This is a genomic window from Aureimonas fodinaquatilis (genome assembly GCF_008369445.1).
Taxonomy (GTDB): Bacteria; Pseudomonadota; Alphaproteobacteria; order Rhizobiales; family Rhizobiaceae; genus Aureimonas; species Aureimonas fodinaquatilis.
Genome location: NZ_VTWH01000001.1, coordinates 170,097 through 1,092,842, shown reverse-complemented (window position 1 = coordinate 1,092,842; position 922,746 = coordinate 170,097). Strand labels below are relative to the sequence as shown.

The following is a 922,746-nucleotide window of genomic DNA, read 5'->3' as shown; positions in this document are numbered from 1 at the left end:
TGTTTACCCAAAAATCACGAGTTGCCTGAAATAACGTGCATTACATTGCTTGAAGGAGCGCGCCCATGGCGGAAGCAAACGGCCTAATGGCTGGTAAACGCGGTTTGATACTGGGCGTCGCCAACAATCGTTCAATCGCCTATGGCATTGCCCGCGCATTGGCCGAACAGGGTGCGGAAATTGCTCTGACCTGGCAGGGAGACGCTCTGAAAAAACGTGTCGAACCGCTGGCCTCCGAGTTGGGTGCTGTGCTGGCCGGACATTGTGATGTTTCCGATGCCAGCACGATTGATGCGGTTTTCGAGACGCTGGAAAAGCAGTGGGACTCGCTGGATTTTGTCGTCCATGCCATCGGCTTTTCCGACAAGGATGAGCTGACGGGACGTTATGTGGACACGAGCGAGGGCAATTTCACCAAGACCATGCTGATTTCGGTCTATTCGCTGACGGCCATTGCCCAGCGTGCTGAAAAAATGATGGTGAATGGCGGCTCCATTCTGACGCTGACTTACTACGGCGCCGAAAAAGTGATGCCGCATTACAATGTCATGGGCGTTGCCAAGGCAGCGCTGGAAGCATCGGTACGTTATCTCGCAGTTGACCTTGGCAGCAAGGCCATTCGCGTTAATGCCATATCCGCCGGCCCCATCAAAACACTGGCCGCATCAGGCATTGGCGACTTCCGCTATATTCTGAAGTGGAACGAGTACAACTCGCCGCTCAAGCGCACAGTCACCATTGACGAGGTTGGCCAATCGGCACTCTATCTTCTGTCCGATATGTCCACCGCGGTGACCGGCGAAGTGCATCATGTTGACTCGGGCTACCACACTGTTGGCATGAAGGCGGTTGATGCGCCGGACATTTCTGTCATCAAGGACTGACCATATCCTGATGACAGCGATCCTTCCCCTGATTTACCTGTGCCGTCACGGCCAGACGGACTGGAATGCGGTGGGCCGTATTCAGGGGCAGATCGACACGCCATTGAACAATCTTGGCCGCGCTCAGGCCAAACGCAACGGGCGGTATCTGCGCAACGTGCTGGGAGAGGGAATTGCCGGTTTCGACTTTCTGGCCAGCCCCCTCGCCCGCACCCGCGAAACAATGCGCATCATTCGGCGGGAATGCAGCCTGCCGGAAGAGGATTTTGCCACCGATCCGCGTTTGATGGAGCTGAATTTCGGCGATTGGCAGGGCTACACACTGGCCCAGATTGCCGAGCACGACATGCCCGCCATTCGTGAGCGCAAAGCGCATAAGTGGGATTTTGTGCCACCGGGCACAGAGGGTGAATCGTATCAGATGCTGGCAGAAAGGGCGCAACCCGTGTTCGAAGCGCTGCAGCGGCCCACCATTGTTGTCGCTCATGGCGGCATCAGCCGAATTTTCCTTAAACTATATGCGGCCACCCCCGGTGCAAAGGCCGCGCACAGCGCTGTCTTTCAGGACAGGATCCTGAAATTCGAAAACGGTCAGGTCAGCTGGGTTTAGCGCAGTTCCGCAAATTCAGACTGATGCCCGGTTTAACGGGTCTTGCCGTTGAAGCGAACTCGCTTCAACGAGAAATACAAAGCCCTTACTTTGTCGCATTGTCTTGCCGTTGAGGCGAACTCGCTTCAACGAGAAATGCAAAGACTCTTTACTTTGTCGCATTGTCTTGCCGTTGAGGCGAACTCGCTTCAACGAGAAATGCAAAGACTCTTTACTTTGTCGCATTGTCTTGCCGTTGAAGCGAACTCGCTTCAACGAGAAATGCTTGGGTACGCTTAATGATTTGACGCATGGCCGCAGCCTGCCTAAAACCGGCGCAGCAAAAGCGCGCCTGTATAGAGGTTTCATGTCGCACAACAGTTTCGGCCATCTTTTCCGCGTTACCACGTTTGGTGAAAGCCACGGCGTGGCCATTGGCTGCATTGTTGATGGCACTCCTCCTGGCCTGCGGTTCACTCGCGCCGAAGTTCAGTCATTTCTGGACAAGCGGCGCCCCGGCCAGTCGCGCTACACCACGCAGCGGCAGGAACCGGACACGGTTGAAATTCTGTCCGGGGTGATGGAAGAAGCCGATGGCACGCTGGTTGCCACCGGCACGCCGATCGCCATGGAAATTCGCAATGTCGATCAGCGGTCGAAGGATTATTCCGATATCGCTCGCCGCTACCGCCCAGGACATGCCGATATCAGCTACGACATGAAATATGGCGTGCGCGATTATCGCGGTGGTGGACGGTCCTCTGCGCGGGAAACCGCAACACGGGTTGCAGCAGGCGCAATTGCCCGAAAAATTGTGCCGGGACTTCAGGTGCGCGCAGCATTGGTGCAGATTGGCAGCCGCGCCATTGCACGTGAAAGATTTGATTGGGCAGAGGTTGATAACAACCCGTTCTTCTGCCCCGACGCGGAAACTGCCGTACTCTGGGCGGAAGACCTGGACAAAGTGCGCAAGTCCGGCTCTTCAATCGGCGCCGTGGTTGAAGTCGTGGCCGAGGGCGTTCCGCCCGGCCTCGGTGCCCCGCTCTATGGCAAGCTGGACCAGGACATTTCCGGCAATCTGATGTCGATCAACGCTGTAAAAGGCGTTGAAATTGGTGACGGCTTTCTGGCAGCTACGCTGTCCGGCGAAGAAAATGCCGATGAAATCCGTATCGGCCCGGACGGCAAGCCGGTTTTCCTGTCCAATCACGCAGGTGGCATTCTGGGCGGCATTTCCACCGGCCAACCGGTTATTGCCCGCTTTGCCGTCAAGCCTACATCATCCATTCTAACCCCACGCCGCTCAATTGATGCGGATGGACAGGAGGTGGATGTGATGACCAAGGGCAGGCATGATCCCTGCGTGGGCATTCGAGCGGTGCCGATTGGCGAGGCAATGGTGGCATGTGCAATCGCCGACCACTATTTGCGCCACCGTGGCCAGACAGGGCGTGGATGAAAACGCGCCTCTACCACAACGCTATTTTTGCCGAGCATCTGACCGGACCGGGGCACCCGGAGCGGCCGGAGCGCATGCGCGCTGTGGAATCGGCGCTGGAGGACGAGACGTTTCACCTGTTGGAGCGCGAGGAAGCGCCCGAAGGTCGCTTGCAGGATGTCTATCTTTGCCATCCTGAAACCTACGTGCGCCGCGTAGCCAAGGCCACTCCGTCCGAGGGGCTGGCGCGCATTGATGATGACACGATTGTCAGCCCGCGCAGCTTCGCGGCAGCACTGTACGGCGTTGGCGCGGCATGCGCAGCGGTTGATGATGTGTTTTCCGGCGAAATCGATAATGGTTTTGTGGCGGCAAGGCCGCCCGGCCACCACGCCGAGCGTGAAACAGCCATGGGGTTCTGCCTGTTCAATCAGGCCGCCATTGCGGCCCGCTATGCGCAAACCCGCCATGGTGCCTCCCGCGTGGCTATCGTGGATTGGGATGTGCACCACGGCAACGGCACCCAGGACATTTTCTGGGAAGACCCAAGCGTGCTTTATGCCTCGCTGCATCAGATGCCGCTTTACCCGGGCACCGGTGCAGTTTCGGAAACTGGCGCTGGCAATATTTTTAATGCGCCGCTGCGCGCAGGCGATGGTGGTGAGGCGTTCAGTGAAGCCTTCACCAGCCGAGTTCTGCCTGCGCTGAATGATTTTCAGCCGGATTTTCTGATCATTTCAGCTGGGTTCGATATGCATCACCGCGACCCGCTGGCAGAAATCAATCTGACGGAAAACGACTTCAGCTGGGCCACCGCGCAGCTTATGGGCGTGGCGGATCGTTTTTGCGGTGGCAAGCTGGTTTCCGTATTGGAAGGTGGCTACGATCTGACCGGCCTTGGAAAATCGGTCGCAGCCCATGTCCAGCGATTGATGACCGGATAGGAAAAGACATGTCTGACAACACAATTGCCATTCCAGCAGATGACAGCGACATCGCACAGCTCAGTTTTGAAGCCGCGCTGGCCGCGCTGGAAAAAATCGTCTCGGATCTGGAGCGCGGCAATGTTCCCCTGGAAACCGCCATTCGCATTTACGAGCGGGGCGAGAAGCTGAAGGCGCATTCTGAAAAACTGCTGACAGCCGCCGAAGACAAGGTGGAGAAAATCAAGCTGGCGCGCGGCAAGCCTGTGGGCACCGAGCCATTGGACCCCGCCTGAACACACTATGTTAAAAACATCGTCAATAAGTGAGCGGAAAGCCCTGCCTTTCCCGGTTTAAAGAACCATCTTCTACAATCAGCTTTAAAATGCCTCAAAACAACGGCATGTTGAAACAATGTCAGCGCCTGACGTGGCGGCTGAGTTTGAAAGGTTAAGCTCCTCCGTGTCGGATATGCCAGATACACCTTTGCTGGACGCGATCGCCTCTCCGGCTGATTTGCGTGCCTTACCGGAATCCCGCCTGAAGCAGGTGGCGGAAGAGGTGCGGCAAGACCTTGTCGAGGCCGTGTCGAAAACCGGCGGGCATCTGGGTGCCGGGCTGGGTGTCGTGGAGTTGACGGTCGCGTTGCACTATGTGTTCAACACGCCGGAAGACAGGCTGATCTGGGATGTCGGACATCAGGCCTACCCGCACAAAATCCTGACCGGTCGCCGCAAGGGCATGCGCAGTATCCGGCAGGAAAACGGGTTGTCCGGCTTCGCCAAACGCGCAGAAAGCGACTATGATCCGTTTGGCGCGGGCCACTCTTCAACCTCCATTTCCGCCGGGCTTGGCATGGCAGTCGGGCGTGATCTGTCGGGCAGGCGCAACAATGTTGTGGCGGTAATCGGCGATGGCGCCATGTCTGCCGGTATGGCCTATGAGGCGATGAACAACGCCGGGGCGCTGGATGCACGGTTGATTGTTGTTTTGAACGACAATGACATGTCGATTGCACCGCCGACCGGAGCAATGAGCGCTTATCTTGCCCGGCTGGTTTCCGGCAAGACCTACCGTTCGCTGCGTCACCGCGCCAAGCAGATCACCGACCATCTGCCCGAATTCATGCGGGAGGGTGCGCGCAGAACCGAAGAGTTCACGCGCGGGTTCCTGACAGGTGGCACACTGTTTGAAGAACTCGGCTTTTACTATGTCGGGCCAATTGACGGCCATGACCTGGACCATTTGCTGCCGGTGCTGAAAAACGTGCGCGACGCGACCGAGGGCCCCATCCTCGTTCACGTTGTCACGCAGAAGGGCAAAGGTTATGGCCCGGCCGAATCTTCTGCCGACAAATATCACGGTGTCAGCAAATTTGACGTGGTTACGGGGGAACAGGCAAAGGCCAAGGCCAACGCGCCCAGCTATACGCGGGTTTTTGCCCAGAGTTTGATTGATGAAGCACGGGATGACGACAAGATCGTTGCCATCAATGCTGCCATGCCCAATGGCACCGGGCTGGATCTGTTTGGTGAGGCATTCCCCACACGCAGCTTTGACGTCGGCATTGCCGAACAGCATGCGGTAACATTTGCTGCGGGTCTGGCAAGTGAGGGTTACAAACCCTTCTGCGCCATTTACTCAACGTTCCTGCAACGCGCTTACGACCAGATCGTGCACGACGTTGCCATACAAAGCCTGCCAGTGCGCTTTGCCATTGACCGTGCGGGATTTGTCGGTGCGGACGGGCCAACGCATGCAGGCTCGTTCGACACCGGGTTTCTGGCCCCCCTGCCGGGCATGGTGGTTATGGCAGCGGCCGATGAGGCAGAGTTGCGGCACATGGTGCGCACAGCGGTTGTGTACGACGATGGCCCGATTTCATTTCGCTATCCGCGTGGCAATGGTACAGGGGTGGACCTGCCGGCGCGTGGCCAGGCGCTGGAAATCGGCAAGGGCAGAATTGTGCGTGAGGGGTCGAAAGTGGCCATTCTTTCCTTTGGCGCGCGGCTGTCTGATGCTTTGGCAGCAGCGGATGAGCTGGACAGTTTCGGCCTTTCCACCACGGTTGCCGATGCGCGTTTTGCCAAACCGCTGGATGGAAATCTGATACGGCAACTGGCGCAGCACCATGAAGTGCTGGTTTTGCTGGAAGAAGGTGCAAGCGGCGGGTTTGCTGCACAGGTGCTGGAATATATGGCGCGCAACGGTTTGTTGGACCACGGGCTGAAAGTGCGGCCCATGACCATGCCTGACAGTTTTGTTGAGCATGCAGCGCCGGAAGCAATGCTGCAAAAGGCTGGTCTGGACAAGGCGGGCATTGTTGACTGCGTGTTCCGCGCGTTGGGCGAAAGCGGCAAGCGCGTTCTGCAAGCGTGAGCGAAGGTTTACGGCAACGTCTGGATGTTCTGTTGGCAGAGCGCGGCTTGTGTGAAAGCCGTGCCAGAGCACGAGACGCCATCATGCGCGGCCATGTTGCGGTCAATGGTCAGCCTGTTGCCAAGCCGGGCCAGCTTGTAGCTCACGATGCGGATATTGCGGTAAGCGACCCGGCCGGCGACTATGTTTCGCGCGCAGCGCTGAAACTGGAAGCGGCGCTCAGTGGCTTTCAGCTTTCGGTCACCGGGCGTCACGCTCTGGATGTTGGCGCGTCGACCGGCGGCTTTACACAGGTTCTGCTGAACCACGGAGCGGCACATTGCGTGGCCATTGATGTGGGCCATGGGCAGATGCATCCTCGCATTGCAAACGACCCGCGCGTGACACGTATTGATGGGCTGAATGCGCGCGAGCTGACACGGGACCATCTGGCGCTGGCACCGGCTGAGCATCGCGATATCAATCTTCTGGTTTCTGATGTCAGCTTCATCTCGCTCAAGCTGGCACTTCCGCCGGCGCTGGACCTGGCCGCACCGGGCTCAGTCGGAATATTTCTGATCAAGCCGCAGTTTGAGGCTGGCCGAAGTGCAATTGGCAAAGGCGGCATCGTGCGTGACAGATCGCTGGGACATGAAATCGCACAATCATTGGCAGACTGGCTGAGTGATCAGCCTGGCTGGACATCCATAGGCATTCTGCCTTCACCCATCGAAGGCGGTGATGGTAATCTTGAATTTTTGTTGGCAGGGCGCAAGGCGTGACAGAAACAATCAGCATTGAGACATTGGGCGCCAAGGGCGACGGCATTGGCCGTGGAGCGGGCGGACTTGCCTATGTGCCCTACTCCCTGCCGGGTGAGCGCGTGCTGGCCCGCCGCAGCGGTCAGCGGGCGACCATTGAGGAAATTGAACTGGCTTCGCCCGAGCGCCGGGATGCGCCCTGTCCGCATTTCACCCTGTGCGGCGGCTGTGAATTGCAGCATGCGAGCCCGGCAGTCTATTCCGCTTTCAAACGCGATCTGGTGATCGAGGCCTATCGGCGCGTGTCAATCGAAACGGAGGTGCAGCCGCTGGTTCCCTGCGCACCGGCCAGTCGCCGCCGCGCCGTGTTTTCCGCCGTCAGGGCTGGCCCACGGTTGATGTTCGGCTTTCACGAGGCGATGAGCAACCGCATTGTGCCGATTGAAACCTGCCTTGTTGTGGTGCCGGAAATCGTTGCGGCCTTTGAGCCTTTGCGCCGCCTGTCCAGCCTGATGCTGGACCGCAAGGGCGAAACACGCCTGACGGTGGCGGCAACCGGCCAGGGGCTGGATGTTGCCATTGAAACCGGCGCAAAGCTGAATGACAAGACGCGGGCGGCGGCCATCAGCGCCACAGCCGCCGCGGGCATTGCACGCTTGTCGGTCAATGGCGAAATTCTGATTGAATATGCCAGGCCGATGATCATGGCCGGCACCATACCGGTATCGTTTCCGCCCGGTGGTTTTCTGCAGGCGGTAGCCAGCGCTGAAACCGCCATGGCAGAATTGGTTACCGGTCATATGACGGGCCTGAAAACCGTTGCCGATCTGTTTTCCGGTATCGGGACTTTTGCCCTGCGGCTTGCCCGAAATCACGCAACCCACGCTGTGGAAAGTGACGCACCGGCCCTGGCAGTGATGGATCAGGCGCGGCGCGTGGCCAATGGCCTCAAGCCACTGACAGCCGAACGTCGCGATCTGTTCCGGCGACCTTTGACACGCAAGGAGCTTTCCAGATTTGAAGGGGTGGTGTTCGATCCGCCGCGTGCCGGAGCTGAAGCGCAGGCTATCGAGCTTGCAGCTTCCAGCGTACAACGCGTTGCAGCCGTGTCGTGCAATCCGCTGACTTTGGCAAGAGATGTCAAACTTTTGCTGGATGGCGGCTTTCGGCTTGTCTCAACCACGCCAATCGATCAGTTTCTGTGGTCACACCACGTGGAAGCGGTTGCGCTGCTGGTGCGCGACAAGTAAAGCCGCATGATGATCGGGGGGAAGTCTGAATGCATGAAGTGATCGGCTTTCTCCATGCCTATGGCGCAATTGTTATTTTCGTCATCATCTTCTTTGAATCCACCGGCGTTCCCTTGCCTGGTGAAAGCCTGTTGATTGCAGCGGGCCTGCTGGCAGCGCAAGGCCAGTTGGATATTGTGACGGTGTTTCTGGCCGCCTGGGCCGGCGGCGTGCTGGGCGATAATCTGGGTTATGTTGTTGGCCGGGTGGTGGGAAGGCCGATCATCTCCCGTTATGGCCAGAAAATTGGCCTGACCGAACCACGCTTTGCCGCGGTGGAGAAGCAGTTTCTCCGCTATGGCGCGTGGGTTGTTGTTTTTGCAAGATTTTTCGTAGTTTTGCGTCAGCTTAATGGCATTGTCGCGGGCATCACCGGCATGCATTGGCTGCGGTTTTTTCTGGCCAATGCAAGCGGCGCTTTGCTATGGGCGGGTTTCTGGACCCTCGCTTCCTATTATTTCGGGGCGAAGTTTGAACATTACCTGCATTTTGGCCGCCACACCGTGTTTGTGGCAGGCGCAGCGGCAGCAGCAATTGCCCTGTTCCTGCTTATCCGCCACGTGCGGCAGAAGAAGACCGCGCCATAAAGGCAGCGAATGCGGCTTGCGCTTCCTGCGACTTCAAACGCTTTTCAAAGTGCTTGGCCTCCTGCGCAATGCGTTCCACAATATCCTGCCGGTCACCGCGCAGAAGATTGCGTGTAATTTCAAGAGCTTGTGGTGGTTTTTTGGCAAGTTTCATTGCCGCATTCAGCGCGGTCTCGTGCAAATTTTCGCTGGGCACTATTGCGGTTACAAAACCGGCCGCTTCTGCCTGCGTGGCACTGAAAGCATCGCCCATGACCAATAGGGAAAAGGCCTTTTGCCGACCCATAATGCGCGGTGCCAAAAGGCTGGACCCGGCTTCCGGCACCACGCCCAGGTCCAGAAACGGGGTGCGAAACATTGCATTCGGCGCTGCATAAACAAGGTCGCAGTGAAACAACATTGTTGTGCCAATGCCAATGGCCAGGCCGTCCACTGCGGCAACCAGCGGCTTGTTCACCTGCCCCAGCGCCTGAATGAAGGTGAATGTGTGCTCTATTCCTTCGCCAGTTTGCGCATAGCTGGCAAAATCGGCAATGTCGTTACCGGCGCAGAAGGCACCGGGTGCACCTTCCATAAGAATTGCCCGCACTTGAGCATCCGCATCAGCCTTGGCAAAGGCTTCAGTCAGCGCGGCATACATTGGCTGGTTCAAGGCATTTTTCTTATCTGGCCGGTTCAGACGAATTGCCAGAACGCCGTCAGCCAGTGCCGTTTCTACCAGATTTGCCATCAGTCACGCCCCATTCATGCCAAAATAGCGACAGAGGTCTCTGCCAGCACTGCACCGGCCATTGTACGGCGTTTCAGGCCGGACACATCGGCCAGCACATCCTCTGCCATAAACCGTGCCAGCGCCACACGCTCGGCAGCATCAGACGCCAGAGCCGATCTTGCAAGGTAGCCAGCGCCAGCCACAAGTGAAAACAACCGTTGAAACGGTGTTGCGCCATAAAGCGCAATGTCCCCACCATTCCGGCCAAGAAACTCCGCCGCCTCACGCAGATCCGCCAGCGCTGCGGCCAACGCATTGGCAGTTTCGCCAAATTCCGGCCGGTTGGAGGCACGAACGTCTTCCACCACTGCATCAAATTCTGACAGCAGCGATTTGACCGCTTCGCCCCCCGAAAGTGAAAGCTTGCGGCCAACCAGATCCATGGCCTGAACGCCGTTTGTGCCTTCGTAAATACAGGCAATGCGTGCATCACGGTACAGCCGCGCTGCGCCGGTTTCTTCAATATAGCCCATGCCGCCATGCACCTGGATGCCCAGCGACGCCACCTCGACACCAATATCCGACGAAAAGCTTTTGGCCATTGGCGTCAACAGACTGGCGCGATCATTCCAGAAACGGGCAGTTTGCGGATCATTGCTGTGGGCAAGGTCCAACGCCACACCGCAGGCATAGCAAATTGCCCTTGCGGCGCCGGTCAGCGCCTTCATGGTCATCAGCATGCGGCGAACATCCGGGTGCTCGGCAATGGGCACCATATCGGCCGGGTTGCCCGGGCGGCGTCCCTGCAGGCGATCATTGGCATAGGACTGCGCCAACTGGGTGGCCGCCTCGGCAACACCCAGCCCCTGGATGCCAACATATAGCCGTGCCGAATTCATCATGGTGAACATGCAGGCCAGGCCGTTATTCTCTTCGCCAACCAGCCATGACACCGCGCCGGGTTCACCGGTTTCCCCGGCTCCGCCGCCGTAGATCATCGTGCATGTGGGGGATGCGTGAATGCCCATTTTGTGTTCGATGCCAACGCAGTTCACATCGTTCAACAGACCGGGCGCGCCATTTTCATCGGGAATGAATTTTGGCACCAGAAAAAGCGAAAGCCCTTTGTTGCCAGCGGGCGCATCGGGCAGCCGAGCCAGCACAAAATGCACAATGTTTTCCGTCAGGTCATGCTCGCCAAAGGTGATGAAAATTTTCTGCCCGAACAGGTGATAGGTGCCATCATCGCGCCGCTCCGCCCGGCTGCGAAGCGCAGCAAGGTCGGTTCCGGCCTGCGGCTCGGTCAGGTTCATGGTGCCCATCCACTCACCTGATGTCAGCTTTTCCAGATAGACCGCCTGCAGCTTTTCAGAACCGTGCCGGTGCAGCGCTTCCACTGTGCCGATTGTCAGCGTCGGGCCAATACCAAAGGCCATGGAAGCGCTGTTCCACATTTCGGTAACAGCCACTGAAAGCGCGATCGGCAAGCCTTGACCACCTGCTTCAACCGGCCCGCTCAGACCATTCCAACCTGCCTCAAGCCATGCGGTGTAAAGCTCTTTCCAGCCACGGGGCATTGTCACGCGGCCATCGCTGTAGCTAGCCCCCTCACGGTCGCCGATTTCATACAAGGGGGCGGCTGCCTCGCCAGCAAATTTGCCCGCCTCTTCCAGAATTGCACTCAGCAGATCGGGGGTCAGTTCACCTGCTTCGCCTTTTTCCATTGCCTGATCAAGGCCAGCAACCTTGCTCAGCATGTGGGCGATTTCTTCCACCGGCGCTTTATACATCCAGTTTTTCCTAAAAAAGCGATGTCAGATGATCAGCTAGAGCATTTCTTGTTGGAACGGAATCGTTTCAACCTTAAGACAATGCGACAAAACAGAGAGTTAGACCGTTTTTCTGCGATGAGGTGATCGCGTGAAACGGTCTAAAGCGGTCTGGCAATCGCGTCAATTTACCACAGGTTGTGACCAGCCTATTGCATGCTCTCCCAACCAGCATCCGGCGCAAATCGCCGCCCGTGTTTTTCCTCCAGTCGGCGCATTGTTGTTACAATTTCACCCACTCCGCGCTGGCGGGCATAGTGCAGTGGCCCGCCACGAAATGGTGCAAAACCCGTGCCGAAAACCATAGCGCCATCCGCAATATCTTCTTGCGAAACAACACCTTCCCGCAAGCTGGCAACAAGGGCGTTTAACATTGGCAAAATCAACCGGTCTTCCAGATCCGGGTCATCGGGCGCTTTATCGGCTATGCTGTCCAGTGAGGCTTTTTTGGGTTTGCCATCGTCATATTCATACAGCCCGCCTTTGGTTTTGACGCCCAGGCGACCCTCCCGCACCATGTTCTCCAACCACTCCGGTATGGGCGGAAAACCGGTGTCCAGGCGCTCTGTAAGACTGCGGGAAACCTCCACAGCGACATCCAGGCCCACCCGGTCGGCCAGTTCCACGGGCCCCATCGGCATGCCGAAGGCTTCTGCCCGCGCGTCGATCCGCTCTTTGGGAATGCCTTCTCCCACCATCAACAGCGCTTCGGCCATGTACGGTGTCAACGCGCGATTGACCAGAAAGCCAGGGGCAGACTGCACCGGCGCCGGCAGGCGTTGCAGTTCCACTGCAAAATCCAGCGCGCGCCGCGCGGTTTCAGGTGCAACAGCCTTGTGGGAAACAATTTCCACCAGTTGCATGCGAGAGACCGGGTTAAAAAAGTGCAGGCCGACAAAGCGCGAAGGGTCGGTCAGCTTTTCCGCCAGTTGCTCCAGCGGCAGGGCAGACGTGTTGGTTGCAAGGATTGCTCCTTCCTTCAGCTTCGGCTCGATATCGGCATAGATGCGGGCTTTCAGGTCCAGCTTTTCAGGGACCGCCTCAATAACGATATCCGCATCGCGCAGCCCAAGACCTTTCATGTCCGGCACAAGCCGGTCCAATGCGTCCCGCACCTTGAGCGGGTCTTTCAATGTCGCCTGAAGCATTTTGGCGGCACTGGCCATAGCCCGCCCGATCGGTTCCGGCTGCACATCCTGCAGCGTTACGACAAAGCCCTGCCGCGCCGCCCATGCGGCAATATCGCCACCCATGGTGCCCGCGCCAACCACATGGACATGCGAAACGCCGGATTTGCCTGTTTTCAAGCCACGCATCGTTTCCCGCAGGAAAAAGCAGCGGATCAGGTTTTGCGCAGTCGGCGTTTCCACCAGCTCGGCGAAGCTTTCCAGCTCGGCCTTCCGCATGGCATCTTCATCGCCGCCATATTTTTCCCAGTTGTCTATCAATCTGTATGGTGCCGGGTAGTGCGCCTCCGGTGCGGTTTCAGCAGCCTTCTTGCGCATTTGCGACGCCGCGAAGCGCCGGGCCGGGCCAAGCGAAAACGCTCTGGTGCGCATGCCCTTGCGCGGCGCGCGAAGCACACCGGAAACCACAGCCTGCACGGCGTTCTGCAAGTGGCGCTCTTCCACCACGTCATCCACCAGCCCCATGGAGCGGGCCCGCTTGGCATCCACCGATTTGCCGGTCAGCATTATGGTCATGGCTTCCACCGGATCGGCAACCGCCGTTGCGCGAAAAGTGCCACCCAGACCTGGATGCAGCCCCAGCATGACTTCCGGGAAGCCCAATGATGCACCTGGAACCGCCAATCGGAATTTGCAGGCCAGCGCCAGCTCAAGCCCGCCGCCCAGGCAATGGCCGTGAACAATGGCAATGGTGGGCGGCAGCAGGGCGGCCAGCCTGTCCAGCACAATGTGGCCCTGCCCCAGCATGCCGCGTATCTCATCCACCGATGCGCCAACAAACTGGTTGATATCGGCTCCTGCAGCAAAACCCGCGGACTTGGCCCCGCGAATGACCACGGCTACGGGCCGTTCGGCCTCAATGCGGTCAATCAACTGGTTCAACTCTTCCAGTACCGGGCGGTCAATGACGTTGACCGCCTTGCCGGGCCGGTCCAGTGCCAGCCACATCACCCGGTTGTCATCCACGGCAACGCGCCAGTTGCCCTCTGCTGCCACATTGCGCAGCGGTCCAAGTTCCATGACCCGGCCGGAAAGCGTCTTCAACATCGTGTCCATCGCCATTTCCTTCCGTGGTTACGCTGTTTCCAGCAGCATTGCGCCGCCTTGCCCGCCGCCAATACATTCTGTGGCAATGCCTCGCCGCAGACCGCGCTGGCGCAAGGCATTGGCCAGGTGCAGCGTTATGCGGGTGCCGCTGGTGCCCACCGGGTGGCCCAGCGAAATCGCCCCGCCATCCACATTCAGCCTGTCGCGGGGAATGGTTCCCGCCGCGCCGTCAAGGCCCAACACATCGCGGCAGACCTCTTCATCCTCAAATGCGGCAAGACATGCCAGAACCTGCGCAGCAAAAGCCTCGTTCAGTTCCCACAAATCCACATCTGCAAGGCGCATGTCCTGCCGCTTCAACACCGGCGCGGTGGCCACAACCGGCCCAAGGCCCATAATGGATGGGTCGAGCGCGCCCCAATGTGAATCAACAATCTTTGCCAGCACCGTCAGCGAGTGCTTCGCAACTGCCTCCTCACCTGCCAGCAGCACCCATGACGCGCCATCGGTGATCTGCGACGAATTTCCAGCCGTAACCTTGCCATAGGGCTTTTCAAACACCGGCTTCAATGCACCCAGGCTTTGCACCGTGGAATCAGCCCGCACACCGTCATCCTGCGTATAAACCTGCCCATCGCGTGAAAAAGCCGGAAACACTTCATCAGCCAGCCGCCCTTCGGCCTGTGCCGCGGCCAGCCTTTTGTGGCTTTCAACCGCATAGGCATCGGCGGCCTCTCGCGTAATGCCGAACAAATGGCCAATCTTTTCCGCCGTCTGCCCCATGCCCAGATTGGTAATCGGGTCAGTCAACCCGCGCTCCAGCCCGATTTCCGGTTTCAGGAATCCGGGGCGCAGGCCGCTGATGGCTTTCAACTTGGCGCTGGTGCTGCGCGCCGTGTTCAGTGCCGCAAACCAGTCCACCGCCTCTTTGCGCAGAACCAGAGGCGAATGACTCAGCGCCTCGGTTCCACCCGCAAGCACAATATCGGCGTGGCCGGCTTCAATTGTGCGAAATGCCGAGTCGATGGATTGCATGCCGGACCCGCAATTGATCTGAACCGTATAGGCGGGAGTTGCCTCTGGCAGACCAAGTCGCAGGCCGGCAACCCGCGCCGGGTTCATTTCATCAGCAATGACATTAACGCAGCCAAGGATCACCAGATCAATCAATGCAGGATCAAAGCCCTGGCGAAGCAGAAGCGGCCTGCCGCATTGCACTGCCAGATCAACCGGTGTGAACGGGCCGGGTTTGCCGCGCGCTTTCAGGAATGGCGTGCGTGCGCCGTCTACAATGTAGACTGCTCGCGTCATTGTGCCGCCTCCATTCTATCCATTCCGTGGCCATTTCTGCCCGATGCCGGCGCAACTTCCTCGCTGGCAAAGGCATCCACTGCCACCACACGGGAAATGGCGGCTTCGGCCTCTCGCAGACCCGTGTGCTCGGATATGTTCAGGATACCCTTGGCAAGACCTTCATCCGGATCCCGCAATTTTGCATCGCGCAGTTTGCGGGCCGCAGGCTCGGCCTTTGTTACAAGATCAAAGGCTGTTTCCAGTTCGGCAATGGCGTAATTCTCGCGGCCGGCACCCAGATACAGATCGGCTGTCAGCCTGTCGCGTTGCGAGGTTGGCCGCATCAGAATCTCCGCCACTTCGGTGATCAGTTCATCGCGAAGCGGTGTGTATGGCGTTCCCAGCGGAAATGCGATGATACGGACCGTCAGCGCAGCCAGACGCGATGGCAGATTTGCCATTATGGCGTCAAACGCATGCGAGATGCGGTTAACACCCCGGCGCATGACATATTCGATCAGCGGCTTGTCGGCTTCTGGCCTGCCTTCGGTTTCAAAGCGCTTGAGGCAGGCAGCCAGCAGATAAAGCTCGGACAGAACATCCCCCAGCCTGCCAGACAGCATTTCCTTGCGCTTCAACCCGCCGCCCATGGTCAGAAGAGCCAGATCCGCGGTCAGGGCAAAGGCCGCTGACAATCGGGAAAGTTGCCGCCAATGGCTGGTCAGTTCGGCTTTTTCCGGCGCAGGTGCAGCTATTCCAGCCGTCCAGCCGCGCAGAAAGGTGCGGAAGGCATTTTTCACCGAGTGTCCGGCATGCGCCCAGAAATGCTTGTCAAACTCGTCCAGACCTTTTTCTGCATCCGGTTCGGACAAGGCCTGCATTTCTTTCAGCATGTATGGATGCGCACGAATTGCTCCCTGCCCGAAAATCATCAGGCTGCGGGTCAGAATATTGGCGCCCTCCACGGTAATGCCAATCGGCACAGACCGGTATTGCGGGGCCATGTAATTACGCGGCCCTTCCACAATGCCCTTACCGCCATGAATATCCATGGCGTGGGTAACGGACTGGCGCATACGCTCCGTGGCGTTGGATTTCATGATAGCACCAAGCACGGACGGGCGGTGGCCCTGATCCAGCGCGGCAACTGTCAGCCGGCGCGCCGCGTCCACCTGATAGGCATTTGCAGCAATTTCGGCCAGTGGCTCCTGAATGCCCTCAAACCGGCCTATTGGCACATTGAACTGCGAGCGGACACGCGCATAGGCACCGCTGACCCGCGCTGCCATGGCGCAGGCAGCCGCAGATTGTGATGGCAGTGAAATGCTGCGCCCCGCTGCAAGGGCGGTCATCAGCATGGTCCAGCCCTCGCCGATCTGCGCCGGGCCGCCCAGTATCCATTCCATCGGAATGAACACATCCCGCCCATGCAATGGACCGTTCTGAAAATAGGTGGAAAGCGGCACATGCCTGTCGCCGACTGAAACACCCGGGGTGGATGTGGGAATCAGCGCCACGGTAATGCCCAGTTCCGGCCCACGGCCAAGGTGGTTTTCCGGATCCCGCATTTTAAAGGCAAGGCCCATCACAGTGGAAACCGGACCCAGGGTGATGTAGCGCTTGTCGAAATTCAGCCGGATGCCCAGCACGCGCTGGCCTTCATGCTCACCAAATTCCACAATGCCCGTGTCGCGCATGGAAGCGGCATCAGACCCGGCCTCTGCCGAAGTCAGGCCAAAGCACGGGATTTCACGGCCATCCGCCAGCCGCGGCAGCCAGTGATTTTTTTGCTCCGGCGTGCCGAAATGCAGCATCAGTTCACCCGGGCCAAGCGAATTCGGCACCATGACGGTTACGCCCGCAACCACGCTGACTGAAGAGACTTTGCGCACCACTTCCGAATGTGCGGTGTTGGAAAAGCCCAGGCCGCCATACTCTTCCGGAATGATCATGCCGAAGAATTTTTCCCGGCGCATGAAATCCCAGACTTCCGGCGGCAGGTCGTGATCGACTGTGCTGATTTTCCAGTCATCGATCATGGAGCAGAGCCGCTCCACCGGTCCATTGAGAAATGCCCGCTCTTTTTCCGACAGGACAGCGGGTGGCATGGCCACCAGCTTGTCCCAGTCCGGGGTGCCGGAAAACAGCTCACCATCCCACCAGACAGTGCCCGCACCAATGGCCTTTGCCTCGGTGTCGGAGATGGATGGCATGGCCTTTTTTGCCCAGCGAAAAATTGGCCTTGTCAGTTTATCCCGACGAAACGATGCCTGTGCCATAGTCCGCGCCTCCTGTACAAACTCTTCCCCTAACGTAAGAGTTTGTACAGAATTGGCCAGTGCCTGCGGCAATTTCAGTTTAAAAAGCCGTCATCACTTTCCAGACATTGCACGATGGGCAATGTCGCTGCGGCAGAAACCATCCGGCCAGTCCACCTTGCTGACAAGCTTGTATGCCTTGGAAACAGCCTCAACCACCGTGGCACCGCGAGCGGTGACGTTCAGCACGCGGCCCCCATCTGCCAGCAGCCTGTCGCCCTCCAGCCGTGTGCCGGCATGAAAGATTTTTTCCCCATCCGCCACAGGCGGCAGATGGCGAATGTGAGTCCCGCGCGCGTAAGACCCGGGATAACCGTTGCTGGCCATGACAACCGTGACGGCGGGCTCTTCGCTCCATTGCGGTTCAACGCCGGAAAGATCGCCTTTGGCGGCCCCCAGCAACATAGGCAGAAGGTCGCTCTTCAGCCGCATCAGCAGAACCTGACATTCCGGGTCGCCGAAACGCACATTATACTCGATCAGCTTCGGCCCATCCGCGGTCAGCATCAGACCGGCATAGAGAATGCCCTTGAACGGCATTGCGGCTTCGGCCATTTCCCGCAGTGTCGGGTAGATGATGTCATCCATGGCGCGCGACAGGAGCTCCGGCGTCACCAGGCCGGAAGGTGAATAGGCACCCATGCCGCCGGTGTTTGGGCCTTTATCTCCGTCATAAGCGCGCTTGTGGTCTTCCGCCGTGCCGAACGGCACTGCAATTTTGCCATCACACAGGCAGAATACGCTGATTTCCGGCCCTGTCAGGCACTCTTCCACGACAACTTCTGCGCCAGGCTCCGTCAACCAGTCTTCCACCGCCGCCAGCGCTTCATCAACTGTTTCCGCAACGGTTACGCCTTTGCCGGCAGCAAGTCCGTCTGCCTTGACGACAATGGGTGCACCTTCACTGCGAATATAGGCTTTGGCCTTTTCCACATTGTTGAAGCGGCGGTATCGCGCTGTTGGAATATTGGCCCGTGAGCACAATTCCTTGGTAAAGCCTTTCGACCCTTCCAGTTGCGCCGCGGCGCGGCTCGGGCCAAAAACCAGAATACCGGCCTTTTCCAGCGCATCGGCAATTCCGGCAACCAGAGGCACTTCCGGCCCGACAACCACAAGATCAATCTCGTTGCGGGTGCAAAATTCCACCACGGCCACGTGGTCGGCGAAATCCAGAGACACAAGCTCGGCATGTTCGCCGATGCCGGGGTTGCCGGGTGCGGCGTAAAACCGGCCGAGCATGGGTGAACTGGCCAGTTTGCAGGCCAGTGCATGTTCGCGACCACCTGAACCGATGAGAAGAAGATTGGTTTTCATAATTTCCGTCAATCTGCTGGGACACTTCGGATTAGGTTCAACCAAGCCACCGGGTCAAGCATGAAACCGTTGAAATTAACGCAAAACTGCTTGACGCAGCCGCAATTCACGTCATTCCTCGCGCCTGATGCCGAACCATAAGGACAAGGCGGTGATGGAAAATGGCCGGGTAGCCGACGCCCCTTCAGAAAACTTTGTGTACCGGATCCTGCCTCCGGCACTGCGCCCCTATGCGCAGTTGGCGCGGTGGGACAGGCCGATTGGCTGGCAGCTTCTGATGTGGCCCTGCTGGTGGAGCGCGGCTCTTGCCCCTCAGGCGGCGGCCCAGTCAGCCGTCCACACCGGCCTGCCAAGTTTCTGGCATCTTGCGCTTTTCGTCATAGGTGCCATCGCCATGCGCGGCGCTGGTTGCACCTATAATGACCTGGTGGATCAGAACATTGACAATCAGGTGGCCCGCACACGCTCTCGGCCGCTGCCTTCCGGCCGGGTCAGCCGCAGGCGGGCAAAACTGTTTCTGGTGTTGCAGGCGCTTGTGGGTTTTGCGGTGCTGATTCAGTTTCCGCCCTATGCAATGGTGCTCGGCATCGCCTCACTGGCCGTGGTTGCAATCTATCCGTTTCTCAAGCGGTTTACAGATTGGCCGCAACTTGGCCTTGGGCTTGCCTTTTCGTGGGGCGCGCTGATGGGCTGGGCATCTTACTGGGGCGCGCTCGATCTTGCGCCGGTGCTGCTTTATATCGGCGCGGTTGTGTGGACTGTTGGCTACGACACGATTTACGCTCATCAGGACAGGGAAGATGATGCGCTGGTGGGTGTGCGTTCCACTGCCCGTCTGTTTGGCAGCCGCACGCGCGCGGCGCTGATCTGGCTTTATGGCAGCGCGCTTGTTTGCTTTTTTCTGGCCTATCTGGCCACTGGCATTGGCACCACCGGCCCCGCCTGGCCGGCCTATGCCGGACTGGCCATTGGTGCGGGGCAGATGATCTGGCAGATCAGCAGCCTGGATATCGACAATCCGGATGAGTGCCTGAAACTGTTCCGATCCAACAATCTGTTTGGCTGGATCCTGTTTCTGGGACTGATAGCCTCAGCTTTGTGGATGCTGTCTTTTCCCTATTCCAGTTAAAGCATTTGCCATTGAAACTACATTTCAGGCGATCGAAAGACCACCTGAAATGCTTCAGGGATTTACGGTGTGATGGCTATTTTCAAAACGCCGTCGCGCTGATTGGCAAACAGGTCATAGGCGGCCTCAATGTCATCCAGCTTGTATCGATGGGTCACAAGCGGTTTCAGGTCAATTCGGCCAGAGCCGCACACTTCCATCAACCGGCGCATTCTTTCCTTACCGCCGGGGCACAGCGTCGACACAATGGTGTAATCTCCCAGCCCGGCACCAAAAGCCGCCAGCGGAATGGCAAGATCGGATGAGTACACGCCCAGGCTGGAAAGAGTACCGCCGGGCCGCAGAACCTTTAGGCTGGATTCGAAGGTGGATTGGGTGCCCAGCGCCTCAATGGCCACATCAACGCCTCGCCCGTCTGTCAGTGCCAGAATCTGTTCAACCGGGTCACCCGCCCTGAAATCCACCACATGGTCTGCACCCAGTTTTCTGGCCGCTTCCATGCGAGCTGGCACTGTGTCCACGCCGATAATTCTGGTTGCACCCATCAGTTTGGCACCTGCCACTGCACACAGGCCAATCGGACCAAGAGCGAACACCACCACCGTGTCGCCAATGCGAACATTGCCGCGTTCGGCACCTGAAAAGCCGGTGGACATGATGTCCGGGCACATCAACACTTCTTCATCGGTCAAATGATCGGGAATGGGGCTCAGATTGGCCATCGCGTCTTTAACCAGAACATACTCGGCCTGACACCCATCTATCGTGTTGCCGAATTTCCAGCCGCCAGCCACTTTGAAACCATGGCGTGTGCCTGGCCCATCCTGCGAGCCGCAACCGCACAGACAGGCATAGGAATGGCCTGATGGTGTGATGGCACCGGCAATAACCCGCTGGCCTTCATGATAGCCAGTCACAGAGCTGCCGAGTTTTTCGATGATGCCAACCGGTTCGTGGCCAATGGTCAGGCGCTTTTCAACCGGATACTCGCCTTTGAGAATATGCACGTCGGTGCCACAAATCGTGGTTGTGGTGATGCGCACCAGCGCATCCTGCGGCCCGACATCGGGGATCGGCTTTTCGTCCAGAACGATGCGACCTTTCTCAACAAAGATCGCGGCTTTCATTTTTGCTGCCATAATCCATCTCCTGACTGCCAGACAAACAGAGCGCCTGAAACACTTCCACTTCCAATAGAAGCGCAAAAATGTCTCGACCTCTTTGATTTGACGCAAATGCAGGGAGTGAAAGCAAGAAAGTCAGAGCCTGGACTGCTCCAGTTCGCTGTTTTGTTGCCGTGTCTTGTCGCTGAAGCGCAACCGTTTCAACAGCAAGCGCAGTTATGTGAATTGTTTGTGTTCACTTGCGTGCAATGATCTCGTGGCCTTCAATTTTCATCCGCATAGCCAGACCGCCGGGTTTGCGGCGCACAAGAAAGCGTGGGCGGCGGCCCTTGTGGTAGTTGCGGCGCCGGTCTGCCGGGCTGGCTGCACGCAGTTGCCCCAATGTGTCGTCCAGCGCAGTCACAGTTCCGTCAGCCTCAACCATCAACATTGGCAGCGCGAACAAATCTGCCCAGCTGCGCCAGTCTGCAGCCACATCAAACAGGTCCGTGGCCACAAGCAGCGGCACGCTCAGGCTGGCATCTTCATGCAAAAGCTCCAGCGTCACCGTAACATGCCCGGCCGCCTCTTCCATTGCCCGCGCCGCAACGCCGCGAAAGGCGGAAGGCGCAAGCGGAACCGAAACCGGCACGTTGCTGCCACCATACATTCTGCGCACCACAGCTCCGCGGCGATCAACGCGATAAGACACCAGTTCCTCGCCGTCCATGATGTCAAAGCTGATCTTGCGATCTGCCACAGCCGGGTCCAGACGGATCGGCGTACGTGTCCAGGCTGGATTGATTGTGCTTTTTCCGGAAACGATGCTCATTGCCTGTCGCCTTCATGATCTGAACGTGCCGGTCATCCGGCTCTGTTGTGATCAATCTAGCTGGCGTGTGTTTCGAGCCTCTGAAGAAATGCGGTTAAGTATTCGTAGCTGAATTCAAGGTTATCAAATGGTACGCTTGAACAAGTTATTAAAGCAGTTTTCCGGGGTTTAGAATTGAGTAAGGATCAAACGCTTTCTTAATCCTGTGCATTAACTCCAGCTCAATACCTGCCTTGTTTTTTGCCAGTTCTGCCCGCTTCAACTGGCCAATTCCGTGTTCTGCCGAAAAGCTGCCGCCCAGGCCAGCCACGATTCCATGAACGATGTCGTTCATCTCTCCCCAGCGGGCGAGAAACATTTCCTTGTCCGCGCCCACCGGCTGCGAAATGTTGTAGTGAATATTGCCATCACCCATATGGCCGAATGACACAATGCGCGCGCCGGGAATGGCTTTCAGCACCGCCAGCCCGGCTTCAGCCAGAAACTGCGGCACCAATGCCACCGGCACAGACACATCGTGCTTGATGGATCCGCCTTCCGGCTTTTGCGCCCAGCTCAACTCTTCCCGCATGCGCCAGAATGCCTTTGCGTCGGCGAGAGACTGCGCAATGGCCGCATCATCCACATCGCCCGCTTCAAAAGCCGCTTCCAGAACCGCCTCCATTGTGGCGCGGGCATCCTCTGCCGAGCGGGAGGAAGATATTTCCATCAGCACATACCATTGATGGGGCGCTTCCAGTGGATCACGCGCTCCTTGCGTATGGCGAATCGTAAACTCCATGCCAATGCGCGGCATCAATTCGAAAGCTGTGAGTTGTGTCCCGGCACGAGCCTCGGCCAGCTTCAGCAGATTCAAGGCCGCTTCCGGCGAAGCCAGCCCCACATAGGCAACCTCCCGTCCTGCCGGCTTGGGAGAAAGCTTCAAGACCGCCGCGGTTAAAACGGCCAGTGTTCCCTCAGAGCCGATCAGAAGATCCCGCAGGTCATAGCCGCGATTGTCTTTCTTCAACCGACGCAGACCGTGGTAAATTTCGCCGCTCGGCAACACGGCTTCAACACCAAGGCACAATTCGCGCGAATTGCCATAGGCCAGAACGCCCGTCCCCCCGGCATTGGATGACAGGTTGCCTCCAATCTGACATGAGCCTTCCGAACCGAGCGACAGCGGAAACATCAGGCCCGCCTCATCGGCCGCCTCCTGAACGTGCTGCAGAATAACTCCGGCTTCGGCAATCAGCGTGCGCCCGGCCACATCCACATCACGAATAGCGTTCATCCGGGAAAGTGAAAGCAGCACTTCGGCTTCCGAGCGTGGAGACTGCCCACCAACCAACCCGGTATTGCCACCCTGTGGCACGATGGGCGTGCGTGTCTCGTTCGCCAGCTTCATGATCTGCGAAACTTCGTCCACGGTTTTAGGGCGCAACACCAGCCGCGTCCTGCCGCTGAACAAATCACGCTCTTCGTGCACATAGGGCGCAATGTCGCCTTCGTCCGTCAGTGCGTGGGCAGTTCCGACAATCTGGCTGAAGCGTTGAACCAGCTCATCGGAAACCGGCTGTGTGACTGAATTGTCGTTCATTTCAGGCTCTCCAAACAAGCTACAGCTTTTCCGGTTGAAACGGCCGGGGAGCAGCCGCGCGGCGCAGGCGATCGTTTATGGCCAGTCCCAACCCATGCTCCGGCACAGGTGCAACGGCAATGGTGTGGATGCCCGGCGCATCAAACGCTGCCAGCACGGCAAACAGATTTGCCGCGGCTTCAACCAGATCACCAGTGGGGCTAAGATTGGCAAAACCGGCAGCATGTTCCTGCCCCGGCAGTGCCTGCGATCCAAAGCCGATCAGATATTCGCCCGGTTTCACGGCAACAGCGTTCAGCCGCACATGACCGGAGGGTGCATAGTGCGAGGTCATCTGCCCCGGCGCTTCGATGCCGCCTTCGCCGCCGCCGAGCAGCTCCATGCCCAGAAAGTCTTCAATCGCCTCACGTGGCAAACCGCCGGGGCGCAGAAGGTAAATGCCTGTTTCTCCGGACTTGACGATGGTGGATTCCAGTCCAACCCGCGCCGAACCGCCATCGACAATCATGCCGACCTTTTCGCCAAGGCTGTGCGCAACATGCGCCGCTGTGGTTGGGGAAACTCCGCCGGAACGGTTGGCGCTGGGCGCTGCGAGGGGACGGCCAACTCTTCTGACAATGTCGCGCATGGGGCCAGCGGGCATGCGCACAGCCAGTGTCGGCAAACCTGCGGTGGCCAGCGGATGCACCGGACAGCCCTCCGCCACAGGCAGAACCAGCGTCAGAGGCCCCGGCCAGAACTGCGCAGCAAGCTTTTCTGCCACCGGGTTCATGTCCACCAATTGCCGTGCCATTTCAAAACTGGAAACATGTGCAATCAGCGGATTAAATGCCGGGCGGCCTTTGGCCTCGTATATTCGGGCAACGGCCTGGCCGTTTGTGGCATCACCGGCAAGGCCATAGACGGTTTCGGTTGGCAGGGCCACCAACTCACCGGCCATCAAACGTGCGGCTGCGGCATCGCGTGTAGCCTCCAGCGCACTGTCCAGTATCTGCATGTCTGATCCGCCAAACGCCATCTTTCGACAGGGTTTAGCTGATTCCATATGCACAAACCAATATGGACTTGATTGGCGACGTAATTTTACTGTGTGACCTCAAAAGCCGAAGCCACACGCCCACCGCTCAGCATCAGGCTTTCCAGTGCTGAAGCTGCACCGGTCAACCGGCCGCCACGTTCTGTGGCAAGATCGGTCAGCGCAGTCACCGGTACGGCTGCGTCCTTAGCCGTTGCCTTGGCTTGAGCCTGTGCGGCCTGTGCGGCCTGTGCCTTTTTCATCTGCTCAATAATGAAAGAGCGAGCCTCTTCCGGTATGCGCGGTGCGCTTGCCAGTTGCAGCGGCGGAGAGGCCTGCAACAGGGAAGACAATCGGCTTGGTGCTTCCTGAGCGGGAACATCATCGGTCAAGGCGTTCCAGACGCGGCGCATCCGCATTTCAAACCTGTCCATTGAGTCCAGCAGTGAAGCAAACATGCCCACTGGAGCGTGGTCGCCCGGCATATCCGGATCGACCTTTGGTCCGCGTGTCAGCGATGACAGTATAGGCTGGTTCGGCTTGCCGGCATGCTCACGCCGCGCAGCTTCGGAAAGCAAGGCCAGCGGATCAACGCGCCCGGCGTCTACTGCATTGTAGGCGCTGACCATCAGTGTCGGCTCAGTTTCATTCTTCCGCTGGGTCAACTCACCGAATGGCCAGGCCTTTTTCAGCTCCGCGACGCTCAGCGGCGAAACATTCACGTCAATATCGGTCTTTGCGCCATTAACCCGGTAAGGGCACGAGCGGTCATTGCAATTGTGCATCGAGGAAAACTGCCACAGGGCATAGCTTGGCCAGCTATCCTGAGGGAAAAGCCCGGTAATGTCGTCCCGGTAGCGGGCATACCAGAGTGGCAGGCGGGACAGGAGCGGGTAAGTCTCGCGGTTCTTGTCCACATAGGCAGCAGTTGAGCCGTTGGTGTAAAGCACCGGATACCGGCCCGTGCGGATCTTGATCTGGTCGGCGAAGATTTCAGCATCTGCCAGCGACATCCACTCAGAGGTGTTGTCCTCAATATCAATGGCGATCAGTTCATCATCGCTTGGCTCGGCAAATTCCAGAAAATGGTCTGCCTGCTCGCGCGGGTTGCCAGGGCGGCCCAGATGATACGCGCCCCATTTCAGGCCAAGCTGCTTGGCCATGGTGCGGCGTGTCTGATAAAGTTCCTTGGTAACGGAGTATTTCCACCACCGATTTTTGCAAAGGTTTTCGTCGTCGCCTGTTAGTCCCCGGCAAGACCATGCCGGTGGCATGCCGTCCGAGGCCTTGTTGATAAATCCGGCAATGCGCTTGTCGCTTGTCAGTTCAAGCCAATCAATCGGGTTGAACTCATAGGCATCGATCACCAAAGCGCGGTCGGCATTTTTCCAGGGCTCGTTCCACAGCGCCATTGCTGGCGATGACAAACCAATAACTGCCCCGGCAGCAAGTGCCGTGATCCAACGCGTTGCGGCCTTTAACGCCGCAGCCGGACTTTGCATAAATTAGGCCCCCTCGTCTCCATCGCACTGCGGTAAACGCTTTCCGAATCGGTCCGCGAACAGAGAAGTAAGATATTTTTTGCTGCCATTTCAGCAGCTTATGCCATCTCATTCTGGCGAGTTAAGGGCAGAATAGGTGCAAAGAAGTGTCTTTTTCCTTAACGGAACCTTGATGCGAAACCTATGATTGTAAATGTACGAGCGTCTGCAGAAGCGAAAAACACCTGTAAACGCTCTAATACTGCACTTTGCAGCTTGCGTGGCTCCGGCTCTTCAACTTTTACTGATCGAAATTATCCGGCAATCCGCGAGAAATCAGCTACCTGTTCGGTTGCTGTGCGAATGCGTGCCAGCAATGCCAGCCGGTTGGCACGAACATCCGGGTTTTCCGCATTGACCAGCACTTTTTCAAAAAAGGCATCAGCCGGTGCGCGCAATGTGGCAAGGGCTGCTGCCGCTGCCGGGTAGTTTTCGCTGCTCACCGCCTGCTCAACCGCAGTTTCTGTCGCCACAATCGCTTCCAGCAGCGCGGTTTCCTCTGCCTCTTCAAACAAGCCGGCATCAACTGCTGCGGCAACTGCTGTGCCCTTCTTTTCTTCCGCTGCCAGAATATTGGCTGCCCGCCGATAGGCGGCCAGAAGGTTGCGGCCATCTTCCGTGTCCAGCATCAACCCCAAGGCAGCAACCCGGCGCGAAAGGTCAACCAGATCATCCTTGCTGTCATCGGCAGAACCGTACAGCACCGCATCCACCAGATCGTGACGGGCCCCGCTGTCGCGAAGCTGCACCTTCAGCCGATCATGAAAGAATGCCAGCAAATCCCCTGCGGGAATGAACTGCCCAAGCCGCAGGCGGATGTTGTTATCAAGCAGAATGCGGATGACACCCAGTGCAGCGCGGCGCAATGCGTAAGGGTCTTTGGAGCCGGTGGGCTTTTCGTCAATCGACCAGAAACCGGCAAGGGTATCCAGCTTGTCGGCCAGCGCCACAGTCGCAGCAACGCTATCGGTTGGCACCCTGTCCCCAGGCCCCAGTGGCTTATAGTGGTCTTCAATTGCGCTCTGCACGCTGTCCGCTTCACCTTGCAGCGCCGCGTATTTGCGGCCCATCAGCCCCTGCAACTCCGGAAATTCGCCCACGGCTTCGGTGGTCAGATCGGCTTTGGCCAACACCGCCGCCCTGCGTGTCAGCTCCACATCAGCGCCGGTCAGCGGCGCCAGCGCCACGGCCAGATCGGCCATGCGGCGCACCCGCTGGCCCTGCGTTCCCAGTTTGGCATGAAAGGTTACATTCAGCGCATCCAGCTTGGCCATACGCTGGTCCAGTGGCTTGGCAAGCTCAAGACCAAATTTTCCGGCAGCATCCTGCAACACAGTCTGGTCAGGAAGCGCGCCCTGGTCGGTCTGCCAGAAATACAGCGCGTCGGAAAGCCGCGCTCTGACAACCTTGCCATTGCCACGGGCAATTTCCGCTCCGCCATCGCTGGCATCTATATTGGCCACCAGCAGAAATTTGTCAGCCAGCCCCTCACCGTCCCGGTGGCGGGTGACAAAGCATTTCTGATTGGTGCGAATTGTCAGCTGGATCATTTCGGCCGGAATGGACAGAAAGGCCGGATCGAAAGACCCCATCAGCACCACCGGCCATTCCACCAGACCACTGACCTCTTCCAGCAACCCCTCATCGGCCAGAACTTCCAGCCCTTGTGCAAAGGCCAGTGTTTCAGCGTCGGTTTGGATAATCTGCTTGCGGCGCTCCGCATCCAGCACCACGCGGGCTTTTTCCAGCTTTGCCACATAGTCGTCAAACCGGCGGACAGCGAATTCCTCCGGCGCGTGGAAGCGGTGGCCCACCGTGGTGTTGCCGGACTGTATGCCCGCAACCTCGAACGGCACGACAACGGTTTCGCCATTTTCCGGGCCGAACAGACAGATGATCGATTGCAGCGGGCGCACCCAGCGCAGACTTCCCGGCTCGCGAGAGGCAGCGCCCCAGCGCATGGATTTCGGCCACGGAAAATCGCGGATAATGCCAGGCATGATGTCGGCAATGATCTCTTCCGCCAAACGACCCGGACGTTCGATTACCGCAACGTAGAACTCACCTTTTTTGCCGTCCGACCGCTTTTCAGCCTGCTCAATCGAGATCAAGCCAGCCCCGCGCAGGAAGCCTTCAATGGCCTTTTCCGGTGCATCGGTGCGCGGGCCCTTGCGCTCTTCCCGCACATCGCGTGAGCGCGCTTCCAACCCGCGAAGATCCAGCACCAGGCGGCGCGGCGTCCAGTATTCGCGCGCGCCATCATAGGTCAGACCGGCTTCCACCAGCGCATCAGTTACCAGTTTCTTCAGATCGCCAGCAGCCTTGCGCTGCATGCGAGCAGGAATTTCCTCGGAACAAAGCTCAAGAAGCAGATCGGGCATGACTCATACTTTCCACCCGTCCTGCGGCAGACAGGTTGGCACTGGGCCGGTGTTAACGTGAACTGGTCAATCCGACACCATAGCCGCGCTGTCAAGGCAAAGCGGTGGCAGAGGCGGTTATAACCGCCCCTGAAATGTGTCGCACTGATCGGTGTCGCCAGTTTCATAGCCCCGGCTGAACCATTCTTTGCGCTGCGCGGAAGTGCCATGCGTAAAGCTGTCCGGCACCACTTCGCCCTGCGTGCGGCGTTGCAGCGTGTCATCGCCAATCTGTGTGGCGGCATTCAAAGCCGATTCAATGTCGCCCGGCTCCAGATAACCGGCTTCAAACGTGTCATGCGCCCACACCCCGGCAAAGCAGTCTGCCTGCAATTCCGTCAACACCGATATTGCATTGGCATCAGACGGCGAAAGCTGCTGACGCAGCTGCATTGTGCGCGGCAATACGCCAATCAGGTTTTGCACATGATGCCCGACTTCATGCGCAATCACATAAGCCTGTGCAAACTCGCCCGGCGCCTGAAGCTGTGTTGCCAACTGCCGGAAAAATGAAAGGTCAATGTAAACCTGGCGGTCGGCGGGGCAGTAAAACGGACCGCTGGCAGAGCCGGCCATACCGCAGGCAGACTGCACCGAACCGGTGAACAGCACCAGCTTTGGCTCAGTATAGCTTGATCCCGATTCGGAAAAACGCCGGTTCCACGTGTCTTCGGTATCGGCCAGAACCGTCGCGACAAAATCGCGGGCCTCGTCATCGCCACGCGGGCCTGCCGGGTTCTGCGTGGCGGTTTGCGTGGTCGGGGCGCCGCCGCCGCCGTCCAACCCCAGCAAAGTCAGCGGGTTAATGCCAAATCCCAGCCACAAAATGCCGATGATGATCAGAAAGCCGATGCCGCCGCCACCGCCCGCTCGCACGGGAATGCGCATCGGCCCACCAAAGCCGCCGCCGCCACCGGCACCGCGTCGGTCTGAAACATTGGTGCTTTGCCTGCGGCCTTTCCAAAGCATGCCATTCTCCTGCTAGAGCATTTGTCGTTGAAACTGTTCCGTTTGAACGGCAAGGCAATGGGACAAAACAAAATTGGATTGTCTGAGGTGATTGGAAGATCATTGCAGACAATCTGACTACCCGAATAAAGGCACAACCACAGGCATAAAATCAACTGCCTCAAATGGCGGTGGCACCGCCTGCTTCGGTCAGCAGAAATGCCTCGCCGCACGCCTTCGCAAGGGAGCGTACGCGCAGAATGTAGCTCTGGCGTTCTGTTACGGAAATAACGCCGCGCGCATCAAGCAGGTTGAAGACGTGGCTGGCCTTGATCGTCTGGTCATAGGCGGGCAAAACACAGCGATGCAAAGCGCTTGCGCTGTCTGGCGCGCCTGCTGCCAGCAATGCCAGGCATTCGCGTTCGGCATCTTCAAAATGCTTCAGCAGAACTGCGGTGTTGGCATATTCAAAATTGTACCGCGAATATTCCTGCTCAGCCTGCAGAAACACGTCGCCATAGGTTACCTTTTCGTCGCCTTCCCGCCCGTTGAAGTTCAGCTCATAAACATTGTCGACATTCTGAACATACATTGCGAGCCGCTCCAGCCCGTATGTCAGTTCTCCTGCAACGGGAGAGCACTCTATGCCGCACACCTGCTGAAAATAGGTGAACTGCGAAACTTCCATTCCGTCGCACCAGCATTCCCAGCCCAGGCCCCACGCGCCGAGTGTCGGGCTTTCCCAGTCATCTTCCACGAAGCGTATGTCGTGCGTCAGCTGGTCCACGCCAATGGCGCTGAGTGAACCGAGATACAGTTCCTGCAAATTGGCAGGATTGGGCTTGAGGATAACCTGATACTGATAATAGTGCTGCAGCCGGTTCGGGTTTTCGCCATAGCGCCCATCTTTCGGCCGGCGGGATGGCTGCACATAGGCGGCATTCCAGCGTTTTGGCCCCAGTGCGCGCAATGTGGTTGCGGGGTGAAAGGTGCCGGCCCCCACTTCCATGTCATAGGGTTGCAGAATGACGCAGCCAAAATCTGCCCAATAGCGGTGCAAAGCCAAAATCAAGCCCTGGAACGAGCGTTCCGGGCGCATATGAAGAGGCAGGTCGGACATGGCAAGCGGCTTTCAGAGCTGGACTATCGCCCGGAGTTGCCATGCGTGCGGCGGACCGGTCAAGTGCCCTAAAGCATTTCTCGTTGAAACGGTCACGTTTCAACGGCAAGACAATGCGACAAAACAAAAGGTTTTCACATTTCTCGTTGAAACGGTTACGTTTCACGGCAAGACAATGAGGTGAGGAGCAGCTTCCGACAGTTGCAAGGCTCAATCGATGTTGGGCCGATACACTCCATCCTCGCCGCGCACCAATGTGCCATGAGCCTGATTTTTCAGCTCTGCTTCGGTTTGCCGGTTGCGCGCAGACAGACGTGCAGCCTCTTTCTGCATGCGCCGCACACCATAATAGGCAGCGGCTCCCACAAGGCCCAGCAAAATCAGAGGTGGCATCAGACTAACCATGGCTTTCCACTGGAGCATTTCTGGTTGAAACGGTACTGTTTCAACGACCAGACAATGCGACGAAACAAGGCGTCAGGGCATTTCATTTGACTTAAGGATCAAATGAAATGCCCTGGATTGAAAAACAGCTTCACCCGCCATTGGTACGAAAGCAAGGCAAAGCGCTTCACAAAACTGAAAAATGCCAGCCCTTACAGGCCGTATCGCCCCCAGAGCGATTTTTCCTCGGCCACGTCTGCAAGGTTGCGCACCAGCGCAGCACTCCTGGCTTCAGCACCAAACCCAACCAGCCCGCTGAAAAAGCCCTTCTTCGCCTGAATAACCTCCAGCTCGACGTCTTCGCCGAAACGCTCGGTCAACACTCCGTGCAGATCGCCCAACCTGTCTACCAGGCCAAGCTCCAGCCCCTTGCCGCCGGACCAGAAGAGGCCCGAGAACAATTCAGGGTCATTGGCCAGTTTGTCGCCCCGGCTTTTGCGCACAAGATCAATGAAAATGGCATGTATATCCAGTTGCAAGCTTTTCAAATGCGCTACATCTTCAGGCTTTTCAGGCTGGAACGGGTCCAGCGTCGCCTTGTTCTGACCGGCAGTGTAAACGCGCCGTTCCACGCCGATGCGCCGGATCAGGTCCACAAAACCAAACCCGCCGGACACCACACCGATAGATCCGACAATGCTGGAAGGATCAGCGATGATTTCATCGCCCGCACAGGCAATCATATAGCCGCCAGACGCAGCAACATCTTCGCAGAATACCAGCACCTTCTTGTCGTGCTTGGCAGCCAGTTCACGAATGCGTCGATAAATCAGCCGCGACTGCACAGGCGAGCCGCCGGGAGAATTCACCTCAATCGCAACAACTGGCGCTTTGGAACGCTCAAACGCTTTTTTGAGAAGCGGTGCCACCGCTGCCATGGAAACAGACTGTCGCCCCATGCCGGCGCTGCCAGCCATTATGGCACCGTGCAACCGCACAACAGGTATCAGCACTTTTTTCTTGCGGAAACGCTTGGGTAAAAGCTTTTGAACAAATCTGGCCACGCGGCGACTCTTCTCTTTCTATTGTCGTCTGTGTGCAGATAGGCATTGCAGGCCCCTGGCGCAAATGCCGTCAAACATCCAGTTGCAACGTGCCTGCGCCCAGCGCCTGAGCTTGTGGATTGAGCGACCCTTCGCCATTGCGCAGCGCAAGTTCCGGCAAAATGCGCAGTGGCGCTCGAGAGCCGCGCACACCGGCCAATAGAATGCGGCTTGCAGCAGTGCCGGGGCGCGTGTGCACCGGGCGAATGGAAACTTTGCCGAACCTCCCCGGAAGCGCGGCCAGCACCTGGGTGAGATTGTCGGGTTGCAGCACCATCACCATTTGCCCGCCGATCCGGCACAGCCCTGCTGCAACGCTGATCCAGCGCAGCAAGAATTCGTCATCCGGCATCGACAATGCCGCCCGTCGCACGTCGTCCGGCGAAGCGCGGTGGTCATGAGCGTAAAATGGTGGATTGGTCAGCACATAGTCAAACGCGCCGTCCCTTAGCCCTGCCGCCTCGCGCGCAATGCGCGTCGCCGTCAGGTCAATCTGTGTGAAGGTCACGCGGCTTGAAACACCCGCATTCTGCGGCAGCGCAATCGACTCCTGCGCCGCCACCGCCATGGCATCATCCAGCTCGGCCAGCGTTACCGTCAAGCCCGATGCGCGCGTGGCCGCAGCAATGCCGATTGCTCCGGCTCCTGCCCCCATATCCAGCGCTTTGCCTTGCCAGTCTGCCCGCACGCACGCAGCCACCAGCATGGCATCCAAACCGGAACGGTGCCCCACGGCAACCGGCTGTGCCAGATAGAATGCGCCATGCCAGAATGCATCAACCCGGGTGGCAATAGCTGTGTCAGCGCAGCTCATGGGCCAGGTCAGCCTCCACCAGCAGGGCCTTGGCCTCCTCTGCCCGGTCACTGTCCACCATGATCCGGCGCGGCAGGACCCCTATTGAGCCATCCAGAATGCTCATATGCGAGTCGGCAATGAAATGGCCGATGCCCGCCTCTTTCAGCAGCACCTCGACAAACGAAATCAAAACCGCATCATTGGATCGTAACAATTCTTCCATGGCCGCACTCGGCACCAAAATTGCCGGTTCTGCAAGAACTTCCATCACATTTATCGCGAATAGGGCGTTAAATGCCAACTTGCTGCTTGCCGCTCGCCCTGCTGATGTTTATTCCCGGCATGTCAAACGGAGTGACATCGTGAGCGTTGCAAATTCCGTCAGCCAAGCTGCGGCCCGCCCGGCCATCACGTCCATCGTGGACCTGACCCGCGCCGACATGGACCGCGTGAATGCGCTGATTCTTTCGATGGCCGGGTCTAATGTGGAACTCATTCCAGAGATCGCGGACCATCTCATTTCCTCGGGCGGAAAGCGTCTTCGCCCGATGCTGACACTCGCCTCAGCACAGGCCTTTGGCTATACGGGCGAAGGGCATATCAAACTTGCCGCCAGCGTGGAATTTTTGCACACCGCCACCCTGCTGCACGACGATGTGGTTGATGAAAGCGATCTGCGCCGCGGCAAAAAAACTGCTCGCATGATCTGGGGCAATCAGGCCAGCGTGCTTGTAGGCGACTATCTGCTCGGCCAGGCCTTCAAAATGATGGTTGAAGTCGGCTCTCTGCGCGCGCTTGCCATTCTTTCCAATGCATCTGCCGTCATTGCCGAAGGTGAAGTCTGGCAGCTTTCTGCTGCGCAGAAAATGACCACCACGGAAGCTGATTATCTGGCGGTGATCGAGGCCAAAACCGCAGCACTCTTTGCTGCCGCAACCGAGGTTGGGCCGGTCATTGCCCAAGCAAGTGAAGAGCACATTGCCAGCTTGCGCGCCTATGGCAACGCTTTGGGCCTCGCCTTCCAGCTTGTTGACGATATTCTGGACTATGGCGGCACATCTGCCGCCCTTGGAAAAAATGTCGGCGATGATTTCCGTGAAGGAAAAATCACTCTTCCCGTCATTCTGGCTTACCAGAAAGGCAATGAGGACGATCGCGCCTTCTGGCGCGATGCAATGGAAAACGGCGCGAATGATGATCAAGCCCTTGCCCGCGCAATGCAGTTGATGGAAAAGCACGGCGCTCTGGAAGAAACCCGCCAACGCGCAATTGCCTATGGTCGGGAAGCGATGGACTCACTGAATGTGCTCGATCCTTCGCCTTCACGACAAGCTCTGGCCGATGTTGTCGAATTCTGCGTCGACCGAATCAATTAAGCCGCAGCACTGACCGCAGTTTCGATCTGCTCACTGTTTTGATGCGGCGTGACCGTTCAGTCTGGCTGGAAAGCTGGCATGTCTCACCGCATTTATGGGATGTTGGAAGAGTTTTTCTGGCTGCAAAACTGGCCTTTCTCACTGCATTTATGCGACCCCAAACGATTCCGTCTGGCTGCAAAATTGGCTTTTCTCACCGCATTTATGCGACGCCAGACGATTCCGTCTGGCTGCAAAATTGGCTTTTCTCACCGCATTTATGCGACGCCAGACGATTCCGTCTGGCTGCAAAATGCTATAAGCCCTAAAAACGTCATTCTACCCGCTGATAATCACAGCTAACGAGCTTTGCTCAAAAACCAAAACGGCTTCTCCAGCCCAAGAGGACGCAACCCGTGCAGACATCCGGTACGTTTAAAGTCGCCCTGGCTCTGACCCTCTCGGCCCTCCTTTTCCCCCTTCCCGCCTCGGCCCTCAGCAAAAACGAAACCCCGCATCTGGCCCGCGCCGAGCCCGGAATAAACGCTCAGTCCCTTTCCGGCGCCTACCTTGCCGCAAAAGCCGCCCAGTCCGAAGGCGCGCTGGATGAAGCCAGTCGCTACTACGAAAAAGCCCTGACCATTGATCCAACCGCCCGCCCCGTGCAGGTGGAAGCCATGTTTGCCTTTTTGGCCGATGGCCGGTTTGACCAGGGCGCCGAACTTGCTTCAAAACTGCTCGATGACAGCGACGCCGGAAAAGTTGCCCGCATTGCCCTTGGCATTGAAGCCCTGCGTGATGGCGAATACGACGCAGCGATCAATCATTTCGATCTGTCCGACTCCAGCGAACTGGACCAGTTGCTGCTCGGCCACCTGTCCGCCTGGGCTCAAGTTGGCAAAGGCGATAGTGAAGGTGCCATTCGCCGCCTTGATGAGTTGAAAGGCCCGCCATGGTTCGCGATTTTCAATCTCTATCAAAAGGGCCTGATTTACGATTATTCCGGTCAGCCGGATGAAGCCCGGCGGGTTCTGAAGATTTTGCTGGATGACAAATCCTCGGTGCAGACATCGCCTGACACCTACCTTGCCGCCTCTGAGGCCATGGGCCGAATTGAACTTGCGGCAGGCAATACAGAGGCCGCTCTCGCTGGCACTGAATATGGTCTGGCTCTGGCTCCGGCCTATGATCCGCTTCTGTTTCTGAACAAAGCCATTGAGGCGAAGGAAACCGTGCAACCGCCTGTTGCCACCGTGCAGGAAGGCGCGGCGGAGGCGCTGTTTGTGCTCGGTCAGGTGATCAATCGTGGTGACGGCCAACAGGTTGCCCTGCTCTATTTTCAGCTTGCCGACGCCCTGAACGAAAACTCATCCCCCAAACTGCTGAGCTCTCTGGCAGCCAGTGCCGAGCAGGGCAAGCAGATCGACCGCGCAATTCGCTATTATGAGCAGATTCCGGAAAACTCGGCCTATCGCCGCACGGCGGATCTGCAAATGGGACTGGATCTCTGGTTCTCTGACCGCAAGGAAGAGGGCAAGACTCTTCTGGCAAAGGCTATTGCAGATCACCCTGAGGATTTGCAGTCGCACCTCGCCTATGCTGACGTGCTTTCCGCCGACAAGGAATATACCAAATCCTCGGAAATTCTGGCCCGCGCTCTTGAGCTGGCACCCGAGAACGGCCCTCAGAATTGGAACATTTATTACCAGACCGGCATTGCGTTTGAACGTTTGAAAGAGTGGGACAAGGCTGAACCAAACTTTCGCAAAGCGCTGGAGCTTTCACCTGATCAGCCACAGGTCTTGAACTATCTGGGTTATTCGCTGGTCGATATGGACCGCAATCTCGATGAAGGTCTGGACATGATCCGCAAGGCCGTGCGGCTGCGCCCCAATGATGGATATATCATCGATTCACTGGGCTGGGCTTACTACCGCCTGGGCCGCTATGACGATGCGGTGACACAGCTTGAACGTGCAGTGCTCATCACTCCTTCGGACCCAACCATCAACGACCATCTTGGCGATGCCTATTGGCAGGTGGAGCGTTTCCGCGAAGCCCGTTTTCAATGGCAGCGTGCATTGGACGGCACCCCCGCACCGGAAGACAATGTGGTGGCCGATATCAAGGAAAAGCTTGAAAACGGCCTGACCCCGGCGAAAGAGGATTCCGGCGAAACCGCACCTGATAAGCCGCTACCGGAAAAGCGCGCTTTGGCCGATCAGCCAGCAGATGACACAAGCGCTAACTGAGGCACCCGTGCCGGGAATTGATTTGAAGCCCGGCATTGAAAGATCGGCAACAGCCTGCGCCAAGCTGAACCTGTCGCTGCATGTGGTCGGGCGCCGGGCAGACGGATATCACCTGCTGGAAAGTCTGGTGGTCTTTGTGGAGACAGGCGACGAGCTGACGATTTCTTCTGCCCCCGCCGACACACTGGACATTTCTGGCCCCTTTGCCGGCTCCCTGCAGGGTGGCCCGAACATCCTGCACCAGGCACTGACCCTTTTGCGGACTGCAGCATCGCAATGCGCTTCATTGGTGCCGCCTCTGGCCATCCACCTGCGCAAGAATCTTCCCGTAGCGTCTGGTATCGGTGGCGGCTCGGCAGATGCGGCGGCGCTTTTGCGCATGCTTCTGCCCGGCCTTCCGAAGCCTGCTCAGATTCACGTCGCAACGGCCTGTGTGCAATTGGGCGCTGATGTTCCAATGTGCCTGCTTCAGCAGCCAGCAATAGCGCGGGGTGTTGGTGAGAACCTGCAACCGCTGCCAAACATGCCACGCTTGCCCATTGTCATGGTCAATCCGGGGATTGCGGTGTCCACGCCGGTCATTTTCGGCCGGCTGGAACAGCGAAACAACGCACCGATGCAGCCGGTGCCGGATATCGGCTTTGCAACTGCCAGCGAACTGCTGGCATTTCTTGCGGCTTCACGCAACGATCTGCAACTGCCCGCTTCGCAACTGGCACCAGAAATTCTGACTGCACTTGCGGCTTTGGATTTTGCCGGCGCGCGGCTTTCCCGGATGTCCGGTTCCGGTGCAACCGTGTTTGGAATTTTCGAAACCGGGCAGGCTGCAGATCATGCAGCCAGAACGCTGGCACACAGCCACCCTGCGTGGTGGGTTAAAGCGACAACAACCCTCTGAATTGAAAGGCCACGGCATGACCAAAGAACGCGAGTTCATTCCGCTTTCCATCGCCGTGCTGACAATTTCGGACACCCGTACAAGGGCAGACGACCGATCTGGCGATACGTTGACTGACAGGCTTGAGGCGGCCGGGCACAAGCTGGCCGACCGCAGAATTGTCGCTGACGACATTGCGGCTATTCGCGAGGCCGTCACGGGATGGGCCAAAGACCCGTCAGTTGATGTGGTTCTGACAACAGGCGGAACAGGCCTGACGGACCGAGACGTAACGCCCGATGCACTGGAGCCGCTGTTCGACAAGCGGATTGATGGTTTCTCGGCTGTGTTTCACCGCGTATCCTTTGATACGATCGGCGTTTCCACTGTGCAATCGCGCGCCACCGCCGGCGTCATTTCATCAACTTTTGTGTTTGTGCTGCCCGGCTCCCCGGGAGCATGCCGTGACGCATGGGATAAAATTCTGCTGGCGCAACTGGATCACCGCCACAAGCCCTGCAACTTCGTCGAGATCATGCCACGGCTCGGACACTCCCGCTTATCCTGAAATCTTTATTGGGACAGACGCTGCGGCAGTTTGGGTTCACCCTGTGCCGGCCTTATGCGAATATCGGCATCCAGCAATTGCGGGCGTGCCAGCCGTACCAGACCCGCCGGCTCACCCACCGAACGCGCAAAGGCCACGCCATCACGCTTGCGCAGAATAAGCCCGCCGGACAGCAGATTGCGCCGCAGACGCAGCCCCTGCCAAAGCGACGATCTGTCCTGCCGCGCAACACGAAACCGCGCAGCCTGTCGGTTTGCAGCGCCTTCGGCTGCATCGCCCAGAAAATGTGAAACGGCATCCACCCAGCCGCGCAGCGGTTTGGATCCGCACTCCAGAAGCATGACCCAATCACATTTCGCCATGGTCAGGCATTCGGACAGTGTTTCCGTGCGCACCTGGCAGCCTGCGTCTTCAGCCACCCGCAGGGCCGAAACACCCATTCCCCGGTCCACCACCACCACATCAGCCACAAGCCCTTCTACAGCGCCCGGTACCAGCGCCGACAGAGTTGCGGAAAGAAGGATTGGCTCATCGCGAGCTTCGATCAACACAGACAACATGATCTTCGAATAGCCCAGCTTCAAAAAGAAATCCAGATCACCTTTCTAATGCGTGTTCTTGATTTGTTCTGATGCGCGTACTATTTATCAGGTCTGTTCTCCAAGGATTTGACCATGCGGGAAATATCAACGGCAGACCGTGCAGCCTTCGCCTCCGGCAATATGGATATGGCGGACTATATTGTGGCGCAATCCGGCCTGCGCATTGGGTTTGACAGACGGCGCGGGCGCGGTTCCGCACTGAATCCATCTGGCAGGTTTGAGCCCTTCAGCCATGCCAGCTTTGATGATGGTTGGGACAGTCTTGAGGATCTTCCGGCATTCAAAACCGAGGTTCAGGTCGAAAAGCCGAAAACAATTATCACACGCAATTCATCGCCCGATATTTCTTTTGACCGGTCCATCAACCCATATCGCGGTTGCGAGCATGGTTGCATCTACTGTTTTGCGCGCCCAAGCCATGCCTATATGGGCCTCTCACCCGGGTTGGACTTTGAGTCCCGGCTGTTTGCCAAGCCCGATGCGGCCTCCCTTCTTGAAGCAGAGCTTTCCAAGCCGGGTTACAAGGTGCGCACAATTGCAATTGGCACCAACACAGACCCCTACCAGCCGGTCGAAAAGGACTGGGGCATCATGCGTCAGATATTGGAGGTGCTGGAAGCGACCAATCACCCGGTTGGAATTGTAACCAAATCCGCTCTTGTCACCCGAGATATCGATATTTTGTCACGCATGTCAGCCAAGGGATTGGTCAAGGTGGCGTTGTCAATCACCACTATGGACCGCAAGCTGGCCCGCACTATGGAGCCGCGGGCAGCCACTGCCGCCAGACGGCTTGACGCGGTTCGCCAGCTTAGCGAAGCGGGCATTCCGACGATGGTTATGACCGCGCCGATTATTCCCGGCCTTACAGACTCGGAAATTGAGAAGCTGCTGGAAGCAGCACAGACCGCTGGGGCAAAAGAAGTCGGTTACGTTCTGTTGCGTTTGCCGCTGGAGGTGGCCCCCTTGTTCAAGGATTGGCTGCTGCGCCATTACCCGGACCGTTACCGCCATGTTTTGACGCTGATGCGCTCCATGCGCGATGGTAAGGACTATGATGCCGAATGGGGCAAGAGAATGCGCGGGAGCGGCCCTTACGCCATGCTGATACACCGGCGGTTTGAGCTTGCAGCGCGCAGGCTTGGGTTGAACGAAAACCGCACCCGTCTGAACACCGATCTGTTCACTCCACCCAAGGGCAGCGGCGTGCAGCTTTCCTTACTCTGAAGCATTGTCGTTTTGCGCTGGCCAGCCGTTTAAACCGGTCTGGTCAGACGAGACAGGCTGGTTCACAGACAGCAACAATCAGATCAGCAACGGATCCTCCACCCGAATGGGCCGAAAGCTCATACGGTGGTAGCGGCAGGGACCATGAAGCTGAATGGCTGTCAGATGCGCTGGCGTGCCATAGCCCATATGCTGGCCAAACCCATAGGCGGGAAAGGTGTGGCATAGCCGCTGCATCATTCTGTCTCGCGTGACTTTCGCCACAATGGATGCTGCCGCAATCGAGAGCGAGCGGGCGTCTCCCCCCACGACAGCGGTGCCACGCAGTGCCAGCAAAGGCGGCACATCCCGCCCATCCACCAGCGCATGGCAAGGCCGCATCGCAAGCCCGCGATAGGCTCTGGACATGGCCAGAAGGGTGGCTTGTCGAATATTGATCTGGTCAATTTCCGCCGCACTGGCGGAGGCAACGGAAATAGTGGCAAAGCGCAACAGCTCGGCAAACAGTGCTTCACGACTGGCAGCATCCAGTTGCTTCGAATCATTCAGCCCGTCTGGAATAGAATCCGCGTTCAAAATGACGGCAGCGGCCACCACCGGTCCTGCCAAAGGTCCCCGTCCCGCTTCATCAATTCCGGCGATCGCATGCGAGCCGAGCGCCATTTGCGCCTGCTCCAGCAGAAAATTCGGCCCTGCCTTCATTGGTTTGTTCGCCAATGAACTCTGCTTAACACCAACCGAGGAATCAGATTTTCGCATCGCCATAGAATAACAGCTCTACCGGATGTCGGCTGCACTGCAAGAGTAACCGGCGCAGATCGGGCAAACAAAATGCCCGGCTCGAACGATCGAACCGGGCATTTTGAAATCACAGGTAAACTCGGTCGATGACCTGATGTCTGTAAGCAGACTAATTGAGCTTGCGGCGAACTTCTTCAATCGAACGCTCGGTCAGGCCAGTGTCTGCGCCCAATCCCTTTTCACGGATGAGAGTCGCCGCAGCCTGAATAGCAATGTTAACCGCGGAAGAGCGAACCTCGGCAACAGCATCAGCCTCAGCCTGAGCGATTTTCTGTTCGGCCGCAGCGGTGCGGCGCGCAACATATTCTTCGCTCTTCACGCGGGCTTCTGCGACAATCGCGTCTGCCTCACGCTTGGCACCGGCAACAATCTCGCGAGCTTCAACCTCGGCCTCACGGCGACGACGCTGATATTCGGCAAGCTGCTGCTTTGCCTCTTCCTTCAGTTCACGCGCTTCTTCAATTTCTGACTGAATGCGACCTGCGCGCTCGTCCAGCGACTTTGCAATTGTGCGGTGTGTGTTGAGGTACCAGAGCAGTACGAAAAAGAGAATGAGTGCGACAAGGGCGAAGAAACTTGCATCAAAGGCCATGATTTCTTTCTCCCTCAGCGCGCGGAACGGACAGCATTGGCCACGTCTTCACGCGACACATCATTGCCGGTCAGTTCCGAAAGTATAGCCTCAGCGGCATCCTCGGCAATTGTACCCACATCAGCCAGTGCTTTCGCCTTGACGTCTGCGATATGTGCCTGAGCTTTTTCAAGCTTGCCATCAAGCTCCGCCTCGTTGCGGCGACGCTCTTCATCAGCACTCTGGCGCGCTTCGTCACGCGCTGTGTGGCCGATGGCATGTGCGCGTTCCCGCGCCTCAGTCAATTCCTGTTCGTAGGCGGCGCGTGCTTCGTCAGCATCAACGCGCATACGTTCTGCGGCCTCAAGGTCGGCAGCAATTCTGCCACGCCGCCCTTCAATAATGCCAGCAAGACGCGGCACTATGGTTTTGGCCAGAATGAGATAGAGAAGCCCGAAGAAAATCGCCAGCCACAGGATCTGTGAAGCGAAAAACTCTGTTTCCAGTGGCGGAAAACCGCCACTTTCATGGACTTCCTGACCTTCAAGAAACACTGCTTCCGGAGTCGGGGCAACAAGCTCCGAACCCAGAGGTGCGTCACCTGCCGAATGATCTTGAATTTGTGCGTAAGCTTGGCTGATGAACATCTCTTACCCCGGTCAATACAAGCCGGCCGCCATATTTCAAAAAGGCGGCCGGAAGCACAATCCCCGTTCAGTCTATATTAGACGAAGAGGAGGAGAAGCGCGACGAGCAACGAGAAGATGCCCAGAGCTTCAGTCACAGCGAAGCCGAATACCAGACGGCCGAACTGGCCGTCAGCAGCCGACGGATTGCGAAGAGCGCCCGAAAGGAAGCTCGAGAAAATGTTGCCGAGAGCAAGTGCCGTACCGGCCATGCCGAAGCATGCGAGACCTGCACCAATGTAGCGAGCGGCTTCCGCGTCCATGTGAAACTCCTGTTTTGGATCGTGCGGGAGGAATCCGCGACCTAGGCCGCGAAAGTCGAAGGGGTTCTAGACCATTCAGGGCAATTCGTGAACCGCTGAATGGTCTTTATTTCTAAAGTTTCTTCCAGGCCAGACCCCGGCCTTTGGAAAAACCATCCTAGTGGTGCGTATGAACCGCATCATTCAGATACATGCAGGTCAATACGGCGAAGACATAAGCCTGAAGGAAGGCTACCAGAAACTCAAACGCTGTAAGGCCCATAGTCATAAGCAGCGGCAGAATCGCCCCGGCTACGCCAACTGCGCCAAGTGAACCAAGCGACACGACAAAGCCAGCAAACACTTTCAGCGCGATATGGCCAGAAAGCAGGTTTGCAAAAAGACGAATGGACAAGGAAATCGGCCGGGAGAGGAACGAGATCACCTCGATCACCACCACAAAAGGCACAACCGCCGCCGGTACACCGGATGGCACAAACACCTTGAACCATGAAAGGCCGTGCTTGCTGATGCCGTAGACAACAACCGTGCCAATAACCAGCATTGCCAGGCCGAATGTCACGATCAGGTGGCTGGTTACGGTGAAAAAATAAGGGAACATGCCAAGCAGGTTGGCCACCAGCACAAACATGAACAGAGAGAAGACCAGCGGGAAAAACACCATTCCCTTGGAGCCAGCCGAATCTCTCAACATATTGGCGATGAATTCATAAGCCAGTTCGGCAACCGATTGCGCCCGACCGGGGATCTGGCCGCGACCACTTGTCGCAAACCACAAAAACCCGGATGCCGCCACGACCGTCACCGCCATGAACAACGATGAATTGGTGAAGGAAAGATCGATTCCGCCGATTTCAATCGGCACGAGCCTGGAAATCACGAATTGATGAAGCGGATCGTTCGCCAAGCTTCTGGTCCTTGTTTCATATAAGCAAACCGCAGCACAGATGCGCCGCCTGCCCAATTCCTGTCTTGAGCCAATCTGCGCAGAGCATTTTCAGGTGACTCTCAGCAGATGGGTTCATGCTCAAGCGAGCGTCACTGCCATAGCGTCACCGAACCAGCTTCGCAACACCCTTTTGGCGCTATTTGCTGCTGTTATCCGCGTCTTTTTGCATTTCTGCCGTGTTGGTGCGGGCAGATGAGCGAATGACATTCAGCACTCCCGCTGCAAAACCAAGCAGCAGAAACACAATCAGGCCGAACGGCCGGGTGCCGAAAAACGTGTCAATTCCGTAGCCGATCAGCGCGCCAACAACCACGCCGGCAATGAATTCAGAGGCAATGCGCAGCCCTGCTGCCATGCCGGAAAGCCCGCCCTTTGGCGCCAGCATGGAAGATTGCGGCAACTGCCGTGACTTCACAGCATCCAGTCTCTGCGAAAGCTTTTCGCGCCGCTCCAGCCATTCCTTGTCAGATTCAGGCAGATCGTCTTGAACCATGATGTCGCCTCGCTCGCGCAAAATTTACCCGGAGCAGACAGAAGTCCCCGGCATTTTTGATGGAATCAACCCCATCGCCGGTCATTTGCCTCAGTTCCACCCGCCATTGAAAGTGCGATAGAAGACATGGAGCCCGATTTTTTCGACTTTTTCCATCGCGCGAGCCCAGCGTGGCCGCACATAAGTTGCATGATAATGCGTGGCAGACCCGACTTCGGGCAGCCATATCTGGCCGGCAGTCACTTTCTGACCAATGGCCTTGGCGCGGTCATATGCACGCTGGTTGGTAATCCTGTCGGGAATTCCATCACAGGCAAAGGAAAACTGGCAGCGATTGCGCATGTGGCGATTCTGATAGACGACACCGCAAATCGTGTCCGGATAGGTGGGATTGCGCACCCGGTTTAGAATCACCTGTGCAACAGCGGCTTGCCCGGTCTCGGATTCCCCTCTTGCCTCAAAATATATGCCCGTAGCGAGACAGGTCTGCTCGGCGGTGGAATAGGCGGATTCGGGCAGAATTTTTGCTGCCCAGGCATGGTCGTTTTCGCCCAGCGGTGGCACAAATCCGTCGTCACGGCCCGTCAAGATATCGTCAAACCGGCTGGGAAGGCGTGGTGTTGACGTTGGCGCATAGGCCATTTCCATGGATGCACCATCAGGCTTGCTCGGCGTTGCCGCAGGCTCATCAGCAACATTTGCCATAACCGTTTCCACGGTATCGCGCAACGGATGCGGGCGTTCAAAGCTGGAAAACACCAGCTCTGCGGCCTCTGCCTCTGCTGGCAGGCCGGAAAGCGCCGTCAGCATCAAGCCATCGCCCGGTGCGCGCTCTGCAGCGGTTTGCGGCTGGACAGACAAAACGGTGCCGGTGGAAAACATTTTAAGCTGAGTGTACGCGCTCAGAACGCGGTCGCCCCGTTCGGCAAGCGGAGACGTGGTTCGCAGCGACGCCAGCTCCTCAATTTCCAGTTGCACGGCCTGTTGCAGCAATTGTGCCGCCAGTTCCAGCTCAAGCTCTGCTCGCTCAGATTTGGCAACCGGGTTGCCGGTGCCCAACACGGCTGCGATGGCAAAGCCGCCGGCAACCAGCCAGTGGCCCCGCAGTGCATGACGGCTGTGGCGGCGTTGGCTTTTCGCCTTTCCGCTTGGTTTTAAGCTGGCATGCATTCCCGGCATCCGGATCAATTTAACGAATGCCGATCATCCTTCATTAACCTTAGCGAGGAGTTAATAAGACGCCATTTAGCTTAACAAAAAGCAAAATATCTAAAGTTATTCCTTTAGTATTTCTTTGCGCGCGATGCATATGGATTGTTGGGTTTACGCAGGTTCAGCCGAATAGGAATGCCCGCCAAACCAAAATCCTCACGCAGTCCATTGACCAGATAGCGGGTATAGGCAGCGCCCAACGCATCTGGCCGGGATGTCGAAATGACGAATGTCGGCGGCCGGGTTTTCACCTGGGTGATATATTTCACATTAACCCTGCGCCCTGCCACAGCAGGCGGCGGGTGGTGTGACACCATACGTTCCAGCCACTGATTCAGCTTCGCTGTGGAGATACGCCGATTCCACGTCTGATGTGTTTCCACAATGGCTTGCATCAGTTTGTTCAAGCCCTCGCCCGTCTCGCCAGAAACGGTGATGGCCTTCACACCGCGCATTTGCGGCAGCAGGCGCGTGGTCTTTTCACGCAGTTCGGCCAAAACCTCGTGCCGGTCTTCGATCATGTCCCATTTGTTGAAGGCAATAACCGGAGCCCTGCCCTCTCGCTCGATCAGATCGGCGATTTGCAGGTCCTGCCGTTCAAAAGGCACATTCACGTCCAGAACCACAACAACCACTTCTGCAAATTTGATGGCGCGGATGGCATCTGCGACCGAAAGCTTTTCCAGCTTTTCCTGAACTTTGGCCTTGCGGCGCAAACCCGCGGTATCAAACATTTTGATCCGGCGACCCTGCCACTCCCATTCAACCGAGATGGAATCACGAGTGATGCCAGCCTCTGGCCCCGTCAGCAGCCTGTCCTGCCCAAGAAAGCGGTTCACCAAAGTCGATTTGCCTGCATTGGGACGCCCGACGATCGCAATGTTCAGCGGTTTGGTATCGTCATAAGTGTCAACAGGCTCGCCGTCCTCGTCAAAGGCCAGCTCAACATCGGCCTCCGCTTCCTCCACCTCTTCGGCAAAGGCATCCTCGCCCAAAGCCTGAACAATAGCGTCCCGCAGTTCGCCCATGCCTTCGCCGTGCTCGGCAGAAATCGCAACCGGCTCTCCAAGGCCCAGGGCATAGGTGTCGTAAAATCCGGCGTCCGACCCCTTGGCCTCTGCCTTGTTGGCTACAAGCACCACGGGGCGTCCGGCACGCCGCAGCATTTCTGCAAAGTGGCTGTCATGCGGCGTCAGGCCGGATTTGGCATCAACGACAAACAGGGAAAGGTCGGCCACAGCAATGGCGGATTCTGTCTGGGCACGCATGCGCCCTTCCAAAGTTTCAGCCCCGGCTTCTTCCAGACCGGCCGTGTCCACAATGTCAAACTCAAGGTCGAACAGTGTCGCCGCGCCCTCTCGCCGGTCGCGCGTTACGCCCGGCCTGTCATCCACCAGAGCCAGGCGCTTGCCCACCAACCGGTTAAACAGGGTAGACTTGCCGACATTGGGTCGGCCGATAATGGCAATGGTTACCATGGCGTCTGTGCGCCTTCCTTTATTTACTGCGTAGCCGCATCTGGAGCGGCAGCGCCCGTACTAACCGGCTGCTGCTCGTTTGCGGCAATAAGATCCAGCATCAGGCGCGCCCGCTGGGCCAGCCCCTGCGGGGTCGCAAAATCCTCTGCAAGCTGGCTGAAATAGGACTTGGCCCCGGCCGTATCGTTAGCTTTCCACAAAGCCAGGCCAATGGCTTCCAGCGCGGGATGGCGAAGCGGCTCGTTTTCGCTTGCCAGACGCTCGACCCGCTCACGCACATCATCCACTGAACCGGTGTCCACAAGAATATAGGCAGCGCGAATCGCCGCTACATCGCGCAATGCCGTGGGGGTGGAGCGGTTGGCGGCAACAGCATCAAATCCGGCCAGCGCAGCCGCCAGATCACCGGCCTGCTGCTGGTTTGCGGCAAGCTGCATCTGGGCAATTTCCCTGTAGCTGCCATGCCCATCGGCGGCCAGTTGCTCCAACGCTGCCTGTGCGCCTGCATTGTCACCTGAACTTGCCAGTTCAGTTGCGGCAATCAACCTGTCGCCGTCCGCCGCGGCACGTTCAGCGGCCAGCTTGCTCCACACAACATAGCCGATCGTGCCGAGGATAATCAGAGTAATTACCCCGATCAGGATCGCGCCATATCGTTTCCATATGGCCCGAACACGCTCCTGCCGGATCTCTTCATTGACCTCGCGGATAAAGGTATCATTGCTCATATGCGACGTTATCCATTGCGCTGAAAGCGAGACGACAGGGTGAACTTTTCCACCGCGCTCGCAAATCGATCTTCTGGCTTTCTAACGATTTTTTCGCCCAGAGGAAGGGCGGCCCGCGAGTGCAGCGGTAAATTTACCGATTTTGCCTGTGATGAGTTAAAGCCCTGTACGCGAACACAAGACGCAAACAGTTGAAATTTCTGGAGCGGGCGATGGGGATCGAACCCACGACATCAAGCTTGGGAAGCTTGCGTTCTACCGCTGAACTACACCCGCTCATATGCTGCAAGCACTACAATACAAGGGTTTGCAACACAATAGGGGAAAGTGCTCTCAGAGCAGAAATCAGACCTGACGGCGTGGATCTGCAGGTGCCGACGCAGGTAGTCCCGGATTTCATTTCCAGCCCGGCAGCGCCTGAACGTCGAATCCGCCGACTTTGAACACCGCATGCCGCTTTGCACCGCCTTCTGCGGTAATGGCAATTTCGAGCACTTGGGCATTGTCCAGGTTCCGCCAGATATTGCGGGCGTTGCGCAATGTTAACGTGGTGTCAGATGTTGGAAGGATTGTGGCGCGGACAGTTTCGACCGTTGCCCCGTCGAGTGACAGAGCAACACGGCAACCGGTGACGCAGTCTGGAAGAAAAGGCAGCGCCACATGTGCCTGACGACCGGCAATCTCACTGTCGTAGAAAGTCAGAGTGGCAGAAGCGCCGTCATCCACTTTCCCGGCAACGGTTGCGTGCAGCCGGGTGGCATCTCCGGAGCCGTCACGGCCATATTCCCAAGACCCCGCACTGACCTCCTGCGCAACAGCCGAACACCAGAACATCGGGCCCATCAGCAGGATCTTCAAAAGCAGGGACGTTTGCGTCATCGGTTCAACTCCTTTTTCAGGCTTTGTTATTGAGACGCCGGTTGTCGCACCGAGCTTGGTTCAACGCATTTCCACACATTGATTCACATTGACGCATTGCAGACCTGCAAAAAGATGGTTAACCACCCACCATCAACCTTAAACAGGATTATCCATGTCAGGTTTGAAAACTCATCGTATCATCGGCTATGCCATCGCCATCGTCATGATCGGCGCAGCTATGATTGCTCTGATGGACGATGAAGGGCGCAAAGCCAACTTCCGCGACAGGGCACACGAGGCGGTTCAAATAGACCGACGCGGCTGATCATCAGCCTTGATGCAGAGTACATAAGCAGTCATATACATAACTCATAGGTGCGTTGTCGGTGCGCCGAATTGTGATGTGCCTGTGGAAGCCCAGCGATGATCAAGTCAGAGACTAGCTTCACAAAGGCTGCGTTTGACACAGAAGACCACGCTGCGCCTCTCCTTCTGGAAGAAGAGCGGCTTCTGCGTCACGCTCTGAAGTTGATATCTGAAAGGCAAATCGCCGAGGCAGAAATTCTGATGGGCGAACAGCTCGGCAGCTTTCCGGACATAAGCTTTCTGGTACGGATGAAAATCCTCCATTACAGGGGCAATCAATACCCTGACGATGATGAGGTAGTGCGCTATTTCCTGGCGAATTTAGCGAACAGACTGATAGCGAAGTATATGTTCGAAATCGTCGCAACGCAGTTTTGCCTGTCAGAAAACCTCGTTTACTTGCAGAAACTGCTGGCGAATTGCCCCGCCCGGCGCAAATATCCGTTGTCTCAACCAACCTGTCTGGGCGCCGCCAGGTTGTTGATCAAGAATGGCTGCACAAATGAAGCCGTTCATTTAATTCGCAGCTTTCTGAAAAGAACCCAGGCACCCAGCGAAGATAAGCTCAAATTTTCTGAGCTTCTTCGGTCGGTCAATCGCACAGATATACTGGATCTGGCATTGGCCGATACCGCACAATGGCGCGATTATCTGGATTTCGCGGCCGGGAAGCTTGACGATTTCTCACTGCAGGAGCGTGAAAATTTCCGCTCATTTGTCCAGCGCCCCTATTCGATCGTTACCGCCAACAGCGATTTGATGGACATTCGCTTCTGCCAGGAAAAGCGGAAGCGGCTGGAGGAGATCATCCAGCATCATCTGGTCTCTGGAACAGCTCTGTCACTCATCCGTCTGGGTGACGGCGAAGCCTACGGATTTGCACCTCCAGCAATCAGCGGAGCAGGACGTGCCGATTTTGATGCAGATGATCGGCTTCGCGAGGCCATCTGGTGGGGTAAGCACCCTCTCCCTGAACAGGCAGAGAGACTTCGCGGGCTCTTTCAGCAAGCGGTCAATGAGGCAGATATTCTGGCTATCCCGAGCATATTCAGATGGTTTCGCGATTGCGGGCGCATGGCTTCGGGGCTTGCGGGAACCCGCGCGAGACGAGGCCTGATAGCCGTGTTGAACGGAGTGGCCGCCCTGGCTCAAAAGCCTGATCGCCTGTTTACGGAGGAAAGGGTGCATCAGTTTGTCTTCAGTGAAGACTTTCTGGAGCAATTGGCAAAGCAGGCGCGCCATGTTGTTGTCGTAACGTGCTGGCGGCAGACGCAACTGAAGCCCGCTTTTCTTGCCAATGCCCAAATGATTGCCGTTTCGCCGCACACCAAAGTGCGGGACGGCCAGTCATTTGAAGAAATGCCGCCTTTGTTTGAAAACTACCATACGGTGATCAGCCAGATTGAGCGGGTGGCGCAACCCGGAACGCTGGTTCTGATCGCAGCGGGTTTTATCGGCAAGATTTTCACCCATGCCGCCCGGCAACAAGGCGCGGTCGCCCTGGATATTGGCGCATGCGTTGATTACATGGCCGGCAGGAAAACCCGCAGCATCAGCGACCTGGTGTAGCGCCAGTTTCAGGCAAAATGTTTGGACAACTTCAGCCGCTGCGCCTGGTAATTTGAATTGAGGTCTGAGCCATAGAGCTTTTCCGGCCGCGAGGCCATGCGCTCATAAATCAGCCGTCCGACAATCTGTCCGTGCTCAAGAATAAACGGCACTTCATGGCTGCGCACTTCCAGCACTGCGCGGCTGCCGCCGCCGCCCGCCGCCTGATGGCCAAATCCCGGGTCGAAGAACCCGGCATAATGCACCCGGAACTCCCCAACCAGCGGATCAAATGGCGTCATTTCGGCAGCATAGTCCGGAGGCACATGAACCGCTTCTTCGGAAACCAGAATGTAAAATTCATTCGGGTCGAGCACCAGTTCGCCGGATTTGGAGCGGTAAAGCGGCTCCCAGAATTCGGAAACCTGATGCGCCGCCCGCCGGTCCACATCAATAACCCCGGTGTGCCGCTTGCCGCGGTAGCCTATCAGACCGGTTTCATCGCCGTTCAAGTCTACCGACAGCGCAATGCCACCACCGGAAATATTGGCATCGGTGGAATTGGTAATTTTTTCCGCCAGGTGCAGTTGCGCAAGCTCCTCGCCGCTGAGCTCTGCGCGTCCGCTGCGAAACCGTATCTGGCTCAACCGGGAGCCCTGCCGAACAACAACGGGGAATGTCCGGGGCGAAATTTCCAGATAGAGCTGGCCGGAATAGCCCGCGCCCACCTTGTCAAACTCCTGCGCTCTGTCAGTAATGACGCGGGTGAAAATATCCAGACGACCGGTCGAGGATTTCGGATTGGCGGCAGCGCGCACCGTTTCCGGCAGGTTCAGGCTTTCCATCAGGGGCACAATGTAGACGCAGCCTGTCTCCAGCACCGCACCCGCCTGCAAATCAACAACGTGCAACGAAAACCGCTCCAGCGCATCTGCAACCGTTCTTTGCCGCCCCGGCAGGAAACTGGCGCGCACGCGGTATGCCCGGTCGCCGAGGCGCAGGTCCAGACTGGCAGGCTGCACCTGATCGGACGCAAAAGCCTGTGCGGCAACAATGGCACCGGTATCATACAAAGCCCGAATGTCTTTATCCGGCAAAATTCCGTCCTGCATGCCTTCGCCCCGATTTTTTTCTGCCAGACATGCGCTACAGATGCTTGAGCAATAAAGCAACCAAAGTGCGTTGACGCAGGCTAATTGCAGGATTATGCACAAAGAGTGGTGATTTTGCCGGCCGGCTTGCAGCCACGTTAAACAAGTCGCTAAAAGGGCCGATCTCCTTCCGGGCCGGTCATTGTTGCGTCGCCAAAGTCAGGCCGACTGTTCGAGGGACCCCGCATGTCAGAAAATCCGGCTTCACGTCGCCCGCTTCGTCCAGCAACTGCAATGGTGCATTCCGGTACCGTGCGCTCAGGCTTTGGTGAAATGTCCGAAGCGATTTTTATGACGCAGGGCTTTGCCTACGACAGTGCGCAGGCAGCAGAAGCGCGTTTCAAGGGCGAAGAGCCGGGCTTTATCTACTCTCGATATGCCAACCCCACCACCCGCATGTTTGAAGAGCGGATGATGCAGCTTGAAGGCGCAGGAGATGCCCGCGCCACAGCCTCCGGCATGGCGGCGGTTTCGGCTGCGCTGCAATGCGCGGTGCAGGCTGGCGACCATATTGTGGCTGCCCGTGCACTGTTCGGCTCCTGTACCTATGTCATCCAGAACGTTCTCGGCCGTGCCGGCGTAACTGCCACTTTTGTGGATGGGCGAAACCTGGATGAGTGGCGCGCAGCCGTTCAGCCAAACACCCGACTGTTTTTTCTGGAAAGCCCGACAAACCCCACGCTGGAAATCATAGACATTGCTGCCGTGGCCAAGGTTGCGCACGATGCCAACGCAATTCTTGTGGTGGACAATGTCTTTGCCACACCTTTGCAACAACGACCTCTGGAACTGGGCGCAGATGTGGTGGTCTATTCAGCCACCAAGCATATTGATGGTCAGGGTCGCTGTCTGGGCGGCATCATTTTGTCCTCTGCCGAATGGATTGAAAAAAATCTGGCAGATTTCTTTCGTCATACCGGCCCGTCCCTATCGCCCTTCAACGCCTGGATTTTGCTGAAAGGCTTGGAAACAATGCCGCTGCGCGTTCGTCAGCAGACAGAGAATGCCAGCCGCATAGCCGATTATCTGGCCAGCCGTACTGACAAGGTCAAGCGGGTGATCTATCCCGGCCGGGCAGACCACCCGGATGCCGAGCTCATCAAACGGCAGATGACCGGTGGCTCCACGTTGATCGCCTTTGAGCTGGTGGGCGGCAAGGAAGCTGCATTCCGTGTGTGCAATGCGCTGGAAATTGTCACGATTACCAACAATCTGGGCGATGCTCGCAGTCTGATAACCCACCCGGCCACCACAACGCACAAAAGCCTTTCAGACGAGGCGCGCGCGGCGGCGGGCATTGGTGATGGGCTGTTGCGCTTTTCTGCCGGGATTGAGGATAGCGAGGATCTGATAGAAGATTTTGCCGCCGCACTCGACGCGGCTTGATTTCGGCGTCAGAAAGCGGCTTCCTTGGTATCTTCCGAATCTATACAGCGTTACGCTGGGCAAAGCATGTACAAGCGCACGACGGCACACATCACGGTAACGGTGACACCGGCCTATCTGGCAGAGCAATCCAACCCGGAAAGCGGCAAGTGGGCGTTCGCCTATCGTGTGGAAATCAAGAACGGCTCGGGAGAGCCGGTTCGTCTGCGTTCGCGCTATTGGCACATAACAGACGATCGCGGCCACGTGGAAGAAGTGCGTGGCCCCGGCGTTTTGGGTGAGGAGCCGCTGCTGCCGCCAGGCAACAGCTATACTTACACATCCGGATGCCCGCTTGGCACGCCATCGGGCTTCATGCGGGGGCACTATAATTTCGAGCGGGCGGATGGCTCCATGTTTCAGGTCGCCATACCCGCCTTCTCCCTTGATATACCTGCGCAGAACAGAACGCTGAACTAGAGCAGTTCTTTTTTCGACAGTCTGCGGATGGCCAGAACTTGCCCAGCACAGTGAACTGCCGTGTCAGACGCGGCTTGGCGATCCGTTGAAACGCTTCACTCAAACTCTTCCGGCTTGAAGGTGTAGGACTCGCTGCAGAATTCGCAGGTCACCTCAATAACCCCGTCTTCCGTGCTTTCCTTCAGTTCTTCCTCGGTAAAACCGGCCAGCACTTCGCCAATTCGCTCTCGTGAGCAAGAGCATTGGTCAACCACCGGAGTTGGAGGAAAAACCCGCACCCCGCGCTCGTGAAACAGCCGGAACAACAGCCGCTCAACTCCCACGTCAGGGTCAACCAGCTCAGCGTCCTCTACGGTTTCAACCAGCGCCTGAACTTCCGTCCAGGCATCATCAGTCTCAAACTCCGGCACTTCCGCGTCGTCCGGCGCATCACCCCCAGGCAGGTCGGGCATGCGCATGCGTTCCGGCGACTGCGGCAGAAACTGAACCATCAGCCCGCCAGCCCGCCAGCTTTCCGCAAAGCCACCACCTTCCGCCCGGCGCGCAATGCGCGCCACCGTCAGCCGTACGGTGGTTGGTATCTGCTCAGACTGCCGGAAATAGCTTTCCGCCACCTCTTCAAGCGTTGCACCAGAAAGCTCGACAATGCCTTGGTAGCGCTGCGTGTTCTCTCCTTGATCCACCGTCAGTGCCAGACTGCCGCGACCCAGCAACTCCTCTGGCGAAATGGCCCCGCTGGCCTGCGCAGCGGCCAATCGGTCTTCATCATATCGCGCATAGGCGCGCACGCCCGATGGCGTGGTGAAATCCACAACCAACAGGTCAACCGGGCCGTCTGTCCGGGTTTGCGAAATGAATTTTCCGTTGAATTTCAACGATGTGCCCAGAAGCACCGTCAGAGCAATCATTTCCGCCAGCAGCCTGGAAACCGGCTCAGGATAGGCATGGCGGGCCAGTATGTTTTCCACCAGACCGCCAAGCTGTACTGCACGCCCACGCGCATCCAGCCCCGATACCTCAAAGGGGACGACAGCGTCATCCCCCGCAAATCCAAATTCACCCAGCTCCAGATGCTCGTCAGTCATTGCGGCCCACCTCGCCGAAACACCATGCCAGAATGGACTTCTGGGCATGAAGCCGGTTCTCTGCCTCGTCAAAAACCACGGATTGCGGACCGTCGATCACAGAATCCGTCACCTCTTCACCACGGTGCGCAGGCAGGCAATGCATAAACAAAGCCTCGGGCGCAGCGTGGCGCATCAACTCGTCATTGACCTGATAGGCCATGAACACTTCATTGCCGCGGGCCTGCTCCTCACGTCCCATGGAAACCCAGGTGTCGGTTACCACGCAATGCGCCCCGGTTACGGCCTCAACGGCATTGTATCCTGTGTGAATATCCGCGCCTTCTGCCCGTGCCTTCGCCAGAAAACGCGGATCAGCTTCTGAACCTTCCGGCGTGGCAATGTTCAGCCGGAATCCAAAACGGCCCGAAGCCTCGATAAAGGAATTCAGCACATTGTTGCCGTCTCCTGACCAGGCAAAAATCTTGCCCTGCAGGGATCCGCGTTTTTCCTCAAATGTCAGAAGATCAGCCATGATCTGGCAGGGATGCGTGTCATCGGTCAGCGCATTGATGACCGGCACAGTGGCTGCCTCCGCCATTTCCAGAAGACGGCCATGCTCTGTCGTGCGGATCATGATGGCATCGACGAAACGCGAGAGCACCCGGGCGGTGTCGGCGATGCTTTCCGAACGGCCAAGTTGCATTTCCGTGCCCGACAGAAACAGAGTTTCACCACCCAGCTGACGCATGGCAACATCAAACGACACACGCGTGCGTGTGGAAGGCTTTTCAAAAATCATGGCCAGCATTTTGCCATCAAGCGGCTTCGGCCCTGCCCGGCCAACGCTTTTGCGCCAGAGTGCATCGTCCATTATGGCGCGCAAATCCTGCGATGGCATTTGTGCAATATCAAGGAAATGCCTGACTTCGACGCCACTCTTCATGCTGCATTCTCCCCCAGCGCGGTGGAAATGCTCTCCGCCGCCGCCTCAATTCTCCGAAGCCCTTCACGCAGTTCCTCTGGCGCAACCACAAGCGGCGGAAGCATCCGAACAACATTGTCCCCTGCCGGCACTGCCAGCATCATCTGCGCCCGCAACGCGGCGATGAAGCTTGTGTTTGGCACACGCATTTTCAGGCCAACAAGCATTCCCTCGCCACGAATGCCTTCAACCACATCCGGAAAACGATCTGCAATGGATGCCAACCCCTGTTTAAACAGGAGTGCCATTTCCTGAACATTGTCGAGGAAGCCCTCTTGCAGCACAACGTCCAGTACCGCGTTGCCCACAGCCATGGCGAGAGGATTGCCACCATAGGTTGTGCCATGAGTTCCCGCCACCATTCCGGCAGAAGCGGCTTCCGTAGCAAGACAGACGCCCATGGGAAAACCGCCGCCGATGCCCTTGGCAGAGGCCAGAATGTCCGGTGCAACCCCCGATCCCTGATAGGCGTAGAAATGCCCCGTGCGGCCAACTCCGGTCTGAACCTCGTCATAAATCAGCAAGAGGTCGGATTCATCGGCAAGCTTGCGAAGCTGGCGCAGAAACTCCACCGGAGCCGAGCGTATGCCGCCCTCACCCTGAATAGGCTCAATCAGGAAACCCGCCGTCTCGTCCGTCATCGCCGCCTTGACAGCTTCAATGTCGGCAAACGGCACCTGATCAAAACCCTCGACCTTGGGGCCAAAACCTTCCAGATATTTCTGCTGCCCGCCAGCGGCAATGGTGGCCAGCGTCCGCCCGTGGAAAGCGCCTTCGAAGGTTATGATACGGTACCGTTCGGGGTGGCCATTGGTGTATTGATAGCGACGCGCGGTTTTAACGGCGCATTCCAGCGCCTCTGCCCCGGAATTGGTGAAAAATGCCCGGTCGGCGAATGTTGCCGCAACCAGCCGGCGGGCCAGCCGTTCCTGACCGGGAATTTCATACAGATTGGATGTGTGCCAAAGCTTCTCGGCCTGCGCCTTCAGCGCGTCCACCAGATGCGGATGGGCGTGCCCCAGCACGTTGACAGCAATGCCACCGGAAAAATCCAGATAGCGCTTCCCGTCCTCTGTCAGCAGCCACACCCCTTCTCCTCGCTCCACTCGAATATCAGCGCGCGAATAGGTGGCGAATAGCGGTGAGTGGCTGTCCATTTCGGGGAACATGAGGTGTCAAATCCAGAAAGAGTTGGGAATTTTGAAAAGGAGGTCCGGCAAGTCCGCCATGGCAGACCGAAAACCACCCCGTTTCATCGGTTGAAATCGCGTTAGGCTATACCACGGCTGGGGCGGGAATTGTCAACGAAAGGGAATATTTCATCTTGAAATCCCGTCGCCGACGGTCAATAGATGCGGGCAAATGACAATCCGGTCTGTAAAGCACCGGAAAGGCTGGGGATATCTCGTCTTTCGATTCGCCAAATGTTTCAGGACTCTTGTCAGCGAGTCTACCTATTTGATAGTTTATATAAAGACACCATATTCAGTGCGGCCTACCTGTCATTTCCTTACATGTGGTGCATGACCCGGGGCTTCCCACCCGCGGGCGTGGGGATGGATTCCGCCGCCGATCCGAACTGAAGGAGCCTGCCTATGAGCTGGACAGACGAACGTATTGAAACTTTGAAACGCCTGTGGAGCGACGGACACAGCGCAAGCCAGATTGCCAATGAATTGGGCGGCGTAAGCCGCAACGCTGTTATAGGCAAAGTTCATCGCCTGAAGCTGGAAAGCCGTATCAAACCGGCAGCTACGCCGACCACGCCCGCAGCACCGCTTGCTGCCGCAGAGCCGGTGAACGCCGCGCCAGCGCCACAACCTGCTCCGCGCCAGGCCGCGCCTGCCGTGCTGGAAGCGCGTGAAACGCCGCCAGTGGCAGCAGCGCCGGCAACGCCGCGCATTTTGCCGAGTTCGGCACCGCAACCGGTTGCCCAGCAGTCTGTAACACGGACGCTTGGCGCAACGGCACTGAAAATCGAGCCTCAGTTTGCGCCATATGAGCCAAGCGTGGAAGAAGACCGGCCAAGTGCAGAAGTTGTGCCGATTTCACGTAACCTCACCTTGGTGCAACTGTCCGAGCGCACATGCAAATGGCCAATCGGCGATCCGCTGTCACCTGATTTCCGTTTCTGCGGCAATCATTCGGGTGATGGTTCACCCTATTGCACCTATCACGCGCGTATTGCTTTCCAGCCTGCATCAGAGCGTCGCCGCGTTCGCTGAACTGGCCCATACGGCAGATACCCACGGCCCGGCCTTTGCGCCGGGCCTTTTCATTTCCTGAAAGCTGAGATGCTTGGTCAGACAGTTTCAGGTGATCCCAGGATCGCTTAAGACCCCCAGCCACCTTGCATCGTCGCTTTGTCTTGCCGTTGAAGCGGTTCCGTTTCGCCGGGGAATGCTCTAGCGCAAATTTGAACAGCCAAACTGGCACGGAACAGGTAGCAGTTGCGACACCTGCACCGCACAATTCATTGATGATCCAGGATTGGAATGGTTTGTGAATTTTGAACTGGCAATCGTCTTATGTCTTCTGGCTGCAACCATTTTCATGTTCGCCACCGGCCGCCCGCGAATGGACGCGGTGGCACTGACCATGATGGCCATTCTGCCATTGACCGGCACCATCACCATTGCTGACAGTCTGGCCGGGTTCAGCGATCCGAACATCATTCTCATCGCGCTGCTGTTTGTGGTTGGTGAGGCTTTGGTTCGCACCGGTGTGGCGCAGAAAATGGGCGATGGCCTCATTCGCTATGCAGGCCCGGGCGAAACCCGGCTTCTTGTGCTGTTGATGTTGCTGGTGGCGTTTATCGGCGCGTTCATGAGTTCTACCGGCGTGGTGGCAATTTTCATTCCCATCGTGCTGCGCATAGCGGGGAATACCGGCATTGCTGCTGGCAGGCTGATGATGCCGCTCAGCATCGCTGCGCTGATCAGCGGCATGATGACACTTGTCGCCACCGCGCCCAACCTTGTGGTGAACAGCCAATTGGTGCGTGACGGGCATGAAGGCTTCAGCTTTTTTGCTTTCACCCCGTTCGGTATTCCCATTCTGGTTCTGGCCATCGGCTATATGCTGCTGGCACGGCGATGGCTTGCCCCAAAATCAGTGGCTGAACCTGCAGCCCGCCCGCGGCTATCAGACTGGATCAGCGATTACAGCCTTGCTGGTCGTGAATTTCGCATTGCACTGCGGAAAGACTCTCAATGGGCAGGCAAACGGCTGGATATGCTGGATCTGCGCGCGACATCGGGCATCAACATCATTGCTGTTGAGCGCCACAGGGGCATGAGCCGCAGGCTTATCAGACCGGTTGCCAGCACGCAGTTACAGGCAAATGACGTGTTGTTTCTCGACGTGCTGAATGGCGACAGGGAAATGGAAGCGCTCTGCCAGCACTATGGGCTAAACCGACTGCCAATCTCTGGAAATTATTTCAGCGACAATGCGCAGGACATCGGCATGGTGGAACTGATGGTTCCGCCCAGTTCGCGGCTGATTGACAAAACCGTGGCGGAAAGCCGGTTTCGCAGTGAGTATGACCTGTCAATCATCGGCATCAAACAGGGTTCGACTGCCTCTCAGGGCCCGGTCCACTCCCAGCGCCTGAAATTGGGTGATACGCTGCTGGCCGTTGGTCCGTGGAAAGCCATCCGCAACATTCGCCACGACCGCAACCTGCTGGTTCTGACCATGCCGGCAGAGCTGGACGAAGTTATTGAAAAGCCCACGCGCGCGCCTTTCGCCATTGCCATCCTGGCGCTGATTGTCGCACTCATGGTCAGCGGCGTCGTGGCCAATGTTCAGGCCGCGCTGATCGGCTGCCTGTTGCTGGGCCTGTTCGGTTGTGTGGATATGAACAGCGCCTATCGGTCTATTCACTGGCAAAGCCTGATCCTGATTGTTGGCATGCTGCCATTCTCGCTGGCTCTGCAAAACACCGGCGGGGTGGATCTGGCAGCCAATGGGCTGCTGTCATTGATTGGCGAAGCCAGCCCGCGCATCGGCCTTGCGGCGATTTTCGTAACCACGGCAATTCTCGGACTGTTCATATCCAACACAGCCACAGCCGTGCTCATGGCACCGGTAGCGCTGGCGGTCGCGGCAGAAATGGGGGCATCCCCCTATCCCTTCGCCATGACGGTTGCGCTGGCGGCATCGGCAGCGTTCATGACACCGGTGTCATCTCCGGTTAACACACTGGTTGTCGGCCCGGGCAATTACAGCTTCTTTGACTTTGTCCGGATGGGTGTTCCCCTGGCGCTGATCGCGCTTTTCACCAGCATCGCCATTGTGCCTGCGGTCTTCCCATTCTGAACCAAACCCCGCTCGGTTTCTTCAGAATGGGCAATCAGGCGCGCAGGCCGGATGTTTTCAGGCTGGCAAAAGTTTCATCCAGCGAATAGCCCGAGCCGCGAACTGTCCGGATCGGATCACGCTGCCGGCCGCGGTTGATCGCCTTGCGCAGGCGCCCGACGTGCACATCCACTGTGCGCTCATCCACGTAGATGTCCCTGCCCCAAACGCCATCCAACAATTGCTCGCGGGAAAACACGCGGCCCGGAGCCTGCAGGAAAAACTCCAGCAGCTTGAATTCCGTTGGTCCAAGCCGCACTTCCCGGCCCGACCGACGAACACGATGCGTTTCACGGTCCAGATCGATATCACCCGCAGACAGTTGCGATGAAATGCGCTCGGGCTTGATGCGCCGCAGCAGCCCTTTGACCCGCGCCATCAGTTCGGGGGTCGAGAACGGTTTGACCACATAATCGTCTGCGCCAACGGAAAGCCCGCGCACACGCTCACTCTCTTCACCGCGGGCGGTGAGCAGAATGATGGGCATCCGCTCTGTTTCAGCCCGCATGCGCAAGCGCCGGCACAGTTCAACGCCGGAAAGGCCCGGCAGCATCCAGTCAAGGATCAGGAGATCCGGCACCTCTTCCTTGAGGCGCAGATCGGCGTCATCCCCGCGCATGATCGTGTCAACCGTGTAGCCTTCGGCTTCAAGATTGTATCGCAGGAGGACGCTGAGAGCCTCTTCGTCCTCCACAACCGTAATACGTGCGTTCATGATCACTACTCGTTTGAACCGGCAACGGTCGCCGGAAGCACCATTGTCGCAGTCGCATCGCTTTTCGGCCGCTCGGACTCGAACTGCTGTCCGGTCTGAATGTAGTAAACCGTCTCGGCGATATTGGTGGCATGGTCGCCAATGCGCTCAATATTCTTGGCGCTGAACAGAAGATGCGTGCAGGCCGTGATATTGCGTGGGTCTTCCATCATGTATGTCAGAAGTTCGCGGAAGATCGACGTGTACATGGAATCGATGTCTTCATCGCGCGCCCGCACTGCCGCAGCCCGCTCCGCATCACGCGCCGCATAGGCATCAAGAACATCTTTCAACTGCTCCTGCGCCAGGCTGGCCATATGCTCGATGCCGCGTGTCAATTGCAGTGGCTGGCCAAATTCATGCACTGCAATCGCGCGCTTGGCGATGTTTTTGCCAAGGTCGCCAATGCGCTCCAGATCAGATGCGATGCGGATTGCACCCACTATCTCGCGAAGATCGCGAGCCATGGGCTGGCGCTTGGCGATTGTCAGAACGGCACGCTCTTCCAGCTCACGCTCTGCCGCATCCAGCAGCACATCGTCTGCCACCACTGTCTGCGCCAGCGAGAGGTCGCTGCGAATAAGCGCGCGCACCGATTGCTCCAGCATCCGTTCTGCCTGACCGCCCATTTCGGAAATGCGGCGCAGAATGAATTTCAGTTCCTCGTCATAGGACCGTACAATATGGTCTTCCATCAATTCCTCCTGCGAATTAGCCAAACCGACCGGTAATATAGTCCTGGGTGCGCTTGTCATCGGGGTTGGAGAACATTTTCTCCGTTGCCCCCACTTCAACAATGCGGCCCAGGTGGAACATGGCCGTACGTTGCGACACACGTGCCGCCTGCTGCATGGAGTGCGTGACGATGACAATCGTGAAGTTCTGCTTCAACTCGTCAATCAACTCTTCAACTGTTGCGGTCGCAATCGGGTCCAGTGCCGAGCATGGCTCGTCCATCAGGATGACTTCCGGTGAAACGGCAATGGCGCGCGCAATGCAAAGGCGCTGCTGCTGACCGCCTGAAAGGCCGGTGCCCGGCTCATCCAGCCGGTCCTTGACCTCTTCAAACAAGCCAGCGCGTTTCAGGCTCGTTGCAACAATCTCTTCCAGATCGGTCTTGTTGCGGGCCAGACCGTGAATTTTCGGTCCATAGGCAACATTCTCGAAAATCGATTTCGGAAACGGATTGGGCTTTTGAAACACCATGCCCACCCGGGCACGCAGTTCCACCACATCCAGATCAGGCTGGTAGATATCTTCACCATCCAGCGTGATCTTGCCGACGATCCGGCAGCCTTCAATCGTGTCATTCATGCGGTTCAAAGTGCGCAGGAATGTGGACTTGCCGCAGCCGGATGGGCCGATCAGCGCAGTGACCTGACGCTCCGGCACATCAAGATCCACGTCATACAGTGCCTGCTTGGCACCGTAAAAAACGCAAACCTTTTCACCGCGCATCTTTGTCAGCATCTGCTTCTGTCCCACTGGTGCCGAACCGGCCGTCAATTTGATATTCTCCATCATGGTCTCCAGCGAGCCTTTCTACCAGCGGCGTTCGAAACGGCGGCGCAACAGAACCGCGGCAATGTTCATTATGGCGAGGAATGCAAGCAGAACGATGATGGCACCCGACGTGCGCTCGACAAAGGCGCGCTCTGCTTCGTTTGCCCACATGAAGATCTGCACAGGCAGGGCAGTTGACGGGCTCATCGGGCCTGATGGAAACTCCACCACGAAGGCCACCATGCCGATCAGCAGCAAGGGTGCTGTTTCACCCAGAGCCTGCGCCAGTCCGATGATGGTACCGGTCAGAATTCCGGGAGCTGCCAAGGGAAGCACGTGTTGAAACACCATCTGGTTTTTGGAAGCACCCAGACCCAGTGCCGCCGCCCGAATGGAGGGCGGAACAGCCTTGAGCGCCGCACGTGTTGCGATGATGATTGTTGGCAGTGTCATTAATGTCAGCACCAGACCACCGACCAGCGAAGCAGACCGCGGCAGGCCAAACCAGTTGATAAACACTGCCAGACCCAACAGACCGAACACAATGGATGGCACGGCTGCAAGATTGTTGATGTTGACTTCAATCAGATCGGTCAAGCGGTTCTTCGGCGCAAATTCTTCCAGGTAGATTGAAGCTGCGACGCCGATTGGCAGTGCCAGCAAAAGCACAATGCCCATCATGTAGAGCGAGCCGATAATGGCCACACCGACACCGGCGGTCTCTGCCCGGCTGGAAGCGCCAAAGGTGAAGAAGCCCGTATTGAAACGCTGCTGCAGCTCACCCGAAGCCTCAAGCTCGTTCAGCCAGCCCAGTTGCATGTCGTTCAGCGGGCGGCGGCTTTCTTCCACGGAAAGGTCGAACTGGCCTTTGACCGCGCTGTCTACCGTGGAACTGGCCAGCACCCAGATGTTCTGCGTGGTGCCGATAATGGCAGGATCATCCCTGACCATGCCCGCCAGTTGCTGGCGCACACCCTGCGAAACCAGTGCTGCGGCCCGTGTTGCTTCCTGCCGGTTGGAAGGATCGATATCCAGCCGCTGCAAGATCGCGTCCTGCACCAACTTTGGATAGTTTGCGCGACGCATCGTCGCTTCATCCAGTTGGCCATTCGGATCAATGACCTCCTGCGAAAATTGCACTGGCAGGCTGATTTCAGTCTGCCAGAAGGCTGTGTAGCCCTGTGAAATGACCGTCCATAGCAGGATCACCAGGAAGGACAGGCCGATGGCAATGGCACCTATTCCGTAAGCCTTGAACCGGCGTTCAGCAGCATAGCGCTTTTTAATCCCGATATCCCGGCGCGGTGGCGCAGCACTGACCGGAGCGGCATTCATGGAAACGTCGCTCATTCGTACTGCTCCCGGTACTTGCGAACTATGTAGAGGGCGAAAATATTCAGCATCAGCGTCATGACAAACAGGGTGATGCCGAGGGCAAAGGCCACAAGACTCTGCGGTGAAGTAAAGTCGAGATCACCTGTCAACTGGCTGACGATTTTAATCGTCACTGTTGTCATGGCCTCAAACGGGTTGATGGTGATGTTTGCGGCAATACCGGCGGCCAGCACCACGATCATGGTTTCACCAATAGCGCGTGAGGCGGTGAGCAGCAGCGCAGAGACAATACCGGGCAAGGCTGCCGGCAGAATGACCCGGCGAACCGTTTCCGAACGGGTGGCACCAAGACCCAGCGAACCATCGCGCAGGGCGCGTGGCACCGAAGTGATGATATCATCCGACAGTGAAGACACGAATGGAATGAGCATGATGCCCATGACCAGACCCGCGGTCAAAACACTCTGCGCCTGGATGAAACTGGAATAATCCCCGGTCAGAAGGCCATTCAATTGCGCGGACAGATCGCGCAGAAACGGCCCGACTGTGATCAGCGCAAAGAAACCGTAGACGATGGTCGGAATGCCCGCCAGCACCTCCAGAAGCGGCTTGACCACCGAGCGCACCGGCCGGCTGGCATATTCGGCCATGTAGATTGCCGCGAAAAGCCCGACCGGCACGGCAAACACCATGGCGACAAACGCAATGTACAATGTGCCAAGCAGCAGCGGAATAAGGCCAAACTGCCCTTGCACGTTGGATCCGGCGGCGGCAAAACGCGGCTCCCAGACGGTGCCGAAGAAAAACTCCGCCGGCGGAATTCTGGAGAAAAAGTCCAGAGATTCAAACAGCATTGAAAACACAATGCCGACGGTTGTGAGAATAGCGATGGACGAGGCCGCAATGAGAAAGCCGCGCACGACGGACTCAACCGAATTGCGGGCCCGCAAACGCAGCGCAATGCGCGAATAGGCCAGGGCCGCACCCGCCAGTGCCAGCGCAAGAACGCTGACGGACATGGCCAGCATGCTGCGGTTTTCCAGCACAAGCTGATGCTGTGCCAATGGCACCATATAATCCTGCGCATCAGCCGCCAGTGGCACGCCGCGCGCTGTCAACAAGGGGCGAAGCTCTGCCACACCCGCATTGGCCAGACTGGCCTGCTGATCTGGCGGCAAATAGCTGATGCCGGATGCAATTGACCGCACAATGCTGGGCGCCAGATTGCTGGAAGCCCCTTCCGTCACCTCTGCCAGGCGCGAGGAAATGTCCGCGCCAATGAGGATAGGCGAAATGATGACCCAGAGCGACAACAGCGCCAAAGCGGGAACCGCAGAGAACGAAAATACGTAAGAGCCGTGATAGACCGGCCGTGAGTGCAACTTGCCGGAGGCATCTGCGGCAATGCGCCGGCTTTTGGCGTATCCAAGGAAAAATCCCGCGACACCAATCAGCAATACGGCAAAGATGATGGAAAGTGTTGACATCACATCCTTCTTGGCGGGAATCCAACGATTGAAAAGCACAACCGGCGCAGGTTTTGTAGAGTCCGGAGCGTTATGCCTCGAGGCGGGGGGCTCCAGCGGCAGGGAAATGCGACTAACCAAAGAGCTTAGAGCGCCCGGGGCAAACCTGCTCCGCCGGGCGCTCCAAAGGATTCAGAACTCCGGATCGGAGTTCCGTAGGGGCCTTCAGCCGCCGATCAGCGTGCCGGCAGTGAACTGCTCACGGGCAGCTTCACGCTCTGCGTCAGGTGCGGAAACCAGACCATACTGAGCGAGTGGGCCGTCTGGTCCAACCATCTGATCGTCGAGGAAGAACTCAACAAATTCCTGCAGGCCAGGTACAACGCCGACATGTGCCTTCTTCACATAGAAGAACAGAGGGCGCGAAACCGGATATTCACCGGCAGAGATGGTTTCAACCGAAGGCGTTACACCGCTGATCGTTGCAACCTTCAGGCGGTCCTGGTTCTGCTCGTAGAATGCCAGGCCGAAAACGCCAACGCCCTGTGGGTTGGCATCGATGCGCGACAGTGTTTCCGTGTAATCGCCGGAAATGTCAGTGGTGATGTTGCCGCCGCGAACCTGCAGGCACTCGTCGTTTGCTGCAGCCTTTTCCATGCCCGAAGCAATGAAGGCTTCCAGAGCGCCAGTGGCTTCACAACCAGCATGCAGCAGCTTTTCGTCAAACACTTCGCGCGTGCCGTGGTTTTCGGCAGGAATGAAGGCGGTGATCGCCTGATCTGGCAGCGACGCATCCACATCCGACCATTTGGCCGCTGTGTTGTCGACAACCTGGCCATCCTTGACGACCTTCTTGGCCAAGGCGCCGTAAACCAGTTCCGGTGTCAGAACGAAGTCTGGACCCGAAGCAGCCGAAGCGAAGACAATACCGTCATAACCGAACTGAACTTCCTGGATATCGGTCACGCCGGCGTCCTGACAGGCCTTCAATTCAGTATCGCGCATGGCGCGTGAAGCATTTGCAATGTCTGTTGTCTGCGAACCAACGCCCTGACAGAACTGGCGGAAGCCGCCCGATGTGCCGCCGGATTCAACAACCGGAGTTGGGAATTCGCCGAAAACTTCACCAAAATTCTGCGCAACAATCTGCGAGTAAGGCAAAACGGTGGACGATCCTGCAATCTGGATCTGCTCAACGTTCTGCGCATTTGCCTGACCGGAGAAGATGAAGGCGGCGCCGAGCGCAAGGCTGGCAAGAGTTTTGATCGACACGGAAGGAAGCTCCTAAAGCTTTGTTTCACTTTCAAACCAAGCACCACCCGTTGATGCGTCCTGGCCTGTACAATCGTCTACAGTCTCACGGACAACGATATATGACGGATCAATTACAGAAAAATGACAGACTAAATATCTGAATAAAAATGATTATTTGCCGCAGTGGAATTCTATTGTGACGCTTTTCGCAGTCGGATGGAGAAAACCGTGCCGATTCCCGCTTCGGAGTGAACCTGCAGGCGCGTGCCGTGCCGCTGCAAAATATTGCGCACGATAGACAGGCCAAGCCCCGTGCCGGCCGCCTTGCTGGCAGCGCCATCTTCAACCCGGTAAAAACGCTCGGTGAGCCGGGGAACATGCTCTGCCGGAATGCCGCGGCCGAAGTCCTGTACATAGGCTTCCAGCAGCGCTGGCTCACGGTCCACCGGGCGCACGCCCAGAACAACCTTTTCTCCGCCGCCCGCATATTTTACCGCGTTCTCTGCAAGATTTGCGAAGACCTGTGCCAGTTCGTCGTGATTGCCGTTCACCACGCCGGATTCCGTGTCAAGTTGCAGGCTGAAAGCCAGACCGGCTTCCGCCGCGCGTTTTTCCATGGCATCGCATATGCTGCTGAGAATGACGGCGAGATCGGCTCTTTCATCTGCATCAATGCGTGGCTTGGTTTCAATGCGCGACAGCGACAGCAGGTCATCGATCAGCCGCGACATGCGACCTGCCTGCTCCCGCATGATGTTCAGGAACTTTTCGCGTGCGGCAACGTCATTGCGCGCCGGGCCCTGCAGCGTTTCAATAAAGCCGATCAGCGAAGCCAGAGGCGTACGCAGTTCGTGGCTGGCATTGGCAACAAAATCCGTCCGCATTTTCTCTATGCTGCGCTCTGCGGTTTTGTCCCGCATCAGGAACAGCAGAAAAGAGGGTGTTGCCGCGTCGGCACCTGGAAGAGGCAGAACATCGACCTGAAAATAGCGCTCCTTGCCGCTGCGCTCCAGCAGCTCAACGGTGCGCGGCTGGCCACTGGCAAAAGCCGCATCGGCCGCGGCAACAAGCTCTGGCGAGCGGAAGCGCATGGAAATCGGGTCGCCCAGCGCAAAAGAGCCAAAGCTCACTTCGCTGGCAGCATTGCGAAACCGCAAGGTCAGTGCGCTATCGGTTAAAAATGCGGGTTCGTTCATGGCCTGCAGCACGGTTTTGATACCACGATCGGGCCATGGCGACAGTGCCTTGGCACTTTCCGTCGCAGCCCGCCTGCGTGCAGAGCGCCGGCTGAACATGGATGCTATCAAGGTGATGAAAATGCCGGCCATGGCCAGAGGTCTGGCTTCTGGAACCCAAAGGGCGATAACCAGAAAGCCCGCCAGCGCTACGAAAAGAACGCGCAGTGACGGGCGGCCCGAAAGGGACCAATGTTCCGCTTCAGGCATCAATCAGTTCTCCGAAGGATTTACCCCAGCACGCGCACGCGCACGGTATAAAGATCAATATCCGGCCCCTCACCGCCCGTACCGGGTCCAATGGCAAGATTGGCAGGCGAGGCAACATCGGCTGGCACGGCGATGTCGAAAACAAAAGCTTCCTCCGGCATGGAGGTCGCAAAGCGCTGACGCTCACAAATGCTGGCATCCGCAAACAGGCACCGCACGCTGAATTCACGTGGACGAAGATCCGGCGAGCCTGCCGTCACCTCAAACCGCACTGTTTCACCGGCAAGCTCCCCCACAAGGCCCGGTCCGATTTTCAACAGCACTTCGTTGCCCTGCGTACCGGTTGCTTCCATTCGCACCGCAGGCTTGCCGTGGGCAGCGATGGATTCAACCAGCCCGCCTGCCGGTGTTGCCAGCGCTTCGATATTGGAACCGGAGAAGATGTTGATCCAGGTCAGGTCAATCGGCCCTTCCTGTTCAACGGCTGCAGTTGGCTCTTCAGGATCAGCCTCAACAGGTGCCTGCGTAGCCGGAAAGATTGACGTGTAGATGACAACAAGCAGCGCCAGAAAAATAATGGCGGCCGCCGCTGCGAAAATCTTCCACGAATGGCGCAGTTTTTCAAACAGCGTTACCGGTTCGCCTTCATCGATCTCTTCAACGAGCTGGCTTGCCGGAGAAACCGGCTCATCTGGCGATGCGGCCTGTCCGTCCGCCGCGTCGAAAGTGCCATAATCAGCCTCAATGCCGGCAATTGCATTGGCCAGGCGCTGACGCTGCTCCCCCGCCTCGGCGGGGGAAAGCGATTTGGCGGCTATCATCCGCTCCATGGCGCGCTGAGAAGCTTCGTAGACGGAAAGCCTGAATTCGGCACTTGCCGCGTCGCCGCCAAGAATGGCCCTTCGCAAGCTTTCTTCTATCGCGCTCATTACACCTCCACGCCAGCAATTAACCGGAATTGCCCGACCGTATTGTCATCCTGCCAGCAACATTTAAGGCACAGATCAGCAATCAAAAGTCCTGATCGTCCTCATCATCAGTCTTTTTCTGCATTGAGGAAAGCTTGGCAAAGACGGCTGCGGCATCCAGCTCGTCGCTGTCGGCGTTGCTGCGCTCATCACCAAAGTTCTGGGTCTGGGCAGCAGACAGCAGGCGCTCTTCCTCTTCCAGCTCCGCACGTGGCATACCGCGGGAGGCCTTTTCAACCTCAAGATCCAGGTCAATCTGGGTGCAAAGGCCCAGCATGACCGGATCTGCCGGCTGCAGATTGGCCGAGTTCCAGTGTGTACGCTCGCGGATCTGCTCGATTGTATTCTTGGTGGTGCCAACCAGACGCGAAATCTGCGGATCCTTCAGTTCAGGGTGGTTGCGAACCAGCCACAGGATGGCGTTCGGCCGATCCTGCCTTTTGGAAACCGGCGTGTATCTTGGACCCTTGTGCTTTGCTTCCGGCACGCGAACCTTTGGCGGTGCAAGCTTGAGCCGATAATTCTGGTCATCTTCGCCGCGCTTGATTTCCTCACGCGTAAGCTGACCGGTCATGACCGGGTCCATGCCCTTGATGCCTTGCGCCGATTCGCCATCGGCAATTGCCTTGATCTCCAGCGGATGCATCGTGCAGAATTCTGCAATCTGATCAAAGGACAGAGAAGTGTTGTCAACCAGCCATACGGCGGTTGCCTTGGGCATCAGAAGCTGCTGAGCCATAGATAAAAGTCTCCTGTTCGCCTGCTAGACTGGCAGGCCGTGGAACACGCCACATGTAGGGAAATTCACCTGCATTATAGGCACTGCCCCGCCACTGCGCAATAAAGCTTCGTCAATTTCCGGCACTCATCGCTTCCTGTCCCCTGGCTGTCACCAGCACAATCTTGCCAAAATGGTCTCTGTCCATGTGCCGGTGTGCGCTGGCCGCATCTTCCAGTGCATAGACTGTATCCACCACCGGCCACACGGTGCTTTCTTCCAGAAGCGGCCAGACATTGGTTTCCAGCGCCACGGCAATTCCCGCCTTGAATTCATCATCGCGTGCACGCAGCGTAGAGCCGGTCAGCACCAGCCGTTTGCTCATCACCATGGCAAGATTGACCTCTGCCTTCTGCCCACGCAAATAGGCAATCTGCACGATACGGCCATCCAATGCCGCGGCTTTCAGGTTGCGCGGCACATAATCGCCGCCGATCATGTCCAGAATGACATCAACACCCCGCTCACCCGTTGCATCCATCACCACCTGCACAAAGTCCTGCGTGTGGTAATTGATCGCCCGGTCCGCCCCCAGCCGAATAAGCGCATTGCATTTTTCATCGCTGCCCGCCGTGGCAAAAACCCTTGCCATTCGCGATCGGGCAATCTGCACGGCAACGGTGCCAATGCCGGAAGCGCCGCCGTGAACCAGCATGCTTTCGCCCGCCATCAGCCCACCGCGTTCAATCACATTGGACCAGACGGTGAAAAAGGTTTCCGGAATAGCCGCCGCCTCAACCATTGAAAGGCGCGAAGGCACCGGCAACACACATCCGGCAGACGCCAGCGCGTATTCGGCATATCCACCACCCGGCAAAAGCGCCATCACCCGGTCGCCCACAGCATGGCGCTCCACATCTTCGCCGATTGCGGCCACAAATCCGGCCACTTCCAGCCCCGGCCATTCAGGCGCGCCGGGCGGTGGAGGATAGTGGCCTTTGCGTTGAATGATGTCGGGCCGGTTGACGCCAGCCGCGTGAACTTCGATGAGAATCTGCCCGGGCCCGGGCTTTGGAACAGGGCGGCGAGACGTTTTCAACAACTCCGGACCACCGAAGCCGTCGAACATAACCACGGACATTTCTGCATCCGCCATTGCCCTGCCCCCCACTTTTCCACAGAAGCTTAACCGGAATTAACCACTTGCTCAGTCGTGCCTTGCCTTAAACTGACTATAGAGCCAATTTCGGCGGGCATATGGTGGTGATTCCAACCGTCAGCGCGAAACCAAAACAGGGATTGGCCGTTTTCACCCATGATGACAGGTTTTCACGACAAGGGTTCCGATAACGGTCTGGTCTGGCTATCGGAGCGGCGCGCCAGAGGCCAGTATTTCCAGAACCTGTTTCAGGAAGGCATGGCGCTTGTGGATGAAGCCGCCACGTATCTGGATGGTCATGGCAGATATGAATCCCGAATTCTGGGGCGCTCGGCTTCCATGCTGTATGCCGCCGAATCCATGCGTCTGACCACCCGCCTCATGCAACTGGCATCGTGGCTGCTGCTGCAACGTGCCGCAATTCACGGCGAGATGTCGCCTGAGCAGGTCACGCGGGAAATGGCCAAGGTCAAGCTGGACGATATGGGCTCCGCCAGTGATTCGCCAAGCTTTGGCGAGCTGCCAGAGCAGTTTTGCCAGTTGCTGAATCGCACCCGCAACCTTGAAACACGGCTTCGCCGCATCAATGCAGAAATCATCGAGGCACCTGCCATGCGCAAGGAGCCCGTGCGCAATGCCGTGGCCGAGCAGATAAGCCTCCTGCACACGGCGTTTTCGTTTTAGCCGATTATCCCGATAGCTCATCGATGTTCGACATGGCTTCACGCCATAAAAAAACCCCGGCAGTGCCGGGGTTTTTGCATTGAATGGGCTTAGATGCCCAGACCTTCGTACCGCTTCTTGAAGCGCGACAAACGGCCGCCACGGTCAAGAAGCTGCTGGTTGCCGCCAGTCCATGCAGGATGGCTCATCGGGTCAATATCCAGGTTCATCTTGTCACCATCCTTACCCCAGGTGGAGCGTGTCTGGTATTCGGTGCCGTTGGTCATGACCACAGTGATGGTGTGATAGTCTGGGTGAATGTTGCTCTTCATGATCCTGATCCTTTGCTGCGCGTACAAGCCCGTTTCGCCGCGTTGATAAAACGAAAGCGCTGACTTCCTGCAAAGCCGGACACGCAAAAGCTTTCAAATTCAGGGATGAGCCTATACATCAGCACTCCATAAGGCACAAGACCCGCCTTTCGGAGAGTTGAGTTGGCACACATATCTGACGGCACGACCAAGAAAACACAGCGCAACCTGCGTCCTCTGTACCGGTTGCTGCCTTATCTGGCGCGCTATCGCGGGCTGGTGGCCGGTGCCGTCCTTTTTCTGGTCATCGCCTCCCTGGCAACGCTTTCCCTGCCTCTGGCCGTGCGCCGCATGATTGATCTGGGGTTCGAAAGTGCCGACACGCGGTTTGTCGACACTTATTTCGCCATGCTGGCGGTTCTTGCGACGATTCTCGCAGCGGCCAGCGCCGGACGGTATTTTTTCGTGATCACGCTGGGTGAGCGAGTCGTCGCCGATCTGCGCAAAGACGTTTTTGCGCATCTGACCCACTTGTCTGCGGATTTTTACGACCGCAGCCTTTCCGGGGAAATCATCTCCCGGCTGACGGCGGACACAACACAAATCAAATCTGCCGTGGGTGCAACAACCTCGCTGGCGCTGCGCAACATGATTCTGGTGATCGGCGCCATTGCGATGATGGTCTACACCGCTCCCGCTCTGTCTTTCATTGTCATTGCCGCTATACCCGTCATCGTTGTTCCGTTGATTGCCTTTGGCCGCTCCGTGCGCCGTCGCTCTCGCCATGCTCAGGATATGCTGGCAGATGCCAGCGCTTACGCAAATGAGGCCATCGGCTCCATGCGCACAGTGCAGGCCTTCACTGGCGAACAGCTTGCTGCTCAAAATTACGGAGAAGCGGTTGATGAAGCATTTGCCGCCGCCAGACTGTCCATTCGGGCGCGGGCATTTCTAACCGCTTTTGCAATATTTCTGATTTTCAGCTCCATCGTCGTGGTGCTTTGGATTGGGTCGCAGCAGGTGATTTCCGGAGCTATGAGCGGCGGCACGCTGGGACAGTTTGTGCTGTATGCCGTGTTTGCCGCCAGCGCCCTTGGCCAGCTTTCCGAGGTGTGGGGCGATCTTTCGCTGGCGGCAGGCGCCACAGAACGTCTGACCGAATTGCTGGAGCAGCAACCCACCGTCGCCAGCCCCGCAGTCACGGTGCCCTTGCCTTCACCCATTGCCGGCGCAATCCGGTTTGAGAATGTGCGCTTCGCTTACCCCACGCGTGAAAATCTGGCCACTTTGGATGGCGTCAGTTTCGATGTGCGGCCCGGCGAAACCATTGCCATCGTTGGCCCGTCGGGTGCAGGCAAATCCACACTCTTTTCATTGCTGGAGAGGTTTTACGATCCGCAGGAAGGGCGCATTCTGATCGACGGCGTGGACATTGCGCAGACCAGTCTGGAACAGCTGCGTCGCGCCATAGCGCTGGTGCCACAGGACGTTGCGGCGTTTTCCAACAGTGTGGAAGGCAATATTGCGTTCGGCAGCCCTGGCACATCGCATGAGGCTGTTGTCGCCGCTGCCACCGCCGCCATGGCCAATGATTTTGTACAACAATTACCGCAGGGCTATGCCACCCGCATTGGCGAGCGCGGGATTACCTTGTCCGGCGGCCAAAGACAGCGAATTGCAATTGCCAGGGCCATTGTGCGCAACGCACCCATACTGCTGCTGGATGAAGCAACTTCTGCGTTGGACTCACACAATGAGGCCATGGTCCAGAAAGGACTGGAACGTCTGATGGAAGGACGCACGACGCTGATTATAGCCCATCGTCTTGCCACTGTTCAGAAGGCCGACCGCATTCTGGTGCTGGCCAATGGCGTTGTTGTGGAAGAAGGCACGCATGCCAGCCTTTCCGCCAAAGGCGGGCTTTATGCCGAGCTGGCACAGATGCAGTTCCGCAATCACGAGCAGCCCGTTACCCTGCAGGCAGGGTAACGCAAATTCATCAGCGCTCCGTCAGCTTCAACTCGATGCGGCGGTTGCGTGCGCGGGCTTCAGGGCTGACGCCCTGTTCCAGCGGTTGAAACTCGCCAAAGCCGGTGGCTGCCAGCCGCTCTGGCGGTACGCCTTGCGAAATCAGGTATTTCACAACAGCTCCGGCCCGGTCGGTGGAAAGCTGCCAGTTGTCGGTGAACCGGCCGCCGGTAATCGGCACGTTATCCGTGTGGCCATCCACCCGGATAATCCAGTTGATTTCGGTTGGAATCTCCCGGTTCAGCTCAATAATCGCTTCTGCCAGCTTACCCATTTCTTCCTGCCCGGCTGGCTGCAAAATGTCGGAGCCCGATGGGAACAGAACTTCAGACTGGAACACAAACCGGTCGCCGACAATGCGGATATTTTCGCGATCCGACAAAATCTCGCGCAAACGGCCGAAGAAGTCGGAACGGTAACGGTTCAGTTCCTGCACGCGTTGGGCAAGGGCGACATTCAGCCGCCTGCCAAGGTCGGCAATCTGGGTCTGGCTTTCCCGGTCTCGCCCCTCTGAGGCATCAAGCGCATCCTCCAGAGCGGCAATCTGCTGGCGCAGGGCCTGCAACTGCTGGTTCAGCAATGCGACCTGGTTGCGCGCCGCCTCCGAAAGCTGCCTTTCACTGTCCACCTCACCTTGCAACTGGCCAATACGTTCGGCGCTCTGTGCCGCGCCCCCCGCGCCGGAATCCAGCGCGGATTGCAATCGGGAACGCTCACTTTCAATGGTTTGCAAAGATGCCTGCAACGCGGCAAGCTCATTCTGAAAATCGGAATTGCTGGAACGTTCAAGCGCAAGCAACTGGTTCAGCTCGGCAATCTGGGAATTCAGCTGTTGCAGAGCAGTGTCCTGCCCCGCAACTTCCCGGCTCAGCAGAAATTGCGCAATTACAAACACCGACAAAAGAAACATGATTGCCAGAAGCAATGTCGACAAGGCGTCGACAAAACCCGGCCAGTAATCAATCTCCCGCCGCGCCTTGCCTTTTCGCGACAACGCCACGGGTCAGTACCGATCCGGCCGCTGGCCAAGCACGTTGACCAGCCGCTCAAGTGTTGCCCGCATGTTCTGCTGCTCCTGCGTCTGCGTCTCGACAAAATCTCGCATCATCTGTTGCTCTGAGCGCATGTGCTGAACAAGGCCCTGTATGCTTTCCGCCAGATTGGCCATAGCAGCATTGGAACGCTGCGGAGCCGCCGACTGCTGCTCCTGTATCAAGCGCGCCAACCGGTCCGCCACCAGTTGCAGATCCTGCGAACTGCCGCCTTCCACGCGTGGGCCAATATTGGCAATTGCGTCCGGCCCGGAGTCAGTAACCGTCGCCAGCCAGTTTTCCAGTTCGGTGTAAAACCGGTTCTGCGCGCGGCCAATCTGCAAATCCAGAAAGCCCAGCACCAGAGAGCCGGAAAGACCGAACAGCGAGGATGAGAACGCCGTGCCCATGCCGGACAGCGGTGCGGAGAGCCCCTGCTGCACCGAGTTCAGCACCGACGCAGCATCAGTCGCTGTCGGGTCCAGCGACTGCACCGTTGCGGAGATTGAGCCAATGGTGGAAAGCAGACCCCAGAACGTACCAAGCAGACCCAGAAACACCAGGAGGCCAACAAGGTAGCGGGAAATATCACGCATTTCATCAAGCCGTGTGGCCAGTGAATCCAGGATTGCGCGAACAAGTTGCGATGGTAGCGGCTGCCCGATCCGACGCCCCGCAAGCAGCGACTGCATCGGGGCCAACAGCACAGGCGAGCGCACTTCTTCCGCTTCTTCCGAACCATCGCGGTACAGGTTTATCCACCGCACCTCGCGCGAAAGACGCAAAATCTGCCCCAAAGCCAGCAGAATGCCCACCGCCAGCACACCAAAGATCAAGCCATTCAAACCGGGGTTCGAAGCGAAGGCCGATGCAATCTGGCGCCCGAGAATAAGCGCGACGAAGGCTGTGAGGGCAAGGAAAACGACCATCGACCAGAAGTAGACCATCGGACTGGTCAACCTCTCCGGCATCATATGGGTAGGCCGCTTTTCCTCTTGCGGCGGATTCAGAACCTGCATCGGCAACTCATCCGGTGTTTTGCCGCCAGAACACTCCGGCAGTCAGCGAAGCTTAAAGCATTTTCGCTTTTCGCTGAACGCGAACAAGCTTTATCTTTATGTTATGTCGCAATTCCGGATGCAAAACCGTTTCACACTTTTACAGGAATTGCTTTAGAGCATTTCACACACCCGGTTTGCGACCTGACATGCTGTAAGTCATTGTTTTGCTGCATCGTCCTGCCGTTGAAACAATCCCGTTTCAACTGGCAATGCTCTAGCCTTTTAACTGGCCGCGCAAAGAAGCTCTAGCCCTGAAAACAAAACTTCAAAATTTATGGTCTTATGTGTGCCGGGTTTACGTCTGGTGTTATTTTCCTGCACCGGCAACGATCCGGCGATAGGCGGCCTCCGCCTTGGCAAGCTCTGACAGAAGTGTTTTGTGAATCAGTTCGTTACCACAGGCAATCTCACCCTGCATGTGGTCGAAGCGCTCACCATCAATGCCAGTCAGAAAGCCACCGGCCTCACGCAAAATAATAGAGCCAGCAGCGATATCCCACGGCATGATGTCGCGTTCCCAAAAGCCATCCAGCCGCCCGGCGGCAACGTAGCAAAGGTCCAGCGCGGCGGCGCCCATACGCCGCACTCCAGAGCTTTCGCCCATAATCTGGCGCAACTCATACAGAAAACGGCCATGCTCGGGCTTGCCAAGAAAAGGAATGCCCGTTCCGAACAGCGATTCCGGCAATTTTTGCCGGGCCGCCACGCGAATGCGCCTGTCGTTCAGAAATGCGCCGCCACCACGCTCCGCGGTGTAAAGCTCATCCTGCGCAGGGTTGAAAACAACGCCCGCAACAATCTGTCCGTCGCGCTCCAGCGCAATGGAAACAGCAAAAATCGGGATGCCATGCAGAAAGTTTGTTGTGCCGTCCAGCGGGTCAACGATCCAGCGATGCTGCGGGTCGTTGCCCTCGACTGCGCCGCGCTCTTCCATCAGAAAGCCCCATTCGGGCCGGGCGCGGGAAAGTTCCTGAAAAACGACCTCTTCGGCCTTGCGATCGGCATTGGATACAAAATCCGCTGGTCCCTTCATGGAAACCTGCAAGTTCTGCACTTCACCAAAATCGCGGATCAATGAGCGCCCCGCCTTCATGGCGGCCTGTGTCATGACGTTCAAAAGTGCTGAACGGGCCATTGTCGAGATCTCTTCCTGAATGTGGAGCGTCTTCCAGATTGCCTGACAACCGGACGACGCTCCATCTCTTTGATTAAAGCCGTATTTTCAAACTGCAGCCAGACGCCGCAGATCAGTCAGCGCGGCGGATATATGTGATTTCGTTGGTATCAACGAGAATTTTCTCACCGCTGCTGATGAAGGGCGGCACCATGACGCGAATGCCATTTTCCATGATAGCCGGCTTGTAGGAGGAAGCTGCCGTCTGGCCCTTGACAACCGGGTCAGCCTCAACAATTTCCAGCACAACCTGATCCGGTAGGGAAATACCGATCGGGCGGTCCTCGTGGCTTTCCACAGTCACGGTCATGCCATCCTGCAGAAACGCGGCGCGCTCTCCCACGAAATCCTTTTGCAACTGCAATTGCTCATAGGATTGCAGGTCCATGAAAATCAGCGAGTCACCTTCTGCATACAGAAACTGATAGTCTTTCTGCTCCAGCCGCACGCGCTCAACAGTTTCAGAAGCGCGGAAACGCTCGTTCAGCTTTGTGCCATCAATCAGGTTTTTCAATTCAACCTGGTTGAAAGCGCCGCCTTTGCCTGGTTTCACATGCGCGGTTTTGACCGCCGCCCACAGTCCGCCATTGTGTTCAATCACATTGCCAGGGCGAATTTCGTTTCCGTTGATCTTCATAGGTGTGAGCTCGGATTTTTAAGGAATTGATATGGCCCATGGCCGGATTTGGCCTGTTCAAGACCACAAAACACGTTTTCTGACAAGCCATTCAGCTTAAATGAACACGATTGGCAGCTTCCAGCGCTGCCTTTTGCTCAACATCGGAAAGCGAGCGGAAAAACGTATCCAGCACAGGGTCTGCATTGCGGGCGCGTCTGGCCAGGACCGTCCATTTCGCAGCCTCCGCATAGTTTCTTTCCACGCCGATGCCATCCTTATACAGATGGGCAACGCGGTTTATGGCAATCGGATTGCCCTTTTCGGCCGCACCTTTCAGCCACAAAAAACCTTCATGTGCGTTGGATGAACCACCTCTGCCATTGATCAGCCAGATGCCGAACTCAATCTGGGCTGTGTCGTGGCCCTGAACGGCAGCTTCCTGCAACCAGAAACGCGCCGCCACATCATCCCGTGCTGTGGTGCCCCTGCCATTGGCATATAGCTGCGCAAGCGCATACTGCGCATCAGGCACGCCATCATTGGCGGCTGATTGAAAATAGTTGAAAGCGTTGGCGAAGCCACCGGTGGGCGAAGACTGGATCAGCATCTGCCCGTAATTATATGCGGCCAGCGGATTGCCCGCGTCTGCCGCCTTGCGCATCAGCTCCGTGGCTTGCGCAACGTCTTTTTCAACGCCTTCACCGCCAACCAGCATCAATGCATAGCGAAATTGTGCATCCGGCCTGCCGGCTTCTGCACTTGTGCGATACCAGCGAACTGCTTCGCCCTGGTTTTGCGCAACGCCGGTTCCACGCAGATACATTTCGGCAATGAGGGATTGGGCGGCGGCATCGCCCATGTGCGCCAGCGGTTCGGCAATTTCAAATGCGGCAAGGTAGTATCCGCGTTGGAAGGCGCCAAAGGCTCTTTTCATCTCCGGCACATCGCCAACAGCGGCGGCGACAGCGTCGTTTTCCTGTTCAACCGGAGTTGGCAGCAGAGTTTCGGAAAGCTCCGACGTTTCCTGTGCGCGCAAGGAACTGCTCGTTGCAGAAACAATCAGCAATGCCGCGCAAAAACGTCCAAAAGCTCTCAACCCGCCAGCCTCCCTTCCAATTCGTCAAACACAGCATTTGCCGCCGCAACCGCTTCTGCCTCGCTGCCCTCCTGCCCGAACACCGCGCGGGAAAGCACAATGAATTCCACGCCGCTTTCCCCAGCCGGAGCAAGCTGATCCAGCGCCCCGCCGCCAACCAGAATAGCAGGAACTTCAACAATTTGCGCCCACCATGCTGCCAAATCCAGCGCGTCGGCGTCGGCCGCGTCATCAACATCGGAACCAAGGCTGCCAAACATCAGATAGTCGGGCATTTTCTCACCCGCCTCCAGCGCTTCGTGGCGACCGGCAAAGCCGGAAGTTCCAACAATAAGCCGAGGCGAAAAGCGGCTCAGCGCCTCACCCAGCTCTTCCAGATCACCGCCGGTCACGTGCACTCCATCAGCCTTCACCCGGCCAGCGCAGCGCGTGTCGTCCACAACAATCGCCGCCGCGCCTGCTTCCTGGATGATCGGCACCAACCCTTCGGCAAAATCCTGAAAGGCCGCATCTGCGCGGCCATTTGCCTCGATGAGAACCGAGGCCACATCGCCACCGGACAATGCGCGCTTCATTGCATCCATGCCTGCCTTGCCATCCGGCAGAAGGGTGGTCGCAAGAACCAGTCGGGGGCGAATAAAGTCAGTTGTCATAAACACCACGCATTTGGCACGCCGGTGCCAGAGAATAAGAAAAAGCTTCCCACTTTACGCAGGAAGCAGAACACTGCGACAAAAATCTATTGGTACAGCCCAAAAGACTGACGCTTCCGGGCTGTTTTAATAGAATCACTTATTTGTGCAATATCCGGATCAGGAGGCTTTCAGCTTCTCGATCTCGTCTTTCAGCAAGAGCTTGCGGCGTTTTACATCCGCGATTTCCTCATCGCTGACCGCCGGACGGGTGCGAAGCGAGGAAAGTTCGTCCTCCAGTGCAGTGTGACGTTGTTCAAGTGTCGCCAGATGGGCCTCTACGGACATTCAAAACTCCTATGCTCATGAACAGTCGTATGTCAGATGTAACGAAAAATCCGCTACCTCGTTCAAACGACTCTTCTAACAAGCTTGGTGTTTCTTGGAAGAGGTGCAAGATCATTCTTTGAGAATTTTACGCTGGCTGGTATTTGCGTGGCTGTGGAAGCGCGCCACGCTCGAAAGAACGTGGGGCAATTATCGAGCCTTGGGGGACCGATGGCGGACCAGGAACAGGCAGCTATGCGATTGCAGGTTGCGAGATTGCGGCAAGAACATGCCGATTTTGACGCGGCGATTGATGCGATGGAGGCAATGGGCTGCGACAGATTGCAGATTCAACGCATGAAAAAGAAAAAACTGACAATAAAAGACCGATTGCAGGATATGGAAGACCAGATCCTGCCGGACATCATCGCATGAGCGCGCCGGTCGTTTCCATTATCATGGGCAGCCAGTCTGACTGGGCAACCATGCGGCATGCCAGCCTGGCGCTGGAAACCCTGGGCGTTGCGCATGAAACACGCATTGTTTCGGCACACCGTACGCCGCAGCGGCTTTATGACTTTGCCCGCGGGGCCAAAGAACGCGGAATCAAGGTCATCATCGCCGGTGCAGGGGGTGCGGCACATCTTCCTGGAATGACGGCGTCCATGACACCGCTGCCGGTGTTTGGTGTGCCGGTGGAAAGCAAGGCGCTTTCCGGACAGGACAGCCTGTTGTCGATAGTTCAGATGCCGGCGGGCATTCCGGTAGGCACGCTGGCAATTGGCCGTGCGGGCGCTGTCAATGCTGCTCTGCTGGCGGCGGCGGTTCTGGCGTTAGGCGATGACGAACTGGCAAAGCGGCTTGATCACTGGCGTGAAAGCCAGACGAACATGGTTGCCTTGTCGCCCTCGGATGAGGAGAATCAACATTGACGCAGAAGACGCGCCTTGACCAACCGCTGAAGCCAGGAGCTGTCATCGGCATAATCGGCGGTGGCCAACTGGGCAGAATGCTTGCCTCTGCTGCCGCGCGCCTTGGCTTTGCCACGGTGGTGCTGGACCCGGACCCGGCCTGCCCCGCCGCGCAGCTTGCCAGCCGTGTCATCATCGGCAGCTATGGCGACACGGCTGCGCTGGCCGAGCTGGCGAAGGCTTGCGACGTTATCAGCTATGAGTTTGAAAATGTGCCGATTGAGCCGGTGTCGCGCATTGCCGGCCTTCGCCCGGTTTACCCGCCGGTGCAAGCGCTGGAGGTTTCGCAGGATCGCGTCGTCGAAAAGGCGTTTCTGAACGGCATTGGCATTGCCACTGCCCCATGGCGAGCAGTGGATGACGCGCAGGAACTTGCCCATGCGCGGCTGGACCTTGGCGGCGACTGCATTTTGAAGACACGTCGATTCGGCTATGATGGCAAAGGGCAGATGACGCTCGATGCGGCCGATGAGCGCGATGACGGTTTTGAGGCGCTGGGAAGCGTTGCCGCAATTCTGGAAAAGAAAATTCCGTTTGAGCGGGAAATTTCGGTTGTTGCGGCGCGGGACCTGCAGGGCACAATTCGCTGCTTCGACCCTGCGGAAAATGTGCACCGGGCCGGAATTTTGCACACAAGCACGGTTCCTGCGTCAATTTCTGCCCAAACCGCCGATCAGGCTGCCGATATTGCCGGGCGCATTCTGACGCAACTGGACTATACAGGCGTGATCGGCGTTGAATTTTTCGTATCCGGCGATGGCGCTCTGTTGGTCAACGAAATTGCGCCACGCGTGCACAATTCAGGCCACTGGACAGAGGCAGCGGTAACGGTGTCGCAGTTCGAGCAGCATATCAGGGCCATTGCCGGTCTGCCGCTTGGCAGCACGCAACGGCACAGCGACTGTGTGATGCAAAATCTGATTGGCGATGATGTTTTGCAAACTGACGCGCTTTTGCAGCAATCTGATTTGATGTTGACGCTATATGGCAAGGCAGAAGTGCGGGCTGGCCGCAAAATGGGCCATTTTACCGTCGTTCATCCTCGGCCAAATCATTGACAACACGTCCGGGCACGGTTATGTCACGCCCATTCAAATGCACACCGCACCCGGTGGGCTTTCCTAGCGCGACGGCCTATTCATCGTCGCCTGTTCAACAGATCGACGGTTGAGTGTCATGAAGATCAAGAATTCCTTGAAGTCGCTCAAGGGCCGCCACCGGGCAAACCGCATGGTTCGTCGCAAGGGGCGCATTTACATCATCAACAAGGAAGCTCCGCGCTATAAGGCGCGCCAGGGCTAACCTTTTGTCGCTTCACGTTTGAGGCGGCTGCTATTGACGAAGCGCATGAGTGGAATATGATTCTGCTCATGCGCTTTTTTTGTTTTTCTATCGGCGAATCGAAAATGAGCCGAAACAGTCTGGCGGGCCTTTGGCTTGCCCTCCCCCTCAGTCTGGCCGTGCCATCGCTTGCCATCGGGCAGGATGTCGCCCCTGTGCCAGAGATTGAGGCCATTGCTCCCGATGCCTTGCTGCCGCCACAGGATGGCGGCGCTGCCGCGTCTGCAGCGGAACTGACCAAAACCCGCAAAGAGAGGTTGGACGAGTTGTTTCAGCAATTGAAGCGGCAACCATCCGAGGCCGCGGCCGAGCGGCTTGCAACCCGCATCAGCGAAGAGTGGAATCGCTCTGGCAGCGCAACCGCTGATGTGCTGATGCAGTGGTCGGATCAGGCTGCTGATGATGAGAAGCTACCCGTCGCATTCGATCTTGCCGAGCAGCTGATTGCCCTTTGGCCGGAAAATTCCGAAGTGTGGAACCGGCGGGCAATGCTGCATTACCGCAATGGCGACTACAATGCGGCTATCACCGATATCGGCAAAACCCTGGCTTTGGAGCCGCGCCATTTCGGTGCTCTGATGGGTCTTGGCGGCATTTTGGAAGAGCTCAATCGCCCGCAGGATGCTCTGGCGGCTTATCAGAAAGCGCTGGATATCTATCCGGTGTTGAAAGAGGCGCAGGACGCTGTCAGCCGGCTGGCTGATGAGATGGCCGGGCAACGCGCCTGATTCAGCACTTGTGCAATTATCCGGCACAGCAAGATGCAGTGAAATCTCATAAAGACGTAACGGGCGGCCTTATGACCGCCCGTTACGTTATTGAACTTTCGTGAGTGCCGCTCTAAACGGCCGACAGCCCATCTGAACCGACATAGGCGATGCGCAACATGTTGGTTGCCCCTGGCGTACCAAGCGGAACACCGGCGGTTACAATAACGCGCTGACCCGGACGCGCATGACCTTGCTCCACCGCAACGCGGCACGCCTGATCAACCATTCCTTCCAGGTCGGTGGCATCATCCGTAACAACGCAGTGCAGCCCCCATGCAAGGCTCAGGCGGCGCGCGGTGGCCACAATTGGCGACAGGGCAATAATCGGCAGCAATGGCCGCTCACGCGCTGTGCGCAGGCCGGTGGTGCCTGTGGAAGTGTAAGTCACGATTGCCGCAACGCTGAGCGTTTCCGCCATTTGCCGGGCAGCCAGAGAAACGGCATCCGCGCCTGTGGCTTCGGGTGTTGAGCGCTGGGCGCTGATGATGCTGGCATAGAGCGGATCGCGTTCCACCTGCTCGGCAATCCGGTTCATGGTTGCTACCGCTTCCACCGGATAATCGCCAGCAGCGGATTCGGCAGACAGCATGACGGCATCCGCGCCCTCGTAAACCGCAGTTGAAACGTCGGAAACCTCGGCGCGGGTGGGTACAGGTGCTGAAATCATGGATTCCAGCATCTGCGTAGCAACCACAACCGGCTTACCGGCCTTGCGGGCCGCACGGGTGATTCGCTTCTGAATTCCCGGAACGGTCTCCAGCGGCAGTTCCACGCCAAGATCGCCGCGCGCCACCATGATGGCGTCAGACAACTCGATAATCTCGTCCAGCCGGTCCACCGCCTGGGGCTTTTCGATTTTGGACAGCAGAGACGCGCGACCGCGCGCCACCTTGCGCGCTTCAGCCAGATCTTCTGGTCTCTGAATGAAAGAAAGGGCTACCCAGTCAACATTTTCGGCCAGTACAGCATCCAGATCGCGGCGATCTTTTTCGGTCAGTGCACCGGTTGCCAGCATGGTGTCCGGCAGGCTGACGCCCTTGCGGTCGGAAATGCGCGTGCCGGCAACAACCTTACACACAATGCATGTGCCATCGGCCTCAACGGCTACCAGTTGCAACCGGCCATCATCAATCAGCAGCCGGTGTCCGGGCTGCACAGCTTCCAGAATTTCCGGATGCGGCAGGTATACCCGTTTGTTATCGCCCGGCTCCGGGTTGTTATCCAGCGTAAAGGTTTGGCCGACAACCAGATCCTCCTTGGTGTTGGTAAATGCGCCAACACGCAGCTTCGGGCCCTGCAAATCGGCAAGAATGCCAATCGGGCGGCGCACCACTGCTTCAACATTGCGAATACGCTTCACCAGTTCACGCATCAGATCGTGGCTTGCATGGCTCATATTTATGCGAAAAACGTCTGCACCGGCTTCATAGAGCCGCTGGATCATGGCTTCGTCAGACGAAGCAGGACCCAGGGTTGCAAGAATTTTTACGCTGCGATTACGCTTCATTGGTCAGCGACCCCTTCGCTTGGCGTTTCAGTCAGCTGCACCATCCAACTGCCCTGTTCACCCGTGTCATATTCCCGGAAACCCATTTCCTGGAATCCGCGTGAGAAACAGTCTTTCACTCCGACCACGCGAAACTCGTTTTCCGCAATGCACATTCGGATATCACCTGCCCAGCGACCAAGCCCTTTATCGTCCTCGGCATAGAGGTAGTAGTAACGCGACTTCAGGTCCCCTTCGACAATGGAGCGGCAGGTTGTTGGCTGAATGCGCCACCAGCCCTCACTCACCCACCCTTCTTCCGTGCGATGGCCTATGGCCACACCCACAAGTGACTGGGTGGCATTGCAAACCCGAAAATCAGCCTTGGCGGCGGTAGTTGCCCCCAACGTGGCTAAAAAGGCCCCTGATGCCAGTGAAACAACGATAAACGCTCGGCGAATTGCGTCCGTCATTGTAAAACTTATCATGCAAACCTCGACGATGCGAAACGATTAAATTGACGAAACACAGATTTCTGCCGCTTGAAGCTACGCCATGTATTGCTGATATCGATAGCTAAACGGAAAGGAAAGACCGGGATGAACGAAAGCGACAGATCTCGAATCGAATGGGAGGCAGCGGCCTTTCGCCGATTGCGCGACCATTTGAACGAAAGAAGTGACGTACAAAACATTGACCTTATGAACCTTGCCGGTTTCTGCCGCAACTGCCTGGCAAACTGGTATCAACAAGCTGCTGAAGAAACTGGCGTTTCCATGACCAAATCGCAGGCGCGAGAAACCATTTATGGAATGCCGTATGAAACGTGGCAGGCGCGCCATCTGAAGCAAGCGAGCGAGGCGGACCTTAAAGCCTCTGAAAAAAATCGCGGATCACATTGAAGTGGGCACGACGTTCAGACTGCAATAACGAAAGGCAGTTAATGCTTGTATTTGGCCCCATTTCTGCGCCATGAGGTGATTCCGCCTGAAGGTGAAATGGTTACAGCCTGAAAGCAGCTAATTAAACGAGGTTTATTGATGTCGGACGTGCAGGGCGTCGCCCAGGATCAGCTCCGCTCCTTTGTAGAGCGCATAGAGCGGCTTGAGGAAGAAAAGAAGACGATCGCGGATGACATCAAGGATGTCTATGCTGAAGCCAAGGGAAATGGTTTCGATACCAAGGTCTTGCGCAAGGTCATTTCTCTGCGCAAGCAGGATCAGAATGAGCGGCAGGAACAGGAAGCTATTCTGGAACTGTATCTTCAGGCCCTTGGCATGATGCGTTGATCTGTTGCGGCATGCCAACGCGCATGCCGCAAACAAAAAGAGCAATTTTGCGATTTTAACGAATCGCAAAATTGCTCTTTTTCATTTCCGGTTGAAAATTTCAGGCGCTGACGCGTCTTTCGTCCTGCCCCTGATCGCGCAGTTCCAGCTTTTCCGCGTTCACATGCTCGGCTTCTGCTTCTTCCAGTTCCAGCCGGGCAACATTCAGCCGCTCTCGCAGTTCACGCACCGAGTGCATCAGATTATCGCGCCGAACCTGCGCCGCCTTGGCAAAGGTCGGATATGCAAAATGCGCTGTGTCATAAATTCCGGCGCGCTTTTCCTCACTGGCAATCTGCGTATCCAGTTCGCTCGCCATCCGCTCAAACTCGCTCATCATCATTTCCAGCTGATCGAGCTGACGGCGCTTTTCTCCAACTTTAAAGCGTGTCAGTCGAACAAGGTTTTCCCGCTTGGCCATGCGAATCGTCCCGGTTTGGGCAACGCCGCATAACGGCGTGGCTTGAGTTAAGTTTCGCGCCACCCGCCTCGGACAAGGCTCGGCGGTTATGGGTAAACGATCTGTTTACGCGCATTGCCGACAATAAGCCTTACTCTTTAAGGCCCGGTAAACCGCATGAGGCCTGCAAGCCGAATGAGGTTTGCAGGTTGAAGCAACAAATTAACGGCACTATTGGCCGGCTTTTTGTGGAAACAGACGGATACGGCGCGGATTTCCGGGCATTTGCTGTTGGTGGAAAGTGGTTGTTAACCATTCCATGCCACGGTCGGGACTGAGATTGTAAATCAGATTGTGGTTTGGCGTGGCGACCACTTCGCCAAATGACTGAGAGGGGAAAAAGATGCGCGTTCTTTTGATCGAGGATGACAGCGCGGTCGCTCAGAGCATCGAGCTGATGTTGAAGTCGGAAAGCTTCAATGTTTACACGACCGACCTCGGTGAAGAGGGCGTCGATCTGGGCAAGCTGTATGATTATGACATTATTCTGCTTGATCTGAATCTTCCCGATATGTCGGGTTATGAAGTTTTGCGCACTCTGCGGCTGGCCAAGGTCAAGACGCCAATTCTCATTCTTTCCGGCATGGCCGGAATTGAGGATAAGGTGCGTGGTCTTGGCTTCGGTGCCGACGACTATATGACAAAGCCTTTCCACAAGGATGAGCTGATTGCCCGCATCCATGCGATTGTGCGCCGCTCCAAGGGCCATGCACAATCGGTTATCATCACCGGTTCGCTGACGGTTAACCTGGATGCGAAAACGGTTGAAGTTGGCGGCCAGCGCGTGCACCTGACTGGCAAGGAATATGCCATGCTGGAGCTGCTCTCGCTGCGCAAGGGCACCACTTTGACCAAGGAAATGTTCCTCAACCATCTTTATGGTGGCATGGACGAGCCGGAACTGAAAATCATCGACGTTTTCATCTGCAAGCTGCGCAAGAAGCTGACCACGGCAACCGATGGCAAGAACTACATCGAGACTGTCTGGGGCCGCGGCTATGTGCTGCGCGATGAAGAAGGTGAATCGCAGGCCGCATAATAAAAGCATACAACCAAGGGTTTTGCCGTCGTTCCTCCACGGCTCGGGTCAGATCTCCCCTCCCCCGATTGTCCGTTCTGACGGCACTTTCTACACAAGGCGCGGTGAGCTTCTGCTCACAGCGCCTTTTTTATTGAGCTTCAAAGGCGGGCACCGACGCTGGAGCGAAATTGTCTGAACGAGGGATGGTTCAGTGATGGCAAGGTCAGCCCACAGGGCGAAGCGTGCCGGCGATCTTGAAGGTCGCAACTCCTTCTTCCTGCTCCAGACTTACGGTCAGTCCCGTTTCCTGAGCCAGCAGCAGCGTGTAATAAGGCTGAACCGCATGCGCATCCACGGGTTCCTCACTGGTTTCGTTCAACAGCGCAACAAAGCGCGCCGGAATGCGCAACGGTGTGCCGCTGGCGGTTATGGTGACATCCACCTCCGGGCCGGAAGATGCAATGTCCACCACCACGGTTTTGCCTCGCGGCACGGATGCATTGGCCACCAGCATCAAATTCAGAATCAATTTTGCCAGATTCTTCGGAACATAAGCGCGCTGGCCATTCCATGTCAGTTCAGACCGCTCGAATGACATGAAACCTTTGGCGGCTGTTTCGGCATCGCCCAGATCAATTTCGGCTGCTGTTGAACCGGAGGCCCCGTAAGCGATTCTGGCAAATTGCAGTTTGGCGACAGCGCTTTTGGTTGAATTGCGCACAAGCGCCATGGATTCCGGATCGTCCGGCATCTCATCGAGCAGTTCCAACCCGCTCTGAATAGCGCCTACAGGTGAAATCACATCATGGCACAGGCGGCTGGCCAGGAGAGCAGCCAGGTCCGCGGCTGAAAGCACAGGCAGATTCGTCATATGAAGGGCAGTCCTTGCGGTTAGAGCAATTGCAGCAAAGCAGGCAATTGGTTGGCACGACGGGTTGTATTGCCAGTCGGCTTCGGGCGTTTTGAAGGTTTCAACGCCGTGAAACGTTCCGAATGCATCTTATGAATGATGCGACGTTAGCAAATTACAAACCCTATCATGTTCCAATCACAATGATTGGAATACCAAAATGGACCAGCCTGTCGAGATATACTGCGTAAATTCACGATAATGCGCCGGTTCAGAACAGTTTTTTCGACGCTATGGCGGCAAAATGTCGATGCAGGTGCGTTTGCGTCAACGTCAAAATGTCAAAGGATATGCCCTATGACCACCATGCTCCAGCAGATCCGCCGCTTCGGCGCGGTCATTGCGACGGGGTTGATGCTGGCGCTGGCTGCGCCGGCAGCAGCCCAACAGAACAGTGGCTACACAATGGAAGAAGTCGTTGCGCAGGGGCACGGCTTTTTCGGCACGGCAGCCGGAGGTCTGGCTTCAGTCGTAGAGCATGCATTCCAGCGCTTCGGTCTGCCCAATGGCTACATCCTGGGAGAAGAAGGGGCTGGCGCTTTTGTTGGCGGCCTGCGCTATGGCGAAGGAACCTTGTTCACCAAAAATGCCGGTGAGCACCGCTTGTACTGGCAAGGGCCTTCCATCGGCCTGGACTTCGGTGGTGACGGCGCGCGTGTCATGATGCTGGTTTACAATCTGCCGTCTGTTGAGAATGTTTATGGGCGGTTTGGCGGCGTCAGTGGCAGCGCCTACATTGTCGGCGGCATTGGAATGACCGTATTGCAGCGCGACAGTGTGGTTATCGTTCCGGTCAAGTCTGGCGTTGGAGCCCGACTCGGCATTAATATGGGCTACTTGAAAATAACCCCGACACCAACCTGGAATCCGTTCTAGAGCATTTCACGGTGAAGCGGAATCGCTTCAGCAGTGAGACAATGCGACAAAGCAGAGAGTGAGGCTGTTTCAGGTGTTCGAAAGGCCACCTCGAACAGTCCAGGTTGTGCCACCCACACAAGCCAAAGCGTCTGTCGCAATGGCGGGAGCCTGAATGCTAGCCAATAGCCTGATTTTCGTTTTCGGCATGTTGATCGCGACCCTGGGCGCGCTGCTGCTTGTGCCGGTGATTTGGCACAAGGCGCAGACCTTGGCGCGGCGTGAGGCAGAGGCGACTCTGCCAATGTCTCCGGCTGAAATCCAGGGTGAGGTGGACAAAGTCCGCGCGCAGGCGGCAATGAAAATCCGCTCACTGGAAATGTCTGCGGACAAGGCCCGCAATGCTGCGGCAACGGCTCGCGCTGAAAACGGTGTTTTGACGGCGCGGCTGGCAGGGCTTTCGGCAACCAGCGCGACAGTTGCCGCGACCTTGCCACTGGAAGCCGCCAGATTGCTGGACCCGGAAGATGATTCTGAGGAAAAGTCTGGCGAATTGCGTATACTGCTGGCGACCGCACTGATGCGGATTGAGCAACTTGAAGCTGATCTGCGCTTTCGTCAGCGCAGTGTTCCACATAGTGCAGCACAGGTTGAACCACAGCAGCCGACTGCCCCGACCGGATTAAACGGCGATCTGCGCCAGCATATCATGCAATTGAATGCAACACCGGGCGAAGGCGCAGATGCCGCTATACGCAGCTATGTGGCCGAGATCGCCACATCTGTCACAAGGCTTGCAGCGGAAGCGGCTTCAAGTGACTCCCGACTGGTCAGCATGCTGGGCACCGCCCGCAATAACCCGAAATCCCGCACAGGTGTATTGGCCGGCCAGATGGTAGACGACAATCCGGCACCCGCCGTTTAGGGCCTTTTTGAAGTATAGATGTGATGCAGGGTTATTGAGGCCGCGGCAGATACATTCAGGCTGTCGAGGCCCGGCGCCATTGCGATTGTCAATGTATCAATGCTCTGCAAAAGGTATTGCGGCAGCCCCTGCCCCTCACTGCCGAAAAACACGGCGACGCGGTCCGCAGGTTGCCACTCGTCCAGGTGCACAGTGCCGCCTGGCGACAGAGCCACACATTGAAACCCGGCATTCGATAGTATGTCAAAGATATCCCGCACGTTGCCTGCCCGGAAAAACGGTACGCTCAAGACTGTGCCTACGGAAACGCGAAGTGCCTTTCGATAGAGCGGATCGCAAGACGTATCGTCCAGAAGTACGGCAGAAACCCCAAAGGCGGCAGCATTTCGAAACAGGCTGCCCATATTGTCATGATTGGAAATACCGGCTGCCACCAGTATCGGGCCGTCCCCAAGTTCCAACGGTGCCTGCTCTGAAAGGCGCTGGCCGTGGGCCAGAACGCCCCGATGTATCGCAAAACCGGCTATTCGGTCCATCACCGCCTGCTCGGCCACATAGACTGGAATTTGCTGGCCCAGTTGAGGGAATTCTGCAAACCGCTCCTGCACCCCTGCAATGCGGCTTCTGGCAACCAGCAAAGACGTTGCGGCAAATCGCGGTGACGCCAGCAAATGGTCGATCACGACCTTGCCCTCTGCAATGAAGCCTCCCCTGCCAACAATATCCCGCTCCTGTACATCGCGGAAATGCTCGATTCTGGGATCGTCAGGATCAGTGACTGCGATTGTTTTCATAGCAGACTGATGCATTGGCCGTTGCTGACAATCAAGCAGGCAAAATGAACCGGCGTGAAAACAATAGGATAGGCTGCACACCGGGAAAACCGGTAAGAGAGGGTGGTTTTGGCCTGCGAATTGACTTGCCTTTCAAACCATATCCACTTATATCCACCGCACACCGAAGGGCGCCCATCGTCTAGCGGTTAGGACGGCGCCCTCTCACGGCGCAAACAGGGGTTCGATTCCCCTTGGGCGTACCAACCTTTTCAACAGGTTGGGTTTATACTTCAAATCCCATAAAATATCCGTGCAATATTTCTTTGGCTCAACACAGTCGGCATTCAGTCCGCTGGGTTTCCGCCTTTCTTCAATGTGGGTTCTACTAAGGGCATCAGGGCAAACAAAAACCCCGGCGGATCAACCAACCGGGGTCTTCAGATGCATGCCGCCTTGGCCTGAACCCAAGAGCTTAGCGGGCGGAACGACGGCGCTTGTGGCCAAGGCCCATCTGCTTGGCAAGACGCGAGCGTGCAGCAGCGTAATTCGGAGCAACCATCGGATAATCGGTCGGCAGGTCCCACTTCTCGCGGTATTCTTCCGGCGAAAGATTATAATGCGTCATCAGGTGGCGCTTCAACGACTTGAACTTCTTACCGTCTTCCAGACAGATGATGTAGTCGTCGGTTACCGACTTTTTGACGGGCACCGCAGGCTTTGGCTTTTCAACCGGCTGAACCTGCGGAGCGGCTGTTGTCTGTCCGAGCGCATTGTAAACGTCTGAAATCAAACCCGGCAGATCGGAAACCGGCAAAGAATTGTTGCTGACATAGGCTGCAACAACTTCCGCAGTTAATTCCATCAACATCTCGTTATTATCGATGCTATCTACCCGTTCCATTTTAGACCTCAATATCACGCCTCTGGCGCCCACGAAAAATACAATATGAATGTAGCGGCTGGAACCTGGACGTAAAGTGGCATGAACTTCACCAATGCCATTGCTCGCTGGCCAATTTCTGCCTTGTATTTACTCTGTGCTACTCGATGTCAAGGCAATGTCTAAAAAAACAAAGTTTCCATCAGCGAAAATATGCTCGGACTCTCTGTTTTTACCTGATTTTTGAACTGAATGTGAAGTTGGTGAAGTTGAACATTACAATTTTGAAAGGTAAATCAGGCGCAAGTCTGCCCTTGGTATAATCAAAATGGCTTAGGCTGCGAGGATAAAGTGTCGCAGCCTGTGCTTAGATGAGTGTGGGGAAACGATTGTGCAAGAATGCACAAGACTATTTCTCTGGAATTAGCTGCGAGGCAGCTTCACCGGCACTGGCACATTGATGACCAGCATGGATGGTGTGACCACCCGGCCAGACTTGCCCGTTTCATTACCCGCCAGCGGGCGTGTCAGTTCGGCCGCAGTTTCAATCCGCGAGGCAATGCGCTGATCCAGCGTTACTTCGGCGTTGTCATTGACTCTTTCAGAACGAGCGGACAACCGGCTTTCCGGAGTAAACTCTTCATCTGCGGCCATGGGCTCTGAACTGTCAGGCATGGGGGTAGACTTGAGCGCCGCAAGAATTGCCGAGCGAACGACGTTTTCCTTGGCCGCTTCTGCCACAGGCGCAGGTGGCGTTGCAACAACCTCCACCGGCGTGCGAGCAACCTCTTCAGTCTGCAGGCTGGCAACCTCTATCGGCTTTGGCTCAGCGGCAGCTTCATCCGCACTGCTGCGCGGCGTGGGAAATGCAACATTGTTGACCAGGGGCCGTGCATCCGCCACCGGGTCGGTGTCCGAAGTTGCACTTGCCAGAATGGTCTCGGCGATAGCGTCCGCGCTGTTTGCGGGCGCTTCAGCCGCGAGTGCTGGCTGCTGCAACACCGCTTCGAATTGTGGGCGGTTGCGTGGAGTTGGAACGGCATAGGCCAATTCTACGCCCGCAGAGCGATTGTTATTGACGGCCGGAGCCGGCGCGGCTGGAACAGCCGGTGCTGCGGCAGCAACCACCGGCGGCTCTGCCGCACGAACGGGTGCCGGCTGCGGCAATGGAATACTGGCCAGGGCGATGACCGAAGCCACAGCATCTGGCGGTGTTGGCGCCGTGCTGGCAGCCGGTGTGCGCGCAGCCGTGTCGAACTGAGGCGTTTCAGGCATTGGCACGCCGGTGGGCATTGGCACTGCACGCGCAGGAGGTGTCCGTGCCGGCGCAGCGGCAGCAACCTGTACCTGCGGCGCTGGTGCAGCGGCTGGCGGTGCCTGGCGTACCGGCGCACGCGGTGCATTGCGCGGCACGGGTGCGGCCTCCATTTCAGCGTTGTCTTCGGCCTCATCCGCACCACCGCCGAACAATCTGGCGATCAGGGTTTTACCACCCCCGCTCCTGCGTGTTTCCGAAGCACTGGCAATCTGGATATTACCGGAGGCACCCTTGCGTTGCTTGTAGGAAGCCATCGCAGTTTCATATCCCGGCAAAGGCTTGCCATCGGCCGGAACGTGAATTGTGTTGCCTTTAGGGAAGATGCTGGCCAATTCCTTGCGGCTCATGCGGGGCCAATAGCGCCCGGTGCCACTGTCGAAATGGACGAAGGGTGAGCCCGACCGCGGGTAGTAACCAACGCCGCCGATCTGCATGCGAAGGCCGATATCGCGCATTTTGCGCAGCGGAACATCGGGAATGTAAAAATCGATCGCCTTGCCAGACATGTGCAGGCTGCCGCCAGCAACACCGGCAGAACGAGACCGCAGCATATTGTTGGTCTTGGGAGAGCGGAAACCGCCAAGAATCTGAATGTAATCACGCGAGCCAGACTGACGATAAGCTTCCCACATCAGATCCAGCAAGGCCGGGTCCATGTTGGTTGGCTTGTTTTCCCGCCAGTCCCGCAGCGCCCAGTTCGCCTTCTTCAGGCCATCCGGCAAAAAGCGTCCGTTGCGCTTATACGTAACTTCCGTCTTTTCGCGCAGGTGAACATGGTAGAGTTTCAGGGTGCGGGTTTCAGCATAAGAGGCAGCAACACCAGTGGTCAAAATCACAATGCCCGCTGATAAAACCATAACGGAACGGACCACGCTTCGCATGGTTAGACTTTTCGTTCCGAACATACGGCCTATTCCCCTCGCTTGCAGCAACAGCGTTCCGTAACTATCCCCGAACACCATTGCTGATCTGACAGGTCCCGGTCTGGATCTACTACGTTTAGACCAAACTGCGGCATGAAAATGACAGCCGCCCCACAATCCGCATAATAGATACGAAAATGGTTAATGCGCAATGAATTCTGCATTTTTCCAACAGCCCCTCGAAACATAGCCAGAATTGTTCCACATAAGAGCCTGACAGTCCCATTCAGCCCGCAAGCATTCCGGAATACATCCCTTATGACCAAATCTGCCAAAGCCACAGCCCGCCAAACCGTTGCTGAAACCACCGGTGTCTTGCCAGACTGGAACCTGGCGGATCTGTACCCGGCAACGGACAGCCCGCAAATTGCGGCCGATCTGAAGAGCGCCGGGCAGCGCGCGCAGGCCTTTCAAACGCGGTGGCGCGGCAAATTGGCAGAGGAAGCGGCAAAGCCGAATGGTGGAGAGCTGGCCGCCGCCATTGTCGAGTTCGAAGCGCTGGAAGATCTGCTCGGGCGGTTGATATCCTATGCCGGGCTGATTTATGCACGAGATACCAGCACACCGGCAAACACCAAGTTTTATGGCGACATTCAGGCTCGCGTCACCGACATTTCGACAGCGCTTCTGTTTTTCGGTCTGGAGTTGAACCGCATAGACGATGCGGTGATGGATGCTGCTGTTTCAGCCAATGCGCAGTTGGCGCACTACAGCCCGTGGCTGAAAGATCTTCGGTTGGAAAAACCTTTCCAGTTGGAAGACCGGGTTGAGCAATTGCTGATGGAAAAGGCCGTGACCGGCGCCGGCGCGTGGAATCGCTTGTTCGACGAAACGATGACAGCGCTGCGCTTTCAGGTTGATGACAGGGAAATGTCTCTGGAAGAAACCTTGAACCTGCTTCAGGAAGATGATGGCGAAACCCGGCGCAGAGCTGCAGATGCGCTGGCCAAGGTATTCCGGCAAAATCTGCGGCTGTTTACTCAGATCACCAACACACTGGCCAAGGACAAGGAAATTTCCGATCGCTGGCGTGGCTTTGCCGATATTGCCGATAGCCGTCATCTTGCCAATCGGGTGGAAGGCGAAGTGGTTGATGCGCTGGCCGCGGCTGTGCAAGCGGCTTATCCCTCCATATCTCACCGTTACTACAAGCTGAAAGCCCGCTGGCTTGGCAAGGATGAGCTGAACCACTGGGACCGCAATGCACCGCTGCCCGGCTCTATCAAGCGCATTATTCCCTGGGAAGAAGCACGCCAGACTGTATTGACGGCCTATGCCGGGTTCTCGCCGGAAATGGCGGATATTGCCGGGCGCTTTTTCAATGAAGGATGGATTGATGCCGGCGTCAGCCCCGGCAAATCACCGGGCGCATTTGCACACCCGACAGTGCCTTCCGCTCATCCCTATGTGCTGGTGAACTATCTTGGCAAGCCACGCGATGTCATGACCCTGGCGCACGAGCTGGGCCATGGAGTGCATCAGGTTCTGGCCGCAAGGCAAGGTGCCTTGATGGCGCCAACTCCGCTGACATTGGCAGAAACAGCCTCGGTCTTCGGTGAAATGCTGACATTCCGGCTGCTGCTGGACCGGACACAGAATCCTGTCGAGCGGCGCGCCCTGCTTGCCTCCAAAGTCGAGGATATGATCAACACTGTCGTTCGGCAGATCGCATTCTACACATTTGAACGGGCCGTTCACACAGAACGGCGCAATGGCGAACTGACATCAGACAAGATTGGCGAGATCTGGCTGGATATTCAGAAGGACAGCCTTGGGCCAGCCATCAAACTGCGCGAGGGTTATGAAACATTCTGGACATATGTCCCGCACTTCATCCATTCGCCATTCTATGTCTATGCCTATGCATTTGGCGACTGTCTGGTGAACTCGCTTTATGCAGTTTACCGCACCAGCGAAGGCGGCTTTCAGGACAAGTATTTTGAAATGTTGAAAGCCGGTGGCACCCGGCATCATTCCGAATTGCTTGCGCCATTCGGGCTGAATGCTTCTGATCCGGCATTCTGGTCAAAAGGACTATCGGTGATTTCCGGCTTTATTGACGAGCTGGAGGCGATGGAAGCCGACCCGGGTATTTCCGGCTGAAGCAAAATCGCTTCAAACTGTTGCAATATGCGGCGCGTTACAGCGCGTCGCCCCAATCTGCCCGGCTGGCGGATTTGTAACTTTGCCCGTCGCGCCGGGTCAGCATGCGGTTCTGCACCTGCCCATCAGCCTGGCACAGCTTCAGCGTTACCTTGCCGCTGCCGGAACGTGGCGGAGCCAGCACACGTGCCGGAAGCGAGTTGCCATGCCAGCGCGTGGCGGCAATGAAAATGAACTTTTCATCTTCGAAAGGCACTTCCGCACCTTTCGCCAGTCGGTGCATGCGGCTGCGGGCAACGCGCGCGGCAAAGTGGCACCAGTCAGGCTCTACCAGCGGGCAAGCATGACTGTGGGCACACGGCCCGGACAGATGCGCACCCAGCGCCAGAAGGCGTTCACGCGCAGCCAGTATCCGCCTTGTGCCAGCCGGAGTTCCCGGTTCGATCAGTACCAGCATGCCCTTGGTCAGAAGCCACAGTTTATCCACCAGACTGGCCTGCGTGGCGGGCGGCAATTCATCCAGCACATAGGCCAGTGTCACCAGGTCAGCCGCCTCTGCTTTTTTCAGCTCATCCTCCGCCCTGCCCGTGCGCCAGTGGCGTTGCATAACGGTGCTTGGTGCAGCCAGTTGTTCACCAAACTGGCGGATGAAGGGGCTTGCCTCAATCATGTCGGCCCGGTCCAGCCCCGGCCAGCAATCTGCCGCGGCCCAAAGCACTGTGCCCGGCCCGGCCCCGACGTCCAGCATGGATGCCGGCGCAAACTCCGGCGAAATTTCGGCTGCCATTTCGAACGACTGGCGCACGGCGGCATATGTTGCGGGCATGCGTGTTGCCAGATAGGCGCGGGCGGCGGGCTCCCCGCCGATATGCAACCGGCCATCCATAACCTCAGCCCGGTATCGCCGCGACAAAGTGGCGGCGGCATTTTGCAGGTCGGCCAGTGAAACGCCCTGCAACACCGAATTTATCCCCGCCTGAAGAGCCGCAGGTAGTTCCATTTGCCAGTCACTTTCATTTCCGTCATTGCCCGCCCTCATACATTGTTACTCTACCGCACCGATAGTTCACACAAACTCCATACCCCCCTTTTATTTGACAGAAATCTCCGATAGCCCCTGATGAATGCACGCTTCCGGGGTGTTGTTCTTAAATAAGGATCTGCCGATCATGGCGAAAAAGACATACAAGGTTCACGGCGAAATCACCGGCCCTGTCGTAATGATAGGTTTTGGTTCCATTGGCCGGGGAACGTTGCCACTGATCGAACGCCATTTGAAGTTCGACAAATCGCGCTTGACCGTTATCGATCCAAGCGACGCCAACCGGCATATTCTGGACGAACGGGGCATTCGCTTTGTGCAGGATGCCGTGACACGCAAAAACTATGAGGAGCTCTTGAAACCGCTGCTGACAGACGGCGGCGGTCAGGGCTTCTGCGTTAACCTTTCAGTTGACACCGGCTCGCTGGATCTGATGCGCCTGTGCCGGGAAATTGGCGCGCTGTATATCGATACGGTGGTAGAGCCCTGGCTCGGCTTTTACTTCGATGACAGCCTTTCCAATGCAGACCGCACCAATTACGCGCTGCGCGAAACCGTGCGCAAGGAAAAGCGCAAGAACCCCGGTGGCGCAACGGCCATCTCCTGCTGCGGCGCCAATCCCGGTATGGTCTCATGGTTTGTCAAACAGGCGCTGGTCGACATCGCCAACGATACCGGGCTGGAATACAAAGAGCCAAAGGCAGACGATCGTGAAGGCTGGGCAAAGCTGATGAAGAAGGTGGGCGTCAAAGGCGTCCATATTGCCGAGCGGGACACGCAACGCACCATAAATCCCAAGCCAATGAATGTGTTCTGGAACACGTGGTCGGTGGAAGGCTTTATTTCCGAAGGCATGCAGCCCTCTGAACTGGGCTGGGGCACACATGAGAAATGGGTGCCGAAAAACGCCAAGGAACATAAAAAGGGCTGCCAGAGCGCCATTTATCTGGAACAACCCGGCGCCAACACTCGCGTTCGCACATGGTGCCCGACACCCGGGCCGCAATTTGGCTTTCTGGTAACGCACAATGAATCCATTTCAATTTCGGACTACTTCACGGTGCGCAACAAGGATGGCGATGTAACCTACCGGCCGACGGTTCATTACGCCTACCACCCCTGCAATGACGCTGTGCTTTCCATGCACGAGTTGTTTGGTGCGGCAGGGCGCATTCAACCGGTGCACCACGTTCTGGATGAGGCAGAGCTGGTTGATGGAGTTGACGAGCTGGGCGTTTTGCTGTTCGGCCATGAAAAGAATGCCTACTGGTATGGCTCACAGCTTTCCTTGGAAGAAACGCGCGCCATCGCGCCTTATCAGAACGCCACAGGGTTGCAGGTAACGTCGGCAGTGCTGGCGGGCATGGTCTGGGCCCTGGAAAATCCTGATGCCGGAATCGTTGACAGCGACGAGATGGATTTCCGCCGCTGTCTGGAGGTTCAGATGCCTTATCTGGGCCCAGTGAAAGGCTATTACACCGACTGGACGCCGCTGCACGACCGGCCGGGCCTGTTTCCGGAAGATCTGGACGAAAAGGACCCATGGCAGTTCCGCAACATTCTGGTGCGCTGAGAAGCACTTGCTCAAAGCCCATGGATGATAATACTTCTGGTAGCAGGAGCATTTTCTGTGGAAGCGGAATCGTTTCATCAGCGCGGTTATGCGAAAGGCCAGGGAGGCAAAACCTTCCTGATTTTCGAATGATCACCTCAAGCGCTCTTCTCAATCAGGCCAGCGGCAGGATTTTCCTGTCGCTGGCCCTTCCATGATGCAACCGGTACACCATAATAACGCTTCAAAGAATTCGCATTGGCAGAGCAGTCTTACACAGATTATGCAGCGGTTTGCGTTTGAAACTGCAACCAGACAACGAGTTAGACGAGGGGAAGCAACATGCGCCGTATAGCGACCACAGCCAGCATTGTTTTAGCAAGCCTTTCATTGGCCGCTTGCGTCGGGCCGTCGCCCGACCGTGCCAACATTGCGCCGGCACAGACCGGTTTTGATGGCCGTTGGGGCGACACGAGCGGTGTTGCAGTTTCAACTCTGAACGGTGGATCGTTCACCTCCACCGCAACGGACACCGGATCTCTGCTGGCACAAGGCAGCTATCGCAACCTTTCGCCAACACGCATTGCCATTGAATATACGCGCCTGTCCAACAGTGAAAAAATTGCCGTCAATTGCGATCAGGTGGCAGCAAACCGCCTGACATGCGTCAATTCCGGTGGTACGCGCTTTGAACTGACACGCAGAACCTGACGCAAAGCCCAACCGCCCATGCGTCGGGTTTGCAGATCTTGCAATAACTGACAGGAATTTCCGGATGAACTCCACAGCCGCAATTGCCGATCGCGACACAACGGCCCTTGCGCAGCAAGCTGCCGCGCCGTTGAAAAAGACCGGCGTTCTGCTGGTTAATCTTGGAACCCCGGATGGTACGGATTATTGGCCAATGCGCCGATATCTGTCGGAATTTCTTTCGGACAAGCGGGTGATTGAGTGGCCAAGGGCAGTCTGGCTGCCAATTCTTTACGGCATTGTTTTGAGTGTCCGGCCACAAAAATCCGGGCGTGCCTATGCCGAAATCTGGAACCGCGAGCGCAATGAATCGCCTTTGCGCACATTCACCCGCGCACAGGGCGAAAAGCTGGCGGTTCGGTTGCAGGATCTTGCAAATGTGCAGGTAGAGTGGGGCATGCGCTACGGCCAGCCGTCTATAAAGGACAAGCTGGATGCATTGCTCGCTGCCGGCTGCGAACGCGTTTTGTGTTTTCCGCTTTATCCACAATATTCAGCGCCCACCACCGCCACCGTCAATGACGTATTTTTCGCGCATTTGAGCTCCAAGCGGTTTATGCCTGCGGCTCGTACAGTGCCATCCTACGAAGATGCGCCGGTTTATATTGACGCATTGGCCCGCTCTATTGAAGAGCACCTTGCCGGCCTGGATTTTGAGCCAGAGCACGTGATTGCCTCCTATCACGGCATTCCGCAAAGCTACTCTGCCAAGGGCGATCCGTATCGCAGCCAGTGCGAAACAACGTCACGATTGCTGGATGCCAGACTGGGCTGGCCGCAAGGCAGGTTGATGACAACGTTCCAGTCGCGGTTCGGGCCGGAAGAGTGGTTGCAGCCATATACGGATAAAACCGTGGAAGCGCTTGCAAGACAGGGTGTGAAAAGCATTGCCGTGTTCAACCCCGGCTTTGTGGTGGATTGCCTTGAAACACTGGAAGAAATTGCCGGCGAGGCAGGCGAAATCTTTCATGAGAATGGCGGCAGCAACTTCACCCATATTCCGTGCCTCAACGACTCGGATAACGGCATGAATGTCATTGAATCCCTGGTTCGCAATGAATTGCAGGGTTGGGTCTAGGGTCACGCGCCACATCCAGACTGGCATGGGGCCTGCTTATCGAGTAATGTTTCGCTGAAAAGCAACGCAGGATACGGGCTTCATGGATTCCTTGATTTTGGTGGCAATTGCTGCTGTTTTTGTAATATTCGTTCTAACCGCGTCGATTAAAATTGTTCCACAAGGCTTCAACCACACGGTGGAAAGCTTTGGAAAATACACGCGCACGCTCAATCCGGGCCTCAACATTATTATTCCGTTTGTTGAGCGGATTGGCCACAAGATGAATATGATGGAGCAGGTGCTGGACATTCCCACACAGGAAGTCATCACCCGTGACAATGCCTCCGTTGCAGCCGATGGCGTGGCATTTTTCCAGATTCTGGATGCGGCCGCCGCGGCCTACGAGGTTTCAGGCCTGCGCAATGCGGTGCTCAATCTGGTGATGACCAACCTGCGCTCTGTCATGGGCTCCATGGATCTCGACGATCTTCTGTCCAATCGCGACGCAATTTCGGAACGTATTTTGCGGGTGGTGGATCAGGCTGCGCACAATTGGGGCATCAAGATCACCCGTATTGAGCTGAAGGACATTGCCCCGCCGGCAAACCTGATTGAGTCCATGGGCCGGCAGATGATGGCCGAACGTGAAAAGCGTGCGGAGATTCTTGAGGCAGAGGGCCACCGAAATGCCAAAATTCTGCGTGCCGAAGGTGAGAAGCAGGCGGTAATCCTGGAGGCTGAAGGCCGGCGTGAAGCGGCTTTCCGCGATGCGGAAGCACGGGAAAGGCTGGCAGAGGCCGAAGCGACAGCCACACGTCTTGTTTCGGAGGCGATTTCTCAGGGCGATATTCAGGCAATCAACTATTTCGTGGCGCAGAAATACACCGAAGCGCTGGGCAAGCTGGCTTCGGCTGACAATCAACGCGTTATATTGATGCCATTGGAAGCCAGTTCGCTGATTGGCTCTTTGACCGGCATTGCAGAACTGTCCAAAGAGGCGATCTCGGCGAGAAGCCGCAGCCACGTGCCTTCAACCAAAAGGGATTGAAACTGAATGGCCGCCTTTTTCACCAGCACCGGATGGTTGATTGCAGGGTTTGTGCTTCTGGCGGCAGAAATGTTTCTGCCCGGCGTTTACCTTCTGTTTTTCGGCATCGGAGCGGTGGCCATTGGCGCAAATCTGCTGTTCTTTCCGGCACTCAGCTGGGTCAGCCAGATAGCCGGCTTCGCCATCGTGTCATTTGCGGCGGCGTTGATCGGCTATCGCTGGTACGGCACAAAGCCAGATGTTGGCGAAGGCGATGTAAACCGTCCGACACAGCGGTTGATTGGTCGGCGTGCGGTGGTGTCACAGGCCCTTGTCAACGGTCGCGGCCGGGTAAAACTGGAAGACAGCTGGTGGAATGCAGAAGGGCCGGACATGCCGGAGGGTACAGCGGTGTTGATTGAGGGCGCAAGCGGTTCACTGCTCCACGTTGTTCCGGCTTCCCCCACCCGCTCCAGTGACCAGTTAGTCTGAAAGCAAAACCCGGATGAGCGCACGCAAACATATTCTGTCGTCTGAGGAAATATCCGGTTCTCCAGGCTTGCAGAAGACCCATTTTGTCAACGCCGAGGCGCAGCGGATCAACAGATCGCTGGGTGACATGGTTGGACTGACAAGGCTGGGGTTCCACCTGATTGAGGTAGAGCCGGGCAAGGCTCCAAGCGAACCGCATATGCATCATTTTGAAGATGAGTGTGTGTTCGTGCTGGATGGCGAGGCAATCGTTACCATTGGCGATGAAGAATTTCCGGTGAAAGCAGGCGACTTTATCGGCCTGCCGGCTGGCGGTCCGGCGCATTGCATTCGCAACAGCGGCGCGACGATGCTTCGCTGCCTGGTAGCTGGCAACAGGCTGGACCACGATGTGGTGGATTACCCGGCGGTGGGCAAACGCCTGTTCAAGAACAAGGGCATGCAGCCGAACCTGGTTGATCTGGCGTCGATAACCAACCCGGTTATGGGCCAGAAATAGACAGGCGCATGTCTGTTTGTTTTGCGGCAAAACAAGCCGCTAAAACCAAAATGCTCTAGCCAGTCATGCGCTGTACCAGATGGCCACCGCCGACATCCTCATAAAACCGGGGTGGCGCGAAATAGTCGAGAGAGCGCACCGGGCTTTTGATCTCGTCGTTTGAAACTCCGCGCCGCACTCGTCGGAAAGATGGATCAGCAACGGGCACAGCTTCAATCAGCTTACGTGTATAAGGGTGCTGAGGATTGCCGAAAATCGCTGCGCGCGGCCCGATTTCCACAATCTCACCCAGATGCATCACGGCAACGCGGTGGCTGACGCGTTCGACAACAGCCATATCATGCGAGATGAACAGGTAAGCGAGATTCAGGCTTTCCTGAAGATCAAGCAGCAGATTGATCACTTGCGCCTTGACCGACACATCCAGCGCCGACACAGATTCATCGGCGATGATCAGCTTTGGATCCAGCATCAATGCTCTGGCAATGCTGATGCGCTGGCGCTGGCCGCCGGAAAACTCATGCGGATAGCGGTTGGCGAAATCCGGGCGCAGGCCGACACGCTCCAGAAGACGCGCCACTTTGTCATCTGCATCTTTCCGGCTGCCAAGTTTGTGCACCAGAAATGGCTCGGCAATCGCCGCGCCTATTGTCATGCGCGGGTTGAGGCTGGATGCAGGATCCTGAAAAATCATCTGCATGTAACGGCGCATGTCATGAAGCTTGGCTGCTCCAAGCGTTGCCATGTCCTGACCGTCTACCATGACGGACCCGGAGGTTGGTTCCGTCAAACGCATCAGCGCGCGGCCGGTTGTTGATTTGCCGCAGCCGGATTCGCCCACCAGGGACAATGTTTCGCCCCCGTACAAATCAAACGAAATGTCTTCCACGGCGTGCACCCTGCCGCTCAGCCCACCGAAAAAGCCTTTGTGGATGTCAAACCGTGTAACAAGGTTGCGCACTTGCAGCACGGGTTCGGCGCCTCGCGCAACAGTGTCGGGTGTTTCAGGCAGAGGCAGCACTTTGCCTGTGGTCTTGTCCACCACGGGAAAGCGCATTGGCAGAACCCGGGCGCCAAGTTCGCCCAGCTTTGGCACTGCGGCAAGCAGCGAGCGTGTATATGGATGCTGCGGACTGGCGAAGATACGGGCGGTTTCTCCCTGTTCCACGGCCTCGCCATTGTACATGACAACGGTACGATCCGCGACTTCAGCCACCACGCCCATATCGTGGGTGATGAACATGACTGCCATGCCTTCTTCATCCTGCAACTCTTTGATGAGCTCCAGAATCTGCGCCTGAATGGTGACATCCAGCGCAGTGGTCGGCTCATCTGCGATCAGCAGTTTCGGCTTGCAGGCAAGCGCGATGGCAATCATCACCCGCTGCCGCATGCCGCCGGAAAACTGGTGCGGATAATCTTCAAGCCGCGCGGCAGCAGATGGAATGCGCACCTTTTCAAACATGCGCAGTGCTTCGCGGCGGGCATCACTGCGTGAAAGTCCGCGGTGAATACGCACGACTTCAGCCACCTGGTCACCCACTTTCATGGTCGGGTTCAGGGATGTCATCGGCTCCTGAAAAATCATCGCGATCTCGTTGCCGCGTATGTTTGCCATTTCCGTTTCGGACAGTGAAAGCAGGTCGCGCCCATTGAACATGATGCTTCCGGCAGCAATGCGCGCGCCAACAGATGGCAACAGACGCAAGGTGGACAAGGCGGTAACGCTTTTGCCGCTGCCCGACTCGCCAACAATCGCCAGTGTTTCATTGGCCCTCAGCGTCAGCGATACATCGCGAACTGCCGCGCGCCATTCGCCGCCGCTGCGAAATTCCGTGCGCAGATTGTCCACGCGCAGCACATCTTCGGGTTTCGAAAAATCGGTCATGCGGGGCCCCTACTCGGAACGAAGTTTAGGATCGACGGCATCTCGCAATGCATCGCCGAGCAGGTTGAGGGCAAGAACCGTCAACAGAATGGCAAGACTTGGAAACACCGGCAGCCACCAGGCGTAAAGGAGTGTTTCGAACCCGTCGCGGATCATGCCACCCCAGGTTGCGACTGGCGGAGGAACGCCAAGTCCAATGAAGCTCAGCGAAGCCTCGGTGCGAATGGCAGCAGCCATCCACAGCGAGCTCATGACAATCACCGTGCCAACCATATTCGGGAAAATGTGCAGGCTCATCAGACGCAGGCGGCTGAAACCGAGTGCCCTGCCCGCTTCAACAAAATCCCGGCTTTTCAGCGAGATGGTCGGCGCACGTGCGATACGGGCAAAAGGCGCAATTTCGGTGATGGCAATGGCAATGATGAGATTTTCGAGGCTTGCGCCCAGCATTGCAGCAACCATCAGTCCAAGCAGAAGGGTTGGGAAAGACAGCATCACATCCAGGACGCCCATGACAATCTGATCAAACAGGCCGCCGATATAGCCTGACAGAATGCCGATTGCGCTGCCAATAACCATGGCAATGAGAATGGCGAAGAAACCGACGATCAGCGAAATGCGCGCACCGTAAACCAGGCGGGAGAAAACATCCCGGCCATAACTGTCAGTGCCCATCCAATGTTCGGCAGATGGCGGCTTCAATCGCATGATGATGTTTTGCTGCAGCGGGTCGAAGGGAGCAACCAGAGGAGCGAACACCGCTGCGAAAACGATGATCAGCAGAAGCCCAAGCCCGAGCCAGGACAACTTGTTCTTGCGAAATGCGAGCAGGATTCCGGACGAGCGGACCGGCGCCACGTCGGGTGTAGCAGAAACGGACATTATTTATACCTTACGCGCGGGTCGATGAGGCCATAAGCCAGGTCGGTCACGATATTGACGACGACGACACAGGCGGCGAAGACGATCATCAAACCCTGCAGGAGGGTGTAATCGCGTGTGTTAAGGGCGCCCAGTATCAGGCGGCCCAGTCCAGGCCGGTTGAAGACAATTTCGGTCAGGACGGAATTTCCTATCAGCGTTCCGAAGTACAGGCCGATAATGGTGACGATCGGTATCAGCGCATTGCGCAGCGTGTGCTTCATCAGAAGCGGAAACGGCCGCACGCCCTTGGCCTTGGCGGTGCGGATATAGTCTTCGCCCACCACGTCCAGCACAGACGAACGCGTTACGCGCATCACATAGGCCATCATGATCAGGCCCAGGTTCATTGCGGGCAGGATAAGGCCGTATAAACGCTCGGTGAAACTGCCACCACCGCCACTGCTGATGACCGGCAGCCAGCGAAGTTGAATGGCAAACACCAGAAGCAGCAGAATGCCGGACACGAATGCGGGGAAGGACAAGCCGATCAGCGAAACCAGGCGTCCGACATAGTCAAACCACTTATTGCGATAAACAGCGGCAAGCGTTCCCAGTGGAAGACCGAAGGTGACACCGATGATCACGGCGGCAATTGTCAACTCTATGGTCATTGGCAGAACCAGCAGCACTTCGGAAATAACCGATCGCCCGGTATTGAGCGAGTTGCCGAGATTGCCGGTCAACACATCACCCAGAAAGTTGATGTATTGGACAAACATCGGCTGATCGAGACCAAGTTCCTTGCGCAGCGCCTGGAGTGAAACCTCCGTTGCCTGGTCGCCAAGAATAACCACCGCCGCGTCGCCCGGCACCAACCGCACCAGAATAAAAATCGCCGTCAGCATGACAAGCAAAGTGGGCACGGCCAGAGCCAGCCTTCTAATTGCGAAACTCAACATGAATCTGTTCTCATTTTATTCCAAATATGCCGGTTGTCAGAGGACGGCGGCAATCTATGCCTGTTGTAAACGCTAGGTTGTAGAGTTAAGAACGTCAAATTAGAAATAGTCGCCACAGTATTCGTATGGGTTATGGAATGAAGCGTTCTATCCACCTTCGCCAGATTGAGGCTTTGAAAGCCGTTATCGAGACTGGAACGGTCAGCCAGGCCGCAGAGGCGCTGCTGATTTCGCAGCCTGCGGTCAGCAAACTTCTCGCTCACCTTGAAAACGACACCGAATTGCAACTCTTCGACCGGGTCCGCGGAAGACTGGTTCCTTCGGCGCACGGTTTGCGTCTCTATCAGGAGGTCGAGCGGATTTTTGCCGGTGTTAAACAGATCGAGCGTGCAGTGGATCTGATCAAGCGAGCCGAGCGTGGCCAGATATCGATCGGTGTTCTGCCTGCCTTTTCCGGTTTGTTCATCAGCCGCGTCACCGGGCATTTCCTGAAGTTGCATGGTGGAGCGCACGTTTCGATAACCGGGCGCAGCTCACAGTTCATTGTTGACTGGCTGCTTTCGAAACAGACAGACGTCGGCATTATCAACAGCGTTATCGAGCATCCGCTGATCAAGGCCGAGCCGCTGGGAGCGGGAAATCTGGTCTGTATTGTGCCGCTGGACCACCCGCTTGCAGAACGGGCGGAAATTACACCGCAGGACATTGCCGGCGAACCGTTCATCTCCTTTTCGAGCGAAAACCGCACGCGCCAGAAAATCGATGCGGTCCTTTCCGAGGCAGGTGTAACGCCCAACAGCATTATCGATGCCAATCTGGCTCAGGCTGTGAGTGAAATGGTGGCCGACGGCATGGGTATTTCCATTCTGGATCCGTTGTTTGCCTATTCCCAACGGGACCGGCTGGCCATACGCCCATTCAAGCCGGACATTCAGTCGGACCTGAAGCTGTGCACTTTACAAGGCGCTGCCGGGCAGCGCCTTGTGGATGCTTATCTTGAAGCCACGCGCTTCACTGCCGCCACCATGTTGGCAAGGATGGGCCTGACAGCCTCGTTCTGAGCATTGCGGGTGATCTGATGATCACCCAAATCGCTCTAACGGGTCAGCGTTGTCCGCTCTGTAACGGGAGGAGCCAGGTTCAAAGCGCCGATCAGCTCATAGCCGTAATCGACGCCTTCGTTGCGGCCCCAGACCTGCAACATGTCATTGATTGGCACCGCACAGACATCTTCATGAATCAGGCGCTGGGCTTCTGCCCAGAGCTCAATCTGCCGGTCCCTGTCCGCTTCGTGCTTGGCGGCGGCAATCTGTTCGTCAGCAACATCGCAATGTGAAAAATTGGCGATTGCGGTTGGCTGGCCAACACTTGCCGGCGAATTGAAGAACTCAGTCAGATAGGTGTCTGCCACCGGAAAGCGTGCCGCACCATAGAACACCATTCCACTCACATTCTTGCGAATCTGCTCGTGATAGGTCGGATGGTCCACAACGTTGATGTTAAGCGTGATGCCTGCCTGCGCCAGTTGCGCCTGAAGAATTTCAACCACAGGCAAATGCGCTGAAATGTTCGAGCTGACCATTGAAATGGCTATCCCGTTGGGATGACCCGCTTCTGCCAGAAGGCTCTTTGCAAGCTCGACGTCATATTCATATGCGCCGTAAGAGCAATCTTCCCCAAGATAGTTGGAAGGAATGACGGAGCAGCCCGCCGGCCCGATGTCGGAGCCAACAAACAGTTCGATATCCTTGGTGTTAATGGCATGCGCCACTGCCTGACGCACCCTCACATCGTCCAGCGGCGCGATGGTGCGATTGACATGCAGCAGTCGATACTCGCCTGGCGAAAATACATCAATCGTCATATTGCCGCTCTGTCGCGCCATGTCGATCCAGACCTGATCCCGGCGAGCGTAGAAAATGTCGAGTTCACCCGAATTGTAGGCCAGTTCGCGGCTGCTATCAGAAGGTATGAACAGATAATCGATGCGATCGATCTTCGGCGCGCCACGGAAATACGCTTCGTTGGCAACCAGAGTCACTTTCTGCTGGGTCACATGCGTGTCAAACATGAACGGCCCGGTTCCGACCGGCTGGTTGGCAAAATTCGCGCCGAGTTCTTCGGCAGCGCGTTTGCTGACAATGTTGCCGCCCTGAAAATTGGCGAGCATGTTGATGAATGCGGCGTCAGGATGGTTCAGTTGAAACGCGACGGTGTAATCGTCAACCTTGCTCACCTCGTCAACATTGGCAAATGTTGCGGAAAATGAGGATGTTTCCGGGCTCGAAGCGCGCTGGATGGAATAGACCACATCATCCGCCGTCAGCTCACCCCATTCACCATGAAATTTTACGCCCTGGCGCAGCTTGAATGTCCAGGTCAGGCCATCTTCTGAAACTTCCCAGCTTTCAGCCAGATCAGGTTCCAGGGTGTTAGGGTCAGCGCTGCCCGGCAAGAAACGCACCAGACCATTAAACATCCATGCGACAGGGGCCTTGTCGGTCGTGGAAACCGCGCGGTGCGGGTCAAGCGTGGCAATATCGACGCCATTGGGGCTGACACGCAGAACAGCATCCTGCGCAGCAGCCGGGCCAACAACTGCGGTTGCAGCCAATATAGATAGCAATGACGCAGCAATGGCCTTGTTAAATATTGCCATAGTTCCGAATTCCTCACAAAGTTTTCCTAAATAAATCATATTTCACAAGCCGGCTTGCGGTCAAATTACTTTTGTTGAACGATGTATTCGTAAAAGTTATACGCATTTTTATTATTAAAGCTATTTGACTTGATCCAGTTTGATGCCTAATTCCGATGTAATTGGCAGTTGATTATAAGGTCTGGATATACGTGTGCTAAAAGTAGCTATAGTAGGTGCAGGGGCAATCGGCAGCGCCACAGCCGCGTATCTGATGCAGAAAGGCCATTTTGTCGGAGTCTGGTCTCAAAGCTACAGCCAGCATGAAGCGCAGCAGAATGGGGCCGTGCCGCTGACGACAACCGGGGCGGTGGAGGGAAACTTTCGTCTTCACACAATTTCGCAACTGGCAGATTTGTCAGGCTACGATGTTGTTTTCATCGCGTTGCCTGCCACCGCTTACGCTGATGTTCTGCCGGATCTGGCCCGCCACCTGCCCTCACATATAAAAGTCATTTTCAGCGGAGCTTTGTCTCTTGCACCGCTTTGGTTAAGGGAAATGGCGCAATCGCACGGCCAGACACCAACAATTATTGCCTGGGGCACAACCCTCCTCGCCGCGCATTTCCAAAAGAAAGGCGTGCTGCATATCCCGTTCATCCGCAAAAAATTTGACGTGGCTGCCATTCCATCCTGTCAAACCGAACAAGCCGCCCGCCTTTGTGCAGATCTGTTCGACATTGAAATTGGCTGTGCGCGCTCCGTTCTTGATGCCTGCCTGTCAAACATCAATCCGATTGCTCACGCCGGTCAGATAATCGGCAATTTCAGCCGAATTGACCGTCAGGAAACCTGGCTGCTGTTCGAGCATTTCACGCGCAGTGGCATCAACATCGCTGAGAATCTCGATGTTGAGCGGCTGGCAATTGCGTCCGCATTCGGAGCTGCTCCGCGCTCATTGCAGCAGCATTACGCCTTATCCTACAATGTTACGGATGCGCCACTGCCCCGGATGGTGCGAGAGATATTTGAAGGCGGCTCACGCACACAGGGCCCAAGGGCGCTTGATCATCGCTATCTGTTTGAAGACATGCCGTATGGGCTGGTTTTTCTGGAGCGCCTTGCCGCGTGTGCCGGACTGAATTGCCCGGTCATGACATCTGCCATCACCTTGCTTGAAGTGATGACCCAGCGACCGATCCGGGAGTCCAATCGTATCATCGACACAATATTTGCTGGCGATGACAGTGTGGAAAGCATCATATCCCGTTGCGCGGGTTGAGAGCACTGACGCGGTTTATTACGGCGAAAATGCTCTCAACCATTATTTTTGAACGGGAATTATTCGGCGGCGCGGCGCGTGTCCGAAGGTTCGACCTTTTCGATCAACTCAATCAAGTCGTCATAGACTTTGCCGCGAATGTCCTGCCGCCACAAGGCAAAGGCCACGTTGGCACGCACGAACCCGTCCTTGGAACCGCAGTCAAATGTGCGCCCGGTGAAGTGGTAGCCGAAGAAATCCTGCTGGTCTGCCAGTTTCAGCATGCCATCGGTTAGCTGAATTTCATTGCCAGCGCCCTTTTCCTGCGTGGCAAGAATGTCGAAAATTTCCGGCTGCAGAATGTACCGGCCGGAAATGAACAGATTGGAAGGAGCTTCTTCCGGCTTTGGCTTTTCAACCATGCCCTGAATTTGAAAGCCGGTGGCGATGTCTGCTCCCCGCCCGACAATACCGTATTTGTTGGTTTCATTCGGGTCGCATTGCTCAACGGAAACAACATTGCCGCCGGTCTGCTCGTAAAGCTCAACCATGCTGGCAAGGCAGCCGCGTTCCGACTGCATGATCATGTCGGGCAGCAGCAGGGCAAATGGCTCCGGCCCGACCAGATCTCTGGCGCACCACACCGCATGGCCAAGGCCCAGTGGCGCTTGCTGGCGGGTGAAGCTGGCAGTACCGGGCTTGGGCTGCAAATCATCCAGCAGATCCAGCTCGGCGGTTTTGCCACGCTCGGTCAGCGTGTGGACCAGTTCGACCTGAATGTCGAAATAATCCTCGATAACGCCTTTGTTTCTGCCGGTAACAAAAATCAGATGTTCAATTCCAGCCTGCCGGGCCTCATCCACCACATACTGGATAACCGGGCGATCCACCACTGTCAGCATTTCCTTTGGAATTGCCTTGGTTGCGGGAAGAAACCGGGTTCCAAGCCCGGCCACGGGGAAAACGGCCTTACGAACCTTTTTCATTAAGAGATTTCTCCAGATCTCAATCCAGAGTGGACTTGCCTCACCTGAGCACAAACACACTCTATCGCTTTGTTTTTGTACAGCTGCAGCGAAACTGCTCGGTATTTATCGGGCATGTCAGATAGGAACAATTCCTATCAACTATTATACTTATGGTTGAATTGAGCAATCAAATTCAGTTCCGATCAGATGACATAACGCAGTTTCGTTTTTCGTCCAGTGTATCGTGCAGTCTCGCTTTGCGTCGGCGCGTGCTATGGCGTGTAGAAAAGGCAAAACAAAGACACCCAAAGCAATTCCCGTTGAAACGGTCACGTTTCAACGACAGGATAATGCGGCAGAGCAAAGTGTGAGAGCGTTTCAGGGGACTTATGGAAAATCACATTGAAGACAGCACCCGGTTTTCTTTTGACGCACTGACAAAAAGGCTTTCGGCGATTTTGCGCCGCCATGGGTGTTCGCAGACAGTGGCGGATATCCTTGCAAACAATTGCGTCAGCGCCGAGCGGGATGGCGCGGAAAGCCACGGGCTTTTCCGCATGGCAGGCTATGTTTCCACGTTGAAAAGCGGCTGGGTGGATGGCAAGGCGGTTCCGCAGGTTGAAGATGCGGCGCCCGGACTGGTTCGGGTGGACGCGCAAAACGGTTTCACCCAACCGGCTTTGATGGCCGGGCGTCCGCTGCTGGTGGAAAAGGCGACGCGCAACGGCATAGCTGCAATTGCCATTCGAAACTCACACCATTTTGCTGCCCTGTCACTGGATGTGGAACCCTTCGCGCAGGAAGGGTTTGTTGCCCTTTCTGTTATCAATTCCATGGCTTCTGTGGTGCCACATGGCGGACGCAGGGCGGTTTTCGGCACCAACCCCATCGCATTTGCCGCACCGCGCGCCAATGGTTTGCCGCTGGTGTTTGATCAGGCAACATCGGTCATGGCGCATGGCGACGTTAAGATTGCCGCGCGGGAGAAAAAGCCTTTGCCTGCTGGCGTGGGTGTCAACAGCCGGGGGGAGCCAACGACGGATGCAGCAGAGATTATTGCCGGTGGCGCACTTCTGCCGTTTGGTGGCCACAAAGGGTCTGCTTTGTCGCTGATGGTGGAAATTCTGTGCGCCGCGCTGGTGGGCGGAAAATTCAGCCACGAGGTGGATTGGTCCAGCCACCCGGGAGCGCAGACCCCGCACACCGGGCAGACCATCATTGTGATCGACCCGCGAGCGGGAGCGCAGGCCATTGCCCCTCTGGCAATGCGGGTGGAGGAGCTGATTGCCGAAATGCGCGATGCCGGCACCGACCGCCTGCCGGGCGAGCGTCGGCAGGCCGCGCGCGCGCAATCAGACAGAGACGGAATAGCCGTATCAACAGCCATGCAGGACAGTCTGCGAGCGCTGGAAATGGAGTAAGGCGGCGAGAGTAATCCTGGCGGAAGCGCCATCACTTCAACGACAGAACAAAGCGGCCGACCAGGAATGACAGCCTTTCAGAAGATTGAAAGATCGAGAGAAATGCTGCCGTCCGCCTCGTTATTGCCGCATAAATTGTCTTGTCGTTAAATGAGCGCTTCTGCTCGCCGCTTTCCAGTCTGCAACAACAATCCGGTGTTCCTTTGCCCAGACTTGTTCTTCTTCTGCTCATTCTTGCGTTTCCTCTTTTACAGCCAGTTTATGCGCAGGACGCACCGGCACCGGCACCGGCAGCCCCAGCCGCAGTGACACCGTTGCAGAGTGACATTCAGGCGATAGACCGGGTCATTCAGCTTTTGAACAACCCGCCGGCACGCGATACATTGCTGCAAGACCTGAACAGTCTGAAAACCGGGCTGGCGGCAACGGCTCCGACAACTGGCGAGCCGGCAGATGGTGCTGCCGACCCCGCATCAGCGGCAACGGGTGCACCGGCAGAACCCCTGCCAGCGGAAGAGCCCGCCCCGGCGGAAGAACCTGCCGCCGCGCCAATCATCACCAATGACGGGCTTCTCTCGACAGTTACCGAGGGGCTTTCCAATATTGGCCAGACCCTGCCGAACGCCGCTCTGGGCGCGCCCGTTGATGTCAAATTTTCCAAGGCGATGGAACAGATCAGCAGCAAGCTGGGGGATGGGCTGGCCAGCGGCGTGCTGCAAGGTTTTGTTCTCAAGGCACTGATCGGCTGGGGTCTGGTGGCGGCAACCGTTCTTGCGCTGTTCTGGCTGCCGCCGCTGCGCCGAATGCGCCATCAGGTCAACCGCCCCACCCAGCGCAGACAGGTGGCGCTGGTAACAATTCGCCGGCTGTTTCTGGGCTTGTTGCCGGTAATAGCCGGACTGGCCGCGTTGATGCTTTATGCCAGCTTTGTCGAATTGCCGGCCAGGCAGAGGCAAATACTGGCGGTCATCGCATTGCCGGGGCTGGCGTCTGTTGCAGCCTGGCAGATCTGCTACAGCCTGCTGATTCTGCTTGGCCCATCCCGCGGCTGGCATCTTGTTACCTACTCGCAAAAGCGCCTGCTGAACTGGGTGGCAAGTATCGTTGCTCTGGCCGGCATAACGACTGCTCTGACAGATCCGCCCATCCGTTTTGTTATCGGCTGGGACACGACTGATATTCTGCAGCTGCTGGTCGAGCTGGTCATGGCCACGGTGTCGCTGTTCTTCGTTTTCCGCCATCGCATAACCGTCCAGCGCCTGATTCTGAAAGGCCGCCATGTGCCGGATGAAACCCGCGGAGCCGGTCTTCTGCACCGCGTCATCACGGTGTTTGGCAATTACTGGCACCTGCTGGCCATGCTGTTCATCGGCATCAACGTGGTGGCGCGGCTGGCTGGCGGCGGAAATGACAGTCGCAGCTTTCTGGTTGACGCGTCCCTTGCGCTGCTGATTGTTGCCTTGGGACTTCTGGGCGCGACCTGGGTCGACAACGCGCTTTCCCGTGCAACCCACAACCGCAGCAGCAGGCAAAGCCCGCGGCAGGCAATCATGGCGCGGTACATGGAGCTGCTGCGCACCGTCATCCAGATCGCCATTCTGGTCATTGTGCTGTTTGCCTGCCTGGATGTGTGGGATCTTGATTTGAAATCCTGGCTGATGACGGATGTCGGCTGGACATTGACCAAGCCAATTCTGGCAATTGCCGGCGTGTTGATGATCAGCTGGCTCATCTGGATAACACTGGATGGATGGATTGAGGGCGCACTTGCCCCGACAGACAAGCGGGGCCGCCAGAAGCATCAGTCCAGCCGCACCAAAACCCTGCTGCCACTGGTTCGCAATTTCGTGTTCATTGCGCTCACCATCATTACCGTGATTGCCGTTCTGGCCAATATCGGCCTGAATGTTGCACCCCTGCTTGCCGGTGCCGGCGTTATCGGTCTGGCAGTCGGTTTCGGCTCTCAGCAACTGGTGCAGGATGTCATCACCGGCATGTTCATTCTGTTTGAAGACACGATTTCCATCGGCGACATTGTGGACACCGGCGACCGGGCGGGCGCAGTGGAAGGAATGACAATCCGGACATTGAAACTGCGTGATGGCGATGGCGCGCTGCACTCCATTCCGTTTTCCAGCATCAAGGCACTGAAAAACTCGTCACGCGGATTTGGTGTTTACACGGTCAACCTGAAAATCGGCTACCATTCCGATCTGAACCAGGTCACGCAGTTCATGCGCGAGGTGGGAGCAGAGCTTTCCCGCGATCCGCAATATCAGCGCAACATTCTTTCTCCCTTTGACTTGTGGGGCGTCGACCAGTTCACGCCGGACGGCATTGTGCTGAAGGGCGCAATTCGGACAAAACCGCTGATGCAATGGGGCGTTGGCCGTGAGTTCAACCGCAGGCTGAAAATACGCATGGATGAGGCCGGGCTGGCCTATGCACCAAGCACAATGACAGTCGTTGCACGAGAGCAGCAGGGCAACCCCGAAGAGCCGGAAGTCGTTACAAACAAGCCATAAGCAGATGAAAATGCCATGGAATTGCGCCGGGACCGTTGACTTCCGGCGCGCTCACTGGCTTTACGCTTTAGATGATATTTTTTTATTGAGGGGATTTCCAATGCGTTGTTCAGCCCTTGCGCTTTTCGCTGCACTGTCCGTTTCGTCCTCGGCAATGGCTGCCGATGTTTCCGTGGCGGTGACAGCCATTGTCGAACACCCCGCGCTCGACGCCGTGCGTGATGGCGTGAAGGAAGCGCTTGAAGCCGCCGGTTACAAGGATGGCGAAAACCTGAAATTCACTTATGAATCGGCTCAGGGCAATCCCGGCACCGCTGCCCAGATTGCTCGCCAGTTCATTGGCGAAGCGCCAAACGTCATCGTGGCAATTTCCACTCCTTCGGCTCAGGCTGTGGTTTCCTCCACCCGGGATATTCCGGTGGTGTTCAGCGCCGTCACCGACCCGGTGGGCGCAGAGCTGGTAACGTCACTTGAAACGCCGGGCGGCAATGTAACCGGCATTTCAGACATGTCGCCAGTTGTGGAACATGTGGCGTTGATTCAGGAAATTCTGCCGGAAGCCAAAACGATCGGCTTTCTGTACAATCCGGGCGAGGCAAACTCCGTTTCGCTGCTGGCGGCGTTGAAGGCCGCGGGTGAGCCTGCCGGTATCAGCGTTATCGAATCCACCGCCAGCCGCACTGCCGAAGTGCAGAACGCGGCCCGTGCACTGGTTGGCCGTGCAGATGTCATCTATGTGCCAACAGACAACACGATCATTTCCGCTTTGGAAGCAGCTTTGGTTGTTGCCGATGAAAGCGACCTGCCGCTGATCACTGCCGACACCGATTCCGTCGAGCGCGGTGCTCTCGCCGCACTGGGCTTCAACTATCATCAGGTCGGCGTTGAAACCGGCGAAGTTGTTGCACGCATCCTCAAGGGCGAAGCGCCAGGCAGCATTCCGGTCGAAATCGCCTCGGGCAGCAACCTTGTTGTCAACAAGTCTGCGGCTGCCAAAATGGGCGTTGAATTGCCTGAAGCAGTGCTGGCGCGCGCAAATCAGGTTATCGAATGAGCCAGATTGCGTTTCTTGGCGCAGTAGAGCTTGGGCTTGTCTTCGCCTTTGTGGCGATGGGCGTTTACCTGGCCTTCCGCATACTCGACTTTCCTGATCTGACGGTTGACGGCTCGTTCCCGCTGGGAGCAGCCGTCGCGGCTGTGCTGATTCTGGCTGGCTGGAACCCATGGGCAGCAACTGCAGTTGCCATGATTGCCGGTTCGGGTGCCGGTCTGGTCACGGCCTTCCTCAATGTCCGGTTCAAAATCCTCAACCTTCTCGCATCCATTCTGACAATGATCGCGCTGTTCTCGGTTAATCTGCGCATCATGGGCAGGCCCAATGTGGCCCTGATCAATCAGGAAACCATGCTGACGCCGTTTTACGGCCATGGCCTGCCGGATTATTATGTCAGGCCGTTGTTTGTGCTGGCTCTGGTTGTCATCGTTCTGCTGCTGCTCTGGCGCTTTCTGGAAAGTGATATCGGCCTTGCCATGCGCGCCACGGGAGCCAATGCCCGCATGGCAAAGGCGCAGGGCGTTAACACCAATCGCCAGATATATGTTGGTATTGCTCTTTCCAATGCGCTGGTTGCGCTGGGTGGCTCGCTGTTTGCGCAAACCAATGGCTTTGCTGATGTCACTTCGGGCGTCGGCACCATTGTTGTCGGTCTTGCCGCGGTTATTGTCGGCGAAACCATTTTCCGCTCGCGGCTTATCCTGCTGACTTTGATCGGCTGCGTTGCCGGTTCAATCATCTACCGTATTGCCATTCAGACAGCGCTTTCCACCGACTCCCTCGGCCTCAAGGCATCAGACCTTAATCTGGTCACAGCGGTTCTGGTGGCGATTGCGCTGATATTGCCGCGGCTGCGCCGCGGGGGAGTGGCAGCATGATCGAGCTTTCCGGAATTGGCGTCACTTTTGGTCGTGGCACGCCGCTGGAAAAGCAGGCGCTGTCCGGGCTGGACCTGACAATAGACAATGGTTCGTTTGTCACGGTTATCGGATCCAACGGCGCCGGCAAATCCACCATGCTCGGCGTTCTGGCGGGCGATGTGCTGGCCACCGAGGGCCGCGTTATCATCAGCAGTCAGGATGTTACCCGCAAAGCCACCGCCGAGCGTGCCAAACTGGTGGCGCGCGTGTTTCAGGACCCGCTTACGGGAAGTTGTGGCGCGCTGACCATCGAGGAAAATCTGGCGCTGGCAGCGGCGCGTGGCGCGCGGCGGGGCTTTGGCCCGGCGTTGTCACGCCAGCGGCGGGCCATGTTTGCCGAGCGGGTTTCCGGGCTGAAGCTGGGGCTGGAAAACCGCATGGGCGACCGTATGGATTCGCTTTCAGGCGGGCAACGGCAGGCGCTTTCGCTGGTTATGGCCACCCTGGCGGGCAGCAAGGTGCTGCTGCTGGATGAGCATACGGCGGCTCTGGACCCGGGAATGGCCGAATTTGTCATGGAGCTGACCCAGTCACTGGTCAATGAACACAAACTCACGACCCTGATGGTGACGCATTCCATGCGGCAGGCGCTGGACTATGGCTCCCGCACGGTCATGCTGCATGCGGGCAAGGTTGTGCTGGATGTCACCGGCGACAATCGCGGCAATCTGCAGGTGGAAGATCTGATCGAAATGTTCCGCAAGGTGCGTGGCGGTGAAGATCTGGACGATGATGCACTGCTGATTGGCTGAAGTGCATCCAATGATCACAATCCAGCGCCGCCGGGTTATTCCGGCGGCGTTGTTGTTTCAAATCAAGGTCAGTTCGGCAACCTGCTCCGCCGTCAGCGGCTTGGTCCGGTGCCCATCCAGCAGCAGTTTCAACCGCGCGGTTTCCTCCAGCTCTTCCAAGGCATAAAGCGCCTCGTTCAAGCCTTTTCCGGCAATGACCGGACCGTGATTGGCAAGCAGCACGCAGGCATGGCGCACGGCAACTTCACGCACGGCATCAGCCAGCCGCTTATCACCGGGGCGGTAATAGGGCACAAGTGCCAGCTCCCCCACCCGCATGACGTAATAGGCCGTCAACGGCTCAATGGGCGGGCAGCCGTGGGGATGGTCCATGCAGGACACCGCAACAGAATGGGTTGAGTGGGTGTGAATGATTGCCTGCGCATCCGGCCGAACATCGTAGACCGATGTGTGCAGAAATGCCTCCTTTGAAGGCTTGTCTCCGGCAATCAGACGCCCGGTTGCATCCAGCCGGGAAATGCTTGCCGGGTCCAGCTCGCCAAGGCAGGTATTGGTGGGCGTCACCAGCCAGCCATCTTCCAGCCGCAGGCTGATATTTCCGGCAGTACCATGCACAAGGCGGCGCTGGTAAAGCCGGTGGCCCATGGCGCAGATCAGTTCACGCGCTTTTGCTTCGTTCACCCTGCCCGCCTTTCGCAATCACAATTTCAACGCCTGCGGCAGTCAACGCCGCCTTCGCATCATCGCTCAACCCTTCATCACTGACGATGATCGACAACCTGTCCAGCCCAAGTGCGGCATAGGGTGCGCGCTGACCAAACTTGGTGCTGTCTGCCAGAAGCACGGTTCTGACCGCACTTTCATTGGCGGCCTGTTTCACCAGCGTTTTGCCTGGGTCGGTAACCGAAAGCCCGTCAGAGCCAAATGAGGAAGACGAAATAAATGCCGTATCAAAACGAAAACCCTGTATGGCACGGGCCGCAGCCTCGCCCACGCAGGAGCGGTTTTCGCGATCCACCATGCCGCCGGTGTGGTGCAACACACATTTGCTGTTGGCTGACAAAAATTCCAGAACGGCAAAATCGTTGGTGACCACCGTCAGGTCGTCGCGCCCGACCAGCATTTGCGCCAATGCCAGCACCGTGGTTCCGGCATCCAGATAAATTGCGGCCCCGTGTTCGACAAAGCTGGCAGCTGCCGCACCGATGGCTTCCTTTTCCTTACGGCAAAACTCTGCCTTGGCAATGTGCGGCGCTTCACGCGCCAGCACGGAGTCGGTCAGCCGCGCGCCACCGGCCACGGTTGCAACCCGCCCGGCCCGTTCAAGCTGCCGCAAATCCCGCCTCACAGTCATATGTGAAACTTTGAGCACGCGAGTCAGCTCTGCAATTCCCACAGCCGGGCGTCCGGCAAGAATGTCCACAATCCGGCTTTGCCTTTCCAGCGGAATCATGGCGCCTATCCTCGCTTATATGGCTCGAACCAGCCAAGCCCGGCCTTTGTCCCTGCTTTCGGGTTGTACTCGCAGCCAATATGCCCGTCATAACCCACCCTATCCAGCACGTCGTACAGGTGTGGATAATTCAGCTCGCCCAGGTCCGGCTCGTGCCGCTCGGGCACAGAGGCTATCTGCACATGGGCAAACCGGCCCTGCAGCTTTTCAATCAGCCGGGTCAGGTCACCATCCATGATCTGCGCGTGGTAAAGGTCCAGCTGCACATAAACATTGGGGCGGTTGATTTCCTCACACAGTTCAGCCGACTGCAATTGGTGCGCCACAAAATAACCCGGCACATCGCGCGTGTTCAAAGCCTCTATCAGCACGCGAATGCCATGTTCGGCGCATTTGTCCGCCGCGGCTCGCATGTTGCGCACAAAAACCTGTCGGCAGGTTGGTGCATGCAGTCCCTGGGTCAGGCCAGCCATGGCATGCAGATTGGGCACTTTCAGCGCCTGGGCATAAATCAATGCCTTATCGACATTGCGGGCAAACTCGGCCTCCCTGCCGGGCAGTGCCGCCATGCCACGCTCTCCTGCCGCCCAATCTCCCGGAGGCATGTTGAACAATGCGACCTCCAGCCGGTTCCTTTCCAGCCGCTGGGCAATTTCCTCTGGCGGATAATCATAGGGAAACAGGAACTCAACCGCCGAAAATCCGGCATCTGCCGCCGCATCAAAACGGTGCAGAAACGGCAGTTCGGTAAACAACAAAGTCAGATTTGCAGCAAATTTGGGCATTACGCGCTCTCCCTCGCCAGATCTTGCGCCAAGGCAAAAAACTGTTCCTGACCAAAGTTACCGCTTTTGAGCACCAGCGTAACCGGCTTATCAATTGCGCGTACAAATGGCACACCCGGGGCAATTTGTGCGCCGATGTAAAAGCCGGAAACTTCCAGAGCCTGACTGACCGTGCCGGACGTTTCGCCGCCCGCCACAATAAACGTGCTGAAACCCTGGCTTTCCAGCAGGCGTGCCAGTGCGTGGAAAACCTGTTCGACTGCATGGCTGGCCTGTTTCGCACCATGCTTCTGCTGAATGTCTGCCAGCTCCTTTGGTGGCACTGTGGCAGAGACCAGTGGCGCATATTCGCCCCCTTCCGCCTTCAGAACCTCATCCAGCAATTCCTGCGCATAGGCGTCCACATCACCCAGCGCTCGTTCCACCTGAATGCGCACCACAGGCGCTTTCCCGGCATAGGCAGCCACTTGCAGATTGGTCATCTGGGAACAGGAGCCTGAAAGCACAATTGCGCGCCCGCTCAACGGCTTGCCAGCCTTTTCCGCCGCCTCGCGGCTGCCAGCGGGCATCGGGTTGGCCATGCAAAGCCCATCGGCCAGCCCGGCTCCACCGGTTATCAGCGGCATATCGGCAATGGCCGCGCCCAATGTTGCAAGATGTCTGGAATCCAGCGCATCCAGCACTGCATAGCGCACACCGTCAGCTTCCAGCCTGGCCAGTTCGGCCATCACCGCCTCCGGACCCTCTTCCACAATGGTGTATGGCACATTGCCCGCTTTGCCGGTGGATTGCTGTTCCATCAACCGCATCAGGTTGGCGTCCTGCATCGGGTTAACCGGGTGGTGCCGCATGCCGGATTCATTCATTGGCACTGCGCCGACAAAAAGATAGCCTTGATAGATCGTGCGGCCGTTGACCGGCAAGGCCGGGCAAACCACTGTGATGCTCTGGCCCATGGCCTGCATCAGTGCATCTGTTACCGGGCCGATATTGCCCTCGGGCGTGGAGTCGAAGGTTGAGCAATATTTGAAAAAGATTTGCCGGCAATTGCGCTGGCGCAGCCAGTCCAGCGCAGCCAGACTTTGCGAAACAGCCTCGTCCACTGGGGCGGAGCGTGATTTCAGGCTGACAACAACCGCATCCACATCCACCGTCAGTCCGGCATCCGGCACATCATTCAGTTGAATGACAGACAGGCCATTGGCCACCAGAAATCCGGCAATATCTGTCGCGCCGGTAAAGTCGTCTGCAATGATTCCAAGGCGGATCATGATTTTCTCCGGTCCGGCAGGTCAATTCCCGCAAAGGTTTTGATGACGGCGCTGTCCGCCTCTGCACCAAAACCGGCATTGCTGGCGTTGAGATACATGGCATAGGCGGTTGAGGCCAAAGGCAGCGGAAACTTCAGCGCGCGGCCGGTTTCCGTCACCAGACCCATATCCTTGACGAAAATATCCACCGCAGAGGTCGGCGTGTAATCGCCCTCGACCACGCCCTTCATCCGATTTTCGAACATCCAGCTGTTTCCGGCCGCATGTGTGACAACATCATACATCAGGCCAAGGGGAATGCCTGCACGTGCGGCCAGCGCCATTGCCTCTGCACCGGCGGCAATATGCACGCCTGCCAGAAGCTGGTGAATAATTTTCACCGTGGCTCCCAGACCAATCTCCGGCCCGATTTCATAGGTTTTTTCTGCCACGGCATCCAGCACCGGCCGCAAGCTGGCAAACACCTCATCCGGGCCTGATGCCATAACTGTCATTGCGCCTTGCGCTGCCTTTGCTGCACCGCCGGAAACCGGAGCATCCAGCATGGCAAGGCCCATGCCCTGCAATCTGGCTGCAATGGCGCGTGCATCTTCCGGGGAAACAGTGGCGGAAACCATGACGGGTGTGCCGGGGCGCAGATGTTCAGCCAGCCCCTCCGCGCCGAAAAGCACGGTTTCCACCTGCGCAGCATTGACGACCAGGAGCAACAACGCGTCCAGCTTTCCAGCAAATTTGCGGCCATCTGACCCGGCTTCCACCGCCCCGGCCTGCTGCAGGCTGGCGCAGGCAGCCGGGTTTACATCCACACCGTAGGTTGCAAGCCCAGCCTTGATACAGGACAGCGCGGCGCCCATGCCCATGGAGCCCAGCCCAACAACGCCGATTGCAAATTTCTCATCGCTCATATTCTGACGTCCTCCTGGCACAAGCATATGCTGCAAGCCGTTGAGCCGTCCAGCAGCTTCACAAAAATTATCATATTTTTTGTGAAAATTTGTGAAGATGCGGAAATTTTCAAGTCTTGATACAAGAGGATGCGCCACTACTGATGGGGGGTTTTGCGTGCCGCCTTTAGCCACATCACTGCTGATTTTCGCATGCATATTTGGCAGTTCTGTTCTGGCCATGGCCATAGGCAGAAAGCTTAAGCCACATCACATTTCCACAGAATCACGAGACGTTGTGAAACTGGGCATCGGCATGGTTTCCGCCATGAGCGCATTGATCCTCAGCCTCATCGTTTCATCGGTCATGAGCAGCTATAACCAGACCGAACGCGATGTTCAGCAATATGCCGCAGACATTGCCAATCTTGATGCCAGCTTGCGCGACCATGGGCCAGAGGCAGACAGCATTCGCGCCACCATGCGCCAGTTCACCCAGATGGCCATAGAAGGTGCCTGGCCAACGCTGCACGCAAAGGACAATCAGGCAGGGCCAACAGTGGTTGGCCATCGGCTCACGGCTATCGGTGTTTCCATCTCTGATCTGTCTTCCGCCACAGCGGAAGAACAGCGCACCAAGCTTGCCTCTTTGCAGGCGTTCAACAAAGTGCATCAGGACTACTGGAAAATTGCCGTTGAAACCTATTCCTCAGTCAACCCGACGCTGGTGACGATCCTGACCGTCTGGCTGACTTTGATTTTCGTATCATTCGGCCTTTTTGCGCCCCGCAACCTGATAACTTACGCGTTTCTTTTCGCATGCTCGGCCTCAATCGCCTGCGCCGTCTACATCATTCTTGATCTGAATGCGCCGTTTGAAGGGCTCATGTCGATTCGATCCACACCGCTTGAAAATGCGTTGAGCCGCCTGCAGCAGCCCTGAAGCATTTCTCGTTGAAACGCTTGCGTTTTAAAGGCAAGACAATGCGAAATGATGAGAGTTGGTTGAAGAAAAGGCATGATATGAGCATCGCATCCGAGCACGCCGAAACCATTCTACGTGAAATATTTCTGGCCGGAGTTGCCAGCGCTGACCCGTTAAAGGTCCTTGCCGCTTATCTGCCAGAGCGGCCAAAGGGGCGCATTGTTGTCGTGGGTGCGGGCAAATCGGCTGCGGTCATGGCGCAGGCAGTGGAACGGGCCTGGCCGGATGTCGACCTGTCTGGCGTTGTGGTCACGCGGTATGAGCACAGCGCGCCAACACAGCGCATTCGCGTGCTGGAAGCTGCGCATCCGGTGCCGGATGCCTCCAGCGAGGCCGCTGGCAGAGAAATTCTGCAAGCTGTTTCAGGTCTGGGCCCGGATGATATGGTGCTGGCGCTGATTTCCGGCGGCGGCTCTGCGCTTATGGCCGTTCCGGCAGAGGGGCTGACCCTGGCCGACAAACAGGCAGTCAACAAGCTGCTTCTGGCATCCGGGGCCAATATTCACGAGATGAACATGGTGCGCCGCCGACTTTCAGCCGTTAAAGGCGGGCGTCTTGCCCAGGCCGCGCACCCGGCCCGCGTGGTTACACTGGCCATTTCCGATGTGCCGGGCGACAACCCCTTGTCCATCGCCTCCGGCCCGACTGTGCCGGACACGGCCGATGAAAGCGCGCTGCATGCGCTGGTTGAACGGCTGGCACCGGAACTGCCTGCCCACGTGCTGGACATCCTGCGTCGCACGCGGCAGCAGCAGGAAAGCATCGAGCCGGATTTTCGCATGATTGCCACTCCTGCAATGGCGCTTGAAGCCGCCGCGCAAAAAGCGCGGGAACTGGGCGTGACCCCGATGATTCTGGGTGATGCGCTGGAGGGAGAATCCCGCGAGCTTGGACGCGTCATGGCAGGTATTGCGCTGTCTGTGCGCAATCATGGCCACCCCCTTCCAACCCCTGCGGTACTTTTATCGGGCGGCGAAACCACGGTTTCCATTGGCAAAGGCCCTGCCGGACGGGGTGGGCGAAACACAGAGTGCCTGCTGGCGATTGCCGTGGCCCTGGCGGGTGAACCGGGCATTTATGCCCTTTCTGCCGATACGGACGGGATTGACGGCACGGAAGATGCAGCCGGAGCTATCGTAACCCCGCAGACACTGGCCCGCGCCGCCCAGGCCGGGCTGGATGCCAAGGCGGTGTTGGCCGCGCATGACAGCTACAGCCTGTTTGCCCGGCTGGATGATCTGGTGATCACCGGACCTACGCTGACCAATGTCAACGATCTACGCGCGTTGCTGATTGTCTGATTCCAACCGGCCTTCCAGATCGCCATTGCCGATGATCTGTCCAGGGCTGCGCGGCTTTGTCAGCGGCGCAGGCACCGGCTGGTTGTTCAGCATCAGGTCGTTGCCGGCATAGATGTCGCTGGCCAGTTGCAGGGCAAACCGCTCATCATCGCGGCGGCGCACTTCCTGCGAAATCTCCTGCACATCCTCTTCATCCACCTTCAGGTGCAGCAACACCTGCTCGCCATACACCAGCGCAGATTCATATGTCTCGCGGATCTGAAATTCCACGTCCTTGCGCACCAGTTCCAGCGCGTGGCCTCTGTCATATGCCCGCACAAACAATGGCATAAGCGGGTAATGCTCCTGCACAAGATCAACAATTTTCAAAGATTCCGCCGGGTCGTCAACACAGACCAGCACCGCCTTGGCTTTGGCTATTCCAGCCGCATGCAGCACATTCATGCGCGTGCCATCGCCATAATAAACCTTGAAGCCAAAATCCGCCGCCGCGCGGATCAACTCCACATCCCGCTCCAGAATGGAAATTCGCATGCCGCGGGCCAGAAGCGCCTGGCTGGCAACCTGCGAAAAGCGGCCAAAGCCGACCATCAGCAATTCGCCTTGCAGACCATCCGCCTCATCCACGCCATCCATGGAAGGTTCCTCACCCGGCAGATAGCGCGCCACGAGCATGGATGTCAGCGGGGTTATGGCCATGGACAAGATGACGATGGCGGTGAACATCGAGTTCAACTCGGCGCTGAACAGACCGGACGAAACGGCAGCGGCGTAAAGCACAAAGGCAAATTCACCACCCTGTGCAAACAGGCTGACCCGCAGAACCGCCTCTCGCTTGTCGTTGCCGAAATACCGGGCCACCAGATAGATGCCGAGTGATTTGACAAGAATGTAAACGACAACGCCCAGCACGATTGTGGGCCAGAACTGCGCCAGCGTCTGCAGATCCAGCGACATGCCGACCGCCAGAAAAAACAGGCCGAGCAGAATGCCCCGAAATGGCTCTATCTCGACTTCAAGCTGATGCCGGAATGATGATTCAGACAGCATGACCCCGGCCACGAACGCGCCCATTGCCATGGAAAGCCCGCCAACCTCCATCAACAAAGCCGCGCCAAGCACCACCAGCAAGGCCGCCGCTGTCATGATTTCGCGTGCCTTTGCCCGGGCCAGAATGGCGAAGAACGGGTTCAGCAAAAATCGCCCTGCCGCCACCAGCGCAACAAAGCAGCCTGCAGCAATGGCAAAATGCTCCAGCCTGCTGGTGCCATCTCCCTGCACACCGCCGGGCTGCAAAAAGGCGACAATGGCCAGAAGCGGCACAATCGCCAGATCTTCCAGCAGCAGAATGGAGATGGAGCGTTGCCCCAGTTCGGTGGATGTTTCGCCCCGCTCTTCCAGCATCTGCGTAACAACCGCGGTGGAAGACATGACAAAGCCCATGCCCGCCACAAAGGCAACCGGGCCGGAAAGTCCGGCCAGCATGCCGACGCCCGTCAGCAATGCGCCACAAATGGCAACCTGCGCCAGCCCAAGGCCGAAAATCTGGCCGCGCAGGTTCCACAGGCGAGAAGGCTGCATTTCCAGCCCGATGACAAACAGAAGCATGATGATGCCAAATTCTGCAAAATGCAGAACCGTTTCGGGATCATCAATCAACCCCGCGCCTGAAGGGCCCATGGCCACTCCGGCTGCGAAATAGCCCAGCACAGCTCCAAGCCCGATGCGCTTGAAAATCGGCACGGCAACAACGCCGGCAGCCAACAGCGCCACAACTTCGATAAGCCCCACACCGTCAGCGTCAACTGGCGTCATCCAACACCTGCTCCGGGCCGGATTGCACGGCCGCCTTTAATCAAATTGGCAAAATACCAAACCCCGGCCAAACTCAAACGTTCTTGCGAAAGCTTGAGGCGCGCCATTTTCTTCATCGCTTTGTCTTGCCGTTAAAACGTGACCGTCTTAACGAAAGGCTGTTAGACCAGCGGCTCAAAACGGATTGGCTGTGCGCCCTTCCACAGGCACATGCGGCCAAGCTCGTACAGCCTTTCCTGCCCCTCAGTTATGGTTAAAAAATGGTTACCTGCCAACTGGCCAACCTTGGATGCAAAGTGCACTCCGCCATAGGCCAGCAGAATTTCCGTTTCGCTGATGCCGCCGGGATAAAGCACCATCTGTCCGGGCGCAGGAAAACTGGTGTGGTTTTCGTAAGAAACACCGAAATCCAGATCGCCCAGTGGCATCCACACGCCCTCGCCGCTCCACCTTACATGCACAATGTTGCTGACAAATGGCAGCGCCGCAACAAAGGCGGCACAGGTCTTTGGCGCAGCTTCCAGTTCCAGTCGGCCAACCAGTTCCATTGGCCCTGCAATGATTTTCAGCTTTTCAACCACGATACGCCTCATAAAAGTTTTGCACTTCCCGGTTAACGGCAAGCACAGGCGTCGGCAAGTAGATTAACCGCTTCAAACTGCGGGTGAACTCGATTAAGTAACCGGGCGACCATGGAGAGCACCACATGAGAGAGACCGCCGAGAATCGCGAAAAGCAAGCCGCCTTGCTCGCAGAGGCCCTGCCATTCATGCAGGCTTATGAAAACAAGACGGTAGTGGTGAAGTATGGCGGCCACGCCATGGGCAATATTGAGCTTGGGCGCGCCTTCGCCCGCGATATCGCCCTGCTCAAGCAATCCGGCATCAACCCGATAGTCGTGCATGGCGGTGGCCCGCAGATTGGCCGCATGCTGGACAGAATGGGCATTGAAAGCCGTTTTGAAGGCGGCTTGCGCGTAACAGACGCCCATACGGTTGAAATTGTCGAGATGGTGCTGGCTGGCTCCATCAACAAGGAAATTGTGGCGCTGATCAATGCCGAAGGTGAATGGGCAATTGGCCTGTGCGGCAAGGACGGCAATATGGTGTTTGCCGAAAAGGCGCGCAAAACCATGCGTGACCCGGATTCCAATATTGAGAAGGTCATCGATCTAGGGTTTGTGGGTGAGCCGGTCGAGGTGGACCGCACATTGCTGGACCTTCTGGCCCGTTCTGAAATGATCCCGGTTATTGCGCCGGTGGCGCCGGGGCGCGATGGCAACACATACAACATCAATGCCGACACGTTTGCCGGGGCTATTGCCGGCGCGTTGCGGGCCTCGCGCCTGTTGTTCCTGACCGATGTTCCAGGTGTGCTGGATAAGGACAAGAACCTGATCAAGGAGCTTTCGGTGTCAGAGGCCAAGGCGCTGATAGCGGATGGTACGATTTCCGGTGGCATGATACCCAAGGTTGAAACCTGCATTGAGGCGATCGAGCGCGGCGTCGAAGGCGTGGTCATTCTCAATGGCAAGGTTTTGCACGCTGTTCTGCTGGAACTTCTGACAGAGCACGGCGCGGGCACGCTGATTGTGCCTTGAACAGAAAGTCACAGGGAATTGCAGATGTCTCAGGCGAATAACATTCTTGGAACCAGAGATGCCACGCCGGAAGATTTTGCCGGGGTGCGCGACTGGGTTTTCGACCTGGATAACACCCTGTATCCGCGCCATGTCGACCTGTTTTCGCAAATCGACAAACGCATGACTGCGTTTGTTTCCGACCTGTTGCAACTGCCGCCGCAGGAAGCGAAAAGCCTGCAAAAAGAATATTACCGCAGCCATGGCACCACATTGCGCGGGCTGATGGATCTGCATCAGATTGACCCGGATGCCTTTTTGAATTTCGTGCATGACATAGACTATTCATGGCTGGACCCGGATCCGGCTCTGGGCGAATCCATAGCCTCCCTGCCCGGCCGCAAGTTCATTTTCACCAATGGCGATCGGGGCCACGCAGAGCGTACGGCTCGCCAGCTTGGTATTCTGGATCAGTTTGAAGACATTTTTGACATTGTGGCGGCAGGACTTGTTCCCAAGCCGGCGGCAGAAACCTACGACAAGTTCATGGGGCTGCACCGTATTGATGTGGAACATGCGGTGATGTTTGAAGACCTTGCCCGCAATCTCACAGTTCCCAAAGCGCTGGGAATGAAAACCGTGCTGATTGTGCCGCGCAATTTCGAGGCCGCACTGGATGATATCTGGGAACATGAAGGCCGCGATGGCGAACATATCGACTTTATCACAGATGATCTGCACGGATTTCTGACGTCGATCCAGAGTTGATTTTTCAGTTGCAGCTCAAACATTTATCATCTATATGTTTCTCTGGAGCCTAAAAACTCCTGAAAGTCACCGGGTTTCCGCCTAGAGACTTTCCAAACGCCGTATTCTCTGCGAAGAGAGTGCGATACTACGTGCCCGCTGTTATGGTGGCGCGCGCCGGCTTTGCTTTGTCGGGAGTCCGTTTGCTATACAACACCCCTTGGGGGAAAGCGGCGGGCACGTAACGTTTGGACGTGTTCTTAGGCTCCCGGCGCCAGCGACGCCCGCTGGCGACCGCCCCATTTCTTGGGGCATTGGCCGGAGAAGCAGTACACCCCTTTCACATCACATCATCTGCTGCCGTGTGGTTTTTGCAGGCGTATTTGCGCGTTTTCAAAAAGCCTTTTGCGATGACCAGCACCTTTAGACACGAAGCTTATTTTAGCCCCATGCCAGCAAGTGCGTGCGACCACTTGCTGGCATTTTTGCGTTGACAGCATCTTGTTGACTAGGAAACATCTTCGTGGTAGTTTCCTAGTCAATAACAGGAGCATTCGTGGCCACGGTATCTGATCTCAACGCGCATACAGGCTATTGGCTTCGAATGGTGTCAAACGCCGTATCTCAGGAATTTGCCCGCAAGGTTGCTGGTAACGAGGTAACTGTGGCTGAGTGGGCATTCATGCGGGCTCTGTTTGACGTTGCTTCAACACCGCCCTCTCTACTCGCTGAAAAAATGGGAATGACCAAGGGCGCAATCAGCAAACTGGCAGACAGGTTGGTGGCCAAGGGGTTGGTTGAGCGGGCGGATAACCCGCAGGACAAGCGTGCCCACAACCTTTCTCTCACAGCGGCGGGCCGCGCAAAGGTGCCGTTGCTTGCATCGCTGGCAGATGAAAATGACGCCGAGTTTTTTGGTGCACTGACACGGCAGGAGCATGAGGCGCTGGATAGGCTGCTGCGGAAACTGGCCGAAAAGCGCGGACTGAAAAGCGTTCCGGTCGACTGACCGAAGTTAAGAATTTGTTCATTATAACTGAGAAAGGGATCCGCCATGGACGCGGAACGGACTTCTATTGCCCAAAATTGCCTGAATGCCGCTTACAATGGCAGCATGAGTTTTCCGCAAATTGTCGGCAGGCTGATGGATGCGGGTTTTGAGAGCTACATGGTTGATTACCGGCGCAATACGCAGAGCTTTTACTTAGCTGATGGCGACAGTGTGACTTTGAGCAAGCCGGATGAAGCAGGCTCGGTTGCAGCGGCATTTGACGAGGCCGGAATTGCCGCACAGGTAAAATGGGCGCAGGCCAACGGACCAGACTACAGCTACAGAGCCTTCTGCGAAAACGTGAAGGCAGCAGGCTGCGCTGGCTATATCGTGTCGTTCTCCGGCCGTCGGGCGGTCTATTTCGGCAGAACGGCTCAAACCCATGTGGAGCATTTTCCGCAATGAATACGGAGCATATCGCGTGAAAATTTTGAGGTTCTGTCTTGCCGCTGCCGTTGCGGTGTTGGGCGCGGGTGCGGCGCAGGCCAATTCGCCTGAACTTCCGCTGGCCTGCACAATCATTGCAGATGTTGCCAGCGGCGAGGTAATGGTGCGGGAAGGCACTTGCGACCAGCGCTTTTCACCAATGTCCAGCTTCAAACTGCCACTGGCTGTTATGGGTTTTGACAGCGGCATTCTGAAAGGGCCGAACGATCCGGTTTGGCAGCTCAAGGCAGAACACGGCGCTTCGAAGCGCGAGCAGGCTTTTCCGCAAGTTGATCCAACGGTGTGGGAACACCAGTCGATTGTCTGGTATTCACAGGACCTTACGCGCAAGCTTGGCGATGCCCGCTTTGGCGAATATGTCAGCAAGTTCAACTATGGCAATGGCGACGTGAGCGGCGATGCCGGTCAGACCAATGGCTTGACGCGATCCTGGCTGATGTCGTCTTTGCGCATTTCGCCGGATGAACAGGTCCAGTTCCTGCGAGGCTTTGTAACAGGCAGTCTGCCGGTTTCGGAACAAGCCATTGCCCTGACACGCGAAATTATTCCGGGCTTTTCAGGTTCTGACGGCTGGGCGGTGCAAGGCAAAACGGGCTCCGGCTGGCTGAAGGATGGCAGTGGAAAAATTGACCGGTCCAAGCCACTGGGCTGGTTTGTGGGTTGGGCTGAAAAGAATGGCCGCAGCGTTGTTTTCGCCCGCCTGATAGTTGAAGCGGAAGCGTCTGACACTTACGCGAGCGTGAAAGCCCGAACCTACCTGTTGGAGCAAATCGGACCGCTGTTGAAATGAGTTCGTCTCAACGGGAAGTGCCTTGTAGCCTTACGAAAATGCCCACCGCCAAGCTAAATTTTATACGCTGAATGCGATAAAACCATTTTATTCGTTCTGCCGTATATTTCAGACGTGTCTGGAAGAAACCAGCGAATAATCAAACCTAGCTTGGCAAGCCGGCAGGCATGCGCCAGGCAACGGTTTCTCCTGTTAAGACCGACAACCCTGCGGGCCGAATTGGCAGGGTCAGGGCGCATTTGTCTGCGCTTGATCTAAAAGTTCGGAATTTGCCGCGCGCACAGCAGTCTCACTTGTATATTAAGGATCTTCTTGGCTGATAGGACGACGACCGCTGCAAAGCTGGCTGGCGCGATGTAGTGCGAGACCGATACGCCTTCCCACAATTTAACAGCATTTATCTATACTATATATCTTATTGATTAATCATATAACTGTAATTATATCTCGGCAATCATTACGTTGTATCGGAAAGTGGAATGCCAGATAGGGACTTTAAAATAGAAAAAAGCCCGCTTTTAGCGAGCTTTCCCCTCAGATCATGCGACGATGAGGGTGGTTTGACCCCGCGACCTCACGCGTCTTTCAACGCCGCTTTTAGACCAAAAACAGCACGCCTGTCAATAATCCTGGCAGAAAATCAAGAATGAACATCTGCAAAATGCCGTTTACACCACGTGAGATTGAAGTCTTGCCTCTGGTAATATCTGCACCTCGCTTTTCCACCTATCTCAGGGCCAGAGGCGGAGACATAGAAGAAGCGCTAAGGCTGTATCGTTGGAATTTGGAGGTGTCTTCTGCTCTTTTGGTTGCCCTGCAGTTATGCGAAGTGAGCGTTAGAAACTCAATAGCCACTGCAATTGAAAACACCTACGGCCCGAGTTGGCCATGGAACAGAGGTTTTCAGATCAGCCTTAAAACCTCCAGACATGGCTACAGCCCGAGATGCAATCTGATTGATCTCGCAAAAAGAGCCCCAGCTACCAGCAAAATTGTGGCTGAGTTGAAGTTCATATTCTGGGAACAGATGTTTACCGCTCGGCATGATCAGGCCATCTGGAATCGTCAGCTCAAGATCGTTTTCCCGAATTGTGACTGCACGAACACTGTCCAACAGTTGCGAACATACGGCCTCAAAGAACTTAATAAAATTCGCGTTCTTCGCAATCGCATTGCACATCATGAACCAATTCTTGAAAACAACATCCAACAGGAATACGAACGTATTCGCCTGATGATCGCATGGACAAACGACACCACAGCGGAATGGCTGGATAAAATAGAGCGCGTCAGGCACCTGATTGGCCAAATGCCTTAGTCGGCATGCAGAGCGACTTTTTCCAAGTTGTGTAGCGGACCAACCGCTGATTTGCGCTATATCCTTTCGAGCAAGAATTCGGCGAAGTCACCAAAGGAAACTGCTACCACATGACATCTGCGATTTTCTGGCTGACCCGTGATTTCCGTTTCGCAGATAACGAGGCTCTGGCCGCCGCAGCCGCCAAGGGCAAAGTTCAGGCCGTTTTCATCGTAGACAAAGCGCTGGAAGCACAAGGCTCAGCCAGCCGCTGGCGGCTGCAAAAGGCCTTGGAAACCTTCGGCCAGCAATGGCAGAAGCGCACCGGTGAAAATCTGACGGTGCTGCAAGGTGAAGCCGAAGACCTGTTGCCGAAAATCGCCGCCAGCATTGATGCGGATGTCATTCACCAGACAGATTGGCCAGCGCCCCAGATGCGCGCCACGCAGGAGCGTGTGCTGAAGGCACTGGAAGGCACACCCTGCAAGCTGGTTCTGCATAAGGGTCATTTGCTGCACAAGCCCGGCTCTGTGCGCACCGGCACTGGTGGAGTCTACCGCGTTTACACACCATTTGCCCGCGCCGCTCGCGCCATTGGGCCAGACCATCCCGTTGCAGAACCCGGCAAAATCGCCGCCCTGCCCGCGTTAAAAGCGGGCATAAGCCCAATGCTTGCCCGCGATATGCACACCGGCGCTGCCGTTTTGCAGAAGTGGGCTCTGCCCGCTGGCGAGGTCAATGCAGCGGCGCGGTTGGAAGCGTTTTTTGACGATTGCGCAGATTACCCGAAAAACCGCGATCGGCCGGACATAGAGGCAACCACCAACCTGTCCGAGCATCTGGCAGTGGGTGAAATCAGCCCGCGGTGGATCTGGTCGGCTGCTGAGGCCAGAAGCCATATAGACCCTGCTGCATCAGCCGGAATTGACAAGTTTTTGTCGGAAATTCTCTGGCGTGAATTTGCCTGGAATTTGCTGGTGGATTTTCCGCAAATGCCGGAACGTGCCTGGTCCAAAGGTTGGGACAATTTCAACTGGCGCGGCGACAACGCAGAAGCGGAAGCCTGGCGCCAGGGGCAAACCGGTATTTCACTGGTGGATGCCGGTCTGCGCGAAATGCGGGTGACTGGCCGCATGCACAACCGCGTGCGCATGGTCGTGGGAAGCTGGCTGACCAAGAACATCCTGACTGACTGGCGTCTGGGCCAAGATTTTTTTGCTGACAGCCTGACCGACTGGGACCCCGCATCCAACGCCATGAACTGGCAATGGGTGGCAGGATGCGGCCCGGACGCGTCGCCCTATTTCAGGATTTTCAACCCGGTCAAGCAGGCTGACACCTTTGACCCGAAAGGCCACTACCGCGCCCGTTGGCTGGCTGGCTGGAACGGCAAAACCACACCGGAAGCGGCTGCATATTTCGACGCGCTGCCAGGTTCGTGGCAGGTTTCCCGGCAATGGAAGCCGGATGAAGTCAGCGCCCGCCTGCAGCAAGGCCGCACCAAGGCACTGGCCGCCTATGAGCAGTTGCGCAACGACGCTAAACCGTGATTGCGGCCTTTCGCACCTGATAAATCCGCCGCGAAAAGGCAACGAGAAAAACTGCGGTGAACACCAGCACAATGGTTGGTGCTGGTGCACTGTCGAGGAAAAAGCTGGCATAAACCCCGGTCAGCATCGACAGCATGCACACAACCACAGCCACCACCAGCATGCGGCCGAAACTGCGCACCAGCAGAAAGGCAATGGCCCCCGGCGCTATAAGCAGGCCCACCGCCAGTATAAGCCCTGTGGCGTTGAGCGTCGCCACGATGGTCAGCGAGATGATGGCCAGCAAGCCATAATGCAGCACATTGACACGCAAACCCGAAGCACGCGCCTGCGCCGGGTCAAAAGCGTGCAGCATCAGATCTTTCCATTTCAGCAGCAACGCAACGCTGACAAAGGCCGAAATCAGCCCCGCCGTCCAAAGGTCCTGCGCATCAACCCCCAGCATATTGCCAAACAGAATATGGTCGAGATGCACATTGGTGCTGACCGACACATAAAGCACGATGCCAAGGCCAAACATGCCGGCAAACACCACGCCCATCACCGTGTCCTGTTTCACTCGACTGTTTTCTGAAAGATAGCCAGTGGCAAGGGCGGTGAACATGCCGGCGCCAAATGCGCCCAGAATAAGCGGAAATCCGAAGATATAGGCCAGAACAATGCCGGGAAGCACTGCGTGGCTGATGGCATCTCCCATCAATGCCCAGCCTTTCAAAACCAGAAAGCAGGACAACAATGCGGTGGGAATGGAAACAATGATCGCAATCCAGAACGCATTCTGCATGAAGGCGTATTGCAAGGGCGCAAGAAGTTGCTCAATCATCCCGCCACCTCATCACCCTGCAAGGCAGCCCGCGCTTTGGCACGCGCCGCCAGCAGCCCGTGTTTCGGGGCAAAAACAAACACTGTCAGAAAGATGACGGTTTGCAGGCACACAATGACGCCGCCTGTGGCGCCATCGAGAAAATAGCTGATATAGGCGCCGAAAAAGCTGGTGAGCGTGCCTATCAGCACTGAAGTTGCAATAAGCCTCGGAAACCTGTCACACAGAAGATAAGCCGTAGCACCCGGCGTCACCACCATGGCAATGACCAGAAACGCCCCGACAGTTTGCATGGCCGCAACCACGCAGGCCGAGAGCAGCATGAAAAATACCGCTTTCAACAGGCCAGGGCGCAGACCGATCGACCGTGCATGGCTTTCGTCGAAAAACACCACCATCAGGTCTTTCCACTTGGCCAGAAGAATGGCCAGCGAGACAAAGCCGATAATGGCCAGTTGCAACGTATCTTCCGGGGTAATGGCCAGAATATTGCCCATGGTAATGGTTTGCACCGAGATGGACATCGGGTTGATGGACACGAGAAACAGGCCAAGGCCGAAGAAAGACGTGAAAATCAGGCCGATCACCACATCCACCTTCAACCCCGAGCGATCAGACAGGAACAGCATGGATGCCGCCGCCAGACCGCCGGATATGAAAGCCCCAAGCGCAAAGGGCAGCCCAAGCATGTAGGCGCCTGCCACGCCCGGCACGACAGAATGCGACAAGGCATCGCCGATCAGCGACCAGCCTTTGAGCATGAGATAGGATGACAGAAACGCACAGACCCCGCCGACCAGGGCCGAAACCCACATGGCATTGGTCATGTAGCCATAGGAAAAGGGTTCCAGAAGCACACTCATTCGGGGCTCTTATGCAAATGAGTGCGCTCGCCATATTGCACCAAAGGGCGCTCGTCGTCGGTGAGAATTGTCACCCGGCGCGGGTCATCATCATCATGCAGCGCATGACCGCCCAGGGTGAAGTGTCGCAACACTCCGCCAAACGCCGCCTCCAGATTTCCTTGAGTAAAGGTGCTTTCAGTCGGACCAAAGGCCAGCACCGTGCCTTTGACCAGCACCACCCTGTCGCAGAATTCCGGCACGGAGCCGAGATTGTGGGTGGAAACCAGCATCACCCGCCCCTCATCCCGAAGCTCACGCAACAGCTTGATAATCTGCTCCTCGGTTTTGACATCAACGCCGGTGAATGGTTCATCCAGCAGAATAACCTGGCCCGCCTGCGCCAGCGCCCGCGCCAGAAACACCCGCTTTTTCTGACCGCCGGACAGTTCGCCAATCTGCCGATGTCGATAATCCAACATGTTAACGCGGCCAAGCGCCTCATCCACGGCCTTCTGGTCTAAAGCGGACGGTCGGCGAAAAAAGCCCATATGACCGTAGCGTCCCATCATCACCACATCTTCCACCAGCACCGGGAAAGACCAGTCCACATCTTCAGACTGCGGCACATAGGCCACCAGATTTTTTTTCAGAGCCTGGCTGACTGTCATGCCAAGCAGCCGAATTTCCCCTCTGGCGGCAGGCACAAAACCCATAATCGCCTTGAACAGCGTGGATTTTCCCGAACCGTTGACTCCCACCAGAGCGGTGACAGTGCCGCGAGGGATGTGAAAAGAGGCATTGCGCAAGGCGGTGTGGCCGTTGCGATACGTAACAGTCACGTCGCGGGCATCAATGCCGCCGCCGTCTATTGCAATGTCCTGCTTCATGAACTGTCTTTCAAAGGGTCGGAGCACCACGCCAGGCGTATTCGGAGAAGTGCGAATGCTAGTTGGTGCCGGCAGTCAGGCCGTCTGCTATGGTTTTGGATGTGACTGCCAGAAGATCAAGATAGGTCGGCACCGGGCCATCCGGCTCTGAAAGACTGTCAACATACAGAACGCCGCCATATTTTGCCCCGGTTTCCCGCGCGACCTGCTGTGCCGGCGCAGTATTGACGGTGCTTTCGCAGAACACGACCGGGATGTTGTTTTCGCGCACGCCATCAATGACGCTGCGCACCTGACGTGGTGTGCCCATCTGATCGGAATTCATTGGCCAGAGGTAAAGTTCCTTCATGCCATAATCCCGCGCCAGATAGCTGAATGCCCCCTCGCACGTAACAAGCCAGCGCTGCGCTTCAGGAATTTGTGCAATCTGGTCCCGCAGTGGCTGCAAGGTTGCTCGCAACTTTTCCTTATAAGCGGCGGCATTATCAGCATAGGTCTGCGCATTTGCCGGGTCATGCTCAGAAAAGGCTTTGGCAATATTGTCAATGTAAATCAACGCATTATCGGCACCCATCCACGCATGCGGATTGGGCTTGCCCTCGTAGGAGCCGGCGGAAATCGCTATCGGATCTATGCCATCAGTCAGCGTGACAGATGGCACATCACGCATATTGCCAAGAAACTGTTCGAACCAGAGCTCAAGGTTCATGCCATTCCACAGGATCAGCTTTGCACCCTGTGCGCCGACAATATCCTGCGGGGTTGGCTCATAGCCATGAATTTCAGCGCCCGGCTTGGTGATGGAAACCACATCTGCCGCATCACCCGCAACATTCTGTGCCATGTCTGCCAGCACGGTGAAGGTGGTTACAACCTTCATGCGTTCGTCCTGCGCCAAAGCACCACCGGCGAAAGTGGCCGAGACAGCAAGGGCGGTCAAAACAAGTCTGAGTGGCGACGACATTGCACATCCTTATTCTTCTTGCGAACCAATTGCAGTTAGAAGGCATGATTCGCCACATGATTACAAGTGCAAATCATTTGCATCTGACACGAAATGTATAATTTTTTCAGGATGCCGCCCGACACTCTGTAAAACCTGCCGGGTTTTTCCGCCAACTTCGAAACCCGGTCATTGGTGACCTTTTGCTTCTGCTATGTTAGGCCGCAGCAAAACGGAGCGGCAGAAACGATGATCAATCCGGTCACAAATTCATTGGCGGAACGCTGCCGGCAAAAGGGCCTGCGCATTACCGGTCCACGCCGGGTGATTTTGCGCGTGCTGGACAGGGCCAAAGACCACCCGGATGTTGAAGAGCTGCACCGCCGGGTCAGCGCGATTGAGCCCGGCATCAACATTGCCACCGTTTACCGCACTATGAACATTCTGGCAGAGCATGGGCTGATAGAGCGCCACAGCTTTTCTGACGGCCGGGCGCGCTATGAAGCAGTGCCCGAAGAGCACCACGACCATTTCATCAATGTTGAAACCGGGCAGGTTATTGAGTTTCGCTCTGACGAGATTGAGCGCATTCAACAGGAAATTGCCCATCAATATGGTTTTGATATTGTGAGCCACCGTCTGGAAATTTACGTGCGGCCCACTCAAAAAAACAAAAAATAACCACTTGCGTTCAGAGGCCGTAGAACTCGGCTATGATATCCCAGCCTTGCTGTGCTGTTTCGACATAGGAAAACAGCGAAAGATCCTCGGGCGAGATCGTCCCCTCTTCCGCCAGAAACTCAAAATCAATCAGCCGCCGCCAGAAGCTTTCGCCAAACAACAGCACCGGCATTTTTTCCATTCGCCCGGTCTGTATCAGCGTCAATGCTTCCATCAACTCGTCCAGCGTTCCATAACCGCCGGGAAAAATTGCCATGGCCTTGGCCCGCAGCAGAAAGTGCATTTTGCGAATCGCAAAATAATGAAAATTGAAGCAGAGCTCCGGCGTGGCATAGAGGTTGGGGGCCTGTTCATGCGGCAGCGTGATATTCAGGGCAATGGACACTGCACCCACATCGGCCGCACCGCGATTGCCCGCTTCCATGACACCTGGGCCACCACCCGTTACAATCACATATTCCTTGCCGCCGGATGTGTTGGCCGAATGCTGCGACGCGATGGCCGCAAATTTGCGCGCCTCATCATAATAGCGTGAATTTGCTTCCAGCCGCTGGCGCTGCACCTCGTTTCTGGCCGCCCATGCCGGTTGCCCCGGTTCTGGAATGCGCGCTCCGCCAAACAGGACCACGGTGGACAGGATGCCTGCCTGTGCAAGCGCCATTTCGGTTTTGCCCATTTCCAGTTGCAGGCGCACACCTCGCAGCGGCTCGGAAGCCAGAAAATCCGGGTCATCATAGGCCAACCGATAGGTGGGCGAACGGGTCTGCGGTGTTTCAGGAACCTGTTCCGCCGTCTCTTTGTCATCGGCGGCAGACTGGGAAAATGGCGCCCATGGCCGCTCATTTTTATCGCGCCGCTTGCTCATACTGTGTTTCCTTACTCGATTGACCATTATGGGGCCTTCTAATAGGACGGCGTAAACGTTTCAAATCAGGATCCGGACATTGCAATGACAGATTACGCTGCGCTGGAAAAAACCATTGATGAAGCCTTTGACGCCAGAGATACAATTGGTGTTGAAACCGCGGGTGCGGTGAGAGATGCGGTCAACGCTTCGCTTGACCTACTGGACACCGGAACTCGCAAAGTGGCTGAACGCGGCGCTGATGGCCAATGGACTGTGAACCAGTGGCTGAAAAAGGCGGTGCTCCTGTCGTTCCGGCTCAATGATATGGAAGTGATTTCCGGCGGGCCGGACCGCGCAACCTGGTGGGACAAGGTGCCTTCCAAATTTGACGGCTGGGGCGAGGCAGAATTTCGCCAGGCCGGGTTTCGCGCCGTACCGGGCGCCATTGTGCGCCGCTCGGCCCATATTGGTCGCAATGTGATTCTGATGCCGTCTTTCGTTAATCTCGGCGCCAGCGTGGGCGAAGGCACCATGGTGGACACGTGGGCCACCGTTGGCTCCTGCGCGCAGATCGGCGCAAATGTACACCTGTCCGGCGGCGTTGGCATCGGCGGCGTTCTGGAGCCTTTGCAGGCTGGCCCGACCATTATTGAAGACAATTGCTTCATCGGCGCACGGTCAGAGGTGGTGGAAGGCTGCATCATCCGAGAGGGCTCTGTGCTGGGCATGGGCGTCTTCATCGGCCAGTCCACAAAAATTGTTGATCGTGAAACTGGTCAGGTCTCCTTTGGCGAAGTGCCGCCTTATTCGGTGGTGGTTGCGGGCACTCTGCCGGGCAAGGATGTCAACGGGCAGCCGGGGCCAAGCCTTTATTGCGCCGTTATTGTGAAGCGTGTTGACGAGCGGACGCGCTCCAAAACATCCATCAACGAACTGCTCAGAAGCTGATCCGCTTCAGGCGAAACATTATACGGAGAAACCTGATGCGAGCACGATTGCTGGCGCTGGCACTGCTGGCACTGCCCTGGCTGGTGCAACCAGCCGCCGCGCAATCCGGCGTCGCAGCGGGTTTTTCCGCTTTTCTGCAAAATGAAGTCTGGCCGGAAGCCCGTGCCCGCGGAGTTTCCAGGGCAACATTTGATGCGGCTTTGGGCAATGTGAAGCCGAACCTGAACCTGCCGGACCTTGTCCTGCCGGGGCAAAAGCCGGCAGTGGCTGAAAATCAGCATCAGGCAGAGTTTCAAAGCCCGGCCAATTATTTCAACGAGAGAAACCTCGGCTCTATTGTTTCCCGCGGGCGAAGCCTGTTGCAGCAGCACGCTGCAACCCTGCAGCGGATAGAGCGGCAATATGGTGTCCCCGGCCCGATCATCGTTGCCATCTGGGGGCGGGAGTCGGGCTTTGGTTCGGCGAAAATCCCGCATGATGCGTTTGAGGTGCTGGCCACAAAAGCCTATCTGGCCCGCCGCAAGGACATGTTCCGCGCCGAGCTTCTGGCCGCGTTGCAGATTGTGCAGGATGGTGACCTGACCGTTGCGCAAATGAAATCCTCCTGGGCAGGAGCCCTCGGGCAGCCGCAATTCATGCCAACCAAATTCCGCGAGTTGGCGGTGGATTTTGATGGTGATGGCCGGCGGGACATCTGGAACTCTGTTCCCGACACACTCGCATCCATTGCCAATTATCTGCGCCAATCCGGCTGGGTTGCAGGCCGCGACTGGGGTTTTGAGGCGAATGTGCCCGACTCTGTGTCCTGCGCCAATGAAGGTCCGGATATGGTGCGCCCGATCGACACTTTCGTGAAAGCCGGAGTAACGCGCGTTTCCGGCCGGCCCTTTCCGGATAATGAACAGCGTGCGCCCGGCAATCTGCTGATGCCCGCGGGTCGCTTTGGCCCGGCATTTATTGCCACGCCAAACTTTTACGTCATCAAGGCCTATAACAATTCAGACCTGTACGCACTGTTCATTGGCCATGCAGCAGACAGAATGCGTGGCGGCGGACCCTTCCAGGGAGACTGGGTTAAAGTGTCTGGCCTCACCCGCGGCGACGTTGCCCGCATGCAGGAAAAGCTGCAGGCAACCGGCTACGATGTTGGCGGGGCCGATGGGCTGCCCGGATTTAAAACCCGGCGCAGCATTGGCGACTATGAAAGCAAGAATGGTATGACGGCCAATTGCTGGCCCACACGTGACCTTTCCCGCAAACTGGGTCAGTGAGACGCTTCCAAACCGAGGCATACCACCGGCAAAATAGAAGCCTGCGCCATTGCCGTTGCATCCGGCACTGACTGAAGTTCTGCATCCGGGTCAGCGTCGACAAACTCTACGTCATGCTCACGCAGAAAACTGGTTGCGACATCCGGGCGTATGGCAAAGTTGATTGTCTGTGGAATATCCCCGGTCAGATCGGCCACGGCCACAGCATTGAGTTTTGCCGTGACAACTCCAACCACCCGCCCAGCAAGGTCAATAACCGGACCACCGGAATTGCCGGGCTGAACGGCTGCGGAAATCTGCAGATAGTTCGGATCATTCATCAGGCCCAGAAGGGATGAGATGTTGCCCCGCGTCACATTGAGACTGTCGGCCAGAATGGACCGCAGCGGGAAGCCCAGCGCCAGAATGTCTTCACCCAGACGCGGCTTGCCTGTGTGAATGGGCAAAGGTGGCCCGACTTCGCCACGCACATGCAGCAGCGCCAGGTCCTGCTCTTCATCCACCACCACCTTGTTGGCAAGGCCAAGGTCGCCGACAGCGATGCTGGAACAGCTTTTTGCCACATGGGCATTGGTTAGAATCCAGCCATCTTCTGACACCACGAAACCAGTGCCGGACGAATTCACAGCGCCATTCGTCTCATAGCCACCAAGCCCGGAAGGAGCCGAACCAAGAGCGGCAGGCGGAACCTCAAGCGAAGATCTGGTCGCGTCCGGCAAACCATCATTCATAATGTCGCTGAACGCCAGAGCATAACGTGGCTGACGGGAAAGCTCGGCAATGGGGCCCTGATCCGGCTCTGCCACCGGCTCGCTCGCGTAAGGCTGAAAACTGCCGTTGGCAACCGCCATGTAGGGCGCGATCTCATCTGCCCATTGCGGACTGTAGCTTACCGAAAAGCCGCGCAGATCCATGTCCCGGCCATCAAAACGGATGTGAAACCGGCGCCCCTCTTCATGCCCATCGATTGTGAATCCATCGGTGCCCATTGCAGCATCGTCGATCTGCTTGCCATCCACGGGCGTATTGAGAATGCGAAACACTTCGTCCAGCGTGTAGCCTTCTTTCACGAAACGAACAGTTTCGATCTCCAGCCCGCTGTCTGTCGAACGCCACATCGACCCGACTTCTGTCGCACCGATTTCCTGCACAAGCTCGAAAGGCAGCCCCAGTCGAACGCCTGTGCGTGTATCATCTTCCCAACCAAAGCCAACCAGACGCATGGCTTCATCACTTTCAGTAATGAGCGCGTCAAGGAAGGCTTCATCTATGCGACCATCGGCGGCCAGGCCATGGCGGTCCTGAAACGCCTGGATTGCATCCAGGCTGCCATTGCCGATAATTCCGTCAAATTTGCCGGTGTAATCACCAGTCCACGCCAGCCGCATTTGCATACCGGCTCGAAAGCGTGTGTCCGTGTTCTTGAAATAGCTGCTCGCAGCCGTAACATTTGCCGGTTCCGCCAAAGTCGTCGCCGGTAAAACGAAAACGAGAAAGCCGGTCAGAACTGCATTGAGCGCCTGCCGCATCCCCATCCCCTCTCTCTCCAGAGTTCAATCAACTGTTATACAATGCGGCAACCGGGGTTTTTGATCCATACAACTTTAGTCGATCTGCAAACTCAATGTTAACTACACCCACATTCGGACGGATTACTCGCCGTCGACAACCCGCAATTCCGGGCCGTTGCGACCGGGCATCGGTGCGCTTTCCGGCGTGTCCAGATCCACTGCAGCAATGCGTTCTCCGCGCTTCAACAACTTGCCGGTGGATGTCAGAATAAGGTCGATATCGCGCCCGGTCTGGCCGAAGTGCGTTTTCAATGCCTGCACCCTCTGGTCCAGCCGCTGCAGATCTTGAGAGAGCAAGCCCACCTCGTGCTGAATGCGCCCTGCTTCCTGCCGCATCAGATGGTCTTTCAGCAGTGCCTGCACCACCTGCACGGAAAGCAGCAGAAGTGAGGGCGACACGATCACCACCCGCGCCCGGTGTGCCTTCTGCACAATGTCATCAAAGTGTTCGTACAACTCGGCAAACACCGCCTCGGATGGCACAAACAGAAATGCCGTGTCCTGTGTTTCCCCGGATATCAGATATTTTTCCGACACCGCTCGTATGTGCACATCCATGTCGCGGCGAAATCTCTGCCCCGCCGCCTGCCGCGCCTCCGGCTCTTCCGCCGCGCGCAGAGCGCTGAACCCTTCCAGCGGGAATTTGGCGTCAATAGCCAGAGCGGGCGCACCATTGGGCATATGTATCAGGCAATCCGGCCGCTTGCCGTTCGACAAAGTGGCCTGAAATGAATAGCTGCCGGAAGGAAGCGCATCTGCGATGATGGCTTCCATTCGCCCTTGCCCGAAGGCCCCGCGGGCCTGTTTGTTGGCAAGAATGTCCTGGAGCCGAACCACTTCGCCAGCCAGATTGCGGATTTCTCCCTGCGCCCGGTCAATGACGGCCAGCCGTTCCGCAAGTTTTGAAAGGCTTTCCTGCGTTTTGCCGCTGCTTTCGGCAATGGACTGGTTAACCCTAACGCCCACGCCATCCAGCCGCTCTGCAACCAGCCGCGCCAGATCCGCCTGCCTGCCGCCCAGTATTTCGCCCATTGTCTGCATGCGGCCCGTCAATTCGGCTTGCGATTGCAAAATCGCCTCGAATCTGAGGGCAGCATCCTCAGCATCCGCTCTTTCCCGCCGCAGCCTCAAAACCGCAAAAACCAGCAGGCAGCCCATGGCCGCGCTGCCCAGCACGCCAAGGCTGATGCCCTGCCCGGCCAAATTGAACAAAGGCGTTTGCCAAAGGTTGATCAAGGATTCGACTGTCATGCTTCAAGCCTTAGCAGAAGCTGCCGATCAAACAAGATCAAATCGTGAACAAACTACAGAGCCGACGGTGCGATATTGACCGGCGACGCGGGAGCGAATAGGGGAAGGAAATGACCGTAAAGCCTCTGATTATCCTGCCCGACCCGCTTCTGCGTGTGCAATCCAAACCGGTGGAGCGCATCGACGATGAACTGCGCCGTTTTTCCGATGATATGCTGGAAACCATGTATGACGCACCAGGCATCGGGCTTGCGGCTATTCAGGTTGGCGTTCCCCTGCGCATGCTGGTGATTGATCTGGCCAAGGATGAGGAGCCGAAAGCGCCCACAACCTTCATCAATCCGGAGATTGTGCAGTTTTCCGACGAGGCGTCGGTTTACGAGGAAGGGTGCCTTTCCATTCCCGAATATTTTGCCGAGGTAGAGCGCCCTGCCAGTCTGACGGTGCGCTATCAGGACCTTGACGGCAAAACGCAGGAAGTGACCACAGACGGCCTGCTGGCAACCTGCCTGCAGCATGAAATAGACCATTTGAACGGCATTCTGTTCATAGACCACATTTCGCGGCTCAAGCGGGACATGGTGATCAGGAAATTCACCAAGGCGGCGCGCCGCGGAGCGGAATAGCCGCCATGGCACTGAACGTCATTTTCATGGGCACACCGGACTTTTCCGTGCCAACGTTGCGGGCGCTTCACGCCGCCGGGCACACCCTGGTTGCAGTTTACACACAGCCACCCCGCCCGGCCGGACGTGGAATGGCGGCCCGCCCCTCGCCTGTTGAGGCTGAAGCGCGTCGCCTGGGCGTTGAGGTGCGCAGCCCCTTGTCGCTGAAGGGCGAAGAGGAACAGCAACAGTTTGCCGCGCTGAATGCCGATATTGCCATTGTTGTGGCTTATGGCTTGTTGCTGCCGCAACCTGTGCTGGATGCGCCGCGCCATGGTGCCCTGAACGGCCATGCCTCGCTGTTGCCGCGCTGGCGCGGTGCTGCGCCGATTCAGCGAGCGGTGGAAGCTGGCGATGCCACCACCGGCATGATGATCATGCGCATGGAAGCCGGGCTGGACACCGGACCTGTGGCCCTGACGCGGGAAGTGGCAATTGGTCGAACAGAAACGTCGGGCGAATTGCACGATCGGCTTGCCGTTGAGGGTGCGGCGATGATGGTGGAGGCGCTGGCCCGGTTGGAGGCTGGTGAACTGACATTTGAAGATCAGTCAAGCATTGCTGCCCGAACGGGCCGAGAGCCGATCTATGCCCGCAAGATTTTGAAGAACGAGGCGCATCTGGACTTCACTGCATCTGCCAAGGCAGTTGCCGCCAAAATTAACGGCTTTTCACCGTTTCCCGGTGCCTTTGCGCTGACGCAGAATGGCGAGCGGACTAAACTTCTTCGGGCGCTTGAAGAGCCGGGCGCAGGCAATGCAGGCGTTGCGCTGGACGATAAGTTGCTGATCGGCTGTGGTGAGGGTGCCGTGCGTCTGCTGACGCTGCAGAAACAGGGAGGCAAACCATTGGATGCTGCCGAATTTCTGCGTGGGCAAAAAATTCCAGCCGGTACCAGGTTTGTCTGATGCCGCGTTTTCGTCTGACCATAGAATATAATGGCCGCGACTATGTTGGCTGGCAGCGCCAGATCAACGGCATTTCTGTTCAGGAAATCATCGAGGATGCGCTGGAAACATTCTGTGGCGAACGGGTGACCTTGTTCGGCGCGGGCCGCACGGACGCCGGAGTGCATGCCACAGGACAGGTTGCCCATGTGGATCTGGCGCGCAACTGGCCGGTCAACACCGTGCGTGATGCGCTGAATGCCTATCTGCGGGAAGAAGGCGGCGCTACGATTTTGCGGGCTGAGCAGGTACCGGACACGTTTGATGCCCGCTTCTCGGCTCGCAAGCGCCACTATCTGTATCGGATATTGAACCGACGTCCACCGCCAACGATCCTGAAAGGCCAGGTCTGGTGGGTCTGGAAACCGCTGGATGTCGAGGCGATGGACAAGGCCGCCAAGCTGCTGCTTGGCACACATGACTTCACCACCTTTCGTTCCACCCACTGCCAGGCAAAAAACCCGGTGCGCACCATGGAACGGCTGGATGTTGTGCGTGGCTGGGGCGACGAAGTGCACATTCACGCTTCTGCACAATCCTTCCTGCACAACCAGATCCGTTCACTGGCGGGGTCGCTCAAGCTGGTGGGCGAGCATCGGTGGAGCGAAGATGATTTGATGCGCGCGCTGGAAGCGCGGGACCGCAAGCACTGCGGGCCGGTTGCGCCGCCGGATGGCCTGTATCTGGAGCGTGTGGATTACGACGAGATAGACTGAGCCAGACCTAGAGAAGCTGAACTCCGGTCAGATCGGTTACAGCGGCATAAGTCAGCAGCGAGATCACCACCAGGAGCACCGTGATGCCCGTGGCAACGAGGTAATCCACCCCGGTCGAGAACACAATAACGCGCGCGGTCAGGAACAAGGTCGCAAGGCTGATCAGCAGAACCAGAACAGAAAGCCGGTCGCTGCCACCCGTCAACAGCATCAACAACCACAATGGCACCAGTGCCCATGATATCAATGCCCCGGCCCAGTTCAGTGTTATGATCATCTGGCCGATTTTTTTGCCGAACCCGATGGACGGTGCGGCCATTATGCCAAGGAGCAGTGGCAAAATCCATGCGACCACATCGGCCAGGGCATGGGCCGCATAGGCAAACACACCACCCGCCGGTCCTGACTTTTCTACCAGTTCGTAGACGATCCATGACAGAGCCATGGGCGGCAGGGCCACGATGATGGCGCTGAAAGAGGCCCAAAATCCATCGGCTGTCAGGTTAAACCGGCCAAGGCCCTCTTTGCGGCCAGCCATAAGCAGAACCACGCCGGAGAAATAGCGAATGATCTCCGGCAGACTGGGTACAAAATCAGGCGTGTGTGGCGAACCAGCCGGTGATGAAGGTTTCATAGATAGCTGTCAGTGTTTCCAGATCGGACAAAGCAACATACTCATTGGCCATATGCATGGTCTGTCCGACAAGCCCGAATTCTACAACCGGACAGTAATTTTTGATAAATCGTGCATCAGAGGTGCCGCCAGAGGTGGAAAGCTGCGGATGACGGCCCGTCACCTGCTCAATTGCCCCCGCCAATGATTGCACCAGCGACTCATCCCGGGTCAAAAACACCTCCCCGGCCCGTTCCCGCCACTCCAGATTCTGCGCAATATCGCCTGATATTGACGATGACGCCAGTGCCTCTGAAACGCGGCGCTGTACCTCGCCTTTCAGGCTGGCGACGTTCCAGACATCGTTGAAGCGGATGTTGAATGCCAGCTTCACCCGTGCGGGAATAACGTTGACCGCCGGGTTTCCGGTGTCAATGCCGGTCACTTCCAGATTGCTGGGCTGAAAATCCGGCGTGCCATTGTCCAACGGCTCTTGCTGCAGAGCCTGCAACACAGCGGCAACGGCGCGCAGCGGATTGCTGGCCAGATGCGGGTAAGCCACATGGCCCAGACGCCCGGTCAGTGTCAGCACGCCGGACAGCGATCCACGCCGCCCGATCTTCATCATATCGCCCAGTGCATCCGGATTGGTCGGCTCTCCCACCAGACACGCATCATATTGCTGCCCCTGCGCAAGGGCATAGGCCAGCAGCTTTTCCGTTCCGTTGACAGAAGGACCCTCCTCATCACCGGTTATCAGCAGTGAAATCTGCCCCTGTGGCAAGGCGTTGCGCTGATGCAACCGCGCGACTGCGGCAACGAAGCAGGCAATGCCGCCCTTCATGTCCACGGCGCCACGCCCGAACAGGCGGCCATTTTCCACCACCGCGGCAAAAGGGGGGTGGCGCCAGTCCTGCAAATCTCCCGGCGGCACAACATCCGTATGCCCGGCGAAAGCCAGATGCGGCCCCGCCGAGCCATAGCGTGCCAACAGGTTTTCAACATCCGGCGTGCCGTCTTCGGAAAAAATCGGCCGTTCAACTTCGAAACTCAAAGTTGCAAGCTGCTGCTCCAGAACCGTCAGCGAACCCGCTTCCTGCGGGGTCACGGAAGGGCATGCAATCAGCGCCGCAAGGTTGGCAACAGGGTCAGTTGGATAGATGCTCATGCACGTCCAATAAACGGCGTTTCAGCGGCTCGCAACGGCAATGTTTCTGCGTGTTTTTGCCTTTGACGGTCAGTTTTGCTACGTGGAGCCACATTTATTTGCTTTTTCGCCATTTTTTGGCCCGTTTCTCACCGGAAAGCGATGCATGAGGGAAACAGTGCGGGGACAGTTTGCATGAGCCAGTTTCAGGGAAGCCTCATCGCCTCGCGCGCTCAATCCCGTTTGCGCCTGAGGGCCGTTGCCCTGACTGCGGTTTTGTTTCCACTGGTTTTAAGCGGTTGCGTTGCCAGCCAGGGCGGCTTGCTCGGCGTGGCAGAAATCGGCGCGGACAGCGCCGACGCACAAACAGAAGTTGCTTCGCTGGAAGAGAATGCAAAGGCCAAGGGCAAAACGGCCCAGTCAGGCAGCATTTCGGGCAGCCGTGAAATCGACCAGATGATTGCCCGCGCTGCGGACGCCAACAACATTCCGCGCGAACTGGCTTACGCCGTTGTGCATGTTGAAAGCCGCTACAATCCGGATGCAAAGGGACGAGGCGTTTACGGCCTGTCACAGATCAAACCGGCAACAGCACGCAGCATGGGTTTCAGTGGCCCGGATTCAGCGTTGTTCGACCCGGAAACCAATTTGCGCTACGGCATGAAATATCTGGCCGGAGCCTGGGAGCAAGGCGGGCAGGACATCTGCAATGCGTCCATGAAATACAAGGGCGGCCACCGCGCCACCACAATGACTCAGTCAGCGCGAACCTATTGCTCCAATGTCAAACGGCATATGGCCGCGATTAACAGCGGCACGGTGAACAGCGGAAAATCCTCACGCGTGGCAAAGGCGGCCGCACCTGCAAAGCCTGAGGTTCAGGAAACACGCGTTGCCGCCGTGGCCAAGCCTGTACTTGCTGCGCAAACGACAACCACAAATGCCCTTGCACCAGCCAGCAAAACCATTGCCCCGGCAGCAAAGGCCATCGTTGTTGCAACCTCTGTGCCGATGCCTGAACACCGGCCTGGCACACACCCTGTTGCTGCGGCTGCACCGCAAGGCGCAAACCCATCACACGGAATTGCCACGGCAGCATCTGCCGCCATGCAGAGCTTCAGCCATGTGCCGATTCCGCAATCGGCCAACAGTTTCAACATCCGCAACTAGGCTGGCTAAAATACCGTCCGTGACCGCATGGCCGCCGACAATGTGCCTTCGTCCAGATAGTCCAGTTCGCCGCCCACGGGCACGCCATGGGCCAGACGCGTAATTTTGACGGAAAAGCCCTCAAGCTGATCTGTCATGTAATGGGCCGTGGTCTGCCCCTCTACCGTGGCGTTGACCGCAATAATGACCTCTGCCACGTCGCCTTGCGACACACGCGCCACCAGCTGGTCAATCGTCAGGTCATCCGGCCCCACGCCCTCCAGCGGCGACAGAACGCCGCCCAGCACATGGTAGGCCGCGTTAAGCGCCTTGGCGCGCTCCAGCGCCCAAAGATCTGACACATCTTCCACCACAACGACAATGGAATGATCCCGTGCGGTGTCGACACAGATTGTGCAGGGGTTGCGCGTGTCGATATTGCCGCAGCACGAACACTCCACCACCTTTTCGACAGCTTCTGCCATGGCACTTGCCAGCGGCGTCAGCAACTGGTCGCGACGTTTGACCAGATGCAAGGCTGCGCGCCGGGCAGAGCGCGGACCAAGCCCTGGAAGCTTGGCCAGAAGCTGTATCAGCCTTTCAATTTCCGGCCCGGCTATCGATTTTACCATAAACTGCGTGCCCGCTTTAGAATGGCAGCTTCAGGCCATCCGGCAAATTCATGCCAGCGGTCAGTTCCTGCGTCTTTTCCTGAATGATCTGGCCAAGCTTGCGCCGACCATCGGCATACGCCGCAACAATCAGATCTTCCAGAATTTCCTTTTCATCAGCAACCATCAGCGATGGGTCGATGCTGATGCCAACCAGATCGCCCTGTCCGCGCAAAGACACGGAAACAAGACCACCACCAGCCTGACCGCTTGCCTCTGCCAATTCGATCTCGGCTTGCAGGTTCTGCATTTTTTCCTGCATCGCCTTGGCCTGCTTCATAATTCCCATCAGGTCTTTCACGGCTCAATCCTCTTCATCTTCGCTGTCCGGGTCTGTGTAGACCGGCAGGTCGTCATCATTGCTGATATTGTCAAGCGACCCCGTCTCGTCAAACGCGTCACCCATATCAATGTCTTTGGCCTCTGCCTCGTCCACAGGCACATCATCCGGCTCTTTTTCTGCGGCATCATCGCGCAGTCGAACATGCGCTACGCGCGCACCGGGAAATGCCTTCAGCAGAAGCGCCACATCAGGGTCGGCATTGGCTTCGGCAAACAGAGCCTCGCGACGCTTTTCAGCCTTTTCCTCCAGCGTAGGGCTTTCCACCTGCGCTGTTGCCACGGAAACGGTCCAGCGCCTGCCCGTCCATTCAAGAAGCTTGCGATGCAAATCCCCCGCAAGGCTGGGTGGTGCACCATCGGCAAACCCGATCTCAAGGCGCCCTGCCTCGATCTTCACTGGCCGCAAATAGCGGCGTATCCACAAGCGCATGCGGGAATCCCGCATTTTTTCGGCCAGCGCATCCAGATCTTCCAGACTGCCCAACGCCACTTCGGGCAGCGCGTTGGCCTGCGCAGAGGGCGTTGGCTGCACCTCATGCGCAACCAGATGAATGCCCAGAGCACCGCGCCCGCCCAAAGCGCGCGGTGCAGCCATCTGCCCACCACTCGCAGGTGCCTCCGTTCCAACACTGACCGCCGGTGGCGGTGCAGAGGTGCCGGCGGGTGCCCCCGAGGATGCCGGGGTCGTTGGCGTTGCCGGTGGCTGTGGCAGGGCAACATTTCCACCCTGCTGTAAAATTCGCAGCAGATCATCCGGTGATGGCAGCGTGGAAGCATGGGCGATGCGAATCAACGCCATTTCCGCCGCCTGACGCGGAGATGCCGCCATGCGGGTTTCCTCCACCGCTTTCAACAACATCTGCCAGACCTGAGACAGGGTTCTGACTGACAGGCTGGATGCAAGCGCCCGGCCGCGTTCTGCCTCATCCGGTGCAAGCGTGCCATCTTCTGCTGATTCCGGCACAAAGCGCAGGGACGTAACAAGATGGGTAAAATCTGCCAGATCGGCCAGCACGACCAGAGGGTCGGCCCCGGCATTGTACTGCGCACGAAGCTCGGTCAGCGAGGCAGTTACCTCGCCCCGCATCAACATTTCAAACAGGTCGATGATGCGGGCCCGGTCTGCCAGCCCCAGCATATCACGCACCGTCTGCAACGAAACCACCCCTGCGCCATGCGCAATGGCCTGATCGGTCAGTGACAGTGCATCACGCACAGAGCCTTCCGAAGCACGGGCCAGGAGCCGCAACGCATCATCATCCGCCTCGACATTTTCGGCATTCAGAATTTTGCGCAAATGCCGGATCATTTCACCCGCTTCCACCCGGCGCAGGTCAAAGCGTTGGCAACGCGACAAAACCGTGATCGGAACCTTGCGGATTTCGGTTGTGGCGAACACGAATTTGACGTGCTCCGGCGGCTCTTCCAGCGTTTTCAGCAGGCCATTGAATGCCTGCGTCGACAGCATATGCACTTCGTCGATGATGTAGACTTTGTAACGGGCTGATACCGGGCGATAGCGCACCTGCGCGATAATTTCGCGGATATCCTCAATGCCGGTGTGCGAGGCAGCGTCCATCTCCACCACATCGACATGCCGGCCTTCCATGATGGCCTGATCATGCAGGCCGGGCTGCTCCAGATGGATGCTTGGGCGGTGGATCGTGTCGGTCTCATAGTTCAGTGCCCGCGCCAGAATGCGGGCGGTGGTGGTTTTGCCCACCCCGCGCACCCCGGTCAGCATCCATGCCTGAGCAATTCTGCCAACCTCAAACGCATTGGTCAGAGTCTGGACCATTGGCTCCTGACCAATCAGGTCCTCAAAGGATTGTGGCCGGTACTTGCGCGCCAGAACGCGGTAGGGAACCAGACCTCCCTGTCCTTTGTCATCCGTTGCCTGCATGGTTTGTGCCTGGCTCCTGTGCCGCATTGGCGGTTGGGCGGCATCGCTGCGACACCATAACTTACGTACTGCCGTTTTAAAGCAAGTGCCGCAAGGGTGTGAAGCCGTTTTGTCCTGCTGGCGCGTATACGGCCCGATTTAACTGAAAGCTGGGGAAAAGGTGGGAGGCTGGCACGATGACCCGCGCCTGAACTCGTTGGGGCTGCTTCCTTCCGGACCTGACCCGGTTGGCGAGTGGTACGTCCACCACCAACCTCCCGAGCGTGTATATCGTCCGCTCTTTGTGTAAATGCAACAGTGGTGATGATGATTCTCACAGGTGGGGGAGTAAGCAGAGTGTCAAAAGCTGCGTTTAAACTGGACAGCCAGCTCGCCGCTGGAACTTTTTTTATCGGCAAGCTGAAGCTTTGCCGGGTTTTTCTGATGAATGATTCCCGCTGGCCATGGCTGATGCTGGTGCCAGAAATTCCCGACATTATCGAACTGACAGACCTGAGCGCAGAGGATCAGGCGATTCTCATCAGGGAAGCAGATTTCACGGCCAGGCTTGTGCAAAAGCAGTTTTCCCCCGACAAAATGAACATTGGTAGCATGGGCAACATTGTTCCGCAGTTTCACCTGCACATTGTCGCCCGGCATAAAAATGATGCGGCATGGCCCGAACCGGTCTGGGGTTTTGCGGGGCGCATACCATACGAACCCGAAGAGGTTGAGCGCCTGCTGTCCATACTGGGCAAAGATCTGGCGTCATGACCGATTCCCCGGCTTTTTGCGGCAATCTCCTGCTGCGCGACAGTGAGAAGAGAACGGATACCAGCCTGACAACAGCGCTGAACAATCCGCTGGCAGGTGTTTATCTGGCTCTCGGGCGCGACTGGCTCTGCAAGGGAGATGAGGCCAACCCGCAGCCCTTGTTCACCGTGACTGAGGCCCGCGCTTTGGGGGCGGAACCGGAGCAAGGTGTACTTCTTGGCTGGACTGCACAGGAAACGGCCCCGCGCATTGCGGCGCGGCTGCCTGAAACCATGCAGGCCCGGCCCGAAAGCCTGTTGCTGGAGCTGCGCAGCGCCGCCATGCGCCATGTGCTGGATGCCGATACCGAGGCACAGCTTGCGCAGGCGCAGCACTTTCTGCACTGGCACAGGCGCAACCGTTTCTGCGGGGTCTGTGGCTCTCACACCCTGTCGGAAAGCGGTGGCTATCGCCGTCGCTGCACCAGCTGCAACGAGCTGTATTTTCCGCGCACCGACCCGGTGGTCATCATGCTGGTCTATTCGGGCGACAAATGCCTTATGGGCCGCCAACCGCATTTCGCCCCCGGCACCTATTCAGCGCTGGCCGGTTTCGTTGAACCGGGTGAAACGCTGGAAGCGGCCGTGCGCCGCGAGGTTATGGAGGAAGCGGGAATTGCCACGGGCAAGGTCAGCTACCACTCATCACAGCCATGGCCTTTTCCCGGCACATTGATGATTGGCTGTCTGGCCGAGGCGCACAGCACCGACATCCGCTTTGACCGCGAGGAGCTGGAAGACTGCCGCTGGTTCACCCGCGACGAAGTTGTCAGCATTCTGGCGCAGAGCCACCCCGAAGGCATTGGCGCGCCGATGCGGCACGCCATCGCCTTCCACCTGCTGCGTCATTTTGCCGAAACCTAGGGGCGATTTCCGGCGGCAGGGTACACGCCCAGAATGGTCAGCCGTTTGGTAAAGAAGCCCAGCTCTTCCAGAGCATGGGCAACGCCCTCATCATCAGGGTGCCCCTCAATGTCGGCATAAAACTGGGTGGCGGTGAATGCGCCGCCCAGTTGGTAGCTTTCCAGTTTGGTCATGTTGATGCCATTGGTGGCAAAACCGCCCATCGCTTTGTAAAGCGCGGCTGGAATGTTGCGCACTTCAAACAGGAATGTTGTCAGCACCTGCGGGCCGTGCGGCGCCCACAGCGCCCGCTCTTCCTTGCCCTTGCGAGACAGGATCACAAAACGGGTGGTGTTGTGCTCGGCATCCTCGACATTTTCCGCCAGTATCTCCAGGCCGTAAAGCTCTGCTGCCAGCCGCGGCGCAAAAGCCGCAACATGGCGCTCCGGCATTTCAGAAACGATTCGCGCCGCGCCCGCCGTGTCGGCTGAAACGACACCACGCCAACCATTGGCCCGCAGAATTCCACGGCACTGGCCCAAAGCGTGAATGTGGCTGTGCACTTCACGAATATCTTCCAGCCGCGTGCCAGGCTTGGCCATCAACTGAAATCGAATCGGCAGGAAAAATTCGGCCACGATGCGCAGATCGGAAATCGGCAGCAGATGGTGAATATCAGCCACTCGTCCGGCAATGGTGTTTTCAATCGGAATCATCGCCAGATCGGCGTCACCCTTGATGACAGCGCTGAACGCTTCCTCGAACGTGTCACATGGCAGAGGTTTCATATGGGGGTACATGCTGCGGCATGCGGTGTCGGAGTTTGCCCCCGGCTCTCCCTGGAATGAAATGCGGTTGGTGCCGCCCGCGGGAATGTAAAGTGCCCTCGCCTCTTCCAACTGCGCAGGCGTATCCACTCCCAAAGGCACCGTGTCCACCAGCTCAGCGTCGATTCGCATGCCAGCCTCAAGCGCGCGCAACTGTTCAAGGCTTTCGCGCTGTTCCAGCGGCGAGGCACCCAGCGCCACAAACCGCTCCAGCGCGGCACGGCGATAAGCGTAAATGCCGACATGGTGGTAAAGCGGCCCGGCGCCAGATGGTGCGCTGGCTCTGGTGAAGTAGAGAGCGCGCAGGCGGCTTGAACTGATTCTCGATCCGACCAGTTTGACAACATTGGGGTTTTTGGCGTCGCTGCCGCCTTCAAAAGCCACGGCAACGGTTGCTATATCGCATCCCGGATCTTCAAGTGGTCGCAAAACTGCACGCACTGCCTCCGGCTCGATGGCCGGGAGATCGCCCTGCACGTTCACAATCGTATCATATTCGCGCTGCGGATCGATGATATTGAGCGCCTCGAACACCCGGTCTGACCCGGATGGATGCCCGCTGCCGGTCAGTACAGCCTCAAAGCCGGCCTCGGTTACCGCCTTCAAAATCTCCGGCGAATCTGTGGCAACAACCACACGGCCCACCTCAGCCGCGGTGGCGCGCTCGGCCACACGCACGATCATCGGTTTGCCCGCAATATCGGCCAAAGGCTTGTCCGGCAGACGTGTGGAGGCAAGGCGGGCGGGTATAAGAACCAGTGAACGCATGTTTCCTGTATGATCGGTAACCGATCACCCTCGCAAATTTCATCAAGGCCAACTGCACCTTCCGCTTGATCGTAGCGTCCGGCAATGTAAGAACACTTCCAAGCTTGATAAACGCGGGTCAACGGGGGCAAACCGTTGCACCTGAGTCGTCATGCTCAGGAAGCTGGTCTACAGGTGTTGCCTTCAAAGGGCAAAAGACATAGTTTCCGCGCGTTTTTTAGAACCGTTCGTCGGCGTGTTGAATGCCGGCTGATGAGGGAGCCGCCCTTTCCATGAATCCTTTCGAAGCCAACAAGATCTTCGGTGCCGTACTCGGCACGATTTTCGTTTTGTTCGGCGGTAGCCTTCTCGCCGAAGGTATCTTCCATTCCGAAATCCCAGAAACGCCTGGCTATGCTATTGAAGTTGCCGAGGTAGCAAGCGGTGCAGCCGAAGCGCCGGCTGCGGTGCCTATTGCAGTGCTGATGCAGGATGCTGATGCAGCCGCAGGTGAAAATATTTTCAAGCGCTGCCAGTCGTGCCACAGCCCCGAAAAGGGTGGCCCAAATCTTGTGGGCCCCGACCTTTGGGACATTTTGAACCGGCCTATCGCTTCGCATGAAGGGTTCTCCTACTCTGCAGCCATGCAGCAATTCAGCGAAGACGAGACAGTGCCGTGGGACTATGAGCATCTGGATCACTTCCTGAAGAACCCGCGTCAATATATCAGCGGCACAGCAATGAGCTTTGCTGGTGTGAACCGGGATGGTGACCGCGCTGACCTGATTGCTTATTTGCGTTCCCTGTCGGACAGCCCTGCGCCATTGCCTGAGCCGGAAGCAGAAGCTCCTGCTGAAGGTGGAGAGGCCGCACCGGTTGACGGTTCAACCGAGCCTGGCACCACAACTGACTCAGGCGCAGGTGAAACTCAGGCACCAGCAACTGAACCAACTCAGGAAGCTCCCGCGGCGACTGAGCCTGCACAGGAAGCTCCTGCAGCGACTGAGCCTGCAGAGACAACTCCCGCTCCTGCGGCTGAGCCCGCACCTGAAGCACCAGCGGCTGAGCCTGCACCGGCACAGAATCAGTAAGGTTTCTGATGAAGCCGTGATTTTATAAAACCTGATCAAATGGCCGGCTTTGCCGGCCATTTTTGTTTTGTGCACCTGCGGGAATCCTGCGGCTGGTTAAACCTTCGTAATAATGAAAGTTTGCCCTAAAACACGCCCCAAAAAGCGTGTAACAATTGACCGTTGGGTCTGAGCCAAAACTGACAATTGCGAAAAATGCAATTTCTGGAATCAACTGCGGAGAGTGACTTGAAGCTGTATTCCCCCGTCAAAGCCCCTGAACATTCAGGTTTTCTCCAGAAATCATATCGCAGTTTTGCAGGATTTGCTTTGAGCATAGCCCTTGGCTTGCTGGCGGGACCGGCTCTCGGCCAGACGGCTCAACCTGATCCCCAGCCGGGCGAGTGGCGGCAATGGTCCAGCATTATTGAGCCGTCAAAATATGGCGAAAACTTCACCCAATATGACTACGTGAACCCGGACGCGCCCAAAGGCGGCACACTTAACCTTGCGACGTCCGGCAGCTTTGACAGTTTCAACCCGTTTGTACTGCGCGGCACAGCGGCCGCCGGGTTTGCTGCATTTGGCGGCGGCCTTGCCTATGACACTCTGATGGATCAGGCGCTGGATGAGCCGGGCGTCAGCCACGGCCTCATTGCGGAGGCCATGCAGTATCCGGCAGATTATTCGTCAGTCAGCTTCCGGCTTGATCCGGATGCGCGCTGGCATGACGGCCAGCCCATCACGGTGGATGATGTTATCTGGAGCTTTGAAACGGTCACCCGGCTCTATCCGCTTTACGCCAATTACTACCACAACGTCACCTCTGTGGAAAAAACCGGCGAGCGCGAGCTGACATTCCGTTTTGACCAAACCGGCAATCGGGAACTGCCCAACATTATGGGCGATCTGGTTGTGCTGCCGAAGCATTACTGGGAGGGCGAGGATGCCAATGGCGTCAAGCGCAATATTGACCAACCCACATTGGTGCCGCCGCTTGGCTCTGGCCCATACCGTGTCAAAAGTTTTGACACCGGCAACACCGTAACGTGGGAAAGAGTGCCGGACTATTGGGCAAAAGACCATCCGACCCGGCTTGGCCGCTACAATTACGACAATATTCACTACACCTATTTCCGCGATGCCAACGCGGCATGGGAGGCTTTCAAACGCGGCGGTTTTTCCGACTATCGGGCAGAAAACAGCGCCGGGCGCTGGGCCACCGGTTATGACTTTCCGGCCTTTAAGGATGGGCGTGTGATCAGGAAGGCGCTGCCATCCGGTGGTGCGCAGCCCATGCAGGCCTATGTCCTGAACACGCGGAAGGAAAAATTTGCTGACCCGCGTGTGCGTCAGGCGCTGGGTCTGGCCTTCAACTTTCAGGAAATGAACCGGACGCTTTTCCACGGCCAATATCACCGGACCGAAAGCTTTTTCCAGAACACCGAACTGGCGGCTACCGGCCTGCCGGACGCTGCCGAGCTGGAAATTCTGGAACCGCTGCGCGACCAGTTGCCGCCGGAAGTGTTTACCAAGGAATATACCCTGCCAGACTACAGCGCTCCCAATTCCGAGCGCGAGTATCTTCGGCAGGCTTATGATCTGCTGACGCAGGCGGGCTATGTACGGCGCGGGTCAGATCTGGTGAACGGTCAGACCGGCGAGGTTTTTTCCATCGAGTTTCTGGGTGATGACCCCAACGACAGCCGAATTCTGGAGCCATTTGCCAACCAATTGAAACGGCTGGGCATTCGAACCAATGTGCGCATTGTTGATAGTTCCCAGTATCAGGCTCTGACCGACAATTTCAATTTCGACATTATCACCGGGCAGTTTGCGCAATCGCTTTCCCCTGGAAACGAGCAGCGCGATTTCTGGAGCTCATCGGCCGCCAGCCAGCCGGGCAGCCGCAATTTGCCGGGCATCCGCAATCCGGCCGTTGATGCCATCATCGACAAGATCGTGTTTGCGAAAAACCGCGATGATCTGGTGGCGGCGTCCCGTGCGCTGGACCGTGTCCTCCTGTGGAATGCCTATGTCGTGCCGCAATGGCACAATCCGGATATCTGGATGGCATATTGGAACAAGCTGCAATTGCCGGAACGGCAACCGGAATACATTGGAGTTGATCCGTTTTCATGGTGGATTCGGCCAGAAGGTAGCAACTGATGAATGGTTTCTGGCTGAACCGTCGCCATTTCACGTCATTGCTGCTGGGAGCCGCCGGTGCGGCGGCGCTTCCCGGCAGGCTCCTGGCCAACAACCAGCCGATGGTTCCTCTCCATGGGCTTTCTGCTTTTGGTGAATTGAAGTACCAGCCGGATTTTCAACATTTTGACTATGCCAATGTCGATGCACCAGCGGGTGGGCGCATGGTGCTGACAGTGCCAAACTGGCTTTTCAATCAGGCACCAGACACATTCGACACGCTGAACAGCTTTGTTCTGCAGGGCAACGCCCCGCCCCGCATCGAAAAGCTCTATGATACATTGATGGTGTCGGCGCTGGACGAGCCGGACTCAATCTATTGTGCGCTGGCCGAAAGTGTCAGCATGGCCGAAGATGGCAACAGCTTCACCTTTCGCATTCGGCCAGAGGCAATGTTTTCCAACGGGGAACCGGTGCTGGCGGAAGATGTTGCGTTCAGCTACCGAACGCTGAAGGAAGAGGGCCACCCAAGTCTGATGATGGTTCTGGCAGAACTGAGCGGTGTGGAGGTGACGGCAGAGCGCGAAGTGCGGCTGGACTTTACCGGCCGCCAGACGGTGCCAGCCGCGCTGGGCACCATGGCCGGCATCCCTATTCTGCCAGCCGCTTTCTTTGCCGGGAAGGAGTTTACCCGCACGGGAATGGAACCGATCCCCGGCAGCGGAAATTACCGGATTGGCCGTTTTGAGCCTGGCCGTTTCATTGAATATGAAAAGCGCGACGACTATTGGGGCACCAACCTGCCTTTTGCACGCGGTCTCGACCATTTTCAGACATTGCGCATTGAATTTTTCCGCGACCGGCAGACTGCGCTGCAAGCCTTCAAGAAGGGCGAAATCACCTGCCGGCAGGAATTCACCACCAAGGCCTGGGCCACGGAATACGACATTCCGGCTGTGCGCGATGGCAGAATTCTCAAACGTGAATTTCCTGGTGAAAAGCGCCCTAAATTTCAATGCTGGGCGTTGAACCAGCGCCGCGCCCGCTTTGCAGATCCGCGCGTGCGCCAGGCCATAAATCTGTGTTTTGACTTTGAATGGACCAATGCCAACCTGATGTATGGGCTGCGGACGCATTCCGACTCCTGCTTCCAGGGCTCGGAATTTGTTGCAACCGGCACGCCGGGGCCGGAAGAGCTGGCATTGCTGGAACCCTTGCGAAATGATTTGCCGGCATCTGTGTTTGAAACAGCCTGGACACAACCCGTGTCGGACGGCAGCGGTTTCGACCGTGCCATGCTGCGGCAAGCCAATGAACTTCTGACCGCGGCAGGGTGGACACGGCAAGGCGGTGGACTGGTTAACCAGAATGGTGAGTTGTTCACGCTGGAATATATGATCAACGACCCGGAGCAGCAGCGGGTCTATGGCAAAATGATCGAGAATTTGAAGCGGCTCGGCATCAACGCGTCTTTCCGACTGGTGGATCCCGCGCAGTATCAGGACCGGCAGAACCGGTTTGATTTTGACATGATGCTGGTGGCCTTCTCTCTCAGCGCCACGCCCACGCCAGACAGTTTGCGCATGTTTTTTGGCAGCAGCATGAAGGACGTGCAGGGTGGCTACAACTTCCCCGGCATGGCCAGCCCGGCCATTGATACGCTGATTGAGCAAACGGGCACGGTGAACAGCCGCGACGAACTGGTGACCGTTATGCGCTGCATTGACCGCACGCTGCGCGCGCGACTGGACTGGGTGCCCAATATTACGTCCGATGTGCACCATGTAGCATTCTGGAACATGTATGGCATGGCCGACACCAAGCCTGATTATGGCTTTCCGGTCGAATCTCTGTGGTGGTACGACGAAGACAAGGCCCGCAACAGCGGACGCGGGTAAAGTCAGGTCCAGGTCAACGAAACAGGAGTTGAAAAGCAGCCGCAATGGGAGCGTATATTCTTCGCCGGCTTCTGCTGATGGTGCCGACACTGCTTGGTATCATGGCCATGTCGTTCATTGTCATCCAGTTTGCGCCGGGCGGTCCGGTGGAACAGGTGATTGCGACCTTGCAGGGTCAGGCGGGGGACCGGCTTTCCGGCGGTGGCGGCGGTGAAACGCAGTTTCAGGCCAGCACGGAGTCTACGGGCTATCGCGGTGCACAAGGGTTGGACCCGGCCTTCATTGCCAAGCTTGAGCAGCAATTTGGTTTTGACAAACCGCCGCTGGAACGCTTTGGCCTGATGATCTGGAATTTTGCCCGGTTTGATTTTGGCGAAAGCTATTTCCGATCGGTTTCGGTCATTGACCTGATCAAGGAGAAAATGCCGGTTTCCATATCGCTGGGGCTGTGGATCACCCTGATTTCCTACGGAATTTCCATTCCTCTTGGCATTCGCAAGGCGTTAAAAGATGGCTCGACCTTCGACATCTGGACATCCGGCGTTGTCATCGTCGCCTACGCCATTCCCGGCTTTTTGTTCGCTGTTCTGCTCATCGTGCTGTTTGCCGGCGGCTCTTTTCTGGACTGGTTCCCGCTGCGCGGCCTTGTTTCCGACAATTGGCAACAGATGAGCTGGCCGGACAGGATCATCGACTATTTCTGGCATCTGACCCTGCCGTTGATTGCCCTGTCGCTATCGGCCTTTGCCACCACGACACTTTTGACCAAGAACTCGTTTCTGGACGAAATCCGCAAGCAATATGTCACCACGGCTAGGGCCAAGGGGCTGACAGAGCGCCGCGTGCTCTATGGTCACGTGTTTCGCAACGCGATGCTGATCATCGTAGCCGGCTTTCCGGGCGCATTCATCTCGGCATTTTTCACCGGCTCGCTGTTGATCGAAACGATCTTTTCACTCGACGGGCTTGGCCTGCTCGGGTTTGAAAGCGTGTATCGGCGCGATTATCCGGTTGTGTTTGCAACGCTTTATATCTTCTCGCTGATCGGGCTTCTGGCCACTCTTCTGTCGGATCTCTGTTACACCTGGATTGACCCTCGCATCGACTTTGAACGGCGGGAGGTTTAGCCCATGAATCAGGTTGATACCGCAACCGCGCAAACGGCGGCAGGGCTGGCACAAACCTCTCCGACGCCGCCTCCAATGCCCCGACGCCGCCTTTCGCCGCTGAACCAGCGGCGCTGGCAGAATTTCAAGGCGAACCGGCGTGGCTACTGGTCGCTTTGGGTTTTTCTGGTGATTTTTACGGTGACGCTGTTTGCCGAATTTGTTGCCAACGACAAGCCCATCATCATGCAGTACAAAGGCGAGTATTACGCGCCTGTGTTTGTGGATTACCCGGAAGAAGTGTTTGGCGGCTTTTTGCCGGTGACAAATTATCGGGATCCGTTCATTCAGGACGAAGTGAACGCCAATGGCTGGATGCTGTGGCCGCCGATCCGCTATTCCTACCGCAGTGTCAACAACGAGGTGCCGACGCCCGCTCCATCCCCACCCTCATGGACAATGACCAAGGAAGAGCGCTGCCAGCGCTATCCGCTGGGCGCAGAAGACCCCAACTGCAATTTCGGCAATGCCAATTGGCTGGGCACGGATGATCAGGCGCGGGACGTGCTGGCCAGGTTGATTTACGGCTTCCGCATTTCGGTGTTGTTCGGCCTGGTGCTGACCCTTGCTTCGGCAGTCATTGGTGTGGCCGCGGGCGCTGTACAGGGCTATTTCGGCGGCTGGGTGGACCTGACTTTCCAACGGTTCATCGAAATCTGGTCTTCCATCCCGGTTCTGTATCTCCTGCTGATTGTTGCCGCCATTCTCCCGCCCGGATTCTGGATTCTGCTTGGCATCATGCTGTTGTTTTCGTGGGTGGCTTTTGTGGGCGTGGTCCGGGCCGAGTTTCTGCGCGCCCGTAATTTTGAATATATCAATGCTGCTCGGGCGCTGGGTGTCGGAGACAGAACCATCATCCTGCGCCATATGCTGCCCAACGCCATGGTTGCGACGCTCACCTTTTTGCCGTTCATTCTCAATGGCTCCATCACCACTCTGACCTCGCTGGACTTTCTGGGCTTCGGCCTTCCACCCGGCTCTCCATCTCTGGGTGAATTGCTGGCGCAGGGCCGCAACAATCTTCAGGCACCCTGGCTGGGAATTTCCGGCTTTGTGGTTCTTTCACTCATGCTGTCTCTGCTGGTCTTTGTTGGTGAAGCGGTGCGCGATGCCTTCGATCCGCGCAAAACATTTCAATAGGACCCGGCCATGCTTGCAGTCTGTTCACAAAGCCGGAGGCCCCATTGAGCCACACAGAACAAACCCGGCCTCTGCTTGAAGTCCAGGACCTTTCCGTCGCCTTTCAGAACGGAGAAAAATCCGTGCTGGCGGTGGACGGCATTTCATTTTCCATCAACCCGGGTGAAACCGTGGCGCTGGTGGGCGAATCCGGCTCCGGCAAATCTGTCTCCGCCCTGTCGGTGCTGCGTTTGCTGCCCTACCCGGCAGCCAGCCACCCCGGCGGCGTCATCCTGTACAATGGCAAGGATTTGCTGACAGGCAGCGACCGGGAGTTGCGCGCAGTTCGCGGCAACCGGATTTCCATGATTTTTCAGGAGCCGATGAGCTCGCTGAACCCGCTGCACACCATTGAACAGCAGATCAGTGAAGTTCTGCGCATTCACCGCGGCATTGGCGCGCAACAGGCAAAGGCGCGCACGCTGGAGCTTCTGCATCAGGTTGGCATACGCGACCCCGAAAAACGGCTTGCGTCCTACCCGCACCAGCTTTCCGGCGGTCAGCGGCAGCGGGTCATGATAGCCATGGCTCTGGCGAACGAGCCGGACCTGTTGATTGCGGATGAACCGACGACCGCGCTGGACGTGACGGTGCAGGCACAAATTCTGGAACTGCTGAAGAAGTTGCAGGTCGAGCGGCATATGGCCATGCTCTTCATCACTCATGATCTGGGGATTGTGCGGCGCATCGCCGACCGGGTGTGCGTGATGTACAAGGGCAAGCTGGTAGAGGAAGGCAAAACCGCCGAACTGTTTGCCAATCCGCAGCACAGCTATACCCGCCATCTGCTTGCAGCAGAGCCGAAAGGCACACCACCGGCAGCCAACAGCAATGCGCCGGTTGTGCTGACCGGCAAGGACATCAAGGTCTGGTTTCCGGTCCGAACCGGATTTTTGCGCCGCGTAACAGACCACGTCAAAGCCGTAGATGGCATTGATATTGCTGTGCGCGCCGGGCAAACAGTCGGCGTTGTCGGAGAGTCCGGCTCGGGCAAAACCACTTTGGGTCTGGCATTGTGCCGCATGATTTCGTCAAAGGGAGAAATCACCTTCGACGGCGAGAGAATAGACCAGCGCTCGTTCAAGGACATGCGGCCGCTGCGCAAACATATGCAGATCGTGTTTCAGGACCCCTATGGTTCGCTGTCACCCCGCATGCCGGTTGGCGACATTGTGGCCGAGGGCCTGACCATTCACGAGCCCGGAATTTCGGCTGATGCGCGGGAAGAGCGGGTCATTGCTGCGCTTCGCGAGGTTGAACTGGACCCCGAGACGCGCTTTCGCTATCCGCACGAATTTTCCGGCGGCCAGCGCCAGCGCGTGGCAATTGCCAGAGCCATGGTTCTGAACCCACGCTTTGTCATGCTGGATGAGCCAACCTCGGCGCTGGACATGAGCGTGCAGGCGCAAGTGGTCGACCTTCTGCGCGATCTGCAGCGCAAGCACAATCTGGCATATTTGTTCATCAGCCATGACCTCAAGGTTGTGCGGGCGCTGGCCAATGAGGTGATTGTCATGCGCGGTGGCAAGGTGGTGGAGAGCGGCCCGACGCAGGAGATCTTCAGTCAGCCCAGAACAGATTACACCAAGGCGTTGATGGCTGCGGCTTTTGATGTGCGAACAGTCTCTTCAGGCAACAAGGCATAATGACCGAAACATCTTTGCTGCGGCTGGCAGATCTGCCGCTGGATTTCACCATTGACCGTGTGGACAGACTGGCAGAGGCTTTTCGTCCGCTGGACAGTTTTCATGTCACCCATGCCAGTCTGGACGGGGAAAAGCGCTACAGCGTGCGCCGGGAAATGCTGCGAGCGCATAAGGCAGCGATTGTCATCCCCTATGACCCGGCTACCGACCAAATCGTTGTCATTCGTCAGTTTCGCATTGGTGCGGCAATTCAAACGCCAAATGCAGCGGCTCTGGAGCTTCCCGCCGGGCTTGTAGACGAGGGTGAAACCCTGGCCCAGGCCGCAAGCCGCGAACTGACGGAAGAAACCGGCCTGACTGCCAGCGTCATAAAACCCTGCTTCACGGTCATGACATCACCCGGCCTGTGCGATGAGGTGGCAGCGTTCTTTCTTGCAATTGTCGATGCGTCCCGCCTGAACGGTCGCGCCGGCGTAGAAGAAGAGCATGAGGACATCCTGCCCTTTGCCGCCAGTGTCGATGCGCTGCTTGATGCTGCCGATGCCGGGCAAATTGCCAATGGCATGCTGTTCACAGCCTTGCAATGGTTCGCCAGAAAAGGCAGAGGATTGGCGCAGCAGGTGGCAACAGAGTGAATGGGTGACGTTTGACAGTTCTTGTTTCAACCAAGGCAGAAGCTCTGGATGGCTGGTGCACCGGACTGGCAGCGCATCTGCCGGATGAAGTGGTCAAACCCGCCGCTGATGCTGTGAACGATCCCACGATCGAGTTTGCCGTTCTCTGGCAGCAGCCGGGAGATCTGATTGCCAATCTGCCAAACCTCAAAGCTATTTTCTCGCTGGGCGCCGGCGTGGATCACATTCTGCGCGACACCAATCTGCCGGATGTGCCGATTGTGCGCGTGGTGGCGGAAGACCTGACCAGCCGCATGAGTGAATATGTGGTCTGGCGGGTGCTGGACCATTTCCGTCAGGGCCGGCTCTATCGTGAACAGCAGTCTGCCCATTTGTGGAGCGAGCGGCCGCAGCTTGCCGCTGGCGCGGTTTCTGTCGGCATTCTGGGCATGGGAGAATTGGGGCAGGATGCAGCAAAAAAGCTGCAGATGCTTGGCTTCAATGTGTGCGGCTGGAGCCGCAGCGCAAAAGAGGTCAGTGGCGTGAAAGGCTACAGCGGCGCTGCCGGGCTGCAGGATTGCCTTGCCGCCAGTGACATTGTGGTGGTTCTGCTGCCTCTGACTGCGCAAACGCGCGGGTTGATCGACAACAGATTTTTGTCGGCCATGAAGCGGAAAACCCCTTTGGGCGGGCCGGTTCTGATCAATGCCGGACGTGGCGGCCTGCAAAAATCCGAAGACATTCTTGCTGCTTTGTCGGATGGCAGGCTCATGGAAGCCTCGCTGGATGTGTTCGAGCAGGAGCCCCTGCCCTCTGACAGCCCCTTCTGGGCGCATCCGCGGGTGTTTGTAACGCCACATGCCGCCGCAGCGTCAGACCCGGGCGCATTGGCCAGGGTCATTGCAGGGCAGATCAAGGCGTATCGGGCAGGCAAGCCGCTGTCGGGAATTGTTGACAGGCAAGCGGGCTATTAAGGTCTCAGGTGGCAGCACCGTCACCTGTGCCCCCCTGCCCCTTACTCAAAAACAATGCGCGGCGCGGGAATAACGCCCCTGCCCTCAAGCTGCGACATAACCTGCGCTGCAATATCGAGATAGACCCGCGCTGTAGGGCCGTCAGGTTGTGTTGCTACCAGTGGCTTTCCGGCATCGGATGTTTCGCGAATTTCCATTTCCAACGGGACTTCCCCCAGAAACGGCACGCCCAGCCGCTCCGCTTCCGCGCGTGCGCCGCCATGGCCGAAAATGTCATAGCGCCGGCCAGTATCCGGAGCGATGAAATAGCTCATATTCTCGACGATGCCGAGCACAGGCACCTCCACCTTGCGGAACATGGCAAGGCCCTTGCGGGCATCAATCAACGCCAGATCCTGCGGGGTTGAAACCACCACGGCTCCGGCCAGCGGCACCTGCTGCGCCATGGTCAACTGCGCATCGCCGGTGCCGGGCGGCATATCGACGACAAGCACATCCAGTTCGCCCCATTCCACTTCGCGCAGCATCTGGGTCAGCGCCGAAATGACCATTGGCCCGCGCCATATCATCGGGGTGTCTTCCTCGACCAGAAAACCCATGGACATAGTTTTCAACCCGTAGGCTGTCATCGGCAGCAGAGTGCGCCCGCCCACGGTTTGCGGCTTGCCTTTCAGCCCCAGAAGACGGGGGATGGATGGGCCATAAATATCAGCATCCAGCAGGCCGACACGCAGGCCTGTGGCAGCCAGCCCCAATGCCAGATTAACCGCAGTCGTGGATTTACCAACCCCGCCTTTACCAGAGGCAACGGCGATGATGCGTGCAATGCCCGGAACGCCTGGCTTGCCGGAACTGCGTGCTGGTGGTGCGGCGGCCGGCCTGGCCGGTGGCGTTGAGCGATTGGCCGCGCCACTGCGCTCTGCTGTGAGTGCGATCATGGCGGATTCAATACCGTCCAGCCTGGCAATTTCCTTTTCAGCTTGCAGGCGCAGCGGTTCAAAGGCCTGCGCATCTGCTGCTGGAACTGTCAGGGAGAAGAAGGCCTTGCCATCGGCAAGGAAAACTTCGGACACCATACCCCGGGAAACAATATCGGCACCGCCATCCGGCGTTGGCAGCCGGCGCAGAATGGTCAGGATCGAATCTTTGAGTGCGGCATTCACGAGGAAAACTCCCGGACAACAGAAAAGTCAGTGTCAGTTACCAATTGGTACGGTGAGACATAAAGCATTTCCCGTTGAAACGGAATCGTTTCAACGACAGGACAATGCGTCAAGACGAAAAGTCATTCGCTTCTAGTGAAGGCGTGATGGTCTCAAACACACTAGGCCAACAGCAACTCAAAATGATATATGATCAAAATACTCACATTTAAGGTCGAATCATGAGCCAGGAACCTCGCAGTCTTTTGCAGCCCGTTACACAGGAAGTCAGGGCGCAGGCACGCCAACTCGTTCGTACGGCGCGCCATGCCACAATGGCCAGCATTGTGCCGGACACCGGGGCGCCTCTGGCAAGCAGGGTGCTGGTTGCGCCCGATATTACCGGCGATCCGGTCATTCTGATTTCCGATCTCTCCGGCCATAGCCAGAGCCTCAAAAATGACGCGCGTGCATCTGTTATGTTCGGCCAGCCCGGCAAAGGCGATCCGCTGGCGCATGCCCGCATAACGGTCAATGGTCTGGCAGAGGAGATCGGCAAGGAGCATGCGGATTATGAGCGCATCCGCTTTCGCTTCCTCCTGCGCCAGCCAAAAGCTGGGCTTTATATGGATTTTCCGGACTTCCGGTTTTTCCGCATCAACCTGTCTGATGCTTCGTTAAATGGCGGTTTTGGCAAAGCTTATGCGCTGGTGCGCGATGATCTGACAGAAACTGTTGCAGATGATATTGTTGCGGCGCAAAAGCGGGTGGTCGAGCATATGAACGACGACCATGCCGATGCTATCGAGCGAATTGTTGTGCATGCGGGTGGCGAGGCGGGAGACTGGCTGATTGGCAGCATAGACCGCTTCGGCTCTGATTTTGTGCGCGGCGACAAAGTGTTCCGCGTAGAGTTTCCAAGCGAAATCACCACCGGGAAAGATTATCATATGGCATTTGTCGGCATGGCCCGCGCTACAGCCGGGCATAGTTGAATGCAAAAAAGCGGGCGGAAAATCCGCCCGCTTTTATATTGGTTACCGGTAACCGTCGGGGCAGCGCGCAACATAACGCTGGCCACGACCATCGCGGTAGACGCACTCGCCCGGACGGCTGGTAGCCGCGCCCAGAAGCGCGCCAGCGCCAGCGCCAATGGCACCGCCGATCAATGCGCCCTGCAGGTCGCCGCCGACAGCAGCGCCAATGGCCGCGCCGCCGAGACCGCCCACAGCAGCTGGCGCTACTATATCCTGACTCGGCGCCTGGCAACCCGCCAGCGCGAAGGTGAATGTCGTTAGTCCGACGATTAGGAGCTTTTTCATAGTTACAGTTCTTTCAGCTTTTCGTCCCTGATCCGTATGTCCCATATATCGCGGCAGGAAGCTACGCCTAGAGCCATTTCACCAGATTTGCGAAAATGGTTTTTTCTCAAACCTGAGTTGCGGCAACTTTGTCCTGCATCATATGGAACTGCGTATCCGGGATCATCAGATGATAGTGTAAACCATCATGACGGTAACTCAGTTCCGCAGAACCGCTCACAGAATTGGGAACGATGCGCTCAAGCGTAGATGTCCCAAACCGCGTATTACGATCCTGGTCGACATGCGGGCCGTTCTTTTCATGCCAGGTCAGGCTCAGGCATCGCTGCCCTTCCTGCTCGGTAAATTTCGTTTGAATTTCCACTATGCCGATTTGAGCTGTCAGCGCGCCGTAAGAGGCTGCATTGACGGCCAGTTCATGCAGGGCAAGACCGACATGCAGGGCAGCAGTGGGCGACAGATAAACGTCTGGCCCGCTCACAAGCACCTGACGCATGCCATCCGGGGCATAGCGCTCTACCTGCAGAGTGATCAGGTCGGCCAATCCGGCCCCCCGCCAGTCCGTATCGGTCACAATATCCTGTGATGAGGCAAGCGACTGGATCCGCCCACGAAACCGCACCAGAAATTCCGGCACCGTGATCGAGTGTCGCGCCGTCTGGCTCGCCAGACTTTGTATAATGGCAAGAAGATTTTTTGAGCGATGCGAAAGCTCTCGAAGCAAGGTCTTCAAGGTCGCTTCGCGCTGCTTCTGCTCGGTAATTTCCAAGGAAGCGCCAATGATGCCGATAATTGCGCCGCTCTCATCACGATCTGCATCAAGGCGAATATCAAACCACCTGGTCACTTCACCGCACATAATCTGCAGTTCGAAGCGATCTGGCTCTCCAGTGGCCAAAACCTTGCGTTTCAGCTCGGTGCATTGTTGGGCTTTTTCCGGGGCTAAAAAATCTTCGTCCCGCTTGCCGTTGGCGGCCAGTTCCAGCCATGAGCCTTCACCATTGAAAATCCACAGATATCGAAGGCCCTCATCCTGAGCAAACAGGGCCATTTCCGTATTCGCCAATGCGCGAAGAGCTTTATACGCAACCATAACTTACACGCCTCAACCCCGCCTTCGCGTCAGCGACTCCTGTGTCACGCATTTTTTGAAACATTCACGGGGCGACCATTCAACTAACAAGATTTGATGCTGCCATTCAGGCTGCATGGCGAATTCTTAAAACAGGCCCTTCATTACGGCAAAAGGCGCGCCGGTTTGATCAATAACCGTCGCGCGCCTTTTCGGTTCCGTTACAAAAACTGTCTTGAAACGTCACTTATGCCGCCAGCTCGTTATCCGTTTCGAAAAACAGCGCCTGACTGATCAGCGCCTTCACCATGTCCGGGTTGAATGGCTTGGTAACAAGGAATGTCGGCTCCGGACGCTCACCTGTCAGAAGACGCTCGGGGAATGCGGTGATGAAGATGACAGGAACCGAGACGCGAGACAGAATTTCGTTGACCGCATCGATACCCGAAGAGCCATCTGCCAGTTGGATATCGGCCAGAACCATGCCCGGCTTCTGCTGTTCAAAAAGGTTGATCGCTTCTTTGTAGGTCCGGGCGATGCCGGTTACATCGTGGCCAAGACTTTCAACCATCTGCTCGATGTCCATCGCGATGAGCGGCTCATCCTCAATGATCATGATATTGGTGGAAACCTGTTCGCCAATATCGGTGCTGGCCTGATCAATCAGCGCAGAAAACTCTGCTTCGGAAACGCCCAGAATGGTTGCAGCTTCGTCAATCGAAAAGCCTTCTACCGCTACCAGCAAAAATGCCTGCCTTGGCGCCGGGGAAATGGCCCGCAGATTGCGCGAGGCTTTCTCTTCCCAGGCAGATGTCGGGCTGTCTTCACGAATGTTGACCGTCAGCGACTGCCAGAGCGACGAGAACAGCCGATAAAGAGCAATGCGCGGGCTTTGTTCAATATCAAAAAGGTCAGGATCAGCAATCAGCGCTTCCAGCACTGCCGCAACATAGGCATCGCCGCTGGACTGAGAGCCAGTCAGCGCGCGCGCGTATCGGCGCAGATAAGGAATGTGGGGCGCTATTCGCGAAGACATCGGCATGGAAATTCCCCTTGGACCGGCAGCTTGCCGGAATCAGCAATGTAACAGCGGCGGATATGGTGCAGTTTGTATAAATTCAAACACCCTTGCGAATAAAGATGCCATATTTTTGATTGCCACCTTGTTATTTTGTCCGGCAACCCAATCATATCTGCAAGTGTAAACCTGCCCGGCCCTTAAAACAAACGGCACCTACGTCCTTGCTGTTTTGGTCATCAGGCACATCTAATTGTGCGGTTGACGTCTGCGTGCGGTTTGGTCACCGGTATAAACGCTCTGAATGATTTTGATTCTGTGAGGTTGAATTGGACCATCAACAAAGACCCCCGAAGGCTTCTCTCGACAAGAGCCCTAGCGCGCCCGACACGAGCGCTGGCTCGGCGATCGGCAAGCGTTTGAAAGCCTATTATGAAGATGTTGCCAGCGAACCGGTCCCAGACCGCTTTCTTTCGCTGCTTGAGCAATTGGATGCTGCCGAGAAAAAAACAAAATCCGGCACAGGAGAATGACACGCGATGGACCAGCAATCGGACTTCAGAGCCGAATTGATTGCAATTATTCCAAACCTGCGCGCATTTGCCACCTCTTTGACGGGCTCGTCTGACAGAGCAGACGACCTTGTGCAGGAAACTCTGGTCAAAGCCTGGGACAAACAGAAAACCTTTCAGCCTGGAACCAACATCAAAGCCTGGCTCTTCACCATTCTTCGCAACGAATTCTACACTCAGATGCGCAAGAAAGGCCGTGAGGTTCAGGATGTTGATGGCATCCACGCCATGAAACTGGCGGGCCATCCCGAACAGATGGGCCATCTGGACTTTCAGGATTTTCGTCGGGCGCTGGACACTTTGCCTGATGATCAGCGCGAGGCACTGGTGCTGATCGGCGCATCCGGATTTTCCTACGAAGAAGCGGCTGAAATCTGCAAATGTGCTGTTGGCACAATTAAAAGTCGGGTATCGCGTGCGCGCAGCCGCCTGACAGAGGTTCTCGCGATTGAGGGTGAAGGAGATTACGGGCCGGATTCAATCTCATCCCAGATTATCGGGCTAGCCCCTACTGCGTAATACCGGAACCGTCCGCTTCTGCGTGCATTATCTTGGCGCGGGATGAAATTTGCAGCAGTTCTGCCGGCAAGCCGTCTAAGCCAGACTTTCTAATGAAAGGAAAATTTTTCCATGTCGAACACCAAACCCAACACTCCCAGGACTAACGAGACGGGAAATGCAAACCCGGCTGCCGAGGGCGATCTGGAAACACAGGTCAAGCGTTTGCGGGAAGATTTTACACAAATTGCCGAAACGCTGAAAGGCATGGCCGGAAACCGGGCAAATTCTGCACGCGCGCAGGCTTCTTCACTGACCGGCGACCTGAAGGACACTGGCGAGCAATATTTTCGTCAGGCCCAACAGACTGTTGGCGAATTTGAAGAGCAGCTGAGCGAAAAGGTGCGTGCAGAGCCTGTCAAAGCGGTGCTCATTGCTGCTGCGGTTGGCTATTTCTATGCCAGACTCTTCAAAAATTAATCCATGCTGGGACAACTGATCACCAAGGTTTTCACGGGCGAGGCCTCAATATTTCTGGCGCGATTGCGCCAGATGGCCATCATTTACGCCCTCATGGCATTTGTGGCGTTTTTTCTGGCGTTCTTCCTGATTGTGTCAGGCTATATCTGGCTAACGCAAACAGTTGGGGCTTTGCCTGCGGCTTTGTACTTTGCCGGAGGCTGCGCGGTCTTGCTGGCAATTCTTTACATTGTATTGCTGGTGGTTGGGCGCCCTCCGAAAGAGCGCGCCAGCGACAGGTTGCAGCGTGACGTGGCGTCTATCGCCGGTGTTGCCGCCCTTGCGAACGCGCCGTCGCTTTTGCGCTCAGTGAAGCGCCGCAAAGGTTTGGTGCTCATTCCCGTCGCCGGCCTGGCGGTATGGGCAGCCGTGAGAGCTTATGCGTCCCGCCGCAACACGAGATAAATGACCGCTCGCGGCGTTGCGGCGAGCGGAATAATTTTGCTCATTATCGCGGCACATGCGGATCGAATCCTTCCGTCATCCGTTAATTTTCTTGAACAGCAAACAACGGGAAAAACAGATGGCCGAAAAAATCAGAACAAATGATGCACGTCAGGGCCGCAAGGGCAGCCGTGTGCTGGTTATGCTTCTGACCGCGTTGGCACTTTGTCTTGTCGTCTTTGCGGGTCTTGGCATCTACGGAAAAATTCTTCCTGACGAGAACATAGGCGGCACCCCGGCAGCGACATCCGATCCAAGCACGGCGCCCGAACAGCCAGCAAATACTGGTATTGTCAGCCCGCCTGCCGCTACTCCCCAATAGGTTTGATCAACAACGACCTATATGCCCCAATAACAGAATTGGAGCCGAAAATGACAGTGACAGAGGTTAAAGGTGAGGGTTTCGTGGTAGCGCTTGACGAAGAGGTCCAGCCGCAGGAGGCAATGCCGGAAGTTGATGCAGCAGAAATAGAAGCCTTGTTATCCGACGAAACCATGCCGGTTGACGAGAAGCACGCCCGATTGCATGTCTGGGCCAAGGCGTTGGGAGAGCGGGACGATACGGATTTGAATCCGTATCCTGACGGCTTGCTGGAGCAGATCAACGAGGCGCTGGCTCTTCTGGCTGAAGGTGGCCACACCTACAATGCTGGTGACGGTGAAGCGGACAGATAAGACGCTTCATCCGGAACCAGAACTTTCAGCTTTTTCGGCTCAATGATGATGGTTGAATGGCTCGCAAGATCTTCGAGCTCGCCGTCCCGCACGGCGCGCTTGTGAAAGTTTATGCCAGGGTAGACAATCTCGATTTTGTCAGTGGTCACGACGCTGAGCGACGGATTGTCTTTCCACCGTCCGCGCCAGACATCCAGGCCCAGTTGTGCCAGTTCTTTTCTGGTCGTGCCTCGACAGATATAAACTCCCAATACACCACCAGCAGGATCATCTGAAAATGGCAGGTGACCGGTGCCGTAGAGATTGTTGGACACAGCCACTGCAGGGGTGACAATCGTCTCCGACCGGCCCTCTACATTCAGTTTCAATTGCAGCATCGGCAATTTCTGCAATGTAAGCGCCATGGCCCGCGTCGACGCCCAGATTTTTCCGACTTTTGATGCATAGTTCAGTTTTTCGCGCATGCGCACCATGCGAGCATGCATCCCCACTGCGTATTGATGGACGAATGGCTTGCCGTTCACCGAAGCTATGTCAACTCTCGCAACGGTTCCCGCCGCTAGGGCGTGAATGGCAGCGGACAGTTCCAACGGAATTTGCAGCGTTCGAGCGTACAAGTTCATGGTGCCAGCGGGCAGGATGCCCAAAGCAAGCTCGGTTCCGGCCAATGCTCCCGCAGCACAGGAAATCGTCCCGTCTCCCCCGCCCGCAATAACACCATCTATATCTGTTCGGCGAGATGCGGCTTCTAAAGCAGCCTCAATGTCTGCACTGTCGAGAACTTCTATATCAACTATATGTCCGTGCAGCATAAACTCGTCACGCAGCAGTGCGCAGAGCATATCCATATTGGCGGTTCGTAAAGTTCCGCCCTGCTGATTGAGAATGACATGAAATTTCATCGAAACGATCCGCCAATGCTGCAGCTACCGCCAACAGTGCAATTATAACCTTGACATATTTGTGATGGCTGGAACCATCCCTCTGGTCAAATGTTATTCCCTCGATCTGAAAATCAGAGGGCCTGCATGATTGGCCTGACCGGATGGCGCCTGAAAAGGCAGAAAATTGCAAGTTATTTGCAGCTTCAAGGGTGCGACCAATTCGGATGCACTTGAGTTTAGCTATTCCGGTCAGTGCACGAGCTGTGGTCCAGTTAGTAAAAGGGAGACTTTCGTTTATGACTCGTAAAATTATCGCCACCTTGGCTGTTTCGACCCTTCTGGCCACCGGCGCAATTGCGCAGGAAACTGGAACTCCAGCAACAACCACGCCGCCAGCAACGACAGCTCCGGCTGACACAACCCCCATGGCGCCAGCAGACACCACACCAATGGCACCAGCTGATACGGCACCAGCCGCACCGGTAACACCAATGGCACCGGATGCTGGCACAGCAACCACAACAACTGCACCAGCCGCTGAAACATCGGCACGACCAGCAGATCTGATGCCTATTACGGGCGCTGAACTGACTGCCGACAAGCTGATGGGCACGACGGTTTATGGACCGGATGACAGCTCGCTGGGCCGTGTTGGCGACATTGCGCTGACAGCGGACGGCACAGTTGACGCGATCATCGTTGATGTTGGCGGTTTCCTCGGAATTGGCTCCAAGCCAGTTGCAGTTGCCATGGACAATCTGCAGTTCCAGCAGGATTCGGGTGGTTCGCTCTACGTGACAACAGACTTCACACGTGAGGAACTGGATGCAGCTCCGGAATATGACAGCGAAACATATTCCACTAACCGCGACACGATGCGGATCGAGAGCGGCACTGTCACTCCATAATTGACGGACAATGTTTGTAGAATTTCTACAAACAAAATCAGGCCAGAGCAACGTATAGTTGCTCTGGCCTTTTTGCATTTTGCTAAAAGTACTATCTGAGGTGCATTGCTGCCTTCTATTTTTTTTAGATATACGATCTACGAAAATGCAATCTCCTCGTAGTGTATTGAACTTTCGGTTGTCGAAATTTCTGAAAGTTCTCTAATGTATATAAAGTGATCAACATGGGTTCGACTGCTGAGGCCATAGAGCAAACTCAGGAACTTCTTTCGGCAATCGCAGCATCAATCCAAGATTATCAGGAAATAAAGCTTGAGGTTTCAACGTTTGATGAGTTGATCGCCACGCTTTTCGCACCTCTGGCATTGGAAAATCAGACAGGCCCTGCCTTCGATGCACCAGATCGGTGGCAGGCGGTATTGAAGGTCGCTGTGAATGCCGAAACGGTTGTTCGCACGACTGACAGTCTGCAGGCCGAGAGCCAGCCGATATCCGTGATCAGCACTCAGGAGATCCTCAAAAAACCATTTGACGCATTCTATGACGCCGCGTGGCACAATGCCCGCACGTTCGGGTCTGTTGCCAAGGTTGAGAAGGCACGCGACCATGAGTTGATGCTCGAGCTTTTCCGCGAGCGTATGATGCTAAGGCTCGGCCGGCAGCAACGCCGCATTCCAGGAAATGGCGGCAATGCCGGATTTTTGGGTGCCCCGAGCGTCAACGCGATCAGCGGAGCAGATGCGCCTCCATTGGGCCTTCCAGTCTCGAAATATTATGAAATCGTGGCAAGAGGCAACAATGGCGGGGAAGAACTCCGTGCCATTACAACTGATCTGGAGCTGAAAAATTTTGCCGGTGCAATCATGGCTCGGCAAAGTTTCACCTTTCTGCTGTCTCTTATAGATTTTGCAGAAGTGACTGTATCAGGTGGGGAGAAGGTTTCGGACCTTATCGGATATGCCAGCAAAACGGCAAACCTGATCACCGAGGGATATTTCTCCTATAAGCTCCTCCAACTCTACACGAGCTCGAACGGCCTTGAAACCAACCTTGGCGCTGGAACAATGCAGGCCGGTGGCAAAGCGCTTGCCGCAGTTTCCGCATTGCGTGCGGCAACGTCCATTGCCAGACTTGTAGAAAACCTCGACGCTGACGGGCTGAAAATTGCGGCGATCAGTTCGCAGGTGACTGCGGACCTGGCATATGCCGCACGCGGCCTCAGCTTTCTTGGCAAAGCGAGCAATGTGATCACCCCCGGCTTTGCCCTGCAACAGGCTGGCATTTCCACCATCGGCACCGTTGCCAATGTGCTGTCTGGTTCGCTGAATATAGCAGATGCAGCCCGCAGCCATGGCGCTTCGGCGGGTGACATTGCCGCAGCCAGCAGTGAATTGGTCTGGCAGTTATTGTCCAGCTACGGCGTTGCTTCGGCAACTGCGCCAGCAGGCATGCTGCTGTGGACAGCCGCTTCCATGTTTCAGCCCACTGCCATTAGCAACGCTGTCAAGCTGGCGGAAATGCGCGATGCCGCCTGGAAAACCTATGCCGAAACAAAATGGTCTGGCGACTGGGCCATCGGCAAATATTACGACAATCAGCACACACAGGCGGTCATATCCGCCATTCCAATCGCCAATCTGTTCTCCGGATTCCTTCAGTTTGCCTTTAATGGTGATGCCTTGGGCCACACCATTCTGAAAGACTATCTGGGCCGAGCAGGCGCTGATGGCACAGTTGAAAGCGCTGTTCAGGATTTCTGGAATGACGGTTTTGACACGCGTGAGAAGCAAGCGCAGCAAGGCTACATCGATTCCATGAAGGCGCTGGCCGCGTCAACCGAAGTCAAGCGCGTTGTGGCAGTGACCGGCCAGGAATTGCGCGCAGACATGGCGCAGGTGGCCGGGATCACCGGTGGCAAAATTGCGCAAGGTGTCAAAAGCGGCGTCAATTACATGTATGTTGAAGACGGGAGCAGCGCAAAGCCGAGCAAAAACGGGCTGTATGGTCAGTCTTTGGTATCTGATATTATTGATATCAACTCCGGCGCCTCGTCTCAGTATTTCACCATGTTGACCCCATTGATGCGGGTAACGGATGAGAGCCGCGCCTCCGCGGTGGCAGGTAAAAACACTCGATATGGATCCAGCCTGCCGAGAGCCGGCGACAAAGCAATGGAGATTGTTGACGGCGCCAGCCACACAACTGCCGATGTGCGCAATTTTGCATCCTTCGAACTGGCGGCAAATACGCGAACCAGAGGTTCTGACAGTGGCCTAAGTCTAAAAATGGGCGCTGGCGATGACATGGTCATTTTGGGCCTGCGCGCCGCGGGCGTGGATGGTCAGGATGGTTTTGACGGCGTCGACTATCGTTTTGCTCTGAGCCAGAGCCATGCGGACAGCCATGCCTTGAAAGTGGTTGCCACCAGAAACCCATCAACGCCCTATGGTTACGAAGCCACCAAAACTGGTCTGGGCACAGTGCACAATGTGGTTGAAAAAACCGAGACCTTTTCCCAAGGCAAGGAAACACGCACCATTGTTTCCCGCACAATCGTCACCGTGAAGGACTTTTACACTCAAGGCCAGACCGACACGCTGTCCAGTATCGAGTGGATCTACGGTTCAAACCTGAATGATCAGATGATGGGCGGCGATTGGGACGACAGTTTCTTTGGAAACAGTGGTGATGATGAATTGCGTGGCCACAAGGGTAACGACCGGCTGACTGGCGGCGCAGGGGACGATATTCTGGATGGCGGCGACGGGTCTGACCTGCTGATCGGCGGGGAAGGCGATGACTACATTATCGGCCTGAACTCGACTGATGCCATATCCCCTGCCGCGGTTGCAGGCGACACGCTGATTGGCGGAGAAGGAAAAGACACAATCAAAGCTGGTGGCGCCAATGATCTGATTTTCGGCGACGATGCGTCAACTGGCGAGAATGACGCGACGCAACCGGCGGAGAAAGCCGGGGTCAATTACAGTGACACAATTGACGGTGGTGCCGGCGACGACATCATTGATGGTGGCTTTGGCAATGACCGCATTGAAGGAGATGACGGCAACGATCAGATATTCGGCGGCAGCGGCAATGATACCCTGATGGGCGAGGCTGGCAATGATACGATTTGGGGCGGCAGCGGCAATGACAGCATTACAGGCGGCAGTGGAGAAGATGCCCTGTATGGCCAGGATGGTGATGATTGCATCGAGGCGGGGGCGGACAACAGCGTTCTGGCAGGTGGCGCAGGCCGGGACCTGCTGAAGGGCGGTCTTGGAAACGACATTCTCATTGGCGGCGAAGGCAGCGATGTCATGCGCGGTGGCGAGGGCAATGACATTATTTTTGACGATGCCCGCTCCCGCAACGCTCAGAACGAGTTCTATGGAGAAGGCGGCAACGACATTCTGGTTGCTGGCGACGCAACCCTTTTCGATCTGTTTGATGGCGGCGCGGGCAACGACATTCTCTCCTTACGGTTCATAAGCAAGGGGGTTGATGTCAACATTGATCGCAAGTCAGTTGACTGGCTTGGTGGCACAACTCCGACAAATGACACGCTGCGCAGCATCGAGTGGCTGGAAGGCTCGGAACACAACGACAGTCTGACTGGTAACGCGCAGGACAACCGGTTGATCGGGCGGGGTGGCGATGACACGCTGAATGGCGGTTCCGGCAAGGATGTTCTGTTTGGCGGTGCTGGCCGGGATGAAATCTACGGTGGCCTGGGCGCCGATATCATCGATGGTGGCGCAGGCAATGACCAGATTTACGGACGTGGCGGCGACAGCATGTTCTTCGACGGAGAGTTTGGCCATGATGTCGTGCAGGCTGAAGACGGAGCGGACCTCAGTGGCAGCCTGTTTGTCTTTACAGGCGTTGACTATCGCAACCTGTTCTTCACAAGGCACTTGGACAGCCTGCTGATCAGACGCGAGCAGGTCATCACCGGGGTGGATAAATCCGAATATCTCGGAATAGCCGGCGTTATGATTGTCGATTATTTTACGGGCAACAACTCATCCAAGGTCGCCTTTGCCGATCAGAACGGGTCCGCCCTTGTGGGGATGCAGGTGAACATGCTGATCGACGCCATGTCCTCCGGGCTCGACACCGGCGTGGGCACAAGCGGTTTTGCAAGCTTCATGGCACCCATCTGGGCCAATGCGTGGGCGGTCACAAGCACTGCGTGATGCCTGAAACACAAGGTCAAGTGCTCAACACGGCCGTTTCAAACACTCGCGTTTTTGCTGCAAAGCACCATGGCGTTCCAGGCAGAAATGCTTCAGGCAACATTTCGCGCAACAAAACGTTACGAAAGAAAACGCCGTTTGGTAGAAATTTGTGAAGAATGGTCATCAATGATGGTTTAGCGATAATGCTATAAGGGCAGATGATATCGCCGATCATGGCAAAGGAACCAATGGCCTTCATTCGACAGATATTTGCCGCACTGTTTGTTGTCTGCGCGCTGGCGCTGGTTTCGTTGTGGGCGTTTGAAACACCGGGCCGCGCATTGTTGGCATACCGCGACAGTCTGCCCTCCCCGCTCGTCTCTCTGGTCGAAGCAGTCTCACGCGGGTCGGAAACAAAAATTTCCGCCACGCCCCAGCGCTCGCGCCAAAATCAGGCGACACTGGTTGTAACCGATATCGTCCGACCAGACGTCACTCGCGACAGGTTGCGCACAATCGGCACCGGGCAGGCTCAGCGTTCAGTTGCCATTTATCCGGACGCAACCGGACTGGTTCAGGAAATCAATGTGCGCTCTGGCGACGCGGTTGAACAGGGGCAGGTTCTGGCCACCCTGCGCAACAGCAACGAGACAGTGGCAGTCCAGCGGGCCCGCATTGCACTGGAAGCGGCGCAGGAACAGGCCACCCGCTACCAGTCGTTGCTGCGCACCGGGGCAGTCACGACCGTGCAGAATGATGAAGTGCGCCGCGCGGTGGAAGCCGCTGCATTGGACCTTCAATCAGCGGAAATCGCCCTGGAAGACCGCAATATCACCGCGCCGATCAGCGGCCGCATCGGCCTTGTGACGCTTGAGCCGGGAGCGCTGGTTTCAAACCAGACGTTGGTTGCAACTCTGGATGACCGGTCGCAATTGAAAGTAGTGGTTGAAATACCGGAGGCATTCGTTCCGCAAATTGCACTCGATCATGCGGTAACAGCCATACCCACGACCCGCACGGGCAAGCAATATAGCGGGCAGATTTCGGCGCTGGACAACCGGGTTGATGCTGCCAGCCGCACCTTGCGCGCCGAAGCAACCGTGGACAATGTAGCCGATGACTTACGGCCCGGAATGTCTTTCACGGTGGATATCGGCTTTCCCGGCCAGCAATATCTTTCTGTCGATGCACTGGCTGTTCAGTGGGAACGCTCGGGCCCCTATGTCTGGGTTGTGTCTGACGGGGCGGTTCGCAAGGCATCTGTGAACATCATCGAACGCAGCGTGAACCGGGTTCTTGTATCTTCCACCGAGCTGGCCGCTGGAGATGCGGTGGTGACAGAAGGGCTGCAGCAGTTGCGCGAGGGCGCACCTGTGCGCCAGCAGAACCCGGCAGCACTGCCTGCCCTGCCGGATGAAGTGCCAACCGTTGACCGTTCGCCGGCAGCAAGCGGCGACAGGGCCTTCCTTGCACAGGGTGATGTGCCCGGCCAGACAAGATCTGCAACGCCATGAGCAAGATGGCACAGGATGGTGTAACCAAATTCACCTCGCTGTTCATCCGACGGCCGGTTCTGACGCTGGTCCTGAACATGCTGATACTGGTTGCCGGTCTGGCAGCTTTCCAGTCCGTTGAAATCCGTGAACTTCCAAATGTCGATCGCCCGGTCATTACCGTAACCACAAGTTATGAAAGCGCTTCGCCCGAGGCGGTCGACCGGCAGGTGACGAGTGAGGTGGAAAGTGCCATTGCCAGAGTTGCAGGCATCGTTTCCATTTCATCCAGCTCGCGGCTTGGCAACAGCCGGGTTGTCATTGAATTTTCCGATTCAACCGACCTTAATGTTGCAGCCAATGATGTGACGAATGCGGTTGCGGCAATTGCCAACCGGCTGCCGGATGACGCTGATGAGCCGCGCATCGTCAAAGCTGATGCGGATGCCGACGCAATCATGCGGCTGGCCGTTCTTTCCCCCTCCATGAAGATTGAGGACCTGACAACGCTGGTCGACGACCAGATTGCAGACAGAATTGCCGCCGTGGAGGGCGTGGCGGAGGTTACGCTGTCTGGCGACCGCGAGCAGCAGATCTATATCGACATTCGCGCAGATGAGCTGGCGACACGCGGCCTGACGCTGACCGATCTGACAGACGCGCTGGCAAACGCTTCCATGGATGTGCCTGCGGGTGCGCTGGAATCTGCCAGCCAGAAGCTGATTGTTCGGGCAGATGCCAACCTTTCCACGCCCGAAGAGTTTGGCGAAATTCTGCTCAATCGCACCACAAGGCTGCACGATATCGCCAATGTCCGCATTGGCCCGGATGAAGCTTCGTCGAAATTGCGGGTTAATGGCCAAACCGGCATCGGGCTGGAAATCGTTCGCCAGGCCGGTGCCTCCACGCTTGCAATCTCAGAGGGTGTGCGCTCCACCATCGAAACGCTGAATGCCGGTTTTTCCGATGGCACCCGAATTGTGCTGATCAGCGATGAAGCCGTGTTTATCAACGGGTCGATTCACGAGGTGCAACTGACCCTTGGGCTTGCGGTGATGATCGTTATTGCGGTTATCTACCTGTTTCTTTTGTCCATGCGAGCAACCCTCATTCCGGCGGCAACAATTCCGGTGGCGCTGATTGGCGTTATCGCCTGTATCTATCTGGCCGGATTTTCCATCAATATCGTCACCCTGCTGGCGCTGGTTCTTGCCACCGGTCTGGTTGTTGATGACGCGATTATCGTTCTGGAAAACATTGTCAGACGGCGGGATATGGGCATGAGCCCGCAGGCTGCCGCCGTTATCGGCACGCGCGAAGTGTTCTTTGCCGTCATTTCCACCACAGCAACCCTGGCTGCAGTTTTTGTACCCATATCGTTTCTGCCCGGCGTTGCGGGCGGCCTGTTCCGTGAATTCGGCTTCGTGCTGGCACTGGCCGTCATCATCTCATCCTTCATTGCGCTGACACTGTGCCCGATGATGGCCTCTCGGCTGCTGGCGCGCGAAGGCCGGCACAACAACACCGGCAAGGTGAAACGTTGGGTGGGCGAAACAGGCGTCAGGCTGGGCCAGATTTACGCCCGGCTTTTGCGGCTGGCCCTGAATTTTCCGCTGGTGGTTGTCGTCATCTCGCTGGTTTTCGCGGGCATTGCCGCTCTGGCTTTTGGCAATATTGCCCGCCAGTTGACCCCGCCGGAAGACCGCGGCGTGATATTGATGATGATCACCGCGCCGCAAAGCTCCAGCCTCGATTATCTGGATGCGCAAATACGCCGGGTGGAAGATATAGTCATTCCCTATGCGGAAAGTGGAGAGGCCACGAGCGCCTATTCCCGCATCGGCATTATGAACGGCAATGCCGCCTTCATGGTGGTGCCGCTGGCAGACTGGAATGCGCGTGAAAGGACACAGCGGCAGATTGCCAGCGAATTGAACGTGGCCTTTGCCGAAATTCCCGGCGTGCAGGTGCAGATCATTCAGCCCAACTCGCTTGGCATTCGTGGTGGTGGCAGAGGCCTGCAATTTGCGTTGACCGGCACATCCTACACCGCACTGGCCGACACGGCAGAGACATTGCGCACGGAAATGGCGGCAGATGGCCGCTGGGGTTCCGTACGGCTGGCATTTGAAGCCACACAACCGCAGCTTTCCGTTTCCATAGACCGCAGCCGGGCTTCGGATCTGGGCATTGATATCAACCGGCTGGGCGTGGCAATGCAGGCGCTGCTTGACGGGCGGGAAATTGGCACAACCTTTGTGGAAGACCGCTCTGTCCCCATCCGGCTGGTGGCATCTGCCGATCCGGTGAATGATCCGGGCGACCTGTCAAACATCTTCCTGCGTGTGCCAGACGGGCGCATCGTGCCACTGTCCACCGTGGTGTCGGTTATGGAAGAACCCATTGCCCCTACCCTGTCGCGGGAAAATCAGGCGCGCGCCGTTGGCATGTCCGCCGACCTGCCAGCCGGTGCCTCCATGCAGCAAAGCTGGAATGAGCTGGCCAGTTTTGCCGCGCCCTATCTGCCTGCCGGCACGCAGATCATTCCGCTGGCTGAAGCCGCCACATTGCAGCAGACATCCAGTGGCCTGACACTGGTTTTCGGTTTTGCCATCATCATTGTGTTTCTGGTTCTGGCTGCCCAGTTTGAAAGCTTTGTGTCGGCCTTTATCATCATCGCCACCGTACCCTTCGGCCTGGCATGCGCGGTGTTCGCTTTATTGTTCTTCGGCGAAAGCCTCAATCTGTACAGCCAGATCGGGCTTGTGCTGCTGGTTGGCATCATGGCCAAGAACGGCATTCTGATTGTGGAATTTGCCAACCAGTTGCGCGATCAGGGGCGCAATGTCCGGCAGGCAATCGAGGAAGCCTCGCTCATTCGCCTGCGTCCGGTGATGATGACGATGATTGCCACCATTGCCGGCGGTGTGCCGCTGATCTTTTCCGCCGGGGCCGGTGCCGAAGCGCGCGCCTCGCTTGGCTATGTCATTGTTGGCGGGCTTGGGCTTTCCACGGTGGCAACACTGTTCCTGACACCGGTGGCCTATCTGGCGCTTGCCCGCTTTTCCCGCCCCAACAGCGAAACAGAGGCAGAGCTGGAGCGCGACATTGCGGCGGCACAAACCAGTCTGCGGTCAGAATAAGCTCTTTCCAAAAGTTCCTGTCATCAGATAAGAAGCGGCATGGCTCTTCCTCCGCTTCTTCGTCTCGACGATATTCACCTGACTTTCGGCGGCACACCGCTGCTTTCCGGCGTTGAATTGAATGTTCTGCCGCAGGACCGCATTGCGCTGGTAGGCCGCAACGGTTCCGGCAAATCCACGCTTTTGAAAATTGCCGCCGGAATTGTCGAACCAGACAAGGGCGAGGTGTTTCGCCAGCCGGGTTCCACTGTGCGCTATCTGGCGCAGGAGCCAGACTTTGGCGATGTGGAGAGCGTGGAAGAGTATGTTGCAGCGGGTCTTGGCCCAGCAGACGACAAATGGCGCGTAGCCCGGCTTCTGGAAGGATTGGGACTGAGAGGCGATGCCCGCCCGGCCGATCTTTCCGGCGGGGAAGCGCGGCGCGCGGCCTTGGCTCGCGTGCTGGCGCCAGAGCCGGACATTGTGCTGCTGGATGAGCCGACCAACCACCTGGACCTGCCAACCATTGAATGGCTGGAAGATGAAGTGCGCGCCATGCGCAGCGCCATTGTCATTATCAGCCACGACCGGCGGTTTCTTGAGCGCACAACCCAGGCCACGGTGTGGATTGACCGGGGCGGCAGCCGCCGCCTGAATGAGGGCTTTGCAGCATTTGAGGGCTGGCGCGACAAGGTGCTGGAAGAAGAAGAAACCGCGCAGCACAAGCTGGACCGAAAGATTGTGCGCGAAGAGCACTGGCTGCGCTATGGCGTGACGGCGCGGCGTACCCGCAATGAACGCCGGCTGGCTGCATTGCACCAGATGCGAGCCGATAGACGCGACGCACGCCGCGCAGTTGGCGCAGTGGAAATGGTGGCTGGCGAGGCGCGGGAAAGCGGCAAGCTGGTGATCGAAACCATTGGCATCAGCAAGGCCTTTGGCGAGCGGGTGTTGGTGAACGACTTTTCCACCCGCATTCAACGTGGCGACCGGCTGGGCCTTGTCGGGCCAAATGGCGCTGGCAAAACCACTTTGCTGAAAATGCTGATTGGTGAATTGCAGCCCGATTCCGGCAAAGTGCGCATCGGCACCCGGCTGGACATTGCCTTTCTGGATCAGAAACGCGCCCGTCTGCGGGATGACCTGCCGGTGTGCGATGCTTTGACCGACGGGCGCGGCGATCAGGTTATGGTTAATGGCGAAGCGCGCCATGTTGCAGGCTATTTGAAAGACTTTCTGTTCCAGCCCGAACAAATTCGCACACCTGTCGGCAATCTCTCCGGTGGCGAACGGGCACGCCTTCTGCTGGCCAAGGTTCTGGCCACGCCTGCCAATTTTCTCGTGCTGGACGAGCCGACCAACGATCTTGACATGGAAACGCTGGACCTGTTGCAGGAACTGATTGCCAATTACCCCGGCACAGTGCTTCTGGTCAGCCACGACCGTGATTTTCTGGACAGAACCGTTACCAGCGTTATTTCGCCGGACGGCAATGGCCGCTGGCTGGAATATGCTGGCGGTTACAGCGACATGGTGGCGCAAAAACGAGGCGCCGAAAAAGAGGCCCGCAAGGCGGAAAAGCCAAAACAGGCAGCCACAGACAAAGAGCCCATTACCGCTGCGCGCAATACGCCTGCCTCAAAGCTGTCGTTCAAGCAGAAATTTGCGCTGGAAAATCTGCCGGGCAAAATAGCTGGGCTGGAACGCGACATTGCCGCTGCGGAAGCAGAAATGGCAGACCCGACGCTGTTCACCAAAAAGCCGGCGCGCTTTGCCGAACTGGCAAGCAAGATCGACAGGGACCGGGCAGAGCTGGCGGCTTCGGAAGATGAGTGGCTGAACCTTGAAATGCTGAAGGCAGAATTGGAACGATGAGGCTTTGGCGCAGTCAGCCTCTTGACGCGCCGCACAAATAAGCCGATATGAGCGCTTGTAACGCTGTGATCGCGCTGCGCCCGTCTGTAACTTTTTTGAACGTGCGCCTGCCAATGCCGTTAAAGGTGTTTGGCCACAGCCCCGTGCCAGAACGTCGCTTCCGCGCGAAGACATCTGGCCATTTCGGCAGACAGCAGCGCTGTCTGCTTTCAGTCATAGGCATTCCTTGACCCAAATTCGTTTTGAAGCACTCGGGCTTTCCGAAGTGCTGCTTGCCGCACTTTCCAAATTGGAAATTGTTACCCCTACCCCTATTCAGGCCAAAGCCATCCCGTCGGTTCTTAAAGGACGTGACGTGCTCGGCATCGCTCAGACAGGCACTGGCAAAACCGCTGCATTTTCTCTGCCGGTTATTGATGCCTTGATGAAAGCTGGCGATCGCGCTTCTGCCAAACATTGCCGCGCGCTGTTTCTGGCGCCCACGCGTGAACTGGCACTGCAGATCGCAGAAAATGTGAAAGCCTATTCGGCTGGCACCCCCATTCGCCACATGGTGGTTTTTGGTGGTGTTTCCATTCGCCCGCAAATTGAAACCGCGCGTCGCGGTGTGGACATCGTTATTGCCACTCCGGGCCGGCTTCTGGACATGATCGACCAGAAGGCGCTGTCGCTTTCCGAAGTGCGCCATGTTGTGCTGGACGAAGCTGACCGCATGCTGGACATGGGCTTTGTGCGCGATGTCATGCGCATTGTTAAACTGCTGCCAGCCAAGCGCCAGTCGCTGCTGTTCTCGGCCACCATGCCAAACAATGTCGAGACACTTGCTGCGCGCATTCTGTCTGACCCGGTTCGGGTGGAAGTCACACCTGAAGTGGTTACCGTCGAAAAGATCAATCAGAGCATTTACCTTGTGCCGCAAAAGGCCAAGAAGCACTGGTTGATTCAGGAACTGCCGAATTATGAAAAGACGGTTGTGTTCACCAGAACCAAGCACGGCGCAAACCGCCTGACAACGGATCTGGAAAAAGCCGGCATTCAGGCTTTGGCCATCCACGGCAACAAAAGCCAGGCCGCACGCCAGAAGGCATTGTCAGAGTTTCATGCGGGCAAGCTGAAAGTGCTGATTGCCACCGACATTGTGGCGCGCGGCATTCACGTTGACGACATTTCACATGTCATCAACTTTGATCTGCCGGAAGAGGCTGAAAGCTATGTGCACCGCATTGGCCGCACGGCGCGTGCTGGCAAGTCCGGCATCGCCATTACCCTGTGCGACCCTTCAGAGCGCACAAAACTGCGCAGCGTTGAAAAGCTGACAGGTCTGCGCTTTGACGTGCAGAAGACCAGCTTTTCTGACAGCGCCGTGCTGGCAACCCTGCCAGAGGAAAGCAATCAGCGTGGCCCACGCCCGCAGCGTGGCCGTGCCGGCCAGCCAACCGGTGACCGCAAGCCACCACGCGGCGGCAAGCCGGGCGAACGCCGCGGCAAGGCACAGGGCAAGCCAGGCGGTGAAAACCGCTCCGCCAAACCTGCCGGCAATCGCTGGAAGCAGGGTGGCAATCGCGGCGCATCCGCTTAAATCAATAAGGAACCACGCTGGCGAACAATCGCCAGCGTGGCTCTATTCAGACTGGAGAGATTTTCGCCATGGACCGGACCAACGCTGCTTTAACCCCTCTGGTAACGCTGCGAGAAGTCATGCCCCATGTCGGCAATTGTCTCTTTGAACGGACTGTTCTGGTCCACGCCTGACGGCACCACGCTTTTCAACAATCTGCAATTGAGTTTTGCACGTGAACGCACCGGCCTTGTCGGGCGCAATGGCACGGGCAAAAGCACATTGCTGCGCCTGATTACAGGTGAAATCAAACCTGCGGCGGGTGCGGTGCAGCTTCGTGGCAGCATGGCCATGTTGCGGCAGGATGTGACTTTGCACCGGGATGCAACCATTGCCGATCTGTTCAACTCACGATGCGCACTCGACCTGCTCGAGCGGGCGGAAAACGGGTTGGCTGATGCCGATGAGCTGGCAGATGCGGACTGGACGCTGCCTGCACGGATTGAAATGGCACTTGCGCGGTGCGACCTAGCAGCCACGGCACAAACGCCATTGTCCAGCCTGTCCGGCGGCCAACGCAGCCGTGCAGCATTGGCCGCGCTGCTTGTTGCTGATGCCGACAGTCTGCTTCTGGACGAACCCACAAACAATCTCGACCGCGCCGGTCGAAAAGCGGTGCTTGATATTGTCACAAGCTGGACGGGTGGTGTCATCATCGCCAGTCACGACCGCGAGCTTCTGGAAGAAATCGACGCCATTGTTGAGCTGACGTCGCTGGGCGCTACGCGATATGGCGGCAATTACAGCGACTATCAGCAACAGAAAGCTGCGGAAATCAGTGCGGCAGTGCGCGGCCTTGCCCATGCTGAAAAGACCCGTGATGAAACCGACAGGCGTGCGCAACTGGCGGCGGAGCGAAAGGCCCGTAAGGACGGGGCCGGGCACAGAGCCCGCGCGAAAGGTGACCAGCCGAAAATCCTGATGGATGCCGCCAGGGGTCGGGCTGAAGCTTCCGGTGGCGCAAGCAACCGCCTGCGTGATGCCAGACGCATGGCAGCAGACGAGGAACTGGCAGGCGCGAGGGAAAAAATCGAGATCCTGCAGCCGGTGTGCATGGACATTGCGCCCACCGGCCTGCCCGCTGGCAAACAGGTTCTGCGGCTTGAAAATGTCACAGCCGGTTACAACCCAGGCCAAGCGGTCATTTCCAATCTGTCGCTCTCCATCACCGGTCCTGAGCGCGTGGTTATCGCCGGACCGAATGGCAGCGGAAAATCAACCCTATTGAAACTGATCACCGGTCAGATCATGCCGCAAAGCGGCGTGCGGCACTGCAAGGTGCCGTTTGCGCTGCTCGATCAGCATGTGGAACAACTGAATCGGGTACAGTCCTTGCTGGACAATTTTCTGAGCCTGAATGCTGGCGCAAATCAACATATGGCGCACGAAGCCCTCGCACGGTTTGGCTTTCGTGCCGCAGATGCTTTGCGCCTGGCTGGCGATTCCAGCGGTGGCGAGCGGGTGCGTGCGGCACTGGCATGCGCTCTTGGTGGTCTGCCGCCGCCATCACTGCTCATTCTGGATGAGCCGACAAATCATCTGGATCTTGAAGGGATTGCCGCGCTGGAAGCCGCCCTCGCCGCCTATGATGGCGCGGTGCTTGTCGTCAGCCATGACGCAGGGTTCATCCAGTCACTCGGCCCGCACAGACGAATGGAATTGCCGGAGTGATGGTGGATGATAATATTGGGAAATGCTCTGGAATGATTGCGCAATCCCGCGTTCTGCCCCATATCCCCACCATTGAAACGGAGCAGCAGCATGGCCAAAACCGTCACGGTGGACATTTCCCACGAACTCACCCGCGATGCCGCCCGCGCAAGAATAGCCAATGGCTTCGACAGGGTGCGCTCCGAGGCGACGGGTGGCCTTGTCAGCTTTGAAGATGTCTGGAGCGGCGATCATCTGGATTTTCGAGCCAGAATGATGGGCCAGTCTGTTGTCGGCAGGTTGGATGTGCTGGACAATCATGTCCACATCGAAATTGATCTGCCGGGCTTCCTTGCCTCGCTTGCCGAAAAGGTTACCGGCAAGCTGAAAAAGGAAGGTACATTGCTTCTGGAAAACAAGAAGTAGTTTCTGCTGTTCCAGTCAATGCTGGCCTGGTGTCAGACCCCGATGCCGTAGCCAAGGTAACGCTTGGATGAAACCGGGTCATAACCAAGACGCATTTTCAGTTTTTTCCGCAATTTGGAAATATGACTTTCAATGACGTTCTCTTCGACGTTCTCGTCAAAAATTCCGTAGATGGCAGAAAACAGCTGCTGTTTCGAAACCCGGCGCCCCTTGTTGGCGACCAGATATTCCAGAATGCGGCGTTCGCGGCGTGGCAGAACCAGAGGTTCTCCGCCAACTTCTGCATCTCGCCCATCGCTGAAAACGCTGATTTCATCGGCATCCGTGCGGCGGCGATCCTGCGTGTCCCGGCGGCGAATGGCACCTACCCGGGCCAGAATTTCACGCACATGCACGGGCTTGGCCACCACATCATCAATGCCTGCTGCAAACAGGTCCAAGGTGGTGGTGAGCGCTCGGGTTTCCGCCAGTGCAATCATTGGCGCATTGCTGCGGCCACGCACAAGCTTCGTCAAAGTGTTTCTTTCAGGAAAGTCCCCGAGCAGAAAGGCTTCAACTGCCGATACGTCAGTATCAGAGGCGCTTTCAACCCATTCCTGAAAATCTTCAACCTGAAAACCGGCTGATGAAACACCCTCTCCATTTAGGAGAGACTTGTATCCGCTTGTGACAAGCTCGCGATTGTCCACCACAACGATCATTTTGTCCCCGCCGAATCAGTTAACCCCAACCTGGTTATTTGATAGCCGGAGACAGGGAATCCGGGCCATCCCTAAAATTAACTAAGCGACTCAGAGTTTGATTCCACTTAACGCACCAACTTGTTGCTGTTAAAGGGTTACTTGACTCCAACCGCATTAAGAAAAAATTTACGCTTGTTGTCGCTTTTTCTATTCCGGCGCGGAAAATGAGTCCTTTGGGCAACAGTTTCTGAACGCAAATGCCCGCTTCACGCGTGGCCAGCCGGCAGACGCACGGCTTCCAGCACCTCGATCAGCCGCCTCGTCTGGCCGGTATCTGTCTCATTGTCACTGAGCTTGGGAAAATGGTCGATGCGCACGGCGCTTTTGCCCTCTGCCATGATCAGGCGGAAATGCACATCTGTTGCAGCCTCCAGAAGGCGCATATCCAGTTCAACCACAGGCGGCCTGTTCCAGTTGACTTGAATATCGCCGCCATTGGAAAAAGACAAAGCTCCTGCTTTCAAATGCAATTGGCAGGAGGATTCAAGAATATCGGAAATATTGCCCATGGCTTCCATGCGAAGAAATGCAATGTAATCCGCGACGTCGACAAGACGCAGTTCTGCAATCACCTCACGCAGTGCAAAGGCCAGCAGGCGTTCCCTTTCGGGTCCGCGACTGTTGTCGCTTAAGTCCGGCATGGCGTGATAACCCATATGGCGCTGCTTTCCCGACACTGTGCCACCTGATGAAAGCAGCTGCTGCAAAAACCTGGGAAAGACGCCCCATGCGCCTGCCCTGTCAGTTGCGACCATGAGGCACAGACCTTGCCACTGGCTTGTGGTTCCGGGAAAAATCAACGCGAGGCTTGCGCGGTGCTTGCAACCCGCAGATCAGCGGCCAATTTCGCCTTGATCCGCGCGGTTTCTGACCCAGGCTGTGATGGCGCAGACAGCAATGCTTAACCAGCCAAGTATCAGCAGCATGCCACCACTTGGCGCAGCATTGGCGAACAGTCTGGCATCAAATACCAGTCTGCTGGCCAAATCACCGGAGAACAGCAGAACGCCGGCGATCAGCATGGCACCGGGTACATGGCGCGCGGTGATCAGTTGTGCAGGGGCAAGCGCCAGTGCCAGCAGCGCCGGAGCGTGCACCAGTGCAATGGCGCTGCCAATCGCAGGCAAGGGAGATGACGTGGCATGTGCCGCATAGGCTGCCCCGGCGGTTCCTGCCGCGCCGAACAGCCCGGCAAACACAATCATCATCACACTTGCCGCGTCTGCCTTGCGCATTGAAGTCATCCCCTGCCAAACCGCGAAACCTTGCCCCACTGTCTGCCAGAACCGAGAATAAAAGGCCAGCAATCGGACAAGCTGCCTGAATATGATCGTTGCCATGCAACGTGCCTTCTGCAATGAAAGGCTTGCTACGCCAGCAGGGGAAAAGGGCAGTGCTTCAGCATTTGATGGATGTCATGCGCAATGTCGCATCCGAAGCGGGCATGGCCATCATGGCGGTTCGGGCGGATGGTTTTGTCACCGGTTGGAAAGCCGATGCCAGCCCTGTCACCAAAGCCGACAAGGCGGCGGAGGCTATCATTCTGAGCCGCCTGGCCGAAGCTTTTCCAGACATTCCTGCCATGGCGGAGGAAGCCTGCTCCGAAGGAATGGAAGGCTGCGCCACGAAGACGGGCTTTTTCCTGATTGATCCGCTGGATGGAACACGGGAATTTGTGGCGGGCCGTAACGAGTTCACTGTCAATATCGCGCTTGTGCAGGCCGGACGCCCGGTTGCCGGCGTGGTGTTTGCCCCGGCATTGAACGAAATGTATGCCGGTTCTGCACTGGGCGCGTTCCGCTGGTGCACGCCCTATGGCGATGCAGAACCGATTTCCGCTCGCGATTATGTGCCCGAGGCCGCAGTGGCACTGGCCAGTAGGTCGCACAGGACAGGACAGACGGATCTGTTTCTGGAGCGCCTGCAGCCGGCGCAAATCGTGTCCATGGGCTCATCGCTGAAATTCTGCCGCATCGCCGAGGGCGTTGCGGATATTTACCCCTGCTTCGGCACCACAATGGAATGGGACACGGCTGCGGGCGAAGCCGTGCTGGAAGCGGCAGGCGGCACTGTGCGTACACCCGATGGGCTGACCCTGACTTATGGCAAGCACGAGCGGCTGGGCCGTGGGGGCTTCGCCAACCCGGAATTCATTGCAACCGGCAGAACCGCAGGTTGATCAGAAGCGTTTCCAATTGAAACGGCTGCGCTGCAACAGCAGGACGATGCGACCGCACAAAAGGTGGGAGCAGTATCAGTTGATCGAATGACGGCGTGAACCGCTCTTATCCGGTCAGCGTATCCACCTCGTCTTCCGGCTGCGACTGCGCCATGGAACGTTCGTCCCGCACAGATCCTTCCCACATGCGATAGCCGGCAGACTGCGCTGCCTTGCCCAGAAGATGTGCCGCAATCGGCGCGGTCATCAGGAAAAAGATGATAGCGGCAATGGCCCGTAGCACTTCAGCCGTTTCGTTGGAAACAATGGCCAGCGCCAGCAGCATCAAAACCGAGCCAACCGTGCCGGCTTTGGCCGCCGCGTGCATGCGCGTATAAAAATCCGGGAAGCGCAGAATGCCGATGGCCGCCACCATGGTAAAGGCCGCACCGGCGAGCACCAGAAGCGAGGCGATGAGATTGCCGATGCCACTCATCGCAACACCTCATGATTGCCAATGGGTTTGCGAATATGCCGCTGTTCGGTTTCCTGTGTCTCCTGCACAGGAGATCTTTCCGTGTCGCCGCGCACCATGATGAAGCGGGCAAATGACACTGTGGCCAGAAAGCCGACAAGACCCAGCGCAATGGCCACGTCAACATAAAGCGTAAAGCCGGTATCGATGCCAATAATGGCAATGAAGCCGATTGAGCTGGCTGTCAGAAGGTCCAGCCCCAACACCCGGTCCGGCAGGGTAGGCCCTTTGTAGATGCGAGTGATGGTCAGCACAAAGGCCACACCCAGCATGGCCAGTGCGATGGAAAGGCTCCAGTCCAGAACGCTGTCTGAAAATTCCAGAAAACTCATCGCAATGCCTCCAGCAGTTTGCGTTCAAACCCGCGGGCAATACGGCGGCGCTCCGCATCCGGATCGGTACAGTCCAGCGCATGAATGAAAAGCGTTGTGTGGTCTTCCGAAACATCCAGAACCAGCGATCCCGGCGTCAGGCCCACCAGGCTCGACAGCATGGCAATTTCATAATCCCGGTCCACCATCATTCGATAAATGAACACGCCGGGTTTGAGGTCCAGTTTGGGACGCAACGCCGCCACTGCCACCCGCCATGCCGAAACGAAAATCTCCGTAAACAGATAAAAGATCAGGGATGCCACACGGCCACTGCGCCGGACATAGCCGCCGGTGCCGATCTGCTCACGGATAAGGCCAAGCGTGAAGGCCGACAGAATGAAGCCGAAAACCAGATTGGTCAGGCTGAAAGCCGCCGTTACGATGACCCAGACCAGCGCCAGAACAATATTGACAACAAACAAGGTCATGGCGCTGACACCTCCAGGATGGATGACAGATAACCACGCGGCTGCAATAGTTCTGCTGCCGCCTGATAACTGAATTTGGCCAGCCATTCCGGCCATAGTCCGGTAGCGATGACAAAGATGCAGAGCGCAACCAGAGGCACCAGGGCAACCGGCGTTCCGGGGGGCGGCGCGCGAAATGTTTCTTCCGCAATCTGCCGTGCCTCACCCACATCTGCCGCCGCGGCCAGCGCGGGCAACGGGCGCCAGAACGCCAGTGCAAATGCGCGGATGCAAGCTATAGTGATCAACAAACCGGACAAAAGAATGACGGCGGCAAGCCATGGCAGATCCGCCGAGACAGAGGCGCGCACCAGAAGCATTTTCGGCCAGAAGCCGGAGAATGGTGGCAGACCGGCTACCGCCAGCAACAGAACCAGGAACATGACCGAGAAAATCGGGTTCCGCCGCCACAAGCCACCCATTTCATGCAGCGAGGATGAGCCGTTGCGGAATGCCGCGACACCGGCAGCAAGATACAATGCCGTCATCACCACAATCGAGTGAATGGCATAGAACAAGGCACCGGCGAGCCCGGTGGCCAGCGTCGTCAGTTCCGCCCCGTTGCCCTCAAGCCCGCGATTGCTCAAAACACTGGCCGCACCGGTCGTGATGCTGTCCGATGCGCTTTCCAGAAATGGCGGAATGGCCATGCCCGCCAGAATGGTGCCTATGCCGGTGATCACCACATAGTTCAGCATGCGCCGCATGTCGCTCTGCGCCAACGCGCCCAGCGCACCGGTCATCATGGTCAAGGCAGCCATCCACGCCATAACCATGCCAAGCCCGCCACGCTCTGGCGGAAACAGCATCAACTCAACCCGGATCAGTCCATAAACGCCAACTTTGGTCAGCAACCCGGCAAACAGCGCCGAAACCACAAAACGTGGCGTGTGGTAAGAAGCCGGGAGCCAGAAGTTCAGCGGAAAGGCAGCCGCTTTCATGGAGAAAGCCACGAGGAACAGGGCCGCGATGGTCAACAGCGTTCCATCGCCTTCCACTGCAGCGGCCTTGACTGCAATATCGGCCATGTTCAGTGTGCCGAAAGTGCCGTAAATATAGCCGGTGGTCAGCAGAAAAACCGTTGCGCCGATCAGGTTCAGAAAGCAGTACTTGGTCGCACCGTCCAGCTGTTCACGCTCCGAGCCCAGAATGAGCAGGCCGAACGAGCCGATCAGCATCACTTCAAACCAGACATAAAGATTGAAGATGTCGCCTGTCAGGAACGCTCCGGAGACGCCGGCCATCAACATGAACAGGAACGGATAGAACCCGTAGCGCCGCTCTTCCTGATCTATGGATGCTATTGCGTAGATGCCGCACGCCAGACCAACAAAGCCCGCAACCGTCAGAAACAGCACGCTGGTCATGTCTGCCACGAAGGATATGCCATAAGGCGGCTTCCAGCCACCCATAGCCATAGCCAGCGTGCCATTGCGCCAGACTTCAGCAAACAGTGCAATGTCTGCCGCCAGCAACAGCACCAGCCCGACCACGGCCACAGGCGCATGCCAATGCATCTGCCGACGCAGCATCAACAGCCCTGCCCCGAACAGGAAGCAGATAATCACCGGCAGCACCAGCAGCCAGGTCCTATAGTCGGCTGTCTCCAGCACCATGGCCTGACGAAGCATTTCTTCGATGCTTTGTGTTGCTGTCATTTCTTTCAGTATCCCAGAGGGGGAAGCCCCTCATTTTCAGGTTCGGCAACCCGCATGTCCTGCGTGTCATCAGTTTCAAGGTCCTGATAGGCGCGGTAGGTCAGGACCAGCAGAAAAACAAAAAACGAAAATGAAATAACAATTGCCGTGAGGATCAGCGCCTGCGGCACAGAATTGGCAATTGCCATGGGCGGCATGTCCAGACCGCCCGGTATCAGAGGCGGCGCTATGGGCCCGATGCGCCCGGCAACGAAAATTGTCAGGTTAACGCTGTTGCCCAGAAGAACGACGCCCAGCAACATGCGGATGATATAGCGCGACAACAGAAGATAGATCGCGAATGTGAACATGATGCCAATGACAACGGCGAGTGCAATCTCCATTAGTCCACGTACCTCTCTTCAAGAGACAGGGCGATGGACGAAATAGACCCGACCACAACGAGATAAACACCGACATCAAAGAACAGGGCCGTGGATATTGGCGCGCCGCCAAGCGCATTTGGAAACCACCACAGACCCGTCATGAACGGGAAGCCCGCGAAGATGGAAGCGCAACCGGCAAGAACCGCAATGATAAGGCCGAAACCGGCATAACCGATCGGGTGAAAGTGCAGAGCGCGCCGCACTGTATCCACGCCGACCGCCATACCATAGACCGCGATGGCCGAGGCAGCGATCAACCCGCCGGCAAAACCGCCGCCCGGTTCATTATGGCCACGCAGCAATACAAACAGCGAGAACAGAAACATCAGGCTGGTCAGGTATGGCGCCATGACCCGGAAAATAACTGTTCTCATGATTGCACCTCGCTTGCAGCCCGTTTTTTCTTCTTCACTCCATGCCGGTCTTTCTTGGAAACCCGGATGCGAACCAGCGCCAGAATGGCCGCACCTGTGGTCAGCACAACGGCAATTTCGCCCATTGTGTCCACTGCCCGGAAGTCCACGAGAATAACATTCACGATGTTGCGCCCATGCGCGATGACATAAGCGTATTTGACATAGAAATCTGACAGATCCGTGTTCAGTTCAGTCTGGGTCACGGTGATCAGGAACAGAGCCAGGCCAATTCCACCCAGTGCCGCCAGCGCAAATTCGGGTGTAACCTCCCGCCATGGCCGCCTGTCAGCCGGCTGCAGCCGCAGCCGGGTCATAACCAGGGCCAGAATGGCAACCGACAGAATTTCAACCATGAACTGGGTAAACGACAGATCCGGAGCGCCAAGCAGCAGGAACAGTAGCGCCACTGCCAGACCCTGAATGCCCAGCGACAGCATGGCCGTCAACCGGTTGGGCGCAATGGCCACCACAACGACACCCAGCACCAGAATGAACAGCAGCATCCATTCGTAGAAATACAGCATCGGCCATTCCGGCAGGCTTGGCAGACCACCTGTGGCAATCATCGTAACCCACAAGACGCCAATGATGACCAGGAAGGTCGTGCGCATGTAGTAATCCAGCCGCCCCGGCTGCAGGAAATTCGTCAACCCGGCCGAAAATATGATCAGCCCGCGCATGAACTGGTCGAACCCCCGGTCCGGACCCCAGCCGATGGCCGTCAACCAGCCGGCAACCCGTGCTCTGGATTCCTTGGACTTGCGGAAAATCATAATGCCGGCCAGCACAGTTACGATTGACAGGCCCAATGGCGCGCCGATGTGGAAGCCAAGAGCGACTGTCAGCTCGATGGTTTTGTTGAGCGTAACCGAAGCCATCGGATTGGAAATGTACTGGTGAATCAGGAACGGGAAGACGCCGGCCGCCAGGCCGACCGCGCCCAGCACAAGAGCGGGCAGCCAAACCATCAGCGATGTTTCATGCGCGCGGCGCAAGCCGCTGGGCAACTGCCCGATAAACGGCTTCAGCGCCACAATCAGCACGGTGGCAAACATCAGCGTGTTGCCCACCAGCGTAATGAGTATCATCGCCGCCATGTATGGCGCCGACCCTGCCCCCACTGCCGCCGCATAAATTTCTTCCTTGGCCAGAAAGCCGAACAAGGGCGGCAGCCCGCCAATGGCGGCAGCACCCAGAAGCGCCGCCGCAAATGTAAACGGCATGGTGCGAGCCAACCCGCCAAGGGCGCGAATATCACGCGTGCCAGCCCCATGGTCTACCGAACCGGCCACCATGAACAGGCAGGCCTTTGCCAGCGAGTGCGCCACGACATAAAGCACCGCCGCTTCCAGCGCGATGTCCGTGCCAATCCCGATCAAAAGCACCAGCAAGCCCAGCGAACCCACTGTCGTATAGGCAAGGATCAGCTTCACATCGCTTTGCCGAAGCGCCAGCAATGCACCTATGACCAGCGTGACACTGCCGAATGGCACCAGCAGCGCTTCCCACAGAACGGTGTCCCCCAAAGCCGGGAAAAGCCGCATCAGCAGATAGATGCCCGCTTTGACCATGGTGGCAGAGTGAAGATAAGCGGAAACCGGCGTTGGCGCTTCCATGGCATTGGGCAACCAGACGTGGAACGGCATCTGCGCGGATTTGGTGAATGCACCAAGCAGCACGCAAAGAAGGATCGGCACATACAGCCCGCCCTCGATAATGGCCTCCGGCTGCGCAATCAGCTGAGACAGCGTGGTGAAGCCCGTGCTCTGCCGGATCATGATGAACCCGGCCAGCAGCGCCAGAGCGCCCATGCCGGTGATCACCAGCGCCTGAATGGCACCGCGGCGTGCCAGTTCACGCTCGTGCTGGAAGCCAATGAGCATGAACGACGTGATCGATGTCAATTCCCAGAAGATGAACAGCGTCATCAGGTCATCGGCAAGCACCAGACCCAGCATTGCACCCATGAACAAGAACAGAAACGCATAAAAGCGACCGATCTTGTCGCTCTTGTACATATACCCGCCGGAATACAAGATGATCAGCGCACCAATACCTAGTATCAGCAAAGCGAATACGTAAGACAGGCCATCCAGGCGGAAGGAAAATGCCACATCCAGGCTTGGCACCCAGTTGAAGCCGAAAACAATAGCTTCATGTGCCTGGATCTGGGCGGAAACGGAAAAAATAAGTGTAAACGCGGCGATGGGAAACAGCGCCAGAATAAAACTGGAATATTGTTTCAGATAGCGTTGCGCTGGTGATGCGACCATGGAAGCAAGAAAAGGCAATGCGACAGCTAAATAAAAAAGCTGTTCATAATGGCCTCTCATGCGGTCGATCTCCCTCTACTTTGACGGCCGTTATGGCTAGGGAAACGAACGATCCATGCTAACCGACTGACTGCTTTTCCATGTTAGGTTTCAAGATTGATTCTTCAACCCGTTGCCGCCACTTTAACACCTTGTTGGCGTGGGTTTCACACGATTTTCAACCCAAGATTTAATAATTGAGCCATTTACAGGTTGATTGGTAAAATTTTCTTAACCCGCCAGCCCCTTGTCGCGGCTTTGCCGCAACGCTACCAGTTTTTGATCGGCAAACTGCCAAACCATCGCAAGCGAGACCCAATGTTGAAAATTCCAGCCGACGCCGCTTTGCCAGTTGCGCATGTGCGCCCGGCTCATTCGCAGACGCATGGCATAGACCGGGTGGACAATTACGGCTGGCTGCGGGCCGACAACTGGCAGGAAATGTTTCGTGATCCTGAACTGCTTCACGCCGATATCCGCGCCTATCTGGAATCGGAGAACGCTTACCAGGAAAAGGCATTGGCTGGCACAACGGCATTGCGGCAAGCCCTCGTGGCCGAGATGCGTGGTCGCATAAAGGAAGATGACTCGTCTGTTCCTGCACCGGATGGGCCATATGCTTACGGAATTTCCTACCAGCAAGGCGCGGAGTATCCTCGCTTTGTACGGGTCCCGCGCAATGGCGGTGAGGAAACCGTGCTGCTCGACGTTCCTGTCGAGGCGGGTGACAAGCCGTATTTCTCCATGGGCGGGGCAACCCATTCAAAGGATCACAGGCTCCTCGCCTGGAGCTATGATGATGCAGGCTCTGAATTCTACACAATTGCGGTGCGCGATCTGGCAAGCGGCAAGGATGATGCCACGCGACTTGACGATACGGGCGGCAGTGCCACCTGGTCAGCGGCCAGTGACGGCTTTTTCTACACAAGAATGAACGCCAACCACCGGCCGGATAAACTGTTCTACCATGAATTGGGCGCAGACCCCGCCAACGACCGGCTGGTTCATGAGGAAAAAGACGCGGGTTTTTTCATGAACGCCGGGGAAACGCAGTCCGGAAAGTACATCACCATTGACCTGCACGACCATGAGACGTCGGAGGTCTGGCTCATTCCGGCTGATGCGCCACAGACCGCACCGCTGCTGGTTGCCCCGCGTGAGGTGGGTGTGGAGTACAGCGTCGATGAAGCCAATGGCGTCTTGTACATTCTGACCAATGCCAATGGCGCGCGTGATTTCAAGATTGTCACGGCCTCGCCGGAAAACCCGGGTCAGGAGCACTGGGTTGACCTTGTTCCCCACGAAGACGGCCGGCTCATCCTGTCGCATTTCACACTGCGGCGCCATCTGATCTGGCTGGAACGCCGGGCCGGCTTGCCGCGCATTGTCGTGCGCAATCTTGATGACGGGGCCGAGCATTCCGTTGCCTTTGAAGAGGAAGCCTATTCGCTTGGCCTTTCCGGCACCTACGAATTTGACACAACGACAATCCGCTTTTCCTATTCGTCGCTGACAACGCCCAGCCAGACTTACGATTATGATGTTGCCAGCCGCGAGCGGACGCTTCTGAAAACACAGGAAGTCCCGTCTGGCCACAACGCTGCGGATTATGTAACCCGCCGGATCATGGCACCTGCGCGCGATGGCGAGCTGGTGCCGGTTTCGCTGTTGCACCACCGCGACACGCCGCTGGATGGCAGCGCGCCGTGCCTGTTATACGGCTATGGCTCCTACGGAATTTCCATACCGGCCAGCTTCAACTCCAATGCGCTGTCGCTGGTCGATCGCGGATTTGTCTGGGCCATTGCCCATATTCGTGGCGGCAAGGACAAGGGCTTTGCCTGGTACGAAAACGGTCGTCGCGAGCACAAGCTCAATACATTTCATGATTTTATTGACGTGGCCAACAATCTGGTTGAACAGGGCTTTACCCGGCATGACCGCATTGTTGCCCATGGCGGCTCGGCCGGCGGCATGCTGATGGGTGCGGTGGCAAATATGGCACCGCAGGCATTTGGCGGCATTGTTGCCGCTGTGCCTTTTGTAGATGTTTTGAACACCATGCTGGATGATACTCTGCCCCTCACCCCGCCTGAATGGCCGGAATGGGGCAACCCGATCGTGTCAAAGGCAGACTATGAGCGGATTGCCTCCTACAGTCCCTATGACAATGTGACTGCGCAGGATTATCCGCCCATCTTGGTGCTGGCAGGCTTGACAGATCCTCGCGTGACATATTGGGAACCGGCAAAGTGGGTTGCACGCCTGCGGGCTGTGAAGACCGGAAACAGCCCGGTTTTGCTGAAGACAAATATGGATGCAGGCCATGCCGGCGCGTCTGGCCGCTTTGCCCGTCTGGAGGAAACCGCACTGGTCTATGCGTTCGCTCTTGCGGTGGTTGATAAAGAAACAATGCCGGTCATTTGACCGGCATTGCCATTCACTGAAGGATCAATTACTTGCCGGCAGCTTCAAAGCGCTCCAGCACGTAGTCCCAGTTGATCAGGTTATCGACAAAGGCCTCAAGATATTTCGGGCGCAGATTGCGATAGTCGATGTAGTAGGAATGTTCCCACACATCAACGCCAAGAATTGGCGCGGCGCCGTGTACCAGCGGGTTCTCACCGTTTGGTGTCTTGGAAATTTCCAGCTTGCCATCCTTCACGGATACCCAGGCCCAGCCGGAGCCAAACTGGCCCTTGCCCGCTTCGATAAAGTCATTGCGGAACTTGTCGTAACCGCCAAGATCGCTTTCAAACGCTGCTGCAAGTTTACCGGGCAAAGACTTGCCACCGCCATTGGGCTTCATCCATTTCCAGAAATGGATGTGATTGTAATGCTGCGCAGCGTTGTTGAACAATGGCTGATTCTTGCCGAAAGACTGTTTGACAACCTCTTCAACCGAAGCATCGCCAAGCCCGGCTTCGGCAGCCAGCTTATTGCCCATTTCCACATAGGTATTGTGGTGCTTGTCGTGGTGGAATTCGAGCGTTTCCTTGGACATGTATGGTCCCAGCGCGTCGTAAGCATATGGGAGTTCGGGCAGAGTGAAAGCCATTTTCTCAGTTTCCTTCTGATCGTGGATTGCGATCCGGTTTGCAGTCAGCCGGTTGTGGAGTTTTTTAATCCTCTTGCATAGCTGAAGTACAACTCCCGGGCGGTTTCAGCAAATTGCCCAACCGCTTTAGACCGGCCTTCAATACCAATAACCGGTACAACCTTGGAATGGTTGCCTGTGGTAAAAATTTCATCTGAATTGAGAAAATCTTCTACCGTCAGCGATTTTTCCACAACATCCACACCTGCATCACGCATAAGGCCGATAATTCGCTGGCGGGTGATGCCGTTCAGAAAGCAACCATTGGGAACGGGCGTGTACACAACGCCCTCCTTAGCCATGAAAACATTCGATGTCGCGGTTTCAGCAACATTGCCCACCATATCCAGCATCAGGGCGTTGTCATAACCGCGTTCCTTGGCTTGCAGTATAGCGCGCCCGCTGTTGGGGTAAAGGCAACCAGCCTTGGCGCTGGTAACTGCCGTTTCCGGTGTCGGACGTCGAAACGGCGAGATGCCCAGCGTGAAGCCGCTTGGAGGCAACATGGGCGCTTCATACAGGGTCAGCAAAAAGCGTGTGGTCTCCGGGTCTGCGGGCACGCCCATGTAGCCGCCATCTTCGGCCCAATACATCGGGCGAATATAGATCGCGGTTTTGCCGTCAAACTTCTCCACGCCCTCATGTGTCAGCCGCACAATATCCTCAATGCTCATCATTGGTTTGAGGCCAAGATTGCGCGCCGAGTTGTTGACCCTTGCCGCATGCTGGTCCAGATCCGGCGAAAGACCATCAAACCAGCGTGCGCCATCAAACACAGTGGATCCGAGCCAGAACCCATGGCTGCGAGGACCGATGATCGGCGGATTGCCCTCTAGCCATTCGCCATCCAGAAATGTCATGGTTCTGGAAAAATCAGCCGCCATATCAGCCTCCTTGTTGCGGGTATTTTATCCGGATTGATAAGCCACGAATGTCTATCTGCCAAACACGGGTGACTGTAAGGTGAAACATTCGCAACCTTTGCGGGTTAATATTGTTCAACATCACTTTGCGGCATAAGTTTTACAGGCGAAATTATGACAGATATTTCTGATAATTCCGGAATTTCCCGACGTCAGATACTGACCGGGCTGGGTGCAACGGCCATGCTCTCGCTAGCCGGTTGTGCCACTTCGGGGGACCGGGCGTCGATCGTCGATGGCAGCGGATCTTCGGGATTCTCGCGAGAGTACCAGTTGGCTTATGGCCCAATTCAGGATGGCGGATTCAACATTCCGGCAATTGACCTGAAGCGCATGGACCCGCAATTTTTGCGGCGCGAAGTGACCTATCGGGGGCCGGAAGCGCCTGGAACCATCATTGTTGATACGCCAACCCGCTTTGCCTATCTGGTGCAACCCGGCGGCACCGCCATGCGCTATGGCGTGGGCATTGGTCGGGACGGCTTTTCATGGGATGGCCGTGCAAGGGTGCAATTCAAAAGGCAATGGCCCCGCTGGACACCGCCCAGTGAAATGATTGCACGGCAGCCAGAGCTGGAAGTCTACCGCAATGGCATGGAACCGGGTCTGACAAATCCGCTTGGCGCACGGGCGCTTTATCTCTTCCAGAACGGGCGCGACACGCTGTATCGGCTGCATGGCACGCCGGAATGGTGGACCATCGGCAAGGCAGTTTCATCCGGTTGCGTGCGCTTCATGAACCACGACATCATTGACCTGTACGATCGCGCCGAAAATGGCGCAACCGTCATTGTCAATCAAAGTGCCAGCGCCCGTATTGTTTGACCTGTCAACGGCGTTTCCATCTGATCCTGCGATCATCCGGAACGCACCGACACATCGCCTGACATATTGCCCTCCCGTTGAAACGCACCGTTTCAACGGGAATGTACTGGAAACGCTGCTCTATTTTCCGCGTTTCAAACTGCCAAGCACGCCGCGCAGAATCGCAGTCGTCAACGTTGTGGCGACCGTGCGCCCCACCTGTTTCATGACGGCTTCGGCAACGGTTTGCCGCTGATAGCCTGCACGCGGGCGCGGTGCCGGACGCTCCTGTGCAGGAGCACGCTGGGCAGGTTCGCGGCCAAAATCGGGAACAGGCAAACGGCGGTCTTCCCGGGGTTGCTCTGCCTGCACCTCATCTTTGGCGGCTCGCGCTTCCAGCAGTTCATAGGCCGACTCACGGTCAACCATCCGGTCATAAACGCCAAACACCGGGCTGCGTTGAATCAGACCCTGCCTTTCAGCATCCGTCACCGGGCCAATGCGCCCGGCGGGCGGGCGAATAAGGCAGCGTTGAACCATTGAAGGCACGCCGCCCTTGCCCAGAGTCGAAACCAGCGCCTCGCCCACTCCCAGCTCGGTGATGGCGCGGAATGTGTTGAATTCCGGATTGGGGCGAAATGTATCAGCAGCGGTCTTTACGGCCTTTTCTTCACGCGGAGTATAGGCGCGCAGCGCATGCTGAATGCGATTTCCAAGCTGCGCCAGAACGGATTCCGGCACATCAAGCGGATTTTGCGTTACAAAATACACGCCCACGCCTTTGGAGCGTATCAGCTTGACCACCTGCTCAATCCGGTCAACCAGGGCCTTGGGCGCATCGTCAAAAAGCAAATGCGCTTCGTCGAAAAAGAACACCAGCCTTGGTTTGTCGAGATCGCCCACTTCTGGCAGTTCCTCGAACATTTCAGACAGAAGCCACAGCAGAAATGTTGCATAGAGCCTTGGGTTGTTCATCAGCTTGTCGGCAGCCAGCACCGACACAATGCCCTTGCCGGTGCGGTCAGTGCGCATCAGATCATTGATGGACAAAGCCGGCTCGCCAAAGAAAAACGAAGCGCCCTGATTGTCCAGTATCAGCAACTGCCGCTGAATGGCCCCGACGCTGGCCTTGCCCACATTGCCATATTTGCGGGACAGCTCATCCGCGCGCTCGGCAACATGGCCCAGAATTGCCTGCAGGTCCTTGAGGTCCAGCAACAGCAAGCCTTCTTCATCGGCAATCCGAAAGGCGATGTTCAAAACGCCTTCCTGTGCTTCCGTCAGGTTCATCAACCGGGAAAGCAACAGCGGGCCCATTTCGGAAATGGTGGTGCGAACGCGGTGGCCTTTCTCTCCGAACAGATCCCAGAAAATCACCGGCGAACTGTCGTTGGTATAAGGGTTCAGCCCGATATCCTGCGCCCGCTTGACCAGAAAGTCCTTCTGCTCGCCAATTTCGGCCAACCCGGAAAGGTCGCCTTTGATATCGGCACAGAACACCGGCACGCCGGCGTTGGAAAAGCCTTCCGCCAAAACCTGCAAGGTCACCGTTTTTCCGGTTCCGGTTGCCCCGGTGACGATGCCATGCCGATTGGCATATTTGAAATCCAGATATTCAGATACCGGACCATCAGGCCCGACCGTGGCGCCAAGCAGCAAACGTTCTGCATCCTGCATAAAAACAACCTCCGCGAACATTTCGCCACAGTTCTACGTCGAATTGAGATTCAAGGAAACCGATATCGAAGGTTGATCCCCAACGCCCTGCCCTTTGCTATTGCGCTGCAAAACTGTTATTCGGCCAGCAGCCAAAGCACATGCAGGATGACGACCACGATGGACGAATATTTCACCCGGATTGGCGCTACCGCTGATGTTCCAGCGGAAATGGCACGCAAGGCCATCGGCTATATACTGGCCTATATGCAGGCGGAGAGTCAGGACGGCTCCATCGCCGCCATGATCGCCGCCACCCCGGCAGCCGCAGAGGCGCTCGGCGATGCGGATGGCTATGATGGCGAAGGCGGCATTATGGCGCTTGGTTCCAGGCTGATGGGTCTTGGGCTGGATATGGGCCAGATTCGTGATATGGCGGAAGAATTCATCTCGGCCGCCCGCGCAAGTGCCGGTGACGAGGTGGTGGACCGTGCCATAGCTTCGGTGCCGGCTCTGGCACAGTTTATCTGACCATTTCCCCTTTCGGCTTTTCGAGAAAGCTGGTCCGTCATGATTACTGGTTATGTTTATGCCGATGGCCGGATCAAGGCGGTCAGTGCTTCAGCAGCCAGACCGCCGGTGGATGCGATCTGGATTGACATGCTCAACCCCACGGCTGAAGAAGTCGCGGCGATTGAAGCGATGTTGCAAATTGACGTGCCAACCCCGGAAGAAATGCGCGAGATTGAGGTATCCAGCCGCCTTTATTCGGAGGACGGCGCGGACTTTATGACGCTGACTTTGCCACACGGCAAACACCAGACAGGTGTGGCTCATTTTGCGCCTGTGACATTCATTCTGGTCAGCAAGAAACTCATCACCCTTCGCTACAGCGAGCCCAAGAGCTTTGAGATCTACGCCTCGAAACTGTGCCGCGAGCCGGTTGTCGCCGATATGGCACTGGCCAGTGTGGCAGAGGTGGAGGCCGGCATTTCGCCCGCCCGACGGACCCGAACACCCCGCTCGGAAGAAATCATGCTTGGCCTGCTGGAGGCCGTGGTAGACAGGGTGGCTGACCTTTTGGAGGGCACCGCGGTTGATCTGGATGCCGCTGCCAAGGAAATTTTCAACGCTTCGGAAAACCGCACGCCAACTCCCACGGCCCGCTACAAGGAAATGCTGCGCCATATTGGGCGCTGTGCAGACCTTGCCTCCCGCACGCGGGAAGGGCTTGCAACATTTGACCGGCTGCTGCCCTTTGCCCAACTGGTTTTCGACAGGCGAAAAGCCCCCAAGGAACTGAAAACCCGCATCAAGGCGATGGCGCGCGACATTCAATCCCTGAATGATTTCGCTGCCTTTCTGAACAACAAAACCAGCTTCCTGCTCGACACCACCGTCGGCATGATTTCGATTGAACAGAATGCCATTATCAAAATCTTTTCGGTGGCCGCCGTCGGTTTCATGCCTCCAACGCTCATCGCTTCGATCTACGGCATGAACTTCACCGACATGCCGGAACTGACGTGGAGCTTCGGCTACCCTGCCGCAATTCTGGGAATGTTCATTTCCGCCATTCTGCCGCTGGCATTCTTTCGCTACAAACGCTGGCTGTAGCATCCCCAGCGGCAACGAAAACGTATCACCGCTGACTGCCCGAATGGAAGCTGTTCAACAGATCACAAGATCATGGAGTGCGCCCATCGGCACTGCGAAACTGCCGGTAGGTCGAGGGGCCGGGTAAGGCCACTTCTGACTCGGTTCGGGCAAGTTCTCCAATGGCATCATGCAGAGGCGATTTGATGCAAACCGGGTCTGTGTTGCCCGCATCGCCCGTCAGGGCAAGCGCCTGGCAGCGGCAACCGCCCAGATCAACATGTTTGCGCTCGCAACTCCGGCACGGCTCCGGCATCCAGTCTGTACCGCGATAAGCGTTGAATGCGGGGGAGTTTTCCCAGATTTCAGCCAGCGAGTGTTCCCGCACCGACCAGAACTCCAGATGTTTGATGGTCTGTGCCGCATGGCACGGCAACATCACGCCCGATGGCGTTACACTGAATGTGCGCAAACCCCAGCCGCCGTTGCACAGTTTCGGGTAGCGCGCGTAGTAATCCGGGAACACCGCATCGATGGCCAGCCTGCCTTTCAGGCGCTCCCGGGCTTCCTCGATCTCTTCAATGGTGCGGTCCACATCCTTACGCTCGGGCATCAACTGCGCTCTATTTTTCAGCGCCCAGCCATAATATTGCGTGTGCGCAACCTCCAGCCGCTTGGCGCCAAGGTCCAGCGCCTTTTGCACCATTTGCGGCACCTGATGAATGTTTGTCCGGTGGATGACTGCGTTCAATGTCAGCGGCACGCCGCGTTCCACCACCGCGTGGGCAAAGGCCTCCTTGCGCTCGAAAGCGCCTTTCATGCCGCCAACCTGCTCTGTCACGCCGGCGTCTGCGCCCTGCATGGAAAGCTGAATGTGGTCCAGTCCGACGGCCAGCATGGCATCCAGCGTGTCCATGGAAACACCAACGCCGGAAGTGATGAGATTGGTGTAAAGCCCGGCTTGCGCCGCCGCCCCGACGAGTTGTGCAATATCTTTCCGGGCGGTTGGCTCGCCACCCGACAGATGCACATGTATGACGCCCATGTCAGCCGCCTGGGCAAAAACACGCTCCCAGGTGAGTGTATCCAATTCGGTCGATCGGGTTTCAAGTTCCAGCGGGTTGGAGCAATAGGTGCAACGCAGGGGGCAGCGATGTGTCAGCTCGGCCAGCAGACCCAAAGGCGCTGGTGGCTTCGTTATCGTATCGATAAGGACAAGCGGTTCAAGAGTTTCACTCATAGCACCACCATCTGCTTTTGCGACAATTCGTTCAGAAATGCTTCCACGTCAGGTCGAATTTGCGTTTCATCGGCGGTGAAACAGCTTGCCAGATCTGCAACTATTGCGTCCAGACTGGCGACGCCATTCACCCGCCGCAAAATTTCGGTTGCCACACCGTCAGCTTCAAAAATTCGCTCCGGCCCGACCAGTATGTGGCGGCCGCGGATTTTGTCTTCGCGAAACCGCACGCCATGCGGAAACCTGGGCACAACAGCGCCGGACAAAGCGTTCATTGCCTGACCTCCAACCCATCGCCCGGACGCCACGCCTCCGGCGGTGTCATGGCCGGTTCCACATAGGAAAAATATAAGGCATCGAGCTGCGCCCACAAGACATCACATTTGAACCGCAGTGCATTCAGCACCGCATCCTGCTCTTCCGGGCGGCGGGCGTGGTCGATGCAATATTGCAGGGCAAAGTCGGAGTCGGCCTTGGCCTGCACTGGTCGTTTGTCAAAATAGGCCAACGTCTCCCGGGTTATAAACGGATAATGCTCCAGCATACCACGCACCCGCTCACCAATGACCGTCGGCGAAAACAGTTCGGTCAGTGAAGAGGCAACTGCCTCCAGCAGGGTACGATCGCGGACGAAATGAACATAGGCATCCACCGCAAAGCGCGTGGCAGGCAAAATGCCCTTGCCGGAGACGATATAGTCGGAATCGAGCCCAACACCGCGCCCCAGCGCAATCCATTTCTCGATACCGCCAGGGGTTTGGCCGTCTCCATCATGGTCGACAATACGGCGCCGCCATTCGCGTCGAAGCTCTGGCGTCTCCAGCCGGCTGAGAATGAGGGAGTCTTTGACCGGGATTCTGGACTGATAGTAATAGCGGTTCAACGCCCATGCCTGCACCTGCTCACGGCTAAGCTGGCCATTGTGCAGCAACCGGTGAAATGGATGCAGGTTGTGATAACGCTCTGCGCCGATCTGCCTCAGCGCATCGGTCAATTCCGCCGGAGTGAGCATTGGTTTCATGCCAGCACCTCATTTGCGTCAGAGGCAACGCGCCAGCCAGCGGCTTCTACACGGTCACGCTCTTCAGATCCCTCAACCAGAATTGGATTGGTGTTGTTGATGTGGACGTAGAATTTTTCTTCAATGCCAAGCTCATCAAATGCATGCAGACTGCCGCCTTCGCCATTGATCGGCATATGCCCCATGCGCCGCCCGGTCTTGCTGCCAACCCCTTCACGCTGCATCTCGTCATCATTGAAAACCGTGCCATCAAACAAAAGTGCAGCAGCGTTTGAAACCCGGCGCAAAAGAGCTTCCGGCGCATTGGCACAACCTGGAATGTAAAATGCCGTGCGCCCCTGGGTCGTCAGCCTGACGCCAACGGTCATTTCACCCTCTTCACCAATGGCAACATCATCGCCTTCTAGATACAGAGGCACTTTGCCGGGCACTGAAAACAGTTCAACTTCCAGCCCGGGCAAAGGCTCAAAGCTTTCATCAAGCGTCACCGCAACGCGCCTGACAAAATCCTGCGCCAGAACCTGAAAAACCGGGTTGGCGGCAAGAATATCCAGCACCGCCTGTGTGGCATAAAGGGTAAAGGCCTGGCGCTCCCGAAGCGTTAAAAGACCTGCAATATGGTCCACATCGCCATTGGTCAGCAGCACTGCCCCAATGGGCGAGCCGCGACGCGCATCATCAGTCAGGCTGGCATTGGCGGCAAGCCACGGAGCCTGCACAATCTGCTGGCGCAAATCGGGCGATGCGTTGATGAGCAACCAGTCACGACCGTTTGGACTGGCTGTTACGGATGATTGGGTGCGTGGCGTAACCCGAGGGTCCTGCGCCAGAGCCAGACGGCAAATACCGCAATTGCAGTTCCACTGGGGAAAGCCGCCTCCCGCCGCCGAACCCAGGACTGTCAGCCGCAGACGGTCATCTGACCGCCCGCGGCCAACTGATTGTCGCAACAATCAGAATTCAATCGGCATATAGCCGTTGATCTCCATCGCAACACACACTTCAACGATGGAAGGTTTATTCCATGCCATAACGTTTCTCCCATTCTAGATGCCACCGAAAACGATCGGCGGGCATTTCAACAGGCGCCCACATTGGACCTATATTAAGGAACAAACGTGGCAGGTAAAGCAAAGAATGCAATCACCAATTTTTGTTGAGCTGTTTATGCGACCGCCGGGCGCACTTCACCCACAACTGTGCGTTGCCAGTTTCGCAAAGGGGAAACCGCCAGCGCTCTGAAAGTTTCAGCCAGTTCGGCGTCTTCATCACGGAAAATCTCTGCCAATGTCGCCGCCGCCGCACTTTCTGCAGCTCTTGTCGTGCCGTCTTCCGCCTTCAGGGTGAAGCCAAGTCCGAGCTCCGGCACGGCTCCGCAAAACACTCCTTCGGCACCGGTTTTTGCAAAAACCCGGCCCTGCCCCGCTTCGATCAAAGCCAGGCACATGCGGCCTTTGCCCGACATGGCATACGGCTCTGCCATGCAGGCATTGATCAAGCGTTGCCCTGCGCGCGCACGATCGGCTGAAACACCCTGCCCAGACACCAGCCGCGCGAACGCCAGGGCGAAGGCGTCGAGTGGCGCGGCATAAGTGGGAATCGAGCACCCATCAATGCCGCACTGATCATCGGTCAAATTCACCCCGACCGTATCAGCCATGGCTGCCCGCACTCGCTGCTGCACCTTGTGGCCGGCCCCCGCATAACCAGCCGGGTCCTCATTCAGATGCACCGCGGTGCACAGAAACCCTGCATGTTTTCCAGAACAATTGTTGTGCAGGGCAGTTGGTACTCCACCTCTTTGTGCCAGGCCCACTGCCACCGATAGGTCAAACGGCCAATGGCAACCGCATTCCAGATGGCTGTCATCCAGTCCGACCTTGTCCAGCATCCGGCTGGCAGCCAATGCATGCTGTTCTTCGCCCGAATGCGACGCGCATGCCAACGCCAGTTCCATATCCGTCAAGCCAGCAGCATCTGCAGCACCGGTTTCGATCAGTGGCAAAGCCTGCAACACTTTAACAGCGGAGCGTGGATACAATGCTCGACCAACATCGCCTTTCGAAAAGCGTTTCCCGCCGGATGCATCCACCACGGCAACGTGCACGTTGTGCCGGCTTTCAACCAGCTTTCCACGGGTAACTTCGATCAGCATTGGCTCAGACATGCGCCCTCCGGAATTATTGTTTTGGCGACCGGTAAAAAGCCGGGCGCAAGTTCATCTAGCAACCCACAGGAATTATCGCCAGCGACCAGCGAGTCAATTTACACCCATGTTCCTCAGCTCGCATTTTTGCTACGCCTGTCACGATATTGCGGGGGAGTAAGCCGATGTTTCTGTGTTGCGGTGATGCGCTGTTTGACCTGTTTGCCAAACCGGCGGGCAACGATATTGCAACCTTGAATATAGAAGGCCGGATCGGTGGCTCGCCGCTGAATGTTGCTCTGGGGCTTGCCCGCCTCGGCCACCATTCTGCATTCTTCACCAAACTTTCCGAAGATCTGTTCGGCCGCAAGATCCGCGCCTTCATGGCAGCAGAAAATATTGACCAGCAATTTCTGATCCCGACACGCCGCAGTACCACACTGGCTGTCGTTTCATTATCAGAATCCGGCGCTGCCGATTATGATTTTCATATTGATGGCACCGCTGACCGGTCTATCCGGCAGGAGCAGGTGCCAGACGAATTTCCCGATGCTCTGGCTGCCATTCACATCGGCTCCTACACCACCGTGACCGAACCCACAGCATCAGCATTGCTGAAACTGATTGGCCAGCAATCTGCTCGCCGCTTCATTTCCTATGACCCCAATATTCGCGCCTCTATTGAACCGGACCTTGATGTCTGGAGAGCGCAGATTGCCCGCATTCTGGAGCAGGCTGACTTTGTAAAGGCCAGCGAAGATGACCTTGCCCAGATTTACCCAGGGCGAGCGTTGGACAGTGTGCTTGCAGACTGGGTATCTGTTGGTCCGGCAATGGCCATTGTGACAATGGCTGAACACGGGGCAATTGCATTTTCTGCGACTGGCCACGAGGTGCAGGTACCCGGCTTGCCAGTCGCCGTTATTGATACGGTTGGAGCAGGAGATACGTTTCAAGCCGCAAGTCTGGCGCATCTGGCTGAAACCGGCCAACTCAGTGCCGAAGCTTTGCGCAGCATGTCGCCGCAGCAAATTCGCGAGCTGCTGAGCTTTGCGATCAAGGCCGCTGCAATCACCTGCTCACGCAGAGGGGCGGATTTGCCACGGCGCAACGACCTTGGGCTGTTGCCGTTAGCTTGAACGAAAAAACCGCCGGACTGATGGCCCGACGGTTGTTGCTAATCGCGGTTGGGTAAGTGACGGCTTCAGGCGATCTTTGGCCGCCCGAAACCGTCCTACTCTTAGCTTTGCTGCATTGTCCTGCCGTTGAAACACTATGTTTCAACGAGAAATGCTTAGTTGAAGCGGTAGGAAGCTTTGGCCCAAACCGTGTGGAAGTCGAGATCCGACGAAGACGTCGCGGTCAGCGAGTCGGTCGGAACCGTCGAGCCAACTGGCGTGTAGTTGATCTTGGTCTTGGAAGAACCGAGGTCGGTGAACAGGTATTCCAGACCAACCGAAACGTTCTGCGTTACGAGATAGTCAACGCCTGCGCCGACCGCATAGCCGAACTCATCCGTGTCATCTTCCAGCGAAACATTATAAGCCGTGCCGCCGGATGTGACAGTGCCACTGCCGATCAGGTCGTTGGAAACGCTTGCATAAGCAAGGCCGCCTGTTGCGTAAACGGCGATACGGTCTGCCGCAACGCCAGCCTTGGCGCGCACGGTGCCAAGAAAGTCGATGTCCTGCTTGGAACCGAATGTCTGTCCGAACTGGCTATAAGTGGCGTTGGATGTGGCATCAACATAGCTGATGTCTGCAACCGCGCCGACAATGAAATTGTTGATCTGGTAGTCGTAACCGGCATGCACGCCGCCTACAAAACCTGTCTCGTTATTGGTGCCGCCTTGAAAGGATGAACCGGTCGAGGAAAACAATCCCGAATCGCGGTTGAACGCAGCGCCAGCCTGGCCACCGGCAAAAAAGCCTGTCCATGTGTAGGCGGAATCAAAGGCAACAGGTGCAGCAATTGGCTCATCGTAAATAACGTCAGCGGCCAAGGCCGGGGTAACGAATGCAGTTGCGGCCAAAAGAAGTGCAAGGCGTTTCATTTTCTATTCTCCAGGTGTCGCTGGTGCGACGTTCTCATCACCACAAACCGGGGAATGGTCTGCGGAAAAATCACGTCATCCATTCGCCCTGACTTGTGGCAATTTCTGGCCGAACTTACGCCTAATTGATGATCCCGGGACAAAGAAACGCTCTGTATCCCAAACATCACAGTAATAAGGTTAACGAACTATTTACAAAGGTTTTAGACTTCGAATGGATTTTTTAGCCATTCAGCCACGTCTTCCCCGATCGCGCTGTGTTTTTGCTCCGAAACAGCCGGACCGCGACATTTTAGAACATTTCCTATGTTGCCATGCGGCCAGCATGGCTTATGCTCATTACAAGGCTGGGCACCGCAATATGTGGGAGAAAACATGCGGAATCTGACACTGGTCACGGGGCTTTGCTTCGTGGCAATGCTGTGTTCACCCTTGGCAGCACAGGAAGCCGGAGACGCAGCGGCGGGAGAGAAAGTCTTCAAACGCTGCCTTGCCTGCCACGCTGTTGGTCCTGGCGCCGCCAACAAGGTTGGACCGGAATTGAACGGCATTGTTGGCGAAAAGCCTGGCATTGTTGAAGGCTACAAATTCTCACCCGACCTTGTGACATATGGCGAGGGAAAAGTGTGGAACGAAGCCAATCTGACCGAATGGCTGACCAATCCCAAAGCGGTGGTGCCCAAAACCAAAATGATTTTTCCCGGCATAAAAAAACCGGATGAGATGACAAATCTCATCACCTATCTGGCCGGATTTGATGAAAATGGTGAGCCGCGCGACCCTGCCGAAGCGTTGGCGCAGGCTGCGGCCGGCGGTCAGTAAAGCGGCAGCAGCAATTATGGCCTTCCCGCCGCATGGCGAGAAGGCCAGTTCATGCGATCAATCAGGCGTAAATGTCCATGACCTGCTTCAGCAGCTCAAGCGCTTCAGCCTTTGGCCGCTGGAATGAGTTGCGACCAATGATCGAACCGTTGCCGCCGCCATCGCGAATCGACTGAACTTCGCTCAGCAGCTCTTCACGGTTTTTGGCTGCGCCGCCAGAGAACACAACCAGACGCTTGCCGGCGAAGGATGCCTGCATGACGTGCTGAACACGCTCTGCACCTGTAGCCAGCGCAATTGCGTTCTTTTCGTAGGTTGACTTGGCGTCGGCCAGATCAACAACATCCGTCGGCAGTTTGACCTTGATGATGGTTGCGCCCAGCAGCGCCGCCATGTGCGCGGCATAGGCAATAATGTCAGCAGCGGTTTCACCGGCCTTGGACACATTGCCACCGCGTGGGTAAGACCAGACAACCGTCATCAGACCGCGCGACTTTGCCTGCAGCGTAATTTCGCGCAGTTCCTCAATCATGCCGTAGGATGCGTCCGCACCAGGATAGATGGTGAAGCCAACGCCGACACAGCCAAGGCGCAGCGCGTCTTCCACTGTGCCAGTCAACGCCTGATCCTGTGTCTTGACCAGCGAGTTGCCACTGTTGAGCTTGAGGATCAGCGGCACTTCACCAGCGAAAGTGTCTGCACCCTGTTCCAGAAGGCCCAGCGGCGCGGCATAGCCCGAAACGCCAGACTCAATAGCCAGTTCGTAAAGATAGTGCGGGTCATATGCAGCGGGGTTCGGTGCAAAGCTGCGGGCCGGGCCATGCTCGAAGCCCTGGTCCACCGGCAAAATAACCACCCGCCCGGTGCCTGCCAGCCGGCCATGCATCAACAAACGCGACAGATTGCTCTTCAGGCCGGGAGTTTCACCCTCATACCAGGACAGGATCTTACGAACGGTTTCAGTTCTGAGCATGGTGTCTCCTCATATGCGCGCCCGAATCCCGGTCGCTTGCCAACTACGTTTAGTGTGCACTTCTGCTGTGCAATAAAGCGAAGGTAAAGGCGCGAAAACGCCTCAGACCAATTAAAATCGGTTGAATTATGCGCGAAATGCCATTTCTTCAAATTGGCAACGGGCCCGCATTCTTCACCTCTTCCATAACTGCATAGGTGCGCGTTTCCCGCACACCAGGCAGAGACAGCATAATATCGCCCAGAAAGCGGCGATACGCAGCCATGTCCGGCAGCCGTGTCTTGATCAGATAATCGAAGCCGCCTGCAACCATATGACATTCCAGAATTTCCGGTGTGCGACGCACCGCCTTGGCAAACTTGTCAAACACATCGGGCGTGGTGGCATCCAGAATCACCTCAACATAAACCAGAAGACCAAAGCCAAGTTTGTGCGGGTCAAGGCGCGCCTCAAACCCGAGAATGAAGCCCTCTTTCTGCAAGCGCCTCAGCCGCTCCCCCAGGGATGAAGGTGCAAGCCCGATGCGCGTTGCCAGTTCAGCATTAGTGATGCGCCCATCCAGCTGCAATTCGCGCAGTATCCGGCGATCGGTTCTGTCCAGTTCACTCATACTTGCCTGCTTGCGCCCTCTGCACAGAGAATCATCTGCCGGAGCTTAGATCATTTTCGCAGTTTGGGCGGAATTGTCGTAAGCTGCCGTCGGGCACCTTCCGCATGTGAAGGAAGCGAACAATGTTTCTTCAGGAAAGAGCCACTGCCAGGCGGACCGGTTTTGCCATGGCCGCCAGCCTATATGTATTCCTGGCATTACCGGCCAGCGCAGAGCCGCTTCTGGCGGTTATGCCGTTTGATTATGTGGACACATCCGGCGAGCAGGAAGACCAGACTCAGGCCCACACCGAGCGCATGGAATTGTTTCGGCAGGTTCTGCAGAATGACCTGGCAAAAATTCCAGAACTTTCGGCCGTGGAGCTTCCATGCACGTCCAGCGGCTGCACGCCGGCAAACTCCCGCCCCATCGACCTTCTGGACTCCGCGCGGGAGGCCGGAGCCGATTATATTGTACTGGGCACTATACAAAAAATGAGCACGCTGATTTCGTCAGGCTGGGTCAATGTTATTGATGTACCCACCGGAGAAGTTGCGGTGGCTAGAAAGCTTTCGTTCCGCGGCGACACAGACGAGGCGTTTGCGCGGGCTGCCAATTTCGCCGCCAAGGACATCGCCCGCAACATGCCCGCGGGCAAACTGCCCTAAATCGACAAAACGCCATTGTTAACCTCGACAAGTGGCTGACGATCTGCTATCGACAGCCTAGATTTTGTGGAGAGGTAACTTTCCGCAGGGGCTTCGTATTTTCGAGCGGGGCCCTCCCCCGCTTTAACAAACAATGGAACGGAACACTTCGTGCAGGTACTCGTCCGCGATAATAACGTCGATCAGGCTCTCCGCGCTCTCAAGAAGAAGATGCAGCGTGAAGGCATCTTCCGCGAAATGAAGATGCGGAATTTCTTTGAAAAGCCTTCAGAGAAGCGTGCTCGCGAAAAGGCTGAAGCTGTGCGCCGCGCGCGCAAACTGGCTCGCAAACGCGCTCAGCGTGAAGGCTTGGTTCCTGGTGGCCGCGTTGCACCAGCAGCGGCTGCGCGCCCATAATTCGCCATTCATCTGGCGATAGAGTTTTCGGGTGGCCAGGTCTTCGGATCTGCCGCCCTTTTTCGTGGGCAAAACGCAAAAGCGGTCTGTGTCCGCAATTGCGACAAACCACATAATTATAGCGTTTTGTGATTCGGCAGTGATCCTGGGCACGGTAGGTCACGATGCCGAAGCTTCAAGGCTGCGCTAAAATGCCTTCGACTGGCGGAAGGTTTTTATTTTCTTAAAAACCTCGGTCGCATTATAACTACGAATAAGCCGACTGTACGGCACACCTGATGGGGGAACCTTCCGTGATTTCGATCATGCGTAATACATCTGGCTTCAAAGGGGCGCGGATTATGCGCCTTGCCGCGCTTACGGCTTTGCCGATGTTTGTCGCGGCGTGCCAAAGCACCTCCCCAATTCAGGCCATCAACCTGAATCAGGCGCAGGGCTCGTCGGAGAACATCTCGTCGCTGACAGCGGCGGTGAACTCCAATCCGCAAAACCCGGAAGCGCTGAATGTTCGGGGCACGGCATTTGGTCAAGCGGGTCAGTATGACCGCGCGATCCAGGATTTTTCGGCAGCAGTCCAGATTGATCCAAACTATTATCAGGCTTACGCCAACCGCGCCTTGGTGCTGCGCCAGCAGGGCAAGTTGCCGGAAGCAGCAGCAGACTATGGCCGCGCTTTGCAGATCAACCCCAATTACGCCACGGCTTATATCGGGCGCGGTAACATTTATCGTGTCGCCGGGCGCAACCGTGAGGCCCTCAGCGACTTTCAGCGGGCGATTGATCTGAACACCACGGACCCGCGCGCCTATCACAATCGCGGACTTCTGTATCAGGTGGATGGTCAGCACCGTCAGGCGATTGAGGATTTTTCGACCGCCATATCAATGGAAGCAACCGCACCCGAACCTTATTCGGCGCGTTCCATTTCCTATCTGGCGCTCAACAATGTTGAAGATGCGCGCGACGACATCAACCGCGCCCTGCAACTGGATGGTAACCGGGCGGAGTTCTGGGTGAACCAGGGTCTGGTGCTGGAGGCTGCCGGAGAGCGCACAAAGGCCAATCGCGCTTTTGCCCGTGGCGCACAACTTGATCCAAAATATCAGCCGGCGCGTGATGGTATTGGCCGCACCAGCGGCGGAGCGCCGCAAGCCTGATCTCTTCCTGATTGATTCATGAAGCAAAACGCCCCCGGCATTTTTCAATGCCGGGGGCGTTTTACATGGATCTCAGTACCGAGGCGTTTCGGGTGAAAAGTACAATTTCAACTGCCAGACAATGCGCCAAAAATCATAGTTTGCGTCTTGCAGGCGATAGAATACCCACCTGAAACCGCTGGCTCAGTGAGCCAGCGCCTTGACGATATCTTCCACCATCTTTTTGGCATCGGCAAACAGCATCATCGTGTTGTCCTTGTAGAACAACGTGTTGTCGATGCCAGCATAGCCGGAGCCAAGGGAGCGCTTGATGAACAGGCAGGTGTTGGCCTGATCAACGTTCAAAATGGGCATGCCATAGATCGGCGAAGATGGATCATCGCGGGCTGCCGGGTTCGTCACGTCATTGGCGCCAATGACAAAGGCCACATCAGTCTGGGCAAATTCGGAATTGATGTCCTCAAGCTCAAACACCTCATCATATGGCACATTGGCTTCGGCCAGCAGCACGTTCATATGACCGGGCATGCGGCCCGCTACAGGGTGAATGGCGTATTTGACCTCAACGCCTTCTTTTTTCAGCGTATCGGCCATTTCACGCAATGCGTGCTGCGCCTGCGCAACCGCCATGCCGTAGCCTGGAACGATGATCACGCGAGAGGCGTTTTTCATCAGATAGGCGGCGTCTTCTGCCGAACCCTGCTTCACCGTGCGGTCGCCAAGATCCTGTGCGCCGGCTGCCGCTGTATCCCCACCGAAACCGCCAAGAATGACGGAGATGAAACTGCGGTTCATGCCCTTGCACATGATGTAGGACAGAATGGCACCGGACGAGCCCACCAGAGCACCGGTGATGATCAGCGCCAGGTTTTGCAGCGTGAAGCCAATGCCTGCCGCGGCCCAGCCGGAATAGGAGTTCAGCATCGACACGACAACGGGCATGTCTGCTCCGCCAATCGGCACAATCAGCAACACGCCCAGAACCAGCGATACCAGCACGATCAACCAGAACATCACATAGCTTTGCGTAATGGCAAAACCAATGATCAGAGCGACCAGCGATACCGCCAGAGCAATGTTGATGAGGTGACGCGATGGCAGCATGATTGGCTTGCCGCTCATCCGTCCATCCAGCTTGAGAAAGGCAATGACCGAGCCGGTGAAGGTGATGGCACCAATGGCCACACCCAGCGACATTTCAATCAACGCCTGTGCATGGATATGCCCGACCGTGCCGATACCGATGGCTTCGGGAGCATAAAGTGCCGCGGCCGCGACCGTTACCGCGGCCAGACCAACAAGGCTATGAAACGCCGCAACAAGCTGCGGCATGGCTGTCATGGGAATGCGCTTGGCAATGTAGGCACCTGCGCCACCACCGATGGCTATACCCAGCACAATGATGATCAATGCACCAAAGCTGGGGCTTGCCAGAAGCAGCGTGGTTACAATGGCCACGCCCATACCGATCATGCCAAACAGGTTGCCCTGCCGGCTGCTGGTGGGATGGGAAAGACCGCGCAGCGCCAGAATGAACAGAACGCCGGAGACGAGATAGAGAAAGGCCGCAAAATTCTCGGACATTGGACTTTACCTGTCCTTCTTTTTGTACATGGCCAACATGCGTTGGGTTACGAGAAACCCGCCGAATATGTTGACGGAAGCGAGGACCAGTCCGAAAAAGCCAAAGGTTGTAGCGATACCGGAAGCGGAAATTCCCACTGTCAGCAAGGCGCCCACAATAATGACCGATGAGATTGCGTTGGTGACCGACATCAGCGGCGTGTGCAGCGCTGGCGTTACCGACCAGACCACGTAATAGCCGACGAAAATCGCCAGAACGAAAATCGCCAGATGAAACAGAAACGGGTCCACGCCCGCGGCTGTTTCCAGCACATTGGCGACGCCCGGCTCTGCAGCCAGTCTTTCAACTCCGGCGCGGGCGGCCTCAATGGCACCCTGCGCGGCATCCAGTGCCTGTCGTGTTGTATCCAAGGTTTCGCTTGCCATGGTTAAGCGACCTCCCCTTTAACTGCCGGGTTCAAGCCTGCATCCACCGCAGGCGCAAATGCAGGATGCACCACTTTGCCGTCATGGGTCAGCGCTGTCGCCTGTTGCAATTCTTCTGTCAGATCAATCTTCAGCAGACCGCTTTCCTTGTCGACCATCGTCTCAAGAAAGGCGGCCAGATTTTTAGCATAGAGCAGTGAGGCGCTGGCGGCGATGCGGCCGGACACGTTGAGATAGCCAACGACCTTGGCCGGACCAACGGCTGCTATTTCGCCGGGAATTGCGCCTTCAACATTGCCACCGCGCTCAACCGCCAGATCAATGATGACCGAGCCGGGGCGCATGGACTCAACCATCTGGCGGGTGATGAGCCGTGGCGCAGGACGCCCGGGAATCAACGCCGTGGTGATAACAATGTCTTGCTTGGCAATATGGCTGGCCGTCAGTTCTGCCTGCTTTTGCTGGTATTGCGCCGACATCTGCTTGGCATAACCGCCCGCTGTTTCCGCCGCTTTGAACTCTTCATCCTCAACCGCAATGAATTTTGCGCCAAGCGATTCAACCTGCTCTTTGGCAGCAGGACGCACATCGGTTGCCGTGACAATGGCGCCCAACCGCCGTGCGGTTGCAATGGCCTGCAAGCCGGCAACGCCTGCCCCCATGACGAAAACGCGCGCTGCAGGCACGGTGCCCGCCGCCGTCATCATCATTGGAAAAGCCCGGTCATAAACCGCAGCCGCGTCAATAACAGCCTGATAGCCGGCCAGGTTGGCCTGAGAGGACAACACGTCCATGACCTGCGCGCGGGTGATGCGCGGCATCAGCTCCATGGCATAGGCGGTCAACCCGGCAGCAGCCAATTGCTGCAGTGCCTCGTCCTGCCCATATGGGTCCATAATGCCAATAATTGCCGCGCCCTTTTTATAGCCGGAAATTTCGGCGGGCAGCGGGCGGCGCACTTTCAGCACAACATCAGCATCCTTCGCATCAGCCGCTGTGCCGATACGTGCACCGGCAGCAACAAACGCCTCGTCGGGAATGCGTGAGCTTGTGCCGGCTCCGGCCTCCACAACAATGTCAAAACCCAATGCCTTGAGTTTCTTGACGCTGTCTGGTGACGCAGCAACGCGTGTTTCTTCTGCATCCCGCTCAATGGGAACGAATAGCTTCATCGGGTCCTCCGCCAGCTGGCCGGTTGGCCGCCGGAACGTTGAGAGCTTGCAGGCTGGTTGGTACCAATGTGCTTCATGTGATCTTTCGATCACCTGGAAAGCTCTAACTCATGGTTTGCCGCATTGTCCTGTTGTTAAACCACCAGGTTCAACAGGAAATGCTAGGCTTGGCGTAGAAGCACAGTCAGGATTGCACCACTGGCGGCAAAGGCGAACAGACCGCCAAACACACCCCAGGAGCCAATCAGACTTGCCAGCATGCCAATCAGAATAGCAACGGTGACGATTGTTCCGTACTTAACCAGCAACAGGAAACCGTCATACGTCCGCTGGTGCTCGGCGTAATCCATCGGCGCTGAGGTCAGGGGTTCCAAATCGTGGTGCTCTGCCATTCCATTTCTCCTGAGGCAAACTGGAGGCCCACTTATACGCATGTGGCCGCTGGCGGCAATGACCACGCTTGTGTTTTTGCAAGCTCTTAACGCAATTTGGCCATATTCAGTCGCGTTCTTCATCCGGATCAGCGTCAATAACCGCTTTGGAGATCTGGATGGGAAATCCAGCCCGGGCCATGGCTGCAATGTCGCGTTCGCGGCGCTCTGCTCTGTCCTTCACCCGATGCGGCCCCAAACGGCGGCGGCGTGCGTAGTTTTCCGCCGCTTGCCTTTCGTCGGTCTCATCGCCTGCCATAGCCCTTTCGACGGTTTCCCGGTCGATTCCCTTATCTGCCAGACGCGCCTTTGCCATTGCAGTTGATGCCCCACGGCGGCGCAGCGTTGCCAGCCGAGCCTCGGCGAAGGCATCATCATTCAGAAACTGCAATTCCTTCAGCCGCTCTATTGTCTGGCGGATCAGCTCTGCGCTGCCTTCCCGCGCAAAACCTTTCATCACAATTCTGCGCGCAAGCACCGTTTCCAGATGCGCGGCGCTTGCCGGATATCTGGCAAGATGGGCAATCGCCACGCGCATCAGCCATCCGGGAGATGCCGGAATGACTGGAGAGACATCTATTTCATCCATAAATTAAATGACCCACTCCCGTTTTGATGAAAAACTGTTTATCTCAGTGGGGATCGGAAGCTCAACTCTCCGAAGCAAAATGAGAATATATGAATGAGAAACAAACCCTTCGTCGCCATTCCCGCTGACATTCGCCAGTTTGAAACCTACACATGGCATGCCAGCCCGGACACTTATCTGAAAGCGGCGCTGCATGTTGCGGGCGTTATTCCGCTGATTATTCCCGCTATGGCATCAGCAATGGATATTGCCAGCATTCTGGAAAAAGTGGATGGCGTCATCACCACTGGTTCGGCAACAAATGTGCATCCATCGCGCTATGGCGTTGACGAGAGTGAATCGCATATGCCGTTCGACCACGACCGCGACGAGCTTTCCACCGCCCTGATCACCGGCGCGATTGAGCGCCACATGCCGCTTCTGGCAATCTGCCGTGGCCATCAGGAACTGAATGTGGCGCTCGGCGGCAGCCTTGCCTGTGAAATTCAAACCCTGCCCGGCCGCATGGATCATCGCCCGCCAAACCTGCCAACGCAGGAAGAGCGATTTGGTCTGCGCCATTACGTGCAACTGACTCCCGGCGGAAAATTGCAGCAGATTCTCGGTGCTGAACAGATTGAGGTTAACTCGCTTCACCGGCAGGCCGTAGACCGGCTGGCCGACCGCTTGATGGTTGAGGCTCAGGCGGCTGACGGCACCATCGAGGCCGTTTCGGTGCGCGATTACAACCAGTTCGGATTCGGCTTTCAATGGCATCCGGAATATCTGGCGGGCAAAGACGCGCCGTCCACTGCCATTATTGAAGCTTTCGGTCAGGCTTGTTCGACCTATGCTGCACTAGGCCGGAACCTGCATTTGCAGGGCGCCGCCGAGTAACGCCACACCCAGAACAATCAGCAGAAGCGCGCCTGACACTTCAAGCGCGCCCTGCAGCCAACCGCTCTTGCCGCCAAACTTCAAAGCGGTATCGCGAAACAGCACCGCCAGGGTGGCCAGTGCAGAAACGGTGATGGCGGTGCCCAGCGCCATGGCAAACACCGATAGGGCGCCACCAAGCCACATGCCGTTTACCGTGGCAAAGGTTAGCACAACAATTGCCCCGGCACAGGGCCGCATTCCCACGGCCAGAACCGCGGTCAGGCCGGAGCGCAGCCCAAAACCGGGCGCAGTCAGTTGCGCGGGCTCCGGCATGTGCATGCGCCCGCAGGCACAGTCAGCTTCCGGCGCAACACAAACGCCCGGCTCCACCGCATCAGCAGAAAAGCTGCTTCCGGCTTTCGCGGCACTTGCTCCGGAAAACTCACCTGCGGAACCAAAGGCCAGTTGTGCCGAACCGCGTGCCTGCCAGAAACGCCACAGCTTGCGTGCCAGCAGCCCGCAGCCGAAGAGAATGATCAGCCCATAGGACGCCAGTTCAAGATACCAGCCAAGTCCGGACATCGACAGACTTGCACCGCGCAGCAGCAGCCATCCGGCAGCAACGACAACCAGTGCCACAATGGCTTGCAGAAAAGCCGCGGCAAAACTGAGCGCAATGCCCCGCCGCAATTGTACGGTGTTGGCCAGCATATAAGCGGAAATAACCGCCTTGCCGTGCCCCGGCCCCGCAGCATGGAAAATTCCATAGGCAAAGGAAAGCGTGATCAGGGCCAGAAAGCCGCCATGGCCCTGCCGAAGCGCCACGAGCGCATGCCGCAGCATGGTGAAAAACTCTCTCTGTACCGATGCTATCCAGAGAAACAGTCCTGAAAACGGCCCGCTTCCCGGCTGGATAGCCACTTCTGCATTGCCGATGCCAAGCGATGACTGAGCCTGTGCAGCCCCTGCCATCACGGCCAGAAACAGACATGCTGCTAAAACCCGCATGGTCATTTGCACGACACGTCTGCGTGGATTGCCAAGGCCTTGGAATAATCAATTCCATCATCTGGCACTTTTTCATTCGGACGAAGCATGGAAATCTGCGCCATCCATTCTGCGGCGGCAGCGTCCGGATCCGGAATGGTGAATTGCCGCGTACAGCGCTCTGGCAGATCCAGCAATTCGAATGCCTCTTCGCTTTCGTAATCAAAGGCGACGAAAAAACTGTCGTCAAACGTGGAAAAGGTCACCGTTTTCTCGGCAAGATTGATCGGCTGATCCACCTTCATTTCAAAAAACAGAATAAGCTGCTGCTCCTGATACAAAGCCCGGATTTGCGCGGGCGGCTGCAGGCGAACCGGCCGGCCCGAAATGGTGATCAGCGTGTAGAAATCCCACTCGGCGATGGATTGGCGCACCGTTTCACCAATTTCCGCCAGTTCGTCCGGGTCCAGTGTGTTGTTGGCATTATTGTCAAAATCCACCAGCACGCTGGATGAAAACAATTCGTCCATGCGCCAAATGTTGCGGATAGCCAGAAGATTTGCCGAAGCATCGCCAACAATTTCCATTCGGGAATCGGCGAAGACATGCGGATGCGCCAATGCCGGCACGGTCATTCCCGCGAAAGCTGCAATGCAAATACAAGCCAGCCGCATAATCACTCCTTCTGCAGAGCCTGTTTGCTGCCGCAGAATGGCAAAAATAGGATCAGAAATTATTTCAGCACAACGACCTCTGCCCCGACATGTACCCGTTCGAACAGGTCCTGCACATCAGCATTCAACATGCGAAAGCAACCGGCGGATGCCGCACCACCAATAGAGTTAGGCGCATTGGTGCCGTGAATGCGATAATAGCCCCATCCGAGGTTCAAGGCTCGCACGCCCAATGGATTTTTGGGGCCGGGCCCTACCGAGTTTGGCAGTGCAGGATTTTTCTTGCGCATATCGGGCGTCGGAATCCATGTCGGGTTGACCCGCTTTTTAGATACCCAACTTTTGCCGAACCATTGTTCACTGGGCTTGCCAACGGCAATATTGTAAAGCAGCGCCTGATTTGGCCCGGTAACCAGATACAGCTTGCGGGCGCTTGTCAGCACAACAATCGTGCCAGCTTCATAGTCTCCCTCAAATGCCACCGCCGCCCGGTCCGGCAACAGGGGTGCAGATGGGGCGGCGTGCACAGGCACAACAAGCAGACACAGAAGCAGTGCACACAAACGCAACATCATGGCCATCTCGCAAATGGGGCAAGGCACCAGTCAATTAAGCGGCCTGGCCTTGTTTCTCTGCGCAATTCTGCCGGAACCAGGTTGCCAGAAAGTCAACAAAAAGCCTTGTCCGGGCAGGAAGATGCCGCCTGTGTGGAAAAACTGCATAAATTCCCGCTTCGCTTGGCATATAGTCCGCCAGCAACCGCACCAGATGCCCCGCTGCAATGTCATCGCGCACAATGAATTCGGGCTCAAGCGCCGCACCCAGCCCCGCAAGTGCGGCCATTCGCACCGAGACCGGAGAGTTAACCGTGAACTGGCCGGAAACATTGACCGGAATAGGCGCGCCAGTCGCCGGATCGCGAAATGTCCAATTGTAAAGCGAGCGGGCATTGGAATCGATAACGATCGGCCATTGCGCAAGATCCTGCGGGTGTTGCGGCATGCCATATTTCTTCACAAGCTCCGGCGTGGCGCAGATGGCAAAATCCAGCGAGGTCAACCTCCGGGCAATCATCGACGAATCATCCAGCCGGGTCATGCGGATGGCAACGTCAAAGCCCTCTTCCAGAAGATTGACGAAATTGTCGTCCAGATGCACTTCCAGCCGGATTTCCGGATGCAGCCTGGCAAACTCAATCAGGCACAGGCCAAACTCCGCATCGCCAAAGGTGCGCGCAGCACTAACCCGCAACGTTCCCCTTGCCTCGCCCGTGGCGGCGCGCGCCTCGTCGTTCAATCTGTCCAGATCTGCCAGCAGCGCACTGGCTCGCGCCAGATAAACCTCCCCCGCTGCGGTCAGGGCAATCTGGCGCGTGGTGCGGTTGATCAGCAGCACCCCCAGATCATCTTCCAGTTCGCGCACATATTTGGACAAAAGCGCTTTGGAACGACCGGTTTTTCGCGCAGCGGCGGAAAATCCTTCATTCTCAACCACAGCAATAAAGGCCCGCATATGTGTCAGTGTGTCCATTCCGTGCGCCCCGCCTGCCAAATGATGGTCAATCTTTCATGCTCTAGAGCATTTCCCGCTGAAACGGAATCGTTTCACATCTGGCTAGGCGACAAACATGGAGGCTGCGAGGTTCAGAGTATCGCAGGATCACGTCGGCCAATCCGGCACTGAGTTGCTTCAGAAAAAATATGCATTTGGGTAAATTAACTGTTGAATGTGACGAAAAGCTTTCTTATATCGACCTTGCCCTATGTCGCACGTGCCTGTGGGCGTCCCCCGGTCCTCAAATGCGAGGGTTGCCGGGACGGTACCTGGAGTTTCTCCAGTCGGTTTCGCTGCTCGTGAAATCGTGGACGCCTTGAAGCAACGACGGTTCGGGCCTTTCTGGTCTCTCCCGGTCTCCAAATCCGGGAATTCTGAAGAGGCACACCATCATTGCCTGAAGTGCGGCGGGTTTCCCCCTCCAAGCCATGGCAGACAATTTAGCGTAGATCGCTTTGCCGCCTCTCCGGTTGCGTTGCGAAATCGCGTTATACAAGTCGCGTTTCGCGTTCAGCGTTTGGGCAGGGTCTCCACAGGCTGCCCGATTGTTGGCTCGCGTGCGCTCCTATTCAACCTTCCGGTTATGGGAGAGCTATTATGGCAACGCAGCGTATTACCGATTTTCTGGCCACCCGCCGTCCCGAGGGGCCATGCCTGATCGTCGATCTGGATGTCGTACGGGACAATTTTCATGGCTTCCGCAAAGCTTTGCCGGATTCGGCAATTTTCTATGCGGTCAAAGCCAATCCTGCGCCTGAAATCCTGAGCCTTCTGGCTTCGCTCGGCTCCAACTTCGATTGCGCCTCGGTGGCTGAAGTCGAAATGGCACTGGCCGCAGGTGCATCGGCAGACCGCATTTCTTATGGCAACACCATAAAGAAAGAGCGCGATATTGCACGTGCGCATGGCCTTGGCGTTTCACTCTTCGCAGTTGATTGTGTGGAAGAGGTTGAAAAAGTTGCCAGAGCCGCGCCAGGCGCACGGGTGTTCTGCCGTGTGCTGACCGATGGTGCGGGAGCGGAATGGCCGCTTTCACGCAAGTTCGGCTGCGTGCCGGTTATGGCGATTGACGTTCTGGAAGCTGCGCACCGGCTGGGTCTGGTCGCAACGGGCGTTTCCTTCCATGTTGGTTCACAGCAGACCAACACGGAAGCGTGGGATGGTGCACTGGCCGATGCGGCTTTCGTGTTCCAAACCCTGGCAGAGCGCGGCATCTTCCTGACGCTGGTCAATATGGGCGGTGGTTTTCCAACGCGCTACCTCAAGGATGTGCCAACAGCGGAAGCCTATGGCCGCTCGATCTTTGATGCGCTGCGTCGCCACTTTGGCAATCATCTGCCAGAGACAATCATCGAGCCGGGCCGCGGAATGGTGGGTGATGCGGGTGTCATCAAGGCAGAGGTAGTTCTGGTTTCCAGAAAGTCGGCCACCGATGAAAACCGTTGGGTTTACCTCGACATCGGCAAGTTTGGCGGCTTGGCTGAAACAATGGATGAGGCCATCCGCTACCCGATCGTGACCGGTCGCGACGATGATCAGAAAGAGCCGTGCATTCTGGCTGGCCCGACCTGTGATTCTGCCGATGTGCTGTATGAAAAGATGCCTTATCCGTTGCCGATCACATTGACGGTGGGCGATGAGGTGCTGATCAAAGGCACGGGTGCATACACCACAACTTACGCTTCCGTGGCGTTTAACGGCATCGAGCCGTTGCGGGCCTACATTATCTAGGTCTGCCGCCGGTCAGCCCGGTTCAACTCCGCCTGTGCTAACAGGCGGAGACAACCCCTCATATCAAAACTCTGAGCTTGAAAGGTTTGCGCCATGTCTGCCGCGCTGTCTTTTGTTGCGCCTGAACCTCTGCCACAAATCGGCCTGCGGTTGGAACAACACGCAGATATCGCCGCGCGTGAGGCGTTGCTGGATCTTGCAATGGGCAAGCATCGCAAGCGCAAATCTTCCGAGACCCTGCGCCGTGGCCGGTTGCCGGCTGATGGCTTGGCTCTGGTGGCAGTGGATGATGCGGGCTCGGTCATCGGCACCGTGCGTCTTTGGCATGTGGATGCCGGGGGCGTGCCCGCCCTGCTGCTTGGGCCGCTTGCCGTTTCGAAGCAGATTCAGGGCAGCGGCATTGGCTCAATGCTGATGCAGCACGCTGTTGCGGAGGCTGCAAGGCTTGGCCACGGCGCCATATTGCTGGTGGGCGATGCGCCCTATTACCAGCGCTTCGGTTTCAGCGCAGAAAAAACCACTGATCTATCAATGCCTGGGCCATATGAAAAACACCGGCTGCTGGCGTTGGAACTGCGTGATCAGGCGCTGGCCGGTGCTGCAGGAATGATCTGCCCCACCGGCCAGAAGGCCGTAGCCGAAGAAAAGCGCCGCCGCTTCGGCTGATCAGATCGCTCCAGGATAGTTCGGGCTTTCCCGCGTGATTGTCACATCATGTGTGTGGCTTTCACGCAGGCCCGCGGAGGAAATCCGCACAAACGTTGCATTGTTGCGGAAGTCTTCCAGCGTCTGCGCACCCGTATAGCCCATAGCAGCGCGCACTCCGCCTGAAAGCTGATGCAGAACGCCACCGACAGGCCCCTTATAGGCAACCTGCCCTTCAATGCCTTCCGGCACCAGCTTCAACGTATCGCGCACTTCCGCCTGAAAATAGCGGTCGGCGGAGCCGCGAGCCATGGCGCCCACTGAGCCCATGCCACGATAGGCTTTGAAAGACCGGCCCTGATGCAGATAGACCTCGCCTGGGCTTTCTTCTGTGCCGGCCAGAAGCGAGCCAACCATGACAGCCGATGCACCGGCCGCCAGGGCCTTTGCCGCATCACCCGAATATTTGATGCCGCCATCGGCAATAACCGGCACGCCGGCTTTATCAGCAACGGATACTGAGTCCATAATGGCCGACAATTGCGGCACGCCAACACCGGCGACAATGCGCGTGGTGCAGATCGAGCCGGGGCCAATGCCCACCTTGATGCCATCGGCTCCGGCATCAATCAGCGCCTGAGTGCCATCCCGCGTTGCCACGTTTCCGGCAATCACCTGCACCTCGTTGGACATGCTCTTGATGCGGGTAACCGCATCCAGCACCCGCTGCGAGTGACCATGCGCCGTGTCCACAACAATCAGGTCAATACCGGCATCAATCAGCCGCTCGGCGCGTTCAAAACCGTCATCACCGACGCTGGTTGCGGCAGCCGCCAGCAAACGCCCCTGCGCATCCTTGGCAGCATTCGGGTTAAGCTGGGATTTTTCAATGTCCTTGACGGTGATCAGGCCAATGCAGTGGCCGGCTGTATCGACAACCAGCAGCTTTTCAATCCGGTGTTTGTGCAGAAGTTGCTTGGCTTCCTGATGATCAACATTGTCGCGCACGGTGATCAGATTTTCGCGCGTCATCAGTTCAAAGATTTTCTGCCGGTCGTCAGAGGCAAAACGCACATCGCGGTTGGTCAGGATGCCGACAAGACGCCCCTTGGCATGACCACCCTTGCCGCCATTTTCCACAACGGGAATGCCCGAAATGCGGTGCGCAGCCATCAGCGCACGGGCATCTCCCAACGTGGCATCCGGGCCAATGATCACCGGATTGACCACCATGCCGCTTTCAAACTTTTTAACTTGCCGCACCTCTTCGGCCTGCTGATCAGGCGTCAGATTGCGGTGGATGACGCCGATGCCACCGGCCTGCGCCATGGCAATGGCCAGCCTTGCCTCGGTCACTGTGTCCATGGCCGCAGACAGGATCGGCATGTTCAAGTGCAGGGTCCGGGTGATATTCGTGCGGATATCCACCTGCCCCGGCATCACCTGCGAGTGGGCTGGTTGCAGAAGAACATCGTCAAAAGTCAGAGCCAGTGCCCCGGTCGCGGTTTCAATTATCTGGGCCATGCCAGTCCTTCCGATCAGCGGATTCGGGGGCCGGAAAAGTGGCCGCACCCGAATGAAGAATGGCAAGGGCTGCTAGCATGTACAGCGCCGTTTGGGAAGTGCTGTGGTGTGTTTAGAGCGTTTGACGTGATCATTCGCTCACTCGGCATGCAATGATGTCTCGTTTTTGTGGATTGCGCTGCCGTCGAAGCGTTTCCGCCTCAACGGCAGCGCAATGCCGTGGCCGTCAACCGGGTGCGGAAACTTCCCTGTCCAGTTGCAGTGAATAGGTTTCCGGCATGTAGCGGAAGGAATCACCATCACGCAGCACATAGCCAACAGCGGGAAACGGCATGTGGTAGCCAAAGAATGGCAGCTTCTCATCAGCCAGCATTGCGGCAAAGCGCTTGCGGGTCTCTGCCGCTTCCTGCTTGCCCATATCGAACCGCACCTGCCATTCGGGCCGCTGGAGTGAAACGACGTACTGGCCGAACACATCCCCCATGAAGAACATGCGCTTGCCGCCGGAATTCAGTTCCAGTGCAAAATGCCCCGGCGTGTGGCCATAGGCTGCGCGCAAAAACAGGCCCGGTGCAACTTCGTCACCATCCTCTGCCTTGACCAGATTGTTCTCAAGCGGACCAAGCCGCATGGCCACTGCCTCGGCATTGCCTGCAGTGCCACCGGCCTTGGCAGCGTCGGAAGTCCAGAACTCATGTTCAATCCGACCCACCACGTGGTGTGCCTTGGGAAAAGCCGGAGCGTTGTTTTCAGTCAGCCCGCCAATGTGGTCGGCGTGCAGATGCGTCAGCACCACGGTGTTGATAAGGTCTGGCGCAAAGCCAGCCGCTTCCAGACGCTGGCTCAGATAGCCAAGACCGCCAGAGCGCCCGCCGGAACCAAAGCCTGTGTCTATCAGCACCGTCTGCCCGCCGGTTTCGACAACAACCGGGTGGAAAAAATTGACGAACTGATTGGAAGGCAACATGTTTGCTTCCATCAACTCCGCCACCGCCTCCGCGGTCTGATCTTCGCCAAAGGTTGGAAACGGTCCATCGCCCGGGCGCACCCCGTCCAGAATGACGGTGACCTTGGCATCGCCTACCTGAAAGCGCCGCCAGCCCGGCGCCAGCGGCGCATCAGCCAGATTTGGCAGTGGTGGGGCCTCAGCAGCGGCCGGGGCTTGCGCCTCCTGCGCGCTGGCCGCAGCAGAAACCAATGTTCCCGCAGCCGCACCACCCAGCGCCAGTTTCAGCGCGTTGCGTCGATTCATGCCCACCGTCTGCCCTGCCATGTTTCCAGCTCCTGACCTCGTGATTTTTTGATTGTAGGTCAGAACTAGGGCAAGAAGAGGCACGCGCCCCCTGTGCAGGAAAATATTTTACGGCCATTCTGCCAGAGCATTCGGGCGAGCCCACAAAAAACTGAACGCTGTCCCAACTGCTCTTGTTGCATTACCCCGCCCTTGAAACGATTCCGTTTAAACACAGAATGCTTTACTGTTAATACACAGCCTCCCTTATCAATCGCTTGCCTGAAAGCCCGGTCCTCGTGAAAACAATTGTTCCAGTGGTGCTGGCCGTCGCCCTGTTCATGGAAAATATGGACTCGTCCATCATCTCCACCTCACTGGCGACCATCGCGGCAGATATTGGCACCAGCCCGATTGCACTGAAACTGGCTCTGACCAGCTATTACGTGGCACTGGCGACCTTCATTCCAATTTCCGGGCGCATGGCGGACCGCTTTGGTCCCAAGCTGGTTTTTCAGTGCGCCATTGCGGTGTTCATGGCGGGGTCGCTGGCCTGCGCCATGGCAAATTCCTTGCCGGGCTTTGTTGCAGCGCGCTTTCTGCAAGGCATGGGTGGCGCGATGATGACGCCGGTTGGTCGTCTGCTGCTGGTGCGCTCATACAGCAAGAGCGATCTCGTTTCAGCCATGGCGTGGTTTTCCATTCCGGCAATGATTGGACCGCTGGTTGGCCCGCCGGTCGGTGGCGCAATTTCCACCTATGCAGACTGGCGGTGGATTTTCCTGATCAATCTGCCCATCGGCGTGGTGGGAATTTTTCTGGCGCGCCGGGTATTGCCCTATATTGCACCATTGCAGGCCGTGCGGTTTGACTGGCCGGGCTTTGTGCTCTCCAGCCTTGCCTGCTCCAGCCTGGTGTTCGGCTTTTCCATCATATCCTTGCCCGTAGTGCCGCCGCTGTTTGGTTTTGCGCTGGCCTTTGCCGGGTTCGGTTTTGGCCTTCTTTACATACGCCATGCCAATGGCACACCGGACCCGCTGCTGAACCTCAACCTCTTCAACATTCCCACCTTGCGCGCTGCCATTGTCAGCGGCGCGGTGTTTCGCGTCGGAACCGGAGCGCTGCCGTTTCTGCTGCCGCTGATGCTGCAATTGAGCTTCGGCTATTCGGCTTTTGCATCCGGGCTGATCAGTGCGGTTTCCATTGGCGGCGCCATCGGCATGAAGTTTCTGGCCAAGCCTATTCTGCGGCGCTTCGGCTTCAAGAACGCCCTGTTGATCACCGCGGTTCTCTGTGGATTTTTCACCGCAATCACCGGTTTTTACCGGCCGGATATGGCGTTGGTGATTCTGCTGGTGCTTCTGGTGGTTGGCGGCTTCTTCCGCTCGCTGTTTTTCACCGGCATCAATGCCCTGGCTTTTGCAGATGTTTCCGGCAGCCGGTCCAGTGATGCGACAGCGCTTCTGTCCGCTTCGCAGCAGGTTTCCATTGCCATGGGTGTTGCGCTGGCCGGCGGCATTCTGGAGGCTGGTGTTCTCCTGAGCGGGCAGGCCGTGCCACCCGCCGGCTATTTCACCATGGGCTTCGTTGTTGCCGGCGCATGCACCCTTCTGGCACTGCTGGCTATTGTTCGTCTGTCTCCGTCGGCGGGTTCAGAGATTTCTGGTCGTCATTAGCATCATGCAGGCCCCTGGCCGTACCGCGAAACCCCTTGGCCAGCAGAAACAGTTCCACCGAGCCATCGCGTGAGGCCGGTGGTTTGACATGGTGCACGGAGGTAAAATTCTTTTTCAAAAGGGCCAGAAGCTCACCCTCGGTGCCGCCCTGAAATGTCTTGGTCAGAAAGTGGCCGCCGGGTTTCAGTGTGCGAATGGCGAAATCCACTGCCACTTCGCACAGATGCATAGTGCGCAGATGGTCTGTGCGCCGATGGCCGGTGGTTGGCGCGGCCATGTCGGAAAGAATGATGTCCGGTGCGTCGCCAAGAGCTTCCAGCAACCGGTCTGGCGCATCATTATCCAGAAAATCCATTTCCAGAATGGTGGCCCCGGAAATCGGATCGACCGGCAGATAATCAATTCCAACAACCCGCGCCTCTTCAGGCGCGTTGGCTGTGCGTTGCACCGCAATCTGGCACCAGCCACCCGGTGCACAGCCAAGATCCACCACCTTCATGCCCTTGCGCAGCAGCTTGTAGCGGTCATCGATTTCCGAAAGCTTGTAGGCCGCGCGTGAACGATAACCATCGACCTTTGAACGCCGGACATAGGGGTCGTTCAGGTGCCGTTCCAGCCAGCGCCTGGACGAAGCCTTGATGCCGCGCTTTTTCTTGACGCGGACTGTCAGCCCCCGGTCATCACCCCGTCCACCACTCACGCGCTTTGCCTCATTCGGTTCTGCTGGGATTCCCGCCGCCACACGCCATCCGCAACCATCATTTCAATCAACAGGCCTTCCCGCAGCCCACGGTCTGCGACACGCAGCACGGGTGCGGGCCATTGCCGCCGAATTGCTTCCAGTATGGCACATCCGGCCAGAACAAGATCTGCCCTTTCGCTGCCAATGCAGGGATTGGCAATCCGCTCTTCAAAACTCCAGTCACAAATGCGCGCCACAAGCTCGCTCACTTCGGCATTGCGCAGCCACAGCCCATCCACCTGCCGGCGGTCATAGCGCTCCAGCCCAAGGTGCACACCCGCCAGCGTTGTCACCGTGCCAGAGGTGCCCAGCAAATGAAACCCGGCCTTGCCGACATGCTCTGCCAGACGGTCTTTGCCGGGAAACTGGGCAATGTGGCTGGAAACATCATCGACCATAGCCTGAAACTGTTCTGGCGAAACATTGCGCCCGCCATAACGCTCAGCGAGGGAAACCACACCAACAGGCAGCGATGTCCAATCCACAATATGGTTGGAAAGCCGGCGTGTTGCACCTGCGCTCAGATCCAGCAAGGCAATTTCAGAGCTGCCGCCGCCAATATCAAACAGCACGGCGCCACGCGCCGCGCGGTCGACCAGCGATCCGCAACCGGAAACTGCCAATCGTGCTTCGGTTTCCCGACTCACGATCTCAAGGTCAAGTCCCAGTTCCTTATGCACGCGTTCCAGAAACTCTTCGCCGTTGGCAGCGGAACGGCATGCTTCGGTTGCAATCAACCGCAAGCCGGTGATGCGGCGTGCTGCAAGTTTCTGCCGGCACACGGTCAGCGCAGCCAAGGCCCGATCCATGGCCGGCTTCGCCAGACTTCCGGTTCGGCTCAGTCCCTCGCCCAGCCGCACAATGCGCGAAAATGCGTCAATGACACGAAACTGCCCCGGCCGGCCGGGAACCGCCACCAGAAGCCGGCAATTGTTGGTGCCAAGATCCAGCGCGGCATAAATCGGCAAGTTGCTTTGCGTTGGCGATTCTGCAGGCCGCAACGTGCGGGTTTGCGGTTTCGCGGGCCCGGCTGCGGGGGAACCACGGCGGCGGCGGCGCTGCTTCTTGCGCGGTGCAGCAGGTAACCCGCCACCCTGCCGGGCAAGCGCCGCTTCTGCCTTTTCCACCTTTTCACCCAGAACAGGTGGCAAATCGGCATGCGCTGTCGCAGGCGCTGCCGGCTTTCGCCGTCTCCTTCGCTGGCGTTTGGAAAGCCGGCTTATCGAGGCCTTTTCGCTCTCGCCGTCTTTCATGCGCTTATAAGAGGCGGCGGGCCGCTCCCTTTCGGTATCATCCAACCACAAACCATTTCCGGAGCCAGCCCGCATGTCGGGCCCCGCATCCAAATCAGAATCTTTCGTTACAAACAGTGTACCAGCCCATTGAGCTTTCACAAGCGCTGCTCACAATGGAAATCCGGCTGAACCTGAGTCGAAGCTGGTGATTTTCTGCGCAAATCACAAGCTGCCGAGATCTATAAGGGGCAGGATTGATGAGCGATACCATTGCAGAGACGATTATTTCGCAATCGCGCATCATGCAGCGGCTGAATGAGCTGGCAAAATTTTCCAGCGAGCCGGACCAGCTCACCCGGCTATATCTTTCCACAGCACACCGGCAAGCGGCTGTTCAGGTTTTGCAGTGGATGCAGGAGGCAGGCCTGAGTGCGGATATGGATGCCGTGGGCAATGTTGTCGGGCAGACACCCGGTTTGCAGCACGGTGAAAAGCGCCTGATACTGGGCTCGCACATTGACACGGTGCGCAATGCCGGTCGCTATGACGGCACGCTGGGCGTGGTGGTGGCCATAGAAGCGATGGACAGGCTGGCCCGCATGGGTGCCCAACTGCCTTTGCCAGTGGAGATTGTGGCATTTGGCGATGAGGAAGGGGTGCGCTTTCCCGTAACGCTCACGGGCTCCCGCGCGCTGGCCGGCACTGTGGATCCGCAATCTTTGGCGGCACGCGATGCGGATGGCGTAAGCCTGCATCATGCCTTGCTGGCATTTGGCGGCGCACCGGACGCCATTGCCGGGGTTGCACGCGCACCGGGATCGGTGGCCGCTTATGTTGAAGTGCATATTGAACAAGGCCCGGTGCTGGAGGCACAGGGCGCACCAACCGGCATCGTAACCGGAATTGCCGGGGCCGTGCGAGCCGCCGTGTCAGTAACCGGGCTGGCTGGCCATTCCGGCACGGTGCCCATGTCCATGCGCCGCGACGCACTGGCAGGTGCAGCACAGATGATCGGCGAGGTAGAGGCTGTTGCGCTTGCAACACCGGGGCTGGTGGCAACTGTGGGACAGATCCAGGCGCGGCCCGGCGCGGTGAACGTCATTCCCGGCGCGGTCACATTCAGCCTCGATGTGCGCAGTCTGGACGATGCCACCCGCCACGCCGCCATACAGCGGTTGCGACAGGTTTTCAGCGCCATTGCCAGCCAGCGCAGCCTGATGCTGGATTTTGTCATTGGTTATGACGAGCGCACTGCGCCTTGTGCAGAACACCTGCAAACGGCGCTTGCCGCAGCCATCCACGCTGAAAACCTGCCGGAGGTTCGGCTGGCAAGTGGCGCGGGCCATGACGGGCTGGCAATGATGGCTCTCTGCCCGATAGCCATGCTGTTTGTACGCTGCAAAGGCGGCATCAGCCACCATCCGGATGAAGCTATCCTGGAAGAAGATGCCGAAGCTGCTGTTCGGGTGCTGATGCGTTTTCTGCAAAATCCCGGCTTGAGCATGTCTCGTTAAACAAAACCGGTCAAACGGCAGGACAATGCAACAAACCGGTCTAGCTTTTCGGCAGAACGGGCAGAAACCGCTCTCCCCTGCGCAATAGAAACTGCCAGAACGCGGTTTCTGCCGGTGTTGGCGTGCGGTCGGCCCGCGTGACCACGAACCACTGCCGCCGGATCGGCGTGCCCACCACATCCAGCACAACCAACCGGCCAAGATCCAGCTCTGTGGCAATGGTGTGGGCAGAAATCAGGGCAATGCCCAAGCCAGCCATCACGGATTGCTTGATGGTTTCGTTGGAATCCAGCTCCAGCAACCTGTCGTCCAGCAATTCCGGAACGTCGCGTGTGAACACCTCCAGAGAACGGCGGGTGCCGGAGCCGCGTTCCCGTGCAATCATCCGCTCTCCCAGCAATTCATTTCGCGCAATCTTGTGCTGACTGGCAAGCCGATGGTCGGGCCGCGACACGATGACCAGAGGATGCTCACCGAACACGCTGGCACGCACCGGCAAGTCTCTGGGTGGCTGTCCCATCAAGGCAATATCAATGCTGTAATCGCGCAGCTCATCAAAAATGCGGCTTTTGTTGCCCACGGTCAGTTCCACATCGACATCCGGATGTTCATCCGCAAAAGCGGCCAGCACTGAGGGTGCAAAATATTTGGCCGTGGACACGACGCCCAGTCGGATGCGCCCCCGGCGAAGGCCTTTCAACGCTTCAATTTCCGCTTCCATGTCATGCAATGCAGTGTCGATGACATTGGCGGCGGCCAGCACACAGGCGCCCGCCTCTTTCAACCGCATGCCGCCGCTGGACCGGTCAAACAATGCCAGGCCCAGCGTTTCCTCCAATTGCTTGATTTGCAGCGTAATGGCCGGCGATGTCAGCCCCAGCGTTCGGGCCGCGCCCGAAATTGTGCCATGGCGATGGATAGCCTGCACCGATCGAAGCTGCCGAAGGGTTAAATTGATCATGGGTAAGGTCTTAAGTTTTTCTTATGTGACTATTTAAGCAAATAAATTTTACTTAGTCCATCTGCAATTGCATACTCTAATTCGACACTGGAATGAGCAGGGCAAAAGAAACCTGCCATTCCAACGGGAGGATTTCTGATGGCGGCCTCACTGGAAGCTCATTTGCGCGCCTATGCCGGGGAAGACCCTTTGCGCAACGATGTTGCAGAAACAATCTGGCAATTGGCGCGCGCTGCCTTGAAGCTGCGCACACTGGTTGCGGAAGAGCCCCAGCAGACGCCTGCAGCCGCCAACCGTATCAATGGTGGCGGTGATGAGCAGCAATGGCTGGATATTGAAGCTGACCGGATTTTCATTGAAGCGGCGCGCAACTGCAAAATCGCCACGCTGCTTTCCGAAGAGCAGGACAACGTCCTTGAGTTGAGCAACACGGGCACTCTGGCTCTGGCCATTGACCCGCTGGACGGCTCTTCCAACATCGACATCAATGCGCCCATCGGCACGATATTTTCTCTGCTGCCGCTTGCGGAGCAGCCGGGTGCCGGGCCACAGGCCAGCTTTCTGCAGACTGGCAGAAGCCAGCTTGCCGCCGGAATATTTGTATTCGGGCAACGCTGTCTCTTCATTCTGACGTTGGGCGCAGGCTGCAATATCTTCGTATACTCGCAAGCCTTTGGCGGTTTTGTTGAACAGCGGCATGCGGTGTTCATCCCGGAAAAAACTGCCGAATTTGCAATCAATGCCTCCAACTACCGGCATTGGGATGAAGAGCTGCGCCTTTACATCGACGATTGCCTGGCGGGTGCCGATGGGCCGCGTGAAAAAGATTTCAACATGCGTTGGCTGGCTGCCGTTGCAGGCGATGTTTTGCGCATTCTGACACGCGGCGGGGTCTATCTTTACCCCGGCGACCAGCGCAGAGGCTATAAAAGCGGTCGGTTGCGCCTGCTGTATGAGGCCAACCCGATTGCCATGATTGTGGAACAGGCGGGCGGCGCGGCAACTGACGGCCGGGTCAATCTTCTGGATATCCAGCCAGAAGCCATTCACCAGCACATACCCGTGGTCTTCGGCTCGGTGCGTGAGGTGCAGCGCATAGCCCGATACCTCACAGATCCATCCGCCATAGGCGAACGCTCGCCATTGTTCGGCAGGCGCAGTCTGTTCCGCGCTTAGCCAGCCAAGCCTCATAATGCCCATGCCCGGAAATCGGGAAGCATTGCCAGTTCAGGAGCCTGTAATGAGTGCGAAACATCCCATTATTGCCATTACCGGCTCATCGGGCGCAGGCACGACTTCGGTCAAACGGATTTTCGATCTGATTTTTCGCCGGGAATCCGTCAAGGCCAGCTTTATTGAAGGCGATGCGTTTCATCGGTTCAATCGCGAAGACATGAAGCAACGAATGGTGGATGAGGCTGCCAGCGGCAACCAGAATTTCTCCCATTTCAGTCCCGATGCCAACATTCTGGAAACGCTGGAGGAAATCTTTGCCGAATATGCCCGCAAAGGAACCGGCCGTACACGCCATTATGTGCATGACGAGGCCGAAGCGCAGCTTTACGGTGGACAACCCGGAAATTTCAGCGAGTGGGAAGAGTTTTCCGGCGACAGTGATCTGCTGTTTTATGAAGGCTTGCACGGATGTGTGCGAACCGACGCAGTGGACCTTGCGCGGCATGCTGACCTGAAAATCGGCGTCGTTCCAGTCATCAACCTGGAGTGGATTCAGAAGATTCATCGCGACAAGGCTTCGCGCGGCTACTCCACCGAGGCGGTGATGGATGTGATCCTGCGCCGGATGCCGGATTACGTTCGCTATATCTGCCCGCAATTCACGCTGACCGACATTAATTTCCAGCGTGTGCCAATTGTCGATACGTCCAACCCGTTCATTGCAAGGTGGATACCCACCCCTGATGAATCCATGCTGGTCATTCGCTTCGCCAATCCGCGCGGCATCGATTTTCCGTACCTGCTTTCAATGATCCACGACAGTTTCATGTCGCGGCCCAACTCCATTGTGGTGCCCGGCAACAAGCTGGATCTTGCCATGCAGCTCATTCTGACACCGCTGATCCTGCAACTGATAGAGCGCCGCAGGCGGCTGACCTGAACTTGGTCACTCCATGATTTCTCGCATGTCTTGCCGCTGAAACGTGACCGTTTCATCAAGAATTACTCTGGAAGGACCCGGCACAATGGCCAGAATTACCCTGAGGCAATTGCTGGATGACGCCGCCGAATATGGCTACGGCGTTCCGGCTTTCAACATCAACAATATGGAACAGGGCCTGGCGATCATGTCGGCAGCAGCGAAAGTCGATGCGCCGGTGATTTTGCAGGTTTCACGCGGGGCGCGCAGCTATGCCGGAGATATCATGCTGGCGCGCATGGTGGATGCGTTGGTGGAAATGCATCCTGATGTGCCGCTTTGCCTGCATCAGGACCACGGCAATGATGAAGCCACGTGCCTGACGGCCATTCAACACGGCTTCACTTCCGTGATGATGGATGGCTCGTTGGAGGCCGACGCCGCGACCCCTGCCAGCTATGACTATAATGTTGCCATCACCGCAAGAGTGGCAGAGGCAGCGCACGCCGTGGGTGCGTCAATCGAAGGAGAGCTGGGCGTACTCGGCTCGCTGGAAACCGGATCGGGCGAGGCTGAGGATGGCCACGGATTCACCGGCACTCTGGCGCAGGAGCAATTGCTGACAGACCCGGACCAGGCCCAGGATTTTGTCGCCAGAACCGCAGTTGATGCCCTTGCGATTGCCATGGGCACTTCGCACGGCGCTTACAAATTCAGCCGCAGGCCGGATGGCGGCATTCTGGCCATGCACATCATCGAGGAAATTCATCGTCGGTTGCCGTCGGTTCATCTGGTCATGCACGGCTCCTCTTCCGTTCCGGAAGCCTTGCAGGACATGTTCAACCGCTATGGCGGGCAGATGCGCCCTACCTGGGGCGTGCCGGTAGAGGAAATAGAGCGCGGCATCCGCCACGGCGTGCGCAAGATCAATATTGATACAGATTGCAGGCTGGCAATGACCGCGCAGTTCCGCCGCATTGCCAGCCTGCAGCCAGATGAATTTGACCCGCGCAAATTTCTGAAACCGGCAATGGAAGAGTTGCAGAATCTTTGCCGTGAAAGATTTGAACAGTTTGGCACAGCGGGAAATGGCGCACGCATCAAGGTGTTGCCCATGGCTGCAATGGCCCGCCGCTATGCCTCTGGTGAATTGACAGGCGGAAACTTCAACGCCCCGCCCGCAAGCAGGCCGCAACCGCGGCAGACAGCCCACTCAACCGGATGGAGGTAAGCTATGTCCGAGAATTCGCAAACCGTTACCGGCAAGGACCGCTACAAGTCCGGTGTCATGGAATACAAGCGCATGGGATACTGGGAGCCAGACTACCAGCCCAAAGATACTGACCTTATCGCCTGTTTTCGCATCACTCCGCAGGACGGGGTGGACCCGATTGAGGCTGCGGCGGCCGTTGCCGGTGAATCGTCAACCGCCACGTGGACGGTTGTCTGGACTGACCGGTTGACTGCGGCGGAAAAATACCGCGCCAAGGCATACCGGGTAGATGAGGTGCCAAATTCCGAAGGCAGCTACTTTGCCTATATTGCTTACGATCTGGACCTGTTTGAGCCCGGTTCAATCGCCAATCTGACCGCGTCGATCATTGGCAATGTCTTTGGCTTCAAGCCTTTGAAGGCGTTGCGGCTGGAAGACATGCGGCTGCCGACCGCCTATGTCAAAACCTTTCAGGGACCAGCCACCGGCATTGTGGTTGAGCGTGAAAGGCTGGACAAGTTTGGGCGCCCGCTGCTGGGCGCGACCGTCAAGCCCAAGCTTGGCCTGTCAGGCCGCAATTATGGCCGGGTGGTTTATGAAGCGCTGAAGGGTGGGCTGGATTTCACCAAGGATGATGAAAACATCAACTCGCAGCCCTTCATGCACTGGCGTGAGCGTTACCTGTACTGCATGGAGGCGGTGAACCGCGCTCAGGCAGCCACGGGCGAAATCAAGGGCACCTATCTCAACGTAACCGCCGCCACGATGGAGGATATGTACGAGCGGGCGGATTTTGCCCGGGATCTTGGTTCCAATATCGTCATGATTGATCTGGTCATCGGCTGGACGGCCATGCAATCCATGGCCAAATGGGCACGCCGCAACAATATGATCCTGCACCTGCACCGCGCCGGGCATTCCACCTATACGCGGCAGAAAAGCCACGGGGTTTCCTTCCGGGTTATTGCCAAATGGGCGCGATTGGCGGGGGTGGATCATATTCATGCCGGCACGGTCGTTGGCAAGCTTGAGGGCGACCCTGCCACCACACGCGGTTACTACGACATCTGCCGCGACGAGTTCACCCCGCAAAACCTTGGCAATGGCGTGTTCTTCGACCAGCCATGGGCTTCGCTGAACAAGATGATGCCTGTGGCCTCCGGTGGCATTCACGCCGGGCAGATGCACCAGCTGCTGGACCTGTTGGGAGAGGATGTGGTGTTGCAGTTCGGCGGCGGCACAATTGGCCACCCCATGGGTATTGCCGCGGGCGCAACCGCCAACCGCGTGGCGCTGGAATGCATGATTCTGGCGCGCAATGAAGGCCGCGACATTGTGAATGAAGGGCCTGACATTCTGGAGGCAGCGGCCCGCCACTGCCAGCCGCTCAAGCAGGCGCTGGATACGTGGAAGAACGTGACGTTCAACTACGCCTCAACGGATGCACCCGACTATCAGACCAGTGTTTCCGCGGCGGCGTAACACAGTCAAATTCAAGGAGATGATTCAATGCGTGTTACTCAAGGGGCATTCGCCTTTTTGCCAGATCTGACCGACGAGCAGATTACGCGGCAGGTGCAGTTCTGCCTCGACAATGGTTGGGCGGTGAACATCGAGTTCACCGACGACCCGCACCCCCGCAATGTCTATTGGGAAATGTGGGGCCACCCGATGTTCGACATTGCCGATGCTGCAGGCGTCATGATGGAACTGACAGCCTGCCGCAAAACCTATGGCCATATTTACATACGAGTATCGGCGTTTGATTCCACCCATGGATGGGAGTCAGTGAAACTGTCCTTCATCGTCAACCGCCCTGCCGATGAGCCGGGATTCCGGCTGAAGCGGCAGGAATGTGAAGGCCGCAATATCCGTTACACCACGGAATCCTATTCCGGCGACCGGCCGGAAGGCGGGCGGTACATCTGACAGTCCCCTTTTCCTGTCAGATCTCAGCCAGACGCGCTGTAAGGGCAAAACCTCCTGCCCCGCGCACCCGCCACAGCTTCGGTCAGCCCGAACTCCCCAAGGGCTGACCGAAGCTTCCAGTTTTTCGCATGAGAACCGAGGCAGACCATGGAACAAGACATTGCAGCGGCAGAAACGATAGACCTGCAAACCAGCTACGCCGAATCTGGCGTGGCAGAGGTTCTGGAAGAGCTGGACCGCGAACTTGTTGGCCTGGCTCCGGTGAAGAAACGTATCCGCGAAACCGCTGCCTTGCTGCTGGTGGAAAAAGCACGCCGCCAGCTTGGGCTGGCCTTTGAAACACCCACTCTGCACATGAGCTTTACCGGCAATCCGGGAACAGGCAAAACCACGGTTGCGCTGCGCATGGCCAATATTCTGCACAGGCTGGGTTATGTGCGCAAAGGCCATCTCGTTTCTGTCACGCGGGATGACCTTGTGGGGCAGTATATCGGCCACACCGCGCCCAAAACGCGCGAAATCCTGAAAAAGGCCATGGGCGGCGTGTTGTTCATTGACGAGGCCTATTACCTGTACCGCCCGGAAAATGAACGGGACTACGGGCAGGAGGCCATCGAAATCCTGTTGCAGGTCATGGAAAACCAGCGCGATGATCTTGTGGTTATTCTGGCAGGCTATGCCGACCGCATGGACCGTTTTTTCGAAAGCAATCCCGGCTTCCGCTCCCGCATTGCCCACCACATCTCTTTCCCGGACTACAGCGAGGATGAGCTGCTGATTATTGCGGAGGGTATGCTGGCCAGGCAGGGCTATCATTTCAGCCCGGAAGCCGAGGCAACAATGGCGCAATATATTGAAATGCGGCGGCAGCAACCGCATTTTGCCAATGCCCGTTCCATACGCAATGCGCTGGACCGCGCAAGGCTGCGCCAGGCCAACCGTCTGTTTGAATCTCGCAATGGCCCGTTGACAGCCGATGATCTATCGCAGATCGAAGCGGAGGATATTTCGGTCAGCCGAGTCATGCAGACAGTTAAGCTGGACCCGGCATCAGGAAAGGTTGCACCATGACGCTTATCATTGCCCCATCCATACTTTCAGCAGATTTTTCGCGGCTGGGAGAGGAAATTGCGGCGGTGGACAAGGCCGGTGCAGACTGGATCCATCTGGACGTGATGGACGGCCATTTTGTTCCCAACATCACCTTTGGCCCGCCGGTGGTCAAGGCAGTGCGCGGTGCAACGCCAAAGGTGTTTGACTGCCATTTGATGATCGAGCCATGCGACCCCTATCTGGAAGCGTTTGCCAAGGCGGGTTGCGACTACATCACCGTACATGCAGAAGCGACAAAACATCTGGACCGCTCACTTCAGGCCATTCGTGCGCTGGGCGTCAAGGCCGGCGTGGCACTGAACCCTTCAACGCATGAAAGCGTGATTGAATACGTGCTTGATCGGGTGGACCTTGTGTTGCTGATGACGGTCAATCCGGGCTTTGGCGGGCAGGCGTTTATTCCGGCGGTGGTGGAAAAAACCCGCCGGGTTAAACAGATGATAGGCAACCGGCCGATCCACATAGAAATTGACGGCGGGGTAACCCCGCAAACAGCGCCTTTGGTCGTGGCCGCCGGCGCCGATGTTCTGGTGGCAGGTTCCGCCGTTTTTCAAGGCGGAACCCCCGACCACTACGCGCGCAACATTGCTGCCATCCGCAATTCCGTGGATCTGCTGCAAACGGTGTGATTGCGCAGATCAGGCTGTGGAAGCGGCCTGCCACAGCGGAAATGGATCCGGCAGATTGCTGAAATCAGCCGGATCAAACCGTGCTGCAGGCACATCGACAAGACAGGCGTCCAGAGCAAGTCGAATGGCCACCTCATCCAGATTGATGCCGATGAACACAAGTTCCTGACGGCGATCGCCCCACACATCATCCCAGTTGCGCGCCATGACAGCGCGCCATTCCGGATTGTCGGGCCACATGTTCCGTGGAATGCTGCCCCACCATCTGCCCATCGGCGAAACGCGGGCCAAGGCACCTGCAAGTGAAAGATCTCCCACCCAGTCCGGCCGTGTTACCAGCCAGAAATGCCCCTTCGCCCGGATCAGGCCAGGCCATGTCTTTTCAATGAAGCGGTTGAATTTTTCCGGGTGAAATGGCCTGCGCGCCCGAAAAACGAAGCTGCCAATCCCATATTCTTCCGTTTCCGGTATATGCTCGGAGTGCCCGTAAAGCTCCTTGGCCCAGAGCGGATGTTGCTCGGCGCGCTCCTCGCTGAAAAGCCCGGTATCCAGTATGGAAGCGGGATCCACTTTGCCAAAATCGACCTCGATAATTTTCGCGTCACCGTTCAATGACTTGAGAACCTTGCGCAAATCCGACAGTCGCTCCGCTGAAACTGCTGATATTTTGTTGAGCACAATCACATCGGCAAATTCGATCTGCTCGACATGCAGGTCAATCAAAGTGCGATTGTCGCCCTCGCCCGCGGTTTCCCCCCGGTCGCTCAGCAAATCGTTGGATGAATAGTCCCGCAGCAGGTTCACTGCATCGACAACGGTGACCATTGTGTCCAGCCGTGCAAGATCCGAAAGGCTCTGCCCATCTTCATCACGAAATGAAAACGTGCTGGCAACGGGCAGCGGCTCGGCAATTCCGGTGCTTTCGATCAGCAGATAATCAAAGCGCCCGGCCTCAGCCAATCGCCGGACTTCCACCAGCAAATCATCCCGCAACGTGCAGCAGATGCAGCCATTGGTCATTTCGACCAGCTTTTCGTCAGTGCGCGAAAGATCCGCGCCGCCATTGCGAACAAGTTCGGCGTCAATGTTCACCTCACTCATATCATTGACGATAACAGCGACACGCAGACCCTGCCGATTGTTGAGGATGTGGTTGAGAAGTGTGGTTTTGCCCGAGCCAAGAAAACCCGAGAGCACGGTTACGGGCAGGCGCTTTTCGCCGGCAGCAATATCCATTTCAGCCTCATTAATGTTATAACATTACAGACTTATAAGAACGATCGATACTGCTGGTCAAGCGAAATTCAAACTGTCGGCAAAATCAGGCGCTGAGGCTGAACACTTTTGCATTTTCAGCAATCAGCAGAAGCGGCAGGGGCTGGCCTGCGGCATCCACCGCACGAAGTGCAGCGCCACCCGGCGTGCTCTCATCTTTCCAGCCAGCCACGGTCTTCACCCTCAGATGAAAGTGAAAATTTGGCAGCATGATATTGATGAAGCCCTTGGTCGGTGTCAGCTTCTCAATGACACCGCTCCAGCCCTGCGAAAATGCGGGATGCGCAATTCGAACCGTGACAGGTGCAGCCGCGTCGACCAACTTCTGCAGTTGCACCAATCCGGGATCATCGGCTTCCACATCTTCGCCACGCGGCGCAACCGGTTTGTCGGGTCCATTGTCGGTCTCTTCCAGCGCAATTCCTTCCAGCGCCGCATCAAACGGCTCCAGCCCGACAAAGCTGACGGCACTCACCAGCGTTTCACCGTCATGGCCAACGAAATCCACACGCGGATAGGATTTGTCACCAAAATTGCGGCTCCGGTCCAGCGTCATGCGGGCGATGGACGGTGCGTGGATCCGGCAATCATGATCCGGGCCAAGGCAAACAATATCATCACCTTCCAGAAAAACCTGGCTCAAAGCGCCGATGCGCTCATGCGTGATGCCGCCCGTGCTGTTGATCAGCATCAACCGGTCCAGTCCTGAAAGCCGCCTCAATATATCGACAGGATTTTCACCAACGATCCGGTGCACTTGCGATGTCATGTTGCCCACTCTTTTCAAATATTCTCAGTGCGAAATTTCGTGCTCGCTGCGGGAAATCTGGCAATTCGGGTTCAATCGGCCCTGTGGGTCCAGCGCATTTTTCAATGCATGCAGCATCAGCTTCTGCGCTTCCGGCAGCCGCTTTTCAAAGTCATCGCGCTTCAGACGGCCGACACCATGTTCAGCGCTGATGCTGCCGTTGAACCGGTCCAGTATGTCAAACAGCAATGTCTTGCCTTGCTTGATACGCCCTGCCACTTCATCCGGAGATGCGCCACGCGGCGGCAATATGTTGAAGTGAATATTGCCATCGCCGACATGACCATAGGCAGCCACCAGGCAATCCGGCATCAAACGCGCCACGGCATTGCTGGCTTCTTCAATATAGGCGGCAACTTGCGACAATGGCACGGAAAGGTCGGTGCGCAGATGCGGGCCATACATGGCCTGCCCTTCATTCATCCCCTCGCGCACCTTCCACAGGTTCAGTGCCTGCTGCCGTGAGGCGGCGAAAACGCCGTCCAGCACTTCACCCGATTCCATTTCACGCGTCAGAAAACCTTCCATCAGCGCTTTGACATCCACCAGTCCGCCGCCCGTCAGTTCCATCAGCACATAGGCCGGATATTCAGTAGAAAGGGGCATTGGCAGGTCTGGATAGGCCATGCGGGCAAAGCTGAACGCCTCTGGCCGCATCAGCTCAAAGGCGCTCATCAGGTCGCAGCAGTCACGCCGCGCTCTGCGATACAGCGCCATGGCCGCCTCAACACTGGGCAGCGCCAACATGGCCGTTTCAATCTGCTCGGGCTGGGGCAACAGCTTGATGGCCACCGCCGTGATAATGCCCATCGTGCCTTCCGCGCCGATGAACAGTTGCTTGAGGTCCACGCCGCGATTGTCCTTGCGCAGGGTGGAAAGCCCGCTCCAGATGGTGCCATCCGCCAGCACCACCTCCAGACCCAGCACCAGTTCCCGCGTCATGCCATAACGCAAAACATTGATGCCGCCTGCATTGGTGGAAACATTGCCGCCAATCTGGCAGGAGCCTTGCGCGCCCAGCGCCAGCGGAAAATAACAGCCTGCTGCCTCAACCTCGTTCTTGATGGCTTCCAGAACGCAACCGGCTTCCACAACGGCAGAAAAATCGTCCGGCATAATTGCCCGTATGCTGTTCATCCGCTCCAGCGACAGCACCACCTGCCCGCTCGGATTATCCGGAATGCCGCCCAGCGCCAGACCGGTGTTACCGCCCTGTGGAACAATAGCCAGTTGCAGCTCCGCACAGAGCCTGACCGCCTCGCTCACCTCCTGCGCGCTTGCAGGCCGCAACACTGCCACGGCACCGGTGGCCACATCGCCATGCCAGTCCCGGCAATAGCGCTCCATGTCCACCGGATCGGTGATGGTGGCGGCCTGACCCAGCCGCTCGCTCAAGATTTTCTGCCGATCAACCAGCGTATCCATGCATGCCTCCCACCCGGACGAATCAACCCTCACAGCCGTTTCTATCTTCAGGTGTGCAGAATACGGCTACTCCCGGTTAGCCCACGAACAAATGTGATTCAATCGAGGCTTGCTTCATTTCGATAGAAAAACCAGCGTCCTGCGGTGGCATATAGCGGCCTTGCTGCACATCACACGGATAGACGAAATGCTCGTGCAGATGGTCGACATACTCGGCCACACGCCCTTCCATGGTGCCGGAGATGACCAGATAATCAATCATGGAAAGGTGCTGAACATATTCACACAGTCCTACACCCCCGGCATGCGGGCATACGGGCTTGCCGAATTTCGCAGCCATCAGCATGATCGCCAGGTTTTCGTTCAGCCCACCGACGCGCGCCGCATCAATCTGCACAACGTCAATGGCATCCGCCTGCAGGAACTGTTTGAACAGAATGCGGTTCTGGCACATTTCGCCGGTAGCCACCTTGATCGGCGCAACTCCCTGACGAATTTGGCCATGGCCCAGAATGTCGTCTGGTGAAGTTGGCTCTTCAATGAACCATGGCTTGAACTCGGCCAGCGCATTGACCCATTCAATCGCCTGGTCGACTTCCCAAACCTGATTGGCGTCGATCATCAATGTGCGCTCAAAGCCAATTTCCTCGCGAACAATGCGACAGCGACGAATGTCGTCCTGCAGATCGCGCCCGACTTTGAGCTTGAAATGCGTCCAGCCTACGGCCATGCCTTCCTGACAAAGCCGACGCATTTTTTCATCACCATATCCAAGCCAGCCCGCAGATGTCGTATATGTCGGGTAGCCATCTGCGGCCAGTATGGCCCGGCGTTCCGCCTCACCCGCCTTTGCACGCTGCAGAATTTCCCGCGCTTCATCGCGCGTCAGCGCATTGGTCAGATAGCGGAAATCGATCAGGCGCAGAACCTCTTCCACGCTCATATCCGCCACCAGTTGCCAGACAGGCTTGCCTTCCGCCTTGGCCCACAAATCCCAGATCGCATTGACAACTGCGCCCGTGGCAAGATGCATGACGCCCTTATCCGGCCCAAGCCAGCGCAACTGGCTGTCACCAGTCACGTGCCGCCAGAATGCGCCCATGTCTGCCGAGATATCTGCCAGCTTTGCACCAACAACCCGGCTGGCAAGGGCCTCAATGCCCAGTTTGACCAGATCATTGCCCCGGCCAATGGTGAAGGAAAGCCCACAACCTTCAAGCCCTGCAACATCGGTTTCCAGAACCACATAAGCCGCGGAATAATCCGGATCCGGATTCATCGCATCGGAGCCATCCAGACCCTGCGATGTCGGAAAACGAATGTCGTAGGTGCGGATACCGGTAATGGTAGGGGACATGCGGGGCTGACCTTCCAATCAAGAGTGATCTGGTTCAGCCCTTGTAAATTGGTCAGGCCAATTCTGCAATGGCACTTGTGTCAACAAGGCCGCCATAGCCCTGAATAACTTTTGCCGCAGTGGCATGACCGTGAGAAACTGCTTCCAGAGGGGCACGGCCCGTCAGGCGCGCAGCAATATAGCCTGCGCCGAATGAGTCGCCCGCACCTGTCGTGTCCACCGGCTTTGCAACCTTGGTGGCAGCCACAACCTGACCTTGCGTTTCGCCGCGCAGCATCAACAGGGCATCGCCGCCGCCGTCCTTCACCACCACTTCGTCGCAGCCCAGTGCAAGATAGCGCAGGGCTATGGTTTGCGGGGTGTCGTCGCCAAAAATGCGCGCTTCATCATCAAAGCTCGGCAGGCAGATGCTGGCAACTTCCGCCCCCGCTTCAATGCCCTGCGCACAGGCCGCACGCCCTTGCCACAGCCGGTCGCGAATATTCGGATCAAAAGCGACCAAAGTGCCGTTCTGGCGGGCCTGCGCCATGATCCGCAGAAATGCAGCCCGGCGTTCTTCCGGCAAAATAGCCAGGGTAATGCCTGAAAAATAAACAACGCGGGCCGAGGCGACTGCTTCGCGCAGCCGGTCCTCGTCATCGGCAAGTGCCTTGGCCGCGGCCGTGTCCCGCCAATAGGAAAAGCTGCGCTCATGGCCATTGAGGCTGATGAGATACAGCCCGGCAACCCGCCCCGCCATAGGCCGAATGTGCCGGGTGGAAACCCCCGAGCCGGCGATGAAGCTGACCATCTCCTGTGACAAGGGATCGTCGCCAACATTCGTGAAGTAAGCGACGTCAACCTCAGATGGCAGAAGACGGCGCAGATACCAGGCCGTGTTGAACGTGTCTCCAGCAAAACCACGGCGGTAAAGGCCATCCGCTGCCGGAGAAAGTTCAACCATGCACTCTCCGATGGAAAGCACCATTCCCGTATCCGCGACCATTTCAAAGTTCCCTTAACCGTTGAACACGCCTATCTAAACAGGCAGCATTGGTCTTACCAGACCAAATCAGGCGGCTTTTTCGGCAACTGGCACATAATTGAGAATTGGTGCCAGCCAGCGTTCGACTTCGCTGACGGCCATGCCTTTGCGCTGCGCATAATCAACCACCTGATCGCGCTCGATTTTGGCAACGCCGAAATAATAGCTTTCCGGGTGGCCAATATACAGGCCGGAAACCGATGAACCCGGCCACATGGCATAGCTTTCCGTCAGCCTCACGCCAATCTGCCTTTCCGCATCCAGCAGTTCAAACAAGGTGGATTTTTCTGTGTGGTCCGGCTGTGCAGGATAGCCGGGCGCCGGACGAATGCCGCCATAGGCCTCGTCAATCAGGTCCAGATTGGACAGTGCCTCGTCGGGCGCATAGCCCCACAATTCCTGGCGCACCTGTGCATGCATCCGCTCCGCAAAGGCTTCAGCAAACCGGTCTGCCAAGGCCTTGACCATGATGGACGCATAGTCATCATGCTCGCTGGCGTAGCGTTTTGAAATTGCCTCTTCTTCTGCACCGGCGGTCACCACAAATCCACCAACCCAGTCTTTGACGCCGCTTTCCACCGGCGCAACAAAGTCTGAAAGCGCAATATTCGGCCGGCCGTCCCGCCGCGAAAGCTGCTGGCGCAGTGTATAGAATGTGGCCAGTTCCTGAACGCGCGCCTCATCTGCGTAAAGCAGTATGTCATCCTCACGCGCATTGGCCGGCCAGAAGCCAATCACCGCTTTGGGCTGGAACCATTTTTCGGCAATGATCCGTTCCAGCATAGCCTGCGCATCGGCATACAGGCTGCGCGCCACTTCGCCCTGCTTCGGGTCGTCAAGCAGTTTGGGAAAACGGCCCTTCAACTCCCATGTCTGGAAAAAAGGCGTCCAGTCGATATAGCGGGCCAGATCGGCCAGGTCCCAATCCTGATAGGTTCGGGTGCCAAGAAATGATGGCCGTGTCGGCTGGTATGCTGCCCAGTCCAGCGCCTGCCGGTTCAGTCTTGCCTTCGCCAACGGCAACCGGCTTTTTTCCGCCTCTGAACGGACATGAGCCTCCGCCACCTTATGATATTCGGTGCGAACCTGATTCATATAATCGGTGCGGGTATCGGGCGACAACAGATTGGACACCACACCAACCGCACGGCTGGCATCGGTGACATACACTGTCTGGCCTTTTTCATAGCGCGGGTCGATTTTGACCGCAGTGTGCACACGGCTGGCCGTGGCGCCGCCAATCAGCAGCGGAATGTCAAATCCCTCCCGCTCCATCTCGCTGGCAACATTGACCATTTCATCGAGCGAGGGTGTGATGAGTCCGGACAGGCCGATAATATCAACATTTTCCGCCCGCGCAGTTTCCAGAATCCGGGCGCTTGGCACCATGACTCCCAGATCAATAACCTCATAATTGTTGCAGGCCAGAACAACACCGACAATGTTCTTGCCAATGTCGTGCACGTCACCCTTCACCGTGGCCATCAGGATTTTACCGGCAGAGCGACGCACTTCGCCACCGGAGGCTCTCTTCTCTTCCTCCATATAAGGCATGAGATAGGCAACCGCCTGTTTCATCACGCGGGCAGACTTGACCACCTGTGGCAGAAACATTTTGCCCGCGCCAAAAAGGTCGCCAACAATGTTCATGCCGGCCATCAGCGGGCCTTCAATCACATGCAATGGCCGTTCCGCCTGCTGGCGGGCCTCTTCGGTATCAACCTCGATGAATTCGGTTATGCCATTCACCAGCGCGTGGGAAAGCCGGTCTGCCACCGGCAACTCGCGCCAGCTCATATCCCGCACTCTTGCGCCCTGCCCCGCGCCGCCTTTGAAACGCTCTGCCTGCTCCAGCAAACGCTCCGTCGCGTCGCTGCGCCGATTCAGCACCACATCCTCGCACGCCTCACGCAGAACAGGGTCGATGGATTCATAAACTGCAAGCTGTCCGGCATTCACGATGCCCATATCCATTCCTGCGCGGATGGCATGCAGCAGAAACACCGCATGCATTGCCTCGCGCACCGGCTCATTGCCACGAAACGAAAATGACAGGTTGGAAACGCCGCCGGAAATATGGGCATGGGGCAGGCTCTGGCGAATCTGCTGCGTCGCCTGGATGAACTCCACTCCGTAATTGTTGTGCTCTTCAATACCGGTGGCCACGGCGAAGATATTCGGGTCAAAAACAATGTCTTCCGGCGGAAAACCTGCTTCCTGGGTCAGAAGCTCATAGGCCCGCGTGCAGATTTCAACCTTGCGCTCGCGCGTGTCGGCCTGCCCGTCTTCGTCAAAGGCCATGACAACCACAGCCGCACCATAGGCCCGGACAATACGCGCCTGTTCCAGAAACGCCGCCTCGCCCTCTTTCATTGAAATGGAGTTGACCAGCGCCTTGCCCTGAACGCATTTCAGCCCGGCCTCGATGACCGAGAACTTTGATGAGTCGATCATCACCGGAACACGAGCAATGTCGGGTTCCGAGGCTACGAGATGCAGATATTCGACCATGACCTTCTCGGAATCGATCAGGCCCTCATCCATGTTGATATCGATGATCTGCGCGCCATTATCCACCTGGTCGCGCGCGACATCCAGTGCACCGGTAAAATCGCCCGCGGTGATCAGTTTGCGAAACCGTGCAGACCCGGTCACATTTGTACGCTCGCCGATGTTGACGAAAGGAATGTCGTCAGTGAGCGTGAACGGCTCCAGACCGGAAAGCCGCAGCCGAGGCTCGATTTCCGGCACGCTGCGGGGCTTCATCCCCTGCACAGCCTGCGCAATCGCCCTGATATGCTCCGGCGTTGAGCCGCAGCACCCGCCTACAATGTTAACAAGCCCGTCTTTGGCAAATTGCAGCACCTGCGCTGCCATCAGTTCCGGCGTTTCATCATATTGGCCGAATTCGTTTGGCAAGCCCGCATTGGGATAGGCGCAGACCAGCGTGTTGGCCACTTGCGCAAGCTCTGCCAGATGCGGGCGCATCGCTTCCGCGCCCAGCGCGCAGTTCAGCCCGATTGAAAGCGGCGCGGCATGGTTGACCGAATGCCAGAACGCGGTTGGCGTCTGCCCGGAAAGTGTGCGCCCCGACAAATCGGTGATCGTCCCAGAAATCATGATCGGCAGGTCAACGCCCCGCTCGTCGAACACCTCTCGGGCCGCAAAAATTGCCGCTTTGGCATTCAGCGTGTCGAATATGGTTTCGATCAGGATCAGGTCGGACCCGCCATCAATCAGCCCACGGATCTGCTCAGCATAGGCTGTGCGCAACTCGTCAAACGTAATGGCTCGAAAACCCGGATTGTTCACATCGGGGGACATGGAAGCCGTGCGATTGGTCGGGCCAATTGCGCCTGCGACAAATCGCCGGCGTCCATCGGCAGCCTCTGCACGGTCGCACGCGCGCCGAGCCAGCGCGGCGCCATCGCGGTTCAGCTCATAAACCACCGATTCCATTTCGTAATCGGCCTGCGCAATGGTGGTGGAGGAAAATGTGTTGGTTTCAATAATGTCTGCGCCCGCCATGGCGTAGGCAAAATGGATATCCTCGATGGCCTGTGGCTGGGTCAGAATCAAAAGGTCATTGTTGCCCTGCAAATGGCATTCGCACCCTTGAAAACGGTGGCCGCGGAAATGCTCCTCCTGATAACCCATACCCTGAATCTGGGTTCCCATTGCTCCGTCCAGAACCAGAATTCGCTCTGCTGCAGCCTGCATCAACGCGGTGCGTCCATCCACACGTGCACCATTGTCGGGGCGATCAAACAGCTTTGCGGTGGTGGTGGTCATGGCAGCATCCTTACATCGTTCCGCATCATATAAACCTATCTTTATATGATGAGAAGGGCTGTTATGCCCTTATCGCGCTGTGGATGCCTTTGACAGACCACGCACACGTACAAGTTTTTCGCTGGCATTCCGCTTCAAAACGAGTGATCGTAGCGTCAGGGGCGTACATCGAACGCTCGTTCAACTCCGGTGATCAGGGAAAAACCGCCGGGGACCCACAGACAGCCGGGAACAGGCTTGCTGCGGGTTTTGGATATTCAGGAGGAAAGTATGAAGCGTATTTTGCTTGCAGCATTGCTGGCAGCCGGTTTTTCAACAGCAGCCATGGCGCAGGGCGCGTCTTATGAAATCATGGCTCCGGCTGCGCCTGGCGGTGGCTGGGACCAGACTGCGCGGGCCATGCAGATGGTGCTGCAGGACAGCGGAATTGCCGGCGACGTGCAGGTGGTTAATGTTCCCGGTGCAGGCGGCACGATCGGGCTGGCACAGTTTGTTCAGGGCAAGGCCGGTGATCCGTCGGCTCTGCTTGTTGGCGGCTATGTCATGGTCGGTGCAATTCTGACGAACAATTCGCCCGTCACACTGGAGCAGGTTACGCCGATTGCTCGTCTGACCGGAGAAGCGGAAGCCATTGTTGTTCCGGCGTCCTCGCCTTTCCAGACAATTGACGATCTGGCAGCCGCCATGAAGGAAAATGCAGGTGGTGTGGCGATCGCCGGTGGCTCCGCTGGCGGCACGGACCATATTGCAGCAGGACTTTTTGCACAGGCTGCGGGCGTTGACCCGACGACCATCAACTATATTGCCTTTTCCGGCGGTGGTGAGGCACTCGCGGCCATTCTGGGTTCGCAGGTTGCGGCTGGCATCTCCGGCTATGGCGAGTTTGAATCGCAGATTCAGGCTGGCACTCTTCGCCTGCTGGCAGTCACCACGGAAGACAGGGTTGAAGGTGCTGATGCGCCGACGCTGAAGGAAGCCGGTTACGACGTGGTGCTGGAAAACTGGCGCATGGTATCCGCCGCGCCAGGAATTACACCCGAACAGGTAGAGACAATCACCGCCGACATTACCAAAATGGCTGAAAGCCCCGAGTGGCAGGAAGTTTTGACCCGGAACAACTGGCAGAACCGGTTTTTGTCCGGTGAAGAGTTCAAAGCGGAACTTGCCACCGACATCACCAATACGCGTGAAATTCTGACTGCAATCGGCCTTGTAAAATAATGACCCCGGATATGGATTCACAATCCGGGCAGCGCCGCCTCGACAAGGCGGCGCTGGTGATTGGCCTTGCCTTGGCCGTGCTTGGCCTGCTGGTGTTCTATGATGCCAGCAAGCTGGCCGGTGGCTCTTACGCACGCATCGGGCCAACGGCCTTTCCCTACGCCATTGCCGCTGGTCTTCTGGTGCTTGCGGTCTGGACAATCATCGAGGCTGTGACCGGACGTTTCCCCCCGCGGGAGCGAGACAGCATAGGCCCTATTGCCTGGATTGTCGGCGGGCTGGCCGCACAGGCTCTGCTGTTGCATGTCGGAGGTTTTTCAATTGCCACCGGCGTGTTGTTTGCAGCCACCGCCGCGGCTTTTGGCAAACGCCAGATCTGGAAAACTCTGCCCATCGGCATTCTGCTGTCTCTGGCAGTCTGGGGCGTGTTTTACGGGTTGCTCCGGCTGAGGCTTCCTGCCGGTCCGATCGAAAATCTGTTTCTCTGAGCAAGGTGATATCGCATGGACACGCTCTCACTTCTGGCTCAGGGACTATGGGTGGCCGCGCAACCCATTTATCTTTTTTACGCGCTGATAGGCGTTACGCTTGGCACTGCGGTTGGTGTGCTTCCGGGCATAGGACCGGCGCTGACTGTCGCTCTGCTGTTGCCGGTTACCTACCGCCTGGACGCAACCGGCTCCCTCATCATGTTTGCCGGCATTTATTACGGCGGAATGTATGGCGGTTCCACCACGTCCATTCTGTTGAACACTCCGGGTGAAAGTGCCTCTATCGTTACTGCGCTGGAAGGCAACAAAATGGCCCGAAAGGGTCGTGGCGGTCCGGCGCTGGCAACCGCCGCCATCGGCTCCTTCGTTGCTGGTCTTATTGCAACATTGGGTCTGGCCTTCATTGCGCCCGTCATTGTCAAGTTTGCGCTGTCATTCGGCCCTGCCGAATATTTCGCCCTGATGGTGCTGGCCTTTGTTACGGTGTCTGCGGCTTTTGGAGATTCCGCGCTGCGGGGTCTGACGGCTCTTGCAATTGGCCTGACGCTTGGTCTCATAGGAATTGATCTGCAAACCGGTCAGGCACGGCTTAGCTTCGGCATTCCGGAACTGCTGGATGGAATTGAGGTGACAACTCTGGCCGTGGCCCTGTTTGCCATTGGTGAGGCCCTGGTGGTCGCTGGCGGCTCGTCGCGGGATGAAGGCAAGGTTGAAGCGATCAAAGGCTCGCTGTGGATGACGAAGCAGGACTGGAGCCGCTCGTGGAAACCATGGCTGCGCGGCACGTTCATCGGCTTTCCGATCGGTGCCATGCCAGCGGGCGGTGCGGAAATTGGCACATTCCTTTCCTACACAACCGAAAAAAGCCTTTCGAAGCACAAGGAAGAGTTCGGCCACGGTGCTATTGAAGGTGTGGCCGGACCGGAAGCTGCCAACAATGCCTCGGCTGCCGGCACTTTGGTGCCACTGCTGACGCTCGGCCTGCCGACTTCGGCCACCGCGGCGATCATGCTTGCTGCGTTTCAGCAATTTGGTCTGCAACCCGGCCCCTTGCTGTTTGTCACCTCGCCACAGCTTGTCTGGGGCCTGATTGCCAGCCTGCTGATTGCCAATCTGATGCTGGTAGTGCTGAACCTGCCTCTGATCGGCCTTTGGGTGCGTCTGCTCACCATTCCCAGGCCATGGCTCTACGCCGGTATTCTTGTGTTTGCCACCTTGGGCTGCATCGGGGCCAACAACTCGTCGGTAGAGTTGGGAATGCTGCTGGCATTCGGTTTGATGGGCTATATGTTCCGGCGCTTTGGCTACCCCATCGCCCCCGTTGTCGTTGGGCTTATCCTGGGCCCCATGGCAGAGCAGCAATTGCGGCGGGCGCTGGCAATCAGTCAGGGAGACCCGACGGTACTGGTCGGCTCACCTCTGGCCATCATTTTGCTGCTGCTGGCAGCACTGGCACTGTTCGGCCCCATGGTATTGCGGGCAAGAGGCAAGGGCAAAGTGCTTTCGCAAATGGCGGCAGACGAAGATTGATACAAAAAAGTCCGGCGGCTGCGTGAGGCAGCCGCCGGACTTTTCGATTCTCAGATTTCACTTCAACATTCTCCGTTGAAAGCTTCGTCTCAACGGCAATGCAAAGCGTGACTGGATTTCCGGCGATGGTTAGATCGCCCGAAACTTTCAGTGTTCAGCGCTGAATGCCGTAAAAGGCATCCGGGTCAATGCGGGCCGCTTTCAATGCTGCCCTGCTTGGCTTGCGCCCTGCTTCCACGGCAGCCGCACATGCTCTGATGCCATCGAAATATTCAGCAAAATTGCGAAAACGGCTGGCAAAGGTACGACTGGTCATGGTGCTTCTCCTCAATATCATCTCTTACGGGGCTGATATGGCCCCGATCGAGACAAGTTTGAAGTGATGCTTTTGCCTTGGCAGGCATGCATTCAGCGCATAACGCCTTGTTCAGCCTGACTTTTCGCGTTCCTCCGTCAAGGCAAAGCGCACCCGCTCCACCGCCGCATGCATGAATGCTTCCGACACATAGGTGAAGGAGCGCTCGGCCTCCGCAGAGATCTGGCCATTTTCTTCCGGCTCCAGCAGAAACACCAGAAATGACCTGCCTGTGACCATGTATTCGGTTTCGAATTCAAAGGAAGGCAGCTCGTCCTGCTCCGGCTGATTGGTATCAATCACCATGCGCCAGTTGATGCCACCGGCCGCCGCTGGCAGACGAAAATTGACCACATCATGATGTGCGTTGAAAACCAGAAGCATGGTTGCGTCTGTTCCTACCCGGCGGATGCCGGCAGACTGCGCCCTGCCATCCACCAGAACTCCCAGACAGCGCGTATTTGAATCGTCCCAATCCGCGTCTTCAAACTCAACACCGGCCGGGGTGATCCAGGCCACATCCTTGACGCCCAAATCCTCATCATAATCGCCGTGCAGAAAACGCCCTCGCCGCAACATCGGCAGAGCTTGCCGCAGGCGGATCAGCTTCTGGACGAACTGCGCAAGATCGCGCCCTTCATCCGTCACGTCCCAGTCAATCCAGCCAATTTCATTGTCCTGCGCATAGGCATTATTATTGCCGCCCTGTGTACGGGCAAATTCGTCGCCCGCCAGAAGCATCGGCGTTCCGCGGGAAAACAACAATGTGCCAAAGAAATTGCGCAATTGCCGGAACCGAAGTTCTGTCAGCTCGGCATCATCACTTGGGCCCTCGTGCCCGTAATTGTTGGAGAGATTGTGCGAATGGCCATCGCGATTGTCTTCGCCATTCGCCTCATTGTGCTTGTCGTTGTAACAAACCAGGTCGTGCAGGGTAAAACCGTCATGCGCGGTGATGAAATTGACAGACGCCCATGGCTTGCGGCCACGCTTGTCAAAAATGTCTGCCGAGGCAGAAATTTTGTCAGCCAGTTGCGGCGCCATGGCATCATCCCCGCGCCAGAACGCGCGCACGGTATCGCGATAACCATCATTCCATTCCGCCCAACCCGGCGGAAAGCGGCCCACCTGATAGCCGCCCGGTCCGCAATCCCACGGCTCGGCAATCAGCTTGACCTGGCTTAGCAACGGATCCTGCTGGCAGGCGTGGAGGAAAGAGGATTCTTCGGAAAAGCCCGTGGGCTCGCGCGCAAGAATGGTCGCAAGGTCAAAGCGGAAGCCATCCACCCGCATTTCCCCTGCCCAATAACGCAGACTGTCCATCACCAGCTGCATCACACGAGGGTGGCTGGTGTTCACGGTGTTCCCGGTGCCAGTATCATTGATGTAATAGCGCGGATTGTCCGGCATCAGCCGGTAATAGGTCGTGTTGTCGATGCCCTTGAAGGAAATCGTCGGGCCATTTTCGTTGCCTTCGGCAGTGTGGTTGTAAACAACGTCCAGAATGACTTCCAGATTGGCATGGTGGAATGCCGCGACCACTTCCTTGAACTCATTGATGGACGGTCCGGTCAGGTAACGCGGGTCGGGCGCGAAGAAGCCAAGCGTGTTGTAGCCCCAGAAGTTGCGCAGCCCCTTGTCCACGAGATAGCTGTCATCAACAAAGGAGTGAATGGGCAGGAACTCGACAGAGGTGACCCCAAGGCTTTTGATATAGGCCACGACATCAGAGTTCATCAGGGCAGCAAACTTGCCCCGGTCTGTGTCCGTTACGGAAGGGTGGCGTTGAGTGAAGCCCTTTACGTGGGTTTCGTAGAATATTGTCGATTCCCAGGGAATGCGCGGGCGACGATCTTCGCCCCAGGTGAACGCGGAATCCACAACGCGCGCTTTCGGCACAAACTGCGCACTGTCGCGCTCGTCAAAAGAAAGGTCGCCATCCGGCGAACCTATCGTATAGCCAAAGATCGATTGGTCCCACTGCAAGGCACCGACATGCGCTTTGGCATAGGGATCCAGCAGAAGCTTGTTCGGGTTGAACCGGTGGCCGGCATCCGGCTCGTAGGGTCCATGCACGCGATAGCCGTAAATCCAGCCTGGTCGGGCATCCGGAAGGTAGCCGTGAAAGATTTCATCGCTGTATTCCGGCAGTTCAATACGCTCGATCTCCTTCTTTCCTTCAGGATCGAACAGGCATAACTCCACCTTGGTAGCGGTGCTGGAGAATATAGCGAAATTCACCCCGAGACCGTCCCATGTTGCCCCTAGAGGATAAGGGCGGCCTGACTGAATTCGAGAACGGCGGATGAATGGAGCGGCGGGTTTTCCCCTACGGGAAACTTGTGGCGGAGATTTGATATGCACAGCTTCCTCGCTTGCACGGAATGTGACGGGGAGAAAGCGATGAGGATATGCTTTTGTTCCAGTGCAGCGATTTGACTTTCGCAATTATGCAATGAGTGCGTGGATCATTCCGCGAAACTCTACAAATTTGGTATGTTTACCTTTTCCGTTGCCGGGCATGGTTTCTACATTACGCGGGACACCAGCAAAGAGGCTCGCTATGGTCAGAACGCTTATTATTCCCGGATATCGCGGCTCTGAAAAAGGGCATTGGCAAGACCATTTTCTGCAACAGGACAAATCCGCCATCAAGGTTGAGCAGGAAGACTGGGAGCACCCCATTCTTGCCGATTGGCTGCATCGGCTGGAAGCGGAACTGATGAACAGCCCGCGCAGCATCCTGGTTGGCCATAGCCTTGGCGGGCTGTTGATTGCTTATCTGCACAACAGGCCGGCTGCGTCCCATATTGCCGGGGCGGTGATTGTGGCACCGGCAGATGGTGCACGGCTTGCGCGGTCAGATGGCAAATTTGCCAGTTTCAGCGAAATGCCAACAGCGCGCTTGCCATTTCCCACCATTCTGGTTGCGTCTCATAACGACCCGTATATGAGCTTTGCAACAGCGAGTTTCTTTGCTGATAGCTGGGGCGCAGCTTTGGTGGATATTGGCCATGCCGGGCATGTCAATGTTGCCAGTGGCCATGGCCCATGGCCGGAAGCCCATGCGCTGGTTGCCTCCCTGCGCCAACGCGAGCCGCAGTCTGACGAAGAATTTGACCGCCAGCCTTCTGCGCTGTCGGCACGGGCATTTCCCATTGAAACGGAGTCGTTTCGTCGGCGAGGCAGTGCAACAAAGCAGAAAGTGAGAGCGTATCATATGGTCGAAAGATCGCCCGAAACGCTCTAGGGGAATGACTCTGTCACCGGTTCATGCTTTACAGGCCGCTCAACCATAGATCGGGAGTCTTTCGCATGAGCATTCGTCGTATTGAACCAGGCCACCGCATGAGCATGGGCGTTGTGCATGGCAATGTCGTTTATCTAGCTGGTCAGGTCGGCAATCCGGATGAAGATGTCAAAGCCCAGACACGCACTGTGCTTGCGGAAATTGATCGTCTGTTGGCAGAGGCAGGCACAGACAAATCCAAACTGCTTTACACGCAGATCTGGCTGGCCTCGATGGATGATTTCGCAGCAATGAACGAGGTTTGGGATTCCTGGGTGGATCCGGCAAATCCGCCGGCCCGCGCAACGGGCGAGGCCAAGCTTGCCACACCCGACTATCTGGTAGAAATCATCGTTACAGCAGCCGTATAGCGCGGGACGCTTCAACTTCTGGTTCCGCATTGGCTCGCAGTTGAATCGATGACGTTTCGATTTGAAATGCGTTTACCTCCTTCCACGCATTATGTGGCATGACAAACCCGGCAGAGGTCCTTCCACCTCTGCCGGGTTTTTGCATTAAGAGCCAGTGAGGTTAATTGACGGCGCCAGCGGCCAATACCCAGGCGGCATCCTGCACCGGCCGATAAATCGAGTAATCGTAGCCGGTCGTCCCAACACCCGCGCCGACGCTCATGGCAGCAGTCAAGGTTGCAATCTGACCAACAACCAAAGCTGAACCGTTCTGGTCGGCAATCGCAAATTTGCTGGTATTGGCGTTCTCACTGAAGAAATTCAGAACAGCGACACCAGCGTGGCCAGCAATATCGGATTTATCCACCCCGAATTCGTTCTTGAAGTGGGAAATCAACAGATTATCCGCGCTTCGCTCAAACCAAAGATTGCGGTAATCGATGCCGGTGAAGATCAGCAGCGTGTTGGAAAAGTTAGGCAGGCTATCAGCGGACAAGACAGTATCCGTGCCAAAATTCCCGTCAAAAAACAGCGTGTCACCGCTTTCAACATGCAGAATATCGTCGCCTGCGCCACCATCCATAATGTCGGAACCTGCACCGCTGATGAGAATATCGGCCCCATCACCACCGAACAGAATATCCTTGCCAGCACCGCCGGAAATAATGTCGTTGCCGCCGCGCCCGACCAGACGGTTCTCCCCACCTGACCCCACAATCTCGTCACCAAACTCGGTCCCCTCGACCCATTCCAGGCCACGAAGAGCATCCTTCGTCACTGGATCGTTCGAGCCTGTTTTGGTTGGATCTATTTTGACTATCGACTTATTTTCAAGGCTGATCACCACACCATAACTCACAAAACGCAAGGATATGGTATCATTGCCGTCGCCCCCGCGAAGAGTATCGCTGCCATCTCCGCCAATCAGAATGTCGTGGCCAATTCCACCTGTCAGGCTGTCTCTGCCCCTGCCTCCCACAAGAATGCTGCCGAGAGGTCCCGCGACCAGGGTGTCATTGCCGTCCATGCCGTACAATGCATCCTCGCCACCACCGCCGACAATGCTGTCATCACCATCTCCACCCCAGATCGTGTCGTTGCCGATGCCACCCAGTAAAGTGTCTTTTCCTGTTCCTCCGAAAACCTGATCGTGACCATCGCCAGCGTCGATAAAATCGTCACCCCATCCGCCATCGATCGTGTCATTTCCCGCTTCCCCAAACAGACTGTCCCTGTAGCTGACGCCGGGCTTTTCCACGGCTGTGGAAGCAGAATAGCCTTCCGCTGAGGCGTCGTCACCGAGCAGAAGATCATCCCCGGCACCCGACATTATAGTGTCATTGCCCTCGCCACCGATCAGGGTGTCACCCAGCTTCCTTGCTTTGTTGCCAGTCTCGGGCTGGCCGGGCATAATGCCTTTGTCGACCAGAACATCATCGCCGGCATCGCCAACCATCAGATCAAACCCTTCGCCGCCGTGCAGTTGATCATTGTGCGCGCCGCCAAAAAGCTGATCGTCTCCGCCTGCACCGGTCAGTTGGTCTTCGCCATCACCACCAAAAAATATGTCCGATGCGCCTGCACCATCAAACCTGTCGGCAAAACTGGTGCCATGAATCCATTCCACTTCAACGAGGTGGTCGATCTGGTTGTTGCTGTAGGCATCATATTCGGTCTCAACCGCGTGATAGGTTACGGTCTTCGTGTATTTTCCCTCCTGAACGGTCGCTTCCCGCTCGACAATCCGGTGAAATATGCCATAGCCGGATTTTCGCACGCGATAAGTTGCCTGTCCGCTTTCGGCCAGCACAGTCTTGACCTGAAGGGCAAGGTCGCGAGGGTCGGCTCGTGTCAGCGCGTGGCGATAGTCCACCCCGTCGACATCGCCGCCGCCATTGACAAACATAGCTCTTGCGCCGGCTATCACGACATCGTTGCCCTGGCCCATTTCAACGCTGAGGCCGCCTTCCACGCCATTCACATCGTCTACGGTCGCAGCGATGCCAAAGGGTGCAAAGGATGCAAATTTGCGTATGTCGGCCACGGTTGAAGCCGCACCATCCATCAGCTCAAAACCCGGCAGTGTCTGCAGTGGCACAAGGCTGTTCTTCACGCTCTTGCCCGAGATGGTCTCTGCGCGCTCTTCCGGGGTCACTGGCATAATCGGTGTCAGAAACAGGAAGTACTGGGAGTCAGCGGTTGAATCGATGCTGATGCTGTTGGACGCCGATGCCGTTGCGACCAGGCCGTTGTCTTTCCGCGTCTGATCACTCAGATCATAGAAATAATGTCGGCTGCTGTTGATTTCTTTCACAAAAGCCGTTCCCAGAAGTGCGGCAACCGCCGCCTGATCCGCCCGCAGCTCCTGCCCGGTAACAGCAATGATCCTTTTGGTTTCAGTGGATGCAGCAATTCTCTTCAACGCCGCAATGTAGTCTGCCTGAACGGCGCGTTCGCGCGCATCAAGCCCATCAATCATGAATTTCCGGGCGGCTTGGGAAACTGCCTCACTGTCCGATAGATCGGTGACGCCATAATCCGCCAAGATCCTGTCTGCGCTTCGTTTCGACGTATCAAGCATGCCGAACATTGCGGAAAACAGATTGATGACCGGCGTAGCGGACAGAATGGATTTCGTTTTCATGGCGCCAAAATGATCCGCCATGGCCTTATCACCGGCCCAGCCGGACTGTGCGAAAAGACGCAGAAATTCGTCCTGAACCTTGCCCAGCTTTATGGCTTCATGAATTGCCGTCAGAGATGTCATTGAGGCTGTCATCATCATGCCGGACGCAACAAGGCTTGGCCAGACCACCATTCCAATACCCGCCAGTATCGGCAGAGCCCTGTCAACACCTTGCATTGCCAGATAACTGGCAGACCCCTTGCCATTCACGCCGGAGTCGACAATCTGCACAATGCCGGCTCCGATATTGGAAAGGGCGCCCAGCGCCGAAACCGCTGTACTCAAGGTGACAAATTGCGGACTCGTAAGCTCCAGACCTTCGCCCAGCAGACGGAAGCCACGGAAAAGCTCTGAGCCGAAATACCCCAGTTGCAAACCGTCACGCCACTTCAGGAGAGCTCCGCCGCTGCTTCCCTGCATGTCAATGATTTTGGCAATTCCAAACAGGGCAGCGGCAACGGACAGCACAGGGGCGGCCAGCGCCTTCGTTGCGTTTGACGGCGCTGCTTCCGCGCCACCGCTGATATAGTAGGATCCGAGAGACTGGTAAGCGAATGTCAGGTCGGATGCGAAGCGCAGCCAGCTTGCGAAAACCTGGGCGTAGTGGCTTCTCGTGTCATGCATGGTCAGTGTGGAATTAACCGCATGGATCAATGAGAAAATGGCTGTCAAACTTTGCCGTGTCACAAGGTCGTCAGCCAGACTGCGCGCTTGAAATACGCTTTGGGCAGGAACAATCTCGCCATTTTCGATCCGATAATACCGCCCGGCAACCATGTCTGGAAAATCGCCGTTCAGCGCTATCAAATCCTGAAACCTTGCCTTTTCCAGCGCAGCGCCGATCGTGGCGCGCGTGTTGAACAGGCGCGTATTTGTCCAGGCAGCCTCAAATACAGCATCCATCGGTTTGAACCTGGCAGATTCAGAACCAGCAGAAGGAAGCGAAATGTCGGGCGCACCGGCGTCTGTGCTGCCCGCGGTGTTCACCAGCCTGGCGGAATCACCCACCCGCGACAGAACCGCATATGTTGCATCGGCAAAATCAAAAGTCAGGCCAGGCGTTTCTTCCCTGTTCAAAGCGACACCAAAAAGGCGAGCTATGACGTCGTCGAGCGCTTTGATCTCTGAATTGATAGAGTTATAGTCGGCAATAGCCAAAGCCGCTCCAGCAAGCAACTCCGTATCGTTAGCCATATTTTACCCTGCATCTTCTTTCACTAGAAATTGCATGAACAAAATATCTAACATCTTAGATATAATTTCGAGATTGTTATATGCAATTCTTGGTTGTACTTATATCATCTGAAGTCATATCAAATAAATCATCAAAATCAACCTTGGGAATGACTTTGAGAATGTCCGCATATGCCCCTGATATCATAAGTATAGGTTGAACAGCCGTTGAGCTCGGCACTGGCGCTCAGGTGACAATCGCGCATGCCAGCCAAGTCTATGTTGGAAATGCAACACCGCTTTGAATTTTTACCATTTCACGCCTACTACTAACGTTCATATGCGACCAGCATCACAACCTCTGATATTATTTTCGTAATGTTGCGGGAGGTTTTTAGCGTGGCGTATATTTTCAAATGCTTTTCCGGCGTACCACATACTGAAAAAACAAGCGTTCACACGCGAATTTCCAGCCTTTTGCTGACCGGATCGGTACTGGCAATCTTAACCGGGCCGGCAGCAGCGCAGGTTGCCTGGGTTGGCCCGGATGGTGGAAGCTGGTTTGATCCGCTGAACTGGAGTCCGGCCGCCGTTCCAACGGGCACGGATGATGTCATCATTTCATCTGGCAGCGCCACCATCACATCTGCACCGGCTGCAACGGCAAACTCAGTTGCGATTTCGGGTTCTGGCGGCCTTCTGGTTTCTGATGCCAATGTCGGGACACTCGGCAGCATTAACTTGACCGGCGCTGGGCCTTCAACAATACCCGGCATTCCTGGCACATTCGTTGTGTTGGATGGCGCCTCAAGCACTGGCGGGGCCGAATTCAACATTTTCGGCAGTGGCACCAGCCCTTTTCTCGACGGCGGGATGTTCTTTGACGGCACGTCAGACGCCAGCACGTCTGTGCTTCGTGCGCAGAATGGCAGTCAGATTCTCTTTCTGGGTTCAAGCAGCGCCAGCTCGGCCACGGTCGTTAACGGTGCGGGTGGCATGATCGGCTTTCTTGCCACTTCCACCACCGGCAGCGCCGCCATTTTCAACAATGATCTGGCTCTTTTGCGCTTTGCCGGCAGCTCAACTGCCGCAGGCTCCGCGATCGTCAACGAAATTGACGGCCAGCTCGATATCAGCGAACAGACCGGTTCGCTGGCTGTAGGCGCGCTTTCCGGTGGCGGCAATGTCTATCTGGGTGCCAGCAATCTGACGGTGGGCGGCCTTGACACATCGACAACAATTTCGGGCTCGATTGCCGATGGCATTTCGCCTCTGCTCGACAGCTTCAATGTCTTTACCGGAACAACCTCTCCGGTTCTGGTGGGCGGCTCCCTGACCAAAACGGGAACTGGCACGCTGACACTTTCCGGCAGCAACACATATACCGGCGGAACATTGATTGAGTCCGGCACAGTGCAGATCAGCGCCGATGACAATCTGGGTGCAGCCTCCAGTGCATTGACCTTTAATGGCGGTGTCTTGCAGACCACCGCAGATCTCAGCATGAGCCGGGCGATCTCCATTCTGGCCAGCGGCGCGACGATTGACGTTGCATCGGGAACTGCTTTCACCCAGGCGGGCCTTGTTGCAGGCTCCGGAGATTTGGCCAAAATTGGCCTTGGCGAGTTGGTATTGACGGGCAGCAACAGCCAGACTGGCACGATTTTTGTAACGGATGGCACACTCCGGGTTGGCGACGGCGGCACTTCGGGCGAGCTGGCCGGCAATGTCGATGTGACCACGCAGTTGATATTCAACCGCGCGGACAGCGCATCTTATGGCGGCACGCTCACCGGTTCGGGCGTAATTGTCCAGCAGGGTCCGGGGCGCCTGGACCTGACTTCGTCCAACAGCTTTTCCGGAGACATCTACGCGGCTAATGGCACGCTTGGGATTAACAATGGCGCTATTGTCAGCGCTGGCAATGTTTACATAGGGGCCAGCCCTGACTCCTCCCCTGCAAGCGGCACTTTGGTTCTGGCCAATGGCGGACGTTTGCTGTCAGCCACGCCCGTGATAATTGCACCGGATGCGGGTTCCAGCGGCACACTTGCCATTGGCGCACCTGCAGGTTCTGCAGCGGAGGTTCCGGGCTATATTTCGGCACCCGTTCTGAGTTTCGGTGATGGCGATGCCACGGTGGCATTCAACCACACTGACCAGTTCTACGTGTTCGACGCCGGACTGCCCGGTGGGCTAACCGGCAGTGGCACCATTGAAACCTATTCCGGCCGCAGCTTCCTGCTTCAGGATTCCAGTGCATTTACCGGCGTGAGTGCGCTTTATGGCGGCACGCTGGCAGTGAATGGCGCGCTCGGTGGTACGATAGATGTTCTGCCGGGCGGTCGGCTTGAAGGGCTGGGCTTTGTTGGCACCACGGCCAATGCTGGCACAGTTGCACCGGGCAATTCCATTGGCACGCTGACAATTCTTGGCGACTATATTGGCAATGGCGGCATTCTGGAAACTGAAGTCGTGCTGGGTGACGATAGTTCGCCGACTGATCTTCTGATCGTCAGCGGCAGCACCTCCGGCTCAACCTCTGTTCGCGTCATCAATCTTGGCGGCACGGGCGGGCAAACGGTTGAAGGCATCCGCATCGTGCAGGTGGATGGCGCTTCGACAGGAACTTTCAGCCTGCTGGCTGACTATGTAACACCGGATGGCCAGTTGGCTGTCGTAGGTGGCGCTTATGCCTATTCCCTGTATCAGGGGGCGCCTTCCACGCCGGATGATGGCGACTGGTATCTGCGCTCGCTGTTTCTTTCCGGTGAAGGCACACCGGCTTATCAACCGGGTGCCCCGCTTTATGAGGCCTACCCGCAGACAATGGCCGCCTTGAACCGGCTTCCCACCTTGCAGCAGCGCGTTGGCAGCCGCCTATGGTCCGGCAATGTTTCATCGCGCGCATTCGACAAAAATCTCATTGGCGAAACCAGAACCGCCGATATGATTGAAAAGACCGGTGCATGGGGGCGGATCGAAGGATCCACTGGCTCTTTTGAACCCGCTGTTTCGACAACCGGAAGCAGGTTTGATACGGACTATGCCCGACTGCAGGTCGGATTTGATGGTCTGGTCCACGAGCGGGAAAATGGGTCCGGTCTGGTTGCAGGTGCCAGTGCGCATTTTGGCCGCGCCAACTCCGAAATCTGGTCCATCTACGGCGATGGCAAGATTGACACGGATGGCTATGGCTTTGGTGCAACTTTAACCTGGTACGACCAGTCGGGCTTCTATGTGGACGGCCAGGCGCAAGTGACCTGGTTCGACAGCAACATCACGTCCACCACATTGGGCGTGGTTGAGGCTTCGAACAATAATGGCATGGGTTATGCGATCAGCGTTGAAGCCGGGCAAGCGCTGCCCATCAATGAGAGCTGGACCATTACCCCGCAAGCCCAGTTGATCTACTCATCGGTTGATTTCGACGATTTTGAAGACGCTTTCGGTGTGACAGTCCGGCGGTTGGACGGCGACAATCTTCAGGGTCGCCTTGGCGTATCTGCCGATCAACAGCAGGCGTGGCAGGGTGCCAACGGCCAGTTGCAGATTCTCAATCTCTACGGAATCGCCAATATCTATTATGACTTCACTGGCGAGACCCGCATTGCGGTTGCCGATGTCGAGCTTGCCAGCCGGCAGGAACGGCTGTGGGGCGGATTGGGCTTTGGCGGCGACTATAATTGGGGGGATGGCTATTCGCTGTATGGTGAGCTTTCAGCCCGCACCACACTGGAAAGCTTTGCCGACAGCTATGTTCTGGATGGCAATATTGGTTTCCGGGTAAAGTTTTAGGTTTTCGCTTTCAATCCGACATCATACTCAGTTTCATTACCGCCAGCTTTTTGCTGGCGGTGATCTTTTCACAAACACTCATTATGAACATGATTCCAATTATATTTGCCTGCCAATAAACGAGGCATCGTATCGGTCAGTCAGACGTGAGAATTTGAGGGGTTTGTGAGAGACGGCATTCAGTCAGACGTAGAGCTTGTAAAGGAAATAGCTGCAATTCCCGCTATGCTGGACGTGGTGTGCAGAATGACGGGAATGGGCGCTGCGGCCGTTGGACGAGTGACGGAATCCCGCTGGATTGCCTGCGCTGTACAAGACAGTATTGGTCTGGGCCTGAAACCGGGCAGTGAACTGCCGCTTGAAACCACATTGTGCAACGAGGTGCGGCAGAGCCGGGACGTTATCGTTATTGAGGACGTTCAGACGGACAACGAATACTGCAATCACCACACGCCGCGTATGTATGGGTTCAGAAGCTATATATCTGTGCCGATCACGCTTGAGGACGGTAGTTTTTTCGGAACGCTGTGTGCTCTTCACGGCAAGCCGGTGTCTTTGAAAACGCCGGGAGTTCTCGGCATGTTCAATCTGTTCGCGGAGCTGATCGGATTTCACATCGACAGCAAGCGACGCTACCTTACTGCGGAAACGAAACTGGCGCAGGAACGTGAGACCGGCCTGCTCCGGGAGCAGTTCATTGCCATATTGGGGCATGATCTTAGAAATCCACTTGCCTCGATCCATTCGGGCGCGCGCCTGCTTGCACGCAGCGACCTTGCAGCCAGAGACAGGGAAATTGTCGAGCTGGTGCAAGGCAGCGTCATTCGAATGAGCGGTCTGATCGACAATATTTTGGATTTTGCACGCGGCCGGCTGGGTGGTGGAATTGAACTTGACCTTACAGACTCGAAGCCGCTGGAATCCGTGCTTGAGCAGGTTATTGAAGAGTTTCGGGTTGTCCATCCAAGCCGGACCATACTGCCGGAGTTCAAGCTTGACGTTCCGGTCAGTTGCGACGCCAGCCGCATAGGTCAACTGCTTTCAAATCTGGTGGCCAACGCATTGACGCATGGCGATGCGGATGGTGCCATTCACGTTTCTGCCCACTCGGACACAACACGCTTTTGCCTGCAGGTTCGGAACAAAGGTGCCGAGATACCGGAAGAACTTCGTCAAAAACTGTTCCAACCTTTCGTCCGCCCGGACTCCAGCCAAAAAGTCGAGGGGCTTGGGCTTGGACTGTTCATTGCCAGCGAAATTGCAAAAGCTCATGACGGATCGCTTGAAATGCACCAGAGCGACGGCACAACCTGCTTCAGCCTGATCATCCCCATCCGCTCGCTTTAGCCCGTTTCAGGTGATCTTGTAATCACTCGGACTTGTCGAGTGCCATGGCTATGTCGCGTTGTCATGGAGGCGACACAGGCTCTTCTGCTTTTGCTGGTTCCAAAACCGGAGTTCCAAATGCAAAGCCCCGGCAGGACGATGATCCTGCCAGGGCTTTTGTTCAGTGCATCTGCGATGTTCTGAATCGCCGACGACGGATGAAGATCGGATCAGACATTTCCGAATATGCCGGAAAACTGCCAGTCTGTTTGCGTAAGACCGCTGCCCTGCTGGGTCGCTTCACCCAGAGTTCCCTGCCTATCCTTGGCCAGACTGTTCAGACCAACATAAGCAATATCCGGATTGTCCTTGGCAAACTCATAGAGCTGCGCGGCGTCCTGCAAGGTGAACGTCTGCCCGTATTGGTTGATACCCGGTTTGACGTATAGACCAAGCTTGGTATCTGTGTAGCCGACGCTATCCAGGATTTCCAAAGCTTTCAGTGCCACGTCGATGGCATAACGACCCATATCCGGCTGGCTGGCCTCCTCCGAACCAGCCGGACCCCAATAGTCCATCAACATGATGTTCAGGACATCAATATCAACACCGCCGCCGGCCGTGTTCTTGGCGTCTGTCAGCATCTGGGTCAGGTTGACTGAATCGACCAGCACAATCCGCTCGCCGCTCAAAACGCTTTCATTGCCGGCGCCATCGATCAGTTGTGCGGTGAATTTGCGTTCACCATCCTGCCCCCAATCGGTCCCGCGCAAGCTGATATCTGTCGTGGTTGCTCCACTCACCGGAGAAATCGTTTTTAACAAAACGCCATCCCGGAAGACTTTGAGCACCGAACCAATCGACGCTGCTTCGTGCGTAACGGTCAGCACGGATGTCGCAAATTTTTCAGCGGCATTGACCTTATTGTCACCGGCAACCGACGACAGAGTTACAGCATCGGGCGCGATGGAATCGACAGACACAGTGCGCGGACGGCTCCATGCGCCTTCATTTCCAGCACCATCCACCAGGCGCGCCTTAACCTCATAATTTCCATCCACGCCCCAATCTTCCGCAACCAGTGTGATTGCGTTGCTGACGGAGCCCGTTGCAACGGCCAGACTCTTCCAAAACTGGTCATTCCGGTAAAGTTCGAGATACGAGCCTTCGCTTGCGGCTTCATGCCGAATGGCAACCTCGATATTGCCTTCCCGTTCCGAAGCGTTGACGCCATCATTTCCGGATATAGCCGATAGCGTTACGGCAGTTGGGGCGCGCGTGTCGACCAGAACCGAAGCCACATCGCTCCACTGACCGACATTGCCTGCACCATCGATCATTCGCACCTTGAATGCGCGCGCGCCGTCCATTCCCCACTGAACACCTGTCAGGCTGATGCTGGTGGACTCTGCGCCTTCAGCAACGTCAACAAAGGCGATCGTTCCACCGTCCCGCTGGATTTCCAGACGCGAGCCGGCCGCCGCTTCTTCGTGTGTTATCGTGATGGCAGTCTGAGCGGCCTTTTCCAGCGCATTGATGCGGTTATCGGTGGAAATTGCTGAAAGCGTTACCTTTTCAGGCACACCGGCATCGACAATCACGTCTCGCGCGGCACTGAACTCTCCCACATTACCGGCCGAGTCCACCATACGCACGGTGAACACCCGCACGCCATCATCGCCCCAGTCATTGCCTGTCAGATTAACGGATGTTGATGTAGCCCGATCAGCAAGCTGCACCGTGTGCAGCAACGCACCATCGCGATAGATTTCAAGCTTTGCGCCCAGCTTGGCGGCTTCGTGGCGGATGGACAGCGCCGTATTGGCAGCTTTTTCCGCCGCATTCACCGCGTCATTGCCAGAGATGACCGCGACAATTGGCGCAGGCGGGCCCTGGGTATCAACAGTTACACGAACCTCGTCTGTCCAGACACCGGCATTGCCGGCGCTGTCAACCAGACGCGCCTTGAAGCGGTGAATTCCGTCAGCCTGCCAGTCAGCGCTTGTCAGATTGAATGCTGTTGCAGTTTCACCTGCCTCGACCGCCACGAAACGCAAGAACCTGCCATTGAGATAGACCTCGATCTGTGCGCCGTCCGGCGCCGCATCATGGCTTAACGAAACGACACTGCCAGCAGCCCATTCAGCCGCACCAACCTGTCCGTCTTCGGCAATTGATACAACGGACAGAGCGTTCGGAGCAGTTTTGTCGACAAGGACTGTTCTCGCCTCACTCCAGGCACCGGCATTGCCTGCACCGTCAACCATTCGCACTTCGAATTCGTGCTCACCCTCAGCGCCCCAATCTGCAGCAAGCAGAGTCATGGTTGTGGAGGTGGCCCCCTTGCGCAGTGTGAAGGTTTTTACAACTTCACCATCACGCCGGAGTTCAAGCAGAGAGTTGGCCATCGCCTCCTGATGGGATACGACAACACGCGTAGAGGACGCCGCCTCCTTGGCATTGACCTTATCGTCGAGAGCATAAGTTTCAACCACAACAGCATCTGGCAATTGAGCAGCAACCGTGACTGTCCGCGCGCGGCTGATTGCACCCTCATTGCCCGCGGCATCCACCATTTGAACAGTGTAAAGATAGCTGCCGTCAGCGCCCAGTTCCTGTGCTTCCAGAGTAACTGTCGAACGGGTGGCAGCCGCATCCAGATCAACCGTTTTGACCAGAGTGCCATCACGGAAAATCCGAAGTTTCGCTCCCGCTTCAGCAGCTTCATGGTCGACATCGAATGTCGCACCCGCAGCAAGCTCCGCCGCATTGACCTTGTCGTCGCCCGCAACGCTCCACATTGTCGGGCGCTCGGGCGCCAGCGAATCAACCAGCACAGAAAAACCCGCGCTTGGCGGGCTTACATCCGTTTCATCCGCCGCCATCGCCAGCAGCGCCGTGAAGATGTGAACACCATCAGCGCCCCAGCCTGCACCACTCAAAGTGGTTGCCGTGCTGGTTTCACCTTCTGCGATAGTCACGCGCTTTACGAAGGTTCCGTCGCGATACAGCAGCAACACCATTCCGGCGACTGCGGCCTCATGCGCCACAGTGACCGCAGTGGACGCGGCTCTTTCACTGGCGCGAATCTTATCATCTTCAATTGTAAGTGCTGGTGCGCTGAATTCGGATGCAATGGCCATAAAAATCACTCTCTAAAACTGAACAGAGAACATCTATATGATTAAATACAGCATATAATTATTCGAATCAATTACACCCACCTTAACCCTGCGGACTTTCACGCAATATCCACGGCAAAAATCTGTCCTTCCCCGGCTTGCGCCGTTCAGGAAAAGATGAGTTGCAGAGTAAAAGGCCATGCGACTGCGCGTCTGGCGGCAAAACAAAAAACCCGCAGATCGTGTGATCTGCGGGTCTCGATGGACAGGCTCACCAGTGAGCGGTCAGGTGAGAACCTGACAGTGGCGATCCTAGTTGCGGTCTTTGTCGACCAGAGCGTTGGACTTGATCCACGGCATCATGCCGCGAAGACGAGCGCCAACTTCTTCAATCTGGTGTGTATCGTTCAAACGACGAATGCCTTTGAAACGAGCCGCACCGGAGCGATACTCCTGCATCCATTCCGAAGTGAACCGGCCTGACTGAATGTCCTGCAACACGCGCTTCATTTCAGCCTTGGTTTCAGCAGTGATGATGCGTGGCCCGCTGACATACTCACCCCATTCCGCTGTGTTGGAGATCGAGTAGTTCATGTTGGCGATGCCGCCTTCATAAATCAGGTCAACAATCAGCTTCACTTCATGCAAGCACTCGAAATATGCCATTTCCGGTGCGTATCCGGCCTCGACCAATGTTTCGAAGCCAGCGCGGATCAGCTCTACCAGACCACCGCAAAGCACAACCTGTTCACCGAAAAGATCGGTCTCACACTCTTCCTTGAAGTTGGTCTCGATGATGCCGGACCGGCCGCCGCCAACGCCACATGCATAGGAAAGCGCCAGTTCAAGCGCATTGCCGGAAGCGTTCTGGTGAACAGCGACCAGGCAAGGAACGCCGCCGCCCTTCTGGTATTCACCGCGCACTGTATGACCTGGGCCCTTAGGCGCAATCATCACCACATCGACGCTCGACTTTGGCTCAATCAGGCCAAAATGCACGTTGAGGCCGTGTGCAAACGCAATGGCGGCACCATCACGAATGTTGCCGGCAATTTCGTCACGATAAATGTCTGCCTGCAACTCATCCGGTGCAGCCATCATCAAAAGGTCGGCCCATGCGGCAGCTTCCGCCACAGTCATGACCTTGAAGCCGTCGGCTTCGGCCTTTTGTGCAGTTGCGGAGCCGGCGCGCAAGGCAACCGCAACTTCTCTTGCACCGCTGTCCTTCAGGTTCAGCGCATGGGCGCGGCCCTGGCTACCATAACCGACAATCGCGACCTTGCGGGATTTGATGAGATTGAGATCTGCATCCCGATCATAATAAACGCGCATTATTTGCCCTCCATTATATGGCTGTGCCGGCTTTCTAAAGCCGCACTTCTGTTGTTCCGAATAGTGTCAAAAACTGGCGGACTGCCGCTTTGGCATCCGCCTCAATGTCTTGAGCATTGGGTTTGAGTTGCTCGCCCAGAAGCAGCCGAATTTGCGTATCGCGCACGACAAGACCAAATAGCGTACCGAAAGCCGCATCCAGGCTTTCAAATTGCAAAAGGTCAAGACGCTGGCCCTTTTCCAAAAGGGCCGAAACCCGCCGCCGCACGGCAGAAGGTCCGTTTTCCAGCATGATTTCACCCAGGCCATGCTTGCCCGAGCCAGCCTGCCCAACGGCCAGACGATTCAAGGCCACAGAGTTGTCGCCATGAATGACGGCCAGCCAGTCACGCGCAAACACTTCCAGCGACAGAGAAAGCGACTTGCGATCCAGCTCTGCCTGCTGAAGTGAAACGCCGCGCACTTTTGAAGCCTGGCGCTGAACCATAGCCGCCAGCAATCCGTCACGGTCACCGAACCACTTGTACAATGTTTCTTTTGAGCAGCTTGCCTGACGTGCCACATCTGTCATGGTCGGTGCTTTACCAGTGGAAACCAGCAAATCCAGTGCTGCATCCAGCACCTCGCCTTGCCGATCGTTCCATTCTGTTTCGTGCCGTGGTGTCAAAGACCAATGCGCCTTTAGAAATTCGCCCGGCTTATCGCCGTAACGCTGGTTACGGTTATCGCTCTAGCGCATTTCCGGTATCGGCTGCAAGCCCCAAGAGCATTTCTCGTTCGTATGGAATGGTTTCAACGGCAAGACAGTGCTTCAAGAGAAGGCGTTGGATCGCTTCTGGTGGTCGAAGGGCCCTGAGATGGTCTGGAGACAATCTCATACACCGTTGAGACTTAAAGCCTTCAAAAAGCGGGCAACAGCCTGACCCATGCCGAACTCCAGCGCGTCTGCGGTTAAAGCATGGCCAATAGACACTTCTGCAATTTCCGGCAGGCGTCGAACCAGTGGCGGCAGGTTGGCAACGGTCAGATCATGCCCGGCATTGAGCGCCAGCCCCAGATCAAGCGCTGCCCTGCCCGCCCGTTCCAGATCATCCAGCGCCGATTCTGCTGCGGCTGAATCCGAATGGGTCGCGCCGTAAGGTCCGGTGTACAGTTCCAGCCGGTCTGCACCAAGCGCCGCCGCAAGTTCGAAACCCTTTGGATCCGGGTTTGCAAACAGCGAAACACGCACATTTTCTGCTTTCAACTGCGAGACAACGCGCTGGAGCAGATCAAAATCCGCCTCGAAATCCCAGCCATGGTCAGACGTTGGCTGCGCCGGATCATCCGGCACGAGCGTGACCTGATCCGCCCTGCCAGCCAAAGCCAGTTCCAGAAAGTCCGGTGTCGGATATCCCTCAATGTTGAACTCGGCACCAGGAAACTCGGCATCTATCATGGCACGAATTTCCGGCACATCAGAAAAGCGGATGTGGCGCTGGTCCGGCCTTGGATGCACGGTCAACCCGGCGGCGCCTGCGTTCAGGGCAATGCGGCCAATGCCGCTAACGCTGGGCCATGGCAGGTTGCGCCTGTTGCGAAGCATGGCAACAGCATTGATATTCACCGAAAGCACGGTCATCCGCTTCACCTATCTGACAATTGTCAGGCGCTCTGCCGCCCGGGTAATCGCAGTGTATAACCAGCGTTCCCGGGTATCACGAAAGGCATAGCTTTCATCGAACAACATGACGTCGTTCCATTGAGAGCCCTGCGCCTTGTGAACGGTCAACGCATAGCCATAGTCGAAATCGTCATAGCGCTTCTTTGTCGCCCACGGAATTTCAGTGTCCGGGTCTTCGAAAGCCGCTTTCAGCAGCTTTATCTTGGCCGCCCCCTGGTCAACATCGTCGTCATCCGGGCGGATGATCAGGTTGATTCCCGGCTTTACCGTTTCGCGGGATGCCGTCATAACCTGCCAGAGAGAGCCATTCAGCAGCCCTTTTGCCGGATCGTTTCGCAAGCAGACCAGCTTGTCACCGGAAATGGGCGTATCACCCTGAAAGCCCTTCAACTCACGCAGACGCATATTGTAGCGCCGCCGGGTCCGGTTGGTGCCGACAAGCACTTGGTCGGCGGCCAAAACACTTTCCTGCTCCACCTGTCTGCGGGTGATAACCCTGGCTGTGCCATAATCACCAAACTCGATATCCTGGCCTTCCCTCACCTTCAGGGCAAGGTCGATAATCGGATTGTCACGCGCCTGCCGGTGCACCTCGGTCAGCAGAAAATCCGGCTCCGCCTCGGTGAAAAAGCCGCCGCCGGAAACGGGTGGCAACTGGCCTGGATCTCCCAGAACCAGAACCGGCGTGCCGAAGCTTAAAAGGTCCCGCCCCAGCGCCTCATCCACCATGGAGCATTCATCAATAATAACCAGTTTGGCCTTGGCAATCGGGCTCTGGCGGTTGAGGGAGAACGAGGGTGATATCCGTGAGACACCGGTGGTTTCATCCTCCACGGTCTCCTCTCCCCGCGGACGGTAAATCAACGAGTGGATTGTGCGCGCGCTCTTTGCTCCTTTGGAGCGAAGCACCTGCGCGGCCTTGCCGGTAAAAGCGGCGAACTGCACCTGCCCCTCCACACCTTCGGCAAAAAAGCGGGCAAGCGTGGTTTTGCCGGTTCCGGCGTATCCAAACAGGCGAAACACCGGCTGGTCGCCGCGCTTGAGCCATTCGGCGACTCGCATCAGCGCCTGATCTTGCTGGGGAGAAAATTTCATATGCTTCGCGTCGCAGAAAAAGCCGGCATTCGCAAGGTCATGCGAGGATCAACCAGATTGTTGCCACCAGCAAAATCCCCATTGTGATGTTAAAGATGCGCAAGCGCAGCGGATTGGACAGAAACCCTCGGAGTGCCACGCCAAATCCGGCCCAGACCGCCACGCTCGGCATGTTGATCAACGTGAAGACCACAGCCACGATGAGCATGGAAACCATCGGGCGGTCCACGGTGACAAATGCGGCCATGCCAGCCAGCGCGATCATCCAGGCCTTCGGGTTCACCCATTGGAACGCCGCCGCCTGCCAGAATGTCAGCGGCCTTGCGGCCGCCTCGCTCTGCGAAAGGCTGTGTGAAAACGCAATTTTCCAGGCCAGATAAATCAGATAGGCCGCACTGGCGAACTTCATCGCCAGTTCAAGCCCGGGATAGGCCTTGATCAACGTTCCCAGCCCCAAGCCGATTGCCACCAGCAAGGCCAGAAACCCACCGGAAATACCAAGGATGTGCGGCACCGTCCGGCGAAAACCGAAGTTCACGCCAGAGGCCAGAAGCATCATGTTGTTTGGTCCCGGCGTGATGGAGGACGCCAGCGCAAAGCCCGACAATGCCAGCAGCATATCGAAGGACATCTTCGTCTCTCCGCTCAGAGTATTTTTCGTTAAAACGAAACCTCTAGTCCTCAATCACAGGATCGGTGCCGCGGCTCATCGCGGCCACTCCGGTGCGGCAAACTTCAACCAGCCCAAGTGGAGCCATGATCTGGATGAATTTTTCAATCTTGGAGCTCTTGCCAGTGATTTCAAAGACGAAATGCCCGGTATTGGAATCCACCACCTTGGCGCGGAATGCATCGGAAAGACGCAGCGCCTCCACGCGATTGTCGCCCAGGCCTGCAACCTTAACCAATGCCAGTTCCCGCTCGATTGGCCCATCTTCGCCCAAACCTTCTGCGGTCCGGGTCAGGTCAACCACCCGGTGAACAGGCACAATTCGGTCAAGCTGGCTGATCAGTTGCTCAATCACATGCGGTGCGCCGCGCGTCACAATTGTAATCCGAGACAAGTGCTTGGTGTGCTCGGTTTCCGAAACCGTCAGGCTTTCAATATTGTAGCCGCGTCCGGAAAACATGCCGATCACCCGCGCCAACACGCCTGGCTCATTATCCACCACGATGGATAATGTATGGGATTCGGTTTTTTCTTTCTCCTCGGAGAAGAAGTAAGCCGAGGCAGGCGGTTGTAGCGGAGTGTTCATAGCTTCACAAAACCCGGAAATGTTAACAAAATTGGCAATGGCGATTTTTCGGCGATAAATGCTTTAGACCAACGCCTTGCCCTTGGCGTCAATGGCATTGGCAACAGCTTCATCTGTCGCTTCATCCGGCAACAGCATTTCATTATGCGCCTTGCCGGAAGGAATCATCGGGAAGCAGTTTGCAAGATTGGCAACGCAGCAATCGAAAATCACCGGGCGGCGAACAGAAATCATTTCCTGAATTGCGCCATCCAGATCACCGGCCTTTTCCACGCGAAGACCAACTCCGCCAAAAGCTTCTGCCATTTTGACGAAATCGGGCAGCGCCTCGGAATAGGAATGAGACAGGCGGTTGCCGTGCAGCAATTGCTGCCACTGACGCACCATGCCCATATACTGGTTGTTGAGGATGAAGATCTTGATCGGCGCATCATACTGAACAGCGGCAGACATTTCCTGCATCGTCATCTGAACGGAAGCATCGCCCGCAATGTCGATCACCAGCGCATCAGGATGCGCAATCTGTACGCCCAGCGCCGCAGGCAGGCCGTAGCCCATGGTGCCCAGCCCGCCGGATGTCATCCAGCGATTGGGTTCTTCAAAGCCGTAGAACTGCGCCGCCCACATCTGATGCTGGCCAACTTCCGTGGTGATGTAGGTCTTGCGGTCCTTGGTCAACTCATACAACCGACGCACCGCGTGCTGCGGCATGATGATGTCGCCTTCCTGCTTGAATGCCAGGCAGTTGCGGGCTTTCCAGCGCGCAATCTGCTCCTGCCACTCGCCCAGCGCCTTTGCGTCGGAACGGGCCTTGGTTTCCTTCCAGATGGCAATCATCTCTCGCAGAACATGGGTCACATCACCGATGATCGGCAGGTCAACACGCACATTCTTGTTGATGGAGGAAGGATCAATATCGATCTGGATTTTTCTGGAATTGGGCGAAAACGCATCCAGACGACCAGTAATCCGGTCATCAAACCGGGCACCGATGCACAACATGACATCGCAATCATGCATTGCCAGATTGGCTTCATAGGTGCCGTGCATGCCCAGCATGCCCAGCCAGTTTTCCCCTGATGCCGGATATGCCCCCAAGCCCATCAAAGTGGATGTGATGGGAAAACCGGTCAATGCCACCAGTTCGCGCAGCAGTTTGGAAGCTTCCGGTCCGGAATTGATAACACCGCCACCGGTGTATAGAACCGGCCTTCGCGCATTTGCCAGCATTTCAACAGCAGCATGGATGCGCCGCCGGTCAGCCTCAACTCGTGGTTGGTAGCGCTCTTTCGCACGGCTCATCTGCGGCGGAATGTAGGTTCCGGTTGCAAACTGCACGTCCTTGGGAATGTCAACGACAACCGGGCCAGGCCGGCCGGATGTTGCGACATGAAAAGCCTCATGCAGGATCTCGGCGAGATCTTCCACATTCTTGACCAACCAGTTGTGCTTGGTGCAGGGGCGGGTGATGCCAACCGTATCGCACTCCTGAAAACCATCAGAGCCAATCAGGGTCGTGGGAACCTGACCGGAAATACAAACCAGCGGGATGGAGTCCATCAACGCATCCTGCAATGGCGTTACCGCATTGGTTGCCCCCGGCCCGGATGTGACCAGCATGACGCCAACCTTGCCGGTTGAACGCGCGTAGCCCTCTGCCGCATGCCCGGCGCCCTGCTCGTGTCGCACCAGAATATGCTCAACGCTGCTCTGCTGAAACAGGGCGTCGTAAATCGGCAGCACCGCGCCGCCGGGATATCCGAACAGATGCTCCACCCCATGGTCCTTCATGGCTTGAACCACCATTTCGGCTCCGGTCATTTTGCGGATCTGCGGGTTGGTTGTCATGTCGTCCATAGCTGTCTGCTCTTTGTTGGCGAACGGTCGGTTGTTCGGGCGCTTCGTTTTTCCAGAAATCAGGGCAATAAAAAAGGCCCTTCGAGGGGCCTGTCTTTCGCGCACACGTGGCATCAGCCGGACGGTCTATACCGCCTCGCGTGTGCGCCTTCGTACGAGAATGAGTACATTTGTCTTCATGGAGCGAGACGATATGCCCATGTTTGAGGTCAGTCAACACCGTTTTTTCAATCACATCGGGTAAAATGCAGGACTGCTTCCAACCAGAGCGATTTTACGTCATGTCACCATGCGTTCCCAGCTCTCATCAAACTGGTTGCGAAACCACGTTTCCTGCCGCTTCGCATATTGCCTTGTCCGGGTTATCGCCAGTTGCACGGCCTGTTCCAGCCTCGTTTCGCCGCGCGCATGCGCCAGCATTTCCCGAACACCAATTGCCAGCGCGGCAGAGTGATCCATAGCGCCGGGAACAGCGGCAAAATCCAGCGCCTCCTGCATGGCACCTTCCTGCATCATCCGTTCAAAGCGCACGGCTATGCGCTGCCTGAGCACGGCACGTTCCGGTACCAGAACAATTTTGCGCAAATGCCTGCCGGAAAGCAGGGCTCGTCCCGCACCGGCCTGAAGGGTGTCCAAAGCCTTGCCGCTTGTTCTGATCAGTTCCAGTGCCCGCAAAATTCGCTGACTGTCGCTGGCTTTGATGCGTTGCGCGGCAACAGCGTCCAGAAGCAAAAGTTCCTGATGCAGAGCCGCAGGCCCTCTTTCAGCCATTTGATCACGCAGGTCCTGGCGCAGCTCGGCAGGAATTTCCGGCATGTCATCCAGACCCTGGGTCAAAGCGCGGAAATAAAGCCCGGTCCCGCCAACAAAAATGGGCAGTTTTCCGCTGGTCAGCACCGATTCAAGCTCGTCTGCCGCCTGTCGCAGCCATATTCCAGTTGAATAAGGCTGCGTGGGGTCAGCATGGCCGTAGAGACGATGAGAAATTCCCTGCATTTCATCTGGCGAAGGGCGCGCTGTCAGAATCCGCAAGCCCGCATAGACCTGTATGGAATCTGCATTGATCACAACTCCGTCATGCGCCAGTGCCAGTTCCAGCGCCAGCTTCGACTTGCCGCTGGCGGTAGGCCCGGCTATCAGAACTGCATCAATCTGTTTCATATCGTTATGGTTGGGCTTTCGGAATGTATGTGATTACGTTGATCTCGGCACGCAATGACCCCAGAGTTTCACGCATTCTGGCCGAAGATGCACAAGACATCATTGGCGAAGCGCAATTGTTCTGGCTGGAAGCTGATACCGCTTGCGACCTCGTGACGGAAGAGGCCCCCACGCCGGAAGTGATCGAAAGATTGCAACGCCTGGCGCTGGGTGAAGCGGTGGACTGCATTATCCAGCCGGTTAAAGGGCGGCGGAAATCCATTCTCATTGCGGACATGGACTCCACCATGATTGACCAGGAGTGCATCGACGAACTGGCGGCAGAAATTGGTATCAAGGATCAGGTGGCGGCCATCACCGCACATGCGATGAATGGCGAGATTGCCTTTGAACCCGCGCTTCGCAAGCGCGTGGCTTTGTTAAAAGATCTGCCATCAAGCAAAATTGGCGACGTTATTGCCAACCGTATCACAATGGCTGCCGGCGGGCGTGAACTGGTGGCGACAATGCGGGCCAGCGGCGCATACACGGCGCTTGTTTCCGGTGGTTTCACTGCATTCACGAGCGTTATTGCAGAGCGCTTGGGCTTCCAGGAAAATCGCGCCAATCAGCTAAACGTTGACGGAGACAGGCTGGACGGAACGGTGGCGGAGCCGATTTTGGGAGCCGACGCCAAACTGAGCGCACTGCACGAGATAGCCAAAGCCAATGGCCTGACGGTGGAAGATGCGATTGCGGTGGGCGATGGTGCCAATGATCTGCCCATGATTTTGGCCGCTGGCACGGGCGTGGCATTGCACGCCAAGCCTGCGGTTGCTGCTCAGGCGCAGCATCGCATCAATTACGGAGATTTGACTGCGCTGCTGTTTCTGCAAGGTTACAGCGCACGCGACTTTGCAGCTGGATAGTGTCCAAAGCATTTCTCGTTGAAACGATTTCGTTTTCAACGGCAAGACAATGCGACAGAACAAAGAATTAGAGCGTTCCGGAGGATCGAAGATCAGAGGAAACGCTCTAAGCATTTCTCGTTGAAACGATCTCGTTTCAACCGCAAGACAATGCGACAGAACAAAGAATTAGAGCGTTCCGGATGATCGAAGATCAGAGGAATCGCTCTAAGCATTTCTCGTTGAAACGACTTCGTTCCAACGCCAAGACAATGCTTTAATCCAAAGGCACCACAACAAGCCGCAAATCGCCATTGCTGGATGCCACCAGCAACAGTGCGTTGCGGCGGCCATCCGCGTGCTGCTTCAACAGCTTTTCCCGAAGTTCATCCCCGGTCGACACAGGCTCCTGCCCCACCCGGCTGATAACCATACCAGCTTCAATACCTTTTTCAGCGGCGGCAGATTGCGGGTCCACTTCAGTTACAACAACACCAGTGACACTTTCTTCCAGCCCGTAGCGGGTGCGCAGCTCGTCAGACATATCTGCAAACCACATCCCAAGGGTCAGACCGGGTTGTGCTTCTGCTGCTTCAGGTTCGCCGGCTGGTTCTGAACCTTCACGATCTTCTTCGGTGGTCTGCAAAGACTTTTCGCCGTCTTCAAGCCGCCCCAGCTCGATTTCCACCTTCAGCTCGGTGGCTGGGGTTTCCAGATCAGGCTTGCGCAGAATGTCCAGCACCACCCGCTTGCCAACTTCGGTTTCAGCCACCATTCGTGGCAGATCGCGGGATGTGGGCACACGCCGGCCGTCGAAACGCACAATCACATCGCCAATCTCGATCTGACCAATATCAGTCGGTCCTTTGGGAATAATGCCCATGACAAGGGCGCCGTCCTCGTTGGGCAAACCCAGACCCTGTGCAATTTCCTCGGTCACTTCCTGCAGACGCAAGCCAAGCCAGCCACGGCGCGTTTCACCAAACTCACGCAGTTGGCCGATGACCGCCTCTGCCATCAGTGAAGGTATGGCAAAGCCAATGCCGATTGACCCTCCTGTGGGGGAGATGATCGCGGTATTGATACCAACGACCTTGCCATCCATGTCGAACAATGGCCCGCCGCTATTGCCGCGGTTGATGGCGGCATCTGTCTGGATGAAGTTGTCGTACGGGCCGGCATTGATGTTGCGACCGCGAGCGGAGACAATGCCAAGGGTGACAGTACCGCCCAAACCGAAAGGGTTGCCAATTGCCATCACCCAATCGCCAATTCGCACAGTATCGCTGTCGCCAAAATCCACAGACGCAAGCGGTCTGGACGGCTCAACTTTCAACACGGCAATGTCGGTTTTCAGGTCTGATCCAACAAGGGTCGCAGGCAATGATGAACCATCGGCAAAATTGGCGGTGATTTCATCCGCATCGCTGATAACGTGCTGGTTTGTGACAATAATTCCTGAAGGGTCGATCACAAATCCGGAGCCGAGTGACTGAACGCGACGAGCGCCCTGATTGCCGTCTCCTTTCAGAAGCTCGTCAAAAAATTCCTGCAGTGGAGAACCTGGAGGAGCGGAAAGCTCAGGCACTTGTGCTGAAGACCGGTCCACTCGCTGCGAAGTGGAAATGTTCACCACCGCGTCCAGCAATGGATCCGCCACGTCTGCAACGGAACCGGGTCCGCCATGGCTGCGCAATGGATTGTAGGTGCCAGCCGCTTCACCATTTGCCGGTGGGCGCTGCGGTGCAATCTGCTGGCCTTCGGCAGGCGGAGGAATAACGCCCTGCGCGGCCAGCGGCGCAATGGCAAAAAATGGCAAGGCGGCCATAAGGGCAACCAGCATTTTCCAGGAGGCAAAACCGCTTCGGAGTTGCTTTGACACAGATCCGGATCGGTGAAGAACAGAAGCCATTCGGTCTGGGTCCTTTGCGTGGAATGCTGATACCGGAATCAAAGACACTTTCACCCGTTTCTGCAGGGTGAAAGCGTCTTTATTTGGTTCAAGGCAGTTTCCGACGCAAAGTCCTCAGACGGCTTCTACGTCAGTTGGCCCCGGCAGCGGGCACCGCAGGTGCTGCACTGGTGGGCACCGATGGCGCTGCCATGTTGGCGTTGTCAGTATTGAAATACCGGAAAAACTCGGAAGTTGGCGAAAGAACCATGGTGGTTCCGGTGCCATCAAGCGCCGTTTTATAGGCCTGCATTGACCGATAGAATTCAAAGAATTCCGGGTTCTGTCCAAACGCTGCGGCAAAGGTTGCGTTGCGTTCCGCCTCGCCCTCACCCTGCAGGATAGCAGCGTCGCGGCGGGCTGCGGCAACTGTTTCCGATGCTTCACGATCGGCTGTGGCGCGCACTGTGCGTGCCCGAACCTGACCGTCCGCGCGCAAACGCTCGGCCTCTGCCAGACGTTCTGCCGCCATACGCTCGTAAGTGCGTTCGGAAATTTCCGGCGTCAGGTCGGTTCTTCCGATCCGAACGTCAATCAGGTCGATTCCCAGACGTTGTGCTTCCGGGCGAACCTGATCGCGCACTTCAACCATCATCGACGCACGTTCATCTGAAAGCGCTGCTGAGAAGCTGCGGCGACCATATGTTGCACGAATTGCCGAATCAAAGCGCGTCAGCAACAGGCGCTCCGCCTCGTCCAGCTGACCACCACGAACACCGCGGCGGAACAGAGCAGGATCTTCAATGCGGTACACCATGAAAGCGTCCACGTCATAAAACGCACCGCCAGAAACCTGAACGCGCAGATTGTTCAGATCCGAGCGTAAGAGACGGTTTGGCAGAAGCTGCACATTGTCAGCCTGCGCAAAGCCAAATGGCAGTTTGAAGTAAAGGCCCGGCTCGCTGATAACCCGCTGAATTTCACCAAAGCGCAAGACCAGCGCCTGCTGACGTTCGGAAACCACGAAGGCCGAATTCCACACAAAGATTACGATCACCGCGATCGTCGCGATTGCGGCGTAAAAACGGTTGCTCATCAGTTATTTCCCTGTGCGGCGTTGGTGCCAGCCGGTGCGTTCGGCGTCTCACCATCTGTCTGGCGCGGCGCAGCGCGCAATCTGTCCAGTTCTGTCAACGGAAGATAAGGCACGACACCGTTGCCACCGGCCGCATCGTCTGTGATGACCTTGTTGGAATTGCGCATGACGCCTTCCAGAGTTTCAAGGTACAGGCGACGGCGTGTAATGTCCGGAGCGCGCTCATATTCCTGCAAAATCGCAGAGAAGCGCTGCGATTCACCCACGGCCTCCTGAATAACGCGGTTTTTATAGGCAATGGAATCTTCGTTGATCTGCGCTGCCTCACCGCGCGCCCGGCCAAGCTGCTGGTTGCGGTAGATATTGGCCTCATCAACGAAGCGGCCCTGATCCTGTGTTGCGCGCTGCACTTCTTCAAAGGCGCTTGCAACCTGGGTCGGCGGTGCCGTTTCCTCAATGGAAACTGCGTTGATGGTGATTCCGGCGCCGTAATTGTTCAGCGTCTGCTGAATGATATTGCGCACCATTTCAGCAATGGCTGCACGATCATCGCGGAACAGATCGTCCACTGGATTGCGGCCAACAACTTCGCGCATGGCGCTTTCCGAAACGTGGCGCAGCATGCCAGGAGCATCATCTACCTTGAAAAGATAGGCTTGCGGGTCGGACACATAGGAAAGAACAGAGAACTTCACGTCCACGATGTTCTGGTCGCCCGAAAGCATGAGCCCGGACGTATCGTTGGCCGAAGTGCTGCCAATCTGCAGGCGGTTTTCCACCGCAGGCACCGTTTCAAAGCTTTCCAGCGGCCACATGGTCACATGCAGGCCTGGCGGGGAAAGCTCTTCACGCGGTTTTCCGAGAAAAACCTTAACGCCGTTTTCGCCCGGTTCCACGACGTGGATGGCGTTCATTGCCCACACAGCGGCAAGGCCGATGACAACCAGCGCACCAATGGCAACACCACCTATGCCGCCGGCGCTTCCGCCGCCATTGCCACCACCTGGAATGGCGCGGCGCAGCCTGTCCTGACCACGGCGCAAAATTTCCTCAAGATCGGGCGAACCGCTGCCACCGGGTCTTGGAGGCTGAGGCCCCTGCCCCCAAGGACCGCCGCCATTTCCGCCGCCGCCTTTCCGACCGCCGCTCCCCGTTTGATTGCTCCAGGGCATGTATTTCCTTCCACTCATGGACCACCGCATCATTTGCGGCGAATTATCCGACACTGATGTTCCTTATAGGAACTGCGTCAAGCCCGTTCAATGAGCGACTGGCGTTCAGCAAAGCACAAATGCGGGATTAATAGGATTTGCAGCAGAAAGCTGCCACACTATTCTACCACAAGTGGTATGCGGCGTGTCAAAGTCACAAATTCGGCTGGCGCACTGTCGCGTGGGCCTCGTTGCATCGGCGTCAGTTCGTCAGTCTTCCACTCAGTGTCCGGCAGTTCGGGGAAGAATGCATCGCCTGCCGGTTCAACGTCGATTCGCGTCAATTCGATTCGGGACACGACAGGCAGAAAAATCCGATAGATCTCCGCGCCGCCTGCGATGATGATTTCGCTGGCAGAACGGCTGCGGGCGCATTGTTTGGCCAGTTCCAATGCCTGTTGCGGCGTTTGCGCCTGCAATGCCCCGGGCATGACAGGGGTGTCAGAGCGGCTCAGCACAATTGTGTCACGCCCATCCAGAATCCGGCCGATGGATTGCAGCGTTTTGCGCCCCATGATCATCGGCTTTCCCATCGTCAGCGCGCGGTAGTGCTTCAGATCACCGGAAACATGCCAGGGCATTTGACCGTCCAGTCCGATAACCCGGTTACGGGCGGCCATGGCGACAACAATTGTAAGGTGGAACGGCTGGGGATTGAGCATGCAGGACAGCCTCTTATTGACGGGGGCCGGCATGGCTGGGGCGCCTGGATTCGAACCAGGGGATGGCGGTACCAAAAACCGCTGCCTTACCGCTTGGCTACGCCCCAAAAGCCCGATTGCCCGGGCGGAGGTTCCTATAACGCCTTGTTGGGTATCTGGCAACGCGGGAAGAAACATAAAATGCATTTCACAGTCTGAAAGTTTGCTTGCGCTGCATTCTGCGCAATATTATACAGCAAAAGGCTTCGGAGTGTAGCGCAGCCTGGTAGCGCACCTCGTTCGGGACGAGGGGGTCGGAGGTTCGAATCCTCTCACTCCGACCATATTTTTCAATGGGTTAGCTAAATTCTAATTTTTTCGGTGCGCCCGGAAATGCGCCCGGAAACCCCATTTCTCTGCGTTTGGTCATGCAAGGCTCACCGTTCTTGTAGCGCGGTGCGCAATTTGGCACCGCTTCAGCTTTGCGCCCGCTGTCTCAAATCAGTGTTTTTGTGCTTGGAATTTGGTGCCAAATGGCTTGCTAATCGGTACCAAATTGCGCGCCGCGCTACTGGTGCGTTCAGCTCATATTGGCACGCACAAAGGCTCCGACCTCCGCCAGCGCCCGGCGGCCATCCGCAAGCTGCGCGTAAAACAAGTGCCAGGCATGGATCATATGCGGCCAGACCTGCAACGTCGTCCGTACATTTGCCGTCGCGGCAACGCCGGCCAGCCGGAGCGCATCATCCAATAATGTCTCGTCGGACCCGACCTGAATCAGCAAGGGCGGCAAGCCACGTAAATCCGCATGAATCGGCGACACCATTGGCATGCGTGGATTGAGACCGTTCAGATACGCCGTTGCCAGTTCATGCAGGTACGGCCCCTGGATCAGCGGGTCCACCGCAGCTTTGGTTTGCATCGTGTCACCCGACATTTCCAGATCCGCCCAGGGTGAACTGCACCATGCGCAGGCAGGCAGGGCCATGCCCGCCTCACGCAATGAAACCAGCGTGGCGATCGTCAACCCGCCGCCAGCGCTTTCCCCGGCAATGACGATATTTTCCGGCAAAAAACCTCGCGACAGCAGGAACCGGTACCCGTTCAGCGCATCTTCCAGCGCCGCCGGAAATGGATGTTCGGGCGCCAGGCGGTAGCCCAGTGCCAGCGTGCGCGTGCCGGCCTCCCGCCCCGCTTGCGCGATCATATGCCGGTGGCTCTTGATTGATCCGGAAATGTAACCGCCGCCATGTAGAAACATGATCACCCGCGTCGGGTCCGCGGCCGGCGTGGTTGTCCATTCTGCCTTTACCCCACCTGCATCCACCGGCTCCACAACGACGTCCGCGGGTATCTCGTAGCGCGCGCCCAGGTCATCCAGTCTCTGCCGACGACCAGCAAGGTCCGCTGGCCTCTGGCCAGAAGCCAGCATCGCTCTTATGGCGGCTAGCTCCGTCTCCGTGTTTGTCATGCACGCCTCCTCCAAATTCAAACACGATGCCTGGCACCACCGAGGCTTCCCCAGCCGGCTGAATTCTGACGGCCGCGCTCCAGGCGAGTATGCCCACCAAAGCCGCTTTTCATTTATTGCTTATCGGTGTCAAAACCACATCCCGGCGTCGAAGCCTACAGTTTAATAGTAACCTCGCAAACAGGTATTTGAGTGCTTGCCTTATGGTAATACTCTCAAGGTGTAGCGTGCAGCCATGACAGTCGCGGAGGCAATATCACACGCGATCGCCCGCGAATAAGACCGGGCTGTTGTTGAAGGATCAAACCATCGAACTGCGCCGACCGCTTTGAAACAGAGGCTCGTGCCGCAGCCAGGCCGAAGCGGCCGCGTTGCGGAGGCACGAGCCTCATCTATTAAGCCTGCTCAGGCGGCTGCCGTCAGTGTCCAGGCATTCTGCAGAACCGGCTGCATAAAGTCTGCGTAGCCGGAGCCACCAAAGCCGGTTGTCTGAGCATCAGCCATGGCGCTGACCAGTGTCAGCACCATCAAGCCTGCCAGGGCTGAGCCGTTCTGATCGGCGAATGCAACCTTGCTGGAGTTGGCTCCCGCGAAATAGTCCTTAATCAGCACGCCCGCATGACCCATATATTCCGACTTATCCACACCGCTGACGATCTGTTCGCGACGCACCACCAAACTGTCTCCGTCGCGGACGAAAAACAGGTTGCGATAGTCGATGCCGGTGAAAATGAACAGGCTGCCGCTCAGATCCGCCCCCGATTCAGCTTGCACAAGATCGCGACCGAAATGGCCGCTGAAAAACATGGTGTCACCGCCATTTCCGAAGATATAGTCGTCCCCTTCGCCACCGTCGATCAGGTCAACCCCGGTGCCGCCATATAGCTCATCCCTTCCGGCGCCGCCAAACAGCGCATCCTTGTTGGCGCCACCAACCAGAGTGTCGTTGCCTCCACGACCAATCAGCCGGTTGTCTCCAGAATTGCCGGTCAGAACATCGTCATGTTCGGAACCTTCCAGCCATTCGATGCTGCGCACCGTGTCCTTCACGGGATTGGTTGTGCCAACAGAGCTTGCTGTCCTGCTTTCAATATTGGCATCCACCCCCTTGCTCATGAAACGGAATGACAGCGTGTCCGTGCCGGCACCACCGTCGAACACATCCGAAAATGTCAGGTTTGCCGTGACGATAATGTCGTTGCCGCCCTCGCCATACAGGTGATTGGGCGCGTTTCTGTCTGCGCTGTCGTCAAACAGAATGTCACTTCCCTCACCGCCGCGAAGTATGTCACTTCCCGCACCGCCGATCAGAATGTCATGGCCGGTTGAGCCCATCAGCGTATCATTGCCGGCGCCACCCAGAAGCAGACTTCCTGCAGAGCCGGCGTACAAATAGTCATTGCCTTCATCGCCATAAAGGGCGCTGGCCGCATCGCCGCCGTATATGGTGTCGTTGCCATTGCCGCCCCAGATGGAATCTTTTCCAGTGCCACCGCGCAATGTATCATTGCCATCGCCGCCGAAAATCTGATCGTCACCTTCACCGCCTTCGACGGAGTCATTGCCAAAGCCGCCGTCGATCGTGTCGTTCCCGGCATTGCCGAACAGATAGTCATTGTAGTTGACGCCGGAACTCTGCGCCAAAGGCGCGGCATTCGACTTTACACTCGGCGCATCATCACCGAAAATCAGATCGTTGCCGCCGCCGGCCCGAACCGTATCGCTGCCTTCGCCACCAATCAGCGTATCACCCGAACGGACAGCGCCTTCAACAGTGACCGGAGAGACATTGGTGCCGGTGTCGTGCAGATAATCATTTCCCGCACCAGCCATAACAAGATCGAAGCCCTCACCGCCGTTCAATGTGTCGTTGTGCTTGCCGCTGATCAGTTGGTCGTCGCCGCCATTGCCTGAAAGCGTATTGTTGCCATCTCCCCCGAGAAAGATGTCAGCGGCCTCCCCGCCCGTCATTTTGTCGTCGTGCGACGTGCCATGAACCCATTCGACGCCGACCAGAAGATCGACCTGCGAGTCCGAGTAATAATCCTTCACCGTCACGATCTTCCGCGTGACGACAGTGCGCGTTTCCTTGCCTTCCTGAATGGTGGTTTCCTGCAATTCCACATCGTGGAACGTGCCAAAACCAGCCTTGTTGACCCGGTAGCCCTGCAGCCCGGCCGCATTGTCCTGAAAAACGCTGACATCCAGCGCGGGGACATCCGCCTTGAAGGCAGTCAGCGCAGATCGATAATCCACGCCGTCATAATCTGCCCCGGCATCCACGTACATGGCACGCGCCGCGGCCAGAACCACGTCGTCCCCGGCGCCAAGGTCAAAGGCGAGCCCGCCTTGCTTGCCTACAATTTTCTCTCTTTGACCGTTTTTCAAAGCGCCGGTTTTCAGTGCCTGCGAGGCCACATTGGCCGCGTTTGCAACTGTGTTTGTTGCGCCATCCACAATGGTGAAAAGCGTATCAGCGACAAGCGAGGCTTTGCTGGTTCGCTTCTTGCCGCTGCTCAGCATGTCACGCTCTTCACCGCTGATCGGCATTGCAGGGGTAAGAAACAGAAAATACTGGGATTCCGCTTTGCTGCTGATATCGATGACATCGCTGCCAAGCCGCTGGCCGATCAGCCCGTTTGCCTTGATCGTCTGGTCGGCGCTGTCATAGATGAAATTGCGGTTGCTGCTGGCATTTGCCAGGAACACGCCGCCGGTTGCAGCCAGAAATGTTGCCATGTCCGACCGGGTTTCCTGCCCGGTGACCGCCACCACTCGTTTGGCATCTGTGGTGGCCGCAATGCGTTGAATGGCGTCGACATGACCGCGCTGGGCTATAATCTCTCTGGAATCAAAACCCTCATTCAGAAACTCTTTCACCGCGGCGGTAACAGCCGCCTCCCCGTCCGCGGCATTGATACCAAGGCGCGCCAAAAGATTGGCGGACCGAGACCCTGCTGAGCCACTTGTGCTGAGATAGCCGCCAAAATCGAAAAGTCCGCCAAAGGCATTCAACAGCGGAACTGACATGAAAATCGCCCGATTGCGCATGTCTGCGTAGTACTCGGCGCGAATTTTGTCCCCTTCCCAGTTTGTCTGACCATAAAGCGCCATTGCCTCGTCAACGGCTTCCTGGAACATGACGGCCTGGTAGACCGAAACCGGGCTGAACATCGATCCGACCAAGGCCCCGACGGGTGTCGTCTGCAACGGGGCCATTGCCAGCATAATGCCACTGCTGATTTTGACGAAAAGTTCGGCGCTTTGCGCAGCCAGCAATCCGGCAGATGCACCCTTGTTCGCGCCATCAATAATGCCAAGGATACTGGCCGCAGCATGTGCTGTTGCCCCGGCAAAATTCATACCGGCCGTGGAAACCGGCATGTAGAAATAGTCCTGGACCAGCCGTGCCGCCATGACGGCCTGAACATTGCGCACAATGTTCGTGGCGAAATAGGTCATCTGCAACAGGCTCTGGGCCGTTTGCAAATTGCTTCGGCCATCCGCCTGCATTTTGGAAATTTCATCTGCAAACAGCATCGCGAAGGATGCAGCTCCGGCAATACCGGCAACCTGGCGAGACAGCCTGACATCACGCGAAACATCCCAGTCCAAACGTGTGGCGCGCAGGCTTTCTATTGCCGATGCAAATTGTGAAACCAGCATTAGACTTGTCGCGCTGGTCTTCGCAATGGAATTGTCAGGCGATGTCAGAATAGAAAGGCTGGAAACAATATTGAGCAGACTGAGAAGAGCACTGGCGACCGGCAGATCATCATGTTCGCCAGCCTGCCCGCCATTGACCGTGATAACACCGCCCATTCCAATGCTGTAATACTTCCGCGTCAGAGTTCCGCCTTCATCACTGTAGAAAAAGCGCAGTCTGGGCTCGAGCCAGCTGCGGCGCGGATTGTTGCCCACGAAGCCGACCTGCTCGTCATTTCTGCCAAACCAGTCGTTCAGCGTGTATTCGCGGATGCGTGATTCCGCATATTTCAGATCATTGCGTTCAATCGACGCCATCAAAGCCTGGGGCAGCCGGGCGAACTGAGTGTTCTGCCAGACAGCCTCATACATGGCGTCCATTGGCTTTCTGTAATCAGAATTCGGCAGATAGAGATTGTATTTCTTGCCGGCGTCCGCGCCCTCTTGCGCCACAGTGGTCGGAGCATAGTAATTTTCATTTGCGTTGACCTTTGCAAAAATTGCCTGGGTCAACGCGGACATATTAAAACTCGGGCCGCTCTTGTTCTCACCAGCCAGATGACCGAAAAGCCCATCCAGAAGTGCGTCAACATCCGAAATTTCTTTGGTGATCTTATTGTATTCGTCAATAGCAAGCGCAACAGCACCGAGCAACTCGGCATCCGCGCCGGAAGAGTTATTAATGTTCACAGCCTTTTTCCCAATTCGTATTAAGCAACATGCGAGATAAAATCCCGCTGAAATACAAACTCAATTTTTCCGCAGATAAGCCATCAATATTGGTCAATACATAGAACGATAATTCAATTTATAATTGTAATTTATAATATTTATGGATACTATACCTTGTATATATGATGTATTTCCACAAATCGTTATATCAAACACAAGGTCTATGCAATTACTCACCCCGTCAAAACCAGTGGCCTGCGGGCGCTCATCCGCACGAAAAAGCCCCTTCGACATGTTGTCGAAGGGGCTTTTAAAATATCAGACTGAATGATGTTTTATGCTGCGCTGGCGACTATCCAGGCGCTTTGCTGGATCGGCTGGCCGTAATCGACGCCATCAACTCCCTCACCACCGTCGAAGCGGAACGCGCGTGGCGCTGCGACAACTGTATCGTCACCACCACCACCGTCGATATCAATCCCGCCCTCGGTGCCAACAACATTAACCGGTTTTCCGTTCTTTTGAACTTTGGTCAAGGAGCCGAGAGTGGCAATGTTTCGTGGATCAAAAGTTGTGTCGCTGTTCCCGTCGATCAAATGCATGACATCGACTTTTGTCGGACGCTTGAGGCCATGGGTTGTCTGCTTGCCATCAATCAGTGTCTGGCGCTCTTCTCCGCTGATCGGCATGACCGGGCTGAGAAACGCCACATACTGGGACTGCGCATTTGACGTCACATCGATCTTGTCCGATGTGAGCACAAGGCGGTCGTTTTTGCCGCCCTCAAGCACATACATGTAGTTTCTGTTGCTGTTGTCTGGAATAAGCCCGGTGAAACCGGCAATGGTGGCCTGATCGGACCGCAACTCCTGACCGGTAATGGCAATGACGCGCTTGGCCTCCGTTGTGTCTGCAATTTTCCGCATTGCTGCAACATAACCGTCCCGCAGGCCCTTCTCGCGGGAGTCAAAGCCATCACCCCAGAACTGCGCTTTCGCGCGTGCTATGTCTTCCGCAGATGAACCGCTGGTGATGCCATAAGAACTCAATATATGGTTTGCACTGGATGTTCCGGAAGAGAACATTGCTGGAAACAAGGCGGACAGCATGTTGAAGATCGGGATCGACGACCCAATCGCCATTTCCTTATAGTCATCGTACATATTGGCGATGGCCCAGTCGCCCAGCCAATTGGTCTGCGCGAACTTGTCGCGCGCGTCACTTGCCGCCTCAGCGTATTTTGTCGCATTATAAACGGCAGTCGGGCTGAACATGGATGCGGTCAGGAACGCCGCACCATATGCCGGGAAAATCGCATTCAGCGCGCCCATAGCCAAGTGCAGGCCGATTTCAGAGCCGCGAGCCCACAGATAATCAGCCGCTGCGCCCTTATTCACGCCAAGATCGACCACATTGAGAATATTTGCTGTAACATTGGCAGCGTTGCCAATGGCGAACATGGCGTTTGTGCCGATGGTCGCGGCGGAACCGACCAGATCCATTCCCTGCCCGGCCAGGCGCAAACCGCGGACGATGTTGACACCCGTATAGGCCATTTGCAGGCCGTCGCGCCATTTTTCCAGATCGGTTTCAGACTCACCTCGCTCGCGCATTAACCGCATCGCGTAGCCGAACAGACTGCCCAGCACAGCATCCACCTCGGACAGGTCGTTCTTTATGCCATTGTATTCGGACATCGCGACCGCAATGCTATTCAACAGTTCGGAAATTTCTGTAGAATAACCGCTTTGAGTATTATCGTTTCCCATTTTAATTATCCTGACAAAATAATTAAGCTTCGAAAAATTTAATTTACTTTTGGAATCGATACTTTCGGGCGCGATTTGAAAACTGATCGCTGCATTTGAAATAATGTTGTAGTTATTCTACGAAATACAAAACACTGATAAATAACTCAGGGAATAATTCAGTGGTGAACAATAATAAAATTGAAATTGATTTCAGTTCGCAATAATCCGCTTCTGCCTGGCAATCGCAGATGCGCTACAAATTCCGTTGACGTTGTAAAATTCAATCAAAAATGATCATACGAAAATGATCGAAACCACTAAAACAATTCGCCTGACAGGAAAAATATTATCATCCCCCCTCATTCATATTGAACGACACATCAAAAAGCGCTTTTGAAATCTGATCTTGAAAGTGAAGACAGTTGAATTTCATCTAAATATATAAATATCATACTTTGCAAAAATTATGATTGCAAGCGATTGTGTATTTAATTTTGTATAAAAATCGACCAGCGAAATTCACTTAAACCGCTGGTTCATATGGAAATTTTTTAGAGTCGAATCCAGTAAAGCGCTTGAGACATCGCATCTTGCCAAGTTACCTATGCCGCACCGCTCTCTATTGGCCACGACTGACCAGGCTTTCCGGCTTTGCTCCTCTCGTCTCAAACTTTGCTGGTCTTGAGGCGCCGGACTGCATGACGGTCAACCAAAACAAAAACCCCGCCGGAGTTGTTCCGACGGGGCATTCAGTTCAGCCGATAGAGCGCTTTAAAAGATCAGCGTTCACGCAGACTGTCGTGCAGATAGACATTCAGCGGCGACAGGAAATATTCAATAATCTTGCGGCTGCCAATTTTCACTTCCGCCGTGATGCTCATGCCCGGTGCGATGGTTATTTCCTCCGGCACTTCATCCACCAGAATGCGCATTGCAAATACCGGACCGACATTTTCCATCTCAATCGAGTCGGTGGAAAGAGTGGAGATCGTTCCAAGCACCAGGCCGTATTTCGTGAACTCGAATGCGTCCACCTTGACCTCGACCTGCAACCCCGGCCGCACAAAGCCAACATCCTTGTTGGGCAGCATGGCCTCAATCTCAATCGGGTCCTTTGTCGGAACAATCGTCATCAAAGGCTGGGCTTCAGTAACAACACCACCCTCGGTCTTGATGGCCAGTTCCTGCACTGTGCCATCGACCGGCGCCACGAGCATCATGAGTTCCTGCCTGCGCCGCGCCTTCACCAGTTCCTTGCCCAGCACCTGGACGTCCTGCGCCGAAGTGCTCTGCAGATCCAGCATTTCCTGACGCCAGCGCGAAATCAGATTGTCTTTCTGACGCTGCGATGTGTCTCGCGAACTGGATGTTTTCTCGACTTCGAACTTCTGATCAATCAGCGAGCGCTCCTGAACCAGTCGTTCCTGCTCCTTTCCCAGAAATTGCGAGCGGGAAACAAAGTCCTTCTTGGTCAGGCTTTCCAGACTTGCCGACAATTCACGGGTGATTGGAATGACCTGCTCCAGACCGTCAAGCGACGCTTTCGAGGCCGCCAGTTGCGTATCAAGCTGCCGCAGCTCGGCATTCTTCTCTTCAATGGCGGTTTCCATCGCCTGATAGCGGCCCAGCAACCGAATGTCCGCCTGAGAAATGTCTTCCTGCGGCAGATCCGCCAGTTTGGATCTCAGGGATTCCGGCTGGCTGTGATCTTCCATCGCCTTCAAAACCGAAGTCGCAATGGCATGATCAATCCGTTTGGCGGCAATCTGGGCTTCAAAACGCTCTACATCCGCGGCAACCATTTTGTCGTCAAGCTGGATGAGCTTGTCACCCTTGGCGACTTTCTGGCCATCCTTGACGTAGATGGATTTAACGACGGAAACCTCTGCCGCCTGCACAATTTTGCTGCCGCTGCCGGGAACCACCTTGCCACGACCGGATGCAATGACGTCCATTCGTCCAACAAACGACCAGATCAAAGCCAGCGAGAACATAATGATGATGCCCCAGGCCAGAATACGCGGAGCAGGATTGACGGGCGTGTCACGAAGCGAAAGCGCCGATGGCAGAAAATTCAACTCATCCGTGCTGCGCTTGGGTGCATCAAGGCTTCTGCGCTCCTTCCACGCCTCGGAAAAAATGTCTTTGTAACGGCGCCACAGCGGCGCCAGATCATGAAGAATGCCCATATCCTTTACCCCCGTGCCGATGCTTGAATGCCGTGCAGGCGCGCATAATGTCCGTTTGGACGGTTCACCAGATCACGGTGGTTGCCGCGCTCGACAATGTTCCCGCGATCCATGACGATGATTTCGTCGGCGTCATAAACAGCGGAGAGGCGGTGCGCGATGATGATAACCGTGCGCCCCCGGCATATTGCCGACATGTTGTTGCGAATGATGTGCTCGGACTCATAGTCAAGAGCACTGGTCGCCTCGTCAAAAATCAGGATTCGGGGGTTGCCCATTAAAGCGCGGGCAATGGCAATGCGTTGCCTCTGTCCGCCGGAAAGCGATGCGCCTCTTTCTCCAACAAGTGTGTCGTAACCCTCCGGAAGCTCAAGGATGAAGTCGTGTGCACCGGCAATTGTGGCGGCCTGAATGACCTGCTCGATGGGTGCTCCGGGTTCACTGAAGGCGATATTGTCCCGGATGCTGCGGTGGAACAGCACGTTTTCCTGCTGCACAACGCCGATCTGGCGACGCAGCGAAGATGCATCCGCCAATGCAACATCCATCCCGTCGATCAGGATACGGCCACGCTCCGGCACATGCATGCGCTGGATCAGGTGTGCCGTGGTGCTTTTGCCGGAGCCGGAGCGTCCAACAAAACCAATCACCTGCCCTGCCCGAATATCCAGATGAATGTCGCGCAGCACTTCCGGCCCATCAACCCGATAGCGAAATGTCACATTTTCAAACTGGATGTCGCCGCGGATAGGCGGCATCACCGAGCGCGAAACGCCCGTGGCTTCAGTCGGGCTGTTCAACACATCGCCCAGCCGCTGCATGGAAACACCGGTCTGCTGAAAATTGATCCAGAGCTGCGCCAGCCGCATGATCGGTTGCGCAACGCGGCTTGCCAGCATGTTGAACGCAATCAATTCACCAACGGAAAGATCACCGCTGATAACGAGCCGCGCGCCAAACCACAGGGTCAGCACCATCACAACCTTGCCGACCAGGGATACCGCTTCATTGGCAAACAGCGACAGCCGCTGCGTCATGAAGTTGGCCCTGACATAACCTGCAGTCTGCTCTTCCCACCGGCGGTTGACGTGTGGCTCCACCGCCATTGCCTTGATGGTTTCGATGCCCGTAACAGATTCCACAAGAAAGGCCTGATTTTCAGCACCGCGGCTGAACACCTCATCCAGCCTGCGGCGCAAGGGCGGGGTGATCAACATGGAAATTGCCGCATAGGCCGGGAGCGACAGCACCACAATGAGCGTCAGCACCTTGCTGTAGAACAGCATGACCGCGATGAACACGATTGAGAAGAAGCAGTCCAGAATTACGGTTATGACATTCCCGGTCAGAAAGGCGCGAATGTTTTCAAGCTCTTTCACACGGGCAACCGAGTCACCCACCCGTCGGCTCTGAAAATAGGCAATGGGCAATCTGATGAGATGGTTGAACAGCCTGGCGCTCAGCTCGACATCAATGCGGGATGTGGTGTGCGTGAAAATGTAACCGCGAAGATAGCTGAGGAATATTTCGAAAAAGCCGATGGCGAGAAGACCAATGGCCAATGTATCAAGCGTGGTCAGGCTGCCGTGAACAATAACTTTGTCCATGATGACCTGGAAAAAGATGGGCGTCAGCAACGCAACAACCTGCAAGGCAAAAGAGGCTACGAAAACCTCGCCCAGCAGCTTGCGATATTTGACTACGGCCGGAATGAACCAGGTGAAATCAAACTTGGCAATTTCACCGCCGCGCAGCAATTTGGCCCGCGTCAGCACAAGGTCGCCCGTCCATCGTTCTGCGAGCTGCTCGGCATCAAGCCATTGCGGACGACCCACCGACGGATCGTGGATCAGGGCACGACCGCCATCGTAGCGAGCCATGACGAAAAATCGCCCGTCCTTGCCAAGCGCAATGGCGGGTAGCGGCGTCAGACGCAGACGATCCGCCGTTGCAATTACCGCTTTTGCCTTTAGCCCGACCTCCTTTGCTGCAAGCAGCAGTTCAGTCATGCCAAAAGCGCCGGTACTGGCGCGAAACCGATGATCGATATTTTCTGGTGATACGGCGATACTGTGTAGCGCGGCAAGAACGACAAGGCACTCAACCGCGAGACTATCGCTTGAAAAATTTTGTTGCTTCATATGAACACTTCGCATGTGCAAAATAGCTGAAACTAGGCTTACAGTAATACCTATAGTCTTATCTTATATTCTATAAATAACAATAAATTATAGATTGAATAAAATAAGGCGCACGCCTATTCAGACGTGCGCCTCCGGTTTAAAAAAATGGATGCTGGTTCAGGCAGTCAGTTCAGGGTAAAGCCTCCAGCGCGTGGGCCGAACATGCAGCCTGGAGCCAATCTCCACCGCGGAATCTGCCGGAAGTTCAACCTCAACCCTCCGACCCTCGCCGGAGTCAAACTCGGCCACGCGGGAACGGCCAGCTCGCCTTGCCACAGAAACGGTGCCGGCAACGGTTGCAACCTCCGGCTCGACAATTTCCATGTCATGTGGCCTTGCAAAAAGCTGGAACTTTCCGTCTGACACGTCTGTTTTGCCGATGAGGCGGCCCTGATAGGCAATCTGCCCGCTTCGCACATCCACCGGCAGCGCATTGGATTGGCCAATGAATGAGAAGACAAACGGCGTGGCGGGCCGATCATAGATATCGTCCGCTGAACCGACCTGCTCAATCTTGCCCTGGCTCATCACCACAACCCGATCAGCCAGTTCAACCGCCTCTTCCTGATCATGGGTTACAAAAACGGTTGTATGGCCAGTCTGTTCGTGCAGTTCGCGCAGCCAACGGCGCAGATCTTTGCGCACCTTGGCATCCAGTGCGCCAAAAGGCTCATCCAGCAACAGCATGCGGGGTTCAATCGCCAGTGCACGCGCCAATGCCACGCGCTGCCGCTGGCCGCCGGAAAGTTGAGCCGGATATCGATTGGCCAGGCCAGACAATTGAACGAGATCCAGCAGTTCCAGCGCTCGTTGGCGAATATTGGCGCTGCTTGGCCGATCCGCGCCTTTGCGCACCCTCAGGCCGAAGCCGATATTATCGGCAACCGTCATGTGTTTGAACAGCGCATAATGCTGGAACACGAAACCGACATTGCGCTCCTGCACGCTTTTTTGCGAAGCCTCTTCACTGCCGAAAAAGATCTGCCCGCTGTCTGGAAATTCCAGACCGGCAATCAGCCGTAGCAAAGTGGTTTTTCCGGAACCGGAAGGGCCGAGCAAGGCGATCAACTCGCCGGACTGGATATCGAGTGACACATCATTCAGCGCGGCGAAGCCGTCAAAACGCTTGTGAATGTGCTTGAGATGAATGTCCATCACTTAACCTCAGTGACCAGAGCGACCCGACGCGGCCAGATCGCCCGCGAAGCGCCATTCGAAGAAGGTTTTAACTCCCAGCGTTACAAGGGCCAGCAGCGCCAGAAGCGTTGCCACCGCAAATGCAGCAGAGAATGCATATTCATTGTAGAGAATTTCGACGTGCAGCGGCATTGTGTTGGTGTAGCCGCGAATGCGCCCGGATATAACGGAAACCGCGCCAAACTCGCCCATTGCGCGGGCATTGCACAAAAGCACGCCATAGAGCAGCGCCCAGCGAACATTTGGCAGAGTCACCAGGAAAAAGGTTTTCCAGCCGCTGGCACCAAGAGATATGGCGGCTTCCTCATCACCAGTCCCCTGCTCCTGCATCAGCGGTATCAGTTCGCGTGCCACAAATGGCAGCGTGACAAACATCGTAGCCAGAACAATTCCGGGAAGCGCAAACACCACTTTCAAACCGAATGGCTCGATCAGCGGCAGGAAATATCCCTGTGCCCCGAACAGCAGAATGAAAACAAACCCCGCAATGACCGGCGATATCGAGAAGGGCAGATCAATCAGAGTGATCAGCAGGCTTTTGCCGCGAAATTCAAACTTTGCGATAGCCCATGCTGCCGCCACCCCGAACACCAGATTGAGAGGCACCGAAATCGCCGCAACCAGCAATGTCAGCTTCATCGCAGCAACCGCATCCGGCTGGACAATGGCCTGCCAATACATGGCGATGCCGTTGCGGAATGCTTCTACAAACACGGCAACCAAAGGCAGAAAGAGGAAAAACCCCAAAAAAGCCAAGGCGATGAAAAGGAGAACGTATTTCATCAACCGGCTTTCGGTCGTCACACCCCGGTGGTGGGCAAGCTCACGCGACATGACCAAATCTCCTGCGGCTCCATGCCTGTATGAGGTTGATGACCAGCAGCATCAGAAACGAAATGCCCAGCATCAGTGCCGCCACAACGGTGGCACCGCCATAGTTGAACTCTTCCAGCCGGATGACGATCAGAAGCGGGGCTATTTCGGATACATAAGGTATGTTGCCTGCAATGAAGATGACCGAACCATATTCACCAACAGACCGTGCAAGCGCCAAGGCAAATCCGGTCATCAAGGCAGGCAGGACAGAGGGGAACACGACCTTGCGGACAATTTGCCAGCGGTTGGCTCCCAGAGTTGCCGCCGCTTGTTCAAGTTCGGAGTCAAACTCCTCAAGCACTGGCTGAACCGTGCGCACGACAAATGGCAGGGAAACAAATGTCAGCGCGACAACAATTCCCAATGGCGTATAGGCAATGCGCAGACCGCCATCTCCGAACAGCGAACCGAGCGCCGTGCCTGGCGCAAACATCTGGCCGACCCAGCCATTTGGCGCGTAAAGCGCGGTCAGGGCAATGCCTGCCACGGCTGTGGGCAAGGCAAATGGCAGATCGATGACTGCGTCAACAATGCGCCGCCCGGGAAACTGGTAACGCACCAGAACCCAGGCAACGAGAAAGCCGAAAACGGCATTGATGGCTGCCGCAATGAAGGATGTGACGAAAGACAGCCTTAATGCCAGGAACACACGTTCACTGGCTGCCATTGCCCAGAACTCTGACCAGCCAATGCTGAAGCTTCGGAACAGAAGTGCCGCCAATGGCAGCAGCACCAGGAGGCTGAGATAGCTGAGCGTGAACCCCATTGCCAGACCGAAGCCCGGCACGACGCTTGGTTTTTTAAGAGCGAAACGCCCAGCCATTTTGGCCCTTGTCGTTTGGCGCTCAAATGACGCGCCATGCGCCCCGGAGCCCGGTTCAGAGTTAACTGTGCTTGACAAAGTTTGTCCCAAACATCGTGCAGAGAAAAGGGGGTATCAGTATGAACCGTCCGTAGAGACGTAAATCTGTCACCGTGGGCGGTAAATCTGATCGAAGATTCCACCTTCGCCAAAATGCTCAGGCTGCGCTTTGACCCAGCCACCAAACTGAGCGTCATCGATTGTTACAAGCTCCACATCCGGGAACCGCTCCAGCAAGCTTTTGTCAGTGACCTTTTCCGGCTCGGATGGACGGTAGAAATGGCGTGCTGCCAGCGTCTGCCCTTCATCGGAATAGAGATAGTTCAGATAGGCTGTGGCAACTTCCCGCGTTCCCTTGGCGTCCACATTACCGTCCACCAGCGCCACGGGCGGCTCTGCAAGAATGGAAACGGTTGGCACCACGATATCAAACTGGTCGGGCCCAAGTTCTTCCAGCGCCAGAAATGCCTCATTTTCCCAGGCCAGCAGCACATCGCCTATGCCACGCTGTACAAAGGTTGTGGTGGAACCGCGTGCGCCGGTATCAAGCACAGGGACGTGGCGGTACAGTTCGCCAACAAACTCCTTGGTCTTTTCCAGATCATTGCCATAGGCTTTATTGGCCCAGGCCCATGCCGCCAGATAGTTCCAGCGGGCACCGCCGGAGGTTTTGGGGTTGGGAGTGATAACCTGCACGCCATCTTTCAGCAGATCATCCCAATCCTTCACATCTTTGGGGTTTCCCTTGCGGACAAGGAACACGATTGTCGATGTGTATGGGGCAGAATTGTCCGGCAGCAGAGTGCGCCAGTTTGCCGGAATTTTGCCGGTTGCCTCGGCAATGGCATTGATGTCGGCTTCCAGTGCCAGGGTCACCACGTCAGCATCCAGACCGTCAATGACGGTGCGAGCCTGCGCTCCTGAACCACCATGCGACTGACGGATTTCGATAGTGGGATGCCCCTCGCCGGTCCAATGTTTCAAAAACGCTTCGTTATACTCGCGGTAAAACTCACGAGTTGGATCATAGGAAACATTCAGCAGGGCAGTTTGAGCGGACGCTGGCATTGCCGACGTCAGAACCAGCCCCAAAGCCAGAGCAATTCCATGAAATGCAAGTAACGGTTTTGCGCCAGCGCGCAGCCGGGAACCATTTTGAGCCATATGCCATCCCCTAATATCTACCAGTTCTATGGCTTAGGTTCATATTCCTTGCCCGCAGTGTCAATCGCAGCAAAGAAGAACGCAAAGCCCGTTTCGAACAGCGAGCAGAGAACGCAACAAGTTTATCGATGCAAGCGCATGGAGGAGAATACAACTCCATTTTAAGGCGCTTTTGCACGGGCCGATAACGGCCCATTTTGCTCAGTTTGGAATGCTTGTCAGCAGTATTATCAGTTTTTGCCCACAATCTGGCAATCCTGAGGCGAGAAATACAGCTCAACCCTTGCCCCATGTTTGGGCGGGGGATTCGTTGGATCGTTAAACACGTCCACCAGAACCGGGCCGCCAGCAGTGGCAGCCTTGAGCCGCACCACAGAACCCAGAAAAGCCACATGCTCCACGCTGCCCGTCAGGCGGTTTCTGCGCTTTTCAGAAGGGTGGAGTGACACGGATTCCGGCCGCAGGGCAAGCATGACCGGCGTGCCAGACGCAGAAGCGAGTTCATCCACGGCAATTGTCTCTGTGCCGATCCGCAGCGTATCAGCGGCAACGGCCTCTCCTTCAATCAGGCTGAGAGTGCCAACAAACGAGGCGACAAAGCGACTGGCCGGGCGATTGTAGATTTCGAATGGCGTGCCAATCTGCTCAATGCGCCCTTCGCTCATCACCACAATCCTGTCCGACATTGACAGGGCTTCTTCCTGATCATGCGTCACATAGATTGTGGTAATGCCCAGATTGCGCTGCAAGGCGCGAATTTCATCGCGAAGCGATATGCGGATTTTAGCATCCAGCGCAGACAGGGGCTCATCCAGCAGAAGAACCCTTGGCTTGACGGCAATGGCGCGCGCTAGTGCGACGCGTTGCTGCTGACCACCAGAAAGCTGGTACGGATATCGTGCAGCCACATGCGGAAGCCGGATCATTTCCAGCATTTCCTGAACGCGGCTGTTGATTTCCGCTTTGGGTCGCCCGGCCACTTTGAGTCCGAAGGCAACGTTGTCGGCGATCGACAGGTTGGGAAACAAGGCATAGGACTGGAACACCATGCCGATTTTCCGGGCATTGGGTGGCAGATTGTTCACCCTCTCGCCATCAATATCGATGGTCCCGCCGGTCGGTGTTTCAAACCCCGCCACCATACGCAAAGTGGTGGTCTTGCCGCAGCCTGAGGGGCCCAGAAAGGAAATGAACTCGCCACGAGCGACCGACAGGTTGAAATTTTCAACCACTGCATTGGCATTGTAGGTTTTGCGCAGATTGGCAATCTCGAGAAAACTCATGTCGTGGCTTGCCTTTTCCGTCTGAACCATCCGCGTGCCTGCCGCTGATCTGCGCCGTGACCGCGACCGCCAACCACCTGCAGCATGACCATGCAGGCCCATGTGATGGCAAATGCTATCATGGCCAGCGCCGCCGGCTCATAGGCGCGGTTGGCTCCGACAAGTTGTAGATAAGGGCCGAAAGCCGGGCGGTTGAGCAAGCTGGCCAGCACAAACTCACCAATGACAATCGCAAATGTCAGAAATGCACCGGAGATAACCGCGGCCCGGACATTGGGCAAAATGACCCGGAACAGAATGGTGCGCTTGCTGGCCCCCAGGCTTTCCGCCGCTTCTGTCAGCGTGCGCACGTCGATGGCGGACAAGCCGGTATCCACCGCGCGATACATGTAAGGCAATGCCAGCACGACATAGCCGAAAACCAGCAGAAGATTGGTGCCCGCGACAGTGCCGGTAAACGGCAACCATGATGAAGAATTGTACAGCCGCAGATAACCGAACACCAGAACGATGGGCGGAATGACCAGCGGCAACAGCGTGATAAACTCCACCACCGGCCGCAGGCGCGGCAGTCTCAGCCGCACCCAGTAGGCCGTCGGCACCACCAGAAGGGCCCCGAGCACAATTGTTGCCAGGGCGGCGACCACCGAAAACGTGAATGTGGACCGAAACCGATCATCGGCAAACACGATGCGATAAGCTTCAAAACTCCACTGACCGCGCAGCATGGAAAGTGAAAACTGGAATGTTGCAACCAGCGGCAGCACAAAATACAGCGTGCCGAAAATGACAACCAGCCATGGCCCGAGACGCCCTATCTTCATTTGCGCCACCTCTCTGCCCGCGACCGCAGCCAGATGTACAAGACATTGGAGCAACCGGTGATCAAAATCATGCCGACTGCCAGCGCATAACCCAGATTGGGGTTGTACAATACGTCACCCCGGATTTGCGCATAAAGCAGGATGGGCACAATGTTGAGAGATGAGCCGGTGAGCGCATAGGCCGTTGCAATGGCTCCGAAGGCATTGGCAAACAGCAGCAGAAAGCAGCCGAGAATGCTGGGCGCCAGAACCGGCAGCGCCACCATGCGCCAATATTGCCAGCGGCTTGCACCCAGTATGGAGGCCGCTTCGCGCCATTCCTTTTTTAACCCGTCCAAAGCTGGTGCAATGATCAGCACCATCAACGGAATCTGAAAATAGAGATAGGTTATCGTCAGGCCCCAGAACGACAGAAGATTGAAACCGAGACGATAGATATTGACGCCAAATGCTTCATTCAGGAAGACGGTGATAAGGCCGATGCGTCCCAACGTTGCCAGAAATGCGAAGGCCAGCGGAATGCCGGCAAAATTGGACGCCACACCGGAAAATGTGGTGACCGCCGGACGGATCCATTGAGGCAGATTGCCATGAACTATGGCATAGGCGATGAAAAAGCCGATGATTGCGCCCAGACCCGCCGATGCAAGGCTGATGCGAATGGAAATCCAGTAAGCGGCCATGATCTGCGGCTGAAACAGCGAAATCATGTTCTGGATGGTGAAATTGCCGCTGGAATCCTGAAAAGCGCCGACCACCAGATACAGCGTCGGACCAATCAGAAACAGAACTGCGAACAGAAAAAACGGTATGACGCCCAGCAAGGTCAGTGAGGGGCGCTGAAAACGCGCACGGCCTTTCGGCTCGTTTCCTTGTACAACTGCCGTGGGTTCAAGTCCGGCGACCGACGACATCAACACCTGCTTTGTAGGAAGAATGGCAAATGATCTGGTGCGGGACCGGCCATCAAGGGCCGGCCCCGCGTCAGATTACTGAACGTTGGCGCCGACAACGCTGTCCCAATTTGCCGTGATGACGGCCTTGGCCTCATCCTGCTCGGCAACGCTGGGGAACTTGGCCGTTTCATAGGCTTCAACCGGCGGCAGACGGTCCAGCAGTTCCTGTGGAATCTTGCCGGCAGCAGCCATGGCGTTGAAGCGGATCGGGTGGCAATAACCCTTGAGCCAGGTTAGCTGCCCCTCGTCGGAATACAGATACTCCATCCACAGCTTGGCAGCGTTGGGATGGGGTGCATATGCGCTGATGGCCTGAACATAGACGCCGGCAACAACACCGGTCTTTGGCACAACAACCTCAACCTCAGGGTTGCCAGCCAGCGTGTCGCGGCCCGAAAGGGCGTTGTAGTCCCAACGGATCATGATTGGCGTGGTGCCCTGCGCCAGTGACGCTGGCTTGCCAATAACCGGCACAAAGTTTCCGGCAGCATTCAGTTCCTTGAAGAACTCCAGGCCAGCCTCTGCAATTTCAGTCGGGCTGCCGTCCGGCTTGCGGGAAAGCCCGGCAGCATAAACTGCCTGAATGGCCTGTGCCGAAACGCGTGGATCACCGGCCAGAGCCACCGAATTCGAGTATTCCGGCTTCAGGAGGTCTTCCCAGTCCATCGGGATTTCATCAACAATATCCTTGTTGATTTCAAACGAGAGCACGCCGTAATAGTCACCGTACCAGTAACCCTCGGCATCCTTGGCATCGTCCGGAATTTCGTCCCAGGTGGCAACCTTGTATGGCTGTACCAGCCCTTCCGACTTGGCTGCCGGGCCGAATGAAAGCCCTACATCCAGCACGTCCGGAGCCTGCGGGCCGGTATTGCCCTTATTGGCTTTCACAGCCTCGATTTCATCGGCCGAACCAGCATCCGGGTTCAGCTCATTGATTGTCAGGCCGTACTTTGCCTTGAAGCCGGCAAGCACTTCACCGTAGTTGCACCAGTCATGCGGCAGGGCAATCGTCGTCAACTGGCCTTCTGCCTTTGCGGCAGCAACCAGCGCATCCAACGAGGCTTCCTGCGCCAGCACGGAGCTGGTTGACATTGCCACCAGCGCGGCGACGGAAATCGACAGTCTGAAACGTCTCATACAGATGGTCCCCTCGTTCGTCGGCTGTCGGCGCTCCGGCAACCGGACTGTGTTTCAAGTCCGGTCGCCAATAGCAGCCCGCCATGACATATTTTTAAAGGCTGAAAGCCCGTTCAAGCAACTTCTGTTTGAGCATCAGGAAACGCTCTAAACCAGACTTGCGCAAGCGAAAAAATCAGCCGGAAGCAATTACCGGTCGTTCCTTGCAGAGGCTGCACTTTTCAAAAGGCTGGCAACCGTTGTGACCACCAGAATGCCGACAATAACCGCCAGTGAGAAGTTGGTGGAAATGTAGGGCAGACCCTGGATAGGCTCGCCGCCGTTCAGGAACGGCAAGGTATTGGCCTCCATTGCATGAATGACCAGCTTGACGCCGATGAAGCCAAGGATGAGTGCCAGCCCGAAGCCCAGATAGACCAGCCTGTCCAGCAGACCGCCCAGCAGGAAGTAGAGCTGCAACAAGCCCAGAAGCGCGAACGCATTGGCGGTGAAGACAATGTAGGGCGCATTGGTCAGGCCGTAGATGGCCGGAATGGAATCCAGCGCAAACAACAGATCCGTCATGCCCAAAGCCAGAATGACGATGAACATCGGAGTGAAAAACAGCTTGCCATTCTCTCGCACGGTCAATGCGTTGCCACGATAATTGTCTGTGGTGGGCAGATGACGCTGGAAATATTTCACCAGCGCATTGGGCTCATAAACCTCATCTGTTTTCTTGGCGCCATGTGCAAAGCTTTCCACCGCCAGCTTGTAGGCTGTGTAAAGCAGAAACGCACCGAAGACGTAAAAGACCCAGGAGTAACGCTCGATTGCCGCAGCACCCAGCGCGATGAAAATACCACGCATGATCAACGCAATGACAATACCGATCAGCAGCGCTTTCTGCTGATAGGCCGCAGGCACGCGAAAGCTTTTCATGATGATGACGAAGACAAACAGATTGTCGACCGAGAGGCTTTTTTCGGTGATGAAACCGGCAAAATACTCGACACCGTGCTTACGGTCCCAGAAATGCCAGACACCCCAGCCAAACAGCAGAGCCAGCGCGATGTAAAATGTTGACCACAGCGCTGCCTCACGGAATGTCGGCTCATGCGGCTTGCGAACATGGGTGAAAAAATCAAAAACAAACAGAGCGGCAATACCGCCGATTGTCGCCAGCCAGACCCACGTCGGAACAACGTCCGCCGGAGCTAGCCCACCAAGTGCTGTTTGATCCAATTCACCCTCCGTTGTGGCCTTATCAGCTTTTCGCCGGCCTTGATGCAGACAGCAGAACCAGCTGCTCGCCCACGCAATGATGCGTCGCAATACATTGTTCCAGCCGACCCGTCACGATAGACGGATCGGCCATAGCGCAGTTGTGATCGAGTTTCCAGCTTGTCAACGCGGATCAGACCGTTTGGACGGGAAAAGCTCTATCTCCCGGTCAGCTCCTTGGCGGCAGCAACAACTGCCTGACTGGTAATCCCAAACTTTTCATACAGTTGCGGAGCCGGAGCGGAAGCACCAAAGCCGTGCATGCCGATGAAACGGCCATTGTCACCGATCCAGCGATCCCAGCCAAAGCCAATTGCCGCTTCAATAGCAATGCGTGGCGCAGTGCCCAGCACCTGCTGACGATAGGCTGCATCCTGCTCGGCGAAAATATCCAGACACGGGGCAGAAACCACGGCAGCCGCAATACCCTCAGCCTTCAAGGCTTCGGCGGCATTCAAAGCCACTTCGACTTCCGAGCCCGTGGCAATCAGCGTCACGGCGCGCTCTCCCTGCGCCTCACGCAAAACGTAAGCGCCCTTGCGGGAGCGGTTTTCGGCCACATCACCCGCTCGCACGGTGGGCAGGTTCTGGCGCGAAAGCGAAAGAACTGTCGGACGATTTGTGGTTTCCAGCGCGATTTCCCAGGCCTCTGCCGTTTCAATGGCATCTGCCGGGCGGAAAACATTCAGGTTTGGTGTCGCGCGCAGCATGGCCAGATGTTCAATCGGCTGGTGCGTTGGACCATCTTCGCCAAGGCCGATGGAATCATGCGTCAACACATAGATGACGCGCAGGCCCATCAGCGCGGAAAGGCGCATTGCCCCGCGCATATAGTCGGAGAACACCAGGAAGGTGCCGCCATAGGGGATAAAGCCGCCATGCAACGCCAGACCGTTCATGACCGCAGCCATGGCATGCTCGCGAATGCCATAGTGAATGTAGCGCCCGCCGTAATTATCGGCTTGAACGCTGGTCATGCCCTTGGTCACGGTGAAGACCGAATGCGTCAAATCTGCCGAACCGCCGATTGTCAGCTCTGTCAGTGCATTGATCACTTCAAGCGTCGCTTCCGATGACTTGCGCGTTGCAAGCTTTGGCTGCTCCTGCGACAATTTCTCGCGGTAAGCCGCCATGGTGGCAGCAAAGTCTGCCGGAAGCGCTGTGCTGACTGCCGCATCAAACTCGGCCCGCCTTGGAGATGCGTCGTGCCGCTTTTCCCATTCGGCGCGTCGCTCGGCGTTCTTTGTGGAAATGGCCCGCCAGCGGCTGACAACCTCGTCCGGCAGAACAAAAGCTTCGCTGGTCCAGCCCAGAGCCTTGCGTGTCGCCGTTATTTCATCACCGCCCAAAGGCGCGCCGTGGCTTTTTTCTGAGCCCGCAAGCTTGGGCGAGCCATAGCCGATAATCGTGCGGCAGGCGATCATCGTTGGCTTGTCGGAGCGCTTGGCCTCTGTCAGCGCCTTGCGCACGGCAGCAGCATCATGCCCGTCAATCGAAACGGCATTCCAGCCGGATGCCTTGAAGCGCGCCACCTGGTCTGTCGATGTTGAAAGACTGGTCTTGCCGTCGATGGAAATTCCGTTGTCGTCAAACAGAACAATCAGCTTGTTCAGCTTCAGATGCCCTGCAAGGTCAATGGCTTCGTGGCTGATGCCTTCCATGAGGCAGCCATCGCCGCAGATTGCATAGGTATAGTGGTCCACAAGGTCGTCGCCGAAGCGCGCATTCAACATGCGCTCTGCCAGCGCAAAGCCGACAGCATTGGTGATGCCCTGCCCCAGCGGACCGGTGGTGGTTTCGATTCCCAGCGCATGGCCATATTCCGGGTGTCCGGCTGTCTTGGCTCCCAACTGGCGGAAATGCTTCAGCTGATCCAGCGTCATGTCGGAATAGCCGAGAAGATGGTGAACAGCGTAAAGCAGCATCGACCCGTGGCCGTTGGACAGCACGAACCGGTCGCGATCCGGCCATGACGGGTCTGCAGGATCCACATGGACAAAGTCTTCGAACAAGACAGTTGCCACGTCGGCAAGACCCATAGGCATTCCCGGATGGCCGGAATTGGCGGTTTGCACGGCATCCATAGCCAAAGCGCGAATGGCGTTTGCCATCTCGCGCGAAGGGTCGTTGCCGGAGGAAACGGCGGGGTTCAATTGCTCAGTCATAGTCGTCCTCACTTCGTTCCAGCGCGACGTGTGTCTGCCACGCATGATGTTCCAGACCAGAAATCGGGCGCATTATCCTGCCGTTGAAGCGGTTCCGTATCAGCGGGAAATGCTTGAGTGTTCTCACGCCTTGGCGAAATAGCGTCCCATTTCCATCACTTCTTCGCGGGAGCCGAAGACAATAGGGGTACGCTGGTGCAGTTTTTCCGGCACAATGTCCAGCAATCTTTGTTGGCCGTTGGTGCCGGCACCCCCGGCCTGCTCGGCCAGAAAGGCAATCGGGTTTGCTTCATAAACCAGGCGTATGCGGCCATCTGCATAGCCGTCCCGCCTGTCGCCGGGGTAAAGGTAAATTCCGCCACGCAGAAAAATACGATAGGCATCCGCCACAGCGGAAGCCACCCAACGCATGTTGAAATTGCGGCCGCGCGGGCCATCCGTTCCGGCCTCGCAGTCTTCGATATAGCGCAGGACCGGCTCCTGCCAGTAGCGCCGATTCGAGGCGTTCACCGAAAACTCTTTGGCCTTTTCGGGAATTTGCATCCGCTCGATCGTCTGCAGAAATTCGCCCGTGTCGGGGTTATGGCAGAAAACCTGTGTGCCCTGCCCCAGCGAAACAACCAGCAAAAGCTGCGGCCCATAAATAAAATAGCCCGCTGCAAGCTGTCGGTTGCCGGGCTGGCAAAACACGTCTGAACCATCAACTGTCAGCGGCAGAATGGAAAAGATTGTTCCAATGGAAACATTGGTTTCAATGTTGGAAGACCCATCCAGCGGATCAATGGCCAGTGCCAGGGTGCCATTCGCATTCAATGCGACAGCACCGTCCTGTTCTTCAGAACCGTAGAATGCAACCGGGGCCTGCCTTGCCGCCTTGGAAAAAATCCGGTCAGCAGCCACATCCAGCGCTTTTTGCACATCGCCGCCACCATTGGCGGTTTCGCCAACCGGCTCGGCGCTCACCGCGCCGCGTGAAACCAGCCCTGCAAGTTCCTGCGCTGCGGCGGCAAGCTCACCAATCAGAGTGGCGACATCGGCGCGTCCATTTGCCAGATAGGTGCTGAGCGTCAGCGGCATGATGCCTCCCGTTACAGTGTCAGATTTCGAACGCCGGACGTCTTACCGGCGATTCCTCCAATGCGGCCATGCATTACAGCATCGTGCCGCGTGGCGAAACTGCTTCAGGCACGCCGCAGGCGCGAAGCCATGCCCGGCGCGCCCGCTTTGGCCTGTCCGGCACCAGTGCGCCAGTCGCTTCCGGCAATCATCACCACACGTTGCCCGCGAAAATCCGTTTCGCAGGAAATAAAGCCTCTATCCGCCATATAGGTCAGCAGAAAGCGCCCTCGAGATGGCGAATGGCTGCCATAGGCCTTGGCCAGCACCTCATCATTCGGACAGGGTTCTCCCTCACGCGCGGCTCTGGCCAGCATCATGTACACGCCCTGCATATCTTCCGGCAGTTGCTCCGAGCGGGCAATGACTTCCTGCCATTCGTCGTCCTCGGTGTCGTCATTCACACCCGCGCGGGTCAGCGCCAGCCTGCGGCGAAAGCTGAGCATATCCGTCTGCCCACCTGAAATGCGCTGCAAACGGCAATGCACCAGAAAGTCCTGATAAAGAACAGGAACCGGGCGGAAGGCCGCCTCCGGGTCGGCCAGAAGGGAATCGTAAATTCCGTCCAGAATAGCCTGCCTCTCGGCCGGATCCTGCTCTGGCTCTGGCTCTGCCGCTTCAGCAAAGGTCTCTCGTCGCGGCACCGCCAGTTGCTCCAGCAGATCTCGTGTGGCAACCGCCGGCTCCCTGCGCACCGGCGCGGGCAAAATTGCCGCTTCACCTGCCGCCGGGGTGAAAATCAGATCTTCCATGGCTTCACGCGGCGTTTCCGGCCGCGCCATCAACACCGGCCTGCCAGAGCGGCCCGCCGTTTCCACCGGGCCAATACGAACCGGAACCGGACGTCGGGAAAGTGCAGGCCCCAGCGCCACGAACTGCCCCGGCTCCAGGTCACGGAAACGCTCTGCCTGCCTGCGCTCCATGCCCAGCAGATCAGCGGCACGCGCCATATCAATGTCCAGAAAGGTGCGCCCCATCAGAAAATTCGAGGCCTCGGCGGCGACGTTCTTGGCCAGTTTGGCTAGACGCTGTGTCGCTATCATGCCAGCCAGCCCGCGCTTGCGGCCACGGCACATCAGATTGGTCATGGCGCCCAGCGAAATGCGCCTCGCTTCGTCGCCCACCTCGCCCGCAATTGCGGGTGCAAATATCTGCGCTTCATCCACTGCGATCAGCATCGGAAACCAGAAATTGCGGTCAGCATCAAACAAGCCGTTCAAGAACGCAGCTGCGCAGTTCATCTGCACTTCTGCATCCAGCCCCTCAAGGTTCAAAACCACCGACGCGCGGTGCTGGCGAATACGGGCTGCGATCCTGGCCAGCTCGCTGGGTGTGCGGTCAGCATCCACGACAATATGGCCAAACCGTTCTGAAAACGAAACAAAGTCGCCCTCAGGGTCAATGATGGCCTGTTGCACCCACTCAGAGCTTTGCTCCAGAATGCGGCGAAACAGATGAGATTTGCCGGAGCCGGAATTGCCCTGCACCAGAAGACGCGTCGACAGAAGCTCTTCAAGATCCATTTCCGCCGGCTCTCCCGTTGCGGTGGTTCCAAGATCGACAGCAACCTTCATGGGTGGTTTTGTCCGGACATTCGTAGGTGAACAACCTTGTTGCGGAGAGTTTTTTCCGGTCATTCGACCATTTGAAACGCTCCAACTTCTTGTCTTGTCGCATTGCGCCGCCTTTGGAAACGAGGCCGTTTCGTCAGCGAATGCCTTTAAGATTCCTCTCACTTCTATCCGACCTCACGGCAACAATGATAGCCTTGACCCGCACCCGTCCACAGCCAATGCCAGACCTGCGGCGGCGGAGTTCCTCAAATCTTGGTAAATGGCCGGTTAATCGAGAAACTCAGATTCAAAAGACCCTGCTTTCTGCGGAATTATCCGGCTTTTTACTGTGGCTCAATGCCCACATCATTCGCCAAGAATGCCCTTTACATTCCAGGGTGCGACAGATGGACACCGATCAACGGTTGTTATTTAACCATTGGTCAGCATGTATCGGCAGATGATTTCAGTGCGACCACTGCAACGAAACAAGGCTGATCGGATCGACACCGTGCCATTGCACCGCAAGGGCTTTGCCCGGACTTTTACGGCTTCCATTGTGTGCGCCTGCCTTCTGGCAAGCGCACCTGCGGCTGGAGCATTCGAACTTTTCGGCTTCAAGTTCTTCGGCCGGTATGACGAAGCCGACACGGTTATCGACCCGGTGAACTATTCCGTCACCCTGACGGTCAGCCCGGCTGATGACGATCTGGAAAAGGCGCTTAACGCCGCGTCCACTTTGGTGGCCGATGCAGAAAAGCCGGTTTCCGGCTCGCTTGGTCTGCTGGCCAAGGCGCGCAACGATCGCAGGCGGCTGGTGGCGGCCCTGTATGAGCAATCGCGCTATGACGGGCTGGTTACCATTACCATCGAGGGGCAAAATATTGCCGGCATGGCCCCCGATGCCAGCTTTGATACATCGCGCCCGGTGCCGGTGGCCATTACCGTACAGCCTGGCCAGCTTTACAAGATGGGCACCGTAAGGCTGACAACGGATGGCCCGCCGCCTTTAAGCGCTGAGGAATATGAACTGACGCCCGGATCGTCAGCGGATTCGGTTCGCCTGCTCAAGGCCGAAAACCAGATTTACCTTGATGTGGAAAATACCGGCCGGCCCTTTGCGGCAATTCTTCACCGGGATGTGGTGGCAGATTCGGCTCGCGGCACGCTGGATTACGATCTTTCACTTTCTCCTGGGTCTCCGGTTCCGTTCGGACGGACAGTTGTTACGGGTGCCAACGCGGTTCGTCCTGGCTTTATTGCCTATATGACCGGCATCAAACCGGGCACAATCTACTCACGTGAGGAATTGCAGCAGGCGCGCGACCGCCTGAATGCGCTGAACGTATTTTCCAGCGTTACGGTAAAAGCAGCCGATGGCCAGGAGCCGGACGGCACCCTGCCGGTGCTGGTGGAAGTCTCGGAGCGGCCATTCCGGGTCATCGGAGCGGGCGCCACGTTTTCCAACACTGACGGCGCCGGCGTGAATGGCTATTGGCAACACCGCAACCTGTTTGGCGGGGCAGAAAGCATTCGCCTGGAAGGATCCGTCACGCGCATCGGTGCGAACGAGCTTTCCAGTTCAGGCCGTGAGGTTGACGGTGTGGACTACAAGGTCGGGGCAGAGTTTCGCAAGCCCGGCGTTCTGGGGCCGGATTCAGTCTACATCGGCTCTCTCACCACTCTGCGTGAACAACCGCTGGCCTATAATCGTGAATCCATAGCCGGTTTCAGTGGTGTCGAGTACAAGATCGACAAGCGGCAAACTGTTCACGCCGGTGTTTTGCTGGAATATGAAGAGATCGAGGACTATCTCGGCAAGCGTGATTTTCTCATCGGCTCCATTCCGGTTACATACACATTTGACGCACGCGACGATGCTTTGAACCCGACAGAGGGCTATCTGCTGAAGGTGATGGGCGAGCCATCCTATGATGCAGAAGGCTCAGTTGCGTTCTTCAAGGCGCGGGGTGATGCGTCAGCTTATCTGTCGCTGGATGAGAATGACCGCTTCATAGTGGCGGGTCGTGTGGCCTATGGCACGATGGCCGGCGCAGATCTGGCCGATATTCCCAATGATCGCCGGTTTTATGCGGGCGGCGGAGGCTCGGTGCGCGGCTATGTCTACCAGTCGATCGGCCCTTACTATCCTGACTTTGCACCTCCCGGCACCAACCCGAATTTCGTCGATACGCCGATTGGTGGCCTGTCGCTGTTCGAGGCGTCGCTGGAAATGCGGATCGGCATTACCGAAAGCATTCAGATCGTGCCATTCATTGATGGTGGCACGGTGTCCGATGACCTGTTCCCCGACTTTGGCGAATTCAAACTGGGTGCCGGTGTCGGCGCGCGGTATCTGACTGGCTTCGGGCCAATTCGCATCGATGTCGGCATTCCACTCGATCCCGGTCCTCGCGACGGCAGTTTTCAGATCTATGCAGGCATAGGGCAGGCTTTCTGATGGGTATGTTCGGCTCCCTTCGCAGCAATCTGCTGGCACTGGCCACATTGGCAATGGTGGTCTGCGCCCCTGGCGCCGCCAATGCACAGGGTTTCTTGGCGCGACAGATCGAAAACCTGATCTCCACTGACAATGCCCAGGTCAAGATCACCGGCTTTTCGGGTGCATTTTCCGGTGAAGTTCGCATTGAAAGTCTGACGGTTGCAGACGCCGACGGTGTTTACCTGACGGCCAATGATCTGGCGATGGACTGGTCACCCACAGCGCTCATTCGCCGAACGGTGGACATTGAAAACCTGTCGGCTGCAAGCATTGTGCTGGACAGGCTGCCAATTGGCAGCGCCGACCCCGTCGAAGCTGAATCGAGCGGTGGTTTTTCCCTTCCAAATATCACGGCCAATGTGCAGCAGATCGCCATCGGCCGGTTTACGCTGGGCGAAGCTGTTGCTGGTGTCCCGGCCGAACTCTCTGCCAAAGGTTCGTTGCAACTCAGCCCGCAGCCCACGTCGTTGAATGTGACCTTTGATGTTGAACGGCAGGACCGTCCCGGCTCGATTGCCGCAACTTTGGCTTTCGCCCCTGCCGACAACCGGCTTGGGGTGGACATCAGTGCAAATGAGCCGGAAGGCGGCATTGTCGCCGGGCTTTTGAAGCTTGCAGATTCTCCTGCTATTGCGCTGAATGTCAAAGGCGAAGGCCCGCTGGGCAACTTCAACGCCAGTGGCACGCTGGATATTGCCGGTGAGCGAGCCACCACTCTGACAGCCACCGTTCAGGATGAAGCTTCCGGCCGCCGCATCAATGCGGATATCAACACCATTACCGGCCCGTTCGTGCCGGAAACCTATGCCGACATGGTTGGCGATACGGCTCATCTGGTTGCCGATGTTCTCTTGCAGGATCAGGGCGGGCAGATCACCATCAATCGCGGCGAATTGCTGTCCGGCAGTTTGCAGCTGGATGCATCCGGGGTCTACGATCCGACTGGTGCGGCGAATGACCTGCGCGTCAGCCTTGCTACGGATGAAGGCAACCCGCTGCCGCTGGCCTTTGGCGATCTGGGCTCGCGCACGTCGATCGAAGTGTCATCGCTGGACGCCACTTTGGCAGGATCGCTCAGCGCTGCCAGACTGAACGTCATGGCGGCATCGCGAAACGCCGGATATCAGGACTATATCGCCCGTGACGTCAACCTGCATGTGGTCAGCCAGGGTTTCGATCTGAACAACATTGCCGGCCCGTTTGAAATACGGCTGGATGCGGCATCAGCGACAGCCCCGCAGGGCATTGCCGCAAATGTGCTGACCGGCCCCGTCTCCCTGACTGCCAGCGGATCATTGACAGCCGACGAAATTGTCATTGATGCCGACAGCGTATCAACCGCCACGGCCAGTGCGGCCGTTACCGGGCGAGCAGCGCGCGATTTTGCAACATTTGACCTGGCATTGCGCTCCAATGTGGAAAGCGCTGCGCTTGGCGCGGAAGTTCCTGCCTATGCTGGCGAGCGGCTGTCGCTGCAAGGCGCTGTGCAGCGAACCGCTGACGGATTTGCAGGGCGTGATATTGTGCTGCAGGGGACCGGGCTGGATGTGCGGGCCAATGCCAGCCTGCAGGGTGAAACCGTTTCAGCCTCGGCAACCGGTACGCTGGACCAGTCGGCGCAGGCGGAAGCTGGGCTTTCCGGCACCGCGGATCTGAAGCTGAATGTCAGCGGAACGCTTTCCGCGCCTCAGGTGGAGCTGTCGCTGAATGGCGCAGACCTGATTGTTGCCGGGCGCACATTGCAGGAAATTGCCGCCGAAATTAATGGCACATTTGCTGCCGATGCACCGCAGGGCACCGTGTCACTGCAAGGCGTATACAACAATGCGCCTCTGGCTTTGTCGGCAGATTTTGCGACCGAGGGACAGGTCAGGCACTTCCGCAATCTTCTGCTGGAGCAAGGCCAGAACCGCGTTTCGGGCGAAGTGAGCTTGAGCGCAGCAAATGTTCCCACAGGCCAATTGCAAATCAACGCACCGGACATTTCCACCCTTGCCGCACTTGCCGGGCAGGAAGCATCCGGTGGCGCGCAAGGACAGGTCAACCTGCAGGTTGCTGCCGACGGCACGCCGCAGGCGGCTGTTCAGCTGACCGCGCAAACTTTGTCGATAGCTGGCAGTGAACTGGCAGGTGCCAATATTGATGTGACGCTGTTTGACTATCTCGTGCGCCCTCAGGCCAGCGGCAGCATTGAGGCGACATCTGTTGCCACGTCATCCATCAATGTTGCGGGGCTTTCACTGGATCTGGCCCGCCTGAACGGTGCGACAAATTTTGAAGGCGGCGCGCGGATCAATGACGTTCCCACTCGTCTGGCCGGTCAGGTCAATATTGCCGGTGGCATCACTGATATTCGTTTGAACAGCCTGACTGCCAATATTGAAAATGCTGCCATTTCGCTGAGTGAGCCGGCGCGCATTCGCATCGGGCAAGGTCGTATAGACCTTGGCACGCTGCTGTTGAATGCAGGACAAGGCACTCTGCGCGTTCAAGGCAATCTGGCAGATGAAGCCGACCTGCAGGTGGCACTGGATCGTTTTCCGCTGGCCATCGCCAATCCTTTCGTGGAAGGGCTTGACGCAGCGGGCTCCCTGTCCGGCATGGTAACGCTGGCCGGCCCAACGGCAAATCTGCGCAGCGATTTTGATCTGGCTCTGGCGCAACTGCAAACCGCACAGACCAGGGCAGCCAACATTCCCGGTATAGACGGAACGGTGGCGGGCCGCTTGCGCGACAAGGTGGCAACATTGGATGCAGCCCGGGTGCAACTGGGCTCGGGCATCATTGAAGCAACCGGCCAGGTTGGCGCAACACTGGATACTCAGTTGCGGATTACCGATCTGCCCGTTGCGCTGACCAACGGCTTTGTCGAGGGTCTGGGCGCTTCCGGCACGATTTCCGGCACCGCCACAGCCACCGGCGCGCTCGACAACCCGGTTGTTGAATTTCAGATCAACGGGCGGGAGATCAGCGCCCGCCAGCTTGCGGCATCGCAGGTGCCCCCTTCCACGCTGGATGTGTCCGGCAGGCTTTCCAACCATACGGTGCGACTGTCCCGTGCTGTCGCCAGCCTTGGCAATGGCAGTGTAGAAGCGGTTGGCAGTGTTGGCCGCGATATGGACCTGCAACTGACTGTCAACTCGGTACCGGTTGCACTGGCGAACGCATTTGTTCCGGGGCTTGGCGCTTCGGGCACTGTGTCCGGCAAGGGCACGGCCACCGGAACCCTGGGGCAGCCGCAAGCCATCTTTGAACTGGCAGGCTCCGGCCTTTCGGCAGCACCGCTTCGGCAATCCGGCGTTGACACCGTTGCGCTGGATGTAGCGGGCACCTACCGCGACGACACACTGACTCTGGCACGGGCCAGAGTGCAGGCCGGTGGCGGCACGCTGGATGCAAGCGGCAGTATCGGTCGCACCATGAACATGCGACTGGCGTTGAATTCGCTGCCGTTAGCACTGGCCAACATCGCCTCTCCCACTCTGGGAGCACAGGGCACATTGTCTGGCGAAGCCAATGCAACAGGCTCGGTTTCCAGCCCGCAAGTCGCATACAATCTGTCCATGAGCGGATTTTCAATCGCTCAGGCACGGGATGCCGGGGTGGGCCCGCTCAATGGCGCGTTCAATGGCAATTACGCCGGCAACCGCGTCACGCTGAACGGCAATGTGTCCGGCAGCGGCATTCAGTTCACCGCCAATGGCGCTGTCAACCTGGCTGGCACTCCGGCTTTTGACATCGCGGTCAACGGCAATGCGCCGCTGGCTTTGGCAAACCAGTTTCTGGCAGAAGGTGGCCGCTCCATCCAGGGCGACGTGAACATCAACGCTCGTATTGCCGGCACAGCCGCCAGCCCGGATGTAACCGGGACGATTTCCACCACCGGAGCCCGCTTTGTCGATACGGGCGTTAATCTGGCCGTTGAAAACATCACAACGACCATCGCCCTGTCCGGCAACCGCGCAACATTCAACAGCTTCTCCGCAGCGCTGGGCAGCGGCGGCACCATCAATGTCAGCGGGGGCATCGGACTGGGTGCCGGCTTCCCGGCAGACCTGACAATCACCATCCGCGATGGACGCTATGCTGATGGCGAGTTGTTTTCCACCCGGCTCAATGCCGACCTGACGGTTACCGGTCCGCTGACCGGAGCCGCAGTTCTGGGCGGCACCATCAATGCCCAGGAAATCAACATCGTTGTACCGGACAGCCTGCCAAGCTCTCTGGCGCAGCTGGATGTGCGCTATGTCAATGCGCCTGCAGCCGTTCTGCGCCAGCAGCAGGAAATCAACCCGGACAGCGGCGCTACCGGCACCAGCGGCGGTGGCATCAGCCTGAATGTTACGTTGAATGCGCCGAACCGCGTGTTTGTCCGCGGCCGCGGGCTGGATCTGGAACTGGGCGGCTCAATTCAGATCGCCGGGCCGCTGTCCAATCTTGGAATTGTCGGGTCGTTTGACCTGGAGCGCGGCTATTTCCAGATTCTCAGCCGCAGGCTTGAATTTCAACGGGCATCGCTATCCTTCACCGGCAATCTGATTCCAACCCTGGACTTCCTGGCGGAGTCCGATGCTGGTCAGGCCCGAGTCTATGTGGCGGTTCGCGGCCCGGCAGAGAATCCGACATTCACTTTCAGCTCCAACCCGGCTCTGCCGCAGGATGAAGTTCTGGCGCAGCTGATTTTCGGCCAGTCAACCAGCAACCTGTCGCCGGTTCAAATCGCGCAATTGGCTTCCGCTGCGGCTTCGCTTGCCGGTGTCGGCGGCTCCACCGGCCTGCTCGACAATCTGCGGTCCAAGCTGGGCGTCGATAATCTGGATATCACCACCACGGAAGATGGGCAGGCAGCAGTTGGCGTCGGGCAATATCTGAACGACAAAACCTATGTCGGAGTGGATTCCACAGGCCGCGTGTCCATCGATCTGGATCTGGGCCGTGACTTTAAGGCCCGCGGCGCGGTGACAGCCACCGGCGGCGGCGAAGTTGGTGTTTTCTACGAAAAAGAATACTAGGATCGGTTTTTCCGTCATCGCGCAGCGGTTTGTGCTGGAAATCCTCCGGCCAAACCGGTTTTTTCGCCTTAAGGTTCACTCTGCCCCTTTTCCCACGCTTCAAGGCGTTAGATAGTGGGGGTGGAAATGCATTGCAGCACTGCTGTTGTGCACAGCAACAGAGGGGCAGAGACGAGTGTCTGATTCACGCCGCGCCGGCGAAATGCTGGATGAGTTGACCGCCATGGGGCAAGCGTCCCGGCAAACCGGAATCCGGGCGCTGTTCGACGCCGATGCCGCAAGGTTTGATCATTTCAGCGCCAGCACTGACACTCTGACGTTGGACTATTCCAAGACCGCGCTTTCAAAAGATGACCTCGCTGCGTTGCTGTCTTACGCGCGCCAGACTTCGCTGGAACAGCGCCGCAATGCCATGTTTGCCGGTGCGCGCATCAATGCAACTGAAGGTCGTGCCGTGCTGCATGTCGCGCTGCGCGGCAGCGTGGAAGATGCCTATGCGGTGGCCGGAGACAATGTTTCCGACGAGGTGGAATCCGTGCTGGTGGCCATGTCGGCCTTTGCCCAGGGCATTCGCAATGTACAGATCGCTCCTGCCAGAGGGGGGCGCTTCACTGATATCGTCAATATTGGCATTGGCGGGTCGGACCTCGGTCCAGTCATGGCAACACTGGCGCTTTCGCCATATCACGACGGGCCACGCGCGCATTTTGTCTCCAATGTTGACAGCGCCGATATTGCCGACACGCTGGCAAAGCTGGATCCGGCAACAACGCTGTTCATTATAGCTTCCAAGACATTCACCACCATCGAAACCATGACTAATGCCGCAACGGCGCGGCGCTTTATCGCTGATACTCTGGGCGAAGATGCGGTTGGGGCGCATTTCTGTGCCGTATCAACGGCATTGGACAAGGTGGCAGCTTTTGGCATTGGCGCGGATCGCACCTTTGGCTTCTGGGACTGGGTCGGCGGGCGCTATTCCATCTGGTCGGCCATTGGCTTGCCATTGATGATTGCGATTGGGCCTGAGAATTTCCGCGAATTTCTGGCCGGTGCCCGCGCCATGGACCAGCATTTTCGCCATGCCCCGCTGGAAGAAAACCTGCCCGTTCTGCTGGGCCTGGTTGGCTGGTGGCACCGCGTTGCACAGGACTATGCTGCGCGCGCCATCATTCCTTATGACCAGCGGCTGGCGCGGTTTCCCGCCTATCTGCAACAGTTGGATATGGAATCCAACGGCAAGCATGTCGGGCTGGATGGCCGCCGCACGCCGACAGTTACCGGCCCGCTGGTCTGGGGAGAGCCTGGCACCAATGGCCAGCACGCATTTTTCCAGCTTCTGCACCAGGGTACCAATGTTATTCCGGTGGAGTTTTTGCTGGGGGCCTTGTCGCACGAGCCCGATCTGCAACCACACCAGGACCTGCTGATTGCCAATTGTCTGGCGCAAAGCGCGGCGTTGATGCGCGGCCGCACGCTGGAAGAGGCGCGCCAGCAATTGCTGGCGGCGGGCCGCTCGCTGGAAGAGGCGGAGCGCATTGCCCCGCACCGGGAATTTTCCGGAAACCGGCCGTCGCTGACCATTCTCTATCGCAAGCTGGACCCTGCCACGCTGGGTCAATTGATAGCGCTGTATGAGCACAGGGTGTTCGTGGAAGCGCAGCTTTATGGCATCAACGCGTTTGATCAATGGGGCGTGGAGCTGGGCAAGGAACTGGCAACCCAGCTTTTGCCGGTGGTTACCGGCAAGGAAAACACCAGAGGACGCGACAGTTCGACCGCGGGCCTGGTTCACCAAATTACCAGACTGAAGGGGTAAAACATGCAGGACAGTGCAATTGCAAAACCGCAGGCCACCCGAAAAGTACCCCGGGCGACCAACAACCCCCTGCCCCGCGCCAATGACACAGATACGCTTGCGCTGGAAATTCTGGAAAAGCTGACCTATTCGCTGGGCAAGACAACCAGCGTCGCACGCATGCACGACTGGATGGATGCGACCTGCCTTGCGGTTCGGGACAGAATTATCGACCACTGGATTGCGTCCACCCAAAAGGTGACGAAAGAGCATTCGAAACGCGTCTGCTACCTTTCCATGGAGTTTCTGATCGGCCGCCTGCTGCGCGATGCCATCAACAATCTTGGCCTTTCGGAACCGGTCAAGCAGGCCCTTGCACGCTATGGCGTCGACCTGGATCTGGTTGAACTTCTGGAGCCGGATGCCGCCTTGGGCAATGGCGGCCTCGGGCGTCTGGCTGCCTGTTTCATGGAAAGCATGGCATCAACCGAGGTGCCGGCATTCGGTTATGGCATTCGCTATGTGCACGGTTTCTTCCGGCAGGAAATTGCTGATGGCGCGCAGGTGGAACTGCCGGAAGACTGGCTGGCGCACGGCAACCCGTGGGAGTTTGAGCGCCGCGAAACCGCTTATGAAATCGGCTTTGGCGGCAAGGTGACGATGGTGGAGGAGCCCGGGCGTCCGCCGCGTTATGTCTGGCGTCCGGCAGAACGGGTTCTGGCTGTGGCTTTTGACACGCCAATTGTTGGCTGGCGGGGCAAGCACGTCAATACCCTGCGGCTGTGGAGTGCGCAGGCGCTGGATCCTATCCTGCTGGATGCATTCAACTCCGGCGACCATATTGGCGCACTGCTGGAATCCAACCGCGCAGAGGCCATAACCCGTGTGCTCTATCCGGCGGATTCCCATCAGGCCGGACAGGAATTGCGGTTGCGGCAGGAATTCTTCTTCTCGTCAGCATCCCTGCAGGACATTGTGCGGCGTCACCTGCAAACCTATGACAGTCTGGACAATCTGGCAGACAAGGTTGCCATCCAGCTGAATGACACGCATCCGGCGGTTTCCGTTGCCGAGTTGATGCGTTTGCTGGTCGATATTCACGGCATCGAGTGGGACAAAGCCTGGGAAATCACCCAGGCGACATTTTCCTACACCAACCACACTTTGTTGCCGGAGGCGCTGGAAACGTGGCCAATTCACCTGTTTGAGCGGCTTTTGCCCCGGCAGATGCAAATCATCTATGCCATCAATGCAGATCTGATCCGCCACGCCCGGCTGGATAAGGGGCTGGACGACGGGCAGATTTCCGCTGTGTCGCTGATTGATGAGAACAATGGTCGCCGTGTGCGCATGGGGCAACTGGCATTTGCCGGTTCGCACGCCGTAAACGGTGTTTCGGCACTGCACACCGAGTTGATGAAGGAAACGGTTTTCCGTGATCTGCACCGGCTTTATCCGGAAAGGATTGAAAACAAGACCAATGGCGTGACACCCCGCCGCTGGCTGTTTGAGTGCAACCCGGATTTGTGCAAGCTGATCGAAGAGGCAATTGGCCCCGGCTTTCGGGATAATATCGAGCTTCTGGCCGAGCTGGACAAATTCGCCGATGATGCCAGCTTCCGCGACAAGTTTGCCGCTGTTAAGCTGGCAAACAAACAGCGGCTTGCCAAGGTGGTGGAAGAGCGGCTGGCAACGTATGTTGACCCGAAGGCGATATTCGACATTCAGGTCAAGCGTATTCACGAATACAAGCGCCAGTTCCTCAACATCATCGAAACTGTGGCGCTATATGACCAGATCCGCTCTTCCCCGCATCTGGACTGGACACCAAGGGTCAAGGTTTTTGCCGGAAAGGCCGCGCCCAGCTATCAGGAAGCCAAGCAGATCATTCACCTGATCAACGACGTGGCGCGGGTTATCAATGCCGATCCGGCAGTGCGCAACCTTTTGAAGGTGGTTTTCATTCCGAACTACAATGTCAGCCTGGCAGAAATTATCATGCCGGCTGCAGACGTGTCAGAGCAGATTTCCACAGCCGGTCTGGAAGCATCCGGCACGGGCAACATGAAATTTGCGCTCAATGGCGCTTTGACCATCGGCACACTGGACGGTGCCAATGTGGAAATGCTGGAGCATATCGGCGCAGACAACATCTTCATTTTCGGCCTGACCGCCGAAGAAGTTGCCAATGCGCGCGCCAATGGCCATATGGGGCAGCCGGTTATCGAACGTCAGCCTTTGCTGCGCGCGGCGCTGGAATCCATTGAAAACGGCGTGTTTTCGGAAAATGATCCGGGTCGCTATCGCAGCCTTGCCGGCTCCCTCCGGGACCGCGACTGGTGGATGATTGCCGCCGACTTCCAGGAATACTGGAACACGCAGCGCAGGCTGGACGAGCTTTGGCTGGACCGCGCAAAGTGGAACACCATGGCTGTGCACAACACTGCACGCATGGGGTGGTTTTCCTCTGACCGGTCGATTGGCGAATATGCCCGCGACATCTGGAAGGCTGGCCCCAAGTCGATTCAGGCGATCTCATGATCGCCTGAAATTGGCCTGGCTCTTTTTTGGGTCGCATTGTCTTGCCGCTGAAACAAAACTGTTCCAACTGGAAATGCTCCGAATCTGACGGCTGGAAAATTTGAGACAGTTCAGCATTTAACATCAGTGATGAGTAAGGGAGGATTGTATGGCTACCGACCGCCGAATGGCGCCAATTTCGCGCGACACCATGGCTTATGTGCTGGCAGGCGGTCGCGGCAGCCGCCTGATGGAGCTGACAGATCAGCGTGCCAAGCCGGCAGTCTATTTTGGTGGCAAATCCCGCATCATTGATTTTGCGCTTTCCAATGCCGTGAATTCCGGCATACGCCGCATTGGCGTTGCCACGCAGTACAAGGCTCACAGTCTGATCCGGCATTTGAACCGCGGCTGGAACTTTCTTCGCCCCGGGCGGAACGAAAGCTTTGACGTGCTGCCTGCCTCGCAACGCGTGTCCGAAGATCAGTGGTATGCCGGCACGGCCGACGCGGTGTTCCAGAATCTTGATATCATCGAGGCTTATTCCACCAAATACATCATCATTCTGGGCGGCGACCATATTTACAAAATGGACTATGAAATCATGCTGCAACAGCATGTGGACACCGGCGCGGATGTAACCGTCGGCTGTCTGGAAGTGCCGAGAATGGAAGCATGCAGCCTTGGCGTCATGCATGTGGATGAAAGGGGCCGGGTCACGGACTTTATTGAAAAGCCGGAAGACCCGCCTGCTATACCCGGTCGGCCAAATATGGCGCTCGGGTCGATGGGCATTTATGTCTTCAACACCGAATTTCTGGCGGATCAGTTGCGGCGCGATGCGGCAGACCCGCAATCCAGCCGTGATTTTGGCAAGGACATCATTCCCTACATCGTTAAAAACGGCAACGCCTACGCGCATCTTTTCAGCCAGTCTGTTGTGCGCTCTTCCAATGAAAGCGACGCATACTGGCGTGACGTCGGAACAGTCGATGCCTATTGGCAGGCGAATATCGACCTGACAGACGTTGTGCCGCAGCTGGATATTTATGACCGTGACTGGCCAATCTGGACCTATGCCGATGTGACGCCACCGGCAAAATTTGTGCATGATCAGGATGGGCGGCGCGGCTCGGCAATATCGTCTCTGGTGTCCGGGGATTGCATCATCTCCGGCGGCAGCCTGCGGCGTTCCCTGCTGTTCACCGGCGTCCGCGTGCGGTCCTATTCCATGCTTGATCATGCTGTTGTTCTGCCAGAGGCGGTTATCGGCCGACAGGCACGCATCAGCCGGGCAGTGCTGGATCGGGGCGTGCAAATTCCGGAAGGCATGGTGATTGGCGAAGACCCGGTTCTGGATGCAAAGCGTTTTCGACGCACATCCACGGGTATTTGCCTTGTGACGCAGAAGATGATCGACAGGTTGGCGCTTTGAAAGGCATTTCGGTACTTTCGGTTGCTTCCGAAGTTTACCCGCTGGTCAAAACCGGCGGTCTGGCTGATGTTGCCGGCGCTTTGCCACAGGCATTAAACCGCCTTGGCGGCGATGTGCGAACTTTGTTGCCGGCTTATCCTGATGTTCTGTCCGAGCTGGATGGCGTGCACAGCGAACACATGCTTGGCGATCTGTTTGGCGGTTCAGCGCGCATTCTTTCGGCCAATGCACATGGGCTGGATCTGCTGCTTCTGGATGCGCCCCATCTTTATGACCGTCCGGGCGGCCCCTATGTCGGCGTCAATGGCTATGACCACCCCGACAACTGGGCGCGTTTTGCCGCGCTGGGCAAAGCGGCGGCAGCCATTGGCTTTGGCGCGCTGCCAGGCTGGCAACCCAATCTTGTTCATGCCCATGACTGGCAGGCCGCGCTGGCCCCGGTCTATCTGGCTATGGATGGAAGAGCACGGCCATCCACCGTAGTGACCATCCACAATCTGGCGTTTCAGGGCGCATTTCCGCACGCAATATTTTCGGCGCTCGGCCTGCCGGACTCCGCCTGGTCCATTGCCGGCGTCGAATATTACGGAACTGTCGGATATCTGAAGGGCGGATTGCACGCGGCAGACATGATCACCACAGTCAGCCCGACTTATGCGACCGAAATTCTGACACCGGCGGGTGGCATGGGGCTGGATGGGCTGCTGCGCGGCAGGTCTGGCCAGTTGCACGGCATTGTCAATGGTGTGGATGTCGAGACCTGGAACCCGGCGACCGACAGACAGATTGCCAGCAATTACTCCCTCAGCGACCTGCCCCGCCGCGAAGCGAACAAGCGCGCGCTGGAACAGGAGTTCGGATTTGAGCAGGACGACAGCCCCATCCTTGCGGTGGTTTCGCGGCTGACCTGGCAAAAGGGTCTCGACATTCTGGCAGAGGCGGTAGACGAGGTGGTGGCGCGCGGGTTCCGACTGGTGGTGGTCGGTTCCGGCGACCAACTGCTGGAAGGTGCCTTTCTGGCTGCCGCTGCGCGCTATCCCGGCCGGGTTGGCGTGCGCATCGGCTATGATGAACCCCTCTCGCACCGCGTGCAGGCGGGTGCTGATGCTCTGCTGGTGCCCTCCCGTTTTGAACCCTGCGGCCTGACGCAGCTTTATGCTTTGCGTTATGGGTGCCTGCCGGTGGTTTCCAGAGTTGGCGGACTTGCCGACACAGTGATAGACGCCAACATAGCCGCAATCAGTGCCGGAGTTGCCACCGGGGTCATTTTTGAACCTGTAACGCGGGAGGCCTTGCTGAATGGCCTGAACCGGCTGAAAGCCCTGTATTCCGACCAGTCCTTGTGGCGCAATTTGCAAAAACAGGCCATGAGCAGCAATATTTCGTGGGATTCCAGCGCCCGCCGTTACGCCGATCTGTTTCGCCAGCTTTTGAAAGACCAGGCAAAATGACAATTCTGACTGTCGAGACCAAACCCTTTGCCGACCAGAAGCCCGGTACATCCGGCCTGCGCAAGAAAGTGCCCCATTTTCAGCAGCCGCATTATGCTGAAAATTTCCTGCAGGCGATTTTTGACGCGGCCGAGGTTCCTGCCGGGGCCAAACTGGTGATTGGCGGCGATGGACGTTACTTCAATCGCGAGGTCATCGGGCGCGCCATCCGCATGGCCGCTGCCAATGGCGTTGGCCATGTTATTGTCGGGCAAAACGGCCTGTTGTCCACTCCCGCAGCGTCAAACCTCATTCGCAAGCGGCAGGCAATGGGCGGCATCATACTGTCTGCCAGCCACAATCCCGGCGGACCGGATGGTGATTTTGGCATCAAATACAATGTTGCCAATGGTGGCCCGGCACCGGAAACAGTCACCGAGCGGATTTATGCCCGCACCAAAAAGCTGACAGAGTACAAGATTGCCGAGGCCGCTGCGCCTGACATCAGCCTTGTCGGAACGACGCAGTTTGAGGGCATTATGGTCGAGGTGGTTGACCCTGTGGCCGACTATGCGGCGCTGATGGAAGAGCTGTTTGATTTTGAACTCATCCGCAATGCCATTTCCAATGGCCTGACCCTTTGCTTTGATGCCATGCACGCGATTACCGGCCCCTATGCAATGGAGATTTTGCACAAGCGCCTGGGCGCGCCTCAAGGCAGCATCATCAATGCGGTGCCGTTGGAAGATTTTGGTGGTGGCCATCCAGACCCCAATGTTGTCTGGGCCGCGCCGCTGGTAGACCATCTGATGAGCCCGCACGCGCCGGATTTTGGCGCCGCGTCGGACGGTGATGGCGACAGGAACATGATTCTGGGCCGGGGAATTGTTGTAACCCCTTCGGACTCTCTGGCAGTTCTGGCGGCCAATGCTCATCTGGCCAAAGGCTATAGTGCCGGGCTGGCGGGCATTGCTCGCTCCATGCCCACCAGTCAGGCAGCAGACCGTGTGGCCAGCCGGCTGGGCGTTGGTATTTATGAAACACCCACGGGCTGGAAGTTTTTCGGCAATTTGCTGGATGCCGGTAAGGTGACAATCTGCGGTGAGGAAAGTGCGGGCACCGGCTCCAACCACGTGCGCGAGAAGGATGGCTTATGGGCCGTTCTGCTCTGGCTGAACATTCTGGCGGCGCGCAAGCAGAGTGTGCTGGAGATCGTTGAAGAGCACTGGCGCGATTATGGCCGCAACTATTACCAGCGGCATGATTATGAAGAGGTCGACAAGGCGGCGGCAGAAGAGTTGATGGACTCTCTGCGTGGCAGGCTGGCTTCCATGTCCGGTCAGCGTTTCGGCACGCTTGTTGTGTCAGAGGCAGACGACTTTTCCTATATGGACCCGGTCGATGGCTCACTATCAACCGGACAAGGCATCCGCATTATCTTCTCTGGTGGCTCACGCATTGTGTTCCGGCTTTCCGGTACTGGCACGGTGGGCGCAACGTTGCGGGTCTATCTGGAACTGTATGAGCCCAATGCGGCGCGGCACAATCTGCCGGTTGAAACGGCCCTGGCAGAACTGATTGAAACGGCGGATATTATTGGTGAAATTCGCCAGCGCACCGGCCGCGAACAACCAGATGTGCGCACCTGATACTGGCGGCAAGGCAATGACAGGCACAACTTCTTCGCGCATTGGCCCGCTCTGGTGGCTGGTGGTTCTCACCATTGTCCTGCTGATGGCTGCAACCTTGCTGGCCATGGGGCGTGTGCCCATTTGCGAATGCGGCACCATCAAACTCTGGCACGGCGCAGTCGTCAGTTCTGAAAATTCGCAGCATATTTCCGACTGGTATTCACCTTCGCACTTCATCCACGGCCTTCTGTTTTACTGGGTGACCTGGCTTTTGCTACGTCAGAAATCCATGGGGCTGCGTCTGGCCATTGCAACAGCCGTTGAAGCGCTTTGGGAAATTGTTGAAAACACCGATATGGTGATCAACCGCTATCGCGAAGCCACTATTGCACTCGACTATTTCGGCGACAGCGTGCTGAACTCGGTTTCCGATGCCGGATTCATGATCATAGGCTTTTTGTTCGCCTCACGCATGCCCGTTGCGGTCAGTGTCGGCATTGCCGTGTTTTTTGAACTGCTCACGGCCTACATCATCCGCGACAATCTCACGCTCAATATCATCATGCTGATCTGGCCTATGGACTGGATCAGGGTCTGGCAGGGCGGATGAACAGCGCCAACCGCCAGATCACCGCAGAATTTGGCCCGGCTGCACGGCTGGGTGCTGTTCCCGGCAATGGCGGTGTGCATTTTTCCGTCGTTTCGCAGAATGCCGATTATATTGAACTTTGCTTGTTCGATGCCGGTCAGGCTCATGAGACGCAAAGGCTGAGGCTGCCAGGCCGTGCGGGCGATGTGCATTTTGGTTTTGTACCGGGTCTTCCCCTGGGCAGCCTTTATGGCTTGCGTGCGTATGGACCCTACGCACCACTTCAGGGCCACCGTTTCGACCCGGCAAAATTGCTGGCGGACCCTTACGCCCTGCAACTGGACCGGCCTTTTGCCTATGACCCGGTGTTGTCCGCCCCGCCAGATAGGGCAACAGACACCGCCCCGCTTGTGCCACGCGCCATTGTGGTTGATCTGGCGCGGGATGCCACGCCAATGGCACCGGGCAGACCGGGCTTTACCTACGAGGTTCTGGTGCGGGGCTTTTCCATGCGCCACCCGCATGTGCGGCCGGAAATGCGCGGCACCCTGGCTGCACTGGCTGAACCTGCCGTGCTGGACCACCTGACCAGGCTGGGGGTTGAAACGGTCGAGTTGATGCCGCTTGCCGCCTATGTGGACGAGCGTCATCTGTTTGCGCTGGGGCTCACGAATGTCTGGGGTTACAATCCGATAACCCATATGGCACCCGACCCGCGCCTGGCTCCTGGTGGCTATGCACAAATCCGCAATGTCGTGGCGGCCCTGCACCGTAGAGGCATCAGGGTGCTGCTGGATGTTGTGCTGAACCATTCGGGTGAGAGCGACGAGCAGGGGCCAACCCTTTGCTATCGCGGGCTGGACAACCTGCTCTATTACCGCACCCACCCGGATGATCCCGGCCTGCTGATCAACGATACGGGATGCGGCAACACCATGGCTGTGGAGCGCGAACCGGTGTCGCGACTGGTGATTGATACGCTGCGCTGCTATGTCGAAGCCGCTGGCATTGATGGTTTTCGCTATGATCTGGGAACAGTCCTGGGTCGCGAGGCCGATGGCTGGTTCAACCCGCATGCGCCACTTCTGGAAAAAATCCGGCAGGACCCAGTGCTGGAATCCCGCATTCACGTTGCCGAACCCTGGGATATTGGCCCCGGTGGCTACCAGGTCGGTCATTTTCCGCCGCCATTTCTGGAGTGGCAGGACAGGTTTCGAGATGATGTGCGGCGTTTCTGGCAGGGTGATAGCGGGCTTGCAGGGGCGCTGGCCACGCGGCTGGCCGGTTCGGCAGATCTGTTTCAGGCGTCAGGCCGCCCGCCTTCTGCCAGCGTGAATTTTCTGGCTGCGCATGACGGTTTCAGCCTTGCAGATATTGTGGCCTATCGCAGCAAGCACAATGATGCCAATGGCGAACAGAACCGTGATGGCCACCACGACAACCATTCGTGGAATCATGGGGTGGAAGGACCGTGCGAGGATGCGGCCGTTGTTGCAGCGCGCCTGCGCGATGTCAGGGCAATGCTGGCAACGCTGTTTGTGGCGCGCGGCACCCCGCTTCTGACTGCGGGGGATGAGTTGGGCCGCACCCAGTCCGGCAACAACAATGCCTATGCGCAGGACAATGCAACCGTCTGGCTGGATTGGGAAAATGCCAACACCGACCTGACTGGCTTTGTCCAGCGGCTTGCGCGCTTGCGCGCGGCACACCCGGCATTGGCAGCAGATGAATGGCTGACAGGTGAAAATCTGGCGGATGAGAATTTTCCGGACGCTATCTGGCTTTCAGAGCGCGGGATTATGCGTGCAGAAGACTGGGCAGACACGCGGCGTCACATGCTGGGCCTGTTTCTGCGCAGAGCAGGAGATGGCGTTCTGGCCTTTTTCAACGCCAGTTTTGAAGCCAGCGTGGTTGATATGCCTGCAACCCGGCCTGACCACGGGCTGAAACTGGTTCTGGCATCTGACCGGCCCGAGACTGCGCAACAATGGGTGTCGCAAAGTTTTGTGCTTGGCCCCCGCTCGGTAACGATTCTGGTGGAAGTTGCCATTTAAATTCCTTCAGGTGGTTTTTCCATCTTCCGAAGCGATCCAACTCTCTGTTCTGCCGCATTGTCTTGCCGTTGAAACGATTTCGTTTCAACGGCATATGCTTTAAGCCATCGCAAAACGCGCCGAGCAGCCTTATGCTCTGCGTTCAAAGCCGCAGCCAAAGTCTGGTGCAATGCCAATATATCAGCTTTCAGAAACGATGATTGACCAGATTGCCGCTGGCGAGGTGGTGGAACGCCCGGCAAGCGTGGTCAAGGAACTGGTTGAAAACGCGTTGGATGCCGGCGCAACACGCATTGAAATTGCCACTGCGGGCGGTGGCAAAAGCCTGCTGCGCGTCAGCGACAATGGCGGCGGCATTGCCGTAACCGATCTGCCGCTGGCCATCCGCAGACACTGCACGTCCAAGCTTTCAGACAATCTCGACAATATCCAGACTCTGGGATTTCGCGGCGAAGCCTTGCCATCCATTGGCTCGGTAGCGCGGCTTACCCTGCGGTCCCGACACCGGGAAAGCGGCGCGGATGCACATGAAATCCGGGTGCAGAACGGTCAGGTTGAAGCACCACGCCCCGCCGCCTTGTCACAGGGCACTGTGGTGGAAGTTCGTGACCTGTTTTACTCGGTTCCGGCGCGGTTGAAATTTCTGAAGGGCGAGAAGGCGGAATCATCTGCCATCACCGATGTTGTGCGCCGCATGGCCATCGCCTTTCCACAGGTGCGGTTTGAACTGACGGGCGAAGACCGCACGCCGACAGTATTTGAAGCAACGTCCGACCCATTGGCGCGCATAGCCGCTGTGGTGGGCAAGGAATTTGGCGAAAATGCCCTGCAACTGGATGCGCTGCGGGAGGGCGTAGAGCTGACCGGCTTTGCCGGCCTGCCCACATTCAACCGGGGCAATGCGCTGTTTCAGTTTTTCTATGTCAATGGCAGGCCGGTCCGCGACAAATCCCTGCTGTCAGCAATTCGCGGTGCTTACGCCGATGTTGTGGCCCGGGACAGACATCCCGTGGCGGTCCTGTTCCTGACGCTGGACCCGCGCGATGTGGATGTGAATGTGCATCCGGCCAAGGCCGATGTCCGTTTTCGCGATCCGGGTCTGGTGCGCGGCCTTGTTGTGGGTGCCATTCGTGCGCTTCTGGCAGATAGCGGCATTCGCGCCTCCACCACTGGCGCAAGCGGCCTTATGGCGGCTTTCCGCTCAGGCGCAGCTGAAGAAGGCGGCTCACGCATGCCATCTTTTGCCAGCGATTACCGGCCAGAGCCAAGGCCGGGCAATTACACGCCTGCCAGTTCTCCATTTCGCCCCTTGGCCAGTGGCGGGGGCTTTGCTTCCAATGGCACGCTGCACGGCTTTGAACCGCAGGCAAGATCAGAGCCAAAGCCGGACGCAGAGCCGCGGCCATCACAAGCCAGCCCTGCCCCGGACTTTCCGCTAGGTGCAGCGCGCGCCCAGATTGACAAGGCATTTATTGTTGCTGAAACGAGCGACAGTCTGGTGATTGTGGACCAGCACGCCGCGCATGAAAGGCTGGTTTATGAGGCCCTGAAAACCGCCTTGCACGACCAGCCGCTGCCCGCGCAAATGCTGCTGATACCGGAAATTGTTGAATTGCCGGAAGGCGACGTTGACCGGCTAACGGAGCATGCACCGACATTTGAGCGATTTGGCCTGCGGCTCGAACGTTTCGGGCCGGGAGCGGTGGCGGTGCGGGAAACCCCGGCCCTGCTGGGGCAGTGCGACATCCGGCAACTGGTGAAAGATCTGGCAGACGACCTTGCCGATATTGACAGCCCCGACCGGCTGAAGGCGCGTATAGACCATGTGGCGGCCACCATGGCATGCCATGGCTCGGTGCGCTCAGGGCGCAGCTTGCGACCAGATGAAATGAACGCATTGCTGCGGCAGATGGAATCGACACCAGGCTCCGGCCAGTGCAATCACGGGCGGCCAACATTCATCGAGCTCAAGATTGCAGATATTGAACGTCTGTTCGGACGAAGATAAAAGGCAGGTCAGGGGCTGATGTTTTTCACCCCGGCTTTACGATAGAAAAGAGATGGCGATGATGAACCGCATGGACAGTGGCGGCGAGGCGAAAATCAGTTACCTCGACGGAGATTTTGAGGTTATCCGCCCCGGAGCCTATGTTCTGTGCGCTGTGACCAACCAGTCAATTCCGCTGGATATGCTGCGTTACTGGAGCGTGGCGCGGCAGGAACCCTATGTTGATGCGGCTGCGAGTCTGGAGCGCGAACTGCAGTTGAACCCCGGGCTGCGGAAGCGCTGAGCCTTTTCAGCAAAAGTTTGAAGCCATTGGCGCAAAGTGGTGCATGGCTCAGCCAAAGCGGCGGCGGCTATAGGCGTCGCGCGTCTGGGCAATCAGCCGCTGCTTCAGATCATCCGGCTCGAAAATCAATTCGACATCCAGCACGGCGCTGGCCGCCAGCAACTCATCGGCCAGAGGCCCCTCACCGGCCATTCGCACGCAATCCTTGCGCGTTGTCACCAGTTGCAGACCGTCCCGCTGCGCATCTGCCAGCAAGTCACGCATCTGGTCAGATGACAATGGATGATGGTCTGGAAAAGCGCGGGTCTGCGCAATCTCCGCGCCCGCCTCGCGCAGTGAACGATAGAATTTTTCCGGATCCGCAATGCCGCAAAAGGCCAGCACCTTTTTGTGCAACAAGTCGGATGGCCTCGGCTTCAGGCGCGCTTCGTAAATCGGCTTGCCACCGCGCGCAGTCTGGCGGATAGCGCGACTTCCGGCAGCACCCGTACCAATAACCATCAACGCATCCGCGTGAAGAATCTGGTCTTTCAGCGGTGCGCGCAATGGCCCGGCAGGAATGACCTGCCCGTTGCCGAGGCCGCGCCCGGCATCGATGACAACAAGCGCAAAATCAACCGCCAGCCGGGCGCTTTGAAAGCCATCATCCATGATGATGAAGTCGCAACCGGCTTCTTCCACCATATAACGCGCCCCGGCGACCCTGTCTTTGGCAACGACAGTCAAAGCTGTTTGCGCCAGCAGCAATGGCTCATCACCGGTCAACCGGGCCGAATGTTCATGATAGTCGACGATCAACGGCCCATGTGCCGCACCGCCATACCCTCTGGACAGAATTCCCGGTTGCAGGCCGCTGTCAATCGCTGCATTTGCCAATGCCAGCGCGGTCGGCGTTTTGCCACCGCCGCCCACGGTAAAATTGCCAATGCACAAAACCGGCGCATCCACCGCAACGCGTTGCTTGTTGTTCATACGGCGGCGGGCAACAGCGCCATACAGAGCGGCGGCTGGCAGCAGGGCTTTAGCGGGCCATTGCGCACCACCCCACCAGAAGTCCGGGGTTTCACCCCCCATCATCTGCCATTACCCGTGCGATGCCGGCGGTCAAAATTCAGGCTCAGGCGCATGGGATGCAGAAACGGCTCCAATGCCTGCATGGTGCGAGACAGTGCGCCGCGCATTTCCACCACGCTGGCCTTGGCATTGGTGATCATCGCCGTACGGGTTTCCGGCTCAGTCAGCAAAACATCGATCTGTTCTGCAAGCTGGTCCGCATCGCGCACAATGCGCGCGCCGCCGTTTTTCAAAAGCCGTTGATAGATATCGCGGAAATTCTGCACATAGCGGCCTGATAATATTGCGGAACCTAGCATTGCCGCCTCAAGCGGGTTCTGCCCTCCCTCTCCGCTCAGGGATTTGCCAACGAAAGCAATCTCCGTCAGCCGAAGGTAGAGGCCCATCTCGCCCACCGTATCGCCGAGAAATATGTCGGTGGTTGGATCGGGCAGTTCGCCAAGCGAGCGGCGCGCAACACGAAAGCCTTTGCCCTGAAGCTCGCGAGCGATATCTGCCCCGCGCTCGACATGGCGCGGCACAATAATGGACAAAAGTCGCGGGTGCTTTTCGGTCAGCTTGCGCTGGACCTGCGCAATCATCACCTCTTCACCCTCATGAGTGGAGATGGCCGCAAAGGTTGGCCTGCGCCCGACGGCCTGGGCGATTTCAAGCGCCTCGGTCCTGTCTGTCAGCGGCGGCGGCGTTGTGTCCGCCTTCAGATTGCCGGCCACCGTCACCGCCCGGGCACCCAGCATATGGTAGCGCTCTCCGTCCACCTCCGACTGGGCAACAATATGTGCCAGATTTTCCAGCAGCGCCTCGGCAAGGTAGGGCACGGCCCGCCAACGGCGAAAAGACCGGTCGGAAAGCCGCGCATTGACCAGCACTTGCGGAATGCGCCGCTTGCCAAGCTCCATCAAGGTCATTGGCCAGATTTCGCTTTCGGCAACGATAGCCAGTTCTGGCCGCCAGTGGTCCAGAAAGCGCGAGACGGATGGCTTGAGATCCAGCGGCACATATTGGTGAATGACCGCATCAGACAGGCGCTCTCCAACCAGAGTGGCCGAGGCCACGGTTCCGGTGGTCATGACAATGCGAAAGCCTTCTGCCGCGATGGCGCGCACCAGCGGGGTCACCGCTGCACTTTCACCGATTGAGGCAGCGTGCACCCAGATGACAGGTGCATCATCCGGCCGGGCAACAGCGGTGAAGCCATAACGTTCGCGCCGTCGCAGCGGATCTTCCTTGCCGCGAGAGGCGCGCCAGCCGACATAGGCCCCAAGCATCGGATACGCCAAAGACCCGGCAAGCCGATAGGCTGTCAGCACCCCACGCGCCCATCCATAACTCATGCTGTTTCCCTAACTTCATTCACGCCGTCTGCCAGCGCAATGGCACGCCGGTTGGCCGCTTCTATGGCAAGCGTCACCTCGCGCCGTTTTTCTTCCATGACGCCAGCGTCAGCATCGGCAGGAACGAAAATCGGTTCGCCCATAATGACTGCTATTTGGCCGAATGGCAGGGGAATTGTGGTTTTATCCCAACTTTTCCGCAAAACCCGCCTGCGGCTGGTCACAGCGGCAGAAGGAATGATGGGCCTGCCTGACATGCGGGCAAGGGTGATAATGCCGAGCCCCGCCTCTCTTGGCGTGCCCTTTGGCACATCGGCAATCATGCACACGCCGATATTCTGCCGCAGCGTGCGCACCAGTTGTATCAGCGCCCGCGCCCCGCCTTTTTCAGACACGGCCTGCCGCACGCGACCACCCGAACCACGCACGGTGCTGATGCCGAAACGTTCAACCACATCGGCGTTGACCGCCGCATCGACATTGCGCGAAAGCAGCGCCGCATAGGGCAGTTCACGCGGGCGGAAAAACGGCGCAAGCAGATGTTGGCCATGCCACAGGGCAACGATTGCCGGGTGCTCCTGCGTCAGGATACGGCGCCAATCGGCAGACCCGGCTGCCGGCCGCTGTGTGGCATGCAGCAGCCGAAGAACTCCGTAAATTGTGAAACCGGCCAGAGAAACCATTTTTGGTGAGCGACCAAGCGCGCGCAACCGCAGCCGCAGCTTTTTGCTGCGCGCGGTTTTTGCCCTATGGCCCGTTTCGGTCCTGCCTGCCGGATCCATGTTCATTAATACGCCGCTGCCTCAGCCGACGGAGTCCGCATCCAGCAAACGGTGCAGTGGAACAATGAAGTAGCGCATCGTGGCATTGTCTACCGTTTCCTGCGCTTTGCCACGCCAAACCGAAAGAGCTGTCGCATAATCAGGATAGATCCCGACAATGTCCAGCGCGTTCAGATCATTGAAGCTGATTCCACCCAGATTTTCCATTTCACCGCCAAAAACCAGATGGAGGTGTTGTTTAGGGGTTTTGCCTTCAGTCATCTCACCCAATCCTAGAGCATTTCTCGATGAAACGGAATCGCTTCAACGGCAAGACAATGCGACACAATAAAAGGCCAAAGTGTTCCAAGCGATCTTTGAATCTTCCGAAACACTCTATGCCGATTTGCGCCGGATGCTTCGCATGAAGTGTTTAATTGCGCAAGGAATCTGCAAGCGAACGAACCCGCTCCAGCACTTTATCCCCCCCTGCTACCAGAACATTGTGACGCACAGGATTCAGCCCATAGGAATGTCTGGCTCCGGTAGTGGTCAAAAGCGTGCCACCGGCCCGCTCAAGAATCAGATCCGCGGCAGCGATGTCCCAGTCATTGGCGCGCGGCTGCACAATGGTGCCATCGATCACCCCGTTTGCAACCAGCGCCAACCGATAAGCCAGCGAAGGAATGGGCGGGGCGAAATCAATCAGGTCAGCAGCGCTTTCCGGCAGGCGCTGGCGCACCCTGTCGGGTAATGAAAGCCGCAGTCGGCGACCGGTCGCTGCATCGTCCAGCATCAATGGCGCCCCGTTCAGGGTCGCCTGGCCATCGGCTGTGGCCGCAAAGACTTCGCCGGTGATTGGCGCATAGATCAACCCCGCCGTAGGGCGGCCATTTTCCACGACGGCCAGGGCCACGCACCAGGTTGCCTCGCCCCGCAGAAAAGAGCGTGTGCCATCAATAGGATCGACAATAAAAAACCGGTTTTCCGAGCCGCTTGGCGGTTCAGAGGCGGTTTCTTCCGAAACCCAGCCATAGCGCGGCCGGGCAGAGAACAGATAGTCACGCAGAAAGCCATCCACGGCCAGATCAGCCTGACTGACCGGCGAGTTTCCTTCTTTCCAGAAGACCTGAGGGTTCTGCTGAAAATAGCGAAGCGCGATACGCCCCGCTTCCTTTGCTGCTCCGCTCAAAACTTCCAGATCGTCGGCAGCCACTGCGCCCTACCCTCCTGCAACCGTCATTTCGCCGAGGCCCAATGTCGGACAAACCACAGAAAAACGCGAATCAGCATCGTCGGCCGGCTGTATGCTGGCCAGCATCGCCCGCAAATGTCCGGCGATGGTGAATTCTGCCAACGGCTCTGCCAACTGACCATTGCGAATGCGGTATCCTGAAGCACCGCGGGAGTAATCGCCGGTTACAATATCGGCTCCATGGCCAATCAGTTCGGTGATGTAAATCCCGCCTTCCGCCCGGGCCAGAAGATCAGCCGGAGTTTCCTGCCCCGGAGTCAGCAGCACATTGCTGGAAGATGGTGAAACTCCGCCACCACCACGCGCGGCACGGCCATTGGTTGCCAGCCCCAGCTCTTTGCCGGTTGCGCTGTCCAGCAGCCAGGTTTTCAGAACTCCACCTTCCACCAGTTGCAAAGGCTGTGCGGCCACACCTTCACCATCAAACGGGCGAGAACCCCAGCGGCGCAACAAAAGCGGATTGTCCTCGATGGATATGTTTTCCGGCAGGACTGGCTGCCCCATGCTGTCTTTCAAAAAGCTGGAGCCACGTGCAATGGAAGCGCCGTTGATTGCCGACAGAAGATGGCCAATCAAACCCCGTGCGACACGCGGGTCAAAGACGATCGGGTAATGTCCAGTTGCCAGCTTGCCGGGGTTCAAGCGGGCAATGGTGCGCTCTGCGGCATTGCGGCCGATGGTTTCCGGCATTTCCAGGTCGTCATAGTAAATTCTGGAATCGAAATCATAGTCTCGCTGCATGCCGGTGCCATCACCGCCAACCAGGCTGACAGAGCGCGAAAAGCCGGACCGACGCTGCATTCCGGAAAAACCGCCAGAGGTTACAAGAATCAGCCCGACAGAACCACAGGATGCGGATGCCCCGCCAGAATTGGTGATACCCGCAACCGCCAGCCCCGCCGCCTCAGCCGCCAGTGCATGTTCCTTCAGCTCTTCTGCCGGTACGTCCGTTGCATCAAACAGGTCAAGCTCGGGAATGTCCTGCGCCAAAAGCGCCGGATCTGCCAACCCGGCATAGGGGTCCACCGGCGAAACACGGGCCATGGCCACGGCCCGCTCTGCCAGACGCTCCGGGTCGGCAGAAAAATCGGCGGAAACCGAAGCAACCCGCCCGCCGTAGAAGACCCGCAACGAAACACTGTCCGATTCCGAAGAGTCTGTCTGCTCCACTTTGCCAAGCCGAACCTGAACCGAGCGCGAGCTGGACCGGGCAATGGCGGCATCTGCGGCGTCAGCTCCTGCCCGCATGGCAGCGGCAACCAGATTTTTTCCGATGGTGAAAAGGTCTTGCGTTCTGTTGGTCATGGTCCGGCCTGTTGCATACAGACCGACATGTAACAGCAAAAGGATATAGCTCAACCGTGGAATCGAAATTTCACGCCCGGCTGACCTCAATGTCAAAGCCGCGCAACTCGCACAAGGCGGCAATCTTGCGCTTCAATTCCTCACGCAGATGGGCGGTTTCCGCCAGAATTGTGCGCACCCGCAGAAAATCCAGCACGCGATAGGGCGAAACCGGCGGCGCAACCACCAGATCCGGTGGTGAATGCGCCAGTTTGGCTTGAATGATCGCATGCATCATCAGTTGCGAAGAGCCGAACATGGTATCGATGGGTGACGGCAGCTTGTCGCTCGTCTGCAGCGGTCCGCCGGTCACATCCACCGCAATGCTCAAATCCACCCGCCCTGCCAGCAGGTCAAACGGCAGCGGATCGCAAATTCCGCCATCGATCAACACCTGCCCATCGCGCCGCACCGGGCGAAAAATGGCCGGCAGCGCCGCGGATGCGGCAATGGCGCTCAAAAGATCTCCCGTTTCAAGCGAGCGCACTTCACCCGCGTAGAAATCGGTCGCAGTGATCGACATGGGAATAGCAAGGTCTTCAAACCGCAGGGGCAGTTCCAGTGGCAGAAATGCGCCCACCACCCGCTCGGCATTCAACTGCCCCAGCCGAAACCCGCCATCGGCGCGGAATTCGGCAAAGGTCGATGGGCGGGTTCGCCACAGACGACTGGCAACCAGCCGCTTGTTGCCCAGCATCTCCACCACAAACTCCTCAACCACGGCCGCGGGCATGCCGGCGGCATAGGCTGCGCCAATCAATGCGCCAATGGAGGTGCCGGCAATACGGTGCGGCTTGATGCCAAGGTCGTCAAAGGCATGCAGCGCATGCACATGTGCCAGCCCGCGGGCGCCGCCGCCACCAAGCGCCAGCCCGATGCGAGGGCAAGCGCCGGTTTCCTCAATCAACGCCTCCCCGGCAAAATCCGGTGAAAACGAGTCAGCGCCCATGGCTAATTTCCGATTGCGGGTCCAACTGTGACAATTGTCGGTTCAGCCGTCAACAAGCGATCCGCCATGGCTTTGACCTCATCCATCGTCACCGCATCAATCAACGCTTCGCGCTCATTGATGTAGTTTACACCAAGCCCGTCCAGTTGAATGCCGACAAGCGTGGATGCAATACCAAGCGATGATGAAAGATTTTGCACTGCATAAGCGCCTTTGACATAGGCCTTGGCTTTGTCCAGCTCTTCTTCATTGGTGCCGTCTGCCGCCAATCTCTGCATCTGCTCCCGGATGACATCAATGCTTTCGCCAGCACGGTCTGCCCGGGTGGCGGTATAGGCCATCATGAACGCAGCGTGGTCATAGTCCACCAGGTTCGAGCCGACTCCATAGGCCAGACCGCGCTTTTCACGCACTTCCGAATACAGCCTGGAGCTGAACGTGCCGCCGCCCAGTATATGGTTCATCAGATAGGCCGCAAAAAATTCCGGGTCGTCGCGCTGAATGCCCGGCAAAGCTATCTGAATATTGGTCTGCGGCACCGCCAATTCCACATGCTCGCTCTTGCCGATAACGGGCTGCACATCCGGCACGGATGTCAGCTCGGCCTTGTCCGGAAGATTGCCGAAAACCTCATCCAGACGCTTTCCAAGCCGCTCGGCATCAATGGCACCCACAACGCCTATCACCAGATTGTCCTTGGCAAAGGCCCGGTCGCGGAAGGCCCGCATATCGTCCACGGTGACCGCGTTCAGCGTTTCAACCGTTCCTTCGGTAGGGCGGGCATAGGGGTGGTCAGGAAAAACTGTCCGGCGGAAAGCCTCGCTGGCCAGTGTTCCCGGATCATTGCGATTGGCAATAATTCCGGTTTCAATCTGGCTGCGGATACGCTGCACCGGCTCCTCATCCAGCCGGGGCTCATTCAGCGCCAGACGCAACAGGTCAAATGCCACATCCTCATTGGCAACAATCGTGCGGAAATTGCCGCCAAAATTATCATAGGTGGCGCTGAACGACAGGCTCACGCCGAACTCATCCAGCCGCGCCTGGAAGGCCTGACTGTCTATGTCGCCCGCTCCCTCGTCCAGAAGGCCGGACAAAAGATTGGCCATGCCATCCCTGCCCTGCGGGTCTTCCGTGGTACCCGCGCCCTTGAACGCAAAGCGCATGGCAACCAGCGGGTTGGTGTAATCTTCCACCAGAAGCGCGTGAATGCCGCCCGGACTTGTCACTTCCTGAATATCAATGGCAGCGGCAGGCGCGGCATAGGCCAGAACGCCACTTAAGGCCGCAACGAGCGCTGTGGTTCGTACAAACATCATTCCCGTGTTTCCTTGCTGCGTCGCGCTCATCGCTTATTCCTCCGACCCTGCAGCCGCAGGCAGCAGATAGCCGGTCACAGCTCCACGCGGCTGCAGATAGGCCGATGCGACAGCCTTCACATCATCCACTGTCACCGCCTCAATACGTTCCGGCCAGGATTCCACATCGGCAATGCTGCGCCCGGTCGACAGCGCAACTCCATAACGGCGCGCCAGCGATGTCTGGCTGTCGCGCTGGTAAATCAACGCGTTGCGCACACGGTTTTTGGCCGCGGCCAGTTCATCTTCGGTAATTCCATCGGCAACAATTTTTGCCAGCTCGCCATCCAGCGCCGCTTTCAGCTCTTCAATCTCCGCACCACCGCGCGGTGTGCCATAGGTTATGAACTGCCCTTCCATCAAGGAACTGCCCTGATAATAGGCGCCCACATCTGCGGCTATCGGGTTTTCCACGACGAGCTGTCGATAAAGGCGGCTGGTGGTGCCGCCGCCGAGCACATCTGCCAGAATATCCAGCGCCTCGGATTCGCCCGGCTTCGCCAGTCGTTCAGAAGGCACCACAAAGGCCGTCTGTACACTTGGCTGCGTCACGCGCGCATCTGCCAGTGTTACCGTGCGGTCGGTGAGTGATGGCGGCTCAAGCGGGCGCACCCTTTCACCCGGATCAGCGCGGCGTGCAACCTGGCCGAAAGTCTTTTCCGCCAGTTCGCGAACCTGTTCGAGCGTCACATCGCCTGCCACAATCAATGTCGCATTGTTGGGCGTGTAATATCTATCGTAAAAGGCGATCGCGTCTTCCCGCGTCAGCCCCTGCATTTCGCTTTCCCAGCCGATCACCGGTGTTCCATAAGGGCTGTTGAGGTAGATCGTCGCCTGCATTGCCTCTGAAAGCTGCGATGAAGGGTCATTGTCCACCCGCATGCGCCGCTCTTCCAGAATAACGTCACGTTCCGGCAGGACTGCCGCATCATCCAGCACCAGATTTTCCATCCGGTCCGCTTCAAATGCCATCATTTCCTCCAGCGCAGAGACTGGCACGCGCTGGAAATAGGCGGTGTAATCATAGGAGGTGAATGCATTTTCCTCACCCCCGATATCCGAAACAGCGGCCGAGAACACACCGGCCGGATGCGTCTTTGTTCCCTTGAACATCAGATGTTCAAGAAAATGCGCGATGCCGGATTTTCCCGGATGCTCATCGGCCGAACCCACCTTGTACCAGACCATCTGAGTTACAACCGGCGCACGGTGATCGGGAATCACCACAACCTGCAAGCCATTATCAAGGGTGAAGCTGGAGATCTGCGAGGCCATGGCCTCAGACTTTTCAATTGCATCGCCCGTGGTTGCCGATGTGGTTGCCGGGGTCGCCAAAGCCGTGCCGCAAAGCAAAAAAACTGCCAGTGCCGCGGTGAACGGGCGGGCGGCGGGTCGAAAAATGGACATCATCGTCAATTGCGCTTCCTTGCAGCATCGCTACGGTGAGTTCGAGATATGACCGTTCCAGACCTGCGGCGCAATTTACGTTTTTGTAAGGCAGGACTTCACCCGCGGCGGAAAAACCGCAGGATGCTGGCCCCCATATCCCGCTCATCCACCTGTTCCAGCCCGTCGACGGGTGAGAAAGGTGCCTCTTTGCCCTCTTCCAGCATCACCACGGCGCCTTGCCGCAGCCAGCCACCAGCAATGGCAGATGCCAGCGCGGCCTCACCCATTCTTCGGCCATAGGGTGGATCAGCCAGCAACAGGTCAAACGGTTCAACCGTACCCGCTTCACCCAGTCGGGTGGCATCACGTCGGAAGATTTTGGTGCGGCCAGCCAGACCAAAAGCTTCCACATTGGTGCGGATCAGGCCACGCCCCTCCACCCCGTCTTCAATGAACACACAAAAGCGTGCGCCGCGCGACAAAGCTTCGAACCCAAGCGCGCCCGTGCCAGAAAAAAGGTCCAAAACCCGGGTGCCTTCAAACCGGAAACCCAACCCGTGTTCCAGGATATTGAACAGGCTGCCTCGATGCCGCTCGGACGTCGGGCGGATATCGTCCGACTTCGGAGCGGCCAGAGCACGGCCACGAAACTCGCCCGCAACAATTCGAAGCATCAGCCAGACGCCTTACGATCGAGGGCCGCGTGGCGTGCGCGGCCTGTCGCCATCGCGACGTGGACCGCGCGGCTTGTCTCCCGTCGGCCGTGGCCGGTCGCCTGAAGGGCGTGGCGGACGTGGCTTGTCGCTGTCCCAACGTGGCCGGTCGCCATCACGCGGTGCGCGTGGTGCATCGCCATCCCGGCGCGGGCGGTCACCCGCGGGGCGCGGTGAACGTGGCTTGTCGCTGTCCCAACGTGGCCGGTCGCCATCACGCGGTGCGCGTGGTGCATCGCCATCCCGGCGCGGGCGGTCACCCGCCGGGCGTGGGCCGCGTGGTTTGTCGCCATTGCGATCGGAACGGAATCCGCTTTCCCGCCGGTCTGAAAACTGCTTGCGTTCTTCCTGCTCGGCCCGCTTTTTGTCGCCAAGAGCGCGCGCACCGGGTGCCATCCAGACATTGGCAGAGCGTCGGCCTGCCGATGGCGGTGCACGCTTTGGCCTGTCATCCGTGCCGGAAGATCTCTCGCGGGAGTCCCGACCGGCCCTGTCATCTCTTTCTTCACGGCCAAAGCGCGGTTTGCGCTCCGCGCCCTCGCTTTTAGGACCGCGCTCTCTGGTATCAGACCGGTCCGAACGCTCCGGCCGTGGCGGCCGGGTATCCAGCCGCCCCAATGCATCGGTGCGCTTGGCCTCACCCATCTTTTTCTTGTTGGGTCGCGCGTCAGATGCGCTGATCCATTCCTTGCCCTCACGCGCGTCGGGTGCATCACGACGCGGTTCCGCCTTGACCGGCTTGTTGGAGAACTCATTGACAATCGGCGCGTCGAAATCCGCTCCCGATTCTGCAATCAACCGCTCACCCAACTGATCCCGCAGGGTGCGGCCTTTGATTTCCATAACGGCACCTTCGGAAAGATCGCCAAGCTGGAACGGGCCGAATGACACGCGGATAAGCCGGTTCACTTCAAGCCCCAAATGGCCGAGAATTCGCTTGACCTCGCGGTTCTTGCCTTCCCGTAGTCCAACCATCAGCCAGACATTGGAACCTTGCTTGCGGTCCAGAGTCGCTTCCACTGCGCCATAGAACACGCCATCAATGGCAATGCCCTGCCGCAGCTCATCCAGTTGTTCCTGCTTGACATCGCCATGCGCCCTTACCCGGTAGCGGCGCAGCCAGCCGGTGGCAGGCAGTTCCAGCGTGCGGGCCAGTCCGCCATCATTGGTCAGCAGCAACAGGCCTTCAGTGTTGATGTCCAGCCGGCCAATGCTCAGGACACGCGGCATATCCGGCGGCAACTGGTCAAATACCGTGGCCCTGCCTTCAGGGTCACGATTGGTTGTCACCAGTCCGGCCGGCTTGTGAAACAGCCACAGACGGGTGCGTTCAATGGCGGGCAATGGCGCGCCATCCACTTCAATCCTGTCGCGCGCCGTCACATCAATGGCAGGCGACGTCAGCACTTTGCCATTCAGGGAAACCCGGCCGTCCGCAATCATGCCCTCGGCATCCCTGCGCGACGAAATTCCGGCCCGGGCCAGGCGCTTGGCAATCCGCATCGAGCCATCATCAGCCGGTTCTTCGCGGCGGGTCCGAACCGGCCCTGCATCTGCCCGATCGTGCGAAAGCTTGCCGTGGCTTCTCGGCGTTTTCTGCGTACCGTCGGCGTTCACACCAGCGTGCGATTTCGTGCCATGGCTGCGCGCGCGAAACGGTTTGTCTGCGCCGCCTTCACGTCGGCCTTCCGGCTTGTCCCTGCTGCCGCCGAAACGGCGCTCGCCACCATCAGACCGACCATTGCGCCGCTGATCATCGCGGCCATCTCTATCATTCATTTTCTCGTCCAGTATTCTTGTCGGGCCTTGAACCGCTTCATGTGACCGTCGATCACGTGAACCGTTCCAACTCTTTTGTTTTGTCGCATTTTCCTGCCGTTGGAACGGAACCGTTTCAACGGGAAATGCTGTGGCGGCATTCCGTGGCGGGCGTAAATTGCGGCTTTCATCCCTGCAGGTGCGCTACTACCGCCCTTTTGCATGAAAAACCGCTTCGCACTTTTCAATTGGATGCTTTAACAGTTCCGGCACGATCAAACGAGGGGGCAATTTTGACTAGCGGCAATTTCATGCAAATAGCCCTTGCCGAGGCGCAGGCGGCGGCAGAGCGTGGAGAAGTGCCGGTTGGCGCTGTCGTCGTTCTGGGTGGCACCATCATTGCCCGTGCCGGCAATGAAACCCGGCAGAACAACGACCCGACTGCCCACGCAGAAATTGTGGCGATACGCCGGGCTTGTGAAGTGCTTGGGCAGGAAAGATTGCCGGGGGCCGACCTGTATGTAACCCTTGAACCCTGCGCCATGTGCGCAGCGGCCATATCCTTCGCCCGCATCCGACGCCTGTATTTCGGCGCGATCGATGAAAAAGGCGGCGGGGTGGAACATGGTGCGCGGTTTTACTCGCAGCCGACCTGCCACCATGCGCCGGAGGTCTATTCCGGCATTGGCGACATCGCCAGCACCAACCTCTTGCGCGGCTTTTTTCGCGGCAAGCGCGATTTGTAAAGCGGCTGAAACCCGCGGGTCAGAATGGCAGTGAATCGCGGATTTTGGCACCAAGCGATTTGGTGCCCTGTGCGCGGCGCTGCTTCACATCTTCGTCCACGCCCTGATCGCCAACCGGTGCACTGGCCGATGGCTGACGGTAGTTAACCGGCGGCTCGGAAAGGTAGCGGCGCTGACCCGGCACGCCATATTGCGTGGCGCGTGCCTGGCTGACCTGCTGTCCCTGTCTGGTCAGGTCCTGCGGATTAACCCAGTTGTCTTCACCATTAAGGCGGGTATTGCCACCTGCAGGCGCGGCAACGCCTGTGCGGTAGTCTGCGGGAAGCGGCGCGCCACCGGCAGTGCTTTCCGCTGCCGCCATCCTGCGGGCTCTTTGAACTTCGGGTGAAACCGGCCAGCTCGGATCATTCGCGGCCGAAGTTGCCTCACGCGGTGCCGGCAGCGTTGTCATGTTCTGCGGGCGCACCAGTTCAGGCCGCGGCTGATAGGATATGCTTTGCTTGTTGGTGGAACCAATGGCGACGATATTGTCCAGATCGCTCAACATCTGTTCGCCCTGCGTGGCACCGGTGCCATATGTCGGCCCGACACAGCCGGCAACGAGCAGGCCGCTGACGCCAAGCAACGCCATCTGTATCGTCCGGCGAGAGTTTTTAATGCTCATTGACCACCCATTCCAATCTTTTGCCAACGCACAATCCAGACGTGCATCAGGCCCGAGGTCTGATTACACGCAATTCCGGCAAAATTACAGTGCCGGATCATCAAGCAACTACAACGCCTAGCGCGCGCAACTCACGCAGGGCTTCCGCATCCCGCAGAGTAACATCCGGAAACTCCGAATCACTACCAACATCGGGTTGAATTTTCCATGAACGTGAGCATTTGCGACCCTCGGCCAAGCGGTGGACAATAGCCACCTCCGGCACCTCGGCCAATCGGAATGCTCCTTCCGGAGCAGCCTCGCCGGTCACCGTCAGGTCGCTGGTAATGGCGATCTCGGCAAAGTCCAGAGATGCAATGAGCGCCCTGAGCCCATCATCGGCAATGTGCACAACCGGCGCAGCCTCCAGTGAAGAGCCAATTTTCTTGGCGCGCCGTTCTTCTTCCAAAGCGCCCATGACCACACGGCGAACCCGCCGCACATCCCGCCAACGCGCTGCCAGCGCCTCATTCTGCCAGCGCGGATCCACGGGGCGGAACTGCTCCAGATGCACCGAAACGGCTGCTGGGTAGCGTTCCAGCCATGCTTCTTCCATGGTGAATGGCAACAATGGCGCAAGCCATGTCACCAACCGGTCGAACAATTCGCGCACCACCTGCAATGCCGCTTTGCGGCGTGGCGATGATGGAGCGTCGCAATACAGGGCATCCTTGCGGATGTCGAAGTAGAAAGCCGACAGTTCCACAACCGCGAAGTCAACCAGAGTGCGCGAAATGCGCTTGAAGTCGAAGCTGTCATAGGCTTTCAGCACAATGGCTTCCAGCTCTGTCAACCGGTGCAGCATCAGCCGCTCCAGCTCCGGCATATCTTCGACTGCCATGGTCTCGCCCGTATCGTGGGAAAGAGTGCCGAGCATCCAGCGAACGGTATTGCGCAACTTGCGATAGGCGTCGATATTGGTTTGCAGAATGGTTTTGCCCAGCCGCAAATCTTCCGAATAGTCGGAAGAAACCACCCACAGGCGCAGAATATCGGCGCCAGACTGGCGGATCACTTCCTGCGGCGTCACCACATTGCCAAGTGATTTCGACATTTTGCGGCCTTCTTCGTCCATGACAAACCCGTGCGTCAGCACTGCGTCATAAGGCGCGCGCCCGCGGGTTCCGCAGCTTTCCAGAAGCGAGGAGTGGAACCAGCCACGATGCTGGTCAGAACCTTCCAGATACAGGTCCGCGGGCCATTTCAGATCCGGTCTTTTTTCCAGACAGAATGCGTGTGTGCAGCCGGAATCAAACCAGACATCCAGGATATCGCGGACCATGGTCCAGCGGTCACCATCATGCGCATTGCCAAGAAAGCGCTCTTTTGCGCCATCTGCAAACCACGCATCGGCACCTTCCTGCGCGAATGCGGTCAGGATGCGCTCGTTCACCGCCTCGTCCATCAGCACTTCGCCGCTCTCGTCCACGAAAACGCAGATCGGCACACCCCAGCTGCGCTGGCGCGAAAGCACCCAGTCAGGGCGTTCGGCAATCATGCCGCGCAGGCGATTCTGGCCGGAGGCGGGCACAAACCGTGTTTCCTCGATCGCCTTCAGCGCCACTTCGCGCAGCGTTTCGCCACCCAGATCCTTGTCCATATGCACAAACCACTGCGGCGTGTTGCGGAAAATTACCGGCTTTTTCGACCGCCATGAATGCGGATAGGAGTGCTTCAACCGCCCGCGCGCAATCAGGTTGCCCTGTGCAACCAAAGCATCAATCACCCGCTGATTGGCATCGCCCTTCTTGCCCTTGTCATCAATCACCCGCGCCGGACCTTCTGCGGAATCCGGGCCAAGACCTGGCACTTCACGCGTGTAGAAACCGCCGTCATCCACAGTGAATGGTATGGCGGTGTCTATGCCGCGCGCTTCCAACTGCCGCCGATTGGCAATGAAGGCGTCAAAGTCTTCCCGGCCATGGCCGGGTGCCGTGTGCACAAAGCCGGTTCCGGCGTCATCGGTCACATGGTCGCCGGCCAGCAACGGCACGGCGAAGCCATAGGCACCATCAATGCCGCTGACCTTTTCCCAACCACGGAGCGGATGGTCGCATACCAGTTCGGCCAGAACAGTGGCGGGCACATCGCCAACTCTTTTGTAGCCGCCTTCCGGCACACGCGCCTTGGCCAGAACATCGCCAGCCAATGCATCGGCCAGCACAAACCGGTCTCCGGCCATAGCCCAACGCGGCGCAGCCTCGTCATCAGGCGCCGTGACTTCATACACGCCATAGGCAACTTTTGGACTGTAGCTGATGGCCCGGTTGGCTGGCAGCGTCCAGGGTGTGGTGGTCCAGATCACGACGGATGCACCGGCAAGCTCGGCATTGCCGCACACCGGAAACTTGACCCAGACGGTATCGGACTCATGGTCGTGATATTCAACCTCAGCCTCGGCCAAAGCGGTGCGCTCGACAACCGACCACATGATCGGTTTGGATCCGCGATAAAGCTGTCCGCTCATGGCAAATTTGATCAGTTCGCCGGCAATCACCGATTCCGCGTCAAAAGACATGGTCAGGTAAGGGTTCTTGAAATCCCCCTCCACGCCAAGGCGACGAAACTCTTCCGACTGCACGCCCACCCAGTGCGTGGCAAACTCACGACATTCGCGCCGAAACTCGTTGATCGGCACGTCGTCCTTATTCTTGCCCTTGGCCCGGTACTGTTCCTCGATCTTCCACTCGATCGGCAGGCCATGGCAGTCCCAGCCCGGAACATAGTTGGCATCATAGCCGCGCATCTGGAAAGAGCGGGTGATCGCATCTTTCAACACCTTGTTCAGGGCATGGCCAATGTGCAGATTGCCGTTGGCATAAGGGGGGCCGTCATGCAGAACATATTTTGGCCGCCCGCTGCCTGCCTGACGCAACTTGCCATAAAGATTCATCGCATCCCATTTTTCCAGCCATTTCGGCTCGGCCTCCGGCAATCCGGCACGCATGGGAAACTGGGTCTGCGGCAAATAAAGCGTCGTGGAATAGTCAAACTTGGTGTCGGTCATTGCAATGGCTTTTCATCAAGAGGCCGAAACTGGCTGTGCAGCGGCAAGTGCATCAGGTCTGCCCACATCACTGCGCGGGCGCAAAACATCGTCCCGGCCCCGCCCCTCTTAACAGAAGCGCGAAACCGGGCCGGTAATTCGTATGGCGCAATGACAATCGTGTTCCAGTGGCAACATGGCGTCTCTGTATCAAGCTGCGCGCTTGCGATAAAGGGGCATTTCAGGCGTTGGTCACAAATGCCAGGTGCCTGTCAATTTCCGACAGCGGTTCAGCCCGGGCCAAAATCTGCCGCGCAACTTCGGTATCAGCATCCATCTGCCGTATCAGTGCATCAACGTTGTCAAATTTCAGTTCACCGCGCAAATATGCAAAAATCGAAATAACGGCTTCTTCCCCATACAGGTCGCCGGAAAAATCGAGGAGAAATGTTTCAAAGACCGGTGCGCCGTCATCAAAGGTTGGTCGCCGCCCGAAACTGGCAACGCCGCCATGCAGGCTGCCATCTGCCCGGCGAAAACGCACTGCATAAATTCCGTGCGCCAGCAGGCAATCATCCGCAAGCTGCATGTTGGCAGTCGGATAACCAAGGCTGCGCCCCAGTTTGCGGCCATGCTCCACGGTGCCGGAAACCATCCAGCGATAGCCCAGAAGGCTGTTCGCCCCGGCAATATCTCCAGCGGCCAGGTCCACCCGAACCCGGCTTGAGGACACGACCGCACCGCCTTCGTCATCAAACTCGTCCACCACCGTCACACCAAAGCCAAGCTCGTGCCCGGCCTGAATCAATGTTGCCGGCGTGCCGGCGCGCCTGGCGCCATACTGGAAATCATAGCCAACAACGACATGGCGGGCGGCAAGCTGTTCAAGCAGAATGTTGCGAATGAAGCTTTCCGCCGACTGGGCCGCGAATTCGCGGGTGAATGCCTGCTCCACCACCGCATCGAAGCCCAGAACCGAAAGAATTCGTGCTTTCAGGGGTGCGGCGGTGAGCCGGGCGACCGGCTGGTCCGGCTTGAACACCGTGCGCGGATGCGGCTCGAATGTCAGGCAGACCAATGGCACACCCAACCGTGCCGCCTCATCTTTTGCGCGGCCCAGCACTGCCTGGTGGCCACGATGCACGCCGTCAAAATTGCCGATTGCAACCACACAGCCCTTAAGCTCTGCGGGCAGATCAGCAATATCGCCAATGCGTGTCAAACCGGCACTCACCGCAGGCTCTCGATAGCGTATTGCGCAACAAGGCCGCGTTGCCGCAACGCGTCTGTCAGCGGCCCGGCCTCCATGGCAACGTCCTGCAGCTCTACTTCGTGGATACCACGTATGACCAGCAATGCATCCGCGCCGAAACCATTGGCCCCGGCAATGTCGGTGAACAGCCCATCTCCAATGCACAGAATGCGCTTGCCAGCGGCATCTGCCACCCGTGCGGCCAGCTCATAAATCGGCGCATGCGGCTTGCCTGCCAGGAACACCTTGCCTCCCAGTGCTGAATAGGACTGGGCCAGCGCCCCGGCACAATAAATCAGCCTTTCACCGCGATGCACCACAATGTCCGGATTGGCACAGACCATATCCAGGCCGCGCGCTGCAAATCCGGCCAAAAGATCCGCATAATCTTCCGGCGTCTCGCGCTCATCATGAAACAGACCGGTTGCAGCAATGCTTTGCGCCTCGTCTGCCTGCACCAGTTCAACATCCAGCCCGGCAAACAGATCAATGTCCCGCTCAGGCCCTAGGTGAAACAATTTGCGCGGCCCGGACTTGATCAGGGCTCGCGTGGCATCTCCCGACGTGACGATGGCATCATAGGCACTTCGCGAGAAGTTCAGCACACCGAGTTGCTGGGCCACAGCCTCGCTGGTGCGGGGTGAATTGGTGAGCAGCACCACCTTGACGCCCTGATTGCGGGCAGCCGTCAATGCCGCCTCTGCCGCAGGCGACTTGACCTCACCATTGTGCACAACACCCCAGACATCGCAGAACAGCACATCATACTGCCCGTCCACGTCCGACAGCCGGTCAATCCTGCGAAGAGACGCCATACTCTCACTCATGCCCGCTCACCCAAAACATTTTAATCGCCGCAGGCCTACGCATACCGGCCCGCCCCGTCAACCGCCATCATCACCGGTTTTTTCGGTTTGCCAGGGTGTTATATCAAGTGCTTGCTCGTTCAACCACTGTTGCAGTGCATCAATTTCGGCAGCAGGCCAAACAAGTGCAATGTAGGTATCCGGCCGCAACAGGCAGGCGGTGTCGCTGACAAATCCCGCATTGGCGCAGGTATCATCCCATCCGAACACATGCAGTGGCACGCTGTTGTCTGCGCACCAATGTTGCAGCGCATCGCCCGGCCTGCCGTAGACATGGATCTGCCAGCCTAGGGCGTTCAGGGATGCATAATTGTCCTGCCTTGGATTGTGCACCCAGGGCAGCCGCTCACCACCCTGCACACTGCCAGATACGCCCGCACTCAGCGGTCCCTGCCGGTAGTTGAGCATTGTCTGCGACAACACACGGAAAAGGCGCTCACGCAGTTTTTCCAGCCTGCCGGCAAGCGGCACGACCAGAGGCGCAATGCGTGTGCGCACAAAGCGCGCAAGATTGCCGGGCGACGTGGCCAATGTGAACACACGGTCTGTGGTTGCCACCAGTTGCACAGCGAATGCCCTGCGCTCTGACTGGTAGGTGTCCAGCAGACGATCGGGGGCTTTGCCGCCCAGAACTGCGGCCAGTTTCCAGGCAAGGTTAATGGCATCTCCAATGCCCGTGTTCATGCCCTGCCCGCCCGCGGGGCTGTGGATATGCGCGGCATCCCCCGCCAGGAAAACGCGTCCTTTGCGGAAACTGTCCACCACCCGATGATGCGCGCGATAGGTGGAAAACCAGTTCACCTTATCAATGCTCAGCTGCATGCCTTCCATTGCCCGATGGGCCACATCGGCAAATGTCAGGTCTTCCGGCTTTACACCCGGCTGTTCCTGCAAAGTGCCGATGAGGCGCGCCTCACCCGACGGCCCATAAGACAGAAGTGCAAGAAAATCCGCGTGATCCAGAACAACGTGTATCTGCCCGTCCGCGACCGGGCCGGACAAGTTGACGTCCGCAACATAATAGAATCGGTCATAGGTGCCGCCGGGAAAAGCAATGTTCAATTTCTGGCGAACAACAGAGCGCGCACCATCGCAGCCAGCCAGATACAGCGCCTGCGCAATGCTGCGTTCGCCAGGCGTGGTTTCAATGACGGCTTCCACCCAGTCACCCTTGTCCTCAAAACTGATCAGGGCCGTGTCCCGCTCAACCATGACGCCACGTCGGGCCAGCTGCTCCTCCAGCATTTTTTCATGCTGATCCTGTGGATAGACCAGAACATAAGGATAGGGCGTCAAGGCTTGTCCCACCCCGGCAAAATCAATATGCGCCTGCCGTTTGCCCTCGATCCACAGATTAATCGCCGGGTTGGGATGTCCCGCGGCCACAACAGCTTCTGCCATGTCTGCCTGCCGGTAAAGTTCCAGCGTGCGGGCCTGCACCACCATGGCCCGCGAGGTTTGGCCCGGGCCGGGTGCCTTGTCGATGATCCGAACCTTTACCCCCTGCATTGTCAACCAGAGGGCCAAAGTCAGCCCTGTGGGCCCTGCTCCTGCTATCAACACTTCATCGCGCATCGGCAATCCTTTCCGCGGGCCTTTCCGCGGGCGCAAACTCAAAGGCAGGGCAGCAACATACAGAATTTTCAAGCTGGATCGAGCGACAGCAGTTCCAAAATGCCATTCAGAAAAAATTCAGGAAGAAATTTTCCGTGCCATTGACAAGCTGAAGGGGGTCAACCTATCTGAGGGTCGTTAGCACTCTCCTCAGGTGAGTGCCAAATCCATCAGGGCCGAAATGCTGAAAAGGTTTTGGCCTTCTCATAGAAACGCCCGTCCCATTCAAGTGAGGGTCTGACGATATGGCTAACGTGAACTTCCGTCCCCTGCATGACCGCGTGGTTGTGCGCCGCGTGGAGTCCGAAACCAAGACTGCCGGTGGCATCATTATTCCTGACACCGCCAAGGAAAAGCCACAGGAAGGCGAAGTTATCGCCGTTGGCGCTGGTGCACGTGACGAAACGGGCAAAATCAACCCGCTGGACGTCAAGGCAGGCGATCGCGTTCTGTTTGGCAAATGGTCCGGAACTGAAATCAAGATCGGCGGCGAAGACCTGTTGATCATGAAAGAATCCGACATTCTCGGAATCGTTGGCTGAAAACAGCCACCAACCGATTTCTGAAATCTTGAAACGGCGAGGCCCATTGGGGAACGCCGGGGAGACACCAACATGGCAGCTAAAGAAGTAAAGTTCTCAAGCGATGCACGCGACAGGCTTCTGCGCGGCGTCGACATTCTGGCCAACGCAGTTAAGGTAACACTGGGCCCAAAAGGCCGTAACGTTGTTATCGAAAAGTCGTTTGGCGCACCGCGCATCACCAAGGACGGCGTTTCCGTTGCTCGTGAAATCGAGCTGGAAGATCGCTTTGAAAACCTTGGCGCACAGCTTCTGCGCGAAGTTGCTTCCAAGACCAACGACAAAGCTGGCGATGGCACAACCACTGCTACCGTTCTGGCTCAGGCTATCGTCCGTGAAGGTGCAAAGGCTGTTGCTGCCGGCATCAACCCGATGGATCTGAAGCGCGGCATCGACCTGGCAGTTGCAGCAGCTATCGCTGACCTGCAGGCTCGCTCCAAGAAAATCTCCACTTCGGCTGAAGTGGCGCAGGTTGGCACAATTTCGGCAAATGGCGACAAGGTCGTTGGCGAAAAGATTGCTGAAGCCATGCAGAAGGTTGGTAACGAAGGCGTTATCACCGTTGAAGAATCCAAGGCTTTGGAATTCGAACTGGAAACCGTTGAAGGTATGCAGTTCGACCGTGGCTACCTCTCCCCTTACTTCGTCACCAATGCTGAAAAGATGGTGGCTGAGCTGGAGAAGCCATACATTCTCATTCACGAGAAGAAGCTCTCCAACCTGCAGGCTCTGTTGCCGGTTCTTGAATCAGTTGTTCAGTCCTCGCGTCCGCTGGTCATCGTTGCTGAAGACGTTGAAGGCGAAGCTTTGGCAACTCTGGTTGTCAACAAGCTGCGTGGCGGCCTGAAAATTGCTGCTGTCAAGGCTCCTGGCTTCGGCGATCGCCGCAAGGCCATGCTGGAAGACATCGCCATCCTGACCGGTGGCCAGGTCATCTCCGAAGACCTCGGCATCAAGCTCGAAAACGTCACGCTGGACATGCTCGGCCGCGCCGAAAAGATCCAGATCACCAAGGAAAACACCACCATCGTTGATGGTGCTGGCACTTCCGAGGAAATCCAGGCTCGCGTTGCACAGATCAAGGCGCAGATCGAAGAAACAACTTCGGACTACGACCGCGAGAAGCTGCAGGAGCGTCTGGCCAAGCTGGCAGGCGGCGTTGCCGTTATCCGTGTTGGCGGCTCGACAGAAGTTGAAGTGAAGGAGCGTAAGGACCGCGTTGATGACGCGCTGAACGCAACTCGCGCTGCTGTTGAAGAAGGCATCGTTCCTGGCGGTGGCACTGCACTTCTGCGCGCCAAGAAGGCCGTTGAGGCTCTCTCTTCCGAAAATCCTGATATCCAGGCTGGTATCAAGATCATTCTGCGCGCTCTGGAAGCTCCGGCCCGCCAGATTGCAGAGAACGCTGGTGTTGAAGGCTCGGTTGTTGTCAACCGCGTTCTGGAAAACGAAGGCGCTTTCGGCTTCGACGCTTACAGCGAGACTTATGTTGATCTGGTTCAGGCCGGCATCATCGACCCGACCAAGGTTGTTCGCACTGCTCTTCAGGACGCAGCTTCCGTTGCTGGCCTTCTGGTCACCACCGAAGCTCTGGTTGCGGAAGTGCCAAAGGACAAGCCAGCAGCTCCGGCAATGCCAGGCGGCATGGGCGGCATGGACTTCTAAAAAAGTTGGAGCGTTGCGGTTGATCGAAAGATCATTCGAAACGCACCACTCAGTTCATGGCTTCTTTGAACGAATAGAGGGTCCGGTTTTCCGGGCCCTTTTTTGTTGCTCACATAAACAATTTTTAATGTTGGAAATGGAACCGGACTTGGACCTGAGAGTTTTATTCGTGAAGCCAGCAGCAGCGCTGGCCCCAAAATTCAGGAGTGAAACCAAATGGTTGACAAGAACGAGATCAAGGGCGGCGCCAAGGAAATCGGTGGCAAGGTCAAAGAAGCAGCTGGCAAAGTTGTTGGCAGCGAGCGGATGAAGGCCGAAGGCAAAATCGATCAGGCCGAGGGCAAAGCCCAGAAAAATTACGGCAAGGTCAAGGACGCCGTGAAAGATCAAGTGGGCCGCTGATCAACGTCTTTCAGCATTCCAGAATTGGCCACCCGGCGGCTTAGCCCCGGGTGGCTTTTTCAAGCGCTAAATGCGGGCTTGCGGCCGCAAATAAGGCTGACAATTCTGTCAATTGCGTTATAAAGGTTGTCGGCAAAAGGCAGCCAGCAACCTGCGCCCCTTCGGGGTATGGCGAATGCCTGATCTGAAGTCTTCCTGATTGTTACCTGTCAGGCGAAGATGTCAGCAATGCAGGTACTGACAGTGGTTTCGCCGGAACCGGGGAACAAAATGCGCGATTTTCGCGATGCAAAGGCAATGGCCAAAACCTTGCGACTGGCACTTGGCGCTCGTCAGCATGACATTTCGCACAGTGAGGCACTGGAAATTGTTGCGCGGCAGCTTGGTGCTGCCAACTGGAACATACTATCAGCCCAGCTCTCGGAAGATGAGCCAGACAAGGACCTGATCAGCTTCCAGCAGGCCGTGCCGATTGTTCGCATATTCGAAGTTGCCAAAGCGCACGAATTCTATCTGGGCTTTCTGGGCTTCAGCGTGGATTGGGAACATCGCTACGGCGAAAATTTTCCGCTTTACACACAGATATCACGTGGTGGTTTGAGGCTTCATCTTTCCGAACATGCGGGCGATGCGACACCGGGCGGCAATATGGTGGTTTACATGAGCGGCATCCGCTCGTTTCAGAAAGAGCTTTCCGGCAAAAACTACCGCTATATGAAGCCGGGTCTGAGAGACGAAGGCACACGGCTGGAAGTTGAGGTGATTGACCCCTTCAGCAACCATCTTCGCTTCATGGAATTGAAAACCTGACGGCACTGCTCATCGCACCGGGCGCTTTTCCAGCTTTCGAGCCAGAGTGCGCCGGTGCATTCCCAGACGCCGGGCGGTCTCGGAAATGTTGAAATCGGTTGCGACCAGTGTCTCGTGAATGCGCTCCCATTCCAGATTTTTCAGCGAGGTCGGGCGGCCATCCACCGGAACGGCAACGTCGCCGCTCGCCCGCTCAAACGCTGCTTCGATATCATCCGTATTGGCGGGTTTGGCCAGATAATGGCAGGCGCCAAGCTTGATGGCTTCCACTGCCGTGGCAATGCTGGCAAAGCCAGTCAGCACCACAATCTTCATTTCCGGCGCACGTGTGTGCAACAGTCTGATACATTCCAGGCCGGAGCTTCCTGCCAGTTTCAGGTCCACAACGGCGTAGTCCGGCGTTTCCGCCAGCAGCAAGGCAGCAACATCGACCGGCGTTTCGCGCATCTCCACCCGATACCCCCTGCGCTCGAAAGAGCGCGCAAGTGTTCTGGCAAAGGTTGCGTCATCCTCAACGATCAGCAGAAACGGCTTAGTCTCCATGGGCCACACTTTTTGCCGACAAGGCGGCCAATGGCAAGGTCAGCGTAACGATGGCTCCGCCTTCCGGGCGGTTGGCGGCGGTTACCGAGCCGCCGAGTTTGCGCAAAACATTCACCACCAGAAACAGACCAAGCCCGCTTCCGGTGCGGTTTTTGCTGGATCGGTAGGGCCTGCCAAATTCGGCCAGCATTTCATTGTCAAAGCCGGGTCCGGCATCGCTGATTGCAATGACAACATGACCATTGTTGCGCATGGCGGTCAGCTCAATCCAGTGCGGAGAAACGTCAAACGCATTGTCCAGCACGTTGAACAGCACCTGCTTCAGCGCAATGTCCGAAACAATCGGCTGGTCCGGTGCCACCATATTGCGATACTTAACCTGCGTGGACGGACGGCTTTCACTCCATTCAGCCACCAGCCCGTCAAGAAAGCCGTTAACGGTGGTGCGCACCGTGCCCTCTCCACGCGCCTCGCCCGAAGACATCAGAATGCCGGAAACGATGGTTTTGCAGCGGGTAAGCTGACCCTGCATGGCTGACAGCTCCTGCGCCAGTTCCGGGTCGTCTTTGAATTGCGGCATGCGCCGCCAGTCATTAAGAATGACAGACAGGGTTGAAAGCGGTGTCCCCAACTCGTGCGCTGCACCCGATGCCAGAAGTCCCATGCGCACAATCAGGTCCTCTTCGGCGGATTGCTGGCGCAGTTCTGCCAGTCTCTGATCACGCGCGCCAATATTGCGGTTGATCCGGGTGATGAAAAACACCAGGAGGCAGGCCGCAAGCACGAAGCAGATAAACATGCCGTGGATGTGCATGGTCAGAAATGCACTGCCATGGTGCATGTCGGTTGCGATGGGGCGGTAGAAAAATGTCAGCAGGACGAAGCAAGCGCTGGTTATGGCCACAATCGACCAGACAGACCATGCTTTCAACAGAACAGCGCCCAGAATGACCTGCAGCAGAAACAGGAAGACAAACGGATTGGACGCACCGCCGCTAAGGTAAAGCTGCAATGTCAGCGCGGCCACATCCAGCAGCATTTCAAGAAAAAGGCCGGTGTTGGAAACACTGCCCGACCGCCAGTACCGCAGCAGGCTCAGCGCATTGAGCAGCAGCAGAAAAACAACCACCATGCCCATTTGCGCAAGGGGCAGCGCAATTCCCAGCCAATAATGAACATAGGCTATTGTGGCAACCTGCCCGAACACGGCTATCCAGCGAAGCTGGATCAGAAGCAGCAGGTTTTTTCTGGCCGTGGTGTCCTGAATTGAAATGGTGCCGCTCCGTGCTGCCGCCTCATCATCGACCCACCCGCTATCGGGCAAAATACAGATAAGCCATCGGTACCCAGATCAGTGTTGTTGTCGCAAGGCCTTTCAATGTCTGATAGGCAATCCAGAGCCAGAAATAGCGTCTGATCCAGCTTTTAAATGTCCGAAACATACCTTTCCAGTCTGTTGGCTTTTTCACATCCAGCGACCCGGGAACCATTTGCGCTCACCATGCCTGTTGTTCATCTTTTGATGATTCAGCGGTAATTTGCTGGCGGCACTCTTACCATTGGACATTCTGTCCAAGGGCGTGGCAGTTTGCCATCTGTTAGACCAGTTCCAGTAAAGCAGGAGATGCCAGTCATATGCGGCTACTGGAAATACCAGAAACGGGATCAGCGACATGTTTGGCCTGACGGCGCTTGAGCTGGCGCGCATCCAGTTCGGTTTCACCATTTCCTTCCACATCATTTTTCCCGCCATCACCATTGGTCTGGCCAGCTATCTGGCTGTGCTGGAAGGCCTCTGGCTGTGGAAGAAAAACCCGATCTACCGCGATCTGTATCACTTCTGGTCCAAGATCTTCGCTGTCAACTTTGCCATGGGCGTGGTGTCCGGCCTGGTCATGGCCTATCAGTTCGGTACGAACTGGAGCTATTTTTCCGCCTTCGCAGGCAGTGTCACCGGCCCCTTGCTGGCCTATGAAGTGCTGACGGCGTTTTTCCTGGAGGCCGGTTTTCTCGGCGTCATGCTGTTCGGCTGGAACCGGGTTGGCCCGGGGCTGCATTTCTTTTCCACCATCATGGTGGCGCTTGGCACGCTGGTTTCCGCGACCTGGATTCTGGCTTCCAACAGTTGGATGCAGACGCCGCAGGGCTTTGAAATCGTCAACAACATCGTTGTGCCGGTGAACTGGTTCGAGATCATCTTCAACCCGTCATTTCCCTACCGTCTGGCGCACATGACGGTGGCGGCATTTCTTTCCACAGCACTGTTTGTCGGCGCGTCAGGCGCGTGGCACATGCTGCGCGGCAACGACAATGCCCGCGTGCGGAAAATGCTGTCCATGGCCATGTGGATGGTGCTGGCGGTGGCGCCTCTGCAGGTTTTCATTGGCGACCAGCACGGCTTGAACACTCTGCAATATCAGCCGGCAAAAATCGCCGCGATCGAAGGCCATTGGGAAAATACGCCCGGTGAGGGCGTGCCGCTGATCTTGTTTGGCTGGCCGGACATGGAAGCCGAAACGACGCGCTACAAGATCGAAATTCCCAATCTTGGCGGGCTGATCCTCACGCATGAGTGGAACGGTCAGTATCCCGGGCTCAAGGAATTCGCCCCGGAAGACAGGCCGAACTCCACTGTGGTGTTCTGGAGCTTCCGCATCATGGTCGGGCTTGGCATGCTGATGCTGCTTCTGGGCTTTTCCGGCCTGGTGCTGCGGTGGCGGCGTTCCTTCTATGCCAACCGTCTGTTTCTGCGCTTTGCGGTGTGGATGGGTCCTTCCGGCCTGATCGCCATTCTGGCCGGCTGGTACACAACGGAAATCGGCCGCCAACCGTGGATTGTCTACGGCGTCATGCGCACAGCCGATGCGGTGTCCAACCACTCCGCTCTGACAATGAGCGTTACATTGATCATCTTCATCATCTCCTATTTCTTCATTTTTGGAATTGGCACGACTTACATGCTCAAGCTGGTGGGCAAAGGCCCTGAAATTCACGAGGACGAGCCAGCGGAAGCCAATGCGCGCCAGAATGCAGGACGGCCCTCCCGTCCGCTTTCCGCCGCCCCGGATGATGTTGGCGCCCCCGGTTCGCACGGCTCTGACAAAGGAGAATGAGCAATGGGTATTGACCTGCCAGTCGTCTGGGCTGTCATCATTGCTTTCGGGCTGATGATGTATGTCATCATGGACGGCTTCGACCTTGGGATCGGCATTCTGTTTCCGTTTGTGCCCGACAGAGATGACCGGGATGTCATGGTCAACACGGTTGCGCCCGTCTGGGATGGCAACGAGACGTGGCTGGTGCTGGGTGGCGCGGCGTTGATGGCGGCGTTTCCACTGGCCTATTCCATCATTCTCACTGCACTCTACCTGCCCCTGGCCTTCATGCTGCTTGGCCTGATCTGCCGGGGGGTGGCGTTTGAGTTCCGGTTCAAGGCCGATGAACATCACAAGCCGTTCTGGGACTATGCCTTCATGGGCGGGTCCTATGCCGCAACATTTTTTCAGGGCGTGTCACTGGGCGCTTTCCTCAATGGCTTTGAGACCGACGGGCCAACCTATCTTGGCGGCGTGCTGGACTGGATAACACCCTTCAGCCTTTTCACCGGTTTCGGGCTGGTGGCAGCCTACGCATTGCTGGGGTCCACCTGGCTGATCATCAAAACCGAAGGCACTTTGCATGAACGCATGATTGCGCTGGCCAAACCGGTGACATTCGTTCTTCTGGTGGTGATCGGCATTGTCAGCCTGTGGACGCCTATGGCGCACCCGGATATTGCCGCCCGCTGGTTCAGCTATCCGAACATCATTCTGTTTTCGCCAGTGCCAATTCTGGTGTTGCTGACCAGTTGGGCAATTCTGAAATCGCTTAAGGGCACTCCGCATTCCGCACCGTTTCTGCTGGCCCTGTTCCTGCTGTTTCTGGGCTATAGCGGGCTTGGCATAAGCCTGTGGCCCAACATCATACCGCCGGACATCAGCATACGAGAAGCAGCCGCACCGCCGCAGAGCATGGGCTTTGCGCTGGTGGGCGCGCTGTTCATCATCCCGATCATTCTGGCCTATACTGCGTGGTCCTATTATGTCTTCCGCGGCAAGGTCAAAGTTGGCGATGGGTATCATTGATATGGCGCGCGTCCCGCTTCAACGAACATCCACAGCTCCCAAATCCTGGGTCAAACGGGTGGGCTGGCTTGTGCTGATCTGGGTTGTCAGCGTTACGGCCCTTGGCACGGTGGCCTATCTGTTCCGTTTTCTGATGAAGCTTGCGGGTTTGAGCCTGTGAGCGAACGCAGGCTGGCAGCGCGCGCCGAGATTGCCAGGAAACAGCAAGTCAGCTACACACAGCCGGAAATGGGCTGCACCGGACAAGGGCAAACAGCACTGTGCTGAACTCACGTGGAAATGTGCATCGTTTATGGGTCGCGCTGGTCGTGGCCTACATGCTTGTTCTCCAGTCTGTGGCCGGCGCATGGGCCCATGGTGTCGGGCCGGACAGTTCGCGTCTGGATGCATTCGGCAACCCACTTTGCATCACCAGCACTGACCAGCACACCGGCAGTTCCGATCAGCCACACAGCAATCTGCCGAATTGCTGCACCCTTGGCTGCGGCATGTTTGTTCAGGCACTGGCTGCCACTGGAAACAGCGGCTCGGTCCAGGCATTTGAGCCCTTTCCCCGGCTGATCGCGTTTCCCGCGCGAAGTGAAGCCAGCACACCGCAGCCCGATTACAATCCGGGCAGTCCGCGCGCGCCACCTTTCAGCGTTTGAGGCAAAGCGCTTCGCGTGATCCCGCGGTCACCTGTTGCGCGTTAAACCCTTGTTCTGGCGCATTGAATTGCTTTTGAAACGATGTCGTTCCAACGCAAAATGCTCCAGCCGGGATATTCTCTCGAACACAATCGATTCTGATCGTCCCGCCGCCCTGTGTGGCACGCATGAGCGATCTGAAATGAAGCTGAAAGTTTAACTCATGAACATCCAAGCGCTTCGCTTGCCGCATCTTCTGGCGGGTGCCGCCCTTATGGCGCTGCTGCCTGTGGCAAACATTCCCATGGCTCAGGCCCATGATTTCAAAAGCGGTGATATTGAGGTGGACCACCCATGGTCCAGAGAAACGCCTCCGGGTGCCAGGGTTGCAGGTGGTTATGTGACCATTCGCAACAATGGCGGAACGGCTGATCGCCTTGTGGCGGTTTCAGCCGACATTGCCGGTAAGTCTGAAATTCACGAAATGTCGGTCAATGAGCAAGGCGTTATGACCATGAGGCCGCTGAGCGACGGCGTGGAAATTCCGGCCGGTGGTGAAGTTGCCCTCAAGCCCGGCTCATTCCACTTCATGTTCATGGAGTTGAAACAGCCGCCGCGCAAAGGCGAAAACTTCGCTGGCACCCTGACTTTTGAACATGCCGGTGAAGTGGCCGTTGAATTTGCGGTCGAAGCCATGGGCGCGCAGCCGGAAAGCGGGCATGGCAGCGGCCACGGCCAGCACGGCGGCTAAATCATGCGTGGATCAAGGCTGGTTCCATTGCTGACATTTGCCGTCAGTGCGGTGGCGTTGGCGGTCATATCGCTCGGTTTTTTCCAAAAGGCGGAAGCGCCTCGCGGTCTGGTGGTTGACGAAACGATTGCCAGTATCGGCGGTCCGTTCGAGTTGACAACTCATCAGGGCGAAAGGCTGACCGATCAGGACCTTAGGGGCTCTCCCTTTGCGGTGTTTTTCGGTTTCACCTTCTGCCCGGAAGTCTGCCCCACGACTTTGTGGGAGATGACGGACGCGCTGCAATCCTTGGGAGATGACGCCGCCAATTTGAAAGTGCTGTTCATCACCGTCGATCCTGAGAGGGACACGCCGGAGGCTCTGGAACGCTACCTGCAATCCTTCGACCCGCGCATTACCGGTCTCACCGGCACACCGGAAGAGATCGAGGCAGTGAGCGAAACCTACCGCGTGTTTTCGCGGAAGGTGCCGATCGACGGCGGTGATTACACCATGGACCATACGGCAACCACATACCTCATGGATTCCAACGGCAGATTCACCAGCACGATTTCCTACGAAGAGCAAAAGCAAACACGAATGGAGAAATTGCGCCTGCTGGCCGGCAGATAGCAAGACCTTCAATACCATTCACGCAGGACAGCTGCGCTGCGGCCGCCCCGGTTTCGGGTAGCCACGCGGCAACGGCAATCTGCGTCCATTTTACAGAGAGAAAACCATGAAAAAATTCAATCTTATACTGTCAACTGTTGCACTGGTTTCATTCGGCACGCTGCAGGCTTCTGCGCACATCACGCTTGAGCAGCAGGAGGCTGCAGTTGCCTCCGGTTACAAGGCGGTTTTTCGTGTCGGGCATGGTTGTGAGGGCAAGCCCACCAACACCGTTCGGGTACAAATTCCCGAGGGTGTTATTTCGGTAAAGCCGCAGCCTAAGGCAGGCTGGACCGTTGAAAAGCAGCGCGGCGAATATGAGCGGGCCTATGATTACTACGGCACACCCATGACCGAAGGCGTCAAGGAGGTCATTTGGGGTGGCGGCAGCCTGGCGGATGATGAGTATGACGAGTTCGTTCTTCGCGCCTATCTGACTGACAGTCTGGAACCCGGAACAACCCTGTACTTCAAAGTGGTTCAGGAATGCCCCGACGGTGCAGCAGAACGCTGGATCGAACTGCCGGCTGATGGACAGGATCCGCATGAGCTGGAAAGCCCGGCCCCGGGTGTGATGCTGCTTCCGGCAAAGTCGTAACAACAAGCAGGCACGCGGGCTTTGCCGCCCGCGTGTCTTTGTACTGTCGAGGGGAGTGTTGCCCGTGCCGCTTTTGTTGAAGCTGAATTCAGGTCGCTGGCGCATTTTTGCGCTGAGCACCTTGCTTTGTCTTCTCGCCATCTGGCCTGCTCTTGTCGGTCAGGCTTCTGCGCACGCATCTCTGGTCAGTGTCGATCCGGCAGATGGTGCGATGGTGGAAACCGCTCCGCCCGGCTTCAGCCTGACATTCAGCGAACCCACCTCTCCTCTGGTGATCAAACTGCTGCGGCCAGATGGCGGCAGCGATGTTTTGAGCGATATCACCCTGCAAGGTTCCACCCTGCGCATTGCTGCGCCCGACAATCTGGGCAATGGAACCTATGTGCTGAACTGGCGAATTGTTGCACAGGACGGCCATCCGGTTGGCGGCTCATCGATTTTTTCCATTGGCGCACCCAGTACACCTCCGCAAATCGCCGATGAAATCGACTGGCCGGTTCGGATGGCGATCTGGGCCAGCAAGGTGGCGCTGTATATCGGGCTTTTCTTCGGCATCGGCGGTGCGTTCTTTGTGCGCTGGTTCGGCAGCGGTTCACCGCAGCTTCGGCCTGTTCTGGCAGGCAGCATTCTGGCGGGTCTGGCAGGCGCGTTTCTTTCCGTTGGCCTTCAAGGGCTGGACGCCCTGGGAGCACCAATTTCCAGTCTGGGCGCCGGGCTTTTCTGGCAGACCGGACTGGGCACAAGCTTCGGCAATACGGTGCTGATTGCAGTCCCGGCTTTACTGGCCGGTCTTTGCGCTCTGTCTTCAGGCTCGCTCTGGAACAGGTTTCTGGCAATGGCGGCGATGATCGGCGTTGGTCTGGCGCTGGGCTCCAGCGGCCATGCCAGTGCAGCCTCACCGCAATGGCTCACAGCACCAGCAGTTTTTGTTCATGCGGTGTGCATTGCTTTCTGGGCGGGTGCTCTTCTGCCGCTGCGCGTGGCGTTTGCCTCTGCCTCGCCAGCAGCGGTTTCAACGCTGCAACGCTTCTCCCGCATCATACCCTATGCACTGGTTCCGTTGCTGGCGTCTGGCCTGTTTCTTGCCGTCATACAGCTTGGCCGTGTCGATGCGTTGTGGGCCACCGCCTATGGCAATGTGCTGCTTGCCAAGCTTGCCCTGCTGGGGTTTTTGTCTGGCGCAGCGGCTTATAATCGCTATCGCCTGACCAACAAGGTAACGCAGGGCAATCTGACAGCAACGGCAAGCCTGCGAAAATCCTTAAGGTGTGAAATTGTGCTGGTTGTTGCAATTCTGGCCGTTGCTGCTGTTTGGCGCTTCACACCACCGCCTCGTGCGCTGGATGAGGCGGCTGCGATGCCGGCTTATGCTCATGTGCACAGCGCAGAGGCCATGGCAGATATTACCCTGACACCCGGCCGTGCCGGCCCGATAGACGCCAGCATTGTTATCATGACGGCAGATTTCGGCCCGCTGGATGCAAAGGAGTTGCAAGTCCGGTTCATGAACGAGGCAGCAGGCATTGATGCAATTACCCGATCTGCCGTAAAGCCGGGGGATGGCACATGGCGGGTGGACGATCTGACATTGCCGGTTGGCGGACACTGGTCAATCCGGCTGGATATTCTGGTTTCAGACTTTGAATTGCTGAAACTGGATGGCGCAATAGACCTGCGCAAATAGCTCAGCTACCCGGCCCTGAAAATGGCAGGCACACCGCCAAAAAACGCCTTGACCGTGCGGGTCACAGCCGCCTCAACATCGTCTGTGACCTTTGTTTCGTAAATATATTTGCGGATGGCCATGTAAAAGACGCCGCCATGCAGCGCCCAGAACAATTCTTCCTCCGCCTCTTGCGGTGCATGCTGCGGCAGGTTCAGCTCTTGGCGCATTTCAGCTATGGCCGGAAGAATGATGCGCGTGCGGACAATGTCCAGATAGCGCTGGGGCAAGCCATAGGAGTTCAGGCCGGACGCAATGAATATCCGCACCCATTCATATTCAAACACGCAAGCGGCGTAAGCCTGGTAAAAACGCACCATCCGGTTTTCCAGCGGCTGGCTGCGATCAATGATCCAGTCCTGCCATTCGGCCTGCCAGCGGCTGGTATAGACATGCTCATACACCCGCTCGATCAAGGCTTCCTTGCTGTCGAAATGCCGGTAGATCACCGCATGTGAAATGCCAAGCCGCTTGGCCAGCTCTCGCGTCTGGCCGTCAAACCCGCATTCGGCAAAAAAGCGCACGGCACCTTCCAGGATGTGCTGTTCCCGCTCCTCGCCCCGCATGTTCTTGCGTTGCCGCTGGCGCAATGGCTGGTCCATGTCCCGGCTCCATCAGGTTTCATCAACACCCTCTAGACCGTTTCAGGCGATGGTAAAAGTGACCAAACGGTTATTTGTACTTGCATGATCTGACCCGACATGCAACTTATAACCAAATGGTTACAAATTGCATCGGCCTGACCACGGAGCAATTGCCGGATGAAATCACCGCCATTCGACTATCAGCGTGCCAGCAGCATTGCGCAGGCGATGGATATTTATTCCGGCTTTGATGGTGAGGCACTGTATCTCGCCGGTGGTCAGAGCATTCTGCCCTCGCTGGCGCTGCGACTGCAGGCCCCGGCTTTGTTGATTGATATTTCCGGCATCGCCGAGCTTGGCGGCATAGTCCTCACTCCCGCCGGCTTGCGCATTGGTGCAATGACAAGGCACGAAATTTTGCGACAAGACAAACTGGTGGCAGACCATGCGCCATTGCTGTCCATGGCCGCCCCCTTTGTTGCACACACATCCATCCGCAACCGCGCCACTCTTGGCGGAAATATGGTTTTGGCCGACCCGGCATCCGAGTTTCCGGCAGCGGTGCGCGCATCGCACGGTGTTCTTGAAATAGCCGGGCCAAATGGCACGCGTGAGGTTGCGGCAGACGCATTTTTTCAAGACCTGTACACAACGGCGCTGAAGCCGGGGGAAATACTGGTTTCGATTACCATTCCCCCTTCCCCAGCGGGTTGCATCAGCAGTTTTGACGAGATTGCTCGCCGCCATGGCGATTTTGCGCTGGTTGGTGCGGCCATAAGGTTGCTGGTTGAAACCCGTGTCGTAACTGCCGCAGATATCTGCCTGCACTCGGTCGGGCCAACCCCCATGCGGGCGCAGGCCGCGCAGGACGCACTGGTCGGCCTGTCTTTGTCGGAAAACGCAATTGCCGGCACGGTGTCAGCGCTGGCAGACGACATCGCCCCCGATGATGATGTGACGATGCCCGGTGCCGTGCGGCTGCATCTGGCGCAGGTGCTTTTGCGCCGCATGCTGACCCAGCTTGCAGCACCCGAACAACAGGAGCGCGCAGCATGAAAATGCCGGTAGAGCTGACCGTGAATGGCGAGCGGATCGCCGATCTTGTTGAGCCTCGAACCAGCCTTGCCGACTTTCTGCGCGATCGTTTGCGGCTGACCGGCACCCACACCGGCTGTGAAATGGGCGTCTGCGGTGCGTGTATGGTGCTGCTCAATGAACAGCCAGTCAATTCCTGCCTAGTGCTGGCAGTACAGGCTGCCAACGAAGAGATACAGACCATCGAGGGTCTGGCGGAACAGGGTCTGCTGCGCGATCTTCAAACCAGTTTCCACGAACGCAATGCGCTGCAGTGCGGCTATTGCACATCCGGCATGCTGATCAGCGCCCATGCACTTTTGCTGCGCGAGGCTGTGCCGGACCGGGAAAGCATACGCGCAGCCTTGTCGGGCAATTACTGCCGCTGCACTGGCTATGAAGCCATTGTTGACGCCATTGCCGCCACGGCAACGCAGCGTCAGCAAGCAGCGCGGGGCGCAGCATGAGGGCGGATCGTCCAGCTTCTTCCGGGCATATTGGCCGTGCGACAAGACGGCAAAACGCCCTTCGCCATCTGGCAGGGCGGGGCCAGTATGTAACGGATCTGCAATTGCCGCGCATGCTGCACGCAGCCTTTTTGCGCAGCCCTATGGCACGCGGCAAAATTGTTGCGCTCGACACGGCAGACGCTTTAGCAATGCCGGGCGTTGTTGCGGTTTACACGGCGGCAGATTTGAACCCGAAGTGCCAGCCCTGGACCAGCCATCTGGACCACTTTGCCGGCATGGTGTCTGCACCGCAGAATATATTGGCAGAGGGCGAAGTCCTCTGGGCAGGACACCCCGTTGCCATGGTTGTGGCGCACAGCCGCGCCGAGGCGGAGGACGCCTGCGAGGTCATTCTGTTTGATCTGGAGGAAATGCCGCCGGTTTGCGGAGTGGAAGCGGCAATGGACCCGCAGACGGCGCCCGCCGCTCCAGGGCTGGAAAACAATATCTGCTTTCGCAACACGTTGAAGACAGCGGGCTTTGATGCGGCATTCGCCCGCGCTTCACATGTGGTGGAGGGCACATATGCCAGTGGTCGCCATACAGCGGTGACGCTGGAGCCGCGCGCCATTGTGGCAGATTATGACCCTGCTGCCCGGCAGTTGACCGTGCACCACGGCACCCAGACACCTTTTCAGTTTCAGGACATTTATGCACGCCACTTCGGCCTGCCCGACAACAAGGTGCGGGTCATTGCGCCGGATGTTGGCGGCAGTTTTGGCATGAAGCTGCATTTGTACAATGAGGAAATGGCCGCTGTTGCCGCCGCCATGGCCCTGCACCGCCCGGTGCGTTTTGTTGCTGATAGGCTGGAAAGTTTTTTGACGGACATTCATGCCCGCGACCACCATGTGAAGGCGCGCATGGCGCTGGATGACGATGGCGCAATTCTGGCTATGGAGGTCGAGGATCACGCACCCATTGGCGCGTTTTCCGCCTATCCCCGCACGTCTGTGGTGGAGGGCAACCAGGCATTCCGGCTCATGGGCGCGCCCTATCAAATGGCCGATTACCATGGCCGCCTGACTGTGCTGTTTCAGAACAAGGTGCAGACAAGCCAGTACCGCGCCGTCGGGCACCCGGTTGCCTGCATGGTTACGGAAGAGCTGCTGGACCAGGCGGCGCGGGAAATGAACATCGACCCGTTCGAGATCCGCGCACGCAATGTTCTGCGTGACGACAGCTACCCTTGCGCCTCGGCAACCGGCTACCGGTTTGAAAAGCTCAGTCATGAAAAGTGCCTGCAAAAGCTGCATGACATGATGGACTATGACACCCTGCGGCAGGAGCAGGCAGCGCTGCGGCAAAAAGGCATTCATCGTGGCATCGGATTGGCAACATTTGTGGAAATAACCAACCCCGGCGCAGCATTTTATGGCGTCGGCGGAGCGCGCATTTCCGCGCAGGATGGCGCGATTGTGCGCCTGACGCCCGGTGGCGAGGTGCATTGCGCCATTTCCGTTACCGAGCAGGGCCAGGGCACTGAAACCATTATTGCGCAGATTGTTGCCGACCAGCTTGGCGTTGCGCCCGAGCAGGTCAAGGTCACAACGGGCGATACGGATGCGACGCCCTCTGGCGGGGCAACATGGGCTTGTCGTGGGGCGGGCATTGGCGGCGAAACCGCTTTGCGTGCCGGGCGCGACCTTGCAGACAAGATCACCGCCATTGCCGCCGGAATTCTTCAGACCACGCCAGACAGGCTGGCGCTGCGCAATGGCGCCGTGGTCGAGGCTGAAACGGGGACAGAGCGCCTGTCCCTTGCAGAACTTGGCCGCATTGCCACTTACCGGCCGGACACGCTGCCACAAGGCCTGGACACTTCCCTGACCGTGGCCCGGCATTTTGCCCCATCAGGTTTTCCATTCGGTTTCACCAACGGAATTCAGGCGTCACTGGTCGAGGTGGATGTTGAGACCGGGCTGGTCAAGCTGCTGAAACACTGGGTGGTGGAAGATTGCGGCCGCATTATCAACCCGCTGCTGGTGGACGAGCAAATACGCGGGGGTGTGGTTCAAGGGCTTGGCGCAGCCCTGTTTGAAGAATGCCTTTATGACGAGAATGGGCAACTGTTGAATGGCTCGTTGGCCGACTACCTTGTGCCAATGGCCTGTGAAATGCCCGACATGGAAATTGGCCATGTGGAAACCCCGACGGAAGATACTCTGCTGGGTGCAAAAGGTGTCGGGGAAGCTGGGACTGCGGCATCCGGCGCTGCGGTGATGAACGCAATCAATGATGCGCTTGCGCCTTTTGGCGCGCGCCTGACCACAACCCCGATGACCCCGGCCCGCGTTCTTGCCGCTCTGGGCGTTGGCACTCAAAAAGGGAATGATGAATGGAACTGACCGGAACCCACCAGCTTGACCAGCCGCCTGAGGTTGTCTGGGCGGCACTGTTTGACAGCGCTGTTCTGGCAGAGGCAATTCCGGGTTGCACCGCCCTGGAGCAGACAGCCGATAATGCCTTTGCCGCGACGGTCAAGCTCAAGATCGGGCCTGTTTCCGCGCAGTTCAAAGGTGATGTGGAAATTTCCGACATCAACGCACCGCACTCCTGCCTGCTGACTGGCAAAGGCTCTGGCGGTGTGGCAGGCTACGCCAAGGGCTCTGCTAGGGTGGAGCTTGAACCTGCCGAGGGCGGCACGATCCTGCGCTACACTGCGGATGCGGCACTTGGCGGCAAACTTGCATCTCTGGGAAGCCGCCTGATCCAGTCCACCACCAACAAGCTGGCTCAGGAATTCTTCACAAATTTCAGCCATAGGTTGAACTCTTAAAGCGACAATCTGAAAGTGGCGCACGTGTCCGGCTCCTCTTCCCACCCTCTGCCATTGTATTTGCTGGATGTCGGCGCACCGCTGGCAGAGCTTGCAGCGCATGATGGCAATGGCGTTCTGGCAATCATCACTGCGGTGGATGGCCCATCCTATCGCCCGGTCGGCGCCATGATGGCATTTCTGGCCAATGGCCAGCAGGTGGGCAGTCTTTCATCTGGCTGTGTGGAGGCGGATCTGGCCCTCCATGCCAAAAAGGCTTTGAAGAGCGGGAACCCGGTTACATTGCGCTATGGCAAGGGCTCGCCATTTTTTGACATCGTTCTGCCCTGCGGTGGCGGGCTGGAAATTCTGCTTGTGCCGCGCCCGTCGCTGCCCAGGTTGCAGCAGGCGCACAACCTTCACGAAACACGGCAAAGTTTCGCGCTGGCCTTTAACGTCATAACCGGCCTTAGTCATATTGCGATGGAGCGCCAGACTGGCTTTCATGACGGATTGTTTCACGTGCGCATCGTTCCGGAAACGCGGTTTCTGATCTTTGGCAAAGGCACAGAAGCGCTCATCTTCGCCGGGCTGCTGCACGCTGCACATTACAGCGCCGTGCTGATGTCGCATGACGCGGAAACGCTGCTCGGCGCGCAGAACATCGGCTTGCGCATCCAGCGCATTCACGAATCCGGTTTTCCGGAATTTATTACCGTTGACCAACACACCGCCGCCGCCCTGTTTTACCATGAGCATGAGCGGGAAATTCCCGTATTGGAGCAATTGCTGTGCACAAACGCCTTTTACATTGGCGCGCAAGGCAGCCTGCAGGCACGTGAAACCCGGCTCCGCGAGCTGGTGCGGCGCGGTGTCAGCCCGGTGGAGCTTGCGCGGTTGCACGGGCCGATCGGTCTTGTTCGCTCCGCCCGGGATCCGCGCACATTGGCGGTTTCAGTCCTGGCCGAAATTCTGGAAAAAATGCAGAAAATCGGCGAAACACCGCCAACCAGCCTGCTTCCCAGCAAGGATATTGGCCGCTATCGCGATGCTGCGGCCAGTGAGGCCTGACTGATGCGCACCGCAGCCATATTACTGGCAGCAGGCACTTCCACCCGCTTTGGCCCGGACAACAAACTGCTGGCAGAGTTTCGCGGCCTGCCATTGTGCGTGCATGCGGCCCGCGCTATGGCTGCAGTGGCAGCAAACTGGCACATTGCCACCATTGCCGATCCACAAGTTGGCGCAGTTTTGAGCGCATGTGGTTTTGAAATTCTGACCGTGCCACCCGAAACTCAGCAATCAGGCAGCATGTCCTGCGCAGTTTCCCACGCGCAGAAACTGGGCGCGGAGCGGATTATCATTGCTCTGGCCGACATGCCTTTTGTCAGCGCGGCCAATCTTGCCGCCGTTTTATCTGCTTGTGATGATGCCCCGGCAGCGGCCAGCAACGGCCAGACTGTGATGCCGCCGGTGGCGTTTTCGCAAGCTCATTTCCCTGCCTTGTGCGCAATGACCGGAGACAAGGGCGCACGCAAATATCTTGCCGGACTGGACACTGTGCATAAGGTTATTCTACCGGCCAGCGCACTGCCCGACATTGATACGCGGGACCAGCTGGAAGCCTGCAACACAAGGGCCGATCCCGGTGGTCTTGCGATCACTTGAACGGGCAATGCCCCAGACTACACCGCGCGCAAATGGCGAATTGGTTTGCCCGGCGTCATGGCCTGTGCAGCGGCGGCAATTCCGGCAGCATCAATGCCATAATGGCGGTACAGATCGGCAATCCTGCCGGTCTGGCCAAAATGCTCCACACCCAATGCGCGGGTGCGGTGGCCATGCACAGCGCCCAGCCAGCCCAGCGTTGCCGGGTGGCCATCCACCACGCTAACAATGGCGCAGTGTGGCGGTATGTCAGCCAGCAATTGTTCAACATGGCTGCTTGCAGCGCCTGAACCCGTCTGGCGTGCGCGCTGCGCCGCAGTCCAGCCACCATGCAGCCTGTCCGCAGACGTCACCGCAAGCAAACCAACATCGCGGCGGTCTTCACCCATCATTCCCACGGCTTCGATAGCCTCCGGCGCAACGGCCCCGCTATAGGCAACAATCACCTGCGCATTCGGACCCGGTTTGCGCATCCAGTAGCCGCCACCAACAATGTCGTTCTGCAATTCCGGTGTCATGATGCGCTTTGGCTGCTCGATCACCCGAGTGGAAAGCCGCAAATAGACCGAGCCACCTTTTTCCTCGCCATCACCATCGCGCTGCATATGGTCGAAGCCCCAGCGCATCATCGTTGCCAGCTCATCAACAAAGGCCGGCTCAAAACTGGCCAGCCCATCTTGCGCCATGCCGATCAATGGCGTGGCAATGGACTGGTGCGCTCCGCCCTCCGGTGCCAGCGTTACCCCGGAAGGCGTTGCCACGAGCATGAAACGCGCATCCTGGTAACAGGCATAGTTCAGCGCATCCAGGCCGCGCTTGATGAAAGGGTCATACAGGGTGCCAACCGGCAGAAGCCTTTCGCCAAAAATCGAATGGGACAGGCCCAGCGCCGACAGCATGATGAACAGGTTCATTTCGGCAATGCCCAGTTCCATATGCTGGCCGTTTGGAGAAAATGCCCAATTGTATGTGGAAGGCACCCTCTCTGCCCGGAACAGATCAGCCATTGCTTCCTTGGCAAACAATCCTCGCCGGTTGACCCATGCGCCCAGATTGGTCGAAACAGTCACATCGGGCGAGGTTGTCACCACCCTGCTGGCAAAGGGCGTATCCGACTTGGCAATTTCATGCATGACAAGGCCAAAACCCTGCTGTGTGGACATCGTGGCCTGTGCCGAAAAATCCAGTTGCTCCGGCACAGTAATTGCCGGGGCTTCATAGCGCCGCGGGCCGCGCTGGATGAATGGCACAGATTGCAGAAATGCCTGGGCCGCCTGCGGAGCGATCGCCAGACCCTCAAAGGGCTCCCACTCATGACCGGGCCGCACCGCCATTCTCTGCTGCAAGGTTTCAAGCTGTGCGCCGGTCATCAGCCCGGCGTGATTGTCCTTGTGTCCGGCCAGCGGCAGGCCAAAACCCTTGATCGTATAGGCAATGAAGCAGACGGGCCGTTCATGGGTCCGGGCCTGTTCAAAAGCGTCCAGCATGGAAGCCAGATCATGGCCACCCAGATTGTTCATCAGTGCCGACAATTCATCGTCACTGCGTCTTTCCAAAAGCTGTGACACCGCACCCTGATCGCCCAGATCTTCCTGAAGCCGCTTGCGCCAGGCTGCTCCGCCCTGATAGGTCAGCGCAGAGTAAAGCTGGTTCGGGCAGGCATCAATCCACTCTCGCAATCGTTCGCCACCCGGCTCGGCAAATGCGGCCTGCTGCAACTGGCCATATTTCAGCACCACAACATCCCAGCCAAAGTTGCGGAACATGGTCTCGAAACGCGACCACAACCCTTCGCGCACATTGGCATCCAGACTTTGCCGGTTGTAGTCCACCACCCACCAGGTGTTTTTCAGCCCGTGTTTCCAGCCTTCCAGCAGGGCCTCAAAGATGTTGCCCTCATCCATTTCAGCATCGCCAACCAGCGCCACCATGCGCCCATTTGGCTGGTTTTTCGACCAGCCTTTCGCGCCGACATAGTCCTGCACCAGCGCTGAAAACAGCGTCTGGGCAACGCCCAGCCCAACCGATCCGGTGGAAAAATCCACATCGTCCGTGTCTTTGGTGCGAGAGGGATAGGACTGCGCGCCGCCAAAGGCCCTAAAACTCTGCAATTTGGCCAGCGGCTGGTTGCCCAGCAAATACTGGATAGCGTGGAAAACCGGGCTGGCATGCGGCTTGACTGCAATGCGGTCCTCCGGCCGCAAAGCGTGGAAATACAGCGCGGTCATGATGGTGACCATCGAGGCTGAAGAGGCCTGATGCCCACCGACCTTGAGGCCGTCTTCATTGGACCGCAGGTGGTTGGCATTGTGAATCATCCATGTCGCCAGCCACAGAACCTTGCGTTCCAGCTCTGTCAGGATTTTCAGGTCGCTCATTCAACTCTCCCCATTTGCTGCGTTATTATAAAACTCAACACAGGACGAAAGCGACCAAACTTGCCTTCTCAAAATGGAAATATTGGCTATAACAACCAATGATTGAGCATTGGATGAGAAATCGTGCCAAATAACAACCTAGACCTGATAGACCGAAAAATTCTGCGTGCCTTGCAAGCCAATGGCAAGATTGTCATTGGCGAACTGGCGGAAAAGGTTGGCTTGTCGCCCTCGCCTTGCGCACGCCGCGTCCGCCTGCTGGAGCAGGCTGGAATCGTAAAGGGCTACACCGCCATTGTGGATCAGAAGAAAGTAGGGCTGCCGATCAGCGCTTTTGCCTCCATCAAACTGGAGCGTCAGCGAGAGGAAGACCTCGACCGTTTTGCCGAGGCTGTTGCACGCTGGCCCGAGGTGGTGGATTGCTACCTCATGACTGGCCAGCGCGATTATCTGATGCGCATCGTTTCTGCCGATCTGGAAGCGTATGAGCGTTTCCTGAAAGACAAATTGACCCGACTGGACAATGTTGCGTCGATTGAAACCAGCTTTGCACTGGGTCAGGTCAAGCGCTCGGAGGCCCTGCCGATCGGCTAGGCTCCGGCGCGAAGATAGGTCGCCGTATCATCCAGCGCGCGGCCGAACCGTGCGAGCATATCCGCCACATCGCTTTGCGTGATGATCAATGGCGGGCAGAAGGCAATCGTATCGCCAATGGCGCGAATGATCAGCCCATGCTCATGGCCCCGCTCGAACAGATAGCGGCCAGCCTTGCCCACCGGATCAAACGGCGTCTTGCCGGCTTTGTCGGAAACAAGCTCGATAGCGCCAATAAGCCCTGCGCCGCGAACTTCGCCAACCAGCGGATGGTCGGCATAGCTTGCAAGGCCCTTTTGCAGGATTTCCCCCATGGCAGCAGCATTCGCCACCAGGCCACGCTCTTCAATAATGTCCAGATTGGCCAGTGCCACTGCCGTTGCGACTGGGTGACCACTGGTGGTGAAGCCATGGCCGAACATGCCGATGCGCGCGCTGTTGGCCGCCACACCCTCAAACAGCTCATCACTGATCAACACCGCTGCGAGCGGCTGATAGGAGGAGGTCAATTGCTTCGACACGACCATAATATCGGGGTCGATGCCGTAATAATCCGAGCCGAAGGTGCGGCCAAGGCGGCCAAATCCGGTGATAACCTCATCCGCCACCAGCATGATGCCATATTTGCGGCACACAGCCTGCATCTTCTGCCAGTAGGTTGCGGGCGGAGGCACAACGCCGCCGGCAGCCATCAGAGGCTCGCCGATGAAACCGGCAATCGTCTCCGGCCCTTCCGCCAGCACCAGCGCCTCAAACTCATCTGCCAGACGCTTGGCAAAGGCTTCTTCGGTTTCGCCTTCCCTGCCCTCGCGGTAGAAATGCGGACATGTCAGGTGACGAACACCGGCAATTGGCAGGTCAAAATCCTGCTGGTTCACCGGCAGGCCTGTCAGGCTGCCCGATGCCACGGTGATGCCGTGATAGGCGCGTCTGCGCGAGATGATTTTCTTGCGCTCCGGCCGCCCCATGGCATTGTTGTAATACCAGAGCAGCTTGACCACCGTATCATTGGCTTCCGAGCCGGAATTGGTGAAAAACACCTTGGACAGGCGTGCGGGCGACATGGCCACCAGCCGCTCGGCAAGCCGGATGGAGGGCTCGTTCGATTTGTGAGTGAACGTGTGGTAATAGGGCAGCGCATTGAGCTGCCGGGTCGCTGCCTCCACAAGCCGCGGCTCGCTGAAGCCAACGGCAACACTCCACAGCCCGGCCATGGCTTCAATGTAGTCCTTGCCGGTGTCATCATAAACGCGAATGCCCTCTCCGCGTTCAATGACGATCGGCCCGACCTCCTGATGCCGAACAGCATTGGTATAGGGGTGCAGAATGTTGGCAATATCCTGCCCATGCAGCGAATTCGGTATCTGGCTCATCATCGCCCTCCCCTTAACTGTATTAAAACCGGCCTGCGATTTTCTGCGTTGCGCGCCCGTCGTCGGCTTTGCGCGACAGGACCTCATCCGTATGCTCGCCCAGAAGCGGCGCAGGGCGGCGCACGGACCCTGGTGTTTCGGAGAGCTTGATGGGCACGCCCAGCGTGCGCGTGGCACCGGCAATCGGATGCTGCACATCCACCACCATTTCCCGGTGGCGCGCATGGTCATGGAACAATGCCTTGTCGGTCGTTTGAATAACGCCGCATGGCACGCCCGCCTCGTGCAACTGCTCCAGCCAATACTCTGCCGGCTTTTTAACAAGCGCCTCTTCAATCAGCGGCACCAGTTCATCAATATTGGCCACCCGCTCATGGTTTGAGGCAAAGCGCGCATCTGCCAAAAGATCTGGCCGCTCCAGAATGTCACAGAATTTCAGCCAGAAATTCTGCTGGGCCACGCCAATCGTCACATGATCAGTGCCGGTGCGGAAAATCTGATAAGGCGCAACACCGCGATGCTTCTGGCCAAGACGGGATGGTGCCTCGCCGGTGGCAAACACGCCCGCCGCTTCGTAAAGCTGCAATGACAGGCCTGCCTCAAAAAGCGAGGTTTCAACCTTCTGGCCCTTTCCGGTGATTGCGCGCGCCTGCAACGCAGTCAGCACGCCCACTGTCAGATACAGGCCAGCCGCAATGTCACAGACCGGAATCGGCATGCGATGAGGCCCTTCCTTTTCCGGACCCGTCAGCGCCATCAGGCCGGTGAAGCCCTGCAGGACAAGATCGAACCCGCCCTTGGTTGCAAACTCGCCGGTGCGGCCATAGCCGGAAATGGACGCATAAATAAGACGGGGATTGCGCTTTTTCAGCGTTTCATAATCGAGCCCCAGCCTGTCCATTGCACCGGTGCGGAAATTCTCAATCAACACATCCGCTTCATCAACCAGCTTGAGCAGTTGCTCGCGGTCTTCCTCGGCCTTCAGGTCCAGCGCAACCGAACGCTTGTTGCGGTTCCACAGCATGAATGGCGCACTTTCACCATTGATAAAGGGCGGCTCGGTGCGGTTTTCATCACCCGTGCCAGGACGTTCAATCTTGACAACATCCGCCCCCTGATCCGCCAGCATCATTGCGCAGTATGGTCCTGCGATGAAGCTTGCCAGTTCGAGCACTTTAATCCCTGAAAGAGCCTGCACCATGCCAATTCTCCGGTTTCGGTCGATAGAATTTTGTATACACTCGACAAAATTGGCTGTAAACCCGATTGTGTACAAATTACCCCAGGAAAGGCGTCTTATGTCGAAAGCCCCGATAACCACAGGCGACACCCGCATCAGTTGCGTGATCGACGAGATTGGCGTGGCACTGGTGACGATTGAACGGCCCGAAAAGCGCAATGCCATGGCCTTGTCCATGTGGACGGCACTGCGCGATATATTTCTGGATCTGGGGCAGCGAAGCGACCTGCGCTGCATAATTTTGACCGGCAAAGGCGACCATTTCTGCGCCGGGGCCGACATTTCCGAGTTTGACAAGGTGCGGGCAGATTCCGCTGCCGGGCTGAAATATGACCGGATCAATGATGAAACAACGCTGGCCATAAGGGACTGCCCCAAGCCGGTGATCGCTGCTGTTTCCGGGTTCACCGTTGGTGGTGGGCTGGGGCTTGCCCTTGCGTGTGATTTTCGTGTGGCCCATTCCAGTCTGCGCGCCGGCATTCCCGCGGGGCGGCTGGGGCTGGTTTACAGCGTGCTGGATTGCAGCCTGCTGGTGGAACGACTGGGCCTGACCGCAGCCAAGGAAGTGCTGTTGACGGGTGCCATTGTTGATCTGGATAATGCCCGCAGACTGGGCCTGACCGACCGTGTCACGGAGGGCAATGTGGTTGAAGCTGCACACGAGCTGGCCGCAGAAATTGCGCGCAATGCCCCGCTTTCACTGGCAGGCAACAAGGCCATTCTGAACGCGCTGGCAAATGGCACGGCCAAAGATCGCGCTGGCGAACTGGAAAATCTGATTGCCCGCGCTTTTGACAGCGATGATTACCGTGAGGGTCAGCGAGCATTTGCAGAGCGCCGCCCAGCCGTATTCTGTGGAAGATAATTCTACATTCAGTCGACAATCGACGAAAATTTCGGTTCCTGCCAGTGCAATTAACTGTATTATGGCAGGACCATTTCCCCAGTGACAAGTGTGACTCTTGCTAAAGCATAGTGAAGTAAGCGACAAAAAAGCTCGGCCCTCGATGAAGCGCGGGTCGGCGCCCGCGCAGTCTCTGAAACTGCCCAATGTTCTTGGCGCGGAATTGTCGGCCATCATCGAGCGGCGGATTGTCTATCTGGAAATTCCACCGGGCGCGCATCTGACCGAGCAGGAAGTGTGCGACGAATTTGAAATCAGCCGATCACCCGTGCGCGAGGCATTTCGTGAGCTGGAGGCCAGCGGCCTTGTTGTGCGTCATGCCCGGCGCGGCGTCCGCGTAACGCCGATGACTGAACAGCATCTGCAGGAAATCTATTTTTGCCGCATCCCTCTGGAGGGCATGGCGGCAGCAGAAGCTGCCAAGCTTGCCACGGAAGAAGATCTTGAGCGTTTTCAGGACTTTCTGAAACATATGACCGCGGCCATGGCTGCCAAGGATTCAAAGACCTTCTTTGATCACAACGTTGCCTTCATCACGCATATTCACTCAATAACCGGAAACCGGATTCTCACCGACATTCTGCAGATTATTGAAAAGCAGGCCCTGCGTTACAGGTATTTTGCCCATATCACGAGCCATTTGATGCTGGAGCTGTCCCAGAACGGCCTCAGCGAAGTGTATGACGGCATCAGTTCCCGCCGGCCTGGACAGGCAAAGCAGACCACAATGCGCATCATGCGCGACGCGCAACATCTGATTGCCGCGGCACTGAGAGAAAATGAAATCGTGTAAGGGTGAGGGTTTAACATGGGCAACCACATGCTCGACGCTATCCGCGCAAATGCGCGTCCGGATGCCCTGTTTCTGAAAACGGCGGGTTCAGAGCGTTGGACATATGGTGAGATGCTGGAAGCATCGGGCCGCATGGCCCGTGCACTGGTTGCGCTTTCTGTGAAACCCGGTGACAGGGTAGCGGTTCAGGCAGAAAAAAGTCCACAAGCATTGATGTTGTATATTGCCTGCCTGCGCGCCGGGGCCATCTATCTGCCGCTGAACACGGCCTACACATTGGTGGAACTGGACTATTTCATCTCCGACGCAGAGCCACGGCTGGTGATCGTGTCAACTGCAGCGGAGGCGGGCGTTGCAAAACTTGCCTCGCAATATGGCGCGCATGTTGAAACGCTGAATGGCGATGGCTCCGGCTCATTTGCCGACCTGGCTGCCAGTCAGTCAGCGGAATTTACCGACATTGAGCGTGGACCGGACGATCTGGCGGCAATTCTTTATACGTCCGGCACAACGGGCCGCTCCAAGGGGGCCATGCTGACGCATGACAACCTTTTGTCCAATGCCCTGACCTTGTGTGATTACTGGCAATTCACGTCTGAAGATCGGCTGATTCATGCCTTGCCGATTTTTCACACGCACGGGCTTTTTGTCGCCACCAACGTTGTGCTGCTGTCCGGCGCATCGATGATTCTTCTGCCAAAGTTTGATGCGGATGAAGTGTTGCATCTGATGTCGCAGGCCACGGCGCTGATGGGTGTGCCAACATTTTATGTCCGGCTTGCCCAACACCCCGGCCTGACGCCAGAGGCGGCGAGCGGCATGCGTCTGTTCATTTCCGGCTCGGCGCCGCTTCTGGCCGAAACGCATGAATTGTTCAAAGCGCGCAGCGGCCATGCGATTCTTGAGCGCTATGGCATGACCGAAACCAATATGAGCGTTTCAAACCCATATGAGGGCGAGCGGATTGCCGGCACAGTCGGCTTTCCTCTGCCCGGCGTTGAATTGCGCATTGTTGACCAGACGACATCTGACCTGATCGCCAATGATGGCATCGGCATGATCGAGGTTCGCGGCCCCAATGTCTTCAAGGGGTATTGGCGCATGCCCGAGAAAACCAGGGCCGAATTTCGTGAGGATGGCTTTTTCATAACCGGCGATCTGGGCAAGGTTGATTCGCGTGGCTATGTGCACATTGTTGGGCGCGGCAAGGATCTGATTATTTCCGGTGGTTTCAACGTCTACCCCAAGGAGGTTGAATCGGAAATCGACCTGTTTGACGAGGTTGATGAAAGTGCGGTCATCGGGGTTTCGCATCCAGACTTCGGCGAAGGCGTAACCGCCATTGTGGTTTTGAAAAACGGCGCGCACCTAAATGAAACCGAAGTTCTTGCAAGACTGAGCGAAAGGCTGGCACGCTATAAGCAGCCAAAAGCGATCATTTTTGTCGATGAACTGCCCAGGAACACCATGGGCAAGGTGCAAAAAAACACTCTGCGCGATCGCTATGCAGACCTGTTCAAAGTTTCAGCATAGCTGAACAAAAACACCAGAAGATTCATGCACTTTTGCGCGGCGGACCCTCTGCGGCGCAGGCAGCCGCACGCCTGACTGCTGGCCACATCAACGCCAGTTCACACGTGCTTGCCGCGCTTGGGCTGCTGCACAAATGTGCATGGCAAGAACATGTCATTGCCCATCCATAAATAAGTCGATTGTTTTTCGTATTTTGTACACAAAAGCGATTGACGGAGCCGTGATCTGCTCATAGTCTCGTTTGAAGAGCTCGAATTGACAGCCGCCGCCCTGCCAAAAGGGTGCCAGAGCAACGCTGCGCAAACACACGCAAAACGTGTTGTGCCCGGAATTGCGAATATGAAAAGCAAGAGAATTTTCGCCAGATCAAACTATGCGAAATGGCTCTATGACTGAGGGTGAGACATGCTCGAAAGAATGGAAATGATGAAGCCGGTCGGCAATATTCTCGACCAGTGCCTGGCTTTGAAAAAGGGGGAGCAGCTTCTCGTTCTCGCCGATACTGACAATCTGCGCATCGGGCAACTGTTCATGCTTGCCGGTCAGGACCGCGGTGCCGAAACCATGATGCTGACTTATAAGCCGCGCAAGCGCCACGGTGAGGAATTGCCGCCGGTCATCGCCGCCGCCATGAAGGCCGCGGACGCCATCGTTGCGCCAACGACCTTTTCGGTCAACCATACAGATGCGCGCAAAGCCGCCAGCAATGCTGGTGCAAGATTGATTTTCTTCCCCGGCTGCAAAGAGGAAATGTTCCTTGATGGCAGCCTGGACATCGATTTCGCCAAGCAGGCGGAAGTGATTGCCCGGCTTTCCAAAGTGCTGGAAGACGGCAAATCCGTACGTGTGCGCAGCAATGACGGGCGCACGGACCTGCGGTTTGAAATTGCCGGTCGCCACGCAGTTCCGCAGAACGGCATCTGCCATGAGCCGGGCACAATCTCTCCCCCTCCCTGCATTGAAACCGCCGTTGCACCGGTGGAATGGACCACTGAAGGTACAGCTGTGATTGATGGCGCCATTGTGCCGGGCGGCGAGGTGCTGGAGCCGGTTGAAATCCGCTTTGAAAAAGGGCGCATTGTTCACATTGATGCTTCGGGCAAGGACGGCAAATACATGGCCGATCTGCTCAAATCCTATAATGACGAAAACATCTACGCCCATGTTGAGCTGGGCTTCGGCCTGAACCCGAACGCCCGCATTGGCCGCGGGATCGAGCTTGAGGATGAAGGCGAGTTTGGCACAATCCATCTCGGCATCGGCAACGGCATCACCTTCGGCAGCCCTATTCGGGCATCGGGTCACATCGACCTTGTTATCCGCCATCCGATTGTAGAGGTGGATGGCCAGCTTGTTCTTAAGGACCGTGAAGTTCTGATCTAACCTGATCAAGAGCCGTTCGCGCGGCACCTCACACAGAATGCGCATCTTTCTTCGCCGATCGATATTCTTAAAGGAACCCTCGATGAGCAGCCCAAGCAGACGCGACATACTAAAGGGAGCCGCCGCCACAGGTGCTCTCGTTTTCACACTCAGCCCCGGCAAAGGTTGGGCGCAGGCCTGGCCACGACGCCCGATCACCCTGGTGATTCAATATGCTGAAGGCGGTGGAACCGACACCATCATGCGCGCCATAGCGCGCAGCCTTGCCACCCAGCTGGATGTCAGCATTCGTGCTGTCAACCAGCCGGGCGCTGGCGGCGCACTTGCAACAGAGTCAGTTGCCGGAAGACCTGCCGACGGGCACTGGCTGCTTGGCGGTGCAGAATACAACAAGTTCTTCCGCGTGTTGGGTTATGCCAAGCGCGCGCCGTGGGAAGAATGGCAGTTCATGAAGGTTGGTCGTTCAGCACCATCCTGGAGCGTTCAGCCCGGCTCGCGCTTCAAAACCATCAATGATGTGCTGGAAGCCGGTCGGGAAAACCCGGGCACGATCCGTATTTCCAATGCCGGTATTGGCACAATCTGGCATGAAGCAACGCTTGTTGCGCTGGAATATGGCACTGGCGCCTCTTTCGTTCACGTGCCTTACGATGGCGGTGCACCTGCAGCGCTTGCAGTTTTGCAGAACGAGGCAGAAGTAGTGGCCAGTGGTGTGCATGAGCAGGTTGAATTCCTGCGCACCGACAAGCTGCGCAATCTGGCAGCTTATGTGCCCGAGCCACTGCAGATCGACGGCGTCGCAGAACCCCTGCAATCAGTCATTGAAGCAATCCCGTCCGCCGGCCAGATCGGCATGATCCAGGGCGTGTATCAGATTGCCATCAACCGGGAAGCACCGCCGGAAATTCTGCAGGTGCTGAATGATGCCGTACGTGAGGCAGTGAGCGATCCTGCCTATGCGCAGGTTCTTCACGGCCGGGTCATGTTCCCCGAATTTGTTGGCGGTGCGGATGCCGACCGCGAAGCGGCGCTGTTCGAGTCTGTCACATCCTGGCTTTACTTCGAAAACGACATGCAGGGACTTGTCGCTTCTCCTGAAGAGCTTGGCATTCCAAAGCCGGAGGATTTTGCCGAGTACTGGCCGCCGGAAGGCTACAAACCGGCATTCTGACCTTGCTAAAGGCAATGAAAGGAGAGTTTTCGCGTGAGCGCGAAAACTCTCTACCGATATCCCATAATAATTAAGAGATAAGCGATGATCGGAACACGTTTCTGGAACGATACGCGGCTTATCCCCGCATTCATAACAATGGCGATTGGTGGCTGGTTGTGCTGGCAAGGCTTTCAGATGCCAAGGCCCCACGGCTGGTCCAGTTCTCCTGGATTGTTTCCGGTGATCATTGGCTCGGGCCTGATCATCATGGCCTTTCTTCTGCTGCTGGAACGCCAGCGCCTGATCCGTCAGGCCGCCGTAGAGCACAGGGCTCGGCAGGAACGTGACGAGCAGTCTCTCCTGCGTGAGCGTATGGAAGAAGTCCTGCACGAACCGGCAATGACGCGTCAGGACAAGATCCGCACCGCTGCCATTGCCGTACTGATCGGCATTTACGCCGTTTCCCTGAACTTCATGATTTTCGAGGTCGCGACCTTTCTGTTTCTCGTGGCTGCAATGCTGGCCTTTGGCGAGCGCTCCGTGCCGCGCATTGTGCTCGCTTCCGCCGGCACCGTGGTCGTGATCGCGGTTGTCTTCATCTACGTTCTTGAAACGCTGTTGCCCGGCAATGGCAGCCTTGTTGAGAACTTCATTTATGGCTGAGCCCCGAAGCCACGCGGGAACGGAGTAAGCAAATGTACAGCTTTTTCGAGGCCTTTTACTGGAGCCCTATTCTGCTCTCCTGTATAGGCGCGGCCGCCGGAATTATCTGGGGGGCATTGCCCGGCCTGTCAATGACAATGGGCATGGCTCTTCTGGCCCAGTTTTCCTACTCCATGGATGTGGTAGGAGCCTGCGCGTTTCTGATGGGCGTTTACACCGGAGCGTCTTTCGGCGGCACGGTCAGCGCAGTTCTTATCAACATTCCCGGAACGCCGGATTCTGTGCCGGTGCAGTTGGCCGGTTATCCACTGACCAAGCAGGGCCGCGGTGGCGAGGCTATGGCAACGGCCATCCTCTCCTCGTTCATCGGCAACTGGTTCGGCATTCTTGTGCTGATGGCGCTTGCGCCCGTCATGGTTGCCTTTGCGCTGCATTTCGGTGCCTGGGAGCAGTTTCTCCTTGCGCTGTGGGGCATTCTCATTGCCGGCACCATATCCGGCGAAGGGGACTCGGCGGTCAAAGGCTGGATATCGGGGTGGATAGGGCTTGCTATTGCCATGGTGGGGCTGGAACCCATCCTGGCCTATCCGCGGCTGGTGTTTGACTATCCAAGCCTGCGCGGCGGCATCGAGTTCATTCCCGCACTGATCGGCCTGTTCGGCATTGCCGAGGTCATGCGCATGGCGGCCAGCCCAACCGCCACAGCATCAAAGGTCGTCATGGGCCGCGTGCGCCCGCGTGTTGACCTGTTGATCAAATACATCCGGTCGGCAATCCGATCCAGCGCGGTCGGCACCTTCATTGGTGTGGTGCCCGGCGGTGGTGCGCCCATGGCCAACTTCCTGTCATACGAACTTGGGCAACGTGCCTCCGGCAAAGACTTTTCCAAGGGCAGTATGGAAGGCGTTATCTGCTGCCAGACATCCGACAATGCGGTCATTGGCGGCTCGCTGCTGCCGGCCATGTCGCTGGGCATTCCCAGTTCTGCGGCCATTGCCGTGTTCATGGCAGCTCTGGCCTATCAGGGCGTTATCATCGGCCCGGCGATCGAGCAGAGCCAGCCCGGCTTTCTGTACTTCCTGTATGGCACGCTGATCGTCGCAAACTTTGCCATGTACATTCTGGCTTTTGTGTTTCTGAAGCCAAGCATGCGCATCCTGTCGATATCGCCATCCATCCTGATGCCGATTGTTTCCGTATTGTGCATCGTCGGCGCATTCGCTTTGCAGCTCTCGATTTTTGATGTCTATGTGGCGTTGGTTTTCGGTCTGGTTGGCTATGTGCTGCACAAATGCGGTTTCCCGCTTGCACCAATGATTTTCGCAATGATCCTCGGTCAACTGGCAGACGAAAACCTGCGCAAAGCCTTCATCATCTTCCAGGGTGATACGGTACTGGGCGTGCTGTTGCGCCCGGTCAGCGCGGTCATTCTGATCGTCATTCTTCTGACACTGGTCTATGGCATCCGCCGGTCGTTTTTCAGCAAAAGCCCTGCCTGACCGGGTCGGATAGCGGACAGTCAAAGTGGCTCTGCGTAGAAAAACGTGGAGCCACTTCAGTCATTGCCGAATTGTCCTGCTGGCAGAAAATATCGATTTTGCCAGCGGGTGGAGGCTCTAGTTCAGAGCCTCCACGGCTTCCTGGAGAAATGTCTTGTATCTGTTTTCTTCACCGTAAAACGGGCGCTTGCCAAGCTCCATGACCTCGCCCCCGGCCGTCGCGAGGCGGTGATAATAGGCAACAATCCACACCTCCTTGAACAGTCTGTCGATCAGTCGCTTTTCATCCACCGGTGTCAGTGGCCCGTCGGCAATGTTCATCGACCTGCGCACCTCATTCAGCAGCACCCGCTCTTCGGTCAGCGGCATTTGCTTGCCGCTGAGCGAAATATCCTCATCCGGATAAAGAAAGCGCAGGGTGCGGAAATAAATGAACGGGCTGACAGCCGGGTCCATCTTCGGCGGCAGAGAAAACACCGTGTCGTAGTTTTCCGGGTTCGGGTAAAGGCGTGTCACCGTCTTGTCCCGCAAATCCTTTGCGATGCTGAACTGGCCGCTTTTCCAACTGCCCAGATAATGAATTTGCTTGCCGCGTTTTTTAAGCTGGCGAAATGTTGCGTCGCGCGGGGCATTTCCGGCCCCCGGCATCGGCTCCATACACACAATGCCCTTCAATTCGTTGACAATTGCATCAACCTTGCAGGCCGCCCACATACTTGCGCCCGCGTCGCTGAAGCAGGAAAGAACCAGTTGCCCAACCTTCACTTTTTCCCGGCGCGCCTTGCCCAGCACCCAGCTGTTGCTTTCCAGCACGGAAATGATGGTGCGATATAAGGTCGGAAGCGCGGCCTTTGTGGCAATGCCGCTGCCTATGGTGTGGGTGCGTTGCGGGATCATCAGCAATTGGGTTTTCGTCCCCTCGCCGAAAGCCTTGCTGAAACCCATGGACGAATTGAAAATGTTCACTTCCGGTTTTTCGGGCGTGCCACCCACGAGCCGGAAAACATTGCGCTGCATTTCCGGGCCGGTCAGCGGGCGCGGCGCGGGCTGTTGTGATGTCACATCCTGTTTTGAAAGGTGAACAGCGCGCGCTTCGTCGGTTGGCACCGCCAGGTAGCCGGAAAGCACACCGCCATCGAACACATCCACCTTCGCCCGGTTCGGTATCAACTGAAGCTTGTACGAGCGCTTGCCGCTTGCATAATCCATGTCGAAGAAATAGCGCTCCCGGTCCCGATAGGGCTGCAGCTCGGCATGATCGGCGGGGGAATAGAAAACGTGCGGCGAAATCTCAGCCGACGCTTCAAGGCTTTTCGGGCAGACTATGTACCAGATCATCGGAGTTTCGGCGAGTGAAGCAACAACTCTCAATCGCGTGCGATGGTCGATATATTCTGCAAGCCAGGCGTAATGCCCGTTGATATGTTGCTGTGCCAGCCGGGCCCTCAGCCAATAAGCCGTGACGTCCAGCATCAGCACGTTGACCTGCATCAGCTTTGTTGCCGGGTTAAAGGTGATGAGCGGATGCAGCCCGGCAATCAAATGCCGGTTGGAGTGACTTTCCTGCATTTTGTGCAGCTCAAACTGCTCCCAGGCAAACGGAATGATGGTGAAGCCAACCCCACCCGCCTTGGGCGCAACCTGCATCAACTGGCGCACGTGCAGACATGGCCGCGAAGCTGGGGAATCCGAACTGGCCGGGGTTTCAATCACCACATCAATGGTCAACTGACCATTGGTCAGTGCCGGCAAAGTAACATCGGTGGCAATGTCGGCGGATCGGGTTATTTCCCTTAGAACGCCATTGACCTGGCCGGTCAGCACGATCTTGCGATTTCGCAACAGGAAATGCCCGGCAATCGAGTTCTTGTGGAGCGGAGAAAACAGCTCGATACGCAGATCCATTGCAAATCCCCTGAATCGTTTCATGCGATCCCAAGGATCGCCAGAAACGACCGAACTTTCAGCTTTGGCGCATTGCTTTGCCGTTGAAGCGCAAGCACTGCAACGAGAAATGTTCCAAGTATCGTCAAATATTGACAGAAGTCTGCCAGTGATGCCACACATTATTACTGGGTAAAGATTGGGGCATTATCGCATGTCAAACAGTCGTCTTCTCGATTTAACCAAATACAAAGGCGTTTTGCCCTATTCCAGCGAATTGTTTGGCGTCTACCAGCCGATGATTGGCTGGCGTTCCAAACGCACATTTCGCTGGCTTGATCGGAAGATTGAGCGCCCGCCCCTTCTGGAAAGTCTGGCGGATTGTTTTGCCAGTCCCGCCCAGATCGAGATCAATTCAGACAACTGCGACATGAGCGCCGCAAATATGCAGACCGCGGCCTTTGCGGTGACCAGTTTGCGCGAGCAGGACTCGGTTCTGTACAAACGGCTGGCGCAATATCTGGTCAAGCTTGGCTATGCCAATGGTCCGCCGCCCAAGGACATATGGCAGCAGGTTGCAGGCATCATCGAACGCTCTCTGGGCTCGGCCGTGCTGGAAGAATACAGCCAACGCTTTGCCATAGACTGCCGCGAGATGAGCGCGGACAAAAAGCGCCGAATGGATGTGCACGAGCTTTATGCCTACAACCAGCGAACCCTCGCAGTCGAAGAGGGACTGAAACGAGAAACGAAGCTGGCGGGTGTTTTCAAGGAACTGTTGAACTACGAACGCTATGACCTGCTGGAACAGATTTTCTATCGTCCCGTTCAGAAAGATGGTCTGACGCGGTTTAAAGGACTTCTGGAAAAATCCGAGCACAAGGACCCGCTCGACAGTTTTGACCCGACAGGTGACCTGCGGGATGTGACCGTATCCCCGATCGGCATCACCCATATATTCCGGCAGTTTTTCTTTGAGCTGGACACGTTTCTGGGCCCGCCTGTCGCCCATCTCTACGTGCCACCCTACACCACCTCGGAAATTATCGAAGTCAGCACCCGGCGCGTTTATATCGAAAAGGTCATCGAGCAGAGCCTTGAAACAATCAAAAAGGAAGAAAGCGAAACCACCGAGGAAGATGAAATCAGCGAAGCGGTGAAGCAGGACAACCGCAAAGACATGAAGCTTGGTATTACCAGCACCGTCGAACAGTCCTGGGGTACGGGCAATATTACCGCAACGGGCAGCTTCAACCTGGACACCAGCCAGGGAGAGGCGCGGGAAACCAGCCACAAGCGCATGCGCCGGCAAACCGCCAAACTGTCTTCCGAGATAAGGGAAAATTTCAAAACCACATTCAAGACCGTGACGGAAACCACAGACAGTGTCAGCAAGCGTTACATGATCGCCAATCCTGGCGGTGACATGCTGAATTATGAAATGCGCCGCAAAATGCGGCAGGTGGCCGTGCAGGTGCAGGATGTCGGCACCTATCTGTGCTGGGACACTTATGTGGACGAACCGGGGGCCGATCTTGGAATTGCCAATCTTGTGCATATGTCGCGGCCGGCGGACCTGATACCGCGCCCCAGCGACCTGACCTTTGCCGAACTGGAACCGGTTGATGTTGCCTTTACGGCCAATGCCGTGTGGAATTACGACGATAGAAAAGGGCATCAGGGCGATCAGTTCGTGCTGATAGGAGTTGCACCCATTCCGCCAGGTCCGGAAGGCTACGTGCTGGTTCGCCCTTCCAACAATGAAAAGTTTCCGCTGTTCCAGATTTCGGCCAGCGGCAAGAATTTCCATCAGGTCTGGGCCTATTTCGGGCGGTTCCGCGATGGCAATATTCAACTGGGCGTCTGGACAAAGCCCGCCGGAATTGGCTGGGACGAACGGGTGGATTTTGTTCTGCAAGGCTCTGTGCGCTATGTGCCGGGCCCGGGCAAAAAGGCAGAGATCGAAGCACGGATTGCCGCACGTTCGGCTGAACAGCGGTTGATCGATGAGGAAAACGCCCGCAAGACAAAAGCGGCATTCTTTACTGGTGCCCGCGAGCGGATCGAACAGTCGCGCGCCATAACAGCCCGTAAATATGATGATTTGCGTGAGGAAGAGCGGATAATCGTTTATCGCCGCCTCATCAGCTCCCTGATGACGGATGACCATTATGATGCGCCTGCGGCAGGGGAAAGCGACCGTAACCGGCATGTGCTTTCACAATTGCTGAACACAATTTTCGACATCGACAAGATGCTGTATTTTGTTGCACCTGAATGGTGGAAACCCCGGGCCGGCAGTCGGGTTGGCATGGGCTACAACGAGCTTGCCCAGAATGTGCCGGAAGCGCTGGTGACCTGGGACGATGGCCTGCAGCGGCCCGACAACTACCTGATCACCAACAAATCCATGCCTGCAGCCAAGGGCAGTTCGCTCGGCTGGCTTTTGCAGCTGGATGGCGATGACATGCGCAATTCCTTCCTGAACGCACCTTGGGTCAAGGCGGTTATTCCGGTGCGCCCCGGGCGGGAAAAAGCGGCTATCAACTGGCTCAAGGCCGTTGGCGTGGAAGGCTCGGATGGGCTTGACCATGAATATGGCGGCTCACCGGAAGAAAAGGCAGAAATTCGCGAGGGTCTGGGGCTGGCCACAGGGCAGAAGGTCACCATTGAACTGGCGCTCGAATATCTGTGCCAGAAAGTTGCGCAAAAGCATGCCGAGAGCAATGTGGTGAAACCGTTCGGCGATGGTGATTTTGAAACCGATGATTCAAGTACGGTTCTCGCCACCCCGGTCGAGAAAGTCTATGAATATGGCTTCTACCCGTTGCAAGGTGGCTTTCGCGCCGACCCCGTCATGCCAAGTGATGATACCAACAATCAGGGCCGAAATTTTCAGGTTTATGACCAGTGGATCGAGATTTTGCCCACGGATCAGGTTGTGCCGGTCGAAGTTCGGTACAACCCGATCACCGGGCGGCAGATACCGCCCGATGATGTCGAGTGAGCCAGCTCAGGCTGATGCATCCAGCGCTGCCAGTTGCGGTGTCGCCAGCGCAACGGCCTGCGCATAGCGGTCAATTGCCTCATCAATCTCGCTGGCGGTGATGGAAAGCGGCGGCGAGAATGAATTGACTGTCAGATAAGGCAAAGCGCGTGTCAGAACGCCCTGTTCGGTGGCCAGCCGGGCCACCAATCGATGCGGGTTTGTGCCCGGCGCAAAGGGTCGCCGCGTTTCACGGTCCGCCACAAACTCAACCGCCGCCATCAATCCCACGCCGCGAATGTCGCCAATATACGGGTTTTCGCCCAAACGCTCCTGAAGCGCGCTTAAGAGTCGGGGAGCCAGGGCAGCAGCATTTTCAACCATGCCCTCCTGTTCGATTATATCGATATTGGCCATGGCCACCGCGCTGCCAACCGGATGGCCGGAATAGGTGAAGCCGTGCATGAACGCCCCCATTTGCGCAGAGGTATCCTCCAGAACAGACCAGATCCTTTCTGAAACAACATTGGCCGACATCGGGAAATAGGCGCTGGTCAGGCCCTTTGCCAAAGAAACAATATCCGGGCGCAGGCCGTAGGTTCCAGTGCCAAACCACTGCCCCGTCCGGCCAAATCCGGTGATCACCTCATCGGCGATCAACAGAATATCATGCCGGTCCAGCACCTCTTGCACACGCTGGAAATAGTTTTCCGGCGGCAGAACAACGCCGCCGGTGCCGATAACCGGCTCTGCAATGAATGCGGCAACGGTGTCCGGTCCCTCCCGCTTGATCATGGCTTCCAGATCAGCCACCATGCGTTCCGTAAAGGCGGCTTCGCTTTCGCCATTTTCCGACCCGCCATAATAATGCGGGCAGGATGTGTGCAGCACACCCTCGATCGGCAGGTCAAACGCCTTGTGATAGGCAGCAATGCCGGTCAGGCTGCCGGACGCCAGCGTAACACCGTGATAGGCACCCAGCCGCGAGATGATCTTTTTCTTGGCTGGCAGACCACGCATATTGTTGTAATAGCGCACCAGCTTCAGCGCGGTGTCATTGGCGTCCGAGCCGGAGGTGCCGAAAAACACCCGTGCCATATGCGGCGCATTGGCCCGATTGCGAAAAAGCGTCAAAATCCGATCAGCCAGCAGAATGGTCGCCTCGCAGGAAGCGCCACCAAAAAGGTGCTGATAGCTGAGATTGCGCATGGCATCCGCCGCCGCGTCTGCCAGCTCGCCCCGGCCATAGCCGATGTTCACGCACCAGAGCCCCGCCCCCATGTCGATGACGTCCCGACCGGCGGCATTTTGCATGCGCACGCCGTTGGCGGATTGATAGATCGTCGGGCCATTTGCCGCCAGATCAGCGATCGACGTTACGGGATGAAACAGGCTGAGCCGATCCATCTCTTCAAGTGAAAAATTCTGCGGATGCGCCATGTGCTTGGTCTTTCGGTCAACACTGCATGTGAATTGTAATTCTGCCCCGGCGCCTACGGCGCGGCGAAAGCATCTCGTGCCCGCAGCATGGCAATCAGGCGGCTGTCGCGCTCTGCCTCCAGTTGCGGAATATCGCGGCCTGCGGCTTCTTCCTGAATGCCGGCCACCAGTTGCGCGCAAACTTCCGGCGTCAGGCTGGGCGTACCTAACGTGGCCCAGCGGCGCTCCTGACTTGGGCCCAGATGCGCAAGATAGTGGCCGATGCCACCAGCGCCGCCGCCAAGATGATAGGCCATATGCGAGCCGATAACCGACCAGCGCAGCCCCGGCCCATGCACCAGAGCGGCGTCGACTTCCGCCACATCGGCAATGCCTTCCGCCACAATATTGACCGCCTCGCGCCAGAGCGCTGAAGACAGGCGGTTGGCAATATGGCCCACTGCATCTTTGCGCAGCCGCACGCAAACCCGCCCCATGCTGCCATAAAGCGCTGCCGCGCGGTCCACAATTGCCGGGCTCGGGCCATAAAGCTCAACCAGTGGCATAAGATGCGGTGGATTGAACGGATGGGCGGTGAGGAGCCGTTCCTTGTTGATCATGCCTTCCGACAGCATGGACCATGTGAGCGACGACGTGCTGCTGGCGATCATGGCATCCGGGCTGACAAGAGCCTCGATGCTTGCGTAAAGCTTCTGCTTCAGCGGCACATTTTCGGATGCGTTTTCCTGTATCAGAACCGCTCCGGCAACCGCTTCCTCCAGCGTGTCACAAATGGTCAGTTGCCCGGCACGTTCCGCCCCTTCGCCCAGCTCTGCCAATTGCGCCAGCGGATGCTGCACACCAGCCGCCAGCGCGGCGCGTGCCTTTGGGTCGGGGTCCCATGCAGATACATCATGGCCATAGCTGAGAAACAGTGCAGCCCAGCTCTGGCCAATCAAACCGCACCCCAGAACAGCCAGCTTTTCACTGGTGGAGCTTTGTGTGTCAGTCGACATCGTCATAAGTCTCCGGTTCGGGTTCTTCCGGGGCAAATTCACCGTGAATTGTCAGAAACGCCATGCCCGCCAGGATATCGCGAGAGATGGCCTGCCGGGCGGCTTCGGGGTTGCCCACAGCCAGCGCCTCTATGGCTTCGTCCTGAAAATTTGCCTCAACCATCATGTCGAGGCCACGGTTGAGGTGGCGCAGAAATGGCCCGGCCTGCAACCATAGTATACGGATCATCGAAACCAGCACTTGGGATGTGCTGTAGCGATAGATCGTGAATTTCAGCTTCTGGTTGTAGTCGAGATAGTCGGTGATGGCGTTTTCCTCAATCGCCTTCACAAGCCCGGCCGAATAGGCATGCAGTTTCTGAAACCCTTCACGGTCTACATTGCCGCAGGCCTGCGCCGCGGCCTCGCCCTCAATCAGCGCCCTGAGTGTCATGACCTCGCGAAATTTGCGCAGGCTCAAACGCGGGATGGAAAATGTGCCATTGCGATGCTGCACCAATGCACCTTCAGCCAGCAGACGGCCAAGCGCCGCGCGCACCGGCATGTCGGATGTGCCAAGCTCTGCACCCAGCTTGCGTGAACTGACCTTCTGGCCGGGAGCAAACCCGCCCTTCATCAGCACATGGCGAATGTCCTTGTACACGCGTTGATGAACAGATTGGGTTTCAATGCGCGACAGCTTGGGAATGTCGGATGTGCCCGGCCGATCAATCATTTGCGCTCTCCAAATTCCCGGTCACCCACCAGACCCTGCGGGCGAAACACAAGAATACCGAGCAGAATGATGGCCAGAACAATTTCGCGGCTGCCTTCCGGCACGCTGACCATTTGCCCGCCCAGATTGACGCCGCGCTCAAACAGTTGAACAAACTCACGCACGGCAACAACAAACAGCACACCCACCACCGCGCCGGAAATGGACCGCATGCCACCTACGACCAGCATGGCCAATGTCAGAAACGTCATATCCAGCCAGAACATGTTTGCGGTGATGGTGCCAAGGAAATGGCCGTAAAGCACGCCGCCCAGCCCAGCCACAAAGCCGCTGATGGTAAAGGCTATCAGCTTGTGCGCCCAGGCATTGACTCCTGATGCGCGAGCCGCCGCCTCGTCCTCTCGCACGGCGCGCAAGCGCAAGCCATAGGATGACAGTCGGTAAGCCGTGGCGATCAATATGGCAAAGACCGCGCCGGCAATGGCCACCCAGATGGTGATATAGGTTGGCAGGCCGACAATGGCGCTCTGGCCAGCGGTCCAGCCTGTCCAGTTTTCGTAAATGCTTTTGAAAACAAACAGCATCGACAGCAAGGCAATTGACGCCGCAGTGCCCGAAAGGCGCATCAGAGCCAGCCCTAGAACAAAGGCAACCAACGCCGCCAGACTGGCGGCAATCAGCGCGGCAGGCAACAGCGGCACCTGTGCCGTTGCCAGCCATGCCGGCAGGTCCGGCATGAAAATCAGCCGCAGCGGACCACAACATGTCTGCCATGCAGAAGCGTAGGCACCAATCAACGCAAAGCTGACATGGCCAAATGACACAATGCCGGAATTGCCGGTAAAAATCGCCAGCCCGACCACCAGAACCACATAAATATATGCTTCGCTGACAAGGCTTGTCAGGCGCGGCTCACCGCTGAGATAGGCCAGCAAACCAAGCGCGGTAAGCGGCAGCGCAAGAAAAAGCGTTGCCCGTACAACCCGCCAGGCATGGGCAAGGCGTGCCTGGTTGGGTGAAAGAGCTGGACGCCGGGAACCAGTTTGCACGGTCATATGCGCTCCAGTCGTTTTGAAGAGGAGAACAGGCCCTGCGGACGGACAAGCAGCACAAGAATGACGAGCCCGTAGAGAAATGCGTCACGGGCGGCCCGCAGTTCCGGCGGCAGCAAAGCCTGCAACAGGGTTGAGGCAACGCCCAGCATCAGCCCGCCCATCATGGCGCCCCACAGGCTGCCCATGCCGCCAAGGACCGTACCGACGAAGCCGGCAATGGCCAGCGGTACGCCCATGCGAAAATCCAGAACCCCGGTCTTGGCGACATACAGCAGCGAAACCGCACCGGCCAGCACGCCGGAAAGGGCGAACGCATAGGCAATGACCCTGTCGGCACGAATTCCCAGCAGCCGCGCCATCATGAAGTCGTTGGAAGCGGCGCGGATCTGCCGGCCCGGACCGGTGAAGCCCAGGATCAGCACCAGCGCCAGAAACAGCAGCAGCACAACGACAATGGTCACAAGGTCGATCAATGGCAGTCGAACACCGCCGACCATGACCTGCTGGCTCAGATCGCTCAGAATGTTGACGGATTTCGGCCTGCCGGTGTGCACGAAAAGAATGGCATTCTGAATGAGGTAGCTGATTGCGAAGGATGAAATCAGAAGACTGGTGCCATCGGCATGCCGGTTGCGCAGCGGGCGAAATGCCATCCGCTCGGTTGCCAGCGTCATCAGCACGACAAATCCTATGATCAGCGGCACCATGAGCCAGACCGCCAGACCGCCAATGTAAGGCGTGGCAACTGCAGTGGCAGAAGGAACGACCAGCGCATAGGCACCCAGCGTGATCAGATCGCCATGCGCAAAATTGATCATGCGCATGACGCCGAACACCAGGCCGATTCCAAGTGAAATCAGCGCATACTGCCCTCCCAGGCTCAGGGCATCGACCAGAAGCTGCAATCCGTTCATGTCGCGCTCATTTCTCCGAAGAAAGCCGATTCAAACTCGGCGCTTCCTGCCAGTTCGGCCACCGCCCCCTCCATCACCACCTGCCCGGACCGCAGAAGATACAGCCTGTCGGCAAGGGCCAAAGCCCTTCGGCTGCTCTGCTCCACCACCAGAATGGTCACGCCTTCGCTGCGCAGCTGCGCAAAAGTTTCAAACACCAGGTCAACATATTGCGGCGCCAACCCCAGGGACGGCTCGTCAACAATCAGCAATCTTGGCGATGTCATCATGGCGCGGGCAATGGCCAGTTGCTGCTGTTCGCCACCGGACATCTGGCCGGCCATCTGGCTGCTGCGCTCTTTCAAAATTGGAAACAGCGAAAACATCCGATCTAACTGCTGATTGCGGCGTGCAGCAGCGCGCGAAAGAGTGGCGCCAACGATCAGATTCTCCCGTACAGTCAGCTGGCCGAAAATCCGCCGCCCCTCCGGAACAAGGCTGATGCCAAGTGCGGCAATGGCTTCCGGCGTCTGGCGCGAAATGTCCACATCCGCAAACCGAATTGTGCCGGAAGCCGCGCGCTTGACGCCCGCAATCGCCATGGTCGTGGTGGATTTTCCAGCGCCATTCGGCCCGACAAGACAGACCACTTCACCCGCAGCCACATGAATGTTCAGGTTCCGGACAGCCGGCACCTTGTTGTATTCGACTTGAAGAGACTCGACACTGAGCAGCATTCAATGGCCCCCAAGGTAAGAGTCGATGACATCGCGGTTCATCCGCACCTGCTCTCGCGGGCCGCTGGCCAGCGTCTTGCCACCGCGCAGCACATGCAGGTTTTCACAAACGCCCATAACCACCGGCATATTGTGTTCAATCAACAGCACACCGCAGCCATAAGCCGGTGGTATGCGCGCAATCAAATCAACCAGTTGCTGGCCTTCCGCATCGTTCATTCCCGCCGCCGGTTCATCCAGCATCAGAAAATCCGGCTCCAGCGCCAGCGCGCGTGCAATGCCAACCAGCCGCTCCTGCGTATAGGGCAGGCTGTTGGCTGTGCGGTCCGCCATATTGGCTATTCCCACAAACTCCAACGCTCTCTCGGCTGCCTGCTCGCCTTCTGCCAGGCCCGCATGGTGAGCATAAACCGGCACGCGGACATTTTCGCGCACGCTCAACGCGCTGAACAGACGGACAGACTGAAATGTGCGGGCAACACCACGCCTTGCCCGCTGGTCTGGCCGCGCGCGGGTGATGTTTTCCCCATCCAGAAGCACCGTGCCATTCGTCGGGCGGGTAAAGCCGCTCAGCACGTTGACCAAAGTGGTCTTGCCCGCGCCATTTGGCCCCAGAAGCCCGAGAATTTCGCCCCGCTTCAATGTCAGGCTGACATCCTGCAAGGCTGCAAGGCCGTCAAACTGCACCGTCACGTTCAGCGTGCTTAAACTGTCTGCCATCAAATTCTCCGCGAATTTGACGGGGGGCGCACATGCGCCCCCGCGCCACTGATCACTCGAACGTCAGATATTCGCCTGTTTTCATGTCGTAGTAACCCAGTGCTTCGGCCTTACCGTCGGTTGTGGCCATCATCAACATCGGGCGCTCGTCATTGCTGTGCATTTCCGCTGAAAAGCTGGTTGGGCCAACGGCAAGCTCTTCATTATCGAAGCTTTCCATGGCAGTGCGCACCGCGTCAGTTTCCAGGCTTCCGGCCTTTTCGGCCGCGCGCGCCCAGCCTTCAACCACAGCATATCCGGTGATGCCCTGTCCTGATGCCGGCAATTCGCCATGCGCCTCTTCGTATCGTTGGAAGAATTCGCGGTTGCGTGGGCGTGGATCTTCCACCCCGGCATCAGCCGAGTTGCTCAGGTAGAAATAGTTCGAAAGCCCCGGCACTGCCGAATACCAGGAGCTGGAGTCCCCGCCGGTGCCTGCCAGGATAGGAATGTTGATGCCGGCTGAACGATATTGCCGGATGGCGGATGCCAGACCGGGTGGTACGCTGCACAGCATCATCACGTCCGGCTCTTCCGGCAGAGCCTGAAGACGCGAAATCTGCGACGCAACCGTCACGTCGGCATTCTTGAATTCATCCTGCAGAACCAGCGCATCAGCCCCGGCCAGTTCGGTCCAACGTTCAACAAAACCTGCACAGAGCGAGCGGTCATATTGAATGAAAGTGTCCAGCAGAACATATGCAGTTTTGTAGCCTTGCTTGCGGAAAGCCCAGTCCGCCAGCATACGCCCGGTGCCGTCTGCTTCCGTTGCCATGGAAAACACATTGTTGCCAATGGTCAGGTCACCCAGCTTGTCATCACCGCCGCAAGATGAAATTGCAATCACACCTGCCTGTTGCGCAATCAGCGCCGCCGGTGCGCCCAGATCAAAATCGCAGGCGATCATGATCATTTTTGCACCTTGCGAAACCAGCGCCTGTGCTGCACGGGCGGTTTCAGCCGGGTCGGTCTTGGTGTCAATGTGAACAAGCTTCAGCTTCTTGCCAAGCACACCGCCCTTTTCATTGATTTCCGCCACGGCCAGTTCTGCTGCGCGGGTGGGGTTGGTGTCAAAGGCAGCCATCCAGCCACTGAAGGACGTGGCGGCGCCGATGATGATCTCCTCCTCCTGCGCCTGCGCCGGCAATGCCAGCGCCGACGCGGTGAAAGGCAGCACAAGCGCCAGTAGCGCGTTGCGCCAGGTTTTTCCTCTGGAAGCAATGGAATGGGTCATTTCGCTCTCCTTATAAAATTGTTCTGCTTTTGCCTGCGAATGCCTTGCAACGAACCTTTCCGCGAACCGGTCAGGCCCGGGCAGCCTCTGTTGCGCCTTGATCCAGCGTTCCATCCGGCTTCAAAACCACGCGATAGACATCGCGCGCGCGTTGCTGCGAAACCCAGCCGTCCTGAACGTCCTTGACCACGCGTTGCGGATCTCTCCGGGCAGGGTCGCCATAGCCGCCGCCACCGCAACAGATGGAAATGATGCTTTCGCCCTGGTGAATGCGAACCGTGGCCGCTGGCGGCAGATCCTGCGTGGATCCATCCTGAAGGCGGCGAAGCTGGTTGGAACCGCCACCGGTGCCACCGCCATGCACGCCACGCGGCGGATTCAGCTTGCCATCGCTGACATAGGCAACATCAACATCGCAGCCCAAAGGCCCGAATTCCACACGCAGGCTGGATGCACCAATATGCCGCCCCGCCCCTTCCGTATCTTCAAGAATGCGGCGCTCGGTAACAAGGATCGGCTGGTACAGCTCGTCCAGCTCCACACTATCGATGAAGCACATGCCGCCATTGCCAACATGCAGATAGGTCAACCACGCATCTTCATAAGGAGTGCCTGCACCCGTGGTGCAGCCCAGAAAAATCTGGTTGACGAACGGGTCACCCGTACGGGGGTCCTTGCCTGAAACCACGGCGGACGACGGTGGCAGGAAAGCGCCAAACTCCGCCGTGCCAAAGCCTTCGCCCAGCTCAGCCATTGCCAGTGAAACGGAGTGCGTGACACGGTCTGCCACATTGGTGGTCGATACCGAGCAGCTTGTCGGGTGCAAGGGTATGCCCGCAACCGAATTTTCCCTCAGCAGAATTTCCACCCGGCGAAATGAACCCGCATTGCGCGGGATATCGCCGCCAATGCTGTTGAACACCGCAATCAGGCAGGCAGAACGCGCACACGCTTCCGAAAGGTTCAACCCGCATGGCAGCGCATCAATATTGTCCCGCAGGTCAACGACAATCCTGCCCTCTTCCGGCAGCGCGCTAACGGATGCGACTATGCGCACGCCCTCAGGCGGAGTACCGGGTATGGGGTCATGAGTGCTGGAACCGGTGGCCTCGCCTTTGGGCAGGCTGGACAGCCGCGTGATCATGCGTTGTTCACTATAGTCGAACCACTGGCCGCAGAACGTTTCCAGCGTGTCCCAGCCAACCTCATCGGCCAGTCGCATGATTTCCTGCTCGCCAATGCGCGCCGACCCGATCATGGCAAGGAAATCGCCCTTCCACTGCTCCGGCACCCGAATGCGCATTTCGCACATCCGCACCATATCTTCATTGGTGCGGTAGTTTTCCTGCACCTTGACCGCAGGAAAAATCAGCGCGCCTTCCGCATAAACATCCACAGCCGTGCCCATGTAAGTCGTCGGCTCGGCATTGCCGCAATCGGCCTGATGCGCCTTGGTCAGCACCGTGAAACGGTGTTTGCCCTTGTCATCAATCACCGGAATAATCAGCACATGGTCCGCGGCATGCGAACTGCCGTGGTAGGGTGAATTGTGCAGAAATGCGTCGCCACGCTTCAACTCAGGGTGAAAATTCTTCATCGCCTGAGCCATCATGTCCGGCCCGACGAGAACGTGGATCGGCAGGCTGTCTGCCGTGGCCAGCAATTGGCAATCCGCCGTTACAATGCAGCAGGAAAAGTCGCGGGCGCGGTTCAACACGCCCGAACGCCCGGTGCGATACAGCGTGTTGGTCATTTTGCGGGCAATGCCCTCAAAACGGTTGATGAGGATCGCAAGCTCTGCGCCGTTCAGCGTGGTCGTTGCCATTAGTTCAGCTCCTTCGCGGTCTCAGGTGTCAGTTCGGGCCGAATGACGAGTGTTCCGACAGCAGAGCGCTGGAAGGTGACACCCGGCTGGATGACGACGCAGGTAAAACGGCTTTCCACAATGGCCGGACCGGAAAACTGCTGGTCGGTCTCAAGCCGTTCGAATGTGTGGACAGGAACCTCCACAAGTCCAAGTCTGGAAAAATATGCCTGCCGGTGCCGCAGCGCCGTGCCTTCCGCACCATCTGGCGCTATCCGCAGTTCAGTGGTTTCAGCAACCTTGCAGGCGACTTGCGCGCGCCATGCGATCACTTCAACTGTCGAAGCCGTGTCGCGGAAAGCAAAGATGCGCTCATGTGCCTCATGAAACGCCTCACGCAGCGCTTCGCCCGCGTCATCCATATCTTCAAGGTTCAGCGCAACATCAATTTCCCAGACCTGGTGCGCATAACGCGCTTCGGCAAAGTAGCTGACCTCAGTTTGCACAGCGCCAACGCCCATCTGCGCAACAAAAGCCTCGGCTTCATCCTGCAGTTCGGCAAGCTTGGCGCGAACACCAGCCGCGTCATAGTCTGCCGTGCTGGTGACAAACAGCCGGCGGAACCCGCGCCCGACATCGGAAACCACCGCGCCAGCGGCTGAAAGGCCAGCGCCCACCTCCGGGATCAACAATGTGGGGCAGCCCATGCGCTGGGCAATTGCAACAGCGTTCAGCCCTGCGGCACCGCCACCGCCGATAATGCTGGCTGTGCCCGGATCAATTCCCTGATTAACGGTGATGTCGGCAATGGCCTGCACCATGTTCTCGGTCCAGACCTCAAGCATGGCCAGACCGGCTTCTTCAACTGTCAGGCCCAGAGGATCGGCAACCTTCTGCCTGATGGCGGCAATTGCGGCATCGCGATCCAGCCGGATGCTGCCACCGAGAAAATAGTCCGGATCAATATAGCCAAGGGCCAGAGAAGCATCGGTAACAGTCGGCTCTGTACCGCCCGCCCCGTAACAGACCGGGCCGGGGGTGGAACCGGCACTTTGCGGCCCCACATGCAGGACGCCGCCATCATCCACCCAGGCAATGCTTCCGCCGCCTGCGCCTACGCTTTTAACGTCAACGGACGGGAAGCCGGTGAGATCGCTTTGGTAAGGGCGGCCCAACCAGCTTTCATGTGTGAACGGGACATAGCCTCCGCGCACCAGCGAAACGTCAAACGTCGTGCCGCCGGTATCAAATACAATCGTGTCCGCCTCATCCGCATCTGCATTGGCAACGTAGCTGCCCGCAATAGGCGCCATGGAGGGACCGGAGTTCAGCGCAAGAATGGGCGAACGGCGAATTTCATCAGCACTGACCATGCTTCCCTGCGACGTCAGAACCAGCACCCGCCCCTCGAAGCCGGCTTCCCGCATGGCATTTTCCAGCCCGCCGACATAGCGGTCCATCAACGGCTTCAACGATGCATCGATGGCCGTAGAGATTGTGCGCCGATATTCACGCAAGGATGGATTAAGCCGATGCGACAAGGTGATGGGAACATCCGGCAGGCGCTCCCGCAGGATGCGTTCGACCTCAAGCTCATGCGCATTATTGACAATGGACCAGAGCAGGCTGACAGCGACCGCTTCAACCTCAAGCTCTGCCAACCGATCTGCGATCGCAGTTATTGCCGCGACATCCAGCGGCTTGTTTTCCGCGCCGGAAGCGACAAGACGTCCCGGAACCTCGAAGGTCAATGCCGGAGGAATATAGGCGCGCTGATAGCGAACCGTGTGATCGAATGGTCGTTCTCTGCCGCCCTCACGCAGCAGAAGAATGTCCGGATGCCCCTCGGTGACCAGAAGCGCAGTGCGTGCCGTGCGCCCAGTCACAATGGCATTGATGGCATGAGTTGTGCCATGAATGAACTGATTTCCCATTTGCAACAGTGTCTTACGGTCTACACCAAAAGCATCTGCCGCCACTGAAAAGGCGCCAAGAACACCTGCAACAGGGTTAGATGGAACGGTCGGGGATTTGAACAGATGCAGCATCCCGTCCTTCTCAACCACAAGATCGGTAAAGGTGCCGCCAGTATCAGTTGCGAATCGCATCAAAGCTCCCTGGGTCGTTAGGCTCTCTTGCGCGGAGCACTTGGGGTGGAGAATTTCCACTGGATTGAAAGCAGGTTATCTGCCTCATAAACCCAGTCAACTAGAAATTGCGATCGCTGATCGTATTTTTTGCTTTCAGGCGTCTGTCGGCGCGGAGGCGAAAGCCTGTTTCACAATGAATGGCCTTTGTGCCTGTGGGCGAAACTGACGCTGGTGCCCGCAAATCCCGTTGTTCTAGCAACGGGCCGATTACCCGGACGATATTTTCCAAGTCTCTGAAAACTTAGGCAAACATTTCGCTTATGGCCGTTGATTGATCTTAGCGACAGCCATAACGTTAGTTAGTCTATCGATTTAGTAGAAATATAGCAGCCACCTGTCGCCTCGACATCAGCTAACAGTCAGGAACACCCATGGACCGAGTTGTCATTTCGGATGTCAGGAAGACCTTTCGCCTGAAACAGGGACAATTCATTACCGTGGATGGTCGGGAAACTGATGAGATCGATGTGCTCGGGGGTATTGATCTCAAGATAAGGCCCGGCGAGTTCATCACCCTTGTTGGCCCGAGTGGAAGCGGCAAATCCGTATTGCTGGACATTGTCGGCGGCCTGACAACCGCCACTTCCGGCAATGTTGAATTTGATGGCACGGCCATTCGCGCCCCGCTGGCGGATACGAGCTATGTCTTTCAACAATACGCATTGTTTCCATGGCGCACGACACTGGCAAATGTGGAATACGCGCTTGAAGTGCGGGGAATCGGGCGTCAGCAGCGAAAGACCATTGCAAGGCAGTTTCTGGCACTTTTCGGGCTCAGGGATTTTGAAGACCGCTACCCGAATCAGCTATCCGGCGGCATGCAGCAGCGTGTTGCCATTGCCCGCGCGCTTGCAACCAGTCCGCAACTTCTGCTGATGGATGAGCCATTCGCTGCGCTGGATGCCCAGACACGGGAAATCCTGCAGGCAGAGTTGCTGCGCATCTGGGACGAAATCAAGACAACGGTGATTTTCGTTACCCATGCCTTGGACGAGGCGATTTACCTTGCCGACCGGGTGGTGGTCATGACCGCCCGCCCCGGCCGGATCAAGGCAGTCTTCGACATCGATCTTCCCCGCCCGCGCGATGCTGATGTGCGCGCGTCAGATGCCTTCAATGCCTACCGCCAACAGGTGTGGGAGGTGCTGCGGGATGAGGTGAACAAGGCCCAGAAAGACTGGACCGTTTCGCCGGCATTGGCGAGCTGAGCAGCGTATTCAGACAGAACCGGAGCATTTGAATGTCAGCGATAAGCGTTATCCGATCCCTTCCCGATCGCCCGGCTCCGGCACGGACCGCCATTCGGCGCAGGCCTCGCCAATACGGCACCCTGATCTATGGACTGCCTCTCATGGCATTTCTTCTGCTGGTCTGGGAAATTGCTCCGCGCCTGGACTGGATAAGCCCGATCTTCTTTCCACCAATCAGCGCAGTGGCAGAAAGATGGGTTGAACTGGCGGCGAACGGCGACATCTGGCGTCATACCTCCATCAGCCTGCAACGCACCTTCACAGGCTTTTTCCTGGCAGTCGCCGTGGCCATCCCGCTCGGTTTTCTAATGGGTTATTATCCGCTGTTCGAAAAAATCACGGACTTCTTCGTACAGACGCTTCGCAACACCTCGCAATTTGCTCTTCTGCCGGTCTTCATTCTGGTCTTCGGCATTGGCGAGGCGTCAAAAGTCGCTGTGACCTTCTATTCGGCGGTGTTCTTCCTGCTGATCAACACAATTGCCGGTGTCAAAAGCGTCGACCCACTGTTGATACGCGCAGCAAAATCCATGGGCACTTCCAGCTTCGATCTGTTCCGCAAGGTCATTCTTCCGGCCAGCATTCCATCAATCGTCGCGGGTGCACGTCTGGCCGTCAAGGCCTCTATCTTTGCGGTTATTGCCGCTGAAATGCTGGCCGCCAATTCCGGCCTTGGCTATCTGGTTCAGCATTCGCAACTGATGATGCAAACCACCGACATGTATTCCGGCATCATCACGCTCACCGCCATCGGCCTGATCATCAACTATCTTCTGGTCTGGGGCGAACGTCGCGCGACCGCTTGGAATGTTCCGGCCGGCAACACCGAATCCTGATCTGCAAAGTCAGCGCGGTCGGCGCCAACTCCGCCGCGCCTTTCTGAAGCACACTTTCCGATACACCTAACTCGCGAGGTCCTCCCTTGAGCGACATGGCTTCTCCTCGTCCAATTTCCGCGACAACGGCCACAGATGTGCTGGTGCTGGGCGGAGGCCCGGCCGCTGTCTGGGCAGCGCTTGCTGCGGCAAAGGCCGGAGTGCGGGTTGTGTTGGCGGACAAGGGCTATTGCGGAACATCCGGTGCAACGGCGGCGGCAAACACCCACGTCTGGGACCTGCCAGCCGGACAGGACCGGGACGGCGAAGTGGAACGACGCCTGACAAGAGCCACAGGGCTGGCCGAACGCGACTGGCTGGTTCGCGTCATGGAACAGGCAACGAGGGGGCTGGACGATCTTGCCGGATCAGGCTTTCCCTTTCCGGTTCAGGGAGACGGTGCGCAGTATCGCGGGCAATTGCGCGGCCCCGACTATATGAGCTTCATGCGGCGACGCATTCTGCTGGCTGGCGTGACAATTCTGGACCATCACCCCGGGCTTGAACTGCTGAGCGCCGACGGAGTGGTTGCCGGGGCCATCTGCCTGAATGTGCGCAGCGGGCAATTGCATTGCATCAAGGCCGGTGCCGTGGTGATCGCCACAGGCGGCTGCACATTTCTGTCACGCGCGCTGGGCTGCGATGGCAATACAGGTGATGGCTACCTTATGGGCGTGGAAGCGGGCGCCCGCCTTTCGGCCATGGAGTTCAGCGGCCAATACGGCATTTCCCCTTCACACTCGTCGGTCACCAAGGGCATGCCCTACGGCTTTGCCACCCTGACGCTGGAAGATGGGCAGCCGCTGCCCATCAACTCGGAGAAAGACCGGTTCGAGGCCATCGCCAGCGCAATGATTTCCGGCCATACGGTTTATGCCCGGCTGGACCGCGCAACCGACGAGGAACAGATATGGCTGCGCAAGGGCCAGCCCAACTGTTTCCTGCCCTTTGACCGGATTGGCATCAACCCGTTCACCCAGCGCTTTTCCATTACCCTGCGTTCGGAAGGCACGGTGCGCGGTGTCGGCGGTCTGTTGCTTGATACAGAGGACTGCGCCACCACCGCACCGGGGCTTTACGCGGCAGGAGACGCGGCAAGCCGGGAGCGGATTGTCGGTTCATCCTCCGGCGGCGGGCGGCCGAATGCGGCGTGGGCTATTGCATCCGGCAGTTGGAGCGGCGGCGGGGCTGCCCGCTTTGCCCGCTCGCTTGGGAACAGCATCGATGACAGGCAGGCAAGCCCATTGGGCCATGCCGGCCTGCGCCCGCAGCAGCGAACAGCAGCGGATGATTTCTCCCGCGAGGCAACGCAGGCGGTGCGTGAGGAAATTCTGCCGCTGGATATGGGTTTCTACCGTGATGGAATGCGCATCGCCACCTCGTTGAAACGGCTGAATCTGCTGTGGGATGACATTAAAAATCACCTCACTGCACAGGGCCCCCGGCTTATCCGCGCGCGTGAAGCCGCGGCAATGACAGCCACCGCCCGCTGGATCTGGACCAGCACTTTGCACCGGCCTGAAAGCCGGGGCCTCAATCGCCGCACGGACCACCCTGCCCTGAACCGCGAGCTGACACGCAGCATCATTCTGTCCGAGGTCGATACGCCGCGGGTTCGTGCAGGCGATCTCAAAATTCAAGGAGTTGCAGCATGATTGAACTTGTCAGCAGTGATCGCTGCATTGAATGCAACATCTGCGTGCGCATCTGCCCGCGCAACGTATTTGATGCAGTTGCAGAGTCCATTCCGGTCATTGCCCGGCAGGAAGACTGCCAGACCTGCTTCATGTGCGAGCTCTATTGCCCGACAGACGCGCTCTATGTTGCGCCGGAGGCTGACCATTCCATCACCGTATCGGAAGAGATGCTGATCAAGAGCGCCTCTCTGGGCAGCTACGCACGTGAACTTGGATGGCGGCGCGGCAAGGCCGCAGGCACATCCGAAGATCCCACTTACCTCATCCCCGTCGAACGCCCGTCCAGCACCTGGTCGCGCTGATTGCAAAGGACATGTCATGAAAAATCTGATCAAACACACGGCAGCCGCGCTGTCTGCACTGGCTCTGCTGCTTGGCGCAGCCGCCGCGCAGGCACAGGAATACCCTGCCACGGTAAAAATAGGCGCTACCGCGCCCGGAAGCCCGAAATTCATCTGGCATCAGCACCATGGCTGGCTGGAAGAAGCGTTGAAGCCGCACGGTGTAACGGTTGAATGGTACCCGTTTGTCGACGGCGGCGGCGCATTGGTCACTGCTCTCGGTTCCGGGGGAATTGACGTTGCCTACAATGCCGGCAGCAGCCCGGCGCTGCGCATTGGCGCAATCCATCCCAACGTCAACCTGATTGCGGTGGACAATTACGAACCGTTTGGCGCGCCCAGTGTTGTGGTGGCAGCAGACTCGCCCATCAAGACAATTGAAGATCTGAAAGGCAAACGCATCGGCTTCCCGCAGGGAACGGTGCGCCACACCACACTGGCCAAAGTTCTCGACAGTGTTGGCCTGTCGCTCAAGGACGTTGAAACACTGCACATGGCGTTTGATACATCCGGCCCTGCCCTTGTTCGTGGTGATATCGACGCATTGGTTGAAGGTGAAACCACCGTTGCGGAGTTGATTGATCGCGGGGCGGCAAGGCTGCTGGTTGATGGAAATCAGCATCCCGAATGGAGCTCACCCACCGTTATTCTGACCCGCACGGATTATACAGAGCGCTATCCTGAACTTATCAAGACTTTGCTGGAAGTGGACCTTCGCATTTCGCAATGGGCAGATGCCAACAAGGATGAGGCTTTGGCTGTGTTTGCCGAGCAGACGAAAACCAATATTGGCAGTTTGCAGCGCCGCTATTCACATGATGTGCTGTATCAGGACCCGATCATCACCGACAAGGCAATTGCGGTTCTGAAAACCGAAGAGGTATTTCTGCGCGACGCCGGACTGATCAATGGCACGGTTGACTATGACCGTTGGGTCAATGACAGCACTATCAAGCAGGTCTATAGCGAGGCTGGACTAATAAACTAGAACACTTCCATTGTCATAATGTTGTGAGAATACTCTGGCGTTTTGTCATCACGCCATCATGAGGAGAAAACCGCCAAGAGTTTCCACTTTTTCTTCAACGGTTTGCTAGCACCGTCACGAGCCCGATCGGCCGTGACGGTGTTTTTTTGTGCTGGCAAAGCATTCCCTAGACATCTGGTTGCACTCTCGACAATATTCCAAAATCATAAGTTGGTAAAACGATCGGGAAACCATTGTTTTACCTTTTGTGCCAGACCTGAACGCAGCCATGCAGGCAATTGCTCCATCGTATGGGCAACCAGCATCGAGATCATCAGAGGAGCATGAATGTCCTTTGTCACCGAGATTTTTCAGCAATCACCAGAGGTTGCGCTATTTCTGTCACTGGCCGTCGGTTACTGGATAGGCAAGTTCCAGTTTGGCAAGTTTCAGCTCGGCGGTGTTGCTGGCTCACTGCTTGCGGCGGTTGTCATCAGCCAGTTTGGCGTACAGATCGACAATGGAATCAAGGCCGTTCTCTTTGCGTTGTTCATTTATGCTGTCGGTTTTGAAAGTGGCCCGCAGTTTTTCCGCTCATTGGGTCGCCAGTCGTTTCGCGAAATAGTCATGGCTGCTGTTCTGGCCATCAGTGGCCTGGCAACAGTTATTGTGCTGGCAAAGATGTTTGGCCTCGATAAAGGGCTGGCGGCAGGTATCGCGGCTGGCGGCCTCACACAATCGGCCATTATCGGAACCGCTGGTTCGGCTATCGACAAGCTTGGTCTGGCAGCGGACGAGGCCCAGCGGCTTCAGGCCAATGTCGCCATTGGTTATGCTGTCACTTATATTTTCGGATCATTCGGCGCGATTATTGTCTGCGTCAACATCCTGCCCTGGTTCATGAAGCGCAGCATTCGTGACGATGCGGTCAAGGCGGAAGCAGAGATGCTGAAGGGCGCGCAGGTCTATGGACCCGGAGAAGCCCCGGCATTGCCCGAACTGGTTGGCCGAATTTATCAGATATCGGCGGGAGCCGGGCAAACGGTCCACGCTGTGGAAAGCGCCCTGCCCGAAGCCGCCATCACCATTGAGCGCATCAAGCGCAATGGCAAGATCATCGGCGTGGAGCCGGACCTGAAACTGCAGTCTGGTGACCTTGTGCTTGTTGTCGGAAGGCGGGCCGGTGTGATCGGGCTGGAAAGCCGGCTTGGCACGGAAACACCCGGTGCCGAAGGTATGGAGCTTGTTGTCACCACCCGCGACATTGCTATCACCGGCAAGGATTTCGTCGGCCACACGGTCGGGCAGATCATTTCCAACAGCAGCGAGTTGCGGCACGGCATTTATGTCATTGCGGTAACGCGTGGCGGCAGCAAGCTGGAGCTGACGGAAGGCACAACCATCCTGGCCGGAGATATTGTTACCGTTCACGGTGTGCAGGAAGACCTGCAACGCATGGCAAAACTGGTTGGCCCGGAAATCGTCCCCAGCGACAAAACGGATTTCGTATTCCACGGTCTTGGCCTTGTAGCAGGCTTGCTTGTGGGCCTTCTGGTGTTTCGCATTGGCTCCATTCCGCTCACACTGGGTGCGGGTGGCGGTGCGCTTCTGTCCGGCCTGGTGTTCGGCTGGTATCGCAGCCGGCATATGACAATGGGCAACATGCCAACAGCAGCATCAACATTGCTGCGTGACCTGGGACTTGCAGGCTTTGTCGCCGTGGTTGGCCTTCAATCGGGCCAGCAGGCGGTGCAAACCATCATGCAAAGCGGCATTTCCATTTTCCTGATTGGCGTTGTCGTAACCATCCTGCCGCTCATCATCACAATGCTGGTTGGGCGCTATTTCCTTGGCTACCAGAATGTTGCGGTCTTTGCCGGCGCGTTGTCGGGCTCTCGCAGCGCCAACCCGGCCTTTGGTGAAATCCTGGACAAGGCGGGCAACTCTGTACCCACAACGCCCTTCGCCATCACCTATGCCCTGGCCAATGTGTTTCTGACGCTGCTTGGCCCGTTGGTCGTGGCATTTGTGTAGCCCGAACATGACCAGAAAGGGCATAAATGCCCGTAAAACAGTGAGTTAAAGCACCTTCCGCCTCAATTTGACGTGCGTTACCAGCAATGCTTCCATCAGACCTGGAGTGAAACAAAATGACAGATTACAGCCAGTTCGCCAAACTCAGCCCGTTTGAACTGAAAGACGAACTTATCAAGCTGGCCTCCGGCAAAGCCAATGTTGCCATGCTGAATGCGGGCCGTGGCAACCCCAATTTTCTCGCTACCTTGCCACGACGCGGCTTCTTTCGGCTGGGTCTGTTTGCGGCGGCGGAGTCGGAACTGTCATTTTCCTATATGCAGCAGGGCGTCGGCGGCTTACCGCGGATCGATGGAATTGAAGCCCGGTTCGAGCGTTTCACCAGCGACAACCGCGACCTTGAAGGTGTGGATTTTCTAAGACGCGCCCTAAGCTATGTTCGCGATCAGCTTGGCCTGTCCGCCTCGGACTTTCTGCACGAAATGGTGGAAGGCATACTGGGCTGCAATTACCCGGTGCCACCACGCATGCTGCGCGTCAGCGAGCAGATTGTTCGCAATTACCTGACCAAGGAAATGGTTGGCGGCAACATCTCGGCCAAGGACATTGATGTCTTTGCGGTAGAAGGCGGCACCGCCGCAATGACCTACATTTTTGATACGCTGAAGAAGAACCAGCTGGTCAAGGCGGGCGACAAGGTGGCGATTGGCATGCCGGTCTTCACCCCATACATCGAAATTCCGGAACTGGACGTTTATGGCCTGAAGGAGGTTGCAATCAACGCAGATCCGGACGCCGGTTGGCAGTATCCGGATGCGGAACTGGAGAAGTTGAAAGACCCTGCAATCAAGATTTTCTTCTGCATCAACCCAAGCAACCCGCCATCGGTGAAGCTGGATGACCGCAGCCTGGACAAAATTGCCGACATTGTGAAAAATCATCGGCCAGATCTGATGATCCTGACAGATGACGTTTACGGAACCTTCGCCGATAACTTCAAATCACTGTTTGCGGTTTGCCCGCACAACACCATTCTCGTCTATTCCTATTCCAAATATTTCGGCGCAACGGGCTGGCGGCTGGGCGCGGTGGCATTGCAACAGGACAGCGTTCTGGATGTTGCCCTGGGCAACCTGCCCAAAAAGGACAAGGAACTGCTGGAGCGGCGTTATTCGTCCATCACCACTGACGTACCGTCATTGAAGTTCATCGACCGTCTGGTGGCAGACAGCCGCACGGTTGCCTTGAACCACACGGCGGGTCTCTCCACACCCCAGCAGGTTCAGATGGTTCTGTTTTCGCTGTTTGCGCTGATGGATGAGCATGACAACTACAAATCAACCCTGAAAAGCGTCATCCGTCGCCGGCAGGCCGCACTTTACGCGGAACTGGGCATTGACATGCCGGACAATGAAAACTCGGTTGATTATTACACGCTGATCGACCTGGAAACCGTTTCGCTCAAACTGTATGGCGCGAAGTTTGCACAATGGGTGAAGAAGGAATTCACCGCCAATGAACTTCTGTTCCGCATTGCCGATGAAACCGGCATCGTGCTGCTTCCGGGTCGGGGCTTTGGCACGCAGCACCCTTCCGGGCGTGCTTCACTGGCCAATTTGAATGAATATGAATATGCGGCTATCGGCCGTTCGCTTCGCAAAATGGCCGATGAATATTACGAGACCTATTCAAAAAAGAAGAAAGACTGATCCATTCAGTTTCAACCGCAATCATTTTCAGACCCGGCGGATACTCTCCGCCGGGTTTATCATTTACTGATCGGTTGAATCAGCAATCAATACCGCCTCGTCTTTGGCTTGCTCCGGCTCAGCATCCAGAACATTTTTCAGGCTGCTCAACACACCAATCGCGTGGACCGCGTAGGGGCCTATCCAGCGTTGCTGAATTGCGTGAATTGGCAGAGCATCGAGATGGTTCCAACGCTCGCGCCCCCTTCGCTCGACAATCACCAGCCTTGCGGTTTCCAGTACCTTGAGATGCTGCATGACCGTGCACCGGTCCAGCTCCGGCAAAGTCTCACATAGCCGGCCTGTGGTCATCGGAGAACGTTTCAGCAAATCCAGAATTTGCCGTCTGGCTCGATGTCCAAGGGCCTTGAAAAGCGCGTCGTCCTGATCATCAATTGACATGTTATATTTTTATAACACATAATCACGCATGGCAAGAAGGATTGCGATATGGAACTGAAATTCACGGTCAGCGGGCGGATATCCAAACCGGTGGAAGAGGTGTTCGAGGCGGTGGTGGCCCCGGACAGGCTTTCGCAATATTTCACCACAGGCGGTGCAAAGGGCCGCCTGGAAACCGGAGCGGAAGTTTCATGGGACTTTCATGATTTTCCCGGAGCTTTCCCGGTCCATGTTCAGGAAGTTGTGCAGAACGAAAAAATCATTCTGCAATGGGAAGCGGATGGCGCTCCGGGCAGTTGGACAACCGTAACAATGACGTTTGCGGCGCTGGACGATGGGCGAACACTTGTGCGGATCAGCGAATTCGGCTGGCCCGATACAGAAGCAGGCGCAAAGGCCTGTTTTGGCAATTGTGAAGGCTGGACAGGAATGCTGTGCGCCATGAAAGCCTGGCTTGAATATGGCATCAACCTGCGTTCCGGCTTTTACAAATAGCCTCAGGCACCCCTTCACCCGTGCAGCCGCGCGGGATGCGGAGCCATAAGCCGCGCCGAAGGTGAGCCAAGTTTCTGGCGGAATGTGCCATCTGCATAGGCTGTCTTGAACCGTTTGCGCGCCTGCAACTCCGGCACAAGCTGGTCTACAATCGAATTGAGCGTGGCGGGCACCGACAGTCGCGCCAGATTGAAGCCGTCAACACCGGTTGCCTCAGCCCATTCCAGCAACTGGTCGGCTACCTCGGATGCCGTTCCATAAATGAATGGCGCACGAGCGCCCGTTGCAGTGAGCGCGACCAGATCTTTCGCCAGTACGGGTCTGGGCGCCTTTGCCGTTATGTTTTCCAAGGTTGATTGTATTGCATTGGTGCGGGCAAACGGCACTACATCTTCCGGCGAAAGCGTTGAAAGGTCCATGCCTGTCCATCCCGATACAAGCGCAAGCTGTCCGGCTGCATCCAGGTGGCGGGAATATTCCGCATGCAACTCACGCGCTTGGGCACTGGTGGGTGCAATAATGACATTGGCAGCCAGAAACAGTGACAGGTCATTGCCGCTGCGTCCGGCAGCCTCAGCGGCATCGCGAAGCTTGCCGGCCGCACCGGCAGCAATCTTCTGCGTTGGGCCATTGATAAAAACGCATTCGGCATGGCGTCCGGCGAATTGTCGGCCCCGCTCCGATGTTCCGGCCTGAAACAGCACGGGCGTACGCTGTGGCGATGGTTCTGACAGGTGAATTCCATCAACCTGGAAATGCGGCCCATTATGCGTGATCCTGTGAACGCGAGCCGGGTCGGTGAAAATGCCCGCCTCCGCATCGCGCACAACAGCGCCCTCCTCCCACGACGATTCCCAAAGCTTGTAGATTGCGGCCATGAAATCCTCGGCCAGATCATAACGCGCGTCATGTTCTGTCTGCACGGAGCGGCCCATTCCACGCGCACCACTTTCCAGATAACCGGTCACGATGTTCCAGCCGATGCGCCCGCCGGTCATATGATCGAGCGTGGAAAACCGGCGCGCCATTTGAAACGGATGCTCAAAACTCAGATTGGCAGTGATGCCAAAGCCGATGTTGCGGGTTACGTGCGCCATGGCGGAAACCGGCACCACCGGGTCCATGTTGGGAATTTGTGCACCAGCGCGCAAAGCGGCATCCGGAGAGCCGCCATACACATCATAGACGCCGAACACGTCAGCAATGAAAATTGCATCAAGCAGACCGCGCTCTGCGGTCTGGGCCATATCTGTCCAGTAGTCGAGCTTGTTGTAATCCACCGCGCGGTCACCCGGCAGCCGCCACAACCCCGCCCAGTTATGAATCGGTGCACACATTTGAAATGTATTGATTCGCAGCTCTTTGGCCATCAACGCGCCTCACAGGAATAAAACTCTATAACTTCTGGCCTCAGGCGAATGTGTTGCTCCAAACGCAGACCGACTTAAACCGGGCTTTGCGTTTCATTGCTGTTCGCGTGCTCTTTAATTGACACCCTGTGCAAAGAAACGTACTCGCGGCGCCAGCTTACCTACCCTCAGTACAGCCTTCAACCTTGGCCACGTTGCCCGTGCTCTCAGGACCAAGGCTTGGACAGCATCCAACTGGACCGCGCCAGGACCGTTCCAGGCGATCTGATGATCGCCGAAAAACGATCCGACTTTTGGCTTTGTCGCATTGTCTTGCCGTTGAAACGCCACCGTTTCGACGGGAAATGCTCTAAGGAGAATTCGTATGGGATTGACTGACCTCACACGCCGCTCACTGATGAGCGTTGCACTTTTGGCGACAATGACCGGAATGGCCCTGCCTGCGTTTGCGCAGGAAGCCCCGATCAAGCTTGGCCTGCTTGCCCCGTTCAGTGGTTCGGGCGGCCCGTATGGCAAGGAAGAAGAAGACGCGGCCCGTGCCGCAGTCAAAATCATCAACGAAGCAGGCGGCGTTCTGGGCCGCCAACTGGAGTTGATTGTTGCCGATGATGAAACGCAGCCAACCGCTGGTGTTGCAGCCGCGCGCAAGCTGATTGACGTTGATGGCGTCGTTTCAATCTCCGGCATCTGGTCCAGTGCGGTTGCCCTTGCCGTCAAGCCGATTGCCATTGAAAAAGGCGTTCTCCTGACAACCAACGGTTCGGCGGACGAGATTACCCAGGGCGACAATCAAAATCTGGTCTGGCGTTTCCAGACCAATGGCAAAGACTGGGGTGACGCGTTCGGAAAGGCGTTTCTGAATGACGATGTGAAGACGGCGTCCGTTCTTGTTCTTCAAACCCCGTTTACATTGTCCACCATTCAGCCGTTCAAGGAAACATTCACCGCGGGCGGCGGTGAAATTCTCCAGGAGATTCCTTTCAATCCAAACCAGCCTTCCTATCGCGTCGAAGTTGACAAGATTCTTGAAGGCGACCCGGAGGCCATCTTTGTTGCGGCTTATGTCAACGAGCTTTCAGCCGTTGTGAAAGAGGCCTATCGCAACGGGTATGAGGGGACAATTTATGCTTACGGCAATGCTGCTGGCTCCAATGGCCAGTTTGTTGCCAATGTTGGCAAGGAACTGGCGGAAGGCGTGCACCACACCCAGCATGTGCCAGTTGAAAACTCTGAGAGCTATGCCCTTTACCTGAACAGCATCGGCCAGCCGGAAGGAACGGTCATGAGCTTTGGCGCTCAGGTGTTTGACCAGATTGTGCTGACGGCTCTGGCGATTGAAAAAACCGGCTCGACCAAAGGCGCTGACCTTGGTGCCGCGTTTCCCGAACTGGTGAACAGCGATGCCCCTTCGATCGGTGATCCGGTCAAGGCGCTTGAAGCGCTGCGCGCCGGTGAGCCTTTCCGTTACTCGGGTGCTGCATCTGATTTTCGTTTTGAAGCCAATGGCGATCAGTCAAACCTGGCTTACGGCCATTTCGTGATCAAGGATGGCGAGAGCGAGCTGGTGGACGTCATTCGCTGAAAATGTTGGAAGGCCGCAATCTCACAGTCACTTATGACGGGTTCAAGGCGCTGGACGGGGTATCTGTCCAGCTCAAGCCCGGCATGGTGACCGGGCTGATAGGTCCAAATGGCGCGGGCAAGTCCACGCTGTTTTCGGTGCTTGCCGGCTCGGTTATTCCGACCACCGGTCAGGTGTATTTCAACGATGAAGACATTACCTCGCGCCCGCCGGTCATTCGTGCGCGGCTGGGACTTGGCCGGTCGTTTCAACTATCACGTGATCTGGCTGGCCTGACGGTCGTGGAAAATCTGCTTGTGGCGCAGCCTGAGCGCCAGTTCGAAGGCATTGGTGCGGCTCTGTTCCGCCGCAACGCCATCAGGCACCGTCAGGAAATCATGATCGAAAAGGCGCGCGAGCTTCTGTCTCGCGTTGATCTCTGGCGGCTGGCAGATCAACCGTCTGCCGCGCTTTCCGGCGGTCAGAAAAAGCTTCTCGATCTTTGCCGGGTGCTGATGCTGGAGCCTCGTTTCATATTGCTTGATGAACCAAGTGCGGGCGTTAACCCGACACGAATTGCCGAGATAACCGAATTCATCCGCAGTCTGGTGGCCGAAGGCATCTCATTCGGCATGGTGGAGCACAATATGGGCATGGTCGCGGCGCTGTGCGATCAGGTCTACGCGCTGGCAGAGGGCAGGCTTGTTGCGCATGGAACCTTTGAAGAGGTAACGGCCAATGATGATGTGGCCCGTGCCTATCTTGGGGTCGGCGCATGAGCTTCACCGCAAAAAGCCTTGCTGCGGATGGCCTGGTTGCCGGTTATGGTGGCCAGCCGGTTCTGCATGAGGTGAGCTTCACCGCCAATGCCGGGGAAATCCTGACCGTTGTCGGGCCAAACGGCTCAGGCAAATCCACATTGATCAAGACGGTTCTGGGGCTGCTTCGACCGACACAGGGCCGTATTCTGCTGGACGGTAAAGACATTACCCCGCTGTCACCCTCGCAACGCGCCAATGCCGGCATCGGCTACGTGCCGCAGGAAGCGAATGTCTTTCCCAATATGACGGTGCTGGAAAATTTGCGGCTTGGCCTGGATTTCATCCAACGCAAATCCGTGACGCCTTTTGACAAGCGGCTTGACGAAGTGCTGGAGCTTTTTCCGGAAATCCGCTCCAGGCTTTCAGCCCGCGCCGGGCTCTTGTCCGGTGGACAGCGGCAGATGGTGGCCATGGCATCAGCCTTGATGGCGGAACCTTCGGTCCTGGCGCTGGACGAGCCTTCCGCAGGCCTTTCTCCCCGAAATGCGGAACTGCTGTTCGAGATCATTTCACGGATTGCGCGCTCCGGTGTTACCCTGTTCTTGATTGAACAGAACACGAGGCTAGGTCTGGGCGCTTCCGATAGCGGTCTGGTTCTGGTTTCAGGTGAAGTGAAGCTTTCCGGCAAAGCATCCGAAATTCTGGCTGCTCCTGAAATACGCCGCCTTTACCTTGGAGGCGCGTGATGGGCCAGTTGATCGTCAACGGGCTGACAACCGGCATGATCCTTGCCTTGCCCGCCCTTGCCCTTGCCTTGTCGTTCAGCGTTCTGCGCTTTGCCAACTATGCAATCGGTTCTTATGTCACCGTTGGTGCCTTTGTAACCTGGTGGGCTAATGTTGCTCTGGGGCTTCCTATTCTGGCGGCCGCCCTGGCGGGAACCATTGCCGTCGCTGCACTTGCGGTCATGATAGACTGGCTCGTCTATCGCCAGATGCGGGAGCGCTCCGGCCTGACATTGCTTGTGGCATCCATGGGCGTGGCCATTGCGCTTGAAAATGTGGTTCGCCTGTTCGCTGGCAATTCGCCGCGCAGCTTCGATGTGCCGGTTGCCCGGCCGCAACGCTTCTGGGATATTCGCGTCAATCAGGAACAGTTGATCATTCTGATCACGGTTGTCAGCGCGCTCATCCTCGTCTGGCTCATATTCCGCTTCACCCGCCTTGGCCGCGCCATGCGGGCGGTCGCCGACAATTCGGCTCTGGCCTCGGTTCGGGGCATTGCGCGGGGGCGCGTCATCGCAGCCGTCTGGGTCATTTCCGGCGCCCTTGCAGCACTGGCCGGTGTGCTGATTGGCCTGGATACAAGCATAGAGCCGCAAATGGGTTGGAACTATCTGCTGCCCGTTTTCACTGCCGCAATTCTTGGCGGGATTGCAAGCCCGATGGCGGCGGTTGCCGGTGCGCTGGTTCTAGGGCTGGCGGAAGAGATATCAACGCTTTTTCTGCCTCCGCACTATCGCATGATTGTTGCTTTCTCCATTATGGCGGCATTGCTGATGATCCGCCCATGGGGCTTGTTTGGAACGAAGTGGGTGCAGCGATGATCCCGTATCTGATCGCCACGCTTTGCGTCGTTGTCATTTTCACCCTCGCCGGTCTGGCACTCAACCTGCAATGGGGCATGGGTGGGCTTGTCAATTTTGGTCTGTTCGGCTTCTATATGCTCGGAGCTTACATTTGCGGCCTGCTGGTCGTTCGACTGGAGTTGAGCCCGCTTGTCGCAATGAGCATTGCCATTGTCGCTACGGGTGCAATTTCTGCTCTGGTCAGTCTGATTTCAATCCGGTTGAGCGAAGATTATCTGGCTATTGTCACACTGGGTTTTGCCGAGTGCATCCGTCTGTTCATCAGTTATGAGGATTGGCTGACATTTGGCACTCTGGGCGTTTCGGGTATCACCCGCCCGTTTGCCGGACTGGTGCCCGTTCAGTGGAACGATATCCTGTTCGTGGCCTTTGCCATCTGTGCACTCGCGGTGGTCTATGTGACCCTGACTCTCATCTCTGCCTCGCCCTTTGGCCGTTTGATGCGGGCAACGCGAGATGATCCCGATATTGTCAGTTCGCTCGGTCGTTCCGTTCTGACAATTCGTCTGCGCAGTTTTGCGCTTGGCGGTGCCATTCTTGGCCTTGCCGGCTCACTGCACGCTTTTTACTACGGCTATATCGACCCGACGCAATTCACCCCCATCATCACCGCATATGCATTCATGGTGGTGGTTGTGGGTGGCCGCGGCAGCAATCCGGGCGTATTGCTCGCGGCCTTTGTTCTGGTATTTCTGCTGGAAGGCAGCCGTTTTCTGGTGGATTATGTGCCGGGCCTTGATGGCGCAACTCTTGCCTCGCTACGATTGATCGCTGTTGGCGTGGCACTGGTTGTTCTGTTGATTGTCAAGCCAGGCGGATTTGGCCGCGAACGCCCAACCTTGCGTATCTCTCATAACTCCCAGACTTAAGGAAACAGCCATGCCCCGTGTCCCAGCCCTTGGCCGTGAAAATCTTCCCGAAGAGCTGCGCCCGCTCTGGGACAAGATGCTTGCCTATGGCCCTTTTGCCGGCCAGGCCGGTGTTATGGCCAACCGGCTTCCGGTTTTTGAGCATATGTGGAAGCTTCTGACCCAGCTTTCGGATGAAGCCGTTCTCGACAAGCGCTATCTTGAGCTAGCCATCATCACGGTTTCGCTGGTGAACAAATGCGATTTCTGCATTGACCAGCACGCGCCGAAGCTGGCAGTCGCTGGCCTTGTTCTGGAAGGTGTGGAAACGCTTGAAGAATTGCAGGCCTATCCGGCACTCACCGACGTTGACAGGCTGGTTGTCAACTACGCCATTGCGGTTTCAAGTGACTGGCACCGCATTCGCGATCAGGTGCTGGAAGATCTGCGCAAGCATTTCTCAGACGCGCAGATTGTTGAGCTGACATGGCGCATTGCGCTGTGCGGTGCCTTTAACCGCTTTAATGACGTTCTTCAGGTTTCAGCCTGAAATTCCACAGATCGTTACCCTGCCATTGGAGAGATTCTGCACCGATGGCAGGGCGTTTTTTAACGACGCAGCACATCCTGCCATTCCGGATGACGATCAATCTGGGCTTTTGCAAACGGACAAAGCGGAATGATGGCCACCCCGTCGCGTCGGGCATCCTCAATTGCCTGACGCACCAGCCGCTCGCCAACCTTGCGCCCGCGCAGCGCGCCCGGCACTTCGGTGTGGTCAATGATGATCAGGTCTTCGCCCGCCCGGCTATAGGTCATTTCGGCTTCAACCCCGTCGACAACAATCCAGTATCGCCCCTTCGCAGCGCCGTCTTCTCGCTCAACGGTTTCGTCACCCACTGCTGCGGCGGCCTTTGCCGCTTCCGCGTCCGGCGGGCGCACCTGACGCGGCTTGCCCTGTGCACATTCCAGAAGATCCCGGTCCCATTTTCCCAGGTCCGCGGCGGCCTCATAGGTGGTAACCAGAAACTCCATCAAAGCCCTGTCCGGGTCTGCCGAAGATTGCACAGCATCATAGGGCAGAACAAACTCCGACAAATCCTCGCTCCAGAAGGCGGCATCCGGCCCGACTGGGAAGTTTTTGAAGCCGTTGGGCGCTGGATAGGCGTAAGCATAGAAAGCCGGATAATCCAGCCCGCCGCCGCCCGGCCAGAACCCTGCGGATGACACTTCCCGATCATAGGCCTCTTGCGCAACATCGTCTGGCAAAGCTGGAACGCCTCCGCCATGCAGCGGAGCGCGCCGGCCCGAAAACCGCGTAACGGCCAGATCGAAACTGCCCCAGAACAGGTGAACCGGGCTGGCTTTGCCGATGAAGGAAGTGCGAAAGGTTTTGAACACTCTGTCGACAGCCACCAAGGCCTGATGAAAGCGGTGCACGGCATCCCGATCATAAGGCCGCTCGCGGTCGTCCTCAATGAACGGCACCGGATACGGCACTTCGTTGGGTGCGCCGTCAAAAGCCGGCGTTCCGCCAAGCTCCGATATGAGATTGACGAAGCTGGCATGAAACTGCGCAACCGTTGACGGTCCAAGCGGGAAAGATGCGGTGCGCCCCTCTCCGCATGTGCCAACAACCTTATGCTCGCGAAGGTCGAACCATATCTCAATGCCCGGACCGTCGGGTATGGGTGATGAAGCCAGACCGATCGGCGTGACATAGAAAGTCGCGTTCCAGGAGTGGTTGAGCCACGGTGTGTGTGCCAGCCGATACTTACCCGCAATCTGAAGGTAAAGATGCAGGGCGGAGCAAGTCTCCCGCCAGCCGAGATAGTCGAGGTGAGGCCATTGACTGCTCATTTTCTCTCATCCTTACAGCTTTACATCACAGCATTCTGGCAGGTTACCCGCGTCAATAGCCATAGGGTAACCCAGAAGTGTTTGATCTGTAGCTCTAGATTTTGAATGCTGACAGATACACAGGCATGGGGGTAACGCAGCTCGGCCCAGCATGGTCCAGTCTTCCAAGCCAGCGATCAATGGCGCCCGAAAGGTGAGCGGCCAGATGATCCGCTGCGGCCTTTGCAGAACCGCTTGCAAGATGCTCAAGAATCTCGAGGTGCTCCTTTAACGCGTCTTCGATTTGCGAAAGCGGAATGCCCAGCACAGGGTCGAGCAAATGGCGTGTCGGAGCAAACAGGACATGCGTTCGTTTCAGGGCCGTGACGATTTCCTTATTCGGGCAAGCCCCGATGATGTCGATATGAAGGTCGCGTTCAATCCGGTCGAAGCTGGCACCATCCACGATTTCATTCCGGAGTATCTCACGGATGCGCATCTTTGCCTGCTCGATTTGTCGCGGCTCCAATCTCGGGGCAACCAGCTTGAGGGCTCTTGGCTCCAGAAGCTCTCTCAGTTCATACAGATCGCGGATCGTGTCAGACGTGAGCTGGTTTGCGATCCATGCCCCACTTCGGCTTTTGGCGATCAGCCCCAAGCCGTGCATGCGGGCCAGAACATCACGTGTCACGGTGCGGCTGACTTCAAAATGCTCTGCCAGACGCACCTCGTTGATCTTTATGGGCTGATAAAGCATCTGCGTCAGAACGTCCTGCTCTACCGAGGCATAGATGCGTTCCCAATGTCGAGACTGATCCAGATTGATGTCATCAACGTGGGCAGATCCACCCGAATCTGACCGGGCTTCACCGTTAACGAGGTAGCCGCGACGTCCTTGTGACGTGATCAGCCCACCTGCTTCAAGCTCGACCAAAGCCCGGCGCACGGGTGACCGACTGACCGCAAAGACGCGTGCCAGCTGAAGCTCGACCAACCGCTCACCCGGCTGGATAGCTCCACTCCTGATAAGCTCCTCAAGCCGCGCGCGCACCTGGTCGGAAAGGCTGGCGATCTGATTGGCGTCCAATGAACTTCACCCCGCTGGATTTTTCCGCAACCGCTTCGGAAGCCCAAATTCGGTTACCAGGTAATATTTTCTATTGTACAATGGGTACAAAGTACAGTAGACGTGATCGCGTTATGCAGGTCGGGAGGGACCGAACATGAAATATAAAATCATCATTTGCGCCGCTGCGCTCGCAGGATCCTTGGGAGTTGTAAAGGCTGAAGAAGTTATACGCTTCGCGCATATGAACGGGCCATCGCACTTTGTTCATACGGAAGCAGCCGCCATGGCCGAGCGCGTTCGGGAACGCACGGATGGCCAGGTGCGCATCGATTTGTTTCCTTCGGGACAGTTGGGTGAGAGCGCTCAGCTTGTCGAGCAGATGGCTTTCGGTGCCGATCTGATGGGACAGGTTCAGGCGGGCAATCTGGCCGATTACGTCCCCGACTTCTCCATCATCGTTTATCCGTTCATGTATGGCGGCATCGAGGACGTCGAGCGTCTTATCGGTTCTGATCTTGTGACTCAGCTGAATGAGCAGGTTCTCCAGAACAATCTGCGGGTCATGTGTTATCTGCACTATGGTACCCGCGATCTGTACACGCGCAACCGCGAGGCACGCTCGCCCGCCGAAACTGCCGACATGGCCATCCGGGTTCAGCCAGTCACCATCTATACGCAGATGGTCGAGCGCGTGATGGGAGGATCGCCCACGCCAATACCATGGCCAGAGGTTTACTCGGCCCTTGCGCAGGGAGTGATTGATGCGGCAGAGGCTCCCCCATTGTCGATCATCGATCAGCGTCACTATGAGCACGCACGTTTCCTGATCCAGACGAACCATATTCAGGACATCGTACCGCTTGTCATCAGCGCCTCGCAGTTCGACCGTCTAAGCCCCGAGCATCAGGACATTCTGCAGACAGAGGCCGATGCGGCCTGCGCGGCCATGTCAGCGGCCTCCATTGCCAGTTACGAAACCGGAATCAGCAAGCTGCGCGACAACGGGATGACCATCATCAGCGACGTGGACCGAGCAGCCTTTGCCGAACGTGCCGGAACCATTGCTGAATCTTTCCCTGAATGGACACCTGGTCTCTACGAACGCGCGCGCGCAATCATCGATTCCAAATAGGCGGCTGGCGCATCTGGCAGGCGACGGGAGCATTTCTTGCAGGAGCGGCAGCGTTTCAACGGCAAGACAATTCGACAGAACAGAGAGTCAGAGTATTTCAGGTGATCAAAAGATCACATGAAACACTCAAGGTCTCCTGCCCGGCCCTGCCTGCGCCCCTTTGGCCGCTGATCCTCGGGAAAATCAAACATGACCGCAGAACGCCGAGCCATTTTCTGGCTTAACCGTGTCGAGGCCGGCTTGGCAAAGCTGGTTTCCGCCATCGCCATCGTGACACTCATCGCCATCGTTACCATCGTCTTCTCCGCAGTGGTCATGCGCTACGGGTTCAACAGCGCGATGATCTTTTCCTACGATGTCTCCACGGTCCTCTTTGCCTGGCTGATCTTCCTTGGCCTCATCGTCGCTGAACGTGACGGAGCTCATATGGGCATCGATGCCATCGACAGAGTCAAAAGCCCCTGGCTCCGACGCCTGGTGGTGATTGTCAGATACACGCTCCTGCTGATGACATCTATTTACCTTTGCAAGGTTGGCATCAGTCTGGTCGAGCGGACAGGGAACCAGATTCCTTCGCTTCGGATATCGGCACGCTGGCTCTACACCGCGCTGCCGATCGGCTTCGGCTTGCTGAGCTTTTCCTATCTCGTTCGCCTGATCCGCGTTTCCTTCACACGGACGGAGGTCTGACCATGCTCGCTGCTGTCGGTGCCCTGTTCGTCCTGCTGCTGCTGATTGGTGTTCCGGTGGGCATGATCCTGATCATGCTGTCTCTGGTCTACGTTCTCTTTGAACCTGCAGTGCTGGACGTGATTTTTGCCCAGAGGCTGGTTATCGGCACGCAGAGCTTTCCGCTGATCGCCGTGCCCCTGTTCATTCTGACGGGCGAGTTGATGAACATCTCGGGCATCAGTCGGCGCGTGATGACCTTCGCAGGTGTTTTGACGCGACGTTTCTGGGGGCGAATGGCGCTGACAAATGTTGCTTTGAGCACGCTTCTGGCCGGAATGTCAGGATCGTCCAATGGCGACGCAGCCATGCAGGCCAAGATCATGGTTCCCGAGATGCTCCGGCGGGGCTATCCCCGCGGCTACTCGGTGGCGCTGACTGCGGTCACTTCGCTTATTGCGCCAATGATTCCACCCGGCATCGGGCTGATCCTTTTCGGCTTCGTCACCAATGTTTCAATCGGCCAACTCTTTGCCGGTGCAATCATCCCGGGGTTCCTGCTTGCAGCAATGCTGATGGTCCAGGCGTCGATCACCAGCCGTCGCAACCGTTGGGAGCCGCCGGAAACAGGCGCCCCGGATATTCCCCTCGGCCGAGCATTCCTTGCGGCTTTACCGGCTATCCTGCTGCCCGCGATCATCATTGTGGGAATTCGCGGGGGCGTGTTCACCCCGGCAGAAGCAGCCAGCGTGGCGGTTGTCTACACCGCGGTCTGCGTCATAGCCTACAGGGAAGCCAACTGGCGACAGGTCCTCACCGCCCTCCGGTCAACGGTGGTGTCAACCTCCGCAATCCTTCTGATCCTGGCCGCTTCGGCCGCCTTCAGCTGGATCCTGACCTTCGAGCGCGTGCCACAAACAGTTGCTGAAGCAATGCTGGGCCTGACCGGCAGCGCGCATCTGATGCTGCTTCTGGTTGCCTTGCTGCTTCTCATCGCCGGAGCTTTCATAGATGGCACAGCGCTTATCCTCATCCTCGGGCCGATATTCCTGCCAGTGGTCACCGCGCTCGGCGTCGATCCCGTTCATTATGGCGTGATCTTTGTATTGATGGCGCATCTGGGCGGGATAACGCCGCCGGTCGGCACCATCATGTTCGCCACGTGTACGATCACCAAAACGCCGCTGTCCGAGTTCATGCGCGCCATAGTGCCGTTCATCCTCAGCTATCTGGCCTTCACCATCGTCATCATCTTCGTTCCATGGTTCAGCCTCGTGCTGACCGGGCGTTGATCCGATGGCCCATCCATGTTCCGGGAATATGCCATGAACCGCCCTGAGAGGATCACCTGCGTTGAGGATCTGCGCCAGCTTGCGCGTCGACGCGTGCCGCGCATGTTTTACGATTATGTCGATGCGGGCGCATATACCGAGGCAACATATCAGGCAAACCAACGCGACCTTGCCAGCCTGAATTTTGTCCAGCGTGTGGGTATCGACATATCCAATCGCAGTTTAACCGACACGATTCTGGGTCAACAGGTAACGATGCCACTTGCATTGGCACCAACGGGACTGACAGGAATGCAGCATGCGGACGGCGAGATATTGGCAGCCAGGGCAGCGCAGGCCTTCGGGGTGCCATTCACCTTGTCGTCGATGTCCATCTGCTCCATCGAGGATGTGGCGCAAGCAACCAGTGCACCGTTCTGGTTCCAGCTTTATGTTATGAAAGATCGCGCGTTCATTGAGCGACTGGTGGCACGGGCACATGCGGCAGGGTGCACTGCCCTGGTGCTGACAGTTGATCTCCAGGTCCAGGGGCAGCGGCACAAGGACATACTGAACGGCTTGTCGACACCGCCCAAGCCGACCCTGATGAACCTTTTGAACCTGGCGACAAAACCACGCTGGTGCTGGGGCATGGCGCGCACCAGCCGACGCACCTTCGGCAACATTGTCGGTCATGTCGATGGGATCGAGGACGTCTCTTCGCTGGCGGGCTGGGTTGCAGAGCAGTTCGACCAGACATTGTCCTGGAAGGATGTGCGCTGGCTTCGTGAGATGTGGAACCGCAAGCTGATCGTCAAAGGGGTGATGACGCCTGACGATGCGCAGTCGGCGATTGATCATGGCGCGGATGCCGTCATTGTTTCAAACCATGGCGGTCGCCAGCTTGATGGTGCTCCGTCAAGCATCAGTGCGCTTCCAACAATCGCGGAGCGCGTTGGCCAGCAGGCCGAGGTCCATATCGACGGCGGAATCCGCTCCGGTCAGGATCTGCTGCGGGCTCGGGCCCTGGGAGCACAGGCGGCCTACATCGGGCGGCCCTTTCTCTACGGTCTTGGCGCGATGGGGCAAGTTGGAGTGCGCCGTTGCCTGGAGATCATCCACCGCGAACTCGATATCACCATGGCCTTGTGCGGTGTCACCAACATCAAGGACGTTGATCCATCCATCCTTACAACCGGCGCCGATCCGTTTCGACGCCGACCTACTCTCTAAACAAAGGAGCCAGACATGTTCGGCAACTACAAGATGCATGAAAACAGTGGCGTCATGCCTCCCTATGCACCCGCTTATCCGCTGGAGTGGGAATGCACATTGCGCAATATGGAAGTCATCACGCGTGTTGACGAGACGAAACTGCGTGACCTCCTTTCGCACACACCGTTTGAACCGGTGAATGATCGCGTTGCATTCCGGTTCATGGCGTCTCCCGGTCACACATTGTCGCTGCACAATGGCAGAATGTTTGACCTGATGGTCACGGCCGCGGTCCGATACGAGGGGCTGTTCACGCAGACCCATCTTTACATGTTCTGTTCGGATCCAATGGGCATTGCGGCCGGGCGTGAACTGTTCGGTTATACGAAAAAGGATTGCACCTACGCCTTTGACGAGAAAGAGGATGGCTCAATCTCGGGCTGGGTCAATCGCCGCACACTGCCCGTGGCAGATTTCTCGTTCACGCCGGATGCGTCCGCCCCGATCGTCCGACTGGTTGATGGCGAGGAGCAGCCGAATGGTGAAATTCACGTTCGCCGCATTCCCCATCCAGAGCGTCCGGAGACAGCTTATGCTGATGTGGTCTACCGCGCTTTCCCACTTCCCTACAGCGCACCCATCGGGGGCCGTATTGATTTGAAGCTGCATGAGTCCAGGTTCGATCCGCTGACGGAACTGAACCCCGAGGTGCTGTCGGCGCAGTTCATGGTTTCGAACATCTATGCAGGCGGTTTCGGTAAGGAAGATCGACGCCTGATCAAACGGCTCATTCCTTGAAGACGGCATTTATCACAGGGGCAGCGGGCGGGATCGGCCGGGCAATCGCTCTGCGCCTGGCTGGTGACGGTGTAGCGGTTGCTGCGGTCGATATCGACGCCGCAGCCGCTGAGGAAACTGCCCGCGAGATTACCGAAGCGGGTGGCCGCGCCCTTGCGATCAGAGCCGACGTGTCCCAATCGCAAGATTGGTCGGTTGCGCTGGACGCGGCTGAGGCGGAACTGGGTCCCGTCAACATGCTGGTCAACAATGCAGGGATTGAGGGAGCGTTCGCACCGATTGACAGCTATCCGGAAGAGATGTTCGACCGCGTCCTCGCTATCAATGTCCGCGGCGTCTTCCTTGGTTTGCACCATGGACTGATGCGAATGCGCGCGCGAGAAGCCGGGGCGGTGGTGAACATCGCCTCGACATCCGCGATCCGCGGGCGCGCCGGTCTTGCGGGATATGTTGCGGCCAAACACGCAGTGCTGGGCCTCACTCGCACAGCCGCACTGGACATGGCAGGAACGAAAATCCGGGTCAACGCGGTGTTGCCCGGTCCCGTCGAGACGAGAATGATTCATGCCATCGACGCACTGGCCGGCGAAGCCGGGCGCATGGTGCAGCGCGCCGGAAGAAATCAACCGATTCCTCCTGAAAGCGTGGCCGACACAGTCGCATTTCTTCTGTCCGACCAGGCTGCGCATGTGAATGGTGCAGGTTGGGTCATCGATGCGGGATCAACTCTTCCCTGAAAGTTGCTGCCTCACCCGGAAGTGTTTGATCCACGGTATTAGGGCTTGTCGATCCGCGCCCTACATGCACTTTTCACTGGATAGTCACCATGGGAGTTCGAAAGATGCCTAAAGGGTCAGACCTGTTTGTCGCTGCGTTGGAAAATGAAGGTGTTGACCGCATTTTCGGTGTGCCCGGTGAGGAAAACCTCGATATTCTGGAATCACTGCGCACGTCGAGCATCAAACTGGTTCTGACGCGACACGAGCAGGCAGCGGCTTTCATGGCGGCCACACATGGCCGCCTGACGGGCAGACCTGGCGTCTGCCTCGCAACACTTGGCCCCGGCGCGCTGAACCTGGCAACCGGGGCTGCCTACGCCCATCTGGGTGCCATGCCGATGGTCATGATCACGGGTCAGAAACCGGTGATGAGCGCCAAACAGGCCCGCTTCCAGATTGTCGATATTGTTGCTTCGATGAAGCCGCTGACCAAGATGACGCATCAGATTGTCAATGCGGACAGCATTCCGGCAATGGTTCGCGACGCTTTTCGCGTAGCCATGGAGGAACGGCCCGGACCGGTGCATCTTGAATTGCCGGAGGATATTGCTTCAGAAGATGTGGGCGACGCCACCGTTATTCCGCGCCACATGATTGAACGCCCGGTTGCCCCGGCAAAGGCTCTCGACAGTGCTGCGGAAACGATTTTGGCAGCAAAGCGGCCATTGGTCATGATCGGCGCTGCGGGAAACCGGCCAGCACTTGTTGAAGCGCTGTCGACTTTCATAGCCCGCACCCGGCTTCCATTCTTCAACACGCAAATGGGCAAGGGTGCGGTTAATGGCGGTTCCAATCTTTACATGGGAACTGCCGCCCTTTCGGAAGGCGACTATGTTCATGAGGCAGTCGAACGGGCCGACCTGATTGTCTCGATTGGTCATGACACGGTCGAAAAACCGCCTTTCCTCATGAAAAGCGCTGGCGGGCCGAAGGTTGTCCATATCGGCTACCAGTCCGCAACGGTCGAGCAGGTTTACCACCCGGACATTGAGGTGATTGGCGATATCGGCGCAACTGTGGAGGGGCTTGGTGAACGGCTGGAGGGTCGGCTGACTGCCGACGAAGGAATGCTGGATCTGCGTCAGAAAATTCTGGCGCATATCAATGATCGCGCCGAGGAAAGCCGCTTTCCAATCACCCCTCAACGCATTGTCCACGATGTGCGCAAGGTCATGCCGGAAGATGGCATCGTCTGCCTCGACAATGGCATGTACAAAATATGGTTCGCCCGCAATTATCGCACGCACATTGCCAACACGCTGTTGCTTGACAATGCGCTGGCCACAATGGGAGCTGGCCTGCCCTCTGCAATGATGGCCGCCATGCTCTATCCGCAACGCAGGGTCATGGCTGTCTGCGGCGATGGTGGCTTCATGATGAATTCGCAGGAAATAGAAACAGCGATGCGCCTGGGGTTGAACCTTGTCGTGGTGATCCTGAACGACAGCGCCTATGGCATGATCCGGTGGAAGCAGGCAGTGGACGGTTTCCCGGATTTTGGCATGAGCTTTGGCAACCCGGATTTTGTGCAATATGCCCAGTCATATGGCGCTAAAGGAACGCGGGTCAGCAAGGTTGAGGATCTGGTGCCAACGCTGGAGGCAGCCTTTAGCCAGGGTGGCGTCCACATAGTCGACGTGCCGATCGATTACTCCGAAAATACACGCGTGCTTGTCGATGAATTGCGCAACCGCACACCGGATGTCGAATGCGCATGACAAGCTGGCTGCAGCTTGTTCAGGGATCAACACGTTCGATGTGACGCACCAGCGCATTGAGATCAGCGCGCAAACGGTCGCCGCCGCCTGGCAACAGTCCGGCTTCGACCGCCGCGTGCGTTTCTTTCCAGACCGGCACGGCCTGGACAAGAAGGCTTTGTCCTTTCGCGGTCAGAGCCAGGCGGCGGGCGCGCCGGTCTTTCTGGTCTGACTGAACGCGGATCAGGCCCTGCCGTTCGAGCGGCTTGAGGTTTGCCGTCAAAGTCGTACGATCCATCGCCAGCAGTTCCGCCACGGCGCCAAGTGTTGGCGGGTGTGGTCGGTTGAGCGACATCAAAATCGAAAACTGGCCGCTCTTCAGGCCCAGCGGGCGCAAAGCGTCGTCAAATCGGCGAGCCAGCGCTCGCGCTGCTCGCTGTGCATGCAGACACAGGCAATGATCCCGCACCAGAAGTGTGGTTTCAAAGGGCACAATCGCCTTGCTGAGAGCTTCGGTGGACATAAGCCATTTATGTTGATATCAACGTTATCGTCAAGTCGGTTTACGGGCTCAGAGTTCATCAACTGTTCAGGAGAGGATTACGTCGATGACAAACAGGCAGGGAATTCCGATCTGGTATGAGCTGATCAGCGCGGATGCCGATGCGGCAGAGCGCTTTTACGGGCATGTGCTTGGCTGGCAGTTTGAGCGCATGCCTGCCACCCCGGAGCTGGACTATCGCGTGGCAAACGCGGGCAGCACAGCAGTTTCCGGCGTTATGCAGCAGCCCGCGGGCGAGGATATGCCTCGGCGCTGGCTGGTTTACTTCGGTGTGGATGATGTGGACAGCAGTGCGCAAACCGCCGAGCAGGTAGGTGCCTCCATTCATGTGCCGCCGACTGACATTCCGGATGTAGGACGCTTCGCGTTCCTGAGCGACCCATTCGGTGCCTTGTTCTATCTGATGCGTGGCGCAAGTGAGGAAGACAGCCAGGCTTTCAAATGCGGCCAGCGTGCTCCACAGGGTCACGCCGTATGGAACGAGCTCACCTCGCCCGATCCTGATGCGGCCATTGCGTTTTACGGAACGCTTCTTGGCCTGCGCAAGGAAGGCGGGATGCCCATGGGCGAATTGGGCGAATACAGTTTCATCCATGCCGGGCCGAACTGCATCGGAGCGGTCATGGGCGAGGTGCCAAATGGGCAGGCGGGTTGGCTGGTTTATTTTGCAGTCGACGATATTGATGCCGCGGTGGAGCGGTTTGGTCAGGCTGGCGGAACTGCGATTCAGGGACCGGACGAAATTCCCGGCAACTGCTTCGCATTTGTTGGCGAAGATGATCAGGGTTCGCGTTTTGGCCTCGTCGGCCCACGCACACGCTAACGCCAAAGGGGCAAGCCATGACCATTGCCAAAAACACCATATGCGTCTGGTATGAAAAGGATGCGGAGGCAGCGGCGCGCTTTTATGCCGAGGTTTTTCCAGACAGTTCGGTTCAGGCGGTTCACACGGCCCCTGGCGATTACCCGGCAGGCAAGCAGGGCGACGTCCTGACAGTTCAATTCACGGTGGCCGGAATTCCGTGTATCGGATTGAACGGCGGGACAGCATACAAGCACAGCGAGGCGTTTTCCTTCCAGATTGCCACGGACAATCAGGAGGAAACCGACCGCTACTGGAATGCCATTGTCGGCAATGGCGGTCAGGAAAGTGTTTGCGGCTGGTGCAAGGACAGATGGGGCGTATCCTGGCAGATTACCCCGCGCGTTTTGACGGAGGCGATCGCTGCAGGCGGCGATGAAGCGAAACGCGCTTTTCAGGCAATGATGGAGATGAAAAAGATTGACGTTGCGGCAATTGAGGCCGCGCGACGCGGTTGACGGCGTTTGGTTTGCCTGTGGTCAGATCCTTTTGCAGATCTTCAGACAGCCCGACGCCACCCAGCCGCCAGTGCACCGGCTCCAATCATCAAAGAACCGCCAACCCGGTTGACCGCCCGCTGAACACCTGGCCGAACAATCGACTTGCGAGCCATTGAGGCCAACAAAGCGTAAAGTGCGGCGTTGATTGTTGCCAGAACAAGAAAAGTTACCTCGAAGATCACCATCTGCTGGAACAGAGGGCGCGTGGTGTCGAGGAACTGCGGAAGAAAGGCGACGAAGAAGATAATGCTCTTCGGGTTGAGCGCCGTTACGATATAGGTGTGCAGAAAAATGCGGATGGGTCGTTCTTTTGGCGCCGCGTCTGCCGCATCATCGGCTGCGTGCGCTGAAACCGGAGCACGCCAGAGCTTGATGCCGAGATAGACAAGATAAGCTGCGCCAACCCATTTCAGCGCGGTGAACAGTGTGGCCGATGTTGCAAGCAGCGCACCCAATCCAAGCATCGAGGCCGTCATTGCGGTGAAGTCACCCAGCGCAACACCAGCGACAGTCGAGGCGGCTGCCTTTCGTCCATGTCCAAGCGCGTAGGAGATCACAAGAAGAATTGTCGGCCCCGGAATTGCCAGAAGAACGGCGGATGCCGTGACAAAAGCCAACCAGTGCTCAAGGGACATGATCTTTCTCCTGTTGAGAAGCCAAGCAATCCATGATCACAGGTCAAACGCAAGCACTGATCGCGGGAAGTCGCTGCTTAAGATCGGAAGCGTTGCTACTGATATCTGCGAGTCACTGGCAAGGTCGATCAGCGGTCAGATGTGGCGTGCACTGTGGGCAATGTGTCGATAATGCGGAGGTCTGCGATATGGTGCCGTTTCGCCAACGCCAAGTGATTCTACGCAAAGGAACCGAAACCATGCAAGTTTTCAGAGTTGCGATTGCAGGTTTCGGAGGCGTCGGCCGCGCTACGGCCAATCTGCTGTTAGAGCGTCGCCAGAGGTATCGGCAAGTGTATCAAGCGGAGGTCCGACTGGTTGCGGTATGCGGATCCCGGTCAGGCGTTGCCGACGCAGACGGTCTTGAAGCTGACCGGTTCGACACTCTGGAGGTCGGACTGTCAGGCCCGGACTTCATTGAAGCAAGCGGTGCCGACGTTCTGATCGAGGCAGGACCGAGCGATTTCCGCACCGGAGGTCCAGGCCTTGCCTATATGCGCGCGGCGCTATCAGCCGGGCGTGACACAATCGCAATTTCCAAGGGCGCACTGGTTCATAGTGGAAGGGAGTTGCAGGAAATCGCACACGCTTCAGGTGCGATGCTGAAGCTCAGCGGCGCTGCCGCAGCCGCTCTGCCAACAGTCGATCTCATCCAACACAGCCTCAAGGGCTGTGAGGTTCTGGAGATCGAGGGCATTCTCAATGCCACCACGAATTTCCTGCTCGATGCCATGACCACCCAAGGACTTGGCTACGAAGAAGCGTTGCGGCAGGCGCAGGCGGGCGGCTTTGCCGAAGCCGATCCGCGCAACGACACGGAAGGCTGGGACACTGCCAGCAAACTGCTGATCATCGCCAATTTCGGCCTTGGTGCGAACCTCGCCATGGAGGACATCACGGTCGAAGGCATCCACTCGGTTACGGTAGAACAGCTCAACGAATGGCGCGCGCAAGGTCTTGTCCCCAAGCTCGTTGGTTCTCTTAAAGCGGCAAATGGAAACATTCGCGCCAGCGTCGGCATTCGAACCTATCCACTGCACGACCCGCTTGCGAATGTGCGCGGAAAGGATAAAGCGATACGCATCATCACTGACGCGATGGGCGAAACGGTGGCCATCGGGTCTGGTACAGAGCCGCTTGCAACGGCTGCCGCAGCGCTGAAAGATTTTGAACATATCCTCGCAGCACGCAGCGGCAGTCCGTCACTTTTCAAGGATGCACCATGACCCAGCGCACAGTACAGGCCATTCGCCATATCGGATTTGAGGATCTCGGCAGCTTCGAGGCTCCCTTGCGCGATGCTGGCTATAGGATCGAATATGTTGATGTCGCAGAACGAGACATTGGCGCTCTCGATCCGCTTGGACCTGACCTACTTGTCGTTCTGGGAGGCCCTATCGGCGTTTACGAAGATGAGGCATATCCTGTCGTTTCAACAGAAATCCGCTTGCTGCGGGCGCGCCTTGAGGCTGACCTGCCAACGCTCGGCATCTGCCTCGGTGCTCAGTTGATGGCTGCGGCACTTGGCGCAAAGGTTTATCCCGGGCCAGCCAAGGAGATTGGCTGGTCGGCACTGGTGCTTTCACACACTGGCGAGCTCAACCCGCTTGCCGCATTGCGCGATGTGCCCGTGTTGCACTGGCATGGCGATACATTTGACCTGCCCGATGGCTGCGAACTTCTCGCCTCAACGCCGATCTGTCAAAACCAGGCATTTGCGCGCGGGCTGAATGTGCTCGGCCTTCAGTTTCATCCGGAGGTTCTGGGGGCGCGTTTCGAGCACTGGCTCCTGGGACATGCGAGCGAGCTGGCCGCAGCCGGCATCAGCCCGATCACGCTGCGGGGTGATGCGCATCGCCATTCAGGCAGGCTTGAGGCGGCAGGAAAAGAGACGCTGTCCGGATGGTTGGCCATGTTGCCAGGCTGACCCATAAGACCGACCGAGCGTCTGCACGGTCATCGGCTGCAAGGTGCTGCCGGTTGTCAAGTTTGCGGCAAAGCCTGCAGGAAGCACGTCTGATAAGGCTGTACCGTCGCTCGATCGGTCAAATTGCGGAAAGACCGCAAGATCGGCAACAATATCGCAGCCTGTACACCGCAACAGTCTGAGGCATTCGATACTCTGCGATACACCCGATCCAATGAGCTTCTCATAGAGGATGTATCAAATGACTTTTCGTAACGGCCTGTCTTCACTGCTTCGCCCCGAAGACTCGGTTCTCGTGCTGATTGACCATCAACCGTACCAGCTTGCGAACCTGAACAGTCACGATCCGCACATGGCGGTGAACAATGCGGCAGCGCTTGCAAAGGCGGCAAAGGTCTTCGGCGTTCCGACGATACTGACCAGCGTGGTCGCTGATCGGGGTGGGCGCATCTTTCCGCAGATCACCGAGGTTTTTCCTGATCAGGAAGTGATTGACCGGACTTTCATCAACACCTGGCAGGACCCGGCGGTCGTAGACATCGTAAAGGCCACTGGCCGAAAGCAGTTGATCATTGCGGGCCTGTGGACCGAGATTTGCGTCGCAATGCCAGCAATTCAAGCGGCGGGCGAAGGCTGGGACGTGACCGTGATAACCGATGCGTCAGGCGCTGTTTCGGCCGAGGGGCACGAAGTGGCCATACACCGGATGATCGCGGCCGGGGTGAACATGATGACCTGGCTTGCGCTGGCGTCTGAATGGCAGCGCGACTGGGCAAGATCAGAAACTGCCAATGCCCTGAATGAGGTGGTGCTTCAGCATGCTGCCGGAAGCGGCATAGCATATCTTTGGGAGCAGCAGTTGCTGAACACACCACTCCCGGGCAACCAGGCCAAGGGTTAGCCGAGCCGACTTTGCCGACTTTACGTCAATCGGATCAGGACTGAACGAATGTCGATCAATATTTTCCCCGTCGGAATGAAAATGGATGTCTCCTATCCGACGTTCAATGTCAGCCTGACCTTTCTGTCCACAACGCAGTTGCAGTTCGAGATAACTGAGGGACCGTTTGCCCGGACCGAAACCGTTGATATTCAGGTCATTGCGCTCGGCAACAGTGTTTTCGTCATCAGCTGGCAGGAGGCCAGCGGGGCGACCGTCACGAATATTCAGGATTATGACCGCGGTCTGGTTCACTCATTCGCCACATTGCCCGATCATCAGTTTATGCGCATGACCGGGACAATTGCCATCACACATGACGCGCATCGTCAATTTGACGACCGTCCGCGGCACAATAAAGCGCTGGTACTTGAAGCTATGACCTCATTGTTCCAGCGTCATGACGCGTCGGCAGTGGAGCGGCTCTATGCCCCAGACTACATACAGCACAATCCCAACATTCGTCAGGGCCGTGACGCTTTGCAGGCACTCGTTGCCGGGATGTCAAAGGACGTCTACTATGAGCCTGGACTTATGATCGCTGAAGGCAATTTCGTTGCCGCTCACGGCCGCATCCGTGGCTGGGCGGACAAACCACAGGTGGTGATCGACATATTTCGAATTGAGGCCGGAAAATTGGCTGAACACTGGGACGTGCTGCAGAACGAAGAACCAACAAACCCTGCAAATGGCGGCATCGCGATGTTTGACCCCAACGAAAAAGCCTATGTCGCCGCTCCCGCCCCCACTGACATAGCCGGCACGTAAACGACAATCCGAAGTTTTTTCAGAAAGGCCATTATGGAAATCGGTATCGACAGCTTCGCAGCTATCCTTCCTGATCCCGCAACAGGCCTGCTTCCCTCGGCAACCGACCGCATGGCCGATCTTTTGCAGGAAATTGAGGTTGCCGACCGGGTCGGACTTGATGTGTTTGGTATCGGCGAGCACCATCGCGCGGAATTCCTTGATTCCGCGCCCGCTGTCATTCTGGCTGCGGCGGCAGCCCGGACCAGCCAGATCAGGCTGACCAGTGCTGTCACGGTGCTGAGCGCCGCGGATCCCGTGCGTGTCTTTCAGGAGTTCGCAACTCTTGACCTGATATCGAAGGGGCGCGCAGAAATCGTGGTTGGCCGAGGGTCATTCATTGAAGCTTTCCCATTATTCGGGCTGGACACGCGCGCCTATGATGATCTGTTTGCAGAAAATCTTGATCTTTTCCTCCAGCTTGGCGAGACAACCAACATCAGGTGGGAAGGTCGTTTCAGGCCGCCGCTAACTGGCCAGGGGGTTTTCCCGCGCCCACACCAGGCCCGTTTGCCGATCTGGCTCGGGGTCGGCGGTACGCCGGAATCCTTCGCACGTGCTGGCTTGCTGGGTTTGCCGCTGATGGTCGCTATCATTGGAGGAACGTTCGACCGCTTTCGACCCCTTGTGGATATCTACCGCGAGGCGGGAAAGCGCGCGGGACATAGCCCTGAGAAGCTGGTGGTCGGCGTTCACGCAATGGGCTTCGTTGGAGAAACCGACACCAGCGCCGCAAATGATTTCTTTCCCGGCTGGTCGCACCTGACGGCACAGATCGGTCGTGAGCGTGGCTGGTCACCGCCTTCCCGCAAGCAGTTCGACGCAATGGCCAGTCCAGAGGGCGCCTTTCTTATCGGCAGTCCGTCAACAGTGGCCGCCAAAATGCTCCGTGCCAGTGAAACGCTCGGTGGTGTGTCGCGCATCACTTATCAGATGAGCACGGCTTCACTTGAAACGGCGGCCATGAAACGCTCGATCGAACTTCTCGGCATGGAAGTGGCGCCGATTGTCCGGGCGAAGTTGCCGCCAGGCCGCGCGAATGCCCTGGATCCAAGACACGAATAAGTGCTGTCCCGATCTCGTTCAAGCTGCTGTTTATGCCTTCAGTGGACTTGCGCTGGGTTGACCCCTTCCCCAGTATACTCAGACAATTGCGCTTCCCGCCATCTCGTGACGATGGGTCGAACCGCGTTTATTGCACACTTCAACTCCTCTGCAGGGCTATGGAAACCGTTTCATTCCAGGCAGCGGGGAACAAGGATCGCTCCGGCGCTTCTTCAAACGGATCAGATGGATCCTATCGCACCTGATCAATCCAATAGGCGCCAAGATGTCCGCGAGCTGATCAGGAGGCGCTGACAAGCATAGGAGATACAGTGATGACGGTGCATGCCTCCCCCTCCTTTGCTCAATGGCATCGCGCTGGTCAGCACGCGTCCTATTTGCGAACCATGAAATCCGAGGGTGGAGTTCTTGATCTTCTTGAGGTCGAACGTCCGGCCGGAGACATGTCGCGTCCGGCGCTGCCGGATGTTGTATTGTTTCAAGACATCATGGGCGGCGGACGGGTCAGTGGCGACCTTGGAGGGGGGCGTTTTGATGTGAAAAGTGCGAAAGGCGATCTCATAGTCGCTGCGCCCAACTTCGCCGTTGACGTCGTGAACGACTCCGACCATCAGCTCCGCAGCCTGGCCTTCCCGCTGGCGGAATGGCAAGACGCACTCGACGAGGCGTCCAACGGCCAATTTTCTTTTGATAGCCTTTGCGCTTACGGGCAAATTTTCAACTCTTCGGCCATTCGTTCTGCGCTCCGAAATCTTTGGGCTCTATGTGACGAGGAGGGCGTCCCCTCTCGATTGTTGGCCCGGGCCGCAGGTTTTGAAATACTGGCAGAGCTGTGTCGCCTGGGTGGAGCCCCGCTCTCTCCAGCTAGAGGCGGACTGGCTCCATGGGCAGAGAGGCGTTGTCTCGAGATGATGAGAGTTCGGCTTTCAGAGAACATAAGCCTCGACGAACTGGCAGCCGAGACGCGTCTTTCACCGTTTCATTTCGCACGTATGTTCAAGCACAGCGTCGGTGTACCACCACGCCTTTATCTGACACAGCTAAGACTGGAAAAAGCCTGCGAACTTCTGGAACAGACAGACCTTCCGGTAACGGAAATCGCGCAGGAGATTGGTTACTCATCCGGTCAGGTGCTCGCCCGGGTATTCCTCAAGCACAGGCATGTCACTCCAACGGTTTATCGCCGAGCGGTGCGGGATCCCTCGCGTCCGGCTTTGCAGTAGCAGAGAAACTGCTTGCAGTTGGCGCCATCGCTTCGGCTATTGGCTGGTTTGCGGCGTCAAGGTCTCGGCGATAGATCACTAACTGCAACTATCCCAGCCTTTTCCACTCGCCCAGAGCCCAGGCGCTCCTGAAGGTTAAACTTTAAAGGCATCACGACATGACGAGCGGTATCCACCATTTCACCGGCATCACAGCCAATGTGCAGGCCAATGTCGATTTCTATGTTGGCTTTCTGGGTCTTGCGCTGGTGAAGCGGACCGCCGGATTTGCGGACGCCGAGCAACTGCATCTCATCTATGGAGACAGGCAAGGCAGCCCCGGCTCGCTGCTGACCTTTCTTGTATGGGAGGCAGCGGGCCGCGGTCGCACGGGCATTGGACAGGTCTCAGAAGTGTCTCTTGCCGTGCCGTCTGCCTCCATTGGAGACTGGCTGACCAGAGCACTGGCTGCCGGCATTCCACTGGAAGGCCCTTCTCGCGAATTCGAAGAACCGGTCCTGCGCCTGAAAGACCCGGATGGCTTGATCGTTAAGCTGGTCGGGATCGATGCCGCAATACCGGCCGACAATACGCCGTCCCGGCTGCGGGGCGTCACACTCTTGACAGACAAGGCGATGGAAACGGCGCAGTTCCTGACGCGTTTCGGTTACAGCCAAGGTGCACGGGACGGTTTGACGCAGCGCATGGCCTCCGAAACCGATATCGTCGATATCAGGGAAGTTACGGGTTTCGTCCCTTCCGTCCCTGGAGCAGGCGTGCCGGACCATGTGGCGTTTCGTGCACCGGACGTTGACGCAGTGCGATCCATGCGACTTTCTTTGAAAGATCACGGCCCCACCGAAGTCCACGACCGAAAATACTTCCTGTCGCTCTATGTTCGTGACCCTGCCGGCATCCTCCTGGAATATGCCACTGACGGCCCGGGAATGACCATTGACGAAGCACCTGAAGAGCTTGGACAGACTCTGTTCACGCCGCCACACGATGCTGATCGGGCGGAAGACCTGAGGGCGATGTTGCCGCAGTTTGCGTTGCCGGGTGAAGACAGGTTTCCGGCCCGCGAGCTTCCGTTCATCCATCGTTTCAACCGTCCGAAGAGTCCGGACGGCTTGACATTGGTGCTGCTGCACGGAACGGGCGGCAATGAGGCCGATCTGATGCCGATTGCTCGACGCATAGCGCCGCACGCCACTCTTCTCGGTGTGCGGGGCCGTGCGACCGAAGAGGGATCCAATCGCTGGTTCCGCCGAGCAGGCGCTGACACGTTCGATCAGGCAGACATTCACAGCGAAGCCGAAGCGTTCCGGGCTTTCGTTGAAGGTGCTGTAAACGGCTATGGTCTCGACAGGAACAGGCTTGTGTTTCTCGGCTACTCCAACGGGGCGAATTTTCTGGCGGCGGCCATTCAGCTTCATCCGGATGTGGTGCAGCGCGCAATATTGCTGCGTGGAATTCAGGCGCTGGAAAACCCGCCTGGCGCTGATCTATCGGGAACGAATGTGCTGGTTCTTACGGGGCGCGATGATGTCTATGCCCGCGATGCGAAAGCGCTGACCACCCCGCTCGAAGCCGGCGGTGCGGACATCGATCTCCGCGAACTTCCGACCGGTCACGAACTGGTGGCCGCGGATATCACGGAGTCAGCCCAATGGCTTCAACGAATTTTCAAGTCGCTTTAACCGCGGTTTTCGCGCCGTAGGGGATGCGGGCAGATGGGCGATCGAGGTGCAGCGAAATGGATTGCCCGCAATAATCCATTTCAACGCGGCCATCCGTCTTGGCATCAGCCGCCTACATCGCGACGGCATGCCAAAATGCCGGGTTTCTGATGTCGGATTGATGATCCTGCATCGGCGTATTCCGATTGGCGAGCGGTCATCTGAAATTAGTTATCCCCTGGTGGCAACTAATCAGACAACGGAAGCAGCAATTCGCTCGCTCATTCCCACTCAATGGTGCCGGGCGGCTTTGACGTTACATCATAGACCACCCGGTTGATGCCGCGCACCTCGTTGATGATGCGCGTCGCTGCATTGCCGAGAAATTCCATATCATAGTGATAGAAATCCGCCGTCATGCCATCAACCGATGTCACTGCCCGCAAGGCACACACAAACTCATAAGTGCGCCCATCGCCCATAACGCCAACCGTCTGGACGGGCAGCAGCACGGCAAAAGCCTGCCAGATCACATCGTAAAGCCCCGCCTTGCGGATCTCGTCCAGATAGATCGCATCTGCCTGTCGCAGAATATCCAGCTTCTCGCGAGTGATCCCGCCCGGGCAACGAATGGCAAGTCCCGGCCCCGGAAACGGGTGCCGTCCGACAAAGCTTTCCGGTAGCCCAAGCTCACGCCCCAGCACCCGCACCTCGTCCTTGAACAGTTCACGAAGCGGTTCCACCAGCTTCATGTTCATACGTTCCGGCAAACCACCCACATTGTGGTGCGACTTGATCGTTACCGATGGTCCGCCCGTGAACGATACACTCTCGATCACATCAGGATAGAGCGTTCCCTGCGCAAGAAATTCTGCGCCGCCAAGCTTCTTCGCCTCAGCCTCGAACGTTTCAATGAACAGACGCCCGATGGTTTTGCGCTTGACCTCCGGGTCCATCTCGCCTTCCAGCGCGTCGATGAACAGGTCCTGCGCCTCAACATGCACCAGCGGAATATTGTAGTGGTCCCGGAACATCGAAACCACTTCAGACGCCTCATTCTGCCGCATCAGCCCGTGATCGACGAAAATGCATGTCAGTTGTGCGCCAATCGCTTCATGGATCAGGATTGCCGCAACTGATGAGTCTACCCCGCCCGAAAGACCGCAAATGACCCGGCCCGTTCCAACCTGGGCGCGAATATCGGCAATCGCCTTTTCGCGAAATGCCGCCATTGTCCAGTCACCCGCCAGGCCGGAAATGCGATGAACAAAGTTGGAAATCAGCTTTGCGCCATCGGGTGTGTGCACCACCTCCGGGTGAAACTGCACTCCGTAAAAGCGCCGCTTCTCATCCGCAATGGCAGCAAATGGTGCACCGGGCGAAACCGCCACAATCTCAAAACCCGGAGGCAAAGCCGTAACCCTGTCGCCATGGCTCATCCACACCTGATGCCTCGTGCCCTCTGCCCACACACTGTCGAACAATGGCGATGGGCGCTGCACTTCCACAAAAGCCCGCCCGAATTCGCGATGCAGCCCACCCTCGATGCGTCCGCCAAGCTGCGCGCACATGGTTTGCTGCCCATAGCAGATGCCCAGGATCGGCAAGCCAGCCTCGAAAATTTCCTGCGGCACGCGCGGGGAATTTTCTTCCGTGGTGGAAGCGGGCGAACCCGAAAGAATGACTGCCTTGGGTTGGAGCCGTTTGAAGCCTTCCAATGCAGATTGGAATGGCACAATCTCGGAATAGACACCCGCCTCACGCACGCGCCGCGCAATGAGCTGAGTGACTTGAGAGCCGAAATCGATGATGAGGATGGTATCAGTGTGCTGGGTCATGGCGAACTTCTAGAAAAAGCCGTTCAAAAGGCAAGTGCTTTTGAACCAGATTCCATAAATATTCACAATCACATGCTCTGACGCCGGATATTTCGTCAGCGAAATCAGCCCCGCCGTGTCAGGCTGGCGAAAAAGAAGCCATCGGTGCCGGTTTTTTGCGGTGTCATCGTCAGGCCGCACCCGGCTCCAATGGCCGATGGGTGGTACCGCGCGCCACTATCCGGCAAGGTCTCCTGCCAGATGCGTGCTGCATCCTCTGCCTCAAATTCCGGGAACTGCTGCAGGAAGGATTGAACCTGCAGAGCATTCTCCTGTGCCAGCAGCGAACAGGTGATGTAGACCAGCCGCCCGCCTGGACGCACGAAGGCTTCAGCCATTGCCAGCACCTTGGCCTGCTCTGCAACCCTGCGCTCCAGCTGCGCGGCCGACAGGCGCCACTTCGCGTCCGGCCGTCTGCGCCACGTGCCCGCACCGGAACATGGCGCATCCGCCACAACCAGATCCAGCGTGCCATGCAAATGCCCAAGTGACGCGCGCGGCGCGTGCACTTCAACATTGCCGGCCCCCGCACGTGCCAGCCTGTCCCATATTGGCGCCAACCGCTGCCGATCCGTATCATAGGCGTGTAAAACGCCCTGCCCCTTCATCATCGCCGCAAGTGCCAGCGTTTTGCCGCCAGCTCCAGCGCATGCATCCAGCACCGTGTCCCCCGGCTTTGCGCCCGACAGCAGCGCGGCAAGCTGTGACCCCTCATCCTGGATTTCAAAAGCGCCAGTCTGGAAACCGCGTTCCACCTGAACATTCGGATGCCGCCCATCGCTGGCAATCGGCGCAATGCGCAAGCCGACCGGAGAGATTTCACAAGGCGTTGCATCAAACGGTGCCAATTCCGCCAGCACGTCCTCGCGCGCAGCCTTCAACGTGTTGACGCGCATGTCCAATGGCGGGCGCTCGGAAAATGCCTGGGCCTCAGTGACCCAGTTATCACCCAGTGAGTCCTGCAAAGGGCCAGCCAGCCAATCAGGAACATCGGCCTGAACAGCGGCAGGCGCCTCTGCCAGACTGATTGCGGAAAACCTGGCCAGGCTGCCGTCAGCGGGCAAAGCCGGTGCATGCCTGTCGCCATCCAGCGCAGCAACCAGAGCGTCGGCATCCAGGCCTGAAGCCAGCACCGCGCCAAAAACAACTGAAGAGGTGTCGTCCTGCCCCATGCGGAAACCCAGAGAGCGCCGCCGCCGAAGGGTATCATAGACAATATTGCCGATAGCAGATCTGTCGCCAGACCCGGCAAAACGATGAGAAAGTCCCCAATCCTTCAATGCATCGGCCACCGGCCGTTTGCGCCGGTCCATATCTTCGATAACTTCAATCGCTGCTGCTATCCGACCGCCAAGACGCATTATCCCGATATTCCTTCAGACCACTGACATCCGCAAAAGAAGCCTTGGTAGACTCGCACATTCACCACCGCAAGAGAATTGCGCAGCAAAAAGGGCCGCAACTGATGCCGCGGCCCTGATGAACATCCGACAAGCGGTGACGAAAATTATGCGCCAACCTGTTGCGGAGTGTTTGGCGTCACCGAAATTGCCGGCTCGCGATTGGACAGAACCTCCCGCGCATGCCGAACCCCGGCACCGTAATCCGGGTGAACCTTATCAAAATGCGCAATCTGCCGATCTGCAATTTCCTGCGGAATGCCACCCATCGCAGCCGCAATATTGGCGAAGAGCCGAGCTTTCTCACCATCATCAAACAGATTGAACAATGCGCGCACCTGCACATAATCGTCGTTGCCGATGCGGTGATTGTAACGGTCTGCATCGCCTGAAATGCGCAGTGGCGGTTCCTGTGCACTCTTCTGCTCAAACGGGCCATTCACCGAATTCGGCTCGTAGTATGCATCCGGATTTCCGGTTTTAATGCCGCCAAACACATTCATCTGGCCATCGCGGTGGTAATGATGAACCGGGCAACGCGGCTGGTTGACAGGAATGGTTTCGTAATGCGTGCCCAGCCGGTGGCGATGTGCATCAGCGTAAGAGAAGACGCGTGCCTGCAACATCTTGTCGGGCGAATAGCCAATGCCCGGAACAATGTTGGATGGGGAAAAAGCCGCATTTTCAATTTCAGCGAAATAGTTTTCCGGGTTGCGGTTCAGCTCCATCACCCCGATTTCGATCGGCGGATATTCGGCGTGCGGCCAAACCTTCGTCAGATCAAACGGGTTGTAGCTGGTCTTCTCAGCATCCAGTTCCGGCATGATCTGGATCTGAACTGTCCATTGCGGGAATTCGCCATTGTCGATACCGCCGAACAGCGCTTCCTGATAGCTTTCCCGCGTGCGGGCAATAACCTGATCAGCCTGTTCGTTGGTATAGGTCTTGTGGCCCTGCCGGGTTTTGAAGTGGAACTTCACCCAGAAGCGCTCGCCGGCATCATTCCACAACGAGAATGTGTGTGAGCCATAACCGTTCATATGCTGCGGAGACACCGGCAAGCCGCGATCCGACATCAGGATTGTCACCTGATGCAGACTTTCGGGCGAAAGCGACCAGAAGTCCCACATTGCTGTTGGAGAGCGCATATTGGTCTTTGGATGACGCTTCTGCGTATGAATAAAGTCCGGGAATTTGTATGGATCGCGCACAAAAAACACCGGCGTGTTGTTGCCGACCAGATCCCAGTTGCCGTCTTCGGTGTAAAACTTCAGGGCAAAGCCGCGCACATCGCGCTCGGCATCGGCCGCGCCCATTTCACCAGCCACGGTGGAAAAGCGTGCGAGCATTGGCGTAACCGCGCCGGGCTGCAACACTTTGGCGTTGGTGTATCGGGAAATGTCGCCGGTGATTTTCAACGTGCCATAAGCGCCCCAGCCCTTGGCATGCACAACGCGTTCAGGGATCCGCTCGCGGTTCTGATGCGCCAGCTTTTCAATCAGCTGGTAGTCCTGCAACAAAACAGGGCCGCGCTCTCCTGCTGTCCAGGAGTTCTGATTGTCGGGCACCGGTGCGCCCGCTGTCGTCGTCAGAGTTTTGCGATCGGTCATTATTTTCTCCACTCTCGCGTTTGACTTGAGAAGTCTGGAGTTGTTCCAACATGAAACTTTGATAAATTCCAATCGTATTTTTAACCTCGGCAATCGGATTTTCTTATCAACCATGCTGACCATCCGACAAATGCGCTATTTTGAAACATTGGCTGAAACCCTGCATTTCGGCAGGGCAGCGCAGCGGCTGAACATCAGCCAGCCCGCGCTGTCCGGCCAGATCGCTCAGATGGAAATGCATTTCGGCTTTCAGCTTTTCGAGCGCCGCCCATCCGGCGTTACAGTCACGGGCGCTGGCCAGCAAATTCGTGAGAAAGTGCAGCGAATTCTCGGAGAAATCCGCGATCTGGAAGGTTTTGCTCGGTATCAGGCGGGGCTTTCCGGCCCGCTGAGCATGGGCGTCATAGCCTCCGTCGCGCCCTATCTTCTGCCTGCCTTGCTTCAACAGCTCGCCATTGATTTTCCACAGCTGGAGCTGAGCCTCAGGGAAAGCACGACAGAAAAGCTGCTGGCAGACCTGTCCATAGGCCATCTCGATTGCGCATTGGTGGCTCTGCCGGTTGAGGACCCGGCGCTGACTGTTCTGGAACTGGCCGACGATGAGTTTTACCTGGCGATGGCAGAGGATCAGGCGCCGCGAATAGCCGTCCCGGTACGCTCACAGGCACTGAAATCCCAAAGGCTTATCTTGCTAGAAGAAGGCCATTGCCTGCGCCAGCAGGCTTTGTCTGTTTGCCAGATAGTGGAAAGCCGAGACCTTGCTTCGCTGGGTGCAACCTCACTTGCCACGCTGCTGCGAATGGTGGCCGGTGGACTGGGCGTAACTCTGGCACCACGCCTGGCGCTGGCCACAGAAGCCAAAGTTGGCGGCATTGCGTTTCTGCCGTTTCAAACGCCTGCCCCCAAACGCCAGTTGGCGCTGGTGCATCGCGCGTCCTCCGGCCGGGCTGCCGACTTTGCAGAATTTGCCGCATTGTTAAAAGAAATACTGCGTAATATCCAAAATGCCGCATCCGAAACCACAACAATACGAAATCCGGACCTGTCATCCCTGTAGCCTGCAACTAAATGTCTGTCATGGCATCCGCCAAAAGCGGCAGTTTCTGTTTATGCGCAAGGGTGAGATGTTTTTGCAGTTCGAATCACACGTCAACATTTCACAAAGCCCTCGGTACTGAACAAAACGAGCGATCGGGCTAGTTTCCACAGTCAAGCGCAGCGGACCTTGGCATGACAAGAGATACGAAACCGATATTTGCCTCACCTTCTGCAAAGCAGGATTTTGCCGATCTCCGTCGGCAATTGGAAAAGTCGGAGGCAGGTGTCGACGATCTCGAGGCCCAGTTGGCGGATGCACGACTGGCTTTGGAGCAGTGCCAGTCCCGCTATCGGTTGATCATCAACAGCATTGCCGATTACGCAATCGTTGCGACCGATGTGAATGGCCTGATCAACCTCTGGACGGAATCTGCCACCCTACTTTTTGGCTGGCCGGAACAGCGCATGCTGGGCCGCTCCATCGAAGAGATTTTTACAGAGTCAGACGTTCTGGATAAAGTGCCTTCGCAGGCCATGCGTGCTGCATTGACCAACAACGCGTCGCGCAGCGAGCGCTGGCATCGCCGGGCCGACGGGTCACATTTCTTTGCCTCGGGAGAAGTAACCCTTCTGCGTGACAGCAGTGATGAACTGGCCGGCTTTTTGCACATTCTGCGCGATCGTACCAATGAACGTAAGGTTCAACACGAGTTGGAAGCCAGTCGCGAGAGACTGGACTACGCCATGAGTGCGTCATCCCTTGTCGGCACCTGGGATTGGGATGTTGTCAACAATGTTGTCTATACCGATGACAAGCTTCTCGATTTTTTCGGCCTGCCAGACCGGCCAGGTATGGAATCGCGGCCGATTGAGTTTTTCTACGACGGCGCCCATCCGGATGACCGGGAGTTGCTGAAAGAAAAAATTGAGCAGGCTTGTGTCAATGGTACGGCCTATTCACACGAGTTTCGCATTATTGATCGCGGCGGTGCAACGCACTGGGTCTCAGCGCAAGGCCGCTGCTATCTGGACGCTTCAGGCAATCCGGTGCGTTTCCCAGGGGCGCTGATCGACATTACGCAGGACAAGCTGCGTGAGGCACGACAAGCCGCGCTTCTGCAACTGACGGATAACATGCAGGGTGTCAGCAGCACGGCGCAGTACCAGGCTGAAGTGCTGGAGGTCATCGGCAGATCTCTGGCAGTGGCTGGGGCCAGGTTTGCAACATTGACCGCTGATCATGGGTCTCTCACAATTATCGGTGAGTGGTCTTCGCAGGGTGCCGGTGCTCTGCACGATGCTGCTCCAGTCGAAACGATTGCCAGCGTCCTGTTCGAGAAACTGCGGTCCGATGGCATTTTTGTTGTCGATGATGTGCAACGCCACCCGACAACCCGGTTCAACGCTGAAGCATGGCAAGAACTGGGTATTGGCTCGTTCATTGCCGCTGCGGTGGTCGAGCATGGAAAAATTGAGCTGGTGCTTCTTTTGTGCACCTTGGCTCCCCGCAAATGGCAGGACGAGGAACTGGCATTTGTGCGTGATGCATTGAGCCGTTCATGGACTTACAGTCAGCGGCAAATTGCCGAACAGGCGCAAATTGAAGCAGAAACGCGGCTGCGTCTGGCGCAGGAAGCTGCCGATCTGGGAACATTCGACCTGAATATTGAGAACGATGTTCTGGATTTTGACCTGCGCTGTCGGGAAATTTTTGGAATTCTGCCCGATCAGCCGATCACCTTCAGCCAGCATTTCATTGGCGCAGTTGTCAACGCTGACCGTGCCGGTGTTGCCGATGTATTGAGTCCGACACATGATCTGCCACTGGATGACCATGTCGACCTGACGTTCCGAATTGCTGATCCAGACAATGGGGCCATTCGGCATGTACACCTTGGGGCGCAGCGGATTTTTCGCGAGAATGTCGTGGTAAGAATGGTCGGCGCGGTGCGTGATGTCACCGACGAGATGACCTCTGCCGCGCGACAGAAAATGTTGACGGAAGAGCTGCATCACAGGGTCAAAACCACTCTTGCGACTGTTGGCGCCCTGGCAAACCTGACATTTCGCCGGGCGGCCACCACGCAAGCCGGCCTTGCATCTTTTTCCAACCGGCTCATGGCGCTTAATCAGGCTCACGAAATTTTAACGCAAGCCAACTGGACAAGTGCTTCCATACGCGAAATCGTGGCGCGTTCGCTGGCGTTTCATCAAAGCCATGATCTGCAGAATATCAGCACGTCGGGTCCGTTTGTGCCGCTGACTGCACGGCAAAGCCTGGCACTGTCGCTTGCCTTGCACGAATTGTCGGTCAACTCGACGAAGTTTGGCGCTCTGTCCTCAGACGCTGGTCATGTAGCGATAGAATGGTCTGTCACCGCTGTCGACAAAAGGCCGCATCTTCACTTCGAGTGGCGGGAAACGGGCGGCCCGGTCGTTGTGGCCCCCACCCGGCTCGGCCTTGGCACAAAGTTGATCAGGCAGTCACTGCCGGCAGAACTGAATGGGCGAGTAGACCTGACTTTTGACCCGGAAGGTGTGGTCTGCATCATTGATGCGCCGCTGGCTTAACGGCATAAAAATTCCGTTGAAACGGTTTCGTTTCAACGGAAATGATGTTCGGCAGGCACAACAAAGTTCCGCCTGAAATGAGCCGATTCAGCTGCTGATATCCACGACACCGGCCTCACCACCCTCGCTGCCGAAAGCCAGAAGGCGACCGGATGCATCCCACGCCATGCTGTGAATTGGCGAATTGCCACCGCGGCGCAGCAGCGCCTCTTTCTGATCCGAAAAGCGAACAGCCAGAATCATGCCGTCCTGATAGCCGATGGCCACCATGTCGTCTGTCGTGTGACAGGCCACGCAGGTTACCATAGTGTCGCCCCGCACACCCAGCTCCAATGGCGGTTTGCCCATTGGCCCATCTTTGCCAGCAAATGGCCAGACAATTGCTGCCGGCGCGCCGCTGGTGGCCAGAAAGCGCCCCTTGGCCGACCATGACCAGCTTTTGACCTTGGCGGGGTAGCCTGTCATGCGCATGTGCTTGCCGTCGTCCAGCCGCCAGCCATGCAGGGCGTTTTCCTGCATGATTGTTACGACAAAGCGCCCGTCCGGCGAGAAGCTGACAGCGGTGTGGGCGCCTTTCCAGTCCATTGAAACGGGCGGTGTTGCCATGCCCGGAAACCACAGACTGACCCCGTCATAGCGGGCAAATGCAACGCGCACACCTTTTGGAGCGAAGGCGACGTCTTCGACGCTGCGCCCATAATCCTGCTCGGCAAGAGAACCATCCGGGCGGACAAAATATGCGCTTCGTCCGGCGGCAAATGCGACAGCGCCACCCGGGCCACCGGCTACAGCGCTGATCCACTTGCGACCTGCACTGGCCAATTCCGTCGTTTCACCAGCCGCATTGACGCAAACAACTCTGCCGTCCTCGCCACCGCACAGCAATCGCTGCCCGATGGCATCATAACGCGCGCACACAAGCCCGCCAGCATTGCTTTCAATCACTGTTTCTCCGCCCGCCATACGGCGAACAGTGCCATCTGCCAGGGCAAAAAACGGTACGTCTTTTACAAAAGCGGCGGTTTCGACAAATCCGTCGAAATCATAAGGAGCAATCTGTGGCATCAGGCAGCTGTCTTCGCCTCTGCATGGCAGGCCAGGAAGCCTTCTTCCAGGCGCTTGCGGTCCAGATCCCGACCAATGAAGACCAGCCGGCTCTGGCGCTTTTCATCGTCGCGCCAGGCGCGCTGATGGTCCCCTTCAATGATCATGTGCACACCTTGAATGACATATCGGTCCTGATCACCCGCAAATGCCAGAATGCCCTTCAGCCTAAGGATGTTCGGCCCCTCTGACTGGGTCAGCGCCTGAATCCACGGGAAGAAACGCATCTCGTCCAGTTCCCCGCCCATGAGGGATATGGACGTCACCGTCACGTCGTGAATGGGCGACGCAGCGTCATGATGATGGTCGTGATGGTCATGCTCGTGATGGTGGTGACCATGGTGGTCATGGCCGTGATCGTGATGATGGTGATCATGGTCGCAGTCCGGACCGCAGACATGATCATCATGCGCATGTTCAGCGGATTCCAGAAATGACGGATCATTTTCGAGAATGCGTTTGAGATCAAATGCGCCCTGGTCCAACACATGGCTCAACGCGATGTCGGCGCGCTCGGCGCGATGCAGAATTGCATGCGGGTTGATGGCTTTAACAGTGGCTTCAACAGCCGCCAGTTCATCAGCGCTGACAAGATCGGTCTTGTTGACAATCACCACATCGGCAAAGGCAATCTGATCCTCCGCCTCACGGCTGTCTTTCAGCCGAAGCGGCAGATGACGCGCGTCCACCAGAGCCACAACCGCATCCAGCCGCGTTCTGGCGCGCACATCGTCATCCATGAAAAAGGTCTGCGCTACGGGCACAGGGTCCGCAAGACCGGTGGTTTCAACGATGATCGCGTCGAACCTGCCCTTGCGCTTGACCAGGCCTTCCACCACCCGCACAAGGTCGCCCCGCACGGTACAGCAGATGCAGCCATTGTTCATTTCGTAGATTTCCTCGTCGGTCTCTACGATCAGGTCATTGTCGATGCCTATCTCACCAAACTCATTGACAATGACGGCATAGCGCTTGCCATGGTCACCGGTAAGAATTCTGTTCAATAGCGTGGTTTTGCCAGAGCCAAGATATCCGGTCAGCACGGTTACCGGAATTTGCTCTGCCGAATTGGTCGCGGACATTTCGTCTGCCTCCTGAAGCTGTCAGATTTTCCATATAGGGGTGGCGACACGCGAATGCACGCCTGTTCTCATCATAATCTCGTCTGGCGCAACCGCTCGAGATCAAATGCCAGCACATCGCGCAACAGCTCGCAAAACCCTTGGACCTGGTGAGCAGCAATTGCCTCGCCCATTGCGGCATTGGCCAGCCGCGTATCGCCAACAACACCTTGTGCGTTTAAATCCTGCGCCATCCAGCCGAAGCCAAGGCGGCCATGTGCGCGCAGGCGCTGATGCGTCGCCTCTAGCTCCTGTTGAAACGAGGGAAAGACCTGCCGATGGTCACGGCGCACCAGATCTGGCCGGAAAGCCAGCATCAAGGCGGTCTCCACCGCGCCGCCGTGAATGCCGAAAGCCACCTCGCCTTGCGGCAACAAATTGTCCGGCAAGCCAAACCGCTGCCATGACGATGCAACCACAAGGCAATCATGCGTATTGCGCGCTTCGAGTGCGGCGGTATCGATTGCCGCAGAATTGCCGCCATGTGAAGAAACTATAACAACACGGGCAAAGCCGGCTCGAACCAGATCGCCGATAATCTGCACCAGCATTTCGGTGCCGGCTTTCCATCCAAGGTTCAACGTCCCGGCAAAACGGGCATGTTCGGTGGAAACGCCGATTCGCAACGGAGACAAAAACGTTACTGGCAAATCTTTCGGTAGTGACGCCGCAGCGCGCTGCACCATATTATCTGCAATAATGGCATCTGTACCGAGAGGCAGGTGCGGCCCATGTTGCTCAATGGCAGCGAACGGCAACACCGCAACAGCATGACGCAAACAACCACAACCGGAAATATCAGTTGTTGTCATTTCCTCAAAAAACCGCGCGAGGGTGGTTTTGCCAGTGTCTTCCATACTGAAACTTATGGACTGGCTAACCATCGGGCTGCAAGACAATATCTGGAAATAGGAGAATGGCCCGATGAAGCGCGAAAAAAAGGCGATCCTGAGCCAACTAACTCTGACGGCGCGGGCGGAACGAACATTAATGGCGCAACGCCTTTCCGGAATTGGCCTGCATGCAGGTCAGGACGCGGTGCTGCTGGCGCTGGCCGAGCAGGATGGCATGGCCCTTGCGCAACTGGCGGAATGGCTGTCTGTGACGCCGCCAACCATTACCAAGACCATTACCCGGCTGTCGGCGGAAAACTTTGTTGAAAAGCGCCCTTCGCCAACAGACGGCCGACAGAGCTTTGCTTTTTTGACCGATGCCGGGCTTGAAGCGGTGAGTGAAGTGCGCAGACTGCGCAAGGAAGTGGAAAACCAGGCGCTGGCCGGATTTTCGCCCAGACAGCGCAGCAAATTGGCAAAACTGTTGAAAAAAGTCGAACGCAATCTCGCCCCCTCACCGGCCAATAAGCTTTCCGAAGAATGAAATACTTGCCATTAATGGGTGGAATCGCCGAAACATGCAGATCGAACGGTTTTTCGTTTCGTTTTGTCGGCAACCGAATTACACACATGAATGGCGCTTCGCCGGACTTGGGATATTGAGAGATCTGTGGCTCAGAAGGTCAAATTATCGACAATTGCAGAAGCTCTGGGCCTTTCCACCGCGACAGTTTCTCTGGCGCTACGCGACAGCCCGCTGGTTGCTGAAGCAACGCGAGAGCGAATCAAGGAAGAAGCGCGCAATTCCGGCTATATCTACAACCGCCGCGCTGCCAGCCTCAGAACGTCCCGGTCGGGCATCATCGGCGTTTGCGTCAGCGACATCATGAACCCGTTTTTCGGGGAAATTCTGAAAGCGATCGAAAATGAGCTTGATCGCCATCGGCAGACATTCGTTTTGTGCAACCACTACGACCAGTTGTCCAAACAGCGCGCCTTTGTAGACACCATGTTGCAGCTTGGCGCAGACGGACTGTTGATGTCTCCGGCTATCGGCACCCCTGCCACCGATATTCACCTTGCCGAACAGAACGATCTGCCGGTAATTCTGATTGCCCGAACGGTGGATGGCTGCGGGGTCACCTCATTCCGCGGCGATGACAGCTATGGCATGCGGCTGGCGGTGGAACATCTGATTGCGCGGGGCCACAGGCGCATTGGCATGATTGGTGGTACAGACCTGACATCCACCGGCCGCGAACGTGAGCGGGGCTACCGGCAAGCGCTGGCAGATGCCGGCATTGAATACCGGCCGGAATGGCGCATTCCCGGACCGCGCAGCCGCCATTCGGGCTTTGACGCAGTCTCAACATTTTTGAAACTGCGTGATCGGCCAGAAGCAGTTGCCTGTTTCTCGGATCTAGTGGCGCTGGGTTTCATGTATGGCCTTGCCCGTGAAGGGTTGCGCCCCGGCGTTGATATTGCAGTTACCGGCTATGACGATATTGACGAGGCGGCTATTGCCATGCCCTCGCTGACCACGGTGGCCAATGGCCAGAGCGAGGTTGGGCGCCGCGCAGCAGATGCTTTGCTGGCGCGCCTCAATGGTGCAGCAGCCGTTGAATCGGTTGAGCTGATTACGCCGCAACTGAAAATTCGCCAATCCACAGAAGGCGTCGAAAGGCACTAGAGCTTTGTCTTGCCGTTAAAACATGTGTGTTTGAACGGCAAAACACTACGGCTGAACAAAGTGTGTGTGGTGATCGGAAGATCACGGGAAACGTTGTGACTTTGCAAGCGAAGGAAGAAGAGATGGCAGGCATGAAAAATGTTCCAGTATTGGTTCCAGCCCATTTTCACGCTGGAACGCGCGAGAACATAGGAACGATTTTCGACCGCCGAGACTTCGTCAAGCTGGATCTCAGCGAGCTTTCGGCCGGGCAGCGTTCCGAAATCCGCGCCATTGCATCCTTTGCCAATGTTTCGGCTGACATGATGGACGCGCTGCCAAATCTGGAAATCATCAGCAGCTTCGGTGTTGGCTATGACAGCGTGGATGCAAAGCACGCGGCGGCCAAAGGCATTATGGTCACCAACACGCCGGATGTGCTGACGGAGGAAGTGGCCGACACCGCGCTGGGTCTTTTGCTGATGACAGTGCGGGAGCTTGGACAGGCAGAGCAATATGTGCGCAAAGGGCTGTGGGCAAAGAATGGTCCCTACCGGATGACGCCGACAACGCTGCGCGGGCGCACCGTAGGCATTATGGGGCTTGGCAGAATAGGCCTGTCCATTGCGCGGCGGCTTGAAGGCTTTGGCGTCAAGATTGCCTATCACAATCGCAGTCAGCGAAACGATGTCTCCTATGACTATTACCCGACGCTGGTGGCCCTGGCTGAGGCGGTGGACACGCTGATTGTTATCGCCCCCGGTGGTTCCTCCACCGATAAGGCGGTGAATGCGACGGTCTTGAAAGCGCTTGGCAAGGATGGCGTTCTTATCAACATCGGGCGGGGCAGTACGGTTGACGAGGCGGCCCTGATTGAAGCGCTGCAAGCCGGAACAATTCACTCTGCCGGGCTTGATGTGTTTGAGAATGAGCCGAACGTGCCGCAGGCTTTGATTGACCTGCCCAACACGGTGCTTCTGCCACATGTCGGCTCGGCATCCATGCACACCCGCAAAGCCATGGGTGATCTGGTTCTGGACAATCTTCAACGCTGGTTTTCCGGCACCGACGTTGCCACACCGGTTGATGAATGCGTCAAAGCCGATGTTCGGCGGCACGGATAGCCGGCCGGGCTATTTCCAGGTTTTCAGAATGTGAGATGTCTGGACGGACACCACATCAGGATGCCGGGCCAGCTTTGCGCGAACCCTCTCGGCATCCTCAACACCGACAGAATCCACAATCAGGATCATGTCGCGCTCTCCTGAAATGGACCAGCAGCGCAGCAATTCATCCCAGGCCCTAATAGACGCATAGACATTGGCGCACGTGCTTTGCCGAAGGCTCAGCGTGAACATGACCTTTGCGCCGACGCTGGACGCGGCTTCTTCCGGGTCAGAGACTTCAATGGTGAAAGACTGAATTGTGCCGCTGTCCACCAGCCGGTCAATGCGTTTCTGGACGGTCTGACGAGAAACGCCAAGTATCGCGGCAATTTCGGAAACCGGTCTTCGCGAGTTCTGCTTTAACAGAGAAATGAGCTGGCGATCTTTCTCATTGATTTTTTCGCGCATTTTTATCGTTCGTCATCTGTGCCGGGGCTTGGAGCAAAGCTTGCAAATTGCACACTATGAGGCAAATGGCACCCTGTTTTCCCAAATCCTGCTGTTGGACAACTGGTTCTCAAAGCGAACCAGAACAGCCAGGATTCAGCGTGGCGAGACCCTTTACTGTCAACAGCAGTTGCCCAGGTCCCCTACCTCAGGGCCAAATATCAGCGACTGTGCAAATCCTCACTGACAGGATCGACCCGGCAAGTTTTTCAGAGATAATTTTCGCAATCCTGTCTCCTCAGGGTTCAATTGAATTGCAGAATGTTCCGCCCGGAAAACACTGTCTATGGCACTTCAATGAAACCGACGAAACGCGGATCACACTCAGAGGATCAGTCCGTTTTTACGGGGAAGGTTGCGAACAGATTTGCCATGCGAGCGATGTTATATGTCTGCCATGCGGAACGTGTCATGGCTCGGTGGCGCTTGAAAACGGCGCTTGCTATGCCATTGCCATGTTTCGCCTTTTCGGTGAGGACGCAACATGTCTGATCTGAGGAAAACTCTGGGTGTGACCAGGGGCACTGCATTGATGCTCAACATTGTTATGGGCGCGGGCCTGCTGACATTGCCCGGCCTTGCACTCCGGCAGGCTGGTGAGCAGGCAATCTGGATATGGCTTGGTTGCGCACTGGCAGCAGCGCCGCTGCTGGCTGTTTTCGCGATGATTGGCCGGCGGTTTCCAGATGCAGGCGGCATTCCGGCATTTGCAGGCAACCAGTTTGGCCGCACGGGCTACACTGCTGGCACATTTCTATTTCTGGGCGCAGTCACGCTCGGCCTGCCCGCCGTTGCAATCACCGGCGGTTATTATGCGGCAACCATCATCAACCTCTCGCCCTATGTTCTTGGCGCTGGCCTTGTCATGCTTGCCACGCTGGTCAATTTTCTTTCGGCCGAACTGGCCGGTCGGGTCAACAGCGTCATCGCATCTGCGCTGATCTTCGTGCTCGTCGTCATTGTAGTACTGGGTGGATACGCGGTTGCCGGTGGTGTGCCATCGCCCACCTTGCAATCCACGCCTTTGAACATCGATACCGAAACCTGTGCGGCTGTGTTCATGATGATATTCTTTGCCTTTACGGGCTGGGAGGTAGCCGCCCATCTATCCGAGGAATTCCGCAACCCGCAAAGAGACCTGCCGTTAGCCATGGCTCTCTCCTTCCTCATCGCCCTGTGCTTTTACCTTGCACTTGCGCAAATCGTGGCAATGAGCGGTTTATCCGCGTCATATGAAGCGCCTTTTGTGGCGATTTTGTCTGCCAGCTATGGCTCATGGGCCGGTGTGGCGATGGCCGTCACGGCGACAGTGATGATCTTTGCAAATTTGTCCGCTGCCATTTGGGCAGTGTCGCGAATGGTCTTTTCCTGCGCACGCCAGGGACTGTTGCCCTCAACCCTTGCCATCACAAGCGCAGGCACGCCCGCTCGCGCCGTAATGGCTGTTCTGGTGGCCATGTTGGCGGCGATCGGATTGGCAAGCCAGGGAATACTGCCGCTGGACACATTGCTGGAATATGCTGGTCAGAACTTTCTGGTGCTTTATGGGATTGGCGCCGTAGCGCTTTTTGTCGCCTCAGACCAGAAGAGGATCAAAGCTGTTTCAGGCATTGCCATTCTGGTCGTGCTGACCATTCTGGCGATGCGCGATGCATGGGCAATGCTCTACCCTGTTGCGCTTGTTCTGGCGGCTTATGCGCTGGATCGCGCAGTCAAAAGCCGGGTTTGACCTATCACGAGTGACCGTGCCGCCTGGCCTGAAATGCGCTGAGCGGCTGCAATTGCCGCCCTTCACTGTCGTAGTTATCATCGGCAAGATAGGCTTGAAACGCAGCCTGCAGTTCCGGCCATTCCTGATCGATTATGGAAAACCACGCCGTGTCGCGGTTTACGCCCTTGCGGATCATATGCTGGCGAAACACGCCTTCAAATGTGAAGCCCAGACGCGCCGCAGCCTTGCGCGATGGAGCATTGGCATTGTCGCATTTCCACTCATATCGGCGATAGCCAAGCTGGCCAAACACCCGTTCCATCGCCAGATACAGCGCTTCACTGGCCTCACGGCTGCGCTGCAATGCCGGGGAAAAGAAGATATTGCCAATCTCGATCACGCCGTTGGCGCGGTCTATCCGCATGAGCGCAAGGACGCCAAGTGGCTTGCCGCTGGCTTTGGACATCACGGTGTAGAAAAACGGGTCTTCGCCGAAATAGGTTGCCTCTGCAAAGCGCTTGAAGCTTTCTAAATCTTCAAACGGCCCGTAATGCATGTATTGCCAGTTTTCCCGGCCACCAATGGCGCTGAAAGCCGCATATAAGCCCGACAGATGCTCGCGGCTGACCGGCTCCAGATCGACATGACGGCCACGCAAAACCTCTTGTCCGGGGGCAGCGCGTGGCGAATAGTCTGCAAGATCGGCGCTCATGCATTCCTCAATGCAAATGCATCCGCCGCCAAAGCGGTTATGCCGGCATAATCACCGGCATCCAGCAAATCCTTCGGGGCCACCCAGGAACCGCCGACGCAGATGACATTTGGCAGGCCGAGATATTGTTTCACATTCGCCGGTGAAACACCGCCAGTCGGACAGAATTTCAAGGATTGAAACACGGGTGCAAGTGCCTTGAGATAGGCAACGCCACCCAGTTGCTCGGCCGGGAAGAATTTGAGGACCTCATAACCTTCCTCAATCATTGCCATAAGCTCGCTTGGCGTTGCAGCACCGGGCAGCAGGGGTGCATCACCCGCTTTTGCCGCATCAAGAACCTCTACCGTAGCACCAGGCGAAACAATGAATTGCGCGCCTGCATCTTCCGCAGCTTCGAATTGCGCAGGTGTGAGAATGGTGCCTGCGCCGCAGATAGCTTCCGGCACATCGTTGGCCACAGCGGCAATAGCGTCCAGCGCCGCGGGAGTCCGCAAGGTGATTTCAATCGCCCGCAGGCCACCGGCAGCAAGCGCCCTTGCCAATGCAACCGCGCTGGCCGCGCTTTCCACTGCAACAACCGGAATGACTGGCTGCGCCGACAGAATTGCGCGCAGCGCGTCTACTTTTTGTGCCATGGCCTGTCTATCCCTGATCCTGTTGCGACGAGGGTATTAGCCCTCGAATCGCCAAAACTAACCTGCGGGCTTCTATTATCGCAATTCAGGACAACCGCCTATTGTGGTGGGGCACCTTCCAGTTCCCGCAGAAACGCCGCGCACCAGTGGCCCGCAGTATTGGTGAAGACCGCGTGGCGCAATGCATCGTATCGATCGCGCCGCTCCGAAAGGGACATGGTCAGTGCACGCTGTATGGCGCGTGCCACGTCTTCCGATGAATAGGGGTTGACGATCAGCGCTTCCGAGAGTTCCTCTCGCGCGCCGGCAAAGCGTGAAAGCACCAGAACACCCGGATCTCTTTCATCCTGCGCAGCCACAAATTCCTTGGCAACAAGGTTCATGCCATCGCGCAGCGGTGTGACCATGCAAACCCGCGCGGCACGGTAAATTCCAGCCAGCGCCTTGCGGGTAAAGCCGCGTGTCATGATCTGCACCGGTGTCCAATCCAGCGTTGCAAACCGGCCATTGATGTTGCCCGCAATCTGCTCCACCTCCGTGCGCAACTCGGCATAGGCATCCAGTTCAACCCGTGACAACGGCGCTATCTGCAGAAATTGCGACGTGCCGCGATTTTCCGGATAATCTTCCAAAAGCTGCTCGAAACCACGCAATCTCTCGATGATGCCCTTGGAATAATCCAGTCGGTCCACGCCGACGATCTGATGCCGCCCATGCGCGATGTCGCGCATCATCTCCTCATGCTCCACTGCTTCCGGCGACAGGGCGAAATCGGCAAAGCCCTCCGCATCCACGCCGATCGGGCATGCAATTGCCCTGACGACGCGATCATGCACGCGAATCTGATGATCAGGCAGTTCCTCACCATCCAGCTCCTGCACGCAGAAGGATGCAAAATTGCGCCTGTCCAACTCTGTCTGGAAGCCCACGACATCGTAAGCCAGCATGGACCGGACAAGATCATGGCTGGCCGGCAACGCGGTGAGAATTTCCGGCGGGCAGAACGGGATATGCAGGAAGAAGCCAAGCCTGCCAGTGAATCCGCACTGACGCAGTTCCGATCCGAGATAAAAGAAGTGATAGTCATGAACCCAGATCAGATCATTATCGTCAATCTGCGGAAACAGACGGGCGGCAAATCGTTGATTGACCGAGCGGTAGATCCGGTCAGACTGCCGGTCGAACCGGGCAATATCCAGCCTGTAGTGCAGCAGCGGCCAAAGCGAGCGATTGGCGTAGCCGAAATAGAAGCCCTCCAGCTCCGCCTCGCTCAGATCGATGGTCGTCAGAGCGGTGGTGCCGGCAATTTCAGTTGAAAGTTCGCTGAATGTGCCTTTATCGGAGACATTGCCGCTCCACCCGAACCACAATCCACCGCGCTTGCGCAATGCATCTGCCAGGCCAACTGCCAGCCCACCGGCCTTGCCCTCATCATTCAGCGGACCAACTCGATTGGACACAACGACAAGTCTGCGCTGTGTGCCTGTCATGACAACTCCCCTGTTTGCGCCAGACCGGCCTTACCCAGCCACGTATGCACCGCGGCCACATCTGCCAGACGCGCCTGCGCGGCTGTGGTTCCATTGCCAACCTTGAAACCGCGCCCGCCCCACCGCGAAAGCGCAGCAAAGGCATATTCATCCGTTGTGTCATCACCAATATAGACCGGGCGACGTCCCACGAATGGCGCGTGTTGCATGAGCGTGTCGAGTGCCGCACCCTTGTCCATGCCCAGTTTGTGCACTTCAATCACGCAATGGCCGGACATGACTTTAAAGCCGATCTGGCCGGCAACAGCGCCCTGCATGATGGCTTCCGCCTGCGCCCGGCGCTCCGGCACTGTGCGATAGTGCAGAACCAGCGCTGTGCCCTTGTCTTCAAGTTGAATGTAACCGTCGCGCTGCACAGCTTCTTGCAATTTCTGGCGCACCGTTGCCAGTGCCTCGGGCGTTGCCAGATGTTGCACTTGCCCGTCAGGTTCTGTGCGCAACTCCCACCCATGCACCCCGGCCGCGCAAAACCGCAATGGTTTCAGAAAACTGTCCAGATCCGCTATTGGCCGCCCGCTGACAATCGCAAGCGCCCCGGACGTAGCCGCTTGCAGTCTCGCCAGATGCTCGGAAACATCCGGTTTCACAAAAACCTTTGCCGGATCATCGGCAAAGTCGACAAGAGTTCCATCGAAATCCAGAAACAGGGCTTCTTGCGACGGATCGAAGGCTGAAATTTGTTGCATGATCCAGCAACATAAGGACCAATCCGCCTTTCGTCACCCCCTTGATTGTTCGGCCGGGGCAGACAAAGCCAGCAAAAAGGGCGCCGCAAGACTGCGGCGCCCCTGAATTTTCAAGCCTTAAGTTGCTGCTTATGCAGCCCTGTCAGCCAAAGCCGTCGCCGGAACGAACGGTTTCAACACCACACCTTTTTTAGCGAAGGTACCTGCAACTTCTGCGGCAATTGTGTCTGCGGTAATGGCCGACAAGGTCCAGCCAAGATGGCCATGGCCGGTGTTGTAAAACACGCCCTCTGCCTTGCCGCGGCCAACCCGTGGCAGCATGTCCGGCATCATCGGGCGCAAGCCGGCCCATGGCACGGTGGATGCTGTGGACACCCGTGGGAACCGCTCGCGGCACCATTTCACCAGAGGCTCAATGCGTGCGCTGCGAATATCACGGTTGAAGCCGGTGAACTCGGCAGTTCCGGCAATCCGCAGCCGGTCACGACCAAGACGGCTGGTGACGATCTTTGCCTTGTCATCCAGCAGGCTGACCCATGGCGCACCGTTCTGGCTTTCGGCGTCGTTCAGATTCACCGTGATGGAATAGCCCTTCACCGGATAGATGTTGACGCGATCTCCCAGCATGGCGGCAAAGCGGCGGCTGTCCACGCCTGCGCATACCACAATGGCATCAAACCGGCTGGTGCGGTCATTCCGCCCTCTGTCCTGCCAATTGATGGTGACGCCGCCCTGATGGCGAGCGAGCCGGGTTACATTGGCATCATACTCAAACTTGACACCATGGCGCAGACAGGCGGCCGCCAGTCCACGCGTATAGCGGTGAATGTCGCCGGTAAAGTCGGATTCCGTGAAGAAGCCGCCATGGAAATTTCCATTAAGCGCCGGCTCGACCTCATGAATTTCGCTGTTGGACAAAGCGCGGCGGGCAAGACCGCCCTTTTTGTAAAGTTCGGAAATTTTCGCAGCGTGCTCATATTCCGATTTGGATTCATAAACATGCAGAATACCGCGCTTCTCAACATCGAAGCTGAAACCTTCGGTATCGGCCATTTCAAGAAGATGGTCCCGCGCGGCAATTGCCAGCTTGACGGTGGCAATGGTGTTTTCCTCGAAATTGCGGGCGGCCAGCACAAATTCAGCCATCCACGACAGCTTGTGCCAAGTTGGCGCTGGATGCACCAGCAAAGGCGCATCCTTCTTCAGCATCCATTTGATGCCCTTCAGGAAGGTGGCCGGCGAGTTCCAGACTTCGGCGTTGGAGGCTGACAACTGGCCGCCATTGGCGAATGAGGTTTCCATGGCCGCATAGCCATTACGGTCATAAACCGTAACATCAAGGCCCTGGCGCATAAGCTTGTAAGCAGTGGTCACACCGGTAATACCGGCTCCGATAACGGCAACTGAGGTCACGATACATCCTTTCGCCACGCCAGAGGCGGGCTTGGTTTCGTGCCCCATCCGTCATTAGCCTGAGAGCTTCACGGTTCAGGGGAATCCTTAGCCGCTTTCTCCTTCGGCGGACGCGCAAAGGCGCCACTCTCCGGATGTTAAAATACCGCGCGGTCCTTTTGCCTGAGAGATTCCGGGGCGGTTGCTCCTTCGGCGCCGGCAAAAGCCGGTCTCTCCCGCAAGCGGTTCATGTCGTTTCATAATACACGTTGCCACCATTTGCAGCAAGCCCGGAAAAGCGGCAGATGAATTTTGCAACCGGGAATTGCTGCTCAGACTGTAGACTCAACGTGGTCATCCGGCGCTTTCGGCAGACGTCTGGAAACACGCCTTGCCATGCCATCAAGATAGGTCAGCGCAACCGGCACAAACACCAGCGTCAGCAATGTGGACGAAATCAACCCGCCTATGACGGCGTGGGCCATGGGCGCGCGTTGCTCACCGCCCTCGCCGATGCCCAGCGCCAGAGGCAACATGCCAAAAATCATCGCCAGTGTTGTCATGACAATCGGGCGCAGGCGCACCGCTCCCGCTTCAACCAGACTGTCCTGCAGGTTCATGCCGGTTTCTCGAAGGCGATTGGAATAATCCACCAGCAGAATCGCGTTTTTGGTCACCAGACCCATCAGCATGATGAAACCGATGATGGAGAAAATGTTGAGTGTCGAACCCGTGATCAGCAAGCCCAGAAGCACACCGATAAGAGAAAGCGGCAATGTCATCATGATGGCAAAAGGCTGAACGAACGAGCCGAACTGCGAAGCGAGAATCAGGTAAATGAAGATGACGGCCAGTCCCAGGGCCTGCACCGCATAGCCCAGACTTTCCTGCATGTCCTGCGCTTCACCACCGAACACCACACGATACCCCGCCGGAATGTCCAGTTGCGCGATGGCCGCTGTCAGATCCGATGTCACATCGCCCAGAGCCCGCCCCTGCACATTGGCCGAGATGCGAATTTCCCGGGAAAGGTCTTTGCGGGTGATGGATTCCGGCGCAACACTTTCCACCACATCCGCAACCTGGTTGAGCAGAACGGTGATCGGGCGGCCGTTTTCATCCGTGCGCCCGGTTGCAATGGCCAGATTGCGCATCTGCACAGCCTCTTCCCGCGCTTCTGGCGGCAGGCGCACCAGCACATCGTAGGATTGGCCGTCCGGCGCATTCCATACGGAAATCGCGTCACCTGCAATCAATGGCCGCAATGTACGGCCAATGGCCTCAACGGAAACGTCCAGGTCACTTGCGGCCTCACGGCGCACACGCACAGCATAAGTCGGCCGCTCATTGTCGATGGAGGATTCCACCTCCACCGCGCCCGGGATCGCTGTCAACCGCTGCTTCACCTGCTCGGAAATCTGCCGAAGCATTTCCTGTCCATCGCCAAGCACAGAAACCTGCACCGGCTTTGACGCGGCGCCACCGCCACCGCCCATGGAATCCTGATTGATGGAAATTTCCAGCCCGGCAATGCGCGCCAGACGCTGGCGGATCGGCTCTGCTATAGCGCTGGTGGAAATGCTGCGCTCTGCCACCGGCACCAGCCGAACGGCGATATTGGCTGCATTGAAGCCGCGCGCGCCACCGGCATTGATGGTGGAATACGTATTGTCGATTTCCGGGAAATCGCCCAGTGCCGCTTCCACCTGCCGCACTTTTTCCGCCATATAGTCAAGTGATGAGCCCTGTGGCCCTTCGACGTAAATTGAAAACTCGCCATTGTTGGACGGCGGCAAAAATTCGGCACCGATGCGCGGCACCAGCATGAGACTGCCGACAAAAATGGCCAGGGCCGCAAACAATGTCAGCAGGCGGTGGCGGAAGCTCCAGCGGATGACGTGGCGATATTGCCCGGCCAGCCGTTCAAACGCCCGGTCAAACCGCGCCACCAGCCGGCCAATTGGCCCGCGTTTGGCATTTGGCTGCGTTGCCGGATCGTACCAGACACTGGAGAGCATAGGATCCAGCGTGAAGGCAACAAACAGCGAAATGGCGACTGCCACCGAAACCGTGACGCCAAATTGCAAAAAGAAACGGCCGATAATGCCGCCCATGAAGGCGACCGGCAGAAACACTGCAACAATGCACAGCGTTGTGGCCATGACCGCAAGGCCAATTTCATTGGTGCCATCTATCGCCGCCTGCCGGTGAGATTTGCCCATTTGCAGATGTCGGGTGATATTTTCCCGCACAACAATGGCGTCATCAATCAGAATACCGATCGAAAGAGACAGCGCCATCAAAGTCATGGTGTTGAGCGTGAAGCCAAGAAAATACATGACCGCGAATGTGCCAATGACCGAGATCGGCAGCGTCAGCCCGGTAATGACGGTGGAACGCCAGGAATTCAGAAACAGAAAAACAATCAGCACGGTGAGAACGCCGCCCTCGATCAGCGTGCGCTGCACCTCTGCCGATTGCAGGGCGATGGGGCGGGAATTGTCTTTGGAAACGGTCAGCACAAGGCCCTCCGGCTCCAGCTCCTGCGCCAGTTTTTCAATTTCCTGATTCAGCTCACGCGCCACGCCAACGGTGTTGACGCCCTGCACCTTGACCACATCCACGCCGAGCGCCTGTGCGCCATTGTAGCTGGCACGGCTGGTCAGTTCCGCCCCGCCATCCAGCACCTGCGCCACGTCGGAAAGATACACCGGCGACCCGCCATTGCTGGCAACGATGATGGAGTTAAAATCGGCAATATCTTGCAGCCGTCCCTCAACCGTGACGATACGCTGACCAATGCCGGAAATCAGCGTGCCCGCTGCGCGATCCTGATTTTCCCGGCGAATGGCATCCATGACGGTGGAAACGGAAATGCCCAGGGCTTCCAGCCTGTCCGGGTTGACCAGCACCAGAACCTGCCGCTCGCTTCCACCTACAATCGTCACCTGCCCAACGCCGGGCAACACGCTGAGCCGGTTGACAATGATCCTGTCTGCCAGCGTCGTCATGTCCGTCAGGTTGCGCGTGTCGGAAAACACCGAGATTGACAGGATCGGCTCATCATCCGGATTGAACCGCCGAACCTGCGGTGTATCCACCCCATCGGCGAAGCCGGCCTCCAGGCGCGCAACACGGTCCCGCACCTCTTCCGCAGCCGTGCGGGAATCCGTGTCCAGATCAAACTGGATGACGACAACCGAGCGGCTTTCATAGCTGTCGGACGTGATGGTATCGATACCACCAATCGTGTTGACCTCGGTTTCAATAGGCTTTGTAACTTCATTCTCGACTGTTTCAGGCGATGCTCCCTCGTAAGAGGTGATCACCACAACAACCGGCATGTCCACGTCGGGGAACAGATCCACGCCCAGCCGGTTGAAGGAAAACAGGCCGACAACGACAATTGCCACCATCATCATGGTGGCAAAAACCGGATGCGCAACGCTGATGCGGGTCAGAAACATTGGCTTAAGCCCCCGACACCACAATATTGGTGTCTGGCTGCAAATCCGGCAGTGGCGCAACCACCACCACATCGCCCGCCTGCAAACCTTCCGAAACTTCCACCAATCCCGGCTTGCCAACAGGCAAACCGGTTGTCACGCCCTGCCGGACAAGCCGGCCGGAATTTTCCTTCAGAACAAACAAGCCGACATCATCCTGGCGGATTGCGGCCTGTGGAACGGCTATGACATTGGGCCTCTCACCCGTGCGCAAGGTGCCGGTGGCAAACATCCCGCCGCGCAACAAGCCTTCGCTGTTGTCCAGTGAAAGATAAACGCGCACCGTTCTCGAGCCCTCGATAGCCACTGGCGCAAGACGCACCACGGTGGCCTCGAATTTGCGATCCGGCAAACCTTCCACGGTCAGCATGGCCTTCTGGCCGGGCTTGACCTCGACTATCTGGCTGGTTGGCACTCCGGCTTCAACTTCCAGCGTGGAAAGGTCAACCAGCGTCAAAAGGTCTGTGTTGACTGGAACGGTCTGCCCGGACTCAACCTTGCGCTCTGAAATGACACCGTCGAATGGAGCGGTGATAACCCCCTCGGCCAGATTGCGTCTGGCATCTGCAACCTCGGCATCCAGTCCACGCAATTGCGCCCGCAGGTTTGCCACATTGGCCTCTGCCTCCAGCCGCACCGATTCCGATGAAATGCCGCGCGTGCCAAGCTGGGTGTTACGCGCCAGCACGGTTTCAGCCAGCTTCAACTGCGCAACAATCGATTCACGAGAAGCTTCCCGCGCTTCCAGGGTTGAGCGCAGCGGCGCCAGATCAAAGCGCAGGAGCATATCGCCCCGCGCCACCCGATCGCCGACCTTGACGGTAATGTCCTCAATCGTCCCGGAAACCTGCGCTGTCATGATGGTGCGCCGCTCTGCCCGCAAAGTGCCGGTGACGCGCAGGTCAAACACCGCCGTTTGCGGCTCCACCCGCTGCACTTCCGATGCCGCCAGCTCAATGATTGTGGGGGTTTCAGCCGCCGCCGGCGCAGGCTCCTGCGGCCTGCCAAACAGGGCAAAGCCCCCCAGCAGCACAAGGCCCAGAAAAAGGGCGGCAACAGTCAGTTTGGTTTTGCGGGCCATCGAGGTCACTTGTACTGAATATATAGCCGCGCTCTATGACGGCAAAACTTGTTCGATTGAGGGCTTTTCAGTAACAAAAAGCTTTATTCTATTGGTGATCCGTTAAATCAATTTCAATATGCCGCACGGTGGGGTCATCGGGCGCGGCATGTCCGACAAAGCCCAGCTCCCGCGCAAGCGCCAGCATGGACGTGTTCTCCGCCAGAACCTCGGCAAAAACTTTTTTAACGCCGCGCGTCGCAGCATAGTCCAGAATCTTTTGCATCAGGGCATAGCCCAGCCCTCTGCCCTTCTGGTCAGAGCGCACCATGATGCCGAACTCGCCCTCCTCTTCCTCGGCATCCAGAATGATGCGGGCAGCGCCCAGAATTTCACTTTCATTCACCCCCAGCGGGCGCGCAACGAATGCCATTTCCCGGCTGTAATCAATCTGGGTCAAACGGGCAGCAAAGCTGTGGCCAATATTGCGTATGGGAGCAAAAAACCGCAGCCTGATATCTTCGGGGTGGCTGCGCTCCAGCATCTCGATCAGCGCGCCCTCATCTTCCGGCCGCACCGGGGCAAGCCGGTATTGCGCCCCACCTTTCAAAGCCACGGTTTCTTCCAGATGCTGCGGATAGGGCTGTATGGCAAAACGCGAAGCGCCGGAGCCGGATGCCGGCCTGAGGGAAACATGGGCATCCAACGCCACCACACCGCTTTCATCGCAAAGCAGCGGGTTGATATCCAGCTCTTCCAGTTCCGGCAGATCCACCAGCATTTGCGAAAGCCTGACCAGCGTTGCCGCCAGCGCCGTCTCATCCACAACCGGGTTGCCGCCATGGCCCGTAAACAACCGCGACACACGGGTTCGGCCGATCATTTCCCTGGCCAGCAACATGTTCAGCGGTGGCAGGCCGATGGCGCGGTCGCCAATGATTTCGGCCGCCGTGCCACCTTGACCAACCATGATCACCGGTCCGAATGACGCATCATCGCCAATGCCGACAATGACCTCATGCGCGCGAGGCCGGTGCAGCATTTTCTGAACCGAAAAACCCTGAATACTCGCATCAGGCCGCCGTTCCGAAACCAGCCGCTCCATCAACCCGGCGGCTTCGCGCACCAGCTCGGGTGTGTCCAGCTCCAGGCGCACACCACCAACCTCGGACTTGTGCACAATATCGCTCGAAACAATTTTCAGAGCCACGGGGAAGCCCATTTCCTGGGCCAGTTGTGCGGCCTCATCACCATTTCGGGCATAAGCGGTGTTGGCGATCGGAATGCCGTAGGCCTGCAACAGACGCCCCGCCTCTGACGGGTTCAGCACATGGCGACCTTGTGCCAGAATGTCCTGCAGAAGCTGCCTGACCCCTTCCCGGTCTGTCACAGCGGCTGCCACAGCAGGCGGCGTCTGCATCAACATGTCCTGATTGTGCCGATAATCCACCAATTGCATGAACGCGCGCACCGCCTCATCCGGGGTATCATAGGTGGGAATGGCGTTTTCGGCGAAAAGCCTGCGAGAGTCCCGCGCCGCGCGCTCACCCAGCCAGCATGTCAGCAATGAACGGCGCGGCGAAGCTTTGGCTGTCGCAATCGTTGCCCGCGCAGCATCGACTCCGTCGGCAATGGCTGTTGGGCAGTTCATCACCAGAACGCCGTCCTGCCCGGGGTCTGCCAGCACAATGGACAGTGCCTGTGCATAAAGCGCGCCATCGGCTTCACGCAGCAAATCCACCGGGTTGGTGACCGTGCGCCCTTTTGGCAGCATTTCCGCCAGCTTCTGCAACGTGGTTTCAGAAAGCTGGGCCAGTTGCCCGCCATACAGCGCCACTGCATCCGCTGCCAGCGTTCCCGCTCCGCCGCCATTGGTCACAATGGCCACTCGGTTGCCGCGCGGACGCATGCCGGTGGCCAATGTTCCCACAGCCTCAAAAAGCTCTCGCAATGTGGCAACCTGCAGCATGCCGGCCCGGCGAAATGCCGCCGCAAAAACGTCATCGCTTCGGGCCAAAGCGCTCATATGGGTCAGTCCCGGCTTCAGGGCTTTCTGCCGGCCGGCCTTGATAACCACCACCGGCTTGGTCCGCGCAGCGATGCGCGCCGCGGACATCAGCTTGCGCGCTTCCGTAACCGATTCCACATACAACAGAATGGCGCGGGTTTTCGGGTCAATGGCCAGATAGTCCAGAAGATCGCCCGTATCGACATCGCACATATCGCCAATGGAAATGACGTGCGAGAAGCCGATCCCGCGCACATCGGCCCAATCCAGCACGGTTGTTGCAATGGCACCCGATTGGCTGACAAACGCCAGATCTCCGGCGCGCGGCAAAAGATGCGCGAAGCTGGCATTAATGCCGGCCAGCGGGGAAACAAAGCCCATGCAGTTAGGGCCAACAATGCGCATCAGATGCGGGCGAGCCGCATCCAGCAATTCCTGCCGCAGGGCCGCGTCCTCAAAGCCGGACGAAATGACAATGGCCGCCCGGCAGCCTTTTGCCCCCAGTTCGGCAACCAGTTGCGGCACGGTTTGTGCCGGGGTCGCAATAACGGCAAGGTCCGGAACCACCGGCAGATCTGCCACGCTGGCATAGGCAATGGTTGAGCGTATGGTGGCTTCGTGCGGGTTGACCGGCATGACCGGCCCTTTGAAGCCCGCGCCAAAAAGATTGCGCGCCAGCACCTCACCAACGGAATGATGGCGATTGCTGGCACCAATCACCACAATGGCCTTTGGGGCAAAAAGTGCATCCAGATTGCGGGTGGACATGAAGACCCCTCAAACCTACTTTAGCCAAACTCAACTCAGAGTAGTTGCGTATTAGACCCGTTCTGGCGGAGCCGTAGTATGAGTGCAAGCGCCCTGCATCATGTTTCAATTATTGCCGGAAATGCCCGGCAAAACTATCAGTTTTATACCGATGTTCTCGGTATGCGGTTGGTGAAGTGCACTGTCAATTTTGAAGATCCGACCGCTTATCACCTGTATTTCGGCGATGAAGCAGGAACTCCTGGAAGTCTGGTGACTTTTTTCCCGTGGGAAAATATTGCGCCGGGCAGGCTTGGTGTGGGCGAAGTTCAGGAAACGGTGTTGCGCGTGCCCGATGAATCGCTTGGGTTCTGGATGCATAGATTTCTGCAGAAAGGCGTGGTGCATGACAGCATTGAACGGCGGTTTGGCCGTTCAACATTGCCCTTCCGCGATCCGCACGGAACGAGACTGGCGCTGGTGAGCACTCCGGACATTCAGCACACACCCGCCTTCACGGGTGGCAAGGTGCCGGTTGAACACGCGGTGCGAGGTCTGCACAGTGTCAGCCTGCTGGTGGAGGAGGAAGCCCCCACAGCGGCGATTTTGACGGATGTGTTTGGCTATCAACGCATCAGCACGGAAGGCAGCACCAGCCGTTATGGGCTGGCAGGCGACCCGGCGGCCAGCATTATCGACATTCGCGCAGTTGGCGGATTTCTGAAGCCGCGCCCCGGCGGTGGCAGCGTGCATCATATTGCGTTTCGGGCGCGGGATGAGGCGGAACAAGCGGCCATGACCGAGAAGCTTGAGCATAAGTTCGGGCTGCAGCCGACGGAGGTGAAGGACAGGAAATACTTCAAATCCGTCTATTTCCGCGAGCCCGGCCACATATTGTTTGAGATTGCCACTGACAAGCCGGGGATGATGGTGGACGAGACAGAAGCGGGGTTGGGAAGCGCGCTGATGTTGCCGGACGGCTATGAGCCGATGCGCGAAAGCATTGAGGCAAATCTGCCTGCTTTTCGCTAAAGCATTTCCCGTTGAAACGGTTACGTTTCAACGACAGGACAATGCGATAGAGCAAAGAGCTTCAGCATTTCCCGTTGAAGCGGTTACGCCTCAATGACAGAACAATGCGGAAAATCAGAGGTTTGAGCGGCTTACATTTTGGCGATCCGAGCTTCATGGAAGGCGCGTTTATCGGTGTACATCCGAACATCGGCACGACGGGCGACGCTTTCCATGTTTTCGCCGCTTTGCCTGATGGCGGCGCCAACCGCTAGGCTCAGGCTGACATTGGAATAGAACTGGTTGTTCAGTTCAATCAGTTCGCTCATCTCCTTCAGCAATATTTCAACCTCGGACTCGCCATAACCGGGCAAAGTCAGGGCAAATTCATCGCCGCCGATGCGAAAGGCGTGGCACGGTTTTTTCACCACTTTTCCCAGAATTTCACCCACGCGGCGCAGCATTTCATCACCGGCAGCGTGGCCGCGAGAGTCATTCACAAATTTCAGATTGTTCAGGTCGGCGATGATAACGGCCACCTTGTCAACGTTCTGGCGCTGCAGGCGGATAAGCTCATCCGTAAAATATGAGCGGTTGTACAGCTTGGTCAGTGAATCGTGCTTGCCCAAAAATTCCAGATAAGCCTCTGCCGCCTTGCGCGCGGTTATGTCGGTTAGGGCAACCTGCACCAGCGACCAGTCATCTTCATGCCCGGGCAGCACGGAAAATTGCAGCATCAGGTGCAGTTCCTGCCCTTCCAGCGAGTAATTGACCACCTCCCGCACCTGAAACAGAACCCCATTCCAAAGGTCTATCAGTTGCTCGCGAAACGGTTGTTCCATCTTGTCGCGGAAGATCTGATTCAAATTCTGCATCAGATGCGGCTTGCTGGGCGCTCCAAACAGCCGCAGCGTCATATTGTTAACATCCAGCACGCGAATTTCGCTCATGCAGCGGCTGACAAATTCCGGGTGCACATCCGTGAAAACGCGAAAATCCGAGATGCCGCGCATGCGCAGATCGTCCAGCATTGCCTTGACTGCAGAAAAGTCTTCAACCCAGAGCGATATCGGCGAATGTTCAAACAGGCCTTTGGAAAAGCGCTCGCTTTCCACTATTTTCTGTTGAGCAATTTCCTTGTCCGTCACGTCCTCGGTGGCAATGAGCACGCGGTCCCAGCTGTCTTCATGTCCGGGCACAATCCGGCCGGAAAGCTGGATGTTCAGCCGGCGGCCGGTGGCCGTGTAGTTGATGGTCTGGTTGGAAAAGCTGTGCTGCCCTTCCCACAACATTGCAAGCTCTTCGATATGTGACGTCAGCATGTCCTTGCTGAACACGAGGTCCAGCCCGTCCAGCAGATCCTGGAGGGTTCTGAACTCAAAGAGTTCCAGCACACGCTGGTTCGCATTCAGAACCTTGATGCGCGATGCGCACTGGCGAATCCGCTCATGATCCTGATTGAGAAAACTGACGAGATCGGTGACACCTTCTGCGCGCCATTTCTCGAAAAGCTGTTTGATTTCGCTGTAGTCTTCAAGCCACAACGGAATTGGGGTCACATTGAATATGTCGTCCGGGGTGTTTGCGCCCGAAGAGATGTTCTGTAACGTCTGGCTGGAATTAAGATGCATAGTACTGCCATTCACCCACAAGTGCTAAATTTCCAGCCTGGCCAAAACCGGCAGACTACTTTGTACTATGAAGTCTATCGGATTCAAGCCAATAACGCTTTCCAATTTCACGACATATTTCAGGCTGTTTCAGTTATTAGGGTCTGGCAAGCTCGCTGACAATAACTGGCGAATTTTTAAAAAATCGAGGTTTTAAAATAGGATATGCCTGCATACTGGCGATTATGTTCATGTTTGCTTGCTGCGGTGATTCTATCATCAACCCGCGTATACGCAGATGATTCTCCAGCCGTCAGCCGATGCGAAGATGCCATAGTCGGCGCCATTCAAAACCCGGGCAGCTACCAGCGCGGCGCAGTCAGCCGCTCGGAACAGGACAATATTCTGCAGGCGCTGACGATCGAGTTTGAGGCCAGCAACATTTACGGCCAGCCTATTGGTGCGCGGGGAATATGCTATTTCCGCATGGTTTCACCATCGCCGCTTGAGCAGAAGAACTGCCCGCAATGTCAGATTTTTGTGCTCGACGGGCTCAGCATTGCCGGTGCATTCCGACCGGGTGATCCTTCAGAGCAGCGCATTATTTCACAAGCTCCGTAAGCACTCACCGGTTGCGCCGGCTGAGATATTGCTCCCAGGCAAATGCGTGCTCCGCAATGGCAGGCAGGTCGTCATATTGCGGTTCCCAGCCCGTTGCCTGCCGCAGATAGCCGGAATCGGCTACAATGCTTGCCGGATCGCCTGCCCGTCTCGGGCCTTCTGCCACGTTTAATGGCAGACCGGTTGCCTGTTCCACCACATCCAGCACCTGCCGAACGGAAAAACCCCGCCCATAGCCTACATTGGCAGTCAGATTGCCTTTGCCCGCGCGCAGATAATCCAGTGCCGCCATATGCGCGGCAATCAAGTCGGTAACATGGATATAATCGCGGATGGCGGTTCCATCCGGTGTTGGATAATCCGTGCCGAATATCTGCATACCGGGCCGTTTTCCCAAAACCGTTTCCATCGCAATTTTAACCAGATGCGTTGAATTGAACGTGGATTCACCCGAGCGCCCCTGCGGGTCGGCACCCGCCACATTGAAATAGCGCAGCGCCGCATAGGCCAGGCCGTGCGCTTCTGACACATCGGCCAGCATATGTTCCGACATCAGCTTGGACCGGCCATAGGGAGAAAGCGGGTTTAGCGGCGCATTTTCCTGAACGGGCTTATCGCCTGCCATGCCGTAGACTGCGGCGGTGGAAGAAAACAGGAAATGCGGCACGTCTGCGCGCAACGCAACTTCGATCAGATCACGGGTTCTGGCCGTGTTGTTTGCGTAATAAGTCAGCGGCTCGCGCACCGATTCCGCCACCAGAAGTGATGCGGCAAAATGCGCGATGGCAGTCACCTTGTGCTCTTTCAGCAGCCGGGCAACCAGCGCCGTGTCGCCAATATCGCCCTGAACAAAGTGCGCCTGCGACGCAATGCAAAAATCAAACCCGGTGGACAGATTGTCGAGAACCACAACCTCTTCACCCCGGTCCAGAAGCCCCAGAACCATGTGGCTGCCAATATATCCGGCACCGCCCGTAACCAGAACACTCATGCCAAACCCCATTCGATGCGCTGCACGGAAGCCAACTTGCCCAAGCCCAACTTCTAGGACAGGCTTTGCGCAATAGAAACCCGCTTTGGGCAATTATGCGCCGCGAGCAAACCCTGTCCGGCGCAGGCTCCATTTTTCCAGTGCGGAAAAGCCGTCGGCCAGCAGAACCGCCAGCAGCGCAACAATCAACCCACCCTGAACAATATACGCAAGATTGTTGGATAAAAGTCCGGCGATGATCACCTCGCCCAATGTGCGTGCGGCGACGGTGGAGCCGATGGTGGCGGTTGCCAGGCTGATGATGACCGACAAACGAATGCCCGCCAGAATGATGGGAAAGGCCAATGGCAGCTCGACCCTGAGCAGCCGCTGGAAATTTGTCATGCCACTGCCCCGCGCAGCTTCCATGATGGCCGGTGGCATGCTGGTCAGTGCGGTCAGAGAATTTTCAAAAATTGGCAGAAGACCATAGAGAAACAGCGCAATAAGTGTTGGAGCTTCACCGAACCCTACCGCTGGAACGGCCAGCGCCAGTACGGCCACAGGCGGAAAGGTCTGGCCAATATTAACCAGACTGCGGGACAGCGGCAGAAATTCGCGTCCGCCCGGTCTTGTCACCAATATTGCCAGCAGAACCGCCACCACAGTTGCTGCAAATGTGGCAATGGCAACAATCTGCAGATGCAGGAATGTCAGTTGCAGCAAACTGCCCTGCGCATAGATGGCCGGTGCATTGTTTTGCGTCAATGGCGCCAGCAACGGCGCGAACCGTTCCGGCACAAGCAAAAATGCCAGCAACAGGCCAAACGCCAGAATGCGCGGGAGCAGGAGCGCCAGTCGCTTCATGCTGGGCGCGCAGCTTCTGCCAGAAGCCGAGCCCGACGAACAATGCCAAGCACCGCACCGCCATCACCCGCCACTGGTGCGACATCGCGGCCAGACCACAACAGCTCTGCCAATGCGTCGCGCCGGTTTGCGGTTGCGGCAATCGGGGCACCGTCTGCCATGCCCTGTTCCACAAGCCGGTCAACTGTGTTGAGAGCCAGGTAGCGGAAAGGACGGTCGCCCGTGCCCAGCATGGCATCGACAAATTCCGTAGCCGGGTGTGCCAGCAACTCTGCGGGGGTGGCATATTGCACCAGCTTGCCTGAATCCATCACGGCAATCCGGTCGCCCATCCGCATCGCTTCGTCCATATCATGTGTCACCAGGATTATGGTCGTGCCGAATTGCTTCTGGATGCCGAGAAGATCGTTCTGTGCCTTGGCTCGAATGATCGGATCCAGCGCACCAAATGGTTCGTCCATCAACAGGATATTCGGTTCAGCCGCCAGCGCCCGCGCCACACCCACACGCTGTTGCTGGCCACCGGACAGTTCATGCGGATAGCGTGGGCCAAACTCTGCCGGGTCCAGTTGAAACAATGCCAGCAGTTCGTTCACTCTGGCGGCAATGCGAGGTTTGTCCCAACCAAGCAGACCGGGAACGGTGGCGACATTTTCAGCCACAGTGCGATGTGGAAACAGGCCGTGATTCTGAATGACATAACCAATTTTCCGCCGCAGCTCATGCACCGGCAGATGTCCATTATCCTGCCCGTCGATCAGAATGCTGCCGCTTGTTGCCTCCGTCATGCGGTTGACCATGCGCATCAACGTGGTTTTGCCGGAGCCGGACGTGCCGACTATGCAACTGATCGTTCCCGGCTGAACAGTGAATGAAACTGAGTCCACCACAGCTTTGTCGTCGTAGATTTTGGTCAGGTCGCGAATTTCTATCATGTGCCTGCCTTGTGGTAGCTGGCCGCGTCAACGGCGGCATCAAGAACAACTGCGGCGCTGAATGCCAGCAGAACCGTGGGCAACGCGCCCAGCAAAACCAGATCCATGGCCGTCTGACCTATGCCCTGAAACACGAAGACACCAAGGCCACCGCCGCCGATCAGTGCTGCAATGGTGACAAGGCCGATATTCTGCACCAGAACGATGCGAATGGCGGTGAGAATAACCGGGAATGCCAGCGGCAGTTCCACCCTGAACAGGCGCTGGCCATCTGTCATGCCCACTCCGCGCGCTGCATCATTGGCATCTGCCGGAATGCTGGCCAGACCAACCACCGTGTTGGCTACCACCGGCAGCAGTGAATACAGGAAAAGTGCAACCAATGCAGGAGCGGCGCCAATGCCGCGAATGCCCAGCGCATTGGCAAGTGGCCAGTTCGCAGCCAGCCAGCCCAAAGGGGCGATCATGAGGCCAAACAGTGCAATGGAGGGAATGGTTTGAACGACATTGAGCATGTTGAGCACCGGAATGCGCACCGCCTTGATGCGATGGCAGACAAGGCCCAATGGAATACCCACCACAACCGCGGCGGCCAATGAGCCGAAGGCAAGTGTCAAATGCCGACCAACTTCCCGCCAGAAGCTGTCGGACCGGCTGGCATATTCCTGCATGACAGAAAGGCCATCCCACCGGCCGGACCATAACAGCAGTCCGAACGAGGCGACTATCATCGTCAGAATTGCAATGCGCATGGCGGGTCCCGGGCGCATTGCGGTCAGTGCATCCGCCACCAGCAGGGCATAAGCCAAGCCAAGCACCCAGAAGCCGGATCCGGGCGACACCCGTTCAAAACTGGTGCCTGTGCCAAGAAAGGCCGGCGTCATGCCAATGGCAACGGCCAGCCCTGCCAGTGCAATCAGGCCAGCGGCCAGCCTGTGGAGTGGCCGGCCGACCAGCACCGCAACAATGGCCGCCCCGGCTAGAACAATCAGCAGCGCTAACGCCGGGGCGTGTGGCAACCCGGCATACAGCGCAACCCCGTTACCTGGCACGATGCGATTGGCGCGAAAGATCGCAAAGGGCAAAGCCCAGCCGCCCGCTGCGGCCAGCAACGCTATCACAAGCCCCAGGCGGTTCAGCCGCGCCATCGCCCCGTGACCGGGCTTACTTCAGGAAGCCGCTTTTGCGCAGATAGTCCTCTGCCACAGCACGTGCCGGCTCACCACCCAATTGCACACGTCCGTTCAACTCCTGAAGCACGGAAAGCTCCAGCGTCGCAAAAATCGGCTCCAACGCCTCCTGAATGCCGGGATTTGCCTCCAATACAGCCTCGCGGATGATCGGCGCTGGCTGATAGACCGGCTGAACCGCCTTGTCGTCCTCCAGCACTTGCAAGCCTGATGCGGCCAATGCGCCATCCGTGCCGTAGACCATTGCCGCATTGACGCCGTTGGTGCCCTGTGCCGCAGCGGCGATTGTGGCCGCCGTGTCACCGCCCGACAATGTCAGCAATTGCGCCGGTGTCAGTGTAAAACCATAAGCGGTTTGAAAAGCCGGCAAAGCCGCTGGCGAATTCACAAATTCTGCGGATGCAGCAAGCTTGACTTCGCCGCCGCCGGTTACCCAACTACCGAATTGCGAAAGCGTTTCAAGATTGTTGGCCTGCGCCACATCACCCTTGAGCGCTATGCCCCACGTGTTGTTGGCGGGCGCTGGTGTCAGCCACACAATCTTGTTGGCTGCAAGGTCCAGTTCGCGTGCGGCCTCATATGCCAAATCGGCATTTTTCCAGATGTCCGTTTCGCCCTCACGGTTGAAGAAGAACGCGGCATTGCCGGTATATTCCGGATAGATGTCAATTTCCCCGGCAATAATGGCCTGACGGACAACAGGCGTGCCGCCCAATTGAATCCGGTCGGTGGTTTCGATTCCGGCATTGTTCAGTGCGAGCAGAATGATATTGCCCAGCACGCCACCTTCCGTGTCGATTTTGGAGGAAACGACCACCGGAGCGGCCAGGGCGGATGTTGAAAAAAGGCCCACCGCAAGGCCAAGTGCAAGAATGGTGGTGCGCATGGTCTTCTCTTTTCCGTCGTGAGATTGTTGCGAACACAGGAAATAGGGTGTTGGCGAAAGAAGGAAATGCTCTACGCGCCCTCCGCGGCAATTGCCGTCCTTGCCTGCTCCTTGCTGGCATGATCCCGGACAACCTGTTCAATATCCTCATCGTCAGCCAGGCGGTATAAAATAGATTGCAAACCGGGCTCGAGAACCATGACCGATGCCTGAGTCGGGGTGACCCATACCTGTCGCCGCTGCTTCTTTTCTTTCCAGCTTGCGCGCCGCCCGGTAACAATCAGCACGAACACCTCCACCACGGCAAAGGCAAAGGCCTTTCGCCCGCGCTTCCAATATTGAAAACTATCATAGGGTGTCTTGGAGATTTTTCCGGTAACGCCCGCCTCTTCCAGCGCCTCGATAGCGGCTGCCCGGCTGGGGGTCTTGCCCTTCATGAGGTTGCCTTTGGGCAGCACCCAGCGCCGCGTCTCGCGGGAGGTGACAAGCAGCACCTGCAGATGGCCGTCGGCATTGATGCGCAATGGCATTGAAGCGACCTGATACTTGACATCCTTGTGCTTTTTCAGAGCTGGCATATCCGTTATGAGGCTGGTTCCTTCCTGAAATCATTGCACCGGGCACGTATGCGAACCTTACAGGTGTTTCATATGCAGAGAACACCAACTCACCTTATAACAACAGAAGCCCACAGGTTGTTCTGAAGAAAAATTCCTGAGGCGAAAATTGCAAGCGACGATAACTTGACTCATTCACTCCAGTTTAATAGCTATCCCTGATCATTGATTTCAGGGAGAGCGCCATGCTTCTGCGCGCCGAATCCACGGTAGAGCTTGTCGAACCGGCCGATGTTCTCAGAAAACTGTGCGACCGATATATCGAGCACGCAACGGTTGATTATGGTCGTGACATGGCACGCATTGTCGTGAGTTTTGGCGAGGCGCATCTGGAAGCGACGCCAACAAGTCTGAAAATGGTGGCGCAGGCACCGGACGAAACTGGCCTTGCCTATGTCAAAATGGGGATCAGCACGCATTTGCGCATGGTCGCCACGCAATCATCCCCTGACATCCGCTGGGCCGGCGACGGCGCTGTCGGAGTGCTTCCGCCATTTTTCAGAGTGATGCGGGTTGTCACGTCACGCAGCATCACGCCCCATATGCAGCGGGTGACTCTCGCCGGGGAAGATCTGGCGCGATACGCCACGGGTGGCCTCCACATGCGTCTGGTATTTCCGCCGCAGGGGCGCACGCCAGTCTGGCCGCATATGGGAGAAGACGGTTGCCCGGTCTGGCCGCAGGGCGAAGACCAGCTTGTTTTGCGGGTCTACACGTTGCGCTCGGTTGATGCGCAAGCGGGCACTGTGGACGTCGATATGGTGCTGCATCCCGGCAGTGAGACGCCTGGAGCGTATTTTGCACAAACCGCGCGCACTGGCGATCTGGTTGGTATGAGCGGCCCGGGCGGCGGTTCGTTTCCGCAGGCGCAACGCATCATTCTGGCAGGTGATGAAACCGCGCTGCCTGCCATTGCGCGTATTGTTGAAAATGCCGCGCCAGATGCTGCCGTAACAGCTTTTATCGAGGTGGACGGCGCAGCGGATGAACAGCAGATCTTCTGCCGCGGGCAACTGGACCTGCGGTGGCTGCACCGCAACGGTGCAGCGGCTGGCACGACCGGCATGCTGGCCGCTGCGGTCAAGGATTTTACAGCGGGCGGACTGCCTGAGGATAGCTTTGTCTGGGTTGGTTGCGAGTTTGAAGATTTCCGCGCGATACGGTCTTACCTGCGCAAAGAGCTGAAGCTGGACCGCAGCCGTCACATGGCGGTGGCGTATTGGCGGCGGGGCATTGCCGGAGATGAGGCACGCCGCGGCAGCCGCGACGCAGAATAGCCATTGGTTTGAATATTGGTTATGACCGGACTGTCAGCCACGCATGCACATGGTGCCGTGGCCAAAGTTCAAGGATCACGGCCGGCAATGAGCCACACCAATACGCCGCAGATTGGCCCGATCATTCAACGGGAACGCAAGGCCAGACGATTGTCGCTGGAGCAACTGGCAGCTTTGTCCGGGGTTTCCAAATCCATGCTGTCCCAGATTGAGCGCGGGGCGGCAAATCCGACGTTTGCGGTTCTGTGGAGCCTGACCCGCGCACTGAAAATCGATTTCTCTGATCTGGTGGGCGGACGTGCCGCCCCGGCGGATGATAGCGCGATTGAAGTTGTCACCGCGTTTCAAACGCCCGAAATCAAAAGCGCCGATGGTGCATGCCGCATGAGGATTTTAGGCCCGCCGCAACTTGTGGGTGTGACTGAATGGTATGAGCTGGAAATGGAACCGGGCAGCGAGCTGGACAGCGCGCCACATGCACCGGGTGCTTTTGAACATTTTACCGCTTTAAGCGACGGTTTCGAGATTGTCAGCGGCGACCAGAGCTGCACGATCAACGCCGGCGAAACCGCGCGATATCGTGCGGATGTTCCGCATCGGATCACGAACAGATCCACCAAAGTCGCGCGCGGATTAATGGTGCTCCACTACCGCTAAGCAAGAACCTGACTTGACGAATTTCCATTATACTGTATTTTCCAGCATATTGGAAACGTGAGGTTGCGTTGTGGCGACAAGCTTTATCCGGCATCTGGAAAACACTCTGGCAGAGATTGAGGCAGACGGCCTGTACAAGCGGGAACGCCTGATAGCCGGGCCACAGGGCGGGCGCATACGCATTGCCACGCAGGATGGCGGGCGTGAGGCAATCAATCTCTGCGCCAACAATTATCTTGGCCTTGCCAACCATCCGGACATTGTTGCCGAGGCAAAACGAGGCCTGGACGAGTTCGGCTTCGGCATGGCGTCTGTCCGCTTCATCTGTGGCGCGCAAACCCTGCACCGGCAGTTGGAGCAGGCGATTGCCCGCTATCTCGGCAAAGACGACGCCATTTTGTTTGCGGCGTGTTTTGATGCCAATGGCGGCGTGTTCGAGCCATTGCTCGGTGCGGAAGACGCAATCATTTCCGACTCTCTCAACCACGCCTCGATCATTGATGGCGTGCGCCTGTGCAAGGCGGCGCGGTATCGCTACACCAATGGCGACATGAATGAGTTGGAAGACCGGTTGAAGGAAGCCGACACAGCCGGCGCCCGTTTCAAGCTGATTGTCACCGATGGCGTGTTTTCCATGGATGGCTATGTCGCCGACCTGCCATCCATCTGTGCGCTGGCCGAACGTTACGGCGCATTGGTGCTTGTGGATGACTGCCATGCCACCGGCCATCTGGGTGACAAGGGCAAAGGCACCCCCAGTCTGACAGGCGTTGACCAGAAGGTGGACATCATCACCGGCACACTTGGCAAAAGCCTTGGTGGGGCCATGGGTGGTTTTGTTGCTGCGGCACAACCGGTTATTGACCTGCTGCGCCAGCGGGCTCGGCCTTATCTGTTTTCGAACAGTCTGGCGCCAGCGGTTGCCGCTGGTTCGCTCAAGGCACTGGAAATCGCCGAAGCGGCAGATGACCGGCGGCAAACCCTGCAATCGCACACAAAGCGGTTTCGCGCCGGATTGCAGGACGCGGGTTTTGAGCTGTTGCAAGGCACAACTCCGATCATTCCGGTGATGTTGCATGAGGCCCGGCGCGCGCAGGACATGGCTGCGGCGCTGGACGAACGCGGGGTTTATGTTGCCGGCTTCTTCTTCCCGGTGGTGCCAAAGGGCAAAGCGCGTATTCGCACGCAATTGTCGGCGGCGCTGACGGACGACGATATTGATTTTGCGGTTTCAGCCTTCAAAGACGCTGGCAAAGCGGTTGGCGTTATCTGATTTTTTTCGAAAGACCTGTCCGATGAAAGCTCTTGTCAAAGCCCATGCACAGCCCGGCCTGTGGCTGGAAGACCAGCCTGTGCCGCAGATCGGCGCGGAAGACGTGCTGATCAAAGTCAAAAAAACCGGCATCTGCGGCACCGACATTCATATATTCGCCTGGGATGACTGGGCCAGTCGCACTGTGCCGGTGCCCATGGTTGTCGGCCATGAATATGCCGGCGAAATTGTCGAGATCGGCTCTTCCGTTCGCGGCCTTTCCATCGGCCAGCGCGTTTCGGGCGAAGGTCATGTCATCGGCATGAAAAGCCGCGCGGCGCGCGGTGGCCGTTTCCACCTTGACCCGGAAACACGCGGCATTGGCGTCAACATACCCGGTGCCTTTGCCGAATATCTGGCGCTTCCAGCCTTCAACGTCGTGCCATTGCCAGATGACATTGACGACGAAATGGGTGCAATTCTGGACCCGCTCGGCAATGCGGTTCACACGGCCCTGTCATTTGATCTGGTGGGCGAGGACGTGCTGATCACCGGTGCGGGGCCGATTGGCATTATGGCGGCGGCAGTGGCGCGCCATGTCGGTGCGCGCCATGTTGTTATCACCGACATTAACCCGCAGCGGCTGGCACTGGCCGGCCAGGTCGCGGATGTGGTGCCGGTTAACGTGGCGCAGGATGATCTTGAAGCAGTCAAAGCCCGTCTTGGCCTGAAAGAGGGTTTTGATGTCGGGCTGGAAATGAGCGGCGCTCCTGCCGCCTTCAACCAGATGGTGGACCAGCTTGTCATGGGCGGTAAGGTGGCGATGCTGGGCATTCCTGCTCAGCCAACGCCAGTGGACTGGACCAAGCTGGTGTTTAAAATGCTGACATTGAAGGGCATTTACGGACGGGAAATGTTTGAGACCTGGCACAAAATGCTGGCCATGCTGCAAAGCGGGCTGGATGTGCGCAAGGTCATCACCCATCGAATGGACGCTGCGGACTATCAAAATGCGTTCGAAACCATGCTGGGCGGCCAGTCCGGCAAAATCGTGCTGGACTGGAGCAGGATCTAGCCTGACGGACTAGCTGTCCGGATAGTCGAAGCCGATATCCAGTATCGGCGCAGAATGGGTCAGCCAGCCGCATGAAATCAAATCAACACCGGCGGCGGCTATGGCTGGCGCCGTCTGAGGCGTGATGCGGCCGGACGCCTCGGTGATTGCCCGCCCTGCCACCATTGCCACCGCCTCACGCAGTTGGTCGGGTGTCATATTGTCCAGCAAAACTGCATGCACACCAAAATCCAGCGCCTCCCGCAACTGATCCAGCGTGTCCACCTCCACCTCAATCATCACCATGTGCCCGACATTGGCGCGGGCGCGGGCCAAAGCCTCGCTCACACTGCCGGCTATGGCAATGTGGTTGTCTTTGATCAGCACGGCATCGTCCAGCCCAAAGCGGTGATTGCCACCCCCGCCCGCGCGCACAGCATATTTTTCAATTGCCCGCAGACCCGGTGTGGTTTTTCTGGTGCAGACAATGCGCGCTTTATGCCCCGCGACCGCCTGCACCAAACCTGCAGTTGCAGTGGCAATACCCGAAAGGCGGCACAAAAGGTTCAGTGCCGTGCGCTCGCCTGTCAACAGCCCTCTGGTTGGGCCTTGCAGGCTGGCAATCACCTCTCCGGCTTTCACAGCGCGGCCATCGCTGCACAGCATTTGCATCTGAATGCGTGGGTCCACCAGATGAAACGCCAGTCGCACCAGGTCCAGCCCGGCTATGGTGCCATCCTGCCGTGCAGCCATGACAAAGGTGGAACTGTGGTCTGCCGGAATGATTGCATTGGTGGTGATGTCACCCGCCCGCCCCAAATCTTCCAGAAGCGATGTGCGAGCTATCGGCTCAAGCAACAGATCGGGCAAGGGCATCAGAGTTTCAGGCAAAGTCATGGTCAACACTTTCTGGAGAAGTCTGAAAAAATCAGGCGGTCATCTGCATGGCTGGCTGGTTTGAACGGCCGGCAATGGAAATGGCATCCTGCATTGTCAGGAAGGTGCGCCGCGCCTCACCCGGCATCGGATAATCCGCACGCCAATGTGCACCCCGGCTTTCCCTGCGCTCCAAAGCACCGGCAACCAGCAACAGCCCCGTCAGGGCAGCATCTGAACTGGCCACCAGAGGCTCCAGCGCGCGCAACGCGTTGGACAATCCGGTTTCGGTGCGGGAAAGCCCGGCCTCACGCGTCAGAATTGAACGCACAGCCACAAGGCATTTTTCCACTGGCAAAGGCTCTGCGTCCGCGCAATCCAGCCCTTGGTGAACCGCTGCCGCCACATCACCCGCCACCATAGGAGCCAGCACAGCCGCTTCCAGCAACGAATTGCTGGCCAGCCGGTTGGCGCCATGCAGACCGGTCGATGCCACCTCGCCCACCGCCCAAAGCCCGGAGACGCTGCTGCGCCCGTGAAGATCAACCGCGACCCCGCCCATGTGGTAATGCGCGGCGGGCCGCACTGGAATCAAGTCCCGTGACGGGTCAAGCCCCACGCTCGTGCAGCGGGCGGCAATGGCGGGAAAGCGTCTGGAAAAATGTTCGCCCAGTACCTGCCGTGCGTCCAGGAAAACCCCACGCCCTTGCAGGATCTGCTCGTGAATATGCCGCGCCACAACATCACGTGGCGCAAGCTCCTGCCCCGCAATGTCGGCCATGAAGCGTTCACCTGCATCGTTGACAAGCACCGCCCCCTCACCGCGAACCGCCTCGCTGACCAAAGGCAGCGGGAAAGCCGCGATGTCCAAGGCAGTCGGGTGAAACTGCACCATTTCCGGATCGGCAATCACCGCGCCGGCGCGCGCTGCCAGCGCCAGGCCGCCGCCGATGCTGCCCTGGGGGTTGGTTGACGCGGCAAACAAACTGCCAAGCCCGCCACAGGCCAGCACGACTTTTTCGGTTCGCAGTACATTCGCACCTTCGGGCGTTGCCGCCAGCACACCCGCCACGCGCCCGCCATTCAAAAGCAGACGCCGCGCCGTCCAGCCTTCCAGCACATTGATGCGCGGCGTGGCGCGCACTGCAGCGGCCAGAGCGCGCACAATTTCTGCGCCGGTGCCATCGCCCCTGGCATGCACAATGCGCTTGTGCTGGTGTGCGGCCTCCAGCCCCAGCAACAGACCGCCTGCGGCGTCTGTATCAAAAACCACGCCCAGCCGAATCAGACGTTGCAATGCGGCAGGGCCCTGAGCCAGAATCGCCTCTGCCATGTGGCGGTTGCAGAGCCCGTCACCCGCGGCCAGAGTGTCGGCAAGGTGGCTTGCCAGCGAGTCATCCGCGCCGATGGCAACCGCCACCCCACCCTGCGCCAGCACGCTGGAAGAAACCGTGCCTGCCCCTTCCTGTGACAAGAGAACACAAGGTTGGTCGAGGCTCAACGCTGTGAGCATGCCAGCAAGGCCTGCCCCGACAATGACGGGCTGCCCGGTGAGCGAGGCTGTCATATTTCCAGCATCCGCTCCACTGCCAGGCGAGCGCGGTCTGCCACGGCAGGGTCGATTACAACCTCATGCTGACCCGTTTCCAGCGCATGGCGAATATTGCCAAGCGTAATCCGCTTCATGTGCGGGCAAAGGTTGCAGGGGCGGATAAAGTCCACCTCCGGGTGATGCACGGCAACATTGTCGCTCATTGAACACTCGGTCAAAAGCACGACGCGCGGCGGCTTGTTGTCCTCGACATAGTCCGACAACATGGCCGTCGAGCCGGAAAAATCGGCCGCATCCACCACTTCCGGCGGGCATTCCGGATGCGCCAGCACCACAATACCGGGGTGGCTGGCACGCAGCTCGGCAATATCCCCCGGGGTGAATTGCTCATGCACCTCGCAATGCCCGGCCCAGGTGATGATTTCCACATCGGTTTCCTTGGCGATGTTCTGCGCCAAATACTCGTCTGGCAGCATGATCACGCGCGGCAGCCCCATGGACTCGACAATGCGACGCGCATTGCCCGACGTGCAGCAAATGTCCGATTCCGCCTTCACTGCCGCCGAGGTGTTGACGTAGGTGATGACCGGCAAGCCGGGATAGCGCTGGCGAAGCAGGCGGATGTCCGCCGGCGTAATGCTGTCTGCCAGCGAACAGCCTGCCCCCATATCAGGGATCAGCACCGTTTTTTGCGGGTTCAGCAGTTTTGCCGTTTCAGCCATGAAGTGCACGCCGGCCAGCACAATAATATCTGCCTCGACATCAATTGCCCGGCGCGCCAATGCCAGACTGTCGCCCACCACATCCGCCACACAGTGGAAAATTTCCGGCGATTGATAGTTGTGCGCCAGAATGATGGCGTTCTTCTCTCGCTTGAGACGCATGATGGCGTCCACGTCATCCGCCATGGAAGGCCATTCCATGGCCGGAACAACCCGGCTGACCCGGTCGTAGAGATGGGCGGTGCGATCCAGTACGACGGCAGATGCGATAGCAGACATAATAATGCTCACATTGAGTATATCTTGCCTATATGCTTACTATGAGCATAAGCATTGTCAAGCCCTCACAAGAGGCATTTTTGTTCCGGCGAATGCTCGCTCGTCCACAATCTCCCGGCGAAAGTGAAACAACTTGGCAGGCCGCCCGCCGGTATCGCTTGCCATCTGGCCGGTTTCTTCCACCAGTTCCTGCTGTTCGATGAGCCTGCGAAAATTCTGCTTGTGCGCAAGGCGTCCGGACAGGGCCTCCACGCTGCGCTGCAACTGCAGAAGCGTGAAGGCCGGCGGCATCAACTCAAAGACCACAGGGCGGTATTTGATTTTGGCACGCAACCTTGCCACACCGGTCGCCAGTATTCGCCGGTGGTCGCCATGCATCGCAAAGCCGGTGTCCGGGTGGGCAGCCTCGGCAGAGCCCTTATCCCGCAGCGCTTCTGCCACCAGCCCAGCCTCATACAAAAGTTCATAGCGCTGCAGCACAAACTCTTCATTCCAGCCATGGCCATCCAGACCAAAGGCTCTTGCTGCCCTTTGCCGCAAATCCTTGCTGGCATTTTTTTCCAGCGCCGGCGCCAGCGTACGCGTCACGCAGGCCGGGGTCCCTGCCCGGTAGTCTTCCCACGGAAAGTACCTGTACCAGTCTATCCAGCCGGTGCCGCTATCCATCGCCCGCTCACTGCGCCGCGTCAGGCCCAGATAGCTGATGGAAATGACCCGCCCATCTTCAACACCGCGATCCAGGTCGGCAAAGGTGTAAAGTTGCTCAAGATAGCCCAGCGGATGGTGGGTCTGCTGTTCGACCCAGGTTCTCAACCCGAGTTGCAATGAACGGTGCTTCACCTCAAACGGACCGGATGGCAGGGTCTTTCCACCGCCCGTGGTCAGAACGAGCGGTTGCCCGCAATCGACGGCGGCCAGAACGGCTAGCAGATCGGCATGGACGGCATTGGCAGTCACTGTGACACTTTCAGATAAAACCGGTCTGGCAATTTCAAAACACCGAAAACTTTGCGCTCATGTGCTGATACTCCAAGCCGCGCAAAGGTGCAAAGATCAGACGGTTCCGCATCACGGACAGGTCAATGCTCCGGCTCTTGAACTCTGCCGATGAAATTGTGTAGTTAAATGGTCAACTTTGCGGCGGAGTTTCTTGATCCAGATGACAAACGTGCAGGCGCTTCCGCTGGAGATTCGCAACCTTTCGCGTAAAATTGGCAGTCAGCAGATTCTCAGCAATATCGGTCTGGATCTGGCCGCGGGTGAACTCTTGTGCCTGGTCGGCCAATCGGGCTGCGGAAAATCAACTCTGTTGCGGCTCATTGCCGGGGTGGACACACCGGATGCTGGCGTGATCCAGCTGGGCGAGCGGGTTGTTGCCGGACCATCAGCCTTTGTGGAGCCTGAACAGCGCGGCGTTGGGCTGATGTTTCAGGACTATGCTTTGTTTCCCCATATGACAGTGGCGCAAAATGTGGCTTTCGGGCTGCGTGGTCGCCCACGCGCCGCCATACGGCAGAAGGTTGAGGAAACATTGGCCCGGCTGGATATCGGCCATTTTGCCACGCGTTATCCGCACATGCTTTCCGGCGGAGAGCAGCAACGCGTGGCTTTGGCGCGCGCCATTGCGCCCGGGCCCGGCATTCTGCTGATGGACGAACCCTTTTCCAACCTGGACAGCCGCCTGCGGGAAACCGTTCGGGCAGAAACAATCGGCCTGTTGCGCCAGCTTGGCACCACCACAATTCTGGTGACGCATGACCCGCAGGAAGCTTTGATGTTTGCCGACCGGGTGGCACTGATGCGCGAGGGCAGAATTGTGCAGACCGGCACCGGGCGTCAGTTGTACAATCAGCCGCAAGACCCGTTTGTTGCAAGATTTTTCAGCGATTTCAACGAAATGCGTGGCGTTTGCCGCAGCGGCCATGTGCCGACGCCGTTTGGTCTGGTGCCCGCAGGAGACAGCGCCAGAGAGGGCGACGAGATGTTGGTGCTCATCCGCCCCGGCGCTTTGCAGCCCAATCCGCAGGGACGCTCTGGCCAGGCACAGATTGTTCACCGGCAATTTTGCGGCGATGTTGAACAACTTGCACTCAAGGTTGAAGGCCACCCCGATATTGTAACCATTCGAAGTCAGGCAAGCGAGCAGTTTGGCATCGGTAGTTTTATTCGCCTCGACATCAATAATCAGGGCGCATTTGTATTTCCTATAAATTGATAAAAGCCGCGTGAGTGGCAAAATACAAAGTTGACTGTCACCTTCATATATTGTCTTTATCCGCAGGTCTTGCGGCCGGGGGCCGTATGCGATTGGAGATAGGTAAAATGACGAAACTTGGATCAAAGCTAAGCCAGACACTGGCATGCAGCGCGGTTCTGCTGGCTGGTTGTGGAAGTGCATTCGCTGCTGAGCTGAATCTGTACACAACGCGTGAGCCCGGACTGATCCAACCTCTGATTGAATCTTTTGAAGCCACAAGTGGCACAAAGGTCAACACGATCTTCCTGAAGGATGGTCTTGCCGAGCGTGTTGCCACCGAAGGTGCAAGCTCGCCAGCCGACATTCTCATGACCGTGGATTTCGGCAACCTGATCGATCTGGTGGAAAAGGGCCTGACCCAGCCAGTTGAATCAGAAACTCTGAACAATATTCCTGCCGAACTGCGCGATCCGGACGGCAACTGGTTTGCGCTCTCCTCACGTGCTCGCGTGCTTTATGCATCCAAGGACCTGGACCTGACGAGCTTCAATTATGAAGATCTGGCCAATCCTGAATGGAAGGGCAAGGTTTGCATTCGTTCAGGCCAGCACCCTTACAACACTGCTCTTTTCGCATCTTATGCAGCGCACCACGGTGTTGAGGCAACGGAAGAGTGGCTGAAGGGCGTCAAGGACAATCTGGCCCGCAAGGCTGGCGGCGGTGACCGTGACGTTGCCCGCGACATTCTGGGTGGCATCTGCGAAATCGGTATCGCCAACTCCTACTATGTTGGCCTGATGGTCAGCGGCAAGGGCGGCCCGGAGCAGGAAGAGTGGATCAAGGCAGTCAACGTTGTTCTGCCAACATTTGAAAATGGCGGCACGCAGGTGAACATCTCCGGTGCGGCCGTTGCCAAGAACGCGCCGAACAAGGATGAGGCGGTTGCATTCCTGGAGTATCTGGCTTCGGAAGACGCACAGAAAATCTACGCAGAAGCAAACTATGAATATCCGGTTCTTCCGGGTGTTGCTGCGGACCCGATCATCGCCGAGTTTGGCGAGTTGAAGGTCGACAACAAGTCGCTGAGCGAAATTGCCAGCCACCGCGCTGAAGCCAGCGCATTGGCTGAAAAAGTCGGCTTCGACGACTGAAGCATTTCTCGTTGAAACATTACCGTTTCAACGGCTAGACATGCGATGGAACAGACCCGGAGCGTTTCAGGTGATCCTGAAACGCTCTACTTCTGACGAAATGCTTTTATTGGATTTTGCCAGAGCGCAAATCCGGTTAAAGCGAGTGAACACTGTGAAGCAGGCAAATGATGGGGTGCACCGCCTTGCCATTTGCTGACCGGGACATAATGCATGAGCCTGCCGCAACCGACCGCAGAACCATTGGCGCATCCCGTGCGTCATTTTTCTCTTGCCGGATGGCGAATGGCGGCGGCCGCCATTGCACTCTTTGCTCTGATGCCAATTGCCGCTTTGGCATGGCTGGCTGCCAGCGGTCCTGATAATGTCTGGCCGCATCTCATGGCCAATGTTCTGCCACGCGCCACATGGAACACGCTGCTGCTGCTGGGCGGTGTCGGCACGCTGACCGGGCTGATCGGCTGCGGCGCCGCGTGGCTGGTTACGGCTTACGATTTTCCGTTGCGCCGCCATATGGAGTGGGCGTTGCTGCTGCCATTGGCGGTTCCCACCTACATCGTCGCTTATGCCTATCTGGACATATTGCACCCTGTCGGCCTGTTTCAGGGCGTCATTCGCACTGTTCTGGGTTATGACAGCCCACGCGATTTCCGGCTGCCCGACATTCGTTCAATGAGCGGCTGCATTCTGGTCATGTCGCTGGTGCTGTATCCTTATGTCTACATCACCACCCGCGCCATGTTCATGACGCAGGCGGCCAATCTGATTGAAATTTCCCGCACGCTCGGCTGCTCCTACTTTGGTGCATTTCGCCGAGTTGCCCTGCCGCTGGCCCGCCCTGCCATTGCCGTTGGCATCAGCCTTGCCCTCATGGAAACGCTGAACGACATCGGCGCTTCAGAGTTTCTGGGCATTCGCACGCTGACGGTTTCCATCTATTCTCAATGGGTCAACCGCACCGATCTTGCCGGCGCGTCGCAAATTGCCCTGTCTCTGCTTGTTCTGGTTGTGCTGCTGGTTGCGCTGGAGCGCTGGGCGCGCAGGCGGCAGAACTATGCTCTGTCAGCGCAGCGGCCGCGCCGTCTGCAGCCGCTGAAGCTGCCGCTTGGCCGCGGCCTGCTGGCACTCCTCGCCGTTTCCGTTCCGGTTACATTCGGCTTTGTGTTTCCGGCACTCTACCTTGTCAGTTCAGCCTGGCGGCGCATCGAGTTCATCGGCATTTCCCCGGCCATTATCCGCGAAACCATCAACACGGTGGTTATTTCTGCGGCTGGCACAGCGCTGGCACTCTTGTGCGGACTGATTGTCGCTTTCGCCGCCCGGCTGATTTCCAGCCGCCTCACGCAATCCTTCACCCGCATTGCCCTCGTGGGCTATGCCGTACCGGGCACTGTGCTGGCCATCGGCATTCTTTATCCCGTTACCTTGTTTGACCGTGGCTTCGACACGGTCTGGCACGCGGCCACCGGGGGCACTTTCGGTCTGCTGCTTCTAGGATCTGGCACGGCGCTGGTTCTGGCCTATTCGCTGCGCTTCATGGCTATTTCCACCGGCGGCATTGAAAGTGGCTTTTCCCGCATTCCCACTTCGCTGGATGGGGCAGCACGCACACTTGGCGCATCCCCCATGCGCATGCTGGGCACAATCCACATTCCGCTTTCACGCACCGCCATTGCCGCAGCGGCCATTCTGATATTTGTTGATTGCATGAAGGAACTTCCGGCCACGCTGTTGTTGCGGCCGCTGAATTTCGAGACCCTGGCAACCCACCTTTATGGCGAAGCTGCGCGCGGCACTTATGAAGATGCGTCTATTGCCGCGCTGTTGATTGTGCTGGTGGGAATGCTGCCTGTGGCCATCCTGTCACGCATCGGGCGCAGCGATCGGTAAACGCACCACCTGCACCAGCCCGCCTTCATCGCGATTGGCGATTTTCAGGGTGCCGCCTTCCTGCTCGATAATTTCAAGAGCAATGGCCAGCCCCAGCCCGGCGCCGGGGTAAAACTTGCGCCGCGCCGGATCAACCCGAAAAAATGGCTCGAACACCCGGCCAAGCAATTCTTCGGGAATGCCAGGCCCATTGTCGAAAATGGATATGACCGCCTGACCGTTGCTGGTGGCGAGCGCCAATTGCGCACCGCCCCCGTGCAATGCGGCATTGTCTATCAGATTGCGCAAAGCGCGCTTCAACGCCAGCGGGCGGGCATTTACCGCCACCTCGGGCAGCAATGCCTCCACCTGCACCGATCGGCCAATTTCCATTAGTTCCACCGCAATGTCGTTCAACAGCAGTCCGGCGTCCACCGGCTCGCGCCCTTCCGGCCCGGCAACTTCCTCACGCACCAGCCGTATGGCGCTGTCGGCAATCATGTCCAGTTCTTCCAGATCATTCAGCCAGACCTGCCGCTCTTCCTCCGGCAAAAACTCTGCCCGCAGGCGCATTCGCGTCATTGGTGTGCGCAGATCATGCCCCGCTGCCGCAACCAGGCGAATGCGGCTTTCCATGGCGTCCCGCAGGCGGTCCGACAGGCGGTTCAAAGCCCGGGCAGTTGCCATAACCTCCACCGGGCCGCGCTCTTCCACATGCGGCAGGCGGCCATCCGGGCCAATGGATGACACCGCATCATCCAGCATGCGCAATGGCCGGGTCATTCGCGTGGCCGCAAACAACGATATCGCCAAAGCGCCCAACACCACGATGGAAAGATAAAAACTCAGCGGCCCCCAGGCAGAAGGTGGCGGGCCGGGATAGGCAAGAAAGGCCCAGCTTCCGGGCGAATATTCAAATGCCAGACGCCGGGTTGCCTGCGCGTCCTGCAAGATCACCACCGGAATTTCCAGCCCCTGCCGCGCCAGAATGCGCTGGATGCCATGGGCCTGCCGCGAAAGCTCACCATCCTGCGCCTCGGACATCGGGCCAACGGCAATGGAATAGCGTGACGCCGCCGCCGGATCATCGCGCAACACACTGGCGACAATGCGCACTTCTTCGGCAAAGCTGTTGGCAAAGCTGAACCGATCCGGCCGGTCCAGAATGTGCCAGCTTACAAAAGCCGCCAGCACCACCACGCCAACTATGGCCACCACCAGCAATGCCGTAATGCGCGAGCGGATGGAGTTCACTGAACAGCGTCCTCCCTGTCGACCGGCATGGCAAATTGATAGCCGCCATTGCGGACGGTCTTGAACAGGCGGAACACCCCTCCATCACCGAATTTGCGGCGGAGGCGGCTCATGGTCACATCAATCGTTCGATCCAGCGGGTCGGCTGTGCGGCCATGAAGCAGGTCCAGCAGCCTGTCTCGCGAGAGAACACGCCCCGGCCGTTCCAGAAAAATCAGCAGCAGATCAAATTCCGCACCCGTCAGTTCCACGTCTCCGCCCGCGGCATCCCGTACGGTGCGGGCCAGACGTTCGGCGGTAAACCCACCAAAGTGATAGCGCGTTGCCTGCGGCACCTCCTGCCCGGCACTGCGCTCACCACCCCGGCGCAACACCGCCTTGATCCGTGCCGCCAGTTCGCGCGGGTTGAACGGTTTGCCCAGATAATCGTCGGCGCCCAGTTCCAGGCCGATAATGCGGTCCACATCCTCTTTCAGCGCAGTCAGCAGAATGATGGCCAGTTCCGGTGTCTTGTCTTTCAGCTCCCGGCACAATTCCAGGCCAGATCCATCGGGCAGCATCACATCCAGCACAACAAGATCAACATCGCCTTCCGCCACCTTGTCGGTCGCTTCGCGGCGCGTGCCTGCCAGCGTTGTAAAGAACCCCTGCCCGTCCAGATATCGCCCCAGCAGTCGGCGGATCTCCAGATCGTCATCCACCACCAGAACTTTCGTGCGCCCCTGCATTATGCGCCAACTCCTTGCCTTGCTTGCTTGTTGTAGACCATTCCGCCGCCGCGATGCCGCAGTTTTTTGTTGCGAATAGTTTCCGCCCGAATGCAGGATCGCCGGTTTTGCGGCGTTCTGCCATTCTGTCCAGCCACATTTTGAAACATAACGACATTTCATGGGCATGGTTTAACCGCAGGGTGTTCGTATGCTGGCTCCATACCAACCACACGACATAACGGAGCAAGACAGATGAAACCCTCTTCCAGACTCGTTGCCGCAACACTTGCAGTCGGAATGATCCTGCCCGGAGTTGCATTTGCACAAGCCGCTGGCCCCAAACCCACCCCGCCGCATGCTCAGGCGCAGGCTGACGGCCAGCATAACTGGAAAGGCAACCGCGAAAAGATGCGGGGGCACCAGCAGGGTGGCCAGTCCGGACTTTGGGCGGTATCAACCCGACTGGCCGCTGCTGAACTGGCGCTTGGCATCACACCGGAGCAACAGGATGCTTGGCGCGGGCTGACATCAGCCGTGATTGCCTATGTTGAGGCCGGACGTCCAGGCCCTGCCCGCACGGGTGAAAGCGCCCCTGAATCAGCCGATACTTCGGCCGATGGCCTGGCAACCTCGCGCTCTTTCCAGCGGGTAGAGCGCATGCTGGAACGGCGCGTTCAGCAAGGTCAGGCAGCGCAAGAGCTGCAGGGCGCTATCACAACTTTGGCCGCGCAATTGACACCGGAACAGACAGAAACGGCAGAAAGACTGATCCGTGAGCTGCCGCGTCCGGGCGGCAAACATGGCCGGCATCATGGCCGGGGCTAAGTCAGCAAACTTTTTCTAACGCCTGACCATTCCATTCAAAACCAACCTTTTCGCCCTGCCGCACATTCTGCACCAAGGCAGGGCGAAATGCCGCCACACACTCGCCACCCTCAAGGCGGGCAGATGGATACAGAACACCATTGCCACCCTCTGCCCGGATTTTGCGCGCCAGCGCCTGCCCTGCAGGATAGGCAATTGCCGGCTCGGGGTGCAGGCAGGTCAAACCGGCCATGCCGCGCACATCGTGGAACTGGCAGGTGAACCCGGCAAGCAGTTGCCGATAGCAGACAAACTCATCACTCGCCCCCGCCTCGCGAAGCGCACGGGCAATGTGAAAACCCACCTCAGCCTCTGCCACGCTTGCTGCCAGCGGCCCAATTCCCGCATACCAGCAACCCCGATGCTCATCATTGAAGCGATTGCCCGGCGGGCGGGCATGGCAGAAAGCAGCGTTGATGAAGGTGAAGCCATAGCCGTAGGTCGCGTTCAAAAGCTCGGCGGGGTCAACATCCACCGGATGCGCCTGGTGGCCAATGCGAGCCGAGGTCAGCCCCTCAAGCTTTTCAAGAATGGCCAGCTCCGCCTCACTGTCGACCAATGGGGCCAAGGCAGGCTCGTCAATATAGGCAGTTGCGATCAGACGCACGGTTGCCGGATCATGAAATTGCGTCACTGCAATCATAGGCCACCACGCAGGCCATCCAGATAATGCCGGGTGCGCAGCATTGCAGGAATGCCGCCCGAAATCATGAAATCCACCGGGCTTTTCCCCGCAAACAGTGGGCCGGTGTTGGGCGCTGTCGGCCAGTCCGTCACCATATGCCGGTTGAACAACAGCCGAAGCGCCTTGAACATTCCGACAATCAGGCTCGCACGGGTCAGCTTGTCGCGGTCCAGACGGCCGGCAAAGCTTCCCGCCTTCATCCGGTTCCATGTGGCAATCGGCACATCGAACAAGGCCGCGGCCTGCGCATTGGTCAGTTTCCAATGAGCACAGGCCCGCACAACCGCCTTCACGGCAGTGGCAGTGGTATCACTTTGCACCGGGCCGGGGTTCAAAACCGGCAATGTTTTGGGAGTCATTGCTGACCTCCATGTTTCTGATACAAATTTTCATATCATATGATACATACTTGACGCAAGCGTGGCTTGCTGCAATGCGAGGGTGACAGGTTGCGCAGGGGTAATGCAATGGCGGGTCTCAAGGGAATCCTCTTTGACAAGGACGGCACATTGCTGGACTTTGATGCCACGTGGGCACCGGCAACCCATGCTGTTCTGGAAGAACTTTCAGCCGGCCAAACAAAATTGTTTGAAGCCATGGCGGCGGCATGTGGGCTCAACCTCAACACCATGCAGTTCCTTCCCGGCTCCCCCATTATTGCAGGCGATACGGCAGACTACGCGCCCGTCTGGGCAGACCTTCTCGCTTGTCCGTTTGATACGGATTTTGAAATGCGCATCAACGCGCTGTATCGCAGCGCCAGTCTCTTGTCGCTCAAGGGCTATGATGATGTTGCGCCCGCAATCGCAACATTGGCAAAGGCCGGGTATCAAATCGGCATGGCGACCAATGACGCGGAATCCACCGCCAGAGCGCATCTGCGCGCGTTGGGGGTGGAAGAACAGTTCAGCTTTGTTGCTGGCTATGACAGCGGCTATGGTGCCAAGCCAGCACCCGGAATGGTGCTGGCCTTTGCCGATTTTCTGGGTGTCAAACCAGAGCAGATTGCCCTGATCGGGGATTCCACCCATGATATGGACGCGGCGCGCGCCGCAGGTGCGCATGCCATTGGCATTGCCCGCACCCCTGCCGCCCGCGATGCGTTAAACGGCCATACCGACATAACGGTAACGGATCTGCAGGGGTTGATTGACGAGGTTACAAACCGCGTCTGGTAACGGCGTAAGCGCCCTCACCCAACAGCGCAACAGCGGCCAGCCCGGCAATCCACAGGGCCAGAAATTCCCAGCCACCGCCCGGATTGGTGAAGAAAAAGCCCGCCGGGCCATGCACGGTGACCACAGCGCCCAGCAGGATCGGTATCAGGGCCAGCGCAGCAACGCGCGCATGATAGCCCAGTATCAGCGCAATGCCGCCGATCAGCTCAACCGCAATGACGATATAAGCCAGAAAGCCCGGAAGACCCAGGCTGCCAAAAAACTGGGCTGTGCCAGCGGGCGTGAAAAAAAACAATTTCAGCCCTGCATGCGCCAGAAACAAAATGCCGAGTGAAACCCGCAAAATCGTGGCCGCATAAGGCGCCGTGCGTTGATCAATCATGACGAAAATCTCCAAAATTTCGAACTGCTGCCAACATCCTCCCTGTCATTCTGTTTGAAAACATGCAATTTCTGCATATACGCTCACACCATGAGATGGAGGCGACGGTGCCGGATCAATTGCGCAGCATGGAAGTGTTCGTCAAAGTTTTGGCCACGGGCAGCTTTTCTGCGGCTGGCCGCTCTTTGCGTCTTTCACAAACCATGGTCACCAAACACATCGCGGCACTGGAAGAACGCATAGGCGCACAGCTTTTGCGCCGCACCACCCAGCGCGTTACGCCAACGGAGGCGGGGTTGCGCTTTGGCGAAGCCTGCGAGCGAATTCTTGAAGAGGTGCGAGAGGCGGAGGCAATGGCCGCCTCTGACCGGGTGGAACCGCGCGGCACTTTGCGCATGAGCGCGCCATTGTCTTTTGGTCTGCGCGAGTTGACCGGCCTGATGCCGCACTATCTGCGCCAGAATTCTCAGGTGACGCTGGATCTGGACCTGAATGATCGGCTGGTGGATATCATGGATGAAGGCTTTGACATGGCCGTGCGCATTGGCCGGTTGAAGGAGTCCAGCCTGAAGGCCAGAAAACTGGCGCCCTGCCACCTTCTATTGTGTGCCGCACCCGCTTATCTGGCAGAATTTGGCACTCCACGCCGGATCAGTGATTTGTCAGAGCACAATTGCCTTGGCTACACCCTCTCTTCCACCCTCGGCTCCGGCGAATGGTTTTTTGGGCAGGATGGCGAAGTGCCGGTTCGTATCTCGGGCAATTTTCGCGCCAGCAGCGGCGATGCTGTTACCACAGCGGCTGTGCAGGGACTTGGCATTGTGTATGAGCCGACTTTCATCGTCGGCGACGCCATAAGGTCCGGGCACTTGCAGGTGATTGAGCTGGAGGCAAAGCCAGCGCAGCTTTCCGGTGTCTATGCTGTGTGGCCAGACACCCGGCATCCATCAGCCAAAATTCGCAGCATGATCAATTATCTGGTCGAGTGCTGGGGGTCTGCTCCTCCGTGGGACCGTCACTTACCCACACCCCTGGTGTGAAGCTTTATAATATTTCTGCATCTGTTCACACGAATAATAAAGCGCCACCTATAGGACAACCGTCTTACACGAAGGATTTTAGCCATGCCCCCAGTTGAACACTCGTCTGAAGCGCCTCTCAGCATAGGCAAGGTCGCACTTGCAGTGCGCGAGCCGGATCTGGTTGCAGCTTTCTACCGCAACATTGTCGGCCTTGCAGATCTGGGCAAAGGCGATGAGGGCATATTGCTGGGAGCCGGCAATGTGCCACTTCTGGAGCTGGTGGCGCGCCCCAATGCCAAGCCGGATGACCCACGCGAGGCCGGACTGTTTCACACCGCATTTCTGCTGCCCGATCGCCGCGACCTTGCAGAATGGGCGGCGGAAGTTGGCATTCGCCGCCAGACAGCGATTGAGGGTGCTTCTGACCACATTGTCAGCGAGGCATTTTACCTGACCGACCCGGAAGGCAATGGCGTGGAAATTTACGCGGACCGCCCCGCAGCTGAATGGAACTGGGTGAATGGGCAGGTGGAAATGGCCACCAAACGGCTGGACATGAACGGGCTGTTGAACGAGGTGGACCTGTCTGCGCCTGATTGGGAAGGCGCGCCGGAAGATACGGTCATAGGCCATATTCACCTGCGCGTTGGCGATCTGGCGGAAAGCGATAAATTCTATTTGGGGGATGCCGGTTTTGAATTGGCCACCACCTATCCCGGCGCGCATTTTCTGTCCACCGGCGGGTACCACCACCATATTGGCACCAATGTCTGGCACAGCGGCGGTTCCGGCCCCAGACAGGACCGCACCGGCCTGCTATGGTTTGAAGTGCTGGACAAGAGGGACGGCGCAAAAGCCGCCGAGCTGACCGACCCGTGGGGCACCCCACTGAGGTTTGTCACCCCTTCGTAAACACCTGCCCATTGCGAAATGCAATGTAGCCCGTGTCTCCGGCCCGCACTTCGATGCCGGGCCGGACATCAAATTCCAGATCTTCGCCACCTTTCGTCTGCGCAATCAGGCGTCGGCTATCCGGCCGGTCCAGAACCCTGCGCACCGTAACGGTCAGACCGCCCGGCGCATTAGACCAGTCTACGTCCCTTGGTCGTACGAACAGTTCTCCCGGGCCATCTGCCACGCCGCTGGCTGGCAAAGTCAGGTCACCAATTCGCGCCTGTCCATTCACAACATCCACTGACAGCCGGTTGGAATCGCCCAGAAACTCCATGACAAAAGACGAAGCCGGACGCCGCGTCACCGCTTCCGGCGTGCCACGCTGCACAATATGTCCTTCGTTCAAAATCACCACTTCATCCGCAAGGTCCAGAGCTTCTTCCTGATCATGCGTTACAAACAGCGTGGTTATGCCCAGTTCGTCGTGAATTTCCCGCAGCCACCGCCGCAGATCACGGCGAACCGCCGCATCCAGCGCGCCAAAAGGCTCGTCCAGCAACAGAACACGCGGTTCCACCGCCAAAGCGCGAGCCAGCGCCACACGCTGCCTTTGCCCGCCGGAAATCTGGTTGGGGAAACGATCGCCCAGTCCGCTCAGGCGCACCAGTTCCAGCAACTCGCCCACCCTGCGCGCAACATCCGCCTTGTCTTTGCGCCGCTGCATGCCAAAAGCAACGTTTTCCGCCACGCTCATATGGGGAAACAGCGCGTAATGCTGAAACACAAAGCCAACCCCGCGCTTCTGGATCGGGATCTGCGTTGCATCCACATCATCAAAGATGATGCGGCCATCATCTGGAAATTCCAGACCGGCAACCATGCGCAGAATGGTGGTTTTTCCGGATCCGGAAGGGCCCAGCAATGCAACCAGGCTGCCACTGGCAATTTCCAGCGAAACACCGTGCACTGCGCGAAAGGTCCGAAAGGTCTTGGTTACATTTTCAAGGCGAATCTTCATTTGGCCAATCCTTTAGGAGCAAACGCGCTTTCCATTTTGCGGTTGATGCGCCCGGCACCACGGGCCTCCAGAAGCACTTTGATCAGCAGTGTCACCAATGCCAGCACCGTTAGAATTGATGCGGCGGCAAAGGCCCCGACAGTGTTGTAGTCATGGTAGAGCAGTTCGATATGCAGTGGCAGCGTGTTGGTCTGGCCACGAATATTGCCGGAAACCACCGAAACCGCGCCAAATTCGCCCATGACCCGCGCATTGCACAGCACCACGCCATAGAGCAGTGCCCAGCGAATATTGGGCAGCGTAACCCGCATGAATGTGCGAAAGCCGCTTGCCCCAAGCGACACCGCCGCCTCTTCCAGGTCACGCCCCTGCGCCTGCATCAGCGGTATCAGTTCCCGCGCAACAAAAGGCGCGGTCACAAACATCGAGGCCAGCACAATCCCCGGCAGGGCAAACAACACCTTTATGCCGGAATCCATCAACATGGCACCGAACAGACCCTGCAGGCCAAACACGAACAGGTATGAAATACCTGCAACTATTGGCGAAATCGAAAACGGAATTTCAATCAACACAATCAGTGCCCGGCGGCCCGGAAACTCGAATTTGGTGACCGCCCATGCCGCGGCTATGCCAAACAGCGTGTTGATCGGCACGGCAATCAGCGCCGTCAATCCGGTCAGCAGAATGGCATGCAGCGTGTCCGGCTCGGCGATGGTTTTTGCAAAATAGCCGACGCCCAGCGAAAAAGCCTGCGTGAAAATCACCGCCAGCGGCAGAACCAGCAACACCAGCGCCGCAAGCAGAACCGCGGTTATGATAACCCTGCGCAGAACCGGCCCTTCACCAATGCGTGGCAAACGATGCTCCGCCATGGCTAGCCCCTTTCCATATAGCGCAGGGCGCGGGCCTGCATGACATTGGTGATTGCCAGCATGACGAAGGCGGTGATCAACATCACCGAGGCGATGGCCGCCGTGGCCGGATAGTCATATTCCTCCAGCCGGATGAAAGCCAGAAGCGCGGTAATTTCGGTATAGAATGGCTGATTGCCAGCGATGAAGATGATGGCGCCAAACTCGCCCAGCGATCGGGCGAAGGACAATGAAGTTCCGGCCAGAAGCGCGGGCATCAGCAATGGCAATAGGACCTTGCGGAAAATACGTCCATCGCCAGAGCCAAGCGACAGGGCGGCTTCTTCCAGTGCAGGGTCCAGATCTTCAAGCACCGGCTGCACGGTGCGCACGACAAAGGGCAGACTGGTGAAAATCATTGCCACCATGATGCCCAGCGGTGTGTAGACCACTCTGACGCCGATGGCCTCCAGCGTGCTGCCAAGCCAGCCATTGCTGGCAAACAGGCTGGTCAGCGCAATACCGGCAACGGCTGTGGGCAAGGCAAATGGCAGGTCCACCATGGCGTCCAGCAACCGCCGCCCGGGAAAGCGGTAACGGGTTATCACCCAGGCCAGCCCCAAACCGAAAACAATGTTGACAGCAGTGGCAACCAGCGCCGCCAGAACCGTAATCTGATAGCTGGCAACAGCACGGGGAGAGGAAATGATGCGCCAATAGGCTTCCGGCCCAAGGCTGGCGGCTTTGAAAATCAAGGCGCCGAGCGGCAGGCACACAATCAGTCCCAGATAAATCAGGGTTACCCCGAGGCTTAGGCCAAGCCCCGGCAATACACGACGCGACACGGGTTATTCGCCCTTCTAAACGGAGACAGGCACTCCGGCAGAACCGGAATGCCCTCCAACTGAATGGGTGCTGCGTCTATACTAGCGGCTGCCGTACAACTGGTCGAGCTTGGCACCGGAAGCAAAGTGCTCTTCCTGAACCTTATCCCAGCCACCAAACACATCATCCACGGTTACAAGACGAACTTCAGGAAAATCTGCGGCAAATTTTTCGGCAACGGCTTCATTGTGCACGCGGTTGCCATTTTCCGCCAGAATTGTCTGGCCTTCATCGGTGTAGAGATAGTCGAGATAGGCTTTTGCCAGCTCTGTCGAACCGCGCCGCTCGGCCACCCGGTCAACCACCGCTACCGGAAATTCTGCCAACAGGCTCACAGACGGCACAACAGTGTCGAACCGGTCGGTGCCAAATTCCTTTTCAATGCCGCGGGTTTCCGCCTCAAAGGTGATCAGCACGTCGCCGGTTTCACGCTCGACAAAGGTGGTGGTGGCAGCGCGTCCGCCCGTGTCGAACACCGGCACATTGTCAAACAAGGCGGCAACGAACTCATCCACCTTGGCCTGATCACCACCAAATGCCTCATTGGCATAGGCCACGGCAGCCAGGTAGGTGTAACGCGCATTGCCGGAAGTTTTCGGATTGGGGAAAATGACCTGAACATCCTCACGGACCAGATCGCCCCAGTCGTTGATGTTTTTCGGGTTGCCTTCCCGCACCAGAAACGCCGGAAGCGAATAGAAAGGAGAGGCCTGATTGGGGAATTTCTGCTGCCAGTCGGCAGCAACGAAACCACCCTTTACCAGCGCGTCAATGTCTGTGACCTGATTGAAGGTGACGACATCAGCCTCCAGACCTTCCAGAATGGCGCGGGCCTGCCGCGATGAACCTGCATGAGACTGGTCAATCGTCACGTCCTTGCCGGTAGCCTGCTTGTAGCTGGCAGCAAAGGCCGGATTGACGCTGGCAAACAGCTCGCGGGCAACGTCATAGGAAGCGTTCAGAATCTTGTCTGCGTCCTGCGCCTGTGCGCCGGTTGAAACAAGTGCGGACAATGCGAGGCTCAATAGCGCGGCTTTTTTCATCGGGCGAGGCTCCTTCAAACCTGATGGCTCCTTTATCGCCCGGCGTCCAGCCCGGCTCCAGACGCAAGCTTGTCGTCCGAAGCACAAAAGCCGAACCAAACTTTCGCAGATTCCGCCGGGCGTAGTTTTTTTGTTCGCCCGCCCGATTGCGCAGTTTCAAAGCCTGAAAGCTGCCGCCCGGCGATGCCCTTCCAATCCCTCGCGCGCGCTCTGACGCACGGCATGGGGGGCAACTCTGGCAACACCTTCCTCATTCAACCATTGATGCGTGCAAACCTTGAGGTAAGAGCCAACCCACAGCCCACCCGTGTATCGCCCTGCCCCCATTGTCGGCAGCGTGTGGTTGGTGCCGCAGCATTTGTCGGAATAGACCACGCTGGCATTGGTGCCGATGAACAATGAACCATAGCTGGATAGTTTTTCCGCCAGTCCATGCGGATCCTGCGTGTGCAGCTGCAAATGCTCGGCGGCAATCCAGTCTGAATAGTGGATCATGGCCGCCTCATCCGCCGCCAATGCAATTTCGCCGTAAGTTTCCCATGCTGGGCGGGCCACTGCCGCGGTGGACAGTGTGGCCAGCTGGCGTTCCACTTCAGCCACCACCTCCCTGCCCAGCCTTTCACTGGTGGTGATCAGTCCAACGCGCGTGCGCACGTCATGCTCGGCCTGCGCCAACAGGTCTGTGGCAATCATTGCCGCATCCCCCGTATCATCCGCCAGCACATAAATTTCGCTCGGACCTGCCAGCTGGTCAATGCCAACTCTGCCAAAAACCTGGCGCTTGGCCTCGTTAACATAGGCATTGCCGGGGCCAACGATCTTGTCAACCGCAGGAACTGTTTCCGTACCATAGGCCATGGCAGCAATGGCCTGCGCGCCCCCCACCCGGAAAATGCGTGTCGCGCCGGACAAATGGCAGCCGGCAACCATTGCCTCATGCGCGGTTGGCGGCAGACAGGCAATGATTTCAGAACACCCGGCAACAACAGCCGGAACAATGGTCATGACCGGGGCCGATAGCAGCGGATAACGCCCGCCCGGCACATAGGCACCAACGCGGCGAATCGGAATGATCCTGTGACCAAGATGCAGCCCCGGCAAGGTTTCAACCTCAAGCGGCAGCATGGTCTGGCGCTGCGCCTCGGCAAAGCGGCGCACCTGCTCAATGGCAAACTCCATATCCTCGCGCGCTTCCGCATCCAGCCGGGCCACGGCCTGTGCCTTGTCTGCCTCGCTGACCTCAAGCGAATCCGGCGCCATGCCATCAAAACGCTGCGAATAGGATGTCAGCGCCGCGTCACCATCACGCGCAACATCTGCCACCACCTGCCGAACTGTGGTTTCAATTTCGCTGCCATCGACCTTGGCGCTTGCCAGTGGCGCTTTGATATGGGTGATGCCTGACGACAGAGAGGTATCGGAGCGCGGTGACGACATGGTGAAATCCAACTGACAATGAGAAGACAGCCATTGCTTGGCACCCAATCCACCGGCTGCCAATCCGCCCGAAGGCACATGTTGAATATCCTCACCAGAGGGTGCAAATTAATGTTTGATATTTGTGCAGTGCAATTTCTGCCTGTGCAGAAAGCAACGGGAACTGGAGAAATGCGATGTCTGCCATTGGCCAGGGATTGCGGGAAATGCGCAGGCGCAGGCAGCTTTCCACAAGGCAGCTTGCGTTGCGATCAGGCATTTCGCACTCAACGATTTCGCTGATTGAACGCGACCGCCTCAGCCCATCCGTGGATACGCTGAGCGCTATTCTGGAAGCGATGGGCGCCACCATGAGCGGCTTTTTCTCGCAACTGGCGGCGACCACGCATTACTCGCCCTTCTATCGGGGGGATGATCTGCCGGAGGCTGGCCGGCCCAACAGCATTTCCTACCGCATCATCGGCATAAACCACCCCAATCGCAGTCTGTTGATGCTGCATGAAACCTATGCGCCCGGCGCAGACACCGGCCAGCCCTTCAACCACGCAGCGCAGGAGGCCGGAGTGGTTGTGGAAGGCGCAATTGAGCTGACCGTGGGCAGTGAAACACAGGTTCTGGAAACCGGAGACGCCTATTACTTCGACAGCCAGATGCCTCACCGCTTCCGCAATTGCGGCAATGGACAGGCCCGTATCATCAGCGCCGTCACGCCACCCACCTACTAGTTTCGCTGATATTTTGCGCGGTGCAAGATCAAAAACCGGGCAATATGGTGCGGTGCTTTGGATAGAAAATTCAACGGGCGGTTTTCGAGGCTGCGCTTGAAGGCTTCTTTGTGGTTCAGTTGGCGCATGGGCTGAACATGAGGAGACGGATTTTCCATGAAGAAACTCACACTTTGCGCCTTGGGCGGGCTCATTGCCAGCGCGCTGGTTTCCACCGCCAGTGCACGCGACCTGACTGTTGTGTCATGGGGCGGCAATTATCAGGATGCCCAGCGCGAAATCTACTTCAAGCCTTTCGCAGAAAAGACCGGCAAGCCTGTTCTGGAAGAATCCTGGGATGGCGGCTATGGCGTTATTGCCGCCAAAATGGAAACCCGGCCGGCCAATTGGGATGTGGTGCAGGTTGAGGCGGAAGAACTGGCGCTGGGCTGTGCCGACGGCCTGTATGAAACGGTTGACTGGAATGCACTGGGTGGTGAGGACAAGTTCATTCCCTCGGCGGTTAATGAATGCGGCGTTGGCGCCATTGTCTGGACAACAGGCCTTGGTTACGATGCCGACAAGCTGACAACGGCGCCGCAAAGCTGGGCAGATTTCTGGGATACGGAAAAATTTCCCGGCAAGCGCGGTTTGCGCCGCGGCCCGAAATATGCGCTGGAATTTGCCTTGATGGCGGATGGCGTGCCAGCCAAGGATGTCTATGAAGTTCTGGCCACCGATGAAGGTGTGGATCGCGCCTTCAACAAGCTTGGCGAGATCAAGGGCGATATTGTCTGGTGGGAATCCGGCGCGCAGCCGGTGCAGCTTCTGGCCTCTGGTGAAGTTGTTATGGCCACGGCCTACAACGGGCGTTTGTCCGGTATCAACAAGACAGAAGGGCGCAATCTGCAGATCGTCTGGCCGGGCAGCATCTATGCCGTGGATAGCTGGGTTGTGTTGAAGGATTCGCCCAACAAGGATGAGGCCTTTGACTTCATCAAATTTGCCAGCGAGCCTGAAAACCAGTCCAAACTGCCGGAATACATTGCCTATGGTCTGCCAAATATCGCAGCCGGGGAAATGCTGTCGGCAGAGGCTGCGGCGGAGCTGCCAACCGCTCCACAAAATCTGGAGGGCGCAATCACGCTCGACACAGAGTTCTGGATTGACAACATTGAAGAGTTGAACACACGCTTCAATGCCTGGCTGGCCCAATAAGCCGGGGTTAAAAAGGACGGCGCGGCAATGCGCCGTCCCCAAAAATGATAATGGAGCATCCGGGCCGCATGATTGAACGCTCATTTATTCATCTGGAAAATGTTTCGAAAAGCTATGGCCCCATGCAGGTGGTTGAAGGGCTGGACCTGCAGGTGAAAAAGGGTGAGTTTCTTAGCCTGCTTGGCCCCTCAGGCTCCGGCAAAACCACAATTCTGATGATGCTGGCAGGCTTTGAAAGCATCACATCGGGCGCCATGTGGCTGGACAATCAGAAAATCAACGAGTTGCCGCCGCACAAACGCGGTATGGGCGTGGTGTTTCAGAATTACGCGCTGTTTCCGCATATGAGCGTGGCGGAAAATGTAGCCTTTCCGCTGCAGATGCGCGGGATGGGCAAAGCGGATATTGCGGCAAAAGTAAAAACCGCGCTGGAACGGGTGCGGCTTTCGCATCTCGGTGACCGCAAGCCCTCGCAGCTTTCAGGCGGGCAGCAACAGCGTGTGGCTTTGACCAGGGCGCTGGTGTTTGAGCCGAAGGTCATTTTGATGGATGAGCCTCTGGGCGCGCTGGACAAACAGCTTCGCGAGGAGATGCAGCTTGAAATCCGCGAGTTGCATCGCCGGCTTGGCCTGACCATCGTGTTCGTCACTCACGATCAGTCGGAAGCGCTGACCATGTCTGACCGAATTGCCATTTTTGACAAAGGCAAGATTGCCCAGATTGGCGCACCGGCGGATGTTTATGACCGGCCACAAAACCGGTTCGTTTCGCAATTCATTGGCGAAACCAATCTTCTGGAAGGCGTGGCAGCCAGTGATGGTGCGGGCAATCTTGTCATTTCCATCAACGGTGAAGGGGCTGATCCCGGACCTGTGGTGACCACCCACGCGTCAGAGGCATCGGTGCGGCCTGGCAAGGTTGCGCTGTCCATTCGCCCGGAGAGACTGGTGCTGAACCGGTCGGAACCACATGCCAACCGGCTGTCGGCCGTGGTGCAGGACGCTGTGTATCAGGGCGACCATATACGCCTGCATCTTGCGGCAGAGGGCCTGTTGCTGGTTGCACGGGCTGAACGCGCCTCAGGCAGTTTTGAACCTGGGCAGGCGGTGGAAGTTTCCTTTGATCCTGCCGACTGCGCGGTGTTTGCAGCATGAACGCGGTGCCGCTCTCCTCCCGCCTGCGCGCAGGGCTTCTGGTTCTGCCAATGGCGCTGTTTCTGGCAGTGTTTTTTGTCTGGCCGCTATGGACCATGACCACGGTGGCCGTTCGGGATGACGCCATGGCCGGCGCCCTGCCGCGCACAATAGCCGTGATTGACGCGTGGGACGGCAATGCGCCGCCCTCTCCCGAAATTCAGACGGCTTTCATGACCGATCTGCGCGAAACCGACAACTCCACGCTGGGACCAGCGGTGCGGCGGCTGAACAGTGCGGTTTCCGGTTTTCGCACATTGATGGGCAAAACCCAGCGCGAAGCCCGCGAGATGGACCCGACTGCCCCAGTCGACATGGTGGCAATTGACAGCCGGTGGGGCGAACCCGCTTTCTGGGCTGCCATACAAACTGCAGCCTCGCCCTATACTGACCGCAACCTTTTGGCGGCGGTGGATCTGACACGCAATGATGCGGGGGAAATTGTTCGGGCACCTCCCGGAAGCTCGGCCAATGGGCTGATCATCTGGCGCACATTTTCCATCGCCGGCATTATCACGCTGGCCTGCGTGGCCATCGGCCTGCCCTATGCCATGCTTGCGGCTTCCGTAACCGGCTGGAAACGCACCGTGCTGCTGCTTGCGGTGTTGCTGCCCTTGTGGACATCGCTGCTGGTGCGCACCGCCGCATGGTTCATCCTGTTGCAGGATCAGGGGCTTATCAACCGGTTCCTGATCGATATCGGGCTGATTTCCAGCCCGTTGCCGCTTATATTCAACCGCGCCGGCGTTATCATTGCCATGACGCATGTTCTGCTGCCCTTCATGGTGCTGCCAATCTTTTCGGTGGTTAACGCCATTCCCAAGAACCTCATGCCGGCGGCGGCCTCAATGGGGGCAACTCCATTGCGGGCCTTCTGGCGGGTGCTTCTGCCACTCAGCCTGCCGGGCGTGCTGGCAGGCTCGTTGCTGGTGTTCATGGTGGCCATTGGCTACTACATCACGCCGGCGCTGGTGGGCGGGCCAAATGATCAGATGATCTCCTCCATCATCGCATTCTACGCTCTGCAAACTGCCAATTGGGGCATGGCGGGCGCGCTCGGCATCATTCTGCTGGCTGTCACGACCGTGCTCTACATCGTCTATAACCGGCTCTCGCGCGCTGGCTCACCGGTGGGGGCGTAAACATGCGTGTTGCGCAAACCATTTTCGGCATTGCCATTGTCGCGTTTCTGCTGCTGCCACTGGTGGCAATTCTGCCGCTGGCCTTCACATCGTCAATTTTCCTCAACTACCCGATCCCGTCTTTCTCCACCCGCTGGTTCAGTGAACTGGCAACGGCAAATGCCTGGCGTTTGTCCATCGTCAACAGCCTCATCATCGGCAGCGGAGCTACATTGCTGTCTGTTGTTCTGGGCACGCTGGCGGCTTTGGGCCTTTCTGGCCGAGCGCTGCCCTTTGCGGGATTTTTTCGCACGGTGTTTCTGTTGCCAATGGTGGTTCACGCAGTGGTGCTTGGCGTTGGCCTGCAAATTTCCCTGTCCAGAATCGGGCTGGCCAGCACCTATCTTGGCGTTATTGTTTCCCATGCCGTGCTCTGCGTACCCTTTGTCGTGGTCAGCGTGTCCACCGCACTCGCGGGCATAGACCGCACAACACTGCGCGCAGCAGCCAGCCTTGGCGCCAACCCTGTCACCGTGTTTCGCCGTGTCACCATGCCGCTGGCCATGCCCGGCATTGTCACCGGAGCGGTGTTTGCCTTTGCCACATCACTGGACGAAGTGGTGCTGACGCTGTTTGTTGCTGGCCCCAACCAGCGTACGCTGGCACGCCAGATGTTCTCTTCCATCCGCGAAAATATCAGCCCCGCGGTTGCTGCTGCGGCTCTGCTGCTGATCGTCGGAACGCTGCTGCTGGCAGCATTGGCGGCGCTGTTGCGCTGGCGACAACAAAGAGCGCTCGTTACAAGCTAACAAGGTACATGAATTGCATATAAATCCGGTGTAGGCCGCTATTGGCAACACACCGCATCAGAAAGGACGTTCAATGTCATCGGCTCTTCCCAACTCCGTCTACGCGAGAGACGTTGAGTATATTCTTCACCCGGTCACCAACGCACGCAAGCATGAGGAAGTCGGGCCAATTGTCATTGACCGTGGCGAAGGCATTTATGTCTACGACGATCGAGGCAACAAATATATTGAGGGAATGGCCGGGCTGTGGAGCGTTGCCGTGGGCTTCGGCGAAAAGCGCATTGCCGATGCAGCCTACCGCCAGTTGCAGAAACTGCCTTACTATCACACCTTCAGCCACAAGACGAACGCGCCATCTGTTGATCTGGCTGAACGTCTGGTGAAAATGACCCCGGCCAGCGTCAACCGGGTGTTTTTCACCAATTCCGGGTCCGAAGCCAATGACACCGTCGTCAAGCTGATCTGGTACTACAACAATGCACGTGGCAAACCGCAGAAAAAGCGGTTCCTGGCGCGGACCAACGCCTATCACGGCATTACCATGGTGTCCGGCTCGCTCACCGGCCTGCCAGTCAACCATCGCGATTTTGACCTGCCGATCATCCCTGTCACGCACCTGACCTGCCCGCATTACTGGCGCAATGGTCTGCCGCAGGAAACCGAGGCGCAATTTACCGACCGGCTCATTCAGGAGTTGGAAGACACAATTGCCAAAGAGGGCGCAGACACGATTGCCGCCTTTATCGGTGAGCCGGTCATGGGCGCTGGCGGCGTTATGGTGCCACCGGAAGGCTATTGGCCGCGTGTGCAGGAAATCTGCCGCAAGAACGATATTCTGTTGATTGCCGATGAAGTTATTACCGGCTTTGGCCGCGTGGGAACGACATTTGCCTGCGAGCATTTCGGCATTGAACCGGATGTGCTGGTGACATCCAAGCAGATTGCCTCGTCTTATGCGCCGCTGGCCGCGGTGATCATGTCAGACGCGATCTATCAGGTGATTGCCGACAACACCGCCAAAATCGGCACGCTTGGTCATGGCTTCACCACCACGGGGCACCCTGTTTCCTGCGCCATTGCCAATGAAAATCTGGCAATCATTGAAGAGCGCGGCCTTATTGAAAACGCCAGAGTTTCAGGCGCGGTCTTGCAGGAAGAGCTGGCAAAGTTTCGTGACCACCCGCTTGTGGGCGAAGTGCGCGGCATCGGGCTGATTGCCGTGGTGGAACTGGTGGCAGACAAAGCCAACAAAACACGCTTTGACCCGGTTGGTAAAGCGGGCGCAATCCTGTTTGCCAAAGGGCATGAGCATGGGGTGATTGTGCGCGCCATGGGCGACCAGATTGCGTTCTGCCCGCCGCTGATCATCACGACGGACGAAGTGCGTGAAATGGTCAGGCGCTTTGGCGCGGCGCTGGAAGATACCTATGCTGCACTTAAGGCAGATGGCGTGATCTGAACAAAAAGCGGGCCGGAATTGCTCCGGCCCGCTTTCCATATCAACCTGTATGAACTCAATTATCAGGCAGCGTTCAACCCTGCTTCATCAACTCCGCAAAGATTGACGACCAGACCCAGCTGCCGCGCCAGTTCTGCCTTTGCCAATGCGCAACGGTCCGCATCCCCGGCACTCAGGGCATAGGCAACCTGAATGTGGTTAGCCTTGTGCTTGGCCATCATCTGATCGCGGTTCACACCTGTCAGAACGCCGTGCATCATCGGCCATTCTTTATTGGTCAGGTTCCAGCGCCGCTGGGTTTCCTCGTCCGGCAATGCAATGGCGCGTCCGCGACCAATGTCGATTTTCAGAACGCCATCTTCAATAAACACCCGCGACCAGACAATTTCACCCGGCTTGGCAACACCACGCAGGGTGCCGCCGCCAAACGGGAAAAACATTGGCGGCTGGCGCATGCTGTCGCTGCCTTTCCATCCGCCTTCGTGGTGTGCGGGTGGTGCAGCGCCTGAAATCTCAAAGGTCCAGACAAATTCGTCGGTGGAACCGGTCGGGTCAAAGTCGCCCCAACGCAAATCATGCAAGGTGGTTTCCACCGGCTGACCAAGCGCTCGGTGAATGCGATTGGTCATCACCGCGTCGAACCCCGCGCATTCATCCACCTCGTTGAAATGAACGATCGCCTCGCCTTGCCGGATAACCTTGCCGGCCGCATTACGCACATCGGGCCTGTCATCATTGTTGAGAATGCCCTCAACCAGATCCGATGCCGGCAGCAGGTCTTTCAATCCCTGCTGGTACTGAATGCCAATGGCCTCACAGCCAAAAGTGTCGGCCAGCCGCACCGCTGCAATGTACATCTTGCACTGGGTCAGCACCTGATCTTCGGTCAAATGCTGCGCCGGGTCTGTACCAAGATGGAAGGTCATGCCGCGTTCCAGCATGGCATCATAAACTGCGCGCGCGTCCGCATCGCTAACCTGAGTTGTCGCGTGATACAAAGTGGACTGCGACAGACGCTCCTTGAAAAAACCCAGCGGCATCAGCAGTTCATCCGGCACAATGGCATTGTACATGCCCATGCAGCCTTCATCAAAAACGCCAAGAATAACCTTGTTGCGCCTGAAATCATGCGCAAGGCGGTCTGCAAGTTCGGCAATGTCAGCCTTAACCCCGGCTCCGGTGTAAGCAGAAACATGGCTGACATCATGCACGACCGGTTGCCCATTCAGCCAGGCACGCAGTCGCTCGGTGAAATAGTCGTCTTCAAAGGTTTCGCTCCAGAGCGTGGCATAATCCACCCCGGCCTTTGTCAGCGAACCATTCAGATTGAGCATGCCAACAAGGCCGGGCCATTGCCCGGACCAGTTGGCCACGGTGAGAATTGGCCCCTTGTGACTGGTCAGTCCGGCCAGCACGTGATGGGAATATTGCCAGACAGATTCGGCAATGATCACCGGCACATTCGGGTCCAGCACCGCAAAGGCATCCATGCCTTCGCGCTGCGATGCCAGAAAGCCATGCTTTTCTTCCGCCTTGTAAGGATGCCCGCGCCGGATCTCAAAACCCATGGACGCGACGACTTCGCCCAGTTTTTCTTCCATAGCCGACTGTGCCGGCCAGCATTGAACATTGGCGGATGGTCGCAAATCACCACTGGCGAACAGAACGATTTCCTTGCCGGACATTTGTGTAACTCCCTCAAGACATCGACCCGCCCTGATTGATTCCCGCAGGTCGTTGCTACCTTTAATTCAGTCTGACAAAAGAGCGAAATGCTTTTCGTATTTATGGAGCGCCTTCCCTTGATCAACCGACCACGGAAAGCGCCCCAGACACCTCAATTAAATGAGGTTTCACATCTGAATCGTGTTCTCTTCAAATGTGAATGCCGTTTGCTTAGAAAACAGAGATTCACTCAACCGGCCAGACAGATTGCAGCTTTTCGCCCGCCAGAAGCCTGTCACGTGCGCTGGCCTCGTTAGCACCCAGCGCATCCGCTGCGTCTGCAACATCGCGCAGCCTTGCCTTGGGAATGCAGACAACGCCGTCAATATCGGCAAAGATGACATCGCCCGGCGAAACAGTGACCCGGCCGATTTTCACCGGCACCTGTGAACGTTTCGGCTCTTTTTTGCCGGTTACGCCAACCGGGCTCGGCTCTGTGCCGAACAGCGGATAGTCCAGTTCCTTCACCTGCGCCAGATCGCGCACTGTTCCGTTGACGATGGTGGCGGCCGCACCACGTGTCTTGGCGCCGCTGCTCATCAGTTCACCGGTGCATGAACCACCTGCGCAAGATGCCTCGCACACCAGAACCCCGCCCTTTGGCGTGTTGTCGATGGCATGGTGGTAAACATCCTGCGGCTCTCCCTTGCGGTCTGAAGGCTCAAACTGCACCGTTACGGCCGGGCCGCAGACAATGGCGCCGGGGGCCAAGGAACCATGCAGGGAAATGCCTTCCAGATGCCCCCAGAGGCCCAGATGCTCCATGCTGTCATGGACATCGCCGGAGTACCATTTTTTCAGCCGTTCAATGGATGCCCAGTCGGTATCGGAATAATCGAAATCAGTCATCTTTGCCTTCTTTGCGATTGGCGTTTTCAATGGCAACACGCAGATAGGCTGCGCTGTTGTCGATCTGGGCGCGCATCAGCGCCTTGGCTCCAGCCTCGTTGCGCGCAACAATCATCGCGTAGATATCGGCATGCTCAACATAGGCTGCCTCCAGCGACTTGCTCGGCACGCGGCTTGTTACTCGAATGACTTCGGTGATCAGACCCGACAGATTGTCGTAAAAGACAGACAGGATCTTGTTGTCGGTTGAATGCACCAGCGCCAGATGAAACGCAGCATCGGCCTCGATGAAGCCGGCAAAATCCTGCGTGTCCCGCGCAACCCGCATGCCATCCAGCGCTTGCTGCACTTCATCCCGCAGGGTGCACTCGCCAGACGTCAGCAGCCCCACCACCTCGGTTTCAATCATGCGGCGAGCAACCATAAGCTGAATGAGATAGGCCGGATCACCGGCAAACAATTGCCGTACGGTCACCGCCAGTGTGCCCATGAACTCGTCCACATCATCGCGCACCACAGTTGTGCGCTCACCATGGCGTCTGCGAACCAGCCCCTTGGTTTCCAGAATCTGCATGGCCTCGCGCACAGAGCGGGTGGATACGCCAAAATCGCGCGAAAGCTCACTCTCCGACGGCAGCTTTTCGCCAATCGGCAGGTTACCTGAAAGAATCTGCTCTTCCAGCGCAGCAACAACTGACAGATGCAGCTTGTCGCGATTGCGCGGCAGTTTGAAACTTCCTGCCTCAGCCATTCCGATACCAACTATTGTGTAAGGGCATCTGCCCGGTGTTCACAGCAACTTTGCCTTTCGAAGAATCAGAAAGGCTTTTCAGTCCTGTGTTTGAACGCAATTTCAGACGCAAAACGGTTCCCCCCACTTCATATTGCGCAGCCTGCCGTCATGCGGGCTAGCATTCAGGATGACAAGAGCGTGTTGCATTCTCTCTTGACGAATACTCATGACATAAGTCATATGTCAAGAGCTAGACCAAGGGTTGAGAGAGAATCGACAGCGCAATCTGCGATGAAATCCTTCGGTTTCGCCAAGATCGGGCGGACAGCAACCGCTGATAGCAATGGAGGGATGCACGTCCGGCCATGACTCATGAGGAGGCAGGGCGAGGCGGCTCAATGGAGGAACTTATGATTGGACGTTTTTTACGCCGGGCCGCTGGCGTGGCAGCACTTGCAGCGCTTGTTGCAGTACCAGCCACCATCGCCAAGGCACAAACTACGGCAGAAATTTCTCAGAAGGGCAAAGTCACCATCGGCGTGCTGACGGGCATTCCGCCGTATGACACGGTTGATGCATCAGGTCAGACGGATGGCTTTCTGGTCGACATTGCCAAAGACATTGCCGCAGCGCTTGGCACACAGCTTGAAATTGTGCCGGTGAACAATGCTTCCAGAGCCGCTGCGCTGGAATCCGGCCGGGTGGATCTGCTGGTTGCACACATGACCGCAACGCCAGAGCGCGCCAAGGTTTTCCAGATGACCAATCCGTATGGTGCGTATGAAATGCGTTTCGTCGCCGCCAAGGATATGCCGCTGACATCGCTGGATGACCTGAAGGGCAAGCGCGTTTCAGTTCCCAAGGGCAGCACGCAGGACGTCGCGGTTAGTGGATATGGCGTTGAAGGCCTCGAAGTTGTGCGTTTTGACGATGACGCGCTGGCGATGCAGGCTTTGATTTCCGGCCAGGTGGACGCCACGGCAGCCGTTGCCGCCGTTGCCAACGACGTGATTGCCAAGCGCAATCTCGACAACCTTGAAGTGAAGAGCGAAGTACCGATTTTCACTCTGTACTGGTCAATGGCCACGCGCAAAGACGCATCGGAACTGCACCAGTGGCTGAACAACTTCATTTACTATCAGGAAGTTACCGGCCGTCTTGACGAGCTGCACAACAAGTGGATTGGCACGCCAATTCCTGGCGGCAAGCTGCCGACATTCTGATGATATCAGGCATGTGCCAATGGCGGGCCGGCTCTTTTGCCGGCTTGCTCACCCCGTGGAGTTAATTCCCGATGGCCTACGAAATGAACTTTGCCCCGGTACTGGCCCGTGCGCCGGAACTGGTGACAGGCACAATCAACACCGTCACTCTCTCTGCGCAAGCTATTGCAATCGGGCTGACCGTTGGGCTTTTTGTGGCGCTTGTGCGGGTAAACGGGCCGCAGTGGAGCAACAGGCTGGGCGCGTTTTACGTCGAAGCCTTTCGCAATACGCCGCTTCTGGTGCAGCTTTTTCTCATTTACTTCGGCCTGCCCTATACCGGACTGCGGCTGGATGCCAATCAGGCAGCCATATTTGCCGTGTCACTGAATCTGGGCGCCTATTCCGCGGAAATCTTCCGCGCAGGACTGATCGCCATTCCAAAAACGCAGATTGAGGCGGGTCTGGCTCTTGGCATGTCGCGGCTTCAGGTGATGCGCTATGTCATCATCGTGCCGGCCCTGCGCATTGTCTACCCTGCCCTGACCGGGCAATTGACCCTGACGCTGCTTGGCACATCCATCGTTTCAGCCATTTCCGCCAATGAGTTGACCATGGCTGGTGCAACGATTGAATCGCAGACATTCCGCAGCCTTGAAACCTTTCTGGTCATTGCGGCGATCTACATCACCATCACTTTCGCCTTCCGCTTTGTCTACTGGCTGTTTGGCCTGTGGCTGTTCCGACGCCCGACCGCAACCGGCAGCGCAGCGTCCGGCGTTACACTCAAACTGCGGGAGTCAGGCTCATGATCCAGTCTTTCGGCTGGCCCAGTGTCCAGTTCCTGATCCAGGGCCTTTACTGGACAATCGGCCTTTCACTCATAACCTTTATCAGCGGTGGCTTCTTTGGTCTGATTTTTGCCATGGGCCGTGCGCTAGGGCCGCGCTGGCTGCGCCTGCTGATCGCCGGCTATATCCAGCTTGTGCAGGCCACACCCCTGCTGATCCTGTTGTTTCTTGCGTTTTACGGCCTGAGCTTCATGGGGCTTTACTTCCCGCCCTTTGCCGCAGCAGCCATATCGCTGACCATATATGCCACGGCGTTTCTGGCAGATATCTGGCGCGGCTGCATCGAGGCCATCCCTCGTACGCAGTGGGAAGCAGCAGACGCATTGGCAATGAACGGCCCGCAGAAACTGCGTTACGTCATTCTGCCCCAGGCGCTGCGCATCTCGCTTGGGCCGACCGTCGGTTTCATGGTGCAGATCATCAAGAACACCTCGGTCACAGCGCTGATCGGCTTTGTCGAACTGACCCGGGCCGGGCAATTGCTGAACAACATGACCTTCCAGCCATTCCACGTCTTTCTCACGGTAGCCGCAATGTATTTTCTCATTTGCTACCCGCTGTCGTGGTGGAGCGAAAAACTAAAGGAGCGGAAAAGTGCTGGCGCTACGCATTGAAAACCTGAAAAAATCCTTTGGTGCCGTTCAGGTTCTCAAAGGCATCGACATGACCGTCAACCTGGGCGACGTGGTGGCCGTCATTGGCCGCTCCGGCTCGGGCAAGAGCACAATGCTTCGCTGCATCAACGGTCTGGAAAAGTTTGAGAGCGGCAGCATTGAAGTTGCCGGCCACAAGGTTGATGGCACAACCAGCCACCTGCGTGCATTGCGCCGCGAGGTTGGCATGGTGTTCCAGAGCTACAATCTGTTTCCACATCTCAACGTTGCCGAAAACATCAAACTGGCACCGCGCGTGGTCAAACACGTGCCCAAGGCTGAACAGGACCAGCTGGTCGAGGAAGTGCTGGCCCGTGTTGGTCTTTCGGAAAAAATCGGCGCTTACCCGGATGAGCTTTCCGGTGGGCAGCAACAACGCGTTGCCATTGCCCGCTCGCTGGCAATGAAGCCGAAGGTTATGCTGTTTGACGAAGTCACGTCGGCGCTGGACCCCGAACTGACCGGGGAAGTGCTCAAAACCATGGCCGAGCTGGCAAGTGAAGGCATGACCATGGTGCTGGTCACGCATGAAATGGGCTTTGCGCGCCGTGTCGCCTCGCACACGGTGTTCATGAACGAAGGCCGGGTCTGGGAGCAAGGCCCGTCCGAACAGATCTTCACCAATCCGCAAACGCCGGAACTTCAGAGCTTCATAGCGCCTGATCTGAAGTAGGCGGTTGCCTCATCATTTGCAGATATCCCGCCGGTCTGGCGACCGGTGGCGCACTCAAGGAGAAACACGTGCCTGTGCCAGAGAATACCCAACTCATGGAAAAGCTGAAGCGTGGCGAAGCCACATTCGGCTCGACATTTTACACCGGCTCCACCACCGCCATTGAAGTGGCTGGCAACTGGGGACTGGACTTTGCCTTCATCGACGCGGAACACACGCCGGTGAACATTGACACCCATATGGAAAAGCTGGTTCTGGCTTCGCTTCTGTCGGGCATTGCCCCGCTGGTTCGCGTGCGCGGAACCAACGAATGGGACATCCGCAAAGCCCTGGAAATCGGCGCCACCGGCGTTATCGTCCCGCAGGTTGGCACCGCTGATCAGGCTCGTGCAATTGTTCGTGCAGCCAAGTTTCCGCCTTATGGCCGCCGTGGTGGCGACGCGTCCTGCCGGGCCGCCGGTTTCGCCGGACCGGGCTTTCAATGGTCCGCTTACATGGAGCATGAGAACGCCAGCAAGCTGATCATCCCAATGGCTGAGAGCTATGAGTTCTTCGACAATATCGATGAAATCCTGGATGTTGAAGGGCTGGATGTCATCAACTTCGGCCCTGCTGACTATTCGATCTCGCGTCGCATCTCGATCGACTATTCCATGTCGCATCCGGAAGTGGACGAAAAGCTGTCCGAGCTGATCGAAAAATCCCATGCGCGTGGCATCAAGGTCATGGCGCCATGCATTCCGCCGGTCGCGGAAAGCGTTTCCGCCCTGAAGAAAAAGGGCGTGGACATGATCATCATGGGCAATGACGTGATGTTCCTGAACGAGGGCAACCGCCGCGCGCGCGAAGCCATCGACACCGCCAACAAAACTGCCTGAACCCGGAGTTTGCAGATATGACGGATATTTTCAGCATCAAGGACCGGGTTGCGGTGGTGACAGGTGGATTGGGTCAATTGGGTACCCAATTTTCCAAGTCGCTGGCGGAATCCGGTGCCAAGGTGGCCATTTACAGCCGCCGCCCTTTCACACGCGAACAGATTGCCGACAAGTTTCCCGGCCTTGAAGACCGCATCAATGTTTATGAAGCCAGCGTGACCGACAAGGCCGGACTGGAAGCTGCCACCAGCCAGTTGATTGAAGACTGGGGTGTGCCGCATATTCTGGTCAACAATGCCGGCATCGACTCCAAGCCAAATGGCTCTGCTGAGCAGAATGCGCCGTTTGAGGTCTATCCGCAGCATTACTGGGATGAAATCATTGAAACCAACCTGACCGGCGTTATGCTGACCAGCCAGGTGGTTGGCACCAAAATGGCTGAAAAGCAGCGCGGCTCGATCATCAATGTCGGCTCGATCTACGGTCTGGTTTCGCCCAATCAGGCGCTTTATGCCTATCGTGAAAAGCGCGATGGCATACCCTTCATCAAGGCTGCGTCCTATGCGGCATCCAAGTCGGGCCTGATCAATTTCACCCGCTATCTTGGCACCTACTGGGCCGAGAAAAAGGTGCGCGTGAACCTGATTTCCTTCGGCGGCGTTAAAACAGCCGCTTTTGACAAGGAATTCACCGAAGCGTTTCTGGAGCGGGTGCCTATGCGCCGTCAGGCAGAGATTGACGAGTATAACGGCGTTGTCCGCTTCCTCGCTTCCGATGCCTCTTCCTACATGACCGGCTCGAACGTCACGGTCGATGGCGGCTTCACCGCCTGGTAAAAACATTGAGGCTGGATGCACAACGCATCCGGCCTCACCCTATTTCAAATGCGCCGTTCTGCGGCGGTCAGCGTGTTTTGCAACAGGCAGGCAATGGTCATGGGCCCTACCCCACCCGGTACCGGAGTTATGGCCCCGGCCACTTGCGCAGCCTCGGCATAGGCGACATCGCCGACCAGACGCCCCTTGGCCGCCTGTCCTTCCGGCGCAAGGCGGTTGACCCCGACATCAATCACCACTGCCCCGGGCTTTATCCAGTCTCCACGCACCAGTTCCGGCCTGCCGACAGCAGCGACGAGAATATCTGCCGTGCGGCACAGCTCCGCCAGATTGCGCGTGCGTGAATGCGCCATCGTTACCGTGGCATTGGCGTTGAGCAGCAATTGTGCCACCGGCTTGCCAACCAGATTGGAGCGGCCAATCACCACCGCATGCAGGCCGGAAAGATCTTCAACCGCCCGGCGCACCAGAATCATGGCACCGGAAGGCGTGCAAGGCACCAGCCCCGGCAATCCTGCCAGCAAACGCCCGGCATTTTCAGGGTGCAGGCCATCGACATCCTTGGCCGGATCAATGGCCAGAATGACGGGACCTGCATCCAGATGTCCGGGCAGAGGCAATTGCACCAGAATACCGTCTACAGCATCATCGTCGTTCAGTTGCTGCACCAGCGCCAGCAGCGTTTCCTGATCCGTATCTGCCGGCAGCCGATGCGCAAAGCTGGCCATTCCGGTTTCCTTCGTCTTCTGGATTTTGGAGTTAACGTAGACTTCGCTGGCCGGGTCATTGCCAACCAGCACCACAGCCAAGCCAGCCTTGCGACCCACGCGCTGCTCAAACCGGGCTGCCGTGCCCGCCAACTCGGCCCGCAATTGGGCCGAAACCGCCTTACCATCAATAATGGTTGCGCTCATTCTCAAAAACTCCTCGGGCCGCCTGCGATACAGGTGGCACCCATTATTCAGTCATGGAAAACAACAGTCTTTGCGCCGTTAAGGATGATGCGGCTGTCGAGGTGCCAGGCAATTGCGCGGGAAAGCACCCGCCGCTCAATATCCCGCCCCTTGCGCACCAGATCCTCTGGCGTGTCGTGATGCGAAATCCGCTCCACATCCTGCTCGATGATCGGCCCTTCATCCAGATCGGCGGTGACATAATGGGCCGTTGCGCCAATGAGTTTGACTCCGCGCCGATGCGCCTGGTGATAGGGCTTTGCCCCCTTGAAGCCCGGCAGAAACGAGTGGTGAATGTTGATGCAGCGCCCTGCCAGCTTGGCAGCCAGGCCATCAGACAGGATTTGCATGTAGCGCGCCAGCACCACCAGATCGGCGCCGCTTTCCTGCACAATCTTCCAGACGTCCGCCTCCTGCTCCAGCTTGGTCTGTCTGGTTACCGGCAGATAGTGAAATGGAACACCGTCCAGATCCAGATGATTGTATGTCTCCCGCGGATAGTTGGCGACAATACCGGCGATGTCCATTTGCAGTTCGCCAATGCGCCAGCGATACAGAAGATCAGCAAGGCAATGGTCGAATTTGGAAACCAGGATCAGCACTTTCTGTCGCGCGCCGACACAATGCACTGCCCACTCCATGTCGAATGGCTGTGCAACATTGCCGAAACTCGCCGTCAGTTGGTCGGCATTTTCGGTGCCATTGACCAGGCTGAAACGAACCCGCATGAAAAACCGGCCCGTTTCCTCATCATCATATTGATGGGCTTCGCGTATATCGCCACCATTTTCAAACAGATGGCGTGACACGGCAGCCACGATACCCGGCCTGTTGGGACATGAAAGCGTTAGCGTGTACTGATTGGACAGCATGGCGGCTCCGGCGTTTTGTTGCGCTGCCTATAAACCATTGCCGCCCAATATAGAACCGCTTTTACAAGTCCGTTCACCGCCGCTGATTGTACACATCGATGCAGACAGCGCCCAGAAGCACGATGCCTTTGATAACCTGCTGATAATCAATGCCAATTCCCAGAATGGACATGCCGTTGTTCATCACGCCCATAATGAATGCGCCAATGACGGCTCCAACCACCTTGCCCACGCCGCCATAGGCAGACGCGCCACCAATGAAACAGGCGGCAATAACATCGAGCTCAAAACCCAGACCCGCCTTGGGCGTTGCCGTGTTCAAACGCGCAGCAAAGATCAGCCCTGCCAGCGCCGCAAGCACACCCATGTTCACAAAGGTCAGAAAGGTCAGTCGCTCGGTCATGACGCCTGAAAGCTTGGCCGCTTTCTCATTGCCGCCTACGGCATAAATCTGCCGGCCGATTGTGGTGCGGTTGGCCACGAAGGCATACAGCGCAATCAGCGCCACCATGATGAGCAGGACGTTCGGCAGGCCGCGCAGCGACGCCAGAAGGTAAGTGAAGTAGGTGACAACAGAGAACAGCACGAAATTCTTGAATACGAAAAAGCCGTAGGGCTCTGTCTCGGTGTTGTGCCGCTGCTGGCGCGATCTTGTGCGGAAATTCAGATAAACCAGAGCCAGCGCCAGCCCGGTGCCCAGAATAAGAGATGTCAGTTTCAGACCCGGCGTTGCGAAAACGTCCGGAATGAAGCCGGACGAAAGCCGCTGGAATGTGGTCGGGAACGGGCCAACGGATGCTCCGCCCAGAACCGCAAGGCTCAAGCCCTTGAACACCAGCATGCCGGCCAGTGTGACAATGAAGGACGGGATTTTCAGATAAGCGACAAAATAGCCCTGCGCCGCGCCAATCAAACCGCCGATGCACAGGCATATGGCCACGGCAATGATGGCATGCACGCCGTACTGAACCATCAGAACCGCCGCAACCGCGCCGATGAACCCTGCCACCGACCCCACAGACAGGTCAATGTGGCCGGAAACAATGACCAGCAGCATGCCCAGCGCCATGATGACAATGTAGCTGTTCTGCAAAATCAGGTTCGTCAGGTTCAAAGGCCGCATCAGCGTGCCGTCGGTCATGAACTGGAAAAAGATCATGATTGCGAGCAGCGACAACAGCATGCCGTAATCACGAAGATTGTTCTTGAGGAAGCCGTTATAGCTGCGCGCTTCCGGCAGCGAGGCTGTCTTGTCGCTCATTGCACGGTCTCCTTGCGCATGATTGCACGCATGATTTTTTCCTGACTGGCTTCTTCGCGGCTGAACTCGCCAACGAACATGCCCTCATTCATCACCATGATCCGATCGCAGATGCCCAGCAGTTCCGGCATTTCCGACGAGATCATGACAACGCCTTTGCCGCTGTCGGCAAGGTCGTTGATGATGGAGTAGATTTCGTATTTCGCACCCACATCAATGCCGCGTGTCGGTTCATCCAGAAACAGCACCTGCGGGTTGGAAAACAGCCATTTCGACAGCACAACTTTCTGCTGGTTGCCGCCCGAAAGTTTGCCGGTTTCCTGGTAGATGCTGGATGAGCGAATGCGCATTCGGTCCCGGTAACTGTTGGCCACGCGCAACTCTTCCACATCGTCCAGAACACGGTGGTGAGAAACCCCGGCCAGATTGGCCAGCGTTATGTTCTTGCGAATATCTTCATCCAGCAGAAGGCCCAGTTGCTTGCGATCTTCCGTTACGTAAGCCAACCCGGCGGCAATGGCCGCGGGCACGCTGGAAAGAGTGACCGGCTGGCCTTTTATCCAGGCACTGCCGGAAATATTGTGCCCCCAGGAGCGGCCAAAAATGCTCATGGCAAATTCGGTACGACCTGCCCCCATCAACCCGGCAATGCCGACGATTTCCCCCGCCCGCACCGCAAAATCCACATTGCGCACCACTTTGCGGTGGGTGTGCTGCGGGTGAAACACTGTCCAGTCCTTCACCGCAAAAATTGTCTCACCAATTTTTGGTTCACGCTTGGGAAACCGGCTTTCCAGATCGCGATCCACCATTTTGCGAATAATTTCGTCTTCTTCCACAACCCCGGCATGGCAATCCATGGTGGCCACGGTCTTGCCGTCTCGAAGCACGGTTATGCGGTCGGCAACGCGGGATATTTCATTGAGTTTGTGGGAAATCAGAATGGATGAAATGCCCTGGGCCCGAAATTCCATCAGCAGATCCAGCAAGGCATTCGAGTCAGATTCATTCAGGCTGGCTGTCGGTTCATCAAGGATCAACAGCCGCACTTCCTTGGAAAGCGCCTTGGCAATTTCCACCAATTGCTGCTTGCCGACACCAAGACTGGTGATCAGCGTGTCAGGGTTTTCCTTCAGGCCCACCTTACGCAGCAACGCGCGCGAGCGCTCAAACACTTCCGACTGGTCGATAATGCCGAACTTCGCCGGGGCGTTGCCGAGAAAGATGTTCTCGGCAATCGACATCAGCGGGATCAGCGCCAATTCCTGATGAATGATAATGATGCCAAGGGCTTCGGAATCATTGACCGTGCGGAAATGCCGTTCCTGGCCCTCGTAGAAAATCTCGCCTTCATAGGAGCCATGCGGGTACACCCCCGACAGCACCTTCATCAAGGTGGATTTGCCAGCGCCATTTTCGCCCACAACCGCGTGTATTTCAGCCGGCTGCACCGTTAAATTCACTTCAGACAGGGCTTTCACGCCGGTAAAAGCCTTTGAAATGCCACGCATTTCCAGAATAGCACTCATTGCTGACGCTCCGTATTGGAGAGAAGGCCATGGGGCGGCGGGTGCCGCCCCTCAGCTTGAGCCTATTTAAGCTGGTCTTCGGTGTAGTAACCGCTGTCGACCAGAACTTCCTTCCAGTTGTCCTTGGTTACAACAACCGGCTTCAACAGATAGGAGGGCACGACTTTGACACCATTGTCATAGGTGGTGGTGTCGTTAACCTCTGGCTCTGTGCCAGCCATAACTGCGTCCACCATATTCGCGGTCACCTGCGCCAGTTCGCGCGTGTCTTTGAAAATGGTTGACGTCTGCTCGCCTGCCAGGATGGATTTCACCGACTGCACTTCGGCATCCTGCCCCGAAACAATCGGCATTTTCAGGTCTGCCGAGCCATAGCCAACACCCTTGAGCGATGACAGAATGCCGATCGACAGCCCGTCATATGGCGAGAGCACAGCGTCCACCTTCTTGTCATTGTAGAAAGCCGACAGAATGTTATCCATGCGGGCCTGTGCGACGGCCGGGTCCCAGCGCAGGGTGGAAACCTTATCCATACCCATCTGGCCGGACACCACCACCATCTTGCCACTATCAATCAATGGTTGCAGCACACTCATGGCGCCATCATAGAAGAAATAGGCGTTGTTATCGTCCGGAGAGCCGCCAAACAGTTCAATGTTGAACGGGCCCGCTTCGGTTTCCGCATTCAGGGCATCCACAATGGATTGCGCCTGCAAGACACCGACCTGAAAATTGTCAAAAGTGGCGTAGTAATCAACATTGGGCGTTTCGCGGATCAGCCGGTCATAGGCGATGACCTTCACATCCATGTCGGCAGCCTGTTGCAGCACATCCGACAGCGTGGTGCCGTCAATTGAGGCGATGACCAGCACATTGGCGCCCTTGACCACCATATTCTCAACCTGGGAAAGCTGGTTGGGAATATCGTCATCGGCATATTGCATGTCGGTTGTATAACCGCGCTCCTGCAGGATCTTCGACATGTTGTTGCCATCGTCGATCCAGCGGGCAGAGCTTTTTGTCGGCATGGCAATGCCAACCAGGCCCTTGTCCTGCGCGGCGGCAGGCGTAATAACGGACATGCCGAGCGCCAGCACTGCCGCCCATTTGAGAACAGTTTTCATTTACACCTCCCATTAACGGCCGCACCATGCGGCGCGTTGTGCCAACCCGTTTTTGTTTTTATCGGGTCTGGCTGAAACCTGTGTGCCTACTCCCCTGCAAACGCTGCGTCATAAGCGGCCACAGCCGCCTTTGCATTCAGCGCCACCTGCGCTGCCGGCATGCCCGGCTTATACAGGCTTGATCCAAGGCCAAACGCCCGCACACCAACATTGGCATAGGCCTGAAACTGGTTGTCAGCGACACCGCCGACCGCGCCGATGACGGTTCCGGATGGCAGAATTGCCGAAATTGCAGCAATTCCAGCCGGGCCGAGCACACTGGCGGGAAAAAACTTCAGCGCCGATGCTCCGGCCTTGCATGCTGCCAGCGCCTCTGTGGCGCTGAACACGCCGGGCATGGTTACCATGCCCTGTTCCGACGCACGCTGGATGATAGCTGCATCAATATTGGGGCTGACCATGAGGCGGCCACCAACATGCGCCAGCCGATCCACGTCTTCCACCTGCAGAACCGTTCCCGCGCCAATGTAGTGCGTTTCAGGTGCCAGTCGTACGGCTGCCTCAATGGAGCGAAAAGGCGCCGGTGAATTCAGCGGAATTTCTATTGCTTCGAAGCCTGCCTCAATAAGGCCGCCCACCACAGGCTCTACCTCATCAAATGTCAGTCCGCGCAGAATGGCCACCAGATTGCGCTTTAAACCGGGCCATGCAATGCGCTCTTGCATCATTTACCAACACCTTCCACACCATGAATTCTCAATGCAGCCCGCATGAGCCCGCGCTGCACGCAATCATCTGCATCCAATACGGTTATATGCTTGAATCCGGCCACGTCCAGAGCCTGGCGATATGCCGCTGCGCCGGGACCTGCACCAATGAGGCACAGTGTGCCGGGGCGCTGATAAATGGACAACGCGCCAGCGATCTCCATCCCGATCAACAGACCGGAAAGCCGCGCCATGTTGTCTTCGGCCGGCCGCTGCTCCAACAGCCAGCCTGCTCGCACTCCGAACAGCTTGTTGCTCAACTGTTCCGGTGCATTCAGGCTTTCCACCACTGCCTGCGCAAATGCTTCTGAATGGGGCGCTACAGCTCCCGCTCCTTCCAGCGCCGGACGCAGCACCGAGGCCGCACCGTGGCTCAGATGAGCAAACAGCTCTCCGGTCATGAAGGTGGAAAAGCCGGAAAGCGACCCGTTTGCCACCTGCGCCCATTTGGTATGAGTGCCGGGCATCAGCACCAGACCATCGCGCAGGCCTGCGCCAAGCAGTTTGGTCTCCTCGCCCCGCATGACATCAAAGCCCTGTTCGCCGTGCTGGCAGACTCCGGGCAAAATGTGAATCCGGCGTTTTTGCCCCGCAACCGGGCTGGCATGAAGTGCCAGGTCTTCCAGCACCAGAGGCGCAGGCAGATAGGCGGCCTCGAGCCAGCCACCGCGTGCGCCAACCATTCCGCACATCACAACAGGCACGGTATCCGGCACCTGCAATCTGGCAAGGTGCTGGTCGAGAATATTGGCAAAACCCTCCCGCGCGGCGAGTATCAGTCCTTCATCGCTGCGCCGTTCTGCCAGCACCGTGCCATCTGTGGCCAGCAGCCACAGCCGAAAGCTGGAGGTGCCCCAATCCACCGCCACGCAAAATGGCGCATCGGCTTTTGCTGCGGAGTGATTTTTATCAGTGGTTGTCACGCGGCACACCATGCGTCTGTGCAATGCGCTGATAGCGTACAGCCGGCTCCAGCACAGCGCCGGTTTCCATCTGCCCAACCACGCCACGTTGAATTTCCTGCCATGGAGTCTGATGCTCCGGATATTGATAACCGCCCGCAGCTTCCAGCGCCTTGAAACGTTCTGCAAGCTCCTCATCGGAAATCAGAATGTTGGCACTGCCTTTGGCCAGGTCAATGCGCACCCGGTCACCGGTTTGCAGAATGGCCAGGCCGCCACCCACCGCGGCTTCTGGTGAGGCGTTCAAGATTGAAGGTGAGCCGGAGGTGCCGGACTGCCGGCCATCACCAATACAAGCCAGTGATGAAACACCCTGTCGGATCAGATAATCCGGCGCGCGCATATTGACCACTTCAGCCGCACCTGGATAGCCCACCGGCCCCGCACCGCGCATGAACAGCACTGTGTGCTCGTCTATGCCCAATGCCGGGTCGTCAATGCGGTGGTGGTAGTCTTCCGGCCCGTCAAACACCACTGCGCGGCCTTCAAAGGCTTCCGGATCATTCGGATTGGACAGATAGCGGTTGCGGAATTCCGGCGAAATAACGCTGGTCTTCATGATGGCAGAGCTGAACAGATTGCCACGCAACACCAGGAACCCGGCCTGCGCCTTCAGAGGCTTGTCAAATGTGCGAATGACATTCTCGTCTTCGATAACGGCACCGCGGCAGTTGTCGCCTATCGATTTGCCGTTGACGGTCAGGGCATCTTCCTTGATGAGCCCCTGCTCCATCAACTGGTTGACAACCGCTGGCACACCACCCGCATGATAATAATCTTCCGCCAGATATTCCCCGGCGGGTTGCAGGTTGACCAGAAGCGGAATGTCATGGCCGTAAGTCTGCCAATCATCAATTTTCAGATCCACGCCCATGTGCCGTGCCAGCGCGTTGAGATGAATTGGCGCGTTGGTTGAACCGCCGATTGCAGAGTTAACCCGAATGGCGTTAACAAAAGCATCGTGGGTCAGAATATCGGATGGCTTCATGTCCTCGCGAACCATATCGACAATCCGCAAACCGGTGCGGTAGGACATTTCCTGCCGGTCCCGGTATGGCGCGGGGATTGCCGCAGAACCCGGCAATTGCATGCCCAGCGCCTCAGCAAGCGAGTTCATGGTGGAAGCCGTGCCCATGGTGTTGCAATAGCCGGTGGATGGTGCGGAAGAAGCAACCAGCTTTACAAAGCCCTGATAATCGATTTCGCCCTTGGCCAGAAGTTCTCTTGCGCGCCAGACGATGGTGCCGGAGCCCGTTCGTTCACCGCGGAACCAACCGTTCAACATTGGCCCGACAGAAAGGGCAATTGCCGGGATATTCACTGTGGCGGCGGCCATCAGACAGGCAGGCGTGGTCTTGTCGCAGCCAATGGTCAGGACAACGCCATCCAGCGGATAGCCGTAGAGGATTTCCACCAGCCCAAGATAGGCAAGGTTCCGGTCCAGACCGGCTGTCGGCCGCTTGCCGGTTTCCTGAATGGGGTGCACCGGGAACTCGATGGCAATGCCGCCTGCTTCACGAATGCCCTCACGAACACGGGTCGCCAACTCAAGGTGGTGCCGGTTGCAGGGTGAAAGGTCAGAGCCTGTCTGCGCAATGCCGATGATCGGCTTGCCGGACTGCAACTCTTCCTGGCTCAGGCCAAAGTTCATATAGCGCTCGAGGTACAGCGCTGTCATATCCACATTCAGCGGATTGTCGAACCATGCTCTGGAACGCAGCTTGGTGGGTGAATTGTTGGTCAGATCATGGCTCATGTCATTTACACTTCCGTAAAGCAGCGTCTGTAAGCGGCTGGTTCAAACCGCGTCTTCAAATGGCTCAACCGTCTCGCGCCTGCCGATCAGGAACGCGTCGGCAACATGCACAAGCGGTGTCAAATCAACATCACTTTCGCCCCGGCGGATCAGTTCGGCAAAATGGGCATAAATACCGGCATATTCAGCATCAACATCGGCAACCTGCGTTTGTCCTGCAACCTGAAGGATCTTGCCACCCTCGTCCACCCGCACTTCGCCAAGGTCGGTTTCCAGCACAATGTGCCAGATCTGCGGACCAAGTTGCCGCCAGTCCAGATCCACCGTGACCGCCAGCCCATTGCCATCCTGAAAGCGCATGGTGGCGGCAATCGGCGTGTCGCGGTTGGATGGAAACTGCAACACCGCCTGATCCAGAAACAGGGCTTGCGGCAAGATGCGGGTCAGAATGGACAGGGCGTTGATGCCCGGGTCAAACACACCAAGCCCGCCCGGCTCCCATATCCATTGCTGGCCGGGGTGCCACTGTCGAACATCTTCTTTCCACGCCACATGAGCACTGGAAATTTTAGCCCGCGCCAGCACCTGCCGCGCCGGCTCCACAGCGGCAGCATGGCGCGAATGCCACGTTGTGAACAGGGAAACGCCGTTTTCGATTGCCAGCGCCTGCAACGGTGCAATTTCCGCCACGGTAGCGCCGGGCGGCTTTTCCAGCAGCACATGCTTGCCCGCACGCAACGCCTGCGCCGCCAGAAGGTGGCGGCCCTGCGGTGGCGTGCACAGGGCAACCGCCTGCACATCCGGTGCTTGCTCAAGCATGTCGTCAAGCGAGTTGAAACTGGCAATGCCGGGCAAGCTGGCATTGCGGCTGGCAATGGCCGCCAGTTCAAATCCGGCACTGGCCGCTATTGCAGGCAGGTGCTGATCTCTGGCGATTTTGCCAAGCCCAACTATTGCAAGCTGAACCGGCTTCACATCAGATTCCTTCAGGAAACAGTGGAGAAATTGCTGCGGAAAACAACAGGCGATATGTGTCCTGCGCGATCATGGTTGCACTGCCTTCTCCCGCATTGGACTTCTTTTGAGCCCTTCCAAATCATTTAGTATGACTAATACTCGCAGCGCCGATGCGTCAAGTGCCTGAGCTAGCCAAGTTTGGCGGCTAATTTCAAAAAAATATGCAAAATCAACCTAGGGTCGGTTGCAAATTTCGTGTCGCCTTTGAAAAATAATACAGATAATTATTACGTAGTACTTTTTAAAAAAGGAGGCAGGGGCGGATGAGTTTGCTGCAAACCACCATAACGGGGCGCGCGCTTCGCACCAGTCATTCTCAGGTTGTCAGTGTTCTGGGTCAGGAAATTGTCAGCGGCATTTTTGCCGAACATGCAATTCTGCCGGGCGATGCAGAGCTTTCAGCCAGATTTGGCGTGTCGCGCACTGTGCTGCGCGAGGCGATGAAAACCCTGTCTGCCAAGCGGCTGATTGAACCCAAAGCCAAAGTCGGCACCAGGGTTCTGGAGCGGTCCGAGTGGAATTTGTTTGACGCCGACGTGCTCGGCTGGCGCTTTCTGGGCGGTGTTGATGAAACATTCATCGACGATCTGGCCGAAATTCGGTTGGCGCTGGAGCCAGCCGCCGCGGCCATGGCCGCACGCCGCGCCAGCAGCGAGGACATTGCCCACTTGCGTGAAATTGCCGACAGGTTCTATGACCCGTTGCACACGCGTGAGAGCATTGCCCGCGTGGATCTGGAATTTCACGTCGCAGTTCTGCAACTGTCGGCCAATCCTTTCATGCGCTCCATCGGCGCGCTGATTGAGGCGGCGTTGTCGGTGACATTTCGCCTTTCATCCCCCGCAGCCAGCCCGCAGCACATCACCGAATGTGCGGTGAACCATATGCGAATTGTGAATGCCATTGCCGCGCGCGATGAAGCGGGCGCACGCAGCGCGATGGAAAATGTGATACACCTTGGTGCCGAGCGCACACGAGTTGCCCTGCACAATATTGAGACGGCACAGGCATGAAGCAGGCTCGACAGGAGCCGTTGTTTGGTCTGACGCGCATTTTTTCAAAACTGGGCATTGCTTCCCGTACGCAGGCAGAGGCCATGGTGCGGGCAGGCCGGGTGGCGGTGGATGGCGTCGTGGTCAGCGATCCCGACAAGCGACTGCCCGTTGCCCCTGACAGAATAACGCTGGATGGGGAGGTGATTGTTGCTGCGGAAAAATTCCATCTCATGGTCAACAAGCCACGGGGGCTGGTAACGACGCTTTCTGACCCGGAGGGACGGGATACAATTTACCGTTGCATAGAAGGGCTTTCCTTGCCGCATGTTTCTCCGGTCGGCCGGTTGGACAAGGCCAGCGAAGGGCTGATTTTCATGACCAACGACACGCTTTGGGCCCAGCGATTGCTGGACCCTGAGAGTGGACCGGACAAAATCTATCATGTGCAGGTGGATTGCGTGGCGGATGAAGCTGTGGCGGCGCGCCTGCGCAAGGGCGTGATGCATGACGGCGAAATCATGCGTGCCAAGGCAGTGAGGATCTTGCGGCAGGGCCAGCGCAATTCATGGCTGGAAGTTGTGCTGGATGAAGGACGAAACCGCCAAATCCGCCGCCTCCTTGCGGCCCAAGATATTGGCGTTTTGCGGCTGGTGCGCACAGCAATTGGACCTGTGTCTCTGGGCGATCTTGCAAAAGGTGCAGTGCGCCCGCTGACCGCTGCGGAACTTTCGGACATTGAACGGAGTTTCAGAGCCGATCACCCCAAAGCGTGAAGCGGTCTAACTCTATCGGTCAATCACCCGCCTGCAACATCCAGAGTTATGAAATTTTTGTTAACAAGACCAACTTTCGATTGACATTCACGCAATATTACAAGCATTTATAATTATCGAAGGGAGGCCCAGATGTACGAACTAGATTGTGCAGGCGTCATACCCGGATGCACCCGAATCATCAGAGCAGAAAGCCAGGCAGAAGTTATTCGCCGGGCTGTGGTTCAAGCCAAGCAACTCGGCGTTGATACCATCACACCCAACCTGATGGATGCATTCCGCAACCGGCTGACTGAAGCGTCAGTGCATTAAATAAAGCCGACAGATGTTTACGGGCTAGAGTGTTTCGCAGTGCGAAAATGCTCTAGCCTTTCGTTTCTTGGCGTCATTGCTTGTTTGCGGCCGCGATCAGACGGTCGAGCTTTTCCAGAAGCGCCGACTTTTGCAGCGCAAACCCGCTTTCAATCCAGCTATGGCGCAACTGCCCCATCAAAATTCCCAGTTGCGGGCCAGCGGGCACACCTGCGGCCATCAAATCCGCCCCAGACAAGGGAAAACTGGCGGGAACAAAACTCTGCGCCTGCTCCAACCTGTGTACGAGCTGTGGCAACATTGCCAAAGCCTGCGGATCTTGCACCAGCTTCGCCCGCATCGCGGCAATATCCAGTTGCAAACGGTCCTGAAGCGCTTGCCTTTCCCCATCATATAGCTTTGCCTGGAAGGCCGTTTCGGAAAGGTTGGCTGGCAGCGTCCCAAGCTCGGCAAACTCCACCAGACGGTTTTTCTCGGCTTTGGAAAAGCGCAACCTTTTGGCCAGCGCGTCCAACCGCTGACTGTCTGGCGGCACGATGGCCATCAACCGCAAAAGCGGGTCTGCCTGCCAGCCGAAATGGCGCTCTGCCTCGATCAGTGGGTGCACGGCATCGATGCCCCATTTGTCGCTTTCCGGCAAAATGGTTGAAAGCACACCAGCCTGCCGCATCCATAACAAAGCCCGGGAAGGGTCCGGCGCAGCAAGCAGCTTTTTCAACTCCGCCCAGACTCGCTCTGCGGAGAGACCGTTCAGCTCGCCTTTCAGCCGCGCAGTGGCGCGGATGGCATCTGCGTCCGGCCTTCCCTGCCCGTACCAGGCAAAAAACCGGTAAAACCGCAAACTGCGCAAATGGTCTTCGTTGATGCGATCGGCCGCCTCGCCAATAAAGCGCAACGTCCCGCTCTCAATATCCGCCAGCCCACCGACCGGGTCATATATGGTTCCGGACGCATCCGCATAAAGCGCGTTGATGGTGAAATCGCGCCGCTGTGCATCCACTGTCCAGTCGCGGCCAAACACCACGCGAGCGCGGCGGCCGTCCGGCTCGGCATCAAAGCGCAGCGTGGTCACTTCAAAAGCACGCGAATTGCGCACCATGGTAACCGTGCCATGCTCAATGCCTGTTGCCACGGCTTTGAACCCGGCGGCCTGGCCGCGGCGAATGGTTTCCTGCGGCACCGCAGTTGTAGCAATGTCCACATCGGTTATAGGCTGGCCCAGCAAATGGTTGCGGATTGCGCCGCCCACAATCCGGGCCTCTTCGCCGTCAGAGCCGAGAGCTGCCAGCAGTGCCTGCAAGTCAGCGTCCTGCAACCATGCAGCCTCAATTCGATGCGTCATGCGTAAAACCTTTCGTATAGAACCCGTAAAATACCTGCCGTGACGCCCCAGATATAGCGATCACCAAAAGGCATTGTGTAAAAATGGCGCTCGGCACCGCGCAAATGCCGGCTTTCCAACCGATGGTTTGCAACATCCATCAAAAAACCCAGCGGCACCTCAAAAGCGTCTTCCACCTCATCGGGGTTGATTGAAAGACTGAATCCCGGCTGCACGATGGACAGAACCGGCGTAATTCGAAAGCCGGTACCCGAAATATAAGACGGCAAACGACCAATCGTCTCGACAAATTCCGGTGCCAGGCCTACCTCTTCCTGTGCCTCGCGCAATGCGGCCGCTTCCGGCGAAGCATCCTCCGGGTCAATCCGCCCGCCGGGAAAGGCGATCTGACCGGAATGCTGGCGCAAATGCCCTGCCCGCGTGGTCAACAGAACGCTGGCGGCTTCGGGCCGGTCTATAATCGGCACCAGCACGGCCGCCTCACGAGGGTCGGGTTGCTTTTTCAGCCATTGCCAATCCGGGTTCAGCACATGGTCACCTGCGCCGATATCCTCAACTCTGCCGCTGCTCGCCAGCAGGCGGGCACGCAGATCAGCAGTGGTTAACAGCATCAGATCCTCACTCGAATTCAGGCAATGAAAAACGTGCGCCTGAAGACCGCAGATACCAGCCCGCGGCGTCTTCTTCCAGCATTTGGGCAAGATCAAAGGCCAGCGCACGCGTCAGCCGCGCTTCCAGCCGCCCTCGAACCAGAACATAGGGTATGAAACTTCCCGCATCCGGCGCAAAGCGCAGAGGATGTGTGCTGTCAGCGGCCACAACGTCACCCACATTGGTGCGAAAAGTCAGGACCGGCTCTCCGAACTGAACATCCCGGGACATTTCAACTGCAACAAATGGAGAGTCCTCCACCCGTATTTCCAGCTTTTCAGCGGGCGTTACCAGATAGGTTGCGCCGTCGGCGTCCTTGCGCAGCACGCTCGAAAACAGCCTGACAAGCTTGTCACGAAGGATCGGGCTGCCCTCATGCAACCAAACGCCATCTGCTTGAATCAGCATATCAATTGTTCCGCAGCGTTCCGGATTCCACAGTTCAACGGGTGGCGCGGAAAGACCGGCCCGCTCTGCTCTGGCCACCAGTGCTGCCAGCCCGGATGAAATTTGCTCCGCGTCCTGTTCCGGGTTTTTCTTGCTTTGCGGCAAAACATCATCCTTCAGTAACGAAGCGGGTCTTCTCGTGCCGGTCTTATTTTAGCCGGTGTTACCCGTCACGAAATAGAGCATTTCCCGTTGGAGCGGAATCGCTGGATGGGCAGGACAATGCGTTGAAATAAAGAGCCAGAACGTTTCACATGATCGAAAGATCGCATGAAGCATTCTAATGGTCTACACCGGGACTTGCCAGACCCAGCAAGGCTCTCTCTCATGAGACCACAAACCGCCAGCCGCGACGGAGATCGATTGATGACTGTGATGGAGCCGCAAAACCCCGCCGCAGACCTGCGGGAGATCGAGGATATGGCGCAGACGGCGCTGTCAGATATTGCGGCCATGCGGGCATCCGTGGGCCGGGTCATATTCGGTCAGGAATCCGTTATCGAGCAGGTGTTGGTCACAATTCTTGCGGGCGGTCATGCGCTTCTGGTCGGGGTGCCGGGGCTGGCCAAAACGCGGCTGGTTGAAACGCTTGGCATTGTTCTTGGGCTGGATGGCAAGCGGGTGCAGTTCACTCCGGATCTGATGCCTTCGGACATTCTGGGCTCTGAGGTACTGGATCAGGCAAATGATGGCCGCCGCTCCTTTCGCTTCATTCATGGCCCGGTGTTTGCCCAGCTTTTGATGGCAGATGAAATCAACCGCGCCAGCCCGCGCACGCAATCGGCATTGCTTCAGGCCATGCAGGAATATCATGTCACGGTCGCGGGTGTGCGTTACGACCTGCCAGCGCCATTTCATGTGCTGGCAACGCAGAACCCGCTTGAGCAGGAAGGCACGTACTCGCTGCCCGAGGCACAGCTTGACCGTTTCTTGATGCAGGTGGATGTCACCTATCCGGATCTGGAAGCAGAGCGGCGGATATTGATGGCGACCACTGGTATCGACCAGGATTCAGCCGTCGCGGTGACATCGGCGGAAAGATTGCGCCAGTTGCAGCAGCTCGTGCGTCGCATGCCGGTTTCGGAAAGTGTGGTGGACGCCATCCTGTCACTGGTGCGCTCTGCCCGCCCGGGAGAAGGCAACAGCGAGGCCAATGCCCATATTGCATGGGGGCCCGGCCCACGCGCCAGTCAGGCGTTCATGAACTGCATTCGCGCCCGCGCTTTGTATGAAGGCCGGCTGGCTCCATCAGTGGACGATGTACGGGCGCTGGCCGAGCCGATTTTGCAGCATCGCATGGCGCTGAATTTTGCCGCGCGCGCCGAAGGAATAAGTGTTCGCGACGTTATTGGCACGCTAAGGCGCGGCATAGCGTAAGAGGGTTGGGCATGGCCGCATTAGGCGCTACACCGCCACTGACCGACAGCCAAGCCGCCCTGTTGCGCGCGCGGGAACGCGCAGCCCTGATCCCTGATCTGTTGATAGAGGCGCGGCGGGTTGTGGCCACGGTTACCACCGGTTGGCATGGACGGCGCAGACGCGGCACCGGCGAAAACTTCTGGCAGTTTCGCCCGTTTGTAGAAGGCGAATCCGTCGCCGGCATAGACTGGCGGCGCTCTGCCCGTGATGACTCGCTTTATCTGCGGGACAAGGAATGGGAGGCGGCGCAAACCGTGTGGCTGTGGGCTGATGGCTCGCCTTCCATGCAATATTGTTCAAAACTGGCACTGGTTTCCAAAGAGTCGCGGGCTCTGGTTCTGGCGCTTGCGCTGGCCGAGGTTTTGTCCCGGGCCGGAGAGCGCGTCGGCTTTCCCGGGGTGCTGAACCCGGTTTCCGCCAGGAATGCGGCAGAGCGAATTGCCGCCGCGCTGACCCGCCATCGGCCGGAGGGCGATATGCCGGACGGCCAAATTCGCAGGTTCAGCGAACTGGTGATGATCAGCGATTTTCTGGACCCGCTGGACAAGGTGTTGCGCACCACCAGCCATCTGGCGCAACGCGGCGTCAGTGGCCACCTGATATCGGTTTATGACCCGGCAGAGGAAGATTTTCCCTATGCGGGACGAACCGAGTTCCGCGATCCTGAGACCGGGGCGCGGTTGCTATCCGGCCGGGCGGATTCTCTGCGTGAGCAATATCGCCAGCTTTATTTCGCCCGGCGCGATGAGTTGTCGCGGCATTGCCAGCGCCTGGGGTGGAGCTTTTTGACCCACCGTACAGACCACCCGGCATCACAAGCACTTGTGCACATTCATGGCCGGTTGAGCGGCGGAACATTTTTCAACGGGTATGGTGGCTGATGGGCGGTCTGGCTTTCAGTTTCGGCGCACCGCTGGTTTTGTTGGGCCTGTTGTCCCTGCCGGTGATCTGGTGGCTGTTGCGGCTGACCCCGCCTTCGCCGGTGCGGGAGGCGTTTCCGCCCCTGCGAATTCTGTTGCAGGTGCTGAAAGCCGAGGAAACCCCGGCCAAGACCAGTTGGTGGCTGGTACTGCTGCGGCTGCTGCTTGCAGCACTGATTATTTTTGCGCTGGCCGCGCCTGTGGTCAATCCACGGCAAAACCTTCTGACCGGTGCCGGCCCGCTGGCACTGATTCTGGACAATGGCTGGGCGTCTGCCACCAGTTGGCAGTCGCGGCACGACACAGCCGCTGGGCTTATACGCGAGGCGGGAGATGCCGGAAGGCCGGTTTCGCTGGTGCTGACGGCAGAAGGGGCAAGCAATGACGCCACCCCGACAGAGGCTGCGCAAGCTCTGGAGCGGCTGGATGCAGCGCAGCCAAGACCGGTGCCCACCAACCGGCAGGCCGCCGCAGGCAGGCTGACAACGGCGCTGGCAGGACAGGGCGGCACCTCGCTGGCCTATCTGTCCGACGGGCTGGAAACAAGCGAGCGTGAGGCCGCCGCGGAAGAACTGGAAGCCCTTAGTGCCGAACAATTTCTGCTGTTCCAACCCGACATTTCGGCCATAATCGCCCTGACCGGCGTCAGCAATGCAGCAGATGCGCTGACGGTTTCTGCAATACGCGCTCCTGCAACCGGGCCCGCCACCCGGCAATTGCGGGCGCTGGACCGGCAGGGGCGGGAACTGGCCCGCACGGAATTGAGCTTTACCGGCAATGACACCACGGGTCAGGCAGGTTTCACCATTCCGGTGGAACTGCGCAATGATGTTGCCCGCGTGGATGTGGTCAACCAGCCGGATGCTGCCGGCACCCGGCTGCTGGATGAAAGCGCAAAACGCCGACGCGTCGCGCTTCTGGCCGGTGGTGATGCCTCATCCATGGCCCAACCCTTGCTGTCGCCGCTGTATTACATCACTCGCGCGCTGCAGCCCTTTGCCGATTTGACGCTTGCGCAGGATGCTGATCTGACGGCATCTCTGACCCAGATTCTGGAAACCAACCCGTCTGTTGTGGTGCTGGCGGATATTGGCGCAATGCCGCAATCAGCCGCACAGGAATTGACGCGCTTTGTTGAAGGGGGCGGCACAATCCTGCGCTTTGCGGGCCCGCGCCTTGCTGCGGCAGCGGCCACATCACCGCTTCTGCCGGTGCGGTTGCGTCAGGGCGAGCGGCAATTTGGCGGCGCATTGTCGTGGTCCGAACCGCAGAAGATTGCGCCAATGGAACAAGGCAGCCCGTTTTATGGCATCCAAGTGCCGCAGGACATTGTGGTGTCGCGTCAGATTCTGGCCGAACCCTCGTCCGATCTGGCAGGCAAGACCTGGGCCAGCCTGACGGATGGCACACCGATTGTTACAGCGGAAGCGCTGGGCGCGGGCGAAATCGTGCTGTTTCACATTACCGATGAAACAAGCTGGTCCAACCTGCCGATTTCCGGTGCCTTTGTAGAGATGCTGCGGCGCATTGTCATTCGCTCGCAGGCCGCAGGCTCCGCGCCGGGAGAACAGGCGGAAGCATCGTATCCGCCTTATCTGATGCTGAATGCGCATGGTGTGCTGACCCCTCCCGATTCCGAGGTCAAACCGCTGATCATCAGCGGCGGTGCCATGCCTCCGGTCAGCCGCGATGCACCCCCAGGCCTGTATGGTTCGGAGGACGGTTACATTGCGCGCAACCTGTTGAGCGCGGGCAGCACGCTGGAGCTGATGGGCAGTTTTGCCGCGACCGGCTCTGCCAGCACCCTGACCTATGAAACTCAGGAACCCGGCAATCTGGCCCCATGGCTGTTTGCCGCTGCACTGGTTCTTTTTGCACTGGATTGTCTGGCTATGCTTTGGCTGAACGGCGTGTTCGCAAGATTTTCCACCCGCCGCGCTGGCAGCGGGCTGGCCGTCATGCTGCTGTGCGCCAGTCTTTCGCTGGCTCTGGCCGGGCAACCTCTCGCGCAGGAAACCGACGACCCTGCCCTGCAAGGTCTGGGTGATCTGGACTCACCGGCGATTGTAGAGGCAACCCGAACCACGCATCTGGCCTATGTGCGCACCGGCGATGCCGGGGTTGACGAAATTTCCGAGCGCGGCTTGTATGGCCTCTCGCAATTTATCGGCGCAAAAACCGCGCTGGAGCCGGGAGACCCTGTCGGTGTGGATATCGCGGCAGACGAACTGGCGTTCTATCCCATTCTATACTGGCCGGTATCTGCCAAGGCGCCTATGCCCTCGGCACAGGCCATCGGCCGGATTGACGCCTATATGAAGCAGGGCGGCACAGTGCTGTTTGATGTGGATGAAGCGGCCATGCAGGATTTGACCGGCAATGGCGTATCCGCCGGGCAACGCCGACTGCGCGATATTCTGGCAGACCTGAACATTCCGCCGCTGGAACCGGTGAGCGGCGATCACGTGCTGACAAAATCCTTTTACATCATGAACAATTTTCCGGGGCGTCATACCGGGTCGCAACTATGGTCTGAAGCATTGCAGAGGCAGGATGGCTATGCCAACCGCCCCGCGGTGGCCGGCGATGGTGTTTCGCCCATTCTGATCACCGGCAATGATTTTGCCAGCGCATGGGCCGTGGATGACAGCGGGTTGTTTCTGTACCCGACTGACACGACCGATCCTGCGCAACGTGAATTCGCTTACCGTGCCGGGGTCAATATTGTGATGTATGTGCTGACCGGCAACTACAAGGCTGATCAGGTTCATATTTCAGCCCTGCTGGAAAGGCTGGGTCAATGAGCTGGAATATCGCCTTCGAGCCCTATTTCCCCTGGCCGGTTTTGCTGGCGCTGGCAGCGCCGGCGGTTTTGCTGGCACTGGCCTTGGCCGTGCTGCGGTTGCGTGGCAGCCTGTTGCGGCTGGCGGCCATTGCCGCGCTGCTTCTGGCGCTTGCCAATCCGGTTGTGCTGCATGAACAGCGGGAAAAGCTGCAAAGCGTGGTTGCGCTGGTGGTGGACCGCAGCCAAAGCCAGTCACTGGCCAACCGCTCTGCACAAACCGATGCGGCGGTGACGGCGCTGCGCCAGAGCCTTGGAGAACATCCGGAATTTGAGGTGCGCGAAATTGAGGCACGCAATGTGGCCGGTGGCAGTGAAGATGCTGGCACCGAACTTTTTCGCACCTTGGGCAATGCGTTGGCAGATGTTTCGCCGGGCCGCGTTGCCGGCGCAATCATGGTGACAGACGGCCAGGTGCATGACGTTCCGGCTTCTGTTGCGCAATTGGGGTTCAATGCACCGGTGCATGGCTTGATAACCGGCCTGCCGGATGAATTTGACCGGCGGCTGGAAGTGGTTTCGGCCCCGCGCTTTGCATTGGTGGATCAACCGCAGACGCTGGTGTACCGCATGCTTTCCGAGGGGGAGAACGCGCCACAGACACCGATGGATGTGCGCATCTATCTGAATGGTGATCTGATCGCTCGCCAGAATGCCGAGCCGGGACAGGAAATGCGCCTGCCTTTTCAGCTTTCACGCGCGGGCAACAATATTATCGAACTGGTTGGCGCGGAAGAACCAGGCGAAGTGACCGGCGTGAACAACCGCGCCATTGCCATGGTGGACAGCATCCGGGAAAATCTGCGTGTGCTGCTGGTTTCGGGTGAACCGCATGCGGGTGAGCGCACATGGCGCAATCTGTTGAAATCAGATGCTGCGGTGGACCTGGTGCATTTCACCATCCTGCGCCCGCCAGACAAGCAGGATGGCACGCCAATTGAAGAATTGTCGCTGATTGCCTTTCCCACGCGCGAACTGTTTGTCGAAAAAATCGATGATTTCGACCTGATTATTTTTGACCGCTACCAGCGGCGCGATGTGTTGCCTGCCTTGTACTACGATTACATTGCTCAATATGTCCGCAATGGTGGCGCAATGCTGATTGCCTCCGGGCCGGAATATGCCGGTAGTGACTCCATTGCGCTGTCGCCTATTGCTTCGGTTCTGCCCGCTTTACCGGTTGGTTCGGTCGATGAGCGGGCATTTCGCCCGGTGCTTTCCGAGCTGGGCCGCAAACACCCTGTCACCCGGGATCTGCCGGGGTCTGAACAAAGCCCTCCTGATTGGAGCCCATGGTTCAGAACGGTGGATGTCGGCGATATTTCCGGTCAGGCCGTGATGAATGGGCCGGAAGGCAAGCCTTTGCTGGTGCTGAACCGGGTTGGCGAGGGCCGGGTTGCGCTGCTGCTGTCGGATCACGGCTGGCTCTGGTCACGCGGGTTTGACGGCGGCGGCCCGCACGTGCCGCTGTTTCGCCGGCTGGCGCATTGGCTGATGCAGGAGCCGGAGCTGGAAGAAGAGGCACTGGACGCCACGGTCAGTGGCGCAACATTGACAATCAACCGCACGACTATTGGGCAGGATCCCGGCCCTGCCACGCTGATAACGCCGTCTGGTCAGACTGAAACAGTGCCACTTGCAGATCAGGGCAATGGCCGGTGGAGCGGAACTTTCAACGCTGAGGAACAGGGACTGTATCAGGCGGCAAGCGGGGATTTGCGCGCATTGACCACGGTCGGACCCGCCAACCCGCGCGAGTTTCAGGAAGCTGTGTCCACCACCGAGCGGCTGGCCCCTCTGGCAGAGGCGACATCTGGCAGTGTGAGGCGGCTGGTGGATGCCGGCGGCAATGTCTCAACACCTGACATCGTACCAGTTGCCGGGCGCTCCAGCGCATCTGGCAATGACTGGATCGGCCTGCGCAGCACGGATGAAACAGCCTTGCGAGGGGTCAACCGAACCCCACTTTTTGCCGGTTTTCTGGGGCTGGCTATCCTGCTTCTCGCGCTTTCATCGACATGGTATCGTGAAGGGCGCTGAACAGAAAAGACGGTAATCCCTCATGGTCGAAATTTCACTCGCCCTGCAAGGCGGTGGCGCGCATGGCGCTTTCACATGGGGCGTCCTTGATCGTCTGCTGGAAAGTGGCCGCTTCGACATGACCGCTGTCAGTGGCACAAGTGCCGGGGCACTGAATGCAGCCAGCCTTGTGACCGGGCTGGCCGCTGGTGGAGCGGATGCCGCGCGCGCCAATCTGGAAAACCTGTGGCGTCTGGTTTCCGAGGGGTCGCCCCTTGGTGCTGCCGAGCAGAATATGCCATTTTTTCCACTGCCACGGCCCGTGGTCCATTCCATGCTGGAGCGGATGAAAATTCTGGGCCAACTGGTTTCCCCGTATGACCCTGCAATGCCGAAAAGCAATTCGCTGCGTCCGGTGGTGGAACGCGCAATTGACTTTGCCCTGTTGCAGAGCGCGGCGACCATTCCAACCTTTGTTTCTGCCACCCGGGTGGACACGGGTGCGGCACGCATTTTCACCGGCGCAGAATTGACAGTCGATGCGCTGCTGGCCTCTGCCTGCCTGCCCGACTTGTTTCGCGCAGTGGAAATTGATGGCGTGTCCTATTGGGATGGCGGCTATATGGGCAATCCGGTTCTGAAACCACTTCTGGCAGAGGGCCGCGCCTCGGATTTGCTGATCATTCAGGTGACACCATTTCAAAGGGCAGAGGTTCCGCAAACGGTCGGCGATATTCTTTCAAGAATTACGGAAATCACCTTCAACTCATCCTTGATGCGGGATTTGCGAACGTTGACATCAATCCAGAAGCTTCTGGACGGACAGGCGCATTTGAACCCGGCCTTGCAGCATCTTGCCGGGTTGAGATTGCATATGATCAGCGCGGGGCCCGAAATTGGTGCACGCAGCAGTGCCGCCAAGCTGGACACGCGCTGGTCAGAACTGACCGGCCTTGCCAATGCTGGCAGAAAAGCCGCAGAGCTTTGGCTGGAAACCCATGGCAGCGACATTGGCCAGCGCTCGACGGTGGATTCGATGCTGGAGCCGTTTGTGTGAAACTTTTACGTTTCTGACATCATGCGCGGATCCGCGCCGAGATGCGTCCGCCAAAACCGTCCATTGCACCGGGTTTCAGCGGCAGAGCCAGTATCCGGTCCGGGTCAACCGGGCCGGGCATCAAAAGCGTGCCACGCGGAACGGGCATGTAGCCGAGCGGCATGTAGTAAGGCCGGTCGCCGACCAGAAAAATCAGTTCTTCACCGGCGGCCTTGGCCGCATCCGCCGCCTGCCCCATCAATGCCGCACCCAGCCCCTGCCCTTTATAGGCCGGCCGCACCGCCAAAGGGCCCAGCATGACAACCGGCCGCTCCCCGGCGCGAACAAGTGTCTGCCGCACAGAGCCCACGACCTTGCCGTTCAGGCAGACGACAAATGACAGATCATGAGCATGCGCCGTCATTTCCCGAACACGGGCAGCCGCGCGAGCAAACCGCCCCGGCCCGAAGGCTTCCGCTGAAATTTCCTCGACATCATGCGCGTGATGCGGGGCTTCGGTGCTGAACTCCAGTTCAGCGGCGTGCAAACTAAACAACATGGATGAATTGTTCCTGACAGGGATCACGAGACCGCCTGTCACTCCCTGCATCGGGCGTCAGGCGGCAGACAAAAGCACAGGCATCAGGGCACGAAGTGCCGCAGCCTTGCATCGTCGTCGCAACAGACGCATCAACATTCTCCATCAGATGCAGTTTCAAAAACGAGAAGCGTTTACCACGCAACCGACGCGCAGTCCATCGCCTGAGTGAAAACTGGCGGCGGTGTAACCGGAAAAAACCAGCGCTTTCAAACCGCATCATTTACGGCGGGGCGCAGTTTCGATATAGCCACTGTCAGTAAGCATGATGCCAGCATACAAGGCTACTCATCAATGGCGGTCTCCGCATCCAAAACCATTCTTAGCGCAAACGCTTCCAGCACGACGAGTGGGCGACTGCAAGCCGCTTTCCGCGATATGTCGCTTGCATTCTCCATGCGCGAGCTCTGGCTGTTTCTTGGCTGGCGTGATGTGCAGAAGCACTACCGCAGGTCAGTGCTCGGCCCTCTCTGGCTCACCCTTTCCATGGGTGTCATCGTCGGCGGCATGGGTGTTCTGTACTCGCAGATATTCCAGATTGATCCTGAACAGTATCTGCCTTTTCTGGCAGTTGGCTTCATTGTCTGGGGAATGATAGGCGGCGCGCTGAATGCCGCCTGCACCGTCTTTTCCAGCGCCAGCCACGCCATCCGGCAAATACGACTGCCTTTGATGGTCTACATCTTCCAGTTCACCTGGTCGCAGTTCATCACTTTTTCCCACAACTTCATCATCTATTTTCTGGTCATTCTGTATTTTGGCATCAACCCCGGCATTGGCGCATTCATGGCCATTCCCGGCTTGCTGGTCCTGGTCATCAATGTGGTGTTTGCCGCAATGATCCTGGGCCCGCTTTGCGCCCGCTTCCGCGATATGCCGATGATTGTGGGCAGCATCGTGCAGGTGCTGTTCTTCCTGACCCCGGTCATCTGGAATGCTGATCAGCTTCCTGACCGCGCATTCTTTGTGCATTTCAACCCGTTTTATCATTTCCTCGAAATCGTGCGTGCGCCACTGCTTGGCGGATCGGCGACCTGGTTCAACTGGGGTGCGGTTCTTGGCATCACGCTGTTCATGGGGGTTTTTGCGACCCTGTTTTTCGCGCGCTACAGAGCGCGGATAGCTTACTGGGCGTAATTCATGGCATCGATCCATCTCGACAATATTTCGGTTGATATTCTGGTGTTCGACGCCAGCAGCCGTTCGCTTAAAAACCGCGTTCTGGAAGCTGCAACCGGCGGGCAGATCCGCCCGCGTGAGGGCAATGGCAAGCTGTCTGTGCGGGCAATTGACGGCCTGACTCTGGACCTTCCCCATGGCTCGCGGTTGGGGCTGGTTGGCCATAACGGCGCGGGCAAATCCACAATCTTGCGCGTTATTGCCGGCATTTACGAGCCAACTGGTGGCTCCATGCGGGTAGAGGGCGATGTCGCGGCGATGTTCGACATCGGCTTTGGCATGGATCTGGATGCTTCCGGCTGGGAGAATATTATTCTGCGTGGCATGCTGCTCGGCTATACCCGCAAGGAAATTGAGGCGCGCTCGGAAGAAATCGGCGCGCTGACGGGACTTGGAGATTTTCTTGATATGCCTATGCGCACCTACAGCGCCGGCATGTCCACACGACTGGCCTTTGCAGTCTCAACCTCCATCACCCCGGAAATTCTGTTGGTGGATGAAGGCATTGGCGCGGGTGACGCGGCTTTTCTGGAACAGGCAAGACAGCGGCTGAATCGCTTTATAGGCGATGCCGGCATTCTGGTCATGGCATCGCATTCCGAAGACCTGATAAAGGAATGGTGCGACACCGGGCTTTGGATGGAACACGGAAAGATGCGAGGTTACGGGCCAATTGACGAGGTGCTGGAGGCTTACACCCGCTCTCGCGACTGACACGCAGGAGACATGACATGGGAATGCTGGTTGACGGAAAATGGCAGGATGTCTGGTATGACACAGCGTCTTCCAATGGCAGCTTCCAACGCAGTGTCACCAGCTTTCGCCACTGTATTACCCCGGACGGTTCACCCGGGCCGGAAGGACAAAAAGGGTTCCCGGCGGAAGCGGGCCGCTACCACCTTTATGTATCGCTGGCATGCCCGTGGGCGCACCGCACGCTGATTTTCCGCCAGTTGAAAAGGCTGGAAGATGTCATCAGCGTATCCGTGGTGGACTGGTTGATGGCAGACGAAGGCTGGGTTTTTTCCGACAGGCCGGGCGCTGTTCCTGACACTGTCAACGGCGCCGCCCGCCTGTACGAAATCTACCTGAAAGCCATGCCGGATTATACAGGACGGGTCACTGTGCCGGTGCTGTGGGACAAAGAAACGCAAACAATTGTCAGCAACGAGTCGGCAGACATTATCCGGATGCTCAATTCCGGGTTTGATGCCTTTGGCGATGCATCGCAGGACTTTTATCCTGAAGAACTGCGCGGCGAAATCGATGCCATCAACGAACAGGTCTACCACGCGGTTAACAACGGCGTTTACAAATGCGGCTTTGCCACCACGCAGGCCGCTTACGAAAAACCGTTTGCCCAGTTGTTTGAAGCGTTGGACAGTCTGGAACAGCGCTTGTCAAAATCGCGCTACCTGGTGGGTGATCGCGTAACAGAGGCCGACTGGCGGCTGTTCACCACCCTGATCCGGTTTGACGCAGTGTATGTTGGCCATTTCAAATGCAACCGGCAGCGTATTGCCGATTACCCCAACCTGTGGAATTACATGCTGGAGCTGTATCAGTGGCCTGGAATTGCCGGGACGGTGAATTTCCAGCACATCAAACATCACTATTACGAAAGCCACAAAACCATCAACCCGACGGGCATTGTGCCTGCAGGCCCGGAGCAGGATTTTCTCCAGCCGCATAACCGCGCGCGGCTGCCCGCAGGCTCACCAGAACGCGTCGCGCAGCCCCGGACTCTCTAGTTCCGCCAATCTGCGGCGTGTGGCTGGCGTTGTGTCCTCAGGAAGTTCGTGCAGGGCAAAGAAACCGCCTTCGGCAATTTCACGATCTCCCATATGCGGCGCGCTCTGGCGCACATTGTCCGCACGGAACATCAGCACATGGTCACGGCGAGATGCCGCCCGGTTGAAGTAAATCCCGATCAGTTCCATCGATCCATCGCAGAGCAGGTTGCCCTCTTCCGCCATTTCGCGGCGAGCTGCCTGTTCGGCAGCCTCTCCGGCATCAATGCCGCCACCCGGCAGGCACCAGCCCGGATAATAAGTGTGCCGAACCAGATAAATCTGCCCACTCGCGTCAAAGGCTGCAATACGGGTGCCAAGCGTCATGGGACGGGTGGTCAGAAAGCTCAGATGCAGGAGGCGTTGCAACAATCTCACGACGATATCACCTCCGGGGCCTTTTCAACCGCGTGCCGGTCACTACACTGCATGTGATGTTCCGACTCGCACATCTTTCCGACATTCATCTGGGGCCGCTGCCCGAAGTATCCTATCGTGAGCTCGCCTCCAAGCGGATCACCGGCTACATCAACTGGCAGCGAAACCGCAAGCGCGCCATGTTTGGCGACACTCTTCTGGAAATCGTTGCTGATATGAAGCGGCATCGGCCAGACCATGTTGCGGTTACGGGCGATCTCGTCAATCTGGCAACGCGGCTGGAGGTCGATGGCGCGCGCGAGTGGCTTGGAGATCTGGGCAAGCCGGATTGGGTTTCTCTGGTGCCTGGCAATCACGATGCTTATGTTCCTGGCGCGCTGGCTCGGGCTTTTCGTGAGTGGGACGCCTATATGCGCGGCGATGCGGGCCTGGAGCAAAATGACAAGCGCTTCCCCTATATGCGCATTCGCGGGCCGGTAGCCATTATCGGCACGTCCAGTGCCGAGGCAACAGTGCCTTTCATGGCCACGGGCAGTTTTCGCCGCAAGCAGGCACTGGCAACCGCAAGGCTTTTGGCGCAGGCCCGCGGTCTTGGCTTGTTTCGGGTTGTGCTGATTCACCACCCGCCAATTTCCGGCGCGGCGCCATGGTCAAAACGGTTGATTGGCAAGCAGTTTTTCTCCCGTGTTATCCATGATGCCGGCGCGGAACTGGTGCTGCATGGGCATACTCATCTGGACACGCTGTATTGGTTGCAGGGCCCGGGTGGCACGCAGGTTCCCGTCTGCGGCGTACCATCTGCCAGCCAGAATGCCGGACATCGCAAACCCGCCGCCCGTTACAATATTTTCGAGATTGAGGGCGGACCCGGTGAATGGTCGCTGACGCAGCGTGAGCGTGGCTACACAATGGATGGGGCGAGAATTGACTGGGTTCGCGAGCGGCAGTTGTTGAACAACGGAACTGCTGTGGATGCACGGCCTCGGGTGGACCTGCCACCTGCCCGCCGCGAAGAGGACAACGTTCCTTCTTGAGACGGAAACACCTCTGGAACAAGCGGTCTGATTTGTTTGCGCCAGCAACGGTGCTGCCTGAGCCTCTTTGCCCGGTCGAATTGTTCTGTTGATGAAATGATTCCCTTTCTAAGGGAAATGCTCTAAGCGGAACGAAAAAGTTCACGTTTCCGTCAGGGCTGTACCAGTGCCAGAATCTCGCAATACTACGCTGCCCATTATGGCCGGTCTGCTGGCAGCAGTGGTGGCCTATACATCCAGTTTTTCGGTTGTTGTACAAGGTCTACGTGGTGTTGGAGCCTCTCCCGAGCAGGCGGCATCCGGCCTGCTGGCGCTGTCTGTTGTCATGGGCCTGTGCAGCATTGTTTTTTCCTGGCGCACCCGCATGCCGGTCAGCATTGCCTGGTCCACGCCGGGTGCAGCTTTTCTGGCAATTTCCGGTGTTCCGGAAGGCGGGTTTGCTGCGGCGGTCGGTGCGTTTGTCATCACCGGTGTTCTTCTGGTCATTTCCGGTGCACTGCGCCCCGTTGCGCGGCTGATTGGTAAAGTGCCCCGCTCTCTGGCCAGCGCCATGCTGGCCGGCATTCTGTTTGACCTGTGCCTGGCTCCGGTGCGCGCTTTTGCCGAAATGCCATGGCAGGGCGCGCTCATTGCGCTCACATTCATCGCCGTTGGCCTGTGGAAACGCCTGTTCGCCGTACCGGTGACAGCGCTGGTCACTATCGGGCTGGTGGTTGCAGCCATGCCGGCTGATTTTTCCTTCGCCAATGCCCTTGGCACCCAGCCGGTGTTTGTCATGCCGGAGTTTCGCTTTTCCGCCATGATCGGTATTGCCGTGCCGCTGTTCATCATCACCATGGCGTCGCAAAATGTGCCGGGCTTCGCAATCTTGAAGCTGAATGGCTATGAGCCTGCACCTGCACCGATTTTCACCGCTACGGGCATTGCCACCATGGTGTCCGCGCCGTTCGGTGCCAGCGTGTTCAATCTTGCCGCCATCACCGCGGCACTCTGCGCCGGCGAAGAGGCAGGGCCAAACCGCCGCCTGCGTTACCTGTCCGGCATTTCATCCGGTCTGGCCTATATTGTCTTCGGTCTTTCTGCCGGGTTGATTGTGGCTTTTGCCGAACTGTCGCCGGTTCTCATCAGCGCAATCGCCGGGCTGGCGCTGCTGGGTGCTTTTGCGGCATCGGTTCACGGTGCAATGGAAAATCTGGAAGAGCGGGAGGCCGCGGCCATTGCCTTCATTGTCACCGCCTCAGGCATCAGCTTTCTGGGCGTCAGCGCCGCCTTCTGGGGTCTGGTTGTTGGTGCCGGCATCATGACCGTGCAGCACCTTTTGAAAAAGGCTAGATAAGCGGCAAGCCACGCCAGACGGAAAACGCCAGCAACGCGCCCACGCCCAGAAGAACACCAATCACCAGCCACAAAGCGGCAAGCCAGCCACCTTGGGCACCGGCCTGTTCGCCTGCACTTTCGGGACCGGCAATGAACAGTTGTGCGCCCTCGCCTCTGGTGGCGACCCGGTCCGACAGAGCCATCGCCCGGTCGCGCTCGACAATGCGTTCGGCAACATATTCCGTTACCGCGTCAACAATGCGCTGGCTGTCGGTGGATTCTGCCAATGTTACTCGACCCAGCCGCGTTTCCCGCATGAGGCGGTAGGTCACCCTGTCACGCGCCATGGAGATATGCGCCGTTCCATCCACCCAGTAACGTGGCTGTGGGCCTTCCGAAAGCGTGAAGTCGAACAGATCGTCAGCCACGGGCACCGCCTGCGCAACTTCCGTCATTTCGTCAGCCAATGCGCTTAACCGCGCGCGTTCGGCCTCCCGAATGTCCACCACAATATCAGAACGGTGTGCGGCGGCAATTTTTGCAGCGCGCACGGCATCTGCCAGGCGGCGAGAGCCTTTTGCCACTGCCAGCTCACTTTTGGGCTCAGCCATAACGGTCCTCCGGCACTGAAGATTTCCACCTGAGGCGAAACTCCCCAACCCTTTGTTTCACAGCAATTCGATGCCAGAACCGTTGAATGGCTCTGCCGAAATCGCTTTGCAGCATTTGCGCCCAGTAAACACCGCTTCCCGTTAAGAAATTGCGACGATGGGGCATAATTATGCCCCATCGCCTATAAATTTTCAGCCCTTAGCGGCACTGTCATTGTCTGCCAGCACGCGGTTTACGGCAGAAATAATGGCTTTTAGCGATGCGACGACAATGTTGCTGTCAATGCCAGCACCATAGGCGCGGTGCCCCGCATGCTCCAGTTCCATATAGCAGATGGCTGATGCATCAGACCCGCGATGCAGGGAATGTTCGGCATAATCAACCACCGTCAGATCGATGCCCAGATGCTTTTTCAGCCCGTCCACAAAGCTGTCGATCGGCCCGGTTCCCCGTCCTTCAATGCGCTTTTCCAGTCCATTTTCCATAATCAATGCTTCAACGATGCGTTCACCCGGCACCCCGCCTGTATCGGCCCGCGCAAGATGCTCGACAAACGCCAGAGACGCGCCAGGCTGCTCGACATACCGCTCAATGAAACGGTCATAAATGCGTTTGACCGCGAGTTCCTTGCCCTCCCGGTCGGTGATGTTCTGAATATCTTCCCGGAACTCGATCTGCAGGTTGCGCGGCAGGTTCAGGCCATAATCCGCCTGCAGCACGTAAGCGATGCCGCCTTTGCCGGACTGCGAGTTGATGCGGATAATTGCCTCATAGCTGCGACCCACATCCTGCGGATCAATCGGCAGATACGGCACTTCCCAAACCGGATTGTTGGCAGACTTCGCCGCCTTCATCCCCTTGTTGATCGCGTCCTGATGCGAACCTGAAAACGCAGTGTAAACCAGCTCGCCAACATAAGGGTGGCGCTCAGGAATTCTCAACTGGTTGCAATATTCGTAAACATCCTTGATGCGGTTCAGGTCCGAAACATCCAGTTCGGGATCCACGCCCTGAGTAAACAGGTTCAAGGCCAGCGTTACAATATCGACATTGCCAGTGCGCTCGCCATTGCCGAACAAGGTTCCTTCCACGCGGTCGGCGCCTGCCATCAAGCCCAGTTCGGTAGCGGCAATGGCCGTTCCCCGGTCGTTATGCGGGTGCAGTGACAGGATAATGCGGTCGCGATTGTCGAGGTTGCGGCTCATCCACTCAATCTGGTCAGCGTGGACATTCGGCGTCGACATTTCCACGGTGGCCGGCAGATTCAGGATCAGCCGGTTTTCCGTCGTGGGCTGGATGATTTCCGCAACCGCATTGCAGATTTCCAGCGCAAATTCCATTTCCGTGCCGGTGAAGCTTTCGGGCGAATATTCAAAGCGGAAGCCGCCGCCCGCCGCCGCCGCCATATCGGCAATCATCTTGGCGGCATCGGTGGCAATCTGTCGAATACCTGCCCGGTCTTTCTGGAACACAACCCGGCGCTGCAATTCGCTGGTCGAATTGTAAAAGTGGACAATCGGCTGTCTCGCGCCTTCCAGCGCCTCGAACGTCCGGCTGATCAATTCGGGCCGGCACTGCACCAGAACCTGCAGGGAAACATCGTCTGCAACTTCGCCCTGTTCAATCGCCCAGCGAGTGAAATCAAAGTCTGTCTGCGACGCTGACGGAAATCCGATTTCGATTTCCTTGAACTGCATGTCCTTCAGGAGCTTGAACATGCGCGCCTTGCGTTCCTGCCCCATCGGGTCAATCAACGCCTGGTTGCCGTCCCGCAAGTCCACCGAGCACCAGATTGGCGCGGTTTCAATGCGGCGGCCGGGCCATTGGCGGTCTGGCAGATCCACGGCCGGATAGGGCTGGTATTTTTGCGAAGCCTTGGCCATGACAGGGGCACGGGCAGAGGTAACAGACATAGGCTTACTCTTTGATATGTGCGGCAGAGCGGCGTCAAAAGCCGCAAATCTGAACCGGAAAAGATGATCTTGGGTTTACTATCGAAGGAGCATGGCGCCTCTGCGCCTGGCTACGACCGCCGGATGCCCCCTCTTAAAAGGCCCGACGATCGCCAATAAGGCTAAGAAGCAGGCCAGAAAGTCGCGCGGAACCGCCGGTGCTGCCTGCACCGTTGAAAAACGCCTTCAAAGGAGTTCCGTGGATCATCATGGCTCTAAATTGCTTCCACTGGCCGCCAAAAGCAAGCCCCTCAGGGTTGAAACCTTGCAACCGTGCAGAACAAGCCCGGTTCCATCGTCGTTTCAGCCCGGATTTTTACACAACCGGAACTCCGGTCTGCTTGGCCTCGGTCTCAGGCTCAACATGAATCAGCACTTGTGCGCCTTCAAAAGCCTTGATCAACGCTTCTTCAATACGATCACAAATAATATGCGCTTCTCCCACAGTCATGCTTTCTGAAACGACCATATGAAACTCAATGAACATGGCGCGCGCAGCCAATCGGGTCTTGAGGTCATGGACTTCCAGTGCCCCGCCCGCATTTTGCGAAATGATATCGCGGACCTGGTCCATTTCTTCGGCATCCATGGCTTGATCCATCAGGCCGGAGAGCGAATCTGTAATCACCCGCACACCCTCGCGCAGGATGTTCAGCGCCACCAAAGCCGCCATCAGCGGGTCAAGAATGTGCCAGCCAGTTGCGGTGGCAACACCCAGACCGGCCAGTACCCCAACGGACGTCACAACATCGGTCATGATATGCCGACCATCTGCCACAAGGGCCGGAGAACGCCGCTCCCGCCCCTTGCGCAACAGGAATGTGGCCCATGCAGCATTGATTGCCGTGGCAACCGCGTTGATGGCCATGCCCTCCAGAGGCATGTCCATTACGCGTGGCGAAAGATAGGCGTCCCACGCCTCCCGCAGGATCAGCAGAGCCGCCAGCGTGATCAGCACCCCTTCCACAACGGCCGAAAAATATTCCGCCTTGTGGTGACCGAAGGGATGGTCGGAATCTGCCGGACGGTAGGAAACGTTGATCGCCCACAGGGCAACCAGGCTGGCCACCACATTGACCACCGATTCCAGCGCGTCGGAAAACAGCGCAACTGAGCCGGTGATGGCATAGGCCAGATATTTCAGGCCAAGCACCAGCAGCGCCACCGCAATAGTGGCCTGCGCCACCCGGTTCACATATTTCTTGTTTGCGCCAGCCATTACGCTGCCTTCACACCCGCGCGCCGCGGCAGATTGGCGACGATGTTTTCGATCATTTTCATGCCGGCCTCTCCGCCAAGCGTCATGATGCTTTCCGGGTGAAACTGCACGGCGGCCACCGGCTCGCTTCGGTGTTCAAACGCCATCACCACGCCGTCTTCAGTTTCCGCCGTCACGTCGAACTCTCTCGGCAGCCGCACCGGATCGGCAAAAATCGAGTGGTAGCGCCCCACGGTGACTTCCGCAGGCAGACCGGCGAAAATGATGCCGGGCTTGGTCACGCGAATGCGCGACGGCTTGCCATGAACAGGAACATGCAGCGTTCTAAGCGTGCCACCATAGGCTTCCGCCAGCGCCTGCAGGCCAAGGCAGACGCCAAATATCGGCAATTTGCGATCACGCGCTGCACGAATGGTGGCCCGGCAATCGAAATCTTCCGGGTTACCCGGACCGGGGGACAACACCACCAGATCGGGCTTGACCTTGTCAAAGACTTCCAGGGGAACCGGCGTGCGCACAGTTGTAACCTCTGCGCCTGTCTGACGAATGTAGTTGGCCAGAGTGTGCACAAAGCTGTCTTCATGATCGACCAGAAGCACGCGCACACCTTCACCCACGCGCCGGGTTTCCACTTCGCTGGCGCTGACCGGTGCTGCGCCCGCATCGCGAATGGCGGCCAGAAAGGCAGAAGCCTTCAATTCGGTTTCCGCCTCTTCCTCTTCCGGATTTGAGTCATACAGCAGCGTTGCACCTGCCCGCACCTGCGCCACGCCATCCTTCAACCGGATCGTGCGCAGTGTCAGGCCGGTGTTCATATCGCCATTGAAATGCATCATGCCAACCGCGCCGCCATACCAGGCACGCGGGCTTTTTTCATGCTGCTCAATAAACCGCATGGCCCACAGTTTAGGCGCACCGGTGACAGTGACAGCCCATGCGTGTGAAAGAAACGCATCCATGGCGTCCATGCCGTCACGCAAGCGCCCTTCAATATGGTCCACCGTGTGAATAAGCCGGGAATACATTTCAATCTGGCGGCGGCCGATCACCCGAACCGAGCCCGGCTCGCATACCCGGCTTTTGTCGTTGCGATCAACGTCAGAACACATTGTCAGCTCGGACTCATCCTTGCGCGAATTGAGCAGTTTCAGAATCTGCTCTGAGTCAGAAATCGCATCTTCACCCCGGCGAATGGTGCCGGAAATCGGGCAGGTTTCAACCCGCCGTCCGCTGACCCGCACAAACATTTCCGGGCTGGCGCCAACCAGAAATTCATTGCCGCCAAGATTGATGAAGAAGGAATAGGGTGAAGGGTTCACCTTTTTCAACCGGCGCGAAATCGCCGATGGCTTGTTGTCGCTTCGCTCAAAAAAGGTCTGGCCCGGCACCACCTCGAACAGGTCGCCGCGCATGAACTTTTCCTTGGCGGAACGCACAAGAGCGGCATATTCGCCTGGCTCATGGTCGCCGCGCGGCGGTTGTGTATCCGTGCCAATGAAAGGTGCATCCGGGCCGCCCCGCTCCAGCCCTTCAGTGGTTGTGCCGTCCCGCTCAAACTCAAACCGGTCAATGTAAGCCGTCGCCGAATAATGGTCGGCTGTGTAAACCTCATCAGGAAGAAACAGCACAAGATCGCGCTGGTCATCCGGGCGGGTCAGATGCTCGGTGACCGGGTCAAACTGAAAAGCCAGATCATAGCCAAAAGCGCCATACAGGCCGAGATCGCCATTTTCGTGCGATTTGAACAATTGCACGATGCTGCGCAGCACGGAAAACACCGTTGGCATGCGCGAGCGCTCTTCTTCCGTAAACACCCTGTCAGGTGTTTTAACCGTCAGCACAATGCTGGCGGCGGAAACCTCCAGCGTCGCCAGATCACCATGGCCATGCAAGACACTGGCAATAAAGCCGAGCAGGACCTCACCGCGCGGGTTCAGGGCCTCAAGGCTCATGTTCCGCCCGGTTGCCGTTATCACGACAGGAGGGTCGACTATGGCGGTGTCCCACCGTGTGTAGCGGCCTGGATATTCGTAGTTCGAAGAGAACACAGCCCCACGCCGCCGATCCAGCCGGTCAATCACCGGGTCAATCGCCCCCGCATAGTCCACAGTCTGGCGCTGGCGCGTTATGGTGATTCCACCTTCGGTCGTATAGCGTTCAGTGCCATCGGCCAAATTGTCGAGAGTCATGCCCTTCAACTCCAAAGATGAAGCCTGGCCGGCTGCTTTATAATAAAAAAGGCCGCCGGAAACCGAGGCGACCTGTCAAAACGAACACACAAAATGGTTCATAGGCCGCTGTTAGCGCACCTGCCACCAAAGCTGTGTGTTCAAAACTGTTTTCATGGGAGATAGCGTTAGCCGTATTGCATCATCAAAGCAATCAAAAACCTGCCACAACCCCTACATGATAATGGTTTGCAACTGTGGATAGAGCCTCAGGACAAGCCTTCGATCTGCGCCTGTTCATCCAGATAAATATGCTCGGCTGCCGGAACGCGCGGCAGGCCGGGCATGGTCATGATGTCTCCGCAAATGGCCACCACAAATCCGGCGCCCGCTGCCAGGCGAACCTCGCGCACATGCACGATGTGGTTTTCCGGCGCGCCAAGCAGTCTTGGGTCGGTGGAAAACGAGTAAGGTGTCTTGGCAAGGCAAACCGGCAGATGTCCGAAACCCTGTTCTTCAAAAGCTTCAAGCTGATTGAGAACCTGCGGTTCTGCCGTAACCGCCCGGCCTCTGTAGATGCGCTTGACCACCGTTTCGATTTTTTCCAGCAGCGGCAATTCATCGGAATAAAGAGGGGCAAAATCTGCCGTACCGGAATCAGCCAGAGCAGCCACTTTTTCTGCCAGTTCCAGAATGCCCGCGGAGCCCTCTGCCCAGTGCCGGCACAAAACAGCCTCCACCCCCAGCCGCGCAACGTATGTTTTCAGCGCTTCCAGCTCGGCTGCCGTATCAGTTCCAAAATGGTTGATGGCAACAATCACCGGCACGCCAAAAGAGCGCACATTCTCGATATGCCGGCCCAGATTGGCCGCCCCTTTGCGCACCGCCTCGACATTTTCGCTGCCAAGGTCAGACCGCGCGACGCCGCCATTCATTTTAATGGCGCGCACCGTGGCCACAATCACCGCCGCATCTGGCCGCAGCCCTGCCTTGCGGCATTTGATATCGAAGAATTTTTCCGCGCCAAGGTCGGCGCCAAAACCCGCTTCCGCCACAACATAATCTGCCAGGCGCAGCGCCGTGCGCGTTGCAACAACCGAATTGCAGCCATGGGCAATATTGGCGAAGGGCCCGCCATGCACAAAGGCCGGGTTGTTTTCCAGCGTCTGCACAAGGTTGGGCAGCATGGCATCTTTCAACAACACTGCCATGGCGTCGCTGGCCTTCAGATCGCCGGCGGTCACCGCTGTTTTGTCTGGCCGGTAGCCAACGACTATGCGAGCCAGCCGCGCCTCCAGATCCAGCATATCCGTGGCAAGGCACACAATGGCCATGATTTCCGATGCCACGGTAATGTCAAAACCGGTTTCACGCGGAATGCCGTTGGCAGGGCCACCCAGCGATACGACAATATCGCGCAGGGCGCGGTCATTCATGTCGCACACGCGCCGCCAGACAATGCGCCGCGAATCCAGCCCCAACGCGTTGCCCCAGTGAATGTGGTTGTCCACCATGGCAGCCAGCAGGTTGTGGGCAGAGGTGATGGCGTGAAAATCACCCGTGAAATGCAGGTTGATGTCTTCCATCGGAACAACCTGCGCGCGTCCGCCGCCAGCCGCACCACCCTTTTGCCCAAAACACGGCCCCAATGATGGCTCCCGCAGGCAGATGATGGCGCGTTTGCCAATCGCGTTCAACCCGTCACCCAGCCCCACTGTCGTTGTGGTTTTGCCCTCTCCGGCAGGGGTGGGGCTGATGGCCGTCACCAGAACAAGCTTGCCATCGCGCTTGCCGGCAAGGCTGGAAACAAAGCTCTGGTCAATCTTGGCTTTGTCCCGGCCATACGGAATGACAGCAGGCTCCGGTATGTCCAGCCGGGCAGCTATTTCCTGAATGGGTTTTTTGACAGCTGCGCGGGAAAGCTCGATATCGGTCGGGAAAACGCTCAAAGGGTCTACTCTGCGATGACATGAAGATATGGCGACGCGGCATAGAATACCGAATTCGGGCAAACCGCAATCGGCTGGATTTTTCAGTCCAGCAATGTAGGCTGCAAGGCACGATGTTGCAGAACCAGCCAATCGGGAAGGCAGGCAGTTCAGTTGGAGTTTATCACCGGCAACAAAATACCCATCGGCAAATGGGGCGAAGCCGCTTTTGAATGGCTGATCGGCCATTTTCTGCCGTTTTTCGACACTTTAAGCGCCACACTTGCGGCAATCATCGGTGCCATAACCTATGCACTGGAAAGACCTCCGGCCCTTGCTGTGATTGCAGTATTTACCCTGTTTGCGTTTTTGATGCGCCGAAACATCGCAACTCCGCTGTTCACGGCGCTTGGATTGTTGCTGATTGTCAATCTCGGCTACTGGCGGGAAACCACGCAAACATTGGCGCTGGTGCTTTCTGCCACGGCGGTGTGCATGCTGGTGGGTGTGCCGCTGGGCATTCTGGCAGCGCGCCGGCAGTGGATTTACAATGTCATGCGCCCGGTGCTGGATCTGATGCAGACCATCCCGACCTTTGTCTATCTGATACCGGCACTCATTCTGTTCGGGCTGGGCAGTGTGCCCGGTCTGGTTGCCACGGTGATCTTCGCGTTGCCGGCGCCCATACGGCTGACGCGGCTGGGCATTGTTTCCACTCCAAACCAATTGCTGGAAGCGGGTGACGCGTTTGGCGCAACAGCATTTCAGCGGTTGATCTCCATCGAAATTCCCAATGCCCTGCCCCAGATCATGGCGGGCCTGACGCAAACCATCATGCTGTCGCTTTCCATGGTGGTCATTGCCGCTCTGGTTGGCGCACCCGGACTTGGCGTTCCGGTTTTGCGGGCATTGAACACAGTTGATATCGCCCGTGGACTGGAAGCTGGCCTGGCCATTGTCATACTGGCCATCATCCTTGACCGGTTTTTCCGCATTGCTGGAGACGACAGCCGATGACGCCCATCGTCTCTTTTCAAAATGTCAGCATATTGTTTGGCAACAGCAATGGCGCCGGGCTGGACATGCTTGACCGCAACTGTACGCGGGACGAAATCCGGCAGGCCACGGGCGCAACGCTGGGCGTTGCAAATGCATCTCTGGATGTGAATGCCGGCGAAATTGTTGTGCTGATGGGGCTTTCCGGCTCAGGCAAATCCACCCTCATCCGTGCGGTGAATGCCCTTGCCCCGATTTCTCGCGGTCGGGTGCTTGTGAACACCGGCCGTGGCGAAATTGATGTTCATGCGGCCAGCTCCAAGCGGCTGCGGGAGCTGCGGCGGCACGAGGTTGCCATGGTGTTTCAGCAATTTGCCCTGCTTCCATGGCGCAGCGTGGTGGAAAATGTGGCGCTTGGCCTGCAATTTTCCGGGATTGACCGGGCGGAACGTCGGCGCAAAGCCATGGAAAAGCTGGAAATCGTCGGCTTGCAGGATTGGGCCGACAGCCGGGTCAACCAGCTTTCCGGTGGCATGCAGCAGCGCGTCGGGCTGGCTCGCGCCTTTGCCACTGATGCGCCGATTCTGCTGATGGATGAACCGTTTTCGGCGCTGGACCCGCTCATCCGCACCAAGCTGCAGGACGAGCTTCTGGAAAGTCAGAGGAAGTTTCAGAAAACAATTATCTTCGTCAGCCATGATCTGGATGAAGCGTTCAAGCTGGGCAATCGAATTGCCATTATGCAGGGCGGGCGCATTGTACAGGTGGGCAGCGCCAGCGAAATCGTGCGCCAGCCCGCCGGTGATTATGTGGCCGAGTTTGTGGCCCATGTGAACCCGATGAATGTGCTGACAGCGCAGGATGTCATGGCACCTCTGGCAGATGCTGGCACCAACACCACGCTGGCTTCAATGGCGCATCCGGAAACGCCATTGCGCCGTATCATGGAAATTTTGCGCGCCCATTCGGGAGAGGTGATCATTGCCGAAAAAGGCCGCGTGGTCGGCCGCGTTGGCCCGCGTGAGGTGGTGGCCGCGCTGACCCGGCCGGCACCGGAAAAAGCCTGACCGACTACCCCAGCCTGCGCCGGCAGGTGATGAACGAACCCCGGCTTTCCGCCCGTGCCACGGCATTTGCCAAGGGCTCCGCAGCCACCGCCATATGGTGCACATTGGCATGCAGCAATGTTTCCGCATTCAGCATGATGCCGACATGGCCTTTCCAGAACACCAGATCGCCCCGGCACAAGGTTTGCGCATCACTCAGCAGGGAGCCGGCCTCTTTCTCCTGCATGTCCGCATCTCGCGGCAGCCTGTAGCCTGCCATGGCGGTTGAAAGCTGCACCAACCCGGAACAGTCGAGCCCAAGCGCAGATTTACCGCCCCAGAGATAGGGCGCACCCATCAGCGATTGTGCAACACTTGCATAGTCGGCGGCATGGTCAACCAGTGGTTGGCCATGTTGCTGCACAACCCAGCCCAGATGCTCTATCAGAAAATAACGGGCGTTCTTATCTTCCGCTTCATCTGCCACGGCAAACTGCGCCCCCATGGGCAAAGCGGTTACCGGCGGCTGTTTGATGTCAGCCACCGGAAAAACCAGCGTGCGCGGCGCATGGATTTCATGCGTCATGGCGCAGGTGCCAAAATTGATATGCTGCGCCTCCATCCAGCCGACATAGCCATCCCGAAGCAGTTGCACCCAGCACCAGCCATCTGGCCGCTGTTCAAACACGCTGACACGTTCACCCAGAAGCGCCTCGGTTTCCAGAGAAGCATTGGCTTCCGGGTCTCGACGCAGCGGCGCAAGTGGGGCGACAAGCTGTGCCGCCTGCGCTTCAACAAAATCTGCAGCGGTCACCTGCCCGCGCAACGCTGCATCGGCAAGGTCGGGGCGAAAAGCGTTGCGCCGCTTATCCAGCATGGCCGTATCGCCTTGTGATCACCGCGTGCAATGCGCGAATGCACTGGGCTTCGCCACCAATACCGCCATAGGGTACGGTTTTGGCCCGCCAGCCGAAAACGTCAAAATGCACCCAGCTTTTTGCCCGTTCAACAAAGCTCTCCAGAAACAAAGCTGCCGTAATGGAACCTGCAAAACCATCCGGAGTCACATTGTTCATGTCAGCAATTCGCGAGGATAGGTTTGCCGCATATGGCTTCCACAGAGGCATCCGCCACAGCGGATCCGCCAGGTCATGCGCGGCGGCGGCCAGTTCTCCGGCCAGTTGATCATCACTGGTGTACATGGGCGGCAGGTCCGGCCCCAGGGCCACACGCGCTGCGCCGGTCAATGTTGCCATATCCACCAGAAGTTCCGGGCTTTCCTCATCAGCCACGGCAAGCGCATCCGCCAGGATCAAGCGCCCTTCCGCATCCGTATTGCCGATTTCCACCGTTTTGCCCGCGCGGCTGGTCAAAACATCGCCGGGGCGAAAGGCATTGCTGGCAATGGAGTTTTCCACCGCTGGAACCAGCACCCGCAAGCGGATGGCGCTGTTCTGCTCCATCAGAATTTTTGCAAGGCCCAGCACGTTGGCCGCGCCTCCCATGTCCTTTTTCATCAACAGCATGCCGGATGCGGGTTTGATATCCAGACCACCGGTGTCAAATGCCACGCCCTTGCCCACCAGGGTTACCCTCGGCGCATCTTCCGGGCCAAAGGTCAGGTCAATCAACCTTGGCGCTTGCGGCCCGGCGCGGCCAACCGCGTGGATCATCGGAAAGTTCTGCTCCAGCAGCGCGTCTCCGGCAATCACTGAAACAGTGCCACCCGATGTGGCGGCCATATTTCGCACCGCCTGTTCAATCGCCTCTGGCCCCATGTCATTGGCTGGGGTGTTGATCAAATCGCGCGTCAGGCTGATGCCACCAAAAAGCAGCTTGGCCTGCCCGCTTGCTCCCTCCACCTCCAGCACTGGCCGTTCGGCAGGTTTGGCCTTGCTGCGGTAACGGTCAAAGCGATAGCCGCCCATGAGAAAGCCCAGTTCTGCAAGGTCAGCATCCAGAGCACCCGGCGCCAACTGCCATTGCCCTGCAGGCAGATGCTCCACCAGTGCGCCGGTCTGCAAGGAACTGGCGGGTGCGCTGTCCGCACGGCCGCCAAGGCCCAGAACCGCCTCGCTCACCTTGCCTGACGCATCGGGCACCAATAACACGCTGCCGCTTGCAGCCTTGAAGCCCGTAGCCTGCGCCCATCGCCTTGCCTGTTCCGGCAAGTTGGCAACCTCGTCTGAATGGATAGCATAAACGCGACGCACAGCTTTAACTTCAGACATCAAACAGGCCTTTGCTCCGTAGAAATGACAGTGCGATAGTGCATTTTTTTGGCACAGAAAATCCAGAGGCTTCGCACAATTGCTCTTAGCGCTACCCGGAGCGGTTCTTTCACGTCATACGCTCTTGCACTATATGCCGAAAAAAGAAGGAAACAGGCATGACGCGGGCAATTCTGATTGTGCTGGACTCATTCGGCATTGGCGGCGCGGCGGATGCGGCGGCCTATGGTGATGTGGGGGCGGACACATTCGGGCATATTGCAGCGGCAGCCAATGCCGGAAAAGCTGACACACCTGGGTTGCGTAGCGGCCCGCTGCACCTGCCCAACATGGCGGCTCTGGGTCTGTATGCCGCCGCAGGTCTGGAGCATGCGGCCTGGCCAACGGGGCTTTATGGTCGCGCAGCAGAAATCTCCAGTGGCAAGGACACCCCATCCGGCCACTGGGAGCTGGCGGGCGTGCCGGTTCTGTTCGACTGGGGCTATTTTCCCGATACGCAACCGGCATTCCCGGAAGAGTTGATAGGCAGTATACTGAGTGAAGCGGGAATTGTCGGCTCGTTGGGCAACTGCCATGCGTCCGGCACCGAAATTATCCACCAGTTGGGGGCGCAAAGTCTGGCCACTGGTTGGCCGATTTTTTATACCTCCGCCGACAGCGTCATGCAGATTGCCGCTCACGAAGAGGCATTCGGCCTGCAACGGCTTTATGCGCTGTGCAAGATTGCCCGCCGCCATGTGGATCCACTCAATATTGGCCGGGTCATTGCGCGTCCGTTTGCGGGAACCGATGTCGAGAATTTCAAACGTACGGCCAATCGACGGGATTTTGCCATTCCACCGCCCGAACCGACCCTGATGGACAGCGTGATATCAGCGGGTGGACAGGTGCACGCTGTGGGCAAAATTGCTGACATCTTCGCCCATCAGGGAATCAGCCAAAGCTATAAGGCGGATGGCAATATGGCGCTGTTCGACAAGATGCTGAGCGTTATGGACCTGGCGAAGGCTGGCGATCTGATTTTCGTCAATCTGGTGGATTTTGACACGCTGTATGGGCATCGTCGTGATGTGGCGGGCTATGCCGCGGCACTGGAAGCCTTTGACAAGCGCCTGCCGGAGCTGAGTGGCAGATTGCGATCTGGAGATCTGGCAATCATCACCGCCGATCATGGCTGCGACCCGACGTGGTCTGGCAGCGAGCATACAAGGGAAAATGTGCCGGTGCTTGCATTTGGCCCAGACATCACAGCCGGACCCATTGGTCAGCGGCAAACATTTTCAGATGTTGGTGCCAGCATTGCCCGGCATCTGGGATTGCCAGCCTTGCGCCATGGCAACAGCTTTTTAAAAACGCAAAACGGAGCAGCTTGATGACGAACGTAAAGGTGGTTGATCATCCACTGGTGCAACACAAGCTGACAATGATGCGCAGGCAAGATACGTCGACAGCAGGCTTTCGCCGACTGCTCCGCGAAATTTCCACTTTGCTTTGCTATGAGGTGACGCGCGATCTGGAACTGACCAGTGTTCGCATTCAAACCCCGCTTTGCGAGATGGATTCACCGGTTCTGGAGGGTAAAAAACTGGTCTTTGCCTCCATTCTAAGGGCGGGCAACGGCCTGTTGGAAGGTATGCTCGATCTGGTGCCTTCGGCCCGTGTTGCCCATATTGGCCTTTACCGAAATCATGACACGCTGGAAGCCGTGCAATATTATTTCAAAGCGCCGGAAGATCTGGAAAACCGGCTGGTGATTGTGGTGGATCCGATGCTGGCAACCGCCAATTCCGCGATTTCGGCCATCAACCAGTTAAAGGCGCATGGCGCACAGAACATTCGGTTTTTATGTCTGCTTGCCGCGCCGGAAGGAATTGAGCGTTTTCACTCCGTGCATCCGGAAATCGACATTTACACTGCCACGGTTGACGAGCGCCTGAATGAACTGGGCTACATTCTGCCGGGACTGGGTGATGCGGGTGACCGCATGTATGGAACCAGATAACGGTCAGTATTGATCAACAATGACGGGATTTGACACAACGCTTGCCGGATCGCCGAAGCGGTAGGCAGCCTTTATCCCTGCTGCCGCGGCATCAAACGCGCTTTGCGTGCGAGCATGCACAATGGCCAGTGGGGTGTCAGCCTCAAGCCGGGCGCCGATGCCCTGCAACTTCGTCAGGCCAACCGCATGATCCACGGCATCCTGCGGCCGGGTTCGTCCGCCACCAAGGCCCACAACAGCCAGCCCAAGCGCGCGCGCATCAATGGCGGCTACGGTTCCGCCCTGCCCGGCCAGCACCGGACGTATAACCGGCGCAGCCGGCATATGCTCATCCATGCGCTCAACAAAATCGGCAGGCCCGCCCAGTGCGAACACCATGCGGGAAAACACATCCAATGCTGCGCCGCTGTCCAGAACCGACTGCGCTTTCTGCAGAGCTGCTGAAACATCCGACGCAATGCCGGATAACACCAGCATTTGAGCCGCCAGCGCCAACGTTACCTCGTGCAAGCGCGGGTCGCGCTGTTCACCGGTTAAAAACATCACGGCATTGCGCACTTCCACGCCATTGCCTGCCGCTGTCGCCAAAGGCTCATTCATATCCGTCAGCAAAGCGGAGGTTTTGACGCCGGCAGCCTGCGCCACGGATACCAGCCCACGCGCCAGTGTATGCGCATCGTCCGGTTTCACCATGAAGGCGCCGGAACCGATCTTCACATCCAGCACCAGAGCGGGAAGGCCTGCAGCCAGTTTCTTGGACAGGATGGACGCAGTGATCAGCGGAATGGATTCCACCGTCGCCGTAACGTCGCGCGTGGCATAGAACCGACCATCTGCCGGTGCGATATCGCCGGACTGGCCAACGATTGCACAACCGACCGAAGCCACCGCATCCCGAAAAACCTTGGGTTCCGGGCGCACATTGTAGCCGGGAATGGCTTCCAGCTTGTCGAGCGTGCCGCCAGTATGGCCAAGGCCGCGCCCGGCAATCATTGGCACGGCGGCGCCACATGCCGCAACAATCGGCGCAAGCATCAGCGAAACATTGTCGCCAACCCCGCCGGTGGAATGCTTGTCAACAACAGGCCGGTCCAGATGCGACCATTCCAGCACCCGGCCGGAATCACGCATCGCCTCGGTCAGCGCTACGGTTTCATCGCGGTTCAGCCCCTGAAAAAACACTGCCATGGCAAAGGCGGCTATTTGAGCGTCGGTGACCTGCTCGTTGCCGAAACCTTGCACGAGGGCTTTGATGTCGGCGCTATCCAGAGCCTCGCCGTCCCGTTTGGCACGTATGATTTCCTGCGGCAGAATTGGCATGATCGGTCCAGTTTTCAGGTCAGGCTATCGGCTGCAAAACCTTTTGGAAACAGCTCTTCCATCAAGACCGTTTCAACGACGCCCTCATCAAAGTCGCACAAGAAGACTCTGGTTTCCGGCAGGGCGAATTCGGCAATACGCTGGCGGCATCCGCCACAGGGCGTACAGGCACGCAACTTTTCCGCAACGATGGCAATTTCAGCAATCTGGCCACCGCCATCCATGATCATTTGAGCGATGGCCGAGGTTTCGGCGCACCAGCCTTCGGGAAAGCTGACAATTTCCACATTGCAGCCGCTGAAGAGCCTGCCATTGGTTGTGCGCAACGCCGCACCAACCGGAAACCGGGAATACGGCGCATGGGCCTTGCGGGTGGCTGCGCGGGCAAGGGCAAATAAATCGTGGGACATAGCGACCTGAATATCGAGAGCCAGCCGCCGAACATGATGGCGTTGAGATGAGACTATGCTTCAACACGCATATTTGGAAGTTTGAGAGAGCGTTTGTTTTGTTTCAAATGCGGTTATAGAGGGGCAAATTGCTCAAAAGATATTGCGATGACGGATACACAACGAAAGACCAGCTCCCCTCGACCGCAGCGCAGTGAATATGCTCATTTTGTTCCGGTTCCCACACGGTGGGCGGACAATGATTCGTTCGGGCATCTGAACAATGCGGTCTATTATTCATTGTTTGACACTGCGGTTACACGGTTTTTAATCGAAACTGACCTGGCGGTTGATGGCAGGGAGCGCATGTTCTTTGTGGTGGAAACGGGCTGCCGCTACCTTGCCGAGGCAGCGTACCCGGATCATCTGACTGTGGGCTTGCGCATAGGCCATCTGGGCACATCATCCATACGGTACGAAATCGGCGTTTTCCGCAATGATGAAGATCTGGCGGTGGCGACTGGACTTTTTGTTCACGTGAACATTGACCCGCAGACCCGGCGTCCTGTGGCGCTGGATGAACGGTCACGTGATATTTTGGCAAGGATTTTGCGATGAGCGACACGGACAGACTGGCCGAACTGGAAATCATGCTGGCGCATCAGGCAAACACAATCGACGAGTTGTCGACGGAGTTGGCGCGGGCGTTTACGCAGTTGGACCGTCAGCAGAAGACGTTGAAAGAACTGGCGGAACGTTTTCTGGCGCTTGAGGAAACGGCAACGCCACGGGCCGAGGTCACACGCCCGCCGCACTATTGAAGCCTGCCGGCCGAAACTAGCGGCGCGCTGTCAGGCCAAAAAGCAGCAGGGCCGGAACGGCAATGGTTATGGAAGCGGGCCAGAGGGCAACGACGCTCCAAAGCCATTCTGCCATATCACCGGCGGCGGAGCCGAGCTCTGGCATGGACCATGGAATATAGGGAGCGGCAAGGGTTGCGGCCTGCTCCATGGAAAGCGGCCTCCATGCGGAGGCGGCGATGGAGCGGGCGGTGTCACCGATGGCCAGAACGGTTGCAGCGGCCAGGGTGAAGAAAGCGATGAGACGCACGAGAAATCGAATCATAATGCGCTGGCCATTGGGGTTTCGGGGGTGTTTGGTCGCATCATGGGTGATGATGTAGCAGGGGCTATATTTCCGGAAGGTTTATTTTCCAATGGTTTGGAAGTTTATTTCCGGCGCATTGAAAAGAAAATCCGGCAGCGGTGTTTTGTGGGTTGAATGCAGAGGGGTTCTGGCTATATTCCGCGCCGAACGATCCAATTTGGTTTTCAAGATTTTTCTGAGAACAATGACTTCCCGGCTTTGCGGCGGGAAGAGTGGATTGCGACGGAGGGGTGGCCGAGTGGTTGAAGGCGCACGCCTGGAAAGTGTGTATACGGGGAACCGTATCGGGGGTTCGAATCCCCCTCCCTCCGCCATAGATAGCTTGTCCATTCCGAAGACATAGGTAACAGATTGTACCTAAGACATGGGTGACAACCTCGTGCCGAACGGGTTGTCGATGGTTTGCAGTGTTCTCTGTTCGAGGTCGATATATCCCAGATCATAGTGCATGAAGCTGACAAGCCAAATGCCGTCTTCGACCTCTTTTATGCCGAGCCTCTGACCGGTCATGACAATCGAGATGTTGATCTTCTTGCGACACATGCAGATCCGCCCGCAATTGGTGACGAGCACATCTCTGTCGTGGAACGGGTAATCCAGTTCCGGCAGGCCCTGATAGGTGCGCACTGAGGCAGTGTAGATCTCTTGCGGAGTTTTCATGCCAAGCGCTTCATGCGGCCGTTCGGTATTGAATTCGTTGATAAAAGCATCAAAAAGGGCCTGCTGTTGCAGCATGTTCATCCCGGCCGGGCGAGTGGCTTCTTTCTTCAGTGTCAGATGCATGCGCTCATGGCGAGCGTTCTGTTGCGGATGGCCTGGCTTGATACGTTCGATGGCAATGCCGAGCCTCAGCCACCAGACCGAAAGCTTCGACAGATTGTAGAGGCCGTTGGGGCTGGCGAACGGGACACCATTGTCGCTGCGGATCGCTTGCGGCAGGCCGCGTTCGGCAAACAGTCGGCGAAAGGCATCAATGACGGGAAACTCTTTGTTCGATTCGAAGGCCTCGCAAGCCAGTAGATAGCGCGACGCCTGGTCTGTGACCGTCAAGGGGTAACAGTATCGACCATTGCCCAGCTTGAACTCACCTTTAAAGTCGACACACCACAGATCGTTTGGAGCTGTGGCATTGGACAGTGCCGTGCCTTCGGCCTTGCCACGATGGCGTTTGCGGGCATGGGCGACCAGCCCATAACGATCAAGAATGGCATGAACAGTGCTCGTCGAGGGAATGCGCACATCACCCGCAAGCCTGCGGACCAGCAGTTCGCGTATCTTGCGCGCACCCCAATGCGGCTTGTCCTTCTTCGACGACACGATCAACGCCTCGACTTGCGCTGGTAGCTGATTGGCATAACGGACCGGCCGACGCGATCGGTCCGTCAGCGCTTCAAAGCCATCATTCTTGTAGCGATTGAATATTTTGTAGCCAGTCTTGCGCGAGATGCAGAAATCCCGGCAGACATCGCTCATCCCTTCGCCCTCCAAAAGACGGGCGATAAAGCGTAGACGTTCCTCCATGACCGAAGTCTCTCTCCACGGCATCAACACCTCCCGCAAAAGCGAAAAGTGTTACCCATGTCTCCGGTACGAAATGTCACCTATCTCTCAGGTCGGACACTGCTCCACTGTAACTCGCCTCCCGTTTAGGCATGACACCGGGGCGATGTCGGAGAGCTTTATAAAGTCTTGCAGCAAAAATTTTAGACCGCATCACGTGATCTGTGATCTTTGTGTGGAACCGCCTGCTTAGATGGGACGGTAACAAAGCACATCCGCCCAAGAAGCTCTAAAACCGAAACGCTGCGTCGAAGACGGGACCCTGCATGACAACATCAAATTCAAGGCCTTGATGCTTATGGTCAGGCCAAGCGCCCGGCACCTTGGTGTAATCGAGAAACGCTCGCCGCATGCCACCATCATTTAGATGCTTACAACTCGAAGCGCGAGCACGTCAGGGACGGGCTATTGTAACCCATATAGTTCAAACGGCTGCAGGAAATGTAACACAAAAATTTCTGTGAAACTTGGAGCTATTATTAGTGATGCACTTCCGCAAAATGCGCTAATGAACGAGCGGAACGGTCGTCTGTCTGCTACGATCGATCTCTTTTGAATAACATCATGTAAGCCATTGCCATATGATAGATAGTGCCGTTTTCCGTGGTGCCGTGCGGGTTGCTTCAGTCTGATAAACATGATCTCGATATGGTTACGTCGCCTATATGGACGCTTGTCGTCAGCAAAGACCACAAGCGATACGCTCTAATTCTGGTCACTCAGACTGAAGTGATTACCAGGCTGCGCAATTCTAGAAATCAGGCTTTCATCATGGCTGATTGCAACAATGCCAAGCTTGCAACGCTCCGTAAGCTCTAGAAGAAGCTGCCATATCTGTGCCTGTGCAACCGGATCGAGTGCCGCAGTGATCTCGTCTGCAATGAGGAAGGCGGGGCTGGCACCAAGAGACCGCAAGATCGAAACTCGCTGTAACTGGCCACCCGATAGTTCATGTGGGTAGCGGGTCTCCCACTCCGTTTCAACGCCAAGCATCCGCGCCAGACCTGCGTCTACAGAACCGGCTTCTTCTACGATTTTTTTGATCTGCCAGCGTGGGTTCATGGCTGTGAGCGGCGATTGATAGAGATATTGTACCGGCCATTTTTTTGTATCCGAAACACTCTCCTGATCGTAGAGAATCTCTCCGCCGGCCGGGCGGTTTAGCCCAGCCAGAATGCGTCCCAGCGTGGTCTTTCCACAGCCAGAAGGGCCCGAAACGCAATAGACCGTACCTAGACTCAATCGCAGCGAAACATGATCGAAAATTATTCGCGAGCCATAGACAGCACTGACATTTCTGGCTTCAAGCATATGCGTAAAAGTCGTTTTGAGGCAAAGCACGCCAAAGCGACTTTGCATATGGGGAGGCAAGCATTTCACCTGTTCCGCTGAACGAAGACGTTGGCGCTACGCAGCACAATTGTCCATCTTTCAGCATTGCAATCCGATCAGCATAAGACAGAACCGGAATCAAATCATGTGTGATCAGCAAAGCTGCGCCACCATTGTCTGCATGAGCACGCAAATGCTTGAGAACAATGTCACGGTTTGCAGGATCAAGTCCGGCGGTCGGTTCATCGGCAATCAGCAGTTTGGCCCCGCCGGACGTTGCTTGTGCCATAAGGACGCGCCGCGCCATGCCTCCGGACAACTGATGCGGGAAAAGTTGAGCCACATCGTCACTTAAACCAACCCGATTGAGACGGTTTTTTATCTCCAATGGCTTTCCGCCACGGAGTGCCGCCCAGCGAACAAGTGCGCCAACATTCGCCGTTGGATCAAGATAGGACGTTTGTTGCGGCAGTAAGGCGATGTTGCGCCCCCGGTGCTCCACCAGATTGTGTTGGTTTAAGAGTTGGCCCTCAAAAGAGACAGTGCCCGTCGCAATGGCATTGGCGGGTAGCAGGCCCAGAATGGCGTGGGCAAGCAGGCTTTTTCCCGCGCCAGAATGCCCGACAAGGGCAACAATCTCTCCTGCCTGGATCGTGAGTGTAATATTGGACAAACGCGTTATGAAATCCTGCCTGAACAAGCCGTTATACCGACGAAATGAAGCGGAAAGATCATCGATTACAAGCATCACAAGTGGGCCTCTCGTGGGCTGATCAGGCGGCGCAAACTATTTGCGAGTGCATCGAAGCAAAGCACCATGATCAATAATGCGACTCCGGGGAAAACGGCAAGCCACCAACGGCCACTACTAATATGTTGCATTGCTTCTGACAGCATGATGCCGATGGCAGGGCGGGATGGTTCCAATCCGAAGCCCAGGAATGTCAGCCCCGCTTCGTGGAGGATCGCATGCGGAAACATCAACAGAAAACCAACAAATATCTGCGGCAGCAAATGCGGAATAATGTGGTTGAGCAGAATAAAGCTTCTTGATTTCCCGAAACTGCGAGATGCTTCAACCCAATGGGCGCCTTTGACCTGAATAAGCTCTGCTCTGAGGATACGTGCAAAACGCGGCCAGTGAGAGACCGCAATGGCGATGATAACAGCACTTGTTCCACCGCCCAGCGCAAAGCTGATCAGGATGAGAAGAACCAAATGTGGCATCGCCAGCATTGCATCGATGATGAAGCTGCCGATTGCATCTGCGGTACGTCCCAAGCCTGACAGAAACACAATGGTGAGTGCAATAACAACCGAAAACCCCGCAGCAAGAATGCCGACGCGAAGACTGAGTGTAAGACCATGCAGTGTACGGGCGAACATATCGCGCCCCATCTGGTCGGTTCCAAACCAGTGAGAGAGTGAGGGCGGCATGTTGCGTATGGCAAACTCGGCACGCACTCCGATGTTGCCATAAGCCCATGCGGCAATAGAAATTGCGCTGATGATTGCCAAGGCAAAGAGAGCATTGATCAGTGCTTTTATGCGTCCATTCAGAGGGACTATGATCATACACCCTCTTTCAGTCTTGGATCGACAACATGATAGAGAAAATCGGCAATCATATTGCCGGTTGAAACGATGATTGTGGTCAGCATCGCAATAGCGAGCAGCAAAGCCACATCACCGCGAACTCCCGCTTCAACGGTGGCGCGCCCCAATCCTGGCCATGTGAAGACCTGTTCCACCAGAATAGCGCCACCTAATATCTCGCCGATTGAGGCGAATAAGACGGTCAAGGCTGGCAGAGCGGCATTGCGTATGCCGTGACGCAGTATGATGTCAAACCGACCTGCACCCTGGGCACGAGCAAAGGTTATGTAGTCTGACTGCAAAACCTCAATCATCTTTGCGCGGGAGTGAAGAGCAATCTGGGCTACGCCGAAAAGGGTCAATGCAGATAGGGGCAGAATGAGATGCTGAAGACGCTCAACAACGCTGATTTGGTCCGAAGGCACTCCAATTGGGCCTGCGCAACAAATTGGCGTCCACCCAAGTTTCACCGAAAAGAACGCGAGCATCAGCATTCCCAGCCAAAACGTCGGTGTAGCAGCCAGAACATAGCAGTAAAGGCGAATGACACGGTCCAGCCAGCGGCCTTCATATGCGGCTGAAATGACGCCAAGGACAAAGCCAAGAATGCCGGATAAAAGCCAGGCGAGGCCGGTCAATGCCAGCGAGGCGCCGAGACGTGTTTCGAGAACTTCGCTCACTGACGTATTGTAGACAATGCTGTAGCCAAGATCACCGGTCAGAACATGGCCAGCCCATCGCAGAAATTGTTCGTAGATTGGCCTATCCAGTCCCCATATTGCAGCGATCTGAATCTTCTGTTCCGGCCCGACATAGGCCATGGCGGGGCCGAGATAAGCATCAACCGGGTCAATAGGCGAACCTTTCATCAGCATAAAAACTGCGAAAGCCACGCATATGACCAGAGCCATAAGACGTAAAATACGTCGTGCCATCAGATTGACCAGGCTGGCATTCACTCGCAGGTCCACCGCCAGCTAGCTATTGTTGCGGTTACAGGCCAGCCGTGTCCATGCGGTTCAATCTGTGTTTTACCAAGATCAAGGCACTTGTTGACGAAATAAACATGGTCAAAATTAGTAAGCCATGCCCAGGAGCTGTCGCCCTTCAACCCATAATAGTCTGCAGCTTGTGACCAAAATGGCATTGAAGCTTCGAGGCTCCCTGCGCCCTGTGCCTTTTCGAACAATGCTTCAACTTGCTCATTGGCATAATAGCTCGGGTTCATATATCCGACACCACCAAGCTTTTCAGCAAATAGACTGTAGAGCTGATAGGGCGAGTGACTGCCAAAGCCGAAGACGACAGGTTCGGAGTGCATGACACGCTGAATTGCGTCCCAGCTTCCACCTCGTGGTGTTGCTTGGATGCCGAGAGGACGCAAAAGTTCAGCCGAAATTTCAGCCAAGGCTTGTCGGGATGCGTCACTGGCAGGATAATGAATCGGGAATTCCGCCCTTACGCCGTCTTTGGAGCGAATTCCGTCATCGCCTGTGACCCAACGTGCTTCATCAAGAATTGCTTTTGCACCATCAAAGTTGAATTCAATCGTGTCCGCCTCACCCGCCCATGGCAATCCATCAGCAGGACCAAATGCTGGCGTTCCGTGACCATGCAACGCGACATCCACGACAAGCTTGCGATCAAGTCCCATGTTAATCGCTTTGCGGATTGCAGGATCAGAAGTCACCGCATTGCCGACTGTGCGGCCGTCCACAACATGCGGCGTTGTGAACGGGAGACTGAGGCCTCGATTGTCCACGGTCTGAACATGCACGGCGTTAAAGCCTTCAGGAATAGCATCGGCAAGCTGAGCCGGCACGGCAACCATATCGACAACACCTGCATTGGCAGCAGCCAACCCCGGTGCTTCACCGGTGAAAAGAAATGTAATTCTCTGAAATGGTCCCTTGTCGCCATAATAAGCATCATTGCGCTCGACAATAAGCTGTTGACCTTCATTCCACGCAACAAATTTATAGGGTCCAGAACCAACAGGCCTTCGTCCGTAATCCAGGCCGTAACTGGCAGCGGGCACAATGCCGAGCGTGTAGAACGCCTCAACAAAGGTGATCCAGGGCTTGTTGAGTGAAATGCGGACAATGTTTTGATCAACAGCCACTGCCTCAACCATAACGCTAAGATCTATGGAGTTGGCCGAAGCTTTTGCCGTGTTGAAAGTAAACGCAACATCTTCTGCTGTAACCGGCGAGCCGTCGGAAAATCTGACATCATCGCGTAGCTCGATTGTCCAGACCTTGCGATCATCTGACAATGTCCAATTGGTTGCAAGATCAGGCTGTGTGTCGAGATTCACGTCCCGGCGCAGCAGGGTGGACTGGAACAGCGGATTTCCATAGCTGCCCCAACCAGCGATAGGGTCAAATCCGTTGTCAGGCTCCCCGCCAATGGCCAATACAAGCGTATCTTTCGGTGCAGCATATGCCGACGTCACAACACCAAGCGCTACAATAGCCGTAACCCAGGCCGATAGCCAAATCATTCCAATCTCCAATATATGATTTTTCCCGATCAGCTTGATTATGGCAATCCATAAATCAATAAATCATACGATCACGCTTGCTTTTTTATTTCATAGTTCATGCAAGACGAAATACAACAAAGCCCGGAATATCTCTATACGGGCTTTGCTGCCATAATACTGGATAATATATTATCCGATTACTTATCCATCTGCTTTTTCATGCCCCAAAGGCTGAAGGCATTTTCTCCGTAGAGACTGTCATCCAGTCCTTCGCGCTGAATTTCATCAGGCACACGCAGATGACCAAATGCATCAAGCAACTTGAGAAGGATTGTCGTGATGATCCATGCATATGCCGCGACAATGACAACAGCCAGAACCTGTACGCCAAGCTGATACGCACTGGCCGATACAGCGTTGATGTGTGAGCTTGCTGTTACGCCAATCAGTATCGCGCCAGTCATGCCGCCAACCCCGTGCGCACGCCAGACCTCCAGCGAGTCATCGATCTTCAGCCATTTCTGCACATATTTGGCATTGAAGCAGACCGAAGCGCCAATTGCACCAATGAGAAGCGCTGTAATCGGCTCTACATATCCCGCCGCAGGCGTAATCGTTGCAAGTCCCGTTACCGCACCAACCAGAACACCGGAGAAAGATGGACGACCAGACTCTTTCCACTCCCAGAACATCCAGACGAGCATGGCAATTGAGCCTGCAAGCATGGTGTTTGTGAATGCATAGGCTGCCAACGCATCAGCTGCATAAGCACCACCCGCGTTAAAGCCAAACCAGCCGAACCATAGAAGACCGGCACCAATTGCAACAAGCGGCAGGCTTGCAGGCTGTGATTCCGTTTGGCCGGGTGCGAGTTTGCGCTTTCCAAGATATTTGGCTGCTGCAAGCGCCGAAAATCCAGCGGAGGCATGAATGACAATGCCGCCAGCAAAATCAACCACGCCGAGCTTTGCCAGAAAGCCGCCGCCCCAGACCCAATGCGCCGCGGGAAGATAAACAAGGATTGTCCAGAAGGCGATAAAGAACAAATAAGCACCGAACTTGAACCGACCGACAAAGGCTCCGGTCATCAGCGCAGGCGTGATGATCGCAAACATCATCTGGTAAGCAAAGACCATGATGAAAGGAACATTGGCTGCATAGGTCGGGTTAGGCTCAATACCGACATGGTACATGCCAAAATAGGTGCTGATGTTACCAATGACACCGCCAATTGACGGGCCAAAAGCCAGACTGAATCCACCGAACACCCAGATGAGACTAACAACGCCCATGCAGACGAAGTTTTGTATCATAATGGAAAGAACATCACGCTGGCGGACGAGGCCACCATAGAATAAGGCCAGTGCCGGTGTCATCATGCACACAAGTGCTGTGCATATTAGAATAAAGGCTGTATCGCCCGCGCTGATAGATTGCATGTTGCCCCCTCTCGGAACCGAAATTCAGAAGAAATTAATTATCTTTGACCAGATGCTGTGTAACTGCCTGGTGCGGATGTGGTGCAAACAGCTTCTTCGGTGCGATGAACAAGTAGAGTGTCAGCACATAAGGAGCCGTGAAAGACGGTAGTCCAATTGGGGACATGATTGCATCATAAGCGCCTTGGATGAAGACCGTGACGATGGTGGCAAGAACCGCATAGGCAATCACTTTTCCATCCGTCTTAAGAAAGATAACGCCCACAGCGATTGCCGTCAGAACGGGACTGAAACCATACAGCCCTTGAATGACAACGGCAGGATCAGCACGCATGCCAATAGCGGTTATCATTGCGATCAGTGATCCCAAGGCCGCCGCAATACCCGCCTGACGAGAAGCCACAAAAATACCGATCAGGATCAGCGCACCGCTGACCTCATTGCCAAGCAGAAAAACCTGCGCAATGTTGCGGAAAAATATTTGCATCAATTCGATATTGCCTGGAATGCTGGCAGCGCCCTGCACATAGTCGGATACGAGCTTGGGGCTGTCGCCAGTTACATCAAGAGCGCCAAAAGAATAGGCTCCGGCCACCATGAGCCACCCGGTCAACACGAATGGCCCCGTTGAGCCGGGTATGCCCCAACTTTTGGTCAGCGTCGCACTGAACGTAGCGGTCATAACCGTACTCAGCGCAGATCCTATGATGATGTAGAACCAGAGTTGCGGTGTTGCTGCGATGAATGTCGGCAGAGCAACACCGACCAGAATGCCGTTGAAGCCAAACAACCCTGAATTAATGGACGGCTTATCGCAATCGAGCAGCTGTGCAGTGAGCGTAGCAATGGTGAGGCCGAGGATAGCGCCGATTGAGGTTGCCCAGATACCTGTCGCGTAAGATGCATAGGCAATCGCCGTAAAAAACAGCAATCCTGTAAGGGCGTTCTCCATAAAGAAAACCTGACCCGCACCGCGCAGAAGTACCAGAGGAAAATTATCCTTTTTCCCGGCCATTGAAGCATCCCCTTTCAATCCAGTTGCAACGTGCTCTATCGCCAGAGAAACTCTTCCGGCAAAGTACGCCCACGCACTTCTTCACGAACAATCTTCCAGAAATTTCGAACCTCTGCACGAACATCATAACTCTCAATGCCTACCGCACGCAGTATAAGGCCGGCATGGTTTGGCAGCATCGACACGCCGGAAATCGCGCGTGGTGCCTCGGTGCTGAAGCTAACCTGCGTGCGTTCTTTAATCCGTGCGGCAACATCGGGGGGCGTTAGGCAGACAATATTTGCAAAGGCATCGAAACCGCGCATGACAGCGGCAAAATCAATGGTTGGATTACCCTTCTCGATCAGAACCTTGTCTGTGAACAGGCGCTTGCCATCCGGCCGCTTCGCCGAAACAAACATGGAAAGCAGATCGAACCCAAAACGCTCGCTTTCATGATGATGCTTGCGCCCCGTCATCATCATTTCGCCATAGAGAAGCGTTGCGCTCTCATCGATGACAATATCCGTATGATTGATGAAGCGCGAATTGCGGTAAGGGATTGTGAAGTCGGGCAGATATTCGAGATATGTGCCTGCCTCCAGAGTCACGGTCTGATATTGCGAGGCATAATTCGCGTCCATTTGATGAACACGATTGGCCCCCTGTGATGACACCTGTGCGCAAGCGCCCTCACCGACGTGAATATCGATCTTGTAACGATCGCCCTGCAAGATACCGCCACCAATCGAGATGATCGAACAGATTGGCAATTCTGGCATGGCTTCATCCCAATAAAGCGCCTGTTGAACCAGAAGCGGTGCCACACGGTAAAGATCGTGCAGCACCGAGCGACCATGGCGAACTGAAAATCCCAGGCGCAATTCACCGACTTTGCCCGGACCGGCAGCGCGCATTTGCGAGGGCTGCGTCTGAAATTCTTTCAGTTCTCTGGCAGCATCAAGCCGGGTTAGTCGCTCGTGAAGGCTCATGACATTACCCAGCCGTTTGATCGGCCAGAACCGGCTTAACGTCAAACAGTGCCATATCAAGGATCAGCCGCATCAAATCATCAATGCCCTCACCGGTTTTGCAATTGGTGAAAACAAAGGGCTTCTTGCCGCGCATCAGCTTTGAATCGCGATCCATAACCTCAAGGCTCGCGCCGACATAAGGTGCAAGATCCTTTTTGTTGATGATGAGAATATCCGACTGACAAACGCCTGCGCCATTTTTGCGCGGAATTTTGTCACCAGCGGCCACATCAATCACGTAGATGAAAAAATCTGCAAGGGCCGGGCTGAACGTTAAAGTCAGATTGTCACCGCCCGATTCAATCAGGATCACATCGCTATCAGGATATTTTTCTTCCAGCTCTTCCACAGCGGCGATGTTCATTGAAGGATCTTCACGAACAGCAGTATGTGGACAAGCGCCGGTTTCAACGCCGACGATCTTTTCCTCAATCAGAATGCCATTGAGCGTGCGTCGCACTTGCTTGGCATCTTCTGTGGTCACAACGTCATTGGTGATGATGAGAGGCTTGATACCCATTTCGATCAGCCGTGGCGTAATCGTTTCAATAACCGCCGTTTTGCCTGATCCAACAGGGCCACCAATACCAATACGCGTAATTTTTTTCATGGTTTATTCCCGCTTGAATTTCCTGAAGTGACCCCGTTTGCGGAGACGCACGCTAATTCATAAACAGTCGGACATGCGCCTTTGTGTGATGGGCAACCAGAACATCGAAGATCGGCGCAAAACTGGACATTTCATCCAGTTCCAGACCACGCACATCATCATAGTCGCTCGCAACTCGATTTTGAGAAGCAAATAATATGCGTTGCGTTTCGAGATGATCGATCCGCATCAGGCGTGTAGCAGCGCTCAGAACCATCGACGCAACGCCATATTGGTGTACGACAAAGGCCTGTTTTTCATCCGCGCCCATATGCGCCAGCGCCAAAGCCTGACCGATCGGAAAACACCCCGGTGTCACACCGGATTTGATATCTTTCAGCCAGCCATCAAGTGGTGGAAAATCGCTGATCCTGAGTGACAATTCAGCAAACTTTTTGCCCATCCTCGCGAGCATCATTTGCTGCTCTTCCCCAATTCGGCGGTTCCATATCTCGTGATCGGCGGCAAGCACGCTTTCATACTCGCCTGCCAATATGGCGCGATGCGCATGAAGAAACGCGATGCCATCCATGCGGGCGGCTTGACGCACCACTAGCTCGACAAACTGATGCAGACTTGCCGGGTTGGTAACAACCTCGGTTTGCAACGCTGATTCAAGCCCGTTTGAAAATGCGAATGCACCAACCGGCAAGGTTGAATCTGAAAATTGCAGTAACCTCGCCAAAAGAACCATATCCTTGGCCGACCCCGGTTCCTTGTTCTGTATGAGTGACATGACTTACCTGTGATGATGGCCGTGCCCAGTGTCATGCGAATGATCATGATCGTGGGAATGGTCATGACTATGTTCATGCGTATGCGTCTCTGAGCCGTGATTGTGCTCATGAGAATGCTTGTTCAAATCATGATGATGATGATGCGGGGTCGCGTCTGCACCTGCAAAGAGCATGCGAATTTCTTTTGCATCAAGCTTGGCAGCGATTTCCTCACCCGGAGCAAAGTAGGTCTTCACCCGTTCAAAGGCGTGCGTTCGCATGACCGATGCCATGACCTTCTGATCAACCGACAGTGGAACGTAAACGGTCGAGCCTTTGATCACGGCTGGCCAATGCTGGTTCCCCAGACCATGGCCAAGCTCAAAACAGATGCGCAGAATTTCCTGCGGCGCAAGCTCTTCCAGTCCTTCAAGCTCGATAACCATCACTTCTTTAAGTGCAATGCGTGCGACGACAATGAGCTGTCTGTCTTCGTCATAGTGAAGCACATCACCATCATGCAGATGCTCGGATCGCGGCAGAGAAATAGCAAGTTCAAAGCCGCTCTCACTTGCCTTGCGCAGACGGCTTTTCGGTGCCTCCCATTGTTCAAGGACAAGGTAGTCAACCTGCGCATGATGTGAACGATCATGCCACACGGAATCCTTGATGTTACCGAGGGTTTTCTCAATGAGAATCATAATTCCTCCAGAGGCGTATGCTTTGTGTCGGCAACCAAAAATGCCCATAAGACAGGCACTTCGGTTATTGCATTTCAAATTGAACGCAGGAGGGAGTGCGCCGCCCTCTTTTGAGCTTCACATCAGCTGAAAAAGTAAAGCTGCGTCAAAGGCACGTTGGTAGCTGGCTCGACGGTGGCATGCTTGCCGTCTACCGTAACCGCAAATGTTTCCGGATTAACTTCGATGGTTGGCAACGCATTGTTGCGGACCATCGAACTTTTGCTGATGGAGCGTGTTCCAGAAACAGGCATGACCTGAGATTTCAGCTCATAACGGTCAGCAATGCCAGCATCAAAAGCGGCAAGAGATGTAAAAGTCACCCGGGTTTTCGGCAAAGCGGAACCCATTGCACCGTACATCGGACGATAAGTAACCGGCTGCGGCGTTGGCAGCGATGCATTGGGATCACCCATCAGCGCCCATGAAATCATGCCGCCTTTGATGACCATCTTTGGCTTTGCGCCAAAAAATGCCGGCTCCCATAGAACCAGATCAGCCATCTTGCCAATTTCAACGGAGCCAATCACATTTGACACGCCCTGCGCGATGGCCGGGTTGATTGTTACCTTGGCAACAAAACGCAGCACACGCTCGTTGTCATTGCCCGACTTGTCACCCTTATAAGCACCGAAGCGGGTCTTCATCAGATGCGCGGTCTGAATGGTCCGCATCCAGTTTTCACCGACACGTCCCATAGCCTGACTGTCACTGGAGAGAATGGAAATTGCGCCAATATCGTGCAAAACGTTTTCAGCAGCAATGGTTTCCGGACGTACGCGGCTTTCAGCAAATGCCACGTCGGTGGGGATTTTCGGGCTCAGATTGTGACAGATCATCGTCATGTCAAACAATTCGGCCTGCGAATTGATGCCATAGGGCAATGTCGGATTGGTTGAGCTCGGAATGACGTTTGGCTGACCGGCAACACGAATGATGTCTGGCGCGTGTCCGCCGCCAGCACCTTCCGTATGATAGGTGTGAATGGTGCGGCCTTCGAAAGCGGCAATCGTATTTTCAACAAAACCTGCTTCGTTGAGCGTATCGGTGTGAATACAAACCTGAACGTCATATTCATCAGCAATGGTAAGGGATGTGCGGATAGCTTCCGGCGTGCTGCCCCAGTCTTCGTGGATTTTAAGACCCATTGCGCCAGCTTCTATTTGCTCTTTGATAGAAACAAGCGACGAAGAGTTGCCTTTGCCAAGAACGCCAGCATTGACCGGCCATGAATCGAACGAACGCAACATCATTTCGATGTTCCAGGTTCCAGGCGTAATGGTTGTGCCGTTGGTACCGTCAGTTGGCCCGACGCCACCGCCAAACAGTGTGGTCACACCATTGCTCAATGCAGCTTCAGCCTGTTGCGGCGAAATGAAGTGGACGTGCGCATCAATGCCGCCAGCGGTCAGGATCAGATGCTCACCCGAGATCGCATCGGTCCCCGGTCCAAGTGGCAGCGTGACACCAGACATGGTCGACGGATTGCCGGCCTTACCGATCCCGTAAATCAAGCCGTTTTTGATACCGACATCAGCCTTGATGACGCCCAGAACAGCATCCAGAATTGTAACGTTGGTGATAACAAGATCCGGAGCGCCCGCTGCGCTCGTAAGTTCATTGTCAAAGCCCATGCCGTCGCGCAGCGTCTTGCCGCCGCCATAAACAGCTTCTTCGCCATAAACACGAAGGTCTTTTTCAATTTCAATGTAAAGATCAGTATCGCCCAGGCGAATCTGGTCACCGGTCGTCGGACCGTACAGATCCGAGTATTGCTGCCTTGAAATCTTAGCCATCATAACATCCTGTTCACTGATAGGGGAGCCAGCAATTACGGCTTGTTCTTGAAGCCATATTTTGCAACGCGTTCCATTGCATCTGCCAGGCGTGGACGGGAATCATTGTGGCTCTCGTCGCCAACCCAACCATTCACCAGACCGTTAAAACCAAGCACGCGCTGCTTGCCCTGGTAAGGAACAAGAACCACCTGTTTCTCATCGCCCGGCTCAAATCGAAGAGCGGTCGTTGCTGGTATGTTCAGGCGTTTACCGAAGGCTTGCTCTCGATCAAATTCCAGATCAGCATTCACTTCAAAAAAATGATAGTGCGAACCCACCTGAATGGGACGATCGCCAGTATTGCGCACTTTCATGGTCGTCGTCGGATAACCGGCATTAATTTCAATATCGCCCTTGCCGAGAACCAGACCTCCAACAGGAGTCTTTACTTTATCTGCAGCCATAGCTGAGCCTCCATGTTGAATTTACTGAATAGGATCGTGAACGGTAACCAAGCGACTGCCATCGGTAAAAACGGCCTCAACCTGTACGTAAGGAACCATCTCGACAACGCCGTCCATCACATCGTCTTTTGTAATGGTTTTGCGCGCGAGCTCCATCACCTCTTCAAGTGTTTTTCCGGCACGTGCACCATCAAGCGCTGCCACAGCAATCAACGAGACAGTTTCAGGATGATTGAGTTTCAAGCCCTCATCCTTACGGCGCTGCGCGACCATCGCGAGCATGTGAATCATAAGCTTGTCAATTTCTCGGGGTGTAAAATGCATATGTAACCTCCGTGCCAGAACAGGGGAGATCGGCATAAACTAAGCCCACCAAATTTACCCCCTAAGTAAAGTTAGCAATCTATTATTTGGTGGGCAATAACCCTTTCACGCTAAACGTCCCTGAATAAAACGGGCGGTAAAGCGCCTTGGGAAATCCAGAGGGTCCAATATTATTCAATTCTTTAATGATAAAACCGGATACGCCAGCGAATATTCATGAGGGGATGTGGTTTGACGGACCCTCCCCCCGCCACTTCGGTATGAAACCGCGAACGTCGATTTCCCTCCTATGATGACTGCCAGTGTCTTCAACAGGTTGCTTTTGCTGCCTTTGATTTAGATCACGTTGCCCGCAACCTCGCGTGCTGGGCGAAAGCCCAGACGTGTTCCCGCCGATAACCCCTTTTTAAGCCGAAGGGGGTGCGGGCTTCACTCGCCAGTTCCCGCACGGCTGCTGTAGCGCGCAAAAATTCTCTTCCGGCGCGCAACATTCCTTTTCCGCAACTTCAAAGGTAGATCAGAAGTTCAATTGTGCAGGCTTTGCACCCAATAATAGGCGGTCTTCCGGATCCGCCTCTCATGTCAGTCGCGATCGGCGGACTGGACAATCTCCTGCCGCAATTGGTCGACTTTCGCTCCGGCCCACTGGCGGGCGTCGTCGCCGAACACGAGCCGCGATGGCGCCTCGCTTTGCGAAGCAAGCGCCACGATCCGCGCGGCGAGCAACTTCGGATCGCCCGGCTGGTTGCCATTGGCCCCGTCCACGAAGGCGCGATATTCCGCAATCGCATCGGCATAGTCCGGGATGTCGATGCTGCCGAAGCGCGCCGACTTGCTGTCCATGAAGTCTGTGCGCAGCATCCCCGGCTCGACCAGAAGCGAGCGGACGCCCAGCGGGGCCAGTTCCTGGGCAAAGCCGTCCATCCATCCCTCGACTGCGAACTTTGACGCCGAGTAGACCGAACCGCCGCCGTTGGAGACCAGCCCGCTGACCGATGAGATGGTGACGATGAGGCCGAAGCGACGCACACGCATGTAGGGGGCGACCGCACGCGCGACGTTCATCGTGCCGAACACATTGACCTCGAACTGACGCCGCACCGCGGCATCGGTGAAGGTCTCGAAGAAACCCAGTTCCGCATAGCCGGCATTGTTAACCAGCACATCGATCGCACCGAACCGCTCAGTGACCTCGGCGGCGACCGCGTTCGCGGCTTTGGCGTCGGTGATATCGAGCGCCAGCGCATGCAGGCGGTCGTGTACGCCCCCAAAGGCATCGCGCACCGCATCAGCTGACCGCGCCGTTGCCACGACTGTTTCGCCAGCACCGAGCGCTGCGCGCGTGATCTCGCGTCCGAGTCCCCGGCTTGCGCCCGTCACCAGCCAGATCCTGCTCATCGTCCGCTCCTCGTTTCCATTGTCACGGATTATGTAGCTATACTAATTGATCGAGATAATAGCCTAATCAGTAATAGGCCCCAGTAGCAGGGATTATGAATGCGCCCGGATCAGTTAGGCGACCTTGCCATTTTCGCTGCGATCGCATCCGACCGTAGCTTCACGCGTGCCGCCAGGCGGCTCGGCGTCACCCAGTCGGCGTTGAGCCAGACCATGAAGCGGCTGGAGGGCCAACTTGGTTTTCGCCTGCTCTCCCGCACGACGCGCAGCGTCGCGCCGACCGCTGCTGGCAAGCGCCTGCTCGCCACCCTATCGCCGGCACTGGCCGGGTTGGACAACGAAATCGAGGCGCTGTCCCAAGCAAGCGGGGCAGCGATTGGCACCGTTCGGATTACGGCGGGCAAACACGCCGCTGACACAGTGCTGTGGCCGATGCTCCCCACCTTCATGCGCAACCACCCCGGAATCGAGGTGGAGGTATCCGTCGATGATGCGATGACCGACGTTGTGGCGGGCCGCTACGATGCGGGCATCCGACTTGGCGAGCGATTGGAGAAGGACATGATCGCTCTGGCGGTTGGGCCTCCGCTTCGTGTCGCGGTGGTGGCCGCTCCCGCTTATCTGGGCGATCATTCGGCGCCGGTGGAGCCCGCCGACCTGACTTCGCACCGCTGCATTGCCTACGGCGACGCGCATGGCGACCTGTCTCTCTGGTCGTTCGAGCGCGACGGCCATGCGGTGACGGTCGCGCCGGGACGCGGGCCGGTTTTCAACGACGGCGACCTGCTGGTTGCAGCCGCCCTTGAGGGTTTCGGCATCCTCTACATCCTGGAGGATCTGGTGGCAGCGCCGATTGCCGATGGCCGTCTCATTCACCTGTTGCAGGCGTGGTGCGAGCCGTTCGCCGGCTATCATCTCTATTATCCCGATCGGCAGGGTACGACGGCGTTCGATTTGTTCAAGGAGACGCTTCGAGCAAGCAGGGTCGTTTGAAGTGCCGCCCAAGGTGCGGCTCAAACAGCCCATTTGCTCTTCCAGGCCGCACACTCGCGGCGTGCCTGTCCTGCACAAGTCAGACGAGTTCACCCTCAAGCTTGAAAGCCTTGAGAAGCTGATCGTTGACCTTTCCGATCACTCTGGACACCAATATCGGTAACGCAATCGACTGCAGCGGTGATATCGATCGAGCGGAGCCCGTCGTGTCGTGCGCCTTCCTCAAGCATGTTGATTGGCTGGCCGCGTCGTTATGGCGTTTGCGCGGGAGCCGGCGATTGTCGGCCCCATATTTCAAAGTAACCCGACGGCCTCTTGCCTCAGGCGTTGAAGCCTGCATCGACCGTCACCACCGATCCGGTCATGAAATGAGCCGTGGGGCGTGCAAGGTGGGCAACCGCAGCGGCGATATCGGCCGGATTACCGTAGCGACCCAAGGCGGTCATTTGGCGGTTCGGTTCGGCCCAATCGCCATCAGCCGGGTTCTGATCGGTGTCGATCGGCCCTGGCTGAACCAGGTTCACGGTGATGTCTTGCGGGCCAAGTTCCCTCGCAAGGCCCCGCGTGAACGCGAGAAGCGCGGATTTCGACATCGAGTAGACGGTGAGCCCCGGATAGGGCACGCGCTCGGCAAGGCAAGAACCGGTGGTGATGATGCGACCGCCCGCCGTGAGATGCGGAATCGCCGCTTGCGAGGCGAGGACCGCTGAACGCGCGTTGACGTTCAGGACGTCGTCGATGACGGCCAACTCCATCTCGGCCAACGGGCCCGAACGCGAGATGCCGACGTTGTTGACCAGGATGTCCAGGCCGCCCAGATGGGCGACTGTTTCCTCGACTGAGCGCCTGACTGCTTCGGGATCGCCGCTGTCGGCCTGGATAGCGATTGCACGCCGCCCCTTCGCCTCGATCTGACGAACGATGTCCGCAGCTTTATCCGTGGATTGAATGTAGGTGATCGCAACATCGGCGCCCCGCTCCGCAAGCTCCAGCGCGATCCCAGCCCCTATCCCTCGCGAGGCACCGGTGACGAGGGCGCGCTTTCCGGCAAGGTCACCTTGGCCGGGCTGTTTTTCAGATGAAGTCTCTTGAGCCAGAGCGGCCACCGGCGCAGCGATCGCCGCCACGCCCACCGATGCGCCGATCAGCAGGTTTCGGCGGCTTGTGTCGATTGTAGTGTTGTTCATCAGGTTCTCCATAAAGTTTCAGCCAGTGGTTATCCCGGCGCCGGCTGGCGCCCGGTTCGTCGGATCCAAGTCACCAGTCGCGCTTGTTGAATCCGCTTTGCGACCATTCCGGATATTCAATCGGTAGAGAGCTGACGGCATCGAGCTGCGCCATGTCCTCGTCATCCAGCATGACCTCGGTAGCCTGTACATTCTCGCGCAGCTGTTCGACCCGCTTGGCGCCAATGATGACGGTGGAGACGACTGACTGCTTCAGCAGCCAGGCGATGGCGATCTGCGCGGGGTTACTGCGATGCTTCTGGGCAACTACCCGCAGGATCTCGATCAGCGGTTCGCCGCGAGCGCGATTGATCGGCGGGAAGTCGAGTTCTGTCTGTCGCCCGCCTTCGCCTGAGCCGCTGCCGGAATATTTCCCGGTCAGATACCCCCCGGCGAGCGGGCTCCATACCATGAGGCCCACGCCTTCGGACGCGAGCATCGGCGTGATCTCGCGTTCTATGTCGCGGCCGACCAGCGTGTAGTACGCCTGTACCGACGTGATTGGCGCGAGATGGCGGGCACAGGCGATGCCGATCGCCTTCATGATCTGCCACGCGGCCCAGTTGGATAGGCCGATGTAGCGGACGTCGCCGGCCCGCACGAGCGTATCGAGCGCTTCGAGCGTCTCCTCGATTGGCGTGGCGGGATCGAAGGCGTGGACCTGGTATAGGTCAATATGATCGACACCGAGCCGCCTGAGGCTGGCCCTGCATTCGTTTAGCAGATGGCGCCGCGACGCGCCGCGCATGTTGGGGCCTGGCCCCATGGAGGCGGCGGCTTTGGTGGCGATGATGATGTCGTCGCGTGCCACGCCGAGGTTGCGGAACGACTGGCCGAGAATCTCCTCGCTTCGCCCATTGGCGTAGACATTGGCTGTGTCGAACAGGTTGATGCCCGCCTCTAGAGCGGCCTTGATCAGGTTGTCAGCATCTTCCTGCCCGAGCCTTCCGACCTGGCCCCAGATTCCGTCAGTTCCGCCGAAGGTCATAGCACCGAAGCAAAGCTGCGAGACGAACAGGCCGCTGGTTCCAAATTTTCGCATATGCATCGAAAATCTCCTGAAATGGACGCGCGTGTTCACAGCCATGCGGTCCGCCGCACGGATTCATGGCCGAATACCTTGGGAGGCCCATCAGCCCGCATTCGAGAGCTGATAGGATGGCGCACGTGGCGTTATCCGCTGATGACCTGCCGTACTCCGGTCTGTGCAGCGCGTTCAACCGCGGCGACCAGACGGCTGTTGTGCAGCGCATGGGCGAAACCCGGCGTCTCATATGTGCCGGCCGCCAGATCGCGTGCGAGTGAGGCGTAAACCTCGCTCACATTGATCGCGGCACCTTTCCAAAAGTCGGCTGCGGTGGGGCCGACGCCAGTGGCGACGGGCGCCTCGGGCATCTCGAACGGGAAACTGGCCGTCAAAGTGAGGTCGCCCACCTGCACGCCGGCAAGGTGATTACCCGCAAGTTTCAGCCAGCCATTCGATCCGCGTACCTCAAAGAAAAAGTTCGCCTCCTCGGCCGGCACGGATGCCAGAACCTGGACCGATACGGGCGCCCCGCTTGCCGTCTTGGCGATCAGATCGAGATGATCGGGTGTATCGCGAACCGACGTCTCTCCGGTGTCGACGACCTCAATCTCCGGCCACAGAAGCTCGGTGCGGGCATCGACTTCGGTGATGTTGCCCAGCACCGCCTCAATGACATCCAGGACGTGACCTACCGTGATGGTCATGAAGCTTGCGCCCGACGCCGCCTTATTGAAATAGTCGTAGGCTGCGGTGGTCTGTGGACCGTAGCCGAAGGTCGTTGCGCCAACGCGTGCCGAAGTCAGTCGGCCAAGCTTGTCCGAAGCGACCAGTTCCGCGGCACGGCGAACCGCGGGATTGTGCCGTCCCTGCAGGCCGATTGCGGTGTGCAAAGAGGCTGACGCGGCCGCCATCTCCTCGGTCTCTGCCAGCGTCGTCCCGAGCGGGGACTCGCTATAGACGGCCTTGCCGGCCTTGAGTGCCGCCATCACCAAGTCCCGATGAGCAGGAACTTTTACGGCGACGGTAATGATGTCGATGTTTTTGTCGTTGATCATCGCATAGGGGTCGGCAAACCAGTGTTCGGCACCAAACGCCTCGGCAGCGGCTTTGGCGCTTTCCTCGCGGCGCGTTGCAACCGCAGAGAGCACAAGCGTTGGCTGCGTCTGTAGCGCGGGCACATGCGATGCGCCGGCCCAACTCGCCTGCGTATCCGCTCCAATTATTCCAACGCGATACTTTGTGTCCGACATGTTTCTATGCTCCGCTGTGGATGGGTTTGGACACTGGGGGGTCCTTTAGCTGAAACATAGGAATGGACCGAGGCACGAGCTACGCAGATAGTATCAGGAACTGGCTCTTCACTCTCATTCGGTAAACCGGGTTTCGACGAATGAGACGAACGGACGCGGACTTGATAGTATATGCATAGCTTCTGATAGTATTCAGTGGTGAACCTGGTTGGCGCCGGCGATGCCCGGCGGCGCAACCTACCCAGCCGAGCGGGTACTCGGCGGGGCATTTCGAGATTGACCCGAATGCAGGGAAAACATGACCCTCATGACTAAACCGAAATTCTCAGACCTGCTGAACGTCATGGAGCGCCATGCCCGTTATGACTACGTAACGCCGATTGACGGGCTGAAAGTTGGGCGAACGGATCAGCCCTCGGAGGTCGGGCACTCCATCTATCACCCCTCGTTCGGACTGGTTGGCAGAGGCGTGAAGGAGATGATGGTCGCCGAAACCCCGTTTCGCTACGCGGCCGGGGAATCCCTGGTCTGCGCGGCCGATGTGCCCGTTACGTCGCAGGTCACCGAGGCGAGCCCGTCCGCCCCCTATCTGGCGATCCATCTGGACATCGATCCTGCGGTCGTAGCTGACCTGTTGCGAGAGCAGTCCGGTTTGCGCCCAAAAACGGACGACACCTCGGTTGCAGGTAAATACACTCTCGACCCCGACCTTTACGACCCTCTTATTCGTTTGGTGTCATTGCTGGAGCGACCGCGCGACATATCTGTTATGGCTCCGCTGATCCGGCGGGAGATCACCTGGAAACTGTTGCACACCCAACATGGGCTGTTGCTTAGCCAGCTTGCCTTTGCCAATGGCCACGCGACCAGGATCAGTCGGGCAACCGCTTGGATCAGGCAGAATTACGCTGAAGCGCTGAAGATCGCAGAGCTCGCTTCTCTGGCGAACATGAGTGTTCCCAGCTTTCACCGGCATTTCAAGTCGGTGACTTCTATGTCGCCGCTCCAGTTCCAGAAACGAGTGCGGTTGCAGGAGGCGCGTCGTGGCCTGTCGAGTGCTAGCGCCATCTCGACGGTTGCTTATGATGTCGGGTACGAAAGTCTATCGCAGTTCAATCGCGACTATCGCCGTCTTTTCAATCTGACGCCGAGTGATGATGCCGCGACGCTACGCGCTACGCTCAGCCGCGAGAATTGGCCGGCTCGTCAATCAGCACCGGCCTGAAGCTTCTCCAAAGCTTCTTCATCTTCAATTGAACCGCGTCGGAGCCGGCGCGCGATAAAGCGCGTGCGCGCAAATGGAGGTAGAAATGATGATCCTTCGAAAGCACAATCTCGTAGCCAGTCCCTGGATAAGCCGAACCTTCGTCGCCCTGGCTTGCGCCGCGGTTTTACTCCAGGTGGCCGTACTCACCGGCCTGGCCAGCGTCGCTGCGCAGCCGGCTCAAACGACCACCGAACAATTTCAGTCCGACAGTGGCGATATCTTCGTTACCCCGGTTCAGCAAATGAGCGTGGTGATTCAAACACCAAATGGCATCATCTATACTGATCCGACGGGTGGAGGAGGCCGCTACGCGAGACAGGAAGCGCCGGACCTCATCCTGATCTCGCACGAACATGGCGAACACTACGATGCGCGAACACTGGAGGATCTTGTTGGACCCGATACTAAAATCGTCGTTCCTCCCTATGTCATGGCACGCCTTCCGGAAAGCTTGACCGGCAGCGCCATCTCACTTGCGAACGGCGAAACCGCGGAACTCGGAGCTATCCGGATCGAGGCATTCCCGTCCTATGGCCTCGTCGGGCAGGCCGAACGCTGGCATCCGCGAGGACGCGGCAATGCCTACCTGGTCACAGTTGATGGCCAGAGGCTATACATTGGTGGTTCGACTGAAGCCGTTCCCGAGATGCTGGAGCTGCGCAATATCGATATCGCCTTCATTCCACTCTATCCACCCTATGCAATGGGGCCGGAAGATGCGGTGAATGTCATCTCCGTCATGCAGCCACGATCAGTTTATATCTATCAGTATAACAGCGTTCGCACCCGAGACGATTTCGTCCGGCGTATCGGCAGCGCTTCGACGCGGCTACGAATTTTCACACCAGATATCGACCACTGAATAAGACGGCCCAACCGAAGGCATCCTCGATGCAAGCTTCCGGAGACCCAACTTGCTTTCGGCGATGGCAATCCCCAGACGCCGAACGAGGATATCAACCTGTCGTCAGATGAAAACGGCCCATCAGAATGATGAGCCGTTTCGTTCGATATCACTCAGCACCTTTTCAATGGCTGCCCACTTACAAACCGTAGCTGCTCTCGTCTACCTGGCTATAGAGATTGTCGTAAAGGATTGTCCGCAGAGCGTCTGCATCGGTACGGTCGACACCCTCGTAAAGGCCGCGCCATTTCTGAACCGCGCCCTGGAACCGCTCGATCAGTTCCTCCGTACCTTGCATGTTAAATACATTGGTACCCTCGCCGACGGCGATCTGCGCAACCTCATTCTGGTTGAACTCGTCCAGCGCACCCTGAAGATCCGCTGATGGTTCGTAGATGGTCACGCCATGATCTGGAGCTTCGGCAAGCGAGGCTTCTGAAGTGCGGGTGTATTCTATGGTGGAGTTCACAACAGCATCGGTCAGAGTGTCCAGAATGATCCGACGTTGCTCGTCCGACAGTCCCGCCCACGAGTCTGCATTGGCCGCATGGTGCCACCCGGAAAAGTACGAGCCCAGATCTATCGTCGTCACGTGCTTGGCCACATCCCATAAGGACCTGCTTCGAAGGTCGTTAGCGGCGTTGGCCGCACAGTCGAGCTGACCACGCTCAAGTCCTGTGAACATTTCTGTTGAGGGAACGCTGACCGCGACCGCACCGATCCGGTCGGCAAACTGGGCGTGAATCGCGCCTGGCATTCTGATGCGCTTTCCACGAATGTCGGCGAGCGATTCCACCTTGGAGGTGCACATCAATATGTAAGGCGGCGTGGCATAACCACTCAGAAACACGAGGCCGTGGCGGTCGAACATCGCCTTCATGCCTGGATCGTTCATATAAAAGTCCGTCACCGCAGCGGCGATGACGATATTGTCTTCAAGACCGATACCCAGAACCGCAAGCACGTTATCCTCAGGCAGGTCGGATGGCGTATAGGTGCCCGCATGATAGGTCAGACCGGCGATGCCATCGCGAAGACCGCTCAGATGCGCCCCGGCTGGCAGTAGCGCAGTGCCTGTGAAAACGCGGATCGAAAGGTCGCCACCGGAGGCCTCGTTAACCTGCTTCGCCCAGTCCAGATAACCAGCGCTTGTAAGCGGGTGCGTGTCAGGAAACCAGATACTGCCGGTAAGCTCAGCCGAGTTAGCGGAGCCGGCCATCGTCGCTCCTGCAACAGTTGCAGCCAGAATAAGTTTTCTCATGCACTTCTCCTTATATGAGCCGTTGATCTTCGAATATTTACCTTTATTTTATTGTATTACTCACTTGATTGACTGATGCTGAACATAATTCTCGGATTAAATACAGATCAAACATCAAATTCTATTTACCACTACGTGTATGGTCCCAGGCATCCAGCAACTGGTTCCATGCGACAATCATGCTGACGCCCTGCCGGCGCAGCGCGTGCATGGGAATTGTTTTTACCGGCGAGACGGGAAAGTCGAGATCGGCGGTAGCCACACCTCCAGCCTTCAAGGCAAGCAGCCTGCCCATCGCCGTTGCCATCGCGACGCCGCGCCCATTGTATCCCAGCGCGGTGGTCATACCGGGCTGCGGCACGTGGAGGTGAGGAAAATGGTCGGTTGTCATCGCGACGAAGCCGCCCCAATGATGCGTCCATGCCATGCCGTCGAGTTGCGGGAATAAGGCGACGGCGCTTCGCCGCAAGCTCGCAAGCCGCATATCTATGCCCATATCGCTATAAGCGCCGCGCCCGCCCATAACGAAGCGTCCGTCCGGAGATAGGCGGTAATAGAACATCAAACGGCGCGCATCGGAGGCAACATGACCCTGCGGGAAGATGGTGCTTCGAACCGCATCGGGAAGTGGCTCGGTCGCGACCTGCACAGAGCAGACCGGCACGATGCTGCGGCGCACGTCGCCGCTGGCTGCGTCTGCATAGCCATTTGGACACATCACAACCTGCTCTGCATGCACGACAGCGCCCTGTACCGTACGCAAGCGAAACTTTCCGTTTTGCCGTTCAACACACGCAACTCTGCTGCCACCATGAATTCGGGCACCAAGCCCGATCGCCGCGCGGGCAAGGCCAAGCGAGAAATGAAGCGGCTGGACCGATCCGCCCCGACGGTCGAGATTGCCACATGCGTAGGCATTCGTACCAATGAGCCGGGCAGTGTCCGAAGAGGTCAGCATGTCGATGGTCACACCGCGGCGGCCCCACTGCTCGGCGCGCCGCTCAAGCGCGCGGCGGACCAGATCATTATGCGCCGGCTGGATCCATCCACTGCGCACCGCGCTGCATTCGATTCCGTGTTTTTCGATGATGTCAAACACCACATCCGGTGCGCCACCCGCAAAACGAACGATCCTTTCGCCGGTCTCGCGCCCGAATATAAGTTCAATGTCGTCCGGGTCTTCCTTCAGACCGGGGATAATCTGGCCACCATTACGGCCCGAAGCACCCCAGCCTGGCTTGTGCGCTTCCAGAACCACCACTTTGACGCCCGCTTCTGCCAGGTGGAGCGCTGCGGAGAGCCCGGTGAAGCCAGCTCCGATGATGGCTACATCCACCGTCGCTTCGCCCTTCAAGACCGGTGTATCAAGCTCCGCACCAGTGAAGTCGCTCCAAAGAGATTTGGCGAGAAGCAGCCGTTCATCTGGAATCGTCCTCATTGCGTTCTCTTTCAATACACTGCCGGGGAAACAACCCAGATAACCTCACAGGCGGATTTGCCCTCACACCAGAACCGGTGGAGCGAAACCGCCTCGAAGGCGAATGAATCGCCTGCGGATAGTCGGTATTCTCTCCCGTCCACCTCCAACCCGAATTCGCCACTCACGACGACGCCGCATTTGGCACCGCTCGGGTTCCGATAGGGCGTGGGTCCTGACGCGCCGCCCGGCTGAATTATGATGCGCATCATCTGGATGCCGAGAATCTCGTCCGGCGAGAGAAGCTCCTTGACCATGCCTTTGCTGCCCAGATCGAGATGACGCCGGTTCATCGCGCGAACGACGATCCCATCCCCCTCACTGCCCTCGTCTGGTCCTTCGAACAGCCATCTGATCGGCATGTCGAGCGCCGTACAGATCTGCGTCAGAGATCGCAGCGAGGGCGTAGAGATTCCGCGCTCGATCTGACTGACGAGGCCGATCGACAGTCCGGATCGCTCGGCCACATCCTTGAGCGACAGCGAGCGCACTTTCCGGCGAAGCTTGAGCTTGTGCCCGATGGAAACCGAAGCGCCGATGATGGCTTCGAGGTGGCTCATGACATCAGACCGCCGAACGGACCCATCACGCTGTAGCAGCGTTGATTGAGACAATGGGTGGCATTAGGCACGACAGGCATTTTCGGCTCCATTTTACCGAGGGCATACGACAGGGACTTCCACATCAGCTACGCGGCCCGATCGATTTGTAGAGTTCCGGCCGTCTTTGCTGCAGCAGCGGATAGCGATGACGTACGGTCTGAATGAGATCAAGATCGATACTGGCACTGACGACGCCTTCATCATCGGAGGCAGTCGCGACGACCACACCCCAGGGGTCGACGATCATGCTGCGACCGACGAAGCCAAGACCCGATTTGGGTTCCTTGCCATACTGCCCCGAGGCCACCACAAAGCACTGGTTCTCCGCCGCGCGGGCGCGCAGGAAAAATTCCCAGTGGTCATAGCGCGGGGACAGGAAGGCGCTCGCGCAAACAAGAATCTCGGCACCGTTCAGAGCCATCTCGCGGTAGACTTCCGGAAAGCGAAGGTCCGAGCAGACCGAAAGGCCGATACGCGCAACATCCGTGCTATAAACGTCGAGTGTGTTTCCTGGCTTCACTTTCTTCGATTCAATAATGCCGGGCGGAATATCGGTGCGATTGGGCGCATCGAAAAGGTGCGTTTTGCGGTATCGCCCCGAAATCTCACCGTTCGGCGAAATCAGCGGAACCGTGTTGTAGTAATCACCATTGCCAGCATCTTCATACATGGACCCAGCGATGAACATGCCGTAACGCCGTGCCTTTTCGGCCAGCATCGCGGTGACCGGACCAGGGATCGGTTCCGCAATCTCGCGGTAGATGGTTTCATCGGAAAAGCCCAGACCGGTCCACAATTCGGGCAGGACGCACACGCTCGATCCACGCGCACCGGCCACATCGATCAAGCGCAGAACCTTTTCGACGGTCGCGTTCTTATCACCGTCCAGCGCCGTAATCTGCACGGCTGAGACCACTGTCCCGCGATGACCACTCATCGATAGCTCTCCTTTATCTCATGAGACTTGGCAGCCACAGCGAGATCGCCGGGAACCCGATGATTAACGCCAGTGCAATCAGGTCGGCGACGATGAACCAGGTTACGCCGCGGAAGACCGTTCCGAGACTGACAAGATTCCCCAGGGCGCCCTTAATGACGTAAACGTTCAGGCCAACGGGCGGCGTGACAAGGCCGATTTCCAGCAGTTTGATCAGGATGATGCCGAAGTAGATCAGGTTGATGTCGGCAGCGTTCGCTACCGGCAGGATGATGGGCAGCGTAAGCAACAGCAGGCCGATCGAATCGAGAAAGCTGCCAAGCACCAAGTACAGTATGATAACCATCAGAATGACCATGAACTGGTCGCTGCCCGTCGCCAGCATCAGTCCGGCAATATAACCCGGCACACCGCTGAGCGCCATGAAACGTGCAAGCAGCACGGTTCCAATGACAACCATGAACAGACCGGCTGTGCTGGCCAGCGTGTCGACGATTGCCTTGCGCAGAACCGGCCAGCTAAGCCTGCCGCGCACAAGAGCAATCACTATAGCGAGAAAAGCGCCGACGGCACCTGCTTCGGTTGGCGTGAAAATGCCAAGGAAGATGCCAAGCAAGATGCTGAAAATCAGGACCGGCAGTGGCCAGACTTCCAGCAATGCGTCGATCTTTTCCTGCCGGGAGAATTTCTCCTCTACCGGCGGCGCCAAGCTGGGGTTGATCTTCACACGCACAATGATCATCGCCACCATCAACAGTGCCGACAGGATGCCCGGAATGAAGCCTGCCATGAAGAGGCGCGCGATCGAGACCTCTGCAATGTAGCCGTAGAGCAGCATCAGGATACTGGGTGGGATCAGCGAACCGAGCGTTCCTGCCGAGGCAACGACGCCAGTCGCAAGCGCCGGATTGTATTTGTAGCGCAGCATTTCGGGGATTGCGATGCGCGCGAACGCAGAAGCCGTCGCGACACTTGAACCGGACGCGGCAGAAAGAAGTGCGCAGGCACCCACGCTGGTAATTGCCAGTCCACCGGGCAAGCGTGACAGGAAGATGCGCATCGCCTTGAACAGGCCGCTCGACAGACCGGAAGATGAGGCAACATACCCCATCAGCAGGAACATGGGAATCGCCGTCAAATTCCAGTCGCCGACGAAATTGAATGGCACCGCAGTCACGATACCCCAGGCAGCGCGCATATTCAGAATTGCGGCGATGCCGAAGAATGACACTATGCCAAGTGCAACACCTATCTGAATGCGCAGCAGCAACAGAAAGAGGCCGGCACCGATGCCTATGAAGCCTATTGTAAGGTTGTCCAACCTTTTGCCCTCCTAGGCGATCGGCTTGATATCTTCCGGCGAACCCGGCCGGGGATCGAAGTCCGGGTCCACAAGCGCCTTCCAGGCATGCAGCAAGACTGCCAGGAAGATCGCCGCGAAGCCGACGGGCAGTGCAAACTTGGCCGGCCAGATGGTTACGTAGACCGCACCCATCATGATTTCATTGACACGCCATGCGTTTAGCGCGTCCAGCCATGTTTGATAGGCCAGGATGCCGAAGAAGACGGCGCAGACAAGATACCCAAACACCAGGCAGACCCGAAGAACGGGCTTGGGCAGCAATTGCGCCATCAGATCGACGACGATGTGCTCGTGCCGCAATTCGACAAAGGCAAGCGGCAGAAAGACCACCAGAACCATATGGTAGACCGACACGATCTCAAGATTTCCCCGGATCGGCCTGCCGAAGAAATTGGCCATGACAACATCGGCCATGGTCTGGAGCATCATCAACATCAAGCCGATACCGGCGATGAATGTCAGGGCGTTGGCCAGAAATCGGATAGGCCGTTCGATCATCTCACCATGTCTCCATCACCTTTGCGCATGGGCGATCGCCGTGCCGACGTCGACCTTACCGTTAGCTTTACCGGATTCGACCCTGGCGAAGGCGTGCTTCTGCGGCGGGCTGCACCCGCCCACGCCGTCGGTGGCGACGGCGACACAGTCGCCGGGTGTCAAGTTCGTGACCACCTTTTGAACCCTAGACCTAGATTTCGAAGCCGTAGGCAGCCTTGGCTACCGGCGCTGTGATGAAGCCCTGCTTGAGGTCGTATTCAATATCTTTTCTGCTGCGCTCGGATGGCAAGCCGTAGCCGCCGCCGCCTGCCGTATAGAGGGTAAGAACGTCGCCCTTCCGCAATATCAATGTGTCCTTACTCCGTACGGCGATGATCTTTCCGGCACGCTCTACCTCGCAGCGGGCCCGCTGGCCGTCCGAGCCGCCAAACAAGCCATAGGGTGCAAGGCGGAAGCGGTCCGCATAGATCGCGAAGTTCACACCATCTTTCAGTATCTCGAAACGCCGGAACAGGCCGAGGCCACCCCTTTGACGACCGTGCCCACAGGAATCCGGAATAAGGCCGTAGCCGATAAGCCGGAAGTGCTCGAAATCCATGTCCGTCGTTTCAATCGGGGTGTTGGTGCAATTAGACAAAGGGGAGTCAATGCCGTCGCAGCCGTCTTTTCTGGTTGAAGCACCGAACCCGCCGCCATAAACCTCGAGATAGACGCAATATCTTCCATTGTTCAGATGCGAGATGGAGGTCACCAGCGTTGTGTCATTACCGCCTGAAATGACCTTATCCGGCACCACCGTAGACAACGCCTTGAGCACGGAGTTAAAGCACCGATAGGCGGCCTCCATACGCGCCCTCACTGGCGCGGGATACTCGGGATTTACCAGGGTGCCTTTCGGTGCCTTGATGGTAACCGGCCGCTTTGCGCCCTCATTAAATGGAATGTCCGAGCTGGTCAGCGCCGCCTTTATGGCCGTGAGAGTCGCGGATTTCGTTGAAGCGAAAGGGCAGTTCAAATTTCGGGCAACCTGCGCGTCGGTGCCTTCGAAATCCACTTCAATAGTATCACCCGCAACAGTCACCTTGGCGCGTACGCGAATGGGAGTGTCGGTGATGCCGTCATCGTCAACGGCGTCTTCGCCGTAGTAAACGCCGTCAGGAATCTCTGCCAGCGCAGTCCTGAAGCGGCGCTCGGAATAGGAAATCAGATCGGTCATCGCCTGGGTCACAGTCCCGCTGCCATAACGTTCGCAGAGCTGGCGCACGCGTTCGGCAGCAACGGAATTGGCTGCAAACTGGGCATTGAAGTCGCCAATCGTCTGGTCGGGAACGCGGATGTTTGAGGCGATCAAGCGCTGAAGAAGCCCGTGCTGGGCACCGTCCTGCCAATCGCGCTTGAAGTTGTAGCGGGCGGGCGGAAGAACCAATCCTTCGGCATGGATGTCGACAGCTTCAGTCGTCAAACCGGGATTGCCGCCGCCGAGATCCAGATGATGCGCGACCGTGCCGGCAAAGCCGACAAGCTCGTCGCCGACAAAGATGGGCGAATAGATAAAGACGTCCTGAAGGTGCTGACCGCCTGAATAGGGATCGTTGGTAATGTAGAAATCGTCCTTGCCCATCGTCTCGACCGGATAGGCCTCAATGCAACACCTGAAAATCTCGGACATGGTGCCAAGCTGCATTGGGATAAGTTCTGCCTGGGCAACGGCATTGCCCTCGCGATCGAAAAGCCCGGCAGAGGCGTCGGCCGCTTCGCGGATGATCGTGGAATAGGAGGAGCGGATGAGCTTGACGCCCATCTCTCGCGCTGCGGCAAGCAGACCCTGGCTGATGACAGCGTAGTCTACCGGGTCGAGAGAACCTGCCGTTTCACTTCGAGCGGCGCTTTTGTCAAGCATCGTCATTGTTCTCCCTTGTCAGGATCATATTGTCGTTGCGGTCGCGTCGGGCGCTCCATCCAAGGGGCACGAGCAGGGTCGATGTGGGATCTTCCAACAGCGCTGGGCCTGACATTGGAACGTCTTGATCAAGAGTGCCCCGGCTTGCAAGCAGGCCTTTTCGCCATTTTCTGCTCAGGAACAGATCGATCTCTCGTCTTTCAACGGAATATTCAGAAGACTCCGCCAGGATGGGCATGGAATCCAGGGGAGCCGTCATGCCGAGGCGAAACGAAACCATCTCCACCGGCTTGCCTGGTTCTGCGCCGAAGAAGTAAACGCGTTCGTGAGCCTCACCAAAAAGCGTGGTCAGGCTGTCTGACTCAAGCGCCTCAAGGCCATCAATGGGCAACTCCACAGGAACCTCGAAAGCCTGCCCGACAAAGCGCATATCGGCTACAAAGGTGAGGTCGAGCCTGTCGCCGAGCTTCATCATCCGGGCCCGATCGAGAGCACGCTTCTTCATTTCGGCAAACACTTCCCGCACTACATCGGGTGCATTTTCGTCGACCGGTGCCCTGCGGGTCATGCTGTCGAACAGCACAAAGTCACTTGCCAGAAGGCCATAAGCCGAAAGCACGCCAGAATTCGGCGCAACAACAATGCTTGTGATGCCAAGATCTTCCGCGACGGCCGCCGCGTGCAGCGGTCCCGCACCTCCATACGGCACGAGCACATAGTCACGTGGATCGTGACCTCGCTCCGTCGAGATAAGCTGAATTGCACGGACAATGTTGGCGTTGGCCAGTTGAATAGCGCTGTCGGCCGCCTCTTCCAGACTCATTTTGAAGTGCCTGGCTATGGGCTCAAGAGCCGCACGTGCAGCCTCGACGTCGATTTCCATGCGCCCACCCAGAAAGGCCTCCGGACGAATGGTCTGGCGGACGACATGCGCGTCGGTCAAAGTCGGCTGTTTTCCCCCGCGCCCGTAACAGGCCGGGCCTGGTTCGGCGCCCGCCGAATGTGGGCCAACACGCAGCATACCGCCATCATCTATCCAGATGATGCTTCCACCACCGGCGCCCACCGTGTTGATATCGAGAACAGGCAGGCGAACAGGCAGCCCATCTATCGTAAACTCCTGCGTTAGCTGCGGCTTTCCAGCCGTGACCACGCACACATCGGTCGAGGTACCGCCAATGTCGAGAGTAATGAGGTTCTTGAAATTGGAGCGCGCAGCCTGACGCGCAGCCCCCATGACACCCGCAGCTGGCCCAGACAGCAGCGCCGTGACTGCGCTTTCGCGCATTGCCTCCCCGGGAAGCCGGCCACCATTCGACTGCATAACCGAAAATCGGCCTTTGAAACCGCTTTGGTCAAGCCGGCTTTCGAAGCGCGAGATATAGCGGTCCATCACCGGCTGCACATAAGCGGAAAGAGTGGTCGTGGAGGCGCGTTCAAACTCGCGGAACTCGCGCGTTACCTCGCTCGAGAGTGTGACCAGAAACCCGGGAATGTGCTTCTGGATAATGGCTTTCAACGCTCGCTCGTGCGCAGGATTCGTGTAAGCATTCAACAGACATACGGCTACGGCCTCATAACCGCCAGCCTTGATGCGCGGGATCAGATCTCGTTCGACCGCAACCTCGTCAAGCGGTGTCGCAATCGAGCCGTCCGCCAGAATTCGCTCAATAACTTCAAAAGTCGAAGATCGGTCAACGACCGGCTCGGGCCTTGCATACTCCAGGTCGTAGATGCGCGAACGTCCATGGCGCTGAAGGGTGAGGATGTCCCGGAAGCCATGTGTGGTGATGAAGGAGATCGGAAACCCCTTTCGCTCCAGCACCGCATTGGTGGCAACCGTTGAACCGTGAGCGAGATCCGAAATTTCTCCTATATCGACATCGCTGGCGAGCAGTGCGTTAAACGCGCCCTCATCCGGGTTGCGGGGCGTGCTCGGCACTTTGAGAACTCGAACGCCCGTATGGTCGATAGCGACCAAATCCGTAAACGTTCCTCCGACTTCAACTCCTATCCGCATTACCTCTTCCGTCCTACTCTTGCTCTGAACGATGATGCTGATTAACGTGAGAGTGAAATATTTAAATAAAAATTTCAATAGGGCCATATCGAATAATCGAAAAATTCAAAATGGGAGCGGATAATCTTGTTCAGACGCATTGGGTCACACCCTGCAAATACGTCGGCACCCTTATTTTTTTTGCTGTTCGTCATATTCGCCTGGGGCGGCAACTACACGTGGGTCAAACTCGCCGTCGAGGATGGAGGTGCCTGGACATTCAACGCTTTGCGCTATGTGTTCGCGGTGCTTCTGCTTGGCTTTTTTCTACTGATACGGCGCGGTCCAGGCGGCCTGCTGCCGATTGCGGGAGAGCGGCTTGCCACTTATGTGGTCGGGTTCCTCCAGATTGCCGTGATGACCGGTGGCACCGCCTTTGCACTTCAGTTCATAGACGCGAGCAGAACGGTGTTGATAGCCTATTCAATGCCGTTGTGGGCTATGCTGCTCAGCCTGTTCATTCTAGGCGAGCGAACGACGTGGCAGATGCTCCTCGGCCTCACGCTTGGAATCGGAGGTATCGCAATTCTTGGCGCTCCGTGGTCGATGGACTGGTCCAGCCGCTCCACCCTGATGGGGTCGGGAATCGCACTTTTTTCAACCATAGCATGGGCGTTGGGCTCGGTTCTTTACCGTAAGCGGCAGTGGCGATCAGATTTCTGGCGGCAGGTATTCGGCCAGCTTCTCGCCGGCGCTGTTTGCTCCTCGGCAGCCGCTCTGGTTCTAGAGGATAGAGGTACGAATTTCACTCCAACCTATACGGCAATACTGCTCTACAATGCCATCGTGCCGAGCGTGCTCGGCTTCTGGTTCTGGGCGCGCGCGCTCAGTCGCATGTCGGTCACCACTGCCAGTCAGGTTCTTCTGCTCTCTCCGGTGTTCGGCATGGTTCTCAGTGCGATCGTCCTGGACGAAACGCTTACGTTGAGCCTGCTCGTCAGCGCGGTTTTGATATTGATAGGAGCCGGTCTGTCCTACTACAGCGGAGCAAAGGACACCCGCGCGAAATGAAAGCGAGCGACCTTTTGCTGTCAACGGGACCAGGCGAGCGGACACAGTCAATGCGCTCACTTTTGTTCGTAGGACGGGAAGGATCAAATTTTTAAGGTGAAGCTTAAAGCTGCGTTCTGAGCCAGCTCCACACCCAGTCTTTCGTCTTCTCCCAGACCGGGCGGTTCTGCCATTCCTCCAGCGTAACTTGCCGTGAAAGAGAAAGATCGGCTTCGAACAGATCGATCTGCGTTTTTGCGAAAACTCCGTCATAGACGTTGAGATTGGATTCATCGTTCAGCCGAAACGAGCGTTCGTCGAAATTGGTGGAACCTATCGTCGTCCACCATTCGTCAACGATCAGCACCTTTGGATGGTACATGGTTGGCTGGTATTCGTGCAGGCGTATCCCCGCCTCCAGCAGCTCCCCCCAAAAATGACGCGAGCCATGGCGCACGATTGGCATGTCGGTCTGTTTGCCCGGCACGATAATGTCGATCTCGACGCCGCGCTCCCTCGCCTGCAGCAATTGTGCGATGGCGACATCGTCCGGAACGAAATAGGCCATTGCGATACGGATGTTTTCGGTTGCGCCGGCCATTGCCATCATCAACATCTGGTGCATGGATTTCGCTCCGCCATTGGGCGACGACTTCACATGCTGGACGCGCAGGTCTCCTGCCTCTTCCGCCTCGGGATAAAACTGATCACCCTGAAGCACCTCTCCTGTCGCCTCGATCCAGTTTTCGGCGAAGGCGGCTTGCATGTCGGCGACCACCGGTCCTTCGACGCGATAGTGATTGTCACGCCACTCCTCGGGATTGCGGGCGTCGCCGAGCCATTGGTCGCCAATTCCGACGCCTCCGGTAAAGCCGATCTTCCCGTCCACAATCAATAGCTTGCGATGCGTGCGATAGTTGATCCGATCAAGCGTGTACCAGTGGATAGGCCGGAAACGCTCGAAATTAACATTGGCATCAGTCATGATCTTGATTGTGTCTTCGTCAAACGGGATTGCGCCGACGAAATCAACCAGCACGCGCACGGGCACACCATCTCGTGCTTTCTCCGCAAGCGCAGTAGCAAACTCCCGCGCGATCTCGCTTGACCAGTAAATGTAAGTGACGAAGTTGACGCTCACTTGCGCCTCCCGGATCGCAGAGAGCATTGGCGGAAATATTTCGTCGCCATTGACGAGCGTTCGGATGGAGTGGCCGGGCTGAACGTCTCCTTCGAAGACGGAATGCATAGTGCGCAGAAAGGCGGGATCCGAAACCGCAGCGAAATGCGGGATCGGTTCCTGAACCTGCGTGCGCGGCGGCACAAGGTTGAGTATGATGATTGACAAAAATCCGCCGACAAGCAGAAAACCGAAGAGCCGAGCCATAAAATTCAATTTCATTCAGCCATCCCCACCGTGAGAATTTGCTGTTTTAGGAAGCACGACCGCACTTCAACTCCACGGATTAATGTCGTCAGGCCACCAAGCAGAAAACAAACTCGTTAGACCAGATGTTGACGATCCCCTCGTCGAACGACCTGCAGAATCTTTAAGACAGCTATTCCCTCCAAGCTTAAACCGTCGTTGGGGCAGAAGATCAAGCGCCGGGCCTCGCCGCTCACGCAATGCACCTGTCTGGCGCAGCTTCTGCTTGTTAGCCCGTGAATGCTGCCCGGCATCGGACACATTGTTCATCATTTCGCTCAGGAATTTGCAGAGGTGATAAAGCTCGAACGAAGTTTTTTGATCTCGGATAGCCAGAACCGCTCAATCGCGGACGGGCCTGCTATTTTTTTGATAGGCAATCAACCGGGACCATCAGATGCTCTGCGAGTGACCGTGTAATGAGTTGATGGTCCTCTCTCTCGGGCAATCCTGAAACTGCTATGGATCCGATGACACCGACGTCCCCGATAGTCAGGGGGAATCCCCCGCCGGCAAGGGCGTATTCAGCCTGATCAAGCGCCCAGTTTTGGGGAAATGTCTTATCCTCACGCGCCAACTCGAGAACAACACGGTAGGATGACTTATGAAATCGCCGAACCAGGTTTGATTTGCGGCGGGCCCATTCAGGATTAGAGCCCGTTGATCCGGCTGTTGCGCTATAAAAAAGCGGGCGATCCCAGGTTCTGATATCGATAACGATGCCGAGCCCTTCCGATATGGCTTTCTCGCGTATAAGCGAGCCTAGCTTGAAAGCCTCTTTCTCGTTGAAAGTCGCAAAGGCCAAACGGCTCTCTTGCTCCTTTATGATGCGTATATCGCGTGCGACGTCCATTTTTAACCTCCCATTACCAGCATCATCGACGGGATTTGAGCCAGTCCTCATATTCGGCTTGTGCATCTGCGTGCAGCGGGTAATAGCGTTTGAGTTCCCCTCCCTCCAACAGGCGCTCCTTCGAGAATCCCTCCCATTGGTGGTGTTTTTCGGCACGAGCAAGCACGTCCTCGGCCATTTGCGCTGGTACGGCGACCGCTCCATCATCGTCCGCAACGATGATATCGCCGGGTATTACAAGCACTCCGCCGCACGAGATCGCACCATTGACCTCGAATGGAAAAATATTGGTCTGGGTATGAAAATTTGGCGTCAGTCCCTTGATCCACAATCCCAGATCCAGATCCTTGGCTTTGGGGTAGTCGCGGATGCAGCCATCGACCACGATCCCGGCCCCGCCTTTACCTTTGAAATAGGTCAGCATCATTTCGCCGAAAATACCGCTGGTCATATCTCCACGAGCGTCGACAACGACGATATCGCCGGGCTGCGTGTGATAGAGAACATGACGGTGCAGCTGTGTCTCGGGTTCAGCATATTCGTCGTCTTCGTAAAGGTCCTCGCGTTTGGGCATGAAACGCAGCGTGAGGGCAGGTCCGGCAACAGCTTTGCCTGGCGACCAGCACGTAGGGCCCGCAATAAAGGCCGAACGGATTCCCAGTCGACTGAGGATGCTTGAGGTTTTTGCTGCACCCACGGCCTGAAATCGTTCGCAGATTTCGCGAGGAGGGCGAGTGATGTCGTTGGTTTGGATCATGATCTGGCCTTGATGAAAAAGTTGAATTGATTAAGCGAAGCCCGCCACGGGATGAGGCACGTAAGGGGATTCCATTTCAGCAATGTCTTCTGGACTGAGCGAAACCGCGAGCGCACCTATGGCGTCGTCAAACTGCTGTTCACGGCTTATGCCAACGATGGGTGCAACTACGGCTGGACGGGACAACAGCCAGGCAAGTGCGATGCTGGCGCGGGAGGTTTCGTGGCGTTCCGCGATCGTGGCAACCGCTCTGATAACCTCTGCATCGGCACGCTCCGTGTCGCCATACAGCTTGGAGCTTAGCCAGTCAGCCTTTTTGCGATTTGTGTCCTGCCCATCGGGCCGCGCCAGCAGACCACGTGCGAGAGGACTCCATGGTATCTGCCCGACGCCCTCCTCCTCGCAAAGAGGCACCATCTCTCGCTCTTCCTCCCGGTTGAGCAAGTTGTAGTGGTCCTGCATGGAAATGAAACGAGCGTAGCCCTTCTGATCGGACCGATAGAGGGCTTTCGCAAATTTCCAGGCATGCATTGATGACGCGCCGATATAGCGGACTTTGCCTTGCCGGACGAGATCAGTCAGAGCTTCAAGCGTCTCATCAATTGGGGTTTCGGGATCCCATCTGTGGATTTGATAGAGGTCGATATAATCAGTTTGGAGCCGGTTCAAACTGTGCTCGACTTCCTGAATGATCGCCTTGCGTGACAGGCCCTTGGCGTTTGGGCCAGAGCGCATGGGTGTGTTGAGTTTGGTGGCGATGACAACTTCGTCGCGAACTGCATAGTCTTTCAACGCCCGCCCAAGGAACTCTTCGCTCGTTCCATCTGAATAGATGTTGGCTGTGTCGAAGAAATTGATTCCCAGCTCGATTGCCTTCTTAATGAGAGGTCGGCTCGCTGACTCATCGAGGGTCCAGGTTGGGCCACCCCGCTCAGGCACTCCAAAAGTCATGCAGCCAAGGCAAATCCTCGAAACTTCCAATCCGGAACGGCCAAGTCGAGCGTATTGCATTCACAATCTCCCAGATGCGATTCAGAATTATGTTCATATTTGAACTGAATTAATTCAATTAAGAATGGCCTTCACACTTGCAATCTGTCAATCCCTTGCGCAATTTTGCTTCAAATGAGAATGATCTCTATTCATTAACGGGAATAGAAGGACAGCATCGATGACGGAACACCCAGATAAAAATGGCGTCCCTGTGCTGGAGCGGACGCTCGAGGTTCTGAGCTTTCTGGAACGAACACCCGACGGGTTGTCGATACGAGACCTCACAAAATATCTCGGTGTTCCTCGCAGTACGGTCTATAGAATCCTCAACACATTGCAGGCGCATCAGATAGTTCTGCGCAATGTCGAGGGAACCTATGTTTTGGGACCGCGACTGCTGACCCTGGCAGCCAAGGTCAAGGTTCAGATGTCCTACGATCTCGTAGGAGCTGCGCAACCCGTTATGCAGCAGCTGGCACAGGAGACCGGGGAAGGTAACAAGCTTTCTGTGTTCGCGCGCGAGACCGCGCTTGTTGTAGCGGCAGCGACCGGCACTGGCGAATATGGATTACACCCGGCTGTCGGACAGAGCTTTCCGCTGCATGCGGGGGCTGCAAGCAAGATGATCATGGCGCATCTCGACGCTGTCATGCTTGACAGGTTGCTGAGCCAGCCTCTCACTCAGTTCACCTCTGCCACTCGTATTGACCCCGCGCAATTGCGCGCCGAGCTTGAACTCATCCGAGAGCAAGGCTGGGCTCAAGACATGGGTGAACACGTGGGTAGTGTTTGTGCAATGGCGGCCCCGGTCTGGGATCCCACGGGAAGATTTGCCGCGGCCCTGAGCATTCCATTCCTGGCAGGGCAGACCCCCGAAAGAATCTCAACACTCAAGGCTGCCGTTATCACCGCTGCCCGCGACTTGTCTCAACGCATAAGGAAATTATAGCTCGTGATCATCACCGACATCAAATGCGCCTTGCTTGGCAGCCACCCGGTCGTGCGCGTGGTCACCGACGACAATATTTCCGGCTATGGACAAATCGAGTTCTGGAAGCCGCAAGCAAAACAAGCCGTGCTCGCTTTGCGAGAGTTCGTCATAGGCATGGACCCCACACATGTGGAACGCGTCATGCTGCGCATCCGGAACAAGGGCGCATTCAAACCATGGGGCAGTGCTGTCAGTGCGATCGAGATGGCACTGTGGGATGTTGCGGGCAAAGCTGCCGGCTTACCTGTTCACAAGCTTTTGGGCGGAAAAGTGCGGGACAAGGTCAGAGTGTACAATGGCGGCCTGAGATTTCCGTTTGAAGGATATCAGCCAGAGGACTATGCCGCCGATGTTGCACGAATGATGGCGGCACCAGAAAATTTCTCCATCATTAAACAGACACTTGCGTTTCACAGTCCCATGGCGCGCGAGGTTGCAGGGTTTCATTACGGTGAAGTCACTACACAGCCGATCTCAGGTCTGCGTGACACAGGTGCCCTGACGCCCAAAGGTTTTGATCATGCTGTTGCTTGTGTCGAGGCGATGGTTGAAGTCACCGGAAACAAGGTGGGACTAGCTCTTGATTGCGGACCGGGATGGACGCTGGCGGACGCCAAAAAGTTCGCAAAAGCGGTGGAGCCACTCAATCTGATGTGGCTTGAGGATCTGCTTACCGGAGATCAGATTCCTTACGTCAATGCGGGCGCTTATCGCGATCTGACAATAAGCACATCGACACCGATCCATACCGGCGAGCAAATATACCTTCGGCAAAACTTTCGCGAGTTGATTGAGACGCGGGCCGTTAACATTCTTGGTCCGGACCCTTGTGATGTTGGTGGTATCGCCGAACTCAAGCGTGTTGCTGAATATGCTGAAGTTCATGGGCTGTCCTTCGCACCACATGGCACCGCCAACGGCCTTCTCGGGCTGGCGGCGCTTGTGCAAGTCTCTGCGACACTTCCCCAGAATTTTATTGCCTTCGAATATCCATTGGGCGAGCCAAACTGGTGGTACGACATCGTCGAGGGACTACCCGAACCAATTGTCAAAGACGGTTTTGTCGCCATTCCAGAGCGCCCGGGCATGGGGGTTGATCTCGTGCCCGATCGCGCACTGCAATATCTGGCAGCGGAAGACCAGGGCTTTTTCGACTAGTCCAATTTCCCTGATCTCAGGCAGACAAATTCGTTTCCCGACTACGCGCTTGACAGCCAAGGCTTCGTTGTTCATTCTAAATAGAATTGATACAGTTCAAATGTGAACAAATTGGATCGGTGCATGCGAGTTGGAATGACTTTGGCAGGCGAGCGGTTAACGCGGGACAATGCTCGGTTTGCGGCACAACTCGGCGTGACGGATGTGGTCGTCAATTTGGGGCGCTATCGGCAAGTTCAGGATCGAACGCCCTATCTCGATGGCCGTTCAGTCGGCCCTATTCTGGGGGACTGCAGCACAGAAGCGCTCTGGGATTTCGACTATATGACCGAGATCGTCCGAATGCTGGCGGAAAATGGCCTGCGCATCGCTGCGCTCGAGAACTTTGCCCCAAATTTCTGGTCCGATATTTTATTAGGAGGCCCAGACCGGCGCCAGCAGATGGAGGCGCTTAAACACCTGGTCCGCGACGCAGGAAAGGCCGGGATACCGATCATCGGCTACAATTTCTCGATTGCCGGAGTCTGGGGATGGCGGCGCCTGCCAATTGGGCGAGGAGGAGCGATAACCTCTGTGTTCGACAGTGATGGTTTCGATGCCCAGGAGCCTATTCCTGATGGCATGGTCTGGAACATGCGGTATCGCCCCTCCCAACCCGGTGCCAAGCTCGTCCAACCGACCGAAGATGAACTTTGGGAAAGGCTGGCATGGTTCCTGGAAGAATTGGTACCGGTGGCCGAGGAGGCAGGTGTCAAACTGGCAGCCCATCCTGATGACCCGCCAGTCGATCGACTGCGGGGAACGCCACGCCTCGTCAACAAGCCCGAAAAATATGATCGGCTGCTTGCCTTGGTGGACAGTGAGTCCAACGCTCTCGAATATTGCATCGGCTCGCTTCAGGAGATGCCCGGCAGCGATATTTATGAGCTGACGCGGATGCATGCGCGCAGTGGAAAGATCGCCTATGTCCACTTCCGCAACGTCAAAGGCAAGGTGCCACGCTACGAGGAGACGTTCGTAGACAACGGCGATATCGATATGGCCGAAATCGTGAAAATTCTTCGGGACGAAGGTTTTTCCGGCGTCATGGTGCCGGATCACGTGCCCGACATTCAATGTGCCGCACCATGGCATGCAGGGATGGCCTACACGGTCGGCTACATGCGCTCGCTCGTTGGCAACTCCCATCTATCCGACAGGGAGGGCAAGCGTTTGCGGAGATACTCTCGGTCAAACTGAAGTCGCTATCTAGGGAGGAAACGCGATGAGAAAAACACTGTTACGTATCACAAGCCTTGCTGCTCTTGTTATGTGGCCATCAATGGGTTCCGCCCAGGAACTTGTCTGGTGGACCATGAGCTGGAACGAGGCGAACGCCAGAGCTTTTGCTGACGAGTTCATTGCGGAAAACCCAGGTGTCACAGTTCGCATCGAGCCCAATGTCGCAGGTGGATTGCAGAGCCGGGTTCTGATCGCCATTCAATCGGGCAATACCCCGGATCTGATCGATATCCAGAATGGCGTGAATATACCTCTTGCCGAAACAGGGGGGCTTGCCGCCATTGGCGACGCGCTGGCCAGTGAGGGGGTCGATTTTGAAGACTTCCTCCCTGCCGCAGTCGAGACCGCGACGTATAACGGCCAGGTTTATGGCATGCCGTTCCAGGTTGAGGCCCATGCCTTTCTATATAACAAGGCAGCCTATCGCGATGCCGGCCTGGACCCCGAGACACCGCCGACCACCTGGAAAGAATTCCTGGAATTTTCTGAGGCACTGACGGGCAGCTGGTCCAACGGCTCACCCCGGTATGGCTACGGTGTCTCGGGCGGCGGACCGGACCAACCGGGCAATTCGCTGTTCAGGTCGCTGCCGTTCCTTTGGATGAATGGTGGCGGCATACTCGGCCCGGACAACGAAGTGATCGTGAACAGTCCGGCATCAGTCGAGGGTCTGAAGCTCTATGTGGACCTCTTCACCGAATACGGTTATGCGCCGCCGTCCACTTTGGAAAACGACTCCAATGCTCTGCGGCGGCTGTTCAGTGTCGGCAATGTTGCCCAGATCCCCGGTGCTACTTCCGATGTCCAGCGTGTGCTCGAAGCAGACCCTGATTTCGAGATAGGCGTCGGGCTTCTCCCGCACCCCGAGGGCGGCGAGCCAGCAGCAATTCTGGGAGGTTGGAACTTCGTAATACCTGAAGCAGCCCGGAACAAAGAGCTTGCGGTCAAACTGGCTGCCTTCATGGCTTCGCCCGAAAGGCAGGCGATCTACACCACGACGTTCCCGGCAGCGCAGTCGGGCCTCGACCTACCACGTTTCGACGATCCGTTGTTTGCCGCTCACAAGGAGATGCTGGGCTTTGCCCGGCCGCAACCGACTATTCCTGAATGGAGCCAAATCACTCGGATCTATTACACCCACCTCCAGGAAGCTCTTCTTGGATCCATGAGTGCACAGCAATCGATGGATGCGGCAGCGGCTGAAATCACTGCTCTATTGTCAAACTGATGACTTCTGGTGCCCTCCCGAGAGGGCACCAGCCACCCAAGGAGCATCTATGTCCACGCGCAAAATAAGCCCGGGCTTGTGGTTCATCCTGCCGACAATGCTGGTTCTCATCGGCTTGATCGCCTATCCAATGCTGTCGACCATCGAACTTAGCGTAACCAACGCAAGCGGCGCTTTCGTCGGCTTACGAAACTTCAACATTGTCATCAACTCCCCTTCGACTCTGCTGATTATCTCCAACACTCTCGTCTATGTTTTTGGGTCAGTCTTTCTCCAGCTTGTGCTGGGAATTGCCGCGGGAATTCTTTTGAACCAAAGCTTCGTCGGACGATCGATCTTGCGATCGCTCATGTTGGTACCGTGGATTATTCCCGGCATAGTGGCCGCCATGACCTGGGCGTGGATGTTCCACACCGATTACGGCATCATCAATTATCTGCTGACACAGTTGGGCATCATATCCCAACCCGTCGGTTGGCTGACCAATCCCAATACCGTTATGCCTGCGCTGATTGCAGTCAATGCCTGGAAAATGTTTCCATTTGTCGCCGTTATGGTGCTCGCCGGGTTACAATCGGTTCCAGACGAGCTCTACGAAGCATCGCGAATTGATGGGGCGGAATTCCGACACGAAGTCTGGCACGTCATGCTGCCACAACTGCGCCCGGTTTTGTTTTCCATTACGCTGCTTTTGGTGATCTGGGCACTCGACGGCATTACGATCATTTATTCGATGACCGGTGGCGGACCAGCCAATCGCTCAATGATTTTCCCTATCCATATCTACGTCCAGGCTTTCGAGTATTTCGAGTTCAACCGTGCGGCGGCTCTCTCGGTTCTCTACTTCGGGTTTATCTCGATTGTGATCGCCATCTACATGCGGCTGTTCTGGCGGGACGAAAGGAATTGAAGATGAAACACCGTTCCGTCTGGCTCTTTTTACCGCTTCTCATTCTCTTGGTAATTGCTGTCTTTCCGTTCCTGTGGATGGCCCTTTCCTCGTTCAAACCGCTCGCACAACTCTATTCGATACCGCCACAATGGATTCCCAACCCGCCAACCCTTCGGAATTTTCAAGAAGTACTCTTTAACTCAAATATCCCGCGTTACTTCCTAAACAGTACCATCGTTTCCTTGGGATCCACGGGGTTAGCGCTGATATTTGCGATTTTTGCAGCTTATGGGTTCGCGCGATTTCGTTTCTTCGGCAAAAGCTTCGCCATTACATTCGTGCTGGTTGGTCAGTTGCTACCGACGGCGACGGTCATCGTTCCGCTCTATCTGGTCCTGAACCACTTCAATCTCATCAACACCTATCTCGGACTGATCCTCGTTTATCTGATCCTCACACTGCCGCTCAGCGTCTGGATGCTGACAGGATTTTTCCGCGCCATTCCGACGGAACTTGAGGAGGCGGCCATCATCGACGGAGCAACCCGGCTCGGAGTGCTGTTTCGAATTTCCCTGCCTCTGATCGTGCCGGGTATAGTCTCGGTCGTCCTCTATTCTTTCGTCGCAACCTGGAATGAATTCGTTTTCGCACTCTCGTTTGCGACAGACCGGACTATGAAAACCCTTCCCATCGGCCTCGCAGAGTTCTCGACCGAGTTCGATGTGGACTGGGGGGCGGTCATGGCGGCCTCTTTCATCATGACCCTTCCAATCGCCCTGATCTTCCTGGTGCTTCAGCGCCTCTTCGTGAGTGGGCTGATGTCCGGGGCAACGAAGGGCTAACCCTGAGAACCAAAGGATAATGACAATGTCTGTTACAACAAGCGGCCCGCAGGCGCGTTTCATGCATACGATGATCCGTGTCGGCGATCTTGATCGATCGGTCAAATTCTACTGCGACCTTTTGGGCATGAAAGAACTGAAGCGTGTCGATGTGCCCGAAGCCAGCTACACCAACGTATTTGTCGGCTATGGCCCCGAAACCAGCCACCCCGTAGTGGAGCTGACTTACAATTATGGGGTTGAAACCTACAACCGGGGTGACGGGTTCGGGCACCTCGCGGTCGGGGTGAACGACATATACGCCATGTGCGAGGCCCTACGCGCGAACGGCGTAGCAATTGCGCGCGAGCCTGGACCGCTCAAGTTCGGAACTGTCCACATTGCCTTCATTGACGATCCCGACGGATATCGGATCGAGCTCATCGATCTCAATACAGGCAACTATGCCAAAGCTGGAAGTTAGGCAGATTGGCCGGCGACCAGATTGGTCGCCGGCCTCGACCAATTGGGAGGATGGTTTGGTACAGGTCGCTATAGAGAATGTTACGAAGGCTTTTGGAGCGTTCAACGTCATTCATGGTATTGAAGTGACGGTTGAAGACGGCGAATTCGTCGTGCTCGTAGGCCCGTCTGGATGCGGAAAGTCAACGCTGCTCAGAATGATCGCGGGTCTTGAGGAAATTACTTCGGGTACAATTTCGATTGCCGGACGCATCGTGAACGATGTGCGCCCCAAGGAGCGCGATATCGCCATGGTATTTCAGAGCTACGCGCTTTATCCGCATATGACAGTTCGAAAAAACATGGGGTTCTCGCTGAAACTTGCAAAAATCCCCAAACATGAGATCGACAAAGCCGTGGACAGGGCAGCTTCCATTCTGGGGCTTGAAGCCCTTTTGGACAGACGCCCCAAACAGCTTTCAGGCGGACAACGCCAGCGCGTAGCCATGGGGCGTGCAATTGTGCGCAGCCCACAGGTATTTCTGTTTGATGAGCCACTTTCCAATCTGGACGCGCAGCTTCGCCTGCAAATGCGCAGCGAGATCAGAGAGCTGCATCAGCGCCTTGAGGCAACGACAATCTATGTAACCCACGATCAGGTTGAGGCGATGACTATGGCTGACAAGATTGTGGTCATGCGCGGCGGAAAGGTCGAGCAGATTGGCAGTCCCATCGATCTTTACGACAGACCCGCAAATCGTTTTGTTGCGAGCTTCATCGGTTCGCCCTCGATGAACTTCATCAAAGGGAAGATTGATCGAAAAAGTAACACTTTCATGATGGCAGATGGCTCGGCGACCTCCATCCCGGCGCCTCCGCTGATCGATCCCGGCGAAGATGAAATCATACTAGGCGTGCGGCCCGAAAATATTGAAATTGTTGATGGTTCTCGATCTGGCTCCTTGATTGGGACGGTCAATTTCACCGAGATCACCGGGGCAGATACGATCGTCAATCTGGATGTCAGCGGAAATCGGTGCAGCGTCATGCTTCGCGACAGGCGACATTTGAAACCTGGAGAAAAATTACAATTAATGCCGCTCGCTGGCACACATCATTATTTCGAAGCATCGGAGAATGGGCTCCGGCTGTAAGTATCCGGCGTTGGTCGACTAATAGAGATGTGAGCGCCCAGCTTGCCGCCTCCGACTGCCAAACTGCCCCCATTTCCTTAACCCGTCCGGCGCGTTTCTACTGGAAAGACCAAGATCTCGCGCCGGAATTTGCACAAGCAGGAATAGATCCTCACCATCGGAGTGCCTGCCGGTGTCATTATGGATTTGACAGTCGCCGCCGCGAGCCTGGGTATAGGCAAGCCAAAATTCCAAAGATAAACGATGTCGCCCGGCACGGTGCCGCAATCTCGATGCGCCGTGCAGCTTCCTGTTTCTATTGGGTTAGTTACTGGTGCACCACCCGAGCCAACTGTCAGGCAGCGCCCGCAGACTGGTTTACCTTTAATAAGCTGCATTCAAGCGGTCGACATTCGTTTCGGTTGACGTGTCATCTTGTAAGTCGCGCTGCAGGATTTGTAAGCCTTCGTCCTGAAACTTCATGTGGCCGTCAAAGCGCTGGCGCATTCAGGACTGGTTCAAAGTTTTCAGAGTGTCTCGATAAAAGCCATTCATCGGTTCATTGACCGATTTGTTTTTCCGCGCATCGAGATTGCCCGCTTGTCTGCCTGCAGCTGCAGCGTCCGTTTCAACCGAATCGATATCGTCCTTGCCCATTATCGCGGCAATTGTGGGCTCGGTTGAGCGGAATGGTTGAAACACTACAAAATTGCATGTAGAGCTGTATTCAGCATGAAATACCGTTCAAAATCATAGGAAATTCCAGTGGTCGAAACCAAAGATTGTCCTGTCACGATGAATGGCGCTCAGGTGATCCTCAGAATGCTGGAACTTCACGGTGTGAAGCACGTGTTTGGCCTGCCGGGCGAAACCACCATCGGGTGGTACAAGGAGTGGCAAAGCCATTCCTCCATTGAATATGTCCTGACCCGCGATGAGCGCACGGCCTCTTTCGCTGCTGAAGCCTATGCCAAGATTACAGGGCGTCCGGCTGTTCTGGAAGCGCCCAGCCCGGGCGTTACTCACTGTACGCCTGGCATGACCGAAGCCTATCTGAGTTCAGTGCCAGTCATCTATTTCAGCTCGGATATCCCGATCAATCAGGACAAGCGGCACGGCCTTACCGGTATCGACCAGACAGCCCTTTATGCAAGCATATCCAAGGAATCCTTCTATCTGACCAATGTGAAGGATATCCCCTTCCTGCTGCGCAGAGCATTCCGCGTGGCGACGTCTGGCAAACCAGGGCCGGTTCATATTCGCGTGCCGATCAATATCTTCCATGAAACGGCCGAGATCCGGGATCTTTATGCGGAGGAAGATTATCAGGTCTACCCGGCGCACCGTCCCGTGGCGGATCACAGCAAAATTCGCAAAGCCATCGAAATTCTGCTGGCCGCGAAAAAGCCGGTCATCATTTGCGGACAAGGTGCGCTGATATCGAAGGCTTCGGCCATTGTGCAGGAACTGGCCGAACTGCTCCAGATCCCCGTGGGCACCACCACACCCGGAAAAGGCGTCATTCCTGAAACGCATCCGCTTGCGCTTCGCGTTATCGGAGCGCGCGGTGGCATGGAATATTCCAACGACTACGTTTTCAACACAGATACCGTTCTGTTTGTTGGCACGAACACAGATTCCAGCAGCACGGATCACTGGAAACTTTACGGTAATCCGGCAAGCAAGACATTCCTGCATCTCGACATTGCCGAGGCCCATGTCGGCAACAACTTCCCCGTCAAGGTGGGGCTGGTTGGCGATGCGCGCGCAAGCCTGGAATATATGGTCGAACTCATCAAAGCCGGGAACCCGGACCTCAAGCGGGAGCCGCTCGACCTCAACCCGATGAAGCGTACTGCGCTGGAGAAGGTTTTCAAATCGAACATCCCGATGCCTGCCGGGGTCATGTCTCCGGTCAAGCTGATCATGGCACTCGACAAGATCTTGCCAGAAAACGCCATTGTCACAGCAGAACCGGGCGTCAGTGCAATTTTCCCCTCGGCGCTGCTGTCATTGCGCAGAGCAGGTCGCAGTTTCATCACGAACTATTCCATGGGCTCACTGGGCTACTCCGTGCCTGCGGCCCTTGGCGCATCTTTTGCAAATGATGGACCCGTCATTTCCCTGACCGGCGATGGCTCTCTGGCGTTCGTGATGGGTGATTTCGAAACCATCTGCCGCAGCAGGAAAAACGTGACGATCATCCTGACCCGCAACGACACCTATGGTTGGATCAGGGGTGAAGCCATTCTGCTCGACAATGTGGATGTGCCATGGGCAACAGATTTCGGCGCGGTTGATTATCTGAAGGTTGCGGAAGGCTTCGGCTTCAAAACCGCCCGGATCACTTCGGAAGATCAGATCGAAAGCACTCTGCAGGACGCGATCTCCCACAAAGGGCCAAATTTCATCGAAATCATGGTGCCAACGCAGGACAAGATCATACCTTTCGTGCCGGCCTGGGTTCGTGTCGCGAAGGAAAGGAACCTGCCTTACTTCAGCTAACATAAGCAGGAGAGACTCCCTGCGCCTGAACTTCGTAAATTGTTGAAAATCAACGCATTGCAATGATTTTCAGCAACAACGCCAAAGTCAGCGGCCGCATTCCGTTTCGGCCTTAGCGTTTTTCTCGTTTGCACTTGTCTGGAAAAAATGGACACTTGGATGGCAGGTCTGGATTTTGAGACATGGCAGTTTGCAGTCGCTGTGCTCGTGCTGGTCGTAGCCGGCGCGGTTCAGGGGTCGACAGGCTTTGGGTTCAATTCGCTGGCAGCACCCGTTCTTGCAATCATAACTCCGGCGTTCATACCAGGTCCCATGCTTCTGATTTCTCTGATGGTCAGCGTCAGCGGAATGATACGCGAATGGGGTCAGGTCGACTTCAGCGGGCTTTCAACTGCGCTGATCGGAAGACTGGCAGCGTCGATCATTGCGGTTCTATGCCTCGGCTTGCTTGACGCAACCATGTTCTCGCGGCTGTTCGGCGCCATGGTGCTCCTTGCCGTCGCAATGAGCTTGAGCGGAATACGGATACAGCCCACACCGCGCACCTTGTTTTTTGCGGGCAGTTTGTCGGGCTTTATGGGGACGCTGACCTCAATTGGCGCACCGCCAATGGCTATGGCGTATCAGAACGTCCATGGTTCGGTCATGCGCTCAACCCTGAACAGCTTCTTTGTAGCCGGGGCGTTTTTCTCGATTGTTGCACTCGTGGTGAGCGGCCACTTCACGTTCGATGATCTCATTCTTGGCATTGTGATGTGTCCGTTCGCCTTTGCCGGTTTTCTGTTTTCCCACTGGGGCCGCCTGCTCGTGGACGGCGGATGGGCGCGGTCCTTCATATTGGGCACTTCGGCTGCTTCCGGAGCATTTCTAATAGCAAGAACAGTATGGTGAATTCCTGAAAAGAAAACGTAGGAACAGTATGTTGAATGCTACCAGAAATATCATGCTCACAGGTCCTGTGCTTTTGAGAGGCGTTTTTCCGGTGACGTCCCAAAATCAGATGAAGGTCGTTTGACCGGTATTTTTTGCTGTCTAATATCCATTATGCAGCCCTGAATTTAGGCCAATGACGACATCCCGAAGAGGGGTGATCCAGCGAAAACAAGGAAAAGAGAAATGGGGAACTTCATAAAATCGAGTCTGTCCGCCGGAGTAAGCCGTCGGACTGTCTTGAAAGGCGCTGCCGCATCCAGCCTTGTGGCAATGATGCCCGGTAGCCTCTTTGCTCAAGGTTCGACGACTGTCACGCAATTCATCTGGACAGGTGGGCAGGAGCCGGTTCCCCGTCGCATTGCTCAGGAATACATGGCCGCCAATCCAGGCGTTGCCATCGAGATTATCGCCGGGACCAATGGTGCGACCTATCCCAAACTCGCGGCTTCCAGAGACATAGATCCACAGTCGCCTTTGCTCAATGTCGGCTTTTTCAATCTCGATTCCGCTGAACGTGGCAAGCTTGTGGACATGTGGTTGCCGATTGATGAGGCGACAGTCCCTAACGTCGCACACATCCTTCCTCAGTTCCGTGATCCAGACAATCTCGGAGCGATTTTCTGCATGGATGCAGGCGGGCTGGTCTGCAACACCGACTATTTCAAGGATTCCCTCCCCGACAGTTGGCAGGCCATTTTTGATCCTGCATTGAAGGGCAAAGTGGCATTGTTCGACAGCTTCTGGTCAGGAAATGGTTTTGTAGCGACGGCCAAGCTTAACGGCGGAAGCGAAGATGATGTCGAACCCGCATTGGAGCTGTTTGAAAAAGCGGCGCGCGACGGCCAGTTCCATTCTCTCGTCACTTCAAATGCTCAGTTGCAGCAGCTTCTGGTCTCTGGCGAAGTGGTGCTTGCGCCTCACTTCCGCGGTGTGGTTCAGCCGTGGATTCTCGACGGCGCGCCAGTTCGCTATGTCATTCCCAAGGAGGGTCAGGTTGCCTTTCCGGAAGGCTTCCAGCTCGTCAACGGTTCATCGGAAGCCCAGATTGCGGTTTGCCGCGAATTGCTGAACATTTCGCTGCAGCCCGAAAACGTGCTCGACTACTGCCTCACCGCACACGTTATTCCGCTGATGGACAACGTAAAAATTCCTGACGACATCGCGTCTGATCCGGCCATTCAGCCAGAGGCAATCGCAGCGGCAATTCAACTGGATTACGCAAAGATCGGAAAGAACAGCGCTGCCTGGGGTGATGCCTGGAACAGACGCGTCAAGGCGAACATGTAATCCCGATCATTCAATCTTGTCGTTGGCAACAGCGGCAAGATTGGTTTCTCGTGAATTTGGTTTCTCATCAATCAGGAACGCCAATGACTGCTGTCTCGCTCAACGCGGTGGAAAAGAGCTTTGGCTCTGCGAAGGTCGTGAAATCCATCAATCTCTCAGTGAACCAGGGGGAGTTTTTCTCTTTGCTGGGGCCTTCCGGTTGCGGCAAGACCACGACACTGCGCATGATTGCTGGCCTGGAGACACCAACTTCGGGCGATATCATGATCCGTGGCGTGCGTATGAACACGGTCCCTATCAACCGCCGGCCCACCAATCTCATTTTTCAGAAACACGCACTCTTCCCCCATCTCAATGTGTTTGAAAACGTTGCCTTCGGCCTGAAACTGAAATCCATGAAGCGCGCGGTGATCGAACGCAAGGTCGGCGAAATGCTTGAGGTTGTCAGCCTGTCGGGGTTTGAAAAGCGCAGCGTGAACGAACTGTCGGGCGGGCAGCAGCAGCGCGTGGCCATTGCGCGCGCCCTCGTCAACGAACCGGCCGTTTTGCTGCTCGACGAGCCGCTCGGCGCGCTCGATCTTAAATTGCAATTGCGTTTGCAGCGCGAATTGAGGCGCATTCAGCGCTCCACGGGCATCACCTTCATCTATGTCACGCACAATCAGTCAGAAGCGCTGACCATGTCCGACAGGCTGGCGGTGATGAATGACGGGCGCGTGGAACAGGTGGGCACGCCGGCCGAAATCTATCTCAAATCAGCGACAAGTTTCGTCGCAAGTTTCATCGGCAGGACGAACCTCATTGAGGGCGTGGTGGAGGTGGAAGCAGACACGGCTCGCATGACCGACGGCCCGATAATTGCTGTGCTGGATGAGGTGGAGCGGTTTCAGAATGGCGAGCGCACATTGCTCTCCCTGCGTCCGGAACGCATCGCCATCAATCCTGCACAGAAGATGGACAATGCCATAGATGCAACGGTCGCCGAAGTGGAATTTCTTGGCTCGACCATTCTGTACCGCATGAGGATTGCCGACGGACGTCTGCTTTTTGTGCAGGCACTCGCCGACTCCAACCCCTATGCCGAGGGTGCATCCGTCCAACTCGGCTGGAACAGAGACGTCGCCATTTTCATTCGCAGCACCTCCATTGCGGAGGATGTGGAATGAGCGCTGCCACAGCCAGCCCACCTGCTGGCCACACCCTTTCCAAACGCTGGCGACTGTCGATATTGCTTGGCCCGGGGCTGATCATTATCGTTCTGCCATTCGTGGTGGCGATGCTTGTGCTGGCCGGCTACTCGCTCAATTTGCGCGACACAACCGGTGCCGGGGTCGGCTTCTCCGTATGGACAACCTTTCTGACGGATTCCTTCAACTGGCAGGTCGTGTGGACCAGTATGCGAATTGCCGGTGTGTCTACGGCTATCACAGTCCTGCTGGCTTATCCGGTCGCTGCGATGCTTTTGCGCGTGCGCAACCGGTATTACCTGATCTTTGCCTATATTGCGCTGTTCTCGCCTTTGCTCGTCAGCGTGATTTCCCGCTCTTATGGCTGGCTGCTGCTGCTTTCTGATACAGGCTTCGTCAACCAGCTTCTAAGCCTTGCAGGACTTGGCCCATACCGGCTCGTTTTCAATGAGACCGGCGTGGTTATCGCCATTGTGCATGTGCTTTTGCCCTATGCGGTACTGCCCATTCTCAACATCATGACCCAGGTTCCGCCAATCTACCGCGAGGCCGCGCTCGACCTGGGCGCATCTGGCTGGACTGTTTTCCGAAAGGTTACGTTACCTCTTACCCTGCCCGGCGTCATCGTTGCGGCAGAAATCACGTTTGCCTTGGCAATCAGCGCCTTTGTTACGCCGAGCCTGCTTGGTGGGGGGCGTGTGCTCACACTGTCGCGGATGCTCTACGACAATATCGGGTTGATTGAGTGGGGCATGGCTGCGGTGCAGGCAATTGTGCTCCTGGCAACTGCGCTGGCGGTGCTGTTCGTGCTCGAACGTGTCAACCGGTCCACACATGCGGCAAGGCGGGACTAGAACGATGCAGGAATCCATTCTCAAACGCTGGTCACTGAATATCCTGCTGGCATTGGTGCTCGCCTTCATGCTGGCTCCGATCCTGATTGTGTTCGTGAACTCGTTCAACAGCAGCGCATTCAACGCATGGCCTCCACAGGGTTTCACGCTGGACTGGTATCGCAAGGTTTTAGCCAACCCCGCATTCCAGAGAGGCACGATCAATTCACTGCTGATCGGCACCGTCTCGACGGCCATTGTACTGGTGCTTGGTACGCCCCTCGCCTACGGTTTGGCGCGCTTGAACATCCCGGGCCTGGCTGCGCTGAAATCAGTGCTGTTCGCGCCTCTGGTCGTGCCACGCGTGGCTATCGGCTTCGCGCTTTTCGTACTGTTCGTTACATTCGGAATGCTGACTGGAATCCGGCCCTACGGCACTTTCTGGGGGGTGGTTCTTGCACATTCCGTGCTGATGCTGCCATTCGTCGTGGCTATCCTCGCAGCAAGTTTCGGCGAGGTTGACCCCATCGTCGAGGAAGCCGCTCGGGATCTCGGCGCGACGCCTTTGCAGGCTTTCCGTCTTGCGGTGCTGCCTCAGGTCAAGGGCGCGCTTCTGGTATCAAGCATCTTTGCTTTCATCACCTCCTTCGACGAGGTGGAAACCACGCTGTTCGTGGTCCGTCCGGCGATCAACACACTTCCGGTCGAAATGTACAATTACCTTGAACAGTATCAGGACCCGTCCATAGCAGCCCTGTCTGTGCTGCTCATCGCTTTCACATTCCTTGTGGTTCTCGTGATCCCGTTCTTCGTCAAGGGCGGCGACCTGTTCCGCATGTTCGCATCGGGAAGAAAATGACCAATACACTCCACTACCGCCTCGGCATTGATATTGGAGGCACATTCACTGATCTTGCCGTTGTTGAGGAAGCGACGGGCAAGACGCTCACCTTTAAAACACCTTCCGTTCCTTCGGACCCGGCGCGTGCGGTATTCAACGGCATTGTCCAGCTTCGCGACGAGTATGGCATCGCACCTGAGCAGATCCGCTATTTCGTCCATGGCACCACACTGGGCCTTAACACCCTGTTGCAGCGTAGTGGAGCAACGACCGGCCTGTTGGTAACACGTGGCTTCCGCGATGTTCTGGAAATCGGCCGCCTGCGCCTGCCTGACCCGACCAATTACTATGTTGAACGCATCAAACCGCTGGTCGCTCGCCGCCATGTCCGTGAAATTGATGAACGCCTGCGTGTCGACGGTTCCGTGCTGGAGCCCATCAATCTGGATGCCGCAACCCAGGCAGCACGCGATCTGATGGCGCAGGGCGTTACCTCAATCGCCATTCTGCTGATGCACTCCTACCGCAATCCCGAGCATGAAAAGCTGCTGGCTGATCATCTGCGTCGCGAGTTGCCAGAGCTTTATGTCTGCGCCTCGCATGAGGTCTGGCCGCAGCAGCGGGAATATGAACGCGGCCTGCTGACCACAATCAACGCGTTTATCGGCCACCGCATGAGAACCTATTTCGAGCGGCTGGAAGATGACATGAGCAAGGTGGGCATGCGTGCAACCGTGCTGACCACCAAGTCGAACGGCGGTGTAATGGCAGCGGCATCCGCGGCCACCTCGCCAGTTGAAACCTTGTTGTCCGGCCCCGCCTCCGGCGCAATGGGCGCATTGATGACCGGCACGACCAGCGGCAACCGCAAGCTGATCGGCTTCGACATGGGCGGAACATCCGTAGACATTGCGATTATCGACGGCGACATGCTTTATTCCACTGAAAGCAGGCTGGGCGATTTTCCGTTGATCATGCCTGCGGTTGATATTTCATCCATTGGCGCAGGCGGCGGTTCCATCGCCTGGCTGGACGCAGCCGGAATTCTCAAGGTCGGTCCGCAGAGCGCAGGCGCAATGCCGGGTCCGGCCTCCTACGGGCATGGCGGCGACAAACCGACTGTCACGGATGCCTATGTCAAGATCGGCCTTTATTCTCCGGAACGCCGGCTGGGCGGGGGGCTCAGGCTGGACAAGGCCCGCGCCGAAGCCGCCCTTGAAACGCTTGCCAAGCCGCTTGGCATGTCCACGGCAGCCGTGGCGCAAAGCATCCTCGATGTCACCACAGCCAACATGTATGCGCAGTTCATGCCACTGATGGCGCGCAAGGGGCTGGATCCCCGAGATTTTCGCCTGCTTGCCTATGGTGGAGCGGGGCCCCAGCATGCCTTTCTTCTGGCGCAGGAAGTGGGCGTGGAAGCGGTCATGGTTCCCGCCTCGCCGGGCACGCTCTGCGCGCAGGGCAGTCTTGCCGCAGACTTCAGACAGGATTTCATTCGCACCATGCCGGGCGGGCATCCGGATGCTGACGCACTGATATCGGGCTTTGCCGAAATTACGCAGGAAGCCCAGCAATGGATGGACACGCAACCGGTCGATATTGTCGAGCGGCACATACGACTCTCAGCCGACATGCGCTATCATGGTCAGTCGTTTGACCTGACCATTCCAGTGGAAGGCGATCAGTTCGAGGCAGCCCGCCTACCGGCACTGATCAACGCTTTCCACACTGCCTATGAACGCATCTACGGCTTTTCCGACCAGAATGGCGCTATCGAAATCACCAATGTCCGAGTTGCCGTGCTTGGCACCACGGCGAAGACACCGCAGATCATGCTGACGGAGAAAGTGGCACCTGGAACACTGGCGACACCCCGTGAATATCTGTCGATCACGGACAACGGAGTTGAGGTTCATGCCGGATTCTACGAGCGCGCCCTGCTTCATAGCGGGCATCAGATCGAAGGGCCTGCTGTCATCGAAGCGCCGGACACCACAATTTACATGCCCGGCGGTTTCACGGCTGAAATTGATGACCATGGCAATTTGATAGGCCGGCTTCGCGCAAAGGGAGAGCAGGCATGAAGACGAACCCCGTTCAACTGGAAATCTTCCGCAACAGGTTTCAGGCAATTGTCGAAGAAATGGCTTCGGTGACCCTGCGAACGGGCTTCACCGTGTTCGTCAAGGAAACATCGGATTTCGGTGCCTGTCTTGTGGCGCCGTCGGGCGAAGTGCTGGCTGCACCCACCGAAACGTCAGTCAGCCTGATGGTTGGACTGCCGGGATGGGAAGCAATCAACGCGTTTGAGTCCTATGAAGAGGGTGATGTCTGCATCGCCAACGATCCGGATACAACCCGCGGCCTTTCCACCCATCTTCCCGATATCTGGCTATGGCGGCCGATCTTCGTTGAGGGGGAGATCATCGCCTTCGCATTCAACTTCATCCATTCTTCCGATGTGGGTGGTCGCGTTCCAGGCTCGATTACGCCTGTTGCCTCCGATGTCTGGCAGGAAGGTCTTCGCATTCCGCCCCTCAAATTGCTCCGCGCTGGTGTCATCAATGACGACATCGTCAAGCTGATCCTGACCAACTGCCGCATCCCCGATCAGAACTGGGGTGACATCAAGGCCGAGATCGCATCGCTTGCCACCGCCGACCGACGGGTTCGTGAACTGGCGACGCGTTATGGCCGCGAGGCAGTGCGCAATGGCTGCACCGATCTTTTGACCAGCGCAGAGCAACGCGCCCGCAAGATCATCACCAGCATACCGGACGGACGCTACGAAGCTTCCGACTACATGGAGATTGACACCGGTGACGGTAGCGACCGCCCGATCCGCATCGCGCTTGCGCTGACCGTGCGGGGCGAAGAGATCGAACTCGATTTCACGGGGTCCGATGTTCAGGTGAAGGCTGCTTTTAATCTGCCAACTTATGGCCAGCCCGGCCATTACATGCTGAGCCTGGCGCTCTTGAACTACTTCCGCACACTCGATCCGGAAATTCCCTACAATTCCGGCCTGACACGCCCGCTTTCAATGGTCTTGCCACAGGGAACCATCGTGAATCCTGATCCGGGTCGAGCATATGGGGTGCGCGCTGCAACATTCATTCGCGTGATGGATTGCATCATGGCTTGTCTGGGAAAGGCCTTGCCTTCCGTGACGCCTGCCAACAGCGCGGGAGCCATAGCAATTGTGCTTGTCTCGAACATTGATCCGGAAACAGGCAAGCGCCGCATCACGGTCGCACAGCCACTGTCGGGTGGGTCCGGCGGCCGCCCCAAGCAGGACGGCATCGACGGCACAAGCTTCACAGGCGGCTGGCTTCGCAATGTACCCAACGAGGTGTTGGAGGCGGAAATGCCAGTGCTGGTTGAAGAGTATGGCTATGCGACCGACAGCGCGGCACCGGGCAAACGGCGCGGCGGCGCGGGCATACGCTTCAGAATGCGCAATTTGCAGCCCGGCACGGTTCTGACAGCGCGCGGTCTTGAGCGCTTTCGCTTCAATGCGTGGGGAGCCCTGGGCGGCGCGCCCGGCTCCAATACGCATGTGACACTCAACCCGGCCGGAGATGCAAAAACCATAGGACAAATTGATCTGCTGGAACTTGCCGGCGGTGATGTCGTGGAGTTTGTGTCGCCAACGGGCGGCGGCTACGGCGATCCTTTTACCCGTGATCCGCAAGCCGTTCTGGATGACGTGCTGGACGGCTATATCAGCGAGGCGGAGGCTCAGGACGGCTATGGCGTCACCATCCGCAACAGCACCGTCGACGCTGAAGCAACGGCTTTGCTGCGCTCCAGGCAAGCGCCACGCAGCGGCACCGACATGGGCGCCTTTCGCGGCGAGTTTGAGAAGAAATGGCCCGAAGCCGTCCAGCATGATCTGATCATGGCACTGCTTGGCCAACCGTCTGCCATTCGCGACACGTTACGGGTTCCACTGGAAAGGCGCATTCAGTCTGAACTGAACGGCGGAAACGCCTGCGATCGGTCAACAATTGACCGCATGATTATCGAACTGACAAAAGAGACTGTATGATGAAGACCGGCCACCACTATGACAGCAATCGCTTCGCCGTATTGATGGAGGCAGCAAATCTCGACGCCGTCATCGCCTGGGGCGGGGCGAACTTCCACTACATGACCGGCTTTCAGAACTATTTCGACAATCCCGGTGGATCGCTGGCTTTGGTACCAGCGGATCCGGGCAAGCCAGCCATGGCGTTGGTGGCAAGCTGGGTTGAGGAGGCCGCGCGTGCCTCCAGTACAATACCGGATCTTCATTCCTACCCTCTGTGGATCGAAATTGCCGATATCAAGGATATCCGCGCAGGGACAGCCAGGAGTCAGCCAAAGCCAAGCCCTCGTTTCGACCTTGCCCGCAACATGGCCATTCTTGCCGATGCGGTGACTGCCCGGGGTCTTGCCCAAGGCCGTATTGGCATTGAAATGAACCTTGTTTCGGCACATGCATTGGCGCTGCTTCAGGCCAAGCTGCCCAACGTCCGCTTCGTCGAATGTTCCTCGCTCTTCACCGATCTGCGTTCGATCAAGACAGAGTTCGAGATCGATTGCATCCGCGAAGCCACGCGCTTTGCGGAAGAAGGGCTTCTGGCTGTTCTGGCCAGCCCACTGGGCGGCCTTGACACAAACGGGCTGAAAACAATCTACGATGCCGCCTGCGCCGACCGCGCGGCACGCCTGCCCGATGCAGGGTTTCTGGGCACCCGCGTGACAGCCTCCATCGGGGCGGACATTTCTCCAACCATTGCCGGCGGAAAGAGAATTGAGTCGGGTGACGCGGTGTTCTTCGACTGCGGCGTTTCAATCCATGGCTACGGCTCCGATACGGGCCGCACATTCCTGTTTCGCCCGCCCGCTGATGAAGAGCGGCGCATCATGGATGCCGTCTGCGCCGGGATGGATGCAGGAATAGAGCTCATGCGCCCTGGTGTGGCCATGTCCGAGATTTTTCATGCCGGGCAGAATGCGGTAAGAGCAGCGGGTCTTCCATGGTACACGCGCGGTCATATCGGCCACACCATGGGGCTCGGAATGGCCGAGCAGGCACCCTATCTTTCGCCAGTTGAGAACAGGCTTCTTGAGCCGGGAATGGTCATTGCTCTGGAGACGCCGCTATATGTAAAAGGTATTGGCGGCTTTCAGGTGGAGGAGTGCTTCGTAATCACGCAGACGGGGTATGAAAAGCTGACGACACTGCCACGGGACTTTATGACAGGAATGCTTTGACGGAACTCGGATGGATAAAGCAGTGCTATCTAAACAGTCTACCTCGATCAATCATCAGGTCAGCATCGTTGAGCGTGTTTACGAGCAGCTCAAGGACCTTGCGATCCGTTTCAAGCTGTTGCCGGGCGATCGTGTCAACGAGGTTGAACTGGCGCGGCAATTGGGTGTCAGCCGCACCCCCCTGCGCGAGGCGCTGAACAGGCTCGTCTCCGAAGGCTTCCTGATCTTTGTTCCCGGGAAAGGCTTTTTCCGGCGTTCTCTCGACGTCAAGGAGATCTTCGATCTGTATGAGATGAGGCAGGCGCTGGAAATGGCACTTGCAGAAATGGCCGTGCAACGGGCAACGCCTGAAAAAATCCAGGAAATCAGAGATTTTCTCGTTGTCAGCATGACAGAAGACCCCAACCGAACTGTCAACGACCTCGTCAGCCTTGATGAAGAGTTCCATGAGCGGATGGCCTCGCTTTCAGGCAATCTGGAAATGCTGCACACATTGCGCACCATAAATGCCCGCATCCGCTTTATCCGTTGGGTCAACATGGAAAATGGCCGGCGGCGCCAGACTCAGTGCGAGCACGAGGCGATACTGGACGCGATCGCCAACCATGATGTTGAAAAGGCCAGATCCCTTTTGCAGGCACATATTGATGGCCGTCTGGAGCAGATCACACTGGCGATCCGCGAAGGCTATGCGATGATTTACATGAATCGAAGCACTGGGCAGTAGACTGGCGGCCTTCTCTTTTCGTCAAACCCGGTGAAGTGGCCTTTTGCGACCGATGCAAATTTTGCGCGCTGAAGACGGCGGTGTTGTCCTCAAGGCCAAAACCGAGAGCCTTGAGGACGTCGCCTTCCGAAAGGCAGGTCGAATTGTCATGGTCAGCGTAGCAGCTCAGGCCTGACTCGCAGACTGACTTACCTTCTCGTAAGCTGCATTCAAGCGGTCCACAATCGTTTCGGGCGAAGTGCCTTCTTGCAATCCGTGTTGCAGGATTTGCGAGCCTTCGTCCTGAAACTTCATATAGCCGTCAAAGCGCGGGCGCATCCAGGACCTGCGCAAAGTCTCCAGAGTGTCGCGATAAAAGCCATTCACCGGTTCGTTGACCGCTTTGTCTTCCCACGCATCGAGATTGCCCGGCTGTCCGCCCGCTTCGGCATAAAGTGTCTTTTGAATTTCAGCTCCGGCCACCCAGAAAGCGTAATCGATAGCCGCATTCACATTCCTGGAATAGGCAGAAACCGCTATGCCCGTGCCGCCCAGGGCAGCACCCAACGGCCCGTTTCCGCCCGCTGCCGCGATGTCGGCAAATGAGACGGGATGTGCACGGAATCCCTCAGTTGCGTAGCTCAGATAGCCATAGGTCAACGGCAGCAGCACTTCACTGCGCTCTCCCGCCGCAATAAGTTCAAGCGCGGCGATCGGGTCCATGTCCCAACAATCGGGTTGCATCAGTCCAAGCAGTTCAATCATCAGACTCAGCACGTTGATGCCGGCTTCACGCCCGATCAACTCGGGTCCCTGCTCCGAGGAACATGGCGTACCGAGATTGGCTGCAAGCGTGTAGAACGTCATCAGCGCATGCGGCGCACGCATGGGAAGAGTTACTTTGCCCTGCCGGGCCAATTCAATCACATCGCTCCATTGCACGGCTGGCCCGGTCAGTGCATCAACACGATAAGCCTGCACCTGCGAGGCCGCATCAATTGGAAGTGCCCATTGCCGCCCCTGCCAGTTGTAGCTGGGGAAAGACTGGCCAACGGACTGGCTTGCCAGTGTTGCCAGGTCTGCCCGACGCTCCGGTGTATCCAGCGGAGCCAGGCAGTTTTCAGCGGCAATCTGGCCAACATGGGGATGATCGATGACAATCAGGTCGTAATTGCGAGCCAGATCTTCCACCGGATAGCTTTCGAAGTCCTGAAGGCTGCGCTGCTCCCATTCGATGGCAATGCCGGTCAGTTCGTGCCACTTGCGAGAGGTGGCAACCATAGGGTCAAAACCGCGTGGATGGCGCCAAGTCATGCCTTTGAGCGTCGTCAAGGTAATCTCCTCAAGGTGAAAGTGCAGACGTCAGGCGTTCTGCATGATTCTCGTCAGTTCGTCGGCTGCGGCCAAAACCTTTTCGAGCACCGCATCCAGCTCAAACCGCATGCGACGCTGGGGCAGGAACAGAACCGTGACGGCAGCAACCGGCTGTCCTGCGGCGTCAAACACGGGTTTGGAAAGGTTGATGACACCGGCCGTCACTTCACTGTCGCGGCGTTCATAGCCATCGCGGGCTATCGCATCGAAGCGCGCTCGAAACTGCTTCTGCTCTTCGGCGGAAAAGTCGGCGAGCAATATCTGTTGGCGGTTCGGGGAGGAAAAGGCGCCGATCACCACGCCAGAGCTCGTCTCCATCGCCGGAAATCGGGAGCCCAGTTTCACAGTGTAATGCATTGGCATCGGACTGTCGGCCTGGGCCAGGATGACCAAAGACGTGCCGGTGATGCTGGCCAGATGACAGGATTGGTCCGTGTCATCCGACAATGCTGCAAGAACCGGGTTGGCGTGGTGGATCAGCCTCTGCAATGGAGGGTGGCGGGTGGCCAGCTCATAAAGCTTGAGCGCCAGCTCATAGCGATCTGTCTGCTCATTGCGCCGCAAAAACCCAAGCCGGTGCAGGGAAACAACGATGCGGTAGATCTGGCTTGTGGACCGCCCAAGCCGCAGGGCTATGTCTGTCACCGTCAGCCCGTCGATTTCACCGGCCACAAGGTCAATGATGTCGAAGGCCTTGTCCACGGCGGGCGCAGCGTAACTTGGCGCGGCGTCCGTTTCGACCAGATCGATCTCGTCTTTGCCCATCGTGGTTACCTTCTAGAGATGAGCCAGACCGGTGCTGAACACGGGGACGAGGATCAAGACCAGGGCAAAGGCCAGATAGGTCAGGATCATCGGAAAGGCTGCCTTGGTAAATTCAATCAGCGGTGTCTTGGTGATGGTGCAGGTGGTGAACATGATTGTGCCCACTGGCGGTGTCACGCCACCCAGATGCGCCATCAATACGAAGACCACGCCGTAATGCACTGGATCAATGCCAAGCGCATTGGTGACCGGCAGGAAGATGGGGCCAAGGATCAGGATCAGCGCCGTTCCCTCAATCACCGCGCCTGCGATCAGGATTACGACAGCGATAACCGCCAGCATCAGGGTCGGGTTGTCCGTGAAGGACAACAGCCCGCCCGCCACAGTCTGCGGCACCTGCTCGAACGTCAGCACCCAGCTGAAGGCGGTGGATGCAGCAAGGATCAGCAGAATCGCAGCGGTTGTCGAAACGGTCGAGCGCAGCGCTTTCCACACCTGACCCCAGTTCGCTTCGCGGTAGGCGACCACGCAGATCGCCGTATAGACCACAGCAACGCCGGCGGCCTCTGCCGGGGTAAACACACCGCCGCGAATACCCAGAATGATCATCACCGGCAGCATGATGGCCGGCAGTGCGCCGATAAAGGCGCGACCCAGCGGCGGATCACTCGGCTGCACACCGCGCGGCGGGTCCCATTTGTTGATGCGGGTGGTGATGTTGGCCTGAGCCAGCATCATCACGGCAAGCAGCACGCCCGGCACGATGGCCGCAGCAAACAGCTGGCCAATGGACGTGTTGGTAACGAAACCGAACAGGATCAGCCCGATGCCCGGCGGGATCATCGGCGCGATCAGCGAGGACACAGCCGTCAGTGCCGTTGAATAAGGCAGTGGATAGCCGCGCTTGGTCATTTCCGGCACGAGGATCTTGGCCTGCATGGCAGCGTCGCCATTGGCCGAGCCTGACATGCCCGCCAGCAGGGTGGACAGCAGCACGTTGGTTTGCGCCAGCCCACCCCACATGCTGCGGGTCAGCACCGCGGCGAAATCCATGACGCGCCGGCTTATGCCGGAAATGTTCATAAGTTCGCCAACAAGGATGAACAATGGCACCGCAAGCAGCGGAAAGCTCTGCGTACCCTGCACGAGGCGCTGGGCCAGCACCACATCCATCAGCGCCGGCTCCATGACCACATAGGCCACCGAAAGCATCAGCAGGATCAGGCCGACCGGAACACCAAGCGGCAGTAGAAGAAGAAACAGGACGAGAATAACCCAGAGCATCAGCGCGCTCCACCGGCTGCAAGCCGTATGATCCGGCCGACGTAAGACAGGGCGAGCAGCCCGAACCCGACCGGCATTGAAAGATATAGCCAGCGCGCAGAGATGCGCAGCGAAGAGATTTGAGCGCCGGTGCGCTGGTACAGCTGCCAGCCGACATAAGCGAGATAGACACTGAGCGCCAACACCAGAACAAGGCGCAGTGCCACCAATGCCTGGCGGATCGCTGCATTGCCAATTCTGCCCACCATATCGAGCCCCATATGGGCATCGTCGTGGTCGGCAATAGTGAGGCCGATGAACACCACCCAGGCAAAGAGCAGCGTTGAAAGATCGAAGGAGAAGATCAGCGGCGCATTGAACAGATAACGCATGACAACTGCGCCAAACACCACCACGATCAGCACGACCAGGGTAGCGACGGTCAATACGGCCAGCACCCGATCGAGGCCACCCAGGGCGGCATCAAATTTCCTGGAGACTGCCTGCAACATCCCCCTCCTCCCAAAACATGAATTGGCCCGGGCGCAGTGCCCGGGCTGAATAAGCCTTACTGGCCGTCTACGATGGCCTTGGCGCGGTCATAAAGACCGTCAGTCCATTCGGGAAAAGCGGAGGCAATGCCACCAGCACGTTCGGCAAAGGCTTCACGATCAACATCGGAGATGATGGTCATGCCGGAGTCGGCCAGGGTCTGGATGCCGGCTTCGTAGCTGGCAATCGAAGCGTCGGTCATGCTGTCGCAAGCAATCGTAGCCTCTTCCTGAAAGATCGCCTGATTTTCTGCCGACAGGTTGTTGAACCAGGAGGCACTGACCGTGACTGGAACGATATCGGTCATGTGGTTGGTCTGGATGAAGAACTTCGTGTTCTCGAAGTGCTTCTGGTCGATCATCGCCGATGGCGGAGCCTCTGCGGCGTCGATGACTCCCTGTGCCAGCGCACTGTACACGTCAGGCCACGGCATTGGGGTGGCTGCGCCACCAAACACCAGGCGAACCATTTCAGTATAGATGGTCACCGGCTGGACGCGAATGCTCAGGCCGTTGGAATCGCCGGGCGAGCGCACTTCCTTGTCACGCGTGTAAAGATCGCGAACGCCGAAGTGGGCGTAGCACAGCACCTTGATGTTGTTTTCGGCAACCTTGGCTTCAAGCTCCTTGATCAGGTCGCTGGCCAGAAGGCGCTTGGCCCCGTCAAAATCCGGATACAGGAAGGGGTAGAGCACGATGGAATAATCGGGTGCGTAATCCGCCAGCATGCCAATACCGACCTGGCCCATAACTTCGGCGCCAAACGACATCTGCTCGGTCACCGCGCCGTTTTCACCAAGCTGACCGCTGGGGAACAGCTCCACCTTGATTTCGCCATTGCTGCGCTCGGCCACGGAGTCTGCCATTGATTGCGCGGCCACATGGACAAAGTGCTCAGGCGAGTTCATGTGCGCGAAACGCACGACCGTCGCAGCCTGTGCCGGAACTGCCATCGAGGCGGCCATCATCGCGACCGCAGAAGCGGCAAGCATCTTTCTCATCTGTCTCTCCCTCAGCCGCGAAAACTCAGCAGCCATTTTCGTATATGATATTTGGTTTTCATATATTGATGGTTGTGCATGGTCAAGCCGAGAGCAACCAGTGATGCATCATGGAAATGTTGGCATCAAAAAACCCATCAGAGCTGTTATGGCCGAGCAAGGGTCAATCAGCTTTCGCGGCTCAACGCCGCCAGAGTTGAGCCCATACGTAAACCCGCGCGAACAAGAGGTGCGCCGCAACCTGCGACCTAACGTGGCTTCACAACGCGGAAAGTCAGAACATCATCTGAATGCCCGTCAGTTCGCCAATAAACGGGTATTTCCTTCCCACGCAGCACGAAGAATAAGAGCCATGTCCGCCTGGGTAAGTGCCACCGGATTGTTCACCACCAATCGCGCAGCCGTCATAGCCTGTTCAGCGGCCCATTCTATCTGGTTTTCCTCAAAACCAAGCTCGGCAAGCGTCAGTGGAATGTTGATTGACCTGAACAGGCTTGCAACTCCATCAACGGCGGCCAAAGCTTTTTCCCGAGGGGTCTGGTCCGGTGTTCCCACTCCAATTGCATCTGCAATCTCACCATATTCCTTTATACGGCTCGGCAAATTGTAGTGCATGACATATGGCATCAATACGGCAACTCCGACACCGTGCGCGGTACCGGTCAGGCTGCCAATCGGATATTGCAGCGCGTGGGCCGCCGCATTTCCCGCATTGGCAAAAGCCTGTCCCGCCAGCATTGCGCCGTACATCAGTTGCGAGCGCAGTTGCAAGTCGGATCCGTCCCGAACTGCGCCCGGCAATGCGTGGTAAATCAGACCAATTGCCTTCAAGGCTGTCAGATCACTCATGGTGTTCTTGCCAACAAAAACTCTGTCCAGCGCCAGTCGGCCGGTGTCGGGATGCTGAATTGCGGTGAAGGACTCAATGCCATGAGTGAGGGCATCGGCGGCCGTTACTGCCGTAAGTCCGACGGGGCATGTGAGCGTCAGCTCCGGGTCGCAGATTGCCACGGCCGGAATGATATACGGGTCAGAGACACCCACTTTCAACGTCTTGTCAGGGTCTGAAAGCACCGCCACTGGTGTGACTTCTGATCCCGTACCGGCCGTCGTCGGCATCGCAATCAAAGGTATTGTCGGGCCCGGAACCTTGAACTCTCCATAATAGTCCTGCGGGCGGCCACCATGGCTGTGCAAAAGTGCGGTAACCTTGCCAAGGTCCAGGCAGCTTCCTCCGCCGATAGCAATGATGCAATCCGGCCCAAAACTCCGCGCACGCTCTGCCGCGCTGGCAACGCAATCCAGCGGAACATCGGGCTGAGTACGATCAAACACCTCTGTCTGCAAACCACTTGCGCGCAGGTTGTTGACCAGTTCCTCCATGACCACATCACCCGAAAGGCGCTCGTCAGTGCAAATCAGCACACGATGTCCACGCTGACTTGCCACAGGGCCTGCAAGAACACGCTGGCCAACACCGAAGTACACTGCCCGTGGGCTGCGGAACGTTCCAAACATTCAAATCTCCAGAGAATAACCGGCCGCGATGGTCTGCAGCCGGGTCCACAACAAATCGGGCACAACAATTCCCGCTTCCAGATTGTCGGCCCGCCGCTGGCGGGCGCGATCCCCCGGCACGCTGACACTGTCAAATCCGTCCAGTGGCGGGCAGTTTCGAATTGCATTCAGATAGGTTTCCAAAGCCGCAGCACTGCCGCCATTGGGCTCGATGGCAATCAGAACATCGCCCTTGTTGGCAGGGTGATGCGAATCCAGGGTGCCTTTGACATCCGTGCCCATTGCACTGGCTGTCAGGCTTGCAACCAGCAGCTCAAATGCCAGCCCGAGAGCATAGCCCTTGGCCTGGCCAAATGGTGCAATCGCTCCCGAAAGTGCCGCCTCTGCATCAACCGTAGGTTCTCCATCGACATTGAGTGCCCAGCCTTCCTGGAGAGGTTCGCCACGATTGGCGTGATCCTGCACCTTACCCATGGAAATTTCACCCGTTGCCATATCCATAATGAATGGCTGCGGGGTAGCGGGCACACCAATCGCAATCGGATTGGTGCCGATCATGGCCTTTCGCCCTCCCCACGGATGAACAAGTGCCTCGCTTGTGGACAGAACAATACCGACCATTCCTGACTTTGTGATGCGTTCGGCATACCACCCGATTGCACCGAGATGACCGCTGTTACGGATTGCGGCGACCGCTATCCCTGTCCGCCGTGCCCGCTGCACTATCGGATCCAGTGCAGCATTTGCCACCACCGGGCCAAATCCGTTTTTGCCATCCACATCCAGAAAAGCCTCTGCCCGCCAGGTCTGCACACCTTTCGTCTGCGGGTCTGCAACACCGTTGCGCAGACGCTCGACCAGTCGAGGCAAACGCAAAATTCCGTGCGATGCCAAGCCTCGCAGCTCAGCTTCCATAAGCACTTCGGACTGCACTTGTGCATTTTCTTCCGGCATGCCGGCTGCAACAAGAATACGGCTCACCAACTCCTGCGCTTTCGCGGCCGGAATATGCATGCGGTTCTCCCCAGTCTATCGGCCCGGAAACAAACGGCCTCTTATTCAGCAATCTTCCGGTAGGTATGTGGCTGGCGGTGCTTTTCAAAATTGAAGATATGCTCCCGGATTTCGCGGTTGCGTTCAAAATTGCAGACTGCCGAAATAACCTCATCCTCAACACTGCTGGTCAGCGCCACAACTTCCCCGCTGGGTGCAACAATGCAACTGTGTCCGACGAGAGGCCACCCCTCTTCCACACCAGCCTTGCCAGCCGCTGCCGCCCAGACACCATTTTGATATGCGCCAGCCTGGACGCTGAGCAGATGGTGAAACGATGTCAGATGTGAATGCTGCGGCGTGCGCGGGTCCGTAACCGGGGTATTGTAACCAAGACAAACCAGCTCTGCGCCGTTCAACCCCAGCATTCTCCAGGCTTCAGGCCAACGCCGATCATTGCATATGCACATTCCAACCTGCCATTCCTCATAGGAATAGACCGGAAAACCCAGATCGCCGACCTCGAAATATCGCTTTTCAAGGTTCTGGAATGGGCGGTCAGCTTCATAATCAGCGTGACCGGGAAGATGAATTTTTCGATATTTGCCAACCACTCTTCCATTCCGGTCAACCAGAACAGCCGTGTTGAACCGGCGTTTGCGGCCGTTTTCCCAGGCAAGTTCAGCATAGCCAAGATGAAAGCCGATACCCAGTTGAACTGCAAGATCGAACAGGGGTTGCACCGATGGATTGGGCATCGCCGTTTCATAATAGCTATCGAGTTCGGCTTCATCTTCGATAAACCACCGAGGAAAAAACGATGTCAAAGCGGCTTCAGGAAATACGACCAGTTCTGCCCCTCGGCCTTTGGCTTCCCGCATCATTTCCATCAAGCGGCCCAGAATGGCCGAGCGACTTTCGGAACGGTGGATTGGTCCAAGTTGCGCAACCGCTAAGTTCAGTTTTCTGGACAAATTGCCTCTCCCACCCGTTTCGTAGACTTGCTCCCACACACTCTAACGTTGATATGAACCCGATCAACTGAAAATCGTGTATCATATCGTATTTTATTTCGGCCATTCTGTCAGTCGGTTCTTTGGTCACTTCCATCCACGCGAGCAACAGGGTTCGAATTCCCAGCATCAGCTTGCGAGCAGCCTCACACGATCCAGTTGAGCACATATTTAATGTATGTGGTTCGGATATCGGGTCATCTCCGTCTATCGTGTGATGATCTTGGCTGATCAATGGGTCAAAGACGCTGGGCTGCACCAGGACGGAACGTGCATCTTCATGCGAGTAAATGTGTGAATTTCAGTTGAGAAGACAGGTCGAAAGCTTGCCAAAACTCTGTTCTGGCCGACATTGCCTATGGTGATTTCGAGCACAGATTTGCTACATTTCAATTGCCTGGTGCCGAAAGATACGCATCGACATGCTAAGCTGGGCCGGAAGTTTCAATTTGGAGTCTATTATGAGGCAACGGCGCGTAACTGCACTTCCTGTTCGCGGTCCAAAACTCGCTGATGAAGCCTACGATCTGATACTTGATCAGTTGATTACGCTGAAGCTGCCTCCAGGTGCACGTATCACCGTTGATGAACTGGCGCGGCAGTTTGGCATTTCGCAAACCCCCATCCGGGAGGCTCTCGGGAGGCTCAAATCCGACGGTCTGGTAACGAAGACGCATCTGATCGGGTACCGGGTAACTCCACAATGGACGCGTGAGCAATTTCAGCAGCTTTATGAAATTCGCCTGTTGCTGGAACCGGCTGCTGCCCGATTGGCTGCCGCTAAAATCAGCAGCCAGGATGCCGGTTCGCTTGAACGGTTTGTCAGTGATATGGAACAGGCAGTTTCGGACGAAAAGCGGGTCAACTACGGACATTTTGCGCTGCATGACAGCGAATTTCATGATCGCATAGCGCGTGCAAGTGGCAATGAGCTGATCGTCGACGCCTTGTCACGGCTGCATGCTCACATGCACATTTTCAGACTGTATTTTCATGCCTGGGTCACGGAAAGCGCCATTGCTGAACATGAGGCAATCGTTGCCGCTATCGTTGCCCGGAATCCGGACGAGGCGGAACATGCGATGCGCTCACATATCGAAGAGTCGTGGAACAGGCTGCAAAAGGGCTTCTGAACCAGTTCGTGCAAGGTCATTCGAAGCCGCTCTTTACCGCCCACCCTGTCATCAGAAAAACGTCTTAACCGCGCCCACCACATTGTGGTCGTCATCCACCAGGCTCAGCACGTCCCATTTGTCGAAGGTTGTGCAAGGGTGTGATATGCCCAGTTGGACCAGCATACCTGGTCTTAGAGGACTGTCGGATGAGCAGCTTATATTGGCGTGTTGATCATAAAGAAGCATGGTTTGATGGCTTCCGGTCAACGGCCGAACTTCGGGCGATGACGATGTGTCGACATAGGCCAGAAGCCGCGGGAGATGCGAGTCAAACGACACATCGCGACGCCCGATATTCAGAAACAGCACATCGTCGGCCGGGCGGGAAAGCACAACAGCCCACACTGTCAGAGCCTGTCGAGGCTTTATGGCAAGTGCGGCCAGTTCAGGCGAACGCTCCAGCGCTCTTGCGACCTGCTCTTCGTACATCAGCGCATCATGGGCAATGTAGCACCCGCTGCGCAGCACCACCCGTGTGGGCGAAGCAAGCCGGGCTTTGGTCAGAACCCGCGCCACAAGATCGAAATAACTGGAGCCTCCGGCGGTTAGAAGCACTTCACGTCCACCAAACAGGCCTTCCTTTTCAGCAGCAGTGGCAACGTCAACCATCAGACCCAGAAATCTGACAATACGGTCTTCGATCTCATGGACGTCCTTGCCACGAATGGCTCCCTCGAACCCTTCAATACCTGAAAGAACCGCCACCTCGGGGATTGCGGCAATGCGCCTGGCAAGATGCAGGGCCTTTTCCATCGTCCGACAGCCCGTACGGCCATCCGTGCTGCCCATTTCGATCAACACCTGAAAAGGCCTGAAACCGGATTTGCCCAGAGCAACGCGCTGCAAAAGGTCTATTCCCTCGTCGGAATCGACCAGAAAGTAAAAATCAAAATCCGGGTCTGAAATCTGCTCGTCGGCTATGTAAGCCAGAAAAACAGGGTCCATGATCTGGTTGGCCAGAAACACCCGCTCAATGCCATAATGTCTTGCCGTTTGCACCTGGTGTTGAGTTGACAAGGTGATACCCCAACAACCATCCGCCAACTGCCGATGAAACAGTTGCGGCGCCATGGTTGTCTTGCCATGCGGGCAAAGCGACACGCCATAATGCGACACGACCGCCTTGATCCACTCGCTGTTGTGGTTCAGCGCGTCGATGTCGAGCACTGCAACTGGAAACGGCAGGTCCTGCCGGAGCACATTCCAGCCTTTTGCTCCAATGTCGGCAAGCGGCGTCACCGGCAGTTTTCCCGGAAAACCCTTGCTTCGACCATCAATGGTGATGTCTGTGAGAACAGGCAGCGGCCGGGCGTCGTTGATTGGAAACTGATGTGTCATTGATGGATTTCTCACCTGAAATGGCCATGACAGAAAAAGCTTGAAGACTGATCTTGATATTTGGCCGATATGGCCGAATTCCTGCCATCCGCTCCGCCCCACTTGATGGATGAATATGCGACCCGCGGAGGCTTCACCCATCGGATGCGCATGGACGCCTGCGCGCGACTGCTCGCCCGGCCGGTTCACTCGATACCGCCTGAGGCCCGCCGCTGGGCGCCGGGCTTCATCGCCGTGTGTTGCACAAAATCTAAACGGTTACCTTGGCGCCCTTGCGTTCAACAATCAGGCCGTAATGCTGAGGCTCTCTGTGGGCTTCAAAGTTGAAGATCGTGTTCTTGTAGGAATGGCCCATTTCGAAGTCACAGATGGCAACGGCCAGTTCATCGCCCATTCCGGTGCAACGGGCAACAATTTCACCACTGGGCGCGATGATGACGCTGCCGCCGATCAACTCGCATCCTTCTTCCACGCCCGCCTTTGCGACCCCGATCACCCATGTGCCGTTCTGATAGGCAGCGGATTGCATGACCAGATGATTGTGGAAGTCACTGAGCCTGTCATGTTCAGGTGAAGGAGGGTTGTGGCGCGGCGTATTGTAGCCGACCATGACCATTTCCACGCCCTGCAACCCCATCATGCGATAAGTTTCGGGCCATCGCCGGTCATTGCAGATGCACATGCCTATAATGCCACCAAAGGCGCGATAAACTGGCCAACCCATGTCGCCGGTTTCAAAATACCGCTTTTCCAGATGTTGGAACGCGCGGTATTCTTCGTGTTCAGCATGACCGGGAAGGTGGATCTTGCGATATTTCCCAACAATCTCGCCACTTTTGTCAACCAGAATTGAGGTATTGAAGTGCCGGACTTGCCCATCCTGTTCGGTCAATTCCGCATAGCCGATATAGAAGCCGACACCATATTCGCGCGCTGCATCGAACAATGGCTGGGTGTCGGTGCCTGGCATGGATTTTTCAAAGAACTGATCTACCTCAGCCTGATCTTCCATGTACCAGCGCGGAAAAAACGTTGTCAGTGCCAGCTCCGGAAAAACAACCACATCACAACCATGCTCGCTGCCCTGCTTCAGAAGGGCAATCAGCCGCTCCACAACCTGCGTTCTGGTATCTGATCGGGCAATCGGCCCCAGCTGAGCGGCCCCAACGGTTACTATGCGTGACACTGCCTCACCTCCCAAGCATGTTTGAAAATGACCAAAAGAGTTGCAAAGTCCAATATAATGGACTAAATCTCATATAGCAAACGTGACACGGAGTGTCTCACCTGTCAACTGATCTTCACCGTTGCATTTGCGCCAAGAGAAAAGCACATGGCGGGTTATCAGGCAGATCCGGAGGAAAAACCCATGGCGTCCAGTAACAGTTCTCAATCACTGCGTGGAAAGGGAACTGACAGGGTATTTGACATCCTGGAGTTTCTGGCTTCCAAAGCCGATCCCAGCACCATTCCGGAAATTTCAATTGGCACCGCTTGCCCTCGATCAACGACCTATCTGCTTGTCGAGCAACTGGAAGAGCGTGGATATATAGACCGTGCAAGTGAGGGGAGATATCACCTCGGTCAAAAAGTGGCATTGCTTGGCAAGGCAGCGACAAAGCATCTGGATTTTCCCAATTTCATCCGCGGCGCAGTTCAGAAACTCGCACTTGACTCGCAGCAACTGTCCGAGTTTGTGGCCCTGGACAACTGGAAGCAGCTTGTTCTGATCGCCGCTGCCGCGCAAAGACCCTCTTACATGCTGTCAACGGAGGGCAGCCGTCATCCTCTGCCACGCACTGCATCAAGTCGTTTTCTTCTCAGAGATATACCGCGTGAAGAAATTCTGGGCGGCGTCAAGGAAGAGGACTATGTGCTGAGGGATGGCTCGACACTCCCCGAAAGCGAATTTCTGGCGTCGATTGAAGCGAGCCGAGGCAAAGATATTTTCATGCTGGCCGGTCAGGTCGATCCTCATCTTGCCTGTATCGCGTGCCCGATAACTAATGCTGAGGGGCAGTGCATTGCGGCGATCAGTCTGGTTGTGCCTCTCGTTGATCTGGAAGGTCAGATCGAGCACTATTCAAGCCTGCTGCGAACAGCCGCAACCACAATCACCCAGCAGTTCTCTCTGGTTGCCATAGGACAAAGGGGCATACTGGGTCTTCTTCTCCACACCGCTCGTACATAGTGACCCGCACGCGACATCCTTTCAGGACGCATATAAGCAAGATGGATGGCAGGTCCTGTTAACGTGGCTTGGCCATGGGTTGCGGCCGTCGCGCAGCCAGACAAGGCTATCAAGCCAGAATCCGGCAGCATGACTGTCGTGAAACAGGCCGAAATGGCCGATAGCGTCGCGGGCGAAATTCGCCGGGCTCAGGTGAACCGTCGTGCGCTCCGCGCCGGTATAATACCGAAGTGTGCGGTCGATAGCAGCCGGTGTTCCAAGCTCGTCATCGGACAGGGCCACGGCCAGAATTGGTGCGTTGAAGGCCGCGATCCGCGCCACCACGCTGAGCCGCTCGCCACGCGGATGGCTTCGTTCAAAGCGGGGGCCGCGAAAACTCCATTCGTTCGCGACCCCGGCGGGCAGATCCTCCAGCCATCCCAACCGCCGGCCTGGGAAATACCCGCAGGCAAAGGTCAGGGCGGGCATTGCCACATGCCATTTGACAAACAGGCGCAATCTTTTCTGCGCGGCATAGTCTCCCCACCAACCGTCAGCATCCGATCAATTCGGGGTGCGCTTGGTGCCAGACCCGGCAGGAAACCGCCGATGCTGTGGCCGACGACCAGCAGCTTGTCACCTCTACCATGCTGCTCGACATATCTGATCGCCGCTTCGAAATCCTGTTCACCCCAGTCGCGCCAGCGGTAGCCACTGCCTCTCATCCGCTCAGGGCGCGAAAGGCCAATGCCACGGTAGTCATAGGTCAGCACGTCAAACCCGTTACCGGCCAGAAAGCGGGCATAGCGATGGTAATAGCGCGCCGCAACGCCGGTGGCAGGATTGACGATGACGGTGCCGAGCGGCTTCGCCGTAAGCGCGCGCCAGAAATGACCGGATAATTTTACCCCGTCAGCGCATGCAAAGGATCCTGGCATTCCGTCGATAGCCGTGGGCAGTGATGAAAAGCTGGTCATATCACGCATGATAGGTTTTCAGGTCAATTGTGTATATTCACTGGTGGGTATACTTTGATGCATGACCAGAACAATTGCGCCGACGCGGGACCGCATCATCAAAGCCGCAGGAAAGCTGTTTAACGCGCAGGGAGTTCGCGCTGTCAGCGTCGATGCCGTCGCTGAGAAGGCCGGGCTGACCAAAAAGACGTTCTATTATCATTTCCGCAGTAAGGATGATCTGATCGCTGCCTGCCTGGAAACACGCGATCCGCCAAATCTGGCGCAATTTCAGAAGTGGTTTACGCAGACCGAGGGCACCACGGCTGATAAGGTTCAGGGCATCTTCCGCAATCTGGCAATTCTGGCACGGCATCCCGACTGGAAGGGATGCGGCTTCCTGCGAACATCGGTTGAGCTGATCCATATGCCTGGACATCCTGCAATCATCGTGGGTCGTGCCCACAAGAACAGGGTCGAAGACTGGCTTTACTCGGTGTTTGTGGACGAGCGCCCTGACGACGAAGCACGGCGCCTTGCGCGCCAGATCCTTCTTCTTCTCGACGGCGCATTCGCCGTTGTGCTCCTGCACCGGGACCCAACCTATATGGACACTGCTGGCGAGGCAGCAGCGCAACTGGTTGGAGATTAGTGCGCGCGGCCCTTTGGCCCCGCCTGACTGTTGATCACAATGAGTGTTGTGAAGCGACAGCTTTCCCCTCCCCGCGCCCGCCAGTGAGAATTTCGGGCAGAATCCTGGCTAATTTTGCGTTGTTACCAATGTTGTATCGACCTGCAGCGTCTAGTTTCCAAGATCCAGTTCATAAATTTTCGGGATACAGTCATGCGTTCAATACTACTTGCACTGCCATTTGTGTTCCTGCTGCCGGCGCCAGTGCTGGCTCAAGACTTCAATTACACACCCGGCTGGTCAAACACCCAGAATTTCAACCGCCTCCATGAACGGAGCGGCAAATCCAGTCAGGCGAAGCGGCTCGAACCTTGCCGGTTCAGCATGCTTCCGCGATCGGAGCAAAGGCGACTTCAGCAAAGAGCTCGGGCGAAGGTCAATGAATTGGGCGAGCAAGCTGCCATGCCCTGGATCAACAAGCAGTCGGAAACCGCCATCGCTCAAATGGTCAAAGACGGCCGTTGCAGAAGTCAGTAATCCGCACACATCCCCCGGCCGGGATTTGTGACGTTTTCCACGATCATTCCCGCCACTGCTCGCGCTGAACATTTTATTGGTCCGGACCAAGATCAAGCCCGCCCCCGTCGTCTCATCTACAAGCAAGCCCCAGAAGAAAGGCCGATGCGCCTCAGGCTTATCAGTGCCCCTCAACTCTAATGGTCGATGCCGACACGGTCGGTGCACATTTTTCATTTTCACCCAACACAAGAGTGCTGCATGTCCCGATTTTCCAAACCTGCCCTCGCCCTGGCCTTGGCTATCGTCCCATTCTTTCTGTTTCTGGGTACAACCAATCTGGTCACAGTCAACGGCGAAGTTGTCTCGGACAACCGGTTCAACCTCGGCGGCCTGATCATGGCAATCGTCGGGCTGGTCATCGTATTTGGTGTACTGCGCCCTTCTGCGCCAAAGGACGCGGCACGCAAGGGCCTGGCGGCTGTGGCCGGCATCCTGTGCCTTGTTCAGGTTGCAAATTCCGTAGACGCCATTCGCGTCGAGCCCCTCGATTGGGTCATGCCGGACCGTCATTTGCCGGAGCTTCAATATTCCGGACTGGCCGACAACGACGCCATCTACCTGACAGCAAAGAACCCGGAATTCTATCGTGAGGTTCTGACCCGGGAAAAAGGCGACGTTCTTGGACGAGCAAGGCAGCATCAGGCTTACGCCGACCTTTGCCATGGCGGACGGTACCGGACCGACCTCGAGCGGGCAGCGCAAATGCCGGACTATTTCGATGCTGGCGAACTTGCGGAAATCGAACAGAGGGCTTCGACAGCTGCTCAGTCGGCCCCGTCGGAATGCTCCACTGCCCGGTCAAACCAGCTCATGGGCAAGTCTGTGGACGAGCTCAACCGGAAAATGGACCTCTTTGATCGGCTGGAAGCGGAATATCTGGCCTTCATCGGCTGAGTTTCGAAGACGCATGCGGCTGGCGGAACGTCAAACCTGGAGAAATTGAATGAGCACCCATAAGGCAAAAACTCTGCCAGCGCTGAACCGGGCGATAATGAGCGCCTGCCTGCTGATCGCATTACCGGGCGGGCTGGCCTTCGCCCAGACCGATACGCAGGACAGGATCGAGGCTGTGACAATGTCATTGGGCGGGCTTGCCGAAATTCACCGGAGCGTGCGTGTTGATGGCACGGCGGGGTTTGAATTCGATGTTCCACTGGACCAGGTCGATGATATTCTCAAAAGCCTGATCGTGCGGGATCCTGCCGGTGGCGTCGCCTCAATGTCTCTGGACGGGCTTTCACCTGTCGATGAAACCTTTCGCCGGCTGCCCTTCACGCCGGACGATATGCACTCATTGCCGCGTCTTCTGGCCACGCTTCAGGGGATCAGCATTCGCGCGGCATCAGGCGGTCGCACCGTTGAGGGCACGGTGCTGGGCGTCGAGCCGGCACAGCAGAGTGGAGACGGCACCACGGAACGCGACCCTGCCCTGTCGGTGATGACAGAAGACGGGCAGATTGCTGTGCTGAGACTTCGCGCTGACACCGAGCTGCGGATTCTGGACGAAGCCGTGCGCGATAAACTCCGCGAGGCGGCTTCGGTCAGCGGACGCGGTCGAACGGACGATCTGCGCACTGTGGCGGTTTCGCTGGACGGCGAAAGCCAGCGGGATGTGCGCCTTGACTATGTGGTGCCCGCACCGGTGTGGAAGACGGCCTATCGGCTGCTGCTTGGTCCGGAAAAGACCGCTCGACTTCAGGCCTGGGCGGTGGTCGAAAACGCCACTGGCGAAGACTGGCGTGATGTCTCCCTGACACTATCCTCGGGTGCACCCGTGACCTTGGCCCAGCGGCTGCATCAGCGCTATTGGCATGAGCGCCCGCAACTGCCAATCATGGCGCAAACCGCTGCACCGCCGCGGCCTGACAGCTTCAAAGGCATCGCGGCAGAATCTTCGCAAGACATGGCAGAACGGGCCAACCGCCAGCGAGCGGACGCACCGCAGATGGCACCTGCCCCATCCATCGCCGCAGAACCGTCCGCGCCCGTCTCGCAGGCCGCGGCTGCGGAGGGTGAAGCGGCAGCCATATATCGCCTGCCGGACCCTATAGACCTTGCCGCCGGTCGCACCCTGTCGGTTCCATTCATTGATGCCGAACTGGAGGCGGAGCGTATTTCTCTTTTTCAACCGGAAAGCGGCAGCGTCCATCCCATTTCCGCCTTGCGGCTTGAAAACGGCACCGGCACAACCCTGCCGCCTGGCATTGTCACCGTGTATGCGGCCAATGATGAAGGTTATGCGGGAGATGCCGAGCTGCGCGGCTTACCCACCGGCGAAAGCCGCATGATCAGTTTTGCAACAGACCGCAAGGTTCAGGTTACGACAGACGCAGGCCGTGATGAAGCTGTGTTCCGCGCAACGCTTTCAGAAGGCGTATTGCGGGCAACGCGCATCACCCGTTCGGAAATAACCTATACCATTGTCGGGGCGCAGGATGCGCCACGCACGGTCATTATCGAACATCCGCGCCGATCAGGCTGGGCCTTTACGTCCGCCTCTCTTGTCGAATCCACGCCGACCCACCACCGGCTGCGCGTTGAACTGGAAGAGGGTGCGACAGCACAGATTACGGCCGCGAACGAACGCACGGAAACCGACAGCATTGAACTGATTGATGCCGACACCGAAACGCTGCTCTACTGGTCGGGGCAGATAGACGACGCGCAAACCATAAAGACGCTTTCTGATCTTGCCGAGCGACGTGGCGAGATCGCTCGAGCAGAGCAGCAGGTTGAATTGATCGGACAGGATCTGGACCTTGCATCGCGCAATCAGATGCGAATTCGGGAAAACCTTGCCGCCGTGCCCGGCGACAGCGCGCTTGGCCAGCGCTACGTTGCGATGCTGGAGGATGAAGAGAACAGCATTGCCGAGTTGGGCGAGCGCCGGCAGAAGGCAGAAGCGAAGTTGCTGGAGCTGCGGCAGGAATTTGCGACATTCATCAAGGCGCTCTGAGAAAAAGGCCGGTTCGCTGTAGAAATGCCACCGGCTGACTCACACCCTCAAACGACATGCACAAAGGATATTTCATGCGCTCCCTCTGTCTGGCTTCGGCTCTCGTTCTTGCGTCCAGCCCGGTCGCTCTTGCAGCAGGCGCTGATGCACTCAGTGATGCTTTCAGCAAATTTCCGCAGGTGATCGTCACCAACCCCGAGCCCGTGCAGGCCTATTTTGTCAACATGGAAGCATTGCAGGCCATCGGGCAGCATATCGGCTCGGAGCATGGCTTTGCACATCAGCGAATGGCCTTTGGCGCAATCGGTGCCGTGAAGCCGCTGACAATGGCCAGCGTTGAAACCTGGGAAGGCAATTCCGGCATCGAGCTTGCAAAGGTTCGCTATTTTGCCGGCATGGGCGTGCCGCCACAGATGATCAGCGTGTGGGGCCTGAATGATGAGGCAACCGTCACCGGTCTTCTGGAAGCGTTGTCCGACGCTGATTTCGAGCCAGTGGGGTCCGCGGGCGTCATCGGCAATGGCGAACCCATGGCGGCCAATCTTCGGGCTCGCCAGATCGGCAATCCATGGCGCGATGAGTTGGGGCGGGCAACCTTCGTCGGACAAACGGGCAATGGGCTTGTGCAGTCGGGCATTCCTCAAGCCGTGGAATTTTTCCTGAAAGACGGTGAGAATGCCAGCGACCATCCGGTTGTGGCCACGGCGCTTGGCTCACTGGATGCCATCACCAATGCAGGCTTAGTCGTGCAAGCCATGCTGATTTCGCCAACCTTTGGCCTGCAAGGGGGCGATTTCGGTTCCATTGCCTTGTCCGGCAGCACCGACATGAGCGAACTTCGCAGCCAGTTGGAAGCCAGTCTGAAAGAGGCCGGTCAGGGCATACCGCCTTATTTCGGCGGCATCATAGCCGATGTGCAGAACGAACGCCCGGAACTGGTTATGACGCTGATCTATTCTGACTGCGAAACAGCCGAGACCGCCACACATCTGATTGAAGCGCGCTGGCAGGGCACCATGGCCGACAGTGGTGCAGCCGCTATCCGAACTGGAACGCGCGAAGGCGTTGACGGATTGTGTGCGGCTGCGGTCAGTGTCGAAGCGCAGAACGCCGAACCGGATTCCAACCCGCATGCAAAAGCCATGTTCAACGCATTCATGAAACGCCAGTTCAATGTTTTGCAAATTGGAGAAAGCGCGCAATAGCGGCGTTCTGCACGGCATATCTGGCAAGGGTCAGGTGATTGTCAGCGTGGGCTGAAAACCAGTTTCAGCTCCCGCCCGCCTCTGCCAGCCTGGCAAGAACATCGGCGCGATCATTTGCGTCGTGCACGGCCACAGAAAGCCGGCCCGAAATCGCAAACCCTGATCCGTTGTCGATGAACGCATCCCATTGCTGCGGACCATCATCATAGCCCGACCGGACAAACAGCGCCCTGCTGTATTCACCAGTCGCGCCCTCGCGCATGAAGGCATCTGTCAGCACAATCTGCTCCGATGCCTCTTTGGCGCGACGGTCAAACTCCCGCTCGACACCGTTGTTAACGAGGTAGAGACCAAACTCCTCGGGCACGCTGCGTGACAGAATCTCAAGCCCGTCGAAATCATACGTCTGCACTTCAGCGTCGCTGCGCATATCCAGGGGCAGGCCCTGCCGTTGTCGTTGCGGCATGGACCCCATGCGCGTTCCGGCACCCGGGCCCGCACTGCTGCGCGGGCCTTCAGCTACCGATGGCGCGGGCATGGGCATGTCACGGGCAGCCTCGAAACTTTGGCCCGTCTGGTCCAGCATCATCGGCACGGTCACGGCAGCAACCAGCAAAACTCCGGCCAGTCCCGAAGCCGGTATCAGCCAGCCCCGTCCAGGCAGCAAAGTCTCCAGCCAGCCCTTTTTCGCCGGCTTGGCCTTCTTTCCTGTTCCTTGTGCAAATGCACGACCGCTCATGGCCACGGTGGCCTTGATCTTTTCAGGGTCAGGCTCCGGCGGCGCAAGCTGCGACAAGCGCTCAAAGTGATCTTTGTCTTCGCCGGTCATAATCTATCCTTAAGCGCCTTTCGCGCATTGTGGATGTGCCATGCAACCGTCACGTCCTTGCAACCCATAATTTTTGCGGCTTCGGCATGGCTCATATGTTCGCCATAGACCAGAAGCACAGCATCACGTTGTTTGTCGGGCAACTCCCTGACCACCTGCCACAGCGCATTCAGAGCAAGCTGGTCCTCCTGCGTTGGTGGGCTTGCATCGTTGATCTCAAACGACATTTCCGATTCCAGTCGCTGTCGCCGCTGGTTCGATCGCTGAACGTCATGCACGGCGTTAAGCGTGATCCGGTAGAGCCAACTCGTGAAGCTTGCCCGCCAGTCGAAACTTTTCAACCCGTTGGCAAGCCGCATGCAAACCGTCTGTGTCACATCTTCCGCATCGCTGCGATGCCCAAGCCACCGATAAGCTGTCTTGAAAATGAAACTGTACTGAAGTGCGACCAGACGCTCGAACGCAGCGACATCGCCTGCCTGTGCAAGACGCACCAGCTCCGCCGTGGGGCCTGTGTTTCTATCAGGCGTTGCGGCCGGCGCACCGGGCGTTTCAGCGGAACGGTTCGCTATGTTCATGAAACCCAAGAGTTACGCGACAATCCAGACGCAACCTATCGTTGAGTTAATGTTGTGATCAAGTCCTTTATTCAAATCAGTAACGTTTGGGCAGCCAAGGGGGTTTCCAGTTCTGATGGTCGGCAGGCCTGCCCATGGACATGTTAAACTGATGACGTCATGGGCAGCGCCCCCAGACTTCGATACCCTTTGCGCTGGAGTTGACCATGAGATCAGGAGTTGGACGCCAGATCTGCACGGTTTGATCCAGCGTTTGGCGCACCTCGGACAAGGCTTTGTCCTGATCCACCTTCGTCGCGTCTTCCAGTTCCAGCATGGCCAGAATTGCCTCATCCGTTATGGAAGGCTTGAAGGTGCGCGCTTCATTGGCCACGGGGACCACTTCGAAGGTGCCGTGGTCCTTACCCTCAGGGCTTTGCTGCGACACGATGAATGTACCGGGTCCGGTGACCTGATGCGTCACTATGTTTTCCCAGGTGTCAGAACAGGTCCGTTCAATGGTTCTGGTCAGGCTGTCACGATCTGCGGGTCCGTCTCCCTCCCAGTTGCGCACGGTGGTTTTCAGCGTGAACCAGCGGCCGTCCATGCCCGCCACAATGGCTTCCGCGGCCTCCGGACCGCCCAGTTCCGCAAGTTGACCGCTGGCCAGGTGCGGAGCAACCATGTCTATCTGTGCAGCAAGGTCGTCATCAGCCAAAGCCGGTGTTGCGGCCAGAGCAAAAGCAAAAACAAGTGGCAAGCGCATCAGTGTCTCCAGATTTCGTTGTCTTTCCCATAAGACGCCACGAAAACGGCAAACCTTGGTGCGAGGGACTTTGTCTGTCTGCTCCGCTCAACAGGACGTGTTAAGGCAGCCGGTTTCGTCTGCCCGCTTGTTCTGGTATAGCAGCGCAAAATCGTCAGTGCCCGGGAGTTGCCGGGCCAGTCCTCGTCTTCACTGGTCAGCGCAACAAATTCCCGGAGTGAGCGTTCATTTCCGAGGGCGGTCAATTGCCGCATGAGACTCACACTTCAAGGGGTGGTTGGCTTGCTGATTTCAGGAGAGCGTCGTCAGCAACTGCTCATCGCCGGCGCGGGGCTTGCTGCCGGTCTTATTGCCCAGCGGCTGGCTGGTTTTCCCGACATTGACATTATCATTTTCGAGGCGGCCAGCGCTCCATTCGGCGAGCATACATGGTCATTTCACCAGGCTGACATTACCCCGGCAGACAGTGAGTTGATCGGGCCGCTGATTGCACATCGATGGGCGGGTCAGACTGTGCGTTTTCGTGACTTCGAGCGGCATCTTTCATCCGGTTATGCCTCGCTGACAAGCGCCTCGATGCTTGCCGCAATGGAACGTCTGTCAAACGTCAGCATCAGGCTCAACTCTCCGGTTGCAACGATCAACGCCAAGGGCGTGGTTCTTGAAACCGGCGAAAGTTTCACGGCGGACTGCGTCATTGATGCGCGCGGCATGCGCAAAAGCAGCGCGATTGCGCTCGGCTATCAAAAGTTCGTCGGCCTTGAGGTCGAAACACTCTCCCCGCACGGTGTTGAAAATCCTGTCGTCATGGACGCTTCGGTAGACCAGATTGACGGCTACCGGTTTGTTTATCTCCTTCCCTTTTCACCCACCCGCATTCTGATCGAAGATACGCGCTATGCGGATGGGGGAGCTCTTGATGAGCAGGAGATCATAAGCCAAATCCATGCATATGCCGCGAGGAGAGGATGGGTCATCAAGACGGTGGTCCGGCGCGAGAGCGGTGTCCTTCCCATTGCGCTGGCCCATGATGCAGAGAGGTTCTGGTCCGAGGCACCGCGCGATGTGCCCCAGGCAGGCATGCGGGCCGCTCTGTTTCATCCAACAACCGGCTACAGCCTTCCCGATGCGGTGAGGCTTGCCAATCTGGTGGCAGAAAGCTGGCCTGTCGACAGCGCTGTTCTGGCATCGAAAATCAGGATTCACGCTTTGCAGAGGCATCGCCGCCAGCGTTTCTATCGGCTGCTCAACCGGATGCTGTTCCGCGCGGCACAGCCCGACCGCCGCCACCTCGTTCTGCAAAGGTTCTACCGGCTCAGCCAGAACCTGATCGAGCGATTTTATGCGGGAGAAAGCACGGCGGCTGACATGGCCCGTATTCTGACCGGCAAGCCACCCGTTCCACTGCACAAAGCCATCGCCTGTCTGCGCGAGGCACCCTTACTGAACCCGGAGAAAGCGTGAGCAAGACAAGGACCGCAGCGGTTATCGGAGCTGGCTTTGGCGGGCTTGCTTTGGCCATACGCCTGCAGAGCGCAGGCATTCAGACAACCGTGTTTGAAAAAAGAGACAAGCCGGGCGGCCGCGCTTATGTCTATCAGGACGAAGGCTTCACCTTTGATGCCGGCCCCACGGTGATAACGGATCCGGATTGCCTTGAGCAATTATGGGCACTTTCGGGCAGACGCCTTTGCGACTACACAACGCTGTTGCCTGTAACCCCCTTCTATCAGCTTTGCTGGGAAGACGGGTTTCGCTTCGACTATGCAGACGATCAGGATGCGCTGGATCGCCAGATCGGCGCAAAGTCTCCCGATGATGTGGAAGGCTACCGGCGTTTCCTTGCTTATTCGACGGATGTTTACCGCGAAGGCTACGAAAAGCTCGGAACCGTGCCTTTTCTCAACGTCGGATCGATGCTCAAAGCCGCACCGCAACTTATGCGGCTGGAAAGCTATCGCAGTGTTTATGCCAAGGTCAGCCAGTTCATCCGCGACGAGCAGTTGCGCCAGGCCTTCAGCTTCCATTCCCTGCTCGTTGGTGGCAATCCTTTCGACACATCTTCCATCTATGCGCTGATCCATGCGCTTGAGCGCAAGGGAGGTGTCTGGTTTGCCAAAGGCGGCACCGGCGCGCTGATCGCCGCAATGGTTCGGCTTTTCGAGGAACTGGGAGGCAGGCTGCATCTGAATGCCGAAATCGACCGCATGATGGAAAGTGAGGGACGTGTAACGGGCCTTGCGCTGGGCGATGGGCAGATCATGAGATTCGACCAGATTGCGTCGAACGCCGATGTTGTGCACACTTACCGGCACTTGCTCCGGGGCACAGCCAGAGGTGATGCAAACGGCCGAAAGCTGGGCGCGAAACGCCACTCGATGTCGCTTTTCGTGATCTATTTCGGCCTTCGCAGGCAGCACCCTGAACTCAAGCATCACATGGTGCTTTTTGGCGCGCGCTACCGCGAATTGATCGATCAGATTTTCAAGGGTCATAGCCTTGCAGATGATTTCTCGCTCTATCTTCACGCGCCGTCGGTGACCGACGACAGCCTGGCGCCACCCGGACACAGCGCCTACTACGTTTTGTCTCCGGTGCCGCATCTCGGCAATGTGGACATTGACTGGGATGTGGAGGGCCCACTTTACCGCGACCGGATTCTCAAATACCTCAACGACCGCTATATTCCGGGGTTGCTCGACGATCTCGTGACGGTTCGGCATTTTACCCCGTTTAACTTTCGCGATGAACTCAACGCGCATCTGGGTTCGGCGTTTTCAATTGAGCCAATCCTGACACAAAGCGCCTGGTTCCGGCCGCACAATCGAGACGACGTCTACCCCAACCTCTACATCGTCGGGGCCGGCACTCATCCCGGCGCTGGCATTCCTGGCGTTGTCGGCTCTGCAAAGGCAACGGCCGGGTTGATGATTGCGGATGCGCACCAATGAGTGACACGGTCGTTGAACGCAGCGAACACGCAATTGCAAAGGGCTCGCAAAGTTTTGCTGCCGCTGCCCGGCTTTTCCAGCGCGAAACGCGGCAAGATGCCGTGATGCTGTATGCCTGGTGCCGCCACTGCGATGACGTCATTGACGGGCAGATTGCCGGTCATGGCCAGGCGGAGGATTTTCGTGAAGGACAGAAAAGGCGCCTTGACGAATTGCGGGAGCAAACGGACGCCGCTCTTTCCGGCCAAGCCTCAGGTGACTATATTTTTGAGGCTTTGCAACGGGTTGTGACGCGGCATGATATTCCGCACCGCCACCCGCAGGAGCTTCTGACCGGTTTTGCGATGGATGTCGAAGACCGGCAGTACCGCACAATCGATGAGACGCTGGAATATTGCTATCACGTCGCCGGCGTTGTCGGGGTGATGATGGCGATGATCATGGGCGTTCGCGACAGAGCCGTGCTCGACCGCGCGTGTGACCTGGGCCTTGCCTTCCAGCTTACCAATATCGCCCGCGATGTGATTGACGATGCGCGCGCAGGCCGCGTCTATGTTCCGGAAGACGTGCTCCTGCGTCACGGCATCACAAAAATAACGCCTGATGATCGGGGACAATGGCCCAGCCTGCATGCGGCTGCGCTGGATCTGCTCGATCTTGCGGAAGGCTACTATACGTCCGCCTATGCGGGAATATCGGCACTGCCGCCACGTTCTGCCTGGGCAATTGCCGCAGCGCGGCGGGTTTACCGCGCCATAGGTGAAAAGCTGCGCAAGGGCGGTCCTGAAGCATGGGAGCAGCGTGTTTCGACAACGAGAAACGACAAGATTCTGCTGCTGGCCGCAGGGCTGGGCGATATAGCGGCCACGCGATTTTATCGAAACCCGCCCCCGCGCGAAGGTCTTTGGCAGCGACCAGTCTGACGCATCAACGCTTTTTTCTGCCGTTGAAATGGCTGGGTTTCAATGCGAGTTGCCTTAATGCAGAACAGGGCGCTCGTCTTCGTTGTCGAGAACGGTTTCGTCGATGGTCTTTCGGTTTGTCTGCAACTGCTTGACCAGTTTGTCGACAGGCTGTGCATAGACAAAGCCGAAAGACACGCAGCCTTCCTTGCCCTTGACCGCATGGTGCATGCGGTGCGCCTGGTAGACACGCTTGAGATAGCCTTTTCGCGGAATGTATTTGAACGGCCAGCGCTGATGAACCAGCCCGTCATGCAGCACGAAGTACAGGAAGCCGTAGATTGTTACGCCAAGGCCTATCCATGTCAGGGGCCTCCACCACTCTCCGGCGAGAAACAGAAGTATGGCGACACCTGCGAACACGAGGGCGTATAAATCGTTCTTTTCAAGCGCATCATCATGCGGCTCATGGTGCGACTTGTGCCAGCCCCACCCCCAGCCGTGCATGATGTGCTTGTGCGACCAGGTGGCAAACCATTCCATGAACACGACCGAACCGACGATCAGCAGGATCGGCACCAGATAAGACAGCACTGTTTCCATGTGACCTCCACGGCCTTCTAAAGGCTCAGCCGCTTTCGCGATACAACGACGCTCGTGCAGAGTGTTGCTGCCGCCATAACTGCCAAAAGAGACAGCTCGGGCAGAAGTTCCTTCAACGAATCGCCGCGCCACAGAATACCGTAATACGACTCGATGGCCCATGCGTTCGGCGTGAACCAACCGATATCCTGCAACCAAGGCGACATCATGAAACGCGGCACCATGGAACCACCAAGTGCTGAACTGACAAGCACCACGAATGTCGAGATTGTCTGCGCCTGTTGCTTGCTTGTGCAAGCGGACGCCACGACCAGGCCCAAACCGGCGGCTGCGGCAGAGGCTGCAAGGGTTACGATGAACCAGGCGCCGAATCTTGATGTGACGTCGAGGTCATGAATCAGGGCGGCGGCTGAAAAAATCAGTGCGACCTGGATGATCCCCTGAACCGTGAGAAAAAGAAACTTGCCAATGACAACGACATCGGTGCCCGCAGGGCCAACAGCAATGCGGTCCAGAATGCCGGCATGGCGCTCCTCGATCAATGTTGCCGCCCCCTGCAACGAGGAAAACAACAGGAACAGGATTGAAACCGCGCCAGCGTAATAGCTGATAGTGGCGGAAGCCCGCCCCGCTGGCTCAACCTCCTCGATTGAAACGAGAGGTGCCACGCCTTCCATCGATCCGCCTTCGTCTGCCACAGCCCTCAGAGCCGCATCGAGGCGCGCTTTCTGTTCGGTGGTGAAGCCTCCGGCCAGAGCCTCAACGGTTACCGCCGTGCGCGCCAGAGCGATGTCTGGAAGCTCGCTTGCAATCAGGCGCTGCAGCCGGCCCGACAGGATAGCGCCAGCCAGCACCTTGCCGGGATCAACCAGAACGATCAGCGGAGCCGTGTCCTGTGCGTCCGGGCCACCCTGAATGAAAAGCCCGGCATCTGCATGGCCGCTCTCAATAGACTGGGTAACCGCTGCGCGGCTGCTTGAAACGCCCGGCAACACCTGCAAGGCATTTTCGGCGCGCAGGGCCGTTTCAAGCCGGTCTGCAAATGCGCTTTGGCCGGAGGCACCGAAAGCGACCTGCAATCGGATATCGCCACCGCTGGCACTTGAAAATATTGCCGCAAAAATCAGGAAAATCACCGGTGGCAGAAGGAATGCCAGCGCGAGCGCGCCCCGGTCCCGGATAACACTAAGGGCCATAACGCGGAACATCGCCCCGATCATTGCAGCGGCTCCTTGTCTCGAACAAGACGAAGAAAGAGGCTATGCAGCCCTGGCTCACGCAGCCGGATTTCTTTCAACTCCAAACCGGCCTGGCTCAAGGATTTTGCCAGATCATCAAGGTGCAGATGCGCCCCTCCGCCCAGCTTGACCCAGCCGGTGGCGCCATCCTGCCTTGAAAAGCCGGCTTGCTGCAGCCAGTCCACATGGGCTTCGCCGGGAACCTGCCTCAACTCGACAATCACCTCTTTCTGCTCTTCAAAAGCAGCCTCAATCAGTTGCCGCGGGTTGCCCTGCAGCACCAGTTTGCCGGTTTGCAACAGGCCCACGCTGGAACAGAGCGTCTCGGCCTGATCAAGATCATGGGTTGCGAGCAGCACACCCATGCCGCTGCGGCTCAGGTGGACGACGACCTCGTGAAGCCGATTTCGCGCTTCGACGTCGACACCGGCCGTCGGCTCGTCCAGGATCAGCAGCGCCGGAAGATGGAGTATTGCTGCAGCGATGTTAACCCGCCGCTTCCAGCCGCCTGACAGCTTGTCGACACGTTCTCCCAGCCGCTCAAAGACCTGTGATGCATCGCTTGCCCAGGCAACCCTGTCCGCAAGGTCATGACGGGAAATTCCTGACAGACGGCCAAACACTTCAAGATTTTCCCGAACTGTCAGGTGGGAATAGAGGGCCAGTTCCTGTGGTGCCAAGCCGATGTGCCGCAGCCGGTTCGCCCCCTGTGTTCCTGCAACCTCAACTGTTCCGCCGTTCGGCTTCAGCCGGCCGCAGATTGTTCGTATGAGCGTGGTTTTGCCTGCCCCGTTCGGTCCGAGCAGCCCGAATATCTCTCCCTGTCCGATCTGAAGCTCAAGGCTGTCCAAAACCCGGCGCGAGCCATAGTTCACCGTCAGCCCTTCAATGCTGAGCGGACGCGCATCATTCCTCATCGAATTTGATCTTGCTTTTCAGGTAACGGTCCATCAAAGCCTCTATCGGCGCACGGCGAACACCCGAAGCGCGCAGCGCCAGTTTCGCCGCATCGATATGTTCAAGGCAGGTCATGCGCGCCCGATGTTCGCCGTAGAGCGAAACAATGGTTGCCTTGCCGCTGTCCTTGTTCACATCCTTGCCAATTTCATTGGGATCGACAGACTTGTCGAGAAGATCATCCGCTGTCTGAAACGCCAGTCCCAGATGCCTTGCAAAATCGCGAACATAACCGGTCTCATTGCTGTTCATATCGCGAAACACCGCGCCCATTTCAGCACATGCCACAAAAAGAACGCCTGTCTTCAGCCAGTTCAGACGTTCAATCTCGGTTTCATCCGTCAGGCCGTTCCGGCCATTGAGATCGACTTCCTGACCGGCAGCCAGTCCCTTGTGACCAACCGCTTTTGAAAGGATTGCCGCCAGCCGGGTCCGGACCAGGGGCGGCACATCAAGCTCGGCAATAATGCCGAATGCGCGCGTCAGAAGGGCTATGGCACTCAGGATAGCTGTCGCCTGGCCGAACGCGACGTGAGTTGTCGGCCGTTCGCGACGCATCTGGGCATCATCCATGCACGGCAGGTCATCAAGGATGAGCGAGGCGGTGTGAACCATCTCGACCGCGCTGCACAGGTTCAGAACCGCATCTTCCGCTTTCGCGTCCGGCTCTGCGATCAGATAGAGCAGAACAGGACGGACACGCTTGCTGGGAGCAATCAAGGCGTGCTCCATGGCAGCGGTCAGATTGTCAGGGATATCGCCGGCTCCTTCCAGCACTTGCAGAAGACGGGCTTCCACTGCGTCGCGAATGCCGAGAACATAAGCCAGGGCTTCCGGATCGCGTGTCTCGTCCCTGAAGATATCCATCGACGTCACACTCCACCTCCTGACCCGTCCCTGATAGGGTGCTTCCAAATACTCCAGGCGTCCAGTAGTTGAAAGTCGCCGACGATAGGAAAGATACAAGTTGGCAGTTGCCGGTACGGCTGCTTTCGAAAAGGACCACTCATTGTCGATCAGCCGTAAAAACGATCATCTCGATATTGTTCTCGGCGGGCACGCCGCCTCTTCGGTCAGTTCTGGCTTTGAGCGGTTTGTCTTCGAGCACGTTGCGCTTCCTGAAATCAACATGGATGAGATCGAACTCGGCACAGAGTTCCTGGGAAAACGGATAAGTGCACCGCTTCTCGTCAGTTCCATGACCGGCGGCCCTGAACGCGCAGAATTGATCAATGCCAATCTTGCAACCGCCTGCGAGGAGCTTGGCATCGCATTTGCAGTGGGCTCTCAGCGCGTGGCACTGGAAACGGATGAGAATGCCGGTCTGGGCCGACGGCTGCGCGACCTTGCGCCCTCAATACCACTGATGGCGAATTTCGGCGCGGCCCAGTTGAACCTCGGTTATGGGCGCGAGCAGGCAATGCGAGCTGTGGACATGATCGGTGCGGACGCCCTTATCATCCACCTCAACCCGCTGCAGGAGGCGGTTCAGCCCGAGGGCGACCGCAACTGGCGCGGCCTGTTCCAGGCAATCGAACATCTGGCAGGCAACCTGTCCGTGCCCTTGGCGGTCAAAGAGGTCGGCTCCGGCATTTCGGCACCGTTGGCGCGGCGTCTGTTCAATGCCGGTGTGTCCATCATCGACGTTGCGGGGGCTGGTGGCACAAGCTGGGCAGCGGTTGAGGCAGGCCGTGCACACTCGCCTGTACAGGCTGAGGTGGCACGCGCGTTCACCGGGTGGGGGCAACCGACCGCAGACGCAATTCATGAGGTGCGAGAGGCCTGTCCGGACGCGCTTGTCATTGGCTCTGGCGGCGTGCGGGACGGGGTTGATGTTGCCAAGGCAATTCGCCTGGGAGCGGATCTTGCAGGCCAGGCCGCAGGCACGCTGGGCGCTGCAACAGTTTCGGCCGACGCCGTCATGGATCACTTTAACGCGATCATTGCGCAACTGAAAGTCACGTGCTTTTGCACTGGCTCGAAAGACCTGCAAACGCTGAAAGAGGCCCGGCTTCGCAGCGCAAGAGACATTTTCATGCCATCGGCGATCCGGTAACGAGTCGAAGCGTGCCCAGAAGTATGCCGTCGCCGATCAGCAGGAACACCGAAGCCTCGACGCTGATTGCAAACAGCGCAGCCGAGGTCCGGCTCAGTTTCATTGCGGCGATTGCGCCTGCCAGCATGAACAAGGTGTCTCCCGCCGAGTTGAGGATGCTGTCTCCACGGTAATCAAGGTCGCTGCCGAACATGGCAAATCGGTCAATGATGAGCGTGGTGTTCTCCATGACTTCCCAGATTGCGCTGCTTGCCGCCACCGCAACGATCACATCCCTCATGCTCCAGTCTGGTCGCATCCAGACCAGCAGGTGAAACAGGCCCACGCCAAAGACAGCGTGAAGCCAGGAATAGTGATCTGAAAAATGTTGAGAATTGTGGGTTGGATCAAGTGCACCCTGCCAGAGCCTCACATCACCGCAGGCACAGGTGAGCGGCCGACCCATCAGATGCAGGATCAGAATCTTGAAAAGGATGATCACGAGAACCACAACTGCGGTCTTTGTGTAAGCGCATGAGTGGACAGTTGAAGAAATCATGTGCATTGAACTATTCACTCCAGAACAAGTTCATCGGAAGATGAAGCCCCGCCGGAGATTGACTTGCGCCTCGCACTCATCTGTCCGCCATTTCCCAGTCATGTCCAGGTTTTTGAAGTCCTGGCTTCAGCCCTTGTAGGCCGTGGACACGAGGCAATTCTCATCCTGCAGGAAGGCGCGCAGGCATTTCTATCCGGTGATGCCTCATACGAATTGATTCCGCCACCCGCTGGCAGCTCCACCGAGCAGGTTATACGGCAGGCAGCAGGCGCAAGCGGCCTGCTCGGTGTATTGCGAACAGTTGCCAACTCGGCTGCCGCGACAGACAATTTGTGCAGCCATTTGCCGAAGGTCCTGAACAGGCTTGCGGTGGACGCAATCATTGCCGATCAGATGGAACCTGCCGGTGGGCTGGTCGCCCGCCATCTCGGGCTGCCTTATCTTTCGCTTGCCTGTGCGCTGCCACTGGAACGGGATGAACGCATTCCACCTCCCTACCTCGACTGGCCATACGCAGACGATGATGCCGGCATCAAGCGAAACCGGGGCGGCGAAATGGTTTCAAGATTGCTTTTGAGCGCCCAGAGGCGGACGATCAAACGGTGGGCGGAACGCTTTGGCCTGAGCAATCTGGAAACGCTGGAAGACTGCCTCTCACCGGCGGGCACGATAGCGCAATTGCCGAAGACGTTGGACTATCCGCGCACCGGATGGGGGCGGCCTCTCCTGCATGTGGGCCCCTTGCGCGAGCAGCGCGCCCGGGAGGAATTGCCGATCGAAATCGATCCGGGCCGCCCGTTCGTGTTCATGTCGCTCGGCACGCTGCAGGGCCACCGTTATTCTATCTTCCGCGCTGTAGCCAAAGCCTGCCAAAGTCTTGATGCACAATTGCTGGTTGCCCATTGCGGCGGGTTGAACAGCACCCAGGCGGCGAGTGTTGGCGCCACCTGGATCACAGACTTCGTGCCGCAGCGCGAGGCGCTTGCTCGCGCCGACATCTGCGTGACCCATTGCGGCCAGAACACGGTGCTGGATGCGTTGGAGGCGGGCAAGCCGCTGCTGGCCATCCCGATTGCATTTGACCAGCCGGGCATGGCAGCGCGCATTGTTCACCACGGCTTGGGGGTTAAGCTGACGGCGCGTTCGTTAACCTCTCGCAAGGCGCAGCACGCGTTGGAAACATTGTTGCAGAACCCGTCCTACACCCAACGCGCCCATGCGGTGGGCGCGCAGATGGGAAGTGAAAGCGGCGTAACAAAAGCGATTGCCCATGTAGAGGGGCTGCTTCAGACGAACTGAGCGGCCCGATCGGACCGCTCAGCCTCAGGCTCACCGATAATGAACCAGCATATCGCCCGGCCAGGATGCAATGAGAGTTTCCAGCGTCAAACGGTCCTTTTCCTCAAGGCGAGGCAGGCCCGGCAGGCGAACCGGTCCAACATCCGCACCCATGATCATCATCGCTTCCTTGACCACGGTCACGTTGGTGCCGTTCTCGTACCGGGTGCGCAATTCCTCGAAAGTGCCAATCTGATCGACAATCTCGCGAGCTTTTGCGTAGTCGCCAGCTTCAAGCGCATTCCAGGTTGCCAGTGACAAAGCCGGCGCAACATTGACAAGACCCGAGGTAAAGCCGCGCGCGCCCACCGCGTAGAATGGCGCAGCCCACCCTTCAGCCAGCCCGCAAATCCAGATTGTATCGAGATCTGTCGTTTCCCGGATGCAGGCAGAAAGCCGGTTGACGTTGTGGCCGGCATATTTGATCCCCGGAATATTGGGATGTTCCGCCACACGGCGCAGATCGGCGATACCCATCGTGTCGGAACGGACATAAGCCACGACGGGCAGTTCAGACGCTTCCGCCAGTTCAATGAAGTAGTCGGCCTGCGACTGCGGAGCGGCAAAAGGATCCCGCGGATGGTGGACCATGATTGCATCAGCACCGGCGGTTCTGGCGCGCTTTGCTGTGTGGATTGCCTCACGCAGAGAGCGCCCGACGGACGCGGTCACAACGGCATGGCCAGCGGCACCTTCAATTGCAGCCTCGTGAACCCTGGCCACCTCATCGTCGGTAAGGCTGAAGAATTCGCCCGTATTGCCCGCAGAAACGATGTTGTGAATGCCTGCCTGCGCAATTTTCGATACAATGCTGGCGGTCATGGCCAGGTCAATTTCGCCATCCACACCATAAGCTGTCACGTGCACGCCCGAAATTCCGGCCAGACTCGCAGTTAGGTTCGTCATTCAGTTTCCTTTCTTTGCGCTGCCTTTCCAAACAGGCTTTCGGCGTATGTCTTGCCCGACCTCACAATGTGGACGCGCATGGATTGCTCGGCACGGTCCATATCGTGCGCGCTGATGGCATTCATGATGTCGGTGTGTTCCTGCAGGGCCAGGCGGCGCTCATCGGCATTGTCCAGCAATCGTGCACGGCTGGCATCGTCAAAGACCAGTTGCTGGGTCTGCAACCGCAGCAGGTAGTTGCATCGCGATGCCTTGCGGATTGCATCATGGAATCTGGTGTTCAGCGCAATCAACGCCGGTGTGTCAGCGCCCCGCGTCGCTTCGCCCATATTGGCGATGATTGTAGCAAACTCGCTGATCTCGGCTTTCGTGGCATGCTTTGCAGCCTGCCGGGCAATCATGCTTTCGATTGCGGCCCGCGCCAGAGACATCTCCTCGGCATCATCGGGACCGAATGAGACAAAAACGCCCTTGCGTGCCTCGGCCTTGAGCAGCCCTTCCACTTCCAGACTGCGAATCGCTTCCTTGAGCGGCGTGGTGCTGACACCCAGCTCTTCGGCCAGCGCCCGCTCATTCAGGCGCTGCCCGACTTCAAACTGCCCGCTCAGAATCGCCTTGCGCAGAACCTCCCGAACATGGTCGCGCAAATTCTTGAAGTGCCCGGCATCAATCTGGCCCAGTCGTGGTTGCTCGCTCATGTCCCTCTCCTCAATCCATTCCGCTCACGGTCAGTGTGTCTCCAGCAATGCGTCCACCGCCAGAGTGTATGAGCGATACCCGAAACCACAGATCACGCCACGGCAGACAGAGGCAATTGCGGATTTGTGGCGAAAGTCTTCGCGCGCATGGACATTCGTTATGTGAACTTCGATGGCATCAACCCCCGCGCCTGCAATCGCGTCTCGCAGGGCAATCGATGTGTGTGTCAGTGCGCCAGCATTGAGGATGACGCCCCAGCCGGCTTGCCCGGCATCGTGAATGCGGGAAACAATCTCACCCTCACTATTGCTTTGTTCGAACATGATTTCCGCCCGACCACCAGCGTGGCTGCGCGTTCGCCTTTCCACATCCATCAACGTCATGGCGCCGTAAATCGCAGGCTCACGCGTACCCAGAAGGTTCAGGTTGGGGCCGTTGAGCACAAGAATTTTCCGCATCATCACTTTCTGTCCGACGAGTTCGCTTGACGAAATTTAAAATCTGATATTTCATATATTGAGGGAAATGCAGTTTGGAAAGTGCCTTTCGGATTTTTCGAAAGTTCTGCGGGGCAAAAATCGGATGGGGAGACTGAGTTGGCACTGAACCCGACCACGACAGACGCGGCAGCACCGGGCCGTTCGCGTGTGTTCAATTATGTCGTTGCCGCCATCATGGTCGGAGTATCCGCCATTATTGCGCATGGCACGTTCTTTTCGGGGCGGTCCCGCACCGGCGTTTCAATGCCGCTGGTGTTTCCCAGCGTCCTGATTGTGCTGCTGATCGGTCTGGCAGCCCTGCTCGTCTGGCAAACCGCTGCCAACAAGCTGCCCCCGCCTGAAAACGCTCCCATTCCTCTCCGGGGCCACATGCGGGCGGCCATCATTCTCTGCATCACCATCGCTTACCCACTGGCCATGCCGATCATCGGCTTTCCGCTGGCCACGGCAGCGGCGCTCACGGCCTTCTCCCTTGCGCTCGGGGAGCGCCGATACTGGCTTATTGCTCTCTATGCGATCGGCTTTGCCGCCGCGCTCTATGCCATCTTCATCATGGCGCTGCGCGTGCCACTTCCGCTTGGCTTTTTCGAGTAGTCCGCCAAATGATCCTGGAATCTCTCGCGACTGTCGCGACGCTCACCAATTTAATTGCCATGCTGTCCGGCGTCATGCTCGGCATCGTCGGCGGCGCGCTTCCGGGGCTGACCGCAACCATGGTCATTGCCCTGCTTGTGCCATTCACTTTCACCATGGCGCCGCTTGCCGCTCTTCTGATGCTTTGCGGCATTCACGCGGGCGCCAATTACGGTGGCGCCATCACCGCCATTCTGCTCAGAACGCCCGGAACGCCTGCCGCCGCCGCAACAGTGCTTGACGGCTACCCGATGGCCCAGAAGGGGCAAGGTCGGCGCGCAGTCGAATTGGCCCTTTATGCTTCGGGCATTGGCGGTCTGGTCAGCGTTCTGGTCATGATTTTTCTTTCGCCGCTGATCTCCAATGTGGCCCTGATGTTCGGCCCGTCGGAATATTTCGCCATTGGCATATTCGGGCTCACCGCCATTGTCGGTGTTGCCGGGCGTTCACTGCTCAAGGCCATCATCGCGGCAGCTCTCGGCCTCACACTCACGCTGATTGGCCTGGACCCGGTGGCCGGATATCCGCGCTTCACCTTCGGTTCAACCGACCTTTTGGGCGGAGTGCCTTTTCTGGCCGCGCTGATTGGCCTGTTTGCTCTGCCGGAGGCTTTTCGCCGGGCCGCCAAGTTTGCGACCAGTAAGGAAGAAACGCCGCAATTTGATAATTCCCACACCAACATCCGGGAAGTGGTGCAACTGACACCGGAGGCTGCAAAATCCGGCCTGATCGGCAGCGCCGTCGGGGTGCTTCCCGGTGCGGGCGCAGATGTGGCTGCATTCATTGCCTATAATGAGGCGCGCCGCTCTGCCAAGGACAAATCCGGGTTCGGCAAGGGCGATCCGCGCGGCCTTGTTGCAGCAGAGTCCGCCAATAACGGCATCACTGGCGGCGCTATGGTTCCGTTGCTGACTCTTGGCGTGCCGGGCGATGCTGTGACGGCGGTGCTGATCGGGGCTTTCACCATTCAAGGCATAAGGCCCGGACCGCTTCTGTTCGAAACCCATCTCTACAGCCTGATCTACCCGCTCTTCATGGGGCTTATTGCCATCAATCTTCTGATGCTGGTGTGCGGCTATATATTTTCCGGGCCGATCAGCCAGATTGTCCGCCTTCCAAGCAGTTTCATCATTGGCGGCGTCATCGTGCTTTCCGTGGTCGGTGCCTATTCCATGCAATTCAGCATGTTTGACGTGTTCATCATGCTGGCCTTCGGGGCTGTCGGATATTTTCTGGAAGAGAATGATTATCCGCTCTCGCCCATCGTTCTGGCCATTATCCTCGGGCCCATGGTCGAAACCAATCTTCGACGCGGCCTGGTGATGCATTCCGGCGATGTGCTCGCCTTCCTGTCCAGTCCGATTTCTCTGGCGATATTTGCGCTGGCTGCCATCACGGTCTGGTTCAGCGTCCGCAGTCGCCGCGCCATTTTCGCATAACAACACAACCAAAAGAGGAGAATGCAAAGGTGAGTCTGTTTTCTGTAATCCGCACTGCCTGTGTAGCCGCCGCTTTGCTGGCAGGCGTCAGCGCTGCCCATGCACAGGATTTTCCTGACCGCGCCATCACATCCATCGTGGCGTTCGGGGCTGGCGGCAGCACTGACGTGGCTGCCCGCTCACTGGTCCGCTTTGCCAATGAATATATTGGTCAGGAAATCGCCGTTGAAAACCGTACCGGTGGCGCTGGTGCCGTGGGCATGCTGGCTCTCGCCAATGCCCGGCCCGACGGTTACACCATTGGCACCGTGAATTTCGAGCTGCTGACATTCCGGCCACTGGAGCGCGCGCCGGTTGGTCCTGACGATGTGCGTTTCATCATGAAAGTTCAGTCTTCACCCGCCACGCTGACCGTGCAGGCGGATGCACCGTGGAACACACTTGAGGAATTCATCGAGGATGCGCGCAAGCGTCCCAACGAGTTGCGCATTGCCGCCTCCCCTCCCGGCGCAGTGTGGAACGTTGCAGCAGGCCTGATCACCAGCGAAACCAACACTGAAATCAATGTTGTGCCGTTTGATGGCGGCGCTCAGTCAGCCATAGCGCTTCTGGGCGGTCAGGTGGATGCAACCACGATTTCCGTTCAGGAGGTCATCGACCATGTGACCACCGGAAAGCTGAAGGTTCTGGCCACTGCCACGGAAGAGCGCCACCCGGCCCTGCCTGATGTTCCGACCTTCAAGGAAGCTGGCTATGACATTGTGTTCGGCTCCTGGGCAGCGATGGCAGCACCCAAGGATATTCCGGAAGAGCGTTTCCAGGTGCTGAGCGCCGCTCTCAAAGACATGTTCGATGATGAGCGTTTCCAGACATTTGCAGCGGAAAACGGCATTACCCTTGATTATGTTGCCGGCGATGAACTTGCCGGGCAGATGGAGGCCGATGCTGAAAAGGTGGCTGCCATTCTGGCAGCGCAGGGTTTGACCAACTGAGTGAATTGAGCACCATGTCCAACGTCACACATATTTCCCGCGAGAACCCGCAATATTGCATTGATGCGGCAGCGGTTCCGGCAGCCCGTGTGGGCAGCAAAGCCCAGCTCGTGTTTGAAACCCACGATGCGCGTGGTGGAAAACTGCGTGAGGCATGGCAGGTGCACCAGACCACGCCCGACTTTTCGGAGCGCTTTCCGAAGGTCAATCCGGTAACCGGCCCCGTTTTCATCGACGGGGCCGAGCCCGGAGACACTGTTGCCGTCAGAATTATCGAAATCGGCCTCGACGACCAGGGCTTCATTCTGGTCAAGCCCGATATGGGCATCACCCATGGCAAGGTTGAAAAGCCGATTGCAAAGATCTGCCGGGTCGTGGCTGGCGAAGTTCTGTTTGATGATCTGCGCTTTCCTGTCTCTCCGATGGTCGGGGTCATCGCGGTCGCTCCTGCTGGCGGTCCAATATCACCGGCGCTCGTTGGCCGCTATGGTGGCAATATGGATTGCAAGCGCGTTGCGGTTGGCGCAACGCTGTATCTGCCGGTGCAGGTTGCAGGCGCAATGCTTTATGTCGGCGACATTCACGCCTCTATGGGAGACGGCGAAGTCACCGGCACTGGCATTGAAATCGGTGGCAGCGTAACCGTCGAAGTCGAGCTGATGAAAGGCAACGCCCGGCAATGGCCATGGCTCGAAACAGAGACGGACATCATCTCGATCGCCTCTGCGCCAACCTATGAGGAGGCGGGTCGGATCGGCGTGGATCAGATGATCGACCTTCTCGGCACTCGTCTCGGCCTCAACCCGACCGACGCCTATATGCTGATCAGCGCCATTGGCGACGTGCGGATCAACCAATCATGCGGCTCGACCGCAGACATCAGCGTGCGTGTCGAAATGCCCCGGCTGGGCCACGGCATCATTCGCCATCAGGACCGTTAAAATCATGATCTTGCATCCCCTACCCAACCACACCGCCATTGCGCCGCAAACCTGGCAAGGTCTGACAAAACTGCAGCCTGCGTCTCTGGGGCACTATCTGACCAATGGCATCATCGGCAATTCCGTGCGCCCCCTCGTTGCAGACAAGCGCATGGTTGGCCGCGCTGTTACCGTGCGGCAGCCATTTCCCGATGCCATCGCGGTTCATGTGGTGTTCGAATACCTTAAAGCTGGCGATATTCTCGTCATTGATCGCTGCGGTGATAACCACATTGCCTGTCTTGGTGAAATGACGGTCAGGGCGGGCCTGGCTATTGGACTTGCAGGCTTTGTGGTCGACGGGGTCGTCACCGATATTGACGAACTGCGCGAGATCGGCATTCCCGTTTTTGCAAAAGGTCTCAATGTGGTGACCACGCGCACACTGGATATTGATGGCGCCGAATTGTTCGGCCCTGTTGTCATTGGCGGAATCACAGTCAGAACCGGTGATATTCTCATGGGCGACAACAATGGCCTGCTCACCCTGTCACCACAGCATCCGCAGCTTGACGCGCTGGTGCAAAAGGCTCTGGCAGACGAGGAGCGGGAAGTTGAATGGCGGCTGCGCCTTGCCAAAGGCGAGTCCCTCGGGGACATGACAGGATCGCGCGCGCTGTTTGACAAGCGCATTGCCCGGCAACTAGCCAGCGGTGGCAACCCAGCCACGAAATGAAAATGCTGCATAAAACAGGGATGGCTCTGTAAAACCCGCTGACAGCAAGAGTTCCTCCTCCGCAATGGGAGGAAGCAACGGAAGTTGATCTGCCATTGATTTAGCGGAGCTTATCTCATTTGCCCTGCTGGAACCGGCGCGTTTGGCGAAAGCCGCCGAGCGCGCCAGCCAGCTTTGCGGGTTGGCGTCGGGCGCAGTGTGATGAGCAACAACAAACCTGCTGCCCGGCCGAAGCCGGCGGCGAATTTGGGACAGCGTATGCAGCCGAAGTGCAGTGTCGAGAAAGTGCAGCGTCAGCAGGCATGTTGCACCGTCAAAAGCCAGCATCGGGGCTTGATCGACCGTGCCTTCCAGAAGTGTGATCCGATCAGCGTAGGGCGCAGATGTCTGGCGGGCGATGTCCAGCATGGCGGGCGAAGGATCGACACCTGTGAAACGCCAATCCGACCGCAACTCTGCCAGAGCCTTCAGCTCAAGCCCACCGCCCGCCCCGACGACGAAAATATGGGCGGAACCCGGCGCGCCTTCACCAAGTAGAATTGCCGCCATTCGATGCAGGTCGGCGAGGCCCGGCACCTTTTGCGGTGTATCGTGGACATAGGATGCAACCGCCGCCGGATTTCTGAATGGGGAGAGTTTGAGATTCATGCCGCACCTTATTTTGTAACAGTTGAAGATACATAAGCAATTGCTGTTCACGTATCAACAGATGATGCATAAGTTTGTCGGCTGATCGCAGGGTTTCAAACACGGGTTGTGGAATGAACAAGGATACAAGGCTATCGGATGTGCTGCATGTTCTCTTGCACATGGCACAGGACAATAAGCCTGCGACCTCACAGGTGCTTGCCCGGAGCATGGGCACCAACCCGGCGGTGTTTCGGCGAACCATGGCAGGTCTGCGTGAGGCGGGTTATGTCAAGTCCGGCAAAGGCCATGGCGGCGGCTGGCAATTGGCACGACCACTGAGCCAGATAACCTTGCTTGCGGTATACGAGGCCCTGAACCGACCGACGCTGTTTGCAATTGGCAACAGGGATGACCGCACGGATTGTCAGGTGCAGAAACATGTGAATGCCGCGCTGTCTGATACGATGGCGCAAGCCGAAAAACTGTTTATTGAGCGATTCAGCGGCATAACACTCGACCAGCTTGCCCCGGATGAAGTTACGTCGGCTCCGCAACCTTGACGATCGGCGCCATGGTGGAGAATGGAGACTGTACAAGTCAATCTCTTGAAGTGGCGATTGACGCTACCAGTTACGCCGGGGGACTGCCTGCACTATGGTGCCAGGCCAATGATCGCAGGGGATGCAAGGCCGCGTGTTGCAGGATTTTCTCGTAAACTACCAGGCCTACATTGCGCTTGGCCTCATGGCATTGACCTTCATCGGTTTTCTCTTTGAAAAATTGCCTCCGGAAGTTACGGCAGCCATCGGCGCGGCAGCTTTTGTGCTGTTCGGCTATGTCAGTCCCGCGCAGACTTTCAGCGTCTTTTCCAATCCTGCACCGTTGACCATTGCTGCAATGTTCGTGCTGACCGGCGCAATGGTGCGCACCGGCGTGCTGGAGCGGGTGGTTGGCATCATTCTCGATTTTGCAGGTGACAATGCGGCTCGTGCGGTGATTTGTCTGGTGGCAGGCATCATGCTGCTGGGCGGTTTCATCAACAACACGCCTCTGGTCCTGATCCTCATTCCGATCGGGGTGCGCATCGCACATAAATTCGGCTTTGCCCCAACACGGCTTCTGATACCGATTTCCTATTTTACCATTCTTGCCGGCACTCTGACGCTGATCGGCACTTCGACAAATCTGCTTGTTGACGGCGTGGCGCGGGAACACGGGATGGAGCCGTTTTCGATTTTCGAAATAACGCCGGTGGGCATGGTAACGGCGATTTCCGGTCTGTTGCTGCTTGGCCTGTTCGGGAGATTTCTGTTGCCAGACCGCAAGGAAGAAGGCGGAGACCTTGACGGAGAAAACGCGCAGTTTCTTTCCGAAATCACCATTATTGAGGAAGGCGACTTTACGCAGACCAAAATCGGTGAGATCGCCGCACTGAAACTGCCCAATCTTAAAGTCCGCGCGGTCAACCAGAGCGGTACCATCACCCGCAAGGATATCAGGTCCATTGAGTTGAAGCGCGGCGACAGGCTGGCGATTTCGGCAACGGCGTCCGAACTGTTAACGCTGCATGACATTGAGGGGATTCGAATTGGCACGGGAGCCATTCAGCCCCGGGAAAAGACCGAACTGGCAATGGTTGAGGCAGTGGTCGGCCCGAACCAGTCCATTCAAGGCCGGCGGATCGACCAGTTGGCGATCAGCAGTCAGTTTGGCGTGCGGGTGCTAGGCGTCAACCGGCACAACCACATTGCCGGGCAGGATCTGCGCAGCGCCAAATTGCGGGCTGCTGACCGGCTGTTGATCGAGGGACCGGCCGCAGGAGTTGATGCACTGAGCCAGCGTGGAGTGCTGGTTTCGGTAACGCGCACGAGTGGCCGGGCTTATCGGCAATCCAAAGCGCCAATTACGCTGGCCGCTCTGGCGGGAGTGGTTGCACTGGCGGCATTCGGCGTCATGGATATTGGAATTTTGGCCATGCTGGCTGTCGTTGCCATTCTGGCGCTGCGTTGCATTGACAGCGAAGAGGCATGGGGTGCAATCGACGGTGGCATCCTGGTGCTGATCTTCGCGATGCTCATTGTTGGGCTTGGGCTGCAGAATGCCGGATCAGTGGATTTGATCGTCAGCGCGATTGCTCCGCATCTGACAGGGCTTTCACCGCTTCTGCTGTTGGTCACCATCTACATGATGACTTCGGCTCTGACCGAGCTTATCACCAATAATGCGGTTGCGGTTGTCATGACGCCCATTGTCATTGCGCTCAGTGTCGAGCTGGGCGTTGACCCCAGGCCATTGGTGGTGGCGGTGATGTTTGCCGCAAGCGCCAGTTTTGCCACCCCTATCGGCTATCAAACAAACACGCTGGTTTACGGCGCGGCCAATTATCGTTTCACCGATTTCGTAAAAGTGGGAATACCGATGAATGTGGTGGTGGGTCTTGCCACCTGCGCGGCGATCTATTTCTTTTACGGCATGACTGGATAGGCGCAACAAAGCGGCCCTGCAAATTCAGTCGTCTTTATGAAGTTGGCCTTTGGCCGGGATAAGCGTGACCGGATCAACGCCAATCGCCTCACAAATCAGAATGAACTCTGCAAAATCAAGCCGCCGTTCACCAGTTTCAAATTTGGAAACGAATGTCTGCCGCTGGCTTATGCGCCTGCCCAGTTCAACCTGAGTCATGCCGGCCTTTTTGCGAGCCGTGATGAGCAAGTCAATCATCTGACGGTAAATTTCAGGATTAAGAGATGACAATTTCAGCGCCAGCATGAGAGACCAGCACTTTGTTTGAACCCGATTTTAGAATACCCCAAATTCGGATATTCTGTCATAGTGCCAGCATCTGATGATTCTGGAGTTACTGCGTGAAAAATCAAAAAATCCGGGTAGAAAACACCCACATGCGACACATTGTTTTGCGTGCACTTTTCATACTGCTTTTTCTGCTGTTGTTGGTCGCTTTGGTATCGTGCACTTCGTCGAGCACGATATTGACTTCATCAAACACTGCGCTGGTCCAGACCCGTGGAGCGCCAGTGTGTGGCAGCGTCAGGACTGCAGCGGTTGCTCAAAAACAAGCTGCTATCGAAACCATCAAAGCCGGGTTTGACCGTTACAAAATTATCGACGCCAGCAGCACAAACAACGTCAGCGTCAGATCCACGGCAGGATCATATCACACAACCGCGACGGCAAGAGGCAACACCTATAACGCCGTAACAACATATGAGCCAGGAATACCAATCGTTTCAGGGCGGCATGAAATGAGCATTTCAATCAGAATGTTCCACGAAAATGAGAGGGAAGCTGCACAGGCAATTCCGGCCAGAGAAATTCTTGGCCCGAAATGGCTGGAACTCACGAAGGTCGGGCGAATTGGGACCTGTGCCCGGTGACGGGTCACCCTTGGCAGACTCATGCCAATTTCAATCCTGCGACTGGCCATTTATAAGCAGGTTCAACGTCAACTGCGCGATCGTCTCAGCCAAATGTCATTTATCGAGCGCCTGAAACTCTCGGTCCCGCTGGTGCAGGCCCCGATGGCTGGTGTATCAACCCCGCTTCTCGCAGCTTCAGTCAGTGAAGCCGGAGGTCTGGGCTCGATCGCCGTTGGCGCGACCGATGCGGCTGGCGCACGATCCATGATCGAAGAATTGCGAGGTCGCACTGGCCGGGCTTTTAATGTCAACCTCTTCGTTCACGGCGCGCCATTGTCCGATCCGAAGCGGGAGGATATCTGGCTGGACCAGCTTGCGCCATTGTTCGCCGAATTCGGGGCAGAGCCTCCAAAAACAATCAAGCCAATCTACAAGAGCTTTGCTGACGATCCCGAAATGCTGTCGATGCTGCTTGCATTGGCTCCGCCGGTCGTAAGTTTTCACTTCGGGCTGCCACCAGCAGATGCTTTGTCTGCTCTGCGCGCGCGTGGCATTTACCTGATGGCCACCGCCACCAGCATTGAGGAAGCCGATGCAATTGGGGCCGCGGGGATTGATGCAATCGTAGCGCAGGGAATTGAGGCAGGTGGTCATCGAGGCATGTTTGACCCGACCGCCCCGGATGATGAACTTGGCACTTTAGCGCTAACCCGGCTTCTGGTTCGGCAGGACATGTTGCCGGTTATCGGCGCGGGCGGACTTATGGATGGAGCAGGCATTGCGGCTGTGCTTGATCTGGGTGCCGTGGCGGCGCAACTGGGCACTGCGTTTGTCGCCTGCCCGGAATCTGCTGCCGACACTGCCTATCGTGCCGCTCTGGCTGGTCCGGGCTGCCGCCACACGACCATGACCTCGCTGATATCCGGACGCCCGGCGCGTGCGCTTCCCAACCGGTTTACAGCATTAAGCCATCAGTTGGCTGAATTTTCCCCGCCCGATTACCCGATTGCATATGATGCCGGGAAGGCACTGAACGCAGCAGCAAAATCGCAGGGTGAGCATGGTTTTGGGGCCCAATGGGCTGGCCAGGGTGCGCCGCTTGTCCGTGCAATGCCTGCTGCCGCGCTGGTTCGCCTTCTGCAGGCTGAGCTCGAAGGCCTCGTCACTTCCGGTAAAGGATCATACCGGCGTGATGCAGCACCTCGTCGATGAAATCGCCGTCTGCCGTAAAGCCGGTATCGTCCCAGTATTCGATATGGGTTCCAGTCACCTCATATCGCCCTTCATAGGCGCGCTCTCGCGTGCCACGAGCCTCGACATAGCGGCCATTCGGCAAAAGCTCATGCCGAATTCGGCCATCTTCCGTTACCCAAAGGCCTGCATAGGGATGGGAGGCTTGCACTTCGCTTTCCTCTGCTTGCACGGGCAGCACAGCCAGCGCTGAAACGATCAGGGCAGTGAAGACACTTTGCATGATTGAGCTCCTGATAGCAGCACGGTCGCACAAGCGACCGTGCTGGCTCCATTAAAATCTTTATTGCTGGCGAGGCTCGTTGTTCTCGACAACCTCGTGATAGGCGGCAAGGTCCAGAAACGCTTCTGCCTCAACCACCGAACCGTCTTCCATGCGGAAAATCCACACAAACTGGTTGTTGTATGGCGCGCCGGAGGTCGTGGTGGCCGATGCGTCGAAACGGATAATAACCCGGTCTTCAACCGCCCAGATGCCATGCACGTCCGGGGTCAGCGCAGTGGCGAGGCGGCTGACAAGAGGCACCGACCCGCGCTGTACGAAATCCTCAATGCCGGTATAGACGCCCGCAACAGGGCCGGAACCCTGGATCGTCCAGCGCACATCAGGTGACAACAGGTCGAAGACATTTCCACTCTGGTCCGCCCAGCCCTCGAACGCTTCGCGCACAATCGTCTCATTGCGGGCCGCAGTGTCGGCTTCCGTTGTCGTGCTGGTGCTGGCATGTGCGGGCGCAACAGCAAGCGCCAGGGCAAAGACCATCAGCAGTTTGTGTGCCACTGGCCGGATGTGGGTCATCTTTTGGGTATAGGACATGAGAAAACTCCGTTTTTTGAATTGCTCGTGCACTGAGGCGATCAGCATCAATTGGCTGATGCTGTGGGACGAATGGTGATTTCGCTGGTATCCACACTGGCAGGTGCCTCAATCACCTGACGAACCGCGCGGGCAATGTCGGCAGGCTGCAGCGCGATTGCCCGATAGCTGTCCATCACCGCCATGGTTTCTTCATGGGTGATGGTTGAGGCCAACTCACTTTCCACGACACCGGGATTGACGCAGGTGACGCGGATATTCGGGCTTTCCTGCCGCAGACCATCTGAAATTGCCCGGACGGCAAATTTGGTGGCGCAATAGACCGCAGCCGTCGGCACGACAGATAAAGCCCCGATGGAGCCGATATTGATGATCTGGCCGCTGTTCTGCGCTTCCATAATTGGCAGAACTGCACCAATACCCCAGAGCACGCCCTTGATATTGACATCCACCATGTGGTTCCACTCATCCTGCTTGCCAGCGGCAAGCGGCGAAAGCGGCATCACACCGGCATTGTTGACCAGCACGTCAATGCGCCCCCAATTTGCCATTGCGGCTTGCGCAAAGGCCGCCATGGATTGACGATTGGTCACATCCAGCGATTTGACTTCGGCAATGCCTCCGGCCTTGCGGATGTCTTCTGCAACAGCCTCTATGCGCTCCAGGCGGCGTGCGCCCAAAAGCACCTTTGCACCTGCGCCGCCCAGTTCACGCGCAATTCCTTCGCCAATTCCGCTCGACGCACCGGTAATCAGAACGACCATGTCCATCATCATCTCCTTGTGTTGCAGACAAGATGGACGCAGAGGATTGGCAATGCTACTCACCTTTTGCTTGACTGGTTGGTTAACAAGGCTGGACAATGAAACCGGATCTGAACCTGTTGCCGATTTTCCTGGCGGTGGCGCAGGAGCACAATTTCCGCGCCGCGGCCGATCGCCTTGGGGTCACACGCTCGGCCGTCAGTCAGGGCATCAGACGGCTGGAGGACGGCATCGGCACCGCATTGTTTTTGCGCACAACCCGTTCGGTCCGCTTGACGCAAGCAGGAGAGGATTTTCTGGAAACGGTGTCGCGGCCCTTGTCCGAAATCGACTTGGCGCTGGAAGGTGTTGCAGCAGACAAGGCACCGCGCGGCCTGTTGAAGATAGCCGCAACCTCCATTGCGGAAGGCTTCCTGTCGGGCCCCTTGCTTGCAGCTTTCGCAATGGCTTACCCGGACGTCACCATAGATATAACCGTTACGGACGCAGAGTTTGACATTGTTGCCGCTGGATTTGATGCCGGTGTGCGCCTGGGCGAGGTGATAGAGCAGGACATGATCGCCATTCCGCTGACGGGCGACCAATGTGAGATGGTGGTTGCGACTCCAGCCTATCTTGCCCGGCACGGCGCTCCTGTGCATCCGCGTGATCTGGTCAACCATAGGTGCATCGGCTGGCGACCGGCACCCAATGTTGCGCCCCACCGCTGGGAGTTCGAAGAGAATGGAACGCCATTTGACGTCGCGGTGGAGCCTCAGATCACCACCAATGACCTGCGCCTGATGCTGCGCACCGCGCTTGCTGGTGGCGGCATCACCTTTGCGCCGGAAGAGACGTTTCGCCCCTTTTTGGAATCCGGCGAACTGGTGCCGTTACTGGCTGAATATCTGCCACCATTCCCCGGCTTTTTTCTTTACTTCCCCCAGCGCCGCAACATGGCGCCCAAAATGCGGGCGCTGGTGGAGCATGTCAGGCAATGGCGGCAGACGCCTGCCTTGTGATGAAAAGCTTGCCTGCCCTGGATTACCAGTTTGCACGAAAGCCAACGGTGCCCTTCAGCGCGTAACTGTCGCCGAAGTTGTCCAATGCAGTGCTGACCAGGCCTTCGCCGTAAAGTGAGTAACGGTCATCGTTCCAGTTGTACGATCCGCCAAGGCCCACTCCACCCCAAAGCCGTTCATTTTCCGTCGCAAAATTTTCACCGGAAACATCCACCAGAGTTCCATCGAGAAACTCGTAGTACAGATTTGCGATGCCATAGATGTGCCTGCGGGACATGGTGCCGTTGTCTGACTGCCATGACGCTTCACTGTCGAGCGCAAGCCCTATCCTGCCAGTGAGGCTTTCTCCATCCCGCAAGGATATGCTGGCAGCCGATCGACCGTTAACGATCTGGTTGAAACTGTCGAACTCAATGGCTGAATAGGTCAGTTGCACCTGTGGGGTCAGCGCCAGACCGGAGCGCATCTCAAGCCGCCTGCCAGCTTCCAGCGAAAACGCATAGCCCAGACCATGATTGCCCGAAGCAATGAGCCCGAGTTCGTCGGATTCCAGGTCACTCTCATACCAGGCAACTCTGGCCTGACCATCAACATATTGTCCGCCTGCCCCATACCAGGTCAACGTACCGCCGAAACCCAGCCCGTTCGTCGAGATTGAGCCATTGCCGTAATCGGACGTCACATCCGTGGATGCCCGGTCAAGTTGAGCATTGATGCCGCCTACCAGCAATCCTGTCGAGGTTTCATGAACGGGCAGATCAATGCCTGCCTTGAATTGAAACACGTCATTGGTGTAGTTGCCGAGCGAAGCGGAATTTTCTGGCGCAATGCGGATATGGGTTCCCTCTACCTGCGCCCAGATGCCCCGCCCTTCTGATATTGGCATTTGATCTGGTGAAACGGCTTCATCGACCAGGTCCGAACCCTGCGCAGCAATGCCGTTGCCAGCACCGCTCCAGAACCGGTTTCCCATACGCTGTTGCAGTGTTGGAAGTCCCTGCAAACGCAACAGCACACTCGGATAGGCTTCTGCCAGCGGCACCGCCGCCTGATAGAATGGAACCACGGGGTTCGTGGGTGATGCAGGATCTGTTGGACTGACCGCCCTTGTCAGCGATTGCAGATACCAGTCACCGTCGCCCGGTTCGGAAATGCTCCCTTGGTTCAAACTGTAGTAATAAGCACCCGCAATCAGAACTTGCTGGCCATTGAGAGACCTGTCACCCATCAGCGAGAAACTGCCCGCCGAGTTTGGCCCCAGAACATCAACCACTTTGATGCCTTGCGTGGTTTGCGCTCCGGTGCCGCCGATATTGTTGACGTATAAAAGCGTGTTCCCAGCCGTCTCGCCCTCAACAACGAGTTGATCGGTTACAGATCTGTCGTCCCCCAAAACTGTATTGATCAGCAGAGTGCCATTGGCGCCGGTGTAATCACCTGCAACAACCAGTCGGGTGCCAGGACCGCCTCCCTGAAGATCAATTGTTCCGGCATTTAAAACATCTCCATTAATGCGGTAGGCCCCGAGGCCACCGGCAAGCAATGTGCCGCCCGCGCTGGAGAAGGCAAAATCTGCAGGACCGCGCAGATCATAGAGCGATGTGTCGATTGTATAGAACCGGTTTGGATTGGCAGTAAAGCCGTAGGTTGCGGCATCGAAATTGACAATCGGACTTCCACCCAGATTCAGGTTTCCATCCAGAGTGAAAGCAGGCCCGAAATCAAGTTCGGCCCCATCCACAACAAAGACACCGGTGCCGGCATCGCCACCCACTGCCAGAGCATTGTCGCTGAAACTGACCGCGCCGGCAGAAATAACCATAGTCTCAAAATTGGTGATCAACGACCCTGTGAGCTGACCGGACCACCCATTTGTAGCGAAAACATCAATCCAGCCGTCAGTGCTCGAAAGGCCATCGCCCGCGTCAATTCCGCCCTGAACACCACTGGAAAACTGCGGCGCGAAATCGGGTCCGACCAAAACAAAATCGCTGCCATCGCCCAGAAGGACGCGGCCCTGAATGGCCCCTGACCTGAGATCAAGAAAGTCAGTTTCGGCACCCGGATTGTTGGGGTTGAACATGACAATGTTGCCCTCGACAAGCGTTCCGTTCAGAACAATCTTGTCGTTACCGGCGCCGGAATTGATGCTGTTGCCCGCACCGGCAGTGCCACCTGCCGGATCAAAGCCGATACTGCCGCCTTCAAGCTGAAAATAGTCATCCCCGGTCTGGGCATATAAAAACCGGTCTATTGTGCCGCCCAGCATATGATAACCGTTATCCGCAGCCTGCAAATTGACCGCGCCAATTCTGCCTCCTGTCTGAATACCGAAATCGCCCGCGGTTGCAGTTCCTGTGAGGTGACCATCAATCATTCTGAAAATGTCGAGACCGCCGCCCTGATTCAGGTTTTGAAGCGTTCCGCCCGTCATTTCGAAATAAGCGGGGTTACTGCCCTGACTGATGGAGGTGACATCTCCTGACCGGATAAACACCCCATTTCCCGGCGTGATACTGACAGTTTCCCCAGCGCCGGGATCGCAGACAAGCTGAAGGGGTAAAATACCTGCGGGAACAACGACGCATGCCGCATAAGCTTTTTCAGACGGATACGCTAGAAAAACAGCACATAGGACAAAAAGACCATTACGTGATCGCAACACGCTATCCTTTACTTGATCCCGATCTTTACAACCTGTGGGCGCAATGATGATCTTGTCAAATCAATTTGGCGCTCGACTTCAGAGCAGTCTGGATATTGCTGTGCGAGTTAGCTGGATTGCGAGCAACGCAGGCGATTGATTTGAATGAACGCCAACGCTTCTTCCACCAAAGCCAGCATGGCCGGTTGCGGCTGCGTTGCATCAAGTCCCCGCACATTGCGTATATGGGCAATGGCACTGTCGAATGTTGCAAAACGCGAAGGGTGGGCCAAGTGCAGATAAAGCGCAATCACGGTTGCTGACCGGCTGCGCCCGCCACGACAATGCACCAGAATATTGCCGCGGCGATGTGGTGGATAATGCGCTTTGCCTGGGCTGTCCTGTGCGACGATGCCAAATATTGCCATAACGGCAGACAGAAGATGGTGTGGTGTATTTCCCGAACCGTCGATCAGGCCGATATGGGTTCGCCGGACATGTGTTCCATCGGTCAGGGTCAATGGAGCAATCTCGATATTGACTGCCAGATTCATTGTTGACGTGATGTCGTGTTGCAAAAGCAGAGCGGCATTTTCGGCTGCCACCTTGTTGCCGATGAACAGCCGGGCATTGTGTGGTCCGGTTCCATCAATCACGGGAAGCAGAACCGCAAGACGGTCCTCCTGTTCTTCCGTCAGCTCTTGGTGTTGGTGCTGTGCCGTCATGTTCTGATGTCCATTCATTCATGCCTCTGCAGGCAACAACTCGGTGGTTTTTTCCAGCCGCAGCCTGTTTCCCAGTTTTTCCGCCAGAAATGGCATGTCATCCGGTTTGACAAACACCGGTATAACATCCCGTGCGTTCGTGACATCTGCCAGATGAAGCACATCATGGCGGCGCGGATGCACATTCCATGGCAGCCATTCTGCACGCTTTTGCGCAATCAGCCTCGCGGCCGGGGTTCCGTGCGGCACATGGCTGGAGAAGATGAAGCGAAATCCATCGTCAATCCTGCCAACGAGCTGCGCAGAAACTCCTGCCTCGCCATTTGCTTCTGCCGCAATGATAATGTCGGATGGATGCCAGGCCTGCACGCCATCGCTCTGGCTGCGCAGATAAGCGGCCAGCCTTTCCTTGCTGGCATCCGCAATCAAGCCAGGCCTGGCAATCAAAGTCTCAATCTCACGCCTCACCTGCGGGCAAACCCGGGTTTCAAGCCCCGCAGCAAACAGCGCAAGCGCCATTTCCGGCCCGCGTCCACCAGATGGAACCGGTAACACACAACCGGTTCTCGCTGCCCTGATGATGACACTGATCTGATCAGACAGGCTGATATCGCGGTCGCCATAAGAGGCATCAGTGACCATCAGGGCTGCTCGCGGCGGTGTATCAAACGGCAAAAGCAGCGATTCCACACTCCAGTCTCCGGTGTAGAGGATGCCGCCATCAACCGGAAAGTGAAACCAGACGCCGCCCGGCGCATGGCCGCACCGGCCAAGAATAACCGGCACGCCCTCTATCTCGGCATGCCCGAAGTCCGGAATGACGCGGCAGCGCCGCTCTGTCGCCACATCAAGGCCAATTCCCAGAAATGTCATGGCCGTGGCATAGATCGGTGGATTGCCGATCTCAGACGCGAGGTGCAAGGCACCGGTATGGTCCAGATGCGAGTGAGACAGGCAGATTGCATCCACAGTCCCGATCTGGCTCAGATCGGGAAAGATGCCTGGCTCCGGCCCCTCGCCGAGATCCAGAAGCAGCCGCTTGCCATGGGCTTCAAGCAGAAATGCCGCCGGAAGCTTGCCACCCAGCCCACTGATCGCCGTCAATCGCGCCATGGCAGTGCCCCCTTCGGCAAACGGCCGGCAAACAGCGATGCAGTGCACATCAGCACCAGAACAATCAGGATCATCAGGCAGCCAACGGCTGCTGCCAGAGTGGATGATCCCCCCTCTTCAAGAAAGATGATCATCGGACCAATGGTTCGCGCGCTGGAAGAGACAAGCAGGATTGATACCTGAATTTCATTCAGCGCCGACATGAAGACGATTATGCCACCGGCAATGACCGCAGGCGCCAGCATTGGCAGAATGATATCGCGCATGCGCTGGAAAAAGCCCGCCCCGGCCACGCGCGCGGCATCCTCCATCGACCGGTCAATCTGCGCAAAGCCGCCCAGCATCGGGCGCAGCGCCAATGCCAGAAAATTGGCAAGGTAGGCAGCCAGAATAATCCACACCGTGCCGTAGATGCTGAACCCCAAAAGCGGCAGCGGGCGCAGGAAAAACAAAATCATGGCAACGCCGAGAATAAGTCCCGGCAGCACATAGGAAAGCTCAGCGGCAAGCTGGATCAGCCGGACGAACAGGCTTTTTCTCCAACTGATGAAATAAGCAAGAACCAGTGAAATTGCGCTCAGCAGCACCACCGCCGAAACTGTCAGAACCAGACTGGTGGTGAAGGCGTCGCGAACAGAGGCATGATACAACAGCGCGTTGGCATAGTTGGTCAGCGTCAGCGTTTCCCAGCCAAGCTCCTGTCCGAAACCTCTGACCAATGACGTTGCAACCAAGGCGGAAACCGGCAAAAGCAGCGTGGCAGCCAGATAGAGCCAGGCACCAGCCTCAACCAAAGGGCGCCCGCGACCAAGATTGATTTCAACCGCCCTTCCACCTTCTTCCACCCGCACATCGCCACGCCCGCCAAGCCACCCACTGAGGCCAAGCGCAAGAACGGTCATGAGCGAAAGCAGCAGCGACAAGGAAGCCATGTCGGAAAGGCTTGCCGGACCATAGCTGTTGAGTTGCTGATAAATCAGGGTGATCAGTGTCGGAAATCGGGCTGGAATGCCCAACATAGCCTGAATGCCGAAATTGCCGATAGCCGAAACAAAGGCGATCGCCGCCCCGGCGTACAGACCGGACCGGGCCAGCGGCAGCAAAATGGTGAAGATGAGCTGAAAGTTGCCTGCGCCCGATGCCCGGGCCGCTTCGGAAAGATTGGCAGGCAGACGCCGAAGTGCCGCACGCATGGTAAGAAACACCAGCGGCGCGTTGTAAATGCCGAGAAGAAAGATAATGCCACCGGCTGAATAAAGCGGATGCCGCGTACCAGGCGTCAGCGCAAGGCCGAAAAAACCCAGCACCGGACTGGATGGCGAAAAGGCCTGCACCCAGGCAAGCGCGGTAACCTGTGGTGGTATCAACAGCGGCAGGACAAAGCCAAACACCCACGCCGCCTTGAACCGCATGTTGCTGTGCACGGTCAGAAGCGCGGCAATGCTGCCAAGCACCACGGCAAAAAGTGTTGATGCAAGCGCAACATAAAGCGAGTTCATAGCTGCGGTGAAAACGCGCGGCCTTGCCAGCACGCTCCACGCTCTTTCAAGGTCCAGAACGCCTTCCGGCGCAATTGCGGTCAACGCCAGACGCCCCAATGGCGCAAGGGAAATTGTCGCCACAAACAGCGCGAGAATGCCAAGCACCAAGGTTTCAGGGCCAAGACGGAACGCAGGCACCGGCCTGCGTTCCCCCGGCATTGCTGCCGCAATATCAGCCATCAATCAGCCGCCGAACACTTCTGTGAATTGCTCGCGCACTTCCTGATCGCTCTCTACAGCCTTATCGGCATCCATCGGCAGAAGCTTGATGTCGGAAAGTGTCGGGAAGCCTTCTGGCGGCGTTACCGAAGCATCAATTGGCAGATTGCCCTGCTGAGCAACAAGTTCCTGTCCTTCCCGGGACAACAGGAAGTCCACAAAACGCTTGGCCGCTTCCGGCTCCTTGGCAGTGGACAAAATCGCGACCGGCTCGGTGATGAAGGACACACCATCCTTCGGGAAGATCAGGTCAACCGGTGAACCGCTGGCCTTGGCGCGAATAACGTCGGCATCGGCAATAATGCCGTATTTGGCAAGGCCACTGGCCACTGCCTTCAGTGCCGGGCCATTGCCGCCATCGGGCGCGATATCCAGTTCAGCCAGTTTTTTGTAGAAATCCCAGCCAATTCCATCCACGTCAATCACGCTGTGCAGATGGTTCAGCGCCGCACCCGAATAGAGCGGGCTTGGCACTGCGATCTGGCCCTTGTTGTCTTCGACCAGCAACTCGTTCCAGGTTTCAACAGGCTGCGCGGTCTGCGTGTTGTAGGCAATGCCGGTAGAGATGATCTTGGTGCCGAAGAACGTTTTGTCCTTGTCAAAGGTGCCGGCGTCATAGCCGTCCACCTTGGCTTCAGGATAAGCCAGCAGGCGGCCTTCGGATTTGAGCTGACCCAGATTGATGGTGTCGGCAACCAGCAGCACGTCCGGTTTCAGGTCACCGGCGGCAATTTCAGCGCGGATGACATTCATCAGCTGGCTGGTGCCATTGCGGGTCCATTCAACCTTGATGTCCGGATATTTGGCCTGAAAGGCATCAACTGTCTGCTGGGCTATTTCCGGCGACTGCGAAGTATAAAGCGTCAGCGTTTGAGCGTTGGCGGTGCCCACCATGAGGGTGAGCGCAAGGGTTGTTAAAAGGCGCATGAAGTGTTCCTTGAAAAGGGGGAGTGGGAGAGGAAAATCAAGCTGCTTCGGGAATGACCCAGCCATCCCCGACGCAAACTGAAATCGTGTCACCGGCTGCGACCGGCCGATCGTGAGATGCATGCAGGCTCAGGGTAAGGTGCGGAGCCTGCTGAGGGCGGAAATGCACCTGCATATGGCCGCCGCGATAGGTTGTGCGTTCAACCTGCGCAGCAAATCCGTCATTGGCGGTGCCCGCCAGTTTCAAGTCACCGGGGTGCAGGCCAAGGCTGGCACGGGCCACCATTGATTGATCTTTGCGGGCGCGCACAACACTGCGGTGGCCAAACACATCCACATCAACCGTGCCATCTCTGGCGCCACGCTGGATGTTGGTCACAGGAAGCACAAAGCCGTTGCCGATAAAGCGCGCCACCATTTCATTCTGCGGCTGGCTGTACAACTCATGCGGGCGGCCAACCTGCATCACTCGCCCGCCGTCCATCACCGCAATCCGGTCTGCCAGCGCCATCGCTTCTGACTGGTCGTGGGTAATGTAAATCATCGTTGCCCGGGTGCGACGATGAAAATCGGCGAACTCGCTTTCCATGGACGCACGCAGATGCACGTCAAGATTGGCGAGAGGTTCGTCCAGCAGCATCACCGTAGGATTGGCTGCAAGGCAGCGGGCCAGTGCCACGCGCTGGCGCTGGCCACCGGAAAGATCCGCCGGCAGCCGATCAGCAAAATTCTCCATGGCAACTGTGGCCAGGGCTTCAAGGCTGCGCCTGCGCCGCTCATCAGAAGAAACACCGGCTATTTTCAGCGCATAGCCGACATTTTGCTCAACCGTCATATGCGGCCACAAGGCGTAGTTTTGAAACACGATGCCGACATTGCGCTTTTCCGGCGGCAGACTGCGCTCAGGGGAAGCAATGATGTCGTTGTCAAACCGTATCGTACCGGCTTTCATCTGCTCAAAACCGGCAATCAGCCGCAGCATCGTGGTTTTACCGCAGCCGGACGGCCCGAGCACGGCTATGAACTCGCCATTTTCCACACGAAGCGACACATCGTCGAGCACGCGCTTTTTCGCGAAATCTTTCGTAACCCCGTTAAGGGCGATCGTGACCATAGCGATCGAAATCCTGCTGTTTGTCTGCCGCTCAAAAATTCTCAACAAGCGGCACTGGCGCACACAGTAGAGCTGTCGCGCTTCACTTTTGTGACAGCGAAAATCTGATGATCGGTAATGAACAGGCTTGCGACGGGTCTACTCAGCCCATTCAAGGTTGCCGGTGAAAACAACGGTCAGCCAGCGATCCGGCCCCTTGCCGCCCACGGCGTCGCCGATTTCGTCGCGCAGGGCGTCCCATTCCGCAATGGTTCGTGCAGGAGCCTGTTCCGGGATGATGAAGTAAAGCTCAATTTCCTTGGCGCGGCCAACGCGCGCTACATAGGCGCGATAGGCAATCAGGCCATGCTTCTCAACGAAGGCCTGCGCCACCTGATCGATGTGCATTTTAAGATCAACAGGCGTTACCAGAAATATATCTGCCAGCGCTTGCCGGATAACCGGTATTGGCAGAGGGATGATCAGCAGACAGACCAGAGCCAGCACCGCCGGGTCGATATAGGGTGAGAGCCACTGCCACTGCGTGCCCTGCACTGCATAGCCGATGCAGAATGCAATCAGCAGCGCCGCCGTTATGCCCGCCGACATGATCCAGCCTTTGACATCAAGGCGCACAAATTCCGACCTGATCCTGCGGTTGGCCCGCGCTTCGATAAAGGCGACGGAGCAGCAGGCGATCAGCGTTATAACCGCATAGACAATGGCCCAGCCAAACTCCAGATCACGCCCGCCCTCCAGAAGACTGCTGATCGCGTTGACCAGAGCATAGGCAGAAACGCCAATCAGCAGCGTTGCATTGAGCCCAAGCACCATCGGCTCCAGATGCCAGAACCCGACGGAAAACCGTTCGCGCAGCTTGCGCGATAGTCCTTTGGAAACGGCGTAGGAGGTGATGAGATTGACGACGATCAACGACAACAGGCTCATGCTCGCATCCACCAGCGAGTAGACACCGTCGAAAGTGATGGAAAATGAACCCGAAATCAGACCAAAGCCAATGCCGAGCGAGGATATGACAAGCGTCACCGCGATGGATGTCCTGAGCACACCGCGTTCGTCGCTCAAGTCAAAGAAACGGGGTTTGTCGCTCATCTGCCTGCCAATCGCCTTTGCGAAGCTTCTACGGCGTCACGGCCATTGTCTCAAGTGGCATCACTGGAAATCCCGGACTGTTCCGTACCGGACAGAAGCTCTGCTATCCAGCGCAGAGAAGGGTTTGCCTCGGCAAAGGTCAAGAGCGCGATGACAATGGGCACGCCGATGAAGGCCCCGGAAATTCCCCACAGAAACGACCAGAAGAACACCGAAAACAGCACCAGAAAGGGCGAGATCGACAGGGCGGCACCAGCAAGGCGCGGCTCCAGATAGCTGCCGATGATGAACTGGATGACAGACAGCCCGGCAAATATGCCAACAATCACCGCGACTGATTCAAACTGGACAATTGCCAGGCACATTGGCAGCACCATTGCGATGGCTGGCCCGATGAAGGGAATGAAGTTGAGCGCAAAGCCGATCACCCCCCAGGCAACCGCCAGTTCAAGCCCCATATAGAGCGTGAATACCCAGATTGATGCGCCGGTCAGCACGCTGGCAATTGTGCGTATCAAAAGATAGCGCCGGAACTTGGCGGCGATGCGCCCGATTGTGGCCGCAGTGTTTGCACCATTGGCTTCCAGACGCTGTGCAAACACCCGCACTTCCAGAAGCCCGAGCACCAGAAAAATGAAAACAAGAAGCGAGAAGCCCACCATGCCGTTCAGTTGCACGCTGAGAACCCGCAGCATGCCGACGATCCACGAGACATCGAACCGGTTGGCAATCACCCCGTCAATAAACACCCCGTAATATTCGAGCAGTTGGGTGCCGCGACTGTATAAAAGTTGAAACCGGCCAGTGTTGGCGATCAGCCATTGCACCACCTGCGCCAGCCCCCACGACACCATTATGCCGAACGCGCCCAGCACCAGGGAAGTGGCAACCAACGTTATGCCCAGCGCTGCAACACCGGGCAGCACACGTTGCAGTGTCTTTTGCAGTGGCCACACAATGGCAATTGCAAACAGGGCAAATGTCACCGGTGCCAGAATCGGTGCGGCGAGTTTCAGCCCGGCGGCTATAATCACCAGTCCGGCGGCAATGCCGACCAACCGGGCAGCGCGATTTTCGATGAAACTATGCATGTTGCGAGCGATGCGCCTTGCTTTTGTTTTCAGCCACTTTCTCGCGCCAGCCGAACCACAATGCATAGAGAGTTGGCAGGAAAACCAGCGTCAGCAGCGTGGCAACAAGCAACCCGCCCATAATGGCAAATGCCATTGGCCCCCAGAACACCGTGGGCGCAATCGGGATCATGCCCAGCACGGTCGAAACCGTGGTCAGCATGATGGGTCTAAACCGCGAACTGCTGGCGTCAATCACCGCATCGGCCACGCTTTTGCCGGCAAGACGCTCGGCATCGATCTGACCAATCAGAATAACGGCATTTTTGATAATCATGCCCAGCAGCGCCAGAATGCCCAGAATAGCCACGAAACCCAGCGGTTTGCCCGAAAGCATCAGCGCGGCCACAACGCCGATAAGGCCGAGTGGTGCGACACTGAGCACAATGAACAGCCGCTGGAAGCTTTTAAGCTGGAAAATCAGCACGGTGAACATGATCAGCAACATCACGGGAACAACGGCGATGACGGAGGCCTGTGACTTCACGCTCTCCTCCACCGTTCCGCCCAGCACGATATTGTAGGAACGCGGCAAGCTCTGGCGCAGCGCTTCAACCTGCGGCTCCAGCGCCGACACCACGGTGTCCGGCAGAATGCCAGGCGTCACATCGGCCTGAATTGTCAGCGTTGGCACACGGTCGCGCCGCCAGACCAATGGGTAGGATTGTTCATAGGAGAACGTTGCCACCTGCCCCAGCGGCACGGTGCGTCCGTTGGGCAAAGGCAGCGGCAAAGTGGGCAATGATGCCAGAGAAACTCGTTGCTCTTCGGTGGAGCGGGCAATGACATCAACAAGGTATATGTCGTCACGAACCTGCGTCAGCGGCGTACCGGAAACAACGGTGTTCAACACAGACGCTATGGCCTGTGAACTCAACCCCAATTGCCGGGCCTCGTTCTGGTCGACATTGATACGCACTTCCCGCGTTGGCTCAATCCAGTCAAAATTGACCATTTTCGTGTCGTCATTGGCGGCGATGATCTGCGCCACCTGGAACGAGATGTTGCGCACTTCCTCTATATCGGGACCACTGACCCGATACTGAACCGGCCAGCCGACAGGCGGACCAAGTTCCAGCGGATAAACGCGCGCAATCAGGCTTGGAAAGTCTTCTGCCAGAAGGGCTTCCAGCTTTGCATGCAGGCGTTCACGCGCCGGCACATCCTTGGCAACGACCACGGCCTGGGCAAAAAAGTCGTTGGGAAGCTGCGCGTTGAGCGGCAGGTAAAAGCGGATGGCACCGCGCCCGACATAGGTGCTCCACCGATCAACATCGGGATCGTCCTTCAAAGCTGCGTCAAATTTTTCCGCCACACTCTGGCTGGCGTGAATCGACGCGCTTTGAGGCAACCGAAGATCGACCAAAAGCTCCGGCCGGTCAGATGAAGGGAAGAATTGCCGTGGCACAAGCGGCATTGCCAGCAGCGATATGACAAACAACGCCAGCGTAACAGCGATGGTAACGCCTTTATACGCAATCGCCTTGCCCAGAAAACCGCGATAATAGGTTATAACCTTGCCGGGCTTTGCCGAGCCGAAATTTTTTGGCGCCTTCAGGATGAACACGCCCAGCAGCGGTGCGAAAATGACCGCGACAAACCATGATACGACAAGCGCTATGCTGACGACCGCGAACAGCGAAAAAGTGTATTCGCCGGCGGAGCTGGCGGCAAAGCCAATTGGCACAAAGCCTGCAATTGTTACCAGCGTTCCGGCCAGCATGGCAAAGGCATAGGTGCGAAAGGCAAAGGTTGCCGCATTGTGCTTGTCGTCACCGGCCGCAAGCCGGTTGATCATCGCGTCCGTTGTGGTCATCGCATCGTCCACCAGCAGCGCAAGTGCAATGATCAGCGCACCGAGGGAAACGCGTTGCATGTCAATGCTGGCAATGCCCATGAGCGAAAAAACGATTGCCAGAGTCAGCGGTATGGACAGCGCAACAACAAGACCGGGGCGAATGCCCAATGCCACAAAACTGACGGCAAGGATGATGGCAATGGACTGGACCAGCGATGTCATGAAATCGCCGATGGCGCTTTCAACCGTTACGGCCTGATCTGCCACAAGCTGCACATTAACGCCCAGTGGCAGGTCGGCGGCAATGTCGTCCATTGCCGAGGCAATGTTGGCGCCAAGTGCCAGAATATCCCCGCCGTCCCGCATGGCAATGGCAAGACCAATCGCCTGCTGCCCGTTCACCCGGAACAATGGCTGCGGTGGATCGCTTTCGCCCCGGCGCACTTCTGCAATATCGCTGAGGCGCAGCAGTCGGCCATTAACGAAGAAATTCACATCGCGTATGTCTTCCTCGGTATCAAACGAGCCGGAAACAGTCAGCGCCAGATTTTCATCGCCTGTGCGGATAGTGCCTGATGGCCGCACCACGTTCTGGGCTTGCAGGGCCCCGATCAACGCCGTGCGGTCAATGCCCAGCGCCGCAAGCTGATCCATCGAAAACTCGATGAAGATCTGCTCGTCCTGCGCGCCGATAATGTCGATCTTTGACACGTCCGGCACCAGCAGAAGATCAGATCTTACACCCTCGACATAATCACGCAGTTCCCGCGAGGAAAACCCATCAGCGGTGAAACCATAGATGATGCCGAATGTGTCGCCGAACTCGTCATCAAAACCGGGTCCGACAATGCCCGCGGGCAATGTGTGTCGTATATCGCCAATGCTTTTGCGCACGTGATACCAGATATCCGGCACCTCCTGCCCGGTTGTGCTGCCATCAAGATTGACAAAAATGGTGGTCAGCCCGGCGCTGGTATAGCTGCGCAGGAAATCCAGTTTGGGAGTTTCCTGAAGTTTTCTCTCCAGTCTTTCCGTAACCTGCTTCAGCGTTTCCTCAACGCTGGCTCCCGGCCATGCAGCCTGCACAACCATGGTTTTGATAATGAAGGTCGGGTCTTCGTTGCGGCCCAGCCTCTGATAGGAAAACACGCCGATGAGGATGGCCGCCAGCATCAGGTAAAGCACGATGGACCGGTGCCGGAGCGCCCAGTCCGAAAGATTGAAGCTGCTCATGGCTGAACCCCGAGAAGCCGAACCACTTGCCCTGGATGCAGCGCCTGAACACCCGCCGTTACGACGATCTCGCCGACCTCGAGCCCCTGCGACACAACCACCATGGCAGGGTCAAATGCCGCAACCTCGATATTGCGCAGAGAAACGGATTCCGTTGCCGGGTCCACAACCCACACGGCCGGCGCGCCCTCGATGCGTGTCAGGGCAGAGGCGGGCAGGTTGATGGCGGAACCCGCCTGCGGCACAACGCTGCCGGTGATGCCGGCACCAAGGCGTATGGCCGCGGGCGGGTCTATAAGGCCCACCCTGACAGGAAATGTCCGCGTTGCCGGGTCTGCCTGCGGGGCGACCTCGCGCACCCTGCCCTGCGCAGTCACCGCCGCATTGTCATTCAGGCGCACGGTCACCAACGGGTCTGGCGGCAGATTGCGCAGCAACTGCGCTGGCACGTCGAAAACCGCATCACGCCCGTTTTCCCGGGCAATCTGCACAATCATCTGCCCGGCCTGCACAACCTCGCCCGGTTCCGCACCGCGCGCTGTCACGACTCCTGCCGTGTCAGCCTTCAATTCGGTAAAGGCAACCTGATCGCGCGCCAGCTTCAGCCGGGCCGAGGCATCATCAACCTGCGAAGTGGCCGCCAGCAGGGCCTGCTGCGCCTGATCGAAAACGGCGCGTGTGGTGAAGCCGTTTGCCAGCAACTGTTCCTGGCGCTCAAAGGCGTTTCGCGATTTGTTCAACTGGCCGTTTGCGGCGTTCAGCGCCGCCTGAGCCGAACTCAAGGCGTTCAACTCATTTTGCGGATCAAGCTTTGCGATGATTTCGCCCGGCTCCACCACATCGCCCACATTGACACTGCGCTCAATCAGGCGGCCCGCAATGCGAAAGCCAAGTCCAGCCTCGTTCCGCGCCTCGATGCGGCCAGTCAGGCTTACGGGATTGGCCGTATCGCTTAATTCCACAGTAACGGTGCGCACCGGCCGTGGTGGCGCTTCCACCTGTTCGGCATCTTTGCCGCAACCTGCAAGCCCCAGCACCAGCGGCAGAAGCAAGACACTTAAGGATTTGGGGAAATTCCGGGAGCAACAGTTCCGTACGGCCGCTGTCGTTGAACTTTGCTTCATCAGCCTATTCCATACTGTCTGAACTGGCATCAGTGATATCCGGTTCACAAAGGGTTGGGATGAGCATGGAATCTCTTGCCTAGGCCAAAAATCCCAAATCACGCAGCTCCAAGCCTTGTCAGGCACGAAGCTGGCGAAGCAGATCCTCAAACTGCGATGAACCGTCGGTTCGTGGCAAAGGCCGGACGGGAAGAGCGATAGCGCGTCCGGCCAGCCGTTCCATGCGCGTGTCGCTGGGGCTGCATCCAAACTCTCGATGATAAGCGCGGCTGAAGCCGGATGCATCGGCAAATCCGACACTGAAGGCAATAACGCCAATGGGCCGCAAATCTGCCAGATCAGACAGAGCGTCGCGCGCTGCCAGCAGGCGCTGGCGGCGAATATAGTTGCTGACCCCGCCAACAGCATCGAACAGGCGATACAGCCGGGATCGCGAAATTCCCATGGCGCGGCAAAGGTGGTCTGCGTCCAGTTCCGGCAGCAACAGGTCGCGCCGGATGATCTGCCGCGCGCGTTCGAAACAGGTGATGGAAATTGCGCCTTGCGCAATGGCAGCCCGGTCCATACTGGGCGCGAGGCAAAAGGAAACCATAGCCTTGGTTGCGGCGGCAAGTGCTGGAACGTCGATCTGGTCAAGCTCGTTCAGATGACGCCGGACCATCAGCAGATAGTCCGCCAGCATCGCGCCCGGCCCAACGTCAGGAATGGTTTCGCAAACGCTGTCCAGCAAGGCAGACGTCGCGGTATACAGATCACGCGGAATCAACAGTGCAACGGTGTTCGTACTGTCGGTGACACCAGCGCTCCTGCGTGCCAGCGAGCGAAAATTCAGCGAGCGTGTCTCTTGTCGGCCTTTGACATTTGTCGATGGCCCGGAGTTGTGAAGAATCAGGTACCAATGGTCACCACTGGGATTGGCAGCGTGTTGCCAGTTGCGCGATGGGGCTTCGCAAGGCGTCGCAATGTCACAAAAGACCATGCTGCCCAGGTCCCAGGCGGTGAACTCGGCGTCAAATCCACCCGGCGAGCGCTCAGTCAGCCCCAGATTCACAACAGGTTGCAGAAAATCTGACCAGGCTTGAAACTGATCTGCTGCCGGCATGCCACAGGTTGCGAAACGGGTCATGGGAACCCGCGACTTTGGGCTGGCTCTGCTTTTAACCGCGGGTTGAAAATCCATACTGGCCCCCTCAGCAATAGATTGCACCTATGAGAGCTACAGTTTGTCGCATCAGTCAAATTAATTATCATAGATTGAAATTCGTATGGATTTCAAACAAGTCGCTCGTCCAATCTGGGACGGCATGCACAAGAATGGGATAACGTGCGATTGCTGCCCGCTGGCCGCGTATTATGCTTCGACAGCAACATGTGCTTATCGACCCGGCCTGCGGGATTTGCGCAAACAGGCAATTGCGGAGGTCTTGTTCATGTATTCCCAACTTCATGTCGATGAAGCCGTTGAAACCCCGGTTGTTTCCACCGGGCAATTGCCCGACCCGGAGCGTGTGACCGCCATCGTCAATGAGGCGTATGAGCGGTATCGCGGCAATGATGATGGCAAGGTTGCGGACTACATACCGGCCTTGGCAAAGTCACCGCGCCATCAGTTCGGCATCTGCGTTGCCGGCGTCAATGGCGGCGTTTACGAGGTTGGCGACACGAAACAGCTTTTCTCGATCCAGAGCATTTCCAAGCCCTTTGTTTTCGCACTGGTTTGCCAGGCACTGGGCGGCGGCGAAGCCCGCCGCAAGATTGGGGTGAACAGCACCGGCCTGCCCTTCAATTCTGTCATGGCGATTGAGCTGAACGAAGACCGGACAATGAACCCGATGGTCAACGCCGGAGCCATTGCAACCACCAGCCTTGCCCCTGGTGCAAACGCGGACGAGAAGTGGCGTTTTGTGCGTGATGGCCTTTCGCGTTTTGCCGGACGCCAGCTGGATGTGGACGAGGAAGTCTACCAGTCGGAGGCGGCGACCAACCAGCGCAATCAGGGCATAGCCAGGCTGCTTTATGGTTATGGCCGCATGTACAGCGACCCCGAGGAAGCCACCGACATTTACACCCGGCAGTGCGCCCTGAACATCAATGCCAGAGATCTGGCAATCATGGGCGCCACGCTGGCGGATGGCGGCGTCAACCCGGTCACCGGCGAGCGCGTGGTTGATGCGGACCGCTGCAAGCGCGCTTTGGCCGTGCTGGCAACGGCGGGCCTTTACGAACAATCCGGTGACTGGCTTTACGAAGTTGGACTGCCGGGCAAAAGCGGCGTGAGCGGTGGTCTGGTCACGATATCGCCCGGCAAGGGTGGTTGCGGCACCTTTGCCCCGCCGCTTGACGAGGCGGGCAACAGCGTGCGCGGGCAACTGGCCACCCGCTATCTGTCTGATCGCCTTGGCCTGAACCTTTTTGCGTCGCAGCCCGAGCGCTAAGCGCGGGCCACCTGAAGCATTCCCGTTGAAACGGAGATATCATGTCCGGGCAAACCACCCACGCCAGCGCGGCATTCGAAACTAAGGAATCCTGGGTTCCGATGATCGCCATTGCCCTTGGGCAGGCAATCATGTCGTTCAACGTCGCATCGCTTCCTGTCGCGCTCAGCGGCATGGTGGAAAGCTTCGGCGTTCCTCCGACCACCATTGCAACCGGCATTGTCATGTACTCGCTGGCTGTTGCAGGCTTCGTCATGCTGGGCGCAAAGCTTGTCCAGCGGTTCGGTTCAACGCAGGTCTTCCGCATTGTTGTTGCGCTGTTCGGCGTTGCGCAGGTTCTGATGACCTTCAGCCCAACGGCAACTTTCATGATGGTCGCGCAGCTTTTGTGCGGCCTGGCGGCGGCCGTGATCGTGCCCGCTCTGGTGGCGCTGATAGCCAACCATTACCACGGCCAGCAGCAGGCGACTGCAGTGGGCGCACTGGGTTCGGCGCGCGCCGGTGCAGGTGTTGCGGCCTTTCTGATCGGTGGTGTCCTTGGCACCTTCATCGGTTGGCGTCCCGTCTTCGGCATCCTGATTGTCACCTCGGCAATTGTGTTTTTCCTCAGCTTCAAGCTCAAGCCGGAAGAGGCCAGGCCCGAGGTCAAGATCGACCCGATTGGTGCCATTCTCGCCGCGTCCGCCATCATCATTCTGACATTCGGGTTCAACAACCTGAACCGCTGGGGCCTTGGCATTGCGCGGGATGCCGCGCCATTTGACGTGTTCGGCCTGTCGCCCGCACCGCTGATGATTGTTACCGGCATTGTGTTGATGAACTTCTTTGTGTTCTGGACACGCCGCCAACAGAATTCCGGCCGCACCCCGCTTCTGGATCTGCGCGTCATCGCCTCCGGTCAGGAGCGTGCCGCCGTTATTGCCATGATGGCCGTTGTGACACTGGAAGCGATGCTGAACTTTTCCGTGCCGCTCTACATCCAGATCGTGCAGGGCAGATCGCCTCTGGAAACTGCTGTTGCCATGCTGCCATTCAACCTGACGGTGTTTTTCACCGCTATGCTGGTTGTGCGGCTTTATAAGGTCTATACGCCGCGCGTCATTGGCATGACGGGTTTTGTCCTTTGCGCCATAGCGCTTTTCTGGCTTGCTTTTGTGGTTCGCAATGACTGGAGCGCGCCCATTGTCATGATCGGGCTGATCGTCTTCGGCATCGGCCAGGGTGCATTGGTAACACTGGTCTTCAACGTGCTGGTAACTGCGGTACCCAAGGAACTGGCCGGTGATGTCGGCTCGCTGCGCGGAACGGCCAACAACCTTGCAGCAGGTGTCGGAACCGCGCTGGCAGGCGCTCTGCTTGTCGGCCTGCTCAGCGCCAGCATCATGAGCCGCATTGCAGACAATCCCACTCTGCCGGTGGAATTGCAGGCGGAAGTTGATCTGGACAGCATCAATTTCATCAACAATGAGCGCCTGCTGAGCGTCATGCAGCAAACATCCGCCAGCCCCGAGCAGGTGGCCGAAGCGGTCCGGGTGAACATGGAATCGCGGCTTCAGGCTTTGAAGATCGGCTTGTTGATCATGGCCTGCATCGCGCTTCTGGCAATTTTCCCGGCCAGCCGCCTGCCCGCCTACCGGCCGGGTGAAATTCCGGCCAATCCGCCCATTCGTCCGGTCCCCGTGCCGGAGGAGGAACTGGCCTGATGGCGCGGCCTCGCCTTCTGGTCCTGTCGCTGGGTGGCACCATTACCATGGTGCCCGGCAGCGAGGGCGGCATAGTCCCCAAATTGGGCGCAGAGGAGCTTGTCTCCTCGGTGCCCGCTCTGGCGGACGTGGCAGAGATTGTTGCGCAATCGCCATTTCGACTGCCCAGCCCATCGCTGGGTCCCAATGACCTGGTGGAAGTTGCACGTCAGATCCGTGTCGCATTTGCCGAAGGTTTCGATGCCGCCATGGTCGTTCAGGGCACCGATACGATTGAGGAATCGGCTTTTCTGCTCGACCTCCTGGTGGATAGTGACAAGCCCGTGGTTGTCACCGGCGCCATGCGTGGCGCAAGTGCACCGGGGGCAGAAGGCGGAGCCAATCTGCTGGCTGCCGCTCAGGTTGCGACCTCGCCCGAGGCAGCCGGTCTTGGCACGCTGGCAGTTCTGAACGACGAAATTCATGCTGCACGCTTTGTGCAAAAAGCCCACACAGCGCTGCCTTCGGCTTTTCTGTCGCCCATTTGCGGGCCACTCGGTATTGTGGCCGAAGGGCGGGCGCGGTTTTTCACCCGTGTTTCTCGCAAGCCCAATCTGGCGATACCTGACCAGGCTCCCGCCCCGATTGCCTTGCTGAAATGGTCAATGGGGGATGATGGCAGACTGCTGCGCAATCTGCCCTCACTTGGCTTTCAGGGCCTGGTTATTGAGGGCATGGGCTCGGGCAATGTACCCGCAGACGTCGCACCGCTTCTGGGTGACCTTGCGGCATCATTGCCGATTGCCTACGCAACGCGGGCGGCAACTGGTCCGGTTTTCACTCAAACCTATGGCTATCCCGGCTCACAGATGGATCTGGTGGCGCGCGGCATTTTGCCTTCCGGCCTGTTGTCCGGCCTGAAGGCACGGTTGCTGATGGCGCTGGCGTTGAGCGACGGCGGCACGCATGACGCCGTTCGTCAGGCATTCGAGCCCTATCAGTAAGGCCAGAGCCGATGATATCGCCGCAGAAAAATGAAGCAACAGCCACACCCAGGCGCGCAGCGCGGGTGGGCGCGCTTGGCCTCATGCGCCGCACCGTCATATTTTACGTATTGTGGCTCGGGCTGGCTGGTGCAGGCATTGCAGACCTGATCATTGGCCTGTTTGCCGCTTTTGCCGCAAGCTGGACCAGTTTCCTGCTGATCCCGCAGAGCCCGGCACGTTTTTCGCCATTGGCTAGCATGCGGCTTCTGTTCAGATTTGCCGGGCAGTCATTTCTCGCCGGAATTTACACGGCGCGCCGGGCGATGGATCTCAACATTGCGCCAGGTTTCATAACGTATCACACCAACCTGCCCGCCGGTCCTGCGCGCAACATGTTCACCACAATCGAATGTCTGTTTCCCGGCTCAATGCCGGTAGAGGAACGGCGGGACGGCACCCTGGTCCTGCATTGCCTGGATGTCAACCGACCCTCTGCATCCGGAATGGCAAGGGATGAAGCGTTGCTCAGGCGTGCAGGCGGAGTGGGTACCCCGCCATGAACGACATTTTTCTGGCAGCGGCAATCTTCATTCCGGTCATGACCGGGCTTGGCCTTGTTCGCCTTCTCATCGGCCCGGGCATTGTGGACCGGATCATGGTGGTGCAATTGCTGGGAACCGGCGGAGCAGCGGTGCTTCTTCTGCTGGCCACTGTGAGCGGCAATGAAGCGATTGTTGATGTTGCGCTGATGCTGGCACTTCTGGCCGCCTTTGCGGCTGCAACGTTTTATGTCTGGGTGACCCGTTCCACCAGCCAGGGCGAGGACAGCCAATGAGCACCGCTCTGATGGTTTTCAGCATTGTGGCGGTGACCTGTGGCGCATTTTTCTTCATGGCCGGCACAATCGGCCTTTTGCGCTTTCCGGATACGCTCAGCCGCCTCCACGCCTTGACCAAGGTGGACAATCTGGGGCTGGGGCTGATTGCCCTGGGCGTGCTGCCGCAAGCAAGCTGGCCATTTGGCGCGCTGAAAATCATCTGTGTCTGGGTTTTGGCGCAACTGGCAGGCGCAACCGTGGCACAATTGCTGGCCCGGTTGGCGCGGCAGAACGCGCATGATGCTTGAAACCGCGCTTGATGTGGTCATCGGCCTTATGGTTCTGTGCCTTGCTGCCTGGACAATTCGCGTCAGAGACAGCCTGGCCGCAACGGCCGGATTCATAGCTTATGGGCTGTTGCTCGGGCTTGTCTGGGTTCGGCTGGGCTCTATCGATATTGCATTGACCGAGGCGGCCATCGGCGGCGGATTGACTGGAGCTTTGCTGCTGCGGGCGGCAACGCGGCTGCGCTTTCAAACACAGGCCCCGCAGCATGAAACCATGCGGCCGGCCAGCGGCCTCATCCGTGCTATCACCGCCCTTTGTTGCGGCAGCGTGACCCTTGCTCTGGGTGCTCTGGTTCTGAATTTGCCGGATGAGGCGGCAACGCTGGCCCCGGCGGCCGCGGCCGAACTGGCGCGAACGGGCGTGGGCAACCCGGTCACCGCTGTGCTTCTGGCCTATCGCAGCCTCGACACGCTGCTGGAAATGATTGTGCTGCTGCTGGCCCTGATCGGAGTCTGGTCGCTGGCAACGGATGACGCCTGGGGCGGCCGGGCAGGTCCGCAATTTGCGCAATCCGGCGGGCCATTGCCCTTTCTGGCACAATTGCTGCCGCCATTCACTGTACTGATCGGCATTGCGCTGGTCTGGATAGGCGCGGATGCGCCGGGCGGCGCGTTTCAGGGCGGCACCGTCATCGCGGCTGGCTGGACACTGGTCATTCTTGCAGGATTGCGCCCAGCGCCCCGTATTTCGTCTCGGGCTTTACGGGCGGCCCTGGTGGCCGGGCCGGTTTTCTTCATTGCTGTGGGCTTTGTTGGCGCAGCATTGTGGGGCGGCTTTCTGGCCTATCCCGCCGGTTGGGCCAAGCCGGTCATCGTGGCGGTTGAAGCCATGTTGACCCTGTCCATTGCCGTAACACTTGCCATGCTGGTTGCCGGACCACCTCTGCACGGGGAAGCGCGATGAGCACTGCCACACTTTTTGGCCTGTGTGCTGCCGCCCTTGTGGGACTTGGTCTTTATGGCCTGATTTCAGACCCCAGGCCATTGCGCAAAATTCTGGCCTTCAACCTCATGGGCGGCGGCATTTTCATTCTGTTCGGCGTTATCGCCCGGCGGGGCGCGGCGGCTGGCTTTGCTGGCGACCCTGTGCCTCAGGCCATGGTCATCACCGGCATTGTCGTTGCATTTGCCGCCACTGCACTTGCCGTAACCTTGCTGATGCGGCTTGTCGATGCGCAGGGCAGTTCCGGGATCGATGATACCGAAGCGGAGGACGAGGCATCGTGATCCCCATCGCAGACCCGGTCGATGCGGGCAGCCTGCTGCTGGTTCTCATCATCATCCTGCCAATCGCCGGAGCGATGCTTGTGCTGCTGGCCAACCACCGGCACAGCTTCCGCATAGTGCTGGCAACCGGTGCTGCCACTTTGGTTGTCGCCTGTCTTATAACCTTGCAGATTCATGGCATGCAGGTTCCGCTTGTTGCCCTACTGGGCGGATGGCAGCCGCCATTGGGGCTGGCTTTGCGGGCAGATGGCCTGTCGGCAGTTCTCATCCTGCTGTCGGCACTGCTGGTGCCGGCAACGGCATTGTTTGCGCAGGCGGATATGGCCAGCACAGCAACCGAAGCCCGCCGACCGCTGATGTTCTGGATTTTGCTTCTGGCACTTTGGTGCGCGCTGAACATCGTGTTTGTCAGCAGCGATTTTTTCAACCTGTTTGTGGCTCTTGAACTCCTGACCTTCAGCGCTGTTCCGCTGGTTTGTCTGGATGGCAAACCGCGGGCTTTGGCTGCTGCGCTTCGCTATCTCATGTTTGCCCTGTTCGGCTCTGCGCTTTATCTGCTGGGCATTGCACTTCTGTATGGCGCCTATGGCGTTCTTGATATTCAGCTTCTTTCCACCCTTGTTTCAGATGAACCCGTTGCCTGGTGCGCCCTGGCCATCATGACCGCCGGCCTTTTGGCCAAATCTGCGCTGTTTCCACTTTACCTCTGGCTGCCAGCCGCGCATTCAGGCGCACCTGCAGCGGCCAGCGCAGTGCTTTCGGCACTGGTGGTCAAAGCCTCATTCGTCATTGTGCTGCGGTTGTGGGTGGATGTCGCGCCAGAGGAGATGGCAAGCGCCGCCGCCCCGATGCTTGGCGCGCTCGGCGCTGCCGCCATTCTGTTTGCAAGCCTCATCGCCATGCGGCAGCCTCGACTGAAGCTTATGGTGGCATATTCCACGCTTGCCCAGCTCGGATATCTGTTTCTGGTGTTTCCGCTGCTGCAAGGTGGCGCGTGGGCCAGCGTGGCGTGGACAGGAATGACCCTGCAACTCGTATCTCACGCTTTTGCCAAGGCCGCGATGTTCATGGCTGCCGGTCTTGTGGCACAAGCTTTCGGGCACGACCGCATAGCGGCAATGGGCGGTTGTGCCCGATCGCTTCCCATTCCATTCCTTGCCTTTGCGTTGGCCGGTCTTTCGCTGGTCGGGCTGCCACCCAGTGGCGGCTTTTCGGCCAAATGGCTGCTGCTGACAGCCGCCGCGGCGCAGGAGCAATGGTGGTTGGCCATAACCATCCTTGTCGGCGGCATTCTCGCCGGGGGGTACATCTTCCGCGTTGTTGGCCTGGCATTCGGCGGCCCTGACGCAGCACCACGCCTGCTGCAGACGCCGCGACGCGGACCGCAGATTGTCGTTCTTGGCCTTGCTCTGGTTGCCATTGCACTGGGCTTCCTGCCGCAGGCAGTGCTGGATATCTCGATGATCGGCCAGTCTTTCAACGATGGTGCTGTGCAATGACCGACCAACTGTTCGTTACACTCGCCATTCTGACCCCGATTTTGCTGCTGTCTGGCTGTCTGGTTTCGCCAATTCGCGCCCATGTCATCAGGTTCATGGCACTGGCCCCGCTTCCCGCGTTTGCTGCAGCGTTCGTCACGCCGGATGGCACGGTCACGCTGCCACTGTCGGGCCTGACTCTGACAATCGATTCGCCCGGGCGGCTTCTGCTTGGCATTGCTGCCCTATTGTGGATGGCGGCCAGCCTGTACGCCTCTTTGACCATGGCCAACGATCCGCGCCGGACGCGTTTTGCAATCTGGTGGTTGATGTCAATGACCGGCAGCCTCGGAGTGTTTCTGGCTGGTGGCCTTATCAGCTTCTACTTCATGTTTTCGCTTGGCAGCCTGGCAGCATATGGGCTCATAACGCATGAGGGCTCGCACAACGCCCTGCGGGCCGGGCGGGTGTATATGATTTTCACCCTTATCAGCGAGGCGGCTTTGCTGTTGGGGTTGGTGTTGCTGGCGCTGGCGGCCGGTGGTGCCTCGCACTCCATACCCCAGGCAGTTGCGGCGCTGCCTCTGTCTGCCAACGCAAATCTTGCCTATGCGATGCTGGTGACCGCATTTGCCATAAAAATCGGCCTGGTACCGCTGCATTTCTGGCTGCCGCCCGCCCATGTCAACGCGCCCACAGCCGCCAGCGCCGTGCTCAGCGGGGTCGGCGTCAAGGCCGGGATCATAGGCCTTATCCGCTTCATGCCGTTTGAAACCGGGCTTCCGGAATGGGGTTACGTATTGGCAATCATTGGCTGCCTGTCGGCCTTTTACGGCGTTGCTTTTGGATTGACACAAACATATCCAAAATCGGTCCTGGCCTACTCCACCGTCAGCCAGATGGGTTTTTTGACCGCAATTCTCGGGCTTGGCCTGATGTTGGGAGATGGCGACCTGCTGCCAGCAGCGCTTTATGCCGGTTTCCACATAATCGTAAAAGGAGCGCTGTTTCTGGGGCTCGGCGTTCTCACTCTCACCGGCGCACAGGGCCGCCGCGTCTTGACCGTCATCATCGCCATTCTCGCGTTCAGCTTTGCCGGACTGCCACTCAGCGGCGGTTATGTCGCAAAAATGGCGGTTTACCCGCTGCTTGGCTTCGGGCTGGCGGCAACAATTGCCACCATGGCCGCCGTGGGCAGCGCGCTGCTCATGGCGCATTTTCTCACATTGCTTCCTGCACCCTCCTCTTCGCCAGATGCATCACTGGGGTTCAAGGGCGCAGTGTCCGCTTTTGCTGTCATGGCGCTGGCATCGCTTGGGATATTGTGGTCAATTTATCCGCGAATAGCAGCTCCCGACATTCTACTGGACGATCTGATGAACCCGAAAATGCTCTGGGCCGCTGCCTGGCCAATTGCGCTGGGCCTTTTGCTGACATTTGCCATGCGCCGTGCGGGCGCAAAGCTGCCAACAGTGCCACCGGGCGATATTTTGTTGATTGCGCAGCGGGGCGGCACAGCAGGTCAGTGGTTCAGCGGCATTGCCGCCAGTTGCGACGCCACGCTGCGCCGGTGGCGCGTCGGCAGCCTTGCAGTGGTCATCGTGGCAATGGTTTTCGCGTTGGTGCTTTCCGGCTGTGCCAGCCGCCCCACCGGTGTGCTGGTGCCGAGCAACAGCACTGTGCCGGATGCCAGCAGAGTGGATCTGCTGGTGGCAACCACCCGTGCCCCGACAAGCGAGCCAGGCGTCATATTTTCCGGCGAACGCGGTTCTGCCCTCTCGCTCCTGAACATTGGCGTTTCCATACCGCCGGAAAACGCGCGAGAGGTTGGGCAGGTGCAATGGCCTAGCCGGCTGCCTGCCAATCCGGCCCGGGAATTTGCGACGCTGAATGTCACTCCGCTGGCCGGCCAAACCGAAGCGCGGCAATGGCTGAGCGAGCATCTTCCCGCAAACCGCCGCGTCCTGATTTTCGTACACGGTTTTAACAATCGCTTCGACGATGCGGTTTATCGCTTTGCCCAGATTGTTCATGATTCCGGGGCCGATGTCGCGCCCATCCTGTTCACCTGGCCATCGCGGGCGCGGGTTTTTGATTATCTTTACGACCGGGAAAGCACCAATTTCTCCCGTGATGGTCTTGAAACGCTTTTGCGAACTGTCATCGCGGATCGTGATGTGGGCGAAATTACCGTGCTTGCGCATTCAATGGGCGCCTGGCCGGTCATGGAGGTTTTGCGGCAGATGGCAATCAAGGATGGCCGCATCGACCCCAAACTTCGAAACGTCATTCTGGCGTCACCGGACATCGACAGCGACGTTTTTGCCACGCAATGGCGCAGAATTCCCAACCCGCGCCCGGAGGTTTTTCTGTTCACGTCACAGCGCGATCGCGCCCTGGGAATTTCCCGCCGTATATCGGGCAATGTCACGCGGTTGGGTGAAATTGATCCGGCCGCAGAGCGCTACCGTGCAGCGCTTGAGGAATCCGGAATTGTTGTTCTTGACCTCAGCGGCATGTCCGGTGCCGATCGACTTCACCACGGCAAGTTCGCCGACAATCCGGAAATCATTCAGTTGATTGGAAACCGCCTGATTGCCGGGCAGTTGATGACGGATTCCGAGGCAAGTCTGGGCGAGCGTATCAGCGGCCTGACAATTGGCCTTGGCAAGGCGGTTGGTGGCGTTGCAGGCGCCACCATCAGTGCACCGCTGGCGGTGATTGATCCGAACACACGCCGAACCTACGGCGAGCAGATTGAGCAGATCGGCCTTGATTTGCAGGCGATTGAATAATTGTCGTCAACGCTGTGTTCCGGCGACGCGACGAAGATCACTGTTTTCATGGATCCGGCTGCCGGGAGCGGATGCGGCAGCAAGCTCCACCACCGCATCGGCCACCGTTTCCGCCGAAATTGCAGCATAGGGCGCGAGTGGTCCAACCATGATCGGCTGAAGAGCCGAAACCACGCGTTGGCCTATCGCCTCACCCACACGCCTTTCGTTACGGCTGCCAAGCAGTATGCCGGGGCGGATAATGTCCAGCCGTTCAAAGCCAAGCGCAGTGACGGCCTGTTCAATCCGGCCCTTGGTCTGAAGATAGAAGCCCGGCCCACCGGCCCCCACGGATGTCACAAGAATAAAGTGCTTCGCGCCCAGAGCCTTTGCACCTTTGGCAACAGCCAAAACATAATCATGATCAACCCGAAACATTGCTGGCTGCGATCCGGCGGTGCGAATGGTTGTGCCCAGACACGAAATTGCAACATCAACACCGTGTGGTGCGACAGGCATCAGCAATTCGTCCGGCGACCTGCACAATTGTTCAAAATCAACGGCACTGCCGGATGCCAATGAGCCGCTTCGTACCAGTTTGATCAGTTCAAACTCCGCGCGTGCTGAAAGGCGGGCGCTGACAAGCCCTCCCACCAGCCCGGTACTGCCAGCAAGAAGCACTTTTTGCGTCATGGACAACGATCTTTCAGGTTAACTTCAGTTGCGGGTTAGCGGGGGCCCAACCCTATGATGCTCCCCCGCTGGCAATTCAGGTCAATGCTCAACTGGTGATGAAGGCCAGAAGATCGGCGTTGATTGTTTCGGCGTTTGTGGTCTGCATGCCATGTGGAAAGCCCGCATAGATTTTCAGAGTGCTGTTTTGAAGAAGCTGCTCCTGAAGCAGTGAGGCGTTTTTATAGGGCACAATCTGGTCGTCATCGCCCTGCATGATCAGTACCGGAACAGTGATTGTTTTCAGATCTTCAGTCTGATCCGTTTCCGAGAATGCCTTGATCCCTTCATAATGGGCTTTCGCACTGCCCATCATGCCCTGCCGCCACCAGTTTTGAACAATGCCTTGCGATGCGTCAGCGCCGGGGCGGTTGTAGCCGTAGAAAGGGCCGGATGCCACATCGAGGTAAAACTGCGCGCGATTGGCAGCCAGTTGCGCCCGGAAGCCATCGAATATCTCTATTGGCAAACCACCCGGATTGTTTTCGGTTTTAACCATCAACGGTGGTACGGCGCTGATGAGAACAGCCTTGGCAACGCGTCCCTGCGGTTGGCCATGCCTTGCAACATAGCGCGCAACCTGCCCGCCACCGGTCGAATGACCAACATGTATGGCATTTTTCAAGTCCAGGTTCTCAACCACGGCAGATGCGTCGGCTGCATAATGGTCCATATCATGCCCTTCGCTGACCTGGCTCGATCGGCCATGTCCACGCCGGTCAAGCGCAACAACGCGAAAGCCGTTGGCAAGAAAGAACAGCATCTGCGTGTCCCAGTCGTCGGCGCTGAGCGGCCAGCCATGATGAAACACAATAGGTTGGGCGTCTCTGGGCCCCCAATCCTTGTAGAAGATATGCACGCCGTCCTGCGTCTTCACAAACGTCATGATCGTGTCCCCTTCCTGTGTGTGAAAGATCTGATTGAACTCTGGCGATTTTCGAAAAAGTGAACTGCGAAGCCAGACTACACTTTTTCGATCAGTCAGTCCCGATTATGCCTTGTCATTTCAACGCATTCTTTCTCGAGTGCTCACCGCTCGCAGGTATGCACTCACGAAAAACTGATGGTCTTTCATTGCTGAAATTGGAAGCTGCAGCCGCAAGCACAAGTTGAATGGAAATTATGACTGCCTAGGTATGAAATTCGACGCCGCCTGAAGCAGGCGGACAAACGGAGGATTTCCATGAAGCGCAGTTTCTCAATCATTCTTATGGCAGCCTTGCTTGCCAGTCCGGGCAGTGTTCTGGCCCAGGACATTCCACAGGCGGCATCAGCCTTGGGATTGAGCGATATCCAGATCCGCGAAAAATCCAGAGCCGAATATGGACAGCGCATTCACGGCACGCTTCCCGGCGGTGCACGCGTTGAGGTCGATATTGATGGCAAGGGTGTGATTGAGGATATTGAAGCGCGAGGCAATGACCTTTTCCCCATTGCCGATATTCGCAGCCTTGTGCCTGCCGCTGTTGTTGAAAGTGCATCATGGCCTGCTGATGCACAGCTTGAGAAAATCGAGTTTGAAAGCGATGGGCGTGTAGAAATCGAAGGCCGCCTGGCTGACGGGCGAGAATTTGAAGCCGAATTTGCGGCCGACGGCCGGTTGCTGGATTTCGATTCCGACAGCTGAGCCAAACTCCGTCGGCGAATTTAACGCCGGCAGATGGCAATTGCAGTTGCAAACGCAAGCGCCGATTGCAAAGTCAGTGTTAGCGTTTGCATAGCGTGAAATATAAGCTACTTCTCTGGCGAATCGCGATCAGGGAGAGCCCATGTCTGACACGCCAGCCAAGCGCAAGCGAAGCCGCCGCCTTTCCAGCGGCGGTGTTAAAATGGAAGACGTTGCCAAGCTGGCTGGAACCTCCACTCAGACCGTATCGCGTGTGCTCAGCCGCCCGGAACTTGTTGCGGAAGAAACACGCAAGCTCGTGGAGCAGGCGGTTCGCGATCTGAATTATATTCCCAACAGCGCCGCACGGCTTCTGGCTTCCAGTGTCAGCCATATTGTTGCAGTCATCATTCCCAGCCTGTCTGCCAGCGTCTACGCGCAGGAAGTGCACCATATTGTTCGGGTTCTTGAAGAGCATTCCTTCTCGGTCGTCATAGGACACAGCGACTATTCCGAGCTTCGCGAGCAGCGGCTTGTGCAGTCTTTCATGGAGCGGCGGCCGGATGGCTTCATTCTGACGGGCACCCAGCATACAGACCTGACACGCCAGCTTCTGAAGAGCAGCGGAGTGCCGGTGGTTGAGACCTTTGATGGCGACAACAAAGCCATGGACATGTCGGTTGGTTTCAGCAATTTCGATGCCGGACGCATGGTCGCCGAGCTTTTCCGCAGTCGCGGGCTAACCCGAATCGCCTATGTCGGCGGGCGGTCGGATCAGGACCACCGCTCCAACAAGCGCTATGAGGGGCTGTGTTCCAGACTGGCGGAAGATGGGCTGGCCCCGGTGGCCCGCATCGAGCTGACGCTGCCCATGCCTATCGGCGATGGAGTGCGCGGGCTGGACCGTGTTCTTGAGATTGATCCTCTGACCCAGGCAATTTTTTTCAGCGCTGACACTCTGGCTATCTCCGCCTTGCTGGAATGCAACCGGCGCGGGCTGCGCGTGCCGGAACAACTGGCAATATGCGGCTTTGGCAATTACGATTTTGCTGACGCCGTTGTGCCCTCTCTGACCACCGTGGCCGTGCCATTTGAAGAGATCGGCGCACTTGCCGCAAAGGCAATTCTGGCCCGCCTGGACGAGCCGGCAAAAGCGCTGTCGCAGACGGTGGTGCCGTTGCAACTTCTGCGACGCGCGAGTGCCTGACAGATTAAACCGGAATGCCATTTCGAAAGCAATTGACATCTTTTTTTGATAGCGCTAACACGAATTTATGGAATTCTGAGTGGAGGCTCACGATTCCGCCATTCGTAATGACCAATCTTTGGTCATCCGGCATGGGACCAAAGTGACCCTGTGCCGAACTTGCGAATGTCAGCGCATCAGGGAGGGATTGCCATGTCGGTTGCTGTCTATTTTGAACAATTTGCCATAGGCGCATCACGCTCTTCGCCAACACGCACGATAACCGAAACGGATATTGTGGTTCACGCAGGGCACACTGGCGACTTTTTCCCTCATCATGTTGATGCCGAGTTTGCGGCGAAAACCCCGTTCGGTCAGCGCATTGCGCATGGAACCATGGTTTTCTCCATCGGCATTGGCCTTGCGGCCTCCGAGGTAAATCCCGCTTCATTCAGTTACGGGCATGACAAATTGCGCTTCGTGCGCCCGGTGTTCATCGGCGATACAATCCAGACCCGGATTACGGTTATCGAAAAGATGGATGACCCGCGCAAACCGCAATATGGCCGTGTGACAGAGCGGTGCGAGGTTGTGAACCAGCGCGGTGAAACCGTTCTTGTTAGCGATCACATACGGATGGTGGAAAAAGCCCCGGAGACGCTCCGGCAGGCTTGAGACGACAAGTGGCATCAGCCGCTTGGATTTAAGGGAGGGAAGAGCATGAAATTGTTTGGAAGAGGAATGATCAGCGCTCTGGCGATGCTGGCCATGGTTGGCACTGCCTCGGCGCAGGTTTCCGCCGTTTTCGGCGGCGCTGATCCACTGGAGGGTGTGTACGACCGCCAGAACCAGAAATTCGTTGATCTGGTGAACGAGCGCGGCGAAGGCGAAATCAAGCTTGAGTTCATTCGTGGCGAGCAGCTTGGCAACGACGTTCAGGTCATCGAGCAGGTGATGAGCGGCGCGGTACAGTTCTACGGCGACGATTTCAGCTTTTATGCCAACTGGGTTCCGGAGCTGAACATTGTCAGCTGGGGCTTCCTGTTCCGTGACAATGCGCATGTTGAGGCCTTCATCAACAGCGACGCCTATAAGGAAGCCGTTGAGAAACTGCGTGTTGAGCAGGGCATCCGTATTCTGGCTGCCGGCCCGGGCCAGATTCGCGTCATGGTTTCCAACCGCCCGATCGGCAGCATTGATGATCTTGCTGGTCTGAAGATGCGCGTTCCGGAAATCCGCACTTATCTTGCGCTGTGGGAAACACTGGGCACATCGCCGGCACGCGTTGCATGGGGTGAAACGTTCCTTGGCCTTTCAACTGGTGTTGTTGAAGGCGCTGAAGGCGGCATCTCCTCGCTTTATGGTGCAAAGTTCCACGAAGCAGCCAAGCATGTGACCCGCACAGACCATGTGCGCATCATCGCGCAGATTGCAGTCAATGATGCATGGTTTGAAGCACAAACCCCTGAAATTCAGGAACTGCTGACCACTGCCGCTCAAGACGCGGTCAAGTGGCAGACAGACACTGTCACTGCCGAGCAGGCGGAAACGCTTGAGAAGATGGCAGCCGACGGCGCGACCGTGACTGAAATTGACGTGGCACCGCTTCGCGAGCGCTCCGAGGTTGCGGTTGAAAAGCTGGAAGCCGAAGGGTTCTGGCCAAAGGGTCTGTGGGCAAGCATTCAGGCGTTGCAATAAAGCATTTCTTGTTGAAACAGATATGTTTCAACTAAAAGACAATGCGACGAACAAGGAGTCAGACCGACACGGTCTGACTTGATGCCGGTGGCCGGCGGTTAAAGCAGTTCGCGTTATAAATTTACTGCAAACAACGACCTGGAACATCTTCGCAATTCCCTGAATGGCGAAGATGTTCGGGTCGGCCACCTTTGGCATGCCAAATGGGCGCATTCCGCGAAAAGGTTAGAACCAATGCTTGCTAAACGAATTGACGGGTTTCTTGCGGGGTTGATCCGCTTCATCGCCCGCATAGAGATTTCGGCGCTGGTGGTCATGATGGTTTTCATCGTGCTGTCCATCGCTCTCCAGACGTTCACGCGCTATGCGTTTGGCCGTCCTATAACCTGGGTCGAGGAAGGCGCCACTTACGCCTTTATCTGGATTACATTTGTGGGCGCCGCTTATGGCGCGAAGCAGGGCAAGCTCATCAAGGTCGAGCTTTTCAGCGCGAACTTTCATGAGGCGGGGCTGCGCAAGATCGCCATCCTCAGCCACATCATCATCTTTCTGGGATGCTCCTATCTGGCATGGATCACGCCAAGCGTCATTGCCATTGAGAGCCGCAGTTCCACAATTGCGCTGCCAATCGATGTGCCGCGCTCCTGGTTCTACTCAGTCCCGCTTTTCTACTTCGCCTTCGTGACAGCTTTTGTAAGCCTGGCACGCCTCTTCAGGTTGATCGTGCTCAAGGACAGGACACCGCTCGTGGAGCCGTTCCCTGTTGAAGAGCAAGACATTCCTCTAACCGCGAGCTGATCCCGTGCCGATATTTGTTCTTTTCGCAGGCTTTCTGGTTCTGCTTGCAGCCGAAGTTCCCGTAGCAATCGCGCTGTTCCTGTCGTCCCTGGCCTATATTGACATCTTCACGCCGATGCCGCTGTCAATCGTCGTGCAGCGCATGGCATCCGGCCTGGACAGCTTTCCCCTGATTGCCATTCCACTGTTTGTGCTGGCCGGCAACATTCTGAACGGCGCAGGCATCGCAGCGCGCATCTACGCCTTTGCGGTGGCCCTTGTCGGCCACATCCGGGGCGGTCTGGCGCAGGTCAACATTTTTGGCAGCATGGTCTTTGCCGGTATGTCCGGCGTGGCGCAGGCTGATGCCGCGGGTCTTGGCACCATCGAAATCAAGCATATGAAGCAACACGGCTACAGTGCGCCCTTCGCGGCTGCCTGTACCGCTGCCTCGGCCATTATCGGCCCGGTCATCCCGCCAAGCGTTATCATGGTGGTTTACGCGGTTACGGCGCAGGTTTCGCTAACCAAGCTGTTTCTCGCAGGCATCATTCCCGGCCTGACAATGGGCGTGGCGCTGATGATCCTGGTTTACGTGCTTGCTGCCACGGGTCGCGTTGTTGCGCCAACAGAGCCGCGCGCCAACATTCCGGTAATTGCCATCACGTTCTGGAAAGCACTTCCGGCACTTGTTGCGCCAATCTTCCTGACATCCGGCATGTTGATGGGCTTTGCAACGCCAACCGAGCTGGGTGCCCTCACCGTTCTCTACGCCGTGGTGCTCGGCTTCATCACCAAGGATCTCACGGTTTCTTCGCTGTTCGCACATATTCGTCAAAGCGCGGTAACCTCGGGCATTCTCACGCTCATCATCGCAGCGGCCGTGCCATTCGGCTGGATCATCTCAGTCGGTAACTATGCGTCCGGCCTGCTTGGTTTCTTTGAAGCCATCGGTGCCAACTGGGTTGTCTTCCTGCTCATCGTCAATATTGCGCTTCTGGTCTTCGGCCTGTTCATCGAAACCACCGCCGTGTTGCTGATCGCCACGCCGGCACTGCTGCCACTGGCCGCTGTCTTCGGCATCGACCCGATCCACCTTGGTGTCATCATGATCGTCAATCTTCTGATTGGTGCGATTACACCGCCCATGGGCGTCATCCTGTTCATCTGCCAGCACATCGCGGAAATCCGCTTTTCCGAGATGATCAGGGCGATCCTGCCCTTCTACATTCCGCTCGGCATCATGCTTCTCATCATCACCTATTGGTCCCCGATCGTGATGTGGCTGCCGAACTACTTCTACTAAGCATCGCCAGGCTAAGCTCTATTCAAGGAACTACCAAAATGACCAAAAGCACCGGCATTCTTTCCGGCTACCGTGTACTAGACTGCTCCATTGCCATGGCCGGCCCCTTTGCTGCACAGCGTCTGGGTGATCTCGGTGCTGACGTCGTGAAAATCGAGCCAGTCACCGGCGAGTGGCAGCGCCATGTTTCGGCAGGTGGTGCAAAGGGCAACCGCATCAATGTGTCGTTTCTGTCGCTCAACCGTAACAAACGCTCCCTGGCGATTGACCTCAAGTCGCCAGAGGGCAAAGCGACCCTGATGGATCTGGTCAAGGACGCAGACGTCTTTCTGCAGAACTATCGCCCGGGCGTTGCTGCACGGCTGGGTGTGGACTACGAAACATTGGCCAAGCTCAATCCGCGCCTCGTTTATGTTTCCATGTCCGGCTATGGCGAAAGCGGTCCATATCTGAACCATCCGGGTCAGGACCTTATTTTGCAGGGCATGTCCGGCGCCATGTTGTCGGCAGGCCGTGAAGGTGAAGCGCCAACTGCAGCAGGCCAGTATCTGGTTGATGCTGTTGCCGCCTACACCGCGTTTGAAGGCGCATTGGCGGCATTGCTTCACCGTGAGCGCACGGGCGAAGGCCAGCTTGTTCAGGTGAACATGCTGGATGCCATCACCAATATCCAGATGCAGGAGCTGTCGGTGTTCACCGTGGCGGGCAAGCCACAGGCACGGTCGGCTGAACCTCACGCGCATGTTTACATTCGCGCACCATACGGCGCGTTTGCAACGAGCGATGGCTATATCATCGTGGCGTTTCCGCCGCTGAAGCCGTTTGGCGAAATTATCGGTGAACCGTCCTTCCTGACAATGGACGATGAAACAGACAGCTGGGCACAGCGCGACCATATTTTTGCCCGCACGCGTGAGCGGCTGGTAACAAAAACGTCTGCTGAATGGCTGGCACTCTTTCGCGCTGCCGACATCTGGTGCGGACCAGTCTATGGCTATGACGAGCTGCTCAAGGATGAGCAAATCCTCCACAACAAGACTTTTGTTGAATACGACCATCCGACGGAAGGTCACATCAAGACACCGGGCTTCCCTATCCGCTTTTCCAAAACACCATCACGCATTGAACGTGGCGCGCCGATCACCGGTGAGCACACGCGTGAAGTTCTGGCCGAAGCCGGCTTTTCGGAAGACCGGATTGAAAAGCTTCTGGCAAGCGGCGTTGTTTCGCAGGGAGAACTCTAGGTCATGACCAACGATGTTCTCTTCACCGTTGATGGGCATATCGCCACCATTACGCTGAACCGCCCGCAAAAGCTGAATTCAGTTACGCCGGAAATGTCTGACGCGATTATTGCGGCGGTTGAAACGGTCAATGACAGCGACACAATCCGCTGCGTTATCGTGACGGGTGCAGGCGAGCGCGCTTTCTGCGCGGGTTCCGACATCAAGGAACTGGACACGTATGAAACGCCATGGCAGTTCCGCAACCGGCCGGATTATTGCGATGCCATGCGCAAGCTTTTGAAGCCAAGCATTGCCGCAGTGAACGGTTATGCCTTTGGCGGCGGGCTGGAAACCGCAATGAGCTGCGATATTCGCATTGCGTCCGATAACGCCCAGTTCGCTGCTCCGGAAATCAAGCTGGGCTGGATCGGTGGCGGCGGCATGGCAACATTTCTGGGCCACTCCATTGGCGCGTCCAATGCCGCGTTGATGCTGATGACCGGAGACCCCATTCCTGCGGACAAGGCACTGGCCTGGGGGTTGATCAGCGATGTTGTGCCACAGGCTGATCTTATGACACGGGCGCACTCTATAGCGCAGACCATTGCGTCCCGTGCGCCCATTGCCGCGGAAACTGCCAAGCTCAACCTGCGCGCCGCATTCGCAATGCCGCAGGAAAAGGCCATCGAGTACGAGCGCGACCTGCAAACAATCTGCTTTGCAACGGCCGATGCACTTGAAGGTCGCGCCGCCTTCAAGGAAAAGCGCGCGCCGGTGTTCACCCGGCGTTGATGCCACCCGAAATTCAGCAAGAGACAAGAGTTACGACCATGACCGTGACATTGAAGGGCATGACCTGGAGCCACCCGCGTGGCTACGACCCGATGGTGCGCTGCTCGCAGATCTTTAAAGACAAGACCGGCATTGAGGTGGTCTGGGAAAAGCGCTCGCTTCAGGATTTTGAAAGCTTTCCGGTTGATGAACTGGCAAAGGCATACGACCTGATCGTGATTGACCATCCGCATGTCGGGCAGGTAACGCAGGAAAACTGCCTGCTGCCGCTTGATGTGGCCGGACGCGAAGGCGAACGGGCCGCGCTGAGCAAGGCGACGGTCGGGCAGTCCTATGACAGCTATTTGTGGCAGGGGCGTCAGTGGGCATTTCCCATCGATGCCGCCACGCAGGTTCAGGCCTATCGGCCGGACTTGCTGGCACAGGCACCGACCCGCTGGCAGGAAGTCATGGAGCTGGCCCGCGAAGGCAAAGTGCTTTTGCCACTGCGTGAGCCCCATGCGCTCATGACATTTTATACTCTGGCGGCCAATATCGGCACGCCCTGCTCTACCGAACAGGGCGATCTGATTGCACCGGATGCGGGTGCGAAAGTTTACAATCTGCTGCAGGACCTGGTTGCACATCTGGACCCGGCATGCTTTGCGATGGACCCGATTGATGCCAGTGAGGAAATGGCAAATGCCGAAAGCCAGAGCGCCTGTATTCCTTATACTTACGGCTATGTCAGCTATGCGTGGGAAGGTTTCCGGCCAAAGCGCATAGGTTTTGCCAATATCCCCGCGGTGGGCGAAAACGGCCCGGTTGGCGGTGCTCTTGGCGGAACCGGCATTGCGGTGTCGGCCTATACCAAGCATCCGCAGGCGGCGACTGACTTTGCCTACTGGATTGCCGCGGCAGAGGCGCAAAGCGGGCCTTATGCTGCGGCAGGCGGCCAGCCGGGCAATGCAGAGGCCTGGGAGGCTGATGCGGTGAACACTCCGGCCTGGGACTTTTATCGCAACACGCGTGAGACGCTTGAAGGCTCATTCCTGCGGCCACGGCATGACGGCTACATGGCATTTCAGGTCAAGGCATCGGAACGCATCAGCAGCGGCCTGCGCGCTGGCGAGGCCGCGGATGCGGTTATCGCCGATCTGAATGCTCTTTTCCGCCAGAGCTTCTAACGTCTTACAACCTTGTACCGAGACGGAGCATTTTTGTATCCAACAGAAATGCTTCGTCTCGTTCTCATTTCCTGTTAGCTTTTTTCAAAGCAAACGATGGCTTGCGCCTTTCCGGGCTGCAAAGTGCTGCATGTTTGACAAGTGATTGACGCGCGTCCGACATGCCCTATTTCCAGCGTGTCATGTCAACATTGCCCTCCGCATCGCAAGATATCTCGAGATTGATTACCCGGGTTGCGATGAAGGACCGCGGGGCCTTTGACACGCTTTATCAACGAACCAGCGCGAAACTTTTTGGTGTCTGTCTGCGTGTCTTGTCAGATAGGGCTGAAGCCGAAGAAGCGTTGCAGGAAGTTTTTGTGAAGGTCTGGACCAAGGCCGACCGGTACGCTGTTTCTGACCTAAGCCCTATAACGTGGTTGGTGGCCGTAGCGCGCAACCACTCCATTGACCGCGCGCGCGCGCGCGGCAGGGGTGCTGCGCCAATCGACGAGGCAATGGAAATTGCGGATGATAGTCCTGGACCGGAAGCGCTTGCGATTGCCAGCGGTGAAACCCAGCGAATTTACGTCTGTCTGGACGAGCTTGAGGAAGGCCGTTCTGCTGCCATACAAGGCGCGTATCTGAATGGCGAGAGCTATGCAGAGCTTGCCGAACGGCACAAGGTACCGTTGAACACAATGCGAACCTGGCTCCGGCGCAGTTTGCTGAAATTGAAGGAATGTCTGGAGCGATGACGTCCGACGGCATGAAAGACCCCGAGCGCGAAGGTGACGATATGATCGCCGCCGAATACGTTCTTGGCGTTTTGCCATGGGACGAGCGCCAGGCCATTGAGAAACGCATCAGCGATGACGCGGTTTTTGCGAATCTGGTTCGAAACTGGGAAAGCCGCTTCGCACCCATGAACGGAGCGTTTGAGGACGTAACCCCGCCGGCTTCTGCCAAGGCTGCTCTGGATCAACGGTTATTTGGCTTGGGCGAAAGCTCTTCCGCGCAACGGGGCGGCCTGCTTGAACGGCTGAGTTTCTGGCGCGGCTTGTCCATCGCGGCGATGATCGGCCTGATCGCGCTTGTCGCGATGCCATATCTCAGCCCCACTTTGGACAAAGCGCCTTCCGAGCGCCTGGTGGCTTCTCTTGCAGATCCGGGAAGCGATGTCAGCTATCTGGTTGTCTACGATTCCGGATTGGGCGAGGTGTCGTTGTCACATGTCTCGGGCGATCGCGCTGCCGATCATGATTTCGAGCTCTGGGTGATCGAGGGTGACAGTGCCCCAGTGTCGTTGGGCGTTATCCCGGTCGGCGCCAGTGTTAACGTACCGGTGGCGTCAGGTCACCGTGATCTGATTGGAGCCGGAGCACTGTTTGCAATCAGCCTTGAGCCGGAAGGCGGTTCACCGTCAGGCGAGCCTACAGGCCCCGTTGTTGCTGCGGGCGACCTGCGGACAATCTGACCGATACCGCGCCGAAAGATATTCTCGCGCTCCGGTCGAACTGCATTTCAATATTTTTTTTGACCCGGCTGAAACTTTCCCACCAGCGCTTCCGTAGCTTCTGAAGTTCCCCACAAGGCGGATCAGAATTCAGGAGGAGTACAGCAATGCGCAGGTTAACTTCCATGCTAGCAGCCGGCATTTTTGCGGCATCAGCTTTTACCGGCGTCGCAGTAGCGCAGGACAACCCTAAAGTCGGCGGAGCAGCAATGTTCGCCGATAAGAACATCGTCGAAAATGCGGTTAATTCTGCAGATCACACGACACTTGTTGCGGCAGTCAAGGCGGCCGGCCTGGTGGAAACGCTGTCGGGCCCCGGTCCGTTTACAGTCTTTGCTCCCGTTAACGCAGCATTTGATGCGCTGCCAGCGGGCACCGTTGACACGCTGCTGATGCCAGAGAACAAGGATCAGCTGACCAAAGTGCTGACCTGTCACGTGGTCGGCGCTGAGGCGATGTCAGCCGCTATTGCAAAGATGATTGCGGATGATGGCGGCACCCATACCGTGGATACGGTTGGCGGCTGCAAGCTGCAGGCGAAGATGGACGGCGACAAGATAACGCTGACAGATGAGACCGGTGGCGTTGCCACGGTAACGATTGCCGATGTGAAGCAGTCGAATGGTGTTATCCACGTCATCGACAAAGTGCTGTTGCCAGCCAGCTGAGGCGAGGCAAAAAAACGCCGCTCAGAGACCTTCTGAGCGGCGCTTTATTCAAGCTGACAAAATCAGCGAAGTGTTATTTGACCACCGGCTGACGGGTTGCACGCAGCGCCGACATCAGCGGATCACCCACATCAAGATGCCCTTCAACCAGGTGGCGCGGTGTCAGTGCCAGCCAGTTGTTCAGCGACACATCGCGGTAATGGCTCGTGTGAAACACATTCAGGATGCGCATCGGCTCATCGCCTGTGTTTTCGATATAGTGAGCCAGCGTCTTGGGCACATAGCCAACATCACCCGCCACAAAGTCGAATGTCCGTGCGTTATTGACCGCATCAAACACGGTCATGCGGGCTTTTCCGCTGATGTAGAACTGAATTTCATCGGCATCCGGGTGCCAGTGAATTTCGCGCATGCCGCCCGGCTCCAGATCAATGAACAGAGCGGCGAGATTGGTGACTTCGAAATTGCGGGCATCGACCACGGTGGTAGCACCACCCGGATAGGGTGTCGGTGCGATTGACGCGCCACGGAAAACATATTTGTCGGTGAACGACACTGCACCCAGATCGCGGCGCACCTCTTCCAATGACGGCGGAACCGGCTGACGGAAAATATACTTCTCTGAAGCTGGAATTCCATCAAACGCCTCAACCGGAACGCCGAAGTTTTTGGCCAGCACTTCAAGCGGTGTATGCGCAAACAGTTCGGTGACCAGCAAAGTCTGGTTTTCCGAGAAATTGCCGTCATTGAACACCAGCACAAACTCGGTGCCTTCTTCCAGCCCTTGAATCGCGTGGGGGAAGCCGGCAGGCGCAAGCCACAGATCACCTGGGCCCAGATCTTCCACCAGCGTCTGGCGCTGATCGTCAATCAGGTAAAAACGCACCCTCCCCTTCAGGACATAGGCCCATTCTGCTTCCTTGTGCCAGTGCATTTCGCGCACCACACCTGCTGGCAGACGCATGTTGACAATGGCCAGCTCTTTCAGCGAACCCATTTCACGCTGGGTGACCTCACGTGCCCAACCGCCATCTTCCAGGCGGTTGTGCGCCATGGCAAACGGAAACTTCAGGTTGGGAATACCACCATTATCCGTCGCAGGCGGCAGCAGAATGTCGGGATTTTGCGCTTCAACCGCAGGGTTACGCGGCCCGACAATGTCGGCACCCTTGGTACCACGGATCGGTTGCTTCAAATCAGTCATAATTTTCTCCACGGACTATAAACAGATTCAGCCGATCAGGCCGCCAGGCGTTGGATCTGCTTTTTCTGGGTTGGCGAGCGCCATTGCACCAAGAACAAGGGCGATTGCGGCAGGCAGGAAGATAGCAGCGCCTGCAATGCGCTGATCGATAAGGAAACCAACGGCGCCACCGCCGGCAAAGCCAAGCAACGTCAGGAAAAAGATGCCTGCCCAGCTGAGATTGGATTTGCCGTTGATGCCTGTGCGCGAATACAGGGACTGAACCAGGAAGTTAAACGCCATCTGCACAACAAACGTTACTGCAACTGCGCCAAACAACATGCCCCGATCTTTATGGAAGGCATTGCCCTGCGCTCCGGCAATAAAGCTGATGCCATATGCGATATATTGCGGCTCCAGTGAACCGGCGCGGGCGCTGAAAGCAAGCGCCACAAGTGCAGCAAACATGCCAAACAGAACCACCGGCGTGTAGACTTTTCCCTTGTGCAACATGCTGGTCATCAATGCGCCGCACAGAGCCGAACCAATGCCGAATGCCAGAACGGAGAGGCTGGAGAACGTGAATGCCTCCCAGTCGCCCTGCACAAGCCTGTATCCACTCTGGACCACGTTGCCGGATTGAACAGTCGCAAAGGTCTGGGCATGGGCCAGTGTCCATGCGTTCATCGAGCCCGCCATAACGGCTAACAGAAAGCCTGTCAGCGGCTTTTCCATAAGTGGGTATCGGGTAATTTCCGGATGGACAGCAACGGGGGCAGATTGCATTATACTTGATCCACTTCACGCAACTCAGTTGTCGGTACAATCACTAGTTGCTGGATGGATGTCAATAACACATAAACTTTAATTGAGTTTTATATTACGTATTCCTGCAGTCACTTTAAAACCAAACCAAATTTCAAATTTTGCACTATTGTTATATTTCCGTAAAATTTAATTCAAATACCTGCGGGTAAAAACAGCTTGGCAGCACCGGAATGCAGGCAATTTTTACATAAATATGCTTGAACATCAAGGAATTAGGCCGGCAAACCAATTGGACAAAAATCCAGCATAATTTGCTGCGTAAATCCGGAAAACGTCGCCGAAGATCGCGCCGGAAACGGGAGAACTGTCATGCCAGGCACTGTCACACTTCATCGGGTCATTGCTGCCCGACCGGAAAAAATCTACCGCGCATTTCTGGAACCGGACGCCATTGCCAGTTGGCTGCCACCCTATGGCTTTCTCTGCAGCGTTCACGAGTTGGACGCCCGGGAGGGTGGCAATCACCGAATGTCCTTTCGCAATTTCACTTCGGGCAAAAGCCATGCTTTTGGCGGCACATATCTTCAGCTCGTGCCAAATGAAAAGCTCGTTTACACAGACCGTTTTGACGACCCGTCACTGCCGGGTGAAATGACGGTAACTGTGACCCTGAAAACTGTGTCTGTCGGGACCGAGCTTCACATTGAGCAGGCGAGCATACCAGACCTGATTCCGGTTGAGGCATGCTATCTTGGCTGGCAGGAGTCGCTTCGCAAGCTTGCCAAACTGGTTGAGCCGGATATCAAGGACTGACAAGCGCGCATTGACAGGAAAAGCATCATGACCCACCCCATCACCGTCCAGACCATGGTTGCCGCGCCGATTGAACATGTGTGGAAGGTTTATACCTCACCTGAGGATATCAGGCAGTGGAATGCGGCCTCGGAGGACTGGCACACCACGGCCGCAGATGTAGATCTGCGCGTTGGCGGAACATTCTCATCCCGCATGGAAGCCAAGGATGGCAGCATGGGATTTGACTTTGCCGGGACCTACACGGCAATCAAACAACATGCACTGATTGAGTACACGTTCGGTGACCGCGCTGCGCGGGTGGAGTTTGTGCCTGTGGGTGATGCAGTTCAGGTCACAGTGTCCTTTGATCCTGATGGTGAATACTCGATTGAGCAGCAACAGCAGGGCTGGCAGGCCATTCTCGACAGCTTTGCGCGTTACGCCGAAAAAACCCGGAATGGCCGTTGAGCCAAGGCGCGACAGCCGAGCATCTCCATGAGCCCGGCGTTGAAGCTAGCCAGGGTTGCGGCCGCCAAGGCCCTGCGGCACCCTTGCACCCAGATCAGAGGCCCGTTGCACCAGGCCCTGCACAAACATCGAAGGCAGTAACAACCCTTGATCTTCTGCATCGCGGCGGCGCTCAAGGCCTTTCTGGCCCGGCAGACGAACCGCTCCGGCATCGGGGTGGGCTCTTGACGCCAGGCATTGGGCCGCAATTGCCGACGAGCGGTCCGTGAACGCGTCAGCCCCAGCAAAGAATTCCGGCGAGAAAACCTGAATATAGGTTGTGGCTCCCCACTGCGTTTCCGCAATGCCGCGCCCATAGCCTGCAAGCCCTTGTGACAGGCACTCGACCATCAGGGCCATGTTGTAACCCTTGTGACCATGATCCTGCCCGCCACTGGGCAGCAGCGTTCCCTTTGGTTCACGCGTCAGCACGCCGGGGTCGTCCGTCAGGTTGCCCTCATGGTCCTGCAACCATTGTCCCCGCATGCGTTGGCCCGCCTTTGCCAGACGCCCGGTCATGGCGTTTGTGGTAATTGACGTCGACATGTCGATGAGGATCGGGTCTGCTTTTGTCGGGATGCCCAGGGCTATCGGATCTGGAGTGAAAACCGGATCAAGCCCGCCAAACGGCGCCACCGATGCCAGAGACGGATCTGATGATGTGATCATGGGCACCAGTCCACGATCTGTCATGCGGGGCAGATATGCCTGAAGACAGGCGATATGGTGGCTGCGGCGGATTGCTACTGCGCCCAGGCCAAACTGTTCTGCCCTCTGCGCGGCAAATTCCAGCCCACGCAAAGTCAGCCAAACGCCACTCAGCCACAGGCCATCCCATACGGCAACGGCGCCCCTGTCACTCACTATCTCATAATTGCCGGTGGCGCGCATGCGTCCGGCGGCCAGCTCATCAAGATAGGCTGGCAGCAATTGAAGCCCGTGGGTGTCATGTCCCATCATATCCGCTTCGAGCAATATGTCGGCGACTTCAATGGCACGATCTTCCGGCATTCCGGAACACTCCAGAAGCGCAGCGGCAAGTGCCGCCAGATCACGCGGATTATAACGGTTCATGGAGACCTCTGTGGGAAATTGCATGTTAAAACTTCAGGCGCTGTCGATCATGGGCGGGGCCTGGCGGTGAAACTCTGTCACAGCCTGAAGATCGCGCCCCAGTCGCAACAGCGTGGTTTCATCAAAATATCGGCCGATCAGTTGCAAACCGATCGGCAGTCCTGACTTTGAAAATCCATTCGGGAGGCTGAGCGTGGGCGAGCCGGTCAGATTGGTTGGAAACACATTGCGCCAGATGGCATCCAGCGCCGGGGTGGCCTCACCGTTCACCACCACCTGCGTGGCGCCTATCAAAGGCGCGACAATGGGCACCGTCGGAGTGGCAATCACATCCACGTTCTGAAAAGCAGTGGCAAAATCCTTGCAGATGAGGCCACGGACTCGCTGCCCCAACAGATAATCGCTGGCCAAGATGGTCAGCCCGGCCAGAAGTTCACGCCGCACATTTGGCGAGTAATCCTCAGCCTGTCGCTTCAGACGATCCCGATGGTAGGCCGAAGCCTCCGAACCCAGAATAGCCAGTTCTGCGCCCAAGGCATATTTCATGCTGGGCAGGGAAACCGGATGAACCTTGCAGCCAATCGACTGCAGGCACTCCAGAGACGCATCAAAGGCAGCATGGACTTCCACATCGACCAGATCGAGAAAGTAATCCTGCGGTACGCCAATTCTCAAGGGCCCGGCAGGCTGGTTCATCAGGGCGCTGTATTGTTGCACCGGCCTGTCGACTGAACCGCTGTCCCGCGCATCAAACCCTGCCATCGCCTCAAGCAGGAATGCCAGATCATCGACACTGCGCGCCATTGGTCCCGCATGATCAAGCGACCAGGCAAGCGATAACACGCCGCGGCGGCTGACCAGGCCATAAGTGGGCTTCAATCCCGAAACGCCGCACAATGCGCTCGGCGTGCGGATAGAGCCACCAGTGTCGCTTCCCGTCGCGCCCATGCACATTCCCGCAGCAAGTGCTATCGCAGAACCGCCACTGGAACCGCCCGGCACGTGATCCGGGTTCCATGGATTTCGCGACGGCCCGGCATATTCGTTGTTGGTTGTGGGGCCGAAGGCAAACTCATGTGTCTGAGATTTTCCGACAACCAGCGCACCGGATGAGCGCAGCCGGGCTACGGCCTCTGCATCAACTCCGGTGTGGTGGTCGGCAAGCACCTTGGAGCTTGCAGTGGTTGGCAGGTCTTTTGTGCCGAACACATCCTTTATGGCGATCGGAATGCCCGCCAGCGGTCCAACCGCTTCACCCGTTGCAAGGCGCCGGTCAATCTTATCGGCCGCCGTCAGCAGGCCGTCGCTGTCAGCCCGTGCGGCAAAAACATTCAGTTCACAAGCGTGCCGATCCGCAGCAACAATCGCGGCCTCCATGAGGTCCCGCGCCTTCAAACTGCCCTGGCGCAATCGTGTTTGCGCCTCACGGATACTCAGTGCGGCACGCATGATCACGCCTCCACCCGGAATATGAAAGCAGGTTCCAGATCGCTCACGTCAACTTCGTCCATCGTCCGGATTGCGCGAACTATGCCGGCAATCACAGGCTCCGCTTCCTGCAGTCGGTCAGCGGCAAGAGGAAAGCCACCCACCTCACGCAGCATCGCGTCGCACGCGGTGAGAAGCGCGCTCGCAGACACATCATCCTTTGCCATTGGCTTCCCCCTTTTCGACAGTGCCCGAGTGGCGCGAAAACAGCTTCTGCAGGCTGCCGAACTGGACCCGGCCGATGGCAAGCACCAGAATGAGTGTCAGGCCCCAGGCGAAGTCCCTGAGGAAGTTGCTGCCGCTGGCCTGAAGGATGAGGTTCAGGCCCGTGGAAAGCAGCTGCAGAATGATCACCGAGAAGATGACCCCCAGAATTTTGCCGACGCCACCCAGAGGTGAAATGCCACCGAGCACAGAAACAAGGATGGCCAGCAGAACATAGGAAGATCCGAAATCGACATTGGCCGAATTCGTAACGCTCAGATTGACAATGCCGGCCAGCCCCGACAGCGCACCGCTGATCGCATAAACAATCAGAAGCAGCTTGCGTGTGTTGATGCCGGAATAGCGGGCGGCCGTTGGATTTGCGCCATAAAGATAGAGGTTGAACCCCAGGCGGCGGCCGTGCAGCATTGCGGCAAGGCCCAACGCTATCAGCACAAACACGATGGCAGGAAATGGAATGCCCAGAAAAGCACCACGCCCGATGTTGGCCAGTGAGGCAATTCCGAAAAGCGTGCTGCCACCGGTGATGACGGTGCCAAAGCCGATGAACAGCGTCATCGTGCCCAGCGTGGCAAGAATGGGCGAATAGCCAAGGACCGCGATCAGAAATCCGTTGAAGAGCCCGCACAACAGCCCCACCACCAGCCCGACAACCAGGGCAAACACGGCAAGAAGTTCCGGCGGCAAACCGAGGTTGCTGCCGACAGAGGCGCTGAGGAAACTGGCGGCGACAATCGAGGCCAGATTTGCAACAGCGTTGATGGAGAGATCAATACCACCTGTCAGCAAAGTCAGCGCCACGGCCAGTGAAAGCAGACCGATAACACTGATCTGAAGCAGCATCGACTGCAGGTTCTGCGCGCTCAGAAATATGTCCGGTCGGGCGAAACCCAAAGCCGCGAACACGGCAACTGCAGCAAAGAACAGCACGATCACATGCGTGTCGATGAAGTCTGGAAGCACACTGGCGCGCCGGGAACGATCCGTTGTTGTCATGATTGTGCTCCCTGCATGCGCCGCACCAGCATTGGCAAACCAATAGCGATCAGCAGCAGCGTGCCGATTGCAACTTTTTGCCACACCGTGGAAACGCCCAGCGCGATCAGGCTGCTGTTGGTTGTGACAATCAGGAAAACGCCCAGAAGGACTCCGACTACACTTCCTCTGCCGCCGGTGATTGCAGCGCCGCCAATAACAACGGCAGCAATAACATCCAGCTCGCCGCCCACAAGAGTTTGCGGGTTGGCAAGGCGGATGATGCCCCCCGCAATCAACCCGGCAATTCCGGCAAGTGTGCCGGCGGCCGTGTAAGCCAGCGTTTCAATTTTCAGAACACTGATGCCCATTCGCTGCGCCGCGCTGCGATTGCCACCTATGGCATAGAGACTGCGCCCCACCGTGGTGTGGCGCATGATGAAATGCACCAGCAAAGCAATGACCAGAAGAATGATGACCGACACATGCAGGCCCACGCGGGCGCCGTTTTCGGCAGTCAGCGTCAGAACATTGGTGCGGGAAAAATCCACCATTCCCGATGGCACTCTTCGGATTGTATCGGTGCCAACGAAATAAAGCAGAAAGCCGCGGAACAGGCTTGTCGTCCCCAGTGTGATGATCAACGACGGGGCCTTGAGCCAGGCCACCAGAACACCATTGATCGTGCCCAGCAGCATGCCGATCAGCCCTGCCATGCCAAACAGCAGCCAGATCGACAGATCGGGGAAAAACGCATTGGCTATGACAACCGTGCCGTACATGGCAACGATTGCAATTGCGGCAAAGGAAACATCCAGCCCGCCGATAACGAGTATGACGAAAAAGCCAATCGCAAACAGCCCGACGACCGTGCTGCTTTTCAACATGGAAAACAGATTGAACAGCGTGAGGAAACCGGGATTGATCAGGTTGATGAGCGCAATCATACCAACCACGACCAGCAGCAGAATTGTCTCATGGCGCATGAGGAGGCGGGGCAAGGTCATGAGTGCGTCTCGTTTATAATGTCCAGGATTTCCAGTTCCGGGGTTTCCGGAATCTGGCGCTCGGCAACAATGCGGCCGTTGCGCAGCACCAGAATGCGGTCGCACAATTGCATCAGCTCCGGCAGATCATCGGAAATGACGATGACGCCGAGCCCATCATTTGCAAGCTCGACAACGACCTCGTGCAGATCGCTCTTGGAGCCGACATCAACGCCGACAGACGGACGGTTCAAAATCAGAATGGAAGGATTGCTCGCAAGCCATTTGGCCAGAACGACGCGTTGCTGGTTTCCACCAGACAGGCTGCTGACCGGCGCCTTGTCCGATGCGGCCTTGATCGTCAGCCTGTCAATCCAGTGATAGGCTTCTTTCGATTTGCGCGCACCTGTCAGCCAGCCGAACCGATCGGTCAATCTTTCAACGGCGCGAACCACAATATTGTCGCGAATTGAGAAATTGAGGAAAAGCCCCTCACTCAGCCGATCCTCTGGCACATAGGCTATCCGGGCCGCAAGCGCATCTGCAACAGACCCTATTGCTGTAGCTTGTCCATCGACTTTCAGCGAACCTGCCTGCGCTGGTGCAATGCCGAAGATGGATTTGGCCAGCGCGGTTCGTCCGGCTCCCATAAGGCCTGCCAGCCCCAGAATCTCGCCGGGCTGCAGAGAAAATCCGATATGCTCATATTGGCCGGCGCGAGAGAGGCCGGAAACTTCCAGCCGCGGCGTGGATACCGCGGCAACCGGCCCCCGCTCGTAACGCTTTGCGGAAATCTCTCTGCCAGTCATGGCGCGCTGTATGTCAGCCTCGTTCAACTGAGAAAGCGGCGCCGACAGATGCACCTTCCCATTGCGCAGGACCACGGCGCGCTCGGCAATTTCCGACACTTCCTGAAGCTTATGGCTGACAAAAATAAAGCCCATCCCATTCGCAGCCAGACGGCGGATCAACGTAAAAAGCTGCTCCACCTCCCGGTGCGTCAGGGCGGTTGTCGGCTCATCCATGATCAACAGACGCGCTTTGTGTGCCAGCGCACGGGCGATGGCTACCACCTGCTTATGCGCAACCGACAGCTCTTCCAGATCGCGATCCAGATCGATGTCCACCTTCATATCGGCAAGCACTTCGCGGGCAAGAGCCATACCCTCCCGGCGCGCAACAATACGCCTGCCCTGGCTGATCTGCCGTGGCAGCCAGATATTCTCACCTGCGGTCAGATTGGGCAGCGGCGCAAAATCCTGGTAAATAATCTGCACACCTGCATCAATGCGATCGGAGGGCGGGCGCTGTGTCCAGTCCACGCCATCAATAAAGATGCCGCCGGAATCGGGACGCTCGATGCCGGCGATCGCGCGGATGAGAGTTGATTTTCCCGAACCGTTTTCACCTGCGAGTGAGATCACCTCTCCGGCAGCCACGTCCAGACTGACGCCGGAAAGTGCGCGAATTCCACCATAATTTTTGACGATGTCCACAACGCGCAACAGAGGCGCTCTGCCGGCATGCCCGGAATGTCTATCTGCTTCGATCATAGGATCCGCCACGCGCGAAGTTCGGTCTCATACAGACGACACCGGGCAGCCATGCCCGGCATCGGTGTGGTGTCGGAATGCGATCAGAAATCGTACTCATCCATGTTTTCGGCGGTGACATCGACCCACGCAGCGCCGTAAACCACGTCATCCACCACGGTCACGCTTTCGTAGCCGACGATACCCAGATCATCGCCTGTCTCAATCGGTTCGTTGTTGATCTTGCGAAGCGCGGCAACCATCATTGCCTGTCCCGCAAGCTTGGGATCCCAGAAACTGATGACATCGACAGCGCCGGTTTCCAGAAGATCACGCGTCAGCGACACCAGACTGGTGCTCACAACAGTGGTGCGTTCTTCAAGGCCCGCTTCCTCAACTGCTTGGCCGATTCCGATCGGGTCATTTGACGACGAACCCTGAAAACCCTTGATGTTCGGATAGGCGGCCAGCAACTCAAGTGTCTTGCGATAGGCGGTGGCTGCGTCCTCACCCGTTTCGTTGCGATCTCCCACCAATGTCATGTTGGGGTATTTTTCTTTTTGATGCGCAATGGCAGCATCAACCCAGATATTCTGCGAAACATTGGTCAACCGACCGACAAAGACGGCATACTCGCCCTCTTCGCCCATGCCTGCCGCCAGCTGATCCATCAGATGAACGCCGTAGGCCGCGTTGTCGAATGCTTCAATGTCGTAATCCTTTGTCGGCTGGGTCTCGCCTTCATGGGTTACGACGACAATGCCCTTTTCGCGGGCTTTGGCGATGACAGGCTCAAGCGTCTGCGGCGAAATCGGAACAATGCCCAGCGCATCAACATTCTGCGCCACCAGATCTTCGATCAACTGTGCCTGAAGCGCTGCATCGGCTTGCGAAACGCCCTGCATGAAGACGCGGATACCTGGATTTTCGGCGGCGAATTCAACGAGCCCTTCTTCCAGACGGCTCCACCATGGATCGCCTGCCACCTTGACCACGACGGCAAAGGTTTTTTCTTCCTGCGCCTGCGCAGGCAAGACAGCCAGGCAGGTTGCCATTGCCACGCCTGTGACCAGCAAAGTGCGAAGTTTACGAATGTGATTGCGCATAACGACCTCCATTTTGAGATTAACTGCCATGATCCGGCACCCATTTCAGAATGCCCTCAGCAACCGCAACAACCGTATCCTCTTGGTTTGTAACGGTAATTTCTCCGTAGCTTCGCGCCCGTTCCGGCTCCACGCGGCTGATGCGATATTGAACTGTCACCGTATCTCCGATGAAGACAGGCGCCACAAAGCGAATGCGCTCATAGCCCAGGGCAACGGCTGTAACCGAGCCTCTTGCACCCGCGCCAAATGTTTCAATCATGCGGGTCGAGCAGGTGGACATGAAGCCCACAAGCAAAGCGCCGTGAACAACGCGCCTGCCAAATCGGGATTTGGCCATGACCTGTTCATTGACATGGTTGGAAGACAGATCACCGGTGATCCCGGCAAACAGATACACGTCAGATTCACCCACGGTTTTTGAAAACGACACCGCGTCACCGACGGAAACGTAAAAGGACCTGGCCTCACTCATGCCGCGTCATCCGGCGTGAAAACAACATTGTTTCGAATAAGGTCGGCGACTTCGCTGCCGTCGAAACCTGCATTCTCCAGCACGCTTCGTGTGTCGGCCCCCGCCGACAGCGCCATAGTCCTGATGCCCGGTACTTCACCATTGTAGCTGACAGGATGGCTGACCAGGGTCGCCTGAGCATCATTCACCGGCATCGTCTGAAACGCGCCATTGTGCGCAGCCTGCGGGTTTGCGGCCAGATCCTCGTAGTCTTCAACCCGGGCAAACCAGATGCCGCCGCTGTCCAGAGCTTCAGACAGCGCATCAAAAGACCACTCTCTCAAAACGTCGGCGGTTTCAGACGCGATGATATCGCGCTCGACAAACGGATCCAGATCGACAAGCGCTTTCAGCCGGTCGCTGTTCAACGCGTCTGCAAGGGCTTCAACCTTGGTCATCGACAGTGCAACGAAGGCATCCTTCACCGCGTAAACGCCATAGGGCGCTTCATGATACCATGTTGCCAGATGTGGATCCCGGGGCATGCTTCGGGAACCGAGCCCGGCGGCATGGTAAGTCACAATGGATTCATTCTGCAGATCGATCGCCGCGGAAAACAGGCTGGATTCAACACGCGTTCCAAGGCCGGTTGCCTGCCATTTTGCATAGGCCCCCGTGATGGAAAGCGCCATGAGCGCGGCTCCGTGCTGATCCACTGCGGCAAGGCCGACAGGCACAGGCACCCGACCATCCCCGGTTGCACGGGCAAGCCCGGACATTGCCTGAACCAACAGGTCCTGCCCCGGGCGGCGGACCAGCGGGCCGGTACTGCCGAACCCCGAGGCAGAGGCGTAGATGATGTCAGGTTTGCGGGCTTTGACCTGCTCGTAACCAAGCCCCAGCCTGTCCAATGTTCCCGGCCGGTAATTTTCCGCCAGCACATGTGTCCGGCCAATCAGGCGATGCACAACATCGGTCGCTTCAGGGTGCTTGAGATCCACCGCGATACTGAGAACATTGCGGTTACCGGCAAGGTATAGTGCGCTGACACCGCCGACACGCGCAGTTCCTGCACCGGCCCAATGCCGCTCAAAGGCACCCTTGGGCGGTTCAATCTTTATGACCTCTGCCCCCATATCGGCCAGATACTGCATCGCCGCCGGGCCCTGCAGGTAGTGGCAGAAATTGAGAACGCGCATGCCTTCCAGAATCAAAATTTTATTCCCCTGCCAAATTCCCTGCCAAAATCAGGAAGATCATTCGCCTTGCCTGAAATCGGTTTCAGGCTATACTGATATGCTTGTGTACGCCCTGTCAAGCGCAGTTTCGGCAACTCGAACGGAAGAGATAGATGAACAGCGGATATATCACCCAAGCACTTGATTTAATTTCAGAAAAGACGCTGGAAGACGAATTTTCGATAGGCTCGTCATTCCCTTATGTCACCGCTCCTTCGGGCGAATGGACTCTGATGCCGGCCAGCCTTTCGGCGGGCTACTCAAAGGACGGATGGAGCCATGGAAACTGGTTTTCAGGCTTCTGGATAGGACTTCTGGTTGCCGGATCTGTCCATAAAGGTGATAAATCCCTTATAAACCTTGCCAGAGAGCGCTTTCAGATGGTTGCGCCCAGAGCAACTGATGGCAACACGCACGACATCGGCTTTTTATTCTGGAGCAGCGCCGTTCCGCTTTATAACGCAACGGGAGAAAGCCGTTTTGCAGACGTGGCAGTGCAGGCAGCGAACCATCTGCGAGCCCGGCTCGTAACCACGCATAACGGCGCCTATATTTCATCATGGGGGCCACTGACCGACCCGCGCGGCCGTTGCAGCTCCGCAATCGACACAATGGCCAATCTCTCGCTTCTGTATTGGGCAGCGAATTATGCTGGCGATGCCAGCTTTCGACTGGCCGCAGAAGCCCATGCCCGAATGACCCGCACCTCATTCATCCGGCCGGACAACTCGACCTATCATGCGGTTGAATACGATCTGCCGTCTGGCAAGCGCTCTCGTGGCTATACATTTCAAGGCTATAGCGACGAGTCTGCCTGGACTCGCGGACAGGGCTGGGCAATTTACGGCTATGCAGAAACGGCTGCGGCAACGGGAAAGATAGAGTATCTTGAACTGGCCGAGCAGTTGGCTGCCTATTATCTCAACCGTCTCGGCAATGATCCGGTGCCGTTCTGGGATTTTGACGACCCCGCCATTCCCCATGCACCGCGGGATTCTGCAACTGCGGCCATTGTTGCAGCGGCATTTCTGAACATGGCCGACATGCATCCCGACAGAGAAAAAGCCGCCTATTGGAAAGGCGAGGCCGAAAAAATGCTGGCCGCGCTTTGCGCCGGCTATCTGGCCACTGAGCCACAGCATCGCGGGATACTGAAACACGGCTGCTATTCCAAGCCGCACAATATCGGCCCCGATAGCGCCGTTCTCTTCGGCGACTATTATTTCGCTGAGGCCCTTATGCGCCTGAAAGCTCCCGGAAAATTCCACAATGCATGGGGCACTTCAGCTCTTGCGGGCTGAACGTGGAGCCGCGGTAGAGCCACGAACAATGATTTGAGCGGGCAGCTTGGTTGTCAAAGGCGGCGGCCGCCCGTTCAGTGTTGCCACGAGATGGTCGGCGGCCAGACGGCCTATCACCGCAGCCGGAACGTTGACCGTTGTCAGCGGCGGATCGGTGTGCATCGAGATATCGACGTCATCATAACCAGTGATGGAGATATCACGAGGCACGGACAATCCCAGATACTTGCATTCGGCCAGCGCTCCGATGGCAAAGGCATCTGAACTGCAAATCACCGCGGTGATTGCCGGATCCGCTGTAATCAACCGCTTGAACGCTGTACGGCCATGGGCCACCGAATACGGCACTTCTGCAATTCTGTGCGCAGCAAGGGGAATATCTGCCGCTTCGAAAGCTGCAAAAACGCCCTGCCGGCGCGCTTGCTGACGGTCATTATGCGCCGGATAGACGGTGATCACGCCAAATTCCCGGTGCCCGAGATCCAGCAGCATCTGAAGCACCTGGTGCATTGCTTCCGCATTATCAATGCCAATGGCCGGAACTGAAAATTGCGACTCACTGACATAGGTTGTCACCAATGGCACCTGGTATTGCCGGGCCAGCGCCAGCGCTTCAGCGCTCATTCGGTCACCCACCAGCACCAGACCGTCAACCCCGCGTTCCAGAAGAACCTTTATCTCTTCCAGTTCCCGCTCCGGGTCGTATTCGGCATTGGCGATCAGCAGCGTGTAATTGTATTCGCGCAATCGCTTCTGCAGGGCAACGGTACCATTGGCAAAGATTGTCATACCCAAGGTTGGTATGATGGCGCCAATCGTGTTGCTGCGTCCCAGGCTCAGCGCGCGGGCCATGGCATCCGGTGCATAGCCAAGTTCGGCTATGGCACGCCGGACCTTTGCCTGCAGGTCAGGGCGCACAATATCCGGATGGTTGAGAACTCGGGAGACTGTTGCCGGTGATACGCCCGCAGCTTTGGCCACGTCACTCAATTTCGATCGCCTGGGAAGTGCCTTGCTGTTCATGTTCTGACCTTTCGGCCATACCTCCCGATAGAGACCACCTTTAAAGCAGGAGCATATCAACATCGAAACATGTTTGATGAAACCGCTTGCAGTGCTGTTTAAAGCATTTTGCGCAGAAGCAGATAGCGGTTTTGCAGATAAATCTGACCCGAAGTGAAAAGATGAAGCCGTTCGCGCACTGAAAAAATCAGGTGCTGACAGGTCCGGACGGTGCGTCAGGCCAGATTGCGCGCGTGCGCGTTTCGAAATGCGGGTATGGAAAAACAATGCTCTGACAGAGCTTTGAATGAAGGATAGGGGCTTAAATCCAGTGAAAACAGCTCCGCGCTCATGGCATGACCCGCGATGCAGATATCTGCGATGCCTGGGCTGTTGCCCAGAGCAAAGGGTTGCGGTGGCCTCTGCTTCAACATCCGCTCATAATCGCCCATTCCCTCGCCAATCCAATGCCGAACCCATCGGGTCACGGTTTCTTCATCGGCGCCAAACTCTTGCGCCAGATGTTTGCGAACGCGCGGCACCATCAGGGGATGGGTATCGGCCACCGTCACCAGCGCAAGGGTGCGGGCATAGGCCCGCTCTCTGGCTGTGTCTGGCATCAAAGGCGGTTCCGGATAAACTTCGTCCAGATATTCCATTATGGCAAGAGATTGCGTGAGGGTGAAACCATCCTCCTCCACCAATGCGGGCACGGCATGGGCGGTATTCAACTGCTCAAAACTGCTGTCGAACTGTTCACCCTGCAGAATATCGACCGAAACTTCCTCATAGCCCAGGTTCTTCAGATTGAGCGCCGCACGCACCCGGAAAGAGGCAATGGACCGCCAAAAACCATACATGCGACGCGTCATGGTGTTTCCCCTGTCTACAGGCCAAGCAACCGCCGGGCATTACCTCCGCAAATAGCCTCTTTAACGTCATCGTCCAGCGCCGCACCCATGACATGCCCAACGGGGTCACTTTCAGCCATGTCAAATGGATAGTCGGTTCCCATCAACACGTGGTCCGCACCAATGGTTCGCACCAGTGCTTCCAACTGTTCGTTGGAAAACACCACGGTGTCAAAATACATGCGCTTGAGGTAGGTGGTCGGCGCTTGCGGCACGACCTTGACATCGGACCTTGCATTCCAGGCATGGTCCATGCGGGCGGAATAACCGCCAAGATAGCCGCCGCCATGCACCACAATGACCTTCAGTTTGGGGTAGCGCTCCATCACACCATCAAAAATCAGGTCACTGATTGCCAGCGTGGTTTCCAGCGGATTGCCGATAACATTGTTGAAATAGTGCCGGGCCAGCCGTCGCCCCTCTGTAAAGCCGTTTGGATGCAGCAGAACCACCGCTCCAAGCTCCTCAGCCTTGGCCCAGAATGGTGCATAGGCCGGGTCGGAGATCTCGTTTCCGGCGACATTCGTCAGAATCTGCACACCCTTGTGGCCTAGCTTCATGACATATTCCAGCTCTTCGGCAGCCAGATCGCCATCCTGCAAAGTCACAGTGCCCAGTGCTGTAAACCGGTCCGGATACCGGCTGACATATTCCGCAAGGCCCTCATTGACCACGCGGGCCGCTTTACTGGCAATGTCGGCCCGTACGGTGGTGAAGCATTGGCCGGGCGGCGGCATGATAAGCTGCATGTCAACACCCGCAGCATCCATGTCTGCAAGGCGTGCTTCATACTGCGTCATATTTGGTCCGCGGTCCCGCTCCTGCATCTGGTTGACAGCAGTCGTTACCTCGGAACTGAAATGCGCCAGTGGTATGGTGGCCAGATCCAGATGCCCTTCAACAATCTTGTTTGCGGCGGGAATGGCCACATGCGAGTGAATGTCGATGGTCTGCCCTTTTGGCCGGGCAGTTTTGACATGGCGACGACCGGCGGTCTCGCCGTAAGAATTCCAAATATCAGTCATTGAATGTTCAACCCTTGAATCAGGCGTCTGGATGCGCCGTGGTGCTGCTGGAAATCTTCGGACGTGTGGATCTAGTTCAGTCTCAGATCGCGCATTTCGGCTTCGAACCAGTCAAACGGCTCGTTGCTCATGTTCACTGTGACGGCCTTGGTGTGGAAATAGTGGTCGAAAGACTCCTGCCCGAATTCACGCCCGGTTCCCGACGCCTTGACCCCGCCCCATGGTGCGGCGATGTCCACTCGATGGTGGTCGTTTATCCAGATAATGCCGGCCTCAAGCTGCGAGGCCAGGCGGTGCGCCCGTGCAATATTCTGAGTGCGGACAGCGGCCGCCAAACCATATTCGGAATCATTGGCAATGCGCAAAGCTTCCTCTTCCGTGTCGAAAGGCAGCACAACGGTGAACGGCCCGAAAACTTCTTCTCGGGCAATGCGCATTTCAGGCTTGACGTCGGCAAAAACCGTCGGCTCCACGTAAAAGCCGGCTGAATTGTGCATGCTCTGCGGAATGCCGCCGCCAGCCACCAGTCTGGCGCCCTCGTCCAGGCCGATTTTCACAAAATCCAACACCCGGGTGCGCTGTCTTTCAGAAATGACCGGCCCCATATGGGTGTTGCGGTCAAACGGGTCGCCAACGCGCAGCGACTTTGCCTTGGCGGCAAGTTTTTCAACAAATTCATCGTAGACAGTGCGCTGGACAAGATGCCGCGAAGCGCAGACACAGGTCTGCCCCGCACCGATGAAAGCGCCAAAGGCGGCGTAGTCCACCGCCTGATTGACATCAAAATCATCAAAGACCAGCACCGGGGCCTTGCCCCCCAGTTCCAATGTCTGATGCGCAAAGTTGCGCGCCGCGGCAGCACCGGCCAGACGGCCGGATTCCGTGCCACCCGTCAGCACCAGTTTGTTGATGTCCGGATGGCCTGACAGAGCCTTGCCCGTTGTTGCGCCAAAGCCGGTTACGACATTGAACACGCCATCGGGCAAACCGGCTTCCGTGCATATTTCAGCAATGCGCAGCGTCGTCAGCGGCGTGTACTCCGAAGGCTTGACCACGGTTGTGCAACCCGACGCGAAAGTGGGTGCGAGATTGCGCGATACAATAAACAGCGGGTGGTTGAATGGCGTTACGTTCGCCACCACTCCAACGGGTTGGCGCAGTGTATAGGACAGGTAATTGCCATCAACCGGAATAACGGCATCGCGGCGCGACAGCGCAAGCCCGGCATTGTAACGAAACAGGTCCGGCAGCTTGGCAAGCTGGGCGCGGGTTTCCCGCGTGGGTCGGCCATTGTTCAGCGATTCCAGCGTGGCAAGCTCATCCAGATATTTTTCCAGAAGATCGCCGATCTTGTGCACAAGATTGGCCCTGCTGCGGAGCGACATGTCCCGCCAGTCCGGATTTTCAAAGGCACGCCTGGCGCTTTGGATTGCCATGTCCACATCGTCGTCTGTGGCGTGGACTGTATGGGCAATGATATCTCCGGTGCCGGGCGCATAAATTGCAAATGTTTCCCGATCTCCGACGGGCTGTTCCCTGCCATCAATGTACAGACCGCGCACCGGCGGGGATGCATGGGAATGGAGATTGGCGGAAATTGCTTCACTCATATGAGGGACTCCCGGCATGAAGTTGCAATGTGGCGTTTGAACAGATGCACGTGACAGCGAACCGCCTGGCCTGGCGCAGGTATTGGAAAATCAATGAATTCAACGGAATGCATTTATCTATGTCAGGCATTGCATTGAGGGTCTGATGCCGCGGATTGGGCTTGGATTGAATGTCTACCGGCACGGCATGCACAAAAGCAGCAATGGCGTGGTGTTGCCGATAGCTGCGTCGTCACCCGCGGCCGGTTTCAGCCGACATCACGTGGAAACCGGCAAATCGCATTCGCGATTTCGCAAAAGCCTGCGCGTTGCTCATGACACTCACTGATCCCCCCAAGACGTTTTCGTCTTTCTTGACCAGGCAAACACAAGTTCTTCGCAATATCCTCAATCCGCGAAACCGGCGCTACCTGATATCTCAGAGGCTATTACCAGCTATTTTTTGTGTCAACGAGAAATCCACATGGTACGCGCTTCCAAACTTATCCGCAGGTGTGTCTGCGGCTGTCAGGAAGGCAGGAAACGACTGGCAATTTCATTATATTTCAATAGCTTAAAACGACAATTCCTAAACTTGGTGTCAGCTGTGCGCTGGAAAAAATAAATAATCCATCGATAAATAATACGTGCTTCGCGCCTGCAGTTCCCGCCTCGTGGTACACTAGGCGGCTGACAGATTGCGAGAATTGACCAGCGCTTAGTGAAATTCGGGCAGCCGCATCCTGGTTTCAATCTTTATCGTGTGGTCAAATTTTATCGCTTCACGCCAACTAATGTTTCAGCTTCAGCAAACCGACGCGCGAGTTGCATCAGCATGCGACGCTGCTGAGGTGTCACGGTTTCCATTGCATGCGTCCAGAGCACAAGATTTGCCTCCTCTCCGACAGAGTGTTGCCGGACTGCCGAATTGAATTGTTCCATCCACGGGGCAAGGTGGCGCATATAATCATCAACGAGGCCGGTGATTTCCGTATCGGCGCTGTCGGGACCAAGTCGATCGAAACGTTGGCCCAGATCCAGCACAATGGACGCAAGGTCAGGTGATGCCAGACGTTGATAAAGCTCAACCAGTTCCGGCCGCCCGCCCTCTTCGATGAAGTGTTCAATCAGCGCGGACTGCTCGCGCCCCAGATGATTGGAACGCTCTGCCCGGCCGACTTCCAGCGGCATAAGCGCTGCAGCCATGTCGGGTTCAACGTTCAGTGGCCCTTCCGTCGTGCGCACGGCTGCCACAACCCTTCGCTGCTCCTGTAATTTTTCAATCTGATGCACTAGCGAAACGTCCAGCGCCTCAATCATTTCCGAAGTCAGCTCGCCATTTTCGCCAAGCAATGGCGGCAACGCACTGAGAGGCAGCCCGATGGCGGTCAGCCGCCTGATGCGAAGCAGGCGCACCAGATGTTGAATGGAATAATTGCGGTAGCCATTGCTGTCACGCGGCGGCTCCACCATCAGCCCGATCTGATGGTAGTGGCGAAGGGTGCGGACGGTGACACCCGCGCGTGCCGCGATATCCTTGCTTTGCATTGCCGCCCCTAAGCCTGGTGCGGAATTTTCCGCCCCGCTGTTGCTGCATCGACAGACGCTTGCGCGCCCAAGTGTCGTGCCAGGAAGTCTTCAATGGCCCTGTAGAGTTCATAATTGCTGTCCTGATTTATAAACCAGTGGCCCTCTTTTTCATTCAGCAAAAACTCGACGTCATTGCCGCGCGCCTTCAGCGTTTTGACCACAAGCTCGGCATGGCTCAGCGCGACACGCACATCCTGTGCGCCATGAACAACCATCAGTGGGCATTTAATCCGGTCCAGCCGACTGACAGGCGACTTGGCCAGCATTCTGGCGTTTTCTTCCGGGATATCAGGATCACCCATGTAAGCAAGATAGGTATTGGCAAGCGTTTTGCGGATGAAAGGCAGCGCACCCTCGACCAATGCGCGCAGGTCAGACATCCCGGAATAGCTGATTGCCGCCGCAAAGCGTTCCGGCGTGAAGCTGGCACCCACCAGCGCGGCATACCCACCATACGAACAACCGTAAATCGCCACGCGCTTCGGATCAGTTATGCCCTCCGCGATGGCCCAATCCACTGCATCCATCAGATCATCATGCATGCGGCCAGCAAATTCGCCTTTCCCCGCCTGCATGAAACCTTTGCCGTAACCGGTCGAGCCGCGAAAATTGACCTGCAAAACTCCGTAGCCCCTATTAGCGAGCAACTGCACCTCGGGGTCATAGCAGGCGCAATCACGATACCATGGCCCGCCATGAACCAGCAGGACTGTCGGAAGCTTACGATGCCGTACATCCTTCGGAAGTGTCACATGACAGGGAAGCTTGAGACCGTCGCGAGAGGTGATTGTGACGGGTCGGACCGATGCCAGCATGGCTTCATCAAGGTCCGGCTGACGGCGGCCGATGATCTGCGCCCTGCCTGTCACATTGTCATAGAGCCATGTCGTGCCCGGATCACAATCACGGGTGAATTCGACAACCCAATACCGGCCATTCTTATCACAGGAAATCTGTCCCGGCTCAGCATCAGACAGCGTGGAAAGTTTCGCAAGCACCGCTGCGAAATCTGGGCTGAGTGGGTGGATGACCTGATACTCCCCGAGATACCGCGCACCCAGCAATTCACCGGTCACCGGGTTGAGAACAAGGCTTGGCGGAAATCGTGGATCGGCTTCCGGTCGCGGGGTATCAAGATCAAAAACCGGGTGACTGTCGATCTCGCTTTCCGCTCCACTCGCCAGATCAATGCGAGCAAGCCGCATCCGATCCGTTCCCCGGTTTGACCCAACCCACAAGCCCTTGCCGTCAGGTGTTGGCACACAGGGAAGTGGACCCAGCGGGTTGTCATCACCGTCAAAAGTGGCAATTGAAACAAACTGCCCGTTTTCGTAGCGGGAAAGTTCGTAATCATTGTCGGAATTGACAATGAGCGCGTGCGGCGAGGCGCCGGGTATGACCAACCAGTGAACATAGCGCCCCGGATTCTCGGCAATAGTTTCCAGTTCTCCCGTGTCGATGTTCAGACGGTGCAGGTCAACCAGCGTCGCATCGCGAGCGTTCATCTGCAGATAAATGACTTTCGGATCCTGCGTTGAAAAGTTGAAATCCATGACCCGCACGTCCGGGAAAGGCGTCAGATCGACAGGCTGTAAAAGTTCCTCATCCAGCGACACACGATGAAGGTGCCAATTCTCATCGCCACCCGTGTCCTGCACATAGAGAATTGCTTTGGAGTCCGGAGCCCAGCAAAATCCTTCGATATTTCGATGTTCATCGGCTGTCACGCGCAGGTCTCCTCCGCTTTGCGCCCCGTCCACTGCGCGCAGGAAGATGTTCAAACGGCCACGCCACGGTGACAGATAGGCAATGCTGGAGCCATCGGGTGCAATTTGCGCCCTGGAGAAATGCGGCGCACCGAAAAGCGTTTCGACAGATATGAGTTCTGACGGGGACATCTCAGGACCTTTCTGCATGAAAATGAACTGCTTTAAGCCGTCCACTGATTGGCTTCCCAGAAAGAGATGCACTATGACGTTACGTCAGGGTCAAGGGGATGGCAGGTCGTCTGACCTGCCGGCAGAACCGGGCTAAAAGCGCCGCAGACTGAGCCGCCGGCCGAAATCTAAACGATTTTAAGGCCGCAGGCGGCTCGACTACCGCAGTGCAATGACGCATACCCTCATCCAAATCCAATCTTCGGGAGCAGGGTATGACGAAGACGCGACGCGAAACGGACTCAATTGGCGCAATTGAGGTGGCCACTGACCGTTACTGGGGAGCGCAGACCGAGCGTTCGCTGAACAACTTTAAAATCGGCACGGACAAACAGCCTCTGCCGTTGATTCACGCTCTTGCAACCGTGAAAAAAGCCGCTGCGCGGGTCAACACTGCCATGGGCAAGCTGGATGGCTCCTTGGGCGAGTTGATTGAACGCGCGGCTGACGAGGTGATTTCAGGCAAGCTGGACGACCACTTTCCGCTGGTGGTGTATCAGACCGGTTCGGGCACCCAGACCAATATGAATGTCAACGAGGTGATTTCAAACCGTGCCATTGAAATGGCCGGCGGCGAACTCGGTTCAAAAAAGCCAGTGCATCCTAACGATCACGTCAATATGGGCCAGTCGTCCAATGACGTGTTTCCAACCGCCATGCATGTTGCCGTTGCGCAGGAAACCACAGCCCGCATTTTGCCGGCAATTGACGGCCTGCGCGCATCCCTGGATGCAAAGGCCAAGGAATTTGACCACATCATCAAAATTGGCCGCACCCACACGCAGGATGCGACGCCGATTACTCTGGGCCAGGAATTTTCCGGCTATGTTGCTGCACTGGACCTTGGCAAGCACCGCATCATTGAAGCGCTGAAAGGCGTTTATGCTTTGGCACAGGGCGGCACGGCAGTTGGCACCGGCCTGAACTCGCCCGTTGGCTTTGACGTCAAGATTGCAGAGGAAATCGGCAAGCTGACCGGCCTGCCCTTCCAGACTGCAGCCAACAAGTTCGAGGCACTGGCTTCTCACGGGGCACTGGCATTCTTCCACGGCGCGCTGAATGCGCTGGCCACAGACCTTTTCAAGATTGCCAATGATATTCGCTTTCTGGGTTCCGGGCCGCGCTCGGGCCTTGGCGAACTGTCATTACCGGAAAATGAACCAGGCTCTTCCATCATGCCGGGCAAGGTGAACCCCACTCAGGCTGAAGCCCTGACAATGGTGGCAACAGAAGTCTTTGGTCACGAAACCACCGTCACAGTGGCTGCCAGCCAAGGCCATTTTGAGCTGAACGTGTTCAAGCCGGTGATTGCCAATGCGGTTCTTTCCTCCATCCGACTTCTGGCAGACGGCATGGATTCTTTCCGCGAGCATTGCATAGACGGCGTGAAGGCCAATGAAACCCGCATCCGCGAGTTGATGGAGCAGAGCCTGATGCTGGTGACGGCGCTGGCACCCAAAATTGGCTATGACAATGCCGCTACAATTGCCAAGACAGCGCACAAAAAGGGCACGACTCTGCGTGATGAGGCTGTTGGTTCGGGATTGGTTTCCGCAGAGGAATACGACCGGATTGTTGATCCGGCGGCCATGACCCGGCCGGGTGAGTAAGGTTCGCTGACCCGAATTTCTCCTGTTGAAAGGAAATCGTTTCAACAGGAAGGCTGCGTGACAAACTAAGAGGGAGACCATTCCCGGCGATCATGAGATTGCCGGAAACGGTTTGGAAAATGTTCAAAAGGGCGGCCTCTCAGCCGCCCTTTCATCATTTCAAATTGCCGAAACTGCAGATTGGAAAAGTTCAGGCAGCTTCCTGAACAGCGGGTGCCTGCGCGTCCAGCAGTGTCTGCCAGCTCAGCTGCGACGCAATGTGCAGAACGATCATGTCTGTCCAGCCCTTGGCGTGGAAATCGACGAGAACTGCATCGGGAAGTGCCCGGAAAGCCTCTTCGTCAATCACGCGGAAACCGTTGACCACGCCCTGCGTTCCGTCCTGATTTTTGATCTCGGCCGAGCGCTCTACCAAGAGGTTATGCTCCAGCATTGCGGCGGTGAAGTCACGCGTGCGCTTGTGGTGGAAGGAGAACATATCGCAAAGCGAAATCGCAGAGCGTGCAGCCTCTGTCGGCTCACCGTCTGCGTTGAAGATCGCATCAACGTCTTCGCTCTCAACGTCCACATCCAGGCTGATGCGGTCACTGGCCGCGTCAATGCCAAGCATTTCATTGCCACCAACCTCGGTGTTGATGGAAATGAACGGGTAGCGCCGCACATAAGCAGGCACATAGGCGCCGGCCTGCCAGTTGCCGGCATCGTCGACGAACTGGTTCTTGTGGCGCGTCAGGCCCATGACCGCCAAAGTCATTGCGGAAGGATCATTAGAGAAGACGATCGGATATTGCCGGCCGGCAATGCCAAATTCGCTTCCGGTCAGCGGAATCACGTTGGCTGTGCTGGCAAAGCTGTAATTTGGTGTGCGGCGCAGGCCGAATTTGGCGTGTTCCTCAAAGCGCAAGAGCAGCGGCGAACGATAGAACAGCGGGTTCTCGTTAGCAGGCTGGGTCTGGTCCTGAGTTTGTGGCTGGGTCGTCGTTTTCTTGGTCAAGGTTTTAAACCGCGCTGAAATTGCTGACAATTGCAATCGGCACAGTGGGCAGTGCCCACCCATCCGACAAGCAGTACAATTTCTTATTACGCTATAATTTATATCTAAACAACCGTTCCGCCTCATGCCTTTACGAAACGCTTAACCTGCGGCACATTCCAGCTGCACAGTTTGCAGGTGAACCATCAGGAAGCCTGAACGCAAACACAAAGTGCAGATACGAGGGGGAAGCGTCGTGAATACAACTGTTCTGCTGATCGGCCGTATTTTGCTTGGCCTGATGTTCATACCAGCCGGATTTGCGAAATTGACAGGTGCTGCAGGCTTTGCCGGTTTCCTGGGAAGCCTTGGCTTTCCGGCGCCATTGGCCGTTGCCTATCTTGTCGGATTGTTTGAATTGCTGGCTGGTCTTTTCATAGTTGTTGGCTTCCAGACCCGCATAACCGCCTATGCACTGGCAGCATTCTGCATAGCAACGGCGTTTATCGGCCATTTGAACGAGGTGTCCGCTCTGTTGAAAAACTTCGCCCTGGCGGGTGGTTTCCTCTATCTTGCCCAGTTCGGTGCGTTTTCGCCATCCATCGACAAGCGCAGCAACCTCGATAACTACTGATGCATTCGGCCGAAAGCCCAATCGTTTTGACGGCAGAGCAATGCCAGTAATCTGAGAGACAATGCGTTTCAGATGACGATTGCGAGCATCTGAAACGCTAGAAGTCGCCGTTCAGAACCGGCTGACGACATCGCTCAGCACCGCCTCGCCCGCAGCATCATGCGGGGCGGTGTAGGAACGGGCCAGACATGCCTGCGAGGCAAGGATCAACCCGTCGGAGAGAACCCGCAATCGGTTGGCGCTCAAGGTGGAGCCGGTCGATGTGATATCGACAATAATATCTGCCGAGCCCGCGGCCGGTGCACCCTCTGTTGCGCCAAGACTTTCCACAATACGGTAGGTTTGAATGCCGTGATTGCGGGTGAAAAAGCTTTGCGTCAGCCGCCAATATTTGGTTGCGATGCGAAGGCGGTGACCATGCGCCGCCCGAAAGCCACCCGCCACATCATTCAGATCTTCCATGGTAGAAACATCCACCCAACTGTCTGGAACGGCGACGACAACATCGGCATGGCCGAAACCAAGCCGGGAAACGATTGACAGCTTATCACCGAAATCCGGCAATGTTTCACGCAGCAGGTCTTCACCCGTTACGCCCAGATGGATGCCACCATGGCGCAATTCCCGCGCGATCTCAGAGGCGGACAGCAGAAGAACCTCCAGCCCGTCGCACCCTTCTACCCGTGTGCGATAAGAGCGCGAATCCTCGTCCGGATGAACAAAGATGCCGCGTTCTGCCAGCGCTGCCACTGACTGTTCTTTCAACCGCCCCTTGGATGGAATTGCCAATGTGACAGTCATTCAAGCAGCTCCGGTAACAGCGGCGATGCGCGATGGCCATAAGGCAAAGCCAACAGCAGGTATAGCTTCTCTGGCCCCAAGGTAAGAAACAAGCCGGTCATAACGACCACCGCCCGCCAGAACCTCTTGTCCGCCTGCAGCGGTAATTTCAAAAACCATGCCTGTGTAATAGTCCAGCTGTCGGCCAAATGCCGCGCGATAGCGGATGGCGTGCAAATTCACACCGGCCTGTTCCAGCGCTGCATTGCGTGCCGCAAATGCTGCAATAGAAGCTCCCATGTCTGCACCGCTTTCGCGAGCCAGAAGCAACAATGCCTCTTCGCCTTTGTCCAAAGCGCAATCGATAGACAGAAATGCCCGCAGCCGCTCCAGCACCACACGGTCAAGCTGCGTGTGCGCCATGGCCACTTTTTCAATCAATCGGCTGGCGATTTCCTCTGGTGTCCGGCTGCGTTGAAAGGGCAAGCCGCCTTCAATCATCCGGTCGCGAATATTTTCGGCCAGCTCCTCAAACTCACCTGCACTGGCTAGTCTGTGCAGATCCGGCGCCAGATTTTCAACAGAAACCTTGCCTGCGCCGGAGGCCAGCGCCTCCATTGCCTGACGCAGAAGATCGTCATGGCCGAATGTCCGGATCAACCGTCTCTGCCAGCCCGCTGGCAATCCAAGGCTTTTGAGAAAATGCTCAAACAAGGCCTGATCGCCCAACACCGCTTCAGTCTGTTCCGTGCTGACGCCGCACACCGAAATGCACCGCAGCGCATCGTCCAGAGCGCGCGCATCGGCCATTGCAGTGTCGGTTTCGCCCAGATCCTCGATGCCGGCCTGACGCAATTCCGTGGCACCTTCGCCACTCTGGCGAAAGACCATACCATCATAGGAATATCGGCGCGGCAGTCCGGCACCGGCCTGAATGTGCGACAGCGCCACCGGAATTGTAAAATCCGGACGCAGGCACAGGCCCCGACCATCTTCTCCCCGCGTCAGGAAAATGCGCCGGCGCAGCGCTTCCCCTGCAGTATCCAGGTAAGGGTCGGCGGGTTGCAGGATAGGCACATTGACGGAGCGTGTGTCGCTGCGCGCAAAGAGATCAGCCAACGCCGCGGCAAATGGCAAAGCGGCGCTGCTACGCTCAGACATTTTCAGCATCCTTGTCAGCCTGCTGTGCCGCCAGTATTTCACGCACCCGCGCAACCATGTCCGACTCGGCAACGCTGACCTGCGCTGGGCGCGCGGCCCGCCATGTTGCATTGTCTTCAATTTCGCTGGAAAGCCTCTTACCCTCGATGAGGTCCTTGATCTGCACCTCGCCGGCGGCCTTCTCGTCACCACCCTGAATGATCACCACAGGTGAACCGCGGCGATCGGCATATTGCAACTGCTTGCCAAACTGCTTCGGATTGCCCTGAAAAACCTCAACCGGCACCAGAGGCTGGCCCGGCGCATTCAGGCCTTTGCGCAACTCTGCCGCCAACCGCTGATAGTCGGCCATCCTGTCCCGGTCCATCACGGTCACAACCACCGGACCTGGCGTTTCATCCACAGCCAGCCGACCAAGATTTTTCAGCGCTGTCATCAGCCGTGAAACGCCAATGGAAAAGCCGGTAGCGGGAACAGGCTGGCTCATGAAACGTGCCACCAGTCCGTCATAGCGGCCACCACCGCCAACCGAGCCAAACTGAACCTTCTGGCCCTTTTCGTTCAACACATCGAACAAGAGTTCAGCCTCGAAGACCGGCCCGGTGTAATATTCCAGCCCGCGCACAACCGAAGGATCAATCAGCACACGGCTGTCATCATAGCCAGCTTCTGCCGCATATTGCCGAATCGACCGCAGTTCCGCCAGCCCTTCATCTACACGAGCATGGCCGCCAAACGACTTTTCCACGCCTGCTATCCGGGCGAGGCTACCCGCATCGGCAAAAGCGAAAATCGCCAATATGCGATCAATCGCATCTTCGGAAAGCTCGGCGCCCTTGGTAAAATCACCCTTGCCGCCGCTTTCATCCAACCTGCCCTTGCCAAGCAGCAGACGAACGCCGTCAACGCCGAACCGGTCAAACTTGTCCAGGGCGCGCAAAACCGTCAAACGTCGGGCCGCCTCGCCTTCCAGGCCAACCGCGTCCAGAATTCCATCCAGAACCTTGCGGTTGTTGACGCGAACAACATACTGGCCCTTGGCAATGCCCAAAGCTTCCATAGTGTCGGACATCATCATGGCCATTTCCGCATCAGCGGAAACGGATGGCGCACCGACAATATCTGCATCGAATTGCATGAACTGCCGGAAACGACCCGGGCCGGGCTTTTCGTTTCGGAACACATAACCGGCGCGATAGCTGCGGTACGGTTTCGGCAGATCTTCAAAATTCTGCGCCACAAAGCGCGCCAGCGGGGCGGTCAGGTCATAGCGCAGCGACAGCCATTCCTCGTCATCATCCTGCAGCGAGAAAACGCCTTCATTCGGCCGGTCGCTGTCTGGAAGAAATTTGCCGAGCGCATCGGTATATTCGAAAAACGGCGTTTCCACCGGTTCAAAGCCGTAGCTTTCATACACCTGCCGGATAATCCGGAGCATGGATTCCTGTGCACGCAGATCTGCGGCATTGCGATCGACGAAGCCGCGCGGCTGACGCGCCTTCACCTTGTTCTGCTTGGCGGACATGGATCCAGACTTTCGGACAAGAATTCTAGTAAAGACTTACGCGCGGTCTACTGGATTGAACCGCTTCCGGCAAGTTTTGAAAGCACCGGAAACGCTCTAAGGCCTTGTGAAACTCAACCGCGCAGTTTCGCAAGTGTTTGCGCAACTGCATCCATCGATATGATCATTCACAAATCCCATCGACTGCATGAAGGCATAACAGGTCGTTGGCCCGACAAAATTGAAGCCATTTTTGCGCAATGCCTTTGAAAGCTGCGCGGATGCGGGCGATACGGGGTTGGCGCGCAGCCATGTCAGTGTCACCTTTTCCGGGCGGGATGCGGCATCTGGTTCATATTGCCAGAGAAAATGTGCAAATGAGCATGATTGCTTTTCGCGCAGCGCAATCACCGCCCTGGCGTTATTGACAGTGGCAGCCACCTTGCCGCGATGGCGGATAATTCTGGCGTCAGTCACAATGCGGTCGATATCGGCATCGGTGAATTTTGCCACTCTCTCTATGTCAAAGCCTTCAAAGACTTCACGAAACGCTGCGCGTTTGCGCAAAACGGTGATCCACGACAAGCCGGCCTGGAAACCTTCCAGGCAGAGCTTTTCATAAAGCGCCCGATCATCACCAACCGGCATGCCCCATTCTTCATCATGGTAGCGCACATAGTCCGGCGAACCGCCCTGCCAGAAACAACGCAGCAGCCCGTCATCGCCAATTGTCAAACCATCATGGGCCGAAACCGCATCCGTCATTTACTGCTCCATGATGCGAACAAGCCGCAAAACCTAGCCATCAGGCTCGATGGCTTACACCAGTAAATCAAAACCTAGGGATTTGGTAAGAGGTTTTTGCTCCGGCCCGTCTCCACAAGTCACTTGAACAGACGGCGAACAGTCCCTAAACATATAAATAAATATATTATAGATGGTGCGTTTGTTATGTCAGACCTAGTTCGCCCGCATATTGTGTCTCTGGTTATGAACGGGGTTGTTGGGGATAGTCGCGTTTTAAAAACAGCGAAAGCTGCTGAAGCCGCAGGATACCGCGCAACACTAGTGGGTACAGGGACGAGCAAAGATACGGTATCCACCAAGATAGAAGGGGTGAATGTGGTTCTGGTGCCGAACCTGATTCAGATATTAAAGGCGGAGAAAAACTGGACATCACACAAAGTGCACAGTCGAGCGTGGGCTTATGCCGAAAGTGCTCTAACGCTGTACTACGAGCAAATCGAGAAATTAAAGCCCGATCTTGTTCACTCGCATGACATGTTCGGCCTGAGAGTCGGAGCCGGCTGCATTCGTCGTTTGGCCGCCAATGGAAAAGTTGTGCCGTGGGTCCATGACCTGCATGAGTATGTGTGCGGGTTGACGCATATAGCCGAGGATTTCCGAGCTCTCTGCGAAGAGTATGAGCGGCGATACCTAACGCAGGCCGATCATCTGATCACTGTGAGCGACGCGTTAGCGCTCAAAGTTTCGGAAATCCATAAGCTAAAGCAACTCCCCACGGTGGTTTTCAACGCACCTTGGGAGAATTCCGAGACGGAAAATGCGCCGGACATAAGGTCCGATCTTGGCTTGGCACCCTCAACACATCTGGCCATATATATCGGCGGCGCAAAAAAAGAGCGTGGCTGTGAAACGCTTCTCAGAGCCATAGCCACACGGCCGAATGTTCATCTGTGTTTTCTGAGCCAAGGCAACTATGTCGATGAATTGGCACTGCTGGCCAAGAAACTGGGCTTGAAAGAGCGGCTGCATATCCGGCCTTATGTGGCGAGTGATCAAGTCGTTTCGTATATACGAACGGCCACTGTTGGCCTGCATGGCCTGATCCACTATCCCAATGGCGAAGTGGCAATGCCCAACAAGCTCTTCGAGTATATGCAGGCAGGAATCCCCGTCGTCGTGAGCGACGTGGCGGAAATGAAGAAATTTGTTAATGCTCATAGTACGGGCTGCGTATTCGAGGCTGAAAATGCCGCTTCATGCGCGAATGCAATTCAATCGGTCATCAATGATCGAAAATTTTATGCCGACAATATTACAGGTGATTTGAAATCAGAATATTCATGGCAGGCGCAGTCAAGAAAATTAGCCAAAATATATCGTAATTTGTTGGATCAAGCACAGTCGAAACGTGCCCTGCTACTCTATCCCGGCGCAGTTGATGTATCGGCCGTCATGCACATAGCCGGCATTGAAATTGCGGAGATAGACACTGGATGGGTAGGTCCGGCATCGCCCGACTGGAGTTGTGACTTCTACGCCGACCCGACAGTGCCAGGCGACAAATCCGGTCTATTATCTTTGATCGCAAGCAAATATCACACAATCATCACTTATGGCCCCTCGGAATGGCCAGTGGGTCTGGATCACGCTGCGCTATCGGACGCTGGCGTGAAACTTGAGCAACTCAATCATCCGTTGCCAAGAGTGGCCGATCCTAATTTGTCCCGCTTCCACATGGTGGAAAAAGCTTATTTGAGCCTCGACAGCAGGCAACTTTTGCAAACGGGAATGCAAGAAAAGCTGAACACTCAGACGGTCAATCTTTCGGATGTCACCGGGCGTTTGAAGGCAATAAGAAATGACGTGGCGTTGATATCCAAGAATACTGATGGAAAAAAATCGGCCAGAGCAAAGGCTCAGACAGCTTTCGCAAGGAGATTTAAAGGAGCCCGAAAGCAACTCAAAACTCTCCGCGGTAAGCTTCACGCCACACGTGTCGGTGCGAGAATCTTACGGCTTCTACGACGAACATCAATCACTGGCGGCAAAGGCTAATATCCAAATTTTTCTCACTCACAGGCGCGCGACTTACTCACTCACAGGCGCGCGACTCAAATGCGCTGACACGCGTCAAGCGCCATGGCGAAGCGATGGCTCAAATGTTCCATGCTGTAATGTTGCAGCAGGTGCGTGCGGCCTGCTTGGCCCATGGCCTCCTGATGTGCGAAAGGCAGCGACGCCATTTCCAGCAGACGATCAGCCAGAAGGCCGGGCTGACCGGCAGGGGTCGATAGCCCGGCACCGGCCTCTGAAACCACATTGTTGGCAGCGTTGCAGCAAGACACGATCGGCCGTGCCGCAGCCATATAGTCGAACAATTTGTTTGAACTGATGCCGTAGCGGAAGACCGGTGTGTCTTTCAGGCAAAAGACAAAGGCATCCGCCTCCGCCGCAACCTGTGGCACGGCAGCCTTAGCAACCGGATCTTCAAAGATGAGGTTGTTCAGGCCTGCCGCCAGCTTTCGTAACGCTTCCTTTTGCGGTCCAGCTCCAATCAACCGAAGCGAAATATGGCGAGCAGCAGGATTAGCCTGCAAAAGCCGCATGGCCTGCACCAGAGTTTCCAGACCATTCGCCGTGCCATGCGCTCCAAGATACATGAAGACAAAGCGATCATCGGCTTTCCGTCGTGGCAGCGTCGGAAACCTTTCGACATCCACGCCATTTGGAATCCAGACAATCTTTTCACAATCAATACCGAGCGGCACGATGTAGGATTTTGCATTCGGCAGAAGCACTATGATCCGGCTGGCGGCATTGTAGAGAGAGCGCTCCAAGAGACGCAGCGCGATCGCTGCCGGATGCCATGTTGAGATGCGGCCCATGTCGATCAATGTCTGCGGCCACAGATCGCGCACCTCAAAGACAAATGGCACGCCATGCCGCCTTGCAAGCCGCATGCCGGCCCAGGCTGCCAATGGGTGAACGCTGGAGCCGACAATCAGATCTGGCGGTGCCAGTTCCGCAAGACTGCCGCGACGCAAGACAGCTCGCGTGTAATCCAGCATATTGGCAATGCGGTCCCGCCCATTGCCGCGATAATTGCGCGTCCGCAGCCATAGAACCGGAACGCCATCATGGAAATCGAGGCGATGCGCCTCACCCTCTGCCAGCCGCTGCGCGCCCGAACTGTGGTCTGTGCTGGCGGCGATCAAAGTTGCCTGCCAGCCATGCTCCGGCAAATGGCGCCCCAGTGAAATATGCCGGGTTCCTCCCGGCCCACCCGGCACCTGCACGTAATGGTTCAAGATCCAGACATGTCTCATGCCACTTGAATCTCCGCCATGACAGCGTGCAAATCAGGCGCGGACAATGCGGTCGGCAAAGGCCGCGCGCTGTTCGCCAGACAGCGCATTGCGCGTATCCACCACCAGATCGACAGTCTTCAGCAGTGGCAGATAATCGACATCGGAATGATCGGTTGCGATGACCGCAACATCGAACGAGGCCAGCACATCCTCATTCCATTCAATGGACTTCATATCGGCCAGAGCCGCATGTTCCCGCATCGGCATGACCTGCGCCACATAGGGGTCATAATAGCTGACCAGAGCGCCCTTCTCCTGAAAACGCTCGATGAGCGGCAGCGCCGGGCTCTCCCGCATGTCATCAACATTCTTTTTATAGGCAATGCCCACAACAAGAATGCGTGAGTTGCGGACAGAGCGTGCCAGCCTGTCATTCATGGCATCAGCCGTGCGCTGCACGACATAATCCGGCATATGGCTGTTGATCTGGCCAGCCAACTCGATAAACCGGGTTGAAACGCCGTATTCCCGGGCCTTCCATGTCAGGTAAAACGGATCTATCGGAATGCAGTGGCCACCAATTCCCGGACCGGGGTAAAACGGCATGTAGCCAAAGGGTTTGGTGGATGCAGCCTGAATGACCTCCCAGACATCAATGTCCATTTTATCGAAAATGATTTTCAGCTCATTGACGAGCGCGATGTTGACCGACCGAAAGATATTCTCCGTCAGCTTCACCGCCTCGGCCACTCGCATGGAGTTAACCCGCACAACCTTGCCAATAATGGCGCTGTAAAGCGCTTCTGCCATATCACCCGCATCCGGCGCGCACGCGCCGACAACTTTGGGAATCGTGTGGGTGTCAAAATGCGGGTTTCCCGGGTCTTCCCGCTCCGGGGAATAGGCAATTGCAAAGTCCACATTTGCCAGCAACCCCGAGCCCCTCTCCAGAATGCCGCTCAACAGGTCTTCGCTGGTGAAAGGATAGGTGGTGGATTCCAGCGCAACCAACTGTCCGGGGCGCAGATTGCGGGCAATTTTTTCGGCTGTTCCCGTCACATAGCTCATATCCGGCTCGCGGTGCACCGTCAGCGGCGTCGGCACGCAAATGATAATCGCATCGACAGTCTGCAGACTTGCAAAATCCGTCGTAGGCGTGAATTTGCCTGAGTCCCGCATTTCGGCAAGCCGCTCACACGAGATGTGTCGAATGTAGGTCTTTGCCTCCAGAAGATGCTGCACCTTGCTTGCGTCCACATCCACGCCGACCACCGGAAACCCGGATTTGAAAAAGGCCAGCGCCAGTGGCAAGCCAACATAGCCCAGACCGATGACCCCGATGCGTGCCGTTCGGTTTTCCACCTTTGCGATAAAGCTGCGCGCATGCTCATTCAGACTGACGGTGGCCTGTTCTTGCAGGACTGCCATTACCGGTACCTGATTCATGAACATCTGTTCCTTCTATTCTGTAATGTCCCGCCCGACTTGGGTTTGAAGCCGCTTTTCAAGGAGAGACAGGCAGCCGAACCGCTGCCGCGAGGCCGCAATTCAAGCTGCTTTGCGCAGAACCGATTGACGCAAAACCGAAACCACCCGCGCCTGATCGCTCTGCGACAGGTATGGGTGCATGGGAAGGCTGAGCACCGTGGCTGACAAAGCTTCGGAAACCGGCAAGCCGCCCGGTGCACAGGGAAATTCACGATAGGCCGTTTGCTGGTGCAGGGAACGCGGATAGTAAACCGCAGTTGGTACGCCACTCTGCCGCATCCGTTCGGCAAGCTCGTCCCTGTCCATTGAGTGCACCACGATTGTGTATTGCGCCCAGGTGGAAACCTCTTGCGGCGAGAGTTCCGGCACCTGAACAATATCTCCCAGCAGGGCATTGTACTGTGCTGCAATACGATTTCTGGCGATAATTTCCTGCGGAAATACAGCCAGTTTCTGAAGAAGCACCGCCGCCTGCAACGTGTCCAAACGCGCATTCATGCCGATGCGCACATTGTCGTATTTGTCCTTGCCCTTGCCATGCACGCGCACCGACAAAAGCCCCTCTGCCAGTTCGGCATTGTTGGTCAGAACCGCCCCGCCGTCACCGTAGCAGCCAAGGGGCTTGGCCGGGAAAAAGCTGGTGGTAACCACATCAGCCCAATGCCCTGCCTGCAAGCCGTTGGATGTGGCGCCAAGCCCCTGTGCCGCATCCGACACAAGATAAAGGCCGTGTTGATTGCAAAGCTCACGAAGGCGAGGATAGTCTGCCAGCCGACCAAACAGATCGACAGCGATCACCACCCGCGGCTTTAAATTTCCCTGCTGCAGCACATCCTGGATTGCCGCCTGCAGACTAGCAAGCGACATGTTGCAGGTTGCCGCATCCACATCCACAAAAACGGGCGTTGCGCCAAACCAGGTGACGATTTCTGCTGTTGCGGCAAATGTGAATGACGGTACGAACACTGCATCGCCCGGGCCAATGCCCCACACACGCAGAGGCATTGCCAATGCATCGGTTCCGTTGGAACACCCCACCACGTGATCAACTTCAGCAAACTTGCCGAGCTCAACTTCAAATTCATTAACTTCGGGGCCAAGAATAAATGCCCCATGGTCCACAACACGCTTGATAGCCGCGTCCAGATCAGTTCGTATCAGATCTCTCTGCGCAGCCAAATCAATAAAAGAAATTGGATTGGTCATTATAAATTCCTCAAAATATCACTGAACAAGCGCAGATTATTTTTGCTTTTGCTTGCATCCGCACCCGACATTATTTCAGTCCACTTCCATCAACTGGTCGGGAGCAATTTCTCTGTAACGCTCGCCTGTTCGCGGGCAGACGAGATCTGCGCCCAGAATCTCTCCCTCCCGCGAAACCCAGCCCCGCCGCCGGGCGGGCACCCCAACCATCAATGCAAAATCCGGCACGTCATGCGTCACCACCGCACCGGCGGCGATCATGCAGAAACGGCCAAGCACGTTGCCGCAAACAATTGTGGCATTGGCGCCTATCGTTGCTCCCTGCCGCACCAGTGTCGGGCGGAACTCATCCTTGCGCTCAACAAAGGCACGTGGATTCAGGACATTGGTGAAAACACAGGAGGGGCCACAGAAAACGTCTGCTTCCAGTGTCACGCCCTTGTAAAGGCTGACATTGTTCTGAATCTTGCAGCCATCACCCACCGAAACCTGCGGGCCAATCACCACGTTCTGACCGACAATCACGTTCTGCCCCAGTATGGTCTGGCCGAGAATATGAGAGAAATGCCAGATTCGACTTCCCGCTCCGATCTGCACGCCATCATCCACCACGGCGGTCGGATGCACGAAGACCGAAATGTCTGTTTCAGAATTTGCCGGAACTGTTGCAGCGTTCATGCGGCAACCCCTTCTCTCAAAGCCAGCTCAGCCCGCTTCAGCACGCGCAAGACTGCCAGCGCCTCAAACCCGTCGGTGCGCGGCACACTCTTCAACGCCACAGATTGCAGAAAATGCCTGCACTCCTCCTGCAGGGGTTCGGCAGGTTGCAGGGAAATACTGGTCACGCCGCCCTTTTGCAGAGAAACGCCCCCGGGGCTTGAGTAATCGGTGCAAACCAGCTTTTCGTCCCAGGGCTTCGTGTCGTCAAAGACCAGACAACCCCTCTCCCCGATTGCCACCAGCTTCTGCTCCTTGAACGGATGCAGCCAGGAAACAAAAACATGCGCGCGCAGACCGGAGCAAAAGCGCATGTGCACATGCGCGGCGTCAGCACGGCCTTCATCCGACACCAGCGAGCACCCGTGCGCCAAAACCTCGGATGGCGCATTGCCAGCCGCCAGACCAAGGATCATCGAGATATCGTGCGGCGCAAAGCTCCACACCACATCTTCCTCCTGCCGAAGCCGGCCCATGCTCAGGCGGTTGGAGTAAACATGGCGCAATTCGCCGATGTGATCGGCCGCAATCAGTTCCTGCATTTTCAGATATGCCGGATGATATTGCAGCAGATGACCGACCATCAGCACACGGTCGTGCAAAATGGCCTGCGCCTGGATGTCCTCGCCATCCTCAAGCGAAAGAGCGATGGGTTTTTCGACAAAAACGTGTTTGCCAGCGTGAATGGCACGCAAGGCAACATCGTGATGGAGAGCAGCGGGAACGGCAGTGGCAATTGCGTGGATGCGGTCATCTGCCAGGGCAGCGTCAAGCGTCAAGGCTGAAACGCCATATTCGGCGGCGAGCCTGGCCGCCTGCTGCATGTCGGCGTCGACCACCGCAGACAGGGCGCCCAACTGGGAAAAATTGCGCACCAGATTCTGACCCCAATGGCCACACCCCACAACGGCAACCCCGACTTTATCCTCCCTGGAACTCATCGCCTAAAAATCACCTTATTCAAAGATATAAATCATACGTTTTATCAGTTTATATTTAGGATAAATTCCTTTATCTAATCCTGATATAAATGTAAATGTATTTTGCAATACTTGGTACATTGGCCAGGTCGCCATACCGCTTTTCATGGGACATAACATTAAGGTGAACAGGCTCGTCACAATCGTAGGTGCACGCCCACAGTTCGTTAAAGTTGCACCGGTCAGCCGGGAACTTGCTTTATCCGGCGTTGAAGAAATCCTCATTCACACCGGCCAGCATTTTGATGCGAATATGTCGGATATCTTCTTTCAGGAATTGGGAATCAGGCAGCCGGATATTCATCTGGACGTGCATGGTGGCAATCACGGCGCAATGACCGGGCTGATGATGCAGAAGCTGGAGCCGGTGCTGGAGTTTCTCCGCCCGGACCGCGTGCTGGTCTATGGTGACACGAATTCCACGCTGGCCGGGGCGCTGGTGGCGGCAAAGCTGGGAATAGCGGTTGCCCATGTCGAAGCCGGTCTTCGCTCTTTCAACCGCGCCATGCCGGAAGAAATCAATCGTGTGATGACGGATCATTTGAGCGATCTTCTGTTCACACCGACCCGGACTGCCACCGGCAACCTGCAACGTGAGGGCTTTGCTGCAAGTCGGATTTTTCAAGTGGGCGATGTCATGTATGACGCCGGCTTGCTGGCTGTGGAGCGCACGGCGCGCAGCACGGTTTTGCAAACAACGGGGGTGCAATCCGGCAACTACATTCTTGCCACCCTGCATCGCGCCGAAAATACGGCAAACACAACATGGCTGAGTGCAATTGTTTCCGCTTTGGAGGAGGTTGCGGACACAATGCCCGTTGTTCTGCCGTTGCATCCACGCACTGCAGCCTGCATGCGCAAAACCGGGCTTAAGTTTCAGCGTGTCATGGCTGTTGAGCCGCTCGGCTATCTCGACATGGCGGCACTTGTGGCCAATGCCGCGCTGATCGCCACCGATTCAGGCGGCGTGCAAAAGGAAGCGTTTTTCCACCGCGTGCCATGCGTCACCTATCGAACAGAAACTGAGTGGGTGGAACTTGTTGATCTGGGCTGGAACAGGCTGGCCCCGCCCGATCAACCTGGCCTGTGTCAGGCAATGCTGGCGGCAATCGGAACGCGAGGGGTTGACGCGGCCCCTTATGGCGACGGGCATGCCGCCAGGGAAATCTGCCGGATCATATGCCAATGACGCCAACCGGAAAGCTTCGCAAATGAACAAACAGTCCTGGCGCATTTTCCTGCATTCGGCGATCAACAACCGGCGAACGGTGGGTGTTTACTGCTGCCTTGAAGCGATTTTTCTCTGGGCGTCCACCGCATTCTCTCTGGTCATCGCCATGCATTTCGGCTTTGGCGTCTTTGGCTTGCAGGCCCACCCGCTGCTGGCTCGTTTCATCTCCAACCAAGAGTTGATGCTGTTGGCTGCCATGGCCCTGGCATGCACTGCTTTTGGTTCACGCCTTGCCATCAGCCTTCTGGAATCCCGGCTGATTTCAGCCAGCGAGCTTGCCCTTGCCCGCTCAATCCGTCGCATCAATATGCCCTCCGCCAGTGAAGACCGCACCGTTACCCGCGCTTCCAACTATTATGGAAGGTTGTCGCTGGCGAGCATGAAGGCTTTCGGCTCGGCCACCATCCTGCTGTTGAACTTCCTTTTGCTGCCTATGCTGATCACGTGGCAATGGGCGCTCATTATTGCAGTGATTTTCACCCTGTCAGCCATTGCCCTCTATCTGGCATTCATACGTCTGGCTGCCAGAATGCAGTCCTCTGCCAGTGATCTGCTAACCCATTCGCGGGAGGTTGCCCGCTGGAAACTGGACGCCGGGGCTGGTGAGCCTGATGCGCTGCAAATCTACTTCCGCGCCTATTCCAATCGCATATTTCTGGCATCGGTGTTCAGCCATGCCGCATGGCTGTTCGCGCTGCTTTTCACGCTGGCCATAGCCATTTTGCATTTTCTGAAAATTCAGCTCAGCCCGGGCGAAGCCTTCGTCGCTTTCATGCTGATGCAACTTTATCTCGGGTTGGTCAGCCGCATGTTTTCAAGCTTCATCAGCAGCGCAGCCTTTGCGCCGTCCGTTCTACAGCATCACGAAGCGGTTTTTGCCATTTCACCGGATCAACCATCTTTGGCCTAAGCCAGAAAAGGGCGAAAAATGCGGGTATTGCAGGGTGTTACCGGACAGGCAGGGCAACCGGATGCCTTGGCAAGAGGGCTTCGGGGCATTGGAGTAGAAGCGCGAAGCTGCATTGTTCACCGGCATAAATTCAACTATCCGGCGGATCTGAAATTCAATTTTGCCGATCCTGACACTCTGGGCGACCTGACGCAGCGGCTTTTACCGCTCATCGAAAAATTCGATGTCTTTCACTTTCACGCACGAAGTTTCGCGATGGCCTGGCCGGATTTGCACTATCCATCGCTTCTGGACCTGCTCATTCTGAAACAGGCTGGAAAAAAAGTGTTTTTCCATTTTCGCGGGCAGGAAATTCGACTGCCGGAGCCCTTTGCCGCCGCCAATCCATTTCACTATGTCGATGAGCCGGCCGGCCATATCTTCAAAAAACTGCCGACTTCCAGCAAGCTTCATTTGCGGCAATGGGTCAACGCTGTTTGCGACGGAGTTTTTGCAGTCGATCCGGAAATTCAATCCTATGTTCCAGGCTCGATTGTTGTGCCGCGCGTGCTGGATGCTGCGCAATGGCCATTTCGCGGCATTGGCCAGCCTGCCAGGCCGCTGGTGGTTCATGCGCCATCGCGGCGCGGCATCAAAGGCAGCGACTATGTGCTGGCGGCGGTTGAAACCCTGCGAACGCAAGGTCTGCAATTTGATTTCACGCTGGTGGAAAACATGACCCATGCGCAAGCGCGCAAAGTGTATGAACAGGCCGACATCATTATCGATCAGTTGCGCATTGGCTGGCACGGTGTCCTGGCTGTGGAGGCTATGGCGCTTGGCAAGCCGGTGATTGCCTATATCCGGGATGACTTGTGGCAGGCACATGGTGCCGACCTGCCTGTTGCCAATGCCAACCCGATGACCATTGCGAGGGTTCTTGGCGATCTTCTGCAATCGGTGGAAAAGCGGCAGCAGCTTTCGCATGATGCACGCGCCTATTTTATGAAAACTCATGATGCGACCGCCGTCGCCCATCAGCTCCAAGCCATTTATGCCCGGCCCGCCAAGGCAGTTGATGTTGCAACCGTGGCTGAATTTCTGGATCAGGCGATTCGGCAGAACCGCATCATTGCCAAAGCAAAACGCCGTCGCTGGCAGGCCGGAATGCTGTGGCGACTGATAGCGGATGAGGGGCCGGCGGCAGCGGGGCAAAAAGTCATCACTGTTTTGCGCAAACATTTGCGAAAATGACCCGCGGCACAAATCAATTGCCCGCATGCCATCTTTTGACGCAATTTCGAACGCAAACCGCTTGGCACTTTTGCTGAAACTGCTTCCATGAAAGCCTGTTTGTTGATGCGTCTCTCCCTTCTTCCCGCCCTCGCCTTTGCATTTCTGGTGCCTTTAGCACCTTCCGCTTCGGCCAACTCACCGGACAGCCAGATCATTACCGGGTTTGAGCGGGTGGCATTTGGCGCGGAAATGACAGGCCGTTTCAGCAATGCCGCCTACATCAAAAAATATGTCAAACCCGTGCGGTTCCGCATTGAGCAGTCTTCGGCAATTGATCGAAGCAGTGCGGTCGCTGCATTCATTGCGCGCATCAACAGGGAAATTCCAAACCTGCAGGCCGTCATCGCCAGACCGGGCGAGCGAGCCAATTTCATTGTCCATGTTGTGGATGAAAAGGATTACCAGCGCGTGGGCCGCAAGGTTTACCGCGCACCCTTCATGACAGTACCGGGCAATTGCGTGGTGCGGGCGCATTTTTCCCGCAGCGGTATTGAGCGGTCAGAAGCGGTGATCGTGTCAGATCGCGGCGAAAGGTTGTTTGAACGCTGCCTGATAGAAGAAATCCTGCAGGGGCTGGGGCCACTGAACGAGAATCCGGACGCGCCGCAAAGCGTTTTCAATGACAACAGCCGCCACAGTGAATTGACGGATTATGATCGGCGGTTGATGATCATGCTGTATGACACTCGTTTGAAACCGGGCATGTCTCTGGAAAAGGCGCGCCCACTGCTTCCAGCTATAGCCCGCGACGCTCGCAACCGCTGATTGCATTTATACTATCATAAATATTGTGTGTTACTGTGCTTCCGCAATGACAAATTGCAAGGGGTGCAAAAGTGGCAGCAGCGGGAATTTCCGGCACGGCATATTTGCTGATGGCAGCTTTGCTGGCTGGATGGCTGGCTGCGCCTGCGGCTGCAGGTGAACGCAAGCGTCTGAACCTGCCAAAGCATGTGTCGGAGCAAAGAGTGCTTCAGCTTTCACCTGGAAGTGGCGTCAATCCCGGCTATCACCGACCCGCCCTTGTGAAGCCATACCAGCCTGAAGCAGTCATTTTCACCGGCAAAGTACCGGTGGCAGTCAAGCCGAAGGACAAAGACCAATTACAGCCCACCGGCTCTTTCAGTGGCACGAGATCATTCGTCTCTGGACCTCCAGGCTTCAAGCCATAGTTATACCGGCAAAGCAGGTGTGTGCCGGCGCGGCTGAAATAAATACAATTGTAAGTTGTGCATGCTTAACTGCCTGGCATCTGGAACATAATCCCCGTTAGAGAGTGGGTATTTTCGATGAACAGACTGTATTTGACCGCCGTTCTCTTCTGCGGCCTGGCAGGAATTGCCACCGCCTTGCCAGCCCAGGCGCAGGCGACACGCCATTTCAATCATGCCGATCAGCGCTGGGAAAGCAGCGACCGGACGAGCCGCGCCACCCGCACAATGCCAAAGCCGGATGCCCGCTTTGCCCGCACGTCGGTTTCGCTAACCACGCGGGAAAAGCCCGGCACGATCATCATCGATACTGATCGAAAATTTCTTTACCACGTGCACGGGAACAACAGCGCCACACGCTATGGTGTGGGTGTTGGAAAAGAAGGGTTCTCCTGGGGTGGCGCAATGCAGGTCGGGCGCAAGGCCGAATGGCCAGGCTGGACACCTCCTGCCCGCATGCGTGAAAGGGAGCGCGCCAAGGGCCGCATTCTCCCAGCCTATATGAAAGGCGGTCCCGACAATCCGCTGGGTGCAAGGGCACTTTACCTGTATCGCGGCGGCAAGGATTCACTCTTCCGCATTCACGGCACCAACCAGCCGTGGACCATCGGTCAGAACATGTCTTCCGGCTGCATCCGCATGCTGAATGAGGACGTCATACACCTTTATGGCAGCGTGACACCCGGCACCAAGGTCGTGGTGATTGGTCCCGGCGGAGCCGGCCGCGATGCCGTTTACACCGAAACCGGGCGCAGCCGCACCGCAGGTGGCCTGGGCCAGATCTTCGGCGGGTAAACGCTCTGTGCTTTCGCATTTCCCGTTGAAGCGTTCCCGCTCTTCGCATTGTCCTGTCGTCGAACCGTTTCGGTTCAACGGGAAATGAAGGCTTCCTGCTTTTCGCATTGTCCTGTCGTTGAACCGTTTCGGTTCAACGGGAAATGCTTTGACCAACCAAACTGTTCGGGCGCTCCCCGCCAAACGCCCAATCCAGCAGTTGCACCGTGTGCACAACTGGAATGCCGGTTCCCGTGCCAATCTGTGTCATGCACCCAATATTGCCCGTCGCAATCATGTCTGGCTGCACGCTCTCTATATTGCGCACCTTCCGATCCCTCAGACGGGCGGAAATTTCAGACTGCAGCATGTTGTACGTTCCGGCTGAACCGCAGCACAAATGCCCTTCCGGCACATCCCGGACCGTAAACCCGGCCTTTGCCAGAAGGTCCTTCGGCGCTTTGGTGATCTTCTGACCATGCTGCATGGAGCATGCCGAATGATATGCCACAACGGCCTGTACCCGGTTTTGCGGCTCCGGCAATGCAAGCCCGGCCAGAAACTCCGTTATGTCCCTGGCAAGATTTGAAACCTGCGCGGCCTTTTCTGCATAGGCCGGATCCAACCGCAGCATATGACCATAGTCCTTGATCGTCGTGCCGCAGCCCGATGTCGTGATGATCACGGCATCCAGACCGCCATTATCGACCTCACGCATCCAGACATCAACATTTCGACGGGCAGAAGCAAGCGCCTCATCCTCGCGTCCCATATGGTGGGTCAGCGAGCCACAGCACCCCTCACCTTTCGGCACCACCACCTCAACGCCAAGCCTTGTCAGCAAACGCACCGTCGCTTCGTTGATAGCCGGGTCCAGCACGGATTGTGCGCAACCCCGCAACAGTGCAACGCGTTTCTGCCGCTGGCCGGATGCCGCGTGAGTGCCAGGCTGGTTTATCGCAGAAGCGGCGGGCACGGTGCGAGGCGCAAGACGCAGCATGGCCCCCACAGGCTTCAGCGCGGCAATGCTTTCCAGCATGCCTGCAAAGGGGCGAGCCAGATTGGCCAGCCGAAGCGCCGCGCGGAACCTGCCTGGATAGGGCAGAATTTTTGCCAGCATCAACCGGGTAAGCCTGTCAGGCAGAGGCCTTGTGTAGGTTTCCTCAATATGCGCGCGCGCATGGTCAACAAGGTGCATGTAATTGACGCCCGACGGGCAGGTTGTCATGCAAGACAAGCATGACAGGCACCGGTCTATATGGGTGACAAGCTTGTCATCCGCTGGCCGGTCATTTTCCAGCATGTCCTTGATCAGGTAAATGCGCCCGCGTGGACTGTCCAGTTCATTGCCCAGAGTGACATAGGTGGGGCAGGTCGCGGTGCAAAAGCCGCAATGCACGCATTTGCGCAAAATGGTTTCGGAATGTGCGACATCCGGATCGGCGAGCTGGGCAAGCGAAAAATGTGTCTGCATGTCGTCAGCCCATCCGTCCCGGATTTAGAATACCCACTGGGTCAAATTGTTGCTTCAACCGCTGAGACAAAGCGGCCAGTGCCGCCGGTTGCGGTTGAAAAACAGGATTGGTCAGACGTTCATCCATGCTGGCGCGCAGCAATGTGGCATGGCCCCCGCCATGCGCTGCAATCACCGCTCGAATGCGCTCTGCCTCCACCCCGTGTTCCAGCCGCAGAAACACCAGGCCGCCCTGCCAGTCATACAGCGCATCAGCCGCAATGTGCATGCGCAGCGCCATCACAACATCGGCTGCCCTTGTGGGCGTGACAGAAAGCCGCCACACGACACGATGGTCTGGCCCCGCAAAGGGCGTAACATCGCGCACGTCGCGCCAAAGTGCCCGCGACTCATCGTCTTCCAGACGTTCCACTCGTCCCACTTTTTCCAATGCAGCGCCCAGATGGGCGGCGCGCGCCTTGACCGACGGTCCAAACCCTTCCAGCCGCATCAGCGTGGCGGCATTTTTGCCCAGCGCCCCGTCCAGAACCCGCCCTGCAACGCCATAGGGCAGATGCGCCGCGGCTGAAACTTCCCCGGGGGAGCCCATCGCGGCAGACAGCGCGCCCATCGCCTCATCATCCTGCATGTCACGCAACAACAGCGTGGTTTCAGACTGGCTGTCGGGCATAACCTTGATGGTGATATCGGTCAGGACCGACAATGTGCCATAAGCGCCAGTGAGGCCCTTGGAAAGGTCAAAACCCGTGACGTTTTTCACCACCCGGCCGCCAGCCTTGTAGATTTCGCCGCGCCCGGACACTGCGCCGACACCCAGAATATGGTCGCGGGCCGCGCCCTGCTTGATACGCCGCGGGCCGGAAAGGTTGCAGGACATAACACCGCCCAGTGTTCCCTGCCCGGCAGGCTGGCCCAGCAGTGGCCCGTAATCCAGCGGCTCAAACTCCAGCCGTTGGCCCCGTGCTTTCAGTACAGCTTCAATCTCTGCCATGGGCGTGCCCGCACGCGCCGAAAGCACAAGTTCCTCCGGCTCATACAGGGTAACGCCGCTCAAGCCAGCGGTGGAAAGCGTTGCCGCGGCCTGCACCGGCTTGCCCAGAAAGTGCTTTGTGCCCGTGCCTTCGATGGCAAGCGGTGTTGCCTGCGCTACGGCATCCAGCACAATGTCGCGCACGTCTTCAGCGGTCTGCGGTTGGTGTTGTAAGCTTTGCATTTAAAATCTCGGAAGATCTGGAAATGGCACCTGGCCGCGATGCACATGCATGCGGCCCAGCTCTGCACAGCGGTGCAGCACAGGAAACACCTTGCCCGGGTTCAAAAGATGCTTGTCGTCAAAGGCGCATTTGATGCGCTGCTGGTGGCGCAGATCATCTTCGGAAAACATTTCCGGCATCAGATCGCGCTTTTCAATGCCCACCCCGTGCTCACCGGTCAGGACACCGCCAACTTCCACGCAAAGCCGCAAAATATCGGCGCCGAAATCCTCGGCGCGCTGCAACTCGTCATCTCTGGAAGCATCGTACAAAATCAATGGGTGCAGATTGCCGTCTCCGGCATGAAACACGTTGGCCACGGCCAGCCGGTAGTGTTCCGACAATTGCTTCATTCCCGCCAGAACGCGAGGCAGTTCCTTGCGCGGAATGGTGCCATCCATACACAGATAGTCGGGCGAGATTCTTCCGACCGCTGGAAACGCCGCCTTGCGTCCAGCCCAGAAGCGCGCCCGCTCCTCGTCAGAAGTGGAAACTCGCGCGGTCGTTGCGCCATTGGCACGGGCAATATCCTCAACCGCGCCAAGCAGATAATCGACCTCAGCCTTCGGGCCATCCAGCTCGACAATCAGCAACGCTTCAACATCCAGCGGATAACCGGCATGCACAAAATCTTCAGCGGCCCGAATGGCTGGCCGATCCATCATTTCCATTCCGCCGGGAATAATGCCCTGGGCAATAATAGCGGCCACGGCAGCGCCAGCCTGTTCGCTGGTTGGAAAGCCGATCAACACCGCGCGCGCCGTTTCCGGTGCCTGCAAAATGCGCACGGTGACTTCAGTCACCACGCCCAGAAGCCCCTCTGAGCCAGTCATCAGGCCAAGCAGGTCATAGCCTTCGCTATCGAGATGCTTGCCGCCCAGCCGAACGACCTCGCCCTCAACCGTTACAAATTCAAGGCCCAGCACATTGTTGGTGGTCAGGCCATATTTCAAACAGTGCACACCACCGGAATTCTCGGCAATGTTGCCGCCTATCGAACAGGCAATCTGCGATGATGGATCCGGCGCATAGTAAAAGCCCGCATGCTCCACCGCCCGCGTGATGCCAAGATTGGTAACACCCGGTTGCACAACGGCGCAGCGGTTTTCAAAATCCACATCCAGCACACGATTGAAGCGCGACAGCACCAGCAGCACGCCGTCTTCCAACGGCAGAGCACCGCCAGACAAGGATGTGCCGGACCCGCGTGGCACAACGGGAATGTCGTTGGCGTGGCAATATTTCAGAACTGCGGCAACCTGGTCCACGGTGTCTGGCAGAACCACCACCAGTGGCAGTTGTCGATAGGCTGTCAGCGCATCGGTTTCAAAAACCCGCATTTCATTGGTGGCATCCACCACGCCTTCGCCCGGCACTATCTCGCGCATGGCGGCAACAATTCCAGCGCGACGCGCCAAAACTTCCTTGTTCGGCAGAGGCATGGAAATTGTCATACGCAACATGTCTCCCTCAGTGCGAATTAGAATTGAATTAAACTTTAGGGCGTTGGAAGTCCATTGCCTTATCAACACGTTCGCCCACTTCCGGCCTGTGGAACGGGATTTCAATATCCGCAAGATCGTATAAACCCGACCCGGCAGGCGGGTGAGATTCCGCTTGCTGCATTTTTCCGTTGTAACCTCTGCGGTTCAGCGGCAAGACAATGCCACAAATCAAAGAATTCCATCGCCTCAGGCGATCCAGAAAGACAAGCTTGGCGAATGCGCAATGCCCGATCATGATTTCCGCTCCCCCCGGTTGTTCACCCCCGCAAAACTGTTTGCCGCTGCCGTGCTGGAGGCCTCGCCCGAGCAGGCAAATTATCTGGCCAATGTCATGCGGCTTGAAGAAGGCGCGAGCGTGCTTCTGTTCAACGGGCAGGATGGAGAATGGCGCGCCAGCTTTCACCGACCGGCGAAAAAGCGGGTCGAGTTGCGGGTGGATGTGCAATTGCGCCCGCAGCCGCCTTTGCCTGACCTGCACTATCTGTTTGCTCCGCTCAAACATGCGCGGCTGGATTATATGGTGCAGAAGGCAGTGGAAATGGGCGCCGGCAGATTGCAACCCGTTATGACCCAGCACTGCCAGGCACCGCGCATCAACATTGCGCGCATGCAGGCCAATGCTCAGGAGGCGGCGGAACAATGCGGCATTCTGGCCGTGCCCGACTGTGTGGAAATGGCTCGGCTGCCGCAACTGCTCGAATCATGGGATGCGTCCCGACAATTGATATTTTGCGACGAACGCGCCGCTGACCATAGCCCCCAGCAGCTGCTGGCACCCTTTGCCGGCCGGCCACTGGCCGTTCTGATAGGGCCCGAAGGTGGCTTTTCCCAAACCGAGCGCACCCTGTTGACGGGGTGCGGGTTTGTCACCGCAATATCGCTCGGGCCGCGCATATTGCGGGCCGATACGGCCGCTGTTGCCGCACTTGCGCTTGTGCAGGCTGTTGCCGGTGACTGGCCGCGCTGAAGGAATGTTCTTGCACTGAATAGCGAAACAAGAAATGACAACGTTAATTGATTCACCCGCTTGGGGCGGGAAGCGGATGAGACACTATGGCGCGTGACACGACCGACCTGACGCCGATCACCTCCCAGGGCGATCTGGCAGATTACCTGCGAGGCGGTGAGAAGCCGGCCACCGAATTTCGTATTGGCACAGAGCACGAAAAATTCGGCTACTACCCCGAAGATCTATCTCCCGTTCCCTATGAGGGAGAGCGCGGCATCCACAAACTGCTGGAGGCCATGCAGGCCATGTCCGGCTGGGAAGCCATTGTAGACGGCGGCCGGATTATCGGCCTTGCAGGGCCAAACGGTCAGGGCGCAATTTCGCTGGAACCGGGCGGCCAGTTTGAGCTTTCCGGCGCGCCGTTGCTGACGCTGCACGAGACCTGCCGCGAATCCAACGCTCATCTGAGCGATGTCCGCAAAGCCGCAAAACAACTGGGGATCGAGTTTCTGGGAATAGGCGCCAGCCCGCTCTGGACACTGGCTGAAACGCCGGTCATGCCGAAATCGCGTTATGAAATCATGAAGGCCTACATGCCGAAGGTCGGCACGCGCGGTCTGGACATGATGTTCAGAACCAGCACAATTCAGGTCAATCTGGATTTTTCCGACGAAGCCGACATGCGCCGCAAAATGCAGATCGGCATGAAATTGCAGCCTGTGGCATCTGCACTGTTTGCAAACTCCCCCTTCACCGAGGGAAAGAAGAACGGGCTGGTTTCCTGGCGCTCTGCGGTTTGGCACAATGTGGACAATGCGCGTTCCGGCCTTCTGCCTTTCGTCTTCAAACCGGATTTCGGCTATGATGATTACGTTGAATGGGCACTGGATGTGCCGATGTATTTCATCACCCGCGATGGTGTTTACCACGACGCCACTGATGTAACATTTCGGCAGTTTCTGGATGGCGCATTCAAAGGGCGTGTTGCTGATGCCACGCCCAATATGGGCGACTGGACAAACCATCTTTCCACGCTGTTCCCTGATGTACGCCTCAAGCGCTTCATTGAAATGCGGGGTGCTGACGGTGGCCCATGGCGCGGCATATGCGCGCTGCCCGCGTTCTGGACCGGGCTGCTGTATGACGGCGGCGCACTGGAAGCAGTGGAAACGCTGGTTGCCGACTGGACATTTGAAGAGGTGCAGGCGTTGCGAAATGCCGTACCGACCTCCGGCCTTGCCACACGCTTTCGTGACGCAGATGTGCTTGAAGTGGCGCGCGCTGTTCTGCGCATATCCCGCCAAGGTCTTGTGGCAAGGGCGAGGCTGAACGAAGAAGGCAATGATGAAAGCTTTTTCCTTGCGCCTCTGGAAGAAATTGTTGCGCGCGGAACCACGTCTGCTGAAGAACTTGTGCGTCTGTATAGTACGCAATGGGACCAATCCATGCGAAGGCTATTTGAACATCTGACCTATTAAGCCCACTTGGCAGCGGCACAATTTGGCTTAATCTTCCACCAGAGCATTCCTCGTTGAAACGGAATTGTTTTAACGCCAGGACAATGCGACAAAACAAAGCGTCAGGCCTTGTCAGGCGATTGGGAGATCGCGCGCATGGCCTGGGGTGGGCGTGGGAGCGAAAAATGACAACATTTGCGGATTGGCTGGCGGCAAGCGCCGGGATGCAGAACGCATCCGAACAGTTGCAGGCGCAATTCCGACTGAGCGAAAAGGAAATTCGCGAGGCCACGGAGGCGCTGGCCCCGGCGCTGATGCTGGGCATGAAGCGGATGATGGCAAATCAGGCGCAATTTGCTGAAATGTCACGACAATTCGCCGCCTTTCCTGCTGCCGGTTCTGATGCATTTGGCCAGAAGGCCATGCTTGGCCTGTTTGGCAGCCGCGACCTGGCCGATGCCGTCGCGCGGCAGGCATCCTTGATCAGCGGGCTGGCACCCGACACGCTGGCACAAATGATCCCGATCTTTTCCTCGCTCACGGTCGATTCGATCATGCACACGCTGAACGCCTCAACCGGACGCAAAGGCGCCTTACCGGGAGACAGTGCAGGCGTCCTGCTGGCGGAAATGATGCGACGCTCGGCCAATGCGATGGACGCGTTCAGCCGGCCCAGCCATTCCCGGCAGAATCACCCCACCCCGCACAGCACGGAAGAAATCGGCCGCATGTTTGCCGAGGCCCTGAAAGGGTTTCCTTTTGTGCCGCGCACATCAGACAGCGCGCCGAAAGAGCCGCCGCCCGCAGCAAGCCCGTTTGATACCGCCTTTGACTTTTTGGAAGCAGGGCGTTCATTTCAGGATAGCTATATGCGAGAAATGATGTCACTTTTCGAGCGGCACGATGAGACGAAAAAGGACTGATAGAGGGATGAAGCCGGTGTGACCATGTGTGACTGCCCGCAAAAACTTTGAAATGCGGTGTTTTTCTCTTATGCTCTCCATCCGGATCGGCTGCTGTCTTAGCCCGATGAACAGGTTTTTACGAACTTTATGCTTCTCGTCAACTTTCTGATTGTCGTCTTCCTTATCCTTCTCAATGGCTTTTTTGCCATGTCTGAACTGGCTGTTGTTTCGTCACGTCGTGGCAAGCTGCAACAAATGGCCAATAATGGCAGCCAGGGCGCTGCGCGCGCTTTGAAACTGGTGGATGATCCAACCAGCTTTCTTTCAACGGTGCAGGTTGGCATCACGCTGGTGGGCATTTTCGCAGGCGCATTCGGCGCCTCGGCATTTTCAGGTCCGCTGGCCGACGTGCTGGTGACAATGCCGGTTATCGGCCCCTACTCACAAGGCGCAGCTTTTGCGATTGTTGTTGTGGTCATCACCTATCTCTCGCTGATTTTAGGTGAACTGGTGCCCAAGCGGTTTGCTCTCAATCACTCCGAGGGTATCGCCAGTTTTGTCGCACCCTTCATGCTGCTTCTGGCCCGCATCGGCGCACCCGTCGTCTGGTTTCTTCGAATTTCCACGGAAACGGTTTCCCGCCTGGTCGGCATTTCCACCTCGTCAGAAAATTCGGTCACGGAAGAAGAAGTCAAGGCAATGATAGCCGAAGGCACGCAAAGCGGCGTCTTCGAGCCCAAGGAACGCGAACTGATCGAGGGTGTGCTACGCATTGCCGACAGGACCGCGCGTTCGGTCATGGTGCCCCGACCCGACGTCTACTGGATTTCGATAGACGACGAGCAGACCAGCATTCTGGATGAAATTCACGCAAGTGGTCACTCTCGCTTCCCGGTCAGCGGTGAAGAGGTGGACGATATTATCGGCGTGGTTCAGGCCAAGGATCTTCTGGAGCAAATTCGGCTGACGGGCGCGATCGACATCAAGACCGCTTTGCGAGAACCGCTTTATGTCAACGAAACCATGCCAGTTCTGAAACTGCTGGACCGGTTTCAGAATGCCTCAACCCATATGGCCATTGTTCTGGATGAATATGGCACGTTTGAAGGGGTGGTAACGCCAACCGACATCCTTGCGTCTATTGCTGGCGCGCTGCCTGAAGGCACGGATGAGGAACATGGCGTGACACAGCGGGCCGATGGCTCCTATCTGGTCGATGCCGGCATGACGGCAGACAATGTCGAACGGCTGATTCCCGGTCTGGTTTTCCCCAGGGAGCGGGATTACGAAACCTTTGCCGGTTTCATTCTGGATTGCTTTGGCCATATTCCCGATGTCGGCGAAACCATGGACTATTCGGATTGGCGCTTTGAGGTGGTGGATCTTGATGGTCGCCGCATTGACAAGGTGCTTGCCACCTTTATTGGCACCCGGAATGCCGAAAGCGAAACAGCGGAATAAAAAAACGCCGCAGCGTCAGCGCTGCGGCGGGTTACTGAAGTCCATCGGATTGTCGGCATGCAACATTCATCTGGCGCGCCTGCGTTTTGCGGCTCGCACGGCCAGTTGATAGGTCGGGTCCTGCCGCCAGTCGGTGTTCAGTGCGTCATGCACATCATCACGCTTGATGCCCAGATCAGCCAGAAGATAATCGGGCAAATCCGCGACATAATGCGCCTGCCGACGGTTTTTGAATGCGCGAAAAACGGCTGGCACTGCAGCCAGTCCCAAACGGATATTCGAGGCGAATTCGGGCATCGTTGACCTGCCCGGCCCTTTGACAACAATCGTCACAATGCTCTCCTGAGTGCTAGAGGAACAGGGCGCTTGCCGCTGCATGATCCTTGAGATAAGCCATCAGTATTGATTAGACCAACGAATGTTTGTAATGTGTTCCATCATCAATGCTGATGGATAACGCCATGGCTATCCCACTTGATCTGGACCAGTTGCGCAGCTTTCTGGCTGTGGTGGATACAGGCAGTTTCACACGTGCTGCCGAAGATGTGTTCAAAACCCAATCAGCCGTTTCCATGCAGATTCGGCGGTTGGAAGAGCGGCTTGGCAAAGAGCTGTTCGAGCGCACAGGGCGCAGTGTCCGGTTGACGGATGATGGTGCGCGCCTGCTTGGCTATGCACGCCGGATGCTGTCCCTCAGCCAGGAAACACTGACAGCCTTTGACGAGGCGCATATTTCCGGCCATGTGCGCATCGGCCTGCCGGATGATTACGCCGAACGTTTCTTGCCCGAGATCATGGCGCGCTTTGTGCGCTCCAACCCGCGTGTGGAACTTCAGATTGCCTGTGAAACAACGTCCAGTCTGGTTGAACATGTGGAAAAAGGCCATCTGGACGTGGCCCTGGTCTGCCCCTCCAAAACCCATGCATGGTCGGAAATTGTGCGGCGGGAACCGCTGCATTTCGTGACGTCTGCCTGCCATTCGGTGCATCTGGAAGAGGTTTTGCCGCTGGCAATCGGGCGGCCGGATTGCAACTGGCGCAAACAGGGTGTCGAGGCGCTTTCCCGGATGCAGCGCGATTATCGAATTTTGTTCACCAGCTGGTCTGCCACTATCGTCACCTCAGCGGTTCTGGCCGGGCTGGCCGTCAGCGTCTTGCCCGAATGCGCGCTGCGCCCGGGCATGCGCGTGCTGACAGAGGCAGATGGCTTTCCCAAGCTGAAAGATGCGCAAATTGCCGTCATGCGTGGCAAAAACACTGACACGCCGGTGATTTCAGCCCTGATCGACCATATTCGGGAAAGTCTGCAAAATCTTGTACCGCAGACCGATGAAGCGACAGTCCAACGCCCTGCAGCCGAGCCGAGAATCGTGCGTCCATCGCTTTCCCGCACGGGCATTGTTGCCGCCAATTGTTGAATGACAGGCCTTGACCGAATGGCTGCTTGCTTCGCATAAACCGCTATGAGCTTTTTTGACGATCCTGACGCTTCGCAGAGCAACCTTTCCAACGCTGCGGAATATTCCGTCTCGGAAATTTCCGGTGCGTTGAAACGCACTGTCGAGCAGACATTTGGCCATGTCCGGGTTCGTGGAGAAATTTCGGGCTATCGGGGTCCGCATTCATCGGGTCATGCATATTTTTCGTTGAAGGATGAAAAGGCGCGGCTGGAAGCAGTTATCTGGAAAACATCTTTCAGCAAGCTGGCGTTCAAACCGGAAGAAGGGCTGGAGGTGGTGGCCACGGGCCGATTGACCACTTACCCCGGATCGTCGAAATACCAGATTGTTATCGAGGATATGAAGCCAGCAGGCGCTGGCGCGCTGATGGCTCTTTTGAACGAGCGCCGTCTTAAATTTGAAGCTGAAGGCCTTTTTGACAAAGCCCGAAAGCAGCCCCTTCCCTATCTGCCCCGCGTCATCGGCATCATCACTTCGCCAACCGGCGCAGTTATTCGCGACATTTGCCACCGCATTGCCGATCGTTTTCCAGTTCATCTCATTGTCTGGCCTGTTCGCGTACAGGGCGAAACAAGCGGGGCAGAGGTCGCCGAAGCAATCGAGGGTTTTAACGCCTTGCCGGCGGGAGGAACCCTGCCCCGCCCGGATCTGCTGATTGTGGCGCGTGGCGGTGGCAGCCTGGAAGATCTGTGGGGCTTCAATGACGAGGCAGTTGTGCGCGCCGCCAGCCTCAGCACAATTCCGCTGATTTCTGCTGTTGGGCATGAAACCGACTGGACGCTGCTGGACCATGTAGCCGATATGCGCGCTCCAACTCCAACCGGTGCGGCGGAAATGGCCGTGCCGGTGCGGGCCGAAATTGCCGCAACACTTGCTGCGCTGCACGCACGCAACGGGGCAGCTGTTTCCCGCCTGGTTCAGCAGGAAAAGCGGCAATTGCAAACACTGGCCCGCGCGCTGCCTTCCGCCGACATGCTTTTGGCCATGCCCCGGCGGCACCTGGACGAGCTATCCGTCAATCTGGATCGCTGTCTGCGCAGCGCCATCGCAGGAGAGCGACAGCGCTTTACAGTGGCCGCAGGCGCGCTCCAGCCGAACCGGCTTGCCGTCATGCTGCTGGACAGGCGCAACGGCCTGGAGCGGCTGGCGAATGGTCTGGACAATGGCCTTGCGCAGGGCATTTTTCGCAAACGGCAAGCATTTGAGCGAATTGCCGCTGCCATTCGCCCGCACACAGTTGCCCGCATGCGCGACGAAGCCCGGCAGCGTCTGGCGCAGACGTCGCGCAGCTTTGACACGGCCTGTTCGCGCCTTTTGGAAGACCGTCGAAATCTGCTGTCCGGTATCTGGCGCGTTGCTGGCAGTCTGGATCCGCGCCGGGTTCTTGAACGCGGCTACACCATCGTTCGTGACAGTGAGGGGCAACCCATTACGCAGGCTGCCGGATTGCAATCCGGCATGGCCTTCAGTGTGGAATTTGCCGGCGGAGAACTGCGCCATGCCGTTGCAACCAGCGGCGAGCCGGCAAAGCAGCCTGCTTCACGCACAAAGAGGCCGCCTGCCAACCAGGGCGATCTGTTCTAGACCGTTGCCGCGAGGCATGTTCTAGCCACCAAGGGTTCTGACCCAGTCCAGCATTCCTGGCAGGCAATTCGACTTCAGGTCATAATGGCGCTGGGCGTGCACCCGCGCGGCCGCACCCAGCCGCGCCCGTTTCTCCGGATCGTCCAGCAGCGCAACAATCTGTGCCGCCAACTCATCCGGGTTGAAAAAATCCACCAGCACACCCGTATCATCGTCGCGGATCGCCTCCCTGACAGGAGATGTGTCGCTGGCAACAATGGCGCAGCCAATGCTCATGGCTTCCACCAGCGACCATGACAGAACAAACGGATAAGTCAGATAAATGTGAACTGTGGAAAGTTGCAGCAAGGAAATGAAGCGCGGATAATCCAGCGGACCGGTGAAATGCACCCGCTCCCAATCTTCCGGGCGAATTTTCGGCTTCACCTCTTTGACAAACAGCTCTTTCCACGTGCCATGTTGCGGCATGCCGCCATAGCCGGTTTTCGTATCGCCAACCAACACGATCTGAGGTTGTGGCCGCTCCTTCAGCAGCGTCGGCAAAGCCCGCATCATGGTCTGAAATCCGCGATAGGGTTCCAGATTGCGGCTGACATAGGTGAGAACTTCGTCATCACGCGTCAGCGTTCGCCCATTTGGCAGTTTGAAGAATGCTTTGTCGTTTGGCCGCAAGGCATCGGTATCGATACCATCATGCACCACCGAAATACGGTTACGCATGCTTTCAGGAAACGTGCTCGCCTGCCATTGTGTGGGGGCTATGCCTGCATCAGCCTGCGCGAAGGTCAATTCCATATTGACGTTTTTGAACCGAAGGCGGCAGACATCGCTGGCGTCAGACTTGGCGAATTCCGGGTCAAAATTCGAATCCGCGCCAAATGGCTGATAATAGAATTCGCAATAGGCACCCATGCGGGCATCGGGCCACACATCTTTCAAAAACAGCATTTCTCCCCAGCCCGGATGACCGATGATCACATCCGGAACATAGCCTTGCCGTTTAAGGTTCAATGCGGCGTTGAATGCCGCCTCGCCGCGAATGGCCTTGGTTTCCAGGTCGACAATCCACGGATGCACCCCGCGCGTGGAACCACGGCTGGCGGTGTAATGCATCAGGCCGATATTGTGCCAGTTCTTCGGCATCTGATCGCGCATATGCATTGCGCGCACTTCATGACCCGGTTGCGCCGCCAATGCGGGTGCCAAATGTTTGTACTGCCCGGGAAAATTCTGATGAATGAAAAGATAGCGCATTTACGAAACTGCTTCCGGCGAAATTGAGTTTTCCAGTTCCGGCCAAAAATACTGCGCTTAAAACGATCCGTCCACTAAACTCTATAAGATATATAATAAATAGCGCGTTCTTGGTATTTCGGGCTATTGGGCCAGAAATCCACCATCCACCGGCAGAGTGTGACCAGTCACCATGCCTGACGCGGGCGCGGCCAGAAACACAATTGCGGCCGCCACTTCTTCAGGTTCGGCCAACCTGCCGAGGGGGGTCATATCGGCAATTTTCTTCATCAACTCCGGCTGTTCCAGCAGGGCGGAAATAAAGGGTGTGCGGACATAGGTCGGGGCAACAGCGTTGACGCGAATATTGCTGGCGGCCCACTCGACTGCCAGCGCCCGGGTCATATTGATAATCGCGCCTTTGGTGGTCTGGTAGGAAATGTTGGGATATAGCCCCCCGCCGGAAAGCCCCATGATCGATGCCACATTGACAATGGCGCCACCGTTGCCAAAGGCAATCATATGCCGTGCGGCTTCCCTTGCGCACAGAAAACTGCCCGTCATATTCACATCAACAACCCGGTTCCAATCTTCCACGGACAGGTCCAGCGCAGGGCGGCGGATGGCAATACCGGCGCTGTTGACCAGAATATCCAGCCGCCCGGCTTCCGTGGCGATAGCGTCAAAAGCCACCGCCACGGCATCCTCACTGGTCACATCCAGCACCTTGGTAGCAAATTCTGATGCCTCTTCAGGAAAGGCTCGGTCCAGAATGGTCACGGTTGCACCGGCCTTCGCCAGTTCCCGGGCCGCTGCAAGGCCAATTCCAGATGCACCACCGGTCACGATAGCCACCCGGCCCTCAAGACTGAACAAATTCATATGACAAACGTCCCTTAAACACTTGCTTGCACGGCTTCCAATTGCCGCGCGGTATAACCAATCAATCTGCCGCGCCCGCTTCGCTTGGCCTCGTAAAGCGCCTGATCTGCCATATTGACGCCGGTTTTCACCTCTGGCGGAATTCGCTCGAAAAAAGCATAGCCGATGCTGACGGATATCTGCACCGGCCGACCGGTGTGCGGATTGACAAGATCCAGTTCTGCAATGGCGACTATCGCCGCTTGCCCTTCCTGCTCAGCCTCTGCCCGAGAGGCGACCGGAGCGAAAATGCAGAATTCATCACCGCCGGTTCGGCCAATCAGCGCTTCTGCGTCAAACACCAGTGTAAAAACCGATGCGACCCTGCGAATGGCTTCATCGCCCACGAGGTGGCCATTCCAGTCATTCACCAGCTTAAAATCATCCATGTCGATGGCGTAAAAAGCTCCGCAGCCATTCTTCGGAACTGCGGCAAGCTGACGGTAAAATTCAGATCGGTTCAACATGCCGGAAAGCCCGTCGCGCGTTGCGCGTTCGGCCAGTTCGGCATTTGCAGCCGCCAGGCTGGCGTTCAGGTCTTTAACCGCCCGATGCGCAGCCAGAAGCCGGTCATGCTGCCGGAAATGAAAGGCGCTGGCGGGTCCGCTGATCAGAACCGAACAAACAACGCACATCAACAATCCATTGCCGTCGAAGCTTCCGCCAATGGCGGGCACCGCTATCAAAGCAATCAAAACAGAGCCAGCCGCGCTGGCAACAGCAACAGCGATTGCGCGCAGAAAAATTCGCCCACCCCACGGGCTAACTGCCGTCATTGAAACCTCATCGGCAAAGCGCCAGCGGAGCCCGTTCCCACAACCATTGCTATAGGCAATCAAACGCCTTCGCAACTGACGGCGAGGTATTGGGTAGTGCGCCTTGCAATCCTTTCCGACGATAGTAGGCGGATTTCCCTCTGGCCAGCCTGAGGAGACGTTTCCATGCGCTGGCTTACTTAAACACGCCGTCAATGCACCCGCGCCGGAGCGGATAAGATTGTTTCATTCACATCAGCCGAGGTTATTTAATAAAAAAAGCCCCGCAATCGCGGGGCCTTTCTAGTGCGCATCTTGTGTTGAAGCGAAGTCGTTTTACCAGTTGCCAACGTGTCAGACCGGCTAACGAAGAAATTCAATCAGATCATGATTGAGCCTGTCCGGCACTGTGGCGAACAGACCGTGCGGTTCACCATCATATTCAATCAATTGTGCACCGGAGATGCCTTTGGCCGCCGCATGCCCGGTCAGGGCTATGGGTACAATATCATCACCCGTGCCGTGAATGACCAGTGTCGGAATAGTGAACGCCGCAAAGTCAGGCCTGAAATCAGTGGTACCAAAAGCATCAACACAATCGATTGTCGCTTTTGGACTTGCCATGATGCCATGAACAAACGACCAGTCCAGAATTCCCTGGCTGACAGGGCTGGTTACCAGGCCAACGCCATAGAACTGCTTTGCAAAGCTCTGCAGAAAGGCAAAACGGTCCTTCCGGATTTGCGCTTTCATATCTTCAAACACCGATGGCTCTACGCCATCCGGGTTGGTTTCGTCCTGAAGAAGATAGCCGGCAACCGACGCCACCAGAACTGCCTTTGAGACGCGTGATGCGCCGTGCCGCGCAAGATAGCGGGCGATCTCGCCGCCGCCCATCGAAAAACCGACAAGCGAAACAGACTGCAAATCAAGATCTTCGAGAATTGCCGCCAGATCATCTGCGAACATATCGTAATTATAGCCGGTCGCCGGATGACCGGACTGGCCAAATCCACGGCGATCATAGGTGATAACGCGGAAACCTGCTTCAAGCAGGGCAAGCGTCTGATACTCGAACATATCGCCGGTCAGCGGCCACCCATGAATCAGGACAACCGGCTGACCTTGGCCCATGTCCTTGACGTGAAGCATCACGCCATCTTTAGCTTCAACGAATGCCATCTGTAACTCCCAGTTGAGTGTGTACACACTAACCGGATGAGGTGGCGGAATGTTCCGCCACGTTATTAACTAGTTCTAATCACGGTTGCGCAGGCTGAGGCCAAGGGCAAATCCGATAATCCCGGCTATAAGCAATGCTGAAATTGGCCGTTCCTGAACGGATTGGCGAACCGCCCTGCTGCCCTCATGCGCGTAAGCACCCGCGTTTTCATAGACGTCGGATGCATAGCGCGACGCCTCGCCTGCAGCATCTCGTACAGCGTCTTTTCCCTGTCCATACAGGTTCTGCGCTGTGCCTTCGGCTTCTCGCACCCTGCCTTCAGCCGAATTTCCCGGCGATCCCACTGCGTCACCTACTGCACCCTGCACTTTGCCGCCGAATTCTTTTGCGGCGCCCTCAATCCGGTCTTTGTCCATCAGCCTGTCTCCTAACTGTCGTTGGAAGATCCAACGCTTCAGAGCTATAACTTTTGAAAGCGCCGATGGTTCTATGCAAACACTCAGTAAAATTTCACAGTCCGGCTGACGCTGATGCCGGCTGACAGGGCGCGGTCAATTAGGTCAATTCAAGATTAGGTCGGCAGCGCTTCAATTCGAGTTCAGAAGCTTCCGCGAGACAGTGTCAATGTGAATTCGCATCGCACGCTCACTTTCCAGCGGGTTCCTGTCGGTCACCGCTTCTACAATTGCCTCATGTTCCAGAAACGAATGGTGATCCGCGGGCGGTCCGCCAATATCCTCGCGGCGGCGACCCCAGACCACCGTACGGCGGATGGAGTTGAGATTGTCGAACATCAGAACCAGCAGCTTGTTCTGGGTTGCCTTGGCTACGGCGCGATGAAAGCGGTTGTCCCAGTTTTCATATTGCCGCCAATTGCTCGCTTCCCGGCCTCGTTCCGCGCAAAGGCGCAACTCTTCCAGATCTGCCGTTGACGCGTTAACCGCGGCTTCTCGCGCCAATGCCGGTTCGATTGTCAGCCTGGCGCGGATAACCTCAATTGGGCTTGCCAGGTTGGCAACCGTCAAACTTGGTGAAATGGTTTCATTTGGTTTAGAGCCGAGAAAGGTTCCCTTGCCGACATGACGCCAGATCCGCCCTTCCGACTCGGCAATTGCCAGCGCTTTACGAAGGGCACCACGAGACACACCCAGAATGTCGCACAGCTCTCTTTCAGGTGGCAGACGCCCCTGCTCGTTCAGCTCATGCTGCGCCAGAAAGGCTTGAAGCTGCGTAAAAGCCGCCTGACCTTCATCTGGAATCAGGTATTCCTGCAGCACGGCCACGTCTTTCAAATCTGCCAATGCCAGCCTCCATTGATCCTTGCACACAAGATCGCGCCATTGGGTAAGTCAATTCATTGTCATGTTGCACCGTCTTTGCCGTTGAAACGCACCCTTTTCAACGAGAAAATGCTCCATTCGATACCACAGAACCGGCGACCAATGGAGTCGCCCGCAAACCAATTTGCACCTTTTTTTACCAATTGCAAAAAACCACTTGAACTTATCAATTAATTGATCAAGATTGGTTTGGGTAGACCAATTCAGGGAAGTGAACAATGACAAACCAGACAGCGGCAGCGCAAAAACAGGCCGGATATGCCATCGCACTTCCGCCGGTCGTAGCGATCCCCATCCGCGGTTCGTCCGAGCTGTTTCCGGTTCGCCGGGTGTATTGTGTGGGACGCAACTATGCTGCTCATGCTGTCGAAATGGGTCATGATCCCGACCGCGAGCCACCATTCTTCTTTCAGAAGAATCCTGACAACATTCTGCTGGCCGGCTCTGATTTTCCGTATCCGACCATGTCGAGTGATGTGCATTTTGAAATCGAGCTGGTGATTGCGCTGGGCAAAGGCGGCACGAATATCGCTCAGGATGCCGCGCTGGATCATATATTCGGCTATGGCGTGGGACTGGACATGACGCGCCGGGACCTGCAAGGCGAAGCAAAGGACCTTCGCCGCCCGTGGGAAATCGGCAAAGCGTTTGAGGCTTCTGCACCGTGCAGCGACATTGTGCCTGCCAGTGTTATCGGCCATCCGGCAGACGGTGAAATCCGGCTCGACGTGAACGGCAAACGCCGCCAGACCGGCGATCTCAACCAGATGATCTGGAAGACACCGGAAATCATCGCTTATCTTTCCGGCCTTTTCACACTTGCTCCCGGCGATCTGATTTATTCCGGCACGCCATCGGGCGTCGGCGCTATCGAGCGGGGCGACGTCATGTCTGCTTATGTCGAGGGTGTGGGAGACCTTGAAGTCAAGGTTTCCTGAACCAATCGGTGAATTGATCATAAATGGAGATAATCAATGATAGTTGGGATTGACCATATCGAAATCATCGTCCGCGATGTGAAAGCGCATGTCGAGTTTTACCAGAAGATGGGCTTCAAGCTCCTGACCTGGACAGAACATCATGGCGGCTCGGCCGAGCTGCAATTGCCGGGCGAAAACCAGCCGATTATCGAAATCCATGAGCTGTTGGCTGAGGAAAACCCCGGCATTAACCACATGTCCTTCAAGGTGCGTGACATTGAGGAAACCCACAAGGACCTCGTGAGCAAAGGCATCGGATTTTACAAGGATGTCCACGCCTCGCCGTCCACAGGTCGCAAAAATGCGCTTTTCCGTGATCCCGATGGTTGGCGGCTCCAGCTCAGTGATGAAAAGCGCGGAACGCCACAGGTCGTAGCAGACTAAGCCAGACACAAACGAAAAGTGAGCGGAGCCAGGCATGTCCAACGTTATCGACATTAAGGGCCTGCACACTTACTTCCACACGCCCCGTGGACTGGTAAAATCTGTCCGCGGGGTGGACCTGGCCATCAAGCCGGGTGAAACGGTCGGCCTCGTTGGCGAGTCCGGCTCCGGCAAAAGTGTCACCGCGCATTCCGTGATGCGGCTGCTACCCTCCATCAGCGAAATTGCAGAAGGCGAGATCATCTTTGACGGGCTTGATCTTGCCCGCGCTGACGAGCGGGTTGTGAGATCCATCCGCGGCAATCGGATTTCCATGATCTTTCAGGAGCCTATGACATCGCTCAACCCGGTCTTACGCGTCGGGCGGCAGGTTGCCGAGGTGTTGCGCCTGCACACCCGGATGAACCGGACACAGGCGATGGACAGGGTTGTTGAACTGTTCAAAATGGTGGGCATATCCGACGCACAGGCGCGGGTTCACGCTTACCCGCATGAAATGAGCGGTGGTATGCGCCAGCGTATCATGATTGCAATGGCGCTGGCCTGTGACCCTGCCCTTATCATTGCCGACGAGCCGACCACCGCGCTTGACGTTACCATCCAGGCCCAGGTTCTCGACATTCTGAAAGGACTGGTAACGGACACCGGAGCCGCGCTGCTGCTGATAACGCACGATCTTGGCGTCGTTTCTGAAACCGCAGATCGTGTTGCCGTCATGTATGCGGGCCAGATCGTTGAAACCTCTCCGGTGGAAAAAATCTTTGAGGCTCCGCTGCACCCCTATTCAATCGGGTTGATGAACTGTGTGCCGCGGATTGATCAGGATATCGACGAGAAATCCCTTCAGACCATTCCGGGAACCGTTCCTGACCTTGCCGACCTGCCGACAGGATGTGCGTTCCAGTCACGCTGCCCGAAAGTCCACTCCCGCTGCCGCGAAGAAGAGCCGAAGCTTCTGAGTGTTGGCGATGATCATCAGGTAAGGTGCTGGCTTCATGTCTGATCAACCGCTTCTGGAAGTAGACGGATTGACCAAGCATTTTGGTGGCGTAACCGGTCTGTTCGGGCGGAAGACACCCATTCTGCGAGCTGTGAACGATGTTTCGCTGAAGGTCGGAGAAGGCGAAACCCTTGGCCTTGTAGGAGAATCCGGCTGCGGAAAAAGCACATTGGGGCGCTGCATTTCGCAACTCCAGGAGCCCACCGCCGGAAGTGTCAAATTCAATGGCAGAGAACTGATCGGTCTGAAAGGCAACGATCTGCGTGCCATGCGGCGCGAAATTCAGGTTATCTTTCAGGATCCCTACGGATCCTTGAATCCGCGCAAGACCGTTGGTTCAATCCTGTCGGAAGCCTTTCGCATCCACAAATTGCATCCACGTGCGCAGTGGCGTGACCGGGTGGTCGAGCTTCTCGAAACGGTGGGTCTTCTGCCTTCGCATATTGACCGTTTTCCGCATGAGTTTTCAGGCGGCCAGCGCCAGCGCATTTCCATTGCGCGCGCGCTGACGCTCCGCCCCAGGCTGATTGTGGCAGATGAACCCGTTTCAGCTTTGGACGTGTCCGTGCAGTCGCAGGTTTTGAATCTGATGATGTCGCTGCAGCGCAGCCACAGGCTGGCCTATCTCTTCATTTCCCACGACTTGCGCGTTGTGCGCCACATCAGTGATCGCGTGGGCGTCATGTATTTCGGTCGGATTGTGGAAACTTCCGCGACGAAAGCTCTCTTCGACGGCCCGCTTCACCCATACACCAAGTCTTTGCTGTCTGCCGTGCCCAAGACCGGCCGCCGCAAAAACAACGATCGACTGATCCTGCAGGGCGAGTTGCCGTCACCGATCCGGCCCCCTACCGGTTGCTCATTTCACCCACGCTGCCCGTTTCGTGGCGAGCGTTGTTCGAGCGAAGAGCCCGAACTGCGCCAGGTCATGCCCGGCCGGTGGGTATCCTGCCACTATCCGCTCCTGGAAGACCAGCGCGGCCTCGATTCTGTCCCTCAATATGTAGGAGAAGCGAAATGATGGTACCGACCATATCTGGCCGCTGGCGCGCTGGCAGATGGCTGGCGTTTATCGGCGGGCTTGTTCCTTGTATTCTTGCGGCCAGCCTTGCCCATGCGCAAGGCGACGGCGTCATGGTTGTCGGCATTCCCGGCGATCCACCCGTCATCAATGCGGGTATCACCACCGACATTTCCTCCAGCAATCTGTCCGGCCAGGTTTACAACACCCTTGTCCGCCTTGATCCTGCTGGCGAGGTCATACCGGGGCTGGCTGAATCCTGGGAAATTGCCGATGACGGCCTGACTTACACGTTCCGTCTGTTTGATGACGTCAAATGGCATGATGGCGAAGAGTTCACTGCCGATGACGTTGCCTGGAGTCTCTGGAACATCAACCGGGAGTTCAACGGCCCAGCCTCCGGCCTGCTTGAGGCGGTCAAATCCATCGACGCAACGGATGATCTGACCGTTACCTTCAATCTGGAATATCCTTATCCACCGCTCCTGCGCGGTCTGGCCTATTTCAACAGCTCAACCATCCTGCCGCGCCATATTTTCGACAATGGGCAAAGCCCGCAGGAAAACCCGGCAAATCTTGCTCCAATCGGTACAGGTCCTTTTGTTTTCAAGGAATATGTGCGCGGCAGCCATATCGTCTTTGAGCGCAACCCTGACTACCATCTGGCAGAACTGCCATACATGGACCGGCTCGTCTTTCAGATCATCCCGAACGACTCCGCCAGAGCGCTGGCGCTTCAGACCGGCGATATCGACTTCATTCCTTATTACGCCATGCCGCTCGGCGAAGTTGAATCGCTGCGTGCCGATCCTCGCGTCGAGGTGGAATTTGCCAAACGGATGATTGCGGGCATCTACATGGCGTTTCTGAACACCCGCCATGCGCCGCTTGACAACAAACAGGTGCGCCAGGCGCTTTACCATGCGTTGAACCGGCCGGACATGCTGGAAAAGGCCGGTTTCGGCTTCGGTAAGGTTGCCGCCGGGCCGATTTCTTCGGAACAGCAGATATTCTACACCGATGACGTCGTTTCCTATGACTACAACCCGGCAAAAGCCGAGGAAATGCTGGATGAAGCGGGCTTTCCGCGCGGCGCTGACGGAAAGCGCTTCAAATTGCGGGTCAGCTACGACCTCAAGGAAGGCCCGATGAACAACACGGCGATGCTGATGCGCGCCCAGTTCAATGCCATCGGTGTCGATCTTGATATTCAGGGCATGGATTCTGGCGCATGGCGGGAATCCGCATTCACCCGCTGGGACTTTGACATCACCATGGGCTCGTTCTCAACCGGCCCTGACCCGGCAGTGGGTGTAGAGCGGCTTTACGTATGCCGCAACATCGAGCCGCTGATGGCCCGCAACGCATCAGCCTATTGCAATCCTGAACTGGACGAGGTTTTCGCCGTGGCTGGTCGCGAACTGGATGAGTCCGAACGGATCCGCCTTTACCACCAGGTGCAGGCAACACTGGCCGAAGATGCACCGCACTGGTGGCTGTGGGACCGTTACTACCCCATCGCCTTCAATGCCAATCTTGATGGAATTCTTGATGACCTGACCGGCTATGGAGCTTTTGAAACCGTGCGCTGGAAAAACTGACACAACTGGTATTCACCAACCCATGTAAGGAACAGGCAGATGAACTATCTGACACGACATGCGGTACTGGCATTTTCGATACCGCTTTTCATTTCCGGTGCAATGGGATTTGCACATGCCCAGAACGACTCAATCGTCGTAGGGCTTTCGGGCGATCCCACGATCATCAATTCCGGCATTACAACAGAGATCAGCTCAAGCGTGGTGGGCGCACAGATCTACAGCACCATTGTGCGGCTGGATTCCGAAGGCAACCCCATCCCATCACTGGCTGAATCCTGGGAAGTGTCCGATGACGGACTGACCTACACTTTCAAGTTCTTTGATGGCATCAAGTGGCATGATGGCACGCCCTTCACCTCGCAGGATGTGGCCTGGAGCCTGTTGAACATCAACCGGGAGTTCAACGGCCCGGCCGGTGGTTTGCTGAAGGCGGTTGAGACGATTGAGACTCCGGACGATCGGACAGCCGTTTTCAAACTCTCAACTCCCTATCCTCCACTCCTGCGCGGGCTGGCATACTTCAACAGCTCAACGATCCTGCCCCGGCATATTTTCGACAATGGTCAGGATCCACGTGAAAACCCTGCCAATCTGAAACCGATTGGCACGGGCCCCTTTGTGTTCAGCGAGTTCCGCCCTGGCAGCCACATCACGCTTCAGCGCAATGAGGATTACCATCTGGACGGGCCGCACGTGGAACGCCTGATCTATCAGATCATCCCGAACGAAGCGGCGCGCGGACTTGCGCTTGAAACCGGGGAGATCGACTACATTCCGTATCACGTCATGCCGCTGGGTGAAGTGGACCGTCTGCAAAATGCGCGCGATATAACCGTGGCGTTTCAGAAGCGCTCCATCGCCGGGCAATATCAGGCTTTCCTGAACACTCGAGAAGGTCCGCTGGCGGAAAAAGCAGTGCGGCAGGCACTGTACCATGCCATGAACCGCGACGAGCTTCTGGAAAAAGCTGGTTTTGGCCACGGCACCGTCTCGAAAGGCGGGCCACTGTCTTCCGAGTTGCCAATTTTCTACACCGATGACGTCAAGCAATACCCGTATGATCCGGAACTGGCCAACAAAATGCTTGATGAGGCGGGCTTTGAGCGCGGAGCAGATGGCAAGCGCTTTACGCTTCGCATTTCCTACGCGCTTTCCGAAGGACCAATGCAGAACGTTGCGCAGCTTCTGCGTTCCAATTTCGCGGCGGTTGGCGTTGACCTTGTGGATCAGGGAATGGAAACATCCGCCTGGCGCGACCGCTCATTTGTCCAATGGGATTTTGATATCACCATGGGCTCCTATGCCAGCGGTCCTGATCCTGCAATCGGCGCCGCGGCGTTTTACACATGTGACCGCATTCAGCGCATCTCCGGTCACAATGCTTCCGCCTATTGCAACGAGGAAGTTGACGCACTGTTTTCCCAGGGAAGCCAGGAGCTGAACGAAGATCGCCGTATCGAGATCTACCACGAGGCTGCCGCGCAGGTAACGGAAGATGTTCCGCACTGGTGGTTTTGGGACCGTTACTATCCGATCGCGTTCCGCGCCAACCTTGAGGGAATAACAGAAGACATTACGGGCTATGGCACAATGGATGGCGTGCGATGGGTAGAATAGCGCTTCTTCGTGATGTCGAAATCCGCGGCCTCTGACCAGATCGGGTCGGGGCAGTGCAAGACTGCCCCATCCACACTTTAACTATCGCGTTGTCCAGCAGTTGAAACAATTGCGTTTTCAACGAGAAATGCTCCAAGGAAGGTGAAGCGGTGGCACTCCACATTTATCTGTTCAAGCGGCTTTTCTATACTCTTCCGCTGCTGGCATGTGCGATCACGACGATTTTCTTCCTGATCCATGCCGCGCCGGGCGACCCGGTCGACTATCTGATTGGAGAAGCGGGCGCCAGCCAGGAGATGATTGACCGGCTCCGGGCGCAGATGGGGCTGGATCAACCTGTCTATATTCGCCTCTGGAACTACGCGATGCAGGTCCTTGGCGGCAATCTGGGGTATTCGGTGGTTTCGGGAGCACCGGTGCTGAGCCTCATCCTCGACCGTTTTCCGGCGACCCTTCTGCTGATGGCCACGCAATACACCATTGCCGCTATTGTCGGCATCGGTCTTGGCGTTCTGGCCGCCCGCAACCCGCAATCGCGCACCGACAACGTTATCACCTTCATCTCGCTGGCCAGTTTCGCCATTCCCGTTTTCTGGCTGGGTCAGATGATGATCCTGATCCTTGCCTATCACATGAACTGGTTCCCCATTCAGGGCATGACCAATCTGCGCCGGGGTTACACTGGCATCGATTATACCCTGGATGTCGCCTATCATATGACATTGCCAGCATTGACGCTTGCGCTGTCCAATCTTGGCCTGATCACACGGCTGACGCGCAGCAGCATGATTCAGGTCCTGAGCCAGGACTATGTCAAAGTTGCCCGAGCCAAGGGTCTGAGCGAACGGGCGGTTCTGCTGCGTCACGCGCTTCGCAACAGTTTGCTGCCCGTTATTACAGTCATTGGCGATTCCCTGCCGGGGCTCATCGCCGGCGCGGTCATCGTCGAAACCGTCTTTGGATGGCCAGGGCTGGGAAGGCTGACACTCGATGCCATCAATTCCCGCGACTACCCTCTGCTGATGGGAATGTTCCTGTTCATCAGCGTCTTCGTCATCATCATCAATCTGATCGTCGATCTGCTTTACGCAGTTCTCGATCCTCGTATTCGCTACCAGTAGGAGGTTCGCCAATGTCCGCTGCAACAATGGCCGCACCCCCGACGTCCCGCGCCTGGGCCCGTTTTCGCACCAATCGGGCTGCGATGATCGGGCTGGCATTCACCACGATAATTGTGCTTGCCGCACTGAGCGCCCCCTATCTGCCGATTTACGATCCCATGCAGATGGGGCGTTCTTTCCTGCCGCCATCATGGTCGCATCTCATGGGAACGGATGCGCTTGGATCGGACATCTTCTCCAACATCATTCTTGGAGCTCGCACGTCCCTCATAGTTGGGTTCTGTGCTGTTCTGACATCCACCACCATCGGCGTGCTCGTTGGTGCTCTTGCCGGTTATTTCGGCGGAACGGTGGATACGGTACTGATGCGCGTAACGGAAATGTTTCAGATTCTTCCGCAATTCTTTCTGGCGATTGTCATTGTTGCGCTGTTTGGCTCCAGCATCTGGAACGTTGTTCTGGTCATTGGTGCACTGACATGGCCTGTGACAGCGCGCCTGCTACGGGCGGAATTTCTGACATTGCGCAGACGTGAGTTTGTCGATGCGGCGCGCAGCCTCGGCATGTCGCAAACAGACATCATCTTCCGCGAGATCATGCCGAACGCCCTGCCGCCGATTATTGTCAACTGCACCTTACAGATTTCCAGCGCAATCCTGCTTCAAACCAGCCTGAGCTTTCTGGGGCTTGGTGATCCAAACGCCATGAGCTGGGGCACGATGCTGCATAATGCACAGGACTATTTCAGTCGAGCATGGTGGATGGCCGCGTTTCCGGGCATGGCGCTGTTCATCACCACATTGAGCCTGAACCTGGTGGGAGACGGCCTGAACGACGCGCTGAACCCGAAGTGACGACACCTTGAATTGGTCAGGCAATATGCCGGCAAAGATCTGCTCGAAACTGGCTTAATTGCTGTGGTATCGGATCAAAATCTTAAGAATAGCCAGTCTTAATGATCATATCTGATCTAATATCCAGGGTTCGGTCTTATGGTCATTCCACAGTTTCCATTGGGGCGATCCATTCGCTCTGCGATCTGCATTGCGGGTCCGTTAGGTGTGGGCTGGGCAACAGGTTCTTATATCACGGCTATATGGATCGTCATGGGAACGCTGGTGGCTGCTGCAGGCGAATCGGGCAGTGACAGCTATGGGATCCGCCTGCGCAGTCTGGCAAAGGCGGCGCCGATTGCAGCCGCCGGCTATCTGACGGGCTACCTTACACTGTTACCCTACCCGGCATTGATTGCCGCAATGACCGTCGTTGGCTTCGGGGCTGGAGTGGTCAACAGTCTGGGTGCTTCTTTTCCAGCGGCAACCATGCAATTCCTGCTGACTGCCGCGCTCGGGATTGGATTGTCAGATGTCATCACAAGCCCCTACTGGCAGATATCCCTGCTCTATCTTTCGGGCATCATACTCTACGCGGCAGCCCTTTTTATCGAAGCCGCTCTCAAAAGGTCACAAACGCAGCTTCAAGACACAGAACCCTTCAACCCTGGCATCTCATCGGGTTTTGCCACGGCCTCGGCTGGCATGGAATCCACAAACACGCCCTTTGTCTCGTGGGCAAGGGAGCCGCTGGCAATTGCGCTGTGTGTCGGCATCTCCTATTCCGCCAGATACTGGACTGACGACAGTCACTGGTTCTGGATTCCGCTGACAGTTGCCTTGGTAATGACGCCTCGCCTCGGTTCTGTCTATTCGCGCTCCATCGGACGCATCTGCGGAACAGTGATCGGGGTCATCATCGGAATTCTGGCAGTGCGAACCCTGAGCGATGGCACGCAGATGATCGCCGGTATTGCCACCCTGGCATTGCTGCTCCCTTGGGCCAGGGACGTATCCTATGCGGCCAAGGCCGTGATCATGACGCCTTTGATCCTGATTATCGTCGATCTGATTCAACCAGATGTCGGGATCAATATTTATGCCTGGGAGCGCCTGACGGATACAATAACGGGGGGACTTATTGTCATCATCATCGCGTTCATAGCCTATCGTTCCAGCCGATCTGCCAAGCGCCATTTCGCATAGACAGTTGCATGTCTTGTCGCCTGCCTTCGAAGCATCTGCGTCAATCGGCCTGAAAGGGCGCTGTCGATCACCACATTGAGCCTGAACCTGTCGGGAGACAGGCTGAAAGACGCTCGAATTCCAAGTGAGCGTGGATCAAACGTCCTCATCGGGATAAGGCAGTTCCTCAGCAGGCACGTTGATATGGTCAGGCATGGGTGTAACCGGAAACCGGACAGCATCCACATAGGTGCGCTTTTCCAGCAGCGCTTTGACGAGGCGATGCATCCCATCCATCAGTCGCCCCTCCGAACATAGCAAAATGGGATAAGACAAACTGACCTGCTGAACCAGAGCCATATGGTCGGCAAGCGCTCTCGGCGTTGGCATAGTCTGCTCGCTATCAAACCACCAGTTGGTATCAAGCTCGGAAATGGAATCCAGACGCACAGGTCTGGAAGTGTGAGACCGGGAGAGACGTATCAGTCTGTGAACATCCCAGGCATGAAGATCATTGCCAATTTTCCGGAAATGATACTGCTTTCTCAATGTCCGAAGCCCTGGCTGCATTAAACCCGAATTGCTTGGGTGCAAAGTCTTGCACCTTTCGCGAGGCTCGGCAATCAAAGCAAATTCATGAACTCATACGCGCACTGAAATGACGCCTGTGAAAAGGCCGCCCCCCTTACGGCTGGAAAATTGCAAAAAATTGCAAGAGACAGCGTTGACTGCAATTATTTTTGCAGATACTCATGCCTTAGCAAGGAAAATTGTTGATGACCGACTTTCTTGATCGTATTGCAGCACCATCAGTCCGGCTCACCGAGACCGAGCGCAAGATTGTTGATGCCTTGGTGGAAGAACGCCATGAAACGGTTTTTCTATCCGGGCCCCAGCTTGCCGAGCGGTTGAACGTTCATGAAGCCGCAGCCACACGGCTGGCTCAAAAACTGGGGTACAGGGGGTATCCCCAGCTCCGCGCGTCTCTCCAGAAGGAATTGATGAGCGGTCAGGATGCTGCAATGCGCATGCGGCGCTCGGTCAAGATGGCCGGAGCAAAAGGCTATCTGGAGGATCTGATCGCTTCTGAAATATTGGCGCTTGAAACCCTGCTCCAAACGATCTCGCAGGAAGAGATTGATCGTGCGGCGGACATGATTTCGCAGGCGCGCAGGATTCTGCTGTTCGGGCAGGGACACGCCTGGTCAATCCTTTCATTTCTGCAGCGTCGGCTCGATCGCTTCGGCATGACAACCATTGCCTTGTCCGGCAGGTCCCGCGACATCGCAGAGCGGGTCGTATCGCTTGGCCCGGACGATCTTGTGATTGCCATGGCGTTTCGCAACCAGCCGGAGGGCTACAGGCCGCTGATGGAACATGCCCGCGCAGTCAGCGCAAAAACCATTCTGGTTTCAGATTTATCGGGCTCTTCCATGCAGCCCCGACCGGACATGATTCTGGCCGCCCCGCGTGGCCGCTCCGGGAGCGAGTTCCAGACACCGACAGTGCCTTTGGCAATGGTCAACAGCATCCTGCTGACAATTGCGGGCCGCCACGAACAACAGACTATCGGGTCGCTGGAGAAATTATCGGAGTTGTTCAAACAATTCGACTGACTGTGAGGGAGGAGGACTAAATGAAAAGGCTTTTAATATCGGGACTGATGTGTTCCGGCATTTCTTTTGCTTGTGCCGCAGCCGGCGCTCAGGACCTCAATACACTTGGGGTTGACGAGCTTTACGAACTGGCCCGGGAGGAGGGTCAGGTCACGGTGTGGTCGCTATCCAGTCGCATCGCTCAGATCGAGGTTGCGTTTGAAGCGCGCTATCCAGGAATTGATCTGATTGGCCTGGACATCAACTCAACCAACCAGATTGCCCGGCTCGTCGCGGAACAGAATGCAGGCATCAATGCCGTGGACGTTCTGTATCTTTCAGAAGCGCCGACAGTATTCGGGCAACTGGTCCCACAGGGCCGCCTGACACACTATCTGCCGCCGCGGATCGAAGGACAGATCGCGGACGAACTGACGACGCCGCTTGCAACGCACCGCCTTTCCACCCGGGCATTGATGTACAATGAGGCGGCGTATCCCGATGGTTCGCCCATTACCAATCTGTGGCAACTGACAACCCCGGAATGGCGCAGCAAGGTCCTTATGGAAGATCCAACCCAGCGCGGTGAGGTCCTGGACCTTCTGACAGAAATTTCTCTGCGATCCGACGAAATGGCGGCAGCATATGAAGAGCTGTTTGGTAAGCCGATTGAAGTTGCCGATCACCTCGATGGCGCAGGTCAGCAGTTCATCCAGGATCTCTTCGACAACGACCTTATTCTGATTGCCAGCAGCAGCACCGTCAGGGCTTCGGTCGGCGACAAGAATGCCAAAGAGCCTGCCGTTGGCTTCATGACCTATTCCAGCATGCGCGACAACGAACAGGAGGGTTGGGCGCTGCAGATTGCAAATGACGTCAACCCTGGCTCCGGCATTCTGTTTCCGGCGGTTCTGGCCATTGCAAATAATGCGCCCAATCCCGCCGCAGCGAGGCTCTTGATCGATTTCCTGTATGGAGACGATTCCGACACGGGTGGCCCGGGCTTTGAACCCTTTGGCGTGGCGGGCGACTATGCTGCCCGCCGAACCATCAAGGATTCTCCTGACGCATTGCCGTTGGAGGAGCTCAACCTCTGGCAGATTGATCCGGAAAAGACAGCCGCGGCGCGCGCTGAAATTCTCGATCTGGTCATCATGCTCCAGTAGACCATCCATAATTCGCGGGCGCGTCAAAAATGGCGCGCCGCCAATTGGACAAGATCGCCATGACAACGCTAGGAATGCTTCCGCGTGTAAGCAGACGCTTGCTGCGCGCTGAAAATGGGCTGCCGCTCATTCTCATCCTCATAGCCGCCATTCTTGTGCTCGCTCCCCTTTTGCGCGTGGTGTTTGCTACGCTGACACCCGAGGGATTGGCAGCCTGGAAAACCGTCCTGAACAGTCCATTGTCCTGGAACTTGTGGTGGCGACCGCTTATCAACACCATGCTGCTGGGCGCGGGTGTCGCAACAGGTTGCCTTTTGATCGGTGGTTTTCTGGCGTGGCTGGTCATACTGACAGACGTGCCCTTTCGCCGCTTTCTCGGCATCATGTCCATACTGCCATTCATGATCCCCAGCTTCGCAGCCGCGCTGGCGTGGAGCACTCTGTTTCGCAACAATCGTCTGGGCGGTCAGGTCGGTTTTCTCGAAGGGCTGGGCGTCAGTGTTCCCGACTGGCTTGCCTGGGGTCTTATCCCCACCCTGATTGTGCTGATCGCGCATTATTACTCGCTTGCCTACACGATCATTGCCGCTGGGCTCAGTTCAGTTGGCGCGGATCTGATTGAATCCGCACAGATGACTGGAGCAAAACGTCCCAGGATTTTCTTCGGGATCATTCTGCCGGTCGTCACCCCCGCTCTGGTCTCCGGTGCGATGCTGACTTTCGCTGGTGGTGTTTCCAATTTTGCAGCACCTGCGCTGCTTGGCATTCCCGTGCGCATGCAAACACTTTCGACCCGGCTCTATGGCATGATTCAAACGGGTGAGAACGAGCGTGGATTTGTGATCGCGCTGATGCTCATTCTCGTTTCAGCGGCTCTGCTATGGGCCTCCGATCGGATGGTGTCCGGTCGCCGGGCTTTCACCACAGTTACGGGCAAGGGTTCTCGAACCAAGCGATTTTCCCTTGGTGTCTGGCGCTGGCCATTGTTTGTCTTTGCAACGCTGATCGGCGTGGTAACGACAATTGTGCCTGTGCTGGTGCTGTTTGCCTCAAGTTTTGCCCCGCAAAGCAGTGCTCTGTTTTCCAACTGGACCCTGCATTACTGGATCGGGGAAGCCGGCACGGCGCTGGCACAGGGGCAGGCCGGTATATTGCGCAACCCCATGTTTCTTGAGGCACTGAGCACAACTCTCAAACTTGGCTTTACCGTTGCGCTTACCACAATGGTGCTTGGGCTGGGGCTTGCTCACACCATCGTCAAATACAAAGGTTCGGTGCTGGCCAATATTCTCAGCCAGCTAGCCTATGTGCCTTTGTTCATACCCAGCATTGCCCTGGCCGCTGCGTATATCGCACTCTATGGTGCCCCAATCGGCCCCTTCCCTGCGCTTTATGGAACATTTCTGCTGCTGGTTCTGGCGGCCACCGCCAACCTGATGCCCTACGCAGTGCAATCCGGGCGCTCGGTGCTCAGTCAGGTTTCGGCAGATATCGAAGAGAGCGCCAGGCTCACGGGTGCCAGCACGCTGACGCGAATGGTCTACATCATCTTTCCATTGGCCATCAGAGGATTGCTGGCAGGCGGCATTCTCGTCTTCATCAAGATCGTACGTGACCTTTCTCTGGTTGTACTGCTGTTCACGGCCACCACACCGGTCCTCAGCATGATGGCCTACACCTATACGGGCCTCGGCTTTCCGCAGTTCGCAAATGCAATCACGCTGGTCATCCTTGTGATCTGCCTCATGGCATCACTTGCGGTGCACATTCTGCAAAACCATGTCCAGAAGTGGAAAAGCAATTGAACCCTCAATCTTTTGGATCAGAGCGCAACGACGCGCTCGTCATACACCAGCTGGTCAAACAGTTCGGCGCATTCAAAGCCGTCAACAATATCAGCATCAGCGTGCCATCGGGATCGTTTCTGGTTCTCGTTGGCCCATCCGGATGTGGCAAGTCGACCTTGCTGCGAATGCTTGCCGGGTTGGAAAGCCCGACCGAAGGCGAAATTGTTTTCGATGGGAAAGTTGTCTCAAGCGGCACGGACGGCACGTTGCGTGACAGCGCATCGCGCAATGCCGGGCTGGTGTTCCAGAGCTATGCTTTGTGGCCGCATATGACTGTAGCTGCAAATGTGGAATGGCCGCTCAAAGTGGCCAAATGGTCCAAGGCCGAACGTGCTGCACGTGTGGACGAGGTGTTGGGCCTTCTCAACATATCCGAACTGCGCGACCGCTACCCGGCAGAGATTTCAGGTGGACAGCAGCAACGCGTTGCCATCGCACGCACCATCGGGCCGCGCCCGTCTATTCTGCTGCTCGACGAACCGCTTTCAAATCTCGATGCCAAGTTGCGCGTTGAAATGCGCAGCGAGCTCATGCGAATTCACAGGGCGACAGGGGCCACTTCTGTTTACGTAACACATGACCAGGTAGAGGCCATGACAATGGCGTCGCATGTGGCAGTGCTGAACAAAGGACGGGTGGAGCAGTTTGGGCCGCCGGTAGAGTTGCTGCAAAACCCGCAGACGACCTTTGTTGCCACATTTCTGGGGACGCCCGCGGCAAACCTGATCCCGGCTACTCAGCAGAGCGGCGCTTTCGTTTACGAGGGCCAGCCCATAGCCCGCATTCCAGTCAATTTTTCCGAAAAGTCGGTGAAACTGCTTTATCGCGCTCAGGATATCGGGGTCGGGGCTATTGAAGGCCGGCCGCAAATCTTCGGAAAATTTGCCGAGGCGGCGCCTATTGCAGGTCAGTCCATGGTGACAGCAATCGTCGGAGACATGCGTGTTACAGGCATGACAGACGGATACTTTACAGCCGTTCCAGGCTCGGACATCACAATGTCCTTGCTGCGCGAGCCTGACGGCATCTTCAATGAGGCTGGCCAGAGGATCGTTCTGTGAGATTTATTCTGTTGAGGCATGGCGAGACGCTGTGGAATATCGAGCAGCGGCTGCAGGGGCACGAAAACTCGGAGCTGTCGGATCGGGGTCGCGAGCAAGCTCTGCGTTTTGCAAAATATGCTTCGGCTTTTCAGCCGGCACTTGTCGTTGCTTCCGATCTGGGGCGTACAAAGGAAACGGCACGTTTGCTCGGTTACGAAGACGTGGTCTGCGACAAGCGCTTTCGAGAACTGAATATGGGCGAATGGACCGGTCGCAGCAAACCGGAGCTTATTGCCAACCATACCGACGACTACAATGCATGGCGGGCGGGCCAGTATACCCCCCGCAATGGCGAAGCATGGGCCGGATTCTGCAGCCGCGTGGCGCAGGGTGTGCGCCATTGGCTGTCGCAGGCCGAGGGAGACGTTCTGGCCGTGGTGCACAGTGGCGTTATCCGCGCGGCTTTTTCCGAGTTTCTCGGCATTCCGCCTGCCAGGATCATACCCACCACGCCCGGCGCGGCCGCAGTTTTGAATTTTGAGAACCGCGCAGGTCTGGAGGCAAAACTGGAGGGCTACAACATTGGTGCCGTTGCTCCAGATGAAACTGTTTCCGATTGAGGTTGCCTTTTTTACATTTTAGACAGGAAATGGCTTATGGCCCCCTCTGGTACATTTGTACTGCTTGAGCTGCTTGGTGGAATAGCGCTCCTTCTGTGGGGCGTGCGCATGGTTCGCACCGGCATTATCCGGGCATTCGGCGAAAGGTTGAACAGCTTTCTCGAACAGCGTCTGGATGGCCGGTTCAAAGCCTTTTCCGGCGGCCTGGTCGCCACTGCCATACTTGGCAGTTCGACTGCCATGGCCCTTATAGTTGCAGGCCTCGCCTCAAGTGGCGCGCTCAACGCCCTGACCGGGTTAACCCTGCTGCTGGGTGCAGATGTCGGCTCGGCGCTGGTTGCCGGCGTATTTGCGGCGGGCTCTTCACTTGCGTCTGAACTTGCGCCCGTGCTGATCGCCTCAGGCTACCTTGTCTTTTCCCTTTCGCGGGAGTTTCGACCGCGCAACCTGGGACGGGTCATTCTGGGTCTGGGTCTGATGTTTCTGGCCCTGCGCATGGTGATCGGAGCAACCAGCCCGCTGCGAGACGCCACTCTGTTTCATCAAAGCCTTGAAGCGGTTGCGAGCGAGCCATTTCTGGCATTGCTCATTGGCGCAATTCTGGCATGGATGTTTCATTCCACGCTCGCCGTTGTGCTGCTGATCACGTCGTTTCTGGTCAGCGGAAGCCTTGAGCCTGCCTATGTTTTGCCCTTCATTCTCGGCCTTAACCTTGGCGGTGGCCTGCCGGCTGTTGCAGCAACCTTCGATCAGCCCGCTGTGGCGCGGCGGCTGCCTCTTGCCAACCTGTTTTGCCGTGGTTCGCTGGCACTGGTTTGTTTTGTGGCCCTAAAACCAATCGGGTGGCTGGTGGCAATGGTGGCAGTGCCGCCAGCCTATGCCGCAATATCATTGCATGTCGGGTTCAATCTTCTGGCGGCGGCCATATTCCTGCCGTTTGCTCCCCTTGTCATCCGGTTTGTCGAAACACTGGTTCCTGATGTCACAAATGAATCCAGCAGGTTCGGCGCCCCGCGTTATCTGGATCGCGACGCATTGAGTTCCCCCGACGCAGCTCTGGCAAATGCCGCGGTTGAAACCCTGCGCATGGGCGAAATTCTGGAGCGGATGCTTTCCACAGTTCTCGCCGCGCTGGAATCGAAAAAACTGGAACCGCTGAAGGAAATTCCGCAACTGGATGCCACCCTTGGCGCATATATGAAATCGGTGCACAAATATATCGGTCGAATTTACGATGGCGATCTTGCCCAGTCCGAAGCGCAGCGCGTATTTGCGATCACCCTTTGCGCCAGCAATCTCGAACATGCCGGAGACGTCATCAAACTCAATCTGGCAGCGCGGATGAAAAGCCGGATCAAAAGCGGCATAGAATTCTCCGATGATGAGCTTGAGCAGCTTCAGGACCTCAGCGCCGTTGTTTATGCCTCGTTGCGCCTGCTTCCTGCCGCGCTTTCAACCAGTGATGTAAAAGCTTCCGCGCGTCTGGCCGCGCAAAAAGACAAGTTTCGCGAAATAGAACAAGCGATCGTCCAGCAGCATCTGGTCGAAACTCTGGGTAGAAAGCGAACTGCTCGCGGCAGTGCTCTGTTCGTGGATCTGATCCGTGACCTGCACCGCATCAATTCGCATATTGCGTCTGCGGGTTATCCTGTTGTTGCAGCAGCGGGCCTCTTGAACGGGTCGCGACTGAGCGACTGGTAGCACAATTGTGCCTTGCGTCCTGACAGACGATTGCAAGGCGAAATTACTGGCCAAGGTATCGCGGGTCACAGGCGTCTTATCTGCAAACATTCAAGAGGACAGATATGCGCTTTACATTCTCTCTCGCCTTGGCCCTTGCAATCGTCGGCCCGGCCTCCGCCCAGATTGACGAAGATTTCGCCAAGGCCAACCGGATATTCGGCCAGATATCCGCAGCCAGTGTTGTTGATGATATCGAAGGCGAATGGCTTCCGCTCAGCACCCTGTCAAATCTGAATGGCGCCGATCCGGATCCGGGTCTGGTCGCCAGCTATCTCGAACGGATTTGTGGCAACGACACCGTTCGTGGTGCCGTGATTGAGGGAATAGATCAGGCAAGCTTTACGATGGCCGCGCCAAATACCGGCGGAGAACTGGTCTATCGTTTCGACTGGCTTGGCGGAGCTCAGTTTCATCGCAGCTTCGATCCCGAGACATTGTTCCGTGTGCGCAAGTTTGACACCATCGAGGGCGAAAAAGGCGTTGAGATGCGGGCTCGCGCTCTTGAAGCCAGCACCAGTCTGGTCGACTTGTACCGAGTGTCGCCAGACTTGCTGGCCATGGCCACGCCGCAGCGTGTCGAAATCTTCGGTCGTTGTCCGAATTGATGTGTTGAACTGCATGGAAGCTGGTGGTGTTGGCAAGCGTTCGACGGCTTGCCAACACCCCTGCTCGCTCTGACATTCCCCTGGCCTTCCACTGGAGATCGTGATGACCCTCAGCCGTGTCCTTTTCGCAGCCTTACTGGCCACCTCTGCATCCCCGGCGCTGGCACAAAGTGCCGTTGATGATGCTGTCCAGACATTAAGCACATTTGGCGACATTGATGGCATCGCCGGGCGCTGGATCTGGGCCAACATGGTAGCGGTGATTGATCTCAAGGCACCCGACGGCGACGCACTGAAGGGGAAAATGGCGCAGTTCTGCCCGGAGGACCGTTCGCCCGTCATGGCAATTGAGGCGGTTGACGATGGCTTCAACATCAGACTTATCAGTTCACCACCTGGGCTGCATTGGCAGTACCGGCGTGACAGGTCTGGCGCCTATACGCAAAGTGTGGACCCGGACGTTTTCTATGCGGCCTTGGGCTACAGCAAGGAAAAACCGCCCAGCGAGGATGTGATTGCAACCAATGAGCGGAACAGCGGACGGGTGACAGTGATCCGGCCTGACGAGAATGTGCTTCTGATCACGACCCGCACCGGCTTTGACCTGTTCGTTCGGTGTGACGACAAATGACTTCGGCTGAAAGCTCTATCCATTATGAGGAAACCGCACCATTTCCTCATTGTCCGGGAATGGATTGTATGGGCATCGCCCGAAAGCCCGGTCGCGAGCTTTAACGCTTGAGCCGACTGCCAGACTTTCGATGACTTCGCCAGAAGACGTCTGATAGGCATAATAGATCAGTCGATCACAGTGACGACGACCTTCAATCGGTCTGCGGCAGGCCAGAACCTCGCTGCCAACCACGCCGGCCGGGCGGATGAAGCAATCAAATCCATTGGCATTGAAAATTTTCTGCCGTTCGGCAATCCGCATCTCAGGGGTGATGTAAGCATCAACGACAGCGTTGAATTCCTGATCTCTGGTTGAAGGCTCGAATTGCTCTATCATTTCCTGCGCAAGCGGACCTATTGCGCGGGGCTCCTCATAAAACCAGAAAAAATACCCTCCAAGAATGCTCGCACCGAGCAAAACCATGGAGATGATTCCGGTCAACCACCGCACATTCATCAAACTCTCTCCTTCACGTCTTTCAAATACGACGTTCCCGGCAGCGGTAACCTTAGGCAGACCGCATATGTTTTTGGGCCAAGGATTGGCTGGCACGAACCGTCTCATCTTCAGAGTTCAACAGGCTTCATAGAGATCAGTTATGAAAATCAGCGCCGGCTTCAAAGCAATCAAATCAGCCACAATTGCCGCAGCGCTGCTGGTCACGATGCCAGCCCATGCCAGCGATGACACGACCCGGCTCCTTGCAGAAAATCTTCGAGCGGTGAAGGGCCTTGTTTCCCTGGGTGAACAGATGAAGACGATTGTGACCCCGCAGGATGGATTCACGAAAGCCGACGCCGACCACTGGCATACCGCCATAGACACGGCCTTTGCCCCAACGCTGCTGGAGGTCGATTTTTTTGAAGCTTTCGACGGGACGTTGACCGATGATGCCCGCGAGGCGGCGCTGACCTTCGACACATCGCCGCTTGGCAAGGAGATGTATGAGCTCGTCGAGCAATCGCAGCCCCTCAAAGTGGAAGGCTATCTGGACGATGCACGACGTCTGGTGCAAGAAGCCTCAACCGAGCAGAACTCCAGCCTTGTCGCCCTGTTTGAGGCGCAAGATGGGCCGCAGCGCGCCAAGGGAGTCATGGAGGTTTATTTTCGCGCTATGGTTATCGCCGCCAAGCCGGTGTTCGGGGCAAAACTGGCTGAACAGTGGAAGGCAAGTGCGGCTGAGCTGACCCCGGTTTATGTCGAGGATTATTTCCTGACCAGTGTTTTCATCTATGGCCCTCTGCCAACTGCAAAGCTGGCGGAGTTGGTGGATGTGCTCCGGACTTCTGAAATGCAAGCCTATAACGAACAATCGACGGCAGCGATTTTTGAAGCGCTGAATGCAGCTGTGGACCGGCTGGAAGATGCGTATCAACCGCGCGGCTGACGACTGAATACCGCCAATTCACCTTGATAATGCGACAGTGAGGAAGATAGCAAATGCGCAAGCAAGCCATGGCAGGCATCATTCTCATATTGGCTGGTTTGTTGCCTTTCGCCACGTCGGTCCAGGGACAGGATATTGTCGTTCCTGATGACATTGCCAGCGAATTTTCCGCTACGGCAAAGACCTTCGTTGATACGCTTGATGCGGAGACAGAAAAATTTTCGGTCCGCATCAATCGCTGCCAAGATGCACCATGAAGTATCTGATCACCGATTGCTGCCGAGGCATACACTTGGCAATCAGCGTTGATCCCGCTGAATATCAGGGTTGGTGAACGCGATTTTCAGCCACTGCAACCTGTCGCGCGTCAGCCGTAGAAGACAGTCGAGACGAGCGACGCTTGAAAAGCTGCCACCGCTGGCAGCAGCAGCCTCCGCGTCGCATGTGCTCTCCCGATATGCCATCCAATGCTGCCGGGAAATGCCAAGCCTCGTGCCTGTTTCAGGCTCAATTTCCTGGATCGTGCGTTCGTATTGAGCGCTGAGATCTTCCTCGGCCTGTTGAAGCGCCGTGCTGGTGCAATCGAGCATATCGACTGTAACCCCGCCTGCTGCTTCCATGCATTGGTCGTGGTTGTTTTGCATGGCAAACGAGGGCGCTGCCAGTGAAATCAGCCATAACACGATCACTCCAGATATTGCCCGTTTTCCCATTCCGGAACCGTTGCTGCCGTGCATGACACCCTCATTGTTCAAGCTTGTAAATGCGGGCGCAACGCGACACTTCTGCGCCGCAAGCCGATGCTGTCAGTCGCTTGAAATTGACCCCGCGTCCACACCGTTGTTCGAATGGTGATAAAACTCCGCCATCACAGCATCGTCTGACGCAGTGGAGAAATACCAGAGCGGAATGCTCGCCATCAAACCTTGCGCAAATAGCGCACGCCTCGGTATGAAGAGCATCAGAATGCGCTGCATAGGGGCCAGCCACAAATGGAGTCGCGGTTCGGCCTCGCTGACTCGGAGCGTGACCTTGCCGTTCTTGTTTGTTACCGAAACCTGGCGCCATGTCGCGTCAAGTTGATAACCAACGCTTTGATAGCGCAGCATATTGCCGTCAATCTGGATGGAAGCGTTCCAGTATTCCACGCAGATAAGAATGGCCAGCACCATTGGCAGACCGAATATAAACAAGGGCCACCACGCCAGGCCCGCTTCTATGAATGTCGGCGTGGTCAATGCGGCCGGCACGATGATAAGCACCGGAAAGACAAAGGCGGTCAGCCGCCGCTGCAACGGCAGAAAGTGCCGCACTGTGTCAGCTTCAGGTTTTTGCCGGTGCTGCCCCTGCGTTTGAAACCGCCTCATTGCCGTGGCCCCGCTTCAGTGGAAAATTCGGCGGGCGGCATTTCGGTCAACTGTTCAAGCCGGCCTTCCAGCCGCGCAACAGTGCCGCCATCTGCCACATGGCCGTAATTGGCAAGGAAGTCTTCTATCCGATCACGATGCATTTTATGGCTTACCCAGTTCTGATCCGGGGGAGTGATTTCCCACGCAGCGTCAAGACTGCGCGCCCTGGACTGCCAGACAGCATCGGATTTTTCCGTCACGATTGTGAGATTGGACGGCATAGCTTCGACAAAAGCCACCGTGACCGCGTCGCCGCTTGCTTCCCTGCCGCCGACAAGCTGGGTCGGACCCAACAGCCCGGTCTTGCGAAGAACATAAGCAGGCCGATGGCTGCCATCTTCCGCCTCGACCATCAGATCAAATCTGACATTTTCGCCAAGTTGCGTAGCCCTGCCAATGTTGAACACATGATAGGGCGTGATCTCATGAATGATGGCAGATCGTTGAATTCCGACGGCTTTCAGAAAAGCGGCATTGAGATGAGGCATGGCAATGGCAGCGACAACGCCCAGAGCGAAGCCGCCAACCAGAACCCGGCTTGTCCTGCCTTTGTCATTTCCTGAACAGGCCAGCCGGCCAACCAGATATGACACTGCAACCACTATCAGGGTTGTGACGTAGAAATTCCAGCTCAGGAAACCCAACACTGCCGACAGCAGAGTTTGCATAACCGCTAATTCCGGCCCTGCCGACGCTTCATCAGTTCAGCTTCCTGCTGCCCCAGCTCGAAAGCTTTCTGACGTATCCATTGATTGGCGCTGTTCTCACCATTGCGCTTTGCACGCGCGTTGTATTCCGGCACCAGCGCCTGAACCGCTGCCCGCACCCTTGCCTGTGCGGCGGCATCAAGCTGTACCTGGGCGGCCGGCGCACTTTTCCGAGATTTCGCGCTGCCCGAACCCTGACGGTTGCGCTGGTACTGATCATTGGGAAACAGATATCCAGGACTGGCTGTTGTAACGGATGGAACAAAAACATCCTGTGCGACGGCGGCGGTCGCACCAAACGGCAGCGTGGCCAGAGCCAGGATGACAACGACAGGTTTCAGCATGGTTTTCTCCTTGTTCTAAGGATGAGACGGACCGGATGCACAAGACCTTGGTCGCTGAAGATGCAGCAAGCAAAAAACGACGTGATCGCAAGGTCGTGAATGAAAACAGGCCCGCCAAAAGCGAGCCTCTCTTCAATCCTCGGCAGTCGTTAACGCGGCAGGCCCGGCTGGTCCTCATCCTCGTCGACCGGACCCAGACCGTCATCCTCGTGCGGATATTTCAAGCCGCCGGCGCTGCTCTCGTCGATGTCCTCAGCGTCGCCGCGTTCATCCATCTCGTCAAGGTCTTCCTCGACCTCCCGCTCCATCCCGGCTGAGCTGGCATCATCATCCGACACCACCTCATCCCGCTTCAACGGCTTGCCGTCAGGCAGTTTATCGTTCGGATTGTCACCCACATTGCTCGTTTTGGACATGCTGGCCTCCTTGTTTCGCTGAACAAGGTAAAGTGCCATTCAGCATTCAGGTTCCCAAACTGCGACGAACTGGATGCCCGGGCCTGATTTGCGGAAAAGCTCCGAGACACAAGTCAGCTCGGCTCTTTACCTCACGATGCGAAGCGCTCAAACATCAAGGGCGTGGCATCACGGTAATGAACCTCACCGGTCTGCTCATATCCCACGTTCCGCGCGACATGGAGCGAGGCGACATTTTCAGGATGAATGATGCACACTGAACGTCTCATCGCATGCCGGGATGTCATCCAACGGTGCGCCTCCTGAACAGCCTCTTGTGCGTAGCCTTTGCCGTGCGCGTGCGCAGTGATCATCCAGGCCGCTTCCGGAAAACCATCGAACGCCTCGCCAAAGCCGCGACAAAAATGTGCCAGACCCACTTCGCCAATGAAGATGTTGTCCGCACTTCGGCGCACTGTGAAGACGCCATATCCAAAAGCCGTCCAATGGCCCATTCGCTGCAGCAGTTTCCTCCACACATCTTCGCGGTTTAAAAGCTTTCCGCCAGTGTAACGAGCCATGGTCTCGCCATGGTGCATAACAACGCTGCAGTCAAAATCGTCAATGACAGGAGCGGTCAGGACAAGGCGATCCGTCTCTATCCTTATCGTCATGTCACCTTCCCTCGCTGACCACGAGCTTCAAACCGCATCCGCCCGCAAGGTCTGCGGGCCTGGTTTCAGCATTCGGCTATTTGGCGTCGGGCTGCATGTCAGGTTCGGCAGCGCGAAACGCCGCGATTTCCATGCATGCTGCGTGGATGCGAGCCAGCACCGGCCATTCGCTGTCCGCCAATCCGAACCGGCGGTTGTTGAGAAACTGCGCAAACACGCAGATATCCGCCAGGCCGGGCTGGTCGCCATGACAGAACACGCCGGTTTCCGGTGCAGATGCGACGATCGACTCCAGTGGGTCGAGGGTCGCACGAGTCCAATGGCAGAACCATGCGGCCTGTGCTTCTGTATCCGCGGCAAACGTGCTTTGCAGATAGCGCAGAACCCGCAGGTTGTTCAACGGATGGACCTCGCACGCAATCATGGCGGCAAGTGCCCGCACCCGCGCCCGCCCCGCACTATCGGAGGGCAAAAGTGCAGGCTGTGGAAAGCGTTCGTCCAGATATTCGATGATTGGTAGCGATTGGCGAAGGATCAGGCCGTCAACTTCGAGTGCCGGCACAAGGCCCTGCGGATTGATCGCCAGAAAGTCGGAAGAGCGCTGCTCTGCCGCCCGCAGGTTCCAGGCGACATAATCGTAGTCGAGGCCCTTCATCGCCAGCGCCACCCGCACCCGCACAGAGGTGGAAGAACGGAAGTAGCTGTGCAGGCGGATTTCACTCATGCTCTCGGGCCGATCTGCGTAGTAACCGGCGTCAGCCCCTCGATGGCAACCGTGCAGCGGTCGCCCGGATGCATCGGCCCCACACCTGCCGGGGTGCCGGTGAAGACCAGATCCCCGGGCTGTATCGTGACCGAGGAGGACAATGCCGCGATGATCTCCGGCACGTTCCAGATCATTGTATCAAGCGTGGCATCCTGACGTGTTTCGTCATTGACCGTCAGGGAGATCCGCGTTGATCCCGACAGCGCCTGCCCCGGCATCGGAGTGATCGGCCCCACCACGGCAGAGCGGTCGAAGGCCTTGCTCCAGTCCCATGGCCGCCCCCTGTCGCGCAACGCAAATTGCATATCACGCCGGGTCAGGTCATTGCCGACGGCGTAGCCGTAAACATGGTCAAGCGCGTTTTCGACCGCGATATCCGCCCCCGCCTTGCCGATGGCAATCACCAGCTCCGCCTCGTGGTGGAAGTTCTCGGTCAATGGCGGATAGGCGACTGTTTCGCCATCGTGCACCAGCGCATCAATCGGCTTGGTGAAGAAGAACGGCGCCTCCCGCTCCGGCTGAAAACCCATTTCGCGGATATGGTCTGCATAGTTGCGGCCAACGCAGAAAATGCGGCGCAGCGCAAAAAGACTGTCTACACCAACGACGGGAAGACTCTGAACCGGAAGCGGTGCGAAAATGTAATCCATTATAGTTCTCCCTGCGGTCAGCGAACCGCGATTTCCATTTGTCCGATGCCCGTGATCCGCGCGGTCATCACATCGCCGGGTTTCACCGGTGCGACGCCTTCGGGGGTGCCGGTAAACAGCAGATCGCCCGGCATCAGCGTGTAGAAGGCCGAGGCCTTTTCGATCAGCTCCGCCACATCGCGAAGCAAATTGGCAGTCGATGTCTGTTGACGGGTTTCGCCATTGACCAAAAGATGCAGATCCAGAGCCGAGGGGTTGGGGATTTCATCCGCAGTCACCAGCCAGGGGCCAAGCACGGTGTAGCTGTCGCAGGATTTGCGCATGCTGCGCTCCTGTGTGCCGCGTACGGTCATATCAAGTCCGATGGCATAGCCCGCTACGTAAGACAGTGCCTCATGCCGCGACACCCGGTTTGCGCGGGCACCGATCACCGCGACCAGTTCAATCTCGTGGTCATTGCGCGCCTCGGGGAAGCGGATCACCACCGGATCCGACGCGCCGATCAGCGAGCTTGTGGCCTTGAGAAACAGCCCTGCCTTGTCGATCGGCAGAATATTGGTGCTATGGTGAATCGTGTCATCGGCCAGCGCCTCCTCATGGTGCAGACGATAATTCACCGGGGCAGCCACAATCTTGCGCGGCGAGGCGACGGGCGGCAGCAAGCGCAGGCCTGCCAGTGGTATCGCGGTGGCCGCATCGGCCATCGCTTCGATCCTGCTACGCAGGTCGGGCAGTGCCGCGATCAACGGGTCATGGTCGGGCAGCGGGTAGCGAAACGCAGGCAGCGCCTCCAGAATGCCGGTCACATCGTGAACCACCAGTGCATCTGGCGCACCACGGACCACACCCAAACGATTGTCATCAAATCTGCACAGACGCATCAGAATGCCTTTCCAACAGCGGTTGCCGCGGGCAGAATCTGCCCTTCGCAGCGGCCAAAGCCGATCCGCTGGCCATTCACTTCCCCCCAACCGGTCAGGGTCACGCTGTCGCCATCTTCAAGGAAGATCCGGCTGCCGCCATGCTCCAGCGCAATCTCATCGCGCCCACCCCAGCTTTGCTCCATGAGGCAGCCAAAATTGCCGCGCTCCGGCCCGGAAATGGTTCCGGAGCCGAGCAGGTCGCCGGTCTGCATCCGGCAGCCACAGACTGCGTGGTGCGCCAAAAGCTGCGGCGCGGAATAATAGAGATGCGCGGTATTGGTTTGCACTATACGGCTCGCCTGCGCGGCCCCTTGGGGCGCCAGATGCGCCTCCAGCTTCACATCAAAAAAGTAATCTGCCTCCTCCTGCAAATAGGGCAGCAGTGCAGTATCGCGGGCAGGGCCGGAGCGGCGGCATTGTTCCAACGCAGCGCGGGTCACCACCCAGGGACTGATCGTGGTGGCGAAGGCCTTGGACTGGAACGGGCCAAGAGGCTGCCCCTCCCACCGCTGGATGTCGCGCGCCGACCAGTCATTCAGCAGCACGAATCCAAACAGATGCTCCCACGCCTCGGCCACCGTCAGGGTCTGGCCAAGCTCGGTCGGCAGGGCGACGATTGCTCCGAATTCCACCTCGATATCCAGCCGCTTCGACGGGCCGAATGTTGGCGCACCCTCGCCCATGACCTGCCCGAGAGGACGGCGCACCGGCGTGCCGGAGACCACCACGGTCGATACCCGGCCATTATAGCCGATGGGCATATGTGACCAGTTCGGCGTCAGCGCATTTTCCGGCCCGCGCAGGATCGAGCCCGAATTGAAGGCGTGCTGCCGCCCGGCATAAAAATCCGTATATCCCTTCACCTCCACCGGCAGATGCATCTGCACTGCCGCCAGCGGCAGCACAGCGCGGGCGCGCAAGGCAGCATTTTCCCGCAGATCAGGGCTGCCCCCTTCAGCCAGCAGATCCGTCAGCCTTGCGCGCAGCGCGGCCCATGCCTCTGGCCCCGAGGCCATGAACCGGTTCAGCGAAGGCTGGTCAAAACCGTGATCGCCAGCCGGCAACAACCCGCCCGCTGCCAGTGCGGCCAGATCCAGCACGTGATCGCCAATGGCCACACCGCAGCGCGGGCCATGCCCCGCCGTCGAGAAAACGCCATAGGGCAGATTCGCCAGTGGAAAATCGCACTCCGGAGCCTGTGCCCCGTCGATCCATGAATGTTTCACGCAAACCCTCCCGAGCTTTTGTCTGGCCCCGCGGACTCGATTTCCACATGACCTATCGGCGAGCGACGTTTTCGCCTGCACAGCCAAACTGCATTCAATTTTTACAATTTAATCCTGAAATCAAGCAAAAAATGATTGACTACGTTGAAAATCGTATACACTTTTACCTCGTACCGACCAAAAAGAGAATTGGCGAGGCGGCAGAGGAGTGCCGTGCAGCCCGTGGACAGGCTCGGTGCTTTGGGAGGAGAAAACGATGACTGCCACCGTCAGGAGGCTGCCGCTTTGGCTTGCCACAGGACTTGTCACTTTAGCTGCGCCCGCTTTCGCCCAGGATCTGGGCGAGCCGGTACCGGAACTGAAAATTGCCTATTACGCCGCCGATATGGGGCCGATGTATGAACAATCGGCCCGTGTGCTTTCGGAAGAATGGGCCAAGCTTGGCCTGACGTTCCAGATGCAACCGGTACAGTTCAGCACCTTCATCTCGAACATCATGGTGGGCGGCGGACTGGAAGATATGGCCGTGTTCACCGTCGGCGCTGACCCGGACCGGGTAGACCCGACCTATTGGCTGCATGATCTGGGTGCCTGCGGCGCGCGGCGCAATGGCGCAAAATGGTGCGATGAAGCCTATACCGAGATGGTCAAGGACCAGCGCGAGCTGATCAATCAGGATGAGCGCATTGCCGCCACCCACGCGGCACAGCAACATTTCTATGACACGATGCCATGGTGGCCCGCGACCAATACTGTCTATGGCATTCTTTGGAACAGCCAGAAATGGGAAAACATCACCTCTCCCGCGCCCGTTGCTGCACATGAGGGGCTGATTGACCCGTGGCTTTCGGCAAAGCCGTTGACCGATGACCGCTGGCTCGACTGGGCGCATTACGAAGATGTCACGACCTATAACCCTCTTGCCGAAGAGGGCGCTGTGGGCTGGCTGCGCTTTGTCTATGACACATTCGCCAAGAACAATGCCGAAGGGGAGACAATTCCGTGGGCCGCAAGCGCATGGGAATTCACCGACCCGACAACGTTGAAAATCACTCTGCGCGAGGGGATGAAGTTCCACGACGGCGAAGCGGTGACGGCAGACGACGCAGTGTTCACCCTTAACAAGGTGGTGGAGCTGCAACCCCCTGCAATGTCGTCGCGCATTGCCAATATCGCCTCGGCGGAAAAGGTCGATGACCTGACCTTCAACGTGAAGCTGAAGACCCCGGATGCATCGTTCATAGCGACAGTTCTGCCCTATGCATTCATCCTGCCGGAACATTTGTGGGCGGACTATAGCGGCGATATGGTGGCGCGTGATGTGGTGGCGGATGGCGTGGCTATCGGCAGCGGCCCATTCAAGTTCAAGACATGGCGTGTAAACGAGGTCCACGAACTGGATGCGAACCCCGACCACTTCCATGCCCCTGGCTATGATGGCGTGCGCCGTCTGGCTCTGGGTCAGGCCGATGCTATCCGTTCGGCCATGCTGTCGGGCACTGGCGATATTGCAACCATGGTGCTGCCTGTCGCCGCGATGAGCGATCTGGCAGAGCAGAACGAGCAGCTCGATTTCCTCGAGATTCCGTCGCATGGCACCATGCTCGTCTGGCTCAACAATTCAAAAGAGCCGTTCACCAATGAGGCCTTCCGCAAGGCGCTGCGCATGGCAACCGCCAAGGACCGCGCCGCGATTGAGGGCTGGCTGGGCTTTGCCGTTCCTGCTGGCGAAGGCCCGGTGCCGAAGCAACTGACGATGTGGTACAACAAGGACCTGCCGGAAATTGCGTTCGACATCGAAGCCGCCCGCGCTGCATTGACGGAAGCCGGCTTTGGCTGGGATGCGCAGGGTCGCCTGCACTACCCCAAGAAGTAACTGCTGAACCCTGAGTTCCGGCTCCGTTGTACGGAGCCGGAACGCCGCGTCGCCGGGCCTGTCTGAGGGCAGGCCACAGCCAGCAATTTCGAGCCAGCCAGAGAACCTCATGCGCGCCTATATCCTCCGCCGCCTGGCACAGAGTGTGCTTGTCGTCTGGGCAGTCACCACGATCATGTTTTTCATGTTCCGCGTGATGCCTGCCGATCCGACGGCCCTTCTCCTTGAACGCGGCCTGACCGAAGAGGCCCGTCAGGCCCTGCTGGAGCAATGGGGACTGACTGGCACCCTCTGGGACCAGTATGTTGCCTATCTGGGCAATATCCTGACTGGCAATTTCGGATCGTCCTTCCTCTACCGCAAGCCGGTGTGGGAGGTGCTGACACCGCTGATCGTGAATACGCTGTGGATTGCAGTTCCGGGCTTGCTGCTTGGCGCGGCTCTGGGCGCGGCCATCGGCACCGCTGTCGGCTGGGCCAAACGCGGCGGCAAGCTGGAGCGCTCCGGCATCTTCATGGCAACCGTCATTCGAGGCGTGCCCAATTTCGTGATCGGCATCGCGCTGCTGACCGTGTTCTCCAGCACGCTGGGCTGGTTTCCCGGCTTTGGAATGGGCGATCCCGGCCAGACGACCGGCTTTGCCCGCTACATGACGCTGGATTTCCTGCACCACCTGGCGCTGCCGCTCATTGCCGTCATCATCTATTTCATGCCGGAAAACCTGCTGCTCATGCGCTCCGGCGTGGTTGAGAACCGAACCGAGGACTATATCGAGCTGGTCCGCGCCAAAGGCGTACCGCAACACCGCGTCGCCTGGCATGCCGCACGCAATTCCATGCTGCCATTGATCACCTGGCTGTTTCCGGCACTCGCTGAAACCATCGCAGGCATTGTGGTGATCGAGATCGTCTTCTCCTGGCCCGGCGTCGGGCGCGAACTGGTGCTGGCGGTGACGCGGCAGGATTATCCGGTGGCGCAGGCGGCCTTTTTCCTGCTGGCGGTGATGATCGTGCTGGCAAACCTTGCTGCTGACCTTGTGTATGGCAAACTCGATCCGCGGGTGGTCTATAAATGAACAACATTCAAACCTCCGTCACACCCGCCGCTATTCAGGGCCGCAGCCCGTGGCGTGCCGCCTGGAACTCGCTTCGCCTGGTGATGCAGGACAGTTTTGCCGTTGTCGGCGTCGCGATCCTGATATTGTTCATCATCATCGCGCTGACGGCACCGCTGCTGGCCCCGTTCGATCCTTTCAAGGCAATGATGACGGAAACCGGTCGTCTGGCCCGCCTGCGCCCGCCCTCGGCCGAGTATCTGATGGGCACCACCGCCTTCGGCAATGATGTGCTGAGCCAGTTCCTGTACGGCTTTCGCGTGGCGCTGCTGGTGGGCCTTGTCGCAGCCATCGCCGTCGGTTTCATCTCAACCGTGTTCGGTGTGCTGTCGGGTTATTTTGGCGGCTGGGTCGATGATGTGCTGATGCGGATTACCGACGTCGCGCTGTCGATCCCCACTCTGCCCTTCGCAATCGTCGCTGTGGCTCTGCTGGGGCCGAGTGTCGAGAATATCATTCTCGTGATCACCATACTGTTCTGGCGCAACGGCGCGCGGATTATCCGCTCCGCCGTGCTGACCGAGCGCGAGCGGATCTATGTCAAATGGGCACGCGCCGCCGGGGCGTCGCATTTTCACATCATCATGCGGCATATTCTGCCCAATATCGTGCGGGTGATCTTTCTCTGGGTGACGATGTCGGTGGCCTTCGCCATCCTCACCGAGGCGAGCCTTGCCTTCCTTGGCCTTGGAGACCCCACCGTGATCAGCTGGGGCCAGATGCTGAACACGGCCTTCACCAGCGGCAATCTGCGCACCGCATGGTGGTGGGTGGTCCCGCCTTCCCTTGCTCTCGTGATGCTGGTTTCGGCTCTCTACCTGATCGGCCGCGCCTATGAGGAACAGACCAACCCCCGCCTGAGGAGGCGCTGATGGCAACCGTTGCTACCCCGCGCGCCGGCACCCGGCCCGCCACTGCCGCCACACTGGCCGAGCTGGAGCAGTTGAACCGGCGGCTTGCCACCAAGCCTGCCGCCCGGCTTCAGGTGGAAGGGCTGTCGATCGGCTATTCCACGCTGCGCGGCAGGTTTCACGCGGTTGAAGATATCAGCTTTGAAGTGCCCGCAGGCACCAATCTGGGCCTTGTCGGCGAAAGCGGCTGCGGCAAAAGCACCGTGGTCAAGGCGCTGATGGGCCTGCAACCCGCCGGCACTTATATTGCGGGCCAGGCGCTGCTCGACGGGCAGAATATTCTCGGCCTAAATGACGATGCGCTGCGCGATATCCGCTGGAAACGCATTTCCCTGATCACCCAAAGCGCGATGAACTCGCTTGACCCCGTCTACACTATCGGCGACCAGATCTGTGAAGCGATCCGTGCGCATGAGCGCGTCAGCAAGGCGGTTGCTTGGGCTCGCGCGGAGGAGATGTTCGCGCTTGTCGGTTTGCCCGCCGGGCGGCTTTACGAATTTCCGCATCAGTTTTCCGGCGGGATGCGGCAGCGTGCCGTCATCGCAATGGCGCTGGCGCTCAATGCCGGGATGCTGCTGGCGGATGAGCCTACAACCGCGCTGGACCCGATCATGCAATCGCAGATCATGACCCGCATCCGGGGCATCCATGCCCATATGCGCCGCTCGATGATACTTGTGACCCATGACATCGCCGTGGTCGCCGAGACCTGCGAGAACACCGTGGTGATGTATGCCGGCAAAATGGCCGAAAGCGGACCGACGGCCGACGTGCTGAAACACCCGCTGCACCCCTACACCATGGGGTTGCAGAATGCCTTTCCGCGCCTGCCGGTGCCGGGCGCACCGCGCCAGCCGCTGATCTCTATCCCCGGGGTGGTGCCAAACCTCTTGCTGCCACCGCCGGGCTGCCGCTTTGCCAGCCGCTGCCCCTTTGCCACCGATCTGTGCCGCACCGCTGCACCGCCGGTGGTCCGCCATGGTGCGCAATCCGCCGCCTGCCATTTTACCCACTGCGCGGCAGAGTTTCGTGAGGTCGCTGCCCGTCCCGAAACATGGCGGAATATGGCGCATAACATGAGGGGTGCTGCATGACCGACCGCCCGAGCATCGCCGCCGATGCACCTGCCGTGATCGAGGCGCGCGATCTGAAGACCCATTTCCAAGGCCGAACCGGCATTTTCAGCGCACTCGCCGGGGTGAAGCCTGCCACTGCCCGCGCGCTGGACGGTGTGGATCTTCGCATTCGTGAGCGCGAAATCGTCGGCCTTGTCGGCGAAAGCGGTTGCGGCAAATCCACCCTCGGTATGTCGCTGGTGCGGATGTATCATCCGACCGACGGCCAGATCCTCTATCGCGGTGACGACATAACCAAAGCCGAAGGACGGCGGCTGAAAGACTATCGCCGTCAAGCTCAGATCATTTTTCAGGACCCCTATTCCTCGTTGAACCCGCGCCTGACCATCGGGCAGGTGATTGAGGAGCCGCTGATCATCCACGGCATCGGCAACGCTGCCGAGCGACGCCAGAAGGTGATCAAGGCGATGGAGCTGGTGCGCATCCCCGCCGCCGACAATATGGACCGCTACCCATCCGATCTTTCGGGCGGGCAACGGCAGCGCATCGCCATCGCCCGCGCATTGGTTCTGGAGCCGAAGTTCATCGTGGCGGATGAGCCGGTGTCGATGCTGGATGTGTCGATTCAGGCCAGCGTGCTGGAACTGCTGGATGAATTGTCGCGCGATCTGGGCCTCGCCGTCCTGTACATCTCGCATGATATCGCGACGGTGGGTTATATCTGCAATCATGTCGCCGTGATGTATCTGGGCCGCATTGTCGAAGAAGGCCGGGCCGAGGATATATTGGCCAGCCCGCTGCACCCGTATACTCAGCGCCTGATGGCCTCGATCCCGCGGATGGAACCGGGCGAAACCCCGGAACGGGTGGAACTGCGCGGCGATGTGCCCTCGCCGATGGCAGTGCCGCCGGGCTGCCGGTTTTCGTCACGCTGCCCCTATACCACCGCACTATGCGAGGCGGTGGAACCGGGCCTTTCAGAGCAGCCGGGCGGTCAGCGGGTGCGCTGCCATATCCATGACGACAGCGCCGCGCGCGCTCATCCCGACCTGACGCCACCGCGCGCGGGCCATGTAACCGAAACCGCAGATGCCGGCATTCTTGCCGAAACGTTGGATCACGCCGGATGACCGAACTGAATTTTCACTGGAAACATCTTTCCTTTGCTTCTGGGCAGGCCTTTACCGAAACCTATGGCTTCAATGGCTCGCAGGGGCTGACCAATGTCGAAGGCCTGTTGATCTGCCCATCGGAACGCCCATCGCGGACGCTGCTGATCTTCATGCACCCGGCATCGACGTTGCAACTGCTGCCATTGCCTCAGGCGATGGCGCGGGCAGGATATCATGTGCTGTGCGCAGGCAGCCGCTATCAACGCAACGACACAAGCCTGATCATGGAAAATGTGCTGCTGGATCTGGGCGCATGGGTCCATGCCGCCCGCAGCGACTGGGGTTACGACAAAGTGGTGCTCTGTGGCTGGAGCGGAGGCGGCTCGCTGACCATGCTCTATCAATCACAGGCGGAGCGTCCGACGATCACCACGACGCCGGCTGGCGATCCGGTGGATATCGCCGGTGCAGCGCTGCCCGCCGCCGATGCGGTTCTGAGCCTTGCTGCCCATTCCTCTCGCGCGCTTTTGCTCAGCGAATGGCTGGACCCTTCGGTCACAGACGAGCTGAACCCCGACTGGCGCAACGAGGCACTTGACCTCTATCATCCGGGATATGAGCAGCGCAGCGAACCCTATTCTGCGGATTTTCTGGCCACCTATCGCCTTGCACAAAAAGCGCGGATGGCAGGCATCGACGCTCGCGTTCTGCAAACGCTGGAAGATCTGAAACGCCGGGGCGGCAAGGAGATGGAGCGGGTCTTTGTCACCCACCGCACCATGGCCGATCCGCGCTTTCTCGACCCCACCATTGATCCCAATGGCCGCAAACCCGGCTGGACTTATCTGGGAGCGCCGGAAACCGTGAACAGCGGCCCGGTCGGGCTGGGGCGGGTGTCTACGCTGCGCAGTTGGCTGTCACAATGGTCGCACCAACACACGCGGGCGGATTCGCTGGTGACGGCGCGGGATGTGAGCGTGCCTTTTCTGGCGGTGGAATGCGGCGCCGATGATGCGGTGCCGCAACCTCATACCGCCCGGATATTTGCCGCCGTCGCCTCTCGCGACAAGGACATGCAGGTTGTACCCGAGGCCAATCATTACTTCGTCAACCAGCCTGCCAATCTGGCGGCTGCGGTCAAGCTGATTTGTGATTGGCTGGCATCCCGAAATTTCGGATAAGAGGCAAGCGCAACAGAGACGCAATATGGCAGACGACATTTATTCAAAGATCCGTGCCCTCATTGCCGAGGGGGTCTATATCGGCGGCGACACGATCCCGGAAAGCGAGCTTGCCGCCCGGCTGGGCGTCAGCCGCACGCCTATCCGCGAGGCCATGCGGCGACTTCAGGCCGAGGGCGTTATCCAGCGCGAAGCCTATCGCCGCGCGGTCGTGGTGGAGATAGACCCGAACGAGGTCATCCATATCTTCACCGCCCGCGCCGCATTGGAACCGGTTGCCACCGGCATGGCCGTGGCGAAATCGGATGCGGAATTTGTCGACAGCCTGCGCGACTTTCATAGCCGGATGGATCACGCCATCCACCTGCCAGACCCGGACCGCCGCAGTTACCGAGACTTGAATGCACAGTTTCACCGACGGATATGGAAACAGGGCGGCAATACCATCTTCGCCAATCTGGTCAATCTGGTCGCACGCAACCCTGTGGTCAGCCCAACCTTCAACAGTTGGACACGGGAAGAGCTGATCCGCAGCAATCGTCAGCATGATGATCTGGTGTCAGCCTTCGCTGCAGATGACGGGGATTGGGCCGAAGCTGCCATGGCAGCACATCTGTTCAGCTCCCGCGCGACATATCGGCGTATCAGCGAAGAGAAAGCGCTGGCCACCAGCGGGAGTGATTCAGATGAAATTGACAGAAAAGCTCGGCGCAGAGTCCTCGTAAAGCCCGAGGAAGCATGACATCCGGGAGTCGGATACGATAGCTCTGTAACACTCACAGGCTCAATGTTGATCGCCACACGGCGAAAGAGGGTCGGCCTGCCTCATGCCTTACGGCCCGCGCTGCTCTATCAACAACGGTCGCGCTGGGCCACATCGTCAGCGAAAAATTCAAGCTTTTGATTTTAATGATAATTTTAATGGTACGGTTGAGTGGGTTCGAACCACCGACCTCTGGAGCCACAATCCAACGCTCTAACCAACTGAGCTACAACCGCACACCATGGCAATGCCATGACGTCCACATAAATTCATTCGTCGCAGGACGCAAGCCATTCAACGCGCAAATTCTGGTAAAGCACCGCCATCGCGCCCGAATGGGCGCGATTTTTGCACCGGCAATTGCTGTTCTGACAAGCCTATTTTGGCTTTCCAGCCCGCTCCACCGCCTCTTTTCCCGGGCGCACAACTTCCTGAGCAACCGTGCGCGACAAACTCTGCAGATTTTGCAACTGACCGTTCAGCAATTCCGTCTGCTGCCGGAAATAGCTGGTTTGCAGCTCCACCAGTTCCGCAACGGATTTGACCCGGCCCAGTTTTTCCAGATGGGCAAAGCCCAGATCGGCATTGGTGCGCAAAGCCTCAATTGCCTGTTTGGACAGCGAAAGTGAGCCGCTATGAACATTCTCCAACGTTGATTCCACCGCACGGGTGGCTTCATCGGAATTTGCCTTGAGCACCTGATAGGCCTGCCTTGACTGCGCAACCGCGCGCTCGGCAAGGTTGCTCACCATTTCCTGAAACTTTTCGGGATCCAGCCCCATTGCTGCCTGTGCCCTGGCGATGCTTTCAGGCTCCAGCACCTCTTTGAACGTGTCTTCCATATCGCCAAAAGCCCTGGATGAGGCATCGGCTGCTGTGGGTTTTTGCTTGTCTGCCATTTTCGCTTCCCTCGTTACCGACATTAACCTTGCGATGCGATTGATGCTGCGGGCAATGGATTTGCCCGGTACAAAAGATTATTAACAGAATATCAACCATCTGGATCAATCGTCACTGATAACAAGGGATCTGGCACCATTGTGAATCCACTGGAGATCATGGCCTGGGAAGAAGTGCGGCTGGCTGGTGAAACCGGCTGTGCCGTTGCCGTGCTGACTCCGGAACTGGACCGTATTTCCTGGCTGAACGAAGCGGCTGCCCCCTTGCTGACGGAACCGGAACGCGGGCATGACCCATTGGCACTGCTGCGCGAATTTGCGCCGGCCCTGTCTCGTGATGGCGAAGTAAAGCTGCGCCTTCCCGGCGATTTGCGCAACGGCACTGCCCACGTCACGGTGCGGCTGGCTTTGGCAGTGACCCAGTCGGGCCAGTTGTTTGCTTTGTTGTCCAGTCTGCACCCTGTTAAAGCACCCGATCAAGGGCCATTTCTGGCCCGCAGGCTTCTGCGCGAGGCGGGCATTGCCGGTAAGCCCGCGCTGATAGCCGATGCAAACGGCACTGTGGTGCAAACCGAAAGTCTGCCCGCAGACCGCGCTGAAGAACTGGCCGCGGCAGGTCAGGAGTTTCTGGCCGGACATGACGCTTATCTGGAAATTGCCGATCAGGATCAGCTTCTGGCCTTTGCCCGCCTGAGCAGCAGCCACGCTCTGGTTTGCTACCGTGAGGCGTCGCAACCGCCCTTGCCGGCAGAACAGCCGCCGCTAGCCAAACAGGCTTCAGCGCCTGACCCCGATGCACATGTGACGCCGATGGGGCATCTGGTGCAGAGATGGCATGAACGCTTGTCTGAGCGGGCAGATATTCTGCGTGAGATGGCCGCTGAATCGCGCGAAAAGCTTGTTCGCTCAGCCAGGGCCGTCCCGTCATCGCAACCGCCCCGACAACCAGCCTCCGAAATCCCCTTGCCCCCGGCTTCAACGCACAAGCTGGCAGATGGGCCTGTGCGCTTTGCGTGGAAAATTGATGCTGATTATCGCTTTGAATCGGTTGGCTCCGAACTGGCGCAGGTTGTTGGCGCTTCAGCCGAAGGGTTGGAAGGGCGGCCATTCAGCGAGGTAGCTGATCAGCTGAACCTCGACCCGAAAGCCGAGATTGCGCAACTTCTCGCAGCGCGAACCACATGGTCGGGACGAATTGTTCATTGGCCCATTGGAGGAACAGACCGCAAAGCCGTTGTGGAATTGGCCGCTTTACCGGTGTTCGGCAAGGGCGCTGAGTTTGAGGGCGTTCGCGGCTTCGGCACCATTCGGTCTGAAATTGTTGAAGACCCGCACAGCCCGGCATTTGAGGAAAAGGCGCTCAGCGACGCTGAAGCTGAAGCCTTTGCCAGCATTGGCGCGCATCTGCGGATCGAGGCGCCGCCGCAACCGGCGCTGCCTGATGAAATCCGTCTATTGCTGGAAGCCATGCCAGTGGCAGTTCTTCTGCAATTGCGGGACCAGCTCGTCTTTGCCAATCACAGTTTTCTGAAGCTTGCAGCATTCGACAGTGTAGAACACCTGACCGAAAGCGGCGGGCTGGAATATCTGATGGCCGAGCCTGATCAGATTCCCGATGATTTGCAGCACATCAGGATACAGCGGGCCGATGGCAGCCTTGCCCGGGCATCCTGCCAGATGCAGAGGCTGCAACTGGACGGCCAGTCCTACCTTGCGTTTCTGTTTCAGAAACCGGTTCAGATTGAAGCGGATGCAGAAGATGCCGGAGAGTTGCGCGCGGTGCTGGACACCGCCGCGGATGGCATTCTGCTGCTTTCCGAAGACGGCCTGGTTCGCAGCATGAATGGCTCTGCAGAAGCGCTTTTTGATGTGGCAGCCGGGCAATGTCTGGGCAAGCCGCTGACCGATCTGATGGCGCAGGAAAGCCGGCAGACTGTGAATGACTACCTGTCCTTGTTGCGCGATGGCGGCTTTCCCGGCTTGATGAATGATGGGCGGGAAGTCATGGGACAGGTTGCCCAAGGGGGCCTGTTATCTTTGTTCATCACCATTGGCCGGCTGGGTGCCGGACGCGGCTGGTGCGTTGTCATCCGCGATATTGGTCACTGGAAACGCATTGAAGAAGAATTGATAGCAGAGCGGGGCAAGGCGGAAGATGCCAGCCTTTTGAAAAGCCGCTTCCTGACCAATATGAGTCATGAACTGCGCACTCCCTTGAACGCTATTATCGGTTTTGCCGATGTCATGGCTTCAGAAAGCTTCGGGCCGATTGGCAATCCGCGCTATGTGCAATATCTGCACGACATCAAGAAATCCGGTCATCACCTTCTGGATCTGGTGAATGACCTTCTCGACATTTCCAAAATTGAAGCAGGCAAGGCCCATCTGGACTTTCAGCCTGTATCAATTGCCAGCGTAATTTCCGACGCTGTGGCGCTGATGCAGACACAGGCAGGACGTGCAAAGGTCATATTGCGCACCAATCTTCCGGCATCTCTGCCAGAGGTGGTCGCCGATCAGCGCTCAATCAAACAGATTGCACTCAATGTCCTGTCGAATGCCATTCGTTTCACGCCATCGGGCGGCCAGGTTCTGGTGTCTGTCAGCCAGGGGAATTCGGGCGAGATTTCGTTGCGGTTCCGCGATACCGGAATTGGCATGAACAGCGATGAGATTGTGCAGGCGATGACGCCGTTTCAACAGGTCAATACCACATCGCGCGAGCGAGGTGATGGTACAGGCCTGGGCCTTTCACTGACCAAGGCGCTGGTGGAGGCCAATTCTGCCAGTTTTACCATTCATTCAGTTCCAGGCGAAGGCACTCTCGTAGAGGTGACATTTCCACCACAGCGTGTATTAACGCGCTAGAGCGTTTCTTGCCGAAGCGGAATCGTTTCAACGGCAGGGCAATGCGGCAGACCATGAGCTGAAGCACCAAAGCGTGGCGAATTCACAGGAAGCGAACACTGTTATTCAGTGTTTGTTCACTATGTTTCTGCCATAATCGCAAGGTTTACAGCAATTCCCGGCCCAGAAACCCCACGCCATTCTGCTGGGAAACGATAGAATAGAACGGAAAGCACTTGCTGCCTGACTTCCCCTCTTCTTCGCAGACACAACGCCCATGGCGTAAAAGGCGTCTGTTTGCGCTGGGTGTGGGGCTGTGTTTGCTGGCAGGCCTGGCTGCTTTGCTTGTTCTGGCCAATTCCAGTCTGTCCTTGAATGTCGACAAAGCCAGATCCAACCTTGAATTGCAGTTGCAGCAATTGACCGGGCAGGCTGTGTCTGTCGCCGGGGAAACCAGCTTTGAGCTATTGCCCCGGCCTGTCGTTCGATTGAGTGACGTGCGCATCGGCAGCGCGGACGACAAGCGCGCCATGACTGTCACTCAGGTTGTGGCGCAGTTCAATCTGCTGGACGCACTTGTCGGGCGCAGTGAGGTTTCCCGCCTGACATTGATACGGCCAGAGCTGGACACCAGGCAAACCCCGGTCGCCGCACCTTCCGAAGGGCCTGGAGGACAGGATACACTGCCTGAACAGGCCCAGGTCAACGAAACCAGCGACATGCTGACCAGCTATCTGCGCTCTTTCTTTGAACGCTTTGATGGCATTCGCAGGGTTGAGCTGCGCGATGGCCTGTTTCGTTTTCAAACTGGCGGTCATACTCTTTCCAGTGTGAACATCGACCTGGACTGGCCAGGAAAAGACCGCACGGCTGAACTTGCGGGTTCATTTGTCTGGAATGGCCAGTCAGCCGAGCTGAACCTGCAAGTCAGCGATCCGGCAAAGTTTCTGGAAGGGCAGACCAGCCCCCTGCGAATGACTATGAGCAGCCCCCTGCTGGATATAGGCTTCAACGGCAATGGTGCTTACGGCAATTCGGCCACCCTGGAAGGTCGTTTGCGGGTTTCCACCCCCTCACCCACTCGCGCGGCGCGCTGGCTGGACCTGACTTCCGGCCCGATGCCCGAACTAGGCGCACTGCAGTTTGAAACCAACCTCAACTTTGCCGAAAACCGTGCAAAGCTTGAAGAAGCGAAAGTCAATCTGGGCCAGACCCCCGGCCGCGGCGCAATCGAGTTGCGCTTTCATGAAGATGCAAAGACCGAGTTGACTGGCACAATCGCTTTTGAAGAATTGGATCTGGCCGCCGTGGGCAACGCAATTGCCCCTCTGCCAACCAATATTCTGAACCTGCAACGGCGCATCAACTGGAGCTTTGTGCAGGCTCTGAATATGGATTTGCGCCTTTCTGCCCGCACGGTCAGCATTGCCGAGCTGCAATTGCAGGATCTGGCAGCCACAGTCAAATTTGCCAATGGAACGGCTATTCTGGACCTTGGTGATGCCGTTCTGGCGGGTGGTCGGGCGCAAGCGCGCTTCACTCTGCCGACAGAAAGCTTTCCGCCAGTGCTGAAAGGCAAGGTGAATTTTCAGGGGGTGGACGCATCCGTTCTGTCCAACACTTTGAGCAATGGCGCAATGCGGCTTTCCGGTATTACCGGACTTGTGGCCGATGTGGAAATTCCGGTGACAGACTGGCAAAGCATTGTTCAGGGTAACAGCGCCACCATCGACATGACAATCGTTGCGGGAGCAGCGGGCGGCTTGCCTGCCATCGTTCCGGTGGAAAACAATTCGCAAGAAATTGCCTTGCAGCAGAACAGCTCTCCCGTTTCGTTCGAAAAGCTGGAAGCACGGCTGACAAATGCCGGAACAGCCACGTGGATAGACGCACTGCGCGTTGAAACCGCCACTGGCCGATTTGACATGAATGGCGTGGCAACCATGGGCGATGAGAGCATTCTGCTCGACGGAGCCTTTTGGCCCGAGCCAAATCAGGTGAGCGATACATCCGCCGCGTTCACTTCATCGAAACCCATCGAGTTTAACATACAGGGCAAGTGGCCCACGCCGGAGCTGAAAATCGCCCCCCGGTCGACGCCGATGTAACCGCGACTGGAAAGGGTTTGCCCTTTCACTCCTTGGGTATCTGCTGATGAAACGTGCTCCTGGCCGCAGATTTTTCCGGTTTCTTGCCATTTCCTTGTCTTTGGGCGCCTGTATTGTTGCCGTGCAGTCAGCACAGGCCAATCCCGCAGAGTGTGCGCAGGCATTTCATTCCAGCCTGTCAACGGTGAAAGACGGCCCCTACCAGACTTTGCGCGAGGTGCGGTCTGGCAAACTGCCGTCGCAACCTGTGGCCCACATCTCACATCCCGGCAAGCTCAGCATTGCAGCGCCAAAAGGTTCGGCTTCCAAAGAGCTGCAGCAGGCGCGCCAGCTGGCACGCAAAATTGCCGCGCAAGGTGGCAACACCGCCCTACCGGCCAACGCATCTTCGCGATGGGTTGCCGAACGTCTGCAGATGGAACTGGGCGATTATCTTGGGCAGGAATACACCCCTTTCATGTGCAGCGGGGTGCCAGCCTATCTGACCCTGCTGCGCAATCACGCCGCACAGGTTGCGATTTCCACCGCGCAGATTGATCTGGCGATAGCCACGTTGCAGACGGCGTTGAAGGCGCAGACCACTGCTGCGCTGGATGCCATGCGCCCACCACCACTGCCCCGCCATGCCCCTGCAGACCGGCCGGATGGGCGTTTTGCCGCGCATGAGATGGTCACAGCCCTGGATGTGGCAGACGAACCGGAAGCGACGCTGCTGACGCGTGTTGCCAACAGCAGCAGGGGAGCAGGCATTGTCAACGATGCCAAGGCCAATGAAGATCTGGCACCACGTCGCAAACCCTATCGGATCGTTATGCATGACCGGCACGATCTGGACCATCTGGCCCGGCGTCTGGTCAACACAGCGCGTCGTGCCAACATGACCAGCGTGCAGGCCGACCCGGCCGGCACCTTCGGCCTGCAAGGGGCTGTCGACTACATCGCCACAGTGGCGCCGCTCTTGCAGAACGGCGCAGGTCAGGTTCGTGATGCCCGGGCGCGTCCGGCGCTGCTGGCCGCACTTGCGGACCTGGAAATGCTGGACACGCTGATGGTGGCCAGAGATGTCAAGCCGGACCCGCTGGGCACGGCTTTTGCAGAAACATTCGACGCCATTGAACAGGCCTATGCAAAGGCATGCGATTGTGCGACCCGGCAGGCCGAGGCGTCAGAGCGTTCAAGGTGATCATCCAATCACCTTGGATGATTCTTTTCAGTGAAAGATGCTCTAACGCGTCAAGGCTGCTTCGGCCTTTTCAGCCTCGGCCGCCAATCTTTCATCGCGCAGGCGGCGAACTTCCTGCCGCTTGAAAATGATGGACGAAATCAACACGCCGGTGGTCACAACGCCAATCAATATCGTGGAGATGGCGTTGATTTCTGGGGTGACGCCCAAGCGCACCTGGCTGTAAATCCGCATTGGCAGCGTTGTTGCGCCGGGACCGGAGGTGAAGCTGGCAATGACCAGATCATCCAGAGACAGGGTGAAGGCCAGCATCCAGCCAGCCGCCACCGCCGGCCAGATCACGGGCAGGGTTACACTCAGAAATGCCTTGAGCGGGGTGCAGCCAAGATCCTGTGCGGCTTCTTCCAGTGAACGGTCAAAACTTACCAGTCGGGACTGCACGACAACTGCGACAAAGCACATGGCAAAGGTGGTATGAGCCAGAGACACGGTCCAGAAGCCACGATCGAAACCAATGGCAACAAACAGCAGCAGCAACGACAGGCCGGTGATCACCTCTGGCATGACCAGTGGCGCAAACACCATTCCGGAAAACAGCAGCCGCCCACGAAAATTGCCGTAACGCACAAGCGCAAGCGCTGCCAGAGTGCCCAGAACCGTGGCGAGGGTTGCCGACAAAAGCCCGACGCGAAGCGTGATGAAGGCGGCATCCAGAAACAGCCGGTTCCCCGCCAGCGCCGTGTACCATTTGGTTGAAAAACCGCCCCACACGGTGACGAGCTGCGAAGCGTTGAACGAATAAACAACCAGCAGCACAATGGGCAGATACAGAAACGAGAAACCCAGTACAAGCGAGACGATGTTGAACGGCGAGAGACGCGAATTCATGATGCTGATCTCGCCTGCAAGCGTTGGAAAATGACAATCGGCACAACCAGCACCAGCAACAAGAGAACCGCTACCGCAGAGGCCACGGGCCAGTCACGATTGATGAAGAATTCGTCCCACAAGACCTTGCCGATCATCAGCGTTTGAGAGCCGCCCAGAAGGTCCGGAATGACAAACTCGCCCACTGCCGGAATGAAAACGAGGAAACTGCCAGCCAGAACGCCCGGCAATGACAGTGGAAATGTAATTTTCCAGAAGGCCATGAAAGGTGGACAACCCAGATCATTGGCAGCTTCCACCAGCCGGTGGTCCATGCGCTCCAGCCCTGCGTAAATCGGCAGCACCATGAACGGCAGATATGAATAGACAATGCCGATATAGACCGCCAACTCGGTGTTCAGAATGGTCAGCGGCTGCGAAATGACGCCGGTCCAGAGCAGAAACTGGTTGAGATAGCCCTCACCCCGTAAAATGCCGATCCAGGCGTAAACCCGGATCAGAAAACTCGTCCAGAAAGGCAGGATGATGAGCATTAGCAGCACGGGCCGCAGCGCCGTCGACGATTTGGCCATGGCATAGGCCAGAGGGTAACCAATCAACAAAGCCAGAAAAGTGGAAATGAGTGCAATGCGCAGACTGGAAAGATAGGCCCTGATGTAGAGGGGATCACCCGCCAGCCAGAGGTAATTGTCCGTCGAGAAGTCGCGAACACCCTGCCAGATGCTCTGCAGATCTGACAGATCGAAGGTTGGCAGGTAAGGCGGCTGTGCAATGGCCGTTTCTGACAGCGATATTTTGAAGACGATCAGAAATGGCACCAGAAAAAGTGCCAGCAGCCAGACATAGGGAATGCCTATGACCGAACGTCTGAACCAATGGCTTTCTGAAGTGTTGTTGCCGGCCATGTTCGCCCCTTCCGCCATCAATCCTTGAGGATAACGCCGGCATCGGCGGGAAAGCTGAGCCAGACCTCTTCTTCCCAACCGATCTGCTCAGGCGCAACCCGCGCTGAATTGATGACAGTGGCGCGCACAATCGTGCCGCTTTTCAGCTTGACGTTGAACAGCGTCACATCGCCCAGATAGGCAATGTCCCAAACCACACCCTGCAGCGCGTTGACCGATGCATCCAATGGTTTGTGCCGGGAAAGCCGGACCTTCTCCGGACGGACGGCAAAAGCTGCCTTGTCACCGGGCGCCATTGCAGGGGCATGTGCAACTTCCAGAATTGCGCCCTCACTGGAAAGGCGCAATCTTTCACCGGAAGAGGTTTCGACCTCGCCTTCGAGAATGGATATATTGCCGATAAAGTCTGCCACATAGCGAGTGGCGGGCGCTTCATACATGATTGCAGGTGTGGCCACCTGCTTGATCTTACCCGATTGCATGACGGCAATCCGGTCCGACATTGTCATCGCTTCTTCCTGATCATGTGTCACGATAACAAATGTCAGGCCAAGCTCCTGTTGCAGGTCCATCAGCTCGAACTGTGTTTCTTCCCGCAGCTTTTTATCAAGCGCACCCAAAGGTTCATCCAGCAACAGAACCTTTGGCTTTTTTGCCAGCGAACGCGCCAGCGCAACACGCTGCTGCTGCCCGCCTGAAAGTTGTTGCGGCTTTCGCTTGGCGTATTGCGTCAGCTTCACCAGTTTCAGCATTTCCGCCACCCGGTCGGAAATTTCGCTGCGCGCCATGCCATCCTGTTTCAGGCCGAAGGCGATGTTCTTTTCGACACTCATATGCGGAAACAGCGCATAGGACTGGAACATCATGTTGAGCGGGCGGCGGTAAGGCGGCACGCCTTTCAGGCTTTTGCCACCCAGCCGAATATCGCCCGATGTCGGCTGTTCGAAACCGCCGAGCATCCGCAGAAGTGTAGATTTGCCGCAGCCAGATGGGCCGAGCAGCGTAAAAAACTCACGCGTGAAAATGTTCAGTGACAGATCGTCGACAGCATTGAAGTCACCAAACGTTTTGATGACATGATCAAACTCGATCAACGGCTGAGCCGAAGGATCATTCCATGGATCGAAATTGCGGCGGATATTGCCGAGTGATTTCAAAGCCGTTGCCATCGCCACCTCTAGAGCAATTCTCGTTTAAGCAGTTAAGTTTCAACGACAGGACAATGCGACAAACCAGAGAGTCAGAGCGTTTCAGGTGCCCGGAAGACCGCATATGTGAAGGACCGGATGTCAAAACCCGGCCCCTTGGTCAACCCTTTGCAGCGCCCGATTACTGGCCTGTGCGAACGGTGGTGAAAGCGCGTGTGACCAGACGCTGGGCCCGCGCATCATAAGGCAGTTTGATATACAGCTTCTCCAACGTTTCATCGGTCGGATAAACCGCAGGATCGTTGAAGATATCCTCGTCAATCAGCTCTTTCGATGCCAGATTGCCATTGGCATAAACGACATAATCCGTTGCCTTGGCGATGACTTCAGGCCGCATCATGTAGTTGATGAAGATATGAGCCTCTTCCACATGTCTGGCATCCGCCGGAATGGCGAACTGATCAAACCACATCATCGCCCCTTCCTTGGGAATGGTGTAGCCAATCTCAACGCCACCGCCAGCTTCTTCCGCCCGGTCACGCGCCTGAAAAATATCGCCGGAAAAGCCCACTGCCACGCAGATATCGCCATTGGCCAAAGCGTTGATATATTCCGACGAATGGAATTTGCGGATATATGGCCTCACCGCCAGCAACAGGTCGGTTGCTTTCTGAATATCTTCCGGTGATGCGGCATCAGGGTTTACGCCCAGATAGTTCAGCGCGGCTGGAATGATTTCGCCCGGAGAATCCAGCATGTCGATGCCGCATTTGCTGAGAACCTCTGCATATTGCGGATCAAAAACCAGAGCCCAGCTGTCCAGCGGTGCATCCGGCAGCAGTTCGGCCACCTTGTTTTTGTTATAGCCAATTGCTGTGGTTCCCCACATGTAATTGACCGAGTATTCGTTGCCCGGGTCAAACGCCTCAACACGTTCCTGGATCAACGGCCACATATTGCCAAGATTTGGCAGCTTCGATTGATCCAGCTTCTGGTAAACCCCGGCTTCAATCTGCCGAGCCATGTATTCTGCTGAAGGCACAACGACGTCGTAACCGCTACCACCCGCCAGCAGGCGAGTTTCCAGTATCTCGTTCGAATCATAGGTGTCATAGACCACCTTGATGCCGGTTTCGCGGGTGAAGTCGTCCAGTATCGAAGGCTCGATATAGTCGGACCAATTGTAGATATTGAGCTGTTTTTCCTGCGCGAGAGCACTTGTGGAAAGAAGGAGAAGGGCGGCAAATCCTGCGAAACTGCGTTGGATCAAGATAGATGACTCCCGGGTGGTACGGACGAAGATCGCGACTATTCTACAGTGTCGGCCTTTTGTGTAGGCCCAGATTCAAAAAGCCGCGTTTCCATTTTGTCGCAACATATAAACTGCATCGGGACCATATGGTGCAAGCTTGTCCTCTATAGTTTTCCCCGACATTGGTGCAAAGCCGAAACGCGACCAGAAAGGACCCGTTCCATAAACAGATATCAGGCATGTGACAGGATATGCGTCGGCCTTGCGCAACAGGTGGTCAATCACAACCCGCGCAGCCCCTGTTCCCCGCACATCGGGAGAGACGACAACATCATGGATGTAAAAGGCGTCTGGCTTTTCCGGCAGGTGGCTCAACACAATATCCAGCGGCGGCGGCTGCATCTGCATGATGGGATGCGCTACCGCGTAACCTTGCACCTGCGCATCTGGCGCAAGCACCAGACAGCCTTGCCCGTACAGCGCAATGCGATTCAAAAACACCTCTGCCCTCTCGGGCAAACCGGGGTGTACACGCGCCGCAAGATCCAGAACGCCGGGCACATCTGCCCCGGTCATCTGCCGCCACAAAGAAGCTGTCATTGAATTACCTGTGTTTCTGCCCGGCACCGTAAAACATCTTTTCCCATGCCTTGTGCGCCTTGTAACCTTCCTGAACAAAGGGCGTAAATACGGCCATGTTCAGCACCGCGCGATTGGTCAGGCTGGCTGGAAATTTCAACGGCTTCTCAAAATCAACAAACAGCACAACCCTGACGGAGTCTGAGTGATTCCATGCCTCATGCTCATAAGCATCGTCGAAAATCAGCGCCCTGCCCTCCTGCCAATGGCAGGTCTGATCATCGACACGAATGCCGATCTTGTCCGGTTGATCCGGCACGATAAGCCCAAGGTGAAAGCGCAGAACACCATTATAAGGACCGCGATGCGGCGGCAGATGCTTGCCCGGTTCGAAAATTGAAAACATGGCTGACTTCAATCCCGGAATTTTCTGCAGGATCCGCCAGGTTTCCGGGCACTGCGCGATAGCCGCATCAGATTTGATGCCATAACCGCAGAGGAAAAAGGTTTTCCAGTTGCGGTCAGACGAGATCGAACGAACCTCGGACGAAATTTCGTGAAATGCGGGCAAATCACCCTTGCGAACCAGCACCTTGTCCAGCTCGGCGCGGATGGTCTGCCATTCCGCCTCCACTTCGCCTGCCCACGGGAAATCTGCATTGTCGTAAACTGCCGGGTTTCCGGCAGCGGAATAACGAAGGTTCAGTGCTTCTGCACCATCGACCAGCTTTTGCACCGTGCGGGCAATCAGCCCGCCGCGGCTCATTGTATCTTCCAAGCCCTCTGTGCGAATTTTCTGCTTTGCTTCCGGTGCCATAAGCGTCCACTCCAATCCATAATCTTGTCGTTGAATCGTTGCCGCTTCAACGGGAAATGCGAAAACTCTTTATCTTGTCGCATTGTCCTGTCGTTGAAGCGACAACGCTTCAACGGGAAATGCAACTTTCTGTCTGTCGCATTGTCCTGTCGTTGAAGCGACAACGCTTCAACGGGAAATGCTCAGAAATCAAAGGCCGAAAGGCCACTCACCCAGCTATCCAACCCCAGTGGCCGGGTCAGCGGCGGCTCTGCCCGTGCCAGACACGCCTGCCGTTCACACACCTTGCACGCCGGGCCGATCAAAACCGGGGGTGCAGCAGCCAATGCGCCATAAACCAGCCTGTCCTTGTAGCTGACATCACACGCCAAAAGCACTGCCGTGCGCCGCGGACGTTCCGCAAAACCGGCGCGCAGCCCTTCCAGCGTGCGTGCGATCGTCAGAAATTGCCCGCCATCGGGCAGCTCAACCGTTTCCACCAGCACTCTGCCAGACTCCAGAAAGGCCGCGTGCACTGAAAGCTTTGTGCAGCCTCCTCCAAAACGCCGCGCCGGAAACCCTTGCGCACCGGCGCGGCGAAAACGGTTGCCCGCCTGATCAACCTCCATCATGAAAAAAGGAACGCCTGGGGCAGACTGCCGCTGCAATGTCGTCAGCCGGTTGGCCGCCTGCTCAAACGACACCTGGAACCGCGCCGCCAGAACATCGATATCGTAAGCATTTTTCTCTGCCGCAGATTGAAACGCCGCATAGGGCATCATCAAGGCATGCGCGCAATAGCGTGTCAGCTCAAAGCGTGCCAGCCGCCGCGCCTCCGCGCTGGAGAAGCCAAAGCTTTGCACCTCCGCCTCCAACGCGTCGGCCATATGCAGGCCCACAACCTCCATGGCAATTTCACGCAAGGCATCTGCCGGCAACAGCCGCTCGGATAGAAACAGACGGCGAGAGTGCCTGTCAAAGCGCCGGCGCCAGTTTGGCATTGTGTCCACCGGCAGAATGCGCACGGCAACTTCATGTGTCTGGCGCAGCCACAGCCGCAGCGCGCCGCGCAAATCGTCCCCGGCCGGCAATTGCGCGTGCAGCGCTTCTGCCGCACTGTCCAGCGCAGGATAGTGGTTGCCCCGGCCTTCGAACACCTCCCGCACTTCATCAATGGGCCGGCGCGAGCCAACCGACTCCGTTATTTTTCCCCGCTCGGCCAACAGCCCCGACAGGTCGGAAAGGCGCGTTTCCAGTTCTTTATATGCGCGGTAAAGCTTGATAACCCCCGTTGCGGCATTGGGAGCGGCTTCCACAACCTCCAGCACCTCCTGCGGACCGGGCACCTCGCCAACCAGCAACGGATCGGAAAACACCGCCTTCAAATCGCCAAGCATGGCCTCACGACCACCCACCTGAAATGCCGCCAGATCGACTTGATAGGTTTGTGCCAGCTTCAACAGAAGTTGCACTGTCAGCGGCCTTTGGCTTCGCTCTACAAGATTAAGGTAAGAGGGCGAAATGCCAAGCTCCGCCGCCATGGCGCTTTGCGTCAGCTTGAGTTCAGAGCGCAGGCGCCGGACACGAGGACCGGCAAAAATCTTATTGTCCGCCAAGATGTGACCGATCTTTACAGAACCAGAACTGTTACAAAATTTACATCATGACCGGGGATTTTTGTCAATTCACGCACATCTCGACGCGAAGAACCACGGGAAATGATAGTTTTTTCTGGTGAATGTTGCAGCGCATTGTCAATTTCACTCCGGAGCAAACCAGCGGATTGGCGAAACCCGCGTTCTGGAGAAAAAGACAATGACAGATTTTGACAACCTCGTCCCCAGCGCACCGAAAGGTCGTTTCGATCACGTGAAGCGCACCTATACGGCCGAGGATGTGAAACGTCTGCGTGGCTCGTTGCAGATCCGCTATACTTTGGCAGAGCATGGGGCCAACCGGTTGTGGCAGAGCCTGCATTCGGAAGATTACGTTAATGCCCTGGGCGCCATGACCGGCAATCAAGCCATGCAGATGGTGCGCGCTGGCTTGCAGGCGATCTACCTTTCCGGCTGGCAGGTTGCCGCGGATGCCAACACCGCATCGGCCATGTATCCAGACCAGTCGCTGTACCCTGCCAACGCAGCGCCGGAACTGTGCCGCCGTATCAACCGCACTTTGCAGCGGGCCGACCAGATTGAGCAGTCCGAAGGCAAGCACACGGTGGCAGACTGGTTTGCGCCAATAGTTGCCGACGCCGAAGCCGGGTTTGGCGGGCCGCTGAACGCTTTTGAAATCATGAAAGCATTCATCGAAGCAGGCGCGGCCGGCGTGCATTACGAGGACCAGCTGGCCTCGGAAAAGAAATGCGGCCATCTGGGTGGTAAAGTTCTCATTCCAACGGCGGCGCATATCCGCAACCTGACCGCGGCGCGTCTGGCAGCCGATGTCATGGGTGTGCCTTCGCTTGTTATCGCCCGCACTGATGCAGAAGCGGCAAAGCTGGTGACGTCAGATATTGATGACCGCGACAAGCCGTATGTGGATTATGAAGCGGGCCGCACGGCAGAAGGCTTCTACCGGGTGCGGAGCGGGCTGGAGCCCTGCATCTCCCGCGCACTGGCCTATGCGCCTTATGCCGACCTGATCTGGTGCGAAACCTCAAAGCCCGATCTGGATCAGGCCCGTCGTTTCGCAGAGGCGGTCAAGCGCGAATATCCGCACCAGATGCTGGCCTATAACTGTTCGCCCTCCTTCAACTGGCGCAAAAACCTGGACGAGGCAACGATTGCCAGATTCCAGCGTGAACTGGGGGCAATGGGTTACAAATTCCAGTTCATCACGCTGGCAGGTTTCCACCAGCTCAACTTCGGCATGTTCGAATTGGCACGCGGTTACAAAGAGCGGCAAATGGCAGCCTATTCCGAACTGCAGGAAGCCGAATTCGCCGCCGAGGCAACGGGTTACACCGCGACCAAGCATCAGCGCGAGGTCGGCACCGGATATTTTGACGCGGTGAGCATGGCAATCACCGGCGGCGAATCTTCGACCACAGCGATGGGAGATTCCACCGAAAGCGATCAGTTCAAACCCATTCACGAGGCAGCCGAGTAAATCCGGCCAACAGGAGGCAGGAATCATGACCCTCACATTGGAAGAAAAACGTCCGCGCACACGTGTACGCGAAAGAGCAGAAGAACAGGCAGCCAGCATGGACAGTGACCAGCAGGCCGTCATCCGGTCTTTGGCCAACGACCTGCATCGTCTGAATCAGTCGGTAATGAAGGCGGTTGAAGAGGGCTTATCGGTAGAGTTGGTCCGATCTTCCCGCCACCATTCGGGCAATGGCTGCTGGGGAGACCTGCTCGTGCCGGTGATTGTCAAAACCGAGCGGTAAGCGGCACCTGGCACAACAGCGCTTTCCCGAAGCACAGGGAAAGGATAAGATCGCCGGCATCACAGATGCCGGCGAAGGATTGTATGGCCAAACGTCCGAAGACTGCGAAATCGAAGGCGCTTGCGCCAATGCCAAAACCAAAGCGGGTAAGAGCGCCGCGCAAGGATGCAGGTGCTACGCCTCCCCCTCCGGATCCTGCGCCATTTCTGGCCTCTCGCCGCGGCGTTTCTTCCATGGACGAGGCACGCGAGTGGCTGGCGGCCCGGCACATTGATGACATTGAATGCATCACACCCGATCTGGCCGGAGTGGCGCGCGGCAAAATGATGCCGGCAAAGAAATTCACCGGAAACACTTCGCTGGCTCTGCCATCCGCGCTTTTCATGCACACGATCTCCGGCGACTACCCGGAAGAAACCGGCAATTTTCGTTACTCGCCCAATGATGGCGATTTGAAACTGGTGCCGGATTTTTCAACTCTGGCAGAAGTGCCCTGGGAATCAGACCCGACAGCCGCAGTGATTTGCGATCTGGTGGATACGTCGGGCAATGCCGTCGGATATACGCCGCGCAATGTGCTCAAGCGTGTGCTGGAACTTTATGACCAGAAAGGCTGGCAGCCGATCGTTGCACCGGAAATTGAATTCTATCTGGTGTCCAAGAATGTCGATCCGGATTATCCGCTGACGCCGCCCGTCGGTCGATCCGGCAGGCAAATTCAGGCCGGTCAAAGCTACTCCATTGGCGGCATCAACGAATTCGATGAGCTGATTGACGATATTTATCACTTCTCCGACCAGCAGGGGCTGGAGATTGACACGCTGATTCATGAAGACGGTGCAGCCCAACTGGAAATCAACCTGCGCCATGGCAATCCGATCGAGTTGGCCGATCAGGTTTTCATGTTCAAGCGCACCATCCGCGAAGCTGCGCTCAAGCACGATATCTATGCCACCTTCATGGCCAAGCCAATTCAGGGTCAGCCGGGTTCGGCCATGCATATCCACCAGTCGGTGATCGACAAGAAAACCGGCCGCAACGTCTTTTCAAAGGCCGATGGCACGCCATCGCAGCTGTTTTACCACTTCATCGGCGGCATGCAGCGTTATGTGCCTGCCGCACTGGTGATGATGGCGCCCTATGTGAACTCCTATCGCCGCCTGACCTATGGCATGAGTGCTCCGACCAACAATGCCTGGGGCTATGACAACCGCACCACGGCATTTCGCGTTCCGGCATCAGACGCAGCCGCGCGAAGGGTTGAAAACAGGCTGCCTTCATCAGACGCCAACCCTTATCTTGCGCTGGCTGCCTCACTGGCCTGTGGCTGGCTTGGCATGACACGCAAAACCGAGCCGGACCAGCCAACCGACAGGACAGTGAACGAGGATGGAATTATTTCGCTGCCACGCGGACTTCTGGAAGCGGTAGCCGCCTTTGAGGCGGAGGAAGCGTTTCAGGACGTTCTCGGCAGCGAGTTTGTCGCCACCTATGCCGGTATCAAGCGCGGGGAATTTGAAACCTTCATGCAGGTTATCAGCCCGTGGGAACGTGAGTTTTTGTTGCTCAATGTCTGATGCGCTTTACCAATCGCCCATATCACCAGGGCGCTCCTGGTATGAAGACAGCCTGATACGTCCCCGATGGCCGCAGCTTTCGGGCAGCATTTCCTGCGACGTTCTGGTGGTCGGCGGCGGTTTCACCGGTGTTTCGGCGGCAGCGCATCTGGCTATGGCCGGTGTGGATGCTGTGCTGCTGGAAGGTGCACGGCTGGGCGATGGCGCGTCCGGGCGCAATGGCGGACAAATGGGAACGGGCCAACGCCTCTGGCCGGAAGAGCTGGAGGCCAGTTTTGGTTATGAACGGGCAAAGGCGCTGTTTGATATTGCGGAAGACGCCAAGCAGCATCTTGTCGACTTTACCAATCGCCACGGCATAGAAGCAGATTTGCAGGCCGGGCAGCTTTCTGTCGCGCACAAGCGGCGTTTTTTGAAACCCTATCAGGAGCATGCCGAAATACTGGCCACGCGATTCAATTATGACAAAGTGTCATTTCATGACCGCGCGGGCATGGCGGATCTGCTGGGGTCTGACTGCTATTATGGCGGTTTGAGAGACAGTGGCACCTACCATTTGAATCCGCTGAAGCTTTTGACCGGAACAGCCGCTGTCGCAGGCAGTGCGGGCGCTCGATTGTTTGAACAGACGCCCGTAACTGCGCTCACAGAGCAAGGCGGCAGGATCGTTGCACAGACGCCCTATGGTACTGTCACGGCCGCGCGGGTGCTGGTGGCAACCAATGCCCATGGCGGCGATATTGATGCCATAGCAGCCTCGCATGTCATGCCCATCCGTTCGTTCATCGTTGCAACGGAGCCTCTTGCAGAGCCGCACCGCATTATTCCCGGCAATGAATCGGTAGACGATTCTCGCTTCGTGGTGCGCTATTTTCGCAAATCTCCCGACAATTGCCTGCTGTTTGGCGGGCGCGAAGCCTATATGCCGGAAACGGGTAACATTGGCGCAACCATTCTCAAGCAGATTCGCGACATCTATCCGCACCTGAAAGATGTCGGCTTCACCCATGCCTGGGGTGGTTCGGTGGGCATAACCATGACACGCATGCCCTATGTTTCTGCCACACGCTCCGGCATCACTTATATTGGCGGCTTTTCCGGCCATGGGGTCATGCTGTCCAATTTTTTTGGTCGGCTCTATGCTGAAACGGTCACCGGCGGCCCAAACCGGTTGCAGGTCTTGCAGGATCTGGACATACCGGCGTTTCCAGGCGGCCAATGGTTGCGCACTCCCCTTCTGTTTCTGGCGATGACCTGGTTTGCCCTGCGCGATCGCATTTAAGGTTGAATTTTCGGCTGCATCGTAACACTTTGTAAATGGGTTATGGCACTGAGGGGGCATCACCGTGGAGACTTTGCCGGAGGGGCAGGAATTCACCGGATTGCGCGGGCTGGTTGTCGAGGACAATCTGGCAATCCTGCTCGATACAGAGCAGTTGATGCTGGAAAGCGGTATGGCCGCAGTTTTTACTGCTGCCAATGTTGCTCAGGCCATTCAGATCATCGAAAACACAGCCATTGATATTGCGCTTCTGGATATCAATCTTGGCGCTGAAACCTCGTTCGCCCTGGTTCCATCTTTGACCCAGCGCAGGATCCCGTTCGTCTTCGCCTCGGGATATGGTGAAGATGCGGACCTGCCCGTGGAAGCGCGCTCAGCCCCGACCATACGCAAACCCTATGCCTCTCAGGATTTGATCAACGCATTGCGTGCCGCGCTTTGATTGCGTTGAACTATTGATCAGCGAACGATTGATTTTGATCAAAGCGAAGGTTTGGAACCTTCGCTAACCTAAACTCAGGATCGTCGTTTTTCGCCATTTTGGCACCAATCAGTGGTCCAGTTTTTGTTGCTGGAGACCAAATCTTGATCGCCCACCCCTTCTATATGAAATCCAGGCAAGCCGGCGATACCGGTACCCGGACAAGCATATTCAGGAATAACATGCAGAACCGCGGCGACAGTGCCGTAACAGACGACAGGGTTGTGGATGACGGTTTGCCAAGAAGCTGCCGCTTCTGCACCACCCGCACCGGATTGTGCCGGACCTTGAACCGCAGCCAGTTGCGCCACATGACAGAAACCGCCGTGCGCCGGCGTATGGAAAGCGGCTGCGAGTTGACGTCGGTCAATGCGGGTGAGCATTTTGCCTTGATCCACTCCGGAATTGTGCGTCTTTCAAAACTGCTGCGCGATGGGCGGCAGCAGATTGTCGCATTGCGCAGCAATCCCGACATGATTGGCCAGCCCTATTTCTATGAAGCGGAACTGTCATTTCGCGCCGTTACCGATGTGGAAATATGCCTTGTACCGCGAATGGTCATGGAAAATCTGATTGAAGAAAATCGTGCGCTGGAACGGTTTCTCTATTGCCGTGCGCTGGAAGAAATCAATGAAGCGCGCGATTTGCTGCTGGCGCTCGGGCGCAAATCCTCCCGGGAGCGCGTTGCCACCTTCATTCTGCACATTGCCGGGCTGGCAAAGGCATATCCGCTGCACAGCGGAGAGCTTGAACTGCCTCTGAGCCGCTCTGAAATCGCCGATTTTCTGGGTCTGACGCTTGAAACAGTGAGCCGACAGTTCAGTGCCTTCAAACGCGAAGGCATATTGGAAATCACCAATGCGCGGCGGCTTGTGGTGCTGGATGCCAAGCGCCTGCACATGGCAGCAAGCACCTGAAAACAATCGGAAAATGATGCGGTTTTGCGGCAGCCTTGCGGCGGGGCGATGCAACTCACCAAACCGATCACAAAATCTCACGTCCAATTGATCCATATCAAAGCGTGCTGCCGAAAACCGGCCTACAGCATCGAAGCAGTACCACGGGGACTGACGTCATGGAGCTTCTACAGCCAGCGATTCTGTTTTGCATCGCGCTTGCATCGGTAAGCGCCGCTGCTTTCGCAAAAGATGCCCAATTTGCCTTTCATGCCGGCATGATTGCCGTTCTGGCTGTGGCATTCGCATTCTGGAGAATACGCAACACCGACTATTCACAGGTGCGCACGGCAACCGCGCCGACACCGCAATCCGGTTACGCAGATGATGTTATCCGATTCGGCGTAGCGGCTACGGTTGTCTGGGGCATTGTGGGCTTTCTGGTCGGTCTGGTCATCGCATTGCAGCTGGCCTTTCCGCAGCTGAACTTCGAGCCGATGCTGACATTCAGCCGGCTGCGCCCGCTGCACACCTCGGCCGTTATTTTTGCCTTTGGCGGCACTGCGCTGATTTCAACATCCTTCTATGTGGTGCAGCGTACAACCGGTGCACGGTTGTTCGGCGAAAAGCTGCCATGGTTCGTCATGCTGGGCTATCAGCTGTTCATTCTGCTGGCGGCTACCGGCTATTTGATGGGGCAGACGCAAAGCAAGGAATATGCCGAACCGGAATGGTATATCGACATCTGGCTGACCATTGTCTGGGTGGCTTATCTGATCGTGTTTCTTGGCACGATATTGCGGCGCAAGGAGCCGCATATTTACGTGGCCAACTGGTTCTACCTTGCCTTCATCATCACCATTGCCATGCTGCACATTGTCAACAATCTGGCGATGCCCGTGTCTTTCCTTGGCTCCAAAAGCTATTCGCTTTTCTCCGGTGTCCAGGATGCGCTGGTGCAATGGTGGTATGGCCACAACGCAGTCGGCTTTTTCCTGACTGCCGGTTTCCTGGGCATGATGTATTACTTCCTGCCCAAACAGGTCGAGCGCCCGATCTATTCCTACCGCCTGTCGATCGTGCACTTCTGGTCGCTGATCTTCATGTATATCTGGGCCGGCCCGCACCATCTGCACTACACCGCTTTGCCCGACTGGGCACAAACACTGGGCATGGTGTTTTCCATCATGCTGTGGATGCCTTCCTGGGGCGGCATGATCAACGGTCTGATGACGCTGTCGGGCGCATGGGACAAGTTGCGCACCGACCCGGTGCTGCGGATGATGGTGATTGCCATCGCATTTTACGGCATGTCCACCTTTGAAGGACCGGTCATGTCCATCAAGGCGGTCAATTCGCTGTCGCATTACACCGACTGGACAATTGGCCACGTGCATTCCGGTGCACTGGGCTGGAATGGCATGATCACGTTTGGCGCAATCTACTTTCTGGTGCCGCGCCTGTGGAACCGCGACTCTCTCTACTCGCTGCGTCTGGTGAACTGGCATTTCTGGCTCGCCACCATCGGCATAGTGCTCTACGCCGCATCCATGTGGGTGTCCGGCATCATGCAGGGCCTGATGTGGCGCGAATATGATAGCGAAGGCTATCTGGTCTACTCCTTTGTCGAGACGGTCGCACCGCTGAACCCCTTCTACATCATCCGTGCAGGGGGTGGGCTGCTCTACCTCGCTGGTGGATTGCTGATGGCCTACAATGTGTGGCGCACCATACGCGGTCCGGCAGCCAGCCGGGCCACCAGTGCCACACCTCTCCAGCCCGCCGAATAACCCAGATATCAGGGAACAGCCGACATGCTGGATCCATTAAGCAAATTCATCTTCCGCAACCACGACAAGGTGGAGCGCAACGTCACCGTTCTGATGGTGCTTTCGCTGCTGGTTGTTGCCGTGGGCGGCATTGTTGAGATTGTGCCGCTTTTCTACATCAGCAACACCATTGAAAAGGTCGAGGGTATGCGCCCCTACACTCCGCTGGAACTGGCGGGGCGCAACATCTACATCGCCGAAGGGTGCTATGTCTGCCATTCACAGCAGATCCGCCCGATGCGCGACGAGGTGGAGCGTTATGGCCATTATTCGCTGGCGGCGGAGTCCATGTATGACCACCCGTTTCAGTGGGGTTCCAAACGCACCGGCCCCGACCTTGCCCGCGTTGGCGCACGTTATTCCGATGCATGGCATGTGCAGCACCTGATTGACCCCCAGTCGGTTGTGCCGGAATCCATCATGCCGAAATACGGCCATCTGGCCCGTAACGAGCTGAAGGCCACCGATATTGCCGCGCATCTGAAGGCCAATGAGCGCATTGGCGTGCCTTACACGCAGGACATGATCGACAATGCCTATGCCGACCTGCTGACGCAGGCTTCCGGCATGGCGGATGCGCGCGGCCTGCAGGAGCGTTACCCGAAGGCACAGGCGCGCGATTTTGATGGCCGCCCGGATGTGATCACCGAAATGGATGCGCTGGTCGCCTATCTGCAAATGCTGGGCACATTGGTGGATTTCACCGATTACGAGCCGCTGTCCCACGAAAATCTGAGGTGAGTGATGAGCTTTTACGACACGCTCCGACACTTTGCCGATAGCTGGGGTCTTCTGGCGCTGGTGCTTAATTTCTTGGCCGTGCTTGTCTGGGTCAGCCGTCCGAACGCGCGACAGATTTATCGAAGCCAGGCGGATATCCCGTTCAAATATGACGACAAGGGTGGCGACGATGCACAAACCCGTCAATAACGACGTCCCCAATGCCGACGCCCATAATGAAGTGGACAAGGCGACGGGCTATACAACCACCGGCCACGAGTGGGATGGCATCAAGGAACTGAATCGGCCGTTGCCGCGGTGGTGGCTTTGGATTTTCTATGCCACGCAGGTTTGGGCTCTGGCCTACATCGTTCTTTACCCATCCCTGCCCTTGCCAGGCGGTGCACCAACCGGCCTTTTGAACTGGAACTCCCGTGCAGAGGTTGCGCGGGAAATAGACACTGCAACCGCGGCGCGCGCTGACACATTGCAGAAAATTGCCTCTCTGCCTTTGCAGGAAATTGTGGCAGACGACACGTTGCGCAATGCCGCGTTTCGCGGCGGCGCGTCGGCTTTCAAGGTCAATTGCGTGCAGTGCCACGGCGCAGATGCAGCCGGCAGCACAGGCTATGCCAACCTGAATGATGATGACTGGCTGTGGGGCGGCACATTAGATGAAATTTACACATCCATACGCCATGGCATCCGGTTTGACGGAGATGATGACACCCACATTTCTGAAATGCCGGCTTTTGGCGGCATATTGAACAGCACCGAAATTGACGCGGTGGCGCAATATGTTCTGGCCATGCACCGCGGCGATGCCGATGCGGTCAGCCCACAGGGTGCAGAGCTCTATGCCAACAATTGCGCTGCCTGCCACGGCGGCAGCGGCGAGGGTGAACGCTCCATGGGCGCGCCGCGCCTGAACGACGCTGTGTGGCTGTATGGCGGCACGGCACAGATGGTCAAGGCGCAGATCCGCAATCCGAAACATGGTGTCATGCCCGCCTGGGGCGGCCGGCTCAGCGACACGGTGGTTAAGGAACTGGCCGTTTACGTGCACGGCCTTGGCGGCGGCGAGATGGGTGATTGAAACCAATGGCCGGAGACATCGAAACAGACAATGACGCACTGTATATTGCGCGCAAGAAAATCTACCCGTCAGCGGTTCAGGGCTATTATCGCCGCCTGAAATGGATTCTCCTGTTTCTCTGCCTCGGCTTCTACTGGATTGCGCCGTGGATACGCTGGGATCGCGGACCCAATGCGCCGGATCAGGCCATCCTGCTGGATCTGGCTCATCGCCGGTTTTACATGTTCGCCATCGAAATCTGGCCACAGGAATTTTACTATGTGGCCGGATTGCTGATCATGGCCGGTCTTGGCCTGTTTCTCGTCACGTCCATCGCAGGGCGCGCATGGTGTGGCTATGCCTGCCCGCAAACCGTATGGACCGACCTGTTCATGGCGGTGGAGCGTTACGTTGAGGGCGACCGCAATGCGCGCATCAAACTGGATGCGGCGCCGTGGAGCGCGACAAAGCTGCGCAAACGGCTGACGGTTTGGACCTTGTGGCTGCTGATTGCAGCGTCCACCGGCGGCGCATGGGTGTTTTACTTTGCCGACGCTCCCACGTTGTTGGTTGACCTGTTCACACTGCAGGCTGCGCCGGTTGCCTATTTCACCGTGGCATTTCTGACCGGCACAACATTCTGGCTGGCCGGTTTCATGCGTGAGCAGGTCTGCACTTACATGTGCCCATGGCCGCGCATTCAGGGCGCAATGCTGGATGATCGCTCGTTGATTGTCACCTATCACGACTGGCGTGGAGAACCGCGTTCGCGCCATGCAAAAAAGGCCGCCGCCAGCGGGGCGGATGTTGGCGATTGCGTGGATTGCAATGCTTGTGTTGCCGTGTGTCCGGTTGGAATTGACATTCGCGACGGGCAGCAACTTGAATGCATCACCTGCGCGTTGTGCATTGATGCCTGTGACAATGTCATGGGCAAAATTGGCAAGCCGCTGGGGCTGATAGCCTATTCCAACCTGCGCGATTATGAAGACAGCACCGTGCTCGCAGCAGAAACCGGGCGCGCGAACGCCACCCGGATGCACAAGCGGCAATCCCTGGCCACTCTGTTCAGGCCTCGCACTGTTCTTTACAGCGCTCTTCTGGGTGTGATTGGCCTTGGCATGCTGTATGCGCTGCTGACCCGGCAATCGATAGACATGAGTGTGTTGCCGGATCGCGCACCGCTCTACGTCACCCTGTCTGATGGCAGTGTGCGCAATGGCTTTACGTTGAAGCTGCTGAACAAGGCGCTGGAAAGCCGTGAGTTCCGCATTTCACTGGATGGTATCGACGATGCCGGCATGTGGCTGGCCGACAATCGCAGCGAACCCGCACGGGAACTGACAGTGCGTGTGCAGGCGGATTCTGTCAGCAATGTCCGTGTGTTTCTGCTCCGCCCGGAACAGCACGCTCTTCCGGCCGATTTCAGCTTTGCGGTGCAGGACCTGAAGAGCGGCGAAACCACCCGCGTGGCAGCGCATTTTGAAGCAAAGGCAAGCCAATGAACGCGCAATATCAAGCAACCGGTTTCCGCTTTACGGGCTGGCACATGCTGGCGGTGGTCGTTGCCTTTTTCGGCACGATCATTTCGGTCAATGTGTTCATGGCCTATTCCGCCATCAGCACATTTCCGGGCCTGAATGCAAAAAACAGCTATGTGGCCAGCCAGAACTACAACCGCCTGCTGGATGATGCGGCTGCGCAGGAGGCGCAGGGCTGGCAGGCCAGACTGACCGCGCCCGATGGCGTGTTGCTGCTGGAACTGCGCGAGAGGAGCGGCGCGCTTCTGTCCGGTTTTGAGGTTTCGGCCCTTGTCGGTCGCCCGGCGGGTGCTTCGCAGGACAAACTCCTGGATTTTGCCGCGACCGCGAAAGGATTTTCGGCGATGGAAGCCCTGCCGCGTGGCCGTTGGCTGGTCAGCATTGAGGCCCATGACAATGACGAATTGTTGTGGCGCTCCACCCGCTCCATTGTTGTGGATTGAAGATGATGAGCCAGAGCATCGCATTTGTGCATGAGGGCATTGACCCTTCCCTGCTGCGGCAGAATGAACAGGGGCAGACGCTGGCCGAATTCCTCGTTTCGGATATGCACTGCGCTGGCTGCATAGCCAAGGTTGAAAGGACCACCCGATCAATTGACGGCGTTGTGGCGGCACGTGCCAATCTGACGACAAGGCGGCTTTCCGTGACGCTCAGCCCCGGCTTTCCACCAGAGCGGGTTTTGTCGGCATTGCTGGATGCCGGGCGCGAAGCCCGGCCATTTGATCCGGCAATCCTGCGCGATAACCCGGTGGACCGGGAAACCCGGCAACTGGTCAGCGCCATGGCCGTTGCCGGCTTTGCCTCGGCCAACATTATGCTTCTGTCTGTTTCGGTGTGGTCCGGGGCGGAAGGCGCCACGCGGGATATGTTCCATTGGTTATCGGCACTGATTGCCTTGCCGACAATTGCCTATTCCGGACGGCCCTTCTTCAGCTCTGCCTGGCGGGCACTGCGCCATGGCCGCACCAATATGGATGTGCCAATTGCAATTGGTGTTCTGGGGGCTACGGCGCTGAGCCTGTATGAAACTGCGACCAGCGGGCGTCACGCCTGGTTTGATGGCAGCGTCATGCTGTTGTTCTTTCTGCTCGTCGGGCGGCTTCTGGACCATCGCATGCGCGCCATGGCCCATGCTTCCGCGGCCAGACTGCTGTCTCTTACCCCATCCATTGCCACATTGGTGCAACCGGGCGGCATCCTGCGCCATATCAGCATCACCGCCATTCAACCGGGCGACGTTATTCGCGCTTTGCCGGGCGAGCGCATCGCCATTGATGGCGAAGTGGTGCATGGCAGCAGCGATGTGGACCGCGCCATTCTGACGGGAGAATCCGTGCCGGAGGCGGTGCAACCGGGCTGCAATGTGCATGCCGGTGTGATGAACCTGACCGGCATGCTGGACATCCGTGCAACCGCCCGGAGCAGCCAGACGCTGCTGGCAGATATTGTGCGCCTGATGGAGAAGGTCGAGCGGCCGGATGGCAAGTTTGTGCGCATGGCCGACCGCGCCTCACGCCTCTACACGCCGGTGGTGCATGCCGCAGCACTGGCCACACTGTGCGGCTGGCTGCTGCTCGGCAATGCCTTTCATCCTTCCCTCACAGCGGCAATTGCCGTGTTGATCATCACCTGCCCCTGCGCCCTGGGTCTGGCGGTGCCTGCCGTGCAGGTTGTTGCCGCCGGGCGGCTTTTGGGTGCGGGCATTATTCTGAAAGACGGTGCTGGCCTGGAAAAACTGTCTGAGGTGGATTTTGTGGTTCTGGACAAAACCGGCACCCTGACCGCTGGGCGTCCTGTCGTGGTTTCGGCGCCGCCGCAAAATTCGGAAAGCTGGTTGTTGGCAGCAGCACTGGCCACCGGCAGCCGACATCCTTTGTCGCAGTGCCTTTCGCAACAGGCAATAAACCTTGCAATCACAGCGCCACAAGTGGACGACCTTGTCGAAATTCCCGGCCATGGCGTGGAAGCGCGCTATGAAGGCAGGCTGATCCGGTTGGGCCGCCCCGGCTGGGTTGTGGACGAGGATCAGCCTTTGCAAATCAGTGGAACCGAAGTCTGGCTTTCGGTTGACGGGCAATTCAACGCCAGCTTCGGCTTCAGCGACGCTTTGCGCGCCGATGCTGCCAGGGTGGTGGCTCAATTGCAGAAGATGGGCATGCCGGTCATGCTGCTTTCCGGAGATGCGCAGAGCGTTGCAGAACATGTGGCCGCAGAGGCCGGCATTGACCATTTTGTTGCCGAATGTCTTCCGGGCGATAAGGTCGCGACCCTGCAGCGTCTGGCCCGGGACGGCCATAAGGTGCTGATGATTGGCGATGGGCTGAATGATGCCCCGGCTCTGGCCGCCGCGCATGTTTCCATGTCGCCAGCCAGCGGTGCCGATATAACGCAGGCAGCAGCCGATCTGGTGTTTACCGGCGAGCAGCTAGAACCTGTGGTGCAGGCCATCGTGACTGCGAAAGCGGCAAGGCGGAAGATTTACCAGAACTTTGTACTGTCCATCGGCTACAATGTCATTGCGGTTCCAATCGCCGTACTGGGCTTTGCAACGCCGCTGATAGCCGCTGTCAGCATGTCCGCCTCATCGATTATTGTTGTGGGGAATGCGTTGACGTTGAACCTCAGCGCCAGACGCGCCGCAAAACGCAGGTTCAAGGAGCAAAGCAGATGAATGTTCTGATGTTTCTGATTCCGGTCGCCCTGGTCTTTGGCATTGCCGGGCTGTTCACGTTTTTATGGACGCTCAAAAGCCGCCAGTATGACGATCTCGACGGTGCGGCCGTGCGCATCCTGATTGATGATGAACCCCGCAAAGACCGATGATGGAGGCATTATTCGTTTAAGCCATGGGGTTTCAATGGCTGGACGATGCGAACAGACAGGAAACTATGCAGCTTCGGCTGACCGCTCTAGGTCAGTCCACGTGATCGGCAGAATTCCATCTTGCCGATCATGTCCGCATCTGTCAGCGGAGAAAAATGCGCTGTGCCATCTGCGCCATGCGTCAGGTACCCGGCAAACAGCATCATGCGGGCGTCACCGCCAGTCTGGTTGGCCGATTGCGCAAGACCGCACATCTCCACGGCCCCCTGCACGCGCTGACGTGCCTGAAGCCGAACCAACCGTGCGGATGCCGGATCGGAAAGCTGTGGCGAGACACCAACCAGCACGCTTTCCATTTCATCAACCCGCAATTCATAGGGAGCGCCATATTCCGCGCGGGGCGTTTGCCTTGGAAAAGGTGTCAGCCGGGAAAAATCGTAGCTTTGCAATGAGTGCGCCGAGTCGGAAAACGGCTGCACCGTTTGCGGAGTCGAGCATGCGGCAAGCAAACCTGCCATACAGCCGCCAATCACAACCCATGCATATCGCGTCATAGACCCATTCCAGCACCAGAACCGTCCAAATGATCTCCTGATCATCCAAGGGCTCCAACTCTACGTTCTGCACGAAACCGCGCCCGCCTGAGAATAAGCTATTTTTGTGTCGCAGTAGACAGTTGCTCACTCACGCAAAGGTCACAAAGTCTGTCAGCCTGTATTAGAGCGTGTCATGAGAAACGTTCCAGAGAAAATATTTATGACGTCTTGGCTGGAGCCGCAGAGGGTTGGAACAATATTTTCCGATAACTTAAAGGCCCAAGCCGCCCGAGATGATAGGGCGCAAGCCGAAGTTGCGTCATCAATCGCCGCCGGAAAAAATGCAGGTTTTTGCGACTGAATGGCAGTTTGTGCCGCACCGCTTGAATGGATGATGCAGCATGCGCACCGAAATCCTGCCCTCTTGCGGCCAGAACATGCATTTGCGCAGCCAGCGCCGGCTCACTGATTCTGGATGCCAGCCGCGCCTCCGCATGCAGAAACGCATCCGCCGGAGCGGCTCTGCGCTCTGACAATGCCAGAAGCTTTCGCGCACCGCTGGGCCACAGCATGTAAGCCGCGGAACCCGCCTTATCCCGCGCAGAACTGACCAGACTAACGCCCGGCATCAGCGGCATTGCCCCGCCCCTGCGCACAAAGCGCCGCCGGTCAAAATCCTCAAAATTCAAAAAATCAATTCCGCTCAGATTTTCCGCAGCGGCAATGGCCGCGGGAAGTTCCGACGAAAGCACTGCATCATCTTCCAACACCAGCATGGGGCGGTTTTCCGCCAGAACCTGCCACCATGCCGCCCGATGTGACAGAAAGCATGCCAGCTCAGATGGAGTGAGTGGACGTTCCCAGCTCTGGCCAAGTCCCTGCATGAGAGAGGGGGCAATGGTGTCAGCCTTCACGGCGGGCAGCCGCTCCAGCGGCAGGCCGATTTTGCGCCCCTGCTCTTCCATATAGGCGCGCCGTTCCACGGCAGAATCCAGATTGATGAAGACGGAACGGATCATCGGGTTCTCCAGAAAACCGGCGAAAGAAGGATCAATACCGTAACAATTTCCAAACGGCCAACCACCATCAGAAAGGAAAGCACCCACAAGGCATAGTCGTCAACGGCAGCGAAGTTGCCAGCCGGCCCGATGATTTCGCCGAAGCCCGGGCCGTTATTGGCAACAGCCGTCAGCGCGCCGGAAAATGCCGTCAGAAAGTCCAGCCCAAGCATGGCAAGAACACCAGTGCCAAAAAGCAGAAGCGCCATGAACAGAAAGAAGAAAATTGCCACGCTTTGCGCTGCCTCGATGGAGATATCGCGGTGGCCATATTTCAAGGATTGCACGGAATGCGGCTTCAGCAGCCGCCCGAAAACCGTCTGCACCATGGTGAAAAGGATGATGATGCGGTTGACCTTGATGCCGCCCGAAGTGGACCCTGCACAACCGCCAATGAACATGGCGATGAAAAACACTCCGGCAGAGGCATGCGACCAGCGGGTAAAATCTTCGGAAATAAACCCCGTCGTGGTGATGATCGACACGAGGTTGAACGTGGATGAGATCAGCGCCTCACCAAAATCCACCTCATTGTGCACCATGCGCATGGCAGTCAGCATCAGCGAGAAAACGACACAAAGCCCCAGAAAGATTTTGATCTGCGGATCTGCCCACCGTTGAAACTGACGTGGCATGAAAAAGCGGATGTACAGCACGAAGGGCAGCGCACCCAGAATCATGAAAACAATGGCAACCAGCAAAATGCCGTCGCTATTGAAATAGCCAAGGCTGGCATCATGCGTTGAAAACCCGCCTGTCGCCACAGTGGACATGGCATGGTTGACGGCGTCAAAATTGCTCATGCCCAGCATGGCATAGGCCACGGCACAGGCGATGGTCAGCACCAGATAAACCGCCACGATGCCGCTGGCCAGTTGTTGCACCCGTGGCAGGATTTTGTCCGACTTGTCTGAACTTTCCAGCTGGAAAAGCGACAGGCCACCCACCCGCAATGACGGCAGAATCAACAGCACCATGCCGACGATACCGATACCGCCCAGCCAGTTGAGCAAAGAGCGCCAGAGCAGGATGCCTCGCGGAAGATCATCCAGGTGCGAAATGACGGTTGCGCCCGTGGTCGTCAGGCCGGAAACCGATTCAAAAAACGCATCGGCAAATGTCAGATTGATCGAGGCCAGATACAGCGGCACCGCCGCAACGATGCAACTGACCAGCCAGACACCCGTGACAAGCACAAAGCCGAGCCGCGGCGATGGCGAAATGCGAACGCCCTGCGTGGCCACCGCCACCAGGCTGCACACAACGGCGCAGAGCGCCGCTGAGCCGATGAACACGAGGTAGTCATCATTGTTATAGGCAAAGTCCACCAGCGCAGGCAGCAGCATGGCGGCGGAAAGCGCCAGGCCGAAGATTGATGAAACGTGAGATACGGTCCTGAAAATCTGCAACCTGCCTGTGCGCAATCGCCCCTGTCAGTTTCTTTTAACCCGTCTCATTGTGAAAACCTATCCGCCGCCAGGCCGTTTCACATGATGTCATCAGCACATGAAACGGCCCCTCTCGAAGAGCAGCGTATCAAGCAGCCTGCCTCTCCGCCAACCGGCGATACAGGCCGCCCGTCCGGCGGATCAACTCGGCATGATTGCCGTCTTCCACAATGCGCCCCTGATCAAACACCAGAATGCGGTCCAGTGCACGCACAGTGGACAGCCGGTGCGCAATGACCAGTGACGTTCGGCCTGCCATCAGCCGTTCCATCGCCTGCTGAATCAGCAATTCGGATTCTGAATCCAGGGCCGATGTTGCTTCATCCAGAATCAGCAATGGCGCGTCTGCCAGAAAAGCGCGCGCCAGTGCCACGCGCTGCCGTTCGCCACCGGAAAGCTTGACGCCCCGCTCACCCACCATGGTGTCATAGCCATGCGGCATACGGCTTATGAAATCATGGGCAGAAGCAAGACGCGCCGCCTGCTCGATCTCCGCCTGCGTTGCACCGGGCCGCGCATAAGAAATGTTCTCTGCCAGTGACCGGTGAAACAACACGGATTCCTGCGGAACAATGGCCACATTGCGCCGCAGCGATTGCTGGGTCACTTCAGCTACATTCTGCCCGTCAATGCAGATGCTGCCGCCCGTGACTTCATGCAGACGCTGGATCAGCTTGACGAAGGTGGTTTTGCCAGAGCCGGAATGCCCGACAAGCCCGACGCGTTGCCCTGCTGGAATGGTCACACTCAAGTCCTGATAGAGCGGAGTGCGATGGCCTGCATAATGGAAGTCGACCCTGTCATAGACAATCTCGCCATGCGGAACTTTCAGCTGCGGCGCATGGTCAACATCACGGATCTGCGGGGCGGCGTCATGCAGGCCGACCAGTTCTTCCATTTCGTTGATGGACCGCTGCAGATTGTGAATGTGCATGCCAATGTCGCGCAGATATCCCTGCAGAACAAAGTAGGTCGTCAGAACATAGGTGACATCGCCCGGCGTTGCCCGCCCCAGCCACCACATGTACAGCGCCAGCGAAGCCAGCCCGATACGAATCAGCCACAACAACCAGGATTGCAGGGTTCCCGCCCATGTGTGACGCATCCATGTGATGCGGGTTTTTGCCTGCCAGTCTGCCAGCGCAGTGCCAAGGCGCTGCTCTTCCCGCGCTTCCGCGCCAAAGGCCTTGACCACGCCGTTGCATGCCAGCGCATCGGCCAGAACGCCGCCCACCCGCGTATCCAGCCGGTTGGAAACCTTGGCCGCTGGCACCAGCCAGCGAATGGAAAGGGCAAGTGTCAGCCAGATATAGCCAATTGCGCCCAGCCCCATGACAACGCCCATGACCGGCCAGTGCCAGCCAAGCAGAAGGACGCTGCCCACAAGCACCACCAGAGAGGGCCACAATGTCAGCAGCAGTACATCATGCAGCGTATCCAGCGCCCACATGCCACGTGTCACCTGCCGTACAGTTGAGCCGGAAAAATTATTGGCATGCCAGTCAGCCGAAAAACGCTGAACCTGCGCAAAGCCGGTTTGCGAAACCTGGGACATGATTGCCAGCGACATCGGCACAACAGCCGACCATGCAATGTGACGCAGCACCACAAACGCCAGCCCAAGCACCGCCATCATGCCCAGAGCAGGCAGGGCATGCGCCAGCCCGGCATCGCGGTCCATGCTGACAGCATCCACCAGCCGGCCGGCATAGACCGGCATGAAAATATCGGCAGCCGTCGCCAGCGTAATGCACCCCAGAATAGTGGCAACCAGCCGCTTCTGTGTGCGCCAATTGTTGATAGTAAAGCCTAGAACCCGCGCAACAGCACCGGCTCGCCCACTGGAAAACAGAGACATTGAAATGCGCAGCCCAAAATGGACTGCCCCCAGAAAAGATCATAAATCTGCTTGTAGAGTCACGAAGCGGTGAGGTGCCGGGGACGAAGCGGCGTGAAGCCAGGCCCGAATATTGGCGCTGTTAACGCGTGGTCGGGAAGCCGGGCGTGGCTTGGATCGTCGAGGGACGAACAAAGTTCGGAATGTGCATCCAGTCGCCCCCTTTTGGCTTCGAGAAAAAGATGAGAGTGAGCATATCCCGCTTCAGCGCCAGGACAATGCTGCAAAATCAGCCTCCAATCTAGCAACAGAGTTTTGATCCGGTCAAGCATAAGTGAAACCGGGCATTGAGCTGTGGCTTTCGAGCAACCGCTTGTTGTCTCTGCCCGCCCCCTCCTCTATTGAATGAGGGTGCAATAGCTGCCATCTGCATGGCACAATCCAGATGATGAGTGACTGAGATGACCGAGCGCCACGCTGAAATTCTGATCATAGGCTCCGGCCCTGCCGGATATACGGCGGCCGTTTATGCGGCACGCGCCATGATGAAGCCATTGCTGGTCGCCGGCTTGCAGGAAGGTGGTCAGCTGACCATCACCTCTGACGTGGAAAATTATCCCGGCTTTGCGGACCCGGTCCAGGGACCCTGGCTGATGGAGCAGATGAAGCAGCAGGCGCTGAATGTCGGCACGGAGATGGTGGCTGACCTGATTGTTGAAGCTGACCTTTCCACCCGACCATTTCGCCTGCGCGGTGATGGCGGCACTGTATACACCGCTGACGCGGTGATTATTGCCACCGGCGCGCAGGCCCGCTGGCTTGGGCTGGATTCGGAATCGGCGTTTCAGGGCTTTGGCGTTTCAGCCTGCGCCACCTGCGACGGCTTTTTCTATCGCAACAAGCATGTGTTTGTGATCGGCGGCGGCAACACCGCGGTGGAAGAAGCGCTGTATCTTTCACACATCGCCAGCAAGGTAACGGTGGTTCATCGGCGGGATTCGTTTCGCGCCGAGAAAATCATGCAGGACCGCTTGCTGGCGCGCGAAAATGTCTCAGTCGTCTGGAACGCCGAGGTGGCGGAAATCACCGGCGTTACCCATCCTTTGCGCTCTGTGACCGGCATCACGCTTCGCGACCGGCACACCGGCGCACTTTCGCAACACGCAACCGATGGTGTTTTCGTTGCCATTGGTCACGCACCGGCGACCGAACTGTTTGGCGGCCAGCTTGAAATGAAGCCCGGCGGCTACCTCTGGGTTGAACCCGGCACAACCAAGACCTCTATTGAGGGTGTCTATGCCGCTGGCGACGTGGCAGATGATGTTTATCGGCAGGCTGTAACAGCGGCGGGGCTGGGCTGCATGGCCGCACTGGAAGCCGAACGTTTTCTGGCCGCGAATGTCACTGTCGGCACCGCACAACAGGCGGCGGAGTAACATCGGCCATAGTCATCACAGCAGGCTGTAACGCGGAGGAGAACGATGGCGCTTGATTGGGACAAGCTGCGTATATTTCACGCCGCAGCGGAGGCTGGCTCATTCACCCATGCGGCGGATGCGCTGAACCTGAGTCAATCTGCCATCAGCCGTCAGGTTGCCGCGCTGGAGCATGAGATCGGCGCGCCGCTGTTCCATCGCCATGCCCGCGGCCTGGTGCTTTCGGAGCAAGGCGAATTGCTGTTTCGCACAGCAACAGACGTGCTGAAGCAGCTTGAAACCGTGCGCATGCAGTTGACGGAAACGCGCGAAAAGCCAACCGGAAAACTGCGTGTGACCACCACCGTCGGGCTCGGCTCCGGCTGGCTGACCCAGCGCGCGCAGGAATTTCTGGAGCTGTATCCGGATCTGGAGCTGCAACTGGTTTTCGATAATGAGGAAATTGACCTCACCATGCGCAAGGCCGACTGCGCCATTCGCCTGCGCCAGCCTCAACAGCCGGATCTGATCCAGCGCCGTCTCTTTACGGTGCATCTGCATGTCTACGCTGCACCCAGCTATTTGCAGCGTTATGGCAGACCGGAAACCATTGCCGACCTGGACCGGCACCGTATCATCACATTCGGTGAGCCGGCCCCCCCTTACCTGCGCAATCTCAACACGCTGGAAACAGTGGGCCTGCCGGATGGCGCCTCGCGTTCGGCCATTCTGCAGATCAACAACCTCCTGGCCATCAAAGCGGCAATTGAACGCGGTATTGGACTGGCGCTTCTGCCAGACTATATGATCGACAAGGATTCAAAGCTGGTTCAGGTTCTGCCGGAAATGGAGATGCCGGCTTTCGACACTTATCTCTGCTATCCGGAACAATTGCGAGAATCTGCAAAGCTCAAAGTGTTTCGAGATTTCCTGATTGCCAAAGCCCGCACCTGGGCATTTTAGCAGATATATCAACGTCGTAGCGCGAAACATCCTTTGGCATTTTCGACATCAGAAATTGCAAAATGGATAAGATATGCATTTTTGCATAGCTGACATGACCAATGCGCGCTGGTCGTTTGGGAATAAATCACTATTTTCATAATCAGTTGGTGCCGGGGAATACCTCCTCCCATTCCCCCGCCTGACTGTTTCCTCCCAAGGGTTTGCCTTTGTAGGCCCTTACTTTTTAGCCGGGTTCGTAGAGCCCGGCTTTTTTTTGCCCAAATTTCCGAAGCGTTACAGGCGATCTGTTTTTCCTGCGACGTACTGCCTGGCGGCTTGTTCCGGCAAAGCGCTTATATGAGCGCACTGCCGGATTGTTGTGTCATTCTATCGAAGGCTGGCGCAGAAACGCTGAATACGTTTGCAGGCCTCTTCCAGCAATGCGTCGGACGTGGCGTAGGAAATGCGGAAGTTGGGTCCAAGGCCGAAAGCCGAACCCTGCACGACAGCCACACCTTCCTGTTCCAGCAGCGCCGAAACAAAATCGGCATCCGTTTCCAGGCGCTGCCCGGCCTCTGTGGTTTTGCCGATCAGGCTGGCGCAGGATGGGTAAACGTAAAATGCGCCTTCGGGTGTCGGGCATTCAATGCCGGTCGCCTGATTGAGCATCGAAACCACCAGATCGCGCCGCCCCTGGAAAATCGTGCGGTTGCTGGCGATAAAATCCTGCGGTCCATTCAGAGCTTCCACTGCTGCCCACTGGGCAATTGAGCAGGCACCGGATGTCTGCTGCCCCTGGATCATGTCCATCGCCTTCATCAGCGACAACGGACCTGCGGCATAGCCAATGCGCCAGCCGGTCATCGCATAGGCCTTGGAAACGCCGTTGATTGTCAAAGTCCGGTCATAAAGCGCCGGCTCCACCTGCGCCGGTGTGGCAAAGGTGAAGTCGCCATAAACCAGATGCTCATACATATCGTCGGTCATGACCCAGACATGCGGGTGACGCAGCAGCACATCCGTCAGCGCCTTGACCTCTTCATGCGTGTAGGCGCCGCCCGAAGGATTGGATGGAGAGTTGAACAGAAACCATTTGGTGCGGGGCGTAATCGCCTTTTCCAGCGCTTCGGCGGTCAGCTTGAAACCATCTTCAATCGTGGTTTCGATGAATACGGGCGTGCCGCCGCACAACAGCACCATTTCCGGATAGCTGACCCAGTATGGAGTTGGAATCAGCACTTCATCGCCCGGATTCATGGTTGCCATGAATGCGTTGAACAGAACCTGCTTGCCGCCGGTAGCGACGATGGTCTGCGCTGCCGTATAGTCCAACCCGTTTTCGCGTTTGAACTTGGCCGAAATTGCCTCGCGCAACTGCGGAATTCCGGAAATCGGCGTGTATTTGGTTTCGCCACGGTTGATAGCGTCGATAGCCGCCTGCTTGATGTTATCGGGCGTATCGAAATCGGGCTCTCCGGCCCCCAGTCCAATCACGTCGCGGCCCTGAGCTTTCAGCTCCCGCGCCTTTTGTGAAACGGCAATGGTGGCGGATGGCTTCACGCGATCAAGCGCAGCGGCAAGAAAGGCCATTTGGCAGGCTCCGGCGATAGTATTGAGTTGCACTCTCTGCGGGCGCATCCCGCAAAAACGGCCGAAGATTAGGTCTGCAAGGCTGAGGAAGCAAGGCTGTTTGAGCACAATCAGCCATCAATTAAAGTGATAGCTGGAAAACGGTATTTGAATTGGAAGCAATGAGCGGCATTTTGTAAAAACGACCGTCCTGATGGCCGGAGAAATGCGCAATGCTGACAATTTATGGAATGCTGGATAGCGGCAACTGTTACAAGCCACGCCTGCTGATGGCTTTGACCGGACAGACTTTCCGGCACGTGGAAACCTCCACACGGGATGGCACCACGCGCACACAGGCCTTTCTGACGCGAAATCCGCTAGGCCAGTGTCCATTGCTGGAACTGGATGACGGCCGCTTTCTGGCAGAATCGGGTGCGATTCTGAACTATCTGGGTGAAGGCACGGACTTTGTGCCCACCGACAGATTTGAGCGTGCCAGAATGCTGCAATGGATGTTCTTTGAACAAAACCACCATGAGGGGTCAGTGGCGGTGCGACGCTCGCTCAAAGTGTATGAAGAGCGTAAGGGCGTAGCCACCCCGGAGCGCCTTGCCCTGACTCTGGACAATGGCAACCGCGCATTGGCCATCATGCAGAAGGCCCTTGAAGAGATGCCGTTCTTCGGCGGTCAGCGGCCCAGCCTGGCAGATCTGGCGCTGTATCCCTATACAAAGGATGCACCGGAAGGCGGCTTTGACCTGACGGAGTTTCCGGCGATTGGCAAATGGCTCTCGCGCATTGAGGCCCTGCCAGGTTATCAGCCCAAGACCTGGACCCCAGCCTGAACGGGAAGCATCTGCATGAACCGAGCAACCGCCAATTTGCTGCTTTTGCTGGCCGGCGCAATCTGGGGAATGGGCTTCATTGCCCAGTCCACGGCAATGGAAAGCCTTGGGCCATGGGCTTACACCGGCATCAAGTTTCTGATTGGCGGAATGGTGCTGGTGCCGCTGGCCCGGCGTGAAGGGAAACGCAGTGGTGAACCTTTGGGGCAGAACCAATGGCTTGGCTTTGGGCTGATCGGCATTTTTCTCTTTGGCGGCTCAATTCTCCAGCAGATCGGCATGGTGACCACCAGCGTTACAAATGCCGGATTCCTGACCGGGCTTTATGTCATCATAACACCCATACTGACGCTGGTCCTTTTCCGCAGCCGTGTCAGCCGGGTGGTGTGGGTGGCCGCACCGCTTGCCTTCGCTGGCATTGTGCTGACTGGTGGCGGGCATTTGGGGCCGCTGGCCAATGGTGATCTGCTGGTCATAGCGGGTGCCTTTTTCTGGGCGCTGCAACTCATCACCATCGGGCGTCTGGCGCCCGGAACGGGCCGGCCCTTCACTCTGTCCTGCGTGCAGTTTTTTGTCGCTGCCGCATTGTCCCTGGCCGGAGCAACAGTGCTGGAAGCGCCGACCCTGGCCCAATTTGCGAGAGCATGGGTTGAAATCGCCTATGCGGGCCTGTTCTCCGTGGCTTTGGGCTTTACACTTCAGGTCATTGGCCAGCGCTACACCACAGCGCCACAGGCTGCGGTCATGCTGTCGTCAGAAACTCTGTTTGCCGGCCTGTTTGGCGCATTGCTGCTTGGCGAAAGACTGGGCGTGGACGGCCTGATCGGCTGCGCGATGATTTTTACCGCCATGCTGCTGGTGGAATTGTGGCCGGTATGGCAAAGGCAGAGACTGGCTGCGGCAGAATTGTAAGGTGGATAATGGTTGAAGATACACAAGCGGCGCCGCTGGGAGATCTGACCGTGCGGGTTCCTGCCATGCCGGCCGACGCCAATGCTGCGGGCGATATTTTCGGCGGATGGGTGATGGCGCAGATGGACCTTGCCGCTGGCATCAAAGGTGCAGAGCGAGCGCAAGGCCGGGTTGCCACGATTGCGGTGGACAGGCTGGTTTTCAAACGCCCGGTCAAAATTGGCGACACATTGTCCGTTTACACCACAGTGGAACATGTTGGCCGTTCATCCATCCGCATACTGGTGGAATCATGGGCGCAACGGCATTTGACAAGTGATAATGTCAAGGTGACAGAGGGGGTCTTCACCATGGTGGCATTGGACCAGAATGGTCTGCCAACACCGGTGCCCGCCTAGTCAGTTCGTCAGAAGTTGTCTTCGAGCACCGGAGACGATCCAGCTCTTTGATCAGTCGCAGTGTCGAAACGATTTTGTTTCGACCAGGACTGTTCCAGAAGCAAGCTTTCAGGCCAGCCGTGCCCGTCGCCGCAAAAACTCGCGACGACGAGCCCAGTCAGCCACCGCCCGGTACGCAATACAAATCGGGGCGGCGATATAGACCGCAAACTCAAGCGGACAAGTGTTACCATAAGCCACCTTTGGTAAGCGAAAGGTGAACAAAACCGAGCCCTTTTCCTGTTCGTGTTGAAAGCCCATATAGTCACCATGGCTGAAAATCGAAAAAACCCGCCGAAACGCCGCTCTCCGCTGCTGGATTATTCCGATGCATCCGAGCCGGCAACGCCGCAAGGCGGCTTCAGCGAATCACCTCAGGCGCCTTTTGAGGGTGTGCCCTATGACGGGCCTGTTGCCGGCTGGGCAGAGGCGATTGCCGGACAGGTTGATGACGAAAAGAAGCCAGCCGTAAAACGCAAAACGGCGGCCAAAAAGACCGGTACAGCCAGCAAAACCGCGCGCGGCACATCCATGGGCGGCACGACCGACCCGGAGAGCCGGTCGCGAGCAGGCCTTAGTCCGGTTGCGGGCATGGATATTTCTCTGGAGGACGCATCCGCGCTGCCGTCAGGTGGCGTTACGGCCACTGTAGAAGCGCTGACCAAGCTGATTTCCGAAGGTGACCCGCTGATCAAGAATGGTGAGGTCTGGGTGCCTCACCGCCCGGCGCGGCCTGACAAGTCTGAAGGCGGCGTCGCGTTTCGCATTGCTTCCGACTACAGCCCGAAAGGCGATCAGCCGCAGGCAATCGAAGATCTGGTTGCGGGAATTTCCGATCACGATCAGACGCAGGTTCTGCTGGGCGTTACCGGCTCCGGCAAGACGTTTACGGTTGCCAATGTTATTGAAAAGACTCAGCGGCCAGCGCTGATACTTGCTCCGAACAAAACTCTTGCCGCCCAGCTTTACGGCGAGTTCAAAAATTTCTTCCCCGACAATGCGGTGGAATATTTTGTTTCCTATTACGATTACTACCAGCCCGAAGCCTATGTGCCGCGGTCTGACACATTCATTGAAAAGGAAAGCTCGATCAACGAGCAGATCGACCGCATGCGCCACGCCGCGACACGGGCGCTGATCGAGCGCGACGACGTGATCATCGTTGCCTCCGTATCCTGCATTTACGGCATTGGCTCGGTGGAAACCTACACCGCCATGACATTCCAGATGAGTCTCGGCGACAGGCTGGACCAGCGCCAGTTGCTGGCCGACCTGGTGGCCCAGCAATACAAGCGGCGCGATATGGATTTCATTCGCGGCTCGTTTCGGGTGCGCGGTGATACGATTGAAATTTTCCCCGCCCACCTTGAGGACCGGGCATGGAGAATTTCGCTGTTTGGTGATGAAATCGAGCGGATTGTTGAGTTCGATCCACTGACCGGCCAGAAGACGGACGAGCTGAAAAGCGTCAAGATCTATGCCAATTCGCACTATGTGACGCCACGCCCAACGCTGCAACAGGCGGTGAAGTCCATTAAGGAAGAGCTGCGGCTCCGGCTTGTGGAGTTGAACCGAGCCGGACGTCTGCTGGAGGCCCAGCGTCTTGAACAGCGTGTGAATTACGATGTGGAGATGATTGAGGCCACCGGCTCGTGCAATGGCATTGAAAATTACTCTCGCTATCTGACCGGGCGTCAGCCTGGCCACCCGCCGCCGACACTGTTTGAATATCTGCCGGACAACGCCCTGGTGTTCATCGACGAAAGCCATGTCACCGTTCCGCAGATCGGGGCCATGTATCGCGGCGACTTTCGCCGCAAAGCCACGCTGGCGGAATATGGCTTCCGCCTGCCTTCCTGCATGGACAATCGGCCACTGCGGTTTGAAGAGTGGAATGCCATGCGCCCGCAGACGGTTGCTGTTTCGGCAACACCCGGCTCGTGGGAGATGGAACAATCGGGTGGCGTCTTTGCCGAGCAGGTCATTCGTCCCACCGGGTTGATTGATCCGCAGGTGGAAATCCGGCCTGCACGCACTCAGGTGGATGATCTCTTGGGCGAGATCCGCTCCACGGTTGCCCAGGGTTATCGTGTGCTTTGCACGGTTCTGACCAAGCGCATGGCCGAAGATCTGACCGAATATCTGCATGAGCAAGGGGTGCGTGTGCGTTACATGCACTCTGACATCGACACGCTGGAGCGGATTGAGATTATCCGCGACCTGCGTCTGGGCACTTTTGACGTTCTGGTTGGTATCAACCTTCTGCGTGAGGGTCTGGATATTCCGGAATGCGGCCTTGTCTGCATTCTGGATGCCGACAAGGAAGGGTTTCTGCGCTCCGAAACTTCGCTGATCCAGACCATTGGCCGCGCCGCGCGCAATATTGACGGGCGGGTTATTCTCTATGCCGACCGTATGACAGGGTCCATGGAACGCGCAATTGCCGAAACCAACCGGCGGCGGGAAAAGCAGGAGACTTTCAACCTCGAAAACGGCATCACACCTGCAAGCGTGAAAGCCAAGATTGCCGATATTCTCGACAGCTATTACGAGAAAGACCATGTCCGGGTTGAAACGGGCGCGTCGGCAGCGGAAGGGGCCATGGTTGGCTCCAACCTGAAAAGCCACCTTGAGCATCTGGAAAAAGAGATGCGGGATTCCGCCGCTGACCTGGATTTCGAGCGTGCAGCGCGGCTGCGCGATGAAATCAAGCGATTGCAGGCGACAGAACTGGCCATATCGGATGACCCGATGGCGCGAGTGCTGGATATTGGCGAGGCTGGTGAGCGCCCACGCGGGCGCGGCAAGAACAAGGCGCCCGCCAATCCCCGGTTCGGCCCAAGGGGAGAGCCTCTTGCGCCGCGAGGAGAGAGTGCACCTTCGCTCTTTCGCAAGAACACTCTGGACGAAATGACGGTCGGGCGTACGGAAAAGCCCTTGGGTGGCCCTGTGCCAAAGGCCGATGATGCACGGCCGGTTCGCCGGGAGCGAATTGGCATCGGCTCCTACGAAGAGGCAGGGGATGAAAAGCGTCGCAAACGCCGGACTGGCAAGACGGGTCGGCCCGGAAAGTAGAGCAGAAATCGGCAGCCAATACCGCGAACATCTACCACGTGAATTTCGTTAACTGAGACTTACTATACTGCACTGCAAAATCAACTTTTGCGCGTGATTTATTCTTATCAGCATTTTGGAATTGTATATTATGTGGTTGGCTGTTGAAAATTTCCGCGTTTGTGAACGGCAAAATTGTCGCGGTAAACAACCGGACAGCAATGCGTATGAATTCCGATAAAATTACTTTAAAAACAATGATTTAATTTGTCTGTCATTTGGAACAGGCAGCGAAATAAGCTGCACCAAAAGACGTAGGACACAGCGAATGCTGCGACTTCATGCGCCTGTCTGCACATAAACAAATCAGCATTGCACAAAACTTTTGCTTGCAAAGTCTTTCGTCCGCTTGCACAAACAAGGGGTTCGGGCAATTTCGCGAACACGGGTGATGGACGAATTGCGTATCGGGGGCGCATTCCCCGAGTGGCTCACGAAAGTGAGCTGCGATGTATCGGTTCCTTTTCCTCGCATCAAGACTTGCCTGCCACCGCCCGCAAGGGCGATATGAATAGCCAAGGGAAAAGGGTTCCAACATGGCACAGACCGGCACGGTCAAATTCTTCAACACCGAAAAAGGCTTCGGATTTATCAAGCCTGACAATGGTGGTGCAGATATTTTTGTACACATCTCTGCGGTTCAGGCTTCCGGACTTTCTGACCTCGTTGAGAACCAGAAGGTCTCCTACGAAACCGAGCCTGACAAGCGGGGCAAAGGTCCCAAGGCTGTTAATCTGCAAGCGCAGGACTAATCGGCTTCCAGTGGGCCAGCACCGGCTGGATGTCAGCCGGCGCGGCAATCTTTAACCCAATGCTGTCCTGAATTTTCAGGAAAGGCCGGGCATTGGTTGCAGTTTCAACTGCCTTTCAGGCAGCCAACCAGGAACCGGGCGAAGTCGAATTTCGGCCGGGGCTACTGCGACGCGTCATCGACTGACAGGCGCTTAGACCAGAAATGGATTGGTGCGCCGTTCATCGCCCAGTCTGCTGCCAGGGCCGTGCCCGCAGATAAAACCAATCTCGTCTCCCAACGGCAAAATTTTATTGCGGATGGTTGCCAACAGGGTTTCATGGCTGCCGCCTGGCAAATCTGTGCGGCCGATAGAGCCGGCAAACAACACGTCCCCAGCATGCAGAAACCCTGCGGCGCGGTTGTAAAACACCACATGGCCCGGTGAATGGCCTGGCGCGTGAATGACCTCGAACTCATGCCCGGCAATAGACAGCCTGTCGCCATCCACCAGCCAGCGATCCGGCGTGGCGTTCTGATAGTCGCCACCGACCCCGAACATCCGGGCCTGATCTTCAATTCTCTGCATCAATGGCTCATCGGATCGCTCAGGCCCGATAATCTCCACGCCCAATGCGTCTTTTAGCGCCATCGCTCCACCGGCATGGTCGATATGGCCATGCGTCAGCCAGATCGCTTCCACTTTGACGCCTTGTTGCTCAATAGCAGCCAGTATGTCCGGCACATCACCGCCCGGATCCACAACCACGCCAAGTTTCTGCTCGCCGTCAAACAGCAGGCAGCAATTCTGGGAAAAAGGCGTCACGGGAATAATTCTTGCCTGGAGCATAAAGCAGGCACCCTCTTGTCAATGCGGAGAAACTTTTGTTTCGCCAAACAGAAAGGGCGGCTGACGCCGCCCTGAACGTGGGTTCTGCTGTAAAACCTTTTGCCCGAAAGCGCAAAGCGTCCGGAGCGTCTGGTGATCTCATCCGATCAACGAAAACGCTCCGCACGCTTTGTATGGGCGCATTGTCCTCTCGTTGAAACGCATCCGTTTCAACGAGAGGTGCTTCAGGTTACTCGGCAGCCAGTCGCTTGGGCTGCACTTCAGCGGAGTAATCGTCAATCAACTGGCGGGTGATTTCGCCTGGAGTGAACTTGTAAGGGCCAACCTCGGCAATTGGCGTCACTTCTGCAGCGGTTCCACACAGGAATGCTTCGCTGAAGCCTTCCATCTCTTCCGGACGAATGGCCCGAACCTGAACCTCATAACCCCGGCGCTTGGCCAGTTCGATGATGGTGCGGCGGGTAATGCCATCCAGGAAACAGTCCGGTGTTGGCGAATGAATCACGCCATCCTTGACGAAGAACACGTTGGCACCCGTTGCTTCCGCGATCTGGCCGCGCCAGTCCAGCATCAGCGCATCAGCATAGCCCTTGGCTTCCGCCGCATGCTTGGAGATGGTGCAGATCATGTACAGGCCGGCGGCCTTGGATTTGGAAGGCGCAGTGCGCGGATCCGGGCGGCAATATTCGGCAATATCCAGCCGAATTCCCTTCATGCGCTGTTCCGGATCGAAATAGCTTGGCCATTGCCAGATGGCGATGGCAACATTGATCTTGTTCTTCTGGGCTGCAATGCCCATCGATTCAGAGCCGCGCCAGGCGATTGGCCGGACATAGGCGTCCTTGTAGCCCAGACGGGCCAGCAATTCGTTGCAGGCCGAGTTCAGCTCTTCCACGCTATACGGAATGGTGAAGCCAAGGATGCGGCCGGATTCGATCAGCCGTTCATTGTGCTCCTGCATCTTGAAAATTTCACCGCCATAGGCGCGCTCACCTTCAAATACCGAGCTGCCATAGTGCAGGCCATGTGTCAGAACGTGAACTTTGGCATCTTTCCAGTCAACGAATTCGCCGTTGAACCAGATCAGCCCGTCCATTTGATCGAACGGAACGCTCATTGCTCTCCCCTCGCCCTCTTGGGCGACCTTTCTTACTTATTGCATTGTCTGGCAAAGAGGGTGTCCGGTTTGCCGCCCGGCAATGCGCTGCCTGATTTGCGCGAGTGCGGCACTTGTTCCGGGAAAACTCTTCCCGGCGCACTTTACCTGTGTTCGCGCCACGATGCGAGTATTTCAACACCGCTGCATAACGTGTAACAATGGAATGTAGATACGTCAACAATGCTGACCTATTTTTCACGGGTGCCGATTTGCTAGAAGTGACAGACACGCCTCCTCAGAACCGAACGGTGGAGCAGGTTCCATTACCAACCACAGGTGATGTTGATTTTCGGCTGATCGAGCTGTTCTTTTTCGCTTATCGGGAGTTCACCGCAGACGCGGATGAACTGCTTTCGCGCTATGGCTTCGGGCGGGCGCATCACCGGATTCTGCATTTCGTGAACCGCAATCCCGGCATGACGATTGCCGAATTGCTGGAGCTTCTGCAAATCACCAAGCAATCCTTGTCACGCGTCTTGCGGCAGTTGATAGAAGATGGCTTCATAGTGCTGATGCCGGGCGACGATGACCGGCGGCAACGGTTGCTGTATCCGACGCCCAAGGGACGGGAGCTGACACTGGAACTGTCGCGCATTCAGGCCAGGCGCATTGATGCGGCAATGGCAGCAACCGGGCCGGAGCATTCGGACTCCATCCGCCTTTTCCTGCTGGAAATGGGCAAGGACCGCGCGGCCACGCGGGATTGGTATGCCCGCAAGGACATTGCGCAGAAGGAGAGGACATGAGCCAGGCGGTATCGACCAGCACGCAGCGTCCCGATGACGATGCGCCACATATTCTTGTCATTGACGATGACCGGCGCATTCGCAGTCTTCTGTCCCGCTTTTTGATGGAGCATGATTTTCGGGTCTCCACCGCCGCCGATGCCGCTGAGGCACGGAAGATTCTGGGCGGGTTGGATTTTGACCTTCTGGTTGTAGATGTCATGATGCCGGGAGAGAGCGGGCTGGACCTCGTTCGCAGCTTTTCATCGGAGCGGGACACGCCGATTCTGATGCTCACCGCGCGCTCGGAAACCGAAGAGCGCATCTCGGGACTGGAGGCTGGTGCCGATGATTACATGCCAAAACCGTTCGAGCCACGTGAGCTTTTGCTGCGAATCACCAATATTCTGCGTCGCGGAGCGCCACCATCCATACAAAAAGTCGAGAATGTTCGTTTTGGACCTTTCACTTTTTCACTTTCCCGCCGCGAGTTGAAGCGCGGAGCAGAGGTGATTCGCCTGACCGATCGCGAACAGGAGATCATGATGCAATTTGCCGGAAAAGCCGGCGAGACTGTGCAACGCCAGGACCTGCTCGGCAGCGAAGGTGAAGTGGGCGAGCGCACGGTTGACGTGCAGATCAACCGCCTGCGCCGCAAAGTCGAAAGTGACCCCGCCAATCCGCTGTGGCTGCAAACGGTTCGTGGCATTGGTTACCGGCTGAACGTCGATTGAGCCTTGCTGACCGCCTTGGCCTGCGCCGTCTGAGAGCGGGCCGTTCATTAAGCCGCGCCGCAAGGTGGTTGCGCCATTCATTGCGCCCGCCTTTATGGCGCTGGCTTTCACAGCGCACGCCGAAGGGCCTGTTCACAAGGTCTCTGATCATCATCATTGCACCTATGGTGCTGCTGCAGGCCGTGGTGGCTTCCGTTTTCATGGAACGCCATTGGGCCACCGTCACGCAAAGGCTTTCCACCGCAGTGGTTCAGGATATTGCGGCGGTGATCGATGTTATTGAAACATTTCCGGAAGATGGCGACTATTCGCAGATAACCCGCATTGCCCGCGACAAGCTGGATCTGAACATTCTTGTTCTGCCGCCTGAACCGCTGCCCGCACCGGCGCCCAGCCCGTTTTTCAACATTCTGGACAGCGTTCTGTCGGAGGAAATCACCCGGCAGATTGCCCGGCCTTTCTGGATTGATACGGTGGGAGACTCGCGGCTGGTGGAAATTCGCATTCAGCTGGAAAATCACATGCTGCGGATTTTCGCCAATCGCAATTCGGCCTATGCGTCCAATACCCATATCTTCATTGTCTGGATGGTTGGCACCTCGCTGGTGCTGATTTTGATCGCGGTTCTGTTTCTGCGCAATCAGATCCGCCCGATTCAGCAACTTGCTGCTGCAGCGGAAGGCTTTGGCCGCGGCCAGCCCCTGCCCGCGGATTTCCGTCTGCGCGGCGCTTCAGAGGTGCGCAAAGCCGCTCTGGCCTTCATTCAGATGCGCGACAGAATTGAGCGCCAGATGGAGCAGCGCACGCAGATGCTGAACGGCGTCAGTCATGATCTGCGAACAGTTCTGACCCGCTTCCGCCTGCAACTTGCGTTTTTTGCCGACAGCGAAGATCGGCGGGAACTGGAGCAGGATGTGGATGACATGCAGCGAATGCTGGAAGGTTATCTGGCATTTGCCAAAGGTGAAGCGGGCGAGGATGTTGGCTCCCTCGACCTTGAAGCTGTGTTTGCCCGGCTGGAAAGCGAGGCAAAGCTGAAAGGGCGTGATTTCTCCAGCGTGATCTATGGCGAAAGCACCATTGTGGTTCGGCCCGATGGCTTCACCCGGGCAATTGGCAATCTGGTTTCAAACGCACTGCGCTATGGCAACAGGGTGGAGGTTACCGCCCGGCATGATGACCGCTGGCTGACAATCAATGTGGAAGATGACGGGCCGGGAATTGCCGCTAACGACCGGGAAGAGGCATTTCGCCCCTTTGTGCGGCTGGACACGGCCCGCAATATGGATGACGGCGGCACCGGACTTGGCCTTGCCATTGCCCGAGACATTGCCCGCAGTCACGGCGGCGACATTCTGCTGGCAGACTCTGCGCTGGGCGGTTTGCGGGCAATGATCCGTATCCCCGCCTGATCAACCATCAAAGCCATTCCACGAGAATGGCTTTAAAACAGCCGCCCGCCGTTTGGTACGCCATGGCTGATCGCCGCCAGAACCACATTGCCCTCTTCATCCGGAAATCCGAGAGTCAGAACCTGCGAACGCATCGGCCCGATCTGACGCGGAGGAAAATTCACCACTGCCATCACCTGTTTGCCCACAAGCTCTTCCAGCGAATGGCGAATGGTGATCTGGGCCGATGATTTTTTAAGACCAATTTCGGGCCCGAAATCAATTGTCAGGCGGAAAGCCGGTTTGCGCGCCTCCGGAAATGGTTCTGCCTCGACAATCGTACCAACGCGGATATCCACCTTGAGAAAATCGTCAAAGCCGATTTCTTCCGCCACATCTTCATGCTTCATGATTTTCAATCCTGCGAAAGCTCTCGGGAGCGCTGCACAGCAGCAGCAATGGCTTTCTCCAGCAGAGGGGCAAGTCCATTGTCCGCCATCAAAACCTCCAGCGCGGCCTGAGTGGTGCCTTTTGGCGATGTGACGTTGCGGCGAAGCTGCGCCGGTTCATCGCTCGCCTGCAACATCAACTCGCCTGCCCCGGCAATGGTATGCTGTGCCAGTCGCATCGCCAGTTCAGGCTTAAGGCCAAGTTTCTCACCGGCGGCCGCCATGACTTCAGCCATCAGAAACACGTAGGCAGGCCCGGAACCGGAAACACCAACCACGGCGTCAATCTCATCTTCACTGTCCAGCCACTCAACCGCGCCGCTGGCGGCCAGCAAGGCGGAAGCAGTGTCACGCAAACGCGCATCCACCAGCGAATTGGCAAACGCGCCGGTGATGCCCCGGCCAATCAGCGCCGGAGTGTTGGGCATGGTGCGCACAATCGGCAGAGAACCCAGCCGCTCGGTGATGAAGTCGATGGTCTTTCCGGCCGCGACCGAAATCACCAGAGTATCCGGGCGCAGTGCCGGTTTCAGCGCCGGCAGCGCTGCCGCCATGATCTGCGGCTTTACGGCCAGAACAACGATGTCAAAAACCTCGTCCGGAACCGTGGCCGCATGGCGCACGCCTTTTGCAAGCAAAGGCTGCAAAGGCACGCCAGCTTGCGGGTCAATCACCAGAATATTGCCCGGCTCCGCCAGAATATCCAACCAGCCGCGCGCCATGGCCGCGCCCATATTGCCACCGCCAAGCAGCAGCACGCGTGCCGAAATTTTTGCCCCGTTCATGCTATGCCGTTCCTACCGTTTCAAACAATACATCCATCAGCGCCTCGTCTGCAGGCTTGTTGGCCCAGACGACAAACTGAAATGCCTGAAAATAGCGGTCGCACGCATCCAGCGCCATCGTCAGAATCCGCTCGACCTGCTGGCTCGTCGGATCCGCACCGCCGGACAGCAATTGCGCATGTCGAAACATCACCGTTCCCTCGCAGGGCAACAGATCAAAATGCCCGACCAGCAGTTTTTCATTGATCAAGGCAAGCAGACGCTGCATTTCCGTGACGCGAAACGTCGGCACCTTCAAATCGAAGGCGCAGCCCAGATGCAGCGCCTCGCAATCTTCCACCCATGAGAATGAAACTGAGTAGGCAGCCCAGCGCCCTGCAACCGACAAGGCAATTTCATCGTCGCAAAAGCGCTCAAACGTCCAGTCGCGTGTGGATGCCACCGATTCAATAATGTCTACCGGGTGCGAAAGACGCACGAAATCCAGTTCGCGAAAATGCATTTTCCAGAAAATTCCCCTGTGGCCCTGCACTGGCGGTGCAAAACCGAATCACGCTTTAAAATCAGTGTAGAGAGAGTGATTCCGGACACCAGAGGCAAAACGAATTTTTAACCATAGTGACAGGTCGCAGAGTTCGGCTGAAGCATATACGGAGTCATTAAACGATTCGCGCATAACGCTTTTATGACTTATCCACCGCCGGGGAAAAGTTGGTGAAAACTTGCGGGCAGCCTGTGGATAAGCTGTGTATGTATTCAAACAGCAGGTGTTCAGACGCGGCGTTTCAGAAAACCGCCGCCCAAGTGCAGCACCGGGCGGCGATTTTATTGCGGTGTTACTACAGTGTGGGCGGAATCGGGCTTGGTATTGGCGAAGGCTGCTCTGGCCCCGCGCCGCCCAGTTTGGCTTCCAGCGCCGCGATGCGACGTTTCAGCTCTTCATTCTCGGTGCGCGCCCGCACGGCCATTTCGCGCACGGCATCAAATTCCTCGCGCTGCACAATATCAAGCTGGTTCAACAGCCGTTCGACCTGCGTGCGGGCAACGGTTTCAATTTCCCGGCGTACACCCTGCGCCGCACCAGCCGTATCGGTGAATAGTTTGGCGAACTCGTCGAGTACGCGGTTCGGACCTCGATTGTTCATGGCGCTCTCCGCAAAAAGGAATAGACCATCGAGGTAGGTGATGCCTGGGCATTTAGCAATGGTTCGCGCAAAATCTGGCCATGTTCCTGATGCCACTTGACCGCGCCGCCGCGCCACGACACACCATGTCCCGAAGCAATGTGGATGAACTGATGCAGAGCATGACCTTTCTGAGCCTGATGACGTACCCGCAGATTGACCCGGTGTTTCTGCAAATCGGGCCTGTGGCATTGCGCTGGTACGGGCTGGCCTATGTCGCCGGCATTTTGTGTGGCTGGCTCTACGGTCGTTCGCTGGTGGGCAATGGCAAATTATGGCCAGGCGGCGTCTCGCCCATCACCAAATCCGACATTGATGATTTCATTTTCTGGATCACCATCGGCATTGTGGCAGGCGGGCGAATTGGCCACATCCTGTTTTACGACTTTGCACGCATTGTTGCAGATCCATTCTCTGCCTTGCGGGTTTGGGAAGGCGGCATGTCCTTCCACGGTGGCCTGATCGGCGTCACCATTGCCATGCTGCTGTTTGCCCGCTCCCGCAAACTGCCAATCTTCAGCCTGGTGGACGTTGTTGCCGCGTCGGTTCCGTTTGGGCTGTTTTTTGGCCGGATCGCCAATTTCATCAACAGCGAATTGTGGGGCGCGCCCAGCAATGTGCCCTGGGCAATGGTTTTTCCCAATGGCGGGCCATTGCCACGCCATCCAAGCCAGCTTTACGAAGCTGCACTGGAAGGAATTCTGATCTTCATCATTCTGCGGATCATGACCCACAGCTTCCATGCGCTGGGTCGCCCGCGGCTGGTCAGCGGCACATTCATCCTGCTCTATGGCTGCGCGCGGATTTTTGTCGAGTTCTTCCGCATGCCGGACATTCAGCTTGGCTATCTCCTCGGAACAGACTGGCTGACGATGGGCATGGTGCTGTCTGTGCCAATGGTGCTGATTGGCCTTTGGGCTATACTCACCGCCAAACCTGCGGCAATGACTGCGTGAGTGACCTGACCGATCGCATCAGCCGGGCCATTGCAGAAAATGGGCCGCTGACGCTGGAGCAGTTCTGGAACATTGCCCTGTTTGACCCGCAGGCCGGATACTACACAACCGGCCAGCCTTTCGGTGCTCAGGGAGATTTCACCACCTCGCCGGAAATCAGCCAGATGTTTGGTGAATTGATAGGCGCATGGCTGGTCGCAGCCTGGCGGCATATTGGCCGCCCGGCTTCGTTTGCCCTCGTGGAAATCGGCCCTGGGCGCGGCACCTTGATGGCCGATATTCTGCGCACTGTGCGCCAGCTCGACATCGCTTTCCTGAAGGCCGCTTCCATAAGGCTGATTGAAGTCAGTGATGCGCTTGCTAGCGCGCAACTTGCCCGGCTGGAAGCCTATGACCTGCCAATTGTGCGGCACCGCAACCTTGCTGAAGTACCGGAAATTCCGATGCTGCTGGTTGCCAATGAACTGTTTGACGCCATCGCCATTCGCCAGTTCAGGCATGATGGCGCCAATTGGTGCGAGCAGCTTGTGACCACTGGCGAAAGTGGCTTTGAATGGCAACTGGGGCCGCCGGTTTCCGGACTGCCGCTGGCACCGCATATGCCAGCGCCGCGGCTCGATGACATTTTCGAAGCCTCCGCCCCGCGTGAGGCCCTGGCACGCGCCATCGGCGCACGAATTCAGGCGCATGGTGGCGCAGCCCTGATGATTGATTACGGACATGAGCGCAGCGGCTTTGGCGACACGTTGCAAGCATTGCACCGGCATCAACCAGCCAATCCGCTGGCACAGCCCGGTTATCAGGACATCACCTCGCATGTGGATTTCGAGCGGCTCGCTATTGCATTGGCTGCGTCCGGCGCAAAGGTTTCATCCATTGTGCCGCAGGGTCAGTTTTTGCTGTCGCTCGGTTTGGCGCAGCGCGCAGATGTTTTGAACCGGCAGGCCGATGCGCAGAGGCTGGCCGGCAATGGCGTTGGCGAAATGGGCGAACTTTTCAAGGTGCTGGCGGTCGCCTCGCAAAGATTGCCACTGCCGCCGTTCGATTGACTTCACAGCCGCGCTCAACCACGATCTGCACCATGTTGAATTGTTCGACCGAAAGCACACCGCCCTTGCGCGACGAAGACATTATCCTTTCTCCTCAGCTTGCAGCGCTGGACGGTATCCGCCACGCGTTTTTCACCCGGCGCGGTGGTGTGTCTGAAGGCATTTATCACGGGTTGAATGCTGGTGCCGGCTCGGATGATAACGCCGAATCGGTTCGGCAGAACCGGCACCTGGCAGCGACCTATCTGGGTGTACCGGATGCAGATATTGCCACGCCGTGGCAGTTTCACTCGGCAGATGTGGTCATTGCCGATGCGCCTTTCGCAAGCCCGAGACCCCGGGCCGATGCTGTTGTCAGCAACACACCCGGTGTTGCCATCGGCGTTGTCACGGCAGATTGCGGGCCAATTTTGTTCGCCGATCGTGATGCGGGCGTCATTGGCGCAGCCCACGCCGGTTGGCGTGGAGCCATTGGCGGTGTGTTGCAGGCAACCATCGCAACAATGGAAAATCTGGGCGCGGCACGACAGACAACACTTGCAATTCTTGGCCCGACGATTACCCGGCGAAATTATGAAGTGGGTGCGGAGATGCGGGCCCAACTGGTGACAAAAGACCAGAAATTCGAGCGTTTTTTCACTCCGGGGGTCAGTGCGGACAAATTCCAGTTTGACCTGCCCGCGTTTATCGTCGCAACTCTGGAAAACTGCGGCGTGCAGGCAGATTTTGTTGAGCAATGCACATATCAGGAACCCGACTGGTTCTTTTCCTATCGTCGAACCACGCATCGCGGTGAAGCAGACTACGGGCGGCAGCTTTCCGCCATTGTTCTGGAGCGCTAGCGCTTTGTTTGTCACATTGTTTTGCCGTTGAAACGCCACCGGTTCATCGAGAAATGCTCTGATCGTCGTTAACAGGATAGAATTTTATGCTGCATTTTTCGCCCGACGAATATGCCAACCGTTTGAGCCGCCTGATGGTGGAAATGGCAGAGCAGAAGCTCGACGCCATGCTGCTGTTCGCCCAGGATTCAATGTATTGGCTTACGGGTTATGACACGTTCGGCTTCTGCTTTTTTCAATGCCTTATTGTCAAAGCCGATGGCCAGATGCGGCTTCTCACACGCTCCGCAGATTTACGGCAGGCACAGGCCACATCCACTTTGCAGGATATTGTGCTCTGGCGCGACCGCGCCGGTGCCGATCCGGCCATTGATCTGCGGGATCTGTGCGATGATATGGGCCTTCTGGGCGCGCGCATCGGGGTGGAATGGGCGACGCATGGCCTGACAGCCGCCAATGGTCGGATGGTGGAAGAACGGCTTGGCTCCTTTGCCGCACTCCGTGATGCCTCCGGTCTGGTGCCCGGGCTGCGCCTGATCAAAAGCCCGGCGGAAATTGCCTATGTGCGTGAGGCGGCCCGTCTTGGCGACCACGCGTTTGAAACCATGCTGCCATTGGTCAAGCCGGGAGCCGATGAGGCCGAGTTGCTTTATGTTTTGCAGGGCGAGGTTCTGCGGCAGGGCGGCGATTATCCTGCCAATCCTTTCATCATAGGCTCCGGCCCGGATGCGCTGTTGTGCCGTTACAAGGCGGGCAGGCGCAAACTGGAAGCGCAGGACCAGCTCACTCTGGAATGGGCCGGGGTCAAGGCGCAATATCACGCCGCGCTGATGCGCACAGTGACGATCGGCGCCCCGCTGATGCGGCATGAGGAGCTGTTCAGCGCTGCGCACGAAGCTCTGCTGGCAGTGGAAGAGGTCATGCGCCCCGGCTACACATTTGGCGATGTGTTTGATGCCCATGCCCGGGTCATGGAAGACCATGAACTGGTGCGGCATCGCCTGACGGCCTGCGGCTATTCTCTTGGCGCGCGCTATGCGCCATCGTGGATGGAGCCGCAAATGTTCTATACCGGCAATCCCGAGCTTATCCACCCCGACATGACGTTGTTTGCGCATATGATCATCATGGATTCAGAATCAGGCGTGGCCATGTGCCTTGGCAGAACCTATCTGACGACGCTCGAAGCGCCGGAATCCTTGTCGAAACTGCCGCTGGAACTGATTGTTACCGGGAATTGAGGGAAAAAATAACAAGCGTAACCGGGAATTCCTTGAAACTGATGACAATGTTGCATAGAGCCACGGCATCGCAACAAAAGCCTTGCGTCTGATAGACTTTTTTCGCTGGTCATTGGCCAGCCCATTCAAAGCTCTGTGAGCAGGATCGGCATGAAACTTTTCGTCGGCAATTCCACCCCTGTTCTTGCACAGGCCATCGCCAGATATCTGGAGTTGCCCTTGGGGCAAGCGACCGTGCGGCGGTTCGCCGATGAAGAAATCTTCGTCGAAATTCAGGAAAATGTGCGAGGCGAAGACGTTTTCGTCATCCAGTCCACATCGTACCCGGCCAATGATCATCTGATGGAACTGCTCATCATGATCGATGCGCTGCGTCGGGCCTCTGCCCGCCGCATCACGGCCGTGCTGCCCTATTTCGGCTATGCGCGGCAGGACCGCAAGGCGGGCGGGCGCACGCCAATCTCTGCTAAACTGGTGGCCAATCTGATCACCGAGGCAGGTGCCGACCGCGTCATGACGCTGGACCTGCATGCAGGCCAAATTCAAGGCTTCTTTGACATACCGACAGACAACCTGTTTGCGGTGCCGCTTATGGCACGCGACATCAAGCACCATCTGGATCTTGAGAATGTCATGGTTGTTTCGCCGGATGTGGGCGGTGTTGTGCGCGCCCGCTCTCTGGCCAAGCGGCTGGACGCCCTTCTGGCCATTGTGGACAAACGGCGCGAAAAGCCGGGTGAGTCCGAGGTGATGAACATCATTGGCGACGTCAAAGGCCGCCACTGCATTCTGATTGACGATATCATCGATTCCGGCGGCACATTGTGCAACGCTGCCGACGCGCTGATGGCTGATGGTGCGAAGAGCGTTCGTGCCTACATCACCCACGGAGTTCTGTCGGGCGGGGCGGTGCCCCGCATCGTCAAATCCAATCTGGAAGAGCTGGTGATCACGGATTCGATTCAGCCCACCACCGCCGTCAAGGAAGCGGGCAACATTCGCGTGCTGACAACGGCCAATCTTCTGGGTGAGGCCATTGCCCGCACCGCTTCCGAACAGTCGGTTTCCAGCCTGTTTGACTGATGTTGAGCCAAGTCGGATGCAAACAGTCCATAGCTGTCTGCATCCGTGGCCAGGACGTCAGCCTTTTGCTTCCAGCAAGGCATTGTCAATTTCGGCGGCGCGTTGTGCTGCCGGGCGGGCAACAAGCCGCTGCCAATAGGCTTCAAACACCGGGCGCGGCTCAATCGTCTTGAACTGCATGCCCCAGCCAATCTGCGAGCCGACATAGACGTCAGCCGCTGTAAACTGGGTGCCCGCCAGATAGTCATTGGCCGACAGCACCTGTTCCAGCGCGTTCAGCACCTCTGCCATGCTGCCATAGCCAACAAAGCGACGCTGCTTTTCGTCCGGCACAAAACCGCAAGCCTGATTGCTGATCGCATATTCCATCGGCCCTGCGCCGAAAAACAGCCAGCGATAATAGGAAGCTCGCGCTGGACTATCGACGGCAGGAGCAAGCCCTGCCTGAGGAAACGCATCGGCCAGATAGGCGCAGATCGCCGCGACCTCGGTCACGACCTGTCCTTTGTGCTGAATCGCCGGCACCTTGCCCATCGGGTTGATTGCCAGATACTCAGCCGACTTCATCTCGGGGCCATACGCAATCACCCGCGTTTCATATGGCACTCCCAATTCTTCCAGCAACCAGCGCACCATCCGCCCGCGCGACATCGGGTTGGTGTAAAACGTCAACTCGGCCATTAGCCATGTCCTTTCGGAATGAGACAGTCGAATATCAATGCCGTTGCAGGGCCGGCTCTTGAAAAAACGGCCCTCCTTCGGTATAGGCACAGCATCCGCGCAGACACCCTTGGAGGCAGCGCGGAGTGAAGCGACCAGATGGCAAATCTGTCCGGGTGCACACGCACTTCCGGACTGTTGCATCACAGGTCGCTTTTCGTCGTTCGGTGCATGTGCGCCGATGCGACTTCTCCGATACGAAGCAAAGGACTTTTACCATGAGCGAGAGCTACACGGTCAAGGCCGAAGCGCGCGAGAAGGTCGGCAAGGGGGCCGCCAGACATCTTCGCCGCAACGGATTGGTACCAGCCGTCATTTATGGCGACAAGCAAGAACCCCTGCCTATCGTTGTTCCTTACAAGGAAACTTTCCTGCGTCTGCACGCAGGCGGCTTTCTGACAACGGTTATCACCATTGAGGTGGGTGGCAAAAAGATTCGCGTCCTGCCAAAGGACTACCAGCTTGACGTCGTCAAGGACACGCTGCAGCACATCGATTACCTGCGCGTTTCGTCCAAGACTGTCGTTCAGGTTCGGGTTCCTGTGCACTTCCTCAACGAAGATGCATCACCCGGCATCAAGAACAAGGATGGCGTTCTGAACATCGTTCAGCACGATATCGAAGTGAACGCACCTGCGGAACAGATTCCGGATGCATTCGAGCTTGATCTTGCTGGTCTGGACATTGGCGACAGCATTCACGCCTCAGCTCTCAAGCTGCCAAAGGGCGTAACGCTGGTTGACGAGAGCGAGTTCACGATCGCCTCGATCGTTCCGCCACAGGTTGACGAAGAAGACATCGAAACAACCGAAGAGCCAGAGGGCGAGTAATCCCTCATTTGCCGGCATTTGCGGGCAAACACGAAAAATGGAGGCCGGGCGCTCATGCTGCTCATTGCAGGTTTGGGAAATCCCGGCCCCACCTATGCCGGAAACCGGCACAATATCGGTTTCATGGCAGTGGATGAAATTCACCGCGACCCATCGTTTTCCCCGTGGAGCCAGAAGTTCAAGGGCCTGTTTTCAGAGGGCCGGCTCGGAAACGACAAGGTTTTTCTGCTCAAACCACAGACATTCATGAATCTGTCCGGTGAAAGCGTCGCGGCGGCTGCCAGCTTCTTCAAGATTGCCCCGGAAGATATTGTCGTTCTGCATGATGAACTGGACATTCCACCGGGAAAAGTCCGCATCAAGACCGGCGGAGGCAATGGCGGCCATAACGGGTTGCGCAGCATCGACGCGCATCTTGGGCCCAACTACAAACGGGTGCGGCTTGGCATTGGCCACCCCGGCAATAAAGAGCTTGTCAGCCCTTATGTGTTGGGGAATTTTGCCAAGGCAGATCAGAGCTGGCTGGAGCCTTTGCTGGAGGCCGTGGCGCGCAACAGCGACCTTCTGGTGGCACGCGACGATGCCCGGTTCATGAACCGCATTGCCATGGCTGGCGGGTCTGACGAGCCGGCATCGGCCAAGGGCCGCGAACCTGGCAAGGGCCAGAGCCATATCCGCCAGGCGAGAGTTGCGCAGAACAGCCCAAAGCCGCCAGTCTCCGGCCCTATGGCGGATATGCTGAAAAGATTATTCGGCAAGGATTGAATAAAGCATTGTCCTGCCGTTGAAACGGATATGTTTCAACCGCAGGACAATGCGACAAAGTAATGTGTCAGGGCAGTGGCGCACCATCATTGCCCGCAAAGTCGTTGGAGCATTGCGCTCTTAGGTTTGGCCCGCTTCAGCCCACCAGCCTTGATGGCATGGGCTGCATATTGAATGAAGAGTGTATCCCATGGGTTTTCGCTGCGGTATTGTTGGTCTGCCAAATGTGGGCAAGTCCACCCTTTTCAACGCTCTGACCAAAACTGCGGCAGCGCAGGCGGCAAACTACCCCTTCTGCACGATCGAACCGAACACCGGGGATGTTGGCGTTCCGGACTCTCGTATGAAGGCGATTGCTCAGATCGGCAAATCAGCCCAGATCATCCCGACGCGGATAACTTTTGTCGATATTGCCGGATTGGTTCGCGGCGCTTCCAAGGGCGAAGGTCTGGGCAATCAGTTTCTTGCCAACATTCGTGAGGTGGACGCTATTGTCCACGTTTTGCGCTGTTTCGAAGACGACGACATCACCCATGTGGAGGGTCGCATTGACCCCGTGGCGGACGCTGACACGGTTGAGACAGAACTGATGTTGTCGGACCTGGAAAGCATTGAGCGGCGGATTGTTGCAACCCGTAAAAAGGCCGGTGGCAAAGACAAGGAAGCAATCGCTCAGCTTCCGATCATGGAAGCTGTGCTGGTGAAGCTGCAAAAAGGTGAACCGGCCCGCACACTGCTTGCCAGCCTGGACGCAGATGAGCGCAATCAATTGCGCAATCTCAATCTTCTGACCTCCAAGCCGGTGCTTTACGTCTGCAACGTTGCCGAGGCGGATGCAGCATCCGGCAATGCGCATTCACAGGCAGTGGCGGCAATGGCGGAGCGTCAGGGCGCGGGCAGTGTGGTGATTTCCGCGGCTATTGAAGCGGAAATTGCACAATTGCCGGAAGAGGAAGTTGGCGATTATCTGGAAGCTATGGGGCTGACAGAGCCGGGTCTCGACAGGTTGATCCGTGCAGGTTACGCCCTGCTGGATCTGATCACCTATTTCACCGTTGGCCCGAAGGAAACACGGGCATGGACAGTTCTGCGCGGTTCACGTGCGCCGCAAGCAGCAGGCGTCATTCACACAGACTTTGAGAAGGGCTTTATTCGTGCCCAGACCATCGCCTATGATGATTTTGTGCGGCTGGGTGGCGAAGTTGCTGCCAAGGAGGCGGGCAAGGCCCGTGACGAAGGCAAGGAATATGTCGTTCAGGATGGCGATGTCATGCTGTTCAAGTTCAACGTCTAAAGAGAATTCATTGAAGACAGATCGTTCCAGCGGCGGAATCATACGACGAACCGGAGCGTTGTGTCGTTTTCCCGGGTAAGAAATTGTGAGGCAGCTTTGTCTTTTGAGGGCGAGGCTGCCTTTTCGTTACCCGGACCGGGGAGTTGGCCTGGGTGACACCGAAGCTTCGCAGGGTTTGGGAGGAACAGATGGCAGAAGCAACAAGAAGACCTTTTGAAGAATTTCCCACGGGCACCGTTCTGCCGATGGCAACACGGGTTGTTACCCGCGAGGAGATCATTTCCTTCGCGCAGGAGTATGACCCGCAGCCGATGCATCTGGACGCAGCCGCAGCAGAAAAAACCATGCTAGGCGGCTTGTCCGCCTCTGGCTGGCATGTCTGCTCAATAATGATGCGGATGATGTGCGACTCGTTTCTCAACAGTTCCACCTCTCAAGGTTCACCCGGGGTCGATACGGTTCGATGGCAGCAGCCGGTCAGGCCCGGCGACGAGTTGACGGGCGAAACACGGGTTCTGGACGCCCGGCGTTCTCAGTCGCGCCCGACCATTGGCATTCTGAAAATGCGCACAACTCTGGCCAACCAGCGGCAGGAGCCGGTTTTGGTGTCGGAGTATACGGTGATGATGCTCACCCGGTCGTAACCATGCTTTTGCTGGAATTGCAGTCTTCGAGGTGACTACACAATGAGTTTCTATGACGATATTCGGGAAGGTATGGTGCTGGATCTTGGCGCTCACACCTTCACAGCCGACGAAATTATTCGCTTCGCCGAGAAGTTTGACCCTCAGCCGTTTCATTTGAGTGAAGAGCAGGCGAAGACCACTCTGTTCGGCGGTTTGTGCGCATCGGGCTGGCATACAGCAGCCGTGTTCATGAAACGGAACGTGGCCACAATGGCAACGCTGATGCGTGAGCGAGCCAGCGAAGGTCTGGATAGCGCCGAATTCGGCCCCTCCCCCGGCATTCAGAACATGCGCTGGCTGCGACCGGTGTTTGCTGGCGAGACAATCCAGTACCGCACCACCGTGGTCTCCAAGCGCCATTCGCAGTCCCGCCCCGGTTGGGGCTTGATTGAAAGCCTGGTCGAGGCTGAAAATCAGGCGGGCCAGCCGGTTCTCAGCATGACAACCACGGTGTTTGTCCGTACTGGCGCCTGACCGGGATGAAGGCTCTCTTGTCAAAGAAAAAGGGCCTCGCGGCCCTTTTTTATTATCTGCATTGTCCTGTCGTTGAAACGTTGCCGTTTCAACGGGAAATGCTTTACTCTTGTCGCATTGTCCTGTCGTTGAAACGCTGCCGTTTCAACGGGAAATGCTTTAGTGCGGTGTCGATGCCCAGACGCGACGCTTGACCGCATACATCAAGCCAGCAAACAGCACGAGGAAGATCATCACCACAAAACCGGTCGCCTTGCGCTTGACCAGATGCGGTTCAGCCGCCCACATCAGAAACGCCGAAATGTCGCGCGAATATTGCTCAACCGTTTCCGGCGCACCGTCATCATAAGTGACCTGCCCCTCGGAAATAGGCTGAGCCATGGCCAATGCCGGACCAGCGATGAAGAACGGGTTGTAGTGAGTTCCCGGCTGGATTTCGATGTGCTCCGGCACTTCGCGCCCGTATCCTGTCAACAGACCATGGATGTAATCCGGCCCGGAAGCAGCATATTGCGTGAAGATGTCGAACACAAAGTTCGGAAAGCCGCGTTCAACCGCACGAGCCTTGGCAATCAAGGAGAAGTCTGGCGGCACAGCGCCACCATTTGAAGCCGCAGCCGCCTGATCATTTGGATATGGCGAGGGGAAGCGGTCTGTTGGAATGCCAGGCCGTTCAAACATATCGCCCGAAGAATCCGGACCATCGGTAATGGTGTATTCAGCAGCAATCGCCCGCACCTGCGCGTCGCTGTAGCCAAGAGCCTCAAGATTGCGGAACGCAACAAGGTCCATGGCATGGCAGGATGCGCAGACTTCGCGATAGACTTTCAACCCGCGCTGAAGCTGGCCAATATCCCATTTTCCGAAAGGACCGGCAAAGCTCCATGAGAGCATCTCCGGCTTTTCCAGCGGATAATGCGGCGTATGCGCCTCAGCGGCATGTTCATCTGTTGCGGTGGTTTCGCCCGAGGCGGCCGGAGCCGCCTCTTGCGCAGTGCCTTCCACCGCCGAAGGTTCGGCGCTTTGGGCTGTTGCATAGGCCGGGGCAAAAAGAACGCCGGCAGCAAGAAGAGCTGAGAGAAGCCGTTTCATTGCAAATTCCTTCTTGCTCTTCATCAGCCTTTGATTTCCGGAGACGCTGCGGCGCCAGCAGGTGTGCTTGTGGCACCATGCTTGGCCAGAACCGCTTCGGAGATCGAATTTGGCAGTTTCTTCGGCTTCTCGATCAGGCCGAGCACCGGAAGCACGATCAGAAAATGACCGAAGTAATAGATCGTGCCGATGAGCGACAGCAACGGGTAGATGCCCTCTGCCGGACGCGAACCGAGCCAACCCAGGAACACCGCATTGATCGCAAAGACCCAGAAGAAAATCTTGTAGACCGGGCGATAGGCGGTGGACTTGACCTTGGATGTATCAAGCCATGGCAGGAAGAACAGGATGATGATCGAACCGAACATCACCAGAACGCCACCCAGCTTGGAGTCGATTGGCCCGATGTTGAAGGTGATGGCGCGCAACATGGCGTAGAAAGGCAGGAAGTACCATTCAGGAACAATGTGGGCCGGGGTCACCAGCGAGTTTGCCCGGATGTAGTTGTCCGGATGCCCGAGATAGTTCGGGATGTAGAACAGGAAGTAGGCAAACAAAATCAGGAAGACCACCATGGCGAAGGCATCCTTCACCGTGGCATGCGGCGTGAATGGCACTGTGTCCTTGGGTGTCTTGACCTCAACGCCGGTCGGGTTGGTCTGACCGGTCACATGAAGCGCCCACACATGCAGAATCACAACGCCGACAATCATGAATGGCAGGAGATAGTGCAGGGAGAAGAAGCGGTTCAGTGTTGCATTGTCCACCGCAAAGCCGCCCAGCAACAGGGTCTGGATTGGCTCACCAATTATCGGGAAGGCGGTGAAGAAGCCGGTGATAACCGTGGCACCCCAGAACGACATCTGCCCCCAGGGCAGCACATAGCCCATGAACGCGGTTGCCATCATCAGAAGGAAGATAATGACACCGAGAATCCAGAGAATTTCACGCGGGGCCTTATATGAACCGTAGTACAGACCACGGAAAATATGCAGGTAAACCGCGATGAAGAAGAACGATGCGCCATTTGCGTGCATATAGCGGATCATCCAGCCCCAGTTCACATCACGCATGATGCGCTCAACCGAATCAAAGGCGAGCTCTGTGGATGCGGCGTAATGCATGGCCAGCACAACGCCGGACAGGATCTGCACCACGAGAAACAGCGCCAGAATGCCGCCGAACGTGTAGGCATAACCCAGATTGCGCGGCACCGGATAGGCAACGAAGCTGTCGTAAACAAGGCGCGGCAGTGGAAGCCGCGAATCGATCCACCGCATAACGCCGGTGGATGGTACATAGGACGAGTGACCACTCATGATTGCAGCTCTTCCCCCTCGTCAGCCAACACGAATTGTTGTGTCATTGGTAAATTCATAAGCCGGAATATGCATATTTTCCGGAGCTGGACCGACGCGAATGCGCCCGGCCGTGTCGTAGTGCGAACCGTGGCACGGGCAGTACCAGCCATCATAGTCTCCTGCCTGTCCAAGCGGGATGCAGCCAAGATGCGTGCAGACGCCGATCATCACCAGCCACTCTTCCTTGCCAGGTACCGAGCGGTTTTCGTCGGTGGCAGGGGCGTCTGATGCAAGGTTGCTGTTGCGCGCAAGCGGGTCTTTCAGCGCGGAAAGCGGAACCGCCTTTGCTTCTTCCATCTCGGCGGGCGTGCGCTGGCGGATGAACACCGGCCTTCCGCGCCATTTGGCAGTAATCGACTGACCTGCCGCAATCTGGCTTATATCCACATCGATCTGGGCGAGGGCCAGAGTGGCTGCATCTGGGTTCATCTGGTCAATGAATGGCCAAACCACTGCTGCCGCACCGACAGCGGCCGCAGCGCCTGTCGCGATATAGAGAAAGTCCCGGCGGGTCGGTTCTGATGTGTCGTGGACGCTCACGGGCTAACACGCTCCTTCAGGGTTGCCGGAAACTCCGGCGCATAAATTTCGGCGGGGCAGCGACTCACCCGCGCGCATGGCACGACGTGGCCCAAGGTCCATCCGACCGGCGCGTTTTCTTAGGCTGCCACTTGGAACTTGTCCAGACTAAGGCTGCACTTAGCGCACAATATCCTGCTGCATCATGCATAAGTGTTTGTTTCTTCGCCGGCTTCACATGCAAGAAACCCGCCTGCCTGGCGCTGCCACAGCCGTGAATACAGGCCACCTGCGGCCAAAAGCTCGTTGTGGGTGCCCTGTTCGACGATCTGGCCCTTATCCAGCACAATCAACCGGTCCAGCGCCGCAATTGTGGATAAGCGGTGCGCCACAGCGATCACGGTCTTCCCCTCCATCAACCTGTACAGGTTTTCGGCAATCACCGCCTCCACTTCCGAATCCAGCGCCGAGGTGGCTTCATCCAGCAGAAGAACCGGCGCGTCTTTCAGCATGACCCGCGCAATGGCTATGCGCTGCCGCTGCCCGCCGGAGAGTTTGACACCGCGTTCACCAACCTCGGCGTCCAGACCGGTTCCGCCATGCCTGTCGCTCAGTTCAGAGATGAAACCCTTGGCCTCCGCGCGCATGATCGCCCGGTCCAGATCCTCTTCGGTGGCATCCGGACGGCCATACAGGATGTTTTCCCGCACGGTGCGGTGCAGCAGGGATGTGTCCTGCGTCACCATGCCGATCTGCCGGCGCAGAGAAGATTGCGTCACATGCGCAATGTCCTGCCCGTCAATCACTATCCGCCCGGAGGAGACATCATAAAATCGCAGCAACAGGTTCAGCAGGGTGGACTTGCCTGCGCCGGAACGGCCGACCAGCCCGATCTTTTCCCCCGGCCGAATTGTCAGGCAGAAATCGCTGACCACGGCGCCAGCATCGCGGTGGGGTTTGTCCTCTGAATAGGCAAATGAGACATTTTCAAACCGCACCTCCGCTTGCGTCACCTTCAACTCGGTTGCATCCGGCCGATCCTGCAGTGCAACGGGTGTGGTGAAAGTGCCGATTCCATCGCGGATCGTGCCGATATTTTCAAACAGTGCCGAGACTTCCCACATGATCCATTGCGACATGCCGTTCAGCCGCAGCACCAGGCCGGCGGCAACCGCAATGGCGCCAACGGTTATCAACTCATCCAGCCAAAGGCTGATGCCCATTGCCCCTACGGCAAACAGCAGAAGTGAGTTCAACAGATAGAGGCAGCCGTAAAAAGCGGTGATCAGCCTGCCCTGCCCGTAAACCGTGGTCAGAAAGCCGCTCATGCTGCGGCGGGCATGCTCTGCCTCGCGCCGCGTATGAGCAAACAGCTTTACGGTGCCGATGTTGGAATAGGCATCGACAATCCGCCCCGTCATTTCAGCCCGCGCGTCGGCCTGCCGCTCTGCAACCGTCATGAGACGCGGAATGAAATATCGCAGCATTGCGACATAGAGAAGCAGCCAGCCAACAAAGGGCAGCGTCAACCGCCAGTCCGCAGCGGCAATCAACACCACCACACCGGTAAAATACACGGCGACGTAAAGCAGCACCTCAACGAACTTCATCACCGTTTCGCGCACAGCCAAAGCTGTCTGCATCAGTTTTGTTGCCACGCGCCCGGCAAACTCGTCATGGAAAAAGCCCAGCGACTGGTCCAGCAACCAGTTGTGGACAGTCCAGCGGAATCGCATCGGAAAATTGGCAAAAATCGCCTGGAAGGTGAAAAGCGACTCAATGAAAACCAGTGCGGGCAGAAGCACCAGAACCACAAATGCCATTGCAGCCAGCGTCCATCCCTGCTCTGCCAGAAACACATCACGCGGTGTTGAAGAAAGCCAGTCGACGATGCTGCCCACGAAGGAAAACAGCATCACCTCCAGTATGGCGACGGCACCGGTCAGAACTGCAACCGCAAGAAAATAAGGGCGAATGGGCCGAACATAGTGCCAGATAAACCGCCACAACGAGTTCGGCGGCTTGTGGACTTCGGACTGGGGAAACGGCTCGACAAGCCGTTCGAATTTCGCAAACATTACTTTTTCCGGAATTGAGAGCAATTTCAGCATATGGATCGTGGCTTCCACCACGGAGCTACATGGGTTTATCAGGGCGCAATGACAGTTTCCATCGCACTTTATCAGCCGGACATAGCAGGAAACACCGGCACATTGTTGCGCCTTGGGGCCTGTATGGGCGTCAGCATCGAAATTATCGAGCCAGCGGGGTTTGACCTTTCCGACCGCAACCTCAAGCGCGCAGGAATGGATTATCTGGATCAGGCAGCGCTTGTGAGGCATCTGGATTTTGCCGCCTTCGAGGCCGCGCGGCAGGAATCAGGACGCCGCCTCGTTCTGCTGTCCACCCGGGCAGATTGCACCTATCTGGATTTCAATTATCAAGAGGATGATATTCTTCTGTTCGGGCGCGAAAGTGCGGGTGTACCGGAAAGCGTGCACCTCACTGCCGATGCGCGGCTGACGATACCCATGCAAACCGGTGCGCGTTCGCTAAACCTGGCCATCAGCGCATCTATGGTGCTGGGTGAGGCACTTCGCCAAACCCGCCACGCAACCCATTTGGAAGGATCCAACCGGAATGCCCGCTGACGCAACCACCGCCCTCATTACTCCTGTCATCATGGCTGGTGGTGCGGGCACGCGCCTCTGGCCAATTTCCCGCGAGACAATGCCCAAGCAGTTTATCGCGATTATGGATGACGGGATTTCCACATTTCAGGCCACGTTGCGCCGGGTCAGTGGCAAAGGTTTTGCCGCGCCGATCGTTGTGACCAGCAATGATTTCCGGTTTGTCGTTGCCGAACAAATGCTGCAACTGGGCATCACTGGCGAAATAGTACTGGAACCGGAAAGGCGCGATTCGGCAGCAGCAGTGGCCGTTGGCGCCCTGATTGCCGCGCAGGCTGAACCGGATGCCATCTGCCTGATGCTGGCCGCAGACCATGTCATAGACAATGAAGCGGCCTTTGTTGCCGATTGTGTAAAAGCGGCGCGTGCAGCGGAATCCGGCCTGATCATGACGCTGGGCATCGTTCCGGACGGCCCCTCCACGGCCTATGGCTACATTGCCACTGGCGAGGCCCTGCCGCATGACGGCGCTTTCACCATTCAGCAATTCGTTGAAAAGCCGGACACGGAAACGGCACAGCGCTATGTGGCGGATGGTCTGGTATGGAACAGCGGCAATTTTGTTTTTCATGCACCCAGCATGCTGGAAGAGCTGGCCGCCCATGCACCGCAGGTGCTGGAGGCGGCGCGCACGGCTGTTCACCTTGGAAAGCGGGATCTGGACTTTTTGCGGCTGGATGCGGACGCTTTTGCCAAGGCCCCACGCATTTCGATCGACTATGCGGTCATGGAAAAGACGCGTCGCGCCGGTGTCATTCCAGCCTCGTTCGGCTGGTCGGATGTTGGCACGTGGGATTCCGTCTACACGGTCAAAAACGCGGATGAGCAAGGCAACGTGCTGGAAGGTCCGGTTTCGGTTCTCGACACGCAAAACAGCCTCATCCGCTCCGAAGGCACTTTGACAACGGTTATCGGGCTGGCAAATGTCGTCGTGGTCACTACACCCGACGCGGTGCTGATTGCGGATCGTGCGCAAACCGGCAAGGTCAAGGAACTGGTCAGCCAGTTGCGCGACCAAGGCTATGGCGAGGCAACCCACCATCTGCGTGTTCACCGTCCGTGGGGCTGGTATCAGCGAATTGATCTGGGTGATCGGTGGCAGGTCAAGCATATCTGCGTCAATCCGGGCGGAACGCTTTCGTTGCAACGCCACTACCATCGGGCCGAACATTGGGTTGTCGTTCACGGCACGGCTGAAGTTACGATTGATGGCACAACCCGCCTCTATCATGAAAATGAAGCGGCTTATCTGCCGATCGGTTGCGTGCATCGCATGCACAATCCGGGAAAAATTGCCCTGAAGATCATCGAGGTCCAGGTCGGCAGCTATACCGGAGAAGACGATATTATTCGCCTCGAAGATGTCTATGCAAGAAGTTGAGCGCTGAAATGTCGAGCCTGAAATTCGGAACCAGCGGCCTGCGAGGTCTTGTCACCGATCTTGTCGGCGAAGCAGCAATTGTATGGACACAGGCGTTTCTGCACCATCTGGAACGTGAAGACCCTGCGACACAAAAAACCTTGATGGTTGGTCGTGATCTGCGTTCCAGCAGCCCGCAAATTGCCAGCAATTGCGTTGCCGCAGCACAGGCATGTGGCTGGACCGCGATAGACTGCGGCGAATTGCCAACGCCGGCATTGGCCATGGCAGTGTTTGATGCAGGCGCTGCGGGCGTAATGGTGACTGGCAGCCATATACCGGATGACCGCAATGGCCTGAAATTCTATCGATCCGACGGGGAGATCACCAAATCTGACGAGGCAGGAATTCTTGCCCGGTTTACGGCCTCGACACCGGTTGCCGCGCGATCTTCCTTGCCAGTCGAAGACCGCTCGCATGAGGCGTTGCAGGCTTATAAAACGCGTTACACCCGCTTTTTCGACGCCGATGCGCTGGCAGGGCTGACAGTTGGTATTTATCAGCAGAGCACCGTGGCACGAGATTTGCTGGTGGAAATCCTGAGCATGTTGGGGGCTAAAGTTGTTGTGCTGGGCCGCTCTGACCAGTTCGTGCCCGTGGATACTGAAGCGCACAGACCGGAAGACGTGACGCTCATTCGCGAATGGGCGGCCAGCAACCGATTTGATGCAATCATCTCCGCCGACGGCGATGCAGACCGGCCACTGGTTGCCGACCAGCACGGCCAGATATTGCGCGGCGATCTGCTTGGGCTGCTGACAGCGTCCAGTCTTGGATTGACGACGCTGGCCACACCGGTGACTTCCAGTTCGGCTGTTGAACGCTCCGGCGTGGCCACATCGGTCTATCGCACCAGGGTTGGCTCACCCTATGTCATTGAGGCAATGGTTCAGGCAACGGCCTCCGGACATGAGAGTGTGCTGGGTTTTGAGGCCAATGGCGGGGTGCTGCTTGGCAGTTCGATTGTCCGTAACAACAAGCAGCTTAAGGCGTTGCCAACGCGTGATGCTGTTCTGCCGATCATTGCGGCGCTGATCCATGCGCGCACTTCGCCACTGCACGAAGTTCCGGCGCAGTTGAGAGCGGGGATCGCGCTTGCCAACCGGTTGCAGAACATTCCCTCTGCGACCAGCCGGCAGTTCGTTCAGAGGCTTGAATCGGACGCGCCCTACGCAGAAAACTTTTTCAGACCGGCAGGGTCGATTGCCTCGCTGAATGCATTGGATGGTTTGAAAGTGACATTGCAGGATGGCGCGACAGTTCACTTCCGGCCATCTGGCAATGCTCCGGAATTCCGCTGCTATGTAGAGGCGGAAAGTGCAGAACGCGCAGAAGATCTGTTGCAATGGGGCCTGGCAGCAAGCGCCAGGGAACTGGGCCAGACTTAATCTGCTGCTGTCGATGACAGAACGGCAGGCCCTTTGCCCATTCGGCCATACGTCATGGATCCAGTCGGATCACCGCTACACAATCGACTTCGACCATAATGTTCGGCAATTCACAGCCTATTGTGGTCCTTGCGGGCAGAACATGCCCGAAATACTCTTCATAGATGCGGTTGTAGGCATCGAACAAACTGAGGTCGGAGAGATAGACGTTCAGTTTGACAACTTCTGAAATGTCACTTTGAGCCCCTTCCAGAATTTGCTTCACATTGGCAAAGACCTGATGGACTTGCGCTTCAAACGCCTCAGGTACGGCCCCTGTGTCGGGGTGGGCAGGTCCCTGCCCCGAAACGTAAACCATCCCGTTGGCCGTCACCGCATGCGCATAGGCTCCGAGGCGCTTGGTCGCACCTTCAATAAGGAGTCGTTTGGTCAATTTTTCCTCCAGATGCTGCCTGTTCAACAGAACGTCTTAACGGCGCCGACGACATTGAATGACGTGTTCAAAGCCAGCAGCGCGGTCACAGAAATAGTCTTGGGCCCGATGCGGCTTACCTGGGTTCATATTGTGCCATGCTGCCGACATAGGTTTTGCGAAGAGGCCGGGCGTAACCACCAGCCCGGCTGGTGCTCAAGCCCAGCCCGATCAGGCCTTCCAGAGCCTTGACGCCACTTGCAACGCCGTCGACCACCGGTACACCGCATTCCCGCGAGATTGTTGCTGCCAGGTCAGCCATGCCCGCGCAGCCCAGCACAATGCAATCCGATCCGTCCTCGGCGATAGCCCGGCGGCATTCCTCGACGAGGATGGATTGCGCGTCCGATCCTTCGACCTCAAGGTCCAGCACGGCCAGCTCTGTGGTGCGGACCTTGCGGCACTTGTGCTCCATTCCATAAGCCCTGACGAGGTGCTCAAGGATGATGCGGCTGCGATGCAAGGTCGACACCACCGTAAAGCCACCGCTGATATAGCTGGCGGTGTGCATGGCGGCTTCGGCGATTCCCAGCACCGGCCCTCGCGCAATCTCGCGGGCCGCTCCGAGGCCTGGATCGTCAAAACAGGCGATGAGATAACCGTCAAAGCCCTCAGCTTCGCCGCGCAGCACCTCGTCGATCACGCCAATGGCGCTGATCGCTTCATCATAATGGCCTTCGATCGAAACGGGCCCCATACGCGGGCTCACCGCCACCACCTGCGTTTGGGCGTTTGCCACATCCATTGCCGCCGCCCCAATCTTGTCGGTCATCGACTGCGTTGTATTCGGATTGATCACTTTGATCTTCATCTTCGCCTCCAATGGCTGTCTCAATTGTCGATCAGGGTTCCCGAGACCGGGTCAAAGGGCGTGACATGGCGGCCAAGCGGCTTGATCGCATCATATGGGCCGCGGGCCAGAAAGCGGCCGTCCCCCGGCTTGCCGCGAATTTCACCGTTCTCGACCACAACCTTGCCGCGTGAGAGCGTGATTTCCGGCCACCCCGTCACCTCAACCCCTTCATAGACTGTGTAATCGACCTGGTGATGCAGCAGTTCATTGCGGATTGTGACCGTTTTGTTTGGATCCCAGATGGCAATATCGGCGTCGGCACCGATAGCGATGGTGCCTTTCTGCGGATGGATACCGAAAAGCTTGGCCGGATTGGTGGAGGTGATCGCCACGAATGTCTGCAGGTCGATGCGGCCTTTGCCCACGCCTTCGGAAAAAAGGATCGGCAGGCGTGTGGCAAGCCCGGGAACTCCGTTGGGTATGGCGCTGAACGGAGCATCGGTGCCGCGCACCTTTTTGCCATGAACATCGTCAAACCGGTTTGGTGCATGGTCGGAGGAGACGATACCGAGCACACCTGTGCGGATATAATCCCACAGCGCCTCCTGGTCCGCTCTTGTCCGTGGCGCCGGACTGCACAGAAACTTGGCGCCCTCGAAATTGGGGCGGTTCAGATCTTCGGCGGTCAGCATCAGATATTGCGGACAGGTCTCGCCAAAGATTTTGAGGCCGCGATTTTGCGCACGGCGGATTTCCTCTGCCGCTTCTGCCCCGGACACGTGGAAGATCTGGATTGGCACATCCAGCAGTTCGGCCAGGGCGATAACGCGGTGGCAGGCTTCCCGCTCGACGACCATCGGCTTGGCCCACGCATGGTGTTTGGGAAGCGTCAACCCGGCCTTTTCCAAGGCATTAGTCAGAAACTTGATGGCCGAGTGGTTCTCGGCATGCACGGTTACCAGCGCGCCCTCCTGCCGGGCAAGTGCCAGCACGTTGAGGGTTTGCTCGTCGTCCAGAACCACACTGTCATAGGTCAGGAAAATCTTGATCGAACGGTGACCCTGCTCAATCAGCGCGGGCAACGCCGCCATGACTTCGGGCGACGGGTCGGAAATGACGATATGAAACGAATAGTCGATCAGCGCCTGTTCTGCTTTGATATGGTAATCGGCCAGTTGCTGCGTAATGCCCTCGCCCTTGACCTGCTGCGAAAAGGAAATCACCGTGGTGGTTCCTCCTGCTGCCGCGGAGGCCGTGCCGGAGGCGAAGGTATCGGCATTGTGCACCTGGCCAACCGCCGGTTCCTCAATATGGCAATGGCTGTCCACGCCGCCTGGCAGCACCAGCCGGCCGGTGGCATCAATCTCTTTTCGGCCAAGAGCAAGGCCGGTTCCCAGCGCCACCACTTTGCCGCCAGCAATTCCCACATCGGCAGCGAACACGTCGCTGGCCGTTGCCACTGTGCCGTTGCGGATCACGACATCAAAATCAATCATTTGCATCTCCGGCATTTCATTGGTTGTGATGATCGCGGGTCAAGCGACCCCCAGATAGAGCTTGCGGATATCTTCGTTGCCCAGCAGATCTTCCGAATTGCCCTGCAGCGCCACGCGGCCCGTAGCCAGCGCATAGGCCCGGTGAGACACCTTCAGCGCCATACGGGAATTCTGTTCGACCAACAGGATGCTGACCTTGTCGTCCTGGTTAACTGACTTGATGACGCGCGCGATTTCACGGATCACCTGCGGCGCCAGGCCCAGTGATGGCTCGTCCAGCAACAGCAGGCGCGGACGTGCCATCAGCGCCCGCCCGATGGCCACCATCTGCTGCTCACCACCTGAAAGGGTGCCTGCCTGCTGGCGATAGCGTTCCTTGAGGCGGGGAAAGCGCACGAACAGCCGTTCAAGATCGTTCGCAATGCCCACCTTGTCCCGGCGCAGGAATGCTCCCATCAACAGGTTGTCGTGAATGCTCATGAACGGATAAACATGCCGGCCCTCGGGGACCATGGATATTCCGCGTGCCACAATCTGGTCCGGACGCAACATTTCGATGCGCTGACCATCCCAGTGGATCTGCCCGGCATGCGGGCGCACAAGCCCGGTTATGGCACGAAGCGTGGTTGACTTGCCTGCGCCATTGGCGCCGATAAGCGCCACGATTTCCCCCTCGTTGAGGTGGATGGACACATCGTTCAGGGCCCGCACCTTATCGTAACGCGCGTCGATACCCTCCAAAGCGAGCAAGGCCTTCATATACCCAACTCCTCATCTTCCTGTCCAAGATAGGCGTCGATAACCGCCGGATCGTTCTGAATGTCGTGCGGGGAGCCTTCCGCGATCTTGCGGCCAAAGTTGATGACGGCGATACGATCGCTGATGCGCATCACTGCCCGCATATCGTGCTCGACCAGCATAATGGTGATTCCCTGGTCGCGGATCCGGCGGACCATCTCGACTGCCGCATCCGTTTCTTCCGGGTTCATCCCGGCGAAAGGCTCGTCCAGCAGCAGAATGCGCGGTCGCGCGGCCATAGCCATGGCGATGCCGAGTGACCTCAGATAGCCATGCGGCAGGTTTTTGGCTTGCTCATGCTGGACATGATCCAGCCGTAAGAGTTTCAGAATGGCGTCGGTGCAACGCCTGGCCTCTGCATCGTCGGCGCGCGCCTGGCGTGAGTTGAAAAAGGCTCCGAAGCTGCTGGCCTTGCACTGCAGGTGGAAGGCGGTTTCCACGGTCTCGCGCGTGGTCATTTCCCGGAAAATAGTGGTTTCCTGAAATGTGCGCACCACTCCCAGCCGGGCAATGTCATGGGGCTGCATGCCCACAAGGCTGCGGTCCTCGAAGCGGATATCGCCTTCGCTGGGCCGTATGAAACCGCCAATCAGCTTGAACAGCGTGCTCTTTCCCGCACCGTTGGGTCCAATAACTGTGAAGATCTGGCCATTATTGACACTGAAGCTCACTTCATTGACGGCTGTGAGCCCGCCGAACCGCTTGGTCAGGCCGCTGACTTTCAAAATCGGCGAGGTGGCGTTGCTATCTGACATTGCCGGTCTCCCCACTGACAGGATTGGCCGACCTGCGCCGGAAGCCGGGCAGCCGCAGGCTCAGCAAGCCATTGGGCAGCCACATCATGATGCCAATCATAATGAGCGCATAGGCAAGCTGCTGATACTGCTGAAGTCCGTGCAGGAACTGAAAACTCAGCGTCAGCAAAAACGCACCGACCACGGGCCCGGCGACGAAGGCCAGACCGCCCAGGAAGCAATAGAGCGTGAATGAGATTGAGTCTGACACCACGAAGCTGCCGGGATAAATGCTTTGCTGGCTTGCGGCGAAGAATGCTCCGCCAATACCGCCGAGAAAGCAACTGACAGCGAAGGCGATCAGCCTGTACTTGGTAATGTTGATCCCAAGGCTTTGGGACAGTTCCTGCCCTTGCTGGAGCGAGGCGAAAACGCGACCCAGCCGGCTGTTCATGAGGCGCCAGACCAGCGCGATGCTGAGCAGCAGCAGTGTGGCCGAAAGGAAATAGTAGGCGAGATGCGAATTGACACTGGCAAAATCGGGAATGATCACCAGCCCGAAAAAACTGAGTTCTCCCGGCACCGGGATGGAGGTGATGCCCGTGGCGCCTCCGGTCAGTTCACCGCCATTCAGCAGGGCAAGACGCATCGTCTCCGAAAGGCTGAGCGTGATCATGGCGAAATAAACCCCACGGAGCCGCAGAATGCCCAGTCCCAGCACAACACCAACCAGCGCCGAGACGAGCCCGGCGGCAGGTAAGGCAATCCAGAAGGACAATCCGAACCGTGTGGTCAGAATGGCGGCGGTAAATCCGCCGACCAGCGCGAAGGCGGCTTGACCCAGGTTGATGCGGCCAATGGTGAACGTCACCCACACTCCCATGGCAATAACGCTGAGCGCCGCCGACATGGAGAGAATGCCCAGCATATAGGGCGCCCCGGAAAGAAGCACGGGGATAATGCAAAGATAGACAAGGGCGAAGGCGACGAAGGCCAGCCTGTTGCGCTGTATCTGTGTCATGCTGCAGCCCCCCTGCCGGTCGGTGAAGAAAACGGTCGCCTGATGTTCAGCCCCATGGTTTGCCCATGACCCCCTGTGGTCGGATGATGAGGAACAGGATGAGACCGATGAAAATCAGCAGGTACGTCATGGAGCTTGGCATGAAGGCGTAACCAAAAGCTTCGGCAAACCCGAGCACGAAGGCTCCGATAATGGCGCCCGGAATGACCCCTGCCCCGCCCAGCATCACCATTATGAAAGCCTTGATGGAAATAGAGGTGCCCATGCCCGAATTGACCGAAAGCACGGTGATGAGAAGCGCTCCCGCCAGGCCGGCAAGGCCCGCCCCGATCATGAATCCCAGGGCGGAATAGCGCTGGATGTTGACACCCTGCAACGCCGTCACCTCCCGATCCTGTGCGATGGCACGCAGCGCCCGGCCGGGTCGCGTGTACCGCATGAACAGCATGAAGGCGATGATGGCGATGAGCGAGACGCAGAAGACCAGAACACGGCTGGCCGGGATGAAGGCACCCCCCACCTCGAACACGCCAGAAACGACGGCGGGAACGCCGCGCTGCTTCTCGCCAAAGAACAGCAGGATCAGGCTTTCCAGCAGCAGCGCCGTGCCGGCGGCCAGAAGCATGCTGCTTTCCTCACGCGTGCTGCGTTTGCGCACTGGCCGAAACAGGGCATATTCAAACAGCAGACCGACGGCGGCGAGCGCGAAAACTGCCAGCAAAACGGCCGCAAAATAGGGCACACCCAGACTGTTGAGAGCGAAATAGGTGACGAACCCGCCCAACACATACATTTGCCCGTGCGCGAAATTGAGCACATTCATGAGCGAGAAGATCATGGTCAGGCCCAGCGCAATGAGACCGTAGTTCATGCTCAGGACGAGGCCATTTACCAGCGCTTGTTCCATCGAAGCTCCAGGGTGGAAAGTGTCCGCTCAGGCGAAACGGGGGCGACAACGCGCCGCCCCCGGCAATCAATCACTCGACGCTGGTGACGACGAGAGTTTCGAAGGCTCCGTCCTGAAAGGCATTGACCACGACTGGAACGCTGACCTGGCGCGGATGACCGAACCAATCGGCGCCCACCCAGCGCAGGCGCGGCTCGCCACCGATGACAAACGGGTTTTCAAGGTCGACTTCCGGGATGGCGGCCTTGAAAGCCTCGACATCGGTCAAAGCCTCGGCTCCGGCGGCGCTGATGGTCTGAAGGATCATTTCAAGCGCATAGATCTTGGTGCCCGCTTCGTCATTCCACTCACCGGCCACTTTGGTATAGTTCTCCATGAACTCTTCCACATAGGGTGTGCGGATTTCGGGCGTGCTGGCACCGCCCTGCGAAATGAAGCCATTGGCAGCCTCGCCTGCGATTTCGCTGAGCACAGCCGCGTCATGGGCCGTTTCGGTGCTGATGATTCCGCCATAGCCCAGTTCCCGCGCAGCGCGGATCAGCAGGCCCGCGTCTGAAGGCGCAACCCCGGACAGCACAATCATGTCAGGATTGGCACGAACAAGCGGCGAGAGGACGGGGAAAAAGTCTGTTGTGCCGGCCTCATAAGTCGCGTTTGAAGACATTATTTCAAGATTGAGCGCTTTGGCCGCCTCGACACCGGCATCGCGATTGCCCAAGCCATTAAGGTCGTTGCGGGCTATGAAGCTGACGGATTTGATGCCGCGATCCTCCACAAGGAATTTGTAGATGATCGGCGACATCTGGTAGCCGGCGATATTGCCCAGACCTGTATTGTCGTTCGGCGTCTCGAACAGCGAGCGGGTATGGCCGTAGGACACGGCAAATGCGCCCCCGGTGGCCAGCGTCGGCAGGATCGCCTGGGTGGTATCGTCGACATTGGTGCCGATAATGTACTTCACGCCTTCCTGATAAATCAGGCGTTCGGCGCCGGCGATGGCCGTGCGCGGATCGTTGCGGTCATCGATGCTGACGATCTCGATGCGATATTTCTCGCCATCGACGTCCCAGCCGCCTCCCGCGTTGATCATTGCGGCATGCGCCTCGGCGGCGTAGCGATTAACCAGCCCCCAGGAGGCTGCCGGCCCGCTCATAACCCCGAGCTGACCAATCTTGATCACCTTGTCCTGGGCATTGGCAACGCCTCCGGAGATGAGCGGTGCCAAGGCAGCAAAAGCCATGGCCAGAAAGACTGTCTTCTTTATCGGCATGTGCATTTCCTTTCGCTTCGTGTTGCGGCCCCACGCCCGAAAAACTGTTCTCTCGCGGTTCCAACTTTCAACGACGGAGCAAGCGCTCCGACTTAGCTTCAGTGACTGCCTCTTGCACTCGGCCAGCAACCCGTGCTGCCGGGACTGGCAAGGCGCTTCAAAGTGGAAGTTCGTGCTCCTGTGAGACCTGCCCATATCCAGATTGCTGCAGGCAGAGACACCTCATCGCCAGACGTCAGACATTGCGCTACGATCTTGCCCGAAGGCACGACAGTGACGCTGCAACACCTGTGATGAATCCCGACATGGAGCGCCCACAAATCCAATATATTAGACGGCATCTGTTGTAGTGAGCGTTGCATCCTGTCATAAAGCTGTCAAGCGGCTACTGCACTGCAAGAGACAACTTTTGCCAAAAAGACGGCTTTAAAGGGAAAACAGTGCTTCGGAACATCGCATATGCGGTGCCAACAGATCGAATAGTGGCGCGAAGCAGAGACGCGGATCGTTTCCTGGAGATTGTTGATCGGAAGGCCGGGCGTTTTGCCGCCGTGCGTAGTGCCGGAAGCAGCCGCCCTCAAGACGCTCCGACATCACGCATCAGACACTTTGGCTCAGGATTCAGGCTTGAGCGATTTCAGGCCAGCGCCAGCACAGGTCCCTCAAGCAGCTCCATCAACCGACCGAAATGCCCGTCCGAGCGAGCGGGCATGTTCGGGTCCGACGTAATTGCGATGGCCAGTTTTCGCTCAGGGTGAGCCGCAATAATCTGGCCGCCATAACCACGGGCTATGATGTAGCCACTTTCGCTCAGAAACCATCCATAGCCGTAGTCGAGGCCGGAATAAGGGGACCGCGCGAGCCTTTGCGTCGAGCTGCGGAACCAGTCGGTGGAGATGACGGGCTTTCCCTCGAAAAGTCCCTCATCCCGCATCATGACGGCAATGCGCAACATGGCGCGGGGTGTCAGCGCCATTTCGTTGCCACCAAGATAATTGCCCTGCGGATCTCGTGTCCACGCCGGGATTTCAATGCCCAGCGGTTCACCAAGCACCATCCGCGCTTGCCTGAGCAAGGTTTCGCCAGTTGCAACCGTCAACGCAGCGCCCAGAACATGCGTTGTACCGGTTGAATAGATCATCCGTTCGCCGGGTGTAGCAACCATTGGCCTGCGCAACGCATATGCCACCCAATTGGAAGAGCTGATCCAGTTTCCGTAATTGCCACCGGATGTCCCTTCCAGTCCAGCGCGCATTGTCACCAGATCCTCCAGGGTCAAGGATCCGACCTCGGCCGACGCGTCTGCAGGGATAAGCGATGGTGCCACGTCACCAAGGGTGGCGTTGACGCCTGTGATCGCCCCGCTGTCAACAGCATTGCCCAGTAGCAGTCCGACGATGCTCTTTGAACAGGATTTGATATTGGCTACCCGGTCGACACCCGGGCCGCGCGCCGCATGTTCAATGACGATATCGTCACCATGCTGAACGATGATTGCATGGAGCTGTGAAAGGCCGTCAATTGCCGACCGTACATCGCTGCGTTGCTGCGCCAGCGCCGGGACAGCCAGTGGAACAGCGATGGACGATGCGAGACCGATTGAAAAAACGCGTCGGTTCAGCATGGGCACTTTCCGCATTTGAGGGTTCCTGACTGCTGAAGCAAAGCATGCGCAACCTTGACCGAAGCCAGCCTGGAAGCACGATCGGGAAACGTTACGGTGAAAATATGGTTGCCGGTCTTTATAAATTCAGGATCACCTCTATCGTCAGCTCAATCTTTGTGCTCGACCCGGATTCTGCCGTCCCGGCACTGATAGACCAAAGGCACGGAACAAGGACAAGAGCTTCCCATGGATCTGACGATTGCCATTTTCCTGCTGGTTTACGTTGCAATGGGCTTCGGACACCTGCCGGGTTTCAAGGTGGACCGGACCGGAGCGGCCGTCGTAGGGGCGATGTTGCTGATTGCACTTGGCCTTATCACACCCGCCGAAGCCTGGGCGGCGATTGACTATCGCACCATCGGATTCCTGTTCGGCTTGATGGTCATCTCTGCCGCTTTCGTCGTCGCAGGCTTCTACGACAAGGTGGCACAGGTGATTGGCGGGCTGAAGGTCAGCTATCCGCTGCTGCTTGCCATTCTGATCGCAGTTTCGGCTGGGTTATCCGCGCTGCTGACAAATGACGTGGTGGTTGTGGCCATGACGCCTGTGCTGATCTCGATCGCCCTGGCCCGGCGATTGAACCCGATACCGTTTCTGCTTGCCTTTTGCTTCGCCGCAAATGTCGGCTCTTCCGCAACAATCATTGGCGGGCCGCAGAACATGATCGCCGCCGAGGCACTTCACCTGAGCTTCATCGGCTTCATGAAGGTTGCATTTGTTCCCTCAATGCTTGGCTTGCTGATTGTCTGGGCAGTGATCGTGCTGTTTTACCGCGGCAAATGGACGTTGCCCGCCGCGAGTGAAAGCGGTGTGGCCAGCCCGGTCATAACCTTCAACCGGAATGCGACCATCAAGGCCACGGTCATCACCATTGCCGTGGTTGCCGGGCTTGTCTTGACCGACTGGCCGCACATGCTGGTCGCCATGGCGGGCGCAGCCGTACTGCTGGTCAGCCGGCGCATCGCATCAACAGACATGCTGGGCAAGGTCGATGGCGATCTCCTGTTGCTGCTGATCGGACTTTTCATCGTGAACGCGGCGCTGGCTGCAACCGGCCTTCCGCAGGAATTGCTGACCAGCCTTCAGGCCATTGGCCTGGATTTGCATGACCCGTTCTCAATGCTGGTTGTCATGTCTGTGCTCAGCAATGTTGTGGGCAACAACCCGGCGGTCATGCTTGTGTCGCCGTTCCTCACCGACGTCGCGCGGCCCGAGGCTCTTGGCGCTGCAATTGCACTGGGCACGGGTTTTTCATCCAACATGCTGATTTTTGGCAGCCTGGCTGGAATCATTGTCGTTGAGCAGGGGCGAACACACGGAGTTACGATCAGCTTCAGCGAATTCAGCCGCGCGGGTGTGCCCACCTCTATCCTCTGCCTTATTCTGGCGGGGCTGTGGATCCTGTGGCTGTAAGCTGGCTTTGCGTCTACACAATTGATCCGGCAAGCGGGACCTGCCGGATTGTGCATCGGTTGCGTCAGGGAAAGATCGCTGTCAGCTTTTCATTCCAAGGCGCACTTCCTGCTCGATCAGTTTCCAGATGTGATCGACATAAGCGACGAATGGAGCGCTTCGTTTAACTTCAAGATCTCGCGGGCGTGGCAGGTCGATTTCGATTTCTTCCCGGATCTGACCGGGACGCGCACTGAAAACGACGACGCGATCGGAAAGGAAAACGGCTTCGTCAATCTGGTGAGTGATCAGAACAACCGTTTTTTTCTCTTCCTCCCAGATGCGGAGCAACTCGGTCTGCATCACCTCCCGGGTCTGCGCATCCAGCGCCGCGAACGGCTCGTCCAGAAGAAGAATATCCGGGCTCACTGCCAGTGCGCGCGCGACGTTCACCCGTTGGCGCATACCTCCGGACAGTTGGTGCGGATAGTGATGTTCAAAGCCTTGCAATCCGGATACGTCGATGAAATGGCGCGCAGTCTTTTCGCGTTCCTTCCGCTTCACGCCGTTGATAGCAAGGCCATAGGCAACATTTTCGATCACGGTCTTCCATGGCAGAAGCGAATCCTGCTGAAAAACCACTGCCCTGTCCTTACCCGGACGTGTCACCGGCGTGCCGTTGACCGAGATTGTGCCGGAGCTGGCTGGCGTCAGCCCATCGATGATCCGCAGGAGGGTCGATTTTCCGCTGCCGCTCGCCCCGACGATGGAGACGAATTCACCCTGCCTGACAGTAAGATTGATGTCTTTCAACGCCTCGATCGTCGGACGACCCGGGCGTTCAAACCTTTTGAAGATTTTGCTGATTTCAAGCGCGACGGTCATGACTGTCTCCACAGTGAAGAAATTTTGTTCGGCATGGTCACCCGGTCTACTCATGCCGCCAGGGCGCAAGACGGCGCTCCGCGCTCTCGAAGAACAGGCTGCCGATCACGCCCATTGCACCCAGCAAAATGACGTAGGCAAGCAGCGTTGCCGTATCGAAAGTCTGGCCTGCTGCAAGAATGGCAAAGCCGAAACCGGCGAAGGATCCGAAGAATTCCGCGACGACAATTCCAACCAGCGCGCGCGCCCAGGCCACACGCACGCCGCTGACAACGTATGGAAGTGCATAGGGCAGTGTGACCGTCGTGAAAATCTGCCAGCCATTCGCGTTGAACGAACGTGCCGCGTCCACCAGCCCTTTATCAGTGGCGCGAAGGCCCACTTCGGTTGTGACCAGCACCGGGAACACCGCCACCAGCGATACAATGACGAACTTCGATGCAAAGCCCAGACCCAGCCAGGCAATGAACAGGGGCGCCAGCGCGACAACGGGCACCGAGTACAGGGCCATCAGCATCGGGCCGGCAGTCAGCGAGAAAAGCCGGTTTGATGCCAGGATCAATCCGCCTGCGACACCTATAAACACAGCAACCGGAAACGAGATCAGAAGGGCCAGCCCGGTGGCAGCACCGTTTTTCCACACATTGCCGTTCGCAAATTCGCGGCTGAGCGCCTCGAACACTTCAAGCGGCGGCACCAGCAAAAGCCGATTGGTTACCACCGTCGCCGTCAGTATCTCCCAGACAAGCAGGACCAGGGCGACCGAAAACCCGACGCGAACAAGCGCGCTGGTCCGGCTGTCTCCCTGCAGAAAAAGGTAGGTGCGATCCCAAAAAGTCATTGGCTTGTTCCCGTACGGAGATCCATGGTTGGTCTGTGCCCGCTGTTTGCAAATGCGGTAAGCTCGTTTCGAGACATTTCGCCCAGATCCAGCGCTTCGAGGATGGTGTTGGCCCCGGCGAAATCGAAATCGAGCATCGTACTCGCCAGAAGAATAGTGGCATCGTGGACTGGCGTCGGCACTGCAGCGATGCGCCCGACAGCGGCGGCAAAGACAAGACCGTAAGGTATGTCCTGCATCAGATAGCGATGCTGAACGCTCATCGGGCCTTTCGGCCCTCGACCAACGGCATGAAGCGTCGCATTCATGACATCCATGCTGGCCAGAGGCGTTTTGAAAGAGCGGTGGAAATGCTCATTCACCGAATGAATATCGAAACCATACGCGTTCGCTATGGCAATCCGTTCGCCGTCCAGCGCTTCCATCAGACGCCCTGCGGCGGGTGTGGTCTGTTCATAGGGCGCCCAATGCTCCCCGTTCTCAATACGCGCAATGTTCGCCAGGCAGACCGGCACATGAAACACCGGATTGCAATTGGCAAGAAGCCCGATCTCAAGCGCGCTGGCCCGTTCTTCGAAATGCGCCGGGAACAGTGCCCGACACATGGCCATTGCATCGGCGGATGCACTTGCCGGCGTAACTGACGCCTCAATGCGGGAACGCACCACGCGTATATCAACAGCGCCGTTTGCGGTGCGGTGGGCCGTTCCTGCGCTGGTGTTCCATGAAACAACGGGGGCATCGGTTCCGCGCATGGCCAAAAGTTGCGCCAGATAAAGGCCACTCAGCGAATGCGCGGCGCTGACGATGAACGGTACGCCGGACTTCATATGAGGCGCAGCCGCTTCCATCACCCCCCGGTGCCCATTGGCATCAACGGCCAGAAGAACTGCGTCTGCATTGGCCAGCGTTTCGTCGATGCTGTTGCCGAACTTCACGGGCCAGTTGCCCTCGATCGCACCGGTGGAGGTGACGAACCCTTTTTCGGCAAGGCCAGTCGTCGATTTGCCAGACGGCGACCATAGAACGGCTTCGTGGCCACGAGACGTTGCGACAGCCGCCGCGGTCAGCCCCATTGCGCCCGCGCCGAGAATCGCCAACTTCATGCCGGTTCTCCCGCTCTGGAAAACAGATCTTGCAGGTTGCCTATCTGATCAATGCCATTCAGCCTTGCCAGCAACGCCTTGGCAGCGGGCATGCCGAGCCTGTCGCGGGTGTTCGACAGAAACTTTCTTTCCAGCATCTCGTCGCTCATCGGGTTTACCGGTTTTCCCGTGGATGCATTCAGGCGCATGTCGTGCACGGCACCCTGACTGGTGCGAACAATCACGCGCGTGGCCTCCGGCGATGCGCGTTCCAGCACCTCGTCATCGAAGTCCAGAGTAGCTTGCATGCTGATTTTCGTCATCGCACTTCGTATGGCAGGCGATGCGAGCTTTTCGGCAGTCAGATGTCGATATGAAAACTCGCCATCTGCAAGAATGCAGCCAAGCGCATAAGAGATGGAGAATTGCGCCTGTGTAACGTTCTGTGGATCATCAAAGGCCAGGTTGCTGGCGATATGGTTTGTTACTTCGCATGTGACGGTTTCGACCTGTTCGCCCGCAATGCCGCTTTGCTGGAGAATGGCATCCAGCGCCTCGGCTGCAGCCTGAACCGAAGAACAGGCGGGGTACAGTTTGAACGAGGGGCCTGCATCCTGGAAGCTGCCAAGGGCGTCGAACGCGTCCGGCGTCCATTTCCCGCCATTAACAACCTGAATGAACCCCCGGTGCCCTTCCATTGCATCGGCAGGCGCCAACACTCCCCTGCGTGCCAGCAATGCAGCGCGCAGTCCTGTTTCTGAAGCCCGTGCCGCCATCAACGGCTTCATATCGGAACCGACCCCGATTCTGAGACCGCAAGCCTGCACCGCCGCAATGGCGATGGCGTTGCGCATCTGCTCAGCAGGCAGCTTCATCATCCAGCCGCAGGCGGCGGCCACGCCAATCGGCCCTAGCACTCCGGTGTTGAACCAACCAAGATAGAACAGGCTGTCCCGCGACTTCGTGTAAGGCCGCGGGGACAAGCTCTCGGCCAGAGTCCGGCAAACCTCCGTGCCGATCGCGAACGCGTTCAGCACCGTGCTGCCGTCAGTGTTTTCCGCCTCGCCAAGCGCAAGCAGCGCCGGAAACAGCACCGCCGGGCCAAAGACCATTCCGCGGTTGAAATTTGCGTCAAAGTCCAGGACATGGGCGGCTGTCGAGTTCACACGGGCCGCGACCACGGGCGCAAACCGCAGCCCGGTGCCCGGCACGCTTGCCGGCCCCGAAGCGCTTTCCTGAATGGCTTCCTCGCGAACAAGGCGGGCAAGGGGCATATCAAGTCCTGCATGCATCACCCCGGCAACGTCGATCAACGCCCGGCGAGCGGCGGTCACCGCCTCCCCGGGAATTGTGGACGCATCCAGCCTCACCAGCCAGCCAGCCAGAGTTGCCGCTATCGTTTTGCCGTCATTGTCGGGGCAATGCAAAAGGCTCATCAGGCCCGGGCTCCGTGAACCGCCTTGGCCTGCCGACCATATCCCTTTTCTCCCACGACCTTGCCATCCAGAAAGATGGTGTGGCCGCGCAGGACAGTGCGCACTGGCTTGCCCTTGAGCTTGCGCCCGGCATAGGGGCTCCAGCCCGAAAGGCTAAGCACATCCTCGTCGCGGATTTCATACTCGTTTTCGAGATCGACGAGAACAAGATCGGCATCATATCCTTCCGCAATGCGGCCTTTGCTTGTAAGGCCGAACAGCCGGGCCGGAGACGCCGAGGTGGCTTCCGAAACGCGCTCGAGGGGAATCTTGCCTTCAAGCGCGGCTGTTACGAACATGCTGAGGTAGAACTGGGCTGATGGCGTGCCGGTGTGAGCCTTCCAGCCATCGGTCCAGCCGATTTCCTTTTCCTCTCGCATATGAGGCGCATGATCGGTCGCCACAATGTCGATGGTCCCGTCAATGAGACCTTCCCAAAGTCCCGGCACATTCTTTTCCGGCACCCAGTATGACAACGCGTAAGAACCGAGCCGCTGGATCGAAGACCAGTCGCAGCCGAGGAACAATGCCCATGGATTGATCTCGCAGGTGACCTTCTGGCCATTGGCCTTTGCCTTGCGGATCAGATCGACACTGCCGGCTGTCTGTGTGTGCAATATATGAAGGTGACATCCGGCCGCTTTTTGAAGACGCAGCAGTGTAGCGATTGCCGTTTCCCAGATGACGCCGTCATAGGCCGCATAGGCTTTTGCATAGGCAAGAGCATCGCGTTCGCCACGCGCCCAGAATTCCTGCTCGATGATATCCATCAGCGCCTGATCATGCGGATGCACCATCAACGGAACGCCTTCCTTGGCGCATGCCAGCATGATCTCGAGGATCTTGCCGTGATCATGCACACCGATGCCTGGCATGTGCGGATAATCGCGGCCAGTATCCACCACCATGAAAAACTTGAATGCTGCAATGTCCGCTGTTGCCATAGCTGGCACTTCGTCGATGATGGTCGGAGCGGGATTGAAGTTCCAGTCCACAATCGCATCAGTTTTGTAGACGGCGAACTGGTCTTGCAGAAGTTGCATTGTGTTTGGCGGCGGCGTCACATTCGGCATCGCAACCGAAGTCGTCACGCCGCCAGCCGCGCATTGCTGCGTCGAGGTGTAGATTGTGTCCTTGTATTCAAAGCCGGGCTTTGAGCCCTGCCGATGATGCGAATGCATGTCGATGACTCCTGGAAACACCGCCAGACCTGCTGCATCAATGATTTCAGCTGCTTCATTTTCCGGCGCTTTGCCGGGCTCATAGATGGCGGCAATCTTGCCGTCGGCAATGGCGATATCGCCCTCATACCGACCTTCCGGCACGACAATGGTTCCGTTTTTGATAAGCGTGTCCATCTTGCATTCCTTCATGTTCGACTGGAAAAGGGATCAGGCCTGTTTGGCCTCTGGCGCGCGTCCGCGCAGCGTATCGAGAACCTCGACAACAAATTCCCTTGAGAGATTGCGCGTTATGAAAACCACGCGTGATCGGCGTTCGCCCTGCGGCCAGTGCGGCAGTTCAAAGGGCGGATGAAACAGCGTCTGAACCGCTTGAAGCACGATCGGCTTTGATTTGCCGGCGATGTCGAATATGCCTTTCACGCGCAGCAGATCGCTGCCATGGGCGATAACCAGCGCATCGAGCCAATGGGCGACATGCGACCATTCAAGCGGCTCGTCGAATTCGAGCGTAAAGGTGGTGAAAACGCTGTCGTGATGATGGTGGTGGTGATGGCCATGTCCGCCATGTGCAGCCTGACCAGGCGAGAAGCCCGCATCCGCCATCCACTTTTCGACGTCCACCACGCTGCCAACCGGATTGAACGCACCGGGCGCCAGAAGATCGGAAGGCAGCACCGGTTCGGCCACACTGGATTCCATAAGTCGTGCTGACGCATTGAGGGAGCGGATTTTTGCCACGACCGATGCGTGCTCCGCAGCCAGATCGACCTTGGACAGGATAATGTCGTCCGCCACCGCGACCTGGCGCGATGCTTCCTGGAAATCATTCAGCGTGCGTTCGCCCTGGACAGCATCGACAACGGTCACCACGCGGTTGAGAACATAGCGACCGGCCACCGGAAACGTCATGAGAGACTGGATAACCGGAACAGGATCGGCAACGCCCGTGGTCTCGATAAAGACCCGGTTGAACGGTCGAACGTCACCACGGGCGAGTTTTTCGTTCAGTTCGCGCAACGTGTTGACCAGATCGCCCGACACCATGCAGCAGAGGCAGCCGGTGCTCAGTTCGATGGTGTTGTCATTGCTGGCCGCAATCAGAGCATGGTCGATGCCGATCTCGCCGAATTCGTTGACGATGACCGCGGCATCCGCAAGCGAGGGATCGCGAAGCCAGGCGTTGAGCAAAGTTGTCTTGCCGCTGCCCAGAAAGCCGGTCAGCAGGGTCACGGGAATACGCATGATATCCACTTGGAAAATGCCACCGGCCACCGCGCATCAAGGTTGGATGCGCGGTTCCGGTTCAGCGTTTCAGTTTCCGGCGAGATAGCTCGGATCGTAGTAGCGCGAGAGATCGAAGGTCTGGTCACTCTCACGCGATGCGCCCACGGCGTCGCTGATTTTCATCAGATTTTCGAGGCTAGCGGCTGTGACTTCCAACCCTGCTCCAATGGCCTTCTGCTGCTCCACGATGAAAGCATAGGATTCTTCGCAGAGTGCGCGATCAACATTGGTGTAAGCGGCCAGAATATCGATCGCCTTTTCCTTGTTGGCCGGATCATAAATCCAGTTGGCCGCATCACGCGTTGCCTGCGTAATGCCGATTGCGGCCTCGCGGTTATCCTTCGCCCAGGCAGTGTTCAAGATGAGCGGTGTCTGAAGATAGTCCTCAGTATAGTCGCCGAGCACTTTCATACCGTCCCGCTGGGCCATGGAATCAAACGGAGCGATCAGAAGGGATGCTGCAACCTGCCCGTTCTGCATTGCCACGATGCGGTCGCGGGAGTTCGCCATGGCAACCAGCTGGGCGCCAGTACCGTCCGCGCCATTCTCATTCATCAGGTATCGCAGAAGATTTGCGGTTCCACCCTGCACGCCACCCGCCGTAACCGGCCGGCCATCGATGTCGGCAACCGTTTCCACGCCCTTACCACCAACGAAGCGCAGAATGGACTTACCCAGAACGGCACCGGAAATGATGATCGGCGCATTTTGATCAATCGCACGCATGGCAAGGTCCGCAACGGACACACCCGCTTCAACGCTGCCACTCGATACTGCCTGAAGAAGCGCAGGGCTGGTCGATGCAATGAGTTCCTGCACCTCGATGTTATGGGCGTCATAAAAGCCCTGATCCTTGGCGATGGCATGAAGCCAGAGAAGCGAGCTGGGGCCAAGCATGGCGACCCGCACCTGATGCTTTTCCTGGGCTATGGCTGCGGGTGAGGCGAACGCTATCGTGGCCGCAGCGAAACATGCAGTGATGAATTTGAAAGGTCTCATATTTGCTCCTGATCTGTCCGTTGCGTTGTCGCGAATTTTGCTTGTGGCTGACTATAATTGCCCTATTTGAACAATCAATCTCAATTGTCGTATTTTGTCAATTTTGTATATTTGCAAAATTTCTCATATGACTATATTGGCAGGCCGAAAGCCCGATCCGGATACAAAATGGCCAGTCAAAACAACCTCCTGAACATCCTTCAGCTGTTCGATGGCGATGGTGTGGTACTGACGGTGGAGGACATTGCTGCAGCGCTTGGCATGTCTGTACGCACCGCCTATCGCAACGTGCGCGAACTCAGTCAGGCCGAGTTTCTCGATCCGGTAACAGGTGCCGGCTACGCGCTCGGACCAGCCTTCATTCATTTCGATCGGCTCATCCGCCAGAGCGATCCGCTGATCCACATTGCGGACGGCCCGATGGCCGAATTGCTGCAACTGGCATCACAAGCCGCCAGCGTGATCATGTGCCGCCGGTTTCGAGATCGGATCATGAGCGTTCACAAGCGGGATGGCGACGCGCCCCACCTGCCTGTCAGCTATGAGCGAGGAGCGGCAATGTCGCTCTTCGTTGGAGCGCCCGCCAAGGCCATACTGGCCTTTCTCCCCGAACGCGCATTGAAGGCGCTTTACCTTCGCAACGAGGAAGAGCTTCGCCGAACCGGTGCTGCATCTTATGCGGAAATGCGCGAGACGTTGAAGGTGGTTCGCCGGCAGGGCTATTCTGTCACCTCATCGGAGGTGGGCTCCGGGCGCGTCGGCATTGCCGCCCCAATCATGCGCATGTCGGTTGTCGTCGCAAGCATCAGTCTGGTGACAGACGCAAAGCAGGTCGATCTGGAAAGCAGGCTGCCATCGCTCATCCAGGGCGTTGTGCGGACCGCTGCCAACATCTCGGACGAAATTGAGAAACACGACGCGCAGATCTCCCGCACATAACGCTCCCATTAAATGATAGGGCAGCTTTGCACAAAGCACGCAGATATGGTGCGAGGGGTGATGAAGCCCACGGAGTGCAATTGAGCAGACGAGTTCAGCATCCTGGAAAATGAAGTGGTGCCTAGGGACGGGATCGAACCGCCGACACTGCGATTTTCAGTCGCATGCTCTACCAACTGAGCTACCTAGGCCCGCTGCCTTGCATGTTGCGGTCAAATTCGCGAACCGGCATGCGGCAGGAGTGGTCGCCTTATAGGCAAGCGTTTTTTCCGTGTCCAGCCCTTCTTTTGCATCTGGTGAGAATATGGTTTGCCCGCACGGCTTGCGCTTACGGTCTGGCTATGTAATAGAGCCGCCGTTGGCAAAAACGCTGCGGTAGCTCAGTGGTAGAGCACTCCATTGGTAATGGAGAGGTCGAGAGTTCAATCCTCTCTCGCAGCACCAGCTAGAGCGCTGCTTTTGCTTGCGCTTCTCACTCCGATAGATGGCATATAACGGGCCGACATACGGAATTTGCGCACCTTTTTGCGCACATTCGAGAGCTATTTAGAATCAACCTCCCCTGTGTTGAATGCTCAATTCGGCCTCCGCCCACAAGAAACGCAAAAGCCGGAGTGATTCTTTCCGGCATTTTGCTAAAATTTATTTTTCTGCGGTGTCAGGCAGAGGCTGTTGTGCCTTTATACACCCGTATCCAATTCGTTTCATCCCAGCGCGGTGCGGCGAGCATCGGCTGCCGCTTTTCCTTCAGCATGCCTATGACGTTGCCTGTCTTGCTGTTGCGCAAATAGCAAAGGCAGCGAACCGAGGTCCGGCTGTGGCCGGGTCTAGGCCTGCCGCTGCCTTGCCGCCCGTGACCGACGGCGCAGCCCCGGCAAGCGAGCTAGCAGAGCGATTGTCAAAAGCTTTGCGAAGCCAGTTTGGAGAGTTCGCGCCATTCCCGCCCGCGCCCCAAACGCCGGGCTCTCCAAAGCCGATGTACATCGAGCCCGGTGACATGCACCCCGGGCAAGCCCCGAAGCCTGTCAGGCCCAGCCAACGCATGCGCGGCCCTGGAGCTACTGGCAAGCTGACGTCGGAATGTCAGCAGGCGCGAGTAGCTTGGCCCGGCCGCATTTGGTGTCTGTGTGCCAGTTCAGGCAGGTGCGCAGAATCAGAAGCTCTTTCTGCGCCGCTTATGGGTTAGGTTCGTCGTTCGCCAACAACTCTGCAATTTTCAACGCGGTTTTAAGTGACACAGTTTGGTACACTTTGATGAGCGCGAGGTGCCCGCTACCAGGGATGACCTTTAATTGAAACGGCGTCTGTCCTTTAAGCTCATTGTCAATGCCGTGTGCGGAGGTAGCTGTAGACATGAGCGCTTCCACCGTAACATCCAGAGCAGAAGCCAACATTTTTAAGGCCGACGCAGAAGGGAGCGCTGCCGCGCGCAGGTAAACTGAAATTCTATCCCGGCTCAAATTTGAACGTCGGGCCAATTCAGACTGCGACCAATTTTTCTCTCTCATTAGCTCCTTAAGCCGTTCGCTGAAAATCCGCTTTGCGCGCTGACGACCTAGAAGGTCTTCGGCTTTGTCTGCCGCCTTAAAGTCATCACCGCCCAAGCCATTAATATCTTTACCCACTATAATGTCTCCGTTTTTTTGAAATCTGTATGTCGTGCAATACGAAATGTTTGCATACCAGCGCCGATCTAGCAAATTTGTATTTTATTAACGACATGATGTCAACTAATGTCGACATACAGCCTGACGTAATATAACAGCCGTAATGTCAAAACACGAAGAAATATCTACATTTGATATCGTGTGAGAACACCCCCGCAATGGCCGAAAAAGTTTACGCCAAGCAACAGCCCGGCGCTCTTTTGGGACGTCGTAGAATCGATTTTCGAGGAGGTTGCGTGACTGAGCGAGGGGCGTTTCTTAAACGCGTGCGAGCAAATTGCGCGTCTTGTTTTGACCTGCAACGACCAACCGAAAGCATACAAAACCAAGCTGATTTAAGCGAAAAAACTACTATTTAACTAAATTAGTGCATAAAATTACATACATCAAATAATATTTTACCATGCAAAGTCCTTCTACTGGCATTGGCAAGGGTAATGAAAGTGGCGAGGTGTGGCCAGAGGTTTATGTTCGCTGTGGCTTGCACCGAATCCGCACAGCCATGATTCGTCGAAAGCAGACCGAAAATCGGCAGCGTCGAAAATAAAATATTTCACGCTCGCCCGGCTGTTGTTTTGACGAACCTGCGGGTCCCTCGTGTGACAATCCCGAAACGAATCGCCCGCCAAACCGTGGTGACATTAACCAATTGGTTCGGCTTGCCCGCTATTTTCACGACGACAGCAATCCACGCAGCTGAGAAGGTTTGAGTCATGAAAAAGCCGCGCCGGAAAACCACGCGCAAGAGCCCCGCCAAATCCAGCATTGGCATGGGCTGGTGGATAGCGGGTGTCGTTGCGATTGGCTGGATCGTGCATTCCAGCAACCCCACTTTGCTGGACAGTGCAATGCGCCAACTTAACTTTGCGCAGCAGCAAGCCAAACCCGCAGCTCCGTCAGCGCCACGAGTTGCAGCTCGTCAACCGGTCACAGCCACGCCAAACACGCAGACTCAGAGACAAGCTTCACTGACCACGCCCCGGCCGCAAACTGCGCCCGCCAAACCTGTAAAACAGCAAGCCGCTGCACCCGCCTCCGCCCCCGCATCACGCCTGCAACCCAAGCCCGCGCTGACGACAACGCGCGTGCAACTGCGCGCAGAGCCATCCACCACAGCGTCGATACGCACGACATTGGATGCCGGGCAGAAAGTGCGGGTGGTGGACAATAAGGGCGAGTGGCAGAGGGTGGACGCCGGAATTTTCACCGGTTGGGTGAAAGCTCAATATCTGCGTGACGAGACATTGGCGAAGGCTGTGAAACCGCCTGCCCCGGTTGCCACTGCTTCTCGGCAGAACAAGGCACCGCCGATTCCTCCCGCGCCGCTGGCAGGGACTGCTCAATAGACCGGTAAGTTCTACGCCGCCCGTTTGAAAATACCGCTCTGCCGGACTGCAGTGAAAACCGGTGCCAGCAGATACTGGACCACCGGTATTGTGGCCACGCCTGCAACAAGGCCGATAACTCCGGCTATTGCGGCTCCGCTTAACCAGCCAAGCACCGAACTGCCAACCGGCACGGCATGGCCGACAGTTTCGGACACACCTTCAATCCAGTGTGCGGGACCGGAAATCCCGTAGGCTTCCAGCCCGTGCAACAGAATTCCACCACCAACCCACAGCATGGCAGCGGTGCCAACAAATGCCAGAACTTTGAGAAGATAGGGCATACCGAGGACAAGGCCCCTGCCCATCGCCCGGATAGCCGCACCCACAACCGGCGTGCGGAGCTGGCTGGCTGCCATGGCCATACCGGCATCATCCGCCTTGACGATCAACGCCACGGCCCCATAAACGCCTGCGGTTACAAGAATACCCACCACGGCCAGAACCGTGGCCTGCATGGCAAAGCCACCAACGGTGATGGTTGCCAGGGTTAAGGCCATAATTTCCGCAGACAGAATAAAATCTGTGCGGATGGCGCTTTGCACTTTTTCCTCTTCCAGCGCGGCGGCATTCTGAGGCTGGGCGGCATGGTCGGTGCCATGTGAAGCGTCATGAGGCCAGACGACCTCCAGAACCTTTTCCGCTCCCTCATAGCAGAGGTACAATCCACCCAGCATGAGAAGTGGCGTAATGGACCACGCAGCGAAGGCGCTGAGCGCCAATGCCGCTGGAAGCAGAAACAGAAGTTTGTTGCGCAAAGAGCCAAGGGCGATGCGCCCTACGATCGGCAATTCCCGATCTGCAGCAAAACCGACGACATATCTTGGTGTAACCGCCGTGTCGTCAATAACGATGCCGGCGGCCTTCAACCCGGCTCGCGAAGATTGTGCCACCACATCATCCAGTGATGCGGCTGCGACCTTGGCTATGGCCGCAACGTCGTCCAGCAGCGCAATCAGACCTGTTGCCACCGCCCCCTCCTGCTAAATACTCGCCCGCCCCGATGGGCAGGCGAGTATTTGCGTTGTCACAAAATGACGTCAAACACGAGCACTATTTCCACGAATGGCTCGCGCCAGCGCAATCAATATGCAAGCTCCAACGAATCCGGCAACGAGGTAGCCAAGCCAGCCACCAAACGAAATGCCAAGAATGCCAAACAGGAAGCTGGCCACTGCCGCGCCAATGATGCCCAGAATGATGTTCATGAAAACGCCAGTGTCGCTTTTCATGAACATTGTGGCGAGCCAGCCTGCCAACCCACCGATAATAATTGCTGCAATCCAACCCACGCCGTCCATGCAAACCTCCATCAGATCAATCTACAAATGTGAAATTGCCTTCGAAGGAGTAACGTCAAGCTTCCGGGACTAATAAACTTGGTGCGCGCAACCAACAACTTGCGGTTGGAAGCCGTGAATTTCTGTGCCAAACCGTTAAACAGTCAGGAATTGCACAGAACGGGTGGACCTGTTGAATGAAAAACCTGTCGCGAAGTTCTCCGCAGTCTGAAGAGGCACCTCGCAATGCGTTGAAGCGCATCGGACTGGAACACCTGGACTGCGTTACCTACGCTATCGGTGATGTTCATGGTTGTTTTGATGAACTGCGCGCACTGGAGCAACAGATCATCATCGACGCAGCCAATTTTCCCGGCGACAAGCTGATCATCATGCTGGGTGATTACGTTGACAGAGGCCCTGCGTCTTCCGGTGTCATTGATCATTTGATGCAGCCACCGCCACAGGGCTTTGTCAGGTTCTGCCTTGCTGGCAACCATGAACTGATGATGCTGGATTATCTGGAAGGGCGGGTCAGGCTGGCCGAGTGGCTGGGCTATGGCGGAGCGCAAACTCTGGCATCCTACGGAGTGGACGTGAGCCAGTACGATCAGACCGCGGCCGGGCAGGAAGCGCTGAACGTGCTTGTGCGCAAGAATATCCCACTCGCGCATCTGCAATTTCTGAAATCATTGGCAGTGTTTATTGAAGCCCCGGGATATTTGTTCGTGCATGCCGGACTTATGCCAAACATTCCGCTTGAAAAACAGGGCGACACGCTTCTGACAACAATCCGCTCGGAATTTTACTCGCAATCGCACCTGCTCGACCGGCTCGTTGTGCATGGGCACACTCCGGTGGAACAGCCAATCTATGAAGCGAACAGGGTCAATCTTGACACCGGGGCGTGCCTGACAGGGAGGCTGACCGGTATGCGGATCTGGCACCACACGGGCAGGTTTCTGTCGAACCGCCCGGGTGGTCTTGTCCGCCCGGCCCTGGTGGCCAGTGAACAGCAGAGTTAGAGCATTGCGGATGATCGATAGATCTGGCGCAACGCTTCAGTTTTTGCGCGTGCTTTCAATTGCGCTGAAAGCAAATCCCACTCCGTGGAAAAATGCCGGATAGGCGGCCTCCCGTGCTGCGCTGGCAGGGCTGTCCACGGTATCATGATCACCTTGGTTGATTTCAATCTGGGGTTTACTGACAAGACGAGTCTTCAAGACCTTATCCTCTCCGTTGCAACCTGCCAGACGCAATCGCGTCTTATGCAGATACCTCTTGCCCATCACTTACAGGCAACTAATGACTGATCGTCACGGCGAAACTGTCACGGCGAACTGGCTGGAAGATTGGTCGGATTCAAACGATTTGCAACCCTTAAACGCATAAAAAACAATTAAAGATGGTGGGCAGCAATTTCTGCTCGTCATTTAATCGCAGTATAAAATTTCATCATGACCGGTGACTTTTGACGGTTTCCATTGCCTGATTGTATCATTGGGCCAAGACGTTTTGACGTTACAGCCATGCATGTGCCAGTGAAGTTAGATGTGGATACGCTCGCTTGAATTTGCCGACCCGTTTGAGGCCGCACGCAGACTGCAACCCCTTGGCGGAGTTGCATTTCTGGACAGTGCCCTTGGCGATTCAAAACAGTCACTCTACAGCTTCGTAGCGGCGGCGCCTTTCGCTGAATTCGAGGCACGACCGGGCGAAGGAGATCTGAATGCCCTACGGGCTTTGCTCGCACGGTACAGAATTGCTCCTGAGCCGGATATGCCACCCTTTATCGGCGGTGCGATCGGGTATTTTGCCTATGATTTCGGCCAGACTCTTGAGCGGCTGGACCGGCCGCAAGACTGGCACAATGCTGCACGCCTCGCTTATCTGGCGCTCTACGACACCGTGCTCGCCATCAACCTGCACAGTAACAAATGTTTCCTGATCAGTACCGGATTTTCGGAAACGCTGGACAATTCCTCGCCGCTGCGTGACCGCAAGGCACAAGCAGAAAAACGGCTGGAACTGTTTGAAACAGCATTGGCCCGTGCACCGCGGGCTTTGGCTGAAAATCCGCTTGTCACCAGTTTCAAATCAGATTTTACGCCTCAGACCTATGCCGCCTCTATTGAACGGGTGCAGAACTACATTCGTGCCGGCGATATTTATCAGGCCAACATCGCCCAGTGCTTTGAGGCAGATTTGCCTTCGGATTTCGACGCCATGGCATTCTATGCGCGGTTGCGGCAAACCAACCCCGCGCCATTTGCCGCCTATCTGGAAACACCCGGCCAAATCATTGCGTCATCCTCGCCTGAGCGGTTCATCAGACTTCAGGGCCGAAACGTGGAAACCCGTCCGATCAAAGGCACGGCACGGCGGGAAAAAGACCCGGTGCGCGATGCACAAACTGCCGCGGCGTTGCAGGCATCGGTCAAGGACCGGGCCGAGAACATCATGATTGTCGATCTTCTGCGCAATGACCTTTCACGCGTCTGCACCCCGGAATCGGTCAATGTTTCAGTATTGTGCGGGCTGGAAACCTACGCATCGGTGCACCACCTCGTTTCGGCCGTAACGGGAGAATTGCGGACAGGATATGATGCGCTTGATCTGGTGGCGGCAACCTTTCCCGGCGGATCGATCACCGGCGCACCGAAAATTCGCGCCATGGACATCATCACTGAAATCGAGAACCGCCTGCGCGGGGTCTATTGCGGGGCAATCGGCTATATCGGCTTCGATGGGGCGATGGATCTGAATATTGCGATACGCACTGTCAGCATTGCGCAGAACCGGGCCAGTTTTTCGGCCGGCGGCGGAATCACCATTCTATCTGATGCCGCCGGGGAATATGATGAAAGCTTCGCCAAGGCAGCGCGTCTGCTGCAAGCCTTTGCGGGAGCAGACACATGATTCTCATCATCGATAATTATGACAGCTTCGTTTTCAATATCGCGCGATACTTTGAACGGCTTGGCCAGACGGTGCAGGTTGTGCGCAATGATGATGTGTCGGCAGAATCACTGATGGCCGACATGCCAGAGGCGCTGGTTGTCTCTCCCGGCCCATGCAGCCCGCTTGAGGCTGGCGCGTCACTGCCGATTGTTCAGGCACTTTCCGGCAAGCTGCCGATACTGGGTGTTTGTCTCGGACATCAGGTCATCGGTGCCGCCTTCGGCGGCGAGGTTACCCGTGCTCACCGCCCGTTGCATGGCCAGGCTTCCGTGCTGGAACATACGGGGGAAGGCTTGTTTGCCGGTTTACCGCACCCGGCAACGGGCGGGCGATACCATTCGCTGATCGTGCGTGAAACGCCGGCCATGTTGAGCCAGTTGCGAATCGACGCCAGATCTGCGGAGGGCGAGATCATGGCGCTGAGCCATCGGCAGCACCCGACATATGGAATTCAATTTCATCCGGAATCGGTGCTGACTCCGGATGGCTTGCGGATCATCGAAAATTTTCTATCGGTTGTCAGCGCTGTGCACCTACGGCAACCAGCCATTCCGGCTTGAACCAACGGTCTGCTGGTCCGTCATAGGGCATCCTGTTGATGTCCCAGTGTCTTACAAAGGGTGCATAAACATCCCAGACAGCGGGTCCGCCTCCAACATAGACCACCCTGTCGGCAAATCGCGCCAGAATGTTTTGCGGGTCGTCAGATCTGCGAATCTCGACAATGGTTCTGGTGCGGCGCACAAAATCCGGGAATGATGCGGTGGTTTTCGGACCGGCAATCAACACATGGCCCTGAGTGATCTCAAAAAAGCGCTCTACATCCTCCACAAATGCACGCTCGCGGGCACCTTCCCAGGGCAATTGACCATCCAGCCCTAGTTGCCCGCTCTGCCCTATGGCGCAAATAACCCTGACATCAGCCATTGCCTGCCTCTTTTTTTCTGATCTAACCGCTCTAGCTCAACAAGAGCGCAAAGCGGCCCAAGCTTTGCCTTGATACGCATCTAACGCAACAACCATATTGAAGACGCTTCTGCGCAAATGGTTCAGAAGTCGTTCATCGATAATGCTGTAAACAGACATCATCGCCCAATGCGGCGCTGGTAAATTTGGTTTTTTTGCGTATGCTCACAAAGCGCACAGGCCCTGAAAAGAAGATTTCCGAACCGGTGAACTTTTTCCACGCTCCCACAAGGCGAAGCGCCTTGAAATATGCCCTTGCTGGCGTTCTTTCCACGCTGCTGTCCCGCAGTGCTTTCGCACAGGACGCAGAGCCCGCGCCGGTGCCCGCTGCGCCGGCTGAAGTGCCTGCGGCAGAGGCCGTTGCGCGAGAGGCTGCAACCGTGGTGGATCTGAACAATTTCAGCTTCGATGCACTTTCTGCTGCAATGCGGAATCGGGCTGCCCAGCCCTATTCGCCGCCGCCAAGTGACCTGCCGCCCCCCATTCAGGGACTGGATTATGATTCCTATCGGCGCATTCTGTACCGGCGGGACAGAACAGTCTGGCTGAACGATCCGTTCAATTTTCACATGCAGGCCTATTTCCCTGGCTTTTTGTACAAGGCTACGACTCGCGTTCATATTGGTGATGGCACCCGCTTCTCACTCTACCCGTTTTCAGGTGCTGATTTTGAGTTTCTCGCACCGCTGGATGCCAACCAGTTCAACGAATTGCCTTTGCCCGGCGTGGCAGGCTTCAGATTGAATTATCCGCTGGATCTTCCAGACAGGTTCGACGAGCTGGTGTCCTTTCTGGGCGCCAGCTATTTCCGCGCTTTGGGCATGGGCAACCGCTATGGCCTTTCCGCCCGCGGTCTTGCGCTGAACACGGCCACCAGCGTGGCAGAAGAATTCCCGCGGTTTTCGGCTTTTTATATCGTGCAGCCCAAACCGGGCGAAGAATCAATTCGCATTTATGCCGAACTGGACAGCCCCAGCCTGACGGGTGCCTACGCATTTGATATCCGCCCCGGCGCAGAAACCGTGATCGACGTGACGAAGCGGTTGTATTTCCGCCAGCCGGTAGAGCGCCTGGGCGTTGCACCTCTCACGTCGATGTATTTCTTCGGCGAGAATGATCATCCGGAGCGGGAGGATTTCCGACCCGAGGTGCATGACAGTGACGGCCTGTTCATTGAGCGGGTGAACGGTGAGAAGCTTTGGCGACCGCTGAAGAACCCGACAGAGCTGGCCTTGAGTTATTTTGGCGAATCCTCACCCAAAAGCTTCGGGCTATTGCAGCGGGACCGCGATTTTGACCACTATCAGGATGTGGAAGCCCGTTACGAGGTGCGCCCGTCTCTGATCGTTGAGCCGTTGGGTGACTGGGGACGCGGGGTCGTGCAACTGGTCGAAATTCCAACCGAATCCGAAATCAATGATAATATTGTGGCCTTCTGGGTACCGGAAGAACGACCTGAAGCCGGCAGCGAATACGAATTTCGCTATCGGATGCGCTGGGGTACACTTGACGAGAAACGCAGCGATCTGGCAGTGATCACGGGCAGCTTCGCCGGACTGGGTGGCAACGCCGCACAGACCGGGGATGTCAACACACGACGTTTCGAAATCAATTTCGAAGGCGGCACGGCTGCCAACATGCCGGGTGGAACGGTGGTTGAACCGCTGGTGGATGTGGCGCAGAATGCCAGAGTTGAGCATATCGGGGTAAGCCGGCTACCATCCGGGGGCTGGCGGCTTTCTATCGAGTTGGAAAAGCTTGACTCCGCGCCAGTTGAATTGCGAGCGAAACTTTCGGTTGCCGGGCGCGTTGTCAGCGAAACATGGCTTTATCAATGGATCGGCCAATGACCGCACTCATGGATATTCGCATGGATCAACTGACAGCCGCCGCTTTGCCGGCAGGCGAGCTTGTGGGGCGACCTGACCTTACGGAACAGCAGGTTCTGCAGGCCATTGCGGAACGGCTGGCTTTTGAAGGCCGCCATGGGCCAGAGCCTGCCGTCGTGCTTCTGGCGGCCCGGATAGGCAAACGCAAAGCGCTGGCATTCCTGCGCAAGCTGGTTCTGCCGCCACGCGTTGCCACGCTGGAAATGCCCGAGAGGCCAATCATGCGTTCACACTACAGCGCCGTCTCGCATTCGCATCTGCACGAAACTCCGGCAAACTGACTGGACTTAAAACATTGGTCGTCATTGGAAGATTTGTCTTCGCGCTTGCCGCGTTTGTGCTTGCTGTATTGGCCGGTGTGCTGTTTGCCACGGTCATTACGGCCAATGGTGCCACGTGGCTGCATTTCGTTCAGATTGGCTTGTTGATCGTCTGCTGCGTCTGGCTGGCCTGGGGTTTCAATACTGCAGTAGCCGGTATTTTCTTTTCCAGAGCGCATAAGCGCCGCCGCGCCGGTGTTTTGCCTGCGGTTTCGCGCAACCGCACTGCAATTTTAATGCCGGTCTATAATGAAGATGCTGGTGCGGTCATGGCGCGTGTTGCCGCCATGCTTGAAGGGTTGCGCCGCATACGCAGACTGGCTGGATTTGACTTCTTTGTCCTGTCCGATTCCACCCGCGCCGACTGCGTGGATGAAGAACGTCGTACGGTTTTTGAAGTTGCGGGGGCCTTGGAAACTGGCACCCACCTCTATTACCGCCACCGGGAAAAGAACACCAACCGCAAAGCAGGCAATGTTGCAGAGTTTGTGACGCAGCAAGGTGGTGCCTACGAATATATGCTGGTGCTGGATGCAGACAGCCTGATGCGGCCTGAAACCATGGTGGAAATGGTTGCGCGGATGGATGACGACCAGGAGCTGGCCTTGCTGCAGACCCAGCCGTTGATCATCAACCGAAGCACGATTTTTGGACGAGCGCTGCAATTCTCCGCTGCGTTGTATTCGCCGTTTTTCTCGCGCGGGATCGCCGCTTTACAGGGGCGCGAGGGACCGTTCTGGGGTCACAACGCGATCATCCGCATCAGGGCTTTTGCCCAGAGCTGCGGGCTGCCGCATTTGCCGGGTGTACCGCCCTTCGGCGGGCATATTTTAAGCCACGATTTCGTTGAAGCAGCTTTGCTGGCGCGTGAAGGCTGGAAAGTGCGTGTGGAGCCCGATCTTGAGGGCTCGTTTGAAGAAGCCCCGTCCAATCTGATCGAATATGCCAAGCGCGACCGGCGCTGGTGTCAGGGCAATCTGCAGCACGGTTTGCTGATTGGCGCGCCCCGGCTGTCGTTCTGGAGCCGGGTTGCCATGATTTGCGGCATTATGGCTTATGCCGCCTCGCCCATCTGGCTCATGTTTCTGATTGTTTCCATGCTGGATCCAATTCTGGCCACTGCCCCCAACTACTTCCCGACAGACAGCCTGTTCCCGGTGTTTCCACGTCCGGAAACCGGCAAGGCGCTGCTGTTGCTGCTTGGCATTTTCACATTGCTGCTTCTTCCCAAAACACTGATAGCGTTTCGCACAGCCCTGTCGCACCGGGCAAAACGCTTTGGCGGTGGCATTGCAGTGCTGATGGGTGCAACCTGCGAACTGATCCTGACCAGCGCCCTTGCGCCGATTATGATGCTGTTTCAATCAAAAGCCGTTGCCGAAATTTTGATGGCGCGTGATAGTGGCTGGCCTTCCACCGATCGTGATGACGAGGGATTGCCTCTCAGCACCGCATTTGCGGCAAGCTGGTGGATGGTCATTGCCGGGGCGGTTCTCCTGTCCACCACCTTCATTTACGCCACCAACCTGTTTCTGTGGATGCTGCCAATCGGGCTTCCGCTTGTGGTATCGCCCTTTTTCATTTCGCTGACCGGCAATCCGGCTCTGGGTCGAATTGCCCAACGTCTGTCGATCTTTGCGACACCGTTTGAAATTGCTCCCGAACCCGTGATCCTGGCGTCCTATGCATGGCGCGACAGGCTTGCCCGTTCGGCCAGCACCCTATCTTCACTGCGAAGGGACTCGCAGCCGGGACCAACACTCACGGTAGCCCAAGGTTAAAGGGCTGGAGACAATGAGCATTTCTGAAAAAGCATTTCTCCGGCCGGAGAGGGATTACCGCGTTGATTTTTTCCGGGGCATAGCTCTGGTCATGATCTTCGTAAACCACATTCCCGGCATTATGTGGGAGCATTTCACCAGCCGCAATTTTGGCTTTTCCGACTCAGCCGAAGGGTTTGTGTTTCTGGCCGGCCTGGCCAGCGCCTTTGCCTATGGCCGGCTGTATCTGGAAGGTTCGCCACTGGTTGCCTCACTGAAGGCCGCACGGCGTTCCGGCGTTTTGTATCTGGTGCACATCGCCCTGACGATGTCGGTCATTTCGCTGTTCATCTGGTTTGCGATGGCGCGCGGCAATGGCGAAATCCTTCGGCAGATCGGGCTTGGCACCTTGTTGACCCAACCTCTTGATGCTTTGTATGGCGTGGCCACACTGGGCAATCAGCTTGGTTACCTGAACATTTTGCCGCTCTACAGTGCGTTGCTGCTCCTGCTTCCCGTCATGCTGTTCTGCATCCGGCTGATCGGGCTGAAGGGGTTTCTGGCAGCTTCCGTGGCTGTTTGGCTTGCGGCCGGAATGTTGCGATTGAACATTCCAAACTATCCAAATGCCGGTGGCTGGTTTTTCAACCCGTTCTCATGGCAGTTGATTTTTGCCATGGGGTTGTATTGCGGCTTTGAGAAACTGCGCGGGCGCGCTGCTGTTGCCTATTCGCCCAAGCTCTATGCGGTAGCCGTTGCCTGGTTGTTGTTTTCCTGGGCGTTCATCGCTTTCCGCTGGTGGTATCTGGAGCGGATGATACCCTTGCCATCGCTGTTTGTTGGCTTCGATAAAACCTTTGCTTCGGTGCCACGTCTGCTGCACCTTGCGGCACTGGTCTATGTCCTGGCGTATGCGCCCTCGTTCACGGCAATTTCCAGGGTCGGCAGAGACAATCCGTTGACGATGCTGGGGCGCCATTCACTTCCAGTGTTCGCCGTTGGCACATTTCTGTCGCTGTGGGCGCAGGCTTTGCGCTTCGGGCATGACACGACCATAGCCTACGATACGATTCTGGTTGCAGCCGGACTTTCCATACAGTTTGGTCTGGCCCGGTACCTGGACTGGTGGGGGCAGGTTTCCAAGCCAGCACCGCGCCGCGTGGCATCCACCAAGCCGGCCAAAGCCGAAGCGGCGGATGCTGCACAGCCTTTGCCAAAGGTGTTATAAAGCACTGTCCCTCGTTGAAGCGATTTCGCTGCAACGGGGGAATGCGCCCTGAATTGAAATTATCTGAGGAACCTGAAGTTCATGGTGCGTGATTCCAACCATCCGTTTTTCCGGCCCCTCTGGCGGCGAGTTGCTGTCATTGCTTTCTGCGTTGCGTGGGCCGGTTTCGAGTGGTGGAATGATCAGATGCTCTGGGCGGCAATTATGCTGGCTATCACCGCCTACGGCATCTTCACTCTGTTCATCAATTACAAGGCGCCGGAGTGAGCTCCGTTCGGCTTGCCGCCTGGCGCATCCCGGTCTGAAACACCGGCCTGCGAGAATGTGGCCATGTCATTGTGGCAGGCGACGGCAGCCTTGACGATGCTGGCGGCAAGTGCAGCGCCCGTGCCTTCACCAAGGCGCATTCCCAGTGCCAGCAATGGCACCTTGCCCATCATCTGCAATGCTTTCTGGTGCCCCGGCTCGGCGGATACATGGCCAAACAGGCAATGGTCCAGCGTTTCCGGCGCCAGCTTGAACAAAACCGCGGCAGCGGCAGTGGCCACATAACCATCGATGATCACCGGTACCCGCTGCAAGCGGGCGGCCATGATGGCACCGGCCATGGCTGCGATTTCCCGTCCACCCAGACGGCGGAGAACTTCCAGCGGATCGTTCAGATTGCCAGCATGCAGTGCAAGTGCCTGACGGACCACGTCAATCTTGTGCTCCAGCCTGTCGCTGCGCTGCCCACTGCCAGGGCCAACCCATTCACGCACATCGCCGCCGAACAGGGCAGCAAACAAGGCAGCAGCCACAGTGGTGTTGCCGATGCCCATTTCCCCCAGGCACAACAGGTCCGGCTCTCCAGCCAGACACTCCATGCCAAAGGCCATAGTGGCCGCACAGTCCCGCTCGGAGAGGGCCGCTTCCTCGGAAATATCGGCAGTGGGGAAATCCAATGCCAGGTCAAACACCTTCAACCCAAGATCGAAGGTCGCGCAGATCTGGTTGATGGCAGCGCCACCGGCAGCAAAATTTTCCACCATCTGCTGGGTAACGGCAGATGGGTATGGTGAAACGCCCTTGGCGGCGACCCCGTGATTGGCCGCAAAAATTGCCACAACCGGGCGATTGACCGTCGGTGCACGCCCCTGCCATGCAGCCATCCACTCGGCGATTTCCTCCAGCCGGCCCAGCGCCCCGGAAGGTTTGGTCAATTGTTCCTGCCGATGGCGCGCATCATGGCGGGCGCGCATATCCGGGCCGGGCATCTGGCCAATCAGTGCGCGAATATCATCAAAAGGCAGGCCGGTGGCAGACATCTATCATTTTCCGATCGCAGGCTGGATTGGGCCCTGTGTAAGAAATCAACGACCGGTGTGCAATGCCATGCTTCAAACGCCATTGCGGCTTCACATGGGAAAATACGCGCCAACTCATTGTTTTGCCGATTTGTCTTGCCGTTGAAACAATTCCGTTTCCATTGGAAATGTTTTAGACGCAGAAGGCTTCTCTTGGATCGGTTCCGTCATGTCCCCTGAACTCATTATTGTTCTGATTATTCTGGTTGCCTTTGTTGCCGGCTTTATTGACGCCATCGCAGGGGGTGGCGGACTGATTGTCATTCCGGCGCTGCTGCTCGGCGGAATTGATCCGCTGACGGCGCTCGGAACCAATAAACTGCAGGCATTGTTCGGCTCGGGGTCAGCAACATTATCCTATGCCCGCAAGGGCCTGATTGATGTGCGCAGTTTGCTGCCAGCCGTTGCGCTGTCTTTTGCAGGTGCCTGCCTTGGCGCATTGCTGGCCACGGTTCTGCCGCCGCATCTTCTGGGAATGGTTCTGCCCTTCCTGCTCATTGGCATTGCCATTTATTTCGCATTGCAGCCGCGACTTTCCGATGCAGACCGTGAAAGACGCATATCTCCACTGACCTTCACTCTGTTCGTTGCACCGTTGATCGGCGCTTATGACGGGCTGTTTGGACCGGGAACCGGCTCGTTTTTCATGATCGCCTTTGTGGCTCTGGCCGGATATGGCGTGTTGAAAGCAACGGCGCATACAAAGCTGTTGAATTTCGCTTCCAATTGCGGCGGCTTCCTGATTTTTGCCGCTTCAGGCTCCATTCACTGGCAGCTTGGTCTGGCCATGGGCGTGGCGCAGTTTCTGGGAGCGCGTTTGGGTGCCGCCTCTGCCATGCGCTTCGGCTCCAGCCTTATTCGTCCTCTTCTTGTCACTGTTTGCATTGCCATGGCCATTCGTCTGCTGACGAGTTGACGCGTGACAGACATGTTTCGTAACGCGAATTTGCCTTTTCAACTTCTGGAATTGCTCTAACTTACCGCGCAGGCAACCACGGAGACTGTGCGCATGGCTTCTGGATCAGCGGGTTGGCTGGACTCCCCGGCAAAATATGGCCGGGTCAGCCGATTTTTCCACTGGGCTATGGCGGCTTTGTTGCTTTGGCAATTCACCAGTGCAATCCTGCGCGTGGTGGCAAAAGACACTGCAGTTGCAGGGTTTTTCTGGTCAACACATTTCAGCGTTGGTTTTTCAATTTTCGTGCTGGTCTGGCTGCGCGGTATCTGGGGGCTTTACAACTATGCCTCAGGCCATCGCCCGTCCTATGCCGGCATACACTTTGGCAGGCTGGCGGTGCTCGGCCACCTTGTTCTCTATGCATTGATGGCAATGATTCCCACCATGGCCATTGTGCGTGCCTATGGCAGCGGGCGAGGCTTCACCCCGTTCGGCATCGAAATTTTTGCAGCAACAGGTGAGCGGATCCCCGCTCTCATGGCACCTGCAAATGCGGCCCATGGCCTGCTTGGCTGGCTGTTGCTAGTGCTGATCGTCGGCCACATCATGATGTCGGTCTTGCACCGGGTGGTGTGGAAAGAGGATATTCTGAGCCGAATGTCTGCTCGATAAAACCTGCCATGAAATTGCCGTTATAAAGCATTCTTGCATAATTTATCGGAATGCGGCGGAGCTCGAATTGCATGTCACTCAGTGGTTTTCAGAAAATGCGGCGTCTCGTTCTGGCGCTGATCATTTCCCTTGCCTTTCTGACCCTGCTGTTCGTTGCTTCCGCCGGCAGCAGTGAAATGCATGAAGGCGTTGAAGTTGCTGGCCTGATCCTCATCGGCGCGGGCATTATCGGGCGCTTGTGGTGCACGGCGTATATTGGCGGGCGCAAGGCCGCGGAAATTGTCGAAACCGGGCCATATGCCATGACCCGTAATCCGCTCTACTTCTTTTCTTCCATTGCCGCTGCCGGAGTGGGCGCGCAAACGGGCAGCATTCTGCTGGCGCTGGTGTTTGGCATTGGCTGCATGCTGGCCTTCCATTTCGTCATTCTGCGGGAGGAAACGTTTCTGCGCGGCCAATTCAATGCGGCTTATGAAGAGTACTGCCGCAGAGTTCCCAGGTTCTTCCCGTCCATCGGCTTGTTTCAGACACCGGAAACCGTGGCCATTCGCCCGGACCGCCTTTATCTGACATTGAAAGACGGCCTGATGTTCCTTGCGGCTATCCCGGCGTTTGAAGCTATTGAATATTTTCAGACAACTGGAATTCTCACTCCCGTCCTGCATCTTTATTGATGCTTGCTGCCACGCATGAAGGCGTGGAATTTTTCAGCCCAGTCCTTATGCCAGCGCGACAGTGGTGGGCGATTCTCAATCACATCCTGCGCCGCCCACAGGATGCGCTTTTCATCCATTTCCCGGGTCACCTCGCCATCGGGGCAGAGAATGTAAAAATCTCCGGCAGTCAGCCTTGTCAACATATAGTCCACAGTCTGATCTGCGGTCCAGGCTCCAGCGGGCAATTCGGTTCGGCCACGAGCTGTCAGCCCGGTGAACACAAAACCGGGAATCAGCAGTGCCGCTCGCACCTGACCACCCTCCCTTTCGCGCAGTTCATATTCCAGCGCTTCGGTGAATGCCTTCACTCCTGCTTTGGAAACATTGTAGGCCGGGTCACCGGGAGGCGTCGTTATACCCTGTTTTGAACCGGTGTTGATGATGAGCCCCGGCTGGCCGTGCGCCAGCATGGCAGGGCCAAAAATGCGCGTGCCGTTGATAATGCCGCCAAGATTGATGGATAGAACTGCATCCCACTCAACCTCTTCACCAAAGATCGACGAACCCGGCTGGATCCCGGCATTGTTCATGAGCACATGCACATGGCCAAGTTGTGTGGCAATGTGGCGAGCCGTCTTTTCCAGCCCTACCCTGTCGGTCACATCACACGCAGCGGCAATCAGCTTCTGGCCGTCGTCTGCCACCCCTTCCAGTTCCTTGAGCGCCTGCTCCAGCGAACCGATGTCACGGTCGACAATTGCAACGTTCAATCCAAGGCGAAGCAACTTCCTTGCAGCGGCAAGACCGATGCCGGATGCGCCACCCATGATGACAGCATTGTGCAGCGGGGCAATAGCAGGGTGATGCATGGGTTACCTCATCAAAATTGCAGTTCACAGTCATGACTGGATTCAGTTTCAACAGTTTATCCACAAACTGTCCACAAGAGCGAATGGCTGCCCGTCACAGCGGGAATGCCAGCGGCCGCTGACCATTTCCCGGCAGAACCGCCATGCTGATCCCATATATGCTTTGCAATTGCTCCGGCGTCATAATGGCAGATGGCGGCCCCGATGCGATGATGCCACCTGTGTGCAGGGCGATAATCTCATCGCAAAAGCGCGACGCCATATTGATATCGTGCAAAACCACCACCACTGCCAGCCCCCGCTGATCACACAAATGGCGGATCAACGTCATGACCTCGATCTGGTGGGCAACATCCAGTGCCGATATCGGCTCATCCAGCAACAGGCACGATGCATCCTGCGCCACAAGCATGGCGAGCCACACCCGCTGGCGCTCACCCCCGGACAATGTATCCACAAGGCGCCCTGATAATTGCGCTGTACCGGTCAGTTCCAGCGCTTCAGCAACCTTGGCATGGTCAGTTGTGCCAAACCGCCCAAGCGCTCCGTGCCAGGGGTATCGACCCAGCGCCACAAGTTCCTGCACAAGCATGCCATGTGCCGGTGGCGTGATTTGCGGAAGATAGGCAACCTTGCGGGCAAATGCCCGTGGACCACACGCCGTCAACGGTGCATCGGCAAAGCGAATGTCGCCGCTTGTTGGAAGCAATTGCCGGGCCAGCAGCTTCAGCAGGGTGGACTTGCCTGACCCATTGTGCCCGATCAAACCCGTGACCCGACCCGCAAAAACCTGCATATCAATCGGGCCAATCAGCCGCCTTTCAGCATAGGCATATTCCACCGATTGCAGGTCAAAAGCTGCAATGGGAGATTTCAGACGTGCATCTGGTGATTTCGCGGAAGATCGACGCTGGCTCATTTCGTGCCAGTCGTAGCACCGCACTAGCCACCATGCAATTTCAGCGGCGGTCCATGCGTGGGCGACATCAGATCTGCGGCAATAGCCACAGAGCCACGCACCGGGCCAAGCACCCGCCATTGGTGCTGCCGTTGCAGCGCGTCGTAAGCCGCGATGGCAAATTGCCCCTGAATCAACAGATCGCGCTTGCGTGCCCGCCCGATCGTGCCAACCACCCCGGCCTGCGCCAATGAAACCAGCCGCCCCTTATGCTTGTAACGGAAGGGTTCCACCAGCTTGCCATTCAAGTGTCTGATCAGACTATCTGCCAGATAGTGCGCCTGCTGGCTGGCCGCCTGGGCAGTCGGTGGCAAAGGCTTTTCAGCACCCGCCGGAACAAAGCTTGCGGAATCGCCAATAACAAAAACTCTGTCGGAAATGGTCGAGCGCAGAAAGGCATCCACCTTAATGCGGCCGCTGCCATCACACTCAAAATCACCCAGCGTTTTCAGCACCGGATTGCCCACCAGCCCTGCCGCCCATACCGCGATGTCGAACGGCCATTTTTCGCCAGTGGCAGTTTTAATCTCGTCCGACTGCATTTCAGATATACGGGCATCCGTAACCACTTTGATGTCCAGCAGGGCCAGCCTCTGCACCAGCTCCCGCCGCAGGCTTTCCTCTGCTCCCGGCATGATCTCCGGTGCAGCTTCCAGCACGGTGATGTTCAGCAGCTTTTGCTCAGGTTTGTCATCATGCGCAAACGCCCGCTCGGAATGGCGCAGATGCGCCGCCAGTTCCGTGCCGGTGGCGCCCGAACCAATGATCACCACATCCGCCGGAACGCCAGTCGCCCGGGCTCGGATCATCTCGGCAATGAAATGCTGGCGGAAATATTCTGCATCCGGCTGGCCATCCAGCCGGATGGCATTTTCAGCAACACCCGGCGTATTGAAATCCGGGGTCACGCCACCAAGCGCTACCACGCAATAGTCATAGGGCAAGGTGCGCTCACCCGCCAGAACCTCGCCCTGCTCATTGTTTTTCGATGGTCCGCGAATTGCATCCAGCCGCACAAGACGGTCTTGCGTATCAATACCGATGACCTCACCCTGTTCAAAGTGGAAGCCTCGCAACTGACCCAGAATGTAAAAGGAAATTTCGGACAGCGATGACGATACGGTGCCCGCCGCGAATTCATGCAGACGGGGCTTCCAGAGGTGCGAACTCACCATATCCACCAGAGTGACATGCAGATCCTTGCGGCCGGCCAGCAGTGCGGCCAGTTCCAATCCACCAGCCCCGCCACCCAATATGACAATGCGCGTTTTCTGCTGCAAAGACCTCACCCCGATCTGGTTACTGAATCTCCACCGCAATAGTTGAAACAGGCGGCGCCTTGCTAATCAACCCGCTTGCCGCCAGAAAGGATCCAAATCGTTGATAGCGATGCGTGTCCAGCGCCCGTGGCCGCTTGGCAAAACGCGGCAGAGTGTCAATCCAGGCTTGTCTGTTCAGCGCGTTGTCCAGATCGGGATGGGCGGCAATGAACAGTTTCCAGCTCTCCTCCGGGTGATTTGTCAGATACAAGGTTGCCTGCTCCACCACATCCATAAACCGAGACAGCCGGATATCCTCCACCAGCTCGGGTCGGGTGATGAAGATCAGCTCGTCATAAGCGGGAACGCCGTGTTCTTCCGGATAAAAGGCGGTGACCTCCTGCCCTTCCAGCCGCAACTGGGTCATTTCGAAGTTGCGAAAGCCGCCAATGGTCGCATCCACCCGGTCGCTCAACAGCGCGGGTGATAATGCGAAGTTGACATTGACCAGATCGACATCTTCCAGCTTCAGACCGGCGGTTGCCAGCATCTGTCCCAGAATTGCACTTTCCATGCCGGAAACGGAGTAACCGACTGAGCGGCCTTTCAAATCCTCAAGACCCTTGATTGGCCCATCTGCCTTGACAATCACACTGTTCAACGGGGTTTCAACCAAAGTTGCAAACCGTGTGACCGGCACGCCTGCCTCAAAGTCCAGATAGAGGTTGGGCTGGTAGTGAATGCCAATTTCCGCCTGCCCTGCGGCTACCAGACGGGGTACAACGGACGGGTCAGCCGGCGGGATCAGCGTGACCTCAAGGCCCGCTTCCGCAAACATGCCCAGTTGTTCCGCCACCACCAGCGGGGCATGGTCGGGATTGACGAACCATTCCAGCAGAACAGTCAGCTTGTCCGCCGCTTGCGCAGCGCTTCCTGCGGTCAGTGCGGCAGAAAGCACCGCAGCACGCAAAATCAGTTTCAACATCTAAAGTCCCCTCGGTGATATCTGGAAAAAGCCGTCATTGATTGGTGGCCCAGGGCACCATTCGCGGCCCCAAACCGTTGATCAGATGGAAAAGCGCGACGCTCAGAATCGCCAGAATAGTCATGGCGGCAAACACCACATCGGTTTGCATTCGGGCATTGGCCTGAACCATGACAAAACCCAACCCGGCGGCAGAGCCCACCCACTCGCCCACCACCGCGCCCAACGGTGCCAGTGGTGCGGCAACGCGCAAGCCTGACAAGAGGCTCGGCATGGCCAGAGGCAACCGCACATGGAACAGGGTCTGCCAGTGCGTGGCCTGCGTCAGCGCAGTGGCATCCAGCAATTCCGGGTCGGTGCGCCGCAAGCCATCGGCAAACGATGAGGTAACGGGGAAGAAAATGATCAGCATCGCCATGATGACCTTGGACGCCATGCCAAAGCCAAACCACACCACCAGCAACGGCGCGATGACAAAAACCGGCAGTGCCTGAAACAGCAGCAGAACTGGCCAGACATACTGTCCAAGCCGAGGGATGGCTGCCATTGCAATGGCAGCCAGCGCGCCAAGCCCCGCGCCCAACACGAAGCCCAGCACAATTTCACTTACGGTGATCAGACTATGAGAAAGAAAAAAACCCGGCTGGCGAACCAATGCCGACAGCACCTGGCTAGGCGATGGCAAAATATAATGCGGCGGCTGAAACAGCCATATTGCCAATTGCCAGAGCACCAGCAAGACGGCAAGCGCGCGAACCAGCGGCCATAGTCTGGAAACAAGGCTGAGCGGATATTGACCCCGCATTGCCGTAGTTTGTGCCATTCAAGCCCCGCTTCCAGCGGGGAATGCATGGGATAAGAGCGATGCTTGCCAGATCCCAAGCGACTCCCTCCGCCAGCATGATCTGGTTCAGGTTCAAAGGGTGCTTCTCAGCCCGCATCAGCGGACGCCCCTGTCTCTTGCCTGGTTGTCTAGCAGACTATCCGCAGCCTGTCATCCAGCGGCAGCTTAATGCACGTCCTGTGGAAATGATGATGCTTGAACAGAAGGGTAATTCGACAAAACAAAGATTTAGAGCAGTTCAGGAGATCGAAGAAGCACGAACTGCTCGAAGGGTTCACATCAGCCCATATACCAGCCATGGCTGGGTATCATTGACTGGCCAGTCAATGCATTGGAGCGGAAGCCGGCCAGGAACACCGCAATGTCGGCCACATCCTCAACCGTGGTGAATTCCTTGTCCACTGTGCGTCCCAGCATGACATTTTCCACCACTTCCCACTCTGAAATGTTCAAAGTGCGGGCTTGTTCGGGGATCTGCTTTTCCACCAATGCTGTGCGCACAAAACCGGGGCATATGATGTTGGACCGAACCCCATGCGGCCCGCCTTCACGCGCCATCACGCGGCACAGACCGAGAATGCCGTGCTTGGCTGCCACATAGGCACTTTTCAAAGGCGAAGGTTCATGGCTGTGCACGGAGCCCATGTAAATCAAGGAGCCGGATTTCTGCGGATACATGTGCTTCACACATGCTTTGGTCAGCAGAAAGCTGCCACCCAGGTGAATATCCACCACCTTGCGGAATTCTTCATAGGGGAAATCCTCTACCGGATGCACAATCTGGATGCCGGCATTGGCCACCATTGTGTCCAGTCGCCCAAACCGTTCAACGATTTTTTCCACCCCGGCATTCACCGCATCCTCGCTGGTCACATCCATGGCCAGCGCCAAAGCCGCGCCGCCGGCGGCCTCAATCTCCCGCACAGCGTCTTCTGCCGCCGCAAGGTTGATATCGGCGATGGCCACCTGCGCGCCTTCAGCAGCAAAGCTCAGGGCAATTCTGCGGCCAATGCCAGATCCCGCACCCGTGATAATTGCAACATTGCCCTGAAGCTGAGACATGCCGGCGACCCCCGATTCAATTCAACGCACTCAGGCGTCCTTGCTGCTATCGTCTGCGGTGCCTTGCGATGGGTCAAACGGAGCCTTGGGGCCGCCGCGTGCAACACCCACCATTGCCGGGCGCAAAACCCGCTCACCAATGGCGTAGCCATCCTGCACAACTTCCATCACCGTCCCATTGGGAACTTCGGTGTTTTCCATTTCGAACATGGCCTGATGAAAATTCGGGTCAAACCGGGTGCCCTTTGGCTCCAGTTTGCGCACTCCGTGCCGCTCCAGTGTGGAAAGCATGCTTCGGCTGGTCATATCCACCCCTTCGACAAGGGATTTCAAACCCGGATTGGCCTCGTCCTGCGCATCCGCCGGAATGGCCTGCAGTGCGCGGGCAAGATTGTCTGCCACGGCCAGCATGTCGCGCGCAAATGACGCTACGGCAAACTGCCTTGCATCCTTCACCTCGCGCTCTGTGCGACGACGCAGATTTTCCATATCCGCGGCAAGCCGTAACAATCGGTCTTTGACATCGGCATTCTCGACTTCAAGCTCGGCGATGCGCTGTGCATCGGCTGCCGCAGCAGTCTCATTCCACGTCGATGAGGCATGCTCTCCGCCACCCGTCGTGTTGTCGGGGTTTTGTTCGGCGCTCTCATCGGGGCGTTGGCCGGCTTCGCTGTTTGTCATCTCGTCAGCCTCTCCTTTGCGTCACTCCCCGGCTGGCGGGGCCTTATCAATTTATCCGTTGCCGCATATCGAATGCCCGGCAAACAAAATCAAGGGCGGCGTGCGCCGCCACCCGGACTCAACAGCCGGGAAACAAGCCGTGCCGTATAATCCACCATAGGCACAATACGCCGATAATTCAGCCTTGTCGGGCCGATGACACCGACGGCGCCAATAACCCGCTCTTCCCCATCCTTGTAAGGTGCAATCACCAGTGAAGACCCGGAAAGGGAAAACAGCTTGTTCTCAGAGCCGATGAAAATGCGCACGCCATCGCCGGTTTCCGCCAGATCCAGCAATTCAATGATCGAGCTTTTGGCTTCCAGATCGTTGAACAAATGTCGCAATCTTTCCAGGTCACCAGAAGCGGAGATATTTTCAATCAGATTGGCGCGCCCTCGCACAATCAGGCGCGATGGCTGGTCAGCGCTGGCACCGGACCAGACAGCCAGCCCCGCCTCTACCAGTTCCTGGGAAAGCCGGTCCAGCTCGCTGGCCGTTTCCGTGCGCAGGGTGTCCACCCGCATGCGCGCTTCGCCCAGTGTCCGGCCGACAATATTGGCGTTGAGGAAATTGGCCGCCTCTACCAGCTGCGAGGATGTAACGCCCGGCGGCAGGGCAATGACCCGGTTTTCAACGTCGCCATTTTCACCCACCAGAACAGCCAGCGCCCGCTGCGGGTCCAGCCGTACAAAGTCAACATGCTTCAACCGAAGATCGTGCTTGGCTGTCAGCACCAGCCCCGCCCCTCGCGAAAGGCCGGATAAAAGCTGGCTGGCCTCTGTCAGAAGGGTTTCCACCGAGCGGGTTTCGCCAATTGCGCGCACCCGATCCTCAATTTCGCCGCGCTCGGTTTCCGGCATATCGCCAACTTCCAGAAACGCATCGACAAAAAATCGCAGGCCAAGCTCCGTTGGCACCCGACCGGCACTGACATGCGGGGCATAAATCAGGCCCAGCGTTTCCAGATCGCTCATGACATTGCGCACAGAGGCCGGTGACAGGCTTTGCGCCAGAAGGCGGGAAAGATGACGCGAGCCCACCGGCTCGCCTATGTCGAGATAATTATCGACAATAAGACGGAAAATATCGCGCGCGCGCTGGTCCAGCGGCACGGGCAAGTCCGTTAGCAGCGAATCTGGTCTTGTGTCTGACGGTTTGTATTTCATGGTTCCAACGCTTCACAATATAAGCGTGGTGTAGACGCATGCCAAACGAAAGCACGGCATTTGGCAAATAATTTTGAAAAAACCCGTCTCACTTGCTATGGCAACCGTGAACCAGCTCATCCCTGCCATTCGGCGGGTGAGCAATTTGCATCTAGTCAGGATATTCTCATGCGGCCTTCCAAACGCGCTGCCAACCAAATGCGCGCCGTTTCCCTTGAACGCGGTTTTTCACGCCATGCTGAAGGCTCCTGCCTTGTGCGGTTTGGTGAAACCCACGTTCTCTGCACCGCCAGCCTGGAAGAGCGCGTGCCCGGCTGGCTGAAAAACACTGGCAAAGGCTGGGTCACCGCAGAATATGGCATGCTGCCGCGCGCCACAGGCGACCGGATGCGCCGCGAGGCCGCTGCCGGCAAGCAGTCGGGCCGCACGCAGGAAATTCAGCGCCTGATCGGCCGCTCTCTGCGCGCTATTGTAAACCTGACCGCGCTGGGCGAACGCCAGATCACCGTGGATTGTGATGTGATTCAGGCCGATGGCGGCACACGCACCGCCGCCATTACCGGCGCTTTTGTTGCCTTGTCGGACTGCCTGAGCTGGATGGAAGAGCGCGGAATGGTCAAGCGCAATGATGTGCTGAAAGACCATGTCGCCGCCATTTCCTGCGGCATTTACAATGGTGTGCCGGTTCTGGACCTGGACTATCCGGAAGATTCGTCAGCTGATACCGACGCCAATTTTGTGATGACAGGGCGCGGCGGAATCGTTGAAATTCAGGGCACTGCCGAGGGTGAACCTTTCAGCGAAGCTGACTTGCAGAGCCTGATGACGCTGGCCAAGGCAGGCATTGGCGAGTTGGTAGAAAAACAGAAGGCGGCTTTGGCCGGCTGAGCCCATGAGCACAAGAACCCTTTCCCCGCAGGATGGCCCGCTTGTTGTGGCCAGCCACAACAAAGGCAAGATCCGCGAGATCATCGAATTGCTGGAGCCATTCGGTTTCAACATTGTCTCGGCTGCGGACAAAGCGCTGCCGGAACCGGAAGAAACCGGCCTGACCTTTGAGGAAAATGCCCGGCTGAAGGCGCTGGCAGCAGCAAGGGCAACGGGCCTTGTTGCTTTGTCTGACGACAGCGGAATTGCGGTTGATGCGCTGGATGGCCAGCCCGGCATCTATTCTGCACGCTGGGGCGGACCTGGCGGCGATTTTGCCATGGCCATGCAGAAGGTGGAAGACCGCTTGCGGGAATTGGATGCCACCACGCCAGAGCAAAGGCGCGGGCGCTTTGTTGCGGTATTGTGCCTGGCATGGCCGGACGGTGAAACGCGGGAATTTCGCGGCGAGGTGGAGGGTGAGATTGTCTGGCCTCCGCGCGGCGATGTGGGCTTTGGCTATGATCCGTTTTTTCTGCCTGACGGGCATGAGCGAACCTTCGGCGAAATGCCTTCGACTGAAAAGCATGGCTGGCATCCGGGGCAGAAGGATGCATTGTCGCACCGCGCCCGGGCTTTTCAGCTTTTCGCCCGCGAGATTTTGGGTACAGATTGATGGCGGTGCGCCCACCCGCGCCAGCAGGCGGGCGCATTTTTACGCCGGGGCCGGATGATCCCGGCTTCGGTATTTATGTGCACTGGCCTTTTTGCGCTGCAAAATGCCCCTATTGCGATTTCAACAGCCATGTTCGGCATGTGGCGATTGACCAGCAGCGATACGCGGCCGCGTTCAAGGCAGAGCTTGCGCATATGGCGCAACGCTCTTCCAGCAGTCGGGTAACATCGGTTTTTCTGGGCGGCGGCACACCATCCTTGATGGAGCCGGCCACGGTCGAAGCCATTCTTTCTGCCATTTCCCAATTTTGGACTATCGAGGACGGCGCGGAAATCACGCTGGAGGCCAATCCTACCAGTGTCGAGGCAGAGAGGTTTCGCGGGTACCGGGCGGCGGGCGTCAACCGGGTTTCGCTGGGTGTGCAGGCACTGAACAACCCCGATCTGAAGCGGCTGGGCCGTATGCATGATGTGGCGCAAGCTCTGCAGGCCATTGAACTGGCGCGAGATATTTTTCCGCGATTGTCCTTTGACCTGATTTACGCGCGCCCGGACCAGAGGCCGGACGACTGGGCACTTGAATTGAACCGCGCCATCGATCTGGCAGCCGACCATTTGTCGCTTTATCAGTTGACCATAGAGGAAGGCACGCCGTTTTATTCCCTGCACCGCGCGGGAAAACTGATTGTGCCGGACGGCGAAACCTCGGCCGAACTGTATGAGTTAACAGGAAATATTACGGCAGAGCGTGGGCTTCCGGCCTATGAAATTTCCAACCATTCGGTGCCAGGGGCGGAATCGCGTCACAACCTGACCTATTGGCGCTACGGGCTGTATGCCGGGGTTGGGCCAGGGGCGCACGGGCGGTTGCCCGGTGCCGGTGGTCGACGCCATGCCACGGCCAATGAACGCCATCCGGAAAGCTGGCTGGCCATGGTGGAAAATGCCGGCAGTGGCTGTGTGGTGGACGAGCCGTTGAGCGACCATGATCAGGCAGAGGAAATGCTGCTTATGGGCCTCCGTTTAAAGGAAGGCATTGATGTCCAACGCTGGTCCGAGCTTTCCGGACGAGATTTCGAACCCGAGACGGAGAGTATGCTGGCTGGCCTTGGCATGATCGAGCGCGTCGGCAATCGGCGGCTGCGCGCCACACCCGCGGGCATGCTTGTGCTGGATACCGTGCTTGCCCATCTGGCTTGACGGTCCTTTTGCGGTATAAGTTGCGGCCAAAGCACTTTCCGTTGAAACGGTAGAGTTTCAACGGCAGGACAATGCTCTGAACAAAGAAGCAGAACCATGTCGGACCGTACCTACACAATTCGCGACAGCGTGTTTGCTGCGCCCAAGCCCGAACCCGGTCTGTATCTGGTTGCTACGCCGATCGGCAATCTCTCCGACATCAGCTTGCGCGCGCTGGAAATTATTGCCGGTGCAGATCGGCTGGCTTGTGAAGACACCCGGGTGACCGTCCGGCTGCTTTCCCGCTATGGCATCAGCCGGCCAATGCTCGCTTATCATGAACACAATGCCGAAGATTCCGGCGCGGCCTTGTTGACAGAACTGGAAGCAGGGCAATCTGTTGCCATTGTGTCCGATGCCGGCACGCCGCTGGTTTCAGATCCCGGCTTTTCCCTCAGCCGGGAGGCCATTGCCCGCGGCATTCCAGTCTATCCGATACCCGGCGCATCCGCCCCCATCGCTGCGCTTCTTGCCAGCGGCTTGCCGTCAGATTCGTTTTTCTTTGCCGGCTTTCCACCGCAGAAGCAGCAGGCGCGCCGCGCTCGTTTTGAAGAGCTGGCGCGTGTTCCCGGCACGCTGATGTTTTTCGAAGCGCCACACCGCATTGCCGAAAGCCTTGACGATATGGCGCTGGTGTTTGGCCCGCGTCCCGCGGCTGTCTGTCGGGAACTGACCAAGCTTTACGAAACGATATACCGAGGCACTCTGCCGGAGTTGAAAGCAGAATTTGCGGCAATGGAGCGGGTGCGCGGCGAAATTGTGGTATGCGTCGCCCCGCCGCAGGCGGAAGAAGCCGCCACATCTGAAGATGCCGATACCATTCTGCTTGGCCTGATGCGGGAGATGAAGCCCGCAAAGGCAGCACAGGAAGCGGTGAAACTGACCGGTCTTTCCCGCCGCGAGCTTTATCAACGCGCCATGGCCCTGAAAGGCGGCACAGCTTGACCATCCGTCAACAGCAGCTTCGGCGGCTGGCGCAGCAGAACGGGCACCGGGCAGAAAAGCTGGCCGCTCTGGTCCTGCGTCTTAAAGGCTATAGAATATTGCATCGGCGCTATCGCACCAGGCTTGGCGAGGTCGATTTGATTGCGCGGCGTGGCAAGCTGATTGCGATTGTCGAGGTGAAAGCCCGCCCTACCCTGCAACAGGCAGTGGATGCCGTGACGCCCGCTGCATGGCGTCGCATTTCCAATTCTGCCGACCTTTGGCTGATGGGCTGCCGCGATGCAGCACAGGTATCGCTGCGTTTTGATATTGTTGCAGTTTGTCCGCGGCGGTGGCCTGTTCATATTTCCGGTGCGTGGCAGCCGGTTTGAATTGCGCTTGTGCAGCAAATCCCGCAAAAGTGTCAAACGATCCAGAGCAAGGTAAGCGTCATGACGTTGAAAGTTGCGGTCCAGATGGACCATGTTTCATCCATCACCATTAAGGGCGATTCAACCTTTGCCCTGTGTATGGAGGCGCAGCAACGCGGCCACACGCTTTTCCACTATACACCGGACCGTTTGTCGATGCGCGACGGGCTGGTCACTGCTCGCTTGGAAACCATGAAGCTGGCGGACGAGGTGGGCCGGCATTTCGAGCTTGGCGAACCCGTGCGCACCAATCTGGCCGAGATGGATGTTGTACTGCTGCGGCAGGATCCGCCTTTTGACATGAATTACATAACCTCAACCCATATTCTGGAGCGTCTGCACCCCAATACGCTGGTGGCCAATGATCCGGCCTGGGTTCGAAATATGCCGGAAAAAATCTTCGTAACCGAATTCATTGATCTGATGCCGGAAACCCTGATTACCAAGGATCCACAGGAAGTGGCGGCGTTTCGCGCCGAATTCGGCGAGATTGTCATGAAGCCGCTTTACGGCAATGGCGGTGCAGGCGTGTTTCACCTGACACGGGATGACCGCAATCTCTCATCCTTCATGGAAACATTTGCTCTGTTGTTTCGCGAGCCCTTTATCGTTCAGAAATATCTGCCGGAGGTTCGCAAGGGCGACAAGCGCATCATTCTGATTGATGGTGAACCCGTTGGCGCGATCAACCGTGTTCCTTCTGAAACGGATGCTCGCTCCAACATGCATGTCGGCGGCAGAGCAGACCCAAGCGAGTTGACAGATCGTGATCTGGAAATCTGCGCTCGCATTGGCCCCGCCCTGAAAGAACGCGGACAGATTTTTGTCGGCATTGATGTGATCGGCAATTATCTGACTGAAATCAACGTCACATCACCGACCGGCATCCGGGAGGTCAAGCGGTTTGGCGGGGCTGATATTGCCGCGCTTTTCTGGGATGCAGTTGAAGCCAAACGCTCTGCCTGACTGAGCGCCCAGGATGTCATGGGCTCTGATATATCGAATGACTTTGACCTAATTGATCTTGCGGCGGGCAAGCGTTATGCGCGAAGCTTCTTCGGCCAGTTTCAAATAGAAACTGCCCGCCGTATCAAAAAACTCCCCCAGCTCGGCCATTGACCCGTTCCACTCGCCAAGAGTGCGTTTGACCATTTCACAGTGTCTGCTGGCCTGACCAGCCAGGCTGGTCATTTCACTGTCAATTTCACTATCATTCCGCTCGCCAGCCATGTGCTTCATCCGCCAAGAACACCGTCATAACTACTGTAAGTAGTTTTTTGACCGCTCTGCCACCCTCTGCAACACCGACCCGAATCAGCCCGTGTGCCATTTTCATCGTCAATGTGATTGACTGGCGAACAATCCGCAAGGGTTTATACTCAATAAGACCCAAGTGATTTTTTGCAAAATTCCATAGATACTGATGTTCTCAAGAAATATAAATTCAGTATAGGTTTCAATTTCAACACAGATGCTTTGAATGAGAATATATCCGGTAGATATTTCACGTTTCGGACTTTCAAAAATACAATACCTGTTTTTCCAAGTATAATTTTCAGGAGTTTATTTATTGGCATAAATCATTGTTTTCAATGCAGAATTCTGAATTTTTCTGATCAAAAATATACAAAATAAAATTCATCAGACGGCAAACAGACGCCATGATCACAATTTATAGTTGTGTAGTTCCAGGTTTTTGAACTCCGGCCAGTGTATTGAATGCCAGCAAATCCAGCACTCTAAAGG

The 922,746-nt window shown here is 57.2% G+C and carries 846 protein-coding genes, 8 tRNA genes, 1 other RNA gene, 5 pseudogenes and 3 riboswitches; of the genes and pseudogenes, 413 read left to right on the top strand and 447 right to left on the bottom strand.

Annotated features, from left to right (window positions below; genetic code table 11):
• Positions 1 to 65 precede the first annotated feature (65 nt).
• The 9 genes from fabI (at position 66) to FPY71_RS05095 (ending at position 8,829) form a co-directional block, all read left to right on the top strand.
• The gene (gene fabI / locus FPY71_RS05135; RefSeq protein WP_149298220.1) at positions 66 to 884 is read left to right on the top strand and encodes an enoyl-ACP reductase FabI; all 819 of its coding nucleotides are present in this window, start codon (positions 66 to 68) and stop codon (positions 882 to 884) included.
• Between the two features lie 10 nt (positions 885 to 894).
• The gene (locus FPY71_RS05130; protein WP_149298218.1) at positions 895 to 1,494 is read left to right on the top strand and encodes a histidine phosphatase family protein; all 600 of its coding nucleotides are present in this window, start codon (positions 895 to 897) and stop codon (positions 1,492 to 1,494) included.
• 346 nt (positions 1,495 to 1,840) lie between these two features.
• A complete protein-coding gene (gene aroC / locus FPY71_RS05125) occupies positions 1,841 to 2,932 on the top strand; it encodes a chorismate synthase (RefSeq protein ID WP_149298714.1) in 1,092 nt (363 codons plus the stop codon).
• Positions 2,929 to 3,855, top strand: a complete 927-nt coding sequence (locus tag FPY71_RS05120) for a histone deacetylase family protein (RefSeq protein WP_149298216.1) — start codon at positions 2,929 to 2,931, stop codon at positions 3,853 to 3,855. The genes aroC and FPY71_RS05120 overlap by 4 nt, the downstream gene beginning before the upstream one ends.
• 8 nt (positions 3,856 to 3,863) lie before the next feature.
• Positions 3,864 to 4,130, top strand: coding sequence for an exodeoxyribonuclease VII small subunit (locus FPY71_RS05115; RefSeq protein WP_149298214.1), 267 nt, complete (start codon positions 3,864 to 3,866; stop codon positions 4,128 to 4,130).
• 175 nt (positions 4,131 to 4,305) lie between these two features.
• Positions 4,306 to 6,213: a 1-deoxy-D-xylulose-5-phosphate synthase gene (gene dxs, locus FPY71_RS05110; protein ID WP_149298712.1), complete on the top strand. Its 1,908-nt coding sequence runs from the start codon at positions 4,306 to 4,308 to the stop codon at positions 6,211 to 6,213.
• Positions 6,210 to 6,974, top strand: coding sequence for a TlyA family RNA methyltransferase (locus FPY71_RS05105; protein ID WP_149298212.1), 765 nt, complete (start codon positions 6,210 to 6,212; stop codon positions 6,972 to 6,974). The genes dxs and FPY71_RS05105 overlap by 4 nt, the downstream gene beginning before the upstream one ends.
• The gene (locus FPY71_RS05100) at positions 6,971 to 8,203 is read left to right on the top strand and encodes a class I SAM-dependent RNA methyltransferase (protein ID WP_149298210.1); all 1,233 of its coding nucleotides are present in this window, start codon (positions 6,971 to 6,973) and stop codon (positions 8,201 to 8,203) included. The genes FPY71_RS05105 and FPY71_RS05100 overlap by 4 nt, the downstream gene beginning before the upstream one ends.
• Positions 8,204 to 8,232: 29 nt before the next feature.
• Positions 8,233 to 8,829, top strand: a complete 597-nt coding sequence (locus tag FPY71_RS05095) for a DedA family protein (RefSeq protein ID WP_149298208.1) — start codon at positions 8,233 to 8,235, stop codon at positions 8,827 to 8,829.
• Here the strand turns inward: FPY71_RS05095 and FPY71_RS05090 are convergent.
• From FPY71_RS05090 to purD, 6 genes are all read right to left on the bottom strand, one after another.
• Complete coding sequence (locus tag FPY71_RS05090) at positions 8,792 to 9,559, bottom strand: crotonase/enoyl-CoA hydratase family protein (RefSeq protein WP_149298206.1); 768 nt, start codon at positions 9,557 to 9,559, stop codon at positions 8,792 to 8,794. The two genes, FPY71_RS05095 and FPY71_RS05090, sit on opposite strands and share 38 nt — an antisense overlap.
• A 14-nt stretch (positions 9,560 to 9,573) precedes the next feature.
• The gene (locus FPY71_RS05085) at positions 9,574 to 11,331 is read right to left on the bottom strand and encodes an acyl-CoA dehydrogenase family protein (RefSeq protein WP_149298204.1); all 1,758 of its coding nucleotides are present in this window, start codon (positions 11,329 to 11,331) and stop codon (positions 9,574 to 9,576) included.
• Between the two features lie 188 nt (positions 11,332 to 11,519).
• Positions 11,520 to 13,613, bottom strand: coding sequence for a 3-hydroxyacyl-CoA dehydrogenase NAD-binding domain-containing protein (locus FPY71_RS05080; RefSeq protein WP_149298202.1), 2,094 nt, complete (start codon positions 13,611 to 13,613; stop codon positions 11,520 to 11,522).
• An 18-nt stretch (positions 13,614 to 13,631) separates the two neighbouring features.
• On the bottom strand, positions 13,632 to 14,915 hold the full coding sequence (locus FPY71_RS05075) for an acetyl-CoA C-acetyltransferase (protein WP_149298200.1): 1,284 nt from the start codon (positions 14,913 to 14,915) through the stop codon (positions 13,632 to 13,634).
• Complete coding sequence (locus tag FPY71_RS05070) at positions 14,912 to 17,176, bottom strand: acyl-CoA dehydrogenase (RefSeq protein WP_149298198.1); 2,265 nt, start codon at positions 17,174 to 17,176, stop codon at positions 14,912 to 14,914. Before FPY71_RS05070 ends, FPY71_RS05075 begins: the two co-directional genes overlap by 4 nt.
• A 93-nt stretch (positions 17,177 to 17,269) precedes the next feature.
• Entirely contained in the window at positions 17,270 to 18,529 is a 1,260-nt protein-coding gene (gene purD / locus FPY71_RS05065; protein ID WP_149298197.1) for a phosphoribosylamine--glycine ligase, read from the bottom strand.
• A 127-nt stretch (positions 18,530 to 18,656) separates the two neighbouring features.
• On the opposite strand from purD, the gene ubiA reads away from it, so the two are divergent.
• Positions 18,657 to 19,658, top strand: coding sequence for a 4-hydroxybenzoate octaprenyltransferase (gene ubiA, locus FPY71_RS05060; RefSeq protein ID WP_149298195.1), 1,002 nt, complete (start codon positions 18,657 to 18,659; stop codon positions 19,656 to 19,658).
• 62 nt (positions 19,659 to 19,720) lie between these two features.
• Here ubiA and FPY71_RS05055 read toward each other — a convergent pair whose 3' ends face one another.
• The 12 genes from FPY71_RS05055 to FPY71_RS05000 all read right to left on the bottom strand — a co-directional run bounded on the left by FPY71_RS05055 (position 19,721) and on the right by FPY71_RS05000 (position 32,725).
• Positions 19,721 to 20,797, bottom strand: coding sequence for an NAD(P)-dependent alcohol dehydrogenase (locus tag FPY71_RS05055; RefSeq protein WP_149298193.1), 1,077 nt, complete (start codon positions 20,795 to 20,797; stop codon positions 19,721 to 19,723).
• 220 nt (positions 20,798 to 21,017) lie between these two features.
• Complete coding sequence (locus FPY71_RS05050) at positions 21,018 to 21,593, bottom strand: DUF6101 family protein (protein ID WP_149298192.1); 576 nt, start codon at positions 21,591 to 21,593, stop codon at positions 21,018 to 21,020.
• Between the two features lie 148 nt (positions 21,594 to 21,741).
• The gene (locus FPY71_RS05045) at positions 21,742 to 23,175 is read right to left on the bottom strand and encodes an FAD-binding oxidoreductase (protein WP_149298190.1); all 1,434 of its coding nucleotides are present in this window, start codon (positions 23,173 to 23,175) and stop codon (positions 21,742 to 21,744) included.
• Between the two features lie 19 nt (positions 23,176 to 23,194).
• Positions 23,195 to 24,172, bottom strand: a complete 978-nt coding sequence (locus FPY71_RS05040) for an L-threonylcarbamoyladenylate synthase (protein WP_149298188.1) — start codon at positions 24,170 to 24,172, stop codon at positions 23,195 to 23,197.
• Positions 24,173 to 24,258: 86 nt separating this feature from the next.
• Positions 24,259 to 25,692 (bottom strand): glycoside hydrolase family 25 protein, encoded by a 1,434-nt coding sequence (locus tag FPY71_RS05035; RefSeq protein WP_149298186.1) that lies wholly within the window; start codon positions 25,690 to 25,692, stop codon positions 24,259 to 24,261.
• 293 nt (positions 25,693 to 25,985) lie between these two features.
• Positions 25,986 to 28,112, bottom strand: a complete 2,127-nt coding sequence (gene glyS, locus FPY71_RS05030) for a glycine--tRNA ligase subunit beta (RefSeq protein WP_149298184.1) — start codon at positions 28,110 to 28,112, stop codon at positions 25,986 to 25,988.
• Positions 28,113 to 28,229: 117 nt separating this feature from the next.
• A complete protein-coding gene (gene ypfJ / locus FPY71_RS05025) occupies positions 28,230 to 29,120 on the bottom strand; it encodes a KPN_02809 family neutral zinc metallopeptidase (protein ID WP_149298182.1) in 891 nt (296 codons plus the stop codon).
• 160 nt (positions 29,121 to 29,280) lie between these two features.
• Positions 29,281 to 30,219: a glycine--tRNA ligase subunit alpha gene (locus tag FPY71_RS05020; protein ID WP_149298180.1), complete on the bottom strand. Its 939-nt coding sequence runs from the start codon at positions 30,217 to 30,219 to the stop codon at positions 29,281 to 29,283.
• Positions 30,220 to 30,429: 210 nt separating this feature from the next.
• Positions 30,430 to 30,612 (bottom strand): hypothetical protein, encoded by a 183-nt coding sequence (locus FPY71_RS05015; RefSeq protein WP_149298178.1) that lies wholly within the window; start codon positions 30,610 to 30,612, stop codon positions 30,430 to 30,432.
• A 203-nt stretch (positions 30,613 to 30,815) separates the two neighbouring features.
• Positions 30,816 to 31,667 (bottom strand): S49 family peptidase, encoded by an 852-nt coding sequence (locus FPY71_RS05010; RefSeq protein WP_246160132.1) that lies wholly within the window; start codon positions 31,665 to 31,667, stop codon positions 30,816 to 30,818.
• A 70-nt stretch (positions 31,668 to 31,737) separates the two neighbouring features.
• Positions 31,738 to 32,520, bottom strand: coding sequence for a tRNA1(Val) (adenine(37)-N6)-methyltransferase (locus FPY71_RS05005; protein ID WP_149298176.1), 783 nt, complete (start codon positions 32,518 to 32,520; stop codon positions 31,738 to 31,740).
• Positions 32,507 to 32,725 (bottom strand): putative signal transducing protein, encoded by a 219-nt coding sequence (locus FPY71_RS05000; RefSeq protein WP_149298174.1) that lies wholly within the window; start codon positions 32,723 to 32,725, stop codon positions 32,507 to 32,509. The genes FPY71_RS05005 and FPY71_RS05000 overlap by 14 nt, the downstream gene beginning before the upstream one ends.
• A gap of 136 nt (positions 32,726 to 32,861) precedes the next feature.
• Between FPY71_RS05000 and FPY71_RS04995 the strand changes: the two genes are divergently transcribed.
• The 5 genes from FPY71_RS04995 to moaB all read left to right on the top strand — a co-directional run bounded on the left by FPY71_RS04995 (position 32,862) and on the right by moaB (position 37,554).
• The gene (locus tag FPY71_RS04995; protein WP_425457867.1) at positions 32,862 to 33,878 is read left to right on the top strand and encodes a polyprenyl synthetase family protein; all 1,017 of its coding nucleotides are present in this window, start codon (positions 32,862 to 32,864) and stop codon (positions 33,876 to 33,878) included.
• A gap of 78 nt (positions 33,879 to 33,956) precedes the next feature.
• A complete protein-coding gene (locus tag FPY71_RS04990; protein WP_149298171.1) occupies positions 33,957 to 34,220 on the top strand; it encodes a hypothetical protein in 264 nt (87 codons plus the stop codon).
• Between the two features lie 53 nt (positions 34,221 to 34,273).
• The gene (locus FPY71_RS04985) at positions 34,274 to 36,109 is read left to right on the top strand and encodes a tetratricopeptide repeat protein (RefSeq protein ID WP_149298169.1); all 1,836 of its coding nucleotides are present in this window, start codon (positions 34,274 to 34,276) and stop codon (positions 36,107 to 36,109) included.
• Positions 36,090 to 37,007: a 4-(cytidine 5'-diphospho)-2-C-methyl-D-erythritol kinase gene (locus FPY71_RS04980; protein WP_149298167.1), complete on the top strand. Its 918-nt coding sequence runs from the start codon at positions 36,090 to 36,092 to the stop codon at positions 37,005 to 37,007. The genes FPY71_RS04985 and FPY71_RS04980 overlap by 20 nt, the downstream gene beginning before the upstream one ends.
• Before the next feature lie 16 nt (positions 37,008 to 37,023).
• Entirely contained in the window at positions 37,024 to 37,554 is a 531-nt protein-coding gene (gene moaB, locus FPY71_RS04975; RefSeq protein ID WP_149298165.1) for a molybdenum cofactor biosynthesis protein B, read from the top strand.
• Positions 37,555 to 37,559: 5 nt separating this feature from the next.
• On the opposite strand, the gene FPY71_RS04970 is transcribed toward moaB, so the two are convergent.
• Positions 37,560 to 38,138: a glycosyl transferase gene (locus FPY71_RS04970; RefSeq protein ID WP_149298163.1), complete on the bottom strand. Its 579-nt coding sequence runs from the start codon at positions 38,136 to 38,138 to the stop codon at positions 37,560 to 37,562.
• 90 nt (positions 38,139 to 38,228) lie between these two features.
• On the opposite strand from FPY71_RS04970, the gene FPY71_RS04965 reads away from it, so the two are divergent.
• Complete coding sequence (locus FPY71_RS04965) at positions 38,229 to 39,383, top strand: PA0069 family radical SAM protein (RefSeq protein ID WP_149298161.1); 1,155 nt, start codon at positions 38,229 to 38,231, stop codon at positions 39,381 to 39,383.
• A 78-nt stretch (positions 39,384 to 39,461) separates the two neighbouring features.
• Here the strand turns inward: FPY71_RS04965 and FPY71_RS04960 are convergent, their stop codons facing one another.
• The 11 genes from FPY71_RS04960 to FPY71_RS04910 form a co-directional block, all read right to left on the bottom strand.
• Positions 39,462 to 40,085 (bottom strand): ribonuclease HII, encoded by a 624-nt coding sequence (locus FPY71_RS04960; RefSeq protein WP_246160167.1) that lies wholly within the window; start codon positions 40,083 to 40,085, stop codon positions 39,462 to 39,464.
• A 208-nt stretch (positions 40,086 to 40,293) separates the two neighbouring features.
• A complete protein-coding gene (locus FPY71_RS04955; RefSeq protein ID WP_149298158.1) occupies positions 40,294 to 40,776 on the bottom strand; it encodes a F0F1 ATP synthase subunit B family protein in 483 nt (160 codons plus the stop codon).
• 14 nt (positions 40,777 to 40,790) lie between these two features.
• Positions 40,791 to 41,402 carry a F0F1 ATP synthase subunit B gene (locus tag FPY71_RS04950; protein WP_149298156.1) on the bottom strand — a complete coding sequence of 204 codons (612 nt, stop codon included), beginning with the start codon at positions 41,400 to 41,402 and terminating at the stop codon, positions 40,791 to 40,793.
• Between the two features lie 77 nt (positions 41,403 to 41,479).
• The gene (locus tag FPY71_RS04945; RefSeq protein ID WP_039189151.1) at positions 41,480 to 41,704 is read right to left on the bottom strand and encodes a F0F1 ATP synthase subunit C; all 225 of its coding nucleotides are present in this window, start codon (positions 41,702 to 41,704) and stop codon (positions 41,480 to 41,482) included.
• A 157-nt stretch (positions 41,705 to 41,861) separates the two neighbouring features.
• A complete protein-coding gene (locus FPY71_RS04940) occupies positions 41,862 to 42,611 on the bottom strand; it encodes a F0F1 ATP synthase subunit A (RefSeq protein ID WP_149298154.1) in 750 nt (249 codons plus the stop codon).
• A 178-nt stretch (positions 42,612 to 42,789) separates the two neighbouring features.
• The gene (locus FPY71_RS04935) at positions 42,790 to 43,146 is read right to left on the bottom strand and encodes an AtpZ/AtpI family protein (protein ID WP_149298152.1); all 357 of its coding nucleotides are present in this window, start codon (positions 43,144 to 43,146) and stop codon (positions 42,790 to 42,792) included.
• Between the two features lie 90 nt (positions 43,147 to 43,236).
• Complete coding sequence (locus FPY71_RS04930) at positions 43,237 to 44,316, bottom strand: cell wall hydrolase (RefSeq protein ID WP_188052209.1); 1,080 nt, start codon at positions 44,314 to 44,316, stop codon at positions 43,237 to 43,239.
• A 113-nt stretch (positions 44,317 to 44,429) separates the two neighbouring features.
• Positions 44,430 to 45,836, bottom strand: coding sequence for a ribosome biogenesis GTPase Der (der, locus tag FPY71_RS04925; protein ID WP_149298148.1), 1,407 nt, complete (start codon positions 45,834 to 45,836; stop codon positions 44,430 to 44,432).
• A 23-nt stretch (positions 45,837 to 45,859) separates the two neighbouring features.
• A complete protein-coding gene (locus tag FPY71_RS04920) occupies positions 45,860 to 46,564 on the bottom strand; it encodes a tetratricopeptide repeat protein (RefSeq protein WP_149298146.1) in 705 nt (234 codons plus the stop codon).
• Between the two features lie 201 nt (positions 46,565 to 46,765).
• Positions 46,766 to 46,840: transfer RNA gene (locus FPY71_RS04915), tRNA-Gly, on the bottom strand.
• Between the two features lie 120 nt (positions 46,841 to 46,960).
• Positions 46,961 to 47,443, bottom strand: a complete 483-nt coding sequence (locus FPY71_RS04910) for a hypothetical protein (RefSeq protein WP_149298144.1) — start codon at positions 47,441 to 47,443, stop codon at positions 46,961 to 46,963.
• A 154-nt stretch (positions 47,444 to 47,597) separates the two neighbouring features.
• Between FPY71_RS04910 and FPY71_RS18425 the strand changes: the two genes are divergently transcribed.
• Both FPY71_RS18425 and FPY71_RS04900 read left to right on the top strand, forming a co-directional pair.
• Positions 47,598 to 47,750, top strand: a complete 153-nt coding sequence (locus FPY71_RS18425; RefSeq protein ID WP_188052208.1) for a hypothetical protein — start codon at positions 47,598 to 47,600, stop codon at positions 47,748 to 47,750.
• A gap of 662 nt (positions 47,751 to 48,412) precedes the next feature.
• Positions 48,413 to 49,360 carry a GT-D fold domain-containing protein gene (locus FPY71_RS04900; RefSeq protein WP_149298140.1) on the top strand — a complete coding sequence of 316 codons (948 nt, stop codon included), beginning with the start codon at positions 48,413 to 48,415 and terminating at the stop codon, positions 49,358 to 49,360.
• An 8-nt stretch (positions 49,361 to 49,368) separates the two neighbouring features.
• On the opposite strand, the gene FPY71_RS04895 is transcribed toward FPY71_RS04900, so the two are convergent.
• Positions 49,369 to 50,451 carry a 2'-deoxycytidine 5'-triphosphate deaminase gene (locus FPY71_RS04895; protein ID WP_149298138.1) on the bottom strand — a complete coding sequence of 361 codons (1,083 nt, stop codon included), beginning with the start codon at positions 50,449 to 50,451 and terminating at the stop codon, positions 49,369 to 49,371.
• Positions 50,452 to 50,546: 95 nt separating this feature from the next.
• Positions 50,547 to 50,625, top strand: a riboswitch (SAM riboswitch).
• Positions 50,626 to 50,676: 51 nt separating this feature from the next.
• Between FPY71_RS04895 and FPY71_RS04890 the strand changes: the two genes are divergently transcribed.
• Both FPY71_RS04890 and apaG read left to right on the top strand, forming a co-directional pair.
• Positions 50,677 to 51,876, top strand: a complete 1,200-nt coding sequence (locus FPY71_RS04890) for an O-succinylhomoserine sulfhydrylase (RefSeq protein WP_149298136.1) — start codon at positions 50,677 to 50,679, stop codon at positions 51,874 to 51,876.
• Positions 51,877 to 51,942: 66 nt separating this feature from the next.
• The gene (gene apaG / locus FPY71_RS04885; RefSeq protein ID WP_149298134.1) at positions 51,943 to 52,335 is read left to right on the top strand and encodes a Co2+/Mg2+ efflux protein ApaG; all 393 of its coding nucleotides are present in this window, start codon (positions 51,943 to 51,945) and stop codon (positions 52,333 to 52,335) included.
• A 95-nt stretch (positions 52,336 to 52,430) separates the two neighbouring features.
• Here the strand turns inward: apaG and FPY71_RS04880 are convergent, their stop codons facing one another.
• Genes FPY71_RS04880 through FPY71_RS04870 form a run of 3 tightly spaced genes read right to left on the bottom strand, consistent with a single transcriptional unit; the run spans position 52,431 to position 55,541 of the window.
• Positions 52,431 to 53,420 (bottom strand): Hsp33 family molecular chaperone, encoded by a 990-nt coding sequence (locus tag FPY71_RS04880; protein ID WP_149298132.1) that lies wholly within the window; start codon positions 53,418 to 53,420, stop codon positions 52,431 to 52,433.
• Complete coding sequence (gene argF, locus FPY71_RS04875; RefSeq protein ID WP_149298130.1) at positions 53,413 to 54,345, bottom strand: ornithine carbamoyltransferase; 933 nt, start codon at positions 54,343 to 54,345, stop codon at positions 53,413 to 53,415. The genes FPY71_RS04880 and argF overlap by 8 nt, the downstream gene beginning before the upstream one ends.
• Positions 54,342 to 55,541, bottom strand: a complete 1,200-nt coding sequence (locus tag FPY71_RS04870) for an aspartate aminotransferase family protein (RefSeq protein ID WP_149298708.1) — start codon at positions 55,539 to 55,541, stop codon at positions 54,342 to 54,344. The genes argF and FPY71_RS04870 overlap by 4 nt, the downstream gene beginning before the upstream one ends.
• A 438-nt stretch (positions 55,542 to 55,979) precedes the next feature.
• Here FPY71_RS04870 and FPY71_RS04865 point away from each other — a divergent pair, with 438 nt between their 5' ends.
• A complete protein-coding gene (locus FPY71_RS04865) occupies positions 55,980 to 56,609 on the top strand; it encodes a GcrA family cell cycle regulator (protein WP_149298128.1) in 630 nt (209 codons plus the stop codon).
• Between the two features lie 277 nt (positions 56,610 to 56,886).
• Positions 56,887 to 58,707 carry an SLC13 family permease gene (locus FPY71_RS04860; RefSeq protein WP_149298126.1) on the top strand — a complete coding sequence of 607 codons (1,821 nt, stop codon included), beginning with the start codon at positions 56,887 to 56,889 and terminating at the stop codon, positions 58,705 to 58,707.
• 34 nt (positions 58,708 to 58,741) lie between these two features.
• Here FPY71_RS04860 and phoB read toward each other — a convergent pair whose 3' ends face one another.
• The 10 genes from phoB to FPY71_RS04810 form a co-directional block, all read right to left on the bottom strand.
• Positions 58,742 to 59,461, bottom strand: coding sequence for a phosphate regulon transcriptional regulator PhoB (phoB, locus tag FPY71_RS04855; protein ID WP_149298124.1), 720 nt, complete (start codon positions 59,459 to 59,461; stop codon positions 58,742 to 58,744).
• Positions 59,462 to 59,466: 5 nt separating this feature from the next.
• Positions 59,467 to 60,195 (bottom strand): phosphate signaling complex protein PhoU, encoded by a 729-nt coding sequence (phoU, locus tag FPY71_RS04850; protein WP_149298123.1) that lies wholly within the window; start codon positions 60,193 to 60,195, stop codon positions 59,467 to 59,469.
• A gap of 16 nt (positions 60,196 to 60,211) precedes the next feature.
• The gene (gene pstB, locus FPY71_RS04845; RefSeq protein WP_246160166.1) at positions 60,212 to 60,970 is read right to left on the bottom strand and encodes a phosphate ABC transporter ATP-binding protein PstB; all 759 of its coding nucleotides are present in this window, start codon (positions 60,968 to 60,970) and stop codon (positions 60,212 to 60,214) included.
• A gap of 72 nt (positions 60,971 to 61,042) precedes the next feature.
• Positions 61,043 to 62,353 (bottom strand): phosphate ABC transporter permease PstA, encoded by a 1,311-nt coding sequence (gene pstA, locus FPY71_RS04840; RefSeq protein ID WP_149298119.1) that lies wholly within the window; start codon positions 62,351 to 62,353, stop codon positions 61,043 to 61,045.
• Positions 62,350 to 63,825, bottom strand: coding sequence for a phosphate ABC transporter permease subunit PstC (pstC, locus tag FPY71_RS04835; protein ID WP_149298117.1), 1,476 nt, complete (start codon positions 63,823 to 63,825; stop codon positions 62,350 to 62,352). The genes pstA and pstC overlap by 4 nt, the downstream gene beginning before the upstream one ends.
• A 204-nt stretch (positions 63,826 to 64,029) precedes the next feature.
• A complete protein-coding gene (locus FPY71_RS04830; protein WP_149298115.1) occupies positions 64,030 to 65,076 on the bottom strand; it encodes a substrate-binding domain-containing protein in 1,047 nt (348 codons plus the stop codon).
• Between the two features lie 173 nt (positions 65,077 to 65,249).
• On the bottom strand, positions 65,250 to 66,503 hold the full coding sequence (locus tag FPY71_RS04825; protein ID WP_149298113.1) for an ATP-binding protein: 1,254 nt from the start codon (positions 66,501 to 66,503) through the stop codon (positions 65,250 to 65,252).
• 20 nt (positions 66,504 to 66,523) lie between these two features.
• Positions 66,524 to 67,432: a hypothetical protein gene (locus FPY71_RS04820; protein ID WP_149298111.1), complete on the bottom strand. Its 909-nt coding sequence runs from the start codon at positions 67,430 to 67,432 to the stop codon at positions 66,524 to 66,526.
• Between the two features lie 82 nt (positions 67,433 to 67,514).
• Positions 67,515 to 68,210, bottom strand: a complete 696-nt coding sequence (locus FPY71_RS04815; RefSeq protein ID WP_149298109.1) for a DUF1013 domain-containing protein — start codon at positions 68,208 to 68,210, stop codon at positions 67,515 to 67,517.
• A gap of 112 nt (positions 68,211 to 68,322) precedes the next feature.
• A complete protein-coding gene (locus FPY71_RS04810; protein WP_149298107.1) occupies positions 68,323 to 69,345 on the bottom strand; it encodes an NAD(P)H-quinone oxidoreductase in 1,023 nt (340 codons plus the stop codon).
• Between the two features lie 159 nt (positions 69,346 to 69,504).
• Here FPY71_RS04810 and rcdA point away from each other — a divergent pair, with 159 nt between their 5' ends.
• Entirely contained in the window at positions 69,505 to 70,032 is a 528-nt protein-coding gene (rcdA, locus tag FPY71_RS04805) for a protease adaptor protein RcdA (RefSeq protein WP_246160130.1), read from the top strand.
• A gap of 89 nt (positions 70,033 to 70,121) precedes the next feature.
• On the opposite strand, the gene rpmE is transcribed toward rcdA, so the two are convergent.
• A complete protein-coding gene (gene rpmE, locus FPY71_RS04800; protein ID WP_149298105.1) occupies positions 70,122 to 70,343 on the bottom strand; it encodes a 50S ribosomal protein L31 in 222 nt (73 codons plus the stop codon).
• 162 nt (positions 70,344 to 70,505) lie between these two features.
• Here rpmE and FPY71_RS04795 point away from each other — a divergent pair, with 162 nt between their 5' ends.
• A complete protein-coding gene (locus FPY71_RS04795; RefSeq protein ID WP_149298103.1) occupies positions 70,506 to 72,311 on the top strand; it encodes an ABC transporter transmembrane domain-containing protein in 1,806 nt (601 codons plus the stop codon).
• Positions 72,312 to 72,321: 10 nt separating this feature from the next.
• Here FPY71_RS04795 and FPY71_RS04790 read toward each other — a convergent pair whose 3' ends face one another.
• The 7 genes from FPY71_RS04790 to FPY71_RS04760 form a co-directional block, all read right to left on the bottom strand.
• Entirely contained in the window at positions 72,322 to 73,350 is a 1,029-nt protein-coding gene (locus FPY71_RS04790) for a peptidoglycan -binding protein (protein ID WP_149298101.1), read from the bottom strand.
• Positions 73,351 to 73,353: 3 nt separating this feature from the next.
• A complete protein-coding gene (locus tag FPY71_RS04785) occupies positions 73,354 to 74,400 on the bottom strand; it encodes a flagellar motor protein MotA (protein WP_149298099.1) in 1,047 nt (348 codons plus the stop codon).
• A gap of 349 nt (positions 74,401 to 74,749) precedes the next feature.
• On the bottom strand, positions 74,750 to 75,577 hold the full coding sequence (locus tag FPY71_RS04780) for an inositol monophosphatase family protein (protein ID WP_149298097.1): 828 nt from the start codon (positions 75,575 to 75,577) through the stop codon (positions 74,750 to 74,752).
• Between the two features lie 112 nt (positions 75,578 to 75,689).
• Positions 75,690 to 76,253, bottom strand: coding sequence for an elongation factor P (gene efp / locus FPY71_RS04775; RefSeq protein ID WP_149298095.1), 564 nt, complete (start codon positions 76,251 to 76,253; stop codon positions 75,690 to 75,692).
• Between the two features lie 91 nt (positions 76,254 to 76,344).
• Entirely contained in the window at positions 76,345 to 77,331 is a 987-nt protein-coding gene (locus FPY71_RS04770; protein WP_246160129.1) for a tetratricopeptide repeat protein, read from the bottom strand.
• Complete coding sequence (locus tag FPY71_RS04765) at positions 77,328 to 77,984, bottom strand: thiamine phosphate synthase (RefSeq protein WP_149298093.1); 657 nt, start codon at positions 77,982 to 77,984, stop codon at positions 77,328 to 77,330. Before FPY71_RS04765 ends, FPY71_RS04770 begins: the two co-directional genes overlap by 4 nt.
• A gap of 159 nt (positions 77,985 to 78,143) precedes the next feature.
• Entirely contained in the window at positions 78,144 to 78,311 is a 168-nt protein-coding gene (locus tag FPY71_RS04760) for a YdcH family protein (protein WP_149298091.1), read from the bottom strand.
• A 210-nt stretch (positions 78,312 to 78,521) separates the two neighbouring features.
• On the opposite strand from FPY71_RS04760, the gene FPY71_RS04755 reads away from it, so the two are divergent.
• From FPY71_RS04755 to FPY71_RS04735, 5 genes are all read left to right on the top strand, one after another.
• Positions 78,522 to 78,725: a YdcH family protein gene (locus FPY71_RS04755; protein WP_149298089.1), complete on the top strand. Its 204-nt coding sequence runs from the start codon at positions 78,522 to 78,524 to the stop codon at positions 78,723 to 78,725.
• Positions 78,722 to 79,222: a 5-(carboxyamino)imidazole ribonucleotide mutase gene (purE, locus tag FPY71_RS04750; protein ID WP_149298087.1), complete on the top strand. Its 501-nt coding sequence runs from the start codon at positions 78,722 to 78,724 to the stop codon at positions 79,220 to 79,222. The genes FPY71_RS04755 and purE overlap by 4 nt, the downstream gene beginning before the upstream one ends.
• Positions 79,219 to 80,319 carry a 5-(carboxyamino)imidazole ribonucleotide synthase gene (locus FPY71_RS04745; protein ID WP_281287484.1) on the top strand — a complete coding sequence of 367 codons (1,101 nt, stop codon included), beginning with the start codon at positions 79,219 to 79,221 and terminating at the stop codon, positions 80,317 to 80,319. The genes purE and FPY71_RS04745 overlap by 4 nt, the downstream gene beginning before the upstream one ends.
• Before the next feature lie 118 nt (positions 80,320 to 80,437).
• Positions 80,438 to 80,563, top strand: a complete 126-nt coding sequence (gene ykgO / locus FPY71_RS04740) for a type B 50S ribosomal protein L36 (RefSeq protein WP_062017685.1) — start codon at positions 80,438 to 80,440, stop codon at positions 80,561 to 80,563.
• A gap of 104 nt (positions 80,564 to 80,667) precedes the next feature.
• Positions 80,668 to 81,330, top strand: a complete 663-nt coding sequence (locus FPY71_RS04735) for a tetratricopeptide repeat protein (protein ID WP_188052206.1) — start codon at positions 80,668 to 80,670, stop codon at positions 81,328 to 81,330.
• A gap of 112 nt (positions 81,331 to 81,442) precedes the next feature.
• Here FPY71_RS04735 and pyk read toward each other — a convergent pair whose 3' ends face one another.
• Complete coding sequence (gene pyk / locus FPY71_RS04730) at positions 81,443 to 82,879, bottom strand: pyruvate kinase (RefSeq protein ID WP_149298084.1); 1,437 nt, start codon at positions 82,877 to 82,879, stop codon at positions 81,443 to 81,445.
• A complete protein-coding gene (locus tag FPY71_RS04725; RefSeq protein ID WP_188052205.1) occupies positions 82,876 to 83,346 on the bottom strand; it encodes a DUF1036 domain-containing protein in 471 nt (156 codons plus the stop codon). The genes pyk and FPY71_RS04725 overlap by 4 nt, the downstream gene beginning before the upstream one ends.
• Positions 83,347 to 83,457: 111 nt before the next feature.
• Between FPY71_RS04725 and FPY71_RS04720 the strand changes: the two genes are divergently transcribed.
• A complete protein-coding gene (locus FPY71_RS04720; RefSeq protein WP_149298699.1) occupies positions 83,458 to 83,760 on the top strand; it encodes a DUF1244 domain-containing protein in 303 nt (100 codons plus the stop codon).
• A 138-nt stretch (positions 83,761 to 83,898) separates the two neighbouring features.
• Positions 83,899 to 84,147: a DUF2312 domain-containing protein gene (locus FPY71_RS04715; protein WP_149298082.1), complete on the top strand. Its 249-nt coding sequence runs from the start codon at positions 83,899 to 83,901 to the stop codon at positions 84,145 to 84,147.
• A 100-nt stretch (positions 84,148 to 84,247) separates the two neighbouring features.
• Here the strand turns inward: FPY71_RS04715 and FPY71_RS04710 are convergent, their stop codons facing one another.
• Positions 84,248 to 84,607 (bottom strand): flagellar export protein FliJ, encoded by a 360-nt coding sequence (locus FPY71_RS04710; protein WP_149298080.1) that lies wholly within the window; start codon positions 84,605 to 84,607, stop codon positions 84,248 to 84,250.
• A 382-nt stretch (positions 84,608 to 84,989) separates the two neighbouring features.
• Between FPY71_RS04710 and ctrA the strand changes: the two genes are divergently transcribed.
• Positions 84,990 to 85,685 carry a response regulator transcription factor CtrA gene (gene ctrA, locus FPY71_RS04705; protein ID WP_149298078.1) on the top strand — a complete coding sequence of 232 codons (696 nt, stop codon included), beginning with the start codon at positions 84,990 to 84,992 and terminating at the stop codon, positions 85,683 to 85,685.
• 205 nt (positions 85,686 to 85,890) lie between these two features.
• Here ctrA and chpT read toward each other — a convergent pair whose 3' ends face one another.
• Complete coding sequence (gene chpT / locus FPY71_RS04700; RefSeq protein WP_149298076.1) at positions 85,891 to 86,538, bottom strand: histidine phosphotransferase ChpT; 648 nt, start codon at positions 86,536 to 86,538, stop codon at positions 85,891 to 85,893.
• 345 nt (positions 86,539 to 86,883) lie between these two features.
• On the opposite strand from chpT, the gene FPY71_RS04695 reads away from it, so the two are divergent.
• On the top strand, positions 86,884 to 87,453 hold the full coding sequence (locus FPY71_RS04695; protein WP_425457866.1) for a DUF1134 domain-containing protein: 570 nt from the start codon (positions 86,884 to 86,886) through the stop codon (positions 87,451 to 87,453).
• Between the two features lie 154 nt (positions 87,454 to 87,607).
• Positions 87,608 to 88,357 (top strand): V-type ATP synthase subunit E family protein, encoded by a 750-nt coding sequence (locus tag FPY71_RS04690; protein ID WP_149298072.1) that lies wholly within the window; start codon positions 87,608 to 87,610, stop codon positions 88,355 to 88,357.
• Here the strand turns inward: FPY71_RS04690 and FPY71_RS04685 are convergent.
• Complete coding sequence (locus FPY71_RS04685) at positions 88,354 to 89,151, bottom strand: TrmH family RNA methyltransferase (RefSeq protein WP_149298071.1); 798 nt, start codon at positions 89,149 to 89,151, stop codon at positions 88,354 to 88,356. The two genes, FPY71_RS04690 and FPY71_RS04685, sit on opposite strands and share 4 nt — an antisense overlap.
• 170 nt (positions 89,152 to 89,321) lie before the next feature.
• Between FPY71_RS04685 and FPY71_RS04680 the strand changes: the two genes are divergently transcribed.
• Positions 89,322 to 89,396, top strand: a tRNA-Glu gene (locus tag FPY71_RS04680).
• 209 nt (positions 89,397 to 89,605) lie between these two features.
• On the opposite strand, the gene FPY71_RS04675 is transcribed toward FPY71_RS04680, so the two are convergent.
• Positions 89,606 to 89,995, bottom strand: a complete 390-nt coding sequence (locus FPY71_RS04675) for a Ros/MucR family transcriptional regulator (protein ID WP_425457856.1) — start codon at positions 89,993 to 89,995, stop codon at positions 89,606 to 89,608.
• A 441-nt stretch (positions 89,996 to 90,436) separates the two neighbouring features.
• Complete coding sequence (locus tag FPY71_RS04670) at positions 90,437 to 92,212, bottom strand: peptidoglycan L,D-endopeptidase MepK (RefSeq protein ID WP_188052204.1); 1,776 nt, start codon at positions 92,210 to 92,212, stop codon at positions 90,437 to 90,439.
• Between the two features lie 300 nt (positions 92,213 to 92,512).
• Here FPY71_RS04670 and FPY71_RS04665 point away from each other — a divergent pair, with 300 nt between their 5' ends.
• A complete protein-coding gene (locus tag FPY71_RS04665) occupies positions 92,513 to 94,357 on the top strand; it encodes a M3 family oligoendopeptidase (protein WP_149298065.1) in 1,845 nt (614 codons plus the stop codon).
• 37 nt (positions 94,358 to 94,394) lie between these two features.
• On the opposite strand, the gene FPY71_RS04660 is transcribed toward FPY71_RS04665, so the two are convergent.
• Positions 94,395 to 95,357, bottom strand: a complete 963-nt coding sequence (locus tag FPY71_RS04660; protein ID WP_149298063.1) for a small ribosomal subunit Rsm22 family protein — start codon at positions 95,355 to 95,357, stop codon at positions 94,395 to 94,397.
• Positions 95,358 to 95,526: 169 nt separating this feature from the next.
• On the opposite strand from FPY71_RS04660, the gene FPY71_RS04655 reads away from it, so the two are divergent.
• The 6 genes from FPY71_RS04655 (at position 95,527) to FPY71_RS04630 (ending at position 100,779) form a co-directional block, all read left to right on the top strand.
• Positions 95,527 to 96,972 carry a homospermidine synthase gene (locus FPY71_RS04655; protein ID WP_149298061.1) on the top strand — a complete coding sequence of 482 codons (1,446 nt, stop codon included), beginning with the start codon at positions 95,527 to 95,529 and terminating at the stop codon, positions 96,970 to 96,972.
• Positions 96,973 to 97,293: 321 nt separating this feature from the next.
• Complete coding sequence (locus FPY71_RS04650; RefSeq protein ID WP_149298059.1) at positions 97,294 to 97,662, top strand: Omp10 family outer membrane lipoprotein; 369 nt, start codon at positions 97,294 to 97,296, stop codon at positions 97,660 to 97,662.
• 64 nt (positions 97,663 to 97,726) lie between these two features.
• Positions 97,727 to 98,779, top strand: a complete 1,053-nt coding sequence (gene hemH / locus FPY71_RS04645) for a ferrochelatase (protein WP_149298057.1) — start codon at positions 97,727 to 97,729, stop codon at positions 98,777 to 98,779.
• 82 nt (positions 98,780 to 98,861) lie between these two features.
• Complete coding sequence (locus tag FPY71_RS04640; protein WP_149298055.1) at positions 98,862 to 99,809, top strand: SPFH domain-containing protein; 948 nt, start codon at positions 98,862 to 98,864, stop codon at positions 99,807 to 99,809.
• A 6-nt stretch (positions 99,810 to 99,815) separates the two neighbouring features.
• Complete coding sequence (locus tag FPY71_RS04635; RefSeq protein ID WP_149298053.1) at positions 99,816 to 100,280, top strand: NfeD family protein; 465 nt, start codon at positions 99,816 to 99,818, stop codon at positions 100,278 to 100,280.
• 13 nt (positions 100,281 to 100,293) lie between these two features.
• Positions 100,294 to 100,779, top strand: a complete 486-nt coding sequence (locus tag FPY71_RS04630; protein ID WP_149298051.1) for a cupin domain-containing protein — start codon at positions 100,294 to 100,296, stop codon at positions 100,777 to 100,779.
• Between the two features lie 55 nt (positions 100,780 to 100,834).
• Here the strand turns inward: FPY71_RS04630 and FPY71_RS04625 are convergent, their stop codons facing one another.
• Genes FPY71_RS04625 through FPY71_RS04615 form a run of 3 tightly spaced genes read right to left on the bottom strand, consistent with a single transcriptional unit; the run spans position 100,835 to position 104,490 of the window.
• Positions 100,835 to 102,667, bottom strand: a complete 1,833-nt coding sequence (locus tag FPY71_RS04625) for an ABC transporter ATP-binding protein (RefSeq protein WP_149298049.1) — start codon at positions 102,665 to 102,667, stop codon at positions 100,835 to 100,837.
• 9 nt (positions 102,668 to 102,676) lie between these two features.
• Positions 102,677 to 103,549, bottom strand: a complete 873-nt coding sequence (locus FPY71_RS04620) for an ABC transporter permease (RefSeq protein ID WP_149298048.1) — start codon at positions 103,547 to 103,549, stop codon at positions 102,677 to 102,679.
• A complete protein-coding gene (locus FPY71_RS04615; RefSeq protein WP_149298046.1) occupies positions 103,549 to 104,490 on the bottom strand; it encodes an ABC transporter permease in 942 nt (313 codons plus the stop codon). The genes FPY71_RS04620 and FPY71_RS04615 overlap by 1 nt, the downstream gene beginning before the upstream one ends.
• Before the next feature lie 137 nt (positions 104,491 to 104,627).
• Between FPY71_RS04615 and FPY71_RS04610 the strand changes: the two genes are divergently transcribed.
• The gene (locus FPY71_RS04610) at positions 104,628 to 105,551 is read left to right on the top strand and encodes a LysR substrate-binding domain-containing protein (RefSeq protein WP_188052203.1); all 924 of its coding nucleotides are present in this window, start codon (positions 104,628 to 104,630) and stop codon (positions 105,549 to 105,551) included.
• Positions 105,552 to 105,586: 35 nt separating this feature from the next.
• On the opposite strand, the gene FPY71_RS04605 is transcribed toward FPY71_RS04610, so the two are convergent.
• Entirely contained in the window at positions 105,587 to 107,149 is a 1,563-nt protein-coding gene (locus FPY71_RS04605; protein WP_149298042.1) for an ABC transporter substrate-binding protein, read from the bottom strand.
• Between the two features lie 193 nt (positions 107,150 to 107,342).
• Between FPY71_RS04605 and FPY71_RS04600 the strand changes: the two genes are divergently transcribed.
• A complete protein-coding gene (locus FPY71_RS04600) occupies positions 107,343 to 108,410 on the top strand; it encodes an NAD/NADP octopine/nopaline dehydrogenase family protein (RefSeq protein WP_149298040.1) in 1,068 nt (355 codons plus the stop codon).
• A 59-nt stretch (positions 108,411 to 108,469) separates the two neighbouring features.
• Here the strand turns inward: FPY71_RS04600 and galU are convergent, their stop codons facing one another.
• Positions 108,470 to 109,375, bottom strand: coding sequence for a UTP--glucose-1-phosphate uridylyltransferase GalU (galU, locus tag FPY71_RS04595; protein WP_149298038.1), 906 nt, complete (start codon positions 109,373 to 109,375; stop codon positions 108,470 to 108,472).
• Between the two features lie 371 nt (positions 109,376 to 109,746).
• Between galU and FPY71_RS04590 the strand changes: the two genes are divergently transcribed.
• The 5 genes from FPY71_RS04590 to FPY71_RS04570 all read left to right on the top strand — a co-directional run bounded on the left by FPY71_RS04590 (position 109,747) and on the right by FPY71_RS04570 (position 116,029).
• On the top strand, positions 109,747 to 110,778 hold the full coding sequence (locus FPY71_RS04590; RefSeq protein ID WP_149298036.1) for an Ldh family oxidoreductase: 1,032 nt from the start codon (positions 109,747 to 109,749) through the stop codon (positions 110,776 to 110,778).
• Positions 110,779 to 110,981: 203 nt separating this feature from the next.
• Positions 110,982 to 113,303 (top strand): mechanosensitive ion channel family protein, encoded by a 2,322-nt coding sequence (locus tag FPY71_RS04585; protein ID WP_149298034.1) that lies wholly within the window; start codon positions 110,982 to 110,984, stop codon positions 113,301 to 113,303.
• Positions 113,304 to 113,403: 100 nt separating this feature from the next.
• On the top strand, positions 113,404 to 114,357 hold the full coding sequence (locus FPY71_RS04580) for an ABC transporter substrate-binding protein (RefSeq protein WP_149298032.1): 954 nt from the start codon (positions 113,404 to 113,406) through the stop codon (positions 114,355 to 114,357).
• Positions 114,354 to 115,235, top strand: a complete 882-nt coding sequence (locus FPY71_RS04575) for an ABC transporter permease (protein WP_149298030.1) — start codon at positions 114,354 to 114,356, stop codon at positions 115,233 to 115,235. Before FPY71_RS04580 ends, FPY71_RS04575 begins: the two co-directional genes overlap by 4 nt.
• Positions 115,232 to 116,029, top strand: a complete 798-nt coding sequence (locus tag FPY71_RS04570; protein ID WP_149298028.1) for an ABC transporter ATP-binding protein — start codon at positions 115,232 to 115,234, stop codon at positions 116,027 to 116,029. The genes FPY71_RS04575 and FPY71_RS04570 overlap by 4 nt, the downstream gene beginning before the upstream one ends.
• Positions 116,030 to 116,086: 57 nt before the next feature.
• Here the strand turns inward: FPY71_RS04570 and otnC are convergent, their stop codons facing one another.
• The 5 genes from otnC to ltnD are packed head-to-tail and all read right to left on the bottom strand — an operon-like array spanning position 116,087 to position 120,443.
• The gene (gene otnC / locus FPY71_RS04565; protein ID WP_149298026.1) at positions 116,087 to 116,710 is read right to left on the bottom strand and encodes a 3-oxo-tetronate 4-phosphate decarboxylase; all 624 of its coding nucleotides are present in this window, start codon (positions 116,708 to 116,710) and stop codon (positions 116,087 to 116,089) included.
• Positions 116,688 to 117,482 carry a DeoR/GlpR family DNA-binding transcription regulator gene (locus tag FPY71_RS04560; RefSeq protein WP_149298024.1) on the bottom strand — a complete coding sequence of 265 codons (795 nt, stop codon included), beginning with the start codon at positions 117,480 to 117,482 and terminating at the stop codon, positions 116,688 to 116,690. The genes otnC and FPY71_RS04560 overlap by 23 nt, the downstream gene beginning before the upstream one ends.
• Positions 117,483 to 117,487: 5 nt before the next feature.
• Positions 117,488 to 118,267, bottom strand: a complete 780-nt coding sequence (gene otnI, locus FPY71_RS04555) for a 2-oxo-tetronate isomerase (RefSeq protein ID WP_149298022.1) — start codon at positions 118,265 to 118,267, stop codon at positions 117,488 to 117,490.
• The gene (gene otnK, locus FPY71_RS04550) at positions 118,267 to 119,535 is read right to left on the bottom strand and encodes a 3-oxo-tetronate kinase (protein WP_149298697.1); all 1,269 of its coding nucleotides are present in this window, start codon (positions 119,533 to 119,535) and stop codon (positions 118,267 to 118,269) included. Before otnK ends, otnI begins: the two co-directional genes overlap by 1 nt.
• Entirely contained in the window at positions 119,535 to 120,443 is a 909-nt protein-coding gene (gene ltnD / locus FPY71_RS04545; RefSeq protein ID WP_149298020.1) for an L-threonate dehydrogenase, read from the bottom strand. The genes otnK and ltnD overlap by 1 nt, the downstream gene beginning before the upstream one ends.
• 157 nt (positions 120,444 to 120,600) lie before the next feature.
• Between ltnD and FPY71_RS04540 the strand changes: the two genes are divergently transcribed.
• Complete coding sequence (locus tag FPY71_RS04540; protein WP_188052201.1) at positions 120,601 to 121,365, top strand: bestrophin-like domain; 765 nt, start codon at positions 120,601 to 120,603, stop codon at positions 121,363 to 121,365.
• An 80-nt stretch (positions 121,366 to 121,445) separates the two neighbouring features.
• Complete coding sequence (locus tag FPY71_RS04535) at positions 121,446 to 122,708, top strand: glycerate kinase type-2 family protein (protein WP_149298016.1); 1,263 nt, start codon at positions 121,446 to 121,448, stop codon at positions 122,706 to 122,708.
• Here the strand turns inward: FPY71_RS04535 and FPY71_RS04530 are convergent.
• A complete protein-coding gene (locus FPY71_RS04530; RefSeq protein WP_149298014.1) occupies positions 122,685 to 124,523 on the bottom strand; it encodes a monovalent cation:proton antiporter-2 (CPA2) family protein in 1,839 nt (612 codons plus the stop codon). The two genes, FPY71_RS04535 and FPY71_RS04530, sit on opposite strands and share 24 nt — an antisense overlap.
• A gap of 161 nt (positions 124,524 to 124,684) precedes the next feature.
• Complete coding sequence (locus FPY71_RS04525; RefSeq protein WP_149298012.1) at positions 124,685 to 125,116, bottom strand: DUF3830 family protein; 432 nt, start codon at positions 125,114 to 125,116, stop codon at positions 124,685 to 124,687.
• 113 nt (positions 125,117 to 125,229) lie between these two features.
• On the opposite strand from FPY71_RS04525, the gene argB reads away from it, so the two are divergent.
• The 7 genes from argB to FPY71_RS04490 all read left to right on the top strand — a co-directional run bounded on the left by argB (position 125,230) and on the right by FPY71_RS04490 (position 131,984).
• Complete coding sequence (gene argB / locus FPY71_RS04520; RefSeq protein ID WP_149298010.1) at positions 125,230 to 126,123, top strand: acetylglutamate kinase; 894 nt, start codon at positions 125,230 to 125,232, stop codon at positions 126,121 to 126,123.
• Between the two features lie 24 nt (positions 126,124 to 126,147).
• Entirely contained in the window at positions 126,148 to 126,870 is a 723-nt protein-coding gene (locus FPY71_RS04515) for a pyrimidine 5'-nucleotidase (RefSeq protein WP_149298008.1), read from the top strand.
• Between the two features lie 535 nt (positions 126,871 to 127,405).
• Positions 127,406 to 127,858, top strand: a complete 453-nt coding sequence (locus FPY71_RS04510) for a MarR family winged helix-turn-helix transcriptional regulator (RefSeq protein ID WP_149298006.1) — start codon at positions 127,406 to 127,408, stop codon at positions 127,856 to 127,858.
• Between the two features lie 45 nt (positions 127,859 to 127,903).
• Positions 127,904 to 128,305, top strand: coding sequence for a DUF1398 domain-containing protein (locus FPY71_RS04505; RefSeq protein ID WP_149298004.1), 402 nt, complete (start codon positions 127,904 to 127,906; stop codon positions 128,303 to 128,305).
• Positions 128,283 to 129,137, top strand: a complete 855-nt coding sequence (gene blaOXA / locus FPY71_RS04500; protein WP_149298002.1) for a class D beta-lactamase — start codon at positions 128,283 to 128,285, stop codon at positions 129,135 to 129,137. Before FPY71_RS04505 ends, blaOXA begins: the two co-directional genes overlap by 23 nt.
• A 646-nt stretch (positions 129,138 to 129,783) precedes the next feature.
• Entirely contained in the window at positions 129,784 to 130,455 is a 672-nt protein-coding gene (locus FPY71_RS04495) for an Abi family protein (RefSeq protein ID WP_210246234.1), read from the top strand.
• Positions 130,456 to 130,565: 110 nt separating this feature from the next.
• Positions 130,566 to 131,984 (top strand): cryptochrome/photolyase family protein, encoded by a 1,419-nt coding sequence (locus tag FPY71_RS04490; RefSeq protein ID WP_149298000.1) that lies wholly within the window; start codon positions 130,566 to 130,568, stop codon positions 131,982 to 131,984.
• On the opposite strand, the gene FPY71_RS04485 is transcribed toward FPY71_RS04490, so the two are convergent.
• The 4 genes from FPY71_RS04485 to FPY71_RS04470 are packed head-to-tail and all read right to left on the bottom strand — an operon-like array spanning position 131,974 to position 135,503.
• Positions 131,974 to 132,807, bottom strand: coding sequence for a metal ABC transporter permease (locus FPY71_RS04485; protein ID WP_149297998.1), 834 nt, complete (start codon positions 132,805 to 132,807; stop codon positions 131,974 to 131,976). The two genes, FPY71_RS04490 and FPY71_RS04485, sit on opposite strands and share 11 nt — an antisense overlap.
• The gene (locus FPY71_RS04480; RefSeq protein ID WP_149297996.1) at positions 132,804 to 133,670 is read right to left on the bottom strand and encodes a metal ABC transporter permease; all 867 of its coding nucleotides are present in this window, start codon (positions 133,668 to 133,670) and stop codon (positions 132,804 to 132,806) included. Before FPY71_RS04480 ends, FPY71_RS04485 begins: the two co-directional genes overlap by 4 nt.
• Positions 133,667 to 134,539, bottom strand: coding sequence for a manganese/iron ABC transporter ATP-binding protein (locus FPY71_RS04475; protein ID WP_149297994.1), 873 nt, complete (start codon positions 134,537 to 134,539; stop codon positions 133,667 to 133,669). The genes FPY71_RS04480 and FPY71_RS04475 overlap by 4 nt, the downstream gene beginning before the upstream one ends.
• Positions 134,540 to 134,597: 58 nt before the next feature.
• On the bottom strand, positions 134,598 to 135,503 hold the full coding sequence (locus FPY71_RS04470) for a metal ABC transporter substrate-binding protein (protein WP_149297992.1): 906 nt from the start codon (positions 135,501 to 135,503) through the stop codon (positions 134,598 to 134,600).
• A gap of 228 nt (positions 135,504 to 135,731) precedes the next feature.
• On the opposite strand from FPY71_RS04470, the gene FPY71_RS04465 reads away from it, so the two are divergent.
• Entirely contained in the window at positions 135,732 to 136,163 is a 432-nt protein-coding gene (locus FPY71_RS04465; RefSeq protein WP_149297990.1) for a Fur family transcriptional regulator, read from the top strand.
• A gap of 10 nt (positions 136,164 to 136,173) precedes the next feature.
• On the opposite strand, the gene FPY71_RS04460 is transcribed toward FPY71_RS04465, so the two are convergent.
• Complete coding sequence (locus FPY71_RS04460) at positions 136,174 to 137,028, bottom strand: LOG family protein (protein WP_149297988.1); 855 nt, start codon at positions 137,026 to 137,028, stop codon at positions 136,174 to 136,176.
• Between the two features lie 84 nt (positions 137,029 to 137,112).
• Here FPY71_RS04460 and dapD point away from each other — a divergent pair, with 84 nt between their 5' ends.
• Both dapD and FPY71_RS04450 read left to right on the top strand, forming a co-directional pair.
• On the top strand, positions 137,113 to 137,958 hold the full coding sequence (dapD, locus tag FPY71_RS04455) for a 2,3,4,5-tetrahydropyridine-2,6-dicarboxylate N-succinyltransferase (RefSeq protein WP_425457855.1): 846 nt from the start codon (positions 137,113 to 137,115) through the stop codon (positions 137,956 to 137,958).
• Positions 137,959 to 137,993: 35 nt separating this feature from the next.
• Positions 137,994 to 139,229 (top strand): lytic murein transglycosylase, encoded by a 1,236-nt coding sequence (locus FPY71_RS04450; RefSeq protein ID WP_149297984.1) that lies wholly within the window; start codon positions 137,994 to 137,996, stop codon positions 139,227 to 139,229.
• On the opposite strand, the gene FPY71_RS04445 is transcribed toward FPY71_RS04450, so the two are convergent.
• Both FPY71_RS04445 and FPY71_RS04440 read right to left on the bottom strand, forming a co-directional pair.
• A complete protein-coding gene (locus FPY71_RS04445) occupies positions 139,223 to 140,758 on the bottom strand; it encodes a serine protease (RefSeq protein WP_246160128.1) in 1,536 nt (511 codons plus the stop codon). The two genes, FPY71_RS04450 and FPY71_RS04445, sit on opposite strands and share 7 nt — an antisense overlap.
• Before the next feature lie 123 nt (positions 140,759 to 140,881).
• Positions 140,882 to 142,051 (bottom strand): DNA recombination protein RmuC, encoded by a 1,170-nt coding sequence (locus tag FPY71_RS04440; RefSeq protein ID WP_149297980.1) that lies wholly within the window; start codon positions 142,049 to 142,051, stop codon positions 140,882 to 140,884.
• A 110-nt stretch (positions 142,052 to 142,161) separates the two neighbouring features.
• Here FPY71_RS04440 and def point away from each other — a divergent pair, with 110 nt between their 5' ends.
• Genes def through truA form a run of 3 tightly spaced genes read left to right on the top strand, consistent with a single transcriptional unit; the run spans position 142,162 to position 144,379 of the window.
• Positions 142,162 to 142,677 (top strand): peptide deformylase, encoded by a 516-nt coding sequence (gene def, locus FPY71_RS04435; protein ID WP_149297978.1) that lies wholly within the window; start codon positions 142,162 to 142,164, stop codon positions 142,675 to 142,677.
• A 5-nt stretch (positions 142,678 to 142,682) separates the two neighbouring features.
• On the top strand, positions 142,683 to 143,624 hold the full coding sequence (gene fmt, locus FPY71_RS04430; protein WP_149297976.1) for a methionyl-tRNA formyltransferase: 942 nt from the start codon (positions 142,683 to 142,685) through the stop codon (positions 143,622 to 143,624).
• Complete coding sequence (truA, locus tag FPY71_RS04425) at positions 143,624 to 144,379, top strand: tRNA pseudouridine(38-40) synthase TruA (protein ID WP_149297974.1); 756 nt, start codon at positions 143,624 to 143,626, stop codon at positions 144,377 to 144,379. Before fmt ends, truA begins: the two co-directional genes overlap by 1 nt.
• 7 nt (positions 144,380 to 144,386) lie before the next feature.
• On the opposite strand, the gene FPY71_RS04420 is transcribed toward truA, so the two are convergent.
• Together FPY71_RS04420 and dapE are read right to left on the bottom strand one after the other, a co-directional pair.
• The gene (locus FPY71_RS04420; RefSeq protein WP_149297972.1) at positions 144,387 to 145,013 is read right to left on the bottom strand and encodes a hypothetical protein; all 627 of its coding nucleotides are present in this window, start codon (positions 145,011 to 145,013) and stop codon (positions 144,387 to 144,389) included.
• Positions 144,973 to 146,154, bottom strand: a complete 1,182-nt coding sequence (gene dapE / locus FPY71_RS04415) for a succinyl-diaminopimelate desuccinylase (RefSeq protein WP_149298693.1) — start codon at positions 146,152 to 146,154, stop codon at positions 144,973 to 144,975. Before dapE ends, FPY71_RS04420 begins: the two co-directional genes overlap by 41 nt.
• A 180-nt stretch (positions 146,155 to 146,334) precedes the next feature.
• Here dapE and FPY71_RS04410 point away from each other — a divergent pair, with 180 nt between their 5' ends.
• Positions 146,335 to 147,309: a lytic transglycosylase domain-containing protein gene (locus FPY71_RS04410; RefSeq protein WP_188052199.1), complete on the top strand. Its 975-nt coding sequence runs from the start codon at positions 146,335 to 146,337 to the stop codon at positions 147,307 to 147,309.
• Between the two features lie 5 nt (positions 147,310 to 147,314).
• On the opposite strand, the gene recR is transcribed toward FPY71_RS04410, so the two are convergent.
• From recR to ffs, 4 genes are all read right to left on the bottom strand, one after another.
• Positions 147,315 to 147,920, bottom strand: coding sequence for a recombination mediator RecR (gene recR, locus FPY71_RS04405; RefSeq protein ID WP_149297970.1), 606 nt, complete (start codon positions 147,918 to 147,920; stop codon positions 147,315 to 147,317).
• A gap of 16 nt (positions 147,921 to 147,936) precedes the next feature.
• Entirely contained in the window at positions 147,937 to 148,260 is a 324-nt protein-coding gene (locus FPY71_RS04400) for a YbaB/EbfC family nucleoid-associated protein (protein WP_149297968.1), read from the bottom strand.
• 3 nt (positions 148,261 to 148,263) lie between these two features.
• The gene (locus tag FPY71_RS04395; RefSeq protein WP_149297966.1) at positions 148,264 to 150,204 is read right to left on the bottom strand and encodes a DNA polymerase III subunit gamma/tau; all 1,941 of its coding nucleotides are present in this window, start codon (positions 150,202 to 150,204) and stop codon (positions 148,264 to 148,266) included.
• A gap of 160 nt (positions 150,205 to 150,364) precedes the next feature.
• Positions 150,365 to 150,462, bottom strand: an RNA gene (ffs, locus tag FPY71_RS04390) — signal recognition particle sRNA small type.
• A 78-nt stretch (positions 150,463 to 150,540) separates the two neighbouring features.
• Here ffs and FPY71_RS04385 point away from each other — a divergent pair.
• Together FPY71_RS04385 and nudC are read left to right on the top strand one after the other, a co-directional pair.
• Positions 150,541 to 150,957 (top strand): HIT domain-containing protein, encoded by a 417-nt coding sequence (locus tag FPY71_RS04385; protein WP_149297964.1) that lies wholly within the window; start codon positions 150,541 to 150,543, stop codon positions 150,955 to 150,957.
• Positions 150,954 to 151,859, top strand: coding sequence for an NAD(+) diphosphatase (nudC, locus tag FPY71_RS04380; protein ID WP_149297962.1), 906 nt, complete (start codon positions 150,954 to 150,956; stop codon positions 151,857 to 151,859). Before FPY71_RS04385 ends, nudC begins: the two co-directional genes overlap by 4 nt.
• On the opposite strand, the gene FPY71_RS18420 is transcribed toward nudC, so the two are convergent.
• Positions 151,856 to 152,713 (bottom strand): prephenate dehydratase, encoded by an 858-nt coding sequence (locus tag FPY71_RS18420; protein ID WP_246160163.1) that lies wholly within the window; start codon positions 152,711 to 152,713, stop codon positions 151,856 to 151,858. The genes nudC and FPY71_RS18420 overlap by 4 nt on opposite strands.
• A 12-nt stretch (positions 152,714 to 152,725) precedes the next feature.
• A pseudogene (locus FPY71_RS18645) lies at positions 152,726 to 153,433 on the bottom strand (3-deoxy-manno-octulosonate cytidylyltransferase); the annotation flags it as partial.
• Positions 153,434 to 153,705: 272 nt separating this feature from the next.
• Here FPY71_RS18645 and FPY71_RS04370 point away from each other — a divergent pair.
• The 8 genes from FPY71_RS04370 (at position 153,706) to FPY71_RS04335 (ending at position 164,107) form a co-directional block, all read left to right on the top strand.
• The gene (locus FPY71_RS04370) at positions 153,706 to 154,503 is read left to right on the top strand and encodes a c-type cytochrome (RefSeq protein WP_149297958.1); all 798 of its coding nucleotides are present in this window, start codon (positions 153,706 to 153,708) and stop codon (positions 154,501 to 154,503) included.
• 309 nt (positions 154,504 to 154,812) lie between these two features.
• Positions 154,813 to 156,651, top strand: a complete 1,839-nt coding sequence (locus tag FPY71_RS04365; RefSeq protein WP_246160127.1) for an extracellular solute-binding protein — start codon at positions 154,813 to 154,815, stop codon at positions 156,649 to 156,651.
• Positions 156,651 to 158,528: an extracellular solute-binding protein gene (locus FPY71_RS04360; RefSeq protein WP_149297954.1), complete on the top strand. Its 1,878-nt coding sequence runs from the start codon at positions 156,651 to 156,653 to the stop codon at positions 158,526 to 158,528. Before FPY71_RS04365 ends, FPY71_RS04360 begins: the two co-directional genes overlap by 1 nt.
• A gap of 44 nt (positions 158,529 to 158,572) precedes the next feature.
• A complete protein-coding gene (locus tag FPY71_RS04355; RefSeq protein ID WP_149297952.1) occupies positions 158,573 to 159,655 on the top strand; it encodes a microcin C ABC transporter permease YejB in 1,083 nt (360 codons plus the stop codon).
• Between the two features lie 75 nt (positions 159,656 to 159,730).
• Positions 159,731 to 160,834, top strand: a complete 1,104-nt coding sequence (locus FPY71_RS04350) for an ABC transporter permease (RefSeq protein WP_149298689.1) — start codon at positions 159,731 to 159,733, stop codon at positions 160,832 to 160,834.
• 44 nt (positions 160,835 to 160,878) lie between these two features.
• Complete coding sequence (locus tag FPY71_RS04345; RefSeq protein WP_149297950.1) at positions 160,879 to 162,519, top strand: ABC transporter ATP-binding protein; 1,641 nt, start codon at positions 160,879 to 160,881, stop codon at positions 162,517 to 162,519.
• The gene (locus FPY71_RS04340; RefSeq protein ID WP_149297948.1) at positions 162,519 to 163,154 is read left to right on the top strand and encodes an NUDIX domain-containing protein; all 636 of its coding nucleotides are present in this window, start codon (positions 162,519 to 162,521) and stop codon (positions 163,152 to 163,154) included. Before FPY71_RS04345 ends, FPY71_RS04340 begins: the two co-directional genes overlap by 1 nt.
• An 11-nt stretch (positions 163,155 to 163,165) precedes the next feature.
• Complete coding sequence (locus FPY71_RS04335) at positions 163,166 to 164,107, top strand: 2-hydroxyacid dehydrogenase (RefSeq protein WP_149297946.1); 942 nt, start codon at positions 163,166 to 163,168, stop codon at positions 164,105 to 164,107.
• A 41-nt stretch (positions 164,108 to 164,148) separates the two neighbouring features.
• Here the strand turns inward: FPY71_RS04335 and apbC are convergent, their stop codons facing one another.
• Positions 164,149 to 165,270, bottom strand: coding sequence for an iron-sulfur cluster carrier protein ApbC (gene apbC / locus FPY71_RS04330; protein WP_149297944.1), 1,122 nt, complete (start codon positions 165,268 to 165,270; stop codon positions 164,149 to 164,151).
• A 221-nt stretch (positions 165,271 to 165,491) separates the two neighbouring features.
• Here apbC and FPY71_RS04325 point away from each other — a divergent pair, with 221 nt between their 5' ends.
• Complete coding sequence (locus FPY71_RS04325; protein ID WP_149297943.1) at positions 165,492 to 166,244, top strand: HugZ family pyridoxamine 5'-phosphate oxidase; 753 nt, start codon at positions 165,492 to 165,494, stop codon at positions 166,242 to 166,244.
• A 42-nt stretch (positions 166,245 to 166,286) separates the two neighbouring features.
• Here the strand turns inward: FPY71_RS04325 and FPY71_RS04320 are convergent, their stop codons facing one another.
• The 3 genes from FPY71_RS04320 to FPY71_RS04310 all read right to left on the bottom strand — a co-directional run bounded on the left by FPY71_RS04320 (position 166,287) and on the right by FPY71_RS04310 (position 168,685).
• On the bottom strand, positions 166,287 to 166,571 hold the full coding sequence (locus FPY71_RS04320; RefSeq protein ID WP_246160126.1) for a glycine zipper domain-containing protein: 285 nt from the start codon (positions 166,569 to 166,571) through the stop codon (positions 166,287 to 166,289).
• 106 nt (positions 166,572 to 166,677) lie between these two features.
• Positions 166,678 to 167,664 (bottom strand): PAS domain-containing sensor histidine kinase, encoded by a 987-nt coding sequence (locus FPY71_RS04315; protein ID WP_149297941.1) that lies wholly within the window; start codon positions 167,662 to 167,664, stop codon positions 166,678 to 166,680.
• 226 nt (positions 167,665 to 167,890) lie between these two features.
• The gene (locus FPY71_RS04310) at positions 167,891 to 168,685 is read right to left on the bottom strand and encodes a response regulator (protein WP_149297939.1); all 795 of its coding nucleotides are present in this window, start codon (positions 168,683 to 168,685) and stop codon (positions 167,891 to 167,893) included.
• A gap of 305 nt (positions 168,686 to 168,990) precedes the next feature.
• Here FPY71_RS04310 and FPY71_RS04305 point away from each other — a divergent pair, with 305 nt between their 5' ends.
• The 6 genes from FPY71_RS04305 to FPY71_RS04280 all read left to right on the top strand — a co-directional run bounded on the left by FPY71_RS04305 (position 168,991) and on the right by FPY71_RS04280 (position 171,369).
• Positions 168,991 to 169,194: a NepR family anti-sigma factor gene (locus FPY71_RS04305; protein WP_149297938.1), complete on the top strand. Its 204-nt coding sequence runs from the start codon at positions 168,991 to 168,993 to the stop codon at positions 169,192 to 169,194.
• 6 nt (positions 169,195 to 169,200) lie between these two features.
• Positions 169,201 to 169,752, top strand: coding sequence for a sigma-70 family RNA polymerase sigma factor (locus tag FPY71_RS04300; protein WP_149297936.1), 552 nt, complete (start codon positions 169,201 to 169,203; stop codon positions 169,750 to 169,752).
• A gap of 111 nt (positions 169,753 to 169,863) precedes the next feature.
• Entirely contained in the window at positions 169,864 to 170,211 is a 348-nt protein-coding gene (locus tag FPY71_RS04295; RefSeq protein WP_149297934.1) for an ElaB/YgaM/YqjD family protein, read from the top strand.
• A gap of 3 nt (positions 170,212 to 170,214) precedes the next feature.
• Complete coding sequence (locus FPY71_RS04290; protein ID WP_149297932.1) at positions 170,215 to 170,655, top strand: hypothetical protein; 441 nt, start codon at positions 170,215 to 170,217, stop codon at positions 170,653 to 170,655.
• A 55-nt stretch (positions 170,656 to 170,710) separates the two neighbouring features.
• Positions 170,711 to 171,016, top strand: coding sequence for a hypothetical protein (locus tag FPY71_RS04285; RefSeq protein ID WP_149297930.1), 306 nt, complete (start codon positions 170,711 to 170,713; stop codon positions 171,014 to 171,016).
• A 50-nt stretch (positions 171,017 to 171,066) separates the two neighbouring features.
• A complete protein-coding gene (locus tag FPY71_RS04280) occupies positions 171,067 to 171,369 on the top strand; it encodes a hypothetical protein (RefSeq protein WP_149297928.1) in 303 nt (100 codons plus the stop codon).
• On the opposite strand, the gene FPY71_RS04275 is transcribed toward FPY71_RS04280, so the two are convergent.
• On the bottom strand, positions 171,336 to 172,271 hold the full coding sequence (locus FPY71_RS04275) for a diacylglycerol/lipid kinase family protein (protein ID WP_149297926.1): 936 nt from the start codon (positions 172,269 to 172,271) through the stop codon (positions 171,336 to 171,338). The genes FPY71_RS04280 and FPY71_RS04275 overlap by 34 nt on opposite strands.
• Positions 172,272 to 172,549: 278 nt before the next feature.
• Here FPY71_RS04275 and FPY71_RS04270 point away from each other — a divergent pair, with 278 nt between their 5' ends.
• Together FPY71_RS04270 and FPY71_RS04265 are read left to right on the top strand one after the other, a co-directional pair.
• The gene (locus FPY71_RS04270; RefSeq protein ID WP_188052197.1) at positions 172,550 to 173,161 is read left to right on the top strand and encodes a PRC-barrel domain-containing protein; all 612 of its coding nucleotides are present in this window, start codon (positions 172,550 to 172,552) and stop codon (positions 173,159 to 173,161) included.
• Positions 173,162 to 173,385: 224 nt separating this feature from the next.
• The gene (locus tag FPY71_RS04265; RefSeq protein ID WP_149297922.1) at positions 173,386 to 177,360 is read left to right on the top strand and encodes a hypothetical protein; all 3,975 of its coding nucleotides are present in this window, start codon (positions 173,386 to 173,388) and stop codon (positions 177,358 to 177,360) included.
• Positions 177,361 to 177,376: 16 nt separating this feature from the next.
• Here the strand turns inward: FPY71_RS04265 and FPY71_RS18415 are convergent, their stop codons facing one another.
• Complete coding sequence (locus FPY71_RS18415; protein WP_188052196.1) at positions 177,377 to 177,601, bottom strand: hypothetical protein; 225 nt, start codon at positions 177,599 to 177,601, stop codon at positions 177,377 to 177,379.
• Between FPY71_RS18415 and FPY71_RS04260 the strand changes: the two genes are divergently transcribed.
• The 6 genes from FPY71_RS04260 to FPY71_RS04235 all read left to right on the top strand — a co-directional run bounded on the left by FPY71_RS04260 (position 177,591) and on the right by FPY71_RS04235 (position 187,526).
• Positions 177,591 to 178,856 (top strand): efflux RND transporter periplasmic adaptor subunit, encoded by a 1,266-nt coding sequence (locus FPY71_RS04260; protein ID WP_188052195.1) that lies wholly within the window; start codon positions 177,591 to 177,593, stop codon positions 178,854 to 178,856. The genes FPY71_RS18415 and FPY71_RS04260 overlap by 11 nt on opposite strands.
• Entirely contained in the window at positions 178,853 to 181,978 is a 3,126-nt protein-coding gene (locus FPY71_RS04255) for an efflux RND transporter permease subunit (protein ID WP_149297919.1), read from the top strand. The genes FPY71_RS04260 and FPY71_RS04255 overlap by 4 nt, the downstream gene beginning before the upstream one ends.
• A gap of 39 nt (positions 181,979 to 182,017) precedes the next feature.
• Entirely contained in the window at positions 182,018 to 183,832 is a 1,815-nt protein-coding gene (locus FPY71_RS04250) for an ABC-F family ATP-binding cassette domain-containing protein (RefSeq protein WP_149297917.1), read from the top strand.
• Between the two features lie 226 nt (positions 183,833 to 184,058).
• Positions 184,059 to 185,411 (top strand): DEAD/DEAH box helicase, encoded by a 1,353-nt coding sequence (locus tag FPY71_RS04245; RefSeq protein WP_149297915.1) that lies wholly within the window; start codon positions 184,059 to 184,061, stop codon positions 185,409 to 185,411.
• A 126-nt stretch (positions 185,412 to 185,537) separates the two neighbouring features.
• Entirely contained in the window at positions 185,538 to 187,121 is a 1,584-nt protein-coding gene (locus FPY71_RS04240) for an ABC-F family ATP-binding cassette domain-containing protein (protein WP_149297913.1), read from the top strand.
• 90 nt (positions 187,122 to 187,211) lie between these two features.
• Positions 187,212 to 187,526: a polyhydroxyalkanoic acid system family protein gene (locus FPY71_RS04235; protein WP_149297912.1), complete on the top strand. Its 315-nt coding sequence runs from the start codon at positions 187,212 to 187,214 to the stop codon at positions 187,524 to 187,526.
• A 32-nt stretch (positions 187,527 to 187,558) separates the two neighbouring features.
• Here FPY71_RS04235 and FPY71_RS04230 read toward each other — a convergent pair whose 3' ends face one another.
• The 3 genes from FPY71_RS04230 to FPY71_RS04220 all read right to left on the bottom strand — a co-directional run bounded on the left by FPY71_RS04230 (position 187,559) and on the right by FPY71_RS04220 (position 189,504).
• Positions 187,559 to 188,227, bottom strand: a complete 669-nt coding sequence (locus FPY71_RS04230; RefSeq protein WP_149297910.1) for a response regulator transcription factor — start codon at positions 188,225 to 188,227, stop codon at positions 187,559 to 187,561.
• A gap of 248 nt (positions 188,228 to 188,475) precedes the next feature.
• Positions 188,476 to 189,024, bottom strand: a complete 549-nt coding sequence (locus tag FPY71_RS04225) for a hypothetical protein (protein ID WP_149297908.1) — start codon at positions 189,022 to 189,024, stop codon at positions 188,476 to 188,478.
• Between the two features lie 78 nt (positions 189,025 to 189,102).
• Complete coding sequence (locus FPY71_RS04220) at positions 189,103 to 189,504, bottom strand: DUF423 domain-containing protein (RefSeq protein ID WP_149297907.1); 402 nt, start codon at positions 189,502 to 189,504, stop codon at positions 189,103 to 189,105.
• 122 nt (positions 189,505 to 189,626) lie between these two features.
• On the opposite strand from FPY71_RS04220, the gene cysQ reads away from it, so the two are divergent.
• Positions 189,627 to 190,448, top strand: coding sequence for a 3'(2'),5'-bisphosphate nucleotidase CysQ (gene cysQ / locus FPY71_RS04215; RefSeq protein ID WP_425457854.1), 822 nt, complete (start codon positions 189,627 to 189,629; stop codon positions 190,446 to 190,448).
• Positions 190,449 to 190,554: 106 nt separating this feature from the next.
• Here the strand turns inward: cysQ and mnhG are convergent, their stop codons facing one another.
• The 7 genes from mnhG to FPY71_RS04180 are packed head-to-tail and all read right to left on the bottom strand — an operon-like array spanning position 190,555 to position 196,635.
• Complete coding sequence (gene mnhG, locus FPY71_RS04210; RefSeq protein WP_149297905.1) at positions 190,555 to 190,923, bottom strand: monovalent cation/H(+) antiporter subunit G; 369 nt, start codon at positions 190,921 to 190,923, stop codon at positions 190,555 to 190,557.
• On the bottom strand, positions 190,920 to 191,294 hold the full coding sequence (locus tag FPY71_RS04205) for a cation:proton antiporter (protein ID WP_149297903.1): 375 nt from the start codon (positions 191,292 to 191,294) through the stop codon (positions 190,920 to 190,922). Before FPY71_RS04205 ends, mnhG begins: the two co-directional genes overlap by 4 nt.
• Entirely contained in the window at positions 191,291 to 191,764 is a 474-nt protein-coding gene (locus tag FPY71_RS04200) for a Na+/H+ antiporter subunit E (RefSeq protein ID WP_149297901.1), read from the bottom strand. Before FPY71_RS04200 ends, FPY71_RS04205 begins: the two co-directional genes overlap by 4 nt.
• On the bottom strand, positions 191,761 to 193,461 hold the full coding sequence (locus tag FPY71_RS04195; protein WP_149297899.1) for a proton-conducting transporter transmembrane domain-containing protein: 1,701 nt from the start codon (positions 193,459 to 193,461) through the stop codon (positions 191,761 to 191,763). Before FPY71_RS04195 ends, FPY71_RS04200 begins: the two co-directional genes overlap by 4 nt.
• Positions 193,462 to 193,466: 5 nt before the next feature.
• Positions 193,467 to 193,844 carry a Na+/H+ antiporter subunit C gene (locus FPY71_RS04190; RefSeq protein ID WP_149297897.1) on the bottom strand — a complete coding sequence of 126 codons (378 nt, stop codon included), beginning with the start codon at positions 193,842 to 193,844 and terminating at the stop codon, positions 193,467 to 193,469.
• Positions 193,844 to 194,260 carry a Na(+)/H(+) antiporter subunit B gene (locus tag FPY71_RS04185; protein WP_149297895.1) on the bottom strand — a complete coding sequence of 139 codons (417 nt, stop codon included), beginning with the start codon at positions 194,258 to 194,260 and terminating at the stop codon, positions 193,844 to 193,846. Before FPY71_RS04185 ends, FPY71_RS04190 begins: the two co-directional genes overlap by 1 nt.
• Positions 194,257 to 196,635, bottom strand: a complete 2,379-nt coding sequence (locus FPY71_RS04180; protein ID WP_149297893.1) for a putative monovalent cation/H+ antiporter subunit A — start codon at positions 196,633 to 196,635, stop codon at positions 194,257 to 194,259. Before FPY71_RS04180 ends, FPY71_RS04185 begins: the two co-directional genes overlap by 4 nt.
• 297 nt (positions 196,636 to 196,932) lie before the next feature.
• Here FPY71_RS04180 and FPY71_RS04175 point away from each other — a divergent pair, with 297 nt between their 5' ends.
• Positions 196,933 to 199,041 carry a S9 family peptidase gene (locus FPY71_RS04175; RefSeq protein ID WP_149297891.1) on the top strand — a complete coding sequence of 703 codons (2,109 nt, stop codon included), beginning with the start codon at positions 196,933 to 196,935 and terminating at the stop codon, positions 199,039 to 199,041.
• Positions 199,042 to 199,069: 28 nt separating this feature from the next.
• Here FPY71_RS04175 and FPY71_RS04170 read toward each other — a convergent pair whose 3' ends face one another.
• Both FPY71_RS04170 and FPY71_RS04165 read right to left on the bottom strand, forming a co-directional pair.
• Entirely contained in the window at positions 199,070 to 199,672 is a 603-nt protein-coding gene (locus tag FPY71_RS04170) for a superoxide dismutase (RefSeq protein WP_149297889.1), read from the bottom strand.
• A 44-nt stretch (positions 199,673 to 199,716) separates the two neighbouring features.
• Positions 199,717 to 200,595, bottom strand: a complete 879-nt coding sequence (locus tag FPY71_RS04165; protein ID WP_149297887.1) for a branched-chain amino acid aminotransferase — start codon at positions 200,593 to 200,595, stop codon at positions 199,717 to 199,719.
• A gap of 153 nt (positions 200,596 to 200,748) precedes the next feature.
• On the opposite strand from FPY71_RS04165, the gene FPY71_RS04160 reads away from it, so the two are divergent.
• Positions 200,749 to 201,459 carry a L,D-transpeptidase gene (locus FPY71_RS04160; RefSeq protein WP_149297885.1) on the top strand — a complete coding sequence of 237 codons (711 nt, stop codon included), beginning with the start codon at positions 200,749 to 200,751 and terminating at the stop codon, positions 201,457 to 201,459.
• A 120-nt stretch (positions 201,460 to 201,579) separates the two neighbouring features.
• Here FPY71_RS04160 and FPY71_RS04155 read toward each other — a convergent pair whose 3' ends face one another.
• Positions 201,580 to 203,115, bottom strand: a complete 1,536-nt coding sequence (locus FPY71_RS04155) for a helicase HerA-like C-terminal domain-containing protein (RefSeq protein ID WP_149297883.1) — start codon at positions 203,113 to 203,115, stop codon at positions 201,580 to 201,582.
• Positions 203,116 to 203,262: 147 nt separating this feature from the next.
• Here FPY71_RS04155 and FPY71_RS04150 point away from each other — a divergent pair, with 147 nt between their 5' ends.
• Positions 203,263 to 203,625, top strand: coding sequence for a DUF2267 domain-containing protein (locus FPY71_RS04150; RefSeq protein ID WP_246160124.1), 363 nt, complete (start codon positions 203,263 to 203,265; stop codon positions 203,623 to 203,625).
• Positions 203,626 to 203,664: 39 nt separating this feature from the next.
• Positions 203,665 to 204,711 carry a magnesium transporter CorA family protein gene (locus FPY71_RS04145; protein ID WP_149297881.1) on the top strand — a complete coding sequence of 349 codons (1,047 nt, stop codon included), beginning with the start codon at positions 203,665 to 203,667 and terminating at the stop codon, positions 204,709 to 204,711.
• A gap of 70 nt (positions 204,712 to 204,781) precedes the next feature.
• Here FPY71_RS04145 and pqqE read toward each other — a convergent pair whose 3' ends face one another.
• The 5 genes and pseudogenes from pqqE to FPY71_RS04115 form a co-directional block, all read right to left on the bottom strand.
• Positions 204,782 to 205,930: a pyrroloquinoline quinone biosynthesis protein PqqE gene (gene pqqE / locus FPY71_RS04140; protein ID WP_149297879.1), complete on the bottom strand. Its 1,149-nt coding sequence runs from the start codon at positions 205,928 to 205,930 to the stop codon at positions 204,782 to 204,784.
• Positions 205,927 to 206,951, bottom strand: a pseudogene (pqqC, locus tag FPY71_RS04130) (pyrroloquinoline-quinone synthase PqqC). Before pqqC ends, pqqE begins: the two are co-directional and overlap by 4 nt.
• Positions 206,948 to 207,862, bottom strand: a complete 915-nt coding sequence (pqqB, locus tag FPY71_RS04125) for a pyrroloquinoline quinone biosynthesis protein PqqB (RefSeq protein WP_149298682.1) — start codon at positions 207,860 to 207,862, stop codon at positions 206,948 to 206,950. The pseudogene pqqC and the gene pqqB overlap by 4 nt, the downstream one beginning before the upstream one ends.
• 42 nt (positions 207,863 to 207,904) lie before the next feature.
• Positions 207,905 to 207,982, bottom strand: a complete 78-nt coding sequence (gene pqqA / locus FPY71_RS18825; protein ID WP_083507769.1) for a pyrroloquinoline quinone precursor peptide PqqA — start codon at positions 207,980 to 207,982, stop codon at positions 207,905 to 207,907.
• Positions 207,983 to 208,116: 134 nt separating this feature from the next.
• Positions 208,117 to 209,118, bottom strand: a complete 1,002-nt coding sequence (locus FPY71_RS04115; protein WP_149297874.1) for an asparaginase — start codon at positions 209,116 to 209,118, stop codon at positions 208,117 to 208,119.
• A gap of 164 nt (positions 209,119 to 209,282) precedes the next feature.
• On the opposite strand from FPY71_RS04115, the gene FPY71_RS04110 reads away from it, so the two are divergent.
• Positions 209,283 to 210,236, top strand: a complete 954-nt coding sequence (locus FPY71_RS04110; protein ID WP_149297872.1) for a carbohydrate kinase family protein — start codon at positions 209,283 to 209,285, stop codon at positions 210,234 to 210,236.
• A 155-nt stretch (positions 210,237 to 210,391) separates the two neighbouring features.
• Here the strand turns inward: FPY71_RS04110 and FPY71_RS04105 are convergent, their stop codons facing one another.
• Positions 210,392 to 211,150 carry an outer membrane protein gene (locus tag FPY71_RS04105; protein ID WP_149297870.1) on the bottom strand — a complete coding sequence of 253 codons (759 nt, stop codon included), beginning with the start codon at positions 211,148 to 211,150 and terminating at the stop codon, positions 210,392 to 210,394.
• Between the two features lie 375 nt (positions 211,151 to 211,525).
• On the opposite strand from FPY71_RS04105, the gene FPY71_RS04100 reads away from it, so the two are divergent.
• The gene (locus tag FPY71_RS04100) at positions 211,526 to 211,972 is read left to right on the top strand and encodes a c-type cytochrome (RefSeq protein ID WP_149297869.1); all 447 of its coding nucleotides are present in this window, start codon (positions 211,526 to 211,528) and stop codon (positions 211,970 to 211,972) included.
• 61 nt (positions 211,973 to 212,033) lie between these two features.
• Here the strand turns inward: FPY71_RS04100 and FPY71_RS04095 are convergent, their stop codons facing one another.
• Both FPY71_RS04095 and FPY71_RS04090 read right to left on the bottom strand, forming a co-directional pair.
• On the bottom strand, positions 212,034 to 212,945 hold the full coding sequence (locus tag FPY71_RS04095) for a class I fructose-bisphosphate aldolase (protein ID WP_149297867.1): 912 nt from the start codon (positions 212,943 to 212,945) through the stop codon (positions 212,034 to 212,036).
• A 148-nt stretch (positions 212,946 to 213,093) separates the two neighbouring features.
• Positions 213,094 to 213,555, bottom strand: a complete 462-nt coding sequence (locus tag FPY71_RS04090; protein ID WP_149297865.1) for an Lrp/AsnC ligand binding domain-containing protein — start codon at positions 213,553 to 213,555, stop codon at positions 213,094 to 213,096.
• A 122-nt stretch (positions 213,556 to 213,677) separates the two neighbouring features.
• On the opposite strand from FPY71_RS04090, the gene FPY71_RS04085 reads away from it, so the two are divergent.
• The 3 genes from FPY71_RS04085 (at position 213,678) to FPY71_RS04075 (ending at position 215,755) form a co-directional block, all read left to right on the top strand.
• Positions 213,678 to 214,202, top strand: a complete 525-nt coding sequence (locus tag FPY71_RS04085; protein ID WP_149297863.1) for a DUF2380 domain-containing protein — start codon at positions 213,678 to 213,680, stop codon at positions 214,200 to 214,202.
• Between the two features lie 150 nt (positions 214,203 to 214,352).
• The gene (gene rpsU / locus FPY71_RS04080) at positions 214,353 to 214,598 is read left to right on the top strand and encodes a 30S ribosomal protein S21 (RefSeq protein WP_149297861.1); all 246 of its coding nucleotides are present in this window, start codon (positions 214,353 to 214,355) and stop codon (positions 214,596 to 214,598) included.
• A 305-nt stretch (positions 214,599 to 214,903) separates the two neighbouring features.
• The gene (locus tag FPY71_RS04075; protein ID WP_149297859.1) at positions 214,904 to 215,755 is read left to right on the top strand and encodes a tetratricopeptide repeat protein; all 852 of its coding nucleotides are present in this window, start codon (positions 214,904 to 214,906) and stop codon (positions 215,753 to 215,755) included.
• Between the two features lie 183 nt (positions 215,756 to 215,938).
• Here the strand turns inward: FPY71_RS04075 and FPY71_RS04070 are convergent, their stop codons facing one another.
• The 5 genes from FPY71_RS04070 to FPY71_RS04050 form a co-directional block, all read right to left on the bottom strand.
• Positions 215,939 to 217,339, bottom strand: a complete 1,401-nt coding sequence (locus FPY71_RS04070) for an NAD(P)(+) transhydrogenase (Re/Si-specific) subunit beta (RefSeq protein WP_149297858.1) — start codon at positions 217,337 to 217,339, stop codon at positions 215,939 to 215,941.
• Between the two features lie 6 nt (positions 217,340 to 217,345).
• Positions 217,346 to 217,765, bottom strand: a complete 420-nt coding sequence (locus FPY71_RS04065; protein WP_149297856.1) for a proton-translocating transhydrogenase family protein — start codon at positions 217,763 to 217,765, stop codon at positions 217,346 to 217,348.
• Between the two features lie 2 nt (positions 217,766 to 217,767).
• Entirely contained in the window at positions 217,768 to 218,937 is a 1,170-nt protein-coding gene (locus FPY71_RS04060) for a Re/Si-specific NAD(P)(+) transhydrogenase subunit alpha (protein ID WP_149297854.1), read from the bottom strand.
• A gap of 161 nt (positions 218,938 to 219,098) precedes the next feature.
• A complete protein-coding gene (locus tag FPY71_RS04055) occupies positions 219,099 to 219,329 on the bottom strand; it encodes an aa3-type cytochrome c oxidase subunit IV (protein WP_149297852.1) in 231 nt (76 codons plus the stop codon).
• A 106-nt stretch (positions 219,330 to 219,435) separates the two neighbouring features.
• Entirely contained in the window at positions 219,436 to 219,957 is a 522-nt protein-coding gene (locus tag FPY71_RS04050; RefSeq protein WP_149297850.1) for a regulatory protein RecX, read from the bottom strand.
• 93 nt (positions 219,958 to 220,050) lie between these two features.
• On the opposite strand from FPY71_RS04050, the gene FPY71_RS04045 reads away from it, so the two are divergent.
• On the top strand, positions 220,051 to 220,833 hold the full coding sequence (locus tag FPY71_RS04045; RefSeq protein WP_188052194.1) for a gamma-glutamyl-gamma-aminobutyrate hydrolase family protein: 783 nt from the start codon (positions 220,051 to 220,053) through the stop codon (positions 220,831 to 220,833).
• Here the strand turns inward: FPY71_RS04045 and FPY71_RS04040 are convergent.
• From FPY71_RS04040 to FPY71_RS04025, 4 genes are read right to left on the bottom strand one after another with little or no spacing between them, the layout of a single operon-like run.
• Complete coding sequence (locus FPY71_RS04040; RefSeq protein ID WP_246160123.1) at positions 220,795 to 221,823, bottom strand: nickel/cobalt transporter; 1,029 nt, start codon at positions 221,821 to 221,823, stop codon at positions 220,795 to 220,797. The two genes, FPY71_RS04045 and FPY71_RS04040, sit on opposite strands and share 39 nt — an antisense overlap.
• A gap of 2 nt (positions 221,824 to 221,825) precedes the next feature.
• Entirely contained in the window at positions 221,826 to 222,476 is a 651-nt protein-coding gene (locus FPY71_RS04035) for a DUF1007 family protein (RefSeq protein ID WP_149297848.1), read from the bottom strand.
• Between the two features lie 59 nt (positions 222,477 to 222,535).
• Positions 222,536 to 223,051: a L,D-transpeptidase gene (locus FPY71_RS04030; RefSeq protein WP_149297846.1), complete on the bottom strand. Its 516-nt coding sequence runs from the start codon at positions 223,049 to 223,051 to the stop codon at positions 222,536 to 222,538.
• A 34-nt stretch (positions 223,052 to 223,085) separates the two neighbouring features.
• A complete protein-coding gene (locus FPY71_RS04025; RefSeq protein ID WP_149297844.1) occupies positions 223,086 to 224,006 on the bottom strand; it encodes a LysR family transcriptional regulator in 921 nt (306 codons plus the stop codon).
• A gap of 621 nt (positions 224,007 to 224,627) precedes the next feature.
• Here FPY71_RS04025 and FPY71_RS04020 point away from each other — a divergent pair.
• On the top strand, positions 224,628 to 225,761 hold the full coding sequence (locus FPY71_RS04020) for a type III PLP-dependent enzyme (RefSeq protein ID WP_149297842.1): 1,134 nt from the start codon (positions 224,628 to 224,630) through the stop codon (positions 225,759 to 225,761).
• Between the two features lie 93 nt (positions 225,762 to 225,854).
• Entirely contained in the window at positions 225,855 to 226,427 is a 573-nt protein-coding gene (locus FPY71_RS04015; RefSeq protein ID WP_149297840.1) for a GNAT family N-acetyltransferase, read from the top strand.
• On the opposite strand, the gene guaB is transcribed toward FPY71_RS04015, so the two are convergent.
• Positions 226,428 to 227,930 carry an IMP dehydrogenase gene (guaB, locus tag FPY71_RS04010; protein WP_149297838.1) on the bottom strand — a complete coding sequence of 501 codons (1,503 nt, stop codon included), beginning with the start codon at positions 227,928 to 227,930 and terminating at the stop codon, positions 226,428 to 226,430.
• 226 nt (positions 227,931 to 228,156) lie between these two features.
• Positions 228,157 to 229,203: an MBL fold metallo-hydrolase gene (locus FPY71_RS04005; protein WP_246160122.1), complete on the bottom strand. Its 1,047-nt coding sequence runs from the start codon at positions 229,201 to 229,203 to the stop codon at positions 228,157 to 228,159.
• A gap of 257 nt (positions 229,204 to 229,460) precedes the next feature.
• On the opposite strand from FPY71_RS04005, the gene FPY71_RS04000 reads away from it, so the two are divergent.
• The gene (locus FPY71_RS04000) at positions 229,461 to 230,837 is read left to right on the top strand and encodes an MFS transporter (protein ID WP_149297836.1); all 1,377 of its coding nucleotides are present in this window, start codon (positions 229,461 to 229,463) and stop codon (positions 230,835 to 230,837) included.
• Here FPY71_RS04000 and FPY71_RS03995 read toward each other — a convergent pair.
• Both FPY71_RS03995 and FPY71_RS03990 read right to left on the bottom strand, forming a co-directional pair.
• Entirely contained in the window at positions 230,785 to 231,537 is a 753-nt protein-coding gene (locus FPY71_RS03995; RefSeq protein WP_149297834.1) for an RlmE family RNA methyltransferase, read from the bottom strand. The genes FPY71_RS04000 and FPY71_RS03995 overlap by 53 nt on opposite strands.
• Positions 231,534 to 232,907, bottom strand: coding sequence for a Ppx/GppA phosphatase family protein (locus FPY71_RS03990; RefSeq protein ID WP_246160121.1), 1,374 nt, complete (start codon positions 232,905 to 232,907; stop codon positions 231,534 to 231,536). Before FPY71_RS03990 ends, FPY71_RS03995 begins: the two co-directional genes overlap by 4 nt.
• A gap of 164 nt (positions 232,908 to 233,071) precedes the next feature.
• Here FPY71_RS03990 and FPY71_RS03985 point away from each other — a divergent pair, with 164 nt between their 5' ends.
• Complete coding sequence (locus tag FPY71_RS03985) at positions 233,072 to 234,328, top strand: allantoate amidohydrolase (protein WP_210246233.1); 1,257 nt, start codon at positions 233,072 to 233,074, stop codon at positions 234,326 to 234,328.
• A 40-nt stretch (positions 234,329 to 234,368) separates the two neighbouring features.
• On the opposite strand, the gene FPY71_RS03980 is transcribed toward FPY71_RS03985, so the two are convergent.
• Positions 234,369 to 235,289, bottom strand: a complete 921-nt coding sequence (locus FPY71_RS03980; RefSeq protein ID WP_149297832.1) for a LysR family transcriptional regulator — start codon at positions 235,287 to 235,289, stop codon at positions 234,369 to 234,371.
• 135 nt (positions 235,290 to 235,424) lie between these two features.
• On the opposite strand from FPY71_RS03980, the gene FPY71_RS03975 reads away from it, so the two are divergent.
• The 7 genes from FPY71_RS03975 to rpe all read left to right on the top strand — a co-directional run bounded on the left by FPY71_RS03975 (position 235,425) and on the right by rpe (position 242,268).
• On the top strand, positions 235,425 to 236,465 hold the full coding sequence (locus tag FPY71_RS03975; RefSeq protein WP_149297825.1) for a class 1 fructose-bisphosphatase: 1,041 nt from the start codon (positions 235,425 to 235,427) through the stop codon (positions 236,463 to 236,465).
• 64 nt (positions 236,466 to 236,529) lie between these two features.
• A complete protein-coding gene (locus FPY71_RS03970) occupies positions 236,530 to 237,405 on the top strand; it encodes a phosphoribulokinase (RefSeq protein WP_149297823.1) in 876 nt (291 codons plus the stop codon).
• Positions 237,406 to 237,490: 85 nt separating this feature from the next.
• A complete protein-coding gene (gene fba, locus FPY71_RS03965; RefSeq protein WP_149297821.1) occupies positions 237,491 to 238,615 on the top strand; it encodes a class II fructose-bisphosphate aldolase in 1,125 nt (374 codons plus the stop codon).
• Positions 238,616 to 238,618: 3 nt separating this feature from the next.
• The gene (locus tag FPY71_RS03960; RefSeq protein ID WP_149297819.1) at positions 238,619 to 240,079 is read left to right on the top strand and encodes a form I ribulose bisphosphate carboxylase large subunit; all 1,461 of its coding nucleotides are present in this window, start codon (positions 238,619 to 238,621) and stop codon (positions 240,077 to 240,079) included.
• A gap of 27 nt (positions 240,080 to 240,106) precedes the next feature.
• Positions 240,107 to 240,526, top strand: a complete 420-nt coding sequence (locus tag FPY71_RS03955) for a ribulose bisphosphate carboxylase small subunit (protein ID WP_149297817.1) — start codon at positions 240,107 to 240,109, stop codon at positions 240,524 to 240,526.
• Positions 240,527 to 240,673: 147 nt separating this feature from the next.
• Entirely contained in the window at positions 240,674 to 241,597 is a 924-nt protein-coding gene (gene cbbX, locus FPY71_RS03950) for a CbbX protein (protein ID WP_149297815.1), read from the top strand.
• On the top strand, positions 241,594 to 242,268 hold the full coding sequence (gene rpe, locus FPY71_RS03945) for a ribulose-phosphate 3-epimerase (protein ID WP_149297813.1): 675 nt from the start codon (positions 241,594 to 241,596) through the stop codon (positions 242,266 to 242,268). Before cbbX ends, rpe begins: the two co-directional genes overlap by 4 nt.
• A gap of 9 nt (positions 242,269 to 242,277) precedes the next feature.
• Here rpe and zigA read toward each other — a convergent pair whose 3' ends face one another.
• The 6 genes from zigA to metH form a co-directional block, all read right to left on the bottom strand.
• Positions 242,278 to 243,504 carry a zinc metallochaperone GTPase ZigA gene (gene zigA, locus FPY71_RS03940; protein ID WP_149297811.1) on the bottom strand — a complete coding sequence of 409 codons (1,227 nt, stop codon included), beginning with the start codon at positions 243,502 to 243,504 and terminating at the stop codon, positions 242,278 to 242,280.
• A gap of 85 nt (positions 243,505 to 243,589) precedes the next feature.
• On the bottom strand, positions 243,590 to 244,312 hold the full coding sequence (locus FPY71_RS03935) for a hypothetical protein (RefSeq protein ID WP_149297809.1): 723 nt from the start codon (positions 244,310 to 244,312) through the stop codon (positions 243,590 to 243,592).
• Positions 244,313 to 244,336: 24 nt separating this feature from the next.
• Entirely contained in the window at positions 244,337 to 245,776 is a 1,440-nt protein-coding gene (locus FPY71_RS03930; protein ID WP_149297807.1) for an FAD-binding oxidoreductase, read from the bottom strand.
• Between the two features lie 76 nt (positions 245,777 to 245,852).
• Complete coding sequence (locus FPY71_RS03925) at positions 245,853 to 247,133, bottom strand: L-fuconate dehydratase (protein ID WP_149297805.1); 1,281 nt, start codon at positions 247,131 to 247,133, stop codon at positions 245,853 to 245,855.
• A gap of 52 nt (positions 247,134 to 247,185) precedes the next feature.
• Positions 247,186 to 248,118, bottom strand: a complete 933-nt coding sequence (locus FPY71_RS03920) for a sugar kinase (RefSeq protein ID WP_188052193.1) — start codon at positions 248,116 to 248,118, stop codon at positions 247,186 to 247,188.
• 66 nt (positions 248,119 to 248,184) lie between these two features.
• A complete protein-coding gene (gene metH, locus FPY71_RS03915; protein WP_149297803.1) occupies positions 248,185 to 251,949 on the bottom strand; it encodes a methionine synthase in 3,765 nt (1,254 codons plus the stop codon).
• Positions 251,950 to 252,219: 270 nt separating this feature from the next.
• On the opposite strand from metH, the gene FPY71_RS03910 reads away from it, so the two are divergent.
• The 3 genes from FPY71_RS03910 to FPY71_RS03900 are packed head-to-tail and all read left to right on the top strand — an operon-like array spanning position 252,220 to position 255,191.
• Positions 252,220 to 253,170, top strand: a complete 951-nt coding sequence (locus tag FPY71_RS03910; RefSeq protein ID WP_149297801.1) for a Bug family tripartite tricarboxylate transporter substrate binding protein — start codon at positions 252,220 to 252,222, stop codon at positions 253,168 to 253,170.
• Positions 253,171 to 253,181: 11 nt separating this feature from the next.
• Positions 253,182 to 253,658 carry a tripartite tricarboxylate transporter TctB family protein gene (locus FPY71_RS03905; protein WP_246160120.1) on the top strand — a complete coding sequence of 159 codons (477 nt, stop codon included), beginning with the start codon at positions 253,182 to 253,184 and terminating at the stop codon, positions 253,656 to 253,658.
• A 15-nt stretch (positions 253,659 to 253,673) separates the two neighbouring features.
• Positions 253,674 to 255,191, top strand: coding sequence for a tripartite tricarboxylate transporter permease (locus FPY71_RS03900; RefSeq protein ID WP_149297797.1), 1,518 nt, complete (start codon positions 253,674 to 253,676; stop codon positions 255,189 to 255,191).
• 154 nt (positions 255,192 to 255,345) lie between these two features.
• Here FPY71_RS03900 and FPY71_RS18410 read toward each other — a convergent pair whose 3' ends face one another.
• On the bottom strand, positions 255,346 to 255,507 hold the full coding sequence (locus FPY71_RS18410) for a hypothetical protein (protein WP_188052192.1): 162 nt from the start codon (positions 255,505 to 255,507) through the stop codon (positions 255,346 to 255,348).
• A 111-nt stretch (positions 255,508 to 255,618) separates the two neighbouring features.
• Complete coding sequence (gene glgX, locus FPY71_RS03895) at positions 255,619 to 257,904, bottom strand: glycogen debranching protein GlgX (protein ID WP_188052233.1); 2,286 nt, start codon at positions 257,902 to 257,904, stop codon at positions 255,619 to 255,621.
• 205 nt (positions 257,905 to 258,109) lie between these two features.
• Here glgX (FPY71_RS03895) and FPY71_RS03890 point away from each other — a divergent pair, with 205 nt between their 5' ends.
• Both FPY71_RS03890 and FPY71_RS03885 read left to right on the top strand, forming a co-directional pair.
• Positions 258,110 to 258,796 (top strand): RBBP9/YdeN family alpha/beta hydrolase, encoded by a 687-nt coding sequence (locus FPY71_RS03890; protein ID WP_149297795.1) that lies wholly within the window; start codon positions 258,110 to 258,112, stop codon positions 258,794 to 258,796.
• 65 nt (positions 258,797 to 258,861) lie between these two features.
• Positions 258,862 to 259,206: a RidA family protein gene (locus tag FPY71_RS03885; RefSeq protein WP_149297793.1), complete on the top strand. Its 345-nt coding sequence runs from the start codon at positions 258,862 to 258,864 to the stop codon at positions 259,204 to 259,206.
• 160 nt (positions 259,207 to 259,366) lie between these two features.
• On the opposite strand, the gene FPY71_RS03880 is transcribed toward FPY71_RS03885, so the two are convergent.
• On the bottom strand, positions 259,367 to 263,125 hold the full coding sequence (locus FPY71_RS03880; protein WP_149297791.1) for a hypothetical protein: 3,759 nt from the start codon (positions 263,123 to 263,125) through the stop codon (positions 259,367 to 259,369).
• Between the two features lie 378 nt (positions 263,126 to 263,503).
• On the opposite strand from FPY71_RS03880, the gene FPY71_RS03875 reads away from it, so the two are divergent.
• Together FPY71_RS03875 and FPY71_RS03870 are read left to right on the top strand one after the other, a co-directional pair.
• Positions 263,504 to 266,902: an autotransporter family protein gene (locus tag FPY71_RS03875; protein ID WP_188052191.1), complete on the top strand. Its 3,399-nt coding sequence runs from the start codon at positions 263,504 to 263,506 to the stop codon at positions 266,900 to 266,902.
• Between the two features lie 165 nt (positions 266,903 to 267,067).
• Positions 267,068 to 268,249, top strand: a complete 1,182-nt coding sequence (locus FPY71_RS03870) for a GAF domain-containing sensor histidine kinase (RefSeq protein ID WP_246160119.1) — start codon at positions 267,068 to 267,070, stop codon at positions 268,247 to 268,249.
• Positions 268,250 to 268,458: 209 nt separating this feature from the next.
• Here the strand turns inward: FPY71_RS03870 and FPY71_RS03865 are convergent, their stop codons facing one another.
• From FPY71_RS03865 to miaA, 9 genes are all read right to left on the bottom strand, one after another.
• A complete protein-coding gene (locus FPY71_RS03865; protein ID WP_149297787.1) occupies positions 268,459 to 271,371 on the bottom strand; it encodes a hypothetical protein in 2,913 nt (970 codons plus the stop codon).
• Positions 271,372 to 271,662: 291 nt separating this feature from the next.
• On the bottom strand, positions 271,663 to 272,682 hold the full coding sequence (ilvC, locus tag FPY71_RS03860) for a ketol-acid reductoisomerase (protein WP_149297785.1): 1,020 nt from the start codon (positions 272,680 to 272,682) through the stop codon (positions 271,663 to 271,665).
• Positions 272,683 to 272,716: 34 nt separating this feature from the next.
• Positions 272,717 to 273,349 carry a TetR/AcrR family transcriptional regulator C-terminal domain-containing protein gene (locus FPY71_RS03855; RefSeq protein ID WP_149297783.1) on the bottom strand — a complete coding sequence of 211 codons (633 nt, stop codon included), beginning with the start codon at positions 273,347 to 273,349 and terminating at the stop codon, positions 272,717 to 272,719.
• 207 nt (positions 273,350 to 273,556) lie between these two features.
• Positions 273,557 to 274,303 carry a pyridoxine 5'-phosphate synthase gene (locus tag FPY71_RS03850; protein ID WP_149297781.1) on the bottom strand — a complete coding sequence of 249 codons (747 nt, stop codon included), beginning with the start codon at positions 274,301 to 274,303 and terminating at the stop codon, positions 273,557 to 273,559.
• 9 nt (positions 274,304 to 274,312) lie between these two features.
• Complete coding sequence (locus tag FPY71_RS03845; protein WP_149297779.1) at positions 274,313 to 275,440, bottom strand: ATP-dependent DNA helicase; 1,128 nt, start codon at positions 275,438 to 275,440, stop codon at positions 274,313 to 274,315.
• 37 nt (positions 275,441 to 275,477) lie between these two features.
• Positions 275,478 to 276,071 carry a LysE family translocator gene (locus FPY71_RS03840; protein WP_149297777.1) on the bottom strand — a complete coding sequence of 198 codons (594 nt, stop codon included), beginning with the start codon at positions 276,069 to 276,071 and terminating at the stop codon, positions 275,478 to 275,480.
• 43 nt (positions 276,072 to 276,114) lie between these two features.
• Positions 276,115 to 276,696 (bottom strand): acetolactate synthase small subunit, encoded by a 582-nt coding sequence (gene ilvN / locus FPY71_RS03835; protein ID WP_149297775.1) that lies wholly within the window; start codon positions 276,694 to 276,696, stop codon positions 276,115 to 276,117.
• 63 nt (positions 276,697 to 276,759) lie between these two features.
• Entirely contained in the window at positions 276,760 to 278,517 is a 1,758-nt protein-coding gene (locus FPY71_RS03830) for an acetolactate synthase 3 large subunit (RefSeq protein ID WP_149298667.1), read from the bottom strand.
• Between the two features lie 315 nt (positions 278,518 to 278,832).
• A complete protein-coding gene (gene miaA, locus FPY71_RS03825; protein WP_149297773.1) occupies positions 278,833 to 279,714 on the bottom strand; it encodes a tRNA (adenosine(37)-N6)-dimethylallyltransferase MiaA in 882 nt (293 codons plus the stop codon).
• Positions 279,715 to 279,737: 23 nt separating this feature from the next.
• Between miaA and serB the strand changes: the two genes are divergently transcribed.
• Complete coding sequence (gene serB, locus FPY71_RS03820) at positions 279,738 to 280,622, top strand: phosphoserine phosphatase SerB (protein ID WP_149297771.1); 885 nt, start codon at positions 279,738 to 279,740, stop codon at positions 280,620 to 280,622.
• Between the two features lie 256 nt (positions 280,623 to 280,878).
• On the opposite strand, the gene FPY71_RS03815 is transcribed toward serB, so the two are convergent.
• The 5 genes from FPY71_RS03815 to FPY71_RS03795 form a co-directional block, all read right to left on the bottom strand.
• Positions 280,879 to 282,513 (bottom strand): Do family serine endopeptidase, encoded by a 1,635-nt coding sequence (locus tag FPY71_RS03815; protein WP_246160118.1) that lies wholly within the window; start codon positions 282,511 to 282,513, stop codon positions 280,879 to 280,881.
• A 130-nt stretch (positions 282,514 to 282,643) separates the two neighbouring features.
• Positions 282,644 to 283,588: a protease modulator HflC gene (gene hflC / locus FPY71_RS03810; RefSeq protein ID WP_149297769.1), complete on the bottom strand. Its 945-nt coding sequence runs from the start codon at positions 283,586 to 283,588 to the stop codon at positions 282,644 to 282,646.
• Entirely contained in the window at positions 283,588 to 284,760 is a 1,173-nt protein-coding gene (gene hflK, locus FPY71_RS03805; protein WP_149298663.1) for an FtsH protease activity modulator HflK, read from the bottom strand. Before hflK ends, hflC begins: the two co-directional genes overlap by 1 nt.
• A 158-nt stretch (positions 284,761 to 284,918) precedes the next feature.
• On the bottom strand, positions 284,919 to 285,461 hold the full coding sequence (locus FPY71_RS03800) for a dihydrofolate reductase (RefSeq protein WP_149297767.1): 543 nt from the start codon (positions 285,459 to 285,461) through the stop codon (positions 284,919 to 284,921).
• Positions 285,462 to 285,493: 32 nt separating this feature from the next.
• Positions 285,494 to 285,568: transfer RNA gene (locus tag FPY71_RS03795), tRNA-Gln, on the bottom strand.
• Positions 285,569 to 285,707: 139 nt separating this feature from the next.
• Here FPY71_RS03795 and FPY71_RS03790 point away from each other — a divergent pair.
• Positions 285,708 to 285,784 (top strand) — tRNA-Pro (locus tag FPY71_RS03790).
• 236 nt (positions 285,785 to 286,020) lie between these two features.
• Here the strand turns inward: FPY71_RS03790 and FPY71_RS03785 are convergent.
• The 17 genes from FPY71_RS03785 to FPY71_RS03705 all read right to left on the bottom strand — a co-directional run bounded on the left by FPY71_RS03785 (position 286,021) and on the right by FPY71_RS03705 (position 311,831).
• A complete protein-coding gene (locus FPY71_RS03785) occupies positions 286,021 to 286,911 on the bottom strand; it encodes an alpha/beta hydrolase (protein ID WP_149297765.1) in 891 nt (296 codons plus the stop codon).
• Between the two features lie 405 nt (positions 286,912 to 287,316).
• Positions 287,317 to 291,306: a hypothetical protein gene (locus FPY71_RS03780; RefSeq protein WP_149297764.1), complete on the bottom strand. Its 3,990-nt coding sequence runs from the start codon at positions 291,304 to 291,306 to the stop codon at positions 287,317 to 287,319.
• 317 nt (positions 291,307 to 291,623) lie between these two features.
• Positions 291,624 to 292,985: a hypothetical protein gene (locus tag FPY71_RS03775; protein WP_188052190.1), complete on the bottom strand. Its 1,362-nt coding sequence runs from the start codon at positions 292,983 to 292,985 to the stop codon at positions 291,624 to 291,626.
• An 833-nt stretch (positions 292,986 to 293,818) separates the two neighbouring features.
• Complete coding sequence (locus FPY71_RS03770; protein WP_149297760.1) at positions 293,819 to 295,228, bottom strand: HlyD family type I secretion periplasmic adaptor subunit; 1,410 nt, start codon at positions 295,226 to 295,228, stop codon at positions 293,819 to 293,821.
• A 5-nt stretch (positions 295,229 to 295,233) separates the two neighbouring features.
• Positions 295,234 to 297,369: a type I secretion system permease/ATPase gene (locus FPY71_RS03765; RefSeq protein WP_149297758.1), complete on the bottom strand. Its 2,136-nt coding sequence runs from the start codon at positions 297,367 to 297,369 to the stop codon at positions 295,234 to 295,236.
• Between the two features lie 159 nt (positions 297,370 to 297,528).
• Positions 297,529 to 298,566: a sulfate/molybdate ABC transporter ATP-binding protein gene (locus FPY71_RS03760; RefSeq protein ID WP_149297757.1), complete on the bottom strand. Its 1,038-nt coding sequence runs from the start codon at positions 298,564 to 298,566 to the stop codon at positions 297,529 to 297,531.
• A gap of 9 nt (positions 298,567 to 298,575) precedes the next feature.
• On the bottom strand, positions 298,576 to 299,442 hold the full coding sequence (gene cysW, locus FPY71_RS03755) for a sulfate ABC transporter permease subunit CysW (protein WP_149297755.1): 867 nt from the start codon (positions 299,440 to 299,442) through the stop codon (positions 298,576 to 298,578).
• A complete protein-coding gene (gene cysT / locus FPY71_RS03750) occupies positions 299,432 to 300,307 on the bottom strand; it encodes a sulfate ABC transporter permease subunit CysT (protein ID WP_149297753.1) in 876 nt (291 codons plus the stop codon). Before cysT (FPY71_RS03750) ends, cysW (FPY71_RS03755) begins: the two co-directional genes overlap by 11 nt.
• A gap of 147 nt (positions 300,308 to 300,454) precedes the next feature.
• Positions 300,455 to 301,510, bottom strand: a complete 1,056-nt coding sequence (locus FPY71_RS03745; protein ID WP_149297751.1) for a sulfate ABC transporter substrate-binding protein — start codon at positions 301,508 to 301,510, stop codon at positions 300,455 to 300,457.
• A 230-nt stretch (positions 301,511 to 301,740) separates the two neighbouring features.
• Positions 301,741 to 302,793, bottom strand: a complete 1,053-nt coding sequence (locus FPY71_RS03740) for an ABC transporter ATP-binding protein (protein WP_149298661.1) — start codon at positions 302,791 to 302,793, stop codon at positions 301,741 to 301,743.
• Positions 302,790 to 303,617 carry an ABC transporter permease gene (locus FPY71_RS03735; RefSeq protein ID WP_149297749.1) on the bottom strand — a complete coding sequence of 276 codons (828 nt, stop codon included), beginning with the start codon at positions 303,615 to 303,617 and terminating at the stop codon, positions 302,790 to 302,792. The genes FPY71_RS03740 and FPY71_RS03735 overlap by 4 nt, the downstream gene beginning before the upstream one ends.
• Complete coding sequence (locus tag FPY71_RS03730; RefSeq protein ID WP_149297747.1) at positions 303,614 to 304,531, bottom strand: ABC transporter permease; 918 nt, start codon at positions 304,529 to 304,531, stop codon at positions 303,614 to 303,616. Before FPY71_RS03730 ends, FPY71_RS03735 begins: the two co-directional genes overlap by 4 nt.
• Before the next feature lie 75 nt (positions 304,532 to 304,606).
• On the bottom strand, positions 304,607 to 305,668 hold the full coding sequence (locus FPY71_RS03725; RefSeq protein ID WP_425457864.1) for an ABC transporter substrate-binding protein: 1,062 nt from the start codon (positions 305,666 to 305,668) through the stop codon (positions 304,607 to 304,609).
• Between the two features lie 234 nt (positions 305,669 to 305,902).
• Entirely contained in the window at positions 305,903 to 306,937 is a 1,035-nt protein-coding gene (locus FPY71_RS03720) for a TerC/Alx family metal homeostasis membrane protein (RefSeq protein ID WP_149297743.1), read from the bottom strand.
• 197 nt (positions 306,938 to 307,134) lie between these two features.
• Positions 307,135 to 309,141, bottom strand: coding sequence for a transketolase (tkt, locus tag FPY71_RS03715; protein WP_246160117.1), 2,007 nt, complete (start codon positions 309,139 to 309,141; stop codon positions 307,135 to 307,137).
• 123 nt (positions 309,142 to 309,264) lie between these two features.
• Positions 309,265 to 310,218 carry a class 1 fructose-bisphosphatase gene (locus tag FPY71_RS03710; protein WP_149297741.1) on the bottom strand — a complete coding sequence of 318 codons (954 nt, stop codon included), beginning with the start codon at positions 310,216 to 310,218 and terminating at the stop codon, positions 309,265 to 309,267.
• A gap of 104 nt (positions 310,219 to 310,322) precedes the next feature.
• Positions 310,323 to 311,831 carry a helicase HerA domain-containing protein gene (locus FPY71_RS03705; protein WP_149297740.1) on the bottom strand — a complete coding sequence of 503 codons (1,509 nt, stop codon included), beginning with the start codon at positions 311,829 to 311,831 and terminating at the stop codon, positions 310,323 to 310,325.
• A gap of 448 nt (positions 311,832 to 312,279) precedes the next feature.
• On the opposite strand from FPY71_RS03705, the gene FPY71_RS03700 reads away from it, so the two are divergent.
• The 11 genes from FPY71_RS03700 (at position 312,280) to FPY71_RS03650 (ending at position 333,073) form a co-directional block, all read left to right on the top strand.
• On the top strand, positions 312,280 to 314,271 hold the full coding sequence (locus FPY71_RS03700) for an autotransporter assembly complex protein TamA (RefSeq protein WP_246160116.1): 1,992 nt from the start codon (positions 312,280 to 312,282) through the stop codon (positions 314,269 to 314,271).
• The gene (locus FPY71_RS03695) at positions 314,271 to 319,325 is read left to right on the top strand and encodes a translocation/assembly module TamB domain-containing protein (protein ID WP_149297736.1); all 5,055 of its coding nucleotides are present in this window, start codon (positions 314,271 to 314,273) and stop codon (positions 319,323 to 319,325) included. The genes FPY71_RS03700 and FPY71_RS03695 overlap by 1 nt, the downstream gene beginning before the upstream one ends.
• Positions 319,326 to 319,527: 202 nt before the next feature.
• Entirely contained in the window at positions 319,528 to 321,144 is a 1,617-nt protein-coding gene (pgi, locus tag FPY71_RS03690; RefSeq protein WP_149298657.1) for a glucose-6-phosphate isomerase, read from the top strand.
• A 3-nt stretch (positions 321,145 to 321,147) separates the two neighbouring features.
• Positions 321,148 to 323,664 (top strand): glycogen/starch/alpha-glucan phosphorylase, encoded by a 2,517-nt coding sequence (locus FPY71_RS03685; protein ID WP_149297734.1) that lies wholly within the window; start codon positions 321,148 to 321,150, stop codon positions 323,662 to 323,664.
• Between the two features lie 148 nt (positions 323,665 to 323,812).
• On the top strand, positions 323,813 to 325,078 hold the full coding sequence (glgC, locus tag FPY71_RS03680) for a glucose-1-phosphate adenylyltransferase (RefSeq protein ID WP_149297732.1): 1,266 nt from the start codon (positions 323,813 to 323,815) through the stop codon (positions 325,076 to 325,078).
• A 5-nt stretch (positions 325,079 to 325,083) separates the two neighbouring features.
• Positions 325,084 to 326,529 (top strand): glycogen synthase GlgA, encoded by a 1,446-nt coding sequence (glgA, locus tag FPY71_RS03675; protein WP_149298655.1) that lies wholly within the window; start codon positions 325,084 to 325,086, stop codon positions 326,527 to 326,529.
• Positions 326,526 to 328,157 (top strand): alpha-D-glucose phosphate-specific phosphoglucomutase, encoded by a 1,632-nt coding sequence (locus tag FPY71_RS03670; protein WP_149297730.1) that lies wholly within the window; start codon positions 326,526 to 326,528, stop codon positions 328,155 to 328,157. The genes glgA and FPY71_RS03670 overlap by 4 nt, the downstream gene beginning before the upstream one ends.
• Before the next feature lie 16 nt (positions 328,158 to 328,173).
• A complete protein-coding gene (locus FPY71_RS03665) occupies positions 328,174 to 328,749 on the top strand; it encodes a DUF2585 domain-containing protein (protein ID WP_149297728.1) in 576 nt (191 codons plus the stop codon).
• Positions 328,746 to 330,782, top strand: coding sequence for a glycogen debranching protein GlgX (glgX, locus tag FPY71_RS03660; RefSeq protein ID WP_149297726.1), 2,037 nt, complete (start codon positions 328,746 to 328,748; stop codon positions 330,780 to 330,782). The genes FPY71_RS03665 and glgX (FPY71_RS03660) overlap by 4 nt, the downstream gene beginning before the upstream one ends.
• Positions 330,783 to 330,951: 169 nt before the next feature.
• The gene (gene mutL / locus FPY71_RS03655; protein WP_149297724.1) at positions 330,952 to 332,790 is read left to right on the top strand and encodes a DNA mismatch repair endonuclease MutL; all 1,839 of its coding nucleotides are present in this window, start codon (positions 330,952 to 330,954) and stop codon (positions 332,788 to 332,790) included.
• A gap of 58 nt (positions 332,791 to 332,848) precedes the next feature.
• On the top strand, positions 332,849 to 333,073 hold the full coding sequence (locus FPY71_RS03650; protein WP_149297722.1) for a DUF2093 domain-containing protein: 225 nt from the start codon (positions 332,849 to 332,851) through the stop codon (positions 333,071 to 333,073).
• A gap of 48 nt (positions 333,074 to 333,121) precedes the next feature.
• Here FPY71_RS03650 and lpxK read toward each other — a convergent pair whose 3' ends face one another.
• The 11 genes and pseudogenes from lpxK to FPY71_RS03595 form a co-directional block, all read right to left on the bottom strand.
• Positions 333,122 to 334,147 (bottom strand): tetraacyldisaccharide 4'-kinase, encoded by a 1,026-nt coding sequence (lpxK, locus tag FPY71_RS03645; RefSeq protein WP_149298653.1) that lies wholly within the window; start codon positions 334,145 to 334,147, stop codon positions 333,122 to 333,124.
• The gene (waaA, locus tag FPY71_RS03640; RefSeq protein ID WP_149297721.1) at positions 334,147 to 335,481 is read right to left on the bottom strand and encodes a lipid IV(A) 3-deoxy-D-manno-octulosonic acid transferase; all 1,335 of its coding nucleotides are present in this window, start codon (positions 335,479 to 335,481) and stop codon (positions 334,147 to 334,149) included. Before waaA ends, lpxK begins: the two co-directional genes overlap by 1 nt.
• The gene (locus tag FPY71_RS03635; protein ID WP_149297719.1) at positions 335,478 to 336,269 is read right to left on the bottom strand and encodes a lysophospholipid acyltransferase family protein; all 792 of its coding nucleotides are present in this window, start codon (positions 336,267 to 336,269) and stop codon (positions 335,478 to 335,480) included. The genes waaA and FPY71_RS03635 overlap by 4 nt, the downstream gene beginning before the upstream one ends.
• Before the next feature lie 15 nt (positions 336,270 to 336,284).
• On the bottom strand, positions 336,285 to 336,524 hold the full coding sequence (locus tag FPY71_RS03630) for a DUF4170 domain-containing protein (RefSeq protein ID WP_149297717.1): 240 nt from the start codon (positions 336,522 to 336,524) through the stop codon (positions 336,285 to 336,287).
• Between the two features lie 277 nt (positions 336,525 to 336,801).
• Positions 336,802 to 337,458 (bottom strand): annotated as a pseudogene (locus FPY71_RS03625) (3'(2'),5'-bisphosphate nucleotidase CysQ); the annotation flags it as partial.
• Between the two features lie 6 nt (positions 337,459 to 337,464).
• Positions 337,465 to 338,802 carry a TldD/PmbA family protein gene (locus FPY71_RS03620; protein ID WP_149297713.1) on the bottom strand — a complete coding sequence of 446 codons (1,338 nt, stop codon included), beginning with the start codon at positions 338,800 to 338,802 and terminating at the stop codon, positions 337,465 to 337,467.
• A gap of 70 nt (positions 338,803 to 338,872) precedes the next feature.
• Positions 338,873 to 339,790, bottom strand: a complete 918-nt coding sequence (locus FPY71_RS03615; RefSeq protein WP_149297711.1) for a patatin-like phospholipase family protein — start codon at positions 339,788 to 339,790, stop codon at positions 338,873 to 338,875.
• A 2-nt stretch (positions 339,791 to 339,792) separates the two neighbouring features.
• On the bottom strand, positions 339,793 to 341,109 hold the full coding sequence (locus tag FPY71_RS03610) for a M16 family metallopeptidase (RefSeq protein ID WP_149297709.1): 1,317 nt from the start codon (positions 341,107 to 341,109) through the stop codon (positions 339,793 to 339,795).
• A gap of 33 nt (positions 341,110 to 341,142) precedes the next feature.
• On the bottom strand, positions 341,143 to 342,558 hold the full coding sequence (locus FPY71_RS03605; protein WP_149298651.1) for a M16 family metallopeptidase: 1,416 nt from the start codon (positions 342,556 to 342,558) through the stop codon (positions 341,143 to 341,145).
• A gap of 95 nt (positions 342,559 to 342,653) precedes the next feature.
• On the bottom strand, positions 342,654 to 343,211 hold the full coding sequence (gene rsmD, locus FPY71_RS03600; protein ID WP_149297707.1) for a 16S rRNA (guanine(966)-N(2))-methyltransferase RsmD: 558 nt from the start codon (positions 343,209 to 343,211) through the stop codon (positions 342,654 to 342,656).
• A gap of 12 nt (positions 343,212 to 343,223) precedes the next feature.
• Positions 343,224 to 345,029 carry a pseudouridine synthase gene (locus tag FPY71_RS03595; protein WP_149297705.1) on the bottom strand — a complete coding sequence of 602 codons (1,806 nt, stop codon included), beginning with the start codon at positions 345,027 to 345,029 and terminating at the stop codon, positions 343,224 to 343,226.
• A gap of 290 nt (positions 345,030 to 345,319) precedes the next feature.
• Here FPY71_RS03595 and FPY71_RS03590 point away from each other — a divergent pair, with 290 nt between their 5' ends.
• Entirely contained in the window at positions 345,320 to 345,754 is a 435-nt protein-coding gene (locus FPY71_RS03590) for a nucleoside deaminase (protein WP_149297703.1), read from the top strand.
• Positions 345,755 to 345,773: 19 nt separating this feature from the next.
• On the opposite strand, the gene FPY71_RS03585 is transcribed toward FPY71_RS03590, so the two are convergent.
• From FPY71_RS03585 to FPY71_RS03565, 5 genes are all read right to left on the bottom strand, one after another.
• Positions 345,774 to 346,418, bottom strand: a complete 645-nt coding sequence (locus FPY71_RS03585; RefSeq protein WP_149297701.1) for a hypothetical protein — start codon at positions 346,416 to 346,418, stop codon at positions 345,774 to 345,776.
• 100 nt (positions 346,419 to 346,518) lie between these two features.
• The gene (gene ileS / locus FPY71_RS03580; RefSeq protein ID WP_149297699.1) at positions 346,519 to 349,464 is read right to left on the bottom strand and encodes an isoleucine--tRNA ligase; all 2,946 of its coding nucleotides are present in this window, start codon (positions 349,462 to 349,464) and stop codon (positions 346,519 to 346,521) included.
• Between the two features lie 220 nt (positions 349,465 to 349,684).
• Positions 349,685 to 350,677, bottom strand: coding sequence for a bifunctional riboflavin kinase/FAD synthetase (locus FPY71_RS03575; RefSeq protein WP_246160114.1), 993 nt, complete (start codon positions 350,675 to 350,677; stop codon positions 349,685 to 349,687).
• Positions 350,674 to 351,522, bottom strand: coding sequence for a TIGR01459 family HAD-type hydrolase (locus tag FPY71_RS03570; RefSeq protein ID WP_149297697.1), 849 nt, complete (start codon positions 351,520 to 351,522; stop codon positions 350,674 to 350,676). Before FPY71_RS03570 ends, FPY71_RS03575 begins: the two co-directional genes overlap by 4 nt.
• Positions 351,523 to 351,579: 57 nt before the next feature.
• Positions 351,580 to 353,136 carry an FAD-dependent monooxygenase gene (locus FPY71_RS03565; protein WP_149297695.1) on the bottom strand — a complete coding sequence of 519 codons (1,557 nt, stop codon included), beginning with the start codon at positions 353,134 to 353,136 and terminating at the stop codon, positions 351,580 to 351,582.
• Between the two features lie 284 nt (positions 353,137 to 353,420).
• On the opposite strand from FPY71_RS03565, the gene groES reads away from it, so the two are divergent.
• From groES to FPY71_RS03545, 4 genes are all read left to right on the top strand, one after another.
• Positions 353,421 to 353,717, top strand: a complete 297-nt coding sequence (groES, locus tag FPY71_RS03560) for a co-chaperone GroES (RefSeq protein ID WP_149297693.1) — start codon at positions 353,421 to 353,423, stop codon at positions 353,715 to 353,717.
• 72 nt (positions 353,718 to 353,789) lie between these two features.
• Positions 353,790 to 355,421 carry a chaperonin GroEL gene (gene groL / locus FPY71_RS03555; protein WP_149297691.1) on the top strand — a complete coding sequence of 544 codons (1,632 nt, stop codon included), beginning with the start codon at positions 353,790 to 353,792 and terminating at the stop codon, positions 355,419 to 355,421.
• A gap of 216 nt (positions 355,422 to 355,637) precedes the next feature.
• Positions 355,638 to 355,823 carry a CsbD family protein gene (locus FPY71_RS03550; protein WP_149297689.1) on the top strand — a complete coding sequence of 62 codons (186 nt, stop codon included), beginning with the start codon at positions 355,638 to 355,640 and terminating at the stop codon, positions 355,821 to 355,823.
• A 270-nt stretch (positions 355,824 to 356,093) separates the two neighbouring features.
• Positions 356,094 to 356,633, top strand: a complete 540-nt coding sequence (locus FPY71_RS03545; protein WP_149297687.1) for a glyoxalase superfamily protein — start codon at positions 356,094 to 356,096, stop codon at positions 356,631 to 356,633.
• A 9-nt stretch (positions 356,634 to 356,642) separates the two neighbouring features.
• Here the strand turns inward: FPY71_RS03545 and FPY71_RS03540 are convergent, their stop codons facing one another.
• Together FPY71_RS03540 and FPY71_RS03535 are read right to left on the bottom strand one after the other, a co-directional pair.
• A complete protein-coding gene (locus FPY71_RS03540) occupies positions 356,643 to 357,176 on the bottom strand; it encodes a response regulator transcription factor (RefSeq protein ID WP_149297685.1) in 534 nt (177 codons plus the stop codon).
• Positions 357,166 to 358,500, bottom strand: a complete 1,335-nt coding sequence (locus FPY71_RS03535) for an ATP-binding protein (RefSeq protein ID WP_246160113.1) — start codon at positions 358,498 to 358,500, stop codon at positions 357,166 to 357,168. The genes FPY71_RS03540 and FPY71_RS03535 overlap by 11 nt, the downstream gene beginning before the upstream one ends.
• A gap of 349 nt (positions 358,501 to 358,849) precedes the next feature.
• Here FPY71_RS03535 and FPY71_RS03530 point away from each other — a divergent pair, with 349 nt between their 5' ends.
• The 8 genes from FPY71_RS03530 (at position 358,850) to FPY71_RS03495 (ending at position 365,610) form a co-directional block, all read left to right on the top strand.
• The gene (locus FPY71_RS03530; RefSeq protein ID WP_149297684.1) at positions 358,850 to 360,289 is read left to right on the top strand and encodes a cytochrome ubiquinol oxidase subunit I; all 1,440 of its coding nucleotides are present in this window, start codon (positions 358,850 to 358,852) and stop codon (positions 360,287 to 360,289) included.
• 3 nt (positions 360,290 to 360,292) lie between these two features.
• A complete protein-coding gene (gene cydB, locus FPY71_RS03525) occupies positions 360,293 to 361,300 on the top strand; it encodes a cytochrome d ubiquinol oxidase subunit II (protein ID WP_149297682.1) in 1,008 nt (335 codons plus the stop codon).
• Between the two features lies 1 nt (position 361,301).
• Positions 361,302 to 361,460, top strand: coding sequence for a DUF2474 domain-containing protein (locus FPY71_RS03520; RefSeq protein ID WP_149298645.1), 159 nt, complete (start codon positions 361,302 to 361,304; stop codon positions 361,458 to 361,460).
• Positions 361,461 to 361,560: 100 nt separating this feature from the next.
• Positions 361,561 to 361,947: a hypothetical protein gene (locus tag FPY71_RS03515; RefSeq protein WP_149297680.1), complete on the top strand. Its 387-nt coding sequence runs from the start codon at positions 361,561 to 361,563 to the stop codon at positions 361,945 to 361,947.
• Positions 361,948 to 362,149: 202 nt separating this feature from the next.
• Positions 362,150 to 362,677 (top strand): copper chaperone PCu(A)C, encoded by a 528-nt coding sequence (locus tag FPY71_RS03510; RefSeq protein ID WP_149297678.1) that lies wholly within the window; start codon positions 362,150 to 362,152, stop codon positions 362,675 to 362,677.
• 3 nt (positions 362,678 to 362,680) lie between these two features.
• Positions 362,681 to 363,289 carry an SCO family protein gene (locus FPY71_RS03505; RefSeq protein ID WP_149297676.1) on the top strand — a complete coding sequence of 203 codons (609 nt, stop codon included), beginning with the start codon at positions 362,681 to 362,683 and terminating at the stop codon, positions 363,287 to 363,289.
• Between the two features lie 106 nt (positions 363,290 to 363,395).
• Positions 363,396 to 363,926, top strand: a complete 531-nt coding sequence (locus FPY71_RS03500; RefSeq protein WP_149297674.1) for a YcnI family copper-binding membrane protein — start codon at positions 363,396 to 363,398, stop codon at positions 363,924 to 363,926.
• A 64-nt stretch (positions 363,927 to 363,990) separates the two neighbouring features.
• Positions 363,991 to 365,610 carry a copper resistance CopC/CopD family protein gene (locus FPY71_RS03495; RefSeq protein WP_246160112.1) on the top strand — a complete coding sequence of 540 codons (1,620 nt, stop codon included), beginning with the start codon at positions 363,991 to 363,993 and terminating at the stop codon, positions 365,608 to 365,610.
• A gap of 5 nt (positions 365,611 to 365,615) precedes the next feature.
• Here FPY71_RS03495 and FPY71_RS03490 read toward each other — a convergent pair whose 3' ends face one another.
• Positions 365,616 to 366,251: a TetR/AcrR family transcriptional regulator gene (locus FPY71_RS03490; RefSeq protein WP_246160111.1), complete on the bottom strand. Its 636-nt coding sequence runs from the start codon at positions 366,249 to 366,251 to the stop codon at positions 365,616 to 365,618.
• Positions 366,252 to 366,410: 159 nt separating this feature from the next.
• On the opposite strand from FPY71_RS03490, the gene FPY71_RS03485 reads away from it, so the two are divergent.
• From FPY71_RS03485 to FPY71_RS03460, 6 genes are read left to right on the top strand one after another with little or no spacing between them, the layout of a single operon-like run.
• Positions 366,411 to 367,289 (top strand): FAD binding domain-containing protein, encoded by an 879-nt coding sequence (locus tag FPY71_RS03485; protein WP_149297670.1) that lies wholly within the window; start codon positions 366,411 to 366,413, stop codon positions 367,287 to 367,289.
• On the top strand, positions 367,286 to 367,774 hold the full coding sequence (locus FPY71_RS03480) for a (2Fe-2S)-binding protein (protein ID WP_149297668.1): 489 nt from the start codon (positions 367,286 to 367,288) through the stop codon (positions 367,772 to 367,774). The genes FPY71_RS03485 and FPY71_RS03480 overlap by 4 nt, the downstream gene beginning before the upstream one ends.
• Positions 367,771 to 370,164, top strand: coding sequence for a xanthine dehydrogenase family protein molybdopterin-binding subunit (locus FPY71_RS03475; protein WP_149297666.1), 2,394 nt, complete (start codon positions 367,771 to 367,773; stop codon positions 370,162 to 370,164). The genes FPY71_RS03480 and FPY71_RS03475 overlap by 4 nt, the downstream gene beginning before the upstream one ends.
• Positions 370,155 to 370,595 (top strand): SRPBCC family protein, encoded by a 441-nt coding sequence (locus tag FPY71_RS03470; protein WP_149297664.1) that lies wholly within the window; start codon positions 370,155 to 370,157, stop codon positions 370,593 to 370,595. The genes FPY71_RS03475 and FPY71_RS03470 overlap by 10 nt, the downstream gene beginning before the upstream one ends.
• 15 nt (positions 370,596 to 370,610) lie before the next feature.
• Positions 370,611 to 371,645 (top strand): XdhC family protein, encoded by a 1,035-nt coding sequence (locus tag FPY71_RS03465; protein WP_149297662.1) that lies wholly within the window; start codon positions 370,611 to 370,613, stop codon positions 371,643 to 371,645.
• A 3-nt stretch (positions 371,646 to 371,648) separates the two neighbouring features.
• Complete coding sequence (locus FPY71_RS03460) at positions 371,649 to 372,242, top strand: nucleotidyltransferase family protein (RefSeq protein ID WP_149297660.1); 594 nt, start codon at positions 371,649 to 371,651, stop codon at positions 372,240 to 372,242.
• A 17-nt stretch (positions 372,243 to 372,259) separates the two neighbouring features.
• Here the strand turns inward: FPY71_RS03460 and FPY71_RS03455 are convergent, their stop codons facing one another.
• Positions 372,260 to 374,620 (bottom strand): 1-deoxy-D-xylulose-5-phosphate synthase N-terminal domain-containing protein, encoded by a 2,361-nt coding sequence (locus FPY71_RS03455; protein WP_149297658.1) that lies wholly within the window; start codon positions 374,618 to 374,620, stop codon positions 372,260 to 372,262.
• A 123-nt stretch (positions 374,621 to 374,743) separates the two neighbouring features.
• Between FPY71_RS03455 and FPY71_RS03450 the strand changes: the two genes are divergently transcribed.
• Positions 374,744 to 375,214, top strand: a complete 471-nt coding sequence (locus FPY71_RS03450; protein ID WP_149297656.1) for an Lrp/AsnC family transcriptional regulator — start codon at positions 374,744 to 374,746, stop codon at positions 375,212 to 375,214.
• Here the strand turns inward: FPY71_RS03450 and FPY71_RS03445 are convergent.
• Positions 375,211 to 376,587 (bottom strand): aspartate aminotransferase family protein, encoded by a 1,377-nt coding sequence (locus tag FPY71_RS03445; RefSeq protein ID WP_149297655.1) that lies wholly within the window; start codon positions 376,585 to 376,587, stop codon positions 375,211 to 375,213. The two genes, FPY71_RS03450 and FPY71_RS03445, sit on opposite strands and share 4 nt — an antisense overlap.
• A 22-nt stretch (positions 376,588 to 376,609) precedes the next feature.
• A complete protein-coding gene (locus tag FPY71_RS03440) occupies positions 376,610 to 377,788 on the bottom strand; it encodes a CaiB/BaiF CoA transferase family protein (protein ID WP_149297653.1) in 1,179 nt (392 codons plus the stop codon).
• A 97-nt stretch (positions 377,789 to 377,885) separates the two neighbouring features.
• Here FPY71_RS03440 and FPY71_RS03435 point away from each other — a divergent pair, with 97 nt between their 5' ends.
• From FPY71_RS03435 to FPY71_RS03405, 7 genes are all read left to right on the top strand, one after another.
• The gene (locus FPY71_RS03435) at positions 377,886 to 378,692 is read left to right on the top strand and encodes an enoyl-CoA hydratase-related protein (RefSeq protein ID WP_188052188.1); all 807 of its coding nucleotides are present in this window, start codon (positions 377,886 to 377,888) and stop codon (positions 378,690 to 378,692) included.
• A gap of 142 nt (positions 378,693 to 378,834) precedes the next feature.
• Complete coding sequence (locus FPY71_RS03430; protein ID WP_149297649.1) at positions 378,835 to 379,524, top strand: GntR family transcriptional regulator; 690 nt, start codon at positions 378,835 to 378,837, stop codon at positions 379,522 to 379,524.
• Positions 379,525 to 379,539: 15 nt separating this feature from the next.
• Entirely contained in the window at positions 379,540 to 381,057 is a 1,518-nt protein-coding gene (locus FPY71_RS03425) for a malonate--CoA ligase (RefSeq protein WP_149297647.1), read from the top strand.
• Positions 381,058 to 381,462: 405 nt separating this feature from the next.
• Entirely contained in the window at positions 381,463 to 382,440 is a 978-nt protein-coding gene (locus FPY71_RS03420) for an aminopeptidase (protein ID WP_149297645.1), read from the top strand.
• Positions 382,441 to 382,522: 82 nt separating this feature from the next.
• Positions 382,523 to 383,611, top strand: a complete 1,089-nt coding sequence (locus tag FPY71_RS03415; RefSeq protein ID WP_188052187.1) for a Bug family tripartite tricarboxylate transporter substrate binding protein — start codon at positions 382,523 to 382,525, stop codon at positions 383,609 to 383,611.
• An 84-nt stretch (positions 383,612 to 383,695) separates the two neighbouring features.
• Positions 383,696 to 384,256, top strand: coding sequence for a tripartite tricarboxylate transporter TctB family protein (locus FPY71_RS03410; protein WP_149297641.1), 561 nt, complete (start codon positions 383,696 to 383,698; stop codon positions 384,254 to 384,256).
• Positions 384,257 to 384,288: 32 nt separating this feature from the next.
• Complete coding sequence (locus tag FPY71_RS03405) at positions 384,289 to 385,755, top strand: tripartite tricarboxylate transporter permease (RefSeq protein WP_149297639.1); 1,467 nt, start codon at positions 384,289 to 384,291, stop codon at positions 385,753 to 385,755.
• Between the two features lie 117 nt (positions 385,756 to 385,872).
• Here the strand turns inward: FPY71_RS03405 and FPY71_RS03400 are convergent, their stop codons facing one another.
• Complete coding sequence (locus FPY71_RS03400; protein WP_149297637.1) at positions 385,873 to 387,660, bottom strand: hypothetical protein; 1,788 nt, start codon at positions 387,658 to 387,660, stop codon at positions 385,873 to 385,875.
• Between the two features lie 193 nt (positions 387,661 to 387,853).
• Here FPY71_RS03400 and FPY71_RS03395 point away from each other — a divergent pair, with 193 nt between their 5' ends.
• On the top strand, positions 387,854 to 390,646 hold the full coding sequence (locus FPY71_RS03395) for a peptidoglycan-binding protein (protein ID WP_149297635.1): 2,793 nt from the start codon (positions 387,854 to 387,856) through the stop codon (positions 390,644 to 390,646).
• Between the two features lie 6 nt (positions 390,647 to 390,652).
• On the opposite strand, the gene FPY71_RS03390 is transcribed toward FPY71_RS03395, so the two are convergent.
• From FPY71_RS03390 to FPY71_RS03345, 10 genes are all read right to left on the bottom strand, one after another.
• The gene (locus tag FPY71_RS03390; RefSeq protein WP_210246232.1) at positions 390,653 to 392,065 is read right to left on the bottom strand and encodes an aminotransferase; all 1,413 of its coding nucleotides are present in this window, start codon (positions 392,063 to 392,065) and stop codon (positions 390,653 to 390,655) included.
• A 53-nt stretch (positions 392,066 to 392,118) separates the two neighbouring features.
• Positions 392,119 to 393,060 (bottom strand): 3-hydroxyacyl-CoA dehydrogenase NAD-binding domain-containing protein, encoded by a 942-nt coding sequence (locus FPY71_RS03385; protein ID WP_149297633.1) that lies wholly within the window; start codon positions 393,058 to 393,060, stop codon positions 392,119 to 392,121.
• The gene (locus FPY71_RS03380) at positions 393,050 to 393,775 is read right to left on the bottom strand and encodes a GntR family transcriptional regulator (RefSeq protein ID WP_149297632.1); all 726 of its coding nucleotides are present in this window, start codon (positions 393,773 to 393,775) and stop codon (positions 393,050 to 393,052) included. Before FPY71_RS03380 ends, FPY71_RS03385 begins: the two co-directional genes overlap by 11 nt.
• Complete coding sequence (locus tag FPY71_RS03375) at positions 393,772 to 394,830, bottom strand: branched-chain amino acid ABC transporter permease (protein ID WP_149297630.1); 1,059 nt, start codon at positions 394,828 to 394,830, stop codon at positions 393,772 to 393,774. Before FPY71_RS03375 ends, FPY71_RS03380 begins: the two co-directional genes overlap by 4 nt.
• Positions 394,827 to 395,744 (bottom strand): branched-chain amino acid ABC transporter permease, encoded by a 918-nt coding sequence (locus FPY71_RS03370; protein ID WP_149297628.1) that lies wholly within the window; start codon positions 395,742 to 395,744, stop codon positions 394,827 to 394,829. Before FPY71_RS03370 ends, FPY71_RS03375 begins: the two co-directional genes overlap by 4 nt.
• Positions 395,741 to 396,460 (bottom strand): ABC transporter ATP-binding protein, encoded by a 720-nt coding sequence (locus FPY71_RS03365; protein ID WP_246160110.1) that lies wholly within the window; start codon positions 396,458 to 396,460, stop codon positions 395,741 to 395,743. The genes FPY71_RS03370 and FPY71_RS03365 overlap by 4 nt, the downstream gene beginning before the upstream one ends.
• On the bottom strand, positions 396,461 to 397,180 hold the full coding sequence (locus FPY71_RS03360; RefSeq protein ID WP_149297626.1) for an ABC transporter ATP-binding protein: 720 nt from the start codon (positions 397,178 to 397,180) through the stop codon (positions 396,461 to 396,463).
• A 52-nt stretch (positions 397,181 to 397,232) separates the two neighbouring features.
• Positions 397,233 to 398,453: an ABC transporter substrate-binding protein gene (locus FPY71_RS03355; RefSeq protein ID WP_188052186.1), complete on the bottom strand. Its 1,221-nt coding sequence runs from the start codon at positions 398,451 to 398,453 to the stop codon at positions 397,233 to 397,235.
• A 70-nt stretch (positions 398,454 to 398,523) separates the two neighbouring features.
• On the bottom strand, positions 398,524 to 400,278 hold the full coding sequence (locus FPY71_RS03350) for a hydantoinase B/oxoprolinase family protein (RefSeq protein ID WP_149297622.1): 1,755 nt from the start codon (positions 400,276 to 400,278) through the stop codon (positions 398,524 to 398,526).
• A complete protein-coding gene (locus FPY71_RS03345; RefSeq protein WP_149297620.1) occupies positions 400,278 to 402,365 on the bottom strand; it encodes a hydantoinase/oxoprolinase family protein in 2,088 nt (695 codons plus the stop codon). Before FPY71_RS03345 ends, FPY71_RS03350 begins: the two co-directional genes overlap by 1 nt.
• Before the next feature lie 413 nt (positions 402,366 to 402,778).
• Here FPY71_RS03345 and FPY71_RS03340 point away from each other — a divergent pair, with 413 nt between their 5' ends.
• The 7 genes from FPY71_RS03340 (at position 402,779) to FPY71_RS03310 (ending at position 411,280) form a co-directional block, all read left to right on the top strand.
• Positions 402,779 to 403,615: an ABC transporter ATP-binding protein gene (locus FPY71_RS03340; protein WP_149297618.1), complete on the top strand. Its 837-nt coding sequence runs from the start codon at positions 402,779 to 402,781 to the stop codon at positions 403,613 to 403,615.
• A gap of 32 nt (positions 403,616 to 403,647) precedes the next feature.
• Positions 403,648 to 404,493 carry an ABC transporter permease gene (locus FPY71_RS03335; RefSeq protein ID WP_149297617.1) on the top strand — a complete coding sequence of 282 codons (846 nt, stop codon included), beginning with the start codon at positions 403,648 to 403,650 and terminating at the stop codon, positions 404,491 to 404,493.
• 95 nt (positions 404,494 to 404,588) lie between these two features.
• Complete coding sequence (locus FPY71_RS03330; protein WP_149297615.1) at positions 404,589 to 406,187, top strand: FAD-dependent oxidoreductase; 1,599 nt, start codon at positions 404,589 to 404,591, stop codon at positions 406,185 to 406,187.
• Positions 406,184 to 406,531: a 4Fe-4S dicluster domain-containing protein gene (locus FPY71_RS03325; RefSeq protein WP_149297613.1), complete on the top strand. Its 348-nt coding sequence runs from the start codon at positions 406,184 to 406,186 to the stop codon at positions 406,529 to 406,531. The genes FPY71_RS03330 and FPY71_RS03325 overlap by 4 nt, the downstream gene beginning before the upstream one ends.
• 16 nt (positions 406,532 to 406,547) lie before the next feature.
• Positions 406,548 to 407,558, top strand: a complete 1,011-nt coding sequence (locus tag FPY71_RS03320; protein ID WP_149297611.1) for an aliphatic sulfonate ABC transporter substrate-binding protein — start codon at positions 406,548 to 406,550, stop codon at positions 407,556 to 407,558.
• A gap of 327 nt (positions 407,559 to 407,885) precedes the next feature.
• The gene (aspT, locus tag FPY71_RS03315; protein WP_149297609.1) at positions 407,886 to 409,571 is read left to right on the top strand and encodes an aspartate-alanine antiporter; all 1,686 of its coding nucleotides are present in this window, start codon (positions 407,886 to 407,888) and stop codon (positions 409,569 to 409,571) included.
• 116 nt (positions 409,572 to 409,687) lie between these two features.
• The gene (locus FPY71_RS03310) at positions 409,688 to 411,280 is read left to right on the top strand and encodes a bifunctional aspartate transaminase/aspartate 4-decarboxylase (protein ID WP_149297607.1); all 1,593 of its coding nucleotides are present in this window, start codon (positions 409,688 to 409,690) and stop codon (positions 411,278 to 411,280) included.
• Positions 411,281 to 411,343: 63 nt separating this feature from the next.
• Here the strand turns inward: FPY71_RS03310 and FPY71_RS03305 are convergent, their stop codons facing one another.
• Positions 411,344 to 411,721, bottom strand: a complete 378-nt coding sequence (locus tag FPY71_RS03305) for an ArsR/SmtB family transcription factor (protein WP_149297604.1) — start codon at positions 411,719 to 411,721, stop codon at positions 411,344 to 411,346.
• 48 nt (positions 411,722 to 411,769) lie between these two features.
• Between FPY71_RS03305 and FPY71_RS03300 the strand changes: the two genes are divergently transcribed.
• Positions 411,770 to 412,216: an SRPBCC family protein gene (locus tag FPY71_RS03300; protein ID WP_149297602.1), complete on the top strand. Its 447-nt coding sequence runs from the start codon at positions 411,770 to 411,772 to the stop codon at positions 412,214 to 412,216.
• A 14-nt stretch (positions 412,217 to 412,230) separates the two neighbouring features.
• Here FPY71_RS03300 and FPY71_RS03295 read toward each other — a convergent pair whose 3' ends face one another.
• Complete coding sequence (locus tag FPY71_RS03295; RefSeq protein WP_188052185.1) at positions 412,231 to 413,586, bottom strand: LLM class flavin-dependent oxidoreductase; 1,356 nt, start codon at positions 413,584 to 413,586, stop codon at positions 412,231 to 412,233.
• Positions 413,587 to 413,950: 364 nt separating this feature from the next.
• On the opposite strand from FPY71_RS03295, the gene FPY71_RS03290 reads away from it, so the two are divergent.
• From FPY71_RS03290 to FPY71_RS03265, 6 genes are read left to right on the top strand one after another with little or no spacing between them, the layout of a single operon-like run.
• Positions 413,951 to 415,168, top strand: a complete 1,218-nt coding sequence (locus FPY71_RS03290) for an ABC transporter substrate-binding protein (RefSeq protein ID WP_149297597.1) — start codon at positions 413,951 to 413,953, stop codon at positions 415,166 to 415,168.
• 2 nt (positions 415,169 to 415,170) lie between these two features.
• Positions 415,171 to 415,926, top strand: a complete 756-nt coding sequence (locus FPY71_RS03285; RefSeq protein ID WP_149297595.1) for an ABC transporter ATP-binding protein — start codon at positions 415,171 to 415,173, stop codon at positions 415,924 to 415,926.
• Complete coding sequence (locus FPY71_RS03280) at positions 415,923 to 416,654, top strand: ABC transporter ATP-binding protein (RefSeq protein WP_149297593.1); 732 nt, start codon at positions 415,923 to 415,925, stop codon at positions 416,652 to 416,654. Before FPY71_RS03285 ends, FPY71_RS03280 begins: the two co-directional genes overlap by 4 nt.
• On the top strand, positions 416,654 to 417,514 hold the full coding sequence (locus FPY71_RS03275; protein ID WP_149297591.1) for a branched-chain amino acid ABC transporter permease: 861 nt from the start codon (positions 416,654 to 416,656) through the stop codon (positions 417,512 to 417,514). Before FPY71_RS03280 ends, FPY71_RS03275 begins: the two co-directional genes overlap by 1 nt.
• On the top strand, positions 417,478 to 418,425 hold the full coding sequence (locus FPY71_RS03270; RefSeq protein ID WP_210246231.1) for a branched-chain amino acid ABC transporter permease: 948 nt from the start codon (positions 417,478 to 417,480) through the stop codon (positions 418,423 to 418,425). Before FPY71_RS03275 ends, FPY71_RS03270 begins: the two co-directional genes overlap by 37 nt.
• Before the next feature lie 10 nt (positions 418,426 to 418,435).
• Positions 418,436 to 418,954 (top strand): carboxymuconolactone decarboxylase family protein, encoded by a 519-nt coding sequence (locus tag FPY71_RS03265; RefSeq protein WP_149297590.1) that lies wholly within the window; start codon positions 418,436 to 418,438, stop codon positions 418,952 to 418,954.
• A gap of 59 nt (positions 418,955 to 419,013) precedes the next feature.
• Here the strand turns inward: FPY71_RS03265 and FPY71_RS03260 are convergent, their stop codons facing one another.
• Together FPY71_RS03260 and FPY71_RS03255 are read right to left on the bottom strand one after the other, a co-directional pair.
• Positions 419,014 to 420,264, bottom strand: coding sequence for a DUF5996 family protein (locus FPY71_RS03260; protein WP_149297588.1), 1,251 nt, complete (start codon positions 420,262 to 420,264; stop codon positions 419,014 to 419,016).
• Positions 420,265 to 420,358: 94 nt separating this feature from the next.
• On the bottom strand, positions 420,359 to 421,330 hold the full coding sequence (locus tag FPY71_RS03255) for a GntR family transcriptional regulator (protein WP_149297586.1): 972 nt from the start codon (positions 421,328 to 421,330) through the stop codon (positions 420,359 to 420,361).
• A gap of 136 nt (positions 421,331 to 421,466) precedes the next feature.
• Between FPY71_RS03255 and FPY71_RS03250 the strand changes: the two genes are divergently transcribed.
• The 7 genes from FPY71_RS03250 (at position 421,467) to FPY71_RS03220 (ending at position 428,894) form a co-directional block, all read left to right on the top strand.
• Complete coding sequence (locus FPY71_RS03250) at positions 421,467 to 422,444, top strand: TRAP transporter substrate-binding protein (RefSeq protein WP_149297584.1); 978 nt, start codon at positions 421,467 to 421,469, stop codon at positions 422,442 to 422,444.
• Between the two features lie 189 nt (positions 422,445 to 422,633).
• Entirely contained in the window at positions 422,634 to 423,134 is a 501-nt protein-coding gene (locus FPY71_RS03245) for a TRAP transporter small permease (protein ID WP_149297582.1), read from the top strand.
• A gap of 2 nt (positions 423,135 to 423,136) precedes the next feature.
• The gene (locus FPY71_RS03240; protein ID WP_149297580.1) at positions 423,137 to 424,405 is read left to right on the top strand and encodes a TRAP transporter large permease; all 1,269 of its coding nucleotides are present in this window, start codon (positions 423,137 to 423,139) and stop codon (positions 424,403 to 424,405) included.
• Between the two features lie 33 nt (positions 424,406 to 424,438).
• Positions 424,439 to 425,617 (top strand): alpha-hydroxy acid oxidase, encoded by a 1,179-nt coding sequence (locus tag FPY71_RS03235; protein ID WP_149297578.1) that lies wholly within the window; start codon positions 424,439 to 424,441, stop codon positions 425,615 to 425,617.
• Positions 425,618 to 425,632: 15 nt separating this feature from the next.
• A complete protein-coding gene (locus FPY71_RS03230) occupies positions 425,633 to 426,397 on the top strand; it encodes an acetoacetate decarboxylase family protein (protein WP_149297576.1) in 765 nt (254 codons plus the stop codon).
• Entirely contained in the window at positions 426,394 to 427,134 is a 741-nt protein-coding gene (locus FPY71_RS03225; protein WP_149297574.1) for an SDR family NAD(P)-dependent oxidoreductase, read from the top strand. Before FPY71_RS03230 ends, FPY71_RS03225 begins: the two co-directional genes overlap by 4 nt.
• 104 nt (positions 427,135 to 427,238) lie before the next feature.
• Positions 427,239 to 428,894, top strand: coding sequence for an acetolactate synthase large subunit (locus FPY71_RS03220; protein ID WP_149297572.1), 1,656 nt, complete (start codon positions 427,239 to 427,241; stop codon positions 428,892 to 428,894).
• A gap of 19 nt (positions 428,895 to 428,913) precedes the next feature.
• Here FPY71_RS03220 and FPY71_RS03215 read toward each other — a convergent pair whose 3' ends face one another.
• Positions 428,914 to 429,396 carry a MarR family winged helix-turn-helix transcriptional regulator gene (locus FPY71_RS03215; RefSeq protein ID WP_149297570.1) on the bottom strand — a complete coding sequence of 161 codons (483 nt, stop codon included), beginning with the start codon at positions 429,394 to 429,396 and terminating at the stop codon, positions 428,914 to 428,916.
• Between the two features lie 85 nt (positions 429,397 to 429,481).
• Here FPY71_RS03215 and FPY71_RS03210 point away from each other — a divergent pair, with 85 nt between their 5' ends.
• Positions 429,482 to 430,258 carry a VOC family protein gene (locus tag FPY71_RS03210; protein ID WP_149297568.1) on the top strand — a complete coding sequence of 259 codons (777 nt, stop codon included), beginning with the start codon at positions 429,482 to 429,484 and terminating at the stop codon, positions 430,256 to 430,258.
• 23 nt (positions 430,259 to 430,281) lie between these two features.
• Complete coding sequence (locus tag FPY71_RS03205; protein ID WP_149298636.1) at positions 430,282 to 430,755, top strand: VOC family protein; 474 nt, start codon at positions 430,282 to 430,284, stop codon at positions 430,753 to 430,755.
• Between the two features lie 41 nt (positions 430,756 to 430,796).
• On the opposite strand, the gene FPY71_RS03200 is transcribed toward FPY71_RS03205, so the two are convergent.
• The gene (locus FPY71_RS03200) at positions 430,797 to 431,432 is read right to left on the bottom strand and encodes a LysE family translocator (RefSeq protein ID WP_149297566.1); all 636 of its coding nucleotides are present in this window, start codon (positions 431,430 to 431,432) and stop codon (positions 430,797 to 430,799) included.
• Positions 431,433 to 431,671: 239 nt separating this feature from the next.
• On the opposite strand from FPY71_RS03200, the gene FPY71_RS03195 reads away from it, so the two are divergent.
• The 7 genes from FPY71_RS03195 to FPY71_RS03165 all read left to right on the top strand — a co-directional run bounded on the left by FPY71_RS03195 (position 431,672) and on the right by FPY71_RS03165 (position 439,112).
• A complete protein-coding gene (locus FPY71_RS03195) occupies positions 431,672 to 432,697 on the top strand; it encodes a homoserine dehydrogenase (RefSeq protein ID WP_149297564.1) in 1,026 nt (341 codons plus the stop codon).
• Positions 432,694 to 433,398 carry a glutamine amidotransferase gene (locus FPY71_RS03190; RefSeq protein WP_149297562.1) on the top strand — a complete coding sequence of 235 codons (705 nt, stop codon included), beginning with the start codon at positions 432,694 to 432,696 and terminating at the stop codon, positions 433,396 to 433,398. The genes FPY71_RS03195 and FPY71_RS03190 overlap by 4 nt, the downstream gene beginning before the upstream one ends.
• Positions 433,399 to 433,639: 241 nt before the next feature.
• On the top strand, positions 433,640 to 434,299 hold the full coding sequence (locus tag FPY71_RS03185) for an isochorismatase family protein (protein WP_149297560.1): 660 nt from the start codon (positions 433,640 to 433,642) through the stop codon (positions 434,297 to 434,299).
• Positions 434,300 to 434,347: 48 nt separating this feature from the next.
• Positions 434,348 to 435,106, top strand: coding sequence for a nuclear transport factor 2 family protein (locus FPY71_RS18555; RefSeq protein ID WP_210246230.1), 759 nt, complete (start codon positions 434,348 to 434,350; stop codon positions 435,104 to 435,106).
• A gap of 33 nt (positions 435,107 to 435,139) precedes the next feature.
• Entirely contained in the window at positions 435,140 to 436,210 is a 1,071-nt protein-coding gene (locus tag FPY71_RS03175; RefSeq protein ID WP_149297558.1) for an Atu2307/SP_0267 family LLM class monooxygenase, read from the top strand.
• Positions 436,211 to 436,524: 314 nt separating this feature from the next.
• A complete protein-coding gene (locus FPY71_RS03170) occupies positions 436,525 to 437,433 on the top strand; it encodes an AraC family transcriptional regulator (RefSeq protein ID WP_149297556.1) in 909 nt (302 codons plus the stop codon).
• 158 nt (positions 437,434 to 437,591) lie between these two features.
• On the top strand, positions 437,592 to 439,112 hold the full coding sequence (locus tag FPY71_RS03165; RefSeq protein WP_149297555.1) for a VOC family protein: 1,521 nt from the start codon (positions 437,592 to 437,594) through the stop codon (positions 439,110 to 439,112).
• Positions 439,113 to 439,372: 260 nt separating this feature from the next.
• On the opposite strand, the gene guaA is transcribed toward FPY71_RS03165, so the two are convergent.
• The 3 genes from guaA to katA form a co-directional block, all read right to left on the bottom strand.
• On the bottom strand, positions 439,373 to 440,929 hold the full coding sequence (gene guaA, locus FPY71_RS03160) for a glutamine-hydrolyzing GMP synthase (RefSeq protein ID WP_149297553.1): 1,557 nt from the start codon (positions 440,927 to 440,929) through the stop codon (positions 439,373 to 439,375).
• A 104-nt stretch (positions 440,930 to 441,033) separates the two neighbouring features.
• Entirely contained in the window at positions 441,034 to 442,329 is a 1,296-nt protein-coding gene (locus FPY71_RS03155) for an RsmB/NOP family class I SAM-dependent RNA methyltransferase (protein WP_149297551.1), read from the bottom strand.
• 146 nt (positions 442,330 to 442,475) lie between these two features.
• Positions 442,476 to 443,978: a catalase KatA gene (katA, locus tag FPY71_RS03150; protein WP_149297549.1), complete on the bottom strand. Its 1,503-nt coding sequence runs from the start codon at positions 443,976 to 443,978 to the stop codon at positions 442,476 to 442,478.
• 112 nt (positions 443,979 to 444,090) lie between these two features.
• Here katA and FPY71_RS03145 point away from each other — a divergent pair, with 112 nt between their 5' ends.
• Positions 444,091 to 445,035 (top strand): LysR substrate-binding domain-containing protein, encoded by a 945-nt coding sequence (locus tag FPY71_RS03145; protein ID WP_149297547.1) that lies wholly within the window; start codon positions 444,091 to 444,093, stop codon positions 445,033 to 445,035.
• A 173-nt stretch (positions 445,036 to 445,208) separates the two neighbouring features.
• On the top strand, positions 445,209 to 447,587 hold the full coding sequence (locus FPY71_RS03140) for a PAS domain-containing sensor histidine kinase (RefSeq protein ID WP_149297545.1): 2,379 nt from the start codon (positions 445,209 to 445,211) through the stop codon (positions 447,585 to 447,587).
• 87 nt (positions 447,588 to 447,674) lie between these two features.
• On the opposite strand, the gene FPY71_RS03135 is transcribed toward FPY71_RS03140, so the two are convergent.
• From FPY71_RS03135 to FPY71_RS03125, 3 genes are all read right to left on the bottom strand, one after another.
• Positions 447,675 to 448,652, bottom strand: a complete 978-nt coding sequence (locus tag FPY71_RS03135) for a WD40 repeat domain-containing protein (protein WP_149297543.1) — start codon at positions 448,650 to 448,652, stop codon at positions 447,675 to 447,677.
• Complete coding sequence (locus tag FPY71_RS03130) at positions 448,652 to 449,773, bottom strand: CobW family GTP-binding protein (protein WP_149297541.1); 1,122 nt, start codon at positions 449,771 to 449,773, stop codon at positions 448,652 to 448,654. Before FPY71_RS03130 ends, FPY71_RS03135 begins: the two co-directional genes overlap by 1 nt.
• A 71-nt stretch (positions 449,774 to 449,844) precedes the next feature.
• Positions 449,845 to 450,624, bottom strand: coding sequence for a creatininase family protein (locus tag FPY71_RS03125; RefSeq protein ID WP_246160109.1), 780 nt, complete (start codon positions 450,622 to 450,624; stop codon positions 449,845 to 449,847).
• 112 nt (positions 450,625 to 450,736) lie between these two features.
• On the opposite strand from FPY71_RS03125, the gene FPY71_RS03120 reads away from it, so the two are divergent.
• The 3 genes from FPY71_RS03120 to FPY71_RS03110 all read left to right on the top strand — a co-directional run bounded on the left by FPY71_RS03120 (position 450,737) and on the right by FPY71_RS03110 (position 453,438).
• The gene (locus FPY71_RS03120; protein ID WP_149297537.1) at positions 450,737 to 451,189 is read left to right on the top strand and encodes a MarR family winged helix-turn-helix transcriptional regulator; all 453 of its coding nucleotides are present in this window, start codon (positions 450,737 to 450,739) and stop codon (positions 451,187 to 451,189) included.
• Between the two features lie 126 nt (positions 451,190 to 451,315).
• On the top strand, positions 451,316 to 452,335 hold the full coding sequence (locus tag FPY71_RS03115) for a LacI family DNA-binding transcriptional regulator (protein ID WP_149297535.1): 1,020 nt from the start codon (positions 451,316 to 451,318) through the stop codon (positions 452,333 to 452,335).
• A gap of 122 nt (positions 452,336 to 452,457) precedes the next feature.
• Positions 452,458 to 453,438, top strand: a complete 981-nt coding sequence (locus FPY71_RS03110; protein WP_149297533.1) for a 2-hydroxyacid dehydrogenase — start codon at positions 452,458 to 452,460, stop codon at positions 453,436 to 453,438.
• Positions 453,439 to 453,447: 9 nt separating this feature from the next.
• On the opposite strand, the gene FPY71_RS03105 is transcribed toward FPY71_RS03110, so the two are convergent.
• Positions 453,448 to 453,888, bottom strand: coding sequence for an Lrp/AsnC family transcriptional regulator (locus tag FPY71_RS03105; protein WP_149297531.1), 441 nt, complete (start codon positions 453,886 to 453,888; stop codon positions 453,448 to 453,450).
• Between the two features lie 56 nt (positions 453,889 to 453,944).
• On the opposite strand from FPY71_RS03105, the gene FPY71_RS18820 reads away from it, so the two are divergent.
• Positions 453,945 to 454,424 (top strand): cupin domain-containing protein, encoded by a 480-nt coding sequence (locus tag FPY71_RS18820; protein ID WP_149297529.1) that lies wholly within the window; start codon positions 453,945 to 453,947, stop codon positions 454,422 to 454,424.
• Positions 454,412 to 455,656 carry an APC family permease gene (locus tag FPY71_RS03095; protein WP_149297527.1) on the top strand — a complete coding sequence of 415 codons (1,245 nt, stop codon included), beginning with the start codon at positions 454,412 to 454,414 and terminating at the stop codon, positions 455,654 to 455,656. Before FPY71_RS18820 ends, FPY71_RS03095 begins: the two co-directional genes overlap by 13 nt.
• Before the next feature lie 4 nt (positions 455,657 to 455,660).
• Here the strand turns inward: FPY71_RS03095 and FPY71_RS03090 are convergent, their stop codons facing one another.
• The 8 genes from FPY71_RS03090 to FPY71_RS03055 form a co-directional block, all read right to left on the bottom strand.
• Positions 455,661 to 456,350: a GNAT family N-acetyltransferase gene (locus FPY71_RS03090; RefSeq protein ID WP_149297525.1), complete on the bottom strand. Its 690-nt coding sequence runs from the start codon at positions 456,348 to 456,350 to the stop codon at positions 455,661 to 455,663.
• Entirely contained in the window at positions 456,347 to 456,988 is a 642-nt protein-coding gene (eda, locus tag FPY71_RS03085) for a bifunctional 4-hydroxy-2-oxoglutarate aldolase/2-dehydro-3-deoxy-phosphogluconate aldolase (protein WP_149297523.1), read from the bottom strand. Before eda ends, FPY71_RS03090 begins: the two co-directional genes overlap by 4 nt.
• A gap of 98 nt (positions 456,989 to 457,086) precedes the next feature.
• Positions 457,087 to 458,478 carry an alpha,alpha-trehalose-phosphate synthase (UDP-forming) gene (locus tag FPY71_RS03080; RefSeq protein ID WP_149297521.1) on the bottom strand — a complete coding sequence of 464 codons (1,392 nt, stop codon included), beginning with the start codon at positions 458,476 to 458,478 and terminating at the stop codon, positions 457,087 to 457,089.
• Positions 458,475 to 459,224, bottom strand: a complete 750-nt coding sequence (gene otsB, locus FPY71_RS03075) for a trehalose-phosphatase (RefSeq protein WP_149297519.1) — start codon at positions 459,222 to 459,224, stop codon at positions 458,475 to 458,477. Before otsB ends, FPY71_RS03080 begins: the two co-directional genes overlap by 4 nt.
• Positions 459,225 to 459,353: 129 nt before the next feature.
• Positions 459,354 to 460,637 carry a D-amino acid dehydrogenase gene (locus tag FPY71_RS03070; RefSeq protein WP_149297517.1) on the bottom strand — a complete coding sequence of 428 codons (1,284 nt, stop codon included), beginning with the start codon at positions 460,635 to 460,637 and terminating at the stop codon, positions 459,354 to 459,356.
• A 140-nt stretch (positions 460,638 to 460,777) separates the two neighbouring features.
• Positions 460,778 to 460,865, bottom strand: a riboswitch (glycine riboswitch).
• An 83-nt stretch (positions 460,866 to 460,948) separates the two neighbouring features.
• Positions 460,949 to 464,083, bottom strand: a complete 3,135-nt coding sequence (locus FPY71_RS03065; protein WP_149297515.1) for an efflux RND transporter permease subunit — start codon at positions 464,081 to 464,083, stop codon at positions 460,949 to 460,951.
• Between the two features lie 4 nt (positions 464,084 to 464,087).
• Complete coding sequence (locus FPY71_RS03060) at positions 464,088 to 465,203, bottom strand: efflux RND transporter periplasmic adaptor subunit (RefSeq protein WP_149297513.1); 1,116 nt, start codon at positions 465,201 to 465,203, stop codon at positions 464,088 to 464,090.
• 88 nt (positions 465,204 to 465,291) lie between these two features.
• Positions 465,292 to 467,958, bottom strand: a complete 2,667-nt coding sequence (locus FPY71_RS03055) for a bifunctional acetate--CoA ligase family protein/GNAT family N-acetyltransferase (protein ID WP_149297511.1) — start codon at positions 467,956 to 467,958, stop codon at positions 465,292 to 465,294.
• 78 nt (positions 467,959 to 468,036) lie between these two features.
• Here FPY71_RS03055 and FPY71_RS03050 point away from each other — a divergent pair, with 78 nt between their 5' ends.
• On the top strand, positions 468,037 to 468,969 hold the full coding sequence (locus FPY71_RS03050; RefSeq protein WP_149297509.1) for a ring-cleaving dioxygenase: 933 nt from the start codon (positions 468,037 to 468,039) through the stop codon (positions 468,967 to 468,969).
• Positions 468,970 to 469,100: 131 nt separating this feature from the next.
• On the opposite strand, the gene FPY71_RS03045 is transcribed toward FPY71_RS03050, so the two are convergent.
• Complete coding sequence (locus FPY71_RS03045) at positions 469,101 to 470,579, bottom strand: sensor domain-containing diguanylate cyclase (RefSeq protein WP_149297507.1); 1,479 nt, start codon at positions 470,577 to 470,579, stop codon at positions 469,101 to 469,103.
• A gap of 246 nt (positions 470,580 to 470,825) precedes the next feature.
• On the opposite strand from FPY71_RS03045, the gene FPY71_RS03040 reads away from it, so the two are divergent.
• Positions 470,826 to 471,179 (top strand): hypothetical protein, encoded by a 354-nt coding sequence (locus tag FPY71_RS03040; protein WP_149297505.1) that lies wholly within the window; start codon positions 470,826 to 470,828, stop codon positions 471,177 to 471,179.
• A 4-nt stretch (positions 471,180 to 471,183) separates the two neighbouring features.
• Here FPY71_RS03040 and galE read toward each other — a convergent pair whose 3' ends face one another.
• From galE to FPY71_RS03010, 6 genes are all read right to left on the bottom strand, one after another.
• The gene (galE, locus tag FPY71_RS03035; protein WP_149297503.1) at positions 471,184 to 472,170 is read right to left on the bottom strand and encodes a UDP-glucose 4-epimerase GalE; all 987 of its coding nucleotides are present in this window, start codon (positions 472,168 to 472,170) and stop codon (positions 471,184 to 471,186) included.
• A gap of 93 nt (positions 472,171 to 472,263) precedes the next feature.
• Positions 472,264 to 473,016: an ABC transporter permease gene (locus FPY71_RS03030; RefSeq protein ID WP_149297501.1), complete on the bottom strand. Its 753-nt coding sequence runs from the start codon at positions 473,014 to 473,016 to the stop codon at positions 472,264 to 472,266.
• On the bottom strand, positions 473,013 to 473,951 hold the full coding sequence (locus FPY71_RS03025) for an ABC transporter ATP-binding protein (RefSeq protein WP_149297499.1): 939 nt from the start codon (positions 473,949 to 473,951) through the stop codon (positions 473,013 to 473,015). The genes FPY71_RS03030 and FPY71_RS03025 overlap by 4 nt, the downstream gene beginning before the upstream one ends.
• The gene (locus FPY71_RS03020; RefSeq protein ID WP_149297497.1) at positions 473,948 to 475,099 is read right to left on the bottom strand and encodes an ABC transporter permease; all 1,152 of its coding nucleotides are present in this window, start codon (positions 475,097 to 475,099) and stop codon (positions 473,948 to 473,950) included. The genes FPY71_RS03025 and FPY71_RS03020 overlap by 4 nt, the downstream gene beginning before the upstream one ends.
• 16 nt (positions 475,100 to 475,115) lie before the next feature.
• On the bottom strand, positions 475,116 to 476,027 hold the full coding sequence (gene osmF / locus FPY71_RS03015) for a glycine betaine ABC transporter substrate-binding protein OsmF (RefSeq protein WP_149297495.1): 912 nt from the start codon (positions 476,025 to 476,027) through the stop codon (positions 475,116 to 475,118).
• A gap of 71 nt (positions 476,028 to 476,098) precedes the next feature.
• Positions 476,099 to 476,605 carry an NUDIX hydrolase gene (locus FPY71_RS03010; RefSeq protein WP_149297493.1) on the bottom strand — a complete coding sequence of 169 codons (507 nt, stop codon included), beginning with the start codon at positions 476,603 to 476,605 and terminating at the stop codon, positions 476,099 to 476,101.
• A gap of 224 nt (positions 476,606 to 476,829) precedes the next feature.
• Here FPY71_RS03010 and FPY71_RS03005 point away from each other — a divergent pair, with 224 nt between their 5' ends.
• The 4 genes from FPY71_RS03005 to tdh all read left to right on the top strand — a co-directional run bounded on the left by FPY71_RS03005 (position 476,830) and on the right by tdh (position 480,905).
• Complete coding sequence (locus tag FPY71_RS03005) at positions 476,830 to 477,921, top strand: siderophore-interacting protein (protein ID WP_149297491.1); 1,092 nt, start codon at positions 476,830 to 476,832, stop codon at positions 477,919 to 477,921.
• Positions 477,922 to 478,008: 87 nt separating this feature from the next.
• A complete protein-coding gene (locus FPY71_RS03000) occupies positions 478,009 to 478,578 on the top strand; it encodes a helix-turn-helix domain-containing protein (protein ID WP_149297489.1) in 570 nt (189 codons plus the stop codon).
• A gap of 70 nt (positions 478,579 to 478,648) precedes the next feature.
• On the top strand, positions 478,649 to 479,851 hold the full coding sequence (locus tag FPY71_RS02995) for a glycine C-acetyltransferase (protein ID WP_149297487.1): 1,203 nt from the start codon (positions 478,649 to 478,651) through the stop codon (positions 479,849 to 479,851).
• 22 nt (positions 479,852 to 479,873) lie between these two features.
• Positions 479,874 to 480,905, top strand: a complete 1,032-nt coding sequence (gene tdh, locus FPY71_RS02990) for an L-threonine 3-dehydrogenase (RefSeq protein WP_149297485.1) — start codon at positions 479,874 to 479,876, stop codon at positions 480,903 to 480,905.
• Between the two features lie 9 nt (positions 480,906 to 480,914).
• Here the strand turns inward: tdh and nadC are convergent, their stop codons facing one another.
• Genes nadC through FPY71_RS02970 form a run of 4 tightly spaced genes read right to left on the bottom strand, consistent with a single transcriptional unit; the run spans position 480,915 to position 485,270 of the window.
• On the bottom strand, positions 480,915 to 481,781 hold the full coding sequence (gene nadC / locus FPY71_RS02985; protein ID WP_246160108.1) for a carboxylating nicotinate-nucleotide diphosphorylase: 867 nt from the start codon (positions 481,779 to 481,781) through the stop codon (positions 480,915 to 480,917).
• Positions 481,782 to 481,812: 31 nt separating this feature from the next.
• Entirely contained in the window at positions 481,813 to 483,327 is a 1,515-nt protein-coding gene (locus FPY71_RS02980; RefSeq protein ID WP_149297483.1) for an L-aspartate oxidase, read from the bottom strand.
• A complete protein-coding gene (gene nadA / locus FPY71_RS02975; protein WP_149297481.1) occupies positions 483,324 to 484,313 on the bottom strand; it encodes a quinolinate synthase NadA in 990 nt (329 codons plus the stop codon). The genes FPY71_RS02980 and nadA overlap by 4 nt, the downstream gene beginning before the upstream one ends.
• Positions 484,314 to 484,370: 57 nt before the next feature.
• Positions 484,371 to 485,270: an NUDIX hydrolase gene (locus FPY71_RS02970; protein ID WP_246160107.1), complete on the bottom strand. Its 900-nt coding sequence runs from the start codon at positions 485,268 to 485,270 to the stop codon at positions 484,371 to 484,373.
• Positions 485,271 to 485,472: 202 nt separating this feature from the next.
• Between FPY71_RS02970 and FPY71_RS02965 the strand changes: the two genes are divergently transcribed.
• The 3 genes from FPY71_RS02965 to FPY71_RS02955 all read left to right on the top strand — a co-directional run bounded on the left by FPY71_RS02965 (position 485,473) and on the right by FPY71_RS02955 (position 489,551).
• Positions 485,473 to 486,528 carry an ABC transporter ATP-binding protein gene (locus FPY71_RS02965; RefSeq protein ID WP_149297477.1) on the top strand — a complete coding sequence of 352 codons (1,056 nt, stop codon included), beginning with the start codon at positions 485,473 to 485,475 and terminating at the stop codon, positions 486,526 to 486,528.
• 107 nt (positions 486,529 to 486,635) lie between these two features.
• Positions 486,636 to 487,661: a Fe(3+) ABC transporter substrate-binding protein gene (locus FPY71_RS02960; RefSeq protein ID WP_149297476.1), complete on the top strand. Its 1,026-nt coding sequence runs from the start codon at positions 486,636 to 486,638 to the stop codon at positions 487,659 to 487,661.
• A 213-nt stretch (positions 487,662 to 487,874) separates the two neighbouring features.
• Positions 487,875 to 489,551, top strand: coding sequence for an ABC transporter permease (locus FPY71_RS02955; RefSeq protein WP_188052183.1), 1,677 nt, complete (start codon positions 487,875 to 487,877; stop codon positions 489,549 to 489,551).
• Here FPY71_RS02955 and FPY71_RS02950 read toward each other — a convergent pair.
• Both FPY71_RS02950 and FPY71_RS02945 read right to left on the bottom strand, forming a co-directional pair.
• Complete coding sequence (locus tag FPY71_RS02950; protein ID WP_149297474.1) at positions 489,525 to 490,784, bottom strand: ATP-binding protein; 1,260 nt, start codon at positions 490,782 to 490,784, stop codon at positions 489,525 to 489,527. The two genes, FPY71_RS02955 and FPY71_RS02950, sit on opposite strands and share 27 nt — an antisense overlap.
• Positions 490,781 to 491,512, bottom strand: a complete 732-nt coding sequence (locus tag FPY71_RS02945; RefSeq protein WP_149297472.1) for a response regulator transcription factor — start codon at positions 491,510 to 491,512, stop codon at positions 490,781 to 490,783. Before FPY71_RS02945 ends, FPY71_RS02950 begins: the two co-directional genes overlap by 4 nt.
• A 234-nt stretch (positions 491,513 to 491,746) precedes the next feature.
• On the opposite strand from FPY71_RS02945, the gene FPY71_RS02940 reads away from it, so the two are divergent.
• Positions 491,747 to 492,319 carry a Spy/CpxP family protein refolding chaperone gene (locus FPY71_RS02940; RefSeq protein WP_149297470.1) on the top strand — a complete coding sequence of 191 codons (573 nt, stop codon included), beginning with the start codon at positions 491,747 to 491,749 and terminating at the stop codon, positions 492,317 to 492,319.
• Between the two features lies 1 nt (position 492,320).
• Here the strand turns inward: FPY71_RS02940 and FPY71_RS02935 are convergent, their stop codons facing one another.
• Positions 492,321 to 493,001, bottom strand: coding sequence for an RES family NAD+ phosphorylase (locus FPY71_RS02935; RefSeq protein WP_149297468.1), 681 nt, complete (start codon positions 492,999 to 493,001; stop codon positions 492,321 to 492,323).
• Positions 492,998 to 493,402 (bottom strand): antitoxin Xre-like helix-turn-helix domain-containing protein, encoded by a 405-nt coding sequence (locus tag FPY71_RS18640; protein WP_149297466.1) that lies wholly within the window; start codon positions 493,400 to 493,402, stop codon positions 492,998 to 493,000. Before FPY71_RS18640 ends, FPY71_RS02935 begins: the two co-directional genes overlap by 4 nt.
• Before the next feature lie 108 nt (positions 493,403 to 493,510).
• On the opposite strand from FPY71_RS18640, the gene FPY71_RS02925 reads away from it, so the two are divergent.
• Positions 493,511 to 494,221, top strand: coding sequence for an HAD family hydrolase (locus FPY71_RS02925; RefSeq protein ID WP_149297464.1), 711 nt, complete (start codon positions 493,511 to 493,513; stop codon positions 494,219 to 494,221).
• Here FPY71_RS02925 and FPY71_RS02920 read toward each other — a convergent pair.
• Positions 494,202 to 494,603, bottom strand: a complete 402-nt coding sequence (locus FPY71_RS02920) for a DoxX family protein (RefSeq protein ID WP_149297462.1) — start codon at positions 494,601 to 494,603, stop codon at positions 494,202 to 494,204. The two genes, FPY71_RS02925 and FPY71_RS02920, sit on opposite strands and share 20 nt — an antisense overlap.
• A gap of 107 nt (positions 494,604 to 494,710) precedes the next feature.
• On the opposite strand from FPY71_RS02920, the gene FPY71_RS02915 reads away from it, so the two are divergent.
• Positions 494,711 to 495,643, top strand: a complete 933-nt coding sequence (locus tag FPY71_RS02915) for a LysR family transcriptional regulator (RefSeq protein WP_149297460.1) — start codon at positions 494,711 to 494,713, stop codon at positions 495,641 to 495,643.
• Between the two features lie 84 nt (positions 495,644 to 495,727).
• On the top strand, positions 495,728 to 496,537 hold the full coding sequence (locus FPY71_RS02910) for a VOC family protein (RefSeq protein ID WP_149297458.1): 810 nt from the start codon (positions 495,728 to 495,730) through the stop codon (positions 496,535 to 496,537).
• Here the strand turns inward: FPY71_RS02910 and FPY71_RS02905 are convergent.
• The 5 genes from FPY71_RS02905 to hisD form a co-directional block, all read right to left on the bottom strand.
• On the bottom strand, positions 496,524 to 497,537 hold the full coding sequence (locus FPY71_RS02905; RefSeq protein WP_149297456.1) for a sulfate/molybdate ABC transporter ATP-binding protein: 1,014 nt from the start codon (positions 497,535 to 497,537) through the stop codon (positions 496,524 to 496,526). The two genes, FPY71_RS02910 and FPY71_RS02905, sit on opposite strands and share 14 nt — an antisense overlap.
• Positions 497,534 to 498,412 (bottom strand): sulfate ABC transporter permease subunit CysW, encoded by an 879-nt coding sequence (gene cysW / locus FPY71_RS02900; protein WP_149297454.1) that lies wholly within the window; start codon positions 498,410 to 498,412, stop codon positions 497,534 to 497,536. Before cysW (FPY71_RS02900) ends, FPY71_RS02905 begins: the two co-directional genes overlap by 4 nt.
• 2 nt (positions 498,413 to 498,414) lie before the next feature.
• Positions 498,415 to 499,236 carry a sulfate ABC transporter permease subunit CysT gene (gene cysT / locus FPY71_RS02895; RefSeq protein WP_149297452.1) on the bottom strand — a complete coding sequence of 274 codons (822 nt, stop codon included), beginning with the start codon at positions 499,234 to 499,236 and terminating at the stop codon, positions 498,415 to 498,417.
• Positions 499,237 to 499,317: 81 nt separating this feature from the next.
• On the bottom strand, positions 499,318 to 500,319 hold the full coding sequence (locus FPY71_RS02890) for a sulfate ABC transporter substrate-binding protein (RefSeq protein WP_149297450.1): 1,002 nt from the start codon (positions 500,317 to 500,319) through the stop codon (positions 499,318 to 499,320).
• Between the two features lie 156 nt (positions 500,320 to 500,475).
• Positions 500,476 to 501,756 (bottom strand): histidinol dehydrogenase, encoded by a 1,281-nt coding sequence (hisD, locus tag FPY71_RS02885; RefSeq protein WP_149297448.1) that lies wholly within the window; start codon positions 501,754 to 501,756, stop codon positions 500,476 to 500,478.
• A gap of 176 nt (positions 501,757 to 501,932) precedes the next feature.
• Here hisD and FPY71_RS02880 point away from each other — a divergent pair, with 176 nt between their 5' ends.
• From FPY71_RS02880 to FPY71_RS02855, 6 genes are all read left to right on the top strand, one after another.
• Positions 501,933 to 502,481, top strand: a complete 549-nt coding sequence (locus tag FPY71_RS02880) for a cupin domain-containing protein (RefSeq protein WP_149297446.1) — start codon at positions 501,933 to 501,935, stop codon at positions 502,479 to 502,481.
• A gap of 156 nt (positions 502,482 to 502,637) precedes the next feature.
• Positions 502,638 to 503,678 carry an ABC transporter substrate-binding protein gene (locus FPY71_RS02875; RefSeq protein ID WP_149297444.1) on the top strand — a complete coding sequence of 347 codons (1,041 nt, stop codon included), beginning with the start codon at positions 502,638 to 502,640 and terminating at the stop codon, positions 503,676 to 503,678.
• Between the two features lie 68 nt (positions 503,679 to 503,746).
• Positions 503,747 to 504,832 (top strand): ABC transporter ATP-binding protein, encoded by a 1,086-nt coding sequence (locus tag FPY71_RS02870; RefSeq protein WP_149297442.1) that lies wholly within the window; start codon positions 503,747 to 503,749, stop codon positions 504,830 to 504,832.
• Positions 504,829 to 506,013 carry an ABC transporter permease gene (locus tag FPY71_RS02865; protein ID WP_149297440.1) on the top strand — a complete coding sequence of 395 codons (1,185 nt, stop codon included), beginning with the start codon at positions 504,829 to 504,831 and terminating at the stop codon, positions 506,011 to 506,013. The genes FPY71_RS02870 and FPY71_RS02865 overlap by 4 nt, the downstream gene beginning before the upstream one ends.
• A 2-nt stretch (positions 506,014 to 506,015) precedes the next feature.
• Complete coding sequence (locus FPY71_RS02860; protein WP_149297438.1) at positions 506,016 to 506,801, top strand: ABC transporter permease; 786 nt, start codon at positions 506,016 to 506,018, stop codon at positions 506,799 to 506,801.
• Between the two features lie 73 nt (positions 506,802 to 506,874).
• Entirely contained in the window at positions 506,875 to 508,260 is a 1,386-nt protein-coding gene (locus FPY71_RS02855; protein WP_149297436.1) for an aspartate aminotransferase family protein, read from the top strand.
• A gap of 62 nt (positions 508,261 to 508,322) precedes the next feature.
• Here FPY71_RS02855 and FPY71_RS02850 read toward each other — a convergent pair whose 3' ends face one another.
• The 3 genes from FPY71_RS02850 to FPY71_RS02840 form a co-directional block, all read right to left on the bottom strand.
• Positions 508,323 to 509,945 (bottom strand): fucose isomerase, encoded by a 1,623-nt coding sequence (locus tag FPY71_RS02850; protein ID WP_149297434.1) that lies wholly within the window; start codon positions 509,943 to 509,945, stop codon positions 508,323 to 508,325.
• 226 nt (positions 509,946 to 510,171) lie between these two features.
• The gene (locus tag FPY71_RS02845; RefSeq protein ID WP_149297432.1) at positions 510,172 to 510,834 is read right to left on the bottom strand and encodes an RraA family protein; all 663 of its coding nucleotides are present in this window, start codon (positions 510,832 to 510,834) and stop codon (positions 510,172 to 510,174) included.
• Positions 510,827 to 511,585, bottom strand: coding sequence for a FadR/GntR family transcriptional regulator (locus tag FPY71_RS02840; RefSeq protein WP_149297430.1), 759 nt, complete (start codon positions 511,583 to 511,585; stop codon positions 510,827 to 510,829). Before FPY71_RS02840 ends, FPY71_RS02845 begins: the two co-directional genes overlap by 8 nt.
• 392 nt (positions 511,586 to 511,977) lie before the next feature.
• On the opposite strand from FPY71_RS02840, the gene FPY71_RS02835 reads away from it, so the two are divergent.
• The 6 genes from FPY71_RS02835 (at position 511,978) to FPY71_RS02810 (ending at position 516,660) form a co-directional block, all read left to right on the top strand.
• Positions 511,978 to 512,790, top strand: a complete 813-nt coding sequence (locus FPY71_RS02835) for a transporter substrate-binding domain-containing protein (protein ID WP_188052182.1) — start codon at positions 511,978 to 511,980, stop codon at positions 512,788 to 512,790.
• Positions 512,791 to 512,861: 71 nt separating this feature from the next.
• A complete protein-coding gene (locus FPY71_RS02830) occupies positions 512,862 to 513,581 on the top strand; it encodes an amino acid ABC transporter permease (protein ID WP_149297426.1) in 720 nt (239 codons plus the stop codon).
• The gene (locus tag FPY71_RS02825) at positions 513,578 to 514,234 is read left to right on the top strand and encodes an amino acid ABC transporter permease (RefSeq protein ID WP_149297424.1); all 657 of its coding nucleotides are present in this window, start codon (positions 513,578 to 513,580) and stop codon (positions 514,232 to 514,234) included. Before FPY71_RS02830 ends, FPY71_RS02825 begins: the two co-directional genes overlap by 4 nt.
• Complete coding sequence (locus FPY71_RS02820) at positions 514,215 to 514,946, top strand: amino acid ABC transporter ATP-binding protein (RefSeq protein WP_246160106.1); 732 nt, start codon at positions 514,215 to 514,217, stop codon at positions 514,944 to 514,946. The genes FPY71_RS02825 and FPY71_RS02820 overlap by 20 nt, the downstream gene beginning before the upstream one ends.
• A 74-nt stretch (positions 514,947 to 515,020) precedes the next feature.
• Entirely contained in the window at positions 515,021 to 515,824 is an 804-nt protein-coding gene (locus tag FPY71_RS02815; protein WP_246160105.1) for an HpcH/HpaI aldolase family protein, read from the top strand.
• A 17-nt stretch (positions 515,825 to 515,841) separates the two neighbouring features.
• Positions 515,842 to 516,660 carry an SDR family oxidoreductase gene (locus FPY71_RS02810; protein ID WP_149297420.1) on the top strand — a complete coding sequence of 273 codons (819 nt, stop codon included), beginning with the start codon at positions 515,842 to 515,844 and terminating at the stop codon, positions 516,658 to 516,660.
• A gap of 44 nt (positions 516,661 to 516,704) precedes the next feature.
• Here FPY71_RS02810 and folD read toward each other — a convergent pair whose 3' ends face one another.
• From folD to FPY71_RS02765, 9 genes are all read right to left on the bottom strand, one after another.
• Positions 516,705 to 517,574 carry a bifunctional methylenetetrahydrofolate dehydrogenase/methenyltetrahydrofolate cyclohydrolase FolD gene (folD, locus tag FPY71_RS02805; RefSeq protein ID WP_149297418.1) on the bottom strand — a complete coding sequence of 290 codons (870 nt, stop codon included), beginning with the start codon at positions 517,572 to 517,574 and terminating at the stop codon, positions 516,705 to 516,707.
• Positions 517,575 to 517,621: 47 nt separating this feature from the next.
• Positions 517,622 to 518,485, bottom strand: coding sequence for a formyltetrahydrofolate deformylase (purU, locus tag FPY71_RS02800; RefSeq protein ID WP_149297416.1), 864 nt, complete (start codon positions 518,483 to 518,485; stop codon positions 517,622 to 517,624).
• Positions 518,486 to 518,558: 73 nt separating this feature from the next.
• Positions 518,559 to 519,746, bottom strand: a complete 1,188-nt coding sequence (mmsB, locus tag FPY71_RS02795) for a multiple monosaccharide ABC transporter permease (protein WP_149297414.1) — start codon at positions 519,744 to 519,746, stop codon at positions 518,559 to 518,561.
• Positions 519,743 to 521,275 (bottom strand): multiple monosaccharide ABC transporter ATP-binding protein, encoded by a 1,533-nt coding sequence (mmsA, locus tag FPY71_RS02790; protein WP_149297412.1) that lies wholly within the window; start codon positions 521,273 to 521,275, stop codon positions 519,743 to 519,745. The genes mmsB and mmsA overlap by 4 nt, the downstream gene beginning before the upstream one ends.
• A gap of 62 nt (positions 521,276 to 521,337) precedes the next feature.
• Complete coding sequence (gene chvE, locus FPY71_RS02785; RefSeq protein WP_149297410.1) at positions 521,338 to 522,399, bottom strand: multiple monosaccharide ABC transporter substrate-binding protein; 1,062 nt, start codon at positions 522,397 to 522,399, stop codon at positions 521,338 to 521,340.
• An 86-nt stretch (positions 522,400 to 522,485) separates the two neighbouring features.
• Positions 522,486 to 523,127, bottom strand: coding sequence for a 2-dehydro-3-deoxy-6-phosphogalactonate aldolase (locus FPY71_RS02780; protein ID WP_149297408.1), 642 nt, complete (start codon positions 523,125 to 523,127; stop codon positions 522,486 to 522,488).
• Positions 523,124 to 524,089 carry a 2-dehydro-3-deoxygalactonokinase gene (locus tag FPY71_RS02775; protein ID WP_425457853.1) on the bottom strand — a complete coding sequence of 322 codons (966 nt, stop codon included), beginning with the start codon at positions 524,087 to 524,089 and terminating at the stop codon, positions 523,124 to 523,126. The genes FPY71_RS02780 and FPY71_RS02775 overlap by 4 nt, the downstream gene beginning before the upstream one ends.
• A complete protein-coding gene (locus tag FPY71_RS02770; protein ID WP_149297406.1) occupies positions 524,076 to 525,884 on the bottom strand; it encodes an IlvD/Edd family dehydratase in 1,809 nt (602 codons plus the stop codon). Before FPY71_RS02770 ends, FPY71_RS02775 begins: the two co-directional genes overlap by 14 nt.
• 42 nt (positions 525,885 to 525,926) lie before the next feature.
• Positions 525,927 to 526,859: a Gfo/Idh/MocA family protein gene (locus FPY71_RS02765; protein ID WP_149297404.1), complete on the bottom strand. Its 933-nt coding sequence runs from the start codon at positions 526,857 to 526,859 to the stop codon at positions 525,927 to 525,929.
• A gap of 305 nt (positions 526,860 to 527,164) precedes the next feature.
• On the opposite strand from FPY71_RS02765, the gene FPY71_RS02760 reads away from it, so the two are divergent.
• The 3 genes from FPY71_RS02760 to FPY71_RS02750 all read left to right on the top strand — a co-directional run bounded on the left by FPY71_RS02760 (position 527,165) and on the right by FPY71_RS02750 (position 528,981).
• The gene (locus FPY71_RS02760) at positions 527,165 to 527,914 is read left to right on the top strand and encodes a FadR/GntR family transcriptional regulator (RefSeq protein WP_149297402.1); all 750 of its coding nucleotides are present in this window, start codon (positions 527,165 to 527,167) and stop codon (positions 527,912 to 527,914) included.
• The gene (locus tag FPY71_RS02755) at positions 527,911 to 528,669 is read left to right on the top strand and encodes a pseudouridine synthase (RefSeq protein ID WP_149297400.1); all 759 of its coding nucleotides are present in this window, start codon (positions 527,911 to 527,913) and stop codon (positions 528,667 to 528,669) included. The genes FPY71_RS02760 and FPY71_RS02755 overlap by 4 nt, the downstream gene beginning before the upstream one ends.
• A gap of 132 nt (positions 528,670 to 528,801) precedes the next feature.
• Entirely contained in the window at positions 528,802 to 528,981 is a 180-nt protein-coding gene (locus FPY71_RS02750) for a DUF1059 domain-containing protein (protein WP_149297398.1), read from the top strand.
• A gap of 73 nt (positions 528,982 to 529,054) precedes the next feature.
• Here FPY71_RS02750 and FPY71_RS02745 read toward each other — a convergent pair whose 3' ends face one another.
• From FPY71_RS02745 to FPY71_RS02735, 3 genes are read right to left on the bottom strand one after another with little or no spacing between them, the layout of a single operon-like run.
• Entirely contained in the window at positions 529,055 to 530,323 is a 1,269-nt protein-coding gene (locus tag FPY71_RS02745) for a CCA tRNA nucleotidyltransferase (RefSeq protein WP_149297396.1), read from the bottom strand.
• A complete protein-coding gene (locus FPY71_RS02740; RefSeq protein WP_149297394.1) occupies positions 530,320 to 530,934 on the bottom strand; it encodes a CoA pyrophosphatase in 615 nt (204 codons plus the stop codon). The genes FPY71_RS02745 and FPY71_RS02740 overlap by 4 nt, the downstream gene beginning before the upstream one ends.
• A gap of 7 nt (positions 530,935 to 530,941) precedes the next feature.
• Positions 530,942 to 531,526 carry a DUF1285 domain-containing protein gene (locus tag FPY71_RS02735; protein ID WP_281287483.1) on the bottom strand — a complete coding sequence of 195 codons (585 nt, stop codon included), beginning with the start codon at positions 531,524 to 531,526 and terminating at the stop codon, positions 530,942 to 530,944.
• Between the two features lie 261 nt (positions 531,527 to 531,787).
• Between FPY71_RS02735 and FPY71_RS02730 the strand changes: the two genes are divergently transcribed.
• From FPY71_RS02730 to FPY71_RS02710, 5 genes are read left to right on the top strand one after another with little or no spacing between them, the layout of a single operon-like run.
• Positions 531,788 to 532,798 (top strand): AAA family ATPase, encoded by a 1,011-nt coding sequence (locus FPY71_RS02730; protein WP_149298622.1) that lies wholly within the window; start codon positions 531,788 to 531,790, stop codon positions 532,796 to 532,798.
• Between the two features lie 11 nt (positions 532,799 to 532,809).
• Positions 532,810 to 533,721 (top strand): DUF58 domain-containing protein, encoded by a 912-nt coding sequence (locus FPY71_RS02725; protein ID WP_149297392.1) that lies wholly within the window; start codon positions 532,810 to 532,812, stop codon positions 533,719 to 533,721.
• Positions 533,721 to 536,564 (top strand): DUF4159 domain-containing protein, encoded by a 2,844-nt coding sequence (locus FPY71_RS02720; protein WP_149297390.1) that lies wholly within the window; start codon positions 533,721 to 533,723, stop codon positions 536,562 to 536,564. Before FPY71_RS02725 ends, FPY71_RS02720 begins: the two co-directional genes overlap by 1 nt.
• Positions 536,561 to 538,642: a hypothetical protein gene (locus FPY71_RS02715; RefSeq protein ID WP_149297388.1), complete on the top strand. Its 2,082-nt coding sequence runs from the start codon at positions 536,561 to 536,563 to the stop codon at positions 538,640 to 538,642. The genes FPY71_RS02720 and FPY71_RS02715 overlap by 4 nt, the downstream gene beginning before the upstream one ends.
• A gap of 22 nt (positions 538,643 to 538,664) precedes the next feature.
• Entirely contained in the window at positions 538,665 to 539,678 is a 1,014-nt protein-coding gene (locus tag FPY71_RS02710; protein ID WP_149297386.1) for a patatin-like phospholipase family protein, read from the top strand.
• A 19-nt stretch (positions 539,679 to 539,697) separates the two neighbouring features.
• Here the strand turns inward: FPY71_RS02710 and FPY71_RS02705 are convergent, their stop codons facing one another.
• Positions 539,698 to 540,216, bottom strand: a complete 519-nt coding sequence (locus FPY71_RS02705) for a GNAT family N-acetyltransferase (protein ID WP_246160104.1) — start codon at positions 540,214 to 540,216, stop codon at positions 539,698 to 539,700.
• A 333-nt stretch (positions 540,217 to 540,549) separates the two neighbouring features.
• Here FPY71_RS02705 and FPY71_RS02700 point away from each other — a divergent pair, with 333 nt between their 5' ends.
• From FPY71_RS02700 to FPY71_RS02690, 3 genes are read left to right on the top strand one after another with little or no spacing between them, the layout of a single operon-like run.
• Positions 540,550 to 541,392 (top strand): ABC transporter permease, encoded by an 843-nt coding sequence (locus FPY71_RS02700; protein ID WP_149297384.1) that lies wholly within the window; start codon positions 540,550 to 540,552, stop codon positions 541,390 to 541,392.
• A 3-nt stretch (positions 541,393 to 541,395) separates the two neighbouring features.
• Positions 541,396 to 542,148, top strand: coding sequence for an ABC transporter ATP-binding protein (locus tag FPY71_RS02695; protein WP_149297383.1), 753 nt, complete (start codon positions 541,396 to 541,398; stop codon positions 542,146 to 542,148).
• A gap of 17 nt (positions 542,149 to 542,165) precedes the next feature.
• The gene (locus FPY71_RS02690; RefSeq protein ID WP_149297381.1) at positions 542,166 to 543,185 is read left to right on the top strand and encodes a glutathione S-transferase family protein; all 1,020 of its coding nucleotides are present in this window, start codon (positions 542,166 to 542,168) and stop codon (positions 543,183 to 543,185) included.
• Here FPY71_RS02690 and FPY71_RS02685 read toward each other — a convergent pair.
• Positions 543,150 to 543,602, bottom strand: a complete 453-nt coding sequence (locus FPY71_RS02685; RefSeq protein ID WP_342791222.1) for an NUDIX domain-containing protein — start codon at positions 543,600 to 543,602, stop codon at positions 543,150 to 543,152. The genes FPY71_RS02690 and FPY71_RS02685 overlap by 36 nt on opposite strands.
• A 56-nt stretch (positions 543,603 to 543,658) precedes the next feature.
• On the opposite strand from FPY71_RS02685, the gene FPY71_RS02680 reads away from it, so the two are divergent.
• Entirely contained in the window at positions 543,659 to 544,636 is a 978-nt protein-coding gene (locus FPY71_RS02680; protein ID WP_149297379.1) for a metallophosphoesterase family protein, read from the top strand.
• Between the two features lie 199 nt (positions 544,637 to 544,835).
• The gene (locus tag FPY71_RS02675) at positions 544,836 to 545,972 is read left to right on the top strand and encodes a benzoate/H(+) symporter BenE family transporter (protein ID WP_149298615.1); all 1,137 of its coding nucleotides are present in this window, start codon (positions 544,836 to 544,838) and stop codon (positions 545,970 to 545,972) included.
• Here FPY71_RS02675 and FPY71_RS02670 read toward each other — a convergent pair.
• The 5 genes from FPY71_RS02670 to FPY71_RS02650 form a co-directional block, all read right to left on the bottom strand.
• Positions 545,965 to 546,564 (bottom strand): hypothetical protein, encoded by a 600-nt coding sequence (locus FPY71_RS02670; RefSeq protein ID WP_149297377.1) that lies wholly within the window; start codon positions 546,562 to 546,564, stop codon positions 545,965 to 545,967. The two genes, FPY71_RS02675 and FPY71_RS02670, sit on opposite strands and share 8 nt — an antisense overlap.
• Before the next feature lie 192 nt (positions 546,565 to 546,756).
• Positions 546,757 to 548,448 (bottom strand): 2-isopropylmalate synthase, encoded by a 1,692-nt coding sequence (leuA, locus tag FPY71_RS02665; RefSeq protein ID WP_149298613.1) that lies wholly within the window; start codon positions 548,446 to 548,448, stop codon positions 546,757 to 546,759.
• A 385-nt stretch (positions 548,449 to 548,833) separates the two neighbouring features.
• Entirely contained in the window at positions 548,834 to 549,736 is a 903-nt protein-coding gene (locus tag FPY71_RS02660; protein ID WP_149297375.1) for a cation diffusion facilitator family transporter, read from the bottom strand.
• Entirely contained in the window at positions 549,736 to 551,925 is a 2,190-nt protein-coding gene (locus tag FPY71_RS02655; RefSeq protein WP_149297373.1) for an anthranilate synthase, read from the bottom strand. The genes FPY71_RS02660 and FPY71_RS02655 overlap by 1 nt, the downstream gene beginning before the upstream one ends.
• Positions 551,926 to 552,173: 248 nt before the next feature.
• Positions 552,174 to 553,853 (bottom strand): formate--tetrahydrofolate ligase, encoded by a 1,680-nt coding sequence (locus tag FPY71_RS02650; RefSeq protein ID WP_149297371.1) that lies wholly within the window; start codon positions 553,851 to 553,853, stop codon positions 552,174 to 552,176.
• Positions 553,854 to 554,006: 153 nt separating this feature from the next.
• Here FPY71_RS02650 and choW point away from each other — a divergent pair, with 153 nt between their 5' ends.
• Both choW and choV read left to right on the top strand, forming a co-directional pair.
• Positions 554,007 to 554,849, top strand: a complete 843-nt coding sequence (gene choW, locus FPY71_RS02645) for a choline ABC transporter permease subunit (protein WP_149297369.1) — start codon at positions 554,007 to 554,009, stop codon at positions 554,847 to 554,849.
• The gene (gene choV, locus FPY71_RS02640; RefSeq protein WP_149297366.1) at positions 554,846 to 555,895 is read left to right on the top strand and encodes a choline ABC transporter ATP-binding protein; all 1,050 of its coding nucleotides are present in this window, start codon (positions 554,846 to 554,848) and stop codon (positions 555,893 to 555,895) included. The genes choW and choV overlap by 4 nt, the downstream gene beginning before the upstream one ends.
• Positions 555,896 to 555,899: 4 nt before the next feature.
• Here choV and FPY71_RS02635 read toward each other — a convergent pair whose 3' ends face one another.
• Together FPY71_RS02635 and FPY71_RS02630 are read right to left on the bottom strand one after the other, a co-directional pair.
• Positions 555,900 to 556,751, bottom strand: a complete 852-nt coding sequence (locus FPY71_RS02635; RefSeq protein WP_149297364.1) for a C40 family peptidase — start codon at positions 556,749 to 556,751, stop codon at positions 555,900 to 555,902.
• Positions 556,741 to 558,105, bottom strand: a complete 1,365-nt coding sequence (locus FPY71_RS02630) for a leucyl aminopeptidase family protein (protein ID WP_149297362.1) — start codon at positions 558,103 to 558,105, stop codon at positions 556,741 to 556,743. Before FPY71_RS02630 ends, FPY71_RS02635 begins: the two co-directional genes overlap by 11 nt.
• 158 nt (positions 558,106 to 558,263) lie before the next feature.
• Between FPY71_RS02630 and FPY71_RS02625 the strand changes: the two genes are divergently transcribed.
• Both FPY71_RS02625 and upp read left to right on the top strand, forming a co-directional pair.
• A complete protein-coding gene (locus FPY71_RS02625; RefSeq protein WP_149297360.1) occupies positions 558,264 to 559,478 on the top strand; it encodes a phosphopentomutase in 1,215 nt (404 codons plus the stop codon).
• Positions 559,478 to 560,107: a uracil phosphoribosyltransferase gene (gene upp / locus FPY71_RS02620; RefSeq protein ID WP_149297357.1), complete on the top strand. Its 630-nt coding sequence runs from the start codon at positions 559,478 to 559,480 to the stop codon at positions 560,105 to 560,107. The genes FPY71_RS02625 and upp overlap by 1 nt, the downstream gene beginning before the upstream one ends.
• Positions 560,108 to 560,110: 3 nt before the next feature.
• Here upp and deoA read toward each other — a convergent pair whose 3' ends face one another.
• Together deoA and FPY71_RS02610 are read right to left on the bottom strand one after the other, a co-directional pair.
• The gene (gene deoA / locus FPY71_RS02615) at positions 560,111 to 561,427 is read right to left on the bottom strand and encodes a thymidine phosphorylase (RefSeq protein WP_149297355.1); all 1,317 of its coding nucleotides are present in this window, start codon (positions 561,425 to 561,427) and stop codon (positions 560,111 to 560,113) included.
• A 14-nt stretch (positions 561,428 to 561,441) separates the two neighbouring features.
• Positions 561,442 to 561,837 carry a cytidine deaminase gene (locus FPY71_RS02610; protein ID WP_149297353.1) on the bottom strand — a complete coding sequence of 132 codons (396 nt, stop codon included), beginning with the start codon at positions 561,835 to 561,837 and terminating at the stop codon, positions 561,442 to 561,444.
• 147 nt (positions 561,838 to 561,984) lie between these two features.
• On the opposite strand from FPY71_RS02610, the gene FPY71_RS02605 reads away from it, so the two are divergent.
• Together FPY71_RS02605 and FPY71_RS02600 are read left to right on the top strand one after the other, a co-directional pair.
• Complete coding sequence (locus tag FPY71_RS02605; RefSeq protein WP_149297351.1) at positions 561,985 to 562,434, top strand: acyl-CoA thioesterase; 450 nt, start codon at positions 561,985 to 561,987, stop codon at positions 562,432 to 562,434.
• The gene (locus tag FPY71_RS02600) at positions 562,431 to 562,637 is read left to right on the top strand and encodes a SlyX family protein (RefSeq protein ID WP_149297349.1); all 207 of its coding nucleotides are present in this window, start codon (positions 562,431 to 562,433) and stop codon (positions 562,635 to 562,637) included. Before FPY71_RS02605 ends, FPY71_RS02600 begins: the two co-directional genes overlap by 4 nt.
• Positions 562,638 to 562,653: 16 nt before the next feature.
• Here FPY71_RS02600 and FPY71_RS02595 read toward each other — a convergent pair whose 3' ends face one another.
• A complete protein-coding gene (locus tag FPY71_RS02595) occupies positions 562,654 to 562,941 on the bottom strand; it encodes a hypothetical protein (protein ID WP_149297346.1) in 288 nt (95 codons plus the stop codon).
• Positions 562,942 to 563,207: 266 nt separating this feature from the next.
• On the opposite strand from FPY71_RS02595, the gene FPY71_RS02590 reads away from it, so the two are divergent.
• Positions 563,208 to 563,297, top strand: a tRNA-Ser gene (locus FPY71_RS02590).
• Between the two features lie 43 nt (positions 563,298 to 563,340).
• Here FPY71_RS02590 and FPY71_RS02585 read toward each other — a convergent pair.
• The 16 genes from FPY71_RS02585 to FPY71_RS02510 all read right to left on the bottom strand — a co-directional run bounded on the left by FPY71_RS02585 (position 563,341) and on the right by FPY71_RS02510 (position 579,492).
• On the bottom strand, positions 563,341 to 564,528 hold the full coding sequence (locus FPY71_RS02585) for an integrase core domain-containing protein (RefSeq protein WP_149298611.1): 1,188 nt from the start codon (positions 564,526 to 564,528) through the stop codon (positions 563,341 to 563,343).
• 720 nt (positions 564,529 to 565,248) lie between these two features.
• Complete coding sequence (locus FPY71_RS02580) at positions 565,249 to 565,854, bottom strand: ABC transporter ATP-binding protein (RefSeq protein ID WP_188052181.1); 606 nt, start codon at positions 565,852 to 565,854, stop codon at positions 565,249 to 565,251.
• Entirely contained in the window at positions 565,847 to 566,623 is a 777-nt protein-coding gene (locus FPY71_RS02575; RefSeq protein ID WP_149297342.1) for an ATP-binding cassette domain-containing protein, read from the bottom strand. The genes FPY71_RS02580 and FPY71_RS02575 overlap by 8 nt, the downstream gene beginning before the upstream one ends.
• Positions 566,623 to 567,273 (bottom strand): ABC transporter permease, encoded by a 651-nt coding sequence (locus FPY71_RS02570; RefSeq protein WP_246160103.1) that lies wholly within the window; start codon positions 567,271 to 567,273, stop codon positions 566,623 to 566,625. The genes FPY71_RS02575 and FPY71_RS02570 overlap by 1 nt, the downstream gene beginning before the upstream one ends.
• 173 nt (positions 567,274 to 567,446) lie before the next feature.
• Entirely contained in the window at positions 567,447 to 568,340 is an 894-nt protein-coding gene (locus FPY71_RS02565) for an ABC transporter permease (protein ID WP_342791221.1), read from the bottom strand.
• A gap of 86 nt (positions 568,341 to 568,426) precedes the next feature.
• Positions 568,427 to 569,974 (bottom strand): ABC transporter substrate-binding protein, encoded by a 1,548-nt coding sequence (locus FPY71_RS02560; RefSeq protein WP_149297338.1) that lies wholly within the window; start codon positions 569,972 to 569,974, stop codon positions 568,427 to 568,429.
• Between the two features lie 179 nt (positions 569,975 to 570,153).
• Positions 570,154 to 571,395 (bottom strand): ammonium transporter, encoded by a 1,242-nt coding sequence (locus FPY71_RS02555; RefSeq protein WP_149297336.1) that lies wholly within the window; start codon positions 571,393 to 571,395, stop codon positions 570,154 to 570,156.
• Positions 571,396 to 571,429: 34 nt separating this feature from the next.
• Positions 571,430 to 572,410, bottom strand: a complete 981-nt coding sequence (gene yut / locus FPY71_RS02550) for an urea transporter (RefSeq protein WP_149297334.1) — start codon at positions 572,408 to 572,410, stop codon at positions 571,430 to 571,432.
• Positions 572,411 to 572,445: 35 nt separating this feature from the next.
• Positions 572,446 to 573,381: an urease accessory protein UreD gene (locus tag FPY71_RS02545; protein WP_149297332.1), complete on the bottom strand. Its 936-nt coding sequence runs from the start codon at positions 573,379 to 573,381 to the stop codon at positions 572,446 to 572,448.
• A gap of 4 nt (positions 573,382 to 573,385) precedes the next feature.
• The gene (ureG, locus tag FPY71_RS02540; protein ID WP_149297330.1) at positions 573,386 to 574,033 is read right to left on the bottom strand and encodes an urease accessory protein UreG; all 648 of its coding nucleotides are present in this window, start codon (positions 574,031 to 574,033) and stop codon (positions 573,386 to 573,388) included.
• 52 nt (positions 574,034 to 574,085) lie between these two features.
• Positions 574,086 to 574,808, bottom strand: a complete 723-nt coding sequence (locus FPY71_RS02535; protein WP_246160102.1) for an urease accessory protein UreF — start codon at positions 574,806 to 574,808, stop codon at positions 574,086 to 574,088.
• Positions 574,809 to 574,811: 3 nt separating this feature from the next.
• Positions 574,812 to 575,489, bottom strand: a complete 678-nt coding sequence (locus FPY71_RS02530) for an urease accessory protein UreE (RefSeq protein WP_149297327.1) — start codon at positions 575,487 to 575,489, stop codon at positions 574,812 to 574,814.
• A gap of 122 nt (positions 575,490 to 575,611) precedes the next feature.
• The gene (locus FPY71_RS02525) at positions 575,612 to 577,324 is read right to left on the bottom strand and encodes an urease subunit alpha (protein ID WP_149297325.1); all 1,713 of its coding nucleotides are present in this window, start codon (positions 577,322 to 577,324) and stop codon (positions 575,612 to 575,614) included.
• Positions 577,325 to 577,359: 35 nt separating this feature from the next.
• Positions 577,360 to 577,770 (bottom strand): urease subunit beta, encoded by a 411-nt coding sequence (locus FPY71_RS02520; RefSeq protein ID WP_149297323.1) that lies wholly within the window; start codon positions 577,768 to 577,770, stop codon positions 577,360 to 577,362.
• Between the two features lie 21 nt (positions 577,771 to 577,791).
• Positions 577,792 to 578,094 carry an urease subunit gamma gene (locus tag FPY71_RS02515; RefSeq protein WP_149297321.1) on the bottom strand — a complete coding sequence of 101 codons (303 nt, stop codon included), beginning with the start codon at positions 578,092 to 578,094 and terminating at the stop codon, positions 577,792 to 577,794.
• 582 nt (positions 578,095 to 578,676) lie between these two features.
• Complete coding sequence (locus tag FPY71_RS02510) at positions 578,677 to 579,492, bottom strand: SDR family NAD(P)-dependent oxidoreductase (RefSeq protein ID WP_149297319.1); 816 nt, start codon at positions 579,490 to 579,492, stop codon at positions 578,677 to 578,679.
• Positions 579,493 to 579,591: 99 nt separating this feature from the next.
• On the opposite strand from FPY71_RS02510, the gene FPY71_RS02505 reads away from it, so the two are divergent.
• Positions 579,592 to 580,485, top strand: a complete 894-nt coding sequence (locus tag FPY71_RS02505) for a LysR family transcriptional regulator (RefSeq protein ID WP_149297317.1) — start codon at positions 579,592 to 579,594, stop codon at positions 580,483 to 580,485.
• A gap of 320 nt (positions 580,486 to 580,805) precedes the next feature.
• Here FPY71_RS02505 and FPY71_RS02500 read toward each other — a convergent pair whose 3' ends face one another.
• The 3 genes from FPY71_RS02500 to FPY71_RS02490 all read right to left on the bottom strand — a co-directional run bounded on the left by FPY71_RS02500 (position 580,806) and on the right by FPY71_RS02490 (position 583,988).
• A complete protein-coding gene (locus FPY71_RS02500; protein WP_149297315.1) occupies positions 580,806 to 581,672 on the bottom strand; it encodes an SDR family NAD(P)-dependent oxidoreductase in 867 nt (288 codons plus the stop codon).
• A gap of 70 nt (positions 581,673 to 581,742) precedes the next feature.
• Positions 581,743 to 582,759 (bottom strand): aldo/keto reductase, encoded by a 1,017-nt coding sequence (locus FPY71_RS02495; protein ID WP_149298606.1) that lies wholly within the window; start codon positions 582,757 to 582,759, stop codon positions 581,743 to 581,745.
• A gap of 125 nt (positions 582,760 to 582,884) precedes the next feature.
• Positions 582,885 to 583,988 (bottom strand): Gfo/Idh/MocA family protein, encoded by a 1,104-nt coding sequence (locus FPY71_RS02490; RefSeq protein WP_149297313.1) that lies wholly within the window; start codon positions 583,986 to 583,988, stop codon positions 582,885 to 582,887.
• A 298-nt stretch (positions 583,989 to 584,286) separates the two neighbouring features.
• Between FPY71_RS02490 and FPY71_RS02485 the strand changes: the two genes are divergently transcribed.
• Positions 584,287 to 585,213 carry an AraC family transcriptional regulator gene (locus FPY71_RS02485; RefSeq protein ID WP_246160101.1) on the top strand — a complete coding sequence of 309 codons (927 nt, stop codon included), beginning with the start codon at positions 584,287 to 584,289 and terminating at the stop codon, positions 585,211 to 585,213.
• A gap of 85 nt (positions 585,214 to 585,298) precedes the next feature.
• Complete coding sequence (locus FPY71_RS02480) at positions 585,299 to 586,117, top strand: MBL fold metallo-hydrolase (protein WP_188052179.1); 819 nt, start codon at positions 585,299 to 585,301, stop codon at positions 586,115 to 586,117.
• A gap of 181 nt (positions 586,118 to 586,298) precedes the next feature.
• Here FPY71_RS02480 and FPY71_RS02475 read toward each other — a convergent pair whose 3' ends face one another.
• The 8 genes from FPY71_RS02475 to FPY71_RS02440 all read right to left on the bottom strand — a co-directional run bounded on the left by FPY71_RS02475 (position 586,299) and on the right by FPY71_RS02440 (position 596,217).
• On the bottom strand, positions 586,299 to 587,420 hold the full coding sequence (locus FPY71_RS02475) for a C4-dicarboxylate TRAP transporter substrate-binding protein (protein WP_149297309.1): 1,122 nt from the start codon (positions 587,418 to 587,420) through the stop codon (positions 586,299 to 586,301).
• 121 nt (positions 587,421 to 587,541) lie between these two features.
• Positions 587,542 to 588,858, bottom strand: coding sequence for an NAD(P)/FAD-dependent oxidoreductase (locus tag FPY71_RS02470; RefSeq protein WP_149297307.1), 1,317 nt, complete (start codon positions 588,856 to 588,858; stop codon positions 587,542 to 587,544).
• Positions 588,859 to 588,869: 11 nt separating this feature from the next.
• On the bottom strand, positions 588,870 to 589,457 hold the full coding sequence (locus FPY71_RS02465) for a helix-turn-helix domain-containing protein (RefSeq protein ID WP_149297305.1): 588 nt from the start codon (positions 589,455 to 589,457) through the stop codon (positions 588,870 to 588,872).
• A 124-nt stretch (positions 589,458 to 589,581) separates the two neighbouring features.
• On the bottom strand, positions 589,582 to 590,436 hold the full coding sequence (locus tag FPY71_RS02460) for a carbon-nitrogen hydrolase family protein (protein ID WP_149297303.1): 855 nt from the start codon (positions 590,434 to 590,436) through the stop codon (positions 589,582 to 589,584).
• Positions 590,437 to 590,449: 13 nt separating this feature from the next.
• Complete coding sequence (locus FPY71_RS02455; RefSeq protein ID WP_149297301.1) at positions 590,450 to 591,757, bottom strand: TRAP transporter large permease; 1,308 nt, start codon at positions 591,755 to 591,757, stop codon at positions 590,450 to 590,452.
• Positions 591,758 to 591,769: 12 nt separating this feature from the next.
• Complete coding sequence (locus FPY71_RS02450; RefSeq protein ID WP_149297298.1) at positions 591,770 to 592,297, bottom strand: TRAP transporter small permease; 528 nt, start codon at positions 592,295 to 592,297, stop codon at positions 591,770 to 591,772.
• 190 nt (positions 592,298 to 592,487) lie between these two features.
• Positions 592,488 to 594,203 carry a hydantoinase B/oxoprolinase family protein gene (locus tag FPY71_RS02445; protein ID WP_210246229.1) on the bottom strand — a complete coding sequence of 572 codons (1,716 nt, stop codon included), beginning with the start codon at positions 594,201 to 594,203 and terminating at the stop codon, positions 592,488 to 592,490.
• Positions 594,190 to 596,217, bottom strand: coding sequence for a hydantoinase/oxoprolinase family protein (locus FPY71_RS02440; RefSeq protein ID WP_149297296.1), 2,028 nt, complete (start codon positions 596,215 to 596,217; stop codon positions 594,190 to 594,192). The genes FPY71_RS02445 and FPY71_RS02440 overlap by 14 nt, the downstream gene beginning before the upstream one ends.
• 180 nt (positions 596,218 to 596,397) lie before the next feature.
• Between FPY71_RS02440 and FPY71_RS02435 the strand changes: the two genes are divergently transcribed.
• Positions 596,398 to 597,267: a DMT family transporter gene (locus tag FPY71_RS02435; RefSeq protein WP_149297294.1), complete on the top strand. Its 870-nt coding sequence runs from the start codon at positions 596,398 to 596,400 to the stop codon at positions 597,265 to 597,267.
• Positions 597,268 to 597,370: 103 nt separating this feature from the next.
• Here the strand turns inward: FPY71_RS02435 and FPY71_RS02430 are convergent, their stop codons facing one another.
• The 4 genes from FPY71_RS02430 to FPY71_RS02415 form a co-directional block, all read right to left on the bottom strand.
• The gene (locus FPY71_RS02430) at positions 597,371 to 598,570 is read right to left on the bottom strand and encodes a phospholipase D-like domain-containing protein (protein ID WP_246160100.1); all 1,200 of its coding nucleotides are present in this window, start codon (positions 598,568 to 598,570) and stop codon (positions 597,371 to 597,373) included.
• Positions 598,571 to 599,033: 463 nt separating this feature from the next.
• Positions 599,034 to 599,525 (bottom strand): heme-degrading domain-containing protein, encoded by a 492-nt coding sequence (locus FPY71_RS02425; protein ID WP_149297290.1) that lies wholly within the window; start codon positions 599,523 to 599,525, stop codon positions 599,034 to 599,036.
• A 22-nt stretch (positions 599,526 to 599,547) separates the two neighbouring features.
• Positions 599,548 to 600,282: a ribonuclease activity regulator RraA gene (locus FPY71_RS02420; RefSeq protein ID WP_149297288.1), complete on the bottom strand. Its 735-nt coding sequence runs from the start codon at positions 600,280 to 600,282 to the stop codon at positions 599,548 to 599,550.
• 30 nt (positions 600,283 to 600,312) lie between these two features.
• Positions 600,313 to 601,293: an aldo/keto reductase gene (locus FPY71_RS02415; protein ID WP_149297286.1), complete on the bottom strand. Its 981-nt coding sequence runs from the start codon at positions 601,291 to 601,293 to the stop codon at positions 600,313 to 600,315.
• A 160-nt stretch (positions 601,294 to 601,453) separates the two neighbouring features.
• Here FPY71_RS02415 and FPY71_RS02410 point away from each other — a divergent pair, with 160 nt between their 5' ends.
• The 18 genes from FPY71_RS02410 to FPY71_RS02325 all read left to right on the top strand — a co-directional run bounded on the left by FPY71_RS02410 (position 601,454) and on the right by FPY71_RS02325 (position 622,816).
• Positions 601,454 to 602,224: an IclR family transcriptional regulator gene (locus FPY71_RS02410; RefSeq protein WP_149297284.1), complete on the top strand. Its 771-nt coding sequence runs from the start codon at positions 601,454 to 601,456 to the stop codon at positions 602,222 to 602,224.
• Between the two features lie 3 nt (positions 602,225 to 602,227).
• Entirely contained in the window at positions 602,228 to 603,424 is a 1,197-nt protein-coding gene (locus FPY71_RS02405; RefSeq protein ID WP_149297282.1) for a mandelate racemase/muconate lactonizing enzyme family protein, read from the top strand.
• A 135-nt stretch (positions 603,425 to 603,559) separates the two neighbouring features.
• Positions 603,560 to 604,663 (top strand): mannonate dehydratase, encoded by a 1,104-nt coding sequence (locus FPY71_RS02400; RefSeq protein WP_246160099.1) that lies wholly within the window; start codon positions 603,560 to 603,562, stop codon positions 604,661 to 604,663.
• Between the two features lie 25 nt (positions 604,664 to 604,688).
• The gene (locus FPY71_RS02395; RefSeq protein WP_149297278.1) at positions 604,689 to 605,933 is read left to right on the top strand and encodes an ABC transporter substrate-binding protein; all 1,245 of its coding nucleotides are present in this window, start codon (positions 604,689 to 604,691) and stop codon (positions 605,931 to 605,933) included.
• 49 nt (positions 605,934 to 605,982) lie between these two features.
• Positions 605,983 to 606,843 carry a carbohydrate ABC transporter permease gene (locus FPY71_RS02390; protein ID WP_149297276.1) on the top strand — a complete coding sequence of 287 codons (861 nt, stop codon included), beginning with the start codon at positions 605,983 to 605,985 and terminating at the stop codon, positions 606,841 to 606,843.
• Positions 606,844 to 606,845: 2 nt separating this feature from the next.
• Complete coding sequence (locus tag FPY71_RS02385; protein ID WP_149297274.1) at positions 606,846 to 607,667, top strand: carbohydrate ABC transporter permease; 822 nt, start codon at positions 606,846 to 606,848, stop codon at positions 607,665 to 607,667.
• A gap of 25 nt (positions 607,668 to 607,692) precedes the next feature.
• Entirely contained in the window at positions 607,693 to 608,130 is a 438-nt protein-coding gene (gene gloA, locus FPY71_RS02380) for a lactoylglutathione lyase (protein WP_149297271.1), read from the top strand.
• 55 nt (positions 608,131 to 608,185) lie between these two features.
• Positions 608,186 to 609,262 carry an ABC transporter ATP-binding protein gene (locus FPY71_RS02375; protein ID WP_149298600.1) on the top strand — a complete coding sequence of 359 codons (1,077 nt, stop codon included), beginning with the start codon at positions 608,186 to 608,188 and terminating at the stop codon, positions 609,260 to 609,262.
• A gap of 744 nt (positions 609,263 to 610,006) precedes the next feature.
• Entirely contained in the window at positions 610,007 to 611,746 is a 1,740-nt protein-coding gene (locus FPY71_RS02370) for a thiamine pyrophosphate-binding protein (protein ID WP_149297269.1), read from the top strand.
• Between the two features lie 147 nt (positions 611,747 to 611,893).
• Positions 611,894 to 612,637: a sulfite exporter TauE/SafE family protein gene (locus tag FPY71_RS02365; protein WP_246160098.1), complete on the top strand. Its 744-nt coding sequence runs from the start codon at positions 611,894 to 611,896 to the stop codon at positions 612,635 to 612,637.
• 225 nt (positions 612,638 to 612,862) lie between these two features.
• A complete protein-coding gene (locus FPY71_RS02360; protein WP_149297267.1) occupies positions 612,863 to 613,966 on the top strand; it encodes an ABC transporter substrate-binding protein in 1,104 nt (367 codons plus the stop codon).
• Between the two features lie 83 nt (positions 613,967 to 614,049).
• Positions 614,050 to 615,132 carry an ABC transporter ATP-binding protein gene (locus tag FPY71_RS02355; RefSeq protein ID WP_149297265.1) on the top strand — a complete coding sequence of 361 codons (1,083 nt, stop codon included), beginning with the start codon at positions 614,050 to 614,052 and terminating at the stop codon, positions 615,130 to 615,132.
• On the top strand, positions 615,129 to 616,007 hold the full coding sequence (locus FPY71_RS02350; protein WP_149297263.1) for an ABC transporter permease: 879 nt from the start codon (positions 615,129 to 615,131) through the stop codon (positions 616,005 to 616,007). Before FPY71_RS02355 ends, FPY71_RS02350 begins: the two co-directional genes overlap by 4 nt.
• Positions 616,008 to 616,011: 4 nt before the next feature.
• Entirely contained in the window at positions 616,012 to 616,845 is an 834-nt protein-coding gene (locus tag FPY71_RS02345; protein WP_149297261.1) for an ABC transporter permease, read from the top strand.
• Complete coding sequence (locus FPY71_RS02340) at positions 616,842 to 618,911, top strand: hydantoinase/oxoprolinase family protein (protein ID WP_149297259.1); 2,070 nt, start codon at positions 616,842 to 616,844, stop codon at positions 618,909 to 618,911. The genes FPY71_RS02345 and FPY71_RS02340 overlap by 4 nt, the downstream gene beginning before the upstream one ends.
• Positions 618,908 to 620,878: a hydantoinase B/oxoprolinase family protein gene (locus FPY71_RS02335; RefSeq protein WP_149297257.1), complete on the top strand. Its 1,971-nt coding sequence runs from the start codon at positions 618,908 to 618,910 to the stop codon at positions 620,876 to 620,878. The genes FPY71_RS02340 and FPY71_RS02335 overlap by 4 nt, the downstream gene beginning before the upstream one ends.
• On the top strand, positions 620,875 to 622,089 hold the full coding sequence (locus FPY71_RS02330; RefSeq protein WP_149297254.1) for a M24 family metallopeptidase: 1,215 nt from the start codon (positions 620,875 to 620,877) through the stop codon (positions 622,087 to 622,089). The genes FPY71_RS02335 and FPY71_RS02330 overlap by 4 nt, the downstream gene beginning before the upstream one ends.
• A 10-nt stretch (positions 622,090 to 622,099) precedes the next feature.
• Positions 622,100 to 622,816 (top strand): GntR family transcriptional regulator, encoded by a 717-nt coding sequence (locus FPY71_RS02325; protein ID WP_149297252.1) that lies wholly within the window; start codon positions 622,100 to 622,102, stop codon positions 622,814 to 622,816.
• Positions 622,817 to 622,981: 165 nt separating this feature from the next.
• Here the strand turns inward: FPY71_RS02325 and FPY71_RS02320 are convergent, their stop codons facing one another.
• The 8 genes from FPY71_RS02320 to FPY71_RS02285 form a co-directional block, all read right to left on the bottom strand.
• Positions 622,982 to 624,133, bottom strand: coding sequence for an extracellular solute-binding protein (locus FPY71_RS02320; protein WP_210246243.1), 1,152 nt, complete (start codon positions 624,131 to 624,133; stop codon positions 622,982 to 622,984).
• Positions 624,134 to 624,157: 24 nt separating this feature from the next.
• Positions 624,158 to 624,934, bottom strand: a complete 777-nt coding sequence (locus FPY71_RS02315) for an IclR family transcriptional regulator (protein ID WP_149297250.1) — start codon at positions 624,932 to 624,934, stop codon at positions 624,158 to 624,160.
• 12 nt (positions 624,935 to 624,946) lie between these two features.
• Positions 624,947 to 626,218 (bottom strand): TRAP transporter large permease, encoded by a 1,272-nt coding sequence (locus FPY71_RS02310; RefSeq protein ID WP_149297248.1) that lies wholly within the window; start codon positions 626,216 to 626,218, stop codon positions 624,947 to 624,949.
• Positions 626,218 to 626,709, bottom strand: coding sequence for a TRAP transporter small permease (locus FPY71_RS02305; protein ID WP_149297246.1), 492 nt, complete (start codon positions 626,707 to 626,709; stop codon positions 626,218 to 626,220). Before FPY71_RS02305 ends, FPY71_RS02310 begins: the two co-directional genes overlap by 1 nt.
• A 56-nt stretch (positions 626,710 to 626,765) precedes the next feature.
• Entirely contained in the window at positions 626,766 to 627,749 is a 984-nt protein-coding gene (locus FPY71_RS02300) for a TRAP transporter substrate-binding protein (protein ID WP_188052177.1), read from the bottom strand.
• 297 nt (positions 627,750 to 628,046) lie between these two features.
• Positions 628,047 to 629,267, bottom strand: coding sequence for an iron-containing alcohol dehydrogenase (locus tag FPY71_RS02295; protein ID WP_246160097.1), 1,221 nt, complete (start codon positions 629,265 to 629,267; stop codon positions 628,047 to 628,049).
• Entirely contained in the window at positions 629,268 to 630,281 is a 1,014-nt protein-coding gene (locus tag FPY71_RS02290; protein ID WP_246160096.1) for an Ldh family oxidoreductase, read from the bottom strand.
• 41 nt (positions 630,282 to 630,322) lie between these two features.
• Entirely contained in the window at positions 630,323 to 631,234 is a 912-nt protein-coding gene (locus FPY71_RS02285) for an N-carbamoyl-D-amino-acid hydrolase (protein WP_149297241.1), read from the bottom strand.
• Positions 631,235 to 631,734: 500 nt separating this feature from the next.
• Between FPY71_RS02285 and FPY71_RS02280 the strand changes: the two genes are divergently transcribed.
• A complete protein-coding gene (locus tag FPY71_RS02280; RefSeq protein WP_149297239.1) occupies positions 631,735 to 632,406 on the top strand; it encodes a GntR family transcriptional regulator in 672 nt (223 codons plus the stop codon).
• Between the two features lie 51 nt (positions 632,407 to 632,457).
• Here the strand turns inward: FPY71_RS02280 and FPY71_RS02275 are convergent, their stop codons facing one another.
• Complete coding sequence (locus FPY71_RS02275; RefSeq protein ID WP_188052176.1) at positions 632,458 to 633,786, bottom strand: alanine racemase; 1,329 nt, start codon at positions 633,784 to 633,786, stop codon at positions 632,458 to 632,460.
• 250 nt (positions 633,787 to 634,036) lie between these two features.
• Entirely contained in the window at positions 634,037 to 634,972 is a 936-nt protein-coding gene (locus FPY71_RS02270; protein WP_149297235.1) for an N-carbamoyl-D-amino-acid hydrolase, read from the bottom strand.
• A gap of 147 nt (positions 634,973 to 635,119) precedes the next feature.
• Between FPY71_RS02270 and FPY71_RS02265 the strand changes: the two genes are divergently transcribed.
• The gene (locus FPY71_RS02265; protein ID WP_149297233.1) at positions 635,120 to 635,977 is read left to right on the top strand and encodes an IclR family transcriptional regulator; all 858 of its coding nucleotides are present in this window, start codon (positions 635,120 to 635,122) and stop codon (positions 635,975 to 635,977) included.
• 21 nt (positions 635,978 to 635,998) lie between these two features.
• Here FPY71_RS02265 and FPY71_RS02260 read toward each other — a convergent pair.
• Positions 635,999 to 636,933: pseudogene (locus FPY71_RS02260) on the bottom strand (alpha/beta hydrolase family protein).
• A 61-nt stretch (positions 636,934 to 636,994) separates the two neighbouring features.
• Between FPY71_RS02260 and FPY71_RS02255 the strand changes: the two are divergent.
• The 4 genes from FPY71_RS02255 to FPY71_RS02240 all read left to right on the top strand — a co-directional run bounded on the left by FPY71_RS02255 (position 636,995) and on the right by FPY71_RS02240 (position 642,283).
• Positions 636,995 to 637,564, top strand: coding sequence for a TetR/AcrR family transcriptional regulator (locus FPY71_RS02255; protein WP_149297231.1), 570 nt, complete (start codon positions 636,995 to 636,997; stop codon positions 637,562 to 637,564).
• Positions 637,565 to 638,320: 756 nt separating this feature from the next.
• Positions 638,321 to 639,016, top strand: coding sequence for a hypothetical protein (locus FPY71_RS02250; protein ID WP_149297229.1), 696 nt, complete (start codon positions 638,321 to 638,323; stop codon positions 639,014 to 639,016).
• A 49-nt stretch (positions 639,017 to 639,065) separates the two neighbouring features.
• Positions 639,066 to 641,078 (top strand): DUF4139 domain-containing protein, encoded by a 2,013-nt coding sequence (locus FPY71_RS02245; RefSeq protein ID WP_149297227.1) that lies wholly within the window; start codon positions 639,066 to 639,068, stop codon positions 641,076 to 641,078.
• Between the two features lie 74 nt (positions 641,079 to 641,152).
• Positions 641,153 to 642,283 carry a hypothetical protein gene (locus FPY71_RS02240; protein ID WP_149297225.1) on the top strand — a complete coding sequence of 377 codons (1,131 nt, stop codon included), beginning with the start codon at positions 641,153 to 641,155 and terminating at the stop codon, positions 642,281 to 642,283.
• Positions 642,284 to 642,347: 64 nt separating this feature from the next.
• Here the strand turns inward: FPY71_RS02240 and FPY71_RS02235 are convergent, their stop codons facing one another.
• The 3 genes from FPY71_RS02235 to FPY71_RS02225 all read right to left on the bottom strand — a co-directional run bounded on the left by FPY71_RS02235 (position 642,348) and on the right by FPY71_RS02225 (position 644,435).
• Complete coding sequence (locus FPY71_RS02235) at positions 642,348 to 643,112, bottom strand: hypothetical protein (protein ID WP_149297223.1); 765 nt, start codon at positions 643,110 to 643,112, stop codon at positions 642,348 to 642,350.
• Complete coding sequence (locus FPY71_RS02230; protein WP_149297221.1) at positions 643,109 to 643,690, bottom strand: RNA polymerase sigma factor; 582 nt, start codon at positions 643,688 to 643,690, stop codon at positions 643,109 to 643,111. Before FPY71_RS02230 ends, FPY71_RS02235 begins: the two co-directional genes overlap by 4 nt.
• Positions 643,691 to 643,847: 157 nt before the next feature.
• The gene (locus FPY71_RS02225) at positions 643,848 to 644,435 is read right to left on the bottom strand and encodes a hypothetical protein (RefSeq protein ID WP_149297219.1); all 588 of its coding nucleotides are present in this window, start codon (positions 644,433 to 644,435) and stop codon (positions 643,848 to 643,850) included.
• Positions 644,436 to 644,687: 252 nt separating this feature from the next.
• Here FPY71_RS02225 and crtY point away from each other — a divergent pair, with 252 nt between their 5' ends.
• From crtY to FPY71_RS02210, 3 genes are read left to right on the top strand one after another with little or no spacing between them, the layout of a single operon-like run.
• Positions 644,688 to 645,899: a lycopene beta-cyclase CrtY gene (crtY, locus tag FPY71_RS02220; RefSeq protein ID WP_149297217.1), complete on the top strand. Its 1,212-nt coding sequence runs from the start codon at positions 644,688 to 644,690 to the stop codon at positions 645,897 to 645,899.
• Positions 645,896 to 647,386, top strand: coding sequence for a phytoene desaturase (locus tag FPY71_RS02215; RefSeq protein ID WP_149297215.1), 1,491 nt, complete (start codon positions 645,896 to 645,898; stop codon positions 647,384 to 647,386). Before crtY ends, FPY71_RS02215 begins: the two co-directional genes overlap by 4 nt.
• Positions 647,383 to 648,309, top strand: a complete 927-nt coding sequence (locus FPY71_RS02210; RefSeq protein ID WP_149297213.1) for a phytoene/squalene synthase family protein — start codon at positions 647,383 to 647,385, stop codon at positions 648,307 to 648,309. Before FPY71_RS02215 ends, FPY71_RS02210 begins: the two co-directional genes overlap by 4 nt.
• Positions 648,310 to 648,363: 54 nt before the next feature.
• On the opposite strand, the gene FPY71_RS02205 is transcribed toward FPY71_RS02210, so the two are convergent.
• Genes FPY71_RS02205 through FPY71_RS02190 form a run of 4 tightly spaced genes read right to left on the bottom strand, consistent with a single transcriptional unit; the run spans position 648,364 to position 651,953 of the window.
• On the bottom strand, positions 648,364 to 648,891 hold the full coding sequence (locus FPY71_RS02205) for a sterol desaturase family protein (protein ID WP_149297210.1): 528 nt from the start codon (positions 648,889 to 648,891) through the stop codon (positions 648,364 to 648,366).
• Between the two features lie 17 nt (positions 648,892 to 648,908).
• Complete coding sequence (locus FPY71_RS02200; protein ID WP_149297208.1) at positions 648,909 to 650,111, bottom strand: ABC transporter permease; 1,203 nt, start codon at positions 650,109 to 650,111, stop codon at positions 648,909 to 648,911.
• On the bottom strand, positions 650,108 to 651,046 hold the full coding sequence (locus FPY71_RS02195; RefSeq protein WP_149297206.1) for an ABC transporter ATP-binding protein: 939 nt from the start codon (positions 651,044 to 651,046) through the stop codon (positions 650,108 to 650,110). Before FPY71_RS02195 ends, FPY71_RS02200 begins: the two co-directional genes overlap by 4 nt.
• Positions 651,036 to 651,953 carry a polyprenyl synthetase family protein gene (locus tag FPY71_RS02190; protein WP_246160156.1) on the bottom strand — a complete coding sequence of 306 codons (918 nt, stop codon included), beginning with the start codon at positions 651,951 to 651,953 and terminating at the stop codon, positions 651,036 to 651,038. Before FPY71_RS02190 ends, FPY71_RS02195 begins: the two co-directional genes overlap by 11 nt.
• A gap of 100 nt (positions 651,954 to 652,053) precedes the next feature.
• Between FPY71_RS02190 and fni the strand changes: the two genes are divergently transcribed.
• The gene (gene fni, locus FPY71_RS02185; RefSeq protein WP_210246228.1) at positions 652,054 to 653,142 is read left to right on the top strand and encodes a type 2 isopentenyl-diphosphate Delta-isomerase; all 1,089 of its coding nucleotides are present in this window, start codon (positions 652,054 to 652,056) and stop codon (positions 653,140 to 653,142) included.
• Here fni and FPY71_RS02180 read toward each other — a convergent pair.
• Positions 653,120 to 653,686, bottom strand: a complete 567-nt coding sequence (locus FPY71_RS02180) for a DUF2585 family protein (protein ID WP_149297201.1) — start codon at positions 653,684 to 653,686, stop codon at positions 653,120 to 653,122. The two genes, fni and FPY71_RS02180, sit on opposite strands and share 23 nt — an antisense overlap.
• A 57-nt stretch (positions 653,687 to 653,743) precedes the next feature.
• Here FPY71_RS02180 and FPY71_RS02175 point away from each other — a divergent pair, with 57 nt between their 5' ends.
• Complete coding sequence (locus FPY71_RS02175; protein ID WP_188052175.1) at positions 653,744 to 654,979, top strand: glycosyltransferase; 1,236 nt, start codon at positions 653,744 to 653,746, stop codon at positions 654,977 to 654,979.
• A 30-nt stretch (positions 654,980 to 655,009) separates the two neighbouring features.
• Here FPY71_RS02175 and FPY71_RS02170 read toward each other — a convergent pair whose 3' ends face one another.
• From FPY71_RS02170 to aroQ, 3 genes are read right to left on the bottom strand one after another with little or no spacing between them, the layout of a single operon-like run.
• The gene (locus tag FPY71_RS02170; protein WP_149297197.1) at positions 655,010 to 655,924 is read right to left on the bottom strand and encodes a dihydrodipicolinate synthase family protein; all 915 of its coding nucleotides are present in this window, start codon (positions 655,922 to 655,924) and stop codon (positions 655,010 to 655,012) included.
• Positions 655,921 to 656,622 carry a GntR family transcriptional regulator gene (locus FPY71_RS02165; RefSeq protein WP_149297194.1) on the bottom strand — a complete coding sequence of 234 codons (702 nt, stop codon included), beginning with the start codon at positions 656,620 to 656,622 and terminating at the stop codon, positions 655,921 to 655,923. Before FPY71_RS02165 ends, FPY71_RS02170 begins: the two co-directional genes overlap by 4 nt.
• Before the next feature lie 30 nt (positions 656,623 to 656,652).
• On the bottom strand, positions 656,653 to 657,081 hold the full coding sequence (gene aroQ / locus FPY71_RS02160; protein ID WP_149297192.1) for a type II 3-dehydroquinate dehydratase: 429 nt from the start codon (positions 657,079 to 657,081) through the stop codon (positions 656,653 to 656,655).
• Positions 657,082 to 657,219: 138 nt separating this feature from the next.
• Between aroQ and FPY71_RS02155 the strand changes: the two genes are divergently transcribed.
• The 5 genes from FPY71_RS02155 to FPY71_RS02135 are packed head-to-tail and all read left to right on the top strand — an operon-like array spanning position 657,220 to position 661,843.
• Positions 657,220 to 657,717 carry a tripartite tricarboxylate transporter TctB family protein gene (locus FPY71_RS02155; protein WP_149297190.1) on the top strand — a complete coding sequence of 166 codons (498 nt, stop codon included), beginning with the start codon at positions 657,220 to 657,222 and terminating at the stop codon, positions 657,715 to 657,717.
• A gap of 8 nt (positions 657,718 to 657,725) precedes the next feature.
• Positions 657,726 to 659,195 carry a tripartite tricarboxylate transporter permease gene (locus FPY71_RS02150; protein ID WP_149297188.1) on the top strand — a complete coding sequence of 490 codons (1,470 nt, stop codon included), beginning with the start codon at positions 657,726 to 657,728 and terminating at the stop codon, positions 659,193 to 659,195.
• A 29-nt stretch (positions 659,196 to 659,224) separates the two neighbouring features.
• On the top strand, positions 659,225 to 660,187 hold the full coding sequence (locus FPY71_RS02145) for a Bug family tripartite tricarboxylate transporter substrate binding protein (protein ID WP_188052174.1): 963 nt from the start codon (positions 659,225 to 659,227) through the stop codon (positions 660,185 to 660,187).
• 14 nt (positions 660,188 to 660,201) lie between these two features.
• Positions 660,202 to 661,128 (top strand): acetamidase/formamidase family protein, encoded by a 927-nt coding sequence (locus tag FPY71_RS02140; protein WP_149297184.1) that lies wholly within the window; start codon positions 660,202 to 660,204, stop codon positions 661,126 to 661,128.
• A 4-nt stretch (positions 661,129 to 661,132) separates the two neighbouring features.
• Positions 661,133 to 661,843 (top strand): RraA family protein, encoded by a 711-nt coding sequence (locus FPY71_RS02135; RefSeq protein ID WP_149297182.1) that lies wholly within the window; start codon positions 661,133 to 661,135, stop codon positions 661,841 to 661,843.
• Here FPY71_RS02135 and FPY71_RS02130 read toward each other — a convergent pair.
• Positions 661,811 to 662,491: a class I SAM-dependent methyltransferase gene (locus FPY71_RS02130; protein WP_149297179.1), complete on the bottom strand. Its 681-nt coding sequence runs from the start codon at positions 662,489 to 662,491 to the stop codon at positions 661,811 to 661,813. The genes FPY71_RS02135 and FPY71_RS02130 overlap by 33 nt on opposite strands.
• A gap of 113 nt (positions 662,492 to 662,604) precedes the next feature.
• Here FPY71_RS02130 and FPY71_RS02125 point away from each other — a divergent pair, with 113 nt between their 5' ends.
• Positions 662,605 to 663,033 (top strand): Rrf2 family transcriptional regulator, encoded by a 429-nt coding sequence (locus FPY71_RS02125; RefSeq protein ID WP_149297177.1) that lies wholly within the window; start codon positions 662,605 to 662,607, stop codon positions 663,031 to 663,033.
• Between the two features lie 121 nt (positions 663,034 to 663,154).
• A complete protein-coding gene (locus FPY71_RS02120) occupies positions 663,155 to 664,957 on the top strand; it encodes an SLC13 family permease (RefSeq protein WP_149297175.1) in 1,803 nt (600 codons plus the stop codon).
• Between the two features lie 24 nt (positions 664,958 to 664,981).
• Here FPY71_RS02120 and FPY71_RS02115 read toward each other — a convergent pair whose 3' ends face one another.
• Positions 664,982 to 665,194 (bottom strand): helix-turn-helix domain-containing protein, encoded by a 213-nt coding sequence (locus FPY71_RS02115; RefSeq protein ID WP_149298593.1) that lies wholly within the window; start codon positions 665,192 to 665,194, stop codon positions 664,982 to 664,984.
• A gap of 143 nt (positions 665,195 to 665,337) precedes the next feature.
• On the opposite strand from FPY71_RS02115, the gene FPY71_RS02110 reads away from it, so the two are divergent.
• Both FPY71_RS02110 and FPY71_RS02105 read left to right on the top strand, forming a co-directional pair.
• Complete coding sequence (locus FPY71_RS02110) at positions 665,338 to 665,868, top strand: hypothetical protein (protein WP_246160095.1); 531 nt, start codon at positions 665,338 to 665,340, stop codon at positions 665,866 to 665,868.
• A gap of 21 nt (positions 665,869 to 665,889) precedes the next feature.
• The gene (locus FPY71_RS02105; protein ID WP_281287479.1) at positions 665,890 to 667,062 is read left to right on the top strand and encodes an NAD(P)H-dependent flavin oxidoreductase; all 1,173 of its coding nucleotides are present in this window, start codon (positions 665,890 to 665,892) and stop codon (positions 667,060 to 667,062) included.
• On the opposite strand, the gene FPY71_RS02100 is transcribed toward FPY71_RS02105, so the two are convergent.
• From FPY71_RS02100 to FPY71_RS02090, 3 genes are read right to left on the bottom strand one after another with little or no spacing between them, the layout of a single operon-like run.
• On the bottom strand, positions 667,013 to 667,324 hold the full coding sequence (locus FPY71_RS02100; RefSeq protein WP_149297173.1) for an Atu4866 domain-containing protein: 312 nt from the start codon (positions 667,322 to 667,324) through the stop codon (positions 667,013 to 667,015). The genes FPY71_RS02105 and FPY71_RS02100 overlap by 50 nt on opposite strands.
• A gap of 60 nt (positions 667,325 to 667,384) precedes the next feature.
• The gene (locus FPY71_RS02095) at positions 667,385 to 667,918 is read right to left on the bottom strand and encodes a nuclear transport factor 2 family protein (RefSeq protein ID WP_188052173.1); all 534 of its coding nucleotides are present in this window, start codon (positions 667,916 to 667,918) and stop codon (positions 667,385 to 667,387) included.
• 47 nt (positions 667,919 to 667,965) lie between these two features.
• Positions 667,966 to 668,688 carry an SDR family oxidoreductase gene (locus FPY71_RS02090; RefSeq protein WP_149297171.1) on the bottom strand — a complete coding sequence of 241 codons (723 nt, stop codon included), beginning with the start codon at positions 668,686 to 668,688 and terminating at the stop codon, positions 667,966 to 667,968.
• A gap of 92 nt (positions 668,689 to 668,780) precedes the next feature.
• Between FPY71_RS02090 and FPY71_RS02085 the strand changes: the two genes are divergently transcribed.
• Complete coding sequence (locus FPY71_RS02085) at positions 668,781 to 669,683, top strand: LysR family transcriptional regulator (protein WP_149297169.1); 903 nt, start codon at positions 668,781 to 668,783, stop codon at positions 669,681 to 669,683.
• Positions 669,684 to 669,705: 22 nt separating this feature from the next.
• Here FPY71_RS02085 and FPY71_RS02080 read toward each other — a convergent pair whose 3' ends face one another.
• From FPY71_RS02080 to FPY71_RS02030, 11 genes are all read right to left on the bottom strand, one after another.
• Positions 669,706 to 672,180, bottom strand: coding sequence for an autotransporter family protein (locus tag FPY71_RS02080; RefSeq protein WP_149297167.1), 2,475 nt, complete (start codon positions 672,178 to 672,180; stop codon positions 669,706 to 669,708).
• Positions 672,181 to 672,455: 275 nt separating this feature from the next.
• Positions 672,456 to 673,070, bottom strand: a complete 615-nt coding sequence (locus tag FPY71_RS02075; RefSeq protein WP_246160094.1) for a dual specificity protein phosphatase family protein — start codon at positions 673,068 to 673,070, stop codon at positions 672,456 to 672,458.
• The gene (locus tag FPY71_RS02070; protein ID WP_149297163.1) at positions 673,071 to 674,165 is read right to left on the bottom strand and encodes an MBL fold metallo-hydrolase; all 1,095 of its coding nucleotides are present in this window, start codon (positions 674,163 to 674,165) and stop codon (positions 673,071 to 673,073) included. It abuts the gene before it with no gap.
• Complete coding sequence (locus FPY71_RS02065; protein WP_149297161.1) at positions 674,153 to 675,886, bottom strand: ABC transporter permease; 1,734 nt, start codon at positions 675,884 to 675,886, stop codon at positions 674,153 to 674,155. The genes FPY71_RS02070 and FPY71_RS02065 overlap by 13 nt, the downstream gene beginning before the upstream one ends.
• A 3-nt stretch (positions 675,887 to 675,889) precedes the next feature.
• The gene (locus tag FPY71_RS02060) at positions 675,890 to 676,852 is read right to left on the bottom strand and encodes an ABC transporter substrate-binding protein (protein ID WP_149297159.1); all 963 of its coding nucleotides are present in this window, start codon (positions 676,850 to 676,852) and stop codon (positions 675,890 to 675,892) included.
• 37 nt (positions 676,853 to 676,889) lie between these two features.
• On the bottom strand, positions 676,890 to 677,966 hold the full coding sequence (locus FPY71_RS02055; protein ID WP_149297156.1) for an ABC transporter ATP-binding protein: 1,077 nt from the start codon (positions 677,964 to 677,966) through the stop codon (positions 676,890 to 676,892).
• Between the two features lie 138 nt (positions 677,967 to 678,104).
• Complete coding sequence (locus FPY71_RS02050) at positions 678,105 to 679,058, bottom strand: cation diffusion facilitator family transporter (RefSeq protein WP_149297154.1); 954 nt, start codon at positions 679,056 to 679,058, stop codon at positions 678,105 to 678,107.
• A 50-nt stretch (positions 679,059 to 679,108) separates the two neighbouring features.
• Positions 679,109 to 680,149 (bottom strand): AI-2E family transporter, encoded by a 1,041-nt coding sequence (locus FPY71_RS02045; protein ID WP_149297152.1) that lies wholly within the window; start codon positions 680,147 to 680,149, stop codon positions 679,109 to 679,111.
• Positions 680,142 to 683,219 carry an efflux RND transporter permease subunit gene (locus tag FPY71_RS02040; protein ID WP_149297150.1) on the bottom strand — a complete coding sequence of 1,026 codons (3,078 nt, stop codon included), beginning with the start codon at positions 683,217 to 683,219 and terminating at the stop codon, positions 680,142 to 680,144. The genes FPY71_RS02045 and FPY71_RS02040 overlap by 8 nt, the downstream gene beginning before the upstream one ends.
• Positions 683,216 to 684,343 (bottom strand): efflux RND transporter periplasmic adaptor subunit, encoded by a 1,128-nt coding sequence (locus tag FPY71_RS02035; RefSeq protein WP_149297148.1) that lies wholly within the window; start codon positions 684,341 to 684,343, stop codon positions 683,216 to 683,218. Before FPY71_RS02035 ends, FPY71_RS02040 begins: the two co-directional genes overlap by 4 nt.
• A gap of 118 nt (positions 684,344 to 684,461) precedes the next feature.
• The gene (locus FPY71_RS02030; protein ID WP_188052172.1) at positions 684,462 to 685,469 is read right to left on the bottom strand and encodes an AraC family transcriptional regulator; all 1,008 of its coding nucleotides are present in this window, start codon (positions 685,467 to 685,469) and stop codon (positions 684,462 to 684,464) included.
• Positions 685,470 to 685,773: 304 nt separating this feature from the next.
• On the opposite strand from FPY71_RS02030, the gene glsA reads away from it, so the two are divergent.
• The 11 genes and pseudogenes from glsA to FPY71_RS18630 all read left to right on the top strand — a co-directional run bounded on the left by glsA (position 685,774) and on the right by FPY71_RS18630 (position 696,110).
• On the top strand, positions 685,774 to 686,778 hold the full coding sequence (gene glsA / locus FPY71_RS02025; protein ID WP_149297143.1) for a glutaminase A: 1,005 nt from the start codon (positions 685,774 to 685,776) through the stop codon (positions 686,776 to 686,778).
• A gap of 41 nt (positions 686,779 to 686,819) precedes the next feature.
• The gene (locus FPY71_RS02020) at positions 686,820 to 688,481 is read left to right on the top strand and encodes an MFS transporter (RefSeq protein WP_149297141.1); all 1,662 of its coding nucleotides are present in this window, start codon (positions 686,820 to 686,822) and stop codon (positions 688,479 to 688,481) included.
• Complete coding sequence (locus tag FPY71_RS02015) at positions 688,481 to 689,464, top strand: asparaginase (protein WP_149297139.1); 984 nt, start codon at positions 688,481 to 688,483, stop codon at positions 689,462 to 689,464. Before FPY71_RS02020 ends, FPY71_RS02015 begins: the two co-directional genes overlap by 1 nt.
• An 11-nt stretch (positions 689,465 to 689,475) precedes the next feature.
• A complete protein-coding gene (locus FPY71_RS02010) occupies positions 689,476 to 690,006 on the top strand; it encodes a Na+/H+ antiporter subunit E (RefSeq protein ID WP_149297137.1) in 531 nt (176 codons plus the stop codon).
• Entirely contained in the window at positions 690,003 to 690,281 is a 279-nt protein-coding gene (locus FPY71_RS02005; RefSeq protein ID WP_149297135.1) for an MrpF/PhaF family protein, read from the top strand. The genes FPY71_RS02010 and FPY71_RS02005 overlap by 4 nt, the downstream gene beginning before the upstream one ends.
• On the top strand, positions 690,278 to 690,571 hold the full coding sequence (locus tag FPY71_RS02000; protein WP_149297133.1) for a monovalent cation/H(+) antiporter subunit G: 294 nt from the start codon (positions 690,278 to 690,280) through the stop codon (positions 690,569 to 690,571). Before FPY71_RS02005 ends, FPY71_RS02000 begins: the two co-directional genes overlap by 4 nt.
• Complete coding sequence (locus tag FPY71_RS01995) at positions 690,561 to 691,514, top strand: hydrogenase subunit MbhD domain-containing protein (protein ID WP_149297130.1); 954 nt, start codon at positions 690,561 to 690,563, stop codon at positions 691,512 to 691,514. The genes FPY71_RS02000 and FPY71_RS01995 overlap by 11 nt, the downstream gene beginning before the upstream one ends.
• Complete coding sequence (locus tag FPY71_RS01990; protein WP_149297128.1) at positions 691,511 to 691,837, top strand: NADH-quinone oxidoreductase subunit K; 327 nt, start codon at positions 691,511 to 691,513, stop codon at positions 691,835 to 691,837. The genes FPY71_RS01995 and FPY71_RS01990 overlap by 4 nt, the downstream gene beginning before the upstream one ends.
• On the top strand, positions 691,834 to 693,336 hold the full coding sequence (locus tag FPY71_RS01985) for a complex I subunit 5 family protein (protein WP_246160093.1): 1,503 nt from the start codon (positions 691,834 to 691,836) through the stop codon (positions 693,334 to 693,336). Before FPY71_RS01990 ends, FPY71_RS01985 begins: the two co-directional genes overlap by 4 nt.
• Positions 693,333 to 694,442: pseudogene (locus tag FPY71_RS18635) on the top strand (complex I subunit 5 family protein); the annotation flags it as partial. The gene FPY71_RS01985 and the pseudogene FPY71_RS18635, both read left to right, overlap by 4 nt.
• 480 nt (positions 694,443 to 694,922) lie before the next feature.
• Positions 694,923 to 696,110 carry an alpha/beta hydrolase gene (locus FPY71_RS18630; RefSeq protein ID WP_246160155.1) on the top strand — a complete coding sequence of 396 codons (1,188 nt, stop codon included), beginning with the start codon at positions 694,923 to 694,925 and terminating at the stop codon, positions 696,108 to 696,110.
• Between the two features lie 6 nt (positions 696,111 to 696,116).
• On the opposite strand, the gene FPY71_RS01975 is transcribed toward FPY71_RS18630, so the two are convergent.
• Together FPY71_RS01975 and FPY71_RS01970 are read right to left on the bottom strand one after the other, a co-directional pair.
• Positions 696,117 to 696,782: an NAD(P)H-binding protein gene (locus tag FPY71_RS01975; protein ID WP_149297125.1), complete on the bottom strand. Its 666-nt coding sequence runs from the start codon at positions 696,780 to 696,782 to the stop codon at positions 696,117 to 696,119.
• A gap of 88 nt (positions 696,783 to 696,870) precedes the next feature.
• Positions 696,871 to 697,707 carry an alpha/beta fold hydrolase gene (locus tag FPY71_RS01970; protein ID WP_149297123.1) on the bottom strand — a complete coding sequence of 279 codons (837 nt, stop codon included), beginning with the start codon at positions 697,705 to 697,707 and terminating at the stop codon, positions 696,871 to 696,873.
• A 297-nt stretch (positions 697,708 to 698,004) separates the two neighbouring features.
• Here FPY71_RS01970 and FPY71_RS01965 point away from each other — a divergent pair, with 297 nt between their 5' ends.
• The 12 genes from FPY71_RS01965 to FPY71_RS01910 all read left to right on the top strand — a co-directional run bounded on the left by FPY71_RS01965 (position 698,005) and on the right by FPY71_RS01910 (position 708,741).
• Positions 698,005 to 698,448 carry an SH3 domain-containing protein gene (locus FPY71_RS01965; protein WP_149297121.1) on the top strand — a complete coding sequence of 148 codons (444 nt, stop codon included), beginning with the start codon at positions 698,005 to 698,007 and terminating at the stop codon, positions 698,446 to 698,448.
• 142 nt (positions 698,449 to 698,590) lie between these two features.
• Positions 698,591 to 699,634 (top strand): LacI family DNA-binding transcriptional regulator, encoded by a 1,044-nt coding sequence (locus FPY71_RS01960; protein ID WP_149297118.1) that lies wholly within the window; start codon positions 698,591 to 698,593, stop codon positions 699,632 to 699,634.
• A gap of 192 nt (positions 699,635 to 699,826) precedes the next feature.
• Positions 699,827 to 700,288 carry a MaoC family dehydratase gene (locus tag FPY71_RS01955; RefSeq protein ID WP_149297116.1) on the top strand — a complete coding sequence of 154 codons (462 nt, stop codon included), beginning with the start codon at positions 699,827 to 699,829 and terminating at the stop codon, positions 700,286 to 700,288.
• 45 nt (positions 700,289 to 700,333) lie between these two features.
• Positions 700,334 to 701,311, top strand: a complete 978-nt coding sequence (locus FPY71_RS01950; protein WP_246160092.1) for a TRAP transporter substrate-binding protein — start codon at positions 700,334 to 700,336, stop codon at positions 701,309 to 701,311.
• A gap of 234 nt (positions 701,312 to 701,545) precedes the next feature.
• Positions 701,546 to 702,109, top strand: coding sequence for a TRAP transporter small permease (locus FPY71_RS01945; protein ID WP_149297114.1), 564 nt, complete (start codon positions 701,546 to 701,548; stop codon positions 702,107 to 702,109).
• 4 nt (positions 702,110 to 702,113) lie between these two features.
• On the top strand, positions 702,114 to 703,394 hold the full coding sequence (locus FPY71_RS01940) for a TRAP transporter large permease (RefSeq protein WP_149297112.1): 1,281 nt from the start codon (positions 702,114 to 702,116) through the stop codon (positions 703,392 to 703,394).
• Positions 703,395 to 703,432: 38 nt separating this feature from the next.
• Positions 703,433 to 704,638 (top strand): CaiB/BaiF CoA transferase family protein, encoded by a 1,206-nt coding sequence (locus FPY71_RS01935; protein WP_149297109.1) that lies wholly within the window; start codon positions 703,433 to 703,435, stop codon positions 704,636 to 704,638.
• A 3-nt stretch (positions 704,639 to 704,641) separates the two neighbouring features.
• The gene (locus FPY71_RS01930) at positions 704,642 to 705,412 is read left to right on the top strand and encodes an enoyl-CoA hydratase/isomerase family protein (RefSeq protein ID WP_149297107.1); all 771 of its coding nucleotides are present in this window, start codon (positions 704,642 to 704,644) and stop codon (positions 705,410 to 705,412) included.
• Positions 705,413 to 705,450: 38 nt separating this feature from the next.
• Positions 705,451 to 706,578: an extracellular solute-binding protein gene (locus tag FPY71_RS01925; protein WP_149297105.1), complete on the top strand. Its 1,128-nt coding sequence runs from the start codon at positions 705,451 to 705,453 to the stop codon at positions 706,576 to 706,578.
• A gap of 182 nt (positions 706,579 to 706,760) precedes the next feature.
• A complete protein-coding gene (locus FPY71_RS01920; protein WP_149298587.1) occupies positions 706,761 to 707,315 on the top strand; it encodes a sigma-70 family RNA polymerase sigma factor in 555 nt (184 codons plus the stop codon).
• Positions 707,300 to 708,034, top strand: a complete 735-nt coding sequence (locus FPY71_RS01915; protein WP_149297103.1) for an anti-sigma factor — start codon at positions 707,300 to 707,302, stop codon at positions 708,032 to 708,034. The genes FPY71_RS01920 and FPY71_RS01915 overlap by 16 nt, the downstream gene beginning before the upstream one ends.
• A 146-nt stretch (positions 708,035 to 708,180) precedes the next feature.
• A complete protein-coding gene (locus FPY71_RS01910) occupies positions 708,181 to 708,741 on the top strand; it encodes a fasciclin domain-containing protein (RefSeq protein WP_149297101.1) in 561 nt (186 codons plus the stop codon).
• Positions 708,742 to 708,814: 73 nt separating this feature from the next.
• Here FPY71_RS01910 and FPY71_RS01905 read toward each other — a convergent pair whose 3' ends face one another.
• Together FPY71_RS01905 and FPY71_RS01900 are read right to left on the bottom strand one after the other, a co-directional pair.
• Positions 708,815 to 709,945, bottom strand: coding sequence for a cupin domain-containing protein (locus FPY71_RS01905; protein WP_149297098.1), 1,131 nt, complete (start codon positions 709,943 to 709,945; stop codon positions 708,815 to 708,817).
• A 27-nt stretch (positions 709,946 to 709,972) separates the two neighbouring features.
• Positions 709,973 to 710,710: a DUF1275 family protein gene (locus FPY71_RS01900; protein WP_149297096.1), complete on the bottom strand. Its 738-nt coding sequence runs from the start codon at positions 710,708 to 710,710 to the stop codon at positions 709,973 to 709,975.
• A gap of 351 nt (positions 710,711 to 711,061) precedes the next feature.
• On the opposite strand from FPY71_RS01900, the gene FPY71_RS01895 reads away from it, so the two are divergent.
• Both FPY71_RS01895 and FPY71_RS01890 read left to right on the top strand, forming a co-directional pair.
• The gene (locus FPY71_RS01895; protein ID WP_149297094.1) at positions 711,062 to 711,505 is read left to right on the top strand and encodes an SRPBCC family protein; all 444 of its coding nucleotides are present in this window, start codon (positions 711,062 to 711,064) and stop codon (positions 711,503 to 711,505) included.
• A 27-nt stretch (positions 711,506 to 711,532) separates the two neighbouring features.
• The gene (locus FPY71_RS01890; RefSeq protein WP_149297091.1) at positions 711,533 to 711,955 is read left to right on the top strand and encodes an SRPBCC family protein; all 423 of its coding nucleotides are present in this window, start codon (positions 711,533 to 711,535) and stop codon (positions 711,953 to 711,955) included.
• Positions 711,956 to 712,000: 45 nt separating this feature from the next.
• Here the strand turns inward: FPY71_RS01890 and FPY71_RS01885 are convergent, their stop codons facing one another.
• From FPY71_RS01885 to FPY71_RS01845, 9 genes are all read right to left on the bottom strand, one after another.
• Positions 712,001 to 713,068 (bottom strand): Ldh family oxidoreductase, encoded by a 1,068-nt coding sequence (locus FPY71_RS01885; protein WP_188052171.1) that lies wholly within the window; start codon positions 713,066 to 713,068, stop codon positions 712,001 to 712,003.
• Between the two features lie 33 nt (positions 713,069 to 713,101).
• Complete coding sequence (locus tag FPY71_RS01880) at positions 713,102 to 714,517, bottom strand: amidase (RefSeq protein WP_149297087.1); 1,416 nt, start codon at positions 714,515 to 714,517, stop codon at positions 713,102 to 713,104.
• Positions 714,518 to 714,519: 2 nt separating this feature from the next.
• A complete protein-coding gene (locus FPY71_RS01875) occupies positions 714,520 to 714,723 on the bottom strand; it encodes a hypothetical protein (protein ID WP_149297085.1) in 204 nt (67 codons plus the stop codon).
• On the bottom strand, positions 714,710 to 715,777 hold the full coding sequence (locus FPY71_RS01870) for an ABC transporter permease (RefSeq protein WP_149297083.1): 1,068 nt from the start codon (positions 715,775 to 715,777) through the stop codon (positions 714,710 to 714,712). Before FPY71_RS01870 ends, FPY71_RS01875 begins: the two co-directional genes overlap by 14 nt.
• Positions 715,774 to 716,763, bottom strand: coding sequence for an ABC transporter permease (locus FPY71_RS01865; protein ID WP_149297081.1), 990 nt, complete (start codon positions 716,761 to 716,763; stop codon positions 715,774 to 715,776). Before FPY71_RS01865 ends, FPY71_RS01870 begins: the two co-directional genes overlap by 4 nt.
• Complete coding sequence (locus tag FPY71_RS01860; RefSeq protein WP_149297079.1) at positions 716,760 to 718,295, bottom strand: sugar ABC transporter ATP-binding protein; 1,536 nt, start codon at positions 718,293 to 718,295, stop codon at positions 716,760 to 716,762. The genes FPY71_RS01865 and FPY71_RS01860 overlap by 4 nt, the downstream gene beginning before the upstream one ends.
• An 83-nt stretch (positions 718,296 to 718,378) precedes the next feature.
• A complete protein-coding gene (locus FPY71_RS01855; protein WP_149297077.1) occupies positions 718,379 to 719,380 on the bottom strand; it encodes an autoinducer 2 ABC transporter substrate-binding protein in 1,002 nt (333 codons plus the stop codon).
• Between the two features lie 19 nt (positions 719,381 to 719,399).
• Positions 719,400 to 719,855: a MaoC/PaaZ C-terminal domain-containing protein gene (locus FPY71_RS01850; RefSeq protein ID WP_149297075.1), complete on the bottom strand. Its 456-nt coding sequence runs from the start codon at positions 719,853 to 719,855 to the stop codon at positions 719,400 to 719,402.
• Positions 719,852 to 721,033 carry a CaiB/BaiF CoA transferase family protein gene (locus tag FPY71_RS01845; protein WP_149297073.1) on the bottom strand — a complete coding sequence of 394 codons (1,182 nt, stop codon included), beginning with the start codon at positions 721,031 to 721,033 and terminating at the stop codon, positions 719,852 to 719,854. Before FPY71_RS01845 ends, FPY71_RS01850 begins: the two co-directional genes overlap by 4 nt.
• 152 nt (positions 721,034 to 721,185) lie before the next feature.
• Here FPY71_RS01845 and FPY71_RS01840 point away from each other — a divergent pair, with 152 nt between their 5' ends.
• Positions 721,186 to 722,373, top strand: a complete 1,188-nt coding sequence (locus FPY71_RS01840; protein WP_149297071.1) for a glycoside hydrolase family 88 protein — start codon at positions 721,186 to 721,188, stop codon at positions 722,371 to 722,373.
• Here the strand turns inward: FPY71_RS01840 and FPY71_RS01835 are convergent.
• The 6 genes from FPY71_RS01835 to FPY71_RS01810 form a co-directional block, all read right to left on the bottom strand.
• Entirely contained in the window at positions 722,356 to 723,354 is a 999-nt protein-coding gene (locus FPY71_RS01835; protein ID WP_246160154.1) for a LacI family DNA-binding transcriptional regulator, read from the bottom strand. The two genes, FPY71_RS01840 and FPY71_RS01835, sit on opposite strands and share 18 nt — an antisense overlap.
• A gap of 257 nt (positions 723,355 to 723,611) precedes the next feature.
• Entirely contained in the window at positions 723,612 to 724,247 is a 636-nt protein-coding gene (gene maiA, locus FPY71_RS01830) for a maleylacetoacetate isomerase (protein WP_149297066.1), read from the bottom strand.
• Positions 724,248 to 724,261: 14 nt separating this feature from the next.
• Entirely contained in the window at positions 724,262 to 725,311 is a 1,050-nt protein-coding gene (locus tag FPY71_RS01825; protein WP_149297064.1) for an amidohydrolase family protein, read from the bottom strand.
• Between the two features lie 71 nt (positions 725,312 to 725,382).
• Positions 725,383 to 726,921, bottom strand: a complete 1,539-nt coding sequence (locus tag FPY71_RS01820) for an aldehyde dehydrogenase (RefSeq protein ID WP_149297061.1) — start codon at positions 726,919 to 726,921, stop codon at positions 725,383 to 725,385.
• 753 nt (positions 726,922 to 727,674) lie between these two features.
• Positions 727,675 to 728,448, bottom strand: a complete 774-nt coding sequence (locus FPY71_RS01815) for a MerR family transcriptional regulator (RefSeq protein WP_149297059.1) — start codon at positions 728,446 to 728,448, stop codon at positions 727,675 to 727,677.
• Positions 728,449 to 728,456: 8 nt separating this feature from the next.
• Positions 728,457 to 730,388 carry a S9 family peptidase gene (locus FPY71_RS01810; RefSeq protein ID WP_149297057.1) on the bottom strand — a complete coding sequence of 644 codons (1,932 nt, stop codon included), beginning with the start codon at positions 730,386 to 730,388 and terminating at the stop codon, positions 728,457 to 728,459.
• A 254-nt stretch (positions 730,389 to 730,642) separates the two neighbouring features.
• Here FPY71_RS01810 and fumC point away from each other — a divergent pair, with 254 nt between their 5' ends.
• Complete coding sequence (gene fumC / locus FPY71_RS01805) at positions 730,643 to 732,037, top strand: class II fumarate hydratase (RefSeq protein WP_149297055.1); 1,395 nt, start codon at positions 730,643 to 730,645, stop codon at positions 732,035 to 732,037.
• 190 nt (positions 732,038 to 732,227) lie between these two features.
• Here fumC and FPY71_RS01800 read toward each other — a convergent pair whose 3' ends face one another.
• Entirely contained in the window at positions 732,228 to 733,031 is an 804-nt protein-coding gene (locus FPY71_RS01800) for a SapC family protein (RefSeq protein WP_246160091.1), read from the bottom strand.
• 235 nt (positions 733,032 to 733,266) lie between these two features.
• On the opposite strand from FPY71_RS01800, the gene FPY71_RS01795 reads away from it, so the two are divergent.
• Positions 733,267 to 733,644, top strand: coding sequence for a DoxX family protein (locus tag FPY71_RS01795; RefSeq protein WP_246160090.1), 378 nt, complete (start codon positions 733,267 to 733,269; stop codon positions 733,642 to 733,644).
• Between the two features lie 111 nt (positions 733,645 to 733,755).
• On the opposite strand, the gene hisG is transcribed toward FPY71_RS01795, so the two are convergent.
• The 4 genes from hisG to FPY71_RS01775 all read right to left on the bottom strand — a co-directional run bounded on the left by hisG (position 733,756) and on the right by FPY71_RS01775 (position 737,854).
• The gene (gene hisG / locus FPY71_RS01790; RefSeq protein ID WP_149297050.1) at positions 733,756 to 734,445 is read right to left on the bottom strand and encodes an ATP phosphoribosyltransferase; all 690 of its coding nucleotides are present in this window, start codon (positions 734,443 to 734,445) and stop codon (positions 733,756 to 733,758) included.
• On the bottom strand, positions 734,446 to 735,585 hold the full coding sequence (locus tag FPY71_RS01785; protein WP_149297048.1) for an ATP phosphoribosyltransferase regulatory subunit: 1,140 nt from the start codon (positions 735,583 to 735,585) through the stop codon (positions 734,446 to 734,448).
• Positions 735,578 to 737,110: a histidine--tRNA ligase gene (hisS, locus tag FPY71_RS01780; protein ID WP_149297046.1), complete on the bottom strand. Its 1,533-nt coding sequence runs from the start codon at positions 737,108 to 737,110 to the stop codon at positions 735,578 to 735,580. Before hisS ends, FPY71_RS01785 begins: the two co-directional genes overlap by 8 nt.
• A 96-nt stretch (positions 737,111 to 737,206) precedes the next feature.
• Positions 737,207 to 737,854 (bottom strand): DNA-3-methyladenine glycosylase I, encoded by a 648-nt coding sequence (locus tag FPY71_RS01775; RefSeq protein ID WP_149297044.1) that lies wholly within the window; start codon positions 737,852 to 737,854, stop codon positions 737,207 to 737,209.
• Positions 737,855 to 738,040: 186 nt separating this feature from the next.
• On the opposite strand from FPY71_RS01775, the gene FPY71_RS01770 reads away from it, so the two are divergent.
• Positions 738,041 to 739,891 (top strand): glycosyltransferase family 4 protein, encoded by a 1,851-nt coding sequence (locus FPY71_RS01770; RefSeq protein ID WP_149297041.1) that lies wholly within the window; start codon positions 738,041 to 738,043, stop codon positions 739,889 to 739,891.
• Positions 739,892 to 739,947: 56 nt separating this feature from the next.
• Here FPY71_RS01770 and FPY71_RS01765 read toward each other — a convergent pair whose 3' ends face one another.
• From FPY71_RS01765 to FPY71_RS01745, 5 genes are all read right to left on the bottom strand, one after another.
• A complete protein-coding gene (locus FPY71_RS01765) occupies positions 739,948 to 741,162 on the bottom strand; it encodes a glycosyltransferase family 4 protein (protein ID WP_149297039.1) in 1,215 nt (404 codons plus the stop codon).
• A 33-nt stretch (positions 741,163 to 741,195) separates the two neighbouring features.
• A complete protein-coding gene (locus tag FPY71_RS01760) occupies positions 741,196 to 742,572 on the bottom strand; it encodes a nucleotide sugar dehydrogenase (RefSeq protein WP_149298585.1) in 1,377 nt (458 codons plus the stop codon).
• 120 nt (positions 742,573 to 742,692) lie between these two features.
• Positions 742,693 to 743,826, bottom strand: a complete 1,134-nt coding sequence (locus tag FPY71_RS01755) for a DegT/DnrJ/EryC1/StrS family aminotransferase (protein ID WP_188052229.1) — start codon at positions 743,824 to 743,826, stop codon at positions 742,693 to 742,695.
• A gap of 87 nt (positions 743,827 to 743,913) precedes the next feature.
• Complete coding sequence (locus tag FPY71_RS01750; RefSeq protein ID WP_149297035.1) at positions 743,914 to 744,516, bottom strand: acyltransferase; 603 nt, start codon at positions 744,514 to 744,516, stop codon at positions 743,914 to 743,916.
• Positions 744,513 to 745,496: a Gfo/Idh/MocA family protein gene (locus tag FPY71_RS01745; protein WP_149297033.1), complete on the bottom strand. Its 984-nt coding sequence runs from the start codon at positions 745,494 to 745,496 to the stop codon at positions 744,513 to 744,515. Before FPY71_RS01745 ends, FPY71_RS01750 begins: the two co-directional genes overlap by 4 nt.
• A gap of 163 nt (positions 745,497 to 745,659) precedes the next feature.
• Between FPY71_RS01745 and wecB the strand changes: the two genes are divergently transcribed.
• The 6 genes from wecB (at position 745,660) to FPY71_RS01715 (ending at position 750,957) form a co-directional block, all read left to right on the top strand.
• A complete protein-coding gene (gene wecB / locus FPY71_RS01740) occupies positions 745,660 to 746,724 on the top strand; it encodes a non-hydrolyzing UDP-N-acetylglucosamine 2-epimerase (protein WP_246160089.1) in 1,065 nt (354 codons plus the stop codon).
• Positions 746,725 to 746,746: 22 nt separating this feature from the next.
• Positions 746,747 to 747,676 carry a hypothetical protein gene (locus tag FPY71_RS01735; RefSeq protein WP_149297029.1) on the top strand — a complete coding sequence of 310 codons (930 nt, stop codon included), beginning with the start codon at positions 746,747 to 746,749 and terminating at the stop codon, positions 747,674 to 747,676.
• An 18-nt stretch (positions 747,677 to 747,694) separates the two neighbouring features.
• On the top strand, positions 747,695 to 748,909 hold the full coding sequence (locus FPY71_RS01730) for a glycosyltransferase (protein WP_149297026.1): 1,215 nt from the start codon (positions 747,695 to 747,697) through the stop codon (positions 748,907 to 748,909).
• 87 nt (positions 748,910 to 748,996) lie between these two features.
• Positions 748,997 to 749,716 carry a DUF2927 domain-containing protein gene (locus FPY71_RS01725; RefSeq protein WP_149297023.1) on the top strand — a complete coding sequence of 240 codons (720 nt, stop codon included), beginning with the start codon at positions 748,997 to 748,999 and terminating at the stop codon, positions 749,714 to 749,716.
• Between the two features lie 71 nt (positions 749,717 to 749,787).
• Positions 749,788 to 750,123: a hypothetical protein gene (locus FPY71_RS01720; RefSeq protein ID WP_149297021.1), complete on the top strand. Its 336-nt coding sequence runs from the start codon at positions 749,788 to 749,790 to the stop codon at positions 750,121 to 750,123.
• 117 nt (positions 750,124 to 750,240) lie between these two features.
• Complete coding sequence (locus FPY71_RS01715) at positions 750,241 to 750,957, top strand: L,D-transpeptidase (RefSeq protein ID WP_149297018.1); 717 nt, start codon at positions 750,241 to 750,243, stop codon at positions 750,955 to 750,957.
• A gap of 133 nt (positions 750,958 to 751,090) precedes the next feature.
• Here the strand turns inward: FPY71_RS01715 and glcF are convergent, their stop codons facing one another.
• The 3 genes from glcF to FPY71_RS01700 are packed head-to-tail and all read right to left on the bottom strand — an operon-like array spanning position 751,091 to position 755,117.
• Positions 751,091 to 752,410, bottom strand: coding sequence for a glycolate oxidase subunit GlcF (glcF, locus tag FPY71_RS01710; RefSeq protein ID WP_149297016.1), 1,320 nt, complete (start codon positions 752,408 to 752,410; stop codon positions 751,091 to 751,093).
• 4 nt (positions 752,411 to 752,414) lie between these two features.
• Complete coding sequence (gene glcE, locus FPY71_RS01705; RefSeq protein ID WP_149297014.1) at positions 752,415 to 753,623, bottom strand: glycolate oxidase subunit GlcE; 1,209 nt, start codon at positions 753,621 to 753,623, stop codon at positions 752,415 to 752,417.
• Positions 753,624 to 755,117 carry an FAD-linked oxidase C-terminal domain-containing protein gene (locus tag FPY71_RS01700; protein WP_149298584.1) on the bottom strand — a complete coding sequence of 498 codons (1,494 nt, stop codon included), beginning with the start codon at positions 755,115 to 755,117 and terminating at the stop codon, positions 753,624 to 753,626.
• 274 nt (positions 755,118 to 755,391) lie between these two features.
• Here FPY71_RS01700 and FPY71_RS01695 point away from each other — a divergent pair, with 274 nt between their 5' ends.
• The 4 genes from FPY71_RS01695 (at position 755,392) to FPY71_RS01680 (ending at position 759,940) form a co-directional block, all read left to right on the top strand.
• Positions 755,392 to 756,135 carry a 16S rRNA (uracil(1498)-N(3))-methyltransferase gene (locus FPY71_RS01695; protein ID WP_149298583.1) on the top strand — a complete coding sequence of 248 codons (744 nt, stop codon included), beginning with the start codon at positions 755,392 to 755,394 and terminating at the stop codon, positions 756,133 to 756,135.
• Between the two features lie 86 nt (positions 756,136 to 756,221).
• Positions 756,222 to 757,595, top strand: coding sequence for a glutamate--cysteine ligase (locus tag FPY71_RS01690; RefSeq protein ID WP_149297012.1), 1,374 nt, complete (start codon positions 756,222 to 756,224; stop codon positions 757,593 to 757,595).
• A 164-nt stretch (positions 757,596 to 757,759) separates the two neighbouring features.
• On the top strand, positions 757,760 to 758,497 hold the full coding sequence (locus tag FPY71_RS01685; RefSeq protein WP_149297010.1) for a hypothetical protein: 738 nt from the start codon (positions 757,760 to 757,762) through the stop codon (positions 758,495 to 758,497).
• Positions 758,498 to 758,626: 129 nt separating this feature from the next.
• Positions 758,627 to 759,940 carry a hemolysin family protein gene (locus FPY71_RS01680; protein WP_149297007.1) on the top strand — a complete coding sequence of 438 codons (1,314 nt, stop codon included), beginning with the start codon at positions 758,627 to 758,629 and terminating at the stop codon, positions 759,938 to 759,940.
• 66 nt (positions 759,941 to 760,006) lie between these two features.
• Here FPY71_RS01680 and FPY71_RS01675 read toward each other — a convergent pair whose 3' ends face one another.
• Positions 760,007 to 760,273 carry a DUF1127 domain-containing protein gene (locus FPY71_RS01675; RefSeq protein WP_246160088.1) on the bottom strand — a complete coding sequence of 89 codons (267 nt, stop codon included), beginning with the start codon at positions 760,271 to 760,273 and terminating at the stop codon, positions 760,007 to 760,009.
• Between the two features lie 128 nt (positions 760,274 to 760,401).
• Between FPY71_RS01675 and FPY71_RS01670 the strand changes: the two genes are divergently transcribed.
• On the top strand, positions 760,402 to 761,358 hold the full coding sequence (locus tag FPY71_RS01670) for a LysR family transcriptional regulator (RefSeq protein WP_149297005.1): 957 nt from the start codon (positions 760,402 to 760,404) through the stop codon (positions 761,356 to 761,358).
• Positions 761,359 to 761,403: 45 nt separating this feature from the next.
• Entirely contained in the window at positions 761,404 to 762,984 is a 1,581-nt protein-coding gene (gene xseA, locus FPY71_RS01665; protein WP_149297003.1) for an exodeoxyribonuclease VII large subunit, read from the top strand.
• 21 nt (positions 762,985 to 763,005) lie between these two features.
• Here xseA and FPY71_RS01660 read toward each other — a convergent pair whose 3' ends face one another.
• The 6 genes from FPY71_RS01660 to FPY71_RS01635 all read right to left on the bottom strand — a co-directional run bounded on the left by FPY71_RS01660 (position 763,006) and on the right by FPY71_RS01635 (position 768,377).
• Positions 763,006 to 764,238, bottom strand: coding sequence for a glycosyltransferase family 4 protein (locus FPY71_RS01660; protein WP_149297001.1), 1,233 nt, complete (start codon positions 764,236 to 764,238; stop codon positions 763,006 to 763,008).
• 123 nt (positions 764,239 to 764,361) lie between these two features.
• A complete protein-coding gene (locus FPY71_RS01655) occupies positions 764,362 to 765,099 on the bottom strand; it encodes an SDR family NAD(P)-dependent oxidoreductase (RefSeq protein WP_149296998.1) in 738 nt (245 codons plus the stop codon).
• Positions 765,100 to 765,113: 14 nt separating this feature from the next.
• On the bottom strand, positions 765,114 to 765,914 hold the full coding sequence (locus FPY71_RS01650) for a GGDEF domain-containing protein (protein ID WP_149296996.1): 801 nt from the start codon (positions 765,912 to 765,914) through the stop codon (positions 765,114 to 765,116).
• A gap of 342 nt (positions 765,915 to 766,256) precedes the next feature.
• Positions 766,257 to 767,075 carry an alpha/beta fold hydrolase gene (locus tag FPY71_RS01645; RefSeq protein ID WP_149296994.1) on the bottom strand — a complete coding sequence of 273 codons (819 nt, stop codon included), beginning with the start codon at positions 767,073 to 767,075 and terminating at the stop codon, positions 766,257 to 766,259.
• A gap of 75 nt (positions 767,076 to 767,150) precedes the next feature.
• Complete coding sequence (locus tag FPY71_RS01640; RefSeq protein WP_149296992.1) at positions 767,151 to 767,492, bottom strand: CsbD family protein; 342 nt, start codon at positions 767,490 to 767,492, stop codon at positions 767,151 to 767,153.
• 171 nt (positions 767,493 to 767,663) lie between these two features.
• Complete coding sequence (locus FPY71_RS01635; RefSeq protein ID WP_342791217.1) at positions 767,664 to 768,377, bottom strand: FadR/GntR family transcriptional regulator; 714 nt, start codon at positions 768,375 to 768,377, stop codon at positions 767,664 to 767,666.
• Positions 768,378 to 768,634: 257 nt separating this feature from the next.
• Here FPY71_RS01635 and FPY71_RS01630 point away from each other — a divergent pair, with 257 nt between their 5' ends.
• The 9 genes from FPY71_RS01630 (at position 768,635) to FPY71_RS01590 (ending at position 778,182) form a co-directional block, all read left to right on the top strand.
• The gene (locus tag FPY71_RS01630; protein ID WP_149296990.1) at positions 768,635 to 769,354 is read left to right on the top strand and encodes a fumarylacetoacetate hydrolase family protein; all 720 of its coding nucleotides are present in this window, start codon (positions 768,635 to 768,637) and stop codon (positions 769,352 to 769,354) included.
• Positions 769,355 to 769,390: 36 nt separating this feature from the next.
• Positions 769,391 to 769,780 (top strand): VOC family protein, encoded by a 390-nt coding sequence (locus tag FPY71_RS01625; protein ID WP_149296987.1) that lies wholly within the window; start codon positions 769,391 to 769,393, stop codon positions 769,778 to 769,780.
• Between the two features lie 34 nt (positions 769,781 to 769,814).
• Positions 769,815 to 770,783 carry an ABC transporter ATP-binding protein gene (locus tag FPY71_RS01620; RefSeq protein ID WP_149296985.1) on the top strand — a complete coding sequence of 323 codons (969 nt, stop codon included), beginning with the start codon at positions 769,815 to 769,817 and terminating at the stop codon, positions 770,781 to 770,783.
• A complete protein-coding gene (locus FPY71_RS01615; protein WP_149296983.1) occupies positions 770,776 to 771,801 on the top strand; it encodes an ABC transporter ATP-binding protein in 1,026 nt (341 codons plus the stop codon). The genes FPY71_RS01620 and FPY71_RS01615 overlap by 8 nt, the downstream gene beginning before the upstream one ends.
• Positions 771,798 to 773,402 (top strand): ABC transporter substrate-binding protein, encoded by a 1,605-nt coding sequence (locus FPY71_RS01610; RefSeq protein WP_149296981.1) that lies wholly within the window; start codon positions 771,798 to 771,800, stop codon positions 773,400 to 773,402. The genes FPY71_RS01615 and FPY71_RS01610 overlap by 4 nt, the downstream gene beginning before the upstream one ends.
• A gap of 39 nt (positions 773,403 to 773,441) precedes the next feature.
• Complete coding sequence (locus FPY71_RS01605) at positions 773,442 to 775,022, top strand: ABC transporter substrate-binding protein (protein ID WP_149296978.1); 1,581 nt, start codon at positions 773,442 to 773,444, stop codon at positions 775,020 to 775,022.
• A gap of 149 nt (positions 775,023 to 775,171) precedes the next feature.
• Complete coding sequence (locus FPY71_RS01600) at positions 775,172 to 776,143, top strand: ABC transporter permease (protein WP_149296976.1); 972 nt, start codon at positions 775,172 to 775,174, stop codon at positions 776,141 to 776,143.
• A gap of 11 nt (positions 776,144 to 776,154) precedes the next feature.
• Positions 776,155 to 776,997 (top strand): ABC transporter permease, encoded by an 843-nt coding sequence (locus tag FPY71_RS01595; RefSeq protein WP_149296974.1) that lies wholly within the window; start codon positions 776,155 to 776,157, stop codon positions 776,995 to 776,997.
• Positions 776,998 to 777,135: 138 nt separating this feature from the next.
• Complete coding sequence (locus FPY71_RS01590; RefSeq protein WP_149296972.1) at positions 777,136 to 778,182, top strand: FUSC family protein; 1,047 nt, start codon at positions 777,136 to 777,138, stop codon at positions 778,180 to 778,182.
• A gap of 135 nt (positions 778,183 to 778,317) precedes the next feature.
• Here the strand turns inward: FPY71_RS01590 and FPY71_RS18625 are convergent, their stop codons facing one another.
• Positions 778,318 to 778,458: a hypothetical protein gene (locus FPY71_RS18625; protein ID WP_246160087.1), complete on the bottom strand. Its 141-nt coding sequence runs from the start codon at positions 778,456 to 778,458 to the stop codon at positions 778,318 to 778,320.
• 479 nt (positions 778,459 to 778,937) lie between these two features.
• Between FPY71_RS18625 and FPY71_RS01580 the strand changes: the two genes are divergently transcribed.
• The 8 genes from FPY71_RS01580 to FPY71_RS01545 all read left to right on the top strand — a co-directional run bounded on the left by FPY71_RS01580 (position 778,938) and on the right by FPY71_RS01545 (position 787,411).
• Positions 778,938 to 779,777, top strand: coding sequence for a MurR/RpiR family transcriptional regulator (locus FPY71_RS01580; RefSeq protein ID WP_149296968.1), 840 nt, complete (start codon positions 778,938 to 778,940; stop codon positions 779,775 to 779,777).
• A gap of 20 nt (positions 779,778 to 779,797) precedes the next feature.
• The gene (locus tag FPY71_RS01575) at positions 779,798 to 780,922 is read left to right on the top strand and encodes an ABC transporter substrate-binding protein (protein WP_149296966.1); all 1,125 of its coding nucleotides are present in this window, start codon (positions 779,798 to 779,800) and stop codon (positions 780,920 to 780,922) included.
• Between the two features lie 59 nt (positions 780,923 to 780,981).
• The gene (locus FPY71_RS01570; RefSeq protein ID WP_425457852.1) at positions 780,982 to 782,727 is read left to right on the top strand and encodes an ABC transporter permease; all 1,746 of its coding nucleotides are present in this window, start codon (positions 780,982 to 780,984) and stop codon (positions 782,725 to 782,727) included.
• A complete protein-coding gene (locus FPY71_RS01565) occupies positions 782,724 to 783,830 on the top strand; it encodes an ABC transporter ATP-binding protein (RefSeq protein ID WP_149296963.1) in 1,107 nt (368 codons plus the stop codon). Before FPY71_RS01570 ends, FPY71_RS01565 begins: the two co-directional genes overlap by 4 nt.
• Positions 783,827 to 784,432 carry a histidine phosphatase family protein gene (locus FPY71_RS01560; RefSeq protein ID WP_149296961.1) on the top strand — a complete coding sequence of 202 codons (606 nt, stop codon included), beginning with the start codon at positions 783,827 to 783,829 and terminating at the stop codon, positions 784,430 to 784,432. The genes FPY71_RS01565 and FPY71_RS01560 overlap by 4 nt, the downstream gene beginning before the upstream one ends.
• A 36-nt stretch (positions 784,433 to 784,468) precedes the next feature.
• Positions 784,469 to 786,133: a Na/Pi cotransporter family protein gene (locus tag FPY71_RS01555; protein ID WP_149296959.1), complete on the top strand. Its 1,665-nt coding sequence runs from the start codon at positions 784,469 to 784,471 to the stop codon at positions 786,131 to 786,133.
• Between the two features lie 104 nt (positions 786,134 to 786,237).
• Positions 786,238 to 786,780 carry a hypothetical protein gene (locus tag FPY71_RS01550; protein ID WP_149296957.1) on the top strand — a complete coding sequence of 181 codons (543 nt, stop codon included), beginning with the start codon at positions 786,238 to 786,240 and terminating at the stop codon, positions 786,778 to 786,780.
• A gap of 103 nt (positions 786,781 to 786,883) precedes the next feature.
• Positions 786,884 to 787,411: a hypothetical protein gene (locus tag FPY71_RS01545; protein ID WP_149296955.1), complete on the top strand. Its 528-nt coding sequence runs from the start codon at positions 786,884 to 786,886 to the stop codon at positions 787,409 to 787,411.
• 15 nt (positions 787,412 to 787,426) lie between these two features.
• Here FPY71_RS01545 and FPY71_RS01540 read toward each other — a convergent pair whose 3' ends face one another.
• Complete coding sequence (locus FPY71_RS01540; protein ID WP_149296953.1) at positions 787,427 to 787,909, bottom strand: hypothetical protein; 483 nt, start codon at positions 787,907 to 787,909, stop codon at positions 787,427 to 787,429.
• Positions 787,910 to 788,051: 142 nt separating this feature from the next.
• Here FPY71_RS01540 and FPY71_RS01535 point away from each other — a divergent pair, with 142 nt between their 5' ends.
• On the top strand, positions 788,052 to 788,840 hold the full coding sequence (locus FPY71_RS01535) for a hypothetical protein (RefSeq protein ID WP_149296951.1): 789 nt from the start codon (positions 788,052 to 788,054) through the stop codon (positions 788,838 to 788,840).
• A 53-nt stretch (positions 788,841 to 788,893) separates the two neighbouring features.
• A complete protein-coding gene (locus FPY71_RS01530) occupies positions 788,894 to 789,097 on the top strand; it encodes a hypothetical protein (protein WP_149296949.1) in 204 nt (67 codons plus the stop codon).
• A gap of 42 nt (positions 789,098 to 789,139) precedes the next feature.
• Here the strand turns inward: FPY71_RS01530 and FPY71_RS01525 are convergent, their stop codons facing one another.
• The 10 genes from FPY71_RS01525 to fahA form a co-directional block, all read right to left on the bottom strand.
• On the bottom strand, positions 789,140 to 789,523 hold the full coding sequence (locus FPY71_RS01525; RefSeq protein ID WP_188052170.1) for a lysozyme inhibitor LprI family protein: 384 nt from the start codon (positions 789,521 to 789,523) through the stop codon (positions 789,140 to 789,142).
• Positions 789,524 to 789,646: 123 nt separating this feature from the next.
• Positions 789,647 to 790,135, bottom strand: a complete 489-nt coding sequence (locus FPY71_RS01520; protein WP_149296944.1) for a hypothetical protein — start codon at positions 790,133 to 790,135, stop codon at positions 789,647 to 789,649.
• Positions 790,136 to 790,203: 68 nt separating this feature from the next.
• Positions 790,204 to 790,917, bottom strand: a complete 714-nt coding sequence (locus FPY71_RS01515; RefSeq protein WP_149296942.1) for a hypothetical protein — start codon at positions 790,915 to 790,917, stop codon at positions 790,204 to 790,206.
• Positions 790,918 to 790,922: 5 nt separating this feature from the next.
• The gene (locus FPY71_RS01510; RefSeq protein ID WP_149296940.1) at positions 790,923 to 791,300 is read right to left on the bottom strand and encodes a hypothetical protein; all 378 of its coding nucleotides are present in this window, start codon (positions 791,298 to 791,300) and stop codon (positions 790,923 to 790,925) included.
• Between the two features lie 149 nt (positions 791,301 to 791,449).
• Positions 791,450 to 791,716 carry a hypothetical protein gene (locus FPY71_RS01505; RefSeq protein ID WP_149296938.1) on the bottom strand — a complete coding sequence of 89 codons (267 nt, stop codon included), beginning with the start codon at positions 791,714 to 791,716 and terminating at the stop codon, positions 791,450 to 791,452.
• Between the two features lie 131 nt (positions 791,717 to 791,847).
• A complete protein-coding gene (locus FPY71_RS01500; RefSeq protein ID WP_149296936.1) occupies positions 791,848 to 792,369 on the bottom strand; it encodes a GNAT family N-acetyltransferase in 522 nt (173 codons plus the stop codon).
• Positions 792,370 to 792,445: 76 nt separating this feature from the next.
• Positions 792,446 to 793,093, bottom strand: coding sequence for a maleylacetoacetate isomerase (gene maiA, locus FPY71_RS01495; protein WP_149296934.1), 648 nt, complete (start codon positions 793,091 to 793,093; stop codon positions 792,446 to 792,448).
• Entirely contained in the window at positions 793,090 to 793,785 is a 696-nt protein-coding gene (locus FPY71_RS01490) for a fumarylacetoacetate hydrolase family protein (protein ID WP_149296931.1), read from the bottom strand. Before FPY71_RS01490 ends, maiA (FPY71_RS01495) begins: the two co-directional genes overlap by 4 nt.
• A gap of 17 nt (positions 793,786 to 793,802) precedes the next feature.
• Positions 793,803 to 794,666: a fumarylacetoacetate hydrolase family protein gene (locus tag FPY71_RS01485; protein WP_149296929.1), complete on the bottom strand. Its 864-nt coding sequence runs from the start codon at positions 794,664 to 794,666 to the stop codon at positions 793,803 to 793,805.
• On the bottom strand, positions 794,666 to 795,934 hold the full coding sequence (fahA, locus tag FPY71_RS01480) for a fumarylacetoacetase (RefSeq protein ID WP_210246225.1): 1,269 nt from the start codon (positions 795,932 to 795,934) through the stop codon (positions 794,666 to 794,668). The genes FPY71_RS01485 and fahA overlap by 1 nt, the downstream gene beginning before the upstream one ends.
• 256 nt (positions 795,935 to 796,190) lie before the next feature.
• Here fahA and FPY71_RS01475 point away from each other — a divergent pair, with 256 nt between their 5' ends.
• From FPY71_RS01475 to FPY71_RS01445, 7 genes are all read left to right on the top strand, one after another.
• Positions 796,191 to 797,810 (top strand): ABC transporter substrate-binding protein, encoded by a 1,620-nt coding sequence (locus FPY71_RS01475; RefSeq protein ID WP_149296927.1) that lies wholly within the window; start codon positions 796,191 to 796,193, stop codon positions 797,808 to 797,810.
• Positions 797,811 to 797,919: 109 nt separating this feature from the next.
• Positions 797,920 to 798,885: an ABC transporter permease gene (locus tag FPY71_RS01470; protein WP_149296925.1), complete on the top strand. Its 966-nt coding sequence runs from the start codon at positions 797,920 to 797,922 to the stop codon at positions 798,883 to 798,885.
• Positions 798,882 to 799,796, top strand: coding sequence for an ABC transporter permease (locus FPY71_RS01465; RefSeq protein WP_149296923.1), 915 nt, complete (start codon positions 798,882 to 798,884; stop codon positions 799,794 to 799,796). Before FPY71_RS01470 ends, FPY71_RS01465 begins: the two co-directional genes overlap by 4 nt.
• A complete protein-coding gene (locus tag FPY71_RS01460) occupies positions 799,796 to 800,929 on the top strand; it encodes an ABC transporter ATP-binding protein (protein ID WP_149296921.1) in 1,134 nt (377 codons plus the stop codon). The genes FPY71_RS01465 and FPY71_RS01460 overlap by 1 nt, the downstream gene beginning before the upstream one ends.
• Complete coding sequence (locus FPY71_RS01455) at positions 800,926 to 802,041, top strand: ABC transporter ATP-binding protein (protein ID WP_149296918.1); 1,116 nt, start codon at positions 800,926 to 800,928, stop codon at positions 802,039 to 802,041. Before FPY71_RS01460 ends, FPY71_RS01455 begins: the two co-directional genes overlap by 4 nt.
• Positions 802,038 to 803,204, top strand: a complete 1,167-nt coding sequence (locus tag FPY71_RS01450; RefSeq protein WP_149296916.1) for an alpha/beta hydrolase family protein — start codon at positions 802,038 to 802,040, stop codon at positions 803,202 to 803,204. The genes FPY71_RS01455 and FPY71_RS01450 overlap by 4 nt, the downstream gene beginning before the upstream one ends.
• A 25-nt stretch (positions 803,205 to 803,229) precedes the next feature.
• The gene (locus FPY71_RS01445; protein ID WP_149296913.1) at positions 803,230 to 803,946 is read left to right on the top strand and encodes a GntR family transcriptional regulator; all 717 of its coding nucleotides are present in this window, start codon (positions 803,230 to 803,232) and stop codon (positions 803,944 to 803,946) included.
• Positions 803,947 to 804,126: 180 nt separating this feature from the next.
• On the opposite strand, the gene FPY71_RS01440 is transcribed toward FPY71_RS01445, so the two are convergent.
• Both FPY71_RS01440 and FPY71_RS01435 read right to left on the bottom strand, forming a co-directional pair.
• Positions 804,127 to 804,203 (bottom strand) — tRNA-His (locus tag FPY71_RS01440).
• Positions 804,204 to 804,344: 141 nt separating this feature from the next.
• Positions 804,345 to 804,866, bottom strand: coding sequence for a phasin family protein (locus tag FPY71_RS01435; protein WP_246160086.1), 522 nt, complete (start codon positions 804,864 to 804,866; stop codon positions 804,345 to 804,347).
• 159 nt (positions 804,867 to 805,025) lie between these two features.
• On the opposite strand from FPY71_RS01435, the gene FPY71_RS01430 reads away from it, so the two are divergent.
• The 3 genes from FPY71_RS01430 (at position 805,026) to FPY71_RS01420 (ending at position 811,004) form a co-directional block, all read left to right on the top strand.
• The gene (locus FPY71_RS01430; protein ID WP_149296911.1) at positions 805,026 to 807,734 is read left to right on the top strand and encodes a PAS domain-containing sensor histidine kinase; all 2,709 of its coding nucleotides are present in this window, start codon (positions 805,026 to 805,028) and stop codon (positions 807,732 to 807,734) included.
• Positions 807,735 to 807,949: 215 nt separating this feature from the next.
• On the top strand, positions 807,950 to 809,821 hold the full coding sequence (locus FPY71_RS01425; RefSeq protein ID WP_149296909.1) for an AsmA family protein: 1,872 nt from the start codon (positions 807,950 to 807,952) through the stop codon (positions 809,819 to 809,821).
• 46 nt (positions 809,822 to 809,867) lie between these two features.
• The gene (locus FPY71_RS01420; RefSeq protein WP_149296907.1) at positions 809,868 to 811,004 is read left to right on the top strand and encodes a hypothetical protein; all 1,137 of its coding nucleotides are present in this window, start codon (positions 809,868 to 809,870) and stop codon (positions 811,002 to 811,004) included.
• Positions 811,005 to 811,046: 42 nt separating this feature from the next.
• Here FPY71_RS01420 and FPY71_RS01415 read toward each other — a convergent pair whose 3' ends face one another.
• The 7 genes from FPY71_RS01415 to FPY71_RS01385 all read right to left on the bottom strand — a co-directional run bounded on the left by FPY71_RS01415 (position 811,047) and on the right by FPY71_RS01385 (position 818,188).
• Positions 811,047 to 811,892: an ABC transporter permease subunit gene (locus FPY71_RS01415; RefSeq protein ID WP_149296905.1), complete on the bottom strand. Its 846-nt coding sequence runs from the start codon at positions 811,890 to 811,892 to the stop codon at positions 811,047 to 811,049.
• A complete protein-coding gene (locus FPY71_RS01410) occupies positions 811,889 to 812,797 on the bottom strand; it encodes an ABC transporter permease subunit (protein WP_149296903.1) in 909 nt (302 codons plus the stop codon). Before FPY71_RS01410 ends, FPY71_RS01415 begins: the two co-directional genes overlap by 4 nt.
• Positions 812,798 to 812,814: 17 nt before the next feature.
• Complete coding sequence (locus FPY71_RS01405; protein WP_149296901.1) at positions 812,815 to 813,966, bottom strand: ABC transporter ATP-binding protein; 1,152 nt, start codon at positions 813,964 to 813,966, stop codon at positions 812,815 to 812,817.
• A 160-nt stretch (positions 813,967 to 814,126) separates the two neighbouring features.
• The gene (locus FPY71_RS01400) at positions 814,127 to 815,248 is read right to left on the bottom strand and encodes a polyamine ABC transporter substrate-binding protein (RefSeq protein ID WP_425457863.1); all 1,122 of its coding nucleotides are present in this window, start codon (positions 815,246 to 815,248) and stop codon (positions 814,127 to 814,129) included.
• Positions 815,249 to 815,290: 42 nt separating this feature from the next.
• A complete protein-coding gene (locus FPY71_RS01395; protein ID WP_149296896.1) occupies positions 815,291 to 815,797 on the bottom strand; it encodes a GNAT family N-acetyltransferase in 507 nt (168 codons plus the stop codon).
• A gap of 4 nt (positions 815,798 to 815,801) precedes the next feature.
• Positions 815,802 to 816,593 (bottom strand): aspartyl/asparaginyl beta-hydroxylase domain-containing protein, encoded by a 792-nt coding sequence (locus FPY71_RS01390; RefSeq protein ID WP_149296894.1) that lies wholly within the window; start codon positions 816,591 to 816,593, stop codon positions 815,802 to 815,804.
• 182 nt (positions 816,594 to 816,775) lie between these two features.
• Positions 816,776 to 818,188 carry a helix-turn-helix domain-containing protein gene (locus FPY71_RS01385; protein ID WP_149296891.1) on the bottom strand — a complete coding sequence of 471 codons (1,413 nt, stop codon included), beginning with the start codon at positions 818,186 to 818,188 and terminating at the stop codon, positions 816,776 to 816,778.
• 199 nt (positions 818,189 to 818,387) lie between these two features.
• Here FPY71_RS01385 and aceA point away from each other — a divergent pair, with 199 nt between their 5' ends.
• The 14 genes from aceA (at position 818,388) to ccoS (ending at position 832,193) form a co-directional block, all read left to right on the top strand.
• On the top strand, positions 818,388 to 819,683 hold the full coding sequence (gene aceA, locus FPY71_RS01380) for an isocitrate lyase (protein WP_149296889.1): 1,296 nt from the start codon (positions 818,388 to 818,390) through the stop codon (positions 819,681 to 819,683).
• A gap of 25 nt (positions 819,684 to 819,708) precedes the next feature.
• Complete coding sequence (locus FPY71_RS01375) at positions 819,709 to 819,966, top strand: SMc00767 family acetate metabolism repressor (protein ID WP_149296887.1); 258 nt, start codon at positions 819,709 to 819,711, stop codon at positions 819,964 to 819,966.
• A gap of 128 nt (positions 819,967 to 820,094) precedes the next feature.
• Positions 820,095 to 821,543, top strand: coding sequence for a glutamine synthetase family protein (locus FPY71_RS01370; protein WP_149296885.1), 1,449 nt, complete (start codon positions 820,095 to 820,097; stop codon positions 821,541 to 821,543).
• Positions 821,536 to 822,825 (top strand): NAD(P)/FAD-dependent oxidoreductase, encoded by a 1,290-nt coding sequence (locus tag FPY71_RS01365; protein WP_149296883.1) that lies wholly within the window; start codon positions 821,536 to 821,538, stop codon positions 822,823 to 822,825. The genes FPY71_RS01370 and FPY71_RS01365 overlap by 8 nt, the downstream gene beginning before the upstream one ends.
• A gap of 64 nt (positions 822,826 to 822,889) precedes the next feature.
• Complete coding sequence (locus tag FPY71_RS01360; protein WP_188052169.1) at positions 822,890 to 823,267, top strand: response regulator; 378 nt, start codon at positions 822,890 to 822,892, stop codon at positions 823,265 to 823,267.
• 221 nt (positions 823,268 to 823,488) lie between these two features.
• On the top strand, positions 823,489 to 824,223 hold the full coding sequence (locus FPY71_RS01355; protein WP_188052168.1) for a Crp/Fnr family transcriptional regulator: 735 nt from the start codon (positions 823,489 to 823,491) through the stop codon (positions 824,221 to 824,223).
• A gap of 158 nt (positions 824,224 to 824,381) precedes the next feature.
• Positions 824,382 to 825,992 carry a cytochrome-c oxidase, cbb3-type subunit I gene (ccoN, locus tag FPY71_RS01350; protein ID WP_149296877.1) on the top strand — a complete coding sequence of 537 codons (1,611 nt, stop codon included), beginning with the start codon at positions 824,382 to 824,384 and terminating at the stop codon, positions 825,990 to 825,992.
• 24 nt (positions 825,993 to 826,016) lie between these two features.
• Positions 826,017 to 826,772, top strand: a complete 756-nt coding sequence (gene ccoO / locus FPY71_RS01345; protein WP_149296875.1) for a cytochrome-c oxidase, cbb3-type subunit II — start codon at positions 826,017 to 826,019, stop codon at positions 826,770 to 826,772.
• Between the two features lie 3 nt (positions 826,773 to 826,775).
• Positions 826,776 to 826,961: a cbb3-type cytochrome c oxidase subunit 3 gene (locus FPY71_RS01340; protein WP_149296873.1), complete on the top strand. Its 186-nt coding sequence runs from the start codon at positions 826,776 to 826,778 to the stop codon at positions 826,959 to 826,961.
• Positions 826,942 to 827,847: a cytochrome-c oxidase, cbb3-type subunit III gene (gene ccoP / locus FPY71_RS01335; RefSeq protein WP_149296871.1), complete on the top strand. Its 906-nt coding sequence runs from the start codon at positions 826,942 to 826,944 to the stop codon at positions 827,845 to 827,847. The genes FPY71_RS01340 and ccoP overlap by 20 nt, the downstream gene beginning before the upstream one ends.
• A 5-nt stretch (positions 827,848 to 827,852) precedes the next feature.
• Positions 827,853 to 829,331, top strand: coding sequence for a cytochrome c oxidase accessory protein CcoG (gene ccoG / locus FPY71_RS01330; RefSeq protein ID WP_149296869.1), 1,479 nt, complete (start codon positions 827,853 to 827,855; stop codon positions 829,329 to 829,331).
• On the top strand, positions 829,328 to 829,810 hold the full coding sequence (locus FPY71_RS01325; protein WP_149296866.1) for a FixH family protein: 483 nt from the start codon (positions 829,328 to 829,330) through the stop codon (positions 829,808 to 829,810). The genes ccoG and FPY71_RS01325 overlap by 4 nt, the downstream gene beginning before the upstream one ends.
• A 2-nt stretch (positions 829,811 to 829,812) precedes the next feature.
• Positions 829,813 to 832,041: a heavy metal translocating P-type ATPase gene (locus FPY71_RS01320; protein WP_149296864.1), complete on the top strand. Its 2,229-nt coding sequence runs from the start codon at positions 829,813 to 829,815 to the stop codon at positions 832,039 to 832,041.
• Positions 832,038 to 832,193, top strand: a complete 156-nt coding sequence (ccoS, locus tag FPY71_RS01315) for a cbb3-type cytochrome oxidase assembly protein CcoS (RefSeq protein ID WP_149296862.1) — start codon at positions 832,038 to 832,040, stop codon at positions 832,191 to 832,193. The genes FPY71_RS01320 and ccoS overlap by 4 nt, the downstream gene beginning before the upstream one ends.
• Positions 832,194 to 832,279: 86 nt before the next feature.
• On the opposite strand, the gene FPY71_RS01310 is transcribed toward ccoS, so the two are convergent.
• From FPY71_RS01310 to FPY71_RS01295, 4 genes are all read right to left on the bottom strand, one after another.
• On the bottom strand, positions 832,280 to 832,747 hold the full coding sequence (locus tag FPY71_RS01310; protein WP_149296859.1) for a hypothetical protein: 468 nt from the start codon (positions 832,745 to 832,747) through the stop codon (positions 832,280 to 832,282).
• 200 nt (positions 832,748 to 832,947) lie between these two features.
• Positions 832,948 to 833,748, bottom strand: a complete 801-nt coding sequence (locus tag FPY71_RS01305; protein ID WP_149296857.1) for a glycosyltransferase family 25 protein — start codon at positions 833,746 to 833,748, stop codon at positions 832,948 to 832,950.
• On the bottom strand, positions 833,745 to 835,133 hold the full coding sequence (locus FPY71_RS01300; protein WP_149298571.1) for a TrkH family potassium uptake protein: 1,389 nt from the start codon (positions 835,131 to 835,133) through the stop codon (positions 833,745 to 833,747). The genes FPY71_RS01305 and FPY71_RS01300 overlap by 4 nt, the downstream gene beginning before the upstream one ends.
• A gap of 190 nt (positions 835,134 to 835,323) precedes the next feature.
• The gene (locus tag FPY71_RS01295) at positions 835,324 to 837,093 is read right to left on the bottom strand and encodes an ABC transporter ATP-binding protein (protein ID WP_149296855.1); all 1,770 of its coding nucleotides are present in this window, start codon (positions 837,091 to 837,093) and stop codon (positions 835,324 to 835,326) included.
• Positions 837,094 to 837,533: 440 nt separating this feature from the next.
• Between FPY71_RS01295 and trxB the strand changes: the two genes are divergently transcribed.
• Entirely contained in the window at positions 837,534 to 838,508 is a 975-nt protein-coding gene (gene trxB / locus FPY71_RS01290) for a thioredoxin-disulfide reductase (RefSeq protein WP_149296853.1), read from the top strand.
• Positions 838,509 to 838,553: 45 nt separating this feature from the next.
• Positions 838,554 to 839,450, top strand: a complete 897-nt coding sequence (locus FPY71_RS01285; protein ID WP_149296851.1) for a LysR family transcriptional regulator — start codon at positions 838,554 to 838,556, stop codon at positions 839,448 to 839,450.
• Between the two features lie 369 nt (positions 839,451 to 839,819).
• On the opposite strand, the gene FPY71_RS01280 is transcribed toward FPY71_RS01285, so the two are convergent.
• Positions 839,820 to 841,022 (bottom strand): pyridoxal phosphate-dependent aminotransferase, encoded by a 1,203-nt coding sequence (locus tag FPY71_RS01280; protein WP_149296849.1) that lies wholly within the window; start codon positions 841,020 to 841,022, stop codon positions 839,820 to 839,822.
• Positions 841,023 to 841,234: 212 nt separating this feature from the next.
• Between FPY71_RS01280 and FPY71_RS01275 the strand changes: the two genes are divergently transcribed.
• The 5 genes from FPY71_RS01275 (at position 841,235) to FPY71_RS01255 (ending at position 847,064) form a co-directional block, all read left to right on the top strand.
• Positions 841,235 to 841,849, top strand: a complete 615-nt coding sequence (locus FPY71_RS01275) for a glutathione S-transferase family protein (RefSeq protein WP_149296847.1) — start codon at positions 841,235 to 841,237, stop codon at positions 841,847 to 841,849.
• A 15-nt stretch (positions 841,850 to 841,864) separates the two neighbouring features.
• Positions 841,865 to 842,761 (top strand): DMT family transporter, encoded by an 897-nt coding sequence (locus FPY71_RS01270; RefSeq protein ID WP_149296844.1) that lies wholly within the window; start codon positions 841,865 to 841,867, stop codon positions 842,759 to 842,761.
• 8 nt (positions 842,762 to 842,769) lie between these two features.
• Entirely contained in the window at positions 842,770 to 843,159 is a 390-nt protein-coding gene (locus FPY71_RS01265) for an acyl-CoA thioesterase (protein WP_149296842.1), read from the top strand.
• A 309-nt stretch (positions 843,160 to 843,468) separates the two neighbouring features.
• Positions 843,469 to 846,273: an excinuclease ABC subunit UvrB gene (gene uvrB / locus FPY71_RS01260; RefSeq protein WP_149296840.1), complete on the top strand. Its 2,805-nt coding sequence runs from the start codon at positions 843,469 to 843,471 to the stop codon at positions 846,271 to 846,273.
• A 575-nt stretch (positions 846,274 to 846,848) separates the two neighbouring features.
• The gene (locus tag FPY71_RS01255; RefSeq protein ID WP_149296838.1) at positions 846,849 to 847,064 is read left to right on the top strand and encodes a cold-shock protein; all 216 of its coding nucleotides are present in this window, start codon (positions 846,849 to 846,851) and stop codon (positions 847,062 to 847,064) included.
• A 192-nt stretch (positions 847,065 to 847,256) separates the two neighbouring features.
• On the opposite strand, the gene FPY71_RS01250 is transcribed toward FPY71_RS01255, so the two are convergent.
• Both FPY71_RS01250 and FPY71_RS01245 read right to left on the bottom strand, forming a co-directional pair.
• Positions 847,257 to 847,892 carry an MBL fold metallo-hydrolase gene (locus tag FPY71_RS01250; RefSeq protein ID WP_149296836.1) on the bottom strand — a complete coding sequence of 212 codons (636 nt, stop codon included), beginning with the start codon at positions 847,890 to 847,892 and terminating at the stop codon, positions 847,257 to 847,259.
• 229 nt (positions 847,893 to 848,121) lie between these two features.
• Positions 848,122 to 849,009, bottom strand: coding sequence for a branched-chain amino acid aminotransferase (locus FPY71_RS01245; RefSeq protein WP_149296833.1), 888 nt, complete (start codon positions 849,007 to 849,009; stop codon positions 848,122 to 848,124).
• Positions 849,010 to 849,269: 260 nt separating this feature from the next.
• On the opposite strand from FPY71_RS01245, the gene FPY71_RS01240 reads away from it, so the two are divergent.
• The 3 genes from FPY71_RS01240 to FPY71_RS01230 are packed head-to-tail and all read left to right on the top strand — an operon-like array spanning position 849,270 to position 851,922.
• Positions 849,270 to 849,797 carry a MarR family winged helix-turn-helix transcriptional regulator gene (locus tag FPY71_RS01240; RefSeq protein ID WP_425457862.1) on the top strand — a complete coding sequence of 176 codons (528 nt, stop codon included), beginning with the start codon at positions 849,270 to 849,272 and terminating at the stop codon, positions 849,795 to 849,797.
• A complete protein-coding gene (locus FPY71_RS01235; RefSeq protein WP_149296829.1) occupies positions 849,794 to 850,510 on the top strand; it encodes a response regulator in 717 nt (238 codons plus the stop codon). Before FPY71_RS01240 ends, FPY71_RS01235 begins: the two co-directional genes overlap by 4 nt.
• Positions 850,507 to 851,922 (top strand): ATP-binding protein, encoded by a 1,416-nt coding sequence (locus FPY71_RS01230; protein WP_425457851.1) that lies wholly within the window; start codon positions 850,507 to 850,509, stop codon positions 851,920 to 851,922. Before FPY71_RS01235 ends, FPY71_RS01230 begins: the two co-directional genes overlap by 4 nt.
• Positions 851,923 to 851,954: 32 nt before the next feature.
• Here FPY71_RS01230 and FPY71_RS01225 read toward each other — a convergent pair whose 3' ends face one another.
• The 4 genes from FPY71_RS01225 to FPY71_RS01210 all read right to left on the bottom strand — a co-directional run bounded on the left by FPY71_RS01225 (position 851,955) and on the right by FPY71_RS01210 (position 854,280).
• Positions 851,955 to 852,311, bottom strand: coding sequence for a tRNA-binding protein (locus FPY71_RS01225; protein WP_149296826.1), 357 nt, complete (start codon positions 852,309 to 852,311; stop codon positions 851,955 to 851,957).
• Positions 852,312 to 852,316: 5 nt separating this feature from the next.
• The gene (gene proC / locus FPY71_RS01220) at positions 852,317 to 853,135 is read right to left on the bottom strand and encodes a pyrroline-5-carboxylate reductase (protein WP_149296824.1); all 819 of its coding nucleotides are present in this window, start codon (positions 853,133 to 853,135) and stop codon (positions 852,317 to 852,319) included.
• A 1-nt stretch (position 853,136) separates the two neighbouring features.
• A complete protein-coding gene (locus FPY71_RS01215; protein ID WP_149296821.1) occupies positions 853,137 to 853,637 on the bottom strand; it encodes a type III secretion system chaperone family protein in 501 nt (166 codons plus the stop codon).
• Between the two features lie 337 nt (positions 853,638 to 853,974).
• Positions 853,975 to 854,280, bottom strand: a complete 306-nt coding sequence (locus FPY71_RS01210; protein WP_149296819.1) for an accessory factor UbiK family protein — start codon at positions 854,278 to 854,280, stop codon at positions 853,975 to 853,977.
• A 149-nt stretch (positions 854,281 to 854,429) separates the two neighbouring features.
• On the opposite strand from FPY71_RS01210, the gene lgt reads away from it, so the two are divergent.
• The 5 genes from lgt (at position 854,430) to FPY71_RS01185 (ending at position 859,490) form a co-directional block, all read left to right on the top strand.
• A complete protein-coding gene (lgt, locus tag FPY71_RS01205) occupies positions 854,430 to 855,275 on the top strand; it encodes a prolipoprotein diacylglyceryl transferase (protein WP_425457861.1) in 846 nt (281 codons plus the stop codon).
• Positions 855,272 to 856,324 (top strand): class I SAM-dependent methyltransferase, encoded by a 1,053-nt coding sequence (locus tag FPY71_RS01200; RefSeq protein ID WP_149296815.1) that lies wholly within the window; start codon positions 855,272 to 855,274, stop codon positions 856,322 to 856,324. The genes lgt and FPY71_RS01200 overlap by 4 nt, the downstream gene beginning before the upstream one ends.
• The gene (pgeF, locus tag FPY71_RS01195) at positions 856,321 to 857,166 is read left to right on the top strand and encodes a peptidoglycan editing factor PgeF (RefSeq protein WP_425457850.1); all 846 of its coding nucleotides are present in this window, start codon (positions 856,321 to 856,323) and stop codon (positions 857,164 to 857,166) included. Before FPY71_RS01200 ends, pgeF begins: the two co-directional genes overlap by 4 nt.
• An 86-nt stretch (positions 857,167 to 857,252) precedes the next feature.
• A complete protein-coding gene (locus FPY71_RS01190) occupies positions 857,253 to 858,407 on the top strand; it encodes a M24 family metallopeptidase (protein ID WP_149296811.1) in 1,155 nt (384 codons plus the stop codon).
• Between the two features lie 150 nt (positions 858,408 to 858,557).
• On the top strand, positions 858,558 to 859,490 hold the full coding sequence (locus tag FPY71_RS01185; protein WP_149296809.1) for a ribose-phosphate pyrophosphokinase: 933 nt from the start codon (positions 858,558 to 858,560) through the stop codon (positions 859,488 to 859,490).
• A gap of 57 nt (positions 859,491 to 859,547) precedes the next feature.
• Here the strand turns inward: FPY71_RS01185 and FPY71_RS01180 are convergent, their stop codons facing one another.
• Positions 859,548 to 860,171 (bottom strand): glutathione S-transferase family protein, encoded by a 624-nt coding sequence (locus FPY71_RS01180; protein WP_149296806.1) that lies wholly within the window; start codon positions 860,169 to 860,171, stop codon positions 859,548 to 859,550.
• Positions 860,172 to 860,428: 257 nt separating this feature from the next.
• Here FPY71_RS01180 and FPY71_RS01175 point away from each other — a divergent pair, with 257 nt between their 5' ends.
• The 5 genes from FPY71_RS01175 (at position 860,429) to FPY71_RS01155 (ending at position 864,259) form a co-directional block, all read left to right on the top strand.
• The gene (locus FPY71_RS01175) at positions 860,429 to 861,040 is read left to right on the top strand and encodes a 50S ribosomal protein L25/general stress protein Ctc (protein WP_149296804.1); all 612 of its coding nucleotides are present in this window, start codon (positions 860,429 to 860,431) and stop codon (positions 861,038 to 861,040) included.
• A gap of 54 nt (positions 861,041 to 861,094) precedes the next feature.
• Positions 861,095 to 861,805: an aminoacyl-tRNA hydrolase gene (gene pth / locus FPY71_RS01170; protein WP_149296802.1), complete on the top strand. Its 711-nt coding sequence runs from the start codon at positions 861,095 to 861,097 to the stop codon at positions 861,803 to 861,805.
• A gap of 190 nt (positions 861,806 to 861,995) precedes the next feature.
• The gene (gene ychF, locus FPY71_RS01165) at positions 861,996 to 863,099 is read left to right on the top strand and encodes a redox-regulated ATPase YchF (RefSeq protein ID WP_149296799.1); all 1,104 of its coding nucleotides are present in this window, start codon (positions 861,996 to 861,998) and stop codon (positions 863,097 to 863,099) included.
• A gap of 188 nt (positions 863,100 to 863,287) precedes the next feature.
• A complete protein-coding gene (locus FPY71_RS01160; protein ID WP_149296797.1) occupies positions 863,288 to 863,743 on the top strand; it encodes a MaoC family dehydratase in 456 nt (151 codons plus the stop codon).
• A gap of 42 nt (positions 863,744 to 863,785) precedes the next feature.
• Positions 863,786 to 864,259, top strand: coding sequence for a MaoC family dehydratase (locus FPY71_RS01155; RefSeq protein WP_149296795.1), 474 nt, complete (start codon positions 863,786 to 863,788; stop codon positions 864,257 to 864,259).
• 159 nt (positions 864,260 to 864,418) lie between these two features.
• On the opposite strand, the gene FPY71_RS01150 is transcribed toward FPY71_RS01155, so the two are convergent.
• The 4 genes from FPY71_RS01150 to FPY71_RS01135 form a co-directional block, all read right to left on the bottom strand.
• Positions 864,419 to 865,351: a cytochrome c1 gene (locus FPY71_RS01150; RefSeq protein WP_149296793.1), complete on the bottom strand. Its 933-nt coding sequence runs from the start codon at positions 865,349 to 865,351 to the stop codon at positions 864,419 to 864,421.
• 23 nt (positions 865,352 to 865,374) lie between these two features.
• On the bottom strand, positions 865,375 to 866,670 hold the full coding sequence (locus FPY71_RS01145; RefSeq protein WP_149296791.1) for a cytochrome b: 1,296 nt from the start codon (positions 866,668 to 866,670) through the stop codon (positions 865,375 to 865,377).
• A gap of 21 nt (positions 866,671 to 866,691) precedes the next feature.
• Entirely contained in the window at positions 866,692 to 867,252 is a 561-nt protein-coding gene (petA, locus tag FPY71_RS01140; protein WP_149296789.1) for a ubiquinol-cytochrome c reductase iron-sulfur subunit, read from the bottom strand.
• A gap of 182 nt (positions 867,253 to 867,434) precedes the next feature.
• Positions 867,435 to 869,309 carry an ABC transporter ATP-binding protein gene (locus FPY71_RS01135; protein WP_149296787.1) on the bottom strand — a complete coding sequence of 625 codons (1,875 nt, stop codon included), beginning with the start codon at positions 869,307 to 869,309 and terminating at the stop codon, positions 867,435 to 867,437.
• Positions 869,310 to 869,390: 81 nt separating this feature from the next.
• On the opposite strand from FPY71_RS01135, the gene FPY71_RS01130 reads away from it, so the two are divergent.
• Genes FPY71_RS01130 through FPY71_RS01120 form a run of 3 tightly spaced genes read left to right on the top strand, consistent with a single transcriptional unit; the run spans position 869,391 to position 872,729 of the window.
• The gene (locus tag FPY71_RS01130; RefSeq protein ID WP_149296785.1) at positions 869,391 to 869,882 is read left to right on the top strand and encodes a tRNA (cytidine(34)-2'-O)-methyltransferase; all 492 of its coding nucleotides are present in this window, start codon (positions 869,391 to 869,393) and stop codon (positions 869,880 to 869,882) included.
• Entirely contained in the window at positions 869,872 to 871,302 is a 1,431-nt protein-coding gene (locus tag FPY71_RS01125) for a mannose-1-phosphate guanylyltransferase/mannose-6-phosphate isomerase (RefSeq protein WP_149296783.1), read from the top strand. Before FPY71_RS01130 ends, FPY71_RS01125 begins: the two co-directional genes overlap by 11 nt.
• An 8-nt stretch (positions 871,303 to 871,310) precedes the next feature.
• Entirely contained in the window at positions 871,311 to 872,729 is a 1,419-nt protein-coding gene (locus FPY71_RS01120) for a phosphomannomutase (RefSeq protein ID WP_149296781.1), read from the top strand.
• Between the two features lie 52 nt (positions 872,730 to 872,781).
• Here FPY71_RS01120 and FPY71_RS01115 read toward each other — a convergent pair whose 3' ends face one another.
• The 9 genes from FPY71_RS01115 to FPY71_RS01075 form a co-directional block, all read right to left on the bottom strand.
• Positions 872,782 to 873,162, bottom strand: a complete 381-nt coding sequence (locus FPY71_RS01115; protein ID WP_149296779.1) for a RidA family protein — start codon at positions 873,160 to 873,162, stop codon at positions 872,782 to 872,784.
• Between the two features lie 115 nt (positions 873,163 to 873,277).
• Positions 873,278 to 874,012 (bottom strand): aspartate/glutamate racemase family protein, encoded by a 735-nt coding sequence (locus FPY71_RS01110; protein WP_149296777.1) that lies wholly within the window; start codon positions 874,010 to 874,012, stop codon positions 873,278 to 873,280.
• 20 nt (positions 874,013 to 874,032) lie between these two features.
• Entirely contained in the window at positions 874,033 to 875,490 is a 1,458-nt protein-coding gene (hydA, locus tag FPY71_RS01105) for a dihydropyrimidinase (protein WP_149296775.1), read from the bottom strand.
• Positions 875,491 to 875,529: 39 nt separating this feature from the next.
• Entirely contained in the window at positions 875,530 to 876,249 is a 720-nt protein-coding gene (locus FPY71_RS01100; RefSeq protein ID WP_149296772.1) for an ABC transporter ATP-binding protein, read from the bottom strand.
• Positions 876,246 to 877,043 (bottom strand): ABC transporter ATP-binding protein, encoded by a 798-nt coding sequence (locus FPY71_RS01095; protein WP_149296770.1) that lies wholly within the window; start codon positions 877,041 to 877,043, stop codon positions 876,246 to 876,248. Before FPY71_RS01095 ends, FPY71_RS01100 begins: the two co-directional genes overlap by 4 nt.
• On the bottom strand, positions 877,033 to 878,043 hold the full coding sequence (locus tag FPY71_RS01090) for a branched-chain amino acid ABC transporter permease (protein ID WP_149296768.1): 1,011 nt from the start codon (positions 878,041 to 878,043) through the stop codon (positions 877,033 to 877,035). Before FPY71_RS01090 ends, FPY71_RS01095 begins: the two co-directional genes overlap by 11 nt.
• Before the next feature lie 46 nt (positions 878,044 to 878,089).
• The gene (locus FPY71_RS01085) at positions 878,090 to 878,950 is read right to left on the bottom strand and encodes a branched-chain amino acid ABC transporter permease (protein ID WP_149296766.1); all 861 of its coding nucleotides are present in this window, start codon (positions 878,948 to 878,950) and stop codon (positions 878,090 to 878,092) included.
• A 70-nt stretch (positions 878,951 to 879,020) separates the two neighbouring features.
• Positions 879,021 to 880,220: an ABC transporter substrate-binding protein gene (locus FPY71_RS01080; RefSeq protein ID WP_149296764.1), complete on the bottom strand. Its 1,200-nt coding sequence runs from the start codon at positions 880,218 to 880,220 to the stop codon at positions 879,021 to 879,023.
• Between the two features lie 637 nt (positions 880,221 to 880,857).
• Positions 880,858 to 881,844 carry a serine hydrolase domain-containing protein gene (locus FPY71_RS01075; RefSeq protein WP_149298567.1) on the bottom strand — a complete coding sequence of 329 codons (987 nt, stop codon included), beginning with the start codon at positions 881,842 to 881,844 and terminating at the stop codon, positions 880,858 to 880,860.
• A gap of 228 nt (positions 881,845 to 882,072) precedes the next feature.
• On the opposite strand from FPY71_RS01075, the gene FPY71_RS01070 reads away from it, so the two are divergent.
• Positions 882,073 to 883,299, top strand: a complete 1,227-nt coding sequence (locus FPY71_RS01070) for an ArsB/NhaD family transporter (protein ID WP_149296762.1) — start codon at positions 882,073 to 882,075, stop codon at positions 883,297 to 883,299.
• 81 nt (positions 883,300 to 883,380) lie between these two features.
• Here the strand turns inward: FPY71_RS01070 and FPY71_RS01065 are convergent, their stop codons facing one another.
• The 7 genes from FPY71_RS01065 to FPY71_RS01035 all read right to left on the bottom strand — a co-directional run bounded on the left by FPY71_RS01065 (position 883,381) and on the right by FPY71_RS01035 (position 891,031).
• Positions 883,381 to 884,163 carry an ABC transporter ATP-binding protein gene (locus FPY71_RS01065; protein ID WP_149296760.1) on the bottom strand — a complete coding sequence of 261 codons (783 nt, stop codon included), beginning with the start codon at positions 884,161 to 884,163 and terminating at the stop codon, positions 883,381 to 883,383.
• Positions 884,164 to 884,209: 46 nt separating this feature from the next.
• Positions 884,210 to 885,004, bottom strand: coding sequence for an ABC transporter permease (locus tag FPY71_RS01060; protein WP_149296758.1), 795 nt, complete (start codon positions 885,002 to 885,004; stop codon positions 884,210 to 884,212).
• Positions 885,001 to 886,110 (bottom strand): NAD/NADP-dependent octopine/nopaline dehydrogenase family protein, encoded by a 1,110-nt coding sequence (locus FPY71_RS01055; RefSeq protein WP_149296756.1) that lies wholly within the window; start codon positions 886,108 to 886,110, stop codon positions 885,001 to 885,003. Before FPY71_RS01055 ends, FPY71_RS01060 begins: the two co-directional genes overlap by 4 nt.
• Entirely contained in the window at positions 886,107 to 887,525 is a 1,419-nt protein-coding gene (locus FPY71_RS01050; RefSeq protein ID WP_149296754.1) for an MmgE/PrpD family protein, read from the bottom strand. The genes FPY71_RS01055 and FPY71_RS01050 overlap by 4 nt, the downstream gene beginning before the upstream one ends.
• A complete protein-coding gene (locus tag FPY71_RS01045) occupies positions 887,525 to 888,922 on the bottom strand; it encodes a dihydroorotase (protein ID WP_149296752.1) in 1,398 nt (465 codons plus the stop codon). The genes FPY71_RS01050 and FPY71_RS01045 overlap by 1 nt, the downstream gene beginning before the upstream one ends.
• Positions 888,923 to 888,955: 33 nt before the next feature.
• Positions 888,956 to 889,990 (bottom strand): CobW family GTP-binding protein, encoded by a 1,035-nt coding sequence (locus tag FPY71_RS01040; protein WP_149296750.1) that lies wholly within the window; start codon positions 889,988 to 889,990, stop codon positions 888,956 to 888,958.
• A gap of 69 nt (positions 889,991 to 890,059) precedes the next feature.
• Positions 890,060 to 891,031 carry an ABC transporter substrate-binding protein gene (locus tag FPY71_RS01035; RefSeq protein ID WP_149296748.1) on the bottom strand — a complete coding sequence of 324 codons (972 nt, stop codon included), beginning with the start codon at positions 891,029 to 891,031 and terminating at the stop codon, positions 890,060 to 890,062.
• A 168-nt stretch (positions 891,032 to 891,199) separates the two neighbouring features.
• Between FPY71_RS01035 and FPY71_RS01030 the strand changes: the two genes are divergently transcribed.
• A complete protein-coding gene (locus FPY71_RS01030) occupies positions 891,200 to 891,970 on the top strand; it encodes an IclR family transcriptional regulator (protein WP_149296746.1) in 771 nt (256 codons plus the stop codon).
• Between the two features lie 115 nt (positions 891,971 to 892,085).
• Here FPY71_RS01030 and FPY71_RS01025 read toward each other — a convergent pair.
• Positions 892,086 to 892,161 (bottom strand) — tRNA-Phe (locus FPY71_RS01025).
• Positions 892,162 to 892,339: 178 nt separating this feature from the next.
• Between FPY71_RS01025 and FPY71_RS01020 the strand changes: the two genes are divergently transcribed.
• Positions 892,340 to 892,414 (top strand) — tRNA-Thr (locus tag FPY71_RS01020).
• A 731-nt stretch (positions 892,415 to 893,145) separates the two neighbouring features.
• Here FPY71_RS01020 and FPY71_RS01015 read toward each other — a convergent pair.
• Entirely contained in the window at positions 893,146 to 893,595 is a 450-nt protein-coding gene (locus FPY71_RS01015) for a helix-turn-helix domain-containing protein (RefSeq protein ID WP_149296744.1), read from the bottom strand.
• A 755-nt stretch (positions 893,596 to 894,350) separates the two neighbouring features.
• On the opposite strand from FPY71_RS01015, the gene FPY71_RS01010 reads away from it, so the two are divergent.
• A complete protein-coding gene (locus FPY71_RS01010) occupies positions 894,351 to 894,983 on the top strand; it encodes an SH3 domain-containing protein (RefSeq protein WP_149296742.1) in 633 nt (210 codons plus the stop codon).
• Positions 894,984 to 894,994: 11 nt separating this feature from the next.
• On the opposite strand, the gene FPY71_RS01005 is transcribed toward FPY71_RS01010, so the two are convergent.
• Positions 894,995 to 895,993: a DUF808 domain-containing protein gene (locus FPY71_RS01005; protein WP_149296740.1), complete on the bottom strand. Its 999-nt coding sequence runs from the start codon at positions 895,991 to 895,993 to the stop codon at positions 894,995 to 894,997.
• 69 nt (positions 895,994 to 896,062) lie between these two features.
• The gene (locus tag FPY71_RS01000) at positions 896,063 to 896,323 is read right to left on the bottom strand and encodes a GlsB/YeaQ/YmgE family stress response membrane protein (protein WP_149296738.1); all 261 of its coding nucleotides are present in this window, start codon (positions 896,321 to 896,323) and stop codon (positions 896,063 to 896,065) included.
• A 176-nt stretch (positions 896,324 to 896,499) separates the two neighbouring features.
• On the opposite strand from FPY71_RS01000, the gene FPY71_RS00995 reads away from it, so the two are divergent.
• Positions 896,500 to 897,327, top strand: coding sequence for a metallophosphoesterase (locus tag FPY71_RS00995; RefSeq protein WP_149296736.1), 828 nt, complete (start codon positions 896,500 to 896,502; stop codon positions 897,325 to 897,327).
• A gap of 36 nt (positions 897,328 to 897,363) precedes the next feature.
• On the opposite strand, the gene FPY71_RS18405 is transcribed toward FPY71_RS00995, so the two are convergent.
• A complete protein-coding gene (locus FPY71_RS18405) occupies positions 897,364 to 897,525 on the bottom strand; it encodes a hypothetical protein (protein WP_188052166.1) in 162 nt (53 codons plus the stop codon).
• Positions 897,526 to 897,853: 328 nt separating this feature from the next.
• Between FPY71_RS18405 and pabB the strand changes: the two genes are divergently transcribed.
• The gene (gene pabB, locus FPY71_RS00990) at positions 897,854 to 899,221 is read left to right on the top strand and encodes an aminodeoxychorismate synthase component I (protein ID WP_149296734.1); all 1,368 of its coding nucleotides are present in this window, start codon (positions 897,854 to 897,856) and stop codon (positions 899,219 to 899,221) included.
• Positions 899,218 to 899,823, top strand: a complete 606-nt coding sequence (locus FPY71_RS00985) for an anthranilate synthase component II (RefSeq protein ID WP_149296732.1) — start codon at positions 899,218 to 899,220, stop codon at positions 899,821 to 899,823. Before pabB ends, FPY71_RS00985 begins: the two co-directional genes overlap by 4 nt.
• Here FPY71_RS00985 and FPY71_RS00980 read toward each other — a convergent pair.
• Positions 899,783 to 900,190: a dihydrofolate reductase gene (locus FPY71_RS00980; RefSeq protein ID WP_149296731.1), complete on the bottom strand. Its 408-nt coding sequence runs from the start codon at positions 900,188 to 900,190 to the stop codon at positions 899,783 to 899,785. The two genes, FPY71_RS00985 and FPY71_RS00980, sit on opposite strands and share 41 nt — an antisense overlap.
• Positions 900,191 to 900,471: 281 nt before the next feature.
• Between FPY71_RS00980 and FPY71_RS00975 the strand changes: the two genes are divergently transcribed.
• The 5 genes from FPY71_RS00975 (at position 900,472) to FPY71_RS00960 (ending at position 905,693) form a co-directional block, all read left to right on the top strand.
• On the top strand, positions 900,472 to 902,079 hold the full coding sequence (locus tag FPY71_RS00975; protein WP_246160084.1) for an OpgD/OpgG family glucan biosynthesis protein: 1,608 nt from the start codon (positions 900,472 to 900,474) through the stop codon (positions 902,077 to 902,079).
• Positions 902,076 to 902,399 carry a hypothetical protein gene (locus FPY71_RS18620; protein WP_246160083.1) on the top strand — a complete coding sequence of 108 codons (324 nt, stop codon included), beginning with the start codon at positions 902,076 to 902,078 and terminating at the stop codon, positions 902,397 to 902,399. The genes FPY71_RS00975 and FPY71_RS18620 overlap by 4 nt, the downstream gene beginning before the upstream one ends.
• A gap of 14 nt (positions 902,400 to 902,413) precedes the next feature.
• A complete protein-coding gene (gene mdoH / locus FPY71_RS00970) occupies positions 902,414 to 904,219 on the top strand; it encodes a glucans biosynthesis glucosyltransferase MdoH (protein WP_246160082.1) in 1,806 nt (601 codons plus the stop codon).
• Between the two features lie 13 nt (positions 904,220 to 904,232).
• A complete protein-coding gene (locus FPY71_RS00965) occupies positions 904,233 to 905,426 on the top strand; it encodes an OpgC family protein (protein WP_149296727.1) in 1,194 nt (397 codons plus the stop codon).
• Between the two features lie 81 nt (positions 905,427 to 905,507).
• Entirely contained in the window at positions 905,508 to 905,693 is a 186-nt protein-coding gene (locus FPY71_RS00960; RefSeq protein ID WP_149296726.1) for a DUF3329 domain-containing protein, read from the top strand.
• Here FPY71_RS00960 and cobT read toward each other — a convergent pair.
• The gene (gene cobT, locus FPY71_RS00955; protein WP_149296724.1) at positions 905,675 to 906,733 is read right to left on the bottom strand and encodes a nicotinate-nucleotide--dimethylbenzimidazole phosphoribosyltransferase; all 1,059 of its coding nucleotides are present in this window, start codon (positions 906,731 to 906,733) and stop codon (positions 905,675 to 905,677) included. The genes FPY71_RS00960 and cobT overlap by 19 nt on opposite strands.
• Positions 906,734 to 906,941: 208 nt before the next feature.
• On the opposite strand from cobT, the gene FPY71_RS00950 reads away from it, so the two are divergent.
• The 3 genes from FPY71_RS00950 to FPY71_RS00940 all read left to right on the top strand — a co-directional run bounded on the left by FPY71_RS00950 (position 906,942) and on the right by FPY71_RS00940 (position 909,016).
• The gene (locus FPY71_RS00950; RefSeq protein WP_149296722.1) at positions 906,942 to 907,688 is read left to right on the top strand and encodes a TSUP family transporter; all 747 of its coding nucleotides are present in this window, start codon (positions 906,942 to 906,944) and stop codon (positions 907,686 to 907,688) included.
• Between the two features lie 93 nt (positions 907,689 to 907,781).
• A complete protein-coding gene (locus FPY71_RS00945; RefSeq protein WP_149296720.1) occupies positions 907,782 to 908,342 on the top strand; it encodes a cytochrome b in 561 nt (186 codons plus the stop codon).
• A 71-nt stretch (positions 908,343 to 908,413) separates the two neighbouring features.
• A complete protein-coding gene (locus FPY71_RS00940) occupies positions 908,414 to 909,016 on the top strand; it encodes a methyltransferase family protein (protein ID WP_149296718.1) in 603 nt (200 codons plus the stop codon).
• Here FPY71_RS00940 and FPY71_RS00935 read toward each other — a convergent pair.
• The 8 genes from FPY71_RS00935 to hrcA form a co-directional block, all read right to left on the bottom strand.
• A complete protein-coding gene (locus FPY71_RS00935; protein WP_149296712.1) occupies positions 909,010 to 909,867 on the bottom strand; it encodes an SDR family NAD(P)-dependent oxidoreductase in 858 nt (285 codons plus the stop codon). The two genes, FPY71_RS00940 and FPY71_RS00935, sit on opposite strands and share 7 nt — an antisense overlap.
• A 94-nt stretch (positions 909,868 to 909,961) precedes the next feature.
• Positions 909,962 to 910,786, bottom strand: a complete 825-nt coding sequence (locus FPY71_RS00930; protein ID WP_149296710.1) for an ATP-binding cassette domain-containing protein — start codon at positions 910,784 to 910,786, stop codon at positions 909,962 to 909,964.
• Between the two features lie 23 nt (positions 910,787 to 910,809).
• Complete coding sequence (locus FPY71_RS00925; protein WP_149296708.1) at positions 910,810 to 912,114, bottom strand: NAD(P)/FAD-dependent oxidoreductase; 1,305 nt, start codon at positions 912,112 to 912,114, stop codon at positions 910,810 to 910,812.
• Positions 912,115 to 912,124: 10 nt separating this feature from the next.
• Positions 912,125 to 913,069, bottom strand: a complete 945-nt coding sequence (locus tag FPY71_RS00920) for an ABC transporter substrate-binding protein (protein ID WP_149296706.1) — start codon at positions 913,067 to 913,069, stop codon at positions 912,125 to 912,127.
• 34 nt (positions 913,070 to 913,103) lie between these two features.
• On the bottom strand, positions 913,104 to 913,874 hold the full coding sequence (locus tag FPY71_RS00915) for an ABC transporter permease (RefSeq protein ID WP_149298563.1): 771 nt from the start codon (positions 913,872 to 913,874) through the stop codon (positions 913,104 to 913,106).
• Positions 913,875 to 913,939: 65 nt separating this feature from the next.
• A riboswitch (TPP riboswitch) is annotated at positions 913,940 to 914,034 on the bottom strand.
• 158 nt (positions 914,035 to 914,192) lie between these two features.
• Positions 914,193 to 914,975, bottom strand: a complete 783-nt coding sequence (locus FPY71_RS00910) for a 3-hydroxybutyrate dehydrogenase (protein ID WP_149296704.1) — start codon at positions 914,973 to 914,975, stop codon at positions 914,193 to 914,195.
• 30 nt (positions 914,976 to 915,005) lie between these two features.
• A complete protein-coding gene (gene grpE, locus FPY71_RS00905) occupies positions 915,006 to 915,656 on the bottom strand; it encodes a nucleotide exchange factor GrpE (protein WP_149296702.1) in 651 nt (216 codons plus the stop codon).
• Between the two features lie 89 nt (positions 915,657 to 915,745).
• On the bottom strand, positions 915,746 to 916,864 hold the full coding sequence (gene hrcA, locus FPY71_RS00900; protein ID WP_149296700.1) for a heat-inducible transcriptional repressor HrcA: 1,119 nt from the start codon (positions 916,862 to 916,864) through the stop codon (positions 915,746 to 915,748).
• Positions 916,865 to 917,032: 168 nt separating this feature from the next.
• Between hrcA and rph the strand changes: the two genes are divergently transcribed.
• From rph to gshB, 6 genes are all read left to right on the top strand, one after another.
• The gene (gene rph / locus FPY71_RS00895; protein ID WP_149296698.1) at positions 917,033 to 917,752 is read left to right on the top strand and encodes a ribonuclease PH; all 720 of its coding nucleotides are present in this window, start codon (positions 917,033 to 917,035) and stop codon (positions 917,750 to 917,752) included.
• 4 nt (positions 917,753 to 917,756) lie between these two features.
• Complete coding sequence (gene rdgB / locus FPY71_RS00890) at positions 917,757 to 918,407, top strand: RdgB/HAM1 family non-canonical purine NTP pyrophosphatase (protein WP_149296696.1); 651 nt, start codon at positions 917,757 to 917,759, stop codon at positions 918,405 to 918,407.
• Positions 918,407 to 919,606: a radical SAM family heme chaperone HemW gene (hemW, locus tag FPY71_RS00885; RefSeq protein ID WP_149296694.1), complete on the top strand. Its 1,200-nt coding sequence runs from the start codon at positions 918,407 to 918,409 to the stop codon at positions 919,604 to 919,606. Before rdgB ends, hemW begins: the two co-directional genes overlap by 1 nt.
• Positions 919,607 to 919,702: 96 nt before the next feature.
• On the top strand, positions 919,703 to 920,590 hold the full coding sequence (rsmI, locus tag FPY71_RS00880) for a 16S rRNA (cytidine(1402)-2'-O)-methyltransferase (RefSeq protein WP_149296692.1): 888 nt from the start codon (positions 919,703 to 919,705) through the stop codon (positions 920,588 to 920,590).
• Positions 920,591 to 920,592: 2 nt separating this feature from the next.
• Positions 920,593 to 920,961, top strand: coding sequence for a YraN family protein (locus FPY71_RS00875; RefSeq protein WP_149298561.1), 369 nt, complete (start codon positions 920,593 to 920,595; stop codon positions 920,959 to 920,961).
• A 60-nt stretch (positions 920,962 to 921,021) separates the two neighbouring features.
• The gene (gene gshB, locus FPY71_RS00870) at positions 921,022 to 921,966 is read left to right on the top strand and encodes a glutathione synthase (RefSeq protein ID WP_149296690.1); all 945 of its coding nucleotides are present in this window, start codon (positions 921,022 to 921,024) and stop codon (positions 921,964 to 921,966) included.
• 48 nt (positions 921,967 to 922,014) lie between these two features.
• On the opposite strand, the gene FPY71_RS00865 is transcribed toward gshB, so the two are convergent.
• Positions 922,015 to 922,230, bottom strand: a complete 216-nt coding sequence (locus tag FPY71_RS00865; RefSeq protein ID WP_149296688.1) for a hypothetical protein — start codon at positions 922,228 to 922,230, stop codon at positions 922,015 to 922,017.
• Between the last annotated feature and the right edge of the window lie 516 nt (positions 922,231 to 922,746).

Bases quoted from the DNA above. Each gene is read 5' to 3' on its own strand.
- fabI (WP_149298220.1), top strand. From the start codon at position 66: ATGGCGGAAGCAAACGGCCTAATGGCTGGTAAACGCGGTTTGATACTG.
- FPY71_RS05130 (WP_149298218.1), top strand. From the start codon at position 895: ATGACAGCGATCCTTCCCCTGATTTACCTGTGCCGTCACGGCCAGACG.
- aroC (WP_149298714.1), top strand. From the start codon at position 1,841: ATGTCGCACAACAGTTTCGGCCATCTTTTCCGCGTTACCACGTTTGGT.
- FPY71_RS05120 (WP_149298216.1), top strand. From the start codon at position 2,929: ATGAAAACGCGCCTCTACCACAACGCTATTTTTGCCGAGCATCTGACC.
- FPY71_RS05115 (WP_149298214.1), top strand. From the start codon at position 3,864: ATGTCTGACAACACAATTGCCATTCCAGCAGATGACAGCGACATCGCA.
- dxs (WP_149298712.1), top strand. From the start codon at position 4,306: ATGCCAGATACACCTTTGCTGGACGCGATCGCCTCTCCGGCTGATTTG.
- FPY71_RS05095 (WP_149298208.1), top strand. From the start codon at position 8,233: ATGCATGAAGTGATCGGCTTTCTCCATGCCTATGGCGCAATTGTTATT.
- FPY71_RS05090 (WP_149298206.1), bottom strand. From the start codon at position 9,559: ATGGCAAATCTGGTAGAAACGGCACTGGCTGACGGCGTTCTGGCAATT.
- FPY71_RS05085 (WP_149298204.1), bottom strand. From the start codon at position 11,331: ATGTATAAAGCGCCGGTGGAAGAAATCGCCCACATGCTGAGCAAGGTT.
- FPY71_RS05080 (WP_149298202.1), bottom strand. From the start codon at position 13,613: ATGGACACGATGTTGAAGACGCTTTCCGGCCGGGTCATGGAACTTGGA.
- FPY71_RS05075 (WP_149298200.1), bottom strand. From the start codon at position 14,915: ATGACGCGAGCAGTCTACATTGTAGACGGCGCACGCACGCCATTCCTG.
- FPY71_RS05070 (WP_149298198.1), bottom strand. From the start codon at position 17,176: ATGGCACAGGCATCGTTTCGTCGGGATAAACTGACAAGGCCAATTTTT.
- purD (WP_149298197.1), bottom strand. From the start codon at position 18,529: ATGAAAACCAATCTTCTTCTCATCGGTTCAGGTGGTCGCGAACATGCA.
- ubiA (WP_149298195.1), top strand. From the start codon at position 18,657: ATGCCGAACCATAAGGACAAGGCGGTGATGGAAAATGGCCGGGTAGCC.
- FPY71_RS05055 (WP_149298193.1), bottom strand. From the start codon at position 20,797: ATGGCAGCAAAAATGAAAGCCGCGATCTTTGTTGAGAAAGGTCGCATC.
- FPY71_RS05050 (WP_149298192.1), bottom strand. From the start codon at position 21,593: ATGAGCATCGTTTCCGGAAAAAGCACAATCAATCCAGCCTGGACACGT.
- FPY71_RS05045 (WP_149298190.1), bottom strand. From the start codon at position 23,175: ATGAACGACAATTCAGTCACACAGCCGGTTTCCGATGAGCTGGTTCAA.
- FPY71_RS05040 (WP_149298188.1), bottom strand. From the start codon at position 24,172: ATGCAGATACTGGACAGTGCGCTGGAGGCTACACGCGATGCCGCAGCC.
- FPY71_RS05035 (WP_149298186.1), bottom strand. From the start codon at position 25,692: ATGCAAAGTCCGGCTGCGGCGTTAAAGGCCGCAACGCGTTGGATCACG.
- glyS (WP_149298184.1), bottom strand. From the start codon at position 28,112: ATGCCCGATCTGCTTCTTGAGCTTTGTTCCGAGGAAATTCCTGCTCGC.
- ypfJ (WP_149298182.1), bottom strand. From the start codon at position 29,120: ATGCTTTGGAAAGGCCGCAGGCAAAGCACCAATGTTTCAGACCGACGC.
- FPY71_RS05020 (WP_149298180.1), bottom strand. From the start codon at position 30,219: ATGTCCGACCTGCCTCTTCATATGCGCCCGGAACGCTCGTTCCAGGGC.
- FPY71_RS05015 (WP_149298178.1), bottom strand. From the start codon at position 30,612: ATGCCACCTCTGATTTTGCTGGGCCTTGTGGGAGCCGCTGCCTATTAT.
- FPY71_RS05005 (WP_149298176.1), bottom strand. From the start codon at position 32,520: ATGAGCTGCGCTGACACAGCTATTGCCACCCGGGTTGATGCATTCTGG.
- FPY71_RS05000 (WP_149298174.1), bottom strand. From the start codon at position 32,725: ATGGAAGAATTGTTACGATCCAATGATGCGGTTTTGATTTCGTTTGTC.
- FPY71_RS04990 (WP_149298171.1), top strand. From the start codon at position 33,957: ATGTCTCACCGCATTTATGGGATGTTGGAAGAGTTTTTCTGGCTGCAA.
- FPY71_RS04980 (WP_149298167.1), top strand. From the start codon at position 36,090: ATGACACAAGCGCTAACTGAGGCACCCGTGCCGGGAATTGATTTGAAG.
- moaB (WP_149298165.1), top strand. From the start codon at position 37,024: ATGACCAAAGAACGCGAGTTCATTCCGCTTTCCATCGCCGTGCTGACA.
- FPY71_RS04965 (WP_149298161.1), top strand. From the start codon at position 38,229: ATGCGGGAAATATCAACGGCAGACCGTGCAGCCTTCGCCTCCGGCAAT.
- FPY71_RS04960 (WP_246160167.1), bottom strand. From the start codon at position 40,085: ATGAAGGCAGGGCCGAATTTTCTGCTGGAGCAGGCGCAAATGGCGCTC.
- FPY71_RS04955 (WP_149298158.1), bottom strand. From the start codon at position 40,776: ATGGCCTTTGATGCAAGTTTCTTCGCCCTTGTCGCACTCATTCTCTTT.
- FPY71_RS04950 (WP_149298156.1), bottom strand. From the start codon at position 41,402: ATGTTCATCAGCCAAGCTTACGCACAAATTCAAGATCATTCGGCAGGT.
- FPY71_RS04945 (WP_039189151.1), bottom strand. From the start codon at position 41,704: ATGGACGCGGAAGCCGCTCGCTACATTGGTGCAGGTCTCGCATGCTTC.
- FPY71_RS04935 (WP_149298152.1), bottom strand. From the start codon at position 43,146: ATGGTTCAAGACGATCTGCCTGAATCTGACAAGGAATGGCTGGAGCGG.
- FPY71_RS04930 (WP_188052209.1), bottom strand. From the start codon at position 44,316: ATGCATGCCAGCTTAAAACCAAGCGGAAAGGCGAAAAGCCAACGCCGC.
- der (WP_149298148.1), bottom strand. From the start codon at position 45,836: ATGGTAACCATTGCCATTATCGGCCGACCCAATGTCGGCAAGTCTACC.
- FPY71_RS04920 (WP_149298146.1), bottom strand. From the start codon at position 46,564: ATGAGCAATGATACCTTTATCCGCGAGGTCAATGAAGAGATCCGGCAG.
- FPY71_RS04910 (WP_149298144.1), bottom strand. From the start codon at position 47,443: ATGACGCAAACGTCCCTGCTTTTGAAGATCCTGCTGATGGGCCCGATG.
- FPY71_RS18425 (WP_188052208.1), top strand. From the start codon at position 47,598: ATGTCAGGTTTGAAAACTCATCGTATCATCGGCTATGCCATCGCCATC.
- FPY71_RS04895 (WP_149298138.1), bottom strand. From the start codon at position 50,451: ATGCAGGACGGAATTTTGCCGGATAAAGACATTCGGGCTTTGTATGAT.
- FPY71_RS04890 (WP_149298136.1), top strand. From the start codon at position 50,677: ATGTCAGAAAATCCGGCTTCACGTCGCCCGCTTCGTCCAGCAACTGCA.
- apaG (WP_149298134.1), top strand. From the start codon at position 51,943: ATGTACAAGCGCACGACGGCACACATCACGGTAACGGTGACACCGGCC.
- FPY71_RS04880 (WP_149298132.1), bottom strand. From the start codon at position 53,420: ATGACTGACGAGCATCTGGAGCTGGGTGAATTTGGATTTGCGGGGGAT.
- argF (WP_149298130.1), bottom strand. From the start codon at position 54,345: ATGAAGAGTGGCGTCGAAGTCAGGCATTTCCTTGATATTGCACAAATG.
- FPY71_RS04870 (WP_149298708.1), bottom strand. From the start codon at position 55,541: ATGGACAGCCACTCACCGCTATTCGCCACCTATTCGCGCGCTGATATT.
- FPY71_RS04865 (WP_149298128.1), top strand. From the start codon at position 55,980: ATGAGCTGGACAGACGAACGTATTGAAACTTTGAAACGCCTGTGGAGC.
- phoB (WP_149298124.1), bottom strand. From the start codon at position 59,461: ATGAACGCACGTATTACGGTTGTGGAGGACGAAGAGGCTCTCAGCGTC.
- phoU (WP_149298123.1), bottom strand. From the start codon at position 60,195: ATGGAAGACCATATTGTACGGTCCTATGACGAGGAACTGAAATTCATT.
- pstB (WP_246160166.1), bottom strand. From the start codon at position 60,970: ATGCTGACAAAGATGCGCGGTGAAAAGGTTTGCGTTTTTTACGGTGCC.
- pstA (WP_149298119.1), bottom strand. From the start codon at position 62,353: ATGAGCGACGTTTCCATGAATGCCGCTCCGGTCAGTGCTGCGCCACCG.
- pstC (WP_149298117.1), bottom strand. From the start codon at position 63,825: ATGTCAACACTTTCCATCATCTTTGCCGTATTGCTGATTGGTGTCGCG.
- FPY71_RS04825 (WP_149298113.1), bottom strand. From the start codon at position 66,503: ATGCCTGAAGCGGAACATTGGTCCCTTTCGGGCCGCCCGTCACTGCGC.
- FPY71_RS04820 (WP_149298111.1), bottom strand. From the start codon at position 67,432: ATGAGCGCGATAGAAGAAAGCTTGCGAAGGGCCATTCTTGGCGGCGAC.
- FPY71_RS04815 (WP_149298109.1), bottom strand. From the start codon at position 68,210: ATGGCTCAGCAGCTTCTGATGCCCAAGGCAACCGCCGTATGGCTGGTT.
- FPY71_RS04810 (WP_149298107.1), bottom strand. From the start codon at position 69,345: ATGGCGGATGCAGAAATGTCCGTGGTTATGTTCGACGGCTTCGGTGGT.
- rcdA (WP_246160130.1), top strand. From the start codon at position 69,505: ATGATGACAGGTTTTCACGACAAGGGTTCCGATAACGGTCTGGTCTGG.
- rpmE (WP_149298105.1), bottom strand. From the start codon at position 70,343: ATGAAGAGCAACATTCACCCAGACTATCACACCATCACTGTGGTCATG.
- FPY71_RS04785 (WP_149298099.1), bottom strand. From the start codon at position 74,400: ATGCAGGTTCTGAATCCGCCGCAAGAGGAAAAGCGGCCTACCCATATG.
- FPY71_RS04780 (WP_149298097.1), bottom strand. From the start codon at position 75,577: ATGGCCCGTTCAGCACTTTTGAACGTCATGACACAGGCCGCCATGAAG.
- efp (WP_149298095.1), bottom strand. From the start codon at position 76,253: ATGAAGATCAACGGAAACGAAATTCGCCCTGGCAATGTGATTGAACAC.
- FPY71_RS04765 (WP_149298093.1), bottom strand. From the start codon at position 77,984: ATGACAACTGACTTTATTCGCCCCCGACTGGTTCTTGCGACCACCCTT.
- FPY71_RS04760 (WP_149298091.1), bottom strand. From the start codon at position 78,311: ATGTCCGTAGAGGCCCATCTGGCGACACTTGAACAACGTCACACTGCA.
- FPY71_RS04755 (WP_149298089.1), top strand. From the start codon at position 78,522: ATGGCGGACCAGGAACAGGCAGCTATGCGATTGCAGGTTGCGAGATTG.
- purE (WP_149298087.1), top strand. From the start codon at position 78,722: ATGAGCGCGCCGGTCGTTTCCATTATCATGGGCAGCCAGTCTGACTGG.
- ykgO (WP_062017685.1), top strand. From the start codon at position 80,438: ATGAAGATCAAGAATTCCTTGAAGTCGCTCAAGGGCCGCCACCGGGCA.
- FPY71_RS04735 (WP_188052206.1), top strand. From the start codon at position 80,668: ATGAGCCGAAACAGTCTGGCGGGCCTTTGGCTTGCCCTCCCCCTCAGT.
- pyk (WP_149298084.1), bottom strand. From the start codon at position 82,879: ATGAAGCGTAATCGCAGCGTAAAAATTCTTGCAACCCTGGGTCCTGCT.
- FPY71_RS04725 (WP_188052205.1), bottom strand. From the start codon at position 83,346: ATGATAAGTTTTACAATGACGGACGCAATTCGCCGAGCGTTTATCGTT.
- FPY71_RS04720 (WP_149298699.1), top strand. From the start codon at position 83,458: ATGAACGAAAGCGACAGATCTCGAATCGAATGGGAGGCAGCGGCCTTT.
- FPY71_RS04715 (WP_149298082.1), top strand. From the start codon at position 83,899: ATGTCGGACGTGCAGGGCGTCGCCCAGGATCAGCTCCGCTCCTTTGTA.
- FPY71_RS04710 (WP_149298080.1), bottom strand. From the start codon at position 84,607: ATGGCCAAGCGGGAAAACCTTGTTCGACTGACACGCTTTAAAGTTGGA.
- ctrA (WP_149298078.1), top strand. From the start codon at position 84,990: ATGCGCGTTCTTTTGATCGAGGATGACAGCGCGGTCGCTCAGAGCATC.
- chpT (WP_149298076.1), bottom strand. From the start codon at position 86,538: ATGACGAATCTGCCTGTGCTTTCAGCCGCGGACCTGGCTGCTCTCCTG.
- FPY71_RS04695 (WP_425457866.1), top strand. From the start codon at position 86,884: ATGCTCCAGCAGATCCGCCGCTTCGGCGCGGTCATTGCGACGGGGTTG.
- FPY71_RS04690 (WP_149298072.1), top strand. From the start codon at position 87,608: ATGCTAGCCAATAGCCTGATTTTCGTTTTCGGCATGTTGATCGCGACC.
- FPY71_RS04685 (WP_149298071.1), bottom strand. From the start codon at position 89,151: ATGAAAACAATCGCAGTCACTGATCCTGACGATCCCAGAATCGAGCAT.
- FPY71_RS04675 (WP_425457856.1), bottom strand. From the start codon at position 89,995: ATGGAATTAACTGCGGAAGTTGTTGCAGCCTATGTCAGCAACAATTCT.
- FPY71_RS04670 (WP_188052204.1), bottom strand. From the start codon at position 92,212: ATGCGAAGCGTGGTCCGTTCCGTTATGGTTTTATCAGCGGGCATTGTG.
- FPY71_RS04665 (WP_149298065.1), top strand. From the start codon at position 92,513: ATGACCAAATCTGCCAAAGCCACAGCCCGCCAAACCGTTGCTGAAACC.
- FPY71_RS04660 (WP_149298063.1), bottom strand. From the start codon at position 95,357: ATGGAACTACCTGCGGCTCTTCAGGCGGGGATAAATTCGGTGTTGCAG.
- FPY71_RS04655 (WP_149298061.1), top strand. From the start codon at position 95,527: ATGGCGAAAAAGACATACAAGGTTCACGGCGAAATCACCGGCCCTGTC.
- FPY71_RS04650 (WP_149298059.1), top strand. From the start codon at position 97,294: ATGCGCCGTATAGCGACCACAGCCAGCATTGTTTTAGCAAGCCTTTCA.
- hemH (WP_149298057.1), top strand. From the start codon at position 97,727: ATGAACTCCACAGCCGCAATTGCCGATCGCGACACAACGGCCCTTGCG.
- FPY71_RS04640 (WP_149298055.1), top strand. From the start codon at position 98,862: ATGGATTCCTTGATTTTGGTGGCAATTGCTGCTGTTTTTGTAATATTC.
- FPY71_RS04635 (WP_149298053.1), top strand. From the start codon at position 99,816: ATGGCCGCCTTTTTCACCAGCACCGGATGGTTGATTGCAGGGTTTGTG.
- FPY71_RS04630 (WP_149298051.1), top strand. From the start codon at position 100,294: ATGAGCGCACGCAAACATATTCTGTCGTCTGAGGAAATATCCGGTTCT.
- FPY71_RS04625 (WP_149298049.1), bottom strand. From the start codon at position 102,667: ATGACCGATTTTTCGAAACCCGAAGATGTGCTGCGCGTGGACAATCTG.
- FPY71_RS04620 (WP_149298048.1), bottom strand. From the start codon at position 103,549: ATGTCCGTTTCTGCTACACCCGACGTGGCGCCGGTCCGCTCGTCCGGA.
- FPY71_RS04615 (WP_149298046.1), bottom strand. From the start codon at position 104,490: ATGTTGAGTTTCGCAATTAGAAGGCTGGCTCTGGCCGTGCCCACTTTG.
- FPY71_RS04610 (WP_188052203.1), top strand. From the start codon at position 104,628: ATGAAGCGTTCTATCCACCTTCGCCAGATTGAGGCTTTGAAAGCCGTT.
- FPY71_RS04605 (WP_149298042.1), bottom strand. From the start codon at position 107,149: ATGGCAATATTTAACAAGGCCATTGCTGCGTCATTGCTATCTATATTG.
- galU (WP_149298038.1), bottom strand. From the start codon at position 109,375: ATGAAAAAGGTTCGTAAGGCCGTTTTCCCCGTGGCCGGGCTTGGAACC.
- FPY71_RS04590 (WP_149298036.1), top strand. From the start codon at position 109,747: ATGGAAAATCACATTGAAGACAGCACCCGGTTTTCTTTTGACGCACTG.
- FPY71_RS04580 (WP_149298032.1), top strand. From the start codon at position 113,404: ATGCGTTGTTCAGCCCTTGCGCTTTTCGCTGCACTGTCCGTTTCGTCC.
- FPY71_RS04575 (WP_149298030.1), top strand. From the start codon at position 114,354: ATGAGCCAGATTGCGTTTCTTGGCGCAGTAGAGCTTGGGCTTGTCTTC.
- FPY71_RS04570 (WP_149298028.1), top strand. From the start codon at position 115,232: ATGATCGAGCTTTCCGGAATTGGCGTCACTTTTGGTCGTGGCACGCCG.
- FPY71_RS04560 (WP_149298024.1), bottom strand. From the start codon at position 117,482: ATGATTCCGCTGGAAAGGCAAAGCCGGATTGTGGACATTCTTGCCGGA.
- otnI (WP_149298022.1), bottom strand. From the start codon at position 118,267: ATGCCCAAATTTGCTGCAAATCTGACTTTGTTGTTTACCGAACTGCCG.
- ltnD (WP_149298020.1), bottom strand. From the start codon at position 120,443: ATGAGCGATGAGAAATTTGCAATCGGCGTTGTTGGGCTGGGCTCCATG.
- FPY71_RS04535 (WP_149298016.1), top strand. From the start codon at position 121,446: ATGAGCATCGCATCCGAGCACGCCGAAACCATTCTACGTGAAATATTT.
- FPY71_RS04530 (WP_149298014.1), bottom strand. From the start codon at position 124,523: ATGACGCCAGTTGACGCTGACGGTGTGGGGCTTATCGAAGTTGTGGCG.
- FPY71_RS04525 (WP_149298012.1), bottom strand. From the start codon at position 125,116: ATGAGGCGTATCGTGGTTGAAAAGCTGAAAATCATTGCAGGGCCAATG.
- argB (WP_149298010.1), top strand. From the start codon at position 125,230: ATGAGAGAGACCGCCGAGAATCGCGAAAAGCAAGCCGCCTTGCTCGCA.
- FPY71_RS04515 (WP_149298008.1), top strand. From the start codon at position 126,148: ATGTCTCAGGCGAATAACATTCTTGGAACCAGAGATGCCACGCCGGAA.
- FPY71_RS04505 (WP_149298004.1), top strand. From the start codon at position 127,904: ATGGACGCGGAACGGACTTCTATTGCCCAAAATTGCCTGAATGCCGCT.
- blaOXA (WP_149298002.1), top strand. From the start codon at position 128,283: ATGTGGAGCATTTTCCGCAATGAATACGGAGCATATCGCGTGAAAATT.
- FPY71_RS04495 (WP_210246234.1), top strand. From the start codon at position 129,784: ATGAACATCTGCAAAATGCCGTTTACACCACGTGAGATTGAAGTCTTG.
- FPY71_RS04490 (WP_149298000.1), top strand. From the start codon at position 130,566: ATGACATCTGCGATTTTCTGGCTGACCCGTGATTTCCGTTTCGCAGAT.
- FPY71_RS04485 (WP_149297998.1), bottom strand. From the start codon at position 132,807: ATGATTGAGCAACTTCTTGCGCCCTTGCAATACGCCTTCATGCAGAAT.
- FPY71_RS04480 (WP_149297996.1), bottom strand. From the start codon at position 133,670: ATGAGTGTGCTTCTGGAACCCTTTTCCTATGGCTACATGACCAATGCC.
- FPY71_RS04475 (WP_149297994.1), bottom strand. From the start codon at position 134,539: ATGAAGCAGGACATTGCAATAGACGGCGGCGGCATTGATGCCCGCGAC.
- FPY71_RS04470 (WP_149297992.1), bottom strand. From the start codon at position 135,503: ATGTCGTCGCCACTCAGACTTGTTTTGACCGCCCTTGCTGTCTCGGCC.
- FPY71_RS04465 (WP_149297990.1), top strand. From the start codon at position 135,732: ATGATCAATCCGGTCACAAATTCATTGGCGGAACGCTGCCGGCAAAAG.
- FPY71_RS04460 (WP_149297988.1), bottom strand. From the start codon at position 137,028: ATGAGCAAGCGGCGCGATAAAAATGAGCGGCCATGGGCGCCATTTTCC.
- dapD (WP_425457855.1), top strand. From the start codon at position 137,113: ATGACAGATTACGCTGCGCTGGAAAAAACCATTGATGAAGCCTTTGAC.
- FPY71_RS04450 (WP_149297984.1), top strand. From the start codon at position 137,994: ATGCGAGCACGATTGCTGGCGCTGGCACTGCTGGCACTGCCCTGGCTG.
- FPY71_RS04445 (WP_246160128.1), bottom strand. From the start codon at position 140,758: ATGCGGCAGGCGCTCAATGCAGTTCTGACCGGCTTTCTCGTTTTCGTT.
- FPY71_RS04440 (WP_149297980.1), bottom strand. From the start codon at position 142,051: ATGACAGTCGAATCCTTGATCAACCTTTGGCAAACGCCTTTGTTCAAT.
- def (WP_149297978.1), top strand. From the start codon at position 142,162: ATGACCGTAAAGCCTCTGATTATCCTGCCCGACCCGCTTCTGCGTGTG.
- fmt (WP_149297976.1), top strand. From the start codon at position 142,683: ATGGCACTGAACGTCATTTTCATGGGCACACCGGACTTTTCCGTGCCA.
- truA (WP_149297974.1), top strand. From the start codon at position 143,624: ATGCCGCGTTTTCGTCTGACCATAGAATATAATGGCCGCGACTATGTT.
- FPY71_RS04420 (WP_149297972.1), bottom strand. From the start codon at position 145,013: ATGAAACCTTCATCACCGGCTGGTTCGCCACACACGCCTGATTTTGTA.
- FPY71_RS04410 (WP_188052199.1), top strand. From the start codon at position 146,335: ATGAGCCAGTTTCAGGGAAGCCTCATCGCCTCGCGCGCTCAATCCCGT.
- recR (WP_149297970.1), bottom strand. From the start codon at position 147,920: ATGGTAAAATCGATAGCCGGGCCGGAAATTGAAAGGCTGATACAGCTT.
- FPY71_RS04395 (WP_149297966.1), bottom strand. From the start codon at position 150,204: ATGCAGGCAACGGATGACAAAGGACAGGGAGGTCTGGTTCCCTACCGC.
- nudC (WP_149297962.1), top strand. From the start codon at position 150,954: ATGACCGATTCCCCGGCTTTTTGCGGCAATCTCCTGCTGCGCGACAGT.
- FPY71_RS04370 (WP_149297958.1), top strand. From the start codon at position 153,706: ATGAATCCTTTCGAAGCCAACAAGATCTTCGGTGCCGTACTCGGCACG.
- FPY71_RS04360 (WP_149297954.1), top strand. From the start codon at position 156,651: ATGAATGGTTTCTGGCTGAACCGTCGCCATTTCACGTCATTGCTGCTG.
- FPY71_RS04355 (WP_149297952.1), top strand. From the start codon at position 158,573: ATGGGAGCGTATATTCTTCGCCGGCTTCTGCTGATGGTGCCGACACTG.
- FPY71_RS04350 (WP_149298689.1), top strand. From the start codon at position 159,731: ATGCCCCGACGCCGCCTTTCGCCGCTGAACCAGCGGCGCTGGCAGAAT.
- FPY71_RS04340 (WP_149297948.1), top strand. From the start codon at position 162,519: ATGACCGAAACATCTTTGCTGCGGCTGGCAGATCTGCCGCTGGATTTC.
- FPY71_RS04325 (WP_149297943.1), top strand. From the start codon at position 165,492: ATGAGCCAGGAACCTCGCAGTCTTTTGCAGCCCGTTACACAGGAAGTC.
- FPY71_RS04320 (WP_246160126.1), bottom strand. From the start codon at position 166,571: ATGAAAAAGCTCCTAATCGTCGGACTAACGACATTCACCTTCGCGCTG.
- FPY71_RS04315 (WP_149297941.1), bottom strand. From the start codon at position 167,664: ATGGTTGCGTATAAAGCTCTTCGCGCATTGGCGAATACGGAAATGGCC.
- FPY71_RS04310 (WP_149297939.1), bottom strand. From the start codon at position 168,685: ATGCCGATGTCTTCGCGAATAGCGCCCCACATTCCTTATCTGCGCCGA.
- FPY71_RS04300 (WP_149297936.1), top strand. From the start codon at position 169,201: ATGGACCAGCAATCGGACTTCAGAGCCGAATTGATTGCAATTATTCCA.
- FPY71_RS04295 (WP_149297934.1), top strand. From the start codon at position 169,864: ATGTCGAACACCAAACCCAACACTCCCAGGACTAACGAGACGGGAAAT.
- FPY71_RS04290 (WP_149297932.1), top strand. From the start codon at position 170,215: ATGCTGGGACAACTGATCACCAAGGTTTTCACGGGCGAGGCCTCAATA.
- FPY71_RS04285 (WP_149297930.1), top strand. From the start codon at position 170,711: ATGCGGATCGAATCCTTCCGTCATCCGTTAATTTTCTTGAACAGCAAA.
- FPY71_RS04280 (WP_149297928.1), top strand. From the start codon at position 171,067: ATGACAGTGACAGAGGTTAAAGGTGAGGGTTTCGTGGTAGCGCTTGAC.
- FPY71_RS04275 (WP_149297926.1), bottom strand. From the start codon at position 172,271: ATGAAATTTCATGTCATTCTCAATCAGCAGGGCGGAACTTTACGAACC.
- FPY71_RS04270 (WP_188052197.1), top strand. From the start codon at position 172,550: ATGACTCGTAAAATTATCGCCACCTTGGCTGTTTCGACCCTTCTGGCC.
- FPY71_RS04265 (WP_149297922.1), top strand. From the start codon at position 173,386: ATGGGTTCGACTGCTGAGGCCATAGAGCAAACTCAGGAACTTCTTTCG.
- FPY71_RS04260 (WP_188052195.1), top strand. From the start codon at position 177,591: ATGGCCTTCATTCGACAGATATTTGCCGCACTGTTTGTTGTCTGCGCG.
- FPY71_RS18415 (WP_188052196.1), bottom strand. From the start codon at position 177,601: ATGAAGGCCATTGGTTCCTTTGCCATGATCGGCGATATCATCTGCCCT.
- FPY71_RS04255 (WP_149297919.1), top strand. From the start codon at position 178,853: ATGAGCAAGATGGCACAGGATGGTGTAACCAAATTCACCTCGCTGTTC.
- FPY71_RS04250 (WP_149297917.1), top strand. From the start codon at position 182,018: ATGGCTCTTCCTCCGCTTCTTCGTCTCGACGATATTCACCTGACTTTC.
- FPY71_RS04240 (WP_149297913.1), top strand. From the start codon at position 185,538: ATGTCGGCAATTGTCTCTTTGAACGGACTGTTCTGGTCCACGCCTGAC.
- FPY71_RS04235 (WP_149297912.1), top strand. From the start codon at position 187,212: ATGGCCAAAACCGTCACGGTGGACATTTCCCACGAACTCACCCGCGAT.
- FPY71_RS04230 (WP_149297910.1), bottom strand. From the start codon at position 188,227: ATGATCGTTGTGGTGGACAATCGCGAGCTTGTCACAAGCGGATACAAG.
- FPY71_RS04225 (WP_149297908.1), bottom strand. From the start codon at position 189,024: ATGGTCGCAACTGACAGGGCAGGCGCATGGGGCGTCTTTCCCAGGTTT.
- FPY71_RS04220 (WP_149297907.1), bottom strand. From the start codon at position 189,504: ATGCGCAAGGCAGACGCGGCAAGTGTGATGATGATTGTGTTTGCCGGG.
- cysQ (WP_425457854.1), top strand. From the start codon at position 189,627: ATGAAAGGCTTGCTACGCCAGCAGGGGAAAAGGGCAGTGCTTCAGCAT.
- mnhG (WP_149297905.1), bottom strand. From the start codon at position 190,923: ATGAGTGGCATCGGCAATCTCATCGCCTCGCTTCTGGTGCTCGCCGGT.
- FPY71_RS04205 (WP_149297903.1), bottom strand. From the start codon at position 191,294: ATGAGTTTTCTGGAATTTTCAGACAGCGTTCTGGACTGGAGCCTTTCC.
- FPY71_RS04200 (WP_149297901.1), bottom strand. From the start codon at position 191,764: ATGACCTTGTTTGTTGTCAATATTGTTCTGGCGCTGGTCTGGGTCATC.
- FPY71_RS04195 (WP_149297899.1), bottom strand. From the start codon at position 193,461: ATGACAGCAACACAAAGCATCGAAGAAATGCTTCGTCAGGCCATGGTG.
- FPY71_RS04190 (WP_149297897.1), bottom strand. From the start codon at position 193,844: ATGGAGATTGCACTCGCCGTTGTCATTGGCATCATGTTCACATTCGCG.
- FPY71_RS04185 (WP_149297895.1), bottom strand. From the start codon at position 194,260: ATGAGAACAGTTATTTTCCGGGTCATGGCGCCATACCTGACCAGCCTG.
- FPY71_RS04180 (WP_149297893.1), bottom strand. From the start codon at position 196,635: ATGAGAGGCCATTATGAACAGCTTTTTTATTTAGCTGTCGCATTGCCT.
- FPY71_RS04175 (WP_149297891.1), top strand. From the start codon at position 196,933: ATGTTGAAAATTCCAGCCGACGCCGCTTTGCCAGTTGCGCATGTGCGC.
- FPY71_RS04170 (WP_149297889.1), bottom strand. From the start codon at position 199,672: ATGGCTTTCACTCTGCCCGAACTCCCATATGCTTACGACGCGCTGGGA.
- FPY71_RS04165 (WP_149297887.1), bottom strand. From the start codon at position 200,595: ATGGCGGCTGATTTTTCCAGAACCATGACATTTCTGGATGGCGAATGG.
- FPY71_RS04160 (WP_149297885.1), top strand. From the start codon at position 200,749: ATGACAGATATTTCTGATAATTCCGGAATTTCCCGACGTCAGATACTG.
- FPY71_RS04155 (WP_149297883.1), bottom strand. From the start codon at position 203,115: ATGCAGGATGCAGAACGTTTGCTGCTTGGCGCCACGGTCGGGCCTGAT.
- FPY71_RS04150 (WP_246160124.1), top strand. From the start codon at position 203,263: ATGACGACCACGATGGACGAATATTTCACCCGGATTGGCGCTACCGCT.
- FPY71_RS04145 (WP_149297881.1), top strand. From the start codon at position 203,665: ATGATTACTGGTTATGTTTATGCCGATGGCCGGATCAAGGCGGTCAGT.
- pqqE (WP_149297879.1), bottom strand. From the start codon at position 205,930: ATGAGTGAAACTCTTGAACCGCTTGTCCTTATCGATACGATAACGAAG.
- pqqA (WP_083507769.1), bottom strand. From the start codon at position 207,982: ATGGCATGGAATAAACCTTCCATCGTTGAAGTGTGTGTTGCGATGGAG.
- FPY71_RS04115 (WP_149297874.1), bottom strand. From the start codon at position 209,118: ATGTCTGAGCCAATGCTGATCGAAGTTACCCGTGGAAAGCTGGTTGAA.
- FPY71_RS04110 (WP_149297872.1), top strand. From the start codon at position 209,283: ATGTTTCTGTGTTGCGGTGATGCGCTGTTTGACCTGTTTGCCAAACCG.
- FPY71_RS04105 (WP_149297870.1), bottom strand. From the start codon at position 211,150: ATGAAACGCCTTGCACTTCTTTTGGCCGCAACTGCATTCGTTACCCCG.
- FPY71_RS04100 (WP_149297869.1), top strand. From the start codon at position 211,526: ATGCGGAATCTGACACTGGTCACGGGGCTTTGCTTCGTGGCAATGCTG.
- FPY71_RS04095 (WP_149297867.1), bottom strand. From the start codon at position 212,945: ATGCTCAGAACTGAAACCGTTCGTAAGATCCTGTCCTGGTATGAGGGT.
- FPY71_RS04090 (WP_149297865.1), bottom strand. From the start codon at position 213,555: ATGAGTGAACTGGACAGAACCGATCGCCGGATACTGCGCGAATTGCAG.
- FPY71_RS04085 (WP_149297863.1), top strand. From the start codon at position 213,678: ATGTTTCTTCAGGAAAGAGCCACTGCCAGGCGGACCGGTTTTGCCATG.
- FPY71_RS04075 (WP_149297859.1), top strand. From the start codon at position 214,904: ATGCGTAATACATCTGGCTTCAAAGGGGCGCGGATTATGCGCCTTGCC.
- FPY71_RS04070 (WP_149297858.1), bottom strand. From the start codon at position 217,339: ATGTCCGAGAATTTTGCGGCCTTTCTCTATCTCGTCTCCGGCGTTCTG.
- FPY71_RS04065 (WP_149297856.1), bottom strand. From the start codon at position 217,765: ATGGCAAGCGAAACCTTGGATACAACACGACAGGCACTGGATGCCGCG.
- FPY71_RS04060 (WP_149297854.1), bottom strand. From the start codon at position 218,937: ATGAAGCTATTCGTTCCCATTGAGCGGGATGCAGAAGAAACACGCGTT.
- FPY71_RS04055 (WP_149297852.1), bottom strand. From the start codon at position 219,329: ATGGCAGAGCACCACGATTTGGAACCCCTGACCTCAGCGCCGATGGAT.
- FPY71_RS04050 (WP_149297850.1), bottom strand. From the start codon at position 219,957: ATGGATGAAATAGATGTCTCTCCAGTCATTCCGGCATCTCCCGGATGG.
- FPY71_RS04045 (WP_188052194.1), top strand. From the start codon at position 220,051: ATGAGAAACAAACCCTTCGTCGCCATTCCCGCTGACATTCGCCAGTTT.
- FPY71_RS04040 (WP_246160123.1), bottom strand. From the start codon at position 221,823: ATGCGGGTTTTAGCAGCATGTCTGTTTCTGGCCGTGATGGCAGGGGCT.
- FPY71_RS04035 (WP_149297848.1), bottom strand. From the start codon at position 222,476: ATGCGGCTGGCTTGTATTTGCATTGCAGCTTTCGCGGGAATGACCGTG.
- FPY71_RS04030 (WP_149297846.1), bottom strand. From the start codon at position 223,051: ATGATGTTGCGTTTGTGTGCACTGCTTCTGTGTCTGCTTGTTGTGCCT.
- FPY71_RS04025 (WP_149297844.1), bottom strand. From the start codon at position 224,006: ATGGACACACTGACACATATGCGGGCCTTTATTGCTGTGGTTGAGAAT.
- FPY71_RS04020 (WP_149297842.1), top strand. From the start codon at position 224,628: ATGGCAACGCAGCGTATTACCGATTTTCTGGCCACCCGCCGTCCCGAG.
- FPY71_RS04015 (WP_149297840.1), top strand. From the start codon at position 225,855: ATGTCTGCCGCGCTGTCTTTTGTTGCGCCTGAACCTCTGCCACAAATC.
- guaB (WP_149297838.1), bottom strand. From the start codon at position 227,930: ATGGCCCAGATAATTGAAACCGCGACCGGGGCACTGGCTCTGACTTTT.
- FPY71_RS04005 (WP_246160122.1), bottom strand. From the start codon at position 229,203: ATGGCAGGGCAGACGGTGGGCATGAATCGACGCAACGCGCTGAAACTG.
- FPY71_RS03990 (WP_246160121.1), bottom strand. From the start codon at position 232,907: ATGCGGGCTGGCTCCGGAAATGGTTTGTGGTTGGATGATACCGAAAGG.
- FPY71_RS03985 (WP_210246233.1), top strand. From the start codon at position 233,072: ATGAGCGATACCATTGCAGAGACGATTATTTCGCAATCGCGCATCATG.
- FPY71_RS03980 (WP_149297832.1), bottom strand. From the start codon at position 235,289: ATGATCAATTTAACCCTTCGGCAGCTTCGATCGGTGCAGGCTATCCAT.
- FPY71_RS03970 (WP_149297823.1), top strand. From the start codon at position 236,530: ATGAGTGCGAAACATCCCATTATTGCCATTACCGGCTCATCGGGCGCA.
- fba (WP_149297821.1), top strand. From the start codon at position 237,491: ATGGCCAGAATTACCCTGAGGCAATTGCTGGATGACGCCGCCGAATAT.
- FPY71_RS03960 (WP_149297819.1), top strand. From the start codon at position 238,619: ATGTCCGAGAATTCGCAAACCGTTACCGGCAAGGACCGCTACAAGTCC.
- FPY71_RS03955 (WP_149297817.1), top strand. From the start codon at position 240,107: ATGCGTGTTACTCAAGGGGCATTCGCCTTTTTGCCAGATCTGACCGAC.
- cbbX (WP_149297815.1), top strand. From the start codon at position 240,674: ATGGAACAAGACATTGCAGCGGCAGAAACGATAGACCTGCAAACCAGC.
- rpe (WP_149297813.1), top strand. From the start codon at position 241,594: ATGACGCTTATCATTGCCCCATCCATACTTTCAGCAGATTTTTCGCGG.
- zigA (WP_149297811.1), bottom strand. From the start codon at position 243,504: ATGGATATTGCTGCCGGCGAAAAGCGCCTGCCCGTAACCGTGCTCTCG.
- FPY71_RS03935 (WP_149297809.1), bottom strand. From the start codon at position 244,312: ATGACATCGCAAGTGCACCGGATCGTTGGTGAAAATCCTGTCGATATA.
- FPY71_RS03930 (WP_149297807.1), bottom strand. From the start codon at position 245,776: ATGGATACGCTGGTTGATCGGCAGAAAATCTTGAGCGAGCGGCTGGGT.
- FPY71_RS03925 (WP_149297805.1), bottom strand. From the start codon at position 247,133: ATGTCCCCTACCATTACCGGTATCCGCACCTACGACATTCGTTTTCCG.
- FPY71_RS03920 (WP_188052193.1), bottom strand. From the start codon at position 248,118: ATGGTCGCGGATACGGGAATGGTGCTTTCCATCGGAGAGTGCATGGTT.
- metH (WP_149297803.1), bottom strand. From the start codon at position 251,949: ATGACCACCACCACCGCAAAGCTGTTTGATCGCCCCGACAATGGTGCA.
- FPY71_RS03910 (WP_149297801.1), top strand. From the start codon at position 252,220: ATGAAGCGTATTTTGCTTGCAGCATTGCTGGCAGCCGGTTTTTCAACA.
- FPY71_RS03905 (WP_246160120.1), top strand. From the start codon at position 253,182: ATGGATTCACAATCCGGGCAGCGCCGCCTCGACAAGGCGGCGCTGGTG.
- FPY71_RS03900 (WP_149297797.1), top strand. From the start codon at position 253,674: ATGGACACGCTCTCACTTCTGGCTCAGGGACTATGGGTGGCCGCGCAA.
- FPY71_RS18410 (WP_188052192.1), bottom strand. From the start codon at position 255,507: ATGACCAGTCGTACCTTTGCCAGCCGTTTTCGCAATTTTGCTGAATAT.
- FPY71_RS03890 (WP_149297795.1), top strand. From the start codon at position 258,110: ATGGTCAGAACGCTTATTATTCCCGGATATCGCGGCTCTGAAAAAGGG.
- FPY71_RS03885 (WP_149297793.1), top strand. From the start codon at position 258,862: ATGAGCATTCGTCGTATTGAACCAGGCCACCGCATGAGCATGGGCGTT.
- FPY71_RS03880 (WP_149297791.1), bottom strand. From the start codon at position 263,125: ATGGCTAACGATACGGAGTTGCTTGCTGGAGCGGCTTTGGCTATTGCC.
- FPY71_RS03865 (WP_149297787.1), bottom strand. From the start codon at position 271,371: ATGGCCATTGCATCCGAATTCAGCGCACCAGCACTTACAATTGAAGAT.
- ilvC (WP_149297785.1), bottom strand. From the start codon at position 272,682: ATGCGCGTTTATTATGATCGGGATGCAGATCTCAATCTCATCAAATCC.
- FPY71_RS03850 (WP_149297781.1), bottom strand. From the start codon at position 274,303: ATGACCGTGCTTTCGGTGAATATCAATGCTGTTGCCATGCTTCGCAAC.
- FPY71_RS03845 (WP_149297779.1), bottom strand. From the start codon at position 275,440: ATGAAATTTTCTCCCCAGCAAGATCAGGCGCTGATGCGAGTCGCCGAA.
- FPY71_RS03840 (WP_149297777.1), bottom strand. From the start codon at position 276,071: ATGTCCTTCGATATGCTGCTGGCATTGTCGGGCTTTGCGCTGGCGTCC.
- ilvN (WP_149297775.1), bottom strand. From the start codon at position 276,696: ATGAACACTCCGCTACAACCGCCTGCCTCGGCTTACTTCTTCTCCGAG.
- FPY71_RS03830 (WP_149298667.1), bottom strand. From the start codon at position 278,517: ATGACCGGAGCCGAAATGGTGGTTCAAGCCATGAAGGACCATGGGGTG.
- miaA (WP_149297773.1), bottom strand. From the start codon at position 279,714: ATGAAACAGATTGATGCAGTTCTGATAGCCGGGCCTACCGCCAGCGGC.
- serB (WP_149297771.1), top strand. From the start codon at position 279,738: ATGTATGTGATTACGTTGATCTCGGCACGCAATGACCCCAGAGTTTCA.
- FPY71_RS03815 (WP_246160118.1), bottom strand. From the start codon at position 282,513: ATGGCTTCTGTTCTTCACCGATCCGGATCTGTGTCAAAGCAACTCCGA.
- hflC (WP_149297769.1), bottom strand. From the start codon at position 283,588: ATGAGCAACCGTTTTTACGCCGCAATCGCGACGATCGCGGTGATCGTA.
- hflK (WP_149298663.1), bottom strand. From the start codon at position 284,760: ATGCCCTGGAGCAATCAAACGGGGAGCGGCGGTCGGAAAGGCGGCGGC.
- FPY71_RS03800 (WP_149297767.1), bottom strand. From the start codon at position 285,461: ATGCTCAATCCCCAGCCGTTCCACCTTACAATTGTTGTCGCCATGGCC.
- FPY71_RS03785 (WP_149297765.1), bottom strand. From the start codon at position 286,911: ATGACAAACACGGAGACGGAGCTAGCCGCCATAAGAGCGATGCTGGCT.
- FPY71_RS03775 (WP_188052190.1), bottom strand. From the start codon at position 292,985: ATGTCCGAATACAATGGCATAAAGAACGACCTGTCCGAGGTGGATGCT.
- FPY71_RS03770 (WP_149297760.1), bottom strand. From the start codon at position 295,228: ATGGGCATTCTTCATGATCTGGCGCCGCTGTGGCGCCGTTACAAAGAC.
- FPY71_RS03765 (WP_149297758.1), bottom strand. From the start codon at position 297,369: ATGAAGCAACAAAATTTTTCAAGCGATAGTCTCGCGGTTGAGTGCCTT.
- FPY71_RS03760 (WP_149297757.1), bottom strand. From the start codon at position 298,566: ATGGACATTCATCTCAAGCACATTCACAAGCGTTTTGACGGCTTCGCC.
- cysW (WP_149297755.1), bottom strand. From the start codon at position 299,442: ATGTCGCGTGAGCTTGCCCACCACCGGGGTGTGACGACCGAAAGCCGG.
- cysT (WP_149297753.1), bottom strand. From the start codon at position 300,307: ATGGCTGGGCGTTTCGCTCTTAAAAAACCAAGCGTCGTGCCGGGCTTC.
- FPY71_RS03745 (WP_149297751.1), bottom strand. From the start codon at position 301,510: ATGGCTCAAAATGGTTCCCGGCTGCGCGCTGGCGCAAAACCGTTACTT.
- FPY71_RS03740 (WP_149298661.1), bottom strand. From the start codon at position 302,793: ATGAGTTTTCTCGAGATTGCCAATCTGCGCAAAACCTACAATGCCAAT.
- FPY71_RS03735 (WP_149297749.1), bottom strand. From the start codon at position 303,617: ATGAAGATAGGGCGTCTCGGGCCATGGCTGGTTGTCATTTTCGGCACG.
- FPY71_RS03730 (WP_149297747.1), bottom strand. From the start codon at position 304,531: ATGTCGTCGGTCGCCGGACTTGAACCCACGGCAGTTGTACAAGGAAAC.
- FPY71_RS03725 (WP_425457864.1), bottom strand. From the start codon at position 305,668: ATGTCAACCAGCTCCGTGCTGGCGCAGGAAGCCTCGTTGGATGCGCTG.
- tkt (WP_246160117.1), bottom strand. From the start codon at position 309,141: ATGACTGAGCAATTGAACCCCGCCGTTTCCTCCGGCAACGACCCTTCG.
- FPY71_RS03710 (WP_149297741.1), bottom strand. From the start codon at position 310,218: ATGCCGCTGACGCTCAGCACCTATCTGGCAAATGGACGCGCCGATGTC.
- FPY71_RS03705 (WP_149297740.1), bottom strand. From the start codon at position 311,831: ATGAAGGTTGCTGTCGATCTTGGAACCACCGCAACGGGAGAGCCGGCG.
- FPY71_RS03695 (WP_149297736.1), top strand. From the start codon at position 314,271: ATGGGTATGTTCGGCTCCCTTCGCAGCAATCTGCTGGCACTGGCCACA.
- pgi (WP_149298657.1), top strand. From the start codon at position 319,528: ATGCTGGATGAGTTGACCGCCATGGGGCAAGCGTCCCGGCAAACCGGA.
- FPY71_RS03685 (WP_149297734.1), top strand. From the start codon at position 321,148: ATGCAGGACAGTGCAATTGCAAAACCGCAGGCCACCCGAAAAGTACCC.
- glgC (WP_149297732.1), top strand. From the start codon at position 323,813: ATGGCTACCGACCGCCGAATGGCGCCAATTTCGCGCGACACCATGGCT.
- FPY71_RS03670 (WP_149297730.1), top strand. From the start codon at position 326,526: ATGACAATTCTGACTGTCGAGACCAAACCCTTTGCCGACCAGAAGCCC.
- FPY71_RS03665 (WP_149297728.1), top strand. From the start codon at position 328,174: ATGACAGGCACAACTTCTTCGCGCATTGGCCCGCTCTGGTGGCTGGTG.
- glgX (WP_149297726.1), top strand. From the start codon at position 328,746: ATGAACAGCGCCAACCGCCAGATCACCGCAGAATTTGGCCCGGCTGCA.
- mutL (WP_149297724.1), top strand. From the start codon at position 330,952: ATGCCAATATATCAGCTTTCAGAAACGATGATTGACCAGATTGCCGCT.
- FPY71_RS03650 (WP_149297722.1), top strand. From the start codon at position 332,849: ATGATGAACCGCATGGACAGTGGCGGCGAGGCGAAAATCAGTTACCTC.
- lpxK (WP_149298653.1), bottom strand. From the start codon at position 334,147: ATGGGGGGTGAAACCCCGGACTTCTGGTGGGGTGGTGCGCAATGGCCC.
- waaA (WP_149297721.1), bottom strand. From the start codon at position 335,481: ATGAGTTATGGATGGGCGCGTGGGGTGCTGACAGCCTATCGGCTTGCC.
- FPY71_RS03635 (WP_149297719.1), bottom strand. From the start codon at position 336,269: ATGAACATGGATCCGGCAGGCAGGACCGAAACGGGCCATAGGGCAAAA.
- FPY71_RS03630 (WP_149297717.1), bottom strand. From the start codon at position 336,524: ATGACTGAAGGCAAAACCCCTAAACAACACCTCCATCTGGTTTTTGGC.
- FPY71_RS03620 (WP_149297713.1), bottom strand. From the start codon at position 338,802: ATGACCAACAGAACGCAAGACCTTTTCACCATCGGAAAAAATCTGGTT.
- FPY71_RS03615 (WP_149297711.1), bottom strand. From the start codon at position 339,790: ATGGGCGCTGACTCGTTTTCACCGGATTTTGCCGGGGAGGCGTTGATT.
- FPY71_RS03610 (WP_149297709.1), bottom strand. From the start codon at position 341,109: ATGATGTTTGTACGAACCACAGCGCTCGTTGCGGCCTTAAGTGGCGTT.
- FPY71_RS03605 (WP_149298651.1), bottom strand. From the start codon at position 342,558: ATGATGTCCATTTTTCGACCCGCCGCCCGCCCGTTCACCGCGGCACTG.
- rsmD (WP_149297707.1), bottom strand. From the start codon at position 343,211: ATGCTTCGAATTGTTGCGGGCGAGTTTCGTGGCCGTGCTCTGGCCGCT.
- FPY71_RS03595 (WP_149297705.1), bottom strand. From the start codon at position 345,029: ATGAATGATAGAGATGGCCGCGATGATCAGCGGCGCAATGGTCGGTCT.
- FPY71_RS03590 (WP_149297703.1), top strand. From the start codon at position 345,320: ATGCAAATAGCCCTTGCCGAGGCGCAGGCGGCGGCAGAGCGTGGAGAA.
- FPY71_RS03585 (WP_149297701.1), bottom strand. From the start codon at position 346,418: ATGAGCATTAAAAACTCTCGCCGGACGATACAGATGGCGTTGCTTGGC.
- ileS (WP_149297699.1), bottom strand. From the start codon at position 349,464: ATGACCGACACCAAGTTTGACTATTCCACGACGCTTTATTTGCCGCAG.
- FPY71_RS03570 (WP_149297697.1), bottom strand. From the start codon at position 351,522: ATGAGTGAGAGTATGGCGTCTCTTCGCAGGATTGACCGGCTGTCGGAC.
- FPY71_RS03565 (WP_149297695.1), bottom strand. From the start codon at position 353,136: ATGCGCGATGAAGTGTTGATAGCAGGAGCAGGGCCCACAGGGCTGACT.
- groES (WP_149297693.1), top strand. From the start codon at position 353,421: ATGGCTAACGTGAACTTCCGTCCCCTGCATGACCGCGTGGTTGTGCGC.
- groL (WP_149297691.1), top strand. From the start codon at position 353,790: ATGGCAGCTAAAGAAGTAAAGTTCTCAAGCGATGCACGCGACAGGCTT.
- FPY71_RS03550 (WP_149297689.1), top strand. From the start codon at position 355,638: ATGGTTGACAAGAACGAGATCAAGGGCGGCGCCAAGGAAATCGGTGGC.
- FPY71_RS03545 (WP_149297687.1), top strand. From the start codon at position 356,094: ATGCGCGATTTTCGCGATGCAAAGGCAATGGCCAAAACCTTGCGACTG.
- FPY71_RS03540 (WP_149297685.1), bottom strand. From the start codon at position 357,176: ATGGAGACTAAGCCGTTTCTGCTGATCGTTGAGGATGACGCAACCTTT.
- FPY71_RS03530 (WP_149297684.1), top strand. From the start codon at position 358,850: ATGTTTGGCCTGACGGCGCTTGAGCTGGCGCGCATCCAGTTCGGTTTC.
- cydB (WP_149297682.1), top strand. From the start codon at position 360,293: ATGGGTATTGACCTGCCAGTCGTCTGGGCTGTCATCATTGCTTTCGGG.
- FPY71_RS03520 (WP_149298645.1), top strand. From the start codon at position 361,302: ATGGCGCGCGTCCCGCTTCAACGAACATCCACAGCTCCCAAATCCTGG.
- FPY71_RS03510 (WP_149297678.1), top strand. From the start codon at position 362,150: ATGAACATCCAAGCGCTTCGCTTGCCGCATCTTCTGGCGGGTGCCGCC.
- FPY71_RS03505 (WP_149297676.1), top strand. From the start codon at position 362,681: ATGCGTGGATCAAGGCTGGTTCCATTGCTGACATTTGCCGTCAGTGCG.
- FPY71_RS03500 (WP_149297674.1), top strand. From the start codon at position 363,396: ATGAAAAAATTCAATCTTATACTGTCAACTGTTGCACTGGTTTCATTC.
- FPY71_RS03490 (WP_246160111.1), bottom strand. From the start codon at position 366,251: ATGGACCAGCCATTGCGCCAGCGGCAACGCAAGAACATGCGGGGCGAG.
- FPY71_RS03485 (WP_149297670.1), top strand. From the start codon at position 366,411: ATGAAATCACCGCCATTCGACTATCAGCGTGCCAGCAGCATTGCGCAG.
- FPY71_RS03480 (WP_149297668.1), top strand. From the start codon at position 367,286: ATGAAAATGCCGGTAGAGCTGACCGTGAATGGCGAGCGGATCGCCGAT.
- FPY71_RS03475 (WP_149297666.1), top strand. From the start codon at position 367,771: ATGAGGGCGGATCGTCCAGCTTCTTCCGGGCATATTGGCCGTGCGACA.
- FPY71_RS03470 (WP_149297664.1), top strand. From the start codon at position 370,155: ATGGAACTGACCGGAACCCACCAGCTTGACCAGCCGCCTGAGGTTGTC.
- FPY71_RS03460 (WP_149297660.1), top strand. From the start codon at position 371,649: ATGCGCACCGCAGCCATATTACTGGCAGCAGGCACTTCCACCCGCTTT.
- FPY71_RS03455 (WP_149297658.1), bottom strand. From the start codon at position 374,620: ATGAGCGACCTGAAAATCCTGACAGAGCTGGAACGCAAGGTTCTGTGG.
- FPY71_RS03445 (WP_149297655.1), bottom strand. From the start codon at position 376,587: ATGAGCCAGATACCGAATTCGCTGCATGGGCAGGATATTGCCAACATT.
- FPY71_RS03440 (WP_149297653.1), bottom strand. From the start codon at position 377,788: ATGGTGCAGGCTCTTTCAGGGATTAAAGTGCTCGAACTGGCAAGCTTC.
- FPY71_RS03435 (WP_188052188.1), top strand. From the start codon at position 377,886: ATGTCGAAAGCCCCGATAACCACAGGCGACACCCGCATCAGTTGCGTG.
- FPY71_RS03430 (WP_149297649.1), top strand. From the start codon at position 378,835: ATGAAGCGCGGGTCGGCGCCCGCGCAGTCTCTGAAACTGCCCAATGTT.
- FPY71_RS03425 (WP_149297647.1), top strand. From the start codon at position 379,540: ATGGGCAACCACATGCTCGACGCTATCCGCGCAAATGCGCGTCCGGAT.
- FPY71_RS03420 (WP_149297645.1), top strand. From the start codon at position 381,463: ATGCTCGAAAGAATGGAAATGATGAAGCCGGTCGGCAATATTCTCGAC.
- FPY71_RS03415 (WP_188052187.1), top strand. From the start codon at position 382,523: ATGAGCAGCCCAAGCAGACGCGACATACTAAAGGGAGCCGCCGCCACA.
- FPY71_RS03410 (WP_149297641.1), top strand. From the start codon at position 383,696: ATGATCGGAACACGTTTCTGGAACGATACGCGGCTTATCCCCGCATTC.
- FPY71_RS03405 (WP_149297639.1), top strand. From the start codon at position 384,289: ATGTACAGCTTTTTCGAGGCCTTTTACTGGAGCCCTATTCTGCTCTCC.
- FPY71_RS03400 (WP_149297637.1), bottom strand. From the start codon at position 387,660: ATGGATCTGCGTATCGAGCTGTTTTCTCCGCTCCACAAGAACTCGATT.
- FPY71_RS03395 (WP_149297635.1), top strand. From the start codon at position 387,854: ATGTCAAACAGTCGTCTTCTCGATTTAACCAAATACAAAGGCGTTTTG.
- FPY71_RS03390 (WP_210246232.1), bottom strand. From the start codon at position 392,065: ATGGCGCATCCGCAGAATTTTTCACTTGAAGAGATGGATCGGCTCAGC.
- FPY71_RS03385 (WP_149297633.1), bottom strand. From the start codon at position 393,060: ATGTCGACTGACACACAAAGCTCCACCAGTGAAAAGCTGGCTGTTCTG.
- FPY71_RS03380 (WP_149297632.1), bottom strand. From the start codon at position 393,775: ATGATTGATCGGCCGGGCACATCCGACATTCCCAAGCTGTCGCGCATT.
- FPY71_RS03375 (WP_149297630.1), bottom strand. From the start codon at position 394,830: ATGACCGTGCAAACTGGTTCCCGGCGTCCAGCTCTTTCACCCAACCAG.
- FPY71_RS03370 (WP_149297628.1), bottom strand. From the start codon at position 395,744: ATGAACGGATTGCAGCTTCTGGTCGATGCCCTGAGCCTGGGAGGGCAG.
- FPY71_RS03365 (WP_246160110.1), bottom strand. From the start codon at position 396,460: ATGCTGCTCAGTGTCGAGTCTCTTCAAGTCGAATACAACAAGGTGCCG.
- FPY71_RS03360 (WP_149297626.1), bottom strand. From the start codon at position 397,180: ATGGCAGACAGTTTAAGCACGCTGAACGTGACGGTGCAGTTTGACGGC.
- FPY71_RS03355 (WP_188052186.1), bottom strand. From the start codon at position 398,453: ATGACCCATTCCATTGCTTCCAGAGGAAAAACCTGGCGCAACGCGCTA.
- FPY71_RS03350 (WP_149297622.1), bottom strand. From the start codon at position 400,278: ATGGCAACGACCACGCTGAACGGCGCAGAGCTTGCGATCCTCATCAAC.
- FPY71_RS03345 (WP_149297620.1), bottom strand. From the start codon at position 402,365: ATGCGATTCGCAACTGATACTGGCGGCACCTTTACCGATCTTGTGGTT.
- FPY71_RS03340 (WP_149297618.1), top strand. From the start codon at position 402,779: ATGGACCGAGTTGTCATTTCGGATGTCAGGAAGACCTTTCGCCTGAAA.
- FPY71_RS03335 (WP_149297617.1), top strand. From the start codon at position 403,648: ATGTCAGCGATAAGCGTTATCCGATCCCTTCCCGATCGCCCGGCTCCG.
- FPY71_RS03330 (WP_149297615.1), top strand. From the start codon at position 404,589: ATGGCTTCTCCTCGTCCAATTTCCGCGACAACGGCCACAGATGTGCTG.
- FPY71_RS03325 (WP_149297613.1), top strand. From the start codon at position 406,184: ATGATTGAACTTGTCAGCAGTGATCGCTGCATTGAATGCAACATCTGC.
- FPY71_RS03320 (WP_149297611.1), top strand. From the start codon at position 406,548: ATGAAAAATCTGATCAAACACACGGCAGCCGCGCTGTCTGCACTGGCT.
- aspT (WP_149297609.1), top strand. From the start codon at position 407,886: ATGTCCTTTGTCACCGAGATTTTTCAGCAATCACCAGAGGTTGCGCTA.
- FPY71_RS03310 (WP_149297607.1), top strand. From the start codon at position 409,688: ATGACAGATTACAGCCAGTTCGCCAAACTCAGCCCGTTTGAACTGAAA.
- FPY71_RS03305 (WP_149297604.1), bottom strand. From the start codon at position 411,721: ATGTCAATTGATGATCAGGACGACGCGCTTTTCAAGGCCCTTGGACAT.
- FPY71_RS03300 (WP_149297602.1), top strand. From the start codon at position 411,770: ATGGAACTGAAATTCACGGTCAGCGGGCGGATATCCAAACCGGTGGAA.
- FPY71_RS03295 (WP_188052185.1), bottom strand. From the start codon at position 413,586: ATGGCCAAAGAGCTGCGAATCAATACATTTCAAATGTGTGCACCGATT.
- FPY71_RS03290 (WP_149297597.1), top strand. From the start codon at position 413,951: ATGGGATTGACTGACCTCACACGCCGCTCACTGATGAGCGTTGCACTT.
- FPY71_RS03285 (WP_149297595.1), top strand. From the start codon at position 415,171: ATGTTGGAAGGCCGCAATCTCACAGTCACTTATGACGGGTTCAAGGCG.
- FPY71_RS03280 (WP_149297593.1), top strand. From the start codon at position 415,923: ATGAGCTTCACCGCAAAAAGCCTTGCTGCGGATGGCCTGGTTGCCGGT.
- FPY71_RS03275 (WP_149297591.1), top strand. From the start codon at position 416,654: ATGGGCCAGTTGATCGTCAACGGGCTGACAACCGGCATGATCCTTGCC.
- FPY71_RS03270 (WP_210246231.1), top strand. From the start codon at position 417,478: ATGGGGCTTGTTTGGAACGAAGTGGGTGCAGCGATGATCCCGTATCTG.
- FPY71_RS03265 (WP_149297590.1), top strand. From the start codon at position 418,436: ATGCCCCGTGTCCCAGCCCTTGGCCGTGAAAATCTTCCCGAAGAGCTG.
- FPY71_RS03260 (WP_149297588.1), bottom strand. From the start codon at position 420,264: ATGAGCAGTCAATGGCCTCACCTCGACTATCTCGGCTGGCGGGAGACT.
- FPY71_RS03250 (WP_149297584.1), top strand. From the start codon at position 421,467: ATGAAATATAAAATCATCATTTGCGCCGCTGCGCTCGCAGGATCCTTG.
- FPY71_RS03245 (WP_149297582.1), top strand. From the start codon at position 422,634: ATGACCGCAGAACGCCGAGCCATTTTCTGGCTTAACCGTGTCGAGGCC.
- FPY71_RS03240 (WP_149297580.1), top strand. From the start codon at position 423,137: ATGCTCGCTGCTGTCGGTGCCCTGTTCGTCCTGCTGCTGCTGATTGGT.
- FPY71_RS03235 (WP_149297578.1), top strand. From the start codon at position 424,439: ATGAACCGCCCTGAGAGGATCACCTGCGTTGAGGATCTGCGCCAGCTT.
- FPY71_RS03230 (WP_149297576.1), top strand. From the start codon at position 425,633: ATGTTCGGCAACTACAAGATGCATGAAAACAGTGGCGTCATGCCTCCC.
- FPY71_RS03220 (WP_149297572.1), top strand. From the start codon at position 427,239: ATGCCTAAAGGGTCAGACCTGTTTGTCGCTGCGTTGGAAAATGAAGGT.
- FPY71_RS03215 (WP_149297570.1), bottom strand. From the start codon at position 429,396: ATGTCCACCGAAGCTCTCAGCAAGGCGATTGTGCCCTTTGAAACCACA.
- FPY71_RS03210 (WP_149297568.1), top strand. From the start codon at position 429,482: ATGACAAACAGGCAGGGAATTCCGATCTGGTATGAGCTGATCAGCGCG.
- FPY71_RS03200 (WP_149297566.1), bottom strand. From the start codon at position 431,432: ATGTCCCTTGAGCACTGGTTGGCTTTTGTCACGGCATCCGCCGTTCTT.
- FPY71_RS03195 (WP_149297564.1), top strand. From the start codon at position 431,672: ATGCAAGTTTTCAGAGTTGCGATTGCAGGTTTCGGAGGCGTCGGCCGC.
- FPY71_RS03190 (WP_149297562.1), top strand. From the start codon at position 432,694: ATGACCCAGCGCACAGTACAGGCCATTCGCCATATCGGATTTGAGGAT.
- FPY71_RS03185 (WP_149297560.1), top strand. From the start codon at position 433,640: ATGACTTTTCGTAACGGCCTGTCTTCACTGCTTCGCCCCGAAGACTCG.
- FPY71_RS18555 (WP_210246230.1), top strand. From the start codon at position 434,348: ATGTCGATCAATATTTTCCCCGTCGGAATGAAAATGGATGTCTCCTAT.
- FPY71_RS03175 (WP_149297558.1), top strand. From the start codon at position 435,140: ATGGAAATCGGTATCGACAGCTTCGCAGCTATCCTTCCTGATCCCGCA.
- FPY71_RS03170 (WP_149297556.1), top strand. From the start codon at position 436,525: ATGACGGTGCATGCCTCCCCCTCCTTTGCTCAATGGCATCGCGCTGGT.
- FPY71_RS03165 (WP_149297555.1), top strand. From the start codon at position 437,592: ATGACGAGCGGTATCCACCATTTCACCGGCATCACAGCCAATGTGCAG.
- guaA (WP_149297553.1), bottom strand. From the start codon at position 440,929: ATGACCCAGCACACTGATACCATCCTCATCATCGATTTCGGCTCTCAA.
- FPY71_RS03155 (WP_149297551.1), bottom strand. From the start codon at position 442,329: ATGCGTCTTGGCGGTCGGATAGCAGCAGCGATTGAAGTTATCGAAGAT.
- katA (WP_149297549.1), bottom strand. From the start codon at position 443,978: ATGACCGATCGCAAAACTCTGACGACGACAGCGGGCGCACCGGTGCCC.
- FPY71_RS03145 (WP_149297547.1), top strand. From the start codon at position 444,091: ATGCTGACCATCCGACAAATGCGCTATTTTGAAACATTGGCTGAAACC.
- FPY71_RS03140 (WP_149297545.1), top strand. From the start codon at position 445,209: ATGACAAGAGATACGAAACCGATATTTGCCTCACCTTCTGCAAAGCAG.
- FPY71_RS03135 (WP_149297543.1), bottom strand. From the start codon at position 448,652: ATGCCACAGATTGCTCCTTATGATTTCGACGGATTTGTCGAAACCGCC.
- FPY71_RS03130 (WP_149297541.1), bottom strand. From the start codon at position 449,773: ATGTCCGCGACCAATTCGGCAGAGCAAATTCCGGTAACCGTGCTGACC.
- FPY71_RS03125 (WP_246160109.1), bottom strand. From the start codon at position 450,624: ATGACAACAACTGATATTTCCGGTTGTGGTTGTTTGCGTCATGCTGTT.
- FPY71_RS03120 (WP_149297537.1), top strand. From the start codon at position 450,737: ATGAAGCGCGAAAAAAAGGCGATCCTGAGCCAACTAACTCTGACGGCG.
- FPY71_RS03110 (WP_149297533.1), top strand. From the start codon at position 452,458: ATGGCAGGCATGAAAAATGTTCCAGTATTGGTTCCAGCCCATTTTCAC.
- FPY71_RS03105 (WP_149297531.1), bottom strand. From the start codon at position 453,888: ATGCGCGAAAAAATCAATGAGAAAGATCGCCAGCTCATTTCTCTGTTA.
- FPY71_RS18820 (WP_149297529.1), top strand. From the start codon at position 453,945: ATGAGGCAAATGGCACCCTGTTTTCCCAAATCCTGCTGTTGGACAACT.
- FPY71_RS03095 (WP_149297527.1), top strand. From the start codon at position 454,412: ATGTCTGATCTGAGGAAAACTCTGGGTGTGACCAGGGGCACTGCATTG.
- FPY71_RS03090 (WP_149297525.1), bottom strand. From the start codon at position 456,350: ATGAGCGCCGATCTTGCAGACTATTCGCCACGCGCTGCCCCCGGACAA.
- eda (WP_149297523.1), bottom strand. From the start codon at position 456,988: ATGGCACAAAAAGTAGACGCGCTGCGCGCAATTCTGTCGGCGCAGCCA.
- FPY71_RS03080 (WP_149297521.1), bottom strand. From the start codon at position 458,478: ATGACAGGCACACAGCGCAGACTTGTCGTTGTGTCCAATCGAGTTGGT.
- otsB (WP_149297519.1), bottom strand. From the start codon at position 459,224: ATGCAACAAATTTCAGCCTTCGATCCGTCGCAAGAAGCCCTGTTTCTG.
- FPY71_RS03065 (WP_149297515.1), bottom strand. From the start codon at position 464,083: ATGTTTCTGACCCGCATCAGCGTTGCGCATCCGGTTTTTGCCACCATG.
- FPY71_RS03060 (WP_149297513.1), bottom strand. From the start codon at position 465,203: ATGGCCCGCAAAACCAAACTGACTGTTGCCGCCCTTTTTCTGGGCCTT.
- FPY71_RS03055 (WP_149297511.1), bottom strand. From the start codon at position 467,958: ATGTCCACCCGCAATCTGGATGCACTTTTTGCCCCAAAGGCCATTGTG.
- FPY71_RS03050 (WP_149297509.1), top strand. From the start codon at position 468,037: ATGAGTGCAAGCGCCCTGCATCATGTTTCAATTATTGCCGGAAATGCC.
- FPY71_RS03045 (WP_149297507.1), bottom strand. From the start codon at position 470,579: ATGCATCTTAATTCCAGCCAGACGTTACAGAACATCTCTTCGGGCGCA.
- galE (WP_149297503.1), bottom strand. From the start codon at position 472,170: ATGAGTGTTCTGGTTACGGGCGGTGCCGGATATATTGGCAGCCACATG.
- FPY71_RS03030 (WP_149297501.1), bottom strand. From the start codon at position 473,016: ATGAAGCGACTGGCGCTCCTGCTCCCGCGCATTCTGGCGTTTGGCCTG.
- FPY71_RS03025 (WP_149297499.1), bottom strand. From the start codon at position 473,951: ATGATAGAAATTCGCGACCTGACCAAAATCTACGACGACAAAGCTGTG.
- FPY71_RS03020 (WP_149297497.1), bottom strand. From the start codon at position 475,099: ATGGCGCGGCTGAACCGCCTGGGGCTTGTGATAGCGTTGCTGGCCGCA.
- osmF (WP_149297495.1), bottom strand. From the start codon at position 476,027: ATGCGCACCACCATTCTTGCACTTGGCCTTGCGGTGGGCCTTTTTTCA.
- FPY71_RS03010 (WP_149297493.1), bottom strand. From the start codon at position 476,605: ATGCCAGCTCTGAAAAAGCACAAGGATGTCAAGTATCAGGTCGCTTCA.
- FPY71_RS03005 (WP_149297491.1), top strand. From the start codon at position 476,830: ATGCTTCTGCGCGCCGAATCCACGGTAGAGCTTGTCGAACCGGCCGAT.
- FPY71_RS03000 (WP_149297489.1), top strand. From the start codon at position 478,009: ATGAGCCACACCAATACGCCGCAGATTGGCCCGATCATTCAACGGGAA.
- tdh (WP_149297485.1), top strand. From the start codon at position 479,874: ATGAAAGCTCTTGTCAAAGCCCATGCACAGCCCGGCCTGTGGCTGGAA.
- nadC (WP_246160108.1), bottom strand. From the start codon at position 481,781: ATGACTTTGCCTGAAACTCTGATGCCCTTGCCCGATCTGTTGCTTGAG.
- FPY71_RS02980 (WP_149297483.1), bottom strand. From the start codon at position 483,327: ATGACAGCCTCGCTCACCGGGCAGCCCGTCATTGTCGGGGCAGGCCTT.
- nadA (WP_149297481.1), bottom strand. From the start codon at position 484,313: ATGTCTGCTATCGCATCTGCCGTCGTACTGGATCGCACCGCCCATCTC.
- FPY71_RS02965 (WP_149297477.1), top strand. From the start codon at position 485,473: ATGACAAACGTGCAGGCGCTTCCGCTGGAGATTCGCAACCTTTCGCGT.
- FPY71_RS02960 (WP_149297476.1), top strand. From the start codon at position 486,636: ATGACGAAACTTGGATCAAAGCTAAGCCAGACACTGGCATGCAGCGCG.
- FPY71_RS02955 (WP_188052183.1), top strand. From the start codon at position 487,875: ATGAGCCTGCCGCAACCGACCGCAGAACCATTGGCGCATCCCGTGCGT.
- FPY71_RS02945 (WP_149297472.1), bottom strand. From the start codon at position 491,512: ATGCAGGGGCGCACGAAAGTTCTGGTGGTGGATGACGATCTGGAGATC.
- FPY71_RS02940 (WP_149297470.1), top strand. From the start codon at position 491,747: ATGAAACCCTCTTCCAGACTCGTTGCCGCAACACTTGCAGTCGGAATG.
- FPY71_RS02935 (WP_149297468.1), bottom strand. From the start codon at position 493,001: ATGATTGCAGTGACGCAATTTCATGATCCGGCAACCGTGCGTCTGATC.
- FPY71_RS18640 (WP_149297466.1), bottom strand. From the start codon at position 493,402: ATGACTCCCAAAACATTGCCGGTTTTGAACCCCGGCCCGGTGCAAAGT.
- FPY71_RS02925 (WP_149297464.1), top strand. From the start codon at position 493,511: ATGGCGGGTCTCAAGGGAATCCTCTTTGACAAGGACGGCACATTGCTG.
- FPY71_RS02920 (WP_149297462.1), bottom strand. From the start codon at position 494,603: ATGATTGATCAACGCACGGCGCCTTATGCGGCCACGATTTTGCGGGTT.
- FPY71_RS02910 (WP_149297458.1), top strand. From the start codon at position 495,728: ATGCCCCCAGTTGAACACTCGTCTGAAGCGCCTCTCAGCATAGGCAAG.
- FPY71_RS02905 (WP_149297456.1), bottom strand. From the start codon at position 497,537: ATGAAGATTCGCCTTGAAAATGTAACCAAGACCTTTCGGACCTTTCGC.
- cysW (WP_149297454.1), bottom strand. From the start codon at position 498,412: ATGGCGGAGCATCGTTTGCCACGCATTGGTGAAGGGCCGGTTCTGCGC.
- FPY71_RS02890 (WP_149297450.1), bottom strand. From the start codon at position 500,319: ATGAAAAAAGCCGCGCTATTGAGCCTCGCATTGTCCGCACTTGTTTCA.
- hisD (WP_149297448.1), bottom strand. From the start codon at position 501,756: ATGTCGTCACCGCGCTCCGATACCTCTCTGTCGTCAGGCATCACCCAT.
- FPY71_RS02880 (WP_149297446.1), top strand. From the start codon at position 501,933: ATGTCTGCCATTGGCCAGGGATTGCGGGAAATGCGCAGGCGCAGGCAG.
- FPY71_RS02875 (WP_149297444.1), top strand. From the start codon at position 502,638: ATGAAGAAACTCACACTTTGCGCCTTGGGCGGGCTCATTGCCAGCGCG.
- FPY71_RS02870 (WP_149297442.1), top strand. From the start codon at position 503,747: ATGATTGAACGCTCATTTATTCATCTGGAAAATGTTTCGAAAAGCTAT.
- FPY71_RS02865 (WP_149297440.1), top strand. From the start codon at position 504,829: ATGAACGCGGTGCCGCTCTCCTCCCGCCTGCGCGCAGGGCTTCTGGTT.
- FPY71_RS02860 (WP_149297438.1), top strand. From the start codon at position 506,016: ATGCGTGTTGCGCAAACCATTTTCGGCATTGCCATTGTCGCGTTTCTG.
- FPY71_RS02855 (WP_149297436.1), top strand. From the start codon at position 506,875: ATGTCATCGGCTCTTCCCAACTCCGTCTACGCGAGAGACGTTGAGTAT.
- FPY71_RS02850 (WP_149297434.1), bottom strand. From the start codon at position 509,945: ATGTCCGGCAAGGAAATCGTTCTGTTCGCCAGTGGTGATTTGCGACCA.
- FPY71_RS02845 (WP_149297432.1), bottom strand. From the start codon at position 510,834: ATGACTGATTTCGATTATTCCGATACCGACTGGGCATCCATTGAACGG.
- FPY71_RS02840 (WP_149297430.1), bottom strand. From the start codon at position 511,585: ATGGCTGAGGCAGGAAGTTTCAAACTGCCGCGCAATCGCGACAAGCTG.
- FPY71_RS02835 (WP_188052182.1), top strand. From the start codon at position 511,978: ATGATTGGACGTTTTTTACGCCGGGCCGCTGGCGTGGCAGCACTTGCA.
- FPY71_RS02830 (WP_149297426.1), top strand. From the start codon at position 512,862: ATGGCCTACGAAATGAACTTTGCCCCGGTACTGGCCCGTGCGCCGGAA.
- FPY71_RS02825 (WP_149297424.1), top strand. From the start codon at position 513,578: ATGATCCAGTCTTTCGGCTGGCCCAGTGTCCAGTTCCTGATCCAGGGC.
- FPY71_RS02810 (WP_149297420.1), top strand. From the start codon at position 515,842: ATGACGGATATTTTCAGCATCAAGGACCGGGTTGCGGTGGTGACAGGT.
- folD (WP_149297418.1), bottom strand. From the start codon at position 517,574: ATGAGCGCAACCATTATTGATGGTAAGGCGGTTTCGGCCCAATTGCGG.
- purU (WP_149297416.1), bottom strand. From the start codon at position 518,485: ATGCTGTCCAATCAGTACACGCTAACGCTTTCATGTCCCAACAGGCCG.
- mmsB (WP_149297414.1), bottom strand. From the start codon at position 519,746: ATGAGCGACAAGACAGCCTCGCTGCCGGAAGCGCGCAGCTATAACGGC.
- mmsA (WP_149297412.1), bottom strand. From the start codon at position 521,275: ATGAGTGCTATTCTGGAAATGCGTGGCATTTCAAAGGCTTTTACCGGC.
- chvE (WP_149297410.1), bottom strand. From the start codon at position 522,399: ATGAAAACTGTTCTCAAATGGGCGGCAGTGCTGGCGCTCGGCATGTCC.
- FPY71_RS02780 (WP_149297408.1), bottom strand. From the start codon at position 523,127: ATGATGCAAGAGCGCATTGCATGGCCCGGTTTAAAGCGCAATCTGGTG.
- FPY71_RS02770 (WP_149297406.1), bottom strand. From the start codon at position 525,884: ATGAGCCATGATCTGACCAACAATTCACCCACCAAGCTGCGTTCCAGA.
- FPY71_RS02760 (WP_149297402.1), top strand. From the start codon at position 527,165: ATGAGTTTGCTGCAAACCACCATAACGGGGCGCGCGCTTCGCACCAGT.
- FPY71_RS02755 (WP_149297400.1), top strand. From the start codon at position 527,911: ATGAAGCAGGCTCGACAGGAGCCGTTGTTTGGTCTGACGCGCATTTTT.
- FPY71_RS02750 (WP_149297398.1), top strand. From the start codon at position 528,802: ATGTACGAACTAGATTGTGCAGGCGTCATACCCGGATGCACCCGAATC.
- FPY71_RS02745 (WP_149297396.1), bottom strand. From the start codon at position 530,323: ATGACGCATCGAATTGAGGCTGCATGGTTGCAGGACGCTGACTTGCAG.
- FPY71_RS02740 (WP_149297394.1), bottom strand. From the start codon at position 530,934: ATGCTGTTAACCACTGCTGATCTGCGTGCCCGCCTGCTGGCGAGCAGC.
- FPY71_RS02730 (WP_149298622.1), top strand. From the start codon at position 531,788: ATGACTGTGATGGAGCCGCAAAACCCCGCCGCAGACCTGCGGGAGATC.
- FPY71_RS02725 (WP_149297392.1), top strand. From the start codon at position 532,810: ATGGCCGCATTAGGCGCTACACCGCCACTGACCGACAGCCAAGCCGCC.
- FPY71_RS02720 (WP_149297390.1), top strand. From the start codon at position 533,721: ATGGGCGGTCTGGCTTTCAGTTTCGGCGCACCGCTGGTTTTGTTGGGC.
- FPY71_RS02715 (WP_149297388.1), top strand. From the start codon at position 536,561: ATGAGCTGGAATATCGCCTTCGAGCCCTATTTCCCCTGGCCGGTTTTG.
- FPY71_RS02710 (WP_149297386.1), top strand. From the start codon at position 538,665: ATGGTCGAAATTTCACTCGCCCTGCAAGGCGGTGGCGCGCATGGCGCT.
- FPY71_RS02705 (WP_246160104.1), bottom strand. From the start codon at position 540,216: ATGTTGTTTAGTTTGCACGCCGCTGAACTGGAGTTCAGCACCGAAGCC.
- FPY71_RS02700 (WP_149297384.1), top strand. From the start codon at position 540,550: ATGGCGGTCTCCGCATCCAAAACCATTCTTAGCGCAAACGCTTCCAGC.
- FPY71_RS02695 (WP_149297383.1), top strand. From the start codon at position 541,396: ATGGCATCGATCCATCTCGACAATATTTCGGTTGATATTCTGGTGTTC.
- FPY71_RS02690 (WP_149297381.1), top strand. From the start codon at position 542,166: ATGGGAATGCTGGTTGACGGAAAATGGCAGGATGTCTGGTATGACACA.
- FPY71_RS02680 (WP_149297379.1), top strand. From the start codon at position 543,659: ATGTTCCGACTCGCACATCTTTCCGACATTCATCTGGGGCCGCTGCCC.
- FPY71_RS02675 (WP_149298615.1), top strand. From the start codon at position 544,836: ATGGCCGGTCTGCTGGCAGCAGTGGTGGCCTATACATCCAGTTTTTCG.
- FPY71_RS02670 (WP_149297377.1), bottom strand. From the start codon at position 546,564: ATGGCTGAGCCCAAAAGTGAGCTGGCAGTGGCAAAAGGCTCTCGCCGC.
- leuA (WP_149298613.1), bottom strand. From the start codon at position 548,448: ATGGCCAAGGCTTCGCAAAAATACCAGCCCTATCCGGCCGTGGATCTG.
- FPY71_RS02660 (WP_149297375.1), bottom strand. From the start codon at position 549,736: ATGGCTGGCGCAAACAAGAAATATGTGAACCGGGTGGCGCAGGCCACT.
- FPY71_RS02655 (WP_149297373.1), bottom strand. From the start codon at position 551,925: ATGACTCTCGACAATTTGGCCGATGGCACTGAACGCTATACGACCGAA.
- choV (WP_149297366.1), top strand. From the start codon at position 554,846: ATGACGCCCATCGTCTCTTTTCAAAATGTCAGCATATTGTTTGGCAAC.
- FPY71_RS02635 (WP_149297364.1), bottom strand. From the start codon at position 556,751: ATGCTGGATAAGCGGCGCAACGCTTTTCGCCCCGACCTTGCCGATGCA.
- FPY71_RS02630 (WP_149297362.1), bottom strand. From the start codon at position 558,105: ATGTCTGAAGTTAAAGCTGTGCGTCGCGTTTATGCTATCCATTCAGAC.
- FPY71_RS02625 (WP_149297360.1), top strand. From the start codon at position 558,264: ATGACGCGGGCAATTCTGATTGTGCTGGACTCATTCGGCATTGGCGGC.
- upp (WP_149297357.1), top strand. From the start codon at position 559,478: ATGACGAACGTAAAGGTGGTTGATCATCCACTGGTGCAACACAAGCTG.
- deoA (WP_149297355.1), bottom strand. From the start codon at position 561,427: ATGCCAATTCTGCCGCAGGAAATCATACGTGCCAAACGGGACGGCGAG.
- FPY71_RS02610 (WP_149297353.1), bottom strand. From the start codon at position 561,837: ATGTCCCACGATTTATTTGCCCTTGCCCGCGCAGCCACCCGCAAGGCC.
- FPY71_RS02605 (WP_149297351.1), top strand. From the start codon at position 561,985: ATGACGGATACACAACGAAAGACCAGCTCCCCTCGACCGCAGCGCAGT.
- FPY71_RS02600 (WP_149297349.1), top strand. From the start codon at position 562,431: ATGAGCGACACGGACAGACTGGCCGAACTGGAAATCATGCTGGCGCAT.
- FPY71_RS02595 (WP_149297346.1), bottom strand. From the start codon at position 562,941: ATGATTCGATTTCTCGTGCGTCTCATCGCTTTCTTCACCCTGGCCGCT.
- FPY71_RS02585 (WP_149298611.1), bottom strand. From the start codon at position 564,528: ATGCCGTGGAGAGAGACTTCGGTCATGGAGGAACGTCTACGCTTTATC.
- FPY71_RS02580 (WP_188052181.1), bottom strand. From the start codon at position 565,854: ATGCTTGAAGCCAGAAATGTCAGTGCTGTCTATGGCTCGCGAATAATT.
- FPY71_RS02575 (WP_149297342.1), bottom strand. From the start codon at position 566,623: ATGCTTGTAATCGATGATCTTTCCGCTTCATTTCGTCGGTATAACGGC.
- FPY71_RS02570 (WP_246160103.1), bottom strand. From the start codon at position 567,273: ATGGGGCGCGATATGTTCGCCCGTACACTGCATGGTCTTACACTCAGT.
- FPY71_RS02565 (WP_342791221.1), bottom strand. From the start codon at position 568,340: ATGAAAGGTTCGCCTATTGACCCGGTTGATGCTTATCTCGGCCCCGCC.
- FPY71_RS02560 (WP_149297338.1), bottom strand. From the start codon at position 569,974: ATGATTTGGCTATCGGCCTGGGTTACGGCTATTGTAGCGCTTGGTGTT.
- FPY71_RS02555 (WP_149297336.1), bottom strand. From the start codon at position 571,395: ATGCAATCTATCAGCGCGGGCGATACAGCCTTTATTCTAATATGCACA.
- yut (WP_149297334.1), bottom strand. From the start codon at position 572,410: ATGGCCGGGAAAAAGGATAATTTTCCTCTGGTACTTCTGCGCGGTGCG.
- FPY71_RS02545 (WP_149297332.1), bottom strand. From the start codon at position 573,381: ATGAGCCTTCACGAGCGACTAACCCGGCTTGATGCTGCCAGAGAACTG.
- ureG (WP_149297330.1), bottom strand. From the start codon at position 574,033: ATGAAAAAAATTACGCGTATTGGTATTGGTGGCCCTGTTGGATCAGGC.
- FPY71_RS02535 (WP_246160102.1), bottom strand. From the start codon at position 574,808: ATGTCACTCATACAGAACAAGGAACCGGGGTCGGCCAAGGATATGGTT.
- FPY71_RS02530 (WP_149297327.1), bottom strand. From the start codon at position 575,489: ATGATTCTCATTGAGAAAACCCTCGGTAACATCAAGGATTCCGTGTGG.
- FPY71_RS02525 (WP_149297325.1), bottom strand. From the start codon at position 577,324: ATGGCTAAGATTTCAAGGCAGCAATACTCGGATCTGTACGGTCCGACG.
- FPY71_RS02520 (WP_149297323.1), bottom strand. From the start codon at position 577,770: ATGGCTGCAGATAAAGTAAAGACTCCTGTTGGAGGTCTGGTTCTCGGC.
- FPY71_RS02515 (WP_149297321.1), bottom strand. From the start codon at position 578,094: ATGCATTTTACACCCCGAGAAATTGACAAGCTTATGATTCACATGCTC.
- FPY71_RS02510 (WP_149297319.1), bottom strand. From the start codon at position 579,492: ATGAGCAGGATCTGGCTGGTGACGGGCGCAAGCCGGGGACTCGGACGC.
- FPY71_RS02505 (WP_149297317.1), top strand. From the start codon at position 579,592: ATGCGCCCGGATCAGTTAGGCGACCTTGCCATTTTCGCTGCGATCGCA.
- FPY71_RS02500 (WP_149297315.1), bottom strand. From the start codon at position 581,672: ATGAACAACACTACAATCGACACAAGCCGCCGAAACCTGCTGATCGGC.
- FPY71_RS02495 (WP_149298606.1), bottom strand. From the start codon at position 582,759: ATGCATATGCGAAAATTTGGAACCAGCGGCCTGTTCGTCTCGCAGCTT.
- FPY71_RS02490 (WP_149297313.1), bottom strand. From the start codon at position 583,988: ATGTCGGACACAAAGTATCGCGTTGGAATAATTGGAGCGGATACGCAG.
- FPY71_RS02485 (WP_246160101.1), top strand. From the start codon at position 584,287: ATGACCCTCATGACTAAACCGAAATTCTCAGACCTGCTGAACGTCATG.
- FPY71_RS02480 (WP_188052179.1), top strand. From the start codon at position 585,299: ATGATGATCCTTCGAAAGCACAATCTCGTAGCCAGTCCCTGGATAAGC.
- FPY71_RS02475 (WP_149297309.1), bottom strand. From the start codon at position 587,420: ATGAGAAAACTTATTCTGGCTGCAACTGTTGCAGGAGCGACGATGGCC.
- FPY71_RS02470 (WP_149297307.1), bottom strand. From the start codon at position 588,858: ATGAGGACGATTCCAGATGAACGGCTGCTTCTCGCCAAATCTCTTTGG.
- FPY71_RS02465 (WP_149297305.1), bottom strand. From the start codon at position 589,457: ATGAGCCACCTCGAAGCCATCATCGGCGCTTCGGTTTCCATCGGGCAC.
- FPY71_RS02460 (WP_149297303.1), bottom strand. From the start codon at position 590,436: ATGAGTGGTCATCGCGGGACAGTGGTCTCAGCCGTGCAGATTACGGCG.
- FPY71_RS02450 (WP_149297298.1), bottom strand. From the start codon at position 592,297: ATGATCGAACGGCCTATCCGATTTCTGGCCAACGCCCTGACATTCATC.
- FPY71_RS02445 (WP_210246229.1), bottom strand. From the start codon at position 594,203: ATGACGATGCTTGACAAAAGCGCCGCTCGAAGTGAAACGGCAGGTTCT.
- FPY71_RS02440 (WP_149297296.1), bottom strand. From the start codon at position 596,217: ATGCGGATAGGAGTTGAAGTCGGAGGAACGTTTACGGATTTGGTCGCT.
- FPY71_RS02425 (WP_149297290.1), bottom strand. From the start codon at position 599,525: ATGGACGTCGCACGCGATATACGCATCATAAAGGAGCAAGAGAGCCGT.
- FPY71_RS02420 (WP_149297288.1), bottom strand. From the start codon at position 600,282: ATGATCCAAACCAACGACATCACTCGCCCTCCTCGCGAAATCTGCGAA.
- FPY71_RS02415 (WP_149297286.1), bottom strand. From the start codon at position 601,293: ATGCAATACGCTCGACTTGGCCGTTCCGGATTGGAAGTTTCGAGGATT.
- FPY71_RS02410 (WP_149297284.1), top strand. From the start codon at position 601,454: ATGACGGAACACCCAGATAAAAATGGCGTCCCTGTGCTGGAGCGGACG.
- FPY71_RS02400 (WP_246160099.1), top strand. From the start codon at position 603,560: ATGACTTTGGCAGGCGAGCGGTTAACGCGGGACAATGCTCGGTTTGCG.
- FPY71_RS02395 (WP_149297278.1), top strand. From the start codon at position 604,689: ATGAGAAAAACACTGTTACGTATCACAAGCCTTGCTGCTCTTGTTATG.
- FPY71_RS02390 (WP_149297276.1), top strand. From the start codon at position 605,983: ATGTCCACGCGCAAAATAAGCCCGGGCTTGTGGTTCATCCTGCCGACA.
- FPY71_RS02385 (WP_149297274.1), top strand. From the start codon at position 606,846: ATGAAACACCGTTCCGTCTGGCTCTTTTTACCGCTTCTCATTCTCTTG.
- gloA (WP_149297271.1), top strand. From the start codon at position 607,693: ATGTCTGTTACAACAAGCGGCCCGCAGGCGCGTTTCATGCATACGATG.
- FPY71_RS02365 (WP_246160098.1), top strand. From the start codon at position 611,894: ATGGACACTTGGATGGCAGGTCTGGATTTTGAGACATGGCAGTTTGCA.
- FPY71_RS02360 (WP_149297267.1), top strand. From the start codon at position 612,863: ATGGGGAACTTCATAAAATCGAGTCTGTCCGCCGGAGTAAGCCGTCGG.
- FPY71_RS02355 (WP_149297265.1), top strand. From the start codon at position 614,050: ATGACTGCTGTCTCGCTCAACGCGGTGGAAAAGAGCTTTGGCTCTGCG.
- FPY71_RS02350 (WP_149297263.1), top strand. From the start codon at position 615,129: ATGAGCGCTGCCACAGCCAGCCCACCTGCTGGCCACACCCTTTCCAAA.
- FPY71_RS02345 (WP_149297261.1), top strand. From the start codon at position 616,012: ATGCAGGAATCCATTCTCAAACGCTGGTCACTGAATATCCTGCTGGCA.
- FPY71_RS02340 (WP_149297259.1), top strand. From the start codon at position 616,842: ATGACCAATACACTCCACTACCGCCTCGGCATTGATATTGGAGGCACA.
- FPY71_RS02335 (WP_149297257.1), top strand. From the start codon at position 618,908: ATGAAGACGAACCCCGTTCAACTGGAAATCTTCCGCAACAGGTTTCAG.
- FPY71_RS02330 (WP_149297254.1), top strand. From the start codon at position 620,875: ATGATGAAGACCGGCCACCACTATGACAGCAATCGCTTCGCCGTATTG.
- FPY71_RS02325 (WP_149297252.1), top strand. From the start codon at position 622,100: ATGGATAAAGCAGTGCTATCTAAACAGTCTACCTCGATCAATCATCAG.
- FPY71_RS02315 (WP_149297250.1), bottom strand. From the start codon at position 624,934: ATGGGCAAAGACGAGATCGATCTGGTCGAAACGGACGCCGCGCCAAGT.
- FPY71_RS02310 (WP_149297248.1), bottom strand. From the start codon at position 626,218: ATGCTCTGGGTTATTCTCGTCCTGTTTCTTCTTCTACTGCCGCTTGGT.
- FPY71_RS02305 (WP_149297246.1), bottom strand. From the start codon at position 626,709: ATGTTGCAGGCAGTCTCCAGGAAATTTGATGCCGCCCTGGGTGGCCTC.
- FPY71_RS02300 (WP_188052177.1), bottom strand. From the start codon at position 627,749: ATGAGAAAGATGCTTGCCGCTTCTGCGGTCGCGATGATGGCCGCCTCG.
- FPY71_RS02295 (WP_246160097.1), bottom strand. From the start codon at position 629,267: ATGTTTGGAACGTTCCGCAGCCCACGGGCAGTGTACTTCGGTGTTGGC.
- FPY71_RS02290 (WP_246160096.1), bottom strand. From the start codon at position 630,281: ATGCATATTCCGGCCGCGAAAGCGCAGGAGTTGGTGAGCCGTATTCTT.
- FPY71_RS02280 (WP_149297239.1), top strand. From the start codon at position 631,735: ATGAGGCAACGGCGCGTAACTGCACTTCCTGTTCGCGGTCCAAAACTC.
- FPY71_RS02275 (WP_188052176.1), bottom strand. From the start codon at position 633,786: ATGACACATCAGTTTCCAATCAACGACGCCCGGCCGCTGCCTGTTCTC.
- FPY71_RS02265 (WP_149297233.1), top strand. From the start codon at position 635,120: ATGGCGGGTTATCAGGCAGATCCGGAGGAAAAACCCATGGCGTCCAGT.
- FPY71_RS02255 (WP_149297231.1), top strand. From the start codon at position 636,995: ATGACCAGAACAATTGCGCCGACGCGGGACCGCATCATCAAAGCCGCA.
- FPY71_RS02250 (WP_149297229.1), top strand. From the start codon at position 638,321: ATGTCCCGATTTTCCAAACCTGCCCTCGCCCTGGCCTTGGCTATCGTC.
- FPY71_RS02245 (WP_149297227.1), top strand. From the start codon at position 639,066: ATGAGCACCCATAAGGCAAAAACTCTGCCAGCGCTGAACCGGGCGATA.
- FPY71_RS02240 (WP_149297225.1), top strand. From the start codon at position 641,153: ATGCGCTCCCTCTGTCTGGCTTCGGCTCTCGTTCTTGCGTCCAGCCCG.
- FPY71_RS02235 (WP_149297223.1), bottom strand. From the start codon at position 643,112: ATGACCGGCGAAGACAAAGATCACTTTGAGCGCTTGTCGCAGCTTGCG.
- FPY71_RS02230 (WP_149297221.1), bottom strand. From the start codon at position 643,690: ATGAACATAGCGAACCGTTCCGCTGAAACGCCCGGTGCGCCGGCCGCA.
- FPY71_RS02225 (WP_149297219.1), bottom strand. From the start codon at position 644,435: ATGCGCTTGCCACTTGTTTTTGCTTTTGCTCTGGCCGCAACACCGGCT.
- crtY (WP_149297217.1), top strand. From the start codon at position 644,688: ATGAGACTCACACTTCAAGGGGTGGTTGGCTTGCTGATTTCAGGAGAG.
- FPY71_RS02210 (WP_149297213.1), top strand. From the start codon at position 647,383: ATGAGTGACACGGTCGTTGAACGCAGCGAACACGCAATTGCAAAGGGC.
- FPY71_RS02205 (WP_149297210.1), bottom strand. From the start codon at position 648,891: ATGGAAACAGTGCTGTCTTATCTGGTGCCGATCCTGCTGATCGTCGGT.
- FPY71_RS02200 (WP_149297208.1), bottom strand. From the start codon at position 650,111: ATGATCGGGGCGATGTTCCGCGTTATGGCCCTTAGTGTTATCCGGGAC.
- FPY71_RS02195 (WP_149297206.1), bottom strand. From the start codon at position 651,046: ATGAGGAATGATGCGCGTCCGCTCAGCATTGAAGGGCTGACGGTGAAC.
- FPY71_RS02190 (WP_246160156.1), bottom strand. From the start codon at position 651,953: ATGGATATCTTCAGGGACGAGACACGCGATCCGGAAGCCCTGGCTTAT.
- FPY71_RS02180 (WP_149297201.1), bottom strand. From the start codon at position 653,686: ATGCACATGATTTCTTCAACTGTCCACTCATGCGCTTACACAAAGACC.
- FPY71_RS02170 (WP_149297197.1), bottom strand. From the start codon at position 655,924: ATGACGAACCTAACTGCGAGTCTGGCCGGAATTTCGGGCGTGCACGTG.
- FPY71_RS02165 (WP_149297194.1), bottom strand. From the start codon at position 656,622: ATGAGCGAGCAACCACGACTGGGCCAGATTGATGCCGGGCACTTCAAG.
- aroQ (WP_149297192.1), bottom strand. From the start codon at position 657,081: ATGCGGAAAATTCTTGTGCTCAACGGCCCCAACCTGAACCTTCTGGGT.
- FPY71_RS02150 (WP_149297188.1), top strand. From the start codon at position 657,726: ATGATCCTGGAATCTCTCGCGACTGTCGCGACGCTCACCAATTTAATT.
- FPY71_RS02140 (WP_149297184.1), top strand. From the start codon at position 660,202: ATGTCCAACGTCACACATATTTCCCGCGAGAACCCGCAATATTGCATT.
- FPY71_RS02135 (WP_149297182.1), top strand. From the start codon at position 661,133: ATGATCTTGCATCCCCTACCCAACCACACCGCCATTGCGCCGCAAACC.
- FPY71_RS02130 (WP_149297179.1), bottom strand. From the start codon at position 662,491: ATGAATCTCAAACTCTCCCCATTCAGAAATCCGGCGGCGGTTGCATCC.
- FPY71_RS02125 (WP_149297177.1), top strand. From the start codon at position 662,605: ATGAACAAGGATACAAGGCTATCGGATGTGCTGCATGTTCTCTTGCAC.
- FPY71_RS02120 (WP_149297175.1), top strand. From the start codon at position 663,155: ATGCAAGGCCGCGTGTTGCAGGATTTTCTCGTAAACTACCAGGCCTAC.
- FPY71_RS02115 (WP_149298593.1), bottom strand. From the start codon at position 665,194: ATGATTGACTTGCTCATCACGGCTCGCAAAAAGGCCGGCATGACTCAG.
- FPY71_RS02105 (WP_281287479.1), top strand. From the start codon at position 665,890: ATGCCAATTTCAATCCTGCGACTGGCCATTTATAAGCAGGTTCAACGT.
- FPY71_RS02100 (WP_149297173.1), bottom strand. From the start codon at position 667,324: ATGCAAAGTGTCTTCACTGCCCTGATCGTTTCAGCGCTGGCTGTGCTG.
- FPY71_RS02095 (WP_188052173.1), bottom strand. From the start codon at position 667,918: ATGTCCTATACCCAAAAGATGACCCACATCCGGCCAGTGGCACACAAA.
- FPY71_RS02090 (WP_149297171.1), bottom strand. From the start codon at position 668,688: ATGGACATGGTCGTTCTGATTACCGGTGCGTCGAGCGGAATTGGCGAA.
- FPY71_RS02085 (WP_149297169.1), top strand. From the start codon at position 668,781: ATGAAACCGGATCTGAACCTGTTGCCGATTTTCCTGGCGGTGGCGCAG.
- FPY71_RS02075 (WP_246160094.1), bottom strand. From the start codon at position 673,070: ATGAATGGACATCAGAACATGACGGCACAGCACCAACACCAAGAGCTG.
- FPY71_RS02070 (WP_149297163.1), bottom strand. From the start codon at position 674,165: ATGGCGCGATTGACGGCGATCAGTGGGCTGGGTGGCAAGCTTCCGGCG.
- FPY71_RS02065 (WP_149297161.1), bottom strand. From the start codon at position 675,886: ATGGCTGATATTGCGGCAGCAATGCCGGGGGAACGCAGGCCGGTGCCT.
- FPY71_RS02060 (WP_149297159.1), bottom strand. From the start codon at position 676,852: ATGCGCCTTTTAACAACCCTTGCGCTCACCCTCATGGTGGGCACCGCC.
- FPY71_RS02055 (WP_149297156.1), bottom strand. From the start codon at position 677,966: ATGGTCACGATCGCCCTTAACGGGGTTACGAAAGATTTCGCGAAAAAG.
- FPY71_RS02050 (WP_149297154.1), bottom strand. From the start codon at position 679,058: ATGAGCGACAAACCCCGTTTCTTTGACTTGAGCGACGAACGCGGTGTG.
- FPY71_RS02045 (WP_149297152.1), bottom strand. From the start codon at position 680,149: ATGCATAGTTTCATCGAAAATCGCGCTGCCCGGTTGGTCGGCATTGCC.
- FPY71_RS02040 (WP_149297150.1), bottom strand. From the start codon at position 683,219: ATGAGCAGCTTCAATCTTTCGGACTGGGCGCTCCGGCACCGGTCCATC.
- FPY71_RS02035 (WP_149297148.1), bottom strand. From the start codon at position 684,343: ATGAAGCAAAGTTCAACGACAGCGGCCGTACGGAACTGTTGCTCCCGG.
- FPY71_RS02030 (WP_188052172.1), bottom strand. From the start codon at position 685,469: ATGACCCGTTTCGCAACCTGTGGCATGCCGGCAGCAGATCAGTTTCAA.
- glsA (WP_149297143.1), top strand. From the start codon at position 685,774: ATGTATTCCCAACTTCATGTCGATGAAGCCGTTGAAACCCCGGTTGTT.
- FPY71_RS02020 (WP_149297141.1), top strand. From the start codon at position 686,820: ATGTCCGGGCAAACCACCCACGCCAGCGCGGCATTCGAAACTAAGGAA.
- FPY71_RS02015 (WP_149297139.1), top strand. From the start codon at position 688,481: ATGGCGCGGCCTCGCCTTCTGGTCCTGTCGCTGGGTGGCACCATTACC.
- FPY71_RS02010 (WP_149297137.1), top strand. From the start codon at position 689,476: ATGATATCGCCGCAGAAAAATGAAGCAACAGCCACACCCAGGCGCGCA.
- FPY71_RS02005 (WP_149297135.1), top strand. From the start codon at position 690,003: ATGAACGACATTTTTCTGGCAGCGGCAATCTTCATTCCGGTCATGACC.
- FPY71_RS02000 (WP_149297133.1), top strand. From the start codon at position 690,278: ATGAGCACCGCTCTGATGGTTTTCAGCATTGTGGCGGTGACCTGTGGC.
- FPY71_RS01995 (WP_149297130.1), top strand. From the start codon at position 690,561: ATGATGCTTGAAACCGCGCTTGATGTGGTCATCGGCCTTATGGTTCTG.
- FPY71_RS01990 (WP_149297128.1), top strand. From the start codon at position 691,511: ATGAGCACTGCCACACTTTTTGGCCTGTGTGCTGCCGCCCTTGTGGGA.
- FPY71_RS18630 (WP_246160155.1), top strand. From the start codon at position 694,923: ATGGTTTTCGCGTTGGTGCTTTCCGGCTGTGCCAGCCGCCCCACCGGT.
- FPY71_RS01975 (WP_149297125.1), bottom strand. From the start codon at position 696,782: ATGACGCAAAAAGTGCTTCTTGCTGGCAGTACCGGGCTGGTGGGAGGG.
- FPY71_RS01970 (WP_149297123.1), bottom strand. From the start codon at position 697,707: ATGACGTTTGTGAAGACGCAGGACGGCGTGCATATCTTCTACAAGGAT.
- FPY71_RS01965 (WP_149297121.1), top strand. From the start codon at position 698,005: ATGAAGCGCAGTTTCTCAATCATTCTTATGGCAGCCTTGCTTGCCAGT.
- FPY71_RS01960 (WP_149297118.1), top strand. From the start codon at position 698,591: ATGTCTGACACGCCAGCCAAGCGCAAGCGAAGCCGCCGCCTTTCCAGC.
- FPY71_RS01955 (WP_149297116.1), top strand. From the start codon at position 699,827: ATGTCGGTTGCTGTCTATTTTGAACAATTTGCCATAGGCGCATCACGC.
- FPY71_RS01950 (WP_246160092.1), top strand. From the start codon at position 700,334: ATGAAATTGTTTGGAAGAGGAATGATCAGCGCTCTGGCGATGCTGGCC.
- FPY71_RS01945 (WP_149297114.1), top strand. From the start codon at position 701,546: ATGCTTGCTAAACGAATTGACGGGTTTCTTGCGGGGTTGATCCGCTTC.
- FPY71_RS01935 (WP_149297109.1), top strand. From the start codon at position 703,433: ATGACCAAAAGCACCGGCATTCTTTCCGGCTACCGTGTACTAGACTGC.
- FPY71_RS01930 (WP_149297107.1), top strand. From the start codon at position 704,642: ATGACCAACGATGTTCTCTTCACCGTTGATGGGCATATCGCCACCATT.
- FPY71_RS01925 (WP_149297105.1), top strand. From the start codon at position 705,451: ATGACCGTGACATTGAAGGGCATGACCTGGAGCCACCCGCGTGGCTAC.
- FPY71_RS01920 (WP_149298587.1), top strand. From the start codon at position 706,761: ATGTCAACATTGCCCTCCGCATCGCAAGATATCTCGAGATTGATTACC.
- FPY71_RS01915 (WP_149297103.1), top strand. From the start codon at position 707,300: ATGTCTGGAGCGATGACGTCCGACGGCATGAAAGACCCCGAGCGCGAA.
- FPY71_RS01910 (WP_149297101.1), top strand. From the start codon at position 708,181: ATGCGCAGGTTAACTTCCATGCTAGCAGCCGGCATTTTTGCGGCATCA.
- FPY71_RS01905 (WP_149297098.1), bottom strand. From the start codon at position 709,945: ATGACTGATTTGAAGCAACCGATCCGTGGTACCAAGGGTGCCGACATT.
- FPY71_RS01900 (WP_149297096.1), bottom strand. From the start codon at position 710,710: ATGCAATCTGCCCCCGTTGCTGTCCATCCGGAAATTACCCGATACCCA.
- FPY71_RS01895 (WP_149297094.1), top strand. From the start codon at position 711,062: ATGCCAGGCACTGTCACACTTCATCGGGTCATTGCTGCCCGACCGGAA.
- FPY71_RS01890 (WP_149297091.1), top strand. From the start codon at position 711,533: ATGACCCACCCCATCACCGTCCAGACCATGGTTGCCGCGCCGATTGAA.
- FPY71_RS01885 (WP_188052171.1), bottom strand. From the start codon at position 713,068: ATGAACCGTTATAATCCGCGTGATCTGGCGGCACTTGCCGCTGCGCTT.
- FPY71_RS01880 (WP_149297087.1), bottom strand. From the start codon at position 714,517: ATGCGTGCCGCACTGAGTATCCGTGAGGCGCAAACACGATTGCGCCAG.
- FPY71_RS01875 (WP_149297085.1), bottom strand. From the start codon at position 714,723: ATGGCAAAGGATGATGTGTCTGCGAGCGCGCTTCTCACCGCGTGCGAC.
- FPY71_RS01870 (WP_149297083.1), bottom strand. From the start codon at position 715,777: ATGACAACAACGGATCGTTCCCGGCGCGCCAGTGTGCTTCCAGACTTC.
- FPY71_RS01865 (WP_149297081.1), bottom strand. From the start codon at position 716,763: ATGACCTTGCCCCGCCTCCTCATGCGCCATGAGACAATTCTGCTGCTG.
- FPY71_RS01860 (WP_149297079.1), bottom strand. From the start codon at position 718,295: ATGATCGAAGCAGATAGACATTCCGGGCATGCCGGCAGAGCGCCTCTG.
- FPY71_RS01855 (WP_149297077.1), bottom strand. From the start codon at position 719,380: ATGCGCAATCACATTCGTAAACTTCGCACTTTGCTGGTCACAGGCGTG.
- FPY71_RS01850 (WP_149297075.1), bottom strand. From the start codon at position 719,855: ATGAGTGAGGCCAGGTCCTTTTACGTTTCCGTCGGTGACGCGGTGTCG.
- FPY71_RS01845 (WP_149297073.1), bottom strand. From the start codon at position 721,033: ATGCGCGTTCTCAATTTCTGCCACTACCTGCAGGGCCCGGCGGCGATG.
- FPY71_RS01840 (WP_149297071.1), top strand. From the start codon at position 721,186: ATGAACAGCGGATATATCACCCAAGCACTTGATTTAATTTCAGAAAAG.
- maiA (WP_149297066.1), bottom strand. From the start codon at position 724,247: ATGACGCGTCGCATGTATGGTTTTTGGCGGTCCATTGCCTCTTTCCGG.
- FPY71_RS01825 (WP_149297064.1), bottom strand. From the start codon at position 725,311: ATGACTGATATTTGGAATTCTTACGGCGAGACCGCCGGTCGTCGCCAT.
- FPY71_RS01820 (WP_149297061.1), bottom strand. From the start codon at position 726,921: ATGAGTGAAGCAATTTCCGCCAATCTCCATTCCCATGCATCCCCGCCG.
- FPY71_RS01815 (WP_149297059.1), bottom strand. From the start codon at position 728,448: ATGCAAAGCAAGGATATCGCGGCACGCGCGGGTGTCACCGTCCGCACC.
- FPY71_RS01810 (WP_149297057.1), bottom strand. From the start codon at position 730,388: ATGTCCCCGTCAGAACTCATATCTGTCGAAACGCTTTTCGGTGCGCCG.
- fumC (WP_149297055.1), top strand. From the start codon at position 730,643: ATGACGAAGACGCGACGCGAAACGGACTCAATTGGCGCAATTGAGGTG.
- hisG (WP_149297050.1), bottom strand. From the start codon at position 734,445: ATGACTGTCACATTGGCAATTCCATCCAAGGGGCGGTTGAAAGAACAG.
- FPY71_RS01785 (WP_149297048.1), bottom strand. From the start codon at position 735,585: ATGTCTGAGCGTAGCAGCGCCGCTTTGCCATTTGCCGCGGCGTTGGCT.
- hisS (WP_149297046.1), bottom strand. From the start codon at position 737,110: ATGTCCGCCAAGCAGAACAAGGTGAAGGCGCGTCAGCCGCGCGGCTTC.
- FPY71_RS01775 (WP_149297044.1), bottom strand. From the start codon at position 737,854: ATGACGGATGCGGTTTCGGCCCATGATGGTTTGACAATTGGCGATGAC.
- FPY71_RS01770 (WP_149297041.1), top strand. From the start codon at position 738,041: ATGTCAGACCTAGTTCGCCCGCATATTGTGTCTCTGGTTATGAACGGG.
- FPY71_RS01765 (WP_149297039.1), bottom strand. From the start codon at position 741,162: ATGAGACATGTCTGGATCTTGAACCATTACGTGCAGGTGCCGGGTGGG.
- FPY71_RS01760 (WP_149298585.1), bottom strand. From the start codon at position 742,572: ATGGCAGTCCTGCAAGAACAGGCCACCGTCAGTCTGAATGAGCATGCG.
- FPY71_RS01750 (WP_149297035.1), bottom strand. From the start codon at position 744,516: ATGAACGCTGCAACAGTTCCGGCAAATTCTGAAACAGACATTTCGGTC.
- FPY71_RS01745 (WP_149297033.1), bottom strand. From the start codon at position 745,496: ATGAGTTCCAGGGAGGATAAAGTCGGGGTTGCCGTTGTGGGGTGTGGC.
- FPY71_RS01735 (WP_149297029.1), top strand. From the start codon at position 746,747: ATGAACAAACAGTCCTGGCGCATTTTCCTGCATTCGGCGATCAACAAC.
- FPY71_RS01730 (WP_149297026.1), top strand. From the start codon at position 747,695: ATGCGGGTATTGCAGGGTGTTACCGGACAGGCAGGGCAACCGGATGCC.
- FPY71_RS01725 (WP_149297023.1), top strand. From the start codon at position 748,997: ATGAAAGCCTGTTTGTTGATGCGTCTCTCCCTTCTTCCCGCCCTCGCC.
- FPY71_RS01715 (WP_149297018.1), top strand. From the start codon at position 750,241: ATGAACAGACTGTATTTGACCGCCGTTCTCTTCTGCGGCCTGGCAGGA.
- glcF (WP_149297016.1), bottom strand. From the start codon at position 752,410: ATGCAGACACATTTTTCGCTTGCCCAGCTCGCCGATCCGGATGTCGCA.
- glcE (WP_149297014.1), bottom strand. From the start codon at position 753,623: ATGCAAAGCTTACAACACCAACCGCAGACCGCTGAAGACGTGCGCGAC.
- FPY71_RS01700 (WP_149298584.1), bottom strand. From the start codon at position 755,117: ATGACAATTTCCATGCCTCTGCCGAACAAGGAAGTTTTGGCGCGTCGC.
- FPY71_RS01695 (WP_149298583.1), top strand. From the start codon at position 755,392: ATGCCCGATCATGATTTCCGCTCCCCCCGGTTGTTCACCCCCGCAAAA.
- FPY71_RS01690 (WP_149297012.1), top strand. From the start codon at position 756,222: ATGGCGCGTGACACGACCGACCTGACGCCGATCACCTCCCAGGGCGAT.
- FPY71_RS01685 (WP_149297010.1), top strand. From the start codon at position 757,760: ATGACAACATTTGCGGATTGGCTGGCGGCAAGCGCCGGGATGCAGAAC.
- FPY71_RS01680 (WP_149297007.1), top strand. From the start codon at position 758,627: ATGCTTCTCGTCAACTTTCTGATTGTCGTCTTCCTTATCCTTCTCAAT.
- FPY71_RS01670 (WP_149297005.1), top strand. From the start codon at position 760,402: ATGGCTATCCCACTTGATCTGGACCAGTTGCGCAGCTTTCTGGCTGTG.
- xseA (WP_149297003.1), top strand. From the start codon at position 761,404: ATGAGCTTTTTTGACGATCCTGACGCTTCGCAGAGCAACCTTTCCAAC.
- FPY71_RS01660 (WP_149297001.1), bottom strand. From the start codon at position 764,238: ATGCGCTATCTTTTCATTCATCAGAATTTTCCCGGGCAGTACAAACAT.
- FPY71_RS01655 (WP_149296998.1), bottom strand. From the start codon at position 765,099: ATGAATTTGTTCAGTCTTGAGGGCCGGGTGGCTATCGTGACCGGTGGT.
- FPY71_RS01650 (WP_149296996.1), bottom strand. From the start codon at position 765,914: ATGACGGCAGTTAGCCCGTGGGGTGGGCGAATTTTTCTGCGCGCAATC.
- FPY71_RS01645 (WP_149296994.1), bottom strand. From the start codon at position 767,075: ATGGCATTCGTTGAAGCTAAAGATGGCGTGATGCTTCACGTCAAGGAC.
- FPY71_RS01640 (WP_149296992.1), bottom strand. From the start codon at position 767,492: ATGGACAAAGACCGGATTGAGGGCGCCGCAAAAGAATTCGGCGGCAAA.
- FPY71_RS01630 (WP_149296990.1), top strand. From the start codon at position 768,635: ATGACAAACCAGACAGCGGCAGCGCAAAAACAGGCCGGATATGCCATC.
- FPY71_RS01625 (WP_149296987.1), top strand. From the start codon at position 769,391: ATGATAGTTGGGATTGACCATATCGAAATCATCGTCCGCGATGTGAAA.
- FPY71_RS01620 (WP_149296985.1), top strand. From the start codon at position 769,815: ATGTCCAACGTTATCGACATTAAGGGCCTGCACACTTACTTCCACACG.
- FPY71_RS01615 (WP_149296983.1), top strand. From the start codon at position 770,776: ATGTCTGATCAACCGCTTCTGGAAGTAGACGGATTGACCAAGCATTTT.
- FPY71_RS01610 (WP_149296981.1), top strand. From the start codon at position 771,798: ATGATGGTACCGACCATATCTGGCCGCTGGCGCGCTGGCAGATGGCTG.
- FPY71_RS01605 (WP_149296978.1), top strand. From the start codon at position 773,442: ATGAACTATCTGACACGACATGCGGTACTGGCATTTTCGATACCGCTT.
- FPY71_RS01595 (WP_149296974.1), top strand. From the start codon at position 776,155: ATGTCCGCTGCAACAATGGCCGCACCCCCGACGTCCCGCGCCTGGGCC.
- FPY71_RS01590 (WP_149296972.1), top strand. From the start codon at position 777,136: ATGGTCATTCCACAGTTTCCATTGGGGCGATCCATTCGCTCTGCGATC.
- FPY71_RS18625 (WP_246160087.1), bottom strand. From the start codon at position 778,458: ATGGATGGGATGCATCGCCTCGTCAAAGCGCTGCTGGAAAAGCGCACC.
- FPY71_RS01580 (WP_149296968.1), top strand. From the start codon at position 778,938: ATGACCGACTTTCTTGATCGTATTGCAGCACCATCAGTCCGGCTCACC.
- FPY71_RS01575 (WP_149296966.1), top strand. From the start codon at position 779,798: ATGAAAAGGCTTTTAATATCGGGACTGATGTGTTCCGGCATTTCTTTT.
- FPY71_RS01570 (WP_425457852.1), top strand. From the start codon at position 780,982: ATGACAACGCTAGGAATGCTTCCGCGTGTAAGCAGACGCTTGCTGCGC.
- FPY71_RS01555 (WP_149296959.1), top strand. From the start codon at position 784,469: ATGGCCCCCTCTGGTACATTTGTACTGCTTGAGCTGCTTGGTGGAATA.
- FPY71_RS01550 (WP_149296957.1), top strand. From the start codon at position 786,238: ATGCGCTTTACATTCTCTCTCGCCTTGGCCCTTGCAATCGTCGGCCCG.
- FPY71_RS01545 (WP_149296955.1), top strand. From the start codon at position 786,884: ATGACCCTCAGCCGTGTCCTTTTCGCAGCCTTACTGGCCACCTCTGCA.
- FPY71_RS01540 (WP_149296953.1), bottom strand. From the start codon at position 787,909: ATGAATGTGCGGTGGTTGACCGGAATCATCTCCATGGTTTTGCTCGGT.
- FPY71_RS01535 (WP_149296951.1), top strand. From the start codon at position 788,052: ATGAAAATCAGCGCCGGCTTCAAAGCAATCAAATCAGCCACAATTGCC.
- FPY71_RS01530 (WP_149296949.1), top strand. From the start codon at position 788,894: ATGCGCAAGCAAGCCATGGCAGGCATCATTCTCATATTGGCTGGTTTG.
- FPY71_RS01515 (WP_149296942.1), bottom strand. From the start codon at position 790,917: ATGCAAACTCTGCTGTCGGCAGTGTTGGGTTTCCTGAGCTGGAATTTC.
- FPY71_RS01510 (WP_149296940.1), bottom strand. From the start codon at position 791,300: ATGCTGAAACCTGTCGTTGTCATCCTGGCTCTGGCCACGCTGCCGTTT.
- FPY71_RS01505 (WP_149296938.1), bottom strand. From the start codon at position 791,716: ATGTCCAAAACGAGCAATGTGGGTGACAATCCGAACGATAAACTGCCT.
- FPY71_RS01500 (WP_149296936.1), bottom strand. From the start codon at position 792,369: ATGACGATAAGGATAGAGACGGATCGCCTTGTCCTGACCGCTCCTGTC.
- maiA (WP_149296934.1), bottom strand. From the start codon at position 793,093: ATGAGTGAAATCCGCCTGCACAGCTACTTCCGTTCTTCCACCTCTGTG.
- FPY71_RS01490 (WP_149296931.1), bottom strand. From the start codon at position 793,785: ATGGATTACATTTTCGCACCGCTTCCGGTTCAGAGTCTTCCCGTCGTT.
- FPY71_RS01485 (WP_149296929.1), bottom strand. From the start codon at position 794,666: ATGCGTCTGTGCAGATTTGATGACAATCGTTTGGGTGTGGTCCGTGGT.
- FPY71_RS01475 (WP_149296927.1), top strand. From the start codon at position 796,191: ATGACTGCCACCGTCAGGAGGCTGCCGCTTTGGCTTGCCACAGGACTT.
- FPY71_RS01470 (WP_149296925.1), top strand. From the start codon at position 797,920: ATGCGCGCCTATATCCTCCGCCGCCTGGCACAGAGTGTGCTTGTCGTC.
- FPY71_RS01465 (WP_149296923.1), top strand. From the start codon at position 798,882: ATGAACAACATTCAAACCTCCGTCACACCCGCCGCTATTCAGGGCCGC.
- FPY71_RS01460 (WP_149296921.1), top strand. From the start codon at position 799,796: ATGGCAACCGTTGCTACCCCGCGCGCCGGCACCCGGCCCGCCACTGCC.
- FPY71_RS01455 (WP_149296918.1), top strand. From the start codon at position 800,926: ATGACCGACCGCCCGAGCATCGCCGCCGATGCACCTGCCGTGATCGAG.
- FPY71_RS01450 (WP_149296916.1), top strand. From the start codon at position 802,038: ATGACCGAACTGAATTTTCACTGGAAACATCTTTCCTTTGCTTCTGGG.
- FPY71_RS01445 (WP_149296913.1), top strand. From the start codon at position 803,230: ATGGCAGACGACATTTATTCAAAGATCCGTGCCCTCATTGCCGAGGGG.
- FPY71_RS01435 (WP_246160086.1), bottom strand. From the start codon at position 804,866: ATGGCAGACAAGCAAAAACCCACAGCAGCCGATGCCTCATCCAGGGCT.
- FPY71_RS01430 (WP_149296911.1), top strand. From the start codon at position 805,026: ATGGCCTGGGAAGAAGTGCGGCTGGCTGGTGAAACCGGCTGTGCCGTT.
- FPY71_RS01420 (WP_149296907.1), top strand. From the start codon at position 809,868: ATGAAACGTGCTCCTGGCCGCAGATTTTTCCGGTTTCTTGCCATTTCC.
- FPY71_RS01415 (WP_149296905.1), bottom strand. From the start codon at position 811,892: ATGAATTCGCGTCTCTCGCCGTTCAACATCGTCTCGCTTGTACTGGGT.
- FPY71_RS01410 (WP_149296903.1), bottom strand. From the start codon at position 812,797: ATGGCCGGCAACAACACTTCAGAAAGCCATTGGTTCAGACGTTCGGTC.
- FPY71_RS01405 (WP_149296901.1), bottom strand. From the start codon at position 813,966: ATGGCAACGGCTTTGAAATCACTCGGCAATATCCGCCGCAATTTCGAT.
- FPY71_RS01395 (WP_149296896.1), bottom strand. From the start codon at position 815,797: ATGACAGCTTCTTTGTGGCGGCAGATGACCGGGGCAGATGTGCCCGGC.
- FPY71_RS01390 (WP_149296894.1), bottom strand. From the start codon at position 816,593: ATGGCACCGGAAGCAAAGCAGAAAATTCGCACAGAGGGCTTGGAAGAT.
- aceA (WP_149296889.1), top strand. From the start codon at position 818,388: ATGACAGATTTTGACAACCTCGTCCCCAGCGCACCGAAAGGTCGTTTC.
- FPY71_RS01375 (WP_149296887.1), top strand. From the start codon at position 819,709: ATGACCCTCACATTGGAAGAAAAACGTCCGCGCACACGTGTACGCGAA.
- FPY71_RS01370 (WP_149296885.1), top strand. From the start codon at position 820,095: ATGCCAAAACCAAAGCGGGTAAGAGCGCCGCGCAAGGATGCAGGTGCT.
- FPY71_RS01365 (WP_149296883.1), top strand. From the start codon at position 821,536: ATGTCTGATGCGCTTTACCAATCGCCCATATCACCAGGGCGCTCCTGG.
- FPY71_RS01355 (WP_188052168.1), top strand. From the start codon at position 823,489: ATGCAGAACCGCGGCGACAGTGCCGTAACAGACGACAGGGTTGTGGAT.
- ccoN (WP_149296877.1), top strand. From the start codon at position 824,382: ATGGAGCTTCTACAGCCAGCGATTCTGTTTTGCATCGCGCTTGCATCG.
- ccoO (WP_149296875.1), top strand. From the start codon at position 826,017: ATGCTGGATCCATTAAGCAAATTCATCTTCCGCAACCACGACAAGGTG.
- FPY71_RS01340 (WP_149296873.1), top strand. From the start codon at position 826,776: ATGAGCTTTTACGACACGCTCCGACACTTTGCCGATAGCTGGGGTCTT.
- ccoP (WP_149296871.1), top strand. From the start codon at position 826,942: ATGCACAAACCCGTCAATAACGACGTCCCCAATGCCGACGCCCATAAT.
- ccoG (WP_149296869.1), top strand. From the start codon at position 827,853: ATGGCCGGAGACATCGAAACAGACAATGACGCACTGTATATTGCGCGC.
- FPY71_RS01325 (WP_149296866.1), top strand. From the start codon at position 829,328: ATGAACGCGCAATATCAAGCAACCGGTTTCCGCTTTACGGGCTGGCAC.
- FPY71_RS01320 (WP_149296864.1), top strand. From the start codon at position 829,813: ATGATGAGCCAGAGCATCGCATTTGTGCATGAGGGCATTGACCCTTCC.
- ccoS (WP_149296862.1), top strand. From the start codon at position 832,038: ATGAATGTTCTGATGTTTCTGATTCCGGTCGCCCTGGTCTTTGGCATT.
- FPY71_RS01310 (WP_149296859.1), bottom strand. From the start codon at position 832,747: ATGACGCGATATGCATGGGTTGTGATTGGCGGCTGTATGGCAGGTTTG.
- FPY71_RS01305 (WP_149296857.1), bottom strand. From the start codon at position 833,748: ATGATCCGTTCCGTCTTCATCAATCTGGATTCTGCCGTGGAACGGCGC.
- FPY71_RS01300 (WP_149298571.1), bottom strand. From the start codon at position 835,133: ATGCTGCTGCCTGCGCTGGTGGACTTTGCCTATAACAATGATGACTAC.
- FPY71_RS01295 (WP_149296855.1), bottom strand. From the start codon at position 837,093: ATGTCTCTGTTTTCCAGTGGGCGAGCCGGTGCTGTTGCGCGGGTTCTA.
- trxB (WP_149296853.1), top strand. From the start codon at position 837,534: ATGACCGAGCGCCACGCTGAAATTCTGATCATAGGCTCCGGCCCTGCC.
- FPY71_RS01285 (WP_149296851.1), top strand. From the start codon at position 838,554: ATGGCGCTTGATTGGGACAAGCTGCGTATATTTCACGCCGCAGCGGAG.
- FPY71_RS01280 (WP_149296849.1), bottom strand. From the start codon at position 841,022: ATGGCCTTTCTTGCCGCTGCGCTTGATCGCGTGAAGCCATCCGCCACC.
- FPY71_RS01275 (WP_149296847.1), top strand. From the start codon at position 841,235: ATGCTGACAATTTATGGAATGCTGGATAGCGGCAACTGTTACAAGCCA.
- FPY71_RS01270 (WP_149296844.1), top strand. From the start codon at position 841,865: ATGAACCGAGCAACCGCCAATTTGCTGCTTTTGCTGGCCGGCGCAATC.
- FPY71_RS01265 (WP_149296842.1), top strand. From the start codon at position 842,770: ATGGTTGAAGATACACAAGCGGCGCCGCTGGGAGATCTGACCGTGCGG.
- uvrB (WP_149296840.1), top strand. From the start codon at position 843,469: ATGGCTGAAAATCGAAAAAACCCGCCGAAACGCCGCTCTCCGCTGCTG.
- FPY71_RS01255 (WP_149296838.1), top strand. From the start codon at position 846,849: ATGGCACAGACCGGCACGGTCAAATTCTTCAACACCGAAAAAGGCTTC.
- FPY71_RS01250 (WP_149296836.1), bottom strand. From the start codon at position 847,892: ATGCTCCAGGCAAGAATTATTCCCGTGACGCCTTTTTCCCAGAATTGC.
- FPY71_RS01245 (WP_149296833.1), bottom strand. From the start codon at position 849,009: ATGAGCGTTCCGTTCGATCAAATGGACGGGCTGATCTGGTTCAACGGC.
- FPY71_RS01235 (WP_149296829.1), top strand. From the start codon at position 849,794: ATGAGCCAGGCGGTATCGACCAGCACGCAGCGTCCCGATGACGATGCG.
- FPY71_RS01225 (WP_149296826.1), bottom strand. From the start codon at position 852,311: ATGAAGCATGAAGATGTGGCGGAAGAAATCGGCTTTGACGATTTTCTC.
- proC (WP_149296824.1), bottom strand. From the start codon at position 853,135: ATGAACGGGGCAAAAATTTCGGCACGCGTGCTGCTGCTTGGCGGTGGC.
- FPY71_RS01215 (WP_149296821.1), bottom strand. From the start codon at position 853,637: ATGCATTTTCGCGAACTGGATTTCGTGCGTCTTTCGCACCCGGTAGAC.
- FPY71_RS01210 (WP_149296819.1), bottom strand. From the start codon at position 854,280: ATGAACAATCGAGGTCCGAACCGCGTACTCGACGAGTTCGCCAAACTA.
- FPY71_RS01190 (WP_149296811.1), top strand. From the start codon at position 857,253: ATGCTGCATTTTTCGCCCGACGAATATGCCAACCGTTTGAGCCGCCTG.
- FPY71_RS01185 (WP_149296809.1), top strand. From the start codon at position 858,558: ATGAAACTTTTCGTCGGCAATTCCACCCCTGTTCTTGCACAGGCCATC.
- FPY71_RS01180 (WP_149296806.1), bottom strand. From the start codon at position 860,171: ATGGCCGAGTTGACGTTTTACACCAACCCGATGTCGCGCGGGCGGATG.
- FPY71_RS01175 (WP_149296804.1), top strand. From the start codon at position 860,429: ATGAGCGAGAGCTACACGGTCAAGGCCGAAGCGCGCGAGAAGGTCGGC.
- pth (WP_149296802.1), top strand. From the start codon at position 861,095: ATGCTGCTCATTGCAGGTTTGGGAAATCCCGGCCCCACCTATGCCGGA.
- ychF (WP_149296799.1), top strand. From the start codon at position 861,996: ATGGGTTTTCGCTGCGGTATTGTTGGTCTGCCAAATGTGGGCAAGTCC.
- FPY71_RS01160 (WP_149296797.1), top strand. From the start codon at position 863,288: ATGGCAGAAGCAACAAGAAGACCTTTTGAAGAATTTCCCACGGGCACC.
- FPY71_RS01155 (WP_149296795.1), top strand. From the start codon at position 863,786: ATGAGTTTCTATGACGATATTCGGGAAGGTATGGTGCTGGATCTTGGC.
- FPY71_RS01150 (WP_149296793.1), bottom strand. From the start codon at position 865,351: ATGAAACGGCTTCTCTCAGCTCTTCTTGCTGCCGGCGTTCTTTTTGCC.
- FPY71_RS01145 (WP_149296791.1), bottom strand. From the start codon at position 866,670: ATGAGTGGTCACTCGTCCTATGTACCATCCACCGGCGTTATGCGGTGG.
- FPY71_RS01135 (WP_149296787.1), bottom strand. From the start codon at position 869,309: ATGTTTGCGAAATTCGAACGGCTTGTCGAGCCGTTTCCCCAGTCCGAA.
- FPY71_RS01130 (WP_149296785.1), top strand. From the start codon at position 869,391: ATGACAGTTTCCATCGCACTTTATCAGCCGGACATAGCAGGAAACACC.
- FPY71_RS01125 (WP_149296783.1), top strand. From the start codon at position 869,872: ATGCCCGCTGACGCAACCACCGCCCTCATTACTCCTGTCATCATGGCT.
- FPY71_RS01120 (WP_149296781.1), top strand. From the start codon at position 871,311: ATGTCGAGCCTGAAATTCGGAACCAGCGGCCTGCGAGGTCTTGTCACC.
- FPY71_RS01110 (WP_149296777.1), bottom strand. From the start codon at position 874,012: ATGAAGATCAAAGTGATCAATCCGAATACAACGCAGTCGATGACCGAC.
- hydA (WP_149296775.1), bottom strand. From the start codon at position 875,490: ATGATTGATTTTGATGTCGTGATCCGCAACGGCACAGTGGCAACGGCC.
- FPY71_RS01100 (WP_149296772.1), bottom strand. From the start codon at position 876,249: ATGAAGGCCTTGCTCGCTTTGGAGGGTATCGACGCGCGTTACGATAAG.
- FPY71_RS01095 (WP_149296770.1), bottom strand. From the start codon at position 877,043: ATGTCAGATAGCAACGCCACCTCGCCGATTTTGAAAGTCAGCGGCCTG.
- FPY71_RS01090 (WP_149296768.1), bottom strand. From the start codon at position 878,043: ATGACACAGATACAGCGCAACAGGCTGGCCTTCGTCGCCTTCGCCCTT.
- FPY71_RS01085 (WP_149296766.1), bottom strand. From the start codon at position 878,950: ATGGAACAAGCGCTGGTAAATGGCCTCGTCCTGAGCATGAACTACGGT.
- FPY71_RS01080 (WP_149296764.1), bottom strand. From the start codon at position 880,220: ATGCCGATAAAGAAGACAGTCTTTCTGGCCATGGCTTTTGCTGCCTTG.
- FPY71_RS01075 (WP_149298567.1), bottom strand. From the start codon at position 881,844: ATGCTGAACCGACGCGTTTTTTCAATCGGTCTCGCATCGTCCATCGCT.
- FPY71_RS01070 (WP_149296762.1), top strand. From the start codon at position 882,073: ATGGATCTGACGATTGCCATTTTCCTGCTGGTTTACGTTGCAATGGGC.
- FPY71_RS01065 (WP_149296760.1), bottom strand. From the start codon at position 884,163: ATGACCGTCGCGCTTGAAATCAGCAAAATCTTCAAAAGGTTTGAACGC.
- FPY71_RS01060 (WP_149296758.1), bottom strand. From the start codon at position 885,004: ATGACTTTTTGGGATCGCACCTACCTTTTTCTGCAGGGAGACAGCCGG.
- FPY71_RS01055 (WP_149296756.1), bottom strand. From the start codon at position 886,110: ATGAAGTTGGCGATTCTCGGCGCGGGCGCAATGGGGCTGACCGCGGCG.
- FPY71_RS01050 (WP_149296754.1), bottom strand. From the start codon at position 887,525: ATGAGCCTTTTGCATTGCCCCGACAATGACGGCAAAACGATAGCGGCA.
- FPY71_RS01045 (WP_149296752.1), bottom strand. From the start codon at position 888,922: ATGGACACGCTTATCAAAAACGGAACCATTGTCGTGCCGGAAGGTCGG.
- FPY71_RS01040 (WP_149296750.1), bottom strand. From the start codon at position 889,990: ATGCGTATTCCCGTGACCCTGCTGACCGGCTTTCTGGGCAGCGGCAAG.
- FPY71_RS01035 (WP_149296748.1), bottom strand. From the start codon at position 891,031: ATGAGACCTTTCAAATTCATCACTGCATGTTTCGCTGCGGCCACGATA.
- FPY71_RS01030 (WP_149296746.1), top strand. From the start codon at position 891,200: ATGGCCAGTCAAAACAACCTCCTGAACATCCTTCAGCTGTTCGATGGC.
- FPY71_RS01010 (WP_149296742.1), top strand. From the start codon at position 894,351: ATGAAAAAGCCGCGCCGGAAAACCACGCGCAAGAGCCCCGCCAAATCC.
- FPY71_RS01000 (WP_149296738.1), bottom strand. From the start codon at position 896,323: ATGGACGGCGTGGGTTGGATTGCAGCAATTATTATCGGTGGGTTGGCA.
- FPY71_RS00995 (WP_149296736.1), top strand. From the start codon at position 896,500: ATGAAAAACCTGTCGCGAAGTTCTCCGCAGTCTGAAGAGGCACCTCGC.
- pabB (WP_149296734.1), top strand. From the start codon at position 897,854: ATGTGGATACGCTCGCTTGAATTTGCCGACCCGTTTGAGGCCGCACGC.
- FPY71_RS00985 (WP_149296732.1), top strand. From the start codon at position 899,218: ATGATTCTCATCATCGATAATTATGACAGCTTCGTTTTCAATATCGCG.
- FPY71_RS00980 (WP_149296731.1), bottom strand. From the start codon at position 900,190: ATGGCTGATGTCAGGGTTATTTGCGCCATAGGGCAGAGCGGGCAACTA.
- FPY71_RS18620 (WP_246160083.1), top strand. From the start codon at position 902,076: ATGACCGCACTCATGGATATTCGCATGGATCAACTGACAGCCGCCGCT.
- FPY71_RS00965 (WP_149296727.1), top strand. From the start codon at position 904,233: ATGAGCATTTCTGAAAAAGCATTTCTCCGGCCGGAGAGGGATTACCGC.
- FPY71_RS00960 (WP_149296726.1), top strand. From the start codon at position 905,508: ATGGTGCGTGATTCCAACCATCCGTTTTTCCGGCCCCTCTGGCGGCGA.
- cobT (WP_149296724.1), bottom strand. From the start codon at position 906,733: ATGTCTGCCACCGGCCTGCCTTTTGATGATATTCGCGCACTGATTGGC.
- FPY71_RS00950 (WP_149296722.1), top strand. From the start codon at position 906,942: ATGTCCCCTGAACTCATTATTGTTCTGATTATTCTGGTTGCCTTTGTT.
- FPY71_RS00945 (WP_149296720.1), top strand. From the start codon at position 907,782: ATGGCTTCTGGATCAGCGGGTTGGCTGGACTCCCCGGCAAAATATGGC.
- FPY71_RS00940 (WP_149296718.1), top strand. From the start codon at position 908,414: ATGTCACTCAGTGGTTTTCAGAAAATGCGGCGTCTCGTTCTGGCGCTG.
- FPY71_RS00935 (WP_149296712.1), bottom strand. From the start codon at position 909,867: ATGCATCACCCTGCTATTGCCCCGCTGCACAATGCTGTCATCATGGGT.
- FPY71_RS00930 (WP_149296710.1), bottom strand. From the start codon at position 910,786: ATGAGCCAGCGTCGATCTTCCGCGAAATCACCAGATGCACGTCTGAAA.
- FPY71_RS00920 (WP_149296706.1), bottom strand. From the start codon at position 913,069: ATGTTGAAACTGATTTTGCGTGCTGCGGTGCTTTCTGCCGCACTGACC.
- FPY71_RS00915 (WP_149298563.1), bottom strand. From the start codon at position 913,874: ATGCGGGGTCAATATCCGCTCAGCCTTGTTTCCAGACTATGGCCGCTG.
- FPY71_RS00910 (WP_149296704.1), bottom strand. From the start codon at position 914,975: ATGTCTCAGCTTCAGGGCAATGTTGCAATTATCACGGGTGCGGGATCT.
- grpE (WP_149296702.1), bottom strand. From the start codon at position 915,656: ATGACAAACAGCGAAGCCGGCCAACGCCCCGATGAGAGCGCCGAACAA.
- hrcA (WP_149296700.1), bottom strand. From the start codon at position 916,864: ATGAAATACAAACCGTCAGACACAAGACCAGATTCGCTGCTAACGGAC.
- rph (WP_149296698.1), top strand. From the start codon at position 917,033: ATGCGGCCTTCCAAACGCGCTGCCAACCAAATGCGCGCCGTTTCCCTT.
- rdgB (WP_149296696.1), top strand. From the start codon at position 917,757: ATGAGCACAAGAACCCTTTCCCCGCAGGATGGCCCGCTTGTTGTGGCC.
- hemW (WP_149296694.1), top strand. From the start codon at position 918,407: ATGGCGGTGCGCCCACCCGCGCCAGCAGGCGGGCGCATTTTTACGCCG.
- rsmI (WP_149296692.1), top strand. From the start codon at position 919,703: ATGTCGGACCGTACCTACACAATTCGCGACAGCGTGTTTGCTGCGCCC.
- gshB (WP_149296690.1), top strand. From the start codon at position 921,022: ATGACGTTGAAAGTTGCGGTCCAGATGGACCATGTTTCATCCATCACC.
- FPY71_RS00865 (WP_149296688.1), bottom strand. From the start codon at position 922,230: ATGGCTGGCGAGCGGAATGATAGTGAAATTGACAGTGAAATGACCAGC.